Genomic DNA, 922,746 nt, shown 5'->3' on the forward strand with positions numbered 1-922,746 from the left:
AGATCACATTCAATAAAACAATGGGAATCTTCGTATCTTCGTAACATGTTAACGAAATACCCCATAGGCATCCAGAGTTTTCGGGAAATCCGCGATGGCGGCTATGTTTATATTGATAAGACTGAAATTATCCACAAGATGGTGGATACAGGTAAGTATTATTTTTTGAGCCGTCCAAGACGGTTCGGCAAGACGCTGTTGGTGAATACTATTAGAGAGCTGTTTAATGGCAGTAAGGCTCTTTTTGAAGGTTTATGGATACATGATAATTGGGATTGGACAAATACGAATCCCGTCATTCATATTAAATTTGCGGAATTGCCTTATAAAGAAGAAGGGCTCAGCAATGCCATCACCTATGGCCTTACCATAAATGCCGAAAGATTGGGAATCGATTTAACAGGAAATAACATTAAGGTTCAGTTCAGAGAACTGATTCGCAGGGCTGCTCAAAAAGGTAAAGTCGTTATATTAATAGATGAATACGATAAACCGATTATCGACTTTATGGATGAACCGGAGATCATGGAGATCAATCGTTCTATTATGAAAAGCTTTTATTCCATTCTCAAAGACAGCGATGATTATATCCGTTTCTTAATGATTACCGGTGTGAGCCAGTTTAGCCAGGTAAGTATCTTCTCTGACCTGAATAACCTTCGTAACATTACTTTAGTTGATGACTATGGCGCCATAGCTGGTGTTACCCAGGCGGAACTTGAGACTAATTTCGGACAAGAAATCAGCCAGTTACAAAAGCAAAATCCGGACATATTGAATCAGATTAAACAATGGTACAATGGTTATACCTGGAACATGCTGACCTGGGTGTATAACCCGTTTTCTATTCTAAATTTTATGGCTGGCCCCAAGTTTAGAAATTACTGGTTTGTCACAGGAACACCAAGCTTTCTTATACACCTGCTTAAAACAAGGCAAATGTATGATGTTGAAGGCATCCAATTGGGAGAAGTCTCTTTATCAACACTCAACGTGGAAAATCCCAACCCAGGTTCTTTACTTTTTCAAACAGGGTATCTGACAATTAAAAATATATCGCCCGACGGTCAGGTCTACGAATTGGGATATCCGAACAAGGAAGTAAAGGCAAGTCTGGTAGATGGTCTACTTAGCGCCTACCGGGAAGCCCCTAGCGAAGATTCTGTTGCTCTGATGGCAAAAGTAAAATCGGATCTTGAAAGTGGCGATATAACCGGTCTTACTCATCAGCTAAATGCCCTGATTGCCACCATTCCCTATGACCACTGGAATGCAGATACAGAATCTATATTTACCATCATTACTTTTCTGACTTTTCAGTTTGCCGCAATAGACATGCATACCGAAGTGCATAGTTCTAAGGGCAGATGTGATTTATTGGTAAAAACGGGGCGTTATATTTACGTGATGGAACTCAAATTGGACGGCACGGCTGAAGAGGCCTTGCAGCAGGTTATCGAAAAAGGGTACCTGCAACCCTATGCTGCTGATATCAGGAAGAAATTCGCGGTTGGCATTTCCTTTTCCTCAAAAAAAAGAGAAATACAGTCCTATTTAGTGAAGGAACTGTAGTGCCGCAAAGGGATATCATCATTATTCATTCTACCGGCTTTCAAATATCTGAGCTATGTCGCTAGTTCATAACTATGATACTGGTCTGAGTCGGACCCTGCTTTGCAAAGACATGCTGGCTGTTATTCATAACCGGGCAGAACAGGTCTGGACATTTTGTATTCAACGGGATTTAGCGCTTCCAAAAAAGCGATCAGTTCTTCTTTTTCCTGGTTTGTAAGGTGCAGCGGTTTTAAAAGGGGATCGGTATAGGGGTACAGGGAGTCTACTGCCGGGCTAACCCGCCCGTCCAATTGATGCATACCGCTGTTATACAAATTAATGACACCCTTCAGGTTATCAAACAAACCGTTATGCAGCCAGGGACGGGTATGTAAGAGGTCTCTGAGCGTGGCTGTTTTAAATTTACCCACATCTTCTTTTTTCCCGGTGACCGTGTAACGGCCCGGATCCTGATATTTACGACCGTAGTACGTCAGACCAATATTATGATACTGCAAATCCGTAAAATAGACCCCATTATGACAGTTCATGCAACGGGCCTTGGTCCTGAATATATGCAGCCCTCTGATCTCCTCAGGTTTCAGGGCATTTTTTCTACCCAGCATAAAGAGTGCCCCGCCGACCACGCCCATAATCAATAACGAAGAGGCCGTTTTAGTACAGCTATCCAGCCCTTTAATACTTAGCGTGAATATGACCGGATACATCACTGATGTGAAGAGCCCGACGATCGCTAAAGAGAAAAATAGAGCCGCCTGTCAGTATCGCTACAACAACCAACATCATCGCTCCTCCGGCTGATGAAATCAGAAGTACCACTGAAGGTTTTATTCGTTTCAGCAAAAAGGCACCACCCAGACGACCGGCCAGTACCAGTCCCATGTACAAAGAGATAAATAATGCTGACTTCTGCTGTGTAAGCCCGGGGATATGCAGGGACTGTGCATCGGTAGGGCAAAGGCCTCCTTTTATTTTCAGAATCTTATAAATGGCTAAGAAAATCCTTATTTTCTATTGTACCAAATCTATTGAAATAGCAAGAGTAATAATAAAATCGATCGTTGATAATAGTTTCAAAGCGAAATTAGAATAAAAGCCACCCAAGAAGTTTTTTGTTTGCGCTACATCTCTCTATATTATAAATTTTCCAGCCTGCCCAAAAAAGTACCTACATCTTCCTTAGCATCAAAATTTTCCACCTAAAAATGCATCCCAGATTGGCCTAAATCGACTTCGCTTTCCAATAGCCACAAGCAAAACATTCGAATCTAATACAACTCTCATTAAGACTTTTTATAAGGTGTTCTAAAGTGTTCCTTACTCAACTTTTCATAATCCGATTCAGTAATATCATTATTTTCTTCCCAATTATCCAACACCTCATCTAATTGCTTTCCTAAAAGCTGAACGGCTAATCTCCGTAATTGCTGAAAATACTCTTTAGGAAGTGGATTACGTAATAGACGTAGCATATCCAATTGTTGCTCATTTAAATTCGGGCTACCCAACGCTGTTTCCATAAAATATTCTTTTTAATAATCAATTTTAAAAGGCTTAAATTTATCGATCGAAGCCTAAAGCGAAGATACGAAATTTAAAACGTTTCTCCTTAAATCCGGCTAAATGTGACTATAAAAATATAGAGAGTTTTTATATTGGATTTGAAGAAATATAGGCCGATTTGACAAAAAATCAACACACTATGAATCAATATATTAAATCAAATCTGACGCAACCAGAGCTGATAAATTTGCCCATTGCCTCCTTATTGACACTAAGAACAGAATCTGTTAATCAACAAATGGCAAAACGGATCAGGCAGGCATAAAATTATATCACACTAAAGAAATAAATGAATAGCAACAATCCCATCCGGGAAAGCAGTCTGATTGCTCTTCGCATATGTTGCTCCACCGTATTGACGGAAAGGCCTAACCGGTTAGCCACTTCTTTATTAGATAAATCGGACAGGCGTCTGAGCTTAAAAACTTCACCGCATTTCTTAGGCAGTTGATCAATCGCTTCATACAGCAAAGCATACTGTTCTTTAGCAATTAATGCTGATGCAGGATCATTCTTACTAACCGCTTCCGGTGCAGCATCGATAGAAATGGCAGACATACTGCTGGCTTCTTTACGGTAATAATCAATCACTTTATTCTTTAAAACAACCTTTAAGTAACCAAGCGGGTTTAAAAAGGGCGTCCCCCTATGCTGATAAAATTTAAGGAAGCTATCCTGAACGATTTCTTCAGCTACAGCAGCGTCAGCTGTTTTAATGAAGGCCAGGTGTACAAGCGCTTTCACACGCCTTTTGTAAAAGACAGCAAAGGCTGCCTCCTCCCCTAGATTCCAGCGGTTAATCAGTTCAATATCACTTAATACGTTTAATTGTATGTAATCCTCCTTGCTAATGACCAGTCGTTTAATGTTAACCAAAAGTAAACAGTATTTCGATTTAAAAAAAAATAAAAAATCATGTCACTTGGCTAACGGCTGCTTCAGATTTATTCGTCTTTAGTTATAACGCTAATTATCAGCGGCCAGACAAATAAAAATCATGGACCAGGTAAGACTCAAAGCATTATTGGAAAAATACAGGCAAGGAAGCTGTAACGCGGAAGAGCTTGCACTGATCGAAGACTGGTATGAAAATCTTGGGTTGAATCGTAAACTCAATAAAGAAAAAGCTGCCAGCTTCTTACGACAGCTGGAAAATGCAGGACCTGATTTTGAAGAGCATATGTATGAAGGTTTTCTAAGCAAATTGCAGCAACAGCAGGACAGGCCGGCCGAGAACATAGAGGATCATCAGTTTACAAAATACAGTAAGCGCAATAAACGGTTAATGGCCGCAGCTTCTATCATCCTGTTACTGGGGCTTGGCTGGTGGGGGATCCGTTTTATTGCAAACTCAGGCTCCCATCAAATCCAGACTGCAAGACTCGCAGACACCATTCAACCGGTAAGCATCACTGGCAGTCCAGGGCAAAACAGGGCCATACTGACGCTGGCCGGCGGGCAAACGATCCTGCTCGACACCCTTAAAAACGGCTTAATTGCCACAACTGGTGGCTTCAAGCTGATGAACAAGGCAGGCACCTTGAATTTCTCCATGCCGGAAGCTGGCGCTCAAAATACATCCGGGCCAACGGCAAGTGCGCCGGCAGGTCAGAATACCCTTCGCACTGCAGCCGGTGAACAATATAAACTTATTTTACCAGATGGCACCAAAGTATGGCTAAATGCAGCATCCACACTGGAGTTTCCGGCCAGCTTTGCACAGGCAAAAACCCGATCCGTGAAACTTGAAGGAGAAGCTTATTTTGAAGTGGTACACAATAGCCGGCAACCATTTATGGTGCAGACGGCCCACCAGACCATTGAAGATCTGGGCACTGCGTTTAATGTCACGGCATACAAGGATGATCCTTTTACAAAAACAACACTGCTCGAAGGCGCTGTTCAGGTCAGTAATGCAGCCGGCCGCCATAGGGCTCCGACAACGCTCGTTCCAGGGCAGCAGGCTTCTCTGGCCAACGCAGACCATGGTGAAGGAAATATCAGAGTGGCACGCGTCGAAACAGAAAGTGTAGTCGCCTGGAAAAACGGTTATTTCCGTTTTGACGGCGAGGACATTTATGCCATAATGCGTCGGGTTTCCCGGTGGTACAAAGTCCAGGTCGTATATGACGAACCTGTATCAAAAAACAGTATGGAAGGCTCTATGAGCAGGTTTGAGAATGTATCCAAAATATTAAACATCATAGAAAAGACCGGACTGTTTAAATTTAAAATGGAAGGCAGCACCATTCATGTCAGTGCCCAATAAAACGAATTGAATAAAGTATTTAACCTGATAAAATATATACCCAAATGAACAGCCAGCTTTATCCCACATAGCATAGACCGAACGCCAGCAACGACGATAAAAGAAAGACGCCTGGAGTGGTACGAACACTTCAGACGCCCAATGATCGTAAAGCTGCCAATGTCTATTCATTATTTACGCTTGGATTCCGGAAACAGAACAGAAATTGATTATTCACCTTACAATCTAAAATTATGCATTTTTCGCCTCCCGACAAAAATGGCTATGGAAGATTTCTTCCACTGGCTAAAAAAGTTCTTTTTATGCGTATTCTTCCTATTACCTGTCTGGCATTATTTGTAAATCTGGCTATCGCAGCCAGTGGCCAGAAGGTGAGTCTAAAGACTAAAAACAGTTCCATACATCAGATTCTGGAAAAAATAAAAGCCCAGACCGGCTTCAATTACTTTCTGGTAAGAGAAGATGTCAAATCCGCCCGTCCTATTACTGTTACCTTGACCAATGTCGATTTAAAGACGGCCCTGGACCAAATACTAAAAGGCCAGCCGCTCTCCTATGCTATTGAGGATAAAGTGATTATCATTAGAAAAGACAGAAATAAAATCTCTGCCGCTGCAACCACTGTCAGTGCTCCTGTAGAAGTAACGGGAAAGGTGAGCGATGAAAACGGCCTGCCCGTAAGCGGAGCCAGCATTATCATCGCAGAAACGGGCAAAGGAACCATTACTAGTGAACTGGGCACATTCAAGCTCCATTTAAACAAAGGAGACAAACTTATAGTGTCCCACCTGGGCTTCGCTACAAAAACGCTGACCTTTGACGGTGCATCAGAGCTGACCATTCAACTAGTCAAAACTGAAAACAATCTCTCAGAAATCGTCGTGATCGGTTATGGAACCGTCAATAAAAAAGATCTCACAGGAGCCGTGGCAACGGTCAAGGCAGAAGATGTAGATGTCTCTACCAGCTCCAGCATTGCCCAGACCCTACAGGGAAAGGCGGCAGGTGTCCAGATCACACAGGCAACCGGTCAGCCTGGAGCCAATGCCAAAATCCAGATCAGAAGCAACCCGTCGCCGAGCGCACCGGACATTCTCTATGTTGTTGATGGAGTACCCATCGATAACGGCGCCTCCCAGCCCGCGCTGACGGGCACCATCGGTGGTGGCAAATACGGTACGGGTGGCGCAGACAAGAGCCCGCTGAACTTTATCAATCCCAATGATATTGCCTCTATTGAATTTTTAAAAGACCCCAGCTCCACGTCCATCTATGGTAGCAGAGCAGGATCCGGTGTCGTACTGATTACCACCAAACACGGTAAGGAAGGCAAAACCATGATTAACTATAGTGGCAATTATGGCATACAGCGTGTCGATAAAATGTATCCGGTTTATGGCGCTAAAGATTATATGCTACAAAGAAATGCATTGGCCCAGGAAATCTGGTTAAGAGACAATAAGATAGCCCCTTATTATGGCACGGTCAATAGTAATGATCCAAGCCTGACACCCTTCCATCCAATATATAGCAATACGGAGATTGATCAGGCAGTAGACTATGGCCAGAGTGCCATGGATGCGATTACCAGAAATGCCTATACAGAACAGCACAATCTGTCGATGTCGGGTGGCAATATGAAAACCACTTATTTCGCATCGGCCAACTACTATAATCAAAAAGGCGTCATTATCGGCTCTGACTATAAACGCTATAACGGCAGACTGAACATCGATCATAAGGTATCCGACCAGATCAAAGTCGGTGCAAATGTTTTAGTGTCCGGATCCACAGCCAACAACACCCTGACAGGAGGTGCCAATGAAAATGGCGGAATCATCACTGCAGCTATTTACTGGGCGCCTATTTTACCGCTGCAGGCCGCAGACGGCTCTTATCCCATCAGTCCTTATTACCCCAATATTCCCAACCCGCTCTCCTATGGCACGCTGACCAATACTACCGGTAATAACAGGGTGCTCAGCAGCGCTTACGGCCAGTGGGAGATCATGTCCGGCTTAACCGCAAAAGCGCAGTTCAGCTATGACTGGTCTACCTCCAGAACCTCTGCATATCTACCCACAACCTTCCTGTTTGGCAGCCAGGTCAATGGAGAAGCCAGTGTCGATGAAACCAGAGCCTATCAGAAAACCATGATTTATAGCCTGAATTATAATAAGGATATCGCAGCGCGTCATCATTTAAATGCGGTATTGGCTTATGATTATGAAGCGGGAGGTGGTGACTATCTATCAGCCGCCAACCAAAATTTTATCTCAGATATCGTTAAGTATTATAACCTCGGAATGGGCCAGGCAGCTAAGCCCAGTGTAGGGTCTTCCAAACAGGCAGAGTTGGTTTCTTCCTCTGTAGTGGCAAGAGCCATATACACGTATAAAGGCAATATCACCTTGCAGGCCTCTATAAGACGGGACGGTTTTTCGACTTTTGCCGAAGGTAAAAAATGGGGCTACTTTCCGGGTGTCTCTGCGGGATGGGTTATCTCGGATGAAGGCTTCTTTAAGTCCGTAACACCTGTCAATTATCTTAAATTAAGAGCTGGGTACGGAGAAACGGGTAATCCGCTCACCCTGGGATCCGCCTTCGCCCTGTACGGCTCTTCTCAGAGCCCCTATTTTGGAGAAGGCCAGGTAAATACAGGTATTTCCCTCACACAGGCAGCCAATCCCAATCTCTCCTGGGAGACCAGAGCAGGTATTAATGCCGGTATCGATTTTGGTGTACTGAACAACAGACTAACCGGGTCATTTGACTATTACAGCACCACCAACCGCAATCTGCTCAAATATGTGGCATATCCAGTCGGTTTTATCATCAACGGCGTATATATTAATGATGGCAAAACCCGCTCTACGGGTTATGAGCTCAGTTTACAAAGCAAAAACATTGTCTCCCATAATGATGGTTTTACCTGGTCTACTTCTCTTAATTTCTCCCACTACCTAAATTACTGGGTGGAAAGAGCTGACATGGATCTAAAGACATTACCGAAGTATGAAGTAGCTACGGGCAAAAATGCACTGTATAACCCCATTTATGGGTATCAGTCATCCGGTATATTCAAGGGAGCGTTTGGTACAGCGCCTACCTGGATGCCTGGCATGTTGCCCGGCGGGCTTATTATAAATGATATTGCAGGGTATGATGACAATGGCAACCTGACCGGACCTGATGGCATCATTTCCTCTGCCGATCATCTACTGCTAGGGAACGGTGATCCCAAATTCAGTTTTGGGGTAGGTAATAAATTTACATTCAAGGGCTTTGATCTGAACATCTTCCTTTCGGGCATGGTTCAGCATAACTGGTCTCCTTTGAACGGCGCCAGAGTACTGGAAACCCAAATGAATGCACATGGTTGGAATGCCATGGTCAGCCGTTCAGATCCCTGGAGCAGTCTGCATCCCAACGGCACTTTACCGACTTCCCTGGTAGACGGCTCCTATTCCCAATATCAGAATAGCGCCAGCTATTGGTGGGTTAATAGTTCCTATCTGCGTTGTAAAAGCCTGATGCTGGGCTATAGCCTTCCGGCTAAGTTACTAGCGGGACAAAAGGTACTGTCCAGCGTCCGCATATCCTTTGATGCGCAGAATCTCTTTACCATTACTGATTATCCGGGGCTGGATCCGGAGCTCAATGCGGGTAACTACTACCCACTGGTCAAAAGTTATGTTTTCGGCATTAACTGTACTTTCTAACCTCAACTTAATTTACCATGAACCTATTATCATATAAGCATATAGCAGGCGCCGCAGCAATGGCTGTAGGTTGCCTGACAGTTCTGACCCTGGGATCAGGTTGCACCAAGGACCTGGCATTTAATCCTTATGGAGACCTGTCCAGCGTTGTCAATTCCAAACAAGGCGCGGTGGCGCTTGTAAACGCCGCCTACACCGGCCTGGCAGGTGGCGGGGACTATAATGGCGGCTGGGATGCGGGCACTTATTCCTACCGCACACAAGCAATGATGACCACAGACGAAGGCGTCTGCGCCTGGGGCGGTGACTGGGCCAATATGCGGAGCCTGAACTTCACACCTGATTTCGATTGGGTCACGCACAATTTCACCAAGTATACACCCTATATTTCTACCATTACGGTGGACCTGGCGAAGATCCAGGCACTCAATCCGGACGGCAAGGATAGCCTGCTCAACCGGTATGTCGGAGAACTAAAAGGCCTGCGAGCCGAATACGCGGAACAACTTTACTTCTACTATGGTCCCTTCACCATTAAAACCGATGCAGAGGATGCTGCCAACCCTGATGCTCCTTATGTCCCCCGTCCGGACAGGCAGGAGGTTGTGGCACAAATTGAAAAGGACTATAAGGAAGCGGCGGCCATCCTGCCCAACCGGTTTACCGGCCAGGAATATGGTCGCTTCAGTAAGGCCGCCGCATTAACCGGTTTAATGAAATTATATATGCACGAAAAGGATTGGGAGAAAGCTGTCGCAGTGGGCCAGCAGTTAAAGACACTCGGGTATACGCTTTCGGAAAATTATGAGGACAATTTTAATATTAACAATAAAGGCGGTGCAAATCCTGAAATTATTCTGGCGGTTGTCTGCTCTCCCACAGGCGGTGATTCCTACTCCAACTATTGGCTGGCCATGTCACTTCCTCCGGATTACCAGGATCCCAGCGGCATTCCCTTAACGGCGTGGGGTGGCTATAAAATGCCCTGGAAGACTTATGACAAATTTGATCCGGCCGACAAACGGCTGAAAGTCCTTTTAGAAAAGTATCCCGTTGGCAAAGATGCCAATGGTAATATACTGTATAAGGATGCCAGGGCGGCAGGAGATCCTGGCGCCGTTCCTATGAAATTTGGCCCCGATCCTTCCAGGGCCAACTCTCAGAACAGTGGTATCGACTTTCCGGTCTTCAGATATGCAGATGTTTTGCTCATGCTTGCTGAAAGCATCAATGAAGCTGAAGGAGCACCTGATGCAGAGGCCTATAATGCTATCAATCAGGTCCGGGAGCGGGCGGGGCTGGCACCGCTTGCCAACTTAAATCACGATAGTTTCCTAAAGGCGATCCAGGATGAAAGGCTTTTTGAGCTTTGGGGAGAAGGCTGGCGCAGAGACGATCTGATTCGCTGGGGGCTTTACCTGAAAAGAGCGACTGATGACGGCTCCACACACAGCGACGCCAGTAAGCTCTTGATGCCACTTCCAAGATCCGTGATTGCACAAAGTGGCGGCGTAATTAAGCAAAACCCGGATTATAAATAATGGCGGAAGAATGACTATTTAACACTGGTCTTCTTCCTGAGCAAAACGCCATTAGAAGTAGTGCCGTAACAAATGGGGACAGCACGAGAGGCTGTTCCCATTTTTGGTTATTAAAGGCATGATCCATATTTAACAGATATCTAATTTACCATGCAAAACAACAGTATGTTTTATAATGCAACACGCCTTAAAAGCGCCCGGGCTTCTATCCTCTTTTATTCAATATTATTTATAGCAGTAGCCGGTTGCTCCGGTAGCCGGCAAACAGCTGGCAATACACATTCATCCCCTGGAAATTCGGTCACCCACGTCAAAAATCTAAAAAATGCGGAGAGATTTCAGACGCTGGGCACCAGGTCCTGGATCAAACTTAGCTGGTCAAAAGATCAGTTACCGGCTGGACTAAAGTATTTCACGCTTCAATGGACCGACAAAAGCAATCACCAAACCAAGACTCAATTGGTCAACGTAAGTAGCAATCGCTTTTATATGCATCCAGTCGAACCTGGCAGGCATTACCAGCTTATCGTAAAAGGAACAGTAAGCCGGTCTAACAGGGATAAGACATTATTTTCCCGCGAGGTATTCACCGATACAACTTGGCACCTTTCAGACCGGGAAGCCGCTCAGCTGGACATTCCCAGCTCTGCTTCCCTACCCCCGGGCATGGCCTTATTTTTCCACGATGAGTTCAATGACAGCCTACTGGATCGAAACAAATGGTTTGACTCATACTATTCCACACTCGACTATAATAACAAAGTTCAGTGGCCCGCCTTTCAAAAAAATCAGCTACCTAAGGCAGCCTTTCATCTCAATGGCAGGTATATTGATTTAATCGTCAATGATTCACTACCTAAAATTCCGTTTTTTAAGGATGGCAAAAAGATATCCTCTATACAAACCTATGACTGGGTGACCAATACCAATTTACTGCCTAATGAAAAAGGCGGTTATTATGAAGTAAGGGTCAGGAGGAACTTTACAGGCCATCCGTCCGGTCTGAATACGGCCTTCTGGTTTGATAGCCCTGGTCCGGATTTAAGATATTACTATCAAGAGGGAACAAAGATAAATGGGGTTTCAGGAATCCGGCCAAAAGGCCAGCTTTTTGAAATTGATATGTTTGAAAACATGAATGCTCAGTTTGTCATGCACGGGCATGTGGATAGCAATGGACATTTTGTCCATAATTTAACCACTGATATTGCCAGAGGATATAAACACAAAGATAACTGGGTCGTGCATGGATTGCTATGGACGCCTAATGCCATAAAGCATTACATTAACGGAAAACTAATCCACAGTTATGATGATCCCCATCAGATCTATAGCCCGGATCATTTTATGAATGTGCTGTTGGGGGCATATGGCAAGGGAGGCAGCGTATCTCTTCAGGTCGACTATATAAGGGCCTATCACTGGCCTGTCAGCGCAGACAATGAGCTTCCTAATGCTGATTTTGAGCTAAATGACAATCTGCTCCCCTGGCAGGGGACAGCAACGATCAGCCAGGTTAAAAAAATTGCCGGGCGTGCGTCCGCAAAACTCAGTCCGGGAGACAGCCTTTATCAATATGTGTATGTCAGTCCAAACAGCCATTACCGTCTCACATTCTCCTGTCTGGGATCGGGCAAACTTACAGCAGCAGTCGGCCATGTTAAAGAAGTGACCGGTATCATTACAAGCGCCACCCAGAAAAGCTACGTACTTGACGGTCAACTGCAGCAAAACCTGCTGGTTTTCGAAACTAAAAATGCGCCGAAGGGACACACAAAGACAATAAGAATTCTATTTAAAAATAACGGATCAGCTCCCCTATATCTGGATAATGTTGTTTTAACGCACCAATAACGAACCCAGGCAGATAATTACCGGCCCTTTTGCCGACAATTGGCCGGTAATTTAACTAAATGATTGTAGAACTTCTTGCATATTTTGAGCAATCGTTGACATAATTTCAGTCCTTTATACATCCATTTTGTAAAGCAAAAAACCATCAGCATTGCCTTTTTTCTCCAAAATGTCCTTGGCCACATTATATATAGGCACACCTGATAGTTGACCTTTGAGTAGGCCGGCGTGTGCATGCCCATGAAAGGCCACTTCCACGTTTTGCCTTATTATCGGTTCGGCCAGTCTGGAAGAGCCCAGGAAAGGATAAATAGCCTCCGGTTCACCCTGTATGGTTTGACTACAAGGGGCGTAATGCATTAGGGCCACCTTTTTTATATCCGGTTGCTCCTTATCTAATCTGGCCAGCGCTCTTTCCAATTTAAGTGATTCCATAACCGCCGCTTCGACAAAATCCTTCATTTCTTTCTCTCCGAACATCGCAAGCATATGGTTATCGAATCCACCTCCAAAGCCTTTAATGCCGGCAAAACCAACACCTTTTATAATAACACTTTCTCCGTCCAGGACATACAAGCCCGGATGTTGAAGCAGGCATTCGCGAATCATTTTCTCGCGCCCTTTTTCATAATCATGATTACCTAAAACGCAAAGTATGGGAATCGAGCAGCGTGACATTGATTCTAATAAAAGAGTTGCTTCACTTTCATCCCCCGTATGGGTTAAATCCCCTGCCAGCAATAACAGGTCAGCCTTCCCGCCAACACGTGAAAACAGATCGGCATACCGGCCGGCATCTTCCTTACAGGCGTGCAAATCTCCTACGGCCGCTATATTTATTACTTCTTTACTTTCTCTATTCATCTCGTTTGGGCGGTTCATAGGGCATCGGTTTAAAATTCCACTGTTGAATATCTACATCATATTGGGCATGATCAATTAATGGGCCTTTGCATATGTGTTCATTTTTATATTTCTCGTTATACTGACCATGAAAGCGCTTCATTAACCTTTCAAAAACATTCTGCGGAATGATCGTTCTCCAGTCATTGGGATAGACGAAGAGAAATGACAGCATCTGCATGGCAAGAAGTTCCGGATGTTCGTCCATGATCTTCAATAGCTTTACCCAGTCTATATTAGTGCCATAACGCAGCCAGATATGATTGATATCCGCGCCGTCATAACGTTCTCTGCTTTGCACATATATCTTCCCCATAATGAGTACTTCTGCAGAAAGGACCTTTACATTTCGACCGAACAAAGTGCCGGAAACTGCTGTTTGAAACCATGTCTGATCCACCAACCAAAGCCGGTTCATTGCTCCAAATATCACATCAATGAAATATCCGTCGCCACTGAATATCTTTCCGAGCCAGTGGTCTTCGGTTAGCTCGGTCTCATAGCCCAGGTCGTTGAAATAATCCAGAATTGCCAGGCAGTCTTGCGGAAGGCAATAAATGTCTAAATCCTTTGTGTCACGGTAAACTCCCGCATAATGAAACACAGCAAAAGCGCCTCCGATTAAAAACGGAATACCACTTTTAGACAGCTGTTTAAGGCTATCTTTATAAAAATCTGTCTTGTGGGTATCGTCAAAATGTATCCCGATATTTCTCATGACTTCATAATTTAAAATAGACCCTAAAAAAACTGTGCATTCGATATAAACGACTCAAATAACGTTCTACCTCTAACAACAGCCCCAATTTTAATACTGTTAAATATGGATACCAAAACTGAAGCAAGTGCACATACTGTTGAGTGGGTCGCCCCCTTTCGCCGCGGCATACAAATTGCGAGAAATCCAGTAAGGAGGATACGACTATGATAACCAAAAAAACGCCTGTAAAAAGAAAAAAAACCGCCGATAAGGCATTAGCTGGCAAAAAAGCCGTTAAACAGCAAAAGAAAGTCAAAAAAGTTCCTGGCACCGATAGTTATAATCAAGTGAAGCGGTTTCAGGGCCAACAGTACACCGGCATGCAGATAGGCAGAAGTCATCATTGGGATTATGACAAAGGAGACTGGAAAGAAACTAAAATCACACCTGATCTGTGGGAAATATCTTTCAACGTCACAAAAAGAAGAAAAGGCCGGGGGGCTCCAGAAGGTTCCGGTGTTCCGGTAGATACGGAGTACCATTGGTATATACTGGCCAATCAAACGGCAAAAAAATTAAACGCGAACGACTACAGCACTTCGATGCATGGATTGAAATTCAAATTGGCACACAAAAGAGCCGATAAGCATAAATGGAGTGTGACCGGTCCTACACAGCGACAACATTTGATAAAATTTTTAAAAGATTTCATTGCTCAGCTGGAAAAAGATCCTGTACCGCTGGAATTCGACTATAAGGATGTCGTCTATAAAGGCGAGGGAATACCTATTGAACAAACTTGCCGTGATGGTGTTTGTTATGAATTGGATATTACATTAAACGATGAAAGTATGGGTATTATCCGCTGTACAAAAAGCGGTTGGAAGATGGACGGCATTGAACAGGGCCTGGTGGACGCCATTGGAAATGAAATTTTCCTATACTTTGAATAAGTAAATACTTGCAGAAACCTCAATTGTATCAAATAGAACGTTGAGCTCAGCGCCATAATGACCACCCGTTCTCACAGTTATCAAAACAAGAATTTGCCGTTCTGTTATTACTCCTGGAAGGGCGGGGATTAAAGGAGATTCAAATATGATCAATCCGGGCATTTCAGCGGTAAGCACCTTTCCGGTCATGGTATTTTAAAAAATTAAAGGTCAATAATCGGATGGAGCTGGCGAATCTGGCGAGCCACGTTAAAATCACCGCTGCCAATATCGAGGTTGAAGATAAATAGAATACGAATACATACTGGTTCATTTTACTGGCCTATACCACCCATCACAGGATCCGTTATGCCTACTTCTCCTGTCTCTACCTTTCCTGCAAATCGCTTCACAAACGAACCGTTGTCCTTAGTTTTTATTGTAAAATCATACCAATGCTGCCGGCTTGTAATCACCAGCTCATAACGCTTTCCGACTCCCTTTTGGGTCCGAATCCTTTGAACGCGCGTTCCTGAACAGGCCTTATTGTCCAGCAATAAATCATAGGCTGTTTCATCCAGGCTTATTATAGTCAATAGCACATGGCCTGTCAGCTTAAAAGGCTTACGTTCTTCAGATTCATAACTACACTTGATCAGCAGCTTTGGATCAGAAGCGCCTCCCTTAAAGGACCTGAAAAATCCATTGGGGCCATGCACTTCGATATGATACTTTTGTTTTGTAAAACTATTCAGTTTCCAGCTGTCAGACAATTGATCTCCGGCACGAACACCGTAGAACCGATTATTAAATTGCTGATCTGTCGTGGCATCTTGCGTGCCGAAGACATACGCTGTAAAGGGCGCACCGGTAGCCTTATCTTTGAACAATTGATCACCAGCCATAAACCGGATGTCAAAAGCGGCACCGTTTTCAGACAAATTACCATCGACATAAAGTTCATAAGGCAAAGCACAGGACAGTTTTGTTCCTGGCTCCTGAACAGGTATCAGGGACCGGTAATCCTTATACCCCTTCAGCTCAGCGGCCTCCTTTGCGGACAACAGCCGGTAAGCATTCGGCAATTGCTTAAACCGGGCACCGTAAATTTCTTCAATGACTTGATTTCTAGTTTGCAGAGGCAACCCGGTATGCGCTTCCTCAAAGGGCGTAAAAGCGGAGGACAGGTTTCCGCAAATACTCCTTCGCCACTGACTAATATTCTCAATGTGGATATCTTTATTAAATTTTTTGTTGATAAAATGTTCCAGGAACTGCAAGGTGGAACTGTGATCAAACACCTCCGAGCATACTTTCCCTCCCCTGCTCCAGGGCGAGGCAATGATCATTGGCACTCTGAATCCGAGTCCGATGGGAGCCTCTCTGGCACTGTTCTCACTCACCCCTGCTTTGACCTGGTCCTTGATTCTGATCCATTCTTCTTCCGTATTGATGCCTTCAGAGACCAGACCTGTATCCGGCTTGGCCGGATCAGGGACTGTAAAGGGTGGTATATGATCAAAATAGCCGTCATTCTCATCAAAAGTCAGAATAAAGATGGTCTTCCTCCACACTTCCGGATTTTGAGTGAGTATATTCAATATTTCGGCGGTATACCAGGTACCATACCATGGCACTGTAGGATGATCTGAAAAATACTTAGGGGCCGCCAGCCAATTAACAGTCGCGAGCTTCCCCTCTTCTACGTCTTTTCTGAACTGATACAAAATATCCCCCTTGGGAATGGTGACTTCCCGCTGCGTTACCTGATCGTTAAACCTAAAGGTCGACAGTGACCGGTAATCAGCATCCGCCTTATTGGTAATAAATGCGTTATGAAAGAGTTCTTTTTCACGTTCGGTTAATTTGTCAAAATTTTCCTGACTCCATTTGGCCAGTTGCATTTTCAGCGTTTTTACTTTCTGTTTCCGCCGAATTATTTTCTGTTTGATTTTATCCGTCTGCTCTGCTGCTCTCCCTAAAGTAAAAGTGATCTCATACTCTAATATCTCAATTTGCTTTCGGATTGTTTCTGTATAGCGAGAAGAGAATTTCACATTGTAGGCCTTCCAGAATTCCAGGATATTGCAGCCGAAATTCAAAAGCCAGTCCCTTTCTTGCCGGCTCATTAAAGCGCCGCAATACAGATCATTCTGATAGAATTTCCAGCTGATATTATGGTCTTGCAAAAGCTCGGGAAAAGTCTTCCATTCCAGCCGCCCAAATGCATAATCCTTATTATCCAAATAAGCTTTTACCCCCCAGTCTTCCTGATGGGTTATTTTGCCTGTCCAGAAATACGCTCTGTTAGGCGTGGTAGAACCCATTAAAGAACAGAAATTATGATCACAAACGGTAAATGCATCTGCAAGCGCATAATCGAAAGGAAGATCTTCCCGGTTGTAATAGCCCATTGTCAACGGTAGGTCCTTATATTGCTTATTACCGGATCTTTTGGTTTCCAGCCACCGGTCATACTGTCCATTATTCCACGCATCTATTTGACTGGCCCTGCTATGCGGCAGCGAACCTGTCCAGGCAGACTTCGTTTCTTTAATATTAAGCCGAAAAGGAGGTACCACCGTTCCGTCCCCGTAGGACTGGCACCATACAGGGCGTCCATTGGGCAGCCTGACTGCTCTTGGATCATTAAAGCCTCTGACACCTTTAAGCATTCCGAAACAATGATCAAAAGAACGGTTTTCCTGCATTAAAATAACAATATGCGCAGCGTCCAAATACGTACTCCCTTTTTGGGGATCAATACTCAATGCTTTACGAATGGCGGCCGGCAGGACTGAAGATATACCCACCGAACCTGAGAGTAAAATCGCTTTTTTCAGAAAATCCCTTCTGGTATCCATAACATTATTTTGTTTTCAGCCTAGCTGGTTATCATTTGCATGACTATACCGTTTCTCAACATGATCACCCAAAAAAGCGCCCTTATCCAGCAGTTCTTTTTGTAGTTGTCTGACATCGATATCCCTGGGATAGCTATTTTGTCGTACTGCCAGACCGGCCGCCCTGCCTGCCGCTTCTCCCAGTGCCATGCAAGTAGCCATTACCCTTGTCGAAGACATGGCCTCATGTGTTGTGGAGATACAGCGGCCAGCCACCAAAAGGTTTTCAACACCAAGTGGCACCAGCGACCTGAAAGGGATATCGTAACAGTCACCGCACCACTCCAGGGTACATCCACCTCCCTGGGGATGATGCAGATCTAAGGGATAACTGGCAACTGCGATAACATCCTCAAACCTCCTGCAACTCAATATATCTTTACCGGTCATTACGTATGCCCCGACAATCCTTCGCGTTTCCCGGATACCGAGAAAGGGCGCCATTTTGGTAAAGTAGGCTTTTTCAAATCCTGGCACATATTTGATCAAATATTTTTGAATATCTTCTATCTGTTCACGGCCTTTGATCTCGCCATAAGTCAGGCTGTCGGGATCCACTCCGTTTACACCGGCAACAGCAGACATATTGATCCAGGCTTCCCCTTGCCGAAGCCCGGTTATTATAATCGTACGCTGTGTAGGTAAATTGAAGCCGTCTGCCCTGCCCTTTTCCATGAGTGTCCGTAACCCCACCACAATAAATTGATTATTCTGACCGAAGTATGCATTGGGAATAAAATCTGTCAAATAAGTTCTGGGCTCATGGGCAATGCTCATGCGAAGTTTTTCGGTATCTACACCTGCCATGCAAAACATCAGGGTCGGCGGCTGTACGCCACCTTTTTCATCGCCCTGTTCACATGGTACACCTGCCCGAAAGGCCACATCTGCATCTCCCGTACAATCAATAACAGTCTTTGCCAAAATAACCTGTCGTCCTGCCTTCGTTTCTATAATAACCCCTTTTAAATCCATGCCCTCCATTACCACATCTACAAAATACGTATAGAGCATAATTTCCACACCTGATTCAACCATTAAAGCAAGCGCCTCTGTTTTAACGGCTTCCGGCTCCACCAGTGTAATTCCCATATGCAGCGGGCAAGGCCGATGCTCACTGGCTGCATTTCTGGCCCGTAATCGCTGAATGAACCGGTCCGGCAATCCTTTAATGATCTGCTTTTGCTTCTGGCTGAGAAAACCCAGCACCGGTAGTCCAATGGTCATATTACCACCTAAGAAACTCCGGTTGTCTATCAGTAATACTTTGTGCCCCCCTTCAGCGGCCGCCTCAGCAGCCATGAGTCCCGACGGACCACCTCCAACTATCAGAATATCCACTTCTTTGCGCACAGATAAATATCTTTCCTGTTCTGTTATTTTCGTTGCCATATCATTTTGTTAATACGTTGAAATTACTTCTCTTGGCAGCTCCCGTCGCCTGCTCAGCGGGAGGTCTTTCCGGCCTGACCATACACCACAAAATACACAGCGAAACAGGGTGCAGAAAAGCCATAACCATAAATAAACGATGGGTGCTCACTGTTCCCAGATAACGCCCTAAAACATAATTAAACAACACGGCGCCTATGGCGCCAAAGCCTGCGGTGATCCCTAACACGCTGGCAACATTGCCTACCGGAAAAACCTCGGAGACGACAACGGCAATGGAGTAAAGCCAGCTAATACACATGGCTGCTACCAGGCTAAACACCAGGATCGTCCAGGCCGCACCGGGCAAATAAGGTGTCAGCACACAAAGCGGGGCTACGATTACGGTCCAGGAAAGCATTGTTTTACGAGCCATAAGTGGCTTCCTGCCTTTCCGTACCATCCGGTCGGACCAGGCGGAAGTACCAATACCTCCTATATCTGCAATGAGAAACGGAATCCAACCGAACATCCCAATTTCCGCCAAAGAGAGCCCGGAATGATCCTGCAGATAGCCCGGCAGCCAGAACAGGCAGAAATACCAAACCGGATCACTGATAAAACGAATTAAGATAATCCCCCAAAGACTTTTTGTCTTCCACAGTGCTTTCCATTTAAACGAAATGGTTCGGGACATCCCCGAAGATTCAGCGGCTTCTTTAGCTATCCTCTCAGGGGGATCCTGATAGACCAGCAGCCATAACACGGCTATTAATAATCCGACAATACCGGTACTGATAAAAGCATAATGCCAGCCGTATTGGATCGCTATCCACGCGACAAGCGGCGGTGCGATAATGGCTCCAATGGAGCTTCCTGCCACACTGAGACTATTGGCAGTAGCGCGGAGTTTTCCGGAGAACCAGACAGTGACCGCCTTTAACTGCGCCGGAAAATTGGTCGGTTCCGCAAGGCCCAGAACAGCTCTGAAAAAGCCAAACATGCCAATCGACCGTGAAAGTCCCCCGCCGATGCTGGCAACTCCCCAGCTCAATACACCAATAAACATCACCAGCCGGGCGCCGAACCGATCCACCAGCCAGCCTGCCACCGGATACATCAAGGCATAACAAACCGTAAAAACATTGACCAGCATCGCATAGCCGGCATTGGTCATATGGAACTGCTTTTCCAGCACGGGCTTAAGGATCGACAGCAATTGCCTGTCTACATAATTGAAAACAATTGCCAAGAAAATAGTAAAGACAATGACCCATCGGCGTCTTTCAGGAATCAGGAAGCTGGCCATATATTTTTAGTTTCTACATCAATATGCTGAATGAAAAAGATAGATGTTATTTACCCGGCGCATACTGCTTTTGCTTGTGTCAGATGATAGAAAAGCCACCAGACGGGTTGCATAAACGAATAGGAACGGCGGCCTTTTTGCTCGCCACAATTTACAGCCGCCGTATTACATACCCCTGCTTTCATATGAATAGATTCAGTCAGGTTTATGGCCGTACCGGCACCATAATATCATTTTTTGGCCCTATGGATGATCCCAGCCGGGGTTCTGTTCCAGGTTTGGGTTCAACACCAGCTCATCGTAGTCAATCGGATAATAGTATTTATAATCCTCCCACTGCCTGGTAATATTGTTCAACCAGATAATATTACCACTGCTGCCTTCAGAAAGCTTTGCCTGGTCATTGTCAATCAGATAATAGTAAACACCGCTCTGTTTCTTAGCCGGTATTTTAGTAACAAAACAGACATCATTCTTGCCGTCTTCATTGAGATCGTACAGGGTATTCATTTCAGGCACATAAATACCTTTATAAGGCATGGTGAGCAGATCACCGCATTTCCATCTGAACAGGTCATCATAACGGAAGCCTTCCAAGGCCAGTTCGATGCCTCTTTCCCTGCGGATCTCCAGCAATGCCGGATCGGAAATACCTTTAAAATAATGTTGTTGAAGATAAGGATCTGCCACTTTCGGCATATCCGTATTCGTAATACCTGCTCTCGCCCTCAATACAGCGATCGTATTATCCCAGTCGGCATCCTCAAAGGTGCCTAATTCTGCCTTTGCCTCCGCATAGTTCAATAAAACCTCCGCATAGCGAATTATGGGAATTGAGTTGGTATTTTTAGCAATCCCGTCGGTCGCCTTGTCATCCAGGGTGAACTTTAGCGGTTCATAACCCGTATAAGTGTAGGTAAAATCAGGCGGCGCCGCACTGCCGTCGCCTCTTTTGTAATCTCCCATGCGAATGGTCTGCTGCAACCTGAGATCCCTGTCTTTGACTTCCTGGGGAAAAGGTGCACTGTCAAATCCCGCTTTATCTGTATAGCGGGATCCATCTCTGTTCAAATACGTATCTATAAAAGTCTTACTAAAACTAAGCCGGTTACCATAGGTGGCGCTGGTAAAATACCAGTTAGCATCATTAAACACCTGTAAATCTCCGTTACAGACATAAGCCAGGATTGTCTCATCAGCGGGCGGTTCCTGGCTGATAAAAAGTTCCCGGTAGCTTAACGCCGGATGCCCCCCATCCACGTGAATAGAATATTGGTGGCTGTTCATCACTTCCTCAGCTGCCTGTGCAGCACTGGTCAGCCATTTTTGGGCTGTACCCTGTAAGTTCAGTTCTGTGTGATATTTCCGGTAGGTTCCTTCATACAGACAGACCCTGGATTTGAATGCCAATGCCACCCATTTGGTGATTTGAGAAGCGGTATTATCCTTGGCATCATCTATGTGCGCGCAGGCATAATCCAGATCAGCCAGAACGCTGTCCATCACGAGGCTCCGTGCGTCTCTTGCTTTATAGAGCGCGGTATCATCAATGCCCAGCGGTTTATTATACCAAGGCACATCTCCATAACGCTGCACTTTGTCATAATAGAACCAGGCCCGGAAAAAACGGGCAATACCCTCAAAATGTTCTTTTCGGGTATGGTCAATAGCTGCTGTCTGATAATGCTCCAGAAAATAATTGACGTTGCGCAGATCTCCCCAACTCCAGCTACTTGCCTGGGTAGCGGAGAACGCTCCGGGGATCAGATAGGCGGAAACTGATTTACCAGCACCATAATCACTTAAGACATCACCCCGGATAATATCATTTCCCGAAGGCAATATTTTATAAAAGGAATTCACATAAAGCTGGAGATCCTTTTCGGTATTAAAAGCTGTATTGGGTGTGAGTTTATCGAAGGGCTCCAGATCCAGCGCATGCTTACCGCAACTGCTTAAAAAGGCGATCACCAGTACCAGTAAGGTCCAGCGAACCTTACCGGCCGCTGCCAGACCATAGCTTAACCTATGATTTGCATCTGTATAACTAGTTGTCAGAATCGTATTATTTTTCATCGTATTTTAGTTAAGTTAAGTTTAATTAAAATGTGACATTGATCCCCACCGTGATGGATTTCAACATTGGGTAATCCATTCCATCACCGGCCTTTTTATTGTATTCAGGATCTGCTCCTTCTATCACTTCCGGATCCAGCGTTTTTACATGTTTATACATGGGTGACCACACCCATAAATTTTGCCCGGTTACGTAAACCTTCAACATGCTCATACCCCATTTGGAGATGAGCGCGTGCGGCAACTTGTAACCAAGGGAGAGATTTTTCAGCCTGATATAGGCCACATTCTGAACGTACTTGGATTGCATCTCTTTTAGCTCTTTGCCTGAGTTGAGGGCAACATAGCCTCTGAGCCTGGGAAAATAAGCATCGGGATTTTCCGGTGTCCATTGATTATTATATACGTCAACGGGCTCCCAGCTATAGGGACGGTTGTACTGCCCCCAGAAAAGAGAAGCATCAGAGCTGGGCCACCAGTTTCTTTTGCCCACTCCCTGAAAAAATACAGAGAAAAAGAAATTGTTCCAGTCTGTGCTCAGGTTTAATCCAAACGGGTAGCGCGCCTGTGTGTTACCGATGATTTTCTTATCTCCGGGATCCGTCAGTGTACCGCTGCCGGGAGAGATCACACCATCACCATTGAGATCCTTAAATTTAATGTCACCTGGCAGTGGCTGGTTAGCGCTGGATACATAGATCAATGTCTGGTCCGCATGGCTGGCAATATCTTCAGCACTGGTAAAATAGCCTTCATTGACATAGCCCCAGATATCCCCTACCCGCATGCCTTTGTAATAAGTATTGATCAGCCCAAGCGGATTGTTATATTTGGTGATGTAAGAAACATGATCAGACAAGATAAAATGAACAGCATAATGAAGTGGTTTAGGGCCGTTACCGATATTATCCTGCCAGTTAATGTTCAGTTCCCAACCCCGGGTTTTTAGATCGGCGTAGTTGCCTTTTGGTACACTGGCGCCAAAAACGCCCGGAAGAGGCAGCCCGACAGTGAACATATCGGTGGTATAACGCGTATACCAGTCAAAAGAGGCCGTCAGGTGATTTTTAATAAAGCTGACATCTGCCCCAAAATTAGCGGTAGTTGATTTTTCCCAGGTAAGGCTGTTAGGGATGATATTGGGCTTTTGCGTAGCATTGGGATTAATTCCATTTAAGATCATCCCCAGTTTTCCGACTGACATGGTTTCCTGATAAGAATAAGGATCGACATTTCCATTTCCCAGTGTACCGTATGAAGCCCGTAATTTAAGATCAGATATAAAATTTTTGGACACCTGCCAGAAGGGCTCCTGGGAAATTCTCCAGCCGGCAGAAGCAGAAGGGAAAAATCCGTACTGTTGATCGTGCGGAAACTTGGAGGAACCATCATAGCGTCCGTTAAATTCCAATAAATAACGCTGGTTATAATTATAGTTAAATCTGAAGAAACCGCCGAGCGTTGTCCACTCCTCACCGCCACCTGTTAATGTAAAGTCCTGACCATCGATCAGCGAAAAATCCGGAAGGTCGGGATTGATCAGGTCATAGCGTTGATAATAGCGCCTTTTTAATTTTGAATGCTCATAATTGTATCCTAATAACAGTTTAAAATAATGTCCGCCAAACTGACGATCATATTCTCCATACAGGTTTGTACCCAGATAATCGGTGCGGTTATTGCGCTCGTTCATCCGGCTATCCCCCTGCTCTCCAAATTCTGTCGGGCTCGTGCCATAAGGTACCGGCACATAGAGGCGGGTCTCCAGATAAGTCGTATAACCAACCGTCAGGTCTCCATGAAAATGCAAGTGATTACCCAGAAAATTCGCATCAAAGCTGGAACTGTTATAAATCTTGTTTGTGATCTGATCTGAATAATTATTGCCTTCTACAAAGCCACCGAGTGTGATTGACGCATTTCTGGTAAGGCTGCCATCGGGATTAAAGAGCATGGCCACAGGAAAAAACTCATCCGATATACGACGCCATATAGGTGTTGTCGGGTCCGAATGGTTAATAAGCGGATAATGGTAGGTCATTCGGGAGTACTCCAGATTATTGGCCAGTTTCAGCCATTTGAAGGGTTTGACAAAACCCTTCGTCCGAAAGTTATACATCTTATACTTATCGGGATTATACCTGAATATCCCATGTTGATAATTATATCTTCCCGATAGATAATATCCTGCTTTATCCGTACCGCCCGAAGCACTTAAAGACTGCTCTGTAGAGGGGTTTGCGTCTGCGTATAAAAGATCTTGCCAATCCGAGCTACCATAGTAAACATATTTTCCTGTGGTAGGGTCTATTTCTATTTTAGGCAAACTCGGATCATCATGTCTTTTTTTAAGTTCATCCAAATAGTCCAGCGATACAGGAAATACGCTGTTAGCTTTAGCGGGATGCGATTTATAATCATAATACGCATAATATGCAGAATCGAAGTTCTTCGCCCATGTATAGCCATCGGTAATAAATTCTGGACGAATAGTGGGCTTGCTATAAGTCAGGCTACTGGAAAAATTGAGTTGCGTTTTGCCATTACGCGCACTTTTTGTTGTGATCAGGATCACGCCAAAGGCGCCCCTTGAGCCATAGATGGCAGCGGAGGAAGCATCTTTTAAAATCGAAACGCTTTCGATGTCATTCGGGTTCAACATATCAGGGTCTCCCGGAACACCATCAATGAGTATCAGTGCACTCCCACCGGCGCCGATGGAAGTTGTTCCTCGTATATTATAATCAGCTCCTCTGGTCGGTTTACCGTCCGTCATTCTGATATTCAGATTGGGCATCGCCCCTTGAAGCCCCCTGGTAATATTGGTCATCGGGCGATCTTCGAATACTTCGCTACCTACCTGATCGACGGCACCAGTCAGATTCACTTTTTTCTGCGTTCCATAGCCGACAACGATCACCTCATCCAAAGAGCCGGTTTCGGCGATGAGTGTAATATTGTTTTCAGCGGCAGCCGATAAAAGAACCTCTTTAGGCTTAAAACCCACATACGAAACCGTAAATAACCGGAGCGTATCCCGGGCTTGTTGAAGCTCCAGCGTAAATTGTCCCCTGGTATCTGTGGTCGTACCCAATACGCCCCCTTTCAGCTTTACGCTGACACCAGGCAAGGCAGCGCCTGAGGGATCGCTCACCTGTCCTTTTAATACAATTTGAGCCCATCCAGATAAAGGCAGTATGGCGGCCAATAGCAAATAGCAAATCTTCGTTTTGATAAGATCCGGTAAGCGTTCGAAAAAGCAAGTTCCTTTGTTATTTTTTTGCTCCATAAGTTGAAAATTTCACTGTTTAAGATCCATTAAAAAGTCTTTGTTAAATGGCATAATTCGAAAGAATATTTAACTTAATGAAAGCAATTTAAAGCATAAATTTCTTTTAAACAAATTTTAATTAACAGTTATAGGTATTTAGAATCCTGTTCTTTTTTTACCAGATGGGTGCCTTAATCGTGTCGTGAGGAGCTAAAGCAGCTGCGTATTACTCCATAAATTTTAATTTAATTGAATATAAATTACTAATCATTAATATAATATAAATATCGTTATATAGTTATATTATACTGATGAACAAATAGTAATTATTGGATAGAGCTATCAGGCGAGATGTATTTTTGGAAGAAAGCTCAGTTGAAATTAACCTAAAGAAAATAAAAACATAATTTAAACTTAATACAACTATTTGAAACAATAGTTAAAGACCCCTTTGTTCATTGAACGAATCCGCCCCAGCAGGAAAATCAATGGCTTCGTATGGGTGTTACCGGAAAAGTGATTGTAAAGCAAATGACGCTTAGACAAACATTCATGCTTCCTGATCAATTTGTCCATCCTCACAGGCATTGTTCCTTTTTATATATTATATGATTTCTTTATGGCGATTTGCGTTCTGCACCTTAAAAATAAAGTACAGAGCAGGCGCAAGTGTTAATAGCCATGTGAACATGCCGGGAAAATAATAATGAGCCGTTACAGGATAGTAATAATTCGGCATATCTGCCACAAATATCCCTGAGATGTGCTGTGAGATCAGTCCGGCCGTTTCAGGCTGTATCTGCGGTTTGATAAATGGGAAAATAAACAATAAAACCTCTGCAAAACGAGTTACAACAAATAAAATAGCAATAAATCCCGCTATAGCTTTTTGATAGTACAACCCGATAGACACCAAAAATAGCGCACCTGTCAGGATCATCATTACAATAAAAAAACTGTCTTCTGTCCATGCAAAATCAAAAATCCGGCTAACGGCCTGTGAGTAATTTCCCATGTATTCTTCTATCACATGAAAATTAAACCCTGCAACCGTGAGCAAAAAAGGGACAAGGACTACTGAAGAAGGCAAAGGATTTTTCAGATATTTTGCAAACCAGAACCAGTAAGCAAATACGCCGGGAACGCCGATAATCAACAACGGCGCAAGGCCAATTTTTATGTAGGCAAACGTAATTGCTGAAACAAAGATCAAAAAAACGAGCACAGCCATCTTCTTTTGTTCTCCTGAAATGGGTCTGTTCTGTATTTCTGCTCCCATAAAGATAAAGTTGAGATAACCGGGATATTACCCGAAAAACTTATTCAGCAATAATAACATGGACGCTCCGCTCCTCAAGGGCCTCCAGCGTTTTTTTGGAAACGCCGCTATCTGTAACAATATATTGTACCTGATCAAAATTGCAGACCTTTCCCAAACCGCGTTTATCAAACTTTGAACTGTCGGCCAGTACCACCACTTTTTGCGCGGTCTCGATCATTTTTTGATTCAGGGTTGCTTCCGCGATATTGGTGATAGAAAAGCCAAAGTCCAGGTCAATTCCATCTACACCTAAAAAAAGCACGCCACAGGAGATATCATTTAAGATTCGTTCAGCCAGGGCACCGGCCACAGAGGAAGAGTTCGGGCGGATAAGCCCGCCAAGTTGTAATACATCGATATTAGGCTTGTTGGATAATTCCAGTGTTACTTTTACAGCCGGGGTGATAACCGTCAAATGCGTCTGCGGTTCCAGACAGCGGGCAAACTCGAATACGGTCGTTCCCGATCCGATGATAATAGAATCATTGCCATCTAGCAGGCTTTGAGCGGCTTTTGCAATCTTATGTTTGATTTCTGCGTTAATCCCCGATTTTTCATTGATCGTACGTTCCATTGCATAGGGGTTATTTAACGAAGCGCCACCATGGGTCCTGTATAACAAATGCTTTTCTTCTAATAACTTCAGATCTTTGCGGATGGTGACGCCCGAAACTTCCATCTCATCGGAGAGTTCCAGGATGCTCACTTTTCCCGTATCTTTCAATTTCTGTAAAATCAGTTGATGCCTTTCTGTTATAGTCATAATATTCTATGCTTTATGTTGTGTTGCTTGGGCTGGTCTCAGTTGCAAATTTAATTATATATGGTCGAAAACAACTTAACGCTGGCCATTTAACTTCTTAAGCGTTAATACCGCAGTCTGCTCATCCAGTTCAAAAACGGTGATCGTTGAATTATCCTGTACCAGTTGGCGGTAGTTCTTAAGCGGCATACCGAGTTTCCAGGCCAGGTAGAGCCGGTTGACGCCGTTATGGGCCACTACCATGATTCTGCCATCCGGATATTGCTGAAGGGCGTCCATAAAAAACGCATCCACCCTTTTAATGACCTCCATAGCCGTTTCTCCTGTCCTGCCTGCAGGAAAACTGCCGGGATCACTATCCCAGTTTTCCCAGGCGGCAGGGTCTTTTATAATAAACTCATCGCGACGCAGCCCCTCCCACTCGCCAAAATCCACTTCTATCAGGCGCGGCTCTTTTAAAACAGTGCCATTACCACTAGCCAGCTGAGCGGTGTTATAAGCTCTTTGTAAGGGAGAAGCAAATATCGCATCAAAACGGATATCCTTTACTTGCGCCGCGACACTTCTGGCCTGACTGATCCCCAGTTCAGTCAGTTCAACATCTGTACGGCCGCAATAACGATTCCCCATCGCATTGAACTGGGTTTGCCCATGTCTTAAAAAATATACTTCCAACATCTCCGCTCCCTGATTTTACTTCGATCATTTAAATTAGGTAATCTTCTTCATGAATATACCCCTTTTCAGCCAAAGTCCGAATAAATTTTAGATACCCCTGCTCATAGGCAGGCACCAGGGCCGGATCAGGAATGTACTCAGAGGCGACCCTGGCCATTTTTGACACAGCTTCAGAAAGAGACCTGTAATATGTTTTTGAGGCCGCAAGCATGGCAGCACCGACAGCACCGGAGGCATTTTCCATTTTGATGACAGGCAACTGCAATACAGCACTTCTGATCCTAAGCCAGGTCGGGCTATTACTGCCGCCACCTGCCGTATAAACCCGGTCGATGGTCTCATTTGAAAGCTTGTGGATCAATTGAAAGGCCATTTTCTCTACATAGGCAACGCCTTCCATACCGGCAGCATACAGCAGCGCTGGTTCTTCCTTCTGTCCATTTAAGAAACTTTCCAGGCCAAAACCGGTTGCTTCAAGCGCTTTAAAAGGGAAACGCTCTCCTTTTTTTAGCAAGGGGTAAGTCAAACGGCCACTCGGAATCAATCGGGCCGCGGCCCTTTCGAGTATCTCCAACTGATCGCCGGCAAAAAGTGTCGTTATCCAGTCGGCACCTGTATTACTGGCGCCACCCGGCATCCAGTAGCCTTCCGGGTGACGGTGATTGTACAAACGGTCCAATGGATCATCTATAGGCGCTTTTGTCACCCCCTTGATAACCAGTGTTGTGCCGATGGTGGTATTCCAGGTACCCGGTTGCACTGCCCCTGAAGCGACTTGAGATGCACAGCCGTCGGTCATACCTGCGGTAACAGTAATACTTGCTGCCAGCTCAGGAGCAAGTCCTATCTGTAGGGCAACCCCTTCGTCCAGGACCCCAATAGGGGTCCCTGCCGGGACCACCTCCGGCAGCCAGGATGCCTTCAGCGGTAAATGATGCGTCAGGTAGTGGGGCCAGCAGCCCGACTGCAGGTCATATCCGGATTTTAAAACGTTGGTTTCATCGGTGAGGTTCCACTTACCGCTGAGCTGTCCGATAATAAAATCCGTTGCGTGTGCAAAATAGGCCAGCCTGGGCGTTTTCTCGGGAAAAGTCTGGACAAACCAGACCATCTTGGATAAACCACTGGAGCTATTGAAGCCGTGATAACCGTGCGGCAGATATCTCGTGGAAATTTCCTTACAGAGACGACCGGCCTTCTCGGAGCGGTCATCACTATACATCAGTGCAGGATGTATGGGCCGGTGTTCTGAATCCAGCGCAATAACAGTACCTGAAGTTGATGTTACACTAACCCCTTTAATAGATTTTAAATCAATTTTTTTTAGTTTTGATTCTTTGATGATTTCGGTCAAACCCGACAGCACTGCCCGCCACCAGACGGCGGGATCCTGCTCCTGCCGGCTATCTGCGGTCAGTTCGAAGCCCGTTTGCTGACTACCTGCAATATGGCCTTTCTCGTCCAACAGAACGACTCTGGCGCCTTGTGTGCCCACATCTATTCCGATAAAATACGCTATATCCATTCCCTCGTTTTAAGTTAATTGTCTTCCATATAGGCGACCTGCATTTTCTGGCGAACCGCTTTCCACTGACGGTAATATTCCTGATACCGGATGTCCTCCAGGGGCAGCGTCTTTTCAATGTGCGTATCCTCAAAATCACGGTTGCCCAGGACTTCCCCACAGATAATCGCTCCGCCGATAACAGAGGCCTGCGTATGCCTGCTACGTAACCAGATTTCCTTGCCCGTCAGCGTCGCCACAAATTGCCTCAGCAGTCTACTTTGCATCCCGCCACTACATCCCCAGATATAATCTTTTTCATAAGGTACGACTTCACAAAGCACCTCAAGGTTTTCTTTGATACAGCAGGCAATATCCCACAGGGCAGCCCAGATAAACTGCGAACGGCTAAGCGTCCCGCTGACAGGCACCTGAAAGGTAAATCCGCCCGTTGTCAGCGGATAGCGCTCCCGGGCAATTAAAGAGCCCAGTGAAGCCGTTACGGGAGCGGGCCACTGTCGATCGGTTTTATCCAATACTTTCTCTAACGCACGCAGCTCTTCGGCTATCACCTCATATGACTCATTGGGATAGAATATTTCTTTTAAACGTTGATAATTTAAACCCGTGACGCCCGCGTTGGCTTCCAGGATAAACTGATCGGTGACGACATGGCGATTGCTCCAGGTCCGCTGCAAAGGATCAGTCAGAAACTGTTCACTCACCATAACAATAGGTGTCGTTGTGCCCGACACGACTGCAATATCGCCTAAAGAAGGCTGCGTACTTTTTAATGCCAGTTGCGTATCAGCTCCTCCGACAATAACGATTGACTCCGCAGATAGACCCCAATCTGTTAACAGGGCGGGTTTCAGCGGCCCCAGTCTGGTGCCAGATACATGCAGCGGAGGTAATAATTCCACCGGAAAATCCAACAACCGGCACAGCTCATCTGACCAGTTCTGGTCCGGCACACTATACACTAAAGTTTCCGACGCCTGAGCGTGCTCATAGCCAAGGACGCCAGTAAGTTCATAGGTCGCCCAATCACTGATGCTGATCATCTTTGTCACCTGCTCAAAGGCCTGGGGAAACGCCCGCTGCCAGGCCGTCACTTTAAACGCCGAGAACAGCGATCCGGGAAACCTTCCGGCCTTTCGGTAGATCAGCTCTACTTCAGATTCGGATAAGGCGCCTTCTATTTTCCGACCCCGGTGATCGTGGTTGGGAAAACCAATTACTGCCCGTCCGTCTTTACCAATAAGAACGACGCCTTCTCTTTGGCTGGCGGAGGTAATTGCCAGGATCTTTACAGCCGGCACTGCCGCCAGTACCGTTTGCGTCAATTGACTGATCTGCTGCCACAGCCGATCCGGATCAAAGTGCATGGCGCCGAGCTGAGGATCATCCATTATATAGTGTACGTCGTCTCTGGCAATCTCTATGACGGTGCCTGCGGTGTCCGTAATGGCCACTCTAACGTTTCCGGTACCGATATCTATTATTAGGTAACCTTCTTTCTGCATAGCTAAGATTATTTCAAATAAATGATTGAATAAGTATGGCGGACACTCTTGGCCTAAGCTTTTGCGTTATACCACTTTTTGAGTTGGTCATTCATGATCCGTACATGATGGTCTTCTACTTCAAAACTGGCGCCGGCTATATGAGGCGTCGCCAGTACATGTGGATGACGGATGAGCTGATAGTCGATAGCATCCGGCGGTTCCTGATCAAATACATCCAGGACAGCGCCCCGGATCTGCCCGTTTTTTATCGCCTCCAACAGGGCTTGCCTGTCTACGACTGCCGCTCTGGCCGTATTGACAAAGATCGCATCTTTTGACATCAGTCCGATAAGATGGCGATCAATCATCTTTTCCGTTTCTTTATTATTGGGCAGATGAATGGAAATGATGTCGCTCTTTGTAAACAAAGCTTCCAGATCTACCTTCTGATAGGCTTTATTGGCATCTGTGTAATACGGATCATAATAGCAGATTGTACAGGGGAACTCTTTTAAGATGTTGGCGAGTTTACGTCCAATCGCTCCGAACCCGACTAATCCCACTGTTTTACCGGCCAGTTCACTGCCCTTGAACTGAAGATAAGAAGTATGCGCTCCTGCTTCCCATTTCCCTGACTCTAGCCAGTCAATCGCAGGAAGTGTTTTTCTAAGCAGGGTAATAACATTGGCAATAAGCAATTCAACGACGGCCTGTGCATTTCTGGCAGGTGTATAAAACACAGCGATCCCTTTTTCTTTGGCCGCTTCCAGATCCAGATTAGAGGGTGTCCCTCTGCAAACACCGATAAACTGCAGCTTTGGAAAAGCTTCAATGACTTCTCTGGTCACATGATCGTGTTCTGTTATTAATGCAGTCGCCTTCGCTTCTTGCAACAGTTCAATTAACTTTGTTGCAGTAAAGGCACTTCCATTTGTTTTCCATGGCCGGTAGCACACCTCACCAAACATAGACGCTATTTCACTTAACCCCTCCTCATTATAAGGTGCCGTAATTAATACACTCATTTATATGTTGTTTTTATAATTGAATAAAATCTTTGTTCTCTGTCAAATAGCAGTCATGCTTATCTGCATCCTTATCACACGCAGCATGTCTATTCACCTTTGATCAGTCAATGGCCTACAGCCTCTAACGGACTTTCAACAGAAGGGTGCATGGCGTGGGCTGTTTTTGCCTTATCCGGCAAATGGATAAAGCTCGTCAGAATCGCACTCACAAAATACAAACCAGCCAATATCCAGACAACGCCTTCATCTCCGATCAGTCCTATGAACAGACCCACTATAGCAGGCCCGACAAAAACCGCCAGCCCTGCGCCGAGATTCAATATAGACATTGCCGCACCTTTGTCTTCCTTAACCAGTGAAGGAATCAAGGCAGATAGCGGAACATAACCGGCCAGCAGCGCACCCCATAGCACGCCACTTATCTGTACCAGCCAATAGCTACTGCCAAAAAGAATTGGCGCATAAAAAAACAGTAAGGTCGTAATGCCACAACCAACACCCCCAAACCACATGATCGTATTTCTCCACCCGACCCGGTCTCCGACAAAACCAAAAATTAAATTAAAAGCAATATTGGCAATAAAAATGGTCCCCCAGATTTTGAGCCAGGCACTGGTATCAAACCCATGATGCGCCATATACATGGGCAAAAATACCGGAAAGGCAAACTGCGCTGTCGTATTAATCACCCGTACGATACCGCCCAGCAATACTTTAGGCTCTTGTTTAACGATAGTAATCCCCTTTTTTAATTCCGCAGCTTTGGTTCCACTTTTATTACTAAGCAGAAACTTGTCTTTATTGACTATCAAGGCAAAAAAGGCACCCAGCAACACCCAGAAAATTGAACTCCAGAGTGTATTTAGATAACCTAAATGAATGATGGCCCAACTGGAATAATAGGCACCGAATACATTCAGGCCTCCTGTAAAGACAAACCAAAACCAGCCTACGGCTGCACCAAGCTTTCCTGGTGTACTGCGGTAAGTAATCCAAACGAGAAAGGAATAGGCAAACAATGGATAGCCAAAACCTCTTAAAGCATAGGTAAACAGCATAGGCCCGAACGCCAGATTTGGCAATCCAATCCCGATAAAACCAGCAGTACCCAGTATATATAGTATCAGCCCCAATAACATGGCCTTCTTGGGGCCATAGCTTTCCGCAAGTACACCACTAAACCAGGATGCGATGGCAATCGTAACACCGTAAACGGTAAATAAAGCAGCCGACTGCTCAATGGACATGCCCCGGCCTATCAGGTAAGGGCTGAGCCACCCCTGCTCTATTCCATCTCCCATCATAAAGATAAGTATACCCAGGTAGCCCCAGGCAAGCCGCCTGGGCATGCCTGCACGTTCCAAAATGGAATCCGACCCGCTGTTTAACGCACTATTCATTGATCATCATTTTGATTAAAAATATAATTGAACTGATTATGAAATGGTTACATCACCATGATTACCTGATTCAGCACCATATTGCTTTCTTACACGGATACCTATTTCTTTCATTATAAAAGAATGTAGCAAAACACTATTTGAAATATATTTAAATATTATGAAAGCAAATTAAATAAATTAATTAAGGTAAACAAAATTTCTTTTAACCTTTTATAAAGACCTCATAACATCAACGCCCACCATAGCCTCTCGTAATTTCATGACTACCAAGGCCTTGATTTAAAAATAATCACTTCCGTTACACTACGGCCTCTTTTTTGAACTAGCCCAGGGACAAATCGTCATCCCATCGTGGAATCTGGTCATCGATTTATCCGGTGGCGGCCATTACTTTTACAACCTAAAAGCATCTCAGGGAAATATAAAAAAGAATCGCAGGATGGCATCAGACCACGATGCGATAATAATGTGTAAAATATATGAAATTCATAAAGACAAATCAGGACTTGGCATCCCTTTTCACCAGAATTCCCATCGGACTGGGTTTCATGGCGCATGGCTGGGCAAAAATAAGCAGAGGCAGCGCTGGTTTTGAAAAATTACTAACGCTCACAGGCGTTCCATTACCACATTTGAGTGCGGAAATCGTGCCTTACATTGAACTACTGGGTGGAATGGCCATATTAATGGGTCTTTACGTCAAATTCGTTTCTTTACCACTGATCATTACAATGCTGGTAGCCATGTTTACCATCCAGATAAAGTTTGGGTTTAGTTCTGTCAACACGATTGGATTATCACCAGAGGGCCCCTTGTTTGGCCCTCCCGGATTTGAAATTAATTTGTTATATATCGGAGGACTATTGAGTCTTTTGTCAATAGGTGCCGGAAATTATTCCGTTGATAAAATCCGCTTAGCAAAGAAAAAGACTTAATGGAAAATCGCGAGGCCGGGAATCTCACGGGAACTGCGCAACGAAATAATAACCTTCACCCTTCTTACGCCTTTGAGTCCGCCGATTCGATCTAAGGGAATATTTATAAAGTAAGAGATCACCGTAACTAAATATTCTAAGACACCTGATGGGTTATATAACGGATCAATGCTCCCGCAGCAGTGTTTTTATATCTCTTGAAAAGCGCTCCGACCCGTAATCAGCAAAACCTTCTTTTCTGTATCGCACCCGCCCCTGCTTATCCAATACAATGGTTGTTGGTAAACTGCCTGCATAGAAATTAATATCTACGTTTGAATGTAAACGATAAACAGGTACACTATAGTGATGCTTTTTCATAAAGGCGCTAACTGTACCGGCGGTAAAATTCTGTACGTCGTCTTCATTCAGCAGCACAAAAGCCACCTCTGGATGATCAATAAATTCATCATGGAGCTGCTGTATGGAAGGCAATTCGGCAATACAGGGTGGACACCAGGTAGCCCAAAAATTAATGAACACCACCTTGCCTTTGAAGTCACTAATTCGCAATATCTTACCACGCTCATTTATAAAGGTAAAGTCTGTGAGTGGAGACAGTGTTTGCCCGGTGGACATTGGATGGCCGGTGTTTTGGGTTGAGCCGGTCATTTTTTCAATATGCGCATCAAAAAGCCCGGTCGACATCAGCCTCTGTAAAACCCAGGCCTTGGCATTCGGGCTGAAAAAAAGCAATAATGCCGCCGCAATCAATACAAGATTGAACAGGTTTTTACGAAACCACCTCCGCAGATTGCCGCCCTGGCACTCCTTTTTTGGCTTACCCGATCTCATCGCCGGATGCCGATTATCCCTCATCATACAATATCAATTCTTTAAGTTTTTAAACATTGCCAGGCCGGCAGAAATAGTTCAAGGCCTTGTCCTGCCACTGGCAATCATCTCCTGAAAGGCCATGGAAGTGTTACCTCCTCATATAAGATACAGATATACAGCATTTTGTTGAATGCTGTATATCTGTATGAAAATTCAATATTATTTATTTAAAAGCTGCTCAATCTCATTAAACACTTCCGCAGTTCCATAGTCTCTGGCGCCTTCTACCCTCGCAACAACTTCTCCTGCCTTATCCAAAATAACAGTTGTAGGAATCGCATCTCCCAAAAACTGTGAAGGAATGGCTCCCTGTGCTTTATAAACGGGCAAATCATACCCGTTCTTTTCCAGATATTTGGAGGAGGCCTCCAGGCGGCCGTCTATATCTATCATTAAAAACACAATATTCTGATGGTTCTTAAAATGTGTTCTCAATTTCTGTATGGTTGGCATCTCCTCCCTGCAGGGTGGGCACCAGGTAGCCCAGAAATTAATAAATACAACTTTGCCCTTTAACTCACTTAAGGTAAGTATATTCCCCTGCATATCCTGCACCGTTAAGTCAGGTGTCTGATGCCGGGGAAGACTGGCTTGAATCGTAGCGGACCGCTCTGCCTTACCTGGCGCGGTAATCTCTTTACCACTGCCGTCATCACTGCGCCGGTGCTGGCAGGCACTCAGGCTAAGACTAAAACAAAGCGCTGAAAAGAGGATCACGAGAAACTTCATTTTGTTTTTCCACGCTGATTGGATATTGGCTATTATTTTAAAGCTTGTTATATCTGTAATTGATTTTTGGTTATTCATGAATGTCATTCTATCAAAATTTTCTGGTTAATATCTATAATTCTTTGCAGATCGTGCATATCAGGATCATAAAGGTCCCATATGCCAGAGATCGGTAAACATTTCAGAGCCGTACAGCTGTCATTTCAGCCGTGAATGGTTTATTTTAATATCAGCGTATCACTACGCTCACCGATCTAACAGTAGGAAAAAATACAGTAAACTAGCGGGGTATTATATAAGGAGTCTTCTATGACTCAAAAAAAGAGGTATAGTGGCAAGCCGGACGCTTCTGCCTGAATAGAATCGGTTGCTGGCATCTAACTCACTGAATGCCCCCGCAAGCCATATAAAGAATGCGCTGAGGACAAATAAAGTAGCGGTATCAGAGGAGATGTTTATATGGAACCGGAGCGTATCCCTGGCTGCGCTCCAAAGCTCAGATGGCGTACGGACAACGCAAATGTTTGGATGAAGTTTTCCAATTGCATTATTTGTATTGTTGACGGCTCTGGACATTATAGCCGCATGACCGTCTTGATCCAATAAGTTTTTTAACTGCGACTTAATGAGGCAGGAAGACAGCAGCAAGCACAAAACAGCAATAAAGCCCATCAGCGCTTTTCTTATGCCGGTCTTTTGATATTTATGCTGCATCCAGTCTGTTTAGACTGCAATATTAGTAGAATTGCATAAAGACCACAAATTATCGGTTTATTTTTAACTTTTAAGCCAGACAACCTCAAGACCCTGTCAATTTAAAGGAAACTTTATGCAGTCTCCTTTAAGTCCTTCTGCGGTTGCTTCGATCTCAATTTCACCCCGTTTTCCCGTTGATTGCAATAGTATCGTGGCAATGCCTGCCTGGGTCGCGCTCAATTCCGGACTCACGATACGGGCACTTCCGTGAACTGAAAACTGAATCAACCTACTGCTGGCAGAATCAGCGCTGAATACCGGGTGGCCGGCAGCATCCATCAGCGTCGCATGAATAAATACGGCGTCTGCTCCATCGGCTTGTAGCGGAACGCCCTGATCCGCTACTGATAATTGGATACGGACCGGCTTTCCAGGTGTATATACATTGCTGATGGCAACAACCTTTCCTCGCTGTATGCCTTCCGCCTTTAATTCTCCCGCCTGAAAGGGAACGGCCCTAAAAGTAAACGGCGGTGAGGCCAGATGACTGGCGTCTCCGCCAGTAAATGGATGCCCGCCCTTTTCCAGATCGGTGCCATAAGGTCTGTCGGGCCCCCGGTCCGGCCCTTGGGTAGCTATCTGCCTGCCATTCACCGATAACCGGACAGAATCCCCATTGCTATACACGATGACTTTACGCTTATTATTTGGCCCTTTTTCCCAGTAATTGGCTATATACACCATGGGATTAGGCTTTCTCTTCTGGCTTTGGAAAAAATAATAGGAAAACTTGGGAATCCTGTATAAATCTGCCATACCCCAGTACTCAACAATATTGGTCAGTCCTGCCATACCGTCAAAAAACGCCCAGGTCATATCGCCGATACATCTGGGATAGTAGACTTGATTGCGGTTATGCTCCCATTGCAGATTCCAGGCTTGTTGCAATAACGCCTTTTCTCCCGCTGCCCTGGATTTTCTGGAGGAGCTCTCTCCACCACCGAATTCATAGTCTCCATATTCCCTGACCAAAAACGGATGATCAGGATAGGTTGTGTTGTTTCTGGCACCAGGATCTCCATTCCAGTCATCATAGGGCACGTCCCAGGCCGCCTTAGTAAAATAAGAATCGCCACTGGTATAAAAGTCTGTGCTGTCCTGCCACTCTCTGTGAGCCACCGCTGATTGCGCCACGCGAAATTCCTTGGGCGGGTAGGCTTCATTCAGGCTGACTTCCCAAAGGAAGACAGCAGGGTGATTGCGGTCCCGGCGGATCATTTCTCTGATATCGCGCATAACGAGTGCTTTAAATGAAGCGGCCTTGTTGAAAAACTGCCACCCGGGAATACAGTCGATCAACAAAATACCTAAACTGTCACAGGCGTCATAAAAGGACGGATCTTGCGGATAGTGTCCCAGTCTCAGTGCATTAATACCCGCTCTCTTTACCAGTACCGCATCTCTTATGTTGGCGTTATCCGAAAGCGCATTGCCGATCCAGGGATAGTTCATGTGCCGGTTAGAGCCCATTAGGCGGACCGGCTGGTCATTGATCAGCAACCCTTTTTCTTTGGTGATCCGGATGGTACGCAGTCCGATTCTGGTCCGGACTTGATGAATGGTTACTCCGTTTTGCATAATGGACGTAACCAACGTGTAGCGGTAAGGATCTTCCAGGCTCCAAAGATGCGGATGCTCTACAAGCACGTTCTGCACAAAAGTGCTGTCGGTACCTGCCGGTAGCTGTTGCATAGGTGTTTGCCACCGGCCGGCTTGTCGTCCCTTTTGGTCTACCAGTCGCTGAACGATCCGGAAAGTCCTGGCGCGGCGATCCTGATTTTGGATATTCGTCCTGATCTTTATCCGCCCACGGTGCTCACCTGCTCTTTCCAAGCCTTCGTAATGTATAAATACACCACCACCGCCGGTCGTATGGATGGCAGTAGCAATTGTAATATGCAATGGATCAGTGATATGCAACCAGGTGTCCCTGTAAATCCCGGAATAATAGATAAAGTCCAGCTTTGTCACCGGCTTGCCCGGAGGAATCAACGGACTAGCCCGGTTGTCCACTTTGATAAAAATCGTATTCTTTTTCCCATAGTTTAATCTATCCGTCAGATCTAAAGTGAAAGGCAAATAGCCGCCCTGGTGACGCTTTACAAACCTGCCATTTATCCAGACATCTGCTATCTGCATGACACCATCGAAGGCTAACTGGATAATTTTGCCCTTTAATTTGGAGGGAACAGTAAACGTTTTTCTATAATAAGCATATCCTTCTGTGGGCGTTTCAATAGGAACAGGTTCAATAAAAGCAGTATGCGGCAATATCACTTTTTGCCATTTGGCCGCTTTCAGACGAGCGCGCTCCTGATCAAAATTTGTACTGGAATCCTTATAGTCCGTATCTTCCTTGTTAACAACCTGGACATTGAACTGGTCGGACCAATCCTTGCCTAGTCCCCTTTTAACGCCAGTTTTTTGCCCATCGGCATGTGTAAATGCCAAAGCTGTAAATTCCCAACCTGTATTAAATTTCTGCAGTGGCTCCATTACCAATTGCGCCTGTGCAGGCGCATCTGCAATAATCATTAATAATGCCATTAGCAGTAGTGACAAACAAGTCAGGCAATTACCTTTCTTCTGCTTTCGCCCAAAGGGTTGTCGTTGTAAATAAATGCTACATGTCAAGTGGTTCATACCGAAATGATTTATGACTATTATTTAACTGAATTGGCCTTCTCATAAAAATTCGACCAGCATCCATAGAAATTTTACGCACTATTTTTGTAAAATCGCTGTATTCAGCATGCGCTTTATATTTTAAAAATTCCGATGTCTGACAAATCAATCCGCTGTTTTCCAATATATCTACTTTTCCTTACAAGTACCGTCCCTTCAAATGGAAAAGCGGCTACTGTTGCAAAAGACAACAATTTGATGCAGGCCTCTGACAAGGTTCTGCTATATTTATTTTTATCCTCGTCCCCTTTAGAAATGCAGCTGCAATACAGCCATCACCGGAAAGTGATCGGAAGCTTTCACTGTATTTAATACCTTCTGAGACAACACTTTAAATTTACTTGCAGGTCTATAGGCTACATAGTCAATCGCACCCGATGCATCGCCTTCGTCGAAAGTGGGAGGACAGTTTTCGCAAGTTCTTGTCATTTGCTGGTCTAGCGTTTTTATTACCTCACTTTGTTCATGGGCATTAAAATCGCCTCCAATGATAAATGGCATGTTCAAACCAGCCGCAATTTGATTGATCTCTTTTATTTGCAATAGCCTGTTTTCCTTATGATAGGCATCCAGGTGAGTGCTGGCAAATGTCAGTTTCTTTCCACCAGGCAGGTGCACCACTGCAGTGGCCAATACACGTGGTTCTCCTTTTAAACTTTCAATGGATGGAAGTTGATGGGTCGCCGTACCCGATAAAGGGAACTTAGAAAGAATGGCAATGCCATATTGACCTCCTTCAAGATCCAGTGTTTTGGCAAAATAATAATATTTAAACCCAGCTCTAGCCGCAATTTGAGCCGCCTCATCAATATTACCGCTACGTTTAACGTTCACGTCAATCTCCTGCAGAGCAACCAGATCCGGCGCAGCGCGCTTAATCGCATTTGCAACGCCGTTCACGTCGATCAGCTGCGCATCACCGGGTGGATTACAGTGATGTGTATTGAAAGTCATCACTTTTAGTTGTATGTTCTTTACCGGAGTCGTTTTCTGCGCATGGCTGATAAATGCTATAGAAAAAACCAGCACTGCCAGAAGCATTGTCCTTTGATATATTCTTTGCATGATTCAAATTTTGTTTACAATGTTAATCATTTCTTTATCGAAAATCAGGAAACCAGATCTAAGCATCCCTATTGATACACTTTTACCCAATCAACCAGCATTTTAACAGGCAGGTCTTCAGGCGCTACCTCTCCTACCCAGGAACCACCCAGTTGCTGATCAATCAGTATATAGAAAGGCTGGTCAAAGGGCCATTGAGAAGGATCCACACCGGCCACCCGTGGGTAGGTAAAGGTTTCTTTACCATTTAACAAATAGACAATCTTATCCGGATACCACATTAAGCCGAAAATATTATATTCATCTTCTTTATAGATTGCAGTCCCGTAATGTGGTGGTTTTTTATCCTGTTTCAGATCCAGGGTATAATAGGAATGTATTGTCTGGTAAATAATACTATCCGAGTTCAAATGCTCCATTATGTCGATCTCGCCATTTCTGGGGTAAGGACCATATTTATTGGTCTCAGCCAGCATCCACATAGCCGGCCAGGCGCCCCGGGCCGTCTCCAGTTTGGCCCTTATTTCTATTTTCCCATACTGAAACGCGAACTTTCCCTTACTATAGATGCCACCGGTTAAAAAACGGCGCTTGTCAACAGAAGTGTCTGGGTTGTTAATGCCGATTAAGGCCAGCTTGCTATCTTCAATACGATAACATCTTTCATCGCTGGTCATATGTTTATTCCAGGCGCTGCTGCCTGCCGGCACCTTTGTCCATTTCGTTGAATCTATCCTGGAACTATTAAAATCATCTTTCCAGACTAACTTCCATTTTTTATGGATCCTTCCTTCTTTTTGAATATAAAGCCGGCTTTTCGCTGTTGTCTGGGAGCTTGTCTTGCAGCCCGGACAATAAAAAGCGATACATACCAGCCCTAATAAAAATTTGCGCATAGCTTAGCTACATTGATATAGACGGCTAAAAGTAAACAAAAATTTAATTTCCGGGTAAAACAATCCACGCATTCGTTCTAATCAAAGCTCCATAGGCCATACAAAGATTATCATGCAAATACTTCCAATCGCTTATTTTTGTAGTCATGACTAAAATCTCAAAAAAATCCAGCAACAAGAAGCATAAAGCCAATCCGCCTGTTTTGAACGTACCCACTGAAACATTTGATGATCTCATAAACCATATGCGATTCGAATCTTATAATGACTTAAACGCTTTAGAACAACTCATTCACGACGCCGAATTATCCTCTAAGACCCGTGGCTATAAAATGCCCTCTGATCATCATATTGCCAGGTATCTTCTGTCAAATAAGATGGATGCGGGGTGGAGAGAAATCAGCCATGAAAAACTGGCCCCATTTCAAACAATGTCAACCTGGCATATTCCCGGTGAAAAAGAACAGAAAGAGCAAGATGAGGAAGCGGCAAAGAGTTTTGCATTATTCGAACCAACCATCTATGATCCCGGGAAAGTCCGCCATTGGAATCACGCAGACTGGGATCAATTTCTACTGGAAATGAATCACGGTCCAAATTATTTCAAAAAGGCTGGCAAGACATACTTTTCAAAGCTATCTCTAAAATCATTATATTGCTACTGGAAGGTACTAATCAAGAAAGAGAAGCACTCATTCAAAATGCACTAAGTACAAAGAATCAATAACCCGTAAGAAATTTTTCGGGCAGAATCATTTCCTGATAAATTTCTAACTCAATTAAAGTACTATGAATAATACTGAAAGAATTTACAAGATGAGTTTTGCCGGCGTCTACCCCATGTATATTCAAAAGGCAGAAAAAAAAGGCCGTACGAAAGCCGAAGTAGACGAAATTATATGCTGGTTAACAGGCTATAGCGAAAAAGGATTAAAGGCGCAATTGGCACTTAAAAGTAATTTTGAGGATTTCTTTGCAAATGCGCCCAGATTGAACCCCAATGTGGGCAAGATCACAGGGGTCATCTGTGGCTACAGAGTGGAAGACATCGAGGATCCGCTGGTGCAAAAAGTCCGTTATCTGGATAAACTGATTGATGAGCTCGCTAAAGGCAAATCCATGGAAAAGATCCTGAGAAAACCCTAGCGGATCAATATCACCCCGGATATAAAAACGCACTGACACTCATAACAAACCTATTCATCTTATAAAGCGGTAGATAAACCGTTGCAAATGGGTCATTTTGTTGGGCATAATTCCAGTAAGCGATTTTAAAGCCATCTCTCCATTTACATTACGGCGCTTATCCATTTGCAGGGAGATGGCCTTTAAAACCAAACTTTAATCAAAACCGATAATTGGCCTGAGCCACTAATATTTCTCCCATTGACTTACCTTCTTTCTTCAGCTCTCCATCAACATAGATCTGAACAGTCAACGTAGCATCCGCGTCTTGTCCCAGCGCCTGTATACTGACGTTTGCATTGATGGACCCTGCAGGCGCTATAATTTCATCACTAGCCCAGCTTTCGCCACTTAAACTACTCTGCGTTGTAATGTCCGTATCGACGCCATAAACTGTATTGGAAATAGTAGATCCATCAGAGACGGTGGCCTTGAAGATAATTTTATGGGATTTTGACGGGGGTGTATCTTTTTCTTTGCTGCAGGACGAAATAAGACTTGTTCCTATTACAAAGAGGATAACCCACAAGCGCAATCGATTCTTTCGGTTAAAGATATCTTTCATAGTTAAGCGTATTGATGAATTGTTTGATAAAACAAAACTATTCATATAACCAGTCTACCCCAATAACCCAAATCAAGTATTTTACCGTTACCTGATTTTCGGTAGATACTACTGCTGCCAATGTCAGTATTCTATCAAATCGGGAAAGATTTGAAGCATTATAAAAGAATGATGAAATCGCCTGTCCTGCGGCAGACACTAATGATACATCCCTGAAGGAAAAGAAAGTAGCGCTTTCACGCCTAACTTCTCCATATCCAGCGCGCGTTATTGGCAGACCGGTTGAAGATCATCCATATAGTATAGGTCACTGGCCTGCAGGAAAAAAGTTTATCCGGCTACGGATAATTTGCCATTCTATATAACAAATCTGGCATTCTTTGTGTGGATCAAATAAAGTATCGCTGGTAATTGTCGTTAAACATTTTAACAGTAACATCATGAAAAATAAATTCCTTGTTGGAAGTGCACTCGCAATAGGTGGGCTAATTCTGTTAAGACCATTTAAAAATAAGCCGAGAAAGGCAGAACCTATCAAAGATTTTGACCTCAATAAATACTTGGGCAACTGGTACGAAATCGCCCGATTTGATCACGGGTTTGAGAAACAGCTGGATAATGTGATGGCCCAATATCGTTTAAACGACGACGACACTATCAAGGTCATCAATAGCGGTTATCACATACAAAAGGAAAAATGGGAAAAGGCGGAAGGAGTCGCCAAATTCAGGGGCGATAAAAATATCGGCGCGCTCAAGGTCAGCTTTTTCGGCGGTATATATGAAGGGTATAATGTACTCGCGGTAGATGATGATTATAATCACGCATTGGTAGCAGGCAGAAACCTGAACTATTTATGGATATTATCCAGGCAAAAGATACTACCGCAGCGCATAAAAGACAAGTACACCAAGCTGGCAGAACTTATCGGCTACAATCTCAAGAATCTGATATGGGTCAATCATGATGCAGTCAGTCCATTTGATCAGGAAATCACTTAAACCGGTTCAAAAGAATACTTAATCACCGGAGTTTTGTTCAGCTGCCTTTTTAGGCATAAATTGCTGAAAAGTATCTCCCCTTAATCCGATACGCAGTGTCTCTAAAGGAATAACATCATCCGGTGCAATATTCCCTAAATTTACATTTGCGCCAAGCAAACTGATAAACCAGGCCTGCTGCGATTTGTTAGGCGCCTCCCAGAGAATTTTGTCCTGTGGTACATTTTTCAGTATTTTATTAACCAAAGCAACGTGTGCATTACCATTAGGCCGGTAAATACCTACAGTGCCGCTTTCTCTGGCCTCGGCAATCACCTTCCAGGCACCACATTCCAATTCCTTATTCATCATAGAAATCCACAAGTTCGGCCGGATCATAATACCTTCTTCCTTTGAGCCAACTTCAGATAATACGATAAAATCTCTGGATAATTCATTGATATAGCGGCATTTTTGGTCATGGGGCATTTGTATAGAGCCATCAGACACCTCCACGCATTCCATTTTATATTTACTAACCAAACTTCGGTATGCATCGAACATATCCCGAACTATAAAAGCCTCGAATAAAGTACCACCAAAATAAGTCTTAATGCCTGCTTCGTGATAGAAGGCTAATTTTTTATCCAGTTCTTTCGTAATGAGAGATGTACCAAATCCCAGCTTCACTATATCTATATACTCATCACTGGCACCTACCAGATCAGCCGCCTGACGCAGGCTAAGTCCCTTATCCATCACCATTGTCAGACCATTTTCTCTTGTCTTTACAGTCCTTTCAGGCAACTGGGGTAACTCAAAATTTTTCATTGAATCGTTTTAAATAATTGATAAAACAAAGTAATCCATGGTTTGTAACTCAACATTCGCAATTTTTTGTAGTCACCGATGTATGCACCACAGGTCTTCGATATTTAACAGACGCTCCGATATTCGGTCATTATCACATTGTTTTCCGGTACAATATTACGGGATAATTGATTTTTGACAAACTCTCATTCGAAATTAATACCGGAAGATACAGTTTTGCTATAGTCATTACCGTAAGCCGCAGCTGATCAACGGTACACTAATAAATGCCTAAACTAAACACTAACGCCGAAGCAAGTAGACTGCGTGGAAAAGAAAAGCAAACGTAATCAAGGCAATGAGCAATATATATTCAGCAATTATCCAATCAAATACCGGTAAAAAGAAACCTATGATATGCAGTCCATCTCCAGCATTCCGCTCATACTTCGAATGCTGGCAAAGCGGCTGGTCTAATTACTGTTTAAGAGACCCTAAAAAAGTGACCTGATTATCCGGCATCCCTATCAGGTTATTCGATAATCAGGTCTCTAAGTACGCTTAAAGAAGAAATAAGTACTGTAAATATCCGTCTTGTCACTTTCCTTTAGTCCCACTATTATCGCAACTTACTGTCGTCGGTTGAGGCCCCATGTAGGAAGGCTTCAGCCCGCCCAGGTCAATGACAATTTTCTGCACGATAATTCCAGGATCCCCGGTAATGATTTTCAACGTGTGCTTACCGGGCCTATCAATATAAAGAGTTGAGACATTGATGGCCGCGTTACGCTCTACATTTGTCGCCCAGTTCTGAGAATATTCCGGGGAAGAGGAAGAAGGATAATCAACTATGCCATCATCAATTGTTACACCATAAGTGGTTTGCGAGGTATTGGCTTCATGAAAACCAAAATCCCTGTTTGAACTTAATGGAAAAGTGGGTAATACATAGGTGTAAACCTTTACCATCCCTCTGTGAAAGGTATAGAAATCATACTGCAGATTCGGCGCCTTGGTATATCTGGAATTTATAACCGGCAAAACAGGACTGCCCATCATAACAGAAGTATCTGTATAACCTAAATCATTCACTAATTGCATTTCAACACCATAAGACTCAACTTTACGACTAAAACCTGCAGCAGGTATAGATACGACACCGTTTTCTTCAACATATAATCCCTGTAAACTATCGCAGGAAATAGCTGGATTATTGGCCGCCACCAATACCTGTTGATGCCCCCCGTCCATAACAATATCAATAATCGCGGTCTTCCGGCCCGATTCCTTTAACTGGTTCCAATCCACAGCTACTTCTACCCGCTGCTGATCCTGCACTTTTCCGGAGCGACGGCTCAGTTTAACCCAGGGCGCATTCGCCCTGGCGGTCCAGGACAGCACTTTGGAACCGGTATTATACAAATCGAAATAATGAGTCTTTGCGGCCAGCTTGTCAAAAGTGGGAAGCATATTAGTATAACCGTTTACACCGGTCGTCCCCGAACCTTCTGCCTTTACCTTAAGCTGCCCGTTGCCGGGAAGCTTAAGTGTTTTTAATTTAGGTTTCTCAAAATAAGAAGCTGTTACCCCATTGACCAAAGAAATAACATGATTCCATTTACCATTCAACAGACGATTATATCCGTCTGTTATGGCCTTCAGGCTGTCATGGATCACATCTACCTCTTTTTTAAGACGGTTCGCCGCGCTGTTATGTTCATAATAGCAATCTCTTTGTTGCTGCGCTTTGAGCCACATCCGGTTCATCAGGCTGGCCCCTGTTACCGGGTAAAGTACCAGCTCGTAAAAAGACGGCTTATAAGCTTCGGGCAATCCGTCATAAATCTTCTTCGCATCGTTCTGTATTTTTAAATAATCGCTGATCCTGTCTTGTGCCTCATTGTAGTTATCAAAAGAATACTCCGTTTCGGCAGGTATCTCTCTGGCGTGTCTGTTGGAATTCCATTCAAATCCCCAAGCCATAGATTCCGGCTTTCTGGAGAACGCCAGCCGGTTATACGTTTTAGTTATACGGGCCAGCTGTTGAAAATATTCTTTACCATATATATCGGATAACCATTCAGCCTGAAACTCCGGCGCACTGCTAAAACTAAAACTATCCAATTGATAGGCCATACTCAAAAATTGCGTGACCGGTGCCTCACAGGACTTGATATCCCCCGCATTCAAAAGCCAATATCTGTCTGCACCAGTGGCGTAAGCCTTATGCAATTCTTCATACATAAGATTGGGGGGTGTCGACGCCAACCAAAGGTAGTCATGCGGTCTACCTAAATAAGATGCGTGATAATAAACGCCCGAATGTCCTGAACGCAAGCGCTCTTTTTCATTACTGAGCTGCTTCAAATACCCATAGTTATCATCCGGCCATACCAGCGTAACTTCATCAGGTAACTTAAGACCGGCATTATAGATATCCAGCACCTCTTTATAAGGTACAAAAATCTGTGGTATATCTGCCAAAGGGGTATCGATATATTTTTTAAGGATGCTGCGCTGGTCATTTAAAGCTTCCTCCACCAGCTTCAGTCTTTCTGACATCGGGTAATCTCCCTGCATTTCCTTATCATGCAGTCCTCTTAAGGCAAGGGTATAGACATTTTCATATGGAGAATTTTCTTTCACCCGTTTATCCAGCACGCGCATAATTCCGGTACGATTGGTCTTATAATCCCATTCGCCCATCGTTTTCTTGTCCCATTCGCTGGCATTATTGAACAATAAAGGTTCCGGATGCGTAGACCCCATGACGATCCCGAAGCTATCGGCAATCACTTTATTCTCCGGATACTTATTAAATGCACTGGAACCTGGATGCATTGCCGGACACAGGTAGTTGGCGTTGAGTCTCAGCAGAAGCTCAAAGACCTGCCTATAGGTCTTCGGACCAATATTATGAAGCTCTTTTTCATAGGTATCCCGTGCCCAGGGTCTAAGGCCCCAATCTTCATCATTAATAAACACCCCTCTGTATTTAACCGAAGGGGCGGGAGAAGTAAAATTGCTGACAGACAGGACAACATCCGATCTTTTTTTAACCGGCACATCTGCCCAAAAATACCAGGGCGAGACGCCGATCACTTTTGAGATACTGAAAAGGCCGAAAGCAACGGCCCGCCGGTCACTCCCAGCAATGACCAGCGCCTGCCCCACATGGCGAAAAGGATTTTTCACCAGAAAAATCCCGTAACGTTCCCATGCGCCCTTAATCGAATCCACATTTATCTTTCCAGCAGCAATCAATGCTTTAATCCACCGGTTTGCTTCAATGGTCCCGGCAATCACCAGATTGTCCGCTTTTGCCAGGCTGCGGTTGATACCCGGTGCCTTTCCAGTAACATTCTGAATGTCTTTTGCAAATAATCTGACGTAGGTATTGACAGCCACCGGATCACGAGGATCCTCCAATATCTTGGCACCGGATAAATTGAACATGCCCGCCCCCTTATTATCTGAGGCCTTCGATGTCAGGGTAACCTGGCTATAACCGGCAGTTCCGAGCAGCATCACTGCCGCAATAAAACCTATAACAAATCTTGCATCACCGGCGCCATTATGCCCCCTTCCCAGTATCCTGACAGCGCGCCGCATTACTTTGTTCAGGCCATTAATACACTTACACTTCATCATGCTATGATTATACGAATTCTAAAAATATTTTCTTATTGTTTTTTGCGGTCTGATCGAATAGACGCTTCCATCGCCACAATTTTTTAAGGAGCCGTAGATAGCGCATTCATCGTAAAATACAAATCGTAGATCCGGCCCTGATAATTCCTGAGCTTGCCTTTCAAGCTCCTTCCCTGAATTTTGCCGCAGGTAACATATCCTCCCCTGATCTTTGTCAGGTCTTTATCCAAATGGGCAGAAACAACTGTCCGCTGTTGAAAAGAGATCTCCAGATCTCCGTTTTCTGTCAATTTTAGCAAGAGCTGCCCCTCTCTGTCCGGCAACGGCTCGCTTTGATACACTTTGCCTGCCTCCGTCTGAATGCCGATCCTGCCCCGGTAGGCAAAGAGCTTAAAATGCCCAAAATAATCTGCGACCACACCACCTTTATCCAGTTCTTTTATATAAGCGGTTATATACAGTGTGTGCGGGTTCCATTGTTTTCTGTTAAAAGAGAGGTCCGATGCGCTCCTGCCCTGTGCTATCATATACCGATGATCGAAAAATGTGGGCAAGGTCCCCTTCAATATCATTTCATCGGTTTCTCCCTGACGACTCAGTTCCTTTTTCAGCATAGCTCTCCCTTTGACTAATTGGGGCTTATAAACCGGATCCTGCGCCAGGTTTTTAAATTCTTCTGTATCCTCATTCAAGTTGAATAACTCTTCCGGTGGATGATAACGATAGCGGTTCAATAAGAATCTGGCTTTCTTATCCGTTTGAGCCGCTTTCACCCAGGAGTCAAAATAAAATTCGTTACGTTCCACTTTGTCAATATGTGTAATAAAGCGTTCTCCCGGATGATAGTTTCTGATATATTGCCAACCATCCGCGGTAATGACAGTTCTTCCAGGCGTATAATTATACCAATAATGCGGCTCCATGGAAGACTCTGCGAAAATGTGCTGGTGAATTTCTTTTTTAGTATCCACTAAGACCCCTTTAAAAGACCGGCCGTCCAGCGTATCCACTTCTCTGCCTCCAGCCAGATCAATTAACGTGGGTGTAATATCTACCAGTGATACCAAGGCGTCGGTTTGGCTGCCTTTTTCTATATGTCCCGGCCATCTGACAATCAAGGGCACATGCAAACCTTTATCATAGACGCTCCATTTAGCAGAGGGAAACTGGGCTCCCTGATCAGCGGTAAATAACGTAACTGTATTATTGGTTTGCCCTGCTTTATCCAAGGCTTTCAGCACCCGCCCCAGCATCTCGTCGGCAGCTGATATGCTCTGATAATAGGATGCCAGAGCGCCTCTTGTTTCCTTTGTATCAGCCAGATAATCCGGCACTTTGATGCTGGCAGGATCAAAATCCTTATGTGGAAACCAGGGTACATGAGGCAACCAGGGCGCGACAATCAGGCAAAGTGGCTGATCAGGATGTTGTTTAAAATGGTCCTCAATCATATGTACAGACTCATTTTTCCGATCTACCCTGTTTTCAACGGGTTCATATTTACCAAACTCCTTGCCGATAACCTCAAAAGGAAAATTATCCAGCGGAAACACATCTGTCTTGCCGGAGATCACCACTCGATATCCCAGTGCCTTTAAAAACCCGGGCAAGTTATCTACGCCTGGTTTAACGGTAAAATGATTCATCTGTGCGCCGTTATGATACGGATACATCCCGGTAAAAAGGGCACTTCTGGACGGCGTACACATGGAAGAAGCTGCATAGGCCCTGGAAAACTGCATGCCTTCTCTAGAGAGCTGGTCCATATTAGGTGTACTGACGTCGGTGTTGCCATAAGCCCCTATATCCTGTTGATTCAGATCATCGGCTATAAAGATCAATATATTTGGCTTTTTCTGACAGACCGCTTTTCGGCTTACGCCGGACAATATCAGGGCCATTAAAATAAGCAGAAACGCCCTGACCCGGTGAGGCAATCCTTTTCTTATCAGCCGGTTTCTCCGGGCAGATATTAGACATCTGCCCCGCTCATACCGACTCAACCACCAGTTCTTAAAAACAATTGAATAGGTTTTCATCAGCTGTTATTTATAACAGACGCGCCTCTCAGACAGTAAAGAACCAATTTCCGACACGGTTCCTGTCCATCTCTGCCACCGGCGCATGAACCACGATAAACTAAAAATATGTTTCCCCGCCCGGCATTAGTCTTTCAGCGGGGCGGTATCACCACTTACTGTTTACCGTTTAATTTTTTGATCAGATCAACTTCGTCCTGTTTATAGGGAGTAAAGTCTTTTCTAAAGATATCATGGAACCATAACTTAGGTTCTCCACCGTCCGGCATGGGCGAATCCCAGGCATAAATGGTATTGGTTTTTCCTTCCACGAAACCCCAGTTAATGGCCCCGACGTTTTCCTTTTTAAGCATGGGCAGCGTATTACTGAACAAACTCTTGCGGGTCCTGGCCATATACTCCGTACAGATTACGGGCCTGCCGAATGCCTTAAGCAACTGCACAACCCTTTGATGCCAGTCGGGTGTTTCATAATCATGATAGGAAATAATATCGGAACCGGCAATCTGCACTTTATTGAGATCCTCCAGATCCCACTTCCAAAGTCCCACAGTAATAGGCTGGTCGGGACGGACAGCATGTGCCCACTTCAGTACCGCTTTCAGCAAAGGCATTGATTTATTTGCCTTCCCATTGTTACCCGGTTCGTTATAGAGATCCCAGGCGAGGATCCGCTTATCGCTTTTAAAGGTTGTCATTATATCTGTTACGTATTTTTCCAGCTCTGGAAAAATTGTTGTATCTTCTGACCTCGGCTGTCCTGGGTCCTGCACCCAGCCGGAGTTATGCACGCCTGTTTTGGGGGCCGGCTGGGGGCCGGGACTGGCTTGTTTATTCCAGCAGTCATCAAAAAAGACAAACATCGGTTTGATATGATGTTTCTCGGCAATTGTCAAAAACTGATCGATTCTCTTTTTAAAACCGTCCGCGTCTTCTTTCCAGACCAGACTGTGTAAGAAAACCCGCATCGTATTAAATCCGATATTTTCAGCCAACTGAAATTCTTTATCGATCAAATCGGGGCTGAAAGTCTCCTTCTGCCACATTTCCAGCTGATTGACAGCATTACTAGGAATATAGTCCGCACCGGTCAGCCAGCCCTGGGCCTGATACCAGTCGTTGGCCTGCTGGGCAGACCAGACGGCCGCAGTTCCCGCCTGCATCTTATGATTTGACGTACTATCCTTACTGTCTGTCATACGGCCACCCTGTTGACAGGAAAGTGCCGAAAATAGTAGGATCACGCTGCATAGTTTCATCCACACCGACCGTGAATGCTCCCTGCCCGAATACACGGGCCGGTGCCGGTGCTGCCATTGACTTCTGTTTTTTTGTGTTGTCTGAGTGATGTTCATCTTTTTGTTTTTATTAAGTGCTAATAATCGGTTATACATTCTGTCCGGCTTTTGGCGCCCCCTTGCGCTTCCATTATTGGCATTATAATGATTGCTAAGTGGCCGGCACCTCCAGCGGTGCATTGATGGGCACAGGCCTGCCAAAATCCGGACTGCCGTCCTGATCCCAGCTAAAGGGCTGCATCCTTGGACTGCGGCTGTCGCCGCATCCCTGTCCCTGACTGCTGTTAGCATGGTAGATGATCCAGTTCTGCTTGCCGTCAGGAGAGGCAAAGAAGCCGTTATGGCCGGGACCGAAGACGCCGCCCTGTACATTTTTGGTAAACACCGGCACCGGCGATTTTTGCCAGTCTTCCGCATTGAGCGGATCTCCTCCTTCTGCCAGTGTCAACAGCCCCAGACAGTAGTCGTCCGACCAGCAACCATTACCGGAATAGGTCAGAAAAAGTTGCCCTTTGGGGCTGATAATGGCTTCCGGACCTTCATTGATCCGGTCTTCCCAGTCATAGGTAGGGCTGGCAATCTTTACTCTTTTTCCCTCGATGGTAACCGGGTCTTTTAATTTCGCGACATAAATACATTGCCGGTCATCAACTGACGCCTCCCATCCGCTCCAGGCCATATAATTGACGCCCTGATAGGTAAACACCGTCCCGTCGATGGCCCAGCGGTCATCCGGATCAGCGATCTTGCCGATGAATTTCCAGCCGGTACCGGTGGGATCCTCCGCTGCATTTTCCAGCACATACATACGGTGTGTAGTGTTGTCTCTGTTTTTATCCGCTGCAAAATACATATACCATTTGTCATTGAGAAAATGCAGTTCCGGTGCCCATATATCACTGCTGTACGGCAGGCTGGCATCCGCCGGAGCGTTCCATATCACGACTTCTTTCGCGGCTCCCAGATCTTCCATATACTGCGTTTTCCAGATTGAGATCCGGTTGCCCGAGGTCTGTGTATAATAATAAAAACTTCCTTTTTTAATGACCCAGGGATCCGGCCCTGATTTTTTCAGCGGATTCACAAATATTTTTCCCGTCGATGGACTGTCCGGGCCGGGCGGCGGCGTACCGCCCCCACCCGATCCGGATTTTCCACAGGACGCCCACAGCAGGCACAGGCCTGCAAGCAGCAGGATCGCCCCGGACCTTCGCATTCTAACAGATACTTCGTGCATTGTATTTTATCTTTATCAGATTCGCTTTATTTCGGCTTCGGTTCTTTCCGGAAACAACTGCCGGTTTACTGGCCCGTCACCTACATAAAGAAGTAAGCGCCGGACCGATCGGGCTACCAGCCTTCATTTTGTTGCATATGCGTGTTGACATCCAGTTCATACTGGGGAATGGGCAGTAAAGCATATTTATCCGTATAGTGACTGAAGCCTTCGTCTCTTGTGGCCAGTTTGGTGCTGAGATCGCCCCAGCGGACCAGGTCTTCCCAGCGGTGCCCTTCACCACAGAGTTCAGTCAGCCGCTCATGTTTGATCTGGGTTAAAAATGCGGCCTTGTCCATCCCGCCAGCCAGCGGCGCCAGGCCGGCCCTTGCCCGCACTTTATTGACAAAGGGATAAGCTTTGGCAGTTTCACCGAGTCCGTTTAAGGCTTCTGCATAGAGCAATAATACATCGCTGTAACGAAGGTAGCGATAATTGTTCCCTGAATGGAACACTTCCCCGTTGGAAGTTGCATCGTTCAAAAATTTCCGGAAGTACACCGTGTTCTGGGTCGCCTGGGCAATCGGATCACCTTCTACGTCGGCATACCCCCTGGATGTCCAGCTCTGTCCGTAGACCATGGTATAGTCCGGGCCCCGCACATCGGTAGAGTCGTAGATAAAACTGGCCGCCAGCCTTGGATCCCGCTTACCGTCCGTGGTCTTCTCCTTCAGGAACTCCCATACGCACCAGCGTCGGGCCTGACCGTCAGTAAACCCGATGGGCCTGGGTGCGAAAAACGGCGGAATGGAAGTGCCATAGTTCAGGTTATCGGGATTACCGCTGGCGTCATTGTCATGATTTTCCGCCGGGTTGACGGCGTTCTGAAATTCAAATACAGATTCCTTGTTATTTTCCGTCGCTTCCAAAAAGTTATCGCGGTAATTGTCCATGAGTGCATAGACATCTTTTCCCTCTCCCTCAGTGAGCCACTTTAAGGCCGCGGCCGCATTGGCATAGTCATGCATCTGCAGATAACATTTCCCCAGCATGCCGTAGGCAGCACCCCTGGTTGCCCTTCCGACGCCCGCATTATCATATTTAACCGGAAGAACGGCGGCGGCGGCTTTAAAGTCTGCTTCACACTGCTGATAGACTTCAGCCTGCGGCGTTGTGGGTGGATAGTCCGTGGGAAGAGAAGTCTTTAACAGGACGGGCACATTGCCCCAGAGTGTGGCCAGGTAATAGTAAAAGAATCCGCGCATGAATTTGGCTTCTCCCAGTAACTGATTTTTGACCGTTTCATCCATATCGATGGCCGGCACATTGTCCAGCACCTGATTACATCTGCCGATACCTACATATAAATCCTGCCAGACGGTGGTTGTCTCCCAGAGATTATAGTTGGTCACGTTGAACACGTCAAAATTATTGATCAACGTAGAGTTGGGACTGGTGCTGAATCCCTCGTCGGAACGGACGATCGTCAAAAAGAATTCGTTTCTAGCCAGACCTACCCGGTGATAGGTACTGTAAATGGCATTCACGCCGCTCTGTGCATCGTTCGCTGTTTTCCAGAAATTATCGATGGTCGGTGCATTGGGATTTGCTATTTCAAGGTCCTTACTGCAGGAGGCCAGCCCCAATAGACATGCGACAGATAACGACAGCAGGAACGTATTTTTAGATTGTTTCATTGTCTGATTTTTTGGAGGATAAAACGCATTAAAATTCCATATGGATGCCCAGGGAATAGATCCTGCTGGAAGGCCAGAAGCCGGAATCCATTCCGCGCATGCTTAAATTGCCGTTGGCAACATCCGGATCCAGCCCTCTGTATTTGGTGATGGTAAACAGGTTCTGTCCGCTGACAAAAACACGGGCGTTGCGGATTTTCATTTTGCCCAGCCAGTCCGTGGCAAAGCTGTACCCGATTTCCAGGTTGCGTAAACGGGCATACGAGCCGCTTTCCAGCCATCGATCGGTCTGTGCCATATTATTGGCGGAGACCGAAGGGTCGCTGCCGTTATCAATGGCCAGTCTGGGGTCATCCGTATTGGTGTTGTCAGGTGTCCAGGGGTTAATATCGGAGCGGAAATTCACCAGCTGGTAGCTGTCCAGCGGGCGGCGCACATCATCATAGATCTGATTGCCGAAGATTCCGATCCACTGCATATTCAGTGTAAAGCCCCGGTAACTTGCATTGAACTGCAGGCCTGCCTGTAAGGTCGGCCATGGAGAACCATGGAAGCTGCGGTCGTTATCATTGATCTGCCCGTCATCGTTCAGGTCTATGTAACGGATATCTCCAGGCTTCGCATTGGGCTGAATAATTTTTCCATCGCTGCTTTTATAATTATTGACTTCTTCGGCAGACTGGAAAATGCCGTCGGTCTGGATCACATACCACGACGCCATGGGATGGCCTACCTGTGAGCGGACAAAGTTGGCGGGCTGCAGATAATCCACTTTATTACCGTTCTCATCCAGCCCCTGGTTTCCGACGGACAGAACTTTGTTTTTAATCGTCGTGAAATTACCAGCCAAGTCCCATTTCAGCGCGTGGCTATGGTCACGGTAGGTGGCAGAAAACTCTATTCCCGTATTGCGGATGGAGCCGGTATTCACAAAAGGACTGCCACTGCTTCCCAGGTATTGTGGTAAGGGCACCACTAGCAATACGTCATCGGAGGTAGACCGGTACCAGTCCAGGGAAACATCCAGACGGTTATCCAGTAAGGTAATATCGGCGCCAATGTCAAGTTGATTGCGCTTTTCCCAGTGTAGGTCCGGATTGGTCACGATGGCCTGATACTGGCCCAGGTGCGGCGTTTCATCCGTGCCGTAAACGGCGCGGGTGGTGCTGCTCACATAACCTACATACTGCCAGGCGGCCAGCGCATCACTGAAGCCCAACTGGCCGTAGGAGGCGCGGATTTTCAGGTCGTTGATCAGCTCACTTGTAAAGAAGTCTTCTTTACTGACTCTCCAGGCAGCCGCGGCTGAAGGGAAATAACCGGTCCGGTAATCCGGGCCGAAACGGGAATCCTGGTCAATTCTGCCGGTCAGTGTCAGCAGATACCTGTCAGCATAATTGTAATTAACCCGTCCCAGCCAGCCGTGGGAACGCCATTTATTACTCACGCCTCCTGATGCGGACGGTGTACCGATGGCCGAGCTGATCGTGGAATACAGGTTGCCGTTCAGGTTTTGCAATAACGTTCTGGAAGCACCGGTATAGCTTCTGTCCTGCTGGGTTCTGGAGAAACCGACCACGCCGTTGATATAATGTTTCCCGAAATGATGATCAAAGTTGATGGTATGTTCCAGCAACAGATTGGTGAACCTGCTTCTGGTCTCCGCGGCAAAAGTCTGCGCAGGCTGATTGGTATAGCGCCAGACTCCGGTATCGCGGATTTCACCCGTATAATCGTAACTGACTTCCAGCCCGGCATTGAATTTATAGGTCAGCCAGTCTGCCAGTTTAATCTGCAGATAGCCGTTGCCGACGAGTTTACCGTACTCGTTGCTGATTCTGTCCAGCGCGGCGGCAGCCAGATAGTTATTGGCATAGGTGGGATTATTAGCCGATCCCAGCCCCCAGCCGGCGGGATTGGACGGATACTGGATCGGGTCCTTATAAGACTCACTCTGGGTCATAATAATCGGCAGCATCTGTGCCGAATTATAAAATACATTGACACCGCCGCCCGGATGATGGTTATTATTATCGGTCAGCATCAGGTGTTCCCCGAATGTTACACGGCCCTTGCGGACTTCTGTATTGATACGCAGGCTGGCCCGAGTGAATTTATTACCCACGACCGTTCCTTCATTACCGTAATAAGATCCCGCGATATAATAGTTTGCCGTATTAGACCCGCCCGATACTCCCAGGGTATAATCCTGATAGGCACTGGTCCTGTAAACAGCGTCCTGCCAGTCTACATTAATTGTATTGTTTTTAAGCTGCTCCTGAATATCTTTGGGCATGGCGACCCCTGAATTGGTATACTGCTGTTTGGCTGTTGCCAGAAAACCGGTGGCATCCATAACGTCCCAGGTTTTGGGCAGCTGCTGCAACCCATATTTACCAGACAGGGATACGACTGGTGCCCCCGCCCGGCCTCTTTTGGTCGTGATAATCACCACGCCGTTACCGGCTCTGGAGCCATAGATCGCCGCCGCCGAAGCGTCTTTCAGTACCTGTATACTGGCGATATCATCCGGATTGATGGTAACATTTGCATCGGAGAGCATCCCGTCGATGACATATAACGGACTGGCATTCTGGAAACTGCCCACACCACGGATTTCAATGACACTGTTCTGTCCGGGTGCACCGCCGTTGCGGACCGTTACGCCTGGAACCAGTCCCTGAATGCCTTCCGCTACCGTTCCCGCAGACACTTTCGTGGAGTTGTCCATGTCGACCACACCGGTCGCACCGGTCAGATCTTTTTTGAGGACCGTCTGATACCCAATTACAACAACGGAATCCTGCCTGGAAGCTGTGGGTACCAGCGATATATGTAAGTCCTTTTCATTTTGATACCGAATCGCATAACGCTGAAATCCCACATAGGAAAAAATAATGGAATCCCCGGCGGCGACATTGACCGTAAATTTCCCGTTGTTGTCAGTCAGACTGCCCCGGGTGCCTGACAGATCACTGCCGTCCGTCTTGACCTCAACGGAAACGCCCCCCAGTGGCGTGCCGGCCTGGTCCTGAACAATACCCGACACTTCGGCAGCCGACTGGGCCAGTACCCCATTTGAAAACAACACGCCCGCAAACAGTGATAAAAGCATGGCAAGCAGGCTTTTAAACGCTAGCAGTCCTGGCTGGCATTTGAGCCCTGCCGGCCGAAGTGTCCGGCCTTCTGAATGACCGTCATTGGAATGGTAATAGTAATTCATTGGTAAGGATTTATTTTTCTGAATGCTCCATGATTAGCGCCTCAACTGTCCGGCAATCTGAACCTTAAAAAATAAATTTTTCAGTATTTTAGTACTGACCTGTTTGCGGGAACGGTACTGGGGAGCCTTCTTGGCAAATTTCATTGACAAATTTGTAACATAAAACAGAAGACGATACGACGTTTTCTCTCATAAATTCAACATATTTTATCATTTTATTAATTTTTCACACCACAATTTGTTAAAGACTTATTTTCGTTAAGGATATCTGACGTCTACAAAATGAAAGAAAACCAATACAAGCAGAGCTGGAAAATACCGACAGCAGCCACTGCGCCCCGACACTGGATGCAGACGGTACTGCTGCCAGTGGTATTATTCTATTTTTCTCAGAAAGTTTCTGGACAGTCAACCTATTTCCGGCACTATCAGGTAGAAGACGGCCTCTCCAATAACACCGTCTTTTGTTCAGTACTGGACCGGCACGGCTTTTTATGGCTGGGCACCAAAGACGGACTGGACTGTTTCAGCGGATACAATTTTAAAGAATACAGCCACGGAGACCAGCCACATCAGCTAAAGGACAGTTATATCAGAAGCCTTTTTCTGGACACTTCCGGCCTGCGTGATATCCTGCTGGTCGGTACCCGTATCGGGGTATTCCGTTTTGATCCATTAAAAGAGCAGTTTGATTTTATATTAAAGACCGGCGGTGAGGTGGATGGCATGGTAAAAGATAATACTGGGCATTTATGGGTAATTGCCCACAAAAAACTTATCTGCCAGGATCTTGGCAGCGGCAGCGTTGTGTCCATACCTTCCCTGACCCATCTGGAAGCCACCGCCCTCTGTAAAACACCGGACGGAAGTGTCTGGGTAGCCACGGCATCCGGCAGTATAAATCGCCTGGTTCAAAATGCCGAGGGAGATTATCAGCGACTTGAAAGCTACGATATATTTGCCGGTGCCGGCCAGCTGAATCCAAAATGGATTGAGCGCATTTGCGCCATGAAAGACGGCCGTATTCTGATCGGCACGTCCAATTACGGCGCAAAGCTTTTCGATCCGAAAAATGGATCTGTCCGCTCATTGATTACCTATAACAGCGAGAAAAACGGCATCTTTGCCCGTGATTTCAAAGAAGTGGGAGATTCCGTCATTTGGATCGGCACTGAATCCGGCATCTACATCTATCATCTCCCAACAGGCACTTATAAGAACCTCACCCAAAAAACAGGGGACGCTTATTCTCTAAGTGACAACGCCGTATATACGCTCACCGTAGACCGGGAAGGCGGCATCTGGGCCGGCACCTATTCGGGAGGGCTTAATTACTACCCGCATCCATACAGTAATTTTGAAAAATACTACAGCGGACAGGGAGATGAGAATGCCCTCTCAGGCAATGTGGTCCGGGAAATCTGCCAGGACAGTAGCGGTGATCTGTGGATCGGCACCGAAGACGGAGGGCTGAACCGACTGAACCCGACCACGGGCAAAATCCGGCATTTTAAGGCAACCGGAAACCCTTCCGACATTAGCTATCCGAATATTCATGGCCTGTTGAGTTATGGGGACACACTACTGATCGGCACTTTCGAACACGGTCTGGATGTACTGAACCTTACAACGGGAAAAGTAACCGGTCACTTTCCGGATCAGGCAAGACAGGCCGGCCGCGAAACGGTGCTTAAAAGTAATTTTATCGTAACCATTTGCCGCAGTCTGGACGGAGCGGTTTATCTGGGTACCCGCCTTGGCTTATACCGGTTCTACCCGGATAAAAACTCCGCCGGAAATTATTTTGAGTCGATTGTTCCCGAGCTGGCTGCCGCCTTTATACACACGCTTATGGTGGACAGTAAAGGCAGGATCTGGATCGGCACCATGGGCAGCGGCCTTTATAGTTATGACCCTGGTACCGGGGCGGTTCAAAAATTTACGCATGCCAGGGATCGTGGCAGTTCTGTCAGCAATAACTGGATTACGACTACTTTTGAAGACAGCAGGGGCAGACTCTGGGTAGGTACGGAAGGTGGCGGACTTTGTCTACAGCATAAAAACAATCCACAGGTTTTCACCTGCTATACCACCCAGGACGGGCTGCCCAGCAACACGGTTTATAAAATCCTTGAAGACAATCAGGGCTATCTCTGGCTGACCACCTCCAGAGGACTGGTCCACTTCAATACCGCAACCGGTAAAAAGGAAATCTTTACCACTGCCAACGGCTTGCTCAGTGACCAGTTTAATTATAATTCGGGGTTTAAGGACCTAAAGGGCAGATTATATTTTGGCTGTGTAAAAGGTCTGATCAGTTTTGATCCGGCCAGTTTTTCGCGGTCCACATTTACGGCACCGCTTTATATCACATCCATACAGGCAGAGGGAAAGGAGATAGCGACCTGGAATGACCTGCTCAATAGTAAACTCTCAGAAGACAGCAACAGGGATATGAGCCCTCATTACATCGAAATCCCTCACCGCAAATCTTCCATCACCATTGAATTCGCGGCACTTTCTTATACGGCACCGGAAATGATCCAGTACCAGTACAAACTCGAAGGTTTGGATAAAAACTGGACCTATCTAAGCAGTAACAGGAAGGTGTACTTTACCAACCTTTCTCCTGGCACCTATACTTTTAAGGTTAAATCGACCAATGTCAGCGGAAAATGGAATCCTAAAGAAACTATTCTATACCTCCGCATACTGCCGACCTTCTGGGAAAGTAATCTGGCAATCGCACTGTATGTGCTGACCGGTCTGGGCATTGCCCTGTTTTTATTCAGGAGTTATCACGACCGCGTCCGGGAAAAAAACAAAAGGCTGGTAGAACACATGGCCTATGTCAAGGAGAAAGAACTCTACGAAGCGAAAATTGACTTCTTTACCCATGTAACCCATGAGATTAAAACACCGCTGACCCTCATAAAAGCGCCGCTGGAAAAGATTACCAAACACATCGATCAGTATCCGGGAATACAAAAATATATCCGGATGATTCAACGCAACGCCACCCGGCTGATTGCTTTGAGCGAGCAATTGCTGGATTTCAGAAAAGCGGAGGTTGCCGGCTACCCGTTGCATAAAGAAGCGGTGGACATGCGCGGCCTGCTTCAGGAAATCAGTCAGGATTTTACCGCACTGGCCAGGGAAAGAGGAATCAGATTCAAAATGCATCTGCCGGATAAACCGGCTGTTACGTGGGCCGATAAAGACGCCATCACTAAAATCTTGACCAATTTGCTGGACAACGGTACGAAATATGCAGCATCCGTATTAGAAGCCGGACTGCAAACAGATGACGTCGATGGCCGCCGGCTGGTCTTTTATACACTTAATGACGGGCCGCTTATCGACCAGGCAGATCAGCAAAGAATTTTTGAACCTTTTGTCCGACTGGATACAGCTAAAAGCAGTTCCGGAGCGGGACTCGGGCTCTCACTTTGCAGAACACTGGCGAATCTGCACGGAGGCACGCTAACACTGCACCGGTCAACTGCCGGTTTCAATAAATTCATCTTAACTTTACCTGTACAACACGTGTAACAAAGGAGAAAGAAAACATGCAGGCAACGGCGACACATAAACACACAATCCTGATTGTAGACGACAATACGGAAATACTGGAATTTTTACAAGATGACCTGGAAGAGCAGTATACGATTCTCACGGCTACTTCTGTTAAAAAGGCGCTCCCTTATTTTGAGCAGGAAATGATTACACTTGTGATCAGCGACATATTGATGCCGGAAACAGATGGGCTGGAATTTTGTTGTATGATCAAATCAAATATTGAACTCAGCCATATCCCGGTCATTCTATTAACTGCAAAAAATGGTGTTCCGGCAAAAATAGAGGGCCTGGAGCAAGGCGCAGACGCCTACATTGAAAAGCCATTCTCTCCCGAGCATCTGCAGGTCCAGATTGCTAACCTGCTGAGTAATAGACACCGGCTTCGCTCCTACTTTTCCAGTTTCCCCCTTTCCACCATTCACAGCATGGCACATAGCTCCGCAGATGAACAGTTTTTAAATAAACTGCACCAGGTAATCGTACAACACCTGGATGATCCGGATCTGGATGTTGACCTGCTATCCACCAAGCTTTTCATCAGCAAACCAACTTTATACAGAAAGATCAAATCTATTGCCGATATGACACCCGGCGAACTGATTACTGTCACCCGTCTAAAAAAATCTGCAGAATACCTGGCGGAGCAGAAATACAGTATTACAGAGATATCTGTTATGGTGGGCTTTAACTCTGCCACCCATTTTGGGCGTTGTTTTCAGAAGCAGTTTGGAATGAGCCCCAGTAAGTTTTTGATACAAGGACAATCAGAATAACAAGAAAATAGCGGCAGTACAGACTATAGATAATAACTTCAGCCGTTATTAAGCAATAATTATCAATATTTATTGCTCGTTTGCAATAAAAGATTATTTTGCATCAAATCTATATGCCGCATTGAGTTATCACCCAATAAATAATGAAACAGATCTGGTCGTCTCTTTAAAAAAGAGAGAGGAATCTGCCTACAGTTATTTGTATGATCACTACAGTGCAGCGCTTTATGGTTTCATACTTCAGATCACCTCTGAGCAGGAATTGGCGAAGGATATATTGCAGGACGTTTTTATAAAAGCATTTCAGAAAATAGATCTGTATGACGGACAAAAGGGCGGCCTGTACACATGGCTTACACAGATCGCTCGTAATACGGCCATTGATAAATTAAGATCCAAACAATATCAGAAAGGGCAGCGGACCTTCCCTCTGGATGAGGAAAAGATCGCCAACAGCGAAGAAGGCGGAACAGTCGTGCCCAATATGGATCATCTCGGCATAGACAAAGTATTGGTGGAATTAGATGAAACACATAAGAAAATAATAGATCTTGCATACTTCCACGGGTTTACGCAGCATGAAATCGCGAAAGAAATGGGCATGCCCATCGGAACAGTAAAAACCAAGGTGCGGAGTGCATTGATTCAGTTAAGAAAATTATTAAATATAGTATAGCGAATTTTGGATTTAAAAGATTACATATCATCTGGTGTCCTGGAGAACTTTGTTCTCGGTCTGCTCTCTGAAAATGAGCGCAGTGGGGTCATGCACATGATGAAACTTCATCCTGAGGTGGCTGACTATGTCCGTTCTCTTGAGCATACACTGGAGCGCTACGGTCAACTCCATGCAGCCGTGCCTCCCGGTGAACTAAAGTCTGCTATAATGGATCGCATCAGGGCGCAGAAAGAAGAAGTGGAAGCCCATCAACTTATTGCCCCGAGACCGGAGCATAATGTAAGTCTTTGGCGGAAGCTGGCGATAGCGGGTATGGTTCTATTACTGTGCAGTATTGGTCTGAACATATATTTGGGATCCAAAAACAACAGAAAAGACGTGAGGATTCAACATCTGTCTGAGCAACGGCAGCGACTGGTAACCGATAGTCTGCAGACACGTCAACGCCTTATCCAGTCGGAAAGACAAATAGCCTTGCTGTCTGACCCGGATCTTCAGCCTATTACCATGAACGGCGTTAAGCAACATCCTGGCATCAAAGCAACCGTTTACTGGAGTCCAGATAACAGAACAGTTTTCCTAAGCAATTCTGAGCTTCCCGATATCCCGGCGGGTAAGGCTTATCAGCTATGGGCCATTATTGATGGAAAGCCCGTTGATCTGGGCCTTTACACACCAAAAGACGAGGAGCACCTTCCCATTCAAATGAAAAATACAAAGGCAGGAAAAGTCCAGGCTTTTGCCATAACTTTAGAAAAAGAAGGGGGTAGCCCGACACCTACCATGGAGCAGATGTATGTCATGGGTCCCGTTTTATAGTAAACCTCTATAGCCTGATGAGGCATTATCTGAAAAAGCTCAGACCGGTACACCAAGTCTGTGTTGAACAGGATTTGAATCATAAGGCCTTTCCCACCTAAGTGCTATGGTTGTTCAAGTCTCTTAAATTTTTTTTATCAGTTCAAATCAGTGGAGCCTGATGAGGCGAATAGCCGATTCTGTTTTTAAAATAAAGCAAAAGGCAAGGCTTAATTTGCTTGTACGCGGCTACAAATTCATCATCCAGCAATTCCCCTCGGCTGATGCAGCTTTTTTTTGTTATGATAAGGATACTTATAAAGGCAGATAGCATTGCTTACAGGCTGCATTTTCACAAATGCAGGGCGTCGCTTCAATACATGAAATAACGCCCTGACTTCAACACCTATGTTACATGATTGCAAAAGAGTTCTAATTTTTTGCCGGTTATTTTAGCGGCTAATCGGCATCAGAGGCGATATCGCCTTCCGTAGTATATAACAACGCGCCTAGCTGGCCGATAACGCTTGCAGGAACATCCAAGGATTGAGCAGCCTGAGCAACATCTCCCACAAAGATATCAAAATCGGCTTTCGTGCTTGTTGGATGGTCATCTGACCCGAATCTGGCAAAGGTTGCATGGTTATGAACCGTCTTCATATCCGGCCCTTTATAGACATTTTGCTTACTGACCGCTGTCTGGACAAAATCGGTGAATGAGTTTAATAGATGGGCCAGCCCAGTGGTATTACCATCCCCAACCTCGGCAAGTAATGTAGGAAAATAAACTGCCAGACGGTTGTCGGATGCAATGACACCGAGCGCTTTATTGACTACCGTTCTGATGGCCAGGCGGCCGGCCTGTATCTTTTGCCCTTCATTATCCGGATCGTTGATCATTTTTGTGCCCTGACCGGCAACCTGTCCTTTCGCTCCCTGAATAAACCAGCCTAAGGTATCATACAGTGGTGTGGAAGGGATAACGGTCATATCGTTTTTATCATTGCTGTGACATGCGCCGAAAAGCAGAAGAATGCAAGTGAAAGGAACCACGAAAAGACCGATTTTTGATCTGGTTTTCATACTACTGATTTTTATTGATTTGTAATTGAGGTATATATTTTAATTGATGGTTTTAGAAATAACAGACGTTAATTTCCCATAGAATGAATTATTATCCATAACCGGGCAGCCTTTTTTCAGATCATCAGCGGAGACAGTATACCGTTTCGCTCCATCAGACCGCTGCCCGAAAACCTCATTATATATTTTTTGAGTATTGTTTAACCGGTTATCGAACGTGTAGACAACATTATGATGCTGCTTACTGAAATAGGCAGTCTTTACACCGCTTTGCGACAGAAGTTCTTTCTTTACCCTGCTTATCTGCATGCTGTCCAGGGTAGCGGGAAAATCGATTCTGGCCATTTGAGTATGCTCAAAGGGTAATGGCCCCCGGTGATAAACCATTACAGCTATATGAACCACTAGCGTCAAAAACAATAAAAACCCCAGTGATAAAAGGCCCAAAATTGTCCACTTAATTTTCTTCCGCATGTGCATATTTCCATAGATTTAACCGGTGATCATTATATTGACGTTACCAAATATCCGCCCCGAAGTGCTTCTTTTTGGGGAAGCCACCTATAATAGATACGAATAATGATGAAGGTTGGATTTCACTATGGCCCTTTTTCTTGAATATTTTTTTACGTAGGAAAAAATATAGCGGGATCAAAACCCAACAATAAAGTGACAATCAATAGGTAATAATGACATTTAACTTCCTAAAACCCTTCCTTATCTGTGAACATCTGCAATAAATGACGATCTGTGATAACAACATCAATAGCTATAACAAAGAGGCCTATCTATAAAAGCGGGCGCGGTGCTCGCTTTTATAGATAGGCCTCTTTGTATTCTTCACTCATTTGCTATAAAATACAACCCGGGAAACACCTCTCTCAAGGCTACTGTTCGGGTGGCACATTATTTTCAGCGCCTGGGTAACCGACATTCTGATTAATATGCCCTTCAGAATTCGCCAAGATCCAGTTCTCCGGTATGGGCCACAAAACATGGTAAGGCTTCATATTAAAAGCATTAGTAGAATAAAAATAATGCGTCGCATAAAAATTATTTTTAGCCATTACCCTATCATAGTACCAGTTCTTAGTACTGAAATTAGCTGTGGTATAGCCATTTTTATTTTCCTGCGCCATTAAAAAAGCAATCCTGGTCAGTTCAGATTTACGGTGCTCCTCCAGATATAATTCTCTGGCTCTTTCATCCAGGATATCCTCTAAATTCACGCTTGATAAAAGCGGTGCTTTAGCTCTGGCACGGATCGTGTTGACGTCCTCTGTTGCCTTCGAAATATTATTCAGCCACCAATACGCTTCGGCACGAACCAGATAGGTTTCTGCCAGCCTGAATACATATGAATCCGTAAAGCCGCCTGTGGGCGCTTTCCCTTTATTAATATCGTCCTTGTGAATCAGTACTTTCACGATAGGGAAAGAAAAATAGCAACGAATCGTATCCCCTATATATTTAGGCTGAAGCGGTTTGCCGAACCAGGTGGCGCTCCCACCCTTTGAGGGCGGCCGGTTGTAATAAAGCCTGGATTTATCGAACCAGTTATTTGAATTGTGGCGCATATCGGTACCGGCATTTTCCCAGATCTCATACTGGCCATAATTAGAGGGGCGTATTTTTGCGATACCACGGCCCAGGCTATCGACTTCCGCATACCCGTCATAAGGAGCAGCATCATAAGTTGTTCCTTGTTTTCCGTCGGGTGTTTTAACTTCACCCCCATTGCTCCAGTAAGGCACAAAATTACGCATCCTGTAAGAGCCTTTGTCTGAGCCGTCACCCAAAACGCCATACCGTTCCTGTACCACATATAGTCCTTCCTTATTTTCCGGAGAACTGATATTGTCCGGGTCAAACAAGTCATTGAACACATCCAGTTTTGCATTCCCTGCATTGACGCCAAAACGCTCCGTCATCAGTTTGCGGCCATAATTATTGATACAGCGCGTTGCAGCGTCAATGGCGCCCTGAAAGTCACCCAGGGCCAGGTCAATTTTAGCCAGCATATGTTCTCCGGCGGCACGGCTTACCGCGCCGGGCTCTACAGTAAGTGGCAGCCATTGAACCGCAAATTCCATATCCGATTTCATTTGTTTCAGAATCTTTGTTCTGGAGGCGGTTTTGAAATCCAGCTTCGGCGTAGTTACTTCTTCAAGCGACAAAGGCACATCGCCAAACTCGTTGACCAGTAAATAGTACCAATAGGCTCTGTGAAAGTACCCTTCTGCCAGAATCTGATTTTTGTCTTCTTCAGAATCAAAAGTAGCCTTGGGTACATTACTGATAACAGTGTTGGCATAGGTGATTCCATCCCATCCCAAAAGCCAGTACCGCATATAAAGACTGTAATTGGAAGTTGGCGTCAGCTGGGTTTCCAGGTTATGGATCTCCTTTGTCTCAGGGCTGCCGATCACAGAGAGATCAGAAAAAGCATACTCGTATACAATGGGGGTCCGACAGGTGCCTGCATCGAAGGCGTCTCCCACCCATTCAAATTTTTGTTGCTTGCGACAGGTAACCAGTGCAGATTCGAGCCCTGCCTTGTCAATAAAAACATTCTCGGGCGCATAAAAAGACAAAGGTTCCGGTTTAAGTTTAACGCATCCATTAGCACTCGCCATAAGACAAATTACTACCGCCACTTTTAATATATTATACTGAGTTTTCATAATCAATTTATTTCAATAAGTAAAATTATAGGGTTACATAGACGCCAAAAGTGAACAAACGGGGCACCCTACCCACTTTGCGGACATTATCATCATCTATCATTTCGGGGTCATAATACTTCCATTTGGTAATAATAAACGCATTGTCGACGCTTACCATCGCCCGCAGGCCCTTGATAGAATATTTGCTGATCATGTGCTGGGGAAACGTATAGGCTAGTGTCGCGTTCTGCATTCTGATAAAGTCTCTTTTTTCGTAGAAGTTAACGGTCGGATTATTGGAATTAGAAGCCAGTCTTCCGTAAGAGGAAGAAGGGCTCCACGGTGTCCAGTACTCATTCATAATAGAATTGGAGCTCTGAAAGTATCGATTGTCTTCATTTCGGCGCAGCGAATTAACGCCCCAGTAATCAAATGCACCTCTTATCACAAAAGAGAAATCGAGATTCTTAAATAACTGGAGATCACTTCTAAGAGAGACCCGGTATTTTGGAACAGCGGAACCGATCCAGACCTTATCATTATCATTGACAACGCCGTCGCCATCTACATCCAGCGCCTTGGGGTCACCGGGTAACTTACCATATTTAGCGGCCTGTTCTTCTTCCCCGATTTGCCAGATGCCTGTCACTTTATAGTCTCTGATGTCATGAATGCCGTGCCCGATAAACCAACCGTTAGAAATATCATCGGCTTCTTTGCCGGTAGCAGAGTCTGTTGTTCCGTATAGGTGAACGATTTCATTACGATTCAGGCTAAATATGAGAGAAGTCGACCAAACCACTTTACCCGGGTGATTGATATTGACGCTGGTAAGTGACAGTTCCAATCCTTTATTGTCCACCTGCCCCAGATTGGCCAAAATGCTGCTATATCCTGTAAAGCCAGGGAGTAGCCGGCTTAAGACCAAGTCTGTGGTCTTATTTGTATAAGCATCAATAGTTCCTGAGAAGCGGTTGTCAAAAAGACCAAAATCGACACCGATATTGGTTGCATGGGTTGTTTCCCATTTAATGTTAGGGTTGGCCAGGGTGGTCTGATAGACCCCTTTTATATTCTCTCCTCCCAGGATATTATCTAAGGTATGGAGCCTGGCTAATGCGGCATATCTGCCAATATCCCTGTTGCCGCTGGTACCCCAGGATGCTCTTAATTTGAGATCATTAAAGGCAGAGCCTTTCATAAAATCTTCTTCAGAAATTCGCCATGCAGCCGCAAAGGCCGGATACGTGCCATACGGGTTGTTCTGGCCAAAGGCGGAGAAGCCATCCCGGCGTATAGAAGCGGTGAGTAAATAACGATCTTTGAAACTATAGTTAACCCTTCCCAGTAAAGAGGTGCCGGTCTGCACCTCATCGTTAGAGTTGATTACCGGGTTGATCCCGAGGTTCAGCTGATGGTAAGTCAGATTGCCGTTAGGGGCAAATCCTTCATTTTCAGATTTGGTTTCAAAGGTCTGAAACTTCTCTTCGCCCGCCACCATGGTAACGTCCAGGCGGTGTACATTATTAAAGCGATAATTCCAGTTGAGTATATTTTCGACACTCCATTCATAATCGGAATACTCTCTGCGGGAGGCTGCTCCTCCCTTTGACACGCCAGGCTTCAGATCAGAATCATAATAATAATCCTTGATCCAACCGTAGCGGTTATTCCAATTGGTCCTAAAGGTGATACCAAATGGAAGCGTCAACTTACCATAAAGTGTGGCATTTAATGTTTGTGCCCTGTAAAAATAATTATCGACGGTACTGACATATAAAGGGTTCGCCACTCTGGCGTCTCCGATCGGATAAATTGCCAGCGTACCATCTTCATTATACATATTACCATATGGGCTCATAACATCTGCGTTCCCTTCGTTTACTGTAATACTATTGTCACTTCTCTCGGCAAATTGTGTATTGGTCCCAAATTGCAACCATTTGGTAATATTGGATTCCAGATTAATCCGACCATGCACAGATCGGTAATTATCCCCAACAATAAAACCTTTATTATTTGTATAACCGATAGAAGTATAGTAAGACGTCCTGTTGCTTCTGCCGGAAATGGCAATATCATGATCTTGCCTGAATCCGGTCTGGTATACCGCGTCTCTCCAGTCCACTGTCTTACCGGCTTTATAATTATTGATCTCAATATCCGCCATTTGCAAACGGGATAACCATGTTTCTATGTAGTCTCCGTCAAAAGCGCCGTCATAATTAGCCCACTCATCTTTAGTCACCCCCTCTGGCAAATGATCTGGGTTATCATAATAGCCTTCACCCTTTTTCTGACCATCCGGCTTAAAATAATCGATGGTTTTAAAATAATCTGCCCTTCGCTGGACATACTGCTCAGGGGTCGGCAGCGGCGGGATACCCAGCATTTTTGCCACACCGACTTTACTGCTAAAATCAACTTGCGGCGCTGCTGAGGTGCCCTTTTTAGTCGTAATGGCGATGACTCCTGCCGACCCCTTGGCGCCATAAATAGCCGTAGAGCTCGCATCTTTCATCACATCAATACTGGCGATGTCATTAGGATTGATATCATTTAGATTACCGTTAAAGGTCACCCCGTCCAATATAATTAATGGGGACGTAGAAGCTTTCAGAGATGCAGGCCCCCTGACTTCCAGCCTTCCGCCACCGGCGGCACCATTATTGACACCCACATTCACGCCAGGCACGCTTCCCTTGAGAAAATCAATAAAGCTGGTAGCCACTTTAGTGTCCAGCACCTTTTTGTCCAAATGGGAAATAGCACCGGTCAGATCTCTTTTGGTAGACGTTCCGTAGCCAATAACGACAACATCATTTAAAGAACTATCACTATTGGCAATCAATGTAACATTGATCACTGTGTCTGCACCCAGTATTTTTTCTGACGGTTGATAACCCACCATCGTAAATCTTAGGGTGTTTCCTTTATCAGCGGCAACGATAAATTGTCCGTTGTCATTAGAGATGGCCCCCGAATTGGTATTTTTAAGTGTAACCGAAACGCCCCTGAGCGGCAGACCATCGCTATTTCTGACGGTACCGGCGTACTTTGTTTGCTGCGAATACCCGGCGATCGTTATCAGTATTCCAGGCAACAGATAAATTAGAAATTTAAATTGCTTCACGATTGAATTTTTATAGATGAACTAAAAGCATAACTCTGTTTGCTTATATGGTTTTCCCAAAGTCTATGTATGATTATTTATAAGTAGTGTCATTATACATTTCGTAGTCATCACGTCTGGTCAGGCTAAGTGATAACCGTTCATGATATTTTCCATTCCCTCAATAATCTTTTCTATATTACATGGTGCACAATCTCTCTCAAAATGGCCCCAGTAATCTATCTGACAGCGTTTTTACGCTTCAAATAGGCCGCTTGCAGGCCGACATAATACTAAATAGCGTTTAAGCGGTTGAATGTGAAGGACCTGAACCTCAACCATACCATTATATCTCTTTTAAGTCTGGTTATATGATATCCATAAGCAAATTTGTAACATTCCCTTATCAGAAACTCTGCATATATTCTCATTGATTCAACTTATTTTATCATTTTATTAATATTGGATTACGATATTGTTAATTACCTTATTTTCGTAAAACAGGAAATCGATTTACAAAAACACATGCAATAATAAGTATCAGGTTATGCCTGGCAATCACTTTGAAGTGGTTGCTGTAATCCGGCTTCTTTAATGTAGCTTTAATAATGTTATTATACGACTATCACTGATGAATCAGGTATGTAGAATAGCTATCCATACCGGCATGCAGATGTTTATTCATTACAAGATTAAAAAACAGCTCAACGCTGAACCACTATTAAACCATTTTGAAAGTATGAAAAGAATCACCAGTTTTAGCACATGTATTGCTTTGATATGCTTCGCATTTTCAGGAGTCCACGCACAAAAAAATAAGAATTTTCTGAAAACGTTCCCTAAAGGAGATTCCCCGCAGGAAATTGGCAAACGTATCGCAGATCATTTCGTTGGCACTGTCAATAAATTTATCGGCGAGGACCAACGCCCGCATTATATCCATTACCCTGTTACCTGCGCCTGGTCGGGTGCCTTGGAATTTGCTAAGCTGACGGAAGATAAAAAACTTCAGCAAGAACTTAAAGATGCCTATCAGCCACTGGAAGGGAATAGAAAAAGTATGGTGCCTGTACCCGACCATGTTGATTTTGCTGTCTTCGGTATTGTGCCTTTTGCACTCTATCGCCAGACCAGGGACAAACATTATCTGAACCTGGGCGTTTCCTATGCAGACAAACAATGGGGAAAACCCTTTGGCAAAAGAGCCAAAGCCAGTTCCTATTACTATTATAATAACGGGCTATCCTGGGAAACCCGTATGTGGATTGACGATATGTATATGATCACCGCCTTGCAAACCCAGGCCTATGTCACCACCGGCAAAAAAATATACCTGAACAGAGCCAGCAAGGAAATGGTGCATTATCTGGACTCATTGCAACAGCCCAATGGTCTGTTTTATCATGCGCCGGATGTTCCTTTCTTCTGGGGCCGGGGTAACGGTTGGATGGCAGTTGGTATGACGGAGGTGCTCAGGCTGCTACCCAAAAACCATCCGGATAGAGCCAGTATCCTTGAAGGGTATCACAAGATGATGGCCTCATTATTAAAATATCAGGACGACAGCGGCATGTGGCATCAATTAATCGATGACCCGAATGCATGGGAAGAAACCTCTTCTACCGGAATGTTTACTTATGCTTTTATTACAGGCGTAAAAGAAGGTTGGCTCGACAATGCCACTTACGGGCCCGCAGCCAGAAAAGCATGGCTGGCGCTCATAGGTTTTATCAATGAAAACAATGATATTACCAACGTGTGTGAAGGCACGAATAAGAAAAACGACCATCAGTATTACTTAGACAGAAAACGTAATACCGGTGATCTCCACGGACAGGCACCGCTGCTTTGGTGTGCTAATGCGCTGATCAGAAAAAAATGATACAGATTTGGCCACTTATAGTAATCTATAAGTGGCCAAATCTGTATATATTCCTAAAACGCAACTGCCAATTCTGCCGCAACAGACTACTTGTTTCATAACCAAACTACCAAAACGAAGTTAAGTGCGAAAAATCGAGGTAATCATTTATATTATTGATTGATAAATTATTATAAATTATACAATCTTCAATACATCTAAAAACTAACCAACGGAGATACAGATTTGGCCACTTATAATTAATTATAAGTGGCCAAATCTGTATATTTGCTTTTTAAAACCGCAAAATGATCATGGAAAAACTTATAGGTCGCGAAGAGGAAAAAGAGCTGCTAAAAGAATTACTAAAATCAAAAAAAGCGGAACTCCTGGCTGTATATGGCAGGCGCCGGGTAGGGAAAACTTATCTAATACACACTTTTTTAAAAGATCACATTGTTTTTCACCTCACCGGCACATTTCGAGCCCCATTGAAGGAACAGTTAATTCAATTTAGCGAATCCTTACAGATAGCAATCGGTTCCCCTTCGCCATTAAGAACACCTGATAACTGGATAAACGCATTCAGGGAATTACGTGTTTTTTTAACGCCAAAATTAAAAAAGGAAAAAATAGTACTCTTTCTAGATGAATTTCCATGGTTAGACGGAAAGCGATCTGGTTTTTTAAGGGCATTTGATAATTTCTGGAATAATTGGGCATGCTTTCAACCAGAATTATTAATAATTATCTGTGGTTCTTCCGCTTCGTGGATGATTACAAATATTATCAATAATCGGGGAGGATTACATAATAGAATTACAGCCAAGATGCCTATCGCCCCTTTTACTCTCGCGGAAACAGAAGCATTTCTGAGAAACGCCGGGTGCAAACTGGACCGTTATCAAATTTTACAAATCTACATGGCATTCGGAGGCATTCCACACTATTTAAATACGGTAAAAAAAGGTAGAAGTGCTAGCCAGATTATTGAGAAGGCCTGCTTTTCGAGACTAGGTTTATTAACAGGGGAGTTTGATAATTTATATAATTCATTATTTGAACTTGCAGACAATCATATTAAAATTGTCCGCGCACTTGCCCATAGTTCAAACGGACTCAGCAGAAATGAAATCATAAAAAAATGCGACCTAAGCAGTGGCGGCAGGGCAACAAAAATATTAAATGAATTGGAAAGATCCAGTTTTATTCAGGAAGTGCATCAATTTGGCAATCCGTCTAAGAATGCGATTTATAAGTTAATTGACGAGTATTCTTTATTTTATCTGAAGTTTATGGATAACAACAGCCAGGGGGGCAAAGACACTTGGGGCAAAATCAGTAGCGAACCCACCTATATTAGTTGGTGTGGCCTTGCCTTTGAGGCAATCTGTCTAAAACATGTGGAGCAAATTATTCAGGCCTTAGCCATAACAAAAAGAGTCGAAGCTTCTACCTGGAGATATGCACCTACCAAAGGCAGCAAAGAATCAGGTGCGCAAATAGACTTAATTCTGGATAGAAAGGACCACGTAATTAATTTATGTGAATTAAAGTTTTATAGTGAAAAATATGTTATTGATAAAAGTTATGCCAAAGCCTTAGAAAATAAAATGCGCTTGTTTAGAGAAATAGAGGCGCCTCGTAAGTCTCTATTTCTAACATTTATTACGACACATGGACTTATAGAAAATCAATACGCTGAACAATTGGTTCAACAGGCCTTAGACATGAATGTTCTTTTCAGGCCCGCATAGAATACATGCGGGTTCTTGTATAGTGCCATGTTAACCCCTGAAACTGATCAGTTCCAGACAGTGTCTGCCGCACCCTGCATACAGTATAACGTAACCATCACTCCTACCTCTAATAAAAACGACCTCCGAGACTGGCCATTGTCTAAATCTGACAATGCGTTTTAGATTCTCACCGCATGGCACCCAAATGGCGTTTCCAAGTTTAATTTCTCACTACCTTTGCGAGGCAATCAAAGACTGCTATCACAAAACCGCGATAAAGAACTAGTCCAATGAGAATCAAACTTCTTTTCTTTTGTATGCTCTGCGCCATAGTTGTAAACGTGCACGCTCAGGTACCCCAGCAAATTAATTACCAGGCCGTCATCAGAAATACCACTGGGGCGCCGGTTACCAATCAGGCGATTTCTCTAAAATTTACGTTTTACGCAAATGCGGCAAACGGTACCATAGAATATAGTGAGACGCAGTCCGTTACAACGAATAGTTTCGGACTGGTCAACCTGCAGATTGGTACCGGCACCCCTGTAGCGGGTAGCTGGAGCGCGATCGACTGGAAGGGTGCCATCCAGTTTCTGGGTGTGGCGGCCGATTTAACCGGAGGCAATACCTATACGGAATTATCCAACAGCAAACTATCCAGTGTACCATATGCCATTCAGGCGGAGCACAGCGCCGACAACAAATGGACAACAGACGGTCAGGACATTATCAATAACAATACCGGAGCTGTCGGCATCGGTGCCAAACCAGATGCCAGTGCAGCACTTGATATTACTGCCAATGGTAAAGGTTTGCTTATCCCCAGAATGACCCAGGCAGAATTGCCCCTTACACCGGCCGAAGGCCTCCTTGTTTATCAGACTGATAATACGCCTGGCTTTTATTATTACAGTGGTGGACAGTGGCATTCCATGAACGGCAATCAGCAGACAGCTCCCGCCGGAACGATCATTCCATTCGCCACCGGTCAAGTACCAGCGGCACTTGCAATCACACTGGGAGGAGTCGTTTCGACCGGATCAGCCATTGGCTTTGGATATAATACACCGGTCAATATAACCGGTGGCCAGGTTGATATTACCCCCTCTGGAAATGCAGCTTTTGTTATACCAAGAGCAGGTACGATCACCTCGATCTCCGGCTTTTTCAGCACGACATCAGCACTTAGCCTGATAGGGTCTACAGTCATGATTACCGGGCAGCTATACCAAGCCTTAGGACCAAACTCCAATCAATTTGTGCCCATACCCGGAGCTATTGTCATGCTAAACCCAGGCTTTACAGGACTTATCCCCATCGGAACGACTATCAGCGGATCCTCTACAGGACTCAGCATTCCGGTAACTGCCGGGACAAGGTTAATGATGGTCTATTCGGCATCGGTAACAGGGCTAGATCTCGTATTAAATATAACAGGGCACATCAGTGGCGGCCTTAATATTCAATAGCCTTACTATTTTATTTTTATGTATTCAACAGTAACCTGATTACATCAATCATGCTAAAAAAATTCTTCATAACATTCTGCCTCTATGGATGCCACTACATTAGTTTTTCCCAAACAATCGCCCCGCACGTAATAGGCAGTGGCGGTGGAAGCAGCACACTTAATGGATATACCATCGACTACAATATCGGTGAAATGGCTATTCAAACCGCAGGGAGTGGTCCGGTCATTACACAGGGATTTGAACAACCTGAACTGGGAGAGACGCCTTTGCCCGTTAAAGGCCTACGTTTGCAACTCACCGACGTCAATAACTATGCATATATCCATTTTTCTACCATACAGGAATTTAAAACAGATCATTTCATCGTTGAGCGTTCTGTTGACGGCCTGCGTTTTGATACATTAGCCACGCTACAGACCAAAGCTCCAGGAGGCTATAGCGCCACACCTCTATATTATACCTATACAGACCCACAACGGATCAGGGGAAAAGTATACTACAGGATTGTTCAGGTAGACCAGAACGGCGATTACAACTACTCGTCTGTTGAGTCTTTAAATGGTACGGATTCCCATACCGGGGAGACCATAAAAATTTTCCCCAATCCTGCCACCACACAAATACAAATTCAACTGGTTTATGCCGCTCCAAAGACGAAACTAGAAGTGTATTCCGTAACCGGCGTACTGATGTTGGACAAAGCCATCTCTCAACAAACGCGGGAGACAATCAGTCTGGACAAATGGCCGGCCGGCATATACATTGTTGTTGTCCGCAATACACAGGGAGTTGTACAAAGGACGAAATTCATAAAAAAATAGCCATGTGGCATACAGCGTAAAATAATCAGATCGTTACAAAAAAGCAGGCCCTTTCTAACAAGATAACTAGGGCCTGCTTTTTTACACGCCCTCCCTAAAGCTGATTAACAACAGCCGCCTCGATATCCGCATATGACAAAATATTTGTATTTATTGTAAAAATCCTACATAGAAAAATAATATGTTATTCATAAGGATTTAATTTAAAACGAAAGCTGTCGTAGAAAATTATCTAATTGTTAAATAAAATAAAACACCCTAATTTCACTTGTTAAAACGGACCCTGGTTTGCTGGAAAAAATAATGAATGGAGATCAAAAAGCATTCCGCGACTTTTATCTTTTATGGGAGGCGCGTATCTATACGTATTTCCTGAATCGAACCGAAGATTATATTCAAAGTCAGGAGCTTACACAAAATACCTTTATCAAGCTCTGGGAATACCGATCCACTTTAAGCACCGAGTATAACCTGGAAACGCAGCTTTTCAGAAAGGCAAAGCTTATTTATATTGACTGGCTGCGGCTACAGGCGAGTATGCGCAAACGTAAAACTGCGGAACTAGACTATGCAGCAGCAAATGCGGCCGCGGCAATAGGTGTTACGCCCTCTTCCCTGCCGGAAAAAATTGAAAAAGCCATCAGCCATTTACCTCCGATGCGACAAAAGGTGATTCGCCTTTCCCATATTCAAGGCTATGCCTATAAAGAAATCGCGCAGCAGCTCAATATTTCTGAAAAAACAGTTGACAACCATATTCACAAGGCCCTTAAACAGTTACGGCAAATATTAAACACCCTGTTGTTGATTTCGCTTATTTTCTATAGAATTTTTTAATTTTTTTTTCGAGAGTAGGGAATTTTCTTCTGCCAAACGTTACTACCCTTATTAAATGAATAGCGCATTTACACCTGAAGATATAGACAGATTCCTGAACAACGATTTGGAGGGGGAAAAGGCTGAAAAAATCGCCGCCTATCTGAAAGAACGCTCCGGTCAGGAATTAGGGCAGTATCTTTCGGATGAAGAATTCTATAGCACAAAACCGGTGGAAATTCCGCATACGATTCAATTGGTGATGCGAAAGACCGTCAGGCGAGAAGTCCGAGATGCGTCTGGCAAATGGAAAAAATCGCTGCTCATTGCCGCCTGTCTGATTGGCTTTTTTCTGACGGCGCACTATCTGTTGAAGTTGACGGCCCAAAATACAGAGGGTGACCTGGACCGATATACCCTGAGCAGAAAAACCATTCGCAACAGCACGGCCGGAGAAAAATATGTCCATCTGCCGGACGGTTCGGGTGTTCTGCTAAAACCTGATGCTTCGGTCAGCTATCAGGACAATTTTACGGACAACCGTTTTGTTTATTTGGAAGGAAAGGCCAGGTTTGATGTAAAACATAATGCCACCCGCCCGTTTACCGTCGTCGCCAACGGCATAGGTACGCTGGATATCGGCACCTCTTTTTGGATCAACAGCGATAAAAGCAAAGAAGAGATCACCGTTCAACTGCTGGAAGGACGCGTCGCTGTAAAATCGTTGGAAAATAGTTTTCCGGAAAAAAACATATATCTGCAACCCGGTCAGCAGATCCGCATCAAAAAGCGAGCGGGAGGCTATTTGGTCAGCAATATGTATGATTCCAAGCATCGAGATGCTATTGCGGCTACGGCCCCTTCGATCGGAGACAGACAAATGGTGACCACCTGGACAAATGCAGCTTACAGTTTCTCAAAGTCGCCATTACAAAAAGTATTCGAACAACTGTCCATCCGCTATCAGGTAGAGATCAAGATCGATCCCCATCTATTAGAGAACAGGGAATTTACAGGAAAGATTATGTATGCAGACTCGCTCAATATTTTACTAGATGCCATCTGTAACTTAAATCATTTGCATTATACCAGAAGTGGTAATACGATTCAGATAACAGAACAACAATAACAACTCTTTATAACAGCCTAAGACACACCTGTGGGTATGACAGGTGGGGGCCATTTATTGTGTCATTAAAATCAAAATCCATGAAACTTAAAGCAGGACTTGGGGCATTTCTTATGCTTTGTTCGATGGGATTGTATGCCCAACAATCCACCCCGGTGAGGGGAACCGTTATTACAGAGACCGGCACCACTCTCCAGGGAGTGTCTGTCCGTATTCTGGATAGGCAAACGCAGCAGAGCAATCATGTACTGAGTGACTCCAGCGGCACATTTACGATTAATATGCAGCAGGGACATTCCTATAATCTATACTTTAGCTACGTAGGCTATGCCAATGATTCCATTACCAATTTCCTGGTAACCAGCGGCGAGAAAAGCACCATTATGATGCGTATGCGGGCCAGCGACGCGACACTGTCGGATGTGGTCATTGTAGGTTACGGTACACAGAAAAAGATAGACCTATCGGGCGCTGTACAACAGGTTTCCGGAGAAGTCCTGGATAACCGCCCTATTGCCAATCTGGGTGCCGGTTTGCAGGGTGTCATCCCGAATCTTCAGATCACGCAAAACAGTGCCGCTCCGGGACAGGGAGCCACATTTAATATACGTGGCTATACCAGTATTAACGGCGGGGCACCTTTGATCCTGGTCGATGGAGTCGTGCAAGATCCTAATCTGGTCAACCCTAGTGATGTGGCCAGCGTTACGGTATTGAAAGACGCTGCCTCCGCAGCTATTTACGGCGCCCGTGCCGCCTATGGCGTGATATTGATTACAACTAAAACGGGTAAACACAATCAAACGCCTACCGTCAGGCTCAGCAGTTCCTATGCGACCAACAAGCTCCTGATCAACCCTAAATACATGAACTCCATGGATTATATCAATTACATGGACACCGCCAGTATTAATGCAGGAAACGGTGCGTATTTCAGCCAAAGGATCAGAGATGGTGTCACCGCCTATTTTAACGATCCGGCCGGTAATCCATATGTATTATATGACCCTAGCATTGATGTCACAGGATATTATACCTATGTGGGTAATACGGATTGGGCCGACGCACTATACGGATCAGGCAGTCTCCAGCAAAATAATATCTCACTAAGTGGAGGTTCTGAAAGAACCTCATACTATATGTCGTATGGCAATTCCAGACAAAACGGGGTTTTGACTTCTTACAAGGATTATTATCAACGCCACAATATCAATATGAATATCAGCTCCGATATTACCCCTTGGCTGACCGTCGCGGGTAAACTACGGTACACCTATTCCTTTGAGGACCACCCGTCCGGTGGCGGAAGCGGAAATTCAGGCATCACTGCAATCAGCGGGCAGTTAAAAAATGATCTGCGTCCCTTAATGCCCATCAAACACCCGGATGGTCACTGGGCGGGCCAGGGGTCTTTTACCAACCCCTTTGCTGTCGGTGCCGAAGGCGGGCATAACCAGACCAAGATCAATGACCTCTGGTTAACAGCTGCGGTAAAAGTAAAGCCTTTAAAGGATTGGAATATCAATCTGGATTATACCTTTAACCCCTATTCCAGCAACAATGAGTTCACCTCCCGGCTGTTCCAGGAATATCATGCAGACGGCACCTTCAATTATTATCCCTGGACCAATCCGAATGAGATCATTCTGACCAATCATAATGATTACTATCATGCATTGAATATCTATAGTGATTACAGCAAAAACTTCGGTCAGCATCATTTTAAATTGCTGGTAGGTTATAATGAAGAAGTCAAGCAATATAAAAATTATCTGGCCGGCAGAACCAATCTGATCGACAATGACCTTCCGGCCATTAACCGGGCTACAGGGCCTCAATCCGTAGACGGCGGGATTACCAGCTGGGCAGTACAGGGGTATTTCTTCCGCTTCAATTATGATTTTGCGGATAAATATTTTCTGGAATTCAACGGGCGTTATGACGGCTCCTCCAGATTTCAGAAAGGCCATCGCTATGTTATGGCTCCTTCCGTTTCCGGCGCCTGGCGGGTATCCCAGGAAAATTTCTGGAAAACCAATACCGGCCTGTCTAACGTCATCAATGAATTTAAGATCAGAGGATCATATGGCACGCTCGGCAATCAGCTGACCAGCACTGAGAACTATTTCCCTTACGTGTCTGCTTACGGCATCAATACGGAGCTGCCCTATATATTAGGTACCGGCAATACGCTTCCCGTATCTGTTTCTCCGGGCGCACTCGTCAACCCCAACTTTACCTGGGAAAAAGTAAGACAATGGAACGTCGGTGCTGATTTTGAATTCCTGGCGCACCGCCTGTCTGCTACAGTAGATGTCTATACCCGTTATACCATCGGAATGCTGACGGCAGGGCAACCGCTTACAGCGGTTCTGGGAGCAGCCGTACCAGTGGAGAACGCTGCGGATCTGAAAACGCAGGGATGGGAACTTAATGTAGGCTGGCATGATAAAATCGGTAATGACATGTCTTACCGACTCGGCTTTAACCTGGCTAATTCTAAATCCTATATCACCAAATTTGACAACCCCACCAATTACTTAGGAGAATTGTATGTCGGGCATAGAATCGGAGATATCTGGGGCTTTAAAACTGCCGGCTTGTTTCAGTCTCAGGACGAGATTAATAACTGGGCTGATCAGTCCCTGCTCTATAGTGGCACCTGGCATCCGGGAGATGTCAAATATGTCGATCTGGATGGAGACGGAAAAATCAGCAACGGCAATTATACCCTGGATTCAACCGGAGACTTGCGTATCCTGGGAAATTCTGAGCCGCAGTATCTTTTCGGGTTTAATGGTGGCTTCACCTGGAAAAACCTGGACCTCAGCTTCTTTTTCCAAGGCGTCGGCAAGCGAGACTATGTGCCTGATGGCAGATTTTACGGCATCGGTAGCCAGTGGGATGTTCCCATGGAGTTAACCTCTGATTTCTGGTCTTACGAGAATAGGGACGGCTTCCTACCCAGACCGTATATCGATGGCGGTCATGGAAACAGAGGCGGCCTGAATGGCACGCTTGACAGGTATCTGCAAAATGCGGCCTATATCCGGTTAAAACAACTGACACTGACCTATACACTACAGCGCCCGTGGATGAAAAAAGCTAAAATAGATAATATTCAAGTGTACGCTACCGGTCAGAATATTTTCACCATTACCAGCCTTTCCAAGTTATATGATCCAGAAAAATTAAGTCTTATGGATTACCCCAATACCAAATCCTACTCAGTGGGCATCAACATCACTTTAAAATAATTATAGTTATGAAAAACAAACATATATTTCTATACCTGCTTGCGGGATGGCTGTCTGTCACGGTTGTCAGCTGTTCCAAAGTATTAGACAGAGAGCCGGAGGATTCCATATCGGATTTAAACTACTGGCAAACAGCTGATGAATTGAAGCTTTTCTGCAACAACTTCTATCCTATTCTCTATGTACCTGATCAGAACGCAGACAATCAAAGTGATAACTGTGTACCAAACACGCCGGATCAGTGGCTGTATAACCTCACAACTGTCCCCTCCAGTGGCGGGGGATGGGCTTATACCAACTGGGCCTATATCAGAAATGCGAATTATTTTTTAACCCACTATCAAACGGCAACGGGTACCGAAAAGGAAATTAAAGAGTATCTGGCTGAGATCCATTTTTTCAGGGCCTATGAATATTTTAATAAAGTTAAGGATTTTGGCGATGTGCCCTGGATCAATAAGGATTTAAATGTAAACGACTCGAGTTTCCTTTACAAACCCAGAACGGATCGTAAAATAGTTGTAGACAGCATTATTGCAGACTTAAAGTTCGCCGTAGATAACTTACCCTTACCGGATCAGGTCGAACTTGGAAGATTACATAAATATGCAGCCGAACAGATGCTGGCCAGAGTCTGCCTTTATGAAGGCACCTGGATGAAATACAGAAACCAGTCTGGTTGGGAAACGTACCTGGAACAGGCCGTTACTGCAGCCAGAGACATCATGGATAATGGCGGTTATGCAATCTATAAACCTCAGTCTCAGTATTATTTCAAAGCTGGCGACGTGGTGGATAGCAAAACCCATACAGTGGCAGATAAAGATTATCTCCATCCTTATAAGGCGCAGTTTATCCAGGAAGACCTGACCAAGAATCCAGAATGTGTATTACCGAAGATATACCGGTTAGATCAGCTGACCAGCCGTCTGTCCCGTTCCGTCAATGAAGCCGGTGTTGGTGTCAGTAAAGACCTGATTGAGGCTTTTCTCTGCACGGATGGCAAACCCATTGCACTGAGTTCAATGTATAAAGGAGATGATTCCGCAATTCTGGAAATGCAAAACAGAGACCCCCGTTTAAGAAGTGAGATTGATAACCGTTTTCTCCCCAATTATCTCAACGGCACAACACCCATCTCTAATTTCCTGACCAACGTCAACAGCTCTTCACCGACCGGATACGTGGCCGCTAAATTCCGGAGTCCGGTTCCCGCTCAAAACGAGGCCAATCAGACCACCTACGACATGTATGTTTTCAGGTACGCCGAAGTGCTGCTGATCTATGCAGAGTCAAAAGCTGAACTAGGTTCTATTACACAAGGTGATCTGGATATCAGCATCAATCAAATAAGGGCCCGCTTGGATCAGCCGGATCTTCCTGGTGGGAAAATGGCTAGACTGACCGTCAATCCTCCGGCCGATCCGCGCGCGGAAATTAACGGACAGCCCCGGTACGGCTACCAGGTATCCCCGCTGATCTACGAGATCAGAAGAGAAAGAAGAGTGGAGCTTGCTTTTGAAGGGTTCCGTTGGGACGATATTGTCCGTTGGAAAGCAGGCAAACTATTGGAAAACCCTAAGACTGTCTATGGTATTGTTGCCAGTGATGCTGTGCAGCAACAATATGACAACTATTTCGGTTCCGATATTTTCAAAGGAACCCATGTCGTGACGATAAGTGACTGGGATGGTACAAAAAAAGTGGTGGCTCCTTATACGGTCCCCATGCGTAAATGGAATGACAAACTGTACCTGATGCCGATTCCAAGAGATCAGATATTACTCAGCAAGGGGCAGATCAAACAGAATCCTGGCTGGGAATAATACCTTCAGCATTCATAGGTGGGCCATTCGGTAGATGCTGAATGGCCCATCTATGTTTATGGCTGTTGCAAGTCTATCTTATGGCGCGGGTGAAAATAGGCGGAAAGCCATTAAAACAGATGAGGAGGGATGATCGCTCTTCAGCACAATAAAGGAGCCAAAGTAACGTTCAGCCTGGCTGCCATAGGTTACAACCATAAAACAATTAGAAGTTATTACAGGTTTGGCCACTTATTACTATCTAACAAATCCAACATTAAACCTATCTATCAACCCGACTCTTTACCTTTAAAAAGATTCGCGACAATCATAATCAGTCCAATAATCAACAAAAGATGGATTAGAAAGCCCGCTACATGATAAACTACAAAGCCAAAGATCCATCCGATGATTAATATGATGCCAATCACAAATAATATGCCTTTCATGGAGTTCTGTTTTAAGTGAGCAATAATTCCTCTTATCGTTTTAGGAAGCAAAATACCGGCCAAATCCCTATGACAAGTCTATAATAATCTACATGTAAGCGCATTGCTTGAAAACAAGGGATTTCAGTTAACTGGCATGTCACGGCAAACCTCTGACAAAAACAATAACCGCTAAATTATCGAAACCCACTCCCCCTTTTGTATAAAATTGTCCCCACTGACACTATTGTAGGCTATTCGTATAGTCTATACGTGGTCTCAGGGTACTTAGACAAGGTTTTAAAGTTTTAAAAAAATACGTTTTTTATACAAAAAGTAAAGAAACCCAAATTGAATAATAGCCACTCCCGTCCACAATAATGCTTCATGAAATCTTTCGGGCGCCAGATGCATCAGTCCGCCAAATATTGCTTCGGAGGTGTATTTAAAGTTAATGATTCCATGGGAGGCCATATAAATTAATATGGAATTCATGCCGAGCCAGATAAATGGCCTGCACCACAATTGCCATTTGAGAACATCAATTATCAAATAAAACACACCCAGCAAAAGTAAGCTACAGCCGGCGCAAAATACCACAAATGAACTGGTCCAGATATTTTTATTGATCGGGAACCATATATTCCATAAAAGCCCGAGCAGTAAACAGATCACACCCGCGCCCAGCAACAATATCGCCTTTTTCACAGGCGTAAATGCAGGATTACCGTTTCTAAGAAACCGTCCCGTAAAAACGCCAAGCAAAGCCGTACCTATTGCAGGAATGGTAGAAAGATAGCCTTCAGGATCATAGTCACCTCTTAACACCAGTCCAGGCAAAAACTGGCGGTCCAGATAACCGGACAAATTACCTTCCGGCGTCAGTACACCGGCCCCGAAACCGGGAACTGGCACCCAGGACATCAGCGCCCAATATCCCAATAAAAGCACAAAGAGCCAGATAAGCTGTTTTCTGAATGAGCAGTTCAAATAGATGATAGCGGCAAAAAAAAGGCTAAGGGAAATTCTACCCAGAACGCTGGCAAATCTTGTCTCGGCATAGCCGGGAAGCGCTAATGCGCCATTTACGACCATCCCCAGCAAAATCAAGGCAACACATCTGATGATAAGCGGCCGATATAGCTTTTGTTTTTGTTTCTTCCTTGCAAGTCCCTCCAGGTGATCCAGCTTTTTGCCAAACGAAAACGGCATGGCAATTCCGGCGATGAAGATAAACAGCGGGAAAATCAGGTCATACATCGTAAATCCGTTCCAGGTGGTATGGTGGAGTTGCCTGCTTACACCTTCAAAAAAGGGTAGATGGGTGGCATTCGCCAGCCCATGAAAAATCCCCTCACCACTAACGATCCAGAACATATCAAAGCCTCTTAACGCATCCAGAGAAGTCAGTCTCTTAGATGGCAGTGTCTTATCTGACAGCATACACTATATATTTGGCATTAAAACAATGACAATACATAAACAAAAAACACCATTAAATAAGGATTCTTCTGACCATCGTCTTCATAAGCAACTTTCTTCGAACCATTATATATAAGCTACCTTTCACTGCAAACGCCCCGTTACTTATACATACGACTCTTGCTCAGCATTGTATTGCATCGCCCAATCGGCGGCCGCTAATCATCTCAATATGAAGAATCACAAACCTTATCTACCCTGCATCTTTAAAGTCAGTTTTGAGCATTTCCGTCTCTCTTATTACCGACATTAATTGAATGCGTCATCTAATTTAAGGAAAAATGAAATATAAAACATAATTTATTTTATGTCTTCCCGAATAAACATCGTTACGATCAGACGTTCTTGTAATAAAGTATAATGATTCAAACAGTCATTAGCAGCCAATGTAAGAACCGTATGATCTCAAAACACCGGAGATAATACCCTTAACCTAAACTCTAAGCAAGACCGCTCAAATATCCTGATTTTTCCGTTGTCATCAAGCACGGTCCTGCCCGACTTGCCCTTCTCCCCTTTTTTTCGGAATCTGACATCCAGGATAGCTTGTCAAAACTGCTCTAATATTTTCAGAATCAGAATTATAGTAACGCAAAAAAAAAGCACAAATCAACCAACCAAAATGTATGACCAAATATCTTTCTATTCTTCATGCCGTTTCTGATAGTTTTTCTACTTTTGGAATCATTATCAATGATTAAAGTAGAGATGCTGTCAAAAATAAAGCGTACCTGCCTGTCAAGTTAAAATAGCGAATTATGGCACTTCATTTGGCCCATAGAATGGCCCAGATCAAAGAATCGGAGATCCGGGAAATATTAAAAGTCACCCAACAACCCAACATCATCTCATTTGCCGGCGGACTGCCTGCACCTGAGCTCTTCCCTATTGAAGCGATTGACAAAGTACAACATCTGGTGCTTCAGGAGTCCGGCACCACTGCATTACAGTACACCACAACGGAAGGTTTTGCTCTTTTACGCAGCTGGATCGCCAAGCGCATGAATAGCCGCCTGGGCACCTCATTTGACCAAGATAACATTCTGATTACACACGGTTCCCAACAGGGACTGGACCTCTCCGGAAAGGTTTTTCTAAATGAAGGTGACGTTGTTCTGTGTGAAAGCCCCACTTATCTGGCCGCTATTTCCGCGTTCAAGGCCTATGGCTGCCGGTTTATAGAAATCCCTACGGATGAAAATGGCATGGACATGGAAGTCCTGGAGCAAACATTAAAAGGGACGCCTCATATCAAACTGATCTATGTAATCCCCACTTTTCAGAACCCGACCGGCAAAACCTGGAATCTGGAAAAGCGCAGGCGGCTGGCAGCACTGGCGACTGAATTTAATGTTGCCGTTATTGAAGATAACCCCTACGGAGAATTGCGATTTGAAGGCGAAGATCTGCCCTCTATTAAATCCTTTGACAAAACGGGACAGGTTTTATGCACAGGCAGCTTCTCCAAAATCTTTTGCCCCGGCTTCAGAATTGGCTGGATCGCGGGCGACAAAAACCTGATCCGCAAATATGTTCTTATTAAACAGGGAACTGATCTGCAATGCAATACCGTTGCCCAAATGGTGATTGCCAAATATCTGGCGTTATATGATATTGACGAGCATATTCAGAAAATTAAAACGCTTTATAAAGATCGTAGAGATGTGACCCTTCAGGCGCTGGAAAAATACTTCCCGGACAGCGTTCAGTTCACCCGACCCGAGGGTGGCCTGTTCACATGGATGGAACTGCCTGAAGGGACCTCCGCCAGGGAACTGCTGTTACGTAGTCTGGAAAAAAAGATCGCCTTTGTTCCTGGAGGGTCCTTCTATCCTAATAACCCCAAAGAAAATACCTTAAGGCTTAACTATTCGAACATGCCTGAAAACAGAATTCAGGAAGGCCTGACAATACTCGGCCAGCTCGTTAAAGACTATTTGAAAGACGGGGCTGAAAAAATGAGCTGAAGGGCAAGCCTGGCAAACATCGGACGAGCTATTCAATATCGCATTATAAAAAACCGAATGAAAGACCGTATTTAAAAGTGTTTCTACGACTTTATTGTATGTAGACAGCAGGCAACCGTACCTGCTCTTTTGCAAACGGCAGTCGGCCGCTAGCCAGGCAAGCGGAAAAAATCATTACAAATGCTTCAGTTTTTCCTCCTCAATATCTATTCGATGTAGGTGTTTTCTTATCACATCTTCATCCAAACTTTTGTCTATTTCATTTTTAGCCAATAGCCATAGCCTTTGTTGGGCCAGTAGGTCGGCATACACCTCTTTTATGTCCACCGAAATAGAAGACTCCGTATCCCCTATTTCTTTGTTTTTCCATTTACTGGTTAACTGGTACAAAAATGGATGGGTCTGCGTTTGTGATGTATAGTTTTCCGAGACATATTGCAAGGATCTTGTTGCCAGTTCTTTTTCTATCAAATCGTCGGCCTGCGCTTCGGGGATATAATCTTTAAAATCAGGCAGCTTTATTTTCCGGATTAGATGTGGCAATGTTAACCCCTGCAACAAAAGCGTGCATAGGATAACAATAAAAGTTATAAACAAAATTAAATTCCGCTCGGGAAATTCAGTTCCGTCTTTTAGGTAAACGGGTATGGATAAGGCCGCTGCCAGCGAAACCACTCCCCGCATTCCGGCCCATCCCAGCACCAATGGTCCCTTAAGGCCCGGATTGCGGCTATCCGCAACGGTAATGAAATTTCGCATCACCAGCGTTACGACAACTGCTCCATAGGCGGCTAATATTCTGCCGAGTATCAGTACGGCGGTAATCAGCAAACCATATCCAATTGCCGATGAGAACCCAACCCCTTTTAACCCGGCCGTGATCTGGGGCAAATCAAGGCCGATGAGTAAAAATACCAGGCCATTCAATACGAAAACAAAGCTTTCCCAGACGTTCACACCCCGTAACCTGGAAGTACCGCTCAAAAAATGATATCGTTTATTAGAAAGCAGCAAGCCGCCGCTTACCACCGCCAAAACGCCTGAACTATGTACTTCCTCCGCCATCATATACATGATATAGGGCGTAACAATGCTTAAGACAATATCCATATTGGCATCCGTGGGTAAGAACCTTTGTATTTTCATAATGATCCAGCCTATCAATAAACCAATACCTGTACCGCCTATCAGCATCCATGCAAAACTAAGTGCTGCATGATACCAGACAAATTGCCCGGTCGCCACTGCAACCAGCGCAAATCGGAATATAATAAGAGAGGACGCATCATTGAGCAAGCTTTCTCCCTCTAATATGGACGACACCCGCTTCGGCACCTTTACAAACTTCAAAATAGCACCGGCGCTGACCGCATCGGGCGGAGAGACAATACCGCCCAATAAAAAGCCTAAAGCCAGTGAAAACCCGGGGATAAAGGCGTTGGCTACAAAGGCAACGGATAGTGCCGTCAGAAATACGACGACAAAAGCAAAGCTGCAAATGATGCGCCTCCATTTCCAGAGTTCTTTCCATGAAATTGACCAGGACGCTTCATATAACAATGGCGGCAGGAAAATGACAAAGATAAGTTCAGGCGAAACATGTATGGCAGGTATCCCTGGTATCAGGCTCATAATCAGTCCCGCGACCACGAGTAACACAGGATAAGCTATCCTGATTCTATTTGCCAGCATTATTAAAAACACGATCACGATAACAAGAGCGAGCAGATAAGGAAAATACGCTAACATAAGGTATAATTATTTATTCAAATTTTTATAAACCTTTTCCTGAGCAATATTAATTATTGCGGATTGTATACATGGAAATGCCAACACACCTGTTTGCTTCTTTATCAAAAAAATAGCCATCAATATGTTTGCCTAAAGATGGGCCTTTTATTAAATCATAATGGAACAAGATCGCCAGCCTCCCACGGCAAGTTTCCACACCCCGGATCCTATAATTAGGCGTCAACATTGTCCGGTTTCACAAGATCTTCCATCATATGACGCCTCAGCAATACAAATCTAAACAATTTCGGATTCCCCTGACAATATAAGGCAGGCAAACCGTAATAATAATCTTTATAAACCTGAACCAGCTGATCATTCAGAAATTTGTCCATCAAGGCGCTGCTGCATAAACATTCCTTATGCTACAGAAAGGCTGAAAAAAGAATCCTTCCACTTTTGGAAGCACTGGCGGTTGGCTTTGTAACGGTCAGTCCACTGAGCAAAGAGCTTTTGACAGGAGCCACTGATGAAAATACTCAACTTTAATTGCATTGTTAATAAACAGATGCTCTGCGGGATTTACCTTATTTTCATAGGGATTAAAATTTTTACATCTTCATCTATCAAACATTTCGACCCCATGCGGCATCTGTTACGAAAATCCGGCAAAGCGAATAAATGGCTCCTCTTGTCTGCTGTCCCCTACATATTAGTCAGCCTGTTCATGGCAGGCAAGGCATTCTCGCTGCATGCCCAGACTGTCAACCAGCTAAGTAGCCCCGACGGTCATATCTCTATGCAACTGTCCACGCGGCAAAACGAGTTACATTATTCCGTGAAGTTTAAAAGTCAGCAACTCGCTGAAGGCAATATCGGATTTGCATCGGGAGACAACGCGGACGTTGTTTATGGGCAGCAGGTGAAGTCGGTGACCTTAATCAATGCTCAAAAGAAGCAGCAGCGCAGACTGACTACCAGAGGCAATCATAATACGGCGACCATCATTAAAAACCAGTACAACTTTAAAATTACTTCCAAGGACGGAAAAACGGATTTCTGGTTAGCGGTCAACCTGTATGATAACGGCGTCGCCTACAGGTACAGTGTCCTGCCGGAGGGCCGGGCGCTTACCAGAGAAATGAGCCATATTTCCCTGCCGGGCACGACAACCCTTTGGTGGCAGGAAGATATACATACGTATGAAGGTAATTACAGGTCCGCCCTATTCAGCCAGTTAGGGGACAGCCTTCAGCTGGGCATGCCACTGACCTTACAGTATAAAAACGGCCTCTACGGCGCGCTTATGGAAGCCAATATATTTGGGTTCGCAGGCAGTCATTTCAGCCATTATAAAAATGACAGAACCCTGGAATATACGCTGGCCGGCCCCGTACAGCCGGGCAACCGGGACACGCTGCATAGTGGATGGCAGATCATGGCTATTTCCAATACACTGAACGGCTTAGTGAATAACGATATTGTCCGTGATGTCAGCGCCGCACCTGACAGGCAATTATTCCCTGACGGGGAGTATACGTCCTGGATCAGGCCGGGTCAGAGTATCTGGACGTGGATGAGTAAGAAAAGAGATGTTACGCCTGAAAATATCAGGCGATTTACTGATTTTGCGGCAACCCTTAAGATCCCTTATAACCTGGTGGATGATGGCTGGGTGACATGGAGCGCCGCAGGAAAAGATCACTGGCAGCTCTTGAAAGAACAGATCGACTACGCCAAAAACAAAGGCGTGGGTATCTGGGTGTGGCAGGCCTATCCACCTCATAATGGCACACCGGGGCTAAAAGACACGGCTTATATGCATGCATTCTTTGAAAAATGTGCCAGTTTGGGTGTCAAAGGCATGAAAATAGACTTCATCAATGCGGAGACGCAGGAGAAAATTGCATTTTATGAACGCGTGGCGAGAGCAGCCGCCCGGTACCATCTGATGGTAGACTTTCACGGTGCCAATAAGGGTACCGGCATGGAATACACCTTTCCGAATGTCTTGTCTCAGGAAGGCGTAAGAGGCCTGGAACAAAAAGACAATGAACACTGGCCCTATCTCAATACCGTGCTGCCGTTTACCAGGTATCTTTGTGGCCCGGCAGACTACACCCCCGTCAGCTTTGAGCCCTATGCTTCTTCCACCACGATGGCGCACCAGGTGGCCACGGCTGCGATTTTCACCTCTCCGTTTTTATGCCTGGGTGCGGATCCGGGGGACTTAAGCAAGAGCATCGCACTGCCCTTCGTCAAGCAGATTCCCGCCACCTGGGACGAAACCATTGTGCTAAAAGAAAGTAAGATAGGCGAGATAGCTGCCTTTGCCCGAAGAAAGGGCACTACCTGGTATCTGGCTGTCATCAACGGCGACGGCTCCCATACAGCGGATATAGACCTTTCTTTTCTGGGCGGAAAAAAATATACGCTGACGGCCCTTACCGATAAGCCAAACGCAAGAGAAGGTCAGGTCACCGTACAGAAAAAAGTGAAAAAGAATACGACCCTACACGTAAACATGCCTTCCGGAGGCGGGTACCTGGGTATCTTTAAAAGATAATGCATCAGGCAGGCAGTTCAACTTAAAGAATCTGCAAAGAAAAATCCCCCTGAGACAGCTTACTAAAAAGCCTCAGGGGGATTTTTTTGCCATACACCTATGGTGGGGCGGCTGTTCATCTGATCCTAACCCTTGCGGGCCAGCTCGATCATAGCGGAAATTTCCTCAACAGCCGCGTCATTGCCGCCGCCAAAACCGGTAAGCCTGAAACGGATCTTTCCATTGGGGTCGATCACAAACTTCGTGGGAATACCTGTTATACCATATTTCTCTACGACCATATTGTCGCCGCTGACGGCAGGCTTACGGTCAAGCAATACCCTAAAGCTATAGTTATTGGCACTGATAAACTTTTTAACCTGCTGGTCTGCATCCGGTGTTCTTTCCCAGGTATCTATAAAGAGAAAAACGACATCCTTATCAGTGGCGTATTTATTGACTGCCATTTGCATAGCGGGGAAAGAGCGCTTGCAGGGACCACACCAGGTCGCCCAAAAATCAAGTATCACCGTTTTACCCAAATAATCTGACAGCTGCACGGTCTTGCCTTCCATATCCTTTAAGGAAAAATTTTGGGATGGCAGATCCAGCATGGTCTCAGGTAATTCCTTCAGAAACTTTTCATGCAGCTGCTGCATGGCTGTTGCCAGGTAGCTGTCAAAATCAGGGCCGTCTTTTTTCACCTTGGCATACAGTACTTTTAACTGATCCTTCAGTGCTTCTGAAGCGGCCCCATTGCGTAAAGCTTCATCTCCTATCTCAAAAGCTTTTTGCTCCTGGCCGGACCGGCTCAGTACCTTCATATAGGTCATATAGCTTTCCGGGGAATGTTCTTTTCTGGCATTAAAAGCCTTTTCAATAATCGGTAAAGCCTCGGTGAATTTGCCTTCTTTTGTCAGGATGCCGGCGTAACTCTCCAAATAACTGGGATATCCTATGGCTGCAAAGGCTTCGGGGCCTTTGGCAGCGTGCTGCTCAAAGTAAGGCGCCGCAACGTCTATGGCCTTTTTGTATAGCATTTTGGCTTCATCCAATTGCCCGGCTCTTAGCAACGCGCCCGCGGCGCCTGCATAACCCTCTCCTTTCCAGAACTTTGTCACTATCTGATCTGCGTAAGATACTGCTTTATCATATTGCCCCGTCTTTATATAGCTGCTGGAGATGGCGTTTCTGATGTAATCATAAACAATATTTTCCCCCTCATCCAGGACTTTTCCCTGCTGATCTTTTTTCTCCGGCAAGTCGGTCAGTAGCTTTTTAAATAGCTGCTCCTGCTTAGCAGGATCTGTCTGTTTGTAGATTTCCTCTGCTCTGTTATTGAGGACGGTAAAGCCTTTGGGAAAGGTCTGGATAATTACTTTATTTAATGAATCCGAACTCTGATCCTGTCCCAGGGATTTCAGATAATAAGCGCCCATCGCCATTTTCTTTTCATTACGGCTACCGGCCAGTGCATAAGCTGTTTTACGGACACTGTCCCGGTCTGCCGCTGTATTGCTTTTAAGCCAGCCGGTCACTTGCTTTTGAATACTGTCCAGCTCAGCCCTGTCTGCCTGCTTATTTTGCGCCAGTACGGTGACGCCTGTGCTGCATAATACCGCCGCACAGAAAAGTGTTTTTATTGCGTTATTTTTATTTTGCATAATGGATGCGTTTTATTATAAGTTTTAGGTAATAAAATTCAGATTAATGACTATTACTATAACCCGGATTCTGCGTCAGCGCTGGATTGGCCAGTATCTGTTGAGCGGGTATGGGGTAGAGTACATCTGTGGATTGCCAGTCGTCTTTAACAGGTGCCAGAAGGTCATCGGCCCGGCTGGCTTTGCCTTGCAAGCTCGGCCATCTTTTAAGATCCAGCCAGCGGTGGCTCCACTCTCCAAACATTTCCACTTTATATTCCTGTTGGATGGCCAGCATCAGAGCACTCTGGGTAAGTCCATCTAACGGTTCCAGGCCCGCTCTTAGACGGATGGCGTTTAGATCTTCCAGGCTACCGCTGAGATTTTTTTGTTCCGCGCGCGCCTCAGCACGGATCAAATAGACCTCGGCCAATCGCAACACAACACTATACTCATCTCCGGTGCCGGCCCGGTCTTTATATTTATGCACGTAATAATATTGCTTGTCCGATACCGTTGCTTCCATCACCCAATCTTCGCGCCTTTTGTCCCCTGGCTCAAAGGCCTCTCCCATTGAGCTGTATAGGATATAGGCAGGAAGTACGCCGTCCGGCGCCAGGAAGTTACTCCCATAGGTAGAAATACCGGTCACATTTGCGATCTGCCAGATAATCTCCTTACTATCCTTGGTAAAGGTTGTATTCAGGTCCATGTTCAGCTGATAGGCTGAGGCCTGTAACACTTCAGAAGCCACTGATGCCGCCTGCTGCCATTTTTTCTCAAAAAGGTATACTCTGGCCAGCAGCGCCCTGGCCGCATCTTGATTGATTCTCGCCCTGTCGGCAGAGGGATAATCTGCGCTGAGCAGCCCCACTGCCTTAGTAAGATCCGTTTCAATCTGTGCCCAGACTTGCGCCTTGGGTGTTCTGGCCATATGCGCCGCCTGATCAATATCTGTGGAAAGGATCAGCGGGACATCTCCATAAAAATTCACCAGGTAAAAATACATAAACGCCCTCCAGGTCAAAGCTTCGCCCATTAGCTGATTTTTAAAATCAGTACCCAGAACAGCGCTCCCGTTTAATCCCTCAATCACCTGATTGATCTGAAACAGCTGACTGTATCCATAGGCCCAGATATTGTTATTATTCATCGCGTTGTCAACAGCCACTGCATTGGCCGCGAACTGATCGTAATCTGTGGAACTGGCACTGTACCGGACGTCATCCGCGCTGGATCCGGTAACACCGGTATAATATAGTGAGATATACCGTAAAGCCGTGCTGTTATACAAACCGAGCACAGCACTTGTGGCGGCACTTTGCGTATTAAAAGCTTCTTTGACGCCTATAGAAGTACTGGGCGCATCGAGGTCTACAAACTTACTACAGCCCGGCGTCAACACCAACAGCAGTAGTATCGCTATCCATGGCGCCGCGTATTTATTTTTATGATCAAAAAGTCGATTCATGATTTATTTTTTTCAGTGAGTATACTGGGGTAATTACAATAGTTCTCTAAAACGAAAGGTTCAGGCCAATGACAATCGTCCGAAGCGGAGGCACCGCCGGATATCTTCCCGTACCGAGGCCTGAAGGGCCGCCCGCGACGGTTGTTTCCGTATCCATCTGGTATTTATTTTTGGCCAGAGTCAGCAAATTCTGCCCTTCAACGTAAAAGCGCAGCTGGGTCAGGCCCAGCTTTTGCAAAGCCGCCTTATCAAACTGATAAGACAAAGACGCTGTTCTTAATTTTAGCCAGGAAGCGTCTCCCCAGAACAGGTCTGAGCTGCCAAAATAATAGCCGTAGGCATTACTGATTACAGATCCGGCGACCGCAGAGGCGGCCGGGAACAAGGTTCCCTGATCACCAGGCGATTGCCATCTGTCCAGCACGGAGGTATTCAAGTTGGCCATGGAGCTACCCGGCGCTCCGTTAATGAGGCCATTGGTATACCCTTTCTGGTGTGTATACTGAATAAAGAAACTCAAGGCCCAATTCTTATAGGTCAGATCATTGCCCAGCCCACCGTAATAAGGCGTTCCGATAGGCGCGATAAAACGGTCTGTGCTGTAATTGGGTATACCGCTGCCATCCGCAGCATAAAAAGTCGGTATCCCGGTCTGGGGGTCCACACCGGTAAACCTGTAAAGTTTAGTCAACGTTATCGGCTGACCAACCACATAACTACTGGCATAAAAAGAGTTTTCAAGTCCTGGGAAGCTGATGAGTTTATTACTGGGCAGGGTTATATTAAAATCCGTACGCCACTTAAAATCTCCGGACCTGATATTCTGGGAACTGATCGTGAGTTCCAGTCCTTTATTCTGGATTACGGCCGGTACATTGACGGTTCTGCTGTTAAACCCGGATTGGGTCGGCAACGACTCATAGGACAACTGGTTGCCGGAACGGTTGCGGTAGTAACTGCCCGTAAACATCAGCCGATCATCCAGAAAGCCTAGCTCAAGCGCAAACTCCAGCTTTTTATCTGTTTCCCACTGCACGTGCGGATTGGAGGCAGTCGCTCTGTAATAAGACACCTGGTCCTGATAAGGATTGCTGTTTAAGGAATATAACGGCAGATAAATATAGTTCGTGATCTGGTCATTACCGGTCAACCCGTAGCTGCCTCGGATTTTACCGAAGCTAAGCAGCGGCAACGCTTCCTTCACCCAGCTTTCTTCGCTGAAAAGCCAGGCAGCACCCACCGCCCAGAAATTACCAAAGCGGTTTTCGGGGCCAAACCTGGAAGAAGCATCTCTACGGAAAGTCCCGTTCAAGATATATTTGTTGGCAAAATTATAGTTCACCCGACTGAATAGAGAAGCAAACTTATATTTGGCGTCATTGGGAAAATATGAGGTAATCAGTCCTGCCCCTTGTAAAGATCCCAGTAACAAATCACTGCTATAATTGGTTCCTTTCGTAGAGGTGGTGGTCGAGATATTTTGTTGGAAAGTACCTCCTAAAAGTAGGTTAAGCGTACTTCTCTCCCATTTTCTGGTATAATCGGTAGTGGGTTCTACGATCCAGTTTTCGATCAGGTTGTTGGAAAAATAAGCGGAGCTGACGGGGTTATAGGCTGGGTTTTGCACGGAGGCCGGGCTCGCTGATTGCTGGTCCAGATCGATATGTGTATATCCCGCATTCAGTTTTAAGTTCCAACCCTCCAGTACCTGATAGCCCAGCGACAGATTGCCGATGATGTTATTAGTCACCCCGTGATAGGTTTGTCTTAAATAGGACAGCGGATTGGTGAAACCGGCGTACCAGACCAGATGACCGGCACTGTCTGTTAAAGCAGAGGGATAATTCGGTGGCAAGGTGGCCAGACTGCTGATATCGGACTTCGGCAATGTAGAGGTCTCATGGCCATAACTGGCGGAGAAATTGAAATTAAACTTATTGTTTTTCGAATGATGTCCCAGCGAGAACCGGGTCGTCACCCGGTTATTGCCAAAGTCCCCGTCCGGATACACCGTGCCGTCATGGCGATAACTGCCACTCAGCCGGTAACTGGTCTGCGGCGTGCCGCCGCTGTATGATATATTCGCATTGGTCGAATGTGCGGTGCCACCCAATAAATACCGTTGCCAGTCCGTATAAGCCTGCTGATCCCAATCCAGTAAGTCATAAGGTCTGGAGGCCGCCTCTTCAGGATCGACACCATTGTTGGCAAAAGCTTCCTTTCTAAGTGCCAGGTACTGCCGAGTATTCAGCATGGGAATATAATGTCCTACCTTTCCAAACCCGGTATAGATATTTACATCGGTTTTAGAGGCGCCGGACTTTCCTTTTTTGGTGGTGATCAGTACAACGCCGTTAGCACCTCTGGCTCCGTAAATGGCCGTGGCGTCCGCGTCTTTTAAGATAGTAATACTTTCAATGTCTGTCGGATTCAGCGAGCTAAAAGGACTTGTTCCTCCATTGGCACCGCTGATGCCCCAGGCATTTAGGTTGTCATTAGGTGGTTGAGCACCATTAAAGTTGGAATAGGGTACCCCGTCAATCACATATAAAGGAATGGTTCCCGAATTCAGGGAGCCTTTACCCCTGATTTCCATCTGCGTATTGGCCCCCGGGACACCGTTATTCTGAGTCACGAGTACACCGGCTACCCGGCCGGGCAGGGCCTCCATCATATTCGCGATCGGCTGTTTGTCAATCACATCAGCGCTGATCACCGCTGCCGACCCCGTATTGAGCTTTCTGGTCGTCTTGCCATAACCAATCACGACGGTCTCGTTGAGTTCATTTTCTATAGGATGCAGTTGTATATTAATGACTGTACGCTCTTTAACAGCCACCCGCTGTTCCACGAAACCCACATAGCTGAACACCAGTTCCGCGTTTTCAGGAACGCCTGCCAACCGGTAATTTCCCTTACGGTCTGTCATTGTCCCCAGCGGTGTTCCGGGCACGACCACGGACACAGCCGCCAGGCCGTAGCCATTCGGATCCGTTACCGTCCCGGTAACAGTCAGTGTCACAGCGGCAGCCGGACTATCCATCCGTGGATCGTTTTTAGAAGTAGGCGCCTGCCGTGTGGCCAGACGAACAGCCACCGTCTTTCCGATAATCGTATAGGAAAGGCCCTTATCCTTAAGACATACGTCCAATGCTTGTTTCAGTGACGCATTATTGAGGTGGATACTTATGTTACCCGCCTTTTTAAAAACCGCTTCCGTACAGATAAACCGGTAGCCCGTCTGCGCTTTCAAAGAGGAAAAGATTTTTTGCAAAGGAGCCTTTTGCTCCTGGAGGCTTATTTGAGCCCTGCTCCGGGCGCTGACCTGTAAGGCCGCTGCCAATAAAAAAATGCCAATTAGTTTCATGGATAAAGTCATTTGACGCGCCCTGCCCCTGCCAGCCGGCCGGACAAAGCAAGACAACACTGTTTTAAAATGCATATATTTGTTTAGTTAAGGTGAAAAAACGGATTTCCGGTTCGTTGCATAACGTATCTACTATGTTGAAGCCTTGACTTTTTGCCGGATCTTGTTACAGCAAGGTCCGGTTTCGTTTTCAGCTGATTTTTCTATATCTATCTATTGCACAGGAATCACTTTTAATTGTCTTCCCGCCAGTTCAAAACGGACACCGCCGGTGGCTTCCAGTAACCTCAGCACTTCCTGAATACTGGCTGTTCTGGGAACGGAGCCCCAGAATTTAGCAGCGACCGGACCTGCATAGCTGATCTGGACATCATACCATCTGGCTATTTGCCGCATAATGGATTTAAAATCCGTTCCGGGGCCAAATACGAACTCAGCAGATTTCCAGGAAAGCACCTGATCCAAGTCAACCTGGTGATTAAGGGTCAGGCTGCCACCTGCACCGCGGGCCACAATCGCCTGCTGACCCGGTTGCAACAGAAGGTGATGATCATTTTTATTCACATCTACCGCTCCCTGAAGAAGCGTCACTTTCAGACTTGGCTCATCGGTATAGGTATTCATATTAAAATGGGTGCCCAGTACCTTAACAGCCATGCTTCCATGATGAACAATAAACGGCCGGCTGACCTCATGATGGACTTCGAAATAGGCCTCTCCGTTCAGGGAGACTTCTCTGCTGCCACTTCCGAACATCGTTGGATACCGAAGCGAAGATCCCACATTCAGCCATATCTTACTGCCGTCCGAGAGACTGACTGAAACGGGCTGACTGCCTTTCAGCACCCGGAGTTCATTATATTGAACCTGGCCGTTACCAGATCCGGCCGAAAGGTCATATGCCAGACTATTTTTGCCGTTTAGCAGCACACTTACTTTTTGCTGGTCAGCGATCACGCCGTTGCCGGAACCGTCTAAAGCAATCTGGCGGCCATCAGCTAATACCAAAATAGCTTTGGCGGCACTGGGTGCCGGCAGATCCTGTAATTGTCCCTGTCCATGATGGACAACCTGTTTTTCGACATCCTGTCTGGCAGTGAACCACCAGCCGCCTATGCTCACAAGGACAACGACAGCTGCTGTGACGGCCCACTTGAGGGTCATAATCCTGCTGCCTTTTACCCGTATCGCAGGGAAGCGCCCTCCCTTCTCACGGCGTAAAGACCTGGACGCATCACCGGCCGTCATAGTGCTATGACCCGTAATCTGCTGATACATATCATCCCAGTCGATGTTGGCACCCACCTCTTTGTTATTTTGGGCTGTACGGCCTTTATCTTCCGCTTCACCTACTGCAAGCGCCTCATGCCAGGCTTGTTCCATAAATGCCTTAAACACACCAGCTTCATCGCCGGTCGGGAGGGGTTCCGGCTGTGTCCAATACTGTTCCATATAGGACAATAACTTTGTCATCTCGTCAAAACGAATCGACCCGGAACAGTTTAGTTCCAGTAAGTGTTTGATTTCCAATCGTCGTTTTTCAGTCATTGTTTTTACTCCATAAAATGATTAACAGGTGCCTAATGACAGATACCTGAAAAAAGGATTTGTACCAGTTGAATGTTAAAATTATTTTTCTAGTAGCCAATAAAAGAGAAATGCCGTGAGATAGGAAGCGCCCATATGCGCTTTTATAAATTTAATGGCCTGATACAGATGGTTTCTGACCGTATTGGGTGATAGCTGTAATTTCTCGGAGATTTCTTCCCGGCTCATACCCTGACGTTTACTCATGGTATAGACTTGCCTTTGCTGGGCAGGCAGCTTTTCAATGGCTTCCAGGATCAGCCGGTCGCTTTCACTGGCGATCACCATTTCTTCAGTCGTATTGCCAACGGGTTTATCGACGTCACGTAAGGTCTGATACAAGCTGCTTTGACGTGCCTGTTCTTTATAATAACGATAGACCCTGCGGTAAACGGTCGTAAAAAAATAGCTGTCAGGATGATCTATGGTCGTCAGGCTTTCCTTTTTATGCCATACTTGCATAAATACCTCCTGCACGATTTCTTCGGCCGCTGTCTGAGAACCCGTCATCTTTAAAACGGCTTTAAAGAAGCGTAATCTATAGGCGTCAAAGAAAATCTTAAACGCCGCTTCATCGCCCCTGGCGATCCGGGCAAGCAATTGCCTGACCGCCACTCCGTTAAGGGAGGCGGAAGGGTGTACTATACTTCCATCATCTGCTATTTGATCATTCATGAATCACACTGCTTGCAGTCAAATATACGCCGAATCTCCATTAACAGGCATCCGGCGCAAGATATTCACCGGTCCTGCACCAGAGATATCGGCAGCGGCATTGATTTTCAATGCGGTACTTTGAAGGAATTTTATTTGTCAATTATACGATTGATAAAACAACTCTTTACTATATGCTAAAAGCCAGGCACATAACGCGCCTGGCTTTTCAATTTATCCAAGTATGTCGCCCTATTGCTTGACAAATTTAAAAGTCATATTATTCACTTTTCCAATATAAATCCCCGCTGCCAGACCGTCTAACTGAATCCGATTGCTCCCGGCCACCAGGATCTTACGCAGCACCAGCTGACCACCGGGCGAATAGACCTGCAGGATGCCCTTATCTGCTGCCACTACATTGATATAAGTACTGGCCGGATTGGGATAAAAATGAAGGCTGCCGGTATTGCCGTTGACGGTTTTCACGGCTGAATAAGACTTCTTGCCATTGTTGTCTACTGACTGCACCCGGAAATATAATAAACCCTTACTGGTAATTTCCTTTGCAAACTGATAATGCAAAGAGGGTTCTTTCCGGGTAATTTTGCCGGCATCGATATAATGATTTCCATCCAGGCTATACTGCGGTACATAGTAGGCAATCTGGCTTTCCACACCTATCTGCCAGTTCCAGATATATTTTCCTTCCTTATATTGCATCTCAAAATTTTCCCAGGTAACTGGTAGTGCCACTTCATCAAAATTAACCGGATTACCCGTTGCGGTTGCCGTGTTATAGATCTCTGATCCTGGAACGCCGTTATAATCCAGCACCATTACCCGGTAGGTCTGACCGGCCTGTAGGCCGGTAACCGTAATCGTGTTTCCCTGCCCGTTATATACGCAGTACCAGAGACCCGTATTATCGGCTGTTCCTGATCCGAACTGACTATTGGCACTATAGGTCGTATTATTTAAGACGCCGGGTGCCCCCGCATCTAAAGCAGCCACAAAAACGGCCCGTTTTTCACCGGTGCCGCCGGTCCAGCTAAGTGTGGCATCGGTCGTGGTCTGATTAGATACAGTGATATTAGTCGCCTGTTGTTCAGGATTGTCAAAGAGTTGCATAAGCGCTCCGCCAGGATGCGCATCAGAAGATCCGGTCGTAAAATAAATATTTTTACTGTTCAGGGCAATGATACCCCAGGAAAAAAAACCTGTAGCGTCATCCAGGGTATATAAAGAAGTAGGTGTACCGGTGGCACCTGTATATTTATTCAGTATAAAACTGGAAGTACCCGCATCATACTCGGAGACGTAAAGATTCCCTGTCGGGTCCAATGCAACTGCCGTTGAATATTTTCCGCTGGAAATCGTAACAGGGGTTGCATAATTATCAGCTGCACTGATCTTAACGACTTCTCCCTGATCAGGACTGGATGGACCTCCAAAAGGCATATTAAAATATATATCCTTATTGGGCGCAACAACAATACTGGTCGTGTAGCTGTAACCGGCTGCTACTGTAATATTATCATAGAGGACCGTGCCGCCAGATGTCGCTCCGGAACTATATCTGACAATCCGGTATACGCCTGTCGTCTGAACATATTCTGACGTATAGAAATTGTCATCCTGATCAATTGCAATCGCGTTGATATAAGTGCCCGCCATAAAATCAGAAGCTGTGTAACTATTCGCTCCGGCGTCATAAGTCAGTTTAATCACCTTATTGTCCACATTTGATCCGGCGACAAAAACATCTCCCTGACTATCCACGGCCAGCCCGAAGGGATAATCCACCGCTGAATATTGGAGGCCAGTGTATATAGCGGTCTCTGTTCCAGAGAGCGGATCGTATTTTACAACATCATAGACAGAACTCCCAGAATTAAACTTGGTAAAGTATAGATTCCCGGCCCCGTCTTTTGTGAGCGCCGTAATATAATATCCGGAATTCACCGTTCTAAACTGCTGGGACCAACCTGCTAATGCGGTAATCGTGAAAAACAAAACGAAACTTAGACGAACAAACGTTTTAGTGTAAAGATGTTTCATTGAATGAGGTTTTAGACGGGAAGCGATTTAAAATGACCGATACATACAAAAGCCTATTTTTTTAATAATTAAAAACAACAACAGCCAATAATACCTACTCTTATGCAAGCCGCTCATTTTATCGTCAGTAAGTTATCGCAAAGCTCAATGTTATTAGCCGCATGTCCCGATAGCTTTCGGGTCGTTCATAAATCCAAATAAGTCAACGGCAAAGGTCAATGAATTAGGGCAATTATCATCTGCAACAAACAAATATATAAAATATTAATGTCAGCAACTGACAATTACATCCCCTACTGATTCGCCTATTACAAGGAGGGCGATACAGCCAGAAGTACAGATTTCAAGCGCACCCCGAAAAAAAAATCCCTCCAGCGGTTACGCTGCAGGGATACATCAAACAAAACCTGAACACCGAATGTCTTTTTCAGACAATCTGATTATTTCACTTCCAGCAAATAGGTATGACACCGGTAATCCACATCATAGCTCGTGCCATTCCACTCGCCTTTATTTTTGTCACTTACCGTGGTCTCCACCAAATATTTTCCCGGCCACAACGGAACAAAGCTGGCAGCCGACTTTTCATCGGGATATAGTTTCTTGGTCCAGGTATTGGGGCTGATTACCGTTATCTCCTGTTCTCCTGTAAGCGTGGAGTCAATCAGCACAGACAAGTCAATCGCCTTGCCGGCCTCGTAATGGCTCCCCTCCGGTCGCAGGGCAATGGGCAGCGCTTGTTGTCCAAACTTTCTTCCTTCCCCTACCTGAACATGAGCCGTTGCCATATAATCCAGTTTATAACCGTAATATACTTCACCGGCGATCTTACGGAGCACTACGTTATATAATCCGTCTGATTCCGGCGTGAAGCTGGCGGCAAAATGATCTCCGTTCGCTTTAAACGGCAAAGCTGTTTTACTGCCGTCTGGACCGATCAGTTGCAGTTCAAATTGACTCAGATCCGCAAACCAGTTGGCGACCTTGCTGATATCTTCCGTCCCGAATTCTCCAAAATAGATTTTTACAGATTGCGCCTCACCCTGCTCGCCCACGGAAGGGGTTTCAATCCAGATGGCATGGGCAAAGCCCAGGCTCAATCCCATCATAAAAATACCAACGACGGTTAAAAGTGCTTTTCTAATGTACATAATGGTTTAATTTTTTAATTACGGTCAGAGAATGCGCCTTGTCTGACGAACGCTGCAAAAATAGCCGCATGATGCTATTCACTGTTTATCATTTCGGGAAAATCACCAACGTTTTTGGGAAAACTTCATGCGCCAAGCAGCTCAATTTAACAGTATCAACGCCTTCCAGCGATACTTTTTTTTGTAATTTGCATGGAACCATGTATTTACACATGGCTGTTCAATATGAACTCATCTGTTCGTCTCACAGAAAAAATCATTGTAAATTATGAGTATCCAATCCATAAATCCCGCAACCGGTCAGCTTATTAAAGAATTTAGTGAAGAAAGTTGGTTTACCGTGGAGCGCAAAATAGTACGTGCTGAAAAAGTATGGAACGAATGGAAAAACACAAGTTTCACTGCCAGGGCTGCTTTAATGAAAAAAGCTTCAGCGGTGCTGCTTAAACAAAAGGACAGGCTGGCTGAACTCATGGCCGCAGAAATGGGCAAACCCATTAAGGAAGGCGCTGGTGAGGTAGAAAAATGTGCCTGGGTTTGCCGTTATTACGCAGAAAATGGTGCCAGGTTTCTAAAAGATGTCCTGGTTGAAACCGACGCACAAAAAAGTTATGTCAGTTATCAGCCCATCGGGACTGTTCTGGCCATTATGCCATGGAATTTCCCTTTATGGCAGGTATTCCGCTTTATTGCTCCTTCCATATTGGCTGGCAACTGCGGCTTACTGAAACATGCTTCCAATGTACCAGGTTGTGCCAAAGCCATTGAGTTGGTTATGCTGGACGCAGGGTTCCCAAAAGGCGTTTTCCAGCATCTGGCTATTGGCAGCAAGATGGTCAACCAGGTAATAGAGCACCCCTTTATCAAAGCCGTGACACTTACCGGAAGCACAGAAGCCGGGCAGAAAGTAGCAGCGAAGGCCGGCTCACTGATTAAAAAGACCGTACTTGAGTTAGGTGGCAGTGACCCATATATCATTCTTGCAGATGCCAATCTGAAAGAAGCGGCTACTATTTGTGCCAATAGCCGCTTAATCAATAACGGGCAAAGCTGCATTGCAGCAAAAAGATTTATCGTCGAAAAGCCAGTGGTCAAAAAATTCACGAGCCTGCTCAAAGAAAAAATGAGTCAGAAAATAATGGGAGATCCTATGGACCCTGCTACTGATTTAGGGCCGATGGCCAGAATAGACTTAAGAGACCAGCTTCACAAACAAGTGCTCAAAAATATTGAAATGGGCGCCAAGCTTATTTTAGGCGGCCAACTCCCCAAAGATGCAGCTCATAATGCATACTATCCCGCTACCCTTCTCACAAATGTAAAAAAAGGTATGCCCGCCTATTCAGAGGAGATTTTTGGCCCGGTCGCTTCAGTGATCATTGCAAAAGACAGTAACGATGCCATCCGGATCGCCAATGATACCACATTCGGCCTGGGTGCGGCCGTGTTTACAAAAAATAAAAGAAAAGCAGAAAAAATGGCCCGGGAGCAATTGCAGGCGGGCGCCTGTTTTGTCAACGGACTGGTAAGATCGGATCCAAGGTTGCCATTTGGCGGCGTTAAGATGTCTGGCTACGGAAGAGAGTTGGGATTACATGGGATCCATGAATTCGTCAATATTAAGACGGTGTATATCGCAGGCTAAGAAAAGAGAAAAAAGCGGATGCGTAAGGCGGGTCATGTGTAATCATGCCCTCTAAAAACACCCGCTTTACTTCGAATTTGCCCAAATACGCCTCAGCAAATAAGCCTCCATACTTATTGCGGTCTTCCGTTCAGAATCTTCTGGCTTGCTTAAGCGTACCTGATTAAAAGGGGTCTTTGGGAAAAAAAGGGCAGTCATTACAGACAGGCCCCTATCTGCAAATACCTCAATACAATTTCTATCTACCAGGATATTCAGTGAACAGGGAGCAGCGGTTATCTTAGGCGCCCATATCAACCGGCCCATCCCATGGGCGAAATCCATGTTCCCTGCCCCCTGTCGATCGATATAATACCCGTTTTTAGCACGATCAAAACCCAGTTTTAAACTATCTCCCGCTGCACTGGAGAAGGTCAGCTCGAAGCTGGCCGCCTGATGTTTTTGACGGATACTTATTTTGAGCGGATATCCGTTATCCTCATACTGTAAAGAAACCATGCCGGCCTGCATTCCTGAGATTTTACCGCCACCTATTTTTTTTCTGATTTGTTTTTCAAACGCAGCGATAGGTTGCTGACAAAGAAAATAGCGCCCTTTCAATTTTACAAGTTCGAATTTTCTTGGGATTGTCAATTGCCCCCGCCAGGTGGTAGCCGGCACTTGGCCCGCATACATGAGGTTTGTCATCCAGCCTATATATAGCCGCCGGCCTGCCGTATTATTCCATGAATTGCCGGCATAATCATCGGGGCCATATTCCAGCCATCTCGTGTCTGTTTGTTTACTGACAAAGGCTGTACCATCAAAATCACCGACAAAATATTGTATGCCCGATCCTTTATTAGGGCCACCATTTCCTTCTGACACAGTCAATACCCATTTAGTCGATTTACCGGCTTTTAATGGAAACAAATCCGGGCATTCCCATACAGAGGCATGGGAGCCTCTGCCTAGCCCAAACTGCGATATCTCGGTCCAGGCAGTGAGGTTTTTAGAAGTATACAGCCGCACCCTATCGCTGGCAGCCACAACCATCACCCATTTGTGTTGCGGGGCGTACCAAAACACCTTAGGGTCCCTGAAATCTCTGACACCGGGATTGGCTATAACGGGATTGCCGGCATATTTTTTCCAGGTTTTGCCCTCGTCCAGGCTATAGGCAATGCTTTGGGTTTCCACATCTGTTTTACCGGCCTTTTCTTTCCGGGGATCATGATGCGTAAAAATAGCGATCATCGGCGGATGGGCTTTACTGCCCAGCCCGCTGGTATTGTTTTTATCATAGACGGCACTTCCCGAAAATATATACCCTAAACGGTCCGGATATAGTGCTATGGGCTGCTGCTGCCAATGTATCAGGTCTTTGCTTATGGCATGGCCCCAATGCATGGGTCCCCAGTCAATGGCTTTCGGATAATACTGGTAAAAAAGATGGTAACGTCCATTTAAGTATACTAATCCGTTGGGATCATTCATCCAGTGTGCCCTTGGCGTAAAATGCAACTGCGGTCGGTTTGCTTCTTGATAAATACGATCTTGTGCCTGCACAAACGTGCCGGCTAACAACCATAAGAGTCCCGGAAGCAGGCCTTTTACAGCATAAGACAAACGGTCAATATAAGATGAACACATACAGGTGGACGTATAAATGTTATAGAAAATCAGAACAGCGGTCTGAAGATTAAATGTATGATTTTTAACCCGCTTTTTTGGACCCCGTACCTTATTTCCTTCGGAAAATAGCCTACCTTAGAATAAGTCTTACACCATAAAAACAAAATATCATGATCACGAGAGAAGAGATCATCCTTCGCCTGGTACTGGCCGCTGTCCTGGGAGCGGCCATTGGACTGGAAAGAGAAAGGAAAGATTGGGTAGCCGGCCTGAGGACACATATGATGGTGTGCGTGGGTGCCACACTGGCAATGATCGTCTCTGCTTTTGGGTTTTCTGATATCCTGGGGACAACTAACGTTGAGCTGGACCCTTCTCGTATTGCGGCTCAGGTAATCAGTGGTATCGGGTTTCTGGGAGCCGGCACTATTTTATTTTTAAAACCGGGGCTGATCAGAGGACTTACGACGGCCTCCGGACTCTGGGCGGTGTCTGCCATCGGTCTTGCCATCGGAAGCGGAATGTATGTTGCCGCTGTCGCAGCGACCCTACTAGCCCTAATCATCCTGTGGGGGCTACAGCCTTTGGAGCGGCGCTTTGCCAAAAGATTCAAGAGAAAATACCTGAAGATCACCATTGATACCAATGCCAATCCGGCAGAGATCATTACTCAGCTTTTTGGGCAGGAAGCGCTGGATATTGCCAGTTTTTCTTTTGATAAGAACCGGGAATACTGTACGATTGAATTTCACTTTGACCAGATGGATGGCATTCAAATGAAAGCAGTACTTTCTAAACTGCAAAATGAGACAGCTATCCGGGAAATATACTGGAATAAAGAAAATCCCTGACAACCGCTGCATCAGCGTTTCAACACTTCAATATATTCATTGATAAAAACTGCTTTATCTTTGGAGCGGTATTGCTGAATGTAACGGGGGTGTGGGAGTATCACCATCTTGTCAAACAGCTTTTCCCTTTTATTGACCCTTTCAAAATACTTCGCGTTTTTCTTGCCTAAAATATAAGCGGTAGACTGATCCACGCCAAAGGCTACTTGCTCCTTAAGCTTTTCTACCATATATGGCTCCAACGCTTCAACGAGTCTGGGATCATCGTAATAATTGCAATTAACCCACCCCCCTTTGCTTCCTTCTCTGACAAGGGCCAGCGGAAACATGGACTGTATGTAGACATCGCCGTAAAAGGCTTTTACGCCTCCATAAGCAGCAATCATATCATAGATAAAATGGGCAGATACTTCATGAGTAGAGGGCAGCTCAGACGTAATCCCACACAAGGTCTTAAGCCTTTTGGAATCCGTAAACGGGATGCCTGTCGTTCCGGCACCATGTCTGCCGGGATTAATACCAATGATGAACTTGCGCGTTTTGTGATCATTATAAAACTTTCTGTAAAACCGGCCCATCAGATCCAGCACGCCCTTGGTTTCCTGAATAGGATTTAAGACGCCAAAGCCTGCAGGCAAAGGCCGGTCATAATGCAGGCCTGCATGGAAATCCAAAACCTTTTCTGCAAATGTTGATTTTACTTTCATCTTGAAAATAGTCAATAATACACCTCACAAAACACGGCACAAGCAAAGATACGACTTTTGAAAAGTCCCGGCCAGGCTTTAAAGAATAAAGAAAATCCGGAACCGTATTTCTTGGTGAAATGGACAGTAAAAAAATTTGGTATAATTACCGGGTTCATATTATATGGCCCAATAGCCGATCTTCGTTATATTTGTTGACAGGGAGTCAGCCTGTCTGTCAGATCTCTGACTCTTTTTTTGAATTTTAAATTTTTCACGAGATGAAATATATGCCATTCAATATCCGTGCTTTAATCGTTTGTCTGATGCTTTGGGGAATATCCATGTCGGCACAGGGGCAAAATCAATACAGGCAGACGATCACCGGACATGGAACGCTCAAAGTCATGACCTATAATATACTGCATGGAGCAGCTCCGGGCCTCAGAAAAACCAGCGACCCGGTGGATCTAAGCAAAGTCGCAGCCGTTATCAAGTCTCAACGGCCGGACATTGTCGCTATTCAAGAAGTAGACAGTCTCTGGGACCGCTCAGACAACCAGGATCAGACCAAAGAACTCGCGGCATTAACCGGCCTCCGCTATTATCATTACAGCGACTCGCACTCTTTTACAGACACTGCCGGCTGGGGTTATGGTATTGGGATACTTTCCCGCTATCCCTTAAAAGATACGCAGACTGTATTTTTAACGCATAGTGACCATCCCGGGTCTGAGATATGGGTGAACAGTGTGGCTACGCTCACACTGCCTTCCGGTCAGGATATCCGCTTTATCTGTGCGCATTATGATTATTTATACGAAGACAACCGCATATTAGAAGCGGAACAGACTAGTCAAATGGCGGATACATCTTCCATTGCGGTGATACTGGCAGGGGATCTCAATGCACATCCGGGCAGCCAGCCGATAGGCCTGCTCGAAAAATCTTTTGACCGCAGTTGCTCGAACTGCGCAGTCAGTTTCCCCAGTAATAAGCCACGTGTAAAATTAGACTATATTATGGCCGGAAAAAAAGCACGGCTGAAAGTCGAAAAAAGTGGTGTGTTGAATAATGAAGCCGCCCGCTTTGCCTCAGATCATTTGCCTTATCTTGTGCAGTATAGTTGGTAAGATCATAAAAGAAAACATTTAGTTAACGTCTCTAATCGGATCTTTGCAACCAAAACGATTTATGCCGGCTCTTGCTTTCGCCGGCTACTTTTTAAGGATCTACCGTGAAATTGAAGCTTTTTTTCCATGCGGCATTACTATCTTACCGTCGGTTGCTCTTGCTACTGACGGCCGTATTAATGGCCTCTATGGCATTAGCCCAGACAGAGCGCCATCACTTTATACAGATCATCAATGATAATGACAGTTACACGCTAACCAGAAATGATGGCTACTATACCAATGGGCTAAGAATATTATTTGGCTGGAACAGCCAAAAAGATCCCGAGTGTACCACGATCCATACCGTGGAGATCGGCCAGTTAATGTATAATGCCAAAAATGGCAGCTACCAGAGAAAAGAAGAGTTGGACCGGCCAGTTACGGCGTTTTTATATGCCCGTTATGGACAGATGCATTTTACCCGTAAAGAGACTTTACTTAGCTGGGGCGTGAACCTGGGAACGATTGGCCCACCCGCCCTTGGAAGACAGATGCAAGAGTCTATTCATTCTCTGTTCAACATGTATACACCGAAGGAATGGGACTATCAATTGAATACAGAAGTAGGAATCAACGGTGATTTCACCTGGTCTCCAGCACTCAAATTAACAGCGGCAAAATCCTCCTTTAAGCTGCTGCCGGTACTTCGTGGTTCAGTCGGCAACACCTTTACCGGTGCCAGTGCAGGCCCTGTCTTATCCTTAGGTCATATGGGCAGCAATAGCCAGACCGTGTTCTGGAACAGCCACATCAACAATAAAGAGAATGAATCCTTTTTCTATTTTTATCCTGAACTTGTGTTAAGCATTTACAATGCCACGATCCAGGGCGGGCTTTTCAGATCTGATAAAGGCCCTTATACAGGTAAATTAAATCATGTCCGCTATCGTCAGACCCTTGGCTGGATGTATAGCGGCAAAGTATTTAATGTCGGTCTTGGCCTGGTCTATGATGCCAAAGAGTCTAAGACACAGTTACATAACCAGTGGTATGGCAGAATTCAATTGGGAGTCGCATTTTAAACTGTCAGCTGACATAAAAATGCCCGCAATATGCTGGTTAGAGAATTGCAGGCATTATAGTAGCCTCAATTTTACAACGAAAAAAAGGTTGCCTGTTTCTCGCTAAGGCGCTACTGTGATGGTTTGTTTCAGGCGAATATCTTCACTGGATGCCCCCACCCGGATCTCAAAATCTCCCGGTTCTACAACGCGGTGCATATCTCTGTTCGTCAAAGCCAGATCGTCCGGCACCAGGTCGAATGACACAGTTTTTGCGGCCCCGGGGGCCAGATGTACTCGCTCAAACCCCCGAAGCACAGAGTTATAGGTCGTAACACTGCTATAGACGTCTTTTACATACAATTGTACTACCTCATCTCCAGCGACCTTGCCACTGTTCGCTATTTTGCAAGTAACATGAATCGTGCCCTTTGTATGTTTTTCATCCGGCGTAATCTTCAGATCACTATATGTAAACTTTGTATAACTCAATCCGTAGCCAAAAGGATACAAGGGGCCATTCACACGGGTATGACCAAAGCCGTCTTTCTTATGAGGTCCACCCTGATCCAGCTGGCTGCCGTTTTTAAAGGGAAAATTAAACTGCACCTGCCCCACTGCTTTAGGCCAGGTCATTGATAGTCGGCCTCCGGGATTATACTGACCAAAGATTGCCTGTGCAATAGCCGTTCCTCCTTGTGGTCCGGGAAAACCGGCAGTCATAATTGCGGGTATATGCGCTTCCGCCCAATTGATGGTTAAAGGCTGTCCGGTGACAAGGACCAATATGACAGGCTTACCGGTTGCCTTAAGCGCTTTAAGTAAATCCAGTTGTTTACCCGGCAGTCCAAGTGATGTCCTGGACAGCGATTCACCTACCGTCTTCCCATTCTCTCCGACGACCGCAATGATGACATCTGCGCTTTTTGCGGCCTGGACCGCTTTTTCAATAGATGCTTTTTCATCCTGAGATAAATCCGTGGGCAGTATCTCGGATTTGGGCCATGAAGGACTGAGCACTTTGGCGCCCTCGTCATAACTTATTTGGGTATTCCATTTATTTTTCTCAATAAATGTGCGAATCCCTTCCAGCACGGTTGTCACCTTATTGTTATTAGGGCCATACCTGCTGGTTGCATAACTTCCGTTACTGGCCAGTTCTCCCGTAATCAGTATCTTCTTATATTGACCTGGTTGTATAGGCAACAGATCGCCCTGATTCTTTAACAGCACAATGGCTTCCTGGTTCAATGCCAACGCGACTGAATCTGCCTGCCGGTTTTGCACAATCTGGTCAGCTGCCTTAGGATCGGCTACATACGGTTGATCAAAAAGGCCCAACTCAAACTTTACTCTTAGCACGTCCCGCACCCGATCATTGACTATGCCGATATCTAACTTACCTGCCTTTACCAGGTTACGAACGTTATTAATGTAGTATTTGGGCTGGTTAAAATTCGTCCAGACGTTTAATCCGGCTTCTACAGCTTCTCTGGTGGCATCTTCGAAGTCATGCGCTACATGATGTTTCTCATATAAAAATTCTACCGCCTTACTATCAGACACCACATAGCCTTTAAAACCAAACTCCCCCCTAAGTAAAGTGGTCAGAAAATAATGGCTGCCTGTAATAGGTTCTCCATCCCAGTCGTTGTAGCTACTCATTACACCCATTGGGTGCGCCTGCTGGATGACTTTTCTGAAGGGATACAAAAATATCTCATGCATTTCTTTGGGGGCGACATGAGGGTCTGTTCTTACCTCTCCATCCCTGCCGCCTTTAGGAACGCTATATACAGCAAAATGTTTTAAGGTCGAAGCAACACCGTTTTGCTGGATGCCTTTGACCATTTCTGTCCCCAAAGAAGCGATCAGATAAGGAGATTCGCCATAGGTTTCTACCACCCGACCCCACCTGGGATCTCTGGACGGATCCAGAATCGGCGCATAGACATTGGTGTACCCAAGGGCCTTAGCTTCCCTGCCAACGATATCCCCGGCCATATGCACCAACTGTTTATCCCAGGTGCTGCCAATGGAAATAGGCGCGGGAAAAGGTGTCGCCCCGTCGGAACATAGTCCGTGGATCGCCTCATTTGTAAAGTCAACGGGAATACCCAACCGGGTATCCTCAACAAACCAACGCTGCACATTATTCATAGACACGGCATGAGTGCTGTGCGGATACCCGAAACTGGTGTGTTTACCTGTATGATTGGGTACATTATTCAGATTCTCATCTATATTGGCTATTCCATCTTTCCAGATCTCATGTTGCCACTCAGGTGTTGGCTGAGAATCCTTTAAGACTCTTCTGTAGCCATAGAGTGTTGCCATCTGACAACTCTTTTCATTCAGGCTCATCTGGGAGAGCAGATCTTCCACTCTTTTATCAACGGGGGCCAACGGGTCCTCATAAATATCCTTTTTTCCGTTCTTATTAAAATCAATCCAGCCCTTGTGGTAGATATCCGATTTTTTGCCTTGCTGGGCCAGCAAGCCCGGCAAGGGTAATATAAGGCCTGCAGCAACCGCTAACTGCATCAGGCCGGAAAGACGCTTTGTGTTCATATGTTTGATTTGATGTGTTTAACTTCCTTGACATACAGTGATCATTGAAACCCCATAAGCGCTTGCCTATTTCCGTATCAGGCATAATTAACATGGAGTGTAATAAATACTGCCACTGGCTAAGATAACAGAATCTCATCAACGATATTCTAAATATCTACGCAACCGTTTCCGATATATTGCATTCGGTCTCTTGAAAAATGCATAAATACAGCAGTACCAGTCACTTCAACTCAAATCAAGCACTTGCAAGAAATACTTCTATTAAAAGACAAATACAGCCGGTGAATAGCCTAAAAGAGGCCATACAATCACGGGTATATAAAGCAGAGTTACAACGAAAATCATCATTTCAGATTGGGTTCCTTATATTTGTCTCTAATTGCACAAGTTAAGCTAGATGATACCACATCTTTCACATACCGTCAACCGTATACGCAGGCATTTTCCAGTGCCTGAGCAAGGCTATTGACGGTACTGACCGCTATACAAAACATCAGTATTTTTTTATATAAAGCGTTACAGACAACGCCTTGCTCCTGAATAGCGATAAAGCTCTTTATCCTACAGCCTTCACTGTGGCAAAAGGCGCCTAATTGCCCCAATAATTGTAAAACCTGTAAAACATCACTCATTATATGACGCAAGAATTGACGCCGGAAAATTTTGAAATGCAATTTTATGCCACAAAAGATGACCACTCTACATTACTCCGGGAAAACAACTACGACACCTTCTGGAAATTTGTCAGTGAGTACCATCTCGAAACCCTGGTCAACCATTTACTGGCTGAAAATGGGGCAAAATATGACTTAGAAAGCATGCAGCTGATCAACAAGGAACTGCAACTGGTGACCCTGGAAGATCTACCCTATCCTAAAAAGAACGTCGACAAACTCATTGAGATCCGTCATAAAGAAGGCAAAGATAAAATGCTCAAAATACTGATTGAATTTCAGACGGTGGCAAAGAAGGAATTTCCGCAGCGTATGGCCAGGTATATGAATAGCCTGATTGCCAACAACAGCTGTGAGATCCTCTCTTATGCGATTATCAGTCATACTTCCTGGAAGCAATACAAGAATCAATACATTTTTGGCAGTTCAAAAAATGGTGCTACCTTTACCTACGAAGGACATGTCATAAAGGACATGCCGGAAACGAAGTTTGCCGACGACACTTGCCTAATCAGCCAATTATACCATGCCATCTGGATAAAAGAGCATCAACGTGAGTTTTTGAAAAAAGAGATTGAAGAAAAATACATAAAAATTATAAAAAATATAATATCCTATGACTTTAATGATCTTAAATACTATAGCACGTTATTGTTTATACTAAAATATGCACAGAATTGCTCGGCATTCCGGAAAAGCTTCAGAAATTTTATCCAAAAAATTAATTACTTAACCCCAAAAAATATAAAAATGGATTTTGTAGATTTATTCATCCAGGAGAAGGAAAAAGGTTTAGCAGAAGGTGAAGCCAGAGGTCTGGCAAAAGGTGAGGCCAGAGGCATTGCTAAAGGGGAAGCTAGAGCTGAGGCCAGAAACCAAGTAAGGGTTCAACAAATTGCAAAAGAATTACTTCGCGTGTCAGCAATGACCCTGGAACAAATCGCCGAAATCACTAAATTGGATATTAACCAGCTGCGAAGGTTAAAAGGCAGCAAGTAGTACTGAAATCTTTAAAATTATTTTAGAGAAGGCCCCGTCTCTCTCAGCCAGTAATAAAAGCTATCGAGAATATTTACTTGCTATTCTATTTCACGTGGATCCAATAAAATAGCTCAAAAATTCCGACGATTTAGACGCTATTATCAAGGAAGTTCCGTACCTTTAGTAATGCTCTTGGTATCAGAGTTGATACCTATGCGCAAAATAAAAGCCTCCTTATGAAGCCTTTCTGCTTACTATTCATAGCTATTCTTCTAGGCGCCACTATTTTTGCGCAACAAGAGAACAAAGGTTCTTTTGTTGTTAAAGGCTTAATATCGGATCAAAAAGTTGATGATACGTTGAACGGCTGGTTAACCTGTTATGTAGCCACTGGAGGGCAAAGAAGTATTGACATTCCTGTGGCTAAAGATGGCCATTTTGAAGAGTCAGTAGAAGTGGAGGGTCCTCAAAATTTTATCGTTGCGTTAAATGGATATTGGACTACTTTTTATGTAAGACCAAATGATACGATTCTTATCAGCTTCGACAAGAATAATTTTTCCAAAACGATACGCATTAAGGGGACCACAGAGAAAAGAACAAAGGAGCTGGATTTTAATTTCCATTTTTCGAAAAGGTTTTCACGAAAGCAATTGGCTTTGTTAAAAAAATTGAGTGGTTCTTTTACTAAGGAAGATAGCCTGGCCGGGATTGACTCAATTAAGGTGAGTTGGGTAAATAAGGAGTACAATCAAGAATGTGACTTTATAAAAAAAGACAGTAGCCTGGATAAACAAATGAGAAAATTATTCAAACAGCAGGCATTTTATCATTGGACTTATGAAATGGCGATAAGGATGTTTTTAAATAAAATGTCTGCGTTTTTGAAATTTGAATTAGTCGAAGGGGATGGCAATATTGTAATTAACATATCAAATAAACATACTCCACAATATAGAATTTTAAACCTTGATCATTTTTATAAAATTCCAGAATATAGGGAATTTCTTAACCTGTATAATGACATTTATTATGGAGGCATTCACCCGCCAAAGCCCTTTTGGAAAAGCACAGGGAGCGAAAAGGACGATCTAAATGCGAATAGGGTTGAAAGCTCCTACTATCAGGCTATGGCCAATTTCAACTATTATCCTGTCAGAGATTGGTATGTAACTAATATGCTTGTCCATAATTTTAAATATTTACAGTTTCCATATGAAAATATTGAGAAGGTGATGCTGGATTTCTTACCCATTTGTAAAAATCAGGACTATAAGAACGAAATACTAAAAGTCTACAACGATACTAAAAAGTATGTTCCAGGTAAACCCGCACCGGATTTCACATTGAAGGATGAGCACGGCAAAGCCGTTTCTCTTGCTGATTTTAAAGGCAAGGTGGTATTGCTTGATTTTTGGGGCGTTCACTGCGGCCCTTGTATTGCAGATTTTCATGGAGCTGTCCCAAAAATCCATGAAAAATATAAGGGAAAAAATGTCGTATTCATTAATATTTGCGTGGAAGACACTGAAGAGTCCTGGAAGGCCGCGATTAAAAAGTACAAGATTGAGGGAGTAAATGTATTTGCAAAAGGATGGAGCGACAACCCGGTCTGTAGAGCATATGGCATAGAAGCGATTCCACATTATATTCTCATTGATAAGGATGGTAATTTTGCTGATTTCAATTGCCCAGCATACACGCTTTTATGGGCGAATAATATTCTAGATAGAACCTTAGCAAAGTAATGGATGAGTTTGTGGGTAAAGCGATTTTTTTGAGCCAATTAAACGCTTTAATGACCGAACCACAATCAATCTCAATTCTTTACAAAAGATACAAGGTCCACGCTAATAATGGCCGGACAATATGATGTTTTGAAAAAGAAACATACCAAACTATTTGCTGAAAAAATACCAAAAAGCAAATTGGTCATTTATAGAGGTGCAGGCATCAGGCTCCATAAGAGATTCCTGATTTGTTTAATCAGGTGCTTTCGTTTTTTTTGAAGGAAGTAAATGAAGTATTGACAAAATAACTCAAAAGAGGCGCTTCTCTCAGCCAGTATCAAAAGCTATCTAAAATATTTACCTGCTAATCTATTTCACCTGGATTCAATAAAATAGCCCACCTTTCGGTGGGCTGAGTGTAAATAATGATCCCTAAAAAAAGATTACGAGGAAAGATCCTCAAAAACGTTCGTTACTGTAATGTTAGTACCGCCAAAATCGGACAGTGATCAGAAGGGAACTTAAGCTTGCCATAAGTATCGCTTAAGACACCCCATTTACCTACAGAAAATTCTCTGGAGCAGAAAATGTGATCAATCAATGTCCCGTCTTCCTGCTTGCCAAATGCATTGAAAGATCCTCTGGGAGTGTAAGGATCCTTCGCCAGTAAATAAGTATCCTGAAGTTTATCGGATGCCTCCAGTGACTTATACCAGCTGCTGTTATTATCACCGTTGATATCCCCTACCATAATGACCGGGCTGTTACCGGCAATTTTCTTGATCATCTGAATCATTAAAAGGCTGCTTTGATTACGGGCATAATCCTTTTCATAATCATAGTGGGCGTTAAAGACGTAAAAGGTCTTTCCCGAAGACTTTGCTTTCAGTTTTACCCAGCTGCAGATCCGGTTACAGCAAGGGGCATCCCAGCTTTTAGACGGTACATCCGGCGTAGCAGATAACCAAAAGTCCCCTTTGTCCAACAAGTCAAATTTATCTGTTTTATAAAAGACAGATTCATGCTCACCGGCAAGCTTACCGTCATCTCTGCCAATCCCATAATAAGCGTAGCCCGGCAAAGCAGCCTTTAAAGTTTCCAGCTGATGCTCCAGCGCCTCTTGTACACCGAAGATATCAAAATCATGGAACTTGATCAGCGCTGCAACATGACTGACACGGTCTTTCCAAAGATTACCGATATCATGAGTGTTTTCATTACGGATATTATAACTGGCAATACGCATAGTCTGGGCCTTTGCTTTCCCAGGTGAGGCAGTCAGTAATAATAAAAGAATCAGCGCGCCACCGACAGCACTCCACATCCCCGCACATCTGGTTTTGCCTTCTGCATTCATAAAAATACGATTCATCATTTGTTCATCCTTTTTAGTTTAATAATAATTGAAAACCTTTTACGATTCCATGAGGACTAAAGATAATAAAAGATAGTCCAAGTCATCAAAATTAGCTGACAGGCCGCTTTTAAGACTAAAAGCAGCCCATGCAACTAATCTGTCGACATGCAAATTAACTCCACTGTTTGTCATTTGCAAACCGAATCTTCATTCAAACTAAAACACTAAATAGTAAACCCCAGAACATTCAGTCTATTTATTGTGCCCATCCCGGATTTTGTTTCAGGTTGGGATTCACTTGTAAATCTTCATACGGGATCGGATAGAGATACTGATAGTCATGCCAATCCCTTTTAATATTATCCAGCCAGTGCAGCTCCCCGGATGTGCCATTAGACAATACCTGCGGCTGCTTGGACACATCGATATACGTTACGCCAGAAAGTTTACTGGAAGGCGCTGTTGTATAAAAAGACACATCAAGCTTACCGTCTCCATTCAGATCCAGTGGCTTATTGAGTGCCGGCACATAAAATCCATTCCAGGGCAATTTTAACAGCTCTCCATGCTTCCAGCGGATAAGGTCATCCATCCTGAACCCCTCCAGACACAGTTCTATGGCTCTTTCCCGGCGAATTTCTATAATGGAAGGATCACTTACATCCGGAAAATAAGTTTTCTGCATATAAGGATCAATCCGGACCGGCTTGTGATCCAGCCCGCCGGTGATACCCGCGCGGCGTCGGATCGCGCCTACCGTCAACACCCAGTCCTGATCCGTCAACGTGCCCAATTCGGCCTTTGCCTCTGCATAGTTCAATAGGATTTCTGCATACCTCATCAGGGACACGGAGTTAGTATTCAGACGACCTCCATCATAGTACATATCATCGAGTGTCCATTTAATCGGCATATACCCTGTATATGTATAGGAGAATGCGGCTGGAGCGGCTACTTTATTGCCTCCTGTGATCCTTTGATAATCCCCCATTCGAATGGTTTGCCCGAGCCTGAGATCCCTGTTTTTGACCTCAGAGGCAAAGACCATCGTATCATGACCCGGTATATCGGTGAAGGGCCGGCCGTCTTGCATCAGATACGTATTGATAAATGTCCGGGTAAAACTAAAACGGCTTCCGTAAGTTGAACTGGTAAAATACCAGTTGGCATCATTGAACTTAGACAGGGAAACACTGCTGATATCTGCCAGCATGATCTCTGTAGCAACAGGTGCCTCGCTAATGAACAGACTTCTATAAGGCTGGTCACCCGCATTATTCAGGTTATACACTCCACTTTGCATGACAGAGTCTGCAGCGGCAACGGCCAGTTTCAGATACGTATCCGCCGTACCACTCAGATTATAAGAGGTCTGGTATTTGCGAAAGGTGCCTGCAAACAGACAAACCCGGGACTTAAATCCCCAAACTACAGTTTTGCTGATCTGGCTGCGCGAATCATCTGCAATCGCTGTTATATGACTGGCCGCAAAATCCAGATCCGCAATAATAGAATCCATAATCAGTGAGCGGTCGTCACGGCCCTTATACAACAGGGCCGTATCCCCTACACCCAGCGGCTTACCATACCAGGGTACATCGCCGAAGCGCACCAGTTTCTCAAAATAAAAATAAGCCCGGAAGAACCTGGCCAGGCCTATATAATTATTACGGATTTCTTCGGGCACGGCAGGGTTTGTACAGTTTTGAATAAAGTAATTCAGGTTGCGCAGATCGGACCAGTCCCATCCACTGCCCTGTCTGGAAGAATAAGCACCTTCCCGGATATAATCCGGCACGCTACTGGTCGCCCCGAAGTCTGAAAGAGTCGCATCTGTTCTGAACGGCGTGTTAATATCCGGCAGTAGATTATAAAAAGAGAGCGTATACAGTTTAAGACCGTCTTCGCTGCTAAAAACAGCATCTCTGGTAGCCGTGCTTTGGGCCGTCTGGTCCAGCTCTTTGGTACAGCCGGCAACCAGCAGCATCAGCACAGTCAGATATATCATTATTTTACAATTCATCACAAATTCGTTTTAGGTAACTTTAGAAATTAACACTTAAACCAAGAGTCAGGCTTTTTAAGATCGGATAGTTATTCCCATTGCCGTTATTGCCGCTTGTCAACACTTTATCAGACCCGTGAATACTTTCCACATCCATAGCGTTTGTATGTTTATAGAGTGGGGACGCAGACCAAAGATTCTCTCCCGAGAGGTAAACTTTCGCGCTCTGAATATGCAGGCGTTTCATCAAGTCCTTAGGCAGGTTATAACCAATCTGTGCGTTTTTAAGTCTGATATATCGGACATTCTGTAAATATTTTGTCTGTTTGGCATGTAATTCTCCCGAACCGTTCTGAGCGACATATCCCCGATATCTCGGAAAATAGGCATTCGGGTTGGAAGGAGACCAGATATCATCCAGTTGCGATTTGAACACATAGTTATACGGCCGGTTATACTGTCCCCAGAAAACATCTGCTTCACCGCCTGGCCACCAGTCCTGTTTAAGTACACCCTGGAAAAAGAGGCTCAGGTAAAATCCGGCATAATCCCCTGAGAGCGTAATGCCAAAATTATAACGCGGTGTGGCGTTACCGATCACTTTCATATCACCGGGGTTGCCCACGGTATTATCGCCGTTATTGATCACGCCGTCTCCATTCAAGTCTTTAAATTTAATATCACCAGGTAACCAGGTCCCGGAATTCGATGCCTTAAACAAAGCCTGAGCAGCCTTAGCATCACCGACATTCTCTTGCGTCCAGTAACCGTCTGTTACATACCCCCAGATCTCTCCCACCTTCTGGCCGGCATAATAATCATCAAGATTTCCGGTCTCATTGTTATACTTGTCAATCGTGGCGGTATAGTCGGACATCCACACACCGATACTATAGCCAAAGGGCCGGTCATGCAGGTTAAAGGCATCCGCCCAACTCAAAGAAACTTCCCAACCCTTCGTGGTCATATCGGCATAGTTACCCTTAGGCACCGTTGCCCCGAAGACAGCCGGCAGCGTCTTACCGACAGTAAACATGTTGGTTGTCTTTCTGGTATAGATATCTCCCGTTATGTTTAACCGGTTGCTCAACAGTGCCGCGTCCAATCCCAGGTCAGCGGTAGTAGCCGTTTCCCAGGTGAGACCCGCCGGAACGATGCTGGGTGAACCGGTATACTGACCAAGAACACCGTCGATAACCCGTCCTGATTGATGAATATCAAACCTCTCCTGAAAATTATAAGAATCGATGTTCCCATTGCCCAGCGAACCATAGGAAGCCCTGATCTTTAAATCGGAAACCGCCTTTGGAGAGATATGCCAGAATGATTCTTTTGACAGGCGCCATCCGGCCGAAGCAGAAGGAAAAAAGGCAAATTGCTGGTCACTTGGAAACTTGGAAGACCCGTCATACCGGCCGTCCAGTTCCAATAAGTAGCGATCTTTATAAGAATAATTCAACCGGTAAAACCCGCCGAGGATCGCCCATTTTTCATAACCTCCCGCCGTATTGATACTCTGACCGAGTGCCAGGTTAAGGTCTGAAGCATCTGAATAGATCAAGCCGTTTCTGCCGGCGGAAAATGCGTTATATACGGATTGCTCATAGTTATATCCTACCATACCTTTTAGATAATGATCTCCCAGATGGGTTTCATAATCGGCATAGATATTCGTCGCCAGGTAATCGGTCTTGTACTGGTCCTGGTTCAGGTCATTATAGGCCGTGCCTACATAAGCAATGACGCCTTCAGTAGTACTGTAGGGAACCCGCACCCGGATTTGTTTTTGATCTTCTCTGGTATTTTGAAAAGTCAGATCACCGCGAATATGCAGTTTATCACTTAAAAAAGCCGCGACGAATCCGGTTGTATTACGAATAACCGTCTTACTTAGATCAATGCCATTTTTACCATAGACAAAATCCCCTACCGTATAGGCCGCCGAGAACGTAAGCGTGCCGTCGGGATTAAAGAGCATAGAGGAAGGATGCCCTTCGTCTGCCAAGTTGCGCCAGATACTACCGCCCTCCCCTACGTTCAGTGGATTATGATAAGACCTGTTGGAGAACTGAAAATTATCGGTAACCTGTAACCAGGGCAATACCTGCACGGTTCCCTTTCCGGTCAGGTTATAGAGATGATAGTCGTCTGAGTTATACCGGAACAGCCCTGACTGGCCGTAATAACGGCCTGTCAGATAAAAACTGGTTTTTTCGCTACTGCCTGATATTGACAGATTCTGACCGATGGCCCCCAAGTGATCTTTATAAAGCAGGTCATACCAGTTGGTATTTCCGTAGTAGACATAATTACCTTGATCATTTACCTCTACTTTGGGTAATGAGGGGTCCGCATTCCGTTTTTTATACTCCTCTAAGTAAGCTTTAGAGAATGGTTGTGTCTTATTAATATTCTGTGCAGTCTGTGAGTAGTCGTTCCAGGCACTCCAGGCAGAATCAAACATTACCGCGTATTGATAGCCATTATCAACTATATCTGGCACAACCGTCGGCTGCTTTGAGGAATAGTCTGAACTATAATTGATAGATACCCGGTCTTTTTTAGGGCTCTTTGTCGTGATCAGTACGACACCATACGCCGCTCTTGCACCATAGATGGCCGAAGAGGCTGCGTCTTTAAGTACCGTCACTGTGGCTACATCATTAGGATTCAACAAGCTGGGATCTCCCTGAACACCGTCAATTAACACCAGTGCACTTCCTCCTTGTCCGATAGAGGTATTACCTCTTATATTAAAACTGGGCGACTGCGTAGGCTTGCCGTCCTGGGGAACCAGATTCAGGTTAGGCACCATGCCCTGTAACCCCTGACTGATATTCGGCAATGAGCGGCTTTCCAGTACTTCTCCGCCCACCTGGGCAACGGCACCGGTCAGATTGGCTCTTTTTTGTTTACCATACCCCACAACAACGACTTCATCCAGGCTATTATTCTCTGCAGCAAGAACAATGTTTAATGTCAGGGTGGAGTCGCCATTGAAAGGTACTGCAGCAACCACAGACGGTTTAAATCCAATAAAACGAGCCTTCACATTGTAGGAACCTTTAGGCAGGCCATAAAATCCAAAACGACCTTTTTGATCTGCTACTGCCTGTCGGCTAAAAGAGCTGTCCTGATTATAAAGGACGATGGTGGCCCCTTCCACCACAGCGCCGACATCACTATGCACCTGCCCTGTAACGCCAGGGCCGGTCTGCGCCAGCAGCTGATGGGTGCCGGCAAGCAACAGGCAAGTGGCCAAAATGGCAAAAAATCTAGTTCGTCTCATTGTGCTTCTTTGTTTAATATTTAATGGTATTTATTTTCTTGTGCATCTAACAACTTCTTTTTCCTCTTTTTTTGCCGCTGCAAAACTCGTTTCTCAGTGTAACCATCGTATTGCGTAATTGTGAAGAAATGGTTAAGCATAAGGCAGAATTTCGACAAAAAAAGACAATATATTTACATAAATCTTCATTTAATAGGTTAACAACAGCCAAACGTAACAAAGGCAACCGCCGGACAACCCCATCAATATGCTGGTAAATCGGCCTAAACAAGCAGCATAATTTCACTTAACAACCATTATAAGTAACTTTTAATTCGAATTACCTCTATTTTAGTTTTATTTTTTTTCGAATACCGGCTTTTAAGCATTAAAACAAAAGAATCAGCCTTTAAAAAAGGAGAAAACAGATCAATTTCGGTAATGACCGAAGCAGAACCAAACCGGCGTTTTTTACAAAAAAAAGTGGCAGCGCGCATGTTTTTTTAAGCTGATTGCTTTAAGTTTGGACACTTCCCGGGAGAACAGAAGTCCCGCAGCCTATATAGCTGACACTGTTAACGACGGGAAAAGTACCGGGTCGATCACCTATTTTTCATATATAATTTTAATAAGCCTCATTATGAAGCGAATGTATTTTCTTTCCACGGCAAGTCTGTTAATTGGATGCTTATGCGCCTTGCAGGCAGTGGCACAGAGAAAACCCAACATTATTTTTGTGCTCACCGACGACATGGGCTATTCTGATCTGAGCTGTTATGGGAATCCGGTCGTGATGACTCCCTTTTTGGATTCTGTAGCCAGCGAAGGTATCCGGGCGACCAATTATGTCGTATCCAGTCCATCCTGCACACCTTCAAGAGCTTCTTTACTGACGGGCCGGTATGCCTCCCGTTATGACCTGCCAGATCCTATTGGTCCCGGCTCCAAACGGGGGCTACACGATCAGGAGGTAACCATTGCTGAAATGCTGAAGACGGTGGGCTACAAAACAGCCATGATCGGCAAATGGCATTTAGGCGATCATGAGGATTATAATTATCCAACCGCTCAGGGCTTTGACAGTTACTTTGGTATGCTCTATAGCCATGACTACCGGGCACCCTATGTAAAAACAGATACCACCATCAAGATATTCAGGGGACGGACGCCTGTCATTATAAAGCCAGAGGACTCCATGCTGACCCATCTGTATACCAAGGAAGCCCTTTCTGTCCTGGATCAGCAAAAAAAAGAGCAGCCCTTCTTCCTGTACCTGGCCTATAACATGCCCCACCTGCCGATCGCCTATGCAGCCTCTGCCTCCTATTTAAAGGATAAGAGAAAGGCCTCCGGTGCACTGGGCGCTGTGGTGGAAGACCTGGATTCCAATCTGGCGCTGATCTGGCAGAAACTGGCGGCAAAAGACTTATTGGATAACACAATCTTTATCTTCTCCAGCGATAACGGGCCCTGGATTGATTTTCCAGGGCGGTGTGCGGATGACGGCGTTACCAAACGCTGGCATCCCGGTACAAAAGGAGTATTTAGAGGTTCCAAAGGAGAAAGCTATGAAGGAGGTGTCAGAGAGCCGTTTATTATGTACTGGAAAAACCATCTCAGAACCGGCACCCTGCATAGTATGATCAGCAATCTTGATATATTACCGACATTGGCTACCTGGAGTGGTGCTTCACTACCGAAAGGCAGAACGCTGGACGGGCAGGATATCAGTGACCTGCTCACGGGCAAACAACCTGCTAAAGCCTTCCACCACCAGCCGATCTATCTGGTCAACCATGGCAAGGCCGAAGCCGTCAGAACAGAAGACGGCTGGAAATACCGCCGCGTGCCGGCCACCACATCCGGCAGCATTACGGCGACTGCACAGCCGGCAAAAGAGGAATTGTTTCAACTAAATGCAGATCCGGCTGAGCGAACCAATGTCATCAAAGATTATCCTGAAATAGCTGCCAGAATGAAGGCACTATTTGAACAGTTCTCCGGCGGGACAGAGAACTGATAGCGCAAGAGGAACTTCATAATAGACAACGCCTGTCAGTAGAATAGTTAGCTGACAGGCGTTGTTTATTTATGCGGCGGGCCATACAGCATCCAATAACAGCTCACCGCTCAATTAAATGGATATTGGCATGCTCACCGATAATCTCAAGGATGATGTCAAAGTAAGTTTTACCGTGGCCTGCCTCTAATGCCGTCAATTGCCCCTGAAACCAGGATTGGTTAAAAGGACTGCCCGGCGCCAGTTTTGCCAGATAATAATCCCTGGTAGCCGTGTATCCCAGCGCCGCTTTACTGCTGGAAAATTCGTTCCAGATGAGCATAACTTCTTCATTGGATTTCATCAAACCAAATCCTCCATACAGCAGGTCATTGAATCCGTCGAGCGTCTGCCCCAACTGCCAGTTCTCCCCTTGCATAAACACCCGGTTTATTTCCTTATAAAAAGAAGGAATATCTAGAATGTACTTCCCCTCGATGGTAATTTGCTTCATGGTTCCAAAGGTATCAAAATCCGCTTTAGTGCTCACCCGTGGCAGACAGCCGGCCAATTTCCTGCCAGGTCAACGCTCTGTTATAAATTGTCAATCCCGTGATCTTTCCTGTAAACCCGCCCAGTCTCCTTAAAGGAAATACAAGTGTTTCCACTTTTCGCATTTTGGTTTTATCCTTATCGTTATACTGGAGAAAATGATTATACAAACTATCCTGCGCCTTGCCGTCTATAAACAAAGCCGTCCCTTTATTGGTACCGGTGATTGTAATCTGAACCCATTTGTTTTCAGGGACACGGTAATTAAAACTCAGGTCATATCCTTCTCTGGAAAAGCCCAGATTTCCGGATTGTTGCTGATGTAGCAATACCTTCGCATGTTTTGAGCTAAATAGCGTTTCCGGGTCATTATTTTTCTTATTGTTGCTCGCCCGATACAGGTAAAAAGATACCGTATAATCATACCCAATCTCTTCAACGGGCAATTCCACATAAGCATTGGTATCCGGAAAACTCCAGACATTTTGTATGTGTGTCCCCGCCAAAACACCTTGCCGGTCCAGACGTGAGCGCCTGATTTTACGAACGCCTTTGAAAGCATTGTCTGTAACCTCCTCTAACCAATTTTCTTTCACCGGCTTCAAGGTATCCGGGCCGTCATACGCTCCCAGCCTGCCTCTTAAGTTTAGCCCGGGCCCTTCACCGATACCGCCGCGCAGCTGGTCAAAGGTTTTAAAATCAAGCCGCTTATCTTCCCCTCCCCACATTTTCTGACTGAGTATCTGTAATGCAGGAAAGACTCTGTCCGTCACGTCTTGAGCCGTAATGCCATTACCAACGATATCATTCCAAACAGCAAAAGCACCGCCGATGACGGAGGTGTCGCCTGCCTCAAAACGGACATTGCCCACCTGTGCAGGCGTCCACTTGTCATACAGATGCTTTACGTTCAGATAATCGTAATAATACCCTGCTGCCGGAACGATATACAGCCAGCCGTCCGGTGTGCTGATCTGCGGATAACCCAGTTTTTTCATGGCGCGAGGCTCGGCATACCCATTATACCAGGTATTCATCGTAACGCCTTTCACCCGTACCGGGGTCTTTCCTTCCGCCCAGGTTAACGCGCCCCATAACCTCACTTGTTTACCGTAATCCTGGACCCAACCAATGACCCGATCTGTAAAGCCACGGAACGCCTCCGCTTCTGCTTTGGCATATTCATCAGTGCCTATGTCAACGACAGGGCCGGTAAAGACAGGATCAGGTCCTTCCAGATATTCTTTGAAAATATGATGCACCACGGTATCGGTTAACGGATTATGTAGATCCAGATGGTCCATTCCATACTTTTTTGAGCCGGTTTCAGGGACGGCATGGGTAATAGAAAGGGCATGAGCCGGGACATCTATCTCAGGTACGATCAGTATCCCGTACCGGCGACCCAGGGCCTGCAGGTCCCTGAATTCCTGCTTGGTGTAATGTCCGTCTTTTGCTGTCAGACCGGGATAGCGATCATTTTCCAGCCTGAATGCTGCATACGTGCTGTCCCAGTTGTCTCCAAAATATTTTTTAAATCCATTATCGTTCAAATGAATCTGAAAATCATTCATCTTGTAATAAGACAGCAACTTGACGTAATTTTGTAAAAACGACATGGAAAAGAATTTACGGCCCACATCCAGCACGAGTCCCCTGACCGGATAGCTTGGATAGTCCGCTGCCAGCCCCCGGGCGATCGTAAGACTTTGATCTAATAATTGTAAAACTGTCCTTGTACCCCAGAACAGTCCCTTATAACCGGGGGCAGCGATACGCAGGTACTCTCCTACCTCCATCTGATATCCCTCTTTTCCCAATCTTGGCAATGCGTCAGACAATTCAAGATAGATATCGGCTCTGCCAGGATGGCCAATCTTTATGTCCAGCAATAACCCGGTTTGTTCCAGTATCTCCCTTTGCAGCTGGCTGGAAAGGCTGGCAAGGGACTCCTTTTGATGGGGAGGCAGCACAATTTTAGATTGAGCGCTTACGCTGAAATATCCCTGTCCACCCCTCCATTCTTTTAAGGCGGGTATCACAAACGGAGCCTTGTTGGCTCCGGCCATATCGCCCACTGCTGCAGGTACGGTTACGATCCGGGACAGGTCCAGGAAAAACCCCGGGTCTGTATCGGCCACCAATTGATAATAGACAGACACTTTCGTATCAGATACGGGTGCCAGTACATTCCCTTTTGCCGTGATAACGGGTAAATGATCTGTTCCCTTGAATACAAGGTGGTATCCCTCAGGGGTCTTTGGCAGGCGCAGCGGGATGCCGGCAGAACCAGCAGCGCCGATAGCAGCCGCTGCCGGTACTTCTATTGGACCGACACCGGCCAGCAGCGCCGCCGTATCTCTTTCAATGCCCTGTGCATAGGCACTGCTAATACTACAGGTTATGGATAAAAAACAGCCTACTAAGGTTCGGTATGTCACACTGCGCAAAATCATGGGCTTCTGATGGAAAGGTTTGACTCGTAAAAAATTGGCCGTTAAAATACAGAAAGTATCCGAATATCTGCCGCGCAACCGTTTGCCTCCAGTGGCAACCTCAGCCTGTTTCTTTATGCCTGATATTAAAAAATATGAAACATAGTTGCATTTACAAAGTAAATCACTATCTTTGCCGGTGGAAGCAAGTATACAGTTATTGAGGACCGGACAAAATATAAACACATGTCAGACATAAAGAATATCCATTCAACAGAAGTAATGATCATCGGAGGCAGTTACAGCGGAATGGCCGCTGCCATGACCCTGGGCAGGGCACTCAGGCAGGTGGTCGTTCTGGATGCGGGTGAACCCTGCAACCGTTTCGCACCGCATGCCCATAATTTCCTGGGCAGTGATGGTGTTCCGCCCATGGAAATCCACAAAGACGCCAGAAAACAATTATTGCAATATCCTTCAGTCAAGGTACTAGCGGACAAGGTAACGGATGTCCGCCGGCAGCAGACCGGTTTTATCATTCATACAGCCTCCGGTAATGATTACCTGGCTGAAAAAGTACTCCTGGCCACGGGGCTAAAAGATGAGTTACCGGATATTCCCGGCATCAGGGAATGCTGGGGCAAATCGGCTATCCACTGCCCGTATTGTCATGGATACGAATTCAAGGGCGGCAAAACAGGTGTCCTGGCTACCAGCGGAGACGCACTACATATCATCAGCCTGCTCAAACAATGGACCAGCGACCTACAGGTATTTACCAATGAAACATTCCGTTTCAACGAAGCTGCATCCGCTTTTATGGCTCAGCAAAAGATTCCGGTTGTATCCGGCAAAATCAAGTCCCTGGACCATGACAATGGGCAAATTAAAAAGATCCTGCTGCAATCCTCCGATCACCCTGAAATTGAGGTCCCCCTGCAAGTTTTGTATGTTTTGCCGCCAGTAAAACAAGCCCTGGACTTGCAACAGCAACTGAACTATCAGTTAACCCCTGCCGGTCATATCCAGGTAGATGAAGCCCGACACACTTCAGTCAACGGTCTTTACGCCGCAGGCGATAACAGCTCCAGATTCCGCTCGCTTTCCACCGCTCTGGCCACAGGTATGACGGCTGGCGCCATGATTAATTTTGATCTGGTCAATGAAAAAAGGCCTTTACCAGACATGCAATAACTGCATTTTTGATAAAAGGCCTCAAAAGCAAAAGCGTTCAAATATATTTGTCTAACTTAATCCCGGAGGTTCAGAGCGCAGGATCTCCTTGATGCCATCTTCATATGAAGTGGGCTGAAAAGCAAAACGCTTCTCAAACTTATCACTGTTGAATACATAATCTTTATCGTACTGATAGAGCATCTCTCTGGATTCTCTCATAACCGGCATAAATAGTCCCAGAAGGCTGGTCATGGTTTTACCCACAATTCTTTTTCTAGGTTTTACGCCGAGTTCAGTGGCCACCATTTCAATCCACTCTCTGCCGGAAGGTGGATTCTTGGCGGTCGGCAGATGCCAGGTATGGCCGAAGGCCTCAGGGCAATTGCCTAACAGCGCCGTTGCACTGGCCGCATCTACTGTATATGTAAAGCTGTGCCGATAATGATCACTGACCAGCCAATTAGCCGTCTTGCCCTGCTTTAACGGCTTAATGACCATTTCTCCTAAAACACTGTTATTCACCCCAGGCCCATAAAAATCTGCACAACGGGCGATAAGTGCCGAAAGCCCTCTGGTTTTAACGGCGTCCCAGATAATGCGAATGAGTTCAGCGCGGACCTTCCCCTTTCTGCTGCTTGGATCAATACGGTGCGTTTCCATAATCTGATTGAGATTATCTCCATCGTACATGTATATATTATCAAAAAACACCAGACGGCTGTGATGTGTAATGCAGGCATCTATCACGTTCTTTATGATAACCGGCCAGTCCCGTTGCCAGACTTTATAATCGTAAGGTAACCCTGCGGTAAGATAGACGACCTCCGTCCCCTTCACGGCAGCCGATACCTGATCAGCCTGTCTAAGGTCCGCTACAAATAACTGGTCATCTGGGCCAACCCTTTTGGGATTCCTGCTGACCAGGCGGATATCCGGGCTGTAGATTCTGAGTGCTTTAGCCAGCTCAGTGCCAATGGCACCGCCGGCTCCTAAAATTGCCTGCATGACTAATAATTAAATATGGTAATAACGAACCAACCGGACGCTATTGGACAAATCTGCAAAAAAAACGTAGACACCCTTCCTTGCTCATAGCCACAATCTTGTTTAATGCTTGTCGATGTCCTTTGGTTGGGACTGTAAAATTAGTAAACCGTACTTTTTTCTCCCCCTTTTTTCGGGTTTATTCGGTAAGCGGTCAAATTAGAGGGACAAACCACTCCGCATTTCGGTAGAATCTTCGTTGTTTTTTTGTGCAATTGATTTCAGCATCGAACTTTGACACGTTATAGATAAAATCTATAATACAGCCATTCCCCTATCTGTGATTTTTTTCAGGTGCCGTTTGTGATCCACTGGAATTATACTATTTTTGCGCAGTCGTTTCCAACGCATCACACTACACCCTTCGCCAAGGTGATTCATTAAAGATTTTGACGTGTCCAAAAGAGAAAAAATAATTACGGAACATCATCTGCCCCACAATGCAAAATCGGGTATTTTCATGCATCATTACGTGAATGAGGATTTGCGGCAGGCCGATAATATCCATGTGCCGCATAGAGACACTCATGCGCTATTTAATTTTGCGATAGGAGGTTCCTGTAATTTTCTCTTGGACTTTAAAAAATATACCCTGACCGCTCCGGTAATCGTAATGGTATTTCCCGGGCAGGTACACTACATCGATCATTGCCGAAATGTGACCGGCTGGAGCATCGCCTTTGATCCGTTGCTGATGGACGCGGAACTTGCGCAGACACTGGAATGTATTTTTAAGGACCCGTTTGCGCTTGATGCAGATTGCAGGCTCTATGATCAGCTTGTCCAGCTATTGCAATTACTGGAACAGATCAACCGTGAGGCCAGTGGCAGTGAGCAGACAGCTGCCCTGCAGGGGCTGTTTGTAAGCACCTTACAATGGGTAGCAGGATCCCTTAAAGACTGCTGCGCACAGACCGCAAAAGTGAAAGACCGTTCTAAGGCCATAGAACTTCATTTTAAAACATTATTGCAGGCGCATTTTGTCAGCCATAAAAAGCCGGGCTTCTATAGCGAACAGATGAATATTTCAACTGCTTATCTAGGCGATACCATTAAAGCAATGACCGGGAAATCTGTCACAGCGCATATCCAGGAGATCAGCCTTTTAGAAGCGAAGCGACACTTGTATAAGACGGATCTCAGTATCAAAGAAATTTGTTTTTTGGTTGGCTATGATGACCCGGTACATTTTGGCAAGCTCTTCAAAAAAACCTGCGGCGTCACGCCGCTGGAATTCAGAAAACAAATCCGAGAATAATACCAGTATTTCAAGGACTAGACCTATTTTATTTATAACAGCCTTTTTTACTTTGCAGAGTCAAAGAAAAACAGCTTTATCACAGCTGTTGCAGCAGTCCTTGCTAGTGATGCCATTTTCAACAACATAGCAAGAGACTCTATCCAAACACCTAAAATGCATATCCTCATGCCAAATGTACCTAAATGGATGGCAGATTTATTGGAAACAGCGCTTTCATCAAAAATGCCCGTGTTCGAAGTCGTCGCAACTGATTGGGTAAGTCCTGAAGTCCGGTCTATTATATTTAAGGGAAATCTGGCCGGCCTTAACCTGCGGCCCGGCTATGCCGTTTCGATCCGAGTCAGCGCCAATGCCTTTAGAAACTATACACCATCTTTTATAGACGAACAGGAAGATATTTTTCAGATTCTGGCCCATATCCATGGAAACGGGCCAGGCGCCCGTTTTTTTGAAAACCTGAAGCCAGGCCAACAAATCCCGGTCAGTATGGCCAGGGGCAGGAAAGTAGCGGAATCTGCAGCCAGTTATTTCTTATATGGAGATGAGAGTACACTGGGACTGGCCTGTGCATTGCAAACGCACTTTCAGTCCTTAGGAAAACGCTTTTACGCGCTGCTGCATCTGGGTAAAGACCAGGATGATTTGCCGGATGCACTGGGACTGGCCAGCTATGAGTTAGTCCAGCGGGCTGACAAGGACATATCTGTCTACGTACCGGGGTTTACGATATTCGACAGTTCTGCTATTAAAACTTGGGCACAGGCACAGTTTATATTGGCAGGTAACGGATTACATATACAAAGAATAAAAAAAGAATTGATCGGGCTGGGTGTTCACCGCAAACAGATCCATGCTGAACCCTATTGGGTTCCCGGCAAGACAGGGCTTTGATAATTTTTATTCCAGACAGGGGATAATTGCTTTTTTTCTGTTAAATTGCAATTGCTGAAAATTCATAGTAATCAAGCCCACCAATAGAAAAATCTGTCTGGATATGTGCAGGGGAAATGGTCATAAGCTAAATAACAGGAGTGCCCAGAACAACAGAAATAAGCTATCGCGTTTTTTGCAATTTTTCCAAAGAGATATTGCAATACCAGTTGATCAGCATCGAAGAGCGCGTATGACTTTTCCGCTACTGTTGAGTATTGGCCTGAGTTGTTCATTACACGCCCAATTCCTCAATGCAGATGAACCGGCCGGTGGCATCCGGGCCAACCAGATCGGCTATGCGCCCTATAGTACTAAAATTGCTATCATGGATAGCTATCTGTTCCCCGGTCAGCATAAACTCCCTTTTTATATTATTGCGCTCAATCAGTTTGCCGATACGGTTTTCAGAGGGGAACTGCAATCAACGCCGGCGGCAGACCTCTATGCCAAAAAGGTCAATTATCTGGCAGACTTTTCAAAATTGTCACGTGAAGGCCACTATTATCTTTCTATACCCGGTCAGGGTGTCTCTTATCCGTTTATCATTCAGCAAAACCCATTCGATGCAGTTTTAAAAGCAGCGGTAAAAGCCTACTACTACAATAGAGCTTCTATGGATCTGACGGCCAGGTATGCGGGTCGCTGGGCCAGAAAAGCAGGGCATCCGGACACAATCGTTTATATCCATTCTTCTGTTGCATCGGCCGCACACAGTAAAAACAATACGCTCCGTGCACCGGGCGGGTGGTATGACGCCGGTGACTATAACAAATACATCGTGAATTCCGGGATTACCGTCAGTACGCTACTGGAAGCGCTTACTGATTATCCTTCTGTTTTTGCATCCTTGGACCTCGGGATTCCCGAATCTGACAAAGGGCTACCTGACCTCCTAAATGAAATACTCTATAACCTCCGCTGGATGCTTAAAATGCAGGATCCGGCCGACGGCGGCGTCTACCATAAACTCACCTCTGCCAATTTTGACCGCATGGAAATGCCGCAAAGCGATCAGGCCAAACGCTATGTCATACAGAAAACAACAGCGGCGGCGCTGGACTTCGCAGCGGCGACATCCAGCGCTGCTCGCTCGCTGGCCGCCTATAGGAATAAACTGCCAGGACTCACAGACAGTTTGCGGCAAGCAGCCGTCAAGGCCTGGGACTGGGCGAAGACCCACCCACTGGTGGTATATGACCAGGACGCTATGAATAGAAAAAACCGGCCGAAAATCACCACCGGCGCCTATGGGGACAAAAATCTGCAAGACGAGTGGTATCAGACAGCCGTCAGTCTTCTTCTGATGACAAAAGACAAGCGTTATCTGCCCGTTATAGCACACGATGCACCGGAACATCTCAATATTCCTTCCTGGAGTGATGTGGGCGCCGTCGGCGCGATTTGGTTGTCCAAAGCAACAGCTAAGGGTTTTGAAAATATACAAGGCTGGTCAGCAGAGGATCATCATACCCTGGCAGCCCTTCAGCAAAGTGCAAAAGCGGCTGTCATACATTTAGCCGATCAGTTAACACAGCAGATCAATCCGGGATTCAGCACGGTGATGGGTGGACGGGCAACGGATTTTAGCTGGGGCAGCAACAGCAGTGCAGCCAATCAGGGTTGGATCTTAATGACGGCCTACCTGCTGACACATAAAAATATTTATAGAGATGCCGCGTTAGGCAATCTGGACTACCTGCTTGGCAGGAATGCTACCGGCTATTGTTTTGTCACCGGTTTTGGCAGCCTTTCCCCTCTGCACCCGCATCACCGCATCAGTATCGCCGATGATATAGAAGACCCGATACCCGGATTTCTGGTAGGCGGCCCGAATCCCGGAAGACAAGACGGCGTAAAGGGCTACCCCTCGAAGCGCGCCGACCTGTCCTATATCGATAACGATCAGGCATACAGTGTGAATGAAGTGGCTATTAACTGGAATGCTCCCTGGGTCTATCTATTAGCTGCGATAACCGCAGCTGAAAAAAAATGAAATTGACTAAAAAAATTTTACGCCTATTTTTTTGTTGTTACCGTAAAATGATTCATCTTTGAATGACGATTGCAGGACCTGGCCACAAAGCAGGTTCCGCGAATTGCTTCCAAAAAATAATCCGTGATCAATGTAGATTTTTACTGTTAGTATTCCTAACGGAGATCGGATCGTTTCGATATTTAAAATATGCTTTGTGTTATATTGAAAGATGAGGCATTTGATACGAATACCAAATTTTTCAACAAAAAAATAAATAAACGCCTGCGCCCCTCCTTCGGGACGGGCCTTCGACAGCTACGGTTATATGGTTTTACGGCAATACATATCCTTTTACGACCACTACGGGGCCTGCTATTCCAGCAGGAGATGGCCGTGGTTTTCCTGTCTCAGTATGGCAGGTACGCTCCATCGTTATATATTAAATAGTGATATCTTTTTTCAGTCAATAGCCAACAACTTGTTACTAGCCGCTAAACCGAAAGCGCCGGTTTAGCTATTAGCCAAAGGGTTGCGGGCAGTTGCTTTCCATGTACTTTCAGCTGTCCGCTGCTGCTTTGGTAAATTCTTTTCGGTAACCAATTAGTAGGTAGAAAAAATATTAAATCAAATTCAATACAAATTCAACAGTTAGTTTAGGCAAAACTTTCAATCGATAAAAATTAAGGAACAAAAACAAAACCGGATGTATTTTTTTGTGGGATAGTCGACGATCACACAATGTAAACACCTATCAGGTGAATACAGTGGTAACGGGTTCAATTGTTCCTTAATTTTTTTTTGCGCTTAGGCCACTTTTCCATACCGCAAAGCCGGCTCTTTAACCCCGTCGGGCCACTGGCTTGGCGGCTTCTCCCTCCAGCTCGCTGACTTAAATTTTATCTGTTGCAATAGTCTTAATAATAGTTGCATATTCTGTCTTTCCCTATCAATAGCTACAGAAGCCTTTTCCAGTAAACCTGTAATGTCTTCCAGCATCCGTTCATCATCATCATCATGCCAAAATGCCAGCTGCTTCTTAATTTTCATGATATAAATTAATGCCAGCCGGCCGGCAGCTTCATCAAATGTATCAAAGAGAGCCATGTCGATCGCATAGAACTGGGCAAGTTGTTGCCGGACCCGCAGTAATACATTCGGCGTACTTTCAACTCTGGAAACTTTCTTTTGTGTCCATCCTGCACCCAGGGCTGCGGCCACTTCTTTTTGCGCAATACCCAGTAACAGGCGAATGCGTTTTATATTTTGTCCTTGATGCACGGGAACCTTTTTTGGCATTGTTTTTCTAGTAGTATTCATAACATATTGAATTTAACAGGTATATAGTTGTACCAGTACCCTGAATATTGGATATCCGGCATCAGTCGTCCACCTTGGTTTAAACTTAATTTCTCTTTAGTATTAGTAAAAGCAGTGTTCCGGCAAATCGAAGAAGCGGGCAAAAGCGGGCTTCCCTTGTGGAAACAAAGATAAGTAATTCACCCAATAATTTTACAAAAAATATGTATTAATTTTAGCAAATGGCATAAAATACGCAGCTTACAACTTGTCTTTCAGTGTTTCTCTGTTTTTAGCCACCCATTTACCAACCAGTGGCGGCTCATACTGATGCATTTTGTCGAGCAGTCTCTCAATGTCTGCATCTACCAAAAGCATATCTCTGTTGATGGGCTTCAAAAAGCCCTTATTGACCATATTATCAGCCAACAAAAGCAACTGATCGTAAAAACCATCGGTGTTCAGCAGCCCAACCGGTTTTTTATGTAAGCCTAACTGGCCCCAGGTCAGCATTTCAAAGAGTTCTTCCAGCGTGCCAAATCCACCGGCCAGCGCGATAATACCGTCGGACAGCTCATCCATTTTGGCTTTTCTCTGGTGCATCGTTTCGACTAAAATCAATTCCGTCAAACGCTCATGCGCGATCTCCACTGATTGCAGAAACCTCGGGATGACACCAATGACCTTCCCTTTATTTTGAAGGGCGCCATCAGCCACTGCTCCCATCAGTCCGACTTTGGCCCCGCCATAGACCAGCCCCACTCCTTTTTGAGCCAGGGTTTGACCCAGCTTAAAGGCTTCGTTCTGATAAATACAGTCGGTTCCCGCACTGGAACCACAAAAAACGGTGATATTTCTGAGACGCATATAAAAATGTTTTTGGGGTGTTTTAAAGTTGATCCAGTGTTCTAGCTATCACTTTTTCAATACGACGGATGTCGGCACGGGAAGTCTGCCAGTTAACAAAAGAAGCCCGGATCGCTTTTTTACCTTTGTATACAGTCGGACTCATAAAGACATCGCCTTCGCTATTGAGTTTGTATAAAAAACGATCAACAGCAAGCGGGGCCCCGTCCTTTAATGTAAAGCAAATATTGTTAAGCCGGGTAGGCGCCACTAAACGTAACATTGGCTGTGTTTCAATCCAGTCGGAGAGTTCCCTGGCTCTTTCCACACTATTCTCAACAATTTGCCGGTAGCCTTCCTTGCCATAACTCATAAGGCTGAACCAGGCCGGCAGCGCCCGAAATCGTCTGGAATTCTCAGGCAAAAAGTTCAGATAATTCATTTTATCCAACAGCGTGTCATTATCAATTTCCCCTAAATAAGGAGCGTTTGAGTTTCTAAAAGTATTGTAGGCAGACAGGTGGTGTTTTTTGCGGATAAAAAATATACCACTGTCATAGGGAACGTTCAGCCATTTATGTCCATCGACAGTAATGGAGTCAGCTTCCTCCCACCCTGCCACCAAATGTTGATAGGCGGAGCTGCAAGCAGCAAAACCGCCAAATGCACCATCCACGTGCCACCAGAAATTAAATTTTTTCTTTAATGCACCGATGGCTTTAAAATCATCAAAATCCACCGTATTAACTGTACCGGCGCTTGATATCAATATAAAGGGTGCTCCTTTTAAAGAAATTATTTTCTGGCTCAGATCCCTCATGTCCATTATCTCCCGATCATTTTCTGACATTTTGACCATGGTCAGATTCGCACTGCCGATCCCTAACATGGAAAGACATTTGATGCTGGATGAGTGTGCAGTAGCGGAAAGCACCGGTATGTTTTCTTTGAGGCCATCCAGCGCTATATTCAGACCTTTTTGTGCTCCCCACCATTGCCGGGCCGTGCCCAGGCAGGTAAAATTGGACATGGTTGCCCCTGTCACAAAGCCCCCCATAAAATCCTCGGGCAGATGCAGTAGTTCTTTTAATAAATCAACGGTTGCCATCTCCAGACGGGCAGAAACATCTCCCTGCCCGGATACCGCCTGCGTATTTTGATCCCAGACACTGGTCAACCAGTCTCCTGCCAAGGCAGCGGGAGTCACGCCACCGGTCACAAAACCTACATAACGCGGCCCGCTGGAGCCTACCAGATGCGGTGTCCAGGTTTCTTTGAAAAGCTTCAATACATTCTCAGTTCCCAGGCCCTTTTGAGAAAGCCCGGTTTTTTGTGGCAGGGGCAAAGCAGGATCCACACAGACCGGTTGCTTGTCCATTTGTAATAGATACGACAAAGCTGCTTGCTTTACCTGTTCTAAAAGTCCATTCCACTGCTGCTTATCAAAGTTGAGTGCATTATTATGATTATAGTCATCTCTTTCTTCTTCGATATTAATTGCTCCCATGATGATTGATTTGTCCACCAAAGATAGGTAACACCTGGAATATCCGGCTAACGGTCGTTTCCAGACCGACAGTACATCTGTCTGGCATTCCCGGCCTGGTTTCAAGAAGAGCTTTACAAGGTCCCGATCACCTGCATCACGTTATTTTGCCCCCAGTGCTCAATATATTTACCCTCCCGGAGCCGGACAAAATCCATGACTTTGAATTCAACGACCTTGCCTGTAGGAGCATGTCCCATTATCTCTCCGGTATGCCTGGCATAGATTGTTTTGCGACTGGCCACAACGTCTCCCTCTTCTACCTGTTCATGTATTTCCACCCTGAAATCAGAGAACCCCGTATGCAGGAGCGTTATAAACCGCATCAGTCCCTGCCGATCCTTAGCCACCGTGCCGGCAGCCGTATGGTTGATAAAATCATCAGCCACCAACTTCTCTAATGCTTCCGTATTACAATCTTCCATCAACTCTTTATTGAACCTCAGCACCACTGCCTTATTTACACTCAATTCTTGAACTGCTTTCATTAAAATTGTTTTGATCTTATAATTTAAATAACGGAGCAAATTTAGACACTCCCCTTTTTAGCTGCTTTGCCAGGCAGCTCTTTTTGTTTTGTTATTCGGTTCACAAGACATGAGAAGACGGCTACTAATAACAAAGGGTAGACAATATCTGCTTGCCTACCCTTTTGTTAATTATCATCGTACCTTCTCTTTTGCTACTCAGTTATGCGGCTCAAAGTCCAGTGAGACAGAGTTCATACAATACCTTTTGTGCGTTGGAGCAGGACCGTCATCAAAAATATGCCCTAAATGAGAGTGGCATCTGCCACATTCAACTTCTATCCGATGCATACCATGAGAATAATCTTCTTTATAGACAACGGCATCCTTTCTGGCTGTTTCAAAAAAGCTGGGCCATCCGCAGGAGCTGGCAAATTTTGCATCGGAATCAAAAAGTTTATTACCACAAACGGCACAGTAATAGGTGCCGATCTGGTCACTATTCCAATACTTCCCTTTAAAAGGCGCCTCCGTCCCCTGTTCCCTGGCCACATTATATAAGTCCGGTGGCAGTATCTTTTTCCACTCTTCATTACTGACATGCAACACCTCCGTATCCGTTCTGGAATAATAAGGATTGTTTTCATGCCCGGTTGTTTTGCCCGACTGTGTTACTGAATTTTCCATATGTTGATTTTTAGTTCCCTGTCCGGCGCAACTCGCCATTGAGAAAAGCAGTGCACAGTACAGCAGGGATATTTTCTGAATGTTAATTAAGCATTGCATACAATTCATTTCACTCCACAATTTACAACAAAGAGTGGTACCTGACTGGCAACAAAACCCTAAATTGGCCACAGCGACTGATCCGACCTGGTGTTTTTGGGTTTTCTTTTAGAGAACCAGGTTCATCACTTCACCCGGAAGTCCGTCTATTTCACCAACAAACTCAGAAACAAAGCCTTCGCCCACAAGGATTTTTCTGGAAGCCTTGTTCAGGGGGTCTAAAATAGCTTTTACCCGCAGCAGCTGAGGCTTGGTCCGGGCAAAATCGATCAACTGCCGGGTTGCCGCAGAAGCGATGCCCTTCCCCCAGTAAGTTTCCAGTAACATGAAGCCGATCTCTACTTCCCTATCGTCAGGATTATGTAGTACCAGTTTGGCCAGACCTATAAATGCATTATTATCCTCGTTGATAATTTTAAAATTCCCAAAGCCCGGTGCAATTTGATTTTGCTGCAGCACCCGGTCAAAATGCGCCCGGCTTTCAGTTTCATCCAGGGCCTGACCGGTGATCATCTCCATTATCCGTGGATCAGTTGTCAGGGACTGGTAGTCTGTGTAGTCACTTTCTCTAAAAGGCACTAATGTAAATGGAATAGATGCTGCCATATAACTGCGTTTTAATTTCAAAGAAAAATTCAACCCAAACCAAGCTAAAAATAAGCCTTATTTTGAATAAAAAAAAGAAAGGTTGACATGTCCTCCCTCTCTTTAGCGCGATGCAAATAGTCCCCAAAAAAAAGGTCTGCCGGGGCAGACCTTTTTAAATGCTCAATAATAACATCTATTCATTTTCATCTTTTCCGTCTACAGCATCTTTAACGGCTTTAGCACCGTCAGAGGCCGCCTCACCGACAGTCTGGGCACCTTTTTTAACGCCTTCCCCTACATCGCTGGCAACTTTCTTAGTGCCGTCCCAGGCTTTTTTCAGACCGGACCTGGTGTCATTTCCGGCTTCCTCAGCTTCCGCCTTCGCCTGTTCTCCTGTTTGCTGTGCGGCCTCGCCCATCTCCTTGGCCTTTTGACTTGCTGCGTCCGCTGCAGCTCCTACGGCAGCAGCAGCGGTATCCAGCCCCGCATCAACACGCGCCTGCGCCGAATCAATCTGCTGGCTGATACTGGCAGAATCCATGTTTTGCCTGTCAGTCTGCTGATGATCACCACATGCAGTGAACATAAGTGAACTGGCACATGCGGCCAAAAATAATCCGTTGATCTTTTTCATCTTCTTGCTTTTAATAATTGTTTTCGGGTTTATTTATCTTCCACATCATCATCTGGGGGTTACGCCCCGAATCGACCGTTCAGATATTTGATAAATACAAAGTCTGTACCAATGCTCCTATGCATCAATGTATTACTTAAATTTTGGCCTTTCAAAAAAGGGAATTCCCCCACCGGGGGTGATTCATTGCCGGTGCACATACAATATCCCTTATCTGCGTTCAAACAGTTGATTGAAATCACCATGTGTTTTAACAGGGCTAAACAGAGGTTGCTTTTCGGCCGGCAGAAATGAACTGGCCATATCCTGCATGGCACCATAAGCTGCTCTAAATAAACCTGAACCCAGGCTTACCCGTTTTACACCAACCGCTTCCAATTCCTTCAGGCCGTACGCAGACTGGTCCAGGCTCAATAAGACATTGACAGGTTTGGGCTGAACGGCCTTTACTACCGCTGTGATATCCTCCAGGGCGCTCAGACCCGGAGCGAATAATACATCTGCGCCTGCTTCCGCAAAAGCAATCAGTCTTTCTATCGTATCCTTTAAGTCCTGCCTGCCACTTAGGAAGTTCTCTGCCCTGGCAGTCAATATAAAGGGGCGGTTCAGCGCCTTTACGGCATTCACCGCGGCCTTAACGCGTTCTACAGCATACTTAAATGCATAGATCGGATCCTCTGCTTTTCCGGTAGCATCTTCTATAGACGCACCGGACAAACCTGCAGAAGCAGCGAGTTTAATCGTAATGGCGCAGTCCTCCGGATGATCACCAAACCCATTCATCAAATCAGCTGAAACCGGCAGTGAGGTACTATCCAGTATCTGCCCGGCATTTTTAAATGCGTCCTCTCTGGAAACCTCGCCCGGCTGGTCTGGTTTAGCCAGACCGAAAGCCATACCTGCACTCGTCGTAGCGATGGCCTCGAAGCCCATATGCTCCATCAGTCGGGCCGATCCTGCGTCCCAGGCATTGGCCGAAACAAAAAGACCTGGCCGGTAATGTAATTCTTTAAATCTGGCAGCTCTTTGAAGGTGATTCATAGTCGTTATTTTATTGATGTATAAAGAAAAGTCATCTTTATTAATTTTACTAACTTTCTGTCAGCCTGATGCTTTGTAAAAGTAGTACATTTACTGACTTAAGTCTTTTTTCATGCACGCATCTTCCTACCATCTACGCCGGCTGGCAACTGTAAGCTTCTGTATACTGCTCATTACACAGCCAGTCCTGGCACAAACATTAATGACGCCCAATTACGATCTCATCCCAAAGCCTGTCAGCCTAAAAAAGTCCCAGGGAAACTTTGAGATTGATTCAACCATTAGAATAGACGCACCTGAGGATTGGACACCCACCGTTGCCTTACTAAAGGAGAAATGGCATTTACCCGTAAAGAAAAGCCCCAAAACCCCCACTACCGCTCAAGACAGAAAGCAAATAACTTTACATAAAGTTTCAGATGCATTATTATTCACAAATATAATAAAATCAGACAGTTACATTAATAAAAATACATTAAAAAATCACATCAAAGAAGCTTATCTCCTACAGGTGGATTCAAACACAATTTCGATCACAGCTTCAGGTAAAGAAGGTGGCATTCACGGGTTATTTACCTTGCTTCAATTAGAGCAGTTGCAATGGAATAGAGGTAAAATTCCTGCCGTCAGCATCGCTGATTTTCCCCGTTTTACCTACAGAGGATTAATGCTGGATGTATCCCGCAATTTCTTTCCACCGGCCTATATCAAAAAACTGATTGATGTGATGGCGCTCTATAAATTCAATAACTTTCATTGGCATTTAACTGATGGCGCCGGATGGCGCCTGGAAATCAAAAAATACCCCCTGCTAACGTCCAAGGCCGCCTTCAGACCGCAAGGCCCGCAGACGGCCTGGAGTAAGGCGGGGAGAAAATATGCTGCCGAAGGGGCCCCAGGTAGTTATGGCGGTTATTATTCCCAGGCTGAAGCCAGAGATATCGTGCGCTATGCCGCGATCCGCGGCATAAATATTATTCCGGAGATAGAGTTTCCCGGACATGCGGAAGAGGTACTGGCCGCCTACCCATTCCTTTCTGCAACGGGTAGCGCTGCCGGTGTCCATGAGCTAAACGTTTGTAGTGACTCGACCTATACTTTTATGGAAAATGTCTTAACGGAAGTGATGGATATTTTCCCTTCCAGCTTTATACATATTGGTGGCGACGAGGCTTCCAAAAAATCCTGGAAGGAATGCGAAGCCTGTAAGGTTTTGATGAAGGAAAATAATATTACAAGCCTGGAAGGTCTTCAAAGTTATGGAATTAGGCGACTCGAAAAATTTCTCTCGTCCCTCCACAGGCAACTGTTGGGATGGGACGAGATCACAGAGGGTGGCCTGGCGCCCGGAGCCGCTGTGATGGTTTGGCGCAACCCCCATACGGGAATTGAAGTGGCCCGCAAAGGACATTATGCAATCATGTCGCCCGGCAAATATCTGTATCTGGATCACTACCAGTCCGATCCGCGAACAGAGCCAGAAACGATCGGTGGCTATATCCCCCTGTCAAAAGTATATCATTTTAATCCTTTGCCAGCAGATAGTTTAAATAAGAAACAAACTCCCTATTTACTTGGTGTTCAGGCAAACTTATTTACCGAATGGGTACCCAGCCAGGAGCATGCGGATTACATGCTCTTTCCCAGGGCACTGGCGCTGGCAGAAGTCGGCTGGACCTCGTACGAGCGGCAGGATTTCAGTGATTTCCAAAGGCGGATGCAGCAGCAATATTTATTATTACAAAGGGCATCGGTTAATTACTGTAGACCCCGCCCCGTCGTATTGCATGAAGAAAAAGTCGACCAAACGAATGACCAGATAAGAATCACGCTCTCCAGCGAGCTGTACAATCCCTCAATTTATTATTCAACTAATGGCTCTAACCCATTGGCCAATGGTAAATTATATCAAGACCCATTTTATGTAAAAGGGCATACCCTGGTCAAAGCGGTTGTCAAAAATCCAGACTATGATTCTATTCGTATCGATAGTTTCACGGTAGATTATCACCATGCAATTGGCAAAAAAGTGACCTATAACTTGCCTTACTCCAATAGATATAAAGCAGCTGGAGCCGCTACTTTAACGGATGGCATAACAGGCACCTTGACCTATAGTGATGATCGCTGGCAAGGATTTCTTGGCAAACAAATGGACGTAACAATCGATATGGGCATGGCTACGGACCTGAAAAGCCTGGATATTCGATATATGCAGCTCATTGGACCTGGGGTATATATGCCTCGTTATGTGGAAGTTAAGCTGTCTGATGACAATAAAAATTTCATTTCAGAGGGTACTGTTAAGACAACTACAGCCGTGACTGAAAAAAGATTAGGTTTTGAAAATTACCATTTTGACCTGTCTGGGAGAAAAGCCAGATATATCCGGGTGATCGCTCCAAATTATAAAGGATTTCTGTTCACTGACGAAATAAAGATCTACTAATGGCACTAAACATGCTTTATGAAATGGAAAGTTGTAGCTTAAAATATTTTTGATAGATGGCAAGAGCAGAACATAAAAGGAGTGGCAGCAAATTATCAGCGACAGCAAAACTGATGATCAGTTCGGTCCTGGCCGTAGCCTTTTTCTTTTTTATTCCGGTTCCCCCTGCCTCGCACGTCGTACTTAGTTGGGATACTTTTTGCCTGAGCCAGCTGGTCTTGCTCTGGTGGTCGATGCTGAAAGTTTCTTCGACTGGCATCCGCAGTGAGGCACAACGCCAGGACGGCAGCAGGGTCTATATCTTTATCGTATCACTGCTGGCGGCATTATTTTCCTTGTTTTCCGTTATTCAGATGATCTTGTCCGCCGGATCAGATCAATTATATAAGGCGCTGAACCTTTCAGGTGGAATAGCCTGTATGGTTCTGTCCTGGATACTCGTACATACTTTATTTGCTATCCGGTATGCACATCTGTATTATGCCAAGGATCTTGAGAAAAAGGATAAACATGCTGGAGGATTGGATTTTCCGAGCCATCCGGAAGAGGATACGCCCAATTGGCCGGATTTTATGGATTTTGCCTATGTTTCCTTCACCATTGGTATGACTTTCCAGGTCTCAGATGTTGACATAACGGATAAACATATCAGAAAGATAGCCCTGATCCACGGGTTATTTTCCTTTGCCTTTAATGCGGCTATAATAGCTTTGAGTGTCAACATCATTTCAGGGCTGATTGAGCAATAAGACACATACCCCAGGAAATTCTTAAATTTGGACAATTTTCTGACGGATAATAATCGACGACCTGCCGGCTACTCTGTCTTTTTGTGCAGGGTGATCATTTCTTTCCCAGCCAGCAGAAAAGCCCCTACAGCATAGAGTTCTGTATCATCATAATTGACATATCCCGGTGCTGCGCCAATAGGCTGCGCGAATCCCAGCATACCGTTAGGATGCAGGCATCCGACCAGTGCCTCCCAGGCCCTGTCAACTGTTGAGGTATATACACTCGCATCCAGTACACCGTGGTTGATGCCCCATGCCATGGCATAGCAATAAAAGGCGGTTCCACTCGTCTCTTTTCCCGGATAGCTGGCAGGGTCCAGTAAACTGGCATGCCAGGTACCATCCGCCTGCTGCAACCCGGAAATTCTGCTGGCCATATCTCTGAACTGCGCCACCCAGTATCTCCTGTCCCAATAATCTTCAGGCATATATTCCAGGACCCTGGCCAGGCCGGCCATCACCCAGGCATTACCTCTGGACCAGAATACCTTTTGTCCATTCTTCTCCTTCTTAGTAAAGTAACGGCTGTCTCTGTAAAAGAGTCGCTCATTTTTATCATACAGGTAATCAGATGTACGCCACCATAATTTATCTACAAGATTCATATAATTGCGGTCATTGGCAACTTTTGCCAACATGGCTAAAGGCGGTGGTCCCATAAAAAGCGCGTCACACCAAGCCCATTCCCTGAGGCCTATATTATTTTTCCATTCAAGGGACTCTGTATGGGGTCTGTTTTTTAGCGTGTCTGCCAATGCTTTTAAATCCGCAATTCTGACAGGATCCTTGTGTAATTCGTAGAGTCTGCAATATAGCTGGCCGATACAATAATTATCCGCATGATAACGGTCCGGCCCGGATTTAAGTTTCCACTGAAGACTATCAGCGATGTTTGTCAAGAATGCCAGTGTCGCAGAATCGCTTGACACCTCCTGCCAGGCTAATAATCCCGTGTATAGCGCCGCACTGGTCCAGTTCTGGATAGGATGACGCCATCCCCGGTGCCTGATTGAGTCCATCTGCCAGTTAGCGGCACGCTGCATGTCTGCATATATACTTTTTGAGCTAATGCTGTTTTTGGCGGCTCCGTATTGATAAAGAGCGGCCGGCTTGCACCCGATCAGGACGAGTGATAGCAAAATGCCCAAAGAAGTGGCTGTAGTTAAAAATCTGCTTTTCATAAATGGATTGACTTCGTTAATTTGAACAGATTAACCATTTTGTACTTCCTGCAAATCAATAGCACATCCGAAACAAAAACCAGTTTACACAAAAGACATTTCATATTAAATGATCTGCAATGCCATTAACACAGGAATGCTGCAAAAATAAACAAAGTATTTTGGGTACGCAAAAGCAAATTACTGATTTCCCGGCTAAAAGAAGGGGAATTGCCTTTTTGACAACTCCCCTTGCTCCCGAATAACCGGTATTTGAAGGATTATCGACCAGACAGAGCAGCTTTGCCCGTTTGATCAATCATGTACGGCCATTCAATACCATTTATACTGGCATTGATCTGCTGGATTTTACCAATTAGTGCCGGAAACGTCAGCCGTTGATCAAACAGCACTTCTTTTCTGAGCCTTCTATAGTCATCCATTAACAGACCTAAAAGGTTGCATGGTGGAATAAAGCAAAGCTTGTTATAGGTGCTGGAACGGTAGACCGTTGACTTTCTCCCAAACCAGTTCTGACGATGTCGTCGCAATGCCCTGTATAAAGATTCATCAATAACAGCCTTTTGCGATTGTAATTGTTCATACAGTCTGACAATATCATATAAATGCCTGGAGGAACCCGGTAAAAGTCTGGCTGGAAGATCCCGAACCTGATAGAGCTCATGAAGTAGCAGCATCTTTTCGGTCAGTACCTGCATCGGGGAGACTGCCCGGACCATAAACCCCAAATCTGGTGATTGATCGGCTAAAAAAGACGAATTGGGGGTTAACAGGTCCTGTTGCATCGTTCAAACCGTCTGCTGAGCTGCTGCCAGGAAGGTGCCGTTAATCTTAACAACCCCGGTGTTATGCCCCGTGTGCCTTCCTATAAATAAAGAAGGATAAAACACATAGACACACCGGGGATTTTTATCCGGGACGTCCCTGGGGAGCGGTTCGGGGCGAACATCGACCGCAAGACCTGTCCCAATCAGGGCTTCATTCAAATAATGGATGAGCTGGTGGCAAAAATCTTTTCCAATGAAAGCGCTGCCCGCTCTCTTGATATTTTTAATGTACCTTTTGGAAGGCGCTTCTACTGGTGATCTGCCGATCAATTCATGGGCAAAGACCAGATCGATACATTTGCTTAATACCGGAGGTTCATTTCACTGGGGGCGCAGGCAACGACTGCCATGTAGCGTAAGATAAGGAGCAATGGGCAAACGAAAGATTGCTTTGAGCACAAAAGATTGCCACCAATCATGCTCCATTAACTGTTGAGGAACACCTGAACGTAGCGTAGCTTGGGTAAACACCTGTCTACGCTGCTCAGGTAATGCTGTCAAAAATCCTTGTATCATGTTTAATATTTTGAACAGGTGATAAAATAATTTAACGCCTGCAAAATACAATGAGCTCCTTCAACAAACTTGACATCCCGTATATTTTATCTATTCATATTCGTTGGCCGCATGCGCAGCATTGGCCTTTATCCCCTCTTTAGCTGTGGTAAAATAAGTATCATTAGTAGCACCCTTAGGCAAATTGGGCACGTCCTCACAACTCACGATTACGGTAGCCGGCTGTTGACGCCAGAAGTCAAGCACTGTATGCCCTTTCATCTGACCAGCGCTCTCAGCTGTTTCTACTTTTTTCTGATCGGGATTAATAATCATTTTAAGCCCGATTGAACTTAACATTAATTCCATGTCCCCCCTGCTATTGCCAGCTGCAAATAAAGGCTGCGCTTTTATCTGCGTCTGTACCAAGTCTGCCTTGCCACCATCCTGTGGCACAGGAAATACGATTTGACTGGTAACGCTATCGTGGTGGATCACGGACTTTACCCCCAATATCCGATCCTTGGGAATGCCCAGCCCTTCATGCACAAATCCCTGGTACAAAAGCTCAGGGGAGGCGCTGACGACCCAGATTTCGAAGCCATAATCCTTTAAATCAGCCAGCAGGCACCGCATTTGAGGATAGAATTTCTGTTGATATTTTTCATGAAAACAGTCTTTGCCCATTCTTTCCACTTCTTCTACGCGCATGCCGGACAAGAAGTCGATCCGGTCCTGAACATATTGCTGGCTGGTATTGTCCTCCGACTTCAGCCGTTTAATGATAGCCATTTTTTCCTGAGAGCGAGCATCATTTTTTCCCTGATAATGATGCGCAGCATAATCATAGATCGCCTCATCGGCCAAATAATATGGCACCTGCCCAAACAAGGTTCCGTCACAGTCAAATACGGCCACTTTTCTTGTCTGGATCACCTTGGTTGAATTCAAGAATGCTTCAAGCTTGTCATTGACCTGTCCGGACCATCCGCTGACAGGTGTATATCTGTATGTGGCCGGCTGCGCCGTCACAAATCCGACTATCCCTAGTATCAGCAAGAGAAACAGGCCTGTACGTTTCGTTTCAGACAATAACAGCTCCATGATGCTGGAGACCCCAACAGCTTTAAACTTTATAGTCATTTCTGGAAGATTATATCAAATAAATTATTTTTTTAACTGGCTATAGAGATCCGGATAATCCGTAATGATGCCATCTACCCCCATATCCTTCAGGTTTTGGATCTCTTCTAACGTATTAGGTGTCCATGGGATAACTTTTACGCCTTGTTTATGAAAGCCTGCCACCATATCCGGCGTCACGATATGATAGTCCGGGCTAAAGACCGCCGGTGTAAAACCTAATTTACTGATATAGCCCTGCACGGTATTAGTGTCATTTTTTCCCACCAGATAAGAAGTTTCAATATCCGGAAAGGAATCATGTACCATTCTAAGGGCCCTGACATCAAAAGACTGTATCATCGTTCTGTCCGCAATGCCTTTATCATTGACGATATGCAGTGCCCTGGAAACGTATGTCCCTAAATCAGGATAATGTACACCGTCTTCTTTAGGGCTCGTCTTGAGCTCAATATTATAATGGTTGGTATGGCCTTTTGTTTTTGCATAGGCCTCCACAGAGTCAATTAAGACGGAGAGCAGTGGCCGCACAGCGGCCACCTTCTTTTGCCTCGGAAAACCCGGATGGGGTTTCAGGCCGACATCATATTTGCGGATGGAGTCATAGGTCATATTAAAAAGTAACCGACTCCGGCCATCTTTTTTATCCATCGTCTTTCCCTCCGGCGTCAGGCAAAAGTCTGCATTAAAATAAGCATCATGAGAGACAACCACCTGGCTGTCTTTAGACATCTGTAGGTCCATTTCAAGGGTGGAATTAAAATCAATCGCATTTTTTTCGCTGGCTATTGTATTTTCCGGCATTAACCCTCTCCCGCCCCGATGGGCCTGGGCATCAAACGCATCCAACGGATGATTGTCCGCCGCACTATTGCAGGCGTTCAAGCCCGGCAGCCCGGCAGACAACAACAAGATAACGGCAGCGTAAGCGATTTTTTTTCTTTTAGCAGTGCCCGATACAGGTATCCTCAACAGGTTTCTATTTTTTTTCATTGATAAAACGATTAAGCTGGTTCAATAATATATTTTAGGCTTTACGACCCTCTTTACCGGCCATTTGCGGATCTGAAACAGACGGTTTGCCCGTCTCCACTCTCCCGGCATAACGACGTTCAAAACTGTCATTGCCCGTCACTTTGATCGTAAAGTCATACCAACCCTGACTGTCCTTTAAGCTGATCACTAAATCTGTCTGTGCGCCGGCCCCTAGTCTTTTTTGCATCTTGCCCTTACCGTAGGCATTATCCACAATCTCGAGCGCCTGAGAATAAACACTGTCCGCATTGCGGAGTTTTAAAACCAGATTTCCGGTCAGCGAACGGCTCATCATCCGCTTAGGCTCGTATTGTAAACTCATATGAATGGCCGGATCCTTTAAAGAACCTTTTAATCCGCGATAAAAGCCATTGGGTCCATATAACCTGAGATCATACTGATCAGAAGAAAAGCATTCCAGTGGCCACTCATGGTTCAGTTCACTACCGGCCGTAACGGCAAAATGCCATACCCGAACCGGCTCATAATCTTTGGCAGCGCCTCTTTCGGCAGCTTCAGTCAAGTAGCCGCCGTGAGCATAAACCATAAAAGGTGCCCCCGCCGCTTTTGTACCAAAAACCTGTTTACCGGCTTTCATCTGAATACCGATTTTCTTATCTGTCTTACTGAACATCCCATCTGCGTAGAGTTCATAGGGCAACGCTAGAGAGGGCCTGACGCCAGGCTCCTGTGCGGGCATCCATTTTGACGCTTCCGGATGTAGGATAATTTCTTTGATCTCTTCATCCGTCAATGCCTTATATCCTGTCGGTTCTTTTTTAAACTTGGCATTATAGATACGCTGTACAAACTGATCCCTGTCAAGGAAAGGTAACGGTTCTTTACCTGCCTTCTCAAATTTGGTAAAGGCAGCCGTCAAATCACCACATACCGCCCGTCGCCAATCTGTGATGGTGTCTTGTACAATTTTCTTCCCAAATTTTTTCTGTACAAATTTTTCCAAAAACTGTAGAGGGGAAGTATGATCCAGCACCTGTGAGCATACCTTCCCGCCTCTGGTCCAGGGAGAAGCAATGATCATCGGCACTCTAAAGCCAAGGCCAATCGGGCCACCCCTGGCACCTTTTTTATTAATGCCGTCACGCAGTTCGTTCTTGAGCCGGACCTGTTCCGCGGCAGTTTCCCTGATATCGGGAGAAACAGCACCCGTAAGCGGATTCTCAGGATCAGGAGCGACATAGGGCGGGACATGGTCGAAATAACCGTCATTCTCGTCGTAGGTCAGAATAAAAATCGTCTTTTTCCAGACTTCCGGATTCTTGGTCAGAATATCCAGAATCTCTGAGGTCAGCCAGGTACCATACCAGGGAGCACTCGGATGGTCGGAAAAATTTTGCGAAGGCACCAGCCAGGAGACCGCTGGCAATTTACCGCTGTCAACATCTTTTCTGAACTGATAGAGTACATCTCCTCCCGGCACTTCTACTTCTCTTTTCTCACCATTATCATCATAATCCAAACGTACCAGGTTTCTATAATCTGGATCAGCATCATTAATAGTAAACGCCTTATAGAAGAGCGCTTTCTGATAAGCAGTTAATTTTTCAAAGCCACTTTTGGTCCATTTGCCCATTTGTTGCCGGGCATCGGCCAATACCTCTTTTTTCTTTTTGATCGTCGCTCTTGCGCCGTCCCACTTATCGGAGTTCTCCTGAATATTACCTAGATCCGATTCAAGTGTTTTAATTTCTTTTTGCAATTTTTCTGCCCGGGTCTGCAGACTCTTGATATAAGCCGGAAGAAAACGGATGTTGTATTGAGCCAGGAACTCTAAAGGGTTGCAGCCAAAGTTGGATAGCCATGCGCGCTCATTACCTTTGTAGCTTCCCGCCGTTGAGAGGTCATTTTGATACACTTTCCAAGAAATGCCCTGCTTCTCCAGATGCTCCGGCATGGTCGTCCATCTGGCTTCTCCATATGGTATCTCATTTCTGATATAGGTCTTCGAATCACTGTTTTTCTCCTCTCTGATAGTACCGCTCCAGAGATATAAGCGGTTAGGCCAGGTGCTGGTCATGGCAGAACAGTAATGCTGGTCACAGATCGTGAAGGCATCCGCCAAAGCATAATTAAAAGGAAGGTCCTCTCTGTTATAATGTCCCAGAGTCAGCGGCATATGCCGGTATTGCGGATTGCCTGACTTCTTGGCTTCCAGCCAGCCGTCATATTTCCCAAGGTTATTGGCATCTACCTGGCTCGCTCTTGAATGGGGAACAGATCCCATCCAGGTTATTTTACTGTCTTCTATACTAAAGCGAAAAGGTACATAGGTCTCCCCTTTTTTATTTTTCTGTAGCCAGACCGGGTTTCCGTCAGGCAGGGTAATCACTCTGGGATCATTAAAGCCCCTGACGCCTCTTAATGCGCCAAAACAATGATCAAAAGCTCTATTCTCCTGCATCAGGATGACCACATGTTCCGCCTGATAAAAATCGCTCCCTTCTTCGGGATCGATGGCCAATGCTTTTTTAATCGAGGCAGGTACGGACGATGCAACACCGGCCGCCCCGGAAAGCAACATGGCTTTTTTTAAGAATTCTCTCCTTGAGTCCATAGTCAATTACTTTTTTTTGCTATCCGAATAGCAGTGTAAGATAAACGCGTTTAAAAAGATACCTTTCCAGGTCAGCAGGGGTGATTTTCTTTGTCCTCAATATACATTAATTTTTCTTCGGTCCTTAACCCATTTGAATTCGATTTACATTTCAATTACAAAATGGATAACCTGCCCTCCGGTAACCCCATACGGTACCGAAAAGGCAGGCCTCCCATTTAACTACAATTGCACCCCCTTTTGAATGGGTCGTCTAAATATCCTGTTACCATTAGTAACCGGGCATTTGTTCCAGATTCGGGTTCAGGTCTCTTTGCACCTGTGGTATAGGCCACCAGTAATCTCTGGCCGGATCAAAACTTCTGGTTTCGATAGACTCATGATTGTAGGTGTAAATCTTTGTGTTTAAGTCTTTCTCCGCCGTTTTCCATCGACGGATATCATTATAATACAACCCTTCTCCTGCAAATTCCACACGTCTTTCCAGATGAATCGCCTTACGCAGTGCCACCTGATCATAACTCCCGGAAAGAGGTGGCATATCCACTCTTGCCCGTACCTGATTGATGGCATCCAGTACCGTTGCATCAGGTCCGCTTGCTTCATTTTGCGCTTCCGCATACATCAGCAGGATATCCGCATATCTTAAGACGATATAATTGGTTTCTGACTGGCCACCTTTTAAATCATTCAGATCTTTTGGCGGCTTCTCTTTATCATAGATCGTATATTTTTTCATGCCGTAACCAGTAATCGCAAAACGGCTATCCGTCACCGTTTCACCCATGAATGTATCGCCCGGATAAACAATGGTCGCATATAGCCTTGGGTCCCTGTTTTCATAAGGTTTATCTTTATTATATCCCGAAGTTGGATCCGTAATAGGCAGGCCGGACTTCATTTCATAGGCCTCTGCCAGATCCAGCAAAGGCGCATTTGTATTATACTGTTTGCCGATCAGATCAAAGGAGGTGCCCAGATCCGGATAGATAAACTGCACATCAAAAATGACTTCTTTGTTATTCTCGTTAGCCGGCAGAAACAAAGCTCTGTAGTTGTCAAATAAACCATAACCGGCGTCAGGTGCCAGCTGCATTACCGCCTTGGCAGCATCTGCTGCTGCCTTCCATTTATCTTTACTGTTACCGGTATTGAGTAATGGGCTCGCCTCAAACAGCAACACTCTGGCCTTGAGACTTAAGGCCGCGCCCTTGGTCGCCCTGCCTATATCATCTCCACTGTATTTAAGTGGCAACAAAATGGCCGCACTGTCCAAATCTTTTATTACCTGCGCCACGACCTCTTCTCTTGGCGTACGTGGCAGATCGGCCTGCGCTTCCTTATCAGGCGGATCCAGTATCAACGGAACACCGCCATAATAGTTCTCCAGTTCAAAATAATACAAGGCTCTTAAAAAATGGACTTCGCCACGCATTCTGTCAAAAACATCAGCCTCAATAGGGACTTGGCCGGCATGCGCCAGAAAGGTATTGCAGCGCCCGATACCAGAATAGCAATCATGGTAACGAGAAGGGATAATGCCGGTACTGGCCGACTCTTGCTTACCTTCCGCAATAAAATTAAAGCCCATGGCATTGCTATAGTTATAAGCATTAGGCGTAGCCGTCTCTTCCCATAAAGGTGTGGCTTCTCCGCCGAATAGTCCGGAAGTCGTCAATATCTCGTAACATCCGGTTAGTGCGGCATTCACGGCCGCTTCTGATTTCCAGAAATTACTTTCCACATATTTATTATCGGGCGAAGTGTCCAACAGGCTTTTGCTGCAACTGGCCAGTGCCAGTGAAAGGCCTGCCGCCATTACAATTATATTTCTAATTTGCATCGCTATAAGTTTTTTAGGTTTAGAAAGTGATCCTCGCGCCGGCGCTCAGTGTTTTCAGCATTGGATAATGATAGAGGGAACTAACGTTAAGCGCCGTCTCTGGATCAAAGTCTTTATACTTGGAGAAGGTCAGATAGTTTTCCGCGTTAATATAGACTGACAGGCCAGTGATCTTAAGCCGGCTCATCCATTTGGCCGGCAGCTGATAGGCCAATTGAATATTTTTCATCCGCAGGTAAGAACCGTCTTTTAACCAAAAATCGGAATCCTTGAAATTATCCTGGCCACCGGTACTGGTGGTGACAATCGGCAATCTGGCATTGGGATTCTCCGGCGTCCAGGCATCTGTCGCCCATTCCCAGGTAGCGCCCGCGCCGTTATTAAACGGAAACGTAAGGTTTCCTTCGGGATAGACTTTAATGCCTCCTACTCCCTGAAAATCAGCACTTAATGTCAGTCCCTTATAACCCATGTTAATACTGAAACCATAGGTATATTTTGGTATTTCAGATGAAGACTTAATGATGACGCGATCGTCCGCATTAATAATACCATCTTTATTTACGTCCCGGTATTTGATATAACCGGCCTTTGTACTGTTGGACTGGAAAGGGCTGTTGGCCACTTCCTCATCACTTTGGAAGATACCAATCGCATCTAAGATATAATGGGAATTGATTGGTAATCCTTCCTGGGTAATGGTAGAAAGATTCGTGCCCAAATTATAGAGAATCTGGCCATCGAGGTCGACGACTTCGTTCTTGTTATAAGAGAAGCTCCCGTTGAATCCATAAGTAAAGTCACCTGCATGATCGTTATATCCCAGTGAAATCTCAAATCCTTTATTGTCCATGACCCCGATATTTTGCTGAGGTCCTTTTAACCCGCCTACCTGATCGGGAATATCTACTGCGCGCAAAATATGGGAAGTCCTTTTCTTATAGATCTCAGCGGTCACATTTAAGCGGTGATTGAGTAGTTCCATATCCAAACCGAGATTATAGTTCGTAGTCGTCTCCCAGGTAATAGAAGGGTCCACATAGGCGGTTGATGCCGCGCCGGAAGCCAGCGTTCCATCAAAGCTATAATCCTGTCCAAGATCAATGGAATTTTCATAACTATTTAAGGGCACTGCCTGATTACCCGTTTTACCGTAAGAAGCCCGCAGCTTGAGCAGATCAAAGGCATTTTTCCAGGGGAAGAAGCCCTCCTTGTCAATGCGCCATCCGGCTGAAAGTCCCGGATACTGCCCCCAGCGTCTGCCCGGACCAAATCTGGCCGATCCGTCAGAGCGGATAATACCTTGTAAGAGGTATTTACCCTTATAATCATAATTTACCCTTCCAAAATAAGAAATCAAAGCATCTTCTGAACTTTTACCGCCTATGTCATAACGCTCAGAACCCGCATCCAGCGCCGTTAATGTACCATCCAGATAGCCGATCATGGTGGCATCAAATCCTTTGGTTTCAAAATGATCATAACTGTTACCGATCATGACGGTCAGGTGATGATCCTGCCCAAATGTTTTCGCCCAGTCCAGGGTGTGATAAAAATGCACATTCAGCTCATTATAGTCCGTATTAGACGAACGAGGGGCTGTAGCCGGGCTATTCCAGTTGATAAAGGCATCTGTTTTGGGGTTCCAGGTTTTAACCTGCGGTGTAAACTCTTCCAGCAATCCGTCATATTTATCAACACCATACTTGGCATTATACGTAATACCGAAAGGAAGTTCATACTTGGCAAAGGCACTGGCCACAAAACGCTGTACGGTTTTATGTCCATACCCCGTATAGGCGATCATTCTGGGATTCTCCCAGTTGTTTCTGCCAGGTGTACGCATCCAGGAATTCCCGTAACGGCCATCTTTCAATGTGTCTGTCAAAATTGGCAGGGAGCGCATCAGGTAACTCCAGAAATTCGTATAAAAAGGTGTGGTATACTTTCTGTAATAGCCATCGAGCATCATGCCTACCGTCAGCCTTTTGGTGATGCGAAAACTTGTATTCAGCCCAACGGAATATTTCTTCTCGCTATTGCCTGGACCAATGATAATACCGTCTCTGTCCAATACCCCCAGCGATAAACGGTAGTTAGACTTGTCGGTCCCGCCCGAAACACTGACATCATGCTTCTGTATCTGTCCGTTCTTCAAGGCAATATCAAACCAGTTACTGGAAGGATAGGTAAAAGGATCCGTTTTCAGGCCGGCCTGGTATTCTGCGATCTCCTCGTCAGAATAATCGACCTTATCCTTGCCTTCATTGATCAGCGCCTGGTTCTTCAGCTTCATATATTTGATCGGATCCCAAATGGCATCCGGCATGTACGTTGGCTTCTGGGAGCCGATGTAGTAATTATAGTTTACTTTGGCTTTACCACTGCCGGTCTTGGTGGTCACCAAAATCACCCCGTTGCTGGCTCTGGAGCCATAGATAGCGGCAGACGCATCTTTTAACACGGTCACCGTCGCAATATCACTGGGATTGAGCTCATCCAGGGAGTATTCCACTCCATCCACCAGCACTAGTGGGTCATTGTTATTTAAGGTACCGATCCCCCTGATACGGATCGTTGCGCGATCGACGCCCGGCTGGCTATTGGACAGGTTCACAAAAAGCCCTGGCGTACCATGCAATGCATTACTGGCATTGGTAATGGGTTGTCCTTCTTTTTCTGTCATGTCAACGGTCGTAACAGCACCGGTCAGGTTGACCTTTTTTTGCGTACCATATCCGACAACAACGACATTGGCCAGGTCATTGGCATCTTCCTGCAAGGAGATGGTGCCAAGGGAGCTACCAGTTACCACCACCGTCTGGCTCAGATAGCCAATCATGCTGATCGCGATCGAATCCCCGTCTTTGGCCGGAACCGTAAAAGATCCGTCACTACGTGTCAATGCGTTTTGATTACTGCTCATCACATGAACAGTAGCACCTGATAAGGGGTTGCCGTCAATGGCAGATTGCACTTTACCCGACACATCCGTCTGGGCAAAGAGCACAACATTCAATAAGGAAAAGCACAGTAGCAACAGCATACGTTTCGCGGCTGCCGTCGGTCTGACAGAATTTCTTTTCCTGGAAATTGTAAATTTCATAATTTACGCTTTAGTGTTTAAATAGAGAAAATAGCTGGAACGGAGTTTGTCTTAATTAATCGTATTATTCAATATACAGTGTTATAAGATGTATAGGTCATTATTGTTTTAACCGGGCAGATTTACAATAAGGCAGATAGCCATTGTCAATTCCCTGATTTTTCGCGGCCACAAAAAAACATCAAATACCAGCCAAAACAACCTGATAAGTATTATCCAATTATTAACTTTCATCACGGTCGGCATCATCACCTCTCCATGTCCAACTGCAGCAACAATCCCTCTTCTTTCTCTTCCCGCCCGATACATAGCGGTGCATTTCAGTTGTCCCGTCAAATCTCACTCCAGCCGAACGGTCATTGATTCAAATGCCCATTCGTGTTGGTTTATGACCGGCCTTAACCGGCCTTCGTCCGCTGCTTCGCTTAACTAGCGGCATCTAGTAAATAACCTTTGGCCAGGGCCCTGAATGCATTTACCTGAGCAGCCTTCCATTCGCTATCACCGTCTCTGCCCATTTCCCGGGCCATAATATCTGCGACAGGTTCAGCCAGATCCATTGCTTTATGCGCATCCGTAAATAATAACCTCGTCCTTCTGGCCAGCACATCTTCTACCGTCTGCGCCATTTCATGGCGGACAGCCCATACGACCTGAATGGTCAGTAGTCTGTCATATCCTCCCACTGGCCAGGTAAGCTCGGGATTACCATTCATATAGGTTTCCAATAGAGGTTTATCAGCACCATAACCCGACAGCGGGTCTGCCGGATCAAGCGGGGCTGCGGCACCATGGATGGTCAAGTTTTTTGTCAGACAGGGCTTAGAAGGCAACAGTCCCTGATAGATCATTTTAGCGATCGTGTCTTCCGCCATTTTTCGATATGTGGTCCATTTACCGCCGATGACCGATACCAGACCGCTTTTAGCCACCATTACTTTATGACTTCTTGAAATCTCCTTGGTCTTGTCTTCACTGTCACTTGTCGCAGCCAGCGGCCGGAGACCTGCATAGACACTTTGGACATCTTTTCGGGTCGGTGCCTGTGATAGGTATTTGCCAGCTGTGCGCAGGACAAATTCGATTTCTGATTCCAGGGCCCGCGGTTCCAGATCATGCTTGTTAAGCGGCGTATCTGTCGTCCCCATCAGCACTTTATCAAACCAGGGTAACACAAACAATACGCGCCCGTCATCTGTTTTGGGAATCATAATTCCATCCTGGCTATTAAGGAATTTCCTATCAAGGACCAGATGAATGCCTTGACTGGGACGGATCATAGACTTTGCCTGATCATTATCCATATGCAGGATCTCATCGGCAAACACCCCGGTTGCATTTACAATAGCCCCCGCGCTGATCTGAAAGGTTTTCCCACCTATCGTGTCAATGACATCAAGGCCGTTTAGCCGGCCTTTGTCATTCTTATGCAGCTTCGTTACCTTGGCATAGTTCAGGCAAACCGCCCCATGCTCTACGGCAGTTTGTGCCAGGTTGAGCGCCAGTCTTGCATCGTCAAAAGTGCCATCGTGGTACAGAACACCACATTTAAGCCCATTTTTCTGAACCGTTGGCAGTTTGGATTTTAAAGTTGATTTTCGAATCAGTTTCGACTTCCCGAAACTCAATTTACCGGAGAGCCAATCATAAAGTTTCAGACCCGCTACATATTTTATGGAACTGAAATAACTATAACAGGGTATAATAATAGATTCATTTCTGGTCAGATGCGGTGCGTTATGCAGGAGCCGGCCTCTTTCCTTCAAGGCTTCCCTAACAAGGCCAACATCTCCCTGTGCCAGGTAGCGGACACCCCCATGCACCAACTTTGTACTTCTGCTGGAAGTCCCCTTGGCAAAATCCGATTGTTCGAGTAATAATGTTTTATACCCCCTGGTGGCACCATCCACCGCAATACCCAGACCGGTAGCTCCACCGCCAATAATGACCAAATCCCAGACAGTCTGGCTTTCCATTGCCTCCAGTAATTTATTTCTATCAAATGATTCCATTTATAACGGTTCAGGTTTTAAGGTTAGAGCAATAGTTGATGAAAAAAATCAGGTGTTTTTGAGCTGCAACAGCTTAAATCCAAACGATTTAGTTTCAAGTGCAATAATACCAAGTTTCGTTTGTTTATTTTTGAAACAACAAAATCACAAAACGAAATTAAATACAAAGTTTCAGAAATCACAAAATAATTTTAAATAATTCTTAAAATAACATACATTGCGTTGATTATCAAACGAATAATTTTAAACACCTGTTATTCATCGACAAATCTATTTTTTTATAATGCCAAGTGCGTCGTATTCAGTAACTTTGGTATCAAAACTATATCTATGGCCAGTTTAGAGAGACATCAGCAAATCATCGACATAGTGCATCAAAAGGGTTATGAGAGCGTTTCCAGTCTCTGTAAGGCGTTAAAAGTTTCTGCGGTTACCATCCGAAAGGATCTCAAACTGTTGGAAAAAGCCGGAAAACTCTACAGAACACATGGTGGCGCGTCTAATACCAATCCATTTACCACAGACAGGCCGGTGAATGAAAAAGAAATGATGCAGACTGCCGAGAAGAAATCTATCGGTAAAAAAGCAGCTACTTATATTACAGCTGATGACTCCATTATTATCGCCTCTGGTACTACGATGCTTGCCCTGGCCCGGGAAATCCAGCCACAGCAAAAACTGATTGTAATCACTTCAGCGCTGCAGGTCGCCTCTGAGTTGGTGAAGCATAACAATGTGGATATTATGCAGCTGGGTGGCATTGTCAGACAAAGCTCCTCCTCTGTCGTTGGCAGTTACGCCGAAGAAATCCTTAAAGATTTCTTCTGTACAAAGCTATATTTAGGGGTAGATGGGATTGATTTTGAGTTTGGTATAACAACCAGCAACTCCATGGAAGCTCAGCTCAATAAATCCATGATCAGTGTTGTACAGCGGGTCATCGTTCTGGCAGACCACACGAAATTTGGCAAAAGAGGCTTTAGCCGGATATGCGGACTCCATGACATCGATGAGATCATCACAGATAAAGGTATTTCCCCGGCAACTGTTGACCAGTGCCAAAAACTCGGCATAAAAATCACGATCGCCGAATAGTCCCTGCAACCGGCCTTGCCTAGGGCAAGCCAAGGCCGGTCCAACCCAAATTCCGGCCTTTGAGATGCCGCGATTCCCAGAATATGTTCATACTAGCCAAGTGGCAGCATAGGCAGCTCCCTTAACAAAAATTACAGCACTAACTGGCTGATTCACTACAATTTGTTAAGAATTTTCTATTTATTTTTACTTTTTCCTTTTTTTATAATTTCAGATATGTTAATTTGCGTTTGATATGTTTCGTTTCTTTTCACTTAACCTATAAATGAAAGCAGGTGTTTATGTAGGATTTAAGAAAATATCCGGTGAATATCTGAACGCACTTAAAGCTATAAAAATGGAAAAGTATATTCTGACGCTTGACCAGGGCACGACCAGTTCCCGGGCAATTCTGTTTAACCATGAAGGCGCTATCGTTTCACTTGCGCAAAAAGAATTTAAACAAATCTATCCGCAACCAGGATGGGTCGAACATGATCCGATGGAAATATGGTCGACGCAGGCCAGTGTAATCACGGAAGCTGTTTTACAAAAAGGAATCGACCGGCAGGCGCTAGCCGCTATTGGCATTACCAATCAGCGAGAGACAACTGTCGTCTGGGACCGGTCCACAGGCGTTCCTGTTTATAACGCCATTGTCTGGCAGGACAGACGGACCTCTGCTATCTGCGACGGATTGAGAAAAGATGGCAAAGCGGAACTGATTCAGCAAAAGACAGGACTGATCGTTGATGCGTATTTTTCCGGCACGAAAATCCAATGGATACTGGATAACGTGGAAGGCGTGAGAGCCAGGGCAGAAAAAGGAGAACTGGCGTTCGGAACCATCGATAGCTGGCTGATATGGAACCTGACCGGAGGCAAACTACATATCACAGATGTCACAAACGCCTCCAGGACCATGTTATATAATATTCATACGCTAAGCTGGGATGAAACCTTGCTGGAGCTGTTGCGCATTCCGGCCTCTTTGCTTCCCGAAGTAAAATCTTCCAGCGAAGTATATGGGACAACATCCGGAAGTCTGTTAGGCATACAAGTACCGATTGCCGGTATCGCCGGCGACCAGCAATCCGCCTTGTTCGGACACATGTGTAACCGGCCGGGCATGGTGAAGAACACCTATGGTACAGGTTGTTTCATGCTGATGAATATAGGCAGCAAACCTACTCTTTCTAAAAACAACTTGATTACTACCATAGCCTGGAAAATTGGCGACGAAGTGCATTATGCGCTTGAGGGCAGTATTTTTATAGCAGGTGCTGTGGTGCAGTGGCTGCGCGATGAGTTAAAGATGATTGAATCCGCTCCTGAAATAGAAGCACTAGCGGCAGCGGTGCCGGATACCGGCGGCGTATACATGGTACCTGCTTTTGCCGGCCTGGGAGCTCCTCACTGGAATCAGGATGCCCGAGGCAGTATTTTCGGAATCACCAGAGGAACAAATAAAAATCATTTTTGTCGCGCCGCACTGGAGAGCATCGCTTACCAAACGATGGATGTGCTGACTGCCATGCAAAATGATGCGGGCCTTCAGATCAGTCAACTCAGAGTGGACGGCGGCGCCACCAATAATAATTTGCTATTGCAATTTCAGGCGGATATTCTTGGAACCGAAGTACTCAGACCCAATATTACAGAAATCACGGCTATTGGCGCTGCCTATCTCGCCGGGCTGGCTGTCGGTTTCTGGGAAAATATTCAGGCGATCGAAAAACAATGGCAGATTAACCGCAGTTTTACACCTGAGAACAGCGACAGCACCGCACGGATCCGGGGCTGGCAGCGAGCTGTGGCGGCTGTAAAAGCCTGGACTGATCTGGATAAATCTTAATTATCTATTACTGTCCTTTTTTTAATTAAACTAATTTTTATCTTTTTAATGCTATTTTCATGAGTCCAATAATTGCTGAATTGATCGGTACCACAATTTTGATTCTTTTAGGCAATGGCGTAGTTGCCAATGTGCTGCTTAAAGATACTAAGGGCAACAACAGTGGATGGATTGTCATTACCACAGGCTGGGCGCTGGCTGTTTTTGCCGGCGTTATTATTGCCGGACCATACAGTGGTGCGCACCTGAATCCTGCTGTCACCATTGGCCTGGCCATTGCCGGTAAATTTGATTGGGCACTTGTCCCGGGGTTTATACTGGCACAGCTGGTGGGCGCCATGGTCGGTTCGTTCTTAGTGTACCTGATGTACAGGGACCATTTTAATGCGACAAAATCTCCGGGATTGGAAGCTGCCTGCTTTTATACCAGCCCTGCGATCAGAAATGCTAAACTCAATGTATTAAGTGAGGTGTTAGGTACTTTTGTTTTGATATTAGCGGTATTTTATATTAAAGGCGGAGAACTGGGTGAAGCCAAAACACCTATAGGACTTGGTTCTATCGGTGCTATTCCGGTCACCTTTATCGTCTGGGCTATCGGGCTTTCATTAGGAGGTACTACCGGCTATGCCATAAATCCAGTCAGAGATCTGGGCCCCAGGATTACGCATGCTTTATTACCGCTCAAAGATAAAAATAAAGCCGACTGGCAATATTTCTGGGTACCCATTGTGGGTCCCCTCATTGGTTGTGCTGTGGCAGCAATTCTCTATCTGGTGCTTAGCTAAGTTTACCGACCGGCCGGGATTTACAACTATCGGTAATGAATCTATGTGTGAACTACCCACCCACGCTAAAGCGATGAATGGGCTTCGTGCTTCACAGCGACTTGCTTACTGCCCAAATGGGTTAGAAGTCTTATTATCGCTCCACACGTGTACTCGCAAGTCCCTTACGAGGTTTTTAAGTCTTTTACTGACAAAACGAAAGTAAATGTACTTTGTAAAACAGCCAAATACTTTTGTGCCTTACAGCCCACCCACACTACGTGATGAATGGGTTTTACGGCACGTTCTATAAACCTGCTATTCAAAAAACAAGTCATCTGTCATAAGGTTCTTTTTTGGGAGCCTTGTGACAGGTAACAATACCATAATGTTTTGTTAGGTTTTGTTAGGTTTATTTTGGCTACATTTGGACAGCTTATAGCAGTACAATCCAGTAATCATGCCGAGTCTTTTTGAAAATAATCAGCAATTTTTGATTAGCTCCCTCAAATCGGGAGACCGGAAGATCTTTGCCCAAATCTATGAGGATCAGAGCAAATCTATATATATAAAATTACTTAAACTGGTCAGATCAGAGAAAATTGCAGAAGAATTATTACAGGAACTATTTGTCAAGTTATGGATCAAAAAAGACACCCTGGATATCCATACAAACCTACCTGCGTACCTGAACCGGATGGCCGCCAATCTGGCCTATGACTATTTTAGAAAAGCCGCCAGAGAGCAGAAAGCCAGAGCGGCCTTGCTGGAACACTTTGATATCTGTTACGATCCCTCCCATACGCAGGCGCATGAGTACCCCTTGCTACAGGAGCTTGATACATTGATCGGGCAACTTCCTCCTCAACGCAAAAAAGTATTGGAGCTCTGTAAAATACAAGGCAAATCCTATCAGGAAGCTGGCAGTTTATTAGGTATATCTGCCTCTACTGTTAACGACCATATCGTCAAAGCGACCAAAATATTACGTGCGCAACTTTTGGAGAAAAAATCATTGAATGCCGTTTTAATACTGCTTTTTTATTGTTCCAACTAAGCCGCTGCAACTAAAGACTTGCCTTTCATTGTAACGCTATCAGTTAAAATGGGCGTATATTTGTATTATATATAGGACAGCGTCACTTTCACTTCCTAAATTGATGCGACTCTATTTTCTGGCAGTAAAAAAAACAGCATGACTTTTCAAAATATGATTCATGGCGACAAGCCTGTATTGGTCGACTTTTTCGCCGAGTGGTGTGGCCCCTGTAAAACGATGGCACCCATTTTGAAAGAATTAAAGCAGCGGATCGGTGACAACGCGTACATCATTAAAATTGATGTGGACAAGAACCCGCAGGCCGCTGCGGCCTATCAGATACAGGGCGTACCTACGCTGATGCTCTTCAAGAAAGGAGAAATACGCTGGCGGCAGTCTGGCGTCTGCCCGGCAAGTGAATTAGAACGATTAATTAATGCAAACAAATAGATGGGAATAATAGAATCTTTGAAGCAACCCTGGCCGTGGTATATCGCAGGCCCCTTAATCGGCCTGACAGTGCCTATGCTACTCATTGTAGGCAACAAATCATTCGGGATCAGCTCATCGCTGAGGCATATATGCGCCTCTTGCTTGCCTGCCAATATCCCGTTTTTTAAATATGACTGGAAAAAAGAATTGTGGAACCTGTTTTTTGTATTGGGTATATTGCTGGGCGGCGTGATCGCGGCCAGCCTGTTATCAAATCATGCACCAGTTGAAGTCAGTCCCAAACTCGCAGCAGAGCTGGCTGGATATGGCATTACCGATTACAGTAATTTAGTCCCGAAAGACATCATGACCTGGCCGTCACTATTGACGCTAAAAGGCTTTCTGCTGATGGTTGTTGGTGGGTTTCTGGTCGGCTTCGGCACGCGCTATGCTGGGGGCTGTACTAGTGGGCACGCTATTATGGGCCTGTCTAATCTACAGTGGCCTTCGCTGATTGCAACTATTTGTTTTATGATAGGCGGGCTGCTGATGGCCAACCTGATTTTACCCCTTATCCTTATCTTATAATTCCAACGAGCCATGCAACAACATACGGATACTGTCCATCAGACACAACCTCACACATTAAAGGCGAGTGATACCCACCCTATCCAAGTACAGCAAAAATGGTATGCCAACCTCAAATACATGATCATTGGTATGTTATTCGGTATCGTATTCGTGAAATCTGAAGTCATCAGCTGGTTCCGTATACAAGAAATGTTCCGTTTGGAATCATTCCATATGTATGGCATTATCGGCAGTGCGATCCTGACAGGCATGGTGTCCATTTTGCTGTTAAAGAAATTCAAGATTAAGACAATGGACGGTGAACCCATTAACATTGCACCCAAAACATTTAATAAAGGCCAGATCTATGGCGGTTTGATTTTCGGGCTGGGCTGGGCAATGACAGGTGCCTGTCCAGGGCCACTTTTCGCACAAATAGGCACGGGCGTCACAGTGATCTCCGTTACTTTACTGAGTGCTATTGCAGGCACCTGGGTCTATGGCCTGCTCAGGGAAAAACTGCCGCGTTAGTACAGCTCCGATGCCGATCTCAAAAACAGGCAGACATTGCCTGCCATGTACCCAGGGCATTGTGTAATTGCAGGCAACCCTGGTAAAACGATAAGCTCCTGACAATCAAACACTGTCCGCTACCTTGCCTCTGTTTTTCCCCAATCATAAAAAAAAGTTCGTTTTCCAGCAGATGTAGAGCGGCCACAAAGCGTCATTATTAAAATTCGCTTTGACTCAATCAGAATTTCAACAGATATTTTTTCGACTACAACATGGCGAAGCTACCAAAGAACAGATGGATAGCTTCTTAGACGCCTTGCAAAACCAAAGTGAGCTGGAGGCCTATTTTCAAGAACTGCTAAAAGATCATTTTCTCCACCAGGAAACCGTCGCAGGGCATCCTTATCCACATAGTGCCGACAACGCGCTGGAAAGCAAAGCGCTGGATCAGTTGCTGGCACATACATGGAAGACGATTGATCAGCAGACTGCCAGGCCTGAGATACGCCTCAGCGTGTCGTCCGACACAGCTAAAAAGGCGCGGCGACGTATCCGGCCCATTCAATGGGTAGTTGCCGCGTCTGTAGCACTTCTGCTGGGTCTGGGTGCCGGAATATTGATTAATAACAGCAGACAGACGGGTCATCCGCGGCTATTGACAACTGCCCTAAAGGCAGAACGTTCACCCAGCATTCTCCCCGGCAAATCTGCAGCGGTATTAACGCTGGCAAGCGGAACGCAAATTATACTGGACAGCACTGTGGATCAAAGTATTAAAAAGGGTAATCAGCTCATTGCCTACAACGAAGCTGGCAAAATCGATTATCAGGCGGGGACTTATACCGCAACAGAGATTCAATATAATACCTTAACCACTGAAAAAGGGAACCGCTATCAATTGATATTGCCCGATGGTACAAAAGCCTGGCTGAATGCAGAAAGTTCTATCCGTTTTCCGGACAGATTCCCTGACGACCAGAGAACGGTCTCCATAACCGGTGAAGTCTATTTTGAAGTGCAGCACGACCAGAACAAACCCTTTGTCGTACAGGTGAAGGGGCAGACCATCCGTGATATCGGAACGGCCTTTAATGTTAACGCTTATGAAGACGAGCCCTCCATTAAAACGACGCTGATAGAAGGAATCATAGAAGTGAATGATACCCGGCTCAAACCGGGCTGGCAGGCAGCCATCAGGCCCGGCGGCAAAATGACCATTGATAAAAATGCCGATCTCGCTGAAGTCATTAGCTGGAAAAACAATACTTTTTTATTCCATCAAACGGATATGGGGTCCATACTGCGGCAGATTGCCCGGTGGTACGATGTCCGGATCCTCTATAAAGGAACCTTCGACCAGACTTTTACGGGTGGCATTTCCCGGCAGACCAGTTTGGATGAAATCCTGAAAATCCTAAGCTTTTCTAATAAAATAAAATTCGAAGTTCATGACAGAAACATAATCGTTCAACCCAATTAATATGCCGGAACAAAAAAGTCACTTCAGCGGGCAGGCCGAAGTGACCGGAAGTCAGAGCATGTATTCAGGCCCTTTTTAAACCTAAACTATTCACTCTAACAATGTAAAGGTATGCAATTCAAACTTTATCTGTGCAGACCCGCCAGCTGGTCTGCGCCTAAAAAATTCGTGCGGATCATGAAATTAACCGCTGTTTTATCCCTTTTATTTGCCGTTTGTAGCTATGGCAGTACCAATGGACAGAAAATATCGCTTCAGTTAAAAAACGCCTCGCTAAAAACACTATTCCAGACCATTGAAAATCAGTCCGGTTATCATTTCTTTTATGCAGATGAAGACCTCCATCACGGGTCACCACTGAACATAGAAGTTCATAATATGGATTTAAAAGAGGTACTCAGTGCCTGCTTCAAAGGACAACCTTTCAAGTATTCTATTGTTTCAAAAACAATTATGGTACGTTATGAACCAGCCAAATCATTACCGGCACCGGAGGTCCTGATCCCCAAAGACACAACTGTACGGGGTGTCGTTAAAAACGAACAAGGAGAACCGTTGAGCGGTGTCAGTGTCATGTTGAAGGGGCGTAACATAGGCACGACTTCTTCCAGTGATGGCAGCTTCAGAATCGCTGTACCTAAACTCAGCGATACGCTGGAAATAAGTTTTGTAGGCTATCAATCTGTCACTTTACCCATCGATAACAGGACACTGCATGCCGTTAATCTGGAAGCGAAGCCGTCTTCACTGGAAGAATTGGTCATTGTGGGGTATGGTACGCAGAAAAAAGAAAACCTGACAACTGCGGTCTCCCAGATTACGGCCAAAGAACTCGATACGCGGCCATTACCCAATGTCGTCAGCGCTTTACAAGGTCAGCTTCCGGGACTAAATATTCAAACCAGCAGCGGAGACCCCGGCGCTACTCCGGAAATTAATATTCGTGGTTTTAACTCCATTAACGGTGGTGGCCCCCTGATTCTGATTGACGGCATCGTGGGAGATATCGACAGGGTCAATCCTGCAGACATTGAGACTGTAACCGTCTTAAAGGACGCCGCATCTTCTGCTATATATGGTGCCAGGGGAGCTTTTGGTGTTGTACTGATCACCACTAAGAAGGGAAAAGCCGGTAGTCTTGCCGTAAACTATACCAATAACTTCAGTGCCACCAGGCCAACCACCAGAACGGATTTTATTTCAGATCCCTATGTGTATGGTAAAACAGTAGACGCGGCACTGACCGGATACAATGGCACCACTTATACTCAATATGATGATGAGGACTGGGAAATTATTAAAAAAGTGGCTGGTGGGGAAATCGAGCCTTATTACGAAGAACAGCCAGACGGCACTTATAAGTTCTACGGCAATACGAACTGGTATGATTACCTGTTCAGAAAATGGCAGCCGGGACAAATGCACAACATCTCATTATCGGGCGGTTCAGAAAAGTTACACGGATATCTATCCGGCAGATACTATAAGACTACTGGCATCCAAAATATTGTCGATGCACCGCTGACCAAATATAATCTGAAAGCAAGCCTGACTTTCAAAGCCAACGACTGGCTGGAAATCTCTGATGATATTCAGTATAACAATAGTGATCAAAAGGAATATGGCGGCTACAGAAACGGATGGGGCGGCATATGGAGCACGACTACCTGGTACAATCTGTTTCCCTTCTACCCAAGCGAAATTAATGGTGTGCCATTTGATTTTTCCGGCGGCGGAGCTCAGGGGGCCCTACAGCAAGGCAACAACTGGAAAACACAATTCGAAGAACAATTCATCAATACGATTGCGGCTAAGTTAACGCCCCTCAAGGGCATGGAGCTTAATTTTAACTACAGCAACAAGATTAACCACGTCTCTAATACTACCCGGCTGAACACCTTTGATATTATCGTCGGCAATCAACTACAGTTAGAAAATGTAGGCGTTAACCGGCTAACGGAAGACCGGGGACGCGGTGATTACAGGGCAATGAATATTTTTGGCACGTATAACAGGGATATAAAAGATCATCATTTCAAATTGATGCTGGGATATAACCAGGAGAACTATGTGTCTGATAATATCACCGCTGAACAGGGCGGATTACTATTTGATGAACTGGCGAACCTAAACCTGGGTACAGAATTACTGAGGGCTGACGGTTCTGCAACTGTATGGGCTGTACAGGGGTATTTCGGCCGCTTTAATTATGATTATAAAAATAAATACCTGCTGGAGGTAAATGCCCGTTATGACGGCTCCTCCCGCTTTCCGAGTGAGAGCAGATGGGGGATGTTTCCTTCTGTTTCTACCGGCTGGTATGTGAGCCGCGAAAACTTCTGGAAACCGCTCAAAGACGTGGTCAGTAATTTCAAACTCCGGGCTTCTTATGGTAAACTGGGTAATCAAAACGTGTCGTTATATACGTTTTCAGAAATTATGGGACTGGGCCAATCCAGCTGGCTGGTAGACGGTCAGAAACTGAATTACGCCGGTGTGCCTGCCCCGCTGCCCAGTTCTGTCAGCTGGGAAAAGACCAAGACACTGGACTTCGGTATCGACCTAGGCTTCTTGCAAAACAAGATTACGGCCTCTTTTGACTGGTATGAGAAAAGAACAGATGGCATGTATCTACCAGGAGAGCCTTTACCCGCTGTCTTTGGCGCCAATGAGCCTCAGGAAAATATTGCCGGTCTGCGCAACCGCGGATTTGAGTTGAATATCGGCTATCATGATCAGTTTTCTGTGGCAGGCAGCCCGCTGCACCTGAATGCATCAGTAAGCCTCTACAATTTCAAGGGGGTGATTACCAAGTATCCTAACCCCAACGGCATCATGAGCAATTTCTGGGAAGGCCAGGAACTGGGACAGATTTGGGGATATCATATTGATGGACAATTCCAGACGGATGAGGAAGCGAAAGCCTTTCAGGATCAGTTCGCCAACCCTACCAAAGATCTGGGACAGGTATATAAATTTATCATTAATACCGCTCAGAACAAAGAGTGGAAAGGTTTAAAAGCCGGTGACATCCATTATGTGGATCTGGATGGCGATGGTTCCATTGACAAGGGAGATTATACGCTGGCTGACCATGGAGACATCCGCCCAATCGGTAATGCCATGCCTAAACTACCTTTCGGCTTTACCCTTAGCGCCGACTGGAAAAACTTCGATCTTTATGTAGCCGGAACGGGTGTAGTTCATCAGGACTGGTATCCAACAGGAGATATATTCTGGGGCACCTATGAGCGGCCGTATTTGTCTTTTATCAGAAAAGACCTGATCACCAATGCATGGACACCGGAAAACCCGGAAAGGACTTATCCACAGATCTATAGAGGCTATACATCTTTAGGTGCGAACCGGTCACTGGGTGAAGTAAACGACTATTACCTGCTGAATGTAGGCTATCTGAGAGTGAAGAATCTGACCTTGGGTTACACCCTGCCGGAAAAGCTGACAAACAGATTCCAGATCAAAAAGCTGCGGATCTATTTCAGTGGAGAAAATATTCTGACCTGGCGTTTCGGCGATCTGACCAAATACGTAGACCCTGAACAAGCCGGTTCTGCTATTAATTATAATGACCCCAGCGGTGCAGTATCCCGCGCCCGTTTGGAAGACTATCCGATCGGCAAGACCTATTCAGTGGGCATTAACCTCACTCTATAATCAGTAGATTCAGAAATAAATTTATAAGCGAGCCTGCTCTTCTTAATGAATAAAAATAAATTGCGATGAAAATTTTAAATATAACCATATACCTCCTTCTCGCCAGTATGCTTCTTGGCGCCTGCAATAAGGACTACCTCAATACGGTACCAAAAGACCGGCTGGACGCCACCAAATTCTTTAATACGGCGAAAGATCTGGAAGTATACACCAATGGCTTCTATACACAGTTGCCCGATTATCATTTATATGATGCCTCCTATGGCGAATCTTCTGATGATATTGTTCCACTCATTGCCCCGGACCGAATCAAAGGCACGCGCATTGTTCCCGTTGCAAGCGGTTCCGGTGACTGGTCCTGGTCCAACTTGCGTACCATCAATTATTTTCTGACGCACTATCAAAAATGCCCTGACGAGGCCGCTAAGCTCCGGTATGGAGCCGTCGCCCGGTTCTTCAGGGCTTATTTCTATTATGATAAAGTCCGTAAATTTGGAGATGTACCCTGGTATAACAAAGTGTTGAATGCAGATGACGAGGACTTGTTTAAACCCAGGGACTCCCGCCAACTGATCATGGACTCTATTGTGGCTGATCTGGACTTTGCGATCGCCAATTTACCGGGCGAAGTCAAAATCAATGAGATCACGAAGTATACAGCACTCGCGTTGAAATCAAGGGTTTGCCTTTTTGAAGGTACCTTCCGCAAATATCATGGAATAGCCGACTGGGAGAATTTGTTAAAAGCTGCTGCAGAAGCCTCAGGCAAGCTTATGACAGAAAGTCCCTACAAGCTATATACTGATGGCGGGGCAGACAAATCCTACAGGGATCTTTTTGCCCGAAACGACCAGACCAGCGTAGAAACGATCCTGGCTAAAGATTATAACCCTGATTTTGGCCGCCACACATTAGGCTATCTGATGACCTCACCCACCTCCGGTTCATGGGGAATGGCCCAAGACCTGGTCAATACCTACTTGATGAAAGATGGATCCAGGTTTACCGACAAGGCCGGTTATGATAAAATGACCTTCTATGATGTCATGCAAAACCGGGATCCACGGCTCACCCAGAGTACGGCAGGCCCCGATTTTATGGTCTATGGAACCACTACACCGGAGCCTGTGAGCCTAAACGCCACCACTACCGGTTACCGGATCATCAAAGCGCTTCCGGGGAAAGACCAGTGGTCATCTTCTTCCAGTTATAATGATATCATTATATTCAGATTGGGTGAAATACTGCTCAATTATGCAGAAGCGAAAGCAGAGCTGGGTACGCTGACCCAACAGGATCTGGATCAGTCCATTAACCTGTTAAGAGACCGGGTAGGCTTACCTCACCTCAACCTCTCAATGGCCAATGCGAATCCCGACGGCTATCTGGCTGCCATGTACCCGAATGTCAATAAAGGCGCCAATAAAGGTGTCATACTGGAAATCAGAAGAGAGAGAAGAGTTGAGCTTTTTAATGAAGGTTTCAGATGGGATGATCTGATGCGCTGGAAGGAGGGCAAAAAACTGGAAAAGCCGATGGTGGGCCTTTACTTTCCGCAGTTAGGGGCTTATGATTTTACAGGAGACGGGAAAGCCGATGTCTATGTATATAGCGGTGATAAATCAGGCGCTCCCGCCACTGTCACTTCCTTCATTGACATTAAGCAAAGGCCGCTTACAGATGGTCAGTCCGGTAATATGAACCCTTTCGACTATCAAGTGCATTTCGATGAGAACAAGGATTATCTCCAGCCCATACCACTAGAGGATCTGAAATTAAACACCAACCTGGATCAGAATCCCGGCTGGGACGAATAGAGGGCTAGTTGTCATGACAACTAAAATAACAAATGGAAGGACGGTGGACGTTCCGTCTGACGACTTCCGGCGTTTACCGTCTTTCCATAAAAATCACCAAAAAGCGAATTCCTAAACGTATAAAAAATGCTGTGTAAAAAACAAATAAGATGGGCCCTCCTGCTGCTCACGGGGATGATTTTACAAACGGGATATGTAAAAGCACAATCCGGCCAACCGGATATCTATCCCATGGCGGTGGGTTTCTCTTTTCCCCTATCGAAAATAAACGATAGTTCAATGGCCAGGATAAAATCGGTCGGAATTGACTGTATTGAAATCGCGGGTATCAGTGCATTGGTAGATAAGCAGACCCATCTGCGGTACAGTGATGATCAGTTGCGCCAAATGGCCCTAAAGGCCAAAAAAGCCGCTGATAAGGCAGGCGTTAAAATATGGTCCATTCACATGGGATACGGGAGCCATATAGATTTATCGGAAAGAGATGAAAGCAAACGCCAAAAAACGATCACCTTCCATAAAAAAGTACTGGATATGTGCGAGGTATTACGACCACAAATTATCTTGTTTCATCCCAGCTGGTATCTGGGGCTCCATGAGCGCCAGCAGCGGACAGACCAACTGATCAAGTCCTGCAAGGAGCTCTTACCCATCATCGAAAAACAGGGCGCTACCATGGTCGTGGAGAATATGCTGGGATTTGAGTTGCAGAAAGACGAAAAATATGAGCGGCCCCTTTGCAGAACGGTGGAAGAAACAAAACGTATCTTCTCAAGACTGCCGGCAGCCATCGGTTCCGCTATTGACATGAATCATATCAAAAACCCGGAAAAGCTTATCCTAGCCATGGGTGGCCGGCTTAAGACACTACATGTCGCAGATGGTAACGGCAAACAGGAAAATCACTACCTTCCCTGCTCCGGCAAAGGAGAAAATAACTGGAATGCGATTTTAGGTGCATTATATACTGTTCGTTACCGTGGGCCGTTTATGTTTGAATGTCACTATAAAGATATCAGTGAGCTTCCCGCGTGCTATAACACACTTTATGAAGACTATCAGGCTTCTATAAAGCACTAAATTGATAATAACCTAATCCGCGTATAAAACAAAAATACCTGAGTGTTATGCAAATATTAGAGATAGGCAAACCGATGGCAGCGGCAAACAGATGCACAAGACTGATTGTTGCTGCCCTTTGCTGGGTGTTGGTGTTGGTGCTGGCGACCACTCCGCTCAAGGCCCAGCAGGCCGGGCCAAAAGACACAGCTTTCTTACTTACGGAACATATTTACCCATTTGCCGCTGCGGTAAATGCCCAACCTTCGGTGAGAACTACCCTGGCGAGGTATAAGCCACTCCGCAAAATTGCCCGCGCCCGTAATAAATTACTTCAAAAGGACCTGAAGACCGGTCAGCTGGAGAAAGCCATCCGTGATATGGAACCCAGCCCCGAAGACGTCAGAACAATCATTCAGAGCCTGGTACGTTTAAATAACGACAACCCGGAGATGGCTACTTTTGTAGAGCAGTTACGGACGACACAGGTTTATACCTGGAGCGCCGGGGACCCCGATTCTGCTTTTCTGCGTAAGATGGTTGAAAATCTAACATCGGGTATGGCATATGCCGCCCATGTATATCTATTCGGAGAGAAACCCACCTACGGCAAAATTGATGCAATCAGTATCGATTTAAAGACGCCCGAGATCCGGGCAGTATTATCGGATTCTTTAAGGCGTTGGCTAAAAAATGAATCAGCGGATCTGTTTTATGATATGCCTCTGAAAACAGCGCTGACCGCTTTACAAATGAACGGCAGAACTGAAGCGATCTGGTATGATCCCCTGACGGAAGGTATGAATGCAGCGCCTGTGGCTGCAATTAAAAATACAGATTTCTCTAACTATATTTACAGCGCGATCCTGGTACCGGGCCTCGGTCCGGAAAAGTCGGGTATCCGGCTGACCGAAGGCGGTAAGGCCAGGTGTAGAATGGCCGCCAGAGAATTTGAGAAGGGAGAAGCGCCGTTTTTGATTGTGTCCGGCGGCCATGTACATCCGAATAAAACACCGTATTGTGAGGCCGTAGAAATGAAAAAGTATATGGTGGATAGTCTCCATATGAATGAGAGCAGTATTCTTATCGAACCCTATGCCAGGCATACCACGACCAATCTGCGCAATGCAACCCGGCTGATTCAGTTGACCGGCATGCCCTTAGATAAGGCGGTGCTTATCGTAACAGATGAAAGCCAATCTTCCTATATCAACAAAGGTATGCGTAAAACATCTCTGAGAGACCTCGGATATACACCGTATGAACAACTGAAGATACTGTCTGCGACACACACTGTTTTTACGCTGAACTCAAAATCCTCACTGGTCAATCCACTGGATCCATTAGATCCATAGGTCGCGAACAAAAATAAACTATAAAAATGCATACCCATATCATATATCGCTTCAAAAAAAGATTAGTCTACGACCTATGTCTGTTAACAACTCTGGCATTGATGGGCCTGCAGGCCATTGCCCAACCAGTTAGAGAATCACGCTTACCCGGTCGCCAATATATCAATGCCCATGACTTGTTACTTACAGGCCGGGGCGCTACTGTTCCTACACTAGGCTATAACAGGATCGACAGTAATTTACTCGGGGCCATTCCCCACCGCGTAGCGGAGTTATCCAAAAACACGGCCGGTTTACAGGTAGATTTTATCACCAACAGTTCGAGCATCTCTTTTAAATGGACGCTTGATAAATACAGTGTACTTCCGAATATGACACCTATTGCCAAAAATGGTTTAGATCTATACGCGTTTAGGAATGATTCATGTCAATTCGTGGCAACGGCAGCAGCAACGGGTGACAGATCGGAGAGAACCGCCATTAGCCATCTGGATGGCACAATGCGCCATTACCGCTTGTATTTGCCGCTTTATAGCAGCCTAACCGAACTCTATATTGGCATTGACAGTGGCGCTGTAATACAGATACCTAAAATAGAGAAGCGACCTGAGATTGTCATTTATGGCACCAGCATCACGCAGGGCGCATCGGCGTCCAGGCCGGGCCTTGCCTATCCTGCTATTCTATCCAGGCAGTTGGATGCTACTGTTTACAATATGGGCTTTAGCGGCAGTGGTAAAATGGAACCAAAGATGGCTGAGATCATCGGGCACATGCCTGCAGATCTATATATTCTGGACTGTGTCCCTAATATGACGGCAGATCTCATCCACAAAAGAGCGATTCCATTCGTACGCATTCTAAGAAAAATAAAGCCCGCCATCCCGATCTTATTTATGGAAAGTCCGATACGGGAAACTTCATTTTGGGATATGAATATGAAAAAGCGTATGGCCGCGCAAAATAAGGCCATCTACGAAGTGTTTCAGTCTCTTAAAAAAGAAGGATTGAAAAATATCTATTATCAAAGTGCGGCAGACCTATCCGGCCATGACCATGAAGCCACTATAGATGGCACTCATTTAACAGATGTAGGATTTAGCCGGTTAACAACCATTGTGGAAAAGAAGATAAGGGAGATAGTGCCTGTACTGTTTGGAAAAGCATCAGATTAAAGTCGCTGCAAATGTGGCCCACCACTGTTGGATAGGCGTCCGCCCATAGGTGCAGTTCAGTAATATAATTGTCTATAGGATGTAATGGCAGTTATTTTAGAAAAATCTCTCGTACAACTAAACAACAAAAACAGGCAGAGTATACATTGATGGTTCTCAACTAAATAGGGAGTCATCAACTGGTTTTGCGGACGGCGGAGACCGCACATTGCCTCCTGCTGCAGCAATGACCGCGTTAGGGTTCTGTATTCTAATAAAACGCAACTGTTTAGTAAAGTCCCTGTCAGATATCTCACTGGGAAAGCTACTGACCCCAGCTAGCGTACAAATGCGACTGGTATGGCCGGAAGTTTGTCAAAGCTGACCGGTTCTCCCCCGCTTCCAAAACCTGTCATGTTTGCGGGGAAAGAAAGAAGACCTGACTTCGGCAGACAGGACATGAACCTGCAGCTGCTATCATACCAACCATGACAGAGATGTCAATGCCGCACGGAACATACTCAGGGAAGGTCTAAAAATATTGTCTGGTTGTGGTGCTCGGCCGGACATTAAACAAAAACAGGCGAAGACGTCTTCACAGGGAGAGTCCGTGAAACCTGAAGCAAGGCTATGCAAAAGGAAAAAAATGCATAGCTGAGCAGCTACAATAAAACAAACTATTTATTGTTTGAATAGATAAATTTTGTTTTATAATTTTGGCTAAAGCCTTGCTTTTACTGTTTAAAAAAGATTACATTGTCCGGAGAAGGTCTCGCGCTGGTTGGAAAAAAATCACAAGATGAACTGATTAAAGAGCCTCCCTATTATGTGCGATTTATAGATGATGAACTCAATAGTATTATCCCACAACATTCTCAACAGTCAAAAAAAAACAACGAAAAGGAAAAACGCTATTCTTACAACGATTGATGCACTCCTGCAATGCTAAATCAAAAAAACACATACATTGTCAATACTAAAATCACTCAGCGAGCGGCTGTACATTTAGGCTAACTTTTCCAATGATGACAAAAGTGACATATGTCCACAACGCACTTATCAAGAAACCTAAAACTCAAAACAATCTGATAAAACATGAAAATATACATAAGAGACCAACAGAAAAAGCTAAAATCGCATCTTGATTATTTGAAAAACAAGGATGTAATGCCTTATGATAAAAATCATTTAAATGAAAAGACATCTACAATTAACCTGGTCACCTCGTCACATATTGAAAATTTAGATATAAGATTTCTGTTCAATTATAAAATATTTCCAGTTAACATTATGTCCTTCAAAACTCAATGGCAGGAAGAAGGTAGAGAAATGAGAGTTGGAGACACTATTGTGCAACAAGTATATATTCCTCCTATAAAAAAAATTTCGCAAAAATTAATATTCGGTGTACGAATAAGTGAGATATTCAATTTACCCTTTAAAAAAGGCTTTAGCTATGAAACGCTGGCTGGGCATGTTGAAAGAGGGGTATCATCATTTACAATAGAAACAATCAGTCAAGAAAGACTAATTTTCAAAATTCATACCTATTCAAAGCCTTCTACTATTTTAACCAAATTATTCGGCACAACATTATCTATTCCCTATCAAACGTTTTGTACCAAAACGGCCTTGAAGAATGTAAAAAAGCAGGTAGAAAGTAATCTACAGCCAGATTGAGTTAAAACTTATTATAAATATTTAAGAGATGCTAAAACTCAAGATAACCGACGAATCAAGATCCAACTTTTTCTTATTTTGCCTCTCCCGCTAAAACTGCCGCCGCATCCTCTTGTTTGTACTGCACGATCAGCTTATCCATTTCGGTTTTCAAGCCTCTGACCAGAGCCGACCTTTTATTGGCTTCATAAATATTATGCAGCTGTTCAGGGTCGTTTTGCAAGTCATATAATTCCCAGTAGTCTTTGGGGGGATACCTTAACTTTCCTTTCTTCGCCTCGGTGAAACGGGGAGGTGTATAGAATCTGACCAGCACATATCTTTCTGTCCTCAGACCAAAATGAGGCAGTGCGTTATGCTCATTCGGATATTCATAATAATGATAGAATACCTCATTTCTGAAATTCTTATGCTCCCCTTTAAATACTGGAATCAAAGATTTTCCCTGCATGTCACCGGGTACTTTCAATCCTGCCAGCTGCATAAAAGTGGGTGCCATGTCCAGTAACATGACCATCGTACTGTCACGGGTTCCCGGCCGGATCAGTTCCGGATATCTGATCACCAGCGGCGTTTTCATAGACTGCTCATAAATAAACCTTTTATCGAACCAGCCGTGTTCACCCAAATACATCCCCTGATCGGAAGTGTAAATCACAATCGTATTTTTTCCAAGTCCGTTTTTATCAATATAGTCAACAATGCGACCAACATTTCTATCCAGACTGAGTACGGTCGCATAGTAATCCCGCAGATACCTTTGGAACTTCCATTCTGTTAAAGCCTTACCCACTAAATGCCGGCTTTTAAAATCCTGATAGATGGAATCATAATACTGATCAAAGTACTTTTGCTGTGAGGGTGTAAATCTTGTGTAGCCCGATTTTCCGAACCCGGTATCTGGCTTCATTTTTAAATCATAGCCCAGTCGCATGGTATGGGCTATATTCATATTATTGACCTTACCGGCATACCGGTTTGGAAAGCTGTCATAAAAATCATCCGGCAGCGGAAATTTCACATGATCAAACGCTCCCAGGTCAGCGGTATCCGGCATCCAGGTCCGGTGTGTCGCCTTCTCTCCTACGACCAGACAAAAGGGTTTAGAAGTGTCTCTGTTTTTCAGCCAATCCAGGCTGAGATCTGTGATTACATTGGTGCAATAACCTTCTATCCGTGATTTTTGATCGTTTTCATCGATGAAAACCGGATTATAATATTGTCCCTGACCTGGCAAAATCTTAAAATAAGAAAAGTTCTTAGGTAAGCTTTTTAGGTGCCATTTACCAATCCATGCCGTCTGATAACCGGCACCTGTCAGGTAACTGGCAAAGGTCGGTTGTGCGGGATCAAAGCGAGAGCGGTTATCTTTAAAGCCATTGATATTACTATATTTACTGGTCAACAGACAAGCTCTGCTGGGTCCGCATAGAGAATTGGTCACAAAAGCGTTGGTATAAGTAGCGCCTTCCCGGGCTAGCTGGTCGATATGAGGCGTTGCTCCATATGAAGCTCCATAAGCTCCGATGGATTGATAGGCATGATCATCTGAGACAATGATCAGAATATTGGGCCTGGATGTATTTTGGGCCCGCACTTTCAACAGGCATACGAATAGCCAACCCAGCAAAACAACTGTTCTTTTCATAAATTCTAGTGTCTATTGTTGCAAAAAACAAGTTAGGTAGGCAATAAAGATAAACGAAATCGGCAAACAAAACTATAATATGTATGACTTTTTAGATAAAACAATAAGCAACCAAATATCCATTATCCTGCAAAACAATAATAATAAACAACAACTTATATAAAATAAGTATCGTAAACAGGGCCCCAACTTCTTTCGTAAATATTAATTGTTTATCAATGCAGTGCATGGCGTAAAAACTGCAACCAGTTTCCATGCATAATTTTTTGAATATCAGCGGCGGTGTACCCGGCTCCGGCAAATATCTCCGGCAGTTTACCCAGATCTGATATATCCTCCAGGTCATAGGGCGATTGTTCTTTGCCAAAAGCACCATCCAAGTCAGAACCGATGCCGATATGATCCGCGTTTCCAGCCAGCTGACAAATGTGATCCATATGCTGAAATAAGGTGTGGAGACTGCAATTCATTTCGTTAGGATCAGATACACCTCTTTGCCAGCCAGGCACCATCATCCATGCGTCAAGTGCCCCTCCGATAACGGCGCCTCTGTCAATCAGAGCCTGGATCATCTCATCGCTAAATTGCCGGTTATGATCCACAAGTGACCTGCAATTATTATGACTGGCCCAGACGGGACCCTGATAGATATCCATTGCATCCCAAAAAGCCTTATCACATAAATGGGTAACGTCTAAAATCATTCCAAGGCCATCCATCTCATACAGTAACGCCTTACCTGCTTCAGTTAATGATGCAGAGCTGTCCGTACCGAAAGCGTACCGGCCCGGGCCATAATGCGCAGGGCCTACCGCCCGGAGGCCGTCCTGATAGGCATGATGTAAATGGTCCAGGGTGACGAGTGAATCAGCTCCTTCCAGACTTCTGATATATCCGATAGGCAGCTGGGCGGTGCTTACACCGCTTTGCCATAAGCTCACCACTTCTTCCAGGCTCTTTATGTCCGTAATCGCTTTAAGCTCTCCTATGCGTTCCATCTCCCGGTACCAGGCCAGTTGCCCCTGCGTCTGGGCCCAAGCTTGTTCGGGAGAGTGCCATCCGGGGAGTGTACTCCCTTTTTTTACAAAACGGGCAATCTGAGTGGCCACTACGATACCGATGTTGCCTTTGCGTAGCGCCGGAAAACTCACCGTCCCTTTTGACCTGTCAGGAAGATCGGTCAATCCCTTTTCCGACTCCCTGATCTCATCGACCCTTAAACGGAGATCCCGGTTCCACTCCATGGCATTCATTGCCAGATCCAGATGGGCATCTATCGTGAACATAGCTTTTTTTTAAAAATTGATCTTTCTTTTTCTGGCTTGTATCTGCCATTGGTCGGCAATTTTCCCATCTTTGACCACCCAGCCATGATCATAGAGTGCCACTGTGGGGCAAATATGGTAAGGTATCGCATACAGCAATTCTCCCACCTTAGGTAAGGCAGAAAGGCTCCCTTCTGGCAACCTCACATTTAGATGCTCCTCACTTTGAAAGACCGCTTCCAGTTCTGGGTAATTCAAGAATTCTGCTCTTGGGAAAGGCATTTCAGAAGCAATTGCTTTTGTCCCCATATCGAGCGTGCAGGTGCCATTGTCCAATACATCAATTACCCGCGTCACTACCAGGGCAGCTGGTTTAAAAGGCAGGTCCGGAAAATGGGTCCCATATCCCATGTCCCAAAAAACAAAGGTCCCCGGACTCAGCTCTGCGCCACTTCTGTGTATATGTGTTGAAAAAGAAGGCGATCCTCCAATAACCAGCTTTAAGGGAGACTGGCTGATCTGGTTTAGTTTTTTAAGTAATAGTTCTATGGGTGCAAATTGCCGGTCGCTTTCTTTTTGCCGCTCTGCCGGGTCCTCAACTTTCAGGTGTCCATCATAAACATGAAGTCCCATTATCTCAATGCCGGATAGTTGCCTGATATCATTAAAAAGGTCTTCCGCTTTATCCAGGCTGATACCGGTTCTATGCATCCCCGCATCGACATCTATATAGACTTTTAATAGCATGCCAGCCGATTTTGCCCGTCTGCTAAGCGTTTGAGCGTTATGAAAATTTGACACAAGGCAACTGAAGGCAGTTTTAGGATATCGCTGAATCAGCTGTAACCAGCGCTCCAGGTCGGGACCGATCAAAGGATAGGCCAATAATACGTCCGCCGCGTTCACCTGTGCCAGCATCTCCGCTTCCGCAATAGTGGCACATTTAAAACGTGTAATATAATGTTGTTGCAATATCCGGCAGACTTCAGGCATTTTATGCGTCTTGACATGTGGTCTGATCCTGCTATCATCTCCCACCATTTTTTTCAGACGTCTGATATTATCCAGTAGACGGTCGTAATAAATCACCAGTGCCGGACTTTCCAGGGCACGGGTATCTTCTATCTCATACCAAGGGTGCTCCTCCATTCCTGTTGCCATATGATATATTTTATTGTGGATGGATTTCAAAAACAGCCTCAATTTCCACAGGAATATTATCGGGTAAGGTACCCATACCCACCGCACTGCGAACGCCGACACCGTTTTCCTGTCCCCATACTTCTCTGAAAAGTTCACTGCATCCATTGATCACATAGGGGTGTCTGGCAAAATCGGGTGTGGCATTCACCATTCCGAGTACTTTGACCACCCGTTTCACACGATTTAGGCTGCCCAGCGTTTTTTTAATCGTTGCCAGCATGGCCAGCCCCACCTGGCGGGCAGCAAGTTTGCCTTTTTCTACATCCAGATCTGCTCCTACGCGACCAATGATTAGCGAGCCATCTTCCTGAACCGTACCATGTCCGGAGAGGTATAGAAAGTCCCCAACGATCAGACTGGGTTTATAAACACCTAAAGGTTCAGGAGCAGGTGGCAAGACAAGTCCTGTCGCTGCAAAGCGCTCTTCTGCACTTTCTGACATATCATGATTATTTTTTATAATTGATTCAATGACGTTTAGCCATCTACAGTCAAATTTACGCCATTCATACCGGCCAGCCAATCTATTGGCTGCGTTTAAAAACTATTTAACGATAAGATGCAGTATAAATACACCGGCCAGCCCGGTCACTGATACGATGGTTTCCATCACGGACCAGGATTTAAAGGTATCTTTCATAGTCAAATTAAAATATTCCTTAAACAGCCAGAAGCCCGAGTCATTTACGTGGGAAAAAAACAGGCTTCCCGCGCCGATGGAAAGCACCATAAGGTTAGGATTAATCTGACTATGCAGTGTAAGTGGCGCCATAAAGCCCGCAGCGGTAAGACCGGCTATCGTGGCAGAGCCAACTGCCAGACGGATGATGGCCGCCATCAGCCAGCCCAGGATCAGCGGGTGTATCGGCCAGTGATGAATGCTCCGGGCAATGGCGGCACTGACACCACTGTCTGCCAATACCTGATTTAAAGCACCGGCACCGGCGATCACCAGTAATATAATCGCGATATCCTTGATAGCAGCGCCATACATGTCAGCGATCTTCCGCATCGAGATGCCCTGAAAATAACCCAGTGACAGTGTCGCTACAATGATACAAAAGATCATGACAAAGGAAGCATTACTGACAAACCCGGTCCACACCGCATCGGGAAACTGCCATTTTAAAGCGGCCCCAGCCATAAGCATCAAAACAGGTAATAGCGCTGTAACAAAGCTATTGAATTTACCCGGCATAACACCCTCGCCCATCGGCTTGGGAATAAAACTTTCCAGCGGGCTCGAAGGTATTTTACGCAGGTATCTGCAAAACAAAGGGCCGGCTAATAAAAGCGCCGGAATCGCCAGTATCAATCCATACAGCAACGTCGTTGTGATACTGCCATGCAATTGCTGCACCAGGGCGGTGGGCGCCGGATGTGGCGGCAAAAATCCATGCGTAACAGATAATGCGGCCAGCATCGGCAAACCAGTCGCCACAGCAGGTAATTTATATTGATAGGTTACTGAGAATATCAGTGGTACTACTAAGACAAAACCCACTCCGTAAAACAGGGATATCCCCATCACAAATCCGGTAATCATTAGCGCCCAGTGCACATACTTGGTCCCAAAATAGCGGATCATCTGACTGGCAATCTGCTCCACTGCGCCGCTTTCTGCGATGATTTTACCGAACATGGCGCCCAGGGTAATAATAATGATCAGTGCCCCCATCATATTACCGATTCCTTTTTCTATGGAAGGGATGATAGCGGTCGCAGGTAGCCCAAACAAAAAACCGGCAATGATCGATACAAATAAAAAGGCTAGAAAAGCATTTAGCTTTAACCAGGAAATTAGAATAATCAATAATGCAATACAAAGGAATATCAGAAGAAAGGTCATGTACGTAGGTCTTTAAAAATCTGCAAAAAACAACCCTTGAAAAGACTACAAGATAAGTCAAAAATCCATTATAACCATTAAGATCTCTCCCAGGGTTCCACCGCTCCTTGGATTGTCCTAAAAATAGCAAAGTGCTCTATTAGTTGCACAGCCATGAACCTGTTATAATAATCGCTGTCTCTGATTTTTAACTTACGCAACAGATGCATTTGTTCGTATTGGAGCTGACCGCTGGTAACAGTCATGGCAAGCCTGTTTCTATAGGGACCTATTTTATCCCGGTCAAAGTGATAGCCTCGCAAAGCGGCCTCTGCATGCACTTCAGACAAATACTGATTTATCCCCGAAACTGGATCCTTCAACGCTTTAAACCGAATCAACTGCGGATGGTTTCTGTACCCTTTCGTATTGCCTTCCAACACATGCTTCGCCAGCAAGGCTTCGCGCCAAAGCGCGACCAGCCCTTTGCTGTCAAGATATTTTGGATGCAGTGACCACAGCCGCATATTAAAGGTTTATAACGTTGAAGGAATTGCACGCTTAAATACAAAAACGGTGCAGTTTCGTTTACGGCAAATAAGGCTTAAGAATGCCGATCCATTTATGATATCCCTTAATATTCAGATGCAACCCGTCTTCGGTCAGATCTGCCATAAGTTTACCGGACGAATCCAGGAAGGCCGGATAGATATCAATAATCTGGATGTTTTCCCGCTGGCCCATTTTTTTAATCTGCTGATTGATCCACTGTATATGCTGATCTTTGTTATAGTGATTCTTAAACGCCTTAAAATCTTTATTGACAGGAAGCAGGGTTTCAAAGTAGATCTTCGTTTGCGGGCTGTTCTGCTTAATCTGGCGGACGATTTTGTAGTAATTGCCGACAATGACCGTATCGGGTATATTTCTGGAAACATCATTAATGCCGATAAGAATAAATACTTTTCTGGGATGCCCCTCCCAGACTTCTTTTAGCCGCTGCAATACACCAAAAGTGATATCCCCGGAAATACCTCTGTTTCGTACATCCTGCCTGCCAAGTAATTCCTGCCAGTTCCCCCTTGCGGTAATACTATTTCCCAGAAAATAGATATCAGAGGATTTATCCGGAAAGCTCTTGAATGCCTCGGCATGTAAGTGATAATCCTTCGGACGATAGGTGCTGTCCCATTTAGGCGTGGATGTAGGGGGCGCTGTGGCATTCACCTGGGCCTGGATCGAAGACAGCCCATAAAAACCCAGCATTACAGATAAAACAAGCGGACGCAAAATCGTGTTCTTTTTCATCAGAAAAAATTTTGAAATGAGTAATGATGCGTTAAATGGGGGTCATGAAGATAGGGCATCAACGGGAAAATCTGCATACAAAGCGCCATAAACCTGTAAATTTCAAGACAGACGCACTATAAATTATTGATTATAAACAATTTAAAAAGAACGCCATACTGACGGTATCCCTCATGCGAAACCTACTTTATGAAATCTTTCACATTATTTATTTGTTGCAACAAATATTGTTGCCTTATCTTTGCACTATGAAAATAGAAAACGCCATCAAACAATCAAGTTTTTCCAGTGGTTATCACAAAGCACTGGTTAATCTGATCTACACGGGAAACTGGGTGCGGGATGAGCAGATGAAAGTATTTAAAGAATTTGGCCTGCTGCCCCAGCACTTTAATGTGTTGAGGATTATTAAAGGCAGCATGCCCAGCCCCATTGCGCCTAAAGACATTAAAGAAGTTTTAATAGACAAGGCAGGGGATTTAACAAGGCTCATTGACAAGCTGGAGAAAATGGGTTACGTAAAACGCAATCTTTGCCCTTCCAATCGCAGGCAGATTGATATCAGTATGACAGACAAAGGTCTGCAGCTGCTGGAAATGCTTCAGACACCTCTAGACGAATTTACCGCCAGGATACAAGCAAACATCACCGAAAAAGAAGCGGAAACACTGAGTAACCTGCTGGACGCCTTGAGAGGATAATTAAAATTTAATTCTTTAAAAACAGGCCAATATCGACTTTTAATTAATTTCAAAAAAAAATAAAATCAACAAAATTATGGCAACGCAAAAATGGATTTCTGACCCTACACACAGTGAACTCCAATTCAAAGTAAAACATCTGATGATCAGTAAAGTTACCGGTAGTTTTAACGACTTTACCGTACAGGCTGAAACAGACAGTGAAGACTTTCACAATGCCTCAGTAAAGGCAAAAGTACAGTTAGGGTCGGTTTCCACGGGACAGACAGATCGTGACAACCACCTTAAGTCAGCTGACTTCTTTGATGTGGAAGCAAATCCGACGATGGACTTCACTTCCTCCAGTTTTGAAAAGAAAGGGGACGATGAATATGTACTGAATGGTGAACTGACAATTAAAGGTATTACCAAACCCGTACAATTGAAACTGGAATATGGCGGAACAGCTATAGATCCCTGGGGTAATACGAAAGCTGCTTTCAGCATTGACGGCAAAATCAGCCGTAAAGAATGGGGGCTTACCTACAACGCTCCTTTGGAAGCCGGCGGTGTCATGATCGGTGATGAGGTAAAGATCCTGGGTGAAATTCAGTTAACTAAATCAGCGGAATAACGCGTATTACCGATCAGGTAATATTTAAAAACAGTCAGGCCGGAAAGAGTTCCGGAAGAAATGTGGCGGTCATGATAATGCAGCGTCTCTGTCCGGTCTGCTTTTTAATCAGAAAAATCTTTTAATTGTACTTTATGCTCATTGAAAAGACAAACACCCAGAACTGGGTACCACTATTTGCCCGTCTGGCGATATTTTTATCCATCTTCCCACATGGTGCACAAAAATTATTTGGCTGGTTCGGCGGGGCTGGATTCAGTGCTACTATGCAGGGATTAACCACTGGTATGGGACTGCCTGCCTTTATTGTTTTTCTGGTAATTATTATAGAATCCATTGGAACATTGTTTATCCTACTGGGCCTGTTTACCAGAATTTCTTCGGCAGCCGTTATGATTAACTTTCTCGGCGTTGTCTTAACGGTTACCATACACAGCGGCTATTTTATGAACTGGAGTGGCCAGGCCGGTAAAGGAGAAGGTCTGGAATATTTTATCCTGCTATTCGCCTTACTGATCATCCTATTAATCCGGGGTGGTGGTAAGGCCAGTATGGACGGACTGCTGTTCAACAAAAAAAATTAAAAAGCAGTCATAAATAAGAGGTCTTGATTTTTACCTATTATAGCCCGAAAGCCGCTAAGATTATTCTACTCCATACTTAGTGGCTTTCTTTATGCCGACCGTTTTGATCATCAGAACATCGCGTCTGAAACGGTTAACTTTGTATTCCCACTTTAAAATCCATATTCATTATGAAAAAAATAGGATTTTTATCTTTTGGTCACTGGGCTGACCATCCTTCATACAATGTCAGAACAGCCAGTGATACTTTGCTTCAATCTATTGATCTGGCAGTAGCGGCTGAACAGTTGGGTATCGATGGCGCGTACTTCAGGGTACATCATTATGCCACACAGCTGGCTTCCCCTTTTCCCTTATTAGCCGCTATTGGTGCCAAAACCAGTACCATTGAAATTGGTACCGGTGTCATTGATATGCGTTATGAAAACCCGCTATACATGGTGGAAGATGCCGGTGCGGCCGATTTAATTGCTGGGGGCCGTCTGCAGCTCGGCATCAGCAGGGGATCTCCTGAGCAGGTTATCGATGGATGGCGCTATTTTGGATATGAACCGCGTGAGGGCGAAACCGGTGCCGACATGGGGCGCCGTCACGGTGTGGAGTTTCTACAGAAACTCGACGGTGCCGGCTTCGCAACGCCTAACCCTAACCCTATGTTTCCTAACCCTCCGGGCCTGCTCCGGCTGGAACCGTACGCCGAGGGATTGCGCGATCGAATTTGGTGGGGAGCCGCCTCGAATGCCACAGCCGTCTGGGCGGCAGAAATGGGTATGAACCTGCAAAGCTCTACCCTGAAACTAGATGAAAGTGGCAAGCCATTCCATATACAGCAAGCTGAACAAATCAGGTTATACAAGGATGCCTGGAAAAAAGCGGGCCATAAGCGCACGCCACGGGTTTCTGTAAGCCGGTCTATTTTCGCGCTGGTAAATGACATGGACCGGGCATACTTTGGCCATGAACGTCAACAGCGGGACCAGGTAGGCATGCTGGAAAAGGACACCAGGGCCATCTTTGGCAGAAGCTATACCGCGGAGCCGGATCAGCTGGTCAAAGAGCTGGCAACAGATGAAGCGATCCAGGAGGCCGATACACTCCTTTTAACGATACCGAACACACTGGGTGTCGAATACAATACCCATGTACTTTCTTCTATTTTGAAATATGTCGCCCCTGAACTGGGCTGGCGGTAAGAGCTCTAAAAAGAGCCGTATAATGATAAAGCCCCTTTTTGAATCAGGGGCTTTATCATTATACGGCTATCGCCTATCACAAGCCGGCATACATAGACTCAACCTTCTCCAGGGACACGCCCTTGGTTTCAAAGACATATTTCGCCACAAAGGCAATCATTAAAAAATTGATAACACCATAAATAAAGAAGGTCACCGGTGCGCCCATTTCCGATAACATCACCGGAAACGTCCAGGATACAATGGCATTGGCTGTCCAGTTGCCAAATATGGCAAAAGAAGTGGCACTACCCCTGATCTTATTAGAGAATATCTCAGCTACATATACCCAGAGAACCGCCCCCCAGGTACAGGCAAAAGCGGCGATATAGACAAAGATGGCCCCCAGGACCCAATAATTATCCAGATTATCCGTATAAAACAGCGTACCCACCACGACCATACAAATACCCATAACAGCAGAACCGGTCAACAACAATTTCTTACGGCCGATTCTATCAATCAACCAGAAAGCTATAATTGTAAAAATCAGGTTTACAACCCCTGTCAGTACCGTCTGAAAAAGCACACTGCCACCCACATGGGTCTTTTCAAAAATTAAGGGTGCATAATAGAAAATAATATTGATGCCCGTTAATTGCGCAATAGCCGCAAAGATCACCCCGATCCAGACCACCTTTCTGTATTTAGGTGAAAAGATTTCCATAAAACGGAGTCCTTGTTTATCCGCAGCAATATCCATCTGTACGGTTTCCAATTCCTCTTTCGCCTTTACTTCTTCATAGATCTTACCAAAAATAAGGTGCGCATGATCGTGGCGCTCCCTTTGGATCAACCAACGGGGACTTTCAGGGACAAACATGAGTAATATAAAGAAGATGACAGACGGGATCACTGCGGCAGCCAGCATATAGCGCCACGTGTTTTCAGGCGTTAAAAAAGACCATCCGGCGCTGTCAATAAAATAATTTGAGATAAAAGCCAGTAATATACCCATTACAATGGCCAGTTGTTGGCTCATACCCAGCCTGCCCCGATATTCAGCAGGGGCCACTTCAGAGATATAAATGGGCGCCAGCGTAGAGGCCATTCCGATGGCCAGGCCGCCAATAAAACGATACAGCACCAGCGCTTCATAGCTTCCCGCAATCCCGCTGCCAATGGCTGCTACGACATATAAAACAGCGGTCACCAACATCATCAGTTTACGACCATACCTGTTGGCCAGATTTCCGGCAAATAAGGCACCCGGAATGCAACCAATGGAAGCTGCAGCCACCACCAGGCCAATCGCATTATCATCCAAAGAAAAATAAGTGCGCAGTGCGGGGATCGTTCCGGCAATGACCGCTGTATCAAACCCGAAGAGCAGTCCGCCGATGGCTGCCACTGCAGAAATCAGAATGGTATATTTTTTCATGTGCGCTTTTTGAGAAACTGTGCCTTAATCGGCCTATTAAATCAAATGCGCATCAATTTAACGCTTTTTCCTAATTTTTAACGAACAAGAGCGCTCATTTGGAATCCATTCACAAGCAGCCAATATAAATCAGCTAAACAGCGCTCAGCAGACCTGTCTAGGCAAGGCTCTTTTTGTCCATGAGCTTAACAACATAACCTCCGATAAAAGGCATGCGTTCCAGTTCTTTTTTCTCTGCAAAAAGCACCAAGAGTAGAAACAACCCCATCAGCAACATACCGGCTAATACCCGGATAACCAGAATGGAGGTCAATGCGCCAATGCCCATATGAATAAAATAAAGCAACAACATCGCCACCAGATAAGCAGTTATTTTCTTCACATTATAAGGGATAGGGAAGATCTTCTGTCCTACTTTATAACAGATGATCATCATGATGAAATAACAGGTGAAAGTCGTCCAGGCGCAGGCATAATACCCGAATTTCGGGATAAAATAATAATTGCCGAAAAAGGTAATGGCTGCGCCGAATAAAGTGATATACATGCCAATCCTCAACTTATCTGCCAGCTTATACCAGATCGAAAGATTATAATACACGCCCAGACAAAGATTCGCTGCCAGCAGCACAGGCACCACGCCTATACCGCCACGATAGGCAGGCCCCACAATAAATTTCCAGATATCCAGAAACAGCGCCGTAAATAAAAAGGCAATCGCCAGTGTAATCACAAACCATTTCATAACCCGGGCATACACTTTGACAGCATCCTTATCCTGACTTTTATTAAAGAAGAAAGGTTCTGCTGCCATTTTAAAAGCAGAAATAAACAAAGTAATAAAAATGGAAAGCTTATAGCAATAGCCATAAATGGCGACTTGTATTTTAGATTCCTGTACACTTCCGTTATAGAGCTTTTCCAGCATCTGGCGGTCGATCACTTCATTGACCATTCCTGCCAGCCCACCGATGATCATCGGGGAGCTGTAGCGCCACAGTTGGCGCCAAAGGCTTTTCTCAAATTCGAAGCGAAGGGTGCGCCACTCCTTAAACAGCAAGGCAAAAGTCACTATCGCCTGCATAATATTTGCTTTCAACAGCAAGCCGGTCTTCGTTTGCTTACTATACCAGTCATGGAGCCAGCCCGTAGATTTGGCTGCCGACTCCGGCAGTACCGCCAGAAAATAAATCGTCAGTAATACATAAACGGCAATACCTGCCAAGTTCACAAAAGCGTACTTTTTAGGGCGGCCTTCTTTTCGAAGTCTGGCCAGCGGTATCACACAAAGTGTATCAAAGCCTATGATGGTCAGGCACCAGATTATATACTCGTAATGCCCTCCCACCCCGATGAAGTTTCCAATAGGTACCTTAAACAAAGAGATCAGCAATACAAAACAAACCGTACTGATAATATGTGAAGTAAACGCCGTCTGAAAGAGAGATCGCTGAGAAATGCCTTCTTTATTGGAGAACCTGAAATAGGCCGTCTCAAATCCATAGGTAAAAACGATATTGAGCAGTGCGATATAGACATACAGCACCTGATACGTTCCCATTTCTGCCTGCCCTGCCCTGGAACCGACCAGATAGGTAATAATTGGCGTTGTCAGGTAATTCAGGAACCGGCCTCCGATATTACTTAATCCATACCAGACAGTCTGTCCCGCTAATTGTTTGATACCACTCAAAATTGTTTCCTTTTTTGATGCAGAGAACTGCTTTTTTCAATGTAACAAATGTAGGTAAGTTCACCTAACTGGCAGCATAAGTCGCTGAAAATTCTGTCTTTGTTTTCCATAACCGGCTACTCTGCGCGCCAATCGGTGGACGAGCGTGACTTTTTTTTCATGGACTGTTGTTTTTTACTGTCCAGTCTTGCTTTTTTAGATGCAGCGGTCGGTTTGGTGGCAATCCGGGCTTTTCTGGGCATCAATGCCCGCCTGACCAGTTGGTTCATTTTAAAAACAACGGCCTCCTTATTGCCGAGTTGCGTCCGTTCAGACTGAGATTTGACCAGTAAAATGCCGTCAGCTGTTATCCTGCCGGCAAGTGCAGCCATCAGTATATTTTTTTGTCTGTCCGTTACAAGAGCGGACTGCCCGACCGGCCACCGGCCTTCCACCATTGTCTCTACCTTGTTAACATTCTGCCCTCCCTTACCGCCGCTGCGGGCTGTTTTAAAGGTAATTTCAGCAGATATATCTATGTTTGCCATAATTCTTATTAAAATTACTGCGTAAGGCAAATACCGCTCCATAACCGTAAAAGCCTCCTGCAGACACAAAATTAAAAAGATTATGCGTATCCTTCTACAAAGAGTCAAAAAGGCCAGTATCACTATCGAAAACCGGCTGTTGTCGGAAATAGACAGTGGCCTGTTACTATTATTGGGTATAGAAGCAGAGGATGGGCCTGAAGATATTGAATGGCTGGCCGGCAAAGTAGTACAGATGCGCCTATTTAATGACGAGCATGGTGTTATGAACAAAAGTTTACTGGAAACCGGCGGCGATATCATGCTGGTCAGCCAGTTTACCCTGCACGCCAATATCAAAAAAGGGAACCGGCCCTCATACATAAGAGCCGCCCGCCCTGAAGTGGCCATTCCGCTATATGAGCAAATGATTCGGAAACTTCAAGACAAATTAGGCAAAGAAATTGCAACAGGTAGCTTTGGGGCTGACATGCAGGTAGCCCTTATCAATGATGGGCCGGTGACGATTTGGATGGATTCGAAGGATCGAAAATAATCCTGCCCTCCAAATGGGACCATTAAAAATTAATCTATTTTTGACAGGAACCCCCGTTCAATATTAAATAACAAATTAAAGTAAATCCAATTATCGTCTATGCAAGCGTCCAACCAAGAGCCAACGCCAAAAAACTTAAGCCTCAAAGAAGCACAAAAACAGGTAGACCACTGGATTCAAACAGTAGGTGTCCGTTATTTCGATGAGCTGACCAACCTGGGTATATTGATGGAAGAAGTCGGAGAGCTTTCCAGGCTCATGGTTCGCCGTTTCGGGCAGCAGTCTTTTAAAGCAAAAGAGGCCCATCTTAATACAAAAGAAGCGCTGTCTGATGAGATGGCCGATGTACTATGGGTGTTGCTCTGTCTGGCCAATCAAACAGGCGTCGACCTGACGGAAGCCCTGGAGAAAAACTTTGACAAAAAAACCAGACGTGATATAGATCGCCACAAAAACAATCCTGCCCTGTCTCAGCCTAAACAGTAGCATCATGATTAAAAGGATCAAACACATATGGAAAGCACTTAAGCAAACCATCAGCGACTTTTCGGAGATCAATATCATGCGGATGAGTGCTGCCCTGGCCTATTACACCATCTTCGGACTGGCACCTATGATCATTATAGTGCTGTCACTGTCCTCATTTTTTGTACGCAAGAAACCAGCCGGATATGTCTTTGATCAGCTCAATCAATTATTAGGTCCGGGTGCAGCCGGACAGGTACATCAAATGATCCAGAATGTGCTGTCTCAAAACAGCGGCCCAATCATGCAGATTGTAGGTGTTGTTGCGCTGGTCGTTTCTGCGACCGGTATCTTTACTGAAATTCAGGACTCCATTAATGTGATCTGGCGGGTAAAAGCCAAACCCAGAAAAGGCTGGTTAAAGTTGTTGCTCAATAGGCTGCTGAGCTTTTCCATTGTGATCAGTCTCGGATTTATTTTACTGGTATCCCTGCTTGTCAACGCCATCATTGCGGCAATTATGACCCGCTTTACTGATCTATTTCCACAGACGGAAGTCTTTACCTCCTATGCCATTAATATCGCCCTGACCTTTTTGACGATTATGAGCCTGTTTGCGATCATCTTTAAGGTGTTGCCCGATGCGAAAGTCAAATGGCGAGACGTTTGGAATGGGGCTTTTACAACGGCCTTACTCTTTATGGTAGGTAAGTTTCTGATCGGCTATTATCTGCAACATAGCAGTATTGGCAACACTTTTGGTGCAGCAGGCTCCGTGATCATCATCCTTTCCTGGGTTTATTATTCGGCCATCATTCTTTACTTTGGGGCCGCTTATACCAGAGCTAATGCCCGGATCAAAGGCAGGAGCATTTATCCAAATGACTATGCGGTCTGGATTCAGACGGTAGAACAAAAAGCTGATCAGCCGATGAACAGCGGTTCTGCGGATCAACAAAAAGTATCGGAATAGGCATCTGTCAGTCCGACATCAATGAATATCATCCACTGCGCCCAACCTGAGCATCTGGTCAAGACAATCCACCGATTATCCAACAATACCTGTCATGCAGTTATAACAGCAATACTGGCAGGTTGTCAGCCATTTTAAGATTTTTTTTGAAAAGAATTTTGACACATCTGTGAATAACTTACAAGGAGAATCCTGGCATGGCTTTCGTACATTGCAAGTAAAGGAGGAAAAACAACCATCGCATTTTGTTTATGTTTATTGTTTAATTGTGTAGGATGAAACGCAGTCAGCGTTACTGAACCGAACCAACAAACAACTTTTTAACCTTTAATTTTATTTATTTTGACAGACACCATTATCCACCTCGACACATTGAACCCCATCGAGTTCTTTGGGGTTAACAATGCCAAATTAAATCTTCTTAAAAAAAGATTCCCCCTTTTAAAAATCCTCTCCCGGGGCACGCAAATCAAACTCAGCGGTGCAGCGGAGTATGTAGAAGAAGCCAAAGAAAAAATCGACCTGATTCTCAAATATATGGAACGCAGCGGCGATTTAAGCGATAATTATTTTGAAGAGATACTGGGCAGTGTTGATGAAGGAAAAGTAGACCATTTCCTGGAAAAGCACCCCAATGACGTTCTGGTATTCGGCCCCAATGGCAAGACCATCCGGGCGCGTACCACCAACCAGAAAATGATGGTCAAGGCAGCCGATGCCAACGATATTGTATTTGCTATCGGGCCTGCCGGTACCGGTAAAACATATACTGCAGTCGCGATTGCAGTCAGGGCACTCAAAAACAAAATTGTTAAAAAGATCATTTTGACACGTCCAGCGGTAGAAGCCGGTGAAAGCCTGGGATTTCTGCCAGGTGACCTCAAGGAGAAGATTGATCCCTATCTGAGGCCCCTGTATGACGCACTGGATGATATGATACCGGCAGACAAGCTCGGCTATTATATGAGTAACAGAACAATCGAAATTGCACCTTTGGCCTATATGAGGGGCAGAACCCTGGATAATGCCTTTATTATCCTGGATGAGTCCCAAAACGCCAATGATTTGCAGCTTAAGATGTTTTTAACGCGTATAGGTGCCAATGCAAAGGCGATCATCACAGGAGACCCCACACAGATAGATCTCCCTAAGAATCAACGCAGTGGACTCTGGAAGGCCGTCTCTATCTTGCGTAAAATTGACGGAATTGCCCATATTGAGCTCAATGAAGAGGATGTGGTGAGACACCGCCTGGTCAAACAGATTATTAAAGCCTATAACCATGCAGATGAAGTAGAATCGGGCGAACAGCATTTTTTCAACCATAAAAACGCTACAAAAGAAAAAAATGCATAATCTTTGCAGGTTCAAAAGAAAATCTAAATTGTAATGAAAAAATCTATCTGGCTGGGTGCCCTTTTTATGTTGGCGGCGACTGTGTATTCTTGTAAATCAACCACCTCTCCTTCTGATGTGGCAAAAGACTTTGCCAGCGCTATGCTGCATAATGATTTTACCAAAGGGAAGGCTCTGGTGACAGCAAAAGATCAACCGATGCTGGACCAAGGCGCAGAGATGACAAAAGCCAATCCGACCCCGGATTCTTTGAAAGCTATTTTGGATGAGGCAGTAATCACCGCTTCCAACGAAAAGATCGAAAATGACACTACAGCGACTGTTGACGTTAAAACGACCCTGAAAAAAGAAATTATGGGCCGTAAAGAGTCAACAGATACCTATGTACTGAAAAAAATAGGTGGTGAGTGGAAGATCGATATGGAAGCCACTATCAAAAAAGTAATGGAAAGCTATGGCGCTGCTATGCAGGGCCAGGGTGCTGGAGACATGGGTGCTGCCGCAGATACTGCTGCCGGCGCTCCTATGCAGGATTCTTTAAGTAAATAACCCGACTGCGTTCAACATACACAACGCAGAAAAACAATGACCGTCCCGTTAATGAAAGATGTATCTTACATTAACGGGACGGTTTTATTGATGAATATCTGTTAATTTTATCCCATGTCAAATACACCAGTTACGACGCCGACTTCTATCCCAAGGATTATCCTGGGCAGCACTTCTACGCTCTCGGGGCAAACTTACCTGCAATACCTGAAACCCACATTGGAAAAACATTTTGCCGGGATCAGACGTTTACTGTTTGTGCCTTTCGCCAGGCCAGGTGGCATATCACATCAAGAGTATACCGCCAGCGCAGCCGTTTTTTTCCGGACCCTTTCTATTGAAGTCGACAATCTGGCGGCCGCCGCTGATCCGCTGACAGCCATTCATGAGGCAGAGGCGATCTTTACAGGGGGCGGTAATACGTTTTTGCTGGTGAAGCAGTTACATGAGTTGGGTTTGATCAGTGCGATCAAAGCCAGTGTCCTGGGCGGCACGCCTTATCTGGGAACAAGTGCAGGGGCCAATATAGGTGGCCTGACCATGGGTACCACTAATGATATGCCCATCGTCTATCCTCCTTCTTTTGAAACAATGGGTCTTGTCCCATTCAATATCAATCCGCACTTTATATCCGGAAGGATGGCAGCGCATCATATGGGAGAAACCAGGGAAACCAGGATCGCAGAATTTCTGACACAAAACAGTATGCCGGTCGTAGGGCTGCCGGAGGGTAGCTGGATACAGGTAAACGGTACAGAAGTGATGCTGGCAGGCGCTGCCCCTGCAACAATTTTTGAAAAGGATAAACTTCCGTATGATCTTGAGCCCGGCAGTCTGCTCAATTTCCAAAAATAAGCTGACCGCTTCACTTGCCCACCGGCAGATCCAGTTGCAAGAAAACCAGATCTAAGAAGCGGCCGAACTTATAGCCGACTTCCTTTAAATGCCCGACGTTGACAAATCCGTTTTTTTCATGAAAACGGATGCTACCGGAATTATCAGCATCGATACCGGCAATCATCCGATGCAGTCCGTCCGCGCAGGCCCGTTCAATCAACGCAGTAAGTAACAGTTGGCCTACGCCTTCCCCTCTGTGAAATTCGTCTACATACACCGAATGTTCGACCGTAAACCGGTAGCCATATTTCGGCCTGAACCTTCCGTAAGTGGCATACCCTACCGTATAATTATTATGGAGGCAACTAAAAACCGGCATCCCCTCCTCTTTCTGCATTTCCAGCCAGTGGTGTACATAGTCTAAGCTTCTGGGTTCCTCATCATAAATAGCGGTTGTATTACAAATAGCCTCATTCATGATTTCCAGGATGGCCGGCAGGTCTTCCTTCGTTGTTTCACGTATGTAATAAGTTGCATCCATAGGATTTCAACAATTTTATTTACATCGACAAAGTTCCGATAAATGTTCCAAAAACGCTGTTTATTTTAAAAACGATTTCCCGTGTGCAGTCACCTAACGCATAAGTAGTTTTGCCGATTCTTTCACGTAAATTAAATCGTATTGTCTTACTTTTGTCTCAAATTACAAGTATCTGAATAGTGTATTTATTTTTAGATCTGCGCTGAGGGGCAGATCGTTCAAAAAAACAAAATTTATGAAGAAGATCACATTATTTCTGGCAGCAGGTCTGCTGTTACTGGCCACCGGAGTAGGGGCGCAAACGCTGGACCTTGGTGTCAAAGCCGGTGCGACACTGGGTAAGATTGACGGCCAATCTTTCAAAGATGGCTATAATTTTGGCATTCATGCCGGTTTTTTTGCAGAAATCGGACTGGGCGAGAAATTCGGTATCCAGCCGGAAGTCCTCTTTAACCAGACGAAGACACAGGTGAAGGAGAGTGTAGATGCGGGCGATGTATTGAAACAAGGAAGTAAAGGCCACCTGAACTATCTGAGCATCCCCGTTTTGCTGAACTTCAAGCCAGCCCAAATCCTGACTATACAGGCAGGTCCGCAATTCGGCATTTTAATGAACAAAGACAATAGCCTGGTTGAAAATGGCAAAGAGGCTTTCAAAAGCGGAGACTTCGCCATTGCACTTGGCGCGCAGGTAAATCTGGGCAGCCTGAAGGTATATGGCCGCTATAATATCGGCCTGTCTGACGCCAGAGACGTCAGTGATGTAACAGATCAGTCGAAATGGAAAAATCAGCAGATACAGCTCGGTATAGGCTACGTCATTTTTTAAATCGGTATCATTTAAAAACAAAAAAGCGGAGCCCAAAGTTTTATACGCAATCGGCTCCGTTTTTTTGTTTGCTGTCACTGCCGATAACAAAGCTACCTGGCAAAAGATAGCAACGCGAAGTTTTTTTAGGCCGTAAACAAACAATGATTAGGTTTACAGCTATCGATGCCTTGTTGCTGATTCAGTAAAGATTTATCCTAAAACCTTAAATAGAACCCAGAGGTTTCTTACATTCGTGCATTATTTATTAATCTATAACAAAAATCGTTCATCATTTAAAACCAATTGTCTGAATGGCACTTTCTCATGAGGAGTTGCTGGGCATCGCCCGGCAGTTCGGCACACCGCTCTACATTTATAATGCAGCGCAGATAGCCGGTCAGTTTAACCGGCTGCAGGCCGCCTTTAAAGGAACCAATACCCGTTTTTTCTATGCCTGTAAGGCGCTGACCAACATTAATATCCTGAAGTTCATGAAGAATCTGGGTACGAACCTGGATTGTGTCAGCATCAACGAAGTGAAGCTGGGGCTGGCGGCTGGTTTTAAACCTAAACAGATTATGTTTACCCCCAACAGTGTCGCTTTCTCTGAACTGGAAGAAGGTAAGAATCTGGGGGTCAATATCAACATAGATAACATTTCTTTTCTGGAGCGTTTCGGCAATAAATACGGCCATTCCTATCCGATCAGTATCCGGTTGAACCCGCATATTATGGCCGGTGGAAATTATAAAATCTCAACCGGGCATGTAGATAGTAAATTCGGTATCTCCATCCATCAGATGCGCCATATCGAGCGTATCGTTTCTTCTACCGGATTACACGTCGTTGGGTTACACCTGCACACCGGTAGTGAGATCAAGGATATTAATATCTTCTTGAACGGACTGGATGTGATGCTGGATATTGCCCGGCATTTTCCACAGGTTGAGTTTTTAGATCTCGGTAGCGGCTTTAAAGTACCTTATAAGGAGGGTGAAGAGCCGACCGATATAGAGCTGTTGGGGCAGAAAGTGGGCGAAGCTTTCGCTAAATATGACAAGGAAATGGGCAAAAAACACCAGATCTGGTTTGAGCCGGGTAAATTTCTGGTGAGTGAGGCCGGTTATTTTGTCGTACGGGCGAACCTTCTCAAGCAAACCACGGCCACGGTCTTTATCGGTGTAGATTCCGGATTTAATCACCTGATACGCCCCATGTTCTATGAGGCCTATCACCGGGTGGAAAACATCAGTCGTCCGGAAGGTGATGAGCGTATCTATACTGTGGTAGGCAATATCTGTGAAACCGATACATTTGCCTGGGACCGGAAGATCACCGAAACATATGAAGGCGATCTGCTTTGTTTTTATAATGCAGGTGCCTATGGTTTCGAAATGAGCAGTAACTTCAATTCCAGATTAAGACCCGCGGAAGTACTGGTACTCGACGGAAAGGCACATCTTATCCGCAAAAGGGATGAATATGAAGATCTGCTAAGAGGACAGATTGCTGTAATTTAACGGTAATTTGCAACTGCAACCGGGATGATTACGGGTCCGGAGAACTATCTTTAGATCACTGTAATGCGATATTATGATTGAACTAAAAAACGTAAAGAAGAGCTTTGGCGATAAGACGATCATCAAAGGCGTCTCCATGAATCTGGAAGCCGGCAAATGTAATCTGATTATCGGTTCCAGCGGCAGCGGCAAGACGGTGCTGACCAAATGCATTGTCGGGCTGTTTACACCGGAGGAAGGTGAGATTCTGTACGAAGGAAAAGATATTGTTTCCATGGACAAAAGGGATCGTAAGGAACTGCGCCAGCAAATCGGAATGCTGTTCCAGGGCTCAGCTCTTTTTGACTCCATGACAGTGGAGCAAAATATCATGTTCCCGCTGGATATGTTCTCCAAACTTACCCAGGCAGAAAAACAAAAAAGAGCAGACGAAGTCCTGGCCAGGGTGAAGCTTGAGGATGCGCATAAGAAGTATCCCGCTGAGATCAGTGGTGGGATGAAAAAAAGAGTGGGTATCGCCAGAGCTATTGTGCTTAACCCGAAATACCTGTTCTGTGATGAACCTAATTCCGGCCTGGATCCGCAAACATCTCTACTGATCGATAAACTGATTAAGGAGATCACCGTGGAGTTTAATATGACTACTATTGTTATTACCCACGACATGAACAGTGTTATGGAGATTGGGGATCATATTGTCTACATGTATCAGGGAATTAAACAATGGGAAGGCTCTAATAAAGAGATTATTTACTCCAAAGATGAAAAACTCAATAACTTTATCTTTGCTTCAGAGTTCCTGCAAGATGTCAAACAGATGCGTATGGAAGAGCAAGGCATCCAACAAAAGTAAGCTCCCATAGGCTTTCCATAACAAAAAAGCTCCGAATGTTAATAATATTATTACGCCGGAGCTTTTTTTAATCGTTGTGCGCTGGGTCATGCCAAAATATCCTCATCTGCTGCCTCCCTCCTGTTTTAAGTAGTTTACCGGCTGCAGCGACTTGCCGGCCACTGAAATCAGAGGCGCTTATTTACTATTTTAGTTCACCGAAGCGTCTGATTTTTGAAAAAGCCCGATAATTTCCCGGTCTGGCATAAATTATTTACCTTCAAAACGTGTGCTCTCTGTATATGTTTTTATTTTTGTGGTTCTTAATCCCTGAACTATGGCTTCATTTAAAAATAAAGTGGTTGTCATTACCGGCGGTTCCGAAGGAATCGGTAAAGCATTGGTACATGCTTTTCTGGAAGATGGCGCCAAAGTGGCTACCTGTGGGCGTAATTTCGATAAACTCTATCAGTTGCAGACACAGTATCCGAATAAGCCGCTACTCACACATGCAGCGGATGTGAGCAAGGAAAACGAGTGTAATCAGTTTATTCAAAAAGTGATCAAAGTTTACGGCACTATTGATATTCTCATTAACAATGCAGGTATCTCTATGCGGGCGCTGTTTGAAGAAACGGAGCTCGAGACTCTGAGAAAACTGATGGATATCAATTTTTGGGGCGCCGTATACTGCACTAAATTTGCCTTACCCTTTATTATCGAAAATAAAGGCAGCGTGGCAGGCATTTCCTCCATTGCAGGCTTTAGGGGGCTCCCCGGGCGCTCGGGTTATTCTGCCTCTAAATTTGCGCTGAATGGATGGCTGGAATCCCTGCGCACGGAACTCGCCGACAGTGGCGTTCATGTGCTGACGGCCTGTCCGGGCTTTACCGCCTCCAATATCCGGAAAGTAGCGCTGAACAAAGATGCCAAACCAGAGGCAGAATCGCTGATGAAGGAAGAAAAGATGATGTCTTCCTCCGAATGTGCAGCACATATTTTTAAAGCCATCGAAGGCAGAAGAAGAACACTTATCTTAACCAATCAAGGGAAGGAGGCCGTCTGGCTGAATCGTTTACTTCCCTCCCTGGCGGATAAATTGATTCATAAATTTTATTTTAAGGACGGTAACCTGATCAAATAAGCAGAGAGACCCTGAGCAAATGGCTATTATAACCTTATCGACAGATATCGGAACCGGAGACTTTATTATCGGCGCTTTCAAGGGGCAGCTGCTCTCCCAGGGTGTCTCTGGCAGTATCGTTGATATTACCCATCAGCTGTCTTCTACGAATTTTGCAGAGGCAGCCTATATCTGTAATAACGCTTTCCGTTATTATCCGGAAGATACTATTCATATAATTGTTACCAGTCTTTTCGAGTATACGCACCGGCATTTTCTGATTGCCCGGTTTGCGGGTCACTATATTATTTGCCCGGATAACGGCATCCTGACCATGATCACACACCAGGTGCCCGCCGAGGTGTTTAAAGTCCCCCTGCATGAGACCGCCCCCCTCTCGGCTATGGTGATGCTAGAGGCTTATGCCAAGGCTGCGGCGCAACTTGCAAAAGGCCGCTATCCGATTCAGATCGGCCAGAAATTTACCGAGTTCATAGAACGCTACCCCATCCGGCCCACATTCGGGGATAACTGGATCGATGGTCAGATCATCTTCATCGATAAGTTTGAGAACGTGGTGGTCAATATCAATCAGGAGGAATTCGAGGCCTGTAGAAAGAACCGGTCTTTCGCCATCACCTTCGGACGTAATTATGCCAGTAATCAAATCAATAAGATCTCCGAAAATTATAGCAGTGCCAGCAAAGATGAATGCCTGGCCAGTTTTAATTCAGCGGGATTGCTGGAGCTGTCTATCAGAGGCGGCAACATGGCGGGTCTGTTTGGTCTCCAGGGATTTAAGGAAGAGAACCAGGCCGTGCAGCATATCCTTAATAATTCAGCTGGCGGCCATAAACGGAACTGGTTTTATCAGACGATCCGGATCTTTTTCACATAATGACACCTTAAACCCCCACTTACCTTGAAGTATTATATCATAGCAGGAGAAGCCAGTGGAGATCTGCACGGCAGTAATCTGATCCGTGGCCTGCAGCAGCTGGACCCGGCGGCAGATATCCGCGCCTGGGGTGGAGATAAAATGGCCGCCACGGGTGCCTCATTGGTTAAGCATTACCGTGATCTGGCCTTTATGGGTTTTGTTGAAGTGGTTACCCATCTAAGCACCATATTCAAAAATCTGTCCTTCTGCAAAAATGATATCACCTTGTTTAAGCCGGATGTTTTGATTCTCATCGATTATCCGGGCTTTAACCTGAGAATCGCTAAATGGGCAAAAAAAGCCGGCTTCAAAGTAGTTTATTATATTTCTCCCCAGGTCTGGGCATGGAAGGAAAGCCGGGTGCCGTCCATGAAAAAGACCATAGATAAGATGCTGGTGATCCTTCCTTTCGAACAGGGATATTTTGCAGATAAGTTTGACTGGGCCGTGGAATATGTAGGGCACCCGCTGGTCGGGGCCATTCAGGCCTTCCAGGCCAATAAAGCCAGCCATCCGCTGCCTGCATCACTGACCGGGGAATTAGCCGGCAAAAAAATCATTGCGGTATTACCTGGTAGCCGAAAACAAGAAGTACGGAAAAAGCTACCCGTTATGCTGGCTATGGCTAAGTACTTTCCCGATTTTCAGTTTGTGGTCGCGCAGGCACCTTCGCTGGAAGACGCCTTCTATGCACCGTTTCTGGCACCCTACCCTAATGTAAAGGCCGTTACCGGCAAAACCTATGCGCTGCTCATGCGTTCAGCAGCCGCGCTGGTAACCAGCGGTACTGCCACGTTGGAAACAGCCTTATTCGGGGTTCCGGAAGTTGTCTGTTATAAAGGTAATCCTATCAGCTATCAGATTGCCAAAAGGCTCATCAAGGTTAAATATATTTCCCTGGTCAATTTGATTATGGACCGCATGGTCGTACGTGAGCTCATTCAGGATGATCTCAATGAGCTCCAGCTAAAATCGGCACTCACCAGCATTTTAGAAGACCAGAATGTCATTACCCGCCTGCAAAAGGATTATCGCGAACTCAAAGAAATACTGTCAGCCGGAGGTAATGCCTCCGTTAATGCCGCCCGGGCTATTGTGCAATTTATTGCCTGATTTTTTCAGAAAACGGCTGAGACAGATCATACCTAATAATTACCGTCTCTGACAGAAGGGATAGCGCCATTCGCTTTTCGCCTGCATGGATCTGCCGGCTGTTCTGCAACGGTTCTAACAGGCCTGACAGCCTTGTCAAGGCAATAATTATTTAATTCTTTTTCACTGCATTTTATTGATGAATATCTCGTATAATCTCGTATATTTAGGCTGAGAAGTTTTTATTATATTTAGAATAGGAAGAGGAAGAACTGTATGAATATATTGCATGTGTCGGCTGAATGCTATCCGGTCGCTAAAGTCGGTGGACTTGGAGATGTGGCGGGGGCCTTACCTAAATATCAGAAAAAGCAGGGACATGCGGCCATGCTCGTCATGCCGATGTATAAGACCAGCTTTCTGGATAAGTACGAGTGGGATGTGGTTCATAAAGGGCAGGCTTCGCTCGGTGACTACAGTTTTAACTTCACCGTGATCAGAGAAAAAACTGAAGTCCTCGGTTTTGACCTGTATCAAGTCGATATCAATGGCCTGCTGGATCGCCCGAAAGTTTATGGATATGAAGATGATCCGCAACGGTTCATCGCCTTTCAGACAGCAGTAGCCACCTGGCTACAGAGCTGGCAGACGCCACCGGATATTGTACACTGTCATGATTATCATACAGGGCTACTGCCTTTTTTCTTTAAATATGGCTATGGATTCCGTAAACTGGAAAAAGTGCCGACTGTCCTTACCGTACATAATGCCGAATATCAGGGGTGGCTGGACTGGAGTCACAGCAACTGGCTACCGGCCTATGATGAGTGGAAGTCCGGCCTGCTGGAATGGAATAAAACGATTAATCCGCTGGCCAGTGCCATAAAAAACGCCTGGGCAGTCACCACCGTCAGCCCCAGCTATCTGATAGAACTCCGTTATCAATCCAATGGACTGGAAGCCTTATTCGAATATGAGAAAGGTAAATGCAGCGGCATCCTTAACGGGATCGACGCCGAACTCTGGAATCCAGAAACAGATATATTAATCGACAGCCATTATAATTTAAAATCAGTCACCACTGGCAAACAGGACAACAAAAAAGCCGTAGCGGCTAATTTTGGGTTAAGCCCTGACAGGCCGCTATTCACTTTTATCGGCAGGCTCGTCGGTGAAAAAGCAGCCGACCTTTTACCGGACAGCCTGGCTGCTTTCCTTAGAGAGCAGGATGGGAAAGTGAATGTCCTGGTACTGGGGAGTGGAGAACCGGAAGTAGAGGCGGGCCTGCAGGGATTGAAAGGTTATTTTCCCAACAGCTATGATTTTTATAAGGGCTATAGTGAAAAACTCAGCCATCAATTATATGCCGGCGCCGACTTTCTTTTGATGCCCAGCCGGGTGGAACCCTGCGGGCTAAACCAGATGTACGCCCTTCGATACGGCACCGTCCCTCTGGTACGCCGGGTGGGTGGTCTTAAGGATACCATTACGGATATCGGCGATAACGGCAATGGTCTTTGCTTTGATCAGGCCAGTGTGAGCGATATCCTGATGACACTGAACAGAGCGCTTGACCTTTACCAACAGCCTAAAAAAATGGAGGCGCTTCGAAAAAAAATGATGCAAATCGATCACAGCTGGGAAAAGACCGTTTCCGCCTATATAAATCTATATAACACCCTGCATACAAAAAAATAATTCTATAACACCCTAAATATAACCAATATGAGCTTTGATTCTGATAAAGTCGTTGCCGTCATTCTGGGCGGGGGCGCCGGTTCCAGGCTGTATCCCCTGACCGCCACCAGATCGAAACCTGCGGTCCCCATCGCCGGCAAATACCGTTTGGTGGATATTCCCATCAGCAACTGTATGAATTCCGGGATCTACAAAATGTTCGTGTTGACACAGTTTAATTCCGCCTCGCTGAATAAACATATTAAAAACACGTATCACTTCAGTGCTTTTAGTAAAGGCTTTGTGGACATCCTGGCCGCAGAACAGACACCAGAGAGCTCGGAATGGTTCCAGGGGACAGCAGACGCCGTCCGTCAGTCCCTGCGTCATCTCCAAAACCAGGATTATGAGTATATTCTGGTTCTTAGCGGTGACCAGCTTTATCAGATTGACTTCAAGGATATGATAGAAAAGCATATAGAAAACCATGCAGAGATTTCTATCGCAACCATTCCTGTCAATGCCCGGGACAGTGGCGGATTCGGCATTATGAAAACCGACCCAGACGGTGCTATCACTTCCTTTATCGAGAAGCCGTCAGCTGATCTTTTGCCAGACTGGGTAAGCGATACCGGTGAAGCAATGCATGCTCAGGGAAGGGACTATATGGCCTCCATGGGGATTTATATATTTAACAAGAGCATTATCGGCAGGCTGCTGCTGAATGTACACCCTACCGCCAAGGATTTTGGAAAAGAGATTATTCCTGCGGCCATTGGCAACTACCGGGTCAGAAGCTATCAATATGAAGGTTATTGGACTGATATCGGTAATATTCATTCCTTTTTTGAGGCAAATCTGGACCTGACACAAGATATCCCCTCAATCAACCTGTATGACTCAGCAATGGCCATCTATACGCGTCCGCGTATGCTACCCGCTGCAAAACTCAACTCCGGGTGCGTAAAATCTTCTGTGATCGCAGAAGGCAGTATCATTCTTTGTAAAAGTATCGAACAGTGTGTTGTCGGGATCCGCTCCAGAATTGGCTTCGGATCAGAGCTAAAATCCTGCTATATCATGGGTAATGACTATTATGACACCCTGGCGCAGATTACGGCTCAGAAAGAAAGTGGCTTGCCGCCTACAGGTATCGGCGAAAACTGTCATATAGAAAACGCCATTGTAGATAAAAATGTCCATATCGGCAATAATGTCACGATCATCGGCGGCCCGGACCTGCCCGATCAGGACCATGAATTATATACCGTTAAAGACGGTATTGTGGTCATTAAAAAGGGCAGCTATATTTCTGATAACTTCGTATTGAAATAATGCCCATCTCTGACAGGAATGCAGCTGTAGCCATATAAAACCATGCGCGACAAAGCCCTCTGTACTATTACAGAGGGCTTTGTCGCGCTTACGCCTTTTGCTTTGACTTCAGTCTGACGTTTTCTTCTCTTATAAGCAGGCCGGTTGCGGCCCGGTTGGGTCAGCTCCCTTTTTATTATCTACAGTGATCACAATAAAGAATTCTGCATAATCAATGCTCCGTTTTTACCCCAGTCCTTCAATCTTTTATTCAACCGTTCATACAAGGCTTTTCGTGAAATTGTCTCTGTCTTTCGCTTCCCTTTAGGGGGTACCAGTGTGGCGGGGTCCACCGGGGGGCTGGCAGAAACTTTACTGGCAAACCAGGTCATGTGCTTATGAGGCAATGCCAGTCCCAGTATCATACCGGGGAGCCCGGTGAAAGACTCCGGGCCACCGCTGGTCGGGATCATATCCGTGTAGAAAGCGACCACATAAATGGAATCCATCACAATCGCATTCGCCCTTCTACACTGAAACCCGGCAATCATCCTGGTCTCATCGGTAATCTTCCAGCGGATCTTCCGCAGGCTGTCATTGACCAGAAAGCTCTCGTCAAAGATATTTTTCAGGGAACTGGATTTAGCACTGTCCAGATCAGTATAGACCGTATTATTACCGGCGGCAGACAGCAGAAACTCCATCATGGGTATTTTTGCCGCGTCGGTTTCTACAGGAGTATAAAGGGTTTTGTTACCATTAAAAGCCAGGTTAAACGTTAATACAGCGCTGTGAGGGTTGCTGCTTTTCTCATACGCTTCCACCATTTTGGCACCCCAGACATTATCATCGCCCATATTTTCCTTCAGGATGGCCAGTACATTAGTGGTTTTCTGAAAGGTAATATTCCCCTGGTTCAGGAACAGGGCATTCTGACTGCTGGCCGTTGTAAAAACCAGCAGTCCGATGGCCATTAAGCTATATTGAATTATTTTTTTCATTTTATTTGCTTTATCATTATGTAGATCAAACTGCACACGCGTTATTTAACACCCGTTGCACTTTCTTTCTTCGCACCGCCCATCTTATTAAAATCCCAGGTTAATGACAGCATAAAATACCGGTGAATGGTGGTATAATACGTCTGGGAGATATTGTTATTATAGGCGTTTCTGTCAAAACCTTTATTCTGATCGAGCAGGTCATTGACGGAGATTTTCAACAGCAGATTTTCCTTCTTCAGAAACTTCTTGCCGATCCAGGCGTTCCAGATCGTCTGCTTACGGGCATCAAAACTGGAAGTCGGTTGTTGATAGCTATAATCCAGATCGGTATGTATCTGAAACTTTGCCGGCAGAAAAAAGTCCAGATCGGGATGCAGTGAATAGGACCAGTAATTATTATCAATCTGGCTTTGCAATGTGGATTTATTACTGTTATAGCCGGTTCTGAAAACAAGAGAACAATCCAGTACCTTTTCCTTGTATTTCGAAAGGCGGAGCCCCAGAGAATAGTTATTGGCATGGGTCACATTCATCTCTTTGTTTGTAAAGTTGACATACTTATTGCCATTAATTCCCATATCCATTCCCAGGCCCATATCCCAGAATTTCAGTTTACGGCTGTAAAAGAAGTTACCATAATAATTAGCGGTATTCTGATCCAGGTTCACATATTGATAAACACTTTTTCCCGAGTCAAGATCAGTGGTTACATTAGTTACGATAGGATTACTGATCATCGAATACCCACCATAGAAACCAAAGTATCGTTGGTTTAAAACCTTGGAGTTCCAGAAACTGGCATTAAAAGAGTTCCGGAAAGAAGGTTTAAGATCCGGATTTCCTATATAAATGTTCTGATTGTCTGAATTATTTTGTACGGGTTGCAGCTGCGTTACAGTCGGTTGAGTGGTACTGCCATAGTAGCTGGCGCTCACCTTATTGGTGGAAGAGAAATTATAGGTGAGGCGGGCCGAAGGATTCCAGTTGACAAAATTTCTTTTAAGCGCATCACCAGTATATTCGTTCGTCTGTGTATATCTGACGGCCGAGACATTGGTACCTGCGTTAAACTGGACCTTTTTATCCTTATAGCTGTAGGCTGCCCCGCCGGTGTGCGCGAACTGGTCAAACAGATAATGATTGCTATACGTGTCATCCAGTTCGGTATATCCTTCCTCGCCTTTATTAAAACTCTTGAGATCGGAATTGGACTTGGCACTGGTGATGCCATAGTTGAATACCATAGAAGACTTGCTACTGAACGGTTCAGTATAGGTTGCCTTGACATCCAGATTGTTGGTCTTGCTTGTGCTGGTCTTAAACTGGTCGGTAACTTCCGAATTGGTCATCTCATTGTCTTCATAATAATCATACTTGGAATACAGATAACCCGAAATATCACTGTTTTTATTATACTCGCTCAGATTTACTGTCAGCGCCCTGCCTTTTTTATGGAACTTCTGCGCCCAGAAAGCGTTAAAAGTAAAGGCTTTATCATGGCCGTCATTGTCAATGGTGCGCCCGCCCCTGTTAACGACGGTATCTTTGTCAAGGCCCCGGTCACTGGCCGTACTGTACTGATCATAGGTCGAATTGTCGGAGAGGCTGCCACCTGCATTGATCTTCAGTGTGGCCATCGAATCCAGCTTCACTTCAAAGGCGGCGTCCAGTTTTTGTCTGAACAGGCTCTTTTTAAAATGATCATCCGTATGCGTGTAGAGTACGCCATTCGGCAGATTGCTCTGTAAATCGGTGGAATTGCTGCCTTTGACAGACATGCCGCCGATCTTATAGTTGAGGTTCAGAAAGTCTTTATCCTCATTCCATTTTGAATCAAAATGGATTCCTCCGGAATTGACCACCGGAATACCATGCCCGTTATAACTTCCATTAAAGGAGGACAAGGCATCATCTCCGCTACCGGAGATCATAATACCGCCGCCGTCCATGATTTGTACATTATTACCGGTAACGCCATATTTCATCTGATCTTCAAATCCCAGGCCCATATGTCCGGTATTGGCAAATGTGCCATAGGCGGCAAATTTCCGTTTGCCTTTAAAATAGTTAAACATCCCCTGGGTATTATAGAACTGATCCGTACCGACGCCGGCAGAGAGTTTGCCAAAATAGCCGTTCTTTTTATCTTCCTTGAGTTTGATATTGATCGTCTTTTGCTTCTCTCCATCATCGATACCGGTGAGTGCCGCCTGATCACTGGTTTTATCAAAGAGCTGTACTTTGTCCACCATATCTGCCCTCAGGTTCTTGGTAACCAGTGTGGGATCATCACCAAAGAACTCCTCTCCGTCTACCAGCACTTTTTCAACTGTCTGTCCTTGTGCCGTTATCTTACCATCCTTATCTACTTGTATGCCGGGCAGTTTTTTAAGCAGATCTTCTACACTGGCATTGGGCTGTGTTCTGAAGCTGTCTGCATTAAATTCCGTGGTATCCCCTTTAAAACGGATGGCAGCGATCTGTTGTTTAACGATCACTGTTTCCAGTAAATGCGCTTTTTCAACCAGTGTAATGGATCCTAGTGTGGTTTTGTTGTCCGGTGTAATGTGTAATTGTTCCACATAATCGGCATATTCCGGGTAGCAAATCAATAAAACATATTTACCGGTGTCCACATTTTTCAGCGTAAATCCTCCGTCCTTATCGGATCTGGTAAACTGATCCATTATCGAGTCCTTCGCATGCAGCAATAATATCGAGGCGTTTTTCATGCCTAAGTGGGTGGAAGTGTCTATCACCTTACCTGATAAGTTGGCGGGCGTTTGGGCAAATGCATGCGCTAACAGCAGCCACCCTGTCAAGATGAGCAGAAGTTTTTTTCTCATGTACAAATTTTAGTGTTTAAGGAAAGATTCAACAAACTAAATACTTAGTTACAAATATATGTTTTTAGTAGACAAATAAAATGTTAAGTTCAGTCAAAACGCTTCACAATCAGTATGAATGGTCATATAACTGGATAAAATGCAATCGAAAAATGCTGACAGCCCGACTGTCATATTAGATATTTAGGTCATAGTAGCCGGTTTCTGCACTGAAATTCTGCCATTTTTGCATATAAATACCGGTGGCATGGTGATTGAAAGTTAATTACAGAAACACAAATAAATAAAAAATAAAAATCATATAATATGGGTAAAATAATAGGGATTGACCTTGGAACAACCAACAGCTGCGTTGCCGTCATGGAAGGTAATGAGCCTGTAGTAATTGCCAATGAAGAAGGCCGTCGTACGACACCTTCTGTTGTTGCATTTTTGAAAAACGGTGAACGTAAGGTGGGGGATCCGGCCAAACGCCAGGCGATTACCAATCCGCAGAATACGATCATGAGTGTGAAGCGCTTCATGGGACGTAAATACGATGAAGTGACCAATGAAATTTCTCACTTTAGCTATAAAGTGGTAAAAGGCGATAACAATACGGTAAGAGTAGATATTGATAACCGTCAGTATACGCCACAGGAAATTTCTGCGATGATCCTGCAGAAAATGAAAAAGACCGCAGAAGATTATTTAGGCCAGGAAGTCACGGAAGCCGTGATTACCGTTCCTGCCTATTTTAATGACGCACAACGTCAGGCCACCAAAGAAGCCGGTGAGATCGCCGGTTTAAATGTGCGCCGTATTGTAAACGAACCTACCGCCGCTGCGCTGGCCTATGGTCTGGATAAAGGTGGTAAAGAACATAAAATCGCTGTATTTGACCTGGGTGGTGGTACTTTTGATATCTCTATTCTGGATCTGGGTGATGGCGTATTTGAAGTAAAATCGACCAATGGTGATACCCACCTGGGTGGTGATGACTTTGATAAAGTCATCATGGACTGGCTGGCCGATGAATTCAAAAACGAGGAAGCAATTGATCTGCGTAAAGACCCAATGGCATTACAACGTCTGAAAGAAGCTGCTGAAAAAGCAAAAGTGGAATTGTCTTCTTCTTCAGAAACAGAAATCAATCTGCCTTATATCACGGCAGTGGATGGTGTGCCTAAACACCTGGTGAAGAAACTTACGCGCGCAAAATTTGAACAGTTAAGTGACAGTTTATTTGAAAGATGTCTGAAACCTTGTGAGGCTGCCTTAAAAGACGCAGGTTATAGCGCTTCTGACATTGACGAAGTTATTCTGGTAGGTGGTTCTACCCGTATCCCTAAAGTGCAGGAAATTGTTGAAAAATTCTTCGGCAGGAAACCAAACAAAGGTGTAAACCCCGATGAAGTTGTGGCTGTAGGTGCGGCTATTCAGGGGGCGGTATTAACCGGTGAAGTTAAAGACGTACTGTTGTTAGACGTTACACCGCTTACATTGGGTATTGAAACCATGGGTAGTGTCATGACGCCCATGATTCCGGCCAATACAACGATTCCTTCTAAAAAGACGGAGACCTTCTCTACTGCCAGCGATAACCAGCCGGGCGTACAGATTCATGTCCTTCAGGGAGAACGCTCTTTGGCTAAAGATAATAAGAGCCTGGGAGTATTTAACCTGGATGGTATCCCACCCGCTCCAAGAGGCGTGCCGCAGATTGAAGTTACCTTCGATATTGATGCGAATGGTATCCTGCATGTGAGTGCAAAAGACAAAGGCACCGGTAAGGAACAAAAGATCCGTATTGAAGCCGGTAGTGGTCTTAGTAAGGAAGAGATCGAGAAAATGAAAAATGAGGCGAAAGCTAACGAGGCATCCGATAAGGCAGAACGTGAAAAAATAGAAACGATTAACAAGGCGGACAGCCTGATCTTCCAGACAGAAAAGCAACTTAAGGAGTTTGGTGATAAGATCCCTGCAGAAAAGAAAGCACCGATCGAAACCGCACTCAACAGTCTGAAAGAAGCGCACAAGTCTCAGGACATTGCTGCGATCAATACAGCAATGGAAGCGATGAATACCGCCTGGACAGCAGCCAGTGAAGACATCTATAAATCACAGCAGGAAGCGGGTGCAGCGCCCGGCGCCGAGGCGGGTGCAGCTGACAGCGACAGCGGTGCCGGTCAACAGACTGGCGGCGGTGATGATGTCACTGATGCCGAGTTTGAGGAAGTAAAATAAACGAAAGCAAATCATCGATATAGATGTAGGATTAAAAAAACGCCGCCTGGAATCAACATTCCGGCGGCGTTTTTTTATACATCCCTTTGTTCTTAAAAACAGCACAGATCTATACAACCGCTTTGCGTATCCTTACCAATTTTTCTAATAGGGCCTCCAATAAATCCAGCTGCAGCATATTGGCGCCGTCACTTTTCGCTACGGAAGGGTTCGGGTGGGTTTCAATAAACAGACCATCCGCCCCGGTGGCGATGGCCGCTTTCGCGATCGTTTCAATCATTCGGGGATTTCCGCCGGTGACACCGCTTGTCTGGTTGGGCTGCTGCAGACTATGCGTGCAATCCATCACAACCGGAACGCCTGTTTCCCGCATCACCGGAATATTACGATAGTCTACGACCAGATCCTGATAACCAAAGGTCGTTCCCCTTTCTGTGAGCAGGACCTGATCATTACCGGCTCCCTTAATTTTCTCGACCGCAAATTTCATGGAAGCGCCGCTGAGAAACTGTCCTTTTTTGACATTGACGACTTTACCCGTTTCGGCTGCGGCGATCAGCAGATCTGTCTGACGGCAAAGAAAGGCAGGGATCTGCAGCATATCGACATATGCGGCCGCCATGGCGGCTTCCGGAGCGGTATGGATATCAGAAACCGTTGGTAAGCCATATTTATCAGACACGCCTTTCAAAAGTGTCAGAGCTTCTGTATCTCCTATTCCGGTAAAAGAGCCGGCGCTGGTCCTGTTCGCCTTTCTATAGCTGGACTTAAATACATAGGGAATCTCAAGCCTTTTGCAAATAGCTGACACTTTACCGGCCACCTCATCCAGCAAGGCCTCGCTTTCTACCACACAAGGGCCGGCAATCAGAAAGAAATTATCGGGGTTATACTGCTGACCTTTTAACAGTGTCTGCATAAATTGGTTATTGAACATATCAAACGTTTGTTTTATTTTATTCAGATATGCGAACTTACGTCAAAGTTTTGTTTTCTTTGTGGTTCGAAAATAAAATACATGTTATTATGGGTACGGATACCGAAAAGATACTGGTTATTGGAGCGGGGGGACAGATTGGAGGAGAGCTGACGTTAGCATTGAGAAAAAGATTCGGGGCGGAACAGGTACTGGCCTCAGATTTAAGAGAAGAAAGCCCGCTGATTAAAGGAACCGGTCCATTTACCACCCTGGACGCACTCAATAAAGAGGCCATGCTTCGCATTGTACAAGAGCATGGTATTACACAGATCTATCATTTGGCTGCTGTCTTGTCCGCAGTAGGGGAAAAACAGCCCCTGATGGCCTGGAATATTAATATGACCGCACTTTTAAATGTGCTGGAGATTGCAAAAGAGGAAAAGCTAAAAAGAATATTCTGGCCCAGTAGTATTGCTATATTCGGGCCCAGTTCCCCCAAAAACAACTGCCCTCAGCAAACCATCGTAGAGCCCACCACCGTATATGGTATCAGTAAATATGCAGGAGAGTCCTGGTGCAATTATTATTTTGAAAAATACGGCGTGGATGTCCGCAGTATCCGCTATCCGGGTATTATCAGCTATAAGGCTGCCCCGGGGGGCGGTACAACAGATTATGCGATTGATATTTTCCATAGCGCCTTAAAAACAGGCACCTATCAATGTTTTTTAAAGAAGGATACCTTCCTGCCCATGATGTATATGGAAGATGCAATCAGGGCCACCCTGGAGCTCATGGAAGCCCCTTCTGAAAACATCAACACCCACCGGTCCTACAATCTGGGAGCCATTAGTTTCTCCCCTGAACAAATCGCAGCAGAAATCAAAAAACATATTGCTGATTTCCGTATTGAGTACCAGCCCGATTTCCGTCAGGCGATTGCTGACAGCTGGCCGGCTTCTATCGATGACAGCGAAGCCAGAAATGACTGGAACTGGCAGCCGGCCTTTGACCTGGCTAAAATGACGGAGGATATGCTGAAAAATATCAAGCCTTGATCGCAGAGCAGCATTGAACGTCGCCAGGGAGTGCTCACATAACGCCAAACCGATACACCCCATCTGATAAGCCGCGCTTATTCAGATGGGGTGTATCGCAGCGGGTATCTCTTCCCTGAACAATGAATACCTACTTCATCGCTTTCGGACGCTCCGCATGGCTTTAAACTGTTCAATAGCTGGGTCGGCCATTAATTGCCTGTACCTTTCCGTCTCCACGGCGTAGATCGCCATCTTACCTTCTTCATTGAAGTGGGCTCCCCATCCGAATTTCTTACAGAGCGGTGAAGCCCTGAAACAGGCTTTAGGTTTACTAAAAAATTCGCGTCGCTGCTGAGCAGATATCTTCCCGGCGATCTTTTGCTGTTCAGCATATACGGCAAACAAAACATCATCTGAACTATATTTATAAGGCGCAGCTTCCAGAAGCTCATACTGTATCCTGCCCTGTGTCTGTACCGGCTCAACCACTCCCTTTTTCACCTTGAGAGCAGGTATAACAGCCTTCGTAAGGCCACAGTCCTCTGCTACCTGAATAAAGGCATTCTTGTAATTGGTTGTGTATAACCTTTCTGTTGTTTTCAAAATAGATCCCATAAGCGAATTTAATGAAAAAACAGATAGCAATCCACTATTGTAAACTGCTATCTGTAACTATCATAACTGGCAGCAAAAGCGGCTCCTTTCGCTGCCGGTTTCTATTTCGTCCTAGTGCTTAAAGTGCCGCTGACCCGTCATGACCATCGCCAGGTTATGCTGCTGGCAATACGCGATACTGTCCTTATCCCGGATAGAACCGCCCGGCTGAATAATCGCTTCGATACCTTCACCATGCGCCATTTTTACACAGTCATCAAATGGGAAAAACGCATCGGATGCCATAACAGCGCCATGGAGATCGAAATCAAATTGTCGGGCTTTCTCGATGCTGTGCCGTAACGCATCTACCCGACTGGTCTGACCACAACCCTTTCCGATCAGTTGCTTATTTTTAATCAGCGCAATGGCGTTGCTTTTAAGATGTTTACACACCAGATTGGCAAAACGCAGATTTTCCTTTTCATCCCCGGTGGAGGCTCTGCCCCCTACTTCTTCCCATTTTTCATAATTTCCCTGATCGATATCCTGTACCAGCGTACCGTTCAGGATAGATTTAAAGGACGTTTTAGCGAGTGGCGCGTCTTCTTTAATCTGTAAGAGAATTCTGTTCTTCTTAGATTTTAATACCAGAAGCGCTTCCTGGTCAAATGCCGGTGCAATCAAGACTTCAAAGAATATCTCACTAATAGCATCAGCTGTTGCTTTATCTACCGTTTTATTGGTAATAATGACGCCACCAAAAGCACTCTCCGGATCACCGGCCAGCGCCGCATCCCAGGCTTCTTTCAGTGTCGGGCGGATGGCGATACCGCAAACATTGGTATGCTTAAAGATCGCAAATACAGCTTCTTTTTCTTCCTTAAATTCCAGGGCCAACTGAACAGCACCGTCCACATCCACCAGATTGTTATAAGAAAGTGCTTTACCATTTAACTGTACAAAGACTTCGTCCAGGTCGCCAAAAAAGCTCCCTTGTTGATGGGGGTTCTCCCCGTAACGCATCACCTGCCTATTTTTCAGTGGCTGCAATATTGTGCCATTAAAATAGTTGCTGATTGCAATATCATAATTCATGGCTACTTCAAAAGCCTTGGCAGCATAACTGCGTCTTTGTTCCAGTGTTGTCGCTCCATCCTGATTCTGCAACAGTTCTACCAGGCCGGCATAATCCTCCTTATCGGAAATCACGACCAGATCTTTATGGTTCTTGGCAGCGGCGCGGATCATTGACGGACCGCCTATATCGATTTTCTCAATAATTTTCTTTTCCTCGTCAGTCTGCTTCAATGTCTCTTCAAAAGGATACAGGTCTACGATGACCAGATCGATCTCCGGGATCTTATATTCTTTCATTTCCTGCATATCCTGCTCATTATCCCTCCTGCCCAGAATACCGCCAAAGACACAGGGATGCAAGGTCTTAACCCGGCCCCCCAGAATAGAAGGATAGCTTGTCAGGTTTTCTACCGGTATACAGCTGATGCCTTGCTCTTCGATAAATTTCTGGGTCCCCCCTGTGGAATAAATAGTAACATTTTGTGCCTGAAGCTGCTTTACAAGTGGCGCCAGTCCATCTTTATAAAAGACAGAGATCAGTGCGGACTGAATTTTTTTTTGCATATGATTTGATTTACGGCAGATTTTAAGGGATCGCTGCCATTAGAAACGATTAGGTGGCAAATTTACAATCAATAGAGGGGATTTCAAGCGGCAATTTTCCACAGGCCGCGCGGCCGCGGTGCAAAACTAACGGCTCCGCCGCTTCTGGTGGCCCCATAACAGACAAGGTCCTCTTATGGAGGACCTTGCATATATTATTATTAATCTCTAAATCTACTGTTACAAAGCTATAGAAAACGATCTGGTAAAGCAGACGGACTTGCCTGACAATACCGGATTAGATTCTGAAGTGAGAGAAGGCTTTGTTCGCATCAGCCATACGGTGTGTATCTTCTTTCTTTTTGAAAGCGGCACCTTCACCTTTGCTGGCTGAAATGATTTCGTTAGCCAGTTTATCCGCCATGGTCTTACCATTTCTTTCGCGGCTGTAACGGATTAACCATTTAATGCTCAAAGAAATTTTACGATCAGGGCGTACTTCAATAGGAATCTGGAAAGTAGAACCACCGATTCTGCGGCTGCGCACCTCTACAGAAGGCGTAACGTTCGCTAAAGCTTTTTTCCAAATTTCATAACCATCTTCATTAGTGGTTTTGGAAACTTTATCTACAGCGTCGTAAAATATTTTGATAGCCGTACTCTTTTTACCGCTCCACATTAAATTATTTACAAAACGGGTAACCATTTTGTCATTAAAACGTGCGTCTGGCGCTAAGGGGAGCTTTTTGGCTTGTGATTTTCTCATTATTTATCTGAAATCTACTATTAATCAATTATTTTTTAACCTTTTCCTTTTTGGCACCGTATTTAGAACGGCTCTGTTTACGGCCTTTAACACCGGCTGTATCCAGGCTACCACGTACGATATGATAACGTACACCAGGCAGGTCTTTTACCCTTCCGCCACGAATCAGAACGATGGAGTGCTCCTGCAGGTTATGTCCTTCACCCGGAATATAGGCGATCACCTCAATTTTGTTGGTTAAACGCACTTTAGCCACTTTACGAAGGGCTGAGTTCGGTTTTTTAGGTGTAGTGGTGTATACACGTGTACAAACACCACGACGTTGAGGACAAGCGTCCAATGCTCTGGATTTACTCTTGGCTTTGATCGTCTCGCGGCCTTTTCTTACTAATTGTTGTATTGTAGGCATTCTAAATACTTAATATTTTTTTTACGGATTGCAAAGGTAGGTATATTATTTAAACAATTCAAAATTTTATCGGAATATTATTCCGCTGTAAATATCCACACCTGTGTATATCTGTATTTTATGTCTTGGAGCAAAATTACATAAAGCTACCTTATTATATATGCATAATCACGGTTAAATCGCCCTTTTTAATTCAATAGAACAACAAAAGAATAATAAGACATTGATTATCAATTGTAAAAATTTATTATAAACAGTTAACTTGATGTAATTTTTTATTCAGGTCAAATGTAAGCGAATCCGGACTGGTAAATTTAAATCCGCTTGAATCAGCCGATACATCGCCGAAGCCCTCTACCATATAATCTGCTATCTTTTTAAAAGCGACTTCCCTGGTACTGGTTATTCCTTCTGAACTGAACCGGTAATCGGCGAGTAAGATAGAATCTCTCCGTTGCCCTTCCAGAGTGCCGATATTACCATCTTTTTCTTTTAGTCTGTAGACCATAGATCCGGTAAATTTACTGGTATCCAGCCACTTGAGGGTCAAAATGATCGTATCCCCATTCACGATATAGTTGTAGCACTCCTTCTCTCCCACTTTAGGCGTTTCATTTTTATGAGCAAGCTGCCCGTCATTTTTATTTTTGCCGGAACCGCTGTCATTACCGGTACAGGCACCCCAGACAAAACCCAGACAGAGGTAAAACAGCAGCGCCGGCAATACATTCTTTTTATTAGATATGCTCATGGTCATCAATTTATATTGCAAAATACGTGGACTTTACTTTCATAGACAATAAGGAACGCGTATTTTCGGTAAACGACACGCCTGCGCCACCGGTTGCCCGGAAATTAGTTAATTTGCAACCATCATTTATACTCAAAATAGAAAAATGCTTGGACTCAAATTAACGACCGACCCCAGATGGGCCAATATTGCGGAAGATAACCTTTCTGAGATCTTAACCGACCACGCCTGGTGCGAGCAAAAGGCGGCCTCCAATGCGATCTCCCTGATTGCCAATAACTCCGAATACCCCGACCTGGTTCAATCGCTGACAGAAGTGGCTTTAGAAGAAATGCAGCACTTTCAGATGGTCATCAATCTGATCTGGCAAAAAGGATATACGCTGGGCAGAGAACGCAAAGATGATTATGTAGGACAGCTCATGAAATTCTGCAAGAAGGATGGCAGTCGTAATACAGCCTTTATTGAACGTTTGCTATTTTCTGCAATGATTGAAGCCAGAAGCTGTGAAAGATTCAAGCTACTTTCTACCAATATTAAAGACCAGCAGCTGGCTAAGTTCTACTACGACTTAATGGTATCCGAGGCCGGCCATTATACACTTTTTTTGAACTTCGCCCGAAAATATGCCAGAGATGTGGATGTAGACGCAAGATGGCAACAGTGGCTGGAATTCGAATCGGAGCTCATACAATCTTATGGCAAAAAAGAGCAGATCCATGGATAAGCGTACTGGGAAATATAAAGCAATGCGCCAGACTGAAAATGCCTGGCGCATTGCTTTAGCCCCTAACCAAACGGTATTATAATATACCACCCATCAGCGGATCCGTTTTGCCCGGCTCCCCATCTTCAATTCTACCTGCATACTGACATTCAAAATCCGGATGCACAATGGAAAAATCATACCATCCGTAAGATTTTTCCGCGGGCCAGGCAATCGTCATCAACGCCCCTGCCTCCAACCGTATGTCTCGTGCCGCTGCACCATAGCTATTATCTTTTATCGATATTGTCAGTGATCTTCCGACCGTATTCTTCATCTCGATGGCCAGGTCTTTGCCTTTTTGATAGCTAATGCGAATAGCCGGTATTCCGGACTTTTTCTTCCCCTGCCAGGACCTAAAAAATCCGTTAGGCCCGTGCAATTGCAGGCAAAAAGACGCTCCCTGCCACAGATCCAGTTGCCAGCTATCCTCCAGCCTGCCTGCCGGCTTCAGAGAATAGTTCCGCACTCTAAACGCTTCCGGGCCTCCCAACCCGTATGCGGTAAACGGCGCACCGACGGCTTTTTCACCAAATAGTTTATCCGCGACCTGCAGGCATAGTCCCAGCCGTTTTTTTTCAAAATCAAAATTCAGATCCGCATAAAGTTCGTATGGGAGCGCGCAGGCATTACGAATCCCTTTCTCTTGTTTAGGCTGATAAGGCGATGCCGAAGGTTTTGCATTAAACAGCGTTATCTCTTCAGGCGTCATTAAATGGAATCCATCCGGTAACTCTTTGTCTTTTGCCTGCTGGATGCTGCCGAGGAAGTCATTGCGGTCTATAAAAGGCAAATCTACCTTCCTGCCATTAAAGGGCCGGAATACCGAATGCAGATTGCCGCAGATGGCTCTGCGCCAGGAGCCAATGTTTTCTTCTTTTATGGCTTTCCCCAGCTTTTTGCTAAGCCAGGATTCCAGTAACTGCAGAACCGAAGTATGGTCACAAACCTGTGAATTCACCCACCCGCCCCGGCTCCAGGGTGAAGCGATCAGCAGGGGCACCCGGTAACCGAGTCCGACAGGGCTTTGTCTGGCAAATGCTTTATAACGATTGCCGACACGAAGCAAATCTTCCTCCAGGCTCACATATTCATCTTCAATATCCAGCCCTTCCGAGGCCAGTCCTGATGCAGGATCCCTGGGGTTGGGCGCTACAAAGGGCGGCACATGATCGTAATAGCCGTCATTCTCGTCATAGGTCAGAATAAAGATGGTTTTCTTCCAGACTTCCGGATTACTGGTCAGAATATCCATTGTTTCTGAAACATACCAGGCGCCATACCACGGAGCGCTCGGATGATCGGAAAATGCCTGCGGAGCGACGAGCCAGGAGACCTTGGGTAACTTCCCGGACTCGACGTCTTTTCTGAACTGGTAGAAAACATCTCCCTTAGGCGCTTTCATTTGTTTTTGACGGCCGCTATCCGCATCCTGATAATGGATCGTATCTACCTGATGGTAATACGGGTCGTCGCTATTGACCGTAAAAGCCTTATTGTGGAGTGCCCGGAGTCTTGCGGGGAGCTGCTTAAAAGCTTCCGGGCTGTATTTCACGACAGCTTCCTTCGCATAGGCTAAAGCAGCTTCCATCTCCTGAATTTTCTCTTCAGCTTTCTTCTGCTCCTTTCCCGTCAGTACTTTCAGTTCTTCCCGGGCCTTCCCTATCCGCTCTGGCAGGGCTGCCAGGTCTTTTTTCACCTTGTCATAATGACCGGGACTATAGCGCACACCATGCTGCTTAAACCATTCAAGTGGATTGTCTGTAAAATTCCCCAGCCAAAAATCTTCCGTACCGGTCATGCCATTATCCAGGCTGATATCATTTTGATACACTTTCCAGGAAATGCCTGCCTGTTCCAGTCGTTCGGGAAAGGTCTGCCAATCAACTTCATTTTGATAGTCTACATTGGAATTATCTACATTGGCCTGATTGTTTTTACCGCCTCTCAATTTACCGGTGAAGAAAAATAAACGGTTCGGTGTTGTTCCGGTAAGTGAGGAACAAAAATGCTGGTCACAGACGGTAAAGGCATCTGCCAAGGCGTAATAAAAGGGAATATCTTCCCGGGTATAATGCCCCAATGTTAACGGTAAATGGGCATATTTTTCATAGCCGGATTTCTTGGCTTCCAGCCACCGGTCAAACCCTCCTTGATTACGGGCGTCTGTCTGGTTGGTCCAGGAATGAGGTAAATTGCCTGTCCAGGTAGATCTGGTCTTTTTTATGTCTAATCTAAAAGGCGCGTATGTCTGCCCCTTTTCATCTGTCTGTAGCCAAACCTTATTGCCATTTGGGATCGTGATCGCCCTGGGGTCATTATACCCGCGTACCCCTTGTAAAGAGCCCAGCAGATGATCAAAGGAACGATTCTCCTGCATCAGCAAAACCACGTGCTCCGCATCCATAAAGGTACTCCCCTTTTCAGGGTCTATTTCCAGTGCTCTTTTGATGGAAGCAGGCAATGCTGACCAGAGGCCTACCCCTCCCCCCAACATGGCGGCCTTCTTAATAAACGTTCTTCTTGTATCCATTTAAATATTCAATTTTACTGGCGTATAGATACGCCCAAAATACGTAAATACAGTAACTGATCAGCACTTTTAACAAAGCGGCTATTTTAAGATCCACATAAGGTTATTGACGTTGTCGTTACCATCATACTGGCTTTGAATGGCTGCCGAGACATTGTCCGCGTTATGATCCAGCTCGTTTTGCGGGTATAACCACCTTTTAGGAAATTGGGTATTCGGCTGATTGAGATTGGTAGAGGCATTGAGTTTGAAAACCGGATACCCCGTGCGTCTGTTCTCATACCACGCTGTATAATTAACGTCATGCAGAAAGCCGGCCAGGTATTTTTGGGTAATAATCTGTTCAATTTTTTGCTCAGCTGTGCCGCTCAGGTTAACCGTTGACAAATAATCGTGGATATAACTATCGGTGATCGGCATGCCATGCGTATATTTTTCGTCGGTATGCGCCATTAAAAACGACATTGAACCTTGAATGCCCTGATCAAAATAGCCTTCCGCACCGGAGGTCGGCAGCCAGCCTCTGACCGCCCCTTCCGCCAGTATAAACTGCAGATCCCAATAATTAAACAGCCCTACAGGCTCCGGATTAAAGAGCTCCACATAGCGGGCGTTTACATCGCAGAACAATCCGTTATCATGAGCCAGCTTGACCTGGTTGATGGGATCAGAAGCTTCCACTCCGACATAAGCATTGTAATCTGAGGCAGGCAGGCCGGCTTTGATTTTGGCGGCTGCCGGTTCCGTAAAATAGAACAGCCTGCGGTCTTTTAAAGCCTTAAGCGGTTCAATCAAATTGCGTCCGACCACCGGATAAATCACAAAAGAATTGACCTGAACAGGCGTGTTGGACCAGGGATAACAGAGACCGCCTGTATTTTGGTAGGTCACGGCGAAATTGTCCGCATTATTGCGCATTAGGTTTCTGGTGGTGGCAATCGTTTTAAACCTTTCCTTGACATTCAGATCGGGATCGTCACTCTGATGCGAAAGTGACATCAGTACATAGAGTTCAAAACTGTTGGTCAGTCTTTGCCATTTGGCTACGTCTCCCCCGAAAACAAAATCTCCTTCAAAATCTGCACCTTTGCCAAAAAGAAGATTAGCGCTGTCTAATTCATTTAGAATGCCGGCAAAGACTTCTTTCTGGGCATCATACTTTGGCTTGATAATACCGTCAGATTTCCCCTTGACCGCTTCACTATACGGGATATCTCCTACCTGCATGGTGGTATAAAAGAACTCCCAGGCCCGGATAAAATGCCCCAGTGCTTCGTAAGAAGGTTGTGTGCCATCTGTCAGGCCCGCTGCATATTGAAGCATTGCGGGTACATTTCTAAGTACTTCCAGTCTGCCAAAACCCGCTCTTACGATCTTATTATACTGGGCCCCTTCCTGCTGCTCCGTCCAGAGAATATACTTGCCCATCATAAAAGGCTGCATGAACGACTTAGTGGAAGCGATCTCTGCGGACGAAATAGAGGTAATCATATTCGTCGCCAATGCCGCGGCACTGGTGCTGACTGACTTATCCGGATTGGTATTGATCTCATCAAATTTTTTGGTACAGCTGCCCAAAAACAGTGCCCCTGTCAGCAGTATATATATTATTGTATGAATTTTCGTTTTCATTCTGATAGTTTTATTGTTTAAATATTCAGCAAAAAGAAGAGGTGCGGTTAGAACCCTAGGCGGATATTCACCCCAATCATGCGTTGTGAAGGCGCGTTCAGGTCTTCAGCGTCATTATCCGGGTCTGAGTATTTAAAGCCGGTAAATAAAAACAGATTCTGGGCAGTCAGTGACAGGGAAGCACTTTTAATGCCCGTTTTCTTACCAAACCATTTTTCAGTCGGAATGGCATAACCGACCGACAACTCCCTCACTTTGACAAAGGTCTCATTCATATAGCCATGATTGCCGCCACCGGACAAAGACTGCTCATAGTCCTGATACCCTACCTCTACGTCATTTGTTGCATATTTACGGGTATCACTGGTGATCCGGCCGTACTTATCATAGCTTACTTCTCCGGAAACAACCTTCACTCCATCGCCGATATAGTTGTTCTTTCCATTGACCACCTGGTCATAGCGCCACTTTGTGTCTGTTTCAGGACTGGAACCTGTTTCAAACATCACGTCCCAGATATCATCATACATAATACCACCCACGCGTCCGTCTATATTTAATCCAATGGAAATCCGGCCAATCCTAAAATCGTTGATCCAGCCAAAGGCAAAGTCCGGATCACCGTACCCGATCTTGGACTGATAATCACTCTCCACCGGAAAGCCAGACTCATGGATAATATTTCCTTCGGGATCACGCAACCAGTCATTGATCAGATAAGTATCTGTCCTGGCTCTTTTTTTTGTCCAGAGATTGTCTGAGGAATAGACGGGATCCAGCTGAACATAATAGCGATGCTGGAAGGCATAGTTGACAGTAGAATGCCATTCAAAGTGCTGATTTTTGATAATGGACCCATCAACGGTAATTTCCAGTCCGCGACGGGCAATTGTTTCCTTGGTATTCACCAGTGTTGATTCAAACCCTGAGGCTTCAGAAATGTCCGCAGAGATCTGCCGGTCATAATATAACTTGCTGAAATAGGCAATATCAAAATGTAATCTGTTATTCAGTAAATAGGCGGCCGTACCGAATTCCCAGGTTCTGGTCGAGGACGGTAACAGATCAGAAGGCAACAGCGAGTTTGGATAGCTCGAGCTGGTCAACCCCCATGAAGAACGAATATCATATAACCTGTTGATGGCATATACTCCCGCCATATCTTTATCCACCGCCCAGGATCCTCTGACCTTCCACATATTGACAAACTTGGGCAAATGGAAAAACTCAGACAAAATCAGACTGGAAGAAACAGAAGGATAGAAATAAGATCTTTCTGCGGCAGGCTGTGTTGAGCTCCAGTCATCACGGCCTGTTACATCGATAAAGGCAGCCTGTTTCCAGTTTAAGGAAACCTTGCCATACACGCTGTTGACCTGCCTTTTCCAGGTGCCGTAGTTATTACTGATTGAATTGACACCTACTGATGTTGAGGGAATGGCATTGGCCAGAGAATACCATCCTGGCACTTGAAGCCCATTGACGGTCTTCGCACCGAATTCTCTGTCCCTATAATAGAAAATACTTCCACCGCCTAAGGCATCCAAGCCCCAATTGCCAAACTTTTTGTTATAGGTCAAGATCAAATCACTGTTCAGGCTATATCCCCACATTTCGTTCATACCATACATGCCTTTTCCGCCCCAGTTCCAGGAAAACAGACTGGGAAGTGACCCGCCCCTGATAATACTCATGCTTTTACTGGAGCCGCCCCTGGTGGAGTTAATACCAGCGGGATTCCGGACCGTCTCTTCGTTGCTGTAATAATCGTAACCATTTCTGAACATCAGTTTCAGATCCTTAGTAAAATGATAATTGGCGACCAGACTGGCATTGAGTTTATTTTGTTCTATACCGTCCAGCTTTTCATGCGCGATCAGATAAGGGTTATCATACCAGGCACTATACAACCAGTTTTGCGATTCATTCGGCTTTACCCAATAATCCTTATAATCCCTGATATCGTAATCCGGACCGGTCCATACCAGGATCTGGTATAAATATCCCTGCGGGCCATACCCGCGGCCCCAGATCTGAGGCGCTGTCTGGCGGGTATAGCCCATGTGGGCTTCAAGATCAAACTTATCGCCCATTTTCATCTGGCCGCTCATGGTATAATTAATGATATTCAGCTTTTCATTGGGAAATTGCCCCTGATTATATACATGGTTTAACCCTGCCCTGAAATAGCCGTTTTCACCACTCTTGGTAACACTGATATTATTGCTGGTGATAATGCCTGTCTGCATAAAATTCTGTAGGTTGTTTTTCCCGCTGGCAATTAGCGGCATCATTTCTTCCTGTTTGGTCCTGGGATTCCATTGCAAGGCAGAATCACCGATATCTAGTTTAGGCCCCCAGACATAGTCCGTAGAGATCTTTCCGTTCTGCCCATGCGCATAGGATGTCTGCACCTCAGGGATAGCCAGATAACCCAAGGTAAACATCATATTGCTGTTAAGTGTGACAGAAAGGCCACCATTTTGGGTGCCTTTTTTTGTGGAGATCATAATCGCCCCGTTGCCACCCCTTGCGCCATACAAAGCAGCAGCAGTCGAGCCCTTTAATACGCTCATCTCGGCGATATCATCTGTAGGGATATCTCGGAGCGTCATATTACCATAAGGAACACCATCGATGACAAGTAGCGGGTTTTCTCCTCTTAACTCAATAGTAGGTGTCTGATTAAACTCAGTGGAGTTATGTATCACCAGCCCGGCTACATGACCCGTGAGCGAAGTCCCGATGTCAACTCCTTTAACGGTTTCTACCTGATCGCCACCTACTTTCTGAACAGCATAGCCCAATGCTTTTTCCTGGCTTTTAATACCCAGCGCCGTTACGATGATATCATTCATCTGATGCGGCTGCTCGGTGAGCTGAATCTGAAGATCGGTTCTATTCCCTATTTCAATTTCTTTCGTAACATAGCCGATAAAACTGACTACCAGAACTGCTTTTTCAGGGTTCTGTAATCCAATAGAGAAATTACCAGAGGCGTCCGTGATCACACCTTTGGTTGTACCTTTTACCTGTATTGCCACACCCGAAAGGGCAATACCGGCCCGGTCGGTAACCTGTCCTTTGATCGTTGTTTGCTGAACAACCGGAGGGGTTGCGGCAGGCAGTGTGACGGGAGCCGTTTGGGACAGGCGCCGGATAAAAATGGTTTTCTTCTTAATAACATAACCCAGGTATTGTTCCTTTAAAATAGCGCCCAGGACCTCTTTTAGCGGTTCTTTGTTAAAATGGAGGGCATATATCGTTCTACCCTGAATATCAGCATCTTTATAAAAGAAACTGTATCCGGTCTGCTGCTCAATTTTCGAAAACGCCTGTTTCAGACTTAATGAAGACGCATTCAGGGTAACGTCTTGAGCATTGGATTTTGCCTGCACCTGGGTCAAGGCAAGCACTAGCATAATAATGGTCAGTCGCATGACGAGTAAAATTTGGCGAGATTGAGCTGCCTGCCGATGTACTTCGGAGTGGCGCACAGCATTTTTTTCCATACTTTTGTACGAGTTTGAAGTTAATAATTCAGTTTCCACAGAATGGTTAATTTTCAGACTTTATGGCCGGCAGTGTTCGCAGCACTTCCGGCTTTTTATGTCTCTTACTAATAGGTGTCTATATTCGTAGCTCAGTTTTCGATTACAATGGTTCTTTTATTTTTATCAATTTTAAAATGCATTTGAGAAAATTGTAACCCATCCAGCAGGTCCTGCAGGTCAAGGTTACGGTCTATTCTGCCCGTATAGCGTTGGGCATCTTCTTGCTTCCCATGCCGCGCATTGGCATACCTGATATCCACATCGTACCATCTGGAAAGCTGACGCATAATTTCTTCAATATTCGCATTCCGGAAAGCAAAGAATCCGGATTTCCAGGAAAGAATCTGATTCAAATCAGCCTTAGACACAGCCATCCGCTCCCCTCTTATGCTGACCTGTTGACCGGGGGCCAGTCTTAAGCGTTTAAGGCCATTAGAAACGTCCACGGTGCCTTCCACCAATGCCGTCAGCATTACCGGATCATCGCTGTAGGCTTTGACATTAAACTTCGTACCGATATCTTCAATCAGTTGTCCGTTCACCCTGACCTGAAACGGATGATCAGCATTATGTTCAACTTCGAAATAAGCTTCTCCACGCAGCTCAACCGTCCGGTTTTCCTTATTAAATATAGTCGGGAATTTCAGCGAGCTGGAGGCATTCAGCCATACATCCGTACCATCGGGCAGCTCCACCTGAAACTGTCTTCCTCTGGGAGTCGTCAGCGTATTATATAATACTTTACCGTTTTCTAATACGCTGTTACTGAATTTAGCTGCGTCCTTGTTTTGCTCAATGGTCAGGCTGCCAATATGTATCAGGCCTTTATGGGGATTGCCTAAGGCAATCTTTCGGCCATTACCCAAAGTCAGAATAGCGCCTGAAGAGCCTGGGACAATCGGTACTGTCCTATGGTATTTTTCCCGACTGTCTGCCAGATCTGTGCCTCCGCCTTTTTTCTTTAATTGAAATATTGCCATACCCACGATTATCAGGACCACCCCGATCAAAGCCGCGACCATCATCTTTGCCTGGAAAGGCCGGTGATGGCTGTCTACTACACTGCTTTCCTTATCTAGCGTATTTTGGCGAGCAGCCTCCCTGTCGGTTGCGGATTTTAATTTTTCTCTGAATCTGGCCAGGGCTTCTTCCTGAAAAGAAACGCTTACTGCGTCCTCTTTATCATCCGGCCCGCTCTCCAGCTCTAAAGACATTTTCTCATCTAATGCCTTTAAACAATCAGCATCCCGCATACCACGTTCAAGCAGATCCAACTCCTGTTCTGTCAGGAATTGTCCCGTGGTATATCTCTCCACCAGATCAATAAAAATATTTGTCTCTATTGGCGTCATGCATGAACATAGAATAGGGCGTCATTATCGACCACTATCCATAAAGACGAACGGGCATTAAAAAAGAATAGGTGAAAACAGAACTTTTTTAAAAAAAAGTTGAAAAAAACAGTGAGAAAACAAATAACTCTTTTTCATGGCGCTTCAAAAAGACTCTAAGTGATTGAAACGCAGCGGCCGCATGCCATTTAACTGTATGGGTGGATACTTCCATTTCCTGAGCAATCTGAGCGTAGGATAGTCCTTTTTCTTTACTAAGCTTATATACTCTTTTTTGCTGCGGAGAAAGATGATTAACGGCCGCAGTAAAGATTTCATCCTGTATTTGTTGTAACTGAATTGCTGATGGTGACTGTTCCTCTCTCAAGAGGTTATGAACCATATGCTCCTGATATTTTAAATGAAGCACCTGCCGGCGCATGACATCAATCAATTCGTTTTTAATACATCTGTGCAGATAAAGAGCAATATTGTCTACATGACCTAAAGCACTTTTTTTCTCCCAGCATTTTAAGAAGACCTGCTGAACCAGATCTTCTGCAAGGCAGCTGTCTTTCGTGTATTTAAAAGCAAAATGATAAAGTTTTGGAAAGTATAATTCAAACAGCTCACTAAAAGCCGATACGTCACCTCCACGGGCGGCGGACCATAAACTTTTATCATATGCTGTCTGATGTTCCATTATTTTGTTTTAAAAATCGTTAAAGTAAAATTAGGGAAAACATTTGGATTATGTTAAGAACTTTAAAAAGCAATCGTTTGTCTAACTACTATTCTATTCATTTTCACTACAATAATTTTTTTTCTGTAATAAATCACAGCGTCTTTTTCGATTCAACCAAAAAAGCGCCACACCCACATATTTACCGGATTTAAGCTCTTTTTAAGAATGCAGGCTCCCACAAAGTTCGCAATTGAATATAAACTGATTATTACCATATCATGATCTTTTATACATAAAATATAATAAGAACGTCGAATATTTAGACGCGTTTGGCATAGTCATTGAAATTATCATAGTGTAATAAAAACAATCTTTATGAAAAACAAATTCAAATTTTTGGGTGTACTATGTATGGCATTACTCGCCATATCAGTTTTTACCATTTCCTGTAGTAAAGATGATGATCCCGCTGACAATGACTTTTTCATCGGTACCTATAACGGCACCATCTCCTACCAGGGTGACGGACAAACCATTAATGATGAAGATGGTAAGCTGACCGTCGTTAAAGTCGGCTCATCATACAGCTTTAAGTTCGGCAGCGGCATTCCGGATATCAATAATGTAAAATTTGAGAAAAAGGATGCCAACACCTATGTAAGTATTGGTACAGGCGTTACCGGTATTACCATTACGGCTAGTACCCTGAAAATGCTGGTATCCAACGACGACGGTACATGGACAGCGGATTGTACCAGGTAGTTTTACTATTACCCGACGATATAGATGACATACAGGTAATGACCGACAAAATCGCCGTAGTTGCATTGATTGTAGCTATGGCGATTTTTTGAAAAGTTCATACCACATCCGCCGGAGCAGCTAGATAATTAATTACACAGCTTGGGGCAAAATACGGGCAGCCGCTTCCAAAAAGAAGTATCATTCTTTTGCCCGGATTGCAAGTCGTTTCCCATAGTCTGCTTTGCCAGGCGCCAACGCCAACTGCGGAGCCTACGGTTTTAATTGGTTTTTACAAAGTCAAAAACCGAACTGATAAACGCCTTGTTATTTTCATAATATAGTATATGTCCGCCATTAATTTTCCGGACCGCCCCATTTTTAAAATGAAACAATAAATAATGATTTTCACCAATGGAATGATCTTTCGCACCAGTAACTATTAAAACGGGCAAGTTTACTTGCGCGGTCATCGGCGTATAATCCTGCCAGTAATCAGTTATAGAAAAGACATGTTTGGCAAAATCATAATCACTGGGGTTATTTCTGTCTATTTCATCTACCAGGCCGACATTTGTTTTGTTATCTGAAAGCATCTTATAACCTAAATCTTTTTCAGATAGCGCCTTTTTTGCTGTAAGAAATGTCGACAGTAACGAAGCGGATGTGCTGTCAGGCACAGCAAAGTCCGTATTCAAAAGGCTATTTATATAATGAAGCTGATTTTCTAACGAATTCCCCATACTGAGTGTTGAATTTACAAGGATCAACCCTTTGACATGGTCCGGATGTCTCAGCGAATAATTTAAAGCAAGAATGCCTCCAAATGAATGAGACATTAAATAGACTTTCTCAGCACCGTAATGCTTGCGGATCAAATCTATATCTTTAATCATTCTTTCCAGAGAATAATCACCACTTGCAGCTTTCTGTGAGCGGCCACACCCTCTTTGGTCATAATAGACCATTGACAGATTTGTTTCCAGATTACGCCCCTTTAGTTCTTCAAAAGACTTACTCCAGGCGCCCGGACCACCATGAATAAAAATACAGATAGGCCCTTTGCCGGATTTCTTGACAAATAATCTTGTGCTATCGTCGGTCGTCAGATAATCAGTCTTTTTTGTCTGGGCTTGGACAGCCATGCCAATGCAGATGAGTAATAAAACAATTGAAGACTTTATGGGGTTCATAAAATGAGTTTTAAATAATCTCCAAATATACGTAACAAATTCTTTATTTGCTTTATCATGCATCTTTCAACCAAGCGGTGAAGCCACCAGTATCCAATAGGCGCTTTCTTTATATAGAGAAAAGCGATTCTATCGTAAGGATTGCATAACCATTAGCAATAGGACCGCAGGTTTTATTGCCAGGTTCCCTAAAAGAATCATCAAGCCTCTCAAAGAGAGCTTATTCTTTATAACGGATGTTCCTCCAGTACATGAGACCAAAACAACAAAAAATGCAAAAAAACAGCCCTCACTGATTTAAGAAAAATAAATGCATAATCACGAATATTAAAATAGAAGCGCATTCAGCATCTTTATATCACAACAAAATGATCAATTATTTACCAATACAGTAAATCCAACTATACAAGGGTTTTCGATACAAATTGGTTTTGGAATTCCTCGCAATGCGGCAACAAATGGAAACAATAATCAATATGATCTAGTGCGCTTTGGCATTGCGGTTCCGGATACGGCTGAGGGTTTCCCTGGATACACCCAAGTAAGAAGCGATCATATGCAGCGGAACACGGTTGAAAATATTAGGATAGGATTTCATAAAGGTCGCGTACCGCTCTTCAGTTGTATCGCTAAGATTACTCATGATACGGTTCTGACTGACATCATAGCTTCTTGCTTTTAGTTTATCTCTTAATTCCCGAAAGCGGGGAATGGCTTCAACCAGTCCGTTAAAGTCATCTTTATCAATCAGCAGTAATTCGCTATCTTCAAGAGCATCTATGTTATTTTTACTGGGGGTATTATTATTGTAGCTTTCCTGGTCACTCAGCCACCAATTCTCTAGGGCAAACCTCAGAATATGCTCCGTACCATCTTCACTGACACGGTAATTACGCAGGCAACCTTTGGCTACAAAGCAGTTGTAATGGCAGACATCTCCTTCCTGGAGCAGGTACTGCCTTTTCCTCAGGCGCTTACTGATTGTAACCGCGCGCACCATTTCCATTTCCGGATCGCTAAGTTCAGCTTTCTGTTTTAAGTAAGTTGCGAAGACTTCGAACATTGATGTTGTATTTATAACAAAAATATTCAAAATATCGCTTATTTCCTTATAAACGCGAATAATGTATTTAAAGTAACAAAAACTCAAATTTACATATATCCACCTTGTCAGCCAGTCGGTAAATGTGCCAAGGAAGCCTTTCGGCGGGTTTGCTGCATAAATACCGGGTGCTGCACAAACTAGTACTGAAATTAAAATTCGAGCATATCGAGAGAACTGCACGGACTTCTACCTTGCCACCAATAGCCAGGTCGCCACGTTTGCGAGTGCCAGTTCCGTATCACACTTTTCCGGTGTAATCCGGGAAACATCGGAAACGACCAGGCCATTACTATAACTGTGGCGAAAAGGCCTGCCCAATATGCCCGGCACTGATCATTCAATTTGTTGTTATGATATTAAAATTTAAACTTGCTCCTTTAATAATTTACTAGAAAGCAGACTTGATCACTCCGCCATCTGCGCGCAATGCAGCACCGTTAGTTGCCGCGGACAAAGGGCTGGCCACATAGGTTACCAGGCTGGCGATCTCTTCCGGCTCAATCAGACGCTTGATAATAGAAGTACCTCGCATACTGGTAAAGAATGCCTTTTCAACTTCTGTTTGACTGATGCCTTGCCGTTCGGCTGTTAATTTCAGGAAATTGACTATCGCATCAGTCCTGGTCGGGCCCGGCAATATAGTGTTTACGGTCACTGACGTACCCACTGTCGTTTCGGCCAAGCCGCGGGCCAAAGCCAGCTGGGCGGTTTTCGATACGCCGTACTGGATCATTTCAGCAGGTATCTGTACACCTGATTCGCTCGAGATAAATATGATACGACCCCAGTTTACTTTCAGCATCTTGTTCAGGTACGCACGTGAGAGGCGGACACCGCTCATTACATTGACATTATAAATATTCAGCCATTCCTTATCAGAAATATCATTAAATGCTTTGGGTTCGGCAATACCGATGTTGTTAACCAAAATATCAACCTCAGGAAACCGGCTGGTCAGACTGTAGACTCCTTCCGCATGCTCAAGATCTGCAACAGCACCGTAAACATTTTGGTTTCCGGTATCAGATTTGATCTTTGCTACGGCGGCTTCAACCCGTTCCAGGGTACGACCATTAACAATCACTTTTGCACCTTCGGCTGCCAGCGACCCAGCCGTCGCAAAGCCTATACCAGTCGTTGAGCCGGTTACAAGTGCAGTTTTATTTTTTAATTTCAGATTCATAATCTTTAAGTGTTAAATGTTATATTTTGAATGCTTTACGGACGAGGCATCAACTGCTCGAACGGCCCCTGTTTGATTATTTGACGGCAGCTATCCTCTCAGCTGCGGTTTTCAGGCATTCAAGCCACTCCTGATGGTAAGCGTATAAGCCACCCGGATGCTTGTGCCCCAGGATTTTAAGGAACCATTCACCCTGTTGTGTTTCTTCGGTAAGTACGTGTACACCATCCTCTGTAGGTGTGATCACCCAGCCATGGTAGGCAGTTGAGTTGGTATTGTCGTCGTCAACAGTAGTTTTCCACGCCAGCCTGTGGTTTGGCACAAATTCAGTTACAGTCAGGTGCATCAGGAATCCTATGGTGACACGGCTCCAATTATTGCCCAGTACCAGCTCTGTTTCGCCGCTCAGTATCTCTACCTGATCTTCAGGTGGAAAATAGCTTCCCCAGTTTTTAGCATCCACCAATAATTTCCAAACCACCTCAGCAGGTGCTTTGATATCGATATCGTTCAGCGCATAGATTGCAGATATCTTCGGCTCTTGATCCGCCGGCCATTTCACTTTGTCATACATAATTATAACTCTTTTAATTTTTACAAAGTTCCGTCAGATCCAGACATCCAAAAAGGACATTTGACAGAATTAATATGTGATAAATGTCACACTGATATCCAAAAAGCATCTGATGACAGGGCTTGGCGAAACCCCTGTCTATCTAGAAGATCTTGAAAAGCTATATTTCATAGAAGATATTCGAAGAGTTGCAAAATCAAGCAGATCTGTCAAGAAAATGAAGCCAGACTTATAGCCAAGAGATCTGGATCGGATCCAGCACCTTCAAACAATCACCAGTATCCCGTTAAAACTAAAAGAGCGTCAACGGGTTATAATTTAGTTTTTGGGAATCTTGATTCTCATTTTTGCTAAGTAATTGATTGACAGATGTTTTATCAAGTAATGATGCGCCCTTAATCTGTAAAGTCTCGTGTATCGAATATTTTTGTTCATCATATTGTGAATTATTGCAATTAGTATATAAGTTATGATAACTCTATATACCTGTGTTTTTACTGCATTTTCAGGGAAACAACTCCACCTGCAACCTATTTTTATACAGTAAAGCTATTTCTGCAGATTGACTGTCCGCTTTTAATTAGGTTGTATCAAAAACGGACACTGGGTCACTGCCAGGCAAAAAATAAATCATTAGAAATTAACCTATTACCATTTTGGCATTTAACTGGCATCCGTTTACCGCATACTCAATAAATGATACAACTTTACTTTCATATTATCAAATAAGTAAAAATGTTTACACATTACTTTAGAGCGGCCTGGCGTAATCTCCGAAAAAATAAGATCTATACCGCTATTAATATAGGAGGTCTAAGTATCGGTATTGCCGCCGGTATCATTATTCTGCTTTTCGTTGCCTATGAAAAGAGCTTCGATGACTTCCAGCCCGATAATATCTATCGTATCAGCGAAGTCCAGAAATTTCCGGGCATGATTTCTTCCCAAAAGGTGGCGCTGTCCATGTTTCCGATGGGGCCTACCATGAAAGCGGAGTTTCCGGAAATCAAGAACTTTACAAGGGTGAGCTGGCAACATAAATACCCCCTAACCTACAACCTGAAGAAGGTCTATTTTCCGCAGATGCTCTTTGTGGATTCCACTTTTCTGGAGATGTTCAATTTTAAAATGCTCGAAGGAGACTGGAAAACCGCACTGCAAAAACCTAACAGCGTACTTCTGACCCAATCCAGTGCTGAAAAACTCTTCGGCAAATCTCAGGCCATAGGCAAAACGGTCATCCACTATGGCGAAGACACAACGACTTTTGTCGTGACGGGTGTACTTGAAAATGTTCCGCAGCAGTCACAGATCCAATTTGACGGCCTGCTTTCCTTTAATACCATTTACCAGCCAGACTGGCTGAATAACTGGGGATCCAATTGGCTTAATACTTATCTTCAGGTTGCGCCTCATACAGATATCGCTCGACTTGAAGATCGATTCGACGCTTATCTTGAGCGTCATATGTCCGGTGGTGACCAGTGGAAGCAATACCAACTGTTCCTGTCTCCCTTTAAGGCGATTCACGCAAACACAGCAGACATCGGGCTGGATTACATCAACTATCAAAAATTTGACAATGGCTACACCAACATCTTCTTCATAATCGCCTGCATCGTCCTACTTATCGCCTGCATTAACTTTATGAATCTCTCTACCGCCAGGTCTTCGGAAAGGGCCAAAGAGGTCGGCGTCAGAAAATCCATCGGCGCTTCCAAAAGGCAACTTTGCATACAGTATATCGCAGAATCTGTATTATTAACGCTGCTGGCTACCGCGATAGCGGTCATTATCATCAAGTTGTCTTTGCCGGTCGTCAACAATTTAATCCAAAGGAAGCTTCAGTTTCCTCTATTTACGAGTATCTGGGCTGCCCCATTCCTTCTGGCCGGTGCGCTTTTTATCGGCATATTATCTGGCCTTTACCCAGCCATCTATCTTTCTTCCTTTAAACCCGTCAAGGTGCTGAAAGGACAGTTGCAAAACGGGAAAACTAAGGGGGCGCTCAGGAATATCCTGGTCGTAACACAATTTTCCAGTGCTATATTTTTAGTCACTGCCACATTTTTCGTAGTGAGACAAGTGAATTTCATGCGCAAGAGTGACCCGGGATTCAATACGGATCAAGTAGTCAACATTTCACTTGACGCTACTACTTATAGGAAGTACGACCTGCTAAAGCAATTATTTCTTAAAGGCAGTATGATCACCGGAGTAACGGCCGCCCAGGATGTATTGGGTAGTCATCTGGACCAGTCGGGCGTTACATTTAAAGGAAAAGGCCCCGAACGGTCACTTGCCGGCACCCGGCTAATCGTCGATCCGGATTATCTTTCCCTATACGGGATAAAACTGCTGTATGGCCATAACTTCTCAACGGATCCTTCCGCAAACGGCAAGGAATATATCCTTAATGAGTCGATGGCAAAAGAGCTGCTAAAAGACGAGCCGAAAGGCACAACTATGCAATCCCTGATAGGCGACAGCTTCGGATTTGACTCGCTGGGAAAAATTGTTGGAATCGCCAACAACTTCAATTTCAACTCCATGCAATATAAAGTGGAGACACTTTATATGTTCAATCAGAAGGACTGGGGGTATAGTAATATAAGCGTGAAGATCAGCGGCCACAACACGGAGCAGGCACTTGCATATTTACGGTCGACCTGGGAAAACGTATTTCCCGATCATCCCTTTCAATACGAGTTCCTGGATGATCATTTCAAAGAAGTATACCGGGCCGACAGGCAGGTAGGGACCATTGTCGGCGCCCTGGCTACGCTGGCCATCCTTATCTCCTGCCTTGGCCTGTTCGGACTGGCGACACATGCCGCGGAAAAAAGAGTCAAGGAAATCGGTATCCGTAAAGTGCTAGGGGCCTCCGCAAAAAGCATTGTGGCAATGTTGTCGATAGACTTCTTAAAATTCGTGCTTCTGGCAGCGCTCATCGCTTTGCCTATTGCCTGGCTCTCGGTACATCAGTGGCTACAAAGCTACGCCTTCAGAATCGCCTTGAGTTGGTGGATCTTTATTCTGGTGATTTTACTCGTCATGACCATCTCACTTATGACTATTAGTTTCCAAGCCATTAAGGCTGCCAGAGCCAATCCTATAAAAAGTTTAAAAACAGAATAACGTGAGAAAAGGACCTATAATTCTAGCTAGCCTATTAGCTGTCTGTATCTTGGGCGCAAAGGCGCAGGGACTGAAGGGTAAAGTAGCGAGGCTGGACGCTTACTTTTCAGCCAAGGCGGCACAGCATGCATTCAACGGCGTTATCCTGGTTGCAGAGGGCCCTAATATCATCTATCAAAAAGCCTTTGGCTATGCGGACTTTGGCACAGGGCGCTTGAATACCGCTCACTCCCGTTTTCCGATCGCTTCTATTACCAAGCTGCTTACAGCAACAGCGGTATTACAGTTGCAGGACCGGGGCTTATTGAATATTGAAGACCCCGTCCAAAAGTACCTGCCTGACTTCCCTTATCCCTGTGTGACGATACAACAACTGCTGACGCATACATCCGGACTTCCCGGCTGGGATGACGTGTTTGCCCAGGTAGCAAAAAAATATCTTGATAGCATATTTACAAATGCCGATGTTGTAAGTCAGTACGCCAAGGCGCATGCTAACTTAGCCTTCAAACCAGGCACGGCCCATATCTATAATAATGTAAATTCTGTTTTTGCGGCGCTGATTATCAAAAAAGTTTCAGGCATATCTTACGAATCCTATATGCAAAAAAATATCTTTGAACCTGCAGGAATGAAAGATACCTTTATACCTAAAATTACTTTTTATAATTATGACTCCATTGAAAAGAAGAACCTATCCAGGTTATATGTCACCCATCTTTTTAATGATCAAAAAGAAGCCGCAGACACCATGCGGGATACAAAAAAATATTGGCATAGGTATAATTTCCGGGGGTTTGGTGAAATCGTAACAACCGCATATGATCTTTTTCTATTCAACCAAGCCTTGTTAAATGGAAAACTTCTAAAACCAGAAACTTTAAAAGCTTCTCAGACGGCCATACATCTTACAGGCGGGCAACCAACACGTATGGGGCTGGGCTGGCAGGTGGAACAGGATAGCGTTCTTGGAAAAATTGCCGGACATGGTGGAGGGATCACCGGTTTATCCACTGGCGTTCTATATCAGTTTCATAAACAGCGACTGGCAGTTGTGCTGGACAATACGCAGCGCAGCGCAGAGGATATGGAAGTCGATGCACTGATGATCATGGCGGGTCGGAAGCTTAAAATACCCGGCAGAAGCATCGCCAATATTTTCGGACTTGCATTGGTGAATAGCGGTAGTATGGCTGCCAGAGACAGTCTTGAACGTTATAAGAAAAACCCGGCTTACGACTTGTCAGAGAATCAATTCAATCATCTGGGCTATGATCTTATGCGGTCCGGCAAGCTGAATGAAGCGCTTGTCACTTTCAAAATCAATGCAATGCTTTTCCCTCAAAGCTATAACGCCTTTGACAGTTATGGGGAAGCATTGATGCAGGCTGGGCAAAAGAATGAAGCCCTTCAAATGTATCAAAGATCCGTGGAGCTCAACCCCGGAAATACTAACGGTAAACGGATGATTAAGGAGCTGACAAATTAACGACCCATTGAAATTCTACCATACAGCTGGCTATCGATTAAGTTCCAAACTGGACGGCATAAAACTTCAAAAATCAAATAGAAATTAATCCGCAATTGTTTTTGAATTATCTTTAAGTGATAAAAAGAATTCCGTGTCAACAAGGCAATTAGACACTCAATTGGAATTTCAATAACACCTATGAAGAAAATTCTTATTCTGGGAAAAATAAAGGTCTGCTGGAGGTTATTCAAACAGCATTACAAAAGAAGCATTATACGACAATCAGCGTAAACGACCAATCGAAGCTTTTCACCACATTGGCTGAATACATTCCGCATCTTCTGATGATGGATATCAATCAAAAAAGCCCCGCTTGTAAAGATCTGGTTCATCAAATTATTTCCTGCCATCCCGGTTTGCCAGTGATCGCCATCAGCGGTAATCCGAAGATACAGAGTATCGTAAAAAAACTGGGGCTTGCCGCTTTTCTGCTCATGCCCTTTATGCTGAAGGAGCTGTATCATATAGTAGAAAATCCATTTGCGGGCCAGGCTCTGAAGTGTATTTAGTAAGCCATGAAGAAAAACATGAGCTACTCTCGAAGTTTCTGATAAGGCTTACCATCCAAAATATGATAGATAGCCTCAGCAATCTTATAGACGTTCCCTTGTCTTTGATTGGAGAGAATAATAATGACCCTATTGATACCATTCTCATTTTCCACATATTCCAGCGCCTGGTAGTGCATGGCCATGCCGTCGTGGATATGTTCTTTCACAGTATCCCCGGCTATAACACCACCGCCCAGTCCGCATTGGTTGCCCTCTTTAAAGGGCGTTAAGATTTCTTTAGTTGAACCGGAACTAATCAGCCTGAAATGACTGATACTTCTCGCCCATTTATAGAAATCCCTTGCAGTAAGACAGGTCCAGCCTGAGATGGGAACTTCGAGTCCATCCTGCTTGAGATTATTATCGAAGGATCTTGCAATCAACGGATCCTTTTCTGTCGGATCAACTATACCGTTTTTAATGCCGGCCTTATTAAGCATATTATGCTGAACAAAATCATTAAAGGACTTGCCAGTAATCTTTTCAATGATCATCCTGCGCAAAAAAGTATTGTTGTTATTATAAGCGTACCGGGTGCCAGGTTCAAAATCCAGCGCTTTTAAGATTTTCAGATCTTTCCAATTATCTGCATCTCCGTGTACCGACCCATATTTGACTTCTGGTAATCCGCTGGTATATTGCAGTAAATTCTTAATACTTATCTTATTTGCCCAGGCCGGCAGATTCCTAAAGAACCTGGATACTTTGTCACTCAACTTAAGCTTACCCTGCTCTGCCAGCATCATTATGCCGACCGCATCAAATTCTTTGGCGATCGACCCTATGTGAAACCTGTAAGCGGACGTCAACGTATCTTTTTTAGCCGCATTGGCATATCCTACCGCAGCTTCAGCTACAATCTTACCGTTTTCGGCAACTAGGACATTGCCATTAAATAGTCCCACCTTATGCCCTTCAGACAAATACCAGATAATCTGGTCAGCCTTCGATTGTCCAAAACAAAAGGATGTAGTCAAACAGACCAAACCAAGTAAGATATATCTCCTTCCAAAATGCATTGCATCTAATTATTTATTTCAATACGTAAAATTAAGAGCAAATCTCAGATAGTTGTCAGAAATTGGTCTTTACTAACTACCCGAGGAATATCCTTAATTATTCTAATGCTTCCGTCAGGAAGTTCCTCAATTAATTTGCCGTCCTTTATATAATGAATAGGTAAGTTTAAAGGTCTAGAAATACGAATAGCTCTAGAAGCAGCAGACTTGCCTGCTTTAATTAGTATTTCTTCCTCGTCTAATTCCAGAGTTTCCGTACTTACGGTTCCACTGATTATTTGAATAGTTTGCTGTAATTGTTCCAAACGCCATTGATTGATTGAAGCCCCTTCAACTAGATACTCTTTCAGCCCTATGAGTCGCCCATTGACGAAATTGCGTTGCTTGCTTGGAATTAACTCGATATCCGACCGAGATGATTATATCCAAGTTATATAGGTTCATTTTGCGAATTTTGCCGTCTGCCGCAACCTGTTCCAAAATGGAACAGGTTGAAAGTTGCTCTAATTCGCCAGTACTATATATCTTCTGAATATGCTTAACAATTACGGGCCTATTCACGTCAAACAATTTAACAATCAAATGAGCATCAAGCCATACTGTATCATTATCAAGTACAAGCTGAATATCCGTCCCACTTGAAGTCTTAAATATTTAAAAATCAGCTCTTTGCATATCTTTTCGTTTATTTACGAATGAGCTGTCCAAACCAACTTGAAATTTCAATTTTCCAAATACTTTTAACTAATGGAAAATCGTCAATATCATATAAATCTGGTATTTAAGACACTACAAGTTGTTAGAATGCAAAGCTAAAAAAATTAAAGTATAGCACTTAGATTTCCTGTAATTCTTGAGCGATTATTTTTCAATAATTGTATGTTGAAATAATACTATCACTATCACTTTCCCTTATTTTCTTTTGTTATGTCTTTACCTTCCTATTTGCCAATAAAGTAAATTCAACTTCACTAATTATCAATCAATTACATCAAATGAGGTGTAGTATAGGTGTAACAGGATGGACAATATTTATAGCAAAATACTGAAATAGAATAATAAACTGAACGCAATTTACTAATTATTTAATCCTATCGATTTAACTATAGTAGATTTTTTAAATCCTCAATGTTGGGTAACGCTTTTTTATACTTTTCTGGAAGTTCATTTTGAGTTTTATAAGTAATGACTCCCATTGGCTTTTTAATATCTCGTAAGGCAAACTCTACAATTTTACCATTTTTCTCTTTACATAAAATAATACCAATAGAAGGATTTTCATGTGACTTTTTTTACATACTCATCCAAACCTGTTAGATATAAATTCATTTTGCCTAAGTATTCACCTTTAAACTTGCCTTTCTTCAATTCAATCGCAATAAGGCTTTGAAGAGTTCTATTAAAGAAAACGAGATCTATAAAAAACTCTTCTCCTTCAATAATCAACCTAAATTGATTACCTATAAACGAAAAATCCGGTCCCAACGCCATTATAAAATGCTTAATGTTTTGCACTATCTCTTTTTCTAAGACTCTCTCATCTGGTTCTTCATCCTCATCTTCTAAATTTATAAAATCTAAAAGCATTTCATCCTTAAATGCGTTTAACGCGTTGTCTTTTATAGATTTTTCTGGAATCGTCAATTCAAAATTATGGTGTTTAGGATTAATTTTTTCGTGTGCACGCTCTTTAATCTGCTTTTTCAATACTGAAACACTCCAAAATCGATTGGCTGCTATTTTTAAATAAAACCACCGAATATCAAAATCTTTTATACTATTTACAATTACAACATGATGAGTAAACCCAACACTTAGGAAAGTTTTTACCAAATCGTCAGTTACTAACTGACGATTTGATGTAACAATTCCTTTACCACAGAGACGCTATTATTTTACTCCAATAGGTTTTTATTACTTATCCTTTCTCTGGCTTCCATCAATATATTATGGATCTTTTTCTCTAGCTCTATTTTTGAAGGTAATTCTGTCCAATATTCAGCAACCATTATTCCATCCTTATGCATTTCTAATAATTCAATTTGTTCCCGACTACTCTCTGCACATAAAATTAAGCCAATTGGCGGCAACTCACCTTCCTTTTTTTCATATTTATCAAGCCATTTTAGATACAATTCCATTTGACCTTTATATTTAGCTTCAAATTTACCTAGCTTCAATTCTACCGCCACCAAACGTCTTAAAGTTCTATGAAAAAACAATAGATCCAGATGAAAATCCTGACCATCAATTATCATTCGCTTTTGGCGCTCAACAAATGCAAACCCTTTCCCAAGTTCTAAGATGAAGGACTCTAACTCCCTAAGAATTGCGGCTTCTAAATCCTTTTCCAAATAAGTATCCTTGAGGTCAAGAAAGTCTAGAAAATAAGGATCTTTAAAATTATTATGAATGGCGGGATGGTTACTTACATTTTGCAGATTAGCGATTGTTCTTCTCTCAAATTCCTTATTTAAGATACTTTTTCTCAAACTTCTTACTCCAATCTTATCCTTGTTAACGACCCCTGCATAATATAGTTTGGCCTCCATAGTTTTTAAAGGTAATAAAACAAGAATATGTGACCAGCTTAATTGTCGTGACAGTGTCACGACAATTCCCTTATCTACAAATTGATCAGAAAATTGCATCATTCGGCGAAGATTCTTTTCTTCAAAACTCCTTCCATAGTTCTTCACCAATTGTCGTGACAGCGTCACGACAATTTCTCTTCCATAATCGGCACGTTGGTTCTGCAAAATATCGGCATTAATTCTCCCCCCAATTAGCCAATACAACATAATAATTCCACTATTTAATTGCGTCGTTACCTGAGATTTGCTTTGTTCAATAAGATGCGATAATTCATCATACAATTTATCACTATGTGCTAACTTATCATTATTCATCTTCATTTTAAAATTTATTCAAAATTAAACAAACAATCATGTCCACCCTAATTTCTTGAACGCATAAAAAACAATGGTAAGTGCAAATGTTCAACGAGAAATCCTAATTTCCAACTTACTTTACTTATTTTTCCATTTCGCCCTCACTTCCCAATACAGAATTTAATCACAATTAATCTTCAATTTGTTGTATCATTTGGGGGCAAATGAGGGACAAGTTTTTTGTTAAAAGTTCAGAATTTGCCAAAAATACAGCCAAAAATATCTCTGTCCTTCTTTGCCCCCCAAGATTTCCCCAAAACCTACAAAAACTTGTCCAATAAGGTGGCAGATCGCCTAGTGATAAGAAAAGTCATAATTTAAAGCCAGCTGCTTTTATACAGCACCTAAAACATCAATTTTCAATTTCCAGATCACAGATTTCATTTTTGCATGGAGCGGCTTGGATCAGTAACAAACTTGCCACCACAAATAAATTCAATTAATGATTGATAAATATATGCTCTTGATGATATTTAAGATTTTCTTGATCTAAAACATGTTTTTTATGATCAAAGGTCAATTCTCCACCTATACCAATTAAAGAATATTCAGAAGGATGAATAGTAAAGACTCCCTTATCAAACATCACATGATGATTCGGACATAAGCATAACAGATTTCCCAATTTATCTTCACCCTTATGAGGATTACCGAGAGGCTTAATATGAGCACCTTCAGCATATTTTATTCCTTTAACAGATATTTGAATCCCACACACCTGGCATTTATAATCATACAACTCTTTTACCCTTTTGGAAAGCTTAGTATCTCGAATAATCCTCAAAACTGTAGTTGCCACCCTTTCGGAAGTTGTGAATAATTCCGGGACAGCTGGTTTACCTATTTGAAGAGAATTTTCGAAAGAATTAATTTTTTCTAAACGGAACCTGCAGATTGTATACCCGTCCTTACCTTTTTCCTCAAAATGGTCTGTTACTCTATATAATCCACCGTATACATAACCGGATTTTGGACTAAATTCAGATTTGTGGTTAAATCCGCGCGTTAATCGAACTGGTAAGCCTGACATTTCACTTACCAAAAGCGCTTTATTTCCGAGCGTCCATTTTTGATCTGCAACCTGTCTTTTAGTATTTGCATCATTGCCTCCTTGGCCGGTGTAAATGATTTCGGAGCCTAAGTCCAAGTCATCCACATAACCACCATTTAAAACAATAGAAGAGGCTCCTACCGATTGATTCCCATCTATGCCAGCCACGAGTGCTAAATGAATTCCGGCTTCTCGTAGTGCTTTTCTGTCACTGAATGAATCACCTTCTTTTACATTGTCAATTTCTCCAAAAGTATAATTTGCCATTATTCAAATTAAAAGAATTTTTCAAAGAATCACAAAACTGACACAGAATTTATACAAACTTTGGACTCAAACCATTACCTATTCCATGAATACTCAGAAGACAAGTTTTCTTTATAGCTTAGAATGTATCAGAAATCCCTGCAAAGATATATCCATTGTTTCGCCAAGCAATCGAAATTTAGATATCATTACATAAACCCTTCATTAGCAATCTTCATTTATCATTTTCAAAGATTTAAATTGTATCCTTAAGTGGCATTTTTAATTAAAATCGCCTTGTTTCAAAATTCAGCCAATTCAAGATTTAAAAATTGAAGAAATACCTACTAACGTTCGTAACTTAGCATCTGAAACAAAAATCAATCAGGATATATGGAAACCATCCTCCTTCATACAATATCAACTGAAGACTTTTTGGAGAAAGTCAGATTAATGATAAGGGCAGAAATAAAAGCAGCCCTCCAGCAAGATCAGCTGTTAACAAAAGAAGGGGCATTAAAAATGGCTGGCATAAGCAATGCAACCTTTTTACGAGCGGTTCAAGCTGGAATCGTTAAACCGCAATTGTTAAAAGGGCGAAAAAAGGCGATGTATCTCGAAAGCGAAGTATTAATGATCGAAACGAAAAAGAGATAGTTATAGTTCCAGCATATCTTCGTCTTTTATAGGATTAAACTTCACATTTCGATTTGTAAGTAGTTTCAGGGCTTCATTAGCATAGTTAAAATTATGACACCACTTCTTACATCTGTCAATTAACTCCGAATCTCTATATTTATAAAAAGAATAATCAGTCTTTAAAACGGCGTAATGTCCTTTGTAGACATCAATAAATTCTATCATTTTGAACTCATCAAATTCTTTTCTTAATTCAGTGATATCATCCTGAACTAACTTTACATCCGGTTTGGGAACATCAGTTGTTTGGATATCGGCTAAATCATCCGGCAACAAATAAGCATATCTACCCTTTTTCTTTTCGAAAAATTCATCCATTTTTTTTTGAAAAAGGGCCTGGCTCGCGACATATTCTGTATAGCGTTGGAGATCAACATTTCGTTTTTTTAATTCATCCGCCAGCCGTTCGATGCTTTTCCTATTATATAGGTAGGAGTAACTATATTTTATCCAATCATTAAATCCAAAATGCTCACGAATAAACTTGCCCGCGCTCCAACAGCCTTTAAAATATTTTTCCAGACTATCTTCCGCGATCCACTGCCCTCTTTCAGATTGAAATTTTAAAAAAGACTTCGCAGCAGATTCCACTTTTTGCATGGAAAACTTACTATCAGTTGCCAAATCAGATAATTCCAGCAGTTTACCCAATATTAATTTTATATCCTTGATTTCCGAAAGAACGGTCGGTTTCATGATTAGAAATTTAAAGTGAGATTAAATTATCGAATATTATTATATTACTTAAAGCCAAGATTGTATGGTGGTCTTTTTTTAAAGTCTAGGCTCTCCCTGTCCACTTCATCTAGTAACGGGTCCATTTGAAGAATATACGGATCATACCAATTAACTTTATCTTTTGCCCAGTCTATCCATTTTCGAACAACCGAATAATCCCGGCTTCCAGCGTTTTTTTCAATTAACTGCTCCACATCACTTATATAGGCTCGCATTATTTTGATCTTTTGCCATCTTTCACTTTCATCTAGGAGGCATTTAAAAGCATCTAATTCATCGATTTTCTTCTGCCAGGCTTCCTTTTCAGACTGTATCCTAGCCTCATTAGCTGCGGCTAATTTTTCTCTCTTTTCTCGTTCAACCTTCGCCTCCGAAGCCTTCACCTCAAGGAAAGCTAATATTTTTGACAACTGTTGCTCTAATTTTAATTTTCCATCTATCCATTCTTTGCAATAAAATCGTTCAACTTTAAAATATAGCAATCCAGAAGGATGAAATTCAGTCGTCGTCCTCCAGGATGTAGGCACCTCCTTTCGTACTAATCTTTCTTTGAGGCAAACTTCAAACTGTTCCCCATCAATAACAACTAGTGACTTTCTTTGTGTTAATTCTACCGAATGTTTCCTTAGCTGCAAAAGCTTTATTAGGGAATCCCAAATCCGGAGCGCTCTGCCGACATTTGTGGGAGCTACTCTGGTTGTTAAAAGATTTGGTCCGTTTTCTATAACTCCTTTAAATGGAGAATAGTTTCTTTTGTTGGCTAGCATGAAATCCCTCGTTTCGGAAACGATTTTTAGAGGATTAGATAGGCGATCTGGAACAACAAGATGTTCTGCCAATCCATTTTCAATTTCCAATTGTTTTGCATGTAAAACTGATAGTTGCCCATGACGGAACGCATTATCCTCGTCTCTTGTTTTTAATTCATAATGATTCTCTCCATCGTGTTTAACTGGCAATGGTAATCTTTTGACTTTTTTACCAAATTGAACCTTTTGCCAATATCCTTGAGGCGGTAGTGGTATGTCCATTCTTAGGCAAACTTTTCGCAGACCTACATCCGTGATATCATATTTTTTCGCCAAGGTAAGCATTGGCGCTTTCCAAACCAGATCATATAGCTCGTCTCTTGAAAAGGTTATTCGTTCCATAAAATCTATATTTAAGACTTATAGTCCAAGTTTATCCTCTACGGCCTTTACTGCATAAATCGTTTTAGTGACGGCGTCAGGAGTAACAGAAATGCTATCAATTCCTCTTTCCACCAGAAACTTGGCAAAGTCCGGATGATCAGAGGGCCCTTGACCACAAATACCCACCCTGATACCCTCATATCTTGCCGCCGTCAACAGATTGTCGATCATGATCTTGACAGCATCATTCCTTTCGTCATAGAGGTCTGCCACCAATCCCGAATCTCTGTCCAGCCCAAGGGTCAGCTGGGTGAGATCATTGGACCCAATGGAAAAGCCGTCAATCATCTTCGCAAACTGTTCCGCCAGGATGATATTTGAGGGTATTTCTGCCATCAAATATACCCTCAGGCGCTCCTTATTTCTTTCCAGCCCATAAGTATTCATCACTCCGAGCACTTTCTCCAGCTCCTTTGGCGTTCTGCAAAAAGGAATCATAACCGCCACATTTCTTAGGCCCATCTGTTCACGAACCATCTTAATCGCCCTGCACTCCAAACCGAAGGCTGCCTGATACTTTTCAGAGTAGTATCTGGAAGCTCCACGCCAGCCGATCATCGGATTCTCTTCCTCAGGCTCAAAATATTTACCCCCAAGCAGGTTATAATATTCGTTACTCTTGAAGTCCGAAAAACGGACCAGCACCTCTGAAGGATAGAATGCAGCTGCGATCTTAGCGATCCCGAACGCCAGCTTCTGTAAGAAATAATCCTCCTCATCCTTAAATCCCCTAATCATTTCGGAGATCGACTTAGATAGTTCCGGATCATTCAGGCTCTTATGCTTTAGCAAAGCTAAGGGATGAATCTTGATATAATTATTAATTATAAACTCCTCCCTGGCCAGTCCGACACCTTTATTAGGATAGGCGGCGAACTTAAAGGCCATAGAAGGAGAAGCGACATTTAACTTAATGGCTGTTCTGGTTTTCGGCAGATTTGTCAGATCAATTTCAGTGGTAGAGAATTTAAGTATTCCCTCATAGATGATACCCTCCGCTCCCTGCGCACAGGAAGCGGTGATTTCTTGGCCAGCCACTAACAAATCTGTCGCGTTACCACATCCGACAATAGCAGGCACACCCATTTCCCTAGCAACAATTGCCGCATGGCAGGTCCTGCCCCCTTTATTCGTAATGATGGCAGAAGCAATTTTCATAATCGGCTCCCAATCAGGATCCGTCATATCAGTTACAAGCACATCCCCTTTCTGGAATACGGTACCGTCTCCTATCCTTTTGTCTAGCGAATAAAGAATATTGACCTTCCCGGTAGCTATCTTATCCCCCACTGCTATTCCCCTCAAGAGTTCTTTTTTATCCTGGTCTTCCTGCATTGCATATTCGGTGATCATACTCGGATTCTTGCGGGAATGAATTGTCTCCGGGCGTGCCTGAACGATATATAGCTGCCCACTTAAACCGTCTGTTGCCCATTCCACATCCACAGGACACCAATGCCCTTTGAGCCCGGTGTAATACTCCTCAATCTTACAGACCCAATCGGACAATTGAAGGATCTGATCATCTTCCAGACAGAAGCGCCACTGTTGCGTCTTATCAGTCTGAATGACTTTCACCCGTTCGTCCGAGGTATTGCCGTAAACCATTTGTTTATCCTTATACCCCAGTTTTTTCTCTATAATCGCCGGAAAACCTCGTTTAAGTAAAGGTTTATAGACGTTAAATTCATCTGGAGAAATCGCCCCTTGAACCACTAGTTCACCTAGCCCAAAAGCTCCGTTAATAAGCACACTGTGTTTAAAACCGGATTCGGTGTCAATCGAAAAAGCCACACCACTAGCACCCAGATCTGAACGCACCATTTTCTGCACGCAAACAGATAGGCCTACAGCGCAATGATCATATCCCAGTCCCTGCCTATAACTGATAGCACGGTCGGTAAATAGTGAGGCAAAGCAATTGCGTACTGCATCGATCAATGAGGCGTTCCCTCTAATATTCAGATAGGTTTCCTGCTGACCCGCAAAAGAGGCGTCCGGAAGGTCTTCTGCCGTGGCAGAGGAGCGCACCGCCACATCCGTATAGTCCTGATCATAAGATTTTGAGAGGGTCTTATACGCATCTATGATCTTTTCGCTTAATGTATAAGGAAATTTTGTATTGCTGATGGCCTGCCTGATGTTGAGACCCGACCTGCGCAAAGATTCAATATCATTAAAATCAATCTTCCCAATTTCTTTTTTTATAAATTCCTCCAGCCCGCTTTCCCTGATAAACCTGTAATAAGCCTCTGTGGTGATGGCAAAACCACTAGGAACCAGGATGCCCATCCCAGAAAGATTGGTTATCATCTCTCCCAGCGAAGCGCATTTTCCTCCAACTAAAGCAATATCTTTAATACCAAGCCCATTTAAAGGCAAAACAATTGGACTATTCATATTTATTTTTTTAAATATCTGTGTTTCAATAGATTCCAAAATCCAAAAGCAGTCAGTTTTGAAATCTTAAAAAAATACAATAACAAACATTTGTTATTAATCAATATAAAATTACCTTCGAGTTCGCAAATAGGCAATACAGGGTAAAAATTCAATTAAAATAACAGTATGCAGAACATCTGGCTGTTTTTTTAATGGCAGCAACTGATGCTTTTGAGGGGAAGAGGGAAGAAAAAATTTGTCAGTTTAAAAAGCCTTAGTTATGATTTTGGGTGCACTCGATCAGACTGATATTGACATACTAAATATTTTACAGTCCGACGCGGCAATGGCCGGAAAGGATATCGCCAAACTGGTGAATAAATCCACTGCATCCGTTCATGAACGAATTCGTCGTCTACGTACTGAAGGCTACATTGATAAAATTGTAGCTATCGTCAATAAAGGCAAAGTTCATAAACGGATTATGGCTTTCAGCCAGGTATTGTTGCATGACCACACAGATATTACCCTATTAAACTTTCAACAGGCTGTCGTCAAATACCCGGAGGTACTGGAATGCCATCAGATGGCTGGCAACTATGATTTCCTGTTGAAGATCGTCACAACGGATATAGATACTTATCATAAATTCTATCTTGAGAAGCTTTCTAAATTACCAAATATCGTTACCGTGCAAAGCCTCTTTGTACTCAGCGAAGCCAAAAATGAAACGTCAATTCACCTGCAATTGTAATACAAAATTGGCCCCGGTAAATGCCAGGGCCGCAACCAAAACTAACTGCTTATGAGAATACAAATATACTCCATATCACACATATGATTACACTTAAACACTAATATGCTTGGCAATAAAAAGTTAATTTGAAACACGACAAATCATTAATCCTTCGATTCTTTCCGAAGAATTAAATGATGAAGACCAGGGTCGTTCATAATCTCTTCTGTCACTGAATCCACTACATAAAACACATCCGCTTTGATCTTTTTATATACTTTTTCAATCTCCTCAAGCGTTATATCTCTGATTTTAGGAACGTTTTTAAATTTGGAAGCCTCTTTTGACAATTGCTTATGGTCATTTTGTACTTTTGAATGGAAGGCTTTCAGTTCAATGGGCACCTCCGGCGTATCAGCCACGATTCCTACAAATTCACCTGAAGACAAAGTCGCAATGGTACTCACCGGCACAGCATAATCCAGATTTTTAGATCTGGATATAGACATACCGTTATCATTAAAAGAGACACTCTCCTTTTCCTGGAGGATTTTCCCGATCCGTTCGGACACCTGCTTAGCAACATCACCGGCAGCCTGCCCAACCATGATATTGCCGCAGATATTTAAGACAACATCGGCCTGCTCCCTACCATAATTAAGCCTTAGCTGGCTTGCATCCTGAATAGCCAGCGTCGTTGAAATTTTATTTGACCTGCCGGTTGCGATTAGCGTATCCAGCCCCAGAAACGTCAACGTCGTAAATTCATCGATTATTAAAGAAGACTTAAGTTTGCCTGGCTGATTCATAATTTTGCTGAGCCGGGTCATAAAAAGGGATAATACAGGAGCAAAGGTTTCCTGTTTTTGAGGATTGTTCGCCATGCAGACAATTTTAGGCACCAAAGGATTATTGATATCCAGGGTAAAATCATTTCCGGATAACACATAATACATATTTGGCGCAGAAAGCCTGGCCATGCTGATCTTAGCAGCATCAAGCTGCCCCTCCAACTGTTCTTTGGAATCCGTTTTAAATGCGGATACAAAAGGATTGATAAAGGCTGATATCTCAGGCTCAATCTGAAGAATGGTAAATAAACTTTCAATTTCAACCTGCATAAACTCAATCACATGGGGCAGTGTACAATACCGTCCATTTTCAAATTTCCTTAAAAACCAGATAAGTGCAGTCAAAAAGTTTATAGGACTCTCCACAAAAAACTCACCCTGCTTTTTTAGCCAGCTCTTATTTAACCCCAAAAGAATGACTCTGGCGGCTTCTATAGCATCCGTTATATCCTCCATCATTATCGGAGTAATTGGATTGCAACGGTGGCTGTATCCTGGATTATTCAGATTGATCACATAAAAAGAAGGACAGTTAGCATATTTATCGCTATTTTTTAAAAATTGGTTATAAGCGAGTTTTGTAAGGGCATCATATTTATAATCATAGACAAGCATAGAAAAACCTTTGGATAGATGCTGACGGATGGCATGCTCAATCACAAAATAGCTTTTACCGGATCCCGGAGAGCCTATCAAAAGAAATCCACGCACAGGATGAATATTGATCCAGGAATGACGCTCTTTCCCTTTTAAATTATATTTGGCTGGCAGGTTAATAGAAAATTCATTCATGAGAAGCCGTTCTTCCTGTGGGAATGTCTCGCTGTCTTTATTAAAAACAGCTCCATTAAGCCTTCCTTTTATGAGCCGGGAAAGAAGGCTGCCACCGTTAATAATAAAAATAAAACCGAGCCCCGTAACAACTATATAACTGATAGCCAGTTTCCTAAATTCCCACCAGCAATAACAAAGTATCCATCCACTGGATAAATAAAGTAGGATACCCACAAAAAAATATTTCAAAGCCTTTTTTAACCTGATCTTTTCGCTTTTTTTACCACTAACACCTAGAAGAGATAAGAGAAGGAAACCGAGCGCTATCAGTTTTGTTTCCAGGAATCCAGCGAAAAAAGGCATATGGACTATATTTCCGAGTAACCTGTCCGTAATAGGGAACGTCAAACCCCAGACCGAGAAAGCCTTATAACATTCATAATAAAAATGTATAATAAGTATCACAATAGCAATACCTCTGGTCAGATCCATAGCCTGTTTCAATCCCTGTTCATTCTCTCCTGTTTTCATCTATAAATTTTAACTTGGTCCTAAACTCTGTTGATAATCTCTAGGATAGGCTCTGGCGTTTGCGCTTACGTCTCCTAATGTCCCTTTGTAGTTCTAGAGAAAGTGTTCCCTGATATTCCTCAGACGTCAGAATATCTAAGGTTTTTATTACAAAACAGCCCTTCTGAATATCAGACAGATTCCAGATCGGTTTAAACCACGGTTTTAGGGGTGCGTCAAAATGGCCTACAGGCGCAGCATGTTTAACTTTTTGAACCCTGGTTTTTGTATGCTTTTGCTGTTTTTGTCTTATTACGTTACCGGTTAATCTTTGCAACAACCCCGTTGCCGCATATGCTTTCCCTAACTGGCTGCCATTAAAAATGCAGCCAGTTTTATGATCCACATAAGTAATCCCATACAGGCGCCCAGCGTTATTTCGCCTAAGAACAGTGTCAATCCCCTTTTGTTTTAGTTGATTGGTAAAGCTATCTAATGAAATGTTTCCCCGGTATTGTATCAAACTAGAATCAATCACATTTTTAACACGAGGAAGATGTCTGACCTTTAATGGCCCGTTTAAAGTAAACTGCTGTTGCAAAAATTTAAGTGTCGGTTTATTGTAAATTAATGACGCCTTAACCGGAATTCCTACAGCTGTTCCTTTAGCATCAAGAATCCTGTAAACCAAGCCTCCATTTTTTTGAATCCGTGTCCCGCTACCACCCACGTCGGCCATGACATTGTATAATTTCAACACAGCGTTCAGCTCATGAAGTGACTCAAATTTATATTTGGTAAGGACATGATCCAGGACATTGGTAATAGCTCTTTTTGAACCGAATTTACCATATTGTATTTTCAGTGCATTTACTGGCGTCAGCTGATATGCCTGGCGATGTTTATTTGTCGCGACCGTCAGCTTGAAATCTTTTTCAATTGTTTTCGCTGCCAATAAAGATCTTCCTTTGGCGAGATTATGCAAAGAAATCGCTTTCCCATTATTTTGAATATTGGTGGTGACTATATGGACATGTTCATGACCGGCATCTTTATGTCGATAGACTAAATAAGGTTGATTACCAAAACCGATCTTTTGCATATACGCATCGGAAATACTTCGAAGCAATTGGTCGCTTATTCTCTTTTTATCCTCATCTGGAAAATTAAGTGAGATATGGACCGTATTTACCTTGACCTTTGTATTTAACGCAGTCTGCTTTTTTAAGCGATTAAAGCGCTCCGTAAAACTTAAAAGTTCGGTATCCTTTGGATAATTCCCTGAATGAAATACTTCTGCCCCGCCTAACCGGACCTTTTGCTCATTATACTGTATCGCATTCCTAAGCGAACTGCTTTGATGTACTATTGCAACCATATTTCTGAAATTGAATTAACTCTCAGTTTAATTAAATCAATCTTGTCCGTGACACTTTCCCGAATGGATTGTGACACAACCAGCCAGGTCTTAACCTCATGGCAAAAGGACAAGCTATTCAGCTTTCGAATCATCTGATTATAATTATTGCCTATTGCGGACAGTTCTTTTCTCAGTAATATAAGTTCTGTCATTAAGTCATCAAGAGAAGCATTTCTAACTTTAGTAACCACAGGTTTATCCAGCAATATATATCTTGCATATTCACTAAGCTTTCCACAAGTGGAATTTTCGGCTTTGCTTTTAATAATCAAATGCTGGGCAGGTGTTAACCGAATATGCAGCCATTTAGTCTTTCCTGTCTTTAGGGGTTTCATAATATAGGTCGTTATCAGGTTAATAGTGAAAAACAGACATAGCGACTTCGGAGCTATGTCATAAAAACCTACTGTGATACAGTAGTACTTCTGGCTGGGAACCGCATGCAGGTTCCCTCAGGACCGAATATCTGTTACGCGCTTTGAAAAAGGGTATATAAGGGATATTCCGCTAAATGCTACTACCGAATCGGGAGGCCTATTATTCTGGGCCCTCCACGGGCCCACCAGTCATTCAGGTCTTTAAAGCCTTTAAAAAGGCTCCTTTTATCAAAAAACAGCTTATTATTCAGACACACAGCCGCAGAGGTCATTTTATCTCCAGCTTCATCATTATCCAGATAAAGATCAACTGTTTCAAACTGCTGCAAAAATGTCAGTCTATTCTCAAAAAAAGAAAGAGAGTTCAGGATCAGAAAGCTAATAGCTGGATCTAAGTATGGTGCTCTGAAACAGAGAAAAGAAAGAAAATCAAAAGCCCCTTCAAAAACAGCTATTTGTGATACACCGGCATTTAAAAATGTGACACTTTTGGGACTACTCGACCCCTTAAATATGGGGCTTCGAAGTTTATAACCTCCCTTGTCATTTTGAAAGCCGAGTGCAAAATAACTTCTATTACAGTATTGATAGCGAACTTCAACGAGATACTTATCCGCAATAACTTTTGAGATATTCCGCATAGCAAGATACCTGATAAGGGACTCCGATTGCACTGGATGGACAGAAAGAATTTTGAGCGCACTCAATTTGGCATTTCTCTTAAGAATCGTTCTTTCCTGGTCAAAAGAAAAGCTTCCACCTGTTAGTCCGTGTTCCTCCAAACGCGTTAAGAACTCAGCAACCGACAAACCATGCAGGCGGATACCAAGATCTATGATAGCACCGCCCAATCCTTCACCGAAATCATACCAGAGTCCTCTTGCTCTGTTAACTTTAAACGAAGGCGTCCGTTCATTGCGAAACGGAGAATAATACCAATAATTATTGCCCTTGATTTTAATCGGCTGAATACCTTCTCTTAAAAGATAAATGACTATATCCAGTTCTTTCGCTTCTTTTATTGTCATATTCCGGTGTTTTTAGTTTCACAAACTCTGATATAGAGGCAAAAGTAAAAGGCCGGATTTTAAATCATTGCAGCAGTCTAAATACAGAACAGGTCAATTAGCGATAACGCGGTTTAAGAAATCTAACTTTGCTGGTGATAAGAAATAATGAATTAATAAATAGACAACTAATGTTAACCTCAAAAGATGCCACAATAGTATATGAAACGCTACTTATATCCCCCGGGATGAATGAAATCATAAAGATTCCCCTCGCCCTCAGACGAAAAGTATTATTAATGTTGGTTAAATTGATTGAGCAAGCAATAGACAAAGATGTGGTAAAAGAAGGTCTGCTGTCTGTATTGGATGAGGAAATGACAGAGGAGCTACAAAAAACGACTCAGGCATTACTGGAAAGAGGCGGCTTGGAACAGCTTAGTGAAAGACTAAATTCACTGAATCTTAAATAATGACGATAATCCTAAGAACAAATGCCGTTTATTTTTCGGATATCAGAAAAATAAACGGCATTTTGTACCTTCTAACAATATCCATAATCTGCCAAGCTGGTAAAAGCTTCAGCTGTTATAATCAGGTGATCCAAAACTTTTATATCGAGTAGATCTCCCGCTGCCTTAAGCGTTTTCGTGAGTTTAACATCATCCTGGCTGAATTTTAGGTTTCCGGATGGATGGCAGTGACAAAGAATTATTCCCGTAGCAGCAGCTTTCAAGGCTGTTGCAAATATCAGCCTGGCATCTACCAAAGTTCCCGCTATACCTCCAGAAGCGATCTCAACAACTCCAAGCACCCTATGCGCTTTGTTTACAAGCATTACTTTAAACTGTTCCAGCAACTGCAATTTATTTTTATCCCAGCCTTCCAAAAATATCTTATAGGCATCAAGAGGCTGGGTAATTTGCGGTCGTTCGGAGGCCTTAACTTTAGGATTATAGCTTAACTGTATTTCAGAAACTTTGAATGCCGGCTTGTTTGTGTTATTAATCATTTTCTTAAGTTTAAAGGTTATTTTAAAAAGCCCTGCAGACGAATATTGCGGAGCCAGAGATTGGCAAAATTGTTGTGTGACTTTTGCAGCCGTTCAATAAAACTGGTCAAACGACCATCAGAGATAAAGGCACTTTCTTCATAAATACCCAGTGCATCTTGCTGGTACATCTGTGCAAAGGCAAACAGGTTATCAAAATCTTTCGGGTAACCCCTTTTGTCAATTACAATAAAAACCATTTCGGGGCAACGCATCAGGTCACCGTTTTGTTCATAGTAATGAGCCAGAGACAATAAAAGCCCTTTTCCAAAAGGCGTATCAATGTCCCAACCAATTTTTTCAACTGTCAGCGGGAAAAACCCTTCCCTTTTGAGTTTTAGATGGGCCTTTTCTCCCATTTTGTTCAGCAGGCTATTCAACACCTTTGTTGCTGGTTTGTCTAATCTGTACATACGATAAATTTTAAAATGAAACAATACAAACTCGGCTTACGCCTCGTCCGTTACTCTCGTAGCAACCGGACCTTATCGCTGAAGCGGGGAATAAAAAGGTTTTGGCAATAAAAAATACGCTCGGGCATAACAAACCGCGAAGCGCCGCTTTGGCCCGAGGAAGATTTTTTTTGACAAACCGTAGGCAAGCCATAGCCATAGCGAAGGCGAAGACCTTTTTTAAAACGCGGCAGTGATGATATCTTCGCGACAGAGAAGATCGAACATGGGCATATTATACACCCTGCCTGCTTCGGCCTCAGGGCCAGACGTCCTCAAATAAACAGTATTCGGGACCACCAGCATCTATCAGAATGGCTAAAACATCAAACTGGAAGCTTCCATGCCAATGTGACAACCTTAAATAATGGCTGGCCGCAAGTAACATGCGTTTTATCTTCTCTTTATTTATTTTTTCCTCTCCCAAGCCATAACGCTCGGATGTAACAGTTTTTACTTCAACAAAATGAAACGTGCCATTTTTCTGGGCAATAATGTCGATTTCTAGTCTGCCATGCCGCCAATTGCGGTCCTTTATAAAATATCCTTGATTCTTTAGCCAGTTCGTGGCAAAGGATTCCCCTTTGGTGCCGGTGAATTGATTAGAACGACCTCGGTAATTTTTATCCGACATATTCAATTAATTTCAATTATTTACTTTTTCACCCATGGCCAGAGACTGGAGAACTTCATATGAATAGTCTCCGCAATATGTTCCAATTCTATATTTTTGCTTTCAGTGAGATCAGCAATCGTCCTTCCCACTTTAAGGATGCGATCCGCAGATCTGGCAGACAGTTGGAGCCTTTGCATTGAAGACTGCAAGTATTTTAGTGCATGAGGTTCCAGTGGGAAAAACTGGTTTATATAACCTTCTGGAACCCTAGCATTACAGATACCTTCACCCAAATCTTTATAGCGCAAATTCTGGAGTTCTCTGGCACGAACGACCCTTTGCCGGATCATACTGGAAGGTTCTTCTTCCTTTGTGCCACTATTCAAAAAATGTAATGGCTCCGGATCAGAAACAACTTGCAGGTCAATTCTGTCCAGCAGCGGCCCGGAAATCTTCTTTCGATAGTAATTAATTGCTTTATTAGAACATTTACACCTGCCTGATGGATGGCCAAAATAACCACAAGGACAAGGATTCATGGAGGCTAGTAAAATAAAAGAAGCCGGGTAAATTAAAGACATTCGCGCTCTGGCAATGTGGATTTTCTGCTCTTCCAGAGGTTGCCTAAGCACTTCAATTGCATTTCTTGAAAATTCAGGCAGTTCATCAAGAAAAAGAACTCCGTTATGAGCTTTGGAGATTTCACCGGGACTGCAAAAGCTTCCACCACCCGAAAGGGCGACGTCACTACAGGTATGATGCGGACTTCGGAACGGCCGTTCTGTAACAAGTCCATGATAGGCGCAAGGTTCTTCCAGCACGCTATAAATCCTTGTAGTATCAAGAGACTCCTTAATCGTCATTGGAGGTAGAATTGAGGGAAGCCTTTTGGCCACCATAGTTTTACCAGTACCAGGAGAACCGATCAGCAGTGCATTATGGCCACCGGCAGCGACAATCTCCATTGTTCGTTTCATCGAAGGCTGCCCCTTAATGTCGCTATAGTCCAGCGGTGCTTTTACAAACGGCGCTCTAAGTCCTGTGGCAGCGGTTGCCAAGGGCAACACCACACCTTTTGAAAAAGTTTCAGCTAGTTCTTTTAAATGCGTTACAGTATATACTTTGACGTCCTTCACAGGAGCCGTCTCCCCACCATTTCCTTTAGGCAAAATTATCGCCGAAAAACCAAGACCGCCTGCACAGGCTGCCATACAGAGCGCGCCTCTGACAGGATAAACGCTTCCGTCAAGACCCAGCTCCCCGGCTATCTGAAACGTCCCGATATCACTTGGTAAAACGAGTTGCTCCGATGCTGCCAAAATACCCAAGGCTATTGGTAAGTCCAGCGCAGTTCCAGTTTTTCTAACATCGGCCGGTGTAAGATTGATTACCACCTTGTTTCTGGGCATCCGATAACCGCAATTATCAATGGCGATCGCAATTCTGGAAAGAGACTCCCTGATGGAATCCCCGGCAAGTCCGGTAATTTGGTATCCAAGACCACGGCCGACGCTAACTTCGACCCCGATACGCTCTGCCTCCACACCTCGAAGACTGCTTCCATAAATGACGCTTAACATGGCTGAAATTTTTATAATTAGCGATCAAGATTAATCAGTGAATGGGCTTTGATTTCTGTAACAAGATGCTCTTCCCCTTTATCATCTGTATATTTTCGGTATCGAAGGCTACCTTCTACAAGGATATGACTGCCCTTAATAAAGCTGCGCTCCGCCATCTCGGCATAACCACCCCAGGCAATCACCTGATGCCAGGAAGTACTGTAAATCTTTTCATCCCCTTCCCTTCTTAAAAAGTCATGGGTAGCCACATTTATGATCGCCATTTTTGAACCATTGGAAACGGTTTTTACTTTCAGATCAGCGCCCACATAACCAATCAGGCGGACTAAATTGTGTTGCATAACTGTTGTTTTTAGTTATTAAAAATTGAACAGTGCAAAACTAATTACAAGGCCACCTGCTAGTCGTTTTTTAAAGGCTTATAGTCGCCTATAAATGGATATAACCGTTTATAAGCACTTATAAGTGGTTAATATTAAATAAATATTCAATTCAAAAACATGATTTACAGCAACTTATTTCCTCTTTAAAATCCATTATGAACTTCAAGAAAAAATAATTTTAATTTTATAGTCGCATTTTTTCAACCTTCGAAATGTATGCTTATGGCATTTTTTGATTTCCACACATCAAAAAGGGACATTTTTGATTGGGCCAATGCGCCCTATGCGCCCGGTGGAAAACCCTTTTTATTAGGCTGTCAGGTGATATCCCTGAACAGTGGTTGGGGCGATATGCATTTTCATTTTTATCCCAGGCCGAAATACACCATTTATGTGAATATGTATGAATCCAGGCAGCATAGAAAAACCGTGGCGGAGTTTCATGGAGAGAGCCTTGAATTTACTTTTATGATGGGGGGCAGCATGGTCAACCAGGTGGGCGGCTTCAAGGAGGAAGAGGTAAGGACGATGCAGTATAACATCAGTTATTATCCTGGATTTGAATCCAGGAGTATCTTTGAAAAAGATCATTTTTATCTTACTTTAGATATTCATTTCACAAAGGAATATATTGAAGAGCTTTCCGGGGAATTCCCGGTTCAGTTAGCGCCCCTCATAGAAAGTATGGAGAAACGAAAGCCATGCAGATTGAACCAATTACCTTTTTTTGCAGATATGTTTGTGAAGGAAGCAGGAAACCGGATTTTCCACTTTTTAAAAAATGGCTCCTTTTTTCCGATGGAGATGGACCAGGAAGTAGCTACGCTCATGCGGCATGTAATTGCACCGAAGTTACAGGTGGGCCGGGAGCTGCTGGATACAAGCAGGCGACAGGTTCTGAATGAAGTCTACGGTCAACTTACTCGGCAACTAATGGATATGCCGAAGCTGGCCAAATTACAACGCCAAGCGGGAATGAGTGCGACCATGCTCAGGGAAATGTTTAAAGCGACCTTTGGTCAAAATATGAGAGCAGCCTGGGTGAGTCACCGGATGGATGAGGCGCTTTCGATGATTGCGTATGAGCGGGAAAAGAAAATACGTGAAATAGGGCTGGAACTGGGCTTTTTAAATGTCAGCAACTTCTCAAAAGCGTTTATAAGCACTTATGGCACTTCTCCCAGAAGTGTACGAAAAAGTGGCAATTGGTGGAATTTGAAGTATATTTGATAATCCCAATACTTTAAACTACACTACAGATGCTACGATATATACCATTTGAAGGGTGGAAACAAACTGCCAATGAAGTGAATTATAAATACCCCATATCGGTCAACACCAATTGCCCACATTGTAAAGTAAGAGTTAACTACAAATTAAGTTGGGCGACCAGAACCAAAATAGTTGAATACGCAAAGTCATCCTGCCCATCATGTCAGAAACTCTCAATTTTTATCTTTATTACAAAAGCAAGTGGCTCTGGATTGTCAGGAGATTTATTCATAAATCCATCAGGCGACGTCCGCCACAGTTTAAGCGGTATAGAAGATGCACATGGATTATCCACTGGAATAAAAAACGCATATTATTCAACAATTCAGGCATTTAACGGCCATCAATGGATAGCTACAACTGTTTTATGCAGAAGAGTTTTGGAAGGAATCGTAAAAGGGATTGTTAACGAAAACGGAAAAAATGGCTCACCAATCTTAGCACAACAACTTAAGCAATTACCCGATCAAATTGATTTTTCCAAACCTATATTGACGCTTGCGGATGCTATCAGAAAAGCAGGGAATATAGGCGCCCATTTTGATGAGGATAAAGAACCCGATCAGGAGGTAGCAGAATCGCTTATGGATGTATTGGACTACCTAATTGAATACCTTTTCATACTACCCTCACAAATTGAGCAATTACACAATAAAATTGAAAAACTAGGCCAATCTGATGTACAAGAGCTCGACGAATCGGAATAAACATTCAGAAAAAGTATATAATAATTTATTATTTTGTTGAATCGGATAACTTTTTCAAAATAGGCCGGCTGAATTTTACAGGCATAATCAACCTGTAAAATCATGGCAAACTTTACAACGCAAAGTAAGGCGGGTTGCTGTAAATATTGCGGAAACCCCGTCAGGGGGCGTGCGGACAAACAGTACTGTAATGACATGTGTCGCAACGCCTACAACAATGCCAAACTGAATCAGGAGCATACTGAGATCAGGATGGTAGAAATGGCGCTCAAACGAAACCGGCGAATCTTAAAAAAACTGCTTGGGGAAAAGAAAATTCAGACGCTCCCTCGCGCCATGCTCTCGCAAAAGGGGTTCGCCTTTAGATACCATACCCATAACCACACTTCTGCGAAGGGGCAGCAATACACTTTCTGTTACGATTACGGATACATGGAGGCTGAACATGACAGGCTTGTCATTGTGAGGGCCTTCGAAGGATATTTTACCACCTAAGGGAAGTCGTCTGTCGCGGCGAATTCTTCAGAACTATTTACAAGCGTTTACAAACGCTTATATCCACTTACTCAAATCTTGTCCATTATAATTCAAATCTAAACTAATATTCTCATGGCTTATACAGCAGAAATCAGTAGAACGAATCCAAGTTGCTTTCTTTTTATCATTGACCAGTCGTCTTCTATGGCAGACCGGTATCGGGATATTCGCCGGCCCAAAGCTGACGCGGTAGCGGATGTGATCAATAGAATGCTACAGCAACTCGTGATCAAATGTGCTAAATCTGAAGGTATCCGGGATTACTATTATGTCGGCGTACTCGGTTACCACGAACATAGCGTGAACAGTGCGCTTAAAGGTATCTTAGCCGGCAAAGAATTTCTGCCGATATCAGAAGTAGCGGCGGCTCCGCTTCGAATGGAAGAACGGGTAAGGCGCTTACCGGACGAAGCTGGAGGGTTGGTTGAAATGCCGGTAAAATTTCCGGTATGGCTGGATCCAGTGGCAGATGGAGGGACGCCCATGGTAGCAGCCTTTACCAAGGCCAATCAGCTAATCGAAAAATGGCTGCGTTCCCATCCGAATAGCTTTCCCCCGGTCGTGATTCATATCACAGATGGGGAGAGCACCGACGGTCCGCCGTCCCGGCAGATGCAGCTGTTGACGGAGCAAAGGTCCAGTGATGGCTCCGTGCTTCTATTCAATCTGCATACCCATACAGGAAATATAGAGTCACTCTCCTTCCCCGGGCCGGACAGTAACCTGCTCGATCCTTATGCCAAATTACTGTTTGACAATGCCTCTGAGTTACCGGAGTTTATGCTAAATGTGGCGAAGCGGGAATTTGATCTTAAGCTTCCTCAGGGCGCCAGGGCATTTGTACTGAATGGCAGTATTGATCTGATCATTACTGCCATTGAAATCGGAACCAGACCTCGTTTACAACTCAAATGATCGTTATGTTAAAATATACTTATAGAGTACAGTCGGTACAAAAAGCGGGGAATCACCCGGCGGAAAATGAAGATGCCTACCTGACGCCAGCCAGTCACAAATACGACCAGAGTGACAACATTCTGCGGTTCGCTCTAGCGGACGGAGCGACGGAGGGTTCTTTTAGCAAAGAGTGGGCGGAAATTGTGGTTCAGGGCTTTGAAACGCTGGCTTTTGGTCCATTTAGTCTTACCGCAACCGTCGCCAGTATGGCTGAAGACTGGCGGCAAGCTGTCCACCACAAAACGCTGCCGTGGTACGCCGCTGAAAAGCTGTCAGCAGGTGCTTTTGCCACGTTTGTCGGTTTGGGAATTGATGTGCAAAACGGAATGTTTCAGGCAATCGGCATAGGTGACACGGTTTTGTTTAATATCCGTAAAGATCAGTTGATCAGCAGTTTCCCGGTCACCGACCCTACTGAATTTAGCAACATGCCTTCCCTCATCTCTACCAAGCCGGAGTATACTGCACAACCTCCGGGAGGGGGTTCGTATTTATCGGGTGATATCCAGCCAGGCGACATCCTGCTCCTTGCTACGGATGCGCTGGCACATTTTATCCTCATGGAAACGCATAAAAACGGAAAGTCAAAGGTCTGGAAGCACTTACAGAAGATCCTTTATACTAGAGATGATGCCGCATTCAAAACATGGGTGGAAGCCCGGAGAAGAAAAAATCAAATGAAAAACGATGACACGACGCTCATCATGATCAACTTTTAAACATGGATATTCAAAAATCGGAACTCTATCAGGCGGCCGTGCAAAATCCGGCGGTGGCATTTACCGACCCGGAATTGAAAAGCTGTTCAGTGGAATTGACACCACTTGGCACGCCGCGGCCATATGCCGGTAACTTCGCCGTGACGTACAAGTTTCAGGGAGCCGGGCAGGATTATGCGGTCCGCTGTTTTCACCGTGAGGTGTCTAGGCTCAGGGAACGGTATCAGGCATTGGAGCAGTTCATGGTCAGCAATTCCTCTCGGTTTTTCCTAGACGCAAAGTATATGGTTCAGGGCATACAAATGGGGCAGTTATCTTGTCCTATCGTAAAGATGTCATGGTGTAAGGGCGAAACGCTTAATCAATATCTCGCCAGAATCCATAAAAATACGGTGCAGGTGGCAAGGCTGATCCAGGAGTTTCGGGTTATGGCGGTGGAGCTGGAGCGGCTGGGCATCGCCCATGGCGATTTGCAGCATGGTAATATCATGGTGCAAGAAGATCGGCTGCTTTTAGTGGATTATGACGGCATGTACCTGCCGGAGCTTGTCGCAGGGGGCGCCAGTGAACTCGGGCATATCAACTACCAGCATCCGCTCAGAACGGAAAAGGATTATAACGCAAGGATCGACCGGTTTTCGATACTGATTATTTATCTCGGCTTATTGGCGGTTTCAGTGAAGCCAGGTTTGTGGTCAAAGTATGATAATGGCGAAAACATACTGTTTCGAAGTTCCGACTTTCTGGATCCGGAAGATTCGAAGTTACTGCGGGAACTCAGTGCAATCCCGCAATTAAGAACACATGTGCAGCGCGTCAAGTCTTGCTGCCGGACAGCTATGGATCTATTACCCACCTTAGCCGAGTTTCTGAGTGGCAATTTCAGCTGTCCCAGGATGACAGCCCTTAAAAAACCGGGCACTGCACGCAGGCAATATCTGATTCTGGACGCCAGCGACAGTAGGGTGCTGCTGAGCCACTACGGAGAAAAGGTGGAGATCATCGGCAAGATTATCTCCATTAGTGAAGGCTGGTCAGCTAAAGGCGGACAGTATTATTTGTTGAATTTCACCAGGTGCTATCCGGACCAGACCATGACGGTCGCTATCTGGAAAGAGGGTCTGGAAGATTTCAGGCAGGCTCGTAGAAGTATCTGGGATCTGAAGGGCAAATGGGTTAAAGTTCGGAGCGGCATTAGTCGTTATAATGGTACGGCACAAATAGAGATCAACCAGGCTAAGCAATTGGAATTACTTATAGGCGAAAAAAAGGCCGTAGCCATGCTGGGTCGCAAAATCTTTATGCGCCCGGAAAACAACCACTTAAAAGCGGGCCAAAAGAAAAATAGACAGATAAAATATGCCATTAGCCCCATACCTCAAACCAGAACCAAAAATAAGCAGGTCTTCAGCCGAAAAGGCTGCGTGATTCCGGTTCTCTCGGCCCTACTTGGCGCCATCTTATTCCAGATCATGCTAAGCGGCCACGGCTGGAAGTACGGCGCGGTAATAGGCCTTATATTAGGGCTGAGGACGGTTAGGAAATAGGAATTAAAAACAAAATCACAACCTATCCACAAAAAATTTGATCAATGCTCCGGCCCGGACGCGGCCATCAAACTTGTAAACTACCAATTTAGGTGCAATAGCAGGCCATTAATTTAGAGATGTATTAAAGAGATCCGGATCCCCAAAAATAACTTTTGAAGTGCCATACTATTATCTATCGCCTTTATATATTAAATTTAAAACCACGCCTAGAAACATCAAAGGATTGTTGAATTTTTTTTCGAATAAAAAATAAAGTAATTTTGGATAGATAAGTCAAAATCCCAAAACAAACTACGAAAATGGAACAATTTATAATCGATGAATCAAATTACATCCAATTTCTGCAAAATGGGCTCTCTCTCATAATCGACCAGGCATTTATTTCCAGTAACTCTCTGACTGTTTGTCCAAAATTAAAAATTAAAAACATTCAGAAAAAATCTCTTCAATTATTTATATCTGGAAATCAGTTACCACACACAGAATTAGAAATAACGGATTGCACGTATGACAAAATTGTTATCGAAAATTGCGCCTTCAAAAACGTGACATTTAATAGTGTTGAAGTCAGCGAACCAAAAGAAGGAGCAATGCAAATATATAAAACCTTCATTGACTCCTCAAATATCAAAAATTTAGGATTTTACTATTGCACTTTATACAATGGTATAATTGTCAGGCGAGGAACAGAAACAGAATCTTTGTCAATTGATAATACTCTTATTGATCGAAACTTCACATTTCTCAATTCCAAATCAAATTCAATTTCCGTTAATGCTTCAACGATATCCGAAATACAAATTATTAGAAGCGACTATCCGAAGGAAGGAGAAACAACCGAGGTTGAAACTATTAACATCTTCAGGACTGAAGGATTAAAAAATATAAGAATATGGGAAGTCGCCTTTAAAGAAATTAATATTCGCAAAATTGTTCTTAATAAAACAGATAAATTAACTGATCACAACAACGAAATTTTCATTACGGTACCTGATGGTTGGAAAGATGTTGAAGAAATAAAAATTGGCAATGCCTATATATATTCAAAAATAGTGATAGCCATAGACAAAATAAAAAGTTTAAAAGTGTTTGACTCAAATTTAAACAAGGTATTCTTTAACTATAACGAGGTAAAGGAATTAGCCCTATTAGACTGCAAAATAAGCGATACCATATATTTTGGAAATATCTCATCTATTAAAATGGTTGACAAAATTTTAATTGAAAACTGCATATTTGAAGACACTTTTAATATGAGTTTAAACTTTTTAAAAAAAGAGTTGAAATTAATAGGATTAATATTCAATAAATATCCATCTTTTTTCAATAGAAATTTACTACACAAAAATTGCAAAACAGATTTCAATTATTCAAATCTCAGGAATTTAATTTTTCAAAGAATAAATTTTGAGAATTTTTCATTCAAAAACTTTGACATTAGTAACGCAGAATTCAAAGATTGCACCTGGCAATCTGATGAAAGAAAGGGAATTATAAAGAATACAATAACAGATGACAACAAAGAAATTAAAGATACAAATCAACTGATTAAAATAAAGAACATTTATGCCAAGCTTAAACTTTCAACCGAAAAAAGCTCAGACTTTCTTAATTCAGAGAGGTTTAATATTTCAGAACAGGACATTAAACGCAGAATTCACAAGAGCAGAAAACATCACGTAGAATATATTTTAATGGGCTTCCATAAAGCCATTAGCACCTACAGTGAAAACTTTAAGAAGCCCCTATTTTTCATTTTATGTGCTATTTTGATATTTGCTTTGGTATTTTTATTTTCAGGATTTTATTCAGGTGACAGACTTGTAAGATATGCGTTATCATGGCAAGCCTCTAATGGCATACAAACCATAAAAGATTTTTTTAATTCTATCATATTTAGCACTAAAAACATTCTTCCATTTCAGATAAACAAGGAGTTTTATTTACAGTCAGGCGAATCCCTGCCATTAACTCAGACGCTTGAATTGATCCAAAGAATAATAAATTTAATTCTGGCAGCATGCTTTACTGCTGCCTTTGTAAGATATTTACGAAAATAGAAAAAGGTCAATTAAATCGTGCAAATGAAATTATTTCAATTTGAAATTTTTAGGTACTTCTTTCACGGGGACGTCGATATTGATTTTGTATGCCATAGGGATATAATCCTTTAAATCATCGCTTATACTATTACCAATATGTTTCTTCGGATAATATAAATTTGCGCTGATATTTGAACTAAGAGTGATAATTGAGTTATCAGGATATAATAAAGAAGCGCCCACCATCCAGTGCATGCTTTCATCTCTCTTCTCGGATAAGTACTTCGCATCGCCAGCGAAACCCCATCCCGAGATTTTGCCCGCTTTACTGACCTTTTTATACAATTGATAATGAATTTCGATTACATTAGCGACCTGAAGCACGCCGAATATTGTTTTAGGAGAAAGTGTAGGGTTAGCCTTTCTAATGTTCTTGATTCTTTCGTTAAGGCGCTTCCAATCAACATCACCATTAACGATTGACGTATTACTTGTTTCCGTAACCGTATATTTTACTTCGTCCGTGTTTTCCATATTACCAGAAACGAAGCTTAGATAAGAAGCAGAGAGTGCCAAGGATTTATCGGCGACCTGACTCATTATCAGTTTAGGCTCTGTTTTAACTTTTGGCACAAACGCGTTATTTTTCAACACCTTTTCTCCCACCAAATAAGGCCTGTAATTGCCCCCCGATGAATCGGGTATTAAAAGCACCAACGAGCCAGGTAAATCACTTAAGACATTCTGGGCTAAAATTCCATGAGGAATTTCGATGATATTCAACAGGGGACTTTGCTTGTCTGTCACCTGGGCATTTATCGCTCCAGCTGAAAGCAGGCAGATCAGCAGCAAGAATTTCATTTTCATAGTTGTCAATTTTTAGTTTTGATATAATGAATAAAGTGCAGTTAGGCATGCTCTCATAGGTGGTAGCAGTTTGTATCGAATTAGCTCATTTAAGCGGATATAAGCGTTTATAAATTCTTAAACGGTTCTTTTTGTTCTAGATTACGGGATAAGATCTATGACAATGATATTAATGCGAAAACGAAAACGATTGTAAATACCTATACGAAGATAATGTGATTTCGGGATAGAAAGATCAGGGAGAGGGCGGCAATATTAAATTCGCAAAAAGAATTAATTTGTAGAGGTTGATTATCAATCATGGAATTTTTGGAAGTGGGTGGGCTGGTGTGATTGTGTGGTGGATGGGTAGTGGCGTTTATCAAAAAATTATCTTTGGGGGTAATCCAAGAAAGACCAAGTTGGCACAATGTACCTCTATAATATTTAGTCAATAGGTGCAGATTATCGGAGAGCTGACATCCGATATGCGGCGCTTCCATCTGGAGGGGACAACGCCCATGGTGCTGAGAGGTCAGAGTTTCAAAGCGCTGATGCAGGAATTCAGAGGCGAATGGTTCAGCGCCTGGTATAGCCGCTATTGGATCAAGAGTCCGACGATACTTAACGCCAGAGGTGATATTCCCTTTCTGGAGCTCAGGATCGCCTGGCGTAATATCATCAGAGGCAGCATGGAAGCGATCAATGAGCCGGAGCTCAAAATGCATTATTTTACGATCAGCTTTGACACCCATGTCAATACCACCGCGATATTCGAAGCCGCGGCTCAATACGAGACCTTCGACATTCATATCGAAGTCAGGATGCTATATGAATTCGGGGTGGATTATAAGGTACTGCAGGAATTTATCGACAAGGTGCTGACCGGCACGGCGGGTAATATCGGCGACACCACCTACAGCTGTCCAAAAATCATGATCGACGCTGTCTTCGCCATACTCACCAATCCCTATAGCGGCAAGGAGATGAAACTCTTTATGGAATGAAAGATCAAGGACATACTGATTGCTGCGTTAGTCAAGATCGGAACTCCGGAAAAGATCTTACCTTCGGTGCTGAACAGCATGGATAAGGAGAAGCTGGACGCGGCCAGGCAGATTATCGCTATGTCCGTCCCCTCCTACCCCGGCAATAAGCAAATCTGTAGACATACAGGGCTGAATGAAACGAAGCTCGGTGTCGGGTTCAAGCATTTTTTCGGGGAGTCGCCCTATGACTATTTCCTGCATCAGAAGATGCTGATGGCAAAAGAAATGCTACTTTCGACCGACGAGAGCATAGAAATGGTTTCGATTAAGCTGAATTACCGGTGGGTGACGGGGTTCGCCAGGGAGTTTAAGAAGCATTTTGGGTATAGTCCCTCGGAGTTCAGGGGGAATTATAGGAAGACGAGGAAGAAATATTAACTGCACTCAAAAAGAGTCAACGAGGGTCTAATCCATTGGAAATTATATCAGACCTTAATAACTAAAGGTGTTGGGAAATATTTGAAGGTCGACATTCAATGAAAATACTTATTTTTACCTAACACCGAAACACATTAAAATGAAAAACTATCTGTATTACCCAAATATGGAGCCTCCGACAAAAGAATGGCTAAATTTCGCAATATTATATTTGGATAAATTTGAAAGTATTGTACCATACAATCGTCGCCACCTTGTCAGTGATCAATTTAAGCAATTAGAGAATGAATCGGATTTGGTAGAATTCTTTTCGCCGACATCTGATCAAGGAGTTAATGCGACTAGAGATGCTATAGTAGAATCACAATGGATGTTAAACCATTGCTACCAATCTGGCCATTATTTTAATACCATTAATATAAATCGAGATTGGAAAAATCCAAATACTTGGGATTACCAGCTTTACTTCGAAAAATATCATATTGAATGGAAACTTTTTTGTGAGAAAGAAGGCATTGGAAGAGTAAACAAGAAGGGAATTATGCTTCCAAAAAGTTTGGCTTTTCTGTACATGACGCATTTAGCAAAATACATCGCGTTTGAGCAGGATCTAGATATCATAACTGATAATTTAGAGTTTGACAAATATGTGAATTATTCAAGAACTAGAACGATAGTAACAAACAATCAAGATCAGTTTATTAGAGGTATAATAAAACTACAAACTCCAAGGGACATTAATGAAATCCCTTTAAATAAATTGATAGATTTCCGTAATAAGAATCGCGATTTAATTAGCGCTTTTAATATTCAAATTGATAAAATAGAAGATTCCATTGGAAAAGGTATTTCTGAACAAAAGTTTATTGACGATTATAATTATACAATTAAAGGAATGACAGAAGCGATTTTGCGTTTATCGAAAGAGCTAGTTCTTGTACCATTGGGGTGGTATGCGTTGGTTCAACATGCACAAGCATTGGCACCACAATACATCAAGGAAGTGTTTAGTAGCCTTGCAGCTATTGGCGGAGGAATCTATGGCGTTAGAAAAGCGCTTCAAAAAAATCAAAATAGCAGAAAGTGTAAACGATATCTAACGAATCTTACCAATTTGAAATAGACATGTATTCCTTGACTACGAGATCCTTCCACGCCTAAAAAAATAAATTTAATTAAAGCTGTCCTCGGTCCATATATTTCTCTCAATACGTTTTTTCTTAACATCTTCAGAAAAAAGTACATTTAAGTCCCTTCTATATTTTTTAATTAAAGCGAGATCTTTGTCTAAAAACTTAAAACGTTCAACAATTTCATCAACCGGTCCTATTTCAACTCCAATCCACTTTCTACGTTTTATTTCTGCGACAGCAAAAGTTGTCCCTGACCCACCAAATGGGTCAAAAACAATATCACCTTCCCTACTTGACATTTCAATTATCCGGTCCAATAACTTAACAGACAACTCGTTAGCCCCCTCTCGGCGTTTATGTGATTTATGGCGAACAGGAGGAATATCTAACCAGACATCGGAGAGATTCATTCCCTTAGGATTCAATTTATTTTTGTATCCTCCGTAATCTTTAATTTCATTAAAGCATTTCCGGCAAGTATCAAGAGATAGCCTATCCGGCTGAAAATAATTAGGCCTAGGTCCCTTTGTATAATAAAGAAGCGAATAATGTGATGGGTAAAGCCTATTACTTATCGGCAAAGAGAACTTAATATCATTTGCAATCCAATTCTTAAAAATTAACCTCTTAGATAAAAAATCAGCTATAAAAATATTCCATTTTGGAATATTCCAAATAAATAGCGTCCCTCCAAATTTTAGAATCCTAACACATTCATCTAACCACTCTTCACACCATAGTTGATATGCCGTTTCTGACAGATTGTCATCAATATTAGACCTATATTTTTTATTTAAATTAAAAGGTGGGTCAGCAAAAATCATATCGATGGAATTATCTTTAATATCCTTCATTGCATCAATGCAATCACCCTTATATAAGGTACCCAATTTAGTTTGAAGACCTATCTTGACTTTTTTGTATTTATGCACTGGCAAAGTTCCTTTTGCCATTTTTATTTTTAACCTTAAATCGTAAATGCCTAGTTGAACTTTTAAATCATCTGCTTTAATTCCATAAAATTCTTCAATTTTGTTCAATTCACTGGTGGTTGGTAAAATACCATTCTCATTGTAATACTTGAATTGTCCCCGATTTAATGAAAGGACCTGTTCTACCTGGGCAAAATCCTTATGATTATCCTTAATCCCCAAAATATCATTCAATCTATTAAACATCCTGTTTTTTGGCAAATATACAAAATTGACTATAGTCTACAAATTTTTACATCACATTTCTTGATCTTTATGTGAATGGAAAAAGATTATAAGGATTTTGAAATAATTGTTGGCAACAAATTAAAGGAAGCCAGAATAGAGAAAGGAATTTCACAGGAGGATCTTTCAATAAATAGTGGGCTAGATAGATCGTACATTTCAATGCTTGAAAGAGGCAAAAGAAATCCTACATTGTTAGTTATTTTTAAACTCTGTCAAACACTTGATATCAGCCCAAATCTGCTTATAAAAAACATAGAAGACGCTTTATGAAAGTAATCTCCATAAATATATTGAATGCCCACGGAGATTTTGCTTCTTCTCCAGAATTTCTAGATATTCAAAAAGAACTTACAGATGCAATAGAAGAGGTGACATGGGGTAATGAAAAAGAATTTTGGATCAAACCTGAGTATAAAGGTAACGGTGTTAAGCCAATTAGACACCTCTTCATTGACAAGCTTACTCCAAAAGGCTGGCAGAAAGAAATTAGAATGTCGTTTGCAAATGGCATGAACCCTGGGCCAATTGATGCAATAAGAAATACAAAATTTGGTGTCTTCGCAGTTGAATGGGAAACAGGAAATATATCTTCATCTCACAGAGCGTTAAATAAAATTGCAGTTGGGATAATTCAAAAGCAAATAGTAGGTGGTTTCCTAATATTACCTGTTAGAGAGATGAGCCGATATTTGACCGATAGGATTGGAAACTATGAAGAAATTGAACCATATTTCCCAATGTATGAAAATCTGAAGTTAGAGGGAACATTAGGCGTAATCTCAGTTTCATTTGACAGTTTAAACAATGATTCTCCTTTAATCCCTAAGGGAATTGACGGAAATGCAACTAAGATTATAGGACAAATATAAAGCAAAGGAGATTGTACCCTTTTTGTTCGTCTAGAAGGTACCTCTGAGCTTATTGATCCTTTTCTATGCCCTTGTCAGCATCGGAACTCTGGAAAGGATATTACCTTCGGTTCTGAACAGCACGGACAAGGAGAAGCTGGACGCGGCCAGGCAGTTTATTGCTATGTCCGTCCCCTCCTACCCCGACAATAAGCAAATCTGTAGACATACAGGGCTGAATGAAACGAAGCTCGGCGTCGGGTTCAAGCATTTTTTGGGGGAGTCGCCTTATGACTATTTCCTGCATCAGAAGATGCTGATGGCAAAAGAAATGCTACTTTCGACCGACGAGAGCATAGAAATGGTTTCGATTAAGTTGAATTACTGGTGGGCGACGGGGTTCACCCGGGAGTTCAAGAAGCATTTTGGGTATAGTCCTTCGGAGTTCAGGGGAAATCACGGGAGAGGTTGAAGGGGGACGGGTAGTAAATGTTTTTAAGCGGATAGAAGTGCTTAGAAATGATTAAATTCGATTTTTGAATTCTTCTTCTAATAACAAAATAATCTCCGCTACTATTAAAGGACAATAAGCGCTTTTTGCCACCTCCTATCCTGCTCCAGGTTGGCGGCCCTGTAAAGGAAACCCGGCTGGATGGGCAGGAAGAATTCGTGTTCTATCCCTGGTATTATTTTGTAGATCCGGTGGAACATCTGAAAAAATATGGCATATCAAAATATATGCGCTGGAAAAAGAAGCGTAATTAAATCTTAAACAAATAGCATATCCAACTCTCTTTACTTTATCTGCGGCATGGGGGAAGATTTATCGATGGATACGATTTTCCGCCGCATCATTGCCTTATCTCTAAAATGTCGGGAGATCTCCTGGGTCAGTTCAGTGTAGTTATTCTTCTGTTTGTTTTCCTGGTAGTAGTAGATCTTGATGGATTTACAGTTTTCATGTTCGAAGATCATATTGAGCATGGTACGATCGGAAAGTCCACAGGAGTGGCCGAGAATGAAGACCTGGTATTCATCCGCATCCAGGAAACGAATTAGGTTATAGTAGTTGGAGGTCTTGAAATAGCCAAAGGATTTGATGTGCTCAAAATAGCCATTGTTTTTCTCCAATTCCATTTTCGCGTAGTCGGCGTCGAGCTCGTCTCCGAAGCCGAAGATGATAGGATTATCAGGATCACCAAGCTTTCCATGGATATAATTGACCGAGATGTTTTTAGCTATTGCTTTATTTTGTAGGTATTGCTCGATGGTGTCCGTATAATTGAAATTCAGGACCATAGCTTCTTTAGGTGGTTTATTTTGATCCAGGTCTGTTTTTAAAAGTTCATTTATATTAATTGGACTGGCAAGGATATCATAAAATGCAGGCTGGAGCATTACAGGTTGAATTGTCTTAAGGTAGTCTTCCAGTTGCTCCCTAATAAAACTGAATGCATCATTGAGGGCTTTCAATTCCTGCGCTTTTGTTTCCGATTCGGCAAATAAATTAACCTTTAATTTCTCATAATACTCATTTTCAATTTCTACCCAGGTAGATGACAAAGATTTAGTCATGAGACCATCTAAAAATTCAGACCTATATTTTACAATGAAAGGGTTGGAATCAAACTCCATCGTTTCAGTGTGCATCAATGATGTAAATCCGTTGGTATGAATTAGTTTATCTACGAACTCAGCAATAGGATTTGCGATAGAATACAATAACATAGTGGCATGCTGTGTCTTTTGAATCCATAACAACTCGTCCTTATATTCGCCGTGCTTTAAGCACCGCTCAAAACTTTTTTCGAGATACCAGAGGATAAAATCATCATATCTTGTTTTCAGTCTGTGGGCCAGATCGAAGCCGTTGCCAATTAAGAGCAGTCTGTTCATAATAGCAGTTTGCGCAGGGCAAATTTAATAAATTTCCTGCCGTTGCCGTTAAAAAAGGCCGCCCGGAGTTTTGTATTCCGGAGCGGCCTGTTAAAATAAGTAGCAGATAGTTCTGCTCTTTGAGCATAGGGCCGTGACTAAAGACCCAGACCGCCTAATAATTGGGCTAAAGTAGCCAGTAATCCTGATAGGATACCCATAGTTTTACATTTATATTTGTGATCGCCTACTCTGTTTCGAAAATAGGGTTTTCGGCAAATCCCCTTCAGCTAACTGAAAAACAAAAGTACATTCTACAGTGTCAGAATCTGACAAAACTACCAGTTGTTCGGATTTAATTATATCGAAGCTCCTAGTCTACCAATCTAGCGCATAATCATAGTTTGGATATCTTATTACGTCCACTATACTCTTTCTTGATATTTACAGTAGATCAGCATTCGGGCGGAGAATCGAAACACCAAAGGACTTTAACCCCAATACCTTAATCTAAAAAAAATTACACATCATCCCTCTTGACGCAAATCCCTTGTTATGCAAGAATTTTCAATCATCACCTGTTTGATAATACTTATCTCTGTATTGTCGGAATTCAGAAACCGCAAAGTTTCCGAAATCACAACACTTTTCTAAGAACTCCTGATAACCAGTTTCTTTTAATATTTCTATTGGAATCCTCTCAATTACCTCTTTAGATTCTTCAACGCTGTCTAAGAGAGGAAGTGTTGGTATAGGGCCTTTCTTTAGAAATCTTGCATATGGCGTAAAATCCATTATAATCCAGCCAAACAAATCATATTTGTCCTTTAAGGCAAAATATTCACCCTTTTCTTTCTCATTCATTTTCTCGAACCATTTTGGCAATATTGGTTCACTATAAGTGAGAATTGGATCAAGTCGTTTGGCCATTTGCGGTGAAAAGTATGATTCGTACCAACTCTCGAAAAAAAGTGCTTGAAAGGCCTCCCAAGTCAAGAGCTCGACATTTGTACTTTCAGAAGCAGCGACTGAGCCTGATTGAAAATCACTAGTCGTAATAACATAACCAACATTGCATCCTAAATCGTTAACAACCGTCCTAAAGCCGTGAATAACATTTTGAGGAACATTTGTTTTCCAATATTTACATTCACAAACAATAGTGTATCTCCGGCTTTTAATTAATTCTTCTGCGTATACATCTAATTCGACTTTGCCCCTAACGGTATCAATAGTCAACTCCTTCTCAACCTTAAATCCGCATTGCTCCAAAATGTCTGATACCCTATTTTGTAAATCTTTCCAGTCTTGTGGTTGCTTAGTAGTTATTGTCATGTAATAGTTATTAAATTTTCAGGTTTCTCGCTATAACGTTTTACGCCTCGTCGTAGTGGCAAATTTCTAGAACTAAAGCTCAATAGAAGAACTACACTTGACTTTGGCTCTACCGTGGAACTGTCAAACTATTGTACTGCACCCACCAATATGCCGAAGCGTTATTGTGGCCGGTCATCTTTTCATTTGAGTGCTTTATTTATCTGTTGAACAAGGTTCTTGATATTTTTTTGTTCATTCGCTGTCAATCCCTCTGCTTCGTTATTTCGTGTCCATCGAATAAATGCCTTAGCTAAACTATACTTTGAAAAATTGGGCACTTCATTAGTGAAGATATCAATTATTGGTCTATTCGGTTGACTTGTCACTTTTTCAGATAAGTTAACTCCATATACCTCTTTAACAATTCTCACGAGTGTTTCTCTTAACAAATCTTCTATTTCTGCTTTAGCAACTCCTGGAACAAAATCTTTTGTTCTCAAAATATTTTTGTTTCCCAAAGTGTGAACCAAGTTTTCTTGTTGGGCAGCTTGGTCTCCTGCTGCATCAGAGTCTAAAAGTGCTGCAACCTTCAAGTTATGAGCAAAAAGTATTGTTGCGTAATAGACGACTTTCCCTGCTGAATTAGCAAACACTAAAGCAATTTTATCATTAAGCCTTTCTATTCCTGCATCACTCAATAGTTGGGCAGATGCATCTAAATACCAATAATCAGTAATTCCTTCTAAGATTAGGTTTCTTTGTTGTGAAAATAGACTTTGAGCAAGGTCATAACCCAAAGCTTCTTGTAATGGAAGAAGACCTGCTGGGTCACTGGATGAAATTGTTGTGTGAACTTTAGTCCCTTCTTTCCGATTTTTCATTTCCACAACTCTGACTAAATCTAACTCATCCGGTCCAACGAGAAAAGGTGAGTGAGTTGTATAAATGGTTTGATTATGTTCTGCAAGTCTAGTTATGGTTTCTCTAAAATCCCTTTGTTTTAATCCATGTAAACTCATTCCTGGCTCATCAAGTAGCAAGATTGCATTTTTGTGCTTATCCATTGCTTCAGCAAAAAATACGACAAAGAAAGAAACTAACCATTGGAAACCTTCTGAACGTTGGTCTAATTCAATGTCAACGCCAATATCATCCTCTACAACAACTTTCAAATATTGCCCATCTGCGATTACTTTCAGTTTATCCGCTTCTGGCCTGTCAGGACTTGGTATCCATACTTTTTTGATTTCTTCTGTTAAACGAACACTTGCAGCATTTAATTTGTAGCTTCTAGTGTCAAGTTTGTCTTTATAAACTTTTAACCCATCTGGATTATTAATGTCTGGGCTTTGTGTTTTACCAAGATTTGAAAGTTCTCGTGCTGTAAAACCTAGTAACTTTAATAAACATAGATTCCCGTAATCATAATATTGATCGTCAAGTAAGTTTTTTTCTGTCCTTGTTGCCAAGTGCTCCAAATGGACTGAAGGTTTTACCTTGAAGTAATTATTAAATAGGATAAAAACGGGTTTTCTTTTACTCAAGATAGCTAAGACCACATCAAACTTACCGTTGAACTCAATTTGCTCAATTAGCTTTTCGTAACGATTCTCTTCTTTTTCATTATCTTCTTCAATTAGAGCATAATTTTTCTCAAGGAAAGACTTTAGGCTTTTACAATTTTCGGTTGATAGAATAGAGGAATCTTCGAAGGTATCAGTAATTGGTTTTATTAGAATGCTAGGTTTCTTTGTTTCTTCTTCGGGATATTCAATTGAGTATTGCTTATCTAAATGTGCAATAAGTCTTGAGATGTCTGATTTGATATCCTTATAACTGAGCCGATTAGGAGCGTCAATTAATTTGTGATGTGTTGAGTTATCTATGTTCTTATAGAATTTATATCTACAGTTTCTGAACTCTTCAGGGATTTCTATTTTGTCATTCTCGTCAAGTTCAAAATAACCTGTTACAACCGTTACATTTTTCGGATCAACCTTTCCTCTGTCTATATCATTGAACTGGGAACGAGGGTAATCTCGTAAAACTTCAAAACCTTGCACATCTGCTGGTTTATTAAGCTGTTGCAAGGCTTTAAGCAAGACTGTCTTACCTGCTTCATTAGGGCCAACCATTATTGTCTTCAAAAATTCAATCTCAAATTCTCCACTATCTATTATGCTTCGATAGTTTTGAACTCTTGCTTTTACCAATCTCATATTTTTCTATATTTTTGTTTTGTTGTTTGTTGTCAATAACACTTACCACCAACGATCAAATATGGGCAACTTATAGCTCTCATAAACTAAAACTAATCAACCTGCTGATTGCTATATTAAATAGTTCACCATTTATTGTACTCGTATAAACGCATAAAAAATATTTAAACTGTGCCTACCCTTCTTCAGAAAATAAAATACATTACAAACTAAAATACATTATGAAAAGTTCATGAAATCCAGCGAGCAGGCACAAAAACAAATTCATATTCAATTATTTATGCATAAAAATGATATCCTAAGATTACTAAGTTAAAAAATAACTTTTAATGTTTCCTTTTTTTTTTGAACACTATTAACAATATTGATGGCTGGCAAACTTCTCATCCAGATCTGTTTCTTATGCAAATTGGCAGCCCTGAATTCGCCACTTCCGGACACGTTTGCTACTGAAACAGCCGTACGGGCAAGCGAAATCATGTAAAATTAAAATAGGATAATCGGAAAATTTCCGATCAAGTGACCTATATTTTACAATAATGGTACTATTCCTTCACAAAAGGATAGCCGCTTACAAGCGAATGTAAGCGAATGTAAACGGCTATAAGTATTTAATAGCGATTCAATCTCTTCAGGATTACTTCTTCAGAATGGGACCGGAATTTATAGTATGTCCCAGATTATCCTGGGATATGGAGAGCACCTCAGATGGCCCTGCATTCGGGGCAAGATAATTTGTATACTTATCAGATATGAATTAATTTAGCTGATGAGATTTGATAAACATTATCCGACAGAATGGTTAAAGCCCTACATTAAATACTTTGTCGTGTCGGAAAATGAATTAGAAAATTCATATAAAGTCTTTCCTTCTTCGGGATTAGTTGCCGGTTTTCAATACAAAGGTCAGCTCTCAACATTAAAAAACGATGCAGAGAACAAACTGACATCAGCAGGCATTACGGGAGTTTCAGACAGTTACAAAATTTTTAAAAATTCGGCGGACATCGGAACGATCCTGGTTTACTTTACTGAAGTCGGATTTACGCAATTTGCGGCACAACCCGCTCACGAATTGTTTAATTTGAGTCTTCCTCTTGACAATGTGTTTGACGGAAAATGTGTATCAGAAGTAGAAGAGAAGTTAGCACTCGCTACTACCGACGGGCAAAGAATAAAAATAGTCGAACGATTTTTAGTTTCACAGCTTAAAGACATTCAGGCTGACAAATTGATTATTGAAGCCGTAAAACTGATTTATAACAGTAATGGAACAGTCCGCATAAAAGAATTAATTGAAAAATTATGTATCAGTCAAAGCCCTTTTGAAAAACGATTTAGAAAAGTCGTTGGTACCACGGCTAAAAAATTCGCGTCCATTGTCCGTTTCAACTCCGTTCTTGAAGACTTCGACAAGACCAAATCTTTGACGGAAATCTCATATGAAAACAACTACTTTGATCAGGCTCATTTCATCAAAGACTTCAAACATTTTACAGGTGACACGCCGGAAAACTTTAAACGATTTTTGTAGAAAAACGATTTTTTACAATTACAGGAATTTTACCGGTTGCATCTTTGCATTGTAATTGGGGCGAATCGTTTAACCATCAAATACAATGTAAAAAAATGTTTACAGCAGAACAAATTAAGGCGGCGCACGCCAAAGTGAAATCAGGAGCAGACTTCCCTTCTTATATCAAGGAAATCAAAGGGTTAGGTGTCACTCACTATGAAGCGTACGTTACAGACGGACACATTGATTATCATGGAGCAGACAGTCACACGGCGAGGGTACCTTCAAAATATGCCCCGTTAGTGATTGCCGACCGGCTAAAAACAGAACAATTTAAAGCGGATTTATCGGCGCATCAACAAGGCAAAACAGACTTCCTGACTTTCATTAAAATGTGTGCGGAAGCGGGCATTGAAAAATGGAAAATCGGTATGGACAAAATGACCTGTACCTATTACGATAAAATTGGCGCGGAAGTCTTAGTAGAGCGGATACCTGGATAAAAAGGCATTGGTATCAGGTATTATCCGAAGGAACAAACTTAACGGTATTGTCTGATGTCCTTGAAGAGTTGCGGAAGACCTTTTTAGAATACCTGCGAGGCGCCTTTCAGTATGCGAATCCTGGCATCCGGCAATGCCTTTTCATTGATCCGCATGTGATCCAAATCAACGACCCCGTCATTGCCAGAATGGTAAAGACCGATATCCATCGTTTTATTGCAATTTGGCAAGTTAAGCCAACCATAAATCAAGGGTGAAGAAATTACACGCTATTGCGGGTCTACTGGAATGTCCGGGGATAAAGACCCGATTATAGTAGTTCGAGGTTTTAAAATAGCCTTGCTTTCTCCTGTTCCAGTTTGGCATAGTCGTTTAAGGTATTCTTCTAATTTTTTCTTGAATAACACAATGACGAATTTGATCGATCAAATTCTTCGGCCAACTGATTGCTAACAAGTTGTAAAAATAGCCGGGCAAACTATTCCCATTTAAATTCGCATCCGGCATACCGATTTTGACATTCTGCTTGTGTGGATCAAAAATCTACCAGTATATTTGTGTCCATTGGCAATCGTATTTCTAACAGTGTCAGCAATCCATTGTTCTTTCCTGATGGGGCGTCTAGAGTCAAAAATCGACCACTAAAATGATTATTTAGAAGGATGACATTCAGGAAAAGACTGAGGTTATGAATCCGGGCTACTTGTCAAAGGGATTCTGATTTTTATGATTCAAACGGTTAATCATGGCAAATGAATTAGTGGCTCTTTTGAAAGCAGGTGATCAAGAGGCGTTCTCACAATTATACCATATTTATGCACCAGGCATTGCCGGCAAGATTCTGCGGCTCGTGAAAAGTAAAGCGATCGCGGAGGAATTGCTGCAGGATGTATTTTTAAAGGTCTGGGAAAATCGTCAGACGATAGATCTTGACAAGTCCTTTCGGTCTTATCTGTTTCGTATAGCGGAAAACCTGGTAGTAGATCTATTTCGACGGGCAGCCTATAATCAGAAGCTTCTTAACTATTTAGCGGTCAACACATCAGAATTATATGACCCGATTGCAGATCAGGAACTTAGTCAGGAGATTAAGACAAGGCTGTTGAAGGCCTTAGACACACTTCCTCCCCAACGTAAGAAAATATACGTCTTATGCAAACTGGAAGGAAAGAGTTACCAGGAAGTAAGTGAGCTACTTGGCATCTCCCTTTCAACGATCAACGATCACATTGTCAAGGCTACCAAGGCCTTAAAGTCCTACGCCAGCGGCCAGGAACTGACCGCTGTGTTACTGATCACCGCCTACCTAGTAAAATAAATTTAATAATTTTTTAAAATTATTTATACCAGAGCCGATGAAAAGGTTACCTCCATTCGTATTAGCATAAAAGAAAGTTAATGGCCGGTACAGAAAATATCAGAATACTCTTTGAACAATATTTGGATGGACAGTGCTCCCGGACGCAAGTCCAGGAGTTGATGTTGTATTTTCACACTGAGCATCAGGATGAATTGCGAAAGCTAATACGCAAAGAGATCGAGCGTCCCGAGCACGAAATAAAAAATCCTGAAAGCGAACTGATGGTGGCCCGTGTTTATAAACGGCTGGAAACCCAGATCTTAAAATCCCGGTCGTTGCGACTACGCCGTCTCGGGTTAAGAATAGCCGCCGCCGCATCTATCATTTTAGTCCTGTCGATTGGAGCCTATTTCCTCCTGCACACACCCGTTCCGTCACAACAGATCGTGCAAGCTGACAATATTTTGCCGGGAGGCAACAAGGCGATCCTGACACTGGCAGGCGGACAGCAAATCATCTTAAATGATCTGAAAGACGGCACCGTCGCCAAACAAGGCACAGTAAATATCATAAAATCGGCGGATGGCCAGGTTGTCTATGACGCGTCCGGAGTGAGTGTAGGGCAGCTTATTACTGATAATACAATAACGACACCTAAAGGCGGGCAATATGAAGTAACGCTGCCTGACCACTCTCATGTATGGTTAAACGCGGCTTCCGCCATCACCTTCCCTACAGCGTTTCAGGGGACGGAAAGGCGCGTGAAAATTACTGGTGAAGCTTACTTTGAAGTGGCGAAGGACAAACAACATCCTTTTATTGTGGAAACAGCAACACAGCAAGTTCAGGTACTAGGTACCCATTTTAACATTGCTGCCTACGATGATGCGCTATATACCACCACTACACTGCTTGAAGGGCGCGTCAAAGTCAGCACGAACAGCGGCCGGATGACAACTTTAAATCCCAATCAGCAGAGTGTGGTGAAAGGTGGGAATGTGGAGGTAAAGGAGGTAATTGGGGAAGATGCCATCGCCTGGAAAGAAGGCTATTTCAGGTTTAACAACGAACCTTTGGAAGAAGCTTTGAAAAAGATCAGTCGCTGGTATAATGTCGACATCAGCTACCGCGATGAAGAAATAAAACATAAGACTGTCTACGGCACCATCAGCCGGTTCAGTGATCTAAGAGGCGTTATACAACTGCTGGATCTTACAAAAGCTGCTAAATTCGAGTTACAGGGCAACAAAGTGATCGTCTTAAAATATTCATCCAACTAACGAAGATCTCTCATCGGTCCAACAATTTAAAAAAAACGTAAATACAGAACCACTGGCGGTAAATAAATAGAGATAAACACTCTCCCTATCTGCGGTTCGACCTAAGAATGGCAGAATCAGTTTAATTACTTCATTAAAAATTGAACAAATGTATAAAATTTTTAGTCAAATTTTGTGCAGGCAGTACTTTTATGCCTTAAAACCAAAGCAGTCATTTAGAATGACGATTGCCTTGCTGACGCTTATCTTCATCTGCTTACCTTCTGCTCAAGCCCAGACAGCCAAAATCAGTCTTAAAAAGAAGCATATTACCTATGATCAGGTATTCAGAGAGATAAAGCGGCAGGCCGGTTACGATGTCGTGCTAATCTCGTCACGGATACAGAGTACACAGAAAGTCGACGTCAATTTCTCCGGCACCCCCCTCAAAGATGTACTTGATACGCTTCTTACACCGCACCACCTCGGGTATGTTATACAGAATAAGACAATTGTGATCCGGGAAATCTCCCAAGGGAACTCCTCAGCCAAACAATCCGATGTGGCCCGAAGGCAACCTGAATTTCATGGACGCATATTGGACGAAAACAACAAGCCCCTCATAGGCGCCACTATTGCGGTAAAGGGAACGGACAGAAAAACGGTAACGGATAAGAATGGTGAATTTGTTTTCCCCAACGTCAATACGGGTGATATCGTAGAGGTCTCTTTCGTCGGGTATAATCCGGTAACCATAGTGATCCAGGCGAATAACATCAATAATTTTATGATACAAATGACCCCGGTCCACAATGAGCTAAAAAGTATTGTAATCACCGGTGGCGGGATCACCCGTAACCGCGAAAGCTTTACCGGCGCCGCAGCTGTATACAGTGGCAAAGATCTTAAGGCGATCGGCAATCAGAATATTATCAAAAGCCTTGCAACTTTAGATCCGACATTTGTCATTGTTCAGAATAATGCCCAGGGCTCTAACCCCAACACGGCTCCCAACATAGAAATCCGCGGTAAAACCACGTTCAGCAATGTCAATAACCTGAATGATCAATATAGCGCTAACCCCAATCAACCGCTTTTTATCTTAGATGGATTTGAAAGTGACCTCAGGACCATCTATGACCTTGATATGAACCGGGTCGCCTCGATCACCTTGCTGAAAGACGCCGCCTCTACCGCTTTATACGGATCAAAAGCTGCTAACGGCGTTGTCGTCGTTGAAACCAAAAAGCCCGTGCCAGGCAAACTGCAGGTATACTATACGGCCGATCTTTCCATGGATATTCCGGACCTGAGCAGCTATAACCTGATGAATGCCTCTGAAAAGCTGGAATTTGAGAAATTAGCCGGCCTCTATTATGCCCCTTTAGGAAATCAATTCGGAACGCAATGGCAAAATGACTCCATATACAACGCGAGGCTCGCGCAGGTTGCCCGAGGAGTGAATACGGACTGGCTGGTCGCTCCGGTTCGTTCCGGATTCACAGAAAGGCATGCCGTGCAGATCTCTGGCGGAAGCAAGGAATTAATGGTACAGGCCGGTGTCGATTTTCGGAATCAGAACGGCGTCATGAAGGGCTCCGATCGCAATACCTGGGCGGGAAATATAGATATCACTTACCGAAAAAACAAGGTGAATATCACTAACATACTTACGGTCAACAACCTCGTGACCAATAATTCTCCCTATGGTTCCTTCCAGGATTTTGCCAATGCGAATCCCTATTATCCTAAAAATACAAATTCCCCGTTTTTGGATCCCGGAATAAACCAGGCGCCCAACCCACTGTATAATGCCAGTTTGTATAGTATCAACCAAAGCAAGACCTTTGGCCTGAATGAAAAGATCCAGGGGATTTATAGTTTCACCCATCATTTCAGACTTGAAGGAGGCCTTCAATTCAGTAAGAGCAGTACCAACGGAGTGATTTTTATTCCGCCGGACAATACGGCATTTGCCGGTATGTCGCCCTACCAACAGGGCTCCTATACGGACAGTATAGCGGAAAACACTTCCTACAGCGCCTACCTTACGGCCAGTTATGCCCGTGTTTTCGGTAAACACCAGATTACGGCCAACATCCGGGGAGATATACAGTCGACCAATTTCAATTTTTCATCTTTCGCGGCCACTGGTTTTCCGTTTGGCACAAATGGCAATCCCGCCTTTGCTTATGGCTACCCCACAGGAGGCCGTCCCTTGTCCACTACCGCGACGCAACATACCACAGGGGGCCTTGGAAGTATAAATTACGCCTACGATGGCAGGTTCCTGCTGGACGCGACCTACCGGCTGGATGGAGCAAGCACATTTGGTGTCAATAATTTGTATCATCCTTATTATTCAGTCGGTATAGGCTGGAATTTACATAATGAACGATTTTTAAAACCCGTTACCTGGATCGACATGTTCAAGCTCCGTGCGAATGTCGGTTATACCGGTAACGAAAATATCGGCCAGTTCACGTCCACCTCGGTCTATACATTTTTGACCGGCGCGAACTTTTTCGGACAGGGGTTAACCCTGACTTCACTCGGGAATCCGGATCTTGACTGGCAGAATACCCGGCAGGCAAGCTTCGGTACGGACTTCTCATTTCTGAAGGGCAGGATCACCGGTTATGTCGAGTATTTCGATAAATTTACCAGCCCCTTAGCCATTGTTGCTGCGGGTGCCTTGCCGTCCTCTGCCGGCGCCAATTCCAATTACGTGATTAATGTAGGAAATCTGACCACTCGCGGGACAGATTTTAATGTGCGCGTATCGCCGATTTATGACCTGAACAACCGGATTGTCTGGACAATCGGCATTATGGGGCAGCGTCAATGGAGCAAATACGGCGGACTGGCGAATAAATTAAGTTCACTGAATGCGCTTGCCCAGAGCAGTGGCACCCTGCAAAGGTATCAGGATGGCTACAGCCCTGATGACATCTGGGCGGTAAAATCAGCCGGCATCGACCCTGCGACCGGCCAGGAGTTGTTCTTCAATAAGGACGGTACCATGACCTTTACCTACGATCCGACGCAACTTGTGATAGCAGGGAACGCGAATCCTACGATACAAGGGGTGATCAGCTCCAACGTGGCCTATAAAGGCTTTACGCTCGGATTGAATCTACGGTATGCCGTCGGCGGGGACATAATGAATTACGCGTTGTTTAACAAGGTCGAGAACTTGTCGGTGGGGCAAATGGTGTACAACCAGGACAGAAGGGCTCTATATGATCGCTGGAAAAGCCCCGGAGATGTCTCCAAGTTTAAAGCCATAACGCTTAGGGGTTCCAGCCCGATTTCATCGCGTTTTGTAGAACAGGACAGCTATCTCACCGCAGAGTCATTTAGTCTCGGCTATCGCATTGCCAATAAATGGCTGGAAAAAAAGTTCGGCATTCAGGCATTGAACATGACGGTTTATACCAATGAGATCTTTCGTGTCGAAAGTATCCTGAGTGAAAGAGGTACCGATTATCCTTACGCGCGTACCGTTTCATTCAGCCTAAACGCATCATTTTAAAATGAATAAATCATGAAAAATAAGTTCATTTACTTTACTGCCGCAGTTGTTTTACTTATCACTGGTAGCTGCAAAAAATTTCTCGAAGTGCAGCCCGAGGACAAATATCTTGAGTCGCAGGTATTCGGCAACGAAAACGCCATTCAGCAGGCTTTGAACGGAGTCTATCAAAACCTGGCGTCAAACGCGCTTTACGGAGAGGCGCTGACTAACACGGATATAGAAGTAATGGGCCAGCGATTCAATACGGCTTCCCAGCTATCGTTTCAGGATTATCAGACATATAACTATACCGATGTCGCTACCGAGTTTGAGCGCATCTGGACCGCCTTTTACAATAATATTCTGCAAGCTAATCAGTTTGTAGAGAAGATCGACGGTGCGGCGCAGAAAGGAATCATATCCCGACAGCATGCGGCGGAACTGAAGGGAGAAGCGATAGGTTTGAGAGCTTTTATGCATTTTGACCTGTTAAGGATATTCGGCCCGGTGATGAAAGTGGCGCCTACCGGCGAGGCAATTCCTTACTATACCAAGGCCGACGCAAAGGGGCAACCTATCCTTAACGCAACACAAGTGATTGATAGCGTATTAACGGATCTGAATAAGGCAAAAACGCTTTTATCAGCCGACCCGGTCATTACTGAGGGAGTCGACACAGCCAGCCATAATTATTACCGCGGCAATCGTGCTCAGCGTTTTAACTATTACGCCGTCATAGCCCTTGAGGCGCGCGTACAACTATATAAAGGAGACAACGGCGCGGCACATGCAGCTGCGAAAGAAGCATTAACGGCGATCGATAAATGGTTTCCCTGGATGCCCTATACCGATATTTTAAACAATGCGAATCCGAACCGAATATTTTCCCCCGAGGTACTCTTTGGTATATATAATCAGAATATGTATATCAATTACCAGACCTACTTCTCTCCTACATTGCAAAATTATACTGTACTGAACGCCTTGCCGGGAAGACTAAGTGCCGTGTTTGAGAACAACACAAATGATTACCGTTATACCACGACCTGGGTCGCAGGAGGGGCCGGACCGGAACTGTATTTTTACAAATTTGCCGACCTGACGGATCAGAGCAAGCCCTGGCGGTTCCTGCAGCCGCTTATCAGAAAGTCTGAACTGTATTATATATTGGCGGAGACCGATCCTGATCCGGACCATCAGCGATATTACCTGAATACCGTCCGCAACAACAGGGGCCTGACCAATCTGGTCGCAGGCGCCGATATGCCGGCAGAGATACAGAAAGCATATCAGAAGGAATTCTGGGGGGAAGGGCAGCTCTTTTTTTACTACAAGAGAAAGGCACTGACCACCGTGCCAAGTGGCAATAGCCTGGGCACGATCGCCCCCGCCTATGTCGTACCGCTTCCCGTATCTGAAACCAGTCCACGTTAACGCCCAAAAGCATACATATTATGAAACAAATATTCACCGTAGTGCTGGCATTTGGCATAATCGCAGTTGCCTGTAAGAAGGAAGAGATCATGACCTACGATGCACCTGATAATATCTATTTTAATTACGTACCAGCAAACGCGCCGCTGGACACAGTAGGTATCGCTTTCGGTTTTTCACCTGCATCGGTAAAGGACACAGTTTACAAGGTGCCGCTGAAGTGTACCGGGCCGGTGTCCACCCATGACCGGACGTTCAGCGTTGCCGTCGACACAGGCACAACGGCTGTTGAAGGCACTCATTATATCCTTCCCTCATCTTTTGTCTTTCATGCAAATCAGCTAACGGACAGTTTACCGGTAACCATCTACCGGACAGCCGATATGCAATCTGAGCCGATCATTCTGAGATTGAAACTTGTACCCTCAGCCGATTTTCAGGTGAAGGTCGAAACCACCGTCGATAATTTTGGGGATACGATCAACCTGACAGGTTTCGGCATACATATTACAGATATGGTGGTCCCGGGCCCTTACTGGACCAATGTGTTCCAGCAATATTTCGGCGCTTTCAGCACCAAAAAAGTAGCCCTAATCAATCAGGTCACCGGCATGCCGCTGGACTACTACATCACAGGATGGCTGACTGACTTTTATTTAAGTTCGCGCTGTTCTTATTGGGCCATTAAAATGGCCAATTACCTGAACCAGCAGAAGGCCGCCGGCAATGCCGTATATGAGGCCGATGGCGCGACGCCAATGACCATGGGCACTTCCTATCAATAATCCATTTAATTAAACTTATCAGAGGATGAAAAAATATTTATTTTATGGTGTTTTGTCGATCATTTTGATACTGACAATCGCTTCCTGTGCCAAGGATAGGGGAAACTATTTATATCACCCGATCAATGAAATCTCATTTAGTAATTTCGATACGGCTAAAGGATATCAGGTGCTTTTTGGTGACAGCCTAAAGATTCATCCGACCCTCAGCGGAACGTTGGATAAAAACGCGACGGGTGATTACAGCTATGCCTGGTCCTGGGTCACCTATAACCAATTCCAGAATGAAATTGATTCAGTCTTTTCGACTACCAAAGACCTGAACGCGCCGGTCGAACTCTTTCCAGGTACCTACACCCTTCAATACCGGGTTACGGATAATGGAACCGGTGTAACCTTTCAGGCACGAACAAAGGTCAATGTCACCACAGCGGTGTATGAAGGCTACCTCCTGCTGAATAAAATCGGCGGCCAGTCAAGACTGGATATGTTATCATACGACGCCGCCAAGGGCTCATTTGCCAAATATATCGACGTGCTGAAAATGCAGGGGTCTACCGTTCCAATGAACGGGATACCTTATCAGGTATACTGCGCGACCTATGTCTCTTCAAATATCGCGACAAGGAACTACGGGATTTTCATACTGAACAGTAGCGGCTGTAATCGTATCGATCAGGAAACCTTCGGGTACGACCCGGAGATGAATATCCGTAGTCTATTTATCGGCGATGTACCGGAGGATTTCGCACCCACGCATATGATGGCCGAATGGATCCGCGGTATAGTCGGCTACCCGCAGCTGTATCTGTTCGACGGTAATGGAAATGTGTATAGCGCCTCCTCGTTTAGCGGTTATGCCTTTCATTATACACCCTTGAATGTCTACAGTGCCGGCGCGGCCCCATTTCCTGTAGCGTCATACGGTGTTACCAACGGTGCTGCCGGTTCGTTCTATGACGTCGACAAAAAAGCCTTCGCCCAGAATGCTTCCTATAACAGCGTGGTTTTGAATGCACCTGCCTCAAGCCTCAACTACCCCTCAGGTTATAATCTGATTTATATGGACAAGGATTATAACAATAACGCGTTCGCCATATTAGAAGACCCTGCTACCTCCGACCGGTATCTGATGCGCTTCCCGATCGGCGGGGCCCAGACTTATTTCCAGAAGATCACGGGCACGGATATCGCGCAGGCGACACATTTCGCTAGCAGTCCGGCATTCGGCTATTTGTTTTACAGCGTAGGCGGCAAGGTTTATGAGTATGACCCTTCTCTTAGAACCAGTATCCTTATGATTGATAAGGGCGCCAGCAACATAACTTATTTGAATTTCCAGCACTTTTTCAACAGAGGGATCTCCACGGTAAACCCAAAGTATTCCACCTGGGCAGATTATCTGAACGTGGCCTCCTACGGATCGTCTGAGACCAGCGGTACATTCGAGTTATACAATATTCCTCCGATTAACGGACAACTGACTCTGGTTCCCGGTTGCAGCTGGACAGGCTTCGGTGAAATCGTAAGTGTGAGTTACCGGGAGCGATAACCATATATAAACAAAGACCGAAGGTCATGACCTCGGTTCAGACTTTAATTATAACCTAATGAACATTTTAAAAATGAAAAAAATAAGTTTACTATTAATGGCTGCCTGCTCGGTGGGCATTATTAAGGCACAGGATCAGCAATATACTGTGCAGGGCCGGGCGGAAGGTTTCCCGGCGGGCCAAAAGGTGGTTCTTGTCCGTTACGATCTGGCAAACGGCAGAAGGGATGATTCGGCGACCCTTAATGCCCAGGGTAGATTTTCTTTTAAAGGCAGTGTGCCGACCCCACAGATCGGACAGCTCTTATTCGGAAATATGGAGAGCGCCATCTGTTATCTTGAAAAGGGAATAATTAAGGTTGATTACAAAAAAGGAAAAAGATTTCCTGCCCTGTCGGGCACCCCTTTAAATAAGGACTTTAACGATTATTACCTGATGATGGATCAGCTACTGGATAGCGCGAACGAAGCCGATCATCCAGACAGGCCATATACACGATTCAGTAAAGAATTGCAAAAGCCGAGACTTCGACTCATGCAGCAATTCGTGCCCAAGCATCGAAATTCCCTTTTAACCCTTTATCAGTTGAATGCCAACGTTGCCCGTTTTCCAGACGAGGCCTCCGAACTGGCCGCTTTATATAATCAGCTGACACCTGAGGTGCAAAAGACGACAGAAGGAAAAGACATGGCAACCCTGATCCGGGGTTTAAGCTCCAACAAAATCGGTGATATGGCCTTAGATTTTTCTTTGCCGGATACCACGGGTAAGTTGATCAGCCTGTCTGATTTTCGCGGAAAATATGTGCTGCTCGATTTCTGGGCCACCTGGTGCGGGCCTTGTCTTGAGGAGATGCCCAATGTCGTGAACGCCTACAGGAAATATCATGACAAGAATTTTGAGATCGTAGGGGTCTCACTCGACCGGCCGGATACGAAAGAGCTTTGGAAGAAGGTAATCAGAGAAAGACAGATGGACTGGGTACAGGTAAGCGATCTGAAATGGTGGAACAGCAAGGCCGCATTACTCTATAATATACAAGGCGTGCCGGCCAATTTTCTGATAGATCCTAAGGGGAAAGTCATCGCGACCAACCTTCGTGGCCCCGCGCTGCAGCAGAAGCTGGCTGAAATCTTCAGAAAATAGGCTGCTACAGATTTCGGCCCCCTGCTCCGCCTCCCATTACACCACCTATAATAATTTACAAAAGATAAAAATGAAAAAGATAAGTTTGATGTTATTATGTACCTGCGCTTTACTGGTCACCCATGCACAGGGCCTGAAATATACGATAACCGGGACCATGGACAGTCTTCCTTCAGAAGGCAAGATCTGGCTCAACTGGTATGATATTGATTACGGACACCATATAGATACCGTAAAAATGAATGCGAAGGGTGAATTTATGTTTACGGGAACCGTGCCGCGTCCCGAATTGGGACAATTACTTTATAGGAACGGCAGATCCTATGGCGGAGTGGTTTTCTATCTGGAAGACGGCCATATTCATGTAACAATCAAAAAGGAAAAACGGTTCGCGGTGGTGTCCGGCACCCCGTTAAACAAAGACTTCAATGACTATTATATAATGATGGACCGGCTGCTGGACAGCGCGGATGCTGCGGACCATCCGGCTCAGCCCTATACCCAATTCAGTAAGGAGCTGAAGGTGCCAAAGTTACGGCTTATGCAGCAGTTTATCCCCACACATCCGAATTCTCTTTTAGCGCTCTATCAATTATATGTCAATGTAGCCCGCTATCCGGATGAGGTGTCCGAACTTGTCCGTCTATTTAATCAGCTGACACCCGAGGTTCAAGAGACGAAAGAGGGGAAGCAAATGGCCACTTTGATCAGAGGCTTGAGCGCCAATAAGGTCGGCGATGTGGCCTTAAACTTCACTTTGCCGGATCCCACAGGTAAGATGGTCAGCCTTTCTGATTTTAGAGGAAAATATGTGCTGCTCGATTTCTGGGCCACCTGGTGTGGGCCCTGTCTTGAGGAGATGCCCAATGTCGCGAACGCCTACAGGAAATATCATGACAAGAATTTTGAGATCATTGGGGTGTCGCTTGACCGTCCGGACACAAAAGCGCTTTGGAAAAAAATGATCAAGGACAAGCATATGGATTGGGTACAGGTGAGTGATCTGAAGTGGTGGAACAGTGAGGCTGCGTTACTCTATAATATACAGGGCGTACCGGCCAATTTTCTGATAGATCCTGAAGGAAAGGTCATAGCCGTCAATCTTCGTGGTCCCGCGCTACAGACCAAGCTTGCTGAAATATTTAAATAAGATTCAGATATTCAATTGATTTCAATTATAAGGGTGACATAACCCTATCTTTTATCCACTACAATGAAAAAACAAATATTACTTGCCCTGCTCATTATGGCAGGGTCCTGTCGGATCTTTGCCCAGCACAGGAACAATCATAACAGAGCCGCTACGGTCGTATCCAGAAGTGATACCACGAAAAAACCCACTCCAGCGTCCAAAACAACGATAAAGCCTTTCGATAAAGTAATTACATCCGAAGCGGTTAGCAAGAAGGGTTTATTTACGGTACATGAAGTAGACGACCATTATTATTTTGAAATTCCCGACAGCCTGCTTGGCAGGAAGTTTCTCGCTGTCACCCGGTATACAAAAACCCCGGGCAACGCGCCTAAATATGGAGGAGAGCTGGCCAACGAACAGACGCTCTACTGGGAAAAAGGGGCGGATAAAAACCTCTTGCTGCGTGTATCTTTACTCTTGAATGCGAGTAAGGATACAACAGAGGCCATTTATAAAGCGGTAGAAACTTCCAATGTTTCCCCCATTGTGGCCAGCTTTGATATCAAAGCTTATAGCAAAGACAAGAAGGGCTGTGTCATAGATGTTACCAATTTCTTTAAGACAGACAACGAAGTGGTATCAATCCCCTCCATGGAAAAAAGAAACATGAAATTAGGCGCTCTGGCAGCCGACCGTTCCTTTATTCAGCGGATAAAAACGTTTCCCATCAATACGGAAATAACAACGGTTAAAACCTATAATTTTCAGGGCGGTACCCCAACCGCAGGCTCGGGGCCCGGCAGACAGCCAATACCCGCAGGGCTATTAACAGGTGCGGTAACCTTTGAAATGAACACCTCCTTTTTGCTGTTACCAAAAGTGCCGATGCAAAAACGCTATTATGATAAACGAGTCGGCTATTTTTACGACAGCTATACCGCTTATAATGACAACTCGGAAGGCGTCAAAACGCGTGACTACATTGTCCGGTGGCGATTGCAGCCCAAACCGGAAGACATGGAAAAATATAAGCGCGGTGAACTGGTGGAACCCGAAAAGCCAATCGTGTATTATATTGATCCGGCCACGCCTAAAAAGTGGGTACCCTATCTAATCGCCGGTATCACTGACTGGCAAAAAGCTTTCGAGCAAGCCGGCTTTAAAAACGCCATCCTGGCTAAACCCTGGCCGGTTGGTGACACGAACATGAGTATGGAAGACGCCCGTTATTCCGTATTACGCTATTTTGCCTCACCCGTTTCCAATGCCTACGGTCCAAACGTCCACGATCCACGCACGGGTGAAATACTCGAAAGCCATATCGGCTGGTATCATAACGTCATGAAACTGGTGCATGACTGGTATATGGTACAAGCCGGAGCCATTGATCCAAGAGCGCGCAAAATGGAGTTTGATGACTCTCTAATGGGGCAGCTGATCCGCTTCGTCTCATCACACGAAATCGGTCACACCCTCGGGCTGCGCCATAACTTTGGTTCGAGTTCTACCGTCCCTGTTGAGAAGCTACGCGACAAAAAGTGGTTAGACGCCCACGGTCATACGCCTTCGATCATGGACTACGCGCGTTTCAATTATGTAGCACAGCCCGAAGATCATATTGACGAGAAGGGGATATTTCCACGTATCGGCGACTATGATAAATGGGCTATCGAGTGGGGATACAAACTTTATCCGGATATCGCCAATGCCGAAGCGGAACAGAAAATGTTACTCAAATCCACAACAGCCCGACTAAAAGGAAACCCCCGATTGTGGTTCGGTCACGAGCCCAGCTTTTTCAGCACAGAGCCCGTTGATCCGAGAAGCCAGAGTGAGGACTTAGGGGATGATCCGGTCAAGGCGAGCAACTACGGCATTATGAACCTGCAACGCGTGATGAGGAGCCTACCCGAATGGACAAAAGAAGATGATGATTTTCAGGATAACTTAAAAAGAATGTGGAATGCGGTTTTGACTGAATACAGAATGTTTATGGGACATGTGGCCAATTATATCGGAAGCCGCTACATTAATAATAAGACAGATATGGAGGCTGGTCCTGTATTTGTTCCCGTATCCCGGGAACGGCAAAAAGAGGCGGTTGCCTATTACACCAAGCAGGTATTTCAGACGCCGAAATGGCTTGTCCCTCCCGTAATGGTTAGCCGGATTGGGATAGAGCCGATCGACGAAATCAAGAAGATCGACGAGACCGCCATACTGAACTGCACCAATAGTAGGGTTCTTTATAATATTGTTTCTATTTCGCAATTCTCTTCAGACCCATACACCCTGCCCGAATATATGAAAGACCTGGAAGAAGGCATATGGGGGGAGCTTGATACACACAGGACCATAGATATTTACCGACGGAATTTGCAGAAGATCTATATTGATAACCTGAGCGCTATCGTTAAACCACCTGCCACGGGGGCGGGATCCCGGCCAGTGGCTTCCCGAAAATCTCCTGCCGAGCAGAGTGATGTGGTTTCCTATATACGGATGGATCTGATCCACCTGAAAGAGCGCATTCAGAAGGCCTTGCCGCTCATGCGAGACCAGATGACGCGCTATCATTTAATGGACATTCTTTCCCGAATAGACAAAGCGACCAAAGATAAGGAAGGCGATTAATGAATGCTCAATAGATCCTGTCCCTCACCGATTTCTCATGTACTTATACAAAAGTATAACGGGGTTTCTATTCCTGGATGACCCCTTTTTTTTAAAGCTCTATTTTTTTTAGTTATAATAACAACGCGTCAGCGGTGTGGCTTGAAAGTGAACATTGTACGGAACTACTCCATATTCATGTAAGCCACATGTTTCCCCCGTCGGAGTCTCTACTCCCGGCGGGTTTTATTTACATCAGTCGGGCAGCCGTAAGTATAGACCACTCAATGTATTGGATCAGACAAACATACCGATTGACTTTGAGCACCTTATGAAAAGTGGCATTAACAACAGCTTTCTCACAGTTTTAAGTTTCATTCAGTTTCTGATTGCTCACTACTCCACCTGTGGCATGGGGGAAGATTTATCGATGGATACGATTTTCCGGCGCATCATAAGTTTATCTTTAAAATGGCGGGAGATCTCCTGGGTTAATTCAGTGTAGTTGTTTTTCTGTTTGTTTTCCTGGTAGTAGTAGATCTTGATGGATTTACAGTTTTCATGTTCGAAGATCATGTTGAGCATAGTACGATCGGAAAGTCCGCAGGAGTGACCGAGAATAAAGACCTGGTATTCATCGGAATCCAGAAAACGGATTAGGTTGTAGTAGTTGGAGGTTTTGAAATAGCCGAAGGACTTGATGTGTTCGAAATAACCCTTGGTTTTTTCCAGTTCCATTTTTGCGTAGTCAGCGTCGAGTTCATCACCGAAGCCGAAAATGATCGGGTTATGAGGATCATTAAGTTTACCGTGGATATAATTGATCGTGGTCTTTTTTGTCGCAGCATTGTTTTGTATATATTGCTCAATGGTGTCCGTATAATTAAAATTCAGGACGAGTGTATCTTTAGGTGCGACATTTCGCGCCAGATTAGTTTTTAATAGTTCATTTCTATTGATTGGACTGGCAAGGATATCATTAAACGCTGGCTGGCGAATGTCTGTCGGGATGGTTCCTAAATATTCCGTCAATTCTTTCTTTATAAGATTTAATGCTAAATTGAGTTTATCAAGTGCCTTCTCTTTCTGTTCAGTGTTTAACTTGCTATTCAAAATTTCCTTTAGAGCTGTGTAATACTCATTTTCCACATCAACCCACTTTTCCAAATTGCACTGCAAAAGGAGCTTTTTAGGAAAATCTAATTTGAGAGTAGCCTCAAAGGGAGTTTGCTTTGGCGCTCTATTCCTTAATGTGGTTATATAAAAGCTTTCTTTGCTTAATCCAAAAAGCAAATGAAGTTCATTTTTTTTATATAATGCCCCAATATAATCGCTTATTGGATCTCCGATTGGAGAGAATTGATGGGCAAGGTGTGTTTTTTCAATTGTACATATTTCATCCACATATTGGCCCTGTATGTAGGCCTGCTTAAAACATTTCTTAAGATACCAGAGGATAAAATCATTATATCTTGTATCCAGACCATGGGCCAGGTCGAATCCGTTGCCAATTAAAATCAGTCTGTTCATAATTGCAGTTTGTTTATCCTCAAATTTAATGAATTTTTTGGGCATTGCCTTATGAAAAAACTTGCGTAAATAGATAAATAATGATAACTTAGATGATCAAAATCTTTAATCCGTAATTTAAAACTCATTTCCCTCAAATTCATTCTTGCGCCGTCAGCGGAAAAAAGCCCGCCGCCATTTAACAATTCCTAATACCTCATGAGATGTATAAATCAATCGCTTCTCTTTTAATCTGTCTGTTTACCGTTTCGGCTTCCTTTGGGCAAGATAAACGGATCGAAACAAAGCTTGATAGTCTTTTGACGAAACAATTTAAACCGGCGGAACCGGGTTGTGCGGTTTTAGTCGCGAAGCATGGCCAGATAATTTATAAAAAAGCGTTTGGTAGCGCCAATCTCGAATTAAACGTTCCACTTAAGCCGGATATGGTATTTAATCTCGCCTCCATTACAAAACAGTTTACTGCCGTCGCGATCTTGCAGTTGGTAGCGCAAGGTAAAATTTCATTACAGGACAGCCTGCAAAAATTCATTCCTGATTTCCCTTCCAAAGGTCATATCATAACCATCGAGAATTTACTGACCCATACTTCAGGCATAAAGGACTATATGCAGATCGATTATCGTAATTTAAATATGGAACGATGGGATTTCAGTCCTAAACAGCTAATCGACAGTTTTAAAAATTACGCTTTGGATTTTGAGCCGGGCACCAAATTCTCATATAGCAATTCAGGCTATTATCTACTAGGTTATATCACCCAAAAAGCTTCAGGAAAACGTTATCAGAGTTATATTCAGGATAATCTTCTTAAGCCTTTAGGCTTGACGCGCTCCTATTTTGACAGTGCGAATATCATTATTCCAGGTCGCGTCAACGGCTACCGTAAAGACGGATCATCCTTTAGGAACGTGGACTACTGGAGTCCGACGATTGAATACGCCGCGGGCGGGTTAATCTCAAACGTCGAAGATCTGTTCAGATGGCATGTAGGACTATATTCTTATAAAATCCTAAAAAAAGAAATGTTGAAAAAGGCGTTTACGCCTTATCATTTAAAAGACGGCACGACAACGGGATACGGTTACGGTTGGTTTGTACGTACATCAAACGGTGTAAAATCAATTGAACATGGAGGAGGTATGCCAGGCTTTTTAACCAATGAAATATATTATCCGGATAGCGATACATATATCGCCGTCCTCTGCAACAACGGAACCGTTTCGATGAATGATCTGACAGTCAACATCGCGCAAATCGTTTTAGACAAACGCCTACAGGAGAATTTACACGTTGCTCCAAACGAACTTGATAAATATGTCGGCGTTTATCAACTATCGATAGACAAAAACAGAACCATTACCATCCTAAAGGAAAATGGCCACCTTATCGCGAAAGTTTCTGAGACTGAAACGATTCCGCTGGTCTTTCAATCTCCAACGAAATTTCAATTTAAAAACATGTTGGACGCGCATTGCGAATTCGTAACAGAAGATGGCAAGGTCACGAAATTTAATGTCAGTCAACACGGACATTACGAGTGGATAAAGATAAAATAAACGGACGCCACCGGCGTCGGCAATGCTGAAATACTGAAATCCGTTCTATTCAGGAATTCATTAATGAGACCGGTCTTTATCACAGGCAATTGGAAACATTTTATTTCCGAGTAAGCAAGGCGGCAAACACCTTCAGTCACGCATTAATAGAAAAAATAAAAGATAACCTGCACACCTTCTCTGAAGAACGCCTAGAAACCTTAGCTACCGAGTATTATGAGAGAATGGATGATGAAACCCTAGAAAAATTCATAGTTAAATTGGAAAACAAACTGTCTTGTAAGCTCCCCTTTAAATAGAACGAGTTAGAATTAGACAAAATTGTTTAATTTTAAACCGTTCAAATATGAAGAAGAATCAATTTAGCGCGACTCAGATCGCTAGTATTTTAAAGGAGCTTGATGGCGGCAAAAGTGCCGAGGAAATAAGTCGAGAACGTGGCGTAAGCAAAGCCACACTCTTAATTGGCGTAAAAAGTACGGTGGCATGGAAGCTAGTGAGATGAAACGGGTGAAGGAGTTGGAGGAGGAAAATACCCGCTTAAAACGTATGTATGCCAATCTGGCAATGGAGCTTGATGTCGCTAAATACATAATCGAAAAAAAGTTGTAAAGCCTTGCCACAAAAGGGCTTTGGTAGAAGAAATACGTAAGGAACTGCCAAAATCAGTGAGCAAGGCTTGTCGGGTTCTCGGTTTAAGTCGAAGCGTATTGCACTATAAATCAATCAAAGATGACAGCACTTACGTGGATTTACTTCGTAAGCATGCTGAAGATCATCCTCGTGAGGGTTTCTGGAAGGCTTATGGCCGCATCCGCAACCAGGGTGTCATAGTAAATCATAAACGACTCTTTCGCATTTACCGGGAAGCTGGCCTGTCTCTTCGTCGCAAATGTAAGCGCCGCCTGCCCAATAGAGAGAAGCAGCCATTAGTTGTTCCGGAGACCTTTACACAGAGCTGGAGTATAGATTTCACCAATGACGTTCTGAGCAATGGACTTAAATTTAGAAGTTTTAATGTTATTGATGACTATAACCGTGAAGTATTGTACATAGAAGTTGATTACAGCTTAAAAAGTAGCCGTGTAGTGTGGGTGTTAAACCACCTAATCAACCGCTACGGTAAACCACAGAATATTCGTATGGATAATGGCCCGGAATTAATAGCAGGGTTAATGACTCATTGGAGCGCAGTAAACGATATAACTTTTCAGTACATCCAACCTGGCAAACCCATGCAGAATGGCTATATAGAGCGATTTAATAGGACTTACAGAGAAAATGTACTGGATGCTTATATCTTTGAATCGTTGGATGATGTAAGAGATATCACAGATGAGTTTGTAAAAGACTATAACCACGATCGGCCACACGACTCATTAGGAGGTCTTCCACCGGTGAGGTACCGGGAAGAAAGCGGCCAAAAATTGATTGGGGGCTCGTTCCGCTCCGGCTACGCCTCCGCTACACTCGCCCCCAATCAATTTCCCCAGGAGAGGGAAGAAATCTAATCTCTAAAGGTTCTATTTTTGGGAAGCTTACAGTCTGACTCAAAGGCCCACGAAAAGTAAACAATGAGAAGTGCGCGCATGCCGGGTGATAGCGACAGGGATCTGTGTTTACTTGCAGAAAGCCATCAGTTTGTTTATCCGCAAATTTAATGAATTTCAAGAGGCTCTCTTGGGCTTACAACACTAACTATCTTAGCAAGATAGAAAGTTATACCAGGAGATTACAAAAGTATGCGCAGAAAAATGTGTTATATTACGATTTTATGTACATAAAAATGTAATCGGCTATATTTTTTAGTTTCCAGCAAAAGAAATGAATTCGCTGGGGAGTATAGCAAAAAAAACGCATTTATGATACTATCATTAATTCTTTAGAATTGGACTGGCATTCAGGGTATGTCCCAGATTGTCTTTTAAGGAGGCGGCCGTGACAAGGCCTTATATGGACCTTAGCCGCGTCTGCATTTTCGGCCATTCCTTGGGCGGCTATTTGCGGGCCAGGCGTGCTAACAACGCCGGACTTCTATAAGGTCGGTATCGCGTCGGCACCGGGCGATCTTTATCAGGCGGCAGAAGTCAACGAACCGTATATGGGTTTACCTAAGGATAATCCCTAAGGTTACAGGTATGGCTCCAATGAAGCGATCGCCGGCCAGTTAAGAGGGAAGGTGCTTTTTATCCACGGAACCAGCGATGAAAACACACCTTTATCCACCACGATTCGGATGGAGGATGCCTTAACAAAGGTCTGGAAGTCTTACGATCTGTTGTTACCGCCGGCAGAGGGCCATTCCTTCAACCAGGGTAAAAACGGGAGGTAGGTGGCGGACAGGATTGTCCGGTACTTTAAAGAATATCTGTAAACAACCAATGGTAACGTCGGTACAAGCCTCCTATTGTTGAGCTCTGACTTTATGGTAGGATAGCCACAATGCAGGACATTTGATGATAAAAGGTTGCTTTTTACCCTCCAGCAGTTCTTTCTTATTTACAAATTCAACTTCTTCGATTCTGACTTTAGGAAATCCAATTTCAATGTTCACTCCATGAAGTTCTACGGTTTCAGATTCATTAATATATTCTTCAATCATAGTGCCTTGAAGATATTTTCTGAGATTCTCAATTTCGTATATTTCTTCGTTACTAGGTTTCAAAAGTACCTGATATTTAGGATCTGGAAGCTTTTGAAACTCACGACCCTGAGTGATGTCGAATAGTGTATTGACCTTCCATATATTTTCATCATTTATTTCCGCAAAGTCGAATTTAGTAAATCTGACTTCGAAGTACCTTTCAATTGTCTTAAGTTTTTCAAAATAGCTAAGGTGAAATTTAGCATATTCATTGTTTTGCTTCGCTTGAGGATTAAATGAATGAGGTCTTGGGCCATTGTCAAGAAATACCTTAAACGGCATGCTATCAACTAATCTTTTTACCAGTTTAAATATCTTTATTTCTTCATCCATGTTGTAGCAAAATTGGTCATGTTCAAATTTTGCATTTAGCTCTACTCCTTCAATTCCATTTCTAGTAATAACATTATTATTTACTTTAATTATGTATGTAGATCTTCCGAAAATGATCGTAATTTGAAAGCTATTTTTTGAACTGAAAAATTGATAATCCAAATCTGTCAATTCAAAACCATCTTCAAAAACGATAGTAAAAATTCCTTTACTTGCTGGTTCAGGGCCAATTTTTATTGCCTCAACATCGTTCCACCATGGAATATTTATGCCTGCAATTGAAGCAGTCAAAGACTTAATTTCATCTCTCGAAACGGTTACCGGATCAAAGTGACGACCATCTATTAAGTCACGAAACAAACCTGCGTTTTGATGCTTAGGAGCGATTGCGAAGTTAACAAGACCTTTTATATCCGGGGAACTTCCGCTAATGCTTTTAAATCTTAGCTTTTGCTGTCCGAATTCAAGAACAGGTAAGATCTTGTGAAGCTTTAAGAATTCTATACCTGTGTCAATACTTACCTTTTTTTGTTGAATATCGTTGATTATGTTATACTTGAGATTACACAAAAGTGCATCAATAAAACTTCTGGCATCTTGTTCGACAAATTGTATACCTTTTTGAACCAGTTGCAGCTTTTGAAGCGGGCTGATTTTTGGCGAGACAAAGAAGACCTGTTTCATGTCAGCGCCTAATTCAATTTTAAGTTTCTCAAAAATAACCTGTATATTTTCATCCTGAAAACTATACCCTATAAATAATATATGTCTTGTTGTGAATTTTTCTTTTATAGCATTCCAGAACGCCTCATCTTCGCTCTTTTTAGAAAAATAACCTAAGTAGTCATTCGTTGTAAGAATAATCCGATCCTGGTGGCTAAAATCTCCGTGCAATTTAAATAACGATGGCTTATTATTTTGGCATATTGCCAAATCCCTTGAATTACAGACTACTTGGATTCCATCGCCATACACCTTTTCAAATAACGTATCGTAATTCGTAGTAATTATTGACTTAAAATGTGGGATTAGCCTAATATTATGGTGAACTGAGGTATCTTTTATTTTTATTTTGTCGAATATTTTCCCTAATTGATTTAATACAAATTCTCGGCCCTTAGTAGTTTCAATACATTGACAGATCTTACCCAAATCCCGGCAACTTTTCAATTCCTTCTTAAACTGAGGATCTATAAAGGGCTTCATTTTTTTAGCTAAATCATTACCGCTGGGATATCCAGCATATAGGGACAGGCCTGCCCCTGCAAACAAAACAACCTGTTCGCTTCGGATTAATTCAAATAATTTATCGTTCTCCATATTGATCGCTGTAAGTTTTACCGGAAATTATATTCCAGCGTTTTTTGGTCAATAATGTCGGGCCGATAGGTATATTTTAAGCCGGTTAAACTGTCAATTAGTCTTGTTTCAATATGATTTTCTTTACTCATTTAGAGTCATTTGAATTTAGAGGTTCAAATATAACACTAAATTATATTACTGTAAAACAGAATAAATGGCTAATTTTATTAGTGAACAACAAAATTCAGATAAAACGAACGAGTTATGATAAAAGTATTTAATTTTAGGGTAATAGATTAAGAAAATGAATTCTGACAATCCATCTGCTAAAGAGAACCCAGAACTTGACCCGGCTTCACCAAGAGATGTGGAATTAAGTGAAGAGGCCATATACAAGGAAAAGCTGAAAGATTACAGTATTAGTCTGGAAAAGATGCGAGATTTTAGTACGGATTTATTCGAAAAACAACTGATATATGTTGCTGGTGGCTCAATTGCGGCCTCCGTTTGGGTGATCGATAAATTTCTGTCCGGTGTGCAAGATGGTTTTATTTGGGTATTATTGAGTTGGATGGCTTGGGGCGGAACAATCGTAGTCAATCTCCTTTCTCATGCGAGGGCTATGATGTTATATAATCGCACTTTAGGTGAAATTGTCAGCGAAAACTATGATAAAATTAAAGCAGACAAAAGAGGTGAGGTAATTGAACGGTTCAATCATATAAGTTTGATTTTTTATTTTTGTGGCATTATTAGTTTTGGAATATTTTGTAGTAAGAGCTGGAAGGATTTTAACAGACCTAAAACTTCGGAAAACAATAAAATTGAAATCATTGATTACAATAAGAATAAAATTGAAAATAAATTAGACAGTTTAATTAAAGAGATACATTCATCAAAATTACTCATTATGCAGCCTAACTCTGACGGCACACGGGGAGCGGTGCCAGCGCCCGGGCCAGCACCTTCCAATGGAGGAAGCAAGCCTAAAAGCTAGTAATATTATTTTTATTTATCAACCTTAAAAACTAAGTATTATGCCCAAAAATGGAGGAACAAAAGGAGGGGTACCGTCACCAGGTCCGACTACACCAGGGACAGGGGGAAGTAAACCAAAATCATAAAAGGAATATGAAACCAAGAAAATCGAATTCTTCAAGCAAACCGGCGGCTAACAAAAAGGAAATCCGAAAAGCAAGAACCAAAAAGGCGGGCGCTGTTCCGCCTAAAGGTCCTGTACATCCAATAAAATCTAAAGATAAAAAGCCAAACGATTAATAATCTAGATTTACAAACCGGCGGCAAAAGTTTTTTCCTGGAATAGAGCTTGTCTTCAATTTCAAAAATCAGGGGGTAAAGGTTTTGTATGCCATATAACCAAGGCAAAATTAAATATGAGTTCAATCAATCAGATCATAAGACTGATATTTATAACGCTCCTAAGCATTGCATTATTGCAAATGCCCGAGTCCTATTATCAATCACTAAAGTTGATTATCGGTATTGGTATGATTGTATTTGCTTACAGGACGGATATCTTTAATACCAAACGCGGGATAACAGAATTAATCATAGGTATAATTTTTATTGCAACAATGGATTCTGAATTGACACGGCGTTTTTGGCAAATAATAGATATAGCCTCAATCATATTTTTGGTCTATTGTGTTATCGATGAAAAAATAAAATATGAAGTTCATAAGAAAAGACAATAAGGCATTCCTATTTATCTGGCTGTGTCCTCTGATTTTATTAATAATTGCATCCAGAAATCAAACGTTTTTATATAAGTTTTACGAAATTATTGGTATCCACGTTCAGTATTATGATGAGCAGGTATATGAGGATGATCAGGACAGCGAATATTATGGATATCACCCTGGTGGCTGGACGACAAAAACCTGGGTGAGGGGTGTATATTCATCTGATCAGAAAGCAATTAACAAAATTGAGCTTATTACCAGCTTTTTCTTTTGGAGCTATCTATTCATTCCCGGATATTTTTACAGAAGAACGCTTATAAAAGACACTGAAACGGAATAAAGTCGCTGCTAGCCGAAACCGAATTTTCACTAATATATTTAGCCTTAATAATTATGCCTACTTTTAAATTTGGAAGTATAAGAAAAAAATATTAACTTTGTGGAAAGTATATATACTTTCCACATTGAAATAACACTCCTTTTCTAACCCTAACTTTTATATTTAAAATCACCTAGTTTGCCTCTATAATTTGGAAAATTAAAATTTAATAATTAATTTTGTCAAAGTATATATACTTTGACAATAGAAGATAAATAAAACTGGAATATTCAGCCTTCTTTGCTCTATCATTGTGTTACGAATTAGGAAATACAAGAAAAAAACCGTAACTTTATAATATTGAAAGTATATATACTTTCAATAGAGATACTAATGAAAAATTTCTATGGCTAATAAATCCCGATTTGTAATTGCTGAAAATACGATTAAGGCCTTTTTCAAGAACGGAGAAAAAAAAATATTTAGTCGTAAAGAATTAGGAGAAGTTCTTGAACAAAACAGGTCACTATGGAAGCTGCCAATTACCATGAACAGGGACCAATTTATTGACCGACTTCTCGAAAACAATATTTTGAGCAGGACTGTTATTGAGTTCAACTCAAATATACGTAAAGAAAAATTTCTAGAAGGGGAACCCTCTACCCTTCAAATAGCCTCTTCACTAATCAACAGATCATATTTATCACATTTTACTGCCGTGTTCCTTCATGGATTAACAACACAGGTTCCAAAAACCGTATATATTTCATTTGAACAAAGCGAAAAAGTCTTCGATAGAAATCTTACACAAACAGCCATCGATTCAGCTTTCTCAAAACCACAGCGGCGGTCCGGCGTAACCGCTACATATAAGGATTATACCTTCCTCCTTCATAATGGCATGTATACGAATCGTACCGGCGTTTTCGTCTCAGAAGGTCTGCCAATAACGAATATCGAAAGAACCCTTATAGATATAGCGGTTAGACCAGCCTATGCGGGTGGGGTGGACTCTGTATTAGAAGTCTATAAAAAGGCAATCAGTAGGATTTCCATTAATAAACTCGTTGCCACCCTTGACAAGTTAAATTTTATATACCCCTATCACCAAGCTATCGGCTTTTATCTTGAAAGAGCGGGTCTTATCGAAAAAAAGCTGGAACCGTTAAAAGAGAAGGAAAAGAACTTTGATTTTTATCTGACCTATGCGATGATGGAAAAGGAATATGATGAAACCTGGAGGATTTACTATCCTAAGGGAATGTAACCGCCTCAAATACATTCAATACAAAATTAAAATAGAAGTCGAAGTCTTCGAGTTTTTCCATCTGTGAGATCGTATCTTTAACACTGTTCCAGTTATCCTGGTGTAAGGCTTTATTATTTCTGATCTTCTTGATGAATGCTAAGGGAACTTTTTTAGCTTCAAAGATGTTTGCTATCAGCTCCTTGTTTTCATCAGTATTAGGGTTTATGGGAAATAAATCCAATATCAGATGAATGTCATAAAAATCTCTGGCCCTAGCTCTTGGACTAAAAGAAGGAATGACTGACCGGTAATCCGGAAGCTGCTGACAGATGGCTCTTAATTTCTCAAAAGCAATCATTTCAGGTGTATAGACATAGATCTTGTATCCGTCAACGTCAATTTTTGATTTCTTCCCGACATGTTCAAACTTACTGAATTCCAACTCAAAAACGGGAGAATGATTCGGATTTAGGGGAACAGAAGCCCTTCTGATTTTATCCTTATTGCCCACATTCTTATCATAACTGTCCTTGTCAATGACTTTAAATTCAACTTTATAGCCGCCCCAGAAATCGATAAGCTCCTCACTGATCTTTTTAGGCTTGTTCAGGAACTTATAATCAAAAACAACAAAATTGTTTTCAAGAAAAGTCTGCCTTAAAGTGGCCTCGATTCTATCTGATATTGCCTGTTGTTCTTCGGCGAAGTCACCGTCAAAAATAGAGTAGTCCAGATCGTACGAGGTTCTGGAAACTATATCACTATCCGGTTGGTAGGCAAGATCAATGGCATTACCGCCCTTGAGGACGAGGATCTCCATCAACTCATCATCAGAGGCAAGGGCAATTATTGTAATGCGTTTTATTCTATTTACCAGTTCTATATCCATGAATTCAATTGTTTTAGCGAAAGTAAGGGAAATTCTGAAGCGCATGCCCTTCCTGTGTTGTCTTTTATGTTCTATCCATTTATAAACGGATATAAGCATTTAAATGAGGGAAAGAAGGGTGCCGTTCTTCAACTTGTCCATCATGTCGAAATTCCGACAGATTTTCGACATGATGGACAAGTTGATGTCGAATGGTTCGACATTTGGGCGGAGAGCCTTATGCTACAAATTACCGGGCATTTCCCTGACTGGCGTCTTTTTTATTAATCCGTAGGTTCATCCTGAGCGGATTCTGTTCTTTTGAGAACAACCATGTAGTTTATCGGTTTCATTAAAATCTGACTTTGGACATCACCTGAAACGATGTAAAATTTACCGCGCCGATTTATCTTGTCATAATTGTAGATTCTGTAAATGAAGTAATGTTCTTTATCCAGATTCATAAACGCAGTTTCGTTATAACTAAGATAAAACGGCGTATTGCAGTCACCTAAAGTGGTTTTTACTTCGATATATCTAGGGTTCCCGTCAATATCGAAAGATAAGATGTCATAGCCCACACCGTCGGGCACTTTTCTGACCTGATCCGCCTGTTCTTTTCTATTTGCTTCTATTAGAATCTTTTTTTCGTAGTCAATTACCAATTGCTCTCCAGCCTCCCCCAGTTCTTTTTGTACCCGATCTTTCGCCTGATAGTCAATAGCCACGGCCTTAAAGTTGCTTTCCCTAACGGGAAATTCGTGATAACCTGTTGGCCTCCTGCCTTCTTCTAAAGGAATCCTGGCGCCCTCCGGCCAGAGCATGGCCGAAAGCCCATCATAAAGAGGCATACTCTGCCTTACAAACCGAAGACAGGTTTCGATAAGAGAATCCCAGTTTTCTTCGATAAGTTCTTTAAGAGGAATTTTGTTCCAGTGGACATCCAAACCTTCAATAAAAGACTTACATATAGCTTGCTGCTTAATGTTCAAATCTGAGCTGGACGTTGTCCTGTAATCCAGTTTATAAACAAAATCATTATGCCTTTGTCCACGGTCCTCTCCGACCTCAATACCGAAAGTAAAGAAAATATCGCGCTCCTTTCCGGAACCCCGGTAGACTTTTACCCAGGTGTATGGTTTGAATGCTGAGCCCCCAGCCCTTTTGTCCTTTCGGGACGTATTGTCCCGTTGGATCCAATTCTGATTGTCTTCCAGAATAAACCCGGGTAGCTGTTCAATAATACGTCGCCCCAGATACTTTGTTTTATGCCAAACGGATTCTTTAAGTTCTCTAGCAATTCTTCTGTGTTCCTCGTTTTCCTTTTCGTACGGCTTGCTTTCCCATTTTTTAAATAAATCCAGTTCACTTTTGGTAAAAAATGGTTCCATCTTATTAGCGGACAATATTTTATTCATAGATCAGCTATTTTTTTATGTCTCGATTCAATCAGTTAAACTTATTTTAATTTTTTCCAATATTTTTCTAATTTTTTCGGCAAATACGACAGTTTTTATTTCGTAAAATCGTTTATCTTCAGTGAAAATGAGATATCCTCTCTTGCTAGTCTGTTTATATTCCTGATTTTTAACAATCTCAAGCTTGTCGATCGTTTTGTAATCCACCCCGTCTCTTTCAAACAATTCCGCCTCAATGTGGTTTAAACCAATCCAGATATCCAGCACGATCGTTTTTGCGTCAATGATGAACTCAAAGGCAATCACTTCTCTCTTCCATATCCATTGCTTAACGAAACCGGTTAGCCCGGATGTATCGATGTTATCAGCAACCTGCCGTCTTTTTCTAAAAAGCAAATTTTCCATATTTACCTTTTCGGCAAACAAAGCGTCAATGAGATCATTATTTTGGAAAAAGAAATCAAAGGTCTGTTTGTTTATTGTAGAATCATCCATACCAGTCAAATTTTCGATGGTTTGTATAAAGTCGTTCAAAAAAATTAAATGTGCATTATTTGTTTCAAGGCAATAATCACTCAAATGAGCTTTCAATCGATCAAAAAATTGATTATAGGTGACTGAAATAAAGCCATTATCTACGGGTTCCTTTCTTGGAGATAAAACAATGTAATACCGGTTCTGCTTTTTGCGAAAGCGTTTTTCAATTGTATCCTTATAGTTTTTTAGGTCGTTTACGAGCCGATGAAATATTTTGTTCTCAATCGTTATAACAAAAGTGCCGCATTCAATGATCAGATCGATTCTTTTCTTTACATCCGTAGAAAATTCCCGTTCTACAGACAACACCTCAAAGGATTCGTTCACATTTTTAAAGTCCGCAATGCAGTCTGTGATCGCTTGTAAGAACAATTCCTGAAAGCCATGCACCTGACGGGTATCAAAAAAGAAGCTTAAAATATTGGAACTGACATTCTCAAAATGCGGATAACCGGAAAGTTCCATGTAAGTAGGATCGGCAGCTTTTAGCGGAGCAGTCTTTTTAAAATTCTCCAATAAGACTTCCAACTCGGCAATTGTGTGAGAGGCCATTTTTTTGTCAGTTTTGATAATGCTAAGGTAGTGTAAAACTTGATTAAATAATTTTATTTTTTGGATATGGACATAGGTTTTAATACAGGGATGACAATTGGTCATAGCTGCAACTAATTTCGAGTTCTAGATACTTAATTCTGCACACAGCAAGTGTGAGTTTACTTTTATTTTGTGTAATAATCCCAGGCGGATTTGGCGATCGAGGCGATAATGGCTTCGCCGTCTTTATAGTGTTCAATGGTATTGTGGACGAAGATGGACAGAATAAGCCGGTTGCCATCAGGAAGTTCGATGATACCGATATCATTGATGGCGCCGGTAAGCCCCTCATCATTGGTAAAGGAGCTGCCGATGCGGTGGGCGACGACAGCGCCCCTGGGTAGCTGGCCTTTGATCCTGTTTTCACCGACGGAGGTGGCGACCATGGTGGTGTAGAGAAAATGCGTGGCGGATGGTGAGAGCAATTTACCCTCATAAAAAAGCCTCAACAGATCCGTGGCAAAATCAGGTGTGGTGGTATTCAGGAACTGCGCGTCCCAATTTTCGTGCATGCCGGCTTCGTCGTTTTTGATCACAAAATGGGGGCTATTAATAAATCTGTCAATGGTTTTCACCCCACCTATCAGCCGGATGAGAAAATCACAGAGGTTGTTGTCGCTGACCTTGATCATCCAGCCTATAGCCTCCCGCAGTGTGATATTGAGGTTACCTTCGGGATGCTTGTCGCGGAAGGGACTGTAGGTATCTGGCAGAAGATCCTGCTTTTTGATAAAGAGCTGCTGGTCCAGGGAGAGCTTACCCGCATCTACCTGATGCATAACGGTTAGTGCCACATGGAATTTGAAGACGCTGATCATGGAATAGGGCATGTCGCCATGGATGCTAGTCCGCTCCCCTGTTTTCAGGTTAAGGATGGAGACGCCAACGTCCGCCTTTTTGGTAGCAAGGATATTTTGGATCTCGGTTTTAAGTGTACTGCCCTTTTGTGCGGATACGGATATACAAAGCGTCAGGAAAAACAGGATTAAGGTAAAAACTTGCCTTTTCATGGGGGATTTTGAAACAAATGTAAGGAGAAGATTTCTCTATCGGCGTTGCCTGACCGGAAATATCTATCAGGAAAACGCGGCGTTCCATTTCCTGACCAGCTTTTTAGTTCATCCGAGAAGTACGCAGCGGCGAATCTACTAAAAGCCTTTTTCCTTAAATATCGAATTCTATACCAAAGCTCTCCTCTAGAAATCCCAAGGTGTCTAATTGGCCACTCATCAAACACTGAACATTCCTATTTGAAAACAGTCCAATATTGGATACCCAATTGGCATTAGATCTATTAACTGTCTTTAACCAATTAATGCCAACGACCCATTCTGTTTTCTCATTATCAGCATTCATAAATAAATTTTCTTTAAGATAGGGCAGTTCTTTTACGTAATTTTGGTTTGAGATCTTGCCATTAAGAATATCTGCATTTAAGCTAAGCTGTTGCATTGCGTACCCATTAAACACAAATTCCCTTATCGGTACTGCTTCCTTTACTAATTCACCAATCCCCACATAACCGGCTCCTGTGATAAATGCAGCAATTATATCACCTTTTTCCAATTTACGCAATTGTCTACTGTAAACCAGTCCTTGACCAGCACTTAGAAAGCCATATTCATTACAAGCATCCCATTGCCTTCGCTTCACATACCTCTTCAAATCTTTTGCAGAATTTTTTGCATCTTCTCCGACGTTTACAAATCTGATCGAGCCTGTGGGAATTTTTATCACCATAGTATTAGTTTAAAAGTGTTTATAGCATCTTAATAATGTTATATATTTCTAATTGGCAGAAGGCGAAGACAAATCTCAACTTTATTAAGGATTAGTCTTATCAACCTATTTAAATAACTTATCCTTTTCAATGGGCCAGCATCCCAGTATTTCTAGAAGCGCGTCTGAGATATAAAGCATATTTTCAGCATAGACAATTTTTTCACCAATCGAGAAATTATCTGAATCTCCAACAGTAACAGTAAACTTAGCCATTGGATTCTTTGAAGGGACTCTAACTTTTTCAAAGTGTTTAAACCCAAAATGTATAAATTCACAACAATGTTTATACAACTTTAGCGTATTCGGAAATTTCTCATTCAATTTTTGCACAAGATAGCCATCTGTTAAGCGTTGTTTGTTAAATACAAACTTGTCTATGGGCTGTCCCTCCAATATATGCTCTATCAGTTTATCAGGTTCATCCACTATATAAATCGCATGATACCTTATTAAATTATCCAATTGAAGCCTTATATTATTAACTGCAGCTAACATATTGTTATTTTCGACCAATAATTTAAAGGCCCTGTTTAAGGATATAGCCCTATTAATAATTGATAATGCAATAAAATCCAAGGTAAATTGCAAAGCATTCCCTGATTTCATCACTAACTCGGCACACGCTAAAAAGGATTTTTCTTTTGCCGACAAATTTTCAAGTAAATGGTTTAGTTTGTCTTCTTTAATACTCATATAAGCTTAGATTGTTAGTTCAATATTTATTTGCATTTTTTTTCTGGTTAGTTAGTTTTAACAAAAATAGTAAATTTGATCCAAATTAACACTTATGAATAAATCGGACAAACCATCTTATGGTGATATCGCGCATGCTATCGCAAAAGGGATACTCGGCAGTCTGCCGGGTGGCAGTTTCGCCGCCGAATTTTTTAATCTGATTATCAGTCCTCCATTGGAGAAAAGGAAAGCAGAACTCATAAACGATATGAATGGAAGATTGACAGAACTACAAGAAAAAGGATCTATTAATTTCGAACATTTATCGGAAAATCCAGATTTTATAGACGTAGTATTGAAGGTCACTTCCAAAATAATCCAAACAAGTGATGAGGAGAAGAAAAAATGCTTCCAAAACGTTATTGTAAATACGGCCTTAGGAGAAATGCCGGAAAAGTCACAGGCGGAAATCTATCTAAATATTTTAAGCGATTTCACAGTTTGGCATTTAAAGATTCTCATTTTTATTAATAATCCTAGTCGATGGATGAAAAAAAATAATAAGAACCTTCCCAATAGAAGCAATTCCTCAATTTACGATATTCTGATTTATGCCTTTCCGGAGCTGGCATCAATGGAAGATTTGATAAACTATATTTGGAAGGATCTACATAGTCTCCGATTTCAAGATAGTCCAAGTATCTATACAACAATGACTATAGAAGGTGTAACTGAAAACCGAACAACTAATTTTGCAAAAGATTTTCTTCGATTCATAACAGACAATGGCGATATTTAAGTCGAATTAGAGCATTTAACACTAAAGCAATAATTGAATATTATCATGTATTTAGTGTTTTTATTCTGATATTCTTTTAAAATCGTACATTTGTGACAAAATTTAATTATGGAAAAGTTTCTAACTAAACACGTCATCGGTTCAGACGTTGATTTCAGAAATTGTGAAGACCAAATCAGTTCCGAATATACTGGTGACAGAAGCATGGATAACGCCATTAATGATTTAATTTGGCATGTTGAAAAGGTTGGATTCAAAAATATTTCGGAAGGAAATATTTTTACTTTTAAAGGATATCAAATTACTATCGGCCAAAAGAAAACACTCAACCTTGGAGGTTGGACTTTTTCATGCACTGGCGCAAAACATATTGGTTGTCACGAGGCAATTAATTATACTATTGAAAAGATATAGGTATTTATCCGTAGGAACGGACGTCTTAAAAGACTATAAGTGTAAAATATAGTCTTTTTTAATTACCCATTTAAAAAGATTGGAAGGTATTGTCTGCCGGGATGCCGTAGTGTTCATAGCCCAGGATGGAATTGACGATCACCATATTTCGGTAGGTGCCGAGGCCGAGGTCGGCCGAATTGAAGCCGTGTGTGTGTAGCTCGGCGTTTTGAATAAAGATGGAGTCTCCGGTCTTGTCGATGGCGTAATTGCGGTTAATAGCCAGGCGGCCTTTAGCGTCGAAACTAATTCGGTCTTTTATGCCTTCCAGAAACGCGGGCGGCTGGTTTTCATAGCCGGTGGCAAGGATGGTGGCGGAACTCAGGTGCTTATTCATTTCCATTGTTTCCGTGTGGCAGAGTTTCAGGAACATTTTGCCGGAGATTTCCAGGGGTCGGATATCCAGCAGTTCCCGGTGTGGCAGGATACGGATATCGGATTTCAGGTTGGGACGCGATAGCGAAATTAAGTAAAGCCTTTCATAGATCATCTGGATCAGTGACCGGTTGATGCCTTTATAGAGATTGTCTTGTCCAGCCAGGACTTTTCCTTTCATCTCGCTACTGAGCGAAAAGAAATGGCTCGTATATTCCGGTGAAGTCATTTCGCAGGAGAATTTGCTGTAATCCATGGGCAAAATGCCCGACCTGGTGATCCAGGTTAGTTGACCCAGCCTGTCTGGATATAGTTGCAGGAGGTCATAGAAGATTTCGGCGGCACTCTGGCCGGAGCCGATGATCGTTATATCTCCCCTTTCAATAAAGTCCTTTTTATGATAGAGATAGCCCGAGGCGTGAGTAAGGTAAGGCAGATACATTTTGTCCTGAATACCTTCCGGAATAAACGGGCGGGAGCCGATACCGATTACTATCTTTTTGGCATAAAAGTAAGCCCTACTTGTAAAATTTCCCTGCCAGGCAGTAATCCGGTAGGCTTGTCGTTCCTTGTCATATTCTACGTTTTCAACCTTGTAACCGAACTTAAGCGTTTTTAAGTATTTAGCCACCCAGGCGCAATAATCATGGTACTCGCTTCTAAGCGGAAAGTATTTCTCCAGAATAGTGAACCGAAGGAGCCGTTTTCGGGCTTTTAGAAAAGCGAGGTAGGAATATTTACTGCAGGGATCGGCCAGGGTGACGAGATCCGCGTGAAAGGGTACCTGCATGCGGGCCCAGGGAAGCAGCAGGCCGGGATGCCAGTTAAAGGAGGGATTTTCATCCAGAAAGAGACAGTTGAGCGTGGAAATATTTTCTGTAAGCGCTGCCAGGCCAAGATTAAAGGGACCAATACCGATACCGATGAGATCGTAGATAATAGGTGTAGTCATAGGTTAGTGTAAGAATTTAATTAAGAGTTTTTAAGAAGTAAGTAAATGCAGGAGATGATAATAGCGGCGGCACCGAAGCCCATGGCCACCAGTATAGACCCTGTAACACCGAGGCTGCGAAAGCCGATCAGGGGCAGTGACCAGCAGATCAATGGCCACTGAACTAAGTAAATCAGTGTAATCCTGCGGCTTAGAAAAGAGAGAAACTTGGTCAGAATCCGGTGTGGGTGACGGGTTGCAATCAAGTGCCAGAGATACAGCCAGATCAGCACAAGCCCGAGGTGATAAAAGGTGCCATCGGGGTAGGTCCGGTAAAAAGAGACCTCAGCGCAATGAAGGTAATGAAAAGGCATCCAGTCGCTGCAGGAAAAAAGGAGCAGTATCAGGCCCAGTATCGCTGCATAGCCGAAAATCATCTCACTACCCTTTTTAATATAATGCCCGATCACAAGACCTGCCAAAGGGTAGACCAGCCAGGGAAACAGCGGAAAGAAGATCCGGGGCGGCTGGCCGCCCAACAGTTGCAACAGATAATCCAGGATACCATTTCCATTATGCAAATCATAACAAAGGGGCGACAGCAAACAAATCAGAAGCGCCAGCAGTGCGGCTACCTGCGGATAACGGCGCAGTCTCGTGACCCAATAAATAAGCCCATAGGCCAGTGCCGCGAAGTGCAGGATATCGCCACTGAAGAGCATCTCAAAATAACCCGGGACGCCGCGCTCAACTTGCAGCTCTACATAGACACCAGCTGGCAGGATGTTAAGCATGGCAGGCAAAACGAATTTTAGAAAATTCAGTGTGTAACCCGCCAGCAGGAGCACTCCTACTCTTTTTAGAACGTCCTTGGGGTTTTTCTCACGACCCAGCACAAAGGAGATACCCATCAGCAGCATGAAGAGCTGCGCGCCGGGGCCTTCGGCGATAAAGCGCAGGAACTGAACTAGCCAGGTATTATAAACGGTCGGCGAAGCAAAAAGCAAAACGGCATGGATCGGTGCAATAAACAGCACCGTGAAACCTCTTGTGAGGTCCAGAGATTGAATACGCATGATTAAAGATTTTTAAAGTGGTGTCTGTGGTGCGCGGGCAAGAAACTCCGTTTTGGTGATCCTATAGAGGCTGGCCATTTTATCCGACAGGTTGATCCTTTTTTGAAAGCTGAAACCGGAACGCAGGGCCAATCGGTTCGCCAGCGTATTGAGTTCATCCGGTTCGGCGTAGAGGTCGCCGGCGTAAGGATAGGCGAAGTAGGCATCCATAAAAGCGCGCAGCATCATAGTCGATAGCCCCTTAAAGGTCTGTTTTGGTGGTGCCATCAGAAAATGCAGGCCGCAGTCGGCAGAAGTCGCATTAGGGATATACCGGTCCAGTTCGCTGGTCTTCCCCTTTACCTGATAGACATCGATCTCGCAGACAGGCTTGCCGTTATAGCAACCTATCAGGATATAGGCGTTGGGATCTTGCATGGTTTCCGTCAATTGCTCCCGCAAGGTGTAGGGAGATTTTCCTTTCATTTGCCAGAAACGGGCGGAATAAGGCTGGTTGACCCAGTGGAAGATCTGGAAGACATCTTTTGCAGTAAAGCTTCGAAAGATGATTTCAGCCGGTTCCCCTCTCCCTTCGTGAGTGAAAGTTTTTTGATAGATCGGCCTTTCCGATCCATAGGTTTTTAAAAACAAGATGGGCAGTGCTTGCATGGATGCAGGATTAGGTTAAGGTATAGTTATTACGATTATAATGCCTGCAAGCTAGGCAGCAGGGAGGCTGACCATCAACCCTGAAATGATCAAAAATGAGCTTATAAAGACTTGTTTAATAGGAAATTAAGTGGTATGGAGAGGGGGAAGAAAAGAGATTCATCCCACACAAGAAACGCTCGGATGGTTCAAATTTACCCATGCCGTGGGTAAAATTTAGCCACGAAAATGATTAAAAACTCCTGAAGACTTATGACCACACAATACTGTTAGTTTAAAATATTTCATGCTACGGTATCGTGAATACCTTTAGGTGCGGTAATTTAAACTAACAAGATTCTGGGAGAGTCCAGCATGGATTTAGATGAACTATTTATTTTTGGGTCTTCTAACCAGGCCGTCGAAAGCGCTGGCGTCGTCTGTCCGTTGGTATTCTCTGATCCGGTTTTCGAAATAACTGAATTACCCCTGTTTACTTTTCAAAAAGTTGATGAACGCGCTGCAAGTGACTAACATAAATTTTGCCTCATGAAAATCAACTTTTCTATCCCCCTCCATCAAAGCATGCCTAATCCCTGCATCATCGCTGGAATAACCGTACAATGAAGAAAATGCATTCTTCATTGCGGCATGTATTTTTCCCTCCTTTCCCAACTGCGTCAATGTCGCCCCTAATGTTGCTTTCTCATCCTTCGTAAATATTTTGCACATGGATTCTACCCCAGATATGGACTCTTTAATTGAGTTTCTATAATCCGGGTTTTTCTTATTGGTTAAATGCATTAACGCGGCATTTAAGTGAGTAGAAACAGACTGATAAATATCTTTCGAAGTTACCACATCTTCAATGGCCGAGATCTCAGTTTCTGAAGTAATGGGGGTAATTATCCTATTCACAAATCGATAAGCGCTTTTCTCTCTTTGGAGAACTTGGTTCACATCCTTAACAAAGTTAGGGGTAGCAAATCTTGCTGAAAATTCAATTAAATCATATGGGTCATACCAATTTTTACCTTTAAAGAAGAAGGTTCTGAGAAATGTTTTCAATTCGTCTTTGAAAACATGTTGTCCTTCACTAATAAAGGCAGTGTCAATGGGATGCTTGAAAAGATCAAGCCATAGTGCACGGTGGTAATTGTAAAGATTATCATTTAAGCCGTACTCAGACAAGTTATTAAAAAATGATTCTAAAAACACCGACCATAACGAATTTTTCAAATCAAGGTCAATTTCTTCATATTGTAATTTTTCTCTAACTGTTTTATATCCTAATCGTTCAGAAAATTTCATAATGAATTTCGGTTGAATTCAAATATACGGAACTTCCTTAAGTTGCAAGGACATTTTAATCCCCCGCTTTTACTATCAGACAGTTTGATTGGAAACGGAATAAAAATGAGATTTAGGATAAAATTCTATTTGGGTCTTCTAACCAGGCCGTCGAAAGCACTGGGATCGTTTGTCTGTTAGTATTCTCTGATTCTGTTGGCGGAAGGAACATTCAGCAGATTGAACTTTTCCCGAATTTCAAAAGCCTGGAGCGAACGTCTCAGCCTTCTATCTTGAATAATATTTTCTGCGCTCAGGCGCATGGACTCCTTCTGAAGGATTTTCGCTTGTTGCCGTTCTCTGACTTTTCTCTTTTTCTCTTCTTCCTGTTTTATGACATCGGGAGGTTGTGTAAGCTTCCCAAAAATAGAACCTTTAGAGATTAGATTTCTTCCCTCTCCTGGGGAAATTGATTGGGGGCGAGTGTAGCGGAGGCGTAGCCGGAGCGGAACGAGCCCCCAATCAATTTTTGGCCGCTTTCTTCCCGGTACCTCACCGGTGGAAGACCTCCTAATGAGTCGTGTGGCCGATCGTGGTTATAGTCTTTTACAAACTCATCTGTGATATCTCTTACATCATCCAACGATTCAAAGATATAAGCATCCAGTACATTTTCTCTGTAAGTCCTATTAAATCGCTCTATATAGCCATTCTGCATGGGTTTGCCAGGTTGGATGTACTGAAAAGTTATATCGTTTACTGCGCTCCAATGAGTCATTAACCCTGCTATTAATTCCGGGCCATTATCCATACGAATATTCTGTGGTTTACCGTAGCGGTTGATTAGGTGGTTTAACACCCACACTACACGGCTACTTTTTAAGCTGTAATCAACTTCTATGTACAATACTTCACGGTTATAGTCATCAATAACATTAAAACTTCTAAATTTAAGTCCATTGCTCAGAACGTCATTGGTGAAATCTATACTCCAGCTCTGTGTAAAGGTCTCCGGAACAACTAATGGCTGCTTCTCTCTATTGGGCAGGCGGCGCTTACATTTGCGACGAAGAGACAGGCCAGCTTCCCGGTAAATGCGAAAGAGTCGTTTATGATTTACTATGACACCCTGGTTGCGGATGCGGCCATAAGCCTTCCAGAAACCCTCACGAGGATGATCTTCAGCATGCTTACGAAGTAAATCCACGTAAGTGCTGTCATCTTTGATTGATTTATAGTGCAATACGCTTCGACTTAAACCGAGAACCCGACAAGCCTTGCTCACTGATTTTGGCAGTTCCTTACGTATTTCTTCTACCAAAGCCCTTTTGTGGCAAGGCTTTACAACTTTTTTTCGATTATGTATTTAGCGACATCAAGCTCCATTGCCAGATTGGCATACATACGTTTTAAGCGGGTATTTTCCTCCTCCAACTCCTTCACCCGTTTCATCTCACTAGCTTCCATGCCACCGTACTTTTTACGCCAATTATAGAGTGTGGCTTTGCTTACGCCACGTTCTCGACTTATTTCCTCGGCACTTTTGCCGCCATCAAGCTCCTTTAAAATACTAGCGATCTGAGTCGCGCTAAATTGATTCTTCTTCATATTTGAACGGTTTAAAATTAAACAATTTTGTCTAATTCTAACTCGTTCTATTTAAAGGGGAGCTTACAGTTGGACCAATTCTACCTTCAGAAATTCCATTAACCGGTCAACCTTATCATTTAAAAGATTAATTTTCATTTCCAGTCTTGTCAAATCAACATAGGATTTTTCTGATTTGTCTTTCTTCATTTCAGGTATTACTTTTCTTTTATTCATAAATTACGCGCAAGTATTCTAAAATCAAATTTTCAGATCAGCTATCTGAATTTGATGAATATTGTTTTCATGAATGCCTAACTCCTTCAAAGTTTTTAAATGCATCTCTTTTTCAAGTGCGCCATAATAAGAGATATGCCAGACAACTTCTTCAGAAACACTATTTTTTATTTCCTCAAAATATCTTAAATCAACATCGGAAATAGAATGCCCCAATACTCTTATTTCTTTTACTTCAGCTATGCTCTTAAAAAAAGCCGCATTGTTTCTAATGATTTCAGCGGTGTTTTTAAACGCTGTAGTGTAATAAGATAGAATCTCTTGTCTCGCAGTACTTGAGGAGTACTCAAAATCCTCTCCCATATGTTCTTGCCATTCATCTAATGCATCACCGTTCAACCCAGGAGGCGGCTCTTTCTTTTTCTCAATAAATTCAGACGGATCGGTGCCGTGGCCCAAAATAAGGTGACAATGATCAGCGGTTGACTTGTTATGAATATAGGTTATCAATTCCTCCGGCACACCATATATATTTTGCAAAGTTTCCGTATAATTAAAATTCAGAAAATGGCTGTCTGGCTCCAAACTGATTTTCGCATCATTGGGAACCCTATCGTAATCAACCTTCAGAATAAAGCTATTAAAATCTTTAATAAGTTGGGTAGTCAATTTTTCTATAATTAGCTGCATTTCTATTTGATAGGTATGCCAATCACTATCTCGAAAATCATCAGAACCTGGGCGGGCAACTAAATCAGAATTATCGTTCAACACACCCTCATAATCTAAATCAGCTAATGCTTGCTCAAACCTAGACCATAAAGCATATTCTTTATCCGTCAAATTAGGAGCAGTCATATCAGAAAGTGGGTAATATTCGATTAATAGGTCATAAACTTCTCCATTATTTTCTGCCAAATATTTTGCAAAACTCTGGTATCTGGTATCTAAATTATGGTAGATATCAAATCCATTTCCTATAACATATAAAGTCTTCATTAATGCAATTAATTATTTCGGATGTTTAAATATTGCTTATTGCAGTTTTGCTTTAACAGTTATCAAAATTAACAATTTTAAGATTCCTATATTCAAAAAATGTTGCTTAGGATAAGTTTTTTCCAGAAATGGAAATAGTAAGCGTTTTTAAGCGCTTAAATTCGTTTAAATGTGGCAATAGCCGTGGGATTGCCGGGGAAAAGCAGTAACTTTATAAGACGGGGAAAGTATAGAGAAGTATAAAATCTGAAGATATTCATAATCAGTATCTAGTAAACGGCTTAATTTTTATTTGGATATATTAGAAAAAATCCGCTTACATTTATGCGGCAATTTGTACAGTAATTACTAACTAACAATAACGAGCGCGGCGATCTCCATGTCAAGTTACGATACATACGATGATGCAGCACTGCTATTGCAGTTGAAGCAAGGCGGTGGTCATAGTGATCAGTCAGCCTTCAGGGAGATCTATGACCGGTATATGGAGAAACTGTATCGTTCTGCCTGCAGAAAACTCGTCAGTCCTGAGCAGGCGGAAGAGATCGTGCACGATGTACTACTGGATCTCTGGAGAAGAAGAGCGGAACTGGATATTGAACACCTGCCCGCCTATCTGGAAAAAGCTGTCCGCTTTAAGGTCATCAATTATGTCAATCGGGAGAAACTGCCCCGGTTTATGGAAGTATTCGAGTCGCTGTTATTTTCTCCCTATACCGCGGACAGCTCCTTTAAGGACGAAGCGTTTAATCAACTACTGGAAAGCTGGGTAGAGACGCTGCCGGAAAAGCAGCGGGCAATATTTGTTCGCCATTATGTAGACGGGCTCAGTACCCGGGAGATTGCCATTGAAACCGGTCTTGCCCATAAGACCGTACAGAATAACCTTAGCCTGTCGGTGCAGTACCTGCGTACCCGGTTCGGTCATCTGCTGATGACCATTGCTATACTGGAGGCATTTTCTCAATTTATTGATTAGCAGCAATTTTAACTACACCTCCCTCCTTTTTTTCAAAAAAGTTCAAAAAAATCCTCACTTTTTCGGGAAGATCCTTTTCGTTTTGTGACTATATAGGAAAGGGTCATTCTATGCAACTGTCAAATAAGGAAAAGAAAAGGTTTCAACAAATCTTCAAAAGGTACGAATCCGGCGTCTCTACGCCGGAAGAAATCCGGTTTGTGGAGCACTATTTTGACAGCCTGGACCTGGTAAATAAAAACGCGGACCCCTTTGCTGATATGACTCCGGATGCCAGCACTCAGCTAAAAGAAGACCTGCGGTCAAAACTGTGGGCATCCATATCTGAAAGCTCAGAACCTGACGATCAGGCCGGGGAAAAGATCCGGCCCTTGTATGCAAGATTCAAGCGTTTCGCAGCCGCTGCACTCATACTCACCGCCCTTGGGACCGGTTTATATTTTATTTTAAACAAGACCTCTAATCCCGACAGCACTGATCAAGTGGCTCGAAATACAGCCTCCTCTGCCTCTATACAGCCCGGGCATAGCGGGGCGGTTCTGACGCTGGCAGACGGAAGTACGATTGTGCTGGACAGTGCCAGCAATCAGCAGGTGGCCCTGCAGGGCGGTACCGCTATTTTAAACAGCAACGGTGAATTGCAGTATAAAAAAGGCAGCGCCGAAACGGCGCAAAAAGCCGTCACCATGAACACGCTTACAACACCCAAGGCCAGACAATATAGCCTTGTGCTGCCGGACGGCACTAAAGTCTGGCTGAATGCTTCGTCTTCGCTTACCTTCCCGACCGCTTTTGCGGGCGAAGAAAGAAAGGTGTCGCTCAAAGGAGAAGCTTATTTTGAGGTAGTGCACGATGCCAGCAAACCTTTTAAGGTCTTGGCGGCCGGTCAGGAGATCAAAGATATCGGCACTGAATTCAACGTCTCTGCCTACGCTGATGAACCGGGCATGAAAGCGACATTGGTGGAGGGGATTATCGAAGTGGCAGGTAGAAGGCTCAGACCCGGCCAGGCAGCTATCACCACTGAAAGCGGTCAGCTGACCGTCAAGGAGGTGAACGTCGCGGAAGCCACCGCCTGGAAAAACGGCAAGTTTATTTTTGAAAAGGAAGGTATACAGAACGTTATGCGAAAACTCGCGCGGTGGTATGATATAGAAGTGCAGTATCATGGCCAGTTGCATTCGCCGGCAGTTACTTTTACCGGTTCTGTTAGCCGTTTTGATGATATCAACAGAATACTTGAGAAAATCACCTATACGTCAGGAATTCATTTTCAAATTAAAGAAAGGAGGATTATCGTGAGCCAATAAACTAACAACGACAAACGCGACTTACCGGAAAAATAAAAAAAGGCAGGAGTAATTCGACCTACCCCCGCCCCAGCGTCCGGTCTCCGCCCAATATTCTTTTGCAGGAAACATTAGTTACAAAAACCAAACAAGCGAAATTAATGAAAATTATTCATTTTGCGGGACAGTTCCGCAGAACTGTATGCCGCAGTTCAATATTGCGGATCATGAAACTAACCGTAGCCATACTGATCATCGGTCTGACCCATGTCAGCGCAGCAATCAATGCCCAGATTACTATCAAAGAAAAAAACATACCGCTACAGACAGCGCTGAAAACTATCAGCCAGCAAAGCGGTTATGACTTTATCTACTCCGACCAGGTCTTTAAGGATGCACACCCTGTGTCCTTAAACCTTAACAACGCGCCCATCGAAACAGCGCTCAGCCTCTGCTTCAAGGACCAGCCACTCACATACAAAATTGAAGACAAAACCGTCATGGTCCGCCGAAAAACTATTTCCGACACCAAAACTGTCGCCAATAACATCGCTAATGCCCCTCAAGACAACGAAGTCCGCATCCACGTCACAGACTCTACCGGTCAACCACTCCCGGGCGCCAGTATTACTGTTAAAGGCTCTAAACAAGGAGGTTCAACGGACGCCCAAGGAAATATTACACTCACTAGTTTAACTGGTGGAGAGACATTGGTAGTTGCCTATATCGGTTATGAAACGAAAGAAATTACCATCCGTGATCGAGAAAATATATCGGTTGTCTTGAAAGTCAGCACCAATCCTCTGGATGAGATGCAGATCATTGCTTATGGTACGACTTCCAAACGCTTCAGCACGGGCAATATTTCTACAGTTACTGATGATCAAATAGAAAAATCCCCGGTGACAAATGTGTTACTGGCTTTAGAAGGACGTGTGCCGGGGGTTTTTATAAGGCAGCAAACAGGCTACTCGGGCTCCCAGGTAAATGTCCAGATACAAGGGCGGAACAGTATCGGCAGCGGCAATGAACCATTTTACGTGGTGGATGGCGTTCCTTATCCGGCTTCGTCTATGAGTAGATTAAGCACTATTTTGGGCGGTTCGGATGGAAGCCCGCTGAATTATCTGAATCCTGATGATATAGAATCCATCTCCGTATTGAAAGATGCCGATGCCACTTCTATTTACGGATCACGTGCTGCTAATGGCGCTATACTGATCACCACCAAAAAAGGTGCTTCGGGTGCTATGCGCATTAATGCCAGTTTCCAGCAAGGTATCGGTATGGTGCCGCATAAAATGGAATTATTGAATACACAGCAGTATCTGAATATGCGCAACCAGGCGCTTGCCAACGACAGCATAGATCTTAATACATCTCCCTGGAATACACCTAATTGGTTCAGTTCATTCGTTGACCTGACGCATTATGATACTACCCGCTATACCGACTGGCAAAAAGTACTACTGGGCAATAAGGCGCATTATACCGATGCCGATCTGTCTTTCTCTGGGGGAAACAATAACGTCAATTACCTCATCGGAACGAATTTTCACAGGGAAACGACCGTTTTCCCCGGAACTTTTTCCGACCTGCGTGGGAGCCTTCACTTCAATGTCAGCGGTTATTCCAATAACCGCAAGTTCCACATACAGTTATCCGGTAGCTACCTGAAAGACAACAATCAATTACCGGATTTTGACTATACCCAAACGGCATTAACATTACCACCCAATGCCCCTGCTTTATACAATCCGGACGGCAGCCTGAATTTTGATTATGTGGATGGTGTAAAAGCTTTTGATAATCCGGCGACAATGGTTTATAACCATTATAGCCTTAAGACCGATAACCTAGTTGGAAACGCATTGCTTAGTTATGAATTGCTTAAAGGACTGAATATCAAGAGTACTTTTGGTTATACCGAGAACAGGACGACGGAATGGGAATATCCTACAGACAGTGTATTTGATCCCTTAACCTTGCAGAATCCTTCCTTTTCCAGGTATTCGTCTTACGGTACTACCAATATGCATACATGGGATATAGAACCGCAAATAACGTACAATACTTCTTTTCAAAAGCATCACCTCGCTGTACTGATGGGTAGTAGCTTCCAGGAATCGACTACGTTATCGCAGTCCTATTGGTTGGATGGTTTCAACAGTGACCATGCTCTTCAAAATGTTAAAGCTGCAAGCAGCATCTCTGTAAGAAACAGTACGATATCGGATTACAAGTACAACGCCATTTTCGGCAGGATAGGCTATAATTATGACAACAAATACATCCTCAATCTGAATGTCCGGAGGGACGGCAGCAGCCGCTTCGGCTCGGAAAACCGGTTCCATAATTTTGCTTCCTTTGCAGGCGCCTGGGTTTTCTCGGAAGAAAATGCCATAGAGAGCAACCTTACCTTTCTAAGTTTCGGTAAACTGCGCGCCAGCTACGGAACAACTGGGAACGACCAGATACAGGATTACAGGTATTTAAGCCTGTATAACAACTACACCGCATTGGCAGGGATTCCTTACCAGACAGGTTCTACGGGCCTGTATCCTACCAGCCTTCCCAATCCCTATCTACAGTGGGAATCTACTAAAAAATTGCAATTCGGACTGGACCTGGGATTTGCCAAAGACAGGATACTATTGAATGCGAACTATAATATCAACAGGTCTTCTAACCAGTTACTGTATTATACTTTACCTGCCATTGCCGGGTTCACAGGAATTTCGCAGAACTTTCCCGCCACCGTACAGAATACCGGCTGGGAAATTACCTTATCGACCGTTAATGTCAAAGGGAAGGACTTTCAATGGAGAACAAGTGCCAATATAACCATCCCTAAAAATAAGCTGGTGGCATTTCCCAATCTGGCAACCTCCTCTTATGCGAGCTCGCTTGTCATCGGAAAATCCATCAATATCAGGCGCTTTAACGTCTTTGCCGGCGTCGATCCGCAAACAGGTATTTATCAATTCGCGGCAGAAGACGGCGGCTTTACTTCCGATCCCGGATACCCGGGTTATGGTACCGGGAAAACAGTTTTCCTAAACCTGGATCCCCGGTATTACGGCGGTATTGAAAACACCCTGGTGTATAAGAGTTTGTCACTATCGTTCCTGTTCCAGTTTGCCAGCCAGATAGGACGTAATTATTATTATGGGATTGATAATCCGGGAGGTCTTGGAAACCAGCCCTCTTCGATATTAAATAATGTCTGGCAAAAGCCGGGCGACCAGGCTAGTGTTCAACGATATTCCAACGGTATGTATGCTATTCCTTTGGCGAATGCGACCAATGGCGCCTATTTAGACCTTGAATCAAGTAATGTGTCATTCAGCCTGATCAACTATTGGCGGTTGAAGAACCTTTCACTTTCCTGGCAGTTGCCTAAATCCTGGACAGCGAAGACCGGGTTACAAACCGCCCGTATTTACCTGCAGGGACAGAACCTGCTGACTTTTACCAACCATTATATAGGAATGGATCCGGAGTCCCAAAGCCTGAGTTTACCGCCTCTGAAGGTTATCACAGCAGGAATCAATATTTCACTTTAAAATCTGTTATCATGCTACCTTTTAATATCAAGCGTATATTTTTATACATTATCCTATCCGCATTTTTGTTGGCAGGCTGTTCCAAGTTTATTGATGTGGACACACCCTATACCAGTACGAGCGCTTCGCAGGTGTTCAGCGGGAACGCCCCTGCAGCCGCTGCGCTTACCGCCATTTATATGCAGCTAAGCACTTCGGACATAAGGCCGGCCATCAGTTTCAAGTCGTTGCTGGTCGATTGCTCCCTGTATGCAGATGAGCTTGCAACAGCCGATAACAGCGATCAGACACCAAATGCGTTTTATACCAACCAGCTGACACCGCTGATCGGCCCCAGTTCAGAATGGAATGACGCTTATAATAAGATATACGAAGTCAATGCTGCCATCGAAGGTCTGATGGCTTCCGTCGGTGTTAAAGCTTCAGTAAAGCAACAATTACTCGGCGAAGCTTATTTTGTGCGCGGTTTCTTTTATTTCTATATGACCAATATGTTCGGGGATGTGCCACTTGCGCTTTCCACCGATTATAAAGCTAATTCCACATTGAGCAGGGCGTCTTCCGAAGACGTGTATGCACAAATGTTTAAGGATTTCAATAGAGCCGACAGCCTGTTAAGTGATGATTATTTAGGGGGCGATGCGCAATCCGTCACCACGGAACGCGTTCGGCCAACAAAAGCTGCAGCAGAAACTATGCTGGCGAGGCTCTATTTATATGAAAAGAAATATGCCGATGCGGAAACATTTGCCACAAAGGTTATCAACCGGACAGGCACGTATGGACTTGTAGCGCTTGATAGTGTTTTTCTTGAAAACAGCGAAGAAACAATATGGTCTATACCGCCCATCCGCACCGGCACGCAGGCGAATACCGCAGAAGGAAGGTTGTTTGTGGTTTCCGCTACTAATAATATTTACGGCCCGGCCTATCAGATAGCGCCTCAGTTGCTCAACAGTTTTGAATCCGGGGACAATCGAAAATCGCATTGGATCGGCTATGCTTTGGCCGGATCCGGATGGTGGTATTTTCCTTTCAAGTATAAGATCGGGGCAGACAATGTACCCCGGGCGGAGTATTCTATGGTATTGCGCCTGGCAGAATTATATTTAATTCGGGCTGAAGCCAGGGCGATGCAAAATAATATTTCCGGTGCACAAGACGATATTAATGCTATCCGGCATAGAGCAGGCTTAGGTAATACCACAGCCAATACACAGGATGCATTGGTTACCGCTATTTTGCACGAACGCTATGTGGAACTGTTTACCGAATGGGGGCAACGTTTCTTTGACCTCAAACGGTTGGGTAAGCTGGATGCTATATTAGGTGCGGAAAAGCCCGGATACTGGAATACGGACGACCAATATTTTCCTATACCGCAAACGGAAAGAGAAGCAAATCCGAACCTTACGCAAAATCCCGGATATAATTAAGATTACAAGGCTCCCGGTAAATTATGGAGATTGAATGCAGGATTGGTAAGCGCTCTTTTTATGCAGTCGTTTACCAATCTTCGGGAGCTTTCTTTTGTATGGTTTACACGCCGGCTACTTATTTACTATCATTTATAAATATTATTCAAATGGAATCTATTGTTAAGACCATAGGGTTGTCACATAAATATACATCAGCCTGGGCCATCAAGGACATCAATATAGATATTAACTCGAAAGGTATATACGGTTTACTGGGCTCTAACGGTGCCGGTAAATCTACCACTATGAATATCATTTGCGGTGTGCTCAATCAAACGAAAGGAGATGTTTTTATTAATGGCATTGACCTGCGTGAACATCCGATAGAGGCCAAACGAAATATCGGCTTCCTGCCACAGGTGGCCCCTATTTATTTGGACCTGACAATTAAGGAGTATCTGATTTATGCGGCCCACTTACGCCTGATGGAGGATGATCAAATTGCCGCTTCTATTGATGAAGTGATGAAAAAATGTGGTATCGAGCATATGCAGAACCGCTTACTGAAGAACTTGTCAGGCGGTTACCGACAAAGAGTGGGCATTGCCCAGTCTATTATACACAAACCGAGACTGGTGATTCTTGATGAACCTACGAATGGATTGGATCCTTTGCAGATCGGCGAGGTGCGCAACTTAATTAAGGAAATTGCCGTGGAACATACCGTGATCCTGTCCTCCCATATACTAAGCGAAATACAGCAACTCTGCCAGCAGATCATTATGATAGAACAGGGGCAGCTTGTTTTTTCCGATACGATGGATGCATTTAATAACTATATCGCTCCTCAAAGTATGATTGTAAGTTTTGAGAATCCTCCCGCTTCCAGTACGCTGGAAGCTTTCAAAGGTATTAACAGGATAGAGAAGATGACCGCCAAATCGTTCCGGCTGTTTTATGACGGCAGCATACAGGTAAGCGAACAGATCATTATGGAAAGCGTGCAACACCAATGGCGTATGACGGAGCTGGCTGTGGAGAAAAATTCTATCGACGAGATATTTAAGCAACTCACGAAAAAGGCTTCTAAAAATTAATCATTTAACAATCGCTCTCAATAAAGGAATACGTCTGATGAAAAGAATATACTACATAGCGCGCAACGAACTGTACAGTTTATATTGTTCTCCCATAGCCTGGGCGATGATGATTCTGTTTTTTTTTATGACCAGCACAGGATATCTCAATTTTATGTCAGGAGGGTTGGGCCATTTTGAAAGAGGCGGGGAGGAATTATTTTCTGCCAGGAACCAGACGGATGTTATCCTGGCAAACCTAAGAGGAGCCCCGGGCTATTTTCTGAATATCATTTCGAATATGTATTTGTTTTTGCCGCTCATAACGATGGGGCTCATCAGCAAGGAGACCAGCAGCGGCACCATCAAATTACTCTATTCTTCTCCCATTACCATCCGGGAATTGGTTATGGGAAAATTTATGGCAATGGTTTGTTTTGTGCTGACACTGCTGTTTTTATTGTTATTAACTGTCTTTCCTTTATGCCATAGCCTGACCCATCCGGATTACAGTCATATAGTTGCGGCCTTCGGAGGTTTGTTGCTTGTGCTGTGCACGTATTGCGCCATCGGGCTTTTTATTTCTTCGCTTACCTCTTATCAGATCGTGGCCGGCATCATTACTTTTGGCCTGTTCGCTTTTTTGGGAAGGGCAGATAGAATATGGCAGAATATTGATGTAATCAGAAATATCAGCTATTATTTGTACTTGCAGGGAAAGGCGCAGGATCTGATAACCGGTTTATTCAATACCAGGGATATAGCCTACTTCCTGATATTGACATTGGTATTTTTGTCCTTCACCGTTATCCGGCTGAAGTCGGCTATGGAATCTATTTCAAGACTGCGCAAATTCATTCGATATGCGATAGTAGTAGTAGCAGCATTTTTTTTAGGTTATATCACCAGCCGTCCAAAATTCAATCTTTACCGGGATTTTACCCGTGACCAGATACATTCTATCACGAAACCGACGCAACAAATGCTGGCAAAGCTGAATGACGGCCCGCTGGATATAACAGTCTTTGTCAATTTGCTACACTATACTTATTCCGATTTCGCACCTTCCCGTCATAATTTTGTCTATTCTTTTCTGTTTGAGCCATACGTCAGGTTTAAGCCGGATATCCGGATAAAATATGTTTATTATTATGATGCGGAGCCGTCTAGTTTTCTATTTCTGATTCATCCGGGTAAGACATTGCAGGAAATTGCCGAGGAAGAAGCGAAGAGTTGGAATATAAGCCTGAAAAAATTTCTGGGGCCATCTGAGATTCGCAAACTGGTAGATGTAAAAAAAGAAGATTACCGAAGTTTCTTCCAGTTGAAGTATAAAGGGAAAACCTCCGTTTTCAGGATGTTTGACGATATGATTCACTGGCCAAGGGAGGACGAGATCGCTGCTGCCCTGAACCGCCTGATAGCAAAGCCGCCTAAGATCGATTTCCTGTGCGATGAAATTGAGCGAAATCCATTCTTTGAAAAAAAACGGGATTACTCGGGCATTACCAGCAGTATCGGCAACCGTTTCTCGCTTGCCAACCAGGGTTACGACTTTGATACAATTTCCCTTAAGAAACAGGATATTCCCGCTAATATAGCTGCACTGGTTATAGCCGACCCCAGGACGCCTATCGCTAAGGAAAGCCTGGATAAGATCTTTCGTTATATACATAATGGCGGCAATCTATGGATCGCTTCGGAATCCGATCGAAAGGATATCATCAAGCCAATCCTTGATACCCTCGGCATTTCTTTACGGAATGGCTTGCTGATCCAACCCAGCGAATATTATTCCGGGGATGTTGTTTACAGTTATATAACGAAAGACGGCATACATACGGCGCCGCAGTTTGTTGAAGAACTTAAAAATGAAAAATTGTATTATGGAGACAGCATTTTCCGGGTTGCACTCGGAGGAGCCAGTGCTATGGATTATAAAGAGAAAAACGGATTCCATATAAGGCCTTTGTTAACAACAGACAGCCTGCTTGCCTGGAACAGGGTAGCGCCCATCAGTAATGATTCCCTACAATTAAAAGTAAAACGCCTGCCTTCAGATGAGAAAGGGACTTTTGTAACCCAGGTACTCCTGAAGCGCCCCGTAAATCATAAAGAACAGCGGATTATCGTCTCCTCTGATGCGGATTTTATGACGCCTTCGTTGTCAAGATACGACCATCTTCCCAGGCGGTATAATTATGATTTCGGCTTTTACAGTATGAGTATATTCTCTTACGGGCAGTTTCCTGCCAATACCATACGGCCGCAAACCGATAATTCTTATGATATAAAGATGGCAGACGTGTGGAAACAACGTGTATTGCTGTATTATATTATCCCCTCGATATTGCTTCTCATAGGGTCGGTAATACTTATCAGAAGGAAGCGTAAGTAAATTGTTATGTTCTTGAAACTTCTAATGTAAAAATAATGAAACGAATATATTATATAGCACGTAACGAGTTGTACAGCCTGTATTGTTCCCCTATTGCCTGGGCGATGATGATCTTGTTCCTGTATATGACCGGATCTGATTATATAGAATTAATGGCGAATAAGTTAGGGGCCTTTCAGAGAGGAGGTTTCTATTTATGGGGCGCCAGAGACCTGACCGATAATATCTTGTCTAATACATCGGGGCAGCCGGGTTATTTTTTCAGGGTCATAGCCAACTTATACATTTTTCTTCCCTTGATCACGATGGGATTGATCAGCCGGGAAAAGAGCAACGGGACCGTTAAATTATTATATTCTTCCCCTATAAGAATTACGGAGATCGTCTTTGGGAAATTTATGGCAATGGTTTGCTTTGTAGTAACTTTATTGTCATTATTGCTTCTTACCGTTTTCGCCTTATGCCACAGCCTGACTGCCCCGGATTACAGTCACATTCTCGCAGCGCTCATAGGATTATTCCTGGTACTTTGCACTTACTCTGCTATCGGGTTATTTATTTCTTCCCTTACTTCCTACCAGGTACTGGCAGCCATTATCACTTTCGGCATTTTTGCATTCCTGAACACTATCGGCACCTTATTTCAGGATATGGATCTGGTCAGGAATATTTCTTATTATCTGAATTTGAACGGCAAGTCGGAAAACCTGATTACCGGTTTATATAATACCCGGGATCTTGTTTATTTTCTGCTGCTGATCACTGTCTTCCTGTCTTTTACTATTATTAAACTGAAATCGGGAACGGAATCCTCTCGTGGAATCAGGAAATTTTCCCGTTATGCGGTTGTTGTACTTGTAGCATTCGTAATAGGTTATACGACCAGCCGGCCTAAACTAAACGCTTACGTGGATTTTACACGCGACCAGATCCATACCATCACGCCGCCCACGCAAAAAATGTTATCCAAATTAGACAGCGGCCCACTTAATATTACTATTTATGCCAATTTATTAGACCATGCTTTCTGGAAATTCAAGCCAGAAAGCCGGAATTATCTGTACACCCACATACTGGAACCTTATATCCGTTTCAAACCCGATATCCACATTAAATATGTCTATTATTATGACCTTGATTCAGCAGCAGCTTTATACAAGCTGAACCCGAGGAAAACACTTAAACAGATCGCTGAAAAGCAGGCCAAAACTTATAATCTTACATTAGACAGGTTTTTGCCTCCCAACGAGATAGAAAAACAGGTAGATCTCAAACACGAACAGTACAGGTGTTTTTTTCAGTTCGAATACAAAGGAAAGAAATCCATATGCAGGGTATTTGATGATTTGCTTTTTTGGCCAAGAGAAGACGAAATTGCGGCATCCTTAAACCGACTGGTAGCCTCCCCTCCAATAATTGATTTCATATCAGGAAATATAGAACGTAGCCCGTTACAGGACAGGGACCGTGATTATTTCAATATCACCGGCAATATCCTGAACCGCTTCTCATTGGTTAATCAGGGGTATGATTTTGATACATTATCCCTAAAAAAAGAGGACGTTCCAAAAAACATCGCTGCACTGGCGCTGATAGATCCCCGCACACCGATAGAGCAGGAATGTCTTGACAAGTTATACAAGTATATTAATGACGGCGGTAATCTTTGGCTTGCTTCCGAACCGGACCGGAAAGAAATTGTCAAACCTATTTTCGATACACTTGGACTTAGATTGCATAATGGTATGCTGATCCAGCCCAGCGACTATTTCTCCAGCGACTTAGTGTTTAATTACATTACCCCGGCGGGGAAAAATACTACCCCTCAGTTTGCTAAAGAATTGAAGGATGATAAATTGTTTTATGGTGACAGCCTTTTCCGTGTTGCTGTACAGGGGGCAAGTGTAATGGATTATACAGAGAAAAACGGTTTCCATATAGAGCCGCTGCTACTGACTGACAGTACCGTGAGCTGGAACCGGTTGGCACCAATCAGCGAAGATTCCTTACAACTAAAAGTGAACAGGCTACCCTCAGATGAAAAAGGAAGCTTTACTACACAGGTACTAATGACGAGAAAGATCCATAATAAGGACCAACGTATTATTGTTTCTTCGGATGCTGACTATATCACCAGATCTGTAACGGATTATAATCACCGTCCAAGACGCTATAATTATGATTTCGGATTTTACGAGTTGAGCCTGTTTACCTATGGCCAATTTCCGGCAAATACCTTGCGGCCACAAACAGACGATTCCTTTGATATTACGGTACAAGATGTCTGGAAACAGGAAGTCTTGCTGTACTATATCCTGCCGGCTATTTTACTGCTCGGAGGTTTAATTGTGATCATCCGCCGCAAGCGTAAATAATCTGTTTTTTATTCATCAACTAAAGATAATATCCTTGAAATATTTACAAACCGATGAGCAGACTTTGAATGACCTGGGTTTATTTGGTAAACCGGGACAGGATTCCATTTATGACTTATACAATCATACAGTAACACAGGGTGGTGGGGCAAGGCTTCGCGAAATCTTCAAACAGCCATTAAGCGATGCCCGGGAGATTCAACACCGTGTTCATTTATATACATTTTTCAGCCAAAAAGACTACAGGTTTCCGGTGGACAGTACGACCACCGGAACTGTGGCCTACTACCTGGAAAACACTGATGTTCGCAGTCAGTTACAAGTAGAAGGGCAAAGCCTCAGGCAGAAAATGAAAAATATGATTGCAGCCGACTCGGAATATGTCTTTGTGGAAGATGGGGTGCAGGCGGCATTACGGATGTTCTATCAATTGGATAAATTCCTTCGGGAGATCTGCACTCAGGTGGAAAGATCTGCTTTTGAAGGCTCATACAAGTCGTTAAGGACACTATTGGACGAGCACTGTTTTGAACAGGTCAGGTCACATATGACGGATAAATCCGAAGCCAGAATAAATGATTTGGTACTTTCTGAACTGGATAAGGCCCTGCGGTTTTCCCAAAGAGAAAAACTGCTGGAATTACTGGAGGGTTTATATGAGCTGGATGTATGCATCGCTATAGGGCGTACGGCAAGGAAAAATGATTTCCATTTTGCTGTTGTTTCAGAAGATAACGCACACAGCGTTGCTCTTGAAAAAATATTCCATCCGCATGTAAAAAATGCTATTGCAAACAATCTGCTGATGGATGCCAGTCACAATGTACTATTTCTGACTGGTGCTAATATGGCCGGCAAAAGTACACTGATGAAAAGTATTGGAATCGCTCTTTATCTGGCCCATATGGGCTTTCCCGTTGCGGCACTAAATATGCATTTTAGCGTAATGGATGGTATTTATACAAGCATCAACCTGGCGGATAACCTGAGTGCCGGGGCCAGCCATTATTATGCGGAGGTATTAAGGGTAAAAGAAGTGGCAGGGCAATTACAGGCGGGCAAAAGGCTTTTTGTCATTTTTGATGAACTGTTCCGCGGCACAAATGTGAAAGATGCCTATGATGCCACCATTGCTGTAACAAAGGCTTTTTCCCGCAAAAAGAATAGTCTGTTTATTATCTCTACCCATATCATGGAGGCTGGCGAGAAACTGAAGGAAGAAAAACTGGGAATCCTGTATCAATACCTGCCGACAGAAATGCAAGGGAATACACCTGTTTACACCAGGGTGCTCAGAGAAGGGATTACGGCCGACCGTCAGGGTATGGTAATTATAGAAAATGAAGGCATTCTGGAAATGCTGGATAAGGGATTACAATAATCAACTAACACAAGAAATAATGATTCATAAATCGGAAACTACATTTATTACGGACAGGCAAACCTTAGAAGATCTAAATTTACTTGGTAAATATAAAACAGGGTCTCTGTTCAATCTGTTCAATCGGGTAAAGACAAGAGGCGGAGAGCTTTTACTGGAAAGTATGTTCCGTTCTCCTTTGACAAGTAGCGCAGCTATCAACGAACGTTCTGAAAAGATCAGGTATCTGCAAAGCCTGCCGGTTGTTTTAGACATAGAATGGGACCGAACGGAAGACGCCTCCCAATATTTGACGGAGCGTCGCCCGTCCAACAAGTTGAGCAGTTATTTTGGTTGTTACAGGGAAAAGGCACAGGAAGTGCTATACCGGTCGGATAAATTCCGCCTGCAACAAAAAAACATTCATGCAATCCAGGAGACCTTGTTTTCAGCAAGCCAGTTATTGGGAGCGCTTATCCGATCTGAAAAAAGCGGCAATCCGTTGAAAGCTTCACAGGAGCGGCTGGCTAAAATATTAAATGCAGAAGAGTTAAAACAAATTAAGGCCAAATATCCTTACACGGTCGGACAAACAGCTCATCTTCAGTTTTTATTTTTAAATAAATACCGGCATGAAATTGATGAGTTGCTTCACCTGCTTTATGAGCTGGACGTATATCTGTCTGTGGCAGACACCGCAAGAAATAAAAGTTTCATATATGCCGAAGCCCTGGAAGAAAATACAGAAGATGTTACTTTACTATCTGTATCAAATCTAAAGCACCCTTCCTTGCATGGGGCAGTCGGCAACCCTCTCTCTTTGACACAAAAGCAAAATCTCTTGTTTCTGACAGGCGCTAATATGGCGGGTAAAAGTACTTGGATGAAAACACTGGGAGTAAGTTTTTATTTAGCTCATATGGGATTCCCTGTAGCGGCCAGCAGTATGCGTTTTCGCGTGATGGAAGGTATTTTTACATCTATTAATGTTCCCGATAACATCAGTATCGGCTGGAGTCACTTTTATGCGGAAGTGATGCGGGTCAAACAGGTTTCGCAGGAGGTCGGCAGTGGTAAGCGTTTATTTATACTCTTCGATGAGCTATTCAAAGGCACGAATGTCAAGGACGCTTATGATGCTACGCTGGCCGTTACGCAACGCCTGGCGAGATATAGCAACTGCGCCTTTGTTATTTCTACCCATATTATAGAAGTGGGAGATGCTTTGAAAGAAATCCCGTCCATACAGTTTAAATATATGCCGACTGTGATGGAGGGTGCCGTGCCGACATATACCTACCGGCTGACAGACGGCATTACTGAAGACAGGCAAGGGATGATCATCATTGATAACGAAGGCATCTTTGAGATGTTGGAATAATTAGTCACATATCCAAAAGGACTCTGATTGGTCGATCGATTATTTTGAAAAATTCTATTTCGAAACAAAAATATTAAAAAGTAACAGAATGAAAAACGGGTCAAAAATCATAGTTGCAATAATAGTTAGCCTATGTCATTATTCAAATGGATTTTCGCAGAAACCCTTAATAGACAGTTCGGTGTATAATAAATGGCCGTCGGTCGATGCGATCCAAATAAGCAATGACGGTCAATACGCTATGTATTCGGTTCGTTCCGGTAATTATTTCGGCAGGGGCATCCTTATTCATAAGATAGTGATGCAATCGACTGACGCTTCATGGAAAATGCAAGTGCCGGGTATCTCATCTTTTAAAGCCAATTTTTCTGCTGATAGCAAACGGCTGTTTTTTATCAATCCGGGAGATAGCCTTTGTATCGTTCGGCTCGGTACATCGGATATGCAATATATTTCCGGTGTTGGTTCTTTTCATTTATCAAAGGAAAAGAAGAATAGCTGGATAGCATATTCGGTAAAAAATCCTGCTGGCGAATTAAGAGTAAAGAACCTGGATAACGGAAAAGAGTTGGTGTTTGATTCTATTGATGCTTATCAATTCAGTAACGACGGGAATGTCCTGCTTGTCAAGAAAAAAACGAAGGATGCTAATATGGCCAAGCAATTGCTGCTATGGGTTGATCTGCAAAGCGGAGATAGCTCCACGATCTGGTCGGGAAGGGACGCCGGAAATCTTATATTGGACCATGCCGGTCGTCAACTGGCCTTTATGGCAAAGGATTCCATAGCGGGAAAACCGACAAGCAGCATCTGGTACTATAAGAAAAATACGACAGGGAAAGCGATCATGATCGCAGACGACCGTTCCGGAAGAATAGAAGAAGGCTTTGAATTAGCCAGTATAGATAGGTTTAGTGAAGATGGCAAACAGCTTTTTATTGAGCTAAAACAGTTACAACAACCTGTAAAATCAGATCCGGATGCTGTAAAATTAAATATATGGAGCTATATGGACGGGAGACTGCCTTCTAATCAATTAAAGCAGCCCAATAACGATATTCATTATAAAGCGGCTGTTCATTTGGACAATCACAAAGTAGAACGGTTACTGCAAGCCAATGAAGATTCTTGGCTAAGCGGTGGTGATTACCTGCTTATTAATCGCTATGCAGGAGTGGGTGACAGGGGTGAGCGCCTTTGGAATAAATTGGATCAGGCGACATATTATTTGAAATCAATAAGTACCGGAAAAGAGATACCATTGCCGTCCCTGAAGGATAAAGGATTGAGTATTTCCCCCGGAGGGAAATACCTGATCTATTTTGATACTGATAAGCAAAGCATTTTCAGCTATGAAATATCGACCGGCATTATCCGGAATATAACTAAGGGAGTCAATACGACCTGGCAGGGGGAATATGGGGACGATTGGCCCGGAGCCAAAAATGGATACAGGGGCTATTCTCCTGCAGGTTGGTTACAGGATGACAAGTCGGTCTTGATATATGACCGCTACGACATTTGGCAATTAGATCCCTCCGGTACACGTGCGCCGATAAATCTCACCAATGGATATGGAAGAAAGCACCATATTATATTTTACCTGATGGGCGATGACGCTTACATCCATCAAACCGTCATTAAGCCTTCAGCCAGGTTGATCCTAACCGCCTTCAACACGGATGATAAGGATAACGGCTTTTATAGTAAGACATTAGGTAAGAAAGGAGACCCTGAGCTCTTAACCATGGGCCCCTATATTTATAATATTACTAGTAACCCTTATCTACCTGATGGTTCCAATTTCACTCCTGTCAAAGCAAGGGATGCGGACGTATATATTGTGAGGAGGGAAAGTGCGACCCAATCGCCGAATTATTTCAGTACAACAGATTTTAAGACTTTTACCCGGTTAAGTGATATTCATCCTGAAAAAGGATATAACTGGTATACTTCCGAATTGCATAATTGGAAATCGCTGGATGGAAGAAACTTACAGGGCATCCTTTTCAAACCGGAAAATTTTGATCCGAATAAGAAATATCCTGTTATCCTGTTTTACTATGAAAGAAGATCAGACGGACTGAATGCATATATTAAACCTGAGAATTTGTGCAACGGTTGCACAGTAAATATACCTACCTATGTCAGCAACAATTACTTGGTTTTTGAACCGGACATTCATTACCAAATAGGAAACCCGATGCAGGGAACATACAATTCCGTCGTTTCTGCGGCTAAATACATTTCTACGCTTCCCTATGTGAACAGCAAGAAGCTGGGTTTGCAGGGATGCAGCTGGGGCGGTATTCAAACAGATTACCTGGTTACCCATACTTCCAATCTGTTTGCTGCAGCCTGCCCGGCATCCGGTGAATCCGATTTTATCAGCTTTTACGGCAGCCTGGATGGCGGTAATGGTCAAAGCCAGCAAAGCATGTTTGAGAACGGCCAGACAAGAATGGGTGCCACTCCCTGGGAATTGCCAGATAATTATATAAAGAGTTCCGCTATTTATAATGCTGACAAAGTAACAACGCCTTTACTGATCATGCATACAACCGATGATGGGAGATGCCCGTTTTATGATGCTGTCACTTTTTTTACAGCACTCAGAAGGCTTGGCAAAAAAGCCTGGATGTTGGAATATACCGACGGAAACCACGGCGTCAGCGGGAAATCAGCAGATGATTTCAGCCTGCGCATGAGACAGTTCTTTGACTACTATTTAAAGGACAAACCCGCTCCAAAGTGGATGGTAAAAAGTATTCCTGCCGGAACGAAAGCAGTGGAAGCCAGCCTTCAATTGATGCCTGAAGGTGTTAAGCCGGGAGCAAATTTGCTAACACCGAAAGAACAGAAAAAAACAGATGCATTATTAAGAAAATGAACTAAACAAAAATTCCTTAATCTATAAATAATATTATTAACAGTAAAATGAAGCGATTACTTAATATATTATTCTTTATCATAATTACTAAATCATTATCTGCGCAGAAGCCGGCTTTAGATACCAGTGTATATAATAAATGGCCGAGCATAGAAGAAGTACAGGTAAGTAACGATGGTCAATATGTGCTTTATAAAATTGTACAAGGAACTTACTTCCAAGGACCCCGTCAATTCATCAAACTGGTATGTGTTTCCGATGATAAACATTGGAAGAAGGAATTTACAAGTATACAAAAAGGATTTATGGCCTGCCGTTTTTCGCCGGACAGCCGGTACGCTGTTTTATCGCTTCCCCATGACAGCCTTCAATTGCTGCAATTAGGGACGGATCGCAGTGTGTATTTCTCCGATGTGCACGACTGGAGCAGTACCGGGAAAAAATGGATAGGATATTTACAAGAAAATTCAGGTCAAAGAGGCTTTGTCTTGTATGATTTTACCACAGGTGATAAACAATTCTTTCCCGGCATAACAGCATTCAAATTTACACAAGATGGCAAGAAGCTGATCCTGCAAGAAAAAACGGAGGATGAAAAATCTGACGGGATTGCTTTGCGAATTGTAGATATTAATAAACCCGCGGCAGTTCAAACTATCTGGCACGGCAAGCATTTGGGAAATATCATTTATGATACTTCGCACCATCAAATAGCTTTCGAAACAGGGAAACAGGGAAATAAAAGTATCTGGTACTGCAACATGAATAAGGATAAAAGCGCAGAAAAGCTGATCACGGAAAACGCTCTGAAAAATATCTCTCTTTTATTAGGTGGAATAGATAGATTTTCTCTTTTGGGGGATCGTTTATTTATCAAATTGCAGGAAAAACTTCCTGCAAAAATAAGTGATCCGGTTGCACTGAATGTCTGGAGCTATAAAGACCATGAGGTGCAAAACTCTTCGATCTCCCAATTCGGTGGGAATAAATCTGCAAAGAACTATGATGCAGTAATTTATCTAAGAGATAAACGATTGGTACAACTACAAAAGAAGGATGAATTTCCTTTTACGATCGGGTTACAATTTGGTGAAAACAGCGACAATACTGCATTAGCCACCTTTTCATATCCTGCGCCGGGTGTCGCCGTTAAACATATCCAATATCTGGTATCTACAAAAAACGGTCATAAAAAAGTATTGCCTGAGCAACTCACTTACTCCCAATTATCACCTGACGAAAAATACCTGGTATATTTTGACCGTAAGAAAAACAGTTTTTTTTCTTACAACATAGAGAGTGGCGTGTTTGCAAACATCAGTCAAACGAGTTTCAACAACTGGTATTATGACGAGCCGGGCTACAGTGTTAGCTTTGCCCCCTCCGGAGGTTATATCGCTGCATGGGATAATGATAGTACGGCCATTGTTTATTCTAATTATGATATATGGTTAATTGATATTACAGGGAAAAGTTCGCCGGTTTGTTTAACAAACCTGTTTGGTGAAAAGCACCATATACGTTTTAACTTATTATCGGACAACCGCCAGCTATTGCGGCTCGAAAATAAGGCAACACTCATTTTAAGGGCATTTAATACAGAGACAAAAGACAACGGTTTCTATCGTATAAATTTATCTAAGCCGCACGGTAATCCAGAGCTGCTAACCATGGGGCCGTACATTTACGATGTCAGTGGAGACGGCTCTATTTATGACGGGGTTAATCACCCTGTCATCAAAGCTGAGAATAAAGACGTTTATCTCGTGAGGAGGCAAAGTGCCGGTGAATATCCTAACCTTTATGTTACCAGCGATTTTAAACAGTTTCAGCAAATTACCGATCTGGCTCCCGAAAGGCAATATAACTGGTACACGACGGAACTACTTCACTGGATCAATGCTGACGGGGTGCTTTCCCAGGGTGTATTGTACAAAGCGGAAAACTTTGACCCTCACAAAAAATATCCGGTTATTTTCTATTATTACACTTCTTTGTCTGACAACCTGCACTCCTATATATTCCCGCAACCATCGGACGGAGCGTTAAACATTCCCTGGTATGTGAGTAATGGCTACCTGATATTTACGCCGGACATTCATCATAAAGGTAAATCGGAATATCAATATGAAGAAGCAACTCATAGTATTGTATCCGCAGCAAAATATATTTCTAAGCTACCTTATGTGGACAGTACAAAAATGGGCATAAATGGAATTAGCTGGGGTGGTATTCAGACCAATTATTTTGTTACGCATACCAATTTGTTTGCGGCTGCCTGTTCTGCATCGGGATTAGGGGATTTCTTTAGCCAGTACAACGGTGCCGATCACGGCAATTTTAGCCAGGAAGGTTTAGCACAAATTAACGGGCCGGGCAAATCTATCTGGCAATATCCCCAATGGTACTTAAAAAATTCTCCCGTGATGAACGCTCCTAAAGTTACTACGCCGCTTTTGATGATGGAAACGACTGCAGATGGCGCCTGTCCGTTTGATAATGCCTTTGAACTTTATAATGCACTTAGAATATCAGGAAAGAAAGTATGGATGTTGGAATATACAAATCACTCAGAAGCGGATCATGGAGTCTGGGGTAAATCTAGTAAAGATTTCGATGTCCGAATGCAACAATTTTTCGGCCGTTATTTAAAAGGAGAGCCTGCCCCTGTCTGGATGACCAAAGGTATTCCCGTAAGAATGAACGGCAGGACTACCGGTTTAGAATACGATACGACCGGCGCTAAACCCTAATAAAATGCATCAAAAATAAAAATTCAGATAATGATACAGACAAAAAGCAAGCTATGGTGTATAGCTATGGCATTATTATTTTCTGCAACAGGTTGCAAGAGTCAGCAACTAGCAGATTGGAAAATGCAGTCGGTAGTCCTGCAAACCCGTTGGGCAAAAGACGTCAATCCAGATAAGCCATTGAACGTATACCCCCGTCCGCAATTAGAGCGGAAGGAATGGCAAAACCTCAACGGTCTTTGGAAATATGCTATTACAGCGAAAGATACTACAATACCAAACACTTTTGATGGAAAGATATTAGTGCCTTATCCTTTGGAGTCCGCTTTATCAGGCGTAGAAAAGAAACTACTTCCCACGCAAGATTTATGGTATAGAAGAACTTTTACAGTTAAAAGCAAAAAATCAACAACAAGAACACTGCTGCATTTTGGTGCCGTGGATTTTGAAGCGACCGTTTACCTTAACGGCAAAGAAGTCGGTAAACACCAAGGAGGCTATCAGAATTTTGATATTGACATCACCGACGCGCTGAAGCAAGGCGATAATGAATTAGTCGTAAAGGTATGGGATCCGACCGACCAGGGACCGAATCCGCATGGGAAGCAAGTACTTGATCCGCAGGGCATTATGTATACACCAACGAGTGGCATCTGGCAGACGGTTTGGTTGGAAAGTGTCCCGCATGATTATATCAAAGGGTTGAAGATTATGCCCGATATAGATCAATCATTAGTCACAATAACTGTAAATTCAGATGTCAGCGGACCTGTGGAAATAACGACGGCTGGCAAAACCATCACGGGAAATGCCAATGAGGGAATCACCGTTCCGGTTGCCAATCCAAAATTATGGTCGCCGGAGAATCCATATCTCTACGACCTGACAGTAAAAATGGGAAAAGACGAAGTCAACAGTTACTTCGGTATGCGCAAGATCGCCATACAGAAAGACGATAAAGGCATTGATCGAATCTTTCTCAATAACAAACCCTATTATAACCTCGGTGTACTTGACCAGGGTTTCTGGCCTGACGGGTTATATACCGCGCCTACAGACGAAGCCTTGTCTTTCGATATCAAAGCCATCAAGGATATGGGCTTCAACACTATCCGCAAACACATTAAAGTAGAGCCTGAGCGTTGGTATTATTATGCCGACAAGATCGGTATGTTGGTATGGCAGGATATGGTAAACCCAGGCAATACAAAACCTGATGGGAAAGCAGAATTTGAAAAAGAATGTAAGGAGAATATTGCACAATTGTACAACCACCCATCCATTACTACCTGGGTACTCTTCAATGAGAAATGGGGGCAATACGACCAGAAACGGTTAACGGACGAATTAAAACAAACAGACCCTACCAGGATTGTCAACGGACATTCAGGGGAATACTTATACGTGAACGGCCAACTCAGAAGTCCGAGCCCCGATGCGTATGTGGATGCCGACCTCACGGACGTACACAGTTACCCCGCACCGAGGCTGCCAATGCAACAGCCGGATAAAGCGATGGTCTGCGGCGAATTCGGTGGGATTGGCGTTTCTGTTCCTTATCATGAATGGAACGATTTGAAAGGTTGGGGTTATGTAGAAGTACTGCCACAGGCGCTTATTACAAAGTATGACAGTTTGGTACATATATTAAAACAATTGCAAACACAAGGACTAAGTGGCAGTATCTATACACAGCCTTTTGATGTGGAAGGAGAGGAAAACGGGCTGATGACTTATGATAGGGATATGATTAAAATACCGCTGAAGAAAATAAGAGAAATAAACAGCCTGTTGAACCCTCTTGCAGGAAGCTATCAACCCGCAGGAAAATTTACCATAGGTAAGAATATTGATCCGAACGATAATGATAATCGCTACCCGGAATTATTAAAAGAATTTGAGAACGGAAAGAAAGATTCTGCTTTCTTAAGAAGATTAACGTTGATGGCAATGCGGAAAAAGGACAATATTAATGTGACGAGAGCTGCTATTGCATACCTTAAAAGTGTACAATCGCCATTTAACGAAAAAGTTCTTGATTTTCTTAAGCAGACAACGAGAACAACAAAAGACTTTGGATTCAACTTTATATTGAAAAACATTAAGTCTGTAAATCGGGTTTGGGGAAATGACGGAGCAGAGGCGTTTCTTCGTAGCATCATCTGGAAGGAAACTATAACTACTCTTAGAAAGCAAAAGGAAAGCTCTGATCTTGAGAAAGTTGAAAAAGAAACCATAGCAAAATACGATACCATTGGTGAACGTGCTGTATGGAGCGCATTGGCAGGTTATGCCTGGGAAGCAAAAAAAGTGTCGCCATTTGTAAAATACAAAGATAAACTCCATGCCAAGTATCCACAGGAGGTATCCAATTATTGGTATGTGAATAATGATGCATGGTTTGTATTTGAACAAAGTAATGAGAAAAAAGAGTTAGAAAGCGCTTTAGCATGGCAAAAAAAGGTAATGGAAAATGATCCCGATGCTAATGATTATGACACTTATGCTAATCTGTTGTACAAACTGGGGAAGAAAAAAGATGCCTTAGAGTGGGAAGAAAAAGCAGTACAACTGGCACCAGAAGATAAAGCAATTCAGGGTAGTTTGGAAAAAATGCAACAAGGCAAACCTACTTGGAAATAACTCTCCAGTGAGATATCTGATACTGATAAAAAAGCTTAGGAAATATGAAAAGGGCAGTATTCTAGCAGTACTGCTCTTCCATACGGCAATAGCACAAAACGTTTTTCAGGAAGGCTTTGGAATCCCCCCGGCTACGCCGGGGAGAGCGTTGGTGCTCCCTGCCCCGTATACATCAACAGATTCATCTTATCCCATTCGGACATTATCACTTATCACGGTTATGAAGACGTTACCCTGCATCAGAAAAGAATCGACGAATTAAAAATCAATAACCGACCGATGATCTGTACCAAATATATGGCGCGTAAACGCGCCAGTACCTTTCAGGTGATACTGCCACTACTTAAAAGAATGCATGTCGGGGTTATTAACCGGGGACTGGTAGACGGGGAGACACAGGCCAAATACGTCTGGGATGAACCGGTGTTGGATGGCAGTGAACCGAAGTTATGGTTCCATGATATTTTCAGAAAGGACGGCAGCTCATTTGACAAGGATGAAACGGAGTTTATAAGGACAATTATTAAACAGAAATAAGTTATGAATAACAGTGGATGAAGAGATGCAATTTCTCATGTACTTTTAAACAAGTATAACGGGGTTTCTATTCCTGGATGACCCCTTTATTTTTTGAAGAACACTTAAAAATGACTCCTATAAGATAGGACAGCATGGAGGCCATCAGTGAGCTGAAGATGCGTTATTTTACCATCAGCTTTGACACGCATATCAATACCACAACAGTATTTGCCTTGAAGACAGGTGCCTCCCGTATTCTCCCTTTGCCTTCCAATTACGGGAGCAGTTCAACCTGGTGAATGCTCCTTCCGCCAACCGGATCAAAGAATGCCAACGGGCAAATGACCCCAGCGCCTTCGATGGCCTGGCCCGAAGACCTAAATAAGTCCTCATAACCATAAGGCCATTGTCTGAAGTTGCTGCTGTATCATATTGACCTCTGCCTGGCCGTGTCCAGCTTCTCCTTATCCGTGCTGTTCAAAACCGAATGTAAGATCTATTTCTTTGATATTACATTCTATAAAGAGTTTCATTTCCTTGCCGCAATACGGATTGGTGAGTATGGCGAAGACGGCATCGATCATGATCTTGGGACAGCCGTAGGTCGTATTACCAATATTGCCAGGCTTACCGTTGAGGACCTTGTCGATAAATTCCTGTAACACTTTTTTCCCAAATCTTAAAGGAAACTGGGCCGTTTTATGGTATCTTTACCTGGCACCAAATCTGAATCTCCAAAGCAATGGCCCCCATACTTACACCCCTCATCGCCATCATGATCGCTCTGGCGCTGATCTCATTCAGCTGCTATTTTTGGTATCTCAAAAAGCAAATCAGAAAAAACGGCATAGAGACCGACGGTGTCATTTTTGAAATCCATCGACCCGTCTCCAGGCAAGAGACGTATAGGAGTCCCAGCTACCCCGTCGTACGCTTCGTGACCTGCAATAAACGGTGGATCACGGCTGAAAGCAAGATAGGCGTTCCCATGGGGGCGTATAAGCCCGGTAAACAGGTCAAGGTCGTCTATGACGAGAGCCGTCCGGAGCGGTTTTTCATCGACGACACCCTTACCCGGCTGGTCCCCTGGCTCATGGTCACATTCGCCACCGTCCTCATCATTACCGGTATTATCTACCTGATCCGCTTATAAACTCCCCCACATTACTTCGCAGCAACATTGTGAACATGTTGTAACTAGAAAGTTGCATAATCGGTTCTATTCCAAAGCTTTCAAACATTGGATGACCGCTTTAATAGATAAGGATTGTGACTGACCCAAATAATATGCCTCTTCCATTCTGGCGATGGAAGTATATAAGTAATTAAAATTCGGTAGCGGGCTTTCTTTTATAAAAGTAGTCAAGCTCGTCCTTACCTCTTCGAGGCCTTCTTCGGAACTGATGGCAACCTGATGTAATGCTTCCAGTATAAGAGGATCAAATCGATCAAAATAATCTAAAGATCGGTGTTCAGAACCTAGCGTCACTTGAAGCAAATCCATCAGCAATGGCACGGCCTCAACGTTCATAACTTTTGAAAAACAACGCCTTGCGTGATCCAAATCGAATGGAACGGTTTTACCAGAGCTCAAGTATTTCAAGTAATATACCAGTCCGTCCAAGCAATTCAAGGCAACCAGATAGCCAGCCGCCTTAAGGCCTCTTTCATTTGGGACCGGTTCAGTCACCAAAATCGATTGTAGAAATCCGGTCAAAAGCCCCTCTTGCTTCTTGTTTGAGAAAAGATATTCTACACAGCGCCATTGAATCACAGCGGATTCTGAATGGGTTAGGACATCCAGAACGGCATTTGTATCCCCCATTTTTTCAAATAACACCTCCAATATCTCCGCTCTTATATATTCAGGAACTTTATCTCTGGTCTTAATATAATCAAGGATATGGGGAAAGGCCTCCTTCAGATCGTTAGCGATCGCGTATTTGGCGTTGCTACGCCATATAAGCGAAATCTTGATTCCCTCTTTAATATTTTTGACAACGCGATCTTGCAAAGTCTTGCTATCCACCATTTCTTCCAGAAATTTTATATGCGATAGGGACCGCTCAGGCAGATCCGCATTGAAATCTTCGAACAAAGTGAACTCAAGCAGCATTTCTTCCGGAAGTCGTATACTCAGTCGTCTTACAAAATACCAAAGCATGGCGGCATAGCGATTATACGAAAACGTGCTTTCCTTAGCACCTTCTTTGACCCAGGCGATTTTCCCCCAATCTATATCCTTGCTAAGAGCAATGCATCGGTTAATCATAAACGTTTTCTGTACATCCGACAAGGACAATTGAGCATCACTCTTTACATGCCGGTATATTTCTAAAATCCGATAGTTATCAAATAATTTATCATTATCTACCCAGGCGCGAACCTCCGCCAATGACCAGGCCTTCTGATGTGTCAAATCTCTTAGGAAATCATATATGGTATTTGAAATACCACTATCCGAAGTAGCCAGAAGCTTTTCCGTTCGCAGTCTACGCACATCTTTATCCGTCAATGCTTGCAAGCCGGTAGCGTTAAAAAAAGAGGAAACTTCGGTTAAGAATTTCTCCTTGTCAAACAACAGATCAAAATCCCTTTGTTTTTGGGCTAACTGCTGGGCTTTATAATCCGGCAACTCCAGCCGCTCAAGGAGAATATGGCACCTTTCTTCCAAAAGCTGCTCGAGTTCGGCCGAAAAATTCCGCGCAGCATTCATGCTTTTGTTACGTGTAAGCGCCTCATGAAACCGTTCAGCATCTTGATTAGAATAAACACCATCCTCCACTCCTTTTACAAAATGAACCAAAACCTCCTGATCCGTCAATCTGGCTATTAAGCTGTCTTTTTCATAATGTTTTAATTCGGCATTATTCCAGACCTCATTAAAGGTTTGCACATTCGTTCCTGTTTGATGGAAGAAAGTGCTCAAGGTTATACAATAATCGGAATCAAAAGTTCTACCTGTTGTAATAAAAAACGCGTAAATGGCCGGGTACACGCTTTTATCCTCTTGATAAGCCTCGCAGGCATTGTCAACAACAGCGGCTATGACTTCATACTTATCATAATAATGCATATGTCGTCTATCCAAAGGGTCGGTGAAAAACCCAAGAATTCTCTTAATGGCCGCTGAGGAATTAAACTTCTTTAGCCCCCGATTCAGGTAAAAACTTTCATCCGCTAAATTAACTTCCCCTCTATCTTTGTTCCACTCATCCTCATTTGTCATAAAGACCCCCTCCAAAAACAAATCGACATAATCGTTGAGATAATCCGAGCCCCAAATAATCTTATAAAGGCCGGCCCTGATATATTGGTTGGATCTATTTGAGAACAGGCTGGTGATGGCCGACAAAGTCTCTTTACCATTCATTCCCAATGTGCCCATAGCGGATAACACGGAATGCACAAAGCCCACGTCCGATTGCTCCTTTTCCAAAGAGCTCATCAGCGTTCTCTCTAAATCCGGCAGATAACTGGGATATTTCCCCATATCCATTTCTTCCAGTAAATCTAAAGCATTCAACCTGACAACTTTCGCCAGGGCTTCGTCATTAAACGTGTGAATAAGATATTGAATAGCTTCCTGCGACTCGCCAAATGTCGCCAATTCACGGGTCTTGAATTTATTGGACTGCAGCCAGATTTGCTTTTCCTTGTAAAATTCGAAAATCCTTTTAAATATAAGCAATCGCACAGCGGGATCTACCCGCTCCCTTTCCGTTTTAACGATCATTTCTGGGTCTTTTTCCATGAGCCAATTGATCAGTTGTTCGGTTTCGGCTCCATCACCTATGTTCAATAAAAAAGAAAGCGTATTGGCCCAATTGGGTTTAATTCTATTGAAATCGGGCGCAAAACTTGCCAGGGATTTCAGGAGATCTAAAGGTTGATCCGCTAATAAATAAGCCGCCAGATATTCCCGGATATTATTGTGCTCAAATTGCCATGACTCTGTAGTTTGGACCGATTTATTAAAAGCTGAAAAATATCTCAGCGCTTTTCTTTGATCAGGCGGCTTAATGATTTCATATAATTCATCATCCAAGATATGATTTCTGCCCATGAGTTCCATGGCGAGTGCCACTTTCCCCGCTGTTTTCAGAATTTCTTTTTTTGACAAATCCAGTTCAAGGGTGGTCTCAAAATGCCTCTGATCAAACTTGATCCTCGACTCGATACATTGCCGGATAATAAAAGCCCTATCAGCCTCAAGGTTATGATGATCTTTATAATAAGTCAGCAGCAGATTCAGGAAAAATGGATTAAAAATAATATCAATAAATCCATGCTTGTCGGCCTCCGTTATAAAACGAGTTCCGTCCATTTGGAAAACAGAAGTTACATATTCTCTCACATCGTCTTCCGTCAAGTCGCTCAGAAAATAACAGTCAAATCCCTTTAAGTTTCCGCTCTCAGTATCACTGGGGAGGTTATAAAAGTTTGTCCGGCAGGACACGATTATTCTAATCTTGCTGTGCTTTTCCGAAAAACCTTGAATTTTACGGATCACCGTGGTGAAATGATCGGGAGGTACTTCATCTATCCCGTCTAACAACAACAATAAATTCTCCGGGTCCGCCTCCTTCCACTGCTCCGGCAATATCTCTTCCAGGTCCTTGTCCACATAGGTATTGAATCTTTGGTAAATTGGTATCAGCGGACTGATCGAGTCCAGCACCTCTCTTCCCAATTGTTGCAAGGCGATGGATTTACCAGCGCCAGCGTTTCCAAGCACGACCATTTTGTTGGCACACCTGGTTCCCTCCATCAGGGATTTTGCGTCAACACCTCCTCCCTCATTCACTTTCCGGATCTTTCTGGGAATATAATATTGCAGGGGGACAACAGTCTTTTCAAATAGCTTTTTTAACTCCCCAATATATTCCAGGGATGTTTGTCCATTTAACTTAAAGTTCCGTTTATCATTCGCAATCAAAAATTTTACTGTAATACCGAATAAGATAGAATTAATCTTATCTTTAAATTGCTCCGTCCGGTCAAATTCATTCACCCACCCGGTATCAGACACATCCTTTTTAAATTGCAGAACTTTTTGGGGTTGTATATCATTCGCGGCATCGGACTGCTTTTTGAAAAAGACATACATGAGCATAGCCTCTTTGTTCTGCTCCCATTTTTTCAAAGCGAGATAATACTCCTCTTCCGTTCCTGAACCAAACAGCTCACCAGTCTTTTGATTTAATTCCCCTGTAGGGGTGCCAAATCTATTCCAGAAAATCCCAAGATAGATATCATAGATGATGCGGTTATTGATAATCTCCTGGGGCCTGTCCCCATGTTCTCCAATAATCTGTTTCCATTCACACACCTGGAATAACAGCGGGCAATTCTGCTGTGTCAATTGGTTATTCACCAATTGACACAGCTCTTCCACCACTTTCTTTTCTTCTTCAACATCACCCGGACAGGAAACAAAAATTCGGATTAAAGTTATATTTTGGCTCATAGGCGTTATCATTCAATACACTAATATTCAATCCAAAATTACAAACAAATAACGCTTATCCCATAAAATAGCGCCAGTCCACAAGGAAATGTTGATAAAAATGTTGTTCCCGATAACTTTTTCCAGAGGCAGCATTCTTAGTCGTTTGTAAGCGCTTATATTCGTTTAAAAACGGGTATAGATTGGAGATGAAAAAATATCTTTCGTATTTTTAAAAGTAGAACGGGTTAGATGCTGGTGATGATGCCGTGTTACGCGGGAACATAGGAAGCAGAATATTTATTTGGAATTTTACAAAAAAATAATACTAACTTGCATTAGCTTTTAACAGATCTATTCAGAATGCAGGACAGACAGGACATACAGGCGGCATGGGACGATTTCGTGATGAGCGGAAGCGAAAGGGCTTACTATGTTCTCTATCGGCATTATCATAATTATTTGCTTTTCATAGCGATTCAAAGAGGTGTTTCCATAGACAGCGCCAAAGATAAAGTCAATGATCTTTTCCTCTATGTATTTGAACACCGGGAGGCGCTTAATAAAGTGCGGCACTATCATAACTATATCGTCAGCAGTTTTTTGCATAACCTGTTTAAGAAGGCCACTTATTATCCGGAATCATATGACGCGGCGGAGTCGGAACCAGCACTCGAATCGACACTAGTCGAGCCGGGGCCGCTGGCCGAGCGGGCCGCGATGGAAGAAGCGGACGCGGCCAGAGCGCTGATCCGGTCCTATATCGGGCAGCTCTCCCGGAGCCAGCGGGAGATGATTTACCAGAAATTCTATCTGGGACTCAGTTATGAAGCGATCGCAAGCGCCAAGGGCGTTACCGTAAAAACCGTGTATAATACGATCCTGCGCGCCGTCGCCAGGTTGAAAGAGCTGATGGAAGCCGATGAGACTTCGAGCTCCGGCCTGAAGGCCGCCCTGTTTTCTCTGGGTAGTTTTCTATTGTAGTTTTTAGTTGTCCGTTTATTTTGCTTTGCCCTAAATTTTTCTTGCCGTTAATCCATTGATTTTTATTTCGTTAACGCAGAATCCAGGAATTTTTTTAAAATAATTAAAAAATTCTTTAAAAAAACGTGGGAAAAATCGGCCCTCTCCGCTCTATTATCCAATTAGCGCAAAATTTCAACCATGAAGGACGAGGACGTAACCGATCTGCTCAGGCATGAAAGTTTTTTAAATTACCTATTTGGCAGAAACGCTGAAGATGAAAGGTATTGGGCGGACTGGTTGGAGCGTCACCCGGGATACCAGGACGAAGTCAACCGGATCAAGCGGCAGGTTCAGGAGATGGCCCGGGCTTCGGAAGAGTCGGTAGTCAAGCAGCATTATGCGGAGCTTCAGGAAAGGATCGCGATGTCAAGAGCCACTCTGGCCCTGCCGCAAGAGGGAAAAAAGATAAGACCACTTTGGCCAAGGATCAGGATCGCGATAGCCGCGGCGGCGCTCGTACTGGTGACACTGGGCGCTTATTACTGGATACAGCAAAAGCGGCCTGATGATCTCCAAGTCGCACAGGCAAAAGTGCAAGATGTGCAGCCCGGCGGCAATAAAGCCGTTCTCACGCTGGCCGGCGGCCGGCAGATAACGCTGACAAACGCGGCCACAGGAATGGTGGCAGAGCAAGGAGATATAGTGATACGCAAAACCAGCGCCGGAGAAATCGCCTATCAGGACGGACCGTCTTCGAATGACTTACGTAACGGGGGAACCGTCCAGATGAATACCATCACGACCCCCAGAGGCGGCAAATGGACGCTGACGCTGTCGGATGGCACCAGGGTCTGGCTGAACGCCGCTTCTTCCATCACCTATCCGGTGGCCTTTACAGCTAACGTACGACAGGTCAGTATTACGGGAGAAGCCTATTTTGAAGTGGTGCATAACGAACGGCAGCCCTTTACCGTGATGGCCGGCGGCCTTAGAATCGAAGATATCGGGACGGCCTTCAATGTCAAAGCCTATCCGGATGAAGCGGATACCAGGACCACGTTGGTCGAAGGCAGCGTCAGGATCTCCAACGGATATGGAGCGGCTATTCTGGAACCCGGCTACCAGGCGAAATCCGTCAGGGAAACAAACGGCGGGAGCATAGAGGTCGGCAAAGCCAAAGATCTTGAACAGATCCTGGCCTGGAAAAATGATCTTTTCATTTTCAACCGGACGGATCTACACAGCCTGATGCGAGAGCTCAGCCGGTGGTACGACGTAGACGTAGTCTATGAAAAGGGCGTCAAAAACGACGTATTCTACGGCCGGGTGCTGAGAAATAATACGCTTTCGCAGATACTCAAGGTACTGGAACTGGGCAACGTGCGTTTCAGGATCGAAGGCAAAAAGCTGATCGTCATGCCCTGACCGGATTATTCAAAGATTAAACCAAGGCATCATAAGATAGATTCAATACAACCTGGTGATGGGTCCAAAAAACCGGAAGTGCTCGTAACACTTCCGGCGGACATTGGAACGACCAAAAAACGCGTTCAAGCAATTATTTACTCATTCCAAACAATGCAAATGTATGCAAATTTCCGCATGTAGGAAAAACCCTAGCTGCTACCCGAAGTTTTTCCGATCTAAAATCCTACTGGTGATGAAACTGATAATCCTATTACTCACCGTGGCCTGTCTGCACGTTTCGGCCTCCGGCCTCGGCCAGCGCGTTACGCTCAATAAAAAGAACGCTCCCCTGTCGGAAGTGGTCAAAGCCATCCAACGACAAAGCGGCTACCAGTTCTTTTACAAGGGTGATGAACTCAACCATACCAAGGTCAGCGTCGAGCTTAAAAACGCCACCGTTCAACAGGCCATGGACCAGGCGCTGAAAGGCCTCCCCTTTTCCTATAAGATCACCAACAAAATCATCGTGATCCAGCAAAAAGCCCCAGCAAAGCAACCGAAACCTCAAACATCCGGCTCCGCCACCATCCAGGCGGCCGCGGACCATGATGTTCGCGTGCATGTCACCGACTCCACCGGAGAGCCCCTCTCCGGCGCCAGTGTCATCGTCAAAGGCACCACACAAGGCGGCATGACGGACCAAGATGGCAACATCACTCTTTCAGGAATGACCGGCAACGAAATACTCAGCATCAGCTATTCAGGATACGAAAGCCAGGAAATCAATATCAACAACCGCGAAACCATCATGCTTGTCTTACAACAAAGCACCAATATATTAGATGAAACACAGGTCATCGCTTACGGAACCACTACAAGACGTTTAAGTACAGGTAACATATCGACAATTAAAGCCGAGGATATCGAAAAATCTCCTGTAAGCAATGTGCTCCTCGCCATGGAAGGCAGAATGCCAGGAATATTCATTAGCCAAACTTCGGGTATTCCTGGTTCCGCAGTGACTGTCCAAATCCAGGGAAGAAACAGTATTCAAAATGGAAATTCTCCACTATATGTAGTTGATGGTGTACCCTATCCTGCAGAGCTTGATTTAGTCATGGGAGCATTACAAGGCGGCAACCCATTAAATTATCTAAATCCGCAGGATATTGAAAGTGTAGATGTTCTAAAAGATGCGGATGCGACTGCTATTTACGGATCACGCGCAGCCAATGGTGCAATTTTAATTACTACTAAAAAAGGATTGTCGGGACAGGTACGAGTGAATTTGAATCTTCAATCAGGTATTGGCCAAGTGACATCAAGGGTTAAGATGATGAACACTCAACAATATCTAGAAATGCGTCGAGAAGCGTATAAGAATGATGGTCTTGCTGTACCCAGCAGTTCCTCTGTCGCAAGTTCTTCTAACTATGATTTGACTGTATGGGATCAAAGTCGTTACACTGACTGGCAAAAAGTATTAATTGGCGGTACTGCACATTATACTGATCTACAAGGTTCTGTTTCAGGAGGCAATGATAATACAAATTTTCACTTAGGCACAAATTACCACAAGGAGACTACCGTCTTTCCCGGAGATTTCTCTGATAGCAAGGGATCAGTTTATTTCAATGCCAATACCGTCTCATCTAATAAAAAATTCAGATTGCAATTCTCGTCAAGTTATCAAAACGACGAAAGCAATAGCCCCTATTCAGACTATACAGAATACGCAGTTAAATTAGTTCCTAATTCACCTGCATTATATCAATATGACGGGTCTTTGAATTGGGAACAACTATCTAACGGAAATGCAACTTGGACTAATCCATTATTTCAAAGTCTTAGACAAGTAAATAACAAATCCAACAATCTTCTGGCAAATTCAGTTATTAGCTATGAAATATTTAATGGGCTTCAATTAAAAAGTAGTTTGGGTTACAATCATTTTGAGTCCTACCAGATTAGCACCAAACCGAAATCTTCTTTCGCACCACAGTATAGAAATATAATCTCCTCCAGTGCAAGCTATGGAAATAGTCATGTGGTGTCTTGGATTATAGAGCCACAGTTGACTTACAATTTGTATCGTAACTATGGAAAATTCAACTTCTTGATAGGTACAACTTTTCAACGGCGGAACAACAATGCAACTACAATCGACGGGACAGGTTATATTGACGAAAATCAATTAGAAAACATGGGAGCAGCAGCAACTCTTACATCTAGATATAACTTAAAATCCATTTATAATTATAATGCACTATTTGGTCGTATTAGATATAATTATAAAGATAAATATCTGGTCAATATATCCTCTAGAAGAGATGGCAGTAGCCGCTTTGGTTCTAAAAATCTTTTTAAAACTTTCTATGCCCTAGGAGCAGCATGGATATTTAGCAATGAGAAATGGTTTCAAAAAACAATACCAGCCATTAGCTTTGCTAAGGTTAAGTTAAGTTATGGTGCTACCGGAAACGATCAGATTGGGGATTATCAATTTTTAAGCCTGTATAATTCAATCTATATGGACAGAAATTATGGAGGAGGAACCGGGATATATCCGGTGGGGATTGCTAATCCATATATACAATGGGAATTTACAAAAAAAATCAATCTGGGATTGAATCTTAATATATTTGATAATAGAGTTATGTTTGAGGTGAATGCCTACCGCAACCGGTCATCCAATCAATTAATAAATTATGTATTGCCGATCGTTACAGGTTTTTCCGCCATTACAGATAACTTTGATGCTATCGTTGAAAATTCAGGACTTGAGTTTTCTGTTACATCCTATAATATTAAATCAGGTGGGTTTAGCTGGACAACCAATTTAAATTTGTCGAAGAATCGTAACGAATTGATATCCTTTCCGGGATTATCTCAATCATCCTATGCTAACAGGCTTGTTGTTGGACAACCGATAGGTATCTTAAAGGCTTATAAGTTTGCTGGGGTCAATCCCGAAACTGGTGTTTATCAGTTTACTGGATCTGATAAAAAGCTTACTTCTTCTCCTGTTTCGCCCGATGATCAGTTTTTGTCCATTGATCTTACGCCTAAATACTATGGTGGGATTCAAAATAATTTTACTTATAAGGGGTTCTCTTTAGATATACTATTGCAGTTTGTAAATCAAATAGGAGATAATGGTCTGAATCAATTCGGCGTCAATTGGCCTGGTCTATTTGGAGGGGCTAACAATAATCAACCTATCAATGTACTCAATCGGTGGAAAACTGCCGGAGATCATAGAAATATTGAACGCGTTTCAACTACAGCTGATTATTATAGCGCATTGAATTATGCTCAACAGAGTGACGCTGCGTTTGTAAACGCTTCCTATATACGCATGAAAAATATCTCATTGTCATGGAGACTACCCGAAAGTTTGTGCCACAACTGGAAGATGAACTACGCCCGTTTGTATATACAAGGCCAGAACTTATTAACGATCTCTAAATACACTGGCTTGGATCCTGAAACTATAAGTTCAACAACTTTGCCGCCTCTTAGGATCTTGACAGTTGGAGTTCAAATAGGATTATAAATAATGATACTAAAATAAAAACTTTGGATTATGATCACAAAATATAAATTTCTATATCGTATTACATTGGCTGCTTTTATTTTTACATTTATAAGTAGCTGCAGGAAATTCATCGAGGTAGACGCACCTGTTACCAGTATAAATAGTGAAAATGTTTATAGGCATGATAATACCGCTATTTCGGTGCTCACAGGAATGTATGCAGCAATGTATGGAAGCGTACTAGGGGATGCCAGTATAACAAGTATGTCCCTATTTCCGGAATTGTCATCGGATATGCTTTCTTTATATAACCTTAATGATAATAGCCTTCGTCCATATTATCAAAATGATTTGAATCCTTCAGTTTTTAGTAGCGATACCCACATGTTTTGGAATGTCTGTTACAGTCAGATATATATAGCAAATGCTGCTATAGAGGGCTTGAAAGCATCTACTAGCTTATCACCATCTGTAAAGAAACAATTGATTGGGGAGGCGCACTTTATGCGTGCATTCTATTTTTTTTATTTGGTAAACCTTTATGGTGATGTTCCTCTTACCCTAAGTACTGATTCTAAAATCAATAGAACAATGGGAAGGATGTCAAAGGAGAATGTTTATAAACAGATTATTGCTGATGGATCAGTGGCTAAAACCAACTTGAGCGATGGATACAAGGATGTAACACTAGTTAATAACTCAGAAGAACGTATTAGACCAAATAAAGCAACGGCTGAGGCACTATTAGCTCGAGCGTATCTTTACACAAAAGATTATGTAAATGCCGAAAAATTAAGCACAGAGGTTATTAATAATTCTTTGTATTCACTCATAAATGTAGAAGATGTATTTTTGAAAAACAGCAAAGCAACCATATGGTCTGCTCAGCCTATACAAGCAAATGTTGGCACGTGGGAAGGATATCGTTTTCCACTACCGGCAACAGGTCCGGACGATCAATTTTCTATTTATTTATCTAACAATCTTATTCATTCTTTCGAGCCATATGATTATCGTCTTGCCAAATGGACCGGGAATGTTACTGTAAACGGCATAAAATATTATTATGCTTATAAATATAAGGCAGGTTCGGGAACCACAAATTTGCAGGAATATACTATTGTTTTCAGACTTGCTGAACAATACCTAATCCGTGCAGAGGCAAGAGTTAATTTAGGCAAACTTACGGGCGCAAATAGCGCTGTCAGTGATTTGGATAGTATACGAAATCGCGCCGGCCTGCCGCCTACTACGGTATCTTCTAAAGAAGATCTGTTAAATGCCATCCTACACGAGCGGCAAGTGGAATTCTTTACGGAATGGGGGCATCGGTGGCTGGATTTAAAACGTCTAGGAAAGATTGACGAAGTAATGTCAGTCGTTTGTCCCAAGAAAGGGGGTACATGGGCTTCCTATAAAGCGCTTTATCCTATTCCTCAATCAGAGATTGACAAGAACCCGGGCATGAATGGTCAACAGAATCCTGGATATGCAGATTAATGTTGTATGGCTTTCATTCTTATATAGACAGCGATTTCGTCTATAAGACAAGTGTTTCACTAAAAAATCAATATCATGAAAAGAATTGGGCTATTGATCAGCTTTACTGCTTTTGTATTATCTGCGTTAGGGCAAGGGATAAAATTTGAGAATAATCTTAGTTGGGAACAGGTAAAAGAAAAGGCAAAAAAAGAACATAAGTATATTTTTATGGACTGCTTTGCTACTTGGTGTGGTCCATGTAAAATGATGGATAAGAATGTATATGCCAAGAGAGAAGTCGGTTACAAGATAAATGACCAGTTTATCTCTGTCAAAGTACAAATGGATAGGACGAAGTATGACGCTATATCGGTAAAAAGTTGGTATAGTACAGCAGGTAAAATGATGAAAGATTACCATATTACCGCCTTTCCGACTTTTCTTTTTTTTTCGCCTAATGGAAGACTAGTACATAGGGGCATAGGTTATCAGGCCCCGCAGCAATTTATCCGTCTGGCAGTGAATGCAACTATATCAAGTGCGCAATCCGTAACCCTCTTGGCTAACTATATAGATGGGGAAAAGAATTATTCCAATATGCTGAAATTAATTCAGATAGCAAAAGACGCAGGGGAAGATTCACTGGCAGGAGAGATAGCAAAAGACTATAAGCAAAATTATATGAATCGCTTATCAGAAAAACAATTATTGACAAAAGCCAATATTGATTTCTTGATTAATAATGTGAAACTTCTTTCTTCTCATGATTTAGTATTTAAGATAGCGAATGAAACTCCGGAAAAGCTAAATAAAATATATCCCAGATTAGCTGAAAGATTAAAAAATTATATAATCAGTAAAGAAGAAATATATGGTCAAATACTTACCGAAGATAATAAACCTAAAGTCAAAAATCCTGACTGGAATAAAATGGCGAAAATAATTGATAGAAAATATGGCAAAGGAACGGCCGAAAGCCTCATTCTAAATGGCAAAATTATTTTTTATCAATGGGCTAAAGATTGGAACAAATTAATTAGCAGTTATGTAACCAAACAAGAGAGATATGGACTTGATACTTCCGGTTTTGGGAAAGTGGGTATTAATAATTTTGTATTTGAATATATATTCAAATATCTTTAGTTTGGCTAATTTCTGGCATAAAAGAAGGAGGAAAATGAGGGATTTGCCATTTTTTCGCACTTCGATAATTTTTTTTCAATGTTCACGAAGTCGGAAAAATTAATATTTACACTTTGCGCCCAATTTTCAACTCTACATCTATTTATAATATCACCAGTAGTAACCCTTTGCTTTTTAATATTTACGTACCATTTAGGCCCAGGGAGTTGTTTTTTTGATTTGGACTGCTGCTGTTTGTGCGATGCCAGTATCATCATAGCATAACATGCGGATACAAATGCCGGAACTTTTGCTACCGCAGTTTTTTCCCGGATTTGTGCCTGACCACATCCCATTAATGTTTTCTGATCTCTAAAGCCGACTTCTATCTCCCATCTTCTAATATAAGCCTGGACCTGCAGGAAAATATCTATCTCTTGATTGGTTGATATTAAATAGGCGGGAGCACGATACAGTAATTTTGATTTTTTGGTGAGCCTATAGGAAACTGGCCTGATAATGATCAGCATTAAGTCTCTCTTACCTGATTTTCGCCAGCGTATATCTTTTACAACTTTCACATTGAATGTACGCATCTTTCCTGCAGCCCATGCTTCAACCTGCTGATAAGGATAGTCATCGCTTTGTCGGATTTGTTCTGGTGTGGGGAGCTCTTCTCCATAATATCGTTTACGTCCCTTTCCTGATTGTTGCTCTTCTGGTAGAGCATAAATTTTTGAATCCTTCCTTATGCGGCCAATGAGTTCTACATTTTCTGGAAGTTGCCTTAAAACAGTTCCATTCGTGTAACTGCCGTCCACGCTCAGGATAAGTTTTTTATTTTTATAGCCATCGTCATCTAAGCACTTTCTCAAGGCTATGACACGCTGGACGCCTACTTCGCTCATTTTTTCTTTCTTCTGTCTTTCCCGGTATAGTGCTACTTCCTGGTCGGTCGCATTTTTTGACGGCTTCTTGGTGGGAGGACAATGTTTGAAGTCTACCGGGATGGCCCTTGATGGACCGCAGAGGTCTTTTTCAATGAGCGATAAAGAGAGTTGAACAAATCGTTGGCCCCAAATGAAATTATTACAAAACGGGGGGCCAAGTGGATCCCTTAGCCATCCGGTCCCTGATATTTTCTTCCCTCTCTTCCTTAACAGGGTATCGTCCATGTGTGCATAAATAAAATCGCCTTTCTTTCTATTTTGATACACGACCTCCTTTCTAACTTCAGAAAAAATTGCATTCATATCCATTCTTTCACCCTTAAATATTCGATAGGCCGCACTCCAGTCCTTAAACTGATTCCCACTTGCTGTTAACATCCCTGTTATCGTACAACGTCCAATACATGAAATAACTCCGTGAGACAAATCGCGAGCTCTCTGAAAAGTTCTGGATTGCTTGAAAGCTGTTATACATCTATCGAATAATTCATTAAAGCAAGCAACTACTCCTTCTTTTTGGGGAGTTTTTTTTTAAGATCTTTTACGGATTCATCACTACGCTGAAGTACTAGGCGCTGGTGATCATCTATCACCCACTCAACAATCTCTCCTTGCTTAAATTCTATTGCCTGAGCCACGGCAGCTGGAAAATTTACATACCATTGCTCACTCTTTGCTCTTTTTATTATCTGAATTTTAGTTGGATATCCCATATCTAGTCGTTTAACTAGATATAAAGATCACAAAAAATAGCAATATAACCAACTAAATTGCTATTTTTTTTTGCCTTATCTAGAAAAAGGCCAAACTAGAGGTATTTGAATATATATTCAAATATAGTAATGACCCTAATGTTTTAACGACGGCAATAAACTGGATGGAGATCCTTTTGAAAACTGATCCAAACAGATATTCATGGATAGATACCTATGCAAATATTTTATATAAACAGGGTAAAAGGAATTTGAGTATAGAGCAGGAAAGGAGGGCTCTGGAAGGGGCCCGTAAAGCAAAGGATCAAAGAAGCATAGATTTGTATATCGAAAATATTGATAAAATGAGCAAAGGATTACCAACTTGGAACAACAAATAACTATAATATTAAATTTAAATTAATGAGAAGGTTAATAATTATTTATTTATTTCTTTTTATTACAATAATACAATTTTCTATTGCAAATGCACAAACAAAAAAAGCGATTGACTTTGAAGGCATTGATAACTGGACCTATGTGGGAAATTCCAAAATTAGCTCAGATGGGAATTATGCTTCTTACATAATAGAAAATAGACCTACAGGATATCAGACGTTGATAATTTGTTCAACAATCAAAAACTGGAGAAGAGAAATTGTCTGCAACGGATCTCATTTTGGCGGCGCTTGTTATTTTACCAATGATAGCAAGTATTGTATTTGCTCGCCCAGAGATAGTATTGCTATTATTAAATTAGGAACATCACAAATTAACTATATTCCTGATGTCGATAATTTTAAATTACTTGAGGGGAGTTTACCCTATTTTGTATATCAAGACAAGAACAATCCCAAGAAGATAATTATATACGACCTTCTTAACAATAGAGAAGATAGTAATATTTTTTGTGATACTTATTTATTAAGCCCTGATGGTATCCATGTGCTGTACCATATCAATGGCAAATCAGATAGCACCCAACTTTCTGAAGTTATCTTGTACAATATATCAGACCAATCCAAAAAAGTTATTTGGAAGGGTTCTGAAGCATCCAATTTTAAATTTGATTATTCAGGTCATAAAGTAGCTTTTATGGGAAAGGCAGTTAATAACATCCAAAACGAAATATTTTTCTATAAAACAGGAGATATGACTGCGAAGAAAATCGAAAGCCCAAAGGACTTCAACAGTAATTTTGATTTTACCGATTTAATCGGTTTTTCTAATAACGATTCTTTGCTTTATTTTAAAGTTCAAAAAAGAAAAATCAATCTCCAAACTTTAACTGAAAAACCAAAGTTACATATATGGGGATTTAACGATCCTACACTTAATCCAGCTCAACCTTCTACTCAAGAAAATATTGAATTTCTTTTCGTTGCTCGTCTTCGGGATCATAAACTTTATAACTTATGCAGATATAAATTCCGTGGAATGAGTTTACAAATAGCCAAAAACCGAGATGATGCAAAGATTGATAACACTAAGTTTCTCTATTTTAGCAATGCTGGAGGCGATATAAATGAATCATATTGGAACAAAGCCTCTTTAGACACCATTTCAATAATTTCAAGCATGAATGGACGACGAACTATTGTCGATGTTAATGTAACACCTCAAATGGCAAGAAGTTATAAGTTGAGTCCCAATGGAAAATGGATTCTTTATTATAATAGTAAAGAAAATGCATATTTTAGTTACAATGTAAGTAGCGGTCAACGAAATAATCTTACAAGCAAAATAAAAGAAACATGGTATTATTCAGAATATAAAGTGCAGTCCAACCAAGAGCCATTACTTAAAGGTGTTGTTGGCTGGGTAGATAGTACTAATGATGTAATCTTGCAAGGGCAATATGATATTTGGAGAATTAGCTTAGATGGGGAAAAGGAGCCTTTATGTGTTACTAAAGGATATGGTAGGAGTCATCATATTGAATTTATGCTACCTAAATCAATTGGTAGAGGCAAAGTAATTTTTAATAAAAATCAAATTATATACTTAAGCGCATTTAACCCACTTAACAAACGAAATGGTTTCTTTTCGACGAATATTAATGGAAAGCATAGTCCCACACTGCTATCCATGGGTGATTATGCTTATTATGTTCCTTGGACGAGTCATTCATGGGGGCAAATAGAGCCGGTTAAGGCAGCAAAGGTAAATTCGTGGATTGTCGGAAGACAAGCTACAAATGAATCATTAAACTATTATTTTACTAAAGATTTCAGGCATTTTAAGCCTATTAGTAACAATCATCCGGAAAGAAATTATAATTGGATGCATGCGGAGTTGATTAAGTGGAAAATGCCGGATGGGAATATTTCTCAGGGCATACTATACAAGCCTGAAGATTTTGACTCTACGAAGAAATATCCTTTGATTTTCCAATACTATGAAGAGTTATCTAACAATCTTAATGTTTATTTAAGGCCTGAAAGAGTTGTTGCAGACATAAATATTCCTTATTATGTCAGCAATGGTTATCTGGTATTCACTCCTGATATAGAGCGTACTAAAAATGGGGCAGGTGTAGATGCTTTAAATGCTATGACATCTGCTGCCAAATATTTAGTATCAGAATATTCTTTTATAGATGTAAAATCATTGGGACTAAGCGGACATAGTATGGGTGGATATAAAACTAATTTTATTGTAACACATAGCGATTTATTCGCAGCGGCTAATATAAATGCGGGACCTTCGAATATCTCATCATTTGCCTTTAGCCTATGGTCAGGTGGAGGTGGTGCCCCTCTTTCTATAGTTGAGAGAGGGCAATTTTATATAGGGTATCCTATTGGAGAACGGCCTGATTTGTATGTAACTAATAGCCCAATATTTTATGTTAGTAATGTCAAAACGCCGCTTTTAATGCTATACAATAAAAAAGATGATATTGACAATTGGAGGCAAGGAGTGGCTTTATTTAAGGCCCTCCGTAGGGAGGGAAAAAGGGGTTGGATGCTACAGTATGATGGCAGTGGACACATGTTGGACTCAAGAGATACAGCAGCTACCACTGATTGGACTATCCGGCAAAAACAATTTTTTGACCATTACCTTATGGGTAAACCAGCTCCCGTATGGATGACAAAAGGAATACCCGCATGGGAAAAAGGGATTGGAAATGGATATAAATTGGACACTAAAATAGTGACCCCTAAAGAATGGTTGCTGACTACAAAGGAAATAGAAATTCACACCTCTATACAGCATAGAAAACCTTTGACGGCAACTTTTCCATAGAATGCCACAACCCACCGGTCTTCACAAAATTCTATCTTTAACAAGAAAGATGATCGAACTTATTGCATCGAGCAATTGATAAATCCTTTATAATCTATATTAGTGCATTCCTCAATTAAGAATGTAAAATACCAAAAATGAATATTAGACTACAGTTACTAGGGCTCTTTCTTATTAGTAGTTTTAACGTTATACATGTTAATGCCCAGAACACTTGGGACCTTCAATCCGTCCCTATACAAACCCGCTGGGCACATGAGGTCTCCCCTATCAATACATGGAGAGCATATCCCCGTCCGCAAATGGAGAGGGATAACTGGCAGAATCTAAACGGCCTATGGGACTACTTAACTACCGATAGCACTGTAAAATCATTACCCGAGCAATACGGTGGGCAGCTCCTTGTACCCTACCCTATCGAATCGGCCTTGTCCGGCGTCAAAAAAAGCCTGCAACCTAATCAGTATTTATGGTACCGAAGGGCTTTCGTAATGGAAAACAAGGATCCAAAGGAAAAAACACTCTTGCATTTCGGCGCCGTAGACTTCGAAGCTACGGTTTATATCAATGGGAAAGAGGTCGGACGGCATTCGGGCGGCTATACCTCCTTCAGCTTTGATATTACCAGTCTGATTAAGCAGGGGAATAATGAAATCGTGGTTCGAGTGTGGGACCCCACGGATCAGGGTTACGGACCACACGGCAAACAGGTGCTCCACCCACAGAATATTTATTATACCCCCAGCAGCGGCATCTGGCAAACCGTCTGGCTGGAAACCGTACCCGAAGCGTATATTAAAGCACTAAAGATCACACCGGATATTGACAAGTCGGCCGTACGCGTCACCGTGCAGTCCGATGCAAATAAAAAGATTGAAATTACAACAGCCGGCAAAACGGTTAAAGGAAGATCAAATACCGATATTACCATTCCCATCTCTAATCCTCATCTATGGTCGCCTGAAGACCCCTATCTGTATGATCTCAGCATAAAAATGGGTAAAGATCAGGTCAAGAGCTACTTCGCGATGCGTAAAGTCAGTGTACAAAAAGACGAGAAAGGTATAGACAGAATCTTCCTGAACAATCAGCCGTATTATAATTTAGGCGTATTGGATCAGGGCTTCTGGCCAGATGGTCTTTACACCGCCCCTACAGACGAAGCCTTGGCCTTTGACATTAAAGCCATCAAAGCGATGGGCTTTAATACCCTCCGCAAGCATATCAAAATAGAACCTGCCCGTTGGTATTACTATGCTGATAAGATCGGTATGCTCGTATGGCAGGATATGGTCAATCCTAACCAGGGACTGCCGGAAGGCGCCAAGGCGGCCTTTGAAAAGCAGTGTAAAGAAACCATCGAAGAGCTGTACAACCATCCCTGCATTACCACCTGGGTGCTCTTTAATGAAAAATGGGGCCGATATGAACAGAAGCGCCTTACCGACCGGATCAAGCAAATGGATCCGACCCGACTGGTGAACGGACATAGCGGCGAGCTGCTGTATGTTAATGACGTGCTCCGCAGCCCGAGCCCGAATGCTTATGTAGATGCGGACATGACGGACGTGCACAGCTATCCTTATCCTAGAATGCCCATTAAGCAGGCCGGTAAGGCGCAGGTACTGGGTGAGTTCGGCGGTATAGGCGTTTTCATCCCCGGCCACCAATGGAACGCCTCAAAGGCCTGGGGCTATATACAGGAAAAACCCGCCGATCTCAAAGCCAAATATGAAATCATGAACCAGCATCTGCAACTGCTCAAAGCGGAGGGACTCAGCGGCAGCATCTACACGCAGCCCTATGATGTGGAAGGAGAACAGAACGGCCTTATGACCTATGACCGGAAAGTCGTCAAAATACCGCTGGAAACGCTCAGAAAAATACATGAGCCGCTGAATCCCGGTATCCGGACAGAACAGATCCCTGAAATTAATATACAAAACGCGGACACGACCAATCCTTTGACGATTTACAGTGACATGTTGGGGCAATACATTGAGGGTAGCCGCGATACGGAGTTCCTAAGGAAAATGGCTCTATATGCCACCCAGGCCGGCGATAAAGCCGGGGCACGGATGGCGGCAAACGACCTTATCGAAAACATCCGTCCGCCCTTCAGCGCGGAAGATATACAAACCATCAGCCGCTTTACCACTTCCACCAAAGACCCCGGCTTCGGGATCATGCAGCGGCATGCCGCGGCTTTCAAGATCGAACTGGGCGACCGGCCATACACCGTTAAAATGATGAACGCCATCTATCATGGGGAAATGGAACCGGTAATCAACAGCAGTGAAAATCCGGACTGGATGGCGATACGAAAGAAGATCTCGTCCTACGGCCCCCCGGGAGAAGAGATTTTTCTTCGGGCGGAGACGATCTATTTTCTGAACAAGAAAGACTGGGATCATTACAGGCCCGTAGCGAAAGAATATCTGGATAAATATGGTCAATATATTGATTCTAAAGAAAGACTCAGTCTTGAAGAACATTTGGATAAGCAATAGATTCTATAAGACTATAACAATTAAAAATTAGTGAATAACAGTGGATGAATGTCTCATGTACTTTGAATAGATGGTACAACGGGGTTTCTTTTCCAGGATGACCCCTTATTAAAAAGACTTGAAGCGCTTCAGGGCATCTGGGTACCGGCAGCCCAAGATGCCCTGAAGCCTTAACAAAATACACGATAACCTATAAAAGCATGACTATGGGCATGGAACTGGAAATTACGGAGAGTGGCTTCGGGCAGGTGGAAATCTTTAATGAGCTGACACCCGATATGCAGCGCTTCCATCTGGAGGGGACAACGCCCATGGTGCTGAAAGGTCAGGGTTTCAAAGCGCTGATGCAAGAATTCCGGGGTGAGCGGTTCAGCGCCTGGTATAGTCGCTATTGGATCAAGAGCCCGACGGTACTTAACGCTCGCGGAAATATCCCGTTTCTGGAGCTGCGTATCGGCTGGCGTAATATCATCAGAGGCAGCATGGAATCGATCGATGAGCCGGAGCTAAAGATGCATTATTTTACCATCAGCTTCGATACCCATGTCAATACCACCGCCATATTCGAAGCCGCGGCTCAGTACGAGACCTTTGACATTCATATCGATGTCAGGATGCTCTATGAATTCGGGGTGGACTATAAGGTGCTGCAGGAATTTATCGACAAGGTGCTGACTGGCAGGGCGGGTAATATCGGCGACACCACCTACAGCTGTCCCAAGATCATGATCGACGCGGTTTTCGCGATACTCACGAGTCCCTACAGCGGCAAGGAAAAGAAACTCTTTATGGAATGTAAAATCAAGGAAATACTGATCTCGGCCCTGGTTTCGATCGGGACTCCGGAAAAGATACTACCTTCGGTGCTGAACAGCAAGGATAAGGAGAAACTGGATGAGGCCAGGCAGTTTATCGCCCTCTCCGTTCCCTCCTACCCCGGCAATAAAAAAATCTGCCGGCGGACGGGGCTGAATGAGACGAAGCTGAGTGTTGGATTCAAGCATTTCTTTGGGCAGTCGCCCTATGATTATTTCCTGCATCAGAAGATGCTGATGGCAAAAGAGATGCTGCTCTCGACGGACGACACCATGGAAGTGATTTCGGCGAAGCTGGATTATAGGTGGGCGACGGCTTTCGCCCGTGAGTTCAAGAAGCATTTTGGGTATACGCCTTCGGATTTCGCAAGAAATCACGGCAGGCCGAGAAAGAGATAGAACGGATCTGCGCATTTATGAATTTAGGACGCAGGTCATTGAGACATTCTTTAGGAAAGTTCTTTGATAATATTGGATAACAGGTAGGCATTATTAATGAAATGCCGGAAGGATGAATGGTTACTCATACTGGACATTTAAAATGTCAAAAGGTGAATCCAGCTGAGGATAGAGCTTTTTTACGAGCTGGATCATCCCCTGACTGTGATAGCCCCGGACAATAGAGAGTGATTTACCTATGATCGCCATGATCTCGGTAAAGGTCTTATGCTCGTGGTAGCATAACCTAAGAATCCGTTGGCTGGGCTCAGTAACGGTTCGTAAGGCAGTTTCCAGTTTCTGGGAGCCATGGTCTTTTAATAGTTTTTCCCAGAAGGCGGTTCTGGCCTTTGGGGAATTGATAGCCTTCATAAGGAAGATTTTTATTGAGCAATTTAGAAGTTAAGTGATTGACTTCCCATGTTTTAAATGTTTATAGATGACTGTAAGTGTCTATAAGCGATTATAAGTATTTATTGTTATTACGTGTATAAAAGCGTTTGATTAGATATATGAAACCTGTTTCCGAGATTGACCGCTATGTCATTCAAAAGGTAAGGGAGCGGAGAAAAGCCTTGAAGCTAACTCAAGAAGATATTGGTGCTGCTCTTGGCGTTTCTTCCAGTTTTATCGCCCAGATCGAAAGTGATAATACTGACGCTCGCTATAACTTAAAACATTTGAATGAACTGGCGCTGGTGCTCAAATGCACCTTGTATGATTTACTTCCGGAGAAGCCCTTCAGATAAGGGTTTCCATCGCTCTCCCACTTTGATCGGTTCCGATACAAAGATATAAATTAAAAATCAGATACTAATCTATAGATAAGTATTTTTTATTCAAAAAAAGAAAAAAACGGTTTAGGGTTAGCGGTTTTGAAAAGAATGCAGATGGAATTTCTTTAAATGCCGCCTTCTCATCTCTTAGTTATTTATATCCCGTCCTGTAAGTATTATCAAGCTTGTTATGAATTATCGTCGCCACAACCAAAACTTCCGTCATTTGTGTAAGCTGCGTATCCTCAAATATTTTTGGATTATGTGCTTTGGGGTTCCTATACATTGAGAAAAAACCCTTACAGAAATTACCGAACCCTTTATGCTCGCTTTCTTCGCTCGGTGTCTGCAAAGTGTTAAAGGCCAACATTGGCTTTTTCTCTTTCCCTAATGCGAAACAATCATCCACTAAATCCGCGCCGTCAGAGTTGTAGCCGCTTTTCTGCCTAAGCTTTTCTGCTACACTTTTAGTAATTTCAAGAATGGCGTGGAAATAATTATCTTTCAGCCATTCCGCTTCGCAGTACGGAAGTATGTCAGCGTGGACACCAATACCATGAACCTTCTCTTTAATTTTGAGTGACCTGCCCTTCGCTTCAGAAATTGTTTTTGCTTTGTCCACAAGCTTTGGCAGACCCGACTTATCAATTTCAATCCCCTCATAGGCCAATTTTTCGTTTATACGCGCTCTATTATTTTCAAACGCCTCTTCAGAATTATATCTTTTTGGGTTTAAAAGCCTCAGCACAAAGGCCAGAACGTTATTTCCACATCTATCCTGTTCTTGCCGCTCCTTAAGCGCATAAAAAACTCTGTCCGTTTTGTTTGTTCCCTGTGGAGATTCAGAAATTCCTGCACTAGAGAATGCCTCTGTAATCTGCCTGTGTGTTAGCATATCTGAAATAATATCAGATAGATTTCTTAGTGTTATGTCATCAAAAGATTTAGTCATAGAAATATTCCTGGTTATCTTTTAAAAGAAAAAAATCGTCATTCCCTCTCCATAATAATTAATTTAAAATTTTAAATCAATTAACCTTTGAGTTACGTTTTAAAATCTTTTCAAATAAATACTTACTCGCAATATTGGATTGACTTTCCAAAAACTCCTCCTTTAAATATTTAGCTAGTATAGCATGAAGCATTGAAAAAGATGTTATAAACATTCTTATTGCTTCTTTAATTTTATGAAGTTTATCCCCAAATGGTTGTCTCGACGCTTCAAAATAAAGAATCCCAAAGTGATCATATTTGGAAAAAAGCAAATAGCTATCATAGATTTTAGATAATTCTTTGAATCTCCTAGTAGTTGCAATTCTCGTAAATAATTCAGCTGGAGAATATCGGTTTGCATTCCTTAAAACAGGTTTTGTACCATCATTCGCATACGAAGCAAAAAATATATTATACCTGGAAACAAGATTTTTATAAGTTTGCTCGAGCATTTCCCTCGAGATCGTATTAACATCCTTTGCCATTTTAACGTATTTCAGTGTATGTTCCAGACCATCCGATAACATTGTATCACAAAACGCCTCAGCGGCCTTCAATCTTGCAGCTTCATCTTTGTAATTACCCTCCTCAGCCATAATATGAAACAAATTATATACTGATAAAGCATCCAGCAAAAGACTCCTTAAAATAATCCCACAAGAAAATTCTAAGTCAGGCTCTTTTTCAATATTTTGAAGTAATAAGGCCATTGATTTTGAGCCCTTTGAAAGTCTTTCAATCATACATATACAAAAGAACGGCAAACCTATATTTGCTTTACCATCCAAATAATCCATAGTTGAATTGGCATGGTCAATAATAAAATTCAAATGCTTAATTGAAGTAACCATTGTAATCATGTTTTGGTAGAGATAGCAATTTACGACCTATTCTATTTAATGGCAAATTCAAAAAACGGTTTAGGATAAGTTGTAGACGACTCAGGGTTGGTGGTGCGCCTCCTTTCCTGCCCATCTTTGCTGCCATGGAAAAATATAAGTTAAGAAAAACAATCAAATAAAGAAGATGGGACTGATCACCTGGAAAATCTATTTCGAGTTACTGGCGCTGCTGATAATCGTCTATTATCTGGCTATTTATCTGCTCTTTTTTAAGAAATGGAGGGGTATAAAGCGGCATAACACGGAGCATGATTTGACTATAGAGGAGCCTGAAGGAACAAAATCAGCTCTCCCTGACATAGACGTCCCTGGCTCCTACTCCAAATTGACTAGAGATTTTCCGGATCAGACGCCTTAAAGAAAATGCCCCGCGGCGCAGCATAGCTAAGTAGATCATGATTTGTTGGTGAATAATGCAGTTTGGGGACTGCAAAAACTGCGCGCGGGGCGCCTATATTTTCATCTGGGAACGTAAAAAAAGCGGCTGCCATGAAGTCCGCTCCTGCGGTCGCCCGTCTTTTCTTAACCGGTTTGGGCGGGTCGGCTGACAGGTTCTTAAAGATTATTACATACTAAAAAACACCGAACAGAATATATGAGGGGAAGGAAAGGAATTGTGGTGATGCTACTTTTTATCAGTGTATCTATGATGGCAGAGGCACAGAACGGAACGGCCGGCATCGAGCAGGCCAATACGCAGGTCAGAAGTTATTTTGACGTAGGCTGTAATCTGATGTATGCCATCGGTGCGGTACTCGGCCTTGTAGGCGCGATCAAAGTCTACCAGAAATGGCAGCATGGGCATCCGGATACCGGCTCCACGGCGGCAGCTTGGTTTGGGAGCTGCATTTTCCTCGTGATCGTAGCAACTGTTCTAAAATCTTTTTTCGGGGTCTAAATACCAAGGAAAACTAAACCATTACCTATGGCAAACAGTGTCTATGAAATCAATAAGGGGATCAATCAGCCGCTGGTCTTTAAAGGTCTGAAAGCGCAGTATATCTGGTACCTCGGCGCAGGCCTGGTCATCCTGCTCATTTTATTCGCAGTACTTTATCTGATCGGTCTCCCTACAATGGTAATCCTTGCCTTTATCGGCACCGCGGGCTTCTTTTTGTTTACAAAGGTCTATAAGCTCAGCAAGACCTATGGGCAGTACGGGATGATGAAAAAAGCGGGCAGGCGGTTACTGCCGAGGGTGATCAAATGCAGGAGCCGGCGGTTATTCCTAAATCAATAGTAAAACGATCGTTATGGAGCATGAATTACAGGGTATCAACTTGGAAGGGGCATTATATATCGTGGACGCTAGGCTGGATGCCCTGATAGAACTCGGGAATGAACGCAACTTGCTCCGGTTTAGCGAAATGGATTATACCGACACCCATTATGAGCTGAAATACCAGCCGGATACCCGCCAGATTGCCAGTAAGCGGGAAATAGAAATTAGGCAGTATATGACTGTGAAGCTGCCGCATCTGACCAGCCTGGATCCGGAAGGTATGGCGGAGCGTTGCCAGAAGACGGCATCAGAAATCAGAGGAATGACGGATTATGATGCGCTGGTAGATCCAAAAGCCCTGGAACTTCGGATGAAAGGCGAACTGCCGAGGGTGGAGATCCTGGGACATACCTATTATGCGGACGTAAGGATGGGGAGTATCCGGCCAAAGGATGAGTTTCAGACCGGGAGACTGAACGCGCAGGTCCTGAATCAATATTTTTCCCCTGACGGGAGTCATTACCGGGTGCCCATGGATCCGGTGACTAGAGAGATTAGAGAAGTAAACTGGGAGAAAATCACAGAGATCCCGAAAAATATCGTTCTCGTGGACATTCCAAGCATCCAGCGGCTGGATCCGGTGGGCTATGCCCGGGATCTCAAGCTGGAACCCAAACAGTTTTTAAGGAACCATCCGCCCAGGCAGGAGCATGTGGCGAGGCAGGTGAACTGGTCAGATACGCTGGTTCATGAGATCATTCTGGCCAACAGGATCAGGGATTCCATGACCAGGCTGGAGCGAACGATCCGGCAGGATGTTCGGCAGAAAGAGCGGCCGAGCCGGCAGCAGAAGCCCAAGAATCTGCATTAAGGGGGCATAGAGCGTTAAGCGCTTAAAAGCATTTATAAGTATTTCTAATTATTTAAAAGCAGATAATTAAAACTTGTGGAAAAACAACTGGAAGATATCTATCCGATCATGGAAGTAGCCCATGACGCCATTATGAGTAAGCAGGGTGATATTACGCTCGCTTACCGGGTCACCCTCCCGGAGATCTTCACCATGTCTGACGAAGAGTATGAAACGCTGCATCAGGCTTTTGTCAAAGCCGTCAAGGTGCTGCCGAAAAACAGCATTCTTCATAAGCAGGACTGGTTCGTTAGGGAAAGCTACGAGGCCAATTTTGAAAAAGAAAGCGCCGGTTTTCTCTCCCGCGCCAGTGAGCGTTTCTTTCATGAGCGACCTTATCTGCATCACGAGTGTTTTATATTTCTCACCAAAATGCCGGACAGCCGCCGTCCGTCCAGCTCAGTGATCAACAGCCTTACCCGGCCGCACCTGGTACCGGAAGAAACAATGAGCGATTCAGCGATTCAAAGCTTTGAAGACGCCGCGGGTCAGTTTGCACATATTCTCTCTGAAGCCGGCATCGGCATACAGCGACTTAAAGAAGGGGACATTTTGAGCACTAAAAAAAAGCCGGGTATTATTGAACGGTATCTGTTCCTTTCTTCCGCAAATGCTAAGAGAGCCATTCTGGATATTCAGCTGAAAGAGCATTTAAGAATCGGGGCTAAGCACTTGCAAGTTTATACCTTGGCGGACGCGCAGGATCTACCGCAGTTATGTGGCAGCAGGATCAATTACGATAAATACTCCACAGACAGAACTAAGTTTTCCGTCGGCTTTGCGGCGTCGCTCGGATTACTGCTGCCTGTAAACCATATCTATAATCAATATATCATCCTTGGCGATACGGCGGAGACCATCAAGAAACTGGAAGCAAAGAAGCTACGACTGCAGTCCCTTGCTGCCTATTCCAGAGAGAACGCCATTGCCCGGGATGCGGTGAATGATTTTCTAAATGAATGTGTCACCGATCAAAGTTTGCCGGTAAAGGCGCATTTTAATGTAATAGCCTGGACAGAAAATAAGGCTGAGCTGAAAGATATCCGCAATCTGGTGACGACCGCTATGGCGGGCATCGACGCCACGGCCAAAGAAGAAACCGTAGGTGCGCCGCAGATATTCTGGGCCGGGATACCCGGGAATGCAGGCGATCTGCCACAAAACGATAGTTTTGACACCTTTGCTGCGCAGGCCTCATGCTTTTTGAACCTGGAAACCAATTACAGGGACAGTATCAGCCCCGTGGGTGTCCGGTTGGGAGATCGGCTTACGGGAAAGCCTGTGCACGTTGATATTTCCGATGAGCCGATGAAGCGGGGCATTACCACCAACCGCAACAAATTTATCCTGGGTCCCAGCGGATCGGGCAAATCCTTTCTCACCAACCATTTACTGAGAAGCTATTATGAACAGGAGGCGCATTTAGTCATCGTGGATGTGGGACATAGTTATAAAGGACTATCGGACATGGTGGGCGGTTATTATTTTACCTACTCAGAGACAAGTCCGATCCGGTTCAATCCCTTTTATATTGGCAAAGGAGACACACTAGATACCGAAAAAAAGGAAAGCATCAAGACTTTGCTATTGGCTCTATGGAAAAAAGATGACGAGGCGTTTACCAGGAGTGAATATGTGGCGCTCTCCAACGCTCTCAAGGGCTATTTTGAATTCATAGAAAGCACCGGAACGATCTTTCCCTGCTTCAATAGTTTTTATGAATACCTGCAGACGGATTTTTTGGAGGTACTGAAAAAAGATAAGGTCAAGGAAAAAGATTTTGATATCGATAATTTCTTATTCGTGCTGAAGCCTTTTTATACAGGCGGGGAGTTTGACTTCTTGCTTAATGCGAGCGAGAATCTGGATCTCTTGGAGCAGCGGTTTATTGTCTTTGAGCTGGATAATATCAAGGACCATACGATCCTGTTTCCGGTCGTCACGCTGATTATTATGGAGACCTTCATCTCCAAGATGCGCAAGCTAAAGGGCATCCGTAAGATTATTCTGATCGAGGAGGCCTGGAAGGCGATTGCCAGGGAAGGCATGGCGGAATATATCAAGTATCTGTTTAAGACCGTCCGGAAATTCTATGGCGAGGCCTGGGTGGTGACCCAGGAAGTGGAGGATATTATCTCCTCCCCCATTGTCAAGCAGGCGATCATCAATAATTCGGACTGCAAGATCCTGCTGGATCAGTCAAAATACCAGAACAAGTTTGAGCAGATCCAGGAGCTCTTGGGATTGACGGAAAAAGAGAAGGCGCTGGTATTGTCGGTCAATAAAGCCAATGATCCCAGTCGTAAATACAAGGAAGTATTTATATCGCTCGGTGGAATGTTATCCAAAGTCTATAGGACGGAAGTGAGTCAGGACGAGTATTATGCCTATACGACAGAGGAATCGGAGAAAGTCCGGATGCAGGGGTATACCGCCAAATACGGCAGTATTGAAAAGGGTATCCGGGCCATGGTGGAGGCGGAAGAGAATAAGTAATTATAAGCATTTTCAAGCAATGAATATGAAGCATTTAAAAACGGTTTTGTTGAGCATGGGATTGATCGCTCTGATCGCTTTGGCAGGCTGCGGGCACTCAGGGGTGGATGCCAACGATCTCTCCGGCGTCTATGTCCGCAGTTTTGAAGGAGAATTTTCGGTGGGTATAGATACCCTAAAGCTCGTGAAGAGGGAGAACGGTAGCGACGAACCCGATCAATACACCATTCAGCGGACACTCGCATATCAAAAGATCATTGACGGCGAAATGCAGGTGGACACCCTTTACAAGCATCAAAGTTGGCGTGGCATGTATGATCCGGAGCACCAGATATTGAAGATCCGGCCGTCCGGAAAGGCCTTAACGGTTGACAAGGAGCGTCAGGAGATCTCTTTAGGTGAAGGTATTTATCACAAAATAAAAGAGTAATGGCTATGAGAAGAGTTCTGATTTTACCGATAACTTTTTGTCTGGCACTGTCACTCAGTGCGCCGGTGGTAAGCCATGCGCAGCAGATTCCAGGCATCGGCAGTATCACCGGGCTGGTCAAACGGGTGATCAAGGCCATAGATCTTAAAGTACAGCGCCTGCAGAACAGTACGATCGCGTTGCAGAACGCGCAAAAGGCGCTGGAAAATACCATGTCCAAATTGCACTTAAATGAAATTGCCCATTGGGCGCAGCAGCAAAAGGATCTCTATGAAAAATACTTTAATGAGCTCTGGCAGGTAAAAACACTTATAAGCGGGTATCACCGGGTAAAAGAGATCTCTCAAAAGCAGGTAGCGCTTGTAAATGCTTATAAACGGGCCTGGGGGTTGTTGCAAGCGGATCAGCATTTTACCCCTGATGAGCTGGGCTATATGGGCAGCGTGTACAGCGGGATACTACAGCGAACGCTGGAAGATGCCGGCAGCCTGTTGAGCCTCATATCATCTTTTACCACGCAGATGAGTGATGCGGACCGGATGCAGATGGTGGACCGGGTGGCGAAAAGCGTCGACGCGCACTATAATGATCTCAAACGATTTAATGCTGAGAACGCGGTGCTATCGCTACAAAGGAGTAAGGACGAGAAGGATGCGGAGATCGTCAGGTGGATGTACGGGTTGTAAATTAAAATCAAAAGGCATTTTATGAAAAAGGTATGGGTCATTCTTATTTGTGTCGCGACAATTGGCGGTCTGCGTGCACAGACATTCTCAGAGTTATTTAAGCAAAAGAAAACGCAGGAGAAATATCTAGTCCGCCAGATAGCAGAACTGCAGAGCTATATCGCGCTTGCCGGAAAGGGATACGGTATCGTAACTGACGGACTGCAGTTTATCGGTGATCTTAAAAACCGCCGGTTCAACCTGGATAAGGACTATTTTTCTTCCCTGGAAAATATCAGCCCTACGGTCAGAAGTGATGAAGATATTACGAGTACCATCACGCGCTATAATGATATCCGGGCGCTCAGGGAGAGATCGAAAAAAGTCGGGCAGAGTCATTACCTCCACGCCTCGGAGAAGGAATACATTGAAAAGGTCTGGGCGAATCTGTTCTCGAAATGCAAGGAGGACATGAATCAACTGGAGGCGCTCACGACGCCCGGGAAGTACAGGATGAAAGAAAGCGAAAGGATAGACGCCATTCATAAAATCTATCAAGGAATGCAGGATAAATATGATTTTGCGTGTCAGTTTTATAATGAGGCCAGTATGCTGATTATTCAGCGAATGAGAGAAAAGGCAGATGTAGGGACGCTCAGGAATCTATATGATATCGAACCTTAGGGCTAAACCATGTCAAGGTAGCGCTCTAACCTAAATATTAAAAAGTATTCAAAAGGGGGGTAATAATGAATCGAAAATACTGGCTAATAATCTTGATGACAATTTACACAGCTTTTTTAGGAATGAACAAGCTCAAGGCTCAGGATCAGGAGGTAAAGCAGTTGCTGCTGGATGTGGAGAAGTTAGCGCAGTTTAAAAAGATCCTATCGGATATGAAGTCCGCCTATACGGTGGTGATGAGGGGGTATACGACGGTTCGGGATATTTCAAAAGGGGATTTTAACCTCCATAAGGTATTTCTGGACGGGCTGATGGCGGTGAGTCCGGTTGTCAGAAATTATAAGAAGACAGCGGATATTGTTTCCATGCAGCTCAATACCCTCCGGGAATATAAAGCCGCTTTTAACCGCTTTAAAGCAAGCAACATGTTTCAGCCGGATGAAGTCCTTTATATAGGTCGGGTCTATAATAATCTGCTGGATGCCAGCCTTAAAAACCTGAGTGACCTGACGACGGTCGTAACGGCCGGGCGACTCCGGATGTCAGACGCGGAAAGGCTTTCAGTCATCGACCGGCTCTATGATGACAGTTTGGATAAGCTCAGTTTTCTGAGATCCTTTAATAACAATACATCGGTGCTGGCGCTGCAAAGGCGAAGGCAGTTAAGGGAAGTGAGGACGGTGGAAGGACTGTATGGGCGTTCTAATCCATAGCATTCGATGAATGCGTAAATACTTATAAGCACTTAAAAATACTTCTATGAATATAAGCCGTATTCGGGCCATTGCCATAATGGTTCTGGGGATCGCTGTCCCCAATTTACTGCTGGCGCAGGACGGAAGCAGTTCCCTGGCTGGGGATATCCAGGGGCTGCACGCCGTCCTGGACCAGCTCTATAACAAGATGATGCCGATGTGCAGTCAGCTGATCGGGGTTGGCCGGGCCATCGCCGCTTTCGCGGCGCTCTGGTATATCGCGCAGCGGGTCTGGCGCCATATTGCCAGCGCGGAGTCGGTGGACTTCTATCCCCTTTTGCGCCCTTTCGTGATCGGCTTCGCGATCCTGGTATTCCCGGCGGTGATCGCCATGATCAACGGCGTACTGAAACCCACGGTCACCGGAACGGCAGGTATGGTAACGGGCAGTGACGCCGCGGTAGCGGCGCTTTTAAAACAAAAAGAAGAAGCAGTGAAACAAACCGATGCCTGGCAGATGTACGTCGGCCAGGCGGGTGATGGCGATAGGGACCGTTGGTATCAGTATACGCATCCGGGCGAAGAACCCGCCAGCGAGGGCATGTTTGAAGGGATCGGCAACGATATCCGCTTCGCGATGGCGAAGGCTTCTTATAATTTCAGGAACTCCGTCAAGGAATGGATGAGCGAAGTCCTGCAGGTGCTGTTCGCCGCAGCCTCCTTATGCATCAATACCATACGGACCTTTAATCTGATCATTCTGGCCATCCTGGGCCCCTTGGTATTCGGGCTCGGCGTTTTTGACGGCTTCCAGCATACGATCCGTCACTGGCTGGCCCGGTATATCAACGTGTTTTTATGGCTGCCGGTAGCCAATATTTTCGGGGCCGTGATCGGCAAGATCCAGGAAAACATGCTCAGGATCGACCTTGCGCAGGTGCAGTCATCAGGCGACACCTTTTTCAGCTCGACGGATATGGGCTATCTGATCTTTATGATCATCGGCATCATCGGCTATTTCACGGTGCCTTCCATCGCAGGTCATATCATGCATGTGGGCGGCGGAGACGCCATCGGCAGCAAGGCCACCGCGCTGGCAGGCGGTATCGCGGGTGGCGCCGTAGCGGGCGCCATGACCGGAGGAGCGGCGGGCATATCCGTCGCGGGTACAGCCGCCAGAAACATCGCCGGCGCTACCGGGCATTTTGACTCGGGTTATCACCAGGGATCTTCCGGCGGCGGTGTGGCGGCAAAAGCGGGCCGGGCTTACGGCCGGGCTACTCATTATATGAAAAACAAGCTAAACGGTAATCCATAAGTGAGTGTAAGTATATGGAAATGTTTATAAGCATTTATAAGTCATTAAAACATTGACCCAGTCTATGTTCCAGAAAATGAAAAATATTGATAGCGCATTCAGGTATGTTCGGCTGTTTACAATCATCATCGTTATCGGCAGTTTGTTGCTGGACGGCGTTGTCTTTTTTAAAAGTTATCAGCTGTCGGCTTCCTCACAAAGTAAAATCTATGTACTGGCCAGCGGCAAGGCGATCGAAGCCTTCGGATCGGTCAGAAAAGACAATCTCGGCGTAGAAGCCAGAGATCATATCAAAAGGTTCCACGAATACTTCTTTACCCTCGCCCCGGATGACGATCAGATCAGGATGGGCATTCAAAAGGCGTTATACATGGCGGACGGCTCCGCCAGAAACATCTATAGTAGCCTTCAGGAGAACAATTATTACGCGCAGCTGATTTCCGGAAATGTCAGCCAGGAAGTGATGATCGACAGCGTGCAGCTGAATTTAAACGCCTATCCCTATTACTTCCGGCTATATGGGAGCGAGAAGATCGTGCGGCCAGTGAGTACTACTTACAGAAGTCTTGTAACGGAAGGGTATCTCAGAGAAGTACCCCGCAGTGACAATAATCCGCACGGGCTATTGATCGAAAAATGGAGCATTTTAGAAAACAAAGATTTAAAAACGGTCGCCAGATGATAAGAAACAAAAAAAGGAGGCGCCAGAAAATAATCAGTCAGATTTTTCAGAGGCTTGATTCAGCCACCCGCCGCAGACAGCACCAGATGGCAGAATATCTCAACCGGAAAACGGCAGGCTTCAGCCAGCGCAGATGGATTTGGCTCCTACTGCTGTTCTCAGGGCTCTTTGGCGCGGCGGCCTTGAAAGTTGGGCTCAACAGCATGAACAGGCCGTTTCAAGGCGGGAATTTTCAGCCGGGAGGCATATCAATCCCAAAGCTCATTAGTGAGCGGCGGTTCATGGATAGTCTGGCAGGTTTTGAGCAGTGGCGTAGGAATCATTATAAGCATTTAGAAACAATTAAAAACGGGAGTCATGATAGACAAATCAAATAGTTCAAACAAATCAGGTGATATAAAAGATCTGAAGTCGATAAAAAAAGAGCGGCAAAGGAAATTTTTAATCGTGCTTCCGTTGGTCGTCATTCCTTTTATGACGCTACTATTCTGGTCAACCGGTATTGTAGGCAGCGTGGACGCGCAGAGCGTGAAGGGCGCTGCTAATAGAAAAAGCGGATTTAATTTTCAGCTACCTGTGGCGAGGCAGGCCAGTGACAGCAACTGGAATAAGATGCAGTATTACGAGAAGGCGGATAAGGATTCGGAGCGGATGCGGTCACTTATCAGAGCAGCTGAGGCTTCTGAGGTGGGTGAAACACAGGATATTTCGGGGATGGCCATGCCACTGGATCCAAAGGAAAAGGCAATCGAAGAGAAGATCGCAGCCATTCATAAACGCTTACAGGCACCTCCAACGGCTATGGATGACGTCAATCCTGAAAACTCTTCGTACGCCAATGAACTTCCAGATCCGCCGCCAGCGGAAAAGGCTGCGGCGCTCCGAAGAATCCGGGAGACGGCGCGATGGGCGGCGGGCGGCAGTTTGCCGGAAGAAATGGCTGGCGCAGAGGCTCTTGAAACGGCAAGTGTCGATCCCGAACTGGAAAAACTGGACGGGATGCTCACTAAAGTACTGGACATCCAACACCCGGAAAGGGTGAAGAAAGAAATACGGCAAAGGTCGGAGCAAAACAAAAAACTCGTGTACCCTGTCCGCAAAAAAGAACGTACCGTTACGGTGTCCTTATTGAACGGTCATCCGGAGCAAAAAAGAAGCGGCGGATTTTACGGGCTGAATGGCAGCGACCCGACGGACAGCACGTCTATTAGGATCAACACGATTCCGGCCGAAATCCCCGAGGAGCAGGTACTTGTCAACGGGGCTACAGTGAAGCTTCAGCTCCTGTCCGATGTCCATATCCATGGCGTCCCAGTAGCTAAAAATCAACCGCTCTATGGAGTTGCGGCGCTGAAAGGCGAAAGACTGGAGATTCTTGTCCATTCCATTGGATATCAGGGGCGGATCTTACCGGTGGCGCTCTCAGCCTATGATCTGGACGGACAACAAGGGCTGTTTATTCCAGGTGCGATTTCCAGAGATATCGCCAAGCGCTCAGCTGGTCAGGCGGTGGAGACGCTGAATTTCGGGGCTTACGGGGCCACGCTGGGTGCTCAGGCGGCGAGCGCGGGCATACAGGCGGCTGGACGGCTGATCGGAAAGAAGGTACAACTGGTGAAAGTACGGGTTCGAAGCGGCTACCGGCTATGGCTGAAAGACCTGAATATCAAGGAGAACGAATAGAGCGTGTCTTATTGGATAACTACCCTGTCGTTTTGGACACATGTATTGTATTGTCCTGTCCTATCGGATAAGCGGGATGTCTTACCGGACAACTTTTCCGTCTTATTGGACACATTGAATGTCTTCCCAGACACCTGGGTTTGTAAAATTTCACTTAAACGAAAAATATAGAGCGATGAGAAAATGGATTTTGATGACGGTGATCAGCATATTCGTAAGTGGCGGTTTATTCGCTCAGCGGGTAATAGCGCCTACGGCAGTGTCGCCGAGATGCCGGGTGGCGGTCGCGGTCAATAAGACCAGTAACATTATCTTCCCTTATGCCATACGAAGCGTGGACAGGGGAAGTGAGGGCGTGATCGCGCAAGTGGTTAAGGGATTCTCCAATATCCTGCAATTGAAGGCCGGGGATACGGCGTTTTCCGAGACCAATCTGACGGTGATTACTTCGGACGGTAAATTCTATTCTTTTCTGGTGGCCTACGCGGCAGACCCGAAGGTTCTGAACCTCTCTTTCAGAGGGCAAGGGGAAGCGTACGCGGACGGGCTGGCTCTCACGGACGGCCATAACGAGCAGGCGCTTGAAAGGGACGCGGCGGGGATACTCCAGGCCGGCAATTTTTTACATAAGAGCATCGTCAGTCAAGGCATGCGGCTCCGGCTCGCCGGCATTTACCTGAAAGATGACCTGATGTGGTTCAGGCTGCGGCTCACGAATTATTCCGAGGTGGCTTTTGACCTGGACAACACGACGTTTTCAGCGGTGGATAAGAAACAGGCGAAAAGAACCGCCAGGCAAGAAATACGACTTTCACCGGTGTATTCGGAAGTGGTCGAGTCGGTAGAAGGAGGCCGTTATACGGATCTGATCCTGGCATTTAAGCCATTTACGCTATCCGGGGCTAAGCGATTAAAAGTACGTATAAACGACAAAACGGGCGGCAGACATCTGATTTTAACCCTTCCGTCCAGAAAGCTGCTCAGGGCGAGGACGCTTGAGTAGAAAACATACGACCAGCGGATAAGCATTTACAACTATTTATAAGTAATTAAAAACAGTAAAAATGGAAAATGAAGTAGAGCAGTATCACGAAAGGCAATTTCAGCGTATCGGCATGCCGGAAGCCTATAACGACGCGCTAAGAGAACAGATGCGGCAGGGGAAGGAAGAACTTCATGTCAGGCTGGAAAAAGAGATCGACGGTGATAAGGTTGAAGCACTGATTTATCTTAAGAAATTACCGGCGCTGAATTCCTATGAGCTCAAACGTTTTGACCTTAGCTTACAACGCCCAGGTCAGAATGAAAACATTTCGCAGCGATTCTACCTAGGAGAACACCGGAAGATCTATAACGATGACGGCAAGCTGACGTACCGTCAGAACCGCTATACCCTAAAAGAGGCCTATAACCTACTCTCCGGTCGCCCCGTCTATAAACGCCTGGTCAGTCGTGACGGCGTTTCCTTTGAGGCCTGGGTAAAGATGAACCGGCAAAAGAAACTGGCGAACGGCAACCATGAGCTCAATTATTTTACCAAAAACTACGGCTATAAACTGGAAAATGTCCTGAAAGAGTATTCCATCAAGGAACTCAACTTACCGAAATACCTGGGTTATATGATGGAGTCCCTGAACCGGGGCAACCTGCAGCTGGCGACCTTTGTGCACAAAAACGGGGTGGAAGAGCAACTCTACATCTCCCCCGGCATTAGGACCGGATCGCTGCATGTCTACGATCAGGAGAAAAGGCTGATTCCGGTGAAAGCCTTAATAGAGCGTGGACTGATCTCAAGGGAGCTTGGGCAGAAGCTTGGACAAATTGAAAAAACGCGTCAAGAACAAAAGCAGGCACCTCAAACAGCGCAGAAACCAGATCAGAAAACCCGGCCCAAAATGGAGTAACATTCAGGATATGTGCGTTCAAAAATCTTCTATCATCTTAAAAAGAGAAGTATGACCAGTGAAGTGAATGTGGATGATTATCATAAAAACGAGTTTCGGCGCATCGGTATTGAAGAAGGGTTTGGAGAGCATGTACAAAAGCTGTTTTCTACCGGCAACGATACAGTAGACTATAATTTTCAAAGAAAATTTGGCAGGGATCAATTGGAAGGAACGATCCGGTTTAAAAGAGACGAGCTGTTAAAGCGGTACGACATCAGCCATCTTGAGCTTCATTTACAAAAGGCCGACACCGTGGAAAAAATCGGTCAGCGCTTTTATTTTCAAAAACTAAGGGAAGTAGCGCAAAGGGACGGATCGACAATAAAACATTCATTTAAAGTTACCGTGCAGGAAGGTTATAATCTTCTTTCGGGCCGGCCCGTGCGTAAACTTATGCTCGATAAAAATAACATGCAGATCGACAGTTGGATCCGGCTCAATTTCAAGGAGCTCTCTCCAATTTCACGTAACCACAAGCTTATAATAGAGCCCGTTGCAAGTTTTGACTTAAAAGAAGTCTTAAGAGAATATACCATATCAGAAAACCAGCATCATGCACTCATCAAAAGTCTGGAAAGAGGGGATCTTGCAATGACTACCTTTCTCAATAATAAATCAGAAACAGAACGCCTATATATCTCTCCCGACACAAATATGTATTGCCTTAACCTATATACCCATGAACTTAGGCCGGTTTCCTTAAATGAACAAAAAGAGCTGGGGATAATACATCCCTCTCTTATCAAAAGGCTGGAGCAAATACCTTCCACAAGAGAACTTTTAAAGAAAATCACATCCCATACATTAAAGAGAACACAAAAGATCGGGTGATATGGAATCAGAAAACGTCAACCTATTCGCACTTATAGATAAAATGCAAAACGATTTTAGGGTCGGTCCTCTGCATATCAGTCTTATGATGGCCATTCTACGGTTCATGAGAGAACAGCAAAAAGGAGATGTCATTACCGTTAAGGGGCAGGTATTGCGGGAGGCCTCGAAAATTGCCAGCAAGAGCGCTTATCATAAGTATATCTCGGAGCTGCATCATTACGGATATATCCGGTACGAGTCTCAAAGCGGCAGCAGGAAGGGAAGTCGTATATGTATAACGGAAGCATTTTAAATACCACATTTATCATTTAAAGGGGGCAAGGGATGTATGAATACAAGTTCGAAGAGTTACCTCGTGCGATCGGCCTGTTGCACGAGAAGGTGGATCATATAGAGGTGCTGTTGGGAAAACTTAAACCCCAACAAGAGAAAGTCCCTGATCTGCTGACCATAGCGGAGGCGGCCGCTCTATTGGGTCTGGCAGTTCCTACGATATACGCCAAGGTCTGCCATAGAGAGATCCCCTTTTTCAAACAGGGCAAGCGGCTGTATTTTTCCAGGCGGGAGCTCCTGGAATGGATCCAGTCCGGTAAAAAGAAAACTTTCAAGGAGCTGAAAGAGGAGGCGGAAGGGTATTTTAAAAAGAGAAGGTGAGCTACAATAACAACTATACAAAAATATTGAAGTAAAATCTAGTTTGAACAAAAAAATTGCTATATTACTACTTATAGCATTACCTTTATCTCACAAACACATACATATGGTAATTGATAATAGCCAGAAAATAAAGATTGAACAAAAGTTCGAGACAGCTCAAAATTCTTTGGTATTACAACAATCTGACCTTTCACTTCAATCCGTTTCTGATATGGTAGCAAATGAATCAATAGACATAAGTCCAAAATATCAAAGAAGGGAACGATGGAATGATGATAAAGAATCAGAATTAATTGAGTCATTTTTACTCAATATTCCAGTACCTCCTATTTATTTGGCAGAAGATGAATATGGAATCTATTCTGTAATAGATGGGAAACAGCGAATTACTGCGATACATAAATTTCTTTCCGGGAACCTGAAATTGAAGAATTTAAATAAATTTCAAGAACTGGACGGTTTATATTTCTCAGACCTTCCGTTAAAATTGAGTAATGCTTTAAAGATTAGACCCTATTTACGCGTTGTTACACTTTTACGGCAATCAGACCCCGATTTAAAACATGAAGTATTTTTACGGTTAAATAAAGCGGGCGTACCTTTAAATTCTCAAGAAATTAGAAATGTCGCCTATAGAGGAAATTTCAATGATCTACTGTTTGAATTGTCCGAAGAAACATATCTAAAACAACAATTAAAGTCAACGCGTGAAAGCAAAAATTACAAAGAAATGATTGACGTACAATATGTCCTCAGATTCTTTACAATAAGGGAGTATTGGAAAAGCTTTCATGGAAATATGGATAAAGCAATGGATGAGTTCATGGCAAAAAATTATAAAAATGATCCATCGACCGTGGCAGCTCAAAAGAGAATTTTTAAGAATGCGTTGAAATTCTGCGAAACGATATGGGGAAATGAAGGATTTATGAAGCCTGATTCAAATAGACGAATCATGCAAGGTTTTTTCGACATACAAATGGTTTGCTGCACATTTTTAAACGAAGCCCAGTACAAAAAAGCCATGAAAAGCAGTGCAAAAGTTAAATCTGGATTAAAAAATCTTTTAAAAAATGACAAAGATTTCGAAGAATCAGTGTCACAGTTTACGTCAAATGCGAAAAATGTCCAAAAGAGAATTAGCACATTTATAAATGTTTTAAAGCAAATTTAATTTTAATGACTGCAAAAGATGAATTGTTGGAAAGATTGAAGTATATCGACAAAGCATCCTACCTTCCAGAACTAATTGATAATTCAATCCAAGACACTGAACACAATAAAATTGCGAACCTTCTAAGGAAAGGACTAAGCATCGTAGCATTTAATATTTTAGAAGATTTTATCAGAAATCGAACATATGAAGCACTTGATGAACTCTGTAATACGAGTATCCCATTTACCAATTTACCCGACACTCTTCAAGATTCGTCGATAACTAAAGCGTTGTCATCCCTTCAGTTTCAGCAAAAGATCTTAAAAAAAGAAGGTGAAGATTATAAATCAATCATACAAACCGAAACTCTTAAAATTGCATCGACATTAAGCCACCCATTTCAAATTTCAAAATACTCTTTTGTGAATGCCAATTCAAATATTTCAGCTGAAGAAATAAAGGATCTATTAAAAGCATTTGGTGTGTCTGGAGGATGGTCAACACTGCAAAAAATTGGCAACAGTATAGGTGCAGGCATTCCAAATCTAAACTCTGCTTTTTCACTTGCAAGTGAAAGAAGGCATAGCTCTGCACATTCTGCTTCCTTCGGATACAATCTAAATTGGTTGCAAAATTTAAAATACGAGATTATTGGAATTTCATCATCCATAGACATCGTATTAAATGCAAAGTGTCGCCAAGCAAAGAAATTCCCATACAAAAAAATGGACACCTTAAATTTTGAAAAAGAAATCAATATAAGGTTTCTTCAAAAAGAAAGTACACAATATCTATGCAAAACAAACCTAACAAAAAAAACATTTAAGACTTGGACTTCTCTAGAAAAAGCTCTTCAGTTTTACACAAAAAACTATAGATTGAAGAACAAATTATTTTTAATGATTTTAGATGAAAACAAAAGAATAATTGATTGGAAATAGATTAATGCTTCAATTAAAGTATCTGGAAGGTTATATAGTGTATATAGCCAAATAAACTATAGGAAAGATCTATTTATTTATTTAGATATTTAGTGTAAATCGAACAGTTCCAACAAATCATTTCCAACTTAACTACCCGCCTACCAGTAATCGCCATCAGTGGTAATCCGAAGATGCAATCCGTGATTCAAAAATAAGGGTAACGCGATTTTTTCTCATGACTTTTACTTTGGAAGAGCTACATCATATTGTGGGCAGTCTATTGCTAGCTGGAAACCAAGGTACAATCGAGTAAGGCCTGAAAAATAACATTAACTACTCTAGTTTTTGAAACGGCATGCCATCCAAAATATTACAGATCGCCTCAGCGATCTTATAGACATTTCCCTGTCTTTGATTGGATAGAATAATGATGACTCTGTCTATCCCATTTTTATTATCCACATATTCCAGCGCCTGATAATGCACCGCCACGCCGTCATGAACATGCTTTTTGACGGTATCTCCATCTATAACACCACTCCCTAAACCACACTGGTTGCCTTCCTTAAAGGGTGTCAGGATCGTTTTTGTAGACGCCGGGCTGATAAGTCTGAAATGGTTAATGCATTCCGCCCATTTGTAGAAATCCGTCGCATCAAGACAGGTCCAGCCTGAGATAGGCACTTCGAGACCGTCTTGCTTAAAATTATTATCAAAGGATCTTGCTATCAGCGCATCGGTTTGAGTCGGATCAACGATACCGTTTTTAATGCCGGCTTGTTTAAGAATATCCTGCTGAACAAAATCATTAAAGGACTTTCCCGCAACTTTTGCAATGATCATCCTGCGCAAAAAAGTATTGTTGTTATTATAAGCGTATCTGGTGCCCGGTTCAAAATCCAGCGCCTTTACTTTTTTCAGATCTTTCCAGTTATCAGCATCCCCGTGTACCGACCCGTATTGAACTTCCGGCAGGCCGCTGGTATATTGCAGTAAATTCCAGATACTTATTTTTTTTGCCCAGGCCGGCAAATCAGGAAAAAACCTGGACACTTTGTCACTGAGTTGCAGTTTACCCTGTTCCGCAAGCATCATGATACCTACCGCATCAAATTCTTTGGAGATGGATCCGTTATGAAACCGATACGCCATGGTCAAAGTGTCCTTCTGGAGCGCATCGGCATACCCTACAGCCGCCTCAGTTACAATCTTCCCTTTTTCAGCGACCAGAACATTGCCATTGAAAAGACCCGCCTTATGCCCTTCAGACAAATACTCATTAATCAGATCAGCCTTGGATTGGCCAAAAGTAAAAGAGGCGGCAAAAAAAACAAACATCATCGCGACATAAATTCTTCTACAATACATACCATTATTCATTTAAATTGTTATCATAAAGCTCAATCCATTCAGTCAGAAAAACAGAGGCAAATCTCAGATAGTTACCACAAATTACCTACAATTTGGCGTAAGCCGAATACCGTTCATCAAAATTTTGGATCTTAACTTTTTGCCGGCTCGGGAAGTCCGATCTGGATCACATTATTTAACTCCAGCTGGATACGGGCTGCGGCAGCGATTTTCAGCTTATCGACTATCTTAACATAGATCTCCGTGGTTTTCACGGTTTTATGACCCAACATTTTAGAAACGGTATAGATATCCGTCCCTGCGGCCAACTGCAAGGTCGCGTAGGTGTGCCTGAAGCCATGAAAGGTAAAATGTTTTTCAATACCGGCCTGTTTCAACCACTCAGGCAGATGCCTGGTCACATCCTTATATTCAAGATTTGCAAAAACATACGGACTCCGCCCCCTTTCTCCCAAAAGACTATAAGCCTGATCAGAAATGGGCAAAACAACGGCCCCGCTGGTCTTTTCCTGAATAAATTGAATATGATAGAAGCCGGCGGAGCCGATAATTTCTGACCATCGCAAATCCTGAATATCAGAAAACCTGAGTCCTGTCAGGGCAGAAAACAAGGCCGCCCTCTTTACGACCAAAGAATCACAATAGGCATGGGCCATCCGCTGCAATTCTTCCAGAAACAGAAACGGCCGGTGCGTTTCCTTAGATGCAATAGGCTCTACCCTTTCATACAGGTTCACCAATAATAATCCCTTTTTATAGGCTTCTTTTAAGGTCAGTCTGAACCTTGAAAAATAGCTGACAGCGGTATTTACGCCGATATTCCTTTTACTCCTGCCCACAGCGGGACCGGACAGAAGATACTCAGAGAACGCCTCACATAGACCTTCGGTCATCTGTTTAAAGGTCACCTTTTCTCCTGCAAAAGTCTTGAAATACTGTACTGTCATCTTCCAATTGTAATCCCCTTTGCGCTTATCCGCCTGCAGTTGCAGGAAGTCGATAAAATTGGCATTGAACCTCTCTTCAGAAAGAAAATCGAATCGCAGATTCTGAATATCCAGCTGCCGTCTCGCCCGGATATTCTCGGCCAGATTCATAGTTTCCGTATTATGCTCCCTTTCCAGCCGGTTTTTAGCTTTTTTATAGGTAAAGAGTTTCAGGTAATGCTTTCTTTGAATTTTACCGGTTCCTGGATTAATTACTGGGGGCCATATATCCAGAAACAGCGTATATCTTTCGTTACTGATCTCCTTTTTGCGTAGTGTCACCTTGCCCATCGTGTCTGTTCTTTAAATAGTTTTTTATAATCCTGTCCACTGACCTCTTTGGAACATAAACTAATCTCCCATCCTTCAGCTTAGGCACCTTCTTCCTTTTTAGCAGCGTGTACAGGGTTTTCTGACCAATATTAAATTTTGTCTCTACTTCTTTTATGTGATAACAATCTTCCTTTGTGAGCGGCTTTATCTCTTTGGGTCCAGTGGATGGAATAATCACTAATTCCGGCCTCTTAAAGATGTTTTCCATTTCACGTCGATGAATGCGAATCTTCCGTTCAGAAAGATTAATCGCCATTATTTTCCCATTATCGATCATCCGGTAAACCAGTCTTATATGACATCCTATTATTTTCGCCACGTCTTTTACGGTTAAAATGTCGCTGAAATTTAACTGTTCCACCGGCGCCTTCATAACCTTAACCGTTTCATTATTTGACTTGTCAATTTTTTTCTGACGCTGACGTAGTTTATAATTCTTACGGGCACATTGTATCGAACAAAACCTGGTGACAGTCGTCTGTGCGCAAAACGTTTTCTGGCAATGCTGACAAACTCTTTTAATACGAATATTTGTACTCATCGTAAGTGTATTTAAAGGCATTTAAGTATACATAAGTGCATTTAAGGGTATTTATGTGACATGATTTCCCCCCTGCTTTTCTATTCGGCACAAATATAAAATGTGGGGGACAAATAGGGGACAAACATGTCACATATAAGAATAAAAATTAATACAATTCACAAAACGAAGAAAGCCTGTAAAACTTAATTTACAGGCTTTTACTTATTAATATTAATAGTTATTTCTTAATTTTTTGTGTGCATTATTTGCCAATACAAAACTTTCCAAAAATAGTTCCTAAAATGTCACGATCAACTTCAATTTTACCTGTGATCTCTCCCAAGAAATGGAGACACCTTCTAATATCAATTGCAAGTAAATCTCCGGTTACCTGATTTTCCATTCCCATCTGAATATCTTCAAGGCTTTCGGCAATTTTCAAAAGAATTGCATGATGTCTTGCGTTAGTCACAATCGTGTTTTCAGTCTGAAGTTCTTCGCCAACAGCTTTCAAATACATTAACTGTTTTAGATCTTCGATACCTGTTTTCTTTTTAGCAGAAATACAAACAGACTGACCATCAGGATTTTTAACGGACGCTACACTAGCAGCAGTTACTGCATCCATTTTATTAAATACCTTAATCGTTTTCGTTTGGTAAGGCTGCATCCAATCTACATCAACAGGCTCAGAAGTTGTACTATCCACCAAATATAAAATTATATGGGCGTTTTCCGCATTGGATTTACTTCTTTCGATACCCAGGTTCTCAATATGGTCACTGGAATGTTCCCTGATACCCGCTGTATCAATCAGCCTGAACAAAATGCCATTAATATTCAGGGTTTCTTCAATCGTATCTCTGGTCGTGCCTGCAATATCGCTGACAATAGCCCGCTCTTCATTTAAAAGTGCATTTAACAATGTAGATTTCCCAGCATTGGGTCTGCCAATTATAGCCACCCGTACGCCATTTTTAATTACATTGCCCAGCTGAAAAGAATCAATCAGCTTTTGAGTGGCTGACTTTATCTGACTGATCAAATTCATAAATTGGCTCCTATCCGCAAACTCCACATCCTCCTCGGAAAAATCCAATTCGAGCTCTATCAAGGCTGCAAAATGAATTAACTCTTCCCTCAATTTTTGCAAATCTTCGGAAAACCCGCCTCTTAACTGTTTTAAGGCCGTTTGTTGTGCTGCCTTACTATTAGAGGCAATCAAATCGGCTACTGCCTCAGCCTGGGTTAAATCCATTTTTCCGTTAAAAAAAGCACGCTCTGTAAATTCGCCTGGTCTGGCCATTCTGGCCCCTGATGCGACCAATACCTGCAATAACCGTTGTTGGATATAAGCTGAGCCATGGCAGGAAATCTCAATAACATCCTCACCGGTATAAGATCTGGGATTCCTGAATAGAGATATTACCACCTCGTCGATAACCTCATCCTGATATCTGATGACTCCAAAGTGCAGTGTATGCGTTTTCTGGCGGCTTAAATCCTTACCGGCAAATAAAGCGTTCACGATAGCGAAAGTCTCTGGGCCACTGATTCTTATAATACCTAAAGCACCCGCACCTTGTGGCGTAGCAATAGCAACAATCGTATCTAGGAAACTCTCCGGTAAATGACTCATATATAAAATTTATGCAAAAATACAATATATCCCCGGAGAACCTTGTTTTCCATGTAATTACAGCCAATCAGACCGTCAACTACACTAAATCTAAAAAATTCATATTTTTTTGGGATTTAGATACAAGTGAATAGGTATATTGCATACTTATAATCTAGGAAAAATAGGACAACATGATAAAAAAATTAACCAGTCTGGCCGCAATTGCGCTTATCTGCATGGCTGGAGCTAAAGCACAGACCTTCAAAGTCCCCTTAAGCTGGCATATGCTGGATCCCATAAAAGACAGCGGTGTGTATGGTGTGTCAGCAACAAGAAGCTATGATGAGTTACTCAAAGGAAAGACTTCACAAAAGGTCATCGTCGGTGTCGTCGACTCTGGCGCTGATACCTTACAAGAAGACTTGAATGATGTCCTTTGGCATAACCCCAAAGAAATCCCTCATGATAATAAAGACAATGATAAAGACGGATATGTAGATGATTATTATGGCTGGAATTTTCTGGGAGGCAAAAGTGACACCTCTAACGTTACCGATGACACCAGAGAATCTTCCAGATACTATTTTGCTTATAAAACTCAATTCGAAAAATACAAGGATTCCACACAAGTTCCGGCTAAAGACCGGGAGCATTACCGGATCTGGCTTCAGGCCAAAGACATTGAACTGTCGGCAACCGATGCGGCCAAAGAAGCTGCAGCTATTGAAAGAATCTCCAGCCTATTGCCCCAGATCAGCGATTTTAGCAAAGTGCTGCTAAAAGACACTTTTAATCTGGAAGATGTGAAAGCCTATTCCCCAATCGACCGTAAGACCAGTGCAGAAAAGCAGATCTATACGATCCTGCTTGAAAAAGTAGCACCGGGAACAACAAATATCACTTTGCCCGGCAAGCTGAGCCAATTGATGGATAGCCTGAAAACAGCTAATCAGTTACCTCAAACGGCTCCTCCGGCCTATCGCGCGAATGTCGTTAAAGACAACTATAATGACTTCAATGATAAATACTATGGAAACAGCAACATTTCTGCCGGCGATGTGATGCATGGCACCCATGTATCGGGCATCATAGGAGCCGTCAGAAATAACAATCTTGGCATGGACGGTATCGCAGATAATGTAGCCTTGTTAGAAGTCAGAACCGTCCCGGGCGGTGGCGACGAGCATGATAAAGACGTCGCACTGGCCATTATGTATGCCGTTGATCATGGCGCGAAAGTTATCAATATGAGTTTCGGCAAACCGATCTCTCCAAATCGCAACTGGGTGGAAAGTGCCATCCGGTATGCGCAGAAGCATGACGTTTTACTCGTACACGCAGCCGGCAATGACGGAAAAGACATTACAGGAATGCCCAATTACCCTACGCAATATTATGGCCCGAATGACAGTAAAAACTTCGACAACGTCATTACGGTGGGTGCCAGTGGCGCAATGGAAGATGACCTGGTCGCGGAGTTCTCCAATTTCAGTAAAACAGCGGTGGACGTCTTCGCCCCCGGTGTGGAGATCTATTCCACGCTGCCTGGAAAAGACAATTACGGTTCACTAAGCGGGACCAGTATGGCCTCCCCTGTAGTCGCCGGTGTGGCTGCTGTCATTCGCTCCTACTACCCTAAATTAACGGCACCACAGGTCAAACAACTCATCATGGCCTCTGTCACTAAAATTGATTTTCCGGTAATGAATCCGGCAACGGGAGAAGCAACAAAACTAAGTGAACTATGCATTTCCGGAGGCATCGTCAACCTGTACAATGCCCTGAAAATGCTGGAAGACCATCAGTTCCCGCTTAAAGGGACGACAAAATAATTCTTCACCTTTACTACAACAGTAAATGGTAAAAAGGGCCGGTATAGTCTTGATGACTGTAGCCGGCCCTTTTTGTAATGCGGAATTAATAGTAAAATATATGGTGGTTCACTTGTATGTATCTGTCCTACGCTGCACCGGTCCTAGGAGGCCGCAAAGAACACAGGTCGAATAGAAAATATAACAACCCCTGTTGCCATAACCCGATCAATCAGGCCACCTATTCCGCCAGTAAGCCGTCAATCAGTTCATTAAATTCTTTTACGTAATTCGTATAATAAGATCCCGTACCAGGCCCCTGGAAGCCGGTATCGATCTTACGCACCTTACCGGTCTTGTCCAATATAATCGTTGTTGGGAACATTTTGATCGGCGTAAACTGGGGCAATGTTTTTTCGGTCCTTTGCTTATCAGTTACCGTAACCCCTGTTATCAGTACGGGATACTGTATATCATAAGCTTTCTGAAACTTCAGCAGACTCTTTCTGGAACGGTCAAAATCAGTCGTCAATTCATAAGCCAGGCTGATCACCTCTATCCCTTTATCTTTATTAGCATTATAGTATTTACTTAGAAAGGCGGTTTCATCCATACAATTGGGGCACCAGGATCCCATCAGGTCAATTATGACGACTTTATTCTTAAACCGCTTGTCTTTAATGGATACTGGTTTTCCGTCTAAATCCTTAAATGTAAAATCCAGATAGCCAGGTTCGCCTTTTTTAAGATACATAGCTGCCTCGTTAGGTAAGCTGGGCGTATCGGTTTTATAAGCGCTAAATGACTGTTTGCTGGAAGCACCACTATATTGCATACCGGTTAGAGAATCTCCCTTCACCTTCGCTTTAAACAACAGGCTGTGAATTCCGTCAAATCCTGAAAAATACAAAGAGTCACCCGTGACAATGCCCTCCAGATATCTGTCATCTCCATAAGGCGTCAGTACGGAACCTGTAACCCTGGCTCCCTTCTGGTGTAAAGTAGCAATTGCAGGAGAAGTCTCTCCCGACCGGCTCTTAAAGGTTACCTGCCATTTGCCGTCCACACTTTGTTTTGGGATGCCCAGGCTGGGGTCAAAACGAACTGCGTGTTGCGCTGAGGCTGTCAGTGGCAAAACGATTTCCTGACTGGTGGAGGCTCTTTGCCATATCCCGCTCAGGCTATCCTTATTGATAATTCTAAATCTGAAGCCTGATTCAAAAACCGGCATTCCTACGATGAGCGAATCTCCTTTAGCTACCACATCTGGCACGCGCATCTGCTCATCTCCATTCACCACATAGAAAACGAGTTTGCCATCTTCTACCGCGCTACGCAGGTTAAATACGATTCCTTCTCCATCCGGTCTGTGAATTACAGCCCGCCACATAGACTGGTTAATCTGGGCCCCTCCCCAAAAGGAGAGCAACAATAGCATTAATAAGACACTACATTTTTTCATGGATAAATCATTAATTCTCAATCTTCATTCAAATAAGAAAGGCAAAGGCCTGTTCAAATTTTCAGACGAGGTGTTTTTGTTATTACAAGGCAAAGGTAACGTAGATCCATTAAAATTTTAAATTTTAGTCTATAATATTTGTAGACTAAAATTCTCACCCTATCTTTGCCTCCGGTTAAAACCGATACAAGTATACAAAATGGCAAACGACAAAGAAAAAGGCGCACCGGCATTTATGAAGATCACTACATCCTATTATTGTAGCTGAGCTGCGCCTGATATTACGATAGAATTTCTACGTTTCTTTCCCTCATTTCTATTCGGAGCAAGGAACAAATCTTCTAAAATACAATGTAAACTACAGATCGTTGTATGACGCGCCAATGACAATTCCAACACTGAGAATTGTTATTGGAGTCCGCTATATCATACATAGCGGCCATTAACCGTATCTGTCGTTTACAGGCATCTCTTTATATCAAATACATCAATTCAAATTATCCAAATCTCAAACAAAATGAAACATCGTTACCTATTATCGTTGTTACTCTGGGTAAGCTTCTCAGCACTGCATGCACAGACGCCGGCAGTAAAGGGAACTGTCCACTCAGATACCGGCACCCCCCTGTCCGGGGTAAGCATCCGCATCGTGGGCGGCAAAGCAACTTTAAGCTCCAACCTGGGCAATTTCACGCTTACAGCCAACGCCGGTGATACACTAAACTTTTCCTACATCGGCTACGAGCCTGCACAAATAGTTGTTGGTGACCCTAGCACTCCGATTGACATAGCCTTACATCAATCTTCCAGTGAACTCAGTGAAGTCGTTGTCACAGCCCTGGGTATCTCAAAAGAGAAAAAATCACTTGGTTATTCAGTGCAAGAGCTAAAAACAGAACAGCTCAATACAACGCAGACCCCGAACTTAGTCAATAACCTTTCGGGGAAGATAGCGGGTGTCAGAGTCACTAATTCTCAGGGAGACATGGGCTCTTCCAGGATTGTGATTCGTGGAGAAACATCTATTGCGGGAAACAATCAGCCCTTATTTGTCATAGATGGCGTTCCTGTTGACAACTCCCAACTGGGTGCCGGCGGTTCAAGAGACTATGCCAATGCAATCGCTGATCTGAATTCTGAAGACATTGAATCAATGAGTGTTCTAAAAGGGCCCAATGCAGCAGCCCTTTATGGCAGCCGTGCAGCACATGGTGTCATCATCATTAAAACCAAATCAGGCAAAAAGAAAAAAGGACTCGGCATTAGCTTTAATTCTAACAATACTTTCAGCAGTTTGCTTGTGCTTCCTGAATATCAGAATGTATTTGGGCAAGGAGGTAACGGACAGTTCAGTTACGTCGATGGCAACGGCGGCGGCCTAAATGATAACGTGGATGAAAGCTGGGGCCCCAGAATGGAAGGCCAGTTAATTCCCCAGTTCGGCTCAAATGGAGAAGCGGTCCCTTTTGTTGCACATCCAGACAATGTCAAAAGCTTCTTTAAAACTGGGTTTTCTACATCCAACAGTATTTCCATCGCCGATGCGGGCGACAAATACAGTTATAGAGTCGGGTTCAATGACGGGCATCAGACAGGTGTTATTCCCAATTCAAAACTCAATAAAAGAAATATCTCTTTAAACAGCAGATTCAAGATTACCGATAAACTCAGCCTTTCGGCCATGGCCAACTACCTGATTTCAGATGCACCCAACCTGCCGGGCATTGGTGGCAAGAGGGCCAGCAGCACAATGTTACAGTTTACCTGGTTCGGCAGACAAGTGGATATGCAATCACTGAAAGACAGCTATTTTTCTACCGGCAGCCCCGACAACTGGAACAACGCCTATTATCCGAATCCTTACTTCGGTGCCTATGAAAATACCGTTCAGCAAAGAAGAGACCGTCTGATTGGCGACGTCGGACTGACCTACGATATTGCTCCAGGTTTAACCGCTCATTTTCACAGCGGTACAGATTATTACAATGACCGGAGAAAGCTAAAAATTGCCTATGGCACCAGTGGCACCCCATTTGGATCTTATGAAGAAATTGGTTACACCGTTAATGAAAACAATACAGAAGGTACACTTAATTTTGATACAAAACTCAATAGTGACTTCTCACTGAATATTCTGGCCGGCGGTAATATCCGTAACAAAACCTATGAAGAGAATGATCAAAAGGCACCAAGACTGGCCGTTGGCGGCGTGTATACCCTGGATAATTCCAGAGATCCGTTAATATCCAATAACTACTACAGTCATTTAAAAGTCTATAGCCTTTACGGGTCCGCCCAGTTGGGTTATAAGAACTATGCTTTTATCAATGTAACGGCCAGAAATGACTGGTCTTCTACCCTGCCTGAAAATAATCTTTCCTATTTCTATCCGTCTGTAAACGGTACGGTCGTATTCACAGATTTATTCAATATTAAAAGTGATGTACTGAGCTATGGCAAGGTGCGCGGTGGCTGGGCAGAAGTGGGCGCTGATACAGATCCCTATCAACTCTACAACACCTATGGGTTCTCCCTGTTTGGTTCCAGTCCGCTGTTGACAACTTCAGGCATCCAGATGAATGAAAAGTTCCAGAGTGAATCCACCACTTCAACTGAACTGGGTCTGGATCTGGGCTTCTTCCACAGCAGAGCTACATTGGATATCAGTTTATATAATACCAACAGCTTTAACCAGATCCTAAAAGTAGATATCACGCCTACTTCAGGCTATACGCAACAGTTATTAAATGCAGGCAAGATCAATAACAAAGGCCTGGAAGTGGCCCTGGGTGTTACGCCTATAAAAAACGAGGACCTAAGCTGGAACTTCTCTGTAAATTTCGCGCGGAACAAAAGCGAAGTAAAGTACCTGGATGATGCCGGGCAACTGGAGAACTATACATTAGGCAGTGATGGAACGGTACAGGTAGTCGCAGCTGTAGGCAAAACCTATGGCACCCTTATTGGAACGGCCTATCAGCGCGATAACAAAGGTAATATACTGGTTGGCTCCAATGGCCTGCCCCAAACCGACCCCACACTGCAAGACCTGGGGCACTTTACACCCGACTGGAACGGAGGATTCTACAATAATTTAAAATATAAAAACTGGGGGCTAAGTTTTTTAATTGACGCCAGTATCGGCGGCTCCATATATTCTGGCAGTAACTCTACGGGACAATACACGGGGGTACTTGCTTCCACACTCCCTGGAAGAGGCGCGGAATTCGGCGGGCTCAATTATTACTATCCGAACAACGATAAAAACAAATTGCCGGTGGCTGCCTCAGGGAGCGCACCCAATGGTGAGAAAATATACGATGATGGCATAATTGCGCCGGGCGTAACCGGTGACGGAAAGGCCAATGAGCAGATCATACCGGCTTCCTTATACTACAAGACCATTTCCTCAGTGGATGAGCAGTATGTATATGATGCCAGTTATGTCAAATTCAGAGAACTGCGTATCAGCTACCAATTACCGGGCGCCTGGTTGTCCCGTATAGGTGTTCAGGGTGCCAGCGTTGCACTGGTAGGCCGCAATCTTTTCTTTATTTATAAAAAAGCCCCCAATATTGATCCGGAAACTGCCTTTTCTACGGGCAACGGACAAGGTCTGGAAGATCTTACACTGCCCACTTCCAGAAATTATGGCATCAACTTAAGTGTTCAATTCTAAAAGTTCCAATCATGAAATATTCACTCAATAAATTTCTATTTCGCTCAGGTGCATTACTTATAAGCGGTGTGCTGATCCTGGGCATCAGCTCCTGCAAAAAAGAACTTGTTCGTATCAATAAAAACCCCAATGCAGTAGAAAATCCGACACCCGACTATCTTTTAGGCGGCGCAGAAAAAAGCGCTGCAGACGCCTATTGGGGAGCGACCGCCAACTTCGGATCCAGCCAGCTGATTATTCAGCAATGGGCGGCGATTCAATATACGGATGCGGACCGGTATATTTATGACGCCAGCAGTTTCTCTTCTTTTTGGACAGCGTTATACTCCGTTTCACTGACCAACATTAAAGTGATGATGAAACTGGCCGAAGAGGCTGGAAATAATAACTATATCGGTGTCGGCCATATACTCAGAGCCTGGAATTTTCAACTGCTGACAGATGCATATGGCAATGTCCCCTACAAAGAATCCGGAAAAATTGAATCGTCTTCCCTGGCAGCCTATGACAGCCAGCAAGAGGTTTATACCGGTATACTTAGTGAATTGGATACAGCTTTAGTACAACTCGATCCTAATGGCACACCTATTGAGGGTGATTTGATCTACGATGGCAATATTGCTAACTGGAGAAGATTTGCCCGGAGCCTGCAGTTGCGCATCGCACTCAGAATCGCAGACGCAGACCCGTCGCTGGCAAAAGCTACAGTTCAAAAAGTACTGAACAGTAAAGAATTGATCAGTTCCAACGCTCAGACAGCGCAGTTCGTCTACGATGAATCTCCGAACTGGAACCCCGTCGCCAGCAATTTTTCTACACGTAATGATTACAGAATTTCCAAGACAGTTGTAGACCGGTTATATGCACTCAAGGATCCGAGGCTGCCCGTGTATGCCAGACTTCCCGAAAATGATAAGATTACCAAATATGTAGGTGTTCCCAACGGCTTAACGACCTCAGACGCCAACAGCCTGGGACTGGCCAACACCTCTAAACCCGGCACATATTTTTCAGCAGATAATGCACCGGCAGTTATCCAGGCATACAGTGAAGTACTCTTCTTAAGAGCAGAAGCCGCAGCAAGGGGCTTCAGTTCCGAAAACCCGGCTACGCTATACAATGAAGCCATCACCGCCTCCCTGAAGCAATACGGCATCACTGACGCAGCAGTGATTGGAGCCTACCTTGCTCAGGCCTCCGTTAAATATGACGCCTCCAATTACAAGAAATCCATTGGAGACCAAAAATGGATCGCACTATTCGGAGAAGGGCTGGAAGCCTTTGCCGAATGGCGCAGACTGGATTATCCAACGCTCCAGGCAGCTGTTGCAGGCAAATACGGAGATAAAATTCCGGTACGCTTTATTTATCCCTCAACAGAGCAGACATTAAATGGCAAGGCCTATAAGGCGGCAGTGGCAGCCCAGGGTACTGATGACTTGTTTACCAAACTCTGGTTTGATAAACATTAGTTTTTAACCTGCTATTCCCTCATGACAAAAAGGTCGCTGTAATTTACCTGTTATGGCGACCTTTTTGTAATTTGCAAAAAGGACAGACAAACAGCTCTGCCCGGGGGCTATCATTCTCATCCATGAAATATTTTTCCTTATCATGATCACTATACATTCAAAATTTCCCCATACGACCACCAGCATTTTTACAGAAATGTCCAAACTGGCCATAGATAATAATGCCATAAACCTGGGACAGGGATTTCCGGATTACCCCATGGACCCGCTCCTGATTAAAGCAGTCACAAAAGCAATGGAAAACGGCTATAATCAGTACGCGCCATCCAGCGGCTACGAAGCCTTCAGAAACCTGTTAGCAGCAAAGGCCCAGGCCGAACTAGGGCAGTCATTTGACCCTGTGACGGAAATCACTATTACGCCCGGGGCCACCAACGCACTTTTTACCGTAATTTCCACCTTTGTCAGACAAAAAGACGAGGTGTTGTACTTTGACCCGGCCTATGACAGCTATCACCCGTCGATACTCGCCGTCGGCGGCATTCCCATTGCGGTGCCCATGCAATACCCCGACTTCCAGCTGGACATTGATCTACTAAAAGGGTATATAACGAAAGCCACCCGGATGATTATACTCAATACACCACATAACCCAACGGGCGCCACGCTTAAGTCAGCGCAATTAAAAGCGCTCCATGAATTATTAAAAGACACGAATATTATCGTACTCTGCGATGAGGTTTATGAGCATGTTATTTTTGACGACCAGCCTCATCATTCTCCATTAGGCTTTCCGTTTTTAAGAGAACGTTCTATATCGGTACACTCTTTTGGAAAGATGTTTAATTGCACCGGCTGGAAGACGGGGTATATTATGGCCGACGCCCCGTTAATGGCAGAAATCAGAAAAGTGCATCAGAACAATGCCTTCAGTACATTTTCTCCGGTCCAGATCGCGCTCACTGAATATATGCATGATCCGGATACCTACCTAAGACTTGCCGGGTCCCTGCAAAAGAAGAGAGATCTTTTAATGAACGCCTTAAAGGGTAGCCCCCTTAAACCCTTTCCGGTGGAAGGCAGCTATTTTCAGTTATACAGTTACGAGGGCTTTAGTGAGATGAAAGAAAAGGACTTCGCTGTCTGGCTGACCAAAGCAGCCGGCATCACAGGGATCCCCCTCTCCTCTTTATGCGAAAAGTTCGGTGATCATAAACTCATACGTTTTTGTTTTGCCAAAAAAGAAGCAACCCTTCAACAGGCGGCTGAGAAACTGAGCCAACTGGGCAAAACCCTGACCCCTCCCCATTAATAATTTAGTGAAAGACGGTATCAAATAAAAACGAGCCGGCAGGAAGCGTCCCTCCAATACCGACTCGTTTTTATTTACTTTATTTACCGGGGCTGGAATTTATCCGGCGATCTTGGTCGCTTTAGGCGCTTCACAGCCAAACTCAGGGTCTTCACCACAACTGCATTCGGTTTGTTTTTTCAGGATTCTTTCCCGGTGCTTGAATCCCCAGCTGCATAATTCATTGATAATATTTTGCAGGGTCTTTCCGTAATCTGTAAGTTCGTACTCAACGGTTACGGGTCTGGTATGCAAAACAGTACGGGTAACCAGTTCATTGATTTCCAGATCTTTTAATTCTTTGGACAGCATTTTGGCACCAATGCCTTCAATATTTCTCTGCAACTGCATAAAACGGCATTTACCCATTGTGTGTAAATAACCAATAATAGCGACTTTCCATTTACCGCTCAGCAGATCCATCGTGTCATGAATGGCCCTTAAGCGGGGTTTGCATAGCGCATGTAATTCTTTCTCTTCGTCTTTATTGTCAGCTGTTCCTTTATTTGCCGTAGGTTCTATCAGCTTTTTTCTATGATGATCTGTTGGCGTCAGTGTTGCATTTTCTATCATGATTGTCAATACTTGATTTTAAAGTGGAATAAAATAGTTTCACTCGAGCAATTACTATCGTTTTAACTGCCAGTTTCAAAAGTAAACTATTAATACTGGCTGGCCCACCCTTTTAACGATTCCATGTGGAAAACTTGACCGTTTTCTGACAATCCAAACGGATTGCCGTTGCAAATGCCTAACTTTAACCTTTGACAACCAACAGCTTGTTTTTTATACCCTTTAAAACACACGTAGCTAACGCTTGCCGAGCTCAATAACCTGACATCCCGCGATATCCGTACCATTGATATGGAACTTAATCAGTGTTTGCACCTGATGCCAGCCTTGCTTGCCACAGGCACCCGGATTCATGTGCAGGCAATGAAGCTTCTCATCATACATGATCTTCAGAATATGTGAATGACCACTGATAAACAACCCTGGCTTTTCCTTCTTAATGATCTCTCTTACACCAGGCGCATATCTGCCCGGATACCCCCCAATATGGCGCATCAATACTTTTACGTCTTCAAGATAAAATAGATTATCCAGGGGAAAACGGCTGCGAATGGCAGTACCGTCGATATTCCCATACACTCCCCTTAAGGGTTTAAACGCCTCCAGCCTATCGATCACGGACGAGTCCCCCACATCACCTCCATGCCAGATCTCATCTACATCGGCAAAATGTTCGAATACGGCTTCGGGCAGATAGCTATGCGTATCAGATAATAAACCAATTTTTGTCATGCGTACTAAAGGCTACTAGGGTTCGATGCGTCTTTTAAGATAAGCCGTATAGTCGGTCTGCTTACATTCATAAGTGCTGTCCATGTAAGCAGAAGATATCAGAAAATCGGCTGTTGCCGGACAACAGGCCATGGGAATATTCCAGACAACGCCCAGGCGCAACAGCGCTTTTACATCACTGTCATGCGGCTGCGCCTCCATAGGGTCCCAGAAAAAAATCACGATATCTATTTGGCCATTGGCGATCATGGAGCCGATCTGCTGATCACCGCCTAAAGGGCCGCTCAGCACTTTATGTACCGGCACGCCTAGATGCTGTTCAATCAACTTACCTGTGGTGCCGGTAGCGACCATCTGATGCGGGATCAGCTTTTCTTTGTTTTCACCGATCCAGGCAATCAGATCATCTTTCTTGTGATCATGGGCAACTAAAGCAATGGTCTTCTTTTTTTGTAAAATCCTTGGAGCAGGCATATTAATGTATTGTTATAATGATGATAATTGGATGACATCAAGCTTTATTGCCCTCATCCTGAGCCGAATAATCAATGATAGGATGCCTTTCAAAAGGGTGTTTCTCATCAAAAATATACCGGTAGGTGACCAGCTGTCTGCTGAGTTTTCCGCCAAGCGCCTTGTAGATATTCAGCATCCTGGGATTCCAGTCACCGGTCCAGCCCATTTCGTATTTCTCATAAGAACGTTTCTTCTGAATGCTGATCGAGCCTTCTGTGATCATAAAAGCGTCCACCCCCAGCGCCTGGTACTTTGGTACCACACCAAAGGCAATACCCGTAAAGCGTTCACAGATACCTTTTTTTTTCATCCATAGGAACCGCAGTTTCTGCAGCAGGCCAAACTTCCCATTAAAATGTTTAAAATATTCATTGAGATCCGGTATGTTGATCCACATAGCAATAGGTTCATCCCTATAATAGGCAAACCAGATAATCTCTTCGTCTATGATCGGTTTCATTTCATTGAAATTACGGATCATATCTTCTTTGGTGATCGTCTTGCCTTCATGATGCTGCGACCAGGCCGCGTTGTATACCGTTGCAAACTCCTCCGCATGCTTTTCAATATTCTTTAAATCGATATGACGTGCACTGTAATCCTTTTTATTTTTAAACCTGGCATGCCGCTCAATATATTTTTCAGGCAGTTCATCGGTTATGAGCATGGCAAAATAATACTGATTGTAGAAATTGCGAAACCCGTAATTTTCAAACAGCTGTTGATAATAAGGAGGATTAAAGGCCATACCATAAATGGGTTCCGCATCAAAGCCCTCAATCATCAATCCCCACCAGCGTTCGCGGTCTCCAAAATTAATGGGGCCATCCATCGCCTCCATTCCTCTTGTTCTTAACCAGCCGGCCGCCTGGTCAAATAACATATCTGCCGCTTTCTGCGAATCTATACATTCAAAAAAGCCAATACCACCTGTCGGATAATCTGTTCCAAAATTTTGGTACTGGTCATTGATAAAGGCAGCGATCCTGCCGATCACCTTACCGTTATCTTTAAGGATCCACCTGGTGGCTTTCCCGAACCCATAACATTTATTCTTAGCAGGATTAAAGACGTCATCAATATCTTTATCCAAAGGTTGCACGTAATGAGCAAAAGCACGGCCTATCTTGGGTGATATCTCCAAAAAATCCCTTTTATCCGCCTTCGTATGCACTTCAAAAATCTCCATTCTTCGCCCGTATTTGCTCAAAAATAAATAATGCCTAAAAATAAAAAAAGTATTCCACTGATTAATGTAGAGTGTCCTTACTTGATTGTATCTACATTGCGGTTATAGGCTGCAATCAAGCCTCTTACAGCATGCGTCGTAAAAGGTATACTATCCAGTGCTCCTGCCAGATCCGGCTGGTCTAATAACAATTTATGCAGATTATCCTTGGCCTGCACTTCACTGGCCATCACCCCGTTTACATTGAGCAAAGGGCCGTCATTTTTCCTGGCCAGCCAGACCACGTAGCTAGCGGGTAAATTTCTGGGGGAGACCCGGGTGGCGGCGCCATATGTAACATATTGATAAAGATCTATTGTTCCGCGTTCCAGGCACTGCATCCAAACCGGATCCACCCTGGAAGAAACGCTGACACTCTTAAACCAGATGCCGTCATTTTTATAGGCTTTGTATTGTTTAGCATCCAGCGGATGCTTCTTGCCATTAATGGTAAAACTGCTATGTCCGAAGACAGGTTTATTATAGCGACCCACCAACACCTCGCCGTTATTGGTAATCAAAGAATCATGTTGACCAAAGGCCGCAACCGAACAAAACAACAGAAAAAAAGAGCCGAGTCCCAACGCCTTTTTTAACACCTCAGGCGCGAACACTTTATTGGTCAATCGTATAATGTAACCGGTATCCATATATCTATTTTATTATCATCTTAATTTGATTACTACCTGTAAATATAGCTTTAAATAAACAGTCGGTGCGATTATTGACATTATTACAACAGTTCTGATCCACAAAATATTTCTTTTTAACAAATAGACAGATTTTAGCGGGCTTTTACAAAGGAAAAACGCTGCTCACCTAATACACAAAAATAGAGACCGGCAGCAAGCGACTCGACATTAACTGCAGCCTTTCCAACCTGGACAGCAACCTGCTGTACCTGCTTTCCACTGGCATCATATATCTTCAGTACGCCTGCTTTCGACACCTGCAGATACATCATTTTTTTTGCCGGATTCGGATAAACCGACAGCTTGGATTCGGCGTTTTGCGCGATCCTGATCACCTTGTCGTAATAACTGCTGCTACCATCCTTATCGACTAACTTCAGCCTGTAATAAGCAACAGGTCCTTCTTGCGGTGTCGTCACCTTATAGAGGCTGTGGCTCCCGGTGGCCGTTTTACGAATGACTTTCGCAAATGCTTTTCCGTTGGGGCCAGATTCTAATTCATAGTGGTCAAAATGCGATTCAAGACCGCTCAGCCATTCAATGGTCGCCAGACCGCCGGCGTATGCACCTTTAAATGAAACAACGCTGACCGGTAATGTGGCGCCATCAGGATTCTCATATGCACCCATATCCACGTAGCTGCCGACAATCCTGTTCTTACCGGCAAGATCAGTCGGCGTACTGGTCGCCACTGAGTCATTGATGCCTTTATTAATCGCGGGGCTGGTTAACCGGAGGGAAAAATCTTTCCCGGCCACATCGGTAAAGACCGGCGCCTGGTTCAGATTACCTGCTCCCGGCCAGGGCTGAGCGCCGGGAAAGATACTGTGACTTACCGAAAAGACCGTATCTATTGCTACGAAAACATTCGTTATACCGGTACTGCCCGGATGCCAGAAAATGCAGTTGAAAAAGCGGGCAGAATCCGGCTTTGGCAGCATAGGATCATCATATACCTGATTCTCAAAATAGAGTTCATTGCCTTGTCCGGTCGCCGTATTAGCTGCAACTGTCAGGTTATGATATCTGGCTGCTCCGAAAAAACTGTAAATACCGCCACCTGAGGCCGCATTATTTCCGGTAATCAATGTGTTTACTATCACCGAATGGTTACTGCCCGAGCTAATAAGTCCTCCTCCATTTTGAGCAGCTGTATTGTCTTTTATAATGACGTTCTTCAATAAAGCATTTGCCGTCCGAATAGATACACCTCCGCCGAAATTGGCATGATTCTCTGTCACGGTGGTGTTTAGTACCTGAGAAAATACATCTCCCCCAACCGGCGTTAAAATAAAAATACCGCCGGCCTCTGTTCTTACATACTGCATTTGAACGTCTTCAATACGAACTCCCGGAGATTGCTGCGAGTAAGTCGCGGCCCCCCCTGTTACGACAAAGCCATCGATTTTCTTATCCTGCCTTGCCGGATTAGCCCCCGCTATTATCACCACATGGCATACATTGTCAGCATAGTCTCCGGGGGCGCCGATATCTCCGCTTAAAACAGTAGGATAGGCCTTCCACTCCCGATCCTGGAGACCAGGATTCCCTGTACCGGGAAATCCTCCATACAAGTATACTTTATTGATGAGAACAAAGGCATTATCTATAGTTCCGTCCGTATGACGGTTCGCTTCATCGGCATTATAAAGCGGCTTATAAGTTCCTTCCGCTACAAAAACCCGGATAGAATCTCCACTCAGCCAGTTGGGGTTTGCCAGATCCTGATCTCTGGCCCACAGCAACACATCCGCTAATTCAGGAACGGCATTAGCCCAGCTGTTCCCGGAATGTGTTCCGCCTGTCACACTTCGATTGACATAGACAATGCCGCCCGGCCCCGGGGTAATCTGGCCACGGAGCTGATTAAACGACAATAAAAAACAGGCAACAAATAATTTAAAGCATAAAGAGGGTAAATTTCTATCCATACTACAGGTTTAACTGATATTAAAAAGGTTGGTGAGCACATTTGAAACAGTTGAGTAAAAGCCAATCAACGCTAGAAGCTATCACATATTTTCGCCTCAAAAGTACAGATTCTCAGGCTTAAATAAACGATGCGCCCATCCTTTTTTAAAGCGATGGCTACGTCACTGAATGCAAACAGGCCACCTGTCCTTATCCTGAGGACAAATGGCCTGTTGTAAATTTAATTAAAAAGCGCTTATACCCGTTCTATCACCATGGCGCTGGCTCCGCCGCCGCCGTTGCATATACCCGCAGCACCGTACTTCGCACCACCCGCCTGCAGAACGCCGATCAGCGTAACCAGAATCCGGGCGCCGCTGCAGCCCAGCGGGTGTCCTAAAGAAACAGCACCGCCATGTACATTAACTTTATCCGCCGTAATGGCCAGGCGTTGGGTGTTGACAATACCTACTACGGAAAACGCCTCATTGAGTTCAAAAAAATCAATATCGCCGATCTGCAGTCCGGCCTTTTCCACCGCCAGAGGAACGGCGACCGCGGGGCTGGTCGTAAACCATTCAGGTTCCTGCGCTGCATCTGCATAGCTTCGGATAATTGCCAGCGGTGTAAGTCCCCGTTTATCTGCCTCTTGTTTAGACATCAAAACGAGTGCTGCGGCACCGTCATTCATGGTAGAAGCATTGGCGGCTGTTACTGTCCCGTCCTTTTTAAAAGCGGGTCTGAGCGAAGGTATTTTTTCAAATTTTACTTTAAAAGGCTCTTCATCCTTATTAATGATCAGGGGCTCACCTTTGGGATTAGGAAGGGTAAGAGATGTAATTTCACCATCGAAACGACCGGATTCCCAGGCCAGCTGACTTCTCTTATAACTCTCAATGGCAAATTGATCCTGCATGTCCCTGGTAATATTACACTGGTCTGCACAAAGCTCTGCCGACATGCCCATGGCTTCCCCGCTGTAAGCATCCGTCAGCCCGTCCCCGGCCAACCCGTCCTGAACACTGTCTGTGCCGTATTTGAAGCCAAAGCGATGGTTTTTCAAATAAAAAGGCACCTGGCTCATATTCTCCATTCCGCCTGCTACAACGATGTCCCTGTCACCTGCCCGTATTGCCTGAGTGGCCAACATGACTGCCTTCATGCCGCTGGCGCAGACTTTATTGACGGTTGTAGCAACCACCGTAGACGGCAGCCCTGCCTTTAATGCCGCCTGCCGGGCAGGCGCCTGACCTGTACCCGCCTGCAATACCTGCCCCATAAAAACTTCTTCAATATCTGATACACTGAGACTAGCTTTTTCTATAGCCGACCGAATAACCGTGCCGCCCAGCTCAGTGGCCGGAATGTCTTTCAATACACCACCGAAACTTCCTATCGGCGTTCTGGTTGCACTGATAATATACACGGTTCTTTCCATATTTTCCATAAAGTGTTTGTTTTTAATCAACCGGATGGCCAATATGAGCATCCCGCACCCAAAAATAACATTTGTTAGCTAAATAAAAAAGCCGCTGCCGGAATTTAACCTTTGCAAGGATAAAAAACAGCTATCTCGACCAACGGAGATTATACATGAAAAGCTTCCTTTTAATAAATAATTATTTATTTTGTGCCTATCTATGCAAAACGGTTCTTCAGTACTTCAAAATCCAATTGAATATCTTAAAGGGGTCGGCCCCCTGAAGGGAGATTTGTTGCGAAAGGAACTAAGCATACATCATTTTGAGGATTTACTTTATCATTTTCCGATACGACATATTGACCGCACAAAAATCAACTCCGTTAGGGAAATTAACCCGGCGACAGACTATGTGCAGCTTAAAGGAAAAATCGCCTTCCATGAAATGCTGGGACAGGGACGGTCGAAAAGACTCGTCGCCGAATTCCGGGACGGAACCGGCGCAATAGAGCTCGTCTGGTTTCAGGGGGCTCATTGGGTGGCAAAACTTTTAGAAAAAGGGGGTACCTGGCTGATCTATGGTAAGGTCAGTTTTTTTAACGGCAAAGCACAGATGTCGCATCCCGAAATGGAATCTGCAGAAACCCAGGAGATTGCCGCTAAAGCCTATTTGGAGCCCATCTATCCTTCTACGGAGAAGCTTAAGACAAAAGGCCTGAACGGACGGCAGATTGGCAAACTGACTTTACATCTTTTGCAGCAGCTCTCGCCCCGGGACCTAGCCGAGAATATTCCGGATGCGATCTGCCAGCATCTGCAGCTCATGCCCCGGTTTCAGGCCTATTGTTATATCCATTTTCCGCCCGATGATGCAGCCTATAAACAGGCGCTGAGACGGTTGAAGTTTGAAGAATTGTTTATTGCCCAAGTCCGCTTAAACCTCATCAGAGTCCGGCGTGGCAGGCACTCCAAGGGATTACTGTTTGACAGGGTCGGTGACCTGTTCAATATTTTTTATGAAAAACACCTCCCCTTTGCGCTGACCGGGGCCCAAAAAAGAGTACTCCGGGAGATCAGACAAGACACCGCCCACGGACACCAGATGAACCGCCTTCTGCAGGGAGATGTAGGCAGCGGCAAAACGATCGTTGCCTTACTCAGTATGCTGATGGCTGCCGATAATGGCTTCCAGAGCTGCCTGATGGCCCCTACTGAGATCCTGGCCGCACAGCATTTTAGCGGGCTTTCCGAATTATTGAAGGATCTGCCCATTGAGCTCAGACTGCTGACAGGGAGTACCAAGGCAAAGGACAGACGAGCGATACTTGCCGGTCTCCTTGATGGGACGATCCATATGGTGATCGGCACGCATGCTGTTATTGAAGATAAGGTGGTCTTCAAGAACCTGGGGCTGGCCATTGTGGATGAGCAGCATCGTTTCGGCGTCGCACAGCGGGCCAGGCTCTGGAAAAAATCAGTCATCCCTCCGCATATTCTTGTGATGACGGCTACACCAATCCCAAGAACGCTGGCCATGACTGCCTATGGAGACCTGGACTACAGTGTCATGGACGAATTACCTCCTGGCAGGCAACCGGTGACAACCCTGCACCGGACGGATATCTACCGGATGAAAGTCATGGAGTTTATCCGTTCAGAGATTGACAAAGGACGGCAGGCTTATGTTATCTATCCACTGATCGAGGAGAGTGAAAAATTAAGTTACGAAGACCTGATGCAGGGTTATGAACAGGTAAAGACCTATTTTCCGGATCATCGTTATAAGATCAGTATGGTCCACGGCCGGCAATCACCGGAAGAAAAAGCCACCAATATGGACCGGTTCGTCCGGGGTGATACACAGATCATGGTCAGTACCACCGTCATAGAAGTCGGCGTCAATGTTCCGAACGCTTCAGTAATGGTGATTGAAAGCGCTGAAAAATTCGGGCTCTCGCAGCTTCATCAGCTGCGCGGCCGCGTGGGCCGGGGTGCAGAAAAGAGTTATTGTATTTTACTTACCGGAAATAAACTGAGTCAGGACGCCCGTGAAAGGATCGGCATTATGTGCGCCACCAATGACGGATTCAAGATCGCGGAAAAAGATCTGGAGCTGCGCGGTCCGGGCGATATTGAAGGAACCCGTCAAAGCGGGGCACTGAACCTTAAGTTGGCCAGTCTGGTCGAAGACGCAGAGATACTGCAAGTCGCTAAAAAACTGGCAACAGCGCTTGTTGAATCTGATGAGCACCTGGAAGACCCTGCCCATGCCATGCTCAGAGGATTCTTGATGCAGACCATGGGCAAAACAGCATGGAGTAAAATCTCTTAGTAAAGATGCGATTCGTTGATACAAAACAAAACCTGTAATTTTACCACAGGGAGCTGACTTCCCGGTTAAATACGCCTTAATGCCTAATTTTTATTACCATGCCTGAAAACTTGCATCATTATCATTTAAATCTGGAATGGACCGGCAATACCGGCCAGGGAACGCAAAGCTATACTAATTATGAAAGATCCTACCGATGGCACAGCAACCAGAAGCCGCCTATTGAGGGAAGTTCTGATCCAAAATTCAGAGGCGACCGAACGAAACACAATCCGGAAGAATTGTTACTTGCAGCCCTAAGCTCCTGCCACATGCTTTGGTATCTGCATTTATGTGCGGATAACCATATCACCGTACTTGAATACAGGGACAAGGCCACAGGAACTATGGAAGGAGAAAAGCAGCTGACAACGGATAAGGGGCATAAACAGATCCGTGGAGGGCACTTTACCCATGTGTTGCTCAAGCCCTTGGTTAAACTGGCACACAAAGAAGATATAAGCAGAGCGACGGCTTTGCACCATGAGGCCCACACGCGCTGTTTTATCGCAAATTCGGTAAACTTTCCTGTCGATACAGAACCCGCATTTGCGTTTCCTGAATAATAGCTATATACGTGCTTTATTGTCTGGGCAACGTTCAGAAGAAAATAAATCAGTAGCAGGATGTACTAAAAGCAGGTTGGATCAACCATGTCATATCACCCAAAAAAGCTTTGGACATCCTACTTGAATGAAGCGATCTTTTTTTGATCTGAAGCGCTTTTTTGTCTGTATCTTTTAGGGCAGCAAAGGAAGGCAAATTTTAGTAATCATCTTGACCATAGCGTTTGCGGTATACAGGTAACCACTTCAATAAATCAATTTTATGAATCGTAGACAAGCCCTGAAAACACTGGGACTAGATCCGCTCTTAAGTGTACTTTCTGCGCCATTCCTGTTTCAAAAGCAGCCGGATTTATAGCAGTAAAACTGCGGGTAAGCATAAAGACAGTATAATTTACCCACTATTTTTAAATCGTTCGATATCTTTGTCCTCTCATGAGTGGCAGCTCTGGTATGTAGCGTAGCTGCCGGTAAAAAAATCAAGATGCGTCAGCTACAACTTCTCGTCTTAATAGGCAGCACAAAAGAGCATTCTTCCAACCAGAAGCTGGTTGCGTTCATAAAAAAAGAAGCCGCAGGCCTGAAAATGGCGGGCAACAGCGATACTGCGCCCGTTTATTGGGAAATATTTCCAATCAGTAAACTTCCTTATTTTGATCCCGATCTGGACAAAGCCGCTGCCGGTCGTTTAGAGAAAGATGCGCAACAACCGGTAGGCACGGTCCCCGCTGCCGTTGGGGAGCTCCGGCAAAAAGTTGCTGAGGCGGATGGCATACTCATCTGTACGCCGGAGTATGTTTTTAGCCTGCCCGGGATTTTAAAAAACGCACTGGAATGGCTGGTTTCTACAACGGTTTTAACAGATAAGCCCATGGCACTGATCACCGCAGCAGCTTCGGGCGAAAAGGCCAAAGAAAGCCTGGAACTGATTGTAAAAACACTGGGCGGTCAGTTTGATACAACAACCTCAATCCGTATTCAAGGCGTCGCCGGGAAATTTAATAGTGAAGGTGAGCTGGCAGATGCCGGCACTGTTCAAACGCTGAAAGACCTTTTGTACAGCTGGTTTGCGCTTATGGAGCTAAAACAACAAGCACAATGAAGCTGCTTTTTCCGTCATTTGCCAAGTTCCTGTTGCTGACAGATCAGGCAATATCAATCCATTATACTTCACTGTAAACGACCGGATCCGGTTGTACCGGTTCCGGCAGATGGATTACCCCGAATTGCTGTTCCAGGGTCAGGCTTCGGGCTTTGATCAGATCAAAGATATCTTTACCATACTGTGCATAGAATCCGGCAATATTTTCAGTTCTCTCCTGCAAACTTCCGGCAGGAAATAAGCGCTCCTTTAACTTTCTGAGCTGACCGGTTTCAGTTTCCAGCCTTTTGCGCTGCGCTGTTTTCATTTTTGTCACCAGTCTGTGGGCTTTATTCTTAGCGGCTGTCGCGATGGCCTCCGTATGACCTGCAAGGGTTGAGTCCACAGCGGCAGCTTTCAATCCGATTTTTGCATAGAGCTGGCTTAACTGTTCCAGCTCCCCGGAAAGATCAATTTCGACGCCCTTTTTTTTCAAAAGCAGATCCTGGATCTGGTGAAGGGGCAGGAACAAATCTGCGGGCTGCAGCGCCAGTTTATGCATGAGTACCGTTTCTTTGGGCGTCAGCAGCATGAAAGAATTTCTTAAAAGCAGTACCGGATAAGGAATGCCGGCAGCTTCATAAACGCCTTTCATCTCCAACCAGTAGGCCAGTTCGCCTCCACCACCAACAAAGGCGATATCCGGCAGGATCGTTTCCTGGAAAGGTCCTCTGAGCACCACATTTCCACTAAAAAGCTCCGCTCTATCCTTCACCTCTTTTTCGATTTCAGCCCTGGACCTGGTAGCATCGCGCCCGTCGATACGGTAAACATCTCCATCTTTTATAATACGCTCTCTGTGATGGCCTTCCTGATAAAACAGGTTAATAGGCCGGCCGTGGGTCTGGACCTTATAACCCGCTTTCTCAATATTTGCGGTAGTCCTCTCCAGCGCTTTATGGGAAAAACCTTCCTCCAGTTCTTTTAAAACAACAGGCTCAAAGACTTCTTTGAGTTGTCTGTCGTCTGGCATCAGGATCAAAAGGCCATAACGTCCAAATAACTGATGGATAAAAGCGAAAGTGGCCTCTTGTATTAGCCGCCCTTCCCTATAACAATCCCGCAGAATCCGGATGAACTCCGGCCCATAGGCCCCTACACCCACCTGGCCCTCCAGTTCATCAATCAGTGCCAGTAATTTTTTATCTATTTTCATGCGGCCGACCGGACCGGTCTGATCCGTTTGCCAGACGTACTTTTTTCCATCTACCTGCATCTGTCCAATCTCATCCAGATCAGCATCCTCACTACCCATATAATAAAAAGGAACAAAATATTTCTGCTGCTCCTTATATGTTGCGTTCAGCATTTCCGCCAACTGTATTACATGGAGTATTTTATAGACCAGATATAACGGACCTCCGAATATATTCGGCTGGTGTGCCGTGGTAACCGTAAATGTATTGGAAGATCCCAGGGCTTCTATATTCGCCTCTACTTTTTTATAAGCCGCCAATTGACCACTTTTTTCATAATGCGAGCGCATGTTGTCAACCAGCACCTTTCTGATAGCTGTGGAAAAGCCCTTTTTGGCTGTTATGGCCGCTTCTATGCCGGCCATATCCGGCCTGTGGGCATAAAAAGGCCGGAGCGCATCGGCACCCCGGATATAATCCAATACTATTTTGGAAAAATAATTTGTTGCTGCGTAATCTATAAATGTCCCGTCGGGACAACATTTTTCTTTTGCCATGCTAAGGACTGCATTTAAAGGGCACTGTCTGTTCTTATTAAATATACAGACAGGCGGGTCCGACAAACATTGTAAATGGGCCGCAGGCCGGAGATAAACACTTTATTCTACCAGTATGCCTTCCAGGTCATAATCATAGGCCTTGGTGATCTTCACCATTACAAAATCACCGGGGTTAAGTACTTTACCAGATTGTACGACGACTTCATTGTCTACTTCCACACTATCAAATTCCGTACGGCCCAAATACCGGCCGGCTTCTTTCTTATCGATCAGTACGCGAAGCGTCTGACCGATTTTTTCCATATTCTTTTCCAGAGAGATTTCCTGTTGCACTTCCATGATCTCCTGCGCCCGGCGCTGCTTCTCCTTAGCAGGAATATTATCCTGCAGGGCATATGCACTGGTATTTTCTTCATGACTGTACTGAAAAATCCCTACTCTGTCAAAACGGTTTTTAATCAGAAAATCCTTAAGCTCTTCCACGTCCTCCAGTGTCTCGCCGGGAAAACCGGCGATCAGTGTTGTCCTGAGACAGATACCTGGATTGGTCTCCCTTATTTTATCGATCAGCTCTTGCATCTCCTGCCTGGTGCTTTGTCTTTTCATAGCAGAGAGCATATGATCAGAGGCATGCTGCAAAGGCATATCCAGATAATTACAGATATTCGGACGGCGCTTCATGACTTCCAACACTTCCATCGGAAATTTATTGGGGTAGGCATAATGTAAGCGGATCCATTCCAGTCCCTGTACATCGGCTAATTTATCTAAAAGTTCTGCCAAGGCTCTTCTCTTATAGATATCCAGACCGTAATAAGTCAGTTCCTGCGCGATCAGCATAATTTCCTTCACACCTTTTTTGACCAGACTTTCAGCTTCTTTTACCAGATCTTCAATCGGCCTTGAGATGTGCGTGCCTCTCATCAGCGGAATCGCACAAAAAGCACAGGTTCTGTTACAGCCTTCACTGATCTTTAGATAAGCATAGTGCTGCGGTGTGCTTAAAAAACGCTCCCCTAATAATTCAGCCTTATAATCGGCCTCAAATTTCTTAAGCATTAAAGGCAGTTCCATGGTTCCGAACCAGGCATCTACTTCCGGGATTTCACTTTCCAGATCCTGACGATATCTTTCGCTCAGGCAACCGGTAACGTATACCTTATCCAGATCCCCCTGCTTTTTAAGCTGCACCTGTTCTAAGATCGTCTGAATGCTTTCCTCCTTGGCCTTATCAATAAACCCGCAGGTATTGACCACCACGACGTTGTGGTCTAACACTTGATTCTCATGCGCTACATCAATGTCATTCGCCTTTAACTGACCGCTGAGCACCTCGCTGTCTACCAGGTTCTTGCTGCATCCAAGCGTAATAATATTGACTTTATCCTTTTTGAGCGTTCTTGCCTTCATAATTAAGTGGCAAAATTACTGATTTTATAGCTGTTCCCCTCTAATTAGACAGAATAGTTCTATCGCTAATGCTTTACCAATGGAAAGTGACTATTTGCTTCAGTTCCGGATGCAGGCTTTTAGCTACGGGACAGGTATGAGCAATGTTTTCAACGATTTTACGCTGTTTATCATCCAGCTGAATTCCTTCAGGCGGATAAATATCAACCTGCAATTGTCCTACCCTGCGTGGCTCCTGCGCCATGGTTTTAACCACCTCCAGGTGTGTGCCTTCAAAAGAATTTTCCCACTCTTCCGTCTTGATACCGATAGTTGTGATAATGCAGGTACCTAGTGCAACGGCTAATAAGTCTGAGGGAGAAAAGGCTGCCCCTTTGCCCTTGTTATCAACCGGTGCGTCTGTCGTGATAAGTGTCTTGCTTCTGACATGTGTAGCATCACATCTAAGTTCCCCTTTGTAAACGATCTCTGTTGTCATGGGTATATCCATTTTTGTTGTTAAGTACGATTTGCATCAAAAATAATCACTTTTTCAATGCCTCCGTTCATCAGAGGGTACTTGCCTGTAACCTGGCAAGCTCCAGAGCCGACAGGCCGGCCCTTCCAGTTACAGGAACGCCACTATACTGGGGGATAGCCTCACAAATATTTGGTTACGATCGGTTTACGAAAAGCAGCACTCAGGATAGCTGCTCGCATTGCCGTGGCCGCATTATTTTCTTCCCTGATTATTATGTACTTTTGCATACCGTGTGTTGTCAGTCAAATGATATCGCGGAAAAATTAAACATTAGACGATCATTATATAATCATATAGTATGCAGGAATTGCCCGTTATAAGCGAAAAGCCCAGAGTGAAGAAACCCGACTGGTTGCGCGTAAAACTGCCTATTGGACAGGAATATAAACACGTACGCGGTCTGGTCGACCAACATAAGCTACATACCATTTGTGAAAGTGGCAATTGCCCGAATATGGGCGAGTGCTGGGGTGCCGGCACCGCTACATTTATGATTTTGGGTAATATCTGTACCCGCAGCTGTGGATTCTGCGCAGTGGCCACTGGCAGACCGGAGGCCGTTGACTGGGACGAACCACAACGTGTGGCAGAAGCCATCAATCTGATGAAAGTAAAACATGCGGTCATTACCAGCGTGGACAGAGATGAGTTAAAAGATGGCGGTTCCATTATCTGGCATAATACGATCAAAGCCGTTAAGGCCCTGAATCCCGACACCACCCTGGAAACCCTGATCCCTGACTTTAAAGCAGACAGAGAAAATATCCAGCGCGTGATCGATGCCGCTCCTGAAGTCATCTCCCATAATATTGAGACCGTAGAAAGGCTTACCCGTCAGGTACGCATACAAGCCAAGTATCGCCGCAGTCTGGATACCCTGCGCATACTCAAGGAAGGAGGAGCCAGAACCAAATCCGGAATTATGCTGGGGCTGGGAGAAAGTAAAGAAGAAATCGTAGAAACATTAAAAGATCTGGCCGGCGTGCAGGTAGATGTGGTCACTATCGGACAATATCTGCAGCCAACCGGCAAACACTTACCGGTTGCCCGCTTTGTCCACCCTGATGAATTTGCCGAGCTTCGCGAGATCGGTTATGAACTGGGTTTTGATTATGTGGAAAGCGGCCCGCTGGTACGCTCCTCTTACCATAGTGAAAGACATGTTGATCCCGGTTATGGCCGCGGCAAATGGCTGGAAGAGAAAGCGCTTGCCGGATAAAAGACTTTCATTTTACCATTTCCTTATATATAAGCCAAATAGCTAATAAAAAACAAATATTATCTATTTGGCTTATATTTTTTACTATAAGCTATTTCCCTTATATTTGTACAATGATAGCCGTATTAACAGGAGATATAGTAGATTCAACACACCACGATAAGGATAGATGGTTACCTGGCTTAAAGTCCAGGCTGGAAAGTTGGGGCAAAGAAGGCCAGGACTGGGAGGTCTATCGGGGAGATGAATTTCAGTTAAGACTCGGGGCTCCGGAGAGGGCACTGCTGGCTGCTTTCAGTATTAAGGCACATATAAAGGCAATAGCCGACACGGATATCAGAATCGCCATCGGACTTGGCGCACCGGAAGCTTCGGGAAATAAAAACGCGGAAAAAACACCGCTTACACAGTCCAATGGCCCAGCTTTTATTTACTCCGGTCGTAAACTGGATGAGATCAAAAAGCAACGTATTCACATGGCCATTGCTTCTGACGACCAGATGCGCGACCAGCAGTGGAATCTATTATTGCAATGGGTACTGCTCAGTGCAGATAACTGGTCAAGTGTATCTGCTGAGATCGTCGACCTGGCACTCACCCACCCGGAACTGTCTCAAACAGATATGGCAACCCGGCTAAATGTGCAGCAGTCCGCCATCAGCCAACGCCTTAAAAGAGCGGATTTCGATTTACTCTGGCAAACACTCGCCTTTTTTAAAGACAAAATTCAGTCCATATGCAGGTAAGCATCCTACCCTCCCTACCTCTGACATTTTTGTTATTGTTACTCGCACATTTACTGGGCGATTTTGTACTACAACCCAGCGGCTGGGTCAGGCAAAAATCCCGACTGGGTTTAAAGGCACCAGCCTTCTGGTGGCATATCCTGCTTCACGGATTTCTCAGTTGGATTTTTATCGCCCAGCTGAATTTCTGGCCCTGGGCTATTGCCATTATCCTGCTGCATGGCGCAGTAGATCAACTTAAATGCTCCATGGAAAACAAAACAGGGCGACGACATACGCCAAGATACCAAAGGCGCTGGTTCTGGTGGGATCAGCTGTTACACATCATCCTACTGGCTATGGTGGCTATTACATGGCAGGCGACCCAATATGCTGCTGTTGATAACGGATGGGGCCTGGTTTTTCAGCAGATAAAACAAAGCCTGGCTGACTGGTGGACACCGGATCATATTTTACTGATCACAATGATTATTTTTCTAACCCGCCCTTCAGCCATTATTATCCGGATGCTGATTACAGGATGGACACCCGCTTACAATAACCAGTTGGAAACAGATTCCCTGAAAAATGCCGGCACTTATATCGGGATGCTGGAAAGGTTATTTGTATTTACTTTTCTGATCTGTGGTCATTTTGAAGCGGTCGGTTTTTTGCTGGCAGCCAAATCTATTTTCCGGTTCGGTGATTTAAAAGCCGCCAGAGACCGCAAGCTGACAGAATATGTATTAATCGGCACCTTACTGAGTTTTGGGCTGGCCATCATCGCTGCCCTGATCTATTCACATGGAACCCTGGTGTAGAAAAGCTTGATTTTTATAGTTTAACAGGAATCAATTCCGGCCATCTGGACCAGTTTTCAAAAAAACACTATTTTTAGCGCATGGAAAATCTAACGATCAATATGGAAAATAACGAAATGCTATCCTTTGAAGATTTTAAAGACGCTGTACTAAATGACTATCGCATTGCCGTGGAAAGCAGGGAAGCCAGTCTGTTAGGCCGCAGAGAAGTGCTGACGGGAAAAGCGAAGTTCGGCGTATTCGGGGATGGGAAAGAAGTCGTTCAGGTGGCAGTAGCCCGGTTTTTTAAACCGGGAGATTTCCGCTCCGGTTATTATCGGGATCAGACCTTTGCCTTTGCCACTGGTATGGGGACCATTCAACAGTTTTTTGCACAAATGTATGCAGATGCGGATATCAATAATGAGCCGTTAAGCGGTGGCCGTAATATGGTCAGCCATTATACCACCCCCAATGTGGATGAAGCCGGCAACTGGCTGCCGCTGGTAGATATGAAAAATACCGCTTCTGATATGGCTCCCACTGCGGGGCAGATGCCCAGGGCACTGGGGCTGGCCTTCGCCTCCAAAGCCTTCCGCAATAATCCTGCTTTACAGACCGCAGCACAGTTTAAAACACTTTCTGACCATGGCAATGAAGTCTGTTTTGCGACCATCGGTGACGCCGCTACTTCAGAAGGTCATTTTTGGGAGATCATGAATGCCGCCGGTGTGTTGCAGGTGCCGCTGGCCGCTTTTGTATGGGACGACGGTTACGGCATTTCAGTGCCAACCGCATTACAGACCACGAAAGGATCTATTTCTAAGGCCATGGCAGGCTTACAAAAAGAAGAAGGCACCAATGGCATTGATATTTATGAAATCAAGGGCTGGGATTACGTGGCCTTATGCGAAGTTCTGGAACCGGCAATAGAAAAAATAAGAACCACCCATACGCCGGCACTCTTTCATATACAGGAACTCACGCAGCCACAGGGACATTCAACCTCTGGCAGTCATGAACGATATAAACCGCAGGAAAGGCTCCAATGGGAAAGAAATTGGGATTGCCTGAAAAAAATGAAGGAATGGATGCTCTCCAGTGGGCTGACCAATGAAGAAGAAATAGCCGCCATCCATCAGGAAGCAAAAAAGAAAGTAAAACTTGCCCGGGATCAGGCCTGGCAAAATTATATTGAACCACTCAAACAAGAGGCTGCAAAGGCGGCCGGCCTGATCCAAAATGTAACGACAACAACAGTCGCCAAACCAAAGATCAAAGATGCCTTGCAAGCCATTGCAACAACCCTTCGCGGCCACAAGGATCCGCTACGCAAAGACATATTGGGCGCAGTGGCAGAGGCCCTGGAACTATTGCAGTATCAGCTCATCAACCCGGAGGTCAAAGCGCTGGCAGATTATCAGCATCAAACCACGGCAGCGTGGAATCAGCTCTATGATCAGTATCAATACGACAAAGGCCCTAAGTCGCACAAAAACGTCGCCATTGTCCCGGCAGATATTCCAAGTAATGCGCCCGTTATCAACGGCTTTGAGATCCTGAACAAATATTTTGACCAACTCTTCGCCCATAACCCTGCCGTAATGGCATTTGGAGAGGATCTGGGCAAGATAGGAGATGTAAATCAGGGCTACGCGGGACTGCAGGCCAAACATGGCGTTGAGAGAATATTTGATACGGGGATCAGGGAACTTGCCATTATGGGCGAAGGAATCGGCCTGGCATTAAGAGGCCTGCGCCCCATCGCAGAGATCCAGTATCTGGACTATCTGCTTTACGGCCTGCAACCCTTAAGTGATGATGTGGCCTCTTTGCACTATCGTACGGCAGGCAAGCAAAGCTGCCCTATTATAGTACGCACCAGAGGCCACCGGCTGGAAGGCATCTTCCACAGCGGGTCCCCCATGGGAATGATCATTAATGCCCTGCGCGGATTCTATGTATGTGTACCACGTAATATGACCCAGGCCGCCGGCATGTATAATACACTTCTGCAATGTAATACACCCGCGCTCATGATTGAGTGCCTGAACGGTTATCGATTAAAAGAACAACTACCGGCCAATCTGGAAAGCTTTACGGTGCCGCTCGGCGTCCCTGAAACTATTCGTGTGGGGACAGATATTACGATCGTCTCTTATGGTTCAGTGCTCAGGGTGATACAAGAAGCCGCAGACCGGTTGGCAGCCCTGGGTATCGACTGTGAGATCCTGGATGTACAGACATTGCTGCCCTTTGACACGGAGCACCTGATCAGCAGATCCCTGGAGAAAACCAGCCGGATTCTGTTTATAGACGAGGATGTTCCGGGCGGGGCTTCCGCCTTTATGTTCCAGCATGTCATGGAAGTTCAGGGAGGATACAAATTGCTGGACGTTGCTCCCAGAACGCTACCCGGAAAAAACCACAAACCAGCCTATGCCAGTGACGGAGATTATTTTAGTAAGCCCAATGTTGAGCAGATCATCCATACCGTAAGAGAGATGATGGCCGAATAAACCTCGGACGGATTACATACACAAAGAAGCCTGCATTCGTAAAGAATCGCAGGCTTCTTTGTGTATGCAGGATCAGTCTTGCTAAGCTATACTTTGAATCAATAAACGATATTCATGCAGTTCATCCTTAAAGATCTTTAATGCCTTGCCAATATGTTTTTCCACCGTACTCAATGAGATGTCCAGTTTCTTTGAGATCGCTTTTTGACTTAACCCTTCCTTTCTGCTCAACATAAAAACCTGACGGCATTTTTTGGGCAACCTGTCGTACGCCTTATCCAGCTGATGGGATAATTCCTTGACTTCCAAGGGAGAAAAATCGGTTTTGCATAAGGGGAATGAAAAAACGGTTTTGCTATATTGCATACGGACGGCTTTGGACCGGTATTCGTTCATAATTTTGAAGCGTACGGCTTTATTGAGATAGGCACTTAAAGAACAATTGATCTCTAATGCATCTACTTTCTGATATAGGGCAACAAAAATCTCCTGCACCAAATCTTCAGCTAAAGGCTTGACACCTAACTTCTTATGGGCGATATTAAAAAGCAGCGGAAAGTACTTGCAATAGATGGCTTCAAACGCTTTGGGGTCTTTTTTAGCGCGTTTGAGCAGGGTGGCGTCTGTGGTCATTTCCGAAAAATCAGTCATTGTTTGCATCATCATTCGGTTTTTATATTGTTAAAAGTAAGCCTGCAAAACGGAATAAACAAATATTTTTGGCATTTTAATAACAGTTCCGCTACTGACGTTTGAAGGGGCCTCCAAAATTACACGGAGGCCCCTCTTTTTTAAAAGCCGGGCGGCGGGCTGGCGTTAATACATCTGGGGGTTAACAGCCATGACCGGATCCGTATTATTCCTTGACCAGTCGGGCAACATACCCACCTCCGGCCGGCATCTGAATATGGATAGCCTCTCCTTTTTTAATTTTTAAGGTCTCCATCTGAAAGTCCTTGGCATTGCGGTCCGCGTTCACTCCATCTTTCCAAACCTGCATCGTATAAGTAATGCCTTCAGGCAAGAAATCCAATGCAATATCGAGTGCCTTGGCCTTTTCCCCGGTCATTGCACCGATATACCAGTCTCCGTTTAAGGCTTCTCTGGCCATTGCCACTTCAGCCCCTACTTCACCTGCCAGGGCTACACTGCTTTTCCAGACAGAAGGCACCTGGCTCAAAAATGCCATGCATTTAGGGTTTTGAATATAATGGGTCGGAATATCACAAAGCATTTGTAACGGGCTTTCGTAAATCACATACATAGCCATCTGATTGCATCTTGTTCCCATTGTATTTGGTTCAGACGGGTTAATCGCAAACTGATCCTCATTTGCATTGGCCATACCGCCAGGCGTAAAATCCATAGGCCCTGCCGCCATACGGATAAAGGGAATGGTCGTCGTGTGTTTGGGCGTGACCAGTTTAGAGAATTTACTCATCTCATTACCCAGAACACCTTCTGAGGTCATGATATTGGGCAGGCTTCGCATCCATCCTGTTGGTTTATATGCGCCATGGAAATCCACCATAATGTGGCGTTTCGCCGCCTCTCTTGCCAGGCGTTCATAATAACCGACCATCTTCTGATCATCGCGTTGCATAAAATCAACTTTGATTCCCTTTATACCCCAACTGGCAAAACTGTCCAGTGCCATAGTCATTTGCCGGTCCATCACCAGCCAGCTGGTCCAAAGCAGTATACCCACGTTTTTGCTGGCGGCATACGTAGCCAGCTTCTGTACATGGATGTCCTTTTTCTGAGCCATAAGGTCCCTGGTATCGCACCATCCTTCATCTAAAAGAACGTATTCAATATGATGGGCTGCGGCAAAATCAATATAATACATGTAAGTGCTATCATTAATACCGGCTCTGAAAGGCACATCATAAACATTATTATAATGCCACCAGTCCCATTGAACCTTGCCGGGTTTCACCCAAGTGTAATCGCCGGTAGCAGGCCTTGCCATCTGATAGACCAGTTGATTGGTCAGCAGGTCCTTGGCAGCACTTTCTACCATCACCACCCTCCAGGGAAAGCTTCTTTTTCCAGTTACTTTGGCGATATAATTTTCCCTGCTGACAACTTTCTGGTCCCGGTCGCTGGTTATCTTCAATTCTTTAGGATAGTGTGGAAACACGGCGTGTATATTGCCCTGAGCGCCGTTTCTTATCCACATGCCCGCATAATCAAAAAGATCAGATTCGGTCACGAGTATCTGTGTTCCATCTATTTGAAATAATGCCGGCAGGCTGGCTAGCTTGTCAGCTGCCATTGTATCCAGCCGGTACTCTTTGTACTGCCTTTCATTATGAGAGTAAAAACCGTTTTCTTCAGGATACCATGTTTTAGCCGAAGCCGGCAGGTTCCAGTTCGCCTGTTCCGCCATAACATAACCGGGCTGGTCACCACGACTCACCCACCGCCAGCCAAAGCCTCTGTCATAAACGCGCCACTCTAAGGACAGGCCGTTTTTGAAGTCAATATTCAGGGCGTTGTAATGATCTTGGATTGAAGCTGATTTTTGTGGTACGACCGGATACAATACATCGTTAACACGACTGGTTGCCGACTTTTTAATTTTCCAGTCCTTATCACTATGTTCCATCTGTAATCCTAAAGCAGAGGGCTTAATCAACACTTTTCCGTCCAAGACACTCGTATAGGTAATCTCATGATCTGAGACATTCACGGCAATGGTCAGGTGCTTGTCCGGAGACTGGACCTTTAACGTTTTTTGTGCGTGAGCGGTAAATAAGCCTCCGGCAAATGAGACTCCTATTAATAATGCCATCTGACGGAAACAAATCGAGGTAATTGCCATAGTAGTTTTATTTTTTGATCAGTTTAATAGTGCAGGAAGAGCTGGCGGCCAAAGCCGACTATAAAGCATCTTTCATCGCAGCCTTATAGATGGCTTTGGCCCATTTTTTTCCAAGTACTGCGGAGCCATCTGTATTGGGGTGTAGATAAAATATGCCTTGCCGGCCATTTTCCAGTGACAGTTTTGTCGTGTAGTACTTTTTAAAATAGCTGTATGCAGACTTGTCTCCCAAAAATACCCTGCCCGGCATTGTTTTTTTATATTGTTTCACCAGTGCCTCAATTTTCGGGTTATAGCTTTCCAGACGCGCCCGTCCTTCCTTTAAATATTTGGCGCCATTTTGCGTATTGTCACTATACCACGGGGCTTCCTGGATAACGATCTTTGAACCAGGATACCTCCTTAGCAGACTGTCTATAATAATGGTTAAGTTTTGCTGATATTGATCCGGTGACACCGGTGCACCATTTGTTCCCTCAATGGCACTATCATTTGTTCCTAACATAATGGAGAACAGCAACAGCGTCGCTGATTGTTCACTGGCCGTTAAGGTAGTTTGTTCCTTGTAATAGGCATCTGCTGCATCGGCAACGTTTTTAAAGTTAGCTGTACCGGGCAAAAAATCAAGGGTCGTCGCTCCACTCCTACCGGCGTTATAGAAATCGACTGCCTTAATGAGTGCCATCTGGCCAAGCTCTGTGGCGGCTACCGCCGGCGGAGCCTGGTGTGCTTTGTCCTGAACCGCTGCACCATACGTAATACTGTCTCCTATAAAGACCACACGAAGCGTTTTCTTTTTCACGCCGTTGAATGCGGATAGGATGGCAAATACAGCAATCAGTACCCAGAGGTTTCTTTTATAATAAGTTGGCATTTAATTTTTCTTTTTAATCAACAACAAACGTTTGCATGCAACGTGCCCTTAAAGATAGGCAAAAGAATAGATATGAATACCGGTTCACGGAAATAAACACCCAACATTCTTGCTACTTTATGGTGCCGCCAGCTATCTTCATTTCACGCATGACTGCCTGCTATTCAAAACACCTGACATAGCAGCAGTCCCCATGCTGGCGCTTCAGTACCTAAAGGACGGTACAATAAGCCTATTGCTACACAATCATCCCATATTCAGAAATTCCAGTACTTTTATAGCCAAACCACTATAATAGGATTTAGCGTGAAGCAACAACACTTAATCGACGTTATCAAAGGAGATATTACAAAAATAGCCGTAGACGCCATCGTTAATGCAGCCAACACATCGCTTCTCGGCGGTGGCGGCGTAGACGGCGCTATCCACAGAGCAGGAGGTAAAGAAATTCTGGAACAGTGTGTGATGATAAGAAACCGACAGGGTGGCTGTAATGTCGGACAGGCCGTTATAACCACCGCCGGCCGCCTCCCGGCAAAGCATGTTATCCACACAGTCGGCCCCACCTGGAATGGCGGTCATAATAATGAGCAGGCCCTGCTTGCCGCCTGCTACCAAAATAGCCTCCGGCTGGCATTGGAAAATGGCGTGCATTCTATTGCTTTTCCTAATATCAGTACCGGCATATACCGGTTCCCGAAAAAGGAAGCCGCGGAAATCGCCGTGAAAACAGTACGTACTTTTCTGGATGAAAACGACCAGATAACAAAAGTCCTCTTCATCTGTTATGATGAAGAGAACTTTCAATTATATCAGGATCTGTTATAAGACCTCGTTTTATGGTTGGGCATTTTTTAGGCCCGGTGGAGCAAAGCTCTCACCGCATAGGCTCCAGGCGGACCAACTATTTAATATACCCTTTTTTAACCAGTAAGGCCATTGCTTCTATTGTCGTTGCGCCAGAAATGGCCGATCTTAAATCTCCCCACCTTTCTGCATCGCCCGGATTTTTCCACCAGGAATAACTGAACTTGATGTCGGGGCTTTTCGCCGTACCCTTCTGCCACAGATATTGCGCGTTATTTTCCAGAAATGCGATATAACGTTCCCTGTCCGGGTCAGGCAGATCCGGATTCTGGATCAGTATTGTAAAATAACGGACAAAGATACCTTTAAAGAGATTGACATCATTGCCGCCGCCGTTGCCACTTTGCTCTCCATAATCCGTCATCACGCCATATGTCTTGTTAATATTGTGGCTAATATGATAATTTGTAACCCGGATGGCATCATTTAAATAAGTAGTGTCCTTAGTAATATCATAGAGTTCGAGGGCCGCTCCCATATAAGTGCCTACATCATAGGAATAATCTCCATGTGTGTCATCGATCTTTTCAAAAATTCTGCCTGAAGAAAGAATAGTCCGGTTATATTTCATCCAGTTGTAAATCTTCTCCGCCCACTCAAGATCATTTAATCCTTCCACCACCTCATATGGGTACAACTTATATCTTCTGGCAGCAATAATAGCCGCAGGCCCGTTGGCGGGAATACCTTTTGCTTCTCCCAGGTCATCGGATTCTTTACGCCATTTAATGCCGCCACCGTCATAATCTGTCCATCCTTTTGCAATCCACTCCCAGAGTGACTTTGAGGAGGCAGCATAGCGCTGATCACCTGTAGCGGCCAGTGCCCTCATATGTGCCAGGCAATGCCAGCCCATATCATCATAAAAATCATTTTCCCAGTTGTCACTATACCAATTTTTCTTGCGGACGCCTTCATACCAGTCATAAATAGCCTGCTTATACACATCAGAGTTGGTTCTGAGATAGGCATCCACCAGAACATCCAGCCCATGGGCTTCCGGCCAGTAATCATTCCACACAATCTCCCCGTCATAGGTATTATTAAATACATGCGAGGTCTTATTCCAATACCTGGCAACAAAGGAACTGGTACTGCTGTCAGCTGCCGTTATCCAATTCACGGGGTAAAAATCCGGCTTCGTTGTTTCATCACCGTTATACGGATCCAAATATTTTTCACAGGAACAAAAAGCGACCAGCATGCTGCCGAATAGCAGCCAGACGATGGCTTTAAGGGGCCTGTTTTTATAAAGTGTATTCATGTTCAAAAATTTTAGGTTGCATTTGGATGCAGAATTTATAATGATCTGGGGCATATGGCCCTTTCTTTTAAAACCTGCTCCTTCAAAGTAACTGTTTGTTAACGCAAAAAGAGCAGGTCATTTATAGAAAAGTCAATGTAAGAAGTTAAGTATCTTGCCGATATTTAATAAACCATTCGCGGCACCTTACAGCACCATTCGGCTACTTTTTTTATTTAACGGTATGCGTATAAGGACCCGTTCCCTGCAAGAACAGTGACACAGTGATAACTTGCCCATCCAGACTGTGGTTGAACTTCCATTTATGATCCCACTGTGAGGTCTGATCCAGCAAGGTAACATAATAGTAGTTAGCGGGAGAGCTGGCATCAGGTGGACTATCCGTATCTATTTTAGTGCCCAGCTGCTCTGTCCCTGCTGAAGTTTCCATCTGGAATTTATAACGCTCATCCAATCCCCAGCTTTCTTGTTTCAAATGAAGCGTTGTAGAGCCGGACCAGACACCCAGGCCCTGATAGTCCAGATTCAGGATGATAGAATTAGTCGGACTGAAGAACACGCCAACACTTTTGATTGTCGTCATCGTTGTCCCTTTATTGGTAAAATCAACGGTAATTCTGTATATGCCGTCGCTGGCAACGCTGGAGCTTTCATCACCGGCTGCCTCTGCCAGCTTACCGTCATCATTGATATAATATGTGCTTGGCGTACCTGAGATGCGGTCTACAAACTTATAACCGGCACCGGCTTTTAATTTGGTATAAATCTCAAACTTACCATCGCTTACTTTAGTCATCTGAATGGCTTTTCCCAGGTCGTCTCCGGTTTCTGAGCCCTCCCCTGTTAGATACACATTATCAGGTATGACTTCAAAACCTTCCAGCCTTTTGACGATCAGCTCATTTTTCTGAGAAGAGACCGCCGAGCTGATGCCCCGCCAGGAGGAAACCGACCAATATATCGTCCCGGTTTCTCCGGTCGGGATGCCGGCGGCAGCAGCAGCTTTGTTGATATCAATATGTTTAATATTCGCATATAGTTCCGCTCCGCTGTTGTCAGAAGCGATCCGGTATACGGGGTTAATGGTATCAGAAGCTGAATAAAAATCTACCTCATAGCTGACAAGCTGACCGTCCTGAGCATGACTGGGCGCCCATTGGAAGAGCAGCGCAGAACCTGCCTGAGTGCTTAAAACAACCTGTTGATTATCTACGGGGGCGTAGAGCTGGTCTACAGCAGTCACCTTAGGATCTTTATATTCCATATCGCTTTTCTTGCAACCGATCATTAGGCTGAGAAAAGTAAGCACGACAAAGATTTTTGGCATTATAGTTTTCATCTCTTTACTTTTATTTATTTATGATTAGTCGGCGATTTATAGGGGCAAAAAATATCCGACTGACTGTTTAATAATTTTAATAGCCAGGATTATTGGGTTTTAAATTCTGGTTCAGATCCATTTGATCCAGTGGTACAGACCAGAGATAGTCTCTTGCATCGGAAAACTGATACTGTGCGACCCGGATATAGCCACCATCCACATTCTGATCGCTGCCGGCAAACTTAAAGCCGTGCAAATAACCATTTAAGACATCCTGTCCAATTTTCCACCGTTTTATATCAAACCAACGCAGCCCTTCCATAGCCAGCTCTACACGGCGTTCGTTTCTGATGTCTGCTCTTAATTCACTCTGGTTTTTACCAGCGGGGTAATCCAGGGCTTTGGCGGCGGTAAATCCGGCGCGTTCCCTGATGGGACGGATCGACTGATTCCACTCAGATTCATTGATTTTCCCCAGCTCATTACAGGCCTCGGCATACATCAGCAGCACATCTGCATAACGGAACATAATGATATTCAGACCTGATTCATAGTTATCACTCATGGTCCAGTCGAAATATTTATGGACATAATACCCGGTCTTGGTCTGCCTGTCTACCGGACTGATATAAGAATCGTCCGTTCCGCTACCTTTCGCGGTACGGATAATATCCACAGAACCGTCTTTGTTCAGCCATTTATAGTTATCATACACAATCGTCGCATATAATCTGGGATCCCTATTAACATAGGGATCACTTTCCTTGTAGCTGGGGTCTTTATCTGCACCTTTTACCGGCAGACCATTCATCGTCATATAACAGTCCACTAGTTCCTGTGTCGGATTATCAGCGGAGATTTCTGCTTTTTTAGAAATAGGCGCCATGGCTTTCATGTTAGACCAGGTTTTAAGGACAGGTACATACGTCATGTCCAGAATTACCTCGCTATTATACTCCTGTTCCGGTGTAAAAAGCATAAAATAACTCATGTCCTTATCCGCATCGTAGGTAAATAAGCTATAATGACCATAGGTTTGCTGGTCACTGATCATTTTTAACGTCAGGTCCTTTACCTTCTGATAATTATTTTCATACAAGTAGGCTCTGGCCTGGAAGGCCACCGCAGCGCCTAAGGTAATGCGGCCCCTTTCATCCTCACTGAGATCATCTGAAACAGGCAGATGGCCGGCTTTAATTATATCGTCCAGTTCACTATGGATAAAAGTCATTATTTCGGCCTTAGGTGTCCTTTTTATATTATAGGCATCGTCCAAAGTTATTTCATCAGTAAAGAAAGGCACATCGCCATAGTAGTTGACCAATCTGAAATAAATAAAGGCCCGGATAAAACGGATCTCATCAATCATTCTATTTTTTGAGGCCTCATCAATATCCTGAATGCGGTCAATATTACTCAAAAAAACCAGGCAGGTTTTAATGCCCCCGTAGTCATCTCTCCATTCATTTGCGAAAAGCCCCAGTGCGGGCGTTGCTTCACCCCGTCTGATCGTAAAAGGATCACTGGTTCCGTACGTATGCACCAGGTTATCACTCAGCTGCTCATCCTGCCACATATCTCCCGCGCTGTACATCTGATTATAGGCCATATTTAATACCAGCTTCGCTTTACTGGCCGAGATCCAATAGCTCGCATCCGTAAATTTGTCCGTTGGGCTAACCGTTAATTTCTGACACGAAAAAGACAGGGTTGCAGCCAAAACAGTCATTATTATATATATCGCTTTTTTCATTTTGAATCATTTTAAAAATTGATATTAATACCAGCTCCATAGAATTTCAGCGTCGGATAGTTTCTACCGCTGTTACCTCCGCCTGCATTCAACAGGTTATCAAACTCCGTTGATTCCGGATCGATAAATGAGTTCGGGGAAAAGGTCAATGGGTTTTGCATGTTGATATAGGCCCGCACGGCTTTCAGGCCCCATTTCCCGGTTAGCTTTTCAGGCAGTGAATAACCTAACTGGATATTTTTTACACGTATGTATTTGGCATTTAATATCACCAGATCGCTGGGGCGTCCCCAGTTATTGGAAAAAGAAGAAGAGTTATCGCTGGTTAACCTTGGAAACCGGGCATCTGTATTGGTAACCGTCCAGGTATCCAGCTGATGCTGAAATATAACGGGATACCAGGCACCGTTATGAAATGGCATGTAAATATCACCTCTTAAAGACTGCAATCTTTTACCTACTCCCTGAATCAGAACGGCTAAATCAAAGCCTTTATAATTCACAGAATAGTTCAGACCGAAATTGTAGTGCGGGAACCCATCCCCCAGATATTGACGGTCGTTATCATCAATAATTCCGTCTGCGTTGCGGTCGACGAATTTAACGTCACCGGGCTGGGGAGAGACACCCACCGGAATGGCAGAATTTCTGATTTCTTCTTTGCTCTGGAACAGGCCATCGGTTTTTAGTCCGTAGTAAGCGCCCAGGGGCAATCCGTTTCGCTGAATAAAACCTACATTATCAACAACTCTGATCTCCGGATTTCCCAATTCCAAGGCTTTGTTCTGGGTATTACCGATGTTAAAAGAAGCTGCGTGACTGACTTCACCGGTTTTAAACTGATAATTGAACGTCACTTCCCAGCCTCTGTTTTCCATGGAACCGATATTCACATCTCCCAGGGTGGTTCCGATTACGGTCGGTGTGACGGGACTTAACAGGATATCATTGGTCTTATTATAAAAATAATCCAGATTTACAGTCAGCTTATTATTGAAAAAACCGAGATCGGCGCCGATATTTCTCGTATTTACTTTTTCCCATTTCAGATCAGGGCTTCCGATTTCAAACCCGGTACCTGAGTAACTCGTATTATCAAAACCTACCACGTTGGAATACACCGTATAAGTAGTAAAATATTGGTAATCTCTAATTTCCTGATTACCCAGAAGTCCCCAGGAACCGCGCAATTTCAGGCTCCCGATATTATCCTTATAGGATTGCATAAAAGGCTCTTCTGACATTCTCCATCCCAGGGATACGGACGGAAATACACCCCATTGATTTTCCTTGGAAAACCGGGTGGATCCATCACTTCGAATGGTAAATTCTGCAGAATATTTTCTGTCATACGTGTAATGCAAACGTCCGAACACGGACTGGATCACTCTTTTCAGTGTACCGTTTACTTCGGTTCTGCTATTGTCAAAAGATGTCTGACTTTCTCCTTCGGAAACAGGTGTTCCCAGATCAGGATCCGTAAATGAGGTAATAACGCTGATCGATTTCTGATTAAGGACTTCCTGCGAGACACCGGCCATTGCCGCAATTTCATGTTTCCCAAACTGTTTATTGTAATCCAGCAAAAATTGCGTATTGATCAAAACTCTTTTGGAAGAATAGTTTTCGGTATTCCGGTTCGTATTATTCAACACAGGTTCTGTACTCTCGATACTGTTATAGGTTGGATACTGCAGGTTACGCACAAAATTCCAGTCGGAGTTCAGATCATACCCAAATACGCCTCTGGCCTTCAGGTCTTTGGTAATGGTGAAATCCAGCGAGGTACCGACAGTTACCCAGTCATTATTATGTTTATTATACCCGCCCAGTTCTAAGGCGGCAGCCGTATTTGTTCCTACGGAACTGACAATATAGCGGCCATCATCTGACAATGGATTATTAAAATAGTACTTAGGTGTGCGGCTGGCATCTGCAATTTTGAATCCGGCATTCGCCTGATCACTTTTGCCATCATTGCGTACATATCCCAAAATCACATTTAGTTTGAGCCTTTTAAATTCCGTGGTATAATTGGTACGTAACGTATAGCGTTGGATCCCGTACCCGGGCCCTATAAAATTACTTCCCTGACCAAAATAACTACCTGATACATTATAGGTGCTGGCAGCGGATCCTCCCGATACACTGGCGTCATAGCGTTGCTGGCCTGCATTTTTAAAAATGTAGTCCATCATCCAGGGAGCGTCCTTATGGTTTTTCAGATCCAGGATCTGCTCAGGGGTATAAGCCGGGCTATTGCCACCATTGGTCAGCGCAACGTTCAGTAAGGTCGCATTTTGCCAGCCTTCCACCGGGCTATATAAGATATCCGCTGTCTGGACCCCACCCGAAGCCCCTACCCTAATATTAGGCGCCATGTTTTTGGCCCCATGTTTAGTGGTAATTAAAATTACCCCGCTGGCAGACCGGGAGCCGTAAATTGCCGCAGTACCTGCATCCTTTAAAATGGATATCTTATCGACATCATTAGGGTTCAGACTATTCATATTACTGAAGTCAGAGATCATCCCATCAATCACAACTAATGGCGATGCATTGGTTTTCGTATTTAACCCTCTGATATTGATGTTCATCGAATTATTGTTGGGATCCATGCTTTTTTGCTGGATCACCAGACTTGGGGCCAGCCCCTGTAAAGCCTGGGTAAGATTACCCACCGGACGGTTTTCAACACTTTTTGCGGTGACCTGGTCTACAGCGCCAATCAGTTTTTGCCGGGTGGTCGTTCCATATCCAATGATAACAACATCACCTAAGTCCTCGGATGTACTCTTCAAGGTCACATGTATCTGATTATTGTCAGCAACAACTACTTCCTGGGTCTGATAGCCGATGTAGCTGAATTGCAGGACGTCACCTGTTTTCGCTTTGATCCGGAATGCGCCTTTTTCATCAGTCGTTGTGCCCTCCGAGGATCCTTTGATCAAAACAGAAACACCTTGCAAAGGTTTACCTGTCGAATCGGTCACATTTCCCTGAACAGTATTTTGTTGAGCAGCCGGCAATCCCACAGCGTTCTTTGTTATATCCGGCTTTCGGGCAACAATCAGGATCGTCCTGTCCTCAATTTTAAAGGACAATGGCTGCCCCTTAAGACAAAGAGCCAGGGCCTCCTGAATATCCGCATTTTTAATATCCACAGTGACCGGCGCGGCCTTATCCAACGTCCCTTTTTTGTAAAAAAACACATATCCGCTTTGTTTTTTGATACTGGAAAGAACTGTTTTAAGCGACGCATCTTTAAAAGAACAATTAATATTCTGCGACCTTACCTTACCACTCACTTGCAGCGCTGCAATGAAAAGTAATGAAAGTATAAACTTCATGGATAAAAGGAATTGCCTTCGTCCCAAAGACGATAAATTTATGTGCATACTCTTGCAATGTTTGGGTTAAACAATAAAATTCATTCAATCATTTTTGGTCTGTCTATCTTAAACAAATATCTCACGCGTTCTGCTTCTAGCGCCCGCCATGGCTGTCAGGGGTGGATCGTCAATATATCGTCATCCAACGTATAATGTATCCCAGTCCCCGCTATAAGATTGAGTGCCTGCGATAAATTCAGACTTCGTTGGATCTCTCCTTCAAATTTCTGGTCAGGCACATGCCCTTCATACTTTATCTGTACATTATACCAGCGCCCCAACTGCCGCATGACGGTTTTAATATCCGCATCCTCAAAATGAAAAAATCCCGAAAGCCAGGCAATTGCCCCATCTGTGTCCACCTTTTTTATGTGACCGTCCTCATATTGCTCACCGGGACGCAACGTATCCCTCCCGACCCGGACACTTCCTTCTAAAAGGGTGGTTTTCACCGAACGGTCATCACAATAAGCTTTAACGTCGAAATGGGTTCCCAGGTCCCATATCTCATCACTGCCCGCCATAACAATAAAAGGCTGTTGGTCATCATGTTCCACTTCAAAATAAGCTTCTCCGGTAATTTCTACGCGTCGTTCCTTGCCGATAAATCTGGAAGGAAACCGGATGGATGAGCCGGCGTTCAGCCAGACCCGCGTACCATCGCTCAGGCTGAGTTTTTGGGTTCGGCCGTTTGGTGTTTCCAAAACGCCGTAATACACTTCATCACTGCTTAGGACGGTGATCCCGTCTGCAGATTTATCAATACCGTGGCCCAGTCTGCCACTTTTCAAGGTATCCAGCAAATAGGTTTTTCCGTTAGAAAGTGTCAGCACGGCACCCGGATGACCGGGCAAGGCGTCTTTGATAATTTGATTGTGACCATTATAGGCGGCAATCTCGCGGTCACTATTTTCTTTAAAGAAAAAAAATGCGAAAGCCAACAGAAAACAGACCAGCACGCCGGTTGCTTTTAGCAACTTTCTTCTCCTTTCTTTTCGCACGTGCTGACGTACGAAGAGCCCTTCCGGTGAAGGGTGATTTTCCGATGACAAAATTCCGGACAGAATGTTTTTGGCAATTTCATCGGGCAACTCAAAGCTGCCACTACCTGAAATGTCCAATTCTTTCGCATATTTTCGCAGTAGCCTTATAGATTCAGGCTTGACGACGATTTCGAAGAATTCACTAAGTTCCTCATCCGAAATCGTATCATTGACGTATTCACGCAAAAGTCGTTTCAGCTTTACATCTTCCATCTACATTAGTTTGCTATAATATAGACTCACGATAGAACAGATGTTATTAGCCTTTTTTTGAAAGAATTAAAAAAAAGCGAAAAAAAAGTAAAGAAAGATCAGTTCGTAGTTATACTCATAAAGAAACGTGCGTACCCTTTTAAGCGCTATCGTTAAATGAACGCTGACCGTAGCGGGCGATAAGCCTAATGAAGCGGCGACCGTTTTTCTGTCTAAACCCTCTAGCCTGGATAGCTCGAATATGGTTCTTTGTTGTGGCGTTAAGCGCTTTAAGGCCGATTGCAATAAAAAATGGAGCTCTTTTTGCCTGATGCCGAACTCAGTATCTATCAACGAAGTCCTGTCGGGACGATAGGGCATTATTTGTCGCTGCCGCTGCTCCGTGGCTATTTTCTTTAAAATCGTGAGTGAACGGTTACGGGTGACCGTCATAATCCATGCGGGGAGATTGTTGACATCAGGCAATTTTGTTCTATATCTCCAGATTCTTGAAAAAACATCCTGCACAATTTCTTCCGCATCAGTTTCATTTTTGGTAAAAAGCATAGCAGTGGTATATACCTTATGTTTATAGGTATTAAATAGCTTTTCAAAGGCCTGTTCGTTCCCCTCGGCAATACTGACCAGAAAATCATCCTCAAGTCTTATCAGATCTTCCATATGCTGCATTTAGTTATTCAATGACTGATAGCAGAAAGTGCGAATTATTTTAAAGACAAAAGAAATGTATTATAAAAAACAATATATAATCATGTCCTTTTTTTAGTTCATCAGGTAAATCTTCAATCCTGACGCGAGCCAGAAATGATTGTATGCCAGTTCAGAAGTCAGGTTTATATTTGTGTAACCTCTTAATTCAATCACACCAAAAAAGAGAGACAGATTACGCACCGGATCAAAATAACAGTTGTAAGCTCATCAGTCCATGCTATATGTACCTTATCCTGTCAGTACCCGCCATTGATCTGGCTTTTATTTTTATTTCTATAAAAGACCAAGCGCCAACCCTATCAGAGAATAAGGTTGGCGCTCGTGCAGAACACCTACGGGTGAAGTCTTACAACTCTAGGGGCCAGGTTTATATGGCTCCTTTTTGTTGTAACCAGGCAAGCCTGGCCAGAATCTCCAGCATACCTCCCTGACCTACGAGATTAACAGCCTTGTCTTTACCCATTAATCCACTCGTATTTTTATCATTGGCAAGTGCCTGGTCCGTACATTTTGCGAAGGCTCTAAGATGCTGGTTATTACCCGTATGTTTATATAAATGTTCAAGCCCTCTCAGTAAAACAGCATTAAACCAATAATCATCTCTAAATTTGCCATCACCCAAAAAATAGCTGTCAGCGCTGGCAGCCACTTTTTCAGCTTCTCTTAAATAACTGCTGTCTTTGGTGGCTTCGAACAGGTAAACATTAGCCTGCAACATCGTGCCGGTATTATAAGAAAACTGATGTTTACCTATTTTTCCTGTCTTGACATTCAGGTTATCATAATAAAGGTGTTCAGGTGATCTTAAATGCCGGTTAGTCCAGTTATAAATATCCAGCGCTTGTTTAAGATAAGATTTCTTATGCGTGGCTTGATATAACTGCATAAGTACGATAATACCGGGGCCATTACTGCAAGTATTCTTTGTATTCATATCACCTTCTCTCCAGTAGATTCCACCACCCGCGACGCTATCATACCCTGTCATCATAAAAGCATAGATCTTCTTACCCATTTTCAGGTCTCGCTTTTTTCCATTTCTAAAATAGGCGTCCATTGCAGCGATCCCAATCCATTGATTATCGTCGTAGTAGCGATCTTCTCTTTTAAAACTGCCCGGATAGGAATCATATCCCGGGCTGGGTGGTGCGGGGTCATCGTACTTTTCAATTACTTTATATACCTGATCCATATAATTACTGTCCGGCCAGACTCTTTCCATTTCATTTGCAGCCTGAATGAGCGCGCAGAGCGGCCATAAATAAGATACAGGGTGATCCTCCTTTTCCTTAACAGCATGTTCTCTGTAAAAACCGCTATCAGCGATATAAAAGTAATGGTTTACCGTAGCATATAAATTGCTGACCTGCTTCTTATAATCGGGTCGCTGACTGAAGCTGGAGGAATGCATGCTTAACCCCACCGCCAAAAAAAACAAAAGCAAATATTTTTCTTTTAAATGTGCAACAACTGTCATAACTCAATTTATTTATAAAAATTACCTGATAAATGGGTGCCTATAAGTCTCCCAAGATAGCACAACCCACTATTTATCAAAAAAATAAACCCACAAATAGCGGATTGGTATCTTTTAAGTGACAAATATAAGCAGGCTGGCCCTGCTGCCCTCATTGGCAATCAAAATATTGTACATTATTAAAAAAAGTATTTATTTTGCAATACCCAGGATTCATAAAAGGTCCGAATAATGAAACGCTGCTCCGCTTACCCACAGTGGCAAGATTAAAAGGACATAAACATTATTGATTATCATCACGGCGAACAAATGTCGTAGTCTGTAAGCTGCGCATCCTGTAACGTGCTAAATTCAGGCAAGAACCGCCCATAACATGAAGAAAAAAATATCTATTCGAGACATCGCAGCCGAACTGGGTGTAGCTATCAGCACTGTATCCGCTGTACTAAACGGCAAAACCGAAGAAAGGCGTATCAGTAATGCTATGCGGGACCGGGTTTTGGCACATGCAAAAAAAAGCGGGTATCAACCAAATCTCATTGCACAAAGCCTTAGGACCGGCAAAAGTAAAATCATCGCTATGTTGGTGGAAGATATAGCAGATCCTTTTTTTGCCACTATTGCTCGCCTGGTCGAGACCAATCCCGCACTCCATGATTACAAACTATTTTATTCCAGTACGGCAAATGACCCGCAGAAAGCCAAATCCCTTATCAGGGCTTTCCGGGACCGATTGGTGGATGGTTTTATTATCGCACCGACACCTGGAACGGAAAATGAGATTCAGATGCTATTAGCAGATCAAATGCCAATGGTCCTTTTTGATCGCTATTTGCCGGGTATTACCGGTAACCTGGTCTGTGTTGATAATTTTGAAGGTACTCATGGCGCCGCGGAGCTGCTCATCAACAGAGGGTATAAAAACATTGCCTTTGTTACGCTGTCCTCTCAGCAAAGCCAAATGGCCGACCGCCTGGAAGGCTATAAAAGTGCTATTGAAAGCCACGGCTATGCTCCCTGCCTGTTAGAGATCGCTTACACGCTTTCCGAAGAAGTGCTCGTCAGCCAGATCAAATACTATTTTGAGACTCAGCCACAGATCGATGCCGTCATATTTGCGACCAACTATTTAGCCGTTAATGGCCTACGTGCATTGCAGGAACTCGATAAAAAGATCCCTGAACAGGTGGCCGTTATCGGATTTGACGACAATTCACATTTTAGCTTATTCTCCCCTTCCATAACCGCCATCGCACAGCCGATAGAGGAGATTGCGGGCAACATTGTCAAGTTGCTCAAAAAGGAATTAAGGGGAGCTGGATCCTTACAGAATGGCCACGCTGAAGACAAGGAGCAGGTCGTATTATCCACGAAGCTTATCATACGTAATTCCTCTCCAGCGGCTAAAACGGCTAAAAAGAAATAGAAACGACATCCTTTCAAACGGGTCAATGCCAAAGGTAGATATACGTAAAAATTTATTGTAATTTTCTTCACTTAAGGCCCGGACACCCTGGCACATGAACCCCTTATACGATGCAAACAAATATTTTATTCGCATTGACTTTGCTACTCAATTCAATACTGGTAAATGCGCAGGCGCCCTTGTCAAATCTATTGAAACAGGCCGCCAATTTCCCATCGCGCTACCAGGGAATCGAATATAAAGTGGCCGGGAAGCAAACAAATCCATTTCGGCAAACAGATACCATTTATGTGAATTGGTCGGAATCCGTCCAATACAATAGGAAAGGAAAAATAATCGCGCAAAATTCTATAGAGAAAGCTGATGCATTCAACCATCAAAGTTATACGCAGCGTTTCAGAAATAAAGACTGTTTTTACATCATTAATCTTACAAATAATTCCTATACCGTTAAGTATGAACAACAAGAAGAGTTCAGTGCGCTTTACTTTTTTAGAGAGGATATAAACGCAGCGCTATCTTCTGATAAAAAGAAAATATTCATGCAGGCAGATAGCCTGATAAACAATACACTCTGTTATGCCATTTGTATAGAGTTATATACCCCGAACAAAAAAAAGGCAACGCCATTTAAACGCCTTCGTCTCTATTTAGACAAAAAAACATTGCTGCCGGTGTTCACCCAAAAATACCTATCGGGATTCGTCCGAAAAAGTAGAAAGGAAAAAGTTCAGGTTCATTATTACAATGAGGGGAGGTTTTATGACTATAAAACAGACAATACCCTTGAACTAAATCCTCCGGATATTAGCCAATACAAATTAGATAAGGCTGAGACCCTTAAATCTGACATTTCACGGTAAAAGCGCCTCAGCCTGACGGGCATGCCTTAAGGTTCCACCTCCAGTTTACCTGTCAACACAATATCCTGTGAGCTGTGGCCGATCATAATTTTAAATTCACCCGGTTCGACTACATGTTCCATCTTTCTGTTCCAGAGCATCAGGTCATCAGGTACAATTTTAAACTGGACAGTCCTGGTCTCTCCCGGCTTTAGATGTATCCTTTCAAAACCACGGAGGTTCTTCTCAAAGGTCGTTACAGAACTTACCACATCTCGTGTATAAAGCTGTACCACATCATCTCCTTCCCTGTCGCCCGTATTGGTAACGTCCACATATACCGTCAGGCTCCCATCCGGTTGAATGTGGTCGGGTGTAATCCTTAGATTTTTATAGTCAAAAGTAGTATAGCTTAATCCATGGCCAAAGGGATATAACAGCCCCTTTATTTTGGCCCCTTCACCTGCATCACTTTGGGCATTTGGTTTAGCCGGGAAATGCAGCGGCAATTGTCCCACTGATTTTGGAAAGGTTAGTGTCAGCTTCCCTCCCGGATTATAGTCTCCAAAAAGCACCTCGGCGATTGCCTTGCCGCCCCAGACACCCGGGTAACCTGCATATATAATTCCCTTTACGTACTTATGAATCCAGTTAATGGTCATGGGTTGAGTGCCGATAAGTATGACTACCACCGGCGTTCCCGTCGCATAAATCTCCTGAATCAATTGTCTTTGAAACCCCGGCAAATCCAGGTCAGTCCTGCTCTTATTCTCACCGGCAGTTTTCGTATTGCCGCCCAGTGCCACAATTGCAACGTCCGCCTGGCGGGCGGCCGCCACGGCACTGTCTATCATTTTCCTGGCGGCCTCATCCGGCGCCTGAGGCAATATCTCACTTTCCGGCCAGTTTTTATCCACCAGATCACAACCTTTGGCATACAGCACTTTAGAAGCGCCCAGCTTCTTTTTAACGCCCTCCAGGATATTTACGCTGGGGGCCATCAGCGGGCCGTAATGCGTATGCGCATAATCATTGTCCAGTACATTTGGTCCGATCAGCGCCACTTTACCAACGCTCTTATTCAGCGGGAGTATGTGATCCTGATTTTTTAACAGCACAATGCTTTCCCTGGAAGCTTCCAATGCTACTTTCTGGTGAGCCTCACTGCCGACGATCTGTTTACTATGCTGTGGATCTTTCACGTAGGGCGTATCAAATAGCCCCAGTTTAAATTTCACACGCAGTACATCAGAGACCCGGCTATCCACCACTTTCTCTGATAACCGCCCTTCTTTCACCAGCTCCCTTACTGCTTCAATCATATTATCTGGCGGGACAAAAGTCGTTCTTACATTCATCCCTGCCATCAGCGCCTGATAGACCGCATCTTTAAAGTCACTGGCTACATGATGTTTAGAATATAAATACTCCAATGCATCACTGTCGCTGACAACATAACCTTTAAATTTAAACTTATCTCTTAGTACATCGGTCAGCCAATACCTGCTTCCTGAGATTGGAACGCCGTCATAGTCGTTATATGAACTCATAACACCCAACACCTCAACGCTGTCCAATACATGTCGAAACGGATACAGTAACAGATCTCGCATTTCTCTTTCCGGGATTTGCGGATCGGTCCTGGCCATCCCCTCTCTGGCGCCGTTATTGTCACTGTAGACGGCAAAATGTTTGAGTGTAGAAGCGATTCCTTGCTGCTGCATGGCTCTGGCCATTTGAATGCCCATCTGGGCGACCAGATAGGGGGATTCTCCATAAGATTCTTCCAGCCTGCCCCATCTCTGGTCCCTGGCGACATCCATGATAGGGGCATAAACATTGGAATAGCCCAGCGCCTTTGCTTCTTTACCTTCAATAATGCCCATCTGCCGCACGAGGGCTTTATTCCAGGTCATGCCCATATTAAGTGCCGTAGGAAAACCCGTCGCATAGTAAGCTTCCACACCCCGTATACCTTCATCTGTAAAATCAACTGGGATACCGAGTCTGGTCTGTTCTATAAAAAATCGCTGCACCTCGTTCATGCCCCATATGTGATGAAGGATATCACTGGCCAATGGTCCTTTATCAATATGTCCCCACTGGATAAATCCATTAAATTCTTCGTCAATATTTGCAATACCGTCTTTCCAGATCTGTCGCTTCCAGTCCTTCGTCGGTAAAGAATCTTTTAAGACTCTTTGGTAACCATAAAGCGTCGCCAACTGACAGGATTTCTCATTTAAGTTCATTTGTGAAAGCAGATCCTGCACCCTCTGCTCAACAGGTTTGGAAGGGTCTTCATAAATATCTTTTTTACCGTTTTTATTCAGGTCATTCCAGCCCTTGTGATAGATCTCTTTTTTAGGAGCAAAGGCCTGTCCCTGGCTGGCCGTAACCACTGAGGAAAAAAACAACAGTCCCGCCGCTTTTTTGAGACATAAAGACCAGGCGCGGGGATAAGATGTTAAACAAGTCATGGATAGATATAAAATTTATAAATTGAATCCGTCAGCGTGTGCACCTCGCCATTATTTTTTAGGTTCCGGTGTGGCGGTCGGATCAAATGGGTTAAAGTAATAAATACCGTCTTTCTTGTAAAAGGCAAGCTCCCTTTTTAAGACATTTTCAAAATGATCAAATTGCCGGACGGAGGCTTTTGACCAGGCAGCGGACGCCAGCGCAGCCATGCGGGGAAAAAGCATAAAATCCATCCGCTGGTCAGTGTGAACTGTTTCTGTCCATAAATTGGCCTGCATTCCCAGCACATGACCTTTTTTTTCCATATGCCTCGTATAGGCAGGAGGATAGAAATCGAATACTTGTTTCAGGGAAGCAAATTTTCCGCCCCATCTTCTGCCAACACTATGGGTACTGTCCTGCACAAAATCAAAATAAAGCGGAATGCGCGGACACAAGACAATATCATAACCGTCTGCCATCGCTTTGCCAAAAGACTTCATTTTATCATGACGCCACCAGAAGATAATTGTAGAAGCAGGATCCAGACCGGCGTCTACGCCTTCATCCCAGGTCATGATCTTATGATTGAACTGCAAGGCAGAATCCGCCATTCTTCTTAGAAAATATGCTTCCACTGCTTTATTGTCATTGAGGCTTTCCTTAGCCATTAATGTCTTTACCGCAGGCAACTTACCCCAGCCACCGCTGCCAAAAGACACTTCGTCTCCGCCCAGATGCACCATATCTACATCAAACAACGAGCGTGTCTCTTTAAGAATTCGGGTCAGGAAACTATAAGTACTGTCTCTACCAGGATTAAATGTAAAATCAGCAAACTTACCTTCGCCGCCGCCGCTGTTTTCGGGATAAGCCCGGTTAGCGGCCGTGGCATGCCCTGGCATATCTATTTCCGGGATAACGGTAATGCCTCTGGCCTTAGCATAGCTGACCACCTCCCTTATCTCGGCCTGTGTATAATACTTTGCGGGTGCTGCAGAATCTGTTTTATTACCAATCGCGCCAATAGTCGTCAGCTCAGGATAAGCTTTTATCTGTAAACGCCAACCCGGTTCATCAGTCAGATGCCAGTGAAAATAATTAAGTTTATAATAGGCCATCCAATCCAATAATTTTTTAACATGAGCTTTCCCAAAAAAATGGCGTGATTCATCCAGCATAACACCTCTCCATCCATACACGGGTTGATCTTTAATTTGCCAACAGGGAATCTTCACCCCGTTAGAAGAACGGCTGGCAGCATCCTGATGTCCGGCCAATTGCAACAAGCTGATCAAGCCATACAAAAAACCTTGTTTGTCCTGAGCGGTGATCGTGACTTGTTCGGGGGATACCCCTAATGTATAGCCGCCCTTAATCTGGTGTAATGTCGCTGAATCAGTATTTTTGTCAGGATTGCTTTTATCCAGGATAAGAATAATGGCGGGACGCTTATATTTGCCTACTTTTTGTCTGCTTACTACAAATGGAAATTTAAATTTCTGTCCACATAACAGTAACCCCCGGGATCGCAAATAGCCTTGCCATTCACTTCTCAAGTCTTTATCAATCAGACGATTGACTTCTCCCACTAACAGAATCTGTGTTGCAGAAGTCAACTTAAAGTACCTGCCGGGCACGGGTGAATACGCATCAGGAACCGGAATAATAGCAGGCGCGTTATTGTTCTTGGGAATAGAATCAGACGCATTTTCTAATACTGAAACCGACGGATTGGCCTTGGCTGTCGTTATAATCACCAGAATTGAAAACAGCAGTAGTATGTTTCGTATAACTCTTTTTTCAACAGTCGACCTCTTTGTATGCTGAGACCGAAATACGCCAGCCATAATTTGCATGAATTAGAATTTAATTTTGATGTTTATAATGTATGTCCATTCTTTACCTGATGTTCAACACTGATCGCATGCCTTCCAAGGAGATCAATCCTAGACCCGTCGCCTCAACCACGACCCTGCCCATTTCTCAACTGAGAAAAACGCTGCCTCCGGCATGCCCAATCATCCAAGTTTAACCGCATTTGCAACTTTACGGGTACAATAATTATACTACGGCGTTTACTTCGGCACATGGAGGGATCGTCAAAATTCATCTTTTCGTTTTCAGGTTTTGCGTTTTCTTTTTTAGCCTGGAACTATCCGTTACAAGCCGCATCGATGACTCACGGATAATAATTTCCGGCATGAGAACTTCGGTCTGGAACCGGGCCGGTTTTCTTTTAGATTGCAAGAGTGCGATGAGTTGTCCGGCTGCCACCTCGCCTAATTTTTCAGACTGCTGCTGCACGACAGACAGTGACGGGCTCACAAAATCAGTCAACGGGAAATTAGAAAAACCAATAAGCGCCAGTTCTTCCGGCATTGAAATTTCATGGCGTCTAAGATATCTGTATGCATCTGCCGTCACTTTATCCCAGCAGGTCAGCAGTCCATCGGGTCGTTTGGATTTTGGCAGGCGCATAAGCCGGTCCATCGCCACTTCCGTCTCAACATAATGTACACCGCCTTTAGGCAAATAATGTATCCACCGCTCATCAATTGTCGCACCTGCATCCTGCAGTGCACTCAGGTACCCTGCTTTTCTTTCCTGCACAATGGGCTGTGTAGCTGCACCACCTACAAATCCGATCCTCGTGCAACCCTGATCGAGCAGATGTCGGGTTGCCTCATAGGCACCCCGGTAATTATCTGATAGGGTCATGTGTGTCTGAATATCTCTACATACCCGATCATAAAAAACGATGGGCATGCCCTTTTCGTACAAATCTTTTAAATGATCAGTATTTTTTGTCTCAGAGGAAATGGATACGAGCAATCCGTCTACTCTGGAGGAGAGGTACTGAATCGCTTTCATTTCTTTTTCCGCCGACTCGCTGGTTTGCACAATGGAGACCTGATACCCCTCTCTATAAAAGGCGGACTCCATCCCATGCACCACTTGCGAACAAAAAGGATTATTGAACTGGGAAATCACAATCCCGATGGATCTGTTACGCTTCGCCCTCAGGCTTAGCGCAATGGGATTGGGTATATAATTCAATTTTCTGGCATAGGCCACTACCCGCTTTTTGGTTTCTTCACTGATCTCATGACTATCATGTAAGGCCCTGGACACAGTAGAAATACCCAGGTTCAGATCCCGGGCCATTTGCTTGATCGTAACAGGTTCAAATTTCATGGTAATAGCGTTAGGCCAAAAACAAATATAATCAAATATATGGTTCCCGGCTGGTTTTACGGTAACGGTTGCGTAAATAAATTCAGGAGTGTCGGGCAGTCGTACTCGTATGTTTTGTAAATTGCTGACCATAAAATAACAAATAGTCTTTAGTTATTGTATATCATTTAATTTCTTACACTTGTCCTGCTGCCTACTGCAGTACTATAATAAAAGTGATACTGCGACAAGACAAAGGACTTCAAAAGTAAAAATAGACAGATGAAACCTTTTTTAGACAAGGACTTTCTACTGGAAAGCGAGACCGCCCGCAAACTCTACCATGAGTCTGCCGCCGACATGCCCATCATCGATTATCATTGCCATCTTTCTCCCCAGCAGATTGCCGAAGATTATCAGTTTAGTGACATCACCGAGGCATGGCTGGGTGGCGACCATTATAAGTGGAGAGCCATGCGCGCCAATGGCGTTGACGAGTCTTATATGACCGGAGATAAGCCCGCCAAAGAAAAATTTCTCGCCTGGGCCAAAACCGTACCCTATACGATGCGTAACCCGCTATACCACTGGACACACCTGGAGCTCCAGCGCTATTTTGGGATTACTGAACTGCTCAGTGAAAAGACAGCCGATGCTATTTATGAAAAAGCCACCGCGTTGTTACAAACACCGCAGTACAGTGTCAAGAACCTGCTGCGCAAAATGGGCGTAAAAACAGTTTGTACCACCGATGATCCTACTGACGACCTTCGCTATCATAAACAATTAAAAGAGGACGATTTTGAAATTGCCGTTTTACCTGCTTTCCGCCCGGATAAAGCAATGGCAACAGAAAATCCGGCTGCTTTCGTGCAATTTGTAACCCTATTGGAAAAAGTTACAGACAGCAAGATCAACACCTATCAGGAATATACTACCCAGCTGAAAAACAGACATGACTTTTTTGCGTCCATGGGTTGCAGCGTTTCTGATCACGGCCTGGAAGAAATCTATGCAGAAGACTTTTCAGCGGGGGAGATTGAAATCGTTTTCAACCAGTTACGTGCAGGAAAGGCGGTTTCTATTGAAGAAAGCAGGAAATTTAAATCCGCCATGTTGCTCACATTTGCTCGATGGGATCATGAAAAAGGATGGGTACAACAATATCACTTAGGCGCCCTGCGCAACAACAATACCCGCCTTTTACAGGAAATGGGTGCCGACGTAGGCTGCGACTCTATCGGAGATTTCAGACAGGCGGTCCCCTTATCCAAGTTCCTGAGAACCCTGGATGATGCCGGCCAGCTGACCAAAACCATTTTATACAACCTCAATCCGGCTGATAATGAGATATTTGCTACCATGGCCGGCAACTTTAATGATGGTGCTACCGTGGGAAAGATCCAGTTTGGCTCTGCCTGGTGGTTCCTGGATCAGAAAACCGGCATGATCAGTCAGATGAATGCCCTGTCCAATATGGGATTACTGAGTCGCTTTGTCGGCATGCTGACGGACTCCAGAAGTTTCCTTTCTTACCCCAGGCATGAGTATTTTAGAAGAATTCTTTGTAATTTGTTCGGTCATGAGGTGGAAAACGGGGAACTGCCCGCCGAGGAGCTGGATTGGATCAGTCAGGTCATTAAGGATATCTGTTTTAATAATGCAGCCCGTTATTTTGGCTGGTCGCATTTACTGGAAAACAAATAACCTATGCAACTTTCATTCTTACTAAATTATAAATAACCGGATGCAGCAAATCCTTTGTTTTGGAGAATTATTACTCAGGCTTTCCCCTGAGGCTGGCTGGCCTGCCCGGGGAAGTTTATCCTCATATGTAGGCGGCGCTGAGCTAAACGTAGCGATGGCCCTGGGCAACTGGAAGCAGGCGGTTGCCCTGGGAACTGCCCTGCCTGACAACCCTGTCAGCTCGCTGCTGAAAGATTATTTGACACAGTCTCACATAGCAACAGATACGATCCTGGCAAAAGACGGCCGGATCGGGACTTACTATCTGACACCCGGGCAGGACTTAAAAAGTGCCGGCGTTGTCTATGACCGGGCGTTTTCTTCTTTTTCTTTATTAGCACCAGGAGATATTGATTATGACGCCTATCTGCAAGGTGTAAGACATTTGCATTTAACGGCGATCTCACCGGCAGTATCTGCATCCGCTGCGGCTACTTGTCAGGCGCTGGTAGATGCCGCATTTGTGCGTCAAATACCGATATCACTGGATCTGAATTACCGGTCCAAACTCTGGAAATACGGTAAGACGCCGATCGATATCATGCCGGCCATAGCCGGCAAAGCCAGTTTTATTATGGGTAATATCTGGGCCGCAGGCCAGATGCTCGGTGTAGCGCCAGAGCCAGGCGCGGACCAGACCATGGATCCTGAAAAACTAGCGGCATTGGCACAGATCAGCGCTGAAAAACTAATCCACACCTATCCGAACTGTCACCATGTAGGGTATACTTTTCGTTTCAATACGCCAGACAGCCAGGAAGGTGTCCGTTATTTTGGGACGCTGTATCAGCAAGGGCGACTTTACAGCTCTACCCAAAAGGACTATACCGGCATTACAGATCGTGCAGGTTCAGGAGACTGTTTTATGGCAGGCCTGTTATACGGACTATATAATGAGCTCACCGGCCAGCAAACGGTGGACTTTGCCACAGCCGCTGCAACAGGCAAATTCTATGAGAAAGGCGATCATACCCGGCAATCACTGGCAGATGTCCAGCATAGGCTACAATCATTAAATACAATTTCAACGCACTAAATACGGTAATACATTATGGCAAATAAAAAGCATTCATCTAAGGAGATATTTGAGCGCATTACGCATCAGGGGATCTTACCCCTGTTCTTTCACAAGCGCCGAGAAGTATCCTTATCTACTCTACAGGCGCTGTATAGTGCCGGTATCCGGGTGGTGGAGTATACCAACAGAGGTCAGGAGGCCCTGGAGAATTTTAAAGCCATGCTCGAACTCAGAGATGCCTCCATGCCGGATATGTTGCTAGGTATCGGAACGATTAAAAATGAAACTGAGGCCAGCGCCTATCACGAAGCGGGAGCGGACTTTCTGATCTCCCCCTGCTACTATCAACCTATCAGCGATTACGTACAGCAACACAATCTGACCTGGATTCCCGGCTGTATGAGTGCATCAGAAATCAACCTCGCCGAGCAAAACGGCGTGGGGTTTGTAAAATTATTCCCTGGCAATCTGCTCGGTCCCTCTTTTATGTCGGCCATCAAACCTTTATTCCCTGATTTACTTTTTATGCCGACCGGTGGCGTAGAACTGGAGGAAGAGAATATCCGAAGCTGGTTCAAAGCCGGCGTGTCCGCCGTAGGCATGGGCAGCAAATTGATCTCCAATACTATTTTGGAAAATGAAGACTATCAAACGCTCACCAATACAACTAAAAAAATCCTGGCACTCACCCAAACTATTAAAAATTAAATAATGACAAGTCAAGTACAGAAGAAAGTGGGAGGTTACCGGTGGACCATATGTGCACTGCTCTTTGCCGCTACAACCATTAACTACCTGGATAGGCAGGTACTCAGTTTATTACAGCCCGCCCTTTCCAAAGAATATCATTGGACCAATACGGATTATGCTAATATTACAGCCATTTTCCAGTTCGTCTATGCCCTGGGATTATTATTTGCAGGCCGTATCATTGATAAAATAGGCACCAAAAAAGGCTATACCTGGGCACTCATCATCTGGTCCGTAGGTGCAATGATTCATGCCCTGGCCATTCCAATGGGACAGCAATTGGTGGCTTTCTTTGGTTTTTTCGGCCTGACCATCTTTCCGGTCTCTGTATTTGGATTTCTGGTTTCCCGCTCTATACTGGCCATCGGAGAAGCCGGTAACTTCCCGGCTGCAATCAAAGCCACCGCGGAATACTTCCCCAAAAAGGACCGTGCCTATGCAACAGGAATTTTTAATTCCGGCGCCAACATCGGTGCCGTTCTGGCACCGCTGACGGTACCCTGGATCGAAACCCACTGGGGGTGGCAGGCAGCCTTTATCTCTATCGGTGCCATGGGCTTCCTGTGGCTGATCTTCTGGTTCATTTACTATGAAAAACCGGAAAAGCAAAAGCGGCTATCAGCCGAAGAACTGGCCTACATCAATAGCGATGACATACATGAAGGTGTCAACACGTCTGAAGTTAAAGGAGAGAAAAAAGTCAAATGGCTTACCCTGCTGGGATATAAACAGACTTGGGCCTTTGCCATTGGTAAATTTATGACGGATGGAGTCTGGTGGTTTTTCTTGTTCTGGCTGCCCGCTTATCTGAATGACCAGTACGGCATTAACGGGACTGCTATTATGATCCCGCTGGCTGTTCTCTATTCCATGACCATGTTTGGCAGTATCGGTGGCGGATATTTCCCTAAATATTTCATCAACAAAGGGCTAACTCCTTATGATGGCCGGATGCGGGCGATGTTGATCATCGCACTGTTTCCGTTGCTGGTATTGCTGGCTCAGCCGCTGGGTCATATCAGTTATTGGGTACCGGTATTCTTTATCGGTATTGGCGCCTCAGCTCATCAGGCCTGGTCTGCCAATATCTTTACCACTGTCTCAGATATGTTCCCTAAAAAAGCTGTCGGCACTGTGACAGGTATCGGTGGACTGGCAGGTGGTATAGGTGGTGTCGTGATCAGTAAAATCGGTGGCTGGATCTTTGATGCCTATGATAAGGTGGGACATATAGAAACCGGCTATACGATTATGTTTGCAATCTGCTCTGTAGCCTATCTGATCGCCTGGGTATTCATGAAAGCGCTCGTGCCCCGCTATAAACTCATTACGGATCTGTAATATATTCATTAAGTGGAACCTGCATCCGTATTGGAGGATGCAGGTTCCTTTAAAATAGCACCGCATGAAAAAGTCTTTTTTACTTCTGGTGAGTGAACTTAGTATAGGCTGTCTGTTACTCGGCCCGTTATTATCCGCTCATTCATTAAAGGCACAGCAAGTGATTTCACTATACGACCAAAAGATTCCGGGCAGCATTCCGGCTGCGGATTACAAAGAAGTCTCTACGCCGGGAAGTGACGGCGTGATCCGCATCAGTCAAGTCAGCACCCCCACCCTTACGGTTTTTAAACCGACCGGTACGGTGAACGCTCATACGGCCGTTATTATCTGTCCGGGTGGCGGTTATAAAATCCTGGCCTTTAATCTGGAAGGCACTGAGATTGCCAAGCGGCTGGCCAGCTGGGGGATTACTGCCTTCGTTCTCAAATACAGACTACCATCGGACCAGATCATGGAAGACAAATCCGTTGGTCCGCTAATGGACGGCGAACGTGCAATTGCCCTGGTCAGAAGCCAGGCAAAAACCTGGGGAGTGGACCCGGCAAGGATCGGCATAATGGGCTTTTCTGCCGGTGGGCACCTGGCAGCCAGTCTGTCAACTTTATATACAAGAGATGTCCTGGGCAGCGCACATCCGGATATGGTTTCGCTACGGCCTGATTTTTCCATACTGGGCTACCCTGTTATCTCCATGCAGGAAGGCATTACACATAAAGGCAGCAGGACTGCCTTGCTGGGTGCACACCCGGACGAGGCGCTGATACGCCGGTTTTCCTGTGAGCTACAGGTATCAGACAGCACACCGCCTGCCTTTATTGTGTTGGCAGATGATGATCCCGGTGTTCCTCCGGCCAATAGCCTCCGTTATGTAGAAGCCTTACAAAAACATAAAGTGCCGGCGGAATTGCATATGTATCAAAATGGCGGGCATGGGTTCGGGGGGCATAACAAACACTCGCCCGATGACTGGCTGAAGCGATTGAAGAACTGGTTACAACATAATCAATGGATTCCAAAGAGTTGACCCAACTGCTTCAACCTAATTTTTCAAACACTAATCAAACAAATAAACAGTTTTTATTATGGATTCGTTTTCCCTAAAAGACAAAGTCGTCGTGGTCACCGGCGGCACAGGCATACTGGGTGGCGCTTTTGTGCTGGCCATTGCAGAGGCGGGTGCCAGCGTAGTCATCATTGGCCGCAATAAAGAGCGCCTGGATCAGAAAAAAAGCGAAGTAGAGGCCATGGGCGGAAAGGCACTGGCCATTCAGGCGGATGTTATGGATGAGACGCAGCTGACAGCTGCAAGAGATCAGATCCTGGCAGCATATGGGCGGATTGACGGACTAGTCAACGCTGCCGGCGGAAATGTACCAGAAGCATTATTACTACCAGAACAGGATATCTTTGACCTGAATATAGAAGGCACTAAAAAAGCATTGGAGCTCAACCTTTGGGGCAGCATCGTACCCACGCATATTCTGGGCGCAACCATGCGGGAAACGGGCGGCAGTATCGTCAATATCTCTTCTGTCAGCTCCAAAAAAGTATTAACCCGCGTATTGGGATACAGCATGGGCAAAGCAGCCATCGACCAGTACACGGAGTGGCTGGGCGTAGAGGCTGCCACCAGACATGCAGGCAAGATCCGGGTCAATTCTATCACACCTGGCTTCTTCCTGACAGAACAAAACCGCAGAATGCTGACAAATGAAGACGGCTCTCTGACCGATCGCGGTGAAAAGATCATCAACGCCACGCCTTACGGAAGGTTCGGGAAACCGGAGGAGCTCAACGGTGCGCTGATCTACCTGCTCAGTGATGCTTCCAAATTCGTAACAGGCATCACCGTCACCGTGGATGGCGGCTATACGGTGTACGGCGGCATCTAAATAAGCCAAATTAATATTTTATAAAGTAGCTGCAGGTCCTTCGCATCACCGCAGCTACTTTTTCAGTTCAAATATAATTTTAAAAAGACGATTATGTTACAGAAAACCATGCGTTGGTACGGCCCTCAGGACGGCGTTACCTTACAAGACATTGCACAGGCGGGTTGCACAGGCGTCGTAACAGCGCTCCATCATATTCCTGTAGGGGAGATCTGGACAGATGAAGAAATCAAAAGGCGTAAACACGAAGTAGAAGCAGCAGGGCTTGTATGGCAAGTCGTAGAGTCATTACCGGTTCATGAAGATATCAAAAAAAGAAGCGGCAACTATGTAGAGTGGATTGAAAATTATAAAATCAGCCTGCATAATCTCGGGGCCAATGGCATTCAGGTGGTAACCTATAATTTTATGCCGGTTTTGGACTGGTTACGTACCGACCTGCATTATCCGACTAAAACAGGTTCTGCCCTGCGCTTTGAATGGGAAGCCTTCCGGGCTTTTGATCTGTTTATTTTAAAAAGGCCGGGGGCGGATCAGGATTATTCCCCAAAAGAAACCCAGGCTGCCCGCACCTATTTTGACAACCTTTCTGAGACCGGCAAGTCTACTCTGGCCTCCAGTTGTATGCAAGGACTTCCCGGCAGTAAGGAAGCTTTTTCCAGAGAAGCGATCCTTAGTCTGCTGGCCGAATTTAAAGGCATTGATGAAAAAACCCTGCAGGCGCATCTGTTTCTGTTTCTAAACGAGATCACACCTGCGCTGGAAGCCTCGGGCGTTAAGATGGCCATACACCCCGATGACCCGCCTTTTCCGGTTCTGGGACTGCCGCGTATTATGAGTCATGCTGATCATGTCAGGGCGATGCTGGAAAATACAGATTCCTCCCATATCGGACTATGCTTCTGTACGGGTTCCTATGGCGCCCGCCTGGAAAATGACCTTCCAAAAATGTTGCGCGAATTCGGGTCCCGCGTCTATTTTCTGCATCTCAGAAGCACGCAAAGGGATGCCGAAGGTAATTTCTTTGAAGCAGATCATCTGGCAGGAGACGCCGGTTTGTATACGATTATTAAACTGGCGGCTGAAATACAGCACCGTGAAAACCGCTCGATACCCATGCGCCCCGATCATGGTCATCAGCTCAGTATCGACAGGCAGGTGGATAGTTTTCCGGGTTATTCCTTTGTCGGACGATTGAAAGGTCTGGCAGAGATCAGCGGTATGGAACACGCCATCTACCAGATGCGGGCCGAAGAAGGTCTATAGGCAGCATATCGGTTGAGTTTTATCTGGAACTGACCGTCGTACATGCAACCAGCCCGGGTGCCCTGTCGGAGAAAGACTGAAAATAGACCAGCACGGTATAGGTATTTTCCGTCTCCCAATAATTTCCTTCTGTGATATCGGTTACCGTTGGTTGGCTGTCGCTGGCAGCCGTTCCATAAAGATAACTGTAATAACCCTGCTTTAACAGCAGGGTTTTCTCATATACGCCGTCTGCCGTATTATAGGTCATCCGGCTTTCATCATCCTTTATATATTGGTTAAATTGCCCCAATACATAGACCTGCTGGTCCCCGTAAGGCTGCCCTGTTGCAGTCTTATACCGGAAGCGGACCAAGCCGTAATCCCCCTGATAGGCCGGTTGAATGTTTTCGGATGCCGCGATTTTATAAAACCCGTCATAATCTACATAAGGCATATATTGTATGCCGCGCCTTTGCAGATCTGTTTTCAGTGTCACTTCATAACCGGCCGGATGGCCCTCTGCGGCCTTTACTCCTTCTACCCTTTCGCTCTGAAACCGGAAACTCTGTAAATCCACCCAACGGTATTCTTTTCCAGCAGGAAACAGCAGATCTCTTTCACTATTGTATTCATAAGTGGATCCCCGCATAAAGGCGGGCTGCAGATGGTGGACGGCATTGTCCCATCTGTAGTTCTGCAAGACAACGATTTTCACTTGTTGCATGGGATTTTGTACCTGAAGCCGGCTAACATTAATGGATACATTCAGTTTTTGCCGGTCCCCGTCCGGCGCACTACCATTGGGTCGCACCACAGCAGCTGCTACAGCGACTTTCGGATCCACCACCAGAAAACGTCTCTCAAAGGCTAACTTAGCGGTGTCTCCATCCAAAAAAACTTTCAACAGATAATTACCGCTCTGTTTGATCATGGATTGACTGCCCGGCAATGTTGCGCTGTAATGCACATAATGAGTACGGCTGACAGCGCTGAATTTAGCGTCACGGATACTCACTTCCCTAAATCCCTGGATATAGTCAAAAGGTGACTGCAGTACAGGCTGCCAGTTTTCATCACAGCGCAGATAAGTGTAGCTATAATTCTTTATATGTGCGTCAAAGTCATCAAAATGCAGTTCTAAACCACCCGAACTGCCGAGTGTCATCACAGGATAGCTCATCTGAGCGCCCGATTTGGTAAATACGACGCCATGAATGTTATCATTATCAGGGCGTAATGAAACAAAACCAACAAGCGGCTGCGCCCGGAGCAGCTGGCCACTCCATAATAAAACGCTTGTAAACAGGCTTACCAGGGCTTTTAGCCCTCCTGTATACTCCTTCCTCCCTAAAAAACGCCGTTTCCGGTATTTTCTAAGGTTCTTTTTCAACCCTGCGACTTTTGTTCTTTCTACTGCTGGCATTCGTCTTAAATTGAAGTGTCTGACAGGCGCTCCCTGTTTTGAAGAGGAATCGATACTGGTAACGCGAATATACAACAAAAATTGCCCGGTCTATTTTGGCGAATTATCCCCGAATCTAATGGCAAATGATGCCATATTTATTACCTTCGCAGCGATCGAACGAATATATATTTTCTGAATACAACAACTATTTAAAGAATTATATTAAAAGCCCTACATGAATGTTGCCTCTTTCATAGCCAGGCGTATTGCCTTTAACCGTCAGAAATCCTTTTCTAGGTTTATTATCCGTCTGGCCACCATAGCGACTGCGATCAGCGTAGCGGCAATGATTCTTTCCTCAGCTTTTGTCAATGGATTTCAGCATGCGATCAGTGACAAGATCTATAATTTCTGGGGACACATCCGTGTGCAGCAGTTTGAGCCGCTCAAAGCCCTGGTGGCCGAGGAAACACCGCTGGAGCAAAATAAAATGGTGGATACGATCCTCAGCCATACCCCCAATATCAGACAGTTCCAGCCTTTTGCCACCAAGTCAGCCGTCATTGAACATAAAAAAGATATCGAAGGTATCCTGATTAAAGGTGTCGGTTCAGACTATGACTTTTCCAACCTGCAGCGGTTTCTCGCCGCCGGTCGGTGGCTGTCTTTTTCTGATAGCCTTTATGCCAAGGAAATCGTTATCTCTAAACCTATCGCAACCGAGCTTAAAATCAAACTGGGCGACACCGTCGCCGTTTACTTTATTGCGGGTGTGAATGAGGCTCCCAAAGTACGGCACTTAACAGTAGTGGGCTTTTACAAAACCGGCATTGAGGAGTATGATAAGCTATTCGCTCTGGCCGATCTCAGATTGATCCGGCGTATTAATGGCTGGCACAATAATGAAATCGGCGGCTATGAAGTTTTTCTGAAAGACCCGGGTCAGATGCAGGCAACAGCAGACGATTTATTCCGTGCGTTACCTGACACCTGGATTGCCAAAACGATTCAGGAAGTCTACCCAAATATCTTCGACTGGTTAAATATACAGGATGTCAACAAACAGGTTATCTACATTATTATGACCATCGTAGCGATCATCAATCTCATTACCTGCCTGCTGATCCTGGTACTGGAGCGCACACCTATGACCGGCATCCTTAAATCTCTGGGAAGCAGCAACTGGGTTATCCAAAAAGTATTTTTATATCACTCTTCTCTGATCGCCATCCGGGGCGTACTCCTGGGGCTGATATTCGGCCTCGGTGCCTGTTGGCTGCAACAATATACAGGCCTGTTGAAACTCGATGAGTCTGCCTATTATATCTCAGTAGCACCGGTTCGCATTAACTGGTATCAGGTAGCACTCATCGCATCAGGTACTTTTGTTGTCTGTTATCTGGCGCTTTTGATACCCACTTTCTTTGTCAAGAAGATCAAACCGGTCAGAGCCATAAAATTTAATTAGAACGATGCGGCAAAAACCGATACATCCGGCCATGCAGCCTTTTTTGGACGGGCAGGTCATTTTACTGAATAAACCCTTACACTGGACTTCATTTGACGCGGTAAAAAAAGTAAGGATATTAACAGGGGTCTCCAAAGTAGGGCATGCAGGCACATTAGACCCCCTGGCAACCGGCTTGCTGATCATCTGTACAGGTAGCTTTACCAAGCGTATCAATACCTTTATGGCGCAAGTCAAAGAATACACCGGGAGTTTTACCCTGGGCGCCACGACGCCTACGTATGATCTGGAAAGCACTCCTGAAAATTTCAGGGAATACCAGCAGCTTACAGAAGCGCAGATCCGGGAAGCGACAAAGACCTTTACAGGAGAGATCTTTCAGACACCGCCCATCCACTCCGCCATTAAAAAAGATGGGAAACCTGCCTATCTGGCCGCCAGAAAAGGAGAAGACATTCAACTGGATCCCCGTAAAATTACGATTGAGCAATTTGATATCCCTCGTATTGAGCTTCCGATTGTCGATTTCAGGGTAATCTGTTCGACTGGCACATATATCAGAACCCTGGCTAGTGATTTCGGCGCACATTTGGGAACAGGTGCGTACCTCAGTAAACTCTGCCGGACCCGCATAGGAGATTTTTCCCTCGAACAAAGTATGGAGATTGATGCGTTCGCAGCTAAGGTCCAGGACATGAAAGCAGCCTATCAATAACCGGTTGTTGATTATAACGAACAACCGGCGCAGTTAGCAGAAATAGATTCAGCTATCAGCCCGTTGCCCTTGTACCAATTTTTCGCTTATAGACTATAGACTATAGACTACCCCCGGGCGGCTTCTTAACCGCACGCTAAAAAAGGCTAGTCTTCTTTCATTGACTGTGTTAAGTCTGGATCTGCCTGTCTGCCTTTTCTGCGTCTTCTTTTCTGGCAGGGAGGGTAAAGCCTACGGTCGTTCCCACATTGGGTTTACTACGCACATGAATCGTCTGTCCGTGTGCTTCAACAATATGTTTACAGATAGCCAGTCCCAGGCCCGTTCCCCCGCTGTTGCGGCTGCGGCCGCTGTCTGTCCGGTAGAACCGTTCAAAAATACGGGGCAAGTGCTCCTCAGCAATGCCGATGCCGTTATCGCTGATTTCTATCAGCACACGGCTCTCATCCATTTTATAGACACTGGCGGTCACTTCGCCGATTGAGCTGGCATACTTGGCTGCATTGGTCACCAGATTAATAATTACCTGGCGGATTTTTTCTTTGTCTGCATAAACATGTACAGGAGATTCACAGCCCCTTTTGATACTGAATTGCAATTGCTTGCCTTCGATCTGGAGATTAAGATTATCCAGCACCTCTTTTATGACATCCTGGATAATAAAATCGGATTTTTCCAGTTTCTGCTGACCGGATTCCAGTTTAGAGATTTCGTCAATGTCACTGATCAGATGCACCATCCGGTCTACATTATGTTCCGCTTTAGCCAGATATTCCTTTATTTTCTCCGGTTCTTCAATATCTCCGGAAGAAAGAATCGTCAGGTAGCCCTGAACCGCAAAAATCGGCGTTTTAATCTCATGGGAAAAGTTCTGCAGGAATTCCTTACGATACTGCTCCATAAAACGGAGCGACTCCAGTTCCTCGCTACGTTTATTGGCCCAGGCGGTAACATCATCTTCCACTTCCTGGATGGATTTCTGAGGCAGGATATGTTTATAATACATCTCCTCTCGTTTACTGGCTTTAGTCTGATAGATCAGTTTATAGATCAGTTTAATTTTTCTAAAGACAAACCTGCGCAACACTTCCCGGAATATAAAGTAATTGCAGAGAAAAACGCAGGCCGTTGCAATGGCCGCATGCCACCACAGAATCCTGAAAAGTAGAAAACAAATGCCAACTGCTACGCTAATCAATAGCGCTGCAAACAGTGCCAGCTGCGCCGGCGTAAAATTTTTCGTACGCACCATAACCAGACTCCTGAGAGTATATTTAATATTATAATTGAGATTACGGGAGTTCAAACTTATAGCCGACTCCCTTAACTGTCGTTATACAATCCAGGTCCAGCTTCTGACGGATTTTGCGTATATGTACATCAATCGTCCGGTCCCCAACAATAACGTCTGTTCCCCATACTTTATGGAGAATCTCCGTTCTCAGAAAGACCCGACCCGGTTTGGAAGCCAGCAGATATAATAACGCAAATTCCTTCTTAGCCAGTAATTTGGATTGCCCCTCAATATAAACAATAAATTGGACAGGATCTATTTTTATATGGTTAATTTCCAGAACTTTATCATCTTCCACTTTCGGGCTACGTCTTAGCAATGCGTTTATCCTGCTAATCAGCAACTTAGGTTTAATCGGTTTTGTCACGTAATCATCCGCTCCCCCTTCCAACCCTTCGATTTCATGCTGATCACCGCCTACAGCGGTCAGGAAAATGACCAGGGTGTCTTCAAAAGCAGGCTGGGCGCGCAGAATTTCCAGGACCTCAAGGCCGTCCTTACCCGGCATCATCCGGTCCAATACAATCAAATCCGGCTTTACCTGCCGGGCTAGTTCTAGCGCACGGTTGCCATCCGGCGCCTCATACACATCGAATTTCTCCTTTTTTAAATGATAACCAATGATTTCCAGGATATCCGGCTCGTCGTCTACAATTAAAATCTTACGTCCAGTTGTTTCCATAATTGATAATTTAATAGCACAAAAATAATTTCAAATTCATAAACAGATCCGATTTAAAGATTATGTAATTGTTGCCAATAAGGAGCAATATACGGTAGGTTGCCCAGGGCTTCGCTCCGCTTTACAGTTTAATCACTTTGGCAGCCGTCTGCGAATTTTAATATAGCTGCTGAATGGATGCGCATTTGGTCGTATTTTTGCTGTTATCCGGAAAAATGTCTATAATTTGCAGGCATGTGCCACTGATTTGAACAACTGGGTCCATGCTACCGGCACAAAATGGCTTTAAATACCTGAAAGCTAAACCTTTTTTAGGAATATGGGTCTGAAATAAGGAGATTTGAGGGTCTTAACTGAGACAGTACAGCCCTTAACCGGCATTATGGCATTCGCTCCGGACTCGTTGTTTTATTATACGTTAAACCGATTATAGATTATATATTAGATGAAGCGATTATTTACATTCTCTACGTTATCCACCTTTGCAGCTGTTCTTATGGGGCTGGGTGGCATCCAAACAGTTCAGGCACAGGAGATTCCGTTTTCTAGACAGGGCTTCCATGCCCAGGTGGACAAAGCACAGCTTTCTGTCTGTGCAGCTGATGGTACAAAAGATGATACATTCACGCCTTACACCGATAATGATGAACTCAATGAAGTATCTACCAAGGCCATCACCAAACAAGTCGATAAGGTTCAGATGGCCATCGAAAAGGCTGATCTGGATAATAATGGAAAGATCCGTTTCTTAAGAGGCCTCTATGAATTGCTCTATGCCTACAAAAACTCCTTTTTATCCAAGGATATTACCGGCGCACTGCTGGCCAATACCATTAAGGGCTATCAGGATGCCATGGAACTGGAAATCCAGCATAAAGATATCAGCCCGATCTTAAAAGAAAATAAGGCGGAAGTAGCTTCTCTCCTAATGGCCAACTTCTCTTTTAAAGACAATCCGGGCAAACCCAATTTTCAATATATCTTACTGGATAAAGAAATTGGGGCACACCCGGACAAAGCCTTGTATATCCTGAGCAAGAATAACGATTTCCCGGCTATCGACAGTGTGGTAAGCGTGGTAGCCAGAAAAAATGCGGATGCGGTCTATACCTATGCTGCTTCTTATACTGACCTGGGCGAACATATCCGCAAAAGCCAGGATCCTTTGGTGAATCTGATTGCCCGGATTGCCTCAGCAAGAGATCAGTCAGGCCGTTTTATCGGCCGCCAGCTAATGCCCTTTTTAGATGAGATCAGTGCTGGCAATATAGATATCGATGCGATCCAGGCTAAAATGGATGATCCGGTAGATTATTTTAAATTACTGGTGCAGACCGAGATCCATTATGCCGCCAGGGTAATGAAAAAAGATACACCGCTGGCCATGAAGCAGATCCAGGATAAGATCCACTCAGTCGGTGTTGAATATTTTATCAACAAAATCAACGGGCTGCATGAAAAACCCAATGCGGTTCGCTACGCCTGCCTGAAGCCTTTATCGGCACTGGACCTGTACTATCTGACCATTACAAGCGAGGACATCATTTACACATCAAGTTATGTCAATGGGAAAGACTACGGGGTTTATAACCTGCTATGGCAAAAAGCCGGCAAAGGTTTTACCAGTGACAGCCTTTTGATGAAGGTTTACTTTGATAAGTATAAGAAATGGATCAAGATGGCCGCCAACTATAATACACTGGACAATTTTTTATCCCGGATGGAACCAGCCAATGCCCAGCAGCTGATGCTGGCCTTTGTACGCGGCCTGGATAAAGGCGTGGGTAAAGACTCCTTGGAAGACGCTGTGGATGTGGCAGGAAGCTATGCCTCTATTGACGACCCCAAAATGAGTGAGCTGGTTTTACACGAAGTGCAAAATCAACTCAAGGAAGCCAAAAGAGAGGGCAATACCAAGAAATTCAATATCTACGATATTCTCAACACTCTTTTCCTGTCGATGAACCCCGACAACAAAATAGATCTGTCTGCCAGCCTGGGTATCGGACCGGTTTATTTCATGCCGATCAAAGCTTTAATGGACAGCAGCGGCAGAATTATTATACAGCAGTTTACCTATGGTGACGAGGATGGCAGGGCGAATTACGGCAACTTTATGAATGCGGTCAGTGGTGCTGGCTGGAAAACATCATCCAATAAATATTGGTCCAAAGTTGAGTCTACTTCTGGCACGCCTATTACCATTTATACCAATAAGCCCCTGGATGAACTGCAGGCATTGGACGATAAGGCACAACAAGCGCTTAACGATCATCTGGCCGAAAATGACATTCATCCGACCATGGTACTGCACAGAGGGCATAGCTATTATCTGGAAAGCACGATTGATCAACTGGTTCCCTCTGCCAGAGTTGTCCTGCTAGGTAGCTGCGGTAGTTTTCAGTCCCTGAGCAAAGTTCTTGACAAGGCACCGGAAGCTCAGATCATCTCCTCTAAACAAACCGGTGTAGGTAACCTGAATCTGACACTGATCATGGGAATGCTGAATACCCTCAAAAAAGGACAGGACCTGAACTGGGTCAAAATGTGGCATACCTTCACCGACAAATTAAGTGGTGACAGCCGTTTTGTCGACTACGTACCTCCATATGAAAACCTGGGAGCGGTCTTCTATATGGCTTACCGCAAATTGCAGGACAAAGAAAAAGAAAAGCAAGACAGCATTGAAGCAGACAAAGCTGCGATTTCAATGAATCAGCAGCCATAATACGGCTTTCAAACGTAAAAAAAGTCCTCTGAAGATATGGTTCAGAGGACTTTTTTTGGGTTTCCCCATCATTCGATGTGCCATTTCAAAAAGCCTTACTATCTTTAGAAGGGTCTTATTAAGACCGGTAGCTTTCCGGACACAACAATTGACTAAACACGATAGCACTAAAAGGATGAAAGCAATAGCCCAATTATATACCAACGCATCCATTGCTGCCATCGCTCTTATACTTGCATGCAGGACAACAGCGATGGGGCAGAAAAACAGTTTTTCGCGAGAAAGGTTCCATATACAAGTAGACAGAGCCCAGGCATCTATATGTGCCGCCGATGGAACGAGTGATGGTAAGTTCACGCCCTATCCGAATAATGACAAACTCAACAAAGTATCTAACAAAGCGATCGGTAAACAAGTGGATAGAGTCCAAAAAGCGATCGAAAGAACAGACCTCAATAATAATGAGAAGATCGGATTTTTAAGAGGTCTTTATGAGCTGCTTTACGCTTATAAAAATGCCTATCTGTCCAAAGATATTACGGGCGCACTCCTGGCCAACACCATTAAGGGTTACCAGGACGCCATGGACCTGGAAATCCAACATAAAGATATCAGCCCTGTACTGATAGGCAACAAAGCAGAAGTGGCGGCCCTGTTAGCCGTCAACTTTGCATTCAGGAATAATCCGGGCAAACCCGGCTTTCAGTATATTCTGGTCAAAAAGGAAATTACTGCCCATCCGGAAAAAGCCCTTTATATCCTGAGTAAGAATAGTGATTTTCCGGCAACGGACAGTGTTGTAAGCATTGTGGCCCGTAAAGATGCAGGGGTGGTCTATGACTACGCATCCTCCACAACTATGCTGGGAGAGCATATCCGCAAAAGCAAGGACCCGCTGGTAGCTCTGATTGCCCGTATTGCCACGACGAGAAGCCGTAGCGGTAAACATGTCGGGACGCTGATCATGCCTTTTTTAGATGATATTATGGCAGGCAACGTGGATATTGATGCCGTCAAAGCATCGCTAAATGATCCAGTCAAGAATTTTAAATTACTGGTACAAACCGAGATCCATTACGCGGCCATGATGATGAAAAAAGATACCCCACTGGCGCTCGGGCAAATGCAAAACAGACTTCATGCCGTTGGTGTTGAAAACTTCATCAATAAAATAAACGGATTACATGAAAAACCTAATTCCGTCCGCTATGCCTGTCTTAAACCCTTATCTGCCATTGATCTGTATTATCTGATCGTCAATGGCGAGATCGAATTATATACATCCAGCTATGTCAATGGAAAAGACTACGGTATTTACAATCTGCTATGGCAAAAAGCCGGCAAAAAATTTACGAGCGATAGCCTCCTGATGAAGGTCTACTTTGATAAATATAAGAAATGGATCAAAATGGCGGCCAACTACAACACGTTGGATAATTTTCTATCCAGGATGGAACCTGTCAATGCACGGCAGTTAATGCGAGCCTTCGTCCGTGGTCTGGACAAAGGAACAGGCAAGGACTCTCTGGAGGACGCCGTCGACGTCGCAGGAAGTTACGCTTCGATCAAAGACCCTCAAATAAGCGAGCTGGTACTCCATGAAGTGCAAAGCCAGCTAAAAGCTGCCAGGAAAGAAGGCGACGTCAAAAAATTCAACATCTACGATATTCTCAATACACTCTTTCTTTCTATGGATCCCGGCAATAAAATAAATTTATCGGAGCGGCTGGGCATCGGCCCTGTTTATTCTATGCCACTCCAGATGTTGCAAGATAGTGGCGGCCGAATCATTATACAGCAGTTTACATATGGAGACGAAGACGGCAGGGCCAACTATGCCAATTTTATGCATGCGGTCAGTGGCGCCGGCTGGAAATCTTCGGCGAATAAATACTGGTCTAAAGTGCAGTCCACTTCCGGCACACCCATTGTCATATACACCAATAAGCCATTAGATGGAAAAGAAGAACTGGATGATAAAGCGCAAAAAGCCCTGGACGCTTATCTCTCTGACAATCATATACACCCGACGATGGTGCTGCACAGGGGGCACAGCTACTACCTCCCCTCAACAATCAAACAACTGGCGCCTACTGCCCGGGTTGTCTTACTGGGTAGCTGCGGCAGCTTTCAGTCACTGAGTGATGTGCTTAACATAGCTCCGCAGACGCAGATCATTTCCTCCAAACAAACCGGCGTAGGCGATCTTAATCTTACGCTGATCATGGGTATGCTGAACACGCTGAAAAAAGGGGATAACCTGAACTGGGTGAAGCTATGGCAAAAATTCACGAAAGCGCTAAGCAAAGACAGCCGCTTCATTGATTATGTACCTCCTTATGAAAATCTTGGCGCGGTTTTCTATATGGCCTACCGCAAATTGCAGGATAAAGAAAAAGAAAAGGAAGACGCTGTTGAAGCTGACAAGGCGGCGATTTCAATGAATTAGCGGCAATAATAATGTAAGCCTTCTCTCCGGGTAACAGTTACGCATCAAGCTTTCTAAAGCTGCAAAATAAAAATGCTTGTCTGGTATCAAAAGGAGTGACATGCATTTCCGTTATACACTTAATCTTTTTGAATCCGCTTTTTAATTCTTCAGTAAGGGTGGATTCGCTATACTGCTTTATCGGCAGACCGCTGCATTTATCCGGACCATCCATAGAGAATGTACCGAGAACCATAAAGCCCTTTACACTTTGTCTGGCCGTTTTCAGATATTTAGACATGCCGGTTCTTGTTGTCAGAAAATGGAAGGTCGCCCGGTCATGCCAGAGATCAAACCGGCTTTCAGGATGAAAAGAATTAATATCACTGACAACCCATTTAACCCGGGTAGCCTTATCTCCCAGGCGGTCTTTTGCCCTTTTAAGCGCGTGTTCAGAAATGTCGAGAACCGTTATGTTTTCAAAGCCCTCATCCAACAGATAGTCGACCAACCGGCTGTCTCCTCCGCCCACATCCAGAATACGGGCAGTCCTGGAAAGGTTAAACGAGTGTATAAAATCCAGGGACGTCTGCGGCACCGCTTGCGTCCAACTCAGCTGGTCCGGGCTTTTATGGGCATAAATACCTTCCCAGTGATTTTTGTCTGACCTATGCGGCGGTTGTTCAAAATTTTCTGACATTGCAGGATGGTCTTTCCAGTAAAGGTAAATATTTTTTTCTCTTTTATAATCTGATTACTTTTGCGTTTATGGCAAGGACAAAGACAATACTCATTATCGGTGGCGGCCTTAGTGGTCTGACGCTTGCTTATTTAGCAAAACAAAAAAACATTAAGGTAACCGTACTGGAAGCAGCAGGGCGTCCGGGCGGAAGAATTCACACCATTCTGGGCGAAAACAAGACACCTCTCGAACTTGGCGCCACCTGGTTCTCGGATCAACACCGTTCACTGTTAAACTTGATAGATGAATTAGATCTCCGTAAATTTCCGCAGTACGACCAGGGTATTACACTTTTCCAAACTAAATCATTTGAACCGGCTCAGCGGTTTCATATCCCTGAATCAACACAGCCCTCCTACCGGCTGGCCGGCGGTACCGGCGCCTTGATCCAGACGCTGGCAGCGAAACTTCCGCCAGGCAGCCTGCATCTCAATGCGGTTGTCAATCAGGTACAGGAAACAGATAATGGCATCCGGGCCATACTTAAGGACGGAAGGTACTTTGAAGGTGATCAGGCTTTTATATGCCTGCCTCCGCAGGTAGCTGCAGCGCATCTCCGTTTTTCGCCTTCGCTCCCTGGGACCCTGCAACAGATATTACCGGAAGTACAGACCTGGATGGCCGGAGCCGTCAAATTCACGGTAGAATATGACCGTCCGTTCTGGCGAACGAACGGGTATTCCGGGATGCTCTACAGTCACGCAGGCGTGATTACCGAAATGTATGACCATACTAATTTTGAGGAAGATAAATTTGGGTTCACCGGTTTTTTAAACGCCGGTGTGCAGCATTATGAGGCCGCTACGAGAAGAGAATACGTACTCAGCCAATTGAGTCTGTTATTCGGAGAACCAGCAGCGCATCCAACCGGTTATTATGACAAAATATGGAATGAACCGACACTGATGGCAGGGCAGCAAGTATTCAGGCGCGCACATTTTAACAATGGCCACCCTACTCTTCAGGAAGCTTACATGAATGGAAAATTATTATTTGCCGGATCAGAGACCGCAAGTCTGCATCCCGGATATATGGAAGGGGCTGTTGCCGCCGCAATCCAGGCTGCCAGCCAACTTTAATCAGCGCCTTGTGTGAACTGACCGACAATAGTCATCAGCATCGGGCTCTAGCTGAGTGGTAACCGGGTTGCCAGCCAGCTGTCTTTAATGGGTATCAGCCATTTATTCGCCCAGTCTTTTTTACTGGAGACCAGGTTGTTAAAATAGAGCGTATCGCTGGTGAGAAAACCCTGTTGAACGGCATATGCCAGCTGACTCATCGGCAATACCTGGATCTCATCTTTAATGACAAAGGCGAGTAACTGACGATCAAAGAACTGCACGCCAAATTTCTTTTCCAGCCCCTTGACAAAACGAATGGAACTGTCCGTGCTACATCCGCTGACCGGTCCCTGATTTTCATCAGCCATGATCACCAGAAACTGACCAAAGAATAAATTAATATAAGAAGTATTCGCCCGGCCATGGGTATTCCAGTCAGCAGAAAAAGCTTCAATATCACTCTCCAGTTCCAGCGCTTCAGACAGCGTCAGCCTTCGGCTGCTTTGATAAATCCAGACCCTTGACGCTTCACCAAACGAGGCGGGTATATGTTCTAAATAATCTAAATCCATTATCATCAGTTTAATGATTCAGCAATCAGCTCTGCAATGTCTTTAACAATCACTTTATCTTCCTGCTGTTTGCTTTTAATACCGTCCACCATCATGGTGTTACAGAATGGGCAGGCGGAAGCCACGATGCCGGCCTCTGTTTCCAGGGCCTGTTCAGCACGCAAGGTATTAATGCGTTTGTCGCCTTTTTCTTCTTCCTTGAACATCTGGGCGCCGCCGGCACCGCAACACATGCCTTTGCTACGGCAGCTCTTCATTTCTACGAGTTCTGCATCCAGCGCCTCCAGCACTTTTCTCGGTGCCTCATAAATATCATTGGCCCGCCCCAGATAACAGCTGTCATGATACGTAATCTTTTTCCCTTTGAAAGTACCACCCTCTTTTAAAACAATGCGTCCTTCATCAAGTAACTGCTGCAAGAAAGTACTATGGTGTACGACCTCATAATTGCCGCCTAAGGCCGGATATTCATTTTTCAGGATATTAAAACAATGCGGACAGGTCGTCACAATTTTTTTCACCTGATAATTATTCAGGATCTGAATATTGCCATAGGCCATCATCTGGAATAAAAATTCATTGCCCGCTCTTCTTGCCGGATCGCCGGTACAGCTTTCCTCTTTGCCCAGAACCGCATATTTTATACCGGTTTTATTTAAAATAGTCGCGAATGCCCTGGTAATACCTTGTGCCCGCTGATCGAAGCTGCCTGCACAGCCGACCCAGAAAAGAACCTCCGGTATCTCGCTGTTCATCAGCATTTCTGCCATTGTAGGAACCTGCATGCAGTAGATGTATTAATTTTTTTGTCAATGAGTGTTCTAACGCAAATGTACGTGTATTTTGTCAAAATTGTGGTGTCCTGGAGGGAAGCATCCTAAAAGAATTTTCCAATTTATTATCTAATTACTAAAGAAATACAGCGCCTAATTTGATATAGGTCGACAAAATCATAACGGTTTCGTTCAGGAACCGCATCAGGATCCAACTTTATTAGGACTACGTAAACTTAAAATAAAATATAAATTAATTATCGTTTTATTTTATTTAATTTCTTATATTTGCTCCGTTACCCAAATAAAGTGCTATGCAAAGAGCAAAGGCGGTTTCGAAAATATTGTATTATATCACCTTCATTTTAGCGGTCATTTACGTTGGCCTTACAGTCTATTCGGCGGTTTGCATCCTCACAGGATGGCATATTGACTATTATGAGGACGGAAAGTTCATACATATTTTGTATCCGTTTACCGCAAAAACGTTGATGAATATTGTTAACAATACATCTTATATCCTATTTGAATTCTTCATGCCACTGAGCCTTTACGGTCTATTCTTTTTTCTGGCAAGCAATGTTTTCAAGGTATTTCACCAGCCCAAACTTTTTACCAGATACGGCATCAAACAACTCCAGTATTTCTATCTGGCAAACTGGATACTTCCCCTTGGAGCAATCCTACTCGCCGGTATTTTTGCAAGTGTGGAAAGCTTTGCATTCGCCCTTGCCATTACTCATTTTATTCTTGGAATATTTGTTTATTTTCTCTCTGCAATTTTTAAACAGGGACTTAACTTACAAAACGAACAAGACTTATTCATATAACTATGCCAATTGTTGTAAACCTTGATGTGATGCTGGCCCGGCGGAAGATGCAAAGTAAAGAATTGGCCGAAAAACTTGGGATTACCACTGTGAATCTATCCATCTTGAAAACGGGGAAAGCCAAAGGAGTACGGTTTGAAACGCTTGCTGCAATCTGCAAGATATTGCAATGTCAGCCGGGAGACATCTTAGAATATGTAGAAGAATAAACAACTGACATTTAATAAAAAAAACAGCCTTATAGGCTGACTGACATTCTATTGCCAAAACTCGATGAAAAATGAACACATTATCAATCCAAAATCTTTCACTGATTTACAACGACAAAACCAAAGCCATTGATGACATTTCTCTTGAACTAAAAAACGGCATGTTTGGCTTGCTGGGCCCAAACGGCGCCGGTAAATCATCACTTATGAAAACCATTGTAGGCCTCCAAAGGCCCACATCGGGACATATCCTGTTTAACGGCATCTCTACTATCGAAAATCCTGATATCATGAAAAGACAACTGGGTTTTCTTCCGCAGGATTTCAACGTCTACCCTACAGCAACCACCTGTCAGTTATTGGAACATTTGGCAATTTTAAAAGGAATGAACAATGCAAAAAAACGTAAGGAGCAAATCGACATGCTCTTGCATAATGTCAATTTATACGACGCAAGAAATAAGGAAGTCCGTACGTTTTCAGGTGGGATGAAGCAGCGTTTCGGGGTCGCTCAGGCACTACTAGGCAGTCCAAGACTGATTATTGTGGATGAACCCACAGCTGGTCTGGATCCGGTGGAACGCAACCGCTTCAATGGTCTTTTGACGGAAATCAGCAGGGAAATAATTGTTATTCTTTCCACACATCTGGTAGAAGATGTAAGGAACCTCTGTTCAAATATGGCAGTCATGCAAAGCGGAAAGCTACTTTGTTTTGGAAAGCCCTCAAAATTGACGATGAGTCTCAAAGAAAAAATATGGATTAAAGCCATCCCGAAATCAGAATTGTCAGCCTACGAAATGAGATACCGGGTCATTAGCTATCAATTTATTGAAAGTGAGATGTTGATCACCGTTTTCTCAAAAGAGCAACCACCGGGTTTCCAAAGTAGTAACCCCACTTTGGAGCATTTTTACTTTTTCACACTCAATCAAAATAACTGATGAAGACCATATTTTTGTTTGATTTAAACAGCTACCGGCATGGCATTTTGAACTATGCAACAATGGTGATTCTTGCAGGTATCGGGCTCTACTGCGGTAACAAATTCAATATGTCAGTCGGCAAAGGAATTTTTCTCAACGGCTCCTATACTGTCGGATTTATGATCGGTTTCTTGAGTTTGTCGATTGTATTCCTTGCTACCGTTATCGGAAGCCGTCTGTTGTTCAGGGAATGGGACGCGGGATTTGATCAAATCCTGTTTTCAACACCTGTTTCAAAAACAGATTTTTTATTGGGAAGGGTTGCCTCTTTTTACGGAATAGTTTTTATTGGATTTACCTTGATTCTTCTTGGCTTTGTGATTGGGCAAAACCTACGGACTGGTCCGGAAATGGGTGCCCATTTCAGCCTTGTTTATTACCTATATCCATTGCTGGTATTTGGTTTGGAAAACACTATAGTAGTTTGCAGTCTTTTGTTTTATGTGGCTTATAAAACTAAAAACAGGATACTTGTAGTAATAGGCGGATTGCTGGTTTACGTCCTTTATATGGTCTTGCTGATGTATTCCGGTTCCCCGTTTATGTCTGACGCTATTCCGCAATCTAAGTTTGCACAACAGATTTCTGCCATACTTGACCCTTTCGGCCTGTCGTCCTATTTTTATATTAGTGAAAGTTTCAGCGCCGCGCAACGAAATAATTTATTGGTACCGTTGAATGGCTTTTTTTTGCTCAATCGCGTTTTTGTGCTTAGTTTATCTTCAATTTTTGTCTTTTTGGGCTACAAGTCATTCTCATTTAGACGGCCTGCCAAACATTCATCCAAGAAAAATGTAAATGAAGCAATATCCAATCAAAATACTTTCAATCAGCATAAAGATTTTATTGCAGTTATACCGGCCTTTAACATCTCATCCTGGGTCCGATCCATCAAGTCCTATGTAAAATTAGATCTGCTGTATGTTTTTAAAAACATAGCCTTGCCGGCTACCTCCGTGCTGCTGTTATTTTATGTAGGGATGGAGATATATGCGGAAATTAACCAAGGTATCCGGCTACCGCAAAAATACGTGTCTTCCGGATTGGTGGCTTCCACCATTAATGAGAGTTTTTATTTATTGGGGGTCTTACTTGCGGCTTATTTTGCAAACGATATTTGTTGGAGAAGCCATATCTCCGGATTCTCATTGATTGAAAATGCCACTTTTTATTTTAAATCATCATTGCTTGCGCATTGGCTGAGCAACAGTTTATTGATTTTATTTTTTACATTCCTATTAATAACGGAAGGGGTTCTGTTCCAAATTTTATATGGATATTCTCATTTTGACATTCAGGCCTACTGGGGTGTTTTCGTTTTCAATACATTTCCACTGATCTTGTTTGCCGCATTTTTAGTTTTGCTCAACAGTGTTTTAAAAAACAAATTTATGGCCTTGGGCTGCACGGTCGTTGCAGCTTTAATTTTCGCTACCTCCGTTTCCAATAAACTGTTCAGCTTGCCATTGTTGCGCTTCTTCTCGGGATATAAAGGTCCTTACAGCGATTTTAACGGCTACGGAGCTTACCTCGGGTCATTCGCAGAACGGCTGATTTTTGGCTATTGTGTTATTGGAATCCTGTGGATTATTTATGTTTTAACCGAAAGAAAAATATCGAAATGGTTAGCAATCTCGGTAATAAGTGTTTTATCCATATTGTCATTTAATATCGGTTCGGCATTCCTGAAAGGCTATCAGCCTGAAAATGAAAAGGAAGAACTGGCATGGGCGGCAAACTATGAAAAGCAATATCGAAAATTTCAAGATCTGCCCCAGCCAACTATCATCGATGTAAAAACTAGAATAGCGCTTTACAACTCAAAAAATATCTATTCTGTCAATGGAAACTATATTATGAAAAATTTGAGTAATCAGCCCATTGATAATATATTGATTAATTTCAGCAAGGATTTGGAGATAGAAGAGGCAGACTTCGCCTTTCAAAACCAAACCGTCCAAATCAATAAAAAGAATGAAAAAATAAAACTAATACAGCCGATGAAACCCGGTGAGGTAGCCAATCTCTCATTTAGAATCGCATATAAATGGAAGGCAGTCAACCGGCACCATTCTTTTAATTCCATTATCAGAAACGGGTCCTTTATGCGCATCAGCCGTTACTTTCCTTCAATTGGCTATCAATCCTCATATGAAATAGAAGACAAATTTAAAAGAAAAGAATATGGTTTGGGCGATCATACTCAAATTAGAAAATTGGAAACCCCAAAAACCAATCCGCAAGATTTTATTAACTTAGATATGCTCATTTCAACCGAAATTGACCAAACGGCCATTGGAACCGGGGAGCTCATTGAAAAATGGAAAACAGGAAGCCGGCAATATTTTCATTATCGGTCCCGGTGCCCCATTCCCTTTCGATTCGCGGTTGCCTCTGCAAAATATGCCGTAAAAAGTTCGAATTATAAAGGCATTAAAATTGACGTATTTTACCTTCCGCAACATTTTCAGAACGTTCAGCACCTGATTGACAACACAAAATCGGCTTTGGAATACTGTACGAGAAATTTCGGACCCTATCCTTTCGAGTCAATCAATTTTGCCGAAATTTCTTCTTTTACAAAGGGTTTTAATGCAACGGCTTATCCTGCCGTAATATTTATGGCGGAAGATATTGCGTTCCACGCCAACCTCAAGGCCGACAAACAGCAGGATGTTATCAACGAACTTGCAGGGCACGAACTTTCTCATCTGTGGTGGGGCAACAGCCAAATATCCCCTGACAACAGGGAAGGTCAAGCAATGCTTACAGAAACCCTAGCAATGTACACCGAAATGATGATTTGCAAAAAAGTGTACGGAAAGGAAAAGATGCTCGAAAGATTGAAGGTACAGTGCCAAATATATGATGCATCAAAAGGTTTTGCACAAAGTCAGCCTTTGTATAAAGTAACTGATGAAAATCCAGATATTTACTATTCTAAAGGGGCCATCATTATGGTCAGGCTAAGCCAGATTATCGGCGAAGAAACCGTCAATAAAGCTTTGCGGAATTTTCTCGAAAAATATAAGTATCCCAATCGCCCCATCACCAAAGACGTTCTGAATGAATTATATAAGGTTGCCGATAAAAAATATCATCGTAGAATCAAAAAAATGTTTACTGAATTATAGATATCAGGAGTGAAAAAGACATTCGCAATATTACCGCATCTAAGTGCGAAAATGAAAATCAGGAGAAACAGGCGAATTGCAACATATTATCAACGTAACGAAGTTTGTAATATTGCCTTAACCCCGGGGAAATATGAGGGGTAAATGCAATATTGACAGGAATACAGGCGAATCACACACTTTCACAAACGAATTACCTACTTTTGGATCATGAATGTACAGATCGCTCCTAGCTGGAAAAAAGTATTGGAATCAGAATTCGAGAAGCCTTATTTTAAAGGGATCGTCGATTTTTTGAAAGCAGAAAAGGCACTCAAGAAAACCATCTATCCGCCTGGTCCGCTCATATTCAATGCCTTTGAGCAAACGCCTTTTGAAAACGTCAAGGTTGTTATACTAGGCCAGGACCCTTATCACGGCCCTGGTCAGGCACATGGGCTGGCGTTTTCTGTAAACAAGGGCATCCCACTGCCCCCCTCTCTTAAAAATATCTTTAAAGAACTGCAGACAGATATCGGCATGCCGATGCCGCCTCACGGAGATCTTACCCATTGGGCACGACAGGGAGTACTTTTGCTGAATGCCACATTGACGGTCCGTGCTTCAGAAGCCAACAGCCACGCGAAAATCGGCTGGATGGAATTTACCGATGCGGTGATCTCTAAGATCGGAGCTGTTCATAGTGGCGTCGTGTTTTTACTCTGGGGGCGGTTTGCCCAGCAAAAAGAAGCCCTGATTCACCCATCCAGGCATCACGTATTAAAAGCCGCACACCCCTCTCCGCTGAGCGCCTTTAATGGCTTCTTTGGCTGCCGGCACTTTAGTAAAGCCAACGAGCTGCTGGTCAAGCAGAAAAAGGATCCAATTGACTGGAGCCTCAGCAACTGATATGAATCATTAAACTCAATATTCGCAATTTGAAAGGGATTAAAAATATCTTTGGACGAATATGGGCTGCCTGGGCGCTGGTGGTGTTTTTCCTCACTATGCTACCCGCCCTTGTAATCATGCTCAGATGCACCTGGCTCAGAGATCCCGCGAAAGCCGGCTGGCAGCAATCCGTATCTCGTGTATGGATGCGGATATTTTTCGCGCTAACAGGATGCAGACGCAAAATGATCCACGAAGCGCTGTACAAAAAAGGCCAGAATTATATAGTCGTATGTAATCATAACAGCTTTTTGGATGTCATGGTCACCAATCCGTTTTTGCCGGGAATTTCCAAAACCATCGCTAAAAAAAGTATGGCCTCCATTCCACTATTTGGCTGGATCTATAGGTGGGGCTCTGTACTGGTAGACCGCGCCAGTGAACTCAGCCGCCGGCAGAGCTACCAGTCGATGAAAGATGTGCTTGCCTTAGGCATGGATATGCTGCTCTTCCCCGAGGGGACCAGAAACAAATCCGGCCAGCCACTGGGAAAATTTCAGAGCGGCGCCTTCCGTTTGGCTATCGAAACCCAGACCCCCATCATTCCCGTTGTTATTATAGGTACAAAAAAAATGATGCCGGCAGATAAGTCTTTTTACTTGCTGCCCGGCACCATAGAATTACATTTTTTACCGCCAGTTACGCCTGATGGCCTGACCCATATTCAGCTTAGCCGTCAGATTTTTGAATCCATGTGGAATTACTATGAGGCGAATTATTAATTAATTTTATGCAGGCGTTCCTTCGCTCCCTTTGTTCTCACCGCCTCTATCCTTACCAGCGTCTCTTCCCGGCCTGGGTCTACGACCTTCCTGCCTGTCATCCTGTTTATTTTCAGTTCTCGGCTGTTGCCCGGCCTGGCCGCCATTATTCCTGGGGGGCCTAGGACCATTTCCTTTGCTATTAGAGTTCCCCTGGTTATTTCTTCTGGCGTTACCGTTGGTATTACCGCGCTTTTGCTGCCCAGTATTACTATTACGACCCTGGCCCTGTGATTCCTGATCACTGTTGTCGCCTTGGGACCGGTTATTACGAGGCGGTTTGTTACTGCGGTCTTTATCCGGTCTGCCTTTGGTTTTGGCGCCCTCCACGCCGGCCTGATTATTCGGGCCCTGACCACCGCGACGCTCCCTATCATTACCCCGATTACGGTCACGCTCACTGCGGCTCTTGTTTTTCCGCTTCTTATCACTGCGTTCAAGAGACCTTAAGCTGATTTGCCCGACAACATCTACAAAACTTGGTTCCACTTCATGTTGCTTGCCGACAAGTTCAATAGCTTCCAGGTTTTCCGGCCTTTCACCTTCAGCATTTAATCGAAGTATCTCATGCACCCGCTTGAGAGTCAATGGATACTGCTTATTACTGTCAGGTAATGTATACCACATTAAGTCCTTAAATATATCTTTTTTAACAAGTGTAGCCCGGCCACGCTGGATCTCCAGCTTATCGGCATTATTGGGAAAATGCTGCAGGGCATCTAAATAAGTATCGAGCTCATAGTTCAGGCAGCACTTTAAACGGCCACACTGCCCACTTAATTTGGTTTGATTGATACTCAGATTTTGGTATCTGGCAGCTGTTGTATTCACGCTTTTAAAGTCTGTCAGCCAGGTACTGCAGCATAGTTCTCTGCCACAACTACCAATTCCGCCTACCTTACCGGCTTCCTGACGAATACCGATCTGACGCATCTCCACTTTTACCTTGAACTCAGAAGCATAGGCTTTAATCATTTCTCTAAAGTCCACTCTTTCGTCTGCTGTATAAAAGAAAGTGGCCTTTTTTCCATCTGCCTGGATTTCCACTTCTGAAAGCTTCATGGCCAGCTTGAGATCGCGGGCGATTTCCCGGCAACGCATCAAGACTTTTTGTTCTCTGGATTTGCTTTGTTTGAAGAGCTCTATATCGCGGTCACTACTGCGCCGCAGGATCTTTTTGATATCCGGACTAAACTCCTTAACGCCTTTTTTCTTCATCTGTACCCGCACAAGTTCGCCTGTAAGGCTAACTTCGCCTACATCAAAGCCACTAACGCCTTCGATGGTTACATATTCACCTTTCTCAAAATGCTGGAGCGAATTATTCCTAAAAAAGTCTTTACGACTACCGTTCTTAAAGCTTAATTCAATGATCTTGCAGCTGCTTTCCTCATCACTCATTGGCAGATTCATTAACCAGTCATGTACATTCAACCGGTTACAACTACCTGTGCTACAGCCACCATTGCTTTTGCAGCCATTTGGCTTGGTGCCACAACTTCCACAACCCATGTTCGTTTATGTTTGACATTACCTGCTTCATTGTCTGGTCAGATAACGGATGATTAAAATAGTTAATATATATAGAATTAGCAGAACAAAACAGAAAACATTTGTTAGCTAACCAGCCAAAATTAATGTTTTCTGTTGAATAATATGTCTTAGTTTGATACTAAGTGCATGAAACAGCATTTTGGGGTTGGCGTTCCGCTCAATATAATAGGCGGCCTTATCCAGTTCTTCCACAATTACTTCCTGTTGACTCACTGAGGTGATCTTGTTGAGTCTGAGGGCAAAATCACGGTCTTTGTCAGAAATCGGGAACCCTTCAGGGCCCAAAATTCTGAGGCGGATACTTTGGCCTAACAGATGGTTAAAATAATACAGAAATTGCTTTTGGTTCTCTCTTCCAAGCTTTGACACCTCCTCGATCCATTTGACAAGCATAATGTTACCTCCTTTAAGCAAGGCATTAAGCCAGTCTCTGAGGTAAGACTGCCAGTCTTCCGCATTATGGCCGGCCAGATGAATGGCTTCCCGGTAATTGCCGTCCGCCAGGGCTGCCAACTCCAATGCTGTATCAGCTGTCAGGCCGGCCCGCTGCTCAAGGGCCTGCGCCACTTGCTGATTGTCCAAAGCCGGTATCTTCACTAACTGGGTACGGCTTAAAATGGTGCCAAGTACTTTTTCTTCATTCTCGGCCACCAGAATAAACAGTGTCTTCTCGGGGGGTTCCTCAATGAGTTTCAGGAGCTTATTACCTGCCACGCCCAGATATTCAGGCATCCAGAGAATCAGTATTTTATATTCTGCTTCAAAACTCTTTAGTGCTAGCTTGCGAAAAATATCATTACACTCCTCTGTCGTGATATTCCCCTGTTTGTTTTCCGCCTGGATGGATTGCAACCAATCATAGACATTCCCGTAAGGTAATCCGCTGAGAAATTCCCGCCACTCCGGAAGATAATCTGAGCTGATGGGCTTATCTCCCGATTTTTTAGGAATAACCGGAAAAGAATAATGGATATCCGGATGCATAAAAGCGGCTGATTTTTTACAGGCAGGGCAAACGCCACAGGATTCTCCTTCTGATTTGTTTTCACAGAGAATATATTGAGCAAAAGCGATGGCCAGTGGCAGGGCCCCTGTCCCTTCCTTGCCTAAAAAAAACAAGGCATGGCTCAACCGGTTTCTGCTGACCATTTCGACCAACTGTTTTTTGGTAGCGCCCTGACCTATAATATCGCTGAATCTCATGGCAGCGAAGATAGGGTAAATTCATAATTTAGACAGTAGGAGTTATCCACGGGAAAGAATAATCAGCAAAGCATCAATAATGTCCTAAACGGCTCTTCACTCATCGTTGATAGTCGCATAATAATACGACGGTAATCAGGTCCCACACCAAACGGCCACGCCCTTCTCTGGCTTTACTTTTTCCACCGGTTAGATCGGCTTTCTGAATTTTAAGCGTCGAATCCGGAAAACCTTTATATTTGCGCAGACGATTAGATCATGGACTAAAAGCGGAAATAGCTCAGTTGGTAGAGCGGCGGCTTCCCAAGCCTCAGGTCGCGAGTTCGAGTCTCGTTTTCCGCTCCAATTACTCAACAGGAGTGCTTGCTTTGGACGTGTCACTTTATCTGGCTCGTGGCAACTACTGCCTTAATTTTATAGCTTCCTCCTGCCGGATACTCTCCTGATGAATATCATCATATAAGTCCCGGATAAACTTTTCCGAGAGCTGATTGTCTCTTCCTCTTTTTATCGCACTCTCTAAAACTTTCTCGAAACGTTTGTCCTGTACCACATTAATATTATGGTGCATTTTATAGATGCCGATGGTGCGCGCAGCCTTCGTGCGCTGTCCAAGGAGATCAATAATTTGTTGATCCAAGGTATCGATCTGTGCTCGGTTGTACCGCATCGTATCAGAAATTTTCAACTGAGCTTTTGCAGCCCAAAAACAGCCTGCTGCAAACAATGTGCATAGGATCTTCTTCATAGGTTAAATTTTACACTAAAGTACGCTTCTTTTCAATACAGTATGTGAATAATAGCTGATTATCAGATAACTTATAACAATCCAGGTGTAAATTTGGTGTAAAAACATTTTCAAAATATTTAGCAATACTATACTAACATTTACAGCTATTAAAACTAATCAAAATCCATTTGCATCTTTTTATTTCCGGAGGCCACCGATCTGCTGAAATTATGATCAAATCATTGATAATTTCCCCTCACCCGTGCTGTAATATTTGGTTTAATTTACACCCTATCCACAATAGCCCAATATCCATTTCTAGCCCCTCCCAAACGCCTTATAATATTGCTTTCTCTCAGCGCCCTTATGTGTTTATCAACTGCCGTTGTGCTAATACCAATATTTATAGCCATTTCTTTTTTAGATATTTCCGGATTAGATATTATCAATTCTACTATTTTCCTTTGACTATCTACCAACCCATCTACCAACCCCACTTTTCTAGCGGCTGGAAAAGAGATTCTTATAAAACTATCCATAAATTGAAAGCAATCTTTTCCATAGCTCCTTAAAATCCTTGGCACCCCTGACCCTAACTGTTCAACAATCTCTAAATCACGAAACACTCGCATCAATTCACGGTTTCTGGGTATAGAAATCCCTTCAAAAAATTCTTCTTTTGTTAAGTCATCTGGCAACGTACCTGAGGTGTACCTAAAAAATCAAACACATAACTACCTCTAAATGAGCTAAATAATTTATCTATTAAAACTCTCAGCAGTGTTGAGAGTTTTTGCGCATCTTTATATGCTCCATTTTCCACAGATTTTTATCAGAAAAAAACCTTATTTTGGGTTAACATTCTTGTAGATGTTTTAACAATTACTTTACCACAGAGACACTATTATTTTACTCCAATAGATTTTTATTACTTATCCTTTCTCTGGCTTCCATCAATATATTATGGATCTTTTTCTCTAGTTCTATTTTTGAAGGTAATTCTGTCCAATATTCAGCAACCATTATTCCATCTTTATGCATTTCTAATAATTCAATTTGTTCCCGACTACTCTCTGCACATAAAATTAAACCAATTGGCGGCAACTCACCTTCCTTTTTTTCATATTTATCAAGCCATTTTAGATACAATTCCATTTGACCTTTATATTTAGCTTCAAATTTACCTAGCTTCAATTCTACCGCCACCAAACGTCTTAAAGTTCTATGAAAAAACAATAGATCCAGATGAAAATCCTGACCATCAATTATCATTCGCTTTTGGCGTTCAACAAATGCAAACCCTTGTCCGAGTTCTAAGATGAAAGACTCTAACTCTCTAAGAATTGCGGCTTCTAAATCCTTTTCCAAATAAGTATCCTTCAGGTCAAGAAAGTCTAGAAAATAAGGATCTTTAAAATTATTATGAATGGCGGGATGGTTACTTACATTTTGCAGATTAGCGATTGTTCTTCTCTCAAATTCCTTATTTAAGATACTTTTTCTCAAACTTCTTACTCCAATTTTATCTTTGTCAACCACCCCTGCATAATATAGTTTGGCCTCCATAGTTTTTAAAGGTAATAAAACAAGAATATGTGACCAGCTTAATTGTCGTGACAGTGTCACGACAATTCCTTTATCTACAAATTGATCAGAAAATTGCATCATTCGACGAAGATTCTTTTCTTCAAAACTCCTTCCATAGTTCTTCACCAATTGTCGTGACAGCGTCACGACAATTTCTCTTCCATAATCGGCACGTTGGTTCTGCAAAATATCGGCATTAATTCTCCTCCCAATTAGCCAATACAACATAACAATTCCACTATTTAATTGCGTCGTTACCTGAGATTTGCTTTGTTCAATAAGCTGCGATAATTCATCATACAATTTATCACTATGTGCTAACTTATCATTATTCTTCTTCATTTTAATATTTATTCAAAATTAAACAAACAATCATGTCCACCCTAATTTCTTGAACGCATAAAAACATTAGTTAGTGCAAATGTTCAACGAGAAATCCTAATTTCCACCTTACTTTACTGATATTTCCATTTCGCCCTCACTTCCCAATACAGTATGTGAATAATAGCTGATTATCAAACAACTTATAACAATCCAGGTGTAAATTTGGTGTAAAAGTATTATTAAATAATTTAGTAACTATAAATATTACACCAACATTTATAGTTACTATAGCGAAACAGTATTTATAAGCATTTTGTTATTTCCAGATGCAACCGTCCAGCCGAATATTAATCAAACCATTCACTAATAATTTGTTCCTGGTCGCTTTATAAACTCTATTTTGAATCCAATATCTCGCAAAAGAGCATGTCTTACCTAAAATATACATTTACACAGATCATGAGGCAATTGGGCCAACTATGAACCAATTAATTCATAAAAACTTCCTGGTCCTTTCCCTTTATTTCGAAACAACTTGTAGCCTTCAACCAATTGCAACAAGTCTCGCGTTGCAGTCCGTTTCGCAATAAGATTTAAATTTGGGTATTCTTTATTGGTAATACGACCGTTTTCTTTTGCCGTTAAAGATCTATTATCAGTGGCATAGGGTTAACGATGTTATAGCTGTTATCAACACAGGCTGCATTACTGAACAGCACACTTCTTGTGTTGGTCACCTTTACCATTCTGACACCATAGTTATCAGAACCCGAGCGGCTGGGCATCTCTGCATTGTGGATATGGCCAAAGGCAAACAACTTCAGTTTCTTGAGCCTTTTATGGATAACTTCAAGTGTCTTTTTGCAGCCCTTGTGTAAATCTTCTCCTGGCTGCGCATACTCCTGTGGGATAAGATCCATATATCCGTAGGCGGGGCCATGTGTCAAAAGAATATGTACATCAGATGGCACTTTGGCCAGGTGCACAACAGAAGTCCTTCCTGCACCATAGTCACCAACACAGCAAAGCAAATCACATTCGGGAACTTTAATTTTACGGTGTTGACCATGTAAGTCTCCAAGCGTTATAACTCTCATATTATATCAATTTTATTCCATCTTTATTTATCCCTGAGGGCACTCCTCCCTCCGTCATGTCCCGTGTGCCGTGACACTTAATTTCCCATTTCCGCCTGCCACCAAATTCACCATTATATAGGTAAATGGTCTGCCAGACCACCCGAGGCTTCATACCCGGGCCGCCCATTATCCAGATCTTCAGATCTGGCACACAGAACGCAGGCTATATGTACAATACAAGCGTACACATGCGTGCGTTAAAAATTTAAAGAATCTATTTATTAAACCTGGCTTTAATAATAAGATAATCTGGCAATAATCGGTAGGTTGTAGGTTAGCAGTAAAGAATTATATTGATGGCATACAATAAGAATATCCACTGCTTTCACAAAGGTAGGATAATAAATACAAAACGACCAAACAATCAAATGTAAAAAATAATAAAAGACAGCTAACTGCTGTGATGCTTCATCATGCTTTATTCCGTTACGTGCCCTTCAACAACGACCATTTTTTATTAACATCCGCGTAAAAAAAATGGGATATTTTATACCACCTTCTGAAACACCCACCACCACTGCATTACAGAGGACAGAAAATGTCTAAAAATCCGGTTAACTATTTTGGCTATTCCTATTTCTTTGCTCAATTTTGCACAGTGATAAAAAACAGCCATAAAGGAAATTGTCCGTAACCTGCAGGAGTGAAAAACAATCAGCCCTATTGAAATTGCGGTTTCGTCAACTAAAAAGCAACCTAACAGTGCGATGCATGGCAACGAAGGACCTATCCATATATCATATGCAGATGCACTTCAGGAATGTTCTAGCACATCAATGAGGCATAACAATTAAAAACAAAAGCAACAGCCACGCGAACAGTAAACGGCTGAACATGATTATATACTTAAAACAAAAATTGGAACCATATGAAACTATCCGTTAAAAAAGGATCTGAGAATTATGCGGCACAGGTGATTGCCTTACCCCCGATGTCGCCCGTAACAGGTTTAGATAATCTGATGCAAGTCACCCACCTTGGCCATGACTGTCTGGTACAAAAGGCCTCAGATCCGGCAGCCCAGTACTTGTTTTTCCCGGCCGGCACGGTACTTGATCCGCGGTACCTCGCCAACAATAATCTATACAGACACCCACAAAATAATCTGGGTGGCACGAAGTCCGGGTTCTTTGAAGACTCCGGCCGTGTCAAAGCCATTAAATTCAAAGGGGTCATCTCAACCGGGTTTATTATACCGGTGGCCAGTCTGGGCTATCTGATTGACCCGATACAACTGAAAATCGGCGACAATTTCACCGATATCAATGGCAAGCCGGTTTGCTGGAAATATGCCCGCCCGCAAAGAGGCTTTTGTTCTGGGGAAAAGAAAGACAGATTCAATATTGACACGCTGGTAGATCCAAAATTTGCCCCTGAACATACAGACACGAGCCAATTGCTGAAGCATAGCAACCGGTTCGCACCGGACTCCCATATCACGATTACCCACAAACTCCATGGTACTTCCATTAGAATCTTCCATGCCCGGACCAAAAGAAAACTGACGATGGTGGAAAAATGCCTGAGTGCACTGGGCCTCAAAATACAGAAAGAGCAGTACAGTTATCTGGTTGGGTCAAGAAGAGTGATCAAGTCCAACAACTTCAGATCTTTACAGGACCAGAAGCTGTTAAGAGATGATCTCTGGAGTCAGGTCGCCCGAAGCAATCTGGATGGTAAGCTCTATAAAGGAGAAGCGGTCTACGGTGAAGTCGTCGGTACAGATTATGGAGGCGGCGCCATTCAACCGGGTTACACCTATGGCTTGCCCTCTCCTAAACTTTTCCTGTACCGGATTACACAAATTAATCCGGAGGGCATTGAAGTCGACCTTTCCTGGGAACAGGTAAAACAAAGATCCAGACAATTAGGTGTAGATACTGTGCCTGAACTATTCTCAGGCAAGCTGTCCGTTATTCTGCATAAGTATCAGATCGATGTTAAACAGGCAGAGGAAGGGCCCGATATGGCACCCGCCCTGGAAGAATTGTTTCACGGCAAGCTATTAGACCGGCCTTCGATCCTGGATCATCTGGTCACCGAAGAGGGTTTTGTGGTGCGCCGGGAAACGTATCCAAAAGTAACGGCCTATAAAATCAAATCCCGAAATTTCTTGTTACATGAATCTGATTTACAGGACAAGAATATGGCAGATATAGAAGAAGACAATTAAACTCGGTTAACACGAAAACAATCAATTATGTTTCAACTCAAAATAAATCAGTCCGGGGGTTCCAGCAAAGTCTGGGTTACCTCGGACCTTTAACTACACTTACTTCATCAAAATATAAGCGGGCCCGAAAAAAGCAGGTGGAAGACTGGATTCAGAAACTTCAAAGATGAATACCAGATGACCAGCCACCTGCTTGACAATATCAATACGTATGTGGGCCATGATGATATCCTGATCAATCTGGGAGATTTCGTATTCAAAAACCACGCGTATATCCCGAAAATGAGGGATCGTATTGCCTGCCGGCAGGTACATCATATTATTGGCAATCATGATGGGCAGATCGACAGATACGCAGCCGTATTCAGCTCCCTGTCGGACATCATGCAGCTGAACTATCATGGCCACATGTTCATCCTTTGTCATTACGCCATGCGTGTCTGGCATCAGATGCATAACAAAGGCTATTATCATTTATACGGCCACAGTCACGACAGTATTGACAGACACCCCAATCAACCCTGGGGTAAAAGCATGGACGTCGGCGTAGACAGCGCCTATAGAATTCTTGGAGAATACCGCCCCTTTAACATAGAAGAGGTGATGGACATATTGTCTAAAAGAGAGGTAAAAGACGCGCATCACAACCGACCGTAACAGACGCGTTCAAAACAAGCATGCCTTTATTTCTAACAAAGCCCCGCAAGGCATCAATGCAATATCCGGCAAAGTAAAAGAGGGAACAGGCATCTAAAATCATGGCTTTTGATGCTGTCCCTCTTTTTTCTTCTATTGTTGCCATCTATTCATCCCGTAAACTAAGAACCGGATTGGCGCTGGCTGACCTGAAAGTCCGCATCCAGAGCACTAGCAACGCGATCAGCAGCATACCGGCCGCACATAACACAAATATCAACCATCCTATCGACGTTTTAAAGGCAAAATCATCCAGCCACTTATGCGAAAAGTACCAGGCAAACGGAAAGGCGATAACGGAAGCCAGCAACACCAGTTTAATCAGACTCCTGGACAACAGGCTGATAATACTGGCAATGGAAGCGCCCAGTACCTTACGAATCCCGATTTCCTTTGTCCTTTGATTGGCCATAAAGCTGACAAGCCCGAGCAGCCCCAGACAACTGATAAAGATAGCCAGCCCGGTAGCCCATTTGAGCAAGGTAGACAGTCGCCGGTCCGCATCGTACAGCTTATTCAACGTCTCATCATAAAAGGTATAATTAAAATCCGTATTGGGGTAAAGCGTGCTGAATTTTTCTCCAATGCCGCCAATCGTCCCCGGCCAGCTGGCGGCCTGCCCCGGGTACAAAAGTATTGACATGACGTAGCCCCAGGACCTGGTATCTGAAAACACCACCGTTGGCAGGATCGGGTTATGCAAATTCATCGTTGAAAAATCTTTCATAACAGCTACAATCAGCGAGGAGTCCGTTTCACCGGCTACAAAATAGCTTCCAATAACTTTTCCAGGGTCGGTGACACCCATATTATGCATAAAAGTTTCATTAATCATTGCCTCTTTTACTTTGCGCGTAGTGTCCACCTGTATATTTCGCCCAGCAAGAAGCTTTATATTAAATAACGGCAGATAATTCTCATCTGCGGTTCGGACATGTATATTGTCAAATCCGGCTTTCTTCCCTTCATGCCGCCACGAAAGGGATGTTGTATTAAAGCCGTTCAAAGTAGGTGTCCCTGAGGAAATACTCACCCTTTGAATACCGGGCATCCTTTTCAGTTCATTATATAATACAGCTTTACTGCTCTTCCCGTTGGGTGAAGTCCCGCCAGGTATAAAAAAAGACACAATAGCATCCTTTCGAAAACCCAGGTCCTTGTTCATTATATAACGGATTTGCTTGCCAATGACCACAACGACGATTAGAAAAACCTGGGCAATAACAAACTGAGCCACCGTCAACACCTGCCGCAGTCCGGCACTTCCTGATTTCCTACTTGAAACCGGACTGTTTCTCATCACAGCAATCGGCTTAAACCGGGTCAGTACAAATGCCGGATACAACCCTGAAAGAAAGGTGACGACTATTACAGTCACCACCAGAAATAATACGACAACCGGACTGAAAGCCTCGGTAATACTCAGCCCCTCAGGTACAAACCCACTGAAAATATGGAGCAGAAAAGGAGTCAGCATGATAGCCAGAACCGTGGCCATTACCGTTAATACAAACGTCTCTGTCAGAAATTGATAGACAATATACCGATTAGCGCTTCCAAAAGTTTTCCTGACACCAATTTCCTTTGCCCGGAGCGTAGATTGAGCGGTGGAGAGATTGATAAAATTAATAGCGGCCAGCAGCAACAAAAGAAACGCCAATACAGATAGGTTGATTAAAGAAGACCGGCTGACCTTCCCATCGATGTCCATATTGAAATGAACATCTGCGAGTGGCTGCAAAAGCCCCATCTGCCTATACTTCTCCTCCACTTTTCCTGTGTTCGCTACATATAGGTCCTTAATCTGTCTACTTACGCTTGCTGGCGTAATGACCCCGCCCAGACGGATAAAACACTGAGAAGCCCCATTCACAGATGACCAGGATGGCGGGCCCTGCCGCTTCTCAAGAGGCGTCTCCATGAATGTACTTAAAGAAATAAAGTTCTTATAGGCAAAGTCAGAATGTTCCTGCAAATCATCCACCACTCCCCTGACGGTCAGCGGTATACTGTCTTCAAAAGTAATGACCCGTCCCGTAACATTATTGTAGGACTCTCCCGGAAAAAAAATCTTCACTTCAGACTTAGCCAGCACAATTGTATTTCTATTAGACAACACATCCGGCCCTCCGACGAGCCAGGTATAGGGAAAGAGTGCAAAATAATTCCGGTCAGCAAATATGGTGCTGCCCCAGGATTTTATTAATTTATCCGCAGGTCCATCCGCTACTTTGGCATAGTTCAACATACCCGCATCATAAATATGGGCCACTGTTTTAACACCGCTTACTTTATCGGCGATGGCACGGGGAGCCAGCAGGCTGATACCATTATTGGTACCCATCTCCCCGTATTTTGTATAGACCCTGTAAATTTCATCCCGGTGGGGTTCCCATTTATCAAAACTGAAATCGTAACGAACAATTAAAAAGATCACCAGCGAGGCGCTGATACCCACAGCCAAGCCCAATATATTGATAACAGAAGTCGATTTATTCTTTTTAAGACTCCTAAGTGCAATGCGGAGATATTTTTTAATCATAACTTAAGTTTAGGTTACAGGCCAACAATCCATTAACGCAAAACATGCCAATTCGTAACTCTACTGTTGATATGTTTTTACAATTTATAATTTATTATATTTGTCTCAAATTCGGACACATGGTGTACGGTTTTGAAACAAATGACCTATTCCGCTTATTATTCGTTCGCCTCAAGCCGGCCTTCTATAAAAGCCTATTTTGTATTCGTTTTCGCAAAACATAACGGACCTTTGAGGTCAATAAAATTAAAAGAACATGCAGTATCTGGTAAGAACAAAGACCAGGCTCCTATTAGCCATTTGCCTATTATGGGTAGGTAGCCTGCTTTATGGACAATCTACTACAAAGAAAAAGATTTTGTTTGTGGTTACCAGTCATGACCAGAAAGGGAACACCGGACAGAAAACAGGTTATTTTCTGTCAGAGGCGGCGCACCCATGGGCGGTATTGCATGACGCCGGATACGATATAGATTTCGTAAGCCCAAAAGGCGGTAATCCTCCCGTAGATGCTTTCGATCTAAAAGATTCCATCAATAAAAGATTTTGGCATAATCCGGCTGCCCACCAAAAACTCGCGCATTCACTGACGCCTGACCAAGTGCGGCCAGGCGATTATAGTGCCATCTTTTATGCCGGCGGGCATGGAGCCATGTGGGACTTCCCGGACAACAGCAAGTTAGCCCGGATCGCGGCAGAGATCTACGAAAATGGCGGCATTATAGCTGCTGTTTGCCACGGCCCTGCAGCCCTGATCAACATCAAATTATCCAATGGCCGGTACCTTATAGATGGAAAAAAGATCAGCGGATTTACCAATGCAGAAGAAAAGGCAAGGCATTTGGAAGCCGTAGTGCCTTTTTTGCTGGAAGACAAGCTCAAACAAAGAGGAGGTCTTTTTGAACTGTCTGGCCCGTTTAAACCGCATGTTGCTATTGACAACCGCTTAATCACGGGCCAGAACCCTGCATCTGCCACAGGCGTGGGGAAGGCACTCTTAAAAGCATTAAAACAACAATAGCCATAATTAAAGAAGGGAATAACCAGCTCACTTGTCTTCAACGTCAAAAAGCCGAAAATAAATTCTATGGAATCATATACCGTACCTCCCAGAACGAGAATAGGGCATGTCCATTTAAAAGTGTCCGACCTGGAAAAGGCTTTGTTTTTCTATCAAGAGTTACTGGGATTTGAGCTCACCCAGCGATATGGCACCCAGGCAGCGTTCCTTTCTGCAGGGGGCTATCATCATCACATTGGTCTTAATACCTGGGAGAGCTTGGGCGCTCCACCTGCACCACAATACGGGGTAGGTTTGTTTCATACAGCCATTGTGTACCCCGAACGTCGGGACCTCGCAAGCATTTATAGCCGCCTTATGGAGGCGAATTACCCGCTTACCGGTGCTGCTGACCATGGCGTTTCTGAAGCCTTATATTTGAATGATCCTGATGGAAACGGTGTAGAGCTATACTGGGATAAACCCAGGGAAGTATGGCCCGTAAAAGATGATGGGCGTATTAACATGTATACAAGACATCTGGATCTGGCAGATCTCTTAAATGAATTGAATGAATAAATTGATTTAAAATTCCTGAATGTCCACTGCCCTTGAACGGTCCTCAATATGGAAAACAACAGGAGGAACCGTATCATTTGTAATGGTCATCTTTACAGCATCCTCCTTTACCGAAAAGGCACTGTTTTGCCCCGGAATCGTACAAATATATTCCCCCTTCGGCAATTGAAACATGAAGCTTCCGGAAATATTGGAAAAGGTGGTATACATCCTTCCTGTATGTACTTCTTTAGCCATAACCTGAATCCCTTCTATATTGGCCCGTCTGCCAGTCAAAGCAGTTGTATCGGCCAGCAGCCTTCCTGTAACAATAATACCACGAATTAAGCCGATATACGTCCTCGCATTGCGTGTAAGGGCAATGCTCACTTCCTTATTCAAAGACCATCCCCTGCCATCTACAAGTTGAAGCTGGTATGTATCCTCAGGCAAATCAGTCAATACTGCCTTGCCGTTTACGGCACTTTTCACCTGAACATTTTTTATCTGAGCGATGACACCACTAATAGCTGACTCCTTTTTATCCCACCGGCCATTGGCATTAAGATCCTCAAAAAAATAAAGCTTCCAACTATGGCGACCCGGGCCATTCGTTCTCTGAAAAGTCTTCTGTACCCCGAAACTAAACTGAACAAAATCTTTATAGAGTTTATCTGAATAGGCATTTACATGAACATCTGCCCGGACCTGTATATCTCTTGTAATCTGATAGACTCCTGCCGCACTCAGATTATGGCTCCATTGCCTTTGAAATCCATTATAATTTAAATACTCTGATGCTTGCAATTTCATCTTATTACCTGCCGCCACCCAATTAACTGAGGGTCCAAAGGAATAATTCTGATAACCACTGTATTGCCAGGGAGCCGCTTCTTCCATAATGTATAAAGGACCGTTTTGCAGTACACCATTAAAAGAGAGTATACCGTAATTATAGCTACCCATCAGCCGCCATGATCCATAATGTTGACCATCCATATAGGGATTGTCAGTAGAGACCCAGCCCACATCCGAAGTAAGCGTCATTTGACTTTCAGTGCCTCGCTTTATCACTGTCAGCTCACCCCTGATCCCTCTGGAATTAAACCCAACCGGCTTTCCCATAAACTGCTGGTAAAGGCTCTGCTCCAGATAATAAGGCTTAAAATGCACGCTCCAGGATGAGCTATTTTTTGCGACAGCCCAACCATATTGTCTCCTGTCTGTCTCCGGACTGATATAGGCATAGTAGTTCCCCAAATAGGAAGGGGCACTCTTTTGCCGGTTATATTGCCAGCTTGTTAACCAGCCATTGCTTAAACTGAGGCTAAGAATTTCATTGAGTAGAACCGACCCGCGGCGAAGACCTCCATAATATGGCGTACTGGCATAATTATCCAGGGAAAGGTTCAGGCGATCCCAATTGCCATTATAATGTATTCCTGCAGACCAGCCATCTTTATGGTGGCTACTGCCTTTGGGTTGAAAGTACTCCCGGCTGGCACCTGCCTCAAGAGACAGATACTGATGTCTACCCGGTTTAAGATCCACCTGCCCACTGATAATATGTCGGGCAGTCATCGTTATGGGATCTTCTCCATGTATGTAATGCAATTCAAAGGGGCCCAAAAAGCCCTGCTTTTCCGGGACAGCCGACGCTGTTTTCGAGGAGTCAGAACGCCGTCTGGCAGGATCCCATTTATACTGAATGGCCATATCTTTCTCCTGAGGTAACTGCGAATAGAGGTCTGAATATATCAAATAGCTGCGTTTCACATAAAGTGCGGTCAGACTGCCAGGTCCACTCCAATCTACCGAGCCGCTGACACCCTGTCCATAGAGACCATAATCCATGTTCTCATTAATACTGCCGACTTTAAGATCAAATCCGGGCCTGGACCAATGCAGATAGCTGTCATATATCTCATTACCGGCTACCGGCTTTACATATCCATTATAGTTAAATCGGTAGGCTAAGTTATTATCGCTGAGAACGGGTGTGTTGCCCTCTGCCTGCAAGTGATTATAGGTATAGTTATTGCCAGACTGCGTATACGTATATGCCAGCTTATGCTCCATTAATCGGCTGTCCATATAGCCCGGATTGTCCCACCTTTTATTACTACCCAATTGAACAACTTTGATTCGCTGTAATCCCAGGGACCTTTTCTTCGGATCATTTTGATCAATGGCCTGGATATCCAGATAATAATCCGTAGCGGCCATATACTGCTGGCTGTTTTGAACTGTTAATTCAATGAGTTGCTGGCCACCCGGCGCTAATTGATGTATCTGTTGCTGATTCACCGGCAGTAAGCCTTGTGGAAAAGATATCACCTGAAAGGAGAATTGGGTGGATTGCATACCCGTATTTTTACAAAGTAGCTGTATCCTAAGTGTCTTATCGTTGGGGTCCATAAAATAGGTATGGCTATAGGCTGTCAGTTGAACTGCAGAAACTTCAGGAGAATGTAAGTAAAAACCCGCACTGAGACGTCCGGCCGAACTTTGATAAGTAATCCGGTAATGGTCTCCGATACTTCTATATAAACCCGGCTCTGCCAGAAGCTGAACGTAAAACGACATTTTTTGGCGGCTTTTTATCCTAACAACATCTGGTAAAGCAATCAATGCCAACGTATCCTTTTTCACCAAGGACAGTAGGATATCCCGATTCGTTTCATTTTCTATAACTAAGTGATTATCAAAAAGTTTACCACTACTAACCTCCACAGTGTCTTGCACAAAATAAGCCTTAACCCCGCTAATGGACTGCCCCAAAAGCGGTGTTTGTAAATAAAGTGATAACAAAACAAGCAGATACCACTTCTTTTTACCTAAAAAACTATATACAAAACGGGCGGTGCTGATGTTAAGTTATGGGTGTTTGATAGTAAATACAAACCCAAAGATAACGGGGGATTTTAATATCGCATGTATTTTCAAAGGATAATTTTTTAAAAGGCTCCTCGGCGCAATCCCCCACCAGGCTGAACTTTGAGCAAAATTGACCCAATTTGTCCATCAAGTAAATCAAATAAAAAATATTTTTTATTTTAATAGGATCATTCAATAAAAAAACGCCTTAATTATTTCATAATATAGATATGTGAATATGACTCACATATAACTCAAGGAAATACTATATAGATTTTAATCTACATATGACATTTTTACCAAAGTTCAAAATATTTTTTTGTAGTATTAATACTACATCTACCTTTACAGTTAAATTCAAAACCATTAAAACATGACATTAAAAAGCTTCTGCTTCAGATCAATGGCCATTTTAGGTCTGGCCGTGATGGTAAGCACCCAAACCCAGGCACAAACCACTGCCACAGCCAATGTAAATGTTACACTATCGCCACTTTTATCCATTAATGTAAATGATGCAAATGTTCCATTGGCATTGAATACATTAACTGATTATCAAAATGGTGTTTCCGTAGAAATGCCGGGGCAACTGACGGTTTCCAGCCTGCTACCTTATTCCATAACGGTAAAAGCTAACGGCGCAAGCTTTTCTGACGGTACTGCTACACCCAATACAATGGATGTTGATATTGTAACCGTAGGCATTACCAGTACTAATCTAGGGGTCACACCGGCCGCCGCGGCCCCCTTGTCCGCTACTACGGCTTATACATTGGCAACAGGGGCATTACCTGCTCTGGCCAAATCGCTGGATGTCACTTATAGCATTCCGGAAACCGTGTCCAATAGCGATAAAGTACTGGGCCATCCTTCAGGCACTTATACGCAGGTCATAACCTACACAATCGCCAATTAATGGTCCGGGCACTTGAATATTGAGTAATTAATCGTATATTCCATTTAAGACCGAAGCAGCTACGGCACTTCGGTCTTATTTTGATTAGAATAGCAATTGATTTTCACTATGAAAAACCCTATAAGAATTCTGCTTTTCTCTTGTTGTCTAATTTGCCTGCAGATGCTGTCCATACAGTATTTAAATGCACAAGGCATTTCAGTCTACCCTTCCAGATTATTTTTCCATGCTGCTCCCGGAAATTCAGAGATACAAACCATTCATGTTACTAATGAAGGGAAATCTGATTTATTATTGGAAGTATATCTAAAAGACTGGATCCGTGATTCGTTGGGTGAAAAAGTGTATTCACCCCCATCTACGTTGCCAAAGTCAAACGCTTCCTGGATCCGATATACGCCCAATCAGCTTTCTATTCCAGCCGGAACAACCAAAGAACTTTCCGTACGCCTTACGGTACCGGAACAGGGAGTCCCTTTTACCAACTCTATGTTATTTATGAGCCAGATCAATAAACAGGATACGGTTTTTAAACAAGATAGCCGGGGAAGAAACATCGGCTTTGTTTTTAGGGTTGAAATAGGTGTCCATATTTACAATTCAACGGCCGCAGCTAATTCTGTCAAAAAATTGAAGTTTATCAAGCTTGCGGAATTGCCGAAACCGGATAGCCTGCGCCGCTTTGAAGTGGAAATAAAGAATGAGGGCGAAGAGGCGACTGATGCAACACTGCGGTTTCAATTAACAGAAACAACCTCTGGACAAGCCCATCCACTGCCAGACAAACTGATTTCTATGTTGCCGGGAGCCAGCCAAATCATCAGATTCAATCTTCCTGACAAGCTTCCAAAAGGAAATTATCAGTTAATGGTATTGGCTGATGGCGGGGACAACAGCACTTTGCAAATCGCTAAAAAGCAGATTGTCTATGAGTAATTCGTATTATCATATCAAGTTTGGTTGGTGTAGACCCTTTTATTCTGTTCTTTTATTTTTTACTTGCATCGTCACATCTCAAACTGTAAAAGCACAAACAACGATCAACCTTAACGTAACACCTTCAAATATATCAGCTGTTCCATCCGTCACGGCCATTTCATTTAACGCGCCCAATTGTATCGCAGTATTAGCAGGTGCTATCAAAGCCAGGGCTACAGGTAATTTTACCACAACAACAATGCCCGCACCCAGTCCAGTACCACCACTTAACTCCATCCATATGGTAATCACAAAAGTGGGCGCCTCCGTTCTTTCTCTTAGTTCGGTAACCCCCATTGATCTGACAACTGCCCAGCAAACGATGTTCAGTAATTTATTATCCTTATTAAGCACCGGTGGGGCAGTCGAAATAGCGTACTCGATCATCAACAGACCTCCGACCTATTATGCCGGGACCTACACAACGCAATTAGAATTTCAGGCGACAGGACTCGTGCTATGTGTCCAGACAGTCAATGCAACCCTCAATCTAAACGTCCAGCCCTTCATTAATACAGTTCAATCTCAACCCATTACCCTGCAAATTAACAGCTTTCAGCAATTTCGATCCTCGGGTGCAACTGCCAGCCAATCCATCACCAATACCCGAACCGTCCCTGTGTCCATTGGACTAAGGGGGCAAGCTCAATTTGATTATACAGGCCCCGCTGGCATAAACAATCCCAATACATCTATCCAACAGGTACAGGCCAGACTAAATATGCCGGTCACCGGATCATATCAGACACTTTCCTCCAGTTATCAAAATCTTCCCGGCGCTACCAGTCTGGACGTTCCAGCCGGCAATCAGGGAACTATAAAAATTGACTATGCATTATCCCCTGCGGCATTAGTATCAGGATTTATGCAAGCAGGCACCTATAGCAATTCTATATATGGACAGTTCAGTGATTCCAGAGCCACGCCAAGCAATCCGGCGACTGCACTCAATACCCTGACCCCACTTACCGTAGAGGTAGCTGACCTCCAGGAAATGCATATCAACCAACCTGAAGTCAGTTTAAGTTTTAACCAGCTCTCAGACTACCAAAATGGGATATCAATAGATATTCCAGGCCACCTTACCATTAGCAAGACAAATCCATTCGACGTTTACGTAAAAGCGCAGAGCAGCAGTATGGCCAATGGCACATATTCCATTCCGGTAGACTGCCTGCAAATCGGACCGGGGGCAGGACAAGCATCGGTGCAAACAGTGACACTCTCCACGACCGGACAAAAACTTATTTCCGGCGAAGCACCTTGTCTGGATAAGAACTACAACATCCGTTACAGTATCCCCGCCGATAAAATACCCAGTCTGTTGGGCAAGCCGCCCGGCACTTACACAACTACGATTACCTACAGTTTCACCGCTCCCTGAGGCTCTCTGTCGAAATACCAAAAAAAAGCAGTAGAAATCTTCAGTCTGCTGGCTGAACACTTCTACCGCTTTTTTTTATGCTCTTTCCACCTAACCGCTCCGGCTTATCTTCTGGAATAGTTAGGGGCTTCTTTTGTAATATATACGTCGTGCGCATGGCTTTCACTCATACCCGCATTTGTAATCTGCACAAATGTCGCTTTTTGCAAAGCTGACAGATCCTTAGATCCGGTAAGTCCCATACCGGCTCTCAGTCCTCCGACATACTGAGCAACGATCTCATTCAGGTTGCCCTTAAACGCAACGCGGCCCTCAATGCCTTCCGGTACTAATTTCTTGGCATCTGCACCGCCGTCCTGGAAGTAACGGTCGGCACTACCTTGTTGCATGGCGCCAATGCTACCCATACCGCGATATTGCTTAAACTTGCGACCTTCATAGATAATCGTTTCTCCGGGGCTTTCTTCCACACCGGCAAAAACGCTGCCCATCATAACGGCCTGTGCACCTGCAGAAAGTGCTTTTACCATATCACCCGTATAACGGATGCCACCATCCGCAATAACAGGAATACCGCGCCGTTTCAAGGCTGCTGCGGCATCCATAATAGCAGAGAGCTGCGGTACACCTGCACCGGCTACGATGCGTGTTGTACAAATAGAGCCAGGTCCGATACCCACTTTCACAGCGTCAGCCCCGGCATCAGCCAGATCTTTGGCCCCTTCATAAGTAGCAATATTGCCGGCAATCACCTGCAAATTCTTAAAGTTCTTTTTAAGGCCTTTTAAAGCATTGATCACACCGGCACTGTGTCCGTGTGAGCTATCCAATGCAACAATATCGACACCGACCTGCTGCAAAGCATCAGCCCGGTCATGTAAGTCCTTGGTGATACCCAGCGCACCACCCACTAATAAACGGCCAAAACTATCCTTAACCGCATTGGGGAAGTTCTTTAACTGTAAAATGTCGCGATAGGTAATCAGACCCGTTAACTTACCCGATTTATTGACAACAGGCAATTTCTCGATCATATGTTGACGGAAAATCTTTTCTGCTTTTTTCAGGTCCGTGCCTTCAGGAGCTGTTACCAGGTTGTCCTTGGTCATGACATCCGCTACCCTCTGGCGCATATTGGTTTCAAAACGTAAATCACGGTTGGTCAGAATGCCTACCAGCTTTCCGACTTTATCGATAATGGGGATACCGCCGATTTTGTTCTCACGCATCAGCTGAAGTGCATCTCCGACAGTTGCATCGACCTGTAGGGTAATGGGATCAAAGATCAGCCCGCTTTCACTTCTTTTTACTTTTCTCACCTGCTCTGCCTGTTTTTCAATAGACATATTTTTATGCAAAATGCCTAATCCTCCTTCTCTTGCAAGCGCTATGGCCAGAGAAGCTTCGGTAACAGTATCCATCGCCGCAGAAAGCATCGGGATATTCAGTTGTATACTTTTTGTCAATTTTGTCTGGATATTCACCTGACCTGGCAATACTTCACTGAATGCCGGCTGCAAGAGCACGTCATCAAATGTAAGCCCGGTTCCGTAAAATCTTGACTTGGGGGAGGTTGATTTTGTAGAGGTATTCTTTGTTTCCATATGCAAAGATAGATTGGCCATTAATTATGGACAAATTTTTTTTGAATACTAACAATTCATAAAGATTCTTTTTCAGAATCGGCATAAAATTAGCAGGGAGATTGGCCAACCTATTTATCATCAGTAAACAAGACCCATATGTATCGTAAGATCAAACAGGCCTTAAAAGAACAAGAACACCTTCCACCTAAAGACATAAAAGGAGATTTGTATTGTAACCCGGGCGACGAAGTATTGCTATATTCTAAAAAAGGAACCTATTTAGTAACAGAAGTTACAGAATCTACATTTAGCGTCACCTGCCAACGCTGGCTCAATTCCAAAAACCAGAAAGACCGCAAAGAAGAACACCTTTGGTCCGACCTAAAGGAGGTAATTAATTAACACTTATTAACAAAAACAAGCTAAATAGGCATTCGTGCAATTCCGCTTATCATAATTTTAAATTTATATATTTCGCAATTAATATAATAAGGAGGCAAATTTTGTCTCCTTATTATATTTGAGCAGACGGCCATTTTTCTGTCTGCGGAGTAGTTTGTTTTTCTGCAAAAATGTTTTCAGTCCTTTTGCAGTGAGCGGCCGGCAGATCAATTTTTAGGGTTTACAAAATAGGCATGTTTTAACTGCACCATATTCAAAGCATTCGGCTTAAAGCCATGCAATTCAGGTTGCGTCAGCCAGATCACTTCATCATAATAAACAGGAATCACAGGTGTTTCATCCATGACCAGCTGATCCATCTTCCGGTATAAGCTGTAACGGATACTATCATTATTTTCAAGCAGAGACGCATTATAGAGTTTGTCAAAAGTTTTATCATTAAAACGCGTATAGTTAGGCGGGGCCGGATTCTTCGAGTTAAAGACAGCCATATAGTTTTCAGGGTCAGGATAGTCGGCTATCCATGTGCCGATAAAAAAAACAGCTTCTGATTTTGCGGTCTGTTGCAATATCATACTCTTTTGAGAAACTTCCACCTGGATCCGGATGCCGACACTCTCTGCCTGGCGGGCGATGAAGCTGGCGATATCCGCATTCTCAGGAGCCGTAGACAAAATCACCGTCGGCAGTCCCTTCCCGCCGGGATATCCGGCCTCTTTGAGCAGTGTCAGAGATTTTTCAGGATCATACCGAAAGCCTTTCACACGCTGCGCGTTCTTTGAGGGCATCCCCGCCGGCACAAATCCACCCGTGGCCGGCAGGCCGATAGAATTGCGCAGATACATCATCAATTGTTTTTTAGGAATGCTATAGGCAATGGCCTGACGGATCCTTTTATCTTTCAAAGGGCTGTTTTTCACCAGTGGGTTCTCCGGATCCATGAGTATACCTAAATATTCCACATTGAGGTAAGGATGTTTCTGCATATGAATAACACCTTGCCATTTAGCACGCAGCGCCCCGCTTTTACTGATCACTTCATCTTTAAAGGAAGGATCAATATCATTAATAAAGCTGAGCTTATGTTGCCGGAACTTCAGAAACTCTGTTGCTTTGTTACTATTAAATCCGATACTGACTGCATCCAGATAAGGTAGTTTTTTTCCTGCGCTATCTTTTTCCCAATAAGCAGGATTCTTGCGAAGGACCAAATTTTGCCCCTCATCCCAGTACTGCAACTGAAAAGGGCCAGTCCCGCAAGGATGCCGGCCAAAGTCCTTACCGTATTTTTCTACTGCTTCGGGAGCGACAATGGACGTATAGTCCATGCTCAGAATATTTAAAATCGGATGAAATGGCCGGATCAGTTTCAATTCAAATGTACTGTCATTAATGGCCTTAAACCCTCCGGCTGCGATACGGCCATTAAATATCCAGGCACCGGTACTGGCAGTTTTGCTGTCCGTGATCCGGTTCAGGCTATATGCCACATCAGAGGCTGTCATTTTTCTGCCCTTACCTCCGGCGAAAGCGGGATCATCCTGAAAATAAACATCCTGCCTTAAATGAAATGTGTAGGTCAGATTATCCTGACTGATATCCCAGGACAAAGCCAAAGAAGGCTGCACATTCAAATTACTATCTAAAACCACCAATGTATTAAATATCTGGTGAATAGGCCACATCACCGACTGAGACTTGGCAAAAGCAGGGTCCAGGGTCGCTATACCTCTGGCCTCGTTGTAGTAAAAAACCTGCAGATCGCCGGACTTTCTATGACCACAAGCCATGAAAACAGCCATACAGCCAGATAATAGCCAATATTTTAGATAAAATTGCATAGTCAAATATCCAAAACATTGTAGATTTACCACATGAAAAAGCTATTTATTTTGCTAATGGCTGCCGGCGCGCTGGCTGGTCAGGCGCAGGCACAACTTATGGATGGGGAACCCGGGACCTTTACCCATCAGGATACCCTAAGAGGCAGTGACGGACCAGCCCGCAGCTGGTGGGACGTTACACGTTACGACATTACCTTTCAACCTAACTATATTGCAAAAACGATCCAGGGATATACCAAGATCAGTTTTAAGGTTAAGGATACCACCCATCCGGATACCATGCAGATAGACCTGATGGCACCTTTGCAGATAGATAGCATTGTTCTGTCCGACGGCAGTCGGGTAAGCGGTATCAGAAATGACGGTAACGCCCATATGGTTCCGGTTCCAAAATGGAACGCGGGCGATAATAACAGCCTGACGGTATACTATCATGGTCAGCCAAGGGAAGCCGTAAAACCACCCTGGGACGGAGGGTTTATCTGGGCCAAGGATTCGCTGGGCAGACCCTGGATGACAGTGGCCTGTCAGGGACTCGGCGCCTCTGTCTGGTATCCTTGTAAAGATTATCAGGGTGACGAGCCGGATAACGGTGCAAGCCTTACCTCTATTGTACCGGATACGTTACTGGCCATTGGCAATGGTCATTTAATTGCAAAAACCAGATACCCCAACCACCTGACCGGCTATACCTGGCAGGTTAAAAACCCGATTAATAATTACAACATCATTCCCTACATCGGTAAGTATACTTTCTTTGACTCGACCTTTCAGGGAGAGAAAGGGAAATTACCCGTGAGCTTCTGGGCATTGGATTATGATATTGAAAAAATGCGCAGCCACTGTGAGCCCGATGTCTTTAAAATGCTGAAAGCTTTCGAATATTGGTTTGGCCCCTACCCCTTTTATGAAGATGGCTACAAACTCGTGCAGGCCCCTCATCTGGGCATGGAACACCAAAGTGCCATCGCTTATGGGAATCACTTTTTAATGGGCTATAAAGGCAGGGATCTTTCCGGTACAGGCATCGGATTAAAGTTCGACTTTATAGTGGTCCATGAGAGCGGCCATGAATGGTTTGGTAATAATATCACCTCAAAAGACATTGCCGATATGTGGGTCCATGAGAGCTTCACCAATTACAGCGAGTCCTTATTCACTGAATATTACTGGGGGAAGGCCGAAGGCCAGCAGTACGAATATGGCATCCGGGAAAATATCACCAACGACAAGCCTATCCAGGGTAAATATGGCGTCAACCAGGAAGGCAGCGGTGACATGTACTACAAGGGATCCAATATGATTAATAACATAAGGGGTGCCATTAATAACGACACCTTATTCAGGGAGATCCTGCGTGGTCTGAATAAGACCTTTTATCATCAGACTGTTACAGGTAAACAGATAGAACAGTACATCAATGAAAAATCTGGAATTAATTTTGACAAAGTATATGAACAATATCTGACAACCACACAGATCCCGATCCTGGAACTAAAATTTGCCAAGGATAACAAAAGCGTAGAATATCGCTATACCAATTGTGTAAAAGGTTTTGATATGCCAATGGTGCTAAAAGGAGGAGGAGCTCAGCTTAGTCTTCATCCAACAACTGAGTGGCAGCGGAGGCAACTGCCCGACGCTAATTCAGCCAACTTATTTAACCCTATCGCGATAGAATACCAATATTACCTGAACTGTAAGGAAATTCACTAGAGACAGTTAGCCCATCTCATGTAAGAGATCCTGTCTAACATCAATAATAAGCCGCCCATGGTCTTGAGTGCCATGGGCGGCTTATTATTGGAAAAAACACCTGAGATCAACTATCTTCAGGTCATTTCATTTTATCCTTAAACACTTTCTCAAATTTTTCCAGCTTAGGTTTGATCACATACTGACAATACATTTGTCTTGGGTTGTTATTGTAGTAGTTCTGATGATAGTTTTCTGCAGAATAAAAATTCTTATAGGGTTCAACAGAAGTAACGACCGGATTAGGCCAGGCACCGCTGGCATTGAGTTCTTTTTTATATGCCTCCGCTTTTTGTTTTTGCTCTGCATTATGATAGAAGATAACGCTTCTGTACTGCGGTCCTACATCATTGCCCTGCCTATTAAGTGTGGTGGGATCATGTGTCTCCCAGAATACCTTCAACAGTTCATCAAAGGAAAGCACTGTAGGATCATATAAGACCTGACAGACCTCCGCATACCCCGTGGTCCCGTTACAAACTTCTTCATAGGTCGGGTTCGGCTTCTCTCCGCCGCTGTATCCGCTGATGACTTTCGCAACACCTTTCAGTCGCTGAAATATTGCCTCTGTACACCAAAAACAACCTGTTCCAAGTGTAGCTGTATCTACATTCTCCATTTCAAAATCTTTGTCCGCAAATTGGTCGTCCATATTTCTTTGATGATTTTTTTGTTCTACACAAGAAGCTAGTAGCGCAAAACAAAATACTGACCCCAATAATAGTTTCTTACCACTCATTATCCACCTTTTTTTAAATGCCAGGCCATGCAAACTACTAAAGAAAAATATTCTATCAAAGAATTTTAACTATTTAAACACAGCCTTAACCATCCTTTCTTTACCTTGCAAATCCTTTCTAACTTCAATTTCACTAAACCGAAGCGCCTTTAACATTTGAAGGATCTCAGTGACAAATAACGGATTGATCTCAAAAAAAAGGCATCCGCCGGGCCGCAGTTTAGTACTGGCCAACGCACTGATCTGTCTGTAAAAAACTGTCGCCTCATCAGTTTGATTGGGAAAAAGAGCTAAATGCGGTTCATAGTCCAGCACATGAGCGTCCATTTCTTCCTTTTCCCTTCGGTCAATATAAGGAGGATTGCTGACGATATAGTCCACTTCCGGCAACAGCTCTTTAGCGACCTCGCTTAGAATATCTATTTTGTTAAAGCGAACATCCAGCCCCAGAAGCCGCGCATTATGCCTGGCCACCCCTAGCGCACCGTCAGAGATATCACACCCCATCACATGGAAGGAAGGCATGTTATTTTTAAGCGCCAGTGGTATGCAGCCGCTCCCCGTACCGATATCGATTAAATATTTTCCTGCCAAAGCCTGTTGTTGCCCTGTATTTATGGTTTCGCTGACCCAGCTGACCAGCTCTTCTGTTTCGGGGCGGGGAATCAGCACCTGATTATTGACCTTTAATTTCAGGCCGGCAAAATAGGCATAACCCAGCACGTAGTGCAACGGCATTTTTTGCAGGAGATATTTATTGGAACACTGAAGCCGGGTCAGCTGCCTGTCCGTCAGAAGGTCCTGGTCATGCAAAATCCGGTCCACCCGGCTAAACCCCGTTAGATCCTCTATAAGCAAATCCGTTATAGCACTCGCTTCCCGGTTATCATAGTAGCTTAATAATGAGGATTTTGTCTTTAACTCTGCTTCCCTGATGGTCATGAATTAATACGTCTGTTTTACACTGAATACACTTTGTACATCCAAAGCCCGAAATTAGTGATTTTAAACTGATATTCTGCTCCATTATCAACATGCCGTCCGCAATCTCCAACATAAAAAAGCTGCACACCGAGCGTCGATGTGCAGCTGAAATTCATAAAACGCCTCAGTGATTTGCCGGGAGATAATAATTTGTTGTCATAGGACAATAGATGCCCCACGTAATAACACTCAATAGTCCGTTCACAAAGGTCTGTTGCTTTTCAACGACGTAACTGTCCTGGTTTTGCACATAGTCCTTATCTACGACCTCTGTGTGTCCACCTGGCGCCAGTCCCCATAAAAAGAAGTTGTTTGTCACGTGATTCACTTTGGAGATAGGGTCAGTCGGCTTAACACTTCCCACATAAGTCCGGGTGGTATAGCAGGATGTGAAAATTAAAGAAGCGCCGATTACACAAGCCAGTTGCTGTAAGTTTTTTCTCATTTGTTTTGTTTTTAATTTTGAATAGCAGTTACGACTTTTAAAACCATTGCTGTGTAAAACCAGTTTGCATAGCACGAGGTATTGGAGATGGGCAGCCACATTTTCACTCGCAATAGTCAGTTTATGTTTTGGTTCCGCAGTTAAATGGTTCTCAAGTGTATAATTGCGAATCAAAAGTAGGGTATCAAAAAGAAACTTTCAAGAAAATCTTTAGAAGCAAGATTTCCTAACAGCTCTCAATGTCACATCCGGAAAAACCTGCCCGATCATACAAAAACAACCCCCGATAATCGGGGTTGTTTTTGCCTTTAAAGAGGTCTCGAGCGGATTCGAACCGCTGTAGGAGCTTTTGCAGAGCTCTGCCTAGCCACTCGGCCACAAGACCTTATCTCTTACAGAGGGTTGCAAAAATAATCAATTCCTCCATAATACAAAATTCTTCTTCGGAATTATTTCTGCACTCCCGGATTCCCTGCAAAAGTACTAACTTCCCACCTGAATCCGGAAAAAACGAATGAATATCCACTTTCTGCAGAAAAGTGGTGAAAATAAAGCCCTCTGGTGCCGCCTTTTATATATTCATCGTCCTTACACCTATTAAATAACGATTAATTTTGCATTATGGCGAATACTATTGCTGAGAGCGAACTCATCATTAATGATCGTGGTGCGATCTATCACCTGAACCTGCGCCCTGAGGAACTGGCTCCTACGATCATTACAGTTGGCGATCCCGACAGAGTCCAGGAGGTCAGTAAATATTTTGACCAGGTTGAGTTCAAAACCAGACACCGGGAATTCGTAACCCATACCGGTTTTCTGGGCAGTAAAAGAATATCCGTCGTTTCTACCGGTATCGGGCCGGATAATATTGATATCGTATTCAATGAGCTGGATGCACTGGTAAATATCGATTTTAATACACGTACCATCAAGCCCGGTCTTACGTCGCTCAATATCGTCCGCATCGGTACCTGCGGCGCCCTCCAGGAAGAGTTCGTTGTAGATTCCATGGTGGTTTCCTCACATGGCGTGGGCATCGATAATCTGATGAACTATTATCAGCATGACAATACGGAACAGGAGAACGAACTGCTACAGCAATTTATCCAGCACACCAGGATAGATCAGCACTTTTCCAGGCCCTATTTGCATAGTGCCGGCAGTTCACTCAGAATGCATTTTGTGGACGGTTTTCATCACGGAATGACCGTTACTTGTCCGGGATTTTATGGTCCTCAGGGCAGGGTACTTCGTTTGGGTTTACATTATCCTAATTTTATCGATTTATTGACTTCGTTTTCCTATGGTTCACATAAAATTGCTAATTTTGAGATGGAAACAAGTGCCATTTACGGTTTAGGGAGTGCATTAGGACATCAATGTCTGAGTATCAGTGCAGTCGTTGCCAATCGGATCAGCCGGACCTTTTCTCCTGACGGGAAAAAGGCGGTTGAAGGAACCATTTGCAAAGCACTGAATGTACTGAGCGGAATTTAACAGATTAAACTTAACAAGGCACATTAATAATTAATACGAGGCATGCAGGAAATACAATTTTATAAGTATCAGGGGACAGGTAACGATTTTGTGATGATTGATGGCATAGAAAAGCCGGTTGATCTTACCCTGGATGAAGTTAGAAGATTATGCAGTAAAGGATTTGGCGTAGCGACAGATGGGTTGATTATCTTAAGAAAAGCCGAAGGACTGGATTTTGAGATGGATTATTATAACGCTGATGGCACTCAGAGTATGTGTGGCAATGGCGGCCGTTGCGCGGTAAAATTCGCAAAACAACTGGGTATATTGGTTCCGACTTATCATTTTAAAGCCATTGACGGACTACACGAAGCGACTATTGAGGAAAACGGATGGGTGAACCTTAAAATGAAAGACGTCAGTCAGATAAAAAACTACGGTTCTGATTCTATTTTAAATACAGGGAGCCCCCATTATATTGTGATGACCGATCATGTCAAGGACTTAAATGTTGTTGAGGAAGGTCGCAAAATCCGCTATAGTGATGGCTTCAAAGAAGAGGGGATCAATGTCAATTTTGTAGAAACGATCAACGACACCAGTATATTTGTACGTACCTATGAAAGGGGTGTAGAGAACGAAACACTAAGCTGTGGTACCGGTGTCACCGCGGCCAGTATTGTAGCTGCCCATAATGACAGAGGATTTAACCGCATTGAGGTCGAAACGCTAGGTGGTAAACTGGCAGTGGAATTTGACCGTACCAGCGAGGAGCATTTTGAAAACATTTTACTCTGCGGTCCGGCTGAGCGCGTATTTTCAGGTCAAATAGAACTGCCATCCTAAGTAAGCAGTACGAACACCTTTGTTTATTACCGATTAACCGATATTACACTATACAATTAAAACGATTCAATTACATGAAAAAACCATTGATGGTTTTAACCCTGGCATTTGCCTGCACGGCGATGTCCTGCGGCAACTTAAATCAAATCGCATCTTCCCTTCCGGGCGTCGGCACAACAACCGGCAATACCCAAAACACCGCAATCAAAGATCTGCTGACCAACAGCGTTTTGGCAGGCATCGGCAATCTGGGAAGCAATGGCGGATTTTTGAACAATTCACTTTATAAAATCCTGTTGCCGCCGGAAGCGCAAAAAGTAGCCGGTACCTTGACCACGCTCGGGCTTGGAAGTATAGTCAATAAAGCCGTAACCCAGATCAATCACTCGGCAGAAGGGGCAGTAACCTTGGCTAAGCCCATTTTTATCAATGCCATTAAATCGATGTCTATCAGTGATGCTGCAGGGCTGATCACCGGCGGTGACGGCTCCATTACCAATTATTTTAAGACAAAGACAACCAGTCAGTTGATGACGGCTTTCACACCGGTGATCGAAAAATCACTGAAAGAAAATGACGCCACCAAATATTACGGCCAGATCGCCGACACCTATAATAAGGTTCCGCTGGTTAAAAACAAACTGAATCCGGATTTAAGCAATTACGTAGCCGGTAAAGCCATTGATGCCATGTTCTCTCAAATGCTGACCGCTGAAAAAGACATCCGTCATAACCCGGCCAAGCAAACGACAGCCGCGTTGAAGGCAATTTTTGGCAGCAAATAAATATTATTCCCCATATACGACCCGTAAAGATTGCGGGTCGTATATGGATCTGCCGGATTCTTTTGATTTGATTGAATCACAGGTTCGGGATAGCTAAATCGACAAACAATTTATGTATAGGAAATATTATTTATTATACCTCGTTACCGTCATTTCTTTGATTGTCGTGCTCCTCAACGTCAAAAAAGGCGGTACGGCCCTTGCATTATCTGTTACCGGCTTTAGCGGCCTTTTGTGTCTTTTAGTAGCCTTTGTAAGGCGATCCGGTAAATAACTACAACCAGCCTGGGGCGATCCTTTTATGGGGATCAATATGCGGTGATGGCAGATCACCTGCCATGCGCCACCCCCCGTTTCGATCAATCTGCAGCCCGCATCTGTCATATTATTAACAATTGGTATATTATATAAGAATAACAAAACGATTGCGGCTTCTATCTGTTCAATTTAACGGCGGGCCCTTTAAAATTCCCTTAAAAATTACGTTATACAAAGTTAATTGCTTGTAAAGCTGTGTAGAACGACACGGAATCTAAACTTATTACCTTCCAAATACTATATTTGCAAAATGGAATTGAGCAAAAATTTTAATGCCGCTGAATCAGCCAGCAAATGGACTTCCCTCTGGAAGGAAAGGAAATATTTTAACAGCCAACCGGACGCAAGGACTCCTTTTACGGTGGTGATCCCTCCCCCAAATGTTACGGGTGTTCTCCATATGGGTCATACACTGAATGAAACCGTCCAGGACATCCTGGTGCGCCGTGCCCGCATGCAGGGTAAAAACGCCTGTTGGGTGCCGGGCAGTGACCATGCCTCTATTGCCACTGAATCTAAAGTAGTGGCTATGCTCAAAGAAAAGGGGATTGACAAGAACGCCCTCACCAGAGCGGAGTTCCTGGAATATGCCTTCCAATGGAAGGAAAAATATGGTGGGATCATTTACCAGCAAATTGAAAAACTGGGGTGCAGCGTTGACTGGGAGCGGGTCTCCTTTACGATGGACGATCATTATTATGAAGCCGTCATCAAGGTATTTGTGGATCTGCATAAAAAAGGCCTCATCTACCGGGGGGCCCGAATGATCAACTGGGATCCTGCCGCCCAGACGGCGCTCAGCGATGAAGAGGTTGAATATAAAGACATACAGGGTAAACTCTATTATGTCCGCTACCAAGCCGAAGATAACCCGGCTGATTACATTACAGTAGCCACTTCCCGTCCCGAAACGATCATGGGTGACGTGGCGATCTGTGTTCATCCCGAGGACAGCAGGTATCAGCATCTAAAAGGCAAAAAGGTCATTGTTCCTTTAGTCAACAGGGCGGTACCGGTTATTTTTGATACATATATCGATAGAAGTTTTGGTACCGGAGCGCTAAAAGTCACACCGGCACATGATATCAATGACTACAATATCGGCATGAAGCATAACCTGGAGGTCATTGATACGCTCAATCCCGACGGTACGCTCAGTGAAGCTGCGCAGATCTTTGTCGGACTGGACCGCTTTGTCGCCCGCGAAAAGGTCGTACAACAACTGGCAGAAAACGGTCTACTGATCAAAGAAGAAGTCTATGAAACCCGCCTGGGTTATTCACAGCGTTCCGGCGCCGTTGTTGAGCCAAGAATTTCCACACAGTGGTTCGTGAAAATGGAAGCCCTGGCAGCACCCGCTTTAAAAGCGGTGACCGATGGTGATATCAAAATACATCCCGGCAACCGCTTTATGGCCACCTATCGTCACTGGCTGGAAAACGTCAAGGACTGGTGTATCAGCCGTCAGTTATGGTGGGGACAGCAGATACCCGCCTGGTATGGTCCTGAGGGTTCTCTTGAAGTAGCCGCTACCGCTGAACAGGCACTGGCGCAATTTAAAGCTAAGTTTCCTGATATTCAGCGGGAAGATATTCGCCGTGACGAGGACGTCCTGGATACCTGGTTTTCTTCCTGGCTATGGCCGATGGAGGTATTCAAGGGTATTACCCAGCCGGAGAATGCTGAATTCAAGTACTATTATCCGACATCTGTGCTGGTGACCGGTCAGGATATCATTTTCTTCTGGGTGGCCCGCATGATCATGGCCGGCCTGGAATATGAAAAGGAAATTCCTTTTAAAGACGTTTATTTTACCGGCATGGTAAGAGATAAGCTCGGGCGCAAAATGTCAAAGTCATTGGGCAATTCACCTGATCTAATCGGCCTCATCGACCAGTACGGCGCCGATGCGGTTCGCTTCGGTATTATGATCTCCTCTCCTGCCGGCAACGACCTGCTTTTTGATGAAAGCTCTTTGGAACAAGGCAGCCATTTCAATAATAAGCTCTGGAATGCCCTGAAGCTGGTTAAGATGTGGGAACATACGGAAGCCACCGAAGTAGATGAGGCGCCAACTGATTTTGCCTGCAAGTGGTTCGAGTCCCGTCTGCAGCAGGTCAAATCAGAAATTGAACAGTTGCATGAACAGTTCAGGCTCAGTGAAGGCCTGAAAACACTCTATTCCCTGATCTGGGATGATTTCTGCTCCTGGTATCTGGAATGGGTGAAACCCGCCTATGGCAAAGCTATCCAGCCCGCTACATTACAACAAACCATAGCGTTCTTTGAGCAGCTCCTGCAACTCCTTCACCCATATATGCCGTTTATAACAGAAGAGATCTATCATATATTGGGCGACCGGAAAGAGGCTTTATGTGTAAGCGAACTGACCGCAGCCGGCAACTTCGATGACGGTCTGCTGACACAGGGAGATCTCTTAAAAAATGTCATCACGCAAATCCGTGACGCCAGAGGCAAAAACAACCTGAAGCCCAAGGAAACAATCCGACTGTTTATTGAGACAGCTGATACCGGTAAATATGCCCCTCTGCAGGCGATCCTGCAAAAACAAGTTAATGCCGAACAGGTGCAATTTACTGGCCAGCCCATTTCCGGTACAGTAGTCATTACTTTGCAACAGGATAAGTATTATCTGGAACTCAATCAGCAAATTGATGTCGAGGCACAGAAAAAGGAATTGCAGACACAGCTTAAATATCAGCATGATTTCCTGGAATCGGTTCGCAAGAAGCTGAGCAATGAAAGATTCGTACAGAACGCCAAGCCGGAAATTGTCGATAAGGAACGTAAGAAAGAAGCCGATACACTGGCCCGCATTCAGACGCTGGAAGAAAGTCTGACGGTGTTAGGCTAACAGTAAGACACTGATATCTTCAGTAGTAAAAATATCAAACAGACAACTGATACAATTGCTATATCAGTTGTCTGTTTGCATTCACAACAATGGGTTTATGACAAGAATAAACATACAGGCTGCAACAAACAAAGACATTCCCAGTATCCAGCATATTGTGGCGATTTCCTGGCCCGCTACTTATGGCAAGATATTGTCCGCCGCGCAACTGACCTATATGATCGACCTGTTTTATAGTGACAAGGCTTTGACCGAGCAAATGGACAATGGGCACAAATTTTTCATTCTGTGGGAAGATCAGACGGCCATGGGGTTTATAGATATTGAAAAATACAGTGACATCGCCTGCAAGCTCCATAAAATATATTTACTGCCCGCATGCCAAGGCAGGGGCTACGGCAAGGAACTGATGGATTTTGCGACCGGTCAAGGACGAAAAATGGGTGGCAGGCTTTTAAAACTCAATGTCAACCGTCATAATAAAGCCCTGGGCTTTTATAAGCGCATGGGCTTTACAATTGACGAAACAGTAGATAACCCCATCGGGCAAGGTTACTATATGAATGATTATGTAATGATCAAATCCCTGGAGGATTAGGCCATTACGGGTTTATGCCCAATAGTTCTACATCGAAAATTAAGGTGCTGTTAGGTCCGATGACAGCGGAAACGGCTCTTTCTCCGTAAGCGAGATCCGCTGGAATAAAGAAGCGAAATTTACTTCCTACTGGCATCAGTTGTAATCCTTCTGTCCAGCCTTTAATGACCCTGTTTAGCGGAAAGGTTGCCGGCTGCCCTCTTTCAACGGAGCTGTCAAAGACAGTTCCGTCAATAACTGTTCCGTGATAATGACAAGTCACCTGATCAGCAGCAGAAGGCTTTTCTCCTTCTCCCATTGTCAACACCTGATATTGCAAGCCGCTTTCCAGGCTAATCACCCCTTCTTTTTTTGCGTTTTCTGCCAGGAACTCCTGCCCCGCCTGTAGATTTTCGGCTGCTTTTTTTTGATTGCGCTGAAATAACATATCTGCGATACCCATAGAAATAAAAATGATTTTTAGTTTGAGAAATTAGGCTACAAAAATAGACGATTCTACGTGAAATAGGCGAAAAAATGAGCCTTGGCCCGGATATCCACAGGCGCTAAAGTTCCGTGGGTATAAAAAAGCGCCGAACGGACAACATAATTTTAGCAAAATTGCCTACATTCGATACTTAATTTTTTGCTATGCGCAGGTACAACTCTACATTTTCTACGCCTCTTTATTTATTAGCTGCAGGAATGCTGGTTTTTGGGCCCCTGAAAGCCCAGAAATATGATGCTCACGCGGCATTCGCTCCAAATTTGTATACACAATCGGGTAATGAATTCAGAAGCGGTAACGGTGACCCCGGTCCCAAATACTGGCAGAACAGAGCCGATTATCAGATTAAGGCATCTTTTGACAGCAGTTCCCATGTATTAAAAGGTGTAGCTGAAATAGACTACACGAATAATAGCGGTGACAATCTTCCTTATATATGGCTGGAACTGGATCAGAATACCGAGAAACCAGATGCGCTGTCCAATATCCTGAACCCTTCCAAGAAAGAACTGGCACCTGATCTGGGCTTCCACTTTACCAAAGTACAGATTGGAGCCCGCGGTAACTGGCAGGATGTAAAATATCATGTGGAAGGTACGCGCATGCAACTTATTTTGCCTCAGGTCCTGAAAGGTGCCGGCGCCAAGTTGCAGATCAGGCTGGATTACTCCTTCGAATTGCAATCATCTTCCGCCGGAGACCGGGCTGGCTATATGGCTACTCCAGAAGGAACCATTTTTGAATTCGGCTATTGGTTTCCCCGCGTCTGTGTCTATGATGATCAAAGAGGATGGAATACGCTGCCTTTTATCGGCGGTGGAGAGTTCTATTTTGAATATGGCGATATGGATTATACCATCACGGCCCCTTCAGGGATGTTAGCCGTAGGTGCCGGTGCATTAATGAATGCAGGTGAAGCGCTGGACACTAAACTGTATGACAGGCTTCAAAAAGCAAAGACCTCTGATAAGACAGTTATCATCAGAACAAAAGAAGATGTCAAAAACGGTGTAGCCACCAAACAAAAAAATGGCACCACCACCTGGCATTTTCAGATGAAAAACACACGTGACGTAGCGTTTGCCTTATCTACAGCATTTATTTGGGATGGCGCAAAGATTAATCTGCCCAGTGGCAAAACCAGTTTTGCCCAGTCCGTATACCCGATCAGCAGTGCCCGGTCTGACAGTAGCTGGGTCCGCGCCACCGAATTTCTTAAAGCATCTGTAGAAGATTTTTCAACCCGCTGGTTTGAATATCCATACCCCGAGGCGACCAATGTCGCCGGCCCGATTGGCGGAATGGAATATCCGGGGCTTACCTTCGACCATCACAGTGTCAGTGGAAAGGTGCTGTTTATGTTAGTCTCCCATGAAATCGGTCACACCTGGTTCCCCATGATCGTGGGTTCAGATGAAAGGCGGGTACCCTTTATGGATGAAGGCTTCAATACCTTTATCGATATCTATGCGCAGCAGTATTTTAATAAGGGAGAATTTGCACCGAAAAGAGATGGAGAATATGCACCCGGCGGAGGGAATCCTGCAGATGAGATCGTTCCTGTCATCAAAGAAGTGCAAAACGGGCCGACACTCATGACACCTCCGGACTGGCAAGATTATAAATTTGTGCATCCCATGAGCTATTTCAAAACAGCTTTCGGTCTGGTGCTCTTAAGAGAAGTTATACTCGGGCCTGAGCGTTTTGATTACGCGTTCAGACATTATACAGCTAAATGGGCTTATAAACATCCAATGCCCACGGACTTTTTCAGAAGTATGGAAAATGGTGCCGGAGAAGATCTGGGCTGGTTCTGGAGAGGCTGGTTCTATAATAACTGGCAATTAGACCAGGCCGTCACCAAAGTGGATTACGTAGATGATGACCCTACCAAAGGTGCACTTATCACCATTAAAAATAAAGAACAATTACCCATGCCGGTAACGGTGACCATCCAGCAAAGCAAAGGCGCCGCAATTGATGTGCAACTGCCTGTAGAGATATGGCAAAGGGGTGACAGTTGGACCTTCAAGGTGAATTCAACTTCCAAACTGAAGCGCGTGCAGTTAGATCCAAAAGCCGTTCTACCTGACCTAGATCGCAGCAACAACCGTTGGGAACCATAAAATCTCTAATTTGGGCACTTTTTAACCAATTTATTCGTGTATATTTGAAAGTCGGCAGATTTTTTGCTGATGAAAAAGTCAAATTGACGGGGGTTACTATCATTTATTGGAGCAGTAGGAAATATTATCAGAATAATTCATACTCCGCAAGTAACCTGCAAGTCACGTTCATTAATAAAGTGCAATGAAATAAGTCAGGCCTGGTTTCTTATTTTGGTTTTTAGCCGGCTAATTTCCGTATAGACGATACAATCAAGTTTATTTGAAAGGATGAAAACCAGACATTCACGCTCCTTTTCACTACCGGTTTACCTGTTACTGGCAATAGGTAGTGTTTCTATCTTCTCCTGCAGCAGTGTACGTAAAACAAGTACCTCTGCTGCCAAAACCACCCAAAGCGGGCCGCGGTTTCTGGATGACATCCGTGTCAATCCTGGCGACCGGATATCTTCCAGGAACAAGAGTTACGGATATACAGAAAAGGTACCTGAAGACAAGGAACCTGCGGAGGAACCCGGCGCGAACCTAACCCTTAATGAAGCGACCCTTGTCCGTAAATATGCTGACATATTAGGCGTTGACGATAAAAAGGTAAATAATATTGATCTTATTGAAGAGATCGACGATTGGTACGGCACACCCTATAGATATGGCGGCAGCTCAAAAAACGGAATAGATTGCTCTGCGTTTTCCAGGACCCTCTTTAATGATGTATTCAATGCGGCTATTCCCCGTACCGCACAGGAACAGTATGATTATTGTGACCATATTAAAAAAAGCCAGTTAAAGCAAGGTGATTTAGTCTTTTTTCATACCACCGGAGGCGGTAGAATTACCCATGTAGGCGTTTATCTGCAAAATGGCAAGTTTGTACACGCATCTACCAGTTCCGGTGTGATGATCAGCGACCTTGATGACTACTATTGGCGCCGCGTCTACAGGGCAGCAGGCAGACTACCGAAAGCCGAGCTGACTAAAAATTAATTCAATTAGAGCTGCCGACAGCACACTTCAAAGAACTTTCAAGGCTATACTCCCAATTTGTTGTAACTTTAGTAGTACAATAGTACTCTAATTAGAAAACAACTATAGCCATGGCAGAAGAAGTGCAACAACAGGAACAGGAACATCAGGTATCCATATTAAATATCGAACCGGTTACGCACAATGTTCTCAGAATCTCAGTAGAAAGACCCAAAAACTATAATTTTATTCCGGGGCAGGCAACAGAAGTAGCCATCAATAAAGAAGGATTTACAACCGAGCGACGGCCTTTCACTTTTACCGGTCTGCAGGACTGGGACCATCTGGAGTTTACCATTAAAACCTATACGGATCATCCGGGCGTGACCAATGAACTCAGAAGCCTGAAACCAGGTGATTCGCTGCTGCTTCATGATGTATGGGGAGCCATCCATTACAGCGGAGAAGGCATTTTTATCGCTGGCGGCGCCGGCATTACGCCCTTTATCGCTATTTTCAGGGATTTGCAGCAAAAGGGCAAAGTGGGAAATAACCGGCTCTTCTTTTCTAATAAGACCGAAAAGGATATCATCCTGAAGTCTGAGTTCGAAAAAATCCTTGGTGACAGATTCGTCAATATACTGACCGAACAAACTGACAGTAAATATATTCATGACAGAATCGATAAGGAATTCTTACGCAGACATGTTTCTGACATGAACCAGCATTTTTACATCTGTGGCCCGGATCCTATGGTCGCTGCCATACAACAAGACCTGGTTGATTTGGGAGCAGGGGATCATTTAATTACCGTGGAAGTTTAATTTCTGCCTCATGTCAGCTCAATATTTGCTTCATCATGATATCGGTCTGAACATCATCCCCTAAAATAAAAGTATGTTTATCAAAGGGCTCAAATCCGTTTTTTTCATAAAAACGAAGCGCCCTTTGATTTTTTTCCCACACACCCAGCCATATGTAGGGCGCTTTCTTTTCCAGGGCGACCTCTCTTGCTTTTTCGAGTAACAACTGCCCCAGTTTCTTTCCATGAAAATCCGCCAATACATAGATACGTTCGATTTCCAGGGCTTGAGATGTCTCAGCTTCTGTTTGTGCAGCTCCCCAGTTTAGTTTAAGATATCCGGCTACAGAAGTCCCTATTTTAATGAAAAAAAATAAGGATTCAGGGTTTTCAAGCTCCGCTTTCATCTTATCCAAAGCAAAAGAGGTGGCCACATATCGGTCCATCTGCGCTTTGGCATTATGAGGCCCGAAGGTTTCTGTAAAAGTCGCAATGCCGATTTCTCTCAACAGCGCTAATTCTGTTATGGACACTGGTTGAATTTGTACATTTTCCATACTTTATGGTTCTGTCATCTATATGTTGGATAGCGTGCAAAATAAAATAAGTTCGCGACTATTCCTGAAAAACCAATCAAGACGTAAATATTATTTTTTTTATTAATACATTATTGCCACATCTATTTAATCACGCTCGACATTGTCCAATCTTGTTTTAATCGCATCATCCAGGAAATACCCACCTGTTTTACTGGCTCCTTTATAGAATACCAAATGAGACAGCAGCTTTATATCTCGGATAATCGTAATTCTGCTGACGCTAATTAAAAAAACTAATTTTCCAGTCTTGATGCAAGGACTCAAGTACACTGACAGGATTATATGACTAAACTTCCGTTTTACAGTATCATTTACCATATCGTTTACAGTATCATTTATCTTGTCATTTATCCTGTCATTTATCTTGTCATCAAAAGTTCCACCTCGTTCATCATTGAAAAATCTGGCACCGACACTATCGTGTTGAAAACAGCTCCTTCTACAAAAGATACAGATTTGTTCGGCGCATAATATCGTATATATTTCGTGGTATTTCTGACGTCAGACCCTAATTCATCTAACCCAGCCTATATGAAGAAAAAACTTGTCAATTAAAGGGTTTTTAGGGTGAGGTATAAACTTCCGGGAATCTAAGGAACCGCCCCATTTGGAATGCTGGCGTTTTTAATCTCAACTCCGCCAAACATAACAAGCCCCGAAAAATCAGTTTTGATTCCCCGGGGCCTATGATGTATGTGACTTTACTTCGCAGCGTATAACCACTCCAAGCTAATCACTATTCATTATTCTCGCTAGAGATCAAAGATCGGTCTGCTCTCCATAAGCTACCGCTGTAGCTTCTTTAAAGCCTTCGCTCATGGTTGGGTGAGGATGGATTGCATTTAAGATCTCATGGGCCGTGGTTTCCAGTTTACGGGCTACCACTGCCTCGGCAATCATATCGGTAACATTCATACCGATCATGTGTGCGCCGAGCAGTTCACCATATTTGGCATCGTAAATGACTTTTACAAAACCTTCAGTCGCGCCGGCAGCCGCAGCTTTACCAGAAGCGATGAACGGGAACTTACCTACCTTCAGTTCATAACCCGCTTCCTTTGCCTGTGCTTCAGTCATCCCGACAGAAGAAATTTCCGGCTGGCAGTAAGTACATCCCGGCACATTACCGTAATCAATACCCTCCGGCTGGTGTTCCAGTTTCTTATTGACAAAACCGATATGCTCCGCAGCATTGATACCTTCTTTGCCGGCTTTATGAGCGAGCGCCTGATGAGGCGTGCAGTCGCCGATGGCATATACACCCGGTACATTTGTCTGTTGATATTTATCAACAACAATCTTACCTTTTTCAACGGTAACACCCAAGGTTTCCAGCCCTATATTTTCAACATTGGCAACGACACCTGCCGCGCTGAGTACGATGTCCGCCTCAATTGTAAAAGTGGATCCGTCTTTTTTCTTAACCGTAGAAACAGTTCCGGCACCTGAGGTATCTACGCTTTCAACACTCGCGCTGGTATAGATCTCGATACCTTGTTTCTTAAATTGTTTTTCCAGCTCCTTAGACACATCGGCATCTTCAACAGGAACCACTCTGTCGGCAAATTCAACGATCGTCACTTTTGTGCCGATGCTGTTGTAGAAATAGGCAAATTCAGTTCCGATCGCGCCGCTACCAACGATCACCATAGATTTTGGCTGCTCTGAAAGGACCAGGGCTTCCCTGTAACCAATGATCTTTTTGCCGTCCTGGGGAATACTGGGCAGGACTCTGCTCCTTCCCCCGGTTGCGATAATAATATTACCGGCATCCAGCGTCTGCTTGCTGCCATCGGCAGCAACCACTTCAATCTGAGATTTGGATTTCAGGGTAGCCGTACCCATCACCACGTCAATCTTATATTTTTTCATCAAAAACTGGACACCTTTGGACATTTTGTCCGCCACGCCACGGCTGCGCTTAATGATAGCTGCAAAGTCCGCTTCAATTTTCTCCGCTTTAAGTCCATAAGCATCAGCATGTTGAAAATAATTATTCACTTGGGCACTTTTTAAAAGTGCTTTTGTCGGGATACAACCCCAATTCAGGCAGATGCCACCCAGCAGTTCTTTTTCGATAATTGCCACTTTTAATCCCAGCTGAGAAGCGCGGATAGCTGCCGGATAACCGCCAGGACCGCTTCCGATCACTATTACGTCGTATGCCATAGAATTTGATTATGTTTAATTTATTAAAATACAACCGCGAAAATAAGGCATTTTGCCCATTCTGTAGGCTAAAAACCAGCCAATTTAATGCCGGTATAGCGACTACCCTTTCCGGTCCTTCCCGAGCAATTCGGCCAGCGCATCCTCCAGATTAGAATAAAGGAAGGTAAAACCATTTTTTAACAGGTGTTCCGGGTACACCCACCTGCTTTTCAGCAATAGCTCGCTGGAGGTACCGATAATACCTGCCCCTAACCGGAGCAAGGGTGCCGGAATTGGTAATCCGATAGGCATTTTAACCTGTTGACGCAATAATCGCATCAATGTTTTATTGTCAACCGCATGGGGAGCAGCCGTGTTAAACACACCCGACAACTGGCGCTGTTCCAGAAAGCGGACAATACGCACCACATCATCGATATGTATCCAGCTGAACATTTCCCGGCCATTACCCTGCGGCCCGCCAACACCAAATCTGGCCATTCTTACATAAGGCGCCAGTGCGCCGCCGTCCGTTCCCAGCACAATAGCAATCCTGAGTGCTGCCTGTCGGGTAGCCGGCAGCTGAAAGCTAAAAAAAGCCTTTTCCCAGGCCTTACCCACTTCTACCGAAAACCCTGTGCCGATTTCTCCATCCTTCTCGGTCATTTTCCGGTCTTCAGCATGACGGTAGATAGTCGCCGTACTGCTATTGATCCAGAGCTTAGGTGGGTTTTGGCAGGCCAAAATCGCCTCCCCTAATGTCCGGGTGGTCTCAAGACGGGAGGAAAAAACCCGCGCTTTATTTTTCTCCGTGTACCGGCAGTCGACCGATTTACCAGCCAGATTCACAACCAGTTCCGCATTTTCCAGCGCAGAAACGATTCCGGCAGTATCACTCCAGCGAAGATCTCCATTATTTCTCGAAATTACCAGAATCTGATAGCCTAGTCGTTGGTAGAATTCCTGCAGATGCCGTCCGATAAAGCCTGTACCGCCGGCAAGGATAATTTTCTTTTGAGCACTCATTATTGTGTATTTTTTGGATGAGCCACACCTTATTTATCTCTGAAGAAAAAATAAATTATTTTTTCACCAAAAGAACAATGCCCGTAGACCAGATCATTTTAGTCATGGACACCTTGTCCATTTGCCCCGTATGGTCAAGGAGAGCCCTTGCCTTCTCTGCATGTCCTTCCGGCCAGTTAGGTTGTTCACACATATCAAAAGTAGGCCAAACCGCAACAATTTTCAACTGTCAAAACGCGGAGATAATGATATTGCATAAACCCGCCTGCAACGACTGACGCCTGACTTAGTAAAAATCAGGCGTCAATATTATTATCATCCATAAGAGCAGCTATTTCAAAATATCATGCCCCATCTTATCTCTTTTGGTCTGCAGGTATTTTTCATTGTGCTGATTGGGAGCCGCTTCAATAGGAACGACTTCCACAATCTCAATACCATATCCCAATAAACCTGCTCTTTTGGTGGGATTATTACTCATCAATCTCAGACGAGTGGCGCCTAAATGGCGCAGGATCTGCGCGCCTACCCCATAGTCTCGTTGATCCGCCTCAAACCCCAGCTTCAGATTTGCCTCAACGGTATCCAGTCCTTCTTCCTGAAGCTTATAAGCCCTTAACTTATTGATCAGCCCGATACCTCTGCCTTCCTGATTCATATACAGCACCATGCCGGTACCCTCTTTTTCGACCATACGCATTGCCGCATGTAGCTGATCACCGCAATCACAGCGGAGGCTGCCCAGGATATCACCGGTTACACAACTGGAGTGCACCCTTGTTAATACAGCATCACCCGGTTTCCAGGAACCTTTGATCAACGCCAAATGCTCTGCCGCATTATTTTTTTCCTTAAAAGCCACCAACTGAAAATCACCATATTTAGTCGGCATATGCACGCGGACAACTTCCTCGATCAGGGAATCAGATTTTAGCCGGTATTCGATCAGATCTTTTATCGTTACGATTTTCAGGTCGTATTGTTCGGCCATAACCTCCAGCTGTGGCAACCTGGCCATAGAGCCATCTTCATTCATTATCTCCACTAACACGCCTGCTGGTTTTAATCCGGCCAAACGCGCCAGATCTACAGCCGCTTCCGTATGTCCTGTTCTTCTGAGAACGCCACCATCCTTTGCTCTGAGTGGGAAAATATGACCGGGGCGGCCAAAATCTTCGGGTTTAGCATCGTCGTCCACCATCATCCGGATGGTCTGCGCACGGTCATGGGCACTGATACCTGTGGTACAGCCATGGCCTAACAAGTCGATACTAACGGTAAAAGGTGTTTCATGAAGGGCAGTATTTTTGGGCACCATCAGTGTCAAATCCAGTTTATCAGCTAACGCTTCTGTTACCGGCGCACAGATCAGCCCCCTGCCGACCTTACTCATAAAGTTAATAATCTCCGGTGTGACACTCTCGGCCGCTGTAATAAAGTCGCCTTCATTCTCACGATCCTCATCATCTACCACGATTACCAGTTTTCCCGCTTTTATATCTTTAATCGCTGCTTCTATCGTACTTAGCATAAAATATTTGCCTTAACATATTCAACCAGGTAAGCAAGCCCGCCTCCCGGATTAGAAATGCAAAATTACAACTAAATCACCAAAGGGATCGCCCTGAACCGCTTAAACTCTATTTTAGGAAAGCCACTTCCATGCTACAATAATAAGGTAAAATAAATAAGTATATGATTATCAATAAACAAGAGCGCCCATTAATTTATAATAATTAATAAGACGCTCTTACTTGATATAAAACACCGGTCAAAAAAGCGACCTATCTCTTGCCGCTTAACAGATGTCATTCAGCACTATTTAGCAGGTTTCACCGCTTGTCTGGCCAGTAACTTCCAATTGCCATGGGTTTTCACCCAGACCAGCAAGATTTCCAGGCGAACTGTACCGGGCACTTTGTTATCGAAAGTTTTAGCTGAGAGCATATGGCGGACAGTAGCCGTATTGCCAATGATCTCAATAGATTGATCAGTAAGATCTATGGAAACAAAATCCGATCTGCCAGAGGTGATTCCTTCTACAAATTCCTTTTGGTTTTGTATAACACCGGAAGAATGGCCATAGCTCAGGTTCGGATAAGTCATTTTATACAGTGTAGTACCGTCTGCATCAACCATGGCCTTATTCAGTTTGCTGACCGCCTGTTTAATGGACTCAGCTGCTTTTTTTTGACCATAACTTGTTGCTACGCCTACCATAAAAAGCAAAAACGTACTCAGAAATAAATGTTTCATTTTCGTATTTTTTAAGTTGAACGATGATCATATAAATCGCGCCGGCTACTTGGCAGCGGCTATTCCACCTCAATGGGATGTGCTAACAGGTCAGCCTCTTGTTGCAACATGGCTTTAAATCCTGCAGCACTGTTAAAGGCACTGTCTGTTAACGCCCATCCGGCAAAGAACCGAAATGTCACAGGCACCCCTGCTTTTACAGGTACTTCCATCAGATAACTGCTGGTAATATCTGAAACGGGTGTCAGCTTTTCTCCTAAAGACCAGATTCTGGCACCAGCCGGCTGCGTGCTTAGAATCGCCATACCCAGATTATCATGATTTTCAGACTGTTTACCAAAACTATAAACAACTTTAGCCTGGTCTGTAACAATAGAATCCAGCTGAGCCTTGTAAAAATCAGCAAACCCCATATCTGCCTTCAGATCTTCAGGAAGCGCTTCGCCCTTCACCTCGATCTCACTGGTATAATCATACTTACCTGCAGTAATGCTTATTTTCTCCGTTACCGTTACCGGCTTTCCGGCCAGTTGCCAGGGATAGGTCATGAGAAAACTGGCCCTTAACGGTCCGTCGGATAATAACTGATACGTCTCACCTTTTATATCCTTTCCTCCCAGTCTGACCAGTGTATCCCTACCGTCTGCTTTCTGATAGTGAAAAGCAAGTGCACCGGCGCCCAGCGAACTACCCACTTTCAGGATATCCATACCCCAGTCTGCCAGATGGTGGTAACTGTTTCCGGGATTAGCCCCCACAGAATCCATAACCATTCCGGCAACCCTTTTACCATAGATATCTTTATTGTTCCGGGTATCAAAATATAACCGGAAGGCTACTTTATCATTTTCCCAGCCGGGACCTTCCGTCAGGTAAGGTGGAAGCGCTTTCTTTGAAAAATCCGTCGGCGGATTCTGATCCGGCATCTGTACGGAAGGTCGGCTTTCTCCAAATGTCTGATCTTCATTTTTAAGCTTCATGCGGGCATGTGCAATTGACGGTCCCTGAAACACCGGTAGTGTATCTGTTTTTTGTAGTTCTATTTTTACGGAAGCGGAAGCTTTCATCGGACAAAGCAATACCACTTCATCCCATTTACCGTCCCTGTCCAAATCATCGTACTGCGCGGTTAAAGGACTTCCGCCCGCAGCAAACCGCAGATAAAAATTATCTAAAGACCCGGCCTTAGCTTCCAACTGTTTTCTGGTCAGCACCACAGTCGCTTCAGGCCTGTCCACCCCCATCGTATTTTTCAGCCTCAATTCACTGTTTTTTTGCGCGTCAGAATTCCCGGCGCAGCTAAAAAGCACCAGTAAGGCCGCAGCGGCCATTAAAGTCTTATGCATGTTCCATTGATTTTAATACGCTTAAAAATAAATAGTTCAGCCCTATTTTAAATCACTGATATCTACCATATCCATATCGGAATAGGTATAATTCTCGCCGGCCATACCCCATACAAATCCATAATTGGAAGTACCGCAACCCGCGTGAATAGACCACGGAGCCGACAGGATCGCTTCGTTATTATTCACCACCAGATGACGGCTTTCTGAAGGTTCTCCCATTAAGTGGATCACCCGCTGATCCTTCGGTACGTCAAAATAAAAATAGGCTTCCATTCTGCGTGTATGCGTATGTGCGGGCATCGTATTCCAAACGCTGCCGGTATCTAGTATGGTTAGCCCCATCACCAGCTGACAGCTTTTGATGCCGTCTGCATGAATATAACGGTAAATGGTCCTTTTATTAGACGTTTCCAGACTACCCATCTCTGAAGGGAAAGCATCTTTCTTGGCATAATGTGTCGTAGGATACTCAGTATGCGCAGGCGCAGACAACATATAGAAAATAGCCGGGTTAGATGTATCTTTAGAAGCGAAGCTGACCGCTTCTGTATGCAGTCCGACATACAGACAATCCAGCTTTTCCAGATCATAAGTCTTATCGCCCGCCTGAATGGTCCCGGGACCGCCCAGATTGACTACGCCCAATTCTCTTCTTTGCAAAAAATAGTCTGCTTTTAATTCCGGTTCATTTTCGAGTTTCACGGTCGCATCTACAGGAGAAACGCCCCCAACAATAACACGGTCATAATGACTGTAAACCAATTTTAATTTATCTTTTTGAATCAGCTCTTCAATGAGAAAATTCTCTCTGAGTGCCTGGGTATCCATTGCTTTAGTCTCTTTGGGACTATTTTGAAATCTAACTTCCATCATGTGTCTTTAAATTTATTTTTGTTTAATAAAGAGTCTTATACTGTGGCAGACCGGGAAACTTATCTGCCCATCCAGCCACCGTCTACATTGAGTATCGTACCGCTGACATAGTCGGCAGCCTTACTGGCCAGATAAACAACGGCGCCTTTAAGATCTTCCGGACTCCCCCAGCGGCCCGCGGGGATTCTTTCCAAGATCGATTTGCTCCTGACAGGATCTGCCATCAGGTTCTTGGTATTATCTGTCGCAATATACCCCGGTGCAATGCCGTTGACCTGAACACCTTTAGCGGCCCATTCATTGGCGAGTGCCTTTACCAGTCCGGCTATACCGGACTTGCTGGCCGTATACCCCGGCACATTAATACCCCCCTGATACGAAAGCATCGAGCAGGTAAAAATAATTTTGCCATTTCCACGAGCGATCATGTCTTTACCGAATTCCCTGGCCAGCACAAAAGGCGCATCCAGATTAATCGACAATACTTTGTCCCAATAATCGTCGGAATGTGTCGCGGCAGGCTCCCGCATAATGGTCCCCGCATTGTTGACCAGAATGTCAATGGCCGGCTGCTCATTTTTAACCGTTTTAATAAATGTATATATGCTTTCCCGGGAAGAGAAATCAGCATTGTATTTGGTAAATTTCCTTCCTAATGCCAGTACTGCCTCCTCTGTATCAGAATGATCAGGGAAGCTGGAGCTGACACCGATGATATCGGCGCCCGCTTCTGCCAGCCCGATAGCCATTGCCTGGCCAATTCCTTTATTGGATCCTGTAACGATCGCTGTTTTTCCTTCCAGGTTAAATGCACTTATAATTGCCATTTTTACGCTTATTTTAAAGTTTACAATTTCCTAAACATGTTTATTCTCGCCTTCGGCAGCTTTCCCGCCCTGGCCTGTTTCCAGTTCAATCACAAATGGCTGATTATGGACCGGGCTCTCTACATGAATAAAGACTTCACCTCCGTCCAGCGGTTCTATCTGCAGGTTCTTATTATCCCGCAAAAGGTAAGCCTTTTTGATCTGTTGGTTTTTGGCGGGTTTTACTTTTAACGCCCTGTTAATAGGCACATTAAAAACAATCATATAAACCTTCCCGTCTTTTCTGCTTTTGGTATAATAGCCCCAGTCTTGTTTTTCCCAGCCGGCATAACCTGCATTGTAAATGGCCGCATGATTGACCTTCATCCAGTCACCGATGGCTGCAGCGGTCTCCACTTCTTTCTTTCTAAATGTGCCGTCGCCCCTGGGGCCAAAGTTAACGACAAAATTACCATCCAGTGAAACGCATTTAGCGAGCATCTCTATCAGCTCATAAGGCGTTTTCCAATGCCCCATCCAGGTTTTTGCATACCCCCAGCCATTTTGCGGTATGGTCATAACACAATCCCAGTCATTGCCTCTGGTAGCCGCATAATCTTCCGGGATCTTTCTTTCCCAGCCTTGCTCATAATCTCCCATTAAGTGCCCATTCGCATCAAAATGGCGATTACCATAATCATCTGCTCTAAGCCGGCTGCCAATAATGAGTCCCGGACGGATCTTTTTCAGGTATTGATCCAGGCTATCGGAAAAAGCACCGCTTTTCTTCCAGCTATTGTCCCAGGTCCCATCAAACCAAAGGCCTTTTGTCTCTGGATACAAAGTTAATAACTCAGTCAACTGGTTTTTTGTAAAGGCCTTGAAGCGGTTAAAGGCCACCGTATCAGCGGCCGATTTAAGGTCATAACGCCAGTTGGGCTGATGCCAGTCCATGACGGAAAAATACAGATAAACGTCAATACCCGCCTTATCAAAGGCTTTGACCATGGGTCCGATCATATCCTTTTTATAAGGTGTCTTGGTTATGTTGAAATCAGAATATTTACTAGGCCAGAGACAGAACCCGTCATGATGTTTTGTGGTAATGGTCACGTATTTGACACCCATATCTTTCGCCATCTTCGCCCAGGCTTCAGGATCAAAATTTTTTGGGTTGAACTTTTTATACAGATTATCGTATACCTCATGTGGTAATTTATCCCAGGAACGGATCCACTCAGCGGCACCGCTATAATGCATACCGTTATAATCTCCGCCTAAAACGGAATAAAGCCCGAAATGAATAAATTCCCCCAACCCATAATCCCGCCACCGGTTCATGGCCGGATCGGTTCTGCGTCCTTCTCTATGCGCGCCATATTTAAGCGGCACTTCTTTTTTCTCTTTTTCTACGATTTTCTTGCTCTTCTTGCCCCACTGAGCCTGCAAATAATGAGGTGTGGTCATCACCACCATCAATATGGCAGATGTGGCCACAATAACTGTTTTAACCAGGCCTGCGGGCCTGACTATTCCACCGGCCGGCATTGTCTTTCGCAGGCTGATAAAGATCTGTTTCGAAAACTTTGATAACGTTTTCAAAGTAAGTGTTGTAAAAAGCATGGCAGTGCTATTTTATTGATTTACGTTAATTAATAATCTACATGATAATCCTTGTGGAATGGCTTTCCACTCCAGGCAGCCTTAGCGGTCCAGTCAGCAGGAGCGTTTGTCCAGAAAGGATTGTTGGCCGGTAATCCCAGGGGCAAAAAGCTAAGCGTTGCCATGTAAAGACTTCCGGTCGAAGTATAATAATCGGCCACTTCGGGCTGCGGTCCGCAAAATCCCAGCTCCAGCCAACCCTGATTATCAAAGCTATTGATTTTTGTGAACATATTGTAACATACTTTGGTCAGGGCGCCGCGTACCTGTGCGGGATCAATATGCTTAGGTAATTTTTCCTGCCAGCTCACCATGGCGAGTGCCTGGAAGGCCCCCGTTCTATAAGGAATAGAGCGGCCAATCGGTGGATAGGTTCCTTCGGGAGAGATCATCTTTTCCTGTTGCTCTGCATAACGGACCATTCTCTTATGTGCCTGCAGATACTCTTTTTCTTCCACTAGCTGATGGTCACTCAGTATTTTCAGGGTGTCCACCATAAAAGGATGCATCACGTAGGCGTTATAATAATCAAAAGCGAATCTCGGACCGTCACTATACCACCCGTCCCCTACGTACCAGCTCTTGAGCCTGTCCACGCCATGCATCAGGCGTTCTTTATCATATTGCTCTCCAATAGAAAGTAAGAATGCTTCAGCCATCGACCCGAATATCACCCAATTACTTTCGAAAGGTTTTCTGTCACGCAGTGATTTAACCTCCTTGACAACTCTTTTTTTGGTCAGTTCATCCAGGGGCTCCCATAAGGCTTTAGGGGCCCGGATAAATGCCTGCACATAATAGGCGGTATCGACGATCGGCTGCATTTCCCTATGAAAATTCAGGTAATCTTTCGAGGCCGGGTTAACCGTATGTGGCAGCCCTTTGAGTGCGGCTTCTCTGAGTGTTTTACGTAATTTACCTTCTTTCGTATCATCATCGGGTAATGCAAGCCAGGGAGCGACCCCTGCCAGCGTGCGGCCAACCGCTTCCAAATAGGTCACATCAATTGTCCGGCTATCAAAAGTGGGTGATTTTTTCACCACCATATTTTTCCTCAGCTCATCTTTTGAGAGATTCAGTAAAACAGGAGCTGCCATTTTATACAGCAGGTCCACCCAATACTGACGGTCCGCCGCTCCATCTTTTAATAATCCCGCAGGTGCCGTCATACCCGGATCACCGGAAGTATCGCTCCTTTTGGTGGTATTGCCTGCCAGGAGTTTTACAGGGAGACCACCCAGCGTAATAGCGCCGCCCAACATAAATCCTTTCAGCAATTGTCGTCTGTTTGCCATACTATTCAGTGTTGTTTTTTGGTTCTGTAATCGATTTTAGAAGGAGAAAAAAATTATAAATACCAGTCCTTGTAACGACTGAGCGCTTCCAGATAATAATAATCTGCATAGGATAGCGGGCTGTCAACTTCAGAACCAAAAGGTTTGGCACCGGTGGAGTGCATCAGAATAAAATCACCGTTTTTCCCCAGCTGGGCGCGGTACTTATCGGAGCTGAGCGAAACCAATATCTTTTTCGCGGCCGCAACGTAGGTCTTCGCGTCTTTTCGTGACGCATACTGTGCCAATTCTAATAAAGCAGATGCGGTAATGGCGGCTGCAGAAGCGTCACGGGGTGCATCCGGAATGCCAGGTGCGTCATAGTCCCAGTAAGGAATCATATCTGCCGGCATAGACGGACTTGTCAGGATATAATGGGCGATATGCAGTGCCTGGTTCAGATAAGCCTTGGTTTTGGTAAAACGATACATCATGGTGTATCCATATAAGCCCCATGCCTGGCCTCTGGCCCAGGAAGAACTGTCGTTAGCACCCTGCCACGTTCTCTTTGCGATGACGGCACCGGTATTAGGGTCATAATCAATCACATGATAAGAACTATAATCGGGTCTAAAATGATTTTTAATAGTGGTATTGGCATGTTCTCTGGCAATATGCAGATAACTGGTATCTCCCGTATGAGCGCTGACCCAGCAAAGCAATTCCAGATTCATCATATTATCAATAATAACAGGACAGGTAAAGTTCTTACTTTTATTCCAGGACTGAATGGCATGCACTTTCGGCCGGTAGCGCAATGCCAGCGTTGCGGCTGCCGTATCCAGCGTTTTGGCGTAACCGGGATCGCGGGTAATTTTAAACGCATTGCCAAAGCTGCAATTAATCATAAATCCCAGATCATGATTGCCTTTGTAATGCTTCATAGGAGCCAGTACTTCCAGCCGTTTTTCTGCCTCTGCTTTGATGGCTTTATCTCCTGTCTGTTCATAAATTAACCAAAGCGTGCCGGGATAAAATCCACTACACCACCACTGCATATTGCTAAACACACTTTTTCCGGTCTTGGGATCAAAAGTCTGTGGCATTTTATCGGCCGGTGTCTGCTTGGCCATCAGCTTATATTGCCTGGCGGCAAAATCAAACTGCGTTTTGATCATGGCTTTCATAGCCGATTTACTTTGCGCCTGAAGGCTTCCCATTGTAACCAGTACGCAAAAGGCTGCTAATAACAATTGTCGAATGCGAAGTCGTTCTCGTAACATGTTTTAATTCCGATTTAGCGTTTAAAGAATTGTTTGGTGAATAATTGGGTCTTTCCAAGCAGCGGAAATAAACCATATTGATTAAGTGGACAGCCGCCTGATTAATTGGACGGGCATAACGGTAGGCGCCAGTAATTCCGCCGGATTCAGGTTTTTATGCTGTAGCCTTGCCATCAACACCTCGACGATCTTCTCTCCCATTTTTTCAGGATACTGTTCAATGGTGGTAATGGAAGGGGTGATAATTTCACTGCGAGGATCATTGGAATAACCGACGATCTTCAGATCCTGTGGCACTTTAAGTCCCATTTCCTTGGCAAACTTTAATGCAGCGATGGCCGTTGTATCATTGTCGGCAACCAGGCCATCGGGCATATCCGGCCCTTCAAATATCTTCTTCAGAGCAATGCGTGCATTTTCTTTATTCAGTTCCTGATAGAACAGCCACTCTTTCCGTACCGGAAGCTCAGCAATCTTCATCGCGTTATAAAAACCCTTTAGCCGGTCCTGATACAAATTACAGTCCAGGGGACCGGAAATATGCGCAATCTTCTTACACCCGATTTCGATTAAATGTGAGGTAGCCAGATAGCCCCCCTGTATATCATCCCCCTTAATGACCATCGCATTTGTTTTACCTACCGGCACACGGTCATAAAAGATCAGCGGTGTTCCGCTCGCCATCAGCTGTTCAAAAGGTGTAAAATCAGTGGTATGTAACGTACAGGCAGCAATGACCGCATCTACCCGGACAGACTGCAGTGCCCTGATTAAATCCTTTTCCATATCTACGGAATCGCCCGATTGGCATATGGTCAGGTTATAGCCGTGTTTATACAGGATGTTCTGAATAGTAGTTATTACTTCCGCGTGAAAAAACATGGAAATCCGGGGAACGATCAGGCCGATGGTACGCGTCTTATTGCTTCTCAGACCGGAGGCAATATTGTTGCGTTGGTAGCCTAATTTCTCAATCATTTCCAGTACCTTCTTTTTGGTCGCTTCTTTCACGTACGGATGGTTATTCAGTACACGCGAGATTGTGGCCGGAGAGAGACCCGTAGCTTCAGCCACCTGGATAATAGTGTTACTCTTGGGCTTTTTTTTGATTTCTGCCATAAAATGAGTTTAAAATCTTGGGCATTGAATATGCTGTTATGTAACCTCTATCAATTCAAAATCAGGCGCCTATTAATGAAAACGATTACATAAAAACAAACATTAATTTGGTAAATTTAAATGCTTCCTGTCAAAATGCCAAATTAAAGATATTTTCCGTAAAAACCAGCTCTTTTTTATGGAACATTCGCTACATAGGCTGATCTGGCAAAGGGCCAGGTCTCACACCTAAACCAGGTGCGCCGCTAACCGATACCTTGCCCGCTTCTATTGTCAGGCCGGTACCGCCCGGGGCAGCCAACAAAAGCGGCCCATCCATGTCTACATAATCGAGTTGCGGTAAAAACTGTGCAATAGCCGCCGACCCAATGACGGTTTCATTCATTGAGCCCATCATCACTTTCATTTCCCGCTCTCTCGCTTCACGGATCAGCACTCTTGCCGGCGTAATGCCACTACATTTGGTAAGTTTGATATTAATACCGTGGAAACATTTTTCTATACCTTTCATATCGGAGAGCCGGACACAGCTTTCATCTGCTATCAGCGGCAGTGGTGAAGCGTTGTAAAGTGCCTGCATTTGTTCCAGATCCCAGTCAGTCTTAGCTCTGGCCATAGGCTGTTCTACCAGTTCTACGCCGAGTTCAGCGAGCCGGGGCAGCATCTCCAGCGCCTTTTCATATGTCCAGCCTCCATTCACATCCACCCTAAAAGGGCTATCCGTCACCTGGCGGAGCGCCCTGAGCATTGCAAGATCGTCAGCCGCTCCTAATTTAATCTTATAGACGGGCCAGGGCATGGCTTTAATTTTGGCTGCCATCTTATCAATTGCATCCAGCCCAATGGTATAGTCTGTAAGCGGCGTATTTTGCCAGGTACTCCCCATTAACTGATAGACAGGCGTCCTGTTCATTTGACCATATAGATCCCAACAGGCCATGTCTAAGGCACATACTAAAAAAGGATGTTCGGGCAGTAAGTGATGCAGGTAGTGCCAGTAACGCTCCGGATCGGTGAGTGCAAACTTCTCAATAAAGAGTTTCTTGGCTTTAATTTCACGCACCATTTTCTCCACTGTCACATCATAATAACTGATCGCGGGTGCTTCTCCCCAACCGGTAAGTGGCCCGAGGGACAATGAAACGATCAGGGCCGGTTGACTGGATTTGGAGCGCCCCCCGGAAATAGTAAATGTGTCTTTAAAGGGCGTGTCTATTACATGATACTGAAGCTTCATCTGCACTTACTTTATGACAAAGGTAAGGCATAAACTATAGATACGGATTATAGGCAATCTCCCAGTAATTATCTTCCGGGTCTTTAAAGTAGCCGCTATACCCGCCCCAAAAAACCGTTTCAGGTTCTTTTTGAATCGAGACGCCCCTTTCTTTTAAAAAGGCGAAAAACGCATCTACTTTTGTAATGGAATCAAAATTAATGGCCAGACTCATGCGTTTAAAACTACCCGGAGGAGCGGGCTGATAGCCATCCAGGCCAATATCTGCGGCCAGATCCACCTCTCCAAACAAGGCAAAAATGAGCCCGGCGTTCATCTTAAAAAAGCGGACGCCCTCCTGCTCTTTTTCCATTTGCCAACCCAAGGTGTCCCTGTAGAACCGGGTCAGTAAATCAAGATCTTTAACACCAAGGGTAATAAAACTGATCTGAGGATTCATAGGTCGTATTTTTTTCGACAATAATTAAAACAGCCCGTATAACAGACGGTCGATTTTATTGATGATCTCGCCCAGATGCTCCTCGTTTTCCGCGAAGTTGACATGATCGACATCAATCACGAGTAAAGGCCCTTCTTTATAGCCTTCAATCCATTTATCATAGAGCTGGTTGAGCTTTTTGAGATAATCCAGCCGGATATTGTCTTCATATTCACGGCCACGCTTCTGAATCTGCGCCACCAGGGCCGGTACAGAAGCCTTCAGGTAAATCAACAGATCCGGAGGCTTGATCATTTTTTTGAGCGTTTCAAAAAAATGATAATAATTATTAAAATCCCGGGTACTCATCAGACTCATGTCATGTAAGTTGGGCGCAAAAATATTGGCATCTTCATAGATCGTACGGTCCTGTATCACCGTCTCCGTGCCGTGGTCGATCTCTATGAGCTGCTTGAGGCGGCTGTTGAGAAAATAAATTTGCAGCTCAAAACTCCACCGGGCCATATCTTCGTAAAAATCTGTCAGATAGGGATTATGATCCACATCCTCAAACTGTGGGATCCATTTATAGTGTTTGCTCAGCAATTCCGTAAGGGTTGTTTTGCCTGCACCGATATTGCCGGCAATGGCGATATGTTTAGGCTTCTGTTTTGCTGCTTTTGCCATCAGGTTGATTTAGGTTATAATACAGTAAAGAACGCCCAGGTGTCTGTTAGACCTGGGTGAAACTTGTGCTAATTTAATAATTTATTCCCATAGCCTCACGGACTATTTTTATCGTGCGGGAAGCGCTTTCCCGGGCCTTTTCAGCGCCCTGGCGCATAATTTTATCTAAATAAGCCTTATCCTGCTGGATAGACAGCGCCTTCTCACGGATAGGCGCTACAAAACGTACCATATCTTCACCCAGTTGCTTTTTAAAATCACCGTAACGGATCTGGCAATTATTATAATCGGTTTCAAATTTATCAATCGTCGCCGGATCACTGACCAGTGAAGCCAGCGTAAAGAGGTTCTGGATATAATCCGGCTTTTCCTGCCTCGGTCCTGTCGGCCCCTGATCCGTCTGGGCCTTTTTTAATTTTTTCAGGATCAGCTCATCCTCATCTCTGAGATAAATGGTGGCCATCTGATTCTCACTCTTACTCATCTTTCCCTTTCCATCCAGACTCATGATCTTAACCAGTTCACTGTTGAAATTAAAGGCCCTCGGCATGGGAAAAACTTCGCCATACCGGTGATTGAATCTTTCAGCGAAATTGCGGGCCATTTCCAGATGCTGCTCCTGGTCTTTTCCAACCGGCACCTTGACGGCGCGGTGAATCAGGATATCGGCAGCCATCAGTACCGGATAGGTCAACAGGCCGGCATTCACATTCTCTGGACTCAGGCGAACCTTGTCTTTAAAGGTCGGCACCTTTTCCAGCTCCCCTTTATAAGCTAACATGTTCAGATAAAGGTATAATTCCGCGATCTCAGGTACGTCGCTTTGCACGTAAATAGCCGCTTTGTCAGGATCCAGGCCACAGGCGATGTTTTCAGCAATCACCCTACGAACGCTGTCTCTGAGTTCTTTGGTATCGGGATGCGTGGTCAGGCTATGCCAGTCCGCCACAAAAAAATAACAATTATAGTCTTCCTGCATGCGGACATAGTTACGCATGGCCCCAAAATAATTACCTAAATGCAGGTAGCCGGTGGGCCGGATACCGCTCAAAACAATTTCTTTTTGCATAGTGTGCGAAGGTAAGAATTTTGCCTAACTGGTAGCGCGCACTTAGCTAAAAAAATTGCCGAAAGGCACAGCACTACCCTTCCATTAAAAGGATAACGTCCTCCATTGCCAGTTCAGGGTATTGAATAACACCAGCTGGTTATGCAGTACCGGCAAATCCATGAGCAATTTCAGGGATTCCTGCGCCATGAGTAGCCCGATAATACCGGGTAAAGTGGCCAGTACACCATTTTCAGCACAATTAGGGGCGGAACCTGGTTTTGGCGGCTCAGGAAACAGATCACGCAGTGTTTTTCCTCCCTTATGCCCGAAAACAGCCAGCTGCCCCTCAAATCCGAGGATACTGCCATACACCACCGGGATTTTCAGTGTACGACAGCTGTCACTGACCGCATAGCGGGTAGGAAAGTTGTCAGTCCCGTCTATCACCAGGTCATAACCGCTCAGTAATCTCCCGGCATTTTCGCGGGTCAATTTTTCATTTTTCCATTCAAATCTACCCGGCCCGCGCCGCGCCGCCAGCACATCAGCCGCCACCTGCACTTTTAACTGTCCGGTCTGGTCCGGCCTATACAGTATCTGCCGATGCAGGTTGTGTATTTCGATATGGTCAAAATCGATACAGGCCAGATGCCCGACCCCGGCACCGCTCAGATACTGGAGAATAGGACAGCCCAGTCCACCGGCACCGATCACCATGACTTTTGACCTGGCGAGTTTCAGCTGGCCTTCGGCGCCGATCTCGGGAACCAGCATTTGGCGGCCATATAACATAAAGTCTTCTTTGGTCAGTTGAGCATGATCAGTGGCTTCCGGTTTGTCAGTGATAGTCCCTGATGGATCCTGATACATTTTCACAAGTAAATTTTATAATTTTAAAAATATGCATCACTATTACCCGCCGCGAGCGCCAGATCCCAGTCCTTAAAAACAGGATCATATCCTGCCTGTTGAATGACTTGACAGATAGTGGCCAGGGATCGCTCATCGCTGATTTCAAACTGCTCCAGAGAGTCACTGTCAGTAGCGTAACCGCCGGGATTGGTTTTGGAGCCTGCACTCATTGTGGTTATCCCCAACCCGATAAGATGATCTCTAAAGGTTTCAGTCTCTCTGGTGGACAGAGAAATATCCAGATCCGGATCACAGATACGATAAGCCAGGATCAGCTGCAAGAGTTCTTTATCAGAAACCGGGAAAGCCGGTGACAACGCCCCTGCGGCCGGCCGGAGACGGGGAAACGACAGACTGTATCCGGTCTGCCAGTAACGGTGGCGCATAAACCGAAGATGCAGCATTGTCATAAAACTGTCTACCCGCCAGTCCTGCAGGCCGAGTAAGACGCCCATCCCTATTTTACGGATACCTGCCCGGCAGGCTCTTTCAGCCGTTTCAAGCCGGAAATCAAAATTGGCTTTGCGGCCTCTGAGGTGGTACTGTTTATAAGCGGCTCTGTGATAGGTCTCCTGATAAACGGTAATTCCATAAGCGCCGGCCTCATTTAACGCTTTGTATTCGTGCTCATAGAGCGGCTGCACTTCTAAAGAGATCTGGGCAAACTGTTTTTTCAGCTGCCTCACAGTGCGCACAAAATAATCAGTGTTGACTTCCCTGGCCGCTTCTCCCGTTACCAAGAGTATCTGGTCAAACCCATATTGTTTTAATATCGCGGCTTCCGCTTCAACCTCCAGCGCTGTCAGTGTTTTCCTGGGGATCTTATTGTCCAGGCTGAAGCCGCAGTAGGTGCATATATTCTGGCATTTATTGCTCAGATAAAGGGGTGCGAATAAGCGAATGGTCTTGCCGAACCGCTGCACGGTCAGCTGCCTGGCCTTGCGGGCCATCGGCTCAAGATAACCCGCCGCGGCAACTGACAGTAATGCCATAAATTCTTCCAATCCCGGACGGGAATGCTGCAATGCGTTTAACACATCCTGCGCTGTTTTAAGACGGATCTTTTTTTGAACCTCTTCCCAGCTGTAACGATTAAAAACGGTCAAAAAATCGGTTCCTGCGGCGGCCTGTGGCGTGTCAGCGGCTGCCTTTGATGTCATATCTGCCATTTTAGAATATTTTTCGTGATAAGAATATAGCCCGGCTGATCAGGATAAAAAGTCGGTCAGCGGACTGCTGGCCTCTCCCAGCCTTCCGCGCCCGGCCAGTCCCGCACGATAGGCCAGCCTGCCTGCTTCGACAGCCAGTTTAAAGGCAGTGGCCATTGTGACAGGATCGGCAGCCGTCGCAACGGCCGTGCTGATGAGTACGGCGTCTGCGCCCATTTCCATTGCCAGGGCCGCATCGGAGGGGCTGCCAATGCCCGCATCAATAATGACGGGTATAGTAGCCTCTGCAATAATTATCTCCAAAAAATCCCGGCTTTTGAGGCCCAGATTGCTTCCAATGGGCGATCCAAGCGGCATTACGGCTGCTACACCTGCCTGCTCGAGCCGCTTGCAAAGAACGGGATCGGCATGTACATAAGGCAGTACGATAAAACCTTTTTGAACAAGGACGGCCGCTGCCTGTAGGGTCTCCACCGGATCCGGCATCAAGTGTGACGGATCAGGATGAATTTCCAGTTTAATAAAATTAGTATGCAGCAGTTCCCGTGCCAGCTGCGCCGCTAATACAGCTTCGGCAGCATTTCTGGCACCAGAGGTATTGGGCAGCAAACGCATGGGCTGACTATGCGGTGCGTTTTTCCCTGGTTGTTTGGGAATATAGTCCAGCAACGAGCCGCCTTCACTTAGCCCTGCCGTACCGCTCTGCCTTGACTGCAAACGCCGAAGTGCCAGTGTGACCATTTCTGTGCCCGAAGTTTCAATGGCGGTACGCATGACCGCAAGGTCTCCGTATTTTCCTGTCCCCAGTAACAGTCTGGAAGAAAATGTTTCTCCTGCGATGACAAGGGCATCTTCCACCACGCCCATTTTCGTTCTTTCTAATGTTTCTGTAGTGTCCATTTTTTATTTTTTATTATTCCACGCTTATAACCCTACCAGCCACTCAACACCCAGCAGTTGAAATCAGACTGAATTTTCATGTAATAGAGCGTCCAGTATTTTTACCTGCCCCGATACGTGAGGCACAGCATCCGGATACCGGATTTTCCATTGATGGTATTGGTCAATGACATTATCTAAAGTAAGGGACCTTCTAGAGACCTGCAGGGCTGTCAGATCCACCAGCCGGGTCAACCATCCCGAAATAGCGACGCCATTTATTGCCGTTCCCATTAACAGGGGCAGATCCTCCGGGATAATCCCGCCGATCGCATAGACCGGGCAGGGGACTACTCTTCGCTCTTTATCTTCCCCCAGTATCCGCCTGTAGCCTTCCAGCCCGAGCACAGGGCTCAGCTTCTTTTTTGTACGGGTGAACCTGTAAGGGCCAAGACCAATATAGTCTACTTCTTCCGCTACCCTTGCCAACACATCGCCGCCGGTATTCGCCGTTCCGCCAATAAGATAGTCACGCCCCAGGAGCTGCCTGGCTGCTGCAACCGGCTGATCTTCCAGACCGAGATGCACGCCCTGGGCATGCACCATTTTTACCAGATGAGGATAATCATTTAATATAAATCTGGCATTATAGGCCCGGCAAAGCTGCGCCACTGCATTGCCGGTTCGAATAATATCCGGCTCATCTACTTCTTTGAGTCGCAGCTGTATCCAGCGGCATCCGGCTTCCAGCGCCAGATGAATATAAAACAGATGCTCTGCCGGCATTGCGCCTTGAGAAACAAATTGCCATCTGGCCCAGCTCTTTTTTACATCAGGTATGGCAATACGGGGTAAATGATTCATCTTTCCCTGTTTTTAATATAATTATCGGGCTCCCTGTCAGCTATGATGCATGGCATGTACACCCAGGTTTCCCCGGCCCGTACATAAAAATTGTTCCATATAATCTTTGGCGAGCACCACGGCTTCTGGCAACGGAAGGCCCTTTGCCAGCGCCGCAGCCAGGAAGCTGCTATGTACACAACCTGAGCCATGCTTTCCGGCAAGGGCGTTGTCTGCTTCCTTTTGCTCTCGCTTCCACTTCCTTCCAGCTACATGAACTTCCAATGTCTGAGTAGCAGATACAAAATGATATAAGGTATCAACAGGGGGGCTATCAGTCAGATGGCCCCCTTTAAGTACCACTGCCGTGTCGGCACACCGGCTTATTTGCCGCATAAGCGGATCCAGGGTCGCCGCAGAAGTGTCAAGTCCTGAGCTGCGTTCCAGACCCAATAGCCGACACAGTATAATAGCCTCTTCCGCATTGGGCGTCACCACATGACAGCGCTGCAAAATAGATGTCCAGCAGACGGCATTCTTGCCTGTCAGGTCATCCTGCGTGAGATGGAAAAACCGGACGCCGGAGGAGGCTTTTAATACAGGATCCCATACAATCAAAGCTTCCGGCAGATCTTCATGAATCTGCGTCAATATTTTCTGCAGCATTGTCCGGTCTGCCATAACACCTATTTTTACTGTCCGGATAGCAAAGCGCGCACATAATGTTTTAAGAGAGTAGCAGATCGTTTCTACGTTTTGCCAATCGACATGATAGAGCTTTTCATCTGTCTGAACTGTCGTGCAACTGGCAAGGCCAAGCCCATAGACACCCTGGCTCTGCAACGTTTTTATATCCGACAACAGCCCTGCGCCCGCGCTTGGGTCAACCCCTGCAATGCTCAGCACAAAGGGTCTATCGGTCTCTGCCTGTAAAATACGCTTCACCGTATCCCCATATTTTTCCATATACCTGAACAGATTTTAAAGTAGCCCGTTATCTTCTTTTCCCACGCCGACGGCTTATCGACATCTAAAGAACGCCAGACAGCACCCAGTAAAGCGGCACCGTCAAAACCAGCGTTTCTTATAGCCGGCAGGCTTTTCGCCTGAATGCCACCCATGGCTATTCGTCTGCAACCATGAGGGTTTTTATTTTCCCGTACCACTCGCCAGAGGGCTGGATTTGCTTTATACCCGCGTTTGGACAGACTGTCAAACAGTGGACTGACCAATACATAATCATACCGCAGAGAAGATTTCCTGTTTTGGGACAAAGCATCAAGCTCAGCAGGTGTATGAATACCGGTGGAGAAGGCCATTCTATGCTCCACAGATCTCAGGCTTGATAAGAGTGCCTCTGCAGCCTGTACACGCAACCACCCCGGAATATGCAACCTGTATAAACCCATTTGTTCCATCCATTGCAACAGTTGCCCCAACCGGCCTTCCGTATCTGGATCGCCCAACAAATCTTTAGGCGGATGCAGAACGATCTTTGGCCGATCTTCCATTTTAAACTGATCTATCAAAGATGTCAACGCAGCAAAATCCGCCGCGGGCTTGCGAACATGCAGCAGTTCGAGCCCCTGGTCCAGCAGCGCTGTCATCAAAGCGACCTCGCCGTATGATAAACGGACATCGGCAAGTTCCGGTCTGGAGATTACAATTATCATTAAAGATAGATTTCCTTTCCGGTTTCTTTAAACTTGTCCGCCATATCCTGCATGCCGGATAATGCACTTTTCCTGATCTCTTCCGTTATTTTCATGGAACAAAACTTGGGACCACACATGGAACAAAAATGCGCCAGCTTAGCGCCCGGTGCAGGAAGTGTCGCATCATGGAACGCTCTTGCCGTATCGGGATCAAGAGATAAATTAAACTGATCCTCCCATCTGAATTCAAAACGGGCCTTACTAAGCGCATTATCTCTATATTGAGCCCCCGGATGCCCCTTGGCCAGATCCGCCGCGTGCGCTGCCAGCTTATAGGTAATGACGCCGGTTTTCACATCCTCTCTGTCTGGCAGGCCCAGATGCTCTTTAGGTGTCACGTAACAAAGCATAGCGGTGCCGAACCAACCGATCATGGCAGCACCGATTGCTGAAGTAATATGATCGTATCCCGGTGCGATATCTGTGGTGAGGGGCCCTAAGGTATAAAAGGGCGCCTGGTCACACTCCGCCAGTTGCTTATCCATATTCTCTTTAATCATATGCATGGGAACATGCCCCGGCCCTTCTACCATCACTTGCACATCATGCCGCCAGGCCATGCGCGTCAGTTCGCCCAAGGTTTCCAGCTCAGCGAATTGTGCCGCATCGTTCGCATCTGCGATACTGCCGGGCCTCAGGCCGTCACCCAGTGAAAAAGCGACATCATAACTTTTCATGATCGTACAGATCTCATCAAAATGCGTGTATAAGAAGTTTTCTTTATGATGAAACAGACACCATTTGGCCATGATCGATCCACCTCTGGAAACAATGCCGGTCACCCTTTTTGCCGTAAGATGAATATAACGCAGCAATACGCCGGCATGTATGGTAAAATAAGAAACACCTTGCTCTGCCTGCTCAATCAAGGTATCCCTGAAGATTTCCCAGGTAAGGTTTTCGGCAATACCGTCTACTTTTTCCAGTGCCTGGTAGATAGGCACTGTACCAATGGGTACCGGCGCATTACGGATAATCCATTCCCTGGTCTCGTGAATATCGTTACCGGTAGAAAGATCCATAATCGTGTCCGCCCCCCAACGGCAAGCCCAGACCGCTTTTTCAACTTCATTATGCATATCGGAGATAACCGCACTGTTACCGATATTGGCATTGATCTTCACGAGAAAATTACGGCCAATGATCATGGGCTCCATTTCCGGATGATTGATATTAGCGGGTATAATCGCCCGGCCGGCCGCAATTTCAGCGCGGACATACTCAGGCGTGATGATTTCCGGTATTCTTCCGGCATGAAAAGCCTCTCCCGGATGCTGAGCGTTCAATACCGGATCAAGATCTCCCATCAAGGCCAGATGCTGGTTTTCCCGAATCGCGACATACTCCATTTCAGGGGTAATAATCCCTTTACGGGCATAATGCAACTGGGTAACATTCGCATTGGCTTTTGCTCTTTTGGGCCTGGATTTCCCGGGAAATACGGGTATCGAAGAAGCCGGAGCGCCATCCAGCAAGGCTTTTGTAAACTGTGCACTTGGGCCGGAGAGCTCTTCTATATCCTTATTCAAGCTAAGCCAGCAATCCCTGGAACGCTGAAGCCCCTGATGAATATCAATAGGGATCTTTGGATCCGTGTAGGCACCGGAGCTGTCATAAACGACAACCGGCCGGTTGGGAACCGCCCTGCCGTCAGCGCCTTTCGTGTCTGCCTGCATGATTTCGCGCATCGGAACTTGTATGGCGTTTATTGAACCGGATACATATATTTTACGAGATCCGGAAATCGGCCCCTGAGAAATTTTTTGTTGGGGTGACCGGGCATCTAAGGAGTTTTCCATAAATAATAACCTGTTGAATTAAATAATATAATCGGTAAGAAATTTGTTATGAGCGCATTAACCACCCTGTGTGGCGGTTAGAATCAATAACTTGTCATGCTCTTTCAAAAAGGTCGATGGCCAGTTAGCTCTGGCAATGACCTGATCATGTAATGCAACGGCAATACCACCGGGGCGATCGGGGTAAAGCTGCTCCATCACATTTTCCAGCGACAAGGGATTTGAAAGTCCGTCAGCGCCTGCTGGCTCTAAGGAGAAATTCTGTTTTTTCTGATTAATTTCCAGTTCCATTCCTAAAGTTTTTTAATTGAATACTTTAGGAATGACCACTATATGCCGGACGGCAGAAGAAAGCATTTCACTTTTCCCTACGCTAGTATGAACTAGATCAGGTTCAGAGGGTAAAATCTCAGCCTACAATTGTAGACACCCCTAAAGCGATTCAAAGGTAAGGATCTTTAACTATCCACCAAAAACAATATCTGATACTTTGAGCTAAAATTAATAAAATAAACTTACACCCATATGCTGAAGCAGCTAATCAGGAATTATTATCCCGCGTTTTCTTATTGCTTAGGTTCAATAATTTCAACCTTCCCTTTATTACCTGTTATAGAAGCCAGCGGCGCCAGAGATGGCCCTTCCAGCACCTCACCGGTTACGGCAAACCGGCTTCCGTGGCAGGGACAATCCCAGGATTGTTCAGCGCTGTTGAACCCAACGATACATCCCATATGCGGGCAAACAGCAGATTTAACAATGAGTTTTTTATCCGGTGCCCTGTATACAGCTAATTTATGACCTCCATGATTAATCACTTCGCCCGTTTCCACCTGTACTTTCGAAAAATCTTTGTCATGATAAGTTCCGATGTCAAGCACCCGCTTGACCAACTTAGCCGCAACGTCGATATTTTCCCGGACAAAGTTTTTTGCCGACTTAAGCGGATTAAACCTGGAGGGAGAAAATAATGCCGCAAATTCACTTTTCCCTTCCAAAATAAGATCCCTGAGAATGGAGGCGGCAAGCGTGCCATACACAAGACCATCCGTAGCATATCCGGTGGCTATATATTCACCGGGGCCAGTCTTACCTATATAAGGAAGCAGGTCAGCTGGCCTGTAATGCTGGCCACCCCAGCAATACACCACTGACTGTACAGGAAAATACTGATAAGCGAATTCCTTCAGTTCTTTAATCAATCTTTCATTATCCATCACATCGCCCGTCTTGTGCTTTTTACCAATCACCAGCACATACGGCACCTCTTCTATTTCATAAAACCGGACAGAAAATTTCTCATTTTTTAACTGCCCCCAATATATACCGTTAAAGGCAAGTGCATGGCTTAGCCGGCAAGCAATCCCATATTCCCTGTAAGGGCCTAAAAGCGCCTGCTCAAACATCAAGCCTTTCGGCGTGTGGGTGGCATGAACGACAGTTTTTGCATGAATGATCCCGTCGCGGGTACGCACGGTAAAATGATCTTTTTCGCGCTGCATCTCTATAACCGGCGAAGCTTCAAATATCTTGACAAGTTCAGGGCTTATTTTCTGACTGAGCTCCGTAACATAGCGCAACGGATTAATTTGCATCTGCCCTTCCAGCTTAAAACCTTCAAATGATGGCAATGGAATTTCATCTCCAGTTGCCTCCCTGACCGGCAAATTTAATTTTCTCGCAGCACGGAATTCCTGCCGGTTAAAATCAATACCATCTGCATCCATACTAAATAAATACATATCACAGCGGCGCTGTTTCGCCTCAATAGCATATCTGTTGGTCAAGTCCGCGATGAGTTCAAGTCCCTTCTTCCTGGCCTGAGTAACACTTCGCATCTTCTCTTCATTATATTTATCGCAGAACTCAGTAAGAGAAGTATCCATTAATTCATATAAGTTACCGGTGCTATGTCCCGTCGTGCCCTTTCCAACCCGGCAAGCCTCTACCACAGTTGACGGCTGACCTTGTTCCGCAAGCAGGGCCGCCAGTGATATACCTGTGATACCTCCGCCGATAATCAAGACATCTGTTATATGTTCTGCTGCCAGGCCCGGAAAATCCACTTCCAAACTGTCCGCCTCCCATATTGATCCTGTTGGCCTCATCATCATCAGGAATTTTCGTCTTTGTCAATAAACTTATTGAAGTTACTCACCGCTCCTTCCGCTGTTTTCTCCTGATAGAGAAACTGTAACTCTTCCCGGTCAAAGATATCAAAAAACCGGTCCCATGATATCGCTTCAAGTGAGTCATCTCCGCTATATCCCGGAAAATCGATTCGGAGAATACCGCTATTTTTCTTTTCAGATGTCTTAATGATACTGGGCTTTCCTTCACGTGCCTCTACCCATTGTTTTATGGTACTGTGATTTGTGGTTGTTGCAGATTTCATAATGTACACATTTAATGATTACATTTCAAGAGAGATCACCGCTCATAGCGCTCCCCTTATCCCTCACATTTCAGAATGCATGCCAGAAAAATAAGCCATCAGATAGCCTTAAAACTGCATACCCCGCCATCGTTCTGCCAGCATAGCGGTGGCAATTTATACCCCATATTATTCCAGGGGCGCCCCTCCTCCCTTTGCGTTTATGGAACAACTGATAAAGTGTTTAAAAAAAACGGTCAAAGCAGACCATTAACAGGGCAAAACGGCAAGATCGGCTATTCATATTAAACTCATATAAAATGATGCGCACTTAACCGGAAAAAGACATACATCAGAGATGACTGTTCCCGGCCATGCCCACCTGAGGATCACCAGAAAACCCATACACGCACTGCCTGAAAAAACTGCGACACTAAGGGAGGGGGTCTCGCTTCCGCATTCTGTGCCAATATTGCTACAATCTGCCGGGTAAAAAAAGTAGGCTGACGATTAAAACCCGGCCTTTAAATTAATTAACTTTTAAAAAACTCGAGAACGAATGCTTCAATGTAGCAGATTTCAGTGACAGACCGCCTAACCAGCGCTCTTCCAACTGTAAAACGCTATTTCACGCCCAAAAAATGGACTAAAATTAGTTGGGATTAAGTAGCGAAGCAAAGAGAGCTGCTTGTTAGATAATTAATAAAATTTAAAACATCCTTTTTATGAAAATTGCACAAATTGCACCTTTAATTGAAGCGGTTCCACCCAGATTTTATGGCGGTACAGAAAGAGTTGTACACTATCTGACGGAGGAGTTGGTGGCCATGGGGCATGATGTAACGCTGTTTGCCAGCGGCGACTCCCGTACCAGTGCATCTCTCGTTCCTGTAGTGGGCAAGTGCCTTAGAATGGATAACCAATGCAGCAATCCGATTTCTTATCAGGTCATTCAATTAAAGGAAGTGATGGCACGGGCGCATGAATTTGACTTACTGCATTTTCATACAGACTTCCTGCATTTTCCCTGGTTGGAGCATAGTAACATACCGCATATAACGACACTTCACGGCCGGCAGGATCTGGCAGAAAATATGGCTATATATAGGAATTTTCCCAATGAAAGAATTGTCTCAATTTCAAATAATCAACGTATACCGTTGCCTGGTGCCGGATGGCTTTCAACCGTCTACCATGGCATTCCTCAAGATCTGCATCATACCGGAAAGGGACGAGGCGGCTACCTGGCTTTTCTGGGAAGGATTTCACCGGAAAAGGGAATTGAACAAGCGATTGAAATAGCGATTGGCGCGAATATTCCATTGAGAATAGCGGCCAAAATCGACCCCTCTGAAGTGGATTACTTTGACCGCAACATAAAACATTTACTACATCACCCGCTCGTCGAATTCATCGGTGAAATAGGCGAAGCAGAAAAAACTGATTTTCTGGGTGAGGCAAAAGCGTTGCTGTTCCCTATTTGCTGGGAAGAGCCCTTCGGAATGGTACTTATAGAAGCAATGAGTTGCGGCACACCGGTGATCGCCTATCCACGCGGTTCAGTTCCTGAAATACTGCGTGACGGCACCGATGGATTTCTGGTGAAGACACCTCAGCAGGCCATCAGAGCCATTAAATGGGTGGATCAGTTAAACAGAGACACCATACGAAGAAACTTCGAAAACCGGTTTACCGCCAATAAAATGGCCACCGCTTATATACGTACCTATCATCAGGTCATTGAGTCCATTCAAGAAAAAAACAGGCATCTGCCCTTAAGAAAAAATAATTGGAATAATGCGCTCAGTCAACAACTGGTCACAAAGATCATATAAAGTGCGCGAAGAAAAAATCAATAACAGGTATGGATTTATTATCAAATAATACGACCGACACCCAATTAAAATCGCAGCAGGAACATAAACTCGACCGCGACAGATATCATATCCAGCCAGATAGCAGACATCGCGGTGATCATATCAGCGTATTGAACCATGCCAACAGTTTTGCATTAATGGATAGCTGGGGCGATATCTATCCGGATAAATCAGGGTCAGACGGCATCTACCACAGAGGCACGAGGTTTATCAATGAGTGGGTGCTGCGTGTCGATACAAAAAAGCCACTGCTTTTAGGCAGCACCATTAAACAGCATAATAATATTCATTCAGTCGATCTGACCAATCCGGTACTGGCCAGCGGCAAAATCCCTGAAAATACGATTCATATATTCAGGCACCAACTAATGCGGGATGAGGGATTTTATGAAAGAATCACCTGTGTAAACTACAATGAAAGCGATGTATCATTTTCACTATCTCTGTATTACAACGGAGACTTTAAAGACATTTTTGAGATCCGGGGTACGAAAAGGCAATTGTCACCGGGGCCGGTCAGTAAAATCTGCCAGGAGCATACAGGTACTGTTCTCATTGAATATACCGGACGTGACAATATACAAAGAACTGCTGTAATTGATTATGAAGGAAGCATACATGCCAATTGCAAAGCACAGAAAATGCTCATTCCGGTACACCTCCAACCCCACGAACAGCGACATTTTCAAATAGCCATTCACTTCGGCATCGATCAGCAAACCGCCCCGCCATTATGCTTTGAAACTGCGAAGCAACAGATCCTGCAAGACAGATACCATCATGACCTTCAATGGGCGCAGGTGGTTTCAAAAGACATAGAACTGAATAACTGGATCAATAGAGCTTACACAGATTTGTTTTCCCTGTATGCGAAAGTGGGTAAAAACCATTATATATATGCAGGTGTCCCCTGGTTTAATACGCCATTCGGCAGAGACGGCATTATCACAGCTATAGAGGTGCTGTGGATACAGCCTGACCTTGCCAAAAATGTATTAAAGTTCCTGGCGGACTGGCAAGCTCAGAACAAATCAGAGGACAATGACGCCGAACCGGGCAAGATCCTGCACGAAGCGAGAGAAGGCGAAATGGCCAATACCGGTGAAATCCCCTTTAAACGCTACTACGGCACTGTCGATGCAACGCCACTTTTTATTATACTGGCCGGCAAATATTATAAAAGGTCCGGTGACCTGGGCTTTATCAAGCGTATCTGGGAATCGGTATTAGATGCGCTGAAATGGATGGATCAATATGGCGATCAAGACGAGGATCTATTTGTTGAGTATCAGTTTAAGAACCCGGATGCACTCACCAATCAGGGCTGGAAGGATTCTGTTGATTCAATTATGCATGAAGACGGCACGCTGGCCCAAAGCCCTATTGCCTTATGTGAAGTTCAGGGATACGTCTACCAGGCAAAACTATTGGCCTCAGAGATGGCTACAGCACTGAACGACGACCTCTTTGCAGAAAAACTATCCAACGAAGCAGAGGCTATTAAAAGGAAGTTCAATGAGATATTCTGGGATAGCCAGATGAACTGTTATGTACTGGCACTTGACGGCCAAAAAACACCTTGCCGCGTTTGCGCTTCCAACGCCGGCCACGCGCTATTCACAGGCATCGCCGATGACGATAAGGCCCGTCAAACCATGCAAACGCTCCTATCAGAGAAAATGTTCAGCCACTGGGGCATAAGGACCCTGGCCACCGACGCCGTAAAATATAATCCGATGTCCTATCATAATGGCTCTATCTGGCCACACGACAATGCCCTTATTGCGATGGGCTTTGCCAGATACGGCTTTAAATCGGCGGTAATACAGGTTTTTAACGGGCTTTTTGAGGCGACCACCTTTATTGATCTGCACCGTTTACCGGAACTGTTTTGCGGACTCAAAAAAAGAAACGGAGAGGGCCCCACCGCTTATCCTGTTGCCTGCTCACCCCAGGCCTGGGCTGTCGGCAGTATATTTTTACTGCTGGAATCCTTACTGGGCATGGAGATAAACGCACAAAGAAAACAGATTATTTTCCATGATCCATTACTGCCGCAAAAAGTGCAGCAACTGCACATCCAACACCTTTCACTGGGTTCGTTCACATGTGATGTCATCATCAGCGCCAACGCCTTAACTACGCCGGAAATAACGATCGATCATCTTTCTAAGGGTTGGACATTTCGGACATTAGACACCGGCAAGTTTTGGTAAGCAGGCAAATTTGAATCAAATAAAAAATAAAAGCTACATTATGCCAGAAGGTCCTACACTTGTTATTCTGAAAGAAGCTTTGCAACCTTTTAAAAACAAAAAAGTACTGAAAGTGGAAGGCAATAGCAAAGAACCGATTGCAACAATGAGCGGCAAAATCCTAAAAGATATCCGCACTTGGGGTAAGCAGCTTTTATTATGTTTTAGCGGCTTTACACTTCGTGTCCATTTTTTACTTTTTGGATCATATACGATTAACGAACCCAAAGAGAACAGAACACCAAGAGTAAGCCTCCAATTCAAAAACGGAACGGTTTATTTCTATGCAGCCTCCATCCGCTTCCTGGAAGGCGATCTGGACGATCTGTATCCCTGGGAAGCCGACATAATGGCCGACACCTGGAATCCGAAGAGGACAAAAAAATTGCTTTCAGCCCAGCCAGATCTGTTGGTTTGCGATGCGCTTTTAACCCAGGAACTGTTTGCCGGCTCAGGCAATATCATAAAAAATGAAGTGCTTTTCAGAAAACGGATCCACCCTTTGAATACCATTGGTGATTTACCGCCCGCCCAATTGAGCGCGGTCATTAAGGACGTACGTCAATATGGTTTTTTATTCTTAAAATGGAAACAACAATTTGTGTTGAGAAAGCATTGGTGTGTCCATAACAAATCGATCTGTCCGAGATGCCAGATCCCTTTAAAACGGGCTTATCTTGGCAAATTTAAAAGAAGGACTTTTTATTGTGAGAATTGTCAAGTATTATATAACAAGGATCAATAGACCATACTCCTCGAAATCCTTCGACAGGTCGCATTATTCTATCTGGCTCAGAATCTTTTTAAGATTGATGCCCTTTCCCAGAACCGGCTTGAACAAGTCTCCCATTTCCCGTACTCTTGCCAGTGCGTTGTTTATAGTAAAATCTTCCCTTTTAAGTCCTGCTTTCACTTCCGACCAATCCAAGGGCATAGATACCGTTGCACCTGGCTTCGGTCGGACCGAATAAGGCGCAGCAATAGTTGCCTGCGGACGGTTTTGCAAAAAATCCAGGTACATTTTTCCTTGCCTGTCGGCTACCGCTCTTTCCAATGTGGTAAACCCCGGAAGCCGTTCGTGGACCATAGAAACGATCAATTTCGCGAATATCTTGGATTGTTCGTAGCTATACTTATTGCCAAGGGGAATATACACATGCATGCCGCTGGCGCCACTGGTTTTTGGATATCCCTCCACGCCCAGGCCCTCTAATACATCACGTGTCGCGAGAGCAGCCGTTATGACTTCTTCAAATGCCTTCTGCCCCTTTTTGTTTTTGTCCGGGTCCAGATCTATGATACACCAGGTCGGGTTATCAGGTTTCTTCACCGTACTACTCCAGGGGTTCATTTCAATACAGCCCAGTGAGGCCATATATAACAAAGAAGCCAGACCGTCTGCCACTAAAAAATGTTTGTCTGTTTTATCTCCCTCACTATGGTACAAGTAAAGGCTTACCCAGTCAGGAACTTTTCCGGTGACATCCTTTTGATAGAAATTCTGCCCTGTGATTCCATCCGGAAAACGGTTGAGTGACTGAGGCCTACCTTTAAGATAGGGCAGAATAAAGGAAGCGATCTGATAATAGTAGTTGATGAGCGCCCGCTTTTCAATTTTTTCCTTTTTCCAATATAATTTATTCAGGTTCGTAAACTGCAGTTGTTGCCCGCCCACGGTCTTGACCTGGGTTTTTTCTGTAGGGTTGAGCAAGGTTTTTTCTCCCGGGTCTGCTGCCGGTACAGACAGCATGTCCTTCATGTTCTTGTTGGTCGTTTTTGTTGACAGCTCCTTGCCCGAAGGTTTGCGTGCGGTTTTCTTTGCGGCTTCTTTTTTAGGATTCATTTTACGATCAGTTTGTTTGAGTAATTGCTTTGTGTTGCTTTCTTTTTCCAAAACAACGTCCTTTGGACGCTTATCCGCACGAAGTCCTTTAAAAGAAGGATGCCGGAATAACCCATCCGTTGTCCGTTCACGATAGCTCACCTCCCCTATAAGCCTGGGATGTAACCAGGTAACATCGCTGCCGGGCGGACTGGGACGAAACCGGGAAGGTTTGTCAATATCCGGAACAGTGGATAATGGACTGGTTTTTCTGATATGTGGCTTAAATGCCCTCAATAGGGTTTCCTGTTCTTTATCGCTAAATCCGGTACCCACTTTACCGGCATACTGAAGCGTTCCGTCCTTATAGACACCCAGCAGCAAAGAACTAAACTTTTTTGAAGAGCCTTTATTGAGCGTGTAACCAATGATAATCGCTTCCTGCCTTTGTTCTACTTTAACTTTCAACCAGAATTTAGACCGGTGGCCCGTTTCGTAAATACTGTCACGTTTTTTCGCCACCATGCCTTCCAGTCCGAGGCTGGCTGCGCTGGCGAGAAATTTTTTACCCTCGCCCTGGACGCTATATCCCAGGCGGATGTTAGAATGATCGCCGGTTTTCATTACCGCCTTTAAAACGATCTGCCGAATAAAAACGGGGAGCGCCCGCAAATCCTTCCCTTGGTACCATAAAAGGTCAAAAACATAATAAAGCAAAGCGCCGTCCGCTTCACTGCGCCAGTTCTGCAACGCGCCGAACTGCGGCATGCCAGCCTTGTCTACGACGACAAGCTCTCCGTCCAGCACCATCGCCTCCTTAACGCTTTCCAGCGACCCCTTAATGGGATAATACTTCTCTTCAAAATCTTTCTGATTACGACTTTTAATGTGGACGGTCGTTTTGCGTTTGCTTTTGCCCGTAACTTCCACATAAGCGATCGCCCGGTATCCATCCCACTTGATCTCAAAATTCCAGTCTGGATCGTCAAATGGGGCATTGACCAGTGTAGCCAACATCGGATCTATATTAGAAGGCATGGGGGTATCCGGCAGCCGCCCGAGCATTTGTCTCCAGTCCGCCTCTTCCGCGTCAGATAAGCTGTCACTGGTCGCTGTATCATTTGTAGCAGCCTGCCGTTTACTTCCTTTACTTTTCTTCCGGTCTGCTGCTGTGGCTTTTCCAGTCGCCTGCTTTGTCTTCTTTTGGGAACCCGCCACTGTTCTAGCCGTGCTTTTTCCATAAGTCCTGTCTGGCGCCTTTTCCATTTGAGCGATCGTCTTGCCGCTTACAACCGATTTATCCATCCGGGTAAGATCCTTTTTGCTGACGGTCTCATCTTTATGTTTAATGAGCAGCCAGGCATTCTCAGCCATATTTCCGCCATGGGTCTTAACCAGCGCAAATTCTCCGGAAAGCTTCTGGCCATGCAGTCTAAATTTAAGATCACCTGACTTAAGTCCGGCAAGCAAAGATTTCTCCATTGTCTTTTTACCTTTTCCGGCAGCTCCGTCAATAGGCTCATAGGTACCTTCGTCCCATACGATGACGGTACCGGCGCCGTAGTTTCCTTTAGGGATAATTCCCTCAAAATTTCTATAGTCATAAGGATGATCCTCTACCTGCATTGCCAGACGTTTTATGGCCGGGTCAAGCGAAGGCCCCTTCGGTACGGCCCAACTTTTCAAAACGCCATCCATCTCCAGGCGAAAGTCATAATGCAGCCTGGAGGCAACATGTTTTTGGATCACAAAATGCAATTTGCCACCTTCGGACCTGCCTCCTTTGGGTTCAGGCGTCTGATCGAAATGGCGCTTTTCCGCATACTTTTTAAGACTTTTATTTGGCATAGTCAAGTATTTTTGATTTAGGAGCAGATAGAAAGGAATACAGTTTAGAAAGTACATAATCCATGCCGATTATATATCTACTTTGTAGCACGCCCTGGCGCCCTCAGGCAAGCGGGGAAGAATTTCTACAATCCAGTGATCATCTAACATACCTTTGTTCGGATTCCAAATATTTTCAATTAGTTTAAGACGCGATCTATAGAGCATGTCAGAAATTATCGGTAAATTGCCTGAAGAAAATACATTCAAATGATATGCCTTGAATGGCCATATTAAGGCAGAAAAACAGACGCCATGAAAGTAGTTATAATAGGTGGAGGGTTTGCCGGCATGCACCTGGCCAAAGCATTAGTAAAACAAAAAAATATGGATGTTCATCTGGTGGACGTCAATAATTACAACTTCTTTCCGCCTCTACTTTATCAGGTATCAACTGCCTTTATTGAATCCTATAATATCAGCTATCCATTTCGCAGGATGTTTCAGGATCATAAAAACTTCACCTTTCATATGGGGTCATTATTAAATGTTGATCCCGATGAGCATTATATTATTACCACAAATGAAAAAATAGATTATGACCAGCTCGTACTTTCAATGGGCTGTGAAACCAATTACTTCGGTAATGATGCGTTGGCAAAAGAAGCGCTACCCATGAAGTCCATACACGATGCTATCAATTTACGAAACCATCTATTACTCATGCTGGAGAAAGCTTCCAGACTACCGGAAGCTGACATCTATCCCTACACCACAATTGTTATTGCGGGAGGCGGGCCAACCGGCGTTGAAATCGCCGGTATGCTGGCAGAAATGCAAAGAGAAATCATTCCTAAGGATTATTCTAAAAAGGTCTGCAAACATATACAAATCTACCTGGTGGATATGGACAGCGCGCTGCTGCGGACGATGAGTGAAAAGGCGGGCAAGGAAGCGCTGGCGGTGTTAGATAAAATGGGCATCAACATAAAGCTCAATGTAGCTGTTAAAAACTATGTAGATCATAAAGTTTATTTTTCCGACGGAGAGATCATCAAGTCCCATACACTGATCTGGGCAAGTGGCGTAAAGGCCAATCATGTACCCGGGATACCGGCCTCTTCCCTGGCTAAAAACGGGAGGATTTATGTAAACGAGTACAACAAGGTAGACGGCATAGAAGATGTATTTTGCCTGGGAGACCAGTGCCTGATGCAAGCGGACCCTGCTTATCAGAAAGGCCATCCGCAACTCGCACAGGTAGCTATCCAACAAGGTAATTTACTGGCCCAAAACCTCAGGCATCTTGCCAAGCAGCAACCACTTGAACCTTTCCGCTATGTCAACAAAGGTTCCATGGCCATTATCGCCAAATACAAGGCAGTGGTGGATCTGCCTAAAGGATTTTTTAAAGGATTTTTTGCCTGGTTGGCTTGGTTGTTCATACACCTCATCCCGATTGCAGGATTCAGAAACAAAGTAAAACTATTCTTTTCCTGGAGCTGGTCGTTTTTAACGAATGACCCCACCCTCCGGCTTATTATCCGGCCCCGTAAAAAATATTTCACGGAAGAGAATACCAGGCCCAAATAATGCTCCTGTAAAAAATGAAGTTTCAAAGCCGCTGCGGCACTACTGATCTACATCAGACGCCTTCTGATTTCTCTTCTTCGCCTTGTTCTCTGCAGGCTCATTTACCTCGATTTCCTCTTCAATCTGAGAGGTCTCCATTTCCTCAATGGAGTGAGATCGCTGTAATTCCTTTTCCCTTTTGGAAATAGAAGACAACTTGATATAATAATCCTTGATCAACACTAACTCTTCTTCTGTCAGGTCTTCAACGTCAATCAGGCGGTTACTGGCTCGCTTATTGGAAGCGATCAATTCGTTGAGCTTCATCTGCAAGGCCATCGTATCTTTATTCTGAGACTGCTGAATGACAAAAACCATCAAAAATGTCACAATAGTCGTTCCTGTATTAATAACGAGCTGCCAGGTATCTGAATAATCAAAGATAGGGCCACTGACACCCCAGACGACAATAACCAGAAACGCAACGATAAAAGACCAGGGAGACCCTGTTATAATCGTTACCTTACCTGAAAACCGGTCAAATATACGGCCCAGGCGGCTCGTTCTCCGCCTTTTCGTATCCGGACCTTGCAGTTTAGCCGAATTCGCCGTATTAGCTTGGGAAGCAAGTGCCTGGTTGGCCTTCCCAGATGTCACATTCTTACTATTTTTTCCCATATAAGTTGATTTAAATAAAAGTGACCATCCTAAACTTCAGTTATTCTGTTTAGGAATAAAACTAATCCTACCACTGCTCTCCAGCATAGCCGACTCTATCGTCTGAAGATTTTCTGTATTCATCTCCAAACGAAGGCTTTGCATAAATTCCTGATAGCTAATGCTGGATGCCCTTAGGTTTTTCCAATAGATCTGACCATCACCATATAAAGGGATCGGCTTACCTTCCAGCAAATGGCTTAACCAGTTAAATCTTGCACAAAGTCTGGAAATCAACCTGTGAAAAAGCACCATCGTCAGGCACGCGGCTGTTGCCGGAAAAAATGCGGCATCGCCGATAATTATTTTGGAAAGGACTGAACCAATAACAATTATAATCACATAATCCAAGGCGGATTTTTTGCCGAAGATCTTCCATCCCCCGATGCGTAACAATAAATAGCCTACCCAGAAAATAACAGCACCACGGATAGCCATCTGACTAACACTAAGAGATTCGGCCTGCCCCCAAAAATCCGCATCCAACATATCCGGTGTTTAATTGAAAAATAAAGGTGTGTGGTAAATGGATATCTAAATTCATACCAATCTGCAGACCGGCTTTAAGGCAGGCCGTGAATACCAGCTGCACGGGTATAGAATGGAACGATTTATGTATTAAAATAAACAGTGGTAACATCCTTCAAACCCTATTAGCTCATCAAAACACGAAAACATGCGTTCTATCTGGACAGGTTCTATCGCTTTTGGACTGGTGAATATCCCGGTAAAGCTCTTTTCGGCCATAGACGAAAAAGGTTTAGATCTCGATATGCTGGATAAAAAAGACCTTGGACATATCAAATATAAGCGCGTAAATGAAAACACAGGTAAGGAAGTGCTTTGGGAGAATATCGTCAAGGGATTCGAAGTCGACGGGAAATATATCGTTTTGACAGATCAGGACTTCGAGAAAGCCAGCCCGGAAAAAACCAAATTAATAAACCTTGAACTATTTACAAAAACGGAGCAAATAGATGTCATATTATTCGACCGGGCCTATTATGTTGCGCCGGCCAAGGGCGGTGAAAGAGCATTTGAATTATTAGAAGAAGCGCTGAAAAAAACAGCAATGGCGGGTGTCGGCACCTTTGTACTCAGAAATAAAGAAAAACCCGTTATCCTGCGCTCAGCGCACAATGTATTACTGCTGCATACCCTAAGGTTCATTCACGAAATCAGAGACCCTTCAGAATTTGTGACAAAAAAGGCAACGACAAACAAAAAAGAGCTGGAAATGGCCACCGGTCTGATAAAGACACTCGAGGGGGACTTTAATATCAACCAATTTAAGGATACCTATACGGAACAACTACTTAAATTAATTAAAGCGAAGGCAAGTGGTAAAAAATTACCGGCCGCCCCGAAAGTATTGGAAAAACCTTCTACCGATCTCGTTGCGCAGCTTCAAAAAAGCCTTGCGCTTCATAATGACGGTAACAGCGGGAAGAAATCAGCTAAAACAAAAACCGCGGCCCGGAAACCCGCCACAAAAAAAGCAAAGCAAGTCAGTAAAACGAAGAAAAAATAAGCCATTTACCTTAACGCCTATTATCAAAAATATATGGGAACCCACCAAAAAGACCAAATTCAAAAAATTGTTGATGACTGTAGCCAGTTGCTGGTCAAACGTCGCAAAAGGATCGCTTTTGCTGAAAGTGCCACCGCCGGATACCTGATGGCCGCATTTGCCTGCGCCGAGCATTCTGACGTCCTTAGCGGTGGCGTTGTCTGCTATGACGCAGCCATCAAGACAAATTTATTGTCTGTCAGCCCATCCATGATTGACCAATTTACAGCCGAGTCTATACCTGTCACAGAAGCGATTGCTGCCGGACTGGCCAACTTAATATCTGCGGACTATCATATCGGCGTAACCGGGCTACTCAAGCCAGGCGGCAGTGAGACGGATGAAAAACCGGTAGGAACCATCTACACGAGCATACTTGAAAAGGGAGAGAAACTCACGAATAAAACTGTCTTTTCAGGTACGCCTGAACAGATCCGGGACCAGTGTCTGGAAAATATCTGTATGTTACTGATAGAAAAAATGACACTTTCCAACCTCTGATATCATATCGCCCCGGACAGTTTAAAACACAAACAGGTCTCTGAAAAGAGACCCGTTTGCATTGCTGAACTAGTCGATGGAAAAGATTTCAAAAATTTATTCAGGATGCTGACGGTTCGTTTGACAGGTGATTTACCACAGAAAATGTTTTGCCGTCGATACCCCTGCTCGTATCCCTTCTGTAGCGTATTAATAAGGATTCCAGATCCTCCCTTGTTTTGGTTAAACTAAAATGCTGTTTCAGAAAAGTAAATTTTAATAAGGGAAAATAATATTGCAGATATTTATTAGAACAAAGAAGTTCGTAACTTAAACCCATCATTCTTTCTGCTGCCACACTGCAACAAAGCGCCGCACGGTCTTTCCTTGCACAAACGGCTACCCGGACCATCATCCACCCCCTGTACACCGCTCCGGCCCATGAAGGCTTGGCATGAGTTTCCATGCCCTGCAGCGCCATCGCCGCCTGAAGCTTATCTGCAAAGTGATAACTTTGTTGCATACATTGCTCAAATAAGGCCCTTAAGGCATCATCTGCCACCAGAGACCGCGCTTTTTGATAACCCAGTCCGCGATCCAGATGCATTTGTATAATTTTATTTACCTGACAGACTAATTTTGCACTTTGTTCCATGGTATATATTGTGGGAGGTGATAAATGATACAGATTTTCGTATTAGGCACTGTCCCTAAGTGCTTTAATTTGATCATGTGCTTTTTCGATATCACGGGATTGCATCGTAATAACGCCAATTAAATTATTATCCAGATCCTGGCTATCCTTCAATACGTCATTATATGTACCAACAGCCGCGTCTTCACCCCTTTCACAGCTGGCGAGTACTGTTTTACGTTGATTGGTCGTCAGGGCGTCTTTAATGTCCATCCATGCCCGGTAAGCATCCCCGCTTATACTTGTCCGCTCAGCCGGAATTCCGCCATAGCTCTCAACAGCCATCCCCAGATCAACAATATTACGCGCACTCTGTTTTGAAAATTGATCAAAAAGTGTCTTTAAGCTCAGATCCTCACTTTGCTCCCATGCTTTCTGGTACCCTTCTTTTCTATCTTCATTGATCTGAATAAGTGAATTCAATTTATCTACTACTTTTTCATTGGTTGTCATAAAATTATATTTAAAGAGTTCAACATTGACAGGTGGAACCCGCAGCAGTGGAAAGAAAACTCCTCATCATCACTGCCGCTGGTTAAAACCTTATTATTTAAGAGATGCCTGGATCTTTTTGGCCATTTGCTGGTGAGACTGTAAAATAGGTAACGCATTTGTCACAAAATCGTGTATTTCAGGATTGGAAGCGTTCGCTGCGGTTTTCTGAAAAAAATCCACATCCTTATTGTGATCCTCTACCATCATATCCATATAAGTCTTATTAAAATCCACCGACTTGGCATTATTAAGTTTGTCAATCATGGATTGACTATTACCATTGATAGCAGAAGGAATTGTTACATTCAGTTTACTGGCCAGGGATTTAAGCTGGTCATTCAATTTCGTATGGTCTTCTACCATTTTCGCCGCAAATTTCTTTACATCGTCATTTGTAGCCTTCTCCTGGGCAATCTGGCCTGCCTGTACTTCTGTCATGCCGCCGTTGGCCGCCTCGACCAAAAAATTAGCCTCATTGGTTGCAACGGCGGTCGTGCTGTCATCGATTTTCTGGTCATTAATATCCATGGCGCTATCGACACCATTTCTGTCGGCATTTCCCCCGCCTTTGCAGCCGATGAACATCATCACGGCAAACAGCATACTTGCCATTAGGACGGCACCCGTTTTAAAGCGGGCCTGCATCAGGCACCGATATTTTTTTAAACTATTATTATTTTTCATGATCTTCAATTTTACCTTAAAAAATAGGGGAAGCCCAGGCATAAACCCTACAACCAAATCACCTGGACTTCCATATATGGAAAAAATATGCGTTCTATTTTTAACCATTCTTACGTATGCAAACTACTCTTCCATCCCTTCCTCATTAATATCATTTTCGGCAACATCCGTCAGCTTCTGGTCGGCCGCTTTTTCTTCCTCCAGAGTAGCATATAAAAGTTTCGCAGCTTCTCTATGCCCCATTTGTTTTGCCCATTCCGTCAGGCAGCCATAGGTGGCAATCTCATAGTGTTCCACTTTTTGCGCTGCCATGATTATCCCGCAATCACGTACCATTGTATCACTTTCAGTTTCCTCCATGATTTCTGCGGCTTCTTTGGTTAAACCCGCCATCGCCTCGCATTTTTTTGCCTGTGGCTTCAACCCCAGATTTTCAAACACGGATTCGAGCCGCTCCACATGACCTTTGGTTTCTTCCAGGTGTCCGTCAATGGCTGACTTTAACTCCTCAGATGTCGCGTTCTTGCTCATTTTTGGGAGTTCCTTAACCAAGTGCTTCTCCGCCCAATAAATATCCTTTAACCCATCTACAAATAGTTTATGAAAAGGAGACTTGGCCATTGAAGCAGATACGCCTGTTTTTTTAGTGTTTTTTGATAATACGTTGGTGTCATTTGTGTTTTTCATTTTCTTAGGTTTAAGGGTTAAAATTCATTTTAAATTAAAATACAAGCCTGCTCTATTGAAATAGAACATTTCAATGGTTATCCATGAAAAATACGCCAACTACTACATTTTTTCAATAGAATAAAACGAGCAGGCTTGCTTTGTTCACTTCATGAATCATTGTAGCCAAAGCCATTCCGAAAAACGATGCCTCCAAAAATAAGTTCACTATCAACGACTTACTTTTAAAAATAATTTTACTATTTCTGATCGCCTATTTTTTTTGCGACCATTCCCCAACATTTCGTGCAAGCAACACCACACTTCCCCTCCGGATTGTAAGCTTTTACCTTACACCGGCTTTGCTGCTGGCGCAGGCAGAGATTATGGCATAATATTTTAAGTTATACCGTATCGCTTTACCTGAAATATCACCTCTAAACATGAATTATTATGGCAGAAAATATCGTTAAACTCCTAGAAGACAGATTAAGAGACCGCCCGATGAAAACAGTGGACCCTAACACACAGGCTGCGGGAGACGAACAGACACAATCTCCGAAAGCCCTGTATCACCGGGCGGTTATGTCTGCAGCGTTGGCCGGCTTGTTGGAATTCAGCAGAAAGGATCAGAATATGCGGGAACTGCTGTCCAATCATTCAGATCGGGATTATTCACAGCGCGTGTTCCACCATCATTTTTCAGAACTGGAAGATAGAATACGGACATACAGCGGATATTCAGGAGGCCATCCAAAAGAGGATTTTAACTTTGTACTACAGGAATTGGTGGATATAGTAGGCGCTCATGCCGCCGGTGATGCGCGTGCAGCAAAAGATTTCCTTTCCAACCAAAGAGCCAATATTGTCTCTTATCTGCCCGGCGACTTGCATACGGGCAAACTGCTCAATAACAGCGCAATTGACGACAGAACCAATAAAATGCACGGTCCGTTCTCTGACTTTACCCACTGGATGGAACGAATATTTTCGACTTCGGACCAATAGTAATAGTACTACAACGGGCCAGGCTGGTGCTGGTCAGGTGAGGCAAATGTAGGTTCGCCTTTTCCATCCCAGGCTTCGGATGACTTATCTCCTGCCCGAGCGGGCTTCTTTTTAGCTTCAGATCCACTTTTTCTTTGGCTTCGCCGCCCTGGTGTAGAAGACCTACCAGATTTCCCGGCGTTTTTTTTCTTGGGTAAAATCTTTTGGGGAACCCCCTGAGCAGCCATTTGCCGCTCCAATTCAGGATCAACTGCAAACATCGGGTGACGGGGGTTGCCGGTCTGAGACTTGTTATCCATATCAGAAGATGTGCCCCCCGGGACTTCTCGGCCACCTGAACCGGACAGCTGAAGCCCATTTCTGACACGCCGCTGCGTTCGGGACTGTTTTTCAATTCGCGCCAGATTTTTATCGCGGGATGTCTCGGGGTTTTTATTGGTTCTGTTCATGATTGCTTATTGAGATAGCCTACTAAACATGTAAAGTACACACTATCCCAAATGCCACAAAACATGTTCCAAATGGAAAACATTAACTTTGCATTTCAGACCGGAACGCATTCAAAAGCCCATCCATTTTCTCTGACGCGCTGTGCAGCATTTCTCCTATTTCCCGCAACTCCATGTTTTCTTTCTCCTGTTCTAATAAGCCGCCAATCATGGTAACGGACGTAAGGGGTGTTCGCAGATCATGGCGCAACTTTTTAGCCCGCAGGCTATAACGGAACATAACGCAATACAATGTATTATACAAACTGAGCTGCTCAACCACAATATCAAGCAGGCCCCGGTCTTTTTTATCCAATGTGGGTGTGGTGTTGCCGACACGCCAAAGACAGAACACTCCTTTTCGCATTAAATGAATTCCATGGCTAAATTCAGCACTTTCAACAAGTTCCGACTTACCGTCATTTGCAGAAAAACACATAAACGGCAGTACCGCCAGTAAATCCGGACAAATCAGATCACTCCCATGAAAATAAGGCTTTTGGTCTTTCATACAGGAGACAAGAATATCTGAATATTTCCTTAGCCCGTCATTAAAAGCCGGATCGCCCAGCAGTGTTTTAAATTCAGATATTTCTTCATTTATAATCTCCGCTGAAAAGACACATATTCTTAGATCAGGCCAGAGCGCAGCCAGCTTTTCACAGGTACCCCGAAGCAGTTCCATCGGGAATGGCAATCGTTGAAATTCATAATGAGTATGCGCATCCAACATAATGTTGCAACAAAAATTTTAATTACATAAATGTCTTTCAACCGTCTTTTTAAAGTTCATCAAATCAAAAGGCTTTTTCAGATAGCCATCCGCTCCGATATCATCGCTTATCTGGGCGATCTCCGCATTTGCGGAAAACAAAATAACAGCAATATGATCATTACCTCTGTCTTCTTTCACCAGCTCTATCGCTTTCTTCCCGCCAATTTCAGGTATCCACAGGTCCATCAGAATCAAATCAGGATGGAAGCGTTCCACATCACTAACAATGTTTTCACATCTACTGAAAGTTCTGATCGTCCTGCCAGGACCTGTTAGAATAATTTTGCATAATTCTAACAGGTCTCTGTCGTCTTCATAAATTAAAATGCACTGTTCCATAATCTCCGGTTTTAGCTTCGCAGCTTACAACCTCTACTTTCTAATGGGCAAAGAAAAGTAGAAGGTGCTGCCCTCTCCATATGTGCTTTCAACCCAGAGCTTACCGCCATGCCGTTTTACAATTTCATTCGTAATATAAAGACCGATACCCAACCCCTGAAATTGGATGGCATCCTGTTGATTTACCCTGTAGTATCTTTCAAATATTTTCTTTAAATGGTCTTTATAAATACCAATACCCTGGTCTGCAACACTTATTATTACACTGTCTGCTTTTTGTTCAATTGTTACTCTTATTTCCTTCTGATGGGGTGAATATTTAACCGCGTTGGACAGCAAATTAATCAGCACCTGTGTCAGCCTTTCTTTGTCTCCTTTTATTTCTTTTGTCAGCCTCCCGTTTTTTATGATCCGATAATCGGGTGCCACATAATGAATACTCTCAATCGCTTCATCCACCAGCTCATTAAAATCCAGGTCGCTGATCCGGTAAGGTAATTTTCCGTGTTGAATTTTACTTACGTCCAATAACTCCGCAATCAGCTCTGTCAGACGGTTCATCGACGCCAGCGCCTTGCTGGCATATAACCTGTTCGCACCTTCGGCGGGTCCAAGATTCTGTTCAATTAACTGAAGATAAGCGGTAGCCGTTGTCAGAGGGGTTTTCATCTCATGACTGGCTATATTAAGGAATTCATCTTTTTTCTGCTCGCTAATTTTCTGTTCATGTATATCTGTCGCAGTACCTACCCACATATTAATCTGTTCATCATAAAAAAACGGTATCGCTCTGTTCAAGTGCCACCGGTATTTACCATCGCTACTTAAATAACGATTTTCAATCTCAAAAGGTTCGCCACTATCGATGGCCTTTTTAAAAGCATGCAGCGTATTTTTATAGTCCTCGGGATGAATAATAGACCTCCATCCGCTCCATTTTTGTTCATCAAAATTTACGCCAGTGTATTGATACCATTTTTTATTATAGAATGTTATCGTCCCATCATTACGGTTGGTCCAGGTCATTACCGGCAAGGCCTCCAAAATACGTCTTAAATTCGCCTCATTTTCACGAATCTGGGACTGCGCTCTGATCAAACCGGTAATATCATATACAAAAACCATCACGCCCTCCGGCTGTCCGTCAATGTCACCAAATATCTGACAGGTAATGTCCAGAAACTTACGTTCCAGCTTACCATATTTATTTTTGAGAAGGACGGGGATTTCCTTCCCCACATAGGGGGTTTTTGTGTTAAACACCCGGTCAAAGATCTTCAGATACTTATCATCGAGTTCACTTAATACTTTCTTTAAAGGCAAGCCTTCCGGGCTTCGTTGCCCGATCAGGTGAATAAAAGCAGGATTGGCGAACTCAAACGTAAAAGACCGCCCTTTTAGAATACAAATAGCGGCGGGCGTCTGCATAAAAAAATCATAATAGGTCTGCCGTTCTCTTGCCAAAATGAGATTCCGCTCATTTAGCTTACGGTCCGTCAGATCATCGATAGCCAGTAAGTACAGTGGCTCCGAAGACCGCTCAATGGGCTGAATATTAAAACAGATATCTCTCAGGCCCAGAACCGGGAAAATAAAGCTGACTTCAAGATCAACGGAACTCACTTCTTTTCTCTGGACTTTCAGAAGCGCCTTTTTTAATCCGGGTATATTCCATCCTCTTGCCTGTATATCAAAAACCGTTTTACCCAAAACTTCGCTCTGAAGGCAATGAAAGTGTTTTAAGAAAGCGGCATTCACCGATTTGACCTGAAAGGAATCATTCAAAATAAGAAAGCTTTCATGCAATGTGTCAATAATAGACTCCGTTAGCTGCCGGTAATCATTGAGTTGCTCATTGCGCTCAGAAAGCTCCTGATTCACCGTCAGCAATTCCTCATTGGCACTCTGCAGTTCTTCCGTGCTGGTCTCCAGTTCTTCATTCAGACTCTGCAGTTCTTCGCTGTCACTGAGCAATTCCTCATTGGCACTCTGTAATTCCTCCGTAATCGCTTCCTGATCTTCGCTGATCGCATGCATGTCCTCCCTTAACCTGGAAAGCTCTTTTTCCAGCTGTAAAATCCTTTTTGTCTTGTTGTCCAGAGACTCTTTATTTTCATCCAGCGCCAGAGGCTGCAGTTTTTCCACAAAGAGGATCAGAAAATAGGGTTCAATGGTGTTTAATAACGGCAGCACCTCTAATGTAACCAACCTGCCGCCCCCCAGCGGAATATCCTGTTTTACAAAGGGCTGATGTGATTTTTTTACTTTATGTAACGCACTCCTCAGTTCAAAAGCCAGCCCTTCCAAAACCATTTTCAGCACATTCAGACTGGCCTTACCCGGTGAAGGCTGTAAAAACCTTGATGTGGCACCTCTAAACTGTACGATATCGAAATGATCATTTACAATCAGTGACGGTGGAGTAAACTTCGCCAAAAGGACGCTATCGGCATTGCGTTGAAAATCTTCACTTGTCCCCAAATGTGATTTTGCCGGAACCTTGTTTTTGGACAGCGGCGTATGGGCTCTTCCAGAAAGCTTCGGAGGCTTTTCCGGCACCCGCTTTCTGGAATATATTTTATTCTTTTTATCATAAACAAAAAACAAGTCAGAAGCGTTTAAAGTCGTCTCTGATCTGCCAAGTAACAAAAAGCCCTTTTCCGCCAGTGCGTAATGAAATATCGTAAACGCCTTTTGCTGAAGGAAACTATTCATATAAATCAATACATTCCTGCAACTGATAATATCCATACGGGCAAACGGCGGATCTTTCAGAAAATTATGGACCGCGAAAATACACAGATTACGTATTTTTTTATCAATGGTAAATTTTCCTTCAGACTCTGTGAAAAAAGCCGCCAGCCGCTGTGATGAAATCCCCTTTAATTCCTTTTTATTATATTGGCCGCTTTTCGCCTTGGCAATAGCCCTTTCAGAAATATCCGTTGCAAAAATCTGAATCTTATATTGTTGGATATCATCTCCCAGAAATTCAAACAGCGAGATCGCCATTGAATACACCTCCTGACCGGTCGAACAACCGACGATCCAGACCCTGAGCGGTTGTGTTAAGGATTTTTGCTCAAGCAAGTACGGGTAAATAGATCCCCTTAAAAAATCAAACGTATTGGGGTCGCGGAAAAATTCAGTTACAGGAATCAACATATCCTGAAAGAGCAGATCCTGCTCCTCCTTACTTTCTTGCAGATAATGCAAATACTGATGTATCGACTCCAGCTTCAAATGCCCCATTCTACGGATAATCCGGCGACGGACAGTCGTTTGCTTATAAAAGGTAAAATCAACATCTTTTCTTAACAACAGTAGCCCATAGATCTGCTCGAACAAATTTTCCTGCAGAATGTTCTCCAGTTTTTGTTTGCCGGCACCATCCTCCAGTGCGTGTTTTACCTGAACAAGCTGGCGAAAAATATGTTCAGGAGCCAGCACCAGATCAACCACTTCTGCCTGAATAGCATTTTCCGGCATTCTTGTAAACTGTGCTGATTCAAGATCCTGAGCGATCGTAAGTCCTCCATGAGCTTTTATCGCGTGTAAACCCTGGGTACCATCCTCGTCTCTTCCTGAAAGCAACACACCGATAGCCTCTCCCCTGTGAACTTCTGCCAGTGAGGTAAAAAAAACATCAATCGCTCTGTTCTGTCTGGTATAAGTAGGTCTTTTCCCTAGCTTTAATACACCGTCGGTGGCAATCAGCAGTTTGTCGCTGGGAATAATATAGATATGATCAGGTTGCACCTTCATATTATCCTTTATGGCCATAATAGGCACTTTGCTGAACTTCTCCAGAATGTCTGGAAGAATACTTTCATGCTCGGGCTGAAGATGCTGAACCAGTATAAATGCCATACCGCTGTCAGGCTCTATGGACGACACAATCTTCTTAAATGCATCCAGTCCCCCTGCGGAGGCACCGATTCCGATTACCAGAAATCTATTGGTCGACAACTCTTTTTCAGGTGGGTTTTGTGGATCAAAGGGTGTCAAAATATATTATTATTAAACATTATCTAGATATTATACAAATAAAGCTGCCTCAGCAGCTATGCCTGAAAGACGGCTATCAAGATCCGGCTTTAGCATCCAACAGGCCCTGTTTGACCTCATAGGTTAATTTCTTTCAACTTGTTATAAAGTGTTTTTCGATCAATCTTTAAAATAGAGGCTGCCTTCGTTTTATTATAATTGACTTTTTCCAGTACCCGGATAATCTCATTTTTCTGCGCTTCCAAAATAACATTCTTTAATTCCACGGGCTGTTTCGCCTTGGTCATTTCTGAAAAATCCGTGATCTCCAGCGGCAGGCTCTCTACTTCAATTGAGCCACCGTCATCTGTGAGTAAGCAAGCGCGCTTAATCACATTTTGCAGCTCCCTTATATTACCTGGCCAACTATAGTTCTGGAAAAGTTTTCTGACGGCGGGGCTCAGCCCTTTAATCTTTTTACCCAATTGCGCCTCCGCCTGATGAATAAAGGCCGCCGCCAGCAGGGGCAGATCCTCGATTCTTTCACTGAGCGTAGGTACTTCCAGTTTAAACTCATTTAATCGATGATAAAGATCCTCTCTAAAAGATTTCTGGCGGACTTTCTCGTATAAATCTTCATTGGAGGCGGCTATCACGCGAACATCGACAACCCTCTCTTTTACCTCACCAATACACCGTACGGACTTTTCCTGTAAGGTTCTGAGCAGATACATCTGTACCTCATAACTCAGGTTACCGATTTCATCCAAAAAAATAGTTCCTCCGTCCGCTATCTCAAAAGCTCCTTTTTTATCCTGCATGGCACCGGTAAAAGCGCCCTTTAGGTGACCAAAAAGTTCACTGGCCGCCAACTCTTTGGAAAGACTGCCACAATCAATGGCCACAAAATTCTGATCTCTTCTGCTGCTTTGATCATGGATCAGCCTGGCCAGCGCCTCTTTACCCGTACCTGTTTCTCCGTGAATGATCACACTATAGTCTGTAGGGGCAACTAAAGCAACATGTTCAAAAAGTCTTTTTGCCGCTGCACTATTGCCTTTGACATACTGATCATGTGAAGCGACCGTTTTGATTTTAGCAGGCGCTTTTTCCTTTTTTGGCCTTTTCTGAGATAAGGCCTCTTCGACCGTTTTCAGTATAATGTCGGGATACAACGGTTTGGTTAAAAAATGATAAGCTCCTTCTTTCACCAAATCTACCGCTGTCTGAATATTGCCGTATCCGCTAATAAAAATCACGATGGAATTTGGGTATAACTCATTTATTTTTGAAAGGATTTCAAGGCCATTGATGTCTCCCAGATTATAATCACAAACGATCAGATCAAAGGAATGCTTTTTTAGCAACAGCAAAGCCTGTTTACCCGACAGAGCAGTCGTCACATCGTACCCGCTCTTCTGTAAGAATTTGCTTAAAATTTTACAGATAGAAAGGTCATCGTCAATTATTAAAATTTTTTTCATTTTTGTCGCATTGGGTTCGGGATCACAAACAAATATAATTCAATTGTCCCGAAAATGCGAATCAATAACATTTAGCCGAAGGATTTTATGTTCATTTCTATCCTCCCGGCTTCCTTTGCGGGCACCTTAATAAGAACCCGAATAGACAATATATTTTTTTAATTTGTTTATACCCGACCCAGTAACGATTTCGCCGACTGAATGATATTTTCCGGTGTAAATCCAAATTCATGCATCAGTTCTTCTCCAGGCGCAGATTCGCCAAAATGGTCGAGTCCAATCACCAGGCCCTCGTCACCCACGTATTTACACCAGCCCACCGGAGAAGCAGCCTCTACAGCGATCCTTTTGCGGATCGTTACAGGGAAAACCTTTTCTTTATATGCCTGATCCTGTTTATCAAAGAGTTCCCAACTGGGAAAACTAACGACCCTTGCCCAGATGCCCGACTTATACAACTCGGTTTGAGCTTCTATTAACAGATGAACCTCACTGCCAGACCCCATCAAAATAATTTCCGGCTCCTGTCCCTTGGGCGGTTCAGAGAGAATATAAGCACCTCGTTTTAAATTGCAAGCCGGGTAAAACCGCTCCTGGTCCAAAACCGGTATATTCTGCCTGGTTAAAATGAGTGCTACAGGGCCGGTCGTATGGGAAATAGCTGCTTTCCAGCCATAGGATGTTTCATTCGCATCCGCCGGCCGGATGACCACAAGATTAGGTACCGATCTTAATCCAACTAACTGTTCTACAGGCTGGTGCGTCGTCCCGTCTTCTCCGAGGCCGATGCTGTCGTGTGTAAATACATATATTGGGCGTATGCCCATAATTGCCGCCAGCCGGATAGGCGGCCGCATATAGTCCGAGAATATCAGAAAAGTAGCGCCATAGGCAATAAAACCCTTTGTCAGCGTGATTCCATTTAAAATAGCCCCCATCGCATGTTCTCTGATACCAAAATGCAGGTTTCTGCCATCGGGATTGTCTACACTGAACGATCCCAAGTTTTCTATTAATGTATCCGTAGAAGGGGCTAAATCTGCCGCGCCACCCACCAAAAGCGGTAAATAGTTGGCGATGGCTGTCAGTGCTTTTCCTGAAGCTTTCCGGGTGGCCATACCTTTATCCGAAGGTTCAAAAACCGGCAAATCTGCATCCCAGTCACCAGGAAGCTCACCACTGGCCGCTAAGCTATAAGCTTCCGCTAATTCAGGAAATTGCTTACTATAATTTTCCCAGAGCTTTTTCCAGGCTTCCTGCTTTTCCATTCCCTGATTACCGATCTGCTGATAATAAGTAAAGACCTCACTGGGAATTTCGAAACTAACATCAGGATTAAATCCGAAATTTTCCTTCACCTTGCGGACCTCGTCCACACCCAGAGGAGCGCCATGCGCCGATGCAGTCCCGGCTTTATTGGGACTGCCATAACCGATCTGCGTTCTGACAATAATCAAAGACGGTCTTTTTTTTTCTTCTTTGCCTTTTTGTATAGCTTCTTCAATCCGTCCGGTATCATTTCCGTCAGCCACACGCTGAACATGCCATCCATAACTGCGGAACCTTTCCGCTACATCTTCGTTAAAGGCCAGTGAAGTACTTCCTTCAATGGTAATCTGGTTATCATCATATAGATAAACGAGGCTCCCTAAACCCAAATGGCCAGCAATGGACGCTGCTTCCGAACTAATCCCCTCCATCATATCCCCGTCACTGCATATGGCATAAATGTTATAATCAAAAACCGGAAAGTCAGTTTTATTAAACCGGTTTGCCAACATTTTTTGCGCTATGCCCATGCCGACTCCATTGGCAAAACCCTGGCCCAGAGGCCCGGTCGTCACTTCTATTCCAGGCGTGAGTCCATACTCCGGATGTCCTGCTGTTATGCTATGCAACTGTCTGAAGTTTTTCAAATCTTCTAACTGAATATCATATCCTGTCAGGTACAGATAAGCGTATTGCAACAAACACGCATGGCCACAGGAAAGAACAAACCGGTCTCTTCCGGCCCAATTTGGATCTTTGGGGTTATAATTCATTATTTTCGCCCACAACACATGACCAATCGGCGCTAATCCCATGGGTGTACCGGGGTGACCGGAATTGGCCCTTTGCACTGCGTCGGCGGCTAAAACACGGACGGCATTAATGGCCAGCTGTTCTAATTTATCCATACCGTAATATTTTGGGAATTGAAAAAAATCGCTACCTGCAAACCGCTCAAAGGCTTAATCCTCGGATAATTCAGCAAAGTATATGCCGCATTCAGGCACAAATGTTAAACTCTGTTGCCTGCCCCGTTACTTAGCTCTCCCAGTTTTCAGATAACAAATTCAAAAGCAAATCCTGCTGTACATATTCGTCCAGCGAATCCTCCAGTAACTCCTGCACACCGTATAACCGAAGGAACTTTGACCAGCTGATCAGCGATTGATAACAGGACATTTTGCAATGTATCAGTTTACCAAGCGCTAATAGTAAGGTCCACCTTTTAATCAGATCTTCATCTGCGTACGATCTTATAGCCCTTCGAAAAGGTTCCATAGACTGCGCAACCTCAAGGTCAGGCCTCCATTTTAAATGCGTGTCGTGTATCTGTAATACTTCATTAATCTTAACCAATCTTTTAACCTGCAGATCGCTTTCCAGGAAAAACTGTTCTATCACCGACGCCAGGTACCTGGATTCAATTTTATCGGCTAAGGCCTTTAAACTGGATAAACATTCACTTTCCCACCGCCACATTTTTATTATTTCTGCCTCCAGAAGTTTGTTACACTTTTCTAAATTGCTGTCGCTAAACCGGTAGCTCAAATGGTTGCCATTATTTTGTATTTCGTTCATGCGGCTGGTTTTAATGCTACAAATTTGAATGCATTGTTTCCAGTACAAACTATTATCCGTCTGGTGCCGGCATTTCATAAAATATTCATTTTTAAACAACTAGCTGCCTCAAATAAATAGCCGCCCTATAAACCCGCCAACAGCTCCCTTCAGATGGGTAATTTTTAGGATGAAATGGGGAAACAGGTGCGATATAACAGTCTTTGTAAGCTATTCAATTTAATGGCCTGTAGTTAAAAATCATAAACCAGCCGGGCTTATCCGTAATGGCAACACTATACGTATCCTGCATTCCATACGCATCATATACTAAATCAATAGATTCAAATGCGCTCGGCATAACAGTAGCCTACAAATGGTACAGGGATTGCTTTTAAATATACGTGTTAACAATGGAAAAAATATATGAATAAAGCTAAACTAATTATCGTTTCAAATAGGCTTCCTGTAAAAATCGACATCAAAAAAAACCAATGGCATATTAAACCAAGTGAAGGAGGACTCGCGACGGGATTAGGCAGTTTCTATAAAGAACAAGGGGGCATCTGGATCGGATGGCCCGGCGCACAAATTAAAGACGCATCCGTAGCTGCTGAAATCAGGGCCGCTTTGAACAAACAATCACTGGAACCTATATTTCTGACACAGACGGAAATCAAGGAGTTCTATGAAGGATTCTCCAATCAAACCTTATGGCCGTTATGCCACTATTTCCCATCTTATGCCAGTTATAACGAAAAACACTGGCAGGTTTATCAAAGCGTCAATCAAAAGTTCGCCGACGCCATATTAAACATTGCCCGCCCCGGAGATACGGTCTGGATTCACGATTACCAATTGATGCTTGTTCCCAAATTTGTCCGCGAACGGCTTCCTGATATCAGTATCGGTTACTTTCAACATATCCCGTTTCCTTCCTATGAGGTGTTCAGGCTGATTCCCTGGAGAAATGAATTGCTGACAGGTTTATTGGGCGCCGACCTTGTCGGTTTTCATACCTATGATGATGTCAGGCACTTTGTCAGCGCCATACTTCGGATTTTGGATGTTCAGTCCAATATGAACATCATAGAATTCGCGAAGCGGCTAATCACAGCCGAGGCGTTTCCGATGGGTATTGACTATGACAAATATTTTAAACAAGTGTCCACACCTGTCACCAGAAAATACGCCGAAAAAATACTTGAACGGCTGGAAGAGAAAAAGTTAGTTATATCGATTGACCGGCTGGATTATAGTAAAGGGATCATCCAACGTCTGCATGGCTATAATATTTTTCTAAGAGACTATCCGCATTTCAGGGGCAAGGTAGTCTATTACCAACTGATTGTACCGTCCAGGGATAAAGTCTTAGAATATGATAGATTAAAACAGGAAATTGATCAATTGGTGTCCCACATCAATGCCGAATACAGCACACTAAGCTGGCAGCCGATCCAATATTTCTACAGAGCCTGGGCCTTTGAGATGTTGTCTGCTCTATACTATACTGCGGACATCGCACTGGTCACCCCCATGCGTGACGGCATGAACCTGGTATGCAAAGAATACATAGCCAGCAAGGCAGATCGTCCGGGTGTTTTAATTCTCAGTGAAATGGCGGGAGCCGCAAGAGAACTTACCGAAGCTACCATCATTAACCCTAACGATGAACATGGAATGGCCGAAGCCATTGCCACGGCACTGCAAGTGCCGCAGTCAGATCAGGTTCAACGGCTAAAAGCCATGCAACAAACACTAAACAAATTCAATATACACGTTTGGGTAAATAATTTTCTTATGCGTCTAATGAGCATCAAACAGCAACAAGTCAAATTAGCAACAAAAAGAATCAGCGCAGGCATTGAAACTGAATTTCAATCCAGATACCAGCATGCAAAAAGTAGATTATGTTTCCTGGATTATGATGGCACCTTGGTTTCATTTGAAAAAGATCCACAAATGGCGATACCCACAGAACGGCTATTAAAGATATTACAGAGGCTTACCCAAGATAAAAAAAATCGTATCGTCATCATCAGCGGGCGCAAAAAACAACAATTAGAAAATTGGCTGAAAGGTCTGGACCTGGATATAATTGCGGAACATGGAGCCTGGTACCGAAGTGATAACGGGCAGTGGCAAAAAAATGAGGAATTAAGAAATTACTGGAAAAAAGATATTCGCCCCGTGTTGGAACAATATGAAATACGGACACCTGGCTCGTTTATTGAAGAGAAGGACTTTTCGCTGGTATGGCACTATCGTAAAGTAGAATCCTCTTTAGGCGATTTAAGAGCTAAAGAGATAGCCGGCCATTTGAAATATCTTGTGGCAGACAAAGGGCTGCAGATACTTGAAGGGCATAAGGTTATAGAAGTGAAAAGCGCATTAATCAACAAAGGTAAAGGGGTGCAGAAATGGCTGAAAAAATACCCGGCTGACTTCTACCTGGCCATTGGAGACGATACGACCGATGAAGACAGTTTTGCCGCCATGCCACCTACAGCTATCACCATAAAGGTCGGTGGAGGGATGAGCAGAGCCGCCTATTTCATCGATTCACCAACAGAGGTAATTGAACTGTTGGAAAAAATAACGCAGCCACTGAATCCGGAACCAACCTCCACTGCTGCAAACAGTGACAGGTCATCAATAAAATAAACCACCGTCGGCATCAGAAGAGCAACCTCTGTAAGGAAGCTGGTCAGATACACCAACAATACCTCTAAAAGAAATTAGGATTATTAATCTTTTGAGCAATACGGTAGGCTGCATTCATGAGCCCTACATGGCTATAGGCTTGGGGAAAATTTCCCCACTGACTGCCATTTTCAGCATCTACATCTTCACTGAATAATCCCAGGTGATTCCCATAGGTCAATAGTTTTTCAAACTTGGAAATGGCCTCTTCGACTCTCCCTACAGATGTGAGTGCCTCTACATGCCAAAAAGCGGTGATCAAAAACGTCGTATCCGGATAACCAAAATCATCCTTGTGCAGGTATCTGTAAAAAAGCCCGCCCGGCGCAGCCAGTTTACTTTCAATCACCTTTAAATGATCTTGTGCCTTTTTGGAAGAAGGGTCCAAATAATGCATCATGATCAGCTGTAAGGTACTGGCATCCAAATAAGTAGAATCCGAAGCCTGCTGATAGACTTTCTTTTTCTTATCATAACATGCTTCAATTCTGGCGGCAGCCTTTCCTTTGAGTGTCTCAGCCCATTTTTCCAACTTCTTATCCTTAATGCGACGCGCAATTTTGATGGCCGCCTGGCACCCGGCCCAATGGAACAAATACGTATAACAATGAAAATTGCGAAAATTCCTGAATTCCCATAAACCGGCATCCGGTTCGTCCATTACCATATCTATCTTCTTTAGAAGAGAAGCGATCCAGGAAGATGAGTCGGATTTTTCACGCAGCACAAAACGTTCATCCGTATACAAGGGTAATAAGGAGAGCATGACCTGCCCGTAAATGTCATTCTGCACATGGGTAGACGCTTCATTGCCGACTCTCACCGGAACATTTCCCAAATAGCCTGATAATCCGAGAACGCGCTCCTTTAAATTTTTCTCCCCGGCAATGCCGTAAAGCGGCTGAAAACGGCCCTTTTCCTTGACAGAAATATTAGCGATATAATTAAAATACCGTTCCATTTCTTCAAAGTGACCAATGTTATTAAATGCAAGAAGAATATAATAAGCGTCCCTTAACCAACAGAACCGGTAGTCCCAGTTTCTGCCTGAACCGGGAGCCTCCGGCAGGGAAGTTGTGCTGGCGGCAATAATGGCCCCCGTATCTTCGTACTGGTGAATTTTCAGCACCAGTGCACTGCGGATAACCTGTTGTTGATACATATTCCCAATACTGGTTTTCTTCACCCATCCCCCCCAGTAAAGCTGCGTTTTATGTAAAAAATCCTCCACCGTACTGGCCAGCGGCGCCTCCAGCGGGCTTCCGTAGGTCAGCACCAGATATTTAGTATCCGTCAGCACACTATAGGACTCCCCTAAAATATGGTTTATTGAAAAATCTGTCGTTAATCTAACGGGGTTTCCTGCCCCGAAATAATCGATATGATTACTGGCCGGATAAGCCTCCAGAGCCCTTTTACCATATTCCGCTACCGGTTTACAGGTAATCTTTACCCGGGGTGTACCTTCAAGCGGTTCAATTTTGCGGATCAGCATCAGTGGCTTAAAATAACGGTCGTATAAATTAAATCTAGGTGCAAAATCCGTTACGCGGTATCTGCCCTCAGCACAGCTGATTTCTGTACAAAGAATATTTGTGTTCTCCTTATAATACTGATTACTTGTAAACTTTCCTTCGGGTAAAATAGAGAACGATCCACCCTTTTCCGTATCGATAAGCCCTCCGAAAATAAAGCTGCTGTCAAATCTCGGCATACATAACCAACAAATATTTGTATTCGTTTTTATATGGGCCAGATAGGAACAATTTCCGATTATACCAAAAGGATACGCATGCCGCTTTGCTTTTTTTATAGAGGCAGTTGTCGTACCTTTCTTGTTAACCGGCTTGTCCGCCTTCTTCGCGGACGCTTTCACATCTTGACCAGAGGTTTTTCTTTGCATATTTTTAATTTAGATCCACAAATACCGCCCACCTTAAGCGGCGCTACCCTCAACTCCCGACAGCTACCGGATATACCCCTGACAAAGCAATTTCGGAAAAGATAGAATCATTCATTTTTTTATCGTTGATGATATCATCAAATGACTCCGCCCATCCAAATTTGTACAGTTTTCGGGCAGTTGTATATAAACTGCGATAAACGGCCATCTGATAAAAGATAATACGTTGAATGCCCGTGATCATCGAAATATCGCTTAATTTTTCTCCGCTCTTGTTCCTTCCCAATTCTTCTGTCAATGGCAAAACCAATAGCTCAGATGCCCGTTTATTATCTTTAGATACTTTTGAGGATCGTACGCCTAATTTCCGAAGGCAACTCAAATGATCCTTTGATACGTTCTGATAATTAAGCATGGCCTTTTTTAAGGGCTGATAAACAGTTCTGCGTAATAACTGTTTGATCAACTGATTTGTCCTCAGTTCCAACATATAAATTTGCTGAAGCTCTCTTGCCAGAAAATGCATAAACGGTGAGCTGTCACTTTTGAAACTGATTTCTTTTGCGTATTGCGCCTGGGGTAATGTAGTCATGATGTAAAAATTTAAAATTGAATGGACAAAAAATACCGCAAGCATCCTGCCCGATTTACAAATTTAAATTTTTCAAATGATGAATAAACGCTAATAGTCAGTTATCAGGAGACCTTCAGCCCATTATCATTGAAAAAAAAGCGGATCAGTTCTCACGACGGATATGCATCACAGAATCATTAAGGCAATTGTTCCACAATAATGTTTATTGAATTGCCCATACCACTCGGGATACCCGTGAATCTATCTGAATACTTTCGATAAAGAGGTGATCAGATATTGATTTTCTTCAGCTTATTATACAAGGTTTTTCTATCGATGTTCAGAATTTCAGCCGCTTTACTCTTATTGAACTTTACACTTCGGAGTGTAAGCATAATTTTATTCAGTTCTGCATTGGCAGCTATATCCTTCAGACTCCTATCGTCCTGACGAATTCCCACCATTTCACTGCCGCCAGAAGAGATAAATTCAGGCTGACCGGTCGCCTCATGGTTTTCGGTCACCAGGTTCGCTCCCTGCAGTAATTCAGGAGAAATCTTGACCTCAAAGGGAAGATATTGCTCCGAAATAGCTTTTCCGTTAGGCGTAAATAAACAAGCCTTTTTTATCGTATTCAGCAATTCTCTGATATTACCAGGCCAGTGATAGGAGTCCAGAATCTGCATAGCCGCTTCTGTCGGCAGTTTCAAATCTTTTTCTAACCGCCTGCTGGCATGGTCAACAAAACCTTCAATGAACAACGGCAAATCCTCTTTTCGGTCCCGCAAGGCAGGAACAGTGATAGAAAATTCATTGAGCCTGTGGTACAAATCCTCACGGAACTTACGTTTGGCCACACCCTCATACAGATCTTCATTGGAAGCCACAATCAGTCGGACATCAACAGATTTTTCTATTGTGCCTCCCACTTTACGTACCACCCGTTCCTGAATAGCCCGTAATAACAATAATTGTACACCATAGGAAAGGTTACCGATCTCATCTAAAAACAGTGTCCCACCCTGCGCCAACATAAAAGCACCCTCCCGGCTCTGCAAGGCGCCGGTGAATGCACCTTTCTCATGGCCAAATAATTCACTCGCAGCCAACTCCTTCGAAAGGCTTCCGCAGTCCACCGCCAGAAAAGGCCCATTTTTTCTCTTACTCTTCTCATGAATCATGCGCGCTACCGATTCCTTCCCTGTACCGGTTTCTCCATGAATAATGACCGTGTAATCGGTCGGGGCCACCAGGTCAATGGCTTTATATAGTTTCTTACTTACATGGCTTGTTCCCATAATATAAGGATACCCCTGGGGTGTCACCTTATCTGTGTCCGTACCGTCTTTGGGTCCTTTTTCCCCTCTGGAAACGCTTTCTGTGGAAGACAAGCTGTCATTTGTCCTGGATGAAACACTGCCTTCTTTCAGGGCAGAATTTACGATATCCAACAGACGCTCCGGATTAATAGGCTTCAACATAAAATAAAACGCCCCGCTTTTCATCAGCTCAACTGCAGTCTGAACATTATCGGTGTCACTAATGCTGATAATCGGAATAGCCGGCTTCAAGGATTTAATTTTCAACAGGAAATCAACCGGGTAAGTATTCTTAAGCTCGCTGTCACAAAGGATCAAGTCAAAATCAGAGGCTTTGATCAACTGCAACGCTTCCTTATTACAACTTGTACTGGCAGTAACAAAACCGTTATTCCTTAAAAAATTACTGAACTTCTGGCACATGGCCAGGTCTTTGTCTAAAATCAAGATTTTCCGCAACATAGGTTACCCGTTTAAGATTAATGATTTAATTAATTGAATAATCCCGTAGCAATAGCACCTCCATTACAATGATAAAAGGCAAAGGTTTACAACTAACTTAAAAATGAGGAGAACATTCTATCCAAAGAGCATCATAACATTCTGGATCATTGAAAGAAAAGCAATAATTATTCCATATCAAAATAATATAGATAGAATTACATATATTAATTTGTTAAATTATAACAGGGGTGATTTTACCCCAATATGGGAAAATAAGCTCCCAATTTTCATTTATCAAGTCTGGATCATCTTTTCCAACCTTAATTTACTATCCTGTATTTCAGTCCTTTGTGACCTAATTTTCTCGAAAAGATCATTGTCCAGAGCATTGCCTTTCTCCAGTAATTCGTCGTAAACCTGTAGCGCATCCTGTTCGCACCTAAATAATAGTAACAAAACAGATGGGTCATTATCCTTTATCCCGTTAAAATCTATATCCTTTAAGGTTTGGCTGGCCGCCTGGCCGACCGAACCTTCATACAACCTGAGTACATACTCCAATTCCATTATAAATCCTTCGCTTTGCGCAGCCAGACCGACAAGCAGCTGGCTCGCTTCGCCAGTTTTCAGTAACTCTCTGGCATTTTGGAAACGGTACATCCGCTCCATATTTAACTCAATGAGTTTACGAACAATATTTTCTGACACTTTCTCCATTCAAAAGAATTATTATTCATTGTCATCATACATATTTGCATCTGCATCCTCAGCGCCGAGATCAAGATCCTCACCAAGCGCTTCATCCGACTCATTCAAAGGTGTCCCGTCACTATCGTTTTCTTCCAGAAATTCCTGATCCAGTATATCATCGTGCTGAGGCATCCGGGTGGCCGCTTTGTCCAAATCACTGGCCTCTTGTCCGGTAACATTATCACTGTCTTCGTTCAAAACTTGTTCTTCATCCGCTGAACTCGCCCCGTCATCCGCATCTGTAAAATAAGGTTTTTCTTGTTCAGGTACCGGGTCCGTTTGCTCATTGATCTTACCGGTCTTCCTCTGAACGGCGGCCGGATACTTTTGATCAGATATATTATCCAATTTTGCAGGATCAACGTTTTCGAGCCTTTTATCTTGATGGATCATAATTATTTATGTTTTAATAATATAGACCCAATAGGCATGCCAGATACAGGCGGTCTTCCAATCTTAACGTTGTTGAAGTTGATTTAACCGAAGATTACCTGTGGAACAATTTTTGAACGGCCCTCATATATACCCGTTATTAAAAACATCAACTATGAAAGCCGTAAAGCACACAGATCGAACCGACGAAAAAGACATGAAACAGTCTTATGAATTGAACAACACTCCCGTAAATATGTTATTAGGCCTGGCCACCGCGACAACCTGCAGTGCACTGGCGGTAAAACTGTTGAAAAAAGGCGAATTAGCACTACTGATGACAATCATGGCCATTCCTGTAACACTCATTTGTCTGAACCGCAGCAACAGGAAGGTCCAGTGCAAACATTAGCCTTCCGTATCCTTATTACTGTACGTATCATTAATATACAAATGGGGCTTTTGTAGCCCCATCTGTATATTAAACTGAACAAGCCAACTGAGCCCAACTGAGCTCTACTCTATTTACACAGCCCTGCCTCCTCTGATGATTCTTATCAAAATGGCAATAATAGCTATGACCAATAATATGTGGATCAAACCACCGGCGCTATAGACAAAAAAACCAAGCACCCATCCGATAATCAATATAACGGCAATTATATAAAGTAAATTAGACATAAAAAATAATTTAAAAGGTTAAAGAATAGCCGGACATTTAAGACAAGGTTACAAATCAAACTCAATCTGGTCTTCTCTTCCTTCTACGGGAATATTACGAATAAAGTTATTGAATTCCGGCCCTTGATTGGTCATGGCACCATATGCATCCATACAATATCCGATTAAACCGTCATTTGCCTTAATGACATACAGGATAGAAGAGTCATCCGGATTTGAATCTCCTTCAAATCTGTAAGTGCGAATAATTTTCAGGTCTTCCGGCTGATAGCATTTCCCCCTGTCAGCCGTAAATCCTTCATCAGACCACTTAAACTCTGTATCCAGCTTTCTTTCGCGAAGTTTCTCCATTACGGAGGTCAGTGTTGTTAAGTCTCCTGTTTCCATACATGTAATATTTGGTTATTAATAGGGTTACTACATTTGTGTTTACTGAAAGCATGAAATGCCGGCCTTTAAAACGAAGTTCATTTTTTACTGCTCTTCTTTTTGGGCACCTTCGCGCCTTCCTTTCTGGCCTCAGACAAACCTATCGCTACGGCTTGCTTTGGATTGGTTACCTTTTTGCCGCTTCCGCTTTTTAATTTTCCTTCTTTCATTTCCTTCATCGTCTTCTCGACTTTTTCCTGAGCCTTATGTGAATATTTTGCCATGATTATGACTTTTAGTACATCTATAGCAGGTCAAATAATTTGCCAGAAAAAAACAGCATATAAGGAGACAATTAACTTTAGAACTTGGGAAAGCAATTCTACACATGAGGAAAATCCATCGGCAAACAACAAACGCGCGTCCCAGAAATTATTCAAAAAAATATATCAAGTGTCAATAACAAACGCTTGATGTCTTCATTATAAATTATACAATGCAACAATAAAGTCGCTTTAAAAGAAGTAAATTTTAACGATTTAAGCAGAAAAAAAGCCCTAAGCCTAAATAAATTGTTATTATCTATAAATACGTTTGGATTTTTCACCGGCAAGTCTGAACTTTATATTTCTCATAAGCAGTTAGTTTTGGTTGCGGCCCTGGTTTCTACCAGGGCTTATTTTTTTTACGATGTGAAGGAAGAAAGAAATATCAGATAAATTGTATCAGGGATATTCAGACTAAAAACAACCTCTTCTCCAAAAAATGGCTCACAAACTTATGTCTCATTTTTTAATCCCTCCAGCAGCGCCTTTCTTGCAAAGAAAATACGACTTTTAACAGTTCCTAAAGGCACCTTTTGTATCCGGGCTATTTCATGATACTTATATCCGGCAAAATACATTTCAAAAGCATTGCGAAAACAGGTCGGTAGTTCAAAAATCGCTTTTTTAATTTCTTGAAGTCTCATATTTCCCAATCCATGATTTTGGGCAAAAGTCCCCGACCGGCAACCTTCTATACCATCAATATACTCCGAAAATAACGCGGACCGAATCTTTCTGTGTCTAAAGTCATTGATAAAAATATGCCGCAAGATGGTATGTAACCAGGCTCCCATATTGGTTCCAGCTTCGAATTTGTTTCTGTTTTTTAACGCACGATATAAGGTATCCTGAACCAGGTCTTTGGCAGCAAATTCATCCCAGGTCAGACAACGGGATACATTCAACAAAGAGGTAATCTGCTGCATAAGTAAATCGTTGAAGGCTGCAGGTGACAAATTCATCATATTCCGTTTTTAAAAATAAAAAATAAAAGGCCTGTTGCTTTACCACAAGTCAAATTCAATAACAATACCACGTAATCGTCGTACAGAATGACTTTTTGACGCCAAATTCTGCGGGAGAGTTTGGACATTTTGTGTAAAACTTTGCGGATCATTTCTACTTTACTTCATTAGATTTAAAAATTTCAGAGATCATTCAGTCGTTTTAGCAAGTCTAAGGCATTATGTGGCGCATAGGCGAACTGATCGTTATCAAAAAACACATACACGTCCTTACCTAATTCCGTCCAATTCTTTACCTGAATTGCCCAGTTTCTTATCCTGTAATCAGGGTATGACCCTTCATATTTTTGTCCCGGCCCATGCAATCTGATATATATGAATGAAGCAGTTGAAATGACGGGGCTCTGATATCCGCCTAGTTCATAAATGCAAAATGCTATATTTTTTTTCTCTAAAAGGTCAAATAGTTCTGGTCGATGCCATGTTGGATCTCTAAACTCAACCGTAACCTTTAAGCCATCGGGTAGCTTATCGACAAAGGTTTCGAAGCGCTCGATATTAAGATGCCATCTGGGTGGTAGTTGAAACAGGATAGGACCGAGATGTGGGCCTAATGCGCCGGCTGATTCGATAAATGCTTTTAGTTGACTGCCGGGGTCAGAAAGCTTTTTTAAATGTGTAAAAAAGCTGGGGGCTTTGACAGCAAAAACAAATTGGGGCGGAACCGCCGCAGCCCAGCCGGCAAATACGTCCTTTGACGGCTGATGATAAAATGAACTATTTAACTCAACGATATCAAAATTCCGGCAATAAAAATTCAGCCAACTGCTGGTTTTTAATTCTTCAGGGTAAAATAATTTCTTCCAATGCTTATACTGCCATCCTGATGTTCCGATAAACCAATCACCTTTCTTATTCGGTTCGTTCATAATATATGTATTATCATTCTTAGACAGACGCGATACGATAGCCAATATCAAGAGCTCAGACCAATTTTCGGGCCTGAAAGCAAAACCCATTATTGGAGTAATCCATATTTTAAGGTTTTCATTACAAACAAATGTGATCAGAATATTGTTACTGACATGTTAGCAATAAACTGCAGTATGCGGGTTAAAAAACTGAGATCGCTATTGAGTGCTTTTTATGATTCGGCGCTTTCATCTCCTTTTAAGGCCTGCTATTTTTGGCCCATACGAGGAGCTAATTCGCCAGTCTTAAAAAAAATATTATTTATCAACCATTCAAAAATGTCAATTATGCGCAAAGAAAAAAGTCAGCCCACTTCAAAAAAAGACAGGTTCCAGACCGAACAGCAACAGACCAAATCTCCTAAGATTTCTCAAAAGGTCGAACAGCAAAGCCAAAAGAAAGCCGACCAAAAGAAAAAAGATAAATCTCCCGGATTTCCAAGTCAACACCAGGCAGAGCAACCCGGCTCGGAAGCAGACATGCATCCTGAACCCATAAGTGCACCTAAAGCGCCGCCTGACAAATTATTGGATGGGAAAACGGCGATCATAACGGGTGGAGACAGTGGGATAGGAAAAGCTGTCGCCCTGCTCTTTGCCAGTCACGGCGCCAATATATGCGTTGTCTATTTGGATGAACATGAAGACGCAGAAAAAACCAATCAGCAAATCCAGGCACTCGGCGCCAGGACCTTATTTATTTCCGGAGATATAACAGATCAGGGCTTTTGTAAGTCTGTTATTGAACAGACACTCAATAAATTCAGTGCCATTGATATTCTGATCAATAACGCGGCGGTTCAGTATGAGCAGGAAAATCCGGAAGATATATCTAGGGAACAGTTGATCAAAACCTTTAGCACCAATGTATTTGCAGCCTTCTATTTTGTCATAGCTGCCCTGCCGTTTATGAAAAAAGGCAGTTGCATTATTAATACAACATCCGTTACTGCGTACAGAGGCAGCAAATCACTGGTAGATTATGCAGCCACCAAAGGCGCATTGGTGGCTTTTACCAGATCTCTATCCTCTGCCTTAATCAAAAGACAGATCAGGGTCAATGGCGTGGCGCCGGGTCCGATCTGGACCCCGCTGATCCCGGCCTCCTTTTCAGCGAAAAAAGTAAGTAAATTCGGCACAGATGTCCCTATGGGCAGAGCGGGACAGCCTCAGGAAGTGGCTCCGTGCTATCTTTTTCTGGCAACGGATCAGGCCAGTTATATTACGGGTCAGGTGCTGCATCCCAATGGCGGTGAAATAGTCGGAGGATAAATTATAAAGGGCTGCTTTTTGTCTCAGCTGACCAGAGTGTCAAAAGCCCCTCGATTACTGACCTGTCGGGTTTGACAAAATAAATTCCGGACCTTCGGCCTGATCTGACGCCCCGGACAAAATAATAAAGCACGCCGCCGAAATCCCGGTCATAATCAAAATCCCCTAAGCGGTCTTTCAGGTATTTCACCGTCGCTACCGTATAAATCAGGTATTGCAGGTGATAATTACGGCTGGACATCTCCAGTGCCAGCCTTTCAGGCCTATAATCTTCCAGACTATCACCAAGATAGGTGGACTTCCAGTCCACTACGTAGTACTTTGCCCCATATTCAAATAACATGTCCATCTTTCCGTTCATCATACCTTCCCATCCTTCAACTGCGATCGTCTGAAGATAGACGCTTTCACTTAATAGTTGTATTAAATCCTTTCTCGCAAACCGGGCAACCGGAAAGTCAAATTCAAATTCATGGAGCCGTTTCTCCAATAGGGTATCTTTCAGGGCGAAGGATGCCCCTCCCGCTTGTATAATGGCACCGGAAACATGCTGAATCGATTCCAGAAGCATTGGCTCATATAGTTCCCGTTTATGTGGTGCGAACCTTCCAACAGCTTTGCTGACAGCCGGCGGACAATACGCAGGCGCTTCAAAATATATGTGTTCGAAGATATCATGCAATAAGTTTCCCGTGATATTGCCCCGTGTCAGCTCCCTGAATACAAACAAATCATAGGCATTTTCTACAGGATGAACTTCATAACGTCCATGTGATATGGGGGCTGCAGCCAGATAGGTATAGCTCAGCCTTCGCCAGTCCTTATGCTGTAATTCAAAATGGACAGGCTCCCTGGCGGGCAGATCTCGGACGGCCTGCTCATTTTTTTCTTTTTTATATCGGAACCCCTGTGGTACGGCAGCCGGCCCGATAAACCGGATGCCTTCAACAGCTCCTGTTTTAAAGGCCGCCAAAAAATCATAAATTGCAAATCTTGTTCTTTGAGGCCCTGTCGAAGTATAGATAAAACAGCCGTACACCGCTCTGGTCAGCGTAACATAGATCATCCTTCTGTTTTCCTGTATTCTCTGCTGCTCAAAGGCTTCTAATTCTTCTCCAAGAAGGAGTTCTTTTGGCAATACTTCATCTTCGCCCTTTTCATTCTTAAATACAAGGAATTGTTCTTTACCGCTTAAGGCAACAAGGTCCATAGCAGATGTTAAAACGATATTGAACTGCAGTCCCTTGCTCTTATGCACCGTCATGATGGTTACACACTGGTCATCACTTTCAATACGCTGCTCATATTCATCCCCCTCAGCCCTGGAGTCCACAATGCCCCTGCCTAACCAGTCTGTAAGCTCTAAAGGAGAGAGATTCTTGTTGGATTGCTGTTTATAAAGGAGTTCGATAAGCTGATACAAGTTGGCGATCACCCGCTCGCCTCCCCTGGTCGCAGGATCTGTCAGATAAGACTCGATCTTATAATCGGCAATAAAAGAAAACAGCGCTTTATATACACCGTCTTTTTCCCATTGCACCTTATAATTGCCAAATCGTTCAATGGTCACCACGTCATTTTGCGCTAACACCTGCTCCATCGTCATCCCGGTAATGGACGACAATAGGGCTTTATTGATCGCATTTCTGGTCTGGGCTATCATCGCTTCCAGTACATATAATATTTCTTTAGCTTCGACAGATTCCAGAATCTTGGCATCTCCAATCACGATAGATGGAATGCCCAATTTAGACAAATGCTTTTTAAGCGGCCCCGCATCACTATTCCTGCGGACCAAAATACCGATATCCGTCGGCCTGACGCCGCGCGGCTCACTGCCAGTCTGTGCAATTGTATATCTTCCGCTTAAAAGATCTGCCACCTGCACCGTCAATGCTTCTACTATTTCATCCGCATTTCTGGCCTCCGTGATGCTTATCACAGGAAAGGCTTCAGCGTTATTCAGCAGCTTCCCTTTTTTATTGTCCGGGGGCGGCTCTACATGATGATACCGTATCCCCAAGGCACTATTTTTATAATAAAAAGTATCAAAGTCCGCAGTGGGCTTAAAAAAAGTATTCATAGCCCGGATAAAGTCATCAGATGACCTGTAATTAATATGCATCCCGTATTTATGATCCACCTGCTCTCCAGCTTGCAAATAAGTATCGATATCCGCCTTTCTCCACGCATAAATACTCTGTTTCGGGTCACCGATATAGAAAACAACGGTATTCGTTCCAAAAGCCGCGTTAAAAATCTCATACTGCTGACGGTCCGTGTCCTGGAACTCGTCTATAAATACCACTTTATATTTGCTTTGAATGGCGTTAATCAAGGCCGGATTGTCTTCCTTACATAACCGTGTATGCAACTGCTCAATCAAATCATCGAAACACAGCCGGCCGTTTTTCTCTTTATAAGCCGTAATAGCAGGCCCCACAAAAGAAATAGCTGCAGCATAAATATGGTGCAATACAGCAAAGAGCGACAGCTTTATCTCTGCTTCGTATGCTGCGATCTGAGCTGCCCGTTCAAACAGGTCCCTAAAATGCTTTTCAAGATAGGCCGGCGTTTTAGCAGATTTGTATTTCAGCATAAAGGCGTCCAGAAACGCTTCTGGCTGGGCGACAAACGGCAAAAGACTCTTTTTGGCATGGTGGTCTTTATTACAGGCGGCTTCGAGTCCTTGTCTGTCCTGACATAATTCAAGCATTTGCACTTTTACATCTTTAATGGCCTCCCCTAGCCGGGCAACACCCGATCTGCAACTTTCAAAAAAAGCTTCATTCAATGGATAGTCTCTGTCGGGATCATAGTCATAAATCGGCTTACCCGCAAAAAACTCGCTGATCACCTTTTTAAGTTTTTCTCGGGTCAGCATACCTGCGAGCAGCTGCAGTATATCCACCGGCATGACCGCTATCTGAGACCGCCAGAACTGGTTAAGCTCACTGCCCACTACCTGACTCATATCCGTCACGAGTTCCACAGAAAAGGATTGGCGGGTTTCAAATGCAAACTCCCGAAGCACCTGCTGGCAAAAACTGTGAATGGTCTGCACGGAAGATTCATCCAGAAAGGTAACCGCTTCATGCAGCCTGTTATATACTGCCAGGGGCCCTTTTTTTTCAATCGCCTCTGTTACCAATGATTTGATCGCCGGATCATCCGTGTGGCCGCCCTGGGCAACAGCGTAGGCTTTGCGGATGAATCTGCGCACCCGCTCCTCCAGCTCCGCTACTGCCGCTTTTGTAAAAGTCACCATCAGTATCTCCTTAATGGATATATTTCTGATAATATCCTCTCCATGAGCCGTGGTTTGCTGAATATCCATTTCCAGCAATATTCTAAGGACCAAAATGGCAATAGAATATGTTTTACCAGTGCCCGCACTGGCCTCTATCAGATTCGTGCCCCTCAAAGGAACCGTCTTTGCGTCAAAATTCAAAACATGATCCGCCATTGTCTTCTTTTTCAAATAATCAACATAATCCCGTCCTGCCTTCCGAGAAGCCCTTTTTAAGACAGCATGGGAAAATCGGGAAACATTTCCATTAAAGGCTTTTCCAGAACAGCTGCTAATTCCGAGTATTGTTCAAATGCCACGGGATTAAAAATCCCCATTTCATCAGCTTTATCAATATAAGCATCTACAAACATACCGCCTGATGTTTTGTCACGAATTTTCAGATGCCATTTTCTATAGTCAGGCCCCTTGTTCCCCAGGTCCAGACCCAAAACAAAAGGGAGTATTTTTTGCTGCCCTTCCTTATAAACCTTTACGAGCCGGTCCAACGCGCTGGTTGCCTGATCCGCATCAAGCGGTACCCCATGAAACACCTGGCCATTTTTAAAAGAAATGACCGCAAAATCTGTGGCTATGCCGGATGCCGCTAACATCAGGTACTCAATATAGCCTTCCAGCACGGCTTTAAACTCATTCTTAGACCAGGAAACAGCAATAAGCTTCTTCCCATACAAGGTAACCTTACCGTTAACGGTAAGATCTTCTACCTTGTAGCAGACAGGTATATCTACTTTCGTTAACCCTTCAATTTCTTTATCCAGCAGTTCCTTCACTGGTCCTACTTCCTCCTGCAGCTGAATCATTTCCAGGCGGGCGCTGTTTTTTAAAGGCAATAGTCCTGTTTTAACACCTTTATCCCTAAATCGCTCCCAGGCGTCCTCGCCAGTCAGTTCTATCAACGTATCCCTGTACTGATAACGCTGTAAGGCGCTCAGCTCAAAGACTTCTTCATCCTTTAAAACATCATCACTGTCTTCATAATAGATACCCGCAACCCGGTTCAGATACCCTTTAATAGGTTGCTGCAAAAAACGGATGAAATCCTTTAAAGGCAGCTCTGTCTCCCCAAGTTCTTCTTCAGCCGGCTTATCCTTTATCTCGGTGACCAAACCAGTGGAAGGTATTAAGTGCAGATACTGCGGAACTTTGCTTTCTTTTTCAGGGCTGAAATGATGTAACGCGTGTTTAATAACCATTTTCTCTCTGACACCCTCCGGATCACTGCTCTGGCCTGCTATATAATCGATTAATTCATCCACTAAACCAGAAGCCGGTATAGCACTATTGTCCTTGACACTTCGGCCGATATAGCTGATATACAAGTAATCCCTGGCAGAAAGGATCGTCTCTAAAAACAGATGTTTATCATTGGCCTTCACGTTACGGTCACCCGGCCTCTTTTGCAGTTCCATTAAATTAAAGCCCAGGGACTGCTCTTTTCTCGGGAACTTATCATAATCCAGCCCCAATAACGCCACTACTTTAAAAGGAATACTCCGCATGGGGATCAGCGAACAAAACGTAATCCCTCCGGCAGCGAAATTTCCGTTTCTGGAAGACTGCACCAACCGTTCACCAAAACTCTCCATAAAGACGGAAAAGCTCAGTTTTTCATCCAAAAAGGCTTCTGCGCTATTATAATCAGCCAACAGCGTGGCCAGGTATTCAAACTCCTCATCTCCCTGCTGCTGCTCTGTCAGAACAAATCTTTCCAATACATCCTTAATAAAGCTTGACCAATCGGCCAGCGTCCTGGCATTTTTCCTGTCTTCCAGCATCTCAATGAGATCTTCGGCAAAAGCGACAAAACGAATGACTTCCTCGCTATCGTTTCCCTCCACCAGATCTAATGGATAAAACCCCTCCGGTCCCGTACCAACTTCGTCTTCTCCTGCCATACAAATTCCAAACATAATTCTGCGGAGCCCATATCGCCAGCTGACATATACAGAGTCATCCGTATAGCTGCCGTTAATACCAAACCGGATGCCGGCGCCGTCCAGCACCCGGCGAAGTAAATCTATGCGGCTTAATCGCCTGTGCGTCCGGATAAAAGAACTATCCAGCAATCTTAGAACTGTTTCCGCCGTAAAAGCAGCCGGCTCCAGCAACAGTATACTCTCAAGTGCACTGGTAATACTATCCGCCTCCGTAAACCTTTCATCAGCGATCCTGTAAGGAAACTTATAGGGAGCATGATCAAAGATTGCCCGTATATATGCTGCATAATAGTCAATATCGCTGATCATAACAACGATATCCCGTGGTGACAGCTGCTCTCTTTTCTGATCAATCAGATAGACCAGAAAATCATACAGACTTTCTACTTCTCTGAGCGGACTATAGCAGGAGTGGACCGTCAGAGAGCCGTCCTTTATATCCTGTTCATCAAAAACGGTTATACCATTCTCTGGCGTTCTGTTTTCGTAAATGGACAGCTGTAATTTATGCAAGAGGCTGTCTTGCTCAGGAAAAATCTCCGGTAATGACTCATAGGCGTTCAGAATATCATCCTTTTTAAATAGCATACTAAAAGTATCCTTAATGACTTTGCCCAGACTTTGCAGCAATGGGTGACCCTGTGGCTGCTCAGCAGGATCTACCTGACCTAGTTTGCGTAGAAAAACCAGCCTTTTTTCGCTTAGATCGTCAAACCAGTAATCAGATGGCGCTGGATTGAGCAGATAAAAATAGATTTGAATTTTATCAGATAACAGGTCAAATATATGCAGATGAAATTCAGTCAGAAGGCTAATCCCAAAGATAAACACCGCAGGCATTTTGCTTTGTAAATAACTTTCAGATACGGGGTCCCTTAAGGTATTTTCAATATAATCCGCTATCTGATTTTTATCGACAAATGCGTTGGAACCAATCTCTCCCGCCCTTTGCCTTGCCTTTTCCCACAAATAAAACTGCCACTCTTCCAGGTCTTTGCCGTGCATACGGCCCTTATTCCACTCTTTAATCATATCAGAGCGGTATATCTGATACTGATCAAATAAATCAGCCACTTTCTTTGCCAGCCCAAGCCTTTTTACGCGGGCGATATCCAGCTCGGTCTCACTGGCCGTTTCTGGATTCTCTAACTGGTAGTACCTTGCGATAGAAGGGAACTGCTGTTCAAATTCAATTGCCCCCATCAGGTTAAATAACAGCCAGCAAAGGTTATCTGCACTCATCGTGGCTTCTGCTGCACCCCCTAAAAGAAAATAAATTCTAAAAATCAGGTCATTAGGTTTCAGATACTGTATACCGGCTGCGATTCCCTGCCTTTCAGCAAGCTGCAGACTCAGCCAGTTGTTCATTCCATCGGTTTGCGTGATGACATATTGGGGCCGGAACACGTCTCCCTTATGTTCTGCCATGTCCCGGCATAACCCCCCGGATAGTTCCTCTAATGAATTGGATACTTTTAAATGAAAAGCCATGTATATTAATTAAAATAAAATCAAATATTGCTAGGTGTGCTTTTGTAACCGCTGTATCACGCCAGAGCCCCTGTGGATGCCGATAGCGGCCGCTTCTAACATAACTGAATGACTCCCTTGTATAACAACCTGTTCTCTGGCCCGGGTTACTGCGGTATAGAGTAGTTCCCGGGTGAGTATCTTTGCAGCCTGGGCTTTTTCCGGCAGCAAGACCAGCACCTTATTAAATTCCGATCCCTGGCTTTTATGAATGGTCATGGCAAAAGCCGTCTCCAGGCTCCCGATAAAGCCAGGCAAAACAGATCTTACCGTGCCATCTGCCGCCTCAAACCAGGCCCGCATCACGCCGGCTTCATCCGCTCTGATAATACCTATATCTCCGTTAAACAGGTTTAACTGCCGGTTATTGCCCGTCACCATAACAGGCCTGTTTTGATAAAAGGCTTCATGGGGCTTTAGTCCGGCTCTTTTCTTAAGGATATTTTCAATACGCCGGTTGACCGCCTCCACCCCTAGAGCAGTATCCCTGATCGCACAAAGAACCCGTAATCTGTTTATTTTTCTAAGCGCTATTTGTATATCCGGTTCTTCCAGAAATTCTCTATACCCCAGAACAAACTGCTCAAACACCCCACCATCATATGCCGGATCTATTATGACCTGCGGGTCATAATTGCCGAAAAACCCTTCTAGCTGTTCCGGCTGATTACGCAGTACCGCTTTGCTGAATTTACCGATTCCGTCACTATCCGAAAACCGGTGGCTGTGCTGCAACTCTACTATATGTTCAAAAAGCAAATGTTCTTTATTGTCGCCCATATATTCGTTAGGTAAAATAGAACCAGGCGGCAAAAGCGCCTTCACCTCATCTAAGAAAGCCTCACTAAATTCATTGAGTGCCGGCAAGGCGTTACACAGATCACCAAAAAGGCTGCCCGCTTCCACGGAAGACAGCTGATCTTTATCTCCCAGTAAGATCAACTTGGTTCCCTCGCCTATCGCATCCATGAGTTTAGCCATCAGTGCCACATCAATCATGGAAGCCTCATCGACAATAACCACATCTGCTTCCAAGGGCTGATCCCTGTTATGCTTAAAATTCGGGCTGCCGGCCATTGTTCCTAAAAGCCGGTGTATGGTCGCCGGCGCTAATGCCTGAAAGGCCTCTTTTATAAATGGAGCGCTGTCTGTGGCCGCACGCCTTAAGGATTCTGCCATGCGGGCTGCAGCTTTACCGGTCGGGGCACAAAGGGCAATGCGCAGATCTTTATTCATATGAAGCAATAGACGCAGTACCTTGGCCACCGTTGTGGTTTTACCGGTGCCGGGGCCTCCTGTAATAATTGAAAAATCATGTAACACAGTCGTAAGGGCCGCTAACCACTGCCAGTCTACTTTGCCCTCGATACTGGAAGAACCGGTAAATAATTGTTCGACTACATCTTTCAACCCGGCAAGCTCAGTCAGCCGTATTTTTCTTTTATCTCTTTCATAATCAGAAAACTCCTGAATTCGCTCTAAAATGCGTGTTTCGTAAAAATAATACCGTTGCATATAAAGCCGGTTATGGGCATAGACAAACGGCGTCCTTCCCTCTCCATTTGAAATGAGCGCCGACCGGTCCATAACATCCGGTGCAGGCACCCCTTCATAACCTGCTTCTTTTAACGCTTCCTGGTCAATGGATAGAGGATCAATACAGATATGGCCCTCCGTCAACATTCTGGAAAGTTCAAATAAATAAGGTTCCACCTTCGGATCTTTAAAAAAACGGGCGAACTGTCGATGTATGTTAATTGTTGCACTCATTAAGACGGAATCTGACGAGATGATTTTAAAGGCTAAATTTAGGCATTTGCGGGTACAATTCCGGCATATTGCGCAAGGATTTAGCCAGAAGCACCTGCCATAGTATTAATTCTATATATGTGCTTCAAAAGGAACTTATAAGTCAAGTTTTATTTTTATCTTAGCGCTCATCTCATTAAACATTCAATCAATATTTTAAACGATGGGGAAATTTGTACATGTCGTAAACTTTTGGCTAAAACAGGGAATCAATGACACAGACCGGGCAGCATTTGTAAAAGGGGTAAGCAGTTTAGGAACCATACAAGATCTGGCTACCTTTCATGTCGGCGTACCGGCACCTACGGACCGGCCGGTTATCGATAGAAGTTATGATTATTGTCTGGTTTGTACATTTGAGAATAAAGAGCAGCACGATGCTTACCAGATAGATCCTATACACGATGATTTTAGAGATCATTGCGCCAAGTACTGGGAAAAGGTTTTAATATATGACTCAATTGAGATAACGCCACCTTTATCATAATTCCAAATTTAGTGCCTGACTGTTATCGAAAACGTCAGGCCTTTTTTAATTGAGGGCTCAAATGTAACAGGTGCAGGCTGCCCTTTTACTTTTCGGCTTAAGCTGTCTCGTTCCCTGCCAACTCAAAAACCTTAACTTTACGGATATATACTGAAGCACCGTCTCAAGAATTGGCCCGGCAATACTGTAAAACACACGGCCTGGGTTATGTTCATGTCACTGAATATTGGCTGTGTGAAGAAGTAGAGGAAGATTCCGGCGAGAAAACCAGGTATGAATATTATAATTGACGAAAATCCAACCTATTTGTTTATCAGTAATGTGGTTTAGTAAAGACCCAGGACTCTATAAGCTTACCATTCACGTTATGCCCGATTCTTAACTCAGTTCCTTCATCTAAAAACTCTGTATTGCCAGTTATTCTCATCTCTGGATGTCTCTTTATATCAATGGTGACACTGTCTCCTGTAACATACATATTCCCTTCATATTGAGAATCATATTTTATTGCCGTCACTGAATAATGTTGAACAGATAGTTTATCAATTAGCCAGGCAGAAGAATTAGTCGCTGCACCTGTTGAGTCATATCGAGAATACAGGCCCAGTGACCATACCCCTTGAAATGATTTAGGGATTTCAGTAGTTCTTTTGGATGATGAACATGCGGCAAATAAAATGAGCACCGGAAGTAGTTTTTTCATATTTTATCAATTATTAGTTACTTTTCTAATTCAAAAAGGTTCACCCAGACAGAATTCCATGCCAGATTTTCATTCAACTCCTTCTCTCTCATCTTATCATAAAAGTACCGAAAATAATAGTAGAACAATTGTAGCAAACATGGCGCTAAAAAAAATTGCGGAACATATTGTTTGATCGAAATGATCAGAAAGGCATGCAAAATTATATTGACAACGTGCACCCGGTTAATAAAACTGGTGATATTGTCAAACTGGCCGGCATACTACTATAGCTGCAAAAAATTGGTTGATCGCGGATTAAGAGAAACACAAACCGCATATTACAGAGAGAAATTGATAAATTTGCTGAAAACTAGCAATTATGGACGCATTTGTATTAATATTATCATTCGGATTGGTTATTCTGTTGATTATACTTCCGCAAAAAGGAAAACAAACTCAAGAAATCGTAGATAACGGAATAGAAATCCGGTATAAAGTTTTGATAAACCATATTGCACCTCCAGAAATATATACAAAACGAAAAAAAACGCTTGGCATCTTGACGCTATCTTTTAATAATCTGTACATGGGTGGTGCTCATCACTTAATGGAAGTTCGTGGACAAATATGCATAGAGACTCATTTTATTATTGCGGATTCAGAAAAACATACTCTAAAATGGAAATTTCCTAAAGAATATGATCAAATCAAAATGGGTGATAAAATCAATAATGAAATTGCAGAATATTTTGACAAAATATCCAAAAACTACTCCTGACCTATGGGTCACATTTCGCCTTTCACCTAAAAATCACTAATATCATTGGCCAGCGAAACAACCGCCTCTCTGATGGAGTAATCAATATGACCCTTGAACAAAGCCAAGTTCCTGAGCTCACGGCTTCGCATTATGCCGTCTGGATACTCCCAGGCTATTGGAAGGAAATAGAAATTGCAATAATGGAAAGAATATCCGAAGTCGCCATTCACGTGATAGTTTAGGTATAAGTACATGAGCTCTATCAGGCTGGCTTTACGATGTATAAAACTTCAACCCCCTGCCCTCGGTGAGGGGAATGAGAAACTGGAGGATTTTGAAAACGGATGGTTGAATACGATTTTAGAAAGCGGCAACCATTAACGAAGCAATTTGCACTGAACTCGTTACGAAATAAGTTCTTTTATAATTCGGCAGTTTTGTTTAATATTGTGTTGATAAACCGATTTGATCTTTTTCTCATACAACAAAACTAACCAAATATGAGTCACTCAAATAAGTCCATCGATATCAGTCAATTAAATATCAGCGTTGAGAATCCAAGATTTGAACGTGTAAGTAATCAGCGAGAAGCGATACGGATAATGATTGAAAAACAAGGGGATAAACTTCTTAAACTGGGTAACGATATACTGCAGTACGGATTAAATCCGGCGGAATCAATTCTCGTATTGAAAAACAAAAAGGTTTCAGGTTCCGGGTATGAAGTTCTGGAAGGTAACAGGAGGGTAACTGTTTTAAAACTACTAGAAAATCCCAATTTAATAACTGAAACACATAAATCTTTATTAAACGGATTTAAAAAGTTAAATACTAAATTTCAACAAAATCCAACTGAAAAAGTTAATTGCGTGGTCTTCGATAGCGAGGACGATGCAAATCATTGGATAGATTTGAAACATACTGGACAAAATGACGGAGTAGGAATTGTTCCCTGGGACGCTCAGCAAAAAGCGAGATTTGATGCAAAAACGAAAGGCAAAACTAACTATGCGCTGCAAGTCCTAGATTATTTAGGTAAAAGCGAAAGTGTTGATTCTTCTACTAAAGCGAAGCTAAAAAAGGTTAACTCTTCTTCCTTGCAACGGTTAGTAGGTGACCCAGTTTTTAGAAAATTTTGCGGTTTAGATATTAAGGATGGTAAAGTAACCAGTATTTTACATCCAAAAGAATTCGTTAAGCCACTAACAAAAGTCGTTAACGATTTACTGCGAGACGATTTCACGGTTAAGGATATTTATTACAAGGACGACAGGCAGAATTACATTGAGACTTTTAAAAAAGTTGACATGCCCAATTATGATGATGAGTTGCCTGGCTCTTGGGAGCTAATTGGGACCGAGCCAGTTGGTAAAGCAGTAGGTACTCCAAAATCTACAGCAGCTAGGAGGAGTAAAGTCCTTTCTACAAAAAGAAATACCATAATTCCTAAATGGACCTCCATTCCCATAAACCAGTCTAGAGTTAATAAGATTTACAGAGAACTTAAAGACCTCGATTTAAGGGACTTTGAAAATGCTGCTGCGATTTCGTTTCGCGTTTTTATAGAATTGACATTAGATTCTTATATTGAAAAAAATCCAATAGAGAAAGTAACTTCTGATAGCAAACTTAGCAACAAGCTACAGGCGGTTGCAACAGATATTTTAAACAAAGGGCATTTAAATAAGCAAAAACTAAAAGGCGCATTTACAGCGGCAAGTACTCCAGATAGCATTTTTTCTATAAATACTTTTAATGCTTACGTTCACAATAAAGATTTTCATCCGGATCCGACAAGTTTAAAGAAAAATTGGGATAACTTAGAGTCTTTTATAAGTAAAATATGGGAATTAATTTAACTACAAGTTTTTATTCTCCGTTGAGGTATCCCGGAGGGAAAGGGAAACTGGCCTATTATGTCCAGCTATTAATAGAGCATAACCTCTTGGTAGGGGGGCATTATGTGGAGCCTTATGCGGGAGGTGCTTCTGTAGCCTTGTCCTTGCTTTTCAATGAGTTTGTTGATGAAATACACATCAATGACTATGATTTTAGAGTTTACTCTTTTTGGGATTCAATTTTAAACAGCACTGATGAGTTCTGTGAAAAATTGGTTAACGATGAAATTACGCCAGCAAACTGGGAGCATCAGAAAGAAGTTCAACGAAACCCAAAGAAATTTTCAAAAATAGATATCGGGTATTCCACTTTTTTTCTTAATAGAACTAATAGGTCAGGAATATTAAAAGCCGGTATGATCGGAGGTAAAGAGCAAGGAGGTGACTGGAAATTAGATGCGAGGTTTAATAAGGAAGAGCTCTTAACTAGAATAAGAAAAATTAGCAGGTACAAAGACAGAATAAACCTCTACAACGAAGATGCTGCTAAACTAACCAAAAAGTTAGGGAAAGCCCTTCCTAAAAAAACTTTTTTTTATTTTGATCCACCCTACTATAAAAAAGGGAAGGATTTATATATTAATTTTTATGAACATAATGATCACGTTTTAATTGCCAGTATTATTCGGCAAATGACAAATAAAAATTGGATTGTCTCTTATGACAATAATCCAAATATAAAAGAAATCTATCGCGATTTTGCACAAAGGACATATGAATTGAACTATCATGCAAATGCAGCAGCGAAAGGTAGTGAAATTATAATTTATTCTAATGATTTGATAGTTCCAATATTGGACAATCCTACCGATAAAAAAGAACTTAAAAATTTTGCAACATCTGGATTGTCAGAGAATTGGATCTTAGCCAGTCAGCTTACGTCTATATAATAGAAATTTTACGAAGTCAATTAGTACTTATAAAGATATACTCCGCAGATACGGGTTCGAGTCCCGTTAGCTCCACAAGAATATCAAATGGGGCTATAGTTTAACTGGCTAGAATAGCGGACTGTATTCCACCCCGGCTCTGCTGGGGTGTTTTCGTTTTCACGGTTGCAGAGCAAAAATAATGAGAGAGTTTGATATTTTATACGTTTTGACTTTTGCCATGTATGTTTTTAGGGTTTAGGGTTAATTTTTTAATCGAACTTCTCTTTCTCACCTCCATCTCAATAGAATAGCTGTCTTCATATTTTAATAGGCTGGCTAGTCCAATGGGAAATGTCATGGGTTTCTGCGATTTAGAATCAATCGTAAGGTCTTCTTCAGTTGCATCTGAAAACTCGATGACGCTCTTGTTCGTTGATTTGTTAATAATTCTAAAATCCTTAATCATTGCAGGCGTTCGTCCTGTATTGACGAATTTAATTACTATCGTACCATCAAATAAAAAATGATTTCAGCTGAAAGTTTTTCGCGATTGAAATAAGCCTGTCTACAAATCATAAATAATGTAATAGCCCCAAACCCTAGGCCAGCTAAACTAATTATTAATCCGACTTTCATAACAGCTAATTTTTGATTATCATCACCCGAATGTAACCACTCCCAACAAAATAATAAAATTGCAAAATAGTTTAGCCGTAATGGATAATTATATTACCTCAGTGCTCTCATAAGCAGTTAGTTTTGGTTGCGGTCCTGGCATCTACCGGGGCCTATTTTACGAAATAAGGTCATGTTGTTGACTGAAATCTTCATTAAATAAATGGGAGACCACATTCAAGTTTTTTCCTTGTGCGTTTTCTACAATAGTCAATAATGGATTTGTGTCCCTTTATAGTTGGTTCTCCGGAATTATCCATAAATCCTTTTTTAATAGCTATTTCCTCTGATGTCCCCCATAACTCTTCAATTGGTATTCCATTTCTGGAAATCCAAAGTTGAATATCTGGAAATGCTTGAGTGAACCATTTAGGTTTATTATCGAATATCGCTCTATTATGTAAATCGAACATGATTTGTCGAAAACTTGGAGATCCAATTAGCCTTTCTTTTGCCTTCGGGAATAGGTCGAATGATGCCCCCGCATATGAATTTGAATCGAAATGAACTTCAATTCTTTCTGGATTATCCAAAATCTCGATGTCTTCGAAATGATAGATGGCTTCACTTTCATACAATCTATTTAACTGGAATTTCAATTTTGATATATTGTAAGGAACAAATAATTCTTCAATAATGTTTTTAAATTCAGAACCCAAAGAATCACGACCTTCAAAGGGAAAACGATGCGTAGAATTCATTTTTAATTCTTTTGGGGTTATTAATTTAGACTTAACTAAGTAATCATCTTTGTCTAATTTATTAAAAATACTAAACATAGTTTCGGTTTAAATTTTTGATTAATAAACATCAATATTCGCAATTCCTCATGTTGTTTTACAACAAAATTTTGCCGGCAGGCAATAACAAGCTGATTGTCAGAACCAATTAAATTTGAAATCTTCCTGTAATTTTACATTTTTGTCAGATTTTATAAATTAACACAGTGAAATTTGGCAGTATTAATAATATGTGTAAATTTATGGTGTAAATTATGTAACATTGAAACAGATTTCCATTACCTTTGCACCCGTAAAAAATATTAGAAGGTTTTTACATAAGCAAAATCATTATTCCTCCTCAACAACTATTTATAACAGATTTTGCGCATCGGTCTTTATTTAATTCTTTAAAATAAAAAAGGAAGCCGCAGTCAGCGAAACTTGGGCTTCCTTAAGATAGGATTGAAGTCAATTCATTCCTTCATCTACTTGCGGGGAACACCCGCATCCTCTGGTGGCTTACCTAGCTGTGGCTGCAGCTAGGACAAGGAATCTTGTAGCACTTGGTGGGGTGACATCTAGTTACCCCATTTCTGGTTACACACTTACGGAAAATGTATCCGCAGCCATTGCAAACAGAGCAAGTTGCTCCATCATCCTTGTACACCGTATTTTGAGCTATACCCATAATACTGTATACATTTAATGGATTTTAAGTCCACGTAAAAAGTATACGTGCCTGGTTAACCCAGCTATTTCAACTCGGTCCTTCAAAGGACCGATACTATTTTCAATAAAACTCTTGGAATTTTAAAAAGGAGGGAGTACTTTTATACCGAAATTAACTCCTCAAAAAACTCCGCCCAATTCCCCAATTGGGCTTTTTCATTTTATTTAAGCAAAGATAATATATAATCAGCGATTTTATATCTAGATCATTAGCAAATAAGTTTTTATGTTGATAACTTATCTAGTAAAATGGCTCTAAATAACACCGCCTTTGCTTATAAGACAAAGATCGAGATAAACCGACCTTTTTTTAATGAAAGTATTCAACACCTGTGCATAAAAAACTATGACTATTCGTTGTACAATGAATCAGACTACATTATATATTAATGAAAGTTTATTATAATTCTATTTTTGGCGATATCACCGCAATTAAAACTCGTTTCCAACCTTCTTAATGATCTCCATCTCCCTGGCAGCTTCATTAATTGCATATATCCGGGTGGTTCTATCAAATGTATGAGAATTCAATTTTTGGGCTTTATCGATTCCTACTAGGTCAGATACCTCATCAGTGTTTAAATGCTTAAAGAATAAAAATCTGCACAGATATTAAGGTCTTTATCTTTTTTCACCCAATTTTTCCATCTCCGGGTTATTTGTTCCGTTCTAATTTGATCTGGACTTGGTTTCAGTCTTCAGGATATTACATAATGATTTGGATCGGCAAAATCTCTTAAATACTGTTCCCAAAAAGGCAAAGCGATGTTCTTAATTGGCTTGGCCACCCGCACCCATTGTTTTCTTTTTTTGATTAGAAATGTCGCTGTCTGCCGTTCCAGGTTGACATCTGATATTTTAAGGCGGCAAAATTCTGTTATTCTGGCGCCAGAGTGAAAAAACATATTAATAAAAAGCCAGTACCTGTAGTTCTTGGAGATAATTTTCTCTTTGACCTTTTGCCGTTGTTCCGAAGTCAACAAGATTCTGGTAGCCTTAACGGTATTTTTCTTGGATAGTTCCCGGGGAATATTGGATTCGACAGCATCAAACTCTCCGAGTTTTTTTGTAAAACATCATTATGTGGGGGCGATAATAATTATAGGTGTTATTTGACCGGTTCCGTCTTTTGGAGAGATAATCAAAAAGTGCCCGAATATCTCGTTTCCGAATTTCGCCAATTGGAATCTGGGAAATCAATTTTCCATTTATCCGGATGACGTCAGCTGCCATTTTTATAAACCCTGACACAGAGGTAAGATCTTCTTTTGTATGCTTTTCAACATCGATCGATTTCAATGCCATATCCAACGCCTGGTTAAATGGAGTCTGCTCCGTAGGTACATCCATATTAGAAGGGCATCTATTATCTGCTGGTCAGTTATCGGATTATACCCGGCCTCAAGCACCTTCATTTCATCAGACATGAGATTAATTGTTGCCTGCTTTCTGTCCTCCCAGACATGAAGATCATTCATTCCTTTTTTTTAATCTGAACCTTTTGTTTGGTTTTATCATCGTAAAATAAATAGATAATTTTCCAAGTCACTTTCATGCTTGACTTAGACTTATACCAATTTTTGGGATAGACCGACATTTTGCCGACCCTACAATTGTGTGGAAGTTTTTTCATTTCATTTTGCTTTTAAAAAGTGACCCTTTTAGCAAAATGCGAGAAAAGTAGAAGATGAAAAAAGCCCTGAAAGTATTATCTATCAAGGCTTTTGAGAGTGACCGCGTCAGGATTCAAACCTGAAACCTTCTGATCCGTAGTCAGATGCTCTATTCAGTTGAGCTACGCAGCCGTCCTATAAAGGAGTGCAAAAATAAGCAATAAAAAGAAATTACCAAATCATTTTTGAAAAAATCAGCAAAATTATATCAATATCTGACTGATTTGCAAGCACACAGCATCCTCTATTGATTAATAGTCTCCAGCCCTTTTCTTACAATATTGTCATGGTGATTATTAATTTCAAAATAGCCCTGCGGGCCAAACATATCCTTTGCCAGAAATGCCCTGAATTTCTCCAGAACATTATCTTTGGCGACGCCCTGTATGGAATCAATATGAATAGAATCTGCCAATGCAAACGTCTCTAACTTACCCCAGATATCATCTTTAGGCATAGCGTAAGCAAATAACGCGTTAACCGTTTTCAAACTATCCAGACCTGTCCTGTTATGCATATAATATAAAAAAGTAAAACGCGTCAAAGTACCTTTCAAAAACAGGTCCAGAGCACTGGGCGGCAATTTCGTCGAATCATATGCGACCAGGACGTCAGGAGTAATACCTCCTCCCCCATAAACAGTATGACCCTTGGGTGTTTTATAAGCTTTGCCTGTCGGAGAAGAAGTATCGCCGAGTACCGTCTGACCACTATGGAATCTTTTTGTCAGTTCTCTCTGATATTCAGTGCTGCTCCTGTCATAGGATTTTTGAATATTTCTGCCAAGCGGTGTATAATACTTGGCCACGGTCAGCCGCAGTGCACCGCCATTGGTCAGATTAAACTGATCCTGTACCAGCCCCTTACCGAAAGTTCGCCGTCCGATAATCGTCGCTCTGTCCCAATCCTGTAATGCCCCTGCCAATACTTCACTGGCGGAAGCAGAAGTTTCATCTACAAGAATGGCCAGCTTCAGATCCTTATACAGACCATCTCTTTTACACCGGTATTCTTTACGGCCCACCTTGGCTCCGTCCGTATAGACAATCAATTGTTTATCTGCCAGGAATTCATTGGCGATCTCGGTAGCTGCCGTCAGCACCCCGCCACTATTCCCCCTGAGATCAATCATTAACTGCTGCATACCTGCTTTTTTCAGCTTCTCCAGGGCCAGCATAAATTCCCGGTAAGTCGTTTCGCTGAACTGATTGACCTTGACATATCCCGTCTTTTTATCCAGCATATACGCAGCATCGATAGAGAAAATCGGAATCATCGCCTTATGGAGTGTGGTCGTCAATTCCTTCTGGTTTCTTTTGATCAACACCTTAAAAGTATTACCGACGACCTTCTGCAAAATATTGACAACACCTAAAGCAGAACGGTTCGGGCCTGACATCTTTATAGTGTCATTGAAACTGAGAAACTGGTCTCCTATTTTAACCCCTGCCTTATCAGCCGGGCTGCCCGTAACAACATTGGTGATGGCTACGGTATCCTGTATCACTTCAAATCCAATTCCAATCCCTACAAAAGAGCCACGAACCTTGTCATTGATCTCTTTTAGCTGCGCAGCGCTGATATAAACAGAATATGGATCCAGTTGACTTAGCAAGCCATTGATCGCTTTCATTTCCAGACTGTCCTTATCGGTTCCCTGGACATACATTTTGTCAATAATCCGAACCACCTCGCCAATAGCTGTATTATGAGGATTTGCAATAAAAGTATCCGGACCTATCGTATCTTTTCTTAATTTGTATCCGATTACCATTCCCACGACCATCATCAGGGACAACAGGAAAGGCAGCCAAAGCTTAAGGTTCGTTTTTTTCATCAATTGACTATTTCAGTTTATTGCCGTGCGAAGTTCCTATTTTTTGCTGACAATAAATTCTAAAAATAGATAGTGAAAATTAACAATTAAAAAATCTTTAAAACCTCCAAATTATCGCTAACTTAGAAGTACAAACGTATTTACAAAAACCTATTATATGTCTGTCAAACTTATTGCGGATAATGGCTCTACAAAATGCAGCTGGCTTGTCCTGGAAAATGGCCAATCCCGTAAGATCGAAACGGATGGCCTCAGCCCTTATTTTCTGAGTGGCGCAGAAATCAGCAATACATTATCCAAAAAACTAATTCCTAAGTTAAACAATACCAATATAGACGAAGTACATTTCTATGGCACGGGGTTGGCCGATAGCACCTTTCGTAAAATGATGTCCAAAATTCTGAAGGACTTATTTCCGGCAGCGGCATGCAGCGTGAATACCGATTTAATGGGAGCTGCCCATGCGACCTGTGGCGACAATAAAGGCATTGTATCTATTTTGGGAACAGGCAGTGGCTGCGCCTATTACAGCGGCAAAACCATCAAAAAGGTGCAGAACGGCCTGGGGTTTATTCTGGGTGATGAAGGTAGCGGTGCCTATCTGGGCAGAAAAGTCATCCAATATTATCTGTATAACACATTTGACGATGATCTTATGCACCGCTATAAACTCAAATATGAGACCGACAGGGATGCGATTATCCAGGCGGTTTACAGGGGAGAGCGCCCCAACAGGTACTTAGCAGGTTTTTCAAGGTTCCTGTCAGAGAACAGAGGTCATTATATGATCGAGAATATTCTGGAAGACTGTCTGAATGACTTCATCAATCAGCATATCTATAAATTTACGGAAGCCTGGACTTCTCCCCTGCATTTTGTGGGTAGCGTTGCCTATGCCTATCGGGATGTATTAAAGGAGCTTTGTAACAACTATGAACTGGAACTGGGTTCCATTATGAAGCATCCGATTGATGGCCTTGCCAAATATCACGGACAGTAGCCCCTCTGAAGAAAAACTAAATACCAGTAGCCGAATATCAGTCTTTTTCTATCAGTTCAGGGGAACAAACCGCTGACACTGCAGCGGCCTGCGACGGGCCGTTTCTCCTGTTCTGGTATTTATTCCAGGTCTTGAGCTGCTTCCTGTATTTTTTCTTTTGCTTTCTTTTCTTACCCCACCAGATATAAAAACCGGTTATCGGTAAAGAAGCGCAGACGAGGCTCACCAGAAAGGCAATGATTTTGCCTGGCAGCCCGCCGATAGCCCCTACATGGATATCGTAATTCATGGCGATGATCTTCTCACCGGCATTCAGGTCACTAAATTCACTTTCTCCCAGTCTTTTGCCGGTCGCCTGGTCAAAGTACAGGGTATTGGCATCATAATACGTTCCTTCATGACCGTAAGCAGAAAAGCTGATGGCATCGGCTTTCCCGTGTACAGGACTTGTGGTATACCGGCCTGCCTCCGGATAGGCTTGCCGGGTCTGCGCATAAGCGTAATCTATTGGGCTGTGGAGGGTTGCAACAGCGGTCGTATCGGAATTATAGGCAGGGTATTCCATGGGTTTCGTGCTCATGGTGGCCGTCGCATAAACGGCTTTATTGAACCACTGGAAGGCCCAGACCAGTCCTGTCAATCCCAGAATCAGGGCAATGATAAAGGTATAAAAACCCAGCACATTATGCAGGTCATAGTTCAAGCGCTTAAACTTCGCTTTCCAGCGCACTTTAAAGCTGTCATTCACATGTTTCTTATTCCATTTTTTGGGCCACCACATAATAATACCTGTAATCAGCAAAATGACAAAGATCAAAGTAGCCCACCCTACAATGGGCTGGCCAATGGCATCGCTGAGAAATAAACTCCAGTGAATCCCCTTAACAATCATAAAGAAGTCTTTCTTATAATTCACTTCTCCGGTCACAGCACCTGTATAAGGATTTAGAAAAACAGATTTATAAACTTTAATAGTACCGTTATAGGTAAGCGCCTTCGGGTCTCCTGGCACATAGCTCATGAACTCCCAGCTTCTTTCAGGCCTTTTGTAAGCCGTCATATAGGTTAAGGGCGCTTCCTTACCTAACGCGACCTTTGCTCTGTGCTGCAGCTCGCTTAAAGGCAAAGCCGCCTGTCCACCGGCAGGAGGCTGAACAAACAGCACGTCATGGCGGACTATATTTGTGATCTCTTGCTGGAAGACAAATAAACAACCTGTAACACTGACAATGACCACGATGATACCAGACACCAAACCCAGCCACAGATGTAGCCAGGTAATGATGTTATTGATCTTCGATTTCTTATTGATCGGCATTACAGGTTATTTAATCTTCTAATATATTACTTTTTTAGCATTTATCATTAAAAACGATAGGATATACTGAGTTTATAATTCCTGGGCGCTTCTACCTGATAGTAGTAGAAATTGCCGTAAGGCGCACCAGAATACAGGTACCGGTCCAGTAAATTGTTCACATTCAGATTCACGGTCATTTTCTCCCCCTTCCAGAAGATGCCGCCGTCCATTCTGAAATAATCCGGTAAATCTTTCTGGTTGGAGGTTGCCCAGCTCCAGGTGGAGCGGTCCCCCAGGAAGGTATAACCGGCAGAAACACCGAATCCCTTCAGAGCGCCATCGCCAATGGTATACGTCAACCAGCCGTTAGAGACATGCTTGGAAAAGCCTGTCACCTTGGTGCCGACTTTTGTGGGATCAAGATCTTTGGTCACTTTGGAATCGGTATAGGCATAGTTCAGTATGGCATTCAGCCCCTTGACGATCTCTCCCCTGATATCCAGTTCCACTCCCTGTGTTCTGGTCTGGCCCAATTGCAGAGAGTACTTCAGGTCCTGATTACCGCCACTGGTATCCGGGTCTGCAATCAAGGCACCGTTTTTAATAATTCTGTAGGCAGACAGCGTGGTATTCCAGCGACCGGCAAACCAGTCTCGTTTTACACCAATCTCCATGTTATTTCCTGTCAGTGGCTTGGGTGATTTATTACCTCTTAAGAGACCAGACTGAGGCATAAAAGACTGATCATAGAGTGCATATACAGAGGTGTTCGGATCAATCGTATAGCTCAGCCCAATTCTTGGGGTCACTTTCTTCGCATCATAACTGGTACCGTAGTCGTTTTGTTTCACGTAGGTATACCGGCCTGCGACAGTTAAACGAAGGCTGTTATCAAAGAATCCTAATTCATCCTGCAGATAGACCCCTGAATAAGACTGGCTGGTATACGTACCTGCAGCGGCGGCTCTCTGCAATAAATCAATAGAACGGTCAAATACAGGCAATCCGTTATAAGGCATACCACTACCGGGATTGTAGATATCAAAAAGATGGGCATCATCATCTAATATCTGATTCTGTCCCCAGTCATAATAATTATCTTTATCACCGAGATCCAGTCCCACTAAAATGCGATGCTGAATGCCTCCTGTCTGCATCTTTCCGTTAAAAAACACCTGTGCAAATTTCGAGCGGTTAATAGCGTCGCCGATAGAAATGGCCCGTCTCATTTTCCCTCCGGGTCCCAAAGAATCCGGCCATAGATTTGACCCCTGCTTATTGGTGTTCAGATAGCCGCCCTGTACGGTCAATTTCCAGTTAGGGTTAAATTGGTGGTGCAAGTATAAAAACAGACTCTGGTCTTTCAGTACCAGGGGTTCAATTCCTTCAAAAGCGGTGGTAAAATCTCTTGGCAAGTCACCGTAACCAGTGGGCGAATAAACATAGGCAGCTCCGCCATCCTGCATTCTGGCATACTGATACAGATACTCTGCGGTGATATCCGTTTTATCATCCACCTGATACTTGATCACCGGCGCAATGGTCAGGCGGTCGCTATAACCATATTTCTGAAAAGAGCCCGCTGACTGCCCCATGATATTAAAACGGTACTGGACCTTATTGTCTTTGTCAAATTTGCCATCCAGGTCAATAGCGCCCCGATAAAAGTCATAGCTGCCTACCATAACAGAAGCTTCTCCTTTGGTTACACCTGTGGGCTTCTTGGTAACGATGTTAAATATACCGCTGGGTTCTCCGTTGGACATCATAAATCCGGCAGGTCCTTTCACAAACTCGATACGGTCTACGACAGCCATATCTGCCGTCAGCGGCCCCCAGGTAGAAGTGACATTCATGCCGTTTCTGAACTCAGACGCTCTGGATCCCCGCATATTTATACGCGTATAATCTCCCCAGTGTTCCAGCTTAGTGGCACCGCTGACGTTGCGGATGGCGCCGTCTCCAAAAGAAGTTATTCCCTGATCGGCAAGTGCGACAGCACTGACTTCCTGGATATTCTGGGGAACCTCCAATAGAGGCTCGTCCAGGCGAAGCGTAGAGGAGCTATGGTTGATCTTATAGGAATTACGTTTGGAATATACAATTACGTCCTTCAATTCACTTTTGGTCAGATTCAGTCTGAGGGTTACATGGACCGTCTTTTTCTCTTCGACAGTAACTTCTTGTCTGGTGGGCGCATAGCCGACATACGTAGCGACCAGTGTATACGTGCCGGGCAACATTTTAAAATTAAATTCACCGCCGTCATCGGCCACTGTATTATAATTGGTATTTTCAATCGTAATGGTGACACCGGCTGCTTTGGCGCCATCGCTTGTTAATACGATTCCTTCAATTGTACCTCTTTTTGCATCGTCATCATCCTCATGCCCATGGGCCATCACATATCCTCCCACACAAGACATCACCAGTAATAATAAGAGCTTTTTCATCAAAATTGTTTAACCTAATAATTGAAATGATTGATTTGAGGGTGCAAAACTACACAAGGACAAAGCAAACCATTTACGCAATCGGGAAAACATTTGTCTGAATCCGCAATTATTGTATAATATTTCGTTAAGGGCAGCGCATAAAAAACCCGCTCTGCATACACAGAGCGGGCAAAAAAAAATATGTTTTTGGAATTATTCTCCAACCACTTCGAAGTTAACTTCTGTGGCATTACCATTACCAAAGTCAATATTGGCTTTGTAGGTACCCAGTTCTTTCACTTCGTCAACGATAGAGATGTGTTTACGATCAATATCATATCCTTTTTGCTCACGGATTGCGCGGGCAATCTGTAAAGTGGTGATACTACCAAAGATCTTACCGGAAGTACCCGTCTTAGCACCCAGTTTCAGTGCGGGTTCAGCCTGTAATACTTCGATTACTTTGTTGATTTCAGCGAGCATGGCGGCCGCTTTCTTACCTCTTACCTTTAAGCGCTCACTCAGCTGCTTCAGGTTAGAAGCGCTGGCTTCTACTGCTAATTTCTGAGGAATCAGATAGTTACGTGCATAACCATTCTTTACTGTTACCAGTTCATCAGGTGCGCCCAGATTATCTACATCCTTGATTAAAATTACTTGCATTTTCTCTCTTGGTTTAGTTCCGTAACCCAGTTTACCGGAAACTGTCTTCCTTACTATAAAAGGAGTTAGGGAAGGTGACTAAATTAAAATTATATTATTTGAACAGGTCTGTTACGAAAGGTAACAAAGCCATCTGACGCGCTTTCTTTACGGCATCAGAAACCTTACGCTGATATTTCAGGCTGTTACCAGTCAGGCGACGAGGTAATAATTTACCCTGTTCGTTGATGAACTTTTTCAGAAATTCAACATCTTTATAATCGATGTAGCGAATACCGTATTTCTTAAAACGGCAGAATTTCTTTTTGGTCTTCTCCTGCTTGATCGCAGTAAGATACTTGATTTCGTTTGATTTTGCCATAACTTATGCTTCTGCTGCTTTTTCGTTACCGGTTTGTACGCCACTTCTCTTTTTCGCATTGTACTCAACGGCGTATTTGTCGAGACTAGTGATCATGTGACGCAGAATCTGGTCGTCACGTAAAAATTGTACCTTAAGCTTCTCATTGAAGTCGGATGGCGCACTGTATTCCAGAACCCAGTAAAGAGCTGTTGTTTTCTTCTGGATAGGGTACGCCAGTGATTTAAGACCCCAGGGGTTGCTGTGCGTTACTGTACCACCGTTTTCTACCAGAAAATCAGTGTATTTCTTCTGAGCCGCTTTAAATTCGTCTTCAGAAAGCACAGGGGTTAAAATCACCATCAATTCGTAATTGTTCATTACCCTGAATTTGTTTTTGTTAATAAATAAATTTAAGGGTGCAAAGGTAGCAATTTTGGCAACAATCCCAAAATAAAGATTACGCGGGCTGTCCCTTGGTCCCCTATACATACGAAGCGCACCGGTAAACGGTGCGCCTGCATCATATTTCTAGTTAAAAATAATTGAGATCCAATTACTTAGCTTTAGCCAACACCTCAGCCAGTGTTTTGCCGATATCTGCCGGGCTGGCGACGACGGTAACGCCGTTTTCCGCCAGAATCTTCATTTTGGCAGCCGCGGTATCATCTGCTCCACCGATAATAGCGCCTGCATGCCCCATCCGGCGACCCGCAGGTGCCGTCTGACCGGCAATAAAGCCTACGACCGGTTTGCGGTTATTCTGACTGATCCATTTAGCCGCATCTGCTTCCATGCTGCCGCCAATTTCCCCGATCATGATGATCGCATCTGTTTCATCATCATTCATCAGGAGCTCAACGGCTTCTTTAGTAGTGGTTCCGATAATCGGGTCACCGCCAATGCCGATGGCAGTGGAGATACCCAGTCCCGCTTTGACCACCTGATCGGCAGCCTCATAGGTCAGGGTGCCGGATTTAGAAACAATCCCTACCCTACCGGCTTTGAAAATAAAGCCAGGCATAATACCGACTTTAGCCTGTTCTGCCGTAATGACGCCCGGGCAGTTCGGTCCGATCAGTCTGGCCGTTTTACCTTCCAGGAAGCTTTTTACTTTTACCATATCCTGAACGGGAATACCCTCTGTGATACAAACGATCAGTTCAATGCCGGCGTTAGCTGCCTCAAAAATAGCATCTGCTGCAAAAGCGGGCGGTACGAAAATAATACTGACATTCGCGCCGGTTGCTTTTACGGCATCAGCCACTGTATTAAATACCGGACGATCCAGATGGGTGTTTCCGCCTTTCCCCGGTGTAACGCCACCGACAACCTGTGTGCCGTATTCCAGCATCTGGGAGGCATGGAATGTACCTTCTGTACCGGTAAATCCCTGTACAATTACTTTTGAGTCCTTATTTACTAATACTGACATTACAATATATTTATTGATTATGGATGTGCAAATTTAAAGCAAAGACCTTAGACCATCAAACCAATTCACGGGAATTTGGATAGCTCCGCCAATCTCTATTCTTTGTTTGGTCAGCGTTACACACGCCAAAGCCCGGTCATCCCTGATTTTCGGGGATCCCTAATAAATAAGCCAGCCGGCTTTTTCCAGAGTTGTTTGCTGCATATTGGAAAATAAACCGGCTGGCTTAATAAAGATTTTACTTGCTGCTCATTCAAACAGCCTGATATTATTTGGTCTTACCTCTCTTATCACGGGCCATCCTCGAATAGACAGACAGTCCGGGGTCAAATAAAAACTTAAGCAATAATACCGTATAAGATTTATGAGAACCCAGCGTTTCGTAATACTCCGGCGCTTCCTGATGAAGCTTGGGCAGGTGATTCCAGGGAACGGAAGGAAAATCATGGTGCTCATTATGGAAACCCACATTCAGGTTCACAACATTGAGCGGGCCGTAATAACTTTTGGTTTCCTGCTCCCCATGGGTTAAAAAGTGTTCCTGCACCCATCTGGCTCCCAGCGGGTGAAGCCCCACAGAGAAAAAGAAACTCAGCAGTTGATAGAGGATGGCCATCCAGCCCCAGAAATAAATAACGGCGGCCACGTACACGATCTGTACCAGCCAGTTGACAATGGTCAGACCATCAATGGCCTTGATCTCCTTACTCATCCTGGCGAGCCTTGTCGCCTGCACAACCGGATAGAACAAGAGCCAAAGTCCCTTGCCAATGGTAGAATTCCCCACCAGCTTAGCTTCCCACTCTCCGGGCATATCTGCATCTAAATTGACAATCCCCTGGAAGGCATGATGTTTTAAATGATACTTCTTAAAAGAAATTGAACTGGCAAAAACCAGCGGAAGATTCGCGATCAAACTAGCCACTGTATTGAGCGCCCTGTTCTTAAAGATCAGGTTATGAGAACATTCATGGACGCACACAAAAAGCGTATGATCAATAAAAGCACCGACACAATAGGCGGCCAGCAGCATCCAGTACCAGGCAACATCTTTTAACCAGAAAGCCAGCATGGTTTGCAGGCCCACACAAAACAGGATAATAATAAAAGTAAACCTGTTGCGGCCGATAAAGTTTCTGATACCGGGATGTTTTTGAATAATTTCTTTTGTCCTGAGCTTATGCGGTTCACATTCGTCCGACCAGGAAAAACTTTTTTTAGTCATCAATTTAAAATATGGAGTTTAGGAGAAAATGTTGGATTATTTACTGTAAATGTATGGTTGAATGATTCATAAAATTATTTAACAGCGTCCGGCGAAGACTTTGGAGTTGTCTTGGGCTCCTTCTGTTGCTGTTTCCAGAGTTCATTAAAAGTCTTCTGACTAAAATTCAGATCGCCCCTGTAGGCTGTCCAGTCTTTAAAAAGCCGGTTCACCATCTTGTTTTTAAGATGACCGTTACCCAGATTCATCAGGGACCTGTGCAGGCTTACCGTCTTCCAGGCTTTCCAGGCCATTTTCTCAGCCATGGAATTGTCGCCTTCCTTGACAGCCTCATGACGGTTGACCAGCAGGAGCTGATGTATATTAATTCTGACCGGGCATACTTCCGTACAATTGCCGCAAAGAGAAGAAGCATAACTAAGATGGTTATATTCTTTCATTCCTTTTAAATGCGGTGTAATCACCGATCCAATGGGACCGCTATATGTCGTCTCATAGGCGTGTCCGCCAATATTTTTGTAGATCGGACAGGCATTCAGACAGGCACCACAGCGGATACAGTAAAGCGCTTCTCTGGCTTCCGGCTTTTTCAGCATATTGGTCCTGCCGTTATCCAGCAAAATCACATACATCTCATCCGGACCGTCCGTTTCACCATTTTGACGCGGACCGGTGATCAGCGTATTATAGGAAGTCACCTTCTGGCCGGTACCAAAAGTGGAGAGTAAAGGCCAGAATAAAGACAGATCCTGTAACGTAGGAATGACTTTCTCAATGCCCACGATAACAATATGCGTCTTAGGAAAAGCGGTGGTCAAACGGGCATTGCCCTCATTTTCTGTGATTGCCACCCCGCCTATATCTGAGACAATAAAATTAGCGCCCGTAATCCCTACTTCCGCCTCGGTGAACTTACTTCTAAGCTGATGGCGGGCAAAAATAGTGAGCTGTTCCGGCGGCATATGCTCCGGAGCCCCCAGTTTTTCCGTAAAAAGCTGGGCGATCTGCTCCTTATTTTTATGCATGGCCGGTGTAACGATATGATAAGGAGGCTCTTTATCTAACTGTTGGATGTATTCCCCCAGGTCAGTCTCCACACTTTCTATACCGTTTTGTTCCAGAAAAGCATTCAGGTGAATCTCTTCTGTCACCATGCTCTTGCTTTTAACGACTGTCTTACACTCCTTTAACTGACAGATCTCTCCAATAGCGGCGAGCGCCTGCTGGGCATCTTCCGCCCAGACAACTTTGGCCCCACGGGAAGTGATCTGCTTTTCAAAATTGAGTAAACATTCGTCCAGGTGTTCTACTGCCTGCCATTTGGCGTTTTTAGCCAGCTGTCTCGCACTGGTAATATCTGAAAACTGCGTCTTGCCTTTCGGAACGGCAGCATTATATTTAGATATATTAAAATTAATAGTTTGGCGATGGCTCATATCGCCTGCTTTCACGGCCGCTTTGGCCATAAAGGATGCTGCTTGTTCGTTCATCGGGTTCTTCTAATTCTCAAAATTCTCGCTCAATATACAAAAATATGCAAAAAACAGCCCTATTAAATATTTTTAGCGGACAAATCTAAGGGCGCTTTCTTGTCCAGGTGGACTATTGCTCCTCATGCAAATATTAAACCGAAGTCCGATACCTTATTGCCTTAACATCTATCCATCGACCGGGATTCAAGGAAATACTACTATTGCCAAAGGTTGTCGTATTTGAACTGTTCAGGAATTCCGAAGCGTTCAAATACGACCAAGCCCGCCTGATGTATCACTTATATCGACCTTATTAGCTTCGAATAAATCAATGACTTGCCGGGTTTGGCCAAAACAGCCTGTTTACATTCGTTATTTACCTCTTTCATTATACGATCTTGTCAGTATCCAAGGGAAATATGGGCAAAATTTAACGCTTATATTCCCGTTTAGCCAAGGGAATCGTTTGCGCTTTAACACAAAAATTTGCCTAATTCGAGTAACTTTGCAGCGTCTTATTAAAATATATCACAATATTACAATTGATTAACTATGATTGAGATAGCCGTAGCTAAAGGCGATGGGATCGGTCCAGAGATTATGGAAGCGGTTTTAGATATTTTCAAGGCCGCCGAAGCACCCCTGCAGTATGAGTTTGTTGAAATGGGCAAATGGGTTTTTGATAAGGGATTCGGCAATGGCATGACGCCGGAAGCCAAAACAACCATTGAAAAACTGGGCATTCTTTTCAAAGGCCCGATGGAAACCCCAAAAGGTAAAGGTGTAAAAAGCATCAATGTGACCGCCAGAAAGACCTGGAACACCTACGCCAATAAAAGAACTTTCCAGACACTGCATGGTGTCAACACCGTCTTTAGTAAAGCAGGCATTCCCATTGATGTAACCGTTGTGCGTGAAAATATAGAAGACACCTATGGTGGTATTGAGCATCAGCTGACAGAAGATGTGGCCATTAGCCGCCGTCTGATTACCCGTCCGGGCAGTGAACAGGTCATCCGTTACGCTTTTGAAATAGCCCGTCAGAAAAAAGCACGCCGTATCACCTGTGTACACAAGGCTAACATCATGAAGATCACAGACGGCATGTTTCTGAATGCTTTTCGCAGGATTGCCGGTGAATATCCTGAGATTGCCGCAGACGATATCATTGTAGATGACCTTTGCATGAAAATGGTGACCCGCCCGGAGACTTTCGATGTCGTCGTGCTGACCAACCTTCAGGGAGATATCGTAAGTGATCTCTGCGCAGGGCTTGTAGGTGGACTGGGCTTCGCTCCTTCTGCCAATATCGGTGATAATATCTGCATCTTTGAAGCCGTGCACGGTACTGCGCCCGACATCGCAGGTAAAAATATCGCCAACCCGACGGCACTGCTGCTCAGTGGCATCGCGATGTTACAGCATCTGGGACTGACCGCCACCGCGGCAAAAATTGAAAATGCGCTGCTCTATACCTTAGAGCAAGGTATCCATACCGGGGACTTTGGAGATAAAATAATTCCAGCCCTGAATACAACAGATTTTGCAGCCAGGATCATTGCCAACTTCGGCAAACAGCCCAACGCAGGTGCCAGAACCGCGGCAGCTGACCAGCCTGTCAAAATCGAGGTGCCTGTACTGAAAGAAAACCAGCTTATTCACTCCAGTGAGCCCGCCACTAAGACCCTGGCTGGCGTGGATTTCTTTATTGACAGTACGCTGCAACCGGCAGCCATCGCTGATATCGCTCAAAAATACAGTACGGACAGCCTCCCACTGATCAACCTGAGCAATCGCGGTACTCAGGTATGGCCGGGCGGATCCAAGTTCACCGTGCTGGTGGATAGCTATACCATCCGTTTTGAGGCGCCTGAAGGCAAGACCATCACACAACAAACCATTATTGATCTTTATACGAAACTTGCCGGTGAGTTTCAGATTACCTCAGTGGAAACACTGCTGGAGCTGAACGGTCAGAAAGTATATAGCCTGGCGCAAGGTCAGTAAGTGAAGACCGATCGTTTTTTGTTTTATACATAAAAGAACGCTGTCTGTATGACGATTGTCATACAGACAGCGTTCTTTTTTATTGACTCGAGTGTAACCGGTGTCTCCCTTCCTATTGATCGGTATTGTACACCATTTTATCCGATAACGCCGTCAGTCTGTCAATATCTGACTTTTCTATTTTTTCTACCAGATCCGGTACAGCGGCAAGAATATCCAAATGTGTCGTTTTGGTAGCGCTGGACAAAGGCGCCCCCACCATCGGTGTAAAAAACAGCCATGCCAAGGCGAGTGCGGCGGCGGAGGTCTGATACTTGCCGGCCAATTCCTGTAAGAGATCAACGATCTGCAATCCTTCAGGCGTCAGGTATTTTTCTACATGTAACCCACGGATGCTCTGTCCCAGATCTTCTTTTGTCCTGTACTTACCGGTCAGAAAACCGCCGGCCAGTGACCAATAAGGAAATACAGTCAGGTTATTTTGCTGAGCAATATGCTGCAATTCCTGGTTATAGCCTGCTTTATCCACCAGATTATAATGTGGCTGCAGCGCCTGGTAAGCGGGATAACTTCCTGTTTTCGCCAGTTCCAGTGAAGCTTTCAACCGGTCGGCCGGAACATTGGAGGCGGCTATATATCGTACCTTGCCCGCCGCTATCAGCTCCCCGAAGGCGCCCAGCGTTTCTTCCAGCGGCACTTCACCGGTATCAATGTGGTTATAGTACAGATCAATGGAATCTATCTGTAAGCGTCTGAGTGAATCTTCAGCCGCGCTGCGTATATAATCCGCCTTTAATCCCTTTCTGCCGTCTTTAAAATCCCAGCCCACTTTCGTAGCGATGACAACTTTATCTCTGTTACCGCGGGCCTTCATCCATTTGCCAATAATTGTTTCTGATTCGCCGCCTTTGTTATCAGGCCCTCCCCATACCGAATACACATCGGCAGTATCTATAAAATTAAATCCCCGGTCTAAAAATCCGTCCAGAATCTTAAAGGAAGCGGCCTCATCAAGGGTCCAGCCAAATACATTACCGCCCAGATTGATGGGCATCACCTTTAAATCCGAATTACCTATCTGTATACTTTTCATACTTACTGTTTTTACGTGTTTGACAAAATTTGCTGCGTAATAGAAAATCCACGCTAAAGGTAATTGAGTTGTCCGACTAAACTTCTGTTATTGAACGGTTGAACCGCTGTTTTAGGAGAACCTTGGCAGTGCGCAGTATATATAGTGTAACACGAGATAGCAGGTTTCAGTGCCGGGCGTTCAAGAGACTTAAGCGCTTCGGTGAACTGTTCGGTAAGTAGTTAGGTGAGTGGTTTGGCTACTTATCAGAATCTAGTGACTTTTGTGATCGCAGTTACAGCTGAAAAGATATTCGACAATAAACAACAGCGGTATACAGGCTCCTTAAAAAACAGTTATGATTACGATATACGCCATTTTAAAATCCGTTCATATTCTCATGGCCATTATGGCCCTGGGCGCTAACCTGAGCTATCCGCTGTGGCTCTATATCGGCCACAAAAATGACAAGTACCTGCCCTTTGCCTTAAAAGGCATTCAGACGCTCGACGATTATATGGCGAACCCGGCCTATATTCTCAGTCTTCTCACCGGCCTGGGGCTCTGCTGGTATATGCACCTGAATCCACTCACCGCATTCTGGCTGTGGGGTTCACTGATCCTGTATGCGATAGCGGCCGGAACCGGTATAGCCGTATATAGCCCCCTGCTTAAAAAGCAAATGGCTATTCTGGCCAGCTCAGGCAAGGACAGTGCCGCCTATCGGCAAATTAATAAAAAAGGATTTTATACGGGTATATTCATATTCTTAATAGCCTTCAGTATCATCTTACTGATGGTGGCAAAACCTTCTTAGGCGGACTGTCAAGTGGCAGTTGCGCAAACGCTTTGATCACTGATCAATGCCCTGAATCCAGAACGGACTATTCAACTCCATTGAATAGTCCGTTCCCTTTCCTGTACAGTCATCATTTTATCAATCTTATCACTGACTGCCTTTTTCTTCTGTATTTGTTACACCGCCTTTATGTCTGGCAGCTTCATTACGCCCGATCGTGTGTCCCGGACGGCTCCACCTGGGATTTTCTCCCAGCGCCTGGACACGTGCATCGCCAGCCTCCACCACATCCCTTTTGGGATGCTTCTCGAAGGGCGCCTGCGCCTTGATGCCCAGTTCATCAAATAATTTCTTATCCTCGCCTATATCCGGATTAGGTGTTGTCAATAGTTTATCGCCTGCGAAAATGGAATTCGCCCCTGCCATAAAGCAAAGCGCCTGTCCTTCCTGAGACATACTGGTTCTGCCCGCAGAAAGCCGGACCTGGGTTCCGGGAATGACAATTCTCGCCGTAGCCACCATCCTTACCATTTCAAAAATAGAAACCGGCTGCTGATCTTCCATCGGTGTTCCTTCAACCGCTACCAGCGCGTTGATAGGCACGCTCTCCGGCTGGGGGTACATATTGGCGAGGATACGCAGCATGTCGCAACGGTCAGCCACGGTCTCCCCCATGCCGATAATACCGCCGGAGCATACCGTTATAGAAGTCTTACGGACATTGCCGATCGTTTGTAACCGGTCTTCAAATCCCCTGGTAGAAATCACTTCTTTATAGTAATCTTCAGAGCTGTCGATATTATGATTGTATGCATAGAGACCGGCTTCTTCCAGCCGCCTGGCCTGATTCTCTGTCAGCATACCCAGCGTACAGCACACCTCCATATCGAGTTTAGTCACTGTACGTACCATGTCCAGCACCTGATCGAACTCATCGCCGTCCTTCACATTTCTCCATGCAGCACCCAGGCAAACACGGGAGATACCATGTTGCTTGGCGCGCAGCGCCTGGGCCTTTACCTGATGAACGGGCAGCAGTTCATGCATTTTCACTTCTGTATGATAACGGGCTGCCTGCGGACAATAGCCGCAGTCTTCCGGGCAACCTCCCGTTTTAATAGAGATCAGTGAACTGATCTGTACTTTATTTGGATCATGGTGGTGACGGTGGACCCGGGCAGCCTCATAGACCAGTTCCAAAAAGGGCGTATTATAGATAGCGAGAATTTCTTCCTTTGTCCAGTTTTTTCTTTCGTGATCTGTCTGATCTCTAGTGATTTTCATGTGACAAATGTAGGGTGTTTTATCGTGCGGTGTCTCACTTCCGCTGCCTTTTCTTGTGCATTAAATCAATCAGTGATAGTGCTGCCGGAGATGGCGATTATCAGATCATTTTCCCTTTCAAACCTTTTTTTTACCTGAGCGATAAACCTGTCGTCCCCATGGCAGCAGGCGGATTGCCTGCGAACGGTCCTCTCTCCCTCCTCCTGATCCGGGAAGACAGTTGGGGGGAGCATATTTTTAATCATATTTAAAAATAAAATCAACAAAAAATTAGAAGTTGTGCCTTAAAAACTAACAGTATTTACGTTAAAGAACAGACAAAAGCCGTTAAGAGATTCCTTAGATTGGCAGCTTTTTTAAATTTAAAATAGCTACATAAAAAATTTATAATCAATAAAATATATTATTTAAATATTTTTTTCAGAAAAAAGTTTAAAAAATTTCGCCGATTTATTTGGTTAATAATAACAAAATATGTCATCTTTATTATGTCTAACATATCTAAATATTATGTTAGACATAATAAAGACTTAAAACTAAAAGAACTTCTGATATTTTTAAACTATTCAAAATGAATGCAATGAAAAAGAATCCTTCCTGCCTTAAGTGGAAATTGACTTTTTTTCTCATGCTGTGCGCTACTATTACCTGGGCACAGACCCGGCAGATTACCGGTACCGTACAGGATTCCACCAACCATCAGGGACTCAGCGGCGCCAGTCTGCACATTGTGGGCAGTACCCTTGGGGTGACCACGGCACCCGATGGCAGTTTTACCCTGAGCGTATCTCCGGGCGCCACGATTGAAGTAAATTATACCGGTTTTGATACCAAAACACTGAAGGTGGGTGATCAAAACATGCTAAACATCCTTCTGAGCCCCAAAGCGGGCAGCCTTGATGAAATTGTGGTAATCGGATACGGTACGCAAAAGCGAAAAGACATCACCAGTTCTATTGCCACACTCGATAACAAGACGCTGGCCAGTACGCCCAGAGCCAATATCGGCGCTGCATTGCAGGGCGCTGTACCCGGGGTACAGGTCACAAACAGCAGCGGGACACCGGGCGCTACACCCAACATCGTATTAAGAGGGGGCGCTTCCATCAATGCACCCGGTAACCCGCTGGTGGTAGTCGACGGCATTATCCGGGAGTTCAACGATATCCCGGCAGAGGATATCGCATCCGTAGAAATCTTAAAAGACGCCTCGGCGACTGCCATCTATGGTGCCCGCGCCAACAACGGCGTGATACTCATTACGACTAAACAAGGTAAGTCCGGCGCCGCTTCCTTAACCTATAAGTTCACGGGCGGCTATAACCAGAACAGGCGTGACTACAGCTACCTGAATGCCCATGATTATATTTATTACAACCGCATGGGCAACCTGAATTCCGGCAGGTCTTTATCCGCCGTCAATCAATCGCGCGGCTACGGCCTGTTGACGGACCCGGCCAACCTGGCGTCTTTTGATATCCGTAAGCTGGACAACAGCACACGGCACCTGCTTTCTGAAGGCTGGCAGATAATGGCCGATCCCTACAACGCCGACGGGAATGGACGAACCGACAGTATCCTCTATAAGGATCACTCCGGGGAGATCAAAGATCTGGTCTTTAGAAATACCTATACCAAGGATCATTATCTAAGCGCAATGGGCGGTAATGACAAAGGAAAATACTTTGCCAGTTTTGATTACTATGATGAAGACGGCATCATTGTAGGCTCCTCCTATAAGCGCTACTCGGGAACGGTCAATGGCTCCTATAAAATCAAGCCGACCCTGGAAGTAATTTCCGGTGTGAGCCTCTCTACGGCTTCTCAATATGGTATTGCCACTTCCGATGCCAATGTGATCTACCGGACGATGGCGCTTTGGCCCACTTTTAACCCATGGCTGGATACTGCCAGGACAGATCCCAATCCCGGTGTCGGCGTCAGCGATGGCAACCCCCTGTATTGGCTCCGCAAAAAAGACCGGACCAATACCGATACCAAGATAACTGCCAATGCATCGGTAAAATGGGATATTGTCAAGGGTTTATTTGTCAAAGCCACGGGTAGCATCTATTACAATGATATCACCAATCAGTCGTATGCATTTCCGACGTCTAATTATACGGATCTTTTTGCCGGGAAGTTATCATCCTATACCCGGGACGCCTACAACAGTACCAATAAGGAGTTTCAACAGCAATACAATGCGGTACTAAACTACAGCACCTCCATTAGCGACCTGCATCATTTCACCGCCATGGTCGGCGCAGAATACTACGGTGTGAAATATTCCAGCCTGTACGTGCATGGGCAGAATGCGCCGACTGACGATATCCCTACAGCCAATGCATCTACCCTGTTCCCGGCAGACGGTTCCAACGGCAGTACCCGGAGCCAGTTTGCCATCGTCTCCACCTTTGGCCGGTTAAATTATGACTTTAACCAGAAATATTTACTTACAGCGGTATTTCGTTCAGATGCGGTTTCCAGCCTGGCTAAGGAGAACCGGGTCGGTTTCTTCCCGGGACTGTCAGCCGGCTGGAATATCCACAAAGAGGCTTTCTTTCAAAACAGCGGCCTGTCGCGCTTCATCTCCAACTTAAAACCCAGGGTCAGCTACGGCGTCAATGGTAATATTGCAGGGCTGGGTAATTATGAAGTGCAGGGAACCTACGGTTCACAAGGCAATTACAACGGCTACGCCGGTTTCCTCAATACCGGTCTGGTCAACCCTGGCCTGAAATGGGAAAGAAGTACCACTACTGACATAGGCCTGGACGCCGGCTTTGTAAATAACAGGATCAATTTCACTTTCGATTACTACAACCGCAAAACCAGTGACCTTTTAACCAGCCTTACTTTGCCGAGTTATGTGGGATACGGCTCCATCAGAACCAATCTGGGTACCCTGCAAAACAGAGGTTATGAATTCAGTGTGCAGGCCCGTATTGTCGACCATCCGGATGCCTTTAGTTTCTCTATGGGTGCCAACGCCTCTTTTGTAAAAAACAAAATCCTCCGGCTTCCCTTTAACGGTAACGACAACAACCGCCAGGGCGGCCTGCAGGTCTGGGATCCCGCTTCCCGTCAGCTCATCTGGGTAGGCGGTTATCAGGAAGGTCAGTCCATCGGAGATGTATATGCCTTTAAACAACTGGGCATATTCAAAGACGATGCAGAAGTACAGGCGATTGCGGGCAACCGCTACGATGCGGTGGCCAATATCACCGGCCCCGGTATTACAGGCGGCGCCGGTAAAATCACGCCCGGGGATGTTAACTGGATGGATGTCGACCGTAACGACACCATCGACACCAGAGATCAGGTGAAGATGGGCAATATATTTCCAAAATGGACCGGTGGATTTAATACCAACTTTTCTTACAAGAACCTGTCATTATACGCAAGATTTGACTTTGCGCTGAACTATGTTATTTATAATGATCTGATGGCCCGCACCCTGGGTAACTATCAAGGTACCTTTAACTACCTGGATCGTCAAAAAGATGCCTGGACACCGGATAATACCGTGACAGACATTCCCAAAGTCTATTATGCAGACCAGGTAGCGGCCCCGCTGGGTAAGAAAAACTATACCCGGATCAATAATGCCAGCACCAGCCTGAACAGCAATAATTCTAACTTATACGAACAAGGTGGGTACCTCGCCTGCAGAGAGGTCACATTAGCCTATCAGTTCCCCGGTCAGTTACTGAAAAAGTCACGCGTGTTTAAAACAGCCAAAATATATGTCAGTGGCAGTAATTTATTCTACCTGACTCATTTCTCCGGGCCCTCTCCCGAGCCACCCACCAGCGGCAGTCAGGTAACCGGCGTCTATGTGGGCTCCTATCCTATTCCCAGAACGTATGTAGTCGGTGTTCAGGTCAGTTTATAACGATCCTTCAACTTAATAAAAATACAAAGCAATGAAAAAATATATGTCAATTCTGATGGTCCCGGTCGCAGCCATGCTGCTAGGGTCCTGCTCCAAACAACTGAACCTGGCACCGGTCAGCAGTGTCAGTGATGCCAATTACTGGAAAAATGCAGACCAGGTAAATGCCTTTGTGACCGGCATTCACATTCAATTCAGGCGTGACAATACGGCCTTTTTATACATGGGTGAATTGAGGGCCGGATCTTTCGGAACCGACCCCGGATCTTCTTCTGCCTTCACGGGCGAAGCCACACAGGGCTTTGAAAACATGTGGAATCAGACGCTCGATGCCAATAACCCCGGCGTGCGCAACTTTGGCGGATTCTATTATAATATCAACCAATTAAATCTGCTTATCCAAAAAATCCAGGCAACCAGCTTCGTTGCCGCAGCCGACAAGGCTTATTACCTGGGTATCGGTTACGGCATGCGGGCCTTCTATTATTTTCAATTATACAGAACCTGGGGGGATGTCATTATCCAGACGGCACCCGTAGATCATATCGACATTTCTAATCTCGCTAAAGCAGCGGATCCGGCCACGGAGGTCATGAAGCAGATTAAAAAGGATATCGATAGTTCTGCCGCGAATTTTGCAGATGATTACAGCTTTAGGCAACAAAAGGGATTCTGGTCCAAGCCGGCCACTGAAATGCTGAAAGCAGAAGTTTATCTGTGGACCGCCGGCAGAAAAGGAGGATCCGCGGATGCAACAACGGCGCTGGCGGCCTTAAATGATATCCAGGCCAAAGTACCCGGCCTCAAACTGCTGCCTTCCTACGCAGATATATTCACCGAAAAAGGCAATGATGAGATCATTTTTGCCAGCTCCAATAATCTAAATGAATCCACATTGAGTTTTATCGGTAATTTTGTTCCCCAGGCAGGGCTGATCCAGAACTTTTATGATTCTGTGCAAAACATGAAATTTGACGCGTCGAATAACTGGGGAGGCTTATTAAGGGCCCCTACTAAAATCAGTACCTTCAGACAGTTCAGGGATGATGACGCCAGAAAATGGGCATCCATTCAACCGGCATATAATAAAAACAGCGACGGCTCGTACAGCATTGCGGGATGTTTCATCCGCAAATACCTGGGGGAACAAAACGCGGGATCCAGGGAATATACCAATGATTTTCCCATTTACCGGTATGCGGATCTGTTATTACTAAAAGCAGAAGCGGAGATTTTGCTCGGCCAGTCACCGGCCACAGAAATCAATCAGGTCAGACAACGCGCATACGGTAATAATTATAAAGCGGCCGTGCAGGGGTATCCCAACCAGGCTATCGACGCCAATCCCAAAGAAGCTGTATTGCAGGAAAGACTGCTGGAGTTTCTTCTGGAAGGAAAAAGATGGTATGACCTAAGGAGTATGGGAGACCAATATGTCTTTGAACATACCTCACTTCGTTCCAGCGAGGCATATAAACTCCTCTGGCCAATCGATCTGGGCGCCCTGACCAATAACCGGTCACTGGTCCAGAACCCCGGCTATCCCAAGTTTTAATCAGCAGCACAATAGCTGACAGTTATATTCAGTCAGGGCGAGTGCGGGCCGGGCCGCACTCGCCCTGAAAAAGCAAAACAACCAACAATATAATTATTATACCTTCAATACTTACTTACCCAATTTACGTAAAATGAAATCACAATTAAAAGGCTTGATCGCTGCTCCATTTACCCCTATGGATGAACACGGAGAATTGGATCTGACGAAAATAAAAGACTATTATACGCTGCTAAAAAGAAATAAGGTGACCGGTGCCTTTATCGCCGGCTCAACAGGCGAAGGCGTTTCCCTCACCATGGATGAAAAAATGGCCCTCGCCGGCGCATGGGCAGCGGCAGCGGCTGACGATCCCGGGTTCCATGTCATTATACTGGTGGGCGGCACTTGCCTCAAAGACTGTATACAGCTCGCCAGGTATGCAGCAGAAGCCGGCATATACGGCGTTGCCTTTACCGCCCCTTCCTATTTTAAGCCTGCCAATGCATCCATATTGGCTGAACTGTGCCGCAAAATTGCCGGCGCCGTCCCTGATACACCCTTTTATTATTATCATATCCCGGTACTGACGGGCTGCCAGGTAACCATGTTTGAGCTGCTGAAAGCCATTGACGGCAGTATCCCTAACCTATGTGGCATTAAGTATACCCATGAAGACTTTATGGATTTCCAGTCCTGCATGAATATTGAAGGCGGCCGCTACAATATGCTCTGGGGCCGCGATGAAAACATGCTGCCGGCACTCGCCCTCCAGACAAAAGCCGCGGTCGGCAGCACATACAACTATGCAGCACCACTTTATCACAGGTTAATAGAAGCCTATAACCGGGGAGATCATTCACTGGCCGAAAGACTCCAGCAACAGGCCATTGATATGATTCGTTTACTGGGTAAGTACGGCGGCATGGCGACCGGCAAAGCCTACATGAAACTGATTGGTCTGGATTGTGGTCAGTTCAGGCTGCCTATCGGCAACATGGATGAAAAATCATTTGAGCTGTTTAAAAAGGACACGGAACAAATAGGATTCCCGAACTTTAGATCCGTTTAAAGGAGCACACAACAACAAATTCAGATCTATTATGATGCGGTCTTCACTTTTGTATATTCTATCTTTTATCATTATGGCGCATGCATCCTGTACGGATCATCATCCGAAAACAATATCTCTCAGCCGGCGTCCCTTTTCATGGAAGGTCAGCGGGCTACTCCCTCCACTTGCGGACGGAACACCCAACAAGGGTATTGCCGGACCGGTTGTGGGCGTTAGCCGTGATTTTTTACTTATCGGCGGGGGATCGAATTTTCCCCTGAGTCCCCCATGGGAAGGCGGACAGAAAAAATATCATCGACAAGTTTATGTCTACCAGCGGGCAGCTGACTCCCTGCAACCGGTCCGGTTACCAGTCCCGGCTGAACTTCCTTATCAGGTAGCTTATCCCGCATGCTGTTCCACGGATATGGGACTGGTGGTCGCCGGCGGCGAAAATGAGCAGGGACCGCTCAGTAAAGTCTTATTATTGAACTGGGATGCGCAAAAAAAGAAACTGCAGGTCGAAAATCTGCCGGATTTGCCTTTTGCCCTGACCTCGGGCATGCTGACGGCCGTGGGCAACACCCTTTATTATGCCGGCGGAAACGGTGCGAGCGGCACGTCAGACGCCTTTTTTAAATTAAATTTAGACAGTCTTGGCACCCCCAATGCTAACTGGCAGGCGCTGCCGCCATTACCGGAGAAGACGGCCTACGGTGTCCTTTACGGACTTGACAGTCTGCAACAAGTCTTTCTGGTAGGCGGCAGAAAATCGGTGGCAGGTGGCCCCAGTGAATTATATGCCAACGTTTATCAATTTGATATCAACAGGCATACCTGGAATAAAAAAGCGCCGCTTCCCTTTCCGTTATCGGCCCACAGCGGCGTCACATTTGATGCAGAGACGCTACTGGTCTTCAGCGGAGACAGGGGTGAAACGTTTCTGCGGACAGAAGCGCTGCTTTTACAAATCGCCGCCGCCACGGAACCGCAGAAAAAAGCGGCGCTGATACGGGAAAAAAATAAACTCCAGGCCAGTCACCCGGGCTTTGTACCCGCGGTGCTGGCTTATCAGGTGAACCGGGACTCATGGAGCGAAATAGACACCATCCCGTTCCCGGGTCAGGTCACCACTACAGCGGTGATCTGGGATGATCAGGTGATCATTCCCTGCGGAGAGATCCGGGCAGCTGTCCGGACGGCAAATATCATTACCGGAACATTGAAGTAAACAGCTTCAAAAAAAACTGAACTATGTATCCGTAGATAACCGGCACTTAATCAAATCAGAAAACAAGGAAAATATGCAAAATAAGAAAAACTACGCATGGGTGATTGTCGGACTGTTATGGGGCGTGGGATTGCTGAACTATCTGGACAGGCAGATGCTCTCCACGATGCGACCCGCCATGCAGGCTGATATAACAGAACTGCGCTCAGCGACCCAATTCGGATATCTGATGGGTATTTTCCTCTGGATTTACGGACTGATGAGCCCGGTAGCCGGTTTGGTAGCAGATAAAGTCAACCGGAAGTGGCTGATCACCGGCAGCCTGCTGGTATGGTCGGGCGTCACATTCGGGATGGGCTTTGCAGACACCTACCGGGAGCTCTATTGGTTAAGGGCGGTTATGGGCGTCAGTGAAGCCTTGTACCTGCCCGCAGGACTCGCCCTCATTGCAGATTTTCACGAGAAAAAGACCAGATCACTGGCCATTGGCATTCATATGACCGGTCTTTATCTGGGCTCCGCACTCGGTGGCTTCGGCGCTTCCATTGCGGCCAGTGCCACCTGGCACCTCACTTTCCATACATTTGGTCTTATCGGCATTGCCTATGCCTTGGTCTTAGCCATTTTCCTCCGAGAAAAAAAAGGGCATGCCAAAGAAGTGCCGCATAGCCCGGGAAACGAAAAAAAGCCCCCTTTGCTGAAAGGGCTGGCGGTTTTATTTTCCAATATTTCATTTTGGGTTATTCTCATGTACTTTGCCGTCCCCAGCCTGCCGGGCTGGGCGACCAAGAACTGGCTTCCTACTTTATTTTCCGCACACCTGGGCATGCCCATGGCATCGGCCGGTCCCATCACCACCATCACCATTGCGGCCTCCTCCTTTATCGGGGTGATACTAGGCGGCATACTTTCTGACCGGTGGGTTCAACACAATATCCGTGGCCGGATTTATACCAGTGCCATTGGTATTGCACTCACGATTCCGGCATTACTTTTTATGGGCTTTGGTCACAGTCTGCCCACGCTCCTGGCGGCGGGTCTTTGCTTTGGTTTGGGTTTTGGTATTTTTGACGCCAATAACATGCCGATTCTCTGTCAGTTTGTTGCCCCCAGATACAGGGCAACGGCCTATGGGCTGATGAATATGGTCGGCGTCTTCTGCGGGGCGTTTATCACCGATTTGCTGGGGCGCTCTTCTGACGGCGGGCGCCTGGGCCGTGACTTTGCTTTTCTTTCCGTAATCGTACTGGCGGCTCTACTGGTCCAGTTGCGGTTCTTAAGACCGGCGGTCAATGACTTCCGGGACGATGCAAACACGGAGCCCGCGCTCGAGCGGCATCATAAACCGAATCCAGATCATCCACTTTAAAAACGAAGTTCATTGCTAAACAGTCTTTCAAAAATGTTTACTAAAAACAGTTTCATACTCCTTTTATTGATGGTACCCTTGACCGGCAGCTTTGCACAAAAAGTGAAAATAGCCTGCGTGGGCAACTCCGTCACGTATGGCTATAGCCTGGCAGACCCGGCCACCGAGTCCTACCCGGCTGTCTTACAAAAAATGCTGGGTGACGGCTACCAGGTAGGCAATTTCGGCCATAGCGGCGCGACCCTGCTCAAGCGGGGGCACAATCCTTACTTTAAAACGCCGGAGTTTAAAAAAGCCATCAGCATGCAGGCAGATATTGTTGTTATCCACCTCGGGTTAAACGATACGGATCCGCGGGATTTTCCTAACTACCGGGATGCGTTTATCGCGGATTATAACTGGCTCATCGATACCTTTCGCCGGGCCAGTCCGGGCGCCCGTATTTATATCTGTAAGATGACACCTATTTTTACCGGACACCCCCGGTTTTTATCCAGTACCCAGGCCTGGTATAAAGCCGTACAAAATAAAATCGGGCAAGTAGCCAGGATCAACCACTGCGGCCTGATCGACCTCTACACGGCTTTTCACAACCGGCCTGACCTGATTACAGATGCCCCTACGCTGCACCCCAATAAAGCGGGGGCCTATCACCTGGCAACCATAGTCCGTCAATACCTGACGGGGGAATATGGAGGCCTTCAGGTAGCCGGTATTTTCACGGACAACATGATCCTTCAAAGAGATAAAACGGTTCCTGTCTGGGGGATGGCTAACAGCGGTCAGCAGATTACGGTCACCTTCCATCACCGGCAGTGGACAACAACGGCCGGGGCCAACGGAAAATGGCGTGTGGACTTACCTGCTTTTAAGGCCTCCGCTACACCGGCGGTTTTAAAAGTCGCCACCACAGATACGTCCTGTGTATTCCATAATGTTTTAATCGGCGATGTCTGGCTCTGTTCTGGCCAGTCCAATATGTACTTTTCTGTCCAACAGAGCCTGGGCGGTGGCGCCCTGGCCAAAAATGCAAAGCCGGCGCAAAACCTGCGGTTGTTAAAATATACACCGTATGCAGAAACCGACAATGCGGTCTGGGACAGCGTTGCTTTAAAGAAAGCCAATGAACTGGATTTTTTCAGTGGCCGGTGGACCTTAAACAGGCCGGCAGACGTGGCGGCCTTCTCCGCCGTCGCTTACGTGTTCGGTCTTCAGGTCCAGCGACGGGAGCAGGTGCCCGTTGGCCTGATTGAACTCGCCGTTGGCGGTTCTCCGCTTATCTCCTGGCTGGATAGAACAACGCTGGAAGAAAATCCTGCTTTTGAGCCTGCCCTGCATAACTGGCGCCACTCCGACTACCTGATGGAATGGAACCGGCAAAGAGCCGGTAAAAACCTGGAAAAAGCGGCCTCTCCCTTTCAGAGGCATCCTTATGAGCCCTGCTTTAACTATGAGGCCGGTATTGCCAAAATAAACCGGTTTCCCATAAAAGGCATCATTTGGTATCAGGGAGAAAGCGACGCCGGAAACGCGGAACTCTACAGCCGGTTATTCCCGGTCTTTGTCAAAGACTGGCGCGCATCCTTTGGAAAGGACATCCCCTTTTATTACGTGCAGCTCTCCAGTATGGACCGGCCTTCCTGGAATTACTTCCGGGACGCGCAGCGCCGGCTCCTCCAGGTGGTGCCCCTGAGTGGCATGGCGGTAACCAGTGACCTGGGTGACTCGCTGAACGTCCATTATCCAAACAAAATACCGGTTGGCCGCCGCCTGGCTAAAATAGCGCTCAAAGACACCTATCACCATGCAGAGGTGATCTCTTCTGGCCCCACCTTGGACAGTATTTTCGTAAAAGGCCGCCAGCTGATACTGAGATTCAACCACGGCCAGGGACTGACCACTTCGGACGGGCGGCCGCTGCGTGGCTTTCAGATTTTCAACCAGCTCGGTACGTTACAGACGGTTCCTGCTGAGATCCGCAGCAACCGGGTATATATACAGATCCCGGCAGGAACAACGGCGCAGCAGGTCGTGTACGGGTGGAAGCCCTTCAGCCGGGCCAATCTGGTGAACGCCGCCGGCCTGCCGGCCAGCACTTTTTTGAAGACCTTACAAATAAATAATTGAATATGCATCTGGACACCACTTATCTGAAAAAACATTTTGAGTTCTACCGGCACCAGCTTTTAGAAGATACCCTCCCCTTCTGGTTTCCCAGAAGCGTGGATCAGGAGCATGGCGGCTACCTATTTATGCGGGACGCAGACGGAACGCTTTTAGATGATGACAAAGCCGTATGGATACAGGGACGCGCAGCCTGGCTGTTGGCAACCTTATATAATACCGTAGAAAAAAAACAGGCATGGCTGGACGCAGCCGCTACCGGCATTGAATTTTTAACCCGGCACTGTTTTGATACCGACGGACGCATGTTCTTTCATGTGACCAGAGACGGCCGTCCCATCCGGAAGCGCAGGTATTTCTTTTCGGAAACTTTTGCCGTCATCGCCATGGCTGCATACGGGAAAGCCAGCGGAGATGAACAGATAGCCCGGCGGGCCCGGGACTTATTTAGCCGTTGCATGCAATATGCAGACGGCAGGTTGCCTTTACCGGAGAAATTCACGGCGACCAGACTCGTTAAAGGCATCGGCGTTCCCATGATTATGCTCAATACAGCCCAGCAACTCAGAGACACTGTCGGAGATCCCGGCTGCGATGCCGTGATCGATCACTGTATAGGGGAAATTGACACCTATTTTGTCAAAGATGATATCCGGTGTGTAATGGAACAGGTGAGTCCGGCCGGTGACATCATTGATCATATTGATGAGCGGACCCTGACGCCCGGTCATGCCATAGAGGGTGCCTGGTTTATCCTGGCAGAAGCGCGTCACAGAAATAACGACCCGAGGTTAATCGATCTGGGATGCCGGATGCTGGATTATATGTGGGAAAGAGGCTGGGATCAGCAGTACGGGGGCATTTTCTATTTCAGGGATGTTTATCATAAGCCGGTGCAACAGTACTGGCAGGACATGAAATTCTGGTGGCCGCATAATGAAACGATCATCGCTACCTTACTGGCCTATACCCTCACCGGTAATGAAAAATATAAGCAGTGGCACGGGCTGGTACATAATTATTCTTACCGGCATTTTCATGACCCGCAGGCAGGAGAATGGTTTGGCTATCTTCACCGCGATGGACGCGTTGCCCAAACAGCCAAAGGCAACCTGTTTAAAGGGCCCTTTCATTTACCCAGACAGGAATGGTTTTGCATGCAGCTGATCAAGGACTGCCTGAAGGCCTGATCTCTGTCAACATTTACGTCAACGTTAGTTGAGATTTTGAAATTTAAAAAGTAGGATGATGCATAAAATATTAAATACTGTCGCTGCCATACTCGTGCTGACCCTGGCGAGCCAGCTGCAGGCGCAGCGATTAGACAAAACCACTGTTTTTGAATCGGGCAAAGAAGGATACAAATCGTTTAGGATACCGGCGATTATCAGCCTTCGTAATGGTGACCTGATTGCTTTTGCGGAAGGCCGCGTGACAGGTGCGGCTGATTTTGGGCATATACAGATCGTAATGAAAAAGAGTACCGATCAGGGTAAGACCTGGGGGCCGTTAAAAGTTGTGGCCGCCAATGGCCGGTTACAGGCCGGTAATCCTGCCCCCGTTTTAGACCTGACAGCCCCGAAGTACCCCAAAGGACGGCTCTTTTTGTTCTACAATACGGGAGACGTCGATGAGGGGCCGATGCGCCAGGCAAAGGGCGTTCGTCATGTCTTGTATACCACCTCCATTGACGGCGGTAAAAGCTGGAGTAAGGCCGTAGATATCACGGACCAGACCAGTAAAATCAACCGGCCGGATATCAACGCCTCCTGGAACCATCCCGAGGATTGGCGCTCTTATGCCAATACGCCGGGCCATGGCCTGCAGCTTAGAAAAGGACCGTTTAAAGGACGCCTGTATATCGCGGCCAATCATTCTGAGGGGACGCCCAAAAAAGACTTTATGGATTATGTCGCCCATGGTTACTACAGTGATGATCATGGAAAGACCTTTCATATCAGTGAAAACAACCCCTTGCCGGGCTCCAATGAATCCAGTGCGGCAGAGATTTCGGGGGGCAGGGTCATGACCAATACGCGCAATCAAAAAGGGGACATTCACGCCCGGATTGTTGCCATCAGTCAGGACGGCGGCAGGCACTGGGATACGGCTTATTTTGATCAAAGCCTGCCAGACCCTGTCTGTGAAGGGTCAATTCTTACTGTAAAGTATGGCAAAGACCATAATGTCATGGCATTCTGTAATGATGCGAGCCGGGCAGGAAGAGACAGCCTGACACTTAGAATCAGTACGGATGACGCCAAAAACTGGCAGGCGTCCATTTTGATTGCCGCTAAGAACACGGCCTATTCAGATATTGTAGGGATCGGTAAGCATAAAGTCGGGGTATTGTATGAAGGCGAGGGCTATAAGAAGATTATTTTTACGACGGTGAACTGGAAACGCCTTTTAAAAGATAAATAGTGGGCGGTGATATCTGCCTTGTATTTCCTCCGGACATTTTCTTCATTTAAAATCCCAGGACTCTTTAAGCCATGAAATCATTTCTTTTTACCATTACTGCTCTTTTAGTGTGTCAGCTGCCTTCCTTCGGTCAAACCCGGCATCCGCTAAAAGCACCCGCACAGCTCGATGACAGCTTGTTTTCCACCTATTACCGGCAAAGGGTATCGTTATTCAGGTCACTACCGACCCATCGTAACAGTATTATCTTTTTAGGAAACAGTATCACGGATGGCGGTGAGTGGGCTGAACTTTTTAATAACGATGCCAGAATAATCAATCGCGGAATCAGTGGCGATATCACCGCGGGTGTTTTAAACAGATTAGACGAGGTTACCAGGCGCCGGCCGGCAAAGGTCTTTTTACTCATCGGCACCAACGACCTGGCCAGAGGCATTTCCACGGACAGTATTTTGAAAAATATATACTTAATTGCCGGGATCATCCATCAGCAGTCTCCTTACACAAAACTATATATCCAGAGCCTGACACCGGTAAACGATTATTATGGCAAATTTCCCTCCCATACAGGTAATAGCGACAAGATCAAAACGATTAACCGGTCACTGGCGGACCATGCGGGGCATAAGGATTATCCCTATACTTACTTAAACATCCATGACTTATTCACGGATCAGGCAGGACTTTTTGATACGGGGTTGACCAATGACGGTCTCCACTTAAAAGGAGAGGCTTACCAGCGTTGGAAGCATTTTCTGTATCCTTATTTGCAGGATGTACAACCCAGGCCCGCTTTGGTTCCTTTGCCCAGGGAACTGACCTGGACCGGACAGTCCTTTGATCTTTACCTCCCGACAACGATCGAGATACGTCAAGACAGCTTACGGGATCTGGCCGTAGATTTACAAAAAATCATCCGCGACGCCGGTTATCAGGTGTCGATCAACGATCCGTCCAAAACTGAACAGTCCATTAAATTAAAGATAGAGAAAATAAGCACTGCAGTTAACCCAGCGGAGGCCTATCAGTTAGAAGTCAATCAGCATCATATCAATATTAAAGCGGGTACCAAGGAAGGCCTGTACAGGGGACTTCAGACACTCAGGCAACTACTGCGTGACGGGTCGGTTATTGATGGCTGTAAGATTAGTGACGAGCCGGCTTATAGCTGGCGCGGCTATATGGTAGATGTCGGCAGAAACTACCAGTCCATGGACCTGTTAAAGCGGCAGATCGACCATATGGCGGCGCTGAAGTTGAATGTCTTCCATTTTCACGCCACGGAAAACGAAGCCTGGCGCTTCCAGGTCAGATCCTTTCCCGCTTTGACAGACCCCAGATTTATGGAGCGGGACAAGGGCCAGTATTATTCCACGGCAGAAATTAAAGAACTGATTAAATATTGTAAGGACCGGTATATCCTTTTTTTGCCGGAGATCGATATGCCAGGTCATAGCGCCGCTTTTACAAGAGCCATGGGCTATGACATGCAAAGTGATTCAGGGCTGGCGACGGTCAAAAAAATACTGACAGAAATTGCGGCGACCTATGATTTTCCCTATATCCATATCGGAGCCGATGAAGTCAAAATCACCCGGCAGGACTTTATCCCGGCAGTGACGAAACTATTGCAGGATAAAGGCATTAAAGTGATCGGCTGGGCACCGGGCGGCAAATATTATCCGGGAGTCATCCGGCAGTTATGGGGCAGTGATAAGGGGCTGACAGAAGATCATATCCAGCGCATTGATTCGAAAAACTTATATATCAACCATATGGACGCCGAAGAGTCCGTTGCCTCCATATACAACCATGCCATCTGCGGTGTGCAAAAAGGCGACACTTATCATCTCGGGGGCACCTTATGCCTCTGGAATGACCGCAGGTTAAGTACGGATCTTAATAACCTGATTCAAAATCCTGCCTATCCCGCCCTGGTCAGCTTTGCCGAAAGAGCGTGGTGCGGTGGCGGCAACACGTCTAACGAGGTTTTTATTCCGGATTCAGCGGCCGAACAGCGCCTTGCATTTGAGGCGTTTGAAAACCGGCTGCTGGATATCAAAAAGTCCTTCTTTTATAAGGAACCTTTTCCCTATGTGCGGCAAGCGAATATCCGGTGGCAGTTGATCGGCCCTTACCCTAATAATGGCGATCTGGAAAAATCTTTTGCACCGGAAGATAAGGGATTTGATTTTTCCGGTGCAGCCGATACCTTAAACGCGACCGGTGCAACGATTATTTTACGGCATTTTTGGCACCCTGCCGCTAAAGGGATACTCAAAAACCCGAAAGAAAACACCACCTACTACGCTTTTGCCAGGTATTGGAGTGAGGCAGATACCACGGCCGGGATGTGGATCGGATTTTATGATTTCTCCCGGTCTACCGCGACCAGTACCCCGAAAGCCGGCAGTTGGAACAATCTCTCCAGCAAGATCTGGCTGAACGGCACTGTCATTGCCCCACCTGACTTTGTAAGAGCAGGGCAAAGAGGCAACACCGAGACGCCCTATGTCGATGAAAACTATTCTTTCCGCATACCAGCGACCGTTCACCTAAAAAAAGGCTGGAACCAGATTTTAATCAAAGTTCTTATCGGCAAATTTAATTCCGGCATCTGGTACGCGCCGTACAAATGGATGTTTACAGCGGTTTTTGTAAAGAAACAGGGACCGGTAAACTGGCAGCAAGACGGCCGTTTTTACGGAAATAGACGGGATCAGGAAAAATGAGTAACTACCCTACCTTTAAAAGCAGACAATATTACTCTTTTTTCCCGGCCGTTGGTAAGAGATGCAAATATCGTTATATAGTAACAGCCAATACAGATTTTGAAGCGCGCCGTTATTTCCCGCAGTATGGCAGGTTAGTTCATAATTAACCTACTTTTGAAGGCCGGTTTTATTGCTTAAAACGGGAGGCTGTTTTGTTTTTCGGTGTCAGAAAAATTTTTTATTCCTTAAAACGTTGATAATAAATTCAATAATAAGTCTCAAGATTTATTAGTCTACAAAATTAGTAGATTTATTTGGCCGGTAAATAATAGTCTCCTATTTTTGTATCCGCATCAAGAAGTTAAGTAGTTATTGAGTAGGTTATTACTGACGCCAACCGAGCGATAAAGGCTACGGTGGTCAAACGATGAGGGTCTTACAAACCAAAAAAGTTGAAAGTATCCACGGATTAATGAACATTCTTTGATGCAATATTTTTTAACTATAAAAACATATTGCAATGGATTACGAAGTATTACTACAAGAGCAGGCGCTGTTATTTCAGCATGAATTTTCGAGGCTGGCGGATGACGAACTGGTACACCGGTTTAATAAACAAGTCAGGTGTCTGGGGGGCAACACGATCCGTAAAATCTACCTCGAGGCATTAAGAGAAGAGTTACGCAGAAGAAATTTTGACAGTAGTATTGTATTGAATAAGTGCGGTCTGAGACTGCACCATAAAGTCAAGCTGCAAAATCAAAGGCTGGTATACGCCTAAAGGATCTTGGCATAAAGGCCTACGCAACCTTTATTCCAGAAGTTTTCATCCATTTGTACGGGAATCATCTTGCATAAGGATGGTTCCCTTTTTTCCTGCCCCCCATTAATCCATCAGCATGCCGGTCACAATCACTCTTTTTTCACCTGAGTGATCCGTGGTCAGGGTGATATGAACGTGCTGAATAAGGAATGTAAAGTTGAGCGTATTTTCCTTATACTGATCGCCCACATGCAAAGAAGGGTAATGATCAGCAATCATATGCTGCAAAAAAGGTGTCGCAAAACTAAGCCTTGGATGCGGCAGATCATCGCTGTCTTGTTCAATCAATACATCCTGTGCCTGTATATCTCCACCATGAGTTGTCACATGTAACTGTACTTTTGCCTGCATAGATACACCATTTTTCAAAAACGATTATAACGAACAAATCCCTGCTGATCAAATATACGCAAAGATCTGCTAACAGGGCTTCCAGGGAGGCAATCATTGCGCTACACTGCTGATGGCTAGTATTTTACTGAATAATTGCTTATATTTATGAAGATTATTCTAAAACAATTTTTTTATATTGCCCTCATGTATCGTAAAACAACCATTTTATCCCTACTTATTGCCCTGTTATTCTCCCTTGGATGCGGACAGGCTGAAAGGGAGCAGAAACTGGCCGCCAGGGAAAAGCAGGTCATGGAGCAGCAGCAGGAACTGATCCTTAAAGCCAATGAACTTGCACTAAAAGAAGCCAGGTTACAAAAATTAGCCAAAAGCCTGGACAGTTCCAGCATCCTGCAAGATTCCCTTGAAGCCAGATTTCCTCATCTTGCGGGCAACTGGGAAGTGCAGATGATCTGCACGCAGGCAACCTGTACCGGTTCGGCAGTGGGAGACAGCAAAACAGAACGCTGGGCCATTTCTCTGGCAGGCGGTTCAGTGATCGCGCAGGCCTACACTAAAAATGTCTTAAGCCGTGTATATGTCGGCAATTATCAGGATGGCCTGTTGCAGCTGGCGGCACAGTCCGCAGATTCCGCAACAGAGGGCGGTGCTCAAATCAACGTATTTCTTCAGCAATCGGCCGATTCTTTATCCATGACCGGTAAAAGAAGTATTACACGACCAGGCTGTCAGATCGTCTATAACCTAACCATGAAAAAACAGTAATCCGCCGGAAGTATTACTGTGCTACTTACCTTAATTGATCAATTATGACCCTAATAACCGCCTTAGACTTTTCATTACCATTAACCAATCCGGTGATCATCTTTTCACTGGTGCTCTTTATCATTTTATTTGCGCCAATACTTCTGAACCGGATAAAAATTCCACATATCATCGGGCTGATCATTGCCGGTGTCATCGTCGGCCCTTATGGGTTCAATCTATTATTAAGAGACAGCAGCATCGTACTGTTCGGAACAGTGGGCTTACTCTATATTATGTTTCTGGCAGGCCTTGAAATCGACCTGGTAGAATTTAATAAGAATAAGTTTCGCAGTATGCTATTCGGCATGTATACCTTCTGTCTGCCTATGATACTTGGAATAGTGGGCGGCTATTACATATTAGGCTATTCAATGACCACCTCGATTTTATTCGCGTCCATGATGGCCTCTCATACGCTACTGGCCTATCCCATCGCCAGCAGATATGGCATCAATACCGATCCGTCGGTCACCATTACGATTGGCGGCACCATGATTACTGATATTCTGGCCTTGTTGGTACTGGCCGTTATCGTCGGCATGTCACAGGGAGAAATCGGCAGCAGTTTCTGGCTCAACCTGTCTATTTCCATGGTCCTCTTTGGATTAACGGTCATATTCATATTTCCACTGATTGCCAGATGGTTCTTTAAACACTACGAAGACAGTATCGGGCAATATATTTTTGTATTGGCCATGGTCTTTCTGGGCGGCTTCCTCGCGGAAGTGGCAGGCATTGAAGCCATCGTCGGCGCTTTCCTTACCGGGCTGGCGCTCAATAAATTTATTCCGCATAACTCGGCCCTGATGAACCGGATCGGTTTTGTAGGTAACGCCATCTTTATCCCTTTTTTCCTGGTAGGGGTGGGCATGCTCGTCAATGTGAAGGTGCTTTTCAGTAGCCTCGGCGGTCTTAAAGTTGGCCTGGTCATGATCGCCGTGGTCTTATTGGGGAAAATAGGTGCCGCCTGGCTGGCACAAAAATCATTTGGGTTCAACCGCGATCAGCGCCGGATTATCGGCGGGCTTAGTATGGCCCAGGCAGCTGCGACCCTGGCTGTAATTTTAGTTGGATATAACGTCATTCTGGGAGAAGCCCCCGACGGAACTCCTATTCGCTTACTTAATGAGGATGTTTTAAACGGCAGTATCCTGACCATTTTAGTCACTTGTACGGTGAGCTCCCTCATGGTTGAAAGAGCATCCAAAAATATCGCTGAAGCAGAGCTTTCAGCGACGACAGAAGAAATTCCTGAAGATAAAGACAAGGTCCTGATTTGCTTTGATGAACCGGACACTGTCAGTGACCTCGTTGACCTGGCGCTTATGATGAATACACGTAAAGAAGCACCGGAGCGTTTTGCTTTGCACGTCGTAGAAGAGCAAAATGATGATGAGTCCAAAAGGAAGGAATCAGAGAAAATGATGAAAACAGCCCTGGAACAGGCAGCCGGATCAGATACGGTTATTACGCCTATTATCCGTTATGACCAAAGCGTTTCCAAAGGCATTCTTTACACCATTAAAGAACATCTGATCACGGATATAATTATTGGCGTAACCCAGTCAGGTAGTAAAAAGAGCCAGATTGGCCTGACCACCGATCAGATTCTCTCCCATACGGAGCAAACGGTATTTGTTCACCATTCCGTACAGCCTTTTAATACGCTGGCAAGAATTGTTGTTGTCGTGAATAAACATGCTGAATGGGAAGAAGGCTTCAGCCACTGGGTGACTAAAGTCCTGACGATTTCCAGGGAAAGCGGATTACCCCTGGTGGTGTACTGCAATTCCACCATTCAAAATGCGGTTGAAGTAATTAATCAGGCCACCGCTAAACCGCTGACGCTGACATTTGAAAACTGGGATGACTGGGATGATTTTTTGATTTTAAGCCGGGAGTTACAACCCAACGACCTGTTTATTGTCGCCATTTCAAGACCCGGCTATAGCTCCTATCACAGTAAGCTGTCCAAGACCGCCTACTATCTGAATAAGTATTTTGCCAAGTTCAGTTATATATTACTCTATCCGCAGCAAAAAGCCACTTATTCTAAGCTAACCGATTTGCATCAGGAAGAAGGAACCATACTGGACGTTTTCTCCGAAGGACGTAAAGTGGCAGAGAAAACAGGTAACCTGATCGGCAATTTATTCAGGAAGGACGGATCAAAAGACCCCGGCAATCACAGAGATACGGAAAGCAATAACTAGCTGTTATTTCACACGTATGTAGGCGCCCTCGTCTTCCGCGCTGCGCGCGTCCAGCCATCCGATAGCGTGCACGCCGAGACCCTGCGCGGCCAGTACTCTTTCAAACGCTGATGCCGCGGCTTCTTTAACGGCGACCAGTAACCCACCGCTGGTCTGAGGATCTGCCAGAATCTGTTTTTGTTTTTCAGTAACCGGTCCGATCCACCTTCCGTAGCTCTCCCAGTTCCGGCCTGTTCCGCCGGGAACCGCCCCCTGATCCAGATAGGATTCGATCCCTGGCAGCAAAGGCACTTTATCAAATTCAATCACGCCGTTTACATGACTGCCCTGGCACATTTCCTTTAAATGACCAAGTAATCCGAACCCCGTCACATCGGTCATCGCTGTTACTTCATCCAGCGTGCCAAATACGGCGCCTGCCTTGTTCAGTGTTGTCATGTTCTGCAGCGCAGCCAATGCATGTCCTGTTTTGATCAATCCTTTTTTCTGCGCCGTCGCTAAAATACCCACACCCAGCGGCTTGGTCAAATAGAGCCGGCATCCCGGCTGAGCCGTAGCATTTTTTTTCAGGTGCCGGTTTTGGATCAGTCCGTTGACCGCTAATCCAAATATCGGCTCAGGTGTATCAATACTGTGTCCACCGGCCAGGCTTATCCCAGCCTCGGCGCAAATGGCCCTTGCGCCATCCAGTACCCTTCCCGCCAGTTCAATCGGCAGCAGCTTAACCGGCCAGCCCAGAATGGCCAGTGCCACAACAGGTTTACCGCCCATGGCATACACATCGCTAATGGCATTCGCGGCAGCCACCCGGCCAAAATCAAAAGGATCATCTACAATCGGCATAAAAAAATCGGTCGTTGAGATGAGAGACTGCTGATCATCGATTTGCCAAACCGCCGCGTCATCCCGCATCTGATTGCCGACTATGAGACGTGCATCCTTAAAGGCATGATCTCCCTCTGGCAAAATAGCGTCCAGTATCGCCGGACTGATCTTACAGCCACAGCCGGCTCCATGAGAATAAGCGGTTAATTTAACCGGTGCCGTAGCAGCGGTTGTATCGGGGGAAGATGTTATGTTCATCATTATTCTATTCTAAGTTATCGTCTGTTTTAATCGGATGCATGCCGCATAGTAGCCGCAGATCGCTGCGCTGCCACTTGTATTAATAAATCGGCGGCGCCGGATACATCTGCCGGATCTGTCACGGACAGTGCCGTGACCCAGCTTTTAGCGGCCCCTGGTTTACGTGACTTGACATACGCTTTATCATAATACATCAGGACACGTCTTATAAAAGCACGCATGTTTCCGCTTTGAATATCTTCGGTTGCCGCCCTGGTCTGATCCGGCCCCAGTCTCTTTTTAATTTTAAGGGTCGCCTCCGTGAGAAAGGCTTTATCTAATATACCATATTGACTGTTCAATATTTCCACCCTGGCCTCCAGCGGCACTTCCAGCTCTACAGCCGGCGCCGCACACAGTTGTGTCCAGAGTCCGCCGGGAACGGCACATCTGCCAATGGTGATACTTTCATCTTCGATCCAGACAGTCTTTGAACAATCCAGGTCCTTGAGCTGCCAGGCCAGATTATTTTCAAATTGCTCCTGGGTGGGCTGTATCAGGCGGCCCATGCTGCCATAGGCGGAGCCCTGATGACAGGCCAGCGCTTCCAGATCCAGTACCTGCTGCCGGCTAGCCAGTGCCTGCAAAATACCCGTTTTATTGGACCCTGTCTTCCCTGACAGGACCACCAGATTCAGCGGCTGGCTAAATAACGTATGTGCCCACCTGCGAAAGGCTTTATAGCCCCCCTTAATGACATATACCTCAAATCCATACAGGCTGAGTGCCCAGGCCATGGCTTCGCTCCGCATGCCGCCCCGCCAGCAATGTAAAATGACTTTTTGATCCGGTGCCAGCTCGAGCGCCTTTTTAATATACCCTGACCATTTGGGTCCTGTAATATCAAACCCCTTAAGGATGGCGGCCTGCCGGCCTTGATGATTATAGGTGGTGCCAATGGCAGCTCTCTCGTCATCGGTGAACAGCGGCAGCGACAGTGCGCCCGGAATATGCCCTTTGGCATATTCTGCAGGGCTCCGGATATCCAGCAGCGGTGCGTTTATTTCGCTGCCGCTCACTTTATCGAATGTTACTGTATGAATCATTTCCTTAGATCAAGGCGCAAGACCCTGAGTGGGCCAAAGATACCAACTATCGGGAGACTGCTGGCCGGGATTGAAAATTTCCTGAAAGGGGATTATGCTTACTGATGCACAAACAGCTCTTTATATTTTTTAAGCAGCTTAAAACTACAGACAATATGTACGGCGAGTAAAACATCAAATATCAAAAAGAAGATCATCAGATTTTTTAGCGCACCATACACCAGCTCAGCAGAAACAGGCATGGAGGTCGTGCCTTGCGCGTCCTCCATGGTATTGATCCAGACCTGCAGGGTTGTCATTATCTCCTTATGCATAAAGAACAGATAATAGGCATTATACAGGATCTGCAACACAAAGAAAATGGATACAAAAGCATTGACGCGGATCCAGTCTCTGTTACCCGCCTTGGCAGGCATTCCCGGTACAATGTTACGCCGGAAAAACTGGACTGATTTTACCATATAGATCACTACACAGGCAAATACGAAGACGCCGAGCAGCATCACCGGGTTACTGAAAGAAATGAACACAAAGGGAATCATAATAAAGGCCAGAATAAAAACAATGGGCATTAAAATGGCGCTTATGATGCGAAATAACTTTTCTGTATTCATATTTAGTTTTTGTGCTGTAAAGCATGATCTCGTGACCTGTAAAGGTACCTATTTAGGCTGGTAACGCCTGCATGAGCTTTAAAAACAAGTCCAATGCTTTTATTTTGTCGGGATTGACCTCGTAGCTGATTTTTTCTCTGAAATAGGTCTCCAGGTCAAAATAATCATAAGGGATCTCTGCTGATACCGCAGCTAAATTATCAAGTCCCTCCTTATTGGCCAAATTAAAAGCCTTAATAAAAGATTCAGGAAGGGTTTTATTGGCAATCCAGGCAGCCATCATAAAAGGAAGTCCCGTAAAGTCGGTCCAGACCTCTGCCAGATCATAAATATACTTCTGTGGCTGTGCGCCATATTTCTGTTCAAATACCCGGTCTCCGATGATCACACCCGCGGTGGTTCCCTTGATCTGCTGAATATAACCGGGCTTTGCCGCCTGATAGACCACGTTTTTTTTCCAGAAATGATGGAAAATCACTTTACAGAGATTAATGGAACTGAAACTCTGATAATCCAGCAATACCGTTTCTATTTCATCAACCGGTACATCACTGAACAGACAAACCGTCTCTACAGAACCCACGGAACCGATACAATAATCCGATACGATCTTCCACTCTTTCATCTGTGGTATATAAGCAACCGGAATCAATCCAAGGTCTACTTCATTATCTACCAGCATCTTACCTATTTTTGCCGGAAAATCCTCCACTAATTCCATCTGCTCCAGCAACTCCGGGGACCGTTTTACACCATATATTAAAGGTCTGGTATTTAAATAACTAACGGCTGCGACTTTTATCTTCTTCAAATGCTGTAAATTTGCCCGCAAAGATAACATTTATCAAAATATTCAAACGTTAGCAAAAACCAAATAGAATGGATCTTCACCACCTTACAGCCATCTCCCCTGTTGATGGCCGTTACCATCCACAGGTGACACAACTGGAGGGCTTTTTCTCTGAATATGCCCTGATCAGGTACCGTGTGTATGTAGAAATACAGTACTTTATTTTCCTGGCCGATAAGAAAATCTTCAAATTGCCGGCCAAGGATAAAAATAAACTGCTGGAGGCGGCCGATCAGTTCAGCCTGGAAGATGCGGTGCGTATCAAAGAGATTGAGAAAATCACTAATCATGACGTAAAGGCGGTTGAATACTTTTTAAAAGAGATCCTGGACACGCTCGGACTGAGCCATTTAAAAGAATGGATCCATTTTGGACTGACTTCCCAGGATATCAATAATACCGCAATCCCTTTAGGCTGGAAAGACGCGGTAGAAACCCAGTACTTGCCTGCCCTGCTGAATCTGCAAATGCACCTGCAGCAGATGGCTTCCGACTGGAAAACCATTCCCATGCTGGCCAGAACACATGGACAGCCGGCTTCTCCTACAACGCTGGGAAAAGAGTGGATGGTTTTTGTCGAGCGACTGATCCATCAGATCGATCTTTTGACGGCTGTTCCCTTTGCAGCTAAATTTGGGGGCGCCACCGGTAATTTCAATGCGCATCAGGTTGCCTTCCCTAAAAAAGACTGGGTGAAACTGGGCAATGAATTTGTAGAAGAAAGACTGGGGCTGCAGCGGATGCAGTTTACCACGCAGATTGAACACTATGATCTGCTGGCAGCACAATTTGACGGCATTAAAAGAATCAACAATATCCTGATCGATCTGTGTCGCGACATATGGACCTATGTATCCATGGATTATTTTAAGCAGAAAACAAAAAAAGGGGAAGTCGGGTCATCGGCCATGCCTCACAAGGTCAACCCGATTGACTTTGAAAATGCAGAGGGTAACCTCGGTATTGCCAATGCACTGTTAGAGCATTTATCCGCCAAATTGCCCATTAGCCGTTTACAGCGTGATTTAACGGACTCAACGGTGCTGCGCAACCTGGGTGTTCCTGTCGCACATACGCTCATCGCGCTGCGCTCCATCGAGAAGGGGCTCGGTAAATTACTGCTCAATGAAGCTAAACTCAGAGCGGACCTGGATAATAACTGGGCGGTGGTCGCAGAAGCAATCCAGACCATCCTGCGCCGGGAAAATTACCCGAATCCTTACGAAGCGCTGAAAGATCTTACCCGCGGCAAAGCATCTATTACGAAAAAGGATATCCAAAAGTTTATCACTTCACTTAAAGTCGCTAAAGAGATCAAAGACGAGCTGCGCAGGATTACGCCGGAGAACTATACCGGTATCACAGCTACCTTCTAAGTCTTACTTAGCTGCGCTATCAAAGGGCATCCTGATCGGTTCAACACGAAACAGGATGCCCTTTAAGATTGTAACGGCCAGTGATTAAATATCGGGGGCTTACTTTGATAAAAACTGGCGGCTGACTTCCTCAAGACAAGCCAGGTCACCGTCTTTCACGCTTCCGAAAAAAGAGATACCTCCGGCGCCATTTTCCAGCGCATAACGGATACCCTCTTTCAGGTCACCGCTGTTTTTAAAGTCAGGCAGATAGAGTCCCGCATACAACGGCATTTTCCCGTGCAGAAAATGTACACCCTCGGCAACCGCGTCACCGATCCAGCGCGTATTTTCTTTATAGAAACCGTGGTAAATCATGGGACAGACACCATCCATATTCCAGTAGGTCCAGTCCTGGCGCACATTTCTTCTGGCTACTTCAGGTGTCGGGAATACGGCAGCAGTGATCTTCTTACCGGCTCCATGCGCGATCTCTGCCAGATGGTTCACAATATTAGTAATCTGATTATAGCGAAACTGCCGCCATGAAAGGCTGGCGTCCGGATAGGTTATATCTTTCAATGTCTCGCCGCTCCATTGTTGAAAGCGCTGCTGGCAATGGTCACAGTAACAGAAATCATAGTCCGGCAGTTCTTTGGTCTGTATCAGGTCATAATTGGACCACAGATTCACGGGCAGGATCACATCACAATAACGGACATAATCCAGGTGGATGCCATCCACATAATCGAATGCCAGTATCTGGCTTACCTGTTGCTGCAAATAGCTCAGAGTGGTTTCTTTAGACGGGCACAGCCATCTGTAATAATCTACATAGGGCGGATGATCTGCACAGCTTTTACCCGATCTGGACACCGCATACCAGTCAGGGTGTTCCTTCAGCAGTTCCTTTTCACCCCGGTTCATGGTCCACATCCAGCGATGGGTTTCCAGGCCTTGCTTTTTCGCGGCCCTAAAATGCGCCTCACTGTCATTTTCAAAAAAAACACCTGTAATACCCGCCTTCGCGTAGGCTGAATAAGTCGTCTGCATTTCTTCTGACGTTTTTTTAGGATCAGGATTGATCCAAACCCAGTTCCGGAGTACTTTTTTTGCGGCGCCTTTCGTAAGATCCTCTTGCTTTTCTTGACCGGACGGATGCGTATATGCCGCCATGGCTAAGGGCGCTGTTGCGACACCGGCCGAAGCCAAAAGTGTTTTCTTGAGAAAATCGCGTCTATTGTCCTTCATTAGATTTCTCTTTAATGATTAAGTATTCTTATTTGACTCATTGATTAATTCCCTGTCGTAGCCCAAAGGTAAACAGATCAGTTCTGCCTTTCTCCCCTGATCAGTCCATTTTGATCCAGGGCAAGCAGCTCATCTCCATTTTCCGCTACCAGCGCGACCCGAAACCAGTTCTTACCGGCGTTCATATGCAATGTATATCTTTCGGTCTGACCGTTTTCGTTTAACACTGCCTTATTGTCCGTCACGCCGAGCTCCCTTAAAGTTAAGGCATATTTTTGATGTCGGGCAAACTGAAATTTCTGCAGGTAATAGAGCTTCCACAGAACAGCTTTTTGTTTTTCGATAAAAGGTAAAACGGGTAGTGCTGTGCTGTCGTTTGTAAAAAACAAATAGCCCCATCTGTCAGGAGCATGCATATCCACGATACCCTGCGGAGACCAGACCCAATTATGTTCAGCAACCCTCCTGCCATGGATCGTTTTTCTTTCATAACGCTTATTAATTGTCGTCAGATCCCACTGTACCCGGGAGAAATTCATGCGCCAGTAGGTACCGCGTGCAGGTGTCCGCTGACCAAAGCTCAGCACACTGCTAAATGGGATAGCCATTTCTACGGTCCAGCTGCTGTCTTTATCTTCCGGATTATTTACGGTCCCATGGAGCTGCACGGCTGACTGAAGACCTTTCAGGTCCCAATGGATCACCGCTCTGCCGCCATTCCTGTAGGGGCGTGTCATCATGAGATCCAGTACAGTGCCTAGTTGATTAATTTCCAGTTCATAATAGCTGGATACATCGGGGCCGGTCGTAAAAAAAGCTTCAAAGTCATTATTATGGTAAATGATCGTATCCCGCTTCCGGAGCGTGGCCCAGAGATCCTGATCTTTCAGTTCCGCTGCGATGTAGAGGAACTGGGCGTCCCAGCACATTTTTACGCGGGTAGCCAATATGTCCGCGGCTTGATCTATCCGGATGCCTTTTAATTTTGAAATGCCCGCAATGTCTGAAAAGAGATCGGACCACTTCGCAGCTTGCCATGCCGGATCCTCCAGGCGGCCATCAATCTTTATAGCATGTTGCGCCCTCGGTGCGGCATATATTTTCGGTTGGGCAAATAGTCCTGCCGGCAGGTTTTCAGGAACAGAATCAACATGGGGATCACCAGCGGCTGTTTTAACGCCCGCCCGGACTGCAGACTGGATGCCTATTAAGAAAATGCCGGTTATCAACCAGTAACAAAAAACGGCAGAGACTTTATGGAATGGCCTGCCATCTGGATCGTTTTTCTTAGTCATAGTTTAGTTAACACAGTGAATGCTACCTCAGCGACAGCGATGCAAAATAAACTTAAGTAATAATTATAAGCTATAACAGATCGTTAATGCGCGCATCCATAAGAACCGTGCTGATGTTGAATATAGTAACGTCCGGTTGCATCCTTTATTGAAAGCATCCTTTTACATTAGCAATCAGCACGCCTGTTTTACGCGTTCCAGATCTTCCAGTTTTCTTCCGCCTGGATTTCCAGCATGGGATAACCATTCTGGATCCTGGCCCCCTGGCGCTTTCCCAGTTCCAAAAACCGCGTAAGTGGCGGATTGTACACCAGGTCATAGAGGTAATGCGCAGAGCTCAGTTGCTCATAGGCCAGGTCCGGCGCCTGATCTTGTTTTGGATAAGTCCCTACCGGACTACAGTTGATTATAACCGTATACGTCTTCAGTATCTCCGGGTCTTTGATATCCTGATAAGAGAGCTGGCCGGGCGCCGGGTTTCTGGAAACAAACTTATAGCCGATACCCAGGTTTTGTAAAACAAAACAGATGGCCGCAGCCGCACCGCCGGTACCCAGTATCAAGGCCTTTTTATCCTGTGGATTCAGATGCGGCAGAAATGAACGCTCAAAGCCGGCTACATCTGTGTTATATCCCTTAAGCCTGCCACCCACGATCTGAACACAGTTACAGGCCTCAATAGCCTGAACGGCCTCAGACTGTTCATCCAGATAAGGAATAATGGCTTTTTTATAAGGAATCGTAATACAGAATCCTTTTAGCGCAGGATCCTGTATCAATTTTTCAACTTCTTCAATCTTGCTGAGCTCATGATTTTCAAATACGCAATCTGCCAGCCCTTCCTCTTTAAATTTTTCCTCAAAATATTTTTTGGAAAATGAGTGGCCAAGTGGCAGTCCGATGATCCCGTATTTTTTCATGCGTGCTTAAATAAATCTGGGCGATTAGTAGGTACTTTGATGATCTTTATTCAGGTATAGGTGGAACGTATCACTACGCAGACCGATACGCATGGTTTCCAAAGGAATGATTTCTGCCGGTGCAATGTTACCCAGGTTGACATTACAGCCGCAGAGTTCCAGAAAATAGAGTTGCTGATTTTTCTGAGGCGCTTCCCAAATAATTTTTTCTTTTGGAATTTTTGTAAGGATCTCATTGACGAGTCCCTGTCTTACTTCTCCGCTGTCACGATATAATCCGACGTTACCCGCCTCTCTGGCTTCTGCGATCACATAAGAGGCCCCGGCCGCAAGTTCATCCTGCATCAGCTGAATCCACCTGTATGGCGCCATGATGTTGGTCGCATCCTTGCTGCCAACTTCACTCAGAACGGTCGCATGCTTGGTCAGCATTTCTATGTAACCACATTTCTCTGCATGGGGAATGGAAATGGAGCCATCACTGACTTCCATATAGTCGATACCGTAATCTTTACAGATCCCGATATATTCATCAATTTGATTGCGAATCAAAAACGCTTCAAACAGGGTGCCGCCAAAATAAACGGCAATATTATTGGAACGGTAGATATCAATTTTCTCTTTGAGATTAGGCGTTACCATGGAGGTCCCGAATCCCAGTTTGACGATATCTATGTAGGGTTTACCGATGCTGACAAAATTTTTTGCTTCTTCCAGACTCAGGCCTTTATCCATAACCATTGTGAGTCCAAATTCTCTTGGGGAGGTTGTTCGCTCAGGGATCTGAGATAATTTAAAATTCATCTAAGAAAGTTTTTACTTGTGCGCAAAAATAAGCTTATTGATTGAAATGAGCTTTCAAAATCAATAAATTCATAATTGGGCTTATTTTTTCGGTTTCTTATACTGAGCCAGCAAACTCACCACCCGATGGTTTTGTAATATGGCCGGATTGAGTTCAACCACTTTTTTAAATTGCTTGGGAGAGGCGACCAGCGCTGATTCCAGATTGATGAGCGCATCCGCTACTCTTCCCTGTTCATACTGTGCAAATGCTGTAAAATACAAGAAAATAGCTTTACCGCCGGTCAGCTCATAAGCCATAGCTGCCTGCTCTTCCGCGTCTTCATAAGCACCTGCCAGATACATGCATTTAATCAGGTTAGACCAGCCTGTGACACTTTTTCTGCGATGCTTTACGACTGTGCCGAAAGAATAAATGGCTTCTGTGTACTCTTCCATATTCATCAGACACTCGCCCTTGGCAAGCTCATACTCATAGGCATCCTGATTGAATGCCATGGCGGTATCCAGTGATTTTAAAGCCTGTGACCATTTCATCTCATCCATATAAGTGAGCGCTATCTTATAATACAGCTTACTTTCCGTCGGGCTCATATTAATAGCCTTTCGGAAATAGAACCGGGCGTTTTCCCCGTTCAGTAGTCTATGGTAGCAATACCCGATCGCCTCATAAACAATGCTGTCCGGCTTGGAGAGCTCCAGTGTTTTTTTCAGGACTTCGATCGCCTCTTTATATCTGCGCATATGAATGAGTGCGTCACCCATATTCCGATAGGCGTAATCAAACTTTTCATTGATCGCTATCGCATATTCATAGGCGTCCAGCGCTTTTTCATATCGTTTAATGCATTGATAAGCCGCTCCCAGGTTAAACCATGCCAGATCATTATAGGGATAGGCATCGATGATCCGCTTGTAAATCTGGATGCCTTCATAGTGCCTGTTTGTAAAATCTGTCCAGAAACAGATTTTATACAGCGCTTCTTCATTGTTAGGATCTATTTCTAATATGGAGACCAGACAATTAAAGACATCATTGTATAATTCATAGTCATCGAATACATCTGCCAACTCGAATAACAAATCTGCCAGTTCTTCTCCTTCAAATAATTCCATTGCCGCCTGCAGGATCTCCTTGGCCTCCATTTTCTTTTTCATGGCCAGGAGTGCCTCTGTCTTGAGTATATAAATATTCACATCGCGGCTGTCATAGATCATCGCCTGATCTAAAACCTCCATCGCCTGGTCAAGCTGCTTATAGACGATCAGATAATCCGCTTTTTTTACCAGAAGCGGTGTAGAATAAGGATAATACTCAAGGGCAATATCGACAGCCTCCATTGCCTTTTTCACTTTATCCTGTTCATCATAATATTCTATAATCATCAAGAAAACGTCTTCTTCCAGAAAAACATTGGCGGCTCCCGTGCGAAGCTGTTCATACATCGCCAACCACTCTTTCAATGACCGCTGTTCTTCTCTGTAATTATCTTCCCGCATAGACCCTCTTTTTTAAAATATTGTATCTAATGTGGTTCACCTCTAAATCTTTTTGTGCCTGGATGGAAAATTGAGGCTTTGCCGTGGCAGGCAGCTTTCAACTTCCCTTTCTCGACCTCACTGTTCTTTAGACGACTGACCCGCTCTAATGTTACCTTGGCCATTCGTCATGCTGACCCCTGCAATATTAATCATTATCCGATCAGATAAACCCCCAAACAGAATTTTACCAAAATATTCAAGATCTTTCCGGTAAGCCGTCTTCCATCCTCTCTAGCCACTTCTTAAAAAACATTGATTCTCATCCAGATACGAACACTTATATCCTGGCTTGCTCCAAACTAACGCCTTCATCCGATTACTCTAATGTAGGCCAGTAATATGAAACGACCAACAATTTACACCCGGGTATGTGCATATCTGGATAAATATCAGCTCAAATATATAACCTCCTGAAATAATGCACATTTGTTAATAATTACTTAACCTGAAATTAAAAAATAATTTTTGCAATCTTTAACAAAGGTTGTACCTTTGCAGTGATGTTAAGAAAGATATTAAATATAAAGATTATTTTTACCGTGGTGTTCAGCACGATGGTGGCGATGTCTTTTGCATCTTTCAGCAGCACGAATGCCTATAGGGACGACGATAAGGACAAGGATAAAAAGAAAGATAAAACCGAAAAATTCAGCCTGAAAGATATTCAGAGCCCGACATCTTTTTTCTCCTTATCCTCTATTTCTTCCGGCAATAGCAACGGAGACGTAACCAGCTTATCCAGTCTGGGGAAGTTCCGGTTCATTAATCCGGGTTCATTCACGGAACCACGCGTTAACTCAGGCAGTAACAGTAGCGTGGAAATCAATTCAAGCATCAAAGTGCATAATGGTAATCAGGTGGTTATATATCCATATAGCTATAAACTGAAATCATCACCCTTCTCTATATTCAAGACACCCACTGATCGTTGAGAGGTAATAAGCAAATTTTGAGAAATTAGTCTAATATTTTTTCTAATTGGGTAAAATGATGTACTTTTGCCCACCTTTCACAACAAAAGCAGTTAATGGTCGCTGTTTTGTTTTAGAGTTAATTATATAGTCAAAATTATTAAAAAAAAGAACTGATGAAACGTACATTTCAACCACATAACCGCCGCCGTAAATCTGTACACGGATTCCGTGAGCGCATGTCTTCTGCTAATGGCCGCAAGGTATTGGCTTCCCGTCGCGCAAAAGGCCGTAAAAAATTAACGGTTTCTGATGAAAGGAAATTAAAATAAGATCTAAGAGTTCAGACTCTTTACAATATTGACAAAAGCGCTGTAAAATATTATTTTATAGCGCTTTTTCATTTAATACTCCTCTCCTGTTTACACCACCTTCTGTCGTATATTTGTCCGATGGATGCGTGATTGGATCATAGAAAATTATTCACTTTTTTTAATCATGAAGCAAACGCTGGGCAAACCCGAAAAACTTAAAAGCCGCAAGCAAATTGATCAGCTATTTAGAGCCAGAAAATTTGTGACAGTGTCTCCTATCCGTTTGTTTTATGAAGTTCACGCTGAAGATGCACCGGCAAGGCCAAATGAAGGTTTGAAGAACAAGCAGCTTGCCCCAGTGCCTATTCAGGCGGGTTTTAGCTGCAGCAAAAAATTCTTTAAACAGGCTGCCCGGCGCAACCGCGTAAAAAGACTACTCAGAGAGGCCTATCGGAAGCGTAAAGAACCTCTATGGCAGCTCTGCCAGGCCAACGGCTGCAGGCTATCACTATTCTGGTTATATGGGCATAAAGAGCTCCCTACCCAGCAGGAAATCGAACAGAAAGTCGATAAACTACTGACAGCACTTGTGGAAAAGCTTCAACAGAGGCAGCTGAATAAAGGTTAAGCAGTTTCTCCTACTATACCGGCTACCATAGGAAAAACCGATGCTGACATTTCTTTTACATTTTCTTTACCACAGGTATATTACCTTTGATTATCATTTGTCCATCAGGAGATTGGCTTCCGGGTTTCGGGGATTTTAGGCAATGTAATCTGAAGAGATCGATCAGGTCATCTCAGGACATAAATCATTTATTATTAAAGCAGTACTTAAAATATTAGGCTACCCGTTTATCTTACTCATTAAGGTATACCAGCTTGTCATCTCTCCTGCCCTGCCGGCAACTTGCCGGTTTACGCCCACCTGCTCCCAGTATGGTATTGAGGCTTTTAAAAAACACGGCTTATTTAAAGGAGGTTGGTTGACAATCAAACGGATAGCCAGGTGCCATCCGCATGGAGGCAGTGGTTATGATCCGGTTCCTTAATCAGGAGGCTGTACTGGTTTAATGTCACTCTTTAAACAAAAAAAATGCGTATCGGAATTGTTTGTTACCCGACTTTTGGCGGCAGTGGCGTTCTGGCAACAGAATTAGGTAAAGCATTGGCCAATGAAGGGCATGCAGTACACTTTATTACTTACAGGCAGCCTGTCAGACTCAATGAATTTAATGCCAATATATTCTACCATGAAGTCCGGGTGCCGGAATATCCTTTATTCGAATATCCTCCCTATGAATTAGCGCTCTCCAGTACACTGGTAGATGTCATTATAAAATATGACCTGGATCTCCTGCATGTTCATTACGCGATTCCACACGCTTCTGCAGCCTTTATGGCCAAACAGATCGTAAAAGAAAAAACGGGCCGCGATGTGCCTTTTATTACCACCTTACATGGAACAGATATTACTTTAGTCGGTAAGGATAAAACATATGAACCTGTCGTTACTTTTTCCATTAATGAAAGTGACGCAATTACTGCGGTATCTAATAACCTGAGGGAAGAGACCTACAAATATTTTGATATCAAAAAGGATATCCAGGTCATCTATAATTTTGTGGACATTAAGCGCTTTGATAAAAAGCCTATCGACGCGTTTAAAAAAGCTGTTGCACCTAAAGGTGAAAAGATCATGGTGCATGCTTCCAACTTCCGGAAAGTAAAAAGAGTTTGCGATGTTGTCCGGATCTTCGCAGCAACACAAAAAGAAGTCCCCTGTAAATTATTAATGGTCGGTGACGGACCGGAAAGGCCTGTCTGCGAAGAGACCATTAATAAACTGGGATTGGAAAATGAAGTGCGCTTCATGGGCAAACAGGAACAGATGGAAGAGATCCTGGCGATTTCTGATTTATTTATTCTTCCTTCAGAGTATGAGAGCTTTGGACTCGCTGCATTAGAAGCGATGGCTGCTCACGTGCCTGTACTCAGCAGTAATGCAGGCGGATTACCTGAAGTAAACCTGGAAGGCAAAACTGGCTTTCTATTTAATGTGGGCGATGTTGATCATGCTGCAGATAAAGCTATTGAATTATTTAAAGATGATGCGTTACTGGATCGATTTAAAGAGAATGCTTATCAACATGCGCTGACTTTCAACATCAATAATATCATTCCGATCTACGAAAAACTCTATAATAAATTTTGCAGGTGTAATTGTCCGGAAGACGAATAAGCAACACCAGAAAATATTTTTTATTTTTTTCTATAAAAAGTTTGGTGTTATCTATTTTTCTTTTATTTTTGCACTCCAATTAACACAACAAGGTGATTGAAACACAGAAACTTAGATGGTTAATTTGGTAAGATTCCGTAGCTCAGTTGGTAGAGCAATACACTTTTAATGTATGGGCCCTGGGTTCGAGTCCCAGCGGGATCACAGAAGGCGCTAATAATAGCGCCTTCTTCATTTAAAACGATTGATACCACTGGGTTTCAGAAAAAAAGCATTCTATTTCGATTCATCCTGAAACATCCAATTCGGAGACCATACGAGGGGACTATATTATACCCTCAAAATAGGTCCCCTCTCAAAAAATGTCATTGAGAAATTTAAGGACTATTGTATACTCTTTAAATGAAAAAACAATGATTATCAAGCAAAATCTGAATGTTCAGTTCTTTTTAAGCACAAAAAGGGCTGATGAAAACGACGCCTGCCCTATTTACGTCCGAATAACGATCAACGGATTAAGGGACAGGCCTCCACTGGCTGTATAGTACACCCTCAAAACTGGGACAACAAAACGAAAAAATGTCGTGCCAATACATCGGAAGCAGTCCTGAACAATAACAAACTTTCCAAGATAACCCACAGAAGCCGAAAAGGCAGATTTTAGCTTGGAAATGCAACAGGAAAAAATCCTTCAGCAGGATATTTTCAAACAGATATTCCCAGGGCAATACCAAACAGCCCAAAAAGACCAGCCAATAAAAATCGATCAAACACTTCCCATCAAAGTAGAAAAATTATTTACCGATATCTGTCAATACTTTATTGAAGATAAAAAAATTGAAAAATGCAGGGATAAAATAGTTTTCCCTAAATCTGTTGACCATTTTTCAATATTGGTTCCTAAATCGTTATAACATATGGTTTTGTCGTTGTATTGAATTGCAATCTTATGAGGATGCTTTTCTATCGACTCGAACAATTTACTTAAGATTATCATGATTATTTTTTTCAAACCACTGCTATATATTCTTTAAGAATCGGTTAATTTGCTCACTTCTTTTGTCACTAATATTCCGTTTATCTAGGTCCATTTCGAGAACTAATTTTTTATCGTCTTCCAATTGTAGTTTACTATAAAGAGGTTCAGGACTGTATTCTATACTCAATTGGATTTTTTTTGCAACCCTGTCTCCCTGAATTCTTTTTACGAAATAGAGCGCTAAATCTAATCCGGCTGTAACGCCCCCACAAGTAAATAAATTATGATCTTCAACAACTCTTCGATCTACGGAAATAGCGCCCAGTTGTTCAATTGAGGATAAGCAATATTTGTTTGTAGTTGCCTTTTTGCCTTCTAACAAGCCACAGAAACCTAGTATAATAGAGCCTGTGCATACACCAAGTATATATTCGGCATTACTGCAAATGGTCTTGATTAGATTCAAATTGGTCCGATGTTCACAAAATTCGATTTGTCCAACACCACCAGGGATTATAAATGCGTCATATTTAATACTCGGATTTAGTATTGTTTTCGGCTCGAGAGATATACTGTTACCAATATCATATTTTCCTTTTGAACACGCACATAATTCTACTTCCCATGTGTCCACCCGGCCAAAAATGTCTAAGGGGCCAAATAGATCAAGAGCAGTTATTCCATTATATAGCAAAAATCCAAGTTTCATTTGTCTAAAATTGGTTAAAATTAGATACGCAATTATGACCCTATTTCTCGAGTGCTACTTAGTCTAAAATAACGTATAAATATTATAAATAAACTAGTTCAGCATACATCAGTTTGTAAGCTTCCCAAAAAAAACCTTTAGAGATTAGATTTCTTCCTTCTCCAGGGGAAATTGATTGGGGCGAGTGTAGCGGAAGCATAGCCGGAGCGGAACGAGCCCCCAATCAATTTTGGCCGCTTTCTTCCCGGTACCTCACCGGTGGAAGACCTCCTAATGAGTCGTGTGGCCGATCGTGGTTATAATCTTTTACAAACTCATCTGTGACATCTCTTACCTCATCCAATGATTCAAAGATATAAGCATCTAGCACATTTTCTCTGCATCTATAGTGGCAGGCGACCACTTCGATTGGTGTACAGAAAAAAATGAGCCTTGTTTAAATCGATATTGCCATCATGAATAGCTTTTAGCCAGTTATAAAAGGTCTTCCACTGACCAGTTGATCGACCCGTCAGGGGATTGCCTACTGTAGAGATTTTATCCTCTTCAAAGAAAGTCGATCCGTCTGCTTTACGATTGGCAACATCGTCGACCACCTCTACGCTAATAGCATCGCTTGAGCCAGCTTTTAATAAACGGAGCAGTGCTCGGGGAAATTGAACAGCATATTCCAATATTTGAGCCGGTGCATTGGAAATCATTAGCAGTTAAAAGAATTTAGTGACATTAATAGTTTAAAGTTACGTATAATATTTAATAGTAACGTATATTATTAGATATTTAAACGTGAGGGCTCATAAAGCAGGCCCTTTTTTAGTTCGCCGTAGGTTTTTAGGCGCCTTAATTCAATGCGCTATTAGTTTCCTTGATCAAATCTTCTTTGTTATATACTTAAGTAATTGATTATCAATTTTAAAAAAATGAACAAACTTGCTAGTTTCTCTAAATCTTCCCGAAATTGATTCGAGGCATGTATCATTGAGCTCACAGAAGGCGATAATAATAGCGCCTTTTTTTGTTTTTTAGCGTAAAAACGGTGCATTTTGTAAATAAATAGGTCATTTTTCATCAATTCTAATCAATCTGACTGGTGCTCAAACTGGTGCCCTATCAGATACCTTAAATTCAGGGCACCAGTTTCTTTTAGAAAGTGGTTAGAGATACGATTTAAAAGAACAATTAAATGTTCATTTTTAAATTTAAACCGATGAAAAAGTAATCAAAAATTGACGCTCCTGTTATGGCAGCGAAAATCCAAAGCCAATGCAAATGGCTACGCCCCTATTTACTGCTGGATAAGTATTGAAGGCCAAGAAGAACTCGCCACTGGAAGAAAAGCACATCTGGAGGAGTGGGATAATCAAACAAAAAAGGCAAAAAATTTTCCGGATAGCAAAAGAACCAATCTCCGGCTCAATCAAATAATATCCGACCTGGAACGGCATTACACCTTATTACAGTTAGAACATGAGCAGGTAACACCACTTATGCTTAAGAACGTCTTTAATGGCCTTCCTGCGATGCATAGAAAAGGTTCTCCAAAGCATACTGTCCAGGCCCCCCACCCTATTGCAGGTAGCGGATATGAATATTGAATCGCTTAGTAAGATGGTTGCCAAAAAGCTCAGATCAAGCCAATAGTGAACAATGCAATAATCAATTATTGGCGGTGTGGTAATCTAGTGACAAATTTTGGTCATATTCACGGAGTTTTCGATGCTTTTAAGTATTTTGGTTCTGGCGTTGCAGGTAGTTTTGTCGGTGGTGCAACGATGAATTTTGCTTCGGCAGGGGGGATTACAGGGGATTGAATGCAATGATTGCCGGAGGTGGGTTACAGAATATGGCGGAAAGTGTAGTTCTGGGAGTTGTGGGAGGTGCGGTAAGTGGATAAATTAGCAGTGTATTGGCTAACATTTATAATATTCCTGGTGGTTTAATTAATGATGCTATATTTGGAGAAATTGGTGGGTTGGCTAGCGATGCAACTGTTGGAGGAATTCATGCTTCTTTACATGGAAATAATATTCTCAACGATGCAGTTCAAGGATTAATGCGAGGTAAGCTCGTTGATCGTTTTGGAAGCGAATATGGCAAAAGGCTGTCTATTCCTGAAGTTGGTTTAGGTCAAAGAACAATTCCGCCGTATTTGCGTTAAGATTATTATGCTTACGAAGCCCCTTAAACTACTAGGAGTGTTGCAATCAATTGCATCTCCAGTTTTTTTAGAAGGACAAACAAGTTTTGGTGTGCAATATCAAGTATTCAGAGTTTAGTTAACTATGGCTTTTTACGTGAAATACAAAGATAAAATAGATATGACAAAAGATGAATTATTAAAATTGTTGAATGAAGGATGGATTCCTCCTAATGCATATTCGTTGGGTTACGAAATCAAAAACTTGGCTACAAATATTCATACCCTTTCTAATGGTAAGTATTATGTGTTTAGTCTTGATGAGCGAGGAAATAAAACAATTATAAAGACCGACATCGATACTATCGAAGAAGCATATGATGTTGTTTATAACAAATTTAAGGTAACAATGGAACGACGAAAGGAATTATATGGACCCCAAAAAAATAGGGACTTGTAGACCTTCCCTAAATTGACCTTTGATAGCTTTATGTAACTTTCCTTTGGCATTTTTTTAGACTTTAGTAACTAAGAGAAAAACAAGGCGAGATGACATAGACCCCTCATACCTCACTATAGACAATCGAATAATGGGAATCAGACGGGTATTCAGCAGCACAAAAATATTGGACAACTAAATAAAACTATTAACATCGTAAAAACTACCAGACTTAAAAACAGCAAACCCTCAAAGATCAACCACTTAGTTCGTAACGGTGCAAATTATTGACGTAGGGGCTAGTTTTGGAAAGGGAGTAATAATAGGAGATGAAATTATAAAACCAATAGAATTAAAAATAACAATAGGCTCCGGTGAAACTGCAACATCGATCCTTCTCATCTAGCCTAAAAAAATAAAAAAAATGAAATTAATCGCAGTAAATCGAGTATTAGAAGTATATAGAAGAAGCGATGATGAACTTGTTTCGGAAATTCCGCTTAATCTTTCCCTCGCTCAATTAAAAGAAATTGTAACACTGGAACCAGCGGACGATTATGAATTATACTGGCCTTATAAATTAACTTTCGAGCAAGTTGAGAAATTAATTACTTTAGCAGAAATATCTTTAAATTTGGATTTTAAGTTATGCTCTTATGTTCTTGAATGCCATGGTATCTATGAGTAATAAACGACCTCGCGGCCAATTTTTAAGTAGGCTCTATTTGGCTCAATTACCAGTATTTAGTTCTACAATGTTATTTATATAATTAATATTATTTTAATATATATATGCTGAATTATATTTGAATCTGGACAAGAGTTTACTTCGACTATAATAAAAGTGAGTAATTATTCGTTTAGAAAAAAACATCAAACACTAAAAGACATTCTTGCAACAAATTATCCAATGTGGCCCCTTCGTTATTTGTCTTCGGCGATTGTATCGACCAACTATCACTATTTGCTCTACCTCTCTTTGCGCAAATGCTTTTATAGGTATTCCCATCCAAAGGACATAGAAAAAGGAATCCTTTTTGATCAGACAATTAAGTTGAGTGGTTACTACGTTTCACAATATTACCCAAACAAATTAAGGTTGATAAAATACAAGGATTTCGAAACAGACAAGGTTTTAATATTTCTAACAAACAACTTTAAATTAGATGCTGTAGAAATCGCAAAACTTTATCGAGCACGTTGGTTCATCGAAATTTTCTTCAGGTGGGTTAAGCAACATCTAAAAATAAAATTCTTTTGGGAACAATCTGAAAATGCCGTAAAAACGCAGGTATGGATAGCGGCGTCTGTTTATGTATTAGTTGCAATTGCAAAGAAGCAATTTAGGCCTCTACGGAATATTACAGGTTTTAAGCATCTCAAACCCTGTAAACCAACTGTTTCAGGATCTCAATCATAATATTTCAAAGATCTAAATGATAATCAATTGACTCTGTTCGACTTATACCGCAACTCTAGAACTGGACAATAATGATTAAAATTCAATTTTCATACGAAATATGGTGTAAGCTTCCCAAAAATAGAACCTTTAGAGATTAGATTTCTTCCCTCTCCTGGGGAAATTGATTGGGGGCGAGTGTAGCGGAGGCGTAGCCGGAGCGGAACGAGCCCCCAATCAATTTTTGGCCGCTTTCTTCCCGGTACCTCACCGGTGGAAGACCTCCTAATGAGTCGTGTGGCCGATCGTGGTTATAGTCTTTTACAAACTCATCTGTGATATCTCTTACATCATCCAACGATTCAAAGATATAAGCATCCAGTACATTTTCTCTGTAAGTCCTATTAAATCGCTCTATATAGCCATTCTGCATGGGTTTGCCAGGTTGGATGTACTGAAAAGTTATATCGTTTACTGCGCTCCAATGAGTCATTAACCCTGCTATTAATTCCGGGCCATTATCCATACGAATATTCTGTGGTTTACCGTAGCGGTTGATTAGGTGGTTTAACACCCACACTACACGGCTACTTTTTAAGCTGTAATCAACTTCTATGTACAATACTTCACGGTTATAGTCATCAATAACATTAAAACTTCTAAATTTAAGTCCATTGCTCAGAACGTCATTGGTGAAATCTATACTCCAGCTCTGTGTAAAGGTCTCCGGAACAACTAATGGCTGCTTCTCTCTATTGGGCAGGCGGCGCTTACATTTGCGACGAAGAGACAGGCCAGCTTCCCGGTAAATGCGAAAGAGTCGTTTATGATTTACTATGACACCCTGGTTGCGGATGCGGCCATAAGCCTTCCAGAAACCCTCACGAGGATGATCTTCAGCATGCTTACGAAGTAAATCCACGTAAGTGCTGTCATCTTTGATTGATTTATAGTGCAATACGCTTCGACTTAAACCGAGAACCCGACAAGCCTTGCTCACTGATTTTGGCAGTTCCTTACGTATTTCTTCTACCAAAGCCCTTTTGTGGCAAGGCTTTACAACTTTTTTTCGATTATGTATTTAGCGACATCAAGCTCCATTGCCAGATTGGCATACATACGTTTTAAGCGGGTATTTTCCTCCTCCAACTCCTTCACCCGTTTCATCTCACTAGCTTCCATGCCACCGTACTTTTTACGCCAATTATAGAGTGTGGCTTTGCTTACGCCACGTTCTCGACTTATTTCCTCGGCACTTTTGCCGCCATCAAGCTCCTTTAAAATACTAGCGATCTGAGTCGCGCTAAATTGATTCTTCTTCATATTTGAACGGTTTAAAATTAAACAATTTTGTCTAATTCTAACTCGTTCTATTTAAAGGGGAGCTTACAATGGCATTCAAATTAAAAATGAAGAAGCAAAAATTGCCAATCCAAACATTCAGAAATAAGCTTAAACTAGCTCTGCCCTTTAGGCATGTTTTCAGAAGGGTAGATATCGCTTTTCTTATTCTTTTGTGTTTGACTAACACATCTTTATTGGCTCAAAAAGGAAATAGTCGGGTCAGGGACTCCCTTATGCTTGAAAAAGCGTATCTAAACAATGATACGCCATTATTAAGAAAAATGTTGAATAAATGGTCGAAAAAAAGCATATCTAATAAAAAAATCACATGCAATAAAGCAAATGAAACGGCAGTAAAAATATACCATCGTTTTATTGATAATTTTATGAACGGAATGCTTACGGGTATCCTTTATAACAGAGGCAACCAGTATTGCCGATTCATAAAATCACCTTACTTATTTATCCAACCCAAATTTAAATATATATATGTTAGAAAAATATCTGATAGCCTTCGTTATGACGTTATAAAAATAGCTAAATTGGCTGTTACGCCGTATCCAGAGTTATACCGGAACTTTGACCCACATTATATCCTTTCAGAGATAGACAAAATTGCTGATACAATCAAAAACCTTCCAGTCCAAATAAATAATGAATTTTATAACCAGTTCAAAAATAAATACTATATTTTACCTATTTCTGCTTCGGAAGATTATCGAAAATGCTTGGTTAATTTTTGGGGATACATGGATATAAGAAGAGGGGTTACCGCAATTAGATACAATGATCCCGCACCTGAAGAAAAAAAACGAAGATTGGATTTTTTGAATAAAGCGCTATGTACAGATAAGCCGGAGGCAAAACTTATTTATTTTGATGAGGAATTGAAAATAAACAAAATTTATATTATTGACAATATGCAATATGCTGTCGTGACATATAGCATAATGGGGGGATGTAATTACGTGGCCTTATATAATTTAGATAAGTTAGGTGATAAAGCATATACCCCTGTTTCTTACTGTATGAGTATAGAATAATTATTTTTACCAATTTAATAACCCTTGTCAATTTAATTGGGGCTGTCTGATATCAATACATCTTATAATAAAAAATACGAGCAAAATCACCTTCCGACAGGATCCCTAAAAGTGTGTAAATCGAAAATCAAGGGTTGAAAATTTAAGTAGCTAAACTTTCAATCTGTCCCCAAAAATTCCCACCGGAGACATCCAGATTATAACTGGACATATAAGAAGGCTTGAACAAGACTTTCTGCCAGTTGGTTCCCTGTCTTAAAAAGCTCGGATTGACAAAATATTCATTCACGCCCCATCCAAAAATGTCATAGAGTGCGTTCAGATGCGTGGGCGTACTGAGGCAGGTTCATCATCGGCAAATATTTCTGCAGGTTTTGCCTTCCCAAACGCGCGTCAAAACGAATGCTTGGGGCACTCATTCTCCCTTGCTTGTTCGTAATCAAAATAACGCCGTTTGTACCCTGAGAGCCATATATAGCCGTAGCAGGTGCCTCTTTTAAAATCTCAATCTTTTCGATATCGGAGGGATTGATAAAGGAAAATGCATCACTTGTAAAACTCACCCGTCCCTAAATTCATAATCACTCCGTCGATAACAAAAATCGGTTCATTAGTCGAGTTGATAGATCCAAGGCCTCTGATCTGAATAGAGATACCACCTTCGGGAAGCCCGGTATTCATACTGAATAAAGAAAAATATTATCGAGATTGTAGGTATGAATCTACCTCAATACATAAATGTCTTGTTCTTGCCAAATGTCATAGTGGTAAATGACCTTATCCGATTATCTTCTATTAACACATTATGAAAAATGGTATCATTATAAAAAAGAACATAAATTTGCTTATCATCTACACTTTGGTCAATTATTGTCCGTCGTTCTGTTGGCAACTGTCTGTATGTTTTAATAGATATCTTATCAATATCAATCTTTCTCAATTCCCTTTTCAAAAAAGGTATATAAATTTCTTGGAACTTAAGGTAATTTGAATCATTCGTTTTATACATAAAACTTTCGATTATGCCTTTGGTATCTAAAGAATCATTTTTAACGTTTAATAAAAAACGATTTATAAGCATTAAGTTTTTTTGCTTCTGGCTTACACATTGAGTAATAGTGAAAGAAGAAACAAGACAAACTATAAAAAGAATTAGACCAAATTTTAATTTCATATATTTTCTAGCTATATTATACATTAAGTGAACGACTCTCACTTGTAAATGATGAATTGTTTAATAATCCTAAATCTTTACCTAATGCCCGCCTGGACTAATTCCACCTCTTTCAAGAATTCCTCTCTCTATTGTATAAAACTAAAGATATATTAATCGTTTAGTAAAATAGTATACCAAAAATGTCTATGCGGCGTATTTGACATCCTCTTGATGGAAATATTTTTTCACCTGCCTTTTATCATTTTTTCAACTTTTCATAAAACTCTCTACATCGTCACGCATTTGTTCTTTATTGATCGGCCTCTTTTTGCCTATGACATTTGTTTTTACATCTTGATTCAAATATCCCTGTGCGTTAAGCTCAGGGCTATATGGAGGAATAAAGAATACTTCAATTCCATTTTAATTTTCACTTAACCACTCCTTAACCATTTTAGTTTTATGAGCTGAATGGCCGTCCGTTACAAAGAATGGATTGACTGCGACAAATTGATGTTGTCATCCCAAAATGCCCTATTATGCAACGAAGCGATTACCAGGTTGTCCTCAGAAAACGGATTTACCAAAAATGGTTCTGAGACAAATTCTGTCTGCATTTAGGTTTAAAGGTGTCCCGGCGGCTAATAGCTGGCTCATACCCATGCTCCAAACGAAGCATACGATCAACAGTAAATATCTTTTCATTTCTATTCCCGGAATTTTAAAAGTTAATATTTTTTGGTAAAATTTATATAGTTGATATCCTTCAGGGCTCTATATTTTAATATATACAGTCTTGATGTTTTTATTATCCAACTACTCTTTCATAAACCGCTTTCTATTGCCTTTGGCATCTACAATAAAATAAATGCCTGACGGAAGACTGCGGATATCTATAATAGTCTTCGCTCCGCTTGATATCTGCTTAAGAACCGCTTTGCCCGCACTATTGAATATCTGAATGTCACCAGAGGCATCAGTCACCGTTACAGATGCGCTGGCAGGGTTCGGATAAACCGTTATACCGCCGTTTTCATCAGCTCTTATAGAGACCACCGGGCTATACGCAATCTTTCCTTCTATATCTATTTGCTTTAACCGGTAATAAACAGTTGAAACATTATAACTGTGCGTATCGATATATCTGTACCTGGAAGTACTGCCCTTGGCTGCGACAAAATCAATCCCGGTAAAGTCCTTACCGTTTGTACTTACCTCAACCTGAAAACCCTTGCTATTTGTTTCTTCGCCTGTAGCCCAATCCAGACGGTTGCCGTTTGACGTAAAAGTGGCGGTAAACGAAATAAAATGAACCGGCATCGCGGCAGACAAATCAAATTTGTATATGACACCTTTGCCGTTTGCTCCACCCTGACCAGTCATACCATAAAGGCTATTGTTTACAGATATTAAACTGCCATAACCAGGAGCGGCTCCATCGGTGCCGACAAAGTCATGCATACTTATAAATCCGGTGCCGTCCAGATTTACTTTAAAGATATTGCCATAGGTATTTAGCCCGCCATTAAATGTCGTGCCATACAGATAATTTCCATCTCTAAAGAGTGTACTCAGCGGAGTCGCGCCATCAATACCGTTAAAATCGTATATACTGGTAAAACTGTTATCTGCTATACTCAATTTGAAAATATTTCCATTGTTGTTAAGTCCGCTTCCCGATGTCATACCATACAGATACCCGTCCTGGATAATAAGCGAACCATAAGGATTTGCGCCGTCCGTACCACTAAAGTTATGCATATTAGTGAGGGAGCCATCGATCTTACTTATTTTAAAAATATTGCCGTAGAAGTTTCCGCCAAAATAGGTCATACCATAAAGATACGCCCCATCACCAACAAGCGATCCATAAGGGGTGCCGCCATCACTGCCGTTAAAGTCGTGCATATCGACAAATCCGGAACCGTCTTTATTTATTTTAAAAACCGTACCATCTCCGGCCGTCCCTCCAAAAGTGGTCATACCATACAGACTATCCCCGTCGATGACAAGTGAACCATATGGATTGGCACCACCTGCACCATCAAAATCATGCATATCGGTCAGGACACCTCCGGATTTATTTATTTTAAAAATATTGCCATTATCAAATGCCCCTCCACTAGGCGTCATACCATAGAGATAATCGCCATCCATAATGAGTGACCCATAAGGATATCTCCCGTCGGTGCCGTTAAAATAGTATATATCCGTGAGTGTTCCGTCGGCTAAACTTACTTTAAAAATAGTGCCCATTCCATATGTCCCACCCCGGTTGGTCACTCCATACAAATATGCGCCGTCACTGATCAGCGAGCTATAGGGTTTCTCACCGTCATTGCCGTTAAAGCTATGCACAACAGCATACTGCGCACGGGCGCTGCACGCCCAAAATAATACCACAAAAAGAAGTCTTATGTTTTTTTTCATCCGTCAAATTTTATCCATGTCAATAAACTTAATTATTATATCCTCGTTGCCCTTCAGCAAATAGCGACTACTCCATCTGGCCTTGCACAGGCAGGTCTAAATCGTTTTTAAACTAATACTACATACAGGAACATAAATATCGCAGCTCCGATGATTGCCGGGATTAAGCCTCTTAAGGGCAGATGCCTTCTCATTTATTTTAAATTATTGTCGTATGGCGGCCCAGTCTTAAATAAAAAGCAACAAATAAGTCTTGCTAGGTACCCGAAAACCCCAAGCACCCACCTGGCGCAGGTGCATGCTAAGACTTCACAAGAATGCGGGCAATTCTATTTGCGTTTCTCAGCCCGCATGACCACAGGACAAAGATCAGTCAGGCAGATAAAATAAAAATCCCCCTGACGGGGGATAGGCTATGGGAAAAAAATGATGCTGAATAATATCCGGGGCAAATACAATGTTTACCGGTATTCCCTCTGACAATATCCAGCCTGTTATTAACTTCCAGTTTCTGGTATATCTTCTTACCATGCGCCTTTACGATTTCAATAGAAATATTGAACCGTTCAGCTATTATTTTATTAGAAAGCCCCTCCTCTACCCCATGCAGCACCTGCTGTTCCCGCTGCGGCAGGGGATCCCGCACTTTAGAAGAAGCGGCGGGGTTAAAATAACCCGTCACCTTCTTTGCAATATTCGGTGACATAAAAGCGCCCCCATTATAAATACTGTTTAAGGCCTCTTTAATTTTTACAAAAGCCGTTTGTTTAGACACGTAACCGGCAGCACCGGCGTATAGTGCCTGAAAGATCCTTGCCGTATCATTATATACAGATAACATCATGACCTGGCATTTAGGCCTTCTTATTTTCATAAGCGTCACCCCTTTCATACAAGAGTCACCCGGTAATCCTATGTCTGACAAAATAATATCAAAATACAGCTCCTCTCCCCCGTCACTCATAAAAGACTCTGCGGATCCGGCGGACAACAATACCTGCACATTTCGGCATAGAACTCACATTTCATTGGCTTTTTTAAAGGTATGAGGGCAATAAAATCAGCCCAACTCAATTGTCGTATCGGCGATACGACAATTTGCTCATCGGGGAAGCATGCAGCATACCGCATCACTGTGCGAATACCCCTCCGAAACTGTGTTCGAATGTGAACAGTACCAGTGTTCGAATACGGACATATTAAATATCTTACACATTCATAATTTGGTAAATACAAAGCATTTTCTACTTTGGTCTATTGTTTGGAAAATCTTAAAAAACTGAATTCGGTGGTGGGTTTTTATTGCAGCAGGCAGCCTTGTTCTAATTGTTGCTTTCGCAATAACCGGCGTCCATGTGCTCAGAGCAGCATCCTACCAAAAGCCTGAAATCTACAGAATAATGGCAATAATCGTAAAAATGGGTCACATTATTAAAAATTGGGATTCAATATATTGCTATCCTACAACAAGACACTATTTTATATCCGATTCCCTACTCAAACAATAAACATGTCCCATTCATTAAAAATAACCATCCGAAGTGCTTTTGGCGGTAAAGTTTACACAATTATCAATATGCTCGGCTTAGTTCTGGGCATAACATTTGGCTTGCTCATATTTTTATGGATCAGAAATGAACGACAAATCGACCATACTACGGTAGATAATGATCGTGTTTACATCATTTATGGAAATTACTATATTAATGGCCAAAGAACCGGACAATATGGTACACCGGGCATACTCGGAGCAGCATTAAAAAAAGAAATCCCGGAAATTTTATATGCAGCGAATGTCTCCTGGTTAAAAGATACCCCTGACAAAGTACTATATGAAGCAGGGAACAAAAACCTTTTGTATGACACCTACTACGCTGACGCCGACTTTTTCAAAATGATGAATTATCCATTCATCATGGGTGATAAGGCCAACGCATTGGCCTCCCCCCAAAGTATCTGTATTTCTGAAACAATGGCCAAAGGCATGTTTGGTAGTCTGAAGGCTGCCTTTGGCCAATCTGTCCATACCGAGACCGGTAAGGACCTGCGGATCACGGGGATATACAAAGATCTACCTAATACCGCCTCTGCCAAGTCCGATTGCGTGATAAACTGGTCAACTTTCCTGGAAGAAGCCCCCTATGCAAAAGATTGGGGAAACAGCGGGCCAAACACGATGATCATGTTAGCCAAGAATGCAGATCCTCAACAGGTAGCTAAAAAGCTAGAGCATTTTCTTTATAAATACACAGGCCATACTGAGCAATATCATAGGGACTTGGGTATGCAGCTTTTCAAGGATAGCTATCTTCAGGACCAATTTGATAACGGCCATTTAGCAGGTGGACGGATTGACCTGGTACACTTATTCACAGTTATTGCAATTTTCATCATCGCTATAGCCTGCATTAACTTTATTAACCTGTCAACAGCACAGGCCGGACAAAGGGCAAAAGAAGTGGGCGTTCGTAAGGTTGCAGGCGCTTCGAGGAGCAGATTGATCATACAGTTTATGATGGAATCTGTGTTATTGATACTCCTCTCCATTTTTGTTGCCTTAGTGATCATTCTTTGTCTTTTGCCTTTTTTTAATTCTTTTGTCGGCCAACAAATATCATTTCCTTTTTCCGATCTTTATTTTTGGCTGATCATTGGCATTTCGGCAATTGCAATTGCCGCAGCAGCGGGACTATATCCCGCTATCTTCATTTCCTCTTTTAAGCCTGTACGAGTATTAAAAGGTAGCGTAAACATAGGAAAGAACGCGATGCTCAGAAAGAGTCTGGTCATATTTCAATTTATTATTGCAATAGTACTTATTGTTGCCACGGTAATTGTCACCCAACAACTGGGATATATGCAAAAGACTGCCCTAGGTTATAACAAAAAGAATCTCATAGATATCCCGATTCAGGGTAACATGTCGAAAAAATACACTTACTTTACACAAGAGGCGGGAAACATTCCGGGTATCCGGTCACTATCAACCATACAAGAGGTTCCTACAAATATTGGCAGCTCAACTACAGGAGTCGCCTGGCCGGGAAAAGGAGCCAATGAGATTACTTCTTTTACCCAGTCTTTTGTCGGATATAACTTCATCGAAACAATGGGGCTCCATCTTATTGCAGGGCGCGATTTCGCTCCAGACAGAGCAGCAGATACCGCCGGGTACATTATCAACGAATCCGCCCAGCGTGCCATGGGACTGAAGAGCCCAATTGGCCAGCCCATTACATTTTGGGGCAAAAAAGGAGAAATAATAGGTATCATCAAAGACTTTCATTTCGCGTCTCTGCATGATGCTATTAAGCCACTTATTTTACATTGGTCCAATATGAATCGGGGCCATACTTTAATTCGCATCGAGCCTGGAATGACAAATAAAGTACTGGCAGGATTAAAGCAACTGTATAAAAAGGTAAATCCGGGCATGCAGTTTAACTACGCCTTTATTGAAGATGATTATAGCAAATTGTATCAGAATGAAAAAACGCTAAGTAAAATTTCAAGTATTTTTTCATTTTTAGCCATTTTTATATCCGGCCTAGGTCTTTTAGGTTTAATATTGCATACTGTCTCCAGACGCAAAAAGGAAATCGGCATCCGAAAAGTGCTTGGCGCCAAAATATCAAGCATTCTGATGCTACTGTCAAAAGACTTCATATATCATGTAATGATTGCCTTTCTCATTGCCACACCGGTTTCCTGGTACATAATGAACCGATGGCTATCGCAATATGCATATAAAATAGATATTCGGTGGTGGGTATTTCTGGCGGCAGGCCTGATCGCCTTGTTGATTACACTGCTGACGGTTGGATTACAGGCCCTTAAAACGGCCCAGGCAAATCCAGTAGAAGCTATTAAATCTGAATAAAGGCCGGAAAGCCATTTTGTTTATCTTTGAGCCAATTTATCATAATCAGTTTCAAACTGAATATCATCTCAGTAGAGGTGATGATATTAATATCATCTGCATCGGCCAACATTTATTGAAGAGTTGGGCCCCCTTACATACTCAATGACACGAAACCAAATGCCAATCCCCGTATTATCCTTCTCACCGATACACAACAAACTTCACCTGGATCATCGAACTATTTCGCGGCTTTTGATAAGTACATTGCCAACATAAGTGTGACGATGGTCCTGCAAGACTTAACTGTACGAAGCTGGCAAAATATCTGTAATTTAATAGGTTGTAACAAAAGCCCTCAAAATGACTGATACCTGTCTATTTTCAAAGGACGACCAATTAAATACCAAAATGTAGCCCTACAGGAAACACCAGAGTGGATAATTGAGAAATCTTCGTTTTATCCGCTATGTTCTTATGAAATGCATATCCGGTAAGCCCATACGATAGTAAATGCGATCTATTCGTAAAGTTCATAGATTTCATCAAATCGATCATTGGTACGACCAGTTATCTCAAGCACAAAAGGGGCGACGATAAAATCGCCACACCTTTTGTCTGACCACAGAGTGTTGCGCTTAGATTGATGGAGCCGCTGGGAAATCGATAGGTACACCTGTCAAAGCGTAAACATAATTAGTGATTGTTTTGTCCCCCACGACGATTACGACATCAATGAGCGAGCCTTCATCATAACCGACAGCATAGAAATTATCAATTAATTGTTGATCTGCATGGCCCTTATTTTCAGCAATACTTTTTGCAAGTTTGACCAATGCATCAAATTTAACATCAAAACTAATCGAGCCGCGACGAATTTCTAATATCTGTTCATCAGTAAAGCCATGTGACTTAGCAATAGCTGTGTGTGCCGCAAGGCAATATTCACAACCATTGACCTGGCTCACAATTAGATTTACAACTTCTTTCTCTTTTGCCCTTAATGAAGTTTTAGCATTAGCCAACGCAAGATAAGTCCCAAGTGCGTTTTTGGAATGCGCATATACTGCAAACAAATTGGGTACGCGACCAATTGATTTCGTCAGATTTTCAAATAAAACCTGGTTTTCTGGAGATACTTGTTCCTTCGTAGGAACGGATACTGTTTTCATGATATAATATCTATTTTTTTGTACAAATGTTTTCAAATAAATTTTGTATTTCCATTACTAATTACTTATTCAGCGCTACAGCTGCTTTATGACCAAATCGACTCACCAGATATAAAGATGCACCCATATTTATAACGTCTTTAAAAAGAAAGAGCCCAAGAAAACTCATATAATTTACTCCGTTTACACTAGTTAATGCACCCGGTGTCGTGATTACCATCGTACTGGTTATAAAGAACATTACAACAGCGATCGCTGCTCCGATCACACCCAGTCGCGGCTTAAATAATCCGATACATAGCAATACTGCAGCAATAAGCTCAGTTAGTCCAATAAGATCAGAACCGTGATACACCCCGAACAGCCTTAAAGTGCCAGCTTATAAGTGGGTTATTGTTTACCAAGGGTGCTATACCCTCCGCACCGGGAATTGTCAACTTATAGGCGCCGGCCCATAATAGCATAACGACCATACCTATCCAGATTATCAGAAAAGGGAGATTACGTTGCCTCACCCAGCCGGCAAACTTTATTGCCAATGGTTTTCCGGGGTTTTGATGTATATTTTTTTCCATCTCAGTAAGTATCTGCATTTTGTTATATTTACTCGATTATTTAATAGATTAAAGGTTTTGAAAATATTGATATTCGGCGACCTTTGATCGCGGTTACTGATTCGCTTTTTTTAATTATAATACCTTCAACCAATAGCAAGCTATCGGGGGAGTTTTTCTAAGAACTTTATTATTTCAGTGCCAATTTCATGTACGTGCGTTTCCAAAGCGAAATGCCCTGTGTCAAAGAACTTAATAATTGCATTTGGCAGATCCCGTGCGAAAGCCCGAGCACCAGGTGGCAAAAAAAACGGATCTTTATCCCCCCAGACAGCCAGGAATTCGGGGCTCTTTTGCCTAAAATATTCTTGAAAAACAGGATACATAGCAACATTGCTCGCATAATCCTTAAAAAGGTCTAATTGTAGTTCTACATTACCTTCCCTGTCCAGAAAATATTGGTCCAGTGTGTACGATTCCGGAGCAACCAGATCCGGATTGTTCACACCTGTTAAATATTGCCATCGGGTTGTAGCAGCTGTACACATGCCACGGAGGTTATTGCGGTTTTCTTCATTTGGCTCATTCCAATATTTTTGGATGGGATTCCAGCCTTCGCTTAAGCCTTCCACATAGGCATTGCCATTTTGCGAGATGATACCAGTTATCTTTTCAGGGTTCGCGACAGCGATACGATATCCGACGGGCGCACCGTAGTCGAATACCTGAATGGTAAAGCGTTTTAAACCTAAATGATCAATTAGCCCCTGAATATATTTAGTCAGGTTATCAAAAGTGTATGTAAACACGGTGTTTTTTGGTGAATCGGAAAAGCCAAAACCAGGAAGATCAGGTGCAATTACATGATACTTCTCATTCAACAATGGAATCAGATTTCGATACATGTGTGAAGAGGTGGGGAACCCATGCAACAACAAGACAACCGGTCCGTCTGCCGGACCTGACTCCCGGTAGAAAATACTTAAATCCTCAATGTTTGCTTTTACGTAGCTTACTTTTTGCGTTTTCATTTCTTTAAATTTTATTAAGTAATAATGAACAATACAGACAAGTCTGTTTTTTATCAAACCCAAAAACTATTCCGATATATCAATAAATAAATTACCCTTAAAAGTATCACACAACAAAGATAGGGGAAAATAATTAAAACAGACTTGTCTGTTTTAATTATTTTCCAAACTCAATATATTTATTTTATCACTATTCATAAAGCATTTATTTTTAAATAGGGATTAATTAAGCAGTCGCTCAACTGTTTTCCTGGCGCTTTTAACCGGCCATGTCGCGCCATGAACCTTATTCCCGATTAGAGCTCCTTCAAACAATATGTAGATCTCGTCGGCCAATTCTTCTTTTCCCACGGGTGCTAGTAAAAGGGCAAAAAGCTTCCTTACCCCATTCTTTTGCGTTCTAATCTGTTTGACAACGCGTTCCGTATCCTTCGGAATTTCAGAAATGATATTTAAAAAATTACATCCGTAATACTCCTTTTCCTGTACCAGGCTCATCAGATAATCAAATACACCCAATACCTTGTCTTTTGGCTCTTTAAATTTATTTGCAGCGGTTAATAAAGCATTGTCCGTAGCAGCCCCTGCCGCTATCAAATATTCCATCAATATATCTTCCTTCGACCGGAAAGTCGCATACAACGAAGATTTGACAACCCCGGATTCTTCAATAATTTGATTAATTCCAGTGTTGCTGTATCCCTGTTTATAAAACAAGCGTGCAGCTGTATCTACTATTGTCTGTCGAATTGAATTCTTTCTTTCGTTTCGCATTGCACAAAGTTAAAGAAAGAATATCAAACAGACAAGTCTGTTTCGCATCAATAGCCAGTATGGGGGGAGACAATATTTAGAGATTATATATACAGGATCGCATATGTCATTGTAATTACAAAAGGGTAGGCACTAATCCTTCAGCCGTCTGCCTGCGAGCACATTGCCCGATATGTAGAGATAAAACCGCAAAGTTAATTCGCGTGATCGGACCGATTAGAGTCCTTCTCCGTAGACATGAACGACTTTATTCACGCCACGACGGTAGCCAGCCCCCATTCTAATCACCCAATAGTACCTAGGACACGATTCCTTAAACGATGGTATAATAATTGAATTATTATAACAATTAAAACATCCCCCTGTTGTTAGGTTCACCGCTTCTTTAAAACGGTCAAAAATGTCCAAAAATAAAAAACATCGGCTATCCAAAATATTTGACTCCTTTGCGAACAGGGTTACACACGTTACAGGATCTCCGGGGTTATTTTTTTACAGCTATTTGTATAGTGCTCCTATGGGGAACCATCGGTCCGTTATTTGACTATCAGATACATCGCAGCTCGTAATCAACACAGGAACAACAATCGCAACCTTTTTAATGGTCTTCGTAATCCAGCAAGAATAAGGATACGCTCGCTTATCGATGTTGAAGATCTAACAGAAGAAGAATTATAAATTAAAAAAAATACCATATTACGCTTTCTGTTATCTCCAACAGGAAAAGGAGCTTCGGCGCCTTCATTCGATTGAAGAAGTAGAAACGATGTTCACAGAAGAAGAGATTGAAGAAAATGATCCTAAGAAAAATAAAGTAAATAGAATAAAGTCCAATCACAAGAGATAAGGTACTCGTCAATTCTTTATATAACAATAAATAACATTTTATGCAACAAAAAACATCCTCAAACCAAACTTCCGGCAAGCGGTCGGTACAACAGGAAAGCGCTTTGACTTCTCTCTTCATAAGTTCCTTAAAGGATATAAATTGGGCAGAAAAGCAATTGGTCAAAAGCCTTAAAAACAGATGAAAAACTCTCCGAAATAGCCGAAAATTATGTAAATGAAGCTGCTAAAGACGAAGCATAATGAAAACTGTATTACTTTCTTTTAGGCAAGTGAATGTAAAAGGCATTTCCACCTTCCTTGTCGAAGGCGGCGATAAAGACAATCAGCCTATATTATTCCTACATGGATATCCTGAAACGTCGATGGAGTTTGAAAATGTGATGATGTACCTGGCCTCAGAGTATTATGTTCTTGCGATAGATTTGCCAGGTATAGGATCCTCAGAACCACTAGATAATTATGACAAACTTTCTATTGCGGATTTCGTCAAGGACTTATTGATTGTTTTAAAATTACAGAACACTGTTGTTGTCGGACACGATATCGGCGGAATGGTTGCCTATTCTCTCGTTACTCATTTTCCCGAAATCATCTCTAAGGTGGTTATTATTGGAACGTCGGTGCCGGGCGTGGTTCCCTGGGAAGAAGTAAAACGTAACCCACATATCTGGCATTTTGCTTTTTATGCCGTGCCTGAACTACCGGAAGAATTGATTAAAGGTAAAGAAAACGTTTTGTTTGATTTTTTTTATACGTCCTTGAGCTACAATAAAGAGGCAATAAAAATGAAAAATAAAGAAACATACATTCAATCTTACAAGTCTTCACATAGTTTAAAAACAGCTTTAGGCTGGTATAGAACTTTCCCGGAAGATGAAAAAGAAAATGGCCATAAAACGTCCGTGGATACACCTGTTCTATACTTAAAGGGTGATAAAGATTTTGGAGATATAGACCATTATATCCGGGGATTCCTCAAAAGGGGTCTTAAAAAGATCTCTGGCGAATCAGTTCCCTACAGCGGCCATTTTTCACCAGAAGAAAACCCAGAATTTGTTGTACGTGTAATAAGCGAATTCATAAGCAAAAAATGAGATTACGCTATTGATGAACCATGAGTCAAAAAGATTACTAGTTTTTTTTTTACTCCTTTTGTTCTTTTTGCATCTTTGTTCAAAGTTTGCGGCGCTTTTAAATTTATTGTCTGGCATTAGGTTAGGAAAACCCATATCCTGTTAAATCTGAATGAAAGACTAGTATACAATCGTGTTTACCGTTGATCAATGCATCATTCATCAGTTAATTATCATCTGAAATGCACCATGAGGTGCACAACGAAAAAGGGGCAGCCTCTTTTTTTTGAGGCAGCCTCCTCATTATTATTGAGCCTATGCTGGCCCGTTAATCCTGATAACGGGCGTTGTATATTTAGAATAGAGAGGTATCCTGCTAAAGGGCTTCTGACAATTTTCTCTCTAAAGCGCCCCCTCGTAGATTTTTTGCATGCCATCCATCCCCTTCTACCAGCTCTTCCGCTTGCAAAGACGGAAATATAGCCTCCGTGCACCAATGACACTCGCCACCAATTTTGTCCATGATAATACCGGTAAACGTATACGCGTCCCTTCCCGGCAAAATGAAAAAAAAATCAGAAATACACCGACAATAAAAGAAAAAAGGATTATGTCCCATGCAACTGAAACATAATCCATGTCTATCCTAAATAGGCGCAGAAAACCGCAGATCCTTAGATACAGCGAAATTTTCAGGAACCGATCTCGATAATCGTCTTGCCACCGCGTCTGTCCTTCGCATTGAAGAGGGCGACAGCGTCTTCCAGCGCCGCAACAGATCCGATATGTGTCCGAAGACGTCCCTGTCTGTATCTTTGCACAATTTCGTCTAGCTGGACGAGGCTGGTCTCTACGACAAAGTCAATAACCGTCCCGTTAGCAGGCCTTGCATCTGTTGGACCCGCGACCGAAACTAGTGCCCCACCGGAGCGAATCAACCCGACAGACCGGTTGCTGATCTCTCCTCCAAAGACATCAAATACCAGATCTACTCCCTTTATATCCTCGAGTTGCTCATTTTCCAGATCTAAGTATTCATGCACGCCAAAGTCAACCGCCGCCTGCCGACCACTGGCACGGCCCGTACCGATAATATATGCTCCCGCTTCCCTGGCCAACTGGACAGCCATAGAGCCAACGACACCAGCGGCTCCGTGGATCAGTACAGTCTGTCCGGACCGCAGGTGCCCGTGTGTGAATAGCCCTTGCCACGCAGTCAGACCTGACATCACAAGCCCTGCCCCCGTGTTAAAGTCAACATCAGCCGGCAAGGGAGCCAGATTACGCGTTTCCACAGCTACATATTCAGCAAGGCTGCCGTTGCGGTGCCAGTCTGTAAGACCAAAGACACGCTGTCCGATTGAGACGCCGGTGGCGCCATATCCCAATGCCGTTACAATACCGGCCACTTCATGACCGGGAATAGCAGGTGAGCGGTCACGCCCCTCACGATCGACCCATGTGGATGGCCAGGTTAATTCATCATTGGTAAACCCCGATGCGTAAACCTGAACAATAGCATCATTCAGTGAGGGCTCCGGATCAGGATATTCCTCCAATTTCATACCTGCAATGCCGGCATCTTGACCAGCCACAATAATTGCTTTCATATTTTCCTTTTTTTGTTTAAAAATCGTTTTAGTTCAAAACCTTATTCTGCGGACGCCTTCCGCCAGAGCCTCAGCAGAGAATAATCACAGGTAATCATCACATAAAGCATCAAAATAGACAAACGAAAGCGCCCTGAAACAAATTGAAGCCCTCATCTTCAATGAACAACTTCAACACCATGCCAAAATGCGATATATCCCTTAATAGCTTCCGCCAGCGGTTTCGGACTGGCGTAATACCATGCACCGTCTTCGGCCGTCCGGCCGTTCACCTTTACGTCATAATAGGAAGCCACCCCTTTCCACGGGCAAGTCGTATGGGTATTCGACTTACCTAAAAAACCCATATTTACAGATTCAGGGGGAAAATAATGATTTCCCTCAACAACAAGCGTGTCATTACTTTCCGCAATGACCTGACCATTAAAGACAGCTCTCATCCGTTTTAATTTATAAATTACTATTATTATTTATTTCGACACAACAGATCAGCCAGACATCCATGACAAATTAAAATAAGTCAGCCAACGCTAACAACAGGAAATCATTCAGCATTAACTTTACAAGGTTTGCTTAACCCAACCATATTACTCCTGATCCTTGTCAGTGTCTCCCTGGATATACCGAGGTAAGAAGCAATCATATAAACAGGAAGGCGCTTATGTAACTGGGGGAAGTTTCTTATAAATTCACGATATCGTTCTTCTGCCTGATAACTGAGCATCATATAAACCCTATCCCGGGTCAAGCCACAATCATCTGTAATAATCTTCGTATTCAATACCCTGAAACCCGGGATCTGCTCCAATAACAAATCGAATGACGCTGCTGAAAATTGAACAACCGAGCTATCTTCCAGAGCATCAATAAATTCATCCGACGGTTCACCTGTAGAAAGACTTACGCGATCGCATACCCAATGATTGGCCGGCGAAAGATTAAAAATATGCTCTATACCCTGATCATCTATTCGATATGACCGTAAGCACCCGCTACAGACAAAGGTATGGAATTTGCAAATTCCCCCCTGCCGTAATAAATATTCCCTTTTTTTAATCTGCTTGGAAACAGCAAGAGATCTAATTATCGCAATATCCTTATCAGAAAACAGTCTATATGTCCGGAGCTGCTTTTCAAACAACTCAAATATGCTTTCAAACATCAACTGGAATAATAATTTAGCTTAAGTAAAATTTTCACATCCTTAATGCTGTCACTTAAACAGTTTTCATACTCAAACTCCTTACAATTGCGAAATTAAGTGATGTAGCAGGCCTAGTCAATGGACAAAACGGACATTTTGTTGTAGTTCATACTCATTTAAACCGACAGGCGGCGTAATAGCCAAATACGAGGGCTTCCCTCGCCTGACCTAATGGAGGGCCGTCTCATTTTCATATTGTACAGTCCACCACATGAAACATAAACCATCCTCTTACCAGACAACACCGTAACGGCCGGCTAATCGCTGCTTTTTCTCCTGATAGATCGACGATACAACTCAGGCGAGACCGCCACGTGATGTTTAAAAAACCGGCTAAAATAAGAAACATCATTAAATCCAAGTTCATCAGCAATTTGCTTAACAGGCTTAACGCTGAGATATAATTCATGTTTAGCCTGTGTAATAATCCGATCCGAGATCATATCTCCAACCGTTTTCTCTAATTGCTGTTTGGCGACTCTATTTAAGGTTTTAACGGTAATGTTTAATAATTTCGCGTAGTCTCCAGGGCGATGTTTATGGTGAAAGTGTTCCTCAATCGCATTAATCAATTCCCGACTGATAAAGTTATACTCAGAAAATTTTTCGGGTTGCACGGCGCCCCTTTTATCTTTAATTCTCGAAGCATAAATCATAAATATTTTCACCCAGGATATCGCAATATCATATTGGCCTAACCGCTCAGTACTTAACTCATACAACAAGCTGTCAATCGGAAGCATAAGCTGTTCCAACTCCGATTTTTCTAGCTTTATCAGCGGCACTTCCTCTATAGATTTAAAAAGCACCTGTTTGCTGGTCAATTCAACATCGTACTTGTGGTTCCAAAAAAAATCAGGATGAAACTGCAATAACACGCCTTCAAGCGGCCCTTTTGCATCAATGGAAAACGGCTGATAAATCGGAAAACGCAATAAACAATTGTCGGAAAATGGAAAATCAGCCGTATCAAACCGGACTCTTCCCTGCCCTTTCTTAATTAGAATCATTTTATAGCAGTTAAAGCTCTTTAGAGATTTAAAATACTGATCATCCTTTAATTCAATTAGCCTGAATGCCAACACGTTAGTTTGGGGATTCACTAATTCTTTGGTTAACACTTTATTTATCATAATAAGAATTTAACTTTTTACATGTCCTCCACTCCGTTACCTGCTAAAAGATAAACGAAAAGCCAGTCTTTGAAATACAGGCTATTTTATTACACAAATAAAACCGGCCTATCGTTGCCCAAAGTCTTTTATTCACCGCGATGAAAGATGAACCAATGTTTATCTAAAGACACCGGATACGCCGGTCATGATTTTTTCAATGAAAAGTGAGCGACATGTATTTTTTCGGCATGCTTATAAAGACCCTCCATCAAGCTCTATAATCTTTAAACAAACTAAATATAGGAAAATAGATTCCGGAATTTCCTTTGCATTCAATACCGACATTCCCGGAGACACCACTATTAAAAGCCGGGGAAAAAGTACACTGTACGTCGCGTTATAATCACATCCCTACTGCCCCCCGGAAAAGCCAAGTCTATTTTCTGTCAGCATACCAGTCGGCGGGCGCCTATTCCAGATAAGATAATGACAATCAGATAGGTGCACTTACTAGTCATATCCGGCTTTAATTTCACTTGTTCTTTATCTCCCCACCATCATTCTCTGTACGACATTCTCAGTCATCCCCCTTTGTACGCACGCCCCCTTCTATATCGACTGGTCATTATAGTAGTAAATTTACGAAATAGTCAATAAAAAGCTATCAAAACAAAAACACGGTTAGCTTCTACTTCAGTCATGACTTTAAGGACAATGTCGCCAATTTCAGCCTAATACGCAACATTTTCAATCAAAAACAGGGCAATTCAAGCGCCCAACATACAACACAGGTTGAGAGAGCCCCATCATCCGAAAACCTATAACCGCAATGTCAAAAAGCAACACCCTCTATAGATAATTTTTTCAGGTCTGGGGCATACTCTGTCCAGTTGAAACAGAAATTTCACCTTTGCTCTCAACAAGATCCAATCTACATCATTATAGTTCTATAACGACAATGGGATTTTCGCCAAAAATAATTTTTTATTTAAGTAATTTAGTGGTCCAATTTTAAAATAATAACGGGTCCAGTTATGATCAAAAAATTGCTTGAAATCTCCTTTAAAAAAGGAGAAATGCACAGCCCCCTTTATCTGCAACTAGAATCAGAAATTATCCAGTTAATCTGCAACGGTCAATTGAAGCCGGGACAAATGCTTCCATCTTCCAGAGAACTTGCGCAATCGCTTCAACTTAACAGAAAAACTGTTGTAGCCACTTATGAAGAGCTGAACTTACAAGGCTGGGTTGAATCAAGGCCAAGAAGCGGCATTTACGTTTCCTCTAAGCTGCCCGATACTTCCGCAAATATCAAAAAAACAAAAAACAAAAATACAGCTCGTCCCCTCCATCCCGGTTTTCCTTTGAAATACCACAGTGCATCCTTACAAAATGACGCTATCGACCGTAGTAGGAAAAGCTTTGACGAATCCCCGGTAAAATATCAGATCGACGATGGTTTTCCAGACCCGAGACTTGCACCGATGGAAGCCTTAGCTCGTGAATACAGGCGGTTCGGAAAGGGGCGCTTCAGCAACAAATATCTAATGTACGGCCCTGAACACGGATCGCTACGCCTGCGTATGGAACTGGTCAGCTTTCTGAACCGTACCAGAGGAATGCAAGTCAGCGAAAAAGAGATATTAATTACAAAAGGTACCCAGATGGCACTATACCTGTCTTCCCAGTTGTTAGTGCAACCTGGTGATACCGTTATGGTACCCGAACCCGGATACATAGATGCTAACAGAACCTTCGCGTTTGCAGGCGCAAATCTGATCTATATACCGGTTGACAAAGATGGCATGGATATAGACGTGATTGAGAAACATTGTAAAAAGAAAGTACCGAAGATCATCTATGTCATCCCCCATCATCACCGCCCAACAACCGTCACGCTTAACGCTGAACGGCGTATGCGCCTACTTAATCTGGCGGATAAATACCATTTTGCACTCATAGAGGACGACTATGACTTCGACTATCACTATGCAAGCACTCCTTTATTTCCTTTAGCAAGTATAGATACCGGCGGGCATATTATTTATGTCGGCTCATTTTGTAAAAGTATTGCCCCCGGTATCCGCATCGGGTTCATGGTTGCTCCCCAGACGGTGATCGATCGTGCGGCTGCCTTGCGGAGATTAATAGACCGCCAGGGTGAACAGCTGATAGAAGAAGCCCTGGCAGAGCTATTTCATACCGGAGACATCATTCGTCACATCAAAAAATCTTATAAGACCTACCTGGAACGCCTCGATACCACATGTGATCTCCTTCAAAAAAACCTCGGACAATTTCTGACATTTGACCGTCCACAAGGTGGTCTGGCTATCTGGGCAAGATATAAGGGTGAAATCAGCGCCCGGAAAGTGGCGCAGGAAGCCTTGCAAACCGGACTAAAAATCAGCGACGGCACCAACTACTTCTTTCATCACAAGACAAATCAGCCTGACAATTTTGTCAGGATCGGATACTGCTCATTAAACCCACAGGAAATGGAAAGTGCCATAGGATTGTGGAAACAAGCTCTTACAAGATCAACATAAGGCAGCAGCCATAGAATTGATCTGTACGAACACACTCTCTTACGGGTGCGCCACCTCTTCGTGAAAACATATCATTCACCACAGCTTCCCCAGCGCCAAAGCTCAAGCATACAGAAATGAGCGCTTGATGATCACTCTATCGCATTACGCTCACTTTGTGTAACAGCAACAACCAAATAAACAATGACCGCGTTACAATAATAATAAGCTGCATCCAGCCCGTCCAGCTTAAAAAGAAACGGCACAAGCATAAACAACGTAGCGACTAATAGATCTAATGCCAGATGTCCGCCAAAAGGAATAACTTTAAACCTACCGTAACGATATTTAGTAGCTAGGCTAACTATGATGACGAGCAATCCGGAAAACACAGAAACCCAGACGGCTGCCGGGTTACTGCTACCTAACTGTAAGGCAAATGGTCCGACAATCAATGCCACAGCCGCAAGATAATCAACAATGCCATGGTTCGTTGGAGAAAGAAATCTTAATTTCATCATTTTACTATTTAAAATTATGTGTTACCTACTTTAAAAGAAAATCTGCCCCTTTACCTGATGCAATTCAATTTGCAAAATACCCCGCAGTACACAAAACCTGCTATGCTTTATTGTTCATGGTTAACTGCATTTTTTATACAAATACGGTTCATCAGGGCTTAAAAGTATTTGTATCAAGAGACTGAGCGGCCGCCGACCTTTCATTTTCACAGATCAGGCCCAGCAGAAGGCTGGAAAAACTAACAACAAAAACGGAATAATCAAATGGCGCACGATATCCGAAAAAAAACAGCATGCTTAACGCAAAACCAAGTGTCAGCAAAAAACTTCCATAAGCAGCGATCCTTACCCAGACACCGGCAATGAGCATGACACCAAATGCCGCTTCACCAATGGTTACCAATCCCCCCATAACATTCCCGAGTCTCTCTGATGCATAAGGCGCCATACGCCTTGTATAGGCAATAAAGTTATGCCAGTTACCCCAACTGACATTACGACTACCTGGCGCTCCTAAAACACCCAGCCTGTCCAATACAGGAAATACAAAACCCAATCCCAGGGAAAAACGCAATAAAAGCCGGGCTAAAGAAAAAGCTTTGTTCATATACAATTTATTAAACACAGAACAGATATAAACTTTGGAGAGAAAAGCACAATGGGATGACAAATAGCATAATACCTTCCTTTCTCAACGATGTGCCGGTTTCAGCCATACATCATAAAACAAATACCTTCAGGCTTCCAGGAAAAACCCGAAAACAACACCCCCTGCCATCTCCTCTCCATCCCACCAGACAGCAAAGAAAGCAACTAACATTCATTGTTAAAATGATAAATATCACAAGAAGTGTCAAACTAAGAAATAAAATACCAGTATCAACCGGGCAAAAAAGTCTGCTGTACCTAAATTCACCTCCCAGCGCTTCGCATGATCATCGGTGTGACATTTATCATTGTATATCAAGCCAGCATTTCATTATTTTGTTGTTCGCATATCAAAAGACAGGATCTGTCCCCAATAAAGCTAAGGCCAGCCTGGGGGCAGTACCTGATAGTCAACAAATCATATTCAAGAAAATCACCGGTTATGGCATTAAAGGAAACAGATCTCATTACAGTAGTTGAAGAACTGCGTCTCAAAGGATACACCGATACATTTACAATAGAAAACAACACCCTGATATCGGAAAAACTAAAAATGGCATTTAAAGAAAAAGACTTTATTATCGAAGGTGGCTACCAGTTTGATATAGATGAGCAACCATTTGATACACAATATCTTTTCACAGTCCACATACCTGCACAAGGGCTAAAAGGCCTCCTCATAGACCTTCTCGGGATGTACTATTATATGGAAGAGCAGCCAATAACGGAGGTCTTAAGAAAGACCCCGCTTCTTACGTATCTGTTCGACGATAAGTCAACCCATCTGAAATACGGGCTCCGAAAAATTACACCTTTTGACTACAACGTCGACAAAAGCAGATATGTTCTCAGAGTCGGCTTCCCCGACTTTCCGGCCTGTCCTGCAGGAACCGCATTTTCTATGCTAGGGTTCGACCAGCAAAAAAAGGAATATGTCTGGTTAACAACAAAAATTTTAAAAGACAAATCGTTAACGCGCGTGCAGTATGATCTCCTCTCAAAGTAAGATTAAAAGCCTTTTGCACAATGATCATATCCGACTAATTTAATCAAACAGCAAGCATCCGTGCCAGCAACGTTCTGCCATCTATAAGATCCTGGCCACAAAGCGCTTGCCAAACTCATAAAAGATTATAGCCACCAAGCTCCCTAAGACGGCGTCCGTATTTTTTGCCCATACATCCATTCAGTGCATCTACGTCATTTACCGGAATACGCCGGTCGCCCAACACACAGCACATCAAGAGTGACGCGTGCTGACCGCCCTGAATGTGACATATGTCAATAATCAAATAATGAAGGTATGTTACCTTGCAGTAGGAATCGTTACGAATGGGTAGCATCGTCCAATAAAATCACTTTCTTAATTACTCTATATGATCGCGATAGCTGACAGCCGCTCAGAAACCATGGCAAAAAATAAGGATTTCTATATCGATGTAATACAAGGCCTGAGCAAATCTCCCAAAAAGTTATCTTCAAAATACTTTTATGACAAAACAGGGGACCGCATTTTTGAGCAAATCATGTCTTCTCCCGATTACTATCTTACTAAGTGTGAAATGGAAATCTTTAAAGAGAAATCCGACACGATAGCAGAATATTTAATAAAAGAAAACGGCGAGTTTGACCTAATCGAGCTGGGGCCGGGCAACTGTGCAAAGTCAATCCACCTGTTGCGTTCGCTCGTGAAAAGAAATAGCTCTATTCACTATATCCCGATTGACATCTCTGAGAGTATAATCCGGGAATTACAGGTAGTACTCCCCGGCAGTGTACCCGGTTTAATTTTCGAAGGGCGCACGGGTGATTACTTCGATCAACTGGGCTCCTACCAGGGAAGGCCGGGAAGGAGAAAAGTAGTCCTATGCCTTGGCGGCAATATTGGCAATATGTCTGTTTCGGAAAGCTGCCAATTTTGCCATACACTCAGAAGTCACCTGCATCCCGGCGATCAATGTATAATCGGTTTCGACCTTATTAAGCATCCCGAGGTCATCCGCCGGGCATATGATGACCGTGACGGTTTTACCAGGGAATTCAATCTTAACCTGCTTCAAAGAATCAACCGGGAGCTAGACGCTGACTTTGATATGGAACAATTTGATCACTACTGTAGCTATGACCCCTTGGAAGGGGCAGCGAAAAGTTATTTGATCTGCAAATGTGACATGACGGTGAAGATATCCGGCATTCTCTTTCATTTTAAAGAAAACGAACCTATCTGGACCGAAATATCACAGAAATTCACGAAGGGACAAATTCAAAAGATGGCAGACAGTAACAGTTTTATACATTCCTGCCACTTTTCCGATACTAAATCATGGTTTATGGACGCGGTCTGGACAGCCATTTAACAAAGAACAAATGGAAAACTTCGACGCGATAATCATCGGATCCGGCCAGGCGGGCACCCCCCTGGCGAAGAAATTAGCCGGGGAAGGCCGGCAGGTCGCCTTAATTGAATCCGAAAATATTGGAGGTACTTGCATTAATAATGGATGTACGCCAACAAAAACGTTGGTAGGTACGGCAAAAGTGATCGCTCAGGCACAAAAAGCGGCAAAATATGGTGTCCGCCATACGAAAGCCTACCCCGATTACCAACTGGTACATCAAAATATGACAGAGGTCGTTCATGCTTTCCGGCAGGGACAGGTTACCAGTATTAACAGCAGCCCGAATATCACAACATTTTATGGTAAAGGTCAGCTATCAGGCGACAATCAGGTAGACATTCGGTTAAAAGACCATGAAATTAAAACAATAACGGCGCCGTTAATCTTTATTAACACCGGTGCCAGACCCTATATTCCTCAAATAGACGGCTTAGATTCAACGAAATTTTACACATCCCGAACCCTGCTCTCGATAACGCAGCTTCCGGAACATTTAATAATTATTGGAGGAGGTTACATATCACTCGAATTTTCTCAGATTTTCAGACGCTTAGGCAGTCAGGTCACAATCATAGAAAAATCAGCGTACCTGCTGTCGAAAGAAGATGAAGATGTCAGTATAGCGGTTCAGCATTTTCTGGAAGAAGAAGGTATTACAATTATCACAAAGGCTGAGATCCAGCGTGTCCGCACCAATAGCAAAAACGAGACCGAGGTCACGATACTGAAAGAAAATGTGCCTGTCGGGCTTTGTGGCTCACACCTTTTAATTGCTACAGGGCGGACACCTAATACCGAGGATCTACAACTGGAAAAAGCAGGCGTTGAAACAGATCAAAAAGGGTATATTGCTGTCAACAATCATCTTCGCACGACCAACAAGGCAATCTACGCACTGGGCGACGTCAAGGGTGGCCCCGCATTTACACACGTATCATATTACGACTATATCCTGATCTCCAACCACCTTTCCGGTAATGCTATCGATCCGGTGCAAAGCGACCTGATCCCCTATTGCATATTCACAGATCCGGAGCTGGGAAGAATTGGCCTTTCCGAGAAACAGGCTGAGCGAAAAGGGGTAGACTACTCAGTTGCCAGGCTTAACGCGTCATCCATAGCAAGAGCTATTGAAACAGACGAAACAAAGGGTTTTATTAAGGTACTGATTGACAATAAGACAAAAAAAATTATCGGCGTTACGGCCCTTTGTGCCGGCGGGGGAGAATTGATGTCCTTATTGCAGATAGCCATACAAGGCAGCCTCACCTATGAGCAACTCCGCGATACCATGTTCGCCCATCCCACATACGCCGAAGCCATCAACAATCTATTTAACGCCGCTCATATTCAAAATCGCCATGCACATGCTCCAGCTAAAAGATAAATATCAATCCGTCCGGTCGAGAAGCGAGCAGATTTGCACCTCGTTAGAGACCGAAGACTATGTCGTCCAACCTGTAGTAGATGTCAGCCCTCCTAAATGGCATCTGGGCCATACCTCATGGTTTTTCGAAACGTTCATCTTAATTCCTTTCGTAAAAGATTACAAACCCTACAATACTTCATATCCGTTTGTTTTCAATAGCTATTATGAAAGCTTCGGCAAAAAAATCATACGAACAGACAGGGGGAATTTAAGCCGCCCAACCGTAGAAGATATCTATAGCTACCGCCACCATGTTGACACGGCCATGACTCAGTTATTAAGCGATACACCCTCCGCTGAAATACAGACGCTGACCATACTAGGCCTGAATCACGAGGAGCAGCACCAAGAGCTGCTGGCCACTGACATTAAGTACATCTTAGGGCACAATCCACTGTTTCCCCCATATGAGGAACTTGTTAACCAACCCATAAATGACAATTCTGAAATGGGCGTCATCCATGTTGAGGAAGGTATGTACAATATTGGTTACAAAGGCAATAAGTTTTGCTTTGATAACGAATTAAATAACCACGATGTTTTCCTTGCTGCTTTTACAATAAGCAAAGCATTAGTTACGAATCAACAATACATCGAATTCATTGAAGATAACGGCTATCAAAGACACGAGCTCTGGCATGCTGAGGGCCTCGACTGGGTCAAGAACAATCTAATCAGCGCCCCACTCTATTGGCACCAAATCAACAACAACTGGCATTATTATTCTTCAAGGGGTATCCGGAAAATAGAATTAAACGAACCGGTAACACATATAAGCTACTATGAGGCCGCTGCCTATGCTGCCTGGAAAGGGATGCGGCTGCCCACGGAATTTGAATGGGAGGCAGCCAGTCCCAGGTTTCAATGGGGCCAAAGATGGGAATGGACTAACAGTGCCTATCTTCCCTATCCCGGATACGTAAGGGAAGCGGGCGCCATTGGCGAATACAATGGCAAGTTCATGGTCAACCAGATGGTACTGCGGGGTGCCTCCATCGTCACCCCACCAGGCCACAGCCGTTCCACCTACCGGAATTTCTTTCATCCACATTTGCAATGGCAATACACGGGCATTCGTCTCGCCCAAAGTGGCGAATAAGAACACCCGATGGCAGCGCATAATAGAACAGGACTTTGTCAATAGATTCCCCGGTCATAAAATATTCTTTAATATAAAAACAATAAAAAAATGGAAAAGACAATACAGGAACTTGTAGACGCTATGAATGCGAAGATTGCAGAAGGTCAGCTCGTCGAAGCCGGCGACATGTATTTCGCGGAAAACATTAAAACAGTTGAGTATGACGGTACAGTGACAGAAGGCAAACAAGCCGTCATGAAGAAACTAACAGATTTTATCGATTCGATTGATCAAGTAAAAAAAATACAGTTGCTTCGGGCGACCTCAAATAACAATGCTTCCTTTTCTGAATACATTCTAGACTTCGACATGCAAGACGGTTCTAGTATCTATCTGCACGAGATAATCCGTTCACTATGGGAAAATGGAAAAGTAATAGAGGAACATTATTTCAAAGGATAACAGCACTGGAAGGACGCGCACCGACAAAAGCCTTTCACTAAAAGCAGCCGACAGCAATAACAAAATAAATATGGATAAAATACATTTAAAAGCTAACTTAATTAAAGCACACGAACAGACAATCCAAGGCTTAAAAGAAGATTATGCGAATCTTCAAACGGAAGGAAACCTGAATCTTGAAGATGTCCGTGACCTTGACGACAATTCTCACAGAGAGCAGGCAGAAGAATACCTTTACGCGCTTGAAAGACAGATTTCCCAGCGAGAAACTGAACTGAGGCAGCTCCGGAACCTGGATTTTGGCAAAAAAGACGCCGTAACAGAAGGTGCTGTGGCACTCGTAAACGGAAACTACTACATAATCGGCATTCCTGCCTGCCAGTTTGACCTGGACGGGAAACATTATATAGCCATGTCACCGGATGCGCCCTTCTACGAACAACTGATGGGCAGAAGACAAAATGACTCATTCCTGTTTCAGGAAAAGCAATTTACAGTGGAAAACATTTTTTAATACTAAAAACAACACAATGTTAAAGTGGATCGATATCATAAAATTCGCCAATAACGGAAGCCCCGCTCCCGACAAAAGAGTTGAAAAAACACCCGATGAATGGAAAGCGATATTAACACCCGAACAATATAACATTACCAGACTCAAAGGAACCGAACGGGCGTTTAGCTCAGAGTTGTGTTCATATTTTGAGCCGGGGCGTTACGCCTGCGTATGCTGCAATACGGAGCTATTTGATGCCGAAACAAAATTTGAAAGCGGGACCGGATGGCCTTCTTTTACGCAGCCGATAAAAGAAAATGTCGTCGCCTATCACAAAGACACGGCTTTCGGCATGCAGCGGATCGAGGCGTTATGCAGTACATGTGACGCACATCTGGGCCACGTGTTTCAGGATGGGCCCAAACCTAGCGGGCTTCGTTATTGCATGAATGCCGTCTCCCTCAAAAAAATTGAGGTTAAAGAAAAAAAAGCCGATTTCGGAGGCGGTTGCTTTTGGTGTACAGAAGCTATATTTCAACGTATTAAAGGCGTTCTGAAAGTAGAAAGCGGCTATAGTGGGGGCACTACGGTTAACCCGACGTACAGAGAAGTCTGCAGTGGCACAACCGGTCACGCAGAAATGATCGAAGTCACCTACGACCCTGACCAGATATCCTATGAAGACCTGCTGCGCATCCACCTGACCACCCACAACCCTACCACAGTTGACAAGCAAGGGGCTGACCGCGGGTCCCAATACCGAAGTATTATTTTCTACAGGTCAGAAGACGAAAAACAATTGGCCATCCATGTCATCGAAGAAATACAGAAAGATATTCCTGATATGATTGTCACTCAGGTAGAAATGTTTGAGCATTTTTACAAAGCAGAAGCGTATCACCAGAATTATTACAATAATAATCAGGAAGGCGGATACTGTCAAGCGGTCATCGATCCTAAACTCGCAAAATTCAGGAAAGATTATGACAGGCGACTCATCAACAAAGATTAAAATCAAAGCAAATGGATGAAAAACAAATAGAAAAAGTAAACTGTCTGATCATTGGCTCGGGCCCTGCTGGTTATACCGCGGCCATCTATGCAGCCAGAGCGGATCTAAAACCAATATTGTATACAGGGCTATTTATCGGCGGACAACTCACCAAAACAGGTGAAGTAGAAAACTATCCAGGCTACCCTGATAGCACAATGGGCCCGGAAATGATGGCAAATTTCCATAGACAGGCCGCAAAAATGGGCGCTGATCTGAGAATTGGCTATGCCAATGCAGTAGATTTCTCCAAAAGGCCCTTCCGTGTATCCATTGACGACAAAAAAGAGCTACTAGCCGATACTGTAATTATCGCTACAGGCGCAACGCCAAAGTGGCTTGGCCTGGAGGCAGAGCAGACATATGCTGGCAAAGGGGTATCTGCTTGTGCGACCTGTGACGGTTTTTTCTTTAAAGGCCAGGACGTGGCCATTGTCGGCGGTGGCGACACTGCCGCCGAAGAAGCTTTACATTTGGCCAAACTTTGTAAAAAAGTGTATATGCTGGTTAGAAAGACCGGATTCAGGGCATCCAAAACCATGGTGCACAAAATAGAAAACACCGAGAACATTGAAGTCATTTTTAACGTAGAAGTAAAAAATATAGTAGGCGATGGGCGAAAAGTAAATGGAGTCTGCCTACGCAATAACCAAACGAATACCGACTTAACATTATCGGTAAGCGGCTTTTTCGTAGCCATCGGGCACCATCCCAATACAGAGCTGTTCAAATCCTGGCTAGACATGGATAAGGCAGGTTATATACAAACAAAGAATTGTTCCACGGCAACAAATATTCCCGGTATCTTCTGTTGCGGTGATGCGCAAGATGCAAATTACCGGCAGGCAATTACAGCGGCAGGATCGGGATGTATGGCAGCTATTGACTGTGAAAGATTCCTATTGGCAATGGAGCACAGTCCGATAGCAATAGCTGATGTAAGCTAATGCTTATATCCATTATTACAAACCTAAGCATATCAATGGTATTGAAGCACATAAGATAAAGCAGAGTCCAGGATAGATAAACGACCGGCGGCAATAAAACGGATCACGCAATAAAGTAGGCTAAACACTATGCAACGTTTTTTATTAAATTCTTCATCACGAAAAAACTACTAAAATGGAAACAATAGAAATACACGAAGGAGAGAAGGGAATTTCCTTTTTTTCACTCAATATAGACGGAAAAGAAATCGGGAGAATGACGGTAAGTGTCAAGGCCGATACGCTCAAAGCAGGTTATACGAGTATCGGGCTGACACATCGAAAAGGAGGCTACGGTAAGAAGCTCGTCAATTCCGTTGTCGAATATGCAAGAGAAAACAACTTAAAAATAATACCGGAATGCGGCTTCGTCGCCATGATGTTTAATAAGCATCCAGACCTATATGACGATATCCGGGCCCCAATGGAATAACAACGGGGCTTGACGTAGAACAGGCATTATTCATTTTAATAGAATAAGAGCTGTTTAAAGTGGTAAAACAAGCATCGTCTATCCTTTATGAGACCGCGTCAGTGTCTAAAGTTGCAAACGATGCTTGTTTATTCACTTAGGTAACTATAGGGCTATTTTGATGAACAGAATTCCTCGATATAATTTGTTTGTCGTTTTTTACCCAAAACCGATGTCCATTACAAGCTGTTTCCCATTTTTCAATAATTGGCCTTACAAATTCTATTTAGAAAATTCGTACTTGAATGTCTTTTACTGCAATGCGTCAACATGTACTGGAGTTATGGGGCAGCTCTGAGTACACGCAGCTATTTTGGCGTATTTCAAATGCGGTGCCTTTCCGATCGGGTAAAAAATTGGGGGATTGATAGATATTTATTTACAGATATCCCCGTTGTCTTAAGATCTCATCTATCTCCTTCTGCGACAATTGTTGATTATCCAAGCCTCCTATTGGACCAAAAGTTCTTCTATTTCCTATGCACCAGCTTTCCCTCCCGCCCCACAAAAGGAGTCGACTCGATATCTTTTACAATATCTAAAACACCAAACTTTACTCATGGCCACAAGCAATCCTTTAGGAAATATCGGGCCCAAGTCCACCCTAGTTACATCAGATACGAAGAATCAGTTCCCTTACTAAAATAAAAATCCTCCTGACGGGGGATATACTATGGCCAAACAAGTGTCCTTTTTGAGACCTATATGCTTTTAAACCGGCTTGCTGTAGACGCCCGAACAGCCAAAGTGGAAGGAATCACAATATTTTCATCTTTTAAAGTAAAGCTTTTTTGCTCTATGGACTTAATTAATATGGAGCTGGCCAGTTGGCCCATTTCAAAAGCCGGCTGCGTTATTGTAGTCAGGGAGGGATCCAAAATACTAACCGAAGCAAGGTTGGAAAAACTGACGACTTTTACATCCGCCGGTATATCCAGTCCGAGCTCACGACAGCTTAAATAAATATCTGTCGTAAATTTCTCTACAGAGGCCACAATACCGTCGGGCCGGTCAGGTTTGAGGAGCGCCGCCTTAATCTGTTTGTAATTAATTTCAGAAACCCTGTTAGAAAGCAAGAGATGCGAAAACCCGTCTTCAACGCCATGATCCCTGCAGGCCTGCAGGCAGCCCTGCTTACGCTTATTATTGATCTGTAAACTATTAGAAATAGAAAAGAAAGCAACACGCTTGCAGCCACATTCGATTAAATGTTCAGCCGCCTTATACCCACTCTCATAATCATTGGTGGTGATCTTGGCGGTCTCAATCTCCTCACAGATCCGGTCAAAAAATACGATAGGCATATCCCTGTTGAACAAAGCGCGAATATGGTCAATCCCATCCGTTTCAGAGCTGATGGACAAAAGGACGCCATCTACCCTGCCACTTGCCAGGTCTTTACAGATCGCTTCTTCTCTTAAAATACTTTCATGAGTCAGATACAGCAGCACGTGATATCCTTTTTCAATGGCTACAGACTCTATCCCGTTTATGGCGAGGGAGAAAAAACTGTCCGCCACCTCTGGCAGAACAACCGCAATCGTTTTACTCTTCCGGTGCCTTAGGCTTCCGGCGTAGGGGTTAGGTATGTAATTCAGTTTTTCAGCAACAGCCATCACCCGCTTTTTAGTCGCGGCACTTATTTCATGACTGTCCCTGAGGGCTTTGGAGACAGCCGCCGTCGAGAGGTTCAACTCTTTTGCCAATTCTTTGATCGTGATATTTCCCCTTGCCATATAAATTTTTCCCGTTATATAAATACCCCTAATCCTGTTAAGCGTCTATGTAAAAAATGATTTGCAAAGGCAATACCATAAAAATAGCGCCCATTGAATGATCACGCTGTCCTCATGTCTGCCCCTCCAGCCTTTCAAACAGAAAACCGATCCATCCCCTCCATCCAGTTCACTTTCTTGTAAAATAGGCCATCCGCGTGACAATCATTCCCTGCAATATAAGCAATTGATTGCAGATTATGACAGGCCGCGGTAGCAGACGGATGATGATTTCCGGCCGGGCGATTAATTAAACGTTTAAGTGAATAAATCCGCGTCTTTGACAAAAGCGATACTATATCCTTCGTATATTAGCTATTCATTATCCACCTGCCATTTAATATCTACTACCATGATGACAGATCATAACCATACTTCCAAAGAAAACAATCCCTTAAAAAGTATTGAGGAGTGGGAAGAAGACATTTTAGAGCGTTATCCGGATCCGGCTTCCATTACAAAAGAAAAACAGGAAGACGCCTTTCGTAATTATGAAGCGCCGGCCAGGGACACCGTGAAAGAATTTTACCGCCTGAACCATAAATACCAGACATACGACTTTGTCCAAAAGAAAAAAGCAGCATTCCTGAGCTTTGACAAAAAAGAAATGCCCATCTGGGATTCCTTTGACTTTTTAAACAGTTTGGTGGATGACTCAGATCCGGACATCGAACTGGACCAGATGCAGCATCTATTGCAAACCTCAGAGGCCATCCGTAATGACCATCATCCTGACTGGATGGTACTGGTCGGTCTCATCCACGATATGGGCAAGGTCCTCTGTCTTTTCGGTGAACCGCAATGGGCGGTGGTGGGTGATACATTCCCGGTCGGATGCGCCTATTCAGACAAGATTGTCTACCCCGAGTTTTTTAAAGAGAACCCGGATTTTCATAATAAGCAGTATCAGACCAAATACGGGATCTATGAACCCAATTGCGGTTTAGACAACGTTCACCTGTCCTGGGGACATGATGAATATATCTATCACATGATGAAAGACTATCTTCCTGAACCGGGGCTGTATATGCTGCGCTACCATTCCTTCTATGCACAGCACCGCGAACAGGCCTACGATCATTTGCTAAGTGACCATGACAAGGAAATGTTCAAATGGGTCCGCCTTTTCAATCCATATGACTTGTATTCTAAAAATCCCAATCAGAAAAGCTGGGAAGAGCTCAAACCTTACTATCAGGACCTGGTCCACAAATACCTTCCTGAGCGATTAAAGTTCTAGAAAACCTCGGTCACTCCATTATCTTTGAAAATCAAGATCTTCGTCTACATATAAAACACCCTTCTGTTCTATAAAGTTAGGTTTGGTTACACAAGCCTAACTTTATTAACAATGGCACAGCAATCAATAGTAAAGAGATTGGCAGTACAAAGCCATAACACGGGTTGACCCCCTCATTCCTTTTACCGATAAAAACAGAAAATGAAGCAGCTGCAAACAGCCGATTATATTGTATTTTTTATCTATTTTGTTGCCGTTTCCCTGTATGGTTATTATATTTATCGCAAAAAAAAGGCCCAGACTACAGACTCCAAAGATTTCTTTCTGGCCGAAGGCTCTCTTACCTGGTGGGCCATTGGTGCTTCACTGATTGCTTCCAATATATCCGCAGAACATTTTATCGGCATGTCCGGCTCCGGCTTTGCGTTGGGCCTGGCCATCTCCTCCTACGAATGGATGGCGGCAGCGACCCTGATTATTGTCGCCATATTTATCATACCGGTGTATCTGAAAAACAAGATCTACACCATGCCCCAGTTTCTGGCGAAGCGCTACAGTGACAGCGTCAGCAGCATTATGGCGATTTTCTGGTTATTGGTTTATGTATTTGTCAATCTGACCTCCATTATCTATCTGGGCGCACTGGCCATCTCCTCTATCTCCACCATCAGCTTTGGCTGGAGCGTATTCGCCCTGGTCCTGTTTGCGCTGTTTGTCACACTGGGTGGCATGAAAGTCATTGGTTATACGGATGTGGTTCAGGTATTGGTTTTAATCATCGGCGGCCTGGTCACCACTTACCTGGCACTTACATTATTATCAGACCAGTTTGGTTTTGGCAAAGACATTCTCAAAGGGTTGTCTATACTGCGAAAAGAGGCCCCCGAGCATTTCCATATGATCTTCAAGCCATCCAACCCCTATTATAAAGACCTGCCAGGTATCTCTGTGCTGGTGGGTGGCATGCTGGTTAATAACCTTGCCTATTGGGGCTGTAATCAATATATTGTACAAAGGGCACTGGGCGCTGATCTGAAAACAGCCCGCAAAGGAATTTTATTTGCAGCCTTTTTGAAGCTGCTCGTGCCGGTGATTGCCGTTTTACCGGGTATCGTCATGTATGTACTGCATAGCAGGGGTATGTTTCATGCAGAGATGGCAGATGTAGCCGGCGTTGTCAAGCCGGACCACGCCTACCCCACGCTGATGAACCTGTTACCTTCCGGGCTTAAGGGAGTTGCCTTCGCGGCCCTTACGGCTGCAGTGGTGGCCTCTCTTGCCGGGAAAGCCAATAGTATCTCTACGATATTCTCACTGGACATCTATAAAAAGCATATCAATAAAAACGCTTCCGAAAAGAAAATGGTCGGTATAGGCAAATGGGTCGTCATCGTCAGTTTAACGATCGCGGCCTTGATAGCCCCTGCTTTAAAGTCCCTGGACCAGGCCTATCAGTTTATCCAGGAATACGTCGGATTTATCTCTCCCGGCGTGCTGGCCATCTTCCTATTGGGTTTCTACTGGAAGCGGACCACCACCGCTGCCGCCATGACAGGCGCCTTACTGACGATTCCACTCTCAACGGTCCTCAAATTTCTGCCCGAATGGACGGGCGGCCTGTTCCCGGATTATCCATTTTTAGACAGAATGGGCATCACCTTTGTCGTGATAACCGCGACCATGGTTGTCATGAGCCTCGTGAAGCCCAGTCAGGCCGTAAAAGACGAACAGTCTATCATCAAAGTCGATACCTCTATGTTTAAAATCAATGCCGGCTTTGCATTTGGATCCATTATCATCATGGGGATATTGACGGCGCTTTATACCGTGTTCTGGTAAGAATAGCTATCTGGATTTGAGCGAATCAACAGTAATATTAAATGCATAATAATTTGCAGACAATACTTGATAGCTGTGATCGCCTGTGCATATCTGCGACTCCTTACCTGAAAGCTGCTACCTGAAATGGAATCCAGTTCATAATATCTATAAACCCAGCTCTAAACCCTTACGCTGCTGCTTCCTTTTTGATAATGCACGCTGCTGCCTATAGCGGTCTTTATCATAATATAGATGATCCCTTAAAATTTCAAAAACGGGCAATTCATTGCCAGGATAAAGGCGGCTCTCTTCCTGAGGCTCCCCGCCAGGCGCCTCGGCGGCATCTTTTGTCTGATCAGAACAGGTCAATTGCAGACCATTCGCTTCCTGCGATAACCCGATATTAGGCAGCACAGGCCCAAGCATATTATTATCAGGCACTCTTGCTATACTTAGAAAAGTTTCATAATGATATTTCTTTCCCAGCTCCCAGTCATTAAAGACTGAGCGGGCACCATTATCAATAAAGGTAGCCCCAAAGACTTTACCTTCCGGGTTTGTGTTAAAAACAATGCGTATACCTTGTGCTCGCAACCGTGTTTCCATTTCCGCCTGATTTGCCCCACTGATGAGCGCTTTATCCAGATGATATCTGAGCCGCATCCGGAGAGCCCCTCGACTCATTTCATTGACAGCGAAACGTCTTTCCAGCAGTTTTAACGTCGGCGAGCCGAAAATATTGCTGGATTTGATGGCCTTGCCCACCCGTTTACCCTGTTCATCTAACAGATAGTAAATCAGTCCCCGATTGGCATGCAGCCTGCTCCCGGGGCGGCCGGCATCTGCCATGATGCCAAATTGATTCAAGACAGCATTGAACTGCGGTAAAGAGCCAGTGTTATAGCTTTTTTCAACCTGGCTTACAACAGAGGAAATAGCCATCCAGGTAGACATCTCTCCATAACGGATCCGGTGCAAAGGAACCCTTTCCAACTGAATATTTTGTCTGCTGTGCCGGTCTCCCATCGGGTGAAGTCCATAGAACTGGTCTATCACCCTGGCTACCGCCAGGGAAGCCTCCCACCCCAACCGCTGCGTGGGCATGCGCCTGCCTCCCTCCTCAATAGCAACACTGACCAGATGCACATGAGGATGTCCGGCGTCAAAATGCTGATAAACCAGATAAGGTTGTTTATCAAAACCGATACCCCGCATATAGTCGCCAGTGATCTGGATCAATTTTGTCGAATCCAGCGTATCCTCCTTTATAAAGTTCAGTGAAACATGCATGACACTAGCCTTCGACCTAGTGTTCTGGCGGCTCAGTTTTCGAAACACCTCCAGTTTTCTTTGGGCCGAAAGATGTGCTGCATCTGTGCCAAACCCAGATGCAAAGAGCAATTTGGCAGCTGAAGCGTCTACTTTCTTTTCATTGTAGTTCAACGTACTGCTCATCGAGCCGGAAAAATTTACTCTGGCAACCATTTTTCTGAAAGTTTAGTAATCCTATCAAGCAGGGGCGTTATCCTATGGCGGACAGCCTCTACACGGGCATCTATGCTCCCGGCCGCAGATCGCGTTGGAATCCCTTCCTCGTCAGGGGCCTCCATTTGGATAGCAGAAATGCCCCGTAAATCAATATCCATACTGCTTAAATGATTATACAGCCTGAAAAGCGCCCACATTACCTCATCTAGTGCAAATTCTTCATGCCTGACAATCACCTTTCTGTTGTCAATACGCTCCCGGATCAGTGCGCTCATCGAGGGGAAGCCGCCTGCTCTTTTCTGTTCCAGCAGTTCCGCATATATTTTTCCGGATACCCCAAAAGTAAACATTTTATGCACCGGGGCCTTGCCGTCTTTCTCCAATACGCTCATCGCTATTAAATCTAAAAAGATTAACAAATCAAAATTATACGAACTACCGGCGGCTAAAAACTAAGCACCCTGCCTGCTTCAAAGAGCCATCGATAACGCCTGATCATCCTTCCACCTGAAACAACCCTTCATGCGCTATTCTCCGCTCAGGATAGCCGGGCCCAAACGGAGGCCTGACTAAGCTAATGGTGTGAACTAGACGTCCTACAATAAAAAACCGGCTTTTACTCAGTAGCGCTCAATTTGCCGGCAATCCTGCCAACCAGTTCATACAGTACCGGAATTTGATCACCCACCTTCTGATAAATGGATACCGCCGTTTCGACGTAAGAGAGCCGGACCTCGGGATCCTGAACCGTGTAGAGGCTCCTGGCAAGCCTTCTGATAGATCCGCTGTAAATGTCTAGCTCCATTTCCACAGCGGCTATCTCTTTTAATAAACCGTCAAGGCTGTCACCATAGTACACCGCAACGACGGCTCTCTTATTGAGTATATGACGTACCAACTCGGCTTTTGTCTGGAACAGCGTTGCAGCCATTAAATCAAACAAGCTTCTATACTGACAAATAGAAAGGAGCACAGAAATCTGCCTGTTGGTTGATAATTGACTATTCTTTCCATCCTTCTGACACTGCTGCATGAAGTTTCGCTGTTATGATGATGACAATACCGGTAGATAACTTCAATAGAAATGCGGCAATGAAGCCTCTTATTGAGGTGCTTGACCCATTTCCAACATACTTATAGGCTGGATTGACGCTTTTTTGCAGATAAATACCTCCGCTTAAAGGGCGCCATTCAGCTTCCATTTTCAGCCAAAACCGGATCGGCAAATGTGAAGCGAAAACTTCTACGTTTTTGCTAGTATGATACTATTAATAGATTTTTTTGTGACTTTGTTGTGTTTTAGTGGCTTTCACAAAACAAGTATGTCAGTAATGACAGCAATCCGGGGTTTCTCAAACAGGCTGCACTTTATTCCTAATTCTCGCATATATATTTCAGAAAAGTTCGTTTTAAAGATACGGCAGCGCTACTTGCGCCAAGCCAACTATCATGATTTTCCCATTTTAAACGCCACAATTACTGCAATTACGTATCTTTACCACAGTTCGGCACATCTCCGCTGCAGCTATAATGCCAAAGTTACAAGCAGTTTATCATAAGATCTGGTAATTTTTAAGTACTACTTGACAGAAAAATGGACAATAGTTTCTTCGACATAAAATCGTCAAAAAATGACACCCACTATTGGAATAATATTCCCTATAAAAAGGGCAAGAACGGCATATTCCTGCCCGAAAGCGGAGTCATTTCCCTGCATAGCGGCTGGTCCGACATGCACTTCCACTTTTTTGACCGGGCCAAATACACCCTCTACATCAACCTTTATGATGTCCGTGACAGCAGGGAAACCCGTGTACAATCCGCAGGCTCCACTGTTGAATACACCATGATGCTGACCAACCAGGTATACAATCATCTGGGAGGACTACAACCAGCTGAAATCCCGCAAGGTGCTTTCAATATTACCTATCTCCCATTCGTTGATTCTCTTGTAAGATTTAAAAAAGGACAATTCTATTGTACACTTGACATCCATTTGAAAGACGTGTTCCTGAATGAACTAATGATCGATTTTCCATCAGTTATGGAACCCTTGCTGAATGCCATGGAGCATAAAACACCTAAAAGGGTTTTTGATCTCCATGCCCCCTGCACACTTTTTATGACAGACCTTGCCCGCTCTATTTTGCATTATCTGAATAGTGGCCCAGCCTATTTGCCGGTAGTCGACAAAAATGTCGAAGGCCTCATTGCGCATGCCGTGGCGTACAAAATGGGAACCTACAGTTCCTCTCTGGATGATAAAAGGACGCTGCTAATGCATGAAATTTACTACAAGGCGATCGAAAATCTTTCCAAGTTCCCCGGTATAGATGAACTCGCTCAATTTGCACAAACAAACCCCACCACGCTGCATCGAGAATTCAAAGAAATGTTTAATATAACCATAAAACAACACTGGATAGCGTACCGGCTCGACAAAGCATTACAGATGGTTGTTCATGAACGGGACAAGAGAATATCGGAAATTGCGCTAATCTTGGGATACACTTGCCTGGCGAATTTCAACAGAGCTTTCAAAGCCAAATACAAACACCCACCGGGTTTCTTCAGAAATGGACAAAGCGACATTGATTCAATACGCCTGGATGACCAATAGTTGTCTAAGAAGGCGCAATTTTGCAGTCTAATAATATAAGAATCAACAAAAATATTTACAAAAAGCTAATAATAATTTACTTTTTACAAAGTCTTTGCGGTAACTGTGTTTGATCTTTGGGGCAGAACATCAAAATAACCCCAATTATGAACGCAATATTACATATCGAGATAGAAGATCAGCAAGTAAAATACACAAATACACCCCCTAAGAGCCTCTCACAAGGCCTCTTTCATTTGGCTGATATCTGGGCAGTATCTGATCCCAGGGTGGATATCCTTATTCAAAGGAAATCCTATATGGATAACGCATTCTGGAAATACTCCTTTGTGGCGCACCAAAACGTCAAGTTGTATTTCTATCAGCCGGTTCAAAGTATATTCATGTTTTTCAATATCGGAAAAAGGCTTAAAGTACAGTTGGGGCACCAAGCCCCGACTGTCTACAACAATTACGAATACAACATGTTCACCATGCCCGAGTTTCGGCTAACGGCGTATCCGGCAGCGGGTAAAAACAAATTCGAATTGTTCTTAATGGATATTGGCAAAGGAGACAGAAACAGTGTGACAAGTGTCCTGGCAGCGGCCGCTCAACTTAACCAATTGAGCAGCTAAGCATTACTAATGAGCACCGGTCATCATGGAGCTAAGCGGGCATTCATTTATCTGCTTCTGACGAGGTAGGGGTTAAAAAATCCCCGTTATACCGCTATAATAAAACAGCTATTCCTCCGGCTACCTTAATCAATAGAGGAGCGGACAAACTTATATTAAAAACTGTTTACTCCGGTAATTTTGGGCTCCGACCAAAATTACCGTGTATTAAATACTTTTTAAGGGGGTCGTGGTATTTTAATTCATCCAGCCTTAGATGAATGACGCCTGTTGATGGGGCAGAAAAATCAATTAATATGGCACTTGTTGCAGCAGCCCCTGAATATTGATAATGCTGCCTGCCCGAAAGCCAGCCACGACGGCGACTTCATAACTGGTATCGACAGGAAAAGGCGCATAGCACCAGCGAGATGGTGACAATAGGCAACGGCGGTAAGATCTGTCGCCGTTGCTTTACTACTTGCTCCTCCAGTTACAAAAGAATTTAAATGTGACAGTTGATAGGCCAGATTACTGTGTCAAAATGCAGCAAAAGCGCAAATCCGCATTTTGACCCACACAAGCCGGCAGGCCGATTTAAAGTGCACTTATCTATTTGATATAGTCAAACAGTTTTCTACTGCCGAATGTCGCCGTCCCCCAAAATAAAATATGAGAAAAAATGATTATAATACGAACCCTCCCTATGTGATCTGCTTTTCAGAAAGGCCAAAAGCGACAAAGAACGTGAAAGGGAGGCTCCCTAGCTGGTGCAGGGTACCTGTTCCAAAAGCGGAGGAAGCAGTTTACTATCAATTTCCGGGTGTTGACATACTTAGCCAAAAGCTTAACCGGCTGCATTTTTCTGCCAATGCGGTCGAAATCCATACAGGCGTCCCATTCGAGTTACCCTTCCAAGTCAACGAAGACCAACTGTTTTTTCTATATATGCTGGAGGGTGGTATGGAGTTTAGTACTGCAGATGGTCTCTATATAACGAAAGCCCAGAAAAAGAACTTCTATCTGTCTCATAATGGACCTGGCATGTTTAAGGCTCGTATGGGGGCAGGAAAACATGTCGCATTTGTTGTCGCAATTAAGGTCAGTTGGGCAAAAAGAAACTTTCAGGAATTTGCCAATCTAAATCCCCTCCTGCAGGAAATGCTAAACGCAACACAGCCCTATAACATTATGCCACATTGCCGGATCGATAGGCAAGTAGAGCAATGGCTGGCGGAAGCGATCTCAACACCCCATACCAATACTGTCGTTCAGGATAGCACTTTTCGTATGTTTATATCGCTGACACTCGATCACTACGACACACTTTTGGCCGCTTCACAAGGCATGATCGCCTATAAAGTGAAACAATATATTGATGAGCATTATACCGACCATGATCTCAAATACAACAAACTGGCTTCCCTGCACTACATTACCGTACGTACACTCAACAATAAATTCAAGGCAGCCTATCACATTACAATACATGACTATTGCACGCTCCAACGTATGAAGATGGCGAAGCAGTTGCTGGAAAAGGAAGGAATGTTATTTAGCGACGTCTATTTTAAAGTCGGATACAACAACGAAAGCAGTTTCCGGTATGCTTACAATAAGTTCTGGAAAAAGGCTACATAACAATGCACGGCGCCTAAAAAGCTATTCCCACCAAAAAAAGACCGGTTTCATCAAAAAAGGAGGTAAAATTTACCTATTTTCTGTTTTTTGCGCCATATCAGTAGCTGAACTTTGTAATTGAAATAAGGATGATTATATCGAATGAATCTCCCAATATTGGAATATTATTACCGCTTGATGAGGCTGCATAAATAAGCTAATATTATCCCAGCTCACAGGTATTTCAAAGGGTAGCTCAAACACAAATCTGAATCTGAGAGTATAGCTGCAATAGGAACCACAGTTGGCAATAGCCATTGGTAATTATATTCTTTAATAAAAAGTGACCGAACGCTCAAAATAGCGAAAATGAAACGTAGTTTAATCATATCAATCATTTGTTCCTTACTTATTTTGCTATGGATTTATGCAGCAGGAAGTAAGTTACTGCAATATGATATATTCAAAATGCAATTATCCAAGCAGCCACTGCCTGAATGGTCCCTCTCTATACTAACATGGGCACTACCTAGCGTAGAAATCTTGACAGTCGCGCTGCTATGTTTTCAAAGAACGACAAGAATCGGCCTTTTGCTCTCTTTGTTATTAATGTCATGCTTCACGATATATGTCGGCTTAGCTTTAGGCAATGTCTTTGGAGATCTCCCCTGTGCCTGCGGAGGCATATTTCAAATCCTTGGATGGCGCGGCCACCTGGTACTTAACTTAATATTTACGGCTGTTGCTGCCACCGGATATTATTTACAGATAGAAAAAGGAAGAAATACCAATTATCTAGATATAAGAACCTCAAGGGCGAGTGCAATTGAGTAGGCATGCTTTACGGGAAGTAAGCTGAAAACCCAAAAAAGAGTAAGCAGATTGTTCACAAGTTGCGGCGTCATGAAGTCAGGCGCCGGACGACACTGGTATTACATTTTTTTACATTACAAATACTTTTTAAATGAAACACATCGCAAAAACCCTTCCGGCATTAGCAGTTGCAGCCGGAATGGCACTAGTCATGGTCACTAGTGGCTTTACAAAGACCAACACCGACCCATTTTGGGAGCTAAAATCTGGCATCACTCAGGTATCGACCGATCCTTCAGATTATGTACAATCAACCAATAATTGTCAAGGATCTGCCGAATTCTGTGGCTTTACCGCCCCAGCCATAGGATCTGAGCCAGATATCCCTAATGGAAGCGATCTTGAATCTGATCTTCAAAGCCTTCACGACGATCCTTCAAGTGGTGCTAATACGTCTCAGGTTATTTCTTTCAAAAACTAGCCTGTACGTCTCTTTATAAAGCAGGTAAGGTGTGAAGTCTCCAACTTACCTGCTTTTTGTTTACTACCTAGCATTTTGTGCAAAATCGCTGTAATCTATTGCTGCGTCAGGAATCAAAAATGCATAATGTAGATTATCAGGTGGCAGTTCATATAACTTGCCGTTAATAATCCTTTTGGGAATAATCTTATCTCCACCTAGCTGATTTAACCTGCGAATGTCAATCCACCGACACATTCTTCTAAAACATAACTCCTTGCGCCGCATGTCAAGAATAAAACCTACAACTTCTTTCGAGCTACTGGAACTAAAAGCAGTATATCCCCGTTTTTCAAATCTATTTTTACAAAGACTATTTATTATACTCACCGCTTCGGAAAGATTACCGAGTCTCGCTTCAGATTCGGCTTTTATAAGGTATACCTCATCAACAGAAAATCCTCCATAGAGTTTATTACCACCGGCCCCGCCATTATAATATCCATTAAAGGCCACCTTGCCGTTATAGCTATCAAAATAAAGTACCTTTCTCAGATCATTATCTGCATAACTTCGGTAAAGCGTCGAGTCAACTAACGCTTTACTAGGCAATAATACCGCATTATAACCGACATCAGCGTACCAAATTGTCTCAGTGTTGAAGTAAGGAAAAGGTATAGCGGCACTCGTGTCGATATCATTATAATCAATTAATTTGTTTTGCAATTCCAAACAAGAGTCTGAGAATGCAGCCGCACTTTTAAAATCCTGTACAACTAACATAACATTTGACAGAGCCGCATAGACAGCCGCCTTATTGGGCCTAAGCAGGGTCGATTGTACTTTAGGAAGAAATTTAGCTGCTGACTCCAAATCCTCTATAATTTGATCATAATTCTGTTGAAGTGTAGGCCGAGTCGCCTTAACATTAAAATCTGAGGTCAGTCTTAACGGCACACCCAGGCGTTCAGACGCGGATGCTGGATTATAAGGCAATGCATAAACTTGTGCAAGCTGAAAATGGGTTAGTCCACGATAGAACAAAGCCTCTCCCATAACTGCCCTGAGATCGGAGCGTTTAGCTCCATCTAAACCAACTTTCTCCGAATATTCGAGGACTATATTAGAGCAGAATATTCTCCGATAGGCGTTAAGCCAGTCTGTCCGTACATCTGTCGGCTCCCTCTCTAGCCCCCAATTATAATACGGAAGAGTGGTATTTGACGATAACGAGCCGTATACATCATCAGTTAAAAAATAATCGTCACTAGCCAATGCTCCATAAGACGAATAGCCATCATTCATTGTCATATTATTGTCTAAAATAGCCCGTAAATCGCCTACTGAGTGAGGTATGGTCAAAGACTTATCGGGAGATTTCTCCAAATACTTCTTGCAAGAGCAAAAAACCGATAAGAAAATTAATGTAACGAAAAAACATATGGTTCTGGAATAAGGATATTTTGTCGTCATAAGTGGTAATTTAATATTAAAAATTAATTTTCATCCCAATCGAAAACGATCTAGGTTTCGGATATCTTAAATAAACATCTGGATCTAGCCCTAAACCATTTCTCCTCCATAATATGCCTAAATTATCTCCGTATATATATGCTTCAATAGCAGGCCATTTACCATCATCTGGAAAGCGGTACGCCAGCTTGACATCTTTTAATCTAATGTTATCCCCTTTTTCAACTGTAACCACGGAATTAGTGAAAAAATTATCTCTATAGTAATCGGCGGGGTAAATCAAAGACGGGATGTCAGTATAATTCTCATCGCCCGACTCTTTCCACCTTTTATTAAAATCAGCATTACTAAATCCACCGCTATTTACTGACGTATAATTTATTGTTGGTCTTCTGAAGTAGTAGCCAAATTTGTAGGAAATATTGAATGATAAGGAGAAATTCTTATACGAGAATTCGTTTAGCCATGAACCGAAATATGGAGGCACAGCCGGTCCAGAAATCACAAGGTCATTCCAAGTAGACTTATTGGAAATGTTAATATAATTTTCAGACCTCTTACCCTCGAAAAAACCAATAGGGTTGCCATTCTCAGGGTTAAGTCCACCCCATTTGTAGCTAATAATATTATAGGGAGGTAAACCAATTTTCGGTGATATCTCATGACCGTCTCCAATATATCTATGAGCTGGGTTTTGAAGAAAATACTCACTCACCTTAACATTGTCGTAGGAAAGCATCAAAGTGCTATTCCATCTAATCTTCCTTCGAAGTATATGTGCATCTAAAGTAACATCAACCCCATGAGCTTCCAGGCTTGCAACATTTTGCCTCAAACTGGCAAATCCGGTCAATGTCAGATCGATTGGCGATGCCGTAATAAGATCAGATGAGTTCTTGATATAATACTCGACTGTCCCATCTAATATCCCATCTACTATTCCAAAATCAACAGCTAGGTTAATCATCTTTATTTTCTCCCATCTCAAATCTGGATTAGGTGGGTTACTTATTCTTGCAGACGGTAAGTGACTGGTTACAGAATTATTAGTCCTGTATGACAAAGTAGTAACCGCCGGAACTGAACTATTAACATTTCCACTAAAACCAAGTGTTGATCTGAATTTAAGATATGGAATGAAGCCGATATTGTAGAACTTTTCCTTAGAGATTATCCAGGAAACTCCAGCAGACCACAATGGTTTCCATCTATTGTTAGTAGCTACACCTAAAATATTAGAAGCGTCCTTTCTCGCGCTTAAAGATAAGCTAACTCTATTGTCATAATTATAGCCAATATTTCCATAAATAGAGACCATTCTATTCAAGTGACCGGAAAACCCTGTTAGGTTGGGAACGACAGGATTGTAACTTAAACCATCAAGAACAGGTTGGCGATATACTGTATTGGTGTTTATGAACGTCGCATTTACATCGTTATACCCATAAACGCGATTCTTATTTCCAGATGTCTCAACCTGTCGAACCTCCCCACCCACGATAGCATTTACAGCATGCTTCTCTAAAAAGACTTTATCAAAATCGATTTGTCCGCGAAAATTATTAGTGAAAGCACTAACGCTTTGAAGGTCTTGAATACCGCCAACTGGAACGCCATGACTCACGTCATCTCCATCAATATAAGTAAAAAGATTAATCAGGTTTCTGGCATAATAGCTATTCTTTTTAAAGTAATCCTGAATCTTTGTCCTTTCCTCCCCATGCTGATAAAATAATTGAATTTTCATAAACGGTAAAAACTCATATGTTGCATGCGCATTAAGTATTAAGTTCGATCTAGATATACCGTGCAAAACTGCTCCTCGATCCAAAAGTGGAGAATAACTCCAATCAAGTAACTTTCCATTTCCTGCCGTATCTTTAAAGTCTGAGCGATAATCCTTATCGATATAGGCAGGTGTTCCGTCTGCATTAACCAGCGAAGCATATGGATACAAAATTGTGTTATCTATATAGGTAATAGGATACGTTCCATTATTATTCTGTTTTGCCCATGAGCCTGTATAACTAAACTCTAGCGAAAGTCTCTTTATAGGACTAAACTTCAGCTGTGAATGCCAAGTCGTTCTTTGATTGTCGTCACCTACTAACGAAGACAGATCTTTGGCATAACTCAAAGATGTCAAATATGAAAATGTCTTCCCACCTCCAGAAATGCTAGCAGCATATTGCTGTTGCAATGCCCTGCGAAATAAATAGTCCATGTAATCTTTGCGAATGTCGTTATCTCGATAAGCATCTATTTGCAACTGAGCGTCAGAGGAACTAATCTCTCCATCCCTTTCTTGCTGCAGAATACTTATAACCGGAGTTACAACAGGATAATTACGGTTGTCAGACAAAGTAGCATCATAATATCCATTGTCAAATAGAAACTTCTCATAATCAATATAATCCGATGAGCTCATCTGCGACATAGCAAATAAATCTGGCTTATCAGTCACCATCAAATTACTACTAATGGTCAATTTTGCCTTCTGATTATATCTTCCGGATTTAGTGGTAATCACGATAACCCCATTTCCCGCCTTCGCGCCCCAGATTGAAGCAGCTGCAGCATCTCGCAGAATAGTCACGTCTTGTATATCATTCGGATTGATATCATCGATATCTCCCTCATAAGGAAAGTTATCCAATACAATCAAGGGACTGCTGACCTCCGGCCTTTCTGTTAATGTTCCCACCCCCCTTATAGTTAGCGGCGTATGTGTGCCAGACTTATCTACCAAAAGGCTATTTGTAACTCCATCAAGCCTATCTATGATATTTGAACTGACGGACCGATTAAGTAACTTTTGATCAATATGTATGAAAGAACCAGTTGCTCTTTCCTTCGGTAGAGCTTGATACCCCGTTTTCACAATAACCTCTCGAAGTTTATTTGAATCCAGAGGAGAAAGAAAGATTACATGGCCCGAAAGCAAATTTTGATGTATCTCCAAAAATGCCGTCACATACCCAACCCTCTCAATTCGGATAGAATCCTTAGGTCTAATCAACATTCTAAAATATCCACTATCATCTGACACTGCATGCTCACCTGAATAAAGTGACGTAATAACTGCTCCAGAAAGAGATTCTTTAGAATTGCGATCCAAAATTCGCCACCTTAGAGAGTCTTGCGCAACTAAATGTGTACTAATTGTTATTGAAAACAATAGAATAAAAATATTCTTCATGAACAATTTTCTTTTAGTTTATTAGTTATAAATTAAATCGTTGCTAATCTGAAACCACAATCATATCCAGCTCCATTTGAGTTTTTCGCAGGCATAAGCCGTATAAATACAATGCCTGATTTATCTCTTTAATATCAAGGATATTTTTAATATTAAGATCGATATCTATATTTCGGTCTTTTAGATGACTCACAATAATGGGCGATACCCTTCGATTTGCGCCCCTGATATTAAAAAAATCAACTAATACGGAAAGAGGCCGATTTCTTATTTTAATCGGTTGTCCGCTGTCAGGATAAAAATTCGACTCCGCCTTGCCACCTTTTGATTTTAATGGAAGCATGTCTTTTCTAATCTGAACCAATTCATAACAGGCAACCTTGCGTTTTTGAATTCTAACTGACAGGCCCAAATGTGACCCAAAATCCAAAAAGATTCGAGCAACTCTAACTGAGTCAGAGATATCTGGTGGAAATGTAGCGCTATAACAATATGTGTTTAAAAGCGGCCAATCAATTTTTTCATTCTTAGTCTTTAATATTCTAGAGGAGTCCTGCACATTAAGAATTATTCTATTAGGATGGAATCTCCGGTGAAGCACAGCAAGCAAAAAAGGCAACGGCTCAAAATTGACATAAAATTCTTCCTTAAGCAGACTATCTTTACTGTATCTAACTCCCGAATAATTAATCGGTGCATTATCAATAAATCCGGTAAAAATTGATTTACCGTAGAGTCTTCCATTTAATACATAATTATCAATTCCTGCATTAATATCAAAAGTTACATAGTCGTCCTTTACGGGAAGATTCATATTTTTTCCAGCTATAAAAGAGTCAATATTGAAAGCAGAAACATACATCGAGCTTGTGATCGCTTTTATTTCTAACTCTTTACTAATCCATATTTCATGTGGGATCGTACGATATTTTATTAACTGATTCAAAATACTATCTTCAACAATAAATGTCAGATCGATATTCTTAACCTTAGAATTGCTTTTAAGAAACTCTTTGATACGTTTCTCTGATTCTCTAGTTATAACAAAAACTTTCAGGGAATCTCTGTATTTCCTTTGCATTGAATCTAAATGTGGTAACATCGCGATACAACTGCTACAGGTCGTCGCAAAGAAATCCAAAATGATTGGCTTATTGATATCACTTAGGTTCTCTTCATTTATCTCGTGCCCAAGCGTGTGAGAGATTGAGATATCCGGTAATCTATCTCCTACTTTAAACGTCCTTATCTGCCCTTTGGTTGAATAACAAAAGCCAAGCAAAAGAAAACATAAAATTAATCGCTGAAAATTTTCGCAATAATACCATTTAGCCCTCCGGCAGGCCCGGTAACTATCAACAAAAGAAGTTAGAATTTTATAAAAGCTGATAAGTCTTGATCGGCCCGTTAAACATAACTGGTTTTTCATGAAAATTGTGTTTAGAGTCAAAAATTATCTTGAATTTTATTCGCCAGGCAAGTTGGACTTTGGATTTTCTAATGAGCCTATTCCATATAGTATTAGGTTATTTTTTGAAGTAACCACAAATAAATATACTCGTCGCTAGATTTTAAATGATAAATACAAGCAAAAGCCGGCCATAGCAAATCTCATTAATAGATCTGCCATTCCATTTGAGGATGGAAAATAGGTTGTATCTTAGCAGTTGCAACACATTTAAGATTCGCCTTCAACCACCTCTAGAATAAACATGATTTAGAGGAGCTATGAGCCGGCAAACAGGTGAAATGACCTTTGGGTGAGCTAATTGCTCATCTTCGGGCTTTTTTCACCTATAAGTTTAGCAATCTTATTCTGGCGCACAAATAACGTTCTTTAAAATAGTTGTTTTGGCTGTATAAGGATGGAGGCATATTACACCCAAAAGACGAGGTGTTTTTACACTACAGAAAACGTAGGTAAAGACATTCCGATCCTTGAATAAAATAGGCAAACTCGCGATCATAGTTTAAAAAGTTGTTCAGCGAGTTCCTTTATGGGAAGGGAAAACAAAATGCGGGCAGCGCCCCCTGCCCCACTGTCAACGAGGTACGACCAAGCACCTTAGCCACAGTTTCCAGCAAGGGGACTACTACCCGCACCTCGCAAATATACGTAAGTGACGGGGTAATAGAATCCCCATGTGGCTCCGTGGCTTAAAAATGGTCGTTTTCGTTGACGGAACTCATTGAATGAGAGATATGACTCTCTGCATCAAAACAAAGGTAAGCATAAATATCGTAACTACAAAATTATAACATCGAAAATAAATTAAATAATTGAAGGTGGACGAAAACAACAGAGTCAGGGACTTAATAAAGAAATACCGAGCACATTTCAAGCTGTCACAACCAGATCTTGTAAAGCTTACCGATATTCGGCAAAGTACTTATAGAGGAATGGAAGAAGGCACTTCAATTGTTGATTTTGAAAGAACAAATAAGATTGCCAGTATATATGGACTTAAAGTGTGGGAATTCATCAACCCAGAGCAGGAAATTCCCGATTTTGAACATTTAGCTGCAAAAACAAAAAAGCTAATACGTTCCAAAGACACGAATAAAAACGGTGTAAAATATGCTAATCTTCAGCTTCCAAAGCACATTGAAATCGTTTTGAAATCAGGTAATCTACCACAAGAGTTTGCAGCCACTGATATTTGGGAACTATTACCTCCCGCAATCAAAGAGAAAATAAGCCCAATTAGAATAACGGACTCTTTAAAGAAAGGCGCTTTAAGGAAAAAAGTCGAAGACACAGGTAGAAAGCGTGGCCATCAGAAGTTATACAGATTAATAGAAGAGCTATCCAACAATAATATTGAACAGGGAGATAAAGAATAGGCAACATGTCACATTTGCCAAAATTAGATGCCGATTGAGCAGTTGGAAGCAGCATTCCGTTGTTCTGGTGCCTACAATTTCAGGCTGATCCTAGCTTAAAAATATATTGGACAATCAGATTACTCTCTGAAAAACGACACTTGGTTCCCAGGTCTTACAAAACCAACATCGGTCGTGTGTACCTGGTACATGTCCAGGTCCTAAATAATCAAACTATAGGGGCAGTGGAGGCTCGCTCCACCAGTGTTGCTGTAAGTCGAATGGATTTAGTTTTCACTAATCCATTAACGTCACTTTCTATTTGCTCCATTAAGGATTCAACAATACAATCAGCCATTTCCGTCAACGGCTGCACAATACTGGTGATTGCTGGGTTCATTAACTCGTAATAGGGACTTTCATCAAACCCAATAACGCCGATATCTTCAGGAATTTTCAAATCGAGCGCTTTAATAACCTGCAAACCGAGTAACGCGATGTAATTTGTTGAAAAAACGATCGAATCAATCTCTGGATTTGTTTGAAGGAACAATTTAATCTGGTCTTTAATAAGGTCGTTTGAAAGTTGATGATCTACTTCACAGATATAACTTTCTAATTGCCTGTGATATAGTGCATCTTCATACCCACGGCGACGGTCAATCATCTGAAATTGCGCGGATTCAATAGTAATAAGTGCAATATGCTTAAATCCTTTTTCAATCAGATGTCTTGTAGCCAATATCATACTGCTATAGTTTTCAATCATTACACTACTTGCACCCATTGATGTGACAGATCTGTCAAAAAACACAAGAGGACTATGTCCAAATATCTTCTGCATAATTTCTTCAGGCAACTCAGCAGGAGGGACGATAATATAGCCATCAACCTGTTGCTCCCAAAAAGTAGTCAATGCGTCAGCCGCATTACGATTGTCATTTTCAGTAGATGATAAAAGAATTCTGTACCCTAATCGTGCTACTTTTTGTTCAACCAAATGAGCGATACTGGCAAAGAAAGGATTGGAAATATCTTCAACCAACATACCGATTATCCTACTTCGCCCTGTTCTGAGGGACCTGGCAACTGCATTAGGCCTAAACCCTGATTTTTCAATATATTCAAGAATGGCCTTTCTGGTCTCTTCACTAATTCGACGTTCCCCAGTCTTTCCATTAAGTACGGAAGAAACGGTGCTTTTAGCGACGCCCAACTCTCTGGCTATATCAACAATGGATATTCTTTTCCCTTTCGTCATAGTCTCCGGTTTCAGTTGTCATTTCTCTCAATCAGAATATAAATCAGGACTCTGGCCTTAGTATCAGCGCACTCCCCTGTGCCCCTTTTATATGAATTTCCAGCTTATCCCCTTTTTTGAAGGTTCGTCTGCTTTTGATCAATTTACCATCAGATCCGTCCTTCCAGATTTCAGCATGATAGAGCTTTCCTGGCTGTAAAAAATCAAGGTTAATTTCTCCACGCCAGTCGGCAGGTCCTGCTGCATTTCCGATAAACCAGTCACCTCCCTTCCTTCTGGCTACACTAATATATTTACCGATCGCACCGGCCAGGTAATGGGTTTCATCCCATACCGTCGGCACATATTTAAAAAATTCAATATCCTGCTCACTCGTATAATCCTCCGGGCGGCCATACCAGAAAATGGCCTGCAATGGGCTAAAATAAACAACAGTCAGAGCTAGCTGCTGTGCCTTGCTTACTTTCAGGTTTTTACTAAAGCTATTTTTACTATTGGGATAACAAAACGTAAAATCTGCCGGGCCTGCTAAAAACCGGGTAAAAGGCAGAACGGTCGTATGAAAAGCATCCGGGCTATTTTCATCACCACGGATTCCTTCCTGCGTTAACCATCCAGGTATCAACCTACTCAACCCGGTAGGCTTGTAATTATCATGTACGTCTACAATCAATCCCGCATCGGTTACTTTTTTAACAGCTTTGACCAGCCACTGAATCCCCTTCTGACTTAATCCATCTACAAAGCCGAACTTAATACCGGCAACACCCCATTTTTTATACAAGGGGATGATATCATCCAGATAATTACGCAGGCCCACATAATTGACATAGAGTACAATCCCTATATTTTTAGATTTACCATAACTAATTACCTCGGGAATATTGAGTTTGTCAATATATTTTCTGGGGTCCGATGTAGAATTAAATTCCTTGCCATACCAGCCTGCATCAAACAAAACATACTGAAAATGATGCCTGGACGCAAAATCCACTGCCCGGATACCATCTTCTGTCGTTAATTGTGCTCTTATCAACTTTCCCGGGCGAACCCAAGAAGGTATCGTATCCTTGCTATTGCCGGTCAATCTGAGATAAAGGTCACTGTATGCATGTAAACCAATAGCAGTTGTTGAAATACTGATGGTCCTCCATGGAAACACAAAACCGGGAACCAGGCTAACAGCGGAATCATGCGTAAAAGCAATACATAAAGAATTCTCATTTTCCTTTTTTACCAGCTCCGCTTTGGTATAATCCCTGTTATCAGCCTCACCGATACTTATAAACAAATTCTTGCCATTAGTTAATGTCGCGGGAAAATCGCAACTTTTATTCATGCTATTCAAGTCAACCGGCGTAAAAACAGATTCCTGATTATATTGATAGATTGTCAAATCTTGGTCAAAATCAAAGCTGGTCTTTTCCGCAGTCACCTGTCCGATTGACTTGTTCATTGCTAATTCATAACGAAACGCGACCGATCCTTTATATACACGAACAGAAACGCTGTAGATAACATCTCTATCCCCGCAAGTGAATATGGCAGCATTATAATGATTTACAATACGGTCATTTTCTCCCAGCCGCCAGTAAAAGCTTTGATTACAGGAACTATAAGAGACATGCTTAATACCTGTATGCAACCCTACTTCTTTGTTCTGTAACATAAACCCGAGATCAGACCATCCCGTAACCTGGGCGTTTTCATAACGCACTCTATACTTTAGGCTCCCTTGCAATGTACATAACTCAAAAACGGTATTCCCATCTGGAGACGTTACCGAATGTATCTCAGCTTTGGCAGTCCGATCAGTAAAATTAGTGGCTGCAGCTCCTAGTTTAAATGTCAGTAGGAAAATAAATAACAGATAAATTAGTATGTTCTTACAATCCCTTCGCATGATAATTAATTTTATTTATGCAGATTAAATGAAAAAGCGACTTGCTTCGCCGTCTGAACTTTGGGTTCAACGGATGTACCGTATTGCCAGGCCACAACCGTAATTTTTATCGGCAGCCGACTCCTGGGTGGAATTTCAGTAAATATCAATGTACTACCCTTTATAACTGCCGGGCCTTCCCGTACAAAATAGTGAACCGGCAGGCCCGCACTCGAATGTCCATGAAGCTGGACGCTCGCGGTTCCGATTATCTGATCGGCAATAGGTACTATCTGTATACACTGAGGCTTTCCATCTTTATTTTCCAGGGGAATATTCATCTTCGACTGAAGCCCCACCGATTTAAAATTAAGATCACCTGGATGGGAGGCCAGAAACCAGGCTTCGAGATGGCCTCCCATAATGCGCATTCCCCTTTTGAACCGGACAGCAAAGCCTTTTGCAGAGAGGGCAACCTGCCCCCAAATAGGTTGAATTTTAATCGGAATCCCACTTTCAGGGTGCCGAAGCCTATGCCCCTTGGGCAGCTTAGTCCATTTTTCCGGCGCCCTGCTTCCGCCGGGTACAGTATCAGCAAATTTCGCAGACAGATCAAAACTAATTCCGTCCGCTTTAGGCTTAAATTTAAGATCTATTAACTGATGGGTATCTGTTAAAGGTACAACCTGATTATTTTGTACGTACTCGATAAACGCAGGCTTTTTGCCGCGCCCATCGGTTTCATAGGCAATCGTAGCCATCGCCATCTCTTCATCGAAAAACCAAAAAGCCTCAACCGGATCGCCTTTATACTGCCCAACTGGTGCCGGCATTGCATCAAAAGCGCTATCCCTTTTCCAACGGGGCACCAGCCAACCGGATTTTACCGGATCAACAGGCCGTAATCTGGGTGCTGCAGACAAAGGATATGTCTCAGGCAACCTATAATCGGCCGCTTTTTTAATATATAATGCCAGATATGCCACTTTCTTATCCGTCGAGGCAAAATGCCCTTCTCCCGGACAGGCCAACATACTTAGCGGCATTCTGGGATGTTCCGCTCTTTGCTTTAACCCTTCCGTCGCCCAGCTTTCCGCATTTTCATACTCCCCCATCGTTTCAAGAGATGGAATAAAATCAATATTCTGATGCTGAGTCCAAATGTCCGGTGCAAAAACCGGGTTCCGAAAATACGGCCATTGCCCGCTCACTGAAATAGCCGCAAGCGTCCTGCCTGGATTCCAGGCAGCAAAGTAATAAGGCCAGCTGGCGGCCGCCGAATGACCGAGGGTAACAACAGGCGCATATCGCAGTTCGGCGTATCCCGAAACCTCTGCAAGATCTTTAACCATCTGATTAAAAATATCTCCTGCGCCCTGATTAAATCTGAACAAATGATCAAAAAAGGGGGAAACCCAGACTTCCGCAAATCCAAGATCTGCCATTGCCCTTCTGAAAACAGGATTTTCCAGTATCATTTCCTCTTCCATATTATTCTGGGCAAGAATGAACCCTCTTATTTTCTCACAGTTTTCAGGAATCCACAGAAAAGCCCGTGAATTGGTATTATGATCCAAATGACCGTCTACCGCAACAGACCATTGCCATACAGCGTTCATGTCCGGCTGAGCCTTTACCGTATGAACGCTGGAAAATAAAGTTGCCAGCCAAAATGCACCAATACACATCGTTTTCATGTCGTGAGATTTTTTTGATATATACCAGTCTATTTCCTGATAAAAAATGACCGGGTTACTGAAAGTGCAGACTGTACAAAAGGCGACAAAGGCCTTCCCCATTGATATGCCCGGACAGTAATCTTTACCGGATATCGGCTTTTGACCGGAATCCTGGTAAAAATCACGTGATCCCCTTTTATATAAGCTGGACCAGCCAACACACTATATTGAACCGGTAAGCCGGCACTTGAAACGGCTTTCAACTGAACCGACCGGACATCTATTTTTTGATCATGTATCTCTGGAAAATCAATTTCTTGCTTTTCGCCCTGTGTCAGTCGCTTTGGAATGGTGACCTTTACCGGTTGTACTGCATGGCGATACTCTTTATTACCAGATACGGATTCCTCAATCCATATATCATCATACCCTCCCCTGCCAAAATGCACCCGGAAAGCCTGGGGGCCAGTCTGTATTGCAGGCCCCGATACAATTGAAAAGCGGACTCTTCCACCGGTATTGCCAAGCGGCTTACCCGCGCCAATCAATTCAGTGGGCACCTTGTTTAAAAATCCTGGTTTCAAATGAAAAGAGACTCCATCAGGATCGGGTATAAACCTGGCATCGGCATATCCCAGTTTAGTTACATTCAAGACCTTTCCACCCTGAATCACAGAGGGCATTTGTTTCTTCCGGGTATCGACATCTCCATTAAGCCTTTCTGCAGACTTTGCGGTCTCCTTATCAAAAAACCAATCCGCAACGTACTTATCTCCTTTAACTGCTTTATAAAATGCTAACTCTGGCTTACTGTCCGGAGCATTAGCAGACAACAGCCAACCTGACACAGGTGAGATTCTCCTTAACGCATTCCGATGACCACTTTTCCCTTCACTAATATGTGGAAGGCGATAATTACAAGCCTTATGAATAAATAAGGCCATAAACCTGGCCAGCTTTTCTGACCAGTCAAAATGCCCGCCGCCAGGCTCCACGACAATGCCGATCAAATTATTGCTATTGTTACTTCTAAGTGCCGCTGCCGCCGACCGCACCACCGATGGATAAAAATCTCGGTCTCCCGGTCTTCCATCTTTGTATTGCGGCCATTCTGTCGTCTGACCCAGCATATAGAGAACCGGAATGTTCTGAAAGTCAAAAGAATCAGGCAAAGGAATGGTTTTAATGGCTATGACAGCCAGAGTCCTTTCGGGCAATGCATTGGCAACATTCCAGGAAAAATGACCATGGGCAGAATGGCCCGTTGGAATCAAATAGGCGCGCGATATTTCAGAGTAACCGGACACTTTGGCAAAATCATTCAACATTTGAAGTAGCAATCCTTTCGAATTGCCAGACATATCCGCATTCAGGTTATTTGAACCAGATCCAGTAGCATATTTGTCGGCTGGGCCTACCCAGATAATACCTATGCCTTCTCTGGCAGCCATTTTACGTATGACAGGGTCTTCCAGCCATCTTCTTTCGGTCAGGTTATTCAGCGCAATCATAATCGCTTTAATGTCCCTGCAAGAAGGCGGGACCCACAGGTAAGCCTTGCTTTGCCCTACCGGTACACTATATTGATAAACATTTAGTCTGGGATCACTAACCGTTTGCGCACTAGCCTTCATCAACAAGCCTATGCTTATTAAGAGGAACGTCATATAAACCAAGCCATATTTCATGCTAATATCCTTCATGCATAACTATTTACTATCGGTACTTTCACGCTCCTGTAATGGATCAATCCTGAAGTAGTCAAAATCAGCATATCCACCTGTCCTCACACCAGAGCGGGAAGTACAGAAGAGTCCTACTTTAGCACCGATCCATAAATCGGGATGCGCTTTAAATGGTTTTCCGATGGAGCGAAAATGTTTTCCGTCTTCACTGTAACTAAATGAACAAACAGCATCTGGCCCATTTACATCCACCCTCATAAAAATGATAGAGTCTTTAACCTGCTGCTCATCCACAACAGTTTCTCTAGCCCCTTTTGGTCCTTCTCTGCAAACCACCTGATCAACGTAGAACTTATCTTCCTGCTTACGGACCGATATATAAGCGTAGCTGTCCCCCGAAATGATCAGTCCGGCTTTCTTACCTTGCCACTCATCAAATTCAATATTCCACTTGACCTTTGTCGTAGCGGAAAAGTCCGGTGCCGGAAATTTCTGCAGCAGTAAATTGGGCATGTCATACAGATTCTTCCCCGTATCAGAAGGATAGGCAAAAAGCCGAAGATATCCAGTGTTTTTTAATGCCACGGACCACTGGATTTCTGAATTGGCCTGCCATTGCCACTGCGGCCCGATGCCGCCGTCGTCAAACTCATCTGACTCCTGTGGTGTCTGAACCGCCGTTTCCCCTCTAATGAGCGGTTTTTTATATTCTGTAACCGGTTCTCCACAACCATCACCATCTTTGTCAATACCAATGATTGGCCAATCATCTTTCCAAACCATAGGCTCCAGTAAAGTCACCCTGCCATACGCACCCTTATCCTGAAAATGGACGAACCAGTCCTCACCGGAAGCAGTATGTACCCAGGCACCCTGATGTGGCCCATTGATACTTGATTTACCCTGTGCCATAACAATTTTTCTCTTATAGGGGCCATAAATGCTGCGTGATCTGAGCACCAGTTGCCAACCGGTACTGACACCGCCGGCGGGGCAGAAAATATAGTAATATCCGTTTCGCTTATATAGTTTCGGGCCTTCTACAGTCTTATCCAAATCATGGCCGTCGTAAACATGCCTACCCCCATCCACCACCTTCGTACCCTCACTGTTTAGCTGAAAAACCGTAATCAGGCTATTGACCCCTGCCCTGCTGGCTGCCCAGGCCACAGCCATATAGGCCTTTCCGTCATTATCCCATAATACGGACGGATCAATAATACCTTTTCCTTTTAAGACTAAAACCGGTGCCGACCAGGGACCTTCCGGACTCCTGGCCTTAATCATAAAAACACCATAATCCGGATCTGGATAATAGATATAAACCATTTCATTATGCCGGCTAAAGGACGGGGCCCAGACTCCTTTGCCATGCCTTACCGAACGATAATGATTTTCATCTGGCAGTCCAGGCAGCGCATGCGTAAGGAATGTCCAATTCACCAGATCCCTGGAATGCAAAATGGGTAGCCCGGGTGTACAGTTGAAACTGGAAGAGACCAGGTAATAATCATCTCCTATCCTCATAACATCTGGATCAGAGTAATCGGCAAATAAAATCGGATTCCTATAGGTACCGTCTCCATTATCAGCTGTCCAGACCCTGGAAACATATTTTTTTTGCGCCCTGCTGCTTTCAGAAACACACAACATCATTATTAAAGCTAAAAGCAATCCTGAGCTTCTCAATAATTTCATAGGATTCATTTTCATAAACTACTCTAGACTATCCAAACTATTACCGATTGACCGGCAACGCTTAATTCTCCAAATGCCAATAAACATTATAACGCTGCCTGTCCATATTAAACAAGGGATAAAACAAGATTGATTTACCGGTGACATCTTCCGCTGTTTTAAAAGTCAGAGGTTTCCCTTCTACCCGATCCAGCCAATCCTTTATGTCTTTTCCATGTGTAACCAGCTTATTTGAAACACTTGCGGGAACCTGATAATCGTACGTATAATAATCATTGTGCAAATGCGGATTGGAGAAAGGTGCCGGCGGTACGATATTCTCCGTTCCCAAAGCCCCTGCCAGCACAATGGGGCCATAAGTAACAGATATGATTTTAGGATTACCCGGTTCAGCAGTTGCTTTTAACTCCATAGGAAAATCAACTTCTATCTTATCTCCACCGCTCCATTTCCGGGTAAGTGTAATGTAACTGCCAGGTCTCCCCATTATTCTTACACGTTTTCCATTGATTTTAAGACTGGCACCTTCCCCCGCCCATCCCGGATACCGGATCCGAATGGTTAGTTTTTTCGGCTGAGCCATTGATAATACAATTTTAGAACGGCCGTTTTGAGGAAATCGGGTCCGCTGTGTTAGCTGAACTCCTTGCTTTTTCCAGTCTAGTACGGAAGACATAAATAAGTTCACGTAAAGGCTGTCAGCTTTATGATAATAGATACCTTCTCCATATTTAGCCTGATTCTCAAACCCCGTCCCCACGCAACACCAAAAGGAACTATCCGTCGTGCTGTATACTTTGTAGGCACCCGGCAGCATAGGTAGAAAATAAGACACCATGCCAGATAAGGTATCCTGTTGCCCCAATATGTGATTGTATAGCGCCTTTTCATAATAATCCGCCTGAGAAGCGTTCGCATCCAAGCAAAATAACTGACTGGTCAGCTTTAGCATATTATATACATTACAAGACTCTCCAGTATAACCGGTAAGATGCCCAACATTATCATCGGCATCGAAGAATTTTTCATGATCACTATTACTCCCTGTCGCAAAACTGTGACGATAGACCACTGTTTTCCAGAAAAACTCCGCCATTTCCTTATAATCCGACGTGCCACTCTGATCATAGTCCCGAACGATGCCGATGAGTTTTGGAATATAAGTGTTCGCATGCATGCCGGCCAGATTATCCACACCTGTTTTTAAGGGATCCAGTACCTTATCATGATAAAAAAAATCGCCAAGCCATTGATCCTTGGGATCAGCTGTCAGCTCATACAGGGCATAGAAGGCATCATTCATTCCTCCAAATTCATTGCCTAACATGACGGCCCGCCGGTCAGCGGACAAATTGTGAAGCTTATAATAAGCCCATCGGCTCATCTTCGTTGCGACCTCAAATGCTATTTGATTGTCACAATAGAGATATTGGTCTATTAGCCCAGCCATGATCTTATGAAGTACATACCATGGGGCCCAGACAGGCTTGCCGGCAATGCATCTGTCAATCAAATGCTCTGGAAAGGCACTTAGATAACCTGATTTGCCCAGTGCTGTCTGCACCGCTGCCAATCCTTTTACAAGACTGTCCGCTTTATTCCTATACTGCTCATTGCCCGTCGCAGCATAAAACATAGCGAGCGCTGAAAGAATATGTCCGGTTGAATGTCCCCGCAATTCACAATCCAGCGCCTCCCAACCCGCAAGTTTATCCACACTATCATATCCGCCTTCTTTCCCTGCATATAAACCTGCATTCGTTTTAAAACTGTGTAACAAGCGTTCTACAGATAGAGACATCAACCAGGCACTGGCCATATCCCGGTTTTCTGTAAACCTGGAGGGCAGCAACCTGACGTCCCTTAGATCGAAGGCATAGGCCTTAAAGCTGGCGCTCTCTCTCACCATTCTTTTAGCTGAAAACTGTCCTGGATATAGCGATTGACCATACAACTGACCAAAGGACAATACGCCAGCTATTATCAGGAATCGACTCAAGTGTAACATCTTCAATTTCATGGGATCTCTCTTAATTGTTTTATTCAATCAAACAAAAAAGTACAAGAAACTATAGGAGATTCTCTTTATTTTGTAATTTATGTAATCGGATTAATGCCTCCATATAATAGTAATCTGCGTAAATAATAGAAGCATTAATTTCACTACCTTCAGGCATATTTCCTGTACTGTGTAACAAAAAGGCATTATTAACGTTACGACTTTGATAACGCACAGAAGAAAGCTCCTTTAGCATAGCAACAGCCTTGTCATAATACTTTTCAGCAACAGTTTTATCCATAACATATCCAGAAAGCTCTAACAGTGCCGATGCAGTAATCGCTGCCGCCGACGCATCACGAGGTGCATCTGGAATGGAGGGATCATCAAAGTCCCAATAAGGAATTAAATCTTCAGGCAATCGTTTCAGATATACATCCGTCACTTTCCGGGCGAAATCCAGAAACTGCGGATCCTTTGTCTCCCGGTAGGTCATTGTATAACCATAGATAGCCCAGGCTTGACCTCGGGCCCACATACTGTTATCGGCATAGCCCTGATGCGTAATCGCCTTCACTTTTTCCCCGGTAGCGGTGTCATAAAGAACCACGTGGTAGGAGGAATAATCCGGCCGGAACTGATTTTTCATTGTTTTCAGGGCATGACTGACGGCTATATCATACAGGCGTTTAGCACCACCATTTTTTGACGCCCAGAATAATAATTCCAGATTCATCATATTGTCCATAATCGTATTATGGCGCAGGGGCCAGTCTGTCCCCTTTACTTTATGCGGCCAGGAGAGAATAGTCCCTACTTTGGAATTATAGAGCGTCGCCAGAGAATCGGCCGCACGAAGCAATACTGCTTTATAGTCTGTACTATCTGTAAGGCGATAGCCATTCCCCAGACTACAATAGAGTTCAAATCCCAGGTCATGCCCCTCTGGGGATCGGTCTGCCAGTGGAAAAAGCAGGCGGGAGTATCTATCAGCCGTCTGGAGCCATTTCCTATCCCTTGTATAGTCATAAGCGTACCATAAGATTCCAGGCCAGAAACCGCTACACCAGTCCCTATACCCCACGTAGTTCCATTCCTTCTGACCGGGTAGAATATTTCTTGGAATCTTACCACTGTCCGGCAGCTGACTTACCGATTTAGACAATTGCCCCAGACAGTAATTCAACTGATGATCTACGTCGAACCCGGGCCCAGGCTTGCAGGAGGACAGTGAAATCGTTCCGTATATTCCAAGAACCGTCAGCAATGTCCCAACCCTCTTCCATCTAATATAGTTATTTTTTATTTTCATCATATTACATTTCGGTTGTCGCTCTGTTCCAGAATACTAAGCTGACCAGCGTATTTATCGTTATTGATTCAAACCTTCTTCCCGAATGTCGATCATATGATCTTCCCCCAAGTGAAGGGCTGTTTGAACGCCATTTACCTTTAACCGCTTCACCCCGGCTCCCCTGAGTGACAGATCGATCAACGGCTGACCCTTAAGCTGCACATTTAAAGTCATTCCTGTTTTTTCGAAATAGGTGAAGACCTTAGAGAGCGAACTCAAAATAGGTTTGCCGTCCTTTCTCAGATAGCTGCCATTTGCAACAAAGCATGCCTTCATGGCGTCTGGATCCGCTTTGTCTGCACCTGCCGGAAAGCTCATGGCTGTGATATAGGCATCAGTCTCATACCCATTAATAGTTATGCTGCTGTTACGGTGCATCATTCGACCATCAGCCAGCAGATTGATATATACCTCTGTTTCGACACCGTCTTGCGTGATACGGAGTCCCAGATAATTATTGCCCTGGAAGCGTTTAATTTCAGGCAGATTAGTACGGCCAGCCGCAGCATTCGCGCCCGATGAGCCCGTAAACGTTTTGCGAACAGTGTTGGTACTGTCCAAGAGTACAATAGCATTGACAAACTTAGCCCGGTCTGTTTTCTGCGGAGCGGACAACACATAATAAGGAATTTTCACATTGGTTGTTCTATCCTTTATACCGTAATCAATCCGGTATCTTAATTTCTCCGGAAAGTCATGCGGATAACCCAGCGGCAAAGTTTCCGGATATAAAGGACGGAATAAGACACCCGCATTTCCTTTTGTAATTTCCAGGTCGGGGCCCCGCTTAACAGCCGTATCCGCATAATGCAGTAGAAAATCGAACTGACCTATGTCATATGTATGCACATCGTCAATAATCAAAATAACGTCCCCGATCCACAGAAAGTTCCGGTAATTCCTAAGAAAGTTCCTGGAGGTAGGCCCTGTGGCATCAGCCAGTACGTATTTCAGGTCACCGCCATCCAGCAAATCATAGACATGACCCGGATTTTTAACCGCATGATACTGATCCTGTGGATCCTGGGCCACTCCATTGAACATCATCACATTATGGGCCCGGCTTGTAACAAAATAATCACTGTAAGCGTCGTTACCATAGCCTACATCACCGCCATCGATCAGCAGGTTCTCCCCATTATGATAAAGTACAAAGGAGCCGGCATCCGCATGGGCATGATTCCAGGTATAGCCACACTTCACCCCCAAGAAAGTAGCATCCGGCTTCCAGCTGTTACGAAGCATGGCCCAGCCCATCGTAGGATAGATGGCGGACGGCGCCAGGGCAGGCAGTTCCGGTGCATCCGACAGGTCCGGGCTATATAATAATCCAAAAGGATTTCCGGTATTGATCCCCTCTCTAAAATTGTCATCAGCCACTTGTTTCAAATACCACTTATACTCAGGTTTACCAAGACCCAGCGCGATTAACACAGCGGCAGGCTTGCCACCATTGGCAAAATCGTTACCATCGCCAAAATTGAGACTCATCATCCGGCCATTTCTTACATAAGCACTCTCGATGAACCAGTCAACTGATTTCTGTAACAGACCGTCATAAGACTTTTGAACCTCCCCAAGACTATTTGTCCATGCCAGGCGAAACTGCAGATACTCCGAAATGGCGTAATTAGCATAATTAATGCTTTCATAGAACCCGCCATTCACATCAAAGCTTTTAATCTTATTCTCCAGAACACTGCCGTTAAAATAGAAAAACTGATCACTGACGTCCATAATCTGCTGAGCCCATTTCTTAGCTTCAGGCACCTCGTCCATTATCGCCAGACAGCAATTCCCCGCACCGAAAACAATAGCAGCCCACCAGTTATGACCCATGTTATTCAAAGACTGTATACGTTTATCCTTGCTTAGCCATTCATCCAGTACCGGTTCAATACCCAGTTTGACAATCTTTTTGGCTATGGATTTACGTTCATCCGGCGTCAAGTAATTATATATCCCGTCAAAGGTAACCGAGGCCATCCATCCCTTGTGACTGGTACCCAGTCCCGCATGCCACACAGGTCTGCGGTCATCCATTAAATCCCAATAAGGCTGATTAACAAGGTCGGTCAACAAAATTTTAGCCCGTTTCGCATACCGGTCGTCGCCTGTCATCACATAGGCAAAAGAAAGATCTTCAATATTGCCACCCTTGGGTTTTGCAAGAGCTTCATCACAGCTACGTAAAATGTGGTTCCAACTCCTGGAAAAAACCGTATCAGCTTTAATCCGGTGCTTAAGCGCATTTACCCTTTTAGCCGTATAGAACAAATAAGGATGCGTATTCCTGCCATACAAAATTGAACCACAAGTCATGCCCAAAAACAAGACGAGGGCTGTAACAGTGCACTTTACATTAAAATATCTTTTCATTTTACACGTTTTAAACTTATAGTTTCCCGCCTACATAATTGTAAAACCCAGCATTAATAGCGCTATTGACAAAATCCAAAAAATACGGCAGCTATGCGCTAAATCCCTACAGTTGTTTCACACTACTTAAATGACCCCAGCCCCGGGAAGAACAAACCCTCCACGAAAGCACGCCTGACACTGCCATTTCGGTTCTATTCCTGACGTCGACAGGGACAGAAGTAATGCTGAACCATATATCGACCGGTAACATGTCATTCATTAATTAACTTTTGTTCAAGTACTTCAAGCGATACACCTTTGGTTTCCGGCACTTTCGTAAGCACCCAGATCAGTTGCAAAACCATCATAAAGGCGAAAAAAGCGAATATGGGCCAGGGATTATCCTTAAATACACCATTGTCCCCGTCCAGGAAAACAGGTGTGATCAGCGTAATAATAGCCGCACAGATCCAGTGTATACTTGCTCCAAATGACTGGCCTAATGCCCGGACTTTATTGGGGAATATCTCGGAAATAAAGACCCAGATAACTGCGCCCTGGCCCACCGCGTGTGCTGCAATAAAAAGCAATAAAAAGCTTAAAAGAAATGAGGAAGAACTGTGGCTGTAAAAAGCAAAAGCCACCATGATCAGACTTAGAATATACCCCAGTGAGCCGATAACCAGCAAAAATTTTCTTCCAATACGGTCAATAAAATAGAGGCCTACAAAGGTAAAAATCAAATTGGTTCCTCCAATAGCAATTGAGTTGAACAAAGAGTCTTTTGCGGCCAGTCCCGCCCGCTCCAGGATCTCCGGAGCATAATACAGGATGAAATTGATACCAGACCACTGATTAAAAAAAGCGACGAAGAAAGCCAGCCATATTACTCTTCTGTATTTTTTACTAAAAAAACCGGCTGATTTTCCTTTTTGCGTTTCATCTTCTATTCCCTTTTTAATTGACAGGATCTCTTCCTTCGCATCCTGGACACCAATCTTTATAAGTACCGTCTCTGCAGTTGCTTCATCATTTTTACGAGCGATCAGCCAACGGGGGCTTTCAGGAATGATAAATACCAACAGGGTATAAATCAAAGACGGAATTGCCATAACCCCCAGCATCCACCGCCAGTCATTATGCCCGCCGACACCTTTCAAAAAGTAATTTGAAAGATAAGCTACCAGTATCGCAAATACGATATTAAACTGATACATAGCTCCCAGCCTACCTCTAGACTTCGGTGTCGCAATCTCAGAAATATAAGTCGGCGCTGCAATTGAAGAAACACCGATACCTACCCCGCCGACAAAGCGAAAAAAGGAAAAGACGTAAGGATCCGGGGCCAACGCCGAACCAACGGCCGATATGCTAAACAGGATACCGACCCACAAAAGGACTTTCTTCCGTCCATACTTTTCAGTCGGCCTGCCTCCAAAAATAGCACCGATAACGGTTCCCCAAAGAGCCATTGACATAATAAAAAATCCATGAAACCAGGGAGATGTATGCCAAAGTTCTCTAATAGGCAGGTTCGCCCCTGAAATCACCACCGTATCAAAGCCAAATATAAAACCGGCCAGTGCCGCAATAATGGATATACCAAAAAGCGCTTTGCCTCCATTTGCCCTGATCTCCAGATTCATTCTATTTTCGATTTGCATAAGCAAATTTTTTACAGATTATTTATAAGCTATTCAGCTGGATTTAACCAGATCGCTACGCCGCCCGAAGCCTTTAAAGAAAAATCCAGGCTGCTCCCTGCAGATACGAGCTGCTCTATAATACCGACTTTCGTGTTAGATGCTATATCATCGTCGTCGTAATAAATAGTAGCCTTAAATTTTCTACCCGCCGGCAGAAAATCCAAGTTTATTTTTAGTTTTCTTGGCTCATTATTGGTGATTGCACCAATGAACCACTGATCCGCTTTCCTGCGGGCAATCGTAATATTGCGGCCAGGAACACCATTCAATACTTTTGTATCATCCCAGGTGGTCGGAAGGTGGTCCCAAAAGGCCAGTTCCGGTTCATCGAGACTCATCTCAGGAGTGTCATACCAGTACAGCGTTTGAATAGGGCTATAATACACCACCCCTAAAGCCAATTGATGGGCATGTGTTGTCTTAATGCGATTGCTGTAATAACAAATGGTATAATCTGCCGGCCCACAGATAAACCTTGTAAAAGGTAAGACCGTATTGTGAGTGGCATCCGGCATTTCCTCATTGCCCCTAACACCTTCTGCAGTCATCAAATTGGGCCAGGTACGCTGTTCACCCGTAGGGCGCCAATCATCATGAATATTGACCATTATATGATTCTCTGCCGCTTTTTTTATCACAGATTCGAGCCATGTAGTCCAGCGGTGAGAACCTACCTGCACGAATCCAAACTTCACTCCCTTTACTCCCCACTCATGATAGATCCGGAAAAGAGAGTCCGACTGTTTCAATAATGCCTGTTGATTCACATATAGCCAGACACCAATACCCTTTTGCTGCCCATACCTGATAATGGCAGGTAGGTCAAAATCATCAATAGCTACTTTTGTGGCATCTGAATTAAAGTCAAAGGCCGGCCCGTACCATTTCCAGTCAAAAAGGATGTACTGCAAGTGATGGCGGGCAGCAAAGTCGATACTCTCAAAAGCATCTCTGGTTGTTTGCTTCATGACCCGCATAATCTTGCCCGGCCTGATCCATTTTGCATCTTTAATTTTTGAAGGGGCATTTAAATTCAAAATCAGGTCATTATGCTCCAGCAACTGACCCGGCTCTTCCGCGACCATTACTACTCTCCATGGTGTTCGGAACGGCGAAATCAGATCGGCAGGCGTATACATTGAAGTTTCGATAGTCCCGGGGTTTGATTTACTGAGTTTAAATTTTGTTCTGGCATAGTTGGTCATCCCAGCCTCAGCCAGACAACCATACCAACCATTCGGGAATTGCAGTGTCAGCGGCCTTTCACTCTCTTCCGGCCAGTTTTTCAAATCCAGAAGGCTATAAGGGGCCTGTGCCCAACCAGCGAACCAGGCTTTAGTACCCTCCGGCAAGGCGAACTCGTCATTTTCGTTCAGGATCCGGTAATAAGTACCCTTTTCGTTTAAAGGAAAAAAGAACCGGAATCCCACTCCCTGATTATAGGCCCTGACTTCCAGATTCATGGTATAAATAGGGTTATGCTCTTTAACCAACTTTATCGTCATCATCCTGTAATGGTCTCTGACCTGTCTCCTTTCACCGTGTACCGGCTCCCAGCTAGTGTCCATTTCACGATGTTTTACAGTATCAATTTTCAGATCGCCAAACCAGGCCAAGGAGCTATCTACATATAGCGCCATCGCCTGTTCAGACAAGTGATTATCCAGGGTTAAATCCAGTCTGGAAGGGCTGACAATCCTGACTCCTTTATAGTCCAGCGTATAATACAGTACTTTACCGCTGTCAGCACTCCGCTTTTGATAACAGCTAAAATCATAACTGCCGTCAGGGGAGCTAACATGATATACCTTTTGTGTCCAGCCGGTAACAATACAGCATAAGAAAAGTACAAGCAGTACCCCATTAATACTCGTATTCCTATTCAATGAAATTGTATTCCGCATAAACTGAACACGTTTATCTTTGTTAACTAAGAAGGATTTAATTTACTTAAATCTGATATTTTGAGTGTGATCTCCTACAAAAAAACCGGCAAAATCCGAAGTCTTGTACCAGCTTGGCTTTGAAGGCATATTATCAGAGATCTTCTGCCCATTAATCACTAAGTTTTCAAAAACTACATTCTTTACAAGCCTTGTGCTATCATATCCGTTGATAATTGACGTTGATGCGCGACTTCCATTGTAAGTAATGTCCTTAAATAAAATATTTTCAACGGCCCTTCCGGGTGCCTTGCAGTATTTCCTATTGTAGAAAACCCGCAAATTAACCAATTGCCCACAGCGAAAATCCTCTATCCTGATATTCTTAAACGTTACATTTCTAATAAGATTTTCATCTCCGGCGTCGATACTCATGCAACCCTGATAATCAATCTGCATTTCATTGTGGTCTAGAATATCAATATTCTCGTAAGTAATATTTTGTAAGGTGTCAGGATTATTCACATTCCCGTGCGTCCCAATGAGAATCGGGTGCGCCACATCAGCCCACAAGGTGGAATTTCGCATTACAATATCATTGGCTCCTCCCACAAATCCCATACGCGTTCCATAGACAGTTGTACAATCATCAGAAGTTCTGCAAAACACGTTATCATAAAAAACATGACTGCTGGCAAATACATTCATTCCGTCTCCCCAACCATAATAACTGATACATTTTACATTTTTTATAAAGATACTGTCTGAACCTCCGGTCGCGCATTGAGTACATTCAATCCCTTCGACAGTTACATTCTTGGAATTTGCAATGTGCACGCCCATTTTTACTGCCGGATCTATAATTCCCCTTCCCATAATTTTTACGTTATGCGCATTATGTACCAGCAACTGCCCTTCAATCACTGCACCGCCCGATACGTACACTGTTTTATTGCTTGGAATCAGTAATTTCCCACTCTTCAGTTTGTGTAGTCCCGGGCCAAAATAAATAAGATTAGAATCTTTTTTATTAACGGCAAATGTTTCTATCGGATTAGCAAATAAGTGAAGATTATGAAAAATATCGCCATTTACTTCTACTGAAAGATTTCCCGGCCGGTTAAGGCTAAAATAGAGTGTGTTGCCTTTAATTTGACACTTAATGCCTTTGCTCAATGGTCGAACTCTTGCAGTATTGACCATGCCTTTGGTAAATTGAACCGACACTTCAACGCTGTCCTCAAAATCAAAACTCGCCATAGAAGCATCCTCCACTTGGCTTTTGCCATTGATAACCTTTATGACAGGTACTTTATAATTATACAGGTTTCTCCACCTACCGCCAGGCGTTCTGACTTTTATCACAAAATCATTATTTTGATATTTGGAGGGCAAACTACTTGGAGGTGGATAAATACGCAATGATTGCGCATAATTATTTTGAGGAATAATAGACAAAAAACATATAACAAACAGGGCAAAATAAAACCGCTGACTAATTAAATTAATTTTCATAAACTCGTTTTACGTGACTAATTAATTGGCTATCAAAACTAAATAGCCTTGTAGTGAAATCGATTTCAATATCTAACAAAACATGCTCAAAAAAACTACTTTAAAGTTTTGACGAGGATTCCCGTTTTACTAAAGTCGTATTTAAAATCGTTGTCGTTGGTATCCAATCAGGATCTTTAGACAGCGCGGTAGTCATCTCCTTTACTATACATCGTGCAATATGATTCACTGGCTGTGCGATTGCAGTAATTGACGGCGTGAATAAAGCAAAATTAGTGTTGTCATCAAACCCAACCACACCTATATCTTTGCCTACTGTAAGCTTCAAGTCTTTAAAAGCCTGCAGCCCTGCAATAGCCAGATAGTTGGTGCCGAAAAGTACGCCATCTAGCTCGTTATTCTTTATTAAAAAATCCCTGATTGCCAATGTATTTTGTTCGGTTGTCTGATTATATGGAACTTCTAAGATCCTTTCTTTCTTATGAATCGTCCCCAAAGCATCAATATATCCCTTTTTTCTGTCTTCCATTTGCACCTGTTTTGAAGCCAGGGTGACAAAAGCAATATTTCTATATCCCGAATTCATTAATTCCATTGCTCCCGTCATCGCCCCTCTTCGATTATCCACCACTACATTACAGGTTTGAAGTTCCGGACTATATCTATCAAACAGGACGATTGGTTTTCCAGATTTTGTAAGTTTTTGAATTTCCTTTTCCAATCCCGGTGTCGGCGCAATGATAAAGCCATCGACGTTGTAACTTTTAAGTATATCCAATCTGAATTTGGCATTCTCCAACTTATTCTTGGTACTCATAAAAAAGATCCGGTAGCCTGCCTCCTCGAGTCCAACCTCAGCTCCACGGGCAATGGCGGAAAAAAATGGATCAGAAATATCTTCCACAAGCATACCGATCACGTTTGTCTTACCTGTCCGCAACGCCTTTGCCAGCACATTCGGTCTATAATCAATCTTTTCCAGGTAATCTTCTACACGTTTGATAGCTGCATCGCTGATTCTATTTTCCTTGCCAACGCCGTTGATAATTAAAGAGACCGTTGTTGCGGATAGCCCAACTTCTTTAGCGATAGTATGAATGGATTGTCTTTTACTCATTTTGATGTATTGCTGTATCGATAAAGTAAATCGATAGACAAATATTTGATATTTCGGAGACTTTTCCAAATAATGTTTAGCATTTTATTACGATACTCTTAAATTTTCTCAAGGATAAAATAGGCAAACCTTAACATTCGAGAAAAAAGCAAGCCTCTTAAATTTCCAAAAATTTAAATTAAATTATTTATTTATAGTAATTTATAATTATAATATATTCATATATTATAATTATAAAGTCGGATATTGAAATTAAATATCCTTAATACCGATTGAAGCCTGTTCCCTAGTCATTCTAACTTTAATTTATGTTAATTAAAACATAATATCAGAATAAATTTCTCATTTTAAAAATTTCAAATCGTTTATTACATGTGTTTTATACATTTATTATTTTATTAAATTTACACTTAATACTATGTATATCAGTTTATTACAAAATATATAAAGGGCAACTAATTTTTTTTATTGAAAAATTTGGTCGCATGAAAAGAATTGTTAAGTTTGCTGTATCGATATACTAAATGGATACAGCTATTTATGATCAAAAATAACTCTATACACACCATTGCAAACGATTTAGGCGTCTCCCCCACCACTATATCTTTCATCATAAATGGAAAAGCACGGGAAAACCGGATTAGTGAACGATTAGTTGAAAGAGTAGAGGCGTATCTAAAAAAAATCGGTTATCAACCAAACCTGCTTGCACAAAGCTTAAGAACCGGTAAAACAAACGTCATAGGCATGCTCGTTGAGGATATTTCAGACCCATTCTTTTCTGCAGTCGCAAGAGCTGTAGAAATTGAATTAGAAAAAAGCGGGTATAGCCTCTTTTTAATGAGTTCAAGCAATAAATCTCCAAATGCGATTTCCATTCTGGAAATTCTATCCCTTCACGGAGTCGATGGATTTATTATTGCACCTGTGCCTGGATTGGAGCCACAAATCGAAAAACTACTATTACTAAAAAAGCCTTTGGTATTATTTGACCGGTATTTCAATTATATCCAGACCTGTAATGTCATCTCTGATAATCGAGGAGGTGTCTTCATGGGCATACTGGAACTCTATAATAACTCATTCAAAAACATTGCATTTATAACCATTGAATCCGATCAGATTCAAATGCAGGAAAGATACAATGGTTATCTGGAGGCGTTAAAGCACTTAAAGCAGGGTTATGAAATCGTTTTACATATCCCTTTCGCAAAAACCCATATGGAAATGTTGCTGATAATCAAGAACTTTCTACAAAAGAATAGACAGATAGACGGCATCCTATTTTCCACCAATTACCTGGCGATAGCGGGACTACATGCGCTTAAAGAACTGAAACTCAAGGTAGGACGCGATATAGGAATCATAAGTTTTGACGATAATTTTCATTTCGGCTTTATAAATCCGCCCGTAACAGCTGTCTCTCAACCGATTACAGATATTGCAGATACGGTTGTAAGCAACTTGTTAAGTGCATTAAAAAATAACCAGAAATGTACCCCTAAAACAATCATGCTGCCCACAAAAATTATCAAACGAGCTTCTTCATTAAAAACAATATAACAAAACCAATTTTATCACATGGTAAATCGATTCAGAAACTAACAAACCAATCTATTATGAAAACAATAAAACGATTTCAGAAAGGAAGATCTCCAATAAACCTTTTAATCATTTTGTTATTAACTGTTTGCCCTTTTTCATTGTGGGCTCAATCCAGATTAATAACAGGTAAAGTGATAGACTCGTCAACCAGAGACCCACTTCCCAATGTCACTGTTATGATTAAAGGCTCAAAAAACGGTACTATAACAGACCAAAATGGGCAGTTCTCTTTAAATGCATCAGAAAACAGCACGCTGATGTTCAGCAACGTAGCTTACCAGCCGAGGGAAGTTAAAATAACAAACTCAGATGTGCTACTTGTCGCATTGTCCAATAAGAACGACATCCTCAATGATGTCGTTGTCGTGGGTTATGGCACACAAAAAAAGGCAACGCTTACCGGTGCCGTCGAGCAAATCACCTCAAAAACATTTGAGGATCGGGCCGTTACCAATGTCGGACTGGCACTACAAGGAGAAACGCCAGGTTTAGTCGTTACAAGATCCTCCCCCCGCCCGGGCAATGAAGGCCTAAACTTCGTAATAAGAGGTGCTACCTCCGTAAATGGAAGCAGCCCTTTAATAATCGTTGATGGCGTTCCAGTGGTAAACTATTACTCGTTCCAGAATCTGAATCCTGATGATATCGAAAGCATTTCCATTTTAAAAGATGGATCTGCCGCCATATATGGTTCCAGAGCCGCCAATGGAGTTATCCTAGTGACGACAAAAAAAGGAAAAGGAAAAACAAAAATAGATTATAATGGAAACTTTAGATTTAATACTAACGGAATAACAGGATATTCCCCTTCTCTGGAACAATATGCCACCGTTTGGCTTGAAGCTAATAAAGAAGAAACTACTCCAAATTGGTGGGTTTGGAGCAATAAGGAGAATCTTCTAAAAATGCAACAGGGTGTGGAGGGCGCATATGACCTCTTTAACACTGATTTCTTTATATACAATGCAAACAGAATAGATGAAATGTTTGCCAGAAGGTATTCTTATCAACATAATTTAAGCATTTCGGGCAGTAGCGATAAAAGTGATTACAGATTATCCTTTGGCTATGCAAACAACAGAGGCAATCTTGCTACAGCATATGACGGACAAAAGCAGTATAATGCCAGATTCAGCTATGATTATAAGTTGACTGATCGATTAAAGCTATCATCTAATATCAGTTTAATTAATGCCAACACCAGTACGCCATCTGTAGGTTTAGACAACACGTTATACGCGTTTGACATGCCTTTTTACCCAGCTAAAAATCCATATGGTGAATGGTTTGCAACATTTAACGGAATTGATGGAGGCGCAATTAGAAATGCCGCGGCCGTTACCTCAGACGGAGGTAGAGATAATAAAAATTCGTTGACCGGTCGAATAGATCTAAAGGCTACTTATGATATTACAAAAGATCTATCATTAGAAGGCCTTGCGTCTCTGCAGAACGAAAGATTTACAGAAGAAAAATGGATTGTACCCGTCCAATTATATAATTGGTATGGCAATCCAACTGGGATTGCACTTAATACAAGCGGAACAGACAATGGATACTATACATATGCTTATACCAGCTATTATCAATATTACTCTGCGTTAGTGCATTATAACAAAACGATTAGCGAAAAACATCATATTTCCTTTGTTGGCGGTCTCAATGCCGAAAAATCAAACACTCAATGGGTGTCTGCCAATAGAGTAGGTTTTAAAGATTTAGGGGTGCAAGATATTAGCCTTGCCGAAACAACCACTCAAACAAATGACGGTTCCAAATCACAAAACGGAAGGTATTCCTACTTAGCAAGAATCAATTACAATTATGCTGAAAAATATCTGATTGAACTATTAGGTAGAAGAGATGGAAACTCAAGATTTGCGAAGGGCTACAAGTTCAAAAACTTCGGTGGCTTATCTGCCGGATGGGTGTTCACTCAGGAAGACTTCCTGGGGAACATTAAAGACATCATAAACTTCGGTAAGATCAGAGCAAGTTATGGCGTATCTGGTAATGAAGCTTCAGGATTAGGGGCGTTTGACTATTTATCAACGGTTTCGGTTGGAACGACCGTTTTAGGCAACCCTGCCTCTCAACAAACTTCCACCAGTTTAAGCAACAACGGATTGGTAAGCTACACCAGGACCTGGGAAAGAGTCAAACAAAAAGATATCGGTATCGATCTGGAATTTTTAAACCGGAAGCTTTCTGCCACCTTCGATTATTTCCAAAAGGATAACATTGGCATGTTAACCAGTGTAAATTATCCTGCAGTATTAGGAGGGAATGCCCCAAAAACAAATAGTGGCCATTTCAGCACCAAGGGCTGGGAAGCTATTCTCACCTGGAAAGATTTTGGAAAAAACTACAGCTATAATATTAGCGTTAATATGAGTAATACCAATACGATGGTCACGGGTGTAGAAGGCGCCGACAGCTATGGTGCTGGCAAAAATGGCATAGTAAACGGTTACCCTTATCAACCATGGTTCGTATATAAAACTAACGGTTACTTTAAAGACCAGGCAGATGTCGACGCATTTTACAAGAAATACGGCACGAGTGATGATCTAGCTGCCTTGCCACAAAATAACGCAGCTGTCGCATTGCGTCCGGGAGACACCAAAAAGGTAGATGTGGCAGGAACAGGCAATATAACCTCGCAGGGAAACGAAAAGAGTTCTTTGATTTACGTGGGAGATGGAACGCCGCACTACACCTTTGGTATTAACATGGGAGGCTCATATAAAGGATTTGATATTCAGGCTTTCTTCCAGGGACAACTCAAACAAAATATAATGAGAAATGGTTATATGGCTTATCCTTTCTATGCTTTATATACTAACCAAAATCCGGCATTTCTGGATCACACCTGGACAGAAACAGACCCCGGCGCGGAATTTCCACGCCTGACAGTTAATCCAACAAGAGCAAAATGGAATTATGCAAATAATGATTTCATGTTGCAAAACAACATGTATATCAGATTAAAATCATTGATTGTCGGATATACGCTCCCAAAGAGCCTAACAGAAAGAGCCCATCTGCAGAAAGTGAGATTCTATTTCTCGGGCAATGACTTATGGGAATTGGTTAGTATAAAAGATGGTTTTGATCCTGAAATGGGTGAAGCATCCATTAACAGTGGCTACCCCTTTGCAAGAACATGGTCATTCGGTGTCAACATCGGATTCTAAACGATATAGATACGATTCTATTAAGGCTGATTGCCTAACAATTTTTAAAATTAGAAGAAATGAAAAAAATATCAATAATAATAGCAGGATTTGCATTGTTAACACTAGGGGCCTGTCAAAAAGATTTTATTGACCTTAACCCCAATGCGCAATTTACAGATGCTGTATACTTTAAACAACCCAGCGACTTTAAGGCATATACCGCAGGATTATATGGACAATTGCCAGGTTGGGACTTTGGAAGCATGGACAATAACTCCGATTTATCTGCTAATGCTAATAGCAATGGCTATGACCTCGGTCACGGAACGATTGCGCTCGGAAGTACCAACTGGAGTTATGCCGGCATACGCAGCTGCAATATTCTATTGTCAAAAGCGGACAGCTATACAGGAACTGGAGATATCAGCCAGTACGTTGGAGAAGCCTACTTTTTCAGGGCATTCTCTTATTACGGATTGCTTAAAACCTTTGGAGGCGTTCCCATTGATACAACGGTTTTAGACGTTAATTCACCTGAATTATATGCACCCAGAAACAGTCGATATGAGGTTGTGAAACAAATACTATCTGACTTGGATCAGGCAATAGCAAGGCTTCCAATAGAGCAGAATATCCCTGCGGCAGATAAAGGCAGAATCAGCAAATGGGCTGCTGAAGCGATCAAGGCGGAGGTTGAATTATATGAAGCTACATGGGAAAAATATGTGGGTAAGGCATTAGATGGCGACGGGACAACTACCGGTGCCGGATCTGCGGGGTATGATGCTTCAAACATCAACAAGTACTTAGCGGATGCCGTTCAAAAGTGCAAAGATATTATGGATAATGGGGGTTATTCACTGTGGAATAAAAATTCAGATCCAAGTATGGGCAATGCCAGTAGTTGGTACCTCTTTAACCTGGAGGATGCTGGCAGTAATCCGGGGGGCTATGACAAAACGACGAATAATGAATTTATTCTATATCACATCTACGATTACACATATAGGCAATCCAATAAAAACATTACCTGGACAGCCTGGCAGTTATACCCTAGCAGAAAATTTGTCGATATGGCGGTATGTAAAGACGGATTACCACCTTCAAAATCTCCTGAATTTGAAGGATATCATAGTGCAGCTGACGAGTTTAAAAATCGTGATTTGAGATTAGTTAATTATTTATTCGGGACCGGCACGCCTCCCACAACAGTAGATCTGACATACGGAAGCCTCGGATTCAGCGGTTATGCTAATAGTAAATATGCCGTCTATGGCTATGGTACACGAAGAACTGATAATACAGAATCCGCCAACTGGCCAATTATACGGCTGGCAGAAGTATATCTCATGTATGCCGAATCTCTGTATGAGTTAAATGGATCCATTACAGACGCGCAACTGGACGAATCGATCAATAAATTACGAGACCGCGCCCAAGTAGCGCACTTAACCAACAAATTAGCGAACGATAACGGACTTGATATGAAAGAAGAAATCAGAAGGGAGCGTACCGTGGAATTGTATAGAGAGGGTAAACGCTTCGATGATTTAAAACGTTGGGGAATTCTTGAACAATCACTCAATCCTTCAAGACTGGGTAGAGTTGTAGGAGGTAAAAGTTATGCAACAGATTTCAGAGACGCGAGTGGCAACGCGACATCCAATTACGTTGCCAGTTCATATGTATGGGGAGAAGAAGCAGTTGAAACACCAGAAGGCGAGCTGAACTGCGTTGTTGTAGACAGTAAAGCTAACCATACGGTTACACAACGAAACTACCTATATCCGATACCAACCAGCCAGATTACATTAAATGATAAGCTGTTACAAAACCCTGGCTATTAACGTAATTTAATCAACAGAAAACCAATGCATTATGAAAAATATAATTTATAATCCCTTTCTATTGTTATCTATACTGATAGTAACAATAATATGCTCTTGTCAAAAGGGGCCACAATTCCGGAAATTTAATTATCCTCCACAAACGCCATCAGGAATAAGTCCTGAAATAGGCTACCCTGGCTCTTATGTAACAATCAATGGCAAAGGGTTTGACACACTTGCCGGAGCAGTAAAGGTCTGGTTCGGCGGCGTCCAGGCAGATAGCATTATCAGCTGCCAGGACAACCAGATCGTTGTAAAAGTTCCGTCTGGAGCAGCTACCGGAAAAGTAAGTCTACAAATATGGACGAATCAAAATGATTCAATTGGCAACTTCACGGTGGTACCTGCTCCTACTTTTAGTACTATCAGTACAACAAGAGCAAACGCCGGAGATATCGTTACCATTACAGGAAGCCATTTAGGCACAGATCCCGGTGCTGTCAAATTAATGATCGGTTCTACACAAGCAGAAATTCAAAGCATATCCGACAATCAAATTAAATTTAAAGTACCTGACGCCCCCTCCGGTAAACTCGTCCTGATATATGGTACATTTAACGTTCCGGGTCCAGATTTCTTCATCGGTGATATAAAACTGGCAGGAAGACTCATTGGCCATGAAGGATCATGGAGCAATAACCCTGCTACGACGATCAAAGCTGCGGTCGATAGTAACCTCTCAACATATGTCGATGCTGCAACAGCCTCCGGCTATGTTGGCTATGACTTTGGCAAAGGTAAAGGTGCCCACATTACAATGGTCCGCTTCGCACCACGTGCCACATATGCTTCCAGAATGGTAGGCGGCGAAATCAGAGGAGCAAATGATCCCACCCTGAATGACGCTGTAACCTTATATAAGATAGCGGACGCACCAAAAGAAGGTGATTATACCAGTGTAAATATCAATTCGTTTTCCTCTTATAGATACGTGTACTATTACGCGTCCACTGGTAACTGTGACATAGCAGAAATTGAGTTTTACGGGCAAATTGAAAGTAATCCGCTACCTGTGGGACAATTACAATATGAATTTGACATTGACGGCGATAATGAAGGTTGGACTCCTCAACAGGGCGGAACCTGGAGTGTTGGAGACGGAGCCCTGAACGTGACCTTTACCCAATCTACGGGTAAAAAAAGAGCAGACTTAGCCCAGACAATTAATGGCAGCAATGGCAATGTAACAGTGCAAACAGGAGACTATCCAATAATTGCCATTAAATTCAATAAGCCAGCGACCTGCAATATCACTTTTGATACAAACCTTGGCTCGGTGGGTAATGGAAGCAATAAATACAAAACTGACTTAGAAGGCAGTGATGTTTATTACTGGGATCTATCCACGCAGACATTTGGGACTACCATGCATACAAATGAACAAATTGACTTAAAAACCTTCCAATTCAAAATAGCTGATATTCCACAGGATGACCCAGCTACCGGATACGGTGTTCAATGGATCAGGTCCTTTAAAAATGTAGATGATCTAAAATCTTTTATCAAGCAATAATCTAACGAAAGGATTGGGCCCTTTTTCTCCCAATCCTTTCTAAATCTAAATTTTAGAAGAGATGAAAAAATATTCACTAATAATAATAGCGTCAGTTAGCTTAACTATGATGACTGCGTGTTCAAAAGGTGTCAATCAAAAAAATGGCGATCCTACAACTAATCCGGACTCCACAAACACGGCTCCAACAGTCTCCAAAATCGATACTTTACCAACTAATACTCCATTTAAACACCCTGGATTATTGCTAAGTCAGAAAGATTTTGATAGAATTAAGACCAAAGTAAACGCAAGCGCATCCCCGTGGATTGAAGGTTGGAACAAACTAATTACCAACACACATGCTCAGACAAACTATACCCCTAACCCTGTAGACACCTTGATAAGAGGCGGGAGCTCTAGAGAGCAACCCAAACCTGATAATTACTCACGAGCTTTTAACGATGTTGCAGCGGCATTTCAATTGGCAGTACGCTGGAAGATAACCGGCGATGATTCATACGCAGAGGCCGCAATTAAGATTCTAAATGCGTGGGCTGCCAAATGTAAAGCCATATCTGGAGATAGTAATACTGCACTTGCTGGGGGAATATACGGTTATCAGTTTGCGAATGCCGGAGAAATACTGAGAGATTATTCAGGTTGGAAACAGGAAGATTTTGAAGCGTTTAAACAATTCATGTTGAATGTTTTCTATGCAAACAATCATGCTTTTTTATCTACTCACTGGGGCACCTGCAGCTCACACTATTGGGCCAATTGGGACTTCTGCGCCCTTGCGTCCGAAATGGCCATTGGTGTATTAACGGACAAAAGAGAACTATACAATCATGCCATCTATTATTTACAAAATGGAATCGGCACAGGCAACATTAACAATGCAATCAACTATGTCTATGGTGATTCCTTGGCTCAATGGCAAGAAAGTGGTCGCGACCAAGGTCACTGTACATTAGATGTCGCCCTATTTGGAACGATCTGCCAGCAGGCGTGGAACCAAGGCGACGATCTCTATGGGCTTGATAATAATAGATTCCTCAAAGCATGCGAATATGTGGCAAAATACAATGTGGCCAGCTTAGAAGTACCATATACAGCCTACACAAATTGCGAAGGTGTTTCCAACCCAGTAATAAGCTCGAACGGACGGGGGACGGTCAGGCCCATGTGGGAGCTTGTTTATAACCACTATGTCAACCTTAAGGGCTTAAAAGCAACATGGACAACTTTAGGTGCCAAAAGCGTCAGGCCAGAAGGCGGCGGTGGTGATTATGGCCCCAACAGCGGGGGGTATGATCAATTCGGTTTCGGAACATTACTTTACTCAAGATAATGTCAATTCCAGGAAAATTGACAGGCGACTAATTTCACTGCAAAAGAGGCTGCTTTTGATCTTTAAGCAGCCTCTTTTATGTTCATTGACATATAGTTTTCTCATCTGTAATCCAATCAGATCGCACTTTTTTTAGCGGGCAATAATGATTTGCAATACCCCTTTAATCTAACTAATCGTTTAGCTTTCTACTTGAATGGATCACCGCTTCATTAATTTCTTTTACTTTGCCTAAATCCATTTTCTCCACCATCCTGTCATAGGTCAGAATTCCGTTTATCTCATGCTCGACATCCGTCGTCTGGGTGTAGATAGCGACACTTAGCCCTTTATACAGCACCAATTGCTCCACCTGGTTCAATAGCAGTATATATCTGTTAGTCAGGTCTTCCTTTGTGGCCATCATATCATAAGCATTGTTTTCAACCGGATAAAGATGACCTCGTACAAAAAGTCCGACGCCACCAAATTCGCCCAGCGACGCGGCCCGGTCGGCATCCGGCACAGAGGCACCATACGGACCGACATAAATATGCGTGTCGACATAATCTCCATTGCCCGGATCTCCGTAGGCTTTCTGATAGGAAGGATTGTTATTGAAGCCGGAGTTACCATTGACAAGCCGGGAAGGGTCATATTGTTTCGTCCAGGCCGTAATTTCTTTCACGTCAAAAGCGCCCCAGTTTTCATTGAAGGGGACCCAGGTAACAACAGAGGGTGCATTATAATGTTCGTCGATGATTTCTTTCCACTCCTTTCTGAACTCGGAACGAACTACGGCCGTATCCTCATCCTGGTACCAGATACAGGGCATATCCTGCCATACCATTAGTCCCATTTTATCGCACCAATAATACCATCTTTGTGGTTCGGTTTTCATATGCTTACGGATCAGATTAAACCCGGCTTTTTTACTCTCCTGAATGTCAAACTTCAACGCTTCATCAGAAGGTGCCGTATAAATACCGTCCGGCCAATACCCCTGATCCAGCAAACCCAATTGCAAGACAAATTTCCCATTTAATAAAGGTCTCTTTATCCCGTTTACCGTTCCAAGTCTAATGGAACGCATACCAAAGTAGCTACTCACTTCATCCGCTGTCTGACCACTTCGGTCTTTGAGCCGTACTTTCAGGTCATATAAAAAGGGATGCTCAGGAGACCATAGGCTGGGATCTTTAATATCAATACTGAATTTCGTGTTAGTTTGACCTTCCACACGGGCGACGACTTTTCCACCTGCCAAAGCGATGGCTTCAACAGCGGCTTCGTTATCGGAATTAACCCTGACATAGACTTTGCCATGAGCTACATCAGGCGTCAGGCGAATATCCTGGATATAATTTTCGGAAACCGGTTCCAGCCATACGGTCTGCCAGATCCCCGATGTAAAAGTATAATCTCCCCTGGGGCCGTTTTTACCGGATACAGACCTCCCGTCATTTTTATCCTGTACCCCCACCACAATTGTATTCGTGCCGTCCGTTAAAAATGGCGTAATGTCGAAAGAAAAAGCATCATAACCGCCGGTATGTGTCCCCGCCTTCTTATTATTGACAAATACCACCGTCTGGTAATCAGAAGCGCCGAAATTCAGCAGCATTCTTTTGCCTTTATAAGATTCCGGCAAACGAAATGTGCGCCTGTACCACATATTTATTTCCTGATTTCTCTGTATACCCGACAGGTAAGATTCAGGCGGATAGGGTACGGTTATCTTTTCCGGATTAACAAAGGAGGGTGCAGTAACTGCATGCAGCGCATCCGGTGCCTTTTTGCCGCCTATATAGTCCCATTTCCCGTTAAGATTCATCCAATGTTCTCTCTCTAACTGCGGACGGGGATATTCCGGAAAAGGCACGACTGCTCTGGTGGCAGCATCTGTAAAAGGCGTTTTCATCACGACTTTAGTCTGTGAAAAGCCGTGATCTGTATAGGCGATTGCCAACAGCAGCAACACTGAAAAACGAAGTCTCATGAACTGATATATTTAAATTAAGTTTTGACAGTCACCAACTGAACTACCAGCACTGGACGCCCGCTTCCATAAACATGCAAGCAGTCCCTCCCAGCTTTTCCACGAACCATACACTCAAAATAAAGATATGCATCTTCGTCATTAATTACAAATCTGTGTGGCTCAAGGCTATACCCCCGCCTTATATAGAGAACAAGTTTATGCCCTTCCTGAGACACTCAACCAGGTGTGCCCTGAATCAAAAACATTACTCACTCCACGGCGTATTTAAAATACAATCACAAAAATTCTTCCGTTTAAAATCCGGGAGCATAAAGGCACAGACATCTGCTTTTATGTTGCCGAAAGTCGTGTCTGTCTTATGTTCGAAGCCATGAAAAAATGTAGGTATGATCTGCTTCTTGAACCCGGTTCTGGGAAAGGCGCCGACAATCTCGTTGCGATCCTATTCACTCAGGTGTTCATATCCCTCTCCCATCACATCCAGTCCGACGCCCGCATACATTAATGCAACTTCCGGTTCTTTATGCTCCGCAACGCCAATCGTTGTATGAAGCGCAATCGTATCCCAGACAAGTTGCAGTTGTTCTTTAGGCAGTCCGTGACTTTTCAGGAAGTCTCTGGCGGCATTTGCGCCATCCACCTCAAATCTAAGATCAGGGCTGCTGTAATGCGGCGTGAGGCCCAGATCATGAAATACGGAACTGACATACAGCAACTCCGCATCATAGTTTGCCTTTAGCCTTTTGCCGTTCAGGGCAGAAAACACAAATACCCTGAGCGAATGGTTATAGATAAACTCCGTCCCATGCTCCAGCAGCAATTCTGTTGCTTCAATCGCAATTTTACTATCTGGAATCATAATTCCCGCCACCGATTTTAATCTTTTTACTGACATACTATTAAAGTTTAAATGTTACCGCAAAACTAAAACAGACCGGCAGCAACATCCATGTCAGAAACGACAACTTACCTGCCAATATTTACAAAGAGTTGACGAAAGTCAGCCGGTGATGCGCCCGTGTATTTCTTAAAAAAATGGCTGAATTGTTCGGGGGTGGCAAAGTGAAGACGATATGCAATCTCTTTAACCGGCTTTACCGTAAACTGGAGGGAACGTTTTGCCTCAGCAATAAGCGCTTTATTAATAATTTCTTTCGCACCGCTGCCGCTTTTACTGCGGCACACCTCTGATAACTTCCGGGCAGAAACGGAAAGTTCCCGGGCAAAATCCGCTACTTCCCGGGTGCTGCCTGCTTTCTCACTGACCAATGTGAGAAAACTTTGATAGATCTCCTGATCAAAATCATTCATTTCCTTAGTAGAGGAAGACTGAATATTGGCCAGTTTGATCATTATGATCTTTAAATAGGCGGCCATGGCATCGAGTTTATTGGGATAATCCTCTTTGTCATATTCCTGAAGCAACATATCGGAGATAGCGAACAGATCTGTTGCATCTGATCCGGTTAGGGGAAATATGGGATTGGGCAATATACGATTAAATAACACTGCCTTACAATTGGAAGCGCTTTCGGGCGCCCGGTCCCAAAAACAGTCACCAAACAGTATTTCCTGTCCCGTCAGGACTGTACCCGGCAGGAAAGAAAATATCTGTCCCTTCGCGATCAAAAAGACTTCATTGCCCGATAACGCATAGGTTGACTGATCAAGCCGCACAGCTCCTTTGGCACCCTCAAGAATAAAGATCCGGTTATAGACCACACTTACCGGACATTCGTCCGTCTGTCGCGCATTTAACAGCCTGTCGACTTTAAATGAGTCTTTTACCTCTTTATCAATAACCAAATGGCTAATTGACTGCATACACAAGTATTATAATTATAGACATCCCCTACCAAAACTTCTATCCGGACAGCTGTAACTAAGTAGCGGGTCCAACCTATCTGTCAGCCCTTACATTCTGAAGCATCAAAGGAGAAACTTCAGATCTCATACAATTCAATAGGCAAGTTGTCCGGATCATTAAAAAAAGTGAATTTCCTGTTCGTATGCCTGTCCACCCGAATGGCTTCTACCACAATATCCTTCGACTTCAAAAAGTCCACCTCCTTTTGAATATCCTTCACACCAAACGCAATATGCCTGAGTCCGGTGGCTTCCGGCCTGGAAACACGTCCGGGCGGATCTGGAAAAGAAAAAAGTTCAATCAGATATTGCCCGTTCAGCGACAGATCGAGCTTGTAAGAAGATCTGTCCGCCCTGAATACTTCATTTTCAATCCTAAATCCCAGGATCTCGGTATAAAAAAACTTTGATCTTTCGTAATCAGAACAAATAATGGCGATATGATGTAGGCTTTCAATTTGCATGCTCAAAAATACGGATAACCCTACAAAACACACCATACGGCGCCCGAATACGGGCAAACTTTATAAATTCTGATTAAGTGAGGCGGACCTGAGAACAGTCAGGACATCAAGCCTTACTGTGCTTAGATCTTTGACAACGCTGTTTGAATAAAAGAAAGATCTTCCTCCGTCAGGCAGATATCCACGGCCCTGGCATTAGCGATCGCCTGCTCCGCATTTCTGGCGCCGGCCAAAACAATAGTGATGCCTGTCTGTAAGGAGGTCCACCTCAGTACCAACTGCGACAGCGTAGCGCCTTTACTTTCAGCCAGGGGCTGAATGGTATCAAGGAAGGCCTTGACCTTTTGCAGATCGAAGCGCTGGAAATAGCCATTGCGGTGATCCGTTTCCTTCAATTTCCCTTCGTTAAAATACTTACCCGTCAATAGGCCCCGCTCCATCGGGCTGTAAGCAATAATGCCCAGATTGTTCTTAAGTGCATAGGGCACCAATTCATTTTCAATATCCCGGTTCAGCATACTATAGCTCACCTGGTCACTTACGATTGGTGTTGTCCGTCTTGCCTCTGCCACCTGCGCCGCACTATAATTACTGACACCTGCGGCGCGGATCTTCCCTTGTTGCAATAATATATCCAGCGCCTCCATCGTTTCCGATATGGGCGTGGTGCTGTCCGGCCAGTGAATCTGTAACAGATCGATGTAATCCGTCTTCAGGCGCTTCAGGCTTTCCTCCACTTCTTTAAACACATTCGCTTTTGAAGCGTATTTATAGACAGGCACTGTTGTATCCCCTTTATCAGCGTTAAAGAAAAAGTCTCCCTCACCATTATTGCTTCCGTCCCATACGAGACCGAATTTGGTCAGTAGCTGGATCTTACTCCTGTCATAGCCCTGAATCGCTTCACCAATCATTTCCTCGCTCAGTCCAAACCCGTAGAATGGCGCTGTATCTATCGTCGTAACGCCGTGGTCAATGGATGCTTTTACGGATGCCACTGAATCTTTTCGCTCCGTCCCTCCCCACATATTGCCACCAATGGCGAAGGCGCCGTAGGTGATGGCTGATAACTTTAAATCTGAATCGCCTAATTTTCTAAATTCCATATCTCCCGTTTTAAAATTTAAACTTAATAAACACACCCCGGCTTAGCCGGTAGCCTCCTTAATGTTATATACAATATCCATGCGGTCCGATCTGCAGACCATCAATTATATCCGGATGCAGACAAAATTACATCACCCGCTTAAAAAATTTTCATGACAATTGCTTTTCCATCATAAAGTTCTCATATAAATGATTCAGATACTGCTGTCGGTAGTCTTCTATCCGCTTTGGTGTTACATTTTTTTCCATGTCGTGAAAGTGAAACCCACTCATCCTTTCAAGCCCCGCGAACTGATTCATTTTATGAAAACCAAAAAGCACGCCGTCGTCCACCGACCGCTGGTCAAAAAATTCACCAGGCAAGGTGAAAGCCGTTGCAGGCGCGTTCCAGGAACTATTGACCACGTATTTTTTCCCCTGCATAAGCCCCCCGGTTCCGTAATGCACGGCTGGATTTTTACGGCTCCTCCCGTCACTGGCATAGATTCCATTTTGATGCCCCGCGGTAAAAACTTCGTCTATATATTTTTTAAGCCGGTTGGGCACCTGAAACCACCAGATGGGGGTATTATAAATAATAACATCCGCCCATTTAAAATTCTCTACCTCCGCCTGGGGATCGAACGCATCGTCGGTATGGGTCACCCTGACTTCAAATCCATTTTCCAGTAAAGCGTCCTGGGTCCACCGGGTCAGCGTACTATTGAACAATCCGCCTGAATGGGCGAAAGTCTGACCGCCGTTGACTATAAATACTTTTTTCATTTCCATCATTTTTATTATCGATACGGCAAAGTTCTATCATTTAAATATATCAGTAAAATAACTTAAATAATAACTATATATCATAATAATAATAATCAAACGAAGCCGACCGGTGAAGTGCTTCCTCTTTCGCGGTTCATCATTCGAGTAAAATAAAATATAATATATCCACAGATATATGCATTTATATATATTTTAAAGTCATCATAATTCATCACACGGACTGCACACGGGTTGCTATGCCCTCGCTCTCCACTGTGAAACCGGAACGGTTTATCCAAAAAATACAAATAATATAACTCGTATCTTTGTATTATAAAAATAATATACCATGCGATGGAATTTAGAATGGCTCCGCACTTTTAAGGCCATATACGAAACCGGCACATTATCAGCAGCCGCCCACGAATTATTCATTTCTCAGCCAGGCGTCAGTTTACACCTGAATTCACTGGAGGCGTTTACCGGCCATAAACTCTTTGACCGTTCGGCACGAAAGATGGTGCCGACAGAAAAGGGAAAGATCCTGTATAACTTTATTTTGGATCCGTTGAAAAAAATGGAGGACGCCGAACAACATTTTCACAAACGGGCACAGGACCAGCGTGCGACCATCAGCGTGGGTATGTGTTTTGAAACATTTCAATATACTTTGGAAGAACATATCGCCAGCCTTCCCTTTAACCTGATTATTTCTTTCGGGGAATATCCGAAAATGCAGCATGATCTGGATAATGGCCTTTTAGATCTGATCATCACCCCACAGAAAGGCAATCAGCAGAACCTGGACTATCAGCCATTTTCAAAAGAAAGAATCGTTTTAATCGCAGGAAGCCAGACGGATACGTCGGCAGTGGCCGCATTATTAACAGCCGGTAAAACAATGGAGGCGGCCGACATATTGAAGCAACAACTTTGGTACAGCACCACTGCCGATATGGATCATCTGAAAAATTTCTGGCTAAAACATTTCGGCGTGCATCCGGATTTCAGCCCAAACTATATTGTCCCGAACATCAGCTCCATTATCCGCTGCCTGAGTGACGGTGACGGCTACTCAGTTGTCCCGGACTTTCTCTGTTCAGAAGCCCTGGCATCCGGGAAAATTAAAATGATATGGGAAGGACGCACTCCCCTGGAGAACACGCTTTACTTCGGGACCCGGAAAAAAACCATGTATCAAAAAGAAATCACGCAACTTGAAAAACTGTTGGTCAACAAATGGGAACGGGAAGAAGCCAGATAAATCACTATCTATTATCCGCCATTTCAAGGTTACTTTCGTTGCAGACAGCGGCATTCTGCATTTGATTCAGCCAGGCCAGATACGCATGCACCATGGACAACAGCAATACCACTTATTATCGTTACCTTCAATTATATAATCCTCATTTATTTTATAATGGCTACATCAATGAAAGCAATCGTACTAAAGTGTCAATACGTATCACAAAGAAGCCTGCTTCTGTTATCCGCGATAGCTCTGTCTTTTTTCTGCGCCCCGCATGCCCGGTCACAACAAAAGCGTATCACCTCACGATATCAGGTAGCACCTTCCCCCCAGTGGACCCAGCTATTTACACGACAGACAGGATGGACCGGCGGTGACGGCATCTATTCCATCAGACTTCCAAAAGACTTCAATAACCCATACATCAATCCTGAGAAAGACAATATTCTGTTCCTGTTCAGTGATTCCGTAATTGATACGCTGATTAACAATCAGCCCTCTGAAAACGGCTGGACCATGATCCATAATGCAGTCGCGGTTTTAAATGGAACAACACCAAAGCCAGACGCTTTACATTTTCACTGGCCGGAATCCGAGGACGGAAAACCAGCATCTGTATTTATTCCGGCGGGGCAAAGTGCTCAGCCCGGTAAACCCAAAGACGACTCTATCTATTACTGGTTAGGTGACGGTATCGCACTTAGCGACAACAACAAAAATGCAGGCCATCAAAAAGCAGCACTCGCTATTTTTGCCTATAAAATGATCAATTATAGTCCGGAGCCATTCGGATTTAAAGACATCGCCAATGAACTGCTGCTTACAGACAGTCATTTTGAGATACTGCGCCGCATTGAAATCCCTATGCTTGCAAAAGGAAATTTTGGCGCAGGAATCTATAAGGATACTATCAACAACCCTTCTGATCATACACCCTATATTTATATCTATGGCGTTCGCGGCAGCCATAAAGGCCTGGTCATCGCCCGTACGACAGAAAAGGAATTGACAGCTCCTGAAAAATGGCAATACTATTCAGATGCCGGCTGGTCAACAGACATGCACCGGTCTATAGATGTCACAGCACACGTCTCCAATGAGCTCAGTGTGACACGTACGCCGGATGGACAGTACGCATTAATATTTCAGCTGGATGGCATCCAGCCTTACATAGGTATGAAACTGGCACCTACACCTTACGGCCCGTTTGGCCCCACCGATACGCTCTGGCACTGTGAGGAACCCGACGCTACCAACAAGTTGTTAGTCTATAACGCGAAGGCACACCCAAGTATTTCTCCTTCGGGAACGTTACTTATCAGCTATAACGTCAATTCGTTGGCGTTTATAAAAACACTGAAAGAAGAGCCTACCTTTTACCGTCCCCGATTCTTGCTGCTCAAATGGAAATAAAAATAAAAAATAAATCATCTTCTATTTCATTAAACAACAACGAAGTAGGATCCATATGAAAAAAAAATATCCGCCTGCCACGTATTTAAGTGGGAAGGAATACGGATTATATCGCCTCTACGCATTACATTTGCTCCGATTTTATCCAGAGCTATTAATTCAAACTTTAATCATTGTATCTACATTCAGCACAGCTGAATAAAGCATCGTTTATGAAAAAGTTACTCATCGTTATAGGCGCCTTAGCTACCCTCCCTACATTTGCACAAAAAAAAGAAACAAACAGCAACGAATTAGATGATGTTATCATCCAGGGGAACCGCATTCAGACGCCTTTTAGTCAGGCAACACGTGACATCCAAATCATTACCCAGGCTCAAATCGAGCAACTCCCTGTAAGGTCCATCAATGAAGTATTGTCCTACATAAGTGGTGTCGATATCCGCCAACGCGGCCCCTTCGGTGCACAGGCAGATATCTCCATCGACGGCGGCACTTCTGAACAAACACTTGTACTTTTAAACGGCGTAAAATTAATTGATGCGCAGTCAGCACATAACATGATGAACATTCCGGTTCCGTTAAGTGCCATTGATCACATTGAAATACTCAGAGGCGCCGCTGCCAGAATTTACGGCATCAACGCACTGACAGGCGCCATTAATATCGTCACTAAAACAGAGGATCATCCCTCACTTACTGTCGACATCCAGGCCGGGAGTTCCTTTAAAAATAAAGAACAAGGGGACGGGGACGGTATATACAAAGGGGGCGCCGCCGAACTCACCGGCACCTTTGGTTCCGGGGCGTTCAATAATCTACTGTCCGCTTCACACAGCGATTACAACGGGCAGCGTTATAATTCCGCATCAAAATCGACCCGCCTTTTTTATAATGGAAATTATAACATCGATACCAATAATACCATTCAGGCGATGGCAGGATACGCCAGAAGCCATTATGGCGCCAACGGATTTTATGCAGCTCCCGGTGATATAAACTCTGCGGAGATTGTTGAATCTTCCGTTTTTAGTGTATCCTCCAGACACCGCTTCGGTAATTTCATGCTATCGCCAAGAATCAGCGACCGTTATGGAGAGGACGATTACAGATACTTTAAAGATGATCTGAGCAAGGCACGTTCTTTACATTATACGAATGCTCTGATGCTTGAGCTAAACAGCAGTTTGAATACAGGGATTGGTGTTATCGGCCTCGGCTGGGAATCCAGATTAGAAAAGATCAGCAGTTCAAATATAGGCAAACATTCAAGAGATAATCACGGTGCCTACGCAGAGCTGCGAACAGGTATCGGCGAAAAATTACAAGGAACAGTGGGCGCTTATGCCAATTATAATACCGATTACGGATGGCAGGTCTACCCGGGTATCGACCTCGCCTATCTGCTTGATGCGCACTGGAAAATTTCCGCCAGCATCGGCTCGGGTGAAAGAATCCCTTCTTTCACCGATCTGTATCTGAACCAGCTGCCGGGCAATATAGGCAACGAATCCATACAGGCGGAGAGCGCCTGGAACTATGAAGGTAATATTCAGTACAATAAGCAGCACCTGAAAATTCAGGCCGGATATTTTTACCGCATCATCAGCGATTTTATTGACTGGGTAAGAGCAGACGCCTCAGAACCGTATTCTCCCATTAATTTTGGCAAAAACAAAATTCAGGGTGTCTACGGCAGGATTCAGCAAGACTTTAGCCTGGGCAGCAAGCAGTCTTTCAGCTATCACGTCACCTATAATTATCTGCATCCCATTATCGACCGGACAACAGAAATCCAATCCAAGTATACCTTAGAATCACTGAAACATCAATTCACCACAGGCATCAATTATTCTATCAATCACCTGTCCTTCCAGCTGGAAAACCGGTTGCTGAAACGTGAACTCGCCGAGGCATACGATGTAGCTGATCTGCGCGCCAACTACCAGTTCAAAAGAGCACTGATCTATATGGAAGTCAATAATCTGTTTGACGCGAAATACACGGAGGCCGGCGCCGTTCCGATGCCTACGCGCTGGTTTGGACTGGGCGTAAAATTCAGGTGGAGCAAATAAGCCTACGCCCGGAAAACGGGGACGAGACTAAACGATCCGCCGCAAGGCCGGTATGGCATCCGGTATAAAACGACATGGCCCTGTAACCCGCAGTTGGCCTACCGGTAAGTTCAGTAATCATTTAGCGTATACACAGGTCAAGGTTTCCGGATTAACAGGCGGAGGATCCGGAAACCCCTACAAGGCTTTTCGGTTAAATGAAGTATATTGCAGAAAGGAAGCTTTGACAGTTGTACAGGTAGTGATGACTGTCACCAAGCCATTCCGGCCTCATACATATTTTAATCGGATGACATGAAGCTCAAATCCAGCGAGCCGTTCTGGTTGGTAAAAAATGGCCTGCTACACACCTACCCTTCCCTGCGGGAAGATATGGAGACGGAAGTCTTGATCATAGGCGGTGGCATTACCGGAAGCCTCATTGCCCACCAGTGCATGCAGGAGGGCTATCAGACAATGGTGGTTGATAAAAGAGAAATTGCCAGCGGCAGCACCTCCGCTACCACTTCAATGCTGCAATACGAAATTGACGTCCCTCTTTATCAACTCATTGACAAAATCGGACAGGAAGGTGCCGTCAGCTCCTACCAGGCCTGTTATCATGCCATTGACCAACTTGGCCAAATAGCCAGGGAGGTCAGATCCGACAGTGGGTTTACAAAGAAAGATTCCCTGTATTTCTCGGCTTTCAAGAAAGACAACGCCTGGTTAAAAAAGGAATTTGAGACAAGAAAGAAATATGGCTTTCCCGTCGAGTGGCTGAGTGCCGGGGACATTCAGGACAGCTATCACATACAGCATACGCACGGAGGGATACTGTCCAAACAGGGAGGCAGTATTGACGCATTCCGCCTCACGCACGACATCCTGGCCCATAATCATAAAAAGGGCATGCCTGTTTACGACAAAACAGCTATCAGCAAAGTCATTTACCATCCGAATAAACCGAAAGCCATTACCGGATATGGCAATATCATCCGGGCCAAAACCATCATTTACTGTAACGGATATGAAAGTACGGAAATCATTAAAGACAAGTTTGTCAACTTACTATCCACTTATGCCATTGTGGGCGAAAGATTTCAGGAACATCAAAACTACTTTAAGGACCTGCTGGTCTGGAACACGGCTTCTCCCTACATCTATATGCGCCTCACAGACGATAACAGGTTGCTGATCGGCGGAGAAGACGAACCGTTTAAAGATACAGCCGAACGTGATTCACTACTTGGGCTAAAGCAGTTAAAACTGGAAAAACAGCTGAACAAAATATTACCGGCGCTTGACTATAGAACTGACTTTACCTGGGCCGGCACTTTTGGAGAGACCAAAGACGGGCTGCCCTATATAGGTGCGCACCCCAACTTCCCTTCAACTTATTTTGTATTGGGCTTTGGCGGCAATGGTATCACCTTTTCTGTTATTGGTATGGAGATGGTCGCTGCTTTTCTAAAAAAGAAAAAACATCCGTTGGCAAAATATTACCGTTTCAGGAGATAAAAGCACTTAACTGAAATTGAGTTTTTTTCGAAGACCGCCATGAGCCACCGCGATATGTTTCATTTTGTAATAGTGATATTTTTATACCGCGCTTGCCAGGTTATCTCTTCTGATTTCAAGTACCTGTAGCTTTGCCGTCAACAGTTTAATCTTCTGAATAATGGCCTGCAGGTCATTTAACCAATCTTCATTCAGCCTTTCATACATATTGATTTCACTTAAAAAGTACAGATGGGTATTAATAATATCCCTGGGGCTGTTTCCCGAAAAGACCCGCAGTAACAGACCGACCAATCCCTTGCTAATGGGATTGTCACTATCGGCAGTAAAATAGACCTTATCCTCCATCAAACTGGCCTTAATCCAGATATTACTTTTAGAGGCTTTCACCTCATGCTCCTTATCCAATTCATCGTTAGGAATAGGATCAAGATCATTGCCGACCTGAATCAGTTTTCTGAAGTAGGGAAAACGATGCTTCTTATCAGAGAACTGCTCGAATTCTTCAATGATCTTGTCCTGTATATTATCAATTTTCATATGATTCAATTTTTAGCGTAAAGAAACGGGGGATTACAAATTTAAGGTTTTATGGTTAAAGTTGACGGACTATTTGCCGGCCGTTTTCCTTCTTCCATTTTTCAAGTCTGATCATCCTATGGCCTTTGTTCCTGCGTCAGTTCGTTCCGCTCATTTAGCGGATCTCATTGTCTCTGAGACGACAGGAGGCGTTTATTCTTAAACCATGATTATGTGTAAATTTGCGCGCATATATAAAAAGCAATCATACTGAAAATAAAATATAAGCAGAAAAAGCTTTAGGTTCTTATCCTTCAAAAAACTTTTTTTAATTAATGTTTTCAATAAATTCATTGTCAATAATTAATAAAAGGCAACTGAAACATAAAAGAAGAACATCTTCCCAAATAGACTATACAATAGCTGCATTAGCGGTGCACCAAAAAAAAAGCATAAAATCTGATGAAACAGATTTTATGCTTTTGAATCTTCACTGCTAAATCATCTATTCAACCGTTTGCACGCGCAAATGAAATAAAGTCGCGAAGTCGGTCGCGCCATACGGTGCGTTAATATCGTTGCTGGCTTTGGAGAAGCTATCGTCATACCAGGGATACTGCTGTGCCAGTTTATCTTTAATACCATGCCTCAGGTCCACGACCAGATCAAAGGTTTGTCCCGGCTCCACAACACTGAAATAGCCGTTTAGGCCAATGCGTAGATTCGATGTTCCATCCGCACTTTTGTCAGCATATTCATAATGAAGGCCGCCATGATCGGCCAGCCCATTGAGGTTAACATAGCCCAGCAGCGGGTCACCGTCATCATTGACCTGACCAGTCGGTTTAACAGAACCCGATGCGACCGGTACAAAGAAGAACTGATGAATGCTGGCACCTCCTTCCGGATCACCCTCCTCCGTATATTCGCCGTTACTGGAAGAACCATCCTCACCCCTGAACGCAATCTGGAACCTGTATTGATGATCTGCATGCATCACCACGGTGGGAGTTTCTGCCTTTACGGTATCGTTCCCTTTGATCGTGTAATACTGTCCGGTTGCCCCGTCCACATATAAGGTCACAGGATCGCCGTCAGCCGTAAATACGGTGTTGATCCCACTGCCGGTGGCATGTCCCGGCGTAATGATCATTTGGGTGGATGAGATAAATTCCTGAGGGGCCACCTTTTGCCCGGTGGTGGGTGGCGTCTTTGAGCAGGCGCTAAATAACAATGCACCTGATAAAAGGCCAGCTGCCACGGTAAGAGACGTTTTCATCTTGATTTTCATTTTATATAGATTTTAAGTAAAAAAGGAGCGGTTAAAAACGGAAAGTGGCATGCAGCTGTACATTCCGCCCGATATCATCGGCGTAGTACCGAAAACGGTTCATATAATCCCGGTAGGAGGTATTCAACAGGTTTTGCACGGAAATGTCCAGCGCGAGAGATTTGTCCCCTGTACCGATCAGCCATTTTGTACCTGCCGTGATGCCAAATAAGCCATACGCGTCAGGCGGCTTTAGAAAATCACTTTCCGGCTCATATCTGTTTTGTCTGGCGACATACTGATAGCTACCCTGCAGATAGTTATCTATCCAGTGCCCGACGGCAGGTAAATTCCATTGCAGGCTATTGGTAAACCGGTCTGCAGGTATAAAGGGCAGGAAGCGGTCTTCAGACAAGTCATAGGCCCGGACAATAGCAGCCTTTAACTGATATTCAAACATTTTCCCGCCATGACCGAACCGGTAGGCCGCCTGCAGGTCCAGTCCCTTTAAAAAAGCGTTGGTCTGTAAATAGCTGAAAACAGGATAGGCACCGGTTACAGTCTGTTCAAAAGTACCCGCCGGGTTCAGGTAAATGTAATGCTGGATATACTGAAAGTATACGTTGGCGTTCAGTGAAAAATGATGGCCGTTTTTTTCAACCGTGGTGATCCATTTATAGCCATGCTCACTTTCTAATGTACTGTCACCGTATTCAATGGCGCTTACACTCTGGTGTAAACCATAGCTATACAACTCCTCGGCATTCGGGCTGCGCCAGGCCAGTCCCAGGTTCGATCGCAATTGCCATCGTTCATTTATTTTCCACAGGGCGCCGGTTATAAAAGAGATGTTCTGAAAGGTGCGGTCCCCTCCATAGTCATGATACCCTCCTCTCAACGTCAGTTTACCGTCATAGTAGGGCACATCTTTATTGGGCACCACATTTCCATTGTCATCATAATACAGGTACAGATACCGCCTGCCTGCAGCATTAAAGGACTGGTAGTCACCACGCAGGCCTGCTTCCAGCTGAAATCTGTCATTTAGCATCAGCCGCCCGATGCCATAGATACCTATCGAGTTCGCGCTATAATTAGGGATAACCGGATTAGACAGCGTAACCGTGTCATTATAGTTGCTCTGCGCCCTTAGATGAATCCCTGCGGTTGTATGCCATTTACCATTATAGACCTTCTGCCAGCTTCCTTCCAGTGTATTTGTCGTCAGCACCAAATCTGTAATGGGGATCGTCGCCCGTGTAGATCTTCTTTTATCAAACTCTTTGCGGAAGTCTTTTTGCAGGTTATATTTGATTTCCAGATGACTGCCATCATTTAAATCATACGCCAGGTTGGTTTTCAGAAGCTGGTGTGTGACCCTTTGATAGGGTGCCTTATAATCATAACTGAACATCCCCGGATCGAAAGGCCCCGTTGCATGTATCCGAGTATATAAATCTGCAGCACTGCCGATATCCGATCCGATAAAAATCCCGAGTGCAGTCTGGTATTGGCTAAAAAACACCTCCCCTTCTCCCCTTTTTATCTTATAACCCAATGCGGCAGAAAAATTCTTTTCCTCCAGGCCCGTGTTCTCCAGATAATAATCGGGCGCTTTAAAATTACCCAGCCGCTTATAAGAGCCTTGCAGCCGCCAGGCCAGTTGCGGGATCTGCTTAAAACTGCTGCCCACCCACAGGGAGCCTGACCCGCCTCTTCCATTGGCAACACCATTCACATTTACTTCCCCATGCAAGGCCGGATCTCCGAAAGGCAATGCCGGCGGATCTAACAGGATAACGCCTCCTAATGCTTCGGCTCCATAACGGACCGCATCTGCCCCTTTAATAACGGTAATGGAAGAAGCAATAGAAGGGTCTATCTCCGGAGCATGCTCTACGCCCCAGGCCTGCCCTTCTAACTTTACGCCGTTATTAATGACCAGTACCCGGTTGCCATAGAGCCCGTCCACGACGGGTTTCCCGATCGTAGCGCCTGTCTGTAATATATTTAGCCCCGGTATGGCCGTCAGGATTGTAGCCAGGCTGCCACCTCTGGACCGATCCAGCGCTTTATCCTTAAGGGATATTGCCGGCGCGATTTCATTATATGATTTTGTGAGGCGGTATCCCTGAACGGTAACAGCTTCCAGATCTGTTACCGACGGCAGCAGATAAACCGTGTCACTGAGCTGCCCGTTTTGAGGATATAAATGGATTTCCAGCGGCTCATATCCTGCACATGCAATATGTGCGTGGAATGACTTTAACGAGCTTCGAAAAATGGTAACCTTCCCTAAACTGTCCGCTCTCCATATTCTTTCATTAATCTTAACGGTGGCATTTGGCAAGGGCAAATGCGTGTGTTGATCTTTGATCAATATCGAAAATCGACTGGCATTGCTCTCAGCCTTCCCTGTTAATATATTTATCCATAAAATGCTTAACAAGCATAAAATCCGAACCGGGTACCTCATGATTTATATCTAAAATCTATTTTTGCAATAACGTTGCATTTTGGCAAATGTATCATATAATTTGCAACAATGTGTCATTTTTATAAAATTAATTTTCCGGACATTGTTGTCAGCAAGCCATTCGCGTTTCAAGATTTCTTTCATTTTGATTCCGGCAACATCGCTGCAACTCACGTACAAAGGGGTATATATACAGGATATGCTTTCCAGGGCCGGCGTAACCATGGGCAGCCTGCTACGTGGCGGGAACCTTTCAAAATATGTGCTGGCTGTCTGTGCCGACGGCTATCGGGTCGTCTATTCATTGGCAGAGCTGGACAGCTCTTTTGTCAGGGATCTACCCATTATAGCCTGTCTGATAGACGGCCAGGCGCTCAACAGTGCCAAAGGCCCTTTACGCGTCATTATGCCGGGCGATAAGAAACCGGCCCGTAATTGCTTTCAATTAAAAGAATTGATCGTCCGGTCTGCCTCAAATTAAAATGCGTCAGCAAAGATTCTTTGAAGGTTCGAACTTTAGTGTAAACGCAGGACACCAAGGTACAGTACGGTTGCCAGGTATCAATATAGCAGGCAAGGAATCTTTACTTCAACCAGGACCAGCGTTTGGCCCAGTCTTTTAAAAAGGCGTTTCTCCATTTTTGAACCGTCCTGGCGCCCTGGCTGTAGCCGCAAAAAAGATCCGGATCCGGCCGGTCTGTGAACCAGTGGTTTCCCAGCGCATAATTTTGCGGATCCCGCTTGCCGGGCCACTTATTACGGACAACAAAAGACCCTTTTCTATTCTGAAAGCCCGGTAGATCCGAGCGGATCTCATAGGCCAGTTTTTCAGCCTTTTTAGGTGAATACCTGATACCGTAAAGACCGGCTCCCAGATAATATCCAGGCCAGCTTTGCAGCCCGATTCCCGCATGGACATCCATTTTGAAGCAGGGTGAATCTTTGGCCAGATCGAGCACAGGCCCCTTCAATATTAATTCAATCACTGAATAGACAGGAACCGTATCCTGAACGGTCAGATCTCTGTCAAAGACACGGCGCGGACTCCGGGAAAAAGGAATATAGCTTCCACCCCAGCTTTCTTTTTCAGGATGATTCGGGTCACCGTCCATCATATATAACAAAGAGGGCGTATCGCCCATTTTAGGCTCCCCCTTATAATAGTTTTTAAAATCAGTTCCCAGAAACCCGTGGCCTTTAATCCAGTTATCATAATAACTGGCTTTCTTTAATTCAGCCGGCGCCTGGTCATCTGTAAACATACCGGTAAAAGTCGCATTACTCTCAATCAGCCAGAGATCCGGAAAGTTTCGTGCGATATACGCATAACTGTTCACGCACCATTTTTTATTAGGCCCACCGATAAAATACACCCGGATCCTGTCTTGAATCTCAGGTGCGTCATGCAAGGCCTGCGCCAGATCGTCCAGCCCACCCCATACGAGTATCCATAAAGGCTGCGGACTGGCTTTCTTTGCACAGTGTATGATCCATCTGGATCCTTCTGTGGGCGCAGCAAATCCCGCGTAAGGAGCTGCGCGCCGAACGCCTTGCTTACAGATGGATCTCAGATAACCGGGCGTAGGAAACCCTTTTGCATGGGCCCACAGCGCCGGCAGATCTTTGGCATACAGATCGATCATCCGAAGGATCTCTTCTTTGCTGCCATTTCCATAAGAGGGTGAGGACACCAGCCCTTCAAGGGCAAACTCGTTGCTGTACATCAACAGATGCGCCATGGACTGATTATCATCCGGATCTGTCCCACCGATATCTGTACTGATTAAAACCCTGGGGTTTACGGGAACCTTATTTTGCGCAACAGTTGCTTTGCGGGCAGTAAAACAAATCACAATAAGTACGATGCTCTTTTTCATTTTCCGGCTTTTGGAGATCCTGTATTGGTAAAAGTAGAAGTCTCTAAAGATACATGCGGCAGCCAGAAACAAAAAGAAAAGGGACAGGGGAAATCCGACCGGCGGCTATTTTGGATAATAAAGCAGTCAATTCAGGACAAAATATACAAAGCTACCCGGATAATGCATCACATCAGCCGGGTAGCTTTGTATTGATCGTATGGATGGTATTGCCCGCCCAGCTATGGGCTGCCCCGTTAATAGGTCAGCGTGATGCCTGCTCCCCAGCCCATATCACTGTCATAATGCGTAGACAGAGAGAAGAGCTTGGTCAATATATACTTACCTCCAAAGGAATATTCCCGATCGGAATTCACCATAAACATGGCCCTTAAACGCGGTGTGAGCGGAATATCCTCCCTGCTTAACTGTAACCTGAAATAACCATTATGGTCCACACTGCCGTCCAGTACCATCAGCCAGGGAAGTGTGTATTGCAGCCCCACGTGTAAGACCTTACGGTCATCCTTCGTATTTTTCTGACCAAACAGACTTTTTTCTTCCTTACTATGCTTCCTGTATCGCCAGTCGACGCCTATGTAGGGAAACAGCCATTGCATTTGATCCACATAGCGGCCAAAATGCGTTTCCACTTCATAACCGTCACTGCTGTTATACCCCAGCCGCCATTCTCCCTCAAATGACCATCTGGTATTGGCATACACCAGGCTTCCGTCGTTACCGTTAGTGGCAAAATCATTTTCCGCCTTCAGATGAAACATTCTGTCATCCATCTTCAGCATTTTATAGCCCATATCAGGATGCGGCATTTCCGGATTTTTCTCACTGTCCTGATAGGTAAAAATCCTGCCCATGCCACTCATCATGTGATAGAGAATATGGCAGTGGAAGAACCAGTCTCCGCTTTCCGATGCGCTGAATTCCAGGGTATCGGTTTCCATGGGCATGATGTCCACGACATTTTTCATGGGCGATCTGCTGCCATACTGGTTGAGCAGCCTGAAGTCATGTCCGTGCAAATGCATGGGATGGCGCATCATAGAGTTATTTTTCAGGATAATACGAATATTTTCTCCTTTTTTGATCCGTATCTTATCCGTCTCGGAAACCGTTTTATTGTTAATCGTCCAGACATAACGGTTCATATTTCCTGTCAGCTCAAAATTAAGCGTACGCCAGGGCCCTTCCGCGAGTGTGGTCTCATGAGTGGCTTCCAGCATATTATAATTCAATGTAACAGGAGCAGATGGAGACATCCCGGCTGCGTCAGACCCCGTATGGGCCGCTGCCTGTTCGTGTTTGGAGGTGTGACGTATGGGCGCTGCTTTTTTGACCAGCTCCATACCACACTTGGGACATTTCCCTTTACCGGCTGACTGCACCTCAGGATGCATGGGGCAGGTATAGACCTCACCGGTTGCTGCATGCCCGTGACCAGAAGGCATATCCATACTTTTTTCTATGGATTTCCCGCTGTCCGTTTTCATACCGCCGTGCATATGCATCTCCGGCGCAGCATTTCCTGGGCCTGCCCCACCTGTCAACTCCGGATACATCACCCGGTTCATGTCCATGGTCTGTAAAGACATGGCCATTCCCATATCATTCATCTGGCCGCTGGTCTTCATCATGTCATTCATCATCTTCATCCCGTTAAAATAACTGAGCCTGGCCAGCGCTCTGGCGGGACGGCGCCGCCCCTCTCCCAGCCAGAGGGACGCTGCCCCTGTCCGGTCTTCAGCTGTTGCCAGAAACTGATAGGCACCAGCGTCCGGAACCGTCACGACAACATCATAGGTCTCGGAAGGCCCGATGATCATATTATCCACCAACACCGGCATGACGTCATTGCCATCGCTGGCAACGACCATTAATTTACCGCCACTGAATGTCAGCCAGAAATAAGTGGAAGCCGAACCATTGACGACACGCAACCGGACCTTTTCTCCCGCTTTTAAGCCTTTCACCTGACTGGAGTCTGATCCATTTGCCAGAAACTTTTCATAATACACATCACTGACATCCATGGCCTTCATTCTTTTCCATTCATTCACCAGTTTGACGCCCAGTTTACCGGCGGCAATCGCTTCGCTGTAACTCTGTACCGCATGCTTTTTCACCGAAAACCAATCCGAGCCGGTATGCAGCCTGCGGTCAATCTCCTCTGGTTTCATATCGCTCCAGTCACTCAACACCACAGGAATGGTCGGTATCTCAGGCTCTGTTCTTTTGTTAAAGATCAAGGCGCCATATAAGCCTACCTGTTCCTGCAGCGCATAATGACTGTGGTACCAGTAAGTACCGGCCTGTACGACCGGAAACTTGTAGATATAGGTTGTATGTGGCGGAATCGGGTGCTGGGTCAGATAAGCGACCCCATCCATTCTGTTAGCGAGCTGAACACCGTGCCAATGCACGGCTGTCGGTTCGTCCGACTGGTTATGTACATAAATCAGGGCGGTATCGCCGATCGTAAAGACCAGGGTGGGCGCAGGAAGCTGGCCGTTTACGGCAATGGCAGGTCTTGTTTTTCCGGAATAGTTCACCATGGAATCTGACACGTAAAGATCATACCGGACCGTTTTGGCATCGATCGTTCCGGGTGCAAAATGGATACCGGCCCCGGCAGCCTTGACAGGTTTTGTGGCGATATCCTTTTCCATATTGGAGAGTTTCCCTACCGGAGGTTCCTGACCGGGGACGGTCGGCTGCGCTACCGGAACAGCGAAAGCGTTAAACGGTGTATAGACCTTATTGTTGCCATGGTCAAAACGGGGGTGCGTCTGGGCATCGGTTTTTCCACTGCCAAAAGTCAGCAGCAGTGCCAGGCACAGCGCGCCCCCTTTAAAATATATTTTCATTTGTATTTTTTAATAGTTGTACCCGGCAGGAAGTCGGATCTTCATCGCCAGCCAGGCTGCAGGCATAATTATCCTATTGACAGGCCATGCATCACAGGTACAGTTATCTGTCCCTTACATGGTGCGCTGCTCAATATGACACTTACCCCGCCGGCTGTCGTACCATCCGACCTGCTTTCTATAATGGGTTCGTCTAAATTTCCTGAGTTATATTAGCTAGGGCTCTATGGTCTCTTTCACAGAACCACAGGTCAACATGGACGACCCGTAATAGGGATTCACAATAGGCTTCTTATCACTGAGCCAGCTGGCCTTCGCCATGGGGCAGTAATCCAGGTACAGCGTTTCAGAGGTCCCAACGACTTTGATCAGGCTGTACAAATGTTCACTCAAATCCTTAAAGGCTTTTCGTTGTGCTTTAATATCACCGGACTTCCCAATGGCCTGTGCGCTTTTTAGCGCGGCCTGGCCATCCTTATCGAAAGCCTCTTTGGCTTTGGCGGCCGTTGCTTCTTTCTCCAGCTGTCCTAGTGCCGCCAAAAGTGCATTTCCCGATTGGGCAGCGGCTGCAGCATTATCTGAAGCGAGGGCATCCTTTACCGATAAATAAGCCTTTATAACCGGTCCGGCATCTGCAGTACCGTTGACTATATGCAGCGTCGTATGTATGTACGTTGTTGATTGATTAACTGTGGCGCCAGTAGCTACTGCCAGAAAAGCTGTAGACAACAGGGCGATCGTGAAAAATATCTTTTTCATCATTATGATTTTAAATTTTACAAAATAGGATCTACCAGATTACACCAGGTACCGGGAAAGGCACCTTTGAGGTTTATCCTATTTTGGGCGGCCGCCAGATAAAATCAAATCCGGCAGGAAGCCTGAGCGGCAGCGCGACTAGTGTGGGTGTATGGCTGTAGAAAGCAGGAAAATGCACCACCGGTCTTTTAGCCAGAAAAAGCGGTGCTATTCCTGTGACCGTACAATGACATCCATGACTACAGCTGTCAGAACAGGGCGCCTGAGAATGCCCGCGCTCCGCCTCAGCTGCCGGTCCACAGCCATGCTCCGCATCTGATAAAGGCTTCCAGTTGTTTTTTGCGCTCTTTTCAGACCGGGCCGCTGCTTTACCTGCTTCATCATTATGGTGCATATGCCGGCAACATGCATGCGTATTGTGACCGGTCATCTCCTTCTCCGCACATGCCTTCGTTAAGCCCGGCGTATACACCAGGCCTAAAAGCAATAAGAAAAATATGTATACGCTGCGTTTCAAAAGCTGTCTTTAAATAGCAACCCAAAGGTAATTTATTTGCCTGAGGCACTATTATAAAATTTCCCGGAAAGGTTATAAGATTTTCATGCAACTGCCCGAAAGGCAAACGTTTGCGTATTATTTAAATGTTAAAGATATTTTATCAGTCTAATCCATTCAAAGGTTTTAGATTTGAAGTTTTATCATCATATTCGAATTTATTCATATTCATGACTGTTTTTACACGTTCCTTTTTTACCGTTTTAAGCCTTTTATTCATACAGCATCTTTCAACAGCACAGGTCTCTCTTAGCGGCCACATACTTGACAACCATCAACAGGAGGTCTCAGATGCCAGTATAAGGATTCAATACATGGCGGATACGACAGTCAAAAAAGGCCAGAATAGTCATCAGGGATCATTTCATTTTACAGCACTCCAAAAAGGGTTGTACGAACTGAAGATTTCAAAGACAGGATATGTCCCCACAGCAATATACATTCAATTAAGCGGCGATTCCACACTGACGGTAGCGTTACAGCCCTACACAGAAGAATTAAGTGCGGTAACTGTTACCGGCAGGAAAAAAGCCATCGAGCAAAAACCGGACAGAATCATCTTCAATGTTTCCGGCAGTGTTACAGCGCAGGGCGGCAATGCGCTCACAGCGCTTTCCAAGATACCTGGCGTAAAGATCAGTGGCAGCGACATTGGCCTGGCCGGCAAAGGATCGGTAAAGATCATGGTGGATAATAAAATGATGGACATCAGTGATAAGAACCTGACCAACTATCTGGCATCTTATGCAGCCAGAGACATCGAAAAAATTGAAGTGATCACCAGCCCGGGGGCCAATTATGACGCGGCGGGCAGCGCCGGCATCATTCACATCATCACCAAAACGGGAAAGCAGGATGGCTGGAGCGGGGCTGTCCAGGGAACGTATGGCCGGCAAAACACCTACAATAATGTCAACCTGAACGGCTCTGTCAATTATAAAAAAGATAAATGGAACGCTTTTGCCAATTTCAATTTAAAGCGCTCCAAGGAACTCATGGGCTGGATCATCGGCGTACAGTATCCGGATCACCACTGGTCACTTAATGACACGGGGATATACCGCATAGATGATTATACAGCGACCACCGGTCTGGGCTATCAGATCAGTAAAAACAGTCAGCTGCAGCTCAGCTACCATTTTGGATATAGAGAAGAGGGCCGTAACTTAAACGGTCATGATGACGTCAAAAATTATATTACCGACAATGCCTCCGGCCGGACGGACTCCGTGATCAGAAGCTACGCCGTCTATAACCCGATCGCCAAAACAAACGCCTTAAACCTGCATTACAATACTAAACTGGACAGCAAGGGAACAACGCTGAGTGCGGATGCAGACTACTTTAATTTTTTTCGGACAGACTATTCTAATTTTAAAGGATATACGCAGATTCCGGATCTGCAGTCTCCTGAGTCTAACATTTCACTTTTCTACAATACCGCCAAGCAAAATATCCTGATCTATACTGCCAAAGCAGACCTGACCCTGCCAACAGGCTTCGCTACCTGGATGATCGGGGCCAAACTCAGTAATATCAATATTTATAGTGATGCACTGTATTATAACGTCCTTACAGGAAACAAGGTCTATGACAGCAGTAAAAGCAATATCTACGAATACACAGAGAATACGCAGGCCGCCTATATACAGGGGTCTAAAAAATGGTCGGCCTTTACCCTAAACGCAGGCGTTCGCGCGGAATATACCACTGTTAAGGGCCATTCTATTTCTCTGGGCAAAACCGATAAAAGCAGCTATATAAAATTCTATCCTTCCGTCTCCTTCTCCTATGCGCCGGACGGTAAAAATAATCTGTGGCTGGAGTACAACAAGCGGATCAACCGCCCAACTTTCTGGACACTGAACCCCTACCGCTCTCTACTCACGGCTTTTGCCTATTATGACGGCAACCCGGCCCTCAAACCGGAATATACCAGCCAGCTCGAAGTCGGTCACAGTTATAAGCAACTACTCTATTCTTCTTTGTACTACCGGCATACCAATAATGGGTTCGACAACCTGACCATCGGGTCAATGGATACGACTTTGGTTTACCGTACGCCCCTGAACTTTCTAACGACCTCCACCTGGGGCATCCAGGAAAGAGTCAACCTGCAACCCGCTCATTGGTGGGAGGCTGCACTGCAGTTTAACCTCTATTATACCAATAGTAAGTCTGATCTGGATTATGTAGAAGATCTGGAAGGCGGGGGACAATACTTATCTATGGGCAATACGTTTTATTTAAATAAACAAAAGACCTTTAGCGGCGCCGTTAACTTCTGGTGTCAGTTCCCGGAAGTAGATCATATCGGTACCACCAATACGTATAACGCTTTAGATCTGGGCCTGCTCTATACCACACCTGATAAAAAATGGACCCTGGGACTTAACGCAACGGATATCTTCAAGAACAGTGCCCCTACTTACTACACCAAAGTCAATGGGCTTCAGCAGAGCTACGAACATTTTCAGCTGAACAGATCAGTGGTGTTCTCGGTGACCTATCAGTTCGGCAGCCGTCCTAAAGCAGGAACAGACCGCCAGACCGGCAATGAAGAAGAACGAAGCAGACTATAATAACTGATGTTCTCCGTAACAGCTATAACATATATTTATCATTTACAGCCTGTTATAAGGTAAAATGGTTCGCACAATTTTCTTAAATTGTGGAATCGTTATACCAATACCCGTCAGCAGTTGAGAAAAAAACTATTTTACTTATGTTGTAGCGCCGTATTTGTCTTTTGTGGTTTAACGGCAGCACATGCCCAGAAAACCGATGTCGCATTTAAAGTCGTTAATAAAGTAGATAACAAACCCCTTGAGAAAGCCTCTGTTATCCTGATCCGGGACCGGGACTCTTCCTTTCTTGGATTCGGGATCACGGACACCGCGGGAAAGTACCGGTTCGACAACTTAAAACTAAAGAGCGGCACCAGCTTTGTCGTGTCATCACTGGGCTTTATCCCGGTAAATATACCTGTCAGACATACGGACTCCAGCCTCATCCATAGGTTTGTCGCGCTCACGCCGGACACGAATCTGCTCTCCGAAGTCATCGTTCAGTCTGCCGCGGCTGTCCGCATGAAAGGTGATACACTGGAATACAATACGGAATTTTTCAAGACCATGCCCAACGCGGTTGTTGAAGAATTGCTCAAAAAGCTGCCGGGCATTGAATTCAGGGATAAAGATGAAATATATGCAGACGGCCAGCGGGTCAGTAAGATCACGGTAGATGGTAAAGAGTTTTTCAGCAGCAACCCTAAAGTGCTGCTCAAGAATCTACCCGCTGACCTGATCAAAAAAGTGCAGATCGTTGATGAGAAAAATACAGTTGCCACCGAAACCAGGGAGAAGCAGGATATTCCGAAAGTCATCAACCTGAAGCTGAAAAAAGCCGTCCGCCAGGGTATCCTGGGAAAGGTCTTCGGCGGGTATGGAACCGATAAAAGATATGAAACGGGTGGCCTCGTCAATCTTTTCAGGGACACGCTGCAGGTAAGCCTGATCGGCACCTCCAATAACCAAAGCAGTGAAGGTTTTACCATGCAGGACCTCAATGAGATCGGCGGCTTCGGGCGGTCAGGAGGCATGGGGGGCCAAAGTGGCTATAACCTGGGAGGATACGGATCTTCAGGAATCCCTAAAAAATCACTGGCCGGTACGAACATCAACTATAATTTCACCAAGGATATTCAGCTAAATGTTCAATATTTTTACAAGAACGATCATATCCGCAATGAATTTAGCCGCGTAATAGATCAGATACTGGGGGACACGGCAAGGCACATTGTCTCAAACGGCAGAACCGAACATCTTTCAAAGTCCCACCAGATCCATGCGGGATTTACCTGGAAGCAAGACAGCACTGGATATCTGAGATATAATTTTGACTGGAACCGAAACATCGATAACAATTTTAACAGCAATATCTCCAGTACAAGTACAACAAATATTGACCTCCTGAATACGGCTTCAGGCTTAGACAACAGTCATTCGACGCAAAACAATCTCAATACTAATATCAGTTATAACAAAACCTTTACCAAGTCAAAGATTGACATTAACCTGGATGGAAGTTACGCACACGGACTCAACGCCGCCGACAATTATGTCGACAACATTACCACCCAATACGTAAAGGGATATATACCTGATTCTATCCTACGGCATGAATTAAGCCACCTGCCCACTACCAATTACCATTTCGGGGCCTCGATACATAAAACGATCAACAAAAAACATATGGTCATGATGGGAGCCAGTTACAATAATGACCTGGGCCATAGTGGCAATGATGTCTATCAGCGTCTATCGCTACTGGACGATTACACCTATACGCCTGGGCAGTCCATAAAATTCAGCAATGAGAACGGGCACTTCAATTCAGATATTGCCTACCGGTTCCAGGATGCCAAATCTAGGTTCAACTTTAAAGCGGGCGCTAAATACGAGCGGTACAACCTAACCAACACATACTCTGATGCGAGCATCGGTGTACAAAAGAAAAACTATAATTTCTTTTCTCCTGATCTCAGCATCAATTATAAAACTGTCGGCATCTCCTTTTCAAGATCCATGCAGCCTCCTTCCAGCTATTTCCTGTCTCCCGTAACGGACAGTTCCAGCAATTTGTATTTTCAGACAGGCAATCCGGATTTATCACCGGCAACCACGAGTAATTTATCTTTCCATTTTAATAAATACTGGACAAAAAAGCAGTTTTCCGTTTACAGCAACATCTCCCAGCGTTGGAGTAATAACAATATCATCGGTAAAAGCGATATCGATGAACAGGGCATCACCAGATCCACCTTCGTTAATTTTGGTCATGGCTCCAATACTTCTGTCAATCTGGGCATCAATAAGGGCTATCACAAAAAAGACTATAATCTCGGCACGGGACTGAATGTATTTGCCATGCAAAACAAAACGCCGCTCTATCTCAACGCAAAGGCGACACAAACCACTAACCAGAATATTTTCATCAATATCCATGCGAATGGTTCCTATAAGGAAATCATCCAGCTAAATGGCGGATGGAACATTAACTTCAACAACAGTTCCAGCGAGGATAAAACATATAAGGCTAACAAAAACCATAGTTTCACCACCTATTTCAATATTAAATGGAAACCCACGCACCGCCTGATATTCCAATGGAATAACCGGCTGAACTCCCAGTCAAATCCCAATCCGGGTCAGAGAACAAAATGGTATTTCAGTGATGCTTCTCTGGCCTATAGCTTTTTCAAGAAAGAAAATGTGGAGTTCAGGCTAAGCGCTTACGATATTTTCAATCAAAACAAGGGCAGCTATCAATACATCTTTCAAAACTACATATACAACACGCAGGATCTTGTTCAGAAAAGATATTTCATGCTGACGGTCTCCTATAAATTCAAAAAGATCGGCAATTAGCCCATCAGAGCGTTTCCTATAACCTCAGACTAGCCTAAGTGACAAACAGCAGTTTATTCTGACAAAACAGACGCTGATCTGCGAGCTAATGAGCCGTGTTATAGGATAAATATCCTATCTTTAGTGATGAAGACCTATGCAGCGCCCTTCACCTATGGTCATAAAATGCAGCAATTTCTTAGGGTTTTATCAGGAAAACAAAAATCAACCCATGTATTACTCCGTAATAAAAAAGCAAAACAGCTTCATCCGGTTAGTTTTACCGGCCGCTTTTTCTTTACTCCTTGTCACTAGCGGCAAAACAGCGGCCGGCCAGTCCGGTAAACGGCACAGCTACCGGATTGAAGGCAGCACCAACGCCCTGGACAGCGGTAAGATTACACTTTATACCGTCAATCTATCTGACAATATCAAAACGGCAATTGATAGTACAGGCATTGAAGATGGCCGCTTTACCTTTACAGGTTCCATCGATTCTGTCCGCATGGCACTGGCCATCATGCAGCCCGGGAACATTCAGTTTGAATTTCTGCTTGAAAATAACCGGCTCAGAGTAGAGGCTGATTCAACCGAAATGCAGTATTTTAAATCCGCTAAGACAGGATCGGTTACGGCCCGTTATATCCACAACGTCAGTGAAACGGGGTCACCCGATTTTCAGGATATTCATCGTTTCAGGAAGGCCGTGCTCAGCATGCGCAGTAAGGCGATGGCGATTTTTAAATTAATGAATGGCGCTAAGGATGATGCCGGTCTGCAAAAGGTGTACCAGGCCCGGTTAGATTCACTCAGAGAAGTATCCCTTACGCAAATGCGCCAGAGGTTGAGCGAATATATTACGGCCCATCCAAGTACCGTAGCAGGCCCCTATATGCTATGGTTTTATAAAAATGGAACGAACGATATGAGCTATGAGACGTTACAAAAATATCTGGTCCAGTTTACAGGCGAAGCGACAATGACACCATATTACGCGGATCTCACAAAGGAGATCAGCTTTCATAAAAAACTGCAGCAAGGTGTAATGGCGCCTGATTTTACACTGTTAAAGCCCGACAGCGCCAGCTTTACCCTATCTAAGATGCAGGGGAAATATATCTTGCTGGATTTTTGGGCCAGCTGGTGCGGCCCTTGCAGGGCCGCGATTCCGCATTGGAAAAGCATATATAAAAAATATAAAGATAGAGGCTTTGAAATCATAAGTATCGCCTCTGATCGCGAGCGGAGCGACTGGATGAAGGCTTTAAGCGCTGAAGGGATGCCCTGGATACAGGTATGTGATGAGTTCCCGTCGCAGGACTCCCCTTCCAGTATCAGTTCACTTTATCTTGTCAGCCTGATTCCCAGATATTTTTTATTGGATAAAGAAAGAAAGATCCTTGTGACCGGAACGGAAAGCACGGCCCAAATTGATCAAAAATTAAAAGAGATATTCGGTGAATAAAATGATCTGAAACCCCGCATTACCTGCCTGCAAAAGCATCACCACCACTTAATCCGGACAGCAGAATTCCATGCCGATCTCTAGAAACCGGTTTGTTGTTATCTGTTACGATCAGTAATTAATCCAAATCAGATGTTTTCCATCCATTTTTATCTTCTGTAAAGGGCTGCCCCAGCAATCTTTCAAAACGCGTCACCACAGTCCGCACGCCACCATCCTCGTCTTTGATTCGCAGGGAAATAAAACGGGAAGCCTGCAGCCCAGCCGGCTGCCAGGACTGTTTTTCATACAAAGCAGGCTTTTCCGCTACCTGCCTGGTATCCGTTGGCGCGCCATACTCGTCGGATAAATAATTACTTTCAGCCTCGAGTTCCTCATATACGATACGCAGTAAGGCAATGGGCGTTTCCGACAACTTTTCTTGCGTGCGCACCTGACAGGCGATCAAAGAGGCTGCGTCTGCAGCCATAGATGCGCCGTCCATATCTATTTCCGATCTGGCCACCTCTACTAACGCATCACTTTCGAGACTCAATTGAATCAATGGAACCTTTACATTATATTTACCCTTATAATTGGCATCATATCTGTCAATATAACGGGCAAAATACGCCCTTAACGCCGGGTCAGCTACATATATGAAAGCCCCTTCGATACCCCGCAGGATAAGCGTACTATAAATATGCTGAATATACTTATGCAATTCCTTTGGATCTTTGATACCAGTCTTACCGGTTCTGTCATGGTACTTGCCTTTTATTACTTCAATAAGTCCCGTATGGGTATTATAAGTAATCTCAGGACCGAAGATAACGCCTGTGTAATTAAGGTCATACCCCTGCACCGTGTGAATACAGCCTACTTCTTTTTCGCAGCCCTGACGGTATATCCAGTTACTGCTGGAGCTGTTCCATCTTAACAGAACACCGTCCAGATCAATATCAAATGCAGCCTTATCCTTTTTGGACACCCAGTGCCAGGCGTAACCGGCGACTATCCTGCTAAGGCCAAAGGCAGTTTCCCTTTTATCCAATTCCCTGATCAGATCCTCCAGCCGGTCGAACAGCAAGAATTCGTATTCTTTAAACCTGATGGGTTTCAGCTTCTGGGTCTCAGTAAGATCAATCTGCAATAATCCATTCAAAAAACGAACCAGTTTTTCCCCTCCTTTAGAACGGAGCTGCGATTTAAGCTTAAGTCGCAGGGTCGAATCAGCGGCAAAAATCTGATCAAATTCTGATGCCCGGACATCCGAGGGCCTGACGCTCTGCCTGGCGTCATAAAACAAAATAGCCTTGTCAGATTGTTTCGTAATCCACTGCAGTTCGGAGGTTGTATATGGATCCAGCCCTAACCGCCTACTGTTATCATCAAAGTTTTTATATAGTGCGCCTAAAGCAACTCTACGCCTGAGCCGGTGTGCTTCGTCAACCAGTAAGATATCATAATGTTGTTTGGCTACATCACTTGGGCTTAAGACCATAGACTTTTTCAGTCCTTTCACCTGAGCAAATATGTTCTTCACAGTTTCTCTAAATGAGGCCATGGGAACAACAAGCCCCATTTTTAAGTCAGGGAATCGTAGTTTGGCCGCCTTTACCAATTCAATAATTTCATTATCTTCTGCTCCTAATTCTGCAAACCTAAAGGTCTCCAGATCTGTATTAAGCAGTTTAAAAAGAAATATGGCTAGTACGCTTTTTCCGGTTCCTGCACCTCCACTGACCATAATAAGTTTCTTGTCTGCCATAACCAGAGCGGACAGGATCTCCTTTAAAGACATCACCTGATCAGCACTGAGTGCCTTGTATGGAGAATACTTGAAAAGGTCGGAATTATCAATTTCCCGCAGTGTACGCTGCACAATCTTCATTTTCCTCAGCTCATCCCAGATCCCTTCGAATAATCCTTCATAAAGTTCTTTTTGCTGAAAATAACGATGATTGGCGATACCGACATTCCCATTGATCAATTTATAACTTTCATCTGCCGACATGTAGCGGATCAGGCTGGATTCAATATCCAGCGTCGCCGATTTATTGAACTTATCACTGGAGATCAGAAGCGCGTCAGATAACAGCTGTTTGCGTTCATTCTTCAGATGCGCTTTCATCCGCTCCGGAGCATCTGTCGTCTCTCCTATATATGCCTGCTTTGACGCGTCATCTTTCAGAATATATACAAGCGGCCATAGGCTGTTTTCATAGAACTCCTGGGAACGGCTGATCGCATCAACCACAGCGCCGTCAAATGCATATTTATTGATGGTGAAAGGTGCTTTTGCACTCATAATTCGTTATATTTTTTGGCAGATCCTTTAGCCTTCTCCACAGGATACTTCTCATTATTGAGCCGTAGTTTATCTTCTACGATCTGCGTAATATCCAGGCCCTGCTTATCGGCTAACAGCAAGGCATACATCAGCACATCCGCCAATTCTTCACGAACTTTTTGGGGATCGGCACTTTCTGCATCTTTCCAGAGAAATACCTCGAGCAGCTCAGCGGCCTCAATAGAAAGAGCAAGCGCGAGATCCTTGGCGTTATGGAACTGCGCCCAGTCTCTGTCGTCTCTGAACTGCCTGATCTTTGCTTTAAGCGCCTCCGTTTCTTTCATGTGTTAACGTTTAATTCTTATGCAGTCTGCTTTAACTCATTGCAATTTAGGCAATTTTCCTAAAAAACCGGGGAATAAGGCGCTCAAACCAATAGCTTGCTTCCTTTTTGTAAGATAGCAGAAAGGCCTGCGGTCTGTGTGTAATTATCTTACGGCTTCAGAACAAATTTGCGGGATTCTTTCTACATTTACCGGGCGGCAAAATAGCCTTTCCGGTAACCGCGAAGCGTTAAAATTTATCCATTCAGAGCCGTTATGAAGGTATTACATACAGCAGACTGGCATATTGGCCAACTTTTCTATGAGTATGACAGAACTTATGAACATGAGCAGTTCCTGGCCTGGCTCACAGAAATTCTATGTGCGGAAAAGATCGACTTACTGTTAATTTCCGGGGATGTCTTTGATATCTCCAACCCTTCCGCGCAGTCCATACGGCTGTTCTATACTTTTCTGAACAATGCCACCAGAAAATGCCCTGACCTGCAGGTGATTATTACGGCGGGCAACCATGATTCTGCCTCCCGCCTGGAAGCGCCGCGGCCCTTACTGGAATCATCCCGGATTCATATAGTAGGCACCATCGAAAAAGATTCTTCGGGCCGGATCAATTACGATAAGATCTCCATTCCCATCACCGCAGCCGATGGAACGATCACCGGCTGGTGCCTTGCAGCGCCTTATCTTAGGGTAGGCGATTACCCCGCAGTGGACAGAACCGACAAAGAACTGCTACAAAACTATACATACGCAGCGGGCGTAACTGCATTTTATAAAGAGGCTTATCAGCATCTGTCGCAGAAAAAAACAGCCGATCAGTTTATAATTGCCCTGGGGCACCTGCATGCCGCCCAGGCAGAGATCACCGATATGGACAGCGCAGAACGGGCCATTATGGGCGGCATAGAATGTGTCCCGGCCGACGCCTTTCACCGGGATCTGCTGTATGTGGCATTGGGCCATATCCATAAGGCACAGCGAATAGGCGGAAAAGAGCATATCCGGTATTCAGGCAGTCCTCTGCCGCTGTCCTTCTCTGAACTCCAGTATAAACACCAGGTACTTTGTTTTGAACTGGATCAGACGGGCATCCACGACCTCCGGTCCATTGAAGTGCCCGTCAGTGTTCCGCTGCTCAGGATACCGAAAAAGCATGCGCCTTTGCCCGAAGTACTCAGAGCGCTGGAAGCGCTGCCGGAGGGACCGGAACCATCCGATAGCCCTTATGCTCCTTTTCTGGAAATCAGAATATTAATGGATGAACCCAGGCCGGGCTTGCGATTTCAGGTAGAAAAAGCGTTGGAAGGCAAGCATGTCCGGCTGGCTAAAATAGATGTCCGCTATCCCTCAAAACAGGGCAATGGAAAGGGCAACCCGGGCGATATTGAAAATAATCTCGGTGAATTAACACCGCAGGCCGTCTTTAACCGGCTCTATGAAGAGCAGTTTCAGACGGCCCCACCGGCCAATCTGATCAGATTATTTAACCGGGCAGCCCGGGAAGTCGCGCATAAAGAAGACCCATCATGAAGATCCTACAAATTAAGATAAATAACCTGGCCTCCCTTGAGGGGGAGACGACTATAGACTTTACCAGTGAACCGCTGGCCTCCGCTGGTATATTTGCAATTACCGGCCCGACCGGTGCCGGTAAGTCCACCATACTGGATGCACTATGCCTGGCGCTGTATGCCCGCACGCCCCGTTATGTCCAGGCAGGCGCCAGCAGGGGAATTGAACTGCAGGACAGCTCCGGCGACACAATCCATCAGGGAGACCCCCGGGCGATTCTCAGAGACGGAACTGCCGAGGGAAGTGCCTCCGTCATATTTATGGGCATTGATGGGGATCATTACGAAGCGACCTGGAGTGTCAGAAGAGCCCGTCTTAAAATAACCGGGAAACTGGGCGCCTACAACCATTCATTATTTAATATTACCCGGCAAAAGGATATTCCCGGCACCAAAACAGTTATCCAGAAAGAAATAGAAAGACTGGTCGGTCTCAATTTTGATCAATTCACCCGAAGTGTACTGTTGGCGCAGGGTGATTTTACAGCTTTCATGAAAGCAAATAAAGAGGAAAAATCTGCTCTGCTGGAAAAACTGACCGGTTCTCAGATCTATTCAGAGATATCCAAGAATATATATGAACATTACAAAGTCGAAGAAGAGGCGTTAAAAGCCCTTCGCGCTAAAGCGGAAAATATTGATATACTGACAGAAGAACAAAGAACGCTTATAGAAGAAGAGATCGTTCTCTATCAAAATCAGATCCATGACCAGTCGGAAGAAAAAACGCTAACCGATAAGGCCGTCAGCTGGCACCGGCAAAAAGCGGATCTTGAAGCAAAAAAGCAAGAAGCGCTTCAACTCTATGATACAGCAACTTCAGCAGCAGCCGCTCTTTCTGACACCAAAACTCAGCTCGACCAGGCATTAGAGGTTAGGCCTTTAAAGGCGGTTCAGGAAGGCCTGTTGGAAGAGCAGGCTTTGTTAAAGGAAATTTCTCAGACCAGGGAAGAACTTGATAAAAAACTACAGACGTTAACGGACCAGAAAACAAAAGCCACGACTACGTATCAGACGCTGGCAGTCCAAAAAAATGAACATGAAAAAGCATTAAAGGAAGCTAAACCTTCACTTTTGCAGGCCAGCCTCCTGGACTCCAGGATATACGCGGCGAAGGAACAAATGACATCGTTCCAGAGAGTACTTGCAGCGTCCTTGCAAGCAAAGGAAGAGCTAGCAAAGCAACAGAAAGCCGTACAGGCAAAATTAGAGACGCATGAAACCTCCTTACAATCTGCCGTGGAATGGATCCGGCAGCGTCAGGACCGCAGCAAAATTGCAGAACATACAGAACTCATCACAGGCAGACTGGAAGAAGCAAAGGAACTCGGCAGACGTTGTAGTGAACATAAAGAAGCTATTACCAGTGGCACCCGGGAAATAGAACGGCAGGGCCAGCAACTTATAGCCTTAAATAACCAACTCACTGAGACAGAGAAAGAGTATGAGGAAAACATAAGGTTACTCCGGGAGGTACAACAACAGTTAATGCAGGCAAATGGCGATGCCTTGGAAGAAGAACTGTCAATGGTGCAAAATAAAGAAAGAGCACTGGACAGAGCCCAGGGTCAATTTGAACTATTTGACAGGTCCCTTAAAGACCACGAAGAAGCCCAACAAAAGGTATCCGGCAATCGCCAGTTGATACAAACCTTAACCGCACAGGCAGCAGAGATCCAACCCAAGGTCGCAGCGCTGGAGATCCAGGTAAAAACGACCCGTGATCTGATTGCCAAAGCCTCTTTACGCCATGCTGAAAATATTCAACAGCTAAGAGCCAGTCTTCATCCGGGAGATCCGTGTCCTGTGTGCGGCAGCACAGCACATCCCTACAGCACAGATGCGCATACGGATCTGGGGGACCAACTCGTTGATGCCCTCAAAGATGAGCTTGATGCCGCAGAAAAAGCATTTGCCGCTACCCACTTACAATATACACAAATAGAAGCCGAAAACAGCCTGAGGCAGAAACAGCAGCAGCTACTCGAAGAAACCGCAGAAAATAAACAGGCCGCTTACCAAAATGCAGAAAAACAGTGGAGCGCTACGACCTTCTCTTCCCAGTTAAAGGAAAAGTCAGCTGCAGAAATCAATCAGTGGCTGAGCCGTTCGTTGGCAACACACAGAGAGGCCTTAGAAAGCCTGCAAGCTAGAAAGGCCTCAGTCCGAAAACTTTTGCAAGAGCAGGAAAGACTGCAACAAACAACAGATAAGCAACGAGTCGGATTGCAAAAACTTAAAGACACGCAAAAAGACCTTCAATCCGGCATACATTTAAAAACACAGCTTTTGTCTGCTGGTAAGACTGCATTACAGGAGGCACTAGATCAACTGCAGGCTATACAAAGCAGCTTAAACCCCTATTTTTCCTCCACAGACTGGTTCAGCAACTGGGAGGCAGCACCAGATACATTCATGGATGCCATCCAAAAATTTGCGGCTGACTGGAAAACGAAACAACAAGCGTCAGAAAATCTCAGCCGGCAGGTGGATCAGTTCAAAATAGAAAGCCAGGGCTTTGACCGTCAATTAGAAGCCCTGACCAAGCAGCTGCGACAGCAAGAGCAGACCGTCACCCAACAGGAGCATTTACTGGAAGGACTGCTGGAGGAACGTAAAAAGCTCTTTGACGGACAGTCTGTTGCGGAGGCAGAAAAGCAGCTACAGGACGCGGTTGAAACGGCCGCGCAGCAGGCAGAGACTGCCAGATCACAGGCAGAAAATCTGGAAAAAGAGTGGACGAAGTGCCATTTTGAAAAAGGGGTTTTGGAAAACAATTATCAACAGGCAGCCGCAAAACACCAACAGCTGGATCAGAAAATAACAGACTGGATCAGTCACTATAATATCAAAAAGAAAAATGCGCCGTTAAAAAGAGCGCAGGTAGAAACGCTGCTTGGTTTCTCCGACCAGTGGATCCAGCAATGTCAGGAGAAAATAAAACAGTCAGACAGCGAGGTGCAGGACGTCAAAGCCAGGCTGGAAGAGCGGGAACGAGATTTAAAAAAGCATTTATCGACCGCTGGCGATCTTAAAACATTAGAAGAACTTCTAGCCTTACAGGCAGCGCAGGCGAGCTCCCTGGAACAGCTACAAAAGGACCTCCTGGAGCGTCAGTTCAGACTGGAAAACAATCAAAAAAATATACAAAAACTCGGCGGCTTTCAAAAAGAGATCGACGGCCAGCAAAAAATATTTGACGAGTGGGCTGCGCTAAACAGCCTCATCGGCTCCAAGGAAGGCCGTAAGTTCAGAGAGATTGCCCAGCAATATACACTAGACCTGCTACTGCAATATGCCAACCAGCATCTGTATGTACTCAGCAAAAGATATATGCTTTCCAGGATACAGGATTCACTGGGCATACAGGTGATCGATCAGGATATGGCCGATGAAATTAGATCCGTATATTCCCTTTCCGGTGGCGAATCCTTTCTGGTATCTCGGGTGTTCCTGTAAACACCCAAAGGAGTTGTTACATATTAAATATTAAACTAATAAATCCTCTCTTTTTTCTGTAAAAAGGAATTAAAGAGAGGCTTTTTTGTGGATGGGACATAGCAAGGCCATTAGACCTGTTATTTAGTCCGGTTGGATAAGGTAAGCGTGCCAATTCTAGGCCGCTGTGCTTTTAATCTGTGCGGCCGCCTGTTGCATTCTTTTGCTGATAATGGATGCGTTTGCTGTAAGGATGCCAAAGAAGATCCAGCAGGTCTCGGTAGACTGGTTCCTGGCTTTGATTTTATTTAAATGATAGTGGTTTTTCTCATTGCCAAAACTTCCTTCCAGGACCGTGCCCCTTTGACGGTTCAGCGCTGCCCGCATCGTTTTAGATTGTTCAACCAAAGCAGGCTTCTGCCTTCCTTTAGGAATAAAATTAGTGGTGATATTGTTTTGACGGCAATACTTTCTGTTGGTATTAGTGGCATAAATAGCATCGGCACTATGATGCGTGCACTTCCCAAAAAGTTTACGGTGCAGATAAATCGTATCCACCAGCTGTGTGCCTTCATTGAAGGCATCATAACTCAGCCGTTGGATAAAACTGATGCCGTCTACCTGTAACTTGTTGACCTTGGCTCCGAACTCTACAGCTTTTATTTCTTTGCCCCGGATAATGGGACGGATGTAGGGCTTGCTGATCGATACGATCCGGTCTTTGATCTGTGGGTTCCTATCCCCAAAAGCTTTGTTATGCTGTTGCTCGTATAGGGTACGTATCGTCTTCAGGCGGGTGGCTTTCCGCTTGCTGATATGAGTTCCGGGGCGGGCCTGCAATTCATCGTTAAGCTGCAGCAGGCGGTACAAAAAACCTAAGAGCTGCTTACGCAGTTTACGTTCCTTACGCCTGCTCTTTTTCCTGCAGCGCTGGTAGTTCAGGAACAGGGTTTTATGTTTCTCGTAGTTACTGCGGCTCTTACGTAATTTCAACTGTTTTCTAAAGAGTTGATTCAACGCATATACTTCCTTACAGGCACCCCACAGCAATTTGCAGTCAGTGGGATGGGATATATAGGATTCATAACACGTGGCGTCCTCAAAGCTGAAGGCTGTATCTTTTATCCAGGGCTTCCAGTAACCCGCCAGGCACTGCTGCATGGCATCCATATCCAGGTATTGCCCAATATAACTGCGCCACCAGCTGGGAAGATTGGAATCCTTAATTCTCTCACCGGGCCTGAGCCGGATGCCACAAAATAGCTGCATGCACCAGTCAGTATTAATACGATCGATCAGCATCCGGTCACTGACGCCCATAACGTGCTTAAGGATCATCAGTCCAATACCTCCGCTGACATCAAACCAGCTCTTGCGTCCCTGGCCGGTAATAAGACCCCGGGGACTCGGAATTGTAGCGGATAACTGCTCAAAAGGGATGGCTTTATAAAGAATTCCTAAATCTGTTTGGCTAAAATGCTTATCCAGAAGATTCTCGTGAAAAAAAAGTAGATTTGTCATGGATTATAAAAAAAGTTATGCCCTACTTTGAACACTTTTTGTGCCAAAGCAGGGCAATTTTGTTATAATCCACACCCTGAAACTCAATGGGGATAACTATTACAGCTTTTCAGGAACACCCTATCTCTGGCACTGGCACTTGGCCTGGCCTCCTTATCTTCTCACCGGTTAAAAGTAGAATCTTTATTTATCGATGAAGGTTTTGGATCCCTGGACCCCGCTACCCTGTCAGTTGCGATGGATGCCTTGGAAAGACTGCAGGATCAGGGCCGAAAAGTCGGTGTCATTTCCCACGTCCAGGAGATGACAGAAAGGATTGCCGTACAGATCAATGTACATAAAAGTTCCAGCGGCAAAAGCTCAATCTCTGTGCTGTCTTTATCGTAATACAAAAACAGGCGCTAAAAATCAAGGCAGGAAGTGTCCATACCTATCTCACCCTGATGATCCTCTACAGCCTGCTGTTCTTATTTGTATTATGTTATTCGTTTACGGTTTGGGAAATACCTGGGCTCTATGGGCCCAGGCATCCCACATTTTCCTAAGCCTTTCTACCATATCAGGATGTAGCGTTGCCAGGTCTTTTGTTTCTGTTTCATCATTTTTCATGTCGTACAGATGCCATTGTTTTTCACTGGCCTTTTTTACGAGTTTCCAATTCTCGGAGCGGACATACCGGTTTCCAAAGTGTTCATTAAACAAGGGTTTCTGTCTGTCGGTAGCCTGTCCTTTAAAAACAGGCAGCAGGCTCTCCCCTTCCATGGGTGTTATGGCATGTCCATTAAACTGTCTGGGATAGTCAGCCTTTGCAATATCCACAAAGGTGGCCATAAAATCCATGACATGGCTTAAATGATGATTAAAGCTACCTTTTTTCGCCTTGATACCTTTCGGCCAATATACCACCATAGGTGTTCTTATTCCGCCTTCATACGACATGGCTTTCCAATATTGATAAGGCGTATTGGCAACATTTGCCCAGTGTGGTCCAATGGACGAATAAGTCGTTTCGGGCCCGGGCAGGGTCTGCTTATTTTTAGCATAGATAATCTTGCGGCCATCTCTTGTTTCGGAAGGCCTGTCAAAGCCAGGCCCCATGTTGGCACAATACTCAGGGCTGGCGCCATTATCACTCAAAAATATGATGATCGTATTATCCAGTTCGCCCGTTTGCCTGAGGGTACGAATAATTCTGCCGATCCCCTGATCCATACAATCAATCATCGCCGCATGTACCGCCATCGCTCTGGCATCCCATGAGGAATCCGCATTATTTACCCATTGCAAAGAGTCCTGCCACCTGGTTGGCAAAGGCGTATTTTTAGGATCAACGATACCCATTGCTACCATTCTCCTATATCTGGCGTTTCTGATGCTGTCCCAACCGACCTTATAGGTGTCTTTATACTTAGCGATGTCCTCCGGTTTAGCCATCAGCGGCCAGTGTGCTGCATTTTCGGCAACATAGAGAAAAAAAGGCTGACCTGTCTGGCTCATTTGGCGGATAAAGGCCGCCGCCGTATCGTTAATCGCGTCAGTATGATAATACCCTTTGGGGACTTCTTTTATTGCGGTACTGTCATGTACCAGGCTGAACGGGTCGAAATGGTCCACGACGCCCCATATCGTTCCAAAAAACCTTTCAAAGCCACGCCGGATCGGATATTGTGCTAAAGGAGAAAATAGTGGATGAAAGGCCTGATGATTCAGCCACGCCAGTTGCTGTTCTCTGGTGGACTGCGTATTTGTATTGGACACATGCCATTTACCGGACATCGCCGTCTGATAGCCGGCGCTTTTAAGTACTTCGGCAATTGTCACCGTGTTTTCTGTCAGGTAACCTCTATAGCCGGGCTGATGCTGATCAGTGGTCATCTCTCCTATACCTGCCTGTTCATTGTATAGTCCGGTCAGTAATGACGCTCTTGTCGGGCAACAACGGGAGGTATTGTAAAAATCAGTGAACCGGACACCGTTTTGAGCCAGCCAGTCTATATTCGGCGTGTGAATTTCTCCACCAAAACAACCCGGGTCCGAATAACCCATATCATCGGCCAGGATAATGATAATATTGGGGCGTTTATCTTTATCATTACCAGCCACAGCTCTGAAGCTGCTAAGCATTGTCCCTAATAATAATGCGGAAGCCGCAACAGCCAGCATCTTATTTTTCATCATTTTTCTAATATTGAAAATCGAACAATCTTGAAATAGAAGCTCCTCAACATTCATCATCCGCGCAACAAACATCCCCTGCAATCGCCTTCTCCAACGGATCAAAAAAGAACAGCTCTGTAAATATAAGTCTTTGTCGCAGGAAGGAAAAAGCAGTAACGGTTCGTTAACAAGCTAAGGTATATTCAGTAAGCCTGTGAGTGAATCTCTCCGATAAAAAATCGGAGCCAGCAAACCTAAGCACTTTTTTTGTACTTTAGAGTGTCTAAACGAACTTTAAAAACGATCGCCATGAAAGAAGCTGCCACCTGTTTACAACGCCAGTATGATCTGATAAGGGGCTCAAGAGCGAGGCTATTGAATTATTGCCAGACGATTTCAAATGAAGACTTTCTCAACGAAAATAGTTCGTTCGGACTGGGCGGCAGCATTCGCAATTTACTCGTACATATTGTCAATACTTACCAGTCCTGGATCATAAAGCGTGCACTCCAAAAGAACATTGATTTTACTGAGTATTCGGCTGTAAAGACAAACGAAGAAGCTGAGACCCTGTTTCGTTTTATAGACGAGGAAGTGATGACATTTATAGAAAAATACGAGATGACACTGTTTGAAAAAATCCGGCTGGATGTCAGGGGAACGATAAAACCGCTGTCCCCCTTTGAGCTTTTTACACACGTGACAACACATGAATTTCATCACAAGGGACAAATCCTATCCCTGAGCAGACATTTAGGTTATACACCGGTAGATACCGACATCATTCAATAGTCTGTTCAAAAAAGCATTTCCGGTAAACACGTAACAGATAGGTAAAATTGAATTATCATCCTTCTGATAAACGGACATACCTGTTGAAGATTGCTTCGGGTTTGAGAATATCGCCGAAAAACCAGTCCTTCCAGATTGGTGCCTTTTTCAAAAACAGGTAATTCTCGCTGTTGCGTTTTACTTTAAAGCTACGTTATGATTTATATAATGCCTGCTGGGCGGAGAGATACCCAAAAATTTGTGAGGTTGATTACATTACGGTGTACCCTATTTTAAAATAATAAAAGCGCATTTTACTTTAAAATAATTATTTGACCTCTAACTACTTACGTCTTATGAAACGATCTTACCTTTCTCATGTATGTTTTACTTTTGGGTCATTTTTGGCTTTAGTGTTCTTTTTTTCTGTTGGTGGATGTAAAAAAGAAGCCCGGAAGGATTGTGGATGCGGAAGCACCGTTATTACCAGTGTCTCGAATAAAAGTGGATCACTTTTCAGGACAATTTTGAATAATAAGACCACTTGGAAAATCCATGTTAGTCAGCCTGAAGAAGTAATTCCTTATTATACAGGCATAATCTGCAATACCAAAGCCGTAGAGGAGCTGATCACAAAAGAGGGATTGGAGGACAAAGTAGCATCCCCAGATATGGAGCCGATTGCGATTGTCTTTTCCGGAGATTTATTCAAGCGCTGTTCTGTTAAAGATGACCACATCTTTACACTTCTTGCCACCTATAGTTTTGACGTGCGTTTGGATACCCTGTCGCTGGCTCCCGCCACTCAATAGCTAAAATTCTTCAGGTTTTGATTGCTAAATCAGGCTATGCCGTTTCCAGACTGAGAGGCATTCTTTTAAAATAAAACACCCCGTTAGACTGAAATATTATTCAGTTGCTGGGTGTTTTATTTTTAATTCTGTTTTCCGGCTGGACTTTGCGTTGATCCTGGACTATCTTTCTCCGGCGCTCAATGGCATAAAAAAAGAGACTTCAAGTCTCTTTTTTTGTTGCCCGACCAGGATTCGAACCTAGACAAACGGCACCAAAAACCGTCGTACTACCATTATACTATCGGGCAATTGCCCCTTTTGGGAGTGCAAATATAAACGGCATTTTTTGTACCGCCAAATTATTTACAATAGAAATATTTTCATCAAAAAAGGCCATGTTTACTGCGTCTGACAGCGAACATGGCCTTTGTCGACAGGATTAAATCCTAGTCGTTTCTATGATTTCTGTCACCGTTTCTTGAGTGCTGTCCATCTCTTCTGTCGGGACGGTCCCTTCTTTCCGGACGGTCAGAACGCTCAGGGCGTTCGGACATGCCTTCAGGTCGGGGCTGAAGCGCCTTGTGACTTAATTTATATTTACCGGTCTTCGGGTCTACAGCGATCAGTTTTACCTGGACTTTTTCGCCATCCTGGAAGACACCTTCCATAGATTCAAGGCGTTTCCAGCTGATTTCACTGATATGCAGCAAACCTTCTTTCTTAGGCAGGAATTCAACAAACGCACCGAACTCTTTTACACCTTTGACAGTACCTTCGTAAACTGTTCCTACTTCAGGTACAGCAATGATACCTTTGATCACTTCCAGTGCTCTGTTCACACCATCCTTATCATTAGAGAAGATGCTAACCTCACCTTTATCATTTACTTCTTCAATATTGATCGTGGTACCCGTTTCTTTCTGTAATTCCTGAATGACTTTACCGCCTGGTCCGATCACCGCACCGATAAATTCCTTATCGATGATAATCTTCACCATTCTCGGTGCATGAGGCTTCACATCGTCATGGGCTTTCTCAATACAGTTATACATCGCATCCAGAATATGCAGTCTGCCGGCTTTTGCCTGCAGTAACGCTTCACGCATAACGTCCATGCTCAGGCCGTCTACTTTGATATCCATCTGAACACCGCAAATGCCGTCTCTTGTACCTGTTACTTTGAAATCCATATCTCCCAGATGATCTTCATCACCTAAGATATCGGAAAGAATGGCGTATTTTCCATCTTCTCTTGTGATCAGTCCCATCGCGATACCGCCCACATGTTTGGGAACAGGAACACCTGCATCCATCAGTGCCAGAGAACCCGCACAAACTGTAGCCATGGAAGAAGAACCGTTAGATTCCAGAATATCACTGATAATACGGATTGTATAAGGATAATCACCCGTTGGGATCATCTGTTTCAGGCTACGCATCGCCAGGTTACCATGACCCACTTCTCTTCTGCCCGGACCACGCATAGGCCTGGTTTCGCCGGTAGAGAATGGAGGGAAATTATAATGTAAATAAAATTTAGAGTAATTTGAGGTAGCAGCTGTTTCAATCAGCAACTCATCCAGCGGTGTACCCAGCGTAACGGTAGAAAGAGACTGGGTTTCTCCTCTGGTGAACAGGGCAGAACCGTGTGGGGTTGGCAATGGGTCAATTTCCATAGCCAGGGGGCGGACTTCATCCAGCTGACGGCCATCCAGACGGATACGCTCATCAAGCATCATATTACGCACCAGCTCCCATTGCAGGTCTTCATAGTATTTTTTTGCCAGTTTGACGGTCAGCTCTTCAGCGTCTTCTCCCAGGCTTTCCACCAGTGCATCTTTTAATGCTTTGAAAGCTTCACTTCTTTCATGCTTGGCCGTTTTACCACGGGAGATTTCATTGATCTTATCGGTCGCAAATGCGGCAACTTTTGCTTTCAGTGCTTCGTCCTGTTCCGGCTTGGTGTATTCTCTTTTACCAGTAATGCCTTTCAGTTCACGCAGTTTTTCCTGCGCTTTGATCTGAACGCGGATCGCTTCATGTGCAACGCCTAATGCCTCAATCAGATCTTCTTCGCTGCATTCTTTGCTTTCCCCTTCCACCATCATCAGGTTTTTCTCCGTAGCGGCGATAATCAGGTTTACATCTGCGTTCTCAACGGCAGAGCGGCTTGGGTTTACGACGAATTTACCATCGATACGTGCCACACGTACTTCAGAGATAATTTCTTTTACCGGAATATCAGAAACGGCCAGCGCCGCAGAGGCAGCCAGACAGGCCAGCGCGTCCGGCATGATTTGCTCATCGCTGGACACCAGTGTGATCAAAACCTGCACATCACAGAAATAGTCTTCCGGAAACAAAGGTCTCAATGCACGGTCAACCAGGCGGCTGATCAGGATCTCATAATCGTTCAGGCGCCCTTCTCTTTTGAAAAAAGAGCCTGGAATACGACCAGCAGATGCAAATTTTTCTTGGTAATCAACGCTTAATGGAAAAAAGGACTGCCCTTCTCTGGGCTCTTGGCTAGCAACGACGGTAGCCAGAATGATATTGTTTCCCTGGCGGATTGTAACGGCGCCATCGGCCTGTCTGGCCAGTTTGCCTGTTTCAATGAACACCTCGCGGCCTTCTCCCAGGTCAAATGAAACACTTAGTGGTTGTGTTAACATAAATATTTTTTTGAATTTGTAAGGGAGTCGTGCCTGTAATATAAAGGTGGGAACTCGAATTTAGCACGTAGAATCTCCTATACGGGTTGACTGAATAACAGTGCGCTACAAAAAACTATTCCCAACTAACATGAAACTGTACGTTGGGAATAGCCAGTGTAGATCACTATATAAATTATTTTCTCAATCCTAACTGCTCAATGAGCGTACGGTAACCTTGTAAATTGTGTTTCTGCATGTAAGCAAGCAGACGTTTACGCTGGCCAACCATTTTCATTAAACCACGCTGAGAGGAGAAATCTTTTTTGTTTTCTTTCAGGTGAGCGGAAATTCCCAGAATGCGCTCAGTTAAAAGGGCTACCTGGCCTTCGATAGAGCCGGAGTTAGCGGCGTTTCCACCGTATTTAGCAAAGATTGCTGCTGTTTTTTCTTTTGTTAAATAAGACATTAAAATCTGTTTTTAAACCTCTTTTTAAAATTTTCTTCTTTATTATTCGAACGCAAAAGTACAGCTAATTATTTATATTGTAAAATAATTTTAGCGAGACCAGCCGCGTTAATTGATTATTTTTTGTATTATAGGCCAAAAATAAGCGATTTACTAACAAAATTGCCTTCGTTACAGGGCAGGTTTTGCCCGATCATCCATTATCTTTGCAACGTGAGAAAAAAACGCCCAAAAATCGTTCTGGAAGACATCCTCGCCCTTGATTATGCCGCTGGCGGCAAAGCCATTGGCAAAAATGAGGGTAAGGTCATTTTCATTGAAAACTGCATCCCCGGTGACCGGCTGGATGTACAGCTGACTAAAAACAAGAAGGACTGGGCCGAAGGCTTCCCGGTCAGGTTCAAAAGCTACTCTACGGACAGGATCCAGCCTTTTTGTGACCATTTTGGGATCTGCGGCGGTTGTGCCTGGCAATCACTTCCTTATGAGAAGCAACTCTTTTACAAGAGAAAGCAGGTACAAGACAATTTCGAGCGGATCGGCAAACTGGTCTTCCCGGAAATTGCGCCTATTATCGGCTGTGACCAGACCACTTCTTACCGCAATAAGATGGAATATACCTATTCCACAAAAAAATATATCTCGACTGAGGACATGCTGGCCATTAAAGAAGCCGGTCAGTCTTTTGACCCTACCGCCGATAAAGGTGTGGCCGGATTTCATGCGAAAGGATTTTTTGACCGGGTGGTAGAGATCGACACCTGTCATCTGCAGGCGGAGCCTACCAATAAGATTCGTAAATTTATTGCCCAGTTCGCCAGGCTCCGGCAACTGCCGTTTTACGACATAGCGGCACACACTGGCTGGATCAGGACCGTGCAGGTCAGAAACACCCGGGGCGGAGACTGGATGGTTAATGTGGTAATGGGCTATGACGCACCGGAACACCGGGAGCAGTTAATGGCTCTTTTACAGGAGAAGTTTCCGGAAATTACCTGTCTGCTCTATACGATCAATGAAAAGAAAAACGACAGCCTCTATGATCTGGAACCCGTTGTCGTTAAAGGAGATGGTTATATCATAGAACAGTTAGAGCGTTTTAGGTACAAGATCAGCCCTAAATCATTTTTCCAGACCAATTCCAGACAGGCAGAAACCCTGTACCGGGTGACCCGGGAATTTGCGGAACTCAGTGGCGGACAGACTTTATATGATCTGTACTGCGGTACAGGCAGTATTGGCATATTCTGCAGTGAAGGGGCTGACTCTATTATCGGGGTCGAAGTCATTGAAGATGCCATCACAGATGCCAGGGCAAACGCGGCGCTCAATCACCTGGATAACTGTCATTTTTATGCAGGGGATGTGATTAAGATCTGCGACGATGATTTTTTCGCGACACATGGGCGTCCGGATGTCATCATCACCGATCCGCCCAGGGCAGGCATGCATGAGAAACTGGTACAAAAGCTTCTGGAGATCGAGGCGCCGCTGATCGTCTATGTCAGTTGTAATCCCGCCACGCAGGCCCGGGACCTGGCCTTACTCAGTGAAAAATACGAGATCACCCGGGTACAGCCTGTGGACATGTTTCCGCACACACTACATATTGAAAATGTAGTGCAATTAAAATTAAAAACGATTTAAACACATTTATATATTATGCAAAACGGCAGGCAACTCGGACTACCCCCTTTCCCACCGGTCATTAAAAACCTGATTATAATTAACTTTCTGGTTTGGATGGCCCAGAGTTTTCTGGGCGACCATGTGACGGTGTGGATGGAAAATACTTTTGCCCTGCACTCTTTTCTGAGCCCGCTGTTTAAACCCTGGCAGATCGTCACGCATATGTTCATGCACAGTCCCTTTGGCGGACCGCTGGGCATTATGCATATCCTGCTCAACATGTTCGGTCTCTGGATGTTTGGTTCTGCGCTGGAAATCAACTTTGGCGGCAAGCGCTTCCTCAGCTTTTATCTGCTATCCGGTATCGGAGCAGCACTCATCTATCTGGGCTATCTTCAGTATGAGCTCTCCCCGGTGGTGAACCAGTATCATGCACTCTTAGCTTCCGGCGCACCGGATCTGTATCTGCAAAAATACGTGGAGGTCATTAACTCTGCGATGCTGGGCGCCAGCGGTGCAGTATTTGGTGTACTGGCTGCCTTTGGCTTCCTGTTCCCGAATACACAGTTATATCTGTATTTCTTTTTACCGATCCCGACGAAATGGGCTATTATAGGTATTCTGGCTTATGAATTATACGGCACTTTCGCCGGTTCGGATGATGTCGCTCATGTAGCGCATTTGGGAGGCGCATTAACCGGGTTCTTAATAATATACTTTTGGAACAGATATAACAGAAGGCATTTTTATTAACCATACCCTCTGTCTCTCTGTGCCGGGCAATTGAATACAAAGCGTTTAATTATAATTAAAAAAGGAAATGAACTATACCGTCTCTCCTAAAAACAGGATTTCTCTAGGCAGCACAGGTAACGCCCTGGTCTTGCTGCTGATGGCCAATGCAGTGCTTTTTGTGCTGCTGATCTTCTTTAAGGTCTTTTATTTTATGACAGCGACCAGCAATGTTGCCAGTGTGAATGTGGCTTTATTTCATAAGGAGATCTTTGATTATTTTGTATTGTCCGCTCAGGGATCTGTAACACTGCACCGGCCCTGGACGCTGCTCAGTTATATGTTCTCTCATGAATCTTTACTGGCACTATTATCCAATCTGCTCTGGCTGGCGGCCTTTGGATTTATCCTGCAGAGCCTGGCAGCTAACCGTAAGATGATCCCACTGTATCTTTATGGTGGCCTGTTCGGCGGTTTAATATTTGTACTCTGCAGCACATTTATACCGCATTCAGCCCATATGGCCCAGCTGGTCGGAGCAACCCCCGCTCTTATTGCCGTAGCGGCGGGAACCACTACGCTCGGCCCTAAATACAGGATATTCCCAATGCTGGGTGGCGGGATTCCACTCTGGGTTTTATTTGTGATTTTTATGGCTATTAATCTAAGTGCCGGTGCTACCGCCGGACTGCCTTTAATACTGGCATATGCCGGCTGTGCGCTGCTGGGATTTTTTGTCATCTGGAGCTGGGATAAAAAAGGAAGAGACTATTGTGAATGGATGTATAACCTGGTCTACCGCATTGACGATATCTTCAATCCTGATAAGAAAACGATTAAAAAAGGCGGCAGGCGACAGCAGCTCTTTTACAAGACCAGCGGTCAGCCCTATAAGAGAACCGAACTGATCACTCAGGAGCGTGTGGACGAATTACTGGACAAAATCAAACTCAAAGGCTATAAATCGCTGTCCAAGGAAGAGAAAGCCTATCTGGAAAGAGCCAGTAAAAAATAGCTTTAAGATCCTTTTAATCGCTTTTTTCAAGATCACACAGCCCATTAATAATAATGCGTCATGAGTCAATCAACAGATAATCCCGCCTCCCCGCATAACGATATAGCAGCTATCAGAACTGAATACAGACATTTGACGCTGAATGAATCGGATGTGGATGCTGATCCGTTTAAGCAATTTGACCGTTGGTGGCAGCAGGCCATCAGTGCTTCAGTAGTAGAAGTAAATGCCATGACCCTGGCCACGGCTTCCCGGGATGGTATTCCGGACGCCAGAATAGTATTACTTAAAGATATTACGGAAGAGGGCTTCGTTTTTTTTACCAATTATGAGAGTAGCAAGGGCAAACAGTTAACCGGGAACCCCAATGCTGCCCTGGTCTTTTTCTGGAAGGAACTGGAAAGACAGGTGCGGATTAAAGGTAAAGTCATAAAGGCCAGCGCTGCGCTCAGTGACCGGTATTTTGCCTCCCGTCCGGCCGGCAGCCGGATCGGCGCCTGGAGCTCTCCCCAGAGCCAGGTCATCGCCTCCAGAGAGATACTGGAGCAAAATGAGCATGATTTTAAGCTAAAGTTCGGAGAAGACATCCCAAGGCCCGATCACTGGGGCGGCTTTGTCGTCTTACCCGAGAGTCTGGAATTCTGGCAGGGGCGTCCCAGCAGGCTCCATGACCGGATATACTATTCTAAAAATGAGGATGGCTGGCAAATATCCAGGTTAGCCCCTTAATACGTACCGATACATCCGCTCATCAGGCGTCCAGCAAATCTGCGATCGCTTTTTGGGGATCGGGAGCCTTAAATACGGAACTACCGGCTACCAGCACATTAACGCCACTGTCAAATAAGGCCCGTGCATTCTCCTGGGTTACGCCTCCATCAATCTGAATCAAGGTCTTCAGCCCTTTTTCCAGTATAAGCTGGCTTAACTCTTTTATTTTGACATAGGTATGTTCAATAAATTTTTGTCCGCCAAATCCCGGATTAACGCTCATCAGATTCACCACATCGGCATGCTGAATGATGTCCTTTAGAAAATCAATAGGCGTATGAGGATTAACGGCAATACCGGCTTTCATATCCATATCATGGATTTGTTCCAGCACACGGTGTAAATGCGGACAGGCTTCAATGTGAACGCTGAGCTGGTCAGCACCTGCTTTTTTAAAATCAGCAATATATTTTTCCGGTTCGACAATCATCAGGTGTACGTCACAGAATTTATCCGTGGCACCGGCAATATGCTCCACTACCGGCAGCCCGAAACTGATATTGGGTACAAACCGGCCATCCATGATATCCAGATGGAGCCACTCGGCAGCACTGTCGTTGACCATGGCCACTTCCGAAGCGAGTTGCAGAAAATTAGAGGCCAGGAAAGAGGGAGCGATAATGCGCTTCATATAATATGTTTTTACGTAGCTGATACTTTTTGTTGAATGGCAGGTTGATAAGGTTTGATCAACAGGCTTTTTTGATAATAGGCTCTGGCACTGTCTTTTTGTTGCATTGCCCCAAAAACATCGCCGGTTATATTGAGCAGGTCTATAGACGCCTGATTGTGCTTTAAGCCCTCCAGGACTGCTTCTTTCGCAGAAGCCGCCTGTCCCGTCTTTAAAAAGAACCTGGCTTTTGCCACATAAGCTTCGGCAAAAGCCGGATCTAACTGAATACTTTTATCCAGATAACTCAATGCATTTACCGAGTCCATTTTCCCGGCAGCGAAAAGCCCCTTGATATAATTACTGTATATGGGACTGGTGGTCAACTCATCTGCTATTTTAAGGCAGGTGTCCTGATTGTGCAAAGCATAGATCACGGCCTGGGCCAACAAGGCCTCTTCGCCTTTATACTTTGTCAGAGCCCTGTTAAAGGAAGCCTGTGCACCTGTTGTATCCGTACTGTCCAGTAATATCTTCGCTTTTACGACCCAAAGACCATATTTCGAGCTGTCTGTACTGAGCAGCGTATCCATTTGCGTGAGCGCTTCTTTATATCTGCCTACGCTATCCAGTTTCTGAGCTGTCAATAATCTAAGTCCGGCGCTGTCCGGATGGGCTGCCAGGAACGTCAGATAAGCATCCGCTTCTTTTTGTTTAAATGCCAAAGAATGGGGATCCTCTGTTCCCTGCTGGCAGCTGCTAACAGCTGCGACTGTCACCACTATCCCTAATAGGCCTTTTAGCAGGCCGGTTATTTTCATCATCCCACAAATTTAGTGAAGGTTCACCGCTTGTACAAGGCATTTTCAAGGCAATTCCCTAAAAACTATCAATTATTTGTATTTTTGCAGCAAAGTCAATTCTATATGCGCTTTCAGTTTGATCATTTACTCACTGTTACTTTTACTTTGTTTGCGGTCATTGATGCGCTGGGCTCCATTCCCCTGTTTATTTCTATAAAAGAAAAAAGCAAGGGACAATTCAATGCCAAGAAAATATCCATTATCTCAGGCATTATCATGATTGTCTTTTTATTTGCCGGGCAACAGTTCCTGGATCTGCTGGGGCTGGATATTAAATCCTTTGCCGTAGCCGGTTCCATCGTGCTGTTTCTTTTAGGCCTGGAAATGATCCTGGGGCACGAGATCTTTAAAGGGGACAATAACCCCGAACTCGGCGTTATTGTCCCCGTGGCGTTCCCCCTTATCGCCGGCAGTGCAACGCTGACCACGATCATCTCCCTGAAGGCTATTTACAGCCAGCTGGAGATCATTGGCGGCATCTTGCTGAATCTCTTCTTTGTCTATATTGTCATAACATCACTGCGCTGGTTTGAGAAAATGCTGGGCCCGGGAGGTATCATCGCTGTCAGAAAGATATTTGGTGTGATCCTGCTGGCCATCGCCGTAAAGATTTTCTCGTCCAATATGGGTGCATTCGGCTCTTAAATCTGCCTTTCTGTTTACTTACTGTATGGATATACTGAATGGCCCTTTCCAGGAGTTCATCTTTCCCTTCACGAATACCTACTGCTCCATATGTGGAGGCGTGAGCAAAACCGGTACTGTTGCATGACGGACCACATACTCAGCTTTGGAGCCGCTCAGCATTCGTCCGATGGCGCTACGGCCATGTGTGCCCATTACAATCATATCAGCTTTCCACTGCCTGGCGATCTTCAGTATCTCTTCTTCCGGAATGCCATGTGGTGTAAACCTTGATATATCCTGAGCTCCATTATACATCTTAATAAAGTTATCAATAGTTCTTTCAGCCTCCGCTACAAGAACCGTCTGACTTTCCTGAGGTGTAATCCCCAGGTCTGCATTCACCACTTCTTTAGTAGGATCCACGGCGTAGACTAAAGCGACAAAAGCGTGTATCATATGTGCCAACTCAAATCCGGCCCTGGCAGCCTTGGCAGACAAAGCACTGTCATCAATAGCGATTAATATTCTTTTGAACTCCTGCTGCATCATCTGTCAACTATTTTATAAGTAATATGCCGATCCAGGTTGCCAGTAATCCTAAGATCACGCTACAGCCCAGATACATGAAGAAATAAAGAAAATTCCGTTCCGCAATCAGGCTCACACCTTCATAGGAGAAACTGGAAAAAGTGGTAAACCCGCCGCAGATCCCGGTAATTAAAAACAGTCGCCACTGAATATTAAACGCCGGCAACCGGGCCGTTAGTCCATATAGTAAACCAATAGCAAAACAACCGATAATATTTACCGCTAAGGTGCCCGTGGGAAAGCTCAGGGGTGCAATCCTGCTCACCCCGACCTGCAGTAAATACCGGCATACACTACCGATCCCTCCGCCCAACGCCACCAATAAAACTGATTTAACCATATTCTTTAGATATTTATCGTTTTCTTTCTGTATCCCGAACCACTCCACCTGTCTTCCGATACGCTACTTATAGATAATCACGGCACCCCGGAGCCCCTCCTTATGCTTCATCAAAAAAGCTCCGGCTGACGAAAAAAAATTCTAAACAGCCTCCGGTCACTGCACCTGATTGATGATAGGGTGACTGGTAAATTGAGGCGCCCTGACACGTGATTTTTTATGGCCGGACTGGCCATTATCATTTTATTCGTGGGAAAATACATCGGTTCACTTATCAGAACCTTCGGCTTCTGCCCAAATACAGAAGCCTTTTGTATGTATCTTGAAAAAAGTCGTTTGATTGTATTCATGGCCACCTACAAATTTTCAATACAATTTAAATTGGTCATTCATTGACCAATGATTGTTCTTTGCAGGCGCCATCAGCTTTCTCAGCGGTTTAGTTGGAAGGCACCATTTCCACTTTGATCTTAAAGATCCTCCTAAAGATAAATCAAATGTGTGACAACTTGATCAGGCTTCAACGTATTTACGCAATTTTGCAGGACCTGCTGTTCCTGCCTGGCCATATATAACAGTTATTTTACAGCAGAAGCCCCTTTGTGAATCGTCACAAAGGGGCTTCTATACCTTCCGGTATCTTTGCTGATCAAAAACCGCTTCTTATTGATTGATCAGATTATACAGTTCATCCAATTTCGGAGATAAAATAATATCTGTACGACGGTTTTTGGCCCTGCCTTCAGGCGTCGAATTAGTGGCCACGGGATCGTACTGGCTATGTCCTGACGCGACCAGATTCAGTGGGCTTACACGGTAGCGGCCTACCAGTATCCTTACAATAGAATTTGCCCTGGCGGTACTTAATTCCCAGTTATCCTGGAATCTGCCGCGAATCGGCACCGAGTCCGTGTGCCCCTCAATATCAATCTGGATATCAGGATTGGTATTCAGAACAGCTGCCAGCTTGGCCAAAGCGTCTACCCCTTTTGTACTCACTACCGCACTTCCGGACGGAAAGAGCAGGTTTTCCTGCATACTGACATATACCTTGCCGTTTTTCTGAGTAACGGTCAGTTCGTTGGAACTAAATCCGGATAGGGCATCAGCCATTTTCTTTCTCAACGCTTCAGATTTTTCCTTCTGCGAGTCTAACAGGGATTGCAACTGCTGTAATTTCTGTTGCTGCTTTTTAAGCGCTTCTTTACTCATAGCCAGCTGATTCTCCTGTGTATTATTATTATGGGACAAAGAAGCCACCTGGTCGTTCAGATTAGAGATATCATTCTTAAGGCCTGTGATCCGGTCCTGCAAATCACTGATATTATTGGCCATACGGGCACTATCACTTTGCAGTTGTCTGGTTCTTAGCTGAGAAGCGACCAAATCTCTTTTGGGTACGCAACTGCTAAAAATAAATATAAAACAAACGAGTGCTAACCCGTAGATTTTCAATGCATTGCTTTTCATCATGTTTATTTTTTTATTTAACTGTTTTTTCAGAGTTTCTGTTACCACACAAGTAATTCACTACATAGTATACTATTAATCAACAGATTAAATGATTAAATCTATCACACATCTGTATTATTACCAACACCATGCCTAAAACCGGATGTACAATCATTTTGTGAAAATAACAGTTAGTGCCGAGGCGCTTATTTATTGGGGGCATCCTCTGCCTCTTCACCTGCATCATCAGGATTCAGTTCAACGAACATCTGACCCTGTGTGGCTTTTAAACTGACGTTTTTAGCGCCCTTATCAAAATCACCCTGCATGAGAATCTGGCCTGATTCAACAAGTGATTTAATCCGCCAGACAATATAGTACTCAGGTAGTCCCAGCTTAGCTTTGGTCGTTAACAAGGTTTGCAGCCTGGAAAACTTCATCGTTGCTGATCCCAGCTGGTCTAATATTATTTTATCATAATAGTCGTCCTCCTTAACAGACAGTTTTTTACCACCCTCCAGCAACCTAACCGATCCGGATTGTCTGGATAGCTTATCCCACTCTTCGGGGTCCAATTCAAATTCACTAAGGGTGACTACTCTTGCCAGCCTGGAGGCTTTTACAAATTCTTTGGGCAGGATTTCTGCGAGTTGTCTGGGATAGAAAATGTGTCCTTTCTCATCAATAAACGGGAGGTTATTCAGGTATAACACCTGTATCCGTCCCTGGAACTGCATCACTTGACTGATAACATGAAAATACCCCGCTACATCCCTTTCGTTTTGTCCCATCCAGATCCATAGGACTGTGTCTTCATCCTGTTCCAATTGTTGGAAGAGCTGATGCAGCTTCATTTTATCTGAAGACATGACTGCAGGCTGCTCTTCCTCCGGGAGTCCCAATACAGATTGCCACCATTGCTTCCTGGCCTGCCAGCCTTCAGCCTGCTGTAAATCAGCTATCGGACCTAAACTATAATTATCTTCTATATAGACCACTTCCCCGGTCATTTCCGGTTCCAGTTCAAAACTCTGTTTTATCTGTTCCCCTCCCGGCTGATCGAAAACCATATGTATAATCCTCGCTGGCTTTTGCGGCTCCGACGCCCCGGCTGGTTCTTTCTTTTTCTTTTTCTTTGTTCTGGGTTTCGGCTTATCCTCCTGCTGCACATCCTCTGCGTCCGTCAAATTCTCTTCCCCATCAGTTTCACTGCCGGCCACCTCCGGGCCGTCCGCAGGCCCTGCCGCTTCATCCTCTTCCATTTCCGATACTTCTTCTCCCGCTTCACCGGTTTGTTCTATATCCTCTTTTTGCCTGTTAATGTCCTCCACAGTTTCCGGCTGCAGATCTACCAGGTCAGAAGCAGCACCTTCATCAGTGACTGCATCCTGCTCCTCTATATTATTTTCCAACTGCTCGTCGTTTTCCTTATTTATATCCTTTTTTCCCTGCTCAATGCTCATATTTAAATATTTCTACCTTTAGACGCTTACTTACTTTCCATCTGGATAATGGGAATAATCATTTCTTCCATGCTGACCCCACCGTGCTGGAAAGTGTTTTTGTAATAATTGACATAATAGTTGTAATTATTCGGATAGCACAAAAAGCCATCCTCCTTGGCAAAAATAAATGAACTATTGACATGAGGCAAGGGAAGTCCGCCTTCTTTTGGATTTTTAAAGGCTAAAACATCTTTCGCGTTGTAATTCAGGTTTTTACCATGCTTATAGCGCAGATTACTGGTTGTCTGCTTGTCCCCAATCACTTTAAAGGGCGTTTTTACCTGGACGCTGCCATGATCTGTGGAGATCACCAGCTTTATTTTTCGGTCAGCGATCTTCTTTAGCGCCTGCCTGAGCGGACTGTGCTCAAACCAGCTTTTGGTGATACTGCGGTAGCCCTGCTCATCCCCTGCCAGTTCTTTCAACACTTCCATTTCAGTACGGGCATGACTGAGCATATCCACAAAGTTATAAACGATGACATTCAGGTCATTGATCAGCAGATTATGGATTCCACTGACCAATTGTTGCGCATCCTGATTACCAACAACCTTTGTATAACTGTAGCGGATATCCTTTTTCTGCATTTTTTTGATAAAGGAGGCCAGGAATGCTTCCTCATGGAGGTTCTTTCCCCCTTCTTCTTCATCATTTTTCCATTGTTGCGGGAATTTATCCGCGATTTCAAGGGGCATCATCCCGGCAAAAACCGCGTTACGGCAATACTGTGTCGCTGTGGGCAGAATACTGTAATATGTATCTTCCCTGATCATGTTAAAATCCTCCTCGAATAAAGGCTGGATCATTTTCCACTGATCGAAACGAAGATTGTCGATTAAAATAAAAAAAACAGGTATCTCAGGCTCTAAGAGTGGCACCACTCTTTCTTTCATCAGGTCCGGGCTGAGAATGGGGCGGCGGCCGCTACCTGCCTGAATCCACCCGGTATAGTTCTTAGAAATAAATTTAAAGAAAGCTGTATTCGCCTCTTGTTTCTGGGACTGTAATATTTCCATCATTTCCGGGCTTCTGCTTTTTTCCATTTCCAGTTCCCAGTAAACAAGCTTTTTATAGATCTCCTGCCAGCCGGACGCGTCCTGATTGTCGCTCAGCGCCATAAACAGTGACCGGAACTCCATTTGATAGGCTGATGTGGTTTTCTCGGCCACCAGTCTTTTATTGTCCAGTATTTTTTTGAGACTCAGTAAGACCTGATTGGGATTGACCGGCTTGATCAGATAATCGGCAATCTGGGAGCCGATGGCTTCCTCCATCAGGTTTTCGGTTTCATTTTTGGTAACCAGAACAGCCGGCAGGCTTTGATGGACCGCTTTAATAGCAGCCAGGGTTTCCAGACCACTGATGCCCGGCATCGACTCATCGAGCAGCACAACATCCGGTTTGTTTTCTTTTATGTATTCTATTGCGTCGAAGCCATTGGTGAAAGTGATGACCTCATAGCCTTTTTGTTCTAAAAACAGTTTTTGTGACTTGAGGCTTTCCATTTCATCGTCCACCCATACAATACGCGCATTTGCCATTTACTAGTTGGTTTTCTTGATATGTTCTAATAATCGTCTCTATAAGCTTCTAAAGGTACGTCAATGGATGTAAAAAAGGCCTAATATCAACAGAAAATTAATATAAAATTCAGAAAATCAAATATTTATGTGAAAGCGCATTCAAAAAACAAAACGCCGGGCGAGTAACCGTCCTCTTTGCCATCAGCCACTACATTATCTGCCTGAAGCATGGTTGTTCATGTATAAATGTGTTTGTAAAATTCAGAAGGCAAAAAATTAAATTGTAGCCTTGTAAAAATTAAAATGCCGTCAACCCATATTTCTACAGGACCCTGTTTCAATAAACCGGCTTACTGCCAGCCGCCCCCCATCGCCGCATATAGATTAACGATCGCCTCATTGCGCTGCAGATAATCCGTCACCTGGCTGATTTCGGCAGCGAGCAGGCTCTGCATGGCAATCAGCACCTCGCTATAATCTGCAAAATCATTACGGACCAGCTCCTGGGTATAATCGACCGCCTTATTCAGGCTATTGAGCTGCATGGTACGGGGACCGATCTTATCCGTGGCAGACCGGTAACTGTATAAGGCATTCGACACCTCCTGTCCGGCATTCAACAGCTTCTGCTTAAAGTTATAGAAAGCCTGCAACTGGTCTTCCTTGGCAACAGCTAAACGCGTCTTGTTGGCCCGCCTGTTGAAAATGTGCTGGGTCAGTCCACCCAGCACACCGCCTACCAGGGGCCCGCCGTTAAAAAATGAGGACAGCGCATTACTGGAAAGACCGCCATTAGCGGTTATCCTGAGCGAGGGATAAAAATACGTTCTGGCGACATTTGTCATCTCGAAAGCCCGCCTGAAATTAAACTCTGCTTCCCTGACATCCGGCCGGTTGGACAGTATCTGGGCAGGAACGCCGGTCTTGAATAATGGAATAAATTCTTTTACGGTCAGACTGTCCCTTTTAATTTTTCCCGGATCTCTCCCCAACAAATAACAAATGGCATTCTCTGTCTCCCTGATATTTCTTTTAAGATCCGGAATCGACACCTCAGTCGCATATAATCCTGCTTCACTTTGCACGACAGCTGCCTGTGTCACCTTCGCTCCTTTTTTCAGATCTTTCATCACATCCACCGTTTTCTTCCACGTCTCAACGGTTTTAAGCGTAACGCTCAGTTCCTTGTCATAGGCCATCAACGTGTAGTAATTTCTGGCAATAGATGCCACCAGATCTGTCTTGACCGCCTGTGCATAGGCTTCCGACTGCAACAGCGCCGCCATATCGGCTCTCTGTGCGCTTTTCAGTTTACCCCAAATGTCCGCTTCCCAGGTGGCTTCCACGCCCGCCTGATATTGATGTACATGACTCAGGTTCCCGGACGTATTGGCTCTTCTGGCATATTCAATACTGGCATTGGCATTCAACTCCGGATAGTTATTCATCCGGCTCTGCATCAAGTAAGCATCTGCCTGATGGATTCTGGAATAGGCTGTTTTTAAATCCAGGTTATTATCTATCCCCTCCTGAATCAGCGCCTGCAGCAAGGAGTCTTTGAACAGATCCTGCCAATGCAAGGTTCCGATCCGGGCGGTATCATCAGATATTAAGTGACTGCTCCTGAAAAGACTGTCTACCTGGACATCGGGAGCATGATAGGTCTGGAGTACAGACTTACAGCCGCTGATGGCCATTAACGATACCAGTAAAAAAAGAATAACAGATGAATAGCTATGTTTACGCATTTTTTAAACGATTCTTTATTCAGCCCTTCTTACACTTCCGGTTGCCTGGCAGAAATGAAAGTAGCAGGTTGAGTTTCTAATATGTCGCCCGGCTCATTTCTGCCTTTTCTCAGCCGTTCCTGAAAGGATTGAAAAATAATAAATAACACAGGCGTAATAAATACCCCGAATATAGTTCCGATCAACATCCCACCTACGGCACTGGTTCCGATGGAATGATTCGCGTTTGCCCCCGCTCCGACAGTGAGCATTAGCGGCAATAAGCCAAAAATAAATGCGAAGGAAGTCATCAAAATGGGCCGCAACCGCATTTTGGCACCAGAGATGGCTGCTTCTGTTATGGCCATGCCCGCCCTTCTTCTCTTGACCGCATATTCTACGATCAGAATAGAATTTTTGGCCAGCAGGCCGATCAACATGATCAGTGTGATCTGAACATAGATATTATTGCTGACGCCCAGAAGCTTCACAAATAAGAAGGCCCCAAACATACCGATGGGAATCGTCAGGATAACGGACAACGGTAACACATAACTTTCATATTGCGCACTTAATAACAGATATACGAAGATCAGGCAAAGCAAAAACACGTATATCGTCTGACTTCCTGAATGCTGTTCCTCTCTGGACAATCCGGAATATTCATAACTAAACCCTGGCGGAAGCGTCTCCCGGGCCACCTGCTCGATTGCGGCAATGGCCTGACCGGAACTATACCCGGCATTGGGCGATCCGTTCACACTGATAGAATTAAACAGGTTAAACCGGGTGATACTTTGCGAACTGTAAACGGTGGACAGACTGACAAACTCTGTAATCGGCACCATCTGTCCGCTCTTGGTCCGGACAAAGATAGAATTAAGGCTCTCAGGCGTCATTCTATATTCGGGCGACGCCTGCACCACGACACGGAACTGCTGGCCGAACTTATTAAAGTTAGAGGCATAGACACCGCCAAAATAACCTTGCATGGTACTGGTGATATCCGTTACGGCCAGTCCCGCATTTTTCACTTTGGGCACATTCACATTCATCAGGTATTCCGGAAAGTTCGGGTTAAAGGAGGTGGTCGCATACTGGATCTCCGGCCGCTGGCTCAGATCACTTAAAAAATCTTTACTGATCTTATAAAACCGCGCAATATCTCCACCGGTTTTATCCTGCAACTGAAAGGAGAAACCGCTGGTTGTTCCAAAGCCCTGAATCGTTGCCGGCGCATAAAACTTAACCTCCGCTTCCTTAATACCGGCTGTCTTATCAAAGAGTTCCTGAATGATCGCCTCTACATCCCGGTGCCTTTGATTCCAGGGCACCAGCGACATCACCAGCATACCGTAGTTATTGCCTGAACCGGACAGGCGCCCTCTGCCTGTCTCCTGCATGATATCACGGATCTCCGGAATGGTGGCGGCGATCGCTGCGATCTTGCGGGTCACAATACCTGTCCGCTCAAGGGAGGCGGCAGGCGGCAACGCAATATTACAACTGATTGAGCCTAAATCTTCTTTAGGCACAAAACCGGTGGGTGTGGACCGGCCTATAAAATAAAGGGCAGCTGTAAACACCACCAGTATCCCAATGGGGATCCATTTTTTCTTATTGAAAAATGAAATAGCCTCCACATACCGGTTGGTAACTTTTTCAAAAGAAGTATTAAAAGCCACATAGAACCGCTGTAAAAAGCTTCGTTTGGGCCGCTTCTCGTGATGGCTTTTTAAAAAGAGGGCACAGAGTGCCGGGCTCAGCGTCAGGGCATTGATGGCGGACAGCACAATGGCAATAGCAAGCGTTAACCCAAACTGTTTATAGAACATGCCGGCAGAACCTCCGATAAAACTGACCGGTATAAATACGGCGGCCATAATCAACGTAATAGAAATAATCGCCCCCGAGATTTCTCCAAGCGCATCTATACTTGCCTGCCTGCCCGAAACGTACCCCTCATCGAGTTTCGCATGGACAGCTTCCACGACGACAATCGCATCATCCACCACGATACCGATGGCCAGGATCAGCGCAAACAGCGTCAGCAGGTTGATCGTAAACCCGAAGAGCTGCAGAAAGAAAAAAGTACCGATAATAGCCACGGGCACTGAAATAGCAGGGATCAGCGTGGACCTGAAATCCTGCAGGAACAGGAAGACCACCAGAAACACCAATATAAAGGCTTCGACAAAAGTATGTATGACTTTATCGATCGAGGCCGTCAGAAAGGCATCCACGTTTTTCAGAACGGCAAAATGGACACCTTTAGGAAACGCCTTTTCCGCGTCCTTCATCACCTCCAGCGTATGGCGGATCACCTCCCTGGCATTCGATCCGGCCACCTGGCTCACATATATGGATACGCTCGGATGACCATTGGTAGAAGAGGTTGTCAGATAACTATAGGCACCCAGTTCTATTTTGGCCACATCGCTGAGGCGCAACAGCCGCCCCCGCAGATCACTTCTGATAACGATGTCTCCAAACTGGCTGGTATCGGTCAGCGTACCGGGATATTTGATCACATACTGAAAAGGCTGGTTGCTGCTTTCTCCAAACTGACCGGGTGCTGCCTGAATATTTTGTTCTTTGAGTGCGGCCGTAATATCGGAAGGCACCAGCCCGTAGGAAGCCATCTTAGGTGCATTCAGCCAGATGCGCATGGAATAGTCCATCTGACCGGACGCGGACGCGTCCCCCACCCCTTGAATACGTTTAATGACCGGTACAATATTGATATCGGCATAGTTCTGTAAAAAGGTCTGATCAAAGGAAGGATTCTCGCTATAGACGGAGAAGGCCAGCAAAGTACTGGTTTGCCTTTTCTTGACTGTTACACCCGCCAGTGTTACTTCCTGTGGCAACTGTGGTGTCGCCCGGGCGACGGCATTCTGCACATTCACGGCCGCAATATTGGGATCACTGCCAATCTTAAAAATCACCTGGATCGTTGCCGAGCCGTCATTGCCTGCCGTAGAAGTAATGTAATCCATGTTCTCAACACCATTGATCTGCTGTTCCAGCGGAACGATCACACTTTTAAGTACCACATCTGCATTAGCGCCGGCGTATTTGGCACGTACCTGAATGGTAGGCGGCGCGATATCCGGATATTGGGAAATGGGTAAGTTAAGAATCCCGATTATGCCCAGTATCACAATCAATACGGAAATAACAGTAGCAAGAACAGGTCTTTTAACGAATAACTTTAACATAATGCTGAGAATAACGTCCCCGACTTAATTATGGACGGATGGTTTATTTGTCTGTTGCGCTGATGGATTGCTGTAAAGAGATCATCCTGGGTTCAATCACCAGATTTTCTCTCAGGTTATCGATCCCGTCAGTCACGATACGGTCTCCCGGCTTCAGACCACTTTTGACGACATAAAACTTGCCGTTATTGGCCCTGTTGACACTGATGCTTACGGAAGAAACTTTATTATCCTCGTCCACCTTATACGCAAACAAGGCACCCTGAATCTGATAGGTCGCTTTTTGCGGGATCAGGATCGCATCCGGTATGGTGGTCGGCAGCCGTATAATCGCGCTGCTGCCATTGCGGATGATGCCGTTGGGGTTGGGGAATACGGCCCGCAGGTTAACGGCGCCCGTCTGGGCATTAATAAAGCCGCTGGCGGACTCAACCTTGCCTTTGTGGGAGAATATGCTCCCATTAGATAGAACCAGCATCGCCGGTGGCAGGGTGGCGAGCTTTTCCTGGATTGTCTTTCCCTTTGCTGAGGCAAAGAAATCCAGTTCCTGTTTTTCGTTGATAGAAAAATAACAGTAGATCTGTGAGATATTAGAGACGGTTGTCAGTGCGGTAGCGGTAGAACTCCCCACCAGACTGCCCACTTTAAAGGGAAGAATACCGATCACGCCACTCACAGGGCTATAAATAGACGTATAGCTTAAATTGATTTTTGCATTCTCGAGTGTCGCTTCTGCCTGCGAGAGTGCCGCCTTCTTTGCTTCGAGCGTAAACTTGGCGGATTTTAACTCATAGTCGCTGATAATGCCTTTTTCTACCAGCGGCTTTACCTTATTCACGTTCATAACGGCCGCATCTACATCTGCCTTGGCAATATTTATATTGGCTTTGGCCGTTCTGACATCCTGCTCATATTGCGGCGCATCAATCTTAAACAGGAGTTGCCCTTTACGGACAGAAGCCCCTTCTTCCACATAGATCCCCGAAATGAATCCATCGATTTTAGGCCGGATCTCTACATTCTCTATACCCTGAATGGTGCCGGGATAGTCGGCATATAATGTGGCCGTGTCGGACCGGATCTGAATAACAGAGTAGGTATTGGCAGTTATCTGGTGGCTTTTCTTAGCCTTGCTTTTACAGGAAACGACACCGAGCAATGTAGAAACACATAAAAGCAATATGAATGGACGCATAAGAAAATAAATATATTATATAAATTTACATGTAAAAATACAAAGGAGAAATCCTGCAGTAAAAACCGAACTTTGATAGGATTTAACTGTTCAGGTTTAATGTGTCTTTCTGCTCCTGAAGGTTTTCTTTGAAAGATCCATAACGGTCTCAATGGAGCCTGCTGATGCGGTAAACTTTATTGATAATAAGATATAATCTTTAAGACAGAATTGCATAAAAACAACAGCATTTCTGACGTTAAGACAGTCTGCATCAATAATTTATGCCAATATTGCACATTTTCCATATTTGTATATTTATTGTTGTTGGAGTAAAAGTCACCTTAAAAAAGCGTAAGCATCTGACTGAGTCTGTGAACAAACCTTAAAACAGGTTTAGCATTAGAGTCTTTAACTTTGATAGGCGGCTCAAAAAAAAATCAAAAAGAATTAAATAAGCATGAATCCAAATAATTATACGATTAAGGCACAGGAGCTGATTCAGGCAGCTCAACAGATTGCCTACAACAACAATGACCTGAATATTGAGACCAATCACCTTTTACTGGCCCTGCTCAATGAAAAGGAAAGTACGATCGAATTTCTGCTAAAGAAAAATGACATCAATATTCCCTATGCAGAAACCAAGGCCACGGAATCTTTGACCAGGCTGCCTAAGGCCGCCAGCGGTGAGCCTGCCCAGCAGGTCGGCCGGGAAATGAACAATACGCTCTTGCGTGCGGCTAAGGATATCAGTCAATTCGGAGACGAATTCATCAATCCGGAGCATTTATTATTGGCACTTGTACAGGGCAACGATGATACAGCCAAATTGCTCAAAGATGCAGGCCTTACCGAAAAGGGGCTGATCGCCGCCATTAAAGACCTGCGTAAGGGAGGTACCGTGAATTCACAGACGGCTTCCCAGGAAGTCGGCTCTCTGAAAAAATATGCCAAGAACCTCAATGAACTGGCGCAGGCCGGCAAATTGGATCCGGTCATCGGCCGTGACGAAGAGATCCGCCGGACGCTGCATATCCTTTCCAGGAGGTCCAAAAACAATCCGATCCTGGTGGGGGAACCGGGGGTCGGTAAGACGGCTATCGTGGAAGGACTGGCACACCGTATTATTAACGGGGATGTGCCCGAGAACCTGAAAACGAAGATTATTTACGGGTTGGACATGGGGCTACTGATTGCCGGCGCAAAATATAAAGGTGAATTTGAAGAGCGCCTGAAGGGTGTTATCAAAGATGTCGCTACCAGCGATGGGGAAATCATTCTTTTTATCGACGAGATCCATACGCTGGTCGGTGCGGGCGGTGGAGAAGGCGCGATGGATGCCGCCAATATCCTGAAACCTGCCCTGGCCAGAGGCGAACTCAGAGCCATTGGTGCGACTACGCTGAATGAATACCAGAAATTCTTTGAAAAAGACAAAGCCCTCGAGCGCCGTTTCCAGAAAGTCATGGTGGATGAACCTTCCATCGAAGACGCAGTATCCATCCTCAGAGGATTGAAAGAGCGTTATGAGACCCATCATCATGTGCTGATCAAGGATGAAGCCATTATCGCCGCTGTAGAGCTATCTAACAGATATATCACCGACCGTTTTTTGCCGGATAAGGCCATTGACTTAATTGATGAGAGTGCCGCCAAGCTGCGCCTGGAAATGAACTCCATGCCAGAGGAGCTGGATGAATTGGAAAGAAGGATCCGTCAACTGGAGATTGAAAGAGAGGCCATCAAAAGAGAGAACGATAAGGCGAAGCTCGGTGAGCTCAACACCAATATCGGGAACCTGATGGTGGAGCGGGATACCTATAAGGCCAAATGGCAACAGGAGAAGGAAGTCGTTGAGAAAATGCAGAATGCCAAGGCAGCTATTGACACGCTCAAGGTGGAAGCCGAAAAAGCCGAAAGAGAAGGGGACTATGGTAAAGTCGCTGAGATCCGCTATGGCAAGATCAAGGAACAACAGGAAATCATTGACCAGACGGCCCATCTCCTGTCTGATATCTCCGAAAAAAGACTGCTGAAAGAAGAAGTAGACGCAGAGGATATCGCTGAAAATGTGGCAAAAGCCACCGGCATTCCGGTCAGCAGAATGCTCCAGAGCGAAAAGGATAAGTTATTGCAGCTGGAAGATCACCTCCATCAAAGAGTTGTTGGCCAGGAAGAGGCCATTACTGCCGTGTCCGATGCGATCCGCAGGAGCAGGGCGGGGCTGGGTGATCCCAAAAAGCCGATCGGTTCTTTTATTTTTCTGGGGACAACCGGTGTGGGTAAAACCGAGCTGGCCAAAGCACTGGCAGAATTCCTGTTCGATGATGAATCGATGATGACCCGGATCGACATGAGTGAATACCAGGAGAAACACAGTGTTTCCAGGCTGGTAGGGGCGCCTCCCGGCTACGTAGGATATGAAGAAGGCGGTCAGCTGACAGAAGCCGTACGCCGTAAACCTTATAGTGTCGTATTATTCGATGAGATTGAAAAAGCGCATCCCGATGTCTTTAATATCCTTTTACAGGTACTGGACGACGGGCACTTAACCGATAACAAGGGCCGGGTGGTCAATTTTAAAAATACCATCATTATCATGACCAGTAATATGGGCAGCCATTTAATCCAGGAGGCGTTTGAAAATCACAGCGATGATATTGATAAAGCAGAAGAGATCGCCAAAGATGAGGTCATGAATCTGCTAAAGGAAAATATCCGGCCTGAGTTTCTGAACCGTATTGATGAAATCGTGATGTTCCATCCACTACTTAAAAAGGAGATCCGCAATATCATACACATCCAGCTTAAACAGCTGAAAAAACAGATCGCGGCAGGTGGTATCCATATCGATTTCAGCGATTACGTGATCGATTATCTGGCAGAAAACGGTTATGACGTGCAATTTGGCGCCAGGCCGTTGAAAAGGTTTATCCAGAAGGCCATTGTCAACCCGCTCAGCAAGAAAATACTGGCCGGTGAGATCGACAAAGACCACCCTGTACTGGTAGACGTCTTTGACGGTATCGTTGTCTTCAGAAATGAGGAGACGGTGAAGGAAAAATAAATATATGGTGAAAGACCGTAAGAAATAATGATGCTGCAAGCGCCTGATGGAAATCATCAGGCGTCTTTAGTTTGGCTAATTTCTGGCATAAAAGAAGGAGGAAAATGAGGGATTTGCCATTTTTTCGCACTTCGATAATTTTTTTTCAATGTTCACGAAGTCGGAAAAATTAATATTTACACTTTGCGCCCAATTTTCAACTCTACATCTATTTATAATATCACCAGTAGTAACCCTTTGCTTTTTAATATTTACGTACCATTTAGGCCCAGGGAGTTGTTTTTTTGATTTGGACTGCTGCTGTTTGTGCGATGCCAGTATCATCATAGCATAACATGCGGATACAAATGCCGGAACTTTTGCTACCGCAGTTTTTTCCCGGATTTGTGCCTGACCACATCCCATTAATGTTTTCTGATCTCTAAAGCCGACTTCTATCTCCCATCTTCTAATATAAGCCTGGACCTGCAGGAAAATATCTATCTCTTGATTGGTTGATATTAAATAGGCGGGAGCACGATACAGTAATTTTGATTTTTTGGTGAGCCTATAGGAAACTGGCCTGATAATGATCAGCATTAAGTCTCTCTTACCTGATTTTCGCCAGCGTATATCTTTTACAACTTTCACATTGAATGTACGCATCTTTCCTGCAGCCCATGCTTCAACCTGCTGATAAGGATAGTCATCGCTTTGTCGGATTTGTTCTGGTGTGGGGAGCTCTTCTCCATAATATCGTTTACGTCCCTTTCCTGATTGTTGCTCTTCTGGTAGAGCATAAATTTTTGAATCCTTCCTTATGCGGCCAATGAGTTCTACATTTTCTGGAAGTTGCCTTAAAACAGTTCCATTCGTGTAACTGCCGTCCACGCTCAGGATAAGTTTTTTATTTTTATAGCCATCGTCATCTAAGCACTTTCTCAAGGCTATGACACGCTGGACGCCTACTTCGCTCATTTTTTCTTTCTTCTGTCTTTCCCGGTATAGTGCTACTTCCTGGTCGGTCGCATTTTTTGACGGCTTCTTGGTGGGAGGACAATGTTTGAAGTCTACCGGGATGGCCCTTGATGGACCGCAGAGGTCTTTTTCAATGAGCGATAAAGAGAGTTGAACAAATCGTTGGCCCCAAATGAAATTATTACAAAACGGGGGGCCAAGTGGATCCCTTAGCCATCCGGTCCCTGATATTTTCTTCCCTCTCTTCCTTAACAGGGTATCGTCCATGTGTGCATAAATAAAATCGCCTTTCTTTCTATTTTGATACACGACCTCCTTTCTAACTTCAGAAAAAATTGCATTCATATCCATTCTTTCACCCTTAAATATTCGATAGGCCGCACTCCAGTCCTTAAACTGATTCCCACTTGCTGTTAACATCCCTGTTATCGTACAACGTCCAATACATGAAATAACTCCGTGAGACAAATCGCGAGCTCTCTGAAAAGTTCTGGATTGCTTGAAAGCTGTTATACATCTATCGAATAATTCATTAAAGCAAGCAACTACTCCTTCTTTTTGGGGAGTTTTTTTTTAAGATCTTTTACGGATTCATCACTACGCTGAAGTACTAGGCGCTGGTGATCATCTATCACCCACTCAACAATCTCTCCTTGCTTAAATTCTATTGCCTGAGCCACGGCAGCTGGAAAATTTACATACCATTGCTCACTCTTTGCTCTTTTTATTATCTGAATTTTAGTTGGATATCCCATATCTAGTCGTTTAACTAGATATAAAGATCACAAAAAATAGCAATATAACCAACTAAATTGCTATTTTTTTTTGCCTTATCTAGAAAAAGGCCAAACTAGAGGCGCCTGATGGAAATCATCAGGCGTTTTTATTTTGGAATAGTCGCATCCTTTGTTCACGTTTTTTCCTTGTTCACGTAACGTGAACAAGGAAAAAACGTGAACAAGAAAGAAAGCAGGGGTAATAAACTGTGCCTCTGAAATGCGAAAGGAACAATAGGAAGATCGGTAAACGGGAACCCATTCCTACGGGCGGGACAGATGAAATAATCGCACCCGGGATAAATAATTTTCCCAATTGAATCAACCTTTTTAATTTTGAAAGAGTTCTTACCCGATTCAAGGTCACTCTTCTCTTCAAAATACAAAAACCGACGTACAATTAAAAAAATAAGCTATGATGAAAGTAAATCACCTGATATATCTCTGCATACTTGCGCTGTTCGCATCAACAGTCAATGCGCAGCTTAACGCCCCGGTCATCCGGTTCGGGCTTATTGCAGATCCGCAGTATGCCAATGTCGATCCACAGGGAAGCAGGTTTTACCGCAACTCTCTACCTAAGCTGGACACCGCTGTTGCCGCGTTCAATCAACAAAAGCTGCCCTTTATCATCAATTTAGGCGATATCACTGACCGGAATCCTAAGGATCTGGATACGGTTCTATTTACGATCAGCAAGTATAGGGGTAAAGTATATACCACCACCGGGAACCACGACTATACACATATAACAGACAACCAGTCCTTATATAAAAAACTGCAAATGCCGGCTGCCTATTACGCCTTTAACAAGGGCAATTGGCGCTTTATCATGCTCAACACAAATGAAGTCGCTTCTTATTCAAACATCTCCGGCACACCTAAGGAAAAAGAGCTGCAGCAAATGTTGCAGCAAATAAAAGAAAACAACGGCAAAAATGGTTATCCGTACAATGGAGGTATCAGCAAAAAGCAATTGCAGTGGCTGGAGCAGCAACTGAGAAATGCCGAGAGAAAAAAAGAAAATGTACTGGTGTTTTCTCACCATCCCCTGGGATGCGCTGTCGGCTTAACCGCCCTCAATGATCAGGAAATCACTTCCGTGATCCGGCAATACAGCTGCGTAAAGGCCCTCATTTCCGGTCATCATCATGCGGGTGCATTTTGCCATATAGGTTCAATTCCCTGTATCGTTGTGGAAGGCATGGTGGAAACGGCGGACCAGAATTCCTACGGTACTGTTACATTATACCCGGACCGGATCGTTCTGGATGGCCAGGGAAGAATGACTTCCCGAACAATTAAGCTGACAGATTAGTAGCAGATTCGGGGAAAGAGGCAATCCCCTCCTTCCCTCACTGATGCAAATCGACTCAGGCCGGTTTTTTCTGCCAAAGGCTGGCCGCCCCCAGTAATGCAGCTGATTCTCCGAGAGCCGCTACTTTAAAATTGAGTTCAATTTGCATTTCCTTCAGTTTAGCTATCAGCGGCTCAAGAAAATAAACATGCGCCTGCGCGATATTGCCTCCGATGACGACCAGATCGGGAGCTGTATATTTTTGAAGATAGCATTGAAAAAATAAAGCGAGGTTGCCTGCAAACATATCGAAGATCATTTTAGCGATTTTTTCCCTGCCCGGTTGCCGCAAATCCATAACGCCATTTATGTCTATATCTCCCACAGCTTTCGCCGTCTCAATAAACCATCTGGTAGAAAAATAATCCTCTGCCCGGCCGTCCAGAAAAGCCTCCGCAGACAGTGCGGCGTCTGTCGCAATGCCACAGCGCCCGAAAGCCGTCCCGAACCCCGTTCCCAACGTAATGCCCAGCACCTCACCGGCATCTTTAGCCGCACCGGCAAAGAGCTCTCCGTCCAGGAAACAGGCCGCATCATTTTTTAAGCGTATCGAATCCGGGTTGATCCCAATTCTGTCTGCTAACAGTGCTTTAATATTCAATCCGTATAAACTATCATACTTATCAAATCCCTTTATCCTGGAAATACCCTTTTCATAGTCAAAGGGGCCTGGCATGGCAATCCCTATATTCAATTGCCCATATGCATCAGAGATCCTTGTGTCCGGATCAAAGACGCCGCCCTTTTCCAGACAGCGCTTTACGGCTCCGGCCCAGGCGTTCAAAATGGCTTCGGCCGTTCCGAACCGGTCTACTTTCTCTCTGACCATCGATGTCGAAACGACTTCCCTGACGTCCATAGCTACCAATGCCGCCGTAATATGTGACCCCCCGATATCAATACCTACAACATGATCTTTCATACCCCTGACTTTTTTAAAGTAAAATAGTTTTGCCTTATCTGTCTACAGCGCCCAGTTATCTGTCCTGAAAGGCGCCACAGGCAACCCTTCCACGTTGAATAAGTGGCATTCCGCGTAATCCTTAAACCCGTACCGCACGGCCACAGGCGCCTTGACCTGATCACTTTCCAGCTCAATAAACTTTCCCTTTATCCTGGCCTGTGCAGGATAAAATCTGCGATCGGCGCCCGCGATCTCAAATGCATTTAACGGGCTGCCATCGGTCATTAAACCGCGACTTGCATGGGTAAAAGAGACGCGGACTTTTGCGCCTTCAATCTGCACCGGTGACTGGAATGCGTCATATTCCGGACTCTGATAAGCCAGTCCTTTGTATCCGTAATCGTTAGCCAGTGCCCAGTATAATAACCGCTTACTGATAACAGTTTTCCGCCTGGGATGTATCGCATTAGGTTCACCGGCGTCCATACTCACCACCATTCCGGATTTAGGGATTCTATGACTGGCCCTGGCCTGCGCCTCCCGGAGCGGGGCTGCCGGCCCGATCGTGTCCCGATACTGATAGGGCGCAATCTGTACGTAATAGAACGGCCAGTCTCCCGCTGCCCATTTCTTCCGCCAGTCGGCTACCATGCTCTCCATCAGCTGATCATAGATATTGGGATTACACCTGTTTTGTTCGCCCTGATACCAGATCATCCCCTTGATACCAAAACCGGCAAAGGGATGTATCATCGCGTTATACAGCAAAGTAGGTTCGTTCTTATTCATTTTTCCTGCAACAGGCTTAACGGTTTTATCGTCAGAAGGAAAGCGCTTCATGCTGCTTTCTGACATCCAGCCTTCAATCATCGTTCCACCCCAGGTCGACATGATAATACCGACCGGAATATTCAGTTTCTGCTGTAGCCGGAGCGCGAACTGAAACCCCACGGCGCTGAATTTGCCCGCCACCTCAGCATCAGAGACCTGCCAGCCCGTAGAAGGGCAGTCAAATTCCGGTGTCCGGGACAGCGCCCTTTCATAACGGATCAGCCGCAATGAAGGATTGTTTGCCTGCGCCAGCACATCATTAGCACCTAAAACCGGCTGATTGTAGAAGCCCCACATAGGCATCTCCATATTAGACTGCCCTGAACAGACCCAGACCTCGCCGATCAGTATATCACTTAGCAGGATACGCTGCTGACCATCGCCTATACGAATCTGATAAGGCCCGCCCGCAACGGGGGTCTGAACCTTCAGCCTCCAGCTACTGTCTGAACCAACCCTGGCCTGATAACGCCGCTGATTCCAGGAAGTTGTAACATCAACCGTCGCCCCTGGGGATGCCTTCCCCCAGATGGCCACCCTGTCCTTTTGTTGCAGCACCATATGGTTACCGATCACCGAGGGCAGCGTAATTTCCGCGGTACTATCCAGCACTGAAAAACAAATGATGATCATCATCAGCATCAGCCCTCTGGCTTTTTTGACACCGGGAAAATACATCCCGTATAACAGTTTACTTATCACTTCAGGTTTTATTTTTTTATTTTTAAAGAAACCAGCAGCCAGGCCGCTATCAATATTAAGATGGCAGACGCCTGGTAGATCAAAGACAGACTGATCTCGGCGTCTTTCAGGGCGCCGCCGATATACACCATGAGGCCGCCGATCACCGTTCCCAGAAAATTCAGTACACCATATCCGGTAGCGATGTATCGGGCATCAGCGATCTGTCTTAAAACAGGCATTAAATTAGCATCGGTAAACCCGCGGGCGAGGCCAAATATCAGCATGGCAATAATGGCCAGATAAAATACACTGGTCGAGGCCATTAAAAATAAAAATGGCGCTCCTACCGTAAAACCTAACACTATAACATTGATTCTCCCGCGAGGCGTTTTTCGGGCCCATCTGTCGGCCAGAATACCTCCCAGGACGACACCGATAAAGGAGCCCACCTGAATATAACCGGTCGCAGAGATACCTGCCAGTCCGAGATCCAGTTGAAAATGGGTTTTAAGAAAAGTGGGCAGCCAGCCATACACCAGCCAGTTCACAACGCCAAAAGCCCCAAAAAATAACATGAGTATATAAAACGACCGCATGGCCAGTAAAGATTTAAATGCATCCAATAGCTGCACCTTGCCCGTGCTTTGTGGTGTAGCATCCACGGCGATCGGCTGTTCCCGGGCCTGAGACGGCTTCTCCCGGGGCGCATCCTTTAAGAGCCATAATAAAAATAAAGAATAGACAATACCGAAAATGCCAAACACGTGAAAGCCAAAACGCCAACCGTAACTCACCGCAATATATCCTCCGATACCACCTACAGCAAGGCCGGCATAGAGGCCACTCATATGCAGTCCTGTCGCAAGAGACCTGGTCTTACCACGATGGTAATCCGTAATCATGGCAAGTGCAGCAGGGATATAACAGGCTTCACTGATGCCCATCACCATCCGGCTGATCAGTAACTCCTGATAAGTAGCGGCAGCACCGGTCCATAACGTAACAGCCGACCAGACCAATACACTAAATACAATCACTTTCTTACGACTATACCGGTCGGCAAAATAACCGCCAAAAGGGCTTAGTACGCCATAGGCCCATAAAAATACAGAAGTAAGCAATCCGTACTCCGCATCACTGATGGTGAACTCACGGACGATCGGATCCCGCATAGAAGTAATCAGAATCCGGTCCAGGTAGTTCAGAAAGGCAACCACCCAGAGTAAAGCCACCACCAGCCATGGATAACGGTCATTTGAGAAGGTGCCGGAGCGTAATTTTGCTGTTCTAGCCATATGATCGAGTTATTAGTTGATGCGTGTTTGTTTTGACTCAATAATAAATACCTTCCATTTATTTGTCTTGTAAGGTCCCCATTATCACACGAGGCGTGCGTGTACCGGGACGAACTTCGCCGCCGACCAGCACAATATCGCCATGCCACAAAACGGCGCCGGTAGTGACCGGTGCCCAAATGCTGCCGTTCGGGTTGACTGCCGCATCCGGTTTCTTGTCCACCCAACACTGACCGGCAACCTGCCACCTATTTCTTTGCGGATCATAGGCGAATATCCGGTCGGAAAATCCGGGATGACGCTCTTTCAATACCGCTGTCTCATCCGCCAACGCCCCGTCGTCTCCCCCGAGTATGAAAAGCTGTCCCTTTATAGCCACAGCGGGGCCCGGCGCCGCTACTGTAGGACTGGGCAGATCCGCCAGACGCCGCCATCCTTTTTCTTTTCCCGATACGACATGTGGATCATAACAGTAGGCATCTTTTAAATAAGTTCTTTTTCCTTCATGAAGTGCAGTACCGCTGAATAGATAAAACTTGCCGTCTAATGCGCCGCCAACGCTTAACATCCGGCTTTCTCCCGGCCAGCCGGGCAACACCTCCCAAACGGGACGGTCTGCACTGAGATTAAGCCGCCAGCAGACATTCGTGGCAGTCGCATCTGATGGTTGTGCCTGACCGCCTGCCAGGTAAATGCAATCGCCGACCAAGGCGCCGCTTGTAAGCGCAATGGCTGAAGGCAGTGAAGGCAAGGTATCTATGCTGACCATTCCCTCATCAGCATTTTTATGGTAGCTTATGCGCTGAACGGTTCTGTAATGCCCTTCACTGTTACTTCCGCCGATTAAAATCATCTGACTTTTCCAGCTGACCGTCAGTCCGTATCCCAGCGGACGGGGGAGCCGGCCGGCAACCTTCCAGGTGGCAGAAGAAGTTTCTAAGACATAAACCGTATCGTACCAGGTCTTCACCCCGCCGTTCCAGGGCGTGCCGCCATCCGGGAAATTAGCGCCTCCGGCGCAAATCAACGCGTCACCGGCAAGCCCGATAAATGCCCCGGCAAGCCCTGTCCGATTGGGAAGTGGCGCCAGCTGGGACCAGTGAAAGGTGTGAGATACGCCTGTATCCGCCTGCAGTCCCGGATGAGTCTCTGCTATGCCCGTGACCGAATATTTATTCTCTGGTATTTTTGTCATGATGTGGTCATTTGAATGTAGCCCTATACGCCGGTGATGACCAGTAGCCATCGCCGGAAGATACAGGGCGCAGATAAGCGCTGCGGTCCCTGCACCGCCTCTAATGGTAAGATGCGGTGGCCGCCTGCGACCCGGTTGGTTAAAAATGCTCATGAGCGTCCTCCCGTGGTCCCCTGTAACTCCAAAGTGCGGCCGGCATCTTCCAGTGCTTTAAAAAAACCGGCATTTTCCAATTTCTGCTTCAGCTCCTGATACTCATTTTCCGTCAGTTCACGAAGGGGTAGTCTGCAGGGGCCCAGCGGGATGCCCAGCATATGCATGATGGCTCTCTGTGCGGCAATGGAATGATAGCCACTCAGGCAACGCACCATATTCACCGACTCCAGCTGCCTGCGGCGCGCGCCCTCGAGGTCACCTCGGCGAAACTTGTGCAGCAGATCAACATAAATAGGTGCGGCAAAAGCATAGGTACTCCCAATGGCAGCGCCGGCCCCTACGCTCAGCGCTTCCAGCAACAACTCATCATATCCAAAGAGTATATTGTACTGACCATTCTTATAATTAAGACAGGCCTGATACTCATGTAATGTGGAAGCTGTATACTTAATGCCCGCCAGATTCTGTATGGCCTGCTCTGCCTGCTCTAGAAATGCCACCATGTCAAGTCCCACACCCGTAAGCGTAGGTATATGATAATAATAAAACGGCGTGTTCGGCGCCGCAGCGGCAATGGCCGCCATGCTGTCTACCAATACGTCAACCTGGCCTGGTTTATAATAAAAAGCAGAAACCGATGAGATGGCGTCCGCGCCATGTTTCTCAGCGTGTGCAGCCAACTTGCGGGCTTCCCGGATAGAGGCATGGCCGACATGCACAAATACCAGCATCTTACCTTTAGCCGCCTTGAGATAGGTTTCTGCTACTGCCATTCTTTCCTCGATGGTCAGATTGGGGCCTTCCCCATTCGTGCCGCAGATAAATACCCCGCTCACCCCCTGAGCAGCTAAACGATCGACCATGGCCCCGATGGGTTCAAGATCAATATCTCCTTCAGGTGTATAGAATCCGAAAGTGGCTGCAATTAATCCGTCTGTTTTCATAAGTTTTGTTTAAAGCCGGGTATCATTTTTTATCAACCACCTGTGAATCAAAATGCCCCGGCAACATTAATTTTATTGTTTGTCGAAAGAGTTTTTATGGCCAGTGTCCTGTAAAATGAAATCCATTTTCACGGCATATTCATCCAACTCTGCCGGCCGCATTGATTATTTATTTTTTTGCGGGCCGGATGCTGATTTTTTTCAGCACCAGACTGTAATTCCATCCCTTCGCCTTTGTATTGGTTTCATAGAGGCAATAAATGTTGCCACGACCATCCGTTGCCAGGTCAGAATATCCAGCGGGACCGTTTTGTAATAATTGAGTGACAGGCCAGTGCTGACCATTATCCAGACTGAGTTTAAGGGTCAGCTGGCGGCGGGGATATCCTTTGATATTTCTGCTGTCCGGATTGGAAAACAAAAGCCAGCTTTTCCCGGGGGAAAATTTTCCTGCCACACGGCGCAGGCGTTTAGGTGGGAGCATCTTGATGAACCCGGCCATACAAATCGGATCAAAGAGCTCAGCCGCAAAAACCGGATGGCTCCAATCCGAGATCCCGTCAGGGCTATAAGCCACCGCCCGCTGATGCTTATCTGATCCGGTTCTCATATTAATCATCACCCTTCCATCCGCCAGCTCCACCAGCATGGACTCATTAGGGTTTTTAATGGCATTGGAATTATCTGCCACGATCTTACCCATTTTCCAGCTCTTCCCAAGATCATCACTGTAAATCGTTGCCACGCAGCTCGGCCCGTGTTTGCGTTTAGGTTTCACAATGGGTGAAGCCGCCAGCCAGATCGCCGCTATCAGGCGGCCATTTTTTAGTTGAATACCATGGCCCGGACCCGGAGCCAGTACGTTCCACGCGTAGACGTTTTTTATCTTATCGACAGTAGCCGTAATATCCACGGCAGCTGACCAAGTCTTGCCCTCATCTGTTGACTTTGTATAAAACAGGTGGGCATAATCACGCTGATACAGCAAATGAATGGTGCCGTCTTTACTGACAATCGGCGTCGCATTGCTGGTAGGTCCCTGTCCTCTCGGCGCCACAATCTGCGCCGGCTGCCAGCTTTTTCCCCCATCCAGGCTTCTGCGCAGCAGCAAGTCCATTTCCGCCCAGTCGCTGGAAGTCCCGACCCTGCCTTCACAAAAAGCCAGCAGGTTCCCTTTGTTTGTCCTTACAAGAGCAGGGATGCGCATAGAGGCATATCCTGTCTTAGCGGCAACGCCGGTATCCGGTTCAAAGACAATACTGCTGTCCAGGGTAGCCAGCTTAATTGGCGGTACAGACGACTGAATAGCGTTGTCATCTGTCATGCCGCTCTTCAACTGTCCAAAGGAAGGTGTCATCATGGCTGTCACTAAAAGGACAGTAGCAGCCAATACGCCTTTTTGCCATCCGGTTCTAACAGACACAGCAGGACGGTTTCTTTTCTGGGTTCTTACCGAACCATCTTCTACAGTATATCTTTTATGAATCATGCGTTGTTTCTTTAGCTTTTATACTTTTGTTTTTCCATTTTCCTGCCCTTAAATGCGCGTCAAAGAATTCCGGTATTATAGCCTCTGCCGTCTCCCTTAAGCGGCAGGCCATCGCCCGGTCAAATCCGATATAAGGCCAGCGGAGCGCTGTACCGGTATCAGACCAGCCGCCAATCGCCGCCAGCATTTTATCGGCAGCCATATTGGAAAACCGGTTAGCTTTCAGCAAGGGCTCGATATAGGTTCCTATCCAGTTGCGGATCCGCCCTTCGAGTTCCAGCGCCCCTGTCATATCCGTCCGGGTCATTTCGTACCAGTACTGCGCCACGGCGGGGTGCAGACAAGCCATATTAGAATAAGCGCCTGATGCACCTTTCTGGATACCGGAGGCCAGATGATGCCCGGGGATAAATATGGAAAGCATAGGATCCAGTTGTCTTATTTTATCAAACCATGCAGCGTCTCCTCCTATCACCTTCAGGCCGGCCAGCCGGTTTAATAAGCCAGCGGCATGAAGTGCACCATAATCTTCTATTGTCAGGCATTTTTTTGCATGTGGCGGATTATAGAGCACGACCGGCAACTTTCCTGCCAGGTCCAATACCCTTTCCAGATACAACTGCACTTCTGCCATGGATGGTGGCGCCCAGTCAGGTAGGATAACCTGAATGGCTCCGGGCTCCAGGGTAAGCGCCCTTTGTATACGCCTACAGGTTTCCATTGGATCGGGATGGCTGCATCCGATCTGAAAAGGCATCCCTGCTTTCTGACATTTTGAAGCCAGCATGGCATTGATGCGGTCGAACTCTTCCGGTGTCTGATTAAAAAATTCGCCGGCAGTACCGTTTGAATAAATCCCGTTCACATCTGTTTCAACCAGAAAGTCCAGCTGCTCTTCCAGCTTTGAAAAATCGATCACATCGTTTTCTGTAACAGGCAATAACAAAGTGGCCCAATTGCCCCGGATATCGGTCTTTTGTAAAGGTTGCATAGTCTATCTTTCTCTCTTTCTGTGTTTTTATATACCGGTTAATTAGCCGGACCGGCGTTTTCCACCAGGCAAGTCTGCAAGTGGAGGTCAAAGGTGATAATGATCCAGTAGCGCTTATCAGGATCAGGTAACGTATAGGATAGATTTTTACCGCTGCTTCCCTGGATCAGCTGCCCGTCAAGCGTTCTGTCATAGCGCCAGAAAGGCGACAGCCACTTGTCATTTACAGGATCCCTGGGTGTAAGCGTAAAGCTCACCAGCTGATGCATCTTAACCTTTGTGACATACCTGAAAGGATTGCCCGGTTCCGGCGTGCATTCCACGGCCCCCTTTGGCCGGGAAGCACCCGGATAATCATCGAAAAAAGCACCGGCCATGGCCAGGGGATTATCAGGCAGCGCCCAGGCCTCTGACGGATCCGGCGTTACCTTTTTTACCTGATACGACTCTGTTTTCGTGTCCACATCTATAACGTAATAGCCCTTATCCGGCAGCGTAATCGGCAGGGAATGCTGATCACTGGAGGTCAGATCACCTGGTTTGCCCATGGGATCCTGTCCAAAGCGATAACCGTTAAATGATTTCTGTCCAAGCAAGAATATCTCTGTACCTGCCTCGGGTGCGTAATAGCCGACCTGATAAACATAATCTCCTGTCCTTGTCACTTTTCCGGGCATCCCGGAAAGGTATCTCGAAAAATCACCGCCAGTGGCTGCAGGAGCGACATATAATGGGAGGTCTCCTGCGTAAGGCACTTTTCTTGAAACGCGTATCATCACCGTTTTCTGCGTCATAAGGCCGGACACGTCATATACGAAAACGGTCAGCGGAAAACTGCCTTTTTTCAATGGCAACGCCAGTGTCTTTTTAAAATCAAATTCGTTTCCGCTGATGGTCACTGAATCATCAACGGACAGGTCCGGTGCTTTCAATACCACCGCTCCCAGTCCGCTGTTGTCCTGCAGGGCTATATCGAGATTGAGTACCGCTTTATCGTTTTCAATTTCTACGATATAATCTTCAAGCGGCGTCTTAAAAGAGGGCTTTTCTATATCGGAGAGTTTAATTTCAGTGGTGGCCTGTCCGCCATACACATTGGTTGCTGTAATGAAGATCACACTGCTGTCCTTTTGCCGGCTAAGCGGTGCCTTCAGCACTCTGTCCAGTGTATATTCTTTAATCAGGCTGTCTTGCGCGATCTTAATGGTTTGGTCAACGTAAAAAGAATCACATTGTATATGGATTGTCTTTAACCCATAGGCGTCCTTTACGCTGCCGGAAAGTTTGACCGTATAATAACCGGCTGTCTTTTCCATTGGAGTAGCCACCAGATTGAGGGTCGGTGGTGTGGCATCCCCCGGGACGCTAACCTTGGCTTCCTTCTTGCAGGCAAAAAACAGGCAGGCGATTAACAGCCAGATACCCCATTTCCCTGCAGCAAGAGCGGGGATATGATTTCTCTTTATAACATTATTCATGATAATCATTTTTTAAAGAATCAAGTAAGTAGGATTGGAAAGTAATCTTCTCATAAGGATTGACCTCACCTGTCTCATAAGTAATACCCAGATGATCGTTACCGATAATGACCATATCTGAATAGGCAGCCTGCCCCGGTTCCACAATATAGCGCGCCGTCCAGTTGGCGCCATTATTGTTACTGAGGCTGATGGCCATATTCTCTCTTTTCTTACTGGCCGCATTGGAAAAATACAGCATGTAAGTGCCGGCCCATTCAAACCCTAATATACTTCCCTGATTGACCGGATCAACCAGTGGATACTCCGCCATCATGGGACTCCAGGTGGCACCGCCATCTTCACTCAGCGATGAAATCCTGTAATTCTTACCCGTGCAACGGCTGTTCATCAGTAACCTGCCATCCGGCAGTTCCACAACAGTTGACTCACTGGGTTTAAATCCATTGGGGTCTGCATAGGCGCCCTTCTGCCAGGTTTTACCGTGGTCATCAGAATAGATCGCAAAAGCGGATTCCGTCCTGTTGGAAGCGTTTTTATCGACGGTAATAAAACAGGCCGGGATCACCAGTCTGCCTTTATGCCCGCCTTGCTTTAACTGAATCCCGTGGCAGGGACCGGTGGACAACCATCCCCAGTCAGGGTCCATTACGTCACCGGAAATATCAACGGGCGTTTTCCAGGTTTTACCATCATCCTCAGAAAGGCTCATATAAGCATGACGCCGCTCTGCCGTGCCGTTATTAATCGCGCCAATATCAGCGGAGCCCAGATTCCAGGACATGAGCAGATAAATATTGCCCGTGCTCTGGTCTACCACGGGTACAGGATTGCCACAGGTGTTACCGCCGTCATCCCAGACCATGGTCATACCGCTCCATGACTTTCCGCCGTCATCAGATCTTTTAACAACCAGGTCAATATTCCCGTTGTCCTTACAATTGTCTTTTCTGGCTTCCGCGAAAGCGAGCAATGTGCCCTTCTTTGTCTCAATGATGGCCGGGATCCTGAAACAGCTATAGCCTTCTGTATTCTTGGCATAAATATCCGCTTCAACGCTGGCGGCTAACTGCTGGTTGCCGACACCGGCAGGCGGCGGTGGCGGCGGATCCGCCACATCACGCCGGCACCCTGTGCCAGCCAGTAGCAGCCACAAGCCGGACAGCAGCATTCCATATCTGATGACCCTGTCAAAACGAATTATTCTTGTCTGATGTACTATTTTCATAATCTGTAATTTTGTAAAGTTACCCGTGTATTAGAATGCGGGATAACCTTCAGTTTGATCAAGTTTTGGATTAAGACTATGGGCCGCCCGGCTGATCGGGAAAAACAGCGGTACCTGCTTGCCGCTTAATTCAGGAACAACCTGATAGAGATTAATAACCCCTTCTTTGTGAAAACGGACCAGATCGGGCCAGCGTTTAAGTTCGGCATATAATTCCCGGAAACGCTCCTGTAAAATTTCTTTCTCTAAGGTCTTTTTGTCCGTCTGACCGGTATAGTCACCCGTTCCGGCACGGTTACGCACTTTATTAAGCGGCACCAGCGCCTGCGATACTTTACCCAACGCAGCCAGTGCTTCTGCTTTCAACAGCAGCAAGCCGCCTAATCTGTAGATAATGATATCACAGTCAAATATCCGCCCGTCAGGATAGAGCGTGCCTTTTAATTTGTTGTCGAATACACCCACAAGGGATCCATCGCTTCTGACACCTTTCACCATCGAAGCAGCCTTGCGCTTATCTGCCGGATTAACATCGAAGGCCGCTTCCAGACTGGCACTCGGTGCATACTGGCTTCTGGCAGCCGACTCCGCCCAGGGAATATCATCTTTGTTGACAGCGTCATTAACCAGTGCGCCGTTGGGTTTGAGATAATATCCGTAACTGTGGCCGGATTCATCTTTCTGGAAATAGATAGATAGGACCACTTCACTATTGTTGCGATGATCGGTCGAGTAAATATCACTGAAGTCCGGCAATAAAGAAGCCGTAGGTATGACCTTATCCAGGGCCTCGACCGCCCCGTTCAAGTCTGCTGCGCCGCCGCCCAGCACTTTGGCCTTCCAGATCAGCGCATCCGCCAGGAGTGCTTCAGCTGCCGGAGCAGAGGCCCGGCTCTTATTCACATATCCCTGTTCAGGAAACAAAGAAAGGGCTGACTGAATATCCTTTAAAATCTGCGCCATGACTTCTGTGGCAGGCGAGCGGGCAAGCAAGGGCTGGTCATCACTTTCAGTAGGTGTTAAAACCAGCGGCACATCTCCCCAGCTGCGAATGAGGTAGAAATAGGTGTAAGCCCGGATAAAATAGGCTTCCGCCATCACCCGGTCCTTTGTACTTTGATCCCCGAAACGAATGCCATCCACATACTTTAACAGCAGATTGCAGTGGTGGATCAGGTTATAGAAATTCACCCAGCTGGGCGCGGAATTTTCTGTCAGGTTCTGCGTCCATGCGGTGCTCATGCCCTGATGCAGACCGGGGTCAAAACTGTCGCCACGATCCTCCATATAAAACGTCGTGTTCATCGTCGACCTGAATTTAGAATAGATTCCGATCATATACCCTAAGACATCTCCTTCCGTTTTCCAGTAATTGGCACTGGTAATAGAGGAAACCGGCGCCAGTTCCAATGTCTTTGTACAGCTGTCAGAGAAAATAACGACGATACATAGCGATAAGGCCGTCAGCAAGGGCCTTAAGGCATATCCTCCGATACGTCTTACGGCCAGGCTGGAGCGGGATATATTGCGCTTGCTTATTTTTTTTATCTGTTTCATAATAAAATCTTTTTATCTCTTTTTTTATCTGCAGGGTGTGTATTCAGCCAGTTATAATTTTCGCTAAAGCCTGGGCACACCCGCATGGCGATATCAGTGTTAGAATGTGATTTTAATACCGAAATTGTATTCAAGTGGCCTGGGATAGAGACCCGGATCATTACCTGTAAATACTTCAGGCGTCAATCCGTCGTAGGCTGTGATATACCCCATATTAAATACACCGGCAAACAACTGTAACTGCTGGACAGCGATCTTCTTCAAAAACCTGGCCTCCCAGTTATAGCCCAGCGAGACTTCTCTAAAAGCCAGATAGTCTCCTTTTTTATAATAGAGGGAATTGTTACTGGGGTTATTGCCGCTGTTACCGATCCCTTGCGCATCCCGCACATGATTGCGGTAACCAAAGTCCCAGTCACTCTCAACAGTGTATCTGGGAATGGTCGCGATGTCGCCCGGTTTCTTCCAGATGTCATCACTCAGTACATCGGAGAGCGCCATGTTATTATTTCTGGAGCTGCCATTGGCCTTTGCCCTAAAGCCGTTATCGATCACAAATCCCAGGGCATAGTCTACCACAAAACGCAGAGAGAATCCTTTATAGCTCAGAGAATTGACCATCCCACCGGTAATGTCCGGGTGAATATATCCCATAAACACCATGTCTTTATTGTCGATGATATTGTCACCATTGACATCTTCCCAGATCGCGTCACCGCCTTTTTTCTGCCGTCCGTTCGCAAATACATCATAAGGCGCGTTCAAAGCAGACTCATCTGTGGGATAGACACCGATCATGTGATAAGCCCATCTGCCACCATATCTTTCACCTTCGGCAAACCCGCCGACCCAGACATCCTTCTGAAGTTTCGGATCAAATACAATATTGCCGCCGGAGCGATTCTTATCCTGTCCGTTCTCAGGTAAATTCAGCGCGATGGAACGGTTATAGGCGATGTTAAAGGAACTGTTCCACTGGAAATGTTTGGAACGAATGATATCCGCAGATACTTCAAACTCAATACCTCTGCTTCTGATGGAACCAAAATTACTTTTGATGCTGCTGAATCCGGTGGAGTAGTCCAGTGGCTTGTCATATAAACGATCTGAGGTCACTTTGGAATAGTAGTCGACCATTAAACTTAACCGGTTATTGAACAGGCCAATATCAAGGCCCACATCTGATGAGGTAGTTGTTTCCCACTTCAGGGCACGATTGGCAACCGCCGTATTCAGTATCCCCGCCTGCCCCATATACGTATAGGCGGTCCCGGTAGAATAAGCCCCCTGGGAATTGCCGATGCTTAATTCGTTGTTGCCCGTTTCACCCCAGCTGCCCCTTAGTTTCAGCTGGCTGATAAAAGAAGCGCCGAGCGCTTTCCAGAATTTCTCCCTGTGTATATTCCACCCTGCGGAAAATCCGGGGAATATACCCCATTTGTGCTCCGTTGAGAATTTTGAGGATCCGTCATAGCGAAGGCTGGCAGAGAATAGATACCTTAGATCATAGTTGTAATTGACGCGGCCAAAATAGCTCATCATATTATCCTCAGTCATTTCAGTACTCACCCTTTGGGTTTCCGGATTAGAGGCATTCAGGGTCGGGATATTGTCTGTCGGCGCACCGTATCCCGTTCCATGCATGGTATTGCCGGTCTGATCCAGGTAACTTGTCCCTAACAGCGCATTCAGGTTATGGCGACCAAATGACCTGGTATAGTTTAACAGGCCGTCCAGTTGTAAATTTTTAATCAGATCCCGGTTGGCTGCGGCATTCCTATTCTTATTAATTTCATTATAGGCTTCAAAACGGTTCTGGTCGCTGGTGCCTGAATAATAATAAAAAGTGGGTGTAAATGTCAGCCCGGGAATGATCTTTACTTCCGCCCCCAGTTGCAGGTTTGTCCTGTAGACGCTGTTATCACTGTATTTGTCTTTATAATAATATTCATGTAAACGGCTCCTGAAACTCGCATTCACCTCGCCGGGTGCCGGCGTCCCGTCTTCATAATAAAGACGTTCAGTAAACGGCATGGTGACAGAGCGGCTCAGGGTATTATTATAATTACTGGCGCCGTTACTGTTCCGGTGAATATAACCCACCTGTGAATTAAGCGTTACCCGGTCATTTAGTTTATAGCTGACTTTCAGATCCAGTGTATAGTTCTTATACCAGGTACCATATAAAATACCGTCCTGGTTCAGATAGCCCATGCCCAGATAGTAATTAAATTTATCCGTGGCGCCGCTGACATTAAAATCATACTCCTTTTTCAATCCTCTCTGAAAGGTCACATCCTGGAAATCCGTGGATTTAAAAATCAGCTGGCGGCCTGTAACGGGATCGGTCATGGTTTCCCATCCCCGTTGGTTCAAAAGATAATCCACATACTGCTGTCCGTAATTTAACAAATACACATCCAGAAATTCCAAGGTTTGCCGGCTGTTGCGCGGATTCCCTGTAGACATCCCGTACGTTCCTCCTTCCAGATACTTCTGTTTATTGGCGGGAGAGCTGTAATTATTAATATTCTCACGGCTGACTCTGATATAATCCGCGGCACTGATAAAGTCATACCGTTTTGCCTGCTGTTCGATACCGGAGGTCACCTTGAAGTTGATTTTCGGCTTGCCGACCTTGCCGGATTTAGTGGTAACGATGATAATGCCATTGGCTGCGCGGGCCCCGTAAATAGCGGTCGAGGCCGCGTCCTTTAATACCTGAATGGACGCAATGTCATCGGGGTTTAAATCGCTGATATTACGAACGGCGCCGACAAATCCGTCCACGATAAAAAGCGGAGCGTCCCCCTCCGGAGAGGTGGAACTGCCTCCCCGGATAAATATCTGCGGATTCGCGCCCGGCTGGCCGTCAGATATCTGAAGCGATAATCCGGGAACTTTCCCCTGTAGCTGTACGAGCGGGTTGGCCGCGGGTGCATGATCAAACTCCTTCTCGCTGATCTTGGAGATAGAAGTCGTAACGGCCTCCCTGGACTGCGTCCCGTAGCCGATAACGACCACGTCATCCAACAGGTCATTGTCTTCGGGTACCAACGCCACATTATAAACGTCAGAACCACTGAGCGGAATTTCTTTTTTTGTATAGCCTACAAAAGATACCACCAGCATTCCCTGGGAATTAGAGGGGACCGAAAGTGAAAAATTACCGGTACTATCGGTCAGCGTGTGGCTGCCTACGTCCTTAAGCTGAACAGTTGCACCTTCGAGCGGGGCCTGGGTGACGGAGGATATGATCCTGCCATGAATCCTGACCCCCTCCTGGGCAAAAACAGGTTGGGAAAAAATAAGAAGCATTCCCAATAAACAGTAAAGTCCTAACGATTTCATACAATCAATTTATGGTAAAGGAATGTGATTTTTGTTTATTTGCCCTTATGTAGGGCATAACAAATGTAGGTAGAATAAACATTACAAACAAGCGTTCTTTAACAAAAACTTTATATTTAATTTCTATATAATCGTAAAGCCTTGTTAATAATATAATTAAGTTGAGTATGAACCGGCAAGTTGGTTTGCAATCTTTTAATGTTTGTTATTTTTTGTTCTTTAACCGGTCAAAATGGGGCTGCAAATGGGCTTTCATTCCTTTTTTAAAATCCTCAATGGTGCCTTCTTTCAATATTCTGACCAATCCCAGATGATCCACCTCCCCTTTCATGGGCTTTTTTTCCAGCGTTACCACATAATCAAAAATAGGCAGTAACATGATCTGAAAGCGCTTCAGCGTCTGGTTCCCGGAAATCTCATACAGCTTACCGTGAAAGGCGATTTCATTTTCAATTCTGAAGGTCGCGTCACTATATTTCTTTTCTTTCAGGGCGATCTTTTCCAGCTCGTCAATATCCTTTTTAGTCATCCTTAGATACAAGAGCTCTGCCATACCCGTTTCCAGTACGAGCCGGAGTTCAAAAATATCCTGTAAGGTGTCTTTATCAATGATAAGTGGGTCCAGCACCCGCTCAAACGCCCCCAGGATATCGGGCCTTGCCAGCACCATTCCGGTTTTCTTCTTGGTTTCGATCATCCCCAACATCCTTAATCTGCTGAGCGCTTCTCTTAATACATTTCGGCTGACGCCAAGCGCCTCGGCCAGTTCAAATTCCTTGGGCAACGCATCTCCCGGTTTAAATGACTTTTTCTTCAAATAATCCCTTAAATGGGCTTCTACTACATCCGTTCTCGTTTGTTTGGCAACCGGCTCCAGCCCTGTAATCTTCTTATCAGATATCATAAATTTTTGAATTTAGCAAAAAAGAAAAGTTCACTTGTCCTACAAAATAAGCAAAATTCACGCAAAAATAACGGCAATCCTCCATGTATCAGCAATTTTATATGCAATTTTCTATTTGATTTAGGGTGGTCATTTCAAGGATTAGCGAATAAACCTTAAAATACTCGCTGGCAAAAATGCAAAAAATTCCAAACTTTTTCGCAAAAAACAGATTAATCCTCTTAGATTTGTAGTCATAATTTTTCTTTATGCCGTTATCGAAAAAATCCGCCATCAGCTTTATTTTCATTACCCTGCTGATCGATTGTATGGGCTGGGGACTGATCATACCTGTTATTGCAGACCTGGTGGCCGAACTCAAACATATTCCGGTCAATGAAGCCAGCACTTATGGCGCTTACCTGCTTTCCGCCTTTGCGATCGTGCAATTCATCTGCGCGCCGATCATTGGCAACCTCAGTGACAAATACGGCAGAAGACCTATTTTACTGCTTTCATTACTGGGATTTGGCATTGATTATATTATTCAGGCCGTTTCCCCAACTTATGCGTTATTATTCTTCGGACGGGTCGTAGCGGGTGTTACCGGTGCCAGTTTCACCACGGCTTCCGCCTATATAGCCGATGTCAGTCCTGATCCGACCTCAAGAGCCAAAAACTTTGGCGTGATCGGTGCTGCTTTCGGATTAGGTTTTGTACTGGGCCCGGCTTTGGGCGCCTTGCTTTCCAGTTGGGGTATAAGAGCTCCTTTTTATGCAGCGGCCGTCTTATGTCTGGTAAACTGCGTATACGGTTATTTCTTTTTACCTGAATCCCTTCCAAAGGAAAACAGAAGAGAATTTGACTGGAAAAGAGCCAATCCATTTGGCTCACTGAAATTTTTGACACATCATCCGGAAATCGGCGGACTGGCTTTAAGCTTTTTTTTGATCTATCTGGGCGCCCAGGCGGTGCAGAGTAACTGGAATTTCTTTACGATATATCGTTTTAACTGGTCCGAAAAAATGGTGGGAATTTCACTGGCTGTGGTGGGTATACTGATCGGCGTCGTTCAGGGTGGCCTGACAAGAATCGTCGTGCCGAAGCTGGGTAACAATAAAAGCATTTATGTCGGCCTGACATTATACGTCATAGGCCTGGTCTTATTTGCTTTCGCAACTGAAGGATGGATGATGTTCGCCTTTTTGATCCCTTATTGTCTGGGCGGCATCTGCGGCCCGTCATTACAATCTGTTATTTCAGGGGAGGTCCCTCCTAATCAACAGGGAGAACTACAGGGTTCGCTCACCAGCCTGATGAGCCTTACCACTATTATTGGTCCACTCATTATGAACGGCAGTTTCGCTTATTTCACATCAAATGACGCGCCGTTTGTATTTCCGGGTGTGCATTTTTTAATCGGTGCCATATGCATGTTACTTGGTGCCATCATCGCCTATAGCGTATTATCCAAAAGGCCAGCAAAAAAAATGAATGCAGCCGGGGTACCTGCAATGGAACCTTCCGTCCCTTCCCCTAATGAGACGGTATAGAAGCGGCGGCTCTTCTGTCATCCACAACAGAACGCATCGTGCCACTGCCGGTTAATCCAGTCTTGAAGTAATCATCTGATCGATTTTCTGAAACAGATGATGGGGTTTATATACCCGCCAGTCTTCCATTTGCATCAGCTCCACATAATATTGAAGCTTATATTTTTTAAACTCATCCCTGGAAGCCTGTGGCAAATTAAGCAATACGACCCAGCCGTCCGCCTCACTGATCTCTTCATACCACTGCTGGTAATACTCGGCATCACTGCCATGAAAATTCAGGACATTTTCGCCGATCAGTATAAAATGGGTGATCCCCTGATCAAAGAGAAAATCCGTCAGATTATACCGAAGGGTCATGACATCATTTTCTATGGCATCATTCCACTCTCCTATCAGTTCTATCACACAGAACTGCATTTCATAATCAGCATAAAGAATCTTGCAAAACAAGGTAGAACTGCCAAAGTTATCCCACTGCGGATGAATATAATAGTTGTAAACTGCATTGGAAAACTCAAACTCGCTGTAGGTCCTGCCGTAAAACGGAGAACGCTCATCCTCTTCTGATTCGTAGAGATACCGCCAGTTAAAAAATGGTTCGATGGTATGCACGATATCTAATTCAATTTTCTGGTCAAAAACACGTTTAACCTTATAAAGGTACGGCTAATTTCAACCGGTGGCTATAAGTCAGTTGTTAATTTGTGCGATCCTGACAAGTAGAAAAGACTTTTCAATCCACTGCCGTCCAGTGTGAGTCGGAATATTCTGGATTTACCTTAACTAAAGATGCATGTGAGTTATCCAGCCGCAATTACCGAAAGAGGGGTGCCCGTTAAATTATCGGTCCCGCCACGTAAAAAATAAAATATTCCGGAAAGTATTTCAGTATCTGAATTATGAAAACATTTGACTTAACCGGTCGGTCATCCATAGCCAGCATGGTTGTGACTCTCTTAACTATTTCATTTTAAAACAGGAGACATTCCAGGCACCTCAAACCAAATCGTGTCTCTATGGAGAGTTTTGAAAATCATTAGTTGCGTCAAATATTGCGATTAAATATCCAAAATCACAATTTCCCCATAGAAAGACTTGCTTAACAGAAGCATCTACGGATCATCATCATCTGCCAGACAAATTCAAAAAGACAACGAACGCGGTCCAAATTCTTTCTCATAAGACTGCTTTATCTCTGTCCAAATTTTCGCGGAAAATATGAAATTGTGAATAAAAAATATTGTTGTAATACATTCGTCTCGCTCCTAGTAAGTCTATAGTTGTTTCCAGAAACAACTATGCTCTTATTTTGATGAAGTAGATCAAGTGCAGAAAACTTGAACTCCAAATTGTCTTTCTTTAAAAAACGATAAGTTACGGCTGCATTCCAGACAGAGAAGCTTGAAGAAACAGATTGTGAGGAACTATAGTTGTTTAAAGTGATATTGCTATTTATCTTCAAACGCTTTGTACAATTCAGGCCAAAGCTAAATATCGACTTCAAACTTGAATTTCTAAAAATCTGATCAGAAATTCCTCGCTGAACGGACCTATAGAAAGACAACTCTTCTTTTAAATTAACAACAAGTAAATCTTTATAAAGGTAAAACAGCGCTAAGCTATTTGAGTTCGTATTAGTCTGCGAAATATTGTATTTACTAGTTGGATTACCTGAACTGCGCAGATAGCTTGGAATTCTATTTATTCCAAATTGGGAAGACCCAATTGCCTGCAATGAATGATTAGAATTTATCTTAATCGCCTTTTTAAAATTAATCTCGGCGTTCAAAAACCGCCGTCCATTCATGTTTATCATATAATTGAGAAACCCGCCATTTTCATCCACAATGCTACTGTCTGTCAAGCTATTGGAATACCATCCTGCCCGCACTGATGCACTATAATTTAAAGGATTTCTTGTTTTGTGGGTTTCGTGATTATATGTAAATAACAACTGATGCATTTTCGCCGGCTTCAATCTCGGGTTACCGGCCTGAATTAAATACAAATTACTGCTGTCAACAAGTGGATATAAAAGATCAGGAGATACGTACTTCATATCAACCTGATAATCCAAAATATAGGTATCCTTAAACAAGCCAAACTCGTTGTTGATATACTTTGCAGTAAAAGAGGGAACAAAAAAACTATAATTTCTATGGAAATCTTGGAACGAATGACTTGATTGATTGTTTTGGCTACTGAATTGCAGCCCCGCCCCGGTGACGAATGAAAGCGTTTTATCATATCTATCGGCCAGGCTTTTTGAAAATATCCTGGAAAATCTAATTGAAGGAGTCTCTTTAATATGGAGATAATCTGTTGTGTTCGACAGATAAGCATTGTATTTATATAAACCAGCATCAAAATTAAAATCGTTTATAGAATCTGCATGATGCTGACCAGTCAGATACAGATCATTTACCAAGGTAATATCAATTGTAGATAAAAAATTTCCAACACCAAAAATCCAATTTGAAAAGTTCCCAAATTCCGCAGTTAGGTGATGCTGACTGAGGACAGATCGACGATCGTATCTCCGGTCAAGGTAGCGGCTTTGATCCGGATTGATTACTGATGTAAATGACGAAGAAAAATCACCTATATTGTGGTCATTTTCATGTGAAAACTTATAATATACGGATAAACTTCCAGGTAACCGGCTTGAGGTATTTTTTTTACTTTTATTAAAACTTAGCCCAAAATCAACTTTTTGATTCTTTCCTTCTTTTGAATCAGCACTTGAGTCACTACTTTGAACGCCTTCCGAACCAATTTCACTGCTCTGCATTGACTGATTGTTACCATTTGTACTTCCTATAGATCCGGACAAAAACATATTCAGTGATGAGTATGGCCGGTTTAAATTATATTCTGCATTCAGTTTATGAGTGACCCCACTATAACGGCCGACATTCGAGATTCTCTGATTAAGTACACTATCATCCCCAATGGTGCTCTTTGTCTCAACATGTGTAGACAGCTTATTCGCATTACTATTAAACAGATACTTCCCACTTAAATTTTCCTCACTGCTGACATGGTTAACCGGATGAAAATCGTGCAGAAATGTTCCTCCTGCCATACGAGAAGTGTTCATTCCCGGCATGCTGAAGTCCGGCTGATATGTAATATCAGCACTTAATCCTTTAAAAACATTGGCCAACAGAAGATCATCTACGCTCGCCGCTGTCTTGTTTGTATTATTATTTGCGGTGACAAGAGCAACTTTTGTAAAGGGGGAAAACCTGTTAATACTTCCGTCCAATTCATAATGCTGCCTGGTTCCTCCTCCTGCAGAGGCTTTTCCAAAAAAACCAGAATGACTATCTGCCTTCAGTTTAATATTTATGGCAGTGGTTGAGTCCAGCGGATTATTTTTATCCTTATTTTGCTGATAGACCTGCACCTTATCAATTGCCTCTTTAGGTATATTCTGTGTGGCGATTTTACTATTTGAACTGAAAAACTTTTTTCCATCTACCAAAACAGTTTTTACCGGCCTGCCGTTCACTGTAATAACCCCGTCACCCCAAATCATAACACCCGGCAATCTTTTCAACAGATCTTCGGCAACTGCATTGGGATCCAGAGTGAACGCATCTGCATTAAACTCCAAAGTATCCCCGTTCATGACTACAGGTGGTATGGCAGTTACAGTTACCGCCTCCAGGCTGTCATCGCCCTTCTCCATGCTAATATTGCCAAATACAACCTTTTTTACTTTAGATGGTATAATAAATTTTTCACTGAAGGACTTATAGCCGACAAAGTCGATTTTGAGCAGTAATTCCGCTGCGAGTGGCAGCCCGGTAAATGCAAACTCACCGAAATTATTAGTTAACTGGTATGCCAATAGCTTTTTACCATCGTACCTATAAATAGATATTGTAGCAGACTGAAGCACATAATTTCGAACAGAATCCTTAACGACTCCACTAATCTCGCCCGCACTGGCAGAAGTATCCGCTGTTTGCCCATTAGATAAAAAATGAATGCTCAATATAAAAATCAGTAAAATTCCTTTTCTAAACATTTAGTAGGGCTCTAATTTCTTTTTGGGATTATGCGCACTATGACCGGATTACTTCTGGAAGTCTGAGAAGCAAAGTACTTTAACATGCGTTGAGAATAATTATTACTTCTTTTTTTATTGTCATTGAAAGATTTAAACAGCTTGTAAGACGGAACAGACAGATAGAAAGAACTTGTATCTGCCGCTAAAACACGTATGGTCTGATCTCCAAGGAAAGGCAAAAAGTTATTTGAACTATCAGGAGAAATTTTGCCCAAATCATAACAAACTTTTGTCCGCAGATCATATAAAAGAGGCACATGTAAACGGGAAGGATTTCGCCTGTTGACATCAAACAAAAGTAGATTCTGCACTCTATAGATATCGGAAATGCTATAGATAACGTTACGGTTCTGACTTAAATAATCTGCCCGCTTATGGCTATAAACAGAATCCAAAAAATCTGAAGGAAGACTATAACTATAGGGAAAAATAAACTTTATTGTTTCTTTTAATCCTTCGGCTCCAAATACATACGCGTTATAGTCAAATGAACGTGTATAAATCGCACTCTTCGAATTTGATGCATGCATTAAATTACTTCCCGCAGTAATATTGAAATCTGAATGCAGCTCTTTTAAAAAACCCTTCTTTAATGTGAAACTGCTATCTGTAACAATACAAGAACCAAATATATTATTTATGGTATCCTTTATATCATCCATACTTTCGACCAGGTAATGAGAATCGTCAATATTGCCATATGAAAGCCAGGAATTGTGCTTGAGCACTTTTAGCAGAACGCCTTTCGGACTAAAAAAATACAAATTTCCCTGTTTTTGCCAATGAGAAACAATTAAATTACCTGTTAACTCATTGACCATAAAATCCCTTATGCCCAACTCTTGTCTATTTGGTGTTTTAATCCAGTGCACCAATTCGACTTTATTAAAAAACTGCCCGTTTTTTTTAAAAAGATATATAGCGTCCGTACTATGGTCTAAAATATAAAAAAAATCTGAGGTCACGAATAATTTATCGACCCTCCCGAATTCACTTTCGGGTGAGTTCTCCAGCGGAATGTATTCAACAGAATCAAATAACTGAGAGACTCCTGCGCCTTTTGCATTTTCAGGATCTATTCTTATTGTATTTACCTGCCCCACCGCCATGTTGATAACTATAACATATAGAATAAGCATGTAAAAGACTCTAATCATAACTTTTCTTTTTAAAATACTTTCTGCAATTATTAAATAATCAAGTGATCTATTGGAATCTTCTTTTTGCGGAAAGAAAAGATCCAGAACCTTAGCTACTCTCGGCCGAATAATAAAAAAACACAAAGCGTTGCATATTGATGGATTATTCAAACGACTTGAATAAGAATAAATTTTTAATCATTTTTAGAAAATATGCAATTCTGTATGACTTTCTGTCCAGGCGAGTAATTCGTAAGCGTAAAAAATGATAATTGAATTATTCCCCATCTTCCTAATTTTTCACGAGGGTGAAGGGAAAACCTAGTCAAATCTCTTTGATCTGCGAAACTGAAGTTTAAGAAAGACCTTCCACGCAGCCTCGTTTGTACTAGTTCCTCCATGATCTGGATGCTCACAAGGATAAATTTGAACAGTAACATTCTTACAATATACAACTGTGTAAGCTGAGCCATTTGGAGATAAAGTTATCTTTATCCAACAAATTGAATACGAACTTGCTATTGCCTGAGTGAATTCATAACCGGTTCGATTACTTTGTACTACAGAATTATTTCAAATTGTTCTTTTGGAAAAAGAAAGTTCTTGTTCCAATATTTATACAGCCTAAGTTCTGCCGTGGAGCCAGTTGTTATAGTTTAGTTGTGCTACCTCAATGGACTTTAAATATAAGGCTAGTACTTACCGGATAGTTTTGATTATTATGTTCATCAAAACGATATTGATTTCCTTCCGAGCTCATTGCACTTCGTGTAATTGAAAATGTTGATAAAGGTATGGAAGGTCCCAATTATAGGCGTTCCAATCCCCATCAAAATGGCCATTGTTTTTAATTTATTTGTAATCATAGTTTCGATTTAAAGTTAAAATTTAAATCCCGCAAGTCTAGCGCACATGTTCTGGTCTTACAATCAGTTACTAAATCAAAGTTATAAAAAATATCAAATAACTCCTTGAAACTCACTTCAATAACATTGCATTAACATTCGCGCCAAGGCATACCTGGAGTTGGACAGGTGTCCAGTTAGGCAGACGCTAGAGTGGTTACTTTCTTCTAAGCTAACACCAACTTCACACAGTTCGCAGCGTCAGTAATAAAGTCCTTGGGGTCGGTATTGGCAAGAGTAATTTGTACAGCATTCCGCCGGATCCGAAAAAAGTAACTCCATTACCAGGCTAGTCTATCGCTTATCCGGTTTACATCATCATCCTGATGAACGCACATTCCACTCAGCATGGTCATCCCCGAAGAGTATTAAATAGTCAGCTGCAAAATTCAATTTACTAAATTGCGCATAAACCACATAATTGACAAAAACAGTGACCAATTGTATAAAGTATTAGGTTCGGGAACCCGTCGATGCATTCGGTGTAAGGAAACTGGTAACAGAATACCAGGCTATTTTATACTTCTCAGTGTTGAAACAATTTTAATCAGACCTTTGCGAGTCGCACCCTTCGGCTTCCTTTAAATATCCCGTCCCCCATACCCCTTGCCGTTCCGGTTATTGTCCGTGTCCAATTTAACGGTAAACAGCGTCTTGAAAACAGTATTTTACACCAGCGATAAAAGAATGATAAACGTTTTTAAAGCTAAAATCCATGCTTTATCAGTGATCATTGGATTTGCCATTCCTGAATTATGCATCCATATCAGCGGTCTCCATATTAACCCCGATCCTTAATGCTTTAAGTCCGGCCACCCCCTGCAACTCTTCCAGCTCCAGATATTCCAGATCATCGTTCAGGACATTTTGCTGCTGCAGATACCGGATATAGCCCAGATATTCTTCCACATCACGCGGCTGAAAGTACACCAGCGCGATCTTATCGGGTTGTGTGAGCCTTTCTTCTGAATCTTTGATACGCACCTTATCGATTCTCTTTTTTATGACTTCATAACGGATATTATAAGCGCCTTCCACATCAAAGCGATGTTCATCACTTCTAAATTCAATATCAATCGTTGCAGCATGGATAAAGATCAGTTGTGTTGTTTCCAGTCTTTTTTTCATCTGGGGAATCAACGCCCTGGTCAGCCTCGCAACAAGGGCCATGGATGTCAGCTGCCATAACCTGAGGTTCCTCAGATACATCAGGTCAAAGGATCTCTCTGGCGTAATCGATTGACCTATATAGATGTCGTATTCTATACCGTCAGAACGGAACTTCTCAAAAAAGCAGGGATACTCCATCTGGATCTCTTCATTCATCCGGTCCAGCAGACTGCCGATCGTGGCATTCAGCAGCCTTAACGACTGCTCCAGGTCATCACGGTTCTTATAGGCAAATCCGCCGGGGCCGGCATCCAGATAATATTTATTGATCAATTCTCCGGCTCCTTTGTATGACTCATGGTAATGGAGCAGAAAAGCAACAATTTCTGACTCCAGAAATTGTGTGATCTCATACTGTTCATCGGTGCCGAACTGAACATCCATTTTTTTTATCAAGGTCTTCGCCTTGAAGATCATCTCATCCATGATCGTCAGAAAATGAACTTTTTTCAAGGCCTGAAGCAACTCCACCAATAGGCTTAGCTGCTTGCGCAGATCCTGTTCCAGCGCCAGATTGCGTTGCAAGGTAGAATTTCTGACGTCTATGGCACCATAGAGCGGATAGACATCCTCAAAGCGGATCCTCCCGATCTGCGCTTTTTTATCCAGTCGCTTTTGTTGCATGTATTGCCAGGCAGCTTCTGTAAAAGCCCATTGCACGGAGGGCTGCAAAGAGGTAAAGCGTTCTTTTACGATCCGGTCCAGCGAGGCATCAAAATCATCAATGTTGGCCTGAAAGAGTTGTTCCAGTAACGGTATGACAGGATCCAGCGTAGAAAGCAGATCGGGAACGATGATGCCGGGCTCCTTAGCGAATATCTCAAATATACCGACCAGCTGTTTATTAAAATATACAGGTTGTACAAGCAGACCTTTGACGCCCATATTCTCCAACATCCTGTACATTTCCTTAGATGCATCGGGAGCGCTTTCATAGGATACCTCCTGATCTAAAATCATTTCCGGGTGTTTGTAAAACCTTTCTACGGCGTCCATATACACCTTTTCACCCACATTATTTTTTGTACAGATATCCCGCAGTTTTCTGCCCATGTCCCCGCAGTCATCCAGTACGAGGCGGTTGTTTACCCTAAGCATAGGCAGTAACCGGATAATGACCTGAGAGCTGCCGATAAGGGATTTGATAGAATCGCTTACCTCATCATAGACCATAACGCCTGGTTTCAGATTGACGATGCTGTTCTTGATATTTTCGATCGCCTTTCTTGCCGTCACATCGCTGACCTGGACAATACTGAACCCCTGAAAACACAACAAGTCGATGGGCAGGTTTTCCTGCAGGATAGCCAGACCTTCCTGGGTGATATGATTGTCATGGACCTCTATGGCAGAAAAATCAATCTCCGGCAGCCGCTCCCCTAAATAACGGACATCGATAAACCGGGAATCAAACTGGACCTTATAGGCACTCTGCAAATTGTCTCCTCCAGCACTCAGATACTGAAATATCTCCAGCTTCACAGGCAGCGCCTTCCCGTATAGGCGGTCCAGGGCCATTGTATAACAGATACTCTGGATATGGCGTACTTTTTCCTCTTCGCTCATGGAATGGATAATACTCCCTTTAAGAAAGCCCTGTTTGTCTGTCAGAAAATGATAGATCGCCCGGGTACCGTAAAAGATCACCGGAGACAAAGGCAGGCTAAGGGCCCAGAACTTTTCTTTTTCATCCGTTACCGGCGGCAGCAGTGCCAGATGTACGTATTCCAGCACATCCTTATAGTTCACGATGTCTTCGAGCGGAACGGTCCCTTCCAGTTCAGGATGCTGTCCGATCTGTTCCAGGATATGTTCCAAGAAGCGCAATTTCACGCCCTTTTCTTTTTCAAGCCTTGATCTTAAAAACTGGGCGAAACGATGCAGGGACAACACGACCTGCGGTGTTGCGGCGGCACTTCTTTGATCACTGAGATATATAATTTCGGCTTTCATCCCGAATACTTTTTAATTGATAGGCGGGTGCAGGTTTCTATAGCGTTTCCTCTTAGGTACCGCCCTTGTCAGAACCTCAACCCCATTGAAAAATAGGGATACCAGCCTTCGCTGGAATGCCCCATTACGAATTTAAAAACCGTGAGCCCGGCAGGCGCAAAATAAATGCCGCCACCGAACCCGTTATGCCACTTACCCGACGCCTCGCCCTGTTGCCATACACGGCCGATATCATAAAAACCGTTCAGGCCCATTTCTCCCTTCAGAATATAGTTGCCGAAATCCATCAACGCCCACCTCAGGGAAAGATTATTGTAGAGCGCCTGCTGACCGGCAAACCGGTATTTGCGATAACCTAACAAATTACCCTGGCCGCCCAGGAAAATAGATTGATAGAAAGTCGTGTGCCCTACACTCAGTCCGCCACCGATGCGATCAGACAGGATCAGGGTATGGCGATTATCAATCGGCTTATATACTGTCAATTCCGGCAGTAGCTGCGCAAAGGTACGGGATAAATCATTCAGTCCTTTATATGCCTGTAACTGTACACGGGCATAGACACCCCACTCGGGCAAAACAGCATTATCTCTGCGATCTAATTCATATAAAGCCTTGACACCCAGATGCATTTTATCTTCAAACAGGGTTGCGCTGTCATAGCTGCCCACCAGTGCCCGGTTTTCAATAAACCGGCCATCATTCTCCCCGGGGTCCATATGATAATACTGGTAACCCGGCCCTACCTGCAACTGGGAACAGCGCTGAAAGTTCCATCTGAGGGCAGCCGCCACATCTACTGTGGTAAACCGGGTCCTGTAATAGCGCTGATAGCCTTCAAATGTAAGCAGGGAGGTCTCATTTCCCCGGCCAAAATAGTTTTGCGTATTATTAGGTGCCTTTACGTCTACGTCGGTTACCAGATCCGCCTGTCCGATCACAGATTTCCACTGTCCGCTATAGCCGATCCGATAGGCTTTGGTGGAAAAGGAATGGCCAACCATAATCTGATGGGTCGAGCTATAGGGTGCTTTCCTGAATCCATTCTGTAGGATAAACTTAGCGCCCAGTCCAAGAATCAGTTTATCATCTGCATTATAGCCACCTGTAATGAGTGGCAGTACCGTGTTATACCGGTTGGTGATCGCAAAAGCCGTATGAGCGCTGTCGGAGCTGACAGCTACTTTCAGCCGGCTGCTGTCCTTGCCCGTATATTTTTCATGATCATGATCATAGACCGGGATGCGCCGGTTGGCCGCGGCAACATGATAGGACTTATGACCCTTACCGCCGATCAACCGTAATTTAACGGAGGAAGCAGCATTATTGATATATACGCTGTCATCTCCCTTACCCAAATACAATCTGATTTCCCGGGTAGCTTTACGGGGATAGACTTTATGCATCAAGGTATCCTGTATCTTGCCTTTTTTACTGATCTTACGCATGACAATATCCAGTGCATCGCTGTCAGGAACATCTGTTATTTCAATCAGTTCATTTTTATCACTCGCATGAATATCTACATACTTATTACTGAGCCGGTAGTACCTGTCCATGGCCTCTGTTAAATGATCCCTTCTGGCTTTTAACTGTGCCAAGAGCCGGTCATGACCCAGTGCCAGCACTTCGTGCGGGATCTGCTGCAGGGCAGTTTCCAAAACATCATCCGTTAATTTTGCCTGTTCATTTACTGCCGTCTGATGCCAGTCGGTGAAACCAATCTGGAAGCCGGGGTGCGCATCCAGAAAATCGGATTTATAAAAATAATAGTTACTGCCGCGCATGGGATTTTTATAACTGAAGCCGAATACCCTTGGCATAAGAACCAGCTTTTTCGCAATACCGGGAATCAGCCCTTCCGTTACGTTGAGTGCCATGTCTCTGTCTCTGGGTACCGGCCGGTAGTATTTAGGTTCGCCCTTTCCCCCCTTTTCCTGAAATCGCCATTGATCCTCATGACGATCCCAGTCTGCCAGCAAATAATCCAGTCCCCGGGCTCGTAAAAAACCATAGGCGTCAAAATCATTGTCATTATCCTCCTGCAATTTGTCCAGGGTCTTGAACGTATTATCTGTTTCTCCCGCAGGCTCCCTCTGTTCCAGCAGCGTTACCTTCCCTTCAAAAAGGTCGCCATAGGCGCCCAGCGCCGTATCCGGCGCGACCACGCCGATCACCGGACTGGCATGCAACACGCCGACAGCCTCAGCCAGTGGCGGCACAACGAGCGCTCCGTAAGGATGCTGCGCACTGGTCGCATCATCCAGCCAGTCTTTTAAAAAGGTACCCTGAAACGGTTCGGGAGTGATCAGATCAGCGCTTTTCTCCACACTTCTGAGTGTATACTCGTTACCCGCTTTATCTGCCATCCGAAGCGAAGTCGATTGAAAACCGCCGCCCAGCTTTAAAGGCTGTAGCCCTCCGTGTAGTTCGGAAACGCGTAATACGGGTAATCTTACCGGCAGCGCCCAGGCTGCCCGATAGTTTTTTCCAAACAGCCATTTGTGTATCCCCGAAACAGCGGCGTAGACAGGATGCGCAGCGGTGGTAGCGCTGTCCCCTGAGATCTGACGCTGCTGTCGTTGTTCTACAACTTGATAAGGTTTCGGTTGAAAATGATAGTCATATTGCCTTTGCAGGCTATTCTGTGAACCGTCCGATTTGACTTCCGCCATTACTTCAATCATGGTACTGCCATCAGACATCTGATCTAGTACCACAAAGCCCGGTCCTTTACTGTCAAAAAGACTATGTCTGCCCTTAGCGGCGGTTGCCTGCTTTGGCTCGCCCAGGCCGGCGCTGATGACCTGCAACAGTGATTTACCGGAATCCCTGATCACCTGTAAGCCCGGCTCATGGGCAGAGAGATAAATCAGGTTTGGAAAATCGGTAAATACTTTACCGACCATCTGGCGCATTTGCTTGTATAGTGGATGGTGTAGCTGCTGAGGCGACTGAAAGGCCCGGCTGAGCGCCGGGTACAGGCTGCCGATACCCGGAAGGGGCAGATAAAGATCCCGCTGAATATGGGTTAAGGGAAACATGTGATCTTTCCACGTAAAATGCCCGTTATAAAATCCATAGTCCGAAAACGGGTGATGTGTGGCCAGCACGATGGTTTTATACCGGTTTTGATATAATAACTCTCTTAGTGCACCGGTAACATCCCTTTCGTTTTTACAGTCGCAGTCAGCTCCCTGGCTTTCCTTTTTAAAACCATGCAGCCACCACTGAGAATCCATCACGATAACGACCAGTTTATCTGATATATTGATCAGCGCGGGGTCCGGACAACCACCGGCAGGTAACTGCCGGACCAATGAATCATGCAATGCGGTTATATAATTTGCTGCACGGCTGACTTTTTGCAAACCGTTGGGCCCGCTGTTATCCCAGTCCTTTTCTCCGGGGATAAAATAAACCGGCACGCCCAACTGTCTAAAAGGACCATACTTGGCTTTTAAAATTCCGGCCGCCTTTTGAAGCGCCCCGTCATCCCCTCCAAAACCGCTTGGGGGCAGATTATCCCCTAAATAAAGAACCGTCGTTTTACCTGGAAGCACCTGCCGGGCCGCCGCTTTTATGACGGCCTGAAAACTGCCGTCGCCCATGTCAGCACCGCTACCCCCAATAGCGATGACCCTGGCCCGGACCTGACCCGGAGCACGGCTGGCAATGACGCCGACGCCTGATTGTGCCCAGACGCCTGATACAGGAATCAGCGGCAAAAGCCCCATGATCCCGTAAAAAAAAATACGTCTTATTACACCCGGGCTACAACCAGCGTGCACAGAAAACATATTTTGAAGTAATGTACAATTTTTCATCATATAGTAAGTATTCCGATTATCATCCGGCCGTTTTTTAAAGCCCCTGCTCCCCAGGGCAGATCACTTCAACGGCTATCTGATTAATTGCCTTTATAAGTAAACTTAAGGACTGTACCCTCCCCACCTGCCGGGCCTTCATTGGAAATATATAAGTTGTTATCCCTGTCAAAACACATGCCTTCAGGCTGAGGGAACTGCTTATGATCCAACGGATAAACGGCCTGCACCTGAAAGCCGGCGTCCGTCACCACCAGCATTTTATTGACGGAAGAAAGAAGGTACCACTGATGTGTGAGGGGATTTAAGCTGATCGCCGAAGGCTTAAAATCAATCTTCTTGTTCTTCTTGCCGCTATCCTTCTCATTAGCTGACAGCGCACTGATCTTTGTCACGTCCACGGTGGAAGACCCGGATAAAGCCCAGCCCTGGCCATTACTGTTCAGTTTATAAACACTGACCGCTTTTTTATGATCTTCATTTTTGCATTCCTTGCAAAGCACATATAGCTGATTTTGGCCCGTATCCGCATATAAGCCTTCATACTCCCCCTTTGGCAACAAACCTTTCCACTCCTGCAGCTTTCCCGTAACAGGAGCGGCGTCAGCGCCGGCAGCCGGCTTAAAATCAAAACTATAAAGATGCCCGTTGGATTTTAAAAAGACCACCTGACTGCCCACAAAGGCCAGGTCTTCATAATCTCCGTCTTTGCCAAAATCATAGTAGTGGGCTTTATCGCTGCCAGGTTCTAACCAGTAAAGCCTTCCGTTCTCATCCTGCTCAGCATACAGCATTGCCGGGTCTCCTTTATAAAAACTGATACCTGAAACTTCGCGCAGTTCATCCGGCATGGTGTATACCGTAGGATGCTGCAAATCATAGGCGATCGGTATCTGTTCCTGCTGAGCGGCCTGCCCGGCCCGGTCAGTTGTCTGGGTCCCGGAGGTTCCGCCGCCCTGGCCACAACTGCCAAGTGTCAAAATAAAAGCGCTGCCTAATGTCGATAGTGTTGATATAATGGATAGCATTTTCATTCTTATTGATTCTTTATTTAAGAGGGATGTTTCATCATTTTTCCTGAGCATCAGCCTTCGTACCTCTGGCAGGACTCAGACCATCCGTAGGCTGTTTTTTTATTTCCCGTGTCTCCGCTAAAAACTGATAGGTTTCCCGCTGCGCCTCACGGCCGGCGGAGGCGCCCGCCCGGCGGCCGTCATCAGCCGGCAATACCCACTCATTTTTTAACGCAGATGTGAGCCGGACCAGGTGTAGCTGATCGGCAAACTGCAGTTCAACAATATGACGGATGACCTGAGCCGCCGCCGGGTCCTCCACCGGGCAGCAGACTTCAATACGCCTGTATATATTGCGGTTCATCCAGTCGGCGGATCCGATATACATGGCGCGCATATCAGCCGTCTCAAAAATAAAGACACGGCTGTGCTCCAGATAACGGTCCACCAGACGGAACACTTCAATGCGCTCACTCATACCCGGCACTCCGGGGATGAGCCGGCATATACTGCGCACCATCAGCCGGATCTTTACACCAGCCCTGGAAGCGTCATATAAGGCATCGATCAGTTTTTCCTCTTCCAGATTATTCAGCTTTAGCGTAATACTGGCGGGCTGCCCGTTTATTGCGGCGGTTGTGCAGGCCTTTATTCTATCTAAAAATACCTGTTGCAAATTAAAGCCGGCGATCAGTAACTTTCTGGGTTGAAAAAAACGGTAAAGATCAGGGCGTGCTCTCTTTTCCAAAAAGATCATGAGGGTTTCCATATCTGCCGTCATCTCCCTGTCAGCAGTCATTAATATATGATCTGCATATAATCCCGCCGTGGTCTCGTTAAAATTACCGGTAGCGACCATACCGCTGTATCGTACCCGGCCCCGTTTCATTCTTTTCACCAGGGCAACCTTCGCATGAACTTTTAAGGCCCAGATGCTATAGACAATTTTCACGCCGGCCGCTTTCATCATGGCGGCCCACTTGATATTATTGGCCTCGTCAAAGCGTGCTTTCAGTTCAACGAATACGGTCACCTTTTTCCTGTTCTTGGCGGCAGTCATCAGCGCATGCGCAATCAATGAGTCGCTGGCGATCCTGTAAAGGGTCACAGCGATATGTGTGACCTCAGGTGCGATCGCTGCCTCATTAAAATAGCGCAGTACCGTATTATAATCCTGATAAGGTGTACTGATCAGCAGATCTTTCTGATCGATCTGCTCCAATAAAGAAACCGCCGGCTCTCCAACTTGATAACCGGCAAACGCCGGACGCTGGGGCGCCCACTTTTTATAATGATACCCTTTGACAGGAAATTTCATTAAATCCCTTAAATTATGATAGCGTCCCCCTTTTACGATTGTCGCCTCCGGGCATTGAAGGACGGCCAGTAATCTGTCCAGACAAGGCTGCGGCATACTGGCGTCATAGAGCAGCCGGGTCGCCAGCCCAAAACTGCGTTTACCGATCTGCTTTTGTATAAACCCGGCAACATCCTTTCCATATTCATCTTTATAGTCAATATCCGCGTCCCGGGTAAGCTTAAAACTGTAACTACTGTCAACGGTCAAATCATCACTGCCCGCGAGCCGGGGCAGATGCATACGGATAATATCATCCAGCATCCAGACATCCATGCGTCCTTTATCATGATCTGTTTTTTCAAGCGCTAAAAAGCGGCCGCAGTCCACGGAAGGGATGCGGATGATGCCCATGCCCTCAACGCCGGCCCTGGTCCCAAATACGGCCAGATATATCGTATCGTTTTCCGGAAAGAATCCGGGGCGTTTCTTTGAGCTTTTAAGCGGCGGAACGTCTTGCTGTAAAGACGGGTCAGGTAACCAGACCATCCTGAGATAAGCCGCTACTTTCTCATAAAAAAATGCCTGAATGCGGGGATCGATCTGAGCGGGCAGTAGAGCATTGTATTGAAAGTCGATACCCGCGCCGGCCAGTTCGGGCAGGATCTGCTGCAGCATTAATGCGCCAAAGTTTGTCTGTAACCGGTCGATGGTCTCCCTGACCTGACAGAGCAGTTCATTTTCCGGCGGGGTTACTTCTCCCTCAGTGGCTATATTTGCCGGCAAGGCTTTCAGCGCCAGTATGGCAGGCATCCGCACCCGGTAGAACTCATCCAGATTCGATGCGAATATGCCCAGAAAACTCAGCCGCTCGCCTACCGGCACACCGACCCTGCCCGCCTCCATTAAAATGCGTTCGTTAAAAGAGAGCCAGCTAAGGTCTCTGTCAAAATAGCTGTTATTATTTATGCCTTCCATTTAAATTTCTGGTTACAATGACACCATTACACCGATCATATAGGCGATTACCGAAAAGATCAACCCATACATAAACACATTATAAGCGGTTCTGAGCAAGCGGTATTTTTTACCCAAAACCACACCCTGTGCATATACATCCTTAATAAGCGACCCATATAGAAAATCCCGGTCATCCATGACCTTCCACATGCCTTCTGTATACTGTTGCAGGTTCATTTTATAGAAGTTACCAAAAAACAGCAGGTTGGTCTTCTTTTCCTCGATGTCCTGTTGGGTAAACGTACCCTTAGGAATGGTAGGCCTCGTTGAAAGAATAGAGAAAATAATGGTCACCAGGCTCACGGTAATCAATACAAAAGTAGGAATGGCCAGTTCTTCATGAGCGTCCAGTTTTCTTAACAGCAAACTGATGACAGCAGATAAAATAATGGAGTTGACAGAGATCAGGATATGCGCTTTATTGTCTGCCATATTAGACAACTTTTGATTATTGCCGGCCGTTACCCTGAACATGGTCTCTATCCCTTTGTCTGGTTTATCCTCCTTCTTTTCTTTTTTCGCCTTCTTTTCTTCTTTGCGGCCTTTCTGATTTCCTTTATCTGCCTGTTTACCGGGCGTAAGCGGCAAGGCTTCCGAAGGCATTAACGCGGTACCTTGAGACGCACCACCTCCTGCTTCTCGATGCCCCGTCAGGGGAACCGTAACGGCAGTTGCCTGCTGCCTGGCAGCCGCCTCCGCAGCCTTTTTTTTGAGCGCAGCCAGATTCGCTGCTTTTTTATCGTTTAATAGCATCTGACAATAATCTGTATGGTAATGATGGGCTTCCAAAAAGGCGATCGTGCCCAACCGCCACTCTTGTTTGGACAGCTCTTTACCCAGACAAAGTGCCTTTTCCTGGCACATCAGTTTATTGATTTCCTTAAAGCGGTCTTTGCCCAGATGAAACAGATCCGCATCACAGACAATCGCTTCTAATAACCCATTCGGATTTTGCGGCATCCGGGTGGCCAGGATACAACCTTCCACCTGGCTGGTCAGCTGTGGATCCACACCTTGTTTTTCGAGAAAATCAGCGGCGGCTTTGGCGCCGGCCTTCTCATGGGCATCGGGATTAATATGATAGCCCACGTCATGGAACCAGGCCGCTACGCTAACGATCTCAAATGCCTGGTCGCTGACTTGATAATGACCGGCAATTTCCCGGACTGCAGCTACCACTGCCTCCGTATGTGACAAATTATGATAGGCACGCTTTTCTTTCTGATGGCTGGCAAAAAAAGCCCGCACATACTGTTCGGCGGCCTGAATGATAGAACCTGTTGAAGCATTCATGTAACGAATTTTAAGCATTACTTCCAGATACCGGAAAGTGTATGCATAACAAAATTACCGCTTATTTGTCAATTGATAAAGCAGCGGAGCCGGCATCTTACCACTCTGCTCCCGGGATTAGTCTCCATACAGGCGACCTGTAACCCAGTGACCGATGATCCCACTCACGACACCTACAGCAAGGCCGCCGAGTACATCGGTTGGAAAATGCCGTCCCAGATACATTCTGGAATACCCTACCGATCCGGCCCATAAACTAATAGGCAGGGTTACAGTCCACTGTTTGCGCGTCAGCGCCAGGGAAGCGGCTGTTGAAAAAGCAAGCGTGGTATGCCCGGAAGGAAAAGACGGCCCGGTACCATAATTAATGGGATGAATTCTTTGCGGGTAACTCATATAGGGTCTGGGCCTTTTAAACAGGTGTTTTAGTCCGATTGACATTAATTGTCCGATGCCCACTGTAACACCTGTTTCAACCCCATAGCGTTTACTCGGGCCGTCATCAGCGATAAAGCCATATCCCAGTTCGCCCAGGGTAATGACAGCAGGCAGCCAATAGGCTGAGTTGCTGATCTGCCTGACAAACGCGCTGCGCGGGGTATCCGGATTGATCTTATCCAGTAAATTGATGTCAAAACCGGCTGCTGGTCCGGGCAGCCGGTATACCCCTGTTGAATCCTGTCCCCAAAGCAGGCAGGGCAGTAAGATGATAACCAGCAAATGCAAAACGGAAAGTAGATTTCTATGCATAAATCGAAAAAGCGCCGGATGACGGATCGGCAATCCAGGTTCCGTAATATCCCCAATAATACAAGCGGAATGCTGCATACTATATATTGCTTTCAACAGTAAAGATAGGGATGAATCGTTAAACCCGCTGAAGAAGTTCTTTGGGAACATTGAGCGTTAAAGTAGCATGCACTTTGCACGAGTTCCGTCAGGCTATCTCTGTTTCCGTGTAAGCTTTTCTGATGACTGCTTCCAGATCCGTGGCATCTGCTATCTTTACAGACTTTCAGATGGCCGTTTGCAGGGATTTCTGGCGGCATTTTTCAGGTTCAGTGATGCCCACTAATTTTTTTATCTTTTTTATGAGATTTTTGATATTTTTTTGGTTTTGCTAAATTTATTATACTATCTTTGTGTCAGCGGTGAATAACTGGATTGTTGCCATCAATCAGATTATTTTACTGCGGTTTTATAACCTACAATTCTTGCCGGATTACCATTTTTTTTAATCGCAGACACTTTTAAATAAGTGCCTTGTATAAAATCTATATGCCATGGATAATATTATAGTTTCCAGTATCCCATCTGCCTCAGTTCCTTATGGACTTGTTGTGGACAGGCTTGGCAGACTGACCAACCGTGAGGTACGGGAGCGGCCCCTGAAACGGGATGTGCGGCCGCAGTTTCGCAAAGAGGATGAACTCATCCAGCCAGGCCAGTCTCCGTCTAAAGAGCAGCTGGAAAACCTTAAAAAGGATGTGATTTTTAAAATGCTGTTAGGTGACGAGGATTATGCGAAGCAGGTTGCGATTCCTTTTATCAAAGCTTTTTGGGGGCACCTGACTGAGGTGACGGACCTGAAGTTAAAAACGACTACGCTCACAGGCAGCACCAAAGACAGCAGAAATGTCTGTCCGGATACTGTCTGGCAGTCACAGAAGACCGGCGATGTATTTTTGATAGAAATGCAAAGGCGCTATCAGGATTTTTATAATCAACGGCTGTCGCTGTATGACGGAAAACTCCGAGCAACGCTTGCAAAAAAAAGCAGTGACTGGGATTACAACCAGGTATCTGTTTTTGTTCTGGGAATGGCCGATTTTGATCTGGAAAGACCTGCTTCTGACAGCTGTATCTATGAATATGTAAGTATGAACACGAAAAACAATCAGGACCTGCTGACAGGCCGGGACTGGAAGATGCTGATAGACCTCAGGAAAGCCAGCAGAGTCAGGCAGGCAGCCTATTCGGAAAGGGATAAATGGATATATCTCTTGAACAATTTTCATAAACTAAAACGGATACCGGCGTTTTTAAAAGAAGGTTACTTTGATCAGGTAATAAAAATTGCTAAAAATTTAAATCGAACAAAAATGGAAGAATTAGAAGATTTCTTTTGGGAAAACTACCAGAAAGACCTGGCTAGAGAAGCAAAGGCAGAAGAAAGAGCGATATGGATGAATAAGATAAAAAATATCATCAAATCTTTTATCTCTCTCCACCCAAATTATAGCATTCAGGAGGCAGCCGCACAACTAGGTATTGAAGAACGGTTGGTAAGATCGGTGTTCCCTGCCGGGGTCTAAAGGCGTCCTGATGCTAATAGCAGGAATTGTTTAGACAAAAAATGCAGAGAGAATTACTTGGCGCATTTCAATATTCTCCCTGTATTTTATTGAAGACCTCAACGCTAAAATCGTTTCAAAAATTAAAACAGGTTTACGATGGAAGATCTAGAAGATTTCTTTTGGGAATTATATAAAGAAGACCTGGCTAGAGAAGCAAAGGCAGAAGGTTTTGTAGAAGGTTACATAGAAAGTTTTGATAAAGAGCACCCGGAAGGAATAAAATTACAAAATATCGTCGAGTCTTTTATCTCCCTCAATCCGGAGGATTGCAGCGCACACGATATGGCAGCTTTTTTGGGTATTGAAGAAGCGTTGAAAAGATGCCTGTATCCAGATCGGGCTAAAAGGCATTCTTGTCCCGGTTCGGGCTTACTCACGACCCAGGCAGCTCAGCCTGATCAAAAATCATAATCTTGGTGAGAAAGACAGCGACATTAAAATCAATGCCCTGCTTTAGGGGATCGGTGTGGCCCGTTTTTCGCTTTCCCTATCCCTGTGGATCAGGGTTCTGAGAAACACCTTTTGCAGCTTTCTTACCCTTGTCCCCCCTGATCATCTTGATGAGTACGGGTGCCGTGGTAATAACGACCAGAATGATAATAATATACTCCAGGTGGTGCGTCAGGTCTACATTATAGGTTTTAAGAACCGCCTTATAAAGATAATGTCCCCCCGCCAATAGCAAGGTCGCCCAGCTCAGTGAGCCGATGACATTATAAAGCATGAACTTTTTTCTTTCCATACCGACGATGCCGGCGACAATCGGCGCGAATGTGCGGATAATCGGAAGAAATCTGGCAAGAATCAGGGCGCCGCCACCTTTTTCTTCAAAAAAGTCGTGCGCCTGCTGCAGGTGTTTTTTCTTAAAATACCAGGTATCTTTTTTCTTAAAGAGTAGTGGCCCGCTTTTTCTGCCGAACCAGAATCCGAAAATGTTGCCCAGCACACCGGCTAAAAACACCAATACGATAATTTCCACGAGATTCAAAAACGGACTACCTGTATCAATAAAGGACCTGGCCAGATCATCACTATAAATGCCTGCGATAAATAACAAAGAGTCACCGGGCAGAAAAAATCCGACAAAAAGACCGGTCTCAGCAAATATGATAAAAAGGATCAGCCACAGGCCGCCTGCCTGAATATAGAAGTCAGGGCTTAAAAGTTGTTTCCAGTCGAAACTCAGTAGTATTGCATCCAGCATGGACTCTAATTAAAATGTCTTTCCAATGAAATGATGTAACAGAATGATATCCGGCACCCGGCAAATTTAAGCTACCAGCTCCAGTAGTTGTCGTAGATTTTGGTAATTAATATTAAAATATAATTTAAAAAAATATTAATGTGTAAATCTGCACGGTCAAAACAAAGATCCTTTTGCGCCTCTGCCGTTGCTGAACATCCACCTTGTTGCCACCGGCCAAAGATAGCGCAAATTAACAGCCGTTTTTAACTGCTCACCGAAAATACACCGATCGGTTTTAAACAGCTTTACATCTAAGCAGCCTGAGCGGGTGCATCCTGCAGTAGCGAAGGATCCTTTAGTTCACCTTCCCATTTGCTGACGGCTGCGGTAGACAAGGCGTTGCCCACGACATTGGTCATGGAGCGCATCATGTCACAGAAATGGTCAATGGGCAGGATCAGTGCGATGCCTTCAGGGGGAATATCAAACATGGCGCAGGTCGCAGCAACGACCACCAGTGACGCCCTTGGTACCCCTGCCATGCCTTTACTGGTCAGCATAAGCACAAACAACATCGTAATCTGCGTGCCGACATCCAGGTGAATGCCATAGGCCTGTGCGATGGCCATAGAGGCAAAGGTCATATTGATCATGGAGCCATCCAGATTAAAGGAATAGCCGAGTGGCAATACAAAAGAGACAATTTTATTCTTGCATCCGTATTTTTCCAATTCTTCAGTGAGTACCGGAAAAACCGCTTCACTGCTGGTTGTGCTGAAGGCAATGATCATGGGTTGTATAATATGCCGCAGTAAGGGTATTAATCGTTTACCCAGGATCAGATAGCCCACAATGGCCATCAGGATCCACAATAGCAATATAGCGACCAGGAACCAGAGCAAGTATTTACCATAGAACCAGAAAATACCAGGCCCGTTAACGGCCATGGTGCCGGCGATGGATCCCAGTACCCCTATCGGTGCCGTATACATGACGTAGTTGACCATCACGAGAATGGCTTCAGAAAGTGTATCCAGCGCCTTTACCACCGGCTTTGCCCTTTCACCCAAAGCCGCCAGCGATACACCCAGGAACATGGCAAAAACCACAATCTGCAGAATCTCATTGGTGGCCATCGCTTCTACCACACTTTTAGGTACCAGGTGATTGATAAAATTCATGGCCGAGAAAGACTGTGTGCCGGAAATAATCTCTCCGACATCCCCGTTCGCATCAGCCAGGTTGAGCCCTATGCCGGGTTTTGCGATATGTACGATCATCAGCCCGATAAACAGACTGACAATGGAAGCAGTGACAAACCAAAGCATGGCTTTACCACCGATCCTGCCGACACTTTTGAGATCGCCCAGTTTGGCAATACCTACCGTCAGGGTACACAAGACGAGCGGCGCAATGATCATCTGCACCAGCCTCAGAAAAAGCGTCGTCAGCATTTTGCCGACAGATACCAGCGAAGGAATATCTTCCTTGGGCATATACAGATAGGCAATATAGCCAATAATGGCCCCCAGTGCCATGGCAATGATAATATACAGGGTCAGGCGGTTCTTGGAGTTTTTCTTCATCAAAATACTTCTAAACATAAATAAGGTCTGAACAGAGAGACCCGTGAATACTAAATTACTATACGGTTAATTATCTTCCGGTTTCTTTCAAAATGGCTGCAATATACGAAAGCGAACAGATATTAGCCTGAAAATTGCTCCAAAAATTGAACAGAAATCAGGACGATAATAACGTTAACCGGGCCAAAACCGGGCAAGATAATGAAACGAACAGACATTAGGAAAGATTTTCCACTTTTTATTGCGGAACGTCAAAAAAACGGGGGTTTTGTTAAACTGTTTGGAATTAATCCTTAATTTTCCACCTCGTAACTAATTTAAGAATCTAAATATTATTATGAGTTTATTTGCAAAAAAGTCGATTAGTTCCCTGATTGCCGAGTCTGCTGCTACGGATGGCCTGAAAAAAACACTGAGTGCCCGTTCGCTGGTGGCCTTGGGAATCGGAGCCATTATCGGTGCCGGTCTGTTTTCCATTACGGGTGTGGCAGCGGCTAATATGGCAGGGCCGGGAATTATGATTTCTTTTATTATTGCTGCCGTCGGCTGCGCCTTTGCAGGTCTCTGTTATGCAGAGTTTGCGTCGATGATACCTGTCGCCGGTAGTGCCTATACCTATTCATATGCGACCATGGGAGAGTTTATTGCCTGGATCATCGGATGGGACCTGGTGCTGGAATATGCAGTAGGGGCCGCAACGGTGGCTTCCAGCTGGTCCGGCTACCTGAATGAACTGCTGAAAACCTATGATATCGCCTTACCGCATATGTTGACGGCAACTCCCTTTGATACCGTGCCTGGTATTCTTAACCTGCCAGCCGTATTTATCGTTGTGATCATATCGATGATCCTGATCAGGGGCACAAGTGAATCAGCCTGGGTAAATGCCATTATCGTTGTTGTTAAGGTATCAATCGTTGTTGTATTCATCGCGCTGGGTATACATTATGTACAGCCGGCCAACCTGGAGCCACTGGTACCCAAAAATACTGGCGAGTTCGGCCACTTCGGCTGGTCTGGCGTTGTCAGGGCCGCCGCGGTTGTATTCTTTGCTTATATTGGTTTTGACGCGGTCTCTACTGCCGCTCAGGAAACCAAGAACCCAAAAACAGCCATGCCTGTCGGGATCCTGGGCTCCTTAATTATCTGTACCGTGCTCTATATCGCCTTTGCCTATGTCATGACAGGGGTGGCGCATTATACCATGTTTAACACAGGAGGCAGCAGTGACCTGGCTCCCGTGGCCATCGCCATTAAGCAAATGGGTACCGTCGGCGCCGGCGGTGTTGTCATACCGGCTTATCCTTGGTTAAACACCCTGATCATCGTGGCCATCTTGCTGGGTTATTCCTCTGTTATTCTGGTCATGTTGCTCGGACAGAGCCGTGTCTTTTATTCCATGAGTAAGGACGGTCTGTTACCGGGGCTTTTCTCCAAACTGCACCCGCGTCATAAAACACCCTACAAATCCAACTTATTATTCATGCTCCTTGTCAGCCTGTTCGCCGCCTTTATCCCTGGCAGGATTGTCGGTGAAATGACCAGTATCGGAACACTGTTCGCCTTTATCCTGGTCTGTATCGGGGTACTGGTGATGCGCAAGAAAATGAAGGATGCACCACGCGCCTTCCGTACACCACTGGTTCCGTTGGTGCCTATCCTGGGGGTATTGACCTGTTTATTTATGATGGTATTTCTGCCGCTGGATACCTGGATCCGGCTGATCGCCTGGATGATGATTGGTCTGGACATCTATCTGGCCCGCGGTATTCAAAAGAGTATCCTCAATCAGGCTGACACCAAGGGTGACTACAGCCGGAGCTTTAAAATTACCGCTTTAAGCGGCCTTTTGATCACCGTCGTGCTGGCCGTTCTTGGTGCGTTCCATCACCATAACACGAAAGGGAGCGATGAAGGTCTTGTGATCTTCTCCCTTATAATGGTGATTTTCCACCTTATCTACTATGGTATTTATATCGCCAAAGCAGCCGGTCTTCGCAAACAGAATTAAAGATTAAAATGTAACGAAGCGTGTCGCTTCTGCGTATAAAAAGCGACCGTCCCCTACTCATTAAATAAAATAAGGGACGGTTGCTTTTTTTATACCCCCGCATCATCAAGCGGGATTATTCATTAATTTTGACATGTAAGCATTGTACTTCAACTTATACTACCTTAAACAGATCATTTAATATATGACAACAGATTTATTGGTTATCGGTTCGGGTATCGCCGGACTTACCTTTGCCATCAAGACAGCAAAAGCGCTGCCGGACAAAGAAATCCTGGTGCTCACCAAGGCGGCTTCAGCCGAAGAATCTAATACCAACTATGCCCAGGGAGGTGTAGCAGGGGTCTGGGATTTTGAAAAAGACAGCTTTGAAAAACACATAGAAGATACCCTGATTTCGGGCGATGGCCTTTGTGACCCGGCTGCAGTGGAAGTCGTGGTCAAGGAAGGACCGGACCGGATCAGAGAAATTATCAGTTACGGTACCCGCTTCGACAAAAATGAAGATGGTGATTACAATCTGGGGAGAGAGGGCGGTCATAGTGCCTTCAGGGTACTCCATCACAAGGATGTTACCGGCAAAGAAATTGAAAGAGCACTGATCAGCGAGGCCGGCAGGTACAAAAATATCAAAATTCTGGATCAGTATTATGTCGTGGAGCTGCTTACCCAACACCACCTGGGTTTTCTGGTAACGAAATCTTCCAGAGATATTACCTGTTACGGTGTCTACGCCCTCAACCGGGAAACCGGTACGATCGAAAAAATTCTGGCCGCCGCAACGCTGCTGGCGACAGGAGGCTGTGGTCAGGCCTACAGAACGACGACTAATCCCAGGGTAGCCACAGGTGACGGCGTCGCCATGGCTTACAGGGCTAAGGGCCGGATAGAGAACATGGAATTCATCCAGTTTCATCCGACCGCATTATTTGAACCGGGTGTCTCCCCTGCTTTTCTGATCACGGAAGCGGTGCGCGGTGAAGGCGGTGTTTTGCGCAATCATAAAGGGGAAGCTTTTATGGAGCGGTATGATCCCAGAAAGGACCTGGCTTCCCGTGACATTGTCGCCAGGGCCATCGACAGTGAAATGAAAAAGCATGGTACGCAGCATGTCTACCTGGATTGTTCCCCTATCGACCGGGAAAAATTCATGCAGCATTTTCCCAATATCTATGAGCGGTGCCATTCAATGGGTATCGATGTCTTTAAAGAAGGAATACCTGTTGCCCCTGCGGCTCATTACAGCTGCGGCGGTGTAAAAACGGACCTCTACGCCCGGACCTCCATACAACATCTGTATGCCTGCGGCGAATGCTCTTCCACCGGCCTGCATGGGGCCAACAGACTGGCCAGCAATAGCCTGTTGGAAGCCATGGTCTTTGCCCACAGGGCTTATGAGGATGTGCTGTCCCGGTATAAAGACGGGTCTCTGGAGCAGTTCATGGGAGAAATGGATAACATGGCGTTCCCGGATTGGGACGCCCTGGGCACTTCTGAACCCAAAGAGATGATCCTGATCACCCAGAGTGTTAAGGAGTTAGAACAGATCATGACGGACTATGTGGGAATTGTCCGGACCAATGTCCGTCTGGAAAGAGCTATGCGGCGCCTGGACCTGCTTTTTGAAGAAACCGAAGCTTTGTATAAGCAGGCGCAGGTTTCTCCACAGCTCTGCCAGCTGCGTAACCTGATCACAGTCGGGTATCTGATCGTTAAAGGCGCACAGTTCCGAAGAGAAAGCAGAGGGCTGCACTTTAATACGGATTACCCGGAGAAAAACCATCTGTTGCAAAGCGTAATATTATAATAATTGCCAAATAGGGCAGCTGGGCGCTGCCCTATTTGTATATTTGCGGCTTAAACTCCTGTAATCGGTCTCAAAAGCAGTCAACAAGCATGTATTATATTGTTTACGGTTTACTTTATCTGATCTCACTGCTCCCATTTTGGGTGTTGTACGGAATCAGTGACCTGATTGCATTTACTTTACACCGCATTGTCCGCTACAGACGTCCCGTGGTGGAAAAGAACCTGAAGATCGCCTTCCCCGAGAAAACTGATGCCGAGCGCAGAAAGATCTGCCGGGATTTCTATTACCGGTTCACCGACAATTTTGTGGAGCTGGTCAAATTGATTTCACTGCCGGTTGAGTCGATCCTGCGCCGCTTTAAAAGAGACCACGTATTGATTAACAGACTGTACGAAGAAGGTCTTAGTATCGATTTTGTATTAGGCCATTTTTTTAACTGGGAATGGTGCAATCTGTCCTATTCCCATCAAAATCCATATAAGCAAATCGTGGTCTATGCCCATGTGAGCAGCACTATCGCTGAAAGACTCATGCAGAAGATCCGTAGCCGGTTCGGCACCATATTAATTGACAGCAGTCGGTTCAAAGAGCAATTTAAGCCCTATGCATCTGAGCGCAAAGCTTTTGTGCTGGTGGCCGACCAGAACCCCCGGTTTTTGAAAAGCGCCTACTGGCTTCCTTTTTTTGGCAGGCTGACACCTTTTGCCAAAGGACCTGATGCGAACTCCAGGCTCATGAATAACGCTGTGGTCTTCTGTAAAATAAAAAGAATTAAACGGGGATATTATACGACCGAGCTGGAATGTATCACGAAGGCGGCAGGCGATTTGCCAAAAGGTGCGGTGACTGTCAAAACAGCTGCACTGCTGGAACGAGTGATCCGGGAGGACCCGGCGGGCTACCTGTGGAGTCACCGCCGATGGAAGCATACTTACACCCCCAAAAGAGATCAACGCAACCTCATTAAAGCAGAATAAATTTTCATTACAACGTCCAGTGCCGGATTTTACTCAGGTAAAAAAATGGCAAGACATTAAAAAAGAAGAAAAAAGACATATGCATTTATCGACCGTTATTTTTGATATGGATGGCCTGCTGATCGACAGCGAGCCTTTATGGAAAGAAGCTGCCCAGGAGATCTTCGGTGAATATGGTATCGTACTCTCTGATGAGCAGTATGCCATCACCACCGGGCTCAGAACCAAAGAATTTACCGAATGGTGGCTATCCAGGCACCAGGTTTCTGTCCATGAATATGACCGGGTGGAAGCGAAAATTCTGGCCACTGTCATGGATAAAGTGGATAAAAGAGGACTGGTCATGCCTGGTGTGGATCATATTTTTGAGTTTTTCAGTGAACTGAAATTTAAAATCGGCATCGCTTCCTCTTCTTCCCTGCCGCTGATTCATCTGGTCGTAGAAAAACTGGGTATCGAGAAATACCTGAATACGATCGCATCCGCGGGGAATCTGCCTTACGGTAAGCCGCATCCGCAGGTGTATCTGGACTGCGCCGCTGCGCTCAATACCGCACCCACTCAGTGCATTTGTTTTGAGGACTCTTTCAATGGCATGATCGCTGTAAAAGCGGCCAGAATGCGCTGCGTTATTGTTCCTGGACCGGAACATTATAAAGAGCCAAGATGGGCTGCGGCAGATCTGAAATTATCTTCTTTACAGAATTTCAATCAGTTACACTTAAATCTTTTAGATAATTAACAAATGCAGTGATTATCAGCAGGATGTTAAAAAAGGAAATTGGCGAAAAACTCTTCTCAATTGTCCGATTTTTGGCAAAATCTGCTTACATTTAACATCAAAGCCGGGTTCAGGGCAGGTTTCCTGAAGGCATCCCAGCCCATAAATTTATTTTAGATTATCAAACAAAAATTGAAAAGATGGACACTTCAAAATTTATTAAAGCTTATTGTCTGAAAACAAAGGAAAAGAACGTACCCATGCACAATGCTGTCGTATCCAAAACTGCCAGAGGTGGTTATATCGCAAAAGGTGATGATGGTAAAGGCAACAAAATGAGTGCGATTCTTAGCGAAACCAATGCCCTGAAAGCGATTGCGGATGGTGTTGCAAAAAAAGATTTCTAAATTCCGCTTTTTAGCCCCAAGTTTAAAGTTAACTTATTTTTGATCAGCGTATTGCAATCCCTCCATGTTGACGCTGACCGACATTTTCAGGAAACATCCTGAAAGACCAGACAGATCCGCAGGTAGATCAAACGATATCCTGCGGATCTGTTTTTTATTTTCACAAAACGGCGTTTAAAATTTGGCATTTCCAGGTAAGGCTTTTACATTTGCACCCGGCAGGTCTCACACGGCCAGCTCCTACTGAATCCTCCCAGGGCCGGAAGGCAGCAAGAGTAGGTGGTTGTAGCGGCGCGATGTGAGTAGCCTGCCTTCTTTATTACCTCCCCTATTACATAGATAACAATCGCCATAAACGACATAAGGATCGTTTTTTTAGCTTGTTTAGCGCTATCAACTAAATGTAAATTTTTCGATCTTATTAAGCCTATCTTTAATTTTTGCGTACCTTTGGGGAAGATTGTTATGCACCCTGCTAAGGCGCACAGCATGATAAAAAGAGATATATTTACCAATCATTAAATTAAAAAAAAGACTGATGAAATTCTTTATTGACACGGCAGACCTGGAACAGATTAAGGAAGCCAATGATTTAGGTATCCTGGATGGTGTTACCACCAATCCATCCTTAATGGCGAAGGTAGGAATCAAAGGCCATGACGCCGTTATCCAGCATTATAAGACTATCTGCGAGATCGTGGATGGTGATATCAGCGCTGAAGTTGTATCTACTGATTTTAAGGGCATTGTAGAAGAAGGTAAAAAACTCGCTGCACTGCATAAAAATATTGTGGTTAAAGTTCCAATGATCAAGGAAGGTGTAAAAGCGATCAAATGGTTTACAGATAATGGCATTCGGACCAACTGTACACTGGTATTCTCTGCAGGTCAGGCTATCCTGGCAGCTAAAGCAGGCGCAGCCTACGTTTCTCCATTTATCGGCCGTATCGACGATAGTGGCTGGGAAGGGATCAACCTGATTTCTCAGATCGCGGAAATCTATGCCGTACAAGGTTATGAAACCGAGATCCTGGCAGCTTCAATCCGTAACAGCAATCACATTATCCAATGTGCTGAAGCGGGTGCCGATGTAGTCACTTCTCCGCTGGAGCCTATTCTAGGTTTACTGAAACATCCACTGACGGATATTGGCCTGGCGAAGTTCCTGGAAGATGCCAAGAAATTTGCATAGACATTGACCTGCTACATGAAGCCACATTCAATGTCGCTTTTCATGCAATAATAATGTAAAGCCCCGCATTCGCTCAAAGTTGAAAGCGGGGCTTTAAAAATTAGCGTATGTATGGGCATCCAATGCATTCCAAATTGTATAGAATAAAAGTCAAGTCAACCCACCCACTCATTTAATGAGATTCTATTTGATTTTGCATCCCTCTCGTTAAAAGAAGCATATAACGAATAAAGGTGCTATCTAAATATTTTCTAAGGCAGGAGTAGCTGAATGGCTTAATCGCATTGCAAAGTCTGCTATTGTTCACTAATTGATTCTCGTTGTACTTTGACAGGCCCCAATGTATGGTCAAACATTAATAAAACCCGGTTAACTTTTCGCAGATTTAGATTTTCCTTTCCTTGTTCAATTTTCCTTATTACGACAAGGGCTACGCCCGCTCTTTCTGCAAACTCGGATTGTGTCAACTTAATTTTCTTCCTTTCTGTTTTTACAAACGCTCCCAGTGCTGGTGTCATTTTATATCTATTTACATATAAATTAATCAAAATTAAGTATTTTATATTCAATTAGATATAATTTTACATCCAAAAAGACGAAAATAAATCTAAAAAATTACTACAAAAAACCCGATCAGCGTACATTACACCGATCGGGCATCTAGTATTTCCTCCTGAGAAATCAACGTAACTGAATCGTCCTTTTAACCATGGGTTTAAAATTACGCCTGTTTTCCTCAGCTTCATAGCTTCGAATTGAAGCTCGGGTGGCAGGATTCTGCCTTGGCTTAATATTGGTACTAAGGGCCGCTCTGAAGCTGGTCCCGGGCACCTTAAATTTTGAATCCAGGGTAGCCAAAATCTGGTTCAGCGATTCAAGACGGTCTTCCGATTTCCCAAAATCCGCCAACACATCATCATATCCCAACCCGTCTGTCAGCATGCCACTATAATAATCACCTTCTCCCTTTGAATTCAGTGACTGGAACATTGACATATACACAGTGTATTCTCCTATCCGCAGATCAAAGAACCCAACAGGCTTGCCATAGGTTCTTATTTGCGTATGACCCCCATCATCTTCTTCCGGATCTTCTGCGTACCAAGCACCCACAAGGACCACATTATTATAAGGTTTTAGAGCGTTGATCAATAATTCACTGGCAGATGCCGTTCCTCCTGCTACAATAAAATAAATTTTATTTGAAGCCGTACTAATGGCACCCGACTTCTTTACCTTTTCCGTATTGCCGGCCACGCTATAATCAATATCCAGTGTTGTCTTGCCCGTTGGTGTAACACCGTCATCTTCATATAATTTCTGGGATTTCAGCACCGTTTTCAAAAAGGATGAATAGGTGGATTCATCGCGCAGACTATCATTATAATGCATGCTATACAGCGTTTTACCATCATTGCCGCTGGCTACAAATGCATTGGCCAGATACTCTGCCGTCTCAACGGCGCCGCCACCATTGTAGCGAAGATCAACAACCAGGTCGGTAACACCGGCAAACTTCTTTAATGCGGCATCTATAGGCGCCTTGGCATTCTCTAACTGGGTAAATCCTTCAAAGACCAGATAACCCACTTTTTTACCACCAGGCAAGCTGATGACGGAATCTAAAATAACCGGATTAAAATCATATTGCTTTTTTTGAAGGCTAATCATTGTCTCCTTTCTCTTCCCGGTTTTGGGATAAACAGAATCTACTTTCACAATATCAAGGCTGCTTCCGTCAAGTATTCCGTTATAATAATCCTGAAGCTCTTTATCACTTGAAAAAGAATTAAAGTCTTTGGCCTCTCCATTCATTTTATATATCACATCTCCGCGCTTCAGTCCCGCCTTTTGAGCTGGTGAGCCATTATCCACGTATTTTAAAACCGTAATCGTCGTATCCCGATTGAGCTTTCTGTTCCCGTCAGTATCCACTATGTAATCGCCATTCTCATCGACCGCGTATGGAGAAGTGAAGCCAAAATGAATACCCAGATCATTACCCTTGCCATCCAAGGTAAATGACTGAGTATTGGGTTTAATGACAAAAGATGAATTGCCGCCTCCTGTATTATCAGCCGTTAACAGCATATAGGAATATTTGGACTCACCAGGAAAATCAGCGTCGTATTCATAGGGTTTATTGGTCTCGGCATTTACAGGGATCTGTGTCAAAGCGTAAAGCTCGTTTTTCAGCCCGGTAAGACTATTGCCGCTTTCATATTTCGAAGGATCAAACTTTGCAAAACTCGGCAAATCGTCGTTCCAGAGATAAAAAGCCTTTGCGTACATATACAATGAATCATTTAGAGAATTCGTGAAAGTATAGCCGCCATAATAACCGCCTGAGGCCCCGTCTCCATCCCCCGGTCCGTCAACGACCTTTTTACAAGAGAAACTAAGGCCAATACCTGCTGCTACCAATAAGCAGAGCATTAATTTACGTTGGTTGTTCATATATTGCTTTATAAGTTGAAAGTGAGCAGTATTCGGTTCATATCTGCTATAATTAAAGTTATACAATTTGGATGAATCTTCCCTGAAAATCTACCAAAGCGCATAAATGATCGTTGAATGAAGCGATTAAAATGAGTGGGTCTTACTAGCGTTTTTTACCGGTACCCTGGACAAAGCTTGCCTGCAGAAAGCGATAACAACAAGCTCCCAGCTTAGTCGGAATACTTCAGGGGATTTCGTCTGGCAAATAAAACATAGCGTTTAATATTCATCCAGAATGCCAGTACCATATATATAATAACAGGCGAGCCAAAAGTGAGAAATGAGATATAGATAAACCAAAGGCGGATACGGGAGCTGGCTATCCCCAGTTTCATACCGATCGCAGCACAGACCCCAAAAGCCCGGCACTCAATAAAACTTCTTAATCTGTTCATCTAATTAGCTTTTTAATTCTAAGACTCGTCCAATAAAGTAAATCCATCGGATCAGTATTATCCTAGAACATTCACACCGTAGCAAGATTTACGCCAATTGGGTAACCATCCTATTAAAGCAGGACAGACAAATATACAAAATCCTCAAACATGTCAGAGCTCTTAAAAAAATTTCTTGCAAGAGCATAAAAATCAAAGGCTTTTATCCATTAGGTATATCAAACCCTAAAATTAGGACTACCTAATTTTAACAGACCAAAGTTTTAAAAATCCACCCGATTTTAGTAACTTCGCAACAATTTTATATCACACTATTTAAATTGTATGTTATGGCTTTTGATATTGACATGATCAAAAAGGTCTACAGTGAGCTACCTGACAAAATTGCAAAAGCACGCGCCGCTACCGGCACACCTCTCACACTTGCCGAAAAAGTACTTTACGCGCATTTACACAGCGACCAACCCCTGAAGAAATTCGAAAGGGCACACGATTATGTTAATTTCGCGCCTGACCGTGTAGCTATGCAGGATGCCACTGCTCAGATGGCGCTGTTGCAGTTCATGCAGGCTGGCCGCCCGAAAGTAGCGGTTCCTTCCACTGTACACTGTGATCACCTGATTATTGCCAAAGAAGGTGCTGAAAAAGACCTGGCATTCGCAAAAGAAGAAAGTAAAGAAGTATATGATTTTCTCGGCTCTGTGTCCAATAAATACGGAATCGGATTCTGGCGCCCGGGCGCCGGTATCATCCACCAGGTCGTACTGGAAAATTACGCCTTCCCTGGCGGGATGATGATTGGTACCGACTCCCATACTGTAAATGCGGGTGGTCTGGGTATGATTGCCATCGGTGTCGGCGGTGCTGACGCCTGTGATGTAATGGCTGGTTTGCCATGGGAACTGAAATGGCCTAAACTGATCGGTGTGAAGCTGACCGGCAAACTAAGTGGCTGGGCAGCTCCAAAAGATATTATCCTTAAAGTTGCCGGAATCCTGACTGTAAAAGGCGGCACCGGTGCCATCGTTGAATATTTTGGTGAAGGTGCACGTTCTATCAGCTGTACCGGTAAAGGCACCATCTGTAATATGGGTGCTGAAATAGGCGCCACCAACTCTACCTTCGGTTACGACGAATCTATGGCCCGCTACCTGAGAGCCACCGGCAGAACAGAGGTAGCTGATATCGCAGATTCTATCAAAGATCATCTGACCGGCGATCCGGAAGTATACGCAGATCCTGAAAAATATTTTGATCAGGTGATTGAAATCAACCTTTCTGAGCTGGAGCCTCACCTGAACGGACCATTCACACCCGATCTGGCTACACCTGTTTCCAAAATGAAGGAAGTAGCCGATGCACAGGGCTGGCCGGAAAGAGTGGAAGTCGGTTTAATCGGATCTTGTACCAATTCCTCCTATGAAGACCTTTCCCGTGCCGTTTCTCTGGCAAAACAGGTGGCCGAAAAAAACCTGAAGGCTAAATCTGAATTCCTGATCAACCCGGGATCCGAACAAATCCGTTTTACCGTGGAGCGCGACGGCATCCTGGACGTATTTGAAGGAATCGGCGCCAAGATCCTGACCAATGCCTGCGGACCCTGTATCGGTATGTGGGACAGAGTCGGTGCTGAGAAAAAAGAAAAAAACACCATCGTTCACTCTTTTAACCGCAACTTCGCGAAAAGAGCCGATGGCAACCCCAATACATTTGCATTCGTCGCCTCGCCTGAACTGGTAACTGCGATTGCCATTGCCGGAGACCTGACATTCAACCCGATGACAGACTACCTGCTCAATGAAAAGGGGGAGAAAGTAAAACTGGATCCACCATCCGGAGATGAACTACCTAAGAATGGCTTTGATGTTGAAGATCCCGGTTATCAGGCACCTGCAGAAGACGGTTCTTCCGTTCAGATCCAGGTTTCTCCGGACTCAAAACGTCTGCAGCTGTTGTCTCCGTTCGCTGAGTGGGAAGGCACCGACCTGAAAGGCTTAAGACTGCTGATCAAGGCCAAAGGCAAATGTACCACTGACCATATCTCTATGGCCGGTCCATGGCTGAAATTCAGGGGGCATCTGGATAATATCTCCAATAATATGCTGATCGGCGCGGTTAACTTCTTTAATGAGAAAACAGACAGCGTTAAAAATGAGCTGACCGGTGAATACGGTCCTGTACCGGCTACCCAGCGTGCTTATAAAGCCGCCGGTATCGGAACAGTCGTTGTGGGGGATGAAAACTACGGAGAGGGCTCCAGCAGGGAACATGCTGCAATGGAACCTCGTCACCTGGGTGTTCGTGCGGTCATTGCCAAGAGCTTTGCACGTATCCATGAGACCAACCTGAAAAAGCAGGGTATGCTGGGTCTGACTTTCCAGGATAAAAATGACTACGACAAGATTCTGGAAGATGACGTGATCGATATCCTGGGTTTAACCACTTTTACTCCGGATAAACCGTTAACGATCGTATTACATCATGCAGACGGTTCTACTGAGCAGTTCGACGTGAATCACACCTACAATCAACAACAGATCGAGTGGTTCAGACACGGAGCCGCGCTGAATATCATCCGTAAAAGCTTCGAACAAAAGAGTTAAGTCCGAATCGGGTTTAAATAGTTTTTTTACAAAAAGAAGAGGTTTGTCTTATGGGACAAACCTCTTCTTTTTGTAACACCCATAGTAGTCAAACTTATTGACCGCTATGGGTTTAAGTCCTAAAAATGATGTAATTTTACAGGGCACAATCATTTTATAACCCGATTAGCCTCTAAAGTTACCTCATGTATCCCTTACTCAGAGACAACATTCAAGGACATATTACACTATCCGAAGATCAACTGGAAAAACTCGAAGGGCTGTTTCAGGAAAAAATGCTGAAAAAAAAGCACTACCTATTGCAGGAAGGTGACATCAATCAGGGACTGGCATTTGTAACAGAAGGGCTGCTCAGAAGCTATAAAGTGGATAGCAACGGCTTTGAGCACGTGCTGCAGTTTGCCCCGCCCGGCTGGTGGATGGCTGACATGAAAAGTCTTAACAGGCAGGAGCCGGCAGACCTTTTTATTGAAGCGCTGGAGCCTACCTATTACCTGTTTATCTCCAGGGCAAAACTGGATGAAGCATTTGAAGCATTTCCCGAGCTGGAAAGACATTTCAGAATACTGGCAGAAAATGCGGTTATCGCCTATCAACAAAGGCTGATTGGTAACCTCAGTCAACCGGCGATTGAGCGGTTCGCTACCTTTTGCCATCTGTATCCTACGTTAACACAAAGCTTGCCACACAAACAGATTGCTTCTTTTATCGGCGTTACACCGGAATTCTTCTCTAAAATGATCAATAACATGCCTTTGCCAGACTAAGCAACCCTTCCAAACATCATCTCATAATCAACAACTTACGATTTACACTTAATGCAGATTAAGCTTGCTGCTTAATCTGCATTATTGGGCACCCCTTTTGCCCTGACGTATCTTTGTGTAGTCAAAAAAAGGAGTCATTATGAAGCGTAAAATTCTGATTATCGTCAATGATGTTGCAGATCTGGAACAAGTTCAGGTTCTGTCAACCAAAGAGGAACTAAGTGTCGTTCAGGACGTCGAATCCGCTATCGAACAACTTTATAGAATGGACTTTGATGGCATTCTCTATGAAGCAGGCCCGGAAGAAAGCCAGGAGAAGAAATTACTTAAAATTCTTTCCCTTCAGGAAGAGCCTCCGGTTATTGTACGCAAAGAATCCTGGAGTAACTGGGAAAGCAGCCTGGATGAACTCATTAAGTCCATCCCATTAAAAATACGGTTTATTGATGATGGTTTTAAAAATGCAGGCCTCAACATCTGCCTGAACTAAAGAGGCGCATACAATTATTTAAATAAAAAAATATAAGGAAAAGAAATCATGGAAAAGAAAATAGACAGGGTTATAGCAAAGCCTGCCAGGGCAGGCATGGTCGGTGACGGATTCAGGGTATTTAATTTTATCCCACAGGCCGTCGGGCAAAAAAGAATCAGCCCGTTTTTGATGCTGGACTTTAACGCCGCTTATGATTTTGGCCCTTCCGATCATATCCGGGGTGTCGACGTTCATCCGCACAAAGGTTTTGAAACAGTTACCATCGCCTACCAGGGCAGTGTTGCCCATCACGACAGTGCAGGCAACAGCGGCGTAATCAACCCCGGAGATGTGCAATGGATGACCGCAGGGAACGGCATTCTGCACAAAGAATACCATGAGGAAAATTTCTCTAAAAAAGGCGGCAATTTTGAAATGGTTCAGCTGTGGGTAAACCTTCCCAAAAAAGATAAATCAGTCGCTGCGCATTATCAGCCGCTGACAAAAAATGACATACCGGTGGTCACGCTACCAGACGGCAAAAGTGTTGTCCGCGTCATCGCAGGTGAATTTCAGGAGCAGAAAGGGGCCGCAAGTACATATACCTCCGTCAATCTATTGGATGTACACCTGGAAGCCGGAGGTGAGGTAACCATTCCGGTGCCGACCGCACATAATACAGCATTACTTTTTGTCAATGGCGGAGGCAAGGTTAATGGCCGGGATGTGCAAGAGCATGATTTTGTGTTATTTGAAAACGACGGCGAAGACATTCATCTGCAGGCCAGCGAAAAAGCGGTCATATTGCTGATGAGCGGAACGCCCATTGATGAACCCATTGCCAGCTACGGCCCCTTTGTCATGAATACACAAGATGAGATCATAGAAGCAATCAATGATTTCAATCAAGGCAAATTCGGACATTTGGAATAATAAGATGAGCAGTTGCAGTACCTACTGGGTAGGTGCTGCAACTGCTTTGTTTAAAGAACAAAACGAGATAATCTAATGTTTAAGAAAATTATGCACATCCTGGATGGAAGGGCAAAAAAGATCACCGATGAGGAGACCGTGCTACAGCCACTCCCCCATTCTGATTTCAGATTTGCCAATCCCTTTATCTTACTACACCATATTACACCTGAACAAATCGAGCCGGGATCCGTCAGAAGAATTCACCCACACCCCCACAGAGGGTTTTCTCCGGTTACACTGATGTTACGCGGCGAGGGTTTCCACAGAGATAATCATGGTGGAGAAGGTATCTTAAGTGCCGGTGATGTGCAATGGATGTTCGCTGGCAGCGGCCTCTTGCACAGCGAAGGGCCAACGGATAATTTACTGAAGAAGGGCGGAGATTATGAGCTTATTCAACTTTGGATTAACAGTCCTGCTCATCTTAAATGGGAGGCACCTTTCTATCAATTGGCAAAGAAAACTGATCAACCCATAGTCCCGACCGCCAGTGGCGCGTCGATCAGGCTTGTTGCAGGAGATTATGAAGGTCTTCAGGGGCCGTTGCAGGCGCAGACGCCCATTACGATTCTTGGTGGGGAATTGTATGCCGGCAAACAGCTCCAATTGACAGCCCGGCCCGGCCACTGGACATTACTCTATCTGATTAGCGGTCAATTGCAGATAAACGGGGAAAATATTCTACCCCATCAACTGATCGTCTTTGAAAAAGAGAATGATGAATTACTGATCCGCAGCTGTGTTGACAGCCATTTTCTCTACCTTAGCGGAGAACCCATTGACGAACCGGTAGCTGCTGGCGGGAATTTTGTAATGAATACATCCGAAGAGTTAAAACAGGCGGAAGCCGATTATAAAGCAGGTAAATTTGGTACACTAAGCTTTTAAAAAAAATAAAAATGAATCCATTATATGCAACCATGGAACTGGTGGACAACAGAACCGAAAACAAGTTAGAACTGCCTATCAACAGCGAAGAGGGGCATGCCTTTGTGCGCTATAGAGTGCACGACAATCATATCGACCTGGATTACATAGAGGTGTCCCGCAACCTCCGGGGCCAGGGGATCGCCTCAACGCTGGCGGAAAAAGTTTTTGCCTATATCGCAGCAAAAAACATGGAATATACCATCTACTGTAGCTTTCTAAAATCCTGGAAAAACAGGAGGGATATGCAGGAAAATGATGCAGAATAACAATATAAAAAAAACATACAACCCAACAGGGCAAATTATCTGATCGCACCTGCAGAAACGAGCCGGTTAATCTTTTTTAATCAGCAACATATCAACCGGTTCCTCACTTTCCACCAAATACAGGCCGTACTTTTTCAGCTCCCTTTTAATGGAAGTGCTGTCTGCATATTCCCATTTTAAAGTAATATCAAATTTCCGATTCAAATGGGTTTTATTCAAAACGATTCGGCCTTCCATGCTTCCGATTTCATTGGACAGATAGGCCATCAAATTATCAGCGGAAATCCGCTTACCGATTAGATTGGAGCCATATGTGGTGAATGTAGATTCAGCGTGTCCGGTTGTGTCTGAGGGGGCGAAATTTAAATGGTGCTCCTTGGGCCAGTATACCAGATTGTATACTTTTTTAATTCTTTTCACCCTTGTTGCTGTATATGGAAAAGAGAGGTTCACTGCCGTTTGCGCCAAACGAAACGCCTCATCTTCACTTGAGTCACGAGGCAATCTCACCGTCACACAATACTTCTTTTGCGCAGTATTGCCAGCATCGGCACTATCTTTTGTTTGGTCAATAACCCAGGTGGGAGCGGGCATTCCGTACACTTCCCTATATAGTGAAGGGAGGGTGAAATTTATAAATTTTAATATAGTCCCTTCAAAAGAAGATTGTTTATATATTTTCGTTCCCCGACTACTTGAATCATACCCCGACACGGAAACATTCAATAAATCTTTATTATCCTTCGTCAGATCATTACCGGCCACTTCGGGACTGTCATTTTTAAGCGGAAACGATACCTTTTCACCATTGACCATTTTCCGGATCAGGGCGGTATTAATGGCTCCGGGATAAGTGATGGCTTCGATAATTCCATTCTTATCGATCACCACAGTATGCGGCACCGAGTAAAACATAAACTGGTTCCAGATCATCCCGTCATTGGAAAAATATATATCAGAAGCATCCAAATGCTGAATGGCTCGCCGTATATCTTGCTTTGATTCAGGTGCTATTGCCACCGTTATTAACTTATCAGGTCCTACTTCCTTCTGTATCTGATTGAGCCGGATCAGCGAAGGTAAACAGGGCTGACACCAGGTAGCCCAAAAATCTATAATGGTGACTTTCCCCTTTAAGGAGTCCAGGTCAATTGTCAGGTCCTGCTGTGTTTTCGGTCCCAAGGCAAAAGTTGCTATTTTAAGCTGAGAAACAGTATCGCCAATGGAAAGTCCCCTGTCCCCTGTTATATGCTGACCAAACGCAAAGGTGACGGTAAAGCATAGAATCAATCCGGTAATCAGTGATCTCATATGATGTTCGTTAAGGTTGTTTTACAGATGTCATACAAATGTCTGATCAAAAATAAGACAAATGCATTTCTTTTTCGTTAAGGTATCCCATTTACAAAGACATTCATCAAGATAATAGCAGACCAAGAGCATTTTGACAGATTTTTTGAGAATCACCCCAGATGGAAATCAATGCCCTGCGCCAGCGGCAAATCATCCCCATAATTGATCGTACTGGTCTGTCGGCGCATATAGGCCTTCCAGGCATCGGACCCACTTTCCCTGCCGCCTCCGGTATGCTTCTCTCCACCAAAGGCACCCCCTATTTCAGCGCCTGAAGTGCCAATATTAACATTGGCAATACCACAATCAGAGCCGCTGGCAGATAAGAATTTTTCGGCCTCTTTCAGGTTACCTGTCATAATCGCCGAAGACAGGCCTTGCGGAACGCCGTTCTGCATCTGTATAGCTTCCTCGAGTGTCGTGTATTTCATCACGTACAAGATAGGCGCAAAAGTTTCCTGTTGCACGATCATATAATCATTTTGCACAGCGGCGATACAGGGCCTCACATAACAACCCGATTCAAAACCTTCCCCTTCCAGTTTACCTGCAGGCGTCAGGATTGATCCCCCCTCCTTTTGAACAGCCACTAGTGCCGCTTCATATTGTACGACAGCCGCCTCATCAATTAAAGGTCCTACATGCACCTGAGGATCCAGCGGATTTCCGATCTGTAACTGGCCATAGGCTTTTATCAGTTCTGCTACGAACTGATCATAAACAGATTCATGAATAATCAGCCTTCTGGTTGTAGTGCAGCGTTGCCCTGCGGTCCCCACGGCACCGAATACTGCCCCCGTCAGCGCCAGTTTTAAATCAGCATTTTCAGTAACGATAATGGCATTATTGCCTCCTAATTCCAATAAGCATTTACCTAAGCGCCCGGCGACTGCCTGTCCGACGGCCATCCCCATACGCGTGGAACCTGTAGCAGATACCAATACAATTCTCGGATCAGCAGCTATCAATTTACCGATCTCAGTAGTTCCCTGTACGAGATTGCATACGCCAGCGGGCACCTGATTGGCTTTAAATACGCCGGACAGGATATGCATACAGGCCTGTGCCGCCAGAGGCGTTTTCTCCGAAGGTTTCCAAATTGTCACATTCCCGGCCACAAGCGCGATCATCGCATTCCAGCTCCAGACGGCTACCGGAAAATTAAAAGCGGTGATAATACCTACAATGCCCAAGGGATGCCACTGTTCGTACATCCTATGATCGGGTCTTTCTGAATGCATGGTCAGTCCGTGCAGTTGCCTGGAAAGTCCTACAGCGAAATCACAGATGTCAATCATCTCCTGTACTTCACCGGCGCCCTCCTGCAGGCTTTTGCCCATTTCGTAGGAAACCAGTTTACCAAGCATTTCTTTATTATCTCTGAGTGCCTGGCCATATTGACGGATAACTTCCCCTCTTTTTGGAGCCGGCCATTTGCGCCAGGCTAAAAACGCCTCCTCAGCCCTGAGGACGATTGCCTCATAGTCTGTCGGAGCGGCCGTTGCAACTTCTGCAATCAATTGTCCGTCGACCGGAGAATTAGAGGCAATCTGGGCTCCCTTGGTGAGCTGTTGCGCGATGCCATCCGAGCCACCATTATTTTTTGCCCGGATGGCAAACTGATCCAGTACCTCCTGCATGTCTTTTTTTAAATCCATCATTATTTCTTTTACAGTTTTCCCTAATTATTTTTTTGAATGCCGCAATATATTACCGATCGGTTTGCGTCCGGTAGGTGCTTTCGAAGATACGGTCCGCGTTCCCGGTCTCGAATCCATCGCGTCTGTGTTTACGCTGAATCTGATCTGAAGGTACATCTTTAAAAGCGTCCAGCACCTTCCTCTCAGCAAACTCCACATAGGAACCGGCAATCTCACGCTCCTTGCCGTCCGCAAATTCTGCAAGCAACTTACCTGCCACCGTCGAGCTTTGCCGGAGTTTACCATCCGCACTTTCCTTGATCTTTCCGCCGGCACTGTTCAGTTTAATCCCCTCGGCTTCCAAAAACTCATTGAACGTCTCCAGCGTATTAAAGCCCTCGGGTAGATTATGCACACTAATGGTAAAATGGTTCAGATAATAGTGATTAAATATCACCCAGGCAGCATATTCAGATTCGTCGAGTAAGGTCTCATAATCCGTAAGTGTCGGCGTCCGCCATAAGCCGGTATGCAGGTAATGATCCACCTGTGCTGCATTATCCAGATCCAGCTCTTTCACGGGGTCGGCCTTTACGGTATCCGTATAATAATGAATGATATTCCGGGCGCGCTCACTGAGATCATTTACCCTGAGCTCGCTGGCAAAAATGCGTGGATATTTATCTTCCGGAGGACTGTACCAGTAAGCATCCAGTTTTTTGGCCTCAAAATGATAATAATCCCTTTTTACATAACCGTAATGCAAAAAGATCTTTTCCAGAGACTGGATGCCTAACTGTGGGACGCCCATCGTCCGAAAAGCAACGTGATCATTTTCAATATCCGTTTCATTTTCTATAATTCTCTTATCCATCATCGCATGAATGATCTTCTGCACATCAGGTACTCTTTCTTTATATCGGCGCATCAGCCCTTCCAGTACCTGATCCAGTGTCTTTAATTTGTTTTGACTCATCTTTATAGAATTTAATCATTGAGTGCATGGATTTTCTATCCTGTTATTTATAAAAGCGGACAAAGTCTGATTCCATCAGTTCAGGAAACTTGACATCTTCCTGTCTTACAAAACCCGTTGCCGGCAGCTTACCTTGCGCATGTAAATCCAAAACCGCGCAGGCACTGCCTGCTGTCGTCACCTGAATGGCGGTCATGGGTTTACCGGCAACCTCCTGGTCATAGATCGTACGGGTAAAAACCTTCTGTGTTAACCTGCCATTTATTAATCCGGTAACTGTTATAAAAACCAGTACTTTATCCTGCTGCGTAAAAGGGATCTCCTTATCCAGCAATGTTACCAGGTCTTCCCTGTGTGCTTTGAAACCCAGGTCATTCAGCAAAAACTGCATCAGATCTCTATGCCCCGGGTATCTGACTGTTTTATAGTCCAGCGACCGGACTTTGCCTTCCAGTACCTCTGCCAAGGCAGAAAGCCCTCCCGAAGTATTAAAAGCCTCATAATCTATGCCATCTGCCATTAATCGTTCATACCCTTCCAGGGGTGCCACTTGCGTACGTTTACCATCTACTATAGCGTCACAGGGATTGCAATATTCATTCACCAGGCCGTTTGTGCTCCAGGTAAGGTTATATTTAAGGCGGTTCACCGGATATTGAGGTAATGCGCCCACCCTGAGTCGGACTGTCTCCAGACTATCAAATTGTTTACAAAGGTCATAAGCCGCAATACTGATAAAACCGGGGGCCAGACCGCATTGAGGCATAAAACTCACATCGGCGCCTTCGGCCAGTTCGCGAATCGCCTTTGTCGCAGCAACATCTTCCGTCAGATCAAAATAATGGGTGTGGGTTTGCTTAGCGGCATTCGCTATCTGCACGTTCAAAAAATAGGGACAGGCACTCAGCACCATATCACAGTTCTCCATGGCATCCCGTAACTGTTTTTCATTCTGGACATCGGCCTGAACAGTATGGATACCATCCTTTGCAGCCTTTTCCAATAAGGCAGGATTTACATCTGATAAAGTGACATCGAAACGGGCATGCTGATGGAGCATAAAAGCCGCAGTCGCGCCAATTTTTCCTCCACCTATAATAATTACTTTCGTCATATTCTAAATATGGGTTTTGTAGTATATCAAATAATGGATAGCTCCTCAAGGCTGAAAGCCGGGAGCAGGACAAAACAATATAATAACCCTAATTTATGGGATATGAGAACAGGTACTTCTCAGAAAGGAGAGCCTGGATAATTGTATATTAATTAGAAGGTTCACCCCTCAAATATATTGCAACTTTATCACACTAACAAACAATCGTTTCATAATTAACAAGCTGAAAAGCTTTGGATTAAGAGAGCTAAAAGCAGGCTTACGCCTCTTTAAAGAAAGCGACCTCTTCTTCCAGGCGCAAATAAGGATATTCATTTTGCAAGGCCTGAACCTGCGTCAGGGTCTTGGCCCGAAATTGCCGGTGTCTTTCCGAATCGGGCTGAAAGGGCTTATGCGCTCTTGCAATGCGGATCTTATCCAGCTTTTCCATTAAATCGCAGGTAGATTCCTCCATATAGGTCTCCTGGAACTTCTCCAGCACAAACTGTGTAGCCGCGTAATTAGGATGGACTAAATCTATGTCATAGAATCGATAGTCCCGAAGTACATCCACGACCAGTTCATAAGCGGGAAAATAATGCAGCCGGTCAAATTTATCCACCATATGATGAACCGCTTCTAAAAGTCTTGCTTTGCTCCGGTTGTTTTCCATAATCCCGTCACGGATATGACGGACGGGGGAAATCGTAAAAATGACTTTTAATGCCCGATTGAACCGCAGCAGCCGGTAGAGCATTCCATCCAGTGCGGTAATGATTTCCGGGATGGTGTGCATGTGTTTTTCAAAGGTCTGTGCGGGCGCTTTATGACAATTGGCAACGGTATTACCCGTTGAAACAAGCCGATAGCTGTTGGCTGAACCCAGCGTAATAATCAGCCAGTCAGCCGCCTTCAAAAAGACAGTTGCTTGTCTTTGCGACTGATTGATACCTTCTATTACCTGCCCCGGATCCGGTCCGGAGAAACGGCTATGATGTGCCCAGCTATGATAGAGTTCCTGATGGTAATACAGTTCCTCCTCTTTATACTGGCGCTCTTCCATATACCCAATCAGGCTATTGCAGACACTGATAGGGTCAAACAAGATCCCATTGGGGTTTTGCAGTGTCTGGAATTTAACCTCTGCTAACCGCTGGCCAATATGCTCGGTAAAGCAAGAGCCTGTCAACATGATCTTTTGACGATAATCAATACCGGGGCTGACTACCGGGATGCGTATAGGTATCTGAAACTGCATATTGCAAAAATACTTATTTAAGGCAATCCAACCCTTCAACTTCGGCCTGGATTTTGGTGATCATTTTTATAAACTATTTCAATAGGTGAATATTGGACGAATATTTGTAACTTTAATACAATAAATCAGAACCCGGAACATTAATTTCAAAACTTAAACTTTAATCAAATAAATCCAGCACATGAAAAAATCAATCAGCATTTTTGTAATGGCATTGGCCCTGTCTTTTGGTTTCCAAAGCGCCATGGCGGCAGGCGGTCCCGGCAAAAAAGCCAAGACCGAGGCTAAAAAAGAATTAACGGCCCAGCAGCAGGCCCGACTCGACGAGATCGTTAACAGGGTCAACGAGATCAAAGCCATGGATAAATCCAATCTTACCAGGGCGGAGAAAAAAGAATTGCGTAGCGAGTTAAAATCAATGAAAACAGAAGCGCGCGCGATAGGTGGTGGTGTCTACCTTTCTGTGGGTGCCATTATCATTATTATTCTGGTGTTGATTTTAATCCTTTAAGACCAGCCGGCCTCCAGCCAAAACGGGTGACCGGAATTACATATAATTCCGGTCACCCGTTTTCTTTAGTTTGGCTAATTTCTGGCATAAAAGAAGGAGGAAAATGAGGGATTTGCCATTTTTTCGCACTTCGATAATTTTTTTTCAATGTTCACGAAGTCGGAAAAATTAATATTTACACTTTGCGCCCAATTTTCAACTCTACATCTATTTATAATATCACCAGTAGTAACCCTTTGCTTTTTAATATTTACGTACCATTTAGGCCCAGGGAGTTGTTTTTTTGATTTGGACTGCTGCTGTTTGTGCGATGCCAGTATCATCATAGCATAACATGCGGATACAAATGCCGGAACTTTTGCTACCGCAGTTTTTTCCCGGATTTGTGCCTGACCACATCCCATTAATGTTTTCTGATCTCTAAAGCCGACTTCTATCTCCCATCTTCTAATATAAGCCTGGACCTGCAGGAAAATATCTATCTCTTGATTGGTTGATATTAAATAGGCGGGAGCACGATACAGTAATTTTGATTTTTTGGTGAGCCTATAGGAAACTGGCCTGATAATGATCAGCATTAAGTCTCTCTTACCTGATTTTCGCCAGCGTATATCTTTTACAACTTTCACATTGAATGTACGCATCTTTCCTGCAGCCCATGCTTCAACCTGCTGATAAGGATAGTCATCGCTTTGTCGGATTTGTTCTGGTGTGGGGAGCTCTTCTCCATAATATCGTTTACGTCCCTTTCCTGATTGTTGCTCTTCTGGTAGAGCATAAATTTTTGAATCCTTCCTTATGCGGCCAATGAGTTCTACATTTTCTGGAAGTTGCCTTAAAACAGTTCCATTCGTGTAACTGCCGTCCACGCTCAGGATAAGTTTTTTATTTTTATAGCCATCGTCATCTAAGCACTTTCTCAAGGCTATGACACGCTGGACGCCTACTTCGCTCATTTTTTCTTTCTTCTGTCTTTCCCGGTATAGTGCTACTTCCTGGTCGGTCGCATTTTTTGACGGCTTCTTGGTGGGAGGACAATGTTTGAAGTCTACCGGGATGGCCCTTGATGGACCGCAGAGGTCTTTTTCAATGAGCGATAAAGAGAGTTGAACAAATCGTTGGCCCCAAATGAAATTATTACAAAACGGGGGGCCAAGTGGATCCCTTAGCCATCCGGTCCCTGATATTTTCTTCCCTCTCTTCCTTAACAGGGTATCGTCCATGTGTGCATAAATAAAATCGCCTTTCTTTCTATTTTGATACACGACCTCCTTTCTAACTTCAGAAAAAATTGCATTCATATCCATTCTTTCACCCTTAAATATTCGATAGGCCGCACTCCAGTCCTTAAACTGATTCCCACTTGCTGTTAACATCCCTGTTATCGTACAACGTCCAATACATGAAATAACTCCGTGAGACAAATCGCGAGCTCTCTGAAAAGTTCTGGATTGCTTGAAAGCTGTTATACATCTATCGAATAATTCATTAAAGCAAGCAACTACTCCTTCTTTTTGGGGAGTTTTTTTTTAAGATCTTTTACGGATTCATCACTACGCTGAAGTACTAGGCGCTGGTGATCATCTATCACCCACTCAACAATCTCTCCTTGCTTAAATTCTATTGCCTGAGCCACGGCAGCTGGAAAATTTACATACCATTGCTCACTCTTTGCTCTTTTTATTATCTGAATTTTAGTTGGATATCCCATATCTAGTCGTTTAACTAGATATAAAGATCACAAAAAATAGCAATATAACCAACTAAATTGCTATTTTTTTTTGCCTTATCTAGAAAAAGGCCAAACTAGAGAAAACGGGTGACCGGAATTACATATAATTCCGGTCACCCGTTTTTTATACCTACTGCCGATGGGCTTTTATCTGGTCGTATAACCTCCGTTTGCAAATATCGTTTGCCCCGTAATCCACCAACCCTGTGTGACTAAAAACAACACGAGCGGGGCAATATCATGAATGTCTGTAAGCCCACCCAAAGCAGAAGCCGATTTATGATAGGCAACCGCATCTTCACTTTCCTGTCCATAAAAAAATGGTGTATCCATCGGGCCCGGTGCCACTGCGGTAACGGAAATACCGCGGCTTCCAAACTCCTTGGAGGCGGCGCGCGTAAAATGCTCCACCGGCGCTTTCAAACCTTCATAGGTTGAATATAAGCCGGTGTAAGCAGCTAACAGGGAGGTGACAATGGTGCAGATCTTCCCACCATCATTGAGATTTTTACCGGCCTCCTGAATAAAAAAATAAGCGACTTTTGAATTAATATCACTCATGCTGTCATACTCCGACTCAGTGGTATCTACAAACGGCTTTTTCAGGACTTTACCTACAGTATTGATGGCTATATCGATGCTGCCAAACCTTTCTTTTGCAGCGTCGAATAACTTCGTGACATTGGCAACTCGAGTAAGGTCTCCCTGTACCAGTATAGCATCAGCGCCGGCCGCCTTAACATCAGCCAGTGTTTTTTCGGCGTCTGCTTTCGTATTCTCACTATTGTAATGGATCACCAGCCTCGCACCCAATGCGGCAAATTGCCTGCTCAGTAGCCCGCCGAGGTTCTTGCCGCCTCCGGCAATCAATACGATTTTTCCATTCAAATCATTGTTACGCATAATTATCAATTTAGATGAGTAACAAAGATCCATTGAATATATGGGGTAGTCATGGTGAACTTTTCGGAACTTTCATGGACTGTTCCTATGATTTTTTCGAAAGTTTCCCGGCGTTTCTCCCGTCCATTTCTTAAAGAATTTAGAAAAATTGGAAGGATCATAGGTAAGCACCATGGCGATATGTGCGATTGAGCCGTCAGTCTCCAAAAGCATCTGCCTGGCTCTGTCAATGATTTTTGCATCATAAAAATAACAGGGATGTTTCCCTTTAATCTTCCGGACAGTATCCGACAGATGCCCATGTGAAATGGCCAGCTCCTGCGCAATTTGCCCCAGCTCCATAAATGCTGTTGCTTTGCCGCTAATCACTTCCTCTATATGCCGATCCAGAAAATCAAAATAAGCTTCAATAATCTCAGTACTTCTTTTAGGTTGTTCTCCTTCCATAATGCTTGCTTGTGACTGTTATGAATAGCAGCCCAAAATAAGCTTTTATCCACTGTCAACATGGTGAACTTTTCGGCTTTTAACGCAGTAACAAAAAAATGGGCGGGCTAGCAACCAGCGAATAGATACTTCAGTTATTATGATAAGTCGGTCTGGCCGGCCGGTGGGGCACAAACCCATCTCTGGCAAACAAATTCATGTCAACAATATTCCGGCCAGTAAACACCTGTAGTAATAAAAATGGACCTCCCGTTATCAGGAGATCCAGATTTTTAATCTAGCGTTTAAATGCTTTCAAAACGCACTAGATACCTCCGACGCCCAAACTGTCTAGAAGTGCAGTCAAGATGGCGATTAATTTGGCTAAAATGTCCATTTTAAATAGGTTTAAAGTTAGCGCTTACTCTATTCAGGGTTTTCAGCATAGGCCCTCCTTGCAAGTATTACCAAAGTTAAACCTGGCTATGTCATTTTTTGTCAAACGGTTTTGTATTCAATTAAATTATATTCAATTTAAAAATAATTTAATAGTATAAAAGTCTTATTCCCAGATGGTTAAAAATCAAACCGGCACTTTGTTCAGATTTCACATTATACGGTAATATAAAGTAGGCACATGCACCATAAAAAATCTCCCGAAATTTCGGGAGATTCAAACTCTTAATCTTGAGTTCTCTGAAAACTTTGTAAGCTTACTAGAGACCCAAGCTGCCTAAAAGTGCAGTCAATACGGCTAATAACGTTGTTAAGATTCCCATTTTTGACAAATTTTTAAGTGAATGCTTACTCTGTTCAGGGTTTTCGGCTTGCCCCTCCTTGCAATTGATACCAAAATTATAGGAACCTATGTCATTTTCTGTCAAACGCTTCAAGATAACGAAACGAGGCCCGTTTATTGTTCAATTATCTGGGACATATTGAAGATATAAAGCCAGGCGCCTATTTAATTCCCAAATGTCGATTTCACATTAAATAAAGCATCTCTTTACAACAGTCAAAAAACCCACATGCAGATCTACATGCACGTGGGTCTTAATTTGTTTCTGATAAATTCAACATGTTATCCGCTACAGGCAATACTAGATATCGATCCTGGCATACGTAGCATTTTCTTCAATAAAGGCGCGTCTTGGCGGAACATCATCCCCCATCAGCATTGCGAAGGTTTCGTCTACGGCTGTCAGATTATCGATGGTCACTTGTTTTAAGGTTCTGCGGGCGGGATCCATGGTTGTTTCCCAAAGCTGATCGGCATTCATTTCACCGAGACCTTTATAACGCTGGATATTTACACTGTCGTCTTTACCACCGCCGATTCTGGCTACCAGTGCCTTTCGCTGTTCCTCATTATAAGCATATTCCTGTTCTTTACCTTTTTTTACCAAATACAAAGGAGGCTGGGCGATATAAACATAACCCTGTGTCACCAGTTCCTTCATATACCGGAAAACAAAAGTCAGGATCAGCGTGGCAATGTGGCTTCCATCCACATCGGCATCCGTCATGATGATCAGCTTATGATAACGCAGTTTTGAAAGATTCAAAGCCTTGGGATCTTCCGGCGTACCGATCGTCACCCCCATGGCCGTAAAGATATTCCGGATTTCTTCGTTCTCATATATCTTGTGCTCCATGGCCTTTTCCACATTCAGTATTTTACCTCTGAGTGGTAAAATCGCCTGATAAGAACGGTCACGTCCCTGTTTAGCCGTACCGCCTGCTGAATCTCCCTCCACCAGGTATAATTCGCATTTTTCCGGATTACGTTCCGAGCAATCAGCCAGTTTACCCGGAAGGCCGCTACCGCTAAGTACAGATTTGCGCTGTACCATATCACGGGCTTTCTTGGCAGCAACCCTGGCCTGTGCTGCCAGGATAACTTTCTGAATAATATTTTTAGCTTCCTTAGGATTTTCTTCCAGATAAGCTTCCAGGGAACGGGCCACGGTCGTCTGGACAATACCGCTGACTTCACTATTCCCCAATTTGGTCTTGGTCTGTCCCTCAAACTGAGGCTCAGGCACCTTTACAGAAATAATAGAAGATAAACCTTCTCTGAAGTCATCACCTTCCACGGTTACTTTGGCTTTTTCAAACAGGCCTTCTTTATCACCATAGCTCTTAAAGACACGGGTAAGCGCCTGTCTGAAACCGGTAACATGCGTGCCGCCTTCGATGGTATTGATGTTATTGACATAAGAGAATATGTGCTCCTTAAAATCATCGTTATAGCTCATCGCTACTTCTACCGTCACATTGGAGGCCTCATCATATCCTTCTACATAAAGGCTATTGGCAATAATCGGTGAACGTTTAGCGTGCCTGTCCAGAATTTCCAAAAATTCGACAATACCACCTTCGCTATAAAATTCCTTTGAATAAGCATTCCCATTTTCATCCTTCTCTCTAAGATCCGTCAGGGTTATCCGGACCTTCCTGTTCAGATAGGCCAGTTCTCTCAATCTTGCTTCCAGGATATCTTTCTGATAAATCGTTGTCTGGAAAATAGTATTATCGGGCCAGAAGTGGATATAGGTACCGGTCTTTTCAGAGAGGCCCGTTTCCGCAACGGCAGCATCCGGCACTCCCTTATGGTAATCCTGTTCAAAGACCTTGCCTTCTCTTTCGACAACGGCCTTCAAACGGGAGCTCAGTGCATTAACGCAACTCACCCCCACACCGTGCAAGCCACCCGAAACTTTATAAGTGTCCTTATCAAACTTGCCCCCTGCATGAAGTACCGTCATGACGATTTCCAGGGCGCTTTTCTTTTCTTTTGTATTGATGCCCGTGGGGATACCGCGGCCGTTATCCTGTACAGAGATAGAATTATCTTCATGGATCTTTACATCGATGGTATCACAAAATCCGGCCAGCGCTTCATCAATGGAATTGTCCACGACTTCATAAACCAGATGATGCAATCCTTTTACGCCCACGTCGCCGATATACATGGCGGGTCTTTTTCTCACGGCTTCCAGCCCCTCTAATACCTGAATACTGTCTGCCCCATAGGTTTTTGGTTGATTTCCTTTATCAGCTGCATTTACATTGTCCAAATCCGGCGTATTTTCCTGACTCATATGATTGTTTAAAATTACGTTTTAGGCTTTTAAAAAAGTGTAGCGAAGTTACGGTTTTTTAGGGGATTTGCCCCTTTTTAAACCGTGTATTTTAATGAGGGCTGCATGCCTCCGCAAGGCAAAAGCGATCCGCTTTTTTCCTCTTGCAATTAACTGAAAACAAGTGAACAATATATAAAAATTTTAATTTATTTAGCAAAGATGCACATGCGGCATTTAAAATGGCGCATTTACCCTATTTTTGTCTAAAATTTTACGCTTACACAATGTCATCATTTAACGAACAAACCATTATTGATTTTCTAGAACCCGTACATCTTTTTGAACTCTCCCAGGACGAAGGCTTTAAAACCTCCCAGATTGGCTATTATATTACCAGTTATGAAGAAAGCTTCCCGGATTTAACCGATGCCGATCTGATTATTGTAGGTATCGGAGAATACAGAGGCAAGGGCTTTCCAAACAGGGGTACCCCTTCAGCAGATGTTTTCCGTACAGAATTCTATCAACTCTATCAATGGCATAAAAATGTCAAAATTGCTGACATCGGTAATATTGTTCTTGGTAAAAATCTTTCTGACTCCTACGCTGCCTTAAAAATTGTTTTATCAGAACTGCTTTTATTGCAAAATGCGAAAATTCTGATTATCGGCGGCTCCCATGATCTGACGACCGCTCAGTGTGCCGCCTATGGCAAACTGGATCGTACCTTCGATCTTTGCTGTATTGATGCTAAAATGGACATGGACACAGATAGTCAGGCGCCTGCTGACAGATTCTTGCTGGATATGTTTACCCAGTCACCGAATTATCTGAACCATTATAATCACCTTGGGTTTCAGAGTTACTTTGTACACCCGGAAATGCTGGAAGTCATTGACCGCCTTCGTTTTGATTGTGTACGGGTCGGAAGGGTCAAGGAAAAAATCGAAGAAGTAGAGCCACCTATCCGGCACTCGGATGCGATCAGCCTGGATATTTCTGCTATTCAAAGCGGACACGCGCCGGCCAATCTGATGACCCCTAACGGTCTTAACGGGGAAGAAGCCTGTCGTTTAATGCAGTTTGCCGGTATGAGCAGTAAGGTCAGCAGCATCGGCTTCTATGATTATCAGCAACACCTGGACAGAAACTTTCAGACGGCCAAACAATTAAGCCATCTGGCCTGGTATCTGGTTGATGGGATCCATCAGGGCAAACAGGAAGCCGATCCCCAGACCCGTCAGAATTTTAATGAATTTCATCTGGCTTTCGCAGAGATGGAAACCACTTTTTTGCAAAGTAAAAAGACCGGTCGCTGGTGGATGGAACTGCCCGATGGCCATTTCCTCCCATGCAGTTATACCGATTATATTCTGGCTACGCAGAATGAAATTCCCGAACGATGGCTCAGGGCTATCGAAAGAAGCTAAAAGATGGCCGGGAAAAAGTAAAATAAAATGGGCTGATTACCGTTTATAGAAAGAACAGGCAGACAGCCCATTTTATTTTAAATGTTTTTAATGATAAAAACCACCCATAACAGCAACAGACCGGACTGCCAAAAAGAGACATTATCACGAGCAAATACCTATCCGGTGTCTGCTGAAAAAAAACATCTGCTTTTACACAGCGTACGCAGCTATCTGAGCCTGACGGTGTGTTTACTGATATTGCTAAGCGCCTGTTCCAAACAACAGTTGGAGGATTATGGCAGTACACTGACTTCCTTTCGCACTTATTTACCAACTCAGGCCGGAGATATCAGCTATTATACATTAGATTCTATTGTGGCGGCACCGTTTGGCGTGTCCATGGATACGGTCCGCTACTATGCCAAAGACAGCGTGGGCATACCGGAGATAACTGACCAGGATACGAGCTATCCTGTTTACAGATATCTAACGGCTGCTTCAATGCCCGGCAGCTGGGCCTACCAGTTGACATACCGCCTGGTATTTAACCGGCATACGGCTGCTTTAATTGACCAGCATAACCGCCGTTTCATCATTCTGACCGATCCGGTCCGTCAGGATTATAGCTGGGAAGGGAACCGCTATTTCAGTTCTGACTTAGATCCGGGTGATTTTTATTACGGCTGGTCCTATACCTATGATCTCAGCACCGGAGATGACCTGTTAACTGTCCATCAAATAGATCAGACCAACGGTAATTCGGGAGACTTTGACCCCAGCCTTTATCAGGAAAAACTATTTGCCCAGATGCGTTTTAAAAAAAATATCGGCCTATTCACCCAGGCCGTTTCGCATGTCATCTATCAGGCCAATCAAAACAGCCCCGGCTCCTTTGGTTACTATGAACAGGAGAGTTACGGTATCCGGTTAATCAGATTGGATCAGCCGCCCCGTTGATAAACGAGCGCTGCTGACCTACGCCCCTTACAATATCGCCCGTATGCTGGCGCGGCCGATCTGGATAAATTTAGCATCCCCCGATTTACGCCCTTCATACTGAAAGCTTAATTCCAGGCTGCCCATCAGCCTTTTATTGAGCTCAATCACAAACCGGTAGTTTTTTCCGGGCAACAAACCTTCCAGCATATTATAGCTGACCGTACTGGCCTCGTCGCCGTCAAAATCTATATGACTATATTGGAACCTGGCGGTTATACTGGTTTGTTGTACGGCATTGTATTTACCCTCCATCTGCAGCGTGCTGTTGGTTGCGGACTCTCCGCCATAGACCGGTTGGTTGCTTATTTTCTCATATTCATAACCTCCCATCAGGCGCCATTTGGTCCGGTTAGTGTATGTCAGCGTGGGATTGGCGCTCATGGAACGTAATGCAAAATTACGGCTGGTGAAAGCTGGTGTGGTCAGGTCATGGGTCCCGAACTGCTGTTCCCATTGGAAGTTATAGGCCGGTGAGATCTGCCAGCGACCTTTCAGATCCCAGGTAGTCATTTTAGTTGCTTCTGAGCCATAGGTCAATAACGATTTATTGTAGTTGATCAGCCGGGTAATATCCAATCCCCATTTGCTGCTCATCTGTCCGAAACTGAGTGTATTGCTGAAGATATAATTGAAGTTGAGCAATGCCGAATCTGCCACACCTGTGGCAAAGGGATTAAAAACCGGCCCGCCGGAAGCAAACTGTTTTTTTGCCGATTGCAATGAAGAACGTAGCTGCAGTTTACGTAACCAGCCTTTAAAACCGCCAATGGAATCCCCGATAACTCTTCTGGGGCTCAATTGCACGCTATAGTTAAACTGTGTATAATTTGCCTGGATAAATTCGTTGGTCGGCGTGTAGATCTTTATAAAAGTCGCTTCATCTGAAAAGACGGCCAGCTCAAATTCGTTCAGCTGCTGAATGCCGTCACCGTTATAATCATTCCAGGTATATTGCCCCTGCCCGGGAGAGACTTCATAAAAGCTGTAATCTCTTTTCTGCTCCTGTCCTGCACCTGTCTCATAAAGCGCATTGCCCGTCAGAAAACCGCTTTTGCTATGTACATTATAGGCAACCCTACCCAGGAAACTCTTGTCAGGCACGGAACCGCTGGTTAATTTTTCATTATCTAACATCAGTTCCCTATAGGTTGCCTTGACTTTTACCTGTTGATAACGATTCTTAAGTAAACTCAGATCAAAGCTCAGATTACGGCTGTGATCAGACCCCACCAGGTCTGTTCCCAAGGGCAGCTTATTCTTTCTGGCGGTATAGGTCAGCGCCCAACTATTCATAGAAGCGGGATCTGACCTAAGATAGGCTGTCATGGTTTCAAAAGCAAAGCTGGTCAGCTGCATGGAATCCGTCCGGTTGTCCTGGATCTGATTATGCTCCGCCTCATATCTCGCGCCCAGTGTAAGGTTATGGAAAGACTTGACGGTTTTACTGATCTCTACCTGAGGTTTCCAGTAATAACCGCCGGCTGTAAACAAGTGGATATTCGTATAAGAAAACTGTTCGTTAAAGTTCCAGCCACTGACACTGGTATAGCGATATCCCAATTCGTGCCTGAACCCCTTATAACCATCCTCTCTGAGATAAGTCTGAAATCCATAATCCAGATCGCCCAGCTTTTTCTGTGTCAGTAAGAAATGTAAGGTCCCTAGTTTATCCGCGCTGCTTTCCGGAATCAAGTCCAGTCCCCAGCTGCGGGCAAATTCTACCGGCCTTAAAATCTCCACCGTCCGGAAACCATCCGTCTGAAACTCATAGCCGGCAGTCGCCTGAAGCGAGTAGGGATTTTCTTTTCGCTTTCCCCGCCAGATAATGTCTTTATGCGCGGTGATTTTGCCTGCGTAACCTGTATTGTCCCCACCATCCAGTGCGGAAAAAGTATTGATGTCCGTATTACTGGTAGCCAATTCAGTACTTAATAAAAAACTGCTGTCCGGATGATAGTCCATTTTTACGGAAAATAATTGCTGCTTTTTAGGCGTTGCCAGAAACTGAGCCGGCTCATAGCTGCCCTGCGGCTGTCCGTCAACCGGTGCCACCCAGATAAATACCTTTCCATTAGCCGCATTCATTAACGGCACATAATTACCTTTTCCCTGCCCGACCTGGGCAAAATAAAGCTGGTACCTGGCACTGTCCGGACTGGTCGAATAAACATAAATTGAATCATGACTATTTCCATAGACGGTATCTATTTTTTTATACATGATCTTACTGGTGGAAAAAGTGTCCTTCTCTGCAAAAGGATAGAAAGCGTTCTGGATGCTGTCACCGATGCCGGCCAAAAAAGACCTTTTGTCGGCATCCAGTGTCTGGTTGATGGGCTGTGACTTAGCATCCTGATTATTGTAAGCGGAGACCGTCAGCGTAAACTTATCAGAGAAATCAGTCCTGTTCTGCGCGTAAAGCATGGTGTTCAGATAATTTCTGTCCGCATACTCAAAACTAACCTGTATCCGACTGTCTCTGGTGATCATGTGTTTGGGCGTGAAAGTGATCTGCGCCTGATTATAGTCAATGGTATAATCCTGATCTTCCCCCCGCATAAGCAACGATCCGTCTAAATATACTTTTTCTGTACCGGCAAGCACAACAAAATAAAGTTCATTATTATTGCCTTGCAGCCGGTAAGGGCCCTGATTGCCTTCTGTAACAGCTAATACATTGCGGGCAAACTTACCTTTGGCAATGGCACCGCTTACCGTGGTGCTGGTTTTCACTCTGGAACCCAGCTGTATATCCTGGCGGTAGCTCGCTCCCTGCAATCTTTTATAGAAGTTCAGATAATAAGAGCCCGTGGTTCTCAGATCAATATCACCGAGATTGATTTCCCAGTTCTTTTTGCTGAACTGCAATAATATCTTATCAAATTCATTGAGTTGCTGAGTAGTACCATCTGGCTGAATCGGAATATTATCATCGGTCAGTGCGGCGCTCAGGTGAATACTGTCCCCGATAAAACCGTTCATTTGCAGGTTAAACTCAGAATTAAACACAGCATTTTGGTTATTACCGATGCTCATAGACCTCCCGAAACTCCCGTTGTAATCTATTTTACCAAACTTAAACAGCGTATTTTGCTCTGACCGGTATGCTGCTTCCATCTGTGGCCGGACCACGGCAGCTCTGGCCGTATCTAATACATATCTGGCCGTTTCTTTTTCCAGAAGAAAAGGAAAGACCCTGTATGTAACGCTGATACTGTCCATGGGAAGCGGACGCAGCCAGGTCAATGTTCCCGCAGCTTCATTGATCCGGTAGCTGCCGGGGGGAGCCGCCAGCTGCACGCTGCCCGGTATGATACTAAGACTATCCAGCTGAATAGGATGATGTCCGGCGAGATTAGCAGTAGCGATAACACTACGACGTAAATTGCTCACGGACTGTGCGTGCGTAACGGCAGGCAGCAGTACGAGCAGCAACAGTAACACTTGCGAACAAAAAAGTATAATCAGGTGACGGCGCATGAACGTTTCAATAACGTAAAAAAGCCCTCCTTTATTTAACAGCTAGCCATCTATTCTGAAATATCCCTCATTTTTAAAAAAGACAAACCCTTGCGATACGGGCCGGAAGCACCGGTCCGTTTCACAAGGGCTTTGCCCAATGCAATGAAATGCGTTAGGTTTTAGCAGATTTGCGTTTGATCATGCCATATATCCATAAAAGGATAACGGCGCCAACAATGGCCAGTGCAAAGCTTTTGAAATTCCAGCCGCCGATTTCGCCCCAGCCTAATACAGCTGATCCGATCCAGCCGCCGACAACACTGCCTAAAATACCGATAATGATGGTCACAATCCAACCTCCGGGATCTTTACCCGGATGAAGGGCTTTGGCGATTACTCCCGCAATCAAGCCAAACAAAAGCCATGAAATAATACCCATAATTATAAGATTTTGTTATCTACATACCCTTAAAAACCATACCAATTATAACATTTACAATAGGGTTGTGCAAAACACGTGCTTAAAAAGCCGGGACTATTATCCCCAGCCTTCCACGAACACCAGAGAAAGAAACAAATATAACAAATTAATAATCAATATATTATATATACATAAAGCCCGATTGTAGCTGGTTAGTCAGTTACAATCGGGCTTTATTGGCGGGTTTTACGACCAGCAGCTATCCTGTTAATAATATTAACAGCAAAAACACGTGATCAGTAAAGAGATTCATAATATTCATGTGTCATTCGATTACTGTCAAACTGATAGCGCACATCCCGCATAGCATTTTTCATGATCTGACGCCAGGTGTCATATTCATCATAATAAGTGGGCAATATCTGCCCTTCCAGGATTTCATAGAGTTTATTCAGATCATAGCTATCTTGCTCATGTTGCTGCATATGGGTATACGCTACAGGAGGCACGACAAAACCGTTATGGCCATGGTTAATAAATTCGGGAATCCAGCCATCGTGCGTCGAAAAATTAATAGCGCCGTTCATGGCGGCAGTCATGCCGCTCGTGCCGGAGGCCTCTCTGGGCACCCGGGGGTTATTGAGCCAGACATCTGCGGCCTGCTTCAGCCGCTTGCTGAGCGTCAGTTCATATCCCACAAGTACGGCAATATTCTTATATTTTTTACTCTCGTTAACCAGACGGTCAAAAGTGCCAATGGCCGCGTAATCCATAGGATAGGGCTTACCCGCGAAAATAATCTGTACCGGGTAACGGGTATTTTCTATGAGTTTTAAAAACCTGGCTTCATCCTGCAAAAGCAAATCTGCCCTTTTATACCCAGCGAATCTTCTGGCCCATACGATGGTCAGGACTTTGGGGTCAAATATTTTTCCTGTCTGGTCTGCCACGATCTCGAAGGCTCTTTTTTTCAGGTATTGTTTACGGTCATCCAGCAACCAGTCTTCTCCCTGATTGAAAAAGCGGTATAGTTGTTTATCTGCCCAATATGTCCAGTTTTGTGCATTGGTAATTGAGATGATTTTACAGGTATCCGCGTAATGCCCCCACATTTCGCTGGCCACGCGACCATGTAAGGCAGAAACGCCGTTGGCCAGCCTCGCATACCTCAGTGCGACCAGAGAATGATCGAATTGATCTCCCTCAATGCCGGTTAACTGCCTGACTTCCTCCAGTGGCAAACCGCAAAAATAGGACATCTTCTCACAAAGATAAATGCTATGCTTTTCATTGCCCGCCTCCTCCGGCGTATGGGTGGTAAAGACCAGTTTTTCCTTAACGGCCTGCTTGCTTCCAAGTTTTTGCTGAAGATAAAAGGCAGCCGGCAGCCCGTGGGCTTCATTCAGGTGATAGACTTCAGCGTCATATTCCAGCAAATCCAGCAACTTAGCCCCCCCTACTCCCAACAGTATATACTGGGCGACCTTGGTCGCCTCATTGGCATCATAGAGCCTGTGGGTAATGGTCTGGCTGACATAATCATTTTCCGGCAGATCCGTACTGAGTAAAAACAGCGGTGCCGTTTTAAAAACCTCCGGTGCCAGATATAAAACTTTTACCCAGACATCGGCGTCATGTATTTTGATGGTATAGCGAATGCCGGTATCTTGCAAAAAACTATAATGTTTCTCTGACCAACCGGCCTGCATGGTCTGATCTGCATTGCGGCTTTGGTCATAATACCCGAATTTCCACAGTATGCCGATACCGACCAGGTGTTGGCTGAGTTCATAGGCACTGCGTAGATGTGATCCTGCCAAAAAGCCCAAACCACCGCTATATATTTTCAGGGGTTGATGAATCGCAAATTCCATGGAGAAATATGCCGCACGTTTACTATACTTTTCACTGATAGGATAAAATGATCCTAATTTAAAATTGCTCATGTAAGTTGAAAAAATACACTTGGGTTGTTAAATATAGCGCCGAAGATAATACAAAATCATCGGCAGTCCCAGGCTATATAAGTTCTATTTATTCACATTTTCCTGCCGGCTTCACTAACGAGTATTCATAATTATACTATACAAATAAAAAAATTAGGTTAACCAAATTTAAAGCTGTAATTTTGTAGGTCAATACATAAAAAACATTAGAAGCACCTCTTTGCGGGCAAGCACTATGAAAAGTCATACAACCAACCATTCTAATCATAAACATCAGGTACATAAATCTCTGAGTGATGTCCACCAAAGTATAGACACCACTAGTAGCCGTGGCCGCGGATGGAGAAAGGTGATGGCCTTTATCGGTCCGGCCTATCTTGTCAGTGTCGGGTATATGGATCCGGGCAACTGGGCTACCGATCTACAGGGCGGGGCTCAGTTTGGCTATAAACTGATCTGGATTCTGTTATTAAGCAACTTAATTGCTCTCTTACTGCAGAATATGTGTGCCCGTCTGGGTGTCGTACGCCAGCAGGATCTGGCACAGGCCAACCGCCAGACCTATCCTAAAGGAGTCAATCTCTGTCTTTACGTTTTAGCAGAGCTGGCCATCGCCGCCTGTGATCTGGCAGAGGTGCTGGGGATGGCCATCGGTATTAACCTGCTCACAGGATTGCCGATCCTATGGGGCGTACTGATTACCGTTTTGGACACTTTCTTACTATTTTATCTGCAACGCCTCGGCATGCGTAAAATGGAACAATTTATTATAGGACTGATCGCGATCACAGGGCTTTCCTTTCTGATTGAACTTTTATTGGCCAAGCCGGATATGGCAGAAGTAGTGACGGGCTTTATCCCCACCGCTTTAAATCAGGCTGAACTCTATATTGCCATTGGCATCATCGGAGCAACCGTTATGCCACATAACCTGTACCTGCATTCAGCGCTGGTACAGACACGTAAGATCAAAAGAACGGAAAAAGGCATCAAACTCGCATTAAAATTCAATGCGATTGACAGCACCATTGCCCTAAACCTGGCATTTTTTGTCAATGCCGCTATACTAATACTGGCAGCCAGTGTATTCTATACATCAGGCAATACATCTGTAGCTAATCTGGAAGATGCGCACCGGATGCTCGAACCCCTGCTGGGTTCAAGACTGGCACCTACGTTATTTGCGATTGCGCTCATTGCTGCAGGCCAGAGCTCTACTATCACCGGCACACTGGCAGGGCAGATCGTTATGGAAGGTTACCTGAACCTCCACATGAATCCCATGCTCAGAAGACTCATTACCCGGATGATTGCTATCGTACCCGCCGTAAGCGTGATTTTAATCTATGGAGAATCAGAATTAGATAAGTTACTCATCTTTAGTCAAGTCATTTTAAGCCTGCAGCTCGCATTTGCAATCATTCCGCTGATCTATTTTGTCAGTGACACCTATCAGATGGGAAAATTTGCTATAAAAAAAAGAACGCAAATCCTGGGCTGGCTCATCGCGGCTCTGTTGATTTATTTGAATCTAAGGATGGTATATGGAGAAATTGCCGTGCTTTTCAGCGGCGCCGGACAGCTGGGCTGGAAGATCATAGCCATTGCAGGTTGCCTTGGATACATCGCTTTACTGATCGCTACCCTCTGGTATCCGATGCGGGAGAGAAAAAACAAGAGGCTGGCAATTACTCGCCAACCTCCTACTTACTAACTCATTAAAATCTGCTGCTAAGTTAGGGGTTTGCCTTAAATTCTAAAAATAAATTTCTGGGTATGTGCATAAAAATAGCCCCCTCTGAGAGGGGGCTATTTTACTTTTAATAATCTTTATTAATAATTGATTATCAATATATTAAAAATTTACAATTATGATTTTCATTTATATATAATGGATCTTTTGACTAGCCGTCCAAGGGCTGATTGCCAATAATTTACCCCTGATCGTCCGGAGCCATTTAGATTTTAATTTCTTCCATTTCCTGGTTGTAAAATTTAACGTCGATAAAGTTCAGATTATTATTTTTAATAATATTAATAGGCACTTTAAATTTCTTTTTCCACTGCTTTTTGATAGAGTTAAACACCCCTTTGGTCAGATGTGAGTAAACGATGGGGTGGACTTCCACCGTTATATTTTTATGCAGGTGGGTAATCAGATAACCCAGTTTATTTTCAATCTCATCTTCCAGCAGGAAGGTAGAGGTAACCTTACCGGTTCCGTTACAAGTGGGGCAGATTTCAGCCGTATTGATTTTGATCTCCGGACGCATCCGCTGACGCGTCAGCTGCATGACACCGAATTTGGAAATAGGCACCAGGGCGTGACGTGCACGATCATTTTTCATCTGTTCATTCATGGCTTCCTGAACTTTCTTACGGTTTTCGGGGCTTTTCATGTCAATGAAATCTACTACGATGATCCCGCCGATATCCCGTAATCTTAACTGACGGGCGATTTCCTCAGCCGCCTCCAGATTAGTGGCCAGCGCATTCTCTTCCTGACTGTTACTGATGCTCTTGTAGCCGCTATTCACGTCAATCACGTGCATAGCTTCTGTATGCTCAATGATCAGATAAGCCCCGCTGGGAAGATTAATGGTCTTCCCAAAGGAAGCCTTAATCTGTTTGGTGATGCCATAAGCGTCGAAAATGTTTTGTGGCTCCTGGTAATGTTTGACGATATCTGCTTTAGACGGTGCGATCTTTTTAATATACTTCAGGGTGTCTTCGTAGATATCCTTATCATTGAGTACAATCCGGTTAAAGTCCTTGGTAAGCAGGTCCCGCAGTATACTGGTGGTCTTATTTTCCTCTGATAATACCTTGGTGGGTGTCTTGGCAGTTCGCAGGCTCAACTGGATTTCTTTCCAGCTTTCCAGTAGGCTGCGTAAATCCTCATGTAATTCCGCGGTGTTCTTTCCTTCTGCGGCGGTACGTACGATTACGCCAATATTATTGGGTTTGATCGACTCTACAATTTTGTGAAGCCTTTTGCGCTCGTCAGCGGAATGAATCTTTTTAGACACCGCAACCACATTATTAAAAGGTGTCACGACAATGAACCTGCCGGGCAATGATATTTCGCAACTCAGCCGTGGCCCTTTAGACGCAATAGGCTCTTTTAAGATCTGTACCAGCAGATTAGGTCTCCCATTGAGTACTTCTGTCACCTTACCCGTCTTGACAATTTCCGGCTCTACATTAAATTTATAAAAGTCGAATCCGCCGGGTGTTTTATCATGCTGTGCCTTCTGTGTAAATTTGATTAAACTCTTAATATACGGACTCAGGTCTGTATAATGTAAAAAAGCATCCTTATCATGACCTACGTCTACAAACGCAGCATTCAGGCTGGGCATTAATTTCTTGACTTTTGCAAAAAACAGATCGCCTACAGCAAAGCCCGCTTCTGCCTGTTCGCTATGCAATTCGACGAGCTTTTTATTTTCCAGTAATGCCAGCTCCACCCCTTTTGAGGTGCTTCTGACAATCAATTCTTTATCCACAAATATCTTTTTTAATAGTGATTCCCATGACTATGCTGCTTGAAATATGACAGGTGGAAATTCCTTTGGCCACATGATCATATACAATAAAACCATGGAAAAAAATACTGCATAATGGACAGCGGGTCATCTGGCGACTTATTGAACAATACGCCGGATGGAAACCGGGCTCAACAAATCGTTGCTCCAATGACAAATATTTGGCGCCGCCTTATTTTATGCAATCATACTATGCGTCAGTAGCACCGGCAACACTGAAAGCGTTTGCTGCCAGCAACGACTTATGCACAGCGTGAAAACGGATAATTGATGTAAGATGCAATCTTTCAGCCGAAACGGATTGTTTATCATCCGGACATAAAAATGCACCTACCATTAAGCCGCCATTTATTAATGTTTGGGAAAGGAATAAAAGCTGCAGGAAGGTAAAGGTGTGTACTTTTCAAGTAAGCTAAGTAAGCCTTTTATAGGCTACCAATGCCAGGAAGGACTCCTGGCATCAATAGTATATAAGGTAAACGCCAATAAGAAATATGGACCTTTAAAGGTTATTTTTTCTTATGACGATTCTTTCTTAATCTCTTTTTGCGTTTGTGCGTCGCTATTTTATGACGTTTTCTTTTTTTACCACAAGGCATAGTTGTAAATAAATTTTATAGTTTTAAAAAAAATTATGATGATTGCTGCTGCAATGCTTCAATTCTTTGCTGGATCTCTTTTTTAGCTTCAGGCACTTGAATCATGTCCTTCGCCTTTTGATACCATTTAATGGCATTTCCCTTATCCCCCATCCGATCATAAACATCTGCCAGATTAAAGATCGCCTCCAGATTACCCGGTTGATGTTGTACGACAATCAGAAAACGTTCCGCCGCCTTATCATACTGTCCTGTTTTGACAGCACCTAATGCCAGCATCATTTGTGCATACAGGTTATCCGGATGCTCTTCTGCTACCTTGCGCACCTTTAGAATCTGTTCCATCGGATTACCAGACAGGTTGCCAAACATATAACAACCACCCAGGCCTACAATAGCAGAATCATTCTTGGGGTTAATTTCCAATGCCTTTTCAAATAACTCTTTCGCGTTGGTCGCCATCCAGGTTTGCATGGGCTGACTTTGCTCCACAAACACATAGGACAACAACTTTCGGGCTGCAAAGGTAAGATTTTGTTCTGAACTTTCCAATTTTGCTGCCTGCCCTAAATAATAAGAACTTAGAGGCATATTGCCGACGGTATCTCCCCAGAACCTGGAGAGTTGGGTATATTGTTTGATTTTCAGGTCTTTTATATCTCCCCGGTCGACATTATTTTCCAGCGTGGTAATTCGGGTCTGTTCACCTGGGGGCAACTTGGACTTGGCTGCGGATAAAACATCATGGGTGGTCAGTGCGGGCACTTCTGCGCCAACATCCGGACCACCCATGCCAGCTGTACTACTTTTAGGAGGGATCGTATTACCGAAGATATACATCAACAAAATAATGACCAGACCACTTCCCACAAGTATTAACTGCTGTTTTTTCACACTTAAAAAATTTGTGCGAAGTTAGTTCGTTTTAAGCTTTTCTTTGACATCATTAACGAATTCTTTTGAAGGCTTAAACGCCGGAATATAATGTTCCGGAATTTCTACCGCAATATTCTTTTTGATATTGCGTCCGATTTTTGCTGCCCTTTTTTTGGCAATAAAACTACCAAAGCCCCTGATGAAAATATTGTTGCCTTCGGCCAGGTTCTCTTTAACTTCTTTAAGGAAACCTTCGATGGTCACCAGTACATCCACTTTTGGGATTCCGGTCTTCTCGGAAATGTTGTTTACCAGATCTGACTTTCTCATTTTTTAGCATTTTAAGATGAAGATTCAGAGATAAAGTTAAACAAATCCTATATACAAACCAAAGAAAATGAACAAATTAAAAGAATTATAATAAAAAATAATTCATAGTCTGAGAATCATTTAGCATTTTGGTTAACAAAATTTAGTTTTGAAAAATCAAAAATACTAATTATTTTTGCTTTTCAAGCCTTTTTTAACTTTTTCAACCGGAACCGCCGCGCTGTCTTTAACAGTCGGATTTACAGGCTTTTTTGGAGGTGCTACGGCGGGCCTTGCTGCCGGTTTTACCGAATGAGGTTGAATAGCCGGTTGATGGCCGGAATCGGGCATGGCAAACCTTTTTTTCTGCAAAGAATCCTGCAATCTATTTCCATAAGCACGTGTAGAATCAAGCAGGTTTTTCAAATAATCTGGATGTGCTTCATAAAAAGCCATGCTTCTGAAGTACAGTGAATCGTCTATTTTATGCGCTGCCAGTACCCGGTGAACTTCCAGGGTGATACTGTCTCTGATATGTTGCTTTGTCGCAGTCGTGGTATCCATTTGCCTGACGGCGGTAGCTACCATTATATCGAAAAGGACAGGTTTGATCTCTTCAGGCTTGAGGATATCGGGCGGATACTTACTCTTACAGCCTGTCGACAGCAAAATGAGCAAGCCCAGACTGATGGAAAAGCACAGGGCTTTTCCATTAAAACCAGATTTTAAGAGAAAACGCTTCATGTAGTTCTTTCTATTAGGATGTATGTCTTTAAATATTATTCAGGTTAATTCTTTAGCGCTTCATTAAACTTTGAGGCGCCATTGGGATTGAGTTCTGTCAGTATGGCCAGTGCCTGGTTTTTAATATCTGGTGGCGCTTCCTTGAAAATGCCAACAAGTTCATCGGTTCTGCTCTCCATAAAAAATTGTTCAATCATTGAACCCGCATGCGCCTGATTAAATTTCTGGAGGTCCGAAAGTGCTTTCATTACACTATTTCTGGCTTCTTTGGGATGACTGTATAGGCTATCCAGCCCGCCCCTGAAATAGGTGTAGAATATCTGATGAATGTCTTCCATATTACCTGCCGTAAGATTACTGGATAGGTAATAACGGTTGCGCTGTCCGTCAAAAGCCTGCCATCCTTTAATATTACCAGCCTTAGGTGCTCCCAGTACGATATTATGCGCATTTTTGAAAAAAGGCTTGCCCTTTCCCAGCCCGAAGGAATCATAGTCCATGCCCAGAATAATATTGATATAATAGGCGATCGTAGCTGTCAGATTCGCTGAGAGCGCTTCCGTTCCTGCCACCTGAGAAGGATTGAACTCCAGTTTCTGAAAGGGCCGGAATTTAAAGATGAACTGCGGATCCTGATAGTTGACTAAAACGGATTGGTAAACGGAGTTGTAAACCGGTCTGGCCGCCTGTACGGTCAGACGCGCCTCATACACGTCCTGGGATGCAATGCTGGTAAGCGCGATAGCAAAGTTGCAGTTAATTTTTTCTTCGGTTGCAAATTGATCGTTAGACCATTTACGTTGATTGATAAAATCCGTTAATTGCTTTTCCAGGTCTTTGACCATCGATGCATCTACCGCCGTACCTAACTGTGGGGCAATAACGGTCACCTGGGCATTCAACTCCTGTGCATAGCTGCTATGCGTATCTAAAACAAGGAATAGGCACAGGACCAGGCCTAAAAGGCTATGTGTATATTTTTTTAATATTGACATGCGATATATACTTGATCATATCGATCAAGGCTGATTTAATAACGCCGATATGCTGCCTTTATTGAGTGTATTACTTGTCAGATTCCAGCGCTGTCTCAATAATAAAATTGGCAATTTCTGCTTTGCTGGCCAGCGTACTTTCACTGATTTGCCCCTTGCTGGAAAGAATGCTGACTTTATTGGTATCATAACCAAACCCGGCGCCAGGTTCCTGCATCGAATTAAGCACAATAAAATCTGCTTTCTTCTCCTCCAGCTTTTTACGCGCATTTTCCAGGGAATTATCTGTTTCCAGGGCAAACCCTATTAACAGTTTACCTCCTTTATTTTCGCCAAGGGTCTTTAAAATATCTTGGGTTTTAATAAGCGGTAATGTGAAACTGGCTTCTTTCTTTTTTATTTTTTTATCGGCTACCGTTTCCGGTGTATAGTCCGCTACCGCGGCTGCCAATACCGCAATATCCACATCTGAAAATCCTGCGACCGCCGCCTTGTACATCTCCGCTGCGGTATGCACGGCCACCTTAGTAATCTCCGGATACGTCGGCAATTTGCTGCCGGGCCCATGGACAAAAAGGACGGTCGCCCCTTTTTCATAAAACGCGTCTGCCAGGGCTGCTCCCATTTTACCGGTGGAATGATTGGCGATGAAACGGACCGGGTCCAGCGGCTCACGAGTGGGACCTGAAGTGATCAGCACTTTTTTGCCTTGCAGTGTCTTTGCCCTGAGCGCAGTACGTATCGCACTAAGCAACTGTTCCGGCTCAGCCATTCGCCCTTCACCGACCAGTCCACTGGCCAACTCCCCCGCCCCTACCTGTAAAACGGTATGTCCATATTCCTTCAGGCGTTCTATGTTAGCCCGCGTGGCAGGATGATGCCACATATCCTCATCCATTGCCGGCGCCACAAGTACGGGACAGGTAGCTGAAAGGTAAACAGCCATCATAAGATTATCACATAAACCACTGGCCATCTTGGCCAGGGTATTACAGCTCAGTGGTGCGACTACCATAAGATCCGCCCAACGGCCGAGAGCTACATGATTATTCCAGCTATCCCCTTCTGTCAGATCCCTGTAGACGGGATGCTTGGACAGCGTCCCCAATACCAGCGGAGAAGCGAATTTCGTCGCTTCTTTTGTCATCACAACCTTTACTTCCGCACCCGCCTTTATAAGCAACCGGGTCAGGGTAATGATCTTATATGCGGCAATACTGCCGGTAACAGCCAGTAGTATCTTCTTTCCTTGTAACACAGATGTTAACACGGGGTAAATGATTTTATGGTTGATAATGATCGCTTAAAGATACGTTATAAAGAGCACTCTGCTCACCAGCTTTCGGGCTTTAACGTACTCCGATTACCTACCTGCCGTACGCACGAAATGCCACCGGGACAAGTCCGGGTGGCATTTAGGTAATTATATTAAAGATCTGTCTCTTGTGATTACTCAAACAGATCAGCATCGCTGTCACGGTAGTATACCTTATCAGCCATAAATTCTTCAGTAGCCAGAATCGCCGGATTGGGCATACGTTCGTAAGCTTTAGAGATCTCAATCTGCTCTTTGTTTTCATGGATCTCTTCCAGGCTATCGGTGTGGCTGGCAAATTCATCTAATTTTGAATGCAGTTCCTCACGAATACCGATGTTGATCTGACCTGCTCTGCGGGCAACAATGGCAATGGACTTATACAGATTGCCTGTTTTACCCTTTATGGCTACTAAACTTCTGGTTTCGATGACGTTAGGAATACTTGGACTAACTTGTCTTCTGAGTTTGCTCATTTTGAAGTTTTTTAAATTTTGCTAATTGCTGTTCGGCGTCACTTTTCATTTGTGTCGCCTTATCTTTAAATTGACTGTCTGGGAACTGACCTAAAAAGTTGGTACAGTCCTCAACTGTCTGTTCATATCTCTCCTGTTGTGCTGAAGGAATACTCACTTTTGCGTATTCGTAGCTGGATTTTGCGATCATAAACATATACTGGTCTGCTTTTGCAGAAGCCGGGTAATCGCTCAACAACAAATCGAAATACAGGTGGGATGCCTTAAAATACCCAAGATCATAATAAAGCTGTGCAGAAAGATACTCTTTTTCCTCCAGTTTCTGATTACACTGCCCGATCAATTTCTGCGCCTCTGCCGCCTTTTCCGATTTAGGATAATTATTAACAAAGGCTTTTAAAAGTCCCATGGCTTTATGCGTGGCTGTCTGGTCCAGTTCCGCTTTTGGTGAACTCAAAAAAAGGCAGTAAGCCTGCATATAACTTGCATTGGGTACCAGTGAACTGTTTGGAAAATTCTCCATAAAGGTCTGATAAGCCAAAGAAGCACTCTGATAATCTTTTAAGTAGTAGGCGCTATACGCGAATTTATAAAAAGCATCTTCATGACGAGGTGTACCTCTTAAATAGGGAAATAATTCCTGATACAACTCCTGGGCATGAGCATATTTTTTTTCTTCATAATACTTGTTGGCCATCTTTATACGATATTCATTGTCCTTGCTATTCAAAACTTTGGAATATTTTGAAGCACAGGAAGATACCAGCAAAATCAGACCCACCAGGGAAAATTGGAAGATTCTCTTCATAAAGAGTGCAAAATTACGTTTATTCGGCAATATATAAAGGATTATTTTCTACCCTTGGAATCATTAGTTAATTAAACTTTAAAAACAAGGCAATCAAGATAGTTTGGTATTAATTTTTCCTTTTATACTTGAATACCGGAGCAGCTATTTAAACGTAAGAACTGCTTTAAAGTCCAAATTTGTAATAATTACTTGTAATTTTGCAACCTGAATTTAGATCGCACATTAAAATTAAATATATGATCAAGAAGATGATGACCGCAGCATTTGTTTCTATTGCCTTGATAGGCAGTAGCTTTGCGCAGAGTTCTGCCAATGCTGTATTACAAAAAGTAAGCAATACCCTGAAAGGCTCGAAGGGTGCTACCGCTAATTTCACCTATTCCACAACGGATAAAAACCAACATAATTTAGGTACAATTAAGGGGACAATCGCGCTCAAAGGCAGCAAATATTATATAAAACAAGGTGAGATCGAGATCTTTTCCAATGGCCAAAAAACCTGGAATTTTAACGGTAGTGACGAAGTAACTGTAAGTGCCGCCAACAGTGGAAGTGGCACGCTCGATCCCCAAAAATTGCTTTCGGGCAATTTTGTGCAGACAGATTTTAAATCCAAGATGGTTTCTTCCAACGGCAGTTTTTATGTAATTGAACTGACACCGGTAGATGCCAGAAAGAATTTTACTAAAGTAACGGTCTATGTCGATAAATCTAAAAACATGATCACTAAGGCTAATGTATTAGAAAAACGCGGCAATACTATATCTTTTAAAATGACAGATATAAATACCAGTGCCAGTTTACCCGACAGTAAGTTTGTCTTTAATCCCGCTGCGCATCCCGGTGTTGAAGTAATTAATTAAATTAAACATCGCCGTTCGCCTTGAAGCGAACGGCGATCACAATATAAAAGCACCGCTCCTTTTTCAGTATTGGCCACTGTTAAAGGAGCGGTGCTTTTTATTGTATCACAAGTATCCGGTTAGTTAGCTATCTTTTTCCACCTTACCGATCAGTGCTTCAATGAGCCAGGTCACGACCGACAGGACAATGCTGAACCAGAAGGCTGCCCACCAGGTCGTCACCACGAAATGAGACGGCCCCAGTATCATGGCCGCCCATTTGATAATCAAAGTATTAATAATGAGCAAAAATATCCCCAATGTCAATATGGTAATGGGAATGGTGAGTATGACCAGTAAGGGCTTGATAAAGGTATTCAGCAGTGACAGCACCAGCACCAACAGCACTGCAGAAAATCCTCCATACAGCGTAACGCCTGGCAGGAGATTAGCCGCAATGATCGCTGCAAGGGCCGTTACGAGAAGCTTACCTATAAATCGCATACGATACGCTTTTGGTTCATACCATGAATATACTAAAAAACAGTCAACTGGTAAAATAAGGACTCCTCTAAATACTTTTCAGCCAGCTCTTTTAACGCCATTGGCTGTATGGTCTTTACGATTTCCACATGCCGGTCGAAATGATCCATGGGTAAATCATGTATGATATAGCTTTTCCAGCGATTGATAATCTGAAAAGGGCCGTCGAGGCTGCCCAGCACACTTCCTACAACATAGTTTTTAACCAGCTGCAACTCTTCCGGATCTATCAGCGTCGTTCTGAGTAAGGCGGCTTCTTTCCAGACCTCTTCAATCGTCGCGGGACAGACGTCCCGGCCGGCTTCTGTGGAGATCACCCAGGCACTTTCATGTACATGATTCTGTAAATAAGAATGGATGCCATAAGTATATCCTTTATCTTCTCTGATATTACTCATGAGCCTGGATCCAAAATAGCCGCCAAATACGGTGTTGAGTACCATAAGTCCGGACCAGTCGGGGCTTTTACGCCCAGGCATCAGTCTTTCCAGGCGAATGGCTCCCTGTACACTGTTATTATCGTTGATCACGCTATGGACTTTTTCCCAGTCAGGATCATGACTATAATCAATGCTGCCCAGCAAAGACGCACCCTGATTAAACGGCAGGTTACCTAAACTATTATCCAGTAAACTGAAAATATCCTTAGGCAGTTTACCTGCAACAAAGATTTTTAGACGGCCATGTGTATAATAGCCTTTATAGAAATCAAGCAGTTCCTGTCTATTTAAGGCCACCAGGTCTTCTTTGTGTGTATATTTACCATAAGGATGCTTAGGCCCGTATGCATAGGCATCAATAAGTCTACCTGCCACAAATTCTCCTTTCTTCAGATTCATTTCCAGGCTTTGCAGACTATTTTGTTTATAAATGTCCAATTCCTGCTGCGGGAACTGACTTTCCGTAAGCAACTCGACCAGTAAAGGCAATAAGTTAGGCAACTGGCGGCTCAGGCAGCTCAGCGTTACACTGCTATATTCGGTTCCGCAATTCGTATTCAGGTAGGCTCCATAAAAATCGACGGTTTCCGCTATCTGAAAAGCCGTTTTATTTTTCGTGCCGTTTTTTATAAGCCGGTTAACCGCAACAGCCACTTGGGGCCTGGGTTCGAGTCCGGAGCCAGCCTCAAATAATAACTCAAGTGACATCACGTCTTCTGCGCCGGCATCGATGCTGTACACAGGTGTCTTATTCTTTAATTCCTGTATGGAAACAGGCTTTAATTGAAGGTCAAAATCTACCGGATCGGTTATATGGGGTGCTGTTTTTCTATCTAACATGGGAAATCAAATATTTGAGATGATCGCTATTGATGCTTGCCTTTATACCGGAGGATATTACAATTGCCCGCCCGGAAAATTTCTCCGGCCACTTTCTGAATATCGCCTGCCGTGACAGCCTGATATTTTTCCAGCTCCTTGTTGATCAGACTGGCATCACCAAGGAGTTCATAGAACGCGAGGCTATTGGCCCGGTTTAACACGCTCATGTCTTCAAAAGCGATCATGCTTTCTGTTTTATTAATAACGGCCCTGAGTTCTCTGTCACTAACCGGCTCTTCCATGATACGCTTAACTTCCTCACGGATGGCTGCTTCAGCGGTTTCCATAGTAACACCGCTGACGAGTTTGCCGTCAATTACGACCAGTCCGGGATCCAGGGTGCCAAGATGATAACAGGATATGCTGGCAAAAAGCTGCTTTTCCTTGACGAGTTTCTGATGAAGCCTGCTGGAAGCGCCGCCTCCCAGAATATCTGTCAACAAGTCTGTTGCAAAATACCTGGGATCAAGCCGGTCACACATATGCCAGGCCATATATAATGCATCTACCGGCACATCAGCACTGACGTCAAGATAACGGTCTTCTTGCTGAACCGGTTCCTCAGGTAAATTTCTTTTATAAGGGGTGCCGCTTTCTATAGGGCCAAACCATTTTTCAGCCAGCCTTCTGACCTCGTCCAGTTGCACATTTCCGGCTACTACTAAAATGGCATTGCAGGGTCTGTAATGTTTAAAGAAAAAACTTTTAACATCACTCAACGTGGCATCTTCCACATGTTTGAGCTCTTTACCAATGGTCATCCATTTATAGGGATGGGTGCTGTAGGCCAGTTCTCTGAGTTTATGCCAGACGTCCCCATAAGGTTTATTGATATAATGTTCCTTAAACTCTTCAGAAACAACTTTGCGTTGTACTTCCAGGGATTTCTCTCCAAAAGCCAGGCTTAGCATACGGTCACTTTCCAACCAGAAGGCAGTTTCAAGATTCTGGGCCGGTAACTGTAAGTAGTAATTGGTCAGGTCATTGGTGGTGTAGGCGTTATTCTCTCCTCCAGCCAATTGCAACGGTTCATCATAATCCGGAATATGCACACTACCGCCGAACATCAAGTGTTCAAAAAGATGGGCAAATCCCGTTTTCTCAGGATCTTCATCTCTGGCTCCGGCATCATACATAATATTTACGACAGCCATGGGTGTGGTATCATCCGGATGAACGAGGACACGCAGGCCGTTATCGAGGACAAATTTGGTATATTGTATCATAGTCTAAATACTGTCAAAAGAGCGTAAAGGTATAAAGAAAATGGGTACTGTGTTCAGGGAGTTTTTGTCGCTGAAAAATAATTTTTCAAAAATCCCTTTAAAAAAATTTGGAGATAAAAAATATCACTCTATATTTGCACTCCAATTACGGCAGGGAGTTTAGCTCAGTTGGTTCAGAGCATCTGCCTTACAAGCAGAGGGTCGGGGGTTCGAGCCCCTCAACTCCCACAACAAAAGGACTTGAAAACTAGATTTTTAAGTCCTTTTTTATTTCAAGTTATCTGGTGTTTTTGTGGATCACCTCAAAACTTGGATCCTGGATCAGCCCTATTTTCGCGAAAACCTTTATTTTATATACTCCTTACCCTTCGAGAAAAAGGAGTTTCTATAATTCTTGTATAAGATATTCGGCGACTTTTCTCTTTGCAGAGGAAAACGATATCCCAACAGCCAGTTTTTCCCTAGTATCTGTCATATAAGGCTCCAAGTATCCTTTGGCCATAATTTGCTGCAAAGCTTCTTCGGCAGCTCCGTCCAGTTTCAGCTCAATTACGTATATCAAGCTGTCTGTCATTACACGTAAATCACATCTTCCTTTGGAACTATGTATTTCTGTTTGGACATCCATTCCTGCTATCTTAAATGCCAAAAAGGTAATGATATTAAATATAGATTCCGTGTCAGCATTCCAATGATCATAAGGAATACTTGCTATCAATAGATTCAGCTGATTTATTAGTCCGGGGATATCTTTATTTTTAAGGCTCGATTTTATAAAGGAAACAATTTCTGTGGATTCGCCTGCGCGTACTTCTCGGTATCCGCTCAGAAGACCTTCTAATAGACTAATTTTTACTTCCTTGTTAGGATATCCTAATTCATAAAGGTTGCCGTTATTGATAATCTTTTTGATAGTTAAATACCCTGTTTGAAACAGCACAGAACTGATACTTGGATCCTCAGGCTCAAACATTGATAATGCAGATTCGCCTATCCTTATATTTTCTACATCGTATATTTTCCGATTTTTAAGGAGTTTGATTAAAAAAGTAGGCGTCCCTGTTGTATACCAATAATTTTTAAAGACGGGATCTTTCATAAATTTGAGTAGTGAAAAGGGATTATACACCCAATCCTTCAAATTCCAAGTGTAACCATTATACCAATCTTTTATTTGACTAAGTATATCAGGCTGTTTTTTTTGGAGTTCCCTAATTTCAACAGCGAAATAATGATCAAGTTCAGCCTGGGTAATGCCAACCACTGCGCCATTCTGAGTAGATAAAGTAATATTATCCAAATTATTCAGGTCGAAAAAAATACTCACATGACTAAATTGACTTACCCCTGTAATTAATAACAGCCGAATATGATTACCACTGTCTTTCAAAATAGAGTAAAAACTCTTCATGATTGAACGGTTTTCCACCATAACCTCGGGCTTGTCTATAAAATCTATAATGGGTTTATCATATTCATCTATTAAAATAACGACATTGCCTTTTTTCGCCGCTTTTTCTATCAGTTCTCTGAACTGTAAGTCAATGGAGGGCTTCGTTAAGGATATGCCTAACCGAATTGCGTTATCCTGTAATGCACCAAAAAGTGCTGCCTCAATGCCATTGGTGGTCACACCAATATTAGAAAAGCTAAACCTGATAACAGGATTAATTTTTTCAAAGTCCCAATGATCATATATCCATAGGCCTTTAAAAAGCTCATTGCTTCCGCTAAAAAGCTCCGCAAGGGTGTCCACCAGCAGACTTTTACCAAATCGTCTGGGCCGGCTTAAAAAGTAATATTTGCCGGTTTCAACCAATTGGTGAATGATCTTGGTTTTATCAACATAGAGGTAGCCTTCCTCCCGCATTTCCCGAAAATGTTGTATGCCGATGGGGTATTTGCGTATCATATATCAAAGATACCCACGTAATTTCTAAATACTGTTGGGGATTGCATGTAAATGCCTTGAAATCGTTATTGGGTTACAAGCAGACACCCTTCTCGTCCAGCTAATTGTTCCTCTTACCGGGCCCAATGGAAGTCTTCACCTCTTAGAAATGCACCATGCCTGACGCAACTTGTATCGTCCTAAAAAAGGTTGACCGATTAAATAATAGATGTCGAAGGTAAGAAACAATCAGAATTATGAAAGAATTCTAAAGTTTGTTTTGTGCCAGGACTTGGGTGTAATTTTATTTTGTTGGTGCATTTGATCAGGAGTCAAAAGGTAATTGCTCATATGAGGTCGTATGCGGTTATAGAGTGCAATAGATTGATCTACTTGTATATGAGCCTCTTGTAGGTTTTCGAAAACCTCATCCAGTCCAAATTCTTGCTTCAGAATCCCATTTATTCGCTCAGCAATAGCGTTATCATAAGGGCTCCCGTTTTGAGTCATACTAATGGAAATATTATTATGTGTCAGCAGGTCGGTATATTCTTTACTGCATTACTGTAGCCCACGATCAGAATGGTGAATGAGGGGTTGTCTGTAGGATCGTTGCGCCAAAGCCATTTTTAAAGCTTGAATAGTTGAGCTGGCTAACAAATCATCGCTGAGTTTATAGCCCATTATTTTTTTAGAGTAGGCGTCTGTCACCAGGTGTAAATAGCAATGACTTTCTTGCGTTGTCAGGTAGGTGATGTCTGCTACCCATAGCTGCTCTGGACGGCTCAGCTTCAGTTCCTCAACGAGATTAGGGTGCTGCCGCATCCAACCTCGGCTATCGGTTGTTGTTACATATTTGCGCTTGCGAACTATTAATAAGGATTCCTGTCGTAATAGGTCAAATAATCTGTCCCGTCCTATTTTTAAACCTTGTTTTCTAAGCTCTTCTTTCAATACCCAGTATAGTTTGCGCGTTCCCAGCAACGGCAATTGATGGCGGATGGTCAGTACTTTTTGTTTTATTTGTTGCCGGAAATCGGCATCTTTCATTTTGCGAGATAAGGATTTATAGTAAGCCTGCTTACTATAGCCAAGTTGTCGGCATGCAGCCGTAATATTTACTTTTTCTTCTGTTGCCAATTCCCGGACAACTTGGCCTCGATTTTTTTTATAATATCGGCGTCTAATTCCCGATTCGTGACTTCGATCAGTTTATCATAAACTTTTAGCTTTTGCTCAGCAGCCTTAAGTTTATTTTCTAATTCCTTAATTCGTTGTTTTTGAGGGTCTTTCATAAATCCTATTTTTTGAGAAGGGCTATCGTAGGCAAATTTACCGTATTTCCGACACCACTCTAAAACACGACTTTTTCCGCCAATACCAAATTTCTTCATTACCTGTTTCTTATTAAGTCCCCCTTGCTCATATTCCCGTACAACTTGTCGTTTAAAGGCTTCACTATAGAATCGTTTGGGGCCCTTTGGTTTTAATACAATCTTTACCTGTGTCATTTCGTTGATTTTGTGGTCAACTTTTTCCAGGACTACACAACTAAAAAAATTGGCCCCTATGGATATAGGGGCCGCAACCAAAACTAACTGCTTATGAGATAATATCTAAAGCAAAACCTATGCCAAAAGAAATAGATCATTATGTTATCAAAGGCAATAAAAAAAGGCTCAATTAAAAATCAATTGTTTATATTTTACAAAAGAAAAAATATAGAATAGCAGAAGATTAGATGGGGATCTGCATTGCAATTAGGCAGACATTCAAACTCTCCGGATTGTTCAAAAACTTGAATACAAAATACCTATTCAGCCATAATGCTGGTCAAAAATGCTTGTTGAATGCCTCTGCGGGAAGAATAACTGGTTTCAGCGGGTAATATTCCGGGCTAAACTGTACCTTTGCACCCTTTTTAAACGGTGAATTTTATAATCCCGGTCCAAGCTCACAAATATTATGGCTACTTTTTCTTTCCTCAAGACCCTTAAAAACATCAATTTAAAAACAGAGATGCTCGCTGGAATGACCGTCGCCATGACAATGATTCCTGAGTCCCTTTCTTTCGCCATTTTAGCCGGGCTTGCTCCTTTGATTGGCCTTTATGCAGCATTTCTGATGGGACTGATCACTGCCATATTTGGCGGCAGGCCCGGGATGGTATCCGGCGGAGCCGGCTCTACCGTTGTCGTTTTAATTGCGCTGGTCTCTGCGCATGGTCCTGAATACTTATTTGCAGCGGTGGCGCTGGCCGGTATCTTTCAGGCGCTGGTAGGCATATTTAAGTTAGGCAAGTTCGTCCGGCTGATTCCCCAGCCTGTGATGTACGGATTCCTAAATGGACTGGCGATCATCATTTTTATGGCACAGGTGGAACAGTTCAAAATTACCACTTCGGGTATTACCAGCTGGCTTCATGGAACACCCTTGCTTATAATGGCCGCACTCACATTACTGACCATTCTTATCGTTGTACTATTCCCGAAGTTTTCAAAGGCAGTTCCTTCTTCATTAATTGCCATTATTATCACTTCACTTTTAGTTTATTTTCTGGGAATCCACACAAAAAAGGTGATAGATATCGCGGCTGTAAGCGGTAAGTTCCCTGCTTTCCATATCCCTGCCATTCCCCTGACATGGGAAACTTTACAAACCATCCTCCCCTATTCCTTACTCATGGCGGGCGTCGGCCTGATTGAAACGCTGTTGACGCTGAACATGGTCGATGAAATGACCGAGACCAAAGGTAATGCCAATAAGGAGGCCGTCGCACAAGGTGCGGCAAATGTAGTAAATGGTTTTTTTGGTGGCATGGGCGGTTGTGCGATGGTCGCACAGACCCTGGTGAACATTGAAGCAGGCGCCAGATCAAAGCTCTCAGCATTTATAGGCGCGATTACAATCCTGATGATCATCCTTATTGGCGGGTCGGTGATTGAACAGATACCCATGGCAGCACTGGTAGGGGTTATGATGATGGTAGCCATCAGCACTTTTAAATGGGGCTCTTTGCGCATCATACGGAAAATGCCGAAGACAGATATTTTTGTCGGGATACTGGTTGCAGCCATCACAGTCATCATGCAAAATCTGGCTTTGGCAGTGCTCATAGGAGTCATTATCTCAGCCCTGGTATTTGCATGGGATAATGCCAAAAGAATCCGCGCCAGAAAGCACCTGGATGCCGAAGGCAATAAAATATATGAAATCTATGGCCCCCTTTTCTTTGGCAGCACAACGGCGTTCCTCGAAAAATTCGATGTTGCCCAGGACCCGCAACGTATCATTATCGATTTTAAAGAGTCGCGCGTTGCTGATATGTCGGCTATTGACGCCCTGAAAAATATTACAGAGAAATACACTGCAGTAGGAAAACAAGCCGTACTCAGGCACCTGAGCGCAGACTGCCGGAAAATCCTGAAAGATGCTTCAGGTTTTATTGAAGTGGATATTCAGGAAGATCCCACTTATGCTGTGATGCCCAAATAGAAGATTACTCGACCTTCAGGCTTTTTACCGGATTCCTTGAAGCGGCCTGTACCGCTTTAAATCCAATGATGAGCCAGGTTATCATCATCATAAGTATAATTACCTGAACGAATACCCAGGGTCCGACCGTAACCTTATAGGCAAAATTATTTAGCCAACGATGCATCATCCACGACCCTATGGGCAGCGCTATCAGTGTAGACAAAAGAATCAAAAAAACAAAATCTTTTGTAATAAGGCTAATGATGTGTTTTTTAGAGGCGCCCATCACCTTTCTGATGCCAATTTCTTTTGTCTTTACCTCTGCCGTATACGTGGCAAGGCCGAAGAGTCCCAGACCGGAAATAATGACGGCAACCAGAGAAAAGATGTTTAACAAGGATAACGTCCGGTTGGTGGACGCATAGGCGCTATTGAAGTTTTGGTCTAAAAAGTCGTACTTAAAAGGAAGTTCGCCTGCATATTTTTTATACACTTGTTCAGCATTGCTGATAGCTTGGCCCAGCGCGCCATTCTCCGCCCTCACATACAATACACCGCCATGCCTTCCATTTTCCCTGGGAACACTGGAAATGATGATAGGGCTGATCTTTTCCTTTAAACTCTGAAAATTAAAATCCCGTACGATACCGATCACTTTCCCTTTCCGTCCATTGTATGTTACCTGTTGTCCGATAGGTCTGGCCAGATGTAAAATTTTCACCGCTGTCTGGTTTAATAGAAAAGCGGCCGAATCCCCCGGCGTTCCACTAAACCCGCTTCCTTTAATTAGCTGCATCTGCATGGCAGACAGGAAGCCCGGCGCAATCTCCATATCATTGAAAAGAAGATCTATGTCTGATCTTCCGGGTACCCCGAAACTTCCCGAGGTTCTACTTACCTGACTTATATTGGCATTGGCCGAACTGACCGCTGCTATTGCATTACTACGCCTCAGTTGATCAATGACGGCATCACTGTGCTTTTCCATTGACAGTGGCATATTGACGGTAAAAACCAGTGAGCGGTTATATCCGACATCCTTTGTTCTAACATAATGCATTTGCCTGATCATCACCAGGGACGCAAAAACAATCATAACAGAAATGGAAAACTGAAATACAACCAGAAGCCGCCGGGAGGCATATTTACCGTGCTTTATACTCCTTGTGCCGCGCATAAACTGCAGCGGCCTGAAATTCGACAGCAAAATGGCCGGATAAACAGCCGTTGCCAGAAAGGTCCCCAATAGCACCAAAGCTATATTTACTAAAAACCCGCTATCAAATGTTCTTACAGAAAACGGCTGTTTTGTAAGCTGCGTATAGAGAGGCATACATATAATGATCAGGACTAAGGCGACAAGCAGCGCTACCATTAAAATCAGTGCAGTTTCAGACAAAAACTGCAATATTAATTTACGTCTGCCTGCACCCAGGATCTTCCTGACACCGACCTCCTTAATGCGCACAAGCGCTCTGGCCGTAGACAGATTCACATAGTTGATACAGGCGATCAAAACGATCAGAAGTCCGATCCATCCAAAAGCATCCACCAAATGAAGCATAGATTTACCGCCATACTCGTCGATCAGGTGCATGGTCTCTAATGACTGTAATTTAAACAAGTTCCCGCTGACACCCGGTCCTCCAAGATCAGAATAAACCTTCGTAATCTGATCTTCAATCTGTTTAATATCACTGTTTTTAACGGTACTCAGATAAACGCCGTAATCAAAATTACCGTATTCATCATCAATTGTATGTTCTTTCTCTCCCTTGCCGGTGCTATTATAGGGTCCGGCAATAAACGTCATGGGCAGATACACATCTATGCGTGGCAAAGATGTGTTAGAAGGCATATCTTCCGCAACAGCCGAGACAACAAAAGGGTCTTTACCATGAAGAGTGATCGTCTTTCCAATGGGATTTTCACGCCCGAATATTTTCCTGGCCATTTCAGCGGACAGAACCACACTGTTGCTATTTTCCAAAGGCGACTGCGGATCTCCTTTTATAATCGGCAGGGAAAAGAAACTGAAAAAGCCGGCATCCACATATCTGGTCTGTTCCTGTATGTCAAAAATCTTTTTGCCCTTATAAACGATTACTGAAGCGCCATAATCCCGGCCGATGCGTACGCACTGATCTACCTGTTTATTCATCAGTGCAATTTTTCTGATTGGAGCAGGTGAGGAAATCCAGATCGTGTTATGACCATCAGAGGTTGCATAGGCATTATTTACCCGGTAAATATGACCGGCATTCGCGTTAAAACGGTCAAAGCTCTTCTCATATTTAACCCAGATAAAAATAAAAATGGCGGTTGCGATGCCGATACCAAGCCCCATAATATGCAGCAGGCTGTAAAAACGATGGGTCTTGAGATTTCTCCAGGCAGATTTTATATTATAAAGAACCATTGCTTAATCATTTTATTACAGGTAAGCCAAGGGTATGCCAGACAAGCACAAGCCTGGTAATCAACAATGTATACTTCATCTAAGCTAAAAGGGTGTCCGCTTTTGAGACACTGTACTCAAAAGCGGACACCCGCAATAAGCCATTCACATCGATTGTAGATAGACTACTCCATACCTAGGCATCACCGGTAACCTTCAACACCAGAGCATACCGGACCGCTGATTTTCCTTTTTGCCTGATCTGTAATGTATGCGTATCTGCATTCAATTTTATCTTCCATGAAGGATACCCCATCACACTAATTTTACTTCTGGACGATACCAACCCTTCGGGAAGGGTAATGCTTTCAGGGACTTGCAACTCACCGCCGGTCTGTTTATCCTCTGAAAGAATAAAGATATAGGTAGATTTGCCATCCTCAGATTGGGTAAAAACAAGGTTATCCTTCGCATAAGGCGCGACAGGCCTGGAGTCATAAATGGCAGATCCATTCACCTTCATCCAGGAGCCAATCTCTTTTAACCGGGCATAGGCTGTATCGCTCCAGTCACCTTTGGGAGAGGGTCCGATATTCAGCAAAAAATTCCCGCCCCTTGAAACGATCCTGATCAGCAGATGGATCAGCGTATTTGTCGGTTTATAATGATCGTCAGGCACATAACTCCACGAATTTCCCATTGTCATGCAAGTCTCCCAGGGGTGATCCAGCGGCTTATCAGGCACCTGCTGTTCCGGTGTCTGATAGTTTTCGTAAGGACCTCCCACCGCCCGGTCTACCACCAGAATACCGGGCTGATATTTTCTGGCCATGGCGGCGATCTTAGGCATATCAATATCCTGATTATAGACGTGATTCTCCTTTTGTTCTTCCAGTGTATGAGGCCTGACCCATCCGCCATCCAGCCATAGAATATCTACGGAACCATAGCCTGTCATCAATTCTTTGATCTGATTATAAGTAAACGTTTTAAACTGATTCCATTTTTTTGGATACTTGGCCGGATCATAGTTGACATTCCGGTCTTTTGGGGGAAAGTAAGGCCACCAGTAATACGGCGTATTCCAGTCAGGTTTGGAAAAATAAGCACCGATCATCAGCCCTTCTTTTCTAAAACTATTAAACACCTCTTTGGCAATATTAGCTTTCGGATTGGAGGAAAAAGGCGTTTTAGACGAAGTCACCTTATAATCCGTCTGCTTCGTGTCAAACATGCAAAATCCGTCATGGTGCTTCGTGGTAAACACGACGTATTTCATGCCCGCATCCTTAGCGGCTTTAGCCCATTTATCGGGGTTAAAATCCGTCGGATTAAAAGTTGTCTGCAGGTTCTCATAGGCTTTTTTATAAGCAAAATAATTATCTGCATAAGGCCCTTTACGCTGTGTCCATCCCTCATCCTCCGGGCAAAGAGACCAGCTTTCTACAATACCCCATTCACTATAGGTTCCCCAGTGCATCAATAACCCGAATTTCTCACCTTGCCAGTGATGCAGCTTTTGCAAAACCAGCGAATCCGTTGGCCAGACGTAGTCGTTTTTCTCTTCCTGTGCATATGTCCTGAGCAGTGTTGCACAGAACAGCAATAACAATAACGCCACACGGCAGACTGGTTTAACGATTCCTCTTGCTATTAGTCTTCGCTGTAGGTTCATATTCTTTGTTCGGTTTAGATCTGTTATGGGTTTTAGCTGGCACATTCGCTAAAATAAGCAATCTAATGCAAATCGTAAAAATATCCTTGCAGCTGGCTTCCCGGCACCTGCACCCTAAAAATAACAAGAGCAGCCAAATCTATGCGGTTGCACGATTTGACTGCCCTGTTATTTCTCTACCACTACCGTTCGGGATACCTTCTAATTCGTGTAACCCGGATTCTGACCCAGCAATGGATTCTTATTGATCTCATCTCTGGAGAAAGGACGGAAATACATCTTATTCAACCAGGTTCTGTTTTCATGTGCATTATCAACGACGGGCGTATACGTATAGTCATAGATCGTCTCATCATGATGATAAGGCTCCTTCATCGTCTTTCCTGACTTAAATTTACCCGTTACCTTAATAAAAGTAATCTTCCGGCCCAGGGTTGTTGGCGCAATCATCCATCTTCTGGCGTCATGATAGCGATGCTCTTCGTAGGCCAGCTCAATACGTCGTTCATTACGGTATTCATCCATGAGCGCGGCACCTGTAGCCGTAATAGCTGGCATTCCGGCGCGATAACGAATCTTGTTCAGCCAGGTTTTAGCTTTATCCTCCTCGCCTGTCTCCAGGCAGGCTTCCACATAATTGAGCACAGCTTCTGTATATCTGAAAAATGGCCAGGGAACAAACTGTTTGTCATTTGCATCAATCTGATTCGGATCCGGGTCAATGAACTTACGCATATAATAACCGGTGCGGGATCCGTTCCAGTCTTCAATGGAGCTACCCCTGGTATCCAGCCCAGCGAAAGCGATCTTAACGCCTTTTGAATTCAGCAGATCATAACTACCTGTCTGGATCTGGTTAGCGGGGTCAACATCCCCAGAAATTTTATTACGGGGCTTCCAGTCAGCACCATCAAACAGAATGGTGGCATATAAACGGGGGTCCCTGTTTTTATAAGGGTGGGCTTTCTCTTCGCCAGTCCATTGAAATTTGCTGCCGTCAGCCATTTCATAATCATCAACCAACAGACCGATCGGCGTATTGCCTGACCAGTTATGATACCCGTTGGGACCATTATATTTCCCTATATACTCACCGCCTTCATCCTTGGCAGGCACAAAATAGCGCGCAAACAACAACTCTGATTCTGCAGATGCATCTACGCCCGGCGCTTTGCTACCCCCTCCCATAGAGATTGAAATATAATTGGCAGTACCATCTTTAGCGGTTTCTGGCTTTGTAAGATTTAGCTTATACCCCCCTCCACCTTTGGTAATCACTTCTAAGGCAGCGGCCTTGGCCTTCTCCCAGCGCTCCTGTTGGGAGCCGCTGGTATACGCAAGCTGATCAATTTTATAATTAGGGTCATTGTCGGCAAAATCAGACAATTTCTCCAGATTGGCAGCTACATGCAGATCGCTGGCCGCATAGAGCAATATCCTGGACTTGAGCGCCAGTGCAGCAATATTGGTCGCCTGGCCCTTGGACATGGTTTTCCCTTCCAGCAAAGCAGCAGCACTGTCGCAGTCTTTGACAATAAAATCCACACAATCCGCAAAACTGCTTCTGGCGATGGCGAAACTGTCATTGAGCTCATAATGCTTTGTAATAATAGGCACCCCGCCATAATAGCGAACCAGTTGGTGATAAAAATAAGCTCTCAGGAAATAGGCCTGCCCGCGCAGCATGGCATTTGTATTCTCGTCTGTTATCTCGTTGGTTGCACTGGTCAGATTTTCAATAGTCAGATTGCAGGCGCGGATGCGCTGATACATGGATGCATAGGCATAAGTACCCGATACCCAACCTAAATTAGTCGGACTTAAGCTTCCCTCATTAATGGTATTGATATTGCGTCCCGTATGCGTAAATACCGCTTCATCTGAGAGCGAAGCCAGCATCTGCTCATCAAAGCCGCCCTGGCCCAGGCCGTTATAGATCTCGGTAACAAAAGCGGAAGCCAGTGCCGGATCCTTCCAAATCTGATCGGATGGGATCGCATCGAGTGGTTCCTGATTCAGAAAATCCTTGCTGCAGCTGACCGTGCAGATCAGGCCGGTCGCTATGAGCAGGTGTAGTATATATTTCATTGAATTTTTCATAATGTTTATTTTTTGCGTTCCGCCGTTCTTGATGGGAACAACTGTGGGTTAAAACTGCACACTTAATCCAAAATTGATGATTTTGGCCTGCGGATAATACTGTCCGTTAGAGGAAGTAGATTCCGGATCCCAGATCTTGATCTTATCCCAGGTAATTAAGTTAAGCCCGTTGACAAAAAACCGCAACCTTGAAATCCCGGCTTTCTCTAATAGATCAGCAGGCAATGTATAGCCGAGTTCCAGGTTTTTCAGGCGAACATAGTTATTGTTGCGCAGCCAATAAGTATTGTTACCAGCTACTGCCATATCGGTATAATAGGTATTATTACGATTGGCCAGCCTTGGATACTCTGAACTATGGTTATCTACTGTCCAGCGATGGTCATAGGCGTATTTGGTGAAGTTACCGATATCACCGGATTCCGTCAGCCCGATATACTGTAGTCCGCCGAAGGCGCCCTGAAACAAAACGGACAGATCAAAGCCCTTATAATCCACGTTAAGGTTGAGGCCCGTAGTGAACGAAGGATCGCCTGTCTTATCCAATCTGACCTGATCGTCTCCGTCAATTCTGCCATCACTATTAACATCCTTGAACTTCATATCACCCGGGCGGATTTGTCCGGTAATATCGTTATAGTCGATCTTATTGGCATCAACGGCCGCCTGATCAGCGAATACGCCATCATACTGATAGGCCAGAAAAGCGCCTACAGGGGCACCGGTAGATTTCTGATAATCAGGTGCTCCCGGTGTCTCGTCCCAGTATATGATCTTATTTTTGGCATAGCCTCCATTCACACTGGCACTGTAATGCCAGTCGCCTGCATCCCCCACATAACCTACTTTAAATTCCCATCCTTTATTCTCTACTTCTCCAAGGTTCACCGGCGGCAATTTGTCGGTAATACCGGAGCTCTCAGGAATAGAATTTCTCTGATCAATCAAGATATTGGTCCTTTTATTATGGAAATAATCGAACTCAACACTGACATGGTTATTTAACAGGCTCGCATCAAAACCGATATCCATATTATTGGCGGTTTCCCAGGTAAAATTCGGGTTATTCACGACCCACTCAAATAAAGACTTAGTTTCTTCCCCGCCCAGAATATAGCTACCATAACGCATAGATGCCATATACTGGTACTCTGCCAGATTACTGGTGCCTGGAATATAGGCTTCGGCCCCCATCCTACCCCAAGATCCGCGCAGCTTGAAATTATTGATAAAGGACAGGTTATTTTTCCAGAAATTCTCTTCGGAAATACGCCAGGCCAGGCTCACACCCGGAAAGAAACCAAACCTTTTGTCCGGCGGGAAAATATAGGAACCGTCAGAACGCCAGAGGAATTCCGCAATATAACGCTCTTTATAGTTATAGCCCACTCTGCCAAAATAACTCAATCTGGCTCTCTGGTAAAGACCATAGGGATTTCCTGTCGGGCCATCATTGCCAAGGTCTTGCTCTCCCGATCCACCGGCATTAAACTGATCCAGATAAGCAGAGATAAAATACCTGCGAAACGCATAGAAGTCATCATTATCCACTTTTTCACGGCTAACGCCCGCCAGAAATGTCACTTCATGTGCATCACCGAAGGTGCGCTGATAATCGACCAGCCCTGTCAGGTTAACGGCCAGCTGGCTGGCTGCCCACTGCTTCAGCCGGGGATCTGTATATGGGGAGCGAATATGACCTGTAAGGTCAGGTGTCTTACCATCTTCCAGAAAATCGCCGCTTTCCCAGAAATACAAAGTCCATGGAATCTGCCAGAGTTTCCGGCGGCCATGCATTTTATCGATAGAAGCAGTTCCTGTTACTTTAAGACCTTCGACACCGGGGATCTTAATTTCCAGTTTACCATTGGTCTGAAAATAATCTCTTTTATCACGGTCGTAACCCGTAAGGTCAGTGGTGATCACATAGGGGTTCTGACCATATTCAATATCAGGTCCGGGTAATCCGTTAGGCCACACCTCTATTTCGGTCGGTTTACCACGCATCAACATTCTGAAGATATCGCCCGCCCCTAAAGTGGGAAAATGACGATACTCTTCTCTGGCCGTGACACCCAGACTGACTTTCACATATTTATTGATATTCGCTTCCAGATTGATACGCATATCATATTGCTGATAGCCGGTCGCGGAATTCTTATAATAAGCATCCTGATTAAGATAACCCAGTGAGGCCAGATAATGAATATTATCGCTTCCGCCACTTAACTGTACATTATGCCTGGTTTGTGGCGACCAATTTTTAAGGGTCGTACCAAACCAGTCTGTATTGGGATAATGCAAAGGGTCGGAACCGTCCGCATATTTTTTCAGCTCTTCTGTTGTAAAAGCAGCCTCGACCTTGTTATGGTCATCCTTAGTGATATATTGCCCGTCGCTGGCAAATGCAGCAGAGGCGGCGGCCCATTCATCAGTAGGAACATTATCATAGATATTCAGCTCATTGCGGATCTTGCCATATTCCACGGCATCTGACATTTCGGGCGTTCTGGTAGGGCGCTGCAGGCCATAACTAAAATCATAGGACAAGCGCGGCTTACCTGTCTTACCCTGTTTGGTGGTAATCAGGATAACGCCGTTTCCCGCTCTGGAACCATAGATGGCAGCAGAGGCGTCCTTTAACACAGAAACACTCTCAATGTCAGCAGGATTCAGTCTTTCCAAACCACCTGCACGGTTAGGGACACCGTCAATAACGATCAAGGCATCACTATTGCCGAGGGAGTTGGTTCCGCGGATTCTGATTTTAGACCCGTCGTATCCAGGTTCACCGGTGGATTGTACCGCCGTTACCCCAGGCAGACGGCCCGCCAGAGAATTAGAAAGATTGGTCACAGGGGCTTTTTGCAGATCAGTCCCCTGGACAGAGGCGACGGCTCCCGAAATGGTTACCTTCTTTTGCGTACCATACCCGACTACCACAATATCCTGCAGCGTCTTATCCGCCGCCTTCAAATTGACAGTAATGTCGCCGGATTGGCCGGCCAAAGGCAAGGTGACTACTTCAAAGCCAACATAACTGACGGTAATCCGGGAAACTGTATCCGGAATCCGTAAGGAAAAATGCCCTTCGGCATCTGTCAGGGTACCGATTTTCGTGCCGGTTGCCTGGACGGAAGCGCCCGAAATAGGCTGCTGAGTTCCTCCGTCTTGGACAATCCCTTTAATTTCCTTTTGATTTTGCGCTTTTGCACTCCCGACAAGCATAAACAAGCATGCAATGGGTAGTAGCGCTCTGATTTTTGTCAAACAATTCATAGGGTCAAATAATAATGGATGAAGAAATAGATTTACCAAAGCAACAATTTCTCTTAAATGTTAAGAGATGGATAAAGATAGAGAAAGTCTATTGAAATTTAACAGAATTTAAGAAAATAGCAACCGATTGCAATTTTTTGCATAGCAGATCTGAATAATATATCTGGCCAAGGTTTGCGAGAAAGAAAAAAGAACATTCGGCCACAATCAAGCCATAATGATGCTATCTAAAAAGAAGCAGAGAAAGTAAAGAAAAGTCCGCACCTCATAATCGGTCTAAAAACCGGCTGGATTTTTTTGAAAAAAAATCAAGAAAATGCAAAATTTGCATCGAATAGATAGATTAATTCATAGTTATTAATCGTTAGATTGACACTCGAAATATCAGCAGCCTTTTTAAACAAACTTTCCGCTGCGGATCATTTTCTTTAACAGAACAATCTGCCCCATATGATAATAAGCATGTTCAACGATTCCCTGTATGTTGTAAATATTATTACCGTACTGACGGTCCTGAAAATCGTTTAATAACTGATCGTCATTCATCAACCGGATCGTAGCAGCAAACTTCTCCGCATGGTTATAAAACGACTCCAGTAGCTGTTGCCAACTGTCCACCGACGGCAAGGTCTCGATATCAAAACCATTTTTTGCATTGGAGGGCAGCATCTCACCCTGAAGCCGCTTCAAAACGATGGAGACATAATAATCCAGATGATATATGATACCGGCAATGGTATTGAGCGGATCGATCTTCGTATTTGCTTCCTCCAGCGTAACATCTGAAAGCACATGCTTAAAATCTACTTCCGTCCAGTTTTTCCCAAAATAGGCATTCATCATAAATTGACCTAGTTGATCTGCGGTGTTTTCCATAATTTCTAAGCTTTATATTCACCTAAGGTAGGAACAAATACGGTTCCTGCCCCATTTTGCCACTGCTTATTCTCCCACCAGAATAGAATGGCGGACTTGTTCCAATCCATCTGCTTTCATATCCAGTTCAATATGTCCTTTACTAACTTTAGGTTCAATGATAGCCACGATCTTTCCTTTCCACGTTTTATATACATTCCCTTTGGGAGATAATAATCCAGCCTGGTACCCGTTACTAAGGCCAACAAGTGTTGCAGGACCTTTAACTGAAAATACAACATTTTGGTCGTCGTTTGGGACTAAAACACCATTTTCATCCGTTAACCGGACAGTTACAAAGATTAAATCACCGATAATGCCTCTGAAATAAGCCTGGTCCACACTGGCAACGAGTCTCGCCGCAGGCCCACCTGTCTTGATTTCCTGGGTGAGTACCGTAACACCGTCTTTTCTGGAAATCGCTTCCAGTTTACCCGCCTTGAACGGTACGCGCCAACTGACATGTAACGGTGTGTCACCTGCCTTTCCATCCCCTTTACTTCTCTTACCCAGGGACTGGCCATTCAGCAATAACTCCACTTCATCCGCCTGACTATAGTAGGCCCATACATTTACCGTATCGCCTGGTTTCCAGTTCCAGTGCGGGAAGACATGCAAAACCGGCTTATCGGCCCATTCGCTCTGATACATGTAATACACGTCTTTATGCAAACCCGCCAAATCGATAATGCCGCAATAAGCACTTCTGGCAGGGAAAGGATATGGCAAAGTTCCACCCATGTAGTCAAAACCGGTCCATACAAAGCCACCGGCAATAAAATCTCTACTCCTGATGCTTTGCAGGGCAGTCTCGTGAGTCATGCCCCATGGCGCGGCATATCTGTCGTAGGCACCGACGGCCCAATGGGTACCAGTCGTATCCGCATACCGCCGGCGCGGATTTTTGGGTAAATACACGGTAGAATCGGGAATCTTGACATCGTATTCATTCCGCGTACCCAGTGCATCTGCCGTTTCTGTTGCTAGAAACGGGCGGCCGGGGTAGAAATGCGGTAAAGAATCATAGCCTTCGCTATGATAATTAAAGCCCAGTACATCCAAAATACCGGAACCGGCCAGCTTATTCTCCCCCGGTTCAAGTATACGCATAGCTGCCGTGACGGGTCTGGTGCTATCCAGATTTTTAATAACGGCCACCATCCCCTTTGCCATGCGAACGCTTACGATATCCGATTCCAAATGTCCTGTATTGCCCAGTGACCATAACATCACACTCGGGTGTGAACGGTCTCTTTTAATAAAGCCGGCGAGTTGCTGCAGGTAAATATGAGTGGCGTTGGAATCTTTATCCGCCTCAGCAGCCAGCGATCGCCAGTCATCAAAAGCTTCGTCCATTACCAAAAAACCCATCGAATCACATAAAGAGAGCATCTCCGGAGCAGGTGGATGGTGAATCGTCCTGATGGCATTACAACCCATTTCTTTAAGTATCCTGAGCTGGCGGGCCATAGCGCTGTAGTTATAAGCTGTCCCCATCGCCCCCCAATCGCTGTTCATACAGACACCTCTGATCTTCGTATAAATTCCATTGAGCTGAAAACCTTTCGCGGAGTCAAACCGGATATCACGTATACCCAAGGGCTTTCTCAGGCAATCTATCACCTGACTGCCCTGCCTGAGTTCAATTTCCCATGTGTATAGATAAGGGCTTTCCGGTGACCAGGGTTTAATGTCTTCTAATGTAAGTTTCCAGTTAATGCGTTGTCTGCCGGGACGAGGTTTTATTGAACCTCTTTTTTGAGCTACCTGAAAATTATTCTCATCAAAAATGGTCGTTTTGACCTGAATCGGCAGGGTCGACAAGTGGCGTTGCGCTTCCAGTTCTTTTTTCTCATATGGATCCGTTATCTCCTTAATAGCCGGCATACCAATATTATCTATCACGAGCTCCTGTGTCAGCTCAGCCACTGCTCCAGCCATCCTTTTTGAAGGTGTCACTTCATCCCGGGAAGGCATTTTAATGGTTGCATATAAATAACTTTCATTATCGTCTACTGTAATGGGCTTTTTTTTCACCAGCCAGACATTACGGTTAATGCCTGAACCCGTATACCAGTCCGCAACAGGTTGCTGACTGTTATCCACACGCACCACTAATACATTGGGCCTTTCATCAAAATGCAGGTATTTGGAAAGTTCATAGGTAAATCCCAGCACACCGTCCGGCTGATCCCCTAATGCATGACCGTTGATCCATACTGTGCTATTGCGGTAAACGCCATCAAATTCTATATAAACATGCTTATATCTGTCCGAAGAAGGCAGGTTAAAGGTTTTCCTGTACCACCCTGTCCCCATTGGAAGAGCACTTCCCCGGTTTCGTTCGGCATGTTCACGGGAAAATGTCCCGAATATGCTCCAGTCATGTGGCAGCATAACCGGATGCCAGTGTGTAGTGTCCAGTTTACCGTAAAAGGGCAATTCCGCTCCCACAAAAACCTGGGCACTGTCCAGCTTTCCATAATGGAAATTCCAGCGTTGATTAAAGCTGATTTTTTCGGTTCCGACACTATGACCAAAGTCATGCGAAGTGCACCCGCTTATACAAGCCAGCCCAAAAACAATAATAAAAACATGAATATGTATAAATGTATTATGCCGCATAAATTGCTGCTCAGATTGTTTGTTTCTATCTTTATCCTGAATAAAGGCAAATTTAAACAAAATCAGGCAGCCAGCATCCGTTTAAAGTACACTGCCGGTTTTGGATACCAGGCATACGGTCCATCGTACGCCATCCAGACATTCTTATAAAGAGTCCCTTAAATGAATCTTAAAAGGAACCGGTATCAACGCTTTTTTGCCCTCAGATATTAACGCAGCCGCCTCTTTGCCCATGGCAATAAAGTCCGTCGAAATAGTTGTAATGCCGCTCAGGATAATTCTTTTGATAGGGGTTTCGTTATAGGATATCACACCAATATCCTTCCCTGTCACAAGTTGCCGGTCTTTAGCAATCTCAATCAACCTGACCAGGTCATCTTCCATCACCGTGATATAAACATCTCCGGTCTGTATCTGTACAAATTTTGTATTTGGAAAAATATCATATTCAAAACCCGTCTCTTCACAGAACTTCTTAAACCCGCAGATAATCTCCTGTGGATAGTAGCTCTTATCCGGAAAAATTAAAACGAGTCGCCTGTAGTTTTTGATCCTGGGAAGCGCGGCCTGTAAGGCACCGCGGATATCTTCTTCAAAACGTTCATAAACAGCGCTGTAGCCCATATCGGGCTCCATAAAAGGCATCTTTTTATCCAGCATGATCAATTTGTCTTTTGGGATCTGTTCCACCAATTCCTGTACCGGCGGATCGCCTTCCAAAAAATGAGTGATCAATACATAGTAAGAATATTGATCCAATCTTTCCAACAAGATCTTTTTAAACAAATTAAAATCATTGTTATAAATATAAAAGTCGATCTGGGATTCCGGATCCAGCGCTGCCACAAAAGCATCATAGAGTATTTTCTTATGGGCACTGAGTTTATTAAACAATAACAGGATCTTGTGCCGCTTTTTCTGGACTTTTGAAGCAATAAAAAAACCTTTACCGGGCACGGAATCCAATACCCCTATTTTTTTTAAATGCCGATAGCCCTTTTCAGCGGTATCTCTGGAAATTTCCAGCGATGCACTGAGTTCATTGATGGAAGGTAAAACATCATCTTTTCGCAAAACACCGGACTCTACAGCCGTAATAATACTGCTGGCGAGCTGCGTATATTTTGGCGTCGCTGAATATGGATCTATTTTAATTAATTCAATAACATTCACGTCTCAATCAATTCATTATTTTTTAAAAGATCAACCCCTTCAAAAATAATGAATTTTATCCGCTTGCACTGTTTTTAATCTCTAGCTCTTAGGAGCTGACAGGATTTTTATCTGGGTCATGGTCTGTTCCCTGGTAACGGGATAGGGCGAACCTGTATGAAGGGTCTGATAAACAACATCAAACAAGCCCAGATAATTGGAAGAAAGCTCAGCGATTTTAGTTTGTGAGAATGCTAGCCACTTCATCATTGTCAACATGAACACCCTGGAGCTTTAATATTCCGATTACATGTTTAGCAGAAACCTTTTTATCGATAAAGGTAAAATAAAGTATGTCAGGGGTGGGTTCCACCAAACTCCTCAATCATTCTATCAATAACGGCTTCATTAATATCTTTAACCATAAACATCTTCACAATTACATTGGCTTGATATTTAACTTGAAAAAAAAGCACCCTTCCATAAATCTTATACCATACACTCCCTTTTTCAAATACAAAGGACTTTTCGTCACCTTCAATGTTAAATTCTTTGTCTTTAACAAAATAAGTAATCAGTACTTTCCCATCCTGCTTTTCAATGCTCGTAATATAGCCTCTTGCCCAGGATCTATATTCAACAATATTTAGGATAACAATAAAAAATAGAATAATGAACACACCTATCATAGAAATTCTTAAAAATGCCGAACCAATTATAAGGATAATATAAAAAACTAATGCGCTTTTAAATCGATCCGCTATTCTATTAGCATAAGATATATAGGCAGCCTTAAATTCATTACTATACAGGGTCAAAACAAGTTTAGACATAAATATTATTTATTACCGCATATAATTTTCAAAAAACTCCAACTTCTTTTCAGTATCACTAATCGATTTATTATCCTCGGTTGTCCGGGCAGTGATGGACCGAGCAAGGAGCCAGAAATATTGCATGTCTTAGAGCGAATATGAAAAGCATGATGAACGGTGAACTACACAAAATTATCAAAGTAGCATAAATTGGAATATTATCTTACACCAATTTTAATGTCTAGCTCTCGGGAGCTGACAGAATTTTTATCTGGGTCATGATCTGTTCTCTGGTAACGGGATAGGGCGCACCTGTACTGAGCGTCTGATAAACAGCATCAAACAGACCCAAATAATTGGAAGGAAGCTCAGGCACCTTTAATTGTGTTAATGTAAAATCCTGTTCTACCGTAATGAGTCCGGGCATATTTGCGGGAGGATTGCCAAAGTCAGCATCTAAAGGCCTGATACCTGCCTTTAATTGATCTTCCTGCACATCACTGCGCCACTTTTCGTAACTGCCTTTCTGCGCATAGAACCTAAAAGCGGCCGGCAGTTCCGCCGTCACAAGGCTGGCCACTACATACACTTCCAGATTATCACGATAACTCAACTGAATACTGCAAAAATCATCTACCTGACTTTCCGGTCTTAATTTGGAAAGTCTTTTATAAAACTTCTCCGGTATACCAAACAAAGCGATTGCCTGATCCAATACATGGGGGATCAGATCATACTGTATCCCGCTGGCATCTATGGGCGTTTCTTTGAAAGTTTTGGGACTTAGCTTCAGATTATAGCGATCGAACCTGAAATGCGCTTCATGAATGTGGCCAAAGTCGTATTCATTTATCGCCGAAAGCATATTTTGATAATCACTGTCCCAACGTCTGTTCTGATAAAATAAAATTTGTTTACCGACTTTGTCAGCCACTGTAAATAAAGTTTGCAGTTCCTCAGCACGGGTACAGATCGGCTTTTCGACAAGCACATGCTTACCTGCCTCCAAAGCAGCTTTTGCCTGTTCATAATGTAAATTATTGGGTGTATTTACAACGACCAGCTCAATGGATGCATCGGCCAGCAGATCTTCTATTCTGTCATAACTGCGAATGCCCGGGTAATCATTTTGGGCATTCTTGTGATGCCGCTCAAGCACAGCAGTCAGTTCAAAACCTTTATGCGCTGCTAAGAAAGGCGCATGGAATACTTTGCCTGACATGCCGTAAGCGAGTAAGGCAGATTTGATAGGATTATGCATAAGATGACCATTTTTATCCGGATAAGTATCTGTTGAATTAATGAGCAACAGTACATCTGAGTTTATTTCTGCAAAATAATGAAAACCAGTGAAATACAAAAAGACTTTATTCACTGTTCACACCAGCTTTCATTATGGAAACTAACTACCCGATATAATTTTACATTTCATATAGATACTTACAATTGTTACTGCTATACGCCATAGTACCTTTGCAGCTGTTTAAACGTTCGGGCAGAACGATTTAGACAAATTAACCCTTAGTACATGGAAAATAAAAGATTATTAACGCTTACACTCGGCGGTCTTAGCATCGGCACCACAGAATTCGTGATGATGGGCATGCTACCCGAAGTTGCCAGAGATTTCTCAATTTCTATACCGGAAGCCGGACACTTTATTGCCGCTTATGCTTTAGGTGTGGTCATAGGGGCCCCTCTATTTGCCATCATTGGTTCGAAGTATCCGCCTAAGAAGTTATTACTTATTTTAATGGCGATTTTTACCCTGTTTAACGGCCTGACCGCTTTATCAACCGGACATACCATGATGGTTATTACCCGGCTCATGAGCGGCCTCCCACATGGTGCATTTTTCGGAGTCGGCTCTGTAGTCGCTGCCAAATTAGCCGCAAAAGGCAAGGAAGCAGCCGCCATGTCCATCATGTTTGCCGGACTGACAGTGGCGAATATCGTCATGGTACCTTTGGGGACATATATAGGTCTGCATTTTAGCTGGCGTTATGTTTTTGGAATGATCGCTTTATTAGGATTACTGACGGTCATTTTCATTGCAAAAGTGCTGCCGGCACTACCCGCCAATACATCCGGTTCTATTGATAAAGAGCTGGGCATTTTCAAACGCCCTGTGGTATGGATCATGATATTGATTACAGCGATCGGCACCGGAGGTCTGTTTGCCTGGATCAGTTATATCGCGCCGATGCTGACAAGCATTACCCATTTCAAGGAAACGGCTGTCCCCTATGTAATGATTGTTGCAGGACTGGGGATGTTTATAGGTAATATTTTAGGAGGCAAACTGGCCGATAAACTGGCACCGGCCAATGCCTTGCTGATCGCGCTCATGGCTGTGGGTTCCAGCCTACTGTTGGATTATTTCTTTGCGGCGAATCAGACCCTCACATTGGTAGGCACCTTTTTAACCGGTGCATCGTCATTTGCCCTTATCGCACCGATTCAGATCCTGATGATCCGGATCGCTTCTGAAGCAGAGATTCTGGGTGCATCAGCCACGCAGGCTGCCTTTAATATCGGTAACGCTATCGGGGCATTCGCCGGCGGGCTACCCATCGCGGCAGGATTTGGCTACAGCTCTCCCATACTAATCGGTGTGCTCATGGTCCTTATCGGTATTGGACTAACCATGATACTGATCCAGATGCAGCAACGCCAACAAGTCTGCGCAGTCTGAGTGTAATTGAGTGTTAATTTGAGATATCAGAATGGAGCAAAGCTTTGGGGAAGTTTATTTACCCTGGAGTTTTTTTACTTTATCCTCTACTTTGTCGAGTTGCTTATCCACGGGATTGAATATCTTTTTACGCATCTTGTGGCCAACGCTAAATCTTCTGGCTACCGTAATACGAAATTGCTGATCAAATAAATTGTAATTCTCCCCCGCAGCACTATGGGCAGGAACGCTGTTGTTGAACATAGAAGCATTGATATTATACAGGCGGCTGTTATAACCGATGCTAAGGCGATAACTGATATTAGGTGACACCGCATTCACGCCCTTAAAGTCCTCCCCACGGGACTCCCGGGTGGTCGCATAATCCAGAATGCCGGTTACGCCTCCGGAAACAAAAAAGTGCTTCTGAAAAACGTACGTATATGCATAGCCTATTCCTGCACCGATCCTGAAAAAACGTATATTGTCGATACCCGACTGTGGATAGACCTCAGCCAGGGCAGCCGGTACCAGGGTGCTGTCTGCCTTAGAATTGCCATAATATATTTCTCCGCCCAACAACAGGGACCCGGCAGATTTAATCTGCCACTCATTTTGCGTCATCACCGCGCGATAAGAAAACCTGTCGGAGTTTAAAATGCGCCAGAAGTCCCCGCCGACGAGCGTTGAGCGAACATCAGGCCGTAGATAATAATTCCCATCCTTATTGTATAGCTCCTTGGGCGACAGATACATTCCCTTGAAATGCTGATAGACAAAATCATATACCCACTGCTGTTTATATAAGGAAGTCTGCAGGGATAAAGAATTTGTTTTACCCTTTTGCTTGTCTGTGCCAAGCAGTCTAAACGACAGATTCAGCGTTAAATACCGATAACTAAGGCCCAGACCAAGGCCTTTAGAATTGTTCGGTTTGTAGTCAAAAGAAGGTTGCCCGGAGGAACGGAACGTTAAACCGGTATTTTCCCTGGTATAATACATCCTGCCGGTAATGTCATTACCGTAATCCAAAATATAGCTGGAATCCCGCTGGTCATGAGAACGGCCCAGATAACTCCAAAAAGAATGCTGGGCTTTTACCTGACTGGCGCATATCATCAGGCAGCTGATCCAAAACATTTTTCGTAGCGTAGTTTTGCGACTCATCGGCTGGTGTTTTTAAGGGTACTGTGAATATCGGTATTCTTTGACTAATTCAGACAAATCCCCCCAATTCTTTTCCGCTTCAAAGTATGTGCTATAGTTCAATTTTCTCTGGCTATTTATGAATATCCGCTTGATTTATATTATTTTTAAGGATAATTTTTGCTCATGAAAATCAATTATCTGAAAAACCGGGTCTCGGGGATCGCTGTTTTGCTGCTGAGTCCTTTCGTGCTGCTTTTTTCCTGCGGGTCTGGTAACAGTCCTGAAATACCGCAAGACGCCAATCCGCTAATCGGCACCTGGAAGCTTATTGAAGGCCGATTGACAGAAAACGGGCAGACTACAGTTACCAGCTATACCGGCGACACCAGCTTTATTAAGATCATCAATCCCACCCATTTTGCTTTCCTGCAACACGACTCAAAAAAAGACAGTACGGGCTTTTTCTCTGCCGGTGGCGGACATTATACTTTACAGGACAGTATCTATACAGAGCATCTGGAATATTGTAATGCCAGAAGCTGGGAGGGGCATGCATTTCCGTTTACGGTTAAAATAAAGGGCGACACCCTCACTCAGTCCGGTGTGGAGAAAATTGACAGTTTGGGCATTAACCGGGTGAATACGGAAGTATACGTCAAGGTACAATAACACTCGCATAGTATATAATTTTCGGGATGAATTAAAGGTCAGATCTTACCAGAGAAATTATACGTTCTATACAACCCTTCTTTGTTTAATGGATGTTCCTGTGTGAATTGCACGGCAATTTGTATTTTCGTTGCATTAAGATGAAAAGCAAATTTAATTCATACCGGAATCTGGCCCTATGCCTTATAGGTGCACTATTTTTTACCGGCACATTTGCGCAGCTATCCGGTACATTCCCCGATAAAGATGATATCACCTGGCATAGCTTCAGCAAGGATGCATCCGGTTCCATGCCCTGTGGTGGCGGAGATATCGGCTTGAATGTCTGGGTGGAGAAAGGAGATGTACTGTTCTACATCGCCAAAAGCGATGCATTTGATGAAAATAACACCTTACTTAAACTGGGAAGAGTCCGTATTCACTTATCTCCCAACCCATTCACCAACGCAGCCTTCTCACAAACCCTGCACCTGGCCGATGGGAGCATTTATATAAAAGGCATGCTCGATCACCAACCCGTGCAGCTCCATTTATGGGTCGATGTCCACCGGCCGGTTATCCACGGAAGCGTCCGGTTTACAGGTATCGGACACAAGATCCGTTCCCATGCATTTAATGCGCAGATAACTTATGAGTGCTGGCGGGATAAAGACCATATTGTCAAAGGCAAAGAAAACAATCAGAACTCCTATAAATTCGGGCCTCAGGGTATCATTAAAGTCAAAAAAGATCATATTGAACTGGGTCAGGATAAGGAGTTGGGGGGTCAGGTTGTTTTTTATCATGCCAACACGGGCCCTACTGTATTTGACGCTGCCGTCCACCAGCAAGGGTTAGATAGCATCAAATCTGAATTATATGATCCGCTGGGTGGCAGGGTCTCCGGAGGTATCCTTTATGCTAAACAGTTAGTTCCGGCCGGCACCTTAACAGGAAAATATCAAAGCACACCCTTTACCGGATATCAATTAAAGACGGTCAAGCCCGTACATACCCTGCAGTTCACTGTTGCTTTGGCAGTCAGCCAGTCTTCAGATCTGGCCGGCTGGACATCAGATTTAAAAAAATCAGAGCGGACGTCCAGCCAAATTAAAACAGACTGGACCGCGACCAGGTCCTGGTGGGCATCATTTTGGGACCGCAGTTTTATTGATATTAATCCATCGCAGAAAAAAGACAGCATAAACACACAGGCCTGGACCATGGGCAGGAACTATCAGCTATTCCGGTATATGCTGGGCTGCAATGCCTATGGTAAATTCCCTACCAAGTTCAATGGAGGGCTTTTTACTTATGATCCGGTATTGGTGGACAGTAGCTATCCGTTTACACCGGATTTCAGAAACTGGGGCGGTGGCACCTTTACCGCGCAGAACCAGCGATTAGTGTACTATCCTATGCTCAAAAGCGGGGACTATGATCTGATGCAATCCAGCTTTGACTTCTATAACCGGCTCTTAAAAACCGCAGAGCTTCGGTCAAAGACCTACTGGCACCATAAGGGCGCTTCCTTCACCGAGCAGCTGGAGAACTTTGGCCTACCCAACCCCTCTGAATATAGCTGGAAAAGACCTGCCGGTTTTGATCCCGGCATGCAGTATAATGCCTGGCTCGAATATGAGTGGGATACGGTTTTAGAGTTCTGTGACATGATCCTGCAGTCCAGACTTTATAACGGCACAGATATCCGGCGGTATATGCCGCTGATCAAAAGTTGTCTCAGTTTCTTTGATGAGCACTATCAATATCTGGCAAAAAAAAGAGGGGCCAGGATACTGGACGGTCATGGCCATCTGATCCTGTATCCCGGCTCAGCTGCAGAAACCTATAAACTGGCCTATAACGCCTCCTCCACCGTTGCCGCCTTATCCACGGTAACTAAACATCTTTTAGCACTTCCGGAAGGTATGCTCGACTCATCTGATCGAAGTTATTTCCGTCAGTTGGCCAAGAGAATTCCACCGCTTGCATTTGGGGAGATCGACCATCACAAAGTTATTTCGCCGGCCGTTACCTGGGCCAGGATCAACAATGTGGAATCCCCGCAGCTCTATCCGGTATTTCCATGGGGCATCTTCGGCGTTGGTAAACCAGATCTGGACGTGGGTCTGAACACCTGGCGGTTAGATTCCAGTGTCATCAAAAACAGAAGCTTTGTAGGCTGGAAACAGGATAATATATTCGCGGCGCGTCTGGGGCTCAGTCGGGAAGCATTTCAGCTCACGATGGACAAATTTAGAGATGGCCCCCGGAGATTCCCCGCTTTCTGGGGTCCGGGATTTGACTGGGTTCCGGATCATAACTGGGGCGGATCGGCCATGATCGGTCTTCAGGAAATGCTGCTTCAGACTCGTGGGGACAGTATACTGCTTTTCCCGGCCTGGCCCGGGGAAATTGACGTACACTTTAAATTACATGCACCTCATCATACCACCGTAGAAGCCTGGTTAAAAAACGGACAGCTCAGTCGGCTGACGGTTTTACCTAAGTCCAGGGAAAAAGATGTGATCAACTATCTACATCTGTCAAGCACCATTTTGGAAAATTAATCTTTCAGCAGTCCTAGGAATCCAATCCCAGATTCACGGAAATCCTCCGAGCGGTCTCTTTGGCCTTAGCAGCTATTTCCTCCAGCCCTACCTCTTCTTTTAGCTGAACAGATAAAATGGCAATGGTGAGACAGGCTACCGCTTTATCACCATTCATGACCGGGACGGTAACATCCATGATGCCTTTTGCCAGATCACTGCCTGTTATATAGTGCCCGTCCGCCTTGATTTCCTGTAAAGAGCTGATAAACTTCTGCTGCTTTCTCAAAGGATATTCATTAAAGAGCTCATTTCTTTTTAAAAGTTCCAGCCGCTCATTTTCGTCCATGTAGGCCAGCAAGACTTTTCCTGAAGCTGTCAGCATCACCGGGAAAGTACTTCCCTCTTCAATAGATAAGGCAATGGGCACCGGGCTCCTGGATTGAGAGACGACAATCAGCTTATCCTGATAGAGGACACCCAGGTGGCAGGACTGTTTGATGCTGTCGGCCAGGTCATCCATAGGATAATGAGAGGCGCGCCTGATTTCATCTATCGGGGAATGGC

General features: G+C 44.1%; 726 protein-coding genes, 6 tRNA genes, 1 other RNA gene, 7 pseudogenes and 2 riboswitches (1 of these 742 cut by a window edge). Of the genes and pseudogenes, 325 read left to right on the forward strand and 415 right to left on the reverse strand.

From position 1 onward, the window contains the following. Positions 1-45 precede the first annotated feature (45 nt). Positions 46-1,572, forward strand: a complete 1,527-nt coding sequence (locus K9M52_RS00200) for an ATP-binding protein (protein ID WP_224070050.1) — start codon at positions 46-48, stop codon at positions 1,570-1,572. Positions 1,573-1,694: 122 nt separating this feature from the next. Here the strand turns inward: K9M52_RS00200 and K9M52_RS00205 are convergent, their stop codons facing one another. From K9M52_RS00205 to K9M52_RS00220, 4 genes are all read right to left on the reverse strand, one after another. After that, positions 1,695-2,282 carry a cytochrome-c peroxidase gene (locus K9M52_RS00205; protein WP_224070051.1) on the reverse strand — a complete coding sequence of 196 codons (588 nt, stop codon included), beginning with the start codon at positions 2,280-2,282 and terminating at the stop codon, positions 1,695-1,697. Further along, a complete protein-coding gene (locus tag K9M52_RS00210; RefSeq protein ID WP_224070052.1) occupies positions 2,251-2,457 on the reverse strand; it encodes a hypothetical protein in 207 nt (68 codons plus the stop codon). The genes K9M52_RS00205 and K9M52_RS00210 overlap by 32 nt, the downstream gene beginning before the upstream one ends. A gap of 401 nt (positions 2,458-2,858) precedes the next feature. After that, entirely contained in the window at positions 2,859-3,095 is a 237-nt protein-coding gene (locus K9M52_RS00215; RefSeq protein ID WP_224070053.1) for a hypothetical protein, read from the reverse strand. Between the two features lie 310 nt (positions 3,096-3,405). Then, entirely contained in the window at positions 3,406-4,014 is a 609-nt protein-coding gene (locus tag K9M52_RS00220; protein ID WP_224070054.1) for an RNA polymerase sigma factor, read from the reverse strand. A 121-nt stretch (positions 4,015-4,135) separates the two neighbouring features. On the opposite strand from K9M52_RS00220, the gene K9M52_RS00225 reads away from it, so the two are divergent. The 4 genes from K9M52_RS00225 to K9M52_RS00240 all read left to right on the forward strand — a co-directional run bounded on the left by K9M52_RS00225 (position 4,136) and on the right by K9M52_RS00240 (position 12,524). Beyond that, positions 4,136-5,407 (forward strand): FecR family protein, encoded by a 1,272-nt coding sequence (locus tag K9M52_RS00225; RefSeq protein WP_224070055.1) that lies wholly within the window; start codon positions 4,136-4,138, stop codon positions 5,405-5,407. A 233-nt stretch (positions 5,408-5,640) separates the two neighbouring features. Then, entirely contained in the window at positions 5,641-9,129 is a 3,489-nt protein-coding gene (locus tag K9M52_RS00230) for a TonB-dependent receptor (RefSeq protein WP_224070056.1), read from the forward strand. Between the two features lie 17 nt (positions 9,130-9,146). Further along, positions 9,147-10,670, forward strand: coding sequence for a RagB/SusD family nutrient uptake outer membrane protein (locus K9M52_RS00235; RefSeq protein ID WP_224070057.1), 1,524 nt, complete (start codon positions 9,147-9,149; stop codon positions 10,668-10,670). 165 nt (positions 10,671-10,835) lie between these two features. Beyond that, on the forward strand, positions 10,836-12,524 hold the full coding sequence (locus tag K9M52_RS00240) for a glycoside hydrolase family 16 protein (RefSeq protein ID WP_224070058.1): 1,689 nt from the start codon (positions 10,836-10,838) through the stop codon (positions 12,522-12,524). A 114-nt stretch (positions 12,525-12,638) separates the two neighbouring features. On the opposite strand, the gene K9M52_RS00245 is transcribed toward K9M52_RS00240, so the two are convergent. Both K9M52_RS00245 and K9M52_RS00250 read right to left on the reverse strand, forming a co-directional pair. Continuing rightward, a complete protein-coding gene (locus K9M52_RS00245) occupies positions 12,639-13,406 on the reverse strand; it encodes a metallophosphoesterase family protein (RefSeq protein ID WP_224070059.1) in 768 nt (255 codons plus the stop codon). Beyond that, positions 13,381-14,145, reverse strand: a complete 765-nt coding sequence (locus K9M52_RS00250) for a nucleotidyltransferase (RefSeq protein WP_224070060.1) — start codon at positions 14,143-14,145, stop codon at positions 13,381-13,383. The genes K9M52_RS00245 and K9M52_RS00250 overlap by 26 nt, the downstream gene beginning before the upstream one ends. Before the next feature lie 206 nt (positions 14,146-14,351). Here K9M52_RS00250 and K9M52_RS00255 point away from each other — a divergent pair, with 206 nt between their 5' ends. Further along, positions 14,352-15,080: a hypothetical protein gene (locus K9M52_RS00255; RefSeq protein ID WP_224070061.1), complete on the forward strand. Its 729-nt coding sequence runs from the start codon at positions 14,352-14,354 to the stop codon at positions 15,078-15,080. 314 nt (positions 15,081-15,394) lie between these two features. Here K9M52_RS00255 and K9M52_RS00260 read toward each other — a convergent pair whose 3' ends face one another. From K9M52_RS00260 to K9M52_RS00315, 12 genes are all read right to left on the reverse strand, one after another. Then, a complete protein-coding gene (locus tag K9M52_RS00260) occupies positions 15,395-17,923 on the reverse strand; it encodes a phosphocholine-specific phospholipase C (RefSeq protein ID WP_224070062.1) in 2,529 nt (842 codons plus the stop codon). 15 nt (positions 17,924-17,938) lie between these two features. Beyond that, the gene (locus K9M52_RS00265; protein ID WP_224070063.1) at positions 17,939-19,354 is read right to left on the reverse strand and encodes an FAD-dependent oxidoreductase; all 1,416 of its coding nucleotides are present in this window, start codon (positions 19,352-19,354) and stop codon (positions 17,939-17,941) included. 1 nt (position 19,355) lies between these two features. Then, positions 19,356-20,642, reverse strand: a complete 1,287-nt coding sequence (locus K9M52_RS00270) for an MFS transporter (protein WP_224070064.1) — start codon at positions 20,640-20,642, stop codon at positions 19,356-19,358. Between the two features lie 243 nt (positions 20,643-20,885). After that, positions 20,886-22,718, reverse strand: coding sequence for a RagB/SusD family nutrient uptake outer membrane protein (locus K9M52_RS00275; protein ID WP_224070065.1), 1,833 nt, complete (start codon positions 22,716-22,718; stop codon positions 20,886-20,888). A gap of 25 nt (positions 22,719-22,743) precedes the next feature. Beyond that, positions 22,744-26,007: a SusC/RagA family TonB-linked outer membrane protein gene (locus K9M52_RS00280; protein ID WP_224070066.1), complete on the reverse strand. Its 3,264-nt coding sequence runs from the start codon at positions 26,005-26,007 to the stop codon at positions 22,744-22,746. A gap of 586 nt (positions 26,008-26,593) precedes the next feature. After that, positions 26,594-27,268, reverse strand: a complete 675-nt coding sequence (locus tag K9M52_RS00285) for a hypothetical protein (protein WP_224070067.1) — start codon at positions 27,266-27,268, stop codon at positions 26,594-26,596. A 40-nt stretch (positions 27,269-27,308) separates the two neighbouring features. Beyond that, positions 27,309-28,073 carry a DeoR/GlpR family DNA-binding transcription regulator gene (locus K9M52_RS00290; protein ID WP_224070068.1) on the reverse strand — a complete coding sequence of 255 codons (765 nt, stop codon included), beginning with the start codon at positions 28,071-28,073 and terminating at the stop codon, positions 27,309-27,311. A 75-nt stretch (positions 28,074-28,148) separates the two neighbouring features. Continuing rightward, positions 28,149-28,751: a histidine phosphatase family protein gene (locus K9M52_RS00295; RefSeq protein ID WP_224070069.1), complete on the reverse strand. Its 603-nt coding sequence runs from the start codon at positions 28,749-28,751 to the stop codon at positions 28,149-28,151. A gap of 28 nt (positions 28,752-28,779) precedes the next feature. Further along, the gene (locus K9M52_RS00300; protein ID WP_224070070.1) at positions 28,780-30,276 is read right to left on the reverse strand and encodes an FGGY-family carbohydrate kinase; all 1,497 of its coding nucleotides are present in this window, start codon (positions 30,274-30,276) and stop codon (positions 28,780-28,782) included. Positions 30,277-30,290: 14 nt separating this feature from the next. Continuing rightward, the gene (locus tag K9M52_RS00305) at positions 30,291-31,781 is read right to left on the reverse strand and encodes an FGGY-family carbohydrate kinase (RefSeq protein ID WP_224070071.1); all 1,491 of its coding nucleotides are present in this window, start codon (positions 31,779-31,781) and stop codon (positions 30,291-30,293) included. 53 nt (positions 31,782-31,834) lie between these two features. Next, positions 31,835-32,788, reverse strand: a complete 954-nt coding sequence (locus K9M52_RS00310; RefSeq protein WP_224070072.1) for a 2-hydroxyacid dehydrogenase — start codon at positions 32,786-32,788, stop codon at positions 31,835-31,837. Positions 32,789-32,895: 107 nt separating this feature from the next. Further along, on the reverse strand, positions 32,896-34,191 hold the full coding sequence (locus tag K9M52_RS00315; RefSeq protein ID WP_224070073.1) for an MFS transporter: 1,296 nt from the start codon (positions 34,189-34,191) through the stop codon (positions 32,896-32,898). 482 nt (positions 34,192-34,673) lie between these two features. Between K9M52_RS00315 and K9M52_RS00320 the strand changes: the two genes are divergently transcribed. Continuing rightward, complete coding sequence (locus tag K9M52_RS00320; RefSeq protein ID WP_224070074.1) at positions 34,674-35,129, forward strand: DoxX family protein; 456 nt, start codon at positions 34,674-34,676, stop codon at positions 35,127-35,129. A 165-nt stretch (positions 35,130-35,294) separates the two neighbouring features. Here the strand turns inward: K9M52_RS00320 and K9M52_RS00325 are convergent, their stop codons facing one another. The 6 genes from K9M52_RS00325 to K9M52_RS00350 form a co-directional block, all read right to left on the reverse strand. Then, the gene (locus tag K9M52_RS00325) at positions 35,295-35,990 is read right to left on the reverse strand and encodes a TlpA family protein disulfide reductase (RefSeq protein WP_224070075.1); all 696 of its coding nucleotides are present in this window, start codon (positions 35,988-35,990) and stop codon (positions 35,295-35,297) included. A gap of 174 nt (positions 35,991-36,164) precedes the next feature. Then, complete coding sequence (locus K9M52_RS00330; protein WP_224070076.1) at positions 36,165-36,812, reverse strand: TlpA family protein disulfide reductase; 648 nt, start codon at positions 36,810-36,812, stop codon at positions 36,165-36,167. A 213-nt stretch (positions 36,813-37,025) separates the two neighbouring features. After that, positions 37,026-37,448 (reverse strand): hypothetical protein, encoded by a 423-nt coding sequence (locus tag K9M52_RS00335; RefSeq protein WP_224070077.1) that lies wholly within the window; start codon positions 37,446-37,448, stop codon positions 37,026-37,028. 96 nt (positions 37,449-37,544) lie between these two features. Next, the gene (locus K9M52_RS00340) at positions 37,545-40,133 is read right to left on the reverse strand and encodes a glycoside hydrolase family 2 protein (RefSeq protein ID WP_224070078.1); all 2,589 of its coding nucleotides are present in this window, start codon (positions 40,131-40,133) and stop codon (positions 37,545-37,547) included. A 291-nt stretch (positions 40,134-40,424) separates the two neighbouring features. Then, positions 40,425-41,240 (reverse strand): endonuclease/exonuclease/phosphatase family protein, encoded by an 816-nt coding sequence (locus tag K9M52_RS00345; RefSeq protein WP_224070079.1) that lies wholly within the window; start codon positions 41,238-41,240, stop codon positions 40,425-40,427. 68 nt (positions 41,241-41,308) lie between these two features. Continuing rightward, the gene (locus K9M52_RS00350; protein WP_224070080.1) at positions 41,309-42,136 is read right to left on the reverse strand and encodes a glycoside hydrolase family 16 protein; all 828 of its coding nucleotides are present in this window, start codon (positions 42,134-42,136) and stop codon (positions 41,309-41,311) included. 146 nt (positions 42,137-42,282) lie between these two features. Between K9M52_RS00350 and K9M52_RS00355 the strand changes: the two genes are divergently transcribed. Together K9M52_RS00355 and K9M52_RS00360 are read left to right on the forward strand one after the other, a co-directional pair. Then, positions 42,283-42,846, forward strand: a complete 564-nt coding sequence (locus tag K9M52_RS00355; RefSeq protein WP_224070081.1) for a hypothetical protein — start codon at positions 42,283-42,285, stop codon at positions 42,844-42,846. 79 nt (positions 42,847-42,925) lie between these two features. Continuing rightward, positions 42,926-43,282: a DUF2200 domain-containing protein gene (locus K9M52_RS00360; protein ID WP_224070082.1), complete on the forward strand. Its 357-nt coding sequence runs from the start codon at positions 42,926-42,928 to the stop codon at positions 43,280-43,282. A 199-nt stretch (positions 43,283-43,481) separates the two neighbouring features. Here K9M52_RS00360 and K9M52_RS00365 read toward each other — a convergent pair whose 3' ends face one another. Further along, positions 43,482-43,886, reverse strand: coding sequence for a hypothetical protein (locus K9M52_RS00365; protein WP_224070083.1), 405 nt, complete (start codon positions 43,884-43,886; stop codon positions 43,482-43,484). Between the two features lie 440 nt (positions 43,887-44,326). Here K9M52_RS00365 and K9M52_RS00370 point away from each other — a divergent pair, with 440 nt between their 5' ends. Continuing rightward, positions 44,327-44,887, forward strand: coding sequence for a lipocalin family protein (locus K9M52_RS00370; protein ID WP_224070084.1), 561 nt, complete (start codon positions 44,327-44,329; stop codon positions 44,885-44,887). An 18-nt stretch (positions 44,888-44,905) separates the two neighbouring features. Here the strand turns inward: K9M52_RS00370 and K9M52_RS00375 are convergent, their stop codons facing one another. From K9M52_RS00375 to K9M52_RS00405, 8 genes are all read right to left on the reverse strand, one after another. Then, complete coding sequence (locus K9M52_RS00375; RefSeq protein ID WP_224070085.1) at positions 44,906-45,697, reverse strand: phosphosulfolactate synthase; 792 nt, start codon at positions 45,695-45,697, stop codon at positions 44,906-44,908. 576 nt (positions 45,698-46,273) lie between these two features. Beyond that, positions 46,274-49,327 (reverse strand): glycosyl hydrolase 115 family protein, encoded by a 3,054-nt coding sequence (locus tag K9M52_RS00380; protein ID WP_224070086.1) that lies wholly within the window; start codon positions 49,325-49,327, stop codon positions 46,274-46,276. A gap of 83 nt (positions 49,328-49,410) precedes the next feature. After that, positions 49,411-51,366, reverse strand: coding sequence for a sulfatase family protein (locus tag K9M52_RS00385; protein WP_224070087.1), 1,956 nt, complete (start codon positions 51,364-51,366; stop codon positions 49,411-49,413). Between the two features lie 155 nt (positions 51,367-51,521). After that, on the reverse strand, positions 51,522-52,565 hold the full coding sequence (locus K9M52_RS00390; protein ID WP_224070088.1) for a cellulase family glycosylhydrolase: 1,044 nt from the start codon (positions 52,563-52,565) through the stop codon (positions 51,522-51,524). Next, entirely contained in the window at positions 52,552-52,683 is a 132-nt protein-coding gene (locus K9M52_RS18990) for a hypothetical protein (RefSeq protein ID WP_262902416.1), read from the reverse strand. Before K9M52_RS18990 ends, K9M52_RS00390 begins: the two co-directional genes overlap by 14 nt. Before the next feature lie 132 nt (positions 52,684-52,815). Then, positions 52,816-53,901 (reverse strand): glycoside hydrolase family 43 protein, encoded by a 1,086-nt coding sequence (locus K9M52_RS00395; RefSeq protein WP_224070089.1) that lies wholly within the window; start codon positions 53,899-53,901, stop codon positions 52,816-52,818. Between the two features lie 113 nt (positions 53,902-54,014). Next, positions 54,015-55,577 (reverse strand): RagB/SusD family nutrient uptake outer membrane protein, encoded by a 1,563-nt coding sequence (locus K9M52_RS00400; protein WP_224070090.1) that lies wholly within the window; start codon positions 55,575-55,577, stop codon positions 54,015-54,017. Between the two features lie 28 nt (positions 55,578-55,605). After that, the gene (locus K9M52_RS00405) at positions 55,606-58,800 is read right to left on the reverse strand and encodes a SusC/RagA family TonB-linked outer membrane protein (RefSeq protein ID WP_224070091.1); all 3,195 of its coding nucleotides are present in this window, start codon (positions 58,798-58,800) and stop codon (positions 55,606-55,608) included. 282 nt (positions 58,801-59,082) lie between these two features. Between K9M52_RS00405 and K9M52_RS00410 the strand changes: the two genes are divergently transcribed. From K9M52_RS00410 to K9M52_RS00425, 4 genes are all read left to right on the forward strand, one after another. Continuing rightward, positions 59,083-62,352: a ligand-binding sensor domain-containing protein gene (locus K9M52_RS00410; protein ID WP_224070092.1), complete on the forward strand. Its 3,270-nt coding sequence runs from the start codon at positions 59,083-59,085 to the stop codon at positions 62,350-62,352. A 17-nt stretch (positions 62,353-62,369) separates the two neighbouring features. Further along, complete coding sequence (locus K9M52_RS00415; protein ID WP_224070093.1) at positions 62,370-63,152, forward strand: response regulator transcription factor; 783 nt, start codon at positions 62,370-62,372, stop codon at positions 63,150-63,152. 121 nt (positions 63,153-63,273) lie between these two features. Beyond that, a complete protein-coding gene (locus K9M52_RS00420) occupies positions 63,274-63,828 on the forward strand; it encodes an RNA polymerase sigma factor (protein ID WP_224070094.1) in 555 nt (184 codons plus the stop codon). Between the two features lie 6 nt (positions 63,829-63,834). Then, positions 63,835-64,650, forward strand: coding sequence for an anti-sigma factor (locus K9M52_RS00425; protein WP_224070095.1), 816 nt, complete (start codon positions 63,835-63,837; stop codon positions 64,648-64,650). A 438-nt stretch (positions 64,651-65,088) separates the two neighbouring features. On the opposite strand, the gene K9M52_RS00430 is transcribed toward K9M52_RS00425, so the two are convergent. The 4 genes from K9M52_RS00430 to K9M52_RS00445 all read right to left on the reverse strand — a co-directional run bounded on the left by K9M52_RS00430 (position 65,089) and on the right by K9M52_RS00445 (position 71,511). Then, positions 65,089-65,712, reverse strand: a complete 624-nt coding sequence (locus tag K9M52_RS00430) for a globin family protein (RefSeq protein ID WP_224070096.1) — start codon at positions 65,710-65,712, stop codon at positions 65,089-65,091. Positions 65,713-65,751: 39 nt separating this feature from the next. Further along, the gene (locus K9M52_RS00435) at positions 65,752-66,192 is read right to left on the reverse strand and encodes a hypothetical protein (protein WP_224070097.1); all 441 of its coding nucleotides are present in this window, start codon (positions 66,190-66,192) and stop codon (positions 65,752-65,754) included. A gap of 407 nt (positions 66,193-66,599) precedes the next feature. Then, positions 66,600-68,396, reverse strand: coding sequence for a RagB/SusD family nutrient uptake outer membrane protein (locus tag K9M52_RS00440; protein WP_224070098.1), 1,797 nt, complete (start codon positions 68,394-68,396; stop codon positions 66,600-66,602). A gap of 25 nt (positions 68,397-68,421) precedes the next feature. Continuing rightward, a complete protein-coding gene (locus K9M52_RS00445; RefSeq protein WP_224070099.1) occupies positions 68,422-71,511 on the reverse strand; it encodes a SusC/RagA family TonB-linked outer membrane protein in 3,090 nt (1,029 codons plus the stop codon). Between the two features lie 718 nt (positions 71,512-72,229). Between K9M52_RS00445 and K9M52_RS00450 the strand changes: the two genes are divergently transcribed. The 8 genes from K9M52_RS00450 (at position 72,230) to K9M52_RS00485 (ending at position 84,411) form a co-directional block, all read left to right on the forward strand. Then, complete coding sequence (locus K9M52_RS00450; protein ID WP_224070100.1) at positions 72,230-73,372, forward strand: glycoside hydrolase family 88/105 protein; 1,143 nt, start codon at positions 72,230-72,232, stop codon at positions 73,370-73,372. Positions 73,373-73,665: 293 nt separating this feature from the next. Next, entirely contained in the window at positions 73,666-75,108 is a 1,443-nt protein-coding gene (locus tag K9M52_RS00455; RefSeq protein ID WP_224070101.1) for an AAA family ATPase, read from the forward strand. Between the two features lie 272 nt (positions 75,109-75,380). Next, positions 75,381-76,559, forward strand: coding sequence for an exosporium glycoprotein BclB-related protein (locus K9M52_RS00460; protein ID WP_224070102.1), 1,179 nt, complete (start codon positions 75,381-75,383; stop codon positions 76,557-76,559). A 50-nt stretch (positions 76,560-76,609) separates the two neighbouring features. Next, positions 76,610-77,383 carry a T9SS type A sorting domain-containing protein gene (locus K9M52_RS00465; RefSeq protein WP_224070103.1) on the forward strand — a complete coding sequence of 258 codons (774 nt, stop codon included), beginning with the start codon at positions 76,610-76,612 and terminating at the stop codon, positions 77,381-77,383. Between the two features lie 288 nt (positions 77,384-77,671). Beyond that, positions 77,672-78,220 carry an RNA polymerase sigma factor gene (locus tag K9M52_RS00470; protein WP_224070104.1) on the forward strand — a complete coding sequence of 183 codons (549 nt, stop codon included), beginning with the start codon at positions 77,672-77,674 and terminating at the stop codon, positions 78,218-78,220. A 55-nt stretch (positions 78,221-78,275) separates the two neighbouring features. Further along, a complete protein-coding gene (locus tag K9M52_RS00475; RefSeq protein WP_224070105.1) occupies positions 78,276-79,328 on the forward strand; it encodes a FecR family protein in 1,053 nt (350 codons plus the stop codon). Between the two features lie 80 nt (positions 79,329-79,408). Next, the gene (locus tag K9M52_RS00480; protein ID WP_224070106.1) at positions 79,409-82,585 is read left to right on the forward strand and encodes a SusC/RagA family TonB-linked outer membrane protein; all 3,177 of its coding nucleotides are present in this window, start codon (positions 79,409-79,411) and stop codon (positions 82,583-82,585) included. 8 nt (positions 82,586-82,593) lie between these two features. Beyond that, the gene (locus K9M52_RS00485; protein ID WP_224070107.1) at positions 82,594-84,411 is read left to right on the forward strand and encodes a RagB/SusD family nutrient uptake outer membrane protein; all 1,818 of its coding nucleotides are present in this window, start codon (positions 82,594-82,596) and stop codon (positions 84,409-84,411) included. Between the two features lie 269 nt (positions 84,412-84,680). On the opposite strand, the gene K9M52_RS00490 is transcribed toward K9M52_RS00485, so the two are convergent. Next, positions 84,681-84,839 carry a lmo0937 family membrane protein gene (locus K9M52_RS00490; RefSeq protein WP_224070108.1) on the reverse strand — a complete coding sequence of 53 codons (159 nt, stop codon included), beginning with the start codon at positions 84,837-84,839 and terminating at the stop codon, positions 84,681-84,683. Positions 84,840-85,118: 279 nt separating this feature from the next. After that, the gene (locus tag K9M52_RS00495) at positions 85,119-86,261 is read right to left on the reverse strand and encodes an acyltransferase family protein (RefSeq protein WP_224070109.1); all 1,143 of its coding nucleotides are present in this window, start codon (positions 86,259-86,261) and stop codon (positions 85,119-85,121) included. Positions 86,262-87,058: 797 nt separating this feature from the next. Between K9M52_RS00495 and K9M52_RS00500 the strand changes: the two genes are divergently transcribed. Continuing rightward, positions 87,059-88,267, forward strand: a complete 1,209-nt coding sequence (locus tag K9M52_RS00500; RefSeq protein ID WP_224070110.1) for an aminotransferase-like domain-containing protein — start codon at positions 87,059-87,061, stop codon at positions 88,265-88,267. 174 nt (positions 88,268-88,441) lie between these two features. On the opposite strand, the gene K9M52_RS00505 is transcribed toward K9M52_RS00500, so the two are convergent. Further along, entirely contained in the window at positions 88,442-90,016 is a 1,575-nt protein-coding gene (locus K9M52_RS00505) for a Na+/H+ antiporter (protein ID WP_224070111.1), read from the reverse strand. 625 nt (positions 90,017-90,641) lie between these two features. Here K9M52_RS00505 and K9M52_RS00510 point away from each other — a divergent pair. Continuing rightward, positions 90,642-92,564, forward strand: a complete 1,923-nt coding sequence (locus tag K9M52_RS00510; protein WP_224070112.1) for a glycoside hydrolase family 97 protein — start codon at positions 90,642-90,644, stop codon at positions 92,562-92,564. A 125-nt stretch (positions 92,565-92,689) separates the two neighbouring features. Here the strand turns inward: K9M52_RS00510 and K9M52_RS19065 are convergent, their stop codons facing one another. The 7 genes from K9M52_RS19065 to K9M52_RS00545 all read right to left on the reverse strand — a co-directional run bounded on the left by K9M52_RS19065 (position 92,690) and on the right by K9M52_RS00545 (position 104,477). Next, positions 92,690-94,207, reverse strand: a complete 1,518-nt coding sequence (locus K9M52_RS19065) for a TlpA disulfide reductase family protein (protein WP_317197278.1) — start codon at positions 94,205-94,207, stop codon at positions 92,690-92,692. A gap of 43 nt (positions 94,208-94,250) precedes the next feature. Then, positions 94,251-95,657: a RagB/SusD family nutrient uptake outer membrane protein gene (locus tag K9M52_RS00520; protein WP_224070113.1), complete on the reverse strand. Its 1,407-nt coding sequence runs from the start codon at positions 95,655-95,657 to the stop codon at positions 94,251-94,253. 46 nt (positions 95,658-95,703) lie between these two features. After that, entirely contained in the window at positions 95,704-99,099 is a 3,396-nt protein-coding gene (locus K9M52_RS00525) for a SusC/RagA family TonB-linked outer membrane protein (protein ID WP_224070114.1), read from the reverse strand. Between the two features lie 138 nt (positions 99,100-99,237). Further along, the gene (locus tag K9M52_RS00530; protein ID WP_224070115.1) at positions 99,238-100,572 is read right to left on the reverse strand and encodes a FecR family protein; all 1,335 of its coding nucleotides are present in this window, start codon (positions 100,570-100,572) and stop codon (positions 99,238-99,240) included. Positions 100,573-100,653: 81 nt separating this feature from the next. After that, entirely contained in the window at positions 100,654-101,286 is a 633-nt protein-coding gene (locus K9M52_RS00535) for an RNA polymerase sigma factor (RefSeq protein ID WP_224070116.1), read from the reverse strand. A gap of 231 nt (positions 101,287-101,517) precedes the next feature. Further along, the gene (locus K9M52_RS00540) at positions 101,518-103,326 is read right to left on the reverse strand and encodes a T9SS type A sorting domain-containing protein (RefSeq protein ID WP_224070117.1); all 1,809 of its coding nucleotides are present in this window, start codon (positions 103,324-103,326) and stop codon (positions 101,518-101,520) included. Between the two features lie 440 nt (positions 103,327-103,766). Further along, entirely contained in the window at positions 103,767-104,477 is a 711-nt protein-coding gene (locus K9M52_RS00545) for a hypothetical protein (RefSeq protein ID WP_224070118.1), read from the reverse strand. A gap of 268 nt (positions 104,478-104,745) precedes the next feature. On the opposite strand from K9M52_RS00545, the gene K9M52_RS00550 reads away from it, so the two are divergent. Next, positions 104,746-106,122, forward strand: a complete 1,377-nt coding sequence (locus K9M52_RS00550; RefSeq protein ID WP_224070119.1) for an NAD-dependent succinate-semialdehyde dehydrogenase — start codon at positions 104,746-104,748, stop codon at positions 106,120-106,122. 66 nt (positions 106,123-106,188) lie between these two features. On the opposite strand, the gene K9M52_RS00555 is transcribed toward K9M52_RS00550, so the two are convergent. After that, positions 106,189-107,754, reverse strand: coding sequence for a glycoside hydrolase family 32 protein (locus K9M52_RS00555; protein ID WP_224070120.1), 1,566 nt, complete (start codon positions 107,752-107,754; stop codon positions 106,189-106,191). A 152-nt stretch (positions 107,755-107,906) separates the two neighbouring features. Between K9M52_RS00555 and K9M52_RS00560 the strand changes: the two genes are divergently transcribed. Beyond that, positions 107,907-108,587 carry an MgtC/SapB family protein gene (locus K9M52_RS00560; protein WP_224070121.1) on the forward strand — a complete coding sequence of 227 codons (681 nt, stop codon included), beginning with the start codon at positions 107,907-107,909 and terminating at the stop codon, positions 108,585-108,587. Positions 108,588-108,598: 11 nt separating this feature from the next. On the opposite strand, the gene K9M52_RS00565 is transcribed toward K9M52_RS00560, so the two are convergent. Further along, the gene (locus K9M52_RS00565) at positions 108,599-109,294 is read right to left on the reverse strand and encodes a uracil-DNA glycosylase family protein (protein ID WP_224070122.1); all 696 of its coding nucleotides are present in this window, start codon (positions 109,292-109,294) and stop codon (positions 108,599-108,601) included. A gap of 260 nt (positions 109,295-109,554) precedes the next feature. Between K9M52_RS00565 and K9M52_RS00570 the strand changes: the two genes are divergently transcribed. Next, the gene (locus tag K9M52_RS00570; RefSeq protein WP_224070123.1) at positions 109,555-110,406 is read left to right on the forward strand and encodes an endonuclease/exonuclease/phosphatase family protein; all 852 of its coding nucleotides are present in this window, start codon (positions 109,555-109,557) and stop codon (positions 110,404-110,406) included. A 104-nt stretch (positions 110,407-110,510) separates the two neighbouring features. Then, entirely contained in the window at positions 110,511-111,470 is a 960-nt protein-coding gene (locus K9M52_RS00575) for a lipid A deacylase LpxR family protein (RefSeq protein ID WP_224070124.1), read from the forward strand. Positions 111,471-111,572: 102 nt separating this feature from the next. Here the strand turns inward: K9M52_RS00575 and K9M52_RS00580 are convergent, their stop codons facing one another. Both K9M52_RS00580 and K9M52_RS00585 read right to left on the reverse strand, forming a co-directional pair. Next, entirely contained in the window at positions 111,573-114,020 is a 2,448-nt protein-coding gene (locus K9M52_RS00580) for a glycoside hydrolase family 3 N-terminal domain-containing protein (RefSeq protein ID WP_224070125.1), read from the reverse strand. A gap of 425 nt (positions 114,021-114,445) precedes the next feature. Continuing rightward, positions 114,446-114,655 carry a hypothetical protein gene (locus tag K9M52_RS00585; protein ID WP_224070126.1) on the reverse strand — a complete coding sequence of 70 codons (210 nt, stop codon included), beginning with the start codon at positions 114,653-114,655 and terminating at the stop codon, positions 114,446-114,448. A gap of 3 nt (positions 114,656-114,658) precedes the next feature. Between K9M52_RS00585 and K9M52_RS00590 the strand changes: the two genes are divergently transcribed. Then, a complete protein-coding gene (locus K9M52_RS00590) occupies positions 114,659-115,696 on the forward strand; it encodes an RpnC/YadD family protein (protein ID WP_224070127.1) in 1,038 nt (345 codons plus the stop codon). Between the two features lie 218 nt (positions 115,697-115,914). Beyond that, the gene (locus K9M52_RS00595) at positions 115,915-117,426 is read left to right on the forward strand and encodes a TlpA family protein disulfide reductase (RefSeq protein WP_224070128.1); all 1,512 of its coding nucleotides are present in this window, start codon (positions 115,915-115,917) and stop codon (positions 117,424-117,426) included. A 454-nt stretch (positions 117,427-117,880) separates the two neighbouring features. On the opposite strand, the gene K9M52_RS00600 is transcribed toward K9M52_RS00595, so the two are convergent. The 3 genes from K9M52_RS00600 to K9M52_RS00610 all read right to left on the reverse strand — a co-directional run bounded on the left by K9M52_RS00600 (position 117,881) and on the right by K9M52_RS00610 (position 124,059). Beyond that, complete coding sequence (locus K9M52_RS00600) at positions 117,881-118,783, reverse strand: endonuclease/exonuclease/phosphatase family protein (RefSeq protein WP_224070129.1); 903 nt, start codon at positions 118,781-118,783, stop codon at positions 117,881-117,883. A gap of 238 nt (positions 118,784-119,021) precedes the next feature. After that, complete coding sequence (locus K9M52_RS00605) at positions 119,022-120,788, reverse strand: RagB/SusD family nutrient uptake outer membrane protein (RefSeq protein ID WP_224070130.1); 1,767 nt, start codon at positions 120,786-120,788, stop codon at positions 119,022-119,024. A 22-nt stretch (positions 120,789-120,810) separates the two neighbouring features. Next, positions 120,811-124,059: a SusC/RagA family TonB-linked outer membrane protein gene (locus K9M52_RS00610; RefSeq protein WP_224070131.1), complete on the reverse strand. Its 3,249-nt coding sequence runs from the start codon at positions 124,057-124,059 to the stop codon at positions 120,811-120,813. A 619-nt stretch (positions 124,060-124,678) separates the two neighbouring features. Between K9M52_RS00610 and K9M52_RS00615 the strand changes: the two genes are divergently transcribed. Then, positions 124,679-126,058 carry a sulfatase-like hydrolase/transferase gene (locus K9M52_RS00615; RefSeq protein WP_224070132.1) on the forward strand — a complete coding sequence of 460 codons (1,380 nt, stop codon included), beginning with the start codon at positions 124,679-124,681 and terminating at the stop codon, positions 126,056-126,058. A gap of 103 nt (positions 126,059-126,161) precedes the next feature. Here the strand turns inward: K9M52_RS00615 and K9M52_RS00620 are convergent, their stop codons facing one another. Together K9M52_RS00620 and K9M52_RS00625 are read right to left on the reverse strand one after the other, a co-directional pair. After that, positions 126,162-126,551, reverse strand: a complete 390-nt coding sequence (locus tag K9M52_RS00620) for a hypothetical protein (protein ID WP_224070133.1) — start codon at positions 126,549-126,551, stop codon at positions 126,162-126,164. Positions 126,552-126,576: 25 nt separating this feature from the next. Then, positions 126,577-129,045, reverse strand: a complete 2,469-nt coding sequence (locus K9M52_RS00625) for a family 20 glycosylhydrolase (RefSeq protein ID WP_224070134.1) — start codon at positions 129,043-129,045, stop codon at positions 126,577-126,579. A 225-nt stretch (positions 129,046-129,270) separates the two neighbouring features. Here K9M52_RS00625 and K9M52_RS00630 point away from each other — a divergent pair, with 225 nt between their 5' ends. Next, positions 129,271-130,218 (forward strand): NAD(P)/FAD-dependent oxidoreductase, encoded by a 948-nt coding sequence (locus tag K9M52_RS00630; RefSeq protein ID WP_224070135.1) that lies wholly within the window; start codon positions 129,271-129,273, stop codon positions 130,216-130,218. 51 nt (positions 130,219-130,269) lie between these two features. On the opposite strand, the gene K9M52_RS00635 is transcribed toward K9M52_RS00630, so the two are convergent. Then, the gene (locus K9M52_RS00635; RefSeq protein ID WP_224070136.1) at positions 130,270-131,205 is read right to left on the reverse strand and encodes an NAD-dependent epimerase/dehydratase family protein; all 936 of its coding nucleotides are present in this window, start codon (positions 131,203-131,205) and stop codon (positions 130,270-130,272) included. A 499-nt stretch (positions 131,206-131,704) separates the two neighbouring features. On the opposite strand from K9M52_RS00635, the gene K9M52_RS00640 reads away from it, so the two are divergent. The 3 genes from K9M52_RS00640 to K9M52_RS00650 all read left to right on the forward strand — a co-directional run bounded on the left by K9M52_RS00640 (position 131,705) and on the right by K9M52_RS00650 (position 135,431). Next, positions 131,705-132,502, forward strand: coding sequence for a helix-turn-helix domain-containing protein (locus tag K9M52_RS00640; RefSeq protein ID WP_224070137.1), 798 nt, complete (start codon positions 131,705-131,707; stop codon positions 132,500-132,502). Between the two features lie 168 nt (positions 132,503-132,670). Continuing rightward, on the forward strand, positions 132,671-133,396 hold the full coding sequence (locus K9M52_RS00645) for a siderophore-interacting protein (RefSeq protein WP_224070138.1): 726 nt from the start codon (positions 132,671-132,673) through the stop codon (positions 133,394-133,396). 232 nt (positions 133,397-133,628) lie between these two features. Next, on the forward strand, positions 133,629-135,431 hold the full coding sequence (locus K9M52_RS00650) for a glycoside hydrolase family 9 protein (RefSeq protein WP_224070139.1): 1,803 nt from the start codon (positions 133,629-133,631) through the stop codon (positions 135,429-135,431). Between the two features lie 786 nt (positions 135,432-136,217). On the opposite strand, the gene K9M52_RS00655 is transcribed toward K9M52_RS00650, so the two are convergent. From K9M52_RS00655 to K9M52_RS00690, 8 genes are all read right to left on the reverse strand, one after another. Then, on the reverse strand, positions 136,218-136,730 hold the full coding sequence (locus tag K9M52_RS00655) for a helix-turn-helix domain-containing protein (protein WP_224070140.1): 513 nt from the start codon (positions 136,728-136,730) through the stop codon (positions 136,218-136,220). Between the two features lie 240 nt (positions 136,731-136,970). Then, positions 136,971-137,576: an LOG family protein gene (locus tag K9M52_RS00660; protein WP_224070141.1), complete on the reverse strand. Its 606-nt coding sequence runs from the start codon at positions 137,574-137,576 to the stop codon at positions 136,971-136,973. Between the two features lie 22 nt (positions 137,577-137,598). Further along, on the reverse strand, positions 137,599-139,062 hold the full coding sequence (locus K9M52_RS00665) for a pyridoxal phosphate-dependent decarboxylase family protein (protein ID WP_224070142.1): 1,464 nt from the start codon (positions 139,060-139,062) through the stop codon (positions 137,599-137,601). A 113-nt stretch (positions 139,063-139,175) separates the two neighbouring features. Continuing rightward, positions 139,176-139,589: an ester cyclase gene (locus K9M52_RS00670; protein ID WP_224070143.1), complete on the reverse strand. Its 414-nt coding sequence runs from the start codon at positions 139,587-139,589 to the stop codon at positions 139,176-139,178. Between the two features lie 198 nt (positions 139,590-139,787). Beyond that, entirely contained in the window at positions 139,788-140,255 is a 468-nt protein-coding gene (msrB, locus tag K9M52_RS00675) for a peptide-methionine (R)-S-oxide reductase MsrB (protein ID WP_224070144.1), read from the reverse strand. A gap of 207 nt (positions 140,256-140,462) precedes the next feature. Beyond that, the gene (locus K9M52_RS00680) at positions 140,463-140,960 is read right to left on the reverse strand and encodes a GNAT family N-acetyltransferase (protein ID WP_224070145.1); all 498 of its coding nucleotides are present in this window, start codon (positions 140,958-140,960) and stop codon (positions 140,463-140,465) included. 175 nt (positions 140,961-141,135) lie between these two features. Beyond that, positions 141,136-141,576 carry a hypothetical protein gene (locus K9M52_RS00685; protein WP_224070146.1) on the reverse strand — a complete coding sequence of 147 codons (441 nt, stop codon included), beginning with the start codon at positions 141,574-141,576 and terminating at the stop codon, positions 141,136-141,138. Between the two features lie 210 nt (positions 141,577-141,786). After that, positions 141,787-142,617, reverse strand: coding sequence for an isocitrate lyase/PEP mutase family protein (locus K9M52_RS00690; RefSeq protein ID WP_224070147.1), 831 nt, complete (start codon positions 142,615-142,617; stop codon positions 141,787-141,789). Between the two features lie 112 nt (positions 142,618-142,729). On the opposite strand from K9M52_RS00690, the gene K9M52_RS00695 reads away from it, so the two are divergent. Both K9M52_RS00695 and K9M52_RS00700 read left to right on the forward strand, forming a co-directional pair. Then, on the forward strand, positions 142,730-145,066 hold the full coding sequence (locus K9M52_RS00695; RefSeq protein WP_224070148.1) for a beta-N-acetylhexosaminidase: 2,337 nt from the start codon (positions 142,730-142,732) through the stop codon (positions 145,064-145,066). A 56-nt stretch (positions 145,067-145,122) separates the two neighbouring features. Beyond that, positions 145,123-145,815 (forward strand): DUF1345 domain-containing protein, encoded by a 693-nt coding sequence (locus K9M52_RS00700; RefSeq protein WP_224070149.1) that lies wholly within the window; start codon positions 145,123-145,125, stop codon positions 145,813-145,815. A gap of 68 nt (positions 145,816-145,883) precedes the next feature. On the opposite strand, the gene K9M52_RS00705 is transcribed toward K9M52_RS00700, so the two are convergent. The 9 genes from K9M52_RS00705 to K9M52_RS00745 form a co-directional block, all read right to left on the reverse strand. Continuing rightward, positions 145,884-147,038 (reverse strand): glycoside hydrolase family 88/105 protein, encoded by a 1,155-nt coding sequence (locus K9M52_RS00705; protein WP_224070150.1) that lies wholly within the window; start codon positions 147,036-147,038, stop codon positions 145,884-145,886. A gap of 260 nt (positions 147,039-147,298) precedes the next feature. Further along, entirely contained in the window at positions 147,299-147,823 is a 525-nt protein-coding gene (locus K9M52_RS00710) for a nucleotidyl transferase AbiEii/AbiGii toxin family protein (RefSeq protein WP_224070151.1), read from the reverse strand. Between the two features lie 3 nt (positions 147,824-147,826). Next, complete coding sequence (locus K9M52_RS00715; protein WP_224070152.1) at positions 147,827-148,135, reverse strand: hypothetical protein; 309 nt, start codon at positions 148,133-148,135, stop codon at positions 147,827-147,829. A gap of 336 nt (positions 148,136-148,471) precedes the next feature. Continuing rightward, positions 148,472-149,503, reverse strand: a complete 1,032-nt coding sequence (locus K9M52_RS00720) for an HAD family hydrolase (RefSeq protein WP_224070153.1) — start codon at positions 149,501-149,503, stop codon at positions 148,472-148,474. Positions 149,504-149,527: 24 nt separating this feature from the next. Then, the gene (locus K9M52_RS00725; protein ID WP_224070154.1) at positions 149,528-150,496 is read right to left on the reverse strand and encodes a glycerophosphodiester phosphodiesterase family protein; all 969 of its coding nucleotides are present in this window, start codon (positions 150,494-150,496) and stop codon (positions 149,528-149,530) included. Between the two features lie 34 nt (positions 150,497-150,530). After that, positions 150,531-153,113 (reverse strand): phosphocholine-specific phospholipase C, encoded by a 2,583-nt coding sequence (locus K9M52_RS00730; RefSeq protein ID WP_224070155.1) that lies wholly within the window; start codon positions 153,111-153,113, stop codon positions 150,531-150,533. A 271-nt stretch (positions 153,114-153,384) separates the two neighbouring features. Then, positions 153,385-154,956: a RagB/SusD family nutrient uptake outer membrane protein gene (locus K9M52_RS00735; RefSeq protein WP_224070156.1), complete on the reverse strand. Its 1,572-nt coding sequence runs from the start codon at positions 154,954-154,956 to the stop codon at positions 153,385-153,387. Positions 154,957-154,975: 19 nt separating this feature from the next. Then, on the reverse strand, positions 154,976-158,062 hold the full coding sequence (locus tag K9M52_RS00740) for a SusC/RagA family TonB-linked outer membrane protein (RefSeq protein WP_224070157.1): 3,087 nt from the start codon (positions 158,060-158,062) through the stop codon (positions 154,976-154,978). Positions 158,063-158,487: 425 nt separating this feature from the next. Continuing rightward, complete coding sequence (locus tag K9M52_RS00745; protein ID WP_224070158.1) at positions 158,488-160,074, reverse strand: glycerol-3-phosphate dehydrogenase/oxidase; 1,587 nt, start codon at positions 160,072-160,074, stop codon at positions 158,488-158,490. A gap of 330 nt (positions 160,075-160,404) precedes the next feature. Here K9M52_RS00745 and K9M52_RS00750 point away from each other — a divergent pair, with 330 nt between their 5' ends. From K9M52_RS00750 to K9M52_RS00820, 15 genes and pseudogenes are all read left to right on the forward strand, one after another. Continuing rightward, complete coding sequence (locus K9M52_RS00750) at positions 160,405-161,169, forward strand: DeoR/GlpR family DNA-binding transcription regulator (protein WP_224070159.1); 765 nt, start codon at positions 160,405-160,407, stop codon at positions 161,167-161,169. Positions 161,170-161,506: 337 nt separating this feature from the next. Beyond that, a complete protein-coding gene (gene glpK, locus K9M52_RS00755; RefSeq protein ID WP_224070160.1) occupies positions 161,507-163,003 on the forward strand; it encodes a glycerol kinase GlpK in 1,497 nt (498 codons plus the stop codon). A 59-nt stretch (positions 163,004-163,062) separates the two neighbouring features. After that, positions 163,063-163,791, forward strand: coding sequence for an MIP/aquaporin family protein (locus K9M52_RS00760; RefSeq protein ID WP_224070161.1), 729 nt, complete (start codon positions 163,063-163,065; stop codon positions 163,789-163,791). A 439-nt stretch (positions 163,792-164,230) separates the two neighbouring features. Continuing rightward, positions 164,231-164,827 carry an RNA polymerase sigma factor gene (locus K9M52_RS00765; RefSeq protein ID WP_224070162.1) on the forward strand — a complete coding sequence of 199 codons (597 nt, stop codon included), beginning with the start codon at positions 164,231-164,233 and terminating at the stop codon, positions 164,825-164,827. 138 nt (positions 164,828-164,965) lie between these two features. Continuing rightward, positions 164,966-165,259, forward strand: coding sequence for a thioredoxin (trxA, locus tag K9M52_RS00770; protein WP_224070163.1), 294 nt, complete (start codon positions 164,966-164,968; stop codon positions 165,257-165,259). After that, positions 165,260-165,829, forward strand: a complete 570-nt coding sequence (locus tag K9M52_RS00775; RefSeq protein WP_224070164.1) for a YeeE/YedE family protein — start codon at positions 165,260-165,262, stop codon at positions 165,827-165,829. A 12-nt stretch (positions 165,830-165,841) separates the two neighbouring features. Continuing rightward, positions 165,842-166,342: a DUF6691 family protein gene (locus tag K9M52_RS00780; protein ID WP_224070165.1), complete on the forward strand. Its 501-nt coding sequence runs from the start codon at positions 165,842-165,844 to the stop codon at positions 166,340-166,342. A 211-nt stretch (positions 166,343-166,553) separates the two neighbouring features. After that, positions 166,554-167,804, forward strand: a complete 1,251-nt coding sequence (locus K9M52_RS00785) for a FecR family protein (protein WP_224070166.1) — start codon at positions 166,554-166,556, stop codon at positions 167,802-167,804. 111 nt (positions 167,805-167,915) lie between these two features. Next, a complete protein-coding gene (locus tag K9M52_RS00790) occupies positions 167,916-171,479 on the forward strand; it encodes a SusC/RagA family TonB-linked outer membrane protein (RefSeq protein WP_224070167.1) in 3,564 nt (1,187 codons plus the stop codon). Between the two features lie 65 nt (positions 171,480-171,544). Further along, complete coding sequence (locus tag K9M52_RS00795; RefSeq protein ID WP_224070168.1) at positions 171,545-173,296, forward strand: RagB/SusD family nutrient uptake outer membrane protein; 1,752 nt, start codon at positions 171,545-171,547, stop codon at positions 173,294-173,296. Positions 173,297-173,422: 126 nt separating this feature from the next. Then, a complete protein-coding gene (locus tag K9M52_RS00800) occupies positions 173,423-174,376 on the forward strand; it encodes a sugar phosphate isomerase/epimerase family protein (protein WP_224070169.1) in 954 nt (317 codons plus the stop codon). 47 nt (positions 174,377-174,423) lie between these two features. Then, on the forward strand, positions 174,424-175,710 hold the full coding sequence (locus K9M52_RS00805; protein ID WP_224070170.1) for a YdcF family protein: 1,287 nt from the start codon (positions 174,424-174,426) through the stop codon (positions 175,708-175,710). A 26-nt stretch (positions 175,711-175,736) separates the two neighbouring features. Continuing rightward, a complete protein-coding gene (locus K9M52_RS00810) occupies positions 175,737-176,885 on the forward strand; it encodes an SGNH/GDSL hydrolase family protein (protein WP_224070171.1) in 1,149 nt (382 codons plus the stop codon). Between the two features lie 326 nt (positions 176,886-177,211). Further along, a pseudogene (locus tag K9M52_RS19095) lies at positions 177,212-177,307 on the forward strand (zinc ribbon domain-containing protein); the annotation flags it as partial. Positions 177,308-177,959: 652 nt separating this feature from the next. Next, complete coding sequence (locus tag K9M52_RS00820) at positions 177,960-178,544, forward strand: DUF1990 family protein (RefSeq protein WP_224070172.1); 585 nt, start codon at positions 177,960-177,962, stop codon at positions 178,542-178,544. 73 nt (positions 178,545-178,617) lie between these two features. On the opposite strand, the gene K9M52_RS00825 is transcribed toward K9M52_RS00820, so the two are convergent. The 7 genes from K9M52_RS00825 to K9M52_RS00855 all read right to left on the reverse strand — a co-directional run bounded on the left by K9M52_RS00825 (position 178,618) and on the right by K9M52_RS00855 (position 185,796). Further along, on the reverse strand, positions 178,618-180,192 hold the full coding sequence (locus tag K9M52_RS00825; protein WP_224070173.1) for a sulfatase family protein: 1,575 nt from the start codon (positions 180,190-180,192) through the stop codon (positions 178,618-178,620). Positions 180,193-180,407: 215 nt separating this feature from the next. Then, on the reverse strand, positions 180,408-181,478 hold the full coding sequence (locus K9M52_RS00830) for a dipeptidase (protein ID WP_224070174.1): 1,071 nt from the start codon (positions 181,476-181,478) through the stop codon (positions 180,408-180,410). A gap of 9 nt (positions 181,479-181,487) precedes the next feature. After that, the gene (locus K9M52_RS00835; RefSeq protein ID WP_224070175.1) at positions 181,488-182,618 is read right to left on the reverse strand and encodes a D-TA family PLP-dependent enzyme; all 1,131 of its coding nucleotides are present in this window, start codon (positions 182,616-182,618) and stop codon (positions 181,488-181,490) included. A 10-nt stretch (positions 182,619-182,628) separates the two neighbouring features. After that, positions 182,629-183,102 (reverse strand): RidA family protein, encoded by a 474-nt coding sequence (locus K9M52_RS00840; protein ID WP_224070176.1) that lies wholly within the window; start codon positions 183,100-183,102, stop codon positions 182,629-182,631. Between the two features lie 102 nt (positions 183,103-183,204). After that, positions 183,205-184,509 carry a gluconate:H+ symporter gene (locus K9M52_RS00845; RefSeq protein WP_224070177.1) on the reverse strand — a complete coding sequence of 435 codons (1,305 nt, stop codon included), beginning with the start codon at positions 184,507-184,509 and terminating at the stop codon, positions 183,205-183,207. 77 nt (positions 184,510-184,586) lie between these two features. Further along, positions 184,587-185,015, reverse strand: a complete 429-nt coding sequence (locus tag K9M52_RS00850; protein ID WP_224070178.1) for a pyrimidine dimer DNA glycosylase/endonuclease V — start codon at positions 185,013-185,015, stop codon at positions 184,587-184,589. Between the two features lie 61 nt (positions 185,016-185,076). After that, entirely contained in the window at positions 185,077-185,796 is a 720-nt protein-coding gene (locus K9M52_RS00855) for a GDSL-type esterase/lipase family protein (protein WP_224070179.1), read from the reverse strand. A gap of 248 nt (positions 185,797-186,044) precedes the next feature. Between K9M52_RS00855 and K9M52_RS00860 the strand changes: the two genes are divergently transcribed. The 4 genes from K9M52_RS00860 to K9M52_RS00875 all read left to right on the forward strand — a co-directional run bounded on the left by K9M52_RS00860 (position 186,045) and on the right by K9M52_RS00875 (position 188,887). Next, entirely contained in the window at positions 186,045-186,497 is a 453-nt protein-coding gene (locus tag K9M52_RS00860) for a MarR family winged helix-turn-helix transcriptional regulator (protein WP_224070180.1), read from the forward strand. A gap of 76 nt (positions 186,498-186,573) precedes the next feature. Continuing rightward, positions 186,574-187,110, forward strand: a complete 537-nt coding sequence (locus tag K9M52_RS00865; protein ID WP_224070181.1) for a YceI family protein — start codon at positions 186,574-186,576, stop codon at positions 187,108-187,110. A 134-nt stretch (positions 187,111-187,244) separates the two neighbouring features. Beyond that, on the forward strand, positions 187,245-187,694 hold the full coding sequence (locus K9M52_RS00870; RefSeq protein ID WP_224070182.1) for a DoxX family protein: 450 nt from the start codon (positions 187,245-187,247) through the stop codon (positions 187,692-187,694). Between the two features lie 170 nt (positions 187,695-187,864). Continuing rightward, positions 187,865-188,887 (forward strand): LLM class flavin-dependent oxidoreductase, encoded by a 1,023-nt coding sequence (locus K9M52_RS00875; RefSeq protein WP_224070183.1) that lies wholly within the window; start codon positions 187,865-187,867, stop codon positions 188,885-188,887. A 76-nt stretch (positions 188,888-188,963) separates the two neighbouring features. Here K9M52_RS00875 and K9M52_RS00880 read toward each other — a convergent pair whose 3' ends face one another. The 3 genes and pseudogenes from K9M52_RS00880 to arfB all read right to left on the reverse strand — a co-directional run. Continuing rightward, positions 188,964-190,307, reverse strand: a complete 1,344-nt coding sequence (locus K9M52_RS00880; protein WP_224070184.1) for a sugar porter family MFS transporter — start codon at positions 190,305-190,307, stop codon at positions 188,964-188,966. A 157-nt stretch (positions 190,308-190,464) separates the two neighbouring features. Beyond that, positions 190,465-192,000 carry a lipopolysaccharide biosynthesis protein gene (locus K9M52_RS00885; RefSeq protein ID WP_224070185.1) on the reverse strand — a complete coding sequence of 512 codons (1,536 nt, stop codon included), beginning with the start codon at positions 191,998-192,000 and terminating at the stop codon, positions 190,465-190,467. A 116-nt stretch (positions 192,001-192,116) separates the two neighbouring features. Next, positions 192,117-192,512 (reverse strand): annotated as a pseudogene (gene arfB, locus K9M52_RS00890) (alternative ribosome rescue aminoacyl-tRNA hydrolase ArfB); the annotation flags it as partial. A gap of 97 nt (positions 192,513-192,609) precedes the next feature. Between arfB and dtd the strand changes: the two are divergent. The 6 genes from dtd (at position 192,610) to pepE (ending at position 197,260) form a co-directional block, all read left to right on the forward strand. Beyond that, positions 192,610-193,062, forward strand: coding sequence for a D-aminoacyl-tRNA deacylase (dtd, locus tag K9M52_RS00895; protein ID WP_224070186.1), 453 nt, complete (start codon positions 192,610-192,612; stop codon positions 193,060-193,062). 99 nt (positions 193,063-193,161) lie between these two features. Next, positions 193,162-193,548 carry a nucleotide pyrophosphohydrolase gene (locus tag K9M52_RS00900; RefSeq protein WP_224070187.1) on the forward strand — a complete coding sequence of 129 codons (387 nt, stop codon included), beginning with the start codon at positions 193,162-193,164 and terminating at the stop codon, positions 193,546-193,548. A 4-nt stretch (positions 193,549-193,552) separates the two neighbouring features. Beyond that, positions 193,553-194,500: a YihY/virulence factor BrkB family protein gene (locus K9M52_RS00905; protein WP_224070188.1), complete on the forward strand. Its 948-nt coding sequence runs from the start codon at positions 193,553-193,555 to the stop codon at positions 194,498-194,500. A 342-nt stretch (positions 194,501-194,842) separates the two neighbouring features. Then, entirely contained in the window at positions 194,843-195,856 is a 1,014-nt protein-coding gene (locus K9M52_RS00910; protein WP_224070189.1) for a PhoH family protein, read from the forward strand. Between the two features lie 33 nt (positions 195,857-195,889). Then, positions 195,890-196,405 (forward strand): DUF4878 domain-containing protein, encoded by a 516-nt coding sequence (locus K9M52_RS00915; RefSeq protein WP_224070190.1) that lies wholly within the window; start codon positions 195,890-195,892, stop codon positions 196,403-196,405. A gap of 114 nt (positions 196,406-196,519) precedes the next feature. Continuing rightward, positions 196,520-197,260 (forward strand): dipeptidase PepE, encoded by a 741-nt coding sequence (gene pepE, locus K9M52_RS00920; RefSeq protein ID WP_224070191.1) that lies wholly within the window; start codon positions 196,520-196,522, stop codon positions 197,258-197,260. 10 nt (positions 197,261-197,270) lie between these two features. Here pepE and K9M52_RS00925 read toward each other — a convergent pair whose 3' ends face one another. Continuing rightward, on the reverse strand, positions 197,271-197,783 hold the full coding sequence (locus K9M52_RS00925) for a GNAT family N-acetyltransferase (RefSeq protein WP_224070192.1): 513 nt from the start codon (positions 197,781-197,783) through the stop codon (positions 197,271-197,273). A gap of 235 nt (positions 197,784-198,018) precedes the next feature. Between K9M52_RS00925 and K9M52_RS00930 the strand changes: the two genes are divergently transcribed. The 8 genes from K9M52_RS00930 (at position 198,019) to K9M52_RS00965 (ending at position 207,113) form a co-directional block, all read left to right on the forward strand. Continuing rightward, positions 198,019-198,612 (forward strand): porin family protein, encoded by a 594-nt coding sequence (locus K9M52_RS00930; RefSeq protein ID WP_224070193.1) that lies wholly within the window; start codon positions 198,019-198,021, stop codon positions 198,610-198,612. Positions 198,613-198,905: 293 nt separating this feature from the next. Further along, positions 198,906-200,114 (forward strand): diaminopimelate decarboxylase, encoded by a 1,209-nt coding sequence (lysA, locus tag K9M52_RS00935; RefSeq protein WP_224070194.1) that lies wholly within the window; start codon positions 198,906-198,908, stop codon positions 200,112-200,114. Between the two features lie 73 nt (positions 200,115-200,187). Next, entirely contained in the window at positions 200,188-200,967 is a 780-nt protein-coding gene (locus K9M52_RS00940) for an ABC transporter ATP-binding protein (RefSeq protein ID WP_224070195.1), read from the forward strand. A gap of 316 nt (positions 200,968-201,283) precedes the next feature. Continuing rightward, the gene (locus K9M52_RS00945) at positions 201,284-202,090 is read left to right on the forward strand and encodes an SDR family oxidoreductase (protein WP_224070196.1); all 807 of its coding nucleotides are present in this window, start codon (positions 201,284-201,286) and stop codon (positions 202,088-202,090) included. Between the two features lie 19 nt (positions 202,091-202,109). Further along, positions 202,110-202,967, forward strand: a complete 858-nt coding sequence (locus tag K9M52_RS00950; RefSeq protein WP_224070197.1) for an SAM hydrolase/SAM-dependent halogenase family protein — start codon at positions 202,110-202,112, stop codon at positions 202,965-202,967. A gap of 24 nt (positions 202,968-202,991) precedes the next feature. Then, positions 202,992-204,122 (forward strand): lipid-A-disaccharide synthase, encoded by a 1,131-nt coding sequence (gene lpxB / locus K9M52_RS00955; protein ID WP_224070198.1) that lies wholly within the window; start codon positions 202,992-202,994, stop codon positions 204,120-204,122. Positions 204,123-204,377: 255 nt separating this feature from the next. After that, the gene (locus K9M52_RS00960) at positions 204,378-205,799 is read left to right on the forward strand and encodes a glycogen synthase (protein WP_224070199.1); all 1,422 of its coding nucleotides are present in this window, start codon (positions 204,378-204,380) and stop codon (positions 205,797-205,799) included. A gap of 27 nt (positions 205,800-205,826) precedes the next feature. After that, the gene (locus K9M52_RS00965; protein WP_224070200.1) at positions 205,827-207,113 is read left to right on the forward strand and encodes a glucose-1-phosphate adenylyltransferase; all 1,287 of its coding nucleotides are present in this window, start codon (positions 205,827-205,829) and stop codon (positions 207,111-207,113) included. Between the two features lie 188 nt (positions 207,114-207,301). Here the strand turns inward: K9M52_RS00965 and K9M52_RS00970 are convergent, their stop codons facing one another. Together K9M52_RS00970 and K9M52_RS00975 are read right to left on the reverse strand one after the other, a co-directional pair. Then, positions 207,302-208,093, reverse strand: coding sequence for a GLPGLI family protein (locus tag K9M52_RS00970; protein ID WP_224070201.1), 792 nt, complete (start codon positions 208,091-208,093; stop codon positions 207,302-207,304). A gap of 41 nt (positions 208,094-208,134) precedes the next feature. Then, entirely contained in the window at positions 208,135-210,942 is a 2,808-nt protein-coding gene (locus K9M52_RS00975) for an outer membrane beta-barrel family protein (RefSeq protein ID WP_224070202.1), read from the reverse strand. Between the two features lie 306 nt (positions 210,943-211,248). Between K9M52_RS00975 and dnaK the strand changes: the two genes are divergently transcribed. Then, positions 211,249-213,168 (forward strand): molecular chaperone DnaK, encoded by a 1,920-nt coding sequence (gene dnaK, locus K9M52_RS00980; protein ID WP_224070203.1) that lies wholly within the window; start codon positions 211,249-211,251, stop codon positions 213,166-213,168. Positions 213,169-213,277: 109 nt separating this feature from the next. Here the strand turns inward: dnaK and kdsA are convergent, their stop codons facing one another. Then, positions 213,278-214,105, reverse strand: coding sequence for a 3-deoxy-8-phosphooctulonate synthase (kdsA, locus tag K9M52_RS00985; protein ID WP_224070204.1), 828 nt, complete (start codon positions 214,103-214,105; stop codon positions 213,278-213,280). An 89-nt stretch (positions 214,106-214,194) separates the two neighbouring features. Between kdsA and K9M52_RS00990 the strand changes: the two genes are divergently transcribed. Next, the gene (locus tag K9M52_RS00990; RefSeq protein WP_224070205.1) at positions 214,195-215,145 is read left to right on the forward strand and encodes an NAD-dependent epimerase/dehydratase family protein; all 951 of its coding nucleotides are present in this window, start codon (positions 214,195-214,197) and stop codon (positions 215,143-215,145) included. Between the two features lie 135 nt (positions 215,146-215,280). Here the strand turns inward: K9M52_RS00990 and K9M52_RS00995 are convergent, their stop codons facing one another. The 5 genes from K9M52_RS00995 to K9M52_RS01015 all read right to left on the reverse strand — a co-directional run bounded on the left by K9M52_RS00995 (position 215,281) and on the right by K9M52_RS01015 (position 219,270). Continuing rightward, complete coding sequence (locus K9M52_RS00995) at positions 215,281-215,742, reverse strand: DUF6157 family protein (RefSeq protein WP_224070206.1); 462 nt, start codon at positions 215,740-215,742, stop codon at positions 215,281-215,283. 111 nt (positions 215,743-215,853) lie between these two features. Beyond that, positions 215,854-217,365, reverse strand: a complete 1,512-nt coding sequence (gene purH / locus K9M52_RS01000; protein WP_224070207.1) for a bifunctional phosphoribosylaminoimidazolecarboxamide formyltransferase/IMP cyclohydrolase — start codon at positions 217,363-217,365, stop codon at positions 215,854-215,856. Positions 217,366-217,642: 277 nt separating this feature from the next. Then, entirely contained in the window at positions 217,643-218,110 is a 468-nt protein-coding gene (rpsG, locus tag K9M52_RS01005; RefSeq protein ID WP_224070208.1) for a 30S ribosomal protein S7, read from the reverse strand. 28 nt (positions 218,111-218,138) lie between these two features. Beyond that, positions 218,139-218,519 carry a 30S ribosomal protein S12 gene (rpsL, locus tag K9M52_RS01010; RefSeq protein WP_091400239.1) on the reverse strand — a complete coding sequence of 127 codons (381 nt, stop codon included), beginning with the start codon at positions 218,517-218,519 and terminating at the stop codon, positions 218,139-218,141. Between the two features lie 247 nt (positions 218,520-218,766). Continuing rightward, positions 218,767-219,270, reverse strand: coding sequence for a hypothetical protein (locus tag K9M52_RS01015; RefSeq protein ID WP_224070209.1), 504 nt, complete (start codon positions 219,268-219,270; stop codon positions 218,767-218,769). 145 nt (positions 219,271-219,415) lie between these two features. Here K9M52_RS01015 and miaE point away from each other — a divergent pair, with 145 nt between their 5' ends. Beyond that, a complete protein-coding gene (miaE, locus tag K9M52_RS01020; RefSeq protein ID WP_224070210.1) occupies positions 219,416-219,997 on the forward strand; it encodes a tRNA-(ms[2]io[6]A)-hydroxylase in 582 nt (193 codons plus the stop codon). Positions 219,998-220,073: 76 nt separating this feature from the next. On the opposite strand, the gene K9M52_RS01025 is transcribed toward miaE, so the two are convergent. The 5 genes from K9M52_RS01025 to K9M52_RS01045 all read right to left on the reverse strand — a co-directional run bounded on the left by K9M52_RS01025 (position 220,074) and on the right by K9M52_RS01045 (position 229,789). Further along, complete coding sequence (locus K9M52_RS01025; protein WP_224070211.1) at positions 220,074-222,569, reverse strand: phosphocholine-specific phospholipase C; 2,496 nt, start codon at positions 222,567-222,569, stop codon at positions 220,074-220,076. Between the two features lie 81 nt (positions 222,570-222,650). Beyond that, the gene (locus K9M52_RS01030; protein ID WP_224070212.1) at positions 222,651-224,201 is read right to left on the reverse strand and encodes a SusD/RagB family nutrient-binding outer membrane lipoprotein; all 1,551 of its coding nucleotides are present in this window, start codon (positions 224,199-224,201) and stop codon (positions 222,651-222,653) included. Positions 224,202-224,248: 47 nt separating this feature from the next. Further along, positions 224,249-227,713 (reverse strand): SusC/RagA family TonB-linked outer membrane protein, encoded by a 3,465-nt coding sequence (locus K9M52_RS01035; protein ID WP_224070213.1) that lies wholly within the window; start codon positions 227,711-227,713, stop codon positions 224,249-224,251. A 131-nt stretch (positions 227,714-227,844) separates the two neighbouring features. Next, entirely contained in the window at positions 227,845-229,107 is a 1,263-nt protein-coding gene (locus K9M52_RS01040) for a FecR family protein (RefSeq protein ID WP_224070214.1), read from the reverse strand. 88 nt (positions 229,108-229,195) lie between these two features. After that, positions 229,196-229,789, reverse strand: a complete 594-nt coding sequence (locus K9M52_RS01045; RefSeq protein WP_224070215.1) for an RNA polymerase sigma factor — start codon at positions 229,787-229,789, stop codon at positions 229,196-229,198. A 357-nt stretch (positions 229,790-230,146) separates the two neighbouring features. Between K9M52_RS01045 and K9M52_RS01050 the strand changes: the two genes are divergently transcribed. Continuing rightward, complete coding sequence (locus K9M52_RS01050) at positions 230,147-230,533, forward strand: hypothetical protein (protein WP_224070216.1); 387 nt, start codon at positions 230,147-230,149, stop codon at positions 230,531-230,533. 260 nt (positions 230,534-230,793) lie between these two features. Here the strand turns inward: K9M52_RS01050 and K9M52_RS01055 are convergent, their stop codons facing one another. The 5 genes from K9M52_RS01055 to K9M52_RS01075 form a co-directional block, all read right to left on the reverse strand. Next, entirely contained in the window at positions 230,794-231,705 is a 912-nt protein-coding gene (locus K9M52_RS01055) for an alpha/beta hydrolase (RefSeq protein ID WP_224070217.1), read from the reverse strand. A gap of 481 nt (positions 231,706-232,186) precedes the next feature. After that, complete coding sequence (locus K9M52_RS01060; protein WP_224070218.1) at positions 232,187-232,768, reverse strand: Crp/Fnr family transcriptional regulator; 582 nt, start codon at positions 232,766-232,768, stop codon at positions 232,187-232,189. Between the two features lie 228 nt (positions 232,769-232,996). Beyond that, positions 232,997-233,140, reverse strand: a complete 144-nt coding sequence (locus K9M52_RS01065; protein ID WP_224070219.1) for a hypothetical protein — start codon at positions 233,138-233,140, stop codon at positions 232,997-232,999. Between the two features lie 58 nt (positions 233,141-233,198). After that, entirely contained in the window at positions 233,199-233,993 is a 795-nt protein-coding gene (locus K9M52_RS01070; RefSeq protein WP_224070220.1) for an SDR family NAD(P)-dependent oxidoreductase, read from the reverse strand. Positions 233,994-234,069: 76 nt separating this feature from the next. Continuing rightward, entirely contained in the window at positions 234,070-234,567 is a 498-nt protein-coding gene (locus tag K9M52_RS01075) for an SRPBCC domain-containing protein (RefSeq protein ID WP_224070221.1), read from the reverse strand. Positions 234,568-235,302: 735 nt separating this feature from the next. Between K9M52_RS01075 and K9M52_RS01080 the strand changes: the two genes are divergently transcribed. The 3 genes from K9M52_RS01080 (at position 235,303) to K9M52_RS01090 (ending at position 239,745) form a co-directional block, all read left to right on the forward strand. Then, positions 235,303-237,705: an ABC transporter permease gene (locus tag K9M52_RS01080; RefSeq protein WP_224070222.1), complete on the forward strand. Its 2,403-nt coding sequence runs from the start codon at positions 235,303-235,305 to the stop codon at positions 237,703-237,705. 1 nt (position 237,706) lies between these two features. Further along, positions 237,707-239,194: a serine hydrolase domain-containing protein gene (locus tag K9M52_RS01085; RefSeq protein WP_224070223.1), complete on the forward strand. Its 1,488-nt coding sequence runs from the start codon at positions 237,707-237,709 to the stop codon at positions 239,192-239,194. Positions 239,195-239,520: 326 nt separating this feature from the next. After that, a complete protein-coding gene (locus K9M52_RS01090) occupies positions 239,521-239,745 on the forward strand; it encodes a hypothetical protein (protein WP_224070224.1) in 225 nt (74 codons plus the stop codon). 23 nt (positions 239,746-239,768) lie between these two features. Here K9M52_RS01090 and K9M52_RS01095 read toward each other — a convergent pair whose 3' ends face one another. The 7 genes from K9M52_RS01095 to K9M52_RS01120 form a co-directional block, all read right to left on the reverse strand. Beyond that, entirely contained in the window at positions 239,769-240,764 is a 996-nt protein-coding gene (locus K9M52_RS01095; protein WP_224070225.1) for a serine hydrolase domain-containing protein, read from the reverse strand. Positions 240,765-240,850: 86 nt separating this feature from the next. Further along, positions 240,851-241,111 (reverse strand): hypothetical protein, encoded by a 261-nt coding sequence (locus K9M52_RS01100; protein WP_224070226.1) that lies wholly within the window; start codon positions 241,109-241,111, stop codon positions 240,851-240,853. 25 nt (positions 241,112-241,136) lie between these two features. Further along, the gene (gene rhuM / locus K9M52_RS19100) at positions 241,137-241,367 is read right to left on the reverse strand and encodes a RhuM family protein (RefSeq protein WP_224070227.1); all 231 of its coding nucleotides are present in this window, start codon (positions 241,365-241,367) and stop codon (positions 241,137-241,139) included. A gap of 542 nt (positions 241,368-241,909) precedes the next feature. Then, complete coding sequence (locus tag K9M52_RS19105; protein ID WP_394369867.1) at positions 241,910-242,074, reverse strand: PDDEXK nuclease domain-containing protein; 165 nt, start codon at positions 242,072-242,074, stop codon at positions 241,910-241,912. 10 nt (positions 242,075-242,084) lie between these two features. After that, positions 242,085-242,639, reverse strand: a complete 555-nt coding sequence (locus K9M52_RS18995) for a PDDEXK nuclease domain-containing protein (protein ID WP_262902418.1) — start codon at positions 242,637-242,639, stop codon at positions 242,085-242,087. A 62-nt stretch (positions 242,640-242,701) separates the two neighbouring features. After that, positions 242,702-243,715 (reverse strand): PDDEXK nuclease domain-containing protein, encoded by a 1,014-nt coding sequence (locus K9M52_RS01115; protein WP_224070228.1) that lies wholly within the window; start codon positions 243,713-243,715, stop codon positions 242,702-242,704. 481 nt (positions 243,716-244,196) lie between these two features. After that, positions 244,197-245,075 (reverse strand): YDG/SRA domain-containing protein, encoded by an 879-nt coding sequence (locus K9M52_RS01120; RefSeq protein ID WP_224070229.1) that lies wholly within the window; start codon positions 245,073-245,075, stop codon positions 244,197-244,199. A gap of 372 nt (positions 245,076-245,447) precedes the next feature. Here K9M52_RS01120 and K9M52_RS01125 point away from each other — a divergent pair, with 372 nt between their 5' ends. Next, positions 245,448-245,711, forward strand: coding sequence for a hypothetical protein (locus K9M52_RS01125; protein WP_224070230.1), 264 nt, complete (start codon positions 245,448-245,450; stop codon positions 245,709-245,711). Here the strand turns inward: K9M52_RS01125 and K9M52_RS01130 are convergent, their stop codons facing one another. The 3 genes from K9M52_RS01130 to ppsA all read right to left on the reverse strand — a co-directional run bounded on the left by K9M52_RS01130 (position 245,712) and on the right by ppsA (position 250,084). After that, on the reverse strand, positions 245,712-246,404 hold the full coding sequence (locus K9M52_RS01130; protein ID WP_224070231.1) for a hypothetical protein: 693 nt from the start codon (positions 246,402-246,404) through the stop codon (positions 245,712-245,714). 89 nt (positions 246,405-246,493) lie between these two features. Beyond that, positions 246,494-247,642, reverse strand: coding sequence for a hypothetical protein (locus K9M52_RS01135; RefSeq protein ID WP_224070232.1), 1,149 nt, complete (start codon positions 247,640-247,642; stop codon positions 246,494-246,496). An 18-nt stretch (positions 247,643-247,660) separates the two neighbouring features. Further along, positions 247,661-250,084 carry a phosphoenolpyruvate synthase gene (gene ppsA / locus K9M52_RS01140; protein ID WP_224070233.1) on the reverse strand — a complete coding sequence of 808 codons (2,424 nt, stop codon included), beginning with the start codon at positions 250,082-250,084 and terminating at the stop codon, positions 247,661-247,663. A gap of 262 nt (positions 250,085-250,346) precedes the next feature. On the opposite strand from ppsA, the gene K9M52_RS01145 reads away from it, so the two are divergent. Beyond that, entirely contained in the window at positions 250,347-250,820 is a 474-nt protein-coding gene (locus K9M52_RS01145; RefSeq protein WP_224070234.1) for an Lrp/AsnC family transcriptional regulator, read from the forward strand. Between the two features lie 146 nt (positions 250,821-250,966). On the opposite strand, the gene mobC is transcribed toward K9M52_RS01145, so the two are convergent. From mobC to K9M52_RS01165, 4 genes are all read right to left on the reverse strand, one after another. Further along, a complete protein-coding gene (gene mobC, locus K9M52_RS01150) occupies positions 250,967-252,958 on the reverse strand; it encodes a conjugal transfer protein MobC (protein WP_224070235.1) in 1,992 nt (663 codons plus the stop codon). A gap of 40 nt (positions 252,959-252,998) precedes the next feature. Beyond that, positions 252,999-254,315: a relaxase/mobilization nuclease domain-containing protein gene (locus K9M52_RS01155; protein ID WP_224070236.1), complete on the reverse strand. Its 1,317-nt coding sequence runs from the start codon at positions 254,313-254,315 to the stop codon at positions 252,999-253,001. Then, complete coding sequence (locus tag K9M52_RS01160) at positions 254,303-254,692, reverse strand: plasmid mobilization protein (RefSeq protein WP_224070237.1); 390 nt, start codon at positions 254,690-254,692, stop codon at positions 254,303-254,305. The genes K9M52_RS01155 and K9M52_RS01160 overlap by 13 nt, the downstream gene beginning before the upstream one ends. A gap of 182 nt (positions 254,693-254,874) precedes the next feature. Beyond that, the gene (locus tag K9M52_RS01165) at positions 254,875-255,762 is read right to left on the reverse strand and encodes a toprim domain-containing protein (RefSeq protein ID WP_224070238.1); all 888 of its coding nucleotides are present in this window, start codon (positions 255,760-255,762) and stop codon (positions 254,875-254,877) included. 227 nt (positions 255,763-255,989) lie between these two features. Here K9M52_RS01165 and K9M52_RS01170 point away from each other — a divergent pair, with 227 nt between their 5' ends. Continuing rightward, positions 255,990-256,214, forward strand: a complete 225-nt coding sequence (locus tag K9M52_RS01170) for a hypothetical protein (protein ID WP_224070239.1) — start codon at positions 255,990-255,992, stop codon at positions 256,212-256,214. Positions 256,215-256,285: 71 nt separating this feature from the next. Here K9M52_RS01170 and K9M52_RS01175 read toward each other — a convergent pair whose 3' ends face one another. From K9M52_RS01175 to K9M52_RS01195, 5 genes are all read right to left on the reverse strand, one after another. Beyond that, positions 256,286-256,753, reverse strand: coding sequence for a JAB domain-containing protein (locus tag K9M52_RS01175; RefSeq protein ID WP_224070240.1), 468 nt, complete (start codon positions 256,751-256,753; stop codon positions 256,286-256,288). Positions 256,754-256,770: 17 nt separating this feature from the next. Further along, positions 256,771-257,205: a DUF6908 domain-containing protein gene (locus K9M52_RS01180; RefSeq protein WP_224070241.1), complete on the reverse strand. Its 435-nt coding sequence runs from the start codon at positions 257,203-257,205 to the stop codon at positions 256,771-256,773. Between the two features lie 298 nt (positions 257,206-257,503). Continuing rightward, complete coding sequence (locus K9M52_RS01185; protein WP_224070242.1) at positions 257,504-257,878, reverse strand: YraN family protein; 375 nt, start codon at positions 257,876-257,878, stop codon at positions 257,504-257,506. 20 nt (positions 257,879-257,898) lie between these two features. Then, on the reverse strand, positions 257,899-259,440 hold the full coding sequence (locus K9M52_RS01190; RefSeq protein ID WP_224070243.1) for a YifB family Mg chelatase-like AAA ATPase: 1,542 nt from the start codon (positions 259,438-259,440) through the stop codon (positions 257,899-257,901). A gap of 17 nt (positions 259,441-259,457) precedes the next feature. After that, a complete protein-coding gene (locus K9M52_RS01195; RefSeq protein ID WP_224070244.1) occupies positions 259,458-259,784 on the reverse strand; it encodes a single-stranded DNA-binding protein in 327 nt (108 codons plus the stop codon). 264 nt (positions 259,785-260,048) lie between these two features. On the opposite strand from K9M52_RS01195, the gene K9M52_RS01200 reads away from it, so the two are divergent. The 7 genes from K9M52_RS01200 (at position 260,049) to K9M52_RS01230 (ending at position 267,628) form a co-directional block, all read left to right on the forward strand. Continuing rightward, the gene (locus K9M52_RS01200) at positions 260,049-261,056 is read left to right on the forward strand and encodes an AraC family transcriptional regulator (protein ID WP_224070245.1); all 1,008 of its coding nucleotides are present in this window, start codon (positions 260,049-260,051) and stop codon (positions 261,054-261,056) included. A gap of 29 nt (positions 261,057-261,085) precedes the next feature. Then, positions 261,086-261,805 carry a DUF4145 domain-containing protein gene (locus tag K9M52_RS01205; RefSeq protein ID WP_224070246.1) on the forward strand — a complete coding sequence of 240 codons (720 nt, stop codon included), beginning with the start codon at positions 261,086-261,088 and terminating at the stop codon, positions 261,803-261,805. A 102-nt stretch (positions 261,806-261,907) separates the two neighbouring features. Beyond that, the gene (locus tag K9M52_RS01210) at positions 261,908-262,300 is read left to right on the forward strand and encodes a hypothetical protein (RefSeq protein ID WP_224070247.1); all 393 of its coding nucleotides are present in this window, start codon (positions 261,908-261,910) and stop codon (positions 262,298-262,300) included. A gap of 114 nt (positions 262,301-262,414) precedes the next feature. Next, on the forward strand, positions 262,415-263,257 hold the full coding sequence (locus tag K9M52_RS01215) for a vWA domain-containing protein (RefSeq protein ID WP_224070248.1): 843 nt from the start codon (positions 262,415-262,417) through the stop codon (positions 263,255-263,257). Between the two features lie 5 nt (positions 263,258-263,262). Next, complete coding sequence (locus K9M52_RS01220; protein WP_224070249.1) at positions 263,263-264,018, forward strand: protein phosphatase 2C domain-containing protein; 756 nt, start codon at positions 263,263-263,265, stop codon at positions 264,016-264,018. Positions 264,019-264,020: 2 nt separating this feature from the next. Further along, positions 264,021-265,565, forward strand: a complete 1,545-nt coding sequence (locus K9M52_RS01225; protein ID WP_224070250.1) for a hypothetical protein — start codon at positions 264,021-264,023, stop codon at positions 265,563-265,565. 302 nt (positions 265,566-265,867) lie between these two features. After that, positions 265,868-267,628 (forward strand): hypothetical protein, encoded by a 1,761-nt coding sequence (locus K9M52_RS01230; RefSeq protein WP_224070251.1) that lies wholly within the window; start codon positions 265,868-265,870, stop codon positions 267,626-267,628. A gap of 30 nt (positions 267,629-267,658) precedes the next feature. Here the strand turns inward: K9M52_RS01230 and K9M52_RS01235 are convergent, their stop codons facing one another. Beyond that, a complete protein-coding gene (locus tag K9M52_RS01235) occupies positions 267,659-268,477 on the reverse strand; it encodes a hypothetical protein (protein ID WP_224070252.1) in 819 nt (272 codons plus the stop codon). Positions 268,478-268,914: 437 nt separating this feature from the next. Here K9M52_RS01235 and K9M52_RS01240 point away from each other — a divergent pair, with 437 nt between their 5' ends. The 3 genes from K9M52_RS01240 to K9M52_RS01250 all read left to right on the forward strand — a co-directional run bounded on the left by K9M52_RS01240 (position 268,915) and on the right by K9M52_RS01250 (position 271,006). Continuing rightward, positions 268,915-269,463 carry a hypothetical protein gene (locus K9M52_RS01240; RefSeq protein WP_224070253.1) on the forward strand — a complete coding sequence of 183 codons (549 nt, stop codon included), beginning with the start codon at positions 268,915-268,917 and terminating at the stop codon, positions 269,461-269,463. A gap of 78 nt (positions 269,464-269,541) precedes the next feature. After that, positions 269,542-269,883 (forward strand): helix-turn-helix transcriptional regulator, encoded by a 342-nt coding sequence (locus tag K9M52_RS01245; protein WP_224070254.1) that lies wholly within the window; start codon positions 269,542-269,544, stop codon positions 269,881-269,883. A 139-nt stretch (positions 269,884-270,022) separates the two neighbouring features. Next, on the forward strand, positions 270,023-271,006 hold the full coding sequence (locus K9M52_RS01250) for a hypothetical protein (protein ID WP_224070255.1): 984 nt from the start codon (positions 270,023-270,025) through the stop codon (positions 271,004-271,006). A gap of 48 nt (positions 271,007-271,054) precedes the next feature. Here the strand turns inward: K9M52_RS01250 and K9M52_RS01255 are convergent, their stop codons facing one another. Beyond that, positions 271,055-272,194 carry a DNA-methyltransferase gene (locus K9M52_RS01255; protein ID WP_224070256.1) on the reverse strand — a complete coding sequence of 380 codons (1,140 nt, stop codon included), beginning with the start codon at positions 272,192-272,194 and terminating at the stop codon, positions 271,055-271,057. Positions 272,195-272,269: 75 nt separating this feature from the next. On the opposite strand from K9M52_RS01255, the gene K9M52_RS01260 reads away from it, so the two are divergent. From K9M52_RS01260 to K9M52_RS01275, 4 genes are all read left to right on the forward strand, one after another. After that, positions 272,270-272,506 (forward strand): helix-turn-helix domain-containing protein, encoded by a 237-nt coding sequence (locus K9M52_RS01260; protein ID WP_224070257.1) that lies wholly within the window; start codon positions 272,270-272,272, stop codon positions 272,504-272,506. Beyond that, a complete protein-coding gene (locus K9M52_RS01265) occupies positions 272,503-273,105 on the forward strand; it encodes a PDDEXK family nuclease (RefSeq protein WP_224070258.1) in 603 nt (200 codons plus the stop codon). The genes K9M52_RS01260 and K9M52_RS01265 overlap by 4 nt, the downstream gene beginning before the upstream one ends. 52 nt (positions 273,106-273,157) lie before the next feature. Then, positions 273,158-273,556, forward strand: coding sequence for a helix-turn-helix transcriptional regulator (locus K9M52_RS01270; protein WP_224070259.1), 399 nt, complete (start codon positions 273,158-273,160; stop codon positions 273,554-273,556). Positions 273,557-273,681: 125 nt separating this feature from the next. Beyond that, positions 273,682-273,849, forward strand: a complete 168-nt coding sequence (locus K9M52_RS01275) for a hypothetical protein (RefSeq protein ID WP_224070260.1) — start codon at positions 273,682-273,684, stop codon at positions 273,847-273,849. A 30-nt stretch (positions 273,850-273,879) separates the two neighbouring features. Here K9M52_RS01275 and K9M52_RS01280 read toward each other — a convergent pair whose 3' ends face one another. From K9M52_RS01280 to K9M52_RS01290, 3 genes are all read right to left on the reverse strand, one after another. Further along, on the reverse strand, positions 273,880-274,980 hold the full coding sequence (locus K9M52_RS01280; RefSeq protein ID WP_224070261.1) for an AbiH family protein: 1,101 nt from the start codon (positions 274,978-274,980) through the stop codon (positions 273,880-273,882). Positions 274,981-275,526: 546 nt separating this feature from the next. Beyond that, positions 275,527-276,294, reverse strand: coding sequence for a restriction endonuclease (locus tag K9M52_RS01285; protein WP_224070262.1), 768 nt, complete (start codon positions 276,292-276,294; stop codon positions 275,527-275,529). A 182-nt stretch (positions 276,295-276,476) separates the two neighbouring features. After that, positions 276,477-278,495 (reverse strand): AAA family ATPase, encoded by a 2,019-nt coding sequence (locus tag K9M52_RS01290; protein WP_224070263.1) that lies wholly within the window; start codon positions 278,493-278,495, stop codon positions 276,477-276,479. 769 nt (positions 278,496-279,264) lie between these two features. On the opposite strand from K9M52_RS01290, the gene K9M52_RS01295 reads away from it, so the two are divergent. Then, positions 279,265-280,029, forward strand: coding sequence for a helix-turn-helix domain-containing protein (locus K9M52_RS01295; RefSeq protein ID WP_224070264.1), 765 nt, complete (start codon positions 279,265-279,267; stop codon positions 280,027-280,029). Between the two features lie 95 nt (positions 280,030-280,124). Further along, positions 280,125-280,514: a DUF1398 domain-containing protein gene (locus K9M52_RS01300; RefSeq protein WP_224070265.1), complete on the forward strand. Its 390-nt coding sequence runs from the start codon at positions 280,125-280,127 to the stop codon at positions 280,512-280,514. 83 nt (positions 280,515-280,597) lie between these two features. Here the strand turns inward: K9M52_RS01300 and K9M52_RS19000 are convergent, their stop codons facing one another. Further along, positions 280,598-280,723 (reverse strand): hypothetical protein, encoded by a 126-nt coding sequence (locus K9M52_RS19000; RefSeq protein WP_262902419.1) that lies wholly within the window; start codon positions 280,721-280,723, stop codon positions 280,598-280,600. Between the two features lie 536 nt (positions 280,724-281,259). Between K9M52_RS19000 and K9M52_RS01305 the strand changes: the two genes are divergently transcribed. The 9 genes from K9M52_RS01305 to K9M52_RS01345 all read left to right on the forward strand — a co-directional run bounded on the left by K9M52_RS01305 (position 281,260) and on the right by K9M52_RS01345 (position 295,277). After that, a complete protein-coding gene (locus K9M52_RS01305; RefSeq protein ID WP_224070266.1) occupies positions 281,260-281,832 on the forward strand; it encodes an RNA polymerase sigma factor in 573 nt (190 codons plus the stop codon). Between the two features lie 80 nt (positions 281,833-281,912). Beyond that, positions 281,913-283,094 carry a FecR family protein gene (locus K9M52_RS01310; protein WP_224070267.1) on the forward strand — a complete coding sequence of 394 codons (1,182 nt, stop codon included), beginning with the start codon at positions 281,913-281,915 and terminating at the stop codon, positions 283,092-283,094. A gap of 148 nt (positions 283,095-283,242) precedes the next feature. Continuing rightward, positions 283,243-286,608, forward strand: coding sequence for a SusC/RagA family TonB-linked outer membrane protein (locus tag K9M52_RS01315; RefSeq protein WP_224070268.1), 3,366 nt, complete (start codon positions 283,243-283,245; stop codon positions 286,606-286,608). A gap of 12 nt (positions 286,609-286,620) precedes the next feature. Next, entirely contained in the window at positions 286,621-288,024 is a 1,404-nt protein-coding gene (locus K9M52_RS01320; RefSeq protein ID WP_224070269.1) for a RagB/SusD family nutrient uptake outer membrane protein, read from the forward strand. Positions 288,025-288,044: 20 nt separating this feature from the next. Then, entirely contained in the window at positions 288,045-288,809 is a 765-nt protein-coding gene (locus tag K9M52_RS01325; RefSeq protein WP_224070270.1) for a DUF4843 domain-containing protein, read from the forward strand. 25 nt (positions 288,810-288,834) lie between these two features. Further along, the gene (locus tag K9M52_RS01330) at positions 288,835-290,361 is read left to right on the forward strand and encodes a PKD-like family lipoprotein (RefSeq protein WP_224070271.1); all 1,527 of its coding nucleotides are present in this window, start codon (positions 288,835-288,837) and stop codon (positions 290,359-290,361) included. A gap of 73 nt (positions 290,362-290,434) precedes the next feature. After that, positions 290,435-291,508, forward strand: a complete 1,074-nt coding sequence (locus K9M52_RS01335) for a TlpA disulfide reductase family protein (protein WP_224070272.1) — start codon at positions 290,435-290,437, stop codon at positions 291,506-291,508. A gap of 70 nt (positions 291,509-291,578) precedes the next feature. Next, entirely contained in the window at positions 291,579-292,658 is a 1,080-nt protein-coding gene (locus K9M52_RS01340; RefSeq protein ID WP_224070273.1) for a TlpA disulfide reductase family protein, read from the forward strand. A gap of 63 nt (positions 292,659-292,721) precedes the next feature. Beyond that, entirely contained in the window at positions 292,722-295,277 is a 2,556-nt protein-coding gene (locus K9M52_RS01345) for a zinc-dependent metalloprotease (protein WP_224070274.1), read from the forward strand. 375 nt (positions 295,278-295,652) lie between these two features. On the opposite strand, the gene K9M52_RS01350 is transcribed toward K9M52_RS01345, so the two are convergent. After that, positions 295,653-296,786, reverse strand: coding sequence for an AbiH family protein (locus K9M52_RS01350; protein ID WP_224070275.1), 1,134 nt, complete (start codon positions 296,784-296,786; stop codon positions 295,653-295,655). 203 nt (positions 296,787-296,989) lie between these two features. On the opposite strand from K9M52_RS01350, the gene K9M52_RS01355 reads away from it, so the two are divergent. From K9M52_RS01355 to K9M52_RS19120, 5 genes and pseudogenes are all read left to right on the forward strand, one after another. Beyond that, on the forward strand, positions 296,990-298,345 hold the full coding sequence (locus tag K9M52_RS01355; RefSeq protein ID WP_224070276.1) for a serine hydrolase domain-containing protein: 1,356 nt from the start codon (positions 296,990-296,992) through the stop codon (positions 298,343-298,345). Positions 298,346-298,691: 346 nt separating this feature from the next. Beyond that, positions 298,692-298,850 carry a transposase gene (locus K9M52_RS19110; protein ID WP_394369830.1) on the forward strand — a complete coding sequence of 53 codons (159 nt, stop codon included), beginning with the start codon at positions 298,692-298,694 and terminating at the stop codon, positions 298,848-298,850. Next, a pseudogene (locus tag K9M52_RS19115) lies at positions 298,820-298,957 on the forward strand (hypothetical protein); the annotation flags it as partial. The gene K9M52_RS19110 and the pseudogene K9M52_RS19115, both read left to right, overlap by 31 nt. 20 nt (positions 298,958-298,977) lie before the next feature. Next, a complete protein-coding gene (locus K9M52_RS01360; RefSeq protein WP_394369831.1) occupies positions 298,978-299,856 on the forward strand; it encodes an IS3 family transposase in 879 nt (292 codons plus the stop codon). 668 nt (positions 299,857-300,524) lie between these two features. After that, positions 300,525-300,677 (forward strand): prolyl oligopeptidase family serine peptidase, encoded by a 153-nt coding sequence (locus K9M52_RS19120; protein WP_224070278.1) that lies wholly within the window; start codon positions 300,525-300,527, stop codon positions 300,675-300,677. A 72-nt stretch (positions 300,678-300,749) separates the two neighbouring features. Here K9M52_RS19120 and K9M52_RS01375 read toward each other — a convergent pair whose 3' ends face one another. Further along, positions 300,750-302,642 (reverse strand): SIR2 family protein, encoded by a 1,893-nt coding sequence (locus tag K9M52_RS01375; RefSeq protein WP_224070279.1) that lies wholly within the window; start codon positions 302,640-302,642, stop codon positions 300,750-300,752. A 286-nt stretch (positions 302,643-302,928) separates the two neighbouring features. On the opposite strand from K9M52_RS01375, the gene K9M52_RS01380 reads away from it, so the two are divergent. The 4 genes from K9M52_RS01380 to K9M52_RS01390 all read left to right on the forward strand — a co-directional run bounded on the left by K9M52_RS01380 (position 302,929) and on the right by K9M52_RS01390 (position 305,913). After that, a complete protein-coding gene (locus K9M52_RS01380; RefSeq protein ID WP_224070280.1) occupies positions 302,929-303,621 on the forward strand; it encodes a hypothetical protein in 693 nt (230 codons plus the stop codon). Between the two features lie 397 nt (positions 303,622-304,018). After that, complete coding sequence (locus tag K9M52_RS19125; RefSeq protein ID WP_394369832.1) at positions 304,019-304,339, forward strand: DUF6804 family protein; 321 nt, start codon at positions 304,019-304,021, stop codon at positions 304,337-304,339. Further along, the gene (locus tag K9M52_RS01385) at positions 304,314-304,667 is read left to right on the forward strand and encodes a hypothetical protein (RefSeq protein ID WP_224070281.1); all 354 of its coding nucleotides are present in this window, start codon (positions 304,314-304,316) and stop codon (positions 304,665-304,667) included. Before K9M52_RS19125 ends, K9M52_RS01385 begins: the two co-directional genes overlap by 26 nt. 385 nt (positions 304,668-305,052) lie before the next feature. Then, positions 305,053-305,913, forward strand: coding sequence for a type IV toxin-antitoxin system AbiEi family antitoxin domain-containing protein (locus K9M52_RS01390; protein WP_224070282.1), 861 nt, complete (start codon positions 305,053-305,055; stop codon positions 305,911-305,913). Here K9M52_RS01390 and K9M52_RS01395 read toward each other — a convergent pair. From K9M52_RS01395 to K9M52_RS01420, 6 genes are all read right to left on the reverse strand, one after another. Then, positions 305,900-306,784: a nucleotidyl transferase AbiEii/AbiGii toxin family protein gene (locus K9M52_RS01395; RefSeq protein ID WP_224070283.1), complete on the reverse strand. Its 885-nt coding sequence runs from the start codon at positions 306,782-306,784 to the stop codon at positions 305,900-305,902. The genes K9M52_RS01390 and K9M52_RS01395 overlap by 14 nt on opposite strands. Before the next feature lie 263 nt (positions 306,785-307,047). Further along, on the reverse strand, positions 307,048-308,181 hold the full coding sequence (locus tag K9M52_RS01400; protein ID WP_224070284.1) for a DUF3883 domain-containing protein: 1,134 nt from the start codon (positions 308,179-308,181) through the stop codon (positions 307,048-307,050). A 27-nt stretch (positions 308,182-308,208) separates the two neighbouring features. Next, positions 308,209-309,270: a PD-(D/E)XK nuclease family protein gene (locus K9M52_RS01405; protein ID WP_224070285.1), complete on the reverse strand. Its 1,062-nt coding sequence runs from the start codon at positions 309,268-309,270 to the stop codon at positions 308,209-308,211. Positions 309,271-309,437: 167 nt separating this feature from the next. After that, positions 309,438-310,322 carry a class A beta-lactamase gene (bla, locus tag K9M52_RS01410; RefSeq protein WP_224070286.1) on the reverse strand — a complete coding sequence of 295 codons (885 nt, stop codon included), beginning with the start codon at positions 310,320-310,322 and terminating at the stop codon, positions 309,438-309,440. 154 nt (positions 310,323-310,476) lie between these two features. After that, positions 310,477-311,052: a hypothetical protein gene (locus K9M52_RS01415; protein WP_224070287.1), complete on the reverse strand. Its 576-nt coding sequence runs from the start codon at positions 311,050-311,052 to the stop codon at positions 310,477-310,479. A 105-nt stretch (positions 311,053-311,157) separates the two neighbouring features. After that, positions 311,158-311,787 (reverse strand): hypothetical protein, encoded by a 630-nt coding sequence (locus K9M52_RS01420; protein ID WP_224070288.1) that lies wholly within the window; start codon positions 311,785-311,787, stop codon positions 311,158-311,160. Between the two features lie 94 nt (positions 311,788-311,881). On the opposite strand from K9M52_RS01420, the gene K9M52_RS01425 reads away from it, so the two are divergent. Beyond that, entirely contained in the window at positions 311,882-312,568 is a 687-nt protein-coding gene (locus K9M52_RS01425; protein ID WP_224070289.1) for a hypothetical protein, read from the forward strand. Positions 312,569-312,676: 108 nt separating this feature from the next. Beyond that, positions 312,677-312,982 (forward strand): hypothetical protein, encoded by a 306-nt coding sequence (locus K9M52_RS01430; RefSeq protein ID WP_224070290.1) that lies wholly within the window; start codon positions 312,677-312,679, stop codon positions 312,980-312,982. A 70-nt stretch (positions 312,983-313,052) separates the two neighbouring features. Here K9M52_RS01430 and K9M52_RS01435 read toward each other — a convergent pair whose 3' ends face one another. From K9M52_RS01435 to K9M52_RS01460, 7 genes and pseudogenes are all read right to left on the reverse strand, one after another. Continuing rightward, entirely contained in the window at positions 313,053-314,348 is a 1,296-nt protein-coding gene (locus K9M52_RS01435; RefSeq protein ID WP_224070291.1) for a lysine N(6)-hydroxylase/L-ornithine N(5)-oxygenase family protein, read from the reverse strand. 20 nt (positions 314,349-314,368) lie between these two features. Continuing rightward, entirely contained in the window at positions 314,369-315,403 is a 1,035-nt protein-coding gene (locus tag K9M52_RS01440; protein WP_224070292.1) for a heparan-alpha-glucosaminide N-acetyltransferase domain-containing protein, read from the reverse strand. Between the two features lie 12 nt (positions 315,404-315,415). Further along, positions 315,416-316,051 carry a GNAT family N-acetyltransferase gene (locus tag K9M52_RS01445; RefSeq protein WP_224070293.1) on the reverse strand — a complete coding sequence of 212 codons (636 nt, stop codon included), beginning with the start codon at positions 316,049-316,051 and terminating at the stop codon, positions 315,416-315,418. Positions 316,052-316,513: 462 nt separating this feature from the next. Further along, entirely contained in the window at positions 316,514-317,341 is an 828-nt protein-coding gene (locus K9M52_RS01450) for an AbiJ-NTD4 domain-containing protein (protein WP_224070294.1), read from the reverse strand. 526 nt (positions 317,342-317,867) lie between these two features. Beyond that, a pseudogene (locus K9M52_RS01455) lies at positions 317,868-318,928 on the reverse strand (IS3 family transposase); the annotation flags it as partial. Positions 318,929-318,991: 63 nt separating this feature from the next. Then, positions 318,992-319,117: a hypothetical protein gene (locus tag K9M52_RS19005; RefSeq protein WP_262902420.1), complete on the reverse strand. Its 126-nt coding sequence runs from the start codon at positions 319,115-319,117 to the stop codon at positions 318,992-318,994. A 51-nt stretch (positions 319,118-319,168) separates the two neighbouring features. Further along, positions 319,169-320,143 (reverse strand): bacteriophage abortive infection AbiH family protein, encoded by a 975-nt coding sequence (locus K9M52_RS01460; RefSeq protein ID WP_224070295.1) that lies wholly within the window; start codon positions 320,141-320,143, stop codon positions 319,169-319,171. A 379-nt stretch (positions 320,144-320,522) separates the two neighbouring features. On the opposite strand from K9M52_RS01460, the gene K9M52_RS01465 reads away from it, so the two are divergent. From K9M52_RS01465 to K9M52_RS01530, 14 genes are all read left to right on the forward strand, one after another. Beyond that, positions 320,523-321,122, forward strand: coding sequence for an RNA polymerase sigma factor (locus tag K9M52_RS01465; RefSeq protein ID WP_224070296.1), 600 nt, complete (start codon positions 320,523-320,525; stop codon positions 321,120-321,122). A 110-nt stretch (positions 321,123-321,232) separates the two neighbouring features. Further along, positions 321,233-322,432, forward strand: coding sequence for a FecR family protein (locus K9M52_RS01470; protein WP_224070297.1), 1,200 nt, complete (start codon positions 321,233-321,235; stop codon positions 322,430-322,432). A gap of 206 nt (positions 322,433-322,638) precedes the next feature. After that, positions 322,639-325,977 (forward strand): SusC/RagA family TonB-linked outer membrane protein, encoded by a 3,339-nt coding sequence (locus K9M52_RS01475; protein WP_224070298.1) that lies wholly within the window; start codon positions 322,639-322,641, stop codon positions 325,975-325,977. An 11-nt stretch (positions 325,978-325,988) separates the two neighbouring features. Next, a complete protein-coding gene (locus K9M52_RS01480) occupies positions 325,989-327,413 on the forward strand; it encodes a RagB/SusD family nutrient uptake outer membrane protein (protein ID WP_224070299.1) in 1,425 nt (474 codons plus the stop codon). 149 nt (positions 327,414-327,562) lie between these two features. After that, positions 327,563-328,492: an ABC transporter ATP-binding protein gene (locus K9M52_RS01485; RefSeq protein ID WP_224070300.1), complete on the forward strand. Its 930-nt coding sequence runs from the start codon at positions 327,563-327,565 to the stop codon at positions 328,490-328,492. Between the two features lie 37 nt (positions 328,493-328,529). Continuing rightward, positions 328,530-330,869 carry a Gldg family protein gene (locus K9M52_RS01490; RefSeq protein ID WP_224070301.1) on the forward strand — a complete coding sequence of 780 codons (2,340 nt, stop codon included), beginning with the start codon at positions 328,530-328,532 and terminating at the stop codon, positions 330,867-330,869. 35 nt (positions 330,870-330,904) lie between these two features. Next, positions 330,905-333,244: a Gldg family protein gene (locus K9M52_RS01495; protein WP_224070302.1), complete on the forward strand. Its 2,340-nt coding sequence runs from the start codon at positions 330,905-330,907 to the stop codon at positions 333,242-333,244. Between the two features lie 34 nt (positions 333,245-333,278). Next, positions 333,279-334,625, forward strand: coding sequence for a MutS-related protein (locus tag K9M52_RS01500; RefSeq protein WP_224070303.1), 1,347 nt, complete (start codon positions 333,279-333,281; stop codon positions 334,623-334,625). Positions 334,626-334,644: 19 nt separating this feature from the next. Continuing rightward, a complete protein-coding gene (locus K9M52_RS01505) occupies positions 334,645-335,985 on the forward strand; it encodes a MutS-related protein (protein ID WP_224070304.1) in 1,341 nt (446 codons plus the stop codon). Positions 335,986-336,166: 181 nt separating this feature from the next. Then, entirely contained in the window at positions 336,167-338,875 is a 2,709-nt protein-coding gene (locus K9M52_RS01510; protein ID WP_224070305.1) for an alpha/beta hydrolase family protein, read from the forward strand. A 47-nt stretch (positions 338,876-338,922) separates the two neighbouring features. Beyond that, complete coding sequence (locus K9M52_RS01515; protein WP_224070306.1) at positions 338,923-341,628, forward strand: S9 family peptidase; 2,706 nt, start codon at positions 338,923-338,925, stop codon at positions 341,626-341,628. A 30-nt stretch (positions 341,629-341,658) separates the two neighbouring features. Beyond that, complete coding sequence (locus K9M52_RS01520) at positions 341,659-344,271, forward strand: glycoside hydrolase family 2 protein (RefSeq protein ID WP_224070307.1); 2,613 nt, start codon at positions 341,659-341,661, stop codon at positions 344,269-344,271. 297 nt (positions 344,272-344,568) lie between these two features. Further along, positions 344,569-344,808, forward strand: a complete 240-nt coding sequence (locus K9M52_RS01525) for a hypothetical protein (RefSeq protein ID WP_224070308.1) — start codon at positions 344,569-344,571, stop codon at positions 344,806-344,808. Positions 344,809-344,942: 134 nt separating this feature from the next. After that, entirely contained in the window at positions 344,943-345,089 is a 147-nt protein-coding gene (locus K9M52_RS01530) for a hypothetical protein (protein ID WP_224070309.1), read from the forward strand. Positions 345,090-345,254: 165 nt separating this feature from the next. Here K9M52_RS01530 and K9M52_RS01535 read toward each other — a convergent pair whose 3' ends face one another. Further along, positions 345,255-345,455: a hypothetical protein gene (locus K9M52_RS01535; RefSeq protein ID WP_224070310.1), complete on the reverse strand. Its 201-nt coding sequence runs from the start codon at positions 345,453-345,455 to the stop codon at positions 345,255-345,257. 77 nt (positions 345,456-345,532) lie between these two features. On the opposite strand from K9M52_RS01535, the gene K9M52_RS01540 reads away from it, so the two are divergent. After that, on the forward strand, positions 345,533-345,943 hold the full coding sequence (locus tag K9M52_RS01540) for a DUF3592 domain-containing protein (protein ID WP_224070311.1): 411 nt from the start codon (positions 345,533-345,535) through the stop codon (positions 345,941-345,943). Between the two features lie 66 nt (positions 345,944-346,009). On the opposite strand, the gene K9M52_RS01545 is transcribed toward K9M52_RS01540, so the two are convergent. Further along, a complete protein-coding gene (locus tag K9M52_RS01545; protein ID WP_224070312.1) occupies positions 346,010-350,260 on the reverse strand; it encodes an NACHT domain-containing protein in 4,251 nt (1,416 codons plus the stop codon). A 342-nt stretch (positions 350,261-350,602) separates the two neighbouring features. On the opposite strand from K9M52_RS01545, the gene K9M52_RS01550 reads away from it, so the two are divergent. The 5 genes from K9M52_RS01550 to K9M52_RS01570 all read left to right on the forward strand — a co-directional run bounded on the left by K9M52_RS01550 (position 350,603) and on the right by K9M52_RS01570 (position 358,775). After that, positions 350,603-351,223, forward strand: coding sequence for an RNA polymerase sigma factor (locus tag K9M52_RS01550; RefSeq protein WP_224070313.1), 621 nt, complete (start codon positions 350,603-350,605; stop codon positions 351,221-351,223). A gap of 180 nt (positions 351,224-351,403) precedes the next feature. Next, positions 351,404-352,630, forward strand: a complete 1,227-nt coding sequence (locus K9M52_RS01555; protein ID WP_224070314.1) for a FecR family protein — start codon at positions 351,404-351,406, stop codon at positions 352,628-352,630. Positions 352,631-352,865: 235 nt separating this feature from the next. Next, on the forward strand, positions 352,866-356,168 hold the full coding sequence (locus K9M52_RS01560) for a SusC/RagA family TonB-linked outer membrane protein (RefSeq protein WP_224070315.1): 3,303 nt from the start codon (positions 352,866-352,868) through the stop codon (positions 356,166-356,168). Positions 356,169-356,198: 30 nt separating this feature from the next. Beyond that, complete coding sequence (locus tag K9M52_RS01565; protein ID WP_224070316.1) at positions 356,199-357,650, forward strand: RagB/SusD family nutrient uptake outer membrane protein; 1,452 nt, start codon at positions 356,199-356,201, stop codon at positions 357,648-357,650. Positions 357,651-357,725: 75 nt separating this feature from the next. Continuing rightward, complete coding sequence (locus K9M52_RS01570; protein WP_224070317.1) at positions 357,726-358,775, forward strand: thioredoxin family protein; 1,050 nt, start codon at positions 357,726-357,728, stop codon at positions 358,773-358,775. Between the two features lie 5 nt (positions 358,776-358,780). On the opposite strand, the gene K9M52_RS01575 is transcribed toward K9M52_RS01570, so the two are convergent. Next, positions 358,781-360,175, reverse strand: coding sequence for an IS701 family transposase (locus tag K9M52_RS01575; RefSeq protein ID WP_224071853.1), 1,395 nt, complete (start codon positions 360,173-360,175; stop codon positions 358,781-358,783). Between the two features lie 32 nt (positions 360,176-360,207). Then, on the reverse strand, positions 360,208-360,417 hold the full coding sequence (locus K9M52_RS01580) for a hypothetical protein (RefSeq protein WP_119986438.1): 210 nt from the start codon (positions 360,415-360,417) through the stop codon (positions 360,208-360,210). A gap of 402 nt (positions 360,418-360,819) precedes the next feature. Between K9M52_RS01580 and K9M52_RS01585 the strand changes: the two genes are divergently transcribed. The 3 genes from K9M52_RS01585 (at position 360,820) to K9M52_RS01595 (ending at position 367,372) form a co-directional block, all read left to right on the forward strand. Beyond that, positions 360,820-363,648 (forward strand): alpha/beta hydrolase family protein, encoded by a 2,829-nt coding sequence (locus tag K9M52_RS01585; protein WP_224070318.1) that lies wholly within the window; start codon positions 360,820-360,822, stop codon positions 363,646-363,648. Between the two features lie 137 nt (positions 363,649-363,785). Further along, on the forward strand, positions 363,786-366,158 hold the full coding sequence (locus K9M52_RS01590; RefSeq protein ID WP_224070319.1) for a glycoside hydrolase family 2 protein: 2,373 nt from the start codon (positions 363,786-363,788) through the stop codon (positions 366,156-366,158). 200 nt (positions 366,159-366,358) lie between these two features. Further along, positions 366,359-367,372, forward strand: a complete 1,014-nt coding sequence (locus K9M52_RS01595) for a helix-turn-helix domain-containing protein (RefSeq protein WP_224070320.1) — start codon at positions 366,359-366,361, stop codon at positions 367,370-367,372. A gap of 120 nt (positions 367,373-367,492) precedes the next feature. Here the strand turns inward: K9M52_RS01595 and K9M52_RS01600 are convergent, their stop codons facing one another. Then, on the reverse strand, positions 367,493-367,783 hold the full coding sequence (locus K9M52_RS01600) for a hypothetical protein (RefSeq protein ID WP_224070321.1): 291 nt from the start codon (positions 367,781-367,783) through the stop codon (positions 367,493-367,495). A 140-nt stretch (positions 367,784-367,923) separates the two neighbouring features. On the opposite strand from K9M52_RS01600, the gene K9M52_RS01605 reads away from it, so the two are divergent. After that, a complete protein-coding gene (locus K9M52_RS01605) occupies positions 367,924-368,160 on the forward strand; it encodes a helix-turn-helix domain-containing protein (protein ID WP_224070322.1) in 237 nt (78 codons plus the stop codon). Positions 368,161-368,338: 178 nt separating this feature from the next. Here the strand turns inward: K9M52_RS01605 and K9M52_RS01610 are convergent, their stop codons facing one another. Both K9M52_RS01610 and K9M52_RS01615 read right to left on the reverse strand, forming a co-directional pair. Next, on the reverse strand, positions 368,339-369,139 hold the full coding sequence (locus K9M52_RS01610; protein ID WP_224070323.1) for a TIGR02391 family protein: 801 nt from the start codon (positions 369,137-369,139) through the stop codon (positions 368,339-368,341). 76 nt (positions 369,140-369,215) lie between these two features. Then, the gene (locus K9M52_RS01615; RefSeq protein WP_224070324.1) at positions 369,216-370,031 is read right to left on the reverse strand and encodes a hypothetical protein; all 816 of its coding nucleotides are present in this window, start codon (positions 370,029-370,031) and stop codon (positions 369,216-369,218) included. A 175-nt stretch (positions 370,032-370,206) separates the two neighbouring features. Between K9M52_RS01615 and K9M52_RS01620 the strand changes: the two genes are divergently transcribed. The 20 genes from K9M52_RS01620 (at position 370,207) to K9M52_RS01715 (ending at position 386,401) form a co-directional block, all read left to right on the forward strand. Further along, positions 370,207-370,440 (forward strand): hypothetical protein, encoded by a 234-nt coding sequence (locus K9M52_RS01620; RefSeq protein WP_224070325.1) that lies wholly within the window; start codon positions 370,207-370,209, stop codon positions 370,438-370,440. A 237-nt stretch (positions 370,441-370,677) separates the two neighbouring features. Further along, positions 370,678-370,980 (forward strand): DUF4134 domain-containing protein, encoded by a 303-nt coding sequence (locus K9M52_RS01625; RefSeq protein WP_224070326.1) that lies wholly within the window; start codon positions 370,678-370,680, stop codon positions 370,978-370,980. A gap of 27 nt (positions 370,981-371,007) precedes the next feature. Continuing rightward, complete coding sequence (locus tag K9M52_RS01630) at positions 371,008-371,322, forward strand: DUF4133 domain-containing protein (RefSeq protein WP_224070327.1); 315 nt, start codon at positions 371,008-371,010, stop codon at positions 371,320-371,322. A 13-nt stretch (positions 371,323-371,335) separates the two neighbouring features. Further along, positions 371,336-372,175, forward strand: a complete 840-nt coding sequence (locus K9M52_RS01635; RefSeq protein ID WP_224070328.1) for a hypothetical protein — start codon at positions 371,336-371,338, stop codon at positions 372,173-372,175. A 75-nt stretch (positions 372,176-372,250) separates the two neighbouring features. Continuing rightward, positions 372,251-374,710, forward strand: a complete 2,460-nt coding sequence (locus K9M52_RS01640; protein ID WP_224070329.1) for a TraG family conjugative transposon ATPase — start codon at positions 372,251-372,253, stop codon at positions 374,708-374,710. Between the two features lie 25 nt (positions 374,711-374,735). Then, positions 374,736-375,140 (forward strand): hypothetical protein, encoded by a 405-nt coding sequence (locus K9M52_RS01645; RefSeq protein ID WP_224070330.1) that lies wholly within the window; start codon positions 374,736-374,738, stop codon positions 375,138-375,140. Then, positions 375,140-375,826, forward strand: coding sequence for a conjugal transfer protein TraI (locus K9M52_RS01650; protein ID WP_224070331.1), 687 nt, complete (start codon positions 375,140-375,142; stop codon positions 375,824-375,826). Before K9M52_RS01645 ends, K9M52_RS01650 begins: the two co-directional genes overlap by 1 nt. Positions 375,827-375,847: 21 nt before the next feature. After that, entirely contained in the window at positions 375,848-376,489 is a 642-nt protein-coding gene (locus tag K9M52_RS01655; protein WP_224070332.1) for a hypothetical protein, read from the forward strand. 122 nt (positions 376,490-376,611) lie between these two features. Then, positions 376,612-377,202, forward strand: a complete 591-nt coding sequence (locus tag K9M52_RS01660) for a TerB family tellurite resistance protein (protein ID WP_224070333.1) — start codon at positions 376,612-376,614, stop codon at positions 377,200-377,202. Positions 377,203-377,281: 79 nt separating this feature from the next. Continuing rightward, entirely contained in the window at positions 377,282-378,502 is a 1,221-nt protein-coding gene (traJ, locus tag K9M52_RS01665; protein WP_224071880.1) for a conjugative transposon protein TraJ, read from the forward strand. 76 nt (positions 378,503-378,578) lie between these two features. Then, the gene (gene traK / locus K9M52_RS01670) at positions 378,579-379,184 is read left to right on the forward strand and encodes a conjugative transposon protein TraK (protein ID WP_224070334.1); all 606 of its coding nucleotides are present in this window, start codon (positions 378,579-378,581) and stop codon (positions 379,182-379,184) included. Continuing rightward, positions 379,181-379,561 (forward strand): hypothetical protein, encoded by a 381-nt coding sequence (locus K9M52_RS01675; protein WP_224070335.1) that lies wholly within the window; start codon positions 379,181-379,183, stop codon positions 379,559-379,561. Before traK ends, K9M52_RS01675 begins: the two co-directional genes overlap by 4 nt. Beyond that, positions 379,542-380,867 (forward strand): conjugative transposon protein TraM, encoded by a 1,326-nt coding sequence (gene traM / locus K9M52_RS01680; RefSeq protein WP_224070336.1) that lies wholly within the window; start codon positions 379,542-379,544, stop codon positions 380,865-380,867. The genes K9M52_RS01675 and traM overlap by 20 nt, the downstream gene beginning before the upstream one ends. A gap of 175 nt (positions 380,868-381,042) precedes the next feature. Beyond that, a complete protein-coding gene (gene traN, locus K9M52_RS01685; RefSeq protein WP_224070337.1) occupies positions 381,043-381,870 on the forward strand; it encodes a conjugative transposon protein TraN in 828 nt (275 codons plus the stop codon). A gap of 61 nt (positions 381,871-381,931) precedes the next feature. Continuing rightward, positions 381,932-382,771, forward strand: coding sequence for a hypothetical protein (locus K9M52_RS01690; protein WP_224070338.1), 840 nt, complete (start codon positions 381,932-381,934; stop codon positions 382,769-382,771). 12 nt (positions 382,772-382,783) lie between these two features. After that, the gene (locus K9M52_RS01695; protein ID WP_224070339.1) at positions 382,784-383,644 is read left to right on the forward strand and encodes a hypothetical protein; all 861 of its coding nucleotides are present in this window, start codon (positions 382,784-382,786) and stop codon (positions 383,642-383,644) included. Position 383,645: 1 nt separating this feature from the next. After that, the gene (locus K9M52_RS01700) at positions 383,646-383,939 is read left to right on the forward strand and encodes a hypothetical protein (protein WP_224070340.1); all 294 of its coding nucleotides are present in this window, start codon (positions 383,646-383,648) and stop codon (positions 383,937-383,939) included. A gap of 32 nt (positions 383,940-383,971) precedes the next feature. After that, positions 383,972-384,301: a helix-turn-helix domain-containing protein gene (locus tag K9M52_RS01705; protein ID WP_224070341.1), complete on the forward strand. Its 330-nt coding sequence runs from the start codon at positions 383,972-383,974 to the stop codon at positions 384,299-384,301. Between the two features lie 106 nt (positions 384,302-384,407). Beyond that, complete coding sequence (locus tag K9M52_RS01710) at positions 384,408-385,478, forward strand: DUF262 domain-containing protein (protein ID WP_224070342.1); 1,071 nt, start codon at positions 384,408-384,410, stop codon at positions 385,476-385,478. A gap of 5 nt (positions 385,479-385,483) precedes the next feature. Next, a complete protein-coding gene (locus K9M52_RS01715) occupies positions 385,484-386,401 on the forward strand; it encodes a HEPN domain-containing protein (RefSeq protein ID WP_224070343.1) in 918 nt (305 codons plus the stop codon). A 315-nt stretch (positions 386,402-386,716) separates the two neighbouring features. Here the strand turns inward: K9M52_RS01715 and K9M52_RS01720 are convergent, their stop codons facing one another. The 4 genes from K9M52_RS01720 to mnmE all read right to left on the reverse strand — a co-directional run bounded on the left by K9M52_RS01720 (position 386,717) and on the right by mnmE (position 391,235). Further along, the gene (locus K9M52_RS01720) at positions 386,717-387,751 is read right to left on the reverse strand and encodes a serine hydrolase domain-containing protein (RefSeq protein WP_224070344.1); all 1,035 of its coding nucleotides are present in this window, start codon (positions 387,749-387,751) and stop codon (positions 386,717-386,719) included. A 134-nt stretch (positions 387,752-387,885) separates the two neighbouring features. After that, the gene (locus K9M52_RS01725; protein ID WP_224070345.1) at positions 387,886-389,031 is read right to left on the reverse strand and encodes a site-specific integrase; all 1,146 of its coding nucleotides are present in this window, start codon (positions 389,029-389,031) and stop codon (positions 387,886-387,888) included. Then, positions 388,994-389,614, reverse strand: coding sequence for a helix-turn-helix domain-containing protein (locus K9M52_RS01730; protein ID WP_224070346.1), 621 nt, complete (start codon positions 389,612-389,614; stop codon positions 388,994-388,996). The genes K9M52_RS01725 and K9M52_RS01730 overlap by 38 nt, the downstream gene beginning before the upstream one ends. Positions 389,615-389,858: 244 nt before the next feature. Beyond that, on the reverse strand, positions 389,859-391,235 hold the full coding sequence (gene mnmE / locus K9M52_RS01735) for a tRNA uridine-5-carboxymethylaminomethyl(34) synthesis GTPase MnmE (protein WP_224070347.1): 1,377 nt from the start codon (positions 391,233-391,235) through the stop codon (positions 389,859-389,861). A 173-nt stretch (positions 391,236-391,408) separates the two neighbouring features. Here mnmE and K9M52_RS01740 point away from each other — a divergent pair, with 173 nt between their 5' ends. Then, positions 391,409-393,049 (forward strand): S8 family serine peptidase, encoded by a 1,641-nt coding sequence (locus K9M52_RS01740; RefSeq protein ID WP_224070348.1) that lies wholly within the window; start codon positions 391,409-391,411, stop codon positions 393,047-393,049. 220 nt (positions 393,050-393,269) lie between these two features. Here K9M52_RS01740 and K9M52_RS01745 read toward each other — a convergent pair whose 3' ends face one another. Next, entirely contained in the window at positions 393,270-394,490 is a 1,221-nt protein-coding gene (locus tag K9M52_RS01745; protein ID WP_224070349.1) for a peroxiredoxin family protein, read from the reverse strand. A 517-nt stretch (positions 394,491-395,007) separates the two neighbouring features. Between K9M52_RS01745 and K9M52_RS01750 the strand changes: the two genes are divergently transcribed. The 3 genes from K9M52_RS01750 to K9M52_RS01760 all read left to right on the forward strand — a co-directional run bounded on the left by K9M52_RS01750 (position 395,008) and on the right by K9M52_RS01760 (position 400,953). After that, positions 395,008-398,169 (forward strand): SusC/RagA family TonB-linked outer membrane protein, encoded by a 3,162-nt coding sequence (locus K9M52_RS01750; RefSeq protein ID WP_224070350.1) that lies wholly within the window; start codon positions 395,008-395,010, stop codon positions 398,167-398,169. Between the two features lie 11 nt (positions 398,170-398,180). Further along, positions 398,181-399,641 (forward strand): SusD/RagB family nutrient-binding outer membrane lipoprotein, encoded by a 1,461-nt coding sequence (locus K9M52_RS01755; RefSeq protein WP_224070351.1) that lies wholly within the window; start codon positions 398,181-398,183, stop codon positions 399,639-399,641. Between the two features lie 142 nt (positions 399,642-399,783). Then, positions 399,784-400,953 carry a methionine aminotransferase gene (locus tag K9M52_RS01760; protein WP_224070352.1) on the forward strand — a complete coding sequence of 390 codons (1,170 nt, stop codon included), beginning with the start codon at positions 399,784-399,786 and terminating at the stop codon, positions 400,951-400,953. A 99-nt stretch (positions 400,954-401,052) separates the two neighbouring features. Here K9M52_RS01760 and K9M52_RS01765 read toward each other — a convergent pair whose 3' ends face one another. The 7 genes from K9M52_RS01765 to K9M52_RS01795 all read right to left on the reverse strand — a co-directional run bounded on the left by K9M52_RS01765 (position 401,053) and on the right by K9M52_RS01795 (position 408,091). Further along, positions 401,053-401,565, reverse strand: coding sequence for a winged helix-turn-helix transcriptional regulator (locus tag K9M52_RS01765; RefSeq protein WP_224070353.1), 513 nt, complete (start codon positions 401,563-401,565; stop codon positions 401,053-401,055). A 237-nt stretch (positions 401,566-401,802) separates the two neighbouring features. Continuing rightward, positions 401,803-402,297 (reverse strand): metallophosphoesterase family protein, encoded by a 495-nt coding sequence (locus K9M52_RS01770; protein ID WP_224070354.1) that lies wholly within the window; start codon positions 402,295-402,297, stop codon positions 401,803-401,805. A 15-nt stretch (positions 402,298-402,312) separates the two neighbouring features. Then, complete coding sequence (locus tag K9M52_RS01775) at positions 402,313-402,771, reverse strand: methylglyoxal synthase (RefSeq protein WP_224070355.1); 459 nt, start codon at positions 402,769-402,771, stop codon at positions 402,313-402,315. 37 nt (positions 402,772-402,808) lie between these two features. After that, positions 402,809-404,002 (reverse strand): hypothetical protein, encoded by a 1,194-nt coding sequence (locus tag K9M52_RS01780; RefSeq protein WP_224070356.1) that lies wholly within the window; start codon positions 404,000-404,002, stop codon positions 402,809-402,811. A 77-nt stretch (positions 404,003-404,079) separates the two neighbouring features. Further along, a complete protein-coding gene (locus K9M52_RS01785) occupies positions 404,080-404,691 on the reverse strand; it encodes a hypothetical protein (protein ID WP_224070357.1) in 612 nt (203 codons plus the stop codon). A gap of 134 nt (positions 404,692-404,825) precedes the next feature. Then, positions 404,826-406,664, reverse strand: a complete 1,839-nt coding sequence (locus K9M52_RS01790) for a T9SS type A sorting domain-containing protein (protein ID WP_224070358.1) — start codon at positions 406,662-406,664, stop codon at positions 404,826-404,828. A gap of 236 nt (positions 406,665-406,900) precedes the next feature. Then, the gene (locus K9M52_RS01795; RefSeq protein ID WP_224070359.1) at positions 406,901-408,091 is read right to left on the reverse strand and encodes an acetyl-CoA C-acyltransferase; all 1,191 of its coding nucleotides are present in this window, start codon (positions 408,089-408,091) and stop codon (positions 406,901-406,903) included. 193 nt (positions 408,092-408,284) lie between these two features. On the opposite strand from K9M52_RS01795, the gene recG reads away from it, so the two are divergent. The 3 genes from recG to K9M52_RS01810 all read left to right on the forward strand — a co-directional run bounded on the left by recG (position 408,285) and on the right by K9M52_RS01810 (position 412,103). Next, positions 408,285-410,396, forward strand: a complete 2,112-nt coding sequence (gene recG, locus K9M52_RS01800) for an ATP-dependent DNA helicase RecG (protein ID WP_224070360.1) — start codon at positions 408,285-408,287, stop codon at positions 410,394-410,396. Between the two features lie 98 nt (positions 410,397-410,494). Next, on the forward strand, positions 410,495-411,001 hold the full coding sequence (locus tag K9M52_RS01805; protein ID WP_224070361.1) for an OsmC family protein: 507 nt from the start codon (positions 410,495-410,497) through the stop codon (positions 410,999-411,001). Between the two features lie 484 nt (positions 411,002-411,485). Next, positions 411,486-412,103: an NADPH-dependent FMN reductase gene (locus K9M52_RS01810; protein ID WP_224070362.1), complete on the forward strand. Its 618-nt coding sequence runs from the start codon at positions 411,486-411,488 to the stop codon at positions 412,101-412,103. A gap of 61 nt (positions 412,104-412,164) precedes the next feature. On the opposite strand, the gene bshC is transcribed toward K9M52_RS01810, so the two are convergent. From bshC to K9M52_RS01825, 3 genes are all read right to left on the reverse strand, one after another. Then, positions 412,165-413,835, reverse strand: a complete 1,671-nt coding sequence (gene bshC / locus K9M52_RS01815) for a bacillithiol biosynthesis cysteine-adding enzyme BshC (RefSeq protein WP_224070363.1) — start codon at positions 413,833-413,835, stop codon at positions 412,165-412,167. A gap of 102 nt (positions 413,836-413,937) precedes the next feature. Further along, positions 413,938-415,248 (reverse strand): 30S ribosomal protein S12 methylthiotransferase RimO, encoded by a 1,311-nt coding sequence (gene rimO / locus K9M52_RS01820; protein ID WP_224070364.1) that lies wholly within the window; start codon positions 415,246-415,248, stop codon positions 413,938-413,940. A 73-nt stretch (positions 415,249-415,321) separates the two neighbouring features. Next, on the reverse strand, positions 415,322-415,726 hold the full coding sequence (locus tag K9M52_RS01825) for an OsmC family protein (RefSeq protein ID WP_224070365.1): 405 nt from the start codon (positions 415,724-415,726) through the stop codon (positions 415,322-415,324). A gap of 340 nt (positions 415,727-416,066) precedes the next feature. On the opposite strand from K9M52_RS01825, the gene lipA reads away from it, so the two are divergent. The 4 genes from lipA to K9M52_RS01845 all read left to right on the forward strand — a co-directional run bounded on the left by lipA (position 416,067) and on the right by K9M52_RS01845 (position 421,031). Beyond that, a complete protein-coding gene (gene lipA / locus K9M52_RS01830) occupies positions 416,067-416,987 on the forward strand; it encodes a lipoyl synthase (RefSeq protein ID WP_224070366.1) in 921 nt (306 codons plus the stop codon). Positions 416,988-417,100: 113 nt separating this feature from the next. Beyond that, positions 417,101-417,733 (forward strand): SatD family protein, encoded by a 633-nt coding sequence (locus K9M52_RS01835; RefSeq protein WP_224070367.1) that lies wholly within the window; start codon positions 417,101-417,103, stop codon positions 417,731-417,733. After that, the gene (locus tag K9M52_RS01840) at positions 417,724-418,533 is read left to right on the forward strand and encodes a DUF3307 domain-containing protein (RefSeq protein WP_224070368.1); all 810 of its coding nucleotides are present in this window, start codon (positions 417,724-417,726) and stop codon (positions 418,531-418,533) included. Before K9M52_RS01835 ends, K9M52_RS01840 begins: the two co-directional genes overlap by 10 nt. Before the next feature lie 80 nt (positions 418,534-418,613). After that, entirely contained in the window at positions 418,614-421,031 is a 2,418-nt protein-coding gene (locus K9M52_RS01845; protein WP_224070369.1) for an alpha-ketoacid dehydrogenase subunit alpha/beta, read from the forward strand. 81 nt (positions 421,032-421,112) lie between these two features. Here the strand turns inward: K9M52_RS01845 and K9M52_RS01850 are convergent, their stop codons facing one another. From K9M52_RS01850 to K9M52_RS01860, 3 genes are all read right to left on the reverse strand, one after another. Then, complete coding sequence (locus tag K9M52_RS01850; protein WP_224070370.1) at positions 421,113-421,697, reverse strand: RNA polymerase sigma factor; 585 nt, start codon at positions 421,695-421,697, stop codon at positions 421,113-421,115. Between the two features lie 190 nt (positions 421,698-421,887). Continuing rightward, on the reverse strand, positions 421,888-423,858 hold the full coding sequence (locus K9M52_RS01855) for a glycoside hydrolase family 97 protein (protein WP_224070371.1): 1,971 nt from the start codon (positions 423,856-423,858) through the stop codon (positions 421,888-421,890). A 58-nt stretch (positions 423,859-423,916) separates the two neighbouring features. After that, positions 423,917-424,732, reverse strand: coding sequence for an SGNH/GDSL hydrolase family protein (locus tag K9M52_RS01860; RefSeq protein WP_224070372.1), 816 nt, complete (start codon positions 424,730-424,732; stop codon positions 423,917-423,919). A gap of 306 nt (positions 424,733-425,038) precedes the next feature. Between K9M52_RS01860 and K9M52_RS01865 the strand changes: the two genes are divergently transcribed. Further along, complete coding sequence (locus tag K9M52_RS01865) at positions 425,039-425,560, forward strand: O-acetyl-ADP-ribose deacetylase (RefSeq protein ID WP_224070373.1); 522 nt, start codon at positions 425,039-425,041, stop codon at positions 425,558-425,560. Positions 425,561-425,636: 76 nt separating this feature from the next. On the opposite strand, the gene K9M52_RS01870 is transcribed toward K9M52_RS01865, so the two are convergent. The 7 genes from K9M52_RS01870 to K9M52_RS01900 form a co-directional block, all read right to left on the reverse strand. Next, positions 425,637-426,863, reverse strand: coding sequence for a glycoside hydrolase family 76 protein (locus K9M52_RS01870; protein WP_224070374.1), 1,227 nt, complete (start codon positions 426,861-426,863; stop codon positions 425,637-425,639). 211 nt (positions 426,864-427,074) lie between these two features. Further along, positions 427,075-428,202: a SusE domain-containing protein gene (locus K9M52_RS01875; RefSeq protein ID WP_224070375.1), complete on the reverse strand. Its 1,128-nt coding sequence runs from the start codon at positions 428,200-428,202 to the stop codon at positions 427,075-427,077. Between the two features lie 76 nt (positions 428,203-428,278). Next, positions 428,279-429,937 (reverse strand): RagB/SusD family nutrient uptake outer membrane protein, encoded by a 1,659-nt coding sequence (locus tag K9M52_RS01880; protein WP_224070376.1) that lies wholly within the window; start codon positions 429,935-429,937, stop codon positions 428,279-428,281. 11 nt (positions 429,938-429,948) lie between these two features. Beyond that, complete coding sequence (locus K9M52_RS01885; RefSeq protein ID WP_224070377.1) at positions 429,949-433,287, reverse strand: TonB-dependent receptor; 3,339 nt, start codon at positions 433,285-433,287, stop codon at positions 429,949-429,951. A gap of 155 nt (positions 433,288-433,442) precedes the next feature. Then, positions 433,443-434,585, reverse strand: coding sequence for a FecR family protein (locus K9M52_RS01890; protein WP_224070378.1), 1,143 nt, complete (start codon positions 434,583-434,585; stop codon positions 433,443-433,445). Between the two features lie 66 nt (positions 434,586-434,651). After that, the gene (locus tag K9M52_RS01895; RefSeq protein WP_224070379.1) at positions 434,652-435,245 is read right to left on the reverse strand and encodes an RNA polymerase sigma factor; all 594 of its coding nucleotides are present in this window, start codon (positions 435,243-435,245) and stop codon (positions 434,652-434,654) included. Between the two features lie 418 nt (positions 435,246-435,663). Then, the gene (locus tag K9M52_RS01900; protein WP_224070380.1) at positions 435,664-436,773 is read right to left on the reverse strand and encodes a glycoside hydrolase family 76 protein; all 1,110 of its coding nucleotides are present in this window, start codon (positions 436,771-436,773) and stop codon (positions 435,664-435,666) included. A 373-nt stretch (positions 436,774-437,146) separates the two neighbouring features. Here K9M52_RS01900 and K9M52_RS01905 point away from each other — a divergent pair, with 373 nt between their 5' ends. Continuing rightward, positions 437,147-438,199 carry a LacI family DNA-binding transcriptional regulator gene (locus K9M52_RS01905; RefSeq protein WP_224070381.1) on the forward strand — a complete coding sequence of 351 codons (1,053 nt, stop codon included), beginning with the start codon at positions 437,147-437,149 and terminating at the stop codon, positions 438,197-438,199. Between the two features lie 110 nt (positions 438,200-438,309). Further along, a complete protein-coding gene (locus K9M52_RS01910) occupies positions 438,310-439,062 on the forward strand; it encodes a hypothetical protein (RefSeq protein WP_224070382.1) in 753 nt (250 codons plus the stop codon). Positions 439,063-439,088: 26 nt separating this feature from the next. On the opposite strand, the gene K9M52_RS01915 is transcribed toward K9M52_RS01910, so the two are convergent. From K9M52_RS01915 to K9M52_RS01925, 3 genes are all read right to left on the reverse strand, one after another. Continuing rightward, positions 439,089-441,521, reverse strand: coding sequence for a glycoside hydrolase family 3 N-terminal domain-containing protein (locus K9M52_RS01915; RefSeq protein WP_224070383.1), 2,433 nt, complete (start codon positions 441,519-441,521; stop codon positions 439,089-439,091). A gap of 51 nt (positions 441,522-441,572) precedes the next feature. Continuing rightward, complete coding sequence (locus K9M52_RS01920; protein WP_224070384.1) at positions 441,573-443,360, reverse strand: beta-N-acetylhexosaminidase; 1,788 nt, start codon at positions 443,358-443,360, stop codon at positions 441,573-441,575. A 250-nt stretch (positions 443,361-443,610) separates the two neighbouring features. Continuing rightward, positions 443,611-444,699: a LacI family DNA-binding transcriptional regulator gene (locus K9M52_RS01925; protein ID WP_224070385.1), complete on the reverse strand. Its 1,089-nt coding sequence runs from the start codon at positions 444,697-444,699 to the stop codon at positions 443,611-443,613. A 261-nt stretch (positions 444,700-444,960) separates the two neighbouring features. Between K9M52_RS01925 and uxaC the strand changes: the two genes are divergently transcribed. The 7 genes from uxaC to uxuA all read left to right on the forward strand — a co-directional run bounded on the left by uxaC (position 444,961) and on the right by uxuA (position 452,694). After that, positions 444,961-446,385 carry a glucuronate isomerase gene (gene uxaC, locus K9M52_RS01930; RefSeq protein ID WP_224070386.1) on the forward strand — a complete coding sequence of 475 codons (1,425 nt, stop codon included), beginning with the start codon at positions 444,961-444,963 and terminating at the stop codon, positions 446,383-446,385. A gap of 40 nt (positions 446,386-446,425) precedes the next feature. Next, positions 446,426-447,460, forward strand: coding sequence for a PfkB family carbohydrate kinase (locus K9M52_RS01935; RefSeq protein WP_224070387.1), 1,035 nt, complete (start codon positions 446,426-446,428; stop codon positions 447,458-447,460). A gap of 15 nt (positions 447,461-447,475) precedes the next feature. Beyond that, positions 447,476-448,150: a beta/alpha barrel domain-containing protein gene (locus K9M52_RS01940; protein ID WP_224070388.1), complete on the forward strand. Its 675-nt coding sequence runs from the start codon at positions 447,476-447,478 to the stop codon at positions 448,148-448,150. Between the two features lie 3 nt (positions 448,151-448,153). Next, positions 448,154-449,533 carry an MFS transporter gene (locus K9M52_RS01945; RefSeq protein WP_224070389.1) on the forward strand — a complete coding sequence of 460 codons (1,380 nt, stop codon included), beginning with the start codon at positions 448,154-448,156 and terminating at the stop codon, positions 449,531-449,533. Positions 449,534-449,597: 64 nt separating this feature from the next. Further along, positions 449,598-450,560: an alpha/beta hydrolase gene (locus K9M52_RS01950; protein WP_224070390.1), complete on the forward strand. Its 963-nt coding sequence runs from the start codon at positions 449,598-449,600 to the stop codon at positions 450,558-450,560. Between the two features lie 58 nt (positions 450,561-450,618). Further along, positions 450,619-451,428: an SDR family oxidoreductase gene (locus K9M52_RS01955; protein ID WP_224070391.1), complete on the forward strand. Its 810-nt coding sequence runs from the start codon at positions 450,619-450,621 to the stop codon at positions 451,426-451,428. A gap of 93 nt (positions 451,429-451,521) precedes the next feature. Beyond that, positions 451,522-452,694, forward strand: coding sequence for a mannonate dehydratase (uxuA, locus tag K9M52_RS01960; RefSeq protein ID WP_224070392.1), 1,173 nt, complete (start codon positions 451,522-451,524; stop codon positions 452,692-452,694). A gap of 19 nt (positions 452,695-452,713) precedes the next feature. Here uxuA and K9M52_RS01965 read toward each other — a convergent pair whose 3' ends face one another. After that, positions 452,714-454,099, reverse strand: a complete 1,386-nt coding sequence (locus tag K9M52_RS01965) for a type IX secretion system plug protein (RefSeq protein WP_224070393.1) — start codon at positions 454,097-454,099, stop codon at positions 452,714-452,716. A 217-nt stretch (positions 454,100-454,316) separates the two neighbouring features. Here K9M52_RS01965 and K9M52_RS01970 point away from each other — a divergent pair, with 217 nt between their 5' ends. Together K9M52_RS01970 and truB are read left to right on the forward strand one after the other, a co-directional pair. Then, the gene (locus K9M52_RS01970) at positions 454,317-455,549 is read left to right on the forward strand and encodes an ABC transporter permease (RefSeq protein ID WP_224070394.1); all 1,233 of its coding nucleotides are present in this window, start codon (positions 454,317-454,319) and stop codon (positions 455,547-455,549) included. A gap of 4 nt (positions 455,550-455,553) precedes the next feature. After that, complete coding sequence (truB, locus tag K9M52_RS01975; RefSeq protein ID WP_224070395.1) at positions 455,554-456,264, forward strand: tRNA pseudouridine(55) synthase TruB; 711 nt, start codon at positions 455,554-455,556, stop codon at positions 456,262-456,264. Positions 456,265-456,433: 169 nt separating this feature from the next. Here the strand turns inward: truB and K9M52_RS01980 are convergent, their stop codons facing one another. After that, positions 456,434-457,516, reverse strand: coding sequence for a sensor histidine kinase (locus tag K9M52_RS01980; RefSeq protein WP_224070396.1), 1,083 nt, complete (start codon positions 457,514-457,516; stop codon positions 456,434-456,436). 40 nt (positions 457,517-457,556) lie between these two features. After that, complete coding sequence (locus K9M52_RS01985) at positions 457,557-458,240, reverse strand: response regulator (protein ID WP_224070397.1); 684 nt, start codon at positions 458,238-458,240, stop codon at positions 457,557-457,559. A gap of 445 nt (positions 458,241-458,685) precedes the next feature. Between K9M52_RS01985 and K9M52_RS01990 the strand changes: the two genes are divergently transcribed. After that, on the forward strand, positions 458,686-460,968 hold the full coding sequence (locus tag K9M52_RS01990; RefSeq protein WP_224070398.1) for a hypothetical protein: 2,283 nt from the start codon (positions 458,686-458,688) through the stop codon (positions 460,966-460,968). Positions 460,969-461,143: 175 nt separating this feature from the next. Next, positions 461,144-463,417: a hypothetical protein gene (locus K9M52_RS01995; protein ID WP_224070399.1), complete on the forward strand. Its 2,274-nt coding sequence runs from the start codon at positions 461,144-461,146 to the stop codon at positions 463,415-463,417. Between the two features lie 37 nt (positions 463,418-463,454). On the opposite strand, the gene K9M52_RS02000 is transcribed toward K9M52_RS01995, so the two are convergent. Next, positions 463,455-464,096: a class I SAM-dependent methyltransferase gene (locus K9M52_RS02000; RefSeq protein WP_224070400.1), complete on the reverse strand. Its 642-nt coding sequence runs from the start codon at positions 464,094-464,096 to the stop codon at positions 463,455-463,457. Positions 464,097-464,164: 68 nt separating this feature from the next. Between K9M52_RS02000 and K9M52_RS02005 the strand changes: the two genes are divergently transcribed. Beyond that, on the forward strand, positions 464,165-465,217 hold the full coding sequence (locus tag K9M52_RS02005) for a flavin monoamine oxidase family protein (protein WP_224070401.1): 1,053 nt from the start codon (positions 464,165-464,167) through the stop codon (positions 465,215-465,217). Positions 465,218-465,264: 47 nt separating this feature from the next. Here the strand turns inward: K9M52_RS02005 and K9M52_RS02010 are convergent, their stop codons facing one another. Both K9M52_RS02010 and K9M52_RS02015 read right to left on the reverse strand, forming a co-directional pair. Continuing rightward, positions 465,265-465,771: a hypothetical protein gene (locus K9M52_RS02010; protein ID WP_224070402.1), complete on the reverse strand. Its 507-nt coding sequence runs from the start codon at positions 465,769-465,771 to the stop codon at positions 465,265-465,267. Positions 465,772-465,776: 5 nt separating this feature from the next. Beyond that, complete coding sequence (locus tag K9M52_RS02015) at positions 465,777-466,556, reverse strand: (Fe-S)-binding protein (protein WP_224070403.1); 780 nt, start codon at positions 466,554-466,556, stop codon at positions 465,777-465,779. 302 nt (positions 466,557-466,858) lie between these two features. On the opposite strand from K9M52_RS02015, the gene K9M52_RS02020 reads away from it, so the two are divergent. The 6 genes from K9M52_RS02020 (at position 466,859) to K9M52_RS02045 (ending at position 473,355) form a co-directional block, all read left to right on the forward strand. After that, a complete protein-coding gene (locus tag K9M52_RS02020) occupies positions 466,859-467,374 on the forward strand; it encodes a hypothetical protein (RefSeq protein WP_224070404.1) in 516 nt (171 codons plus the stop codon). Positions 467,375-467,376: 2 nt separating this feature from the next. After that, a complete protein-coding gene (locus tag K9M52_RS02025) occupies positions 467,377-467,583 on the forward strand; it encodes a helix-turn-helix domain-containing protein (protein ID WP_224070405.1) in 207 nt (68 codons plus the stop codon). A gap of 71 nt (positions 467,584-467,654) precedes the next feature. Continuing rightward, positions 467,655-468,527, forward strand: coding sequence for an ABC transporter ATP-binding protein (locus tag K9M52_RS02030; RefSeq protein ID WP_224070406.1), 873 nt, complete (start codon positions 467,655-467,657; stop codon positions 468,525-468,527). A gap of 293 nt (positions 468,528-468,820) precedes the next feature. Then, a complete protein-coding gene (locus K9M52_RS02035; RefSeq protein WP_224070407.1) occupies positions 468,821-471,703 on the forward strand; it encodes a M1 family aminopeptidase in 2,883 nt (960 codons plus the stop codon). 210 nt (positions 471,704-471,913) lie between these two features. Then, complete coding sequence (gene ung, locus K9M52_RS02040) at positions 471,914-472,591, forward strand: uracil-DNA glycosylase (protein ID WP_224070408.1); 678 nt, start codon at positions 471,914-471,916, stop codon at positions 472,589-472,591. A 29-nt stretch (positions 472,592-472,620) separates the two neighbouring features. After that, positions 472,621-473,355 carry a lysophospholipid acyltransferase family protein gene (locus tag K9M52_RS02045; RefSeq protein ID WP_224070409.1) on the forward strand — a complete coding sequence of 245 codons (735 nt, stop codon included), beginning with the start codon at positions 472,621-472,623 and terminating at the stop codon, positions 473,353-473,355. Between the two features lie 6 nt (positions 473,356-473,361). Here K9M52_RS02045 and ricT read toward each other — a convergent pair whose 3' ends face one another. Together ricT and K9M52_RS02055 are read right to left on the reverse strand one after the other, a co-directional pair. Then, the gene (gene ricT / locus K9M52_RS02050) at positions 473,362-474,906 is read right to left on the reverse strand and encodes a regulatory iron-sulfur-containing complex subunit RicT (RefSeq protein ID WP_224070410.1); all 1,545 of its coding nucleotides are present in this window, start codon (positions 474,904-474,906) and stop codon (positions 473,362-473,364) included. A 108-nt stretch (positions 474,907-475,014) separates the two neighbouring features. Then, complete coding sequence (locus tag K9M52_RS02055; RefSeq protein ID WP_224070411.1) at positions 475,015-476,151, reverse strand: DNA polymerase III subunit; 1,137 nt, start codon at positions 476,149-476,151, stop codon at positions 475,015-475,017. Between the two features lie 269 nt (positions 476,152-476,420). On the opposite strand from K9M52_RS02055, the gene K9M52_RS02060 reads away from it, so the two are divergent. Further along, positions 476,421-476,496 (forward strand) — tRNA-Gly (locus tag K9M52_RS02060). Between the two features lie 55 nt (positions 476,497-476,551). Here K9M52_RS02060 and K9M52_RS02065 read toward each other — a convergent pair. The 4 genes from K9M52_RS02065 to K9M52_RS02080 form a co-directional block, all read right to left on the reverse strand. Further along, the gene (locus K9M52_RS02065) at positions 476,552-476,899 is read right to left on the reverse strand and encodes a chorismate mutase (RefSeq protein ID WP_224070412.1); all 348 of its coding nucleotides are present in this window, start codon (positions 476,897-476,899) and stop codon (positions 476,552-476,554) included. A gap of 266 nt (positions 476,900-477,165) precedes the next feature. Next, positions 477,166-477,579: a winged helix-turn-helix transcriptional regulator gene (locus K9M52_RS02070; protein WP_224070413.1), complete on the reverse strand. Its 414-nt coding sequence runs from the start codon at positions 477,577-477,579 to the stop codon at positions 477,166-477,168. A 211-nt stretch (positions 477,580-477,790) separates the two neighbouring features. Beyond that, entirely contained in the window at positions 477,791-478,810 is a 1,020-nt protein-coding gene (locus K9M52_RS02075; RefSeq protein ID WP_224070414.1) for a PDDEXK nuclease domain-containing protein, read from the reverse strand. 623 nt (positions 478,811-479,433) lie between these two features. After that, the gene (locus K9M52_RS02080; protein WP_224070415.1) at positions 479,434-479,889 is read right to left on the reverse strand and encodes a metallophosphoesterase family protein; all 456 of its coding nucleotides are present in this window, start codon (positions 479,887-479,889) and stop codon (positions 479,434-479,436) included. A gap of 910 nt (positions 479,890-480,799) precedes the next feature. Here K9M52_RS02080 and K9M52_RS02085 point away from each other — a divergent pair. Then, entirely contained in the window at positions 480,800-482,104 is a 1,305-nt protein-coding gene (locus K9M52_RS02085) for an RNA ligase family protein (protein WP_224070416.1), read from the forward strand. A gap of 177 nt (positions 482,105-482,281) precedes the next feature. Further along, the gene (locus tag K9M52_RS02090; RefSeq protein WP_224070417.1) at positions 482,282-482,761 is read left to right on the forward strand and encodes a metallophosphoesterase family protein; all 480 of its coding nucleotides are present in this window, start codon (positions 482,282-482,284) and stop codon (positions 482,759-482,761) included. A gap of 145 nt (positions 482,762-482,906) precedes the next feature. Here the strand turns inward: K9M52_RS02090 and K9M52_RS02095 are convergent, their stop codons facing one another. Further along, a complete protein-coding gene (locus tag K9M52_RS02095) occupies positions 482,907-485,342 on the reverse strand; it encodes an FtsX-like permease family protein (protein ID WP_224070418.1) in 2,436 nt (811 codons plus the stop codon). A 256-nt stretch (positions 485,343-485,598) separates the two neighbouring features. Between K9M52_RS02095 and K9M52_RS02100 the strand changes: the two genes are divergently transcribed. Both K9M52_RS02100 and K9M52_RS02105 read left to right on the forward strand, forming a co-directional pair. Further along, complete coding sequence (locus K9M52_RS02100) at positions 485,599-486,363, forward strand: type 1 glutamine amidotransferase domain-containing protein (RefSeq protein ID WP_224070419.1); 765 nt, start codon at positions 485,599-485,601, stop codon at positions 486,361-486,363. Positions 486,364-486,429: 66 nt separating this feature from the next. After that, positions 486,430-486,921 (forward strand): VOC family protein, encoded by a 492-nt coding sequence (locus K9M52_RS02105; RefSeq protein WP_224070420.1) that lies wholly within the window; start codon positions 486,430-486,432, stop codon positions 486,919-486,921. A 6-nt stretch (positions 486,922-486,927) separates the two neighbouring features. On the opposite strand, the gene K9M52_RS02110 is transcribed toward K9M52_RS02105, so the two are convergent. After that, complete coding sequence (locus K9M52_RS02110) at positions 486,928-489,486, reverse strand: hypothetical protein (protein ID WP_224070421.1); 2,559 nt, start codon at positions 489,484-489,486, stop codon at positions 486,928-486,930. Positions 489,487-490,150: 664 nt separating this feature from the next. Here K9M52_RS02110 and K9M52_RS02115 point away from each other — a divergent pair. Then, a complete protein-coding gene (locus tag K9M52_RS02115; protein ID WP_224070422.1) occupies positions 490,151-490,693 on the forward strand; it encodes a hypothetical protein in 543 nt (180 codons plus the stop codon). Between the two features lie 162 nt (positions 490,694-490,855). Continuing rightward, positions 490,856-491,629 (forward strand): fimbrial biogenesis chaperone, encoded by a 774-nt coding sequence (locus K9M52_RS02120; protein ID WP_224070423.1) that lies wholly within the window; start codon positions 490,856-490,858, stop codon positions 491,627-491,629. 78 nt (positions 491,630-491,707) lie between these two features. Here the strand turns inward: K9M52_RS02120 and K9M52_RS02125 are convergent, their stop codons facing one another. Next, entirely contained in the window at positions 491,708-491,908 is a 201-nt protein-coding gene (locus tag K9M52_RS02125) for a hypothetical protein (protein WP_224070424.1), read from the reverse strand. Between the two features lie 4 nt (positions 491,909-491,912). Here K9M52_RS02125 and K9M52_RS02130 point away from each other — a divergent pair, with 4 nt between their 5' ends. Continuing rightward, positions 491,913-493,055: a hypothetical protein gene (locus K9M52_RS02130; RefSeq protein ID WP_224070425.1), complete on the forward strand. Its 1,143-nt coding sequence runs from the start codon at positions 491,913-491,915 to the stop codon at positions 493,053-493,055. Between the two features lie 104 nt (positions 493,056-493,159). Here K9M52_RS02130 and guaB read toward each other — a convergent pair whose 3' ends face one another. Continuing rightward, positions 493,160-494,659, reverse strand: a complete 1,500-nt coding sequence (guaB, locus tag K9M52_RS02135) for an IMP dehydrogenase (protein ID WP_224070426.1) — start codon at positions 494,657-494,659, stop codon at positions 493,160-493,162. A gap of 138 nt (positions 494,660-494,797) precedes the next feature. On the opposite strand from guaB, the gene K9M52_RS02140 reads away from it, so the two are divergent. Then, positions 494,798-495,043 carry a hypothetical protein gene (locus tag K9M52_RS02140; protein WP_224070427.1) on the forward strand — a complete coding sequence of 82 codons (246 nt, stop codon included), beginning with the start codon at positions 494,798-494,800 and terminating at the stop codon, positions 495,041-495,043. Between the two features lie 206 nt (positions 495,044-495,249). Here K9M52_RS02140 and K9M52_RS02145 read toward each other — a convergent pair whose 3' ends face one another. After that, positions 495,250-496,845 carry an ABC transporter substrate-binding protein gene (locus K9M52_RS02145; RefSeq protein ID WP_224070428.1) on the reverse strand — a complete coding sequence of 532 codons (1,596 nt, stop codon included), beginning with the start codon at positions 496,843-496,845 and terminating at the stop codon, positions 495,250-495,252. Between the two features lie 72 nt (positions 496,846-496,917). On the opposite strand from K9M52_RS02145, the gene K9M52_RS02150 reads away from it, so the two are divergent. Then, positions 496,918-498,603, forward strand: a complete 1,686-nt coding sequence (locus tag K9M52_RS02150) for a M1 family metallopeptidase (protein WP_224070429.1) — start codon at positions 496,918-496,920, stop codon at positions 498,601-498,603. Positions 498,604-498,724: 121 nt separating this feature from the next. Here the strand turns inward: K9M52_RS02150 and msrA are convergent, their stop codons facing one another. The 4 genes from msrA to K9M52_RS02170 form a co-directional block, all read right to left on the reverse strand. Then, positions 498,725-499,294: a peptide-methionine (S)-S-oxide reductase MsrA gene (gene msrA / locus K9M52_RS02155; protein ID WP_224070430.1), complete on the reverse strand. Its 570-nt coding sequence runs from the start codon at positions 499,292-499,294 to the stop codon at positions 498,725-498,727. Between the two features lie 156 nt (positions 499,295-499,450). Further along, the gene (prmC, locus tag K9M52_RS02160; protein WP_224070431.1) at positions 499,451-500,323 is read right to left on the reverse strand and encodes a peptide chain release factor N(5)-glutamine methyltransferase; all 873 of its coding nucleotides are present in this window, start codon (positions 500,321-500,323) and stop codon (positions 499,451-499,453) included. Positions 500,324-500,489: 166 nt separating this feature from the next. Then, on the reverse strand, positions 500,490-500,810 hold the full coding sequence (locus tag K9M52_RS02165; protein WP_224070432.1) for a Bor family protein: 321 nt from the start codon (positions 500,808-500,810) through the stop codon (positions 500,490-500,492). 314 nt (positions 500,811-501,124) lie between these two features. After that, a tRNA-Cys gene (locus K9M52_RS02170) sits at positions 501,125-501,195 on the reverse strand. 236 nt (positions 501,196-501,431) lie between these two features. Here K9M52_RS02170 and K9M52_RS02175 point away from each other — a divergent pair. The 5 genes from K9M52_RS02175 (at position 501,432) to K9M52_RS02195 (ending at position 507,714) form a co-directional block, all read left to right on the forward strand. Continuing rightward, positions 501,432-502,310 (forward strand): nucleoside phosphorylase, encoded by an 879-nt coding sequence (locus K9M52_RS02175; protein ID WP_224070433.1) that lies wholly within the window; start codon positions 501,432-501,434, stop codon positions 502,308-502,310. A gap of 42 nt (positions 502,311-502,352) precedes the next feature. Further along, a complete protein-coding gene (gene dapF, locus K9M52_RS02180) occupies positions 502,353-503,138 on the forward strand; it encodes a diaminopimelate epimerase (protein ID WP_224070434.1) in 786 nt (261 codons plus the stop codon). A gap of 74 nt (positions 503,139-503,212) precedes the next feature. Beyond that, on the forward strand, positions 503,213-503,923 hold the full coding sequence (locus tag K9M52_RS02185; protein ID WP_224070435.1) for a DUF4197 domain-containing protein: 711 nt from the start codon (positions 503,213-503,215) through the stop codon (positions 503,921-503,923). A gap of 568 nt (positions 503,924-504,491) precedes the next feature. Further along, the gene (locus K9M52_RS02190; protein WP_224070436.1) at positions 504,492-507,116 is read left to right on the forward strand and encodes a valine--tRNA ligase; all 2,625 of its coding nucleotides are present in this window, start codon (positions 504,492-504,494) and stop codon (positions 507,114-507,116) included. A 97-nt stretch (positions 507,117-507,213) separates the two neighbouring features. Further along, the gene (locus K9M52_RS02195; RefSeq protein ID WP_224070437.1) at positions 507,214-507,714 is read left to right on the forward strand and encodes a GNAT family N-acetyltransferase; all 501 of its coding nucleotides are present in this window, start codon (positions 507,214-507,216) and stop codon (positions 507,712-507,714) included. 4 nt (positions 507,715-507,718) lie between these two features. Here the strand turns inward: K9M52_RS02195 and K9M52_RS02200 are convergent, their stop codons facing one another. Continuing rightward, positions 507,719-508,156: an FKBP-type peptidyl-prolyl cis-trans isomerase gene (locus K9M52_RS02200; protein WP_394369835.1), complete on the reverse strand. Its 438-nt coding sequence runs from the start codon at positions 508,154-508,156 to the stop codon at positions 507,719-507,721. Positions 508,157-508,344: 188 nt separating this feature from the next. Between K9M52_RS02200 and K9M52_RS02205 the strand changes: the two genes are divergently transcribed. The 3 genes from K9M52_RS02205 to K9M52_RS02215 all read left to right on the forward strand — a co-directional run bounded on the left by K9M52_RS02205 (position 508,345) and on the right by K9M52_RS02215 (position 512,114). After that, positions 508,345-510,327: a M1 family metallopeptidase gene (locus K9M52_RS02205; RefSeq protein WP_224070438.1), complete on the forward strand. Its 1,983-nt coding sequence runs from the start codon at positions 508,345-508,347 to the stop codon at positions 510,325-510,327. 270 nt (positions 510,328-510,597) lie between these two features. Next, entirely contained in the window at positions 510,598-511,311 is a 714-nt protein-coding gene (locus tag K9M52_RS02210; protein WP_224070439.1) for a C40 family peptidase, read from the forward strand. Positions 511,312-511,421: 110 nt separating this feature from the next. Then, positions 511,422-512,114 (forward strand): ferredoxin reductase domain-containing protein, encoded by a 693-nt coding sequence (locus K9M52_RS02215; RefSeq protein WP_224070440.1) that lies wholly within the window; start codon positions 511,422-511,424, stop codon positions 512,112-512,114. A 13-nt stretch (positions 512,115-512,127) separates the two neighbouring features. On the opposite strand, the gene K9M52_RS02220 is transcribed toward K9M52_RS02215, so the two are convergent. The 26 genes from K9M52_RS02220 to K9M52_RS02345 form a co-directional block, all read right to left on the reverse strand. Continuing rightward, a complete protein-coding gene (locus K9M52_RS02220; protein ID WP_224070441.1) occupies positions 512,128-512,649 on the reverse strand; it encodes a GNAT family N-acetyltransferase in 522 nt (173 codons plus the stop codon). A gap of 801 nt (positions 512,650-513,450) precedes the next feature. Further along, positions 513,451-514,860 carry a dihydrolipoyl dehydrogenase gene (gene lpdA, locus K9M52_RS02225; RefSeq protein WP_224070442.1) on the reverse strand — a complete coding sequence of 470 codons (1,410 nt, stop codon included), beginning with the start codon at positions 514,858-514,860 and terminating at the stop codon, positions 513,451-513,453. Positions 514,861-514,962: 102 nt separating this feature from the next. Beyond that, the gene (locus K9M52_RS02230; RefSeq protein ID WP_224070443.1) at positions 514,963-515,868 is read right to left on the reverse strand and encodes a TIGR01777 family oxidoreductase; all 906 of its coding nucleotides are present in this window, start codon (positions 515,866-515,868) and stop codon (positions 514,963-514,965) included. A 331-nt stretch (positions 515,869-516,199) separates the two neighbouring features. After that, the gene (locus tag K9M52_RS02235) at positions 516,200-517,399 is read right to left on the reverse strand and encodes a bifunctional 3,4-dihydroxy-2-butanone-4-phosphate synthase/GTP cyclohydrolase II (protein WP_224070444.1); all 1,200 of its coding nucleotides are present in this window, start codon (positions 517,397-517,399) and stop codon (positions 516,200-516,202) included. A 287-nt stretch (positions 517,400-517,686) separates the two neighbouring features. Beyond that, the gene (locus K9M52_RS02240; RefSeq protein WP_224070445.1) at positions 517,687-518,124 is read right to left on the reverse strand and encodes a nuclear transport factor 2 family protein; all 438 of its coding nucleotides are present in this window, start codon (positions 518,122-518,124) and stop codon (positions 517,687-517,689) included. A gap of 59 nt (positions 518,125-518,183) precedes the next feature. Then, complete coding sequence (locus K9M52_RS02245) at positions 518,184-519,470, reverse strand: DUF4861 domain-containing protein (protein WP_224070446.1); 1,287 nt, start codon at positions 519,468-519,470, stop codon at positions 518,184-518,186. Positions 519,471-519,512: 42 nt separating this feature from the next. Continuing rightward, positions 519,513-520,346, reverse strand: coding sequence for a 5-dehydro-4-deoxy-D-glucuronate isomerase (kduI, locus tag K9M52_RS02250; protein ID WP_224070447.1), 834 nt, complete (start codon positions 520,344-520,346; stop codon positions 519,513-519,515). Positions 520,347-520,405: 59 nt separating this feature from the next. After that, a complete protein-coding gene (gene kduD / locus K9M52_RS02255) occupies positions 520,406-521,173 on the reverse strand; it encodes a 2-dehydro-3-deoxy-D-gluconate 5-dehydrogenase KduD (RefSeq protein WP_224070448.1) in 768 nt (255 codons plus the stop codon). A 30-nt stretch (positions 521,174-521,203) separates the two neighbouring features. Further along, a complete protein-coding gene (locus K9M52_RS02260; RefSeq protein WP_224070449.1) occupies positions 521,204-522,775 on the reverse strand; it encodes an alpha-L-fucosidase in 1,572 nt (523 codons plus the stop codon). 29 nt (positions 522,776-522,804) lie between these two features. Beyond that, positions 522,805-524,109, reverse strand: coding sequence for a DUF2264 domain-containing protein (locus K9M52_RS02265; protein ID WP_224070450.1), 1,305 nt, complete (start codon positions 524,107-524,109; stop codon positions 522,805-522,807). A 53-nt stretch (positions 524,110-524,162) separates the two neighbouring features. Beyond that, positions 524,163-525,371: a glycoside hydrolase family 88 protein gene (locus K9M52_RS02270; protein ID WP_224070451.1), complete on the reverse strand. Its 1,209-nt coding sequence runs from the start codon at positions 525,369-525,371 to the stop codon at positions 524,163-524,165. An 81-nt stretch (positions 525,372-525,452) separates the two neighbouring features. Next, positions 525,453-526,490: a LacI family DNA-binding transcriptional regulator gene (locus K9M52_RS02275; protein ID WP_224070452.1), complete on the reverse strand. Its 1,038-nt coding sequence runs from the start codon at positions 526,488-526,490 to the stop codon at positions 525,453-525,455. A 190-nt stretch (positions 526,491-526,680) separates the two neighbouring features. Next, complete coding sequence (locus K9M52_RS02280) at positions 526,681-527,727, reverse strand: dipeptide epimerase (protein ID WP_224070453.1); 1,047 nt, start codon at positions 527,725-527,727, stop codon at positions 526,681-526,683. A 34-nt stretch (positions 527,728-527,761) separates the two neighbouring features. Next, positions 527,762-528,166 (reverse strand): VOC family protein, encoded by a 405-nt coding sequence (locus tag K9M52_RS02285; RefSeq protein ID WP_224070454.1) that lies wholly within the window; start codon positions 528,164-528,166, stop codon positions 527,762-527,764. Between the two features lie 24 nt (positions 528,167-528,190). After that, positions 528,191-528,832 (reverse strand): deoxynucleoside kinase, encoded by a 642-nt coding sequence (locus K9M52_RS02290; RefSeq protein WP_224070455.1) that lies wholly within the window; start codon positions 528,830-528,832, stop codon positions 528,191-528,193. Positions 528,833-528,905: 73 nt separating this feature from the next. After that, positions 528,906-529,901: a tryptophan--tRNA ligase gene (gene trpS / locus K9M52_RS02295; protein ID WP_224070456.1), complete on the reverse strand. Its 996-nt coding sequence runs from the start codon at positions 529,899-529,901 to the stop codon at positions 528,906-528,908. An 84-nt stretch (positions 529,902-529,985) separates the two neighbouring features. Continuing rightward, a complete protein-coding gene (locus tag K9M52_RS02300) occupies positions 529,986-530,753 on the reverse strand; it encodes a HesA/MoeB/ThiF family protein (protein ID WP_224071881.1) in 768 nt (255 codons plus the stop codon). Positions 530,754-530,776: 23 nt separating this feature from the next. Next, complete coding sequence (gene thiH / locus K9M52_RS02305) at positions 530,777-531,964, reverse strand: 2-iminoacetate synthase ThiH (protein WP_224070457.1); 1,188 nt, start codon at positions 531,962-531,964, stop codon at positions 530,777-530,779. 39 nt (positions 531,965-532,003) lie between these two features. Beyond that, positions 532,004-532,864, reverse strand: a complete 861-nt coding sequence (locus K9M52_RS02310) for a thiazole synthase (RefSeq protein WP_317197279.1) — start codon at positions 532,862-532,864, stop codon at positions 532,004-532,006. 63 nt (positions 532,865-532,927) lie between these two features. Next, on the reverse strand, positions 532,928-533,707 hold the full coding sequence (locus K9M52_RS02315; protein ID WP_224070458.1) for a thiamine phosphate synthase: 780 nt from the start codon (positions 533,705-533,707) through the stop codon (positions 532,928-532,930). A gap of 36 nt (positions 533,708-533,743) precedes the next feature. After that, on the reverse strand, positions 533,744-534,652 hold the full coding sequence (locus tag K9M52_RS02320) for a bifunctional hydroxymethylpyrimidine kinase/phosphomethylpyrimidine kinase (protein ID WP_224070459.1): 909 nt from the start codon (positions 534,650-534,652) through the stop codon (positions 533,744-533,746). Then, on the reverse strand, positions 534,628-535,359 hold the full coding sequence (locus K9M52_RS02325) for a thiamine phosphate synthase (RefSeq protein ID WP_224070460.1): 732 nt from the start codon (positions 535,357-535,359) through the stop codon (positions 534,628-534,630). Before K9M52_RS02325 ends, K9M52_RS02320 begins: the two co-directional genes overlap by 25 nt. Continuing rightward, complete coding sequence (gene thiC, locus K9M52_RS02330; protein ID WP_224070461.1) at positions 535,359-537,200, reverse strand: phosphomethylpyrimidine synthase ThiC; 1,842 nt, start codon at positions 537,198-537,200, stop codon at positions 535,359-535,361. The genes K9M52_RS02325 and thiC overlap by 1 nt, the downstream gene beginning before the upstream one ends. A gap of 57 nt (positions 537,201-537,257) precedes the next feature. Next, entirely contained in the window at positions 537,258-537,491 is a 234-nt protein-coding gene (gene thiS, locus K9M52_RS02335; RefSeq protein ID WP_224070462.1) for a sulfur carrier protein ThiS, read from the reverse strand. A 57-nt stretch (positions 537,492-537,548) separates the two neighbouring features. Then, positions 537,549-537,644: riboswitch (TPP riboswitch) on the reverse strand. Between the two features lie 122 nt (positions 537,645-537,766). Beyond that, complete coding sequence (locus tag K9M52_RS02340; protein WP_224070463.1) at positions 537,767-539,314, reverse strand: FAD-dependent oxidoreductase; 1,548 nt, start codon at positions 539,312-539,314, stop codon at positions 537,767-537,769. Further along, the gene (locus K9M52_RS02345; RefSeq protein ID WP_224070464.1) at positions 539,314-539,595 is read right to left on the reverse strand and encodes a hypothetical protein; all 282 of its coding nucleotides are present in this window, start codon (positions 539,593-539,595) and stop codon (positions 539,314-539,316) included. The genes K9M52_RS02340 and K9M52_RS02345 overlap by 1 nt, the downstream gene beginning before the upstream one ends. A gap of 704 nt (positions 539,596-540,299) precedes the next feature. Between K9M52_RS02345 and K9M52_RS02350 the strand changes: the two genes are divergently transcribed. Genes K9M52_RS02350 through K9M52_RS02360 form a run of 3 tightly spaced genes read left to right on the forward strand, consistent with a single transcriptional unit; the run spans position 540,300 to position 544,451 of the window. Then, complete coding sequence (locus K9M52_RS02350) at positions 540,300-541,409, forward strand: glycosyltransferase family 4 protein (RefSeq protein ID WP_224070465.1); 1,110 nt, start codon at positions 540,300-540,302, stop codon at positions 541,407-541,409. Between the two features lie 29 nt (positions 541,410-541,438). Then, positions 541,439-543,667: an amylo-alpha-1,6-glucosidase gene (locus K9M52_RS02355; protein WP_224070466.1), complete on the forward strand. Its 2,229-nt coding sequence runs from the start codon at positions 541,439-541,441 to the stop codon at positions 543,665-543,667. Between the two features lie 40 nt (positions 543,668-543,707). Continuing rightward, a complete protein-coding gene (locus K9M52_RS02360) occupies positions 543,708-544,451 on the forward strand; it encodes a DNA-formamidopyrimidine glycosylase family protein (protein ID WP_224070467.1) in 744 nt (247 codons plus the stop codon). 33 nt (positions 544,452-544,484) lie between these two features. Here the strand turns inward: K9M52_RS02360 and ligD are convergent, their stop codons facing one another. Further along, positions 544,485-547,376, reverse strand: a complete 2,892-nt coding sequence (ligD, locus tag K9M52_RS02365; protein ID WP_224070468.1) for a DNA ligase D — start codon at positions 547,374-547,376, stop codon at positions 544,485-544,487. A 294-nt stretch (positions 547,377-547,670) separates the two neighbouring features. On the opposite strand from ligD, the gene K9M52_RS02370 reads away from it, so the two are divergent. Next, positions 547,671-548,948 carry an NAD(P)/FAD-dependent oxidoreductase gene (locus tag K9M52_RS02370; protein WP_224070469.1) on the forward strand — a complete coding sequence of 426 codons (1,278 nt, stop codon included), beginning with the start codon at positions 547,671-547,673 and terminating at the stop codon, positions 548,946-548,948. Positions 548,949-548,987: 39 nt separating this feature from the next. Here the strand turns inward: K9M52_RS02370 and K9M52_RS02375 are convergent, their stop codons facing one another. Continuing rightward, positions 548,988-549,605 (reverse strand): low affinity iron permease family protein, encoded by a 618-nt coding sequence (locus tag K9M52_RS02375; protein WP_224070470.1) that lies wholly within the window; start codon positions 549,603-549,605, stop codon positions 548,988-548,990. A gap of 36 nt (positions 549,606-549,641) precedes the next feature. Beyond that, positions 549,642-550,133, reverse strand: a complete 492-nt coding sequence (locus tag K9M52_RS02380) for a DUF421 domain-containing protein (protein WP_224070471.1) — start codon at positions 550,131-550,133, stop codon at positions 549,642-549,644. Positions 550,134-550,320: 187 nt separating this feature from the next. Between K9M52_RS02380 and ku the strand changes: the two genes are divergently transcribed. Beyond that, positions 550,321-551,175, forward strand: a complete 855-nt coding sequence (gene ku / locus K9M52_RS02385) for a non-homologous end joining protein Ku (protein WP_224070472.1) — start codon at positions 550,321-550,323, stop codon at positions 551,173-551,175. A gap of 33 nt (positions 551,176-551,208) precedes the next feature. Further along, a complete protein-coding gene (locus K9M52_RS02390) occupies positions 551,209-551,715 on the forward strand; it encodes a CinA family protein (RefSeq protein ID WP_224070473.1) in 507 nt (168 codons plus the stop codon). A gap of 100 nt (positions 551,716-551,815) precedes the next feature. Here the strand turns inward: K9M52_RS02390 and K9M52_RS02395 are convergent, their stop codons facing one another. The 4 genes from K9M52_RS02395 to K9M52_RS02410 form a co-directional block, all read right to left on the reverse strand. After that, positions 551,816-552,349: a DUF2383 domain-containing protein gene (locus K9M52_RS02395; RefSeq protein WP_224070474.1), complete on the reverse strand. Its 534-nt coding sequence runs from the start codon at positions 552,347-552,349 to the stop codon at positions 551,816-551,818. 42 nt (positions 552,350-552,391) lie between these two features. After that, a complete protein-coding gene (locus K9M52_RS02400) occupies positions 552,392-552,841 on the reverse strand; it encodes a ferritin-like domain-containing protein (RefSeq protein WP_224070475.1) in 450 nt (149 codons plus the stop codon). 93 nt (positions 552,842-552,934) lie between these two features. Next, positions 552,935-553,567, reverse strand: coding sequence for a DUF4142 domain-containing protein (locus K9M52_RS02405; RefSeq protein ID WP_224070476.1), 633 nt, complete (start codon positions 553,565-553,567; stop codon positions 552,935-552,937). Positions 553,568-553,690: 123 nt separating this feature from the next. Beyond that, positions 553,691-554,254: a YciE/YciF ferroxidase family protein gene (locus K9M52_RS02410; protein WP_224070477.1), complete on the reverse strand. Its 564-nt coding sequence runs from the start codon at positions 554,252-554,254 to the stop codon at positions 553,691-553,693. A gap of 432 nt (positions 554,255-554,686) precedes the next feature. Here K9M52_RS02410 and K9M52_RS02415 point away from each other — a divergent pair, with 432 nt between their 5' ends. Further along, the gene (locus K9M52_RS02415) at positions 554,687-555,241 is read left to right on the forward strand and encodes a hypothetical protein (RefSeq protein ID WP_224070478.1); all 555 of its coding nucleotides are present in this window, start codon (positions 554,687-554,689) and stop codon (positions 555,239-555,241) included. A gap of 8 nt (positions 555,242-555,249) precedes the next feature. Here K9M52_RS02415 and K9M52_RS02420 read toward each other — a convergent pair whose 3' ends face one another. The 7 genes from K9M52_RS02420 to K9M52_RS02450 form a co-directional block, all read right to left on the reverse strand. Beyond that, positions 555,250-555,690: a hypothetical protein gene (locus K9M52_RS02420; protein ID WP_224070479.1), complete on the reverse strand. Its 441-nt coding sequence runs from the start codon at positions 555,688-555,690 to the stop codon at positions 555,250-555,252. A gap of 82 nt (positions 555,691-555,772) precedes the next feature. Further along, positions 555,773-556,462 (reverse strand): histidine kinase dimerization/phospho-acceptor domain-containing protein, encoded by a 690-nt coding sequence (locus K9M52_RS02425; RefSeq protein WP_224070480.1) that lies wholly within the window; start codon positions 556,460-556,462, stop codon positions 555,773-555,775. Positions 556,463-556,480: 18 nt separating this feature from the next. After that, positions 556,481-556,843 carry a response regulator gene (locus K9M52_RS02430; RefSeq protein WP_224070481.1) on the reverse strand — a complete coding sequence of 121 codons (363 nt, stop codon included), beginning with the start codon at positions 556,841-556,843 and terminating at the stop codon, positions 556,481-556,483. A gap of 33 nt (positions 556,844-556,876) precedes the next feature. Then, on the reverse strand, positions 556,877-560,851 hold the full coding sequence (locus K9M52_RS02435; RefSeq protein WP_224070482.1) for a CheR family methyltransferase: 3,975 nt from the start codon (positions 560,849-560,851) through the stop codon (positions 556,877-556,879). A gap of 116 nt (positions 560,852-560,967) precedes the next feature. Continuing rightward, positions 560,968-562,314: a sigma-54-dependent transcriptional regulator gene (locus K9M52_RS02440; protein ID WP_224070483.1), complete on the reverse strand. Its 1,347-nt coding sequence runs from the start codon at positions 562,312-562,314 to the stop codon at positions 560,968-560,970. Between the two features lie 167 nt (positions 562,315-562,481). Then, complete coding sequence (tkt, locus tag K9M52_RS02445) at positions 562,482-564,491, reverse strand: transketolase (RefSeq protein WP_224070484.1); 2,010 nt, start codon at positions 564,489-564,491, stop codon at positions 562,482-562,484. Between the two features lie 130 nt (positions 564,492-564,621). Next, a complete protein-coding gene (locus tag K9M52_RS02450; RefSeq protein ID WP_224070485.1) occupies positions 564,622-565,161 on the reverse strand; it encodes a DUF892 family protein in 540 nt (179 codons plus the stop codon). A gap of 405 nt (positions 565,162-565,566) precedes the next feature. Between K9M52_RS02450 and K9M52_RS02455 the strand changes: the two genes are divergently transcribed. Further along, positions 565,567-567,804, forward strand: a complete 2,238-nt coding sequence (locus tag K9M52_RS02455; protein ID WP_224070486.1) for a bifunctional alpha,alpha-trehalose-phosphate synthase (UDP-forming)/trehalose-phosphatase — start codon at positions 565,567-565,569, stop codon at positions 567,802-567,804. A 64-nt stretch (positions 567,805-567,868) separates the two neighbouring features. On the opposite strand, the gene K9M52_RS02460 is transcribed toward K9M52_RS02455, so the two are convergent. The 5 genes from K9M52_RS02460 to K9M52_RS02480 form a co-directional block, all read right to left on the reverse strand. Continuing rightward, positions 567,869-569,746: a glycoside hydrolase family 15 protein gene (locus K9M52_RS02460; RefSeq protein WP_224070487.1), complete on the reverse strand. Its 1,878-nt coding sequence runs from the start codon at positions 569,744-569,746 to the stop codon at positions 567,869-567,871. Positions 569,747-569,795: 49 nt separating this feature from the next. Next, the gene (locus K9M52_RS02465; protein WP_224070488.1) at positions 569,796-570,338 is read right to left on the reverse strand and encodes a DUF892 family protein; all 543 of its coding nucleotides are present in this window, start codon (positions 570,336-570,338) and stop codon (positions 569,796-569,798) included. Positions 570,339-570,610: 272 nt separating this feature from the next. Continuing rightward, positions 570,611-572,101 (reverse strand): sigma-54-dependent transcriptional regulator, encoded by a 1,491-nt coding sequence (locus K9M52_RS02470; RefSeq protein ID WP_224070489.1) that lies wholly within the window; start codon positions 572,099-572,101, stop codon positions 570,611-570,613. Between the two features lie 276 nt (positions 572,102-572,377). Continuing rightward, the gene (locus K9M52_RS02475; RefSeq protein WP_224070490.1) at positions 572,378-572,800 is read right to left on the reverse strand and encodes a hypothetical protein; all 423 of its coding nucleotides are present in this window, start codon (positions 572,798-572,800) and stop codon (positions 572,378-572,380) included. A 12-nt stretch (positions 572,801-572,812) separates the two neighbouring features. Further along, the gene (locus tag K9M52_RS02480) at positions 572,813-573,226 is read right to left on the reverse strand and encodes a hypothetical protein (protein ID WP_224070491.1); all 414 of its coding nucleotides are present in this window, start codon (positions 573,224-573,226) and stop codon (positions 572,813-572,815) included. A gap of 154 nt (positions 573,227-573,380) precedes the next feature. Here K9M52_RS02480 and K9M52_RS02485 point away from each other — a divergent pair, with 154 nt between their 5' ends. After that, on the forward strand, positions 573,381-573,617 hold the full coding sequence (locus tag K9M52_RS02485) for a hypothetical protein (RefSeq protein ID WP_224070492.1): 237 nt from the start codon (positions 573,381-573,383) through the stop codon (positions 573,615-573,617). Positions 573,618-573,730: 113 nt separating this feature from the next. On the opposite strand, the gene K9M52_RS02490 is transcribed toward K9M52_RS02485, so the two are convergent. The 5 genes from K9M52_RS02490 to K9M52_RS02510 all read right to left on the reverse strand — a co-directional run bounded on the left by K9M52_RS02490 (position 573,731) and on the right by K9M52_RS02510 (position 576,475). Beyond that, positions 573,731-573,886 (reverse strand): lmo0937 family membrane protein, encoded by a 156-nt coding sequence (locus K9M52_RS02490; RefSeq protein ID WP_224070493.1) that lies wholly within the window; start codon positions 573,884-573,886, stop codon positions 573,731-573,733. A 48-nt stretch (positions 573,887-573,934) separates the two neighbouring features. Beyond that, positions 573,935-574,273, reverse strand: a complete 339-nt coding sequence (locus K9M52_RS02495) for a hypothetical protein (RefSeq protein WP_224070494.1) — start codon at positions 574,271-574,273, stop codon at positions 573,935-573,937. An 80-nt stretch (positions 574,274-574,353) separates the two neighbouring features. Next, positions 574,354-574,539 carry a DUF6496 domain-containing protein gene (locus K9M52_RS02500; protein ID WP_224070495.1) on the reverse strand — a complete coding sequence of 62 codons (186 nt, stop codon included), beginning with the start codon at positions 574,537-574,539 and terminating at the stop codon, positions 574,354-574,356. Positions 574,540-575,033: 494 nt separating this feature from the next. Continuing rightward, on the reverse strand, positions 575,034-575,546 hold the full coding sequence (locus tag K9M52_RS02505; RefSeq protein WP_224070496.1) for an RNA polymerase sigma factor: 513 nt from the start codon (positions 575,544-575,546) through the stop codon (positions 575,034-575,036). A 182-nt stretch (positions 575,547-575,728) separates the two neighbouring features. Beyond that, positions 575,729-576,475, reverse strand: a complete 747-nt coding sequence (locus tag K9M52_RS02510) for a DUF72 domain-containing protein (RefSeq protein WP_224070497.1) — start codon at positions 576,473-576,475, stop codon at positions 575,729-575,731. A gap of 330 nt (positions 576,476-576,805) precedes the next feature. Here K9M52_RS02510 and K9M52_RS02515 point away from each other — a divergent pair, with 330 nt between their 5' ends. Further along, complete coding sequence (locus K9M52_RS02515; protein WP_224070498.1) at positions 576,806-577,789, forward strand: SDR family oxidoreductase; 984 nt, start codon at positions 576,806-576,808, stop codon at positions 577,787-577,789. A gap of 1 nt (position 577,790) precedes the next feature. On the opposite strand, the gene K9M52_RS02520 is transcribed toward K9M52_RS02515, so the two are convergent. The 3 genes from K9M52_RS02520 to recD are packed head-to-tail and all read right to left on the reverse strand — an operon-like array spanning position 577,791 to position 586,339. Continuing rightward, complete coding sequence (locus tag K9M52_RS02520) at positions 577,791-581,270, reverse strand: UvrD-helicase domain-containing protein (protein ID WP_224070499.1); 3,480 nt, start codon at positions 581,268-581,270, stop codon at positions 577,791-577,793. A gap of 41 nt (positions 581,271-581,311) precedes the next feature. Beyond that, positions 581,312-584,530: an exodeoxyribonuclease V subunit gamma gene (recC, locus tag K9M52_RS02525; protein ID WP_224070500.1), complete on the reverse strand. Its 3,219-nt coding sequence runs from the start codon at positions 584,528-584,530 to the stop codon at positions 581,312-581,314. A gap of 30 nt (positions 584,531-584,560) precedes the next feature. Further along, entirely contained in the window at positions 584,561-586,339 is a 1,779-nt protein-coding gene (recD, locus tag K9M52_RS02530; protein WP_224070501.1) for an exodeoxyribonuclease V subunit alpha, read from the reverse strand. A gap of 202 nt (positions 586,340-586,541) precedes the next feature. Here recD and K9M52_RS02535 point away from each other — a divergent pair, with 202 nt between their 5' ends. Further along, positions 586,542-586,865, forward strand: a complete 324-nt coding sequence (locus tag K9M52_RS02535) for a Dabb family protein (protein ID WP_224070502.1) — start codon at positions 586,542-586,544, stop codon at positions 586,863-586,865. Between the two features lie 313 nt (positions 586,866-587,178). Here the strand turns inward: K9M52_RS02535 and K9M52_RS02540 are convergent, their stop codons facing one another. Then, positions 587,179-587,568 carry a hypothetical protein gene (locus tag K9M52_RS02540; RefSeq protein WP_224070503.1) on the reverse strand — a complete coding sequence of 130 codons (390 nt, stop codon included), beginning with the start codon at positions 587,566-587,568 and terminating at the stop codon, positions 587,179-587,181. Positions 587,569-587,929: 361 nt separating this feature from the next. Between K9M52_RS02540 and K9M52_RS02545 the strand changes: the two genes are divergently transcribed. The 3 genes from K9M52_RS02545 (at position 587,930) to K9M52_RS02555 (ending at position 591,098) form a co-directional block, all read left to right on the forward strand. After that, positions 587,930-588,328 (forward strand): hypothetical protein, encoded by a 399-nt coding sequence (locus K9M52_RS02545; RefSeq protein WP_224070504.1) that lies wholly within the window; start codon positions 587,930-587,932, stop codon positions 588,326-588,328. Between the two features lie 482 nt (positions 588,329-588,810). Beyond that, positions 588,811-590,169 carry a hypothetical protein gene (locus K9M52_RS02550; RefSeq protein ID WP_224070505.1) on the forward strand — a complete coding sequence of 453 codons (1,359 nt, stop codon included), beginning with the start codon at positions 588,811-588,813 and terminating at the stop codon, positions 590,167-590,169. Next, the gene (locus tag K9M52_RS02555) at positions 590,154-591,098 is read left to right on the forward strand and encodes a DNA adenine methylase (RefSeq protein ID WP_224070506.1); all 945 of its coding nucleotides are present in this window, start codon (positions 590,154-590,156) and stop codon (positions 591,096-591,098) included. Before K9M52_RS02550 ends, K9M52_RS02555 begins: the two co-directional genes overlap by 16 nt. An 812-nt stretch (positions 591,099-591,910) precedes the next feature. Here the strand turns inward: K9M52_RS02555 and K9M52_RS02560 are convergent. The 5 genes from K9M52_RS02560 to K9M52_RS02580 form a co-directional block, all read right to left on the reverse strand. Continuing rightward, positions 591,911-592,534, reverse strand: a complete 624-nt coding sequence (locus tag K9M52_RS02560) for a hypothetical protein (RefSeq protein ID WP_224070507.1) — start codon at positions 592,532-592,534, stop codon at positions 591,911-591,913. Between the two features lie 1,370 nt (positions 592,535-593,904). After that, a complete protein-coding gene (locus K9M52_RS19130; protein ID WP_394369836.1) occupies positions 593,905-594,189 on the reverse strand; it encodes a tyrosine-type recombinase/integrase in 285 nt (94 codons plus the stop codon). Positions 594,190-594,501: 312 nt separating this feature from the next. After that, positions 594,502-594,684: a hypothetical protein gene (locus K9M52_RS02570; RefSeq protein ID WP_224070508.1), complete on the reverse strand. Its 183-nt coding sequence runs from the start codon at positions 594,682-594,684 to the stop codon at positions 594,502-594,504. Positions 594,685-594,937: 253 nt separating this feature from the next. After that, positions 594,938-595,011, reverse strand: a tRNA-Arg gene (locus tag K9M52_RS02575). Positions 595,012-595,123: 112 nt separating this feature from the next. Then, positions 595,124-596,716, reverse strand: coding sequence for a S41 family peptidase (locus K9M52_RS02580; protein ID WP_224070509.1), 1,593 nt, complete (start codon positions 596,714-596,716; stop codon positions 595,124-595,126). Between the two features lie 157 nt (positions 596,717-596,873). Here K9M52_RS02580 and K9M52_RS02585 point away from each other — a divergent pair, with 157 nt between their 5' ends. Then, positions 596,874-597,716 (forward strand): N-acetylglucosamine kinase, encoded by an 843-nt coding sequence (locus K9M52_RS02585; RefSeq protein WP_224070510.1) that lies wholly within the window; start codon positions 596,874-596,876, stop codon positions 597,714-597,716. Between the two features lie 37 nt (positions 597,717-597,753). Here K9M52_RS02585 and K9M52_RS02590 read toward each other — a convergent pair whose 3' ends face one another. From K9M52_RS02590 to K9M52_RS02625, 8 genes are all read right to left on the reverse strand, one after another. Then, on the reverse strand, positions 597,754-599,034 hold the full coding sequence (locus K9M52_RS02590) for a PepSY-associated TM helix domain-containing protein (RefSeq protein ID WP_224070511.1): 1,281 nt from the start codon (positions 599,032-599,034) through the stop codon (positions 597,754-597,756). A 47-nt stretch (positions 599,035-599,081) separates the two neighbouring features. Then, positions 599,082-601,469, reverse strand: coding sequence for a TonB-dependent siderophore receptor (locus K9M52_RS02595; RefSeq protein WP_224070512.1), 2,388 nt, complete (start codon positions 601,467-601,469; stop codon positions 599,082-599,084). A 195-nt stretch (positions 601,470-601,664) separates the two neighbouring features. Continuing rightward, the gene (gene rplI / locus K9M52_RS02600; protein WP_224070513.1) at positions 601,665-602,114 is read right to left on the reverse strand and encodes a 50S ribosomal protein L9; all 450 of its coding nucleotides are present in this window, start codon (positions 602,112-602,114) and stop codon (positions 601,665-601,667) included. A gap of 94 nt (positions 602,115-602,208) precedes the next feature. Next, a complete protein-coding gene (gene rpsR, locus K9M52_RS02605; protein ID WP_224070514.1) occupies positions 602,209-602,475 on the reverse strand; it encodes a 30S ribosomal protein S18 in 267 nt (88 codons plus the stop codon). 3 nt (positions 602,476-602,478) lie between these two features. Further along, the gene (rpsF, locus tag K9M52_RS02610) at positions 602,479-602,835 is read right to left on the reverse strand and encodes a 30S ribosomal protein S6 (protein WP_224070515.1); all 357 of its coding nucleotides are present in this window, start codon (positions 602,833-602,835) and stop codon (positions 602,479-602,481) included. Positions 602,836-603,010: 175 nt separating this feature from the next. After that, entirely contained in the window at positions 603,011-603,889 is an 879-nt protein-coding gene (gene sucD, locus K9M52_RS02615; RefSeq protein ID WP_224070516.1) for a succinate--CoA ligase subunit alpha, read from the reverse strand. 268 nt (positions 603,890-604,157) lie between these two features. Then, positions 604,158-605,114: a fatty acid desaturase gene (locus K9M52_RS02620; protein ID WP_224070517.1), complete on the reverse strand. Its 957-nt coding sequence runs from the start codon at positions 605,112-605,114 to the stop codon at positions 604,158-604,160. Between the two features lie 74 nt (positions 605,115-605,188). Further along, positions 605,189-606,604, reverse strand: a complete 1,416-nt coding sequence (locus K9M52_RS02625; RefSeq protein WP_224070518.1) for a LutB/LldF family L-lactate oxidation iron-sulfur protein — start codon at positions 606,602-606,604, stop codon at positions 605,189-605,191. Positions 606,605-607,138: 534 nt separating this feature from the next. On the opposite strand from K9M52_RS02625, the gene K9M52_RS02630 reads away from it, so the two are divergent. Then, a complete protein-coding gene (locus K9M52_RS02630) occupies positions 607,139-608,593 on the forward strand; it encodes an NADP-dependent isocitrate dehydrogenase (protein ID WP_224070519.1) in 1,455 nt (484 codons plus the stop codon). 112 nt (positions 608,594-608,705) lie between these two features. On the opposite strand, the gene K9M52_RS02635 is transcribed toward K9M52_RS02630, so the two are convergent. Next, the gene (locus tag K9M52_RS02635) at positions 608,706-609,686 is read right to left on the reverse strand and encodes an aldo/keto reductase (protein WP_224070520.1); all 981 of its coding nucleotides are present in this window, start codon (positions 609,684-609,686) and stop codon (positions 608,706-608,708) included. A 337-nt stretch (positions 609,687-610,023) separates the two neighbouring features. On the opposite strand from K9M52_RS02635, the gene K9M52_RS02640 reads away from it, so the two are divergent. After that, a complete protein-coding gene (locus K9M52_RS02640) occupies positions 610,024-610,482 on the forward strand; it encodes a DUF2269 family protein (protein ID WP_224070521.1) in 459 nt (152 codons plus the stop codon). A 129-nt stretch (positions 610,483-610,611) separates the two neighbouring features. Here the strand turns inward: K9M52_RS02640 and bioB are convergent, their stop codons facing one another. Both bioB and K9M52_RS02650 read right to left on the reverse strand, forming a co-directional pair. Continuing rightward, entirely contained in the window at positions 610,612-611,748 is a 1,137-nt protein-coding gene (gene bioB, locus K9M52_RS02645; protein WP_224070522.1) for a biotin synthase BioB, read from the reverse strand. A 65-nt stretch (positions 611,749-611,813) separates the two neighbouring features. Next, positions 611,814-611,993 (reverse strand): hypothetical protein, encoded by a 180-nt coding sequence (locus K9M52_RS02650; RefSeq protein WP_224070523.1) that lies wholly within the window; start codon positions 611,991-611,993, stop codon positions 611,814-611,816. A gap of 335 nt (positions 611,994-612,328) precedes the next feature. On the opposite strand from K9M52_RS02650, the gene K9M52_RS02655 reads away from it, so the two are divergent. From K9M52_RS02655 to K9M52_RS02700, 10 genes are all read left to right on the forward strand, one after another. Further along, positions 612,329-615,646 carry a SusC/RagA family TonB-linked outer membrane protein gene (locus K9M52_RS02655; protein WP_224070524.1) on the forward strand — a complete coding sequence of 1,106 codons (3,318 nt, stop codon included), beginning with the start codon at positions 612,329-612,331 and terminating at the stop codon, positions 615,644-615,646. A gap of 31 nt (positions 615,647-615,677) precedes the next feature. Beyond that, positions 615,678-617,201, forward strand: coding sequence for a SusD family outer membrane lipoprotein NanU (gene nanU / locus K9M52_RS02660; protein WP_224070525.1), 1,524 nt, complete (start codon positions 615,678-615,680; stop codon positions 617,199-617,201). Between the two features lie 133 nt (positions 617,202-617,334). Next, positions 617,335-618,252: a dihydrodipicolinate synthase family protein gene (locus tag K9M52_RS02665; RefSeq protein ID WP_224070526.1), complete on the forward strand. Its 918-nt coding sequence runs from the start codon at positions 617,335-617,337 to the stop codon at positions 618,250-618,252. A 73-nt stretch (positions 618,253-618,325) separates the two neighbouring features. Beyond that, on the forward strand, positions 618,326-619,465 hold the full coding sequence (locus K9M52_RS02670) for a hypothetical protein (RefSeq protein ID WP_224070527.1): 1,140 nt from the start codon (positions 618,326-618,328) through the stop codon (positions 619,463-619,465). Positions 619,466-619,538: 73 nt separating this feature from the next. Next, entirely contained in the window at positions 619,539-620,834 is a 1,296-nt protein-coding gene (locus K9M52_RS02675) for an MFS transporter (protein WP_224070528.1), read from the forward strand. A 33-nt stretch (positions 620,835-620,867) separates the two neighbouring features. Beyond that, a complete protein-coding gene (locus K9M52_RS02680) occupies positions 620,868-622,961 on the forward strand; it encodes a GDSL-type esterase/lipase family protein (protein ID WP_224070529.1) in 2,094 nt (697 codons plus the stop codon). 2 nt (positions 622,962-622,963) lie between these two features. Further along, the gene (locus K9M52_RS02685; RefSeq protein ID WP_224070530.1) at positions 622,964-624,148 is read left to right on the forward strand and encodes an AGE family epimerase/isomerase; all 1,185 of its coding nucleotides are present in this window, start codon (positions 622,964-622,966) and stop codon (positions 624,146-624,148) included. A 55-nt stretch (positions 624,149-624,203) separates the two neighbouring features. Next, positions 624,204-625,382 carry a sialidase family protein gene (locus K9M52_RS02690; RefSeq protein ID WP_224070531.1) on the forward strand — a complete coding sequence of 393 codons (1,179 nt, stop codon included), beginning with the start codon at positions 624,204-624,206 and terminating at the stop codon, positions 625,380-625,382. A gap of 71 nt (positions 625,383-625,453) precedes the next feature. Beyond that, the gene (locus K9M52_RS02695) at positions 625,454-628,114 is read left to right on the forward strand and encodes a family 20 glycosylhydrolase (RefSeq protein ID WP_224070532.1); all 2,661 of its coding nucleotides are present in this window, start codon (positions 625,454-625,456) and stop codon (positions 628,112-628,114) included. A gap of 502 nt (positions 628,115-628,616) precedes the next feature. Beyond that, positions 628,617-628,877 carry a hypothetical protein gene (locus K9M52_RS02700; RefSeq protein ID WP_224070533.1) on the forward strand — a complete coding sequence of 87 codons (261 nt, stop codon included), beginning with the start codon at positions 628,617-628,619 and terminating at the stop codon, positions 628,875-628,877. Between the two features lie 105 nt (positions 628,878-628,982). On the opposite strand, the gene K9M52_RS02705 is transcribed toward K9M52_RS02700, so the two are convergent. Then, positions 628,983-629,270: a hypothetical protein gene (locus tag K9M52_RS02705; protein ID WP_224070534.1), complete on the reverse strand. Its 288-nt coding sequence runs from the start codon at positions 629,268-629,270 to the stop codon at positions 628,983-628,985. Between the two features lie 186 nt (positions 629,271-629,456). On the opposite strand from K9M52_RS02705, the gene K9M52_RS02710 reads away from it, so the two are divergent. Both K9M52_RS02710 and K9M52_RS02715 read left to right on the forward strand, forming a co-directional pair. Beyond that, entirely contained in the window at positions 629,457-630,038 is a 582-nt protein-coding gene (locus tag K9M52_RS02710) for a hypothetical protein (RefSeq protein ID WP_224070535.1), read from the forward strand. A 44-nt stretch (positions 630,039-630,082) separates the two neighbouring features. Next, the gene (locus K9M52_RS02715) at positions 630,083-632,293 is read left to right on the forward strand and encodes a cation:proton antiporter (protein WP_224070536.1); all 2,211 of its coding nucleotides are present in this window, start codon (positions 630,083-630,085) and stop codon (positions 632,291-632,293) included. Positions 632,294-632,296: 3 nt separating this feature from the next. Here the strand turns inward: K9M52_RS02715 and selD are convergent, their stop codons facing one another. From selD to K9M52_RS02735, 4 genes are all read right to left on the reverse strand, one after another. Next, positions 632,297-633,376: a selenide, water dikinase SelD gene (gene selD, locus K9M52_RS02720; RefSeq protein ID WP_262902431.1), complete on the reverse strand. Its 1,080-nt coding sequence runs from the start codon at positions 633,374-633,376 to the stop codon at positions 632,297-632,299. A 29-nt stretch (positions 633,377-633,405) separates the two neighbouring features. After that, positions 633,406-634,464: a tRNA 2-selenouridine(34) synthase MnmH gene (gene mnmH / locus K9M52_RS02725; RefSeq protein ID WP_224070538.1), complete on the reverse strand. Its 1,059-nt coding sequence runs from the start codon at positions 634,462-634,464 to the stop codon at positions 633,406-633,408. A 98-nt stretch (positions 634,465-634,562) separates the two neighbouring features. Further along, the gene (locus tag K9M52_RS02730) at positions 634,563-635,078 is read right to left on the reverse strand and encodes a hypothetical protein (RefSeq protein ID WP_224070539.1); all 516 of its coding nucleotides are present in this window, start codon (positions 635,076-635,078) and stop codon (positions 634,563-634,565) included. Positions 635,079-635,130: 52 nt separating this feature from the next. Continuing rightward, a complete protein-coding gene (locus K9M52_RS02735) occupies positions 635,131-635,889 on the reverse strand; it encodes a menaquinone biosynthetic enzyme MqnA/MqnD family protein (RefSeq protein WP_224070540.1) in 759 nt (252 codons plus the stop codon). 68 nt (positions 635,890-635,957) lie between these two features. Between K9M52_RS02735 and purB the strand changes: the two genes are divergently transcribed. Then, positions 635,958-637,304, forward strand: coding sequence for an adenylosuccinate lyase (gene purB / locus K9M52_RS02740; RefSeq protein WP_224070541.1), 1,347 nt, complete (start codon positions 635,958-635,960; stop codon positions 637,302-637,304). A gap of 99 nt (positions 637,305-637,403) precedes the next feature. Here purB and K9M52_RS02745 read toward each other — a convergent pair whose 3' ends face one another. From K9M52_RS02745 to K9M52_RS02765, 5 genes are all read right to left on the reverse strand, one after another. Further along, positions 637,404-638,534, reverse strand: coding sequence for a twin-arginine translocation signal domain-containing protein (locus tag K9M52_RS02745; RefSeq protein WP_224070542.1), 1,131 nt, complete (start codon positions 638,532-638,534; stop codon positions 637,404-637,406). 77 nt (positions 638,535-638,611) lie between these two features. After that, the gene (locus tag K9M52_RS02750; RefSeq protein ID WP_224070543.1) at positions 638,612-639,829 is read right to left on the reverse strand and encodes a carbohydrate-binding family 9-like protein; all 1,218 of its coding nucleotides are present in this window, start codon (positions 639,827-639,829) and stop codon (positions 638,612-638,614) included. 188 nt (positions 639,830-640,017) lie between these two features. Continuing rightward, positions 640,018-640,749, reverse strand: coding sequence for a shikimate dehydrogenase family protein (locus K9M52_RS02755; protein ID WP_224070544.1), 732 nt, complete (start codon positions 640,747-640,749; stop codon positions 640,018-640,020). A 24-nt stretch (positions 640,750-640,773) separates the two neighbouring features. Further along, entirely contained in the window at positions 640,774-641,553 is a 780-nt protein-coding gene (locus K9M52_RS02760) for a phosphosulfolactate synthase (RefSeq protein WP_224070545.1), read from the reverse strand. 81 nt (positions 641,554-641,634) lie between these two features. Beyond that, complete coding sequence (locus K9M52_RS02765) at positions 641,635-643,053, reverse strand: tetratricopeptide repeat protein (protein WP_224070546.1); 1,419 nt, start codon at positions 643,051-643,053, stop codon at positions 641,635-641,637. Between the two features lie 542 nt (positions 643,054-643,595). Between K9M52_RS02765 and K9M52_RS02770 the strand changes: the two genes are divergently transcribed. From K9M52_RS02770 to K9M52_RS02800, 8 genes are all read left to right on the forward strand, one after another. Next, positions 643,596-644,027, forward strand: coding sequence for a hypothetical protein (locus K9M52_RS02770; RefSeq protein ID WP_224070547.1), 432 nt, complete (start codon positions 643,596-643,598; stop codon positions 644,025-644,027). Between the two features lie 155 nt (positions 644,028-644,182). Continuing rightward, positions 644,183-644,338: a 50S ribosomal protein L34 gene (rpmH, locus tag K9M52_RS02775; RefSeq protein ID WP_146779922.1), complete on the forward strand. Its 156-nt coding sequence runs from the start codon at positions 644,183-644,185 to the stop codon at positions 644,336-644,338. 166 nt (positions 644,339-644,504) lie between these two features. Then, positions 644,505-644,948 (forward strand): ribonuclease P protein component, encoded by a 444-nt coding sequence (locus tag K9M52_RS02780; protein ID WP_224070548.1) that lies wholly within the window; start codon positions 644,505-644,507, stop codon positions 644,946-644,948. 238 nt (positions 644,949-645,186) lie between these two features. After that, positions 645,187-645,372 carry a membrane protein insertion efficiency factor YidD gene (yidD, locus tag K9M52_RS02785; RefSeq protein WP_262902432.1) on the forward strand — a complete coding sequence of 62 codons (186 nt, stop codon included), beginning with the start codon at positions 645,187-645,189 and terminating at the stop codon, positions 645,370-645,372. Positions 645,373-645,416: 44 nt separating this feature from the next. Next, entirely contained in the window at positions 645,417-646,562 is a 1,146-nt protein-coding gene (gene bshA, locus K9M52_RS02790; protein ID WP_224070549.1) for an N-acetyl-alpha-D-glucosaminyl L-malate synthase BshA, read from the forward strand. 131 nt (positions 646,563-646,693) lie between these two features. Further along, positions 646,694-646,766: transfer RNA gene (locus K9M52_RS02795), tRNA-Lys, on the forward strand. A 209-nt stretch (positions 646,767-646,975) separates the two neighbouring features. Next, positions 646,976-647,107 carry a hypothetical protein gene (locus K9M52_RS19010; RefSeq protein ID WP_262902421.1) on the forward strand — a complete coding sequence of 44 codons (132 nt, stop codon included), beginning with the start codon at positions 646,976-646,978 and terminating at the stop codon, positions 647,105-647,107. Positions 647,108-647,233: 126 nt separating this feature from the next. Then, the gene (locus K9M52_RS02800; protein ID WP_224070550.1) at positions 647,234-647,476 is read left to right on the forward strand and encodes a hypothetical protein; all 243 of its coding nucleotides are present in this window, start codon (positions 647,234-647,236) and stop codon (positions 647,474-647,476) included. A 105-nt stretch (positions 647,477-647,581) separates the two neighbouring features. Here K9M52_RS02800 and K9M52_RS02805 read toward each other — a convergent pair whose 3' ends face one another. From K9M52_RS02805 to K9M52_RS02815, 3 genes are all read right to left on the reverse strand, one after another. Further along, positions 647,582-648,250, reverse strand: coding sequence for a DJ-1/PfpI family protein (locus K9M52_RS02805; protein WP_224070551.1), 669 nt, complete (start codon positions 648,248-648,250; stop codon positions 647,582-647,584). Positions 648,251-648,473: 223 nt separating this feature from the next. Next, complete coding sequence (locus K9M52_RS19135; protein WP_224070552.1) at positions 648,474-648,653, reverse strand: transposase; 180 nt, start codon at positions 648,651-648,653, stop codon at positions 648,474-648,476. After that, positions 648,634-648,951, reverse strand: coding sequence for a hypothetical protein (locus K9M52_RS02815; RefSeq protein WP_224070553.1), 318 nt, complete (start codon positions 648,949-648,951; stop codon positions 648,634-648,636). The genes K9M52_RS19135 and K9M52_RS02815 overlap by 20 nt, the downstream gene beginning before the upstream one ends. A 525-nt stretch (positions 648,952-649,476) precedes the next feature. Between K9M52_RS02815 and K9M52_RS02820 the strand changes: the two genes are divergently transcribed. From K9M52_RS02820 to K9M52_RS19140, 5 genes are all read left to right on the forward strand, one after another. After that, positions 649,477-649,845, forward strand: a complete 369-nt coding sequence (locus K9M52_RS02820) for an Arm DNA-binding domain-containing protein (protein WP_224070554.1) — start codon at positions 649,477-649,479, stop codon at positions 649,843-649,845. A 311-nt stretch (positions 649,846-650,156) separates the two neighbouring features. Further along, positions 650,157-650,408 (forward strand): TNT domain-containing protein, encoded by a 252-nt coding sequence (locus K9M52_RS02825; protein WP_224070555.1) that lies wholly within the window; start codon positions 650,157-650,159, stop codon positions 650,406-650,408. Between the two features lie 136 nt (positions 650,409-650,544). Then, entirely contained in the window at positions 650,545-650,847 is a 303-nt protein-coding gene (locus tag K9M52_RS02830; protein WP_224070556.1) for a hypothetical protein, read from the forward strand. Between the two features lie 403 nt (positions 650,848-651,250). Continuing rightward, on the forward strand, positions 651,251-651,514 hold the full coding sequence (locus K9M52_RS02835; RefSeq protein ID WP_224070557.1) for a DUF7683 domain-containing protein: 264 nt from the start codon (positions 651,251-651,253) through the stop codon (positions 651,512-651,514). A gap of 222 nt (positions 651,515-651,736) precedes the next feature. Continuing rightward, the gene (locus tag K9M52_RS19140; protein WP_224071851.1) at positions 651,737-652,246 is read left to right on the forward strand and encodes a transposase; all 510 of its coding nucleotides are present in this window, start codon (positions 651,737-651,739) and stop codon (positions 652,244-652,246) included. Between the two features lie 241 nt (positions 652,247-652,487). Here the strand turns inward: K9M52_RS19140 and K9M52_RS02845 are convergent. Next, a pseudogene (locus tag K9M52_RS02845) lies at positions 652,488-653,548 on the reverse strand (IS3 family transposase); the annotation flags it as partial. Between the two features lie 68 nt (positions 653,549-653,616). Between K9M52_RS02845 and K9M52_RS02850 the strand changes: the two are divergent. After that, entirely contained in the window at positions 653,617-654,612 is a 996-nt protein-coding gene (locus tag K9M52_RS02850; protein ID WP_224070558.1) for a hypothetical protein, read from the forward strand. A 305-nt stretch (positions 654,613-654,917) separates the two neighbouring features. On the opposite strand, the gene K9M52_RS02855 is transcribed toward K9M52_RS02850, so the two are convergent. The 5 genes from K9M52_RS02855 to K9M52_RS19150 form a co-directional block, all read right to left on the reverse strand. Then, positions 654,918-655,175, reverse strand: a complete 258-nt coding sequence (locus tag K9M52_RS02855) for a TonB-dependent receptor plug domain-containing protein (protein ID WP_224070559.1) — start codon at positions 655,173-655,175, stop codon at positions 654,918-654,920. Between the two features lie 860 nt (positions 655,176-656,035). After that, on the reverse strand, positions 656,036-656,185 hold the full coding sequence (locus tag K9M52_RS19145) for a hypothetical protein (RefSeq protein WP_394369856.1): 150 nt from the start codon (positions 656,183-656,185) through the stop codon (positions 656,036-656,038). A 399-nt stretch (positions 656,186-656,584) separates the two neighbouring features. Further along, positions 656,585-658,198, reverse strand: coding sequence for a choice-of-anchor tandem repeat GloVer-containing protein (locus K9M52_RS02860; RefSeq protein ID WP_224070560.1), 1,614 nt, complete (start codon positions 658,196-658,198; stop codon positions 656,585-656,587). A 373-nt stretch (positions 658,199-658,571) separates the two neighbouring features. Continuing rightward, entirely contained in the window at positions 658,572-659,201 is a 630-nt protein-coding gene (locus tag K9M52_RS02865) for a response regulator transcription factor (RefSeq protein WP_224070561.1), read from the reverse strand. Continuing rightward, complete coding sequence (locus K9M52_RS19150) at positions 659,159-659,329, reverse strand: DUF1016 N-terminal domain-containing protein (protein ID WP_394369837.1); 171 nt, start codon at positions 659,327-659,329, stop codon at positions 659,159-659,161. The genes K9M52_RS02865 and K9M52_RS19150 overlap by 43 nt, the downstream gene beginning before the upstream one ends. A gap of 379 nt (positions 659,330-659,708) precedes the next feature. Here K9M52_RS19150 and K9M52_RS02870 point away from each other — a divergent pair, with 379 nt between their 5' ends. After that, positions 659,709-662,078 (forward strand): ABC transporter permease, encoded by a 2,370-nt coding sequence (locus tag K9M52_RS02870; RefSeq protein ID WP_224070562.1) that lies wholly within the window; start codon positions 659,709-659,711, stop codon positions 662,076-662,078. 617 nt (positions 662,079-662,695) lie between these two features. Here the strand turns inward: K9M52_RS02870 and K9M52_RS02875 are convergent. The 5 genes from K9M52_RS02875 to K9M52_RS02890 all read right to left on the reverse strand — a co-directional run bounded on the left by K9M52_RS02875 (position 662,696) and on the right by K9M52_RS02890 (position 665,588). Beyond that, entirely contained in the window at positions 662,696-663,229 is a 534-nt protein-coding gene (locus K9M52_RS02875) for a carboxymuconolactone decarboxylase family protein (protein ID WP_224070563.1), read from the reverse strand. 61 nt (positions 663,230-663,290) lie between these two features. Further along, a complete protein-coding gene (locus tag K9M52_RS19015; protein WP_262902422.1) occupies positions 663,291-663,584 on the reverse strand; it encodes a DUF417 family protein in 294 nt (97 codons plus the stop codon). Further along, positions 663,568-663,822, reverse strand: coding sequence for a YkgB family protein (locus K9M52_RS19020; protein ID WP_262902423.1), 255 nt, complete (start codon positions 663,820-663,822; stop codon positions 663,568-663,570). The genes K9M52_RS19015 and K9M52_RS19020 overlap by 17 nt, the downstream gene beginning before the upstream one ends. A gap of 122 nt (positions 663,823-663,944) precedes the next feature. Next, a complete protein-coding gene (locus K9M52_RS02885) occupies positions 663,945-664,814 on the reverse strand; it encodes an alpha/beta fold hydrolase (RefSeq protein WP_224070564.1) in 870 nt (289 codons plus the stop codon). Positions 664,815-665,036: 222 nt separating this feature from the next. Continuing rightward, positions 665,037-665,588, reverse strand: coding sequence for a TetR/AcrR family transcriptional regulator (locus tag K9M52_RS02890; RefSeq protein ID WP_224070565.1), 552 nt, complete (start codon positions 665,586-665,588; stop codon positions 665,037-665,039). 556 nt (positions 665,589-666,144) lie between these two features. On the opposite strand from K9M52_RS02890, the pseudogene K9M52_RS02895 reads away from it, so the two are divergent. Together K9M52_RS02895 and K9M52_RS02900 are read left to right on the forward strand one after the other, a co-directional pair. Then, positions 666,145-666,216, forward strand: a pseudogene (locus tag K9M52_RS02895) (low affinity iron permease family protein); the annotation flags it as partial. 460 nt (positions 666,217-666,676) lie between these two features. Then, a complete protein-coding gene (locus K9M52_RS02900) occupies positions 666,677-667,531 on the forward strand; it encodes an alpha/beta fold hydrolase (RefSeq protein ID WP_224070566.1) in 855 nt (284 codons plus the stop codon). Between the two features lie 671 nt (positions 667,532-668,202). Here the strand turns inward: K9M52_RS02900 and K9M52_RS02905 are convergent. The 4 genes from K9M52_RS02905 to K9M52_RS02920 all read right to left on the reverse strand — a co-directional run bounded on the left by K9M52_RS02905 (position 668,203) and on the right by K9M52_RS02920 (position 671,457). After that, positions 668,203-669,120, reverse strand: coding sequence for an NADP-dependent oxidoreductase (locus K9M52_RS02905; RefSeq protein WP_224070567.1), 918 nt, complete (start codon positions 669,118-669,120; stop codon positions 668,203-668,205). A gap of 158 nt (positions 669,121-669,278) precedes the next feature. Next, a complete protein-coding gene (locus K9M52_RS02910; protein WP_224070568.1) occupies positions 669,279-669,560 on the reverse strand; it encodes a DUF427 domain-containing protein in 282 nt (93 codons plus the stop codon). A 104-nt stretch (positions 669,561-669,664) separates the two neighbouring features. Further along, on the reverse strand, positions 669,665-670,282 hold the full coding sequence (locus K9M52_RS02915; protein ID WP_224070569.1) for a Crp/Fnr family transcriptional regulator: 618 nt from the start codon (positions 670,280-670,282) through the stop codon (positions 669,665-669,667). 299 nt (positions 670,283-670,581) lie between these two features. After that, positions 670,582-671,457 carry a helix-turn-helix domain-containing protein gene (locus K9M52_RS02920; RefSeq protein ID WP_224070570.1) on the reverse strand — a complete coding sequence of 292 codons (876 nt, stop codon included), beginning with the start codon at positions 671,455-671,457 and terminating at the stop codon, positions 670,582-670,584. Between the two features lie 1,016 nt (positions 671,458-672,473). Here K9M52_RS02920 and pdxR point away from each other — a divergent pair. Further along, on the forward strand, positions 672,474-673,988 hold the full coding sequence (gene pdxR, locus K9M52_RS02925; protein WP_224070571.1) for a MocR-like pyridoxine biosynthesis transcription factor PdxR: 1,515 nt from the start codon (positions 672,474-672,476) through the stop codon (positions 673,986-673,988). 131 nt (positions 673,989-674,119) lie between these two features. Here the strand turns inward: pdxR and K9M52_RS02930 are convergent, their stop codons facing one another. Next, on the reverse strand, positions 674,120-674,488 hold the full coding sequence (locus K9M52_RS02930; RefSeq protein ID WP_224070572.1) for an SPW repeat domain-containing protein: 369 nt from the start codon (positions 674,486-674,488) through the stop codon (positions 674,120-674,122). Between the two features lie 151 nt (positions 674,489-674,639). Then, on the reverse strand, positions 674,640-675,095 hold the full coding sequence (locus K9M52_RS02935; RefSeq protein ID WP_224070573.1) for a hypothetical protein: 456 nt from the start codon (positions 675,093-675,095) through the stop codon (positions 674,640-674,642). 483 nt (positions 675,096-675,578) lie between these two features. On the opposite strand from K9M52_RS02935, the gene K9M52_RS02940 reads away from it, so the two are divergent. The 9 genes from K9M52_RS02940 to K9M52_RS02980 all read left to right on the forward strand — a co-directional run bounded on the left by K9M52_RS02940 (position 675,579) and on the right by K9M52_RS02980 (position 683,473). Then, positions 675,579-676,142, forward strand: coding sequence for a hypothetical protein (locus K9M52_RS02940; protein WP_224070574.1), 564 nt, complete (start codon positions 675,579-675,581; stop codon positions 676,140-676,142). Positions 676,143-676,512: 370 nt separating this feature from the next. Continuing rightward, positions 676,513-677,493 carry an L-histidine N(alpha)-methyltransferase gene (locus K9M52_RS02945; protein WP_224070575.1) on the forward strand — a complete coding sequence of 327 codons (981 nt, stop codon included), beginning with the start codon at positions 676,513-676,515 and terminating at the stop codon, positions 677,491-677,493. A gap of 10 nt (positions 677,494-677,503) precedes the next feature. Continuing rightward, positions 677,504-678,922 carry a mercuric reductase gene (locus K9M52_RS02950; RefSeq protein ID WP_224070576.1) on the forward strand — a complete coding sequence of 473 codons (1,419 nt, stop codon included), beginning with the start codon at positions 677,504-677,506 and terminating at the stop codon, positions 678,920-678,922. Next, on the forward strand, positions 678,903-680,063 hold the full coding sequence (egtB, locus tag K9M52_RS02955) for an ergothioneine biosynthesis protein EgtB (RefSeq protein WP_224070577.1): 1,161 nt from the start codon (positions 678,903-678,905) through the stop codon (positions 680,061-680,063). Before K9M52_RS02950 ends, egtB begins: the two co-directional genes overlap by 20 nt. Before the next feature lie 90 nt (positions 680,064-680,153). Next, positions 680,154-680,507 (forward strand): SnoaL-like domain-containing protein, encoded by a 354-nt coding sequence (locus K9M52_RS02960; RefSeq protein ID WP_224070578.1) that lies wholly within the window; start codon positions 680,154-680,156, stop codon positions 680,505-680,507. A gap of 70 nt (positions 680,508-680,577) precedes the next feature. Next, on the forward strand, positions 680,578-681,021 hold the full coding sequence (locus K9M52_RS02965) for a hypothetical protein (RefSeq protein WP_224070579.1): 444 nt from the start codon (positions 680,578-680,580) through the stop codon (positions 681,019-681,021). Positions 681,022-681,037: 16 nt separating this feature from the next. After that, complete coding sequence (locus K9M52_RS02970) at positions 681,038-682,015, forward strand: bifunctional methionine sulfoxide reductase B/A protein (protein ID WP_224070580.1); 978 nt, start codon at positions 681,038-681,040, stop codon at positions 682,013-682,015. Positions 682,016-682,026: 11 nt separating this feature from the next. Then, complete coding sequence (trxB, locus tag K9M52_RS02975) at positions 682,027-683,001, forward strand: thioredoxin-disulfide reductase (RefSeq protein WP_224070581.1); 975 nt, start codon at positions 682,027-682,029, stop codon at positions 682,999-683,001. Positions 683,002-683,176: 175 nt separating this feature from the next. Next, positions 683,177-683,473, forward strand: a complete 297-nt coding sequence (locus tag K9M52_RS02980; RefSeq protein ID WP_224070582.1) for a GNAT family N-acetyltransferase — start codon at positions 683,177-683,179, stop codon at positions 683,471-683,473. Between the two features lie 740 nt (positions 683,474-684,213). Here the strand turns inward: K9M52_RS02980 and K9M52_RS02985 are convergent. After that, positions 684,214-685,248, reverse strand: a complete 1,035-nt coding sequence (locus K9M52_RS02985; RefSeq protein ID WP_224070583.1) for a LacI family DNA-binding transcriptional regulator — start codon at positions 685,246-685,248, stop codon at positions 684,214-684,216. Positions 685,249-685,639: 391 nt separating this feature from the next. Here K9M52_RS02985 and K9M52_RS02990 point away from each other — a divergent pair, with 391 nt between their 5' ends. Together K9M52_RS02990 and K9M52_RS02995 are read left to right on the forward strand one after the other, a co-directional pair. Next, positions 685,640-686,527 carry an inositol oxygenase gene (locus K9M52_RS02990; RefSeq protein ID WP_224070584.1) on the forward strand — a complete coding sequence of 296 codons (888 nt, stop codon included), beginning with the start codon at positions 685,640-685,642 and terminating at the stop codon, positions 686,525-686,527. A gap of 201 nt (positions 686,528-686,728) precedes the next feature. Further along, positions 686,729-688,366 (forward strand): sodium/sugar symporter, encoded by a 1,638-nt coding sequence (locus K9M52_RS02995; RefSeq protein WP_224070585.1) that lies wholly within the window; start codon positions 686,729-686,731, stop codon positions 688,364-688,366. Between the two features lie 147 nt (positions 688,367-688,513). On the opposite strand, the gene K9M52_RS03000 is transcribed toward K9M52_RS02995, so the two are convergent. The 3 genes from K9M52_RS03000 to K9M52_RS03010 form a co-directional block, all read right to left on the reverse strand. Beyond that, a complete protein-coding gene (locus K9M52_RS03000; protein WP_224070586.1) occupies positions 688,514-689,803 on the reverse strand; it encodes a relaxase/mobilization nuclease domain-containing protein in 1,290 nt (429 codons plus the stop codon). Between the two features lie 14 nt (positions 689,804-689,817). Continuing rightward, the gene (locus K9M52_RS03005) at positions 689,818-690,228 is read right to left on the reverse strand and encodes a hypothetical protein (RefSeq protein ID WP_224070587.1); all 411 of its coding nucleotides are present in this window, start codon (positions 690,226-690,228) and stop codon (positions 689,818-689,820) included. Positions 690,229-690,452: 224 nt separating this feature from the next. Next, entirely contained in the window at positions 690,453-690,869 is a 417-nt protein-coding gene (locus tag K9M52_RS03010) for a hypothetical protein (protein WP_224070588.1), read from the reverse strand. Between the two features lie 561 nt (positions 690,870-691,430). Between K9M52_RS03010 and K9M52_RS03015 the strand changes: the two genes are divergently transcribed. The 5 genes from K9M52_RS03015 to K9M52_RS03035 all read left to right on the forward strand — a co-directional run bounded on the left by K9M52_RS03015 (position 691,431) and on the right by K9M52_RS03035 (position 695,966). Then, complete coding sequence (locus tag K9M52_RS03015) at positions 691,431-692,456, forward strand: helix-turn-helix domain-containing protein (RefSeq protein ID WP_224070589.1); 1,026 nt, start codon at positions 691,431-691,433, stop codon at positions 692,454-692,456. 146 nt (positions 692,457-692,602) lie between these two features. After that, positions 692,603-693,073 (forward strand): hypothetical protein, encoded by a 471-nt coding sequence (locus K9M52_RS03020; RefSeq protein ID WP_224070590.1) that lies wholly within the window; start codon positions 692,603-692,605, stop codon positions 693,071-693,073. Positions 693,074-693,724: 651 nt separating this feature from the next. Beyond that, positions 693,725-694,693 carry a helix-turn-helix domain-containing protein gene (locus tag K9M52_RS03025; protein ID WP_224070591.1) on the forward strand — a complete coding sequence of 323 codons (969 nt, stop codon included), beginning with the start codon at positions 693,725-693,727 and terminating at the stop codon, positions 694,691-694,693. A 348-nt stretch (positions 694,694-695,041) separates the two neighbouring features. After that, positions 695,042-695,506 (forward strand): MauE/DoxX family redox-associated membrane protein, encoded by a 465-nt coding sequence (locus tag K9M52_RS03030; protein ID WP_224070592.1) that lies wholly within the window; start codon positions 695,042-695,044, stop codon positions 695,504-695,506. A gap of 130 nt (positions 695,507-695,636) precedes the next feature. Next, positions 695,637-695,966 carry a hypothetical protein gene (locus tag K9M52_RS03035; protein WP_224070593.1) on the forward strand — a complete coding sequence of 110 codons (330 nt, stop codon included), beginning with the start codon at positions 695,637-695,639 and terminating at the stop codon, positions 695,964-695,966. 63 nt (positions 695,967-696,029) lie between these two features. Here K9M52_RS03035 and K9M52_RS03040 read toward each other — a convergent pair whose 3' ends face one another. The 3 genes from K9M52_RS03040 to K9M52_RS03050 are packed head-to-tail and all read right to left on the reverse strand — an operon-like array spanning position 696,030 to position 702,046. Beyond that, on the reverse strand, positions 696,030-697,418 hold the full coding sequence (locus K9M52_RS03040) for a RagB/SusD family nutrient uptake outer membrane protein (RefSeq protein WP_224070594.1): 1,389 nt from the start codon (positions 697,416-697,418) through the stop codon (positions 696,030-696,032). A gap of 16 nt (positions 697,419-697,434) precedes the next feature. Beyond that, complete coding sequence (locus K9M52_RS03045; RefSeq protein WP_224070595.1) at positions 697,435-700,617, reverse strand: SusC/RagA family TonB-linked outer membrane protein; 3,183 nt, start codon at positions 700,615-700,617, stop codon at positions 697,435-697,437. 43 nt (positions 700,618-700,660) lie between these two features. After that, complete coding sequence (locus tag K9M52_RS03050) at positions 700,661-702,046, reverse strand: TlpA family protein disulfide reductase (RefSeq protein WP_224070596.1); 1,386 nt, start codon at positions 702,044-702,046, stop codon at positions 700,661-700,663. A gap of 857 nt (positions 702,047-702,903) precedes the next feature. Here K9M52_RS03050 and K9M52_RS03055 point away from each other — a divergent pair. After that, positions 702,904-703,461: a helix-turn-helix transcriptional regulator gene (locus K9M52_RS03055; protein WP_224070597.1), complete on the forward strand. Its 558-nt coding sequence runs from the start codon at positions 702,904-702,906 to the stop codon at positions 703,459-703,461. A gap of 208 nt (positions 703,462-703,669) precedes the next feature. Here the strand turns inward: K9M52_RS03055 and K9M52_RS03060 are convergent, their stop codons facing one another. The 12 genes from K9M52_RS03060 to K9M52_RS03115 all read right to left on the reverse strand — a co-directional run bounded on the left by K9M52_RS03060 (position 703,670) and on the right by K9M52_RS03115 (position 723,580). Next, a complete protein-coding gene (locus K9M52_RS03060; protein ID WP_224070598.1) occupies positions 703,670-704,701 on the reverse strand; it encodes a LacI family DNA-binding transcriptional regulator in 1,032 nt (343 codons plus the stop codon). Positions 704,702-704,744: 43 nt separating this feature from the next. After that, the gene (locus K9M52_RS03065; RefSeq protein WP_224070599.1) at positions 704,745-706,604 is read right to left on the reverse strand and encodes a glycoside hydrolase family 97 protein; all 1,860 of its coding nucleotides are present in this window, start codon (positions 706,602-706,604) and stop codon (positions 704,745-704,747) included. 11 nt (positions 706,605-706,615) lie between these two features. Next, on the reverse strand, positions 706,616-708,280 hold the full coding sequence (locus K9M52_RS03070; protein WP_224070600.1) for a hypothetical protein: 1,665 nt from the start codon (positions 708,278-708,280) through the stop codon (positions 706,616-706,618). 29 nt (positions 708,281-708,309) lie between these two features. After that, positions 708,310-709,965 carry a hypothetical protein gene (locus tag K9M52_RS03075; RefSeq protein WP_224070601.1) on the reverse strand — a complete coding sequence of 552 codons (1,656 nt, stop codon included), beginning with the start codon at positions 709,963-709,965 and terminating at the stop codon, positions 708,310-708,312. 6 nt (positions 709,966-709,971) lie between these two features. After that, the gene (locus K9M52_RS03080; protein ID WP_224070602.1) at positions 709,972-711,645 is read right to left on the reverse strand and encodes a glycoside hydrolase family 43 protein; all 1,674 of its coding nucleotides are present in this window, start codon (positions 711,643-711,645) and stop codon (positions 709,972-709,974) included. A gap of 61 nt (positions 711,646-711,706) precedes the next feature. Beyond that, on the reverse strand, positions 711,707-713,665 hold the full coding sequence (locus tag K9M52_RS03085) for a glycoside hydrolase family 127 protein (protein WP_224070603.1): 1,959 nt from the start codon (positions 713,663-713,665) through the stop codon (positions 711,707-711,709). A gap of 49 nt (positions 713,666-713,714) precedes the next feature. Next, positions 713,715-714,959, reverse strand: coding sequence for a glycoside hydrolase family 88 protein (locus K9M52_RS03090; protein WP_224070604.1), 1,245 nt, complete (start codon positions 714,957-714,959; stop codon positions 713,715-713,717). A 57-nt stretch (positions 714,960-715,016) separates the two neighbouring features. Next, positions 715,017-717,377 carry a heparinase II/III domain-containing protein gene (locus K9M52_RS03095; RefSeq protein WP_224070605.1) on the reverse strand — a complete coding sequence of 787 codons (2,361 nt, stop codon included), beginning with the start codon at positions 717,375-717,377 and terminating at the stop codon, positions 715,017-715,019. Positions 717,378-717,631: 254 nt separating this feature from the next. Continuing rightward, complete coding sequence (locus tag K9M52_RS03100; RefSeq protein WP_224070606.1) at positions 717,632-719,023, reverse strand: sugar porter family MFS transporter; 1,392 nt, start codon at positions 719,021-719,023, stop codon at positions 717,632-717,634. A 29-nt stretch (positions 719,024-719,052) separates the two neighbouring features. Beyond that, a complete protein-coding gene (locus tag K9M52_RS03105; protein ID WP_224070607.1) occupies positions 719,053-720,969 on the reverse strand; it encodes a glycoside hydrolase family 97 protein in 1,917 nt (638 codons plus the stop codon). Between the two features lie 42 nt (positions 720,970-721,011). Then, positions 721,012-722,313, reverse strand: coding sequence for a glycosyl hydrolase family 28 protein (locus tag K9M52_RS03110; protein WP_224070608.1), 1,302 nt, complete (start codon positions 722,311-722,313; stop codon positions 721,012-721,014). Positions 722,314-722,563: 250 nt separating this feature from the next. Continuing rightward, a complete protein-coding gene (locus tag K9M52_RS03115) occupies positions 722,564-723,580 on the reverse strand; it encodes a LacI family DNA-binding transcriptional regulator (protein WP_224070609.1) in 1,017 nt (338 codons plus the stop codon). A 540-nt stretch (positions 723,581-724,120) separates the two neighbouring features. Between K9M52_RS03115 and K9M52_RS03120 the strand changes: the two genes are divergently transcribed. The 5 genes from K9M52_RS03120 (at position 724,121) to K9M52_RS03140 (ending at position 733,099) form a co-directional block, all read left to right on the forward strand. After that, positions 724,121-725,143 (forward strand): LacI family DNA-binding transcriptional regulator, encoded by a 1,023-nt coding sequence (locus K9M52_RS03120; protein ID WP_224070610.1) that lies wholly within the window; start codon positions 724,121-724,123, stop codon positions 725,141-725,143. A 56-nt stretch (positions 725,144-725,199) separates the two neighbouring features. Beyond that, entirely contained in the window at positions 725,200-728,382 is a 3,183-nt protein-coding gene (locus K9M52_RS03125) for a SusC/RagA family TonB-linked outer membrane protein (protein ID WP_224070611.1), read from the forward strand. Positions 728,383-728,441: 59 nt separating this feature from the next. Continuing rightward, positions 728,442-730,211 carry a RagB/SusD family nutrient uptake outer membrane protein gene (locus tag K9M52_RS03130; protein WP_224070612.1) on the forward strand — a complete coding sequence of 590 codons (1,770 nt, stop codon included), beginning with the start codon at positions 728,442-728,444 and terminating at the stop codon, positions 730,209-730,211. 31 nt (positions 730,212-730,242) lie between these two features. Then, entirely contained in the window at positions 730,243-731,766 is a 1,524-nt protein-coding gene (locus tag K9M52_RS03135; RefSeq protein WP_224070613.1) for a DUF4979 domain-containing protein, read from the forward strand. A 61-nt stretch (positions 731,767-731,827) separates the two neighbouring features. Then, positions 731,828-733,099, forward strand: coding sequence for an alginate lyase family protein (locus K9M52_RS03140; protein ID WP_224070614.1), 1,272 nt, complete (start codon positions 731,828-731,830; stop codon positions 733,097-733,099). Between the two features lie 172 nt (positions 733,100-733,271). Here K9M52_RS03140 and K9M52_RS03145 read toward each other — a convergent pair whose 3' ends face one another. The 6 genes from K9M52_RS03145 to K9M52_RS03170 form a co-directional block, all read right to left on the reverse strand. Further along, positions 733,272-735,077 (reverse strand): glycoside hydrolase family 2 protein, encoded by a 1,806-nt coding sequence (locus K9M52_RS03145; RefSeq protein WP_224070615.1) that lies wholly within the window; start codon positions 735,075-735,077, stop codon positions 733,272-733,274. Positions 735,078-735,522: 445 nt separating this feature from the next. Then, positions 735,523-735,975 (reverse strand): HD domain-containing protein, encoded by a 453-nt coding sequence (locus K9M52_RS03150; RefSeq protein WP_224070616.1) that lies wholly within the window; start codon positions 735,973-735,975, stop codon positions 735,523-735,525. 71 nt (positions 735,976-736,046) lie between these two features. After that, on the reverse strand, positions 736,047-736,904 hold the full coding sequence (locus tag K9M52_RS03155; RefSeq protein WP_224070617.1) for a helix-turn-helix transcriptional regulator: 858 nt from the start codon (positions 736,902-736,904) through the stop codon (positions 736,047-736,049). Positions 736,905-737,023: 119 nt separating this feature from the next. After that, positions 737,024-737,410 (reverse strand): SMU1112c/YaeR family gloxylase I-like metalloprotein, encoded by a 387-nt coding sequence (gloA2, locus tag K9M52_RS03160; protein ID WP_224070618.1) that lies wholly within the window; start codon positions 737,408-737,410, stop codon positions 737,024-737,026. A 122-nt stretch (positions 737,411-737,532) separates the two neighbouring features. Further along, positions 737,533-738,516, reverse strand: coding sequence for an aldo/keto reductase (locus K9M52_RS03165; protein ID WP_224070619.1), 984 nt, complete (start codon positions 738,514-738,516; stop codon positions 737,533-737,535). Between the two features lie 151 nt (positions 738,517-738,667). Then, complete coding sequence (locus K9M52_RS03170; protein WP_224070620.1) at positions 738,668-739,282, reverse strand: NAD(P)H-dependent oxidoreductase; 615 nt, start codon at positions 739,280-739,282, stop codon at positions 738,668-738,670. Positions 739,283-739,613: 331 nt separating this feature from the next. On the opposite strand from K9M52_RS03170, the gene K9M52_RS03175 reads away from it, so the two are divergent. From K9M52_RS03175 to K9M52_RS03190, 4 genes are all read left to right on the forward strand, one after another. Beyond that, the gene (locus tag K9M52_RS03175) at positions 739,614-740,528 is read left to right on the forward strand and encodes a LysR family transcriptional regulator (RefSeq protein ID WP_224070621.1); all 915 of its coding nucleotides are present in this window, start codon (positions 739,614-739,616) and stop codon (positions 740,526-740,528) included. Positions 740,529-740,696: 168 nt separating this feature from the next. After that, the gene (locus tag K9M52_RS03180; protein WP_224070622.1) at positions 740,697-741,926 is read left to right on the forward strand and encodes a hypothetical protein; all 1,230 of its coding nucleotides are present in this window, start codon (positions 740,697-740,699) and stop codon (positions 741,924-741,926) included. A gap of 212 nt (positions 741,927-742,138) precedes the next feature. Continuing rightward, positions 742,139-744,001 (forward strand): TonB-dependent receptor plug domain-containing protein, encoded by a 1,863-nt coding sequence (locus K9M52_RS03185; protein ID WP_224070623.1) that lies wholly within the window; start codon positions 742,139-742,141, stop codon positions 743,999-744,001. Between the two features lie 294 nt (positions 744,002-744,295). Next, positions 744,296-745,501: an NAD(P)/FAD-dependent oxidoreductase gene (locus K9M52_RS03190; protein WP_224070624.1), complete on the forward strand. Its 1,206-nt coding sequence runs from the start codon at positions 744,296-744,298 to the stop codon at positions 745,499-745,501. An 81-nt stretch (positions 745,502-745,582) separates the two neighbouring features. Here the strand turns inward: K9M52_RS03190 and K9M52_RS03195 are convergent, their stop codons facing one another. The 3 genes from K9M52_RS03195 to K9M52_RS03205 all read right to left on the reverse strand — a co-directional run bounded on the left by K9M52_RS03195 (position 745,583) and on the right by K9M52_RS03205 (position 749,670). Further along, entirely contained in the window at positions 745,583-746,041 is a 459-nt protein-coding gene (locus K9M52_RS03195; RefSeq protein ID WP_224070625.1) for a SufE family protein, read from the reverse strand. A 484-nt stretch (positions 746,042-746,525) separates the two neighbouring features. Continuing rightward, a complete protein-coding gene (locus K9M52_RS03200; RefSeq protein WP_224070626.1) occupies positions 746,526-747,311 on the reverse strand; it encodes a hypothetical protein in 786 nt (261 codons plus the stop codon). A 31-nt stretch (positions 747,312-747,342) separates the two neighbouring features. Further along, positions 747,343-749,670, reverse strand: coding sequence for a TonB-dependent receptor (locus tag K9M52_RS03205; protein WP_224070627.1), 2,328 nt, complete (start codon positions 749,668-749,670; stop codon positions 747,343-747,345). Between the two features lie 199 nt (positions 749,671-749,869). Here K9M52_RS03205 and K9M52_RS03210 point away from each other — a divergent pair, with 199 nt between their 5' ends. Next, positions 749,870-750,247, forward strand: a complete 378-nt coding sequence (locus K9M52_RS03210; RefSeq protein WP_224070628.1) for a molybdopterin-dependent oxidoreductase — start codon at positions 749,870-749,872, stop codon at positions 750,245-750,247. Positions 750,248-750,350: 103 nt separating this feature from the next. Here the strand turns inward: K9M52_RS03210 and K9M52_RS03215 are convergent, their stop codons facing one another. From K9M52_RS03215 to K9M52_RS03230, 4 genes are all read right to left on the reverse strand, one after another. After that, positions 750,351-751,643, reverse strand: coding sequence for a nucleoside hydrolase-like domain-containing protein (locus K9M52_RS03215; protein ID WP_224070629.1), 1,293 nt, complete (start codon positions 751,641-751,643; stop codon positions 750,351-750,353). Between the two features lie 236 nt (positions 751,644-751,879). After that, positions 751,880-754,504, reverse strand: a complete 2,625-nt coding sequence (locus tag K9M52_RS03220) for a multicopper oxidase domain-containing protein (RefSeq protein WP_224070630.1) — start codon at positions 754,502-754,504, stop codon at positions 751,880-751,882. A 216-nt stretch (positions 754,505-754,720) separates the two neighbouring features. After that, positions 754,721-755,266, reverse strand: a complete 546-nt coding sequence (locus tag K9M52_RS03225; protein ID WP_224070631.1) for a DUF3347 domain-containing protein — start codon at positions 755,264-755,266, stop codon at positions 754,721-754,723. A gap of 70 nt (positions 755,267-755,336) precedes the next feature. Continuing rightward, positions 755,337-755,780, reverse strand: coding sequence for a hypothetical protein (locus tag K9M52_RS03230; protein ID WP_224070632.1), 444 nt, complete (start codon positions 755,778-755,780; stop codon positions 755,337-755,339). Between the two features lie 209 nt (positions 755,781-755,989). On the opposite strand from K9M52_RS03230, the gene K9M52_RS03235 reads away from it, so the two are divergent. From K9M52_RS03235 to K9M52_RS03245, 3 genes are all read left to right on the forward strand, one after another. Next, a complete protein-coding gene (locus tag K9M52_RS03235) occupies positions 755,990-758,401 on the forward strand; it encodes an outer membrane beta-barrel family protein (RefSeq protein WP_224070633.1) in 2,412 nt (803 codons plus the stop codon). 87 nt (positions 758,402-758,488) lie between these two features. After that, positions 758,489-761,248: an outer membrane beta-barrel protein gene (locus K9M52_RS03240; protein WP_224070634.1), complete on the forward strand. Its 2,760-nt coding sequence runs from the start codon at positions 758,489-758,491 to the stop codon at positions 761,246-761,248. A gap of 211 nt (positions 761,249-761,459) precedes the next feature. Then, positions 761,460-762,692 (forward strand): TlpA disulfide reductase family protein, encoded by a 1,233-nt coding sequence (locus tag K9M52_RS03245; RefSeq protein WP_224070635.1) that lies wholly within the window; start codon positions 761,460-761,462, stop codon positions 762,690-762,692. A gap of 118 nt (positions 762,693-762,810) precedes the next feature. Here K9M52_RS03245 and K9M52_RS03250 read toward each other — a convergent pair whose 3' ends face one another. Both K9M52_RS03250 and K9M52_RS03255 read right to left on the reverse strand, forming a co-directional pair. Further along, a complete protein-coding gene (locus tag K9M52_RS03250) occupies positions 762,811-764,982 on the reverse strand; it encodes a DUF2075 domain-containing protein (protein WP_224070636.1) in 2,172 nt (723 codons plus the stop codon). Beyond that, positions 764,979-765,308, reverse strand: a complete 330-nt coding sequence (locus tag K9M52_RS03255) for a nucleotide pyrophosphohydrolase (RefSeq protein ID WP_224070637.1) — start codon at positions 765,306-765,308, stop codon at positions 764,979-764,981. The genes K9M52_RS03250 and K9M52_RS03255 overlap by 4 nt, the downstream gene beginning before the upstream one ends. 255 nt (positions 765,309-765,563) lie before the next feature. Between K9M52_RS03255 and K9M52_RS03260 the strand changes: the two genes are divergently transcribed. Beyond that, positions 765,564-766,838, forward strand: a complete 1,275-nt coding sequence (locus tag K9M52_RS03260) for an exonuclease SbcCD subunit D (RefSeq protein ID WP_224070638.1) — start codon at positions 765,564-765,566, stop codon at positions 766,836-766,838. Next, positions 766,835-770,338, forward strand: a complete 3,504-nt coding sequence (locus K9M52_RS03265) for an AAA family ATPase (protein WP_224070639.1) — start codon at positions 766,835-766,837, stop codon at positions 770,336-770,338. Before K9M52_RS03260 ends, K9M52_RS03265 begins: the two co-directional genes overlap by 4 nt. Before the next feature lie 156 nt (positions 770,339-770,494). Here the strand turns inward: K9M52_RS03265 and K9M52_RS03270 are convergent, their stop codons facing one another. Both K9M52_RS03270 and K9M52_RS03275 read right to left on the reverse strand, forming a co-directional pair. Then, positions 770,495-771,838, reverse strand: a complete 1,344-nt coding sequence (locus K9M52_RS03270) for a transposase (RefSeq protein WP_224068328.1) — start codon at positions 771,836-771,838, stop codon at positions 770,495-770,497. 489 nt (positions 771,839-772,327) lie between these two features. After that, a complete protein-coding gene (locus K9M52_RS03275; RefSeq protein WP_224070640.1) occupies positions 772,328-774,016 on the reverse strand; it encodes an arylsulfatase in 1,689 nt (562 codons plus the stop codon). 288 nt (positions 774,017-774,304) lie between these two features. Between K9M52_RS03275 and K9M52_RS03280 the strand changes: the two genes are divergently transcribed. Both K9M52_RS03280 and K9M52_RS03285 read left to right on the forward strand, forming a co-directional pair. Then, the gene (locus tag K9M52_RS03280) at positions 774,305-774,787 is read left to right on the forward strand and encodes a DinB family protein (RefSeq protein WP_224070641.1); all 483 of its coding nucleotides are present in this window, start codon (positions 774,305-774,307) and stop codon (positions 774,785-774,787) included. 335 nt (positions 774,788-775,122) lie between these two features. Then, positions 775,123-775,578, forward strand: coding sequence for a hypothetical protein (locus K9M52_RS03285; protein WP_224070642.1), 456 nt, complete (start codon positions 775,123-775,125; stop codon positions 775,576-775,578). 219 nt (positions 775,579-775,797) lie between these two features. Here K9M52_RS03285 and K9M52_RS03290 read toward each other — a convergent pair. The 3 genes from K9M52_RS03290 to rpsO form a co-directional block, all read right to left on the reverse strand. After that, a tRNA-Gln gene (locus K9M52_RS03290) sits at positions 775,798-775,868 on the reverse strand. Positions 775,869-776,006: 138 nt separating this feature from the next. Next, positions 776,007-778,232, reverse strand: a complete 2,226-nt coding sequence (gene pnp / locus K9M52_RS03295) for a polyribonucleotide nucleotidyltransferase (protein ID WP_224070643.1) — start codon at positions 778,230-778,232, stop codon at positions 776,007-776,009. Between the two features lie 175 nt (positions 778,233-778,407). Beyond that, positions 778,408-778,680, reverse strand: coding sequence for a 30S ribosomal protein S15 (gene rpsO / locus K9M52_RS03300; protein WP_091394360.1), 273 nt, complete (start codon positions 778,678-778,680; stop codon positions 778,408-778,410). 213 nt (positions 778,681-778,893) lie between these two features. On the opposite strand from rpsO, the gene rlmD reads away from it, so the two are divergent. The 4 genes from rlmD to pdxH all read left to right on the forward strand — a co-directional run bounded on the left by rlmD (position 778,894) and on the right by pdxH (position 782,785). Then, positions 778,894-780,327 carry a 23S rRNA (uracil(1939)-C(5))-methyltransferase RlmD gene (gene rlmD / locus K9M52_RS03305; protein ID WP_224070644.1) on the forward strand — a complete coding sequence of 478 codons (1,434 nt, stop codon included), beginning with the start codon at positions 778,894-778,896 and terminating at the stop codon, positions 780,325-780,327. A gap of 15 nt (positions 780,328-780,342) precedes the next feature. Next, positions 780,343-781,062 carry a rhomboid family intramembrane serine protease gene (locus K9M52_RS03310; protein WP_224070645.1) on the forward strand — a complete coding sequence of 240 codons (720 nt, stop codon included), beginning with the start codon at positions 780,343-780,345 and terminating at the stop codon, positions 781,060-781,062. A 67-nt stretch (positions 781,063-781,129) separates the two neighbouring features. Further along, complete coding sequence (locus K9M52_RS03315; protein WP_224070646.1) at positions 781,130-782,056, forward strand: rhomboid family intramembrane serine protease; 927 nt, start codon at positions 781,130-781,132, stop codon at positions 782,054-782,056. A 60-nt stretch (positions 782,057-782,116) separates the two neighbouring features. Then, a complete protein-coding gene (pdxH, locus tag K9M52_RS03320; protein ID WP_224070647.1) occupies positions 782,117-782,785 on the forward strand; it encodes a pyridoxamine 5'-phosphate oxidase in 669 nt (222 codons plus the stop codon). 22 nt (positions 782,786-782,807) lie between these two features. Here pdxH and rpe read toward each other — a convergent pair whose 3' ends face one another. After that, a complete protein-coding gene (gene rpe / locus K9M52_RS03325; RefSeq protein WP_224070648.1) occupies positions 782,808-783,458 on the reverse strand; it encodes a ribulose-phosphate 3-epimerase in 651 nt (216 codons plus the stop codon). Positions 783,459-783,469: 11 nt separating this feature from the next. Next, positions 783,470-784,261, reverse strand: a complete 792-nt coding sequence (locus tag K9M52_RS03330; protein WP_224070649.1) for a tetratricopeptide repeat protein — start codon at positions 784,259-784,261, stop codon at positions 783,470-783,472. Positions 784,262-784,363: 102 nt separating this feature from the next. Here K9M52_RS03330 and K9M52_RS03335 point away from each other — a divergent pair, with 102 nt between their 5' ends. Continuing rightward, positions 784,364-784,945 (forward strand): MarC family protein, encoded by a 582-nt coding sequence (locus K9M52_RS03335; protein WP_224070650.1) that lies wholly within the window; start codon positions 784,364-784,366, stop codon positions 784,943-784,945. A 78-nt stretch (positions 784,946-785,023) separates the two neighbouring features. Here the strand turns inward: K9M52_RS03335 and K9M52_RS03340 are convergent, their stop codons facing one another. The 8 genes from K9M52_RS03340 to K9M52_RS03375 all read right to left on the reverse strand — a co-directional run bounded on the left by K9M52_RS03340 (position 785,024) and on the right by K9M52_RS03375 (position 796,478). Then, positions 785,024-785,476 (reverse strand): universal stress protein, encoded by a 453-nt coding sequence (locus tag K9M52_RS03340; protein WP_224070651.1) that lies wholly within the window; start codon positions 785,474-785,476, stop codon positions 785,024-785,026. 7 nt (positions 785,477-785,483) lie between these two features. After that, on the reverse strand, positions 785,484-785,855 hold the full coding sequence (gene crcB / locus K9M52_RS03345) for a fluoride efflux transporter CrcB (RefSeq protein WP_224070652.1): 372 nt from the start codon (positions 785,853-785,855) through the stop codon (positions 785,484-785,486). A 406-nt stretch (positions 785,856-786,261) separates the two neighbouring features. Then, positions 786,262-786,325, reverse strand: a riboswitch (Fluoride riboswitch). Between the two features lie 193 nt (positions 786,326-786,518). Further along, on the reverse strand, positions 786,519-787,328 hold the full coding sequence (locus tag K9M52_RS03350) for an OmpA/MotB family protein (RefSeq protein WP_224070653.1): 810 nt from the start codon (positions 787,326-787,328) through the stop codon (positions 786,519-786,521). Positions 787,329-787,513: 185 nt separating this feature from the next. Next, positions 787,514-788,770 carry a DUF1835 domain-containing protein gene (locus K9M52_RS03355; RefSeq protein ID WP_224070654.1) on the reverse strand — a complete coding sequence of 419 codons (1,257 nt, stop codon included), beginning with the start codon at positions 788,768-788,770 and terminating at the stop codon, positions 787,514-787,516. Positions 788,771-788,796: 26 nt separating this feature from the next. Next, entirely contained in the window at positions 788,797-790,353 is a 1,557-nt protein-coding gene (gene porX, locus K9M52_RS03360) for a T9SS response regulator signal transducer PorX (protein ID WP_224070655.1), read from the reverse strand. Between the two features lie 332 nt (positions 790,354-790,685). Continuing rightward, complete coding sequence (locus tag K9M52_RS03365; protein ID WP_224070656.1) at positions 790,686-792,083, reverse strand: TolC family protein; 1,398 nt, start codon at positions 792,081-792,083, stop codon at positions 790,686-790,688. Positions 792,084-792,112: 29 nt separating this feature from the next. After that, positions 792,113-795,283, reverse strand: a complete 3,171-nt coding sequence (locus tag K9M52_RS03370; RefSeq protein WP_224070657.1) for an efflux RND transporter permease subunit — start codon at positions 795,281-795,283, stop codon at positions 792,113-792,115. 43 nt (positions 795,284-795,326) lie between these two features. Further along, the gene (locus tag K9M52_RS03375) at positions 795,327-796,478 is read right to left on the reverse strand and encodes an efflux RND transporter periplasmic adaptor subunit (protein ID WP_224070658.1); all 1,152 of its coding nucleotides are present in this window, start codon (positions 796,476-796,478) and stop codon (positions 795,327-795,329) included. Between the two features lie 439 nt (positions 796,479-796,917). On the opposite strand from K9M52_RS03375, the gene clpB reads away from it, so the two are divergent. After that, complete coding sequence (clpB, locus tag K9M52_RS03380) at positions 796,918-799,527, forward strand: ATP-dependent chaperone ClpB (protein ID WP_224070659.1); 2,610 nt, start codon at positions 796,918-796,920, stop codon at positions 799,525-799,527. A 75-nt stretch (positions 799,528-799,602) separates the two neighbouring features. Here the strand turns inward: clpB and K9M52_RS03385 are convergent, their stop codons facing one another. Beyond that, positions 799,603-800,997 (reverse strand): IS701 family transposase, encoded by a 1,395-nt coding sequence (locus K9M52_RS03385; RefSeq protein ID WP_224071853.1) that lies wholly within the window; start codon positions 800,995-800,997, stop codon positions 799,603-799,605. Between the two features lie 32 nt (positions 800,998-801,029). After that, positions 801,030-801,239 (reverse strand): hypothetical protein, encoded by a 210-nt coding sequence (locus K9M52_RS03390; protein ID WP_119986438.1) that lies wholly within the window; start codon positions 801,237-801,239, stop codon positions 801,030-801,032. Positions 801,240-801,675: 436 nt separating this feature from the next. Here K9M52_RS03390 and K9M52_RS03395 point away from each other — a divergent pair, with 436 nt between their 5' ends. Further along, positions 801,676-802,578: a metallophosphoesterase gene (locus tag K9M52_RS03395; RefSeq protein ID WP_224070660.1), complete on the forward strand. Its 903-nt coding sequence runs from the start codon at positions 801,676-801,678 to the stop codon at positions 802,576-802,578. A gap of 55 nt (positions 802,579-802,633) precedes the next feature. On the opposite strand, the gene K9M52_RS03400 is transcribed toward K9M52_RS03395, so the two are convergent. The 12 genes from K9M52_RS03400 to K9M52_RS03455 all read right to left on the reverse strand — a co-directional run bounded on the left by K9M52_RS03400 (position 802,634) and on the right by K9M52_RS03455 (position 819,624). Then, positions 802,634-803,539, reverse strand: coding sequence for an ROK family protein (locus tag K9M52_RS03400; RefSeq protein WP_224070661.1), 906 nt, complete (start codon positions 803,537-803,539; stop codon positions 802,634-802,636). Positions 803,540-803,581: 42 nt separating this feature from the next. Beyond that, the gene (locus K9M52_RS03405) at positions 803,582-805,054 is read right to left on the reverse strand and encodes a sialate O-acetylesterase (RefSeq protein WP_224070662.1); all 1,473 of its coding nucleotides are present in this window, start codon (positions 805,052-805,054) and stop codon (positions 803,582-803,584) included. 8 nt (positions 805,055-805,062) lie between these two features. After that, positions 805,063-806,331, reverse strand: coding sequence for an MFS transporter (locus K9M52_RS03410; protein ID WP_224070663.1), 1,269 nt, complete (start codon positions 806,329-806,331; stop codon positions 805,063-805,065). Positions 806,332-806,389: 58 nt separating this feature from the next. Continuing rightward, on the reverse strand, positions 806,390-807,526 hold the full coding sequence (locus tag K9M52_RS03415; RefSeq protein WP_224070664.1) for a galactose oxidase: 1,137 nt from the start codon (positions 807,524-807,526) through the stop codon (positions 806,390-806,392). A 149-nt stretch (positions 807,527-807,675) separates the two neighbouring features. Next, positions 807,676-808,626 (reverse strand): dihydrodipicolinate synthase family protein, encoded by a 951-nt coding sequence (locus tag K9M52_RS03420; protein WP_224070665.1) that lies wholly within the window; start codon positions 808,624-808,626, stop codon positions 807,676-807,678. A 169-nt stretch (positions 808,627-808,795) separates the two neighbouring features. Further along, entirely contained in the window at positions 808,796-810,115 is a 1,320-nt protein-coding gene (locus tag K9M52_RS03425; protein WP_224070666.1) for a sialidase family protein, read from the reverse strand. Then, positions 810,105-811,106 (reverse strand): dihydrodipicolinate synthase family protein, encoded by a 1,002-nt coding sequence (locus K9M52_RS03430; RefSeq protein WP_224070667.1) that lies wholly within the window; start codon positions 811,104-811,106, stop codon positions 810,105-810,107. The genes K9M52_RS03425 and K9M52_RS03430 overlap by 11 nt, the downstream gene beginning before the upstream one ends. A gap of 38 nt (positions 811,107-811,144) precedes the next feature. Further along, positions 811,145-812,584: a hypothetical protein gene (locus K9M52_RS03435; protein ID WP_224070668.1), complete on the reverse strand. Its 1,440-nt coding sequence runs from the start codon at positions 812,582-812,584 to the stop codon at positions 811,145-811,147. Beyond that, positions 812,577-813,812 (reverse strand): sialidase family protein, encoded by a 1,236-nt coding sequence (locus K9M52_RS03440; protein ID WP_224070669.1) that lies wholly within the window; start codon positions 813,810-813,812, stop codon positions 812,577-812,579. Before K9M52_RS03440 ends, K9M52_RS03435 begins: the two co-directional genes overlap by 8 nt. A gap of 30 nt (positions 813,813-813,842) precedes the next feature. Next, entirely contained in the window at positions 813,843-815,369 is a 1,527-nt protein-coding gene (locus K9M52_RS03445) for a RagB/SusD family nutrient uptake outer membrane protein (protein WP_224070670.1), read from the reverse strand. A 99-nt stretch (positions 815,370-815,468) separates the two neighbouring features. Beyond that, positions 815,469-818,720: a SusC/RagA family TonB-linked outer membrane protein gene (locus tag K9M52_RS03450; protein WP_224070671.1), complete on the reverse strand. Its 3,252-nt coding sequence runs from the start codon at positions 818,718-818,720 to the stop codon at positions 815,469-815,471. Between the two features lie 205 nt (positions 818,721-818,925). After that, the gene (locus K9M52_RS03455) at positions 818,926-819,624 is read right to left on the reverse strand and encodes a FadR/GntR family transcriptional regulator (RefSeq protein WP_224070672.1); all 699 of its coding nucleotides are present in this window, start codon (positions 819,622-819,624) and stop codon (positions 818,926-818,928) included. 248 nt (positions 819,625-819,872) lie between these two features. On the opposite strand from K9M52_RS03455, the gene K9M52_RS03460 reads away from it, so the two are divergent. Further along, the gene (locus K9M52_RS03460; protein WP_224070673.1) at positions 819,873-821,156 is read left to right on the forward strand and encodes a TCR/Tet family MFS transporter; all 1,284 of its coding nucleotides are present in this window, start codon (positions 819,873-819,875) and stop codon (positions 821,154-821,156) included. Between the two features lie 51 nt (positions 821,157-821,207). Here K9M52_RS03460 and K9M52_RS03465 read toward each other — a convergent pair whose 3' ends face one another. From K9M52_RS03465 to K9M52_RS03505, 9 genes are all read right to left on the reverse strand, one after another. Next, the gene (locus K9M52_RS03465) at positions 821,208-821,771 is read right to left on the reverse strand and encodes a hypothetical protein (protein WP_224070674.1); all 564 of its coding nucleotides are present in this window, start codon (positions 821,769-821,771) and stop codon (positions 821,208-821,210) included. 577 nt (positions 821,772-822,348) lie between these two features. Next, positions 822,349-825,195, reverse strand: coding sequence for a peptidase associated domain and porin domain-containing protein (locus K9M52_RS03470; protein ID WP_224070675.1), 2,847 nt, complete (start codon positions 825,193-825,195; stop codon positions 822,349-822,351). 11 nt (positions 825,196-825,206) lie between these two features. Next, positions 825,207-826,547, reverse strand: a complete 1,341-nt coding sequence (locus K9M52_RS03475; RefSeq protein WP_224070676.1) for a 6-bladed beta-propeller — start codon at positions 826,545-826,547, stop codon at positions 825,207-825,209. A gap of 1,487 nt (positions 826,548-828,034) precedes the next feature. Next, a complete protein-coding gene (locus tag K9M52_RS03480) occupies positions 828,035-830,404 on the reverse strand; it encodes a hypothetical protein (RefSeq protein ID WP_224070677.1) in 2,370 nt (789 codons plus the stop codon). Positions 830,405-830,472: 68 nt separating this feature from the next. Then, entirely contained in the window at positions 830,473-834,234 is a 3,762-nt protein-coding gene (locus K9M52_RS03485) for a BamA/TamA family outer membrane protein (protein ID WP_224070678.1), read from the reverse strand. Positions 834,235-834,314: 80 nt separating this feature from the next. Continuing rightward, on the reverse strand, positions 834,315-835,265 hold the full coding sequence (locus tag K9M52_RS03490) for an SdiA-regulated domain-containing protein (protein ID WP_224070679.1): 951 nt from the start codon (positions 835,263-835,265) through the stop codon (positions 834,315-834,317). Between the two features lie 34 nt (positions 835,266-835,299). Continuing rightward, the gene (gene ppk1, locus K9M52_RS03495; RefSeq protein ID WP_224070680.1) at positions 835,300-837,519 is read right to left on the reverse strand and encodes a polyphosphate kinase 1; all 2,220 of its coding nucleotides are present in this window, start codon (positions 837,517-837,519) and stop codon (positions 835,300-835,302) included. A 12-nt stretch (positions 837,520-837,531) separates the two neighbouring features. Continuing rightward, positions 837,532-838,854, reverse strand: coding sequence for a Pycsar system effector family protein (locus K9M52_RS03500; protein WP_224070681.1), 1,323 nt, complete (start codon positions 838,852-838,854; stop codon positions 837,532-837,534). 117 nt (positions 838,855-838,971) lie between these two features. Beyond that, a complete protein-coding gene (locus K9M52_RS03505; RefSeq protein WP_224070682.1) occupies positions 838,972-839,682 on the reverse strand; it encodes a phosphatase PAP2 family protein in 711 nt (236 codons plus the stop codon). 455 nt (positions 839,683-840,137) lie between these two features. On the opposite strand from K9M52_RS03505, the gene K9M52_RS03510 reads away from it, so the two are divergent. Then, a complete protein-coding gene (locus K9M52_RS03510) occupies positions 840,138-841,169 on the forward strand; it encodes an Rpn family recombination-promoting nuclease/putative transposase (protein WP_224070683.1) in 1,032 nt (343 codons plus the stop codon). A gap of 138 nt (positions 841,170-841,307) precedes the next feature. Further along, positions 841,308-841,622: a hypothetical protein gene (locus tag K9M52_RS03515; protein WP_224070684.1), complete on the forward strand. Its 315-nt coding sequence runs from the start codon at positions 841,308-841,310 to the stop codon at positions 841,620-841,622. Between the two features lie 76 nt (positions 841,623-841,698). Here K9M52_RS03515 and K9M52_RS03520 read toward each other — a convergent pair whose 3' ends face one another. Both K9M52_RS03520 and K9M52_RS03525 read right to left on the reverse strand, forming a co-directional pair. Continuing rightward, positions 841,699-842,415 (reverse strand): DedA family protein, encoded by a 717-nt coding sequence (locus K9M52_RS03520; protein WP_224070685.1) that lies wholly within the window; start codon positions 842,413-842,415, stop codon positions 841,699-841,701. 293 nt (positions 842,416-842,708) lie between these two features. Further along, on the reverse strand, positions 842,709-843,983 hold the full coding sequence (locus K9M52_RS03525) for a dicarboxylate/amino acid:cation symporter (RefSeq protein ID WP_224070686.1): 1,275 nt from the start codon (positions 843,981-843,983) through the stop codon (positions 842,709-842,711). A 337-nt stretch (positions 843,984-844,320) separates the two neighbouring features. Between K9M52_RS03525 and K9M52_RS03530 the strand changes: the two genes are divergently transcribed. The 7 genes from K9M52_RS03530 (at position 844,321) to fsa (ending at position 851,101) form a co-directional block, all read left to right on the forward strand. Then, positions 844,321-845,994 carry an amino acid permease gene (locus K9M52_RS03530; protein WP_224070687.1) on the forward strand — a complete coding sequence of 558 codons (1,674 nt, stop codon included), beginning with the start codon at positions 844,321-844,323 and terminating at the stop codon, positions 845,992-845,994. A 184-nt stretch (positions 845,995-846,178) separates the two neighbouring features. Beyond that, entirely contained in the window at positions 846,179-847,801 is a 1,623-nt protein-coding gene (gene nadB / locus K9M52_RS03535; protein WP_224070688.1) for an L-aspartate oxidase, read from the forward strand. 89 nt (positions 847,802-847,890) lie between these two features. Next, positions 847,891-848,781, forward strand: a complete 891-nt coding sequence (locus K9M52_RS03540) for a lysophospholipid acyltransferase family protein (protein WP_224070689.1) — start codon at positions 847,891-847,893, stop codon at positions 848,779-848,781. A 79-nt stretch (positions 848,782-848,860) separates the two neighbouring features. Continuing rightward, positions 848,861-849,523 (forward strand): hexitol phosphatase HxpB, encoded by a 663-nt coding sequence (gene hxpB, locus K9M52_RS03545; protein ID WP_224070690.1) that lies wholly within the window; start codon positions 848,861-848,863, stop codon positions 849,521-849,523. 179 nt (positions 849,524-849,702) lie between these two features. Next, entirely contained in the window at positions 849,703-849,909 is a 207-nt protein-coding gene (locus K9M52_RS03550; RefSeq protein WP_091394461.1) for a hypothetical protein, read from the forward strand. 216 nt (positions 849,910-850,125) lie between these two features. Continuing rightward, positions 850,126-850,225, forward strand: an RNA gene (gene ffs / locus K9M52_RS03555) — signal recognition particle sRNA small type. 222 nt (positions 850,226-850,447) lie between these two features. After that, positions 850,448-851,101, forward strand: a complete 654-nt coding sequence (gene fsa, locus K9M52_RS03560) for a fructose-6-phosphate aldolase (RefSeq protein WP_224070691.1) — start codon at positions 850,448-850,450, stop codon at positions 851,099-851,101. 296 nt (positions 851,102-851,397) lie between these two features. On the opposite strand, the gene K9M52_RS03565 is transcribed toward fsa, so the two are convergent. The 3 genes from K9M52_RS03565 to K9M52_RS03575 form a co-directional block, all read right to left on the reverse strand. After that, complete coding sequence (locus K9M52_RS03565; RefSeq protein ID WP_224070692.1) at positions 851,398-851,649, reverse strand: helix-turn-helix domain-containing protein; 252 nt, start codon at positions 851,647-851,649, stop codon at positions 851,398-851,400. A gap of 133 nt (positions 851,650-851,782) precedes the next feature. Next, positions 851,783-853,558: a S41 family peptidase gene (locus K9M52_RS03570; RefSeq protein ID WP_224070693.1), complete on the reverse strand. Its 1,776-nt coding sequence runs from the start codon at positions 853,556-853,558 to the stop codon at positions 851,783-851,785. Positions 853,559-853,770: 212 nt separating this feature from the next. Next, positions 853,771-853,995, reverse strand: coding sequence for a PspC domain-containing protein (locus K9M52_RS03575; protein WP_224070694.1), 225 nt, complete (start codon positions 853,993-853,995; stop codon positions 853,771-853,773). A gap of 329 nt (positions 853,996-854,324) precedes the next feature. On the opposite strand from K9M52_RS03575, the gene K9M52_RS03580 reads away from it, so the two are divergent. The 6 genes from K9M52_RS03580 (at position 854,325) to K9M52_RS03605 (ending at position 860,008) form a co-directional block, all read left to right on the forward strand. Then, a complete protein-coding gene (locus K9M52_RS03580; protein ID WP_224070695.1) occupies positions 854,325-856,598 on the forward strand; it encodes an aconitate hydratase in 2,274 nt (757 codons plus the stop codon). A 185-nt stretch (positions 856,599-856,783) separates the two neighbouring features. Further along, the gene (locus tag K9M52_RS03585) at positions 856,784-857,365 is read left to right on the forward strand and encodes a Crp/Fnr family transcriptional regulator (protein WP_224070696.1); all 582 of its coding nucleotides are present in this window, start codon (positions 856,784-856,786) and stop codon (positions 857,363-857,365) included. Between the two features lie 139 nt (positions 857,366-857,504). Beyond that, positions 857,505-857,855, forward strand: coding sequence for a hypothetical protein (locus K9M52_RS03590; RefSeq protein WP_224070697.1), 351 nt, complete (start codon positions 857,505-857,507; stop codon positions 857,853-857,855). A 48-nt stretch (positions 857,856-857,903) separates the two neighbouring features. Continuing rightward, positions 857,904-858,770 carry a pirin family protein gene (locus K9M52_RS03595; RefSeq protein ID WP_224070698.1) on the forward strand — a complete coding sequence of 289 codons (867 nt, stop codon included), beginning with the start codon at positions 857,904-857,906 and terminating at the stop codon, positions 858,768-858,770. A gap of 75 nt (positions 858,771-858,845) precedes the next feature. Next, the gene (locus K9M52_RS03600) at positions 858,846-859,700 is read left to right on the forward strand and encodes a pirin family protein (protein ID WP_224070699.1); all 855 of its coding nucleotides are present in this window, start codon (positions 858,846-858,848) and stop codon (positions 859,698-859,700) included. Between the two features lie 11 nt (positions 859,701-859,711). After that, positions 859,712-860,008, forward strand: coding sequence for a GNAT family N-acetyltransferase (locus K9M52_RS03605; RefSeq protein ID WP_224070700.1), 297 nt, complete (start codon positions 859,712-859,714; stop codon positions 860,006-860,008). Positions 860,009-860,074: 66 nt separating this feature from the next. Here K9M52_RS03605 and K9M52_RS03610 read toward each other — a convergent pair whose 3' ends face one another. From K9M52_RS03610 to K9M52_RS03630, 5 genes are all read right to left on the reverse strand, one after another. Continuing rightward, a complete protein-coding gene (locus K9M52_RS03610) occupies positions 860,075-861,319 on the reverse strand; it encodes a redoxin domain-containing protein (protein ID WP_224070701.1) in 1,245 nt (414 codons plus the stop codon). Positions 861,320-861,471: 152 nt separating this feature from the next. Next, positions 861,472-863,022 carry an L-piperidine-6-carboxylate dehydrogenase gene (gene amaB, locus K9M52_RS03615; protein WP_224070702.1) on the reverse strand — a complete coding sequence of 517 codons (1,551 nt, stop codon included), beginning with the start codon at positions 863,020-863,022 and terminating at the stop codon, positions 861,472-861,474. Between the two features lie 49 nt (positions 863,023-863,071). Then, complete coding sequence (locus K9M52_RS03620; RefSeq protein ID WP_224070703.1) at positions 863,072-863,977, reverse strand: DUF1338 domain-containing protein; 906 nt, start codon at positions 863,975-863,977, stop codon at positions 863,072-863,074. A 43-nt stretch (positions 863,978-864,020) separates the two neighbouring features. Beyond that, positions 864,021-865,091 carry a saccharopine dehydrogenase family protein gene (locus K9M52_RS03625; protein WP_224070704.1) on the reverse strand — a complete coding sequence of 357 codons (1,071 nt, stop codon included), beginning with the start codon at positions 865,089-865,091 and terminating at the stop codon, positions 864,021-864,023. Between the two features lie 259 nt (positions 865,092-865,350). Further along, complete coding sequence (locus K9M52_RS03630) at positions 865,351-866,328, reverse strand: GSCFA domain-containing protein (protein ID WP_224070705.1); 978 nt, start codon at positions 866,326-866,328, stop codon at positions 865,351-865,353. Between the two features lie 181 nt (positions 866,329-866,509). On the opposite strand from K9M52_RS03630, the gene K9M52_RS03635 reads away from it, so the two are divergent. Beyond that, on the forward strand, positions 866,510-866,839 hold the full coding sequence (locus K9M52_RS03635) for a hypothetical protein (RefSeq protein WP_224070706.1): 330 nt from the start codon (positions 866,510-866,512) through the stop codon (positions 866,837-866,839). A 74-nt stretch (positions 866,840-866,913) separates the two neighbouring features. On the opposite strand, the gene K9M52_RS03640 is transcribed toward K9M52_RS03635, so the two are convergent. The 5 genes from K9M52_RS03640 to gyrB form a co-directional block, all read right to left on the reverse strand. After that, positions 866,914-868,308: an IS701 family transposase gene (locus K9M52_RS03640; protein WP_224071853.1), complete on the reverse strand. Its 1,395-nt coding sequence runs from the start codon at positions 868,306-868,308 to the stop codon at positions 866,914-866,916. 32 nt (positions 868,309-868,340) lie between these two features. Beyond that, on the reverse strand, positions 868,341-868,550 hold the full coding sequence (locus tag K9M52_RS03645) for a hypothetical protein (RefSeq protein ID WP_119986438.1): 210 nt from the start codon (positions 868,548-868,550) through the stop codon (positions 868,341-868,343). Between the two features lie 168 nt (positions 868,551-868,718). Further along, on the reverse strand, positions 868,719-869,474 hold the full coding sequence (locus K9M52_RS03650) for an SDR family oxidoreductase (protein WP_224070707.1): 756 nt from the start codon (positions 869,472-869,474) through the stop codon (positions 868,719-868,721). A 72-nt stretch (positions 869,475-869,546) separates the two neighbouring features. After that, positions 869,547-869,921: a helix-turn-helix domain-containing protein gene (locus K9M52_RS03655; RefSeq protein ID WP_224070708.1), complete on the reverse strand. Its 375-nt coding sequence runs from the start codon at positions 869,919-869,921 to the stop codon at positions 869,547-869,549. A 1,079-nt stretch (positions 869,922-871,000) separates the two neighbouring features. Continuing rightward, positions 871,001-873,004 (reverse strand): DNA topoisomerase (ATP-hydrolyzing) subunit B, encoded by a 2,004-nt coding sequence (gene gyrB, locus K9M52_RS03660; RefSeq protein WP_224070709.1) that lies wholly within the window; start codon positions 873,002-873,004, stop codon positions 871,001-871,003. Positions 873,005-873,270: 266 nt separating this feature from the next. On the opposite strand from gyrB, the gene K9M52_RS03665 reads away from it, so the two are divergent. Then, entirely contained in the window at positions 873,271-874,416 is a 1,146-nt protein-coding gene (locus K9M52_RS03665) for an arginase family protein (RefSeq protein ID WP_224070710.1), read from the forward strand. Positions 874,417-874,506: 90 nt separating this feature from the next. Further along, a complete protein-coding gene (locus K9M52_RS03670) occupies positions 874,507-875,355 on the forward strand; it encodes a hypothetical protein (protein WP_224070711.1) in 849 nt (282 codons plus the stop codon). A 27-nt stretch (positions 875,356-875,382) separates the two neighbouring features. Here K9M52_RS03670 and K9M52_RS03675 read toward each other — a convergent pair whose 3' ends face one another. From K9M52_RS03675 to glgP, 3 genes are all read right to left on the reverse strand, one after another. Further along, positions 875,383-878,877 carry a hypothetical protein gene (locus tag K9M52_RS03675; protein WP_224070712.1) on the reverse strand — a complete coding sequence of 1,165 codons (3,495 nt, stop codon included), beginning with the start codon at positions 878,875-878,877 and terminating at the stop codon, positions 875,383-875,385. A gap of 154 nt (positions 878,878-879,031) precedes the next feature. Continuing rightward, on the reverse strand, positions 879,032-879,298 hold the full coding sequence (locus tag K9M52_RS03680; protein WP_224070713.1) for a GlsB/YeaQ/YmgE family stress response membrane protein: 267 nt from the start codon (positions 879,296-879,298) through the stop codon (positions 879,032-879,034). Between the two features lie 278 nt (positions 879,299-879,576). Further along, entirely contained in the window at positions 879,577-881,226 is a 1,650-nt protein-coding gene (glgP, locus tag K9M52_RS03685; protein WP_224070714.1) for an alpha-glucan family phosphorylase, read from the reverse strand. Between the two features lie 235 nt (positions 881,227-881,461). Here glgP and K9M52_RS03690 point away from each other — a divergent pair, with 235 nt between their 5' ends. Beyond that, positions 881,462-882,940, forward strand: a complete 1,479-nt coding sequence (locus tag K9M52_RS03690; protein ID WP_224070715.1) for an Nramp family divalent metal transporter — start codon at positions 881,462-881,464, stop codon at positions 882,938-882,940. 244 nt (positions 882,941-883,184) lie between these two features. On the opposite strand, the gene K9M52_RS03695 is transcribed toward K9M52_RS03690, so the two are convergent. The 8 genes from K9M52_RS03695 to K9M52_RS03735 all read right to left on the reverse strand — a co-directional run bounded on the left by K9M52_RS03695 (position 883,185) and on the right by K9M52_RS03735 (position 890,896). After that, positions 883,185-884,735, reverse strand: coding sequence for an Rne/Rng family ribonuclease (locus K9M52_RS03695; RefSeq protein ID WP_224070716.1), 1,551 nt, complete (start codon positions 884,733-884,735; stop codon positions 883,185-883,187). A gap of 671 nt (positions 884,736-885,406) precedes the next feature. Further along, positions 885,407-886,267: a tetratricopeptide repeat protein gene (locus K9M52_RS03705; RefSeq protein ID WP_224070717.1), complete on the reverse strand. Its 861-nt coding sequence runs from the start codon at positions 886,265-886,267 to the stop codon at positions 885,407-885,409. A gap of 21 nt (positions 886,268-886,288) precedes the next feature. Then, complete coding sequence (locus K9M52_RS03710) at positions 886,289-886,579, reverse strand: HU family DNA-binding protein (protein ID WP_224070718.1); 291 nt, start codon at positions 886,577-886,579, stop codon at positions 886,289-886,291. 165 nt (positions 886,580-886,744) lie between these two features. Further along, positions 886,745-887,302: a DUF4296 domain-containing protein gene (locus tag K9M52_RS03715; protein ID WP_224070719.1), complete on the reverse strand. Its 558-nt coding sequence runs from the start codon at positions 887,300-887,302 to the stop codon at positions 886,745-886,747. Positions 887,303-887,346: 44 nt separating this feature from the next. Then, the gene (gene porD, locus K9M52_RS03720) at positions 887,347-888,297 is read right to left on the reverse strand and encodes a type IX secretion system protein PorD (protein WP_224070720.1); all 951 of its coding nucleotides are present in this window, start codon (positions 888,295-888,297) and stop codon (positions 887,347-887,349) included. A 70-nt stretch (positions 888,298-888,367) separates the two neighbouring features. Then, positions 888,368-889,567, reverse strand: coding sequence for a bifunctional phosphopantothenoylcysteine decarboxylase/phosphopantothenate--cysteine ligase CoaBC (coaBC, locus tag K9M52_RS03725; protein WP_224070721.1), 1,200 nt, complete (start codon positions 889,565-889,567; stop codon positions 888,368-888,370). A gap of 179 nt (positions 889,568-889,746) precedes the next feature. Further along, the gene (locus K9M52_RS03730) at positions 889,747-890,088 is read right to left on the reverse strand and encodes a DNA-directed RNA polymerase subunit omega (protein ID WP_224070722.1); all 342 of its coding nucleotides are present in this window, start codon (positions 890,086-890,088) and stop codon (positions 889,747-889,749) included. Beyond that, positions 890,063-890,896, reverse strand: a complete 834-nt coding sequence (locus tag K9M52_RS03735) for an outer membrane protein assembly factor BamD (RefSeq protein ID WP_224070723.1) — start codon at positions 890,894-890,896, stop codon at positions 890,063-890,065. The genes K9M52_RS03730 and K9M52_RS03735 overlap by 26 nt, the downstream gene beginning before the upstream one ends. A gap of 239 nt (positions 890,897-891,135) precedes the next feature. Between K9M52_RS03735 and K9M52_RS03740 the strand changes: the two genes are divergently transcribed. Next, entirely contained in the window at positions 891,136-891,762 is a 627-nt protein-coding gene (locus K9M52_RS03740) for a LolA family protein (RefSeq protein WP_224070724.1), read from the forward strand. A gap of 123 nt (positions 891,763-891,885) precedes the next feature. Here the strand turns inward: K9M52_RS03740 and K9M52_RS03745 are convergent, their stop codons facing one another. The 3 genes from K9M52_RS03745 to K9M52_RS03755 are packed head-to-tail and all read right to left on the reverse strand — an operon-like array spanning position 891,886 to position 894,832. After that, positions 891,886-892,245, reverse strand: coding sequence for a phage holin family protein (locus K9M52_RS03745; protein ID WP_224070725.1), 360 nt, complete (start codon positions 892,243-892,245; stop codon positions 891,886-891,888). 32 nt (positions 892,246-892,277) lie between these two features. Beyond that, complete coding sequence (locus tag K9M52_RS03750) at positions 892,278-893,564, reverse strand: M16 family metallopeptidase (protein WP_224070726.1); 1,287 nt, start codon at positions 893,562-893,564, stop codon at positions 892,278-892,280. Positions 893,565-893,590: 26 nt separating this feature from the next. Beyond that, positions 893,591-894,832, reverse strand: coding sequence for a M16 family metallopeptidase (locus K9M52_RS03755; RefSeq protein WP_224070727.1), 1,242 nt, complete (start codon positions 894,830-894,832; stop codon positions 893,591-893,593). Positions 894,833-894,985: 153 nt separating this feature from the next. On the opposite strand from K9M52_RS03755, the gene K9M52_RS03760 reads away from it, so the two are divergent. Further along, positions 894,986-895,060 (forward strand) — tRNA-Val (locus K9M52_RS03760). A 157-nt stretch (positions 895,061-895,217) separates the two neighbouring features. Here the strand turns inward: K9M52_RS03760 and K9M52_RS03765 are convergent. Continuing rightward, positions 895,218-896,744, reverse strand: a complete 1,527-nt coding sequence (locus K9M52_RS03765) for an ATP-binding protein (protein ID WP_224070728.1) — start codon at positions 896,742-896,744, stop codon at positions 895,218-895,220. A 234-nt stretch (positions 896,745-896,978) separates the two neighbouring features. Continuing rightward, positions 896,979-898,234: pseudogene (locus tag K9M52_RS03770) on the reverse strand (IS3 family transposase). A gap of 454 nt (positions 898,235-898,688) precedes the next feature. Here K9M52_RS03770 and K9M52_RS03775 point away from each other — a divergent pair. Beyond that, positions 898,689-900,218, forward strand: coding sequence for a SulP family inorganic anion transporter (locus K9M52_RS03775; RefSeq protein ID WP_224070729.1), 1,530 nt, complete (start codon positions 898,689-898,691; stop codon positions 900,216-900,218). A 4-nt stretch (positions 900,219-900,222) separates the two neighbouring features. Here K9M52_RS03775 and K9M52_RS03780 read toward each other — a convergent pair whose 3' ends face one another. The 10 genes from K9M52_RS03780 to K9M52_RS03825 form a co-directional block, all read right to left on the reverse strand. Continuing rightward, positions 900,223-902,619, reverse strand: a complete 2,397-nt coding sequence (locus tag K9M52_RS03780; RefSeq protein WP_224070730.1) for an ABC transporter permease — start codon at positions 902,617-902,619, stop codon at positions 900,223-900,225. A gap of 175 nt (positions 902,620-902,794) precedes the next feature. Then, positions 902,795-904,273, reverse strand: coding sequence for an alpha-L-fucosidase (locus K9M52_RS03785; RefSeq protein ID WP_224070731.1), 1,479 nt, complete (start codon positions 904,271-904,273; stop codon positions 902,795-902,797). Positions 904,274-904,474: 201 nt separating this feature from the next. Then, a complete protein-coding gene (locus K9M52_RS03790; protein WP_224070732.1) occupies positions 904,475-906,373 on the reverse strand; it encodes a RagB/SusD family nutrient uptake outer membrane protein in 1,899 nt (632 codons plus the stop codon). Between the two features lie 48 nt (positions 906,374-906,421). Continuing rightward, entirely contained in the window at positions 906,422-909,652 is a 3,231-nt protein-coding gene (locus tag K9M52_RS03795) for a SusC/RagA family TonB-linked outer membrane protein (RefSeq protein ID WP_224070733.1), read from the reverse strand. A 396-nt stretch (positions 909,653-910,048) separates the two neighbouring features. Further along, positions 910,049-910,528, reverse strand: a complete 480-nt coding sequence (locus K9M52_RS03800; protein WP_224070734.1) for a DinB family protein — start codon at positions 910,526-910,528, stop codon at positions 910,049-910,051. A 66-nt stretch (positions 910,529-910,594) separates the two neighbouring features. Beyond that, on the reverse strand, positions 910,595-913,192 hold the full coding sequence (locus K9M52_RS03805; RefSeq protein WP_224070735.1) for a glycoside hydrolase family 2 TIM barrel-domain containing protein: 2,598 nt from the start codon (positions 913,190-913,192) through the stop codon (positions 910,595-910,597). Between the two features lie 144 nt (positions 913,193-913,336). Continuing rightward, complete coding sequence (locus K9M52_RS03810) at positions 913,337-914,365, reverse strand: GntR family transcriptional regulator (protein WP_224070736.1); 1,029 nt, start codon at positions 914,363-914,365, stop codon at positions 913,337-913,339. An 81-nt stretch (positions 914,366-914,446) separates the two neighbouring features. Next, a complete protein-coding gene (locus K9M52_RS03815) occupies positions 914,447-914,614 on the reverse strand; it encodes a hypothetical protein (RefSeq protein ID WP_224070737.1) in 168 nt (55 codons plus the stop codon). Positions 914,615-914,700: 86 nt separating this feature from the next. Next, positions 914,701-915,177, reverse strand: a complete 477-nt coding sequence (locus K9M52_RS03820) for a hypothetical protein (protein ID WP_224070738.1) — start codon at positions 915,175-915,177, stop codon at positions 914,701-914,703. A gap of 223 nt (positions 915,178-915,400) precedes the next feature. After that, positions 915,401-916,420, reverse strand: a complete 1,020-nt coding sequence (locus K9M52_RS03825) for a Gfo/Idh/MocA family oxidoreductase (RefSeq protein WP_224070739.1) — start codon at positions 916,418-916,420, stop codon at positions 915,401-915,403. A gap of 267 nt (positions 916,421-916,687) precedes the next feature. On the opposite strand from K9M52_RS03825, the gene K9M52_RS03830 reads away from it, so the two are divergent. Then, complete coding sequence (locus K9M52_RS03830; RefSeq protein ID WP_224070740.1) at positions 916,688-917,854, forward strand: MFS transporter; 1,167 nt, start codon at positions 916,688-916,690, stop codon at positions 917,852-917,854. A gap of 54 nt (positions 917,855-917,908) precedes the next feature. On the opposite strand, the gene K9M52_RS03835 is transcribed toward K9M52_RS03830, so the two are convergent. After that, positions 917,909-919,000 (reverse strand): DUF4421 domain-containing protein, encoded by a 1,092-nt coding sequence (locus K9M52_RS03835; RefSeq protein WP_224070741.1) that lies wholly within the window; start codon positions 918,998-919,000, stop codon positions 917,909-917,911. Between the two features lie 165 nt (positions 919,001-919,165). Between K9M52_RS03835 and K9M52_RS03840 the strand changes: the two genes are divergently transcribed. Then, entirely contained in the window at positions 919,166-919,651 is a 486-nt protein-coding gene (locus tag K9M52_RS03840) for a hypothetical protein (protein WP_224070742.1), read from the forward strand. A gap of 140 nt (positions 919,652-919,791) precedes the next feature. Continuing rightward, positions 919,792-922,200, forward strand: a complete 2,409-nt coding sequence (locus tag K9M52_RS03845) for a DUF5703 domain-containing protein (protein WP_224070743.1) — start codon at positions 919,792-919,794, stop codon at positions 922,198-922,200. A 13-nt stretch (positions 922,201-922,213) separates the two neighbouring features. On the opposite strand, the gene K9M52_RS03850 is transcribed toward K9M52_RS03845, so the two are convergent. Then, positions 922,214-922,746 carry the 3' portion of an IclR family transcriptional regulator gene (locus K9M52_RS03850; protein ID WP_224070744.1) on the reverse strand. It continues 334 nt past the right edge of the window, so 533 of the gene's 867 nt are visible here — the last part of the coding sequence; its start codon lies off the right edge, out of view — the gene reads right to left on this strand; its stop codon occupies positions 922,214-922,216.

Source organism: Arachidicoccus terrestris, from assembly GCF_020042345.1.
Taxonomy (GTDB): Bacteria; Bacteroidota; Bacteroidia; order Chitinophagales; family Chitinophagaceae; genus Arachidicoccus; species Arachidicoccus terrestris.

What these genes read in the sequence shown, in the direction of transcription:
- pnp (WP_224070643.1), bottom strand. Translation starts at nt 778,232, where the DNA reads ATGTTAACACAACCACTAAGTGTTTCATTTGACCTGGGAGAAGGCCGC.
- K9M52_RS03425 (WP_224070666.1), bottom strand. Translation starts at nt 810,115, where the DNA reads ATGATTCATAAAAGATATACTGTAGAAGATGGTTCGGTAAGAACCCAG.
- K9M52_RS03415 (WP_224070664.1), bottom strand. Translation starts at nt 807,526, where the DNA reads ATGACAAAAATACCAGAGAATAAATATTCGGTCACGGGCATAGCAGAG.
- K9M52_RS03010 (WP_224070588.1), bottom strand. Translation starts at nt 690,869, where the DNA reads ATGCAGCAGTGTCAGAAGGATGGAAAGAATAGTCAATTATCAACCAAC.
- rpe (WP_224070648.1), bottom strand. Translation starts at nt 783,458, where the DNA reads ATGAAGCGCATTATCGCTCCCTCTTTCCTGGCCTCTAATTTTCTGCAA.
- K9M52_RS02780 (WP_224070548.1), top strand. Translation starts at nt 644,505, where the DNA reads ATGAAGCAAACGCTGGGCAAACCCGAAAAACTTAAAAGCCGCAAGCAA.
- bshC (WP_224070363.1), bottom strand. Translation starts at nt 413,835, where the DNA reads ATGGCAAAAGAAAAATGTTGTCCCGACGGGACATTTATAGATTACGCA.
- K9M52_RS01200 (WP_224070245.1), top strand. Translation starts at nt 260,049, where the DNA reads ATGGCATTTTTTGATTTCCACACATCAAAAAGGGACATTTTTGATTGG.
- K9M52_RS02815 (WP_224070553.1), bottom strand. Translation starts at nt 648,951, where the DNA reads ATGATTTCCAATGCACCGGCTCAAATATTGGAATATGCTGTTCAATTT.
- K9M52_RS00585 (WP_224070126.1), bottom strand. Translation starts at nt 114,655, where the DNA reads ATGAGTGATGTTTTACAGGTTTTACAATTATTGGGGCAATTAGGCGCC.
- K9M52_RS03185 (WP_224070623.1), top strand. Translation starts at nt 742,139, where the DNA reads ATGAAAAAGTTACTCATCGTTATAGGCGCCTTAGCTACCCTCCCTACA.
- K9M52_RS00630 (WP_224070135.1), top strand. Translation starts at nt 129,271, where the DNA reads ATGTCAGACATAAAGAATATCCATTCAACAGAAGTAATGATCATCGGA.
- K9M52_RS02220 (WP_224070441.1), bottom strand. Translation starts at nt 512,649, where the DNA reads ATGGAAAATGTACAAATTCAACCAGTGTCCATAACAGAATTAGCGCTG.
- crcB (WP_224070652.1), bottom strand. Translation starts at nt 785,855, where the DNA reads ATGGTTAAATCAGTTTTATTGGTGGCGTTGGGCGGAGGGATCGGTAGT.
- gyrB (WP_224070709.1), bottom strand. Translation starts at nt 873,004, where the DNA reads ATGAGTCAGGAAAATACGCCGGATTTGGACAATGTAAATGCAGCTGAT.
- K9M52_RS00595 (WP_224070128.1), top strand. Translation starts at nt 115,915, where the DNA reads ATGAAGCCTTTCTGCTTACTATTCATAGCTATTCTTCTAGGCGCCACT.
- K9M52_RS03780 (WP_224070730.1), bottom strand. Translation starts at nt 902,619, where the DNA reads ATGGTTCTTTATAATATAAAATCTGCCTGGAGAAATCTCAAGACCCAT.
- K9M52_RS01835 (WP_224070367.1), top strand. Translation starts at nt 417,101, where the DNA reads ATGATAGCCGTATTAACAGGAGATATAGTAGATTCAACACACCACGAT.
- kduI (WP_224070447.1), bottom strand. Translation starts at nt 520,346, where the DNA reads ATGATGGAAGTTAGATTTCAAAATAGTCCCAAAGAGACTAAAGCAATG.
- K9M52_RS02205 (WP_224070438.1), top strand. Translation starts at nt 508,345, where the DNA reads ATGCGCAGGTACAACTCTACATTTTCTACGCCTCTTTATTTATTAGCT.
- K9M52_RS03120 (WP_224070610.1), top strand. Translation starts at nt 724,121, where the DNA reads ATGATCAAAAATAACTCTATACACACCATTGCAAACGATTTAGGCGTC.
- K9M52_RS01840 (WP_224070368.1), top strand. Translation starts at nt 417,724, where the DNA reads ATGCAGGTAAGCATCCTACCCTCCCTACCTCTGACATTTTTGTTATTG.
- K9M52_RS00930 (WP_224070193.1), top strand. Translation starts at nt 198,019, where the DNA reads ATGAAGAAGATCACATTATTTCTGGCAGCAGGTCTGCTGTTACTGGCC.
- K9M52_RS02380 (WP_224070471.1), bottom strand. Translation starts at nt 550,133, where the DNA reads ATGTTGGATGCGGATTTTTGGGGGCAGGCCGAATCTCTTAGTGTTAGT.
- ung (WP_224070408.1), top strand. Translation starts at nt 471,914, where the DNA reads ATGAATGTACAGATCGCTCCTAGCTGGAAAAAAGTATTGGAATCAGAA.
- K9M52_RS00870 (WP_224070182.1), top strand. Translation starts at nt 187,245, where the DNA reads ATGCTCATTGAAAAGACAAACACCCAGAACTGGGTACCACTATTTGCC.
- K9M52_RS02695 (WP_224070532.1), top strand. Translation starts at nt 625,454, where the DNA reads ATGAAATCATTTCTTTTTACCATTACTGCTCTTTTAGTGTGTCAGCTG.
- K9M52_RS02625 (WP_224070518.1), bottom strand. Translation starts at nt 606,604, where the DNA reads ATGAACGAACAAGCAGCATCCTTTATGGCCAAAGCGGCCGTGAAAGCA.
- K9M52_RS03215 (WP_224070629.1), bottom strand. Translation starts at nt 751,643, where the DNA reads ATGAAAAAGAGCATCGTACTTATTGTGATTTGTTTTACTGCCCGCAAA.
- K9M52_RS03100 (WP_224070606.1), bottom strand. Translation starts at nt 719,023, where the DNA reads ATGCAAATCGAAAATAGAATGAATCTGGAGATCAGGGCAAATGGAGGC.
- K9M52_RS00490 (WP_224070108.1), bottom strand. Translation starts at nt 84,839, where the DNA reads ATGAAAGGCATATTATTTGTGATTGGCATCATATTAATCATCGGATGG.
- purB (WP_224070541.1), top strand. Translation starts at nt 635,958, where the DNA reads ATGGATCTTCACCACCTTACAGCCATCTCCCCTGTTGATGGCCGTTAC.
- K9M52_RS00670 (WP_224070143.1), bottom strand. Translation starts at nt 139,589, where the DNA reads ATGAAAGCAGTTCAAGAATTGAGTGTAAATAAGGCAGTGGTGCTGAGG.
- K9M52_RS01060 (WP_224070218.1), bottom strand. Translation starts at nt 232,768, where the DNA reads ATGTTCGAAGTCTTCGCAACTTACTTAAAACAGAAAGCTGAACTTAGC.
- K9M52_RS02265 (WP_224070450.1), bottom strand. Translation starts at nt 524,109, where the DNA reads ATGGCAAACAGACGACAATTGCTGAAAGGATTTATGTTGGGCGGCGCT.
- K9M52_RS02030 (WP_224070406.1), top strand. Translation starts at nt 467,655, where the DNA reads ATGAACACATTATCAATCCAAAATCTTTCACTGATTTACAACGACAAA.
- K9M52_RS01225 (WP_224070250.1), top strand. Translation starts at nt 264,021, where the DNA reads ATGGATATTCAAAAATCGGAACTCTATCAGGCGGCCGTGCAAAATCCG.
- K9M52_RS03070 (WP_224070600.1), bottom strand. Translation starts at nt 708,280, where the DNA reads ATGAAAACGATGTGTATTGGTGCATTTTGGCTGGCAACTTTATTTTCC.
- K9M52_RS01335 (WP_224070272.1), top strand. Translation starts at nt 290,435, where the DNA reads ATGAAAAAAATAAGTTTACTATTAATGGCTGCCTGCTCGGTGGGCATT.
- K9M52_RS03570 (WP_224070693.1), bottom strand. Translation starts at nt 853,558, where the DNA reads ATGAACAACCAACGTAAATTAATGCTCTGCTTATTGGTAGCAGCAGGT.
- K9M52_RS03255 (WP_224070637.1), bottom strand. Translation starts at nt 765,308, where the DNA reads ATGAAAGAAACGGAGGCGCTTAAAGCAAAGATCAGGCAGTTCAGAGAC.
- K9M52_RS01645 (WP_224070330.1), top strand. Translation starts at nt 374,736, where the DNA reads ATGAAGCATTTAAAAACGGTTTTGTTGAGCATGGGATTGATCGCTCTG.
- K9M52_RS02555 (WP_224070506.1), top strand. Translation starts at nt 590,154, where the DNA reads ATGGGAATTAATTTAACTACAAGTTTTTATTCTCCGTTGAGGTATCCC.
- K9M52_RS00545 (WP_224070118.1), bottom strand. Translation starts at nt 104,477, where the DNA reads ATGTACATTAGAAAAGCACTTTTAACCGTCGTTGGTATTTTTATGATG.
- K9M52_RS03775 (WP_224070729.1), top strand. Translation starts at nt 898,689, where the DNA reads ATGGCTACTTTTTCTTTCCTCAAGACCCTTAAAAACATCAATTTAAAA.
- K9M52_RS01565 (WP_224070316.1), top strand. Translation starts at nt 356,199, where the DNA reads ATGATCACAAAATATAAATTTCTATATCGTATTACATTGGCTGCTTTT.
- K9M52_RS03365 (WP_224070656.1), bottom strand. Translation starts at nt 792,083, where the DNA reads ATGCGTAAACATAGCTATTCATCTGTTATTCTTTTTTTACTGGTATCG.
- K9M52_RS02595 (WP_224070512.1), bottom strand. Translation starts at nt 601,469, where the DNA reads ATGAAAAAGCTCTTATTATTACTGGTGATGTCTTGTGTGGGAGGATAT.
- K9M52_RS03280 (WP_224070641.1), top strand. Translation starts at nt 774,305, where the DNA reads ATGAAAGAAGCTGCCACCTGTTTACAACGCCAGTATGATCTGATAAGG.
- K9M52_RS02290 (WP_224070455.1), bottom strand. Translation starts at nt 528,832, where the DNA reads ATGGCAAAAGCAGCAAAACAGAAGCCTAAACATATCGCCATTGCCGGC.
- K9M52_RS00525 (WP_224070114.1), bottom strand. Translation starts at nt 99,099, where the DNA reads ATGCATTTTAAAACAGTGTTGTCTTGCTTTGTCCGGCCGGCTGGCAGG.
- K9M52_RS01310 (WP_224070267.1), top strand. Translation starts at nt 281,913, where the DNA reads ATGGCCGGTACAGAAAATATCAGAATACTCTTTGAACAATATTTGGAT.
- K9M52_RS00390 (WP_224070088.1), bottom strand. Translation starts at nt 52,565, where the DNA reads ATGACAGACAGTAAGGATAGTACGTCAAATCATAAGATGCAGGCGGGA.
- K9M52_RS00990 (WP_224070205.1), top strand. Translation starts at nt 214,195, where the DNA reads ATGGGTACGGATACCGAAAAGATACTGGTTATTGGAGCGGGGGGACAG.
- K9M52_RS03635 (WP_224070706.1), top strand. Translation starts at nt 866,510, where the DNA reads ATGAAAAAATCAATCAGCATTTTTGTAATGGCATTGGCCCTGTCTTTT.
- K9M52_RS01790 (WP_224070358.1), bottom strand. Translation starts at nt 406,664, where the DNA reads ATGGATAGAAATTTACCCTCTTTATGCTTTAAATTATTTGTTGCCTGT.
- K9M52_RS01630 (WP_224070327.1), top strand. Translation starts at nt 371,008, where the DNA reads ATGGCAAACAGTGTCTATGAAATCAATAAGGGGATCAATCAGCCGCTG.
- K9M52_RS03605 (WP_224070700.1), top strand. Translation starts at nt 859,712, where the DNA reads ATGAATCCATTATATGCAACCATGGAACTGGTGGACAACAGAACCGAA.
- K9M52_RS03265 (WP_224070639.1), top strand. Translation starts at nt 766,835, where the DNA reads ATGAAGATCCTACAAATTAAGATAAATAACCTGGCCTCCCTTGAGGGG.
- mnmH (WP_224070538.1), bottom strand. Translation starts at nt 634,464, where the DNA reads ATGATTCATACAGTAACATTCGATAAAGTGAGCGGCAGCGAAATAAAC.
- K9M52_RS03275 (WP_224070640.1), bottom strand. Translation starts at nt 774,016, where the DNA reads ATGATGAAAAATAAGATGCTGGCTGTTGCGGCTTCCGCATTATTATTA.
- K9M52_RS01660 (WP_224070333.1), top strand. Translation starts at nt 376,612, where the DNA reads ATGAACAAGCTCAAGGCTCAGGATCAGGAGGTAAAGCAGTTGCTGCTG.
- K9M52_RS00310 (WP_224070072.1), bottom strand. Translation starts at nt 32,788, where the DNA reads ATGAGTGTATTAATTACGGCACCTTATAATGAGGAGGGGTTAAGTGAA.
- K9M52_RS00535 (WP_224070116.1), bottom strand. Translation starts at nt 101,286, where the DNA reads ATGAATGATCAAATAGCAGATGATGGAAGTATAGTACACCCTTCCGCC.
- K9M52_RS02550 (WP_224070505.1), top strand. Translation starts at nt 588,811, where the DNA reads ATGAGTCACTCAAATAAGTCCATCGATATCAGTCAATTAAATATCAGC.
- K9M52_RS03375 (WP_224070658.1), bottom strand. Translation starts at nt 796,478, where the DNA reads ATGCGTCCATTCATATTGCTTTTATGTGTTTCTACATTGCTCGGTGTC.
- K9M52_RS03170 (WP_224070620.1), bottom strand. Translation starts at nt 739,282, where the DNA reads ATGAAAAAAGTATTTATAGTCAACGGCGGTCAGACTTTCGCCCATTCA.
- K9M52_RS02585 (WP_224070510.1), top strand. Translation starts at nt 596,874, where the DNA reads ATGTCTGTCAAACTTATTGCGGATAATGGCTCTACAAAATGCAGCTGG.
- K9M52_RS01995 (WP_224070399.1), top strand. Translation starts at nt 461,144, where the DNA reads ATGAAAGCAATAGCCCAATTATATACCAACGCATCCATTGCTGCCATC.
- K9M52_RS00830 (WP_224070174.1), bottom strand. Translation starts at nt 181,478, where the DNA reads ATGTTCACGATAGATGCCCATCTGGATCTGGCAATGAATGCCATGGAG.
- K9M52_RS01430 (WP_224070290.1), top strand. Translation starts at nt 312,677, where the DNA reads ATGGAAAAGTTTCTAACTAAACACGTCATCGGTTCAGACGTTGATTTC.
- K9M52_RS03595 (WP_224070698.1), top strand. Translation starts at nt 857,904, where the DNA reads ATGGAAAAGAAAATAGACAGGGTTATAGCAAAGCCTGCCAGGGCAGGC.
- K9M52_RS01635 (WP_224070328.1), top strand. Translation starts at nt 371,336, where the DNA reads ATGGAGCATGAATTACAGGGTATCAACTTGGAAGGGGCATTATATATC.
- egtB (WP_224070577.1), top strand. Translation starts at nt 678,903, where the DNA reads ATGCTCCAGCTAAAAGATAAATATCAATCCGTCCGGTCGAGAAGCGAG.
- K9M52_RS02570 (WP_224070508.1), bottom strand. Translation starts at nt 594,684, where the DNA reads ATGAATGATCTTCATGTCTGGGAGGACAGAAAGCAGGCAACAATTAAT.
- K9M52_RS01990 (WP_224070398.1), top strand. Translation starts at nt 458,686, where the DNA reads ATGAAGCGATTATTTACATTCTCTACGTTATCCACCTTTGCAGCTGTT.
- K9M52_RS02105 (WP_224070420.1), top strand. Translation starts at nt 486,430, where the DNA reads ATGGAATCATATACCGTACCTCCCAGAACGAGAATAGGGCATGTCCAT.
- K9M52_RS01620 (WP_224070325.1), top strand. Translation starts at nt 370,207, where the DNA reads ATGGGACTGATCACCTGGAAAATCTATTTCGAGTTACTGGCGCTGCTG.
- K9M52_RS03175 (WP_224070621.1), top strand. Translation starts at nt 739,614, where the DNA reads ATGCGATGGAATTTAGAATGGCTCCGCACTTTTAAGGCCATATACGAA.
- K9M52_RS00775 (WP_224070164.1), top strand. Translation starts at nt 165,260, where the DNA reads ATGGGAATAATAGAATCTTTGAAGCAACCCTGGCCGTGGTATATCGCA.
- K9M52_RS03630 (WP_224070705.1), bottom strand. Translation starts at nt 866,328, where the DNA reads ATGCAGTTTCAGATACCTATACGCATCCCGGTAGTCAGCCCCGGTATT.
- K9M52_RS02485 (WP_224070492.1), top strand. Translation starts at nt 573,381, where the DNA reads ATGAAAGCCGTAAAGCACACAGATCGAACCGACGAAAAAGACATGAAA.
- pepE (WP_224070191.1), top strand. Translation starts at nt 196,520, where the DNA reads ATGTCAAATACACCAGTTACGACGCCGACTTCTATCCCAAGGATTATC.
- K9M52_RS02280 (WP_224070453.1), bottom strand. Translation starts at nt 527,727, where the DNA reads ATGAAGCTTCAGTATCATGTAATAGACACGCCCTTTAAAGACACATTT.
- K9M52_RS02010 (WP_224070402.1), bottom strand. Translation starts at nt 465,771, where the DNA reads ATGGATTTAGATTATTTAGAACATATACCCGCCTCGTTTGGTGAAGCG.
- K9M52_RS19010 (WP_262902421.1), top strand. Translation starts at nt 646,976, where the DNA reads ATGATTATCAAGCAAAATCTGAATGTTCAGTTCTTTTTAAGCACAAAA.
- K9M52_RS01400 (WP_224070284.1), bottom strand. Translation starts at nt 308,181, where the DNA reads ATGAATAAAATATTGTCCGCTAATAAGATGGAACCATTTTTTACCAAA.
- trpS (WP_224070456.1), bottom strand. Translation starts at nt 529,901, where the DNA reads ATGCAAAAAGAAATTGTTTTGAGCGGTATCCGGCCCACCGGCTACCTG.
- K9M52_RS02410 (WP_224070477.1), bottom strand. Translation starts at nt 554,254, where the DNA reads ATGAAAAACACAAATGACACCAACGTATTATCAAAAAACACTAAAAAA.
- K9M52_RS01035 (WP_224070213.1), bottom strand. Translation starts at nt 227,713, where the DNA reads ATGGAAAAAAATGCTGTGCGCCACTCCGAAGTACATCGGCAGGCAGCT.
- K9M52_RS03200 (WP_224070626.1), bottom strand. Translation starts at nt 747,311, where the DNA reads ATGAAAATCAAGATGAAAACGTCTCTTACCGTGGCAGCTGGCCTTTTA.
- K9M52_RS03485 (WP_224070678.1), bottom strand. Translation starts at nt 834,234, where the DNA reads ATGATGAAAAATTGTACATTACTTCAAAATATGTTTTCTGTGCACGCT.
- K9M52_RS02640 (WP_224070521.1), top strand. Translation starts at nt 610,024, where the DNA reads ATGATTACGATATACGCCATTTTAAAATCCGTTCATATTCTCATGGCC.
- K9M52_RS03115 (WP_224070609.1), bottom strand. Translation starts at nt 723,580, where the DNA reads ATGAGTAAAAGACAATCCATTCATACTATCGCTAAAGAAGTTGGGCTA.
- K9M52_RS02075 (WP_224070414.1), bottom strand. Translation starts at nt 478,810, where the DNA reads ATGAAGAAGAATAATGATAAGTTAGCACATAGTGATAAATTGTATGAT.
- tkt (WP_224070484.1), bottom strand. Translation starts at nt 564,491, where the DNA reads ATGGATAAATTAGAACAGCTGGCCATTAATGCCGTCCGTGTTTTAGCC.
- K9M52_RS03815 (WP_224070737.1), bottom strand. Translation starts at nt 914,614, where the DNA reads ATGATGAAGTGGCTAGCATTCTCACAAACTAAAATCGCTGAGCTTTCT.
- K9M52_RS00305 (WP_224070071.1), bottom strand. Translation starts at nt 31,781, where the DNA reads ATGCAGAAAGAAGGTTACCTAATAATAGATATCGGTACCGGAAACGTT.
- K9M52_RS00650 (WP_224070139.1), top strand. Translation starts at nt 133,629, where the DNA reads ATGACTTTTCCGCTACTGTTGAGTATTGGCCTGAGTTGTTCATTACAC.
- K9M52_RS00590 (WP_224070127.1), top strand. Translation starts at nt 114,659, where the DNA reads ATGACGCAAGAATTGACGCCGGAAAATTTTGAAATGCAATTTTATGCC.
- K9M52_RS02715 (WP_224070536.1), top strand. Translation starts at nt 630,083, where the DNA reads ATGACCCTAATAACCGCCTTAGACTTTTCATTACCATTAACCAATCCG.
- porD (WP_224070720.1), bottom strand. Translation starts at nt 888,297, where the DNA reads ATGTCAATATTAAAAAAATATACACATAGCCTTTTAGGCCTGGTCCTG.
- K9M52_RS02700 (WP_224070533.1), top strand. Translation starts at nt 628,617, where the DNA reads ATGGATTACGAAGTATTACTACAAGAGCAGGCGCTGTTATTTCAGCAT.
- uxaC (WP_224070386.1), top strand. Translation starts at nt 444,961, where the DNA reads ATGAAACCTTTTTTAGACAAGGACTTTCTACTGGAAAGCGAGACCGCC.
- K9M52_RS02375 (WP_224070470.1), bottom strand. Translation starts at nt 549,605, where the DNA reads ATGGGAAAAAATAGTAAGAATGTGACATCTGGGAAGGCCAACCAGGCA.
- recD (WP_224070501.1), bottom strand. Translation starts at nt 586,339, where the DNA reads ATGAGTGCAACAATTAACATACATCGACAGTTCGCCCGTTTTTTTAAA.
- K9M52_RS02560 (WP_224070507.1), bottom strand. Translation starts at nt 592,534, where the DNA reads ATGTTTAGTATTTTTAATAAATTAGACAAAGATGATTACTTAGTTAAG.
- K9M52_RS00485 (WP_224070107.1), top strand. Translation starts at nt 82,594, where the DNA reads ATGAAAAACAAACATATATTTCTATACCTGCTTGCGGGATGGCTGTCT.
- K9M52_RS01215 (WP_224070248.1), top strand. Translation starts at nt 262,415, where the DNA reads ATGGCTTATACAGCAGAAATCAGTAGAACGAATCCAAGTTGCTTTCTT.
- K9M52_RS00345 (WP_224070079.1), bottom strand. Translation starts at nt 41,240, where the DNA reads ATGCAAAGAATATATCAAAGGACAATGCTTCTGGCAGTGCTGGTTTTT.
- K9M52_RS01260 (WP_224070257.1), top strand. Translation starts at nt 272,270, where the DNA reads ATGGAAAAAGATTATAAGGATTTTGAAATAATTGTTGGCAACAAATTA.
- K9M52_RS00380 (WP_224070086.1), bottom strand. Translation starts at nt 49,327, where the DNA reads ATGATGAAGTGTAAGTGTATTAATGGCCTGAACAAAGTAATGCGGCGC.
- K9M52_RS00655 (WP_224070140.1), bottom strand. Translation starts at nt 136,730, where the DNA reads ATGAATACTACTAGAAAAACAATGCCAAAAAAGGTTCCCGTGCATCAA.
- K9M52_RS02360 (WP_224070467.1), top strand. Translation starts at nt 543,708, where the DNA reads ATGCCAGAAGGTCCTACACTTGTTATTCTGAAAGAAGCTTTGCAACCT.
- K9M52_RS00720 (WP_224070153.1), bottom strand. Translation starts at nt 149,503, where the DNA reads ATGACTATAAAGTTTAAAGCTGTTGGGGTCTCCAGCATCATGGAGCTG.
- K9M52_RS02390 (WP_224070473.1), top strand. Translation starts at nt 551,209, where the DNA reads ATGGGAACCCACCAAAAAGACCAAATTCAAAAAATTGTTGATGACTGT.
- K9M52_RS02190 (WP_224070436.1), top strand. Translation starts at nt 504,492, where the DNA reads ATGGAATTGAGCAAAAATTTTAATGCCGCTGAATCAGCCAGCAAATGG.
- msrA (WP_224070430.1), bottom strand. Translation starts at nt 499,294, where the DNA reads ATGGACGACCAATTTGCGGACAAAGATTTTGAAATGGAGAATGTAGAT.
- K9M52_RS00700 (WP_224070149.1), top strand. Translation starts at nt 145,123, where the DNA reads ATGGCAAGAGCAGAACATAAAAGGAGTGGCAGCAAATTATCAGCGACA.
- K9M52_RS01160 (WP_224070237.1), bottom strand. Translation starts at nt 254,692, where the DNA reads ATGAAACCCCTAAAGACAGGAAAGACTAAATGGCTGCATATTCGGTTA.
- K9M52_RS02590 (WP_224070511.1), bottom strand. Translation starts at nt 599,034, where the DNA reads ATGCCGATCAATAAGAAATCGAAGATCAATAACATCATTACCTGGCTA.
- K9M52_RS03350 (WP_224070653.1), bottom strand. Translation starts at nt 787,328, where the DNA reads ATGATGAAAAGCAATGCATTGAAAATCTACGGGTTAGCACTCGTTTGT.
- K9M52_RS00385 (WP_224070087.1), bottom strand. Translation starts at nt 51,366, where the DNA reads ATGAAAACCTATTCAATTGTTTTTAAGAACTGGTGGTTGAGTCGGTAT.
- K9M52_RS01870 (WP_224070374.1), bottom strand. Translation starts at nt 426,863, where the DNA reads ATGAATACACTTTATAAAAACAGGCCCCTTAAAGCCATCGTCTGGCTG.
- K9M52_RS19065 (WP_317197278.1), bottom strand. Translation starts at nt 94,207, where the DNA reads ATGCAAAATAAAAATAACGCAATAAAAACACTTTTCTGTGCGGCGGTA.
- K9M52_RS03455 (WP_224070672.1), bottom strand. Translation starts at nt 819,624, where the DNA reads ATGATATCTGATAAGAAGATTACAGGGCTGGAGCCGGTTGCCAAACAA.
- K9M52_RS00370 (WP_224070084.1), top strand. Translation starts at nt 44,327, where the DNA reads ATGAAAAATAAATTCCTTGTTGGAAGTGCACTCGCAATAGGTGGGCTA.
- K9M52_RS02175 (WP_224070433.1), top strand. Translation starts at nt 501,432, where the DNA reads ATGGCGAATACTATTGCTGAGAGCGAACTCATCATTAATGATCGTGGT.
- K9M52_RS19020 (WP_262902423.1), bottom strand. Translation starts at nt 663,822, where the DNA reads ATGCAGATACTTACTGAGATGGAAAAAAATATACATCAAAACCCCGGA.
- porX (WP_224070655.1), bottom strand. Translation starts at nt 790,353, where the DNA reads ATGGCAAATGCGCGTATTGTATGGGTGGACGATGAAATGGAAAGCCTC.
- K9M52_RS01190 (WP_224070243.1), bottom strand. Translation starts at nt 259,440, where the DNA reads ATGTTAAGCGTCATTTATGGAAGCAGTCTTCGAGGTGTGGAGGCAGAG.
- K9M52_RS03410 (WP_224070663.1), bottom strand. Translation starts at nt 806,331, where the DNA reads ATGGCTAGAACAGCAAAATTACGCTCCGGCACCTTCTCAAATGACCGT.
- K9M52_RS00285 (WP_224070067.1), bottom strand. Translation starts at nt 27,268, where the DNA reads ATGGGAGCAGAAATACAGAACAGACCCATTTCAGGAGAACAAAAGAAG.
- K9M52_RS02500 (WP_224070495.1), bottom strand. Translation starts at nt 574,539, where the DNA reads ATGGCAAAATATTCACATAAGGCTCAGGAAAAAGTCGAGAAGACGATG.
- K9M52_RS01750 (WP_224070350.1), top strand. Translation starts at nt 395,008, where the DNA reads ATGAAACATCGTTACCTATTATCGTTGTTACTCTGGGTAAGCTTCTCA.
- K9M52_RS02275 (WP_224070452.1), bottom strand. Translation starts at nt 526,490, where the DNA reads ATGGCAGAAATCAAAAAAAAGCCCAAGAGTAACACTATTATCCAGGTG.
- K9M52_RS00610 (WP_224070131.1), bottom strand. Translation starts at nt 124,059, where the DNA reads ATGAGACGAACTAGATTTTTTGCCATTTTGGCCACTTGCCTGTTGCTT.
- K9M52_RS01570 (WP_224070317.1), top strand. Translation starts at nt 357,726, where the DNA reads ATGAAAAGAATTGGGCTATTGATCAGCTTTACTGCTTTTGTATTATCT.
- K9M52_RS00240 (WP_224070058.1), top strand. Translation starts at nt 10,836, where the DNA reads ATGTTTTATAATGCAACACGCCTTAAAAGCGCCCGGGCTTCTATCCTC.
- K9M52_RS00625 (WP_224070134.1), bottom strand. Translation starts at nt 129,045, where the DNA reads ATGATTTTGCGCAGTGTGACATACCGAACCTTAGTAGGCTGTTTTTTA.
- K9M52_RS02870 (WP_224070562.1), top strand. Translation starts at nt 659,709, where the DNA reads ATGTCCCATTCATTAAAAATAACCATCCGAAGTGCTTTTGGCGGTAAA.
- guaB (WP_224070426.1), bottom strand. Translation starts at nt 494,659, where the DNA reads ATGGAAACAAAGAATACCTCTACAAAATCAACCTCCCCCAAGTCAAGA.
- K9M52_RS03750 (WP_224070726.1), bottom strand. Translation starts at nt 893,564, where the DNA reads ATGTTAGATAGAAAAACAGCACCCCATATAACCGATCCGGTAGATTTT.
- K9M52_RS00790 (WP_224070167.1), top strand. Translation starts at nt 167,916, where the DNA reads ATGCAATTCAAACTTTATCTGTGCAGACCCGCCAGCTGGTCTGCGCCT.
- K9M52_RS03140 (WP_224070614.1), top strand. Translation starts at nt 731,828, where the DNA reads ATGAAAAAATATTCACTAATAATAATAGCGTCAGTTAGCTTAACTATG.
- K9M52_RS00325 (WP_224070075.1), bottom strand. Translation starts at nt 35,990, where the DNA reads ATGATGAGGGATAATCGGCATCCGGCGATGAGATCGGGTAAGCCAAAA.
- K9M52_RS02580 (WP_224070509.1), bottom strand. Translation starts at nt 596,716, where the DNA reads ATGAAAAAAACGAACCTTAAGCTTTGGCTGCCTTTCCTGTTGTCCCTG.
- K9M52_RS02750 (WP_224070543.1), bottom strand. Translation starts at nt 639,829, where the DNA reads ATGACTAAGAAAAACGATCCAGATGGCAGGCCATTCCATAAAGTCTCT.
- K9M52_RS02710 (WP_224070535.1), top strand. Translation starts at nt 629,457, where the DNA reads ATGTATCGTAAAACAACCATTTTATCCCTACTTATTGCCCTGTTATTC.
- K9M52_RS03715 (WP_224070719.1), bottom strand. Translation starts at nt 887,302, where the DNA reads ATGAAGCGTTTTCTCTTAAAATCTGGTTTTAATGGAAAAGCCCTGTGC.
- K9M52_RS03500 (WP_224070681.1), bottom strand. Translation starts at nt 838,854, where the DNA reads ATGAATGCTTCAACAGGTTCTATCATTCAGGCCGCCGAACAGTATGTG.
- K9M52_RS03785 (WP_224070731.1), bottom strand. Translation starts at nt 904,273, where the DNA reads ATGAACCTACAGCGAAGACTAATAGCAAGAGGAATCGTTAAACCAGTC.
- K9M52_RS01210 (WP_224070247.1), top strand. Translation starts at nt 261,908, where the DNA reads ATGGCAAACTTTACAACGCAAAGTAAGGCGGGTTGCTGTAAATATTGC.
- K9M52_RS01295 (WP_224070264.1), top strand. Translation starts at nt 279,265, where the DNA reads ATGAGATTTGATAAACATTATCCGACAGAATGGTTAAAGCCCTACATT.
- K9M52_RS03330 (WP_224070649.1), bottom strand. Translation starts at nt 784,261, where the DNA reads ATGATGAAAATAACCGGCCTGCTAAAAGGCCTATTAGGGATAGTGGTG.
- K9M52_RS03180 (WP_224070622.1), top strand. Translation starts at nt 740,697, where the DNA reads ATGAAAGCAATCGTACTAAAGTGTCAATACGTATCACAAAGAAGCCTG.
- K9M52_RS00455 (WP_224070101.1), top strand. Translation starts at nt 73,666, where the DNA reads ATGGAAAAACTTATAGGTCGCGAAGAGGAAAAAGAGCTGCTAAAAGAA.
- K9M52_RS00530 (WP_224070115.1), bottom strand. Translation starts at nt 100,572, where the DNA reads ATGACTGAAAAACGACGATTGGAAATCAAACACTTACTGGAACTAAAC.
- K9M52_RS02200 (WP_394369835.1), bottom strand. Translation starts at nt 508,156, where the DNA reads ATGGGTATCGCAGATATGTTATTTCAGCGCAATCAAAAAAAAGCAGCC.
- K9M52_RS03260 (WP_224070638.1), top strand. Translation starts at nt 765,564, where the DNA reads ATGAAGGTATTACATACAGCAGACTGGCATATTGGCCAACTTTTCTAT.
- K9M52_RS00810 (WP_224070171.1), top strand. Translation starts at nt 175,737, where the DNA reads ATGCATACCCATATCATATATCGCTTCAAAAAAAGATTAGTCTACGAC.
- K9M52_RS00500 (WP_224070110.1), top strand. Translation starts at nt 87,059, where the DNA reads ATGGCACTTCATTTGGCCCATAGAATGGCCCAGATCAAAGAATCGGAG.
- K9M52_RS03525 (WP_224070686.1), bottom strand. Translation starts at nt 843,983, where the DNA reads ATGAAGAAAAACTCCAAGAACCGCCTGACCCTGTATATTATCATTGCC.
- lysA (WP_224070194.1), top strand. Translation starts at nt 198,906, where the DNA reads ATGGCACTTTCTCATGAGGAGTTGCTGGGCATCGCCCGGCAGTTCGGC.
- K9M52_RS02505 (WP_224070496.1), bottom strand. Translation starts at nt 575,546, where the DNA reads ATGATGAATTTGTCACCTGCAGCCTTCAACGATTTACTTATGCAGCAG.
- K9M52_RS01280 (WP_224070261.1), bottom strand. Translation starts at nt 274,980, where the DNA reads ATGAACAGACTGCTCTTAATTGGCAACGGCTTCGATCTGGCCCACAGA.
- K9M52_RS02900 (WP_224070566.1), top strand. Translation starts at nt 666,677, where the DNA reads ATGAAAACTGTATTACTTTCTTTTAGGCAAGTGAATGTAAAAGGCATT.
- K9M52_RS00465 (WP_224070103.1), top strand. Translation starts at nt 76,610, where the DNA reads ATGCTAAAAAAATTCTTCATAACATTCTGCCTCTATGGATGCCACTAC.
- K9M52_RS02455 (WP_224070486.1), top strand. Translation starts at nt 565,567, where the DNA reads ATGAATAAAGCTAAACTAATTATCGTTTCAAATAGGCTTCCTGTAAAA.
- K9M52_RS02465 (WP_224070488.1), bottom strand. Translation starts at nt 570,338, where the DNA reads ATGACTACATTACCCCAGGCGCAATACGCAAAAGAAATCAGTTTCAAA.
- K9M52_RS03625 (WP_224070704.1), bottom strand. Translation starts at nt 865,091, where the DNA reads ATGACGAAAGTAATTATTATAGGTGGAGGAAAAATTGGCGCGACTGCG.
- bioB (WP_224070522.1), bottom strand. Translation starts at nt 611,748, where the DNA reads ATGAAAATCACTAGAGATCAGACAGATCACGAAAGAAAAAACTGGACA.
- K9M52_RS03795 (WP_224070733.1), bottom strand. Translation starts at nt 909,652, where the DNA reads ATGAATTGTTTGACAAAAATCAGAGCGCTACTACCCATTGCATGCTTG.
- K9M52_RS00430 (WP_224070096.1), bottom strand. Translation starts at nt 65,712, where the DNA reads ATGAAAACCAGATCAAAAATCGGTCTTTTCGTGGTTCCTTTCACTTGC.
- K9M52_RS02835 (WP_224070557.1), top strand. Translation starts at nt 651,251, where the DNA reads ATGAAATTAATCGCAGTAAATCGAGTATTAGAAGTATATAGAAGAAGC.
- traK (WP_224070334.1), top strand. Translation starts at nt 378,579, where the DNA reads ATGAAAAATATTGATAGCGCATTCAGGTATGTTCGGCTGTTTACAATC.
- rplI (WP_224070513.1), bottom strand. Translation starts at nt 602,114, where the DNA reads ATGCAAGTAATTTTAATCAAGGATGTAGATAATCTGGGCGCACCTGAT.
- dnaK (WP_224070203.1), top strand. Translation starts at nt 211,249, where the DNA reads ATGGGTAAAATAATAGGGATTGACCTTGGAACAACCAACAGCTGCGTT.
- msrB (WP_224070144.1), bottom strand. Translation starts at nt 140,255, where the DNA reads ATGGAAAATTCAGTAACACAGTCGGGCAAAACAACCGGGCATGAAAAC.
- K9M52_RS02620 (WP_224070517.1), bottom strand. Translation starts at nt 605,114, where the DNA reads ATGACTAAAAAAAGTTTTTCCTGGTCGGACGAATGTGAACCGCATAAG.
- K9M52_RS01285 (WP_224070262.1), bottom strand. Translation starts at nt 276,294, where the DNA reads ATGACAATAACTACTAAGCAACCACAAGACTGGAAAGATTTACAAAAT.
- K9M52_RS02420 (WP_224070479.1), bottom strand. Translation starts at nt 555,690, where the DNA reads ATGAACAGAACCAATAAAAACCCCGAGACATCCCGCGATAAAAATCTG.
- K9M52_RS01900 (WP_224070380.1), bottom strand. Translation starts at nt 436,773, where the DNA reads ATGACAGTTGTTGCACATTTAAAAGAAAAATATTTGCTTTTGTTTTTT.
- K9M52_RS02670 (WP_224070527.1), top strand. Translation starts at nt 618,326, where the DNA reads ATGGCGCATGCATCCTGTACGGATCATCATCCGAAAACAATATCTCTC.
- K9M52_RS01610 (WP_224070323.1), bottom strand. Translation starts at nt 369,139, where the DNA reads ATGACTAAATCTTTTGATGACATAACACTAAGAAATCTATCTGATATT.
- K9M52_RS02430 (WP_224070481.1), bottom strand. Translation starts at nt 556,843, where the DNA reads ATGGAACAGTGCATTTTAATTTATGAAGACGACAGAGACCTGTTAGAA.
- K9M52_RS02935 (WP_224070573.1), bottom strand. Translation starts at nt 675,095, where the DNA reads ATGAACAAAGCTTTTTCTTTAGCCCGGCTTTTATTGCGTTTTTCCCTG.
- K9M52_RS02755 (WP_224070544.1), bottom strand. Translation starts at nt 640,749, where the DNA reads ATGAAAAAATACGGGATCATCGGACTGCCACTTGGCCACTCATTTTCC.
- K9M52_RS03335 (WP_224070650.1), top strand. Translation starts at nt 784,364, where the DNA reads ATGCGCTTTCAGTTTGATCATTTACTCACTGTTACTTTTACTTTGTTT.
- K9M52_RS02940 (WP_224070574.1), top strand. Translation starts at nt 675,579, where the DNA reads ATGGCATTAAAGGAAACAGATCTCATTACAGTAGTTGAAGAACTGCGT.
- K9M52_RS00800 (WP_224070169.1), top strand. Translation starts at nt 173,423, where the DNA reads ATGCTGTGTAAAAAACAAATAAGATGGGCCCTCCTGCTGCTCACGGGG.
- K9M52_RS01025 (WP_224070211.1), bottom strand. Translation starts at nt 222,569, where the DNA reads ATGGATACAAGAAGAACGTTTATTAAGAAGGCCGCCATGTTGGGGGGA.
- K9M52_RS01925 (WP_224070385.1), bottom strand. Translation starts at nt 444,699, where the DNA reads ATGAAATTTGAACCTGTTACGATCAAGCAAATGGCCCGGGATCTGAAC.
- K9M52_RS01920 (WP_224070384.1), bottom strand. Translation starts at nt 443,360, where the DNA reads ATGCAAATTATGGCTGGCGTATTTCGGTCTCAGCATACAAAGAGGTCG.
- K9M52_RS03755 (WP_224070727.1), bottom strand. Translation starts at nt 894,832, where the DNA reads ATGATACAATATACCAAATTTGTCCTCGATAACGGCCTGCGTGTCCTC.
- K9M52_RS01855 (WP_224070371.1), bottom strand. Translation starts at nt 423,858, where the DNA reads ATGGCAATTACCTCGATTTGTTTCCGTCAGATGGCATTATTAATAGGA.
- K9M52_RS02510 (WP_224070497.1), bottom strand. Translation starts at nt 576,475, where the DNA reads ATGAACGAACCGAATAAGAAAGGTGATTGGTTTATCGGAACATCAGGA.
- K9M52_RS00215 (WP_224070053.1), bottom strand. Translation starts at nt 3,095, where the DNA reads ATGGAAACAGCGTTGGGTAGCCCGAATTTAAATGAGCAACAATTGGAT.
- K9M52_RS02650 (WP_224070523.1), bottom strand. Translation starts at nt 611,993, where the DNA reads ATGATTAAAAATATGCTCCCCCCAACTGTCTTCCCGGATCAGGAGGAG.
- K9M52_RS01650 (WP_224070331.1), top strand. Translation starts at nt 375,140, where the DNA reads ATGGCTATGAGAAGAGTTCTGATTTTACCGATAACTTTTTGTCTGGCA.
- K9M52_RS00200 (WP_224070050.1), top strand. Translation starts at nt 46, where the DNA reads ATGTTAACGAAATACCCCATAGGCATCCAGAGTTTTCGGGAAATCCGC.
- K9M52_RS02185 (WP_224070435.1), top strand. Translation starts at nt 503,213, where the DNA reads ATGAAAAAACCATTGATGGTTTTAACCCTGGCATTTGCCTGCACGGCG.
- K9M52_RS02680 (WP_224070529.1), top strand. Translation starts at nt 620,868, where the DNA reads ATGTTTACTAAAAACAGTTTCATACTCCTTTTATTGATGGTACCCTTG.
- K9M52_RS03505 (WP_224070682.1), bottom strand. Translation starts at nt 839,682, where the DNA reads ATGCAGCATTCCGCTTGTATTATTGGGGATATTACGGAACCTGGATTG.
- K9M52_RS01445 (WP_224070293.1), bottom strand. Translation starts at nt 316,051, where the DNA reads ATGCAAGCACTGCCCATCTTGTTTTTAAAAACCTATGGATCGGAAAGG.
- K9M52_RS03675 (WP_224070712.1), bottom strand. Translation starts at nt 878,877, where the DNA reads ATGCGCCGTCACCTGATTATACTTTTTTGTTCGCAAGTGTTACTGTTG.
- K9M52_RS01885 (WP_224070377.1), bottom strand. Translation starts at nt 433,287, where the DNA reads ATGAAGTTTATACTTTCATTACTTTTCATTGCAGCGCTGCAAGTGAGT.
- K9M52_RS01475 (WP_224070298.1), top strand. Translation starts at nt 322,639, where the DNA reads ATGAAACTAACCGTAGCCATACTGATCATCGGTCTGACCCATGTCAGC.
- K9M52_RS00555 (WP_224070120.1), bottom strand. Translation starts at nt 107,754, where the DNA reads ATGTGTTCATCTTATATTGACCGTTTGTCTTATGCTGTAAAAGGCCTG.
- mnmE (WP_224070347.1), bottom strand. Translation starts at nt 391,235, where the DNA reads ATGAGTCATTTACCGGAGAGTTTCCTAGATACGATTGTTGCTATTGCT.
- K9M52_RS00235 (WP_224070057.1), top strand. Translation starts at nt 9,147, where the DNA reads ATGAACCTATTATCATATAAGCATATAGCAGGCGCCGCAGCAATGGCT.
- truB (WP_224070395.1), top strand. Translation starts at nt 455,554, where the DNA reads ATGCGGCAAAAACCGATACATCCGGCCATGCAGCCTTTTTTGGACGGG.
- K9M52_RS00690 (WP_224070147.1), bottom strand. Translation starts at nt 142,617, where the DNA reads ATGAATCACCTTCAAAGAGCTGCCAGATTTAAAGAATTACATTACCGG.
- K9M52_RS02425 (WP_224070480.1), bottom strand. Translation starts at nt 556,462, where the DNA reads ATGTTGGATGCGCATACTCATTATGAATTTCAACGATTGCCATTCCCG.
- dapF (WP_224070434.1), top strand. Translation starts at nt 502,353, where the DNA reads ATGCAGGAAATACAATTTTATAAGTATCAGGGGACAGGTAACGATTTT.
- K9M52_RS01550 (WP_224070313.1), top strand. Translation starts at nt 350,603, where the DNA reads ATGCAGGACAGACAGGACATACAGGCGGCATGGGACGATTTCGTGATG.
- K9M52_RS03655 (WP_224070708.1), bottom strand. Translation starts at nt 869,921, where the DNA reads ATGGAAGGAGAACAACCTAAAAGAAGTACTGAGATTATTGAAGCTTAT.
- K9M52_RS00735 (WP_224070156.1), bottom strand. Translation starts at nt 154,956, where the DNA reads ATGCAAATTAGAAATATAATTGTAATGGCGGCAGGCCTTTCACTGGCA.
- K9M52_RS03220 (WP_224070630.1), bottom strand. Translation starts at nt 754,504, where the DNA reads ATGAAAATATATTTTAAAGGGGGCGCGCTGTGCCTGGCACTGCTGCTG.
- K9M52_RS01090 (WP_224070224.1), top strand. Translation starts at nt 239,521, where the DNA reads ATGATGGATATCAATCAAAAAAGCCCCGCTTGTAAAGATCTGGTTCAT.
- K9M52_RS01415 (WP_224070287.1), bottom strand. Translation starts at nt 311,052, where the DNA reads ATGGTGATAAAAATTCCCACAGGCTCGATCAGATTTGTAAACGTCGGA.
- K9M52_RS03310 (WP_224070645.1), top strand. Translation starts at nt 780,343, where the DNA reads ATGCAAAACGGCAGGCAACTCGGACTACCCCCTTTCCCACCGGTCATT.
- K9M52_RS01980 (WP_224070396.1), bottom strand. Translation starts at nt 457,516, where the DNA reads ATGGTGCGTACGAAAAATTTTACGCCGGCGCAGCTGGCACTGTTTGCA.
- K9M52_RS03135 (WP_224070613.1), top strand. Translation starts at nt 730,243, where the DNA reads ATGAAAAATATAATTTATAATCCCTTTCTATTGTTATCTATACTGATA.
- K9M52_RS02860 (WP_224070560.1), bottom strand. Translation starts at nt 658,198, where the DNA reads ATGAAAAAAAACATAAGACTTCTTTTTGTGGTATTATTTTGGGCGTGC.
- K9M52_RS02370 (WP_224070469.1), top strand. Translation starts at nt 547,671, where the DNA reads ATGAAAGTAGTTATAATAGGTGGAGGGTTTGCCGGCATGCACCTGGCC.
- K9M52_RS03610 (WP_224070701.1), bottom strand. Translation starts at nt 861,319, where the DNA reads ATGAGATCACTGATTACCGGATTGATTCTATGCTTTACCGTCACCTTT.
- K9M52_RS03520 (WP_224070685.1), bottom strand. Translation starts at nt 842,415, where the DNA reads ATGCTGGATGCAATACTACTGAGTTTCGACTGGAAACAACTTTTAAGC.
- K9M52_RS00340 (WP_224070078.1), bottom strand. Translation starts at nt 40,133, where the DNA reads ATGAACCACTTGACATGTAGCATTTATTTACAACGACAACCCTTTGGG.
- K9M52_RS01350 (WP_224070275.1), bottom strand. Translation starts at nt 296,786, where the DNA reads ATGAACAGACTGATTTTAATTGGCAACGGATTCGACCTGGCCCATGGT.
- K9M52_RS00945 (WP_224070196.1), top strand. Translation starts at nt 201,284, where the DNA reads ATGGCTTCATTTAAAAATAAAGTGGTTGTCATTACCGGCGGTTCCGAA.
- K9M52_RS03740 (WP_224070724.1), top strand. Translation starts at nt 891,136, where the DNA reads ATGATCAAGAAGATGATGACCGCAGCATTTGTTTCTATTGCCTTGATA.
- lpdA (WP_224070442.1), bottom strand. Translation starts at nt 514,860, where the DNA reads ATGGCATACGACGTAATAGTGATCGGAAGCGGTCCTGGCGGTTATCCG.
- K9M52_RS03340 (WP_224070651.1), bottom strand. Translation starts at nt 785,476, where the DNA reads ATGATGCAGCAGGAGTTCAAAAGAATATTAATCGCTATTGATGACAGT.
- K9M52_RS03035 (WP_224070593.1), top strand. Translation starts at nt 695,637, where the DNA reads ATGAAACACATCGCAAAAACCCTTCCGGCATTAGCAGTTGCAGCCGGA.
- K9M52_RS03480 (WP_224070677.1), bottom strand. Translation starts at nt 830,404, where the DNA reads ATGAAAGCCGAAATTATATATCTCAGTGATCAAAGAAGTGCCGCCGCA.
- K9M52_RS01590 (WP_224070319.1), top strand. Translation starts at nt 363,786, where the DNA reads ATGAATATTAGACTACAGTTACTAGGGCTCTTTCTTATTAGTAGTTTT.
- K9M52_RS03095 (WP_224070605.1), bottom strand. Translation starts at nt 717,377, where the DNA reads ATGAAAAGATATTTTAATGTAAAGTGCACTGTTACAGCCCTCGTCTTG.
- K9M52_RS00780 (WP_224070165.1), top strand. Translation starts at nt 165,842, where the DNA reads ATGCAACAACATACGGATACTGTCCATCAGACACAACCTCACACATTA.
- K9M52_RS03065 (WP_224070599.1), bottom strand. Translation starts at nt 706,604, where the DNA reads ATGCGAAGGGATTGTAAGAACATACTAATTTATCTGTTATTTATTTTC.
- K9M52_RS01875 (WP_224070375.1), bottom strand. Translation starts at nt 428,202, where the DNA reads ATGAAAACTATAATGCCAAAAATCTTTGTCGTGCTTACTTTTCTCAGC.
- K9M52_RS01655 (WP_224070332.1), top strand. Translation starts at nt 375,848, where the DNA reads ATGAAAAAGGTATGGGTCATTCTTATTTGTGTCGCGACAATTGGCGGT.
- K9M52_RS00565 (WP_224070122.1), bottom strand. Translation starts at nt 109,294, where the DNA reads ATGAAAGTAAAATCAACATTTGCAGAAAAGGTTTTGGATTTCCATGCA.
- K9M52_RS01075 (WP_224070221.1), bottom strand. Translation starts at nt 234,567, where the DNA reads ATGTATGACAAAGTGAAATGGCCGGCGGATCAAGAGCCGAAGATATCT.
- K9M52_RS01460 (WP_224070295.1), bottom strand. Translation starts at nt 320,143, where the DNA reads ATGAAGACTTTATATGTTATAGGAAATGGATTTGATATCTACCATAAT.
- bla (WP_224070286.1), bottom strand. Translation starts at nt 310,322, where the DNA reads ATGAAAAGGCAAGTTTTTACCTTAATCCTGTTTTTCCTGACGCTTTGT.
- K9M52_RS01030 (WP_224070212.1), bottom strand. Translation starts at nt 224,201, where the DNA reads ATGAAAACGAAAATTCATACAATAATATATATACTGCTGACAGGGGCA.
- traJ (WP_224071880.1), top strand. Translation starts at nt 377,282, where the DNA reads ATGGTTCTGGGGATCGCTGTCCCCAATTTACTGCTGGCGCAGGACGGA.
- uxuA (WP_224070392.1), top strand. Translation starts at nt 451,522, where the DNA reads ATGTTACAGAAAACCATGCGTTGGTACGGCCCTCAGGACGGCGTTACC.
- K9M52_RS02195 (WP_224070437.1), top strand. Translation starts at nt 507,214, where the DNA reads ATGACAAGAATAAACATACAGGCTGCAACAAACAAAGACATTCCCAGT.
- K9M52_RS02470 (WP_224070489.1), bottom strand. Translation starts at nt 572,101, where the DNA reads ATGTTGCGGAAAATCTTGATTTTAGACAAAGACCTGGCCATGTGCCAG.
- K9M52_RS02730 (WP_224070539.1), bottom strand. Translation starts at nt 635,078, where the DNA reads ATGAATACAGAAAAGTTATTTCGCATCATAAGCGCCATTTTAATGCCC.
- rpmH (WP_146779922.1), top strand. Translation starts at nt 644,183, where the DNA reads ATGAAACGTACATTTCAACCACATAACCGCCGCCGTAAATCTGTACAC.
- K9M52_RS01915 (WP_224070383.1), bottom strand. Translation starts at nt 441,521, where the DNA reads ATGACTTGTTTAACATCTTATCCCCGCGCCTGGTCTTTATGTCTCAAA.
- K9M52_RS02055 (WP_224070411.1), bottom strand. Translation starts at nt 476,151, where the DNA reads ATGAGATTCAGCGATATTATAGGTCAGGGCGCTACCAAAAAACAGTTG.
- sucD (WP_224070516.1), bottom strand. Translation starts at nt 603,889, where the DNA reads ATGTCAGTATTAGTAAATAAGGACTCAAAAGTAATTGTACAGGGATTT.
- K9M52_RS00665 (WP_224070142.1), bottom strand. Translation starts at nt 139,062, where the DNA reads ATGGGAGCAATTAATATCGAAGAAGAAAGAGATGACTATAATCATAAT.
- mobC (WP_224070235.1), bottom strand. Translation starts at nt 252,958, where the DNA reads ATGAAAACAGGAGAGAATGAACAGGGATTGAAACAGGCTATGGATCTG.
- K9M52_RS02120 (WP_224070423.1), top strand. Translation starts at nt 490,856, where the DNA reads ATGCTGTCCATACAGTATTTAAATGCACAAGGCATTTCAGTCTACCCT.
- K9M52_RS01765 (WP_224070353.1), bottom strand. Translation starts at nt 401,565, where the DNA reads ATGATAGAAAATGCAACACTGACGCCAACAGATCATCATAGAAAAAAG.
- K9M52_RS02460 (WP_224070487.1), bottom strand. Translation starts at nt 569,746, where the DNA reads ATGCAAAGAAAAACCTCTGGTCAAGATGTGAAAGCGTCCGCGAAGAAG.
- thiC (WP_224070461.1), bottom strand. Translation starts at nt 537,200, where the DNA reads ATGGAAAACTCCTTAGATGCCCGGTCACCCCAACAAAAAATTTCTCAG.
- rpsF (WP_224070515.1), bottom strand. Translation starts at nt 602,835, where the DNA reads ATGAACAATTACGAATTGATGGTGATTTTAACCCCTGTGCTTTCTGAA.
- K9M52_RS01420 (WP_224070288.1), bottom strand. Translation starts at nt 311,787, where the DNA reads ATGAGTATTAAAGAAGACAAACTAAACCATTTACTTGAAAATTTGTCG.
- recG (WP_224070360.1), top strand. Translation starts at nt 408,285, where the DNA reads ATGCAAAACGGTTCTTCAGTACTTCAAAATCCAATTGAATATCTTAAA.
- glgP (WP_224070714.1), bottom strand. Translation starts at nt 881,226, where the DNA reads ATGAGCAATTTTAAATTAGGATCATTTTATCCTATCAGTGAAAAGTAT.
- K9M52_RS00360 (WP_224070082.1), top strand. Translation starts at nt 42,926, where the DNA reads ATGAATAATACTGAAAGAATTTACAAGATGAGTTTTGCCGGCGTCTAC.
- K9M52_RS00320 (WP_224070074.1), top strand. Translation starts at nt 34,674, where the DNA reads ATGAAATTCATAAAGACAAATCAGGACTTGGCATCCCTTTTCACCAGA.
- K9M52_RS19150 (WP_394369837.1), bottom strand. Translation starts at nt 659,329, where the DNA reads ATGCGGTATGCTGCATGCTTCCCCGATGAGCAAATTGTCGTATCGCCG.
- K9M52_RS03735 (WP_224070723.1), bottom strand. Translation starts at nt 890,896, where the DNA reads ATGAAGAGAATCTTCCAATTTTCCCTGGTGGGTCTGATTTTGCTGGTA.
- K9M52_RS01775 (WP_224070355.1), bottom strand. Translation starts at nt 402,771, where the DNA reads ATGCCTGCTCCAAGGATTTTACAAAAAAAGAAGACCATTGCTTTAGTT.
- K9M52_RS03005 (WP_224070587.1), bottom strand. Translation starts at nt 690,228, where the DNA reads ATGAGCGTATTGGAGAAAGACGGCAAGGCCCCGGTGCATAAAATGTTT.
- K9M52_RS00205 (WP_224070051.1), bottom strand. Translation starts at nt 2,282, where the DNA reads ATGTATCCGGTCATATTCACGCTAAGTATTAAAGGGCTGGATAGCTGT.
- K9M52_RS00540 (WP_224070117.1), bottom strand. Translation starts at nt 103,326, where the DNA reads ATGAAACATCTTTACACTAAAACGTTTGTTCGTCTAAGTTTCGTTTTG.
- K9M52_RS02905 (WP_224070567.1), bottom strand. Translation starts at nt 669,120, where the DNA reads ATGAAAGCAATTATTGTGGCTGGTCAAGATGCCGGCATTGCAGGTATG.
- rpsG (WP_224070208.1), bottom strand. Translation starts at nt 218,110, where the DNA reads ATGAGAAAATCACAAGCCAAAAAGCTCCCCTTAGCGCCAGACGCACGT.
- K9M52_RS01040 (WP_224070214.1), bottom strand. Translation starts at nt 229,107, where the DNA reads ATGACGCCAATAGAGACAAATATTTTTATTGATCTGGTGGAGAGATAT.
- K9M52_RS03395 (WP_224070660.1), top strand. Translation starts at nt 801,676, where the DNA reads ATGATGAAAGTAAATCACCTGATATATCTCTGCATACTTGCGCTGTTC.
- K9M52_RS00210 (WP_224070052.1), bottom strand. Translation starts at nt 2,457, where the DNA reads ATGGGACTGGTACTGGCCGGTCGTCTGGGTGGTGCCTTTTTGCTGAAA.
- K9M52_RS01700 (WP_224070340.1), top strand. Translation starts at nt 383,646, where the DNA reads ATGGAATCAGAAAACGTCAACCTATTCGCACTTATAGATAAAATGCAA.
- K9M52_RS02300 (WP_224071881.1), bottom strand. Translation starts at nt 530,753, where the DNA reads ATGTATCAGGATCCATCAGGGACTATCACTGACAAACCGGAAGCCACT.
- K9M52_RS01180 (WP_224070241.1), bottom strand. Translation starts at nt 257,205, where the DNA reads ATGTACAGATTAGACAAACCAGCAACAAAGGTGTTGAATAGCCTGCTG.
- K9M52_RS02080 (WP_224070415.1), bottom strand. Translation starts at nt 479,889, where the DNA reads ATGAGAGTTATAACGCTTGGAGACTTACATGGTCAACACCGTAAAATT.
- K9M52_RS03270 (WP_224068328.1), bottom strand. Translation starts at nt 771,838, where the DNA reads ATGACAAATCTACTTTTTTTTCACGAGAATCTTCTGGATAAGCATTTT.
- K9M52_RS02965 (WP_224070579.1), top strand. Translation starts at nt 680,578, where the DNA reads ATGGATAAAATACATTTAAAAGCTAACTTAATTAAAGCACACGAACAG.
- K9M52_RS00605 (WP_224070130.1), bottom strand. Translation starts at nt 120,788, where the DNA reads ATGAATTGTAAAATAATGATATATCTGACTGTGCTGATGCTGCTGGTT.
- K9M52_RS01385 (WP_224070281.1), top strand. Translation starts at nt 304,314, where the DNA reads ATGAAGTTCATAAGAAAAGACAATAAGGCATTCCTATTTATCTGGCTG.
- K9M52_RS02980 (WP_224070582.1), top strand. Translation starts at nt 683,177, where the DNA reads ATGGAAACAATAGAAATACACGAAGGAGAGAAGGGAATTTCCTTTTTT.
- K9M52_RS01390 (WP_224070282.1), top strand. Translation starts at nt 305,053, where the DNA reads ATGGCTAATAAATCCCGATTTGTAATTGCTGAAAATACGATTAAGGCC.
- K9M52_RS01155 (WP_224070236.1), bottom strand. Translation starts at nt 254,315, where the DNA reads ATGGTTGCAATAGTACATCAAAGCAGTTCGCTTAGGAATGCGATACAG.
- K9M52_RS01585 (WP_224070318.1), top strand. Translation starts at nt 360,820, where the DNA reads ATGAGAAGGTTAATAATTATTTATTTATTTCTTTTTATTACAATAATA.
- K9M52_RS03620 (WP_224070703.1), bottom strand. Translation starts at nt 863,977, where the DNA reads ATGAGTCAAAACAAATTAAAGACACTGGATCAGGTACTGGAAGGGCTG.
- K9M52_RS02210 (WP_224070439.1), top strand. Translation starts at nt 510,598, where the DNA reads ATGAAAACCAGACATTCACGCTCCTTTTCACTACCGGTTTACCTGTTA.
- K9M52_RS03440 (WP_224070669.1), bottom strand. Translation starts at nt 813,812, where the DNA reads ATGAAAATAGTACATCAGACAAGAATAATTCGTTTTGACAGGGTCATC.
- K9M52_RS03125 (WP_224070611.1), top strand. Translation starts at nt 725,200, where the DNA reads ATGAAAACAATAAAACGATTTCAGAAAGGAAGATCTCCAATAAACCTT.
- K9M52_RS03105 (WP_224070607.1), bottom strand. Translation starts at nt 720,969, where the DNA reads ATGCGGAATACAATTTCATTGAATAGGAATACGAGTATTAATGGGGTA.
- K9M52_RS01740 (WP_224070348.1), top strand. Translation starts at nt 391,409, where the DNA reads ATGATAAAAAAATTAACCAGTCTGGCCGCAATTGCGCTTATCTGCATG.
- K9M52_RS00450 (WP_224070100.1), top strand. Translation starts at nt 72,230, where the DNA reads ATGAAAAGAATCACCAGTTTTAGCACATGTATTGCTTTGATATGCTTC.
- K9M52_RS01955 (WP_224070391.1), top strand. Translation starts at nt 450,619, where the DNA reads ATGGATTCGTTTTCCCTAAAAGACAAAGTCGTCGTGGTCACCGGCGGC.
- K9M52_RS03550 (WP_091394461.1), top strand. Translation starts at nt 849,703, where the DNA reads ATGGACACTTCAAAATTTATTAAAGCTTATTGTCTGAAAACAAAGGAA.
- rpsR (WP_224070514.1), bottom strand. Translation starts at nt 602,475, where the DNA reads ATGGCAAAATCAAACGAAATCAAGTATCTTACTGCGATCAAGCAGGAG.
- K9M52_RS01600 (WP_224070321.1), bottom strand. Translation starts at nt 367,783, where the DNA reads ATGAAGGCTATCAATTCCCCAAAGGCCAGAACCGCCTTCTGGGAAAAA.
- K9M52_RS02635 (WP_224070520.1), bottom strand. Translation starts at nt 609,686, where the DNA reads ATGAAAAGTATACAGATAGGTAATTCGGATTTAAAGGTGATGCCCATC.
- K9M52_RS02945 (WP_224070575.1), top strand. Translation starts at nt 676,513, where the DNA reads ATGATCGCGATAGCTGACAGCCGCTCAGAAACCATGGCAAAAAATAAG.
- K9M52_RS00640 (WP_224070137.1), top strand. Translation starts at nt 131,705, where the DNA reads ATGCATCATTACGTGAATGAGGATTTGCGGCAGGCCGATAATATCCAT.
- K9M52_RS03575 (WP_224070694.1), bottom strand. Translation starts at nt 853,995, where the DNA reads ATGAACAGATTAAGAAGTTTTATTGAGTGCCGGGCTTTTGGGGTCTGT.
- K9M52_RS01795 (WP_224070359.1), bottom strand. Translation starts at nt 408,091, where the DNA reads ATGGAAAATATGGAAAGAACCGTGTATATTATCAGTGCAACCAGAACG.
- K9M52_RS01055 (WP_224070217.1), bottom strand. Translation starts at nt 231,705, where the DNA reads ATGAACCCCATAAAGTCTTCAATTGTTTTATTACTCATCTGCATTGGC.
- K9M52_RS01125 (WP_224070230.1), top strand. Translation starts at nt 245,448, where the DNA reads ATGGAAACCATCCTCCTTCATACAATATCAACTGAAGACTTTTTGGAG.
- purH (WP_224070207.1), bottom strand. Translation starts at nt 217,365, where the DNA reads ATGCAAAAAAAAATTCAGTCCGCACTGATCTCTGTCTTTTATAAAGAT.
- K9M52_RS00915 (WP_224070190.1), top strand. Translation starts at nt 195,890, where the DNA reads ATGAAAAAATCTATCTGGCTGGGTGCCCTTTTTATGTTGGCGGCGACT.
- K9M52_RS01380 (WP_224070280.1), top strand. Translation starts at nt 302,929, where the DNA reads ATGAATTCTGACAATCCATCTGCTAAAGAGAACCCAGAACTTGACCCG.
- K9M52_RS02325 (WP_224070460.1), bottom strand. Translation starts at nt 535,359, where the DNA reads ATGATAATTGTAATCTCCAGACCGGAACTTGCCGATGTCCGTTTATCA.
- kdsA (WP_224070204.1), bottom strand. Translation starts at nt 214,105, where the DNA reads ATGTTCAATAACCAATTTATGCAGACACTGTTAAAAGGTCAGCAGTAT.
- K9M52_RS01395 (WP_224070283.1), bottom strand. Translation starts at nt 306,784, where the DNA reads ATGGATATAGAACTGGTAAATAGAATAAAACGCATTACAATAATTGCC.
- K9M52_RS02020 (WP_224070404.1), top strand. Translation starts at nt 466,859, where the DNA reads ATGCAAAGAGCAAAGGCGGTTTCGAAAATATTGTATTATATCACCTTC.
- K9M52_RS01480 (WP_224070299.1), top strand. Translation starts at nt 325,989, where the DNA reads ATGCTACCTTTTAATATCAAGCGTATATTTTTATACATTATCCTATCC.
- thiS (WP_224070462.1), bottom strand. Translation starts at nt 537,491, where the DNA reads ATGGAACTGGAAATTAATCAGAAAAAACAGAATTTCTCCTTAGAGCCA.
- K9M52_RS02540 (WP_224070503.1), bottom strand. Translation starts at nt 587,568, where the DNA reads ATGAAAAAACTACTTCCGGTGCTCATTTTATTTGCCGCATGTTCATCA.
- trxB (WP_224070581.1), top strand. Translation starts at nt 682,027, where the DNA reads ATGGATGAAAAACAAATAGAAAAAGTAAACTGTCTGATCATTGGCTCG.
- K9M52_RS02150 (WP_224070429.1), top strand. Translation starts at nt 496,918, where the DNA reads ATGAAAAAGCTATTTATTTTGCTAATGGCTGCCGGCGCGCTGGCTGGT.
- K9M52_RS00805 (WP_224070170.1), top strand. Translation starts at nt 174,424, where the DNA reads ATGCAAATATTAGAGATAGGCAAACCGATGGCAGCGGCAAACAGATGC.
- K9M52_RS02090 (WP_224070417.1), top strand. Translation starts at nt 482,282, where the DNA reads ATGACCAGCCACCTGCTTGACAATATCAATACGTATGTGGGCCATGAT.
- K9M52_RS01315 (WP_224070268.1), top strand. Translation starts at nt 283,243, where the DNA reads ATGTATAAAATTTTTAGTCAAATTTTGTGCAGGCAGTACTTTTATGCC.
- K9M52_RS03435 (WP_224070668.1), bottom strand. Translation starts at nt 812,584, where the DNA reads ATGAATAATGTTATAAAGAGAAATCATATCCCCGCTCTTGCTGCAGGG.
- K9M52_RS02970 (WP_224070580.1), top strand. Translation starts at nt 681,038, where the DNA reads ATGTTAAAGTGGATCGATATCATAAAATTCGCCAATAACGGAAGCCCC.
- K9M52_RS02745 (WP_224070542.1), bottom strand. Translation starts at nt 638,534, where the DNA reads ATGAAGGACAATAGACGCGATTTTCTCAAGAAAACACTTTTGGCTTCG.
- K9M52_RS01720 (WP_224070344.1), bottom strand. Translation starts at nt 387,751, where the DNA reads ATGTATTGTAGAAGAATTTATGTCGCGATGATGTTTGTTTTTTTTGCC.
- K9M52_RS01470 (WP_224070297.1), top strand. Translation starts at nt 321,233, where the DNA reads ATGCAACTGTCAAATAAGGAAAAGAAAAGGTTTCAACAAATCTTCAAA.
- K9M52_RS02875 (WP_224070563.1), bottom strand. Translation starts at nt 663,229, where the DNA reads ATGAAAACAGTATCCGTTCCTACGAAGGAACAAGTATCTCCAGAAAAC.
- clpB (WP_224070659.1), top strand. Translation starts at nt 796,918, where the DNA reads ATGAATCCAAATAATTATACGATTAAGGCACAGGAGCTGATTCAGGCA.
- K9M52_RS00765 (WP_224070162.1), top strand. Translation starts at nt 164,231, where the DNA reads ATGCCGAGTCTTTTTGAAAATAATCAGCAATTTTTGATTAGCTCCCTC.
- K9M52_RS00560 (WP_224070121.1), top strand. Translation starts at nt 107,907, where the DNA reads ATGATCACGAGAGAAGAGATCATCCTTCGCCTGGTACTGGCCGCTGTC.
- fsa (WP_224070691.1), top strand. Translation starts at nt 850,448, where the DNA reads ATGAAATTCTTTATTGACACGGCAGACCTGGAACAGATTAAGGAAGCC.
- K9M52_RS02140 (WP_224070427.1), top strand. Translation starts at nt 494,798, where the DNA reads ATGTATCGTAAGATCAAACAGGCCTTAAAAGAACAAGAACACCTTCCA.
- K9M52_RS03165 (WP_224070619.1), bottom strand. Translation starts at nt 738,516, where the DNA reads ATGGAATTTAGAAAATTAGGCGATTCAGATTTAAAGTTATCAGCCATC.
- K9M52_RS01290 (WP_224070263.1), bottom strand. Translation starts at nt 278,495, where the DNA reads ATGAGATTGGTAAAAGCAAGAGTTCAAAACTATCGAAGCATAATAGAT.
- K9M52_RS03155 (WP_224070617.1), bottom strand. Translation starts at nt 736,904, where the DNA reads ATGCAGTCAATTAGCCATTTGGTTATTGATAAAGAGGTAAAAGACTCA.
- ligD (WP_224070468.1), bottom strand. Translation starts at nt 547,376, where the DNA reads ATGCCAAATAAAAGTCTTAAAAAGTATGCGGAAAAGCGCCATTTCGAT.
- K9M52_RS02230 (WP_224070443.1), bottom strand. Translation starts at nt 515,868, where the DNA reads ATGAGTGCTCAAAAGAAAATTATCCTTGCCGGCGGTACAGGCTTTATC.
- K9M52_RS03080 (WP_224070602.1), bottom strand. Translation starts at nt 711,645, where the DNA reads ATGAAATTATTGAGAAGCTCAGGATTGCTTTTAGCTTTAATAATGATG.
- K9M52_RS03420 (WP_224070665.1), bottom strand. Translation starts at nt 808,626, where the DNA reads ATGAAAACAGACGGATTAATTGCAGCCACTTTCGGATTCTATACACCT.
- K9M52_RS01235 (WP_224070252.1), bottom strand. Translation starts at nt 268,477, where the DNA reads ATGAAAATGAAATTCTTGCTGCTGATCTGCCTGCTTTCAGCTGGAGCG.
- K9M52_RS00695 (WP_224070148.1), top strand. Translation starts at nt 142,730, where the DNA reads ATGCACGCATCTTCCTACCATCTACGCCGGCTGGCAACTGTAAGCTTC.
- K9M52_RS03835 (WP_224070741.1), bottom strand. Translation starts at nt 919,000, where the DNA reads ATGAGTCGCAAAACTACGCTACGAAAAATGTTTTGGATCAGCTGCCTG.
- dtd (WP_224070186.1), top strand. Translation starts at nt 192,610, where the DNA reads ATGCGTATCCTTCTACAAAGAGTCAAAAAGGCCAGTATCACTATCGAA.
- K9M52_RS01895 (WP_224070379.1), bottom strand. Translation starts at nt 435,245, where the DNA reads ATGGAAGATCTGATAAGACTTGAGGATGATTTTCTGGTCAGTATTGCC.
- K9M52_RS00375 (WP_224070085.1), bottom strand. Translation starts at nt 45,697, where the DNA reads ATGAAAAATTTTGAGTTACCCCAGTTGCCTGAAAGGACTGTAAAGACA.
- K9M52_RS02490 (WP_224070493.1), bottom strand. Translation starts at nt 573,886, where the DNA reads ATGTCTAATTTACTTTATATAATTGCCGTTATATTGATTATCGGATGG.
- K9M52_RS00740 (WP_224070157.1), bottom strand. Translation starts at nt 158,062, where the DNA reads ATGAAATTTACAATTTCCAGGAAAAGAAATTCTGTCAGACCGACGGCA.
- K9M52_RS03470 (WP_224070675.1), bottom strand. Translation starts at nt 825,195, where the DNA reads ATGTTTAGAAAAGGAATTTTACTGATTTTTATATTGAGCATTCATTTT.
- K9M52_RS03645 (WP_119986438.1), bottom strand. Translation starts at nt 868,550, where the DNA reads ATGGGATATCCAACTAAAATTCAGATAATAAAAAGAGCAAAGAGTGAG.
- K9M52_RS00265 (WP_224070063.1), bottom strand. Translation starts at nt 19,354, where the DNA reads ATGGCAACGAAAATAACAGAACAGGAAAGATATTTATCTGTGCGCAAA.
- K9M52_RS01615 (WP_224070324.1), bottom strand. Translation starts at nt 370,031, where the DNA reads ATGGTTACTTCAATTAAGCATTTGAATTTTATTATTGACCATGCCAAT.
- K9M52_RS01805 (WP_224070361.1), top strand. Translation starts at nt 410,495, where the DNA reads ATGCCTGAAAACTTGCATCATTATCATTTAAATCTGGAATGGACCGGC.
- K9M52_RS00480 (WP_224070106.1), top strand. Translation starts at nt 79,409, where the DNA reads ATGAAACTTAAAGCAGGACTTGGGGCATTTCTTATGCTTTGTTCGATG.
- K9M52_RS03580 (WP_224070695.1), top strand. Translation starts at nt 854,325, where the DNA reads ATGGCTTTTGATATTGACATGATCAAAAAGGTCTACAGTGAGCTACCT.
- K9M52_RS00760 (WP_224070161.1), top strand. Translation starts at nt 163,063, where the DNA reads ATGAGTCCAATAATTGCTGAATTGATCGGTACCACAATTTTGATTCTT.
- K9M52_RS02885 (WP_224070564.1), bottom strand. Translation starts at nt 664,814, where the DNA reads ATGAAAACGCAAAAAGTAAGCTACGTAAAAGCAAACATTGAGGATTTA.
- nanU (WP_224070525.1), top strand. Translation starts at nt 615,678, where the DNA reads ATGAAAAAATATATGTCAATTCTGATGGTCCCGGTCGCAGCCATGCTG.
- K9M52_RS00845 (WP_224070177.1), bottom strand. Translation starts at nt 184,509, where the DNA reads ATGACCTTTCTTCTGATATTCCTTTGTATTGCATTATTGATTATTCTA.
- K9M52_RS03235 (WP_224070633.1), top strand. Translation starts at nt 755,990, where the DNA reads ATGACTGTTTTTACACGTTCCTTTTTTACCGTTTTAAGCCTTTTATTC.
- K9M52_RS01115 (WP_224070228.1), bottom strand. Translation starts at nt 243,715, where the DNA reads ATGAATAATGATAAGTTAGCACATAGTGATAAATTGTATGATGAATTA.
- miaE (WP_224070210.1), top strand. Translation starts at nt 219,416, where the DNA reads ATGCTTGGACTCAAATTAACGACCGACCCCAGATGGGCCAATATTGCG.
- K9M52_RS00750 (WP_224070159.1), top strand. Translation starts at nt 160,405, where the DNA reads ATGGCCAGTTTAGAGAGACATCAGCAAATCATCGACATAGTGCATCAA.
- K9M52_RS02990 (WP_224070584.1), top strand. Translation starts at nt 685,640, where the DNA reads ATGATGACAGATCATAACCATACTTCCAAAGAAAACAATCCCTTAAAA.
- K9M52_RS03745 (WP_224070725.1), bottom strand. Translation starts at nt 892,245, where the DNA reads ATGCGATTTATAGGTAAGCTTCTCGTAACGGCCCTTGCAGCGATCATT.
- K9M52_RS01850 (WP_224070370.1), bottom strand. Translation starts at nt 421,697, where the DNA reads ATGATGATGCAAACAATGACTGATTTTTCGGAAATGACCACAGACGCC.
- lipA (WP_224070366.1), top strand. Translation starts at nt 416,067, where the DNA reads ATGCAGGAATTGCCCGTTATAAGCGAAAAGCCCAGAGTGAAGAAACCC.
- K9M52_RS00520 (WP_224070113.1), bottom strand. Translation starts at nt 95,657, where the DNA reads ATGAATCGACTTTTTGATCATAAAAATAAATACGCGGCGCCATGGATA.
- K9M52_RS02235 (WP_224070444.1), bottom strand. Translation starts at nt 517,399, where the DNA reads ATGCTAAGTACGATAGAAGCAGCGATTAAAGATATAAAAGCGGGAAAA.
- K9M52_RS00300 (WP_224070070.1), bottom strand. Translation starts at nt 30,276, where the DNA reads ATGGATATAGCGTATTTTATCGGAATAGATGTGGGCACACAAGGCGCC.
- K9M52_RS01450 (WP_224070294.1), bottom strand. Translation starts at nt 317,341, where the DNA reads ATGAAATTTTCTGAACGATTAGGATATAAAACAGTTAGAGAAAAATTA.
- K9M52_RS01780 (WP_224070356.1), bottom strand. Translation starts at nt 404,002, where the DNA reads ATGGAGATTTTTGAAGTGCATACGAAGGCGGATAAAAGGGATTTTTTG.
- K9M52_RS03040 (WP_224070594.1), bottom strand. Translation starts at nt 697,418, where the DNA reads ATGACGACAAAATATCCTTATTCCAGAACCATATGTTTTTTCGTTACA.
- K9M52_RS01255 (WP_224070256.1), bottom strand. Translation starts at nt 272,194, where the DNA reads ATGTTTAATAGATTGAATGATATTTTGGGGATTAAGGATAATCATAAG.
- K9M52_RS01080 (WP_224070222.1), top strand. Translation starts at nt 235,303, where the DNA reads ATGTTTACACATTACTTTAGAGCGGCCTGGCGTAATCTCCGAAAAAAT.
- K9M52_RS03765 (WP_224070728.1), bottom strand. Translation starts at nt 896,744, where the DNA reads ATGATACGCAAATACCCCATCGGCATACAACATTTTCGGGAAATGCGG.
- K9M52_RS01595 (WP_224070320.1), top strand. Translation starts at nt 366,359, where the DNA reads ATGACTATGGGCATGGAACTGGAAATTACGGAGAGTGGCTTCGGGCAG.
- K9M52_RS02015 (WP_224070403.1), bottom strand. Translation starts at nt 466,556, where the DNA reads ATGCAGGTTCCTACAATGGCAGAAATGCTGATGAACAGCGAGATACCG.
- K9M52_RS00410 (WP_224070092.1), top strand. Translation starts at nt 59,083, where the DNA reads ATGAAAGAAAACCAATACAAGCAGAGCTGGAAAATACCGACAGCAGCC.
- K9M52_RS00965 (WP_224070200.1), top strand. Translation starts at nt 205,827, where the DNA reads ATGAGCTTTGATTCTGATAAAGTCGTTGCCGTCATTCTGGGCGGGGGC.
- K9M52_RS01970 (WP_224070394.1), top strand. Translation starts at nt 454,317, where the DNA reads ATGAATGTTGCCTCTTTCATAGCCAGGCGTATTGCCTTTAACCGTCAG.
- K9M52_RS00250 (WP_224070060.1), bottom strand. Translation starts at nt 14,145, where the DNA reads ATGAGAAATATCGGGATACATTTTGACGATACCCACAAGACAGATTTT.
- K9M52_RS02915 (WP_224070569.1), bottom strand. Translation starts at nt 670,282, where the DNA reads ATGTTTGAAAGCATATTTGAGTTGTTTGAAAAGCAGCTCCGGACATAT.
- recC (WP_224070500.1), bottom strand. Translation starts at nt 584,530, where the DNA reads ATGGCTTTTCATTTAAAAGTATCCAATTCATTAGAGGAACTATCCGGG.
- K9M52_RS01745 (WP_224070349.1), bottom strand. Translation starts at nt 394,490, where the DNA reads ATGAAAAAATGTAGTGTCTTATTAATGCTATTGTTGCTCTCCTTTTGG.
- K9M52_RS03225 (WP_224070631.1), bottom strand. Translation starts at nt 755,266, where the DNA reads ATGATGAAAAAGATATTTTTCACGATCGCCCTGTTGTCTACAGCTTTT.
- K9M52_RS01425 (WP_224070289.1), top strand. Translation starts at nt 311,882, where the DNA reads ATGAATAAATCGGACAAACCATCTTATGGTGATATCGCGCATGCTATC.
- pdxH (WP_224070647.1), top strand. Translation starts at nt 782,117, where the DNA reads ATGAGTCAATCAACAGATAATCCCGCCTCCCCGCATAACGATATAGCA.
- K9M52_RS01710 (WP_224070342.1), top strand. Translation starts at nt 384,408, where the DNA reads ATGGTAATTGATAATAGCCAGAAAATAAAGATTGAACAAAAGTTCGAG.
- K9M52_RS01320 (WP_224070269.1), top strand. Translation starts at nt 286,621, where the DNA reads ATGAAAAATAAGTTCATTTACTTTACTGCCGCAGTTGTTTTACTTATC.
- K9M52_RS03190 (WP_224070624.1), top strand. Translation starts at nt 744,296, where the DNA reads ATGAAGCTCAAATCCAGCGAGCCGTTCTGGTTGGTAAAAAATGGCCTG.
- K9M52_RS00855 (WP_224070179.1), bottom strand. Translation starts at nt 185,796, where the DNA reads ATGAAAAAGAACACGATTTTGCGTCCGCTTGTTTTATCTGTAATGCTG.
- K9M52_RS02495 (WP_224070494.1), bottom strand. Translation starts at nt 574,273, where the DNA reads ATGGAAACAGGAGACTTAACAACACTGACCTCCGTAATGGAGAAACTT.
- ppsA (WP_224070233.1), bottom strand. Translation starts at nt 250,084, where the DNA reads ATGAATAGTCCAATTGTTTTGCCTTTAAATGGGCTTGGTATTAAAGAT.
- K9M52_RS02110 (WP_224070421.1), bottom strand. Translation starts at nt 489,486, where the DNA reads ATGTCGTTTTACGTTCAGCTTCTGGCAGAGCCGGGTTTATATAGAAGT.
- K9M52_RS01730 (WP_224070346.1), bottom strand. Translation starts at nt 389,614, where the DNA reads ATGAGTACAAATATTCGTATTAAAAGAGTTTGTCAGCATTGCCAGAAA.
- K9M52_RS00835 (WP_224070175.1), bottom strand. Translation starts at nt 182,618, where the DNA reads ATGGCAACAGGAATGGAGGAGCACCCTTGGTATGAGATAGAAGATACC.
- K9M52_RS00400 (WP_224070090.1), bottom strand. Translation starts at nt 55,577, where the DNA reads ATGAAACAATCTAAAAATACGTTCCTGCTGTCGTTATCTGTCGCATGT.
- K9M52_RS02165 (WP_224070432.1), bottom strand. Translation starts at nt 500,810, where the DNA reads ATGAGAAAAAACTTACAGCAACTGGCTTGTGTAATCGGCGCTTCTTTA.
- K9M52_RS19005 (WP_262902420.1), bottom strand. Translation starts at nt 319,117, where the DNA reads ATGAAGAAAGACAAATCAGAAAAATCCTATGTTGATTTGACAAGACTG.
- K9M52_RS00270 (WP_224070064.1), bottom strand. Translation starts at nt 20,642, where the DNA reads ATGGCCAGCTTCCTGATTCCTGAAAGACGCCGATGGGTCATTGTCTTT.
- traM (WP_224070336.1), top strand. Translation starts at nt 379,542, where the DNA reads ATGATAGACAAATCAAATAGTTCAAACAAATCAGGTGATATAAAAGAT.
- K9M52_RS01545 (WP_224070312.1), bottom strand. Translation starts at nt 350,260, where the DNA reads ATGAGCCAAAATATAACTTTAATCCGAATTTTTGTTTCCTGTCCGGGT.
- K9M52_RS01965 (WP_224070393.1), bottom strand. Translation starts at nt 454,099, where the DNA reads ATGCCAGCAGTAGAAAGAACAAAAGTCGCAGGGTTGAAAAAGAACCTT.
- K9M52_RS02320 (WP_224070459.1), bottom strand. Translation starts at nt 534,652, where the DNA reads ATGGAAAAATATGGGGATACGGTGAAGCGTATTTTACAGGCAGAGACC.
- K9M52_RS03130 (WP_224070612.1), top strand. Translation starts at nt 728,442, where the DNA reads ATGAAAAAAATATCAATAATAATAGCAGGATTTGCATTGTTAACACTA.
- K9M52_RS02995 (WP_224070585.1), top strand. Translation starts at nt 686,729, where the DNA reads ATGAAGCAGCTGCAAACAGCCGATTATATTGTATTTTTTATCTATTTT.
- K9M52_RS02850 (WP_224070558.1), top strand. Translation starts at nt 653,617, where the DNA reads ATGGCATTCAAATTAAAAATGAAGAAGCAAAAATTGCCAATCCAAACA.
- K9M52_RS00620 (WP_224070133.1), bottom strand. Translation starts at nt 126,551, where the DNA reads ATGAAGCAAATTACCATCGAGGGGAAGTACATTCTAGATATTCCTTCT.
- K9M52_RS01170 (WP_224070239.1), top strand. Translation starts at nt 255,990, where the DNA reads ATGAATGAAATCATAAAGATTCCCCTCGCCCTCAGACGAAAAGTATTA.
- K9M52_RS00865 (WP_224070181.1), top strand. Translation starts at nt 186,574, where the DNA reads ATGGCAACGCAAAAATGGATTTCTGACCCTACACACAGTGAACTCCAA.
- K9M52_RS03085 (WP_224070603.1), bottom strand. Translation starts at nt 713,665, where the DNA reads ATGAAATTGAAGATGTTACACTTGAGTCGATTCCTGATAATAGCTGGC.
- K9M52_RS00840 (WP_224070176.1), bottom strand. Translation starts at nt 183,102, where the DNA reads ATGTCAGAAAGTGCAGAAGAGCGCTTTGCAGCGACAGGACTTGTCTTG.
- K9M52_RS00685 (WP_224070146.1), bottom strand. Translation starts at nt 141,576, where the DNA reads ATGAAAAAGATCAACGGATTATTTTTGGCCGCATGTGCCAGTTCACTT.
- K9M52_RS00975 (WP_224070202.1), bottom strand. Translation starts at nt 210,942, where the DNA reads ATGAGAAAAAAACTTCTGCTCATCTTGACAGGGTGGCTGCTGTTAGCG.
- K9M52_RS03045 (WP_224070595.1), bottom strand. Translation starts at nt 700,617, where the DNA reads ATGAAGAATATTTTTATTCTATTGTTTTCAATAACAATTAGTACACAT.
- K9M52_RS01580 (WP_119986438.1), bottom strand. Translation starts at nt 360,417, where the DNA reads ATGGGATATCCAACTAAAATTCAGATAATAAAAAGAGCAAAGAGTGAG.
- K9M52_RS19000 (WP_262902419.1), bottom strand. Translation starts at nt 280,723, where the DNA reads ATGGATATCGGTCTTTACCATTCTGGCAATGACGGGGTCGTTGATTTG.
- K9M52_RS02890 (WP_224070565.1), bottom strand. Translation starts at nt 665,588, where the DNA reads ATGCGAAACGAAAGAAAGAATTCAATTCGACAGACAATAGTAGATACA.
- K9M52_RS02475 (WP_224070490.1), bottom strand. Translation starts at nt 572,800, where the DNA reads ATGGAGAAAGTGTCAGAAAATATTGTTCGTAAACTCATTGAGTTAAAT.
- amaB (WP_224070702.1), bottom strand. Translation starts at nt 863,022, where the DNA reads ATGATGGATTTAAAAAAAGACATGCAGGAGGTACTGGATCAGTTTGCC.
- K9M52_RS03600 (WP_224070699.1), top strand. Translation starts at nt 858,846, where the DNA reads ATGTTTAAGAAAATTATGCACATCCTGGATGGAAGGGCAAAAAAGATC.
- K9M52_RS00475 (WP_224070105.1), top strand. Translation starts at nt 78,276, where the DNA reads ATGAATAGCGCATTTACACCTGAAGATATAGACAGATTCCTGAACAAC.
- K9M52_RS01185 (WP_224070242.1), bottom strand. Translation starts at nt 257,878, where the DNA reads ATGTCGGATAAAAATTACCGAGGTCGTTCTAATCAATTCACCGGCACC.
- K9M52_RS00295 (WP_224070069.1), bottom strand. Translation starts at nt 28,751, where the DNA reads ATGTTGGAAGTATATTTTTTAAGACATGGGCAAACCCAGTTCAATGCG.
- K9M52_RS03515 (WP_224070684.1), top strand. Translation starts at nt 841,308, where the DNA reads ATGGAAGATCTAGAAGATTTCTTTTGGGAATTATATAAAGAAGACCTG.
- K9M52_RS01560 (WP_224070315.1), top strand. Translation starts at nt 352,866, where the DNA reads ATGAAACTGATAATCCTATTACTCACCGTGGCCTGTCTGCACGTTTCG.
- K9M52_RS01525 (WP_224070308.1), top strand. Translation starts at nt 344,569, where the DNA reads ATGGCGCGTAAACGCGCCAGTACCTTTCAGGTGATACTGCCACTACTT.
- K9M52_RS00315 (WP_224070073.1), bottom strand. Translation starts at nt 34,191, where the DNA reads ATGAATAGTGCGTTAAACAGCGGGTCGGATTCCATTTTGGAACGTGCA.
- K9M52_RS03825 (WP_224070739.1), bottom strand. Translation starts at nt 916,420, where the DNA reads ATGCATAATCCTATCAAATCTGCCTTACTCGCTTACGGCATGTCAGGC.
- ricT (WP_224070410.1), bottom strand. Translation starts at nt 474,906, where the DNA reads ATGGGTTGTGGAAGTTGTGGCACCAAGCCAAATGGCTGCAAAAGCAAT.
- K9M52_RS03665 (WP_224070710.1), top strand. Translation starts at nt 873,271, where the DNA reads ATGTCATCATTTAACGAACAAACCATTATTGATTTTCTAGAACCCGTA.
- K9M52_RS01135 (WP_224070232.1), bottom strand. Translation starts at nt 247,642, where the DNA reads ATGGAACGAATAACCTTTTCAAGAGACGAGCTATATGATCTGGTTTGG.
- kduD (WP_224070448.1), bottom strand. Translation starts at nt 521,173, where the DNA reads ATGGCAATTATAAGTGCATTTAACCTGGAAGGAAAAACAGCGATCGTT.
- rimO (WP_224070364.1), bottom strand. Translation starts at nt 415,248, where the DNA reads ATGAAGGCAAGAACGCTCAAAAAGGATAAAGTCAATATTATTACGCTT.
- K9M52_RS02260 (WP_224070449.1), bottom strand. Translation starts at nt 522,775, where the DNA reads ATGCTTTTTACAACACTTACTTTGAAAACGTTATCAAAGTTTTCGAAA.
- K9M52_RS03805 (WP_224070735.1), bottom strand. Translation starts at nt 913,192, where the DNA reads ATGCGGCATAATACATTTATACATATTCATGTTTTTATTATTGTTTTT.
- K9M52_RS00950 (WP_224070197.1), top strand. Translation starts at nt 202,110, where the DNA reads ATGGCTATTATAACCTTATCGACAGATATCGGAACCGGAGACTTTATT.
- K9M52_RS00350 (WP_224070080.1), bottom strand. Translation starts at nt 42,136, where the DNA reads ATGCGCAAATTTTTATTAGGGCTGGTATGTATCGCTTTTTATTGTCCG.
- K9M52_RS01770 (WP_224070354.1), bottom strand. Translation starts at nt 402,297, where the DNA reads ATGACAAAAATTGGTTTATTATCTGATACGCATAGCTATCTGCCCGAA.
- K9M52_RS03830 (WP_224070740.1), top strand. Translation starts at nt 916,688, where the DNA reads ATGGAAAATAAAAGATTATTAACGCTTACACTCGGCGGTCTTAGCATC.
- pdxR (WP_224070571.1), top strand. Translation starts at nt 672,474, where the DNA reads ATGATCAAAAAATTGCTTGAAATCTCCTTTAAAAAAGGAGAAATGCAC.
- K9M52_RS00435 (WP_224070097.1), bottom strand. Translation starts at nt 66,192, where the DNA reads ATGCACATGCGGAAGAAAATTAAGTGGACAATTTTGGGCCTTTTATCA.
- K9M52_RS01355 (WP_224070276.1), top strand. Translation starts at nt 296,990, where the DNA reads ATGTATAAATCAATCGCTTCTCTTTTAATCTGTCTGTTTACCGTTTCG.
- K9M52_RS00705 (WP_224070150.1), bottom strand. Translation starts at nt 147,038, where the DNA reads ATGAAAAGCAGATTTTTAACTACAGCCACTTCTTTGGGCATTTTGCTA.
- K9M52_RS02355 (WP_224070466.1), top strand. Translation starts at nt 541,439, where the DNA reads ATGGATTTATTATCAAATAATACGACCGACACCCAATTAAAATCGCAG.
- K9M52_RS01220 (WP_224070249.1), top strand. Translation starts at nt 263,263, where the DNA reads ATGTTAAAATATACTTATAGAGTACAGTCGGTACAAAAAGCGGGGAAT.
- K9M52_RS03530 (WP_224070687.1), top strand. Translation starts at nt 844,321, where the DNA reads ATGAGTTTATTTGCAAAAAAGTCGATTAGTTCCCTGATTGCCGAGTCT.
- K9M52_RS00405 (WP_224070091.1), bottom strand. Translation starts at nt 58,800, where the DNA reads ATGAATTACTATTACCATTCCAATGACGGTCATTCAGAAGGCCGGACA.
- K9M52_RS02930 (WP_224070572.1), bottom strand. Translation starts at nt 674,488, where the DNA reads ATGATGAAATTAAGATTTCTTTCTCCAACGAACCATGGCATTGTTGAT.
- K9M52_RS00230 (WP_224070056.1), top strand. Translation starts at nt 5,641, where the DNA reads ATGCATTTTTCGCCTCCCGACAAAAATGGCTATGGAAGATTTCTTCCA.
- K9M52_RS01195 (WP_224070244.1), bottom strand. Translation starts at nt 259,784, where the DNA reads ATGCAACACAATTTAGTCCGCCTGATTGGTTATGTGGGCGCTGATCTG.
- K9M52_RS01555 (WP_224070314.1), top strand. Translation starts at nt 351,404, where the DNA reads ATGAAGGACGAGGACGTAACCGATCTGCTCAGGCATGAAAGTTTTTTA.
- K9M52_RS01485 (WP_224070300.1), top strand. Translation starts at nt 327,563, where the DNA reads ATGGAATCTATTGTTAAGACCATAGGGTTGTCACATAAATATACATCA.
- K9M52_RS01340 (WP_224070273.1), top strand. Translation starts at nt 291,579, where the DNA reads ATGAAAAAGATAAGTTTGATGTTATTATGTACCTGCGCTTTACTGGTC.
- K9M52_RS00415 (WP_224070093.1), top strand. Translation starts at nt 62,370, where the DNA reads ATGCAGGCAACGGCGACACATAAACACACAATCCTGATTGTAGACGAC.
- K9M52_RS01515 (WP_224070306.1), top strand. Translation starts at nt 338,923, where the DNA reads ATGAAGCGATTACTTAATATATTATTCTTTATCATAATTACTAAATCA.
- K9M52_RS19125 (WP_394369832.1), top strand. Translation starts at nt 304,019, where the DNA reads ATGAGTTCAATCAATCAGATCATAAGACTGATATTTATAACGCTCCTA.
- K9M52_RS03145 (WP_224070615.1), bottom strand. Translation starts at nt 735,077, where the DNA reads ATGAGACTTCGTTTTTCAGTGTTGCTGCTGTTGGCAATCGCCTATACA.
- thiH (WP_224070457.1), bottom strand. Translation starts at nt 531,964, where the DNA reads ATGGCAGATATGACATCAAAGGCAGCCGCTGACACGCCACAGGCCGCC.
- K9M52_RS00660 (WP_224070141.1), bottom strand. Translation starts at nt 137,576, where the DNA reads ATGCGTCTCAGAAATATCACCGTTTTTTGTGGTTCCAGTGCGGGAACC.
- K9M52_RS02920 (WP_224070570.1), bottom strand. Translation starts at nt 671,457, where the DNA reads ATGATAAATAAAGTGTTAACCAAAGAATTAGTGAATCCCCAAACTAAC.
- K9M52_RS03355 (WP_224070654.1), bottom strand. Translation starts at nt 788,770, where the DNA reads ATGAGCATTGAGCAGGGAAAAAAGGATATAAATAAGGAAAACGACGAG.
- K9M52_RS02415 (WP_224070478.1), top strand. Translation starts at nt 554,687, where the DNA reads ATGGCAGAAAATATCGTTAAACTCCTAGAAGACAGATTAAGAGACCGC.
- K9M52_RS02450 (WP_224070485.1), bottom strand. Translation starts at nt 565,161, where the DNA reads ATGAACGAAATACAAAATAATGGCAACCATTTGAGCTACCGGTTTAGC.
- K9M52_RS00510 (WP_224070112.1), top strand. Translation starts at nt 90,642, where the DNA reads ATGCGGCATCTGTTACGAAAATCCGGCAAAGCGAATAAATGGCTCCTC.
- K9M52_RS00645 (WP_224070138.1), top strand. Translation starts at nt 132,671, where the DNA reads ATGCCAAATGTACCTAAATGGATGGCAGATTTATTGGAAACAGCGCTT.
- K9M52_RS00680 (WP_224070145.1), bottom strand. Translation starts at nt 140,960, where the DNA reads ATGGCAGCATCTATTCCATTTACATTAGTGCCTTTTAGAGAAAGTGAC.
- K9M52_RS02115 (WP_224070422.1), top strand. Translation starts at nt 490,151, where the DNA reads ATGACATTAAAAAGCTTCTGCTTCAGATCAATGGCCATTTTAGGTCTG.
- K9M52_RS00330 (WP_224070076.1), bottom strand. Translation starts at nt 36,812, where the DNA reads ATGAATAACCAAAAATCAATTACAGATATAACAAGCTTTAAAATAATA.
- K9M52_RS02800 (WP_224070550.1), top strand. Translation starts at nt 647,234, where the DNA reads ATGCAACAGGAAAAAATCCTTCAGCAGGATATTTTCAAACAGATATTC.
- K9M52_RS01890 (WP_224070378.1), bottom strand. Translation starts at nt 434,585, where the DNA reads ATGGAAGATGTAAAGCTGAAACGACTTTTGCGTGAATACGTCAATGAT.
- K9M52_RS01540 (WP_224070311.1), top strand. Translation starts at nt 345,533, where the DNA reads ATGGCCCCCATACTTACACCCCTCATCGCCATCATGATCGCTCTGGCG.
- K9M52_RS03015 (WP_224070589.1), top strand. Translation starts at nt 691,431, where the DNA reads ATGGACAATAGTTTCTTCGACATAAAATCGTCAAAAAATGACACCCAC.
- K9M52_RS00725 (WP_224070154.1), bottom strand. Translation starts at nt 150,496, where the DNA reads ATGAAAAAAAATAGAAACCTGTTGAGGATACCTGTATCGGGCACTGCT.
- K9M52_RS02960 (WP_224070578.1), top strand. Translation starts at nt 680,154, where the DNA reads ATGGAAAAGACAATACAGGAACTTGTAGACGCTATGAATGCGAAGATT.
- K9M52_RS00730 (WP_224070155.1), bottom strand. Translation starts at nt 153,113, where the DNA reads ATGGACTCAAGGAGAGAATTCTTAAAAAAAGCCATGTTGCTTTCCGGG.
- K9M52_RS01675 (WP_224070335.1), top strand. Translation starts at nt 379,181, where the DNA reads ATGATAAGAAACAAAAAAAGGAGGCGCCAGAAAATAATCAGTCAGATT.
- K9M52_RS00550 (WP_224070119.1), top strand. Translation starts at nt 104,746, where the DNA reads ATGAGTATCCAATCCATAAATCCCGCAACCGGTCAGCTTATTAAAGAA.
- K9M52_RS02285 (WP_224070454.1), bottom strand. Translation starts at nt 528,166, where the DNA reads ATGAATCCTCAGATCAGTTTTATTACCCTTGGTGTTAAAGATCTTGAT.
- K9M52_RS02215 (WP_224070440.1), top strand. Translation starts at nt 511,422, where the DNA reads ATGGCAGAAGAAGTGCAACAACAGGAACAGGAACATCAGGTATCCATA.
- ppk1 (WP_224070680.1), bottom strand. Translation starts at nt 837,519, where the DNA reads ATGGAAGGCATAAATAATAACAGCTATTTTGACAGAGACCTTAGCTGG.
- K9M52_RS01715 (WP_224070343.1), top strand. Translation starts at nt 385,484, where the DNA reads ATGACTGCAAAAGATGAATTGTTGGAAAGATTGAAGTATATCGACAAA.
- K9M52_RS03730 (WP_224070722.1), bottom strand. Translation starts at nt 890,088, where the DNA reads ATGAGCAAACTCAGAAGACAAGTTAGTCCAAGTATTCCTAACGTCATC.
- K9M52_RS02515 (WP_224070498.1), top strand. Translation starts at nt 576,806, where the DNA reads ATGCGCAAAGAAAAAAGTCAGCCCACTTCAAAAAAAGACAGGTTCCAG.
- K9M52_RS03590 (WP_224070697.1), top strand. Translation starts at nt 857,505, where the DNA reads ATGAAGCGTAAAATTCTGATTATCGTCAATGATGTTGCAGATCTGGAA.
- K9M52_RS01165 (WP_224070238.1), bottom strand. Translation starts at nt 255,762, where the DNA reads ATGACAATAAAAGAAGCGAAAGAACTGGATATAGTCATTTATCTTTTA.
- K9M52_RS00940 (WP_224070195.1), top strand. Translation starts at nt 200,188, where the DNA reads ATGATTGAACTAAAAAACGTAAAGAAGAGCTTTGGCGATAAGACGATC.
- K9M52_RS02125 (WP_224070424.1), bottom strand. Translation starts at nt 491,908, where the DNA reads ATGGAGTTAAGTGGTGGTACTGGACTGGGTGCGGGCATTGTTGTTGTG.
- K9M52_RS01465 (WP_224070296.1), top strand. Translation starts at nt 320,523, where the DNA reads ATGTCAAGTTACGATACATACGATGATGCAGCACTGCTATTGCAGTTG.
- K9M52_RS00275 (WP_224070065.1), bottom strand. Translation starts at nt 22,718, where the DNA reads ATGAAAAATAATACGATTCTGACAACTAGTTATACAGATGCAAATCAT.
- K9M52_RS02630 (WP_224070519.1), top strand. Translation starts at nt 607,139, where the DNA reads ATGATTGAGATAGCCGTAGCTAAAGGCGATGGGATCGGTCCAGAGATT.
- K9M52_RS03845 (WP_224070743.1), top strand. Translation starts at nt 919,792, where the DNA reads ATGAAAAGCAAATTTAATTCATACCGGAATCTGGCCCTATGCCTTATA.
- K9M52_RS01495 (WP_224070302.1), top strand. Translation starts at nt 330,905, where the DNA reads ATGAAACGAATATATTATATAGCACGTAACGAGTTGTACAGCCTGTAT.
- K9M52_RS02705 (WP_224070534.1), bottom strand. Translation starts at nt 629,270, where the DNA reads ATGCAGGCAAAAGTACAGTTACATGTGACAACTCATGGTGGAGATATA.
- K9M52_RS01530 (WP_224070309.1), top strand. Translation starts at nt 344,943, where the DNA reads ATGGAGGCCATCAGTGAGCTGAAGATGCGTTATTTTACCATCAGCTTT.
- K9M52_RS02685 (WP_224070530.1), top strand. Translation starts at nt 622,964, where the DNA reads ATGCATCTGGACACCACTTATCTGAAAAAACATTTTGAGTTCTACCGG.
- K9M52_RS03490 (WP_224070679.1), bottom strand. Translation starts at nt 835,265, where the DNA reads ATGAAAATGCTATCCATTATATCAACACTATCGACATTAGGCAGCGCT.
- K9M52_RS02535 (WP_224070502.1), top strand. Translation starts at nt 586,542, where the DNA reads ATGGGGAAATTTGTACATGTCGTAAACTTTTGGCTAAAACAGGGAATC.
- K9M52_RS00825 (WP_224070173.1), bottom strand. Translation starts at nt 180,192, where the DNA reads ATGAAAAGAACAGTTGTTTTGCTGGGTTGGCTATTCGTATGCCTGTTG.
- K9M52_RS03025 (WP_224070591.1), top strand. Translation starts at nt 693,725, where the DNA reads ATGAGAAAAAATGATTATAATACGAACCCTCCCTATGTGATCTGCTTT.
- K9M52_RS02545 (WP_224070504.1), top strand. Translation starts at nt 587,930, where the DNA reads ATGGACGCATTTGTATTAATATTATCATTCGGATTGGTTATTCTGTTG.
- K9M52_RS03790 (WP_224070732.1), bottom strand. Translation starts at nt 906,373, where the DNA reads ATGAAAAATTCAATGAAATATATACTACACCTGCTCATAGCGACCGGC.
- K9M52_RS03510 (WP_224070683.1), top strand. Translation starts at nt 840,138, where the DNA reads ATGGATAATATTATAGTTTCCAGTATCCCATCTGCCTCAGTTCCTTAT.
- K9M52_RS02245 (WP_224070446.1), bottom strand. Translation starts at nt 519,470, where the DNA reads ATGCATAAGACTTTAATGGCCGCTGCGGCCTTACTGGTGCTTTTTAGC.
- K9M52_RS03245 (WP_224070635.1), top strand. Translation starts at nt 761,460, where the DNA reads ATGTATTACTCCGTAATAAAAAAGCAAAACAGCTTCATCCGGTTAGTT.
- K9M52_RS03075 (WP_224070601.1), bottom strand. Translation starts at nt 709,965, where the DNA reads ATGAAGGATATTAGCATGAAATATGGCTTGGTTTATATGACGTTCCTC.
- K9M52_RS00460 (WP_224070102.1), top strand. Translation starts at nt 75,381, where the DNA reads ATGAGAATCAAACTTCTTTTCTTTTGTATGCTCTGCGCCATAGTTGTA.
- K9M52_RS02910 (WP_224070568.1), bottom strand. Translation starts at nt 669,560, where the DNA reads ATGAGAGCTGTCTTTAATGGTCAGGTCATTGCGGAAAGTAATGACACG.
- K9M52_RS03400 (WP_224070661.1), bottom strand. Translation starts at nt 803,539, where the DNA reads ATGAAAGATCATGTTGTAGGTATTGATATCGGGGGGTCACATATTACG.
- K9M52_RS00600 (WP_224070129.1), bottom strand. Translation starts at nt 118,783, where the DNA reads ATGATGAATCGTATTTTTATGAATGCAGAAGGCAAAACCAGATGTGCG.
- K9M52_RS01755 (WP_224070351.1), top strand. Translation starts at nt 398,181, where the DNA reads ATGAAATATTCACTCAATAAATTTCTATTTCGCTCAGGTGCATTACTT.
- K9M52_RS00505 (WP_224070111.1), bottom strand. Translation starts at nt 90,016, where the DNA reads ATGTTAGCGTATTTTCCTTATCTGCTCGCTCTTGTTATCGTGATCGTG.
- K9M52_RS00880 (WP_224070184.1), bottom strand. Translation starts at nt 190,307, where the DNA reads ATGAAAAAATATACCATTCTGATTTCTGCAGTGGCAGCCATCGGCGGA.
- K9M52_RS03285 (WP_224070642.1), top strand. Translation starts at nt 775,123, where the DNA reads ATGAAACGATCTTACCTTTCTCATGTATGTTTTACTTTTGGGTCATTT.
- K9M52_RS00745 (WP_224070158.1), bottom strand. Translation starts at nt 160,074, where the DNA reads ATGGAATCATTTGATAGAAATAAATTACTGGAGGCAATGGAAAGCCAG.
- K9M52_RS01705 (WP_224070341.1), top strand. Translation starts at nt 383,972, where the DNA reads ATGTATGAATACAAGTTCGAAGAGTTACCTCGTGCGATCGGCCTGTTG.
- K9M52_RS03000 (WP_224070586.1), bottom strand. Translation starts at nt 689,803, where the DNA reads ATGAGCAGTACGTTGAACTACAATGAAAAGAAAGTAGACGCTTCAGCT.
- K9M52_RS02770 (WP_224070547.1), top strand. Translation starts at nt 643,596, where the DNA reads ATGTTAAGAAAGATATTAAATATAAAGATTATTTTTACCGTGGTGTTC.
- K9M52_RS01860 (WP_224070372.1), bottom strand. Translation starts at nt 424,732, where the DNA reads ATGCCAACTTATTATAAAAGAAACCTCTGGGTACTGATTGCTGTATTT.
- K9M52_RS02675 (WP_224070528.1), top strand. Translation starts at nt 619,539, where the DNA reads ATGCAAAATAAGAAAAACTACGCATGGGTGATTGTCGGACTGTTATGG.
- K9M52_RS03820 (WP_224070738.1), bottom strand. Translation starts at nt 915,177, where the DNA reads ATGTCTAAACTTGTTTTGACCCTGTATAGTAATGAATTTAAGGCTGCC.
- traN (WP_224070337.1), top strand. Translation starts at nt 381,043, where the DNA reads ATGAGAAAATGGATTTTGATGACGGTGATCAGCATATTCGTAAGTGGC.
- K9M52_RS00850 (WP_224070178.1), bottom strand. Translation starts at nt 185,015, where the DNA reads ATGCGGCTGTGGTCACTGCATCCAAAATATCTTGACAGCAAAGGGCTG.
- K9M52_RS03680 (WP_224070713.1), bottom strand. Translation starts at nt 879,298, where the DNA reads ATGGGTATTATTTCATGGCTTTTGTTTGGCTTGATTGCGGGAGTAATC.
- K9M52_RS01230 (WP_224070251.1), top strand. Translation starts at nt 265,868, where the DNA reads ATGGAACAATTTATAATCGATGAATCAAATTACATCCAATTTCTGCAA.
- K9M52_RS02655 (WP_224070524.1), top strand. Translation starts at nt 612,329, where the DNA reads ATGAAAAAGAATCCTTCCTGCCTTAAGTGGAAATTGACTTTTTTTCTC.
- K9M52_RS00245 (WP_224070059.1), bottom strand. Translation starts at nt 13,406, where the DNA reads ATGAACCGCCCAAACGAGATGAATAGAGAAAGTAAAGAAGTAATAAAT.
- K9M52_RS00820 (WP_224070172.1), top strand. Translation starts at nt 177,960, where the DNA reads ATGAAAATATACATAAGAGACCAACAGAAAAAGCTAAAATCGCATCTT.
- bshA (WP_224070549.1), top strand. Translation starts at nt 645,417, where the DNA reads ATGCGTATCGGAATTGTTTGTTACCCGACTTTTGGCGGCAGTGGCGTT.
- K9M52_RS03090 (WP_224070604.1), bottom strand. Translation starts at nt 714,959, where the DNA reads ATGATGAAAATAAAAAATAACTATATTAGATGGAAGAGGGTTGGGACA.
- K9M52_RS02400 (WP_224070475.1), bottom strand. Translation starts at nt 552,841, where the DNA reads ATGACAACCAATGAAAAAGTAGTAGATAAATTGAATTCACTTATTCAG.
- K9M52_RS03800 (WP_224070734.1), bottom strand. Translation starts at nt 910,528, where the DNA reads ATGGAAAACACCGCAGATCAACTAGGTCAATTTATGATGAATGCCTAT.
- K9M52_RS01325 (WP_224070270.1), top strand. Translation starts at nt 288,045, where the DNA reads ATGAAACAAATATTCACCGTAGTGCTGGCATTTGGCATAATCGCAGTT.
- K9M52_RS03060 (WP_224070598.1), bottom strand. Translation starts at nt 704,701, where the DNA reads ATGACGAAAGGGAAAAGAATATCCATTGTTGATATAGCCAGAGAGTTG.
- K9M52_RS00225 (WP_224070055.1), top strand. Translation starts at nt 4,136, where the DNA reads ATGGACCAGGTAAGACTCAAAGCATTATTGGAAAAATACAGGCAAGGA.
- K9M52_RS02000 (WP_224070400.1), bottom strand. Translation starts at nt 464,096, where the DNA reads ATGTCAGAAAATTTTGAACAACCGCCGCATAGGTCAGACAAAAATCAC.
- K9M52_RS00635 (WP_224070136.1), bottom strand. Translation starts at nt 131,205, where the DNA reads ATGCAGGCAATTTTAGGAGCCGGCGGTGCCATTGGCACTGAGCTGGCT.
- K9M52_RS01725 (WP_224070345.1), bottom strand. Translation starts at nt 389,031, where the DNA reads ATGGGCAAGGTGACACTACGCAAAAAGGAGATCAGTAACGAAAGATAT.
- K9M52_RS02240 (WP_224070445.1), bottom strand. Translation starts at nt 518,124, where the DNA reads ATGAAACATTTATTTCTGAGTACGTTTTTGCTTTTTATGGTAGGCGTA.
- K9M52_RS01910 (WP_224070382.1), top strand. Translation starts at nt 438,310, where the DNA reads ATGCAAACAAATATTTTATTCGCATTGACTTTGCTACTCAATTCAATA.
- prmC (WP_224070431.1), bottom strand. Translation starts at nt 500,323, where the DNA reads ATGACCATCAGGGAAGCAGAGTTAAAGACAAAATCCTCATTATTAAGC.
- ku (WP_224070472.1), top strand. Translation starts at nt 550,321, where the DNA reads ATGCGTTCTATCTGGACAGGTTCTATCGCTTTTGGACTGGTGAATATC.
- K9M52_RS03195 (WP_224070625.1), bottom strand. Translation starts at nt 746,041, where the DNA reads ATGAAAATTGATAATATACAGGACAAGATCATTGAAGAATTCGAGCAG.
- glpK (WP_224070160.1), top strand. Translation starts at nt 161,507, where the DNA reads ATGGAAAAGTATATTCTGACGCTTGACCAGGGCACGACCAGTTCCCGG.
- K9M52_RS01050 (WP_224070216.1), top strand. Translation starts at nt 230,147, where the DNA reads ATGAAAAACAAATTCAAATTTTTGGGTGTACTATGTATGGCATTACTC.
- K9M52_RS02025 (WP_224070405.1), top strand. Translation starts at nt 467,377, where the DNA reads ATGCCAATTGTTGTAAACCTTGATGTGATGCTGGCCCGGCGGAAGATG.
- K9M52_RS01175 (WP_224070240.1), bottom strand. Translation starts at nt 256,753, where the DNA reads ATGATTAATAACACAAACAAGCCGGCATTCAAAGTTTCTGAAATACAG.
- K9M52_RS01880 (WP_224070376.1), bottom strand. Translation starts at nt 429,937, where the DNA reads ATGAAAAAAGCGATATATATAATAATGACTGTTTTGGCTGCAACCCTG.
- K9M52_RS03460 (WP_224070673.1), top strand. Translation starts at nt 819,873, where the DNA reads ATGCCGTTATCGAAAAAATCCGCCATCAGCTTTATTTTCATTACCCTG.
- K9M52_RS01205 (WP_224070246.1), top strand. Translation starts at nt 261,086, where the DNA reads ATGCTACGATATATACCATTTGAAGGGTGGAAACAAACTGCCAATGAA.
- K9M52_RS02690 (WP_224070531.1), top strand. Translation starts at nt 624,204, where the DNA reads ATGATGCATAAAATATTAAATACTGTCGCTGCCATACTCGTGCTGACC.
- K9M52_RS01045 (WP_224070215.1), bottom strand. Translation starts at nt 229,789, where the DNA reads ATGGAACATCAGACAGCATATGATAAAAGTTTATGGTCCGCCGCCCGT.
- K9M52_RS03840 (WP_224070742.1), top strand. Translation starts at nt 919,166, where the DNA reads ATGAAAATCAATTATCTGAAAAACCGGGTCTCGGGGATCGCTGTTTTG.
- K9M52_RS02270 (WP_224070451.1), bottom strand. Translation starts at nt 525,371, where the DNA reads ATGTTACGAGAACGACTTCGCATTCGACAATTGTTATTAGCAGCCTTT.
- K9M52_RS01940 (WP_224070388.1), top strand. Translation starts at nt 447,476, where the DNA reads ATGGCAAATAAAAAGCATTCATCTAAGGAGATATTTGAGCGCATTACG.
- K9M52_RS03670 (WP_224070711.1), top strand. Translation starts at nt 874,507, where the DNA reads ATGATAAAAACCACCCATAACAGCAACAGACCGGACTGCCAAAAAGAG.
- K9M52_RS02340 (WP_224070463.1), bottom strand. Translation starts at nt 539,314, where the DNA reads ATGATGATGAGGCCAACAGGATCAATATGGGAGGCGGACAGTTTGGAA.
- K9M52_RS02065 (WP_224070412.1), bottom strand. Translation starts at nt 476,899, where the DNA reads ATGAAGAAGATCCTATGCACATTGTTTGCAGCAGGCTGTTTTTGGGCT.
- K9M52_RS18990 (WP_262902416.1), bottom strand. Translation starts at nt 52,683, where the DNA reads ATGGCAGCACCGGCACCGGCCCGTGTATTCGGGCAGGGAGCATTCACG.
- K9M52_RS00710 (WP_224070151.1), bottom strand. Translation starts at nt 147,823, where the DNA reads ATGCAACAGGACCTGTTAACCCCCAATTCGTCTTTTTTAGCCGATCAA.
- K9M52_RS03050 (WP_224070596.1), bottom strand. Translation starts at nt 702,046, where the DNA reads ATGAAAAACCAGTTATGTTTAACGGGCCGATCAAGACTTATCAGCTTT.
- K9M52_RS01905 (WP_224070381.1), top strand. Translation starts at nt 437,147, where the DNA reads ATGAAGAAAAAAATATCTATTCGAGACATCGCAGCCGAACTGGGTGTA.
- K9M52_RS01935 (WP_224070387.1), top strand. Translation starts at nt 446,426, where the DNA reads ATGCAGCAAATCCTTTGTTTTGGAGAATTATTACTCAGGCTTTCCCCT.
- K9M52_RS03390 (WP_119986438.1), bottom strand. Translation starts at nt 801,239, where the DNA reads ATGGGATATCCAACTAAAATTCAGATAATAAAAAGAGCAAAGAGTGAG.
- K9M52_RS00570 (WP_224070123.1), top strand. Translation starts at nt 109,555, where the DNA reads ATGAAATATATGCCATTCAATATCCGTGCTTTAATCGTTTGTCTGATG.
- K9M52_RS03710 (WP_224070718.1), bottom strand. Translation starts at nt 886,579, where the DNA reads ATGAGAAAGTCAGATCTGGTAAACAACATTTCCGAGAAGACCGGAATC.
- K9M52_RS01330 (WP_224070271.1), top strand. Translation starts at nt 288,835, where the DNA reads ATGAAAAAATATTTATTTTATGGTGTTTTGTCGATCATTTTGATACTG.
- K9M52_RS19140 (WP_224071851.1), top strand. Translation starts at nt 651,737, where the DNA reads ATGTGGCCCCTTCGTTATTTGTCTTCGGCGATTGTATCGACCAACTAT.
- K9M52_RS01015 (WP_224070209.1), bottom strand. Translation starts at nt 219,270, where the DNA reads ATGAGCATATCTAATAAAAAGAATGTATTGCCGGCGCTGCTGTTTTAC.
- K9M52_RS03430 (WP_224070667.1), bottom strand. Translation starts at nt 811,106, where the DNA reads ATGCAACCTTTACAAAAGACCGATATCCGGGGCAATTGGGCCACTTTG.
- K9M52_RS03650 (WP_224070707.1), bottom strand. Translation starts at nt 869,474, where the DNA reads ATGCGTAACAATGATTTGAATGGAAAAATCGTATTGATTGCCGGAGGC.
- K9M52_RS01375 (WP_224070279.1), bottom strand. Translation starts at nt 302,642, where the DNA reads ATGGAGAACGATAAATTATTTGAATTAATCCGAAGCGAACAGGTTGTT.
- K9M52_RS00365 (WP_224070083.1), bottom strand. Translation starts at nt 43,886, where the DNA reads ATGAAAGATATCTTTAACCGAAAGAATCGATTGCGCTTGTGGGTTATC.
- K9M52_RS01625 (WP_224070326.1), top strand. Translation starts at nt 370,678, where the DNA reads ATGAGGGGAAGGAAAGGAATTGTGGTGATGCTACTTTTTATCAGTGTA.
- K9M52_RS03445 (WP_224070670.1), bottom strand. Translation starts at nt 815,369, where the DNA reads ATGAAACAGATAAAAAAAATAAGCAAGCGCAATATATCCCGCTCCAGC.
- K9M52_RS00960 (WP_224070199.1), top strand. Translation starts at nt 204,378, where the DNA reads ATGAATATATTGCATGTGTCGGCTGAATGCTATCCGGTCGCTAAAGTC.
- K9M52_RS00290 (WP_224070068.1), bottom strand. Translation starts at nt 28,073, where the DNA reads ATGACTATAACAGAAAGGCATCAACTGATTTTACAGAAATTGAAAGAT.
- K9M52_RS00580 (WP_224070125.1), bottom strand. Translation starts at nt 114,020, where the DNA reads ATGAACACAAAGCGTCTTTCCGGCCTGATGCAGTTAGCGGTTGCTGCA.
- rpsL (WP_091400239.1), bottom strand. Translation starts at nt 218,519, where the DNA reads ATGCCTACAATACAACAATTAGTAAGAAAAGGCCGCGAGACGATCAAA.
- hxpB (WP_224070690.1), top strand. Translation starts at nt 848,861, where the DNA reads ATGCATTTATCGACCGTTATTTTTGATATGGATGGCCTGCTGATCGAC.
- K9M52_RS02395 (WP_224070474.1), bottom strand. Translation starts at nt 552,349, where the DNA reads ATGGAACAAAGTGCAAAATTAGTCTGTCAGGTAAATAAAATTATACAA.
- K9M52_RS01690 (WP_224070338.1), top strand. Translation starts at nt 381,932, where the DNA reads ATGGAAAATGAAGTAGAGCAGTATCACGAAAGGCAATTTCAGCGTATC.
- rpsO (WP_091394360.1), bottom strand. Translation starts at nt 778,680, where the DNA reads ATGTCTTATTTAACAAAAGAAAAAACAGCAGCAATCTTTGCTAAATAC.
- K9M52_RS00860 (WP_224070180.1), top strand. Translation starts at nt 186,045, where the DNA reads ATGAAAATAGAAAACGCCATCAAACAATCAAGTTTTTCCAGTGGTTAT.
- K9M52_RS00280 (WP_224070066.1), bottom strand. Translation starts at nt 26,007, where the DNA reads ATGGAGCAAAAAAATAACAAAGGAACTTGCTTTTTCGAACGCTTACCG.
- K9M52_RS02440 (WP_224070483.1), bottom strand. Translation starts at nt 562,314, where the DNA reads ATGAAAAAAATTTTAATAATTGACGATGACCTTTCTATCTGTAAAATT.
- K9M52_RS03250 (WP_224070636.1), bottom strand. Translation starts at nt 764,982, where the DNA reads ATGAGTGCAAAAGCACCTTTCACCATCAATAAATATGCATTTGACGGC.
- K9M52_RS01300 (WP_224070265.1), top strand. Translation starts at nt 280,125, where the DNA reads ATGTTTACAGCAGAACAAATTAAGGCGGCGCACGCCAAAGTGAAATCA.
- K9M52_RS01405 (WP_224070285.1), bottom strand. Translation starts at nt 309,270, where the DNA reads ATGGCCTCTCACACAATTGCCGAGTTGGAAGTCTTATTGGAGAATTTT.
- K9M52_RS02005 (WP_224070401.1), top strand. Translation starts at nt 464,165, where the DNA reads ATGGCAAGGACAAAGACAATACTCATTATCGGTGGCGGCCTTAGTGGT.
- K9M52_RS01825 (WP_224070365.1), bottom strand. Translation starts at nt 415,726, where the DNA reads ATGACAACAGAGATCGTTTACAAAGGGGAACTTAGATGTGATGCTACA.
- K9M52_RS02760 (WP_224070545.1), bottom strand. Translation starts at nt 641,553, where the DNA reads ATGAATTTTAAATTATCTCAGATCCCTGAGCGAACAACCTCCCCAAGA.
- K9M52_RS02145 (WP_224070428.1), bottom strand. Translation starts at nt 496,845, where the DNA reads ATGGCTGTTTTCATGGCTTGTGGTCATAGAAAGTCCGGCGATCTGCAG.
- K9M52_RS02805 (WP_224070551.1), bottom strand. Translation starts at nt 648,250, where the DNA reads ATGAAACTTGGATTTTTGCTATATAATGGAATAACTGCTCTTGATCTA.
- K9M52_RS02315 (WP_224070458.1), bottom strand. Translation starts at nt 533,707, where the DNA reads ATGAATCATTTACCCCGTATTGCCATACCTGATGTAAAAAAGAGCTGG.
- K9M52_RS00615 (WP_224070132.1), top strand. Translation starts at nt 124,679, where the DNA reads ATGAAGCGAATGTATTTTCTTTCCACGGCAAGTCTGTTAATTGGATGC.
- K9M52_RS01435 (WP_224070291.1), bottom strand. Translation starts at nt 314,348, where the DNA reads ATGACTACACCTATTATCTACGATCTCATCGGTATCGGTATTGGTCCC.
- K9M52_RS02350 (WP_224070465.1), top strand. Translation starts at nt 540,300, where the DNA reads ATGAAAATTGCACAAATTGCACCTTTAATTGAAGCGGTTCCACCCAGA.
- K9M52_RS01945 (WP_224070389.1), top strand. Translation starts at nt 448,154, where the DNA reads ATGACAAGTCAAGTACAGAAGAAAGTGGGAGGTTACCGGTGGACCATA.
- K9M52_RS00395 (WP_224070089.1), bottom strand. Translation starts at nt 53,901, where the DNA reads ATGCACGAAGTATCTGTTAGAATGCGAAGGTCCGGGGCGATCCTGCTG.
- K9M52_RS01810 (WP_224070362.1), top strand. Translation starts at nt 411,486, where the DNA reads ATGCGTCAGCTACAACTTCTCGTCTTAATAGGCAGCACAAAAGAGCAT.
- K9M52_RS00440 (WP_224070098.1), bottom strand. Translation starts at nt 68,396, where the DNA reads ATGAAAACTCAGTATAATATATTAAAAGTGGCGGTAGTAATTTGTCTT.
- K9M52_RS02310 (WP_317197279.1), bottom strand. Translation starts at nt 532,864, where the DNA reads ATGGACACTACAGAAACATTAGAAAGAACGAAAATGGGCGTGGTGGAA.
- K9M52_RS03450 (WP_224070671.1), bottom strand. Translation starts at nt 818,720, where the DNA reads ATGAAATCGTTAGGACTTTACTGTTTATTGGGAATGCTTCTTATTTTT.
- K9M52_RS01605 (WP_224070322.1), top strand. Translation starts at nt 367,924, where the DNA reads ATGAAACCTGTTTCCGAGATTGACCGCTATGTCATTCAAAAGGTAAGG.
- K9M52_RS00970 (WP_224070201.1), bottom strand. Translation starts at nt 208,093, where the DNA reads ATGAAAAAAATAATTCAATATAGCTTAATGGCCATCGGACTGCTGGTT.
- K9M52_RS02100 (WP_224070419.1), top strand. Translation starts at nt 485,599, where the DNA reads ATGCAGTATCTGGTAAGAACAAAGACCAGGCTCCTATTAGCCATTTGC.
- K9M52_RS02405 (WP_224070476.1), bottom strand. Translation starts at nt 553,567, where the DNA reads ATGAAAAATAATAATAGTTTAAAAAAATATCGGTGCCTGATGCAGGCC.
- K9M52_RS01345 (WP_224070274.1), top strand. Translation starts at nt 292,722, where the DNA reads ATGAAAAAACAAATATTACTTGCCCTGCTCATTATGGCAGGGTCCTGT.
- gloA2 (WP_224070618.1), bottom strand. Translation starts at nt 737,410, where the DNA reads ATGCAAATTGAAAGCCTACATCATATCGCCATTATTTGTTCTGATTAC.
- K9M52_RS02665 (WP_224070526.1), top strand. Translation starts at nt 617,335, where the DNA reads ATGAAATCACAATTAAAAGGCTTGATCGCTGCTCCATTTACCCCTATG.
- K9M52_RS01760 (WP_224070352.1), top strand. Translation starts at nt 399,784, where the DNA reads ATGATCACTATACATTCAAAATTTCCCCATACGACCACCAGCATTTTT.
- K9M52_RS00900 (WP_224070187.1), top strand. Translation starts at nt 193,162, where the DNA reads ATGCAAGCGTCCAACCAAGAGCCAACGCCAAAAAACTTAAGCCTCAAA.
- K9M52_RS01305 (WP_224070266.1), top strand. Translation starts at nt 281,260, where the DNA reads ATGGCAAATGAATTAGTGGCTCTTTTGAAAGCAGGTGATCAAGAGGCG.
- trxA (WP_224070163.1), top strand. Translation starts at nt 164,966, where the DNA reads ATGACTTTTCAAAATATGATTCATGGCGACAAGCCTGTATTGGTCGAC.
- K9M52_RS01120 (WP_224070229.1), bottom strand. Translation starts at nt 245,075, where the DNA reads ATGGCAAATTATACTTTTGGAGAAATTGACAATGTAAAAGAAGGTGAT.
- K9M52_RS19110 (WP_394369830.1), top strand. Translation starts at nt 298,692, where the DNA reads ATGAAGAAGAATCAATTTAGCGCGACTCAGATCGCTAGTATTTTAAAG.
- K9M52_RS02985 (WP_224070583.1), bottom strand. Translation starts at nt 685,248, where the DNA reads ATGGCAAGGGGAAATATCACGATCAAAGAATTGGCAAAAGAGTTGAAC.
- K9M52_RS00875 (WP_224070183.1), top strand. Translation starts at nt 187,865, where the DNA reads ATGAAAAAAATAGGATTTTTATCTTTTGGTCACTGGGCTGACCATCCT.
- K9M52_RS01845 (WP_224070369.1), top strand. Translation starts at nt 418,614, where the DNA reads ATGGAAAATCTAACGATCAATATGGAAAATAACGAAATGCTATCCTTT.
- K9M52_RS00795 (WP_224070168.1), top strand. Translation starts at nt 171,545, where the DNA reads ATGAAAATTTTAAATATAACCATATACCTCCTTCTCGCCAGTATGCTT.
- K9M52_RS02345 (WP_224070464.1), bottom strand. Translation starts at nt 539,595, where the DNA reads ATGAAATCTGCAACAACCACAAATCACAGTACCATAAAACAATGGGTA.
- K9M52_RS03585 (WP_224070696.1), top strand. Translation starts at nt 856,784, where the DNA reads ATGTATCCCTTACTCAGAGACAACATTCAAGGACATATTACACTATCC.
- K9M52_RS01950 (WP_224070390.1), top strand. Translation starts at nt 449,598, where the DNA reads ATGAAAAAGTCTTTTTTACTTCTGGTGAGTGAACTTAGTATAGGCTGT.
- nadB (WP_224070688.1), top strand. Translation starts at nt 846,179, where the DNA reads ATGACAACAGATTTATTGGTTATCGGTTCGGGTATCGCCGGACTTACC.
- K9M52_RS01070 (WP_224070220.1), bottom strand. Translation starts at nt 233,993, where the DNA reads ATGAATCTGAAATTAAAAAATAAAACTGCACTTGTAACCGGCTCAACG.
- K9M52_RS03315 (WP_224070646.1), top strand. Translation starts at nt 781,130, where the DNA reads ATGAACTATACCGTCTCTCCTAAAAACAGGATTTCTCTAGGCAGCACA.
- K9M52_RS02095 (WP_224070418.1), bottom strand. Translation starts at nt 485,342, where the DNA reads ATGATTAAAAAATATCTCCGCATTGCACTTAGGAGTCTTAAAAAGAAT.
- K9M52_RS00905 (WP_224070188.1), top strand. Translation starts at nt 193,553, where the DNA reads ATGATTAAAAGGATCAAACACATATGGAAAGCACTTAAGCAAACCATC.
- K9M52_RS02950 (WP_224070576.1), top strand. Translation starts at nt 677,504, where the DNA reads ATGGAAAACTTCGACGCGATAATCATCGGATCCGGCCAGGCGGGCACC.
- K9M52_RS03030 (WP_224070592.1), top strand. Translation starts at nt 695,042, where the DNA reads ATGAAACGTAGTTTAATCATATCAATCATTTGTTCCTTACTTATTTTG.
- K9M52_RS03690 (WP_224070715.1), top strand. Translation starts at nt 881,462, where the DNA reads ATGAAAAGTCATACAACCAACCATTCTAATCATAAACATCAGGTACAT.
- selD (WP_262902431.1), bottom strand. Translation starts at nt 633,376, where the DNA reads ATGAACATAACATCTTCCCCCGATACAACCGCTGCTACGGCACCGGTT.
- K9M52_RS01490 (WP_224070301.1), top strand. Translation starts at nt 328,530, where the DNA reads ATGAAAAGAATATACTACATAGCGCGCAACGAACTGTACAGTTTATAT.
- K9M52_RS00995 (WP_224070206.1), bottom strand. Translation starts at nt 215,742, where the DNA reads ATGGGATCTATTTTGAAAACAACAGAAAGGTTATACACAACCAATTAC.
- K9M52_RS03540 (WP_224070689.1), top strand. Translation starts at nt 847,891, where the DNA reads ATGTATTATATTGTTTACGGTTTACTTTATCTGATCTCACTGCTCCCA.
- K9M52_RS01985 (WP_224070397.1), bottom strand. Translation starts at nt 458,240, where the DNA reads ATGGAAACAACTGGACGTAAGATTTTAATTGTAGACGACGAGCCGGAT.
- K9M52_RS01785 (WP_224070357.1), bottom strand. Translation starts at nt 404,691, where the DNA reads ATGGATACCGGTTACATTATACGATTGACCAATAAAGTGTTCGCGCCT.
- K9M52_RS02765 (WP_224070546.1), bottom strand. Translation starts at nt 643,053, where the DNA reads ATGCGGGAAGATAATTACAGAGAAGAACAGCGGTCATTGAAAGAGTGG.
- K9M52_RS03370 (WP_224070657.1), bottom strand. Translation starts at nt 795,283, where the DNA reads ATGTTAAAGTTATTCGTTAAAAGACCTGTTCTTGCTACTGTTATTTCC.
- K9M52_RS02130 (WP_224070425.1), top strand. Translation starts at nt 491,913, where the DNA reads ATGGTAATCACAAAAGTGGGCGCCTCCGTTCTTTCTCTTAGTTCGGTA.
- K9M52_RS00335 (WP_224070077.1), bottom strand. Translation starts at nt 37,448, where the DNA reads ATGCAGCATAAATATCAAAAGACCGGCATAAGAAAAGCGCTGATGGGC.
- K9M52_RS03150 (WP_224070616.1), bottom strand. Translation starts at nt 735,975, where the DNA reads ATGTCAGTAAAAAGATTAAAATCGGTGGCGGGAATTATGATTCCAGAT.
- K9M52_RS01520 (WP_224070307.1), top strand. Translation starts at nt 341,659, where the DNA reads ATGATACAGACAAAAAGCAAGCTATGGTGTATAGCTATGGCATTATTA.
- K9M52_RS01250 (WP_224070255.1), top strand. Translation starts at nt 270,023, where the DNA reads ATGAAAAACTATCTGTATTACCCAAATATGGAGCCTCCGACAAAAGAA.
- K9M52_RS02480 (WP_224070491.1), bottom strand. Translation starts at nt 573,226, where the DNA reads ATGATCCATCAAGATAAAAGGCTCGAAAACGTTGATCCTGCAAAATTG.
- K9M52_RS00255 (WP_224070061.1), top strand. Translation starts at nt 14,352, where the DNA reads ATGATAACCAAAAAAACGCCTGTAAAAAGAAAAAAAACCGCCGATAAG.
- K9M52_RS00355 (WP_224070081.1), top strand. Translation starts at nt 42,283, where the DNA reads ATGACTAAAATCTCAAAAAAATCCAGCAACAAGAAGCATAAAGCCAAT.
- K9M52_RS00495 (WP_224070109.1), bottom strand. Translation starts at nt 86,261, where the DNA reads ATGCTGTCAGATAAGACACTGCCATCTAAGAGACTGACTTCTCTGGAT.
- K9M52_RS02085 (WP_224070416.1), top strand. Translation starts at nt 480,800, where the DNA reads ATGAAACTATCCGTTAAAAAAGGATCTGAGAATTATGCGGCACAGGTG.
- K9M52_RS00925 (WP_224070192.1), bottom strand. Translation starts at nt 197,783, where the DNA reads ATGGATGCAACTTATTACATACGTGAAACAACGAAGGAAGACCTGCCG.
- K9M52_RS01145 (WP_224070234.1), top strand. Translation starts at nt 250,347, where the DNA reads ATGATTTTGGGTGCACTCGATCAGACTGATATTGACATACTAAATATT.
- K9M52_RS03020 (WP_224070590.1), top strand. Translation starts at nt 692,603, where the DNA reads ATGAACGCAATATTACATATCGAGATAGAAGATCAGCAAGTAAAATAC.
- K9M52_RS01505 (WP_224070304.1), top strand. Translation starts at nt 334,645, where the DNA reads ATGATTCATAAATCGGAAACTACATTTATTACGGACAGGCAAACCTTA.
- K9M52_RS00260 (WP_224070062.1), bottom strand. Translation starts at nt 17,923, where the DNA reads ATGGATACCAGAAGGGATTTTCTGAAAAAAGCGATTTTACTCTCAGGT.
- K9M52_RS01265 (WP_224070258.1), top strand. Translation starts at nt 272,503, where the DNA reads ATGAAAGTAATCTCCATAAATATATTGAATGCCCACGGAGATTTTGCT.
- K9M52_RS01440 (WP_224070292.1), bottom strand. Translation starts at nt 315,403, where the DNA reads ATGCGTATTCAATCTCTGGACCTCACAAGAGGTTTCACGGTGCTGTTT.
- K9M52_RS01245 (WP_224070254.1), top strand. Translation starts at nt 269,542, where the DNA reads ATGGATAAGGAGAAGCTGGACGCGGCCAGGCAGATTATCGCTATGTCC.